The following is an 896,473-nucleotide window of genomic DNA, read 5'->3' on the forward strand; positions in this document are numbered from 1 at the left end:
CCTCAGGCTGATGAAATGGCGAGATATTCAATCGACAATTCGCAGACTGGGCAGTTGTTCCATCAGCGGCGGCATTTGCCGTGGAACAAGCGGCCCTAACAAATGTTAATGCCTGACAGCGGCCAAAGGCTTAGTGCATCCCGAGCCGCCTTTGCTCCCGACAGAACACGTGGCGATCGGCTTCTGAAGCCCTTTCGCCGGAGATTGCGGTGCTTGAATCCCTCTACCTCAACCTGGGCCAGCATGACGCACTGTCAGACGCCGAGAAGGCGCTGCTGGCCGGCGCCATGACCTTCGAACGGCATTTCGCCACCGGCCAGGACATCGTCGCTTCCGGGTCGCGGCCGACCTACTCGACTTTAATCCTTGACGGGCTGGCGGCGCGCTACAAGGTGCTGGAGAATGGCGGCCGGCAGTTCACCTCGTTGCAGGTGCCCGGCGACTTCGTCGATCTTCACGCCTTCCTGCTGAAGACCATGGATCACGGCATCGTCGCGTTGTCGCCTTGCCATGTCATGTTCGCCGATCACGCCCGGCTTCGCACCATCACCGAGCAGGCGCCGCACCTGACACGGCTGTTATGGCTGGACACGCTGGTCGACGGCGCCATCCACCGCGAATGGATCGTCGCCATGGGGCGGCGCTCCAAGACCTCGCATCTGGCCCATCTCGTCTGTGAGCTTTTCGTTCGGCTGCAAGTGGTGCAGCGGACCAACGGAATGAGCTTCCACCTGCCGCTCTCGCAAGCAGAGATGGCCGACGTGCTTGGCTTGTCGGTGGTGCACATGAACCGGGTCATCGGCGCTCTGCGAAAGGTCGGCGTTGTCAGCTGGGCAAACCACACGGTGACCATTCTCGACTGGCACCGGCTGCAGGAGATCGCCGAGTTCGATCCAACCTACCTCAGCATGATGCGGGAACCGCGCTAAAGGCATGTCGATGTCCAGGTGAGGCCGGCCTGCAAAGGATGGCTTTCAGCGCTCCCGGTGCCCAAGTGCTTCAAGCACGCTCCGCCCCGGTTCTCGAAAACCACCGCTTTCGGCGCGGCCTGACCTTTAATCTCACACCCTCGGGTAATCTCCCACGCCTCGGGGCTGCCTCCGATCCTTGGGGGTCTATGCTGCTTCCGCCGCGACGTTGACCGCCGACTCCGCAATCTGCGTCAACGCCTCATCAGTCGTCTTCTCTTCCTTCAGCGTTGCTTCAAGGAGTGCCACGGCTTCGTTCAGGCCGAGTTCACCGGCCCACGTCCTCAGCGTGCCATAGCGTGAGATCTCATAGTGTTCGACCGCCTGCGCGGCGGCCAGCAGACCGGCGTCGAGCGCGGGCGATCCCTTGTACTCCTCCATGATTTCGGCGCCTTCCTCGGTGATGCCCATGATGGCCGCACAGGTCTTGCCGACCGGCTTCTTGCCGATGACGCCGAAGACTTTCTCCAGCCTCGCAACATGGCCCTCGGTCTCGGTCCGGTGCTTTTCAAAGGCGGCCTTCAATTCGGCGCTCTGCGCGGCCTTCGCCATTTTCGGCAGCGTCGCCAGTATCTTTTTTTCGGCGAAATAGATGTCCTTCAACGTGTCGTGAAAGAGGTCGTCGAGCATTTTCTGCTTTGCCATTGTCATCTCCTTTGGTGATCCCCTCAAGGTCGACAATCTCCGGCCGCAGGATTCGTTCCCGCCGTTGCAAACGGAAAACCTTTATAAAATTCCTATTTCTTTTCGCCCTTGGCCGTCTCGAACCTTTATGGCGATCGGGTCCATATTCCGCATTGGAAAACGTCGAACGCCGTCACCGCTCAAAGTGAAGGCGCTCCGTTTCACGTAATTGTCCACCTGCTCCAGCAGGCGAGCAGTGGAAAAAATGGAAGCAAGGAAGAAGCATAATGGACATCATTGTTATCGGGATAGGGGTTTTGTTCTTTGCCCTGTCCCTAGTCTACGTCAAAGCCTGCGACAGAATTTGAGCTGAAGGGTCGGATCATGCTTTTCGATTACATCCTCGGTGGCGGCGTGACCTTGTTCCTGCTCGCCTACCTCACATACGCCCTGGTTCGTCCAGAACGCTTCTGAAGGCACGGAAAGCCACAGCCATGACACTCAACGGTTGGATACAGATCCTGGTCTTCTGCGGGATCATCGCTTTGCTGACGAAGCCGCTTGGCTTCTACATGCACCGCGTCTTCAACGGCGATCGCACGCTGCTTTCACCGATCTTCGGCCCGCTCGAGCGCGGGCTTTACCGCATTTGCGGAACCAGCGAACGCGAGGAACAGCACTGGACCAGCTATGCGGTGGCCCTGCTGCTCTTCAACCTTGCCGGCTTCCTGGTGCTCTACTTCCTGCAGCGCCTGCAGGGCAGCCTGCCCTACAACCCGGCCGGCATGAGCGCGGTCGACCCGGCGCTGGCCTTCAACACCGCCGCCAGCTTCGTCACCAACACCAACTGGCAGAACTATGGCGGCGAAAGCACCATGTCCTATCTCGTGCAGATGGCCGGGCTGACCGTTCAGAATTTCGTTTCGGCGGCCACCGGCATCGCGATTGCGGTTGCACTGATCCGCGGATTTGCTCGTGCCTCCGGCAAGTCGATCGGCAATTTCTGGGTCGACATGACCCGCTGCACGCTCTACCTGCTGCTGCCGCTGTGCATCGTGCTGACGCTTGTCTATGTCTGGCTCGGGATGCCGCAGACGCTTGGGCCTTACGTCGACGCCACCACGCTGGAAGGCGCCAAGCAGACGATCGCTCTCGGCCCGGTCGCCTCCCAGGTTGCCATCAAGATGCTCGGCACCAATGGTGGCGGGTTCTTCAATGCCAATGCGGCCCATCCGTTCGAAAATCCCGACGCGATTTCCAATCTGATCCAGGTGGTGACCATCTTCGCGCTGGGTGCCGCGCTGACCAACGTCTTCGGCCGCATGGTCGGCAACCAGCGCCAGGGCTGGGCGATCCTCGCCTCCATGGGCGTGCTGTTCATCGTCGGCGTCGCCGTCTGCTACTGGGCGGAGGCCGCGGGCAATCCGCTGGTCCATGCGCTGGGCATCGACGGCGGCAACATGGAAGGCAAGGAAACCCGCTTCGGCATCGCGCTGTCGGCGCTGTTCGCTGTCGTCACGACGGCCGCATCATGCGGTGCCGTCAACGCCATGCATGACAGCTTCACCGCCCTTGGCGGCATGATCCCGCTCATCAACATGCAACTCGGCGAAGTCATCGTCGGCGGCGTCGGCGCCGGCTTCTACGGCATCCTGATGTTCATCGTGGTCGCCGTCTTCGTTGCCGGCCTGATGGTTGGCCGCACGCCCGAATATCTCGGCAAGAAGATCGAGGCCAAGGAGGTCAAGATGGCGATGCTGGCCATACTGTGCCTGCCGCTGGCGATGCTGATCTTCACGGCGATCGCCGTTGTCCTGCCCAGCGCCGTGGCTTCGATGGCCAATGGCGGCCCGCACGGCTTCTCCGAAGTGCTCTATGCCTACACCTCGGCCGCGGCGAACAACGGTTCGGCCTTTGGCGGCCTCACCGGCAACACGCCCTGGTACAACATCACCATCGGCATCGGCATGCTGATGGGCCGCTTCCTGGTCATCATCCCCGCGCTTGCCATCGCCGGCGCGCTGGCGGCCAAGAAGACGGTGCCCGCCTCGGCCGGCACGTTCCCGACAGACGGTCCTCTGTTCGTCGGGCTGCTGGTCGGCGTCATCGTCATCGTCGGCGGCCTGACCTTCTTCCCGGCGCTTGCCGTCGGACCGATCGTCGAGCACCTGGCGATGATCCACGGGCAGACCTTCTGAGGCGATCATGCCCTGGTTCAACACCATGCGCCGCAGGACCCGGCCGCCAGCCGGCAGCGAGGGGGAGGCGAAGCCTCCTCCCTTCCCGACCGTGTCCACATTCCTGGGCATTGCGGCGGTCATGATCGTGATCTGGCTGCTGGTCTACGGCCCACCCTTTTCGGCATCCAACCGACCGGTGCCGCCCACCAACACTGAAGCCGGAGCTTCAAAATGAGTCACACAAAATCGGCCAGCATCATGGATGCCGGCATTCTCTGGCCCGCCATTGGCGGTGCCTTCCGCAAGCTCGACCCGCGCACGCTGGCTCGCAATCCGGTGATGTTCGTCGTCGCCGTCGTCTCGGCGCTGACATCGGTGTTGTTCATCAGGGATCTCATCATCGGCGGCGGCGATCTGCGCTTTACATTGCAGATCATCATCTGGCTGTGGTTCACGGTGCTGTTCGCCAATTTCGCCGAAGCCGTCGCCGAGGGGCGCGGCAAGGCCCAGGCGGATTCGCTGCGCAAGGCACGCACCGAGACCCAGGCCAAGCTTCTGGCCGGCGAGGACCGCGCCAAGTTCAGGCTGGTGCCCGGCACCAGCCTGAAGGTCGGCGACATTGTCCTGGTCGAGGCCGCAGACATCATCCCGTCCGACGGCGAAGTGGTGGAAGGCGTCGCCTCGGTCAACGAGGCGGCGATAACCGGCGAGTCCGCGCCGGTCATCCGCGAATCCGGCGGCGACCGCTCAGCGGTAACCGGCGGCACGCAGGTGCTGTCCGACTGGATCCGCGTGCGCATCACCGCCGCAGCCGGCCACACTTTCCTCGACCGCATGATCTCGCTGGTCGAAGGTGCCGAGCGCCAGAAGACACCGAACGAGATCGCGCTCAACATCCTGCTGGTCGGCATGACGCTGATCTTCGTTCTGGCCACGGCGACGATTCCGAGCTTTGCCTCCTATTCCGGCGGCTACATCTCGGTGACCGTGCTCGTTGCCCTGTTCGTCACCCTGATCCCGACCACAATCGGTGCGCTGTTGTCGGCCATCGGCATTGCCGGCATGGACCGGCTGGTGCGCTTCAATGTGCTCGCCATGTCTGGCCGTGCCGTGGAGGCCGCCGGCGACGTCGACACGCTGCTGCTCGACAAGACCGGCACGATCACGCTCGGCAACCGCCAGGCGACGGAATTCCGCCCGGTCAAGGGTGTCACCGAACAGGAACTGGCCGACGCCGCGCAGCTTGCCTCGCTCGCCGACGAGACGCCGGAAGGCCGTTCGATCGTCGTGCTGGCCAAGGAGAAATACGCCATCCGCGCCCGCGACATGGCGACCTTGCACGCCACCTTCGTGCCCTTCACCGCGCAGACCCGGATGAGCGGCGTCGACATCGATGGCTCCTCGGTTCGCAAGGGCGCGGTCGATTCCGTGCTTGCCCATGTCAACCAGTCGTCGTCAGCCAGCCACGCGACGCGGCCGAACAGCGACACGATCAGGGATCTGCAGGCGATCGCCGACGAGGTCGCCAAGTCCGGCGGCACGCCGCTGGCGGTCGAGCGGGACGGGCGCCTGCTCGGCATCGTGCACCTCAAGGACATCGTCAAGGGCGGCATCCGCGAGCGTTTCGCCGAGCTGCGCAAGATGGGCATCCGCACGGTGATGATCACCGGCGACAACCCGATGACGGCGGCGGCAATCGCGGCGGAGGCCGGCGTCGACGATTTCCTTGCCCAGGCGACGCCAGAGGACAAGCTGAAGCTGATCCGGGACGAGCAGGCCAAGGGCAAGCTGGTTGCCATGTGCGGCGACGGCACCAATGACGCGCCGGCGCTGGCGCAGGCCGATGTCGCCGTCGCCATGAACACCGGCACGGTGGCGGCGCGCGAAGCCGGCAACATGGTCGACCTCGACAGCGATCCGACCAAGCTGATCGAGATCGTCGAGATCGGCAAGGCGCTGCTGATGACGCGCGGCTCGCTGACCACCTTCTCGATCGCCAACGACGTGGCCAAGTATTTCGCCATCATCCCGGCCATGTTCGCCGTCTTCTACGTCGCGCCCGGCCAGACGACCGGCCCGCTGCAGGCGCTCAACATCATGCATCTGGCAACGCCGCAGAGTGCCATCCTGTCAGCCATCATCTTCAACGCGCTGATCATCATCGCGCTGATCCCGCTGTCGCTGCGCGGCGTCAAATACCGGGCGATCGGCGCCGGAGCGCTGCTCAGCCGCAACCTTCTCGTCTACGGCCTTGGCGGCATCATCGTGCCGTTCGTCGGCATCAAGATAATCGACATGGCCGTCACGGCCCTTGGCCTCGCATAAGGATCATTCCGATGCTCAAGCAAATCAGACCCGCGATCATCATGATCGTCTTCTTCACCGTGCTGACCGGCCTGGTCTATCCCCTGGGCATGACCGGCATCGCCCAGGCGCTGTTCCCGCGACAGGCCAATGGCAGCCTGATCGAGAGGGACGGCAAGGTCATCGGCTCCGAGCTGATCGGACAGGCCTTCGCCAGCGACAAATATTTCCATGGCAGGCCTTCGGCCGCTGGCAACGGCTATGATGCCGGCGCCTCCAGCGGTTCCAATCTCGGCCCCACCAACCCGAAGCTGATCGAGCGCATCAAGGGTGATGCCGAGAAGCTGAAGGCGGAGAATCCGAACCAGCCCGTGCCGATGGACCTGGTGACGACGTCCGGCAGCGGCCTCGATCCGCAGATCAGCCCGCTGGCCGCCTATTTCCAGGTGCCGCGCGTGGCCAAGGCCAGGGGCCTCGACGAGGCCAAGGTCAAGGCGCTTGTCGACGGCCAGGTCGAGGCAAGGGAACTCGGTTTCATGGGAGAGCCGGCGGTCAATGTGCTGGCGCTCAACATGGCGCTGGATGCGGCGAAATAAGTGATGGCCGGCACCGGGGATCGACAGCATCCCCGGCGCCATTCATGATCGGTTCTTGATGCCGGAAGAAAGAAGCAGCGAAAACAGACCTTCCCCCGACGCGCTGCTCGAGCATGCCGAGCGGGAGGGGCGCGGCCGTCTGCGGATATTCCTCGGTGCCGCGCCCGGTGTCGGCAAGACCTACGAAATGCTGATGTCGGGCCGCGCCAGGCTGACCGACGGCATCGATGTGGTGATCGGCATCGTCGAGACGCATGGCCGCAGGGAAACCCAGGCCCTGGTCGAGGGGTATGAAGTCATTCCCCGCCGCAAGGTCGACTACAAGGGGCGCATCCTCGAGGAGATGGATATCGACGCCATCCTGGCCCGGCGTCCGGCGCTGGTTCTCGTCGACGAACTCGCCCACACCAATGCTCCGGGCAGCCGTCACCCCAAGCGCTATCTCGACGTCCAGGAGATCCTGGCGCGAGGCATCGACGTGTATACGACGCTCAACATCCAGCATGTCGAAAGCCTGAATGACGTCGTGGCGCAGATCACGCGGGTCAGGGTGCGTGAAACGGTTCCCGATTCCATCATCGACCAGGCCGATGATGTCGAAATCATCGATCTGACGCCCGACGACCTGATCAAGCGGCTGGAGGAGGGCAAGGTCTATTTTCCCAACACCGCGCAGCGCGCCATCGAGAATTATTTCTCGTCAGGCAATCTGACGGCACTGCGGGAACTGGCGCTGCGCCGCACGGCCCAGCGCGTCGACGAGCAATTGCTCAATCACATGCAGTCCCATGCCATCCAGGGCCCCTGGGCCGCGGGCGAGAGGGTGCTCGTCTGCGTCGACGCAAGACCGGGCGGCGCGGCCCGCATTCGCTACGCACGCAGGCTGGCCGACCGGCTTCGCGCGCCATGGACGGCGCTTCATGTCGATACGCCTCGCTCGGCCGGCATGTCCGAGGAAGACAAGGACCGGCTCGCCACGCTCCTGCGCCTTGCCGAGCAACTCGGCGCCGAGGTGACGACCATTCCCGGCCAGAATGTCGCGCAGGATATTGTGCGCCATGCGACGGCGAACAATTTCACCCATATCGTGGTCGGGAGGCCGACGCGGTCGCGTTGGCGCGAGCTGATCGAGGGCTCGCTTACCTATGACCTGATCCGCAATGCCGGCGACATCAGCGTCCACGTCATTTCGGGAACCGAGCGGGATGCCGAGGCTAGTTCGAGAAGCGTCAGGGCGGCCGACGAGCAATGGCAATTCCAGATATGGCCCTATCTCAAGGCTACGGGGTTTGTCGCCGGCTCGCTCGCCTTCGCCGCCCTGCTCGACCAGTTTCTCGACGTTCGCAACCTCGCCATCATCTTCCTCATCGGGGTGCTGACATCGGCGGTGACCGGCGGTCTCTGGCCGGCTCTCTATGCCTGTGTCGCCAGCGCCCTTGCCTTCAACTATTTCTTCCTCGAGCCACGCTATACGCTGACGATCCGGGATCCGGAGAGCATTGTCGCGCTTGGCGTGTTCCTGGTCGTAGCCGTCATCGCCTCCAACCTGACGGCGCGCGTGCAGCGCCAGGCGGTCGCCGCCCGCTCACGGGCGCGGGCGACGGAAGATATCTATCTCTTCTCCAAGAAGCTCGCCGGCGCCGGCACGCTCGACGATGTGCTGTGGGCCACCGCCTTCCAGATCGCCTCGATGCTGAAGCTGCGCGTGGTGCTGCTGCTGCCGGAAGACGGCTCGATCACCGTCAAGGCCGGCTATCCGCCCGACGACACGCTGGCGGAGGCCGACATTGCCGCGGCCCGCTGGGCATGGGAGCACAACCGCGCCGCCGGGCGCGGCGCCGACACGTTGCCCGGCGCCAAGCGCCTCTACCTTCCCTTGCGCACGGGGCGCACCGCGATCGGTGTCGTCGGCCTCGACAATGACAAGCAAGGCCCGCTGCTGACGCCCGAGCAACAGCGCCTGCTCGATGCGCTGGCCGACCAGGCGGCGGTGGCGATCGAACGCATCCAGCTCGTCGCCGATGTCGATCGGGCCAAGCTCGCGGCCGAAGCCGACCGGCTGCGCTCGGCTTTGCTGACCTCGATTTCGCATGATCTGAAAACGCCGCTCTCAGCCATCATGGGAGCGGCCGGCACCCTCAAGGAATTCGCGCCCGATCTGCCCGAGCAGGACCGGGCGGAGCTTCTGTCGACGGTGATCGACGAATCGGAGCGGCTGAATCGCTTCATCGCCAACCTGCTCGACATGACCAAGATCGAATCCGGTGCGATGGAGCCGAATTACGCCCTCCACTATGTCGGCGATATCGTCGGCACGGCGCTCAACCGCGCCCGCAAGATCACCAGTGAACACAAGATCGAGGTCGACATTCCATCCGATCTGCCGATGCTGAAGCTCGATCCCGTGCTGTTCGAACAGGTTCTGTTCAATCTTCTCGACAATGCGTCGAAATATTCGCCGCCCGGCTCGACGATCCGCGTGCAGGGGTGGGCAGACAATGGGTCCGTCATCGTGCAGATCATCGATGAGGGACCGGGCATCCCGGCGCAGGACCTGGAACGCGTCTTCGACACTTTTTATCGGGTGCGCAAGGGTGACCAGGTGCGCGCCGGCACCGGGCTTGGCCTGTCGATCTGCCGTGGCTTCGTCGAATCGATGGGTGGCACGATCTCGGCCGCCAACCGGACCGACCGCCCCGGTGCCGCGTTCACCATCAGGATGCCGGTGCCGGCGGAGGGGCCCGATGCCGACAATCGTGGCGAAGAAGGCAGTATGGATCAGCCGTGATGACCAACTCGAATGTCAGGATACTGGTTGTCGATGACGAGCCGCCGATCCGCAAGCTGCTGCGGGTCGGGCTCGGCAGCCAGAGCTATTCGGTCAGCGAGGCGCCGAACGCCAAGGTGGCGATCGAGCTGATGGAACAGGAAAAGCCGGACCTGGTGCTGCTCGACCTCGGCCTGCCCGGCATGGGCGGGCACGATCTCCTGCGCAAATGGCGTGACGAGGGCGTCGACATTCCCGTCGTCATCCTCTCCAGCCGCACCGATGAGGCCGGTATCGTCAACGCGCTGGAACTCGGCGCCGACGACTATGTCACCAAGCCATTCGGCATGAACGAACTGGTGGCGCGCATCCGCGTGGCGCTGCGGCACAAATTTCAGCAGCAGGGCGAGAAGCCGGTTTTCCAGAGCGGCGACCTCAGCGTCGATCTGGTCAAGCGCATCGTCAAGGTCGAGGGCAAGGAGATAAAGCTCTCGCCGAAGGAATACGACATATTGCGCATCCTGGTGCAGCATGCCGGCAAGGTGCTGACCCATCATTTCATCCTGAAGCAGATCTGGGGGGACTCGACCGATGTCCAATATCTCAGGGTCTATGTCAGGCAGCTCAGGCAGAAGATCGAGAAGACCCCGGACCAGCCACGCTACATCACCACCGAGACCGGCGTTGGCTATCGTTTGCGGGTCGAGTAGGCCGATCTCCTTCGATTGAGCCCGCGTCAGCCAATGGCCTCCAGCGGCCGGTTTGCCGCCGATGAGGCCCGCAAGGCCGCCAGGCAGCCGAGAATGCCAAGCGGGACGAAGGCCAGAAACAGCCAGCTCGCGACATTGGCCGCCGCGTCATGGTTCAGCCCTTGCGAAAAGCCGCTGGCATTGGCGACGATGCCGGCGAGAGCCGCGCCCACGGCATAGCCGATGCGCTGCATGGTCGGCACGGCGGCCGAGGCGATGGTCTGTTCGTCGTCCGGGGCGGAGGCGACTATGACGCGGGTCAGGAACGGCCAGGCGATGCCGAAGCCGCCGCCTTGCAGCAGGGCGCAGACCAGGATCAGCGGGATCGAGCCCAGCGGTATCGTGTAGGCGAAGCCGGCGATGCCCGCCGCGATCATCAATGCGCCGCAGACAATGATCAGCCGCTCGCGCTGTGGCGGGGCGTTGGCGACAAGGATCGACAGGATCGACCAGGCGATCGATTCAGCGGCGATGATGTAGCCGGTGGTCAGCAGCGGAATGTCATGCAGGCTGGTCAAGAGCAGCGGTCCGTAGACGCCGAAGGAACAGGTCGCGATGGAAAAGGCCGCGACCATGGTCATGCCCGCGCCCACCGGCGTCCGCCACGAGAACAGCCGCGCCGGAAAAAGCCGCGAGCGCGGCTTCAGCGCGTCGACGTAGAAGAACAGCGCCAGGCCGGCCAGGCCCAGCACGATCAGCAGCGAGGAGCGCAGCAGCGCGATATCGACGCCGGCCGAGGCGATCAGCACCACGGCGACGGCAAGACAGCCAAGCGCGGCGAACGGGAAGGGAGGAGCCTTGCCCGCTCCTGCGATGGGTCGCTTCGCTTCCGGGGTGTTCAACACGAGGAAGCTGGCCAGAGCCATGGCCGTGCCGCCGAACGTGAAGACGCCGAAGGCCCAGCGCCACGACAAAAGCTCGGTCATGATCGCGCCCAGCAACGGGCCGCTGAAGGCGGCGACGCCCCAGATCGCCGACATGATGCCGAAAAGCTGGGGCCAGATGGCGCGTGAAAACAGCCGCTCGACCGAGACGAAGGCCAGCGACACCAGCGCGCCGCCGCCCAGCCCTTCAATCAGGCGGCCGGCGAGGAACAATTGCATGGAAGGCGACGTGGCGCAGATCAGCGCGCCGGCCGCGTAGAGCAGGGCCGCCACCACCATGTTGGTGCGCAGCGCCACATAGCTCACCAGCCGTCCGGCGGCGGCGCCGGCGACGATGGCGCCAAGTTCGTAGATCGCCAGCGACCAGCCGACGAGCTGCACGCCGGCGAGTTCGCCGACCATGGCCGGCATGACGGTGGCCACCATCGTTTCATTGGTGGCATGCAGCAGGATGCCAAGGCTGATGAAGCAGAAGCGCGCCAGATCGCCGCTCGCCCACAATGCACGCCAGTCGACCCTGTTTGTGCTGATTTCAGTCATATCCACCCTATGCTTTGCATATCTCGATCACGGCGTACGGCACCAGAAGCCAGCAAGGCTTTCCGGCAGGACCATGCGCGGCCGTGGTCCCGGATGACGTGCCTATCGAGGTGCCGGTCCGGTCGGGGTGGCTTGTAGGACCTCAACCGCGGTTGAGGACAAGCGGTTTTTCAAGAGGTCAATTCTCGGTGCTGCGCAGCTGGAACTGGCTGACGCCGATGGCGAGATTGACGCCGGTCTGGGTCTGCAGGCTGAGTGGCTGGAGCGTGAAAGCCTGCGAAGAGCCGCCGACCAGAAGATTGGCGCCGGCTCCGACGGCCGCCGTGACTTCCGCGCTGGCGCCAATATAGTCGCCAGCCAGCGCACCGGGCGCGTAGATGTTCTTCAGCGGCGTCAGCACCAGCCATTGCATCACCGCCTGGCTTGTCGTGCCGATGTCGAGGCCGTATTTGTTGACGGCGCCGAAATAGGCTTCCGGCGCGAAGGTCCTGTCGGTCGGGGTGAAGGTGCAGCTGAGGTCCTTGGACGAACCGAAGATGAAGCCGGTGCCGCCTGATATGGCGCATTCAAGGGTGCCGAGTTCGATGCCGCGGTCCTGCGCCTGCGCCGGTGCCACGCCAAGCACGAATGCAATCACGGCAGCGGCGATGGCTGTCTTCGGCATGGCGTTCCCCGAGCGGTTCGGAACCGCTCTATCTTTTTTGACGCGATTCCAGACGGAAAACCGTTTCACACTTTTCCTGGAATTGCTCGAAAAATCAAACGGCGCGGAACCATCCTGTATGGTTCCGCGCCGCAAGGTAGAGAGGAGCGCTTGGCTCCTTGCGATCACTTGAGCGAGTGGATCAGCTGAAGCGAGGTCACAGCCACGGCGAGATTGACGCCGGTCTGAGCCTGGACGCTGAGCGGCTCGAGCATGAAGGCGCTGTCGAAGCCGCCAACGAGCAGGTTCGCGCCGCCGCCGGTGACGACGCTCGCCTCGGCGTTGACGCCGTAGTAGCTGCCGGCAAGGTCGCCGGCATCACGGTCGCGGGTCGCGGCGAAGACCGCCCAGATCAGCTGGCCTTGATGCGTCTGGCCGAGATCGACGCCAAGCTTGGAGATGACGCCGGTGTAAATCTCCGACGGCCCGTGGTGGTAGGGGCGGAAGACGCAGGACACGCCCTTGTTGGAGCCGACGACGAAGGATGTGCCGCCGTCGATGGTGCAGTCGAGCGTGCCGAGCTGCAGCTTGCCGGCGCTGGCCGGGGCAGCGGCGAACACCGTCGCGGCGAGGGCAGCGGCACAGGCGAGTTTCTTGATCATGGGAGCGTCCTTTCGCAATTGCCATTGAATAACGGCTTCAATGGCCAGACCGTTCCGTCGAAAACTTGGCGCGAACAAGGCAAGCGCCGACGGCTTGTCGCGGGGGTTAACGCCGGGTTGCCGCATTGGCGACGATATTCAGCGCGGCGTGTCCTTTTGGACACGCAAACAGCCGCAATGGTTAGCCGGATCTGCCGAAGCCGATGTCAGCTGGCGCCGACGCCGACACGCGACAGACCATCCTTGGCCGGCTGATAGGTGGGGTCGAGGCGCACGGCCTCGCGATAGGATTTCGCCGCCTTGGCCTTGTCGCCGCGCCGCTCGTAGATCAGCGCCTGATTGGCCCAGGCCTCGGCGTTCTTGCTGTCGAGCTTGATGGCCATGTTGAAGTCGGAGAAGGCATTATCCTCGTCGCCCGTCGCCAGGTAGGAGAGACCACGGCCGTTGTAGGGCTCTGCCGCATCCGGCGCCAGCGAGATGGCGGTCGAGAAGTCCTCGATGGCGAATTTGTGCTGGCCCTGGCTCTGATAGATCAGGCCGCGATTGTGGTAGGCGCGGGCATCGGTCGTGTCGAGCTGGATCGCCTTCTGGAAATCGTTGAAGGCATCCTGGGTCCGGCCCGCCTTGCGGTAGAGATTGCCGCGGCCGATATAGGCGGCATCATAATTGCCGTTGATCTGGATCGATTTGTTGTAGTCGTCGAGCGCGGCCGCCTGATTGCCGAGGAAGCGCTGGATAAGCGCCCGGTTCGAGTAGGCCTGGTAGAAATTCGGGTTGAGCTGGATGGCCTGGTTGAAGTCCTTGAGCGCCGCCTGGTACTGGCCGCCGCGGCCATAGGCCGAACCGCGCACATTGTAGCCTTCGGGATCCTGGGGATTGCGCTGGATCACCGCCGACAGCGAGGAGATGTTCTCGCTCGATCCTTGCGCCTTGTCGATGTTGTTGAACTCGCCGGTCGGGCCCGATGTCTGGCAGCCGGCAAGCACCAATCCGGAAAGCAGGGCCGCTGTCAGGGCGAAACCACGCAATGCGGTCCCGCGCTCCACGCTCGTTGCGTTCATGTCTGCCCTGTCCTCACTTGCGCCGTCGTTCAGGTCCGGTTCCCCCCTCCGGGCCGGGTCACAATGTCATAAACTGTCAGAGCGTGATTTGTGCGCCCGGATGGGCGCGAGTCGCTCTAAACAAAAAGGTGGCGGCGATTCCGCATCGCGCCACCTTGGTATCCTTCGAAAAGGACGAAATATTGGCGATGATCAGCGCGGCGGACGCGCTGCACCAGCAGCACCACCGGCAGGAACGGGACGCGGCGTCATCGGCAGCAGGCCTTCGCGCTGAGCGCGCTTGCGGGCCAGCTTGCGAGCGCGGCGGACGGCCTCTGCCTTTTCGCGGGCGCGCTTCTCGGAAGGCTTCTCGTAGTGACCGCGCATCTTCATTTCGCGGAAAATGCCTTCGCGCTGCATCTTCTTCTTGAGCGCGCGAAGCGCCTGATCAACGTTATTGTCGCGGACGAGTACCTGCACGGGCAATCCTGTCTTTCGGGTTTGATATCAACAGGCAAGTGGCCATAGCCACTAGCCTCCGCGGCGGTCGACACCACGAATTGTGGCGGCTGATAGCAGAATCAGGCCGCTCTGTCCACAGTCGAAATGAAGGACGTTTGCCAAATTGCCACGGTAGCGCCGAGATAGGGCGCCGACTACGCCGTGGCCAGGTGCAGTCGCTCGAAATCCTCGAAGAATTCGCCGTAGTCGCAGGTGATCTCCTCGCCGGCGGCGATGTCGCGCGTCGCGGTCGCTCCGCCATACTGCGAAAAGTCGGTGTTCGGCGTCGCCGAATGGTTCATGAAGCGGCCATTGTCGACCTCATAGACCATGAAACCCGGCCGATCAGGGCTCGGATAGGCGTAACGGTCGAGCAACTCCTTGAGAGGCGGGGGTGCGGCCTCGTATTTGTCCATCGGGATCAGCCGGTCGAAATCCGGGTCGAGCCGCCAGATCGAGGCGCCTTTCCGGATCGGTTCGGCGGCGAACATGCCAACGCCCTCGATTGCGCTCGCGGCGACATAGGTTCGGATCAGCATCATGGTTTCGGGACCCGTTTCGACAGGAAACGGAATCGCCAAATCGCGTGGAAAAAGCAAGACCGGCGAGCTGCGTCACTTGGACGAACAGGCCTGTTGGCGGCAAAAACCCTTCACGTCCGGTTGATCGACGGAGGCCGCCGAACCGGCCAATGTCTTGACGTCTCGCATGGGTCTTTTTCGTCGTGGCGCAAAACGGCAAGCGCCGTCGCAAACAGCGCAAGGGTGGAAGCGCTGTTTCGCTAGTGATACACCTCGCGCGCCGGGCCTGACAAAAGCCCGGCTGCAATCCGCGAGATCTGTTGGCGCGAGGCTGGGACGTTGAAAAAATATTCGGTATTCGCCATCGCCCGTGAGGCCATGCGCGGCCACAAGGGCTGGGAGGAGCAATGGTCCTCGCCCGAGCCCAAGAAGGAATACGACGTCATCATCGTCGGCGCCGGCGGCCACGGCCTGGCCACCGCCTATTACCTCGCCACGGTGCACGGCATCACCAATGTCGCTGTGCTGGAAAAGGGCTGGCTGGGCGGCGGCAACACCGGCCGTAACACCACCATCATCCGCTCCAACTATCTCTATGACGAGAGCGCCGGCATTTACGACCACGCGCTGAAGCTGTGGGACGGGCTCAGCCAGGAGCTCAACTACAACGTCATGTATTCGGCGCGCGGCGTCATGATGCTGGCGCATAATGTGCACGACATCCAGGTGCTGAAGCGCCATGTCCATGCCAACCGGCTGAACGGCATCGACAATGAGTGGCTGACACCGGAGCAGGCGAAGGAATTCTGCCCGCCGCTCAACATCTCGAAGGACGCACGCTACCCGGTCGTCGGGGCTGCCTTGCAGCGCCGCGGCGGCACGGCGCGCCACGACGCTGTTGCCTGGGGCTATGCGCGCGGCGCCTCGGCGCGCGGCGTCCATATCATCCAGAATTGCGAGGTCACCGGCGTCAAGCGCGCGCCGAACGGCGCGGTCATGGGGGTCGACACGACACGCGGCTTCATCGGCGCCAAGAAGGTCGGCGTCGTCGCCGCGGGCCATTCCTCGGTCATCATGAACATGGCCGGCGTGCGCATGCCGCTGGAAAGCTATCCGCTGCAGGCGCTGGTGTCGGAGCCGATCAAGCCGATCGTGCCCTGCGTGGTGATGTCCAACACGGTGCACGCCTATATCTCGCAGTCCGACAAGGGCGAACTGGTGATCGGCGCCGGCACCGACCAGTACGTCTCCTATTCGCAGACCGGCGGCCTGCACATATTGCAGCATACGCTCGACGCCATCTGCGAGATGTTCCCGATCTTCACGCGCATGAAGATGCTACGCTCCTGGGGCGGGATCGTCGACGTGACGCCCGACCGCTCGCCGATCCTGGCCAAGACGCCGGTGCCCGGTCTCTATGTCAATTGCGGCTGGGGCACGGGCGGCTTCAAGGCCACACCTGGCTCGGGCCATGTCTTTGCCCACACCATCGCCAAGGACGATCCGCATCCGATCAACGCGCCCTTCACCATCGAACGCTTCCGCACCGGCCGCCTGATCGACGAGGCGGCCGCGGCGGCGGTGGCGCACTGATGATGATGGCCGAAATGGCTGTAGCGATGCCGCTGATGCTGGCGGGGGAACAGGGCATGTTCCATTTGCCGTCGGCGGAAGAGGTGCGGCTGCAGCCGATCACGCGCGCGGGCAACGAGGCGGGATGGCCGTTTTCGGTTGATGAGGGAACGCTTGCCTGTGTGTGGAGCGCCGGCCAGAAAGTTGTGATGTTCTTTGAAAGCCGGCCGAAGGGCCTGGATGAAGACGAAGATTTCAAACCGCGTGGCGTCATCGTCACGACCGACCCCGTGCAACTGACGCTCGGCAACATGGCCAACCGCGCTTTGTTCCGCGCCTCCTCTGATGTCGAGGAGCGGCTGCGGCTCGTCGCGCCGTTCGTGACCATGGGCCAGAAGCTTTGCGACCAACCCCCCGGCGCCCGCGTCGGCCACGGCGAATTGTAGGAACGAACAGAATGCTTCTCATCCGCTGCCCCTATTGCGAGGAAGAGCGTCCGGAACTCGAATTCCGCAACGCCGGCGAGGCGCATATAGCGCGCTCGGCCAACATTGCCGGCGAGAGCGACGACGACTTCGAGAAATTCTTCTTCATCCGCTCGAACCCCAAGGGCATCATCTATGAGCGGTGGCGGCACATGCATGGCTGCGCGCGCTTCTTCAATGCCGTGCGCGACACCGTCACCGACAAGTTCGTCATAACCTACAAGGCCGGCGAACCCAAACCCGCCAAGCTGCCGGGAGTTGCCAAATGAGCGGCGCGTTCCGCATTCCGGGCGCCGGTCGCCTCAGCCAGGCCAAGACCGCGCGGTTCAGCTTCGACGGCCAGTCCCATACCGGCATCGAGGGCGACACGCTGGCATCCGCGTTGCTTGCCAATGGCGTGCATCTGGTCGGCCGCTCGTTCAAGTATCACCGCCCGCGCGGCTTCCTGTCGGCCGGCGCGGAAGAGCCCAACGCACTGGTGCAGATCGTGCGGGACGATGCGCGCAAGACGCCGAATGTGCGCGCCACCGTGCAGGAGCTCTATGACGGGCTCGCCGCCAACTCGCAGAACCGCTGGCCGTCGCTGTCCTTCGACGTCGGCGCGGTCAACGACCTGGCGTCGCCGATGTTTTCGGCCGGCTTCTACTACAAAACCTTCATGTGGCCGAAGGCAGCCTGGAAGAGCCTTTACGAGCCCAAGATCCGCGAAGCCGCCGGCCTTGGTGTTTCTCCGGACAAGTCTGATCCCGACCATTATTCTTCGCGCTACGCGCATTGCGACGTGCTGGTGCTGGGCGGTGGTGCCGCCGGCATCGCGGCGGCTTTGGCCGCGGCCGAAACCGGCGTGCGCGTCATCCTCGCCGACGAGCAGGCCGAGTTCGGCGGCAGCCTGCGTTTCGAGACCGGCGCGAAGATCGACGGACAGAACGGTTTTACCTGGGCTCAAGCGGCGGTGGCGAAGCTCGCCGCCATGGACAATGTCCGCGTGCTCTCGCGCACGACGGCCTTTGGCTACTACGCGCAGAATTTCGTTGGCCTGGTCGAGCGCGTCAGCGATCATTTGAAAGCCCCCGGCCATGACCTGCCGCGCGAGCGGCTGTGGCAGATCCGTGCCAGGCGCGTCGTGCTGGCCTCCGGCGCCATCGAACGCCACATGGTGTTCGCGAACAATGACCGGCCGGGCATCATGCTGGCGGGCGCGGCGCGCACCTTCCTCAACCACTATGGCGTCGCGGTCGGCAGGAATGTCGGCGTCTACACCGCCAATGATTCAGCCTATGCGGCGGCGATCGACCTCAAGAAGGCCGGCGTCAACGTCGCGGCGATCGTCGATCTGCGCGACAATCCGACCGGGCCGGTGATCGACGAGGCGCGGGCGCTTGGCATCGAGATCAATTTCGGCCGCGCCGTGATCCGCGCCGGCGGCAAATTGCGGGTGTCGTCGATGACGGTGCAGCCGAAGAATGGCGGCGGCGAGCGCACCATTCCCGTCGACGCGATTCTGATGTCGGCCGGCTGGACACCCTCGGTGCATCTGTTCTCGCAGTCGCGCGGCAAGGTTGCTTTCAACGACGAGACCAAGCGCTTCGTGCCCGGCATCTATGCGCAGGATTGCGTCTCGGTCGGCGCCTGCAATGGCACCGACGGCCTCTCGGCGACGGTTGACGAAGCCTATGCGGCTGGCACCAAGGCGGCCAAGGATGCCAATGCCAGGAATTATGGAGCGAAGACCGCCAAGGGGACCAAGCCGAAGGTCGACACCTCGGAAAGCTGGTCGCGCGGCATGCTGGGTGCGGCACCCGGCGCCGGGCCGGACACGACGGTAAAGGCCTTCGTCGATTTCCAGAACGACGTCACCGCCAAGGACATACGCCAGGCGGTGCATGAAGGCATGCGCTCGATCGAGCACGTCAAGCGCTTCACCACCAACGGCATGGCCACCGACCAGGGCAAAACCTCCAACATGCACGGGCTGGCGATTGCCGCCGAGACGCTGGGCAAGCCGATCCCCGAAGTCGGCCTGACGACCTTCCGCGCGCCCTATACGCCGGTGACCTTCGGCGCGATCGTCAGCCATGCGCGTGGTCCGCTGTTCGATCCGACACGCAGGACGGCGACGCATCCGTGGGCCGAAGCGCAGGGCGCCGTGTTCGAGGATGTCGGCCAGTGGAAGCGCGCCTGGTATTTTCCCAAGGCGGGCGAAGACATGCATGCGGCGGTCGACCGCGAATGCGTCGCGGTCCGCACGACAGCGGGCCTGTTCGACGCCTCGACGCTCGGCAAGATCGAAGTGGTCGGGCCGGACGCGGCCAAATTCATGGAGCTGCTCTACACCAATCCGTGGGAGAAGCTGGAGCCCGGCCGTTGCCGCTATGGCATCATGCTGCGCGAGGACGGCTTCATCTATGATGACGGTGTCGTCGGCAGGTTGGCGCCGGACCGCTTCCATGTGACGACGACGACGGGCGGGGCGCCGCGCGTCATGAACCACATGGAGGACTATCTCCAGACCGAGTTCCCGCATCTGAATGTCTGGCTGACCTCGATCACCGAACAGTGGGCGGTCATCGCGGTGCAAGGACCCAAGTCGCGCGACATCATCGCGCCGCTGGTCGAAGGCATCGACATGTCGGATGAGGCGCTGCCGCATATGTCGGTGCGCGAAGGCAGGATCTGCGGTGTGCCGACAAGGCTGTTCCGCATGTCGTTCACCGGTGAGCGCGGCTTCGAGGTCAACGTGCCGGCCGATTATGGCCAGGCCGTCTGGGAGGCGCTGTGGGCCGAGGGCCAGAAGCATGGCGCCACCGCCTACGGGACCGAGGCGATGCACGTTCTGCGCGCCGAAAAGGGCTACATCATCGTCGGCCAGGATACGGACGGCACTGTGACGCCGAACGATGCTGGTCTTGACTGGGCGGTCGGCAAGAAAAAGACCGATTTCGTCGGCATCCGCGGCATGGCGCGGCCGGATCTGGTCGCCAAGGGACGCAAGCAGCTGGTCGGCCTGAAAACCAAGGATCCCAAGGTGGTGCTGGAGGAAGGCGCACAGATCGTCGAGGATCCCAAGCAGGCGATCCCGATGAAGATGATCGGTCATGTCACCTCCAGCTACTGGTCGCAGAATTGCGGCCGCTCGATCGCGCTGGCGCTGGTCGCCGGCGGCCGTGATCGCATGGGCGACACGCTCTATGTGCCGATGCCGAACGGGGTGATCGAAGTGGAGGTTACCGGCATGGTGTTCTTCGACGAGACGGGAGGCCGCCTCAATGGCTAAGGCTGCTGCAAAGAAGACGGCTGAGGCCGCATCGCCTTCGGTGGACCGCCGCCCGGCATTGGCCGGTCGCGCCACATCGGCGACCGGCGTGAAGGTTGAAGTGCTGCCGCCGGCAGAGCGCATCTCGCTGCGTGCGCCGGAAGCTTCATTGGCGGCGCTTTCGAAGGCGCTTGGCCTGACCTTGCCGAAGAAGCCGAAGACCTCGGTGTCGAAGGCGGGCCGCACCGCTCTGTGGCTCGGCCCCGACGAATGGCTTGTCATCGACGAGGCAGGCAAGGATCCGCTAGCCGATTGCGCAGGGGTTGCCGCGCTGCATTCGGCGGTCGGCATCTCGCACCGCAACGTCGCGATCTCCGTCGCCGGCCCGGCCGCCGAAGCCGCGATCAACTCAGGCTGCCCGCAGGATCTGTCGCTCGAAGCCTTCCCGGTCGGGGCGGCGTCGCGCACCATCCTGGGCAAGGCCGAGATCGTGCTGTTGCGCACCGCCGATGACGCCTTCCGGGTCGAGTGCTGGCGTTCCTTCTCGGACTATGTCTTTACTTTCCTCTCCGAGGGAGCCCGCGACGCGGCTGGCTGATCCGGAACGTTTTGCCGCCCGCGTCCGTTGTGCGGCGACAGCTCGAGGGAGAAACGCCGATGCCGTCGAAGTCCGCGCCGAAGTCGCCGCAGCCCAAAGCCAAGACCGCGGCGGTCCGCTCGCTCGAACATGAGCGGCGTGAGGCCGACGCCGAAGAGGAACTCGAGGAAGGCCTGGAGGATACTTTTCCGGCCAGCGATCCGGTGTCGATCACCAGCTCGGCTATCCCCGGCGCGCCCGCCAAGCCCGGCAAGGCCAAGACCGTGCCTGGCCGGAAAACCCGCAAGCCCTGATTTCCCGTAATTTTGGTCGCGAGGCATCTTCCCAAGGCCTCTGTGGATGCGATATTCAAAGCGCTTTGGAGAGGGAAAATGCCGATAAAAGCTGTTGTCTGGGGCGAGAACGTCCATGAGCAGACCAATGCCGCCGTGCGCGACCTCTATCCACTGGCCATGCATGGCACGATTGCCGCGGCGCTCAACCAGGACCAGGGCATCGAGGCGACCACCGCAACTCTGCAGGAACCTGAACACGGTTTGAGCGAGAAGCGCCTCGCCGCCACCGATGTGCTTCTGTGGTGGGGGCATGCCGCGCATGGCGAGGTCAAGGACGAGATCGTCGAGCGGGTGCAGAAGCGGGTCTGGGAAGGGATGGGGCTGATCGTGCTGCATTCCGGCCACTACTCGAAGATCTTCAAGCGCCTGATGGGCACGCCCTGTTCGCTGAAATGGCGCGAGGCCGGCGAACGCGAGCGCGTTTGGGCGATCAACCGCGGCCACCCGATCGCGCAAGGCATCGGCGAATGCCTTGAGATCGGCGAAACGGAAATGTATGGCGAGCCGTTCGCGGTGCCGGAGCCGCTGGAGACGGTGTTCATCTCCTGGTACGAGGGTGGCGAGGTGTTCCGGTCCGGGCTGACCTACCAGCGCGGCGCGGGCCGCATTTTCTATTTCTCGCCCGGCCACGAGACCTATCCGATCTATCACAATGAGGGCGTGCAGCAGGTGCTGCGCAACGCCGTGCACTGGGCACACAATCCGGCGCCCGCATGGTCGGGCATCACCAATGCGCCCAACGTGCCGACGGACAAGGCCAAGGAGAAGATCGTGCAGAAGGGCCTGCGCCTGCATGCCGATGGCGACAAGGGGCTTAGTTGATTAGAGGTCTGGGCTGATGCATCGACTTCTCCTGCTCGGCACCGGCGGTATTGCCGGGCATCATGTCGAGGAATTCGCAACGTTACCCGGCTGCATCATCGTCGCTTGTGTCGATCAGGTGCCGGGCCGCGCGGCTGCATTCGCTGCTGCAAACAATATCGGCGACTTTTTCGAGAGCCTGGAGGCGGCGATCGCCTGGGGCGCGTTCGACGCCGCCATCAACGCGACGCCGGACGGCGTGCACAAGGCAACGACGCTGGCGCTGCTGGCCGCCGGCAAGCACGTCTTCTGCGAAAAGCCGTTGGCGCCAAACCATGCCGACGCGCTGGCGATGACGGAAGCGGCCGAGGCGGCCGGCGTCGTCAACATGGTCAACCTGACGTACCGCAATTCGCCGGCGATCCAGGAAGCGCGGCGCATGGTGCAGGCCGGGAAGATCGGCGAGTTGCGCCACGTCGAGGCGAGCTACCGGCAGAGCTGGCTGGTCAGTAAATCCTGGGGCGATTGGCGGGTCGAGGACAAATGGCTGTGGCGCCTGTCGAGCCGGCACGGTTCGACCGGCGTGCTGGGCGATGTCGGCATCCACATCCTCGACTTCGCCACCTATGGCGCCGCCCAGGATATCCTCAGTCTGCATGCCGATCTGGTGACGTTTCCGAAGGCCGAGGGCGACCAGATCGGCGACTACGTGCTCGACGCCAATGACAGCGTGGCGATGACGGCGCGGCTGACGTCCGGCGCACTCGCCACGATCGTGGCGAGCCGCTACACGACCGGACATGCCAATGATCTGTCGCTGGCGCTGCATGGCACCAAGGGGGCCATCAAGGTCGAGACCGACGGTAAAATATCGAGCCTGTCGGCGTGCCTTGGCGCGGATGTCGACCAGCAGCGTTGGCGCACGCTGGCGCCGCCTGACGTCAAGCGCAACGCGCGGCGCTTCGCCGATGCGCTGGATAGCCGGCAGAACGGCGATCCGTCCTTCCGGCGCGCCGCCGACATGCAGAGGCTGATCGATGCCGCCTTCGAGAGTTCAGCCGCCAAGCTGCCGATTACAACAGGCTGACATGGCCTCCCGACCGGCTTGTGCCGGCCAGGCGCGCTTCGGCGTAACTCTCTGTTTGGACGCAATTCCCAAGGGCAAGCGCTACGCGCTTGTCCCGGGAAAACCGCTGCACACTTTTCCTGGAATTGCTCTTAGAACGTGCTGGGCACGATCCAGGGATTGATGCTGATGCCGAGGCGCGGGCCCTTGTCTTCGGCCTTGTTTTCCGTGGCGGCCTTCTTCTCGACCGAGCCGGTCGATGCGCAATCGAGCTTCACATTGGTCCTGGTGTCGATGCAGGTCGTGGCCGGCAGGTGCTTGACCGGCTGGGGGGCACCGGCGGCGAAGGCGGAGCCGGAAAGGGCCAGCACTGCGGCGAGGGTGAGGAGCGTCTTTTTCATCGTCAGTCTCCGATTTCGACGGTTGAATTTTTTTCCGTACATGTACGCTATTTCGTACAAATACGCCCGCCGATCGCGAAGTTCAAGTCAAGATCGTACGTGTACAATAAATCTTTTGTTAACCAAGAATCTACCCTCGGTTGGTTCGAAAGGGTGGCGAGGAAGCATGGAAAGGAAGGAGATGTCGTTCAGCAGTTGACCGGTGTGTCGGTCAGTGGCGGCACGTTCTGCGTGCTGAGTGCGGCCAGTTGGAAATCGCACATGCGTTTCACGAAAGCATGCGGGTCGCCGAAGGGATAGAAGGGAAAGGTGATCAGCAGCGAGATCGTGCCGTGGCCGACCGCCCACAGCATGGTGGCAATGGCGCGTGGATCGCCTTGCAATTTTCCGGCGGCGACGCAGGCTTCGACCCGCGTGATCAGCACCTTCATCGCCGGGTTGGCCTCGTGCATTTCTTCAAAACTCCGACCTTCCGGCGGCCTGGTCTTTTCGGTCATGAAGACGGTGCGGTATTCATTGGGGTTGCCGAGCCCGAAGGCTGCATACTCGGTCATCACCGCCTGCAAAGCCTCGATCGGATCGTCGGACGGATGCTCCTCGATGCGGCGGGCAAGGGTCTCGAATGCATCCTCTGCCAGCGCGAACAGGATGTCCTGCTTGTCGGCGAAGTAGGAATAGACCGACATCGGCGCATAGCCGACCCGCTTGGCCAGCTTGCGGATGGTCAGGCCCTCATAGCCTTCTTCCTGGACAAGCTTGTGCGCGGCCTCGACCAGTTCAGAGCGCAGCTCGGCCTTTTGTTTTTCGCGGCGTGTCTGGACGCTCGGCGGCAAGATCCCGTGCCTTCCTTGGGTTGGTGCGTGGCTAAATTATATACGCTGTACGGAAACGGACAAGGGCGTCACAGGTTCCCACACGGCAGGCTTCAGATGGCACCGACACCGCCGTCGACGGCCAGTGCATGGCCGGTCATGAACGAGTTGGCCGGGTCGGCGGCGAACAGGATGGCGGTGATGATTTCGTCGACCTCGGCCACGCGCCTCATCGGTACGCCCCGTGTCAGCTCGGCCAGGGCCTCCGCCTCCGGTGCGCCGGAGATGCGCACGAAGCCGTCCACCATCGCCGTCCTTGTATGCGCCGGGCAGACGGCGTTGATGCGCAAGCCCTTGCTGGCATATTCGATCGCTGCCGAGCGGGTCAGGCCGACGACGCCATGCTTGGCGGCGGCGTAGATCGAGAGTTTCGGTGCGCCGGACAGGCCGGCGGCCGAGGCGATGTTGACGATGGCGCCACCCTTGGCCGTGGACCTGAACTGTCGTTCCATCTGAGGGATCTGGTGCTTCATGGCGTAGAAGACGCCAAGCAGGTCGATCTCCAGCACGCGGCGGGCTTCGTCCGATGGCACCTGTGGCAGGCGCACGAAACTCTGGACGATGCCGGCATTGTTGACGGCGACATCGAGCCGGCCGAATTTCCCGACCGCCAGCCCGACCAGATCCTCGGACAGTTTCTCGTCCGCGATGTCGCCGGCAAGCGTCGCCGTTTCGGCCTGCAGCGTCGCGGCGAGATCGGCGAGCGCCCTTTCGTCGATGTCCGACAGCACCAGCCGCGCTCCCTCGGCGGCGAAGCCTTTCGCGGCACCACGACCGAGCCCGCCGGTGGCACCCGTGATCAGCACCGTTGCTCCGTCAAAGCGGCCCATCATGGCTCCCCATCATCTCTGCTCGTCGATCAGTTCCGCCGCGAGACGCGAAAGCAGCTTCACCGCCTCGCCATAGGTCCTGGCCTTTTCGGGGTTGGAGGCAGTGCCATCCAGCGCGCGCCTGTAGACACCCTGGCAGATCGCCGCCAACCGGAAGAAGGAGAAAGCGAGGAAAAAGGTCCAGTTGCCGATGCCATCCAGCCCGCGCCGGCGGCAATAAGCGGCGACGTAGGCCTCTTCGGAGGGTAACCCGAGCGCGGCGCGGTCGATACCGCCCAGGCCGCGAAAGCCGGAAGCATGCGGCAGACGCCATTGCATGCATTGATAGGCTATGTCGGCGAAGGGGTGGCCTGATGTCGACAGTTCCCAGTCGAGCACCGCCAGTACCCTTGGCTGGTCCGGCGCGAAGATCAGATTGTCCAGCCGGTAGTCGCCATGCACAAGAGAGACACGGCCGTCATCCGCGGGCATGTGCGTTTCCAGCCAGGCGATCAGCTGGTCCATGTCGGCGATGGTGCCGGTTTCCGAGGCGCGATACTGGCCGGTCCAGCGTGCCAGCTGCCGTTCGAAATAATTGCCCGGCCGGCCGAAATCGGCGAGACCCACGGCCTCGACCTCGACATCGTGCAGGGCGGCGAGCGTGGAGTTCATGGCGTCGTAGATCGCGGCGCGCTCGTCATTGTCGCGCGCCTCGGGCAGGGCCGGATCCCAGAGGATGCGGCCGTCGAGGAAATCCATGACGTAGAACATGCGGCCGATCGGCGAGTCCTCCGCCGACAGATGCAGCATTTGGGGCACCGGCACGGCGGTGCCGGCCAGCGCCTCCATCACGCGGAATTCGCGGTCGACCTGATGCGCCGATTTCAGCAATTGTCCGGGCGGCTTGGCACGCAGCACGTAGCGGCCGCTGGCCGCCGTCAGGAGATAGGTCGGGTTGGACTGGCCGGATTTGAACTTCTCGATTGACGCGAGCCCGTAAAAGCCCGGGATTTCCGCCTCGAGATAAGGCGCAAGCGCTGTCTGGTCGAGCGCGTTGGCGTCGCTCATGCGGTCTCGGGCTGGCGTTCGATCAGGGTCAGCGTCAGCCAGCGGGCTGTCAGCGCCGGCTTCTTCGAGCCCTCGATCTCGATCGTCACGTCGTGCGCCGTCTGCACCCAACCCGAGGGCCTCACCTTGACGTCGGCCAGCACGAAACGGGTGCGGATGCGCGCGCCGGTCTTCACCGGGGCCAGGAAGCGCAGCGAATCGAAGCCATGGTTGACGCCCATCTTGCCGTTTTCCAGCGGCGGCATGGTCTCGAACGTCATCGCTGAAAGCAGCGACAGCGACAGGAAGCCATGCGCGATGGTGCCGCCGAACGGCGTCTCGCGCTTGGCCCGCTCGGGGTCGCAGTGGATGAACTGGTGGTCGTCGGTGGCGTCCGCGAACTGGTCGATCATGCGTTGCGTGACCACCCGCCACGGTGAGACGCCGACTTCCTTGCCGACACTGGCCAGAAGCACATCGAGACTGATTGGTTCCACGCTCATGTCCTCCAGTTCACCTCCGGCTTCTGCGGCCGGAAAATGTCATTCCTTGAACAAGGTCAATCCATGCTGCACCGACTGCCCGCCGTCGATCGGCAGGATGGCGCCGGTGACATAGCTGCCTGCACGGCTGCACAAATAGAGCGTTGCGCCGGCAATGTCATCCGGTGCGCCGATACGGCCGATCGGAACGTGGCTGCCGACATGCCTGGCCTGCTCATCCGTGCCGGTGGCAAAAGCCGTCATGCGGCTCTGGAAGGGGCCGGGGGCAAAGGCATTGACGGTGATGCGGCGGGCGGCGAACTCAAGCGCGAGCGTACGCGTCAGGTGATGCACCGCGGCCTTGGACGCCGTGTAGGAATAGGCATCGTCGGCCAGCGGCTGCGTGCCCATCACGGAACCCAGATTGATCACCCGGGCCGGATCGCCATCGCTGGCGGCGGCTTCGAGCAGCGGCAGCAATTCGCGCGTCAGATGGAAGACCGCGGTGACATTGACGCCGAAAACCTTCGCCCATGCCGAATAAGGGAAATTTTCCAGCGGCGCTCCCCAGGAAACGCCGGCATTGTTGATCAGAATATCGAGTTTTCCGGTCCGCGCCTTGACCTCGGCGACGAGTGCGGCGATGCCAGCCTCACTCGAGACGTCGCCGGCAAAGCCCTCGGCCCGGCCTGGCGCGCCAAGCCCGTTCAGTTCGGCGGCGACCTTGATGCAATCCTCGCCCTTGCGCGAAGCGATCATCACGCCGGCGCCGGCTCTCACCAACGCCGTTGCCGCCATGCGGCCGATGCCGGTTGCCGCTCCCGTTACCAGCGCTGTCTTGCCGGCCACGGAAAACAGCTCGTCGAGATAGGCCATTCCAATCCTCCACGCTTCGCCTCGTCGTCGGGCAAAGAGTTCGCGTTGACAAGGCTATCCGAAGTACGGTCATCCTTGCCACGGGTAAAATGCCCGGCCTGCATGAAGGGTTAGCGACCGATGACGGAGATGAATCTCGGCATGACCGAGCGGCTGAAGCCGATCCACGCCCGCGTCGCGGCCATGGTGCGCGACGAGATCATGCCGCTCGACAAGGAATTCCTGGGCGAAGTGGGCAAGGCAGGCGACCGCTGGGTCTACAGCGCGCGCCAAAGCGAGATCCTCGAAGGGCTGAAGAAGACCGCAAGGGAGCGCGGCCTGTGGAACTTCTGGCTGACCGGCTCGGATCGCGGCTACGGCCTTTCCACTGTCGAATACGCCTATCTGGCCGAGGAGATGGGCAAGGCGCATTTGGGCGCCGAGACCTTCAACTGCTCGGCGCCCGACACCGGCAACATGGAAGTGCTGGAACGCTACGGTTCGGCCGACCACAAGAAAACGTGGCTGGAACCGTTGCTCGAGGGCAAGATCCGCTCGGCCTATCTGATGACCGAACCTGACGTGGCATCATCCGACGCCACCAACATTTCGATGCGTTGCGAGCGGCAGGGCGACGACTACGTCCTCAACGGCGAAAAATGGTGGGCGTCGGGCGCCGGCGACCCACGCTGCGCCATCTATATCGTCATGGTGCGGACCGGTGGCGACGAGGAACCGCGGCACCGCCGCCATTCGATGATCCTGGTGCCTTCGGACACAAAGGGCGTGACCAAGGTTCGCGCCATGCAGGTTTATGGCGACGATGACGCGCCGCATGGCCACATGCACCTTCGCTTCGACAATGTCCGGGTCCCGGCCTCGAACCTCGTTCTTGGCGAGGGCAGGGGGTTCGAGATCGCGCAAGGACGGCTCGGCCCCGGCCGTATCCATCACTGCATGCGCGCCATCGGCCAGGCCGAAATGGCACTGGAGATGCTGTGCCAGCGTTCGGTGCGACGCGAGGCCTTCGGCCAGCCCCTGGCGAAACTCGGCGCCAATTTCGATATCATCGCCGAATGCCGCATGGACATCGAGATGGCCCGGCTGCTCTGCCTCAAGGCGGCGTGGATGATCGACCAGGGCGATGCGCGCGCGGCCGCCCCCTGGATCAGCCAGATCAAGGTTATCGCGCCGCGCGTCGCGCTGAGGATCACCGACGAAGCGGTGCAGATGTTCGGCGCGCAAGGCATCAGCCAGGATACGCCGCTGGCGCGCTCATGGACGCATCTGCGCACGCTGCGTCTCGCCGACGGGCCCGACGCCGTGCATCGCCGCCAGGTGGCGCGGACTGAGCTGAGGAAATACACGCAGGAGAAGATTTGAGCAGCTCGGCCCGCCGCATTCGCGGATTTCGCTGACAACCAAGGAGTGTGACAATGACCATTCCCTCCGAAATGAAGGCGCTGCTCCTGGTCGGTGACGGCTACACCAGGACGCCGAGCGGCAGCGTGCTCGAGGCGATGGAGCCCTATCTCGAACGGGGTAGCATCGCGGTGCCGGCGCCTGGACCGAGCCAGGTGCTGATCAAGGTCAGCCTGGCCTCGATCAATCCCTCCGACGTCGCCTTCATCAAGGGCCAGTACGGCCAGCCGCGCGTCAAGGGCCGTCCGGCTGGCTTCGAGGGGGTCGGCACCATCGTTGCCGGTGGCGACGAACCTTATCCGAAAAACCTCGTCGGCAAGCGCGTCGCCTTCGCCACCGGCCTCAGCAACTGGGGCTCGTGGGCGGAATACGCCGTCGCCGAGGCAGCGGCCTGCATTCCGCTGCTCGACACGGTGCGCGACGAGGACGGCGCGGCGATGATCGTCAATCCGCTCACCGCGATCGCCATGTTCGACATCGTCAAACAGGAGGGCGAAAAGGCCTTCGTCATGACCGCCGGCGCCAGCCAGCTCTGCAAGCTGATCATCGGCCTCGCCAAGGAGGAAGGCTTCCGCCCTGTCGTCACCGTGCGGCGCGACGAGCAGATCGCGCTGTTGAAGGAGATCGGCGCTACCCATGTGCTCAACGAGAAGGCGCCGGATTTCGAGGCCACGCTGCGCGAGGTGATGAAAGCCGAACAGCCGCGCATCTTCCTCGATGCTGTCACCGGGCCGCTGGCTTCCGCCATCTTCAATGCCATGCCGAAACGGGCGCGCTGGATCATCTATGGCCGGCTCGACACGGACGCCACGGTCATCCGCGAGCCCGGCCAGTTGATCTTCCAGCACAAGCATATCGAAGGCTTTTGGCTGAGCGAATGGATGCGGCAATTCAAGGAGCGGCGCGCTCCCGCGATCCTGGAAGCGCAGAAGCGTTTTTCCGACGGACGCTGGTCGACCGACGTCACGGCCGTCGTGCCGCTCGCCGAGGCAATCGCGCGGGTGCCGGCGGAGCTCGCCAAGCCCAATGGCAAGGTGTTCATTCGGCCTTGATGCCGTTCGAAGGAGTGCGGGAGCGCGAAATAGAAGGCTTTCCGAACACCTTTCCCAGCGAGGTCGTTGCAATGCCTGACCATCCGCGACGTCCCGCGAAGTTGATGGCCGCGTCTTTCAGCCCCCTATGCCGTGCTCCTTTGTCCGTGATATGCCGCCGCCATCGAATACCGGGACAGTGCCCGACTGAGCCTGTCCCGGATGTTGTTGGGGTGTCTTGATGACGATGTCCAAGCCGGTTTTCGACCGTTTGGGACTTGGCCTGTGGATCGGAGCGTTCCTGGTCGTTCTTGTCCTGGTCTTGTGGTCGCCCCATACGCGGACGGTCTGGCAAGCCTATATAGACGGCAGCGAGGCGCTGCTGGCCCGCCGGCCGCTCTACAATATCCAGTCCGAGATGGGATATCTCTATGCGCCGGCCTTTGCCGCGCTCTATGTTCCGATGGTCAAGCTCGGCCCGCATCTGGGCGGCCTGGTATGGCATACTATCGGTTTCGCGGCGCTGACCTTTGCCGCGATGCGGCAGGTGCGCAAACTCGGCGGCGGGGAATTGCCATGGCTGCTTTCCTTCGGGCTGTTCCTTGCCCTGCCGATGGCGTTGGGTGCGATCCGTAACGGCCAGGCGACTATCCTTTTGACCGGTGCCTGCTGGCTTCTCACTTTGTCGGCGCTCGAAGGACGGCGCGCCGACACCTTTTTCTGGGCTTCGCTTGCCATCATAGCCAAGCCGACCGCGGTCATCATGCTGTTGCTGGTGGGAGCCCTGCGTTTCCGGCTGATACCGGTGCTCGTGCTGGCGGTGCTGTTCGTGCTCGCCTTACCCTACGCTTTCGCGCCCGCCGGCTATCTCAACGACCAATATCGTGATTTCGCCGGGATGCTGACCTCGATGGCGGTCGACAACACCAGCCATTTTGTCCCCACTGACTTCACGGCGCCGTTCACCAAAATGGGGCTGCCCATCCCGGAATCCGGCGCCACGATCGTGCGCATCGTCATGGCCCTGTTTACGCTTTCAGCCGTCATCTGGTTTGACCGCAAGCTCGAACGCGGAACGGCCGGCCTCGCCATCTTCCTGACGGCTACGTTCTACATGTGCGTCTTCAACCCGCGCGTCGAGCCCAACACCTATGCCATGATCGCCGTGCCAGCCGGTCTCGCTATTGCCCTGTTGTGGCGCGAGGAACGAGGCGGCATGTTGGCCTCGGTGCTGTCCGTGATGCTGCTCCTGACAGGCTTGACGGGCGTCGAGCGCCATATCCAGGATTTCACGTACCCCTGGTTCCGGCCGATCGCGGTCACCCTTATCGCCGGTTCGCTGATCTGGTGGTTTTGGGCGAGATCCGGCAACAAGAGGGCGCGAGACATGATGACGCGAGACAAGATGATGAATGAGAGGCCTGTCGCAAATGGCTGAGTCGCGGCCTGTTCTCGATATCGTGGCGCCGTTCTTGAACGAGGCGCAATCGGCATCGGCTTTTGCCGCATTGCTCGACAAGCTTGAAGCCGCGGTGGCGCAGCTTTTCGGCATGGACGTCCACAAGATCCTGGTCGATGACGGCAGTCGCGACGATGGCGCCGAGCGGTTTTCGCGGGCGCTGTCGGGTTCCTGGGAGATCGTGCGGCTCAGCCGCAATTTCGGCAAGGAGGTCGCGGTGCTCGCCGGCCTCGACCGGTCGCGCGGCGACATGGCGCTGGTCATGGATGCCGACCTCCAGCATTCGATGGACACCAGCCTGAAGATGATCGCCGAGCTGGTGGAGAACCCCGATATCGATGTCGTCTACGCGCAGAACGACCGCCGGGAGGCGAGCTGGCGGCGCAGCCAGCTGGCGCGGCTTTTCTACAGCCTGATCAACAGCAGCCAGCGTTTCGACATTCCCGAGAATGCGGGAGATTTTCGCGTCATGCGTGGTGCCGTGGTGCGCGCGCTGACGAGCCTGCGCGACAAGCGGCGCTTCAACAAGGGCCTGTTCGCCTGGGCCGGCTTCCGCCAGAAAGCCATACAATATTCGCCCGAGAGCCGTGCCACCGGGACGTCGAAATGGAGCCGGCTCAACCTGATCGCCTTCTCGCTGGAAGGGTTTACCTCCTTTTCCGTCATTCCGTTGCGCATCATCAGCCTGAGCGGGATGCTGGCGGCATTGGCGGGCCTCGTCTACGGAGCCAAGGTCTTCTTCGAGGTGATGTTCTACGGCATCGCCGTTCCCGGCTATCCCAGCCTTATGGTCGCCGTCGTCCTGCTCGGCGGCCTCAACCTCACCTTGCTTGGCCTGATCGGCGAATATGTCTGGGTCACGCTCTCGGAAAGCAAGGACCGGCCGGTCTATATCGTGCGCGATGTCATGCGCGGCGAGATGGCCCCTGACAGGCCGCCGGGCGCTTCCGGAACATGACGCGGCGCATCCGCCTGATCGCCGACGATTACGGCCTGGCACCCGGCGTCTGCACCGGGATTCTCGACCTGCTCGATCGCGGACGCCTGACCGGCACCAGCTGCATGACCGGCTTTCCGGAATGGCCTGACGCGGCGGCGCGTATCAAGCCGCTGTGCGGCCGCGCGGCGGTCGGTCTGCACCTGACCCTCACCGACCAGCCGGCCATCACCGGCCGGTCGAGCCTGGCGCCGGACGGCCGGCTGCCGCCGCTGCGTTCGCTGGCATTGCCGGTCCTGCGCGGCCGCGTCGACGCGCGGGACGTCCATGCCGAGCTCGACGCGCAGTACAACCGCTTCGTCGAGGCGTTGGGCCGCCAGCCTGACTTCATCGACGGGCACCAGCACGTGCATTTCCTGCCGGCCGTGCGCACATGGCTGCGGGCGCGGTTTTCCGAAGGCGGCAGGCCGGCGCTGCGTGGTGCCCCGGCAATTGGCGGGGCCGCGGTGGCGCCTAAAGTCGCGGCAATCGCTGCCTTGGCCGCCGGCTTCAACCGGTCGATGGCGCGCGCCGGCTTCATCGTTTTCGAGCCGCTCGCGGGCATCTACGACTGGCGGCAACCCGAAAGATTTGCTCCGGTTCTGCAAGCCTCGGTCGAAGCACTGCCGCAACGGGGCCTGTTCATGTGCCATCCCGGCCATGTCGACGAGACGCTGCGGGCACGCGACCCGATGCAAGGCGTGCGCGAGGTGGAATTCTCGGTCTTGGCCTCGGACGCGTTCGGCGCGAGCCTGGCCCGCGCCGGTGTCGAGATCATGGGCGGCAAGGGATGAGCGGCGCGGACCAGCCCCGCCGTTCGACCGGCAGCAAGATCGTGCGCTTTGCCATTGTCGGGCTGGCGAACACGGCCATCGACCTTGCCGGCTTTTTCCTCCTGCTCAAGCTGCATGTCTCGCCGCTGCCGGCCAATGTCGTCTCGTGGTCCATCGCCGTCGTCTTCTCTTTCGTGGCCAATGGCTTCTGGTCGTTCGAGCGCAACCACGCTATCCGGCTGCATGACGCTTTCCTGCGTTTCGTCTCGCTTGGGGCGCTGATTTCGCTCGGCGTTTCCAGCCTGTCGATCGCACTCTTCGCTGGCATCGCCGGCGTGTGGCCGGCCAAGATCGGCGGTGTCATCGTGGCGGCAGTGCTGAATTTCCTCGCCGCGCGCTGGTCGATCGAGGGCCGGCTGCTGAAATAGCGGTACGGTCTTCCCTGACGAAGCCGCGAGCGGAAAACAGCCATCCCGTTTCCCGGATATTGCCTACTCCGCCGGCTCCATATTGGTGTAGGCGGCTTCCTCGAGCTCACGCTTGAGGCGTGCCTCCTCATGGGTCTTTGGCGTCACGAAACGGCCAAGCAGGAGGTAGGCGACGGGCGTCAGGAACAGCGTCGAGATGGTGGCCAGCCCCAGCCCGCCGACGATCACCCAGCCGAGCGCCACGCGCGCCTCGGCGCCGGCGCCGGCGGCCAGCACCAGCGGCACGCCGCCAAGTATGGTGCAGATCATGGTCATCATAACCGGCCGCAGGCGGATGGTCGAAGCCTGCTCGATCGCTTCGCGCACGCCGAGCCCGCGGTCGCGCAGCTGGTTGGCGAATTCGACGATCAGGATGCCGTTCTTGGCCATGACGCCAACCAGCAGCACCAGGCCGATCTGGCTGTAGGCGTTGAGGCTGGTGCCGGACAAGAGCAGCGCGAAGATCGCACAGGCGAGGCCGAGCGGCACGGTCGCCATGATGATGACGGCGCTGACGAAGCTCTCGAACTGCGCGGCCAGCACCAGAAGGATGATGACCAGCGCGAAGCCGAAGATGGTGACCATGGCGCTGTTGGTCTCGCCCAGCGTCGCGGCCTCGGCCAGCGGCAGGATGCGGCTGCCCGGCGGCAAGAGCGGCGCGGCGATCTCCTCGGCGCGGTTCAGCGCGTCGCCAAGCGCGAAATTGCCCGAGAGGTTGGAGGTGATGGCCACCGATGGCTGCTGCTGCTCGCGCGACAGCGACGGCGGCACGGCGCGTTCGGTCAGCCTGGCGATGGTCGACATCGGCACGAAGCGGCCGTCGCCCGTCTTGAGGAAGACGTTTTCCAGATCGGTCGGATCGTTGATCGGATTGGTGGTGGAGACCAGCTTCACCCCATAGCTGCGGTCGGCGATGTAGACATCGACGACATCATTGCCGTCAAGCATGGCCTGCATGGTGTTGGCGAGCCCCGTGATGTCGATGCCGAGGTCGGAGGCGCGCTCGCGGTCGATGGCGACGGCCAGCTGCGGCTGCGTCGGGTCGATCGACAGGCGCGGCGTCTGGAAGCGGGGGTCCTTCTGCATCTCGGCGATGATCTTGACCGCCGCGTCGCCAAGCGCCTTGCGGTCGTTGCCGACGAGCGCGAACTGCAGGCCGTTGCCGGCGCCGCGGATGCCAAGGCTGTTGGGCTGAACCGGAAAGATGCGCACGCTCGGCACCTGCTTGGTCAGTTGGCTGATCTCGGCCATGATCTCCTGCTGGCTGCGGCTGCGCTCGTTCCAAGGGGCGAGCGTCATCACCATGAAGCCGGAATTGTAGGAGCCGTTCTGGCCGGCATTCTCGAAGGTTGAGCGGATCTCGCCGGAATCGCGCATCGGCTGGATCAGCTTCTCGATCTTCTGCATCTGCTGCGTCGTGTAGTCGAGGCTGACGCCTTGAGGGGCATTGATGCGCAGCAGCACCGCCGCGCGATCCTCGGTCGGCGTCAGTTCCTGGCGGATGGTGCCGAACAGGGTGAAGGCGGTGCCGGCAAACAGCACAGCGACCAGAACCACGATCCAGGGCGCATCGAGGCAGGCGTGCAGCGCGCGCTTGTAGGCGGCATTCAACGCACCACCGATACGGGCGCCGATGCCCTGGCCGCCTTCATGATGGAGCGATGCGTTCGTCAGCATGCGCGAGGCGAGCATCGGACAAAGCGTCAGCGCCACCACGCAGGACAGCAGCACCGACATGGCGAGCACGAAGCCGAATTCGCGGAACAGGCCGCCCGTCTGGCCCGGCAGGAACGAGATCGGCACGAAGACGGCGACCAGCGTCAGCGTCGTGGCGACGACGGCGAAGAACACCTCCTGGGCGCCGAGCACGGCGGCAGCGCGTGGTCCCATGCCTTCGTTGCGCCGTCGCACGATGTTTTCCAGAACGACGATGGCGTCGTCGACGACAAGGCCCGTGGCCAGCACGAGGGCGAGCAGCGTCAGGATGTTGACCGAGAAGCCGGCCAGGTAGATGGCGGCGATGGTGCCGATCATGGCGACCGGCATCGACAGGCCCGGGATCAGCGTCGCGCGCCAGTCGAGCAGGAAGACGTAGATGACGATCAGCACCATGGTGACCGACAGGCCGAGCGCGATCTCGACCTCGTGTACGGCGCCCTTGACGAAGACGGCGTCGTCACTGGTGACTTTGATTGCCATGCCCTTGGGAAGGTTTTCCTGCAGCTTGGCCACGGCGGCCTGGACGCCAGTCGAAATATCCAGCGTGTTCGATTCCGCCTGGCGGATGATGCCGATACCGATGCCGGTCTTGCCATCGGAACGCAACGTGGTCTGGCCGACATCGGGGCCGAGCGTGACGGTGGCGACATCGCGGATGCGCGTCGTGCCGCCGATGATGATGTTTTCGAATTCCTCGGGCGTGGTCACGTCGGCCGTGGTGCGGACGATCAGGTCCTGGTTGGTCGTGGTGATCGAACCGGCGGGCGAATCGAAAGCAACCGAGGCAAGGGCCGCCCTGAGGTCGGCCACGGTGAAACCGAGGCTGGCGAGCTTGTTCTGGTCGACATCGATGCGGAAGATCTTGTCGCGGTCGCCATAGACCTGGACGTCGGCGACGCCAGGCACGGCGGCCAGTTCGTCCTCGATCTGGTCCTGGACCACCACGGTCATGTCCTGGATCGACATGTTGTCCGAGGTCACCGCCAAGCGCATCACTGCGTCGGAATTGGCATCGGCCTTGACGATGCGGGGCGGATCGGCCGTGTCCGGCATCTGATTGGCGACGCGGCCAACGGCATCGCGCACGTCGGAGGCGGCGACGTTGAGGTCGACACCGTCGTTGAACTCGATGGTGACACGGCTCGAGCCGAAGGAGGAGGAAGAAGAGATCGACTTGACGCCGGAGACACGGGCAACGGCGCCTTCGATCGTATCGGTCAGTTCGCGGTCGACGGTCTCGGCGGCCGCCCCCTCGAAAGTGGTCGAAACGGTGACCACCGCGCGGTCGACGTCGGGCAATTCACGGATCTCGACGCCGTAAAAGGCCGCGAGCCCGGCAACCGCGATGAGCACGTTGAGCACGAAGGCCATGACCGGCCTGCGAATGAACAGGGCGGTGAAGCCGGTATCGCTGGCGGCGTTGGCGGGCGCGGTCATGAGCCTTCGGCGGTGTTGGCGGCGCGCTGCTCCTGGCCGGCGATGCGGACCTCACCGCCTTCGCTGACGCTCTGGGTGCCTTCGGTGACCACCATGTCGCCGCTGTCGATCTCCGCGTCGATCAGCACGGTCTCGGTGTTGCGCTGGATGATGCGCACCGGCACGCGTCTGGCCTTGCCGTCCTCGATCTGCCAGACATAGGCGCCGTCCGACCCCCACAGGATCGCCAGCGGGCTGACGGCCGGATAGGTCTCGCCGGGGAATTTCATGGTGATGGAGAACGACATGCCGGCGCGCAGCGAATCGGCGGGATTGGCGATCTTGGCCTTGACCAGCAGCGTGCGGCTCTTCTCGTCGATGTGGTTGTCGATGGCTGAAACCGTGCCGGTATAGGCGTTGCCGGGATTGGCGATCGGCGTCGCGGTCAATTGAGCGCCGACCTTGACGGCGGCGGCGAAGCGCTCGGGCACCTGGAAATCCACCAGGATCGAGGAGCGGTCGTCGAGGGTGGCGATCGCCGACTGGTTGGTCACATAGTTGCCTGCCGATATCGGCAGGATGCCGACAGTGCCGGCGATCGGTGCCAGAATGGAGCGGCGCTGCAGCGCAAGCTCGGCGTCCTGGAGCGCCAGCTTGGCATTCGACAGGGTCACCTCGGCGTCGGCCACCGCCACCGGGGTGGCGGCATTCGAGGCGCGCAGCGACTTGACGCGATCGAGCTTGGATTGCGCGTCCTGCAAAGCGAGTTTCGCCCGGTTCTGGGCGATGATCTCAGTTTCGGAATCGAGCGTCGCGATGATCTGTCCCTTGTCGACATGGCTGCCGGACTCGACCAGCAGTTCGGCAAGGCGGCCGGAACTGTAGGGATTGACGGTCACCGATGCGTTGGCGCGGCCAGTGCCGATCGCCTGCAGGCGATCGTTGATAACAGCCGAGGCGGCCGGCGACGCAACGATGGTGGCAATCTGGGCGCGGTTGCCCCCCGTCTGCCGGGAGCCACCCGCCGCCGTTTCTTTCGTTGGAGGTGTCGCGCCATAGGCCCAGTCGATACCCCAGCGTGCCAGCACCTGCGGGGCGCCGGGGTAGAAGCGCGCCCATGCGGCCGCGGCGGCGACCACGATCACAAACGCAAGGACAATCTGTTTCCAGCTCGGCATCGATACTCCAGCGGCAATAATCGTCTGCCGGTTCCAGATTGAAGAGGATGCAGCGACGATACGGGCTGGCAGCGAACACCGGCCACGCCACACCCGATATCACCGGTTTATGGCAATTATCACGCAATCGTGCACATTAAATCTCGGTAACGTGAAATCCGCGACGCCCGGTTGGAGCAGATGCGATTGGCCTAACGCAGGCCTTCCATCTCGCGGATGCGACGGGCGCCGTCGGCCTCGAGCTGTCTTGTGACGGCGCCGATCAATGTTTCGGCGACGACGAAAAGTGCCGCCGAAGAATCCCATGCCGAGGGCACGGCGGTTCGTCCGGCGATGACATGGCGGGCAAACCGGGCGATCGGCGACAGCCACTGATCGGTGAACAGCACGATCTGGACGCCGCGCTGGTGCGCCTTCTCGGCGAAGCGGACGAGACTGTCCTGGTAGCGCCTGATATCGAAGATCACCAGCACATCCCGCTTGCCCATGTCGATCAGCCGATCGCGCCACATGCTCTCCTGGCCGGCGAGGTGAAAGACATCGGGCTGGATAACGGCAAGATGGGCGGCCATGTAGCGCGCCAGCGGGTCGGTGAAGCGGCCGCCAATCAGAAATGTCTTGCCACGCCGGTCGGCAAGCCGTGCGGCTATGTCGGCAAGCTGCTTGTCGGAGAGGTGGCGGAAGGTCTCGCGCATATTGTCGAGCGTGGCTTCCAGCATCGGCGAGACCGTGCCGCCGCCGGGCGAGGGCGGGTTGAGGGTTCGTATCGCCGGCGATTGCAATTGCGCCGCCAGTTCGTCCTGCAGGGTCGACTGGAATTCCGGATAGTTCTGAAAGCCGAGCCGGGCCACGAAGCGCAGGATCGTCGGCGAGGAGACACCGGCCGCGGCCGAGAATTCGGCGACCGTCTTCAGGCCGATCATCGGATAGCTCGCGATCAGCGTCTGGGCCGCGCGCCGTTCGCCGGCCGGCATCGCGCCAATCCGGTCGGCGATCAGTTCGGCAATGCTGGAAATCATGTTTTCCCCCACCCGCTGGCCCCGCCCACGAGATCGCATTTGACAAAGCCGGGCAAACTGTATGAAATCATCCATAGGGACGCAATGAGGCAAAATACGTAACATACGATACAGCGCTCCCCGGGGACGGCAGACTATGGAGAAAGCACGGCCCGCCAGCCTTGCATCGTCTGATACCGTGGGGGTGACCAACCCTGGCGGATCAAGCCCCTTCGTGCTCACCTGCGATCACGCCTCCAACTTCCTGCCCGCCGAATTCGGTACGCTCGGCCTTGCCGCCGAGGACCTGTCCCGCCACATCGCCTGGGATCCCGGCGCGCTGCCGGTTGCGCTGCGCATGGCGCAGGCGCTCGATGCGACGCTGGTCGAAAGCCGAATTTCGCGCCTCGTCGTCGACTGCAACCGGCCGCTCGATGCGCCGGACCTTGTGCCGCCGGTCAGCGAAACGACGGTCATTCCCGGCAATGCCGGCCTGTCGGAAAAACAGCGCGCGGCGCGGGTCGCCCTGTCATGGCAGCCGTTTCACGGCGCCATCGAGCGCATCGTCGAGGAACGGCTGGCGCGCGGCCAGGAGACCCGGCTGGTTTCCGTGCATTCCTTCACGCCCGTCTACAAGGGCCGCGACCGGCCCTGGCATATCGGCATCATCCACGATGAGGACCGTCGGCTGGCCTCGCCGCTGATATCGGCGCTCAGGCGGCTTGCCGGCATCACCGTCGGCGTCAACGAACCCTATTCGCCAGCCGACCGCGTCTATTTCACGCTGGAACGGCATGCGCGCTCGCGCGGGCTACCCTGCGCGATGATCGAAATCCGCAACGATGAAATCTCCGGCGAGACCGGGCAGCGGAAATGGGCGGATCTGCTCACGGGCATTTTTTCGGATCTGGAACCAGAGGAGGCCACGCGGCCCAGATCGCATTCAGTCAGAAAGTCAGTCCAATCGGCCAGCTGAAAAACAAACAGGGGACTTCCAATGGCAGCACCGGGTTATACAGACGTTGACAAGGCGGAGGACGTCAAGCACCTCCACAGCATGGGCTATGCCCAGGAACTGGAGCGGCGGCTAAGCCGCTTTTCGAATTTCGCGGTTTCTTTCTCGATCATCTGCATCCTGTCGGGCGGTATCAATTCGCTGGCCCAGGCAACCTCCGGCGCCGGCGGCATCGGTATCGGCATCGGCTGGCTGGTCGGCTGCTTCGTGTCGCTGACCTTTGCCGTTGCCATGTCGCAGATCAGCTCGGCCTATCCGACGGCGGGCGGCTTGTATCACTGGGGTTCGATCCTCGGCAATCGCGGCACCGGCTGGGTGACCGCCTGGCTCAACCTGCTCGGCCTGATCACCGTGCTGGGCGCCATCAATGTCGGCACCTGGACGTTCTTCGTCGGCGCCTTCGGGCCAGCGCTGGGGATTGACGGCTCGCTGACCAACCAGATGATCTTCCTGGTCATCATCACCGGCGCACAAGCCTTGATCAACCATCTCGGCATCAAGCTGACGGCGAAGCTGACCGACTTCTCGGGCTACCTGATCTTCTTTGGCTCGATCCTGATCGCGGTCGTCTGCTTGTTCTCCGCCGAGACCTGGGATTTCAGCCGTCTCTTCACCTTCCACAACTATTCGGGCGACGCCGGCGCCGGTGTCTGGCCGTCCGTCTCCAATGCATGGGTGTTCGCACTCGGCCTCTTGCTGCCGATCTACACGATCACCGGCTACGACGCTTCGGCCCACACCTCCGAGGAAACCATCAAGGCGGCTTCCTCGGTGCCGCGCGCCATGGTCATGTCGGTGATCTGGTCGGCCGTTTTCGGCTATCTGTTCCTGGCCGCTTTCGTGCTGATGATCCCGAATATGGACGATGCCGCCAAGCAGGGCTGGAACGTATTCTTCTGGGCCTTCGACCAGCGCGTCAGCCCCGGCCTCAAGGAGTTCGTCTACCTCGTCGTGTTCATCGCGCAGCTTCTGTGCGGTCTCGCCACCGTCACTTCGGCGTCGCGCATGATCTTCGCCTTCTCGCGTGACGGCGGCCTGCCCGGCTCGGCGGCACTCGCCAAGGTCAGCCCGACCTATCGCACGCCGGTGGCGGCGATCTGGACGGCATCCATCCTGTCGGTGCTGTTCGTCTGGGGCTCGACGCTGGTTTCGGTCGCCGGGACCTCGGCCTACACCATCGTGGTGTCCTGCACCGTCATCTTCCTGTTCCTGTCCTTCACCGTGCCGATCGTGCTCGGGATGCTGGCCTGGGGCACGCCGAAGTGGGACAAGATGGGGCCTTGGAACATGGGGCGCGGCGTGTTCATGCTGTTCGCCTTCCTGTCGATCGTGTCGATGATCCTGATCTTCATCATCGGCATCCAGCCGCCGAACGATTGGGCGCTCTACATCACCGTGGGCTTCTTCGTTCTGACGGCGATCGTGTGGTTCGCCTTCGAACGCAACCGCTTCCAGGGGCCGCCGCTCGGCGACATCATCGCGGCGCGTCAGGCGGCGATCAAGGCGGCGGAACAGGCGGTCGGCGAAACCGGCCACTGACCTCGACCATCAAGGCCATGGCCGGCATCGAGCCGGCCATGGTTTCGTTTATCCCTTTCAATGACCAAGCACTGGAGTGCCGAAGGAATGGCCGGAAATTTCTCGTTCGATCAGTTGAAGAAAGCGGTCTCCAGCGGCGAGATCGACACGGTTCTGGCCTGCATCGTCGACATGCAGGGCCGGCTGGCGGGAAAACGGTTCCTGGCGCAGTACTTCGTCGATTCCGCGCATGACGAAACGCATGGCTGCAACTATCTCCTGGCCGCCGACATCGATATGGAGCCGGTGCCCGGCTACAAGGCGGCGAGCTGGTCGAAGGGCTATGGCGATTTCGTCATGAAGCCGGACCTTGCCACGCTGCGGCGCATTCCCTGGCTGGAAAAGACCGCGCTGGTGATCTGTGACGTGCTTGACCACCACACCCATGACGACCTGCCGCATTCGCCGCGCGCGATCCTGAAGAAGCAGGTCAAGCGGCTGCAGGAGCGCGGCTACATCGGCTACTTCGCTTCCGAACTCGAATTCTATCTGTTCAACGAGACCTACGATTCCGCACGCAAGAAGCACTGGCAGGGCCTTGATACCGCTTCGCCCTATATCGGTGACTACCAGATCGGCATCACCACCAAGGAAGAAGGTGTCATGCGCCGGCTTCGCAACGAGATGGAAGCGGCCGGTATCCCGATCGAGAACTCCAAGGGCGAATGGGGCCCGGGCCAGGAAGAGATCAATGTGCGCTACGCCGAAGCGCTCGACATGGCCGACCGGCACGTCATCCTGAAGAACGGCGCCAAGGAGATCGCCGAGTCCGAAGGCAAGGCGATCTCGTTCATGTCCAAGTACAATTACGGGCTCGCCGGCAATTCCAGCCACATCCACAATTCGCTGTGGAGCGCCGACGGCAAGACGCCGCTGTTCTTCGACAAGAAGGCCGACTGGACGCTGTCGACGCTCGGCCAGCAATGGGCGGCAGGGCAACTGAAATACGCCAAGGAATTCACCTGGTTCCTGGCGCCCTACATCAACTCCTACAAGCGTTTCCAGGCCGGCACCTTCGCGCCGACCAAGATCATGTGGAGCGAGGACAACCGCACCGCCGGCTTCCGCCTGTGCGGCGAGGGCACCAAGGGCATCCGCATGGAGTGCCGCATCGGCGGCGCCGACCTCAACCCCTATCTCGCCTTCGCCGCGCTGATCGCCGCCGGCCTTGCCGGCATCGATGAGAAGCTGGAGTTGCAGAAGCCTTTCGTCGGCGATGCCTATCAGGCATCTCGCCTGCCGGAGATCCCGAAGACGTTGCGCGATGCGACCGAGACGCTGGCGAAGTCGAAGATGCTGAAGCAGGCGCTCGGCGAGGACGTGCTCGAACATTATGTCCACACGGCAAAATGGGAGCAGTTCGAATACGACCGCCGCATTACGGATTGGGAACTGCACAGAGGGTTCGAGCGGTACTAGGGTAGCAGCCAACGTCGGCGCTGCCCCCACCCTTTCCCGGCGAGAATGGGAAGGGCGCCACCGTCGGAGCGCTTCCCTTCTCCTTTCCACGGGAGAAGATGCGGAGGATGAGGGTAGCGCCAAACCGTGTGATTTTCGATTGTTGTAAAAGTACGAGGACTTGCAAAATGACCGAAACGGTCAAACTCATTACCCCCATTGACGGCTCGATCTATGCCGAGCGGCCCGTGGCAACGGACCAGGCGATCAATGCCGCTGTCGAGCGCGCCAAGGCGGCGCAGGAGAAATGGGCCGAAACGCCGATCGTCGAGCGCGGCAAGTACATGCTGGCGATGCTCGAAGCGCTGGTCGCGATGACCGACGAGATCGTGCCCGAGATCGCCTGGCAGATGGGGCGTCCGGTGCGCTATGGCGGCGAGTTCGGCGGTGTCAAGGAACGCACCAATTACATGGTCGAGATCGCCGAGGCGGCGCTGAAATCCGTGCCGGCATCCAACCCGAAGGACGGCTTTCGGCGTTATGTGAAGAAGGATCCGCTCGGCTTGGTCATGGTGATCGCGCCCTGGAACTATCCCTATCTGACCGCCGTCAACACGATCGTGCCGGCGCTGATGGCAGGCAACGCCGTCATCCTCAAGCATGCGGCGCAGACGCTGCTAGTCGGCGAGCGCTTTCAGCAGGCCTTCGACAAGGCCGGCCTGCCCAAGGGCGTGTTCCAGAACATCGTGCTCAACCACGCCCAGACCGAAAAGCTGCTTGGTTCTGGCAAGATCGACCATGTCAATTTCACCGGTTCGGTCGGCGGCGGCCGCGCCATCGAAAAGGCGGCGGCGGGCACCTTCATGACGCTCGGCCTCGAGCTTGGCGGCAAGGATCCGGCCTATGTGCTGCCCGACGCCAAAATGGATCATGCTGTCGCCAACCTGGTCGACGGCGCCTTCTACAATTCCGGCCAGTGCTGCTGCGGCATCGAGCGCGTCTATGTGCACGAGAAGGTCTATGACGAGTTCGTCGAGGGCTTCATCGCCGAGACCAGGAACTACGTCGTCGGCAATCCACTGGAGCAGGCCACGACTATGGGGCCGATGGCGCAGGCGCGCTTCGCCGACCTGATCCGCGAGCAGAAGGCAGAGGCGTTGCGCAAGGGCGCCAAGGCGCACATCAACATGAAGGTGGCTAACGACAGGGCGGGCTCGCCCTATCTGGCGCCGGAGGTGCTGACCCACGTCGACCATCAGATGAGCGTCATGCGCGAGGAGAGCTTTGGCCCGATCGTCGGCATCATGAAGGTGCGCAACGACGAGGAGGCGATCGCGCTGATGAACGACAGCCCCTATGGGCTGACGGCCTCGATCTGGACCAGGGATACCGAGCATGCGGTGGCGATCGGCAACCGCGTCGAGACCGGCACGGTGTTCATGAACCGCTGCGACTATCTCGATCCGGCCCTGGTCTGGACCGGCGTCAAGGACACCGGCAAGGGTGCGGCACTGTCAGCCATCGGTTACGATAATCTGACCCGGCCGAAATCCTTCCACCTGCGCGAAGCCATCTGATTTTTCGAAAGACAAGCAATGTCCAAGCTGATCTCCAAATGGAACTACCCCACCACCGTCCGCTTCGGCGCCGGGCGCATCAAGGAATTGCCGGAGGTCCTGGCGGCCACCGGCATCAAGCGGCCGCTCTTCGTCACTGATCCGGGCCTGGCGAAACTGCCGGTCGTCGCCTCGACGCTGAAGATTCTCGACGATGCCAAGGTGCCCTACGGCGTCTTCTCGGAGGTGAGACCGAACCCGGTCGAGTCCAACCTCACCGCCGGCATTGCCGTGTTCAAGAAGGGCAAGCATGATGGCGTCATCGCCTTCGGCGGCGGCTCGGCGCTCGATCTCGGCAAGCTGATCGCCTTCCAGGCGGGCCAGACGCGGCCGGTGTGGGATTTCGAGGATGTCGGCGACTGGTGGACGCGCGCCAACTCCGACGCCATCGCTCCGATCATCGCGGTTCCGACCACGGCTGGTACCGGATCGGAGGTCGGCCGCGCCGGCGTCATCACCAATGAGGAGACGCACACCAAGAAGGTCATCTTCCATCCGAAGCTGCTGCCGGCGATCGTGATCGCCGATCCGGAGCTGTCGGTTGGCATGCCTGGCTTCATCACCGCCGGCACCGGCATGGATGCGCTTGCCCACTGCCTCGAGGCCTATTGTGCGCCGGGCTACCATCCGATGGCCGATGGCATCGCTGTGGAGGGCATTCGCCTGGTGTTCGAGAACCTGCCGAAGGCCTTCGCCAACGGCAAGGACCTCGTCGCGCGCGCCCATATGATGAGCGCGGCCGCCATGGGCGCCACCGCTTTCCAGAAGGGGCTGGGCGCCATCCACTCGCTGTCGCATCCAGTCGGCGCGCTCTACGATACCCATCACGGCATGACCAATGCCGTGTTCATGCCCTATGTGCTCGCCTTCAATCGCGACTCCATCGAGGAGCGTATTGCCCGGCTCGCCGCCTATTGCGGCATCAAGGGAGGCTTCGATGGCTTTGCCAAGGCCATCATCAAGCTGCGCAAGGAGTTGAAGGTGCCGCACGCGCTTCCGGGCCTGATCAAGGGGCTCGACATGGACAAGAAACGCAAGGCGCTGATCGCGGACATGGCGGTGGTCGATCCCACGGCCGGCGGCAACCCGGTCAAGCTCACCAAGAAGGCGGCGCTGACGCTGCTGGAAAACGCTATCGCCGGCACGATCTGACGGCGTATGACTGCCAGAAAATTGATCTGGAAAATCAGGGCGAACCAAGGGGGAAAGGATGAAATGCAAGGCAGAAAGTGTTTAGCCGGAAAAATAAGTGACGGCTAATTGCTACAGTCGGTTAAAAAGAGTTAACTTTTTCTGCTGCCGGCCAAGGGTTTCACAAAGCTTTCATCTGGCTGTCACATGAAAACGATACCGCATCGCAGGCGTTCAACAGCGTCAGTTCAACGGAGAGAACACATGTTCAAATTCACGGGGAAGGTGCTTTCCCTTTCGGCCGCGACCCTTATGGTGTCGTCGGTGATTTCGTCCGCGGCTTCGCTGGACGATCTCGTCAAGGCGGCGAAGGCCGAGGGCCAACTCACCACCATCGCGCTGCCGCATGACTGGTGCGGCTACGGCGACGTCATCGCCGGCTTCAAGGCGAAGTATCCGGAAATCACCATCAACGAACTCAACCCCGATGCCGGCTCCGGCGACGAGGTCGAGGCTATCAAGGCCAACAAGGACAACAAGGGCCCGCAGGCACCCGACGTCATCGACGTTGGCCTGTCCTTCGGCCCGACCGCCAAGGCCGACGGCCTGCTGATGCCTTACAAGGTGTCGACCTGGGACTCGATCCCGGACAGCGCCAAGGATGCCGATGGCGCCTGGTACGGTGACTATTATGGCGTTCTCTCGTTCATGGTGAACAAGGACCTGGTCAAGGAATCGCCCAAGGACTGGGCCGATCTCCTGAAGCCGGAATTCGCCAATTCGGTCGCGCTTGCCGGTGATCCGCGCGCTTCCAACCAGGCCATCCAGGCCGTCTACGCCGCCGGCCTTTCCGGTGGCGCGGCTGCTGGTGAAGCCGCCGGCACCGCCGGCCTCGACTTCTTCAAGAAGCTCAACGCCGCCGGCAATTTCGTTCCGGTCGTCGGCAAGCCGGCAACGCTCGCCCAGGGCCAGACCCCGATCCTGATCAACTGGGACTACAATGCGCTCGCCGGCCGCGATACGCTGAAGGGCAACCCGCCCGTCGACGTCATCGTGCCGAAGACCGGTGTGGTCGCCGGCGTCTATGTGCAGGCGATCAGCGCCTATGCGCCGCATCCGAACGCAGCCAAGCTGTGGATGGAATACCTCTATTCCGACGAAGGCCAGATCGGCTGGCTGAAGGGCTATTGCCACCCGATCCGCTTCAACGATCTCGCCAAGAACGGCAAGATCCCCGCGGACGTGCTGGCCAAGCTGCCGCCGGCGGAATCCTATGCCTCGGCCGCGTTCCCGACGCTCGACGAGCAGGGCAAGGCCAAGGAAGCGATCAGCAAGAACTGGGACGCCGTTGTCGGCGCCAACGTGAAGTAAGACTTGAAATCCACCGGGCGGCCGCGAGGCCGCCCGGTTTTCCCTCGAAGACGGTAGCCGGCGCATGACCGATCTTACGCTTTCAAATCAGGCACTCGCCACCAAGCCCGCGCCGCCGAACGAGGCGACCGCCTTCCGCCTGCCGACGCAATGGATCGGCGTGGCGCCCTTCTTCATCTTTGCCCTGATGTTCTTGATCCTGCCCACGCTTTATCTCGTGCTGGGCGCGTTTCAACGCGGTGACGGCTCCTTCACCCTGGACAACATCCTGCAGCTGGTCACCGACCCGTCGATCAGCGCCTCCTATTGGGTTTCGATCAAGATCAGTTTCTGGTCGGCCATCATCGGCGCCTTTGCCGGCCTCGCAATAGCCATCGCCATCGTGCGTGGCGGCCTGCCAGGCTGGACGCGCTCCGCAACCCTGACTTTTTCGGGTGTCGCCTCCAATTTTGCCGGCTTGCCGCTGGCGTTCGCGTTCCTGGCAACGCTTGGCCGCGTCGGCATCGTCACCACGCTTTTGCGTGACGTCCTCAATATCAATATCTATGCGATGGGCTTCAATTTCCTCACCACTTCGGGCCTGATCGCGGTCTATCTGTTCTTCCAGATCCCGCTGATGGTGGTCATCATCGTGCCGGCCATCGACGGATTGAAGAAGGAATGGGGCGAGGCGGCGGCCACGCTTGGCGCCACGCAGTCGCAGTATTGGCGCATGGTGGTCATTCCGGTGATATGGCCGAGTTTCCTCGGCACCGTCATCCTCCTGTTCGCCAATGCGTTCGGCGCCATCGCCACGGCTTACGCCTTTGCCGGTCCGGCGCTCAACATCGTTCCCATCAAGCTCTATTCGCAGATCAATGGTGACGTGCTGCACAATCCGCAGCTTGGCTATGCCATCGCCTTCGGCATGATCGTCATCACGGGCTTGGCCAACGTCTTCTACATCTGGTTCCGGACTCGCTCCGAAAGGTGGCTCAAATGAAGTCGGGTAAGTTCTGGGCCTGGGTCATCTTCATTGTCGGCGCGGCTTATTTCTTCATACCGCTGATGGCGACGGTCGAGTTCTCGTTGCGCATGCGCCGCGGCGTTCATTCCTTCGACGCCTATCGGATCGTGCTCGGCGACGCGCGCTTCCAGTCGACCTTCCTGTATTCGGTGATCGCGGCCATCTTCACCATCATACTCGGAGTGCTGATCGTGGTGCCGGCGGCCTATTGGATCCGGCTGCGTCTGCCGCAGCTCAGGCCGATCGTCGAATTCATCACCTTGCTGCCGCTGGTCATTCCGGCCATCGTCATCGTTTTCGGCTATATCAGGATGTACGGCTCGAATTCGCCGCTGCCGTTCCTGGGAAGCAATATGGGTGCGAACGCCCTGCTGGTCATCGGTTATGCAACGCTGTCGCTGCCTTACATGTACCGCGCCGTCGACACCGGCCTGCGCACCATCGATGTGCGCACGCTGACGGAAGCGGCCCAGATCCTGGGTGCCGGCTGGGGCACGATCATTGGCCGTGTCATCCTGCCCAATGTTCTGATTGCCGTGCTGTCGGGCGCCTTCCTCACCTTTGCCATCGTCATCGGCGAGTTCACCATGGCGAGCCTGCTCAACCGCCCGGCCTTTGGCCCCTATCTGCAGAATATCGGCGCCAACCGTGCTTATGAGCCCGCGGCTCTTGCCATCATCGCTTTCGCCATTACCTGGGGCTGCATGTCGCTCATCCAGATCCTGTCCCGCTTCGCGCCGAAATCGGCGAACCGACCGAACTGACCTGAGAGAAAAAGCCATGGCCGAGCCATTTCTGTCCATCCAGCATGTGCGAAAGTCCTACGGTTCCAACACCGTGGTCCAGGATTTCAGCCTCGATGTCGAGCCGGGCGAATTCGTCTCGTTCCTTGGACCGTCCGGCTGCGGCAAGACAACGGTGCTGCGCATGGTCGCCGGCTTCGAGGAGCCGTCGGCCGGCAAGATCGTCGTGGCCGGCAAGGACATTACGCGCCTGAAGCCCAACCAGCGCAATGTCGGCATGGTGTTCCAGGCCTACGCGCTGTTCCCGAACCTGACCGTGGCACAGAACATCGCTTTCGGGCTGAAGGTCGCCGGCATGTCGAAGGCCGATGCCGACAAGCGCGTCGCCGAGATGCTCGACATGATCAAGCTGCCGCAGATGGCCGACCGCTATCCCTACCAGCTCTCAGGCGGCCAGCAGCAGCGCATCGCGCTGGCGCGCGCGATCGCGCCGAAACCGAAGCTGCTTTTGCTCGACGAGCCGCTGTCGGCGCTGGACGCCAAGGTGCGCGTGTCGCTGCGCGAGGAAATACGCTCCATCCAGAAGAAGCTCGGCATCACCACCATCTTCGTCACCCATGACCAGGAAGAGGCGCTGTCGATCTCCGACCGCATCGCCGTCATGTATGGCGGCAAGGCCGAGCAGGTGGGCACGCCGTTCGAGATTTACAACCGGCCGGCGACCAAGTTCGTCGCCAATTTTGTCGGCACGCTCAACGTGCTCGAAGGCAAGGTCACCGACGCCGCGGCCGGCACGGTTCAGGTCAACACGCAGGAAGTCTCGCTCAAGGGCAAGCTCAACGGCTCGAAGTCCGGCGACACGCTGTCGCTGGCGCTGCGGCCGGAAGCGATTTCGCTCGGCCGCCAGCCCGGCCGCGATTCCAGCCTGTCCGGCGAAATTTCCGAAGTGCACTTCCTCGGCTCGGTGATCCGGGTTCGTGTCGGCATTGGCGGCAACACGGTGTCGCTCGATACGTTCAACAGTCCGGCCACACCGCCGCCCGCCGTTGGCGAAAAGGCCGAGATTTCGTTCTCGTCGGGGGATATGCTGGTCCTTCATTGAAAATGCCGTTGAGCGCGGACCTCAAGCCGGCGCAATGAACGGCTGCGATATCTCCTGAAAGGCAGCCAAGGCCTCCATACGCTTGGCGTGTGCGCCGAGGGCGGGGAAATCGGCCAGCGACACCAGTCCCGGATGCGCCTCGCCGATAAAACGCAGCACCGCGGCGACCGCGATATCGGCATGACCGATATGGTCGCCGAACCAATACGCTGTCGGACGTTCGGCCCGCTCGGCCTCCAGCACGGCGAGCACCGCCTCTATCTGCGTGCGGCAGCGCCCGACCCAGAGCTCGGAGAGTTTCTCGTGCAGCCGCTTCTCGTAAAACAGGCTGACTGCCTTGTCGCCGAGCCCGGTGGCCAGGGCTGAGACCTTCAGCGCCTGATGACGCTTGGGCTCGCTCACCGGAAACATCCTGCGATCGGCCGGAACAAGGCTGTCGAGATAGTCGAGTATCAAATGGCTTTCGATCAGCACCTCGCCATTGTCCAGCACCAAGGTCGGCACGCGCGTCAGCGGATTGTAGGGACGGATCTTCTCGGCATCGCCGAAGGCCGACCAGGGACGGTGCTCGAAGGAGATGCCATACATGGTCAGCGCGATGCCGACACGGCGCACGAAGGGCGAGTCATATTGGCCGATGAGGATCATACCGGTCTTTTAAGCGGGAGGTGGTTTGACGCCTACTGCCAGAGGGCTTGAGTTTGATGGCCAATCCACCGCATCCTGCAGGCATATCCGCGCCGGCAATCCCGTCTCACGGAAGTACCGCTCATGGCTCTTTTCGAACTGACGCTTGTCCTGCTTTTGACTGCCGTCGCGCTGACGGCGCTGTCGCGGCGGCTGGAGATACCCTATCCATCGCTGCTGGCCCTGGCCGGGGTTGCGATCGCCTTCGTGCCCGGTGCGCCAATGATCGAGATCGATCCGGAGCTGGCGCTTGCGCTGTTCATCGCGCCGGTGCTTCTCGATGCCGCCTATGACACCTCGCTGCGCGACCTGAAGCGCTACAGGCTGTCGCTGGTGCTGCTGGCGCTTGGCGCCGTTGTCTTCACCACTGTCGTCGTCGCCTTCGTCGGCTGGAAGATGGCCGGCCTGCCAATAGCGGCGGCGATCGCGCTCGGCGCCATCGTCGCGCCGCCGGACGCGGTGGCGGCATCCGCGGTACTGGGGCAATTCAAGGTGCCGCACCGCATCACCGCCATCCTGCAGGGCGAGAGCCTGCTCAACGATGCCACGGCCCTCCTGATCTACCGGCTGGCCGTTTCGTCGGCGCTCGGCTCGATCATGCTGAGCAACGCCATTCCGACGATCTTGCTGTCGACCATTGGCAGCCTGGTCGCGGGATATGTGCTTGGTCGCTTCTCGCTGCTGACGCTCACCCGCATCGAGGATGCGGCGAGCAGCACCGTGGTGCAGTTTGCCGGCACATTCGGCGTGTGGATCCTGGCCGACAGGCTCGGTCTTTCCGCCATCATCACCATCGTCGTCTACGCCATCACCATCGCGCGCCGGGCGCCGCGCCGCATGTCGGCGAGACGCCGCGTCAGCACCTATTCGGTCTGGGAGTCGGCGGTGTTCGTGCTCAACGTGCTGGCTTTCGTGCTGATGGGTCTGCAGGCACGTTCGATCGTCGGCCGGCTCTCCGGCCAAGGGCAGGGTGAAGCCTTTCTCTTTGCCGCGACGGTGCTGGTTGTCGTCATTGTGGCACGTCTCGTCTGGGTGGCGAGTTACGTTGCGATCATCCGGTGGTTCGCCCGCTTCGGCGGCGAAGACCGGAGGCGGGACGTGCCGACGTATCGCGGCGCGGTGCTCGTCGGCTGGTGCGGCATGCGCGGGCTTGTGACGCTGGTGGTGGCCATTGCCCTGCCGGCGGGTTTTCCCGGCCGCGATCCGATCGTGCTTGCCGCCTTCGCTGTGGTCCTGGGCACGCTGGTGCTGCAGGGCATGAGCCTGAAACCCCTGCTGCGGATACTCAACTTCGAACGGGATACCACGATAGACCGCGAGGTGGCCCAGGCTCGCGTCGCGATCATGCAGGCGGCACTCGACGTGTTGAGCCGCAAGAATTCGGCGGCCGCGGCTGTCGTGCGCGAGCAGTACGAGGCCCAGCGTGTTATCGCCGAAAACCCGGAGGACGCACAGGCGGCAACCGAATACGACCGGTTGCGCCTCTACGCCATCAATCGCCAGCGCGACACGCTGGAGGAGTTGCGCCGCAACGGCACGATCGGCGACGAGGCCTATCATCGGCTGGAGGAAGAGATCGACTGGGCGGAGTTGGCGGCGTCGCCTGCGGGCCGGTTCCAGCCGCTGACGACGGATTAGGACGGTCCACCGCCGGACCTGACCCCCGGGGCGTTGGCAGGAGACGCCTCGCGGCGTTTTCCGGCGCGCGGAGAATACCGAAGCGATCCGGAATCGGTGCATGATCGCACAGCAGGGGCAGGGGAGGCTTCTGGCCCAAGCCGCTGCCATTCTCCTGCACATTGCAACCGATCCACCGAACCGCTACTGCCATCGCCGAAAGTGAGCCGGATAAGCAATGAAGCTGGTCAGCTACAACATCCAGTACGGGTTCGGCGGCGACGGACGCTACGATCTTTCGCGCGCGGCGCGGGTCGTCGAGGGCGCCGACATCATTGCGCTTCAGGAGGTTGAACGCCACTGGCAGCGCAGCAATTTCGACGACCAGCCGGAACTGCTGTCGCGCCTGCTGCCCGACTATCACTGGGTTTACGGGCCGGCCTTCGACATGGATGCGAGCGAGCGGCGCGACGGCCGCCTGATCAACCGGCGCCGGCAATTCGGCACCATGGTGCTGTCAAGGCTGCCGATCGTCTGGTCTCGGCTGCATGCGCTGCCGATGCGCCGGACGCTGCGGCCGCTCAACACCCGCAACGCGGCACTCGAATGCATGATCCGCACGCCCGCCGGTCCGGTGCGGGTGTTTTCCCTGCATCTCGCCCATATCGCCGCGGAAGAGCGGCTTGAACAGATCGACTATCTGCTGGCCGAGCATCGCCGCGCGCCGTCCGACGGCGGGCCGTGGAGCGGCACTGACGATGAACCTTCGCGAAACTGGACCAGCGGCGAGGCCGAGCCCGAAAATCCGTTGGCGGCGATCTGGATGGGCGATTTCAACATGGAGCCGGGCAGCGACGAATACCGCCGCATCGTCGGCAGCACGCCCTATCATCGCGGTGCCGCCTATCTCAACGGCTTCGTCGATGCGGCTTCCGTCGCCGGCGAACCGGCCGCCGATTTCCACACGCATGAGAAGATCATCGACGGCAGATTGGCAAAGCGCCGGCTCGACCATTGTTTCGTCGGCGGGGTGTTCGCCGGACGGGTGCGCTCGGTGGGATCCGACATAGGCGAGGTGGCGTCCGACCACTTCCCGGTCTGGATCGATGTCGATCTCGAGACGCCCTTCGGCTTGGGAGGTCGATAAGCCTGAAATGACGCTTTTCGTCTTCTTCGCGGTGCTTGCCGCCGCCGCCATGCACGCGATCTGGAACGCGCTGGTCAAGGTCCATCTCGACCGCTTCCTGTCGATCACGCTGATGACGCTTGGCATGGGCGCCGCCGCACTCGTGGTGCTCCCCTTCGTCGAAGTGCCGAAGGCCGAGGTGTGGCCCTACATCATCGCCTCGGTCATCTTCCACATGGGCTACCGCACCTTCCTGATCGGCGCCTACCAAGCGGGCGATTTCGCCCAGACCTATCCGCTGGCGCGCGGCACGGCCCCTTTGCTGGCCGCGATTGGCGGCATGTTCGTCGTCGCCGAAGTACCCGCGCCGCTTGCCATTGTCGGCATACTGCTTTTGTCGGCCGGCACGCTGGTGATGTCGTTTCGCGGCGGCGCGCATCTGGAGAAGCTCAATCTGCGCGCGGTCGGTTTCGCCTTCGGCACCTCGGTCTTCATCGCCAGCTACACCTTGTCCGACGGCAGCGGCGCGCGGCTGGCGGCAACGGCGCAGAGCTACGCCGCCTGGCTGTTCGTCTGCGATGCTTTTGGCGCGCTGGTGCTGTGCCTGATTTTTCGTGGCCCCAAGGCGCTTCCCGTCCTGGCGCGCGACTGGAAGACCGGGCTGTTCACCGGCGTGCTCAGCGGTGCGGCATACTGGATCGTGATGTGGGCGATGACCAAGGCGCCGATCGCCTCGGTGGCGTCGCTGCGTGAGACCTCGATCCTGTTCGCCATGATGATCTCGGTTTACGCGCTCGGCGAGAAGATGACGGGCTGGCGCGGCGCGGCCGCGCTCAGCATTGTCGCCGGCGTCATCGCCCTCAGACTGGGCTAGAGCAATTCACCGTTTCACGGAAACGGCGAACCACTCTAACTCCTTGTTTTGACGCAATTCCGGACGGAAAACCGCTCACACTTTTCCTGGAATTGCTCTAGCTAGCCCTCGTCAACCCAGCACCGTCATCACCTGGCCGCGTCGTTCCGGGCTGAAGCGGATGACGACGATGATGCAGACGGCGACCACGCCGGCGAACAGCGCCAGCGCGTAGCCATAGCTGCCGCCGGGCGCCTCGGCGATTCCCGCCTGGTACGGGCCGCCATAGGAGGCGGCAAGATTGCCGGCCTGATAGATGAAGCCGGGCAAGGTCGCCCGGACCGCGCCCGGCGAAAGCTCGTTGAGATGCACCGGGATGACGCCCCAGGCGCCCTGGACCGCGACCTGCATGACGAAGGCGCCGATGGCCAGCATGAAGGGCGTGGTGCTGTAGGCCCAGAGCGGGATCGACGGCAGGGCGATCAGGCAGGCCAGCGTGATGGCGTTGACGCGGCCGATCTTCTCGGACAGCGCGCCAAATGCCAGGCCGCCGACAATGGCGCCGAGATTGGCGACGATGGTGATCCAGCTCACCGTGTGCGGGTCGAAGCCGTGCTGCTTCTTCAGGAAGGTCGGGTAGAGATCCTGCGTGCCGTGGCTGAAGAAGTTGAAGAACATCATCAGGACGACGGCATAGAGCGCGACGCCCCAGTGCTTCCGCAGCGTTTCCAGCAGCCCCGGCTTCACCGATTTCCGCGCCTCGACGAAAGCGGGCGATTCCGGCACGTGCGAGCGGATGAAGAGCACGATGAGCGCCGGCACGAAGGAGAGCAGGAACATGGCGCGCCAGCCGATCGTATAGCCGCCGATGGTCTGCTGATAAAGCAGGCCGTAGACCACCGCCGCCAGCAGGTAGCCTGCCGGATAGCCGCATTGCAGGATGCCCGAGACCATGCCGCGGGCACTCGGAGGGATGGATTCCATGGCGAGCGAACTGCCGAGCCCCCATTCGCCGCCCATGGCGATGCCGAACAGAGCGCGCAGCGCCAGGAAAATACCGAGATTGGGCGAGAAGGCGGCGAGCGCGCCGATCACCGAATAGCTGACGATGTTGAGCATGAGCATGGGTTTGCGCCCATATTTATCGGCGAGCATGCCAAAGAAGAACGCGCCGATGAAGCGCGTCGCCAAGGTCAGGAACAGTGCCTTTGAGACTGCCGGGACATCCGTGTGGAATTCACTTGCAATATCGGTGAGCAGGAATGTCAGAAGGAAGAAATCAAAAGCGTCGAGCGTCCAGCCCAGAAATGAGGCCAGAACGGTTTTCTTCTGCTCGGCAGTGAGATTCAAGGCATCCTCCTTTGGTCCCCCCAAAGGAACGATATGTCGCCCTGCTCGCAAAAGAGAACAGCGATCAGCCGGCTTTCGAAGAGCCGCTGGTCACTTTTTCGTAAGATCGAGATCGAAGACCATCAATCCATCGGTGCCGCCTTCAAGTGCGGCGACCAGTCTCGCGCCGGCACGCCGGTGCGCTTCATGCACGAGATAGGCGTCGCGCGCGGCGGCATCGCGGAAATCGATGGTGAAGCCATGATTGAAGCCGCGCCCGAAAGGCTCCGGGCTGACATTGGCGCAGAAGTGGACGGTGTCCATGCCGTCGATCACCTGCCGCAACGCTTCCAGGTCGGCATGGATCGCCGCGCGCTCGCTGTCGGGGACATCATCGCGAAACCTGACGAAGACACAGTGCCTGATCATTTCTTTCCTTTCAAGCAGCCCGGTTTCCGGAAAACACCGCCGGCGGTAGCGGTTCGCGACCGAGAATCAGGTCGGCGCCCTTTTCGCCGACCATGATCGTGGGTGCATTGGTGTTGGAGGAGGGCACGCGCGGCATCACCGAGGCGTCGCAGACGCGCAAGGCTTCGATACCGCGCAGCCGCAGGTCCGGTGTCACCACGGCCATGTCATCGTGGCCCATGCGGCAGGTGCCGACAGGATGGTGATCGGTCTTCGCGGTGCGGCAGGCATAGTCGACCAGCTCGTCATCGCTGGCCAGCGACGGGCCGGGCAGCACTTCGCGCAGCACGTAAGGGGCAAGCGCCTTCTGCCGCATGATCTCGCGCGCCAGCCGCAGCCCCTTGAGCGACATGGCCCGATCGTAGGGATCGGACCAGTAGTTCGGGTCGATCAGCGGATGGTCGGCCGGGTCGGCGCTCTTCAGCCGCACCGTGCCGCGCGAGCGCGGCCGCAGGAAAGCCGAGTTCAAGGTGACACCGGGATTGTTCAGCTTCTCGACGCCGGCCTCGATGCCGGAGCCGAGACCCAGGTGAAACTGGATGTCGGGCGAGGCGGCGGTCGGATCGGCGTACCAGAAGCCACCGGTTTCGAACAGGCTGGAGGCTACCGGCCCCTTCTTGAGCAGCAGGTACTGCAGGCCAGCCCAGGCCGTGCGGTGCAGCTTGGCGTAGTTGTCGTAAGTATGGTCGCCGGTGCACTCGGCAATGACGAACAGATCGAGATGGTCCTGCATGTTGGAGCCGACGCCGGGCAGGTCGTGCACCGGCGTGACGCCGACCGATTTCAGATGATCGGCCGGACCGATGCCCGATTGCATCAACAGTTTCGGCGAGCCGATGGCGCCGGACGAGACAATCACCTCGCGATCGGCGCGCAGGATTTTCTTCTCGCCACCGGGGCGGTCGACGACCTCTACACCAATGGCGCGGCCCTTCTCGACAACGATGCGGGTCACCAGCACGTCGGTTCGGACGGTGAGGTTCTTGCGCGCGCGGATCGGCTTGAGATAGGCGACCGAAGCGGATGAGCGCCGGGCGTCCTTCTGCGTCAGTTGGTAATAGCCGACGCCTTCCTGGCTGGCGCCGTTGAAATCCGGATTGAAGGGAATACCTATCTCCTGGCCGGCGCGGAAATAGGCCTCGCAGATCGGCAGCGGCGAGATCGGATTCGATACGCCCAGCGGCCCCTGATCGCCATGGAAATCGTTGGCGTAGCGCTGGTTGTTCTCTGCGCGTTTGAAGTAGGGCAGCACATCGCGATAGCCCCAGCCGGCGAGGCCCTCTTCCTTCTCCCAGGCGTCGTAGTCGCGGGCGTTGCCGCGCGTGTAGATCTGGGCGTTGATGGAGGAGCCGCCGCCGACCACCTTGGCCTGCGTGTACCAGAAGACGCGGTCCTTCATGTTCTTCTGCGGCACGGTCGACCAGCCCCAGGACGCGATGCCCTTGGTCATCTTGGCGAAGCCCGCCGGCATATGGATGTAGGGATGCCAGTCCTTGCCGCCGGCTTCGAGCAGCAGCACCGAATTCGCCGGATCCTCGCTCAGCCGGTTGGCCAGAACGCAGCCGGCCGGGCCGGCGCCCACGATGATGTAATCGGTCATGTCGTTTCCACTTACAATCGCGGCACGGAGAGCGCGCCGTCGACATTGATGATCGAGCCGGTCGAAAAGCCGAGCTTGCCGGCGGCAAGCGTCGCCACCACCGCGCCGATGTCGGTTGCTTCGCCCCAGCGCTTGGCCGGCACCAGCCCGGCCTCGATCAAGGCATCGTATTTGGCGCTCACGCCTGCCGTCATGTCGGTGCGGATGATGCCCGGCCGCAGCTCGAACACGCCGATGTTCTCCGGGGCAAGCCTGAGCGCCAGGTTCTTCACCCACATGGAAAGGCCGGCCTTGGAGATGCAGTAGTCGGAGCGTTCCGGCGAGGCCATGTCAGCGCTGACCGAGGTGATGGTGATGATCGATCTTTTGTGATCGCCCGGTGCGGCCAGCATCGCCTTGGCGACCGCCTGGCTGAGGAACACCGTGCCGCGCAGATTGATGCCGAGCGTACGGTCGAAATTCTCCGGTTTCAGCTCCAGCAGGTCGCCGCGTACCACGGCACCGACGCCGGCATTGTTGACAAGGCAATCTATGCGGCCGAAGGCGCGCATGGCGGCATCGACCAACACAGGGTGATCGTTGAGGTTTGCGATGTCGCATTTGATGTAGGCGAACTTCCCACCACGCCCGGCGATGTCGGCGGCAAGCCTGTCCGGCGCTTGTTCAGCGAGGTCAGCGACCAGAATGTCGAAACCTGAATCCGCCAGCGCCTCGACGCAGGCTAGCCCGATGCCGCGCGCACCGCCCGTGACGATGGCCGACGGGCGGGTCATGCCACGAGGTCCGACTTGCGGATATGGTCGGCCACGCGCAGCGCCTGAGCTGCGATCGACAGCGCCGGGTTCACGGCAGCCGAGTTGGGCAGGAAACTGGCGTCGACGACGAACAGGTTCTGGTGGTCGAACGACCGGCAGAACGGATCGAGCGGTGAAGTCGCCGGATCGTCGCCCATCTTGACCGTGCCGCACTGGTGCGAGGGGGTGCGTTTGTCGAAGGGGCGCGAGAGCACGATGGGATAACCGCAGGCGCGGAAGTTTTCGCGCATCACCCTGGTCAGGCCGTCAAGCGACTGCATGTTGGAGCGCCGCCATTGCATGACGATGTCGTTGCCGTCGACCATGATGCGGCTTTCGGGATCCGGCAGGTCCTCGCACATCAGGTACCAGTCGACAGCGTGGCCGGCCATGTAATCGAGCGCGAATCTCGGCATCGTCTTGACATTGGCCTTCAGCATGTTGCCGTCGATCTTGCCGAGCAACTGGACATTGCCCAGTGGTTTGCCGCCCTTGCCGTCCGAGAGATAGTAGTCGTTCAGCATCAGCGTCTTCTGGTAGACGGCATCGTTTCTGCGGCGCGGGTCGATGGCCAGCATGGCGCTGGAATTGTGGTTCATGAAATTGCGGCCGATCTGGTCGGAGCGGTTGGCAAGGCCCTTGCCGCCCTTGCCGTTGTTGGCTGACGGCGAACGCAGCAGGATGACGGCGGAATTGACCGCGCCGGCGGACAGGATGACCAGTTTTGGCGTGACTTTCTTCGCCTCGCCATTCTGCCGGTAATGAATGGCGGCGATGTTTTTAGCATCGGGCGCCGCTTCGAGATATTCGACATAGCAGCCGGTCTCGAGCCGGACGTTGCTGTCCTTCAACGCTGCCGCGAGCGGTGCCGTCTGGGCGTCCATCTTGCCCTGACCGGTGTTTGGGAAAGCGTCCCAGCCGGTTCTGCCTCCTTTCAGCCAGGTGTCGATGTCGACGCCGAGCGGCAGCGAGGCCGGATGCAGGCCCAGCCCCTTGAGTTCGGCGCGGGCGCGGGCGATCGGCGCTTCGTCGGGCACCGGCTTGTAGGCGTAGGGGATCGAGTGGAACGGCTCGGTCGGGTCTTCCCCCAGCGTGCCGCGCACGCGAAAGAGCTGCTCTGCCTTCGAATACCAGGGCTCGAACTCGTCATAGGAAAACGGCCATGCCGGAGAGACTCCGCCGAAATGCTCCATGGCGGAGAAATCTTCCTTGCGGTAGCGGATCAGCACCGCCCCGTAGAATTTCGAATTGCCGCCGACATAATAGTAATTGCCAGGATTGAAGGCGGCTCCGCCGGCTTCGCGCCACATCTCCTTCGGCCGGTAGTGGCCGTCGACGAAGATGGAGCGCGTGTCGCGCGCATGCGGCGTTGCGGGCAGGGGCTCGCCGCGCTCCAGCATCAGGATCGAGGCGCCGCTGCCGGCCAGACCGGAGGCGATCGTGGCGCCGCCGATGCCGGAGCCGATGATGACGATGTCTGGATTTGTCATGGCCTAAATCGCGTCCCGACGCGCTTTAGGTTTTTGTTTTGATGCATGTCGTTGCCCCAAAACCGGATCCACTTTTGGGCGACATACATCAGCGTATGCGGTTCTCGGTCGCCGGATCGAAGAACACCGCCTTGGTCAGGTTGAAGGCAAGTGGCGTGTTGGTGCCCGGCTGGATGTTGGCGTCGGCGCGCAGCCGCGCCACCACGCCCTTGCCGCCGAGATTGGTGACGGCGAAGGTGTCGGAGCCGGCCGGTTCGACGACTTCGATGTGCAGGTCGGCGGTGGCGATGTTGGAGGCATTGCGCTCGGCGCCTTCCGGATCGGTCAGTGCTTCCGGCCGCACGCCGAAGATGATCGGCTTGCCCTGGAATGCCGAGAGACCGGCCGGCGCATTGGCCATCGGCAGCGTGATCGGCTCGCGCGCCTCGCGCTGCAGCACGACGGACAGCGCATTCCCCGAGGTGGCGATGGTCGCCGGGATCAGGTTCATGGCCGGCGAACCCATGAAGTCGGCAACGAACAGGTTGCTCGGGTTGTTGTAGATTTCGGCCGGCGTGCCGAATTGCTGCACCTCGCCGTCGCGCATCACGGCGATCTTGGTGGCCAGCGTCATCGCCTCGATCTGGTCGTGGGTGACGTAGACGATGGTTGTGCCTGTCGTGGCGTGGAGGCGCTTGATCTCGATGCGCATGTCGACGCGCAGCTTGGCGTCGAGGTTGGACAGCGGCTCGTCGAACAGGAACAGTTTGGGGTCGCGCACCAGCGCCCGGCCCATGGCGACGCGCTGGCGCTGGCCGCCCGAAAGCTGGCTTGGCTTGCGCTGCAGGAGATGGCCGATCTGCAGCACCTTGGCCACCTTGTCGATCGCCTTCTGGCGCTCGTCGGCGGGCACGCCGCGCATTTCCATGCCGAAGGAGATGTTCCCGGCCACCGTCATGTTCGGGTAGAGCGCATAGCTCTGGAACACCATGGCGATGTCGCGCTTGGAAGGGTGCAGATCGTTGATGGCGCGGCCGTCGACACGGATCTCGCCCTCCGTGATCTGCTCCAGGCCGGCGATGGTGTTGAGCAAAGTGGACTTGCCGCAGCCTGACGGGCCGACCAGCACCAGGAAGCCGCCCTTTTCGAGTTCGACATTGATGCCCTTCAGGATCTCAACATTCCCGAAGCGCTTCTTCAGCCCATCAATTTCCAGAAAAGCCATGATCGTTCCTTCTGAATGTGGTCAGCCTTTGACCGCGCCCGCCATCAGCCCGCGCACGAAATAGCGGCCGGCGACGACATAGACGATCAGGGTGGGCAGAGCCGCGATCATCGCGGCCGCCATGTTGACGTTGTATTCGACGACGCCGGTCGAGGTGTTGACGACGTTGTTGAGCGCCACCGTCATCGGCATCGCGTCGCCGGTGCCGGCGTAGGCGGAAGCGAACAGGAAGTCGTTCCAGATGTTGGTGAACTGGTAGATGACGGTGACGACGAAGATCGGCATCGAGTTCGGCAGCATGATGCGGCGGAAGATCTGGAAGAAGGAGGCGCCGTCGACCTGTGCGGCCTTGATCAATTCGGTCGGGAAGGCCTCGTAATAGTTGCGGAAGAACAAAGTGGTGAAGCCGATGCCGTAGACGACATGGACGAAGACCAGGTTGACCGTCGGATTGCCGAGGCCGAAGCTGGTGCCGACCGAGTTCTGCAGCGAGACGCCGAAGCGGCCGAGGCTGCCCAGGATCGTCGCCATCGGCAGCAGCACCGACTGGAACGGGATGAAGCAGGCGAACAGCATCAGCCCGAACACCAGTGTCGCGCCGCGAAAACGCCATTTGGTCAGCACGTAGCCATTGAGCGCCCCGAGCATGGTCGAGATCAGCACGGCCGGAACCACCATCTTGATGGAGTTCCAGAAATAACCCTTGATGCCGGCGCAGGTGAGGCCGACGCAGGTCTCGCCCCAGGCCTTCAGCCACGGATCGAAGGTCGGGGCCTTGGGCAGCGCCAGCATGTTGCCGTTCTGGATCTCGTCCATGGTCTTGAATGAGGTGACCAGCATGACGAACAGCGGCATCAGGTAGAACAGCGCAAACAGCGCCAGCAGCCCGTAGATGACGACACGGTTGAGGGTCTTGGTGCTCATGCCGCTGGAGGCCTGGCGGGCAGGGGTGGCGACAGCGCTCATCGCGGCTTCTCCCGCAGTTCCGAATAGAGATAGGGCACGATGATGGCGACGATGGTCATCAGCATGATCACGGCACTGGCCGAGCCGACAGCCATTTCGTTGCGCTTGAAAGTGTACTCGTACATGAAATTGGACGGCAGCCAGGCCGAGCCGCCGGGGCCGCCTGAGGTCAGCGCAACGACAAGGTCATAGGACTTGATGGCAAGGTGGGCGAGCACGATGAAGGCCGACAGGAAGATTGGCCTGAGCAGCGGAATGACGATGCGGCGGTAGAGCTGGAAGGTGGTGGCGCCGTCGATCTGCGCCGCCTTCATGATCTCGCCGTCAATGCCGCGCAGGCCGGCCAGGAACATCGCCATGATGAAGCCGGAGGCCTGCCAGACACCGGCGATGACCACCGTGTAGATGACGAAATCCTTGTTCTTGATCCAGTCGAAGTGGAAGCTCGTCCAGCCCCATTGATGCAAGGTCTGCTCGAGGCCGAGTCCTGGATCGAGGAACCATTTCCAGGCGACGCCGGTGACGATGAAGGACAGCGCCATGGGATAGAGGTAGATCGGCCGCAGCACGCCTTCGCCGCGAATCTTCTGGTCGAGCAGGATGGCCAGGAACAGGCCGAGCGCCAGGCAGATCAGGATGTAGAGAAAGCCGAAAATGCCCATGTTGGTGATCGACGTGTACCAGCTCGACGGCGGGTCGGTGTCGAAGGTCCAGCCCCACAGCCGCTGATAGGCGCGCGAGCCGGTGATGACATAGGACGGGAAGGTCTTGGAATTGGTGAAGGACAAATAGATCGTCCACAGGATGAAGCCGTAGACGAAGACGATCGTTATGGCGAAGCTTGGCGCCAGCACGATCTTCGGCAGGGCGTCCTGCAGGCGCGAGCGCACAGTGGCGCGGGGCCGTGCATGCTCCGGCGTCAGCTTGATCTGGCTTGTTGCTAGCGTGCTCATGAGCTCCTCCCGTTTTCGGATCGTCCCTGCGCTGCTGTCAGGCGGCAAGGCGGCCCGTGCGGACGGGTCCTTGGTCGGCATGGTGTCGAGCCGGCCAATCGTGGGATGAAACCTTCCCCGCCGAAGCGGGGAAGGTGTTTTCGCGGCCGGCGCTTACTTGGCGTCGTCGATCGCCTTGACCAGCTCGGTCACGGCTTCGTCCGAGGTCTTGATCTGGCCATGGACGAACTTCGAGACGACGTCCTTGTAGGCATTGGCGACCGCCGGAGGCGCGCCATAGCCCTGGGCCAGCGAGCCGAACAGCGTGCCGCCGTCATTGGCTGCCTTCAGGTCGGCGATGCCCTTCTTGCCGCAAGCGTCGAAGTCGGTGTCGGGAACGTCGGTACGGGCCGGAACCGAACCCTTGACGACGTTGAAGGCCGACTGGAAGCTCTTCGACAAGGTGGCGGTGGCCAGTGCGACCTGGGCGGCCTTGCGATCGTCCGGAACGTTGAACATGCCGAACATGTCGGAGTTGTAGATCACGGAGCCGTCAGTGCCCGGAAAGCGATAGCACAGGAAGTCCGTGCCCGGGGTCTTTTTGGCGGCGTGGAACTCGCCCTTGGCCCAGTCGCCCATGACCTGCACCAGCGCATCACCCTTGATCACCATGGCGGTGGCAAGGTTCCAGTCGCGGCCCGAGAAGTTCGGGTCGACGTAGGTGACGAGCTTGGCCAGGTTGTCGAACGACTTCTTCATCGTGTCGGACTTGAGCGAAGCGTCGTCGAGGTCGTTGAAGGCCTTCTTGTAGAACTCGGGTCCGCCGGTCGACAGCACGACCGAGTCGAACATGGTGGCTTCCTGCCAGTTCTGGCCGCCGAGAGCGAGCGGGATCACGCCCGCCGCCTTGGCCTTGTCGAGCAGGGCAACGAAGTCGTCGAAGGTCTTCGGCTCGGTGCCGCCGATCTTGTCCATGACAGCCTTGTTGATCCACAGCCAGTTGACCGAGTGGACGTTGACCGGGGCCGCGACCCACTTGCCTTCATAGACGGAGAACTTCTGCAGGGCGGCCGGAACCGACTTGTCCCAGCCTTCCTTCTTCGCCGTCTCGGTCAGGTCGCCCATGACGCCGGCCGCCGCATAGTCGAGCACGGTGTAGCCGAGCATCTGGGAGGCGGTCGGATAGTTGCCGGCAGCGACCATCGCCTTCAGCGCGGTCATGGCGGCGTCGCCGCCACCGCCGGCCACAGGCACGTCCTTCCAGGCATAGCCTTCCTTGGCGAGATCGCCCTTCAAGACGTTGAGGGCAGCCGCTTCGCCGCCCGACGTCCACCAATGCAGCATCTGCACTTCCTTGACGTCCGCGGCATGCGCCGAGAACGCAAAGCTCGTCGCGAGAGCCGTTCCGATAAGCAGTTTGCGCAACATGTACTTCCTCCCTTGTTGCATTGCACGACCGGTGGAAGCCCACCGGGTTCTTCCAAACTCAGCCGACCCACCATCCTGTGCGCTGGCCGCGATGAAACTGGATTGTCTTTTCCTCGGTATAGTCCTCGACGGCGCGTTTGCCGAGTTCGCGTCCGAGACCGGACTGCTTGTAGCCTCCGAAAGGCAGCTCGGGATAACCTTCCATGAATGTGTTCACCCAAACCGTCCCCGAACGCACCCCACGCGCCACCGACATGCACGTGTCGATGCTGGCGCTCCACACGCCTGCAGACAGACCATAGGGCGTGTTGTTGGCGATGTGCAACGCCTTTTCAATCGTTTCAAAAGTCAGCACGGAGAGCACCGGGCCGAACACTTCCTCGCGCGCGATGGCCATGTCCTCGGTGACGCCGCGGATGATGGTCGGGTCGAGATATTGGCCGGCATTGGAGACCAGCTGCCGGCCGCCGTTGTAAACATTGCCGCCGCCGCTTGCAGCCGCCGTAACGTAACCGGTCACCTTGGCCAGATGGTCGGACGAGATCATCGCGCCGACCTTGGTTCGATCGTCCAGTGGATCTCCCACCGTTACTCTCGACGTAAGTGCCTTTACGGCGGCAAGAAAGTCGTCGGCGATCGCCTCGTGCACGATCAGCCGGCTGCCGGCGTTGCAGCATTCGCCGGCATTGAAGAAGCCACCGAACACCGCCGCGTCGGCGGCAGCTTCGAGATCGGCATCGGGGAAGACGATCTGGCCGTTCTTGCCGCCGAGCTCCATCGAGACCTTCTTGAGCGACTGCGCGGCGGACGCCATCGTCATCTTGCCGACGCGGGTCGAGCCGGTGAACGACACCATCTCGACCAGCGGATGGCTGACCATCGGCGCGCCGACATCACCGCCCAGGCCGGCAAGGATGTTGACGACGCCGGCGGGCAAGCCGGCCTCAAGCAGGATATCGCCGAGCACGAAAGTCGAGGCCGAGGTCATCTCGCTCGGCTTGACCACGGCCGTGCAGCCGGCGGCAAGCGCGAAGGGCATTTTCTGGCTGACGATCAGGAACGGGAAATTCCACGGCGTGATGATCGAGACGACGCCGATCGGTTCGCGCACGACCACGCCCAGCATGGCGTCGCCGAGATTGGCGTAGCTCTCGCCGTGCAGCGTGCGGGCGAGCGAGGCGGCATAGCGCCAGATGTCGACGGCGCCGCCGATCTCGCCGCGCGCCTGGGCGATCGGCTTGCCCGATTCCAGCGCATCGAGCCGGGCGATGTCTTCCAGCCGCGTCTCGATCAGGTCGGCCGCCTTGAACAGGATTGCGGCGCGTTCGGAGGCCTTCATGCGCGGCCACGGGCCGGTCTCGAACGCCCTGTGCGCGGCCTGCATCGCCGCTTCCACCTCGGCCTCGCCGGCCTGCGCATAGCGCGAAACGGTGAAGCCATGGCCGGGGCTCTTGCGTTCCAGCGTGCGGCCATCCCCGGCGTCGACATGCTTGCCGTCGATCAGCAGCCGATAGGTTCTTGGCGCCGCTGACGCTTCGGCGGGCATGGCGATGTTGAGGGGGGCGTTCATCAGGATTTTTTCTCTAGCTTCTTGAAAATGCTGGTTTCTGCTTGGTCTTGAAAGCGCTTACACCAGCCTTGAGGTCGCCGGAGAGCGCGATGAAACCGCTGGCCAGCGCTTCCGTTGCCGCCGCACTTTCCTCGCCTTCGGCCACAGCGATCATCAGCTTGGCGGCTTCGGTCGCCAACGGCCCGCGCTCGGCGATCGTCTGCGCCCAGGCGCTGGCCTGGGCCAGCCCGTTGCCGGTTTCAACGACCCTGTCGACCACGCCAAGGGCCAGCGCTTCGGGGGCGAGAAGTATCTCGCCACCCAAGGCCAAGCGGCGCACGGTCTGGGCGCCGAAGCGGCGCACGGCGCGCTGCGTGCCGGACCAGCCGGGCACGACGCCGATCGAGGTTTCGGGGAAACCCAGTTTCACATGCGCCTCGGCGACGCGGAAATCGCAGGCGGCGGCAAGCTCCAGCCCCCCGCCCAGCGCATGGCCCGACAGCACGGCAATCGTCGGTTGCCGCAGCCTTGCCAGCCGGTCGAACACCCGGTGGCCGTAGCGCACCCATTGCACCTGGAAGTCGGCCGCGTTCATCTGCGCCCACGCCTCGACATCGCCGCCGGAGCAAAAGCCCTTGCCTTCGCCGCGCAACAGCACGACGCGCACGCCTTCAGCCGCCTCGGCCGTTTCGAGCGCCGTTTCCAGCGCCCGCAGCATCGGAATATCCAGCGCGTTGAACTTTTCCGGCCGCCGCAAGGTGACGATGCCGATGGCGCCGTCCCGCTCGAAGGTGACGAGAGGCTCAGCCATGCACGCCTCCGAGCGAAGCGCCGCCATCGAGCGACAGGCCGATAGGCCGATCCTGATAGAGCGCGGCCGGAGTCACCTTGAGGTCGTTGGCGACGCCAAGCGGTGTTTCGGACTGCGCCAGTACATCGCGCTCGAGATCGATGCCGGGCGCCAGTTCCGTCACCATCAGCCCGTCAGGCGTCAGCTTCATCACGCAGCGCTCCGTGACATAGGTGATGTCCTGGCCCTGGGCGACCGCGCGCCTGCCCGAAAACGAGATGTGCTCGACCTCGCTGACGATCTTCTTGACCTTGCCCTCCTGGTCTATGCGGATGCCGCCATCGGCCAATGAGAGTTTCGCGCCGGCATTGAAGAAGCCGGAGAAAACGATCTTCCTGGCCCGCGCGGTGATGTCGACAAAGCCGCCGGCGCCGGCGGTGACATGCGGCCGGGCCGACAGTTTCGAGACGTTGACCGAGCCGTGGCGGTCGATCTGCAGGAAGGAGAGCAGCGAGGCGTCGAAGCCACCGGCCTGGAAATAGATGAACTGGTGCGGCGAGGGCATGATCGCCTCGGCGTTGGAGGCACAGCCGAACTTGAAGTCGAGCAGCGGCACGCCGCCGACCGCGCCCTGTTCGATCACCCAGGTGACCTTGCCGTGCTGGCCTTCTTCCAGAAGGATGCGCGGCACATTGGCCGAGATACCGAAGCCGATGTTGACGGCCATGCCATCGCGCAATTCCATGGCGACGCGGCGGGCGATCACCTTCTGGACGTTCATCTCGGCGTTGCGGAAGGTCGACAGCGGCCGGAAGATCTCGCCCGAAATCGCCGGGTCGTAAGGCGTCAGCGTCGTCTGCAACTGGTCGGGCGCCACCACGATATGGTCGACCAGCACGCCGGGCACGCGCACGTCATGCGGCTTCAGCGTGCCGTTCTCCACCACGCGCTTGACCTGCGCGATGACGACGCCGCCATTGTTGCGGGCGGCGAGCGCCTGCTCCAGGCCGCCAAGATAGGCGCCTTCATGCTCATAGGTGAGGTTGCCGCGCTCATCGGCCGTGGTGGCGCGGATGATCGACACCTGCGGCACGATCGAGCGGAAATAGAGCCATTCCTCGCCGTCGAATTGCTGCACCGAAACGATCGGCTCGCTTGCCGCCGCGTTCATGGCGCAACCCTGATGGCGCGGATCGGCAAATGTGTCGAGACCGACCTTGGTCAGCACGCCCGGCCGCTTGGCGGCGGCTTCGCGGTGCATGTCGAACAGGATGCCGGAGGGCACATTGTAGGCGGCGACCGAATTGTCGCCGATCATCTTCCAGATCTGCGGCGGCTCGGCGGAGGAGGGGCCGGATGGATAGGAGCCGCACAGGGTGCGCTTAAGCAAGCCGGGCTTGGCAAGGTGATCGATGCCCTTGATGCCATACATGTCGCCGGCGGCGATCGGGTGCAGCGTGGTGATGTTCTTCGGGTGACCTTCCGCGTCGAAACGTTCCCCGATGGCGGCCAGCACCGCGTCCGGACAGCCAAGGCCGCTCGACGACGACACGGAAACAACCGTGCCGTCCTTGATCAGGCTGGCTGCGTGCGTTGCGGAAACGACCTTGCTCACTTCATGCTCCCGAGTTTCGGGTCGATCTTGACGGCCTTGCCGGAGCTAGCCGATTGCAGTGCCGCCTCGGCCGAGGCCAGCGACCAGATACCGTCCTCGCCGGTGGCGGAGGGCTGGCCGTCGCCGCGGATCGCGGCATGGAACCGACGCACGGACCTGACGTAGAGATCCTCGCGGTCGAAGCTCAATTGCTCCTCACCCTTGGCCGTGCGCAACAGCACCGAGCCGTCCGGCTTCTGGGTCATGACATTGCCGGCGATCAGCGAGCCTTCCGAACCATGCACCTCAAAGCCGGTGCCTGCGAAGCGGGTGGTGAAGCCTTCATGCGACTGGGCGATGAGGCCCGATTTGAAGCGCCAGATGCACATGGCGCCGTCCTCCAGCCCGCTGCCGGCCATGCCGGCAGCTTGCGTGAAGGCCGAGACCTCGACCGGATCGTCGCCGAGCACGAAGCGCAGCGTGTCGGCATCGTGCACGGTGATGTCGAGCACCACGCCGCCGCCCGCTTGGGGCTTGGTGATGCGCCAGCCTTGCAGGTTTTCCGGCAGATAGACGGAATGGAAAACGCGTGCGGCGATCGGTTTGCCGATGCGGCCGGCGGCGATCGCTTCACGCATGGCGCGATGCGCACCGGCGTTGCGCAAATGATGGTTGGTGCCGAGCACGATGCCGGCAGCGCTGGCGGCCGCGACCATCTTGCGTGCGTCGGCGCTGGTCAGCGCCAGCGGCTTCTCGCACAACACATGCTTTCCAGCCTTGATGGCGGCAAGCGCCTGCTCGAGATGCAACTCGTTGGTGGTCGAGATGTAGACGGCGTCGATGCCGGATCCAAGCAAGGCATCGAGGCTCGACACGGCGGCCGGAATGCCATTTTCCCGCGCGTAGCCCGTGGCGCGTTCCGGGCTGGAACTCATCACCGTCGCGATCTCGCCACCCTCTTGCGCACGAATGGCATCGATCATGAATTGCCTGGCGATCGTGCTGGCGCCGATCAGTCCCCACCTGACGCTCATGCCGCGCCCCCCGTTCCTGCAGGCCTGTTTCGTGTGCGGCGATCCGGGCCGCAACTTTCCCTGACCACGAGATTGACCGCGCCGATATGGTCTTCGGCACGCGTGGTGCGCGACTGGATCATCTTGAGCATGACGTGTGCGGCGCGTTCGCCGAGACCGGCTGTGTCAACCGCGACGCTGGTGAGCGCCGGCATGTAGTGTTCGGCCTCGACCACGTCGTCAAAGCCGACGACAGCGAAATCCGGTCCCGGCTCAAGCCGGCGCTTGCGCAATGCCAGCATCACGCCGAAGGCGACGGCATCGTTGAAGCAAAGCGCCGATGTCGGCGGCTCGGCCATTGCGAGTGCGGTTTCCAGGCAGGCAATGCCACCCTTGCGGCTGGTCTCGCCCTCGATGACGAGCACGTCGCGAGCGGCGATGCCCAGCGTCTCGCAGGCTTCGCGAAAGCCGCCCAGCCGTTCCTGATAGACCACAAGGTCCGATGTGCCGCCGAAGAAGGCCAGCCGGCGATGGCCTTTGCCGATAAGATGAGCAGCGGCAAGATAGGCGCCGCGATGATTGTCGGGCGCGATCACCGGGATGCGGCTTTCAGGCAGGCGGCGCATGGCGAAGACAACCGGCACGCCAGCCATTTCCAGCCGCCGGAAAGCGCCTGGCGTGGTGCCGCGCGCCGGAGACACGATGAGGCCGGCGACGCCTTGCTCCATCAGCGACTTCAGTACCTCTTCCTGGCGCACCGGATTCTCCGCCGTGTTGGCGATGAAGGGCACGATGCCGGCGGACTGGAAGACGCGCTCCATGCCAACCGCCAGTTCGGCGAAGAACGGATTGGTGAGATCGTTGATGACCATGCCGATGACGTTGGAATGGGCCTTGCGCAGATTGGCGGCGCCGCGATTGTAGACATAGCCGACATCCTCGATCGCCTTGCGCACCTTGACCGCCGTCTCGGGCCGGATGAGCCCGCTGCCCTGGAGCACGAGCGACACCGTCGATTTGGACACGCCTGCCTCGCGGGCAATGTCGAAGATCGTCGCCTTGGCCCGGCTGGCCATCCCGATAGCTCCTCCCGGTTTCGGTCCCAAATTATTGGAACGTTCTAATCACTGCTCCAATCGAGAGTCAATCGAGATTTTTCTCTCACCTGGAGAATCGATAATCTGGTGTCACAGGCCATGTCTTGTAACGAGTACCGTGCTGCGATGCAGCATTTCCAAGAAGGCCGCTCCCGAATCTTAAAGGTTCTTGATTTATTGGAACGTTCCATTTATAGGCGCGGTAAAGGGAGAGCTCGATGGATATTTCCTTGCCTGGTGAGGGTGGCCATAGCAGCCGCTACGCGCTTGTCGGACAGCCGGTGCGGCCGGTAATCGGCGCGCGGTTTTCGCGCGTCGCCTATGCCGCCGCGCATGTCGTTGCCGATCCCCTCAAAATGACCGATCCATGGTCGCGGCCCGTGGTCGACTGGGACAGGACGATGGCGTTCCGCCACCATCTGTGGCGGCTCGGCTTCCGCATCGCCGAGGCGATGGATACTTCTCAGCGCGGCATGGGTTTCGACTGGCCAAGCGCACGGGACTTGATCCGCAGGTCGATCGCCGAATCCCGCACCGTCGATGGCGCGGATCTTGCCTCGGGCGCGGGGACCGACCATCTGGCGCCGGCGTCGGCCAGGACACTTGACGATGTGATCGCCGCCTATGAGGAGCAGTTCGCTTTCATCGAAGGAGAAGGCGGCAAGGCGATCATGATGGCCAGCCGCGCATTGGCGGCGGTGGCGAAGGGAGCGGACGACTACGCCGCCGTCTACGACCGGATTCTCAGCCAAGCTTCCGGCAAGGTCATCCTGCACTGGCTTGGTGACATGTTCGACCCGGCCTTGAAGGGCTATTGGGGCAGCGACGATTTCGAGACCGCGCTCGATACGGTGGTCGCCATCATCGAACGTCACGCAAACAAGGTCGAAGGCATAAAGATATCGCTGCTCGATGCCGGCAAGGAGGTTGCGCTGCGCGATCGGCTGCCGCACGGCGTCGTGATGTTCACCGGCGACGATTTCAACTATCCCGAATTGATCGCCGGAGACAGCCGTGGGCATTCGCATGCCTTGCTCGGCATTTTCGACGCCATCGCGCCGGTCGCCAATGCCGCCCTGGCAAGGCTCGCCGAGGGCGACCGGGCCGGCTATGACGCGCTTATGACGCCGACGGTGCCGCTGTCACGAAAGATCTTTGAGGCGCCGACCGAATATTACAAGGCCGGCATCGTCTTCATGGCCTGGCTGAACGGCCACCAGGATCATTTCACGATGGTCGGCGGCATGCAGTCGGCACGCGGCATCCGCCACTATGCGGAGGTCTTCCGCCTTGCCGACCAGGCAGGCCTGCTGGCCGATCCCGACCTTGCCATAGCGCGGATGAAGAGCCTGTGCGCCGTCGCGGGCGTCTGAGCCGAATGAAATTCGGCTAGAAGTATCCCCCGCTCGGGAGATTTGCGATATTGATCTCAGCCCGTATTGAGGGGAGCGCGGATCAGTGGACCAGTAGCCGATGGCGGACAAAGTGGCCCTCATAACCGGGGTAACCGGCCAGGACGGGGCCTATCTCGCGCGGTTGCTGCTGGCGAAGGGCTATATCGTCCATGGCGTCAAGCGCCGTTCGTCCTCGTTCAACACCGAGCGTATCGACGATATCTATGTCGACCCGCATGAACGCGATATCAGCTTCTTCCTGCACCATGGCGATCTTACCGACGCCACGAACCTGATCCGGCTGGTGCAAGAGACGCGGCCCAGCGAAATCTACAATCTGGGCGCCCAGAGCCATGTCCAGGTCAGTTTCGAGACACCTGAATACACGGCCAATGCCGATGCCCTGGGAACGCTCAGGCTGCTTGAGGCAATCCGCATCCTGCGCCTGGAAAAGACCGTGCGCTTCTACCAGGCCTCGACTTCGGAACTTTACGGCAAGACCCTCGAGGTGCCGCAGCGCGAGACGACGCCCTTCCGTCCCTGCTCACCCTATGCGGCCGCCAAGCTCTATGCCTACTGGGCGACGGTAAACTATCGCGAGGCCTACGGCATGTTCGCGGCCAACGGCATCCTGTTCAACCATGAGAGCCCGGTTCGCGGCGAAACCTTCGTGACCCGCAAGATCACGCGAGCAGTTGCCTCGATCCACCATGGCCGCCAGGAAACGCTCTATCTCGGCAACATCGATGTCAGGCGCGACTGGGGTCATGCACGCGACTATGTCGAGGGCATTTGGCGTATCCTGCAGCACGACGAGGCCGACGATTTCGTGCTGGCGACCGGCGAGGCGCACTCAGTGCGCGAATTCGCCGAACTGGCCTTTGCCGAGACCGGAAGGACCATTCTCTGGCAGGGGCACGGTGTGGACGAGATTGGCATCGACGCAGGCTCAGGCGCCGTTCTGGTGCGTATCGATCCGCGCTATTTCAGGCCGGCGGAAGTCGACCTGCTTGTCGGCGACCCGTCCAAGGCCAGGACCAGGCTCGGCTGGTCGCATGTGACCGGGTTCAAGGACCTGGTGGCGGAGATGGTGCGGTCGGATCTGGCACGCGCCGACAACAGGCCCAGTGGCCGTTCCTGACGGAGGCAATGCGATGAACGAGACCTTCGATCTCAAAGGCAAGCGGGTTTTCGTGGCCGGACATCGTGGCATGGTCGGGTCCGCCGTCCTGCGCAGGCTGGCGGTCGAAGACTGCGAGATCCTGACCGCGACGCGCGCCGAACTCGATCTCCTGGATCAGGCCGGTGTGCGACGCTGGATGGCCGACCGTCGGCCGGATGCCGTGGTGATGGCCGCGGCCAAGGTCGGCGGCATCCTTGCGAATGACCGGTTTCCGGCCGATTTCCTCTATGACAATGTCGCGGTGCAGACCAATCTCATCGAGGGCGCCTTCCGCAGCGAAGTGGGCAAATTGCTGTTCCTCGGTTCATCCTGCATCTACCCAAAACTGGCGCCGCAGCCGATCCCCGAGGACGCCTTGCTGACCGGCCCGCTCGAACCAACCAATGAATGGTATGCGATCGCCAAGATCGCCGGGTTGAAACTCTGCCAAGCCTACCGGCGTCAATACGGTGTCAACTACATCTCGGCCATGCCAACCAATCTCTATGGTCCAGGGGACAATTTCCACCTTGAATCCAGTCACGTCATACCTGCGTTGATGCGCAAGGCACATGAAGCGAAGCAGGCCGGTCACAAGACCCTGCAGGTATGGGGATCGGGCACGCCGATGCGTGAGTTCCTGCATGTCGACGATGCCGCCGATGCCCTGGTCTCCCTCCTGAAAACCTACAGCGGGGAAAGCCATGTCAATGTCGGCTCGGGTCAGGACATCACCATCGCCGAATTGGCCAGGACGGTCGCCTCGATCGTCGGCGGCGACGTGGAGATTACGTTCGATGCGACCAAGCCGGATGGTACACCGCGCAAGTTGCTGGACGTTTCGCGGCTGTTTGCCATGGGATGGCGCCCCCGGTACTCGCTGCACAGCGGGCTGGAGCAGACATATGCATGGTTCCTCCGGCATATCGAAGCCGGCCAGGTCCGGCTGACAGCACCCGAAAGTTGATGCCGCTTGAGCGATTTCTCGATGAAGACATTGGCGGCGACGAGGACGGATGGCCTTGGAGGGCGCCTGCTTGCCATGGTCAATGCAAAATGTCTCGCCGACAAAATGGGGTGCCGTTTCGGCTTCACCTGGAACCGCCGGTCCATCGACGACATGCAATTCCATATTGTCGATTCCGTCGACAAGGTTTTTGCCGCCGATTTCATCGAAAGACACTGGCTTGGCGAGAAGATCGACACGGCCCGGTTCGGCGTCCTCGATGGAACCCGGTTCACCCGGTCCAGCCTGGCGGCCGACGCCCGTCAAAACGGCCTCCAGGGGTGGATCTGCGATGATTTCCGCATCCTGAGATCGTTCCGGCAGGACTGGTTCAGGGCTATGCTGCCCGCCAACAGGTCGGCCCGCTCGAGGCATCGGACGTTTGGCACGTTTGGCTTTTCCGAATCCGTGAGAGCAACGATCGCCGCCGCCGGCAAGCCTCGGTTTTCCCGGCCGATGGCCGCGCTGCATCTGCGCAGCGGCGACATCATCCACGGGAATTATCGCTCGGAGCTGGAGTTTTGCGACAAGGTCATTCCCGCGCCGCTAGCCAAGGCGATCGTATCGAACCTGGCGTCAAAAGGCCTGGCGACGCTGGTAATCGGCCAGGACCGGACAACGCTCGACTATCTGAAATCGGCGACCGGGGCCTTTCTCGCCGACGATTTCGGCGCGAGCCAGTTTGAAGACGAGACACTCAAGGCGTTTTTCGAAATGGCATTGATGGCTAGGTGTCGACAGATCCATGCGGGAAGCAGCGTGTTCGCGACAATCTCGTCGGTGATGGGCGGCATCCGGGTCATCAGGCCAAAAGCCTTGTTCGGCAATCGCGGGACAGCCGAGGTCATCCTGGACGAATTGAAGGCTCGGCAATCCGATTACCATCCGCTGGAGGCCGCCTTTGGTTATCAGTCGGCCTTCGTGCTGACGGAACACAGGACCAGCCCGGCGCAGGCGAGGGAGATTCTCGAAAAGGCGGCCGCGCTCGATCCACAAAACCCCGCCTATGCGTTGAAGATGGCGGCCGGCTATTTTCGAGAACGGAATTATCAAGGCGGCGAGGCGGTTCTGAAAGCGTTCATGCTCAAGGAAGTCGACGCCCGCGCCGAAAATCCGATGCGGATTCTGCGGGTTCTGACCCGCCCCTCGGCGCGTGGCCACATCATGGCAGGAGACTTTGAACTCTACTTTGCCGCCGCCAAGGCAGGATACCCCTACGCCGCGGCATGCTCGGCCCAGATCCTTCACACGGCCCTGGGCAGAACCGAGGCCGCCTTGACGATGGCCACGCTGTCCCTCAAGGCGGAACCCGCCAATCGGCTTTTTCGGGAAATCGAATTGGCGATCCGGGCAAGCGCGACGGCAAGTGACAGCTCGTCCTCGCGGCAGCTGGCCGGCGGTTGACGCGGTCGAACCTCGCGGTGGATTGGAACAGACATATGCATGGTTTCTCCTCCACATTGAAAAGGGCGATGTCCGACTCGGTGCCGCGTGACGGAGGATCGATGCTGATTGTCGTCAACAGGGAAGATGGGCTGGGCGGCCGACTGCTGGCGATGGCCAATGCGAAGGCCCTCGCCGACAGGCTCGGCTACCGTTTCGGCTTCACCTGGAGCAGCCGGGATATCATCGACCAGCAATCGCATACCGTCGACGTGGTCGGGAAGATCTTCTCCGCGGACTTCATCGACAAGCACTGGCTGGGCGAGACGATCAAGGTTGCCGACTTCGGTGTCCTTGGCGGCGCGGCCTTCGCACCGTCGGACCTTGAAGCAGCTGCAAGAGAGGGGAGGCAGCGCGGCTGGATCTGCGACGACTTCGATGTTCTGGATTTCTTCCGTGGCCAGGGTGTTCAACCGGATCGGTCCGAAGCGCTGCGGGCCTTCGGGTTCGCGCCGGGCGTGCGGCGGGCCCTGGATGCCGCCGGCAAATGCCGCTTTCCCGGCCCGATGGCCGCCTTGCATCTTCGCAGTGGCGACATCGTCCATGGCCACCATCGCAGAAGGCTGGTTTTCGCCGACAAGGTCATCCCTTCGACCCTGGCCAAGGCTGTTGTGTCGGAGCTCTCGTCGAAGGGCCTGACGACGCTCCTTGTCGGCCAGGATCGCGCGACGCTCGACTATGTCAGCGCGCAAACCGGGGCACTGCGGACCGACGATTTCGGCGCCGCCGACTTCAAGGGAGAGGAGGCGCTCAGCGCATTCTTCGAGATGGCGCTGATGGCAAGGTGCCAGCGGATCCATGCCGGCAACAGCATCTACGCGGTGGTTGCGTCCGTCATGGGCGAGGTCCCGTGCCTGGACATAAGCACGCTGTTCAGCAAACCGCGCGCGGCGGAAATCATCATGCAGGAATTGCAGGCGCATCAAGCCGACTATCATCCCCTTGAAGCCGCCTTTGGCTACCAATGGTCGTTCCTGTCGCTGGAAGACAAGATCGACCCGGCGCGGGCGAGGGAGTTGCTGGAAAAAGCCCAGGTGCTGGATCCGGAAAACGACGCCTATGACCTGAAGCTGGCGGCGGCGCATTTTCGCGAAGGCAACTATCCGGCCGGCGAGGCCATGCTGAAATCGCTGATGATCAGCCAATCCCGGCGGCGCTCCAAAATTCCGTTGCCGATGATGGACATCCTGACCGACCGGATTGGCGGCTTCCTGACGATGGCCAGGGATTTCGAGGTGTTTTTCGCGGCGGCAAGGGCCGGCTATCCCTACGCCATGGCGTGCTCGGCCTATGTCCTGCTCGAAGTGCTGGAGGACAGAAAGTCGGCGGTGGAGATGGCGGCAAGGTTGGTGAAGATCGAGCCTGGGAATGCGATCTTCAGAAGAATCAGGCGGCGGGTCGAGCTTGGCAAGAAGCCGAAATCCGGTCGGCTGGCGAAGGCACGGTGGCGGCTCGGCCGCCTGAAGACGTTCTGGATCTGACGCCTCACGGTGTGACTGCCGCGCGCCGCATCGGAGACCCGATCTGCGACAGGCGATGGAGTGCACCACCCGCTGGCCCACTGGCGTGATCTGGTGTCCGCGATCAAGCCCGCCAAGCTCATTGCGATGTACCCGCCATCAGGGGCCCTCAGCCCTCGCTGACGCCACATCCGGCAGCAATCTTTTCGCGTCAGGCTCGAGGTAGTCCAGTGACAGATCTATCGAATTCCAGTGCATGGAGTCGGAGAACAACCCAAAGATGTCACCGCTGGTGAATTGCGGAGGGCGGGACGTCGCCGCGAAGAGCGACTCGTCGTATTCGGACGCGATGTCGGCGGGACTATAGCCCATCAGCTCCAGCACGGTGGGAACGATCTGGAAATGGCTCGCCTTGTCGCGATTGGCCGCGGCGCCGGCCGCGAAACGCGCCTTCAGCGCCGGATCGGCGGTATAGGCCATCAGTGGAACAAGACCCACACGCGGATCAGGATCATAGATGGTGCAGTGGGTTGCTTGGCCGATTTTTATCGCCTGTCCGTGGTCGGACGTATAGATCATCGCGGTCTTCGAAAGATCGGCGCTCTCGAACAGCTTTTTCATGAACTGGTCGACCGACCAGCGGACCGCATTGCGATACGACGCCAAGCGTGTCACGACCGTGTCCTTGCCGGCCGACGTGACTGTCGGTCCGTAGACGGCCTCCGATGCGGGATAGGACCAGTCATAGGGAAAATGCGCGCCGTTCTTATTGGCGTAAATGAAGACTGGCTGGCTGCCGGCCAACTCGCCGCGTAGGATGTCGATCAACCGGAAATCGGCGCGGTCCATCTGCACGTCGTCCATGAAATAGGTCTTGTCGATGTCGCGCTTTTCCCGCGCCGTCATGAAATTCGTGCTCCCCAGGAGGACGACTGCCTTGGCGGTCGACTGCGCATCGATATATACCGTCCGGTATCCGGCCTTCTTCGCGTACTGCCAGATCGTCGGGTTGGTATTGACGGAATTGGCGAGATCGCGGCGCGACGCCGTGAGGCGCAGTATGGCGTTCGAATAAATACTGCAGTCGCCGCCAGACACGGCGGGACCGAAATCGACGAATCTGTCGGCGAGGGCGGCGATGTTTGGTGTGTACGAATTGCGAGGCGAGAGGTCGACGAAATCGGCGCGAACGCTTTCGTCGATCATCATGATGATGTTGCGAGGCCTGACCTGTGCCGTGGCGTTCCATGTGACAGCGCGGCGCTCCGGGGCGCCTTGGGTCAGGATCCGCTCTGCGGCCATTGCGGACAGAGCCAGCGGAGCAAACTGCTTCGGCAGGCCGGAGGAACCGCCTCCGTCCTTGGCATAAACCACGGCCGCAATAATCAGGATCGGCAGCAATGGAAGCCACACCATGCGCCCTATCCATCTCGAGAGCCAGGCGCCTGTCACTCCCGGCGGAATTGAAAGCGACGTCACGCCAAGGGCCATGATCGCGAGGGCAGGCCAGATCAGCCGATCATAGAAACCGGCGGCCTCGCCGACGGAATTACGGCTGGCCCAAAGGGAAAGGATATCGAAGACCGACAGATCGGCGTGACTTGCCTGGAAATAGACCCAGGCTGCCCCGCTCGACAGTGCAAGCGGCACGGCCCATAACAGGCGTGTCACGAGCCGGGGCTGGAACGACGCAGACAACAACGCCACCATGGCCAGTCCCCAGATTGCGAGGAATGGAGCCAGGGTGGTGAAGCGCCCGTTGGCGAACAGATTTCCGACGCGATCCCAGAAGTCGAAATTGGTGATTGCCACGAAAATGGCGATCATGGTCAATTTGACACATATGGCTATAACGCCCCAGCGATTGCGATGATGGGCCGGAGCCTGATCAATGCGTTCACCCTCGCCAGGCATGACGACCCCCCGTATTTTGTAGAGTTTTGGCGACAAGGCCGCGGTGATCGTTGCGTTGAACGTGCACCGGTCTCGGAGACGATTCCGAACTGCGGAGAACCCACTCGACCGCCCCTGGACGACCGCCGTTCAGACAGCGTTCCGAGAAGCTGCCGCCGCGCATCGGGCCTTTGTTCGGTGACCGGCGGTCAGCGAAGCGTTTGCTGGTACAGCTTGGTTCGTGCGTCGACCGGCGACGGAGCCATTGGCCAAACGCTCGCATGCGCCGCGGTTCTTCGAACCCCAGCCGCGATATTCCTCGCCACGTTGAACCGATCTCCTGACGTAGCATCTGCGTTTCAAGAGCGCTGCCATTGCGCTTGATCAGTTGGCGAGGTTGGTCTCCCGTTGTGCTCCGTGCTCCACCAGTCAATCATCGTCTGCAGCCACCTGCCATGCGTATGCGGTTGTCCGGCGGCCACGCTATGGCGGGTGGGCCTTGAGCAGCCTAACCAACCTGATGCCTCATGGGCCTTCAGTTCCATCAATATGTGCTGATCTGAAAACCGTAGCTTCATTCATATGAAGGAGGCCGGTGTGCGATTCCCCGACTGCTACAAGCGTCGACCGCCGGTACGTCCGGGAAGGCGAATCAGCGCACATTCGCGCCGATGGAAGAGGTTCGACAACTCGCGCGTGACGAAGCCGCCGGCCAGGCCGTTGAACCCGTATCGATCTATCTGAATGTCGTGAGCCACATGGCGCGCGGCATGGCGATAAGGTCCACGGTCACCACCACGTTGATTTTCAGAAAAACGCGGCCGAGTTTGGCCCGGGGTTCCGTGCCAAGCGGCACAAAGCCTTCTAAGTATCTGAAAGGATGGTGGGCGTGACAGGGATTGAACCTGTGACCCCTGCAATGTCAATGCAGTGCTCTCCCGCTGAGCTACACGCCCATCCGAAGCCGCGCATACACCACTTTTGGTCCGGCGCGTCAATAGCAGGAAAAAGGAAAGAAGGCGTCGTCTCGCCGCAGCGGCGATGCCCTTGTGGAAAGCGGCTCAGGCCGCCTGCAGCATCTTCTCGACCTCATTGACGAGATCGCGCAGGTGGAAGGGCTTCGACAGCACCTTGGCGTCTTTCGGCGCCTTGGAATCCGGGTTCAGCGCAACGGCGGCGAAACCGGTGATGAACATGACCTTGAGGTCGGGATCGATCTCGGTGGCGCGTCGTGCCAACTCGATGCCGTCCATCTCCGGCATGACGATGTCGGTCAACAGCAGCGAGAACGGTTCTTCGCGCAGCCGCTCATAGGCGCTGGCGCCGTTGTCGAAATCGCTGACCTGGTAGCCGGCGCGTTCCAGCGCCTTGACGAGGAACCGACGCATATCGTCGTCGTCTTCCGCCAGAAGAATGCGTGCCATGATATCCCGTCCGAATCACCCGCCCGAGACTGCCGCCCGGGCAGCCCGTTAACCATCCTGTATATGAGGAGGTGACGGTAAACATCAAGTGAACGTGGCGAAGCATTATCAGCATTCGGCAAGGCGATGCGGATGGCGAAAAGCTGGACATGCGGCCAGCAAGGTGGCACTTTCATGCGATGATGCATTGGTGTTTTCGGGTTCGTGCAAATTGAAGACGGCAGCCGAGGATTTTTCGGTCGTTCAACCCTTCGAAATCCGATCGGGCGCAGAGCAGCGCGTTCCCTTCCTGTTCAACTCACCGCATAGCGGCCGCTACTATCCCGAGCGTTTCCTTGCCATGGCGAGGCTCGACCGCAACGCCATCCGGCGCTCGGAGGATTGCTACGTCGATGAGCTGTTCGGCGGCGCCGTGGCGCTGGGCGCACCGATGCTGGCGGCGAATTTCCCGCGCGCCTATCTCGACGTCAATCGCGAGCCATGGGAACTCGACCCGCGCATGTTCGCCGAACCGGTGCCATCCTTCTGCAACATCCGCTCGGCGCGGGTAGCGGGCGGGCTTGGCACGGTGCCGAAGCTGGTCGGCGAGGGGCTCGACATCTATTCCGGCCGCTTGCCGCTGGCAGAAGCCGTTGCCCGCATCGAGGCCGTCTACAAACCCTATCACGAAACGCTGAAGCGGCTTTTGACCAGGACCCATGCCCGCTTCGGCTTTGCCGTGCTGATCGACTGCCACTCGATGCCGGCGAGCATCCGCGTCGGCGACAGCGGACTGCGGCCCGATTTCATCATCGGCGACCGTTTCGGCATTTCGGCCACCGCTGCCCTGACCGAGACCGCGATCGGCCTGCTGACCGCGATGGGCTATACCGTCGCCCACAACAAGCCTTATGCGGGCGGCTTCATCACCGAGCACTATGGTCGCCCGGCGCGCCATCTGCATGCGCTGCAGATCGAGGTCAATCGCGGGCTCTACATGAATGAGCGGACGTTTGAGAAGGCCGCCGGTTTCGACGCGCTGGCCGATGACCTGACGCGATTTTCAGCGGATCTGATGGCAATGCCGGACCATCATTTCATCGACCTGCCGCTGGCCGCTGAGTGAAATCGGGTCATGCGTTTCGTTGTCCCGAAGCAGACACTCACCGCCAGGCACCCTTGAGCGACGTGCCATTGAAACCGCAGCGTAAAAAAAGACCGCATCGTTTGCACGATACGGTCGAAGTCTAGGGAGGAAACGCCCAAGGAGGGCATGGACAGGAAAACCTGTCCGAGGCCGAGGGTATTGTGCGGTGCACAAATGTCAAGCGACCTTCAGGCTTTTTTAATTCAGAGTGATGTGGAAACTGGGTTTCGATGGCGCTGATGTGACATTCTGGCAACGTCTGTCGCGGCGAATAAATCGATAAACAGGCTTGTTTTGGCGAGAAAGTGTCGGCAGAGCCCGGTTGGGCACTCTGCAATGCGGGAGAATCAGTTGGACGTCAGCATCGATTTCATGCGCCGCATCGCGCAGGCGGCAGCGGCGGAAACCCTGCCGCGCTTTCGCGCCCAGGGTGCCGTGGCCAACAAGGAAAAAGGCAGTTTCGACCCGGTCACGGAAGCCGATCGCGAGACCGAACGCGCCATCAGGGCGCTGATATCGGCGCAGTATCCCGACCATGGCATTCTCGGCGAGGAGCACGGGAGCGAGAACATCTCCAGCCGGCATGTCTGGGTGATCGACCCGATCGACGGCACGCGGGCCTTCATCTCCGGCCTGCCGGTGTGGGGGACGCTGGTCGGGCTGACGGTCGACGGCGACGCGGTTGCCGGCATGATGGCGCAGCCCTTCACCGGCGAACTGTTCTACGCCAACGCCTCCGGCTCGCACTATGAAGGGCCGGGCGGACCGCGCCACCTTTCCACCCGCAAGACGACAAAACTCGACGAGGCAACGCTGTTCACCACCACGCCGGCGCTGTTCAAGGGCGAGGCGCGCACGCGCTACGACGCGTTCGAGAAGCAGGTCCAGCTCGCCCGCTACGGCGCCGATTGCTATGCCTTCGCCATGATCGCCTCGGGAAGCGTCGACATCGTCGCCGACCCCGGCCTGAAGCCCTACGACATCGTGGCGCTGATCCCGATCATCGAGAAGGCGGGTGGTGTCGTCACCACTTTCGACGGCGGACCGGCGGAAAAGGGTGGCGATGTGCTGGCTGCGGCGACACCGGAGCTTCACGCGGCCGCCATGGCTGCCCTGCGCGGCTGATCGGCTTCAGCGCGATCTGATCGAGCGCTGGAATTCCGCCGGCGTACGGCCATAAACCTGCTTGAACGATGCGCTGAAATGGCTGTGGCTGGAAAAGCCGAGGTCCATGCCCAGCGTGGTCAGATTGTCGTAGCGGCCGAGCAGGTCGAGCCCGCGCGCCAGGCGCAGGCGCAGATGATAGCGATAGAGCGGCATGGCCTCGACCTGCTGGAACACCTGGGTCAGATAGACCGGCGACACGCCAACCTCGGCGGCAATCCCGGCCAGCGTCCAGCGGCGTGACAGGTCCGACGACAGCACAAGCTTGGCCCGGTCGACCAGCTTCTGCCGACCGGGGCTGGCACCCGCCACATGCGAGGTGCGCTCGCCGAGCGAGCGCCGCACCAGGGTCAGGGCAAGCGTCTCGGCTTCCAGCGTTTCGGCGATATTGCGGCTCAGGCTGTGGCGCAGCATTGCCATCAGCGCCTGAGCGCGCGGGTCGATGCGCCGGCGCTGGCGCCGAAACGCCAGGCGGTCGCCAGCGCGCAACTGCTCCTTCCGCGCCAGTTCGCGCAACTGGCCTTCCTCCATGACGAGGTCGAGGCAGGCATCGCCGCCCTCGACGGGGTGGCTGACCTGATAGGGCTCGGCCTCATTGAAGAACAGCAACTGGTTGGCTTCCGCGACAGCGTCGTTGCGGCCGACATGGCGCACGAAGACGCCGCGATAGGGAAACACCAAATGCGTGGCCGCCGTGCATTCCTCATCGCTCCTGTGACGGCATTGGCCGCCGCAGACGACGTCCCGCACCTTGACTATGCCGGTATCTAGAAGCGGCTGAACCGCGAATTGCGACATGGCCGTGGCGCTTTCCTCTCGCCGAAAAATCACTCCGGCATCGCGGTGGCATTTTACGCGAACGGCCTGTCTATTCCTGTCAGGAGACTTCTGGAAAACGCGCCTCAGTCCCGCAATCGGCGCTTGAATTCCGAATAGACCTGGCCGCGTGACAGGCCGATGTCCTTGAGTTGTTCGTCGCTCATTTCGAGCAAGGCAAGGCGGCTTCGGCGTTTCTCCATCTGACGGCCAAGCCATCTGGCCCCCCGCGACGCATTGGGCGAGCACGGTCGGCCGGAGGGTTTCGGTGCGGATTGCCGGCGCCGGGCCTCGGCCAGCCAGGCGTTGCGCCGCTGCATGATCGGGGCGCATGGCTCAATCCTCGCTCACGCCAGACGCCGAGGCGCCGGCTTCGTTCAGCGCCTTCGCGCATTCCTCGCAGCAGACCTCGACGGTCTTGCCGCCGACCTTGACGCGGATCGGGTTGGCGTCCAGCTGGCAATCGCAGGCGGCGCAGGTTTTCTCGGTCATGATCTCATCTCCATGGCGTTCAATTCAACGCATGCAAATGAGCATTCCCAGGTGGGCCGGGCTGTCAGAATCTTTAGCACTTTGCGTGCTGCTCGGCTGGCCGAAGCCCCGTTCCTGACAACGGTGTGTCAGCTATGCCCGCCCGTGGAGCACAGCGCCATGGGTCAGGCCGTCGGGTCGTCGGAGCCGGGAATGAAGGCGTCGAAGGCGGCCAGGAATTGCTCGCGGTAGAGGTCGACTTCCTGCAGGATTTCATGCTTGGAACCGTCGATCATCAGCAAGGAACCGAGCCGCAGACTTCTGGCATAGGTTTCGACCGCCTTGGTCGAGACGACCTGGTCGGCACCGGCGGCGATGATCAGCAACGGCACCTGGATCCGGGCCATGAAGTCGGGGTCGCTGATCGCTTCCGATGCCTTCGCCGCTGCCTGCAGCCAGCGGATCGTCGGGCCGCCAAGCGCCAATTGCGGATGCTCCTCATAGATGCGCGTGTTGCGGCGATAGCGCAGCGGATCCGTCGTGACCTTGTTGGCCTCGAAAGGCAGTGTTTGTCTCGGCCGTGGACCCCACGCGGCGTAGAGCCGGCCGAGCCCCAATGCACAGAAAAACGAACAGACACGGCGGACCGTCCTGATCGAGACCGGCAGGTCGGGCAAGGTCAGGAAGGGCGCGATCAGCACCATGCGGCGCACACGGTTCACCATGGATGGCGCGGCAAGCAGCGTGATCACGGCACCCGCCGAATGGGCCAGGATATAGTACGGCCCGCGGCAGTCGGGCAGCACGATCTCCTCGAAGAACTGCTCGAGATCCGCGGTATAATCGCGGAAGGACCTGACATAGCCGCGCTGGCGGTCGCGGATCAGCCGGTCGGAATCACCCTGGCCGCGCCAGTCAAGCGTGGCGACGCCGAAGCCTCGGGCGGCAAGGTCGCGGATGGTCTCGAAATATTTCTCGATGCACTCGTTGCGGCCGGACAGCAGCACCACCGTGCCGCGCATCGGCCGCGCCACCGCCGCGAACAGGCCATAGCGGATCCTCTTGCGATCGCGCGTGACGAAGAAGCCGCCGGTGGCGTTTTCCGGTCGCGGATTGCCCTCGGTTTCGTGGAAAAGCGGCGTCTCGTGGAGAAGGTCCGTCATTCGGCGCTTTGTGCTCGGCGTCTCACCAGCCCGTCGCGGCTGGCCTCGTCAAGGTGATAGACGCCAATGCGTCAAAAGCAAAGGAATTCCGGGCGAGGGAAGATCGGCAACGGGAAAGCCGGAAGCCGCTTGAGAGCGCACTTCCGGCCCCTGTCGATCCGGGAGGAAGGGACGTTAACACCCGGTTCGGCCTCGTTGCGGCACCTTTGCAAAATCCAGCACCGCCAATCCTTGATCTTGAGGTCACTCTAGCGGCACCCGTCTGAACGCGCGCCGAAGGTCCGGTTCATCTGCCGTTCATCAGGGGGGCAGGCGGCGTGGTTTTTTGCCATCCGGCGAAACTTGAAATGCATTCGGGCGCTCCCCAAATGTGGAATGCGGTCGCCAATGTCGGGGCCGCTGGTCCTCCCGAAACGCCGCTCAAGGGTTTCGCACCGACCATACGCAAACCATGTTGCTCAACAGGAGAACACCTCATGCGTCACGTTGATTTTTCCCCGCTTTACCGTTCGACCGTCGGCTTCGACCGTCTCTTCACCATGCTGGATTCGCTTGCGCAGCCGGATGGCGCGCAGACCTATCCGCCCTACAACATCGAGCGTACCGGTGAGGATTCCTATCGGATCTCGATGGCGGTCGCCGGCTTCTCGGACGAAGAGATCTCGATCGAAGCCCACCGCAACGTGCTGACCGTCAAGGGTGAGCGCAAGGATGAGGGCACCGGCGAAGGCTCCGAGCTGCTCTATCGCGGCATTGCCTCCAGGGCCTTCGAGCGCCGCTTCCAGCTTGCCGACCACGTTGAAGTCGTCGGCGCCGCGCTGAAGAACGGCCTGCTCTTCGTCGATCTCAAGCGCAACATTCCCGAGGAACTGAAGCCGCGCAAGATCGCGATCACCTCGGCTCCGGCCAAGGCCAAGCAGATCGAGGCCAAGACCGCTGCCTAACGTTTAAGTCTCCTCCCGAGACGGAAGCGGCGCCGAAAGGCGCCGCTTTTTGTTATCCGCAAGGTCGCCTATCCGGCGATCAGCTGGCCAAAGCGGTCGACCTCCTCGGCTGACGTCGCAAAGCTGGTGACGAAGCGATAGAGCAACTCGTCCTCGCCGATATGGCCGTCAAATCCATGCGGCTTGTGCCAGTCGTAAAAGGCGGCACCGGCGGCCTGCAGCCTGTCGGCCTCGGCTTTCTTGATCACCGCGAACACCTCGTTGGCCTGCGGCAGCCAGGCCAGCTTCGCATGGGCCGAATCCTCGATCGCCGCCCCGAGGCGTGCGGCCATGGCGTTGGCGTGGCGTGCCGTATCGAGCCACTGGTCGTCCCTAAAATAGGCTTCGAACTGCGCCGCGACGAAGCGCGACTTGGAAAACAGCTGGGCGGCGCGCTTGCGCAGGAAGGCCAACTCCCTGGCGCGGTCGAGGTCGAACAGCACGATCGCCTCGGCGCACCAGCAGCCATTCTTGGTGCCGCCGAAGGACAGGATGTCGACACCGCGTTTCCAGGTCATTTCGGCCGGCGTCGTGTCGAGCGCGACCAGCGCATTGGCAAAGCGGGCGCCATCCATGTGCAAGGGCACGGAATGCTGTTTGGCGATGGCCGAAATCGTCTCGATCTCGTTCAGGCCATAGATGGTGCCAACCTCGGTCGACTGGGTGATCGAAACCGCCATTGGCCGTCCCCAATGGACGATTTCGGGCGCGAAGCGGCCAATGGTTCGCTCCAGATTGTGCGGGTCGATCTTGCCGAGCGCGCCGTCGACGGCATGCAGCCGCGCGCCGCCGGAAAAATATTCCGGCGCACCGCACTCGTCTTCGATGACGTGCGATTCGCGGTGGGCGAAGGAAATGCCGCCGGGCTTGTTGAAGGTGGTCAACGACAGCGAATTGGCGGCGGTGCCAGTCGCCACGAAGAAGACCGCGACCTCGCGTTCGAAAATTTCGTTGAAGCGCTGGTAGACTGCCTGGTCGAGCGCGCTGTCGCCATAGGCGGTGGCGAAGCCGGCGGACGCGGCCGACAGGCCGGCAACGATATTGGGATGGGCGCCTGCCCAATTGTCGGAAGCGAAGAACATGCATCTGCCTGTGTTGGGGAAATCGGTGCGGAGTTGACCGGTTTCATGTTCCAACCGCAAGAGCCAGATGCTGGAAAACCGTTAAAGCCAGCCGTGGCGCAGGCGGGAAACGGCGACTGAAGCTTACGTTTTCTCTCATCTTCACGTAATTTTATGTCGCGGAAGCCTCAAGTTTTTTGTGAATCGGTCTTGTGTGCGCCAGGGAATTCTGCCATAAAAATTTAGGACAGTAGTGCTGTCTTATTTTGTCGCACAAAACAGGCTGGATTGGCGTAACATATTGGCCTCTCCGGCTGTTGCCGCGAGCGACAGGTGGACGGCCAGACGCTGGCCTGTACGATACCAGATGCGAACCATGCGGAAAGCCGCCTGGTTCGGCAAGGATTTCGCAAGACGTGCCGCAAGGATCAGGGTGAGCCAAGCGCTTGCCGAGGCAAATTAGCGACCGACGAATGGCCAGCGCCTGAAGGGCTGGAATGGAGGACAGGACAATGACGGACATGACGCTCTCTGCGACGAACGGCCAGGCCGCGCAGACGAAAGCGGCTGCCGTCAAAAATACGCCTCGAACCGACATCGGCCGAACCGGTTTTGCCGCTCGGGGCCTCTACGATCCGCGCAACGAGCATGACGCCTGCGGCGTCGGCTTCATCGTCAACATGAAGGGCGTGAAATCGCATCAGATCGTCAAGGACGGCCTTGCCGTGCTCGAAAACCTGACGCATCGCGGCGCCGTCGGCGCCGACCCGCTGGTCGGCGATGGCGCTGGTGTGCTGGTGCAGCTTCCCGACCAGTTCTTCCGCGAGGAAATGGCGGCCAACGGCATCGAACTGCCGCCGGCTGGCCAGTATGGCGTCGGGCACTGGTTCATGCCGCAGGACGCGGCGCTGCGCGCCCATATCGAGGACATCATCGCCGAATCGGCGCAGTCCGAGGGGCTGCCGCTGCTCGGATTCCGCGACGTGCCCGTCGACAATTCGTCGCTGTCGAAGGCGCCCGACATCGCGGCATCCGAGCCGTTCCATCGCCAGGTGTTCATCGGCCGCACGGCGGACATTCCCGATGATGAGGAGTACGAGGCCCGGCTCTACCTGCTGCGAAAGGTCATTTCGGGCCGCATCTATGCCGAGAACGACAACAAGGATATCGGCGCCTATTGCGTGTCGCTGTCGGCGCGCACCATCGTCTACAAGGGCATGTTCCTGGCCTATCAGGTCGGCGCCTATTACAAGGATCTCAAGGACCCTCGGTTCGAGACGGCGCTGATCCTGGTGCATCAGCGTTTCTCGACCAACACCTTCCCGTCGTGGAAGCTGGCGCATCCCTACCGCATGGTCGCGCACAATGGCGAGATCAACACGGTGCGCGGCAACAACAACTGGATGGCTGCGCGCCAGGCGTCCGTCGATTCCGAGCTGTTCGGCAACAACATCTCGAAGCTGTGGCCGATCTCCTATGACGGCCAGTCCGACACGGCGTGCTTCGACAATGCGCTCGAGTTCCTGTTCCAGGGCGGCTACAGCCTCAGCCACGCCATGATGATGCTGATCCCGGAAGCCTGGGCCGGCAACAAGCTCATGGATGCCGACCGCAAGGCTTTCTATGAATACCATGCGGCGCTGATGGAGCCGTGGGACGGGCCGGCCGCAGTTGCTTTCACCGATGGCCGCCAGATCGGCGCCACGCTCGACCGCAACGGACTGCGTCCGGCACGCTACATCGTCACCGACGATGACCGCGTCATCATGGCTTCGGAGGCCGGCGTGCTGCCGGTGCCGGAGGAGAAGATCGTCCAGAAGTGGCGGCTGCAGCCCGGCCGCATGCTCTTGATCGACCTTGCCAAGGGCCGCATCGTGCCTGACGAGGAGATCAAGTCGGAGATCGCCACCAAGCACCCCTACAAGACCTGGCTCGCCAACACGCAGCTCATCCTGGAAGATCTGAAGCCGGTCGAGCCACGCGCGCTGCGCAAGGATGTCAGCCTGCTCGATCGCCAGCAGGCATTCGGCTACACCCAGGAAGACACCAAGCTGTTGATGTCGCCGATGGCGACCACCGGCCAGGAAGCCGTCGGCTCGATGGGCACCGACACGCCGATCTCGGCGATGTCGGACAAGTCGAAGCTGCTCTACACCTATTTCAAGCAGAATTTCGCCCAGGTCACCAATCCGCCCATCGATCCGATCCGCGAGGAGCTGGTGATGAGCCTGGTGTCCTTCATCGGGCCGCGGCCGAACATTTTCGATCTTGTGGGTAGTTCGCGCCGCAAGCGGCTCGAAGTTCGCCAGCCCATCCTGACCAATGGCGATCTCGAAAAGATCCGCTCCATCGGCCACACAGAGGACCGTTTCGACACCAAGACGATCGACATCACCTATGGCTCGAACGAGGGCGCCGCAGGCATGCAGGGCGCCATCGACCGGCTCTGCGAACGCGCGGAGGCGGCGGTTGCCGGCGGCTACAACATCATCATCCTGTCCGACCGCCAGGTCGGGCCGGACCGGATCGCGATTCCCGCCCTGCTGGCGACGGCCGCTGTGCATCATCACCTGATCCGCAAGGGGCTGCGCACCTCCGTGGGCCTGGTCGTGGAATCCGGCGAGCCGCGCGAAGTGCATCATTTCTGCTGTCTCGCCGGCTACGGCGCCGAAGCGATCAACCCTTACCTTGCCTTCGACACGCTGCTCGACATGCACAAGCGCGGCGAACTGCCGGAAGAGGTCGACGCCTACGAGGTCGTGTCGCGCTACATTAAGTCGATCGGCAAGGGCATCCTCAAGGTGATGTCCAAGATGGGCATCTCGACCTATCAGTCCTACTGCGGCGCGCAGATTTTCGACGCCATCGGGCTGAAGACCGATTTCGTCGAGAAGTATTTCACCGGCACCGCGACGCTGATCGAAGGCGTCGGGCTGGATGAGGTCGCGGGCGAGACGGTCAGCCGCCATACGGATGGTTTCGGCAGCGATCCGGTGTTGCGCAACAGCCTGGACGTCGGTGGTGAATACCTCTTCCGCATGCGTGGCGAGGCGCATATGTGGTCGCCCGACGCGGTCGCCACCTTGCAGCACGCCGTGCGTCAGGGCTCGTGGGAGACGTTCAAGGACTATTCCGCGCAGATCGACAGCGAGACGGCCCGCGCGCAGACCATCCGTGGCCTGTTCAAGATCAGGCTGGCGGACGACACCGGGCGCAAGAAGGTCGCGCTCGACGACGTCATGCCGGCGACCGACATCGTCAAGCGTTTCTCGACCGGGGCGATGTCGTTCGGTTCGATCTCGCGCGAGGCGCACACCACGCTGGCGCGCGCCATGAACCAGATCGGCGGCAAGTCGAACACCGGCGAGGGCGGCGAAGAGGCCGACCGTTATCTGCCGCTGCCTGGCGGCGGCAAGAACCCGGAACGCTCGGCGATCAAGCAGGTCGCCTCGGGCCGCTTCGGCGTGACGGCCGAATACCTCGTCAATTCCGATGTCATGCAAATCAAGGTCGCGCAGGGCGCCAAGCCCGGCGAGGGCGGCCAGTTGCCCGGCCACAAGGTCGACGCGACCATTGCCAAGGTCCGGCACTCGACGCCCGGCGTCGGCCTGATCTCGCCGCCGCCGCATCACGACATCTATTCGATCGAGGATCTGGCGCAGCTGATCTACGATCTGAAGAACGTCAACCCGGCGGCCGATGTGTCGGTCAAGCTGGTCTCGGAAGTCGGTGTCGGCACGGTCGCGGCGGGTGTCGCCAAGGCGCGCGCCGACCACATCACCATCTCGGGCTATGATGGCGGCACGGGTGCCTCGCCGCTGACCTCGCTCAAGCATGCCGGCTCCCCGTGGGAAATGGGCCTGGCCGAAACGCACCAGACTCTTGTGCTCAACGGCTTGCGCAGCAGGGTCGCGCTGCAGGTCGATGGTGGGTTGCGCACCGGGCGCGACGTCATCATCGGCGCGCTGCTCGGCGCCGACGAGTTCGGCTTCTCGACCGCTCCGCTGATCGCGGCCGGCTGCATCATGATGCGCAAGTGCCATCTCAACACCTGCCCGGTTGGCGTCGCCACCCAGGATCCGGTGCTGCGCAAGCGCTTCAAGGGCACGCCTGAGCATGTCATCAACTTCTTCTTCTACGTGGCGGAAGAGGTGAGGGCGCTGCTGGCCGAAATGGGCTTCACCCATATCGACCAGATCATCGGCGACGCCGACCTTCTGGAGAAGCGCGACGTGATCCAGCACTGGAAGGCGCAGGGCCTCGACTTCTCCAGGATGTTCTACAAGCCCGATGTGCCGCATGAAGCGGCGCACTGGACCGAACGCCAGAAGCATCCGATCGACGACGTGCTCGACCGCAAGCTGATCGAACTGGCCAGGCCCGCGCTGGAGGCCAAGCAGCCGGTCAAGATCGAGGTCGACATCCGCAATGTCGACCGTTCGACGGGCGCCATGCTGTCGGGCGAAGTGGCCAAGCGCTTCAAGCACAAGGGGCTTCGCGAGGACACGATCCAGGTCAAGCTGACCGGCACCGCCGGCCAGTCCTTCGGCGCCTTCCTGGCGCGCGGCATCTCGTTCGAACTCGTCGGCGCCGGCAACGACTATGTCGGCAAGGGCCTGTCGGGCGGACGCCTCGTCATCCGGCCACCGGAAGAGGCCAGGATCGTCGCGGCCGACTCCATCATCGTCGGCAATACGGTGCTCTATGGCGCGACCGAGGGCGAAGCCTATTTCGCCGGCGTCGCCGGCGAGCGTTTCGCGGTGCGCAATTCGGGCGTCGCTGCCGTCGTCGAAGGCGTCGGCGACCATGGCTGCGAATACATGACCGGCGGTGTCGTGGTCGTCATCGGCAAGACCGGCCGCAACTTCGCCGCCGGCATGTCGGGCGGTGTCGCCTATGTGCTGGACGAGGCGGGTGATTTCGCCGAGCGCTGCAACATGGCGATGGTCGAGCTGGAGCCGGTTCCGGAAGAAGACGATTTGATGGAAAAGCTGCTGCACCATGGCGGCGACCTCGACCACAAGGGCCGTGTCGACGTCTCGGGCGACATGACCAGCCATGACGAGGAGCGGCTCTACCAGCTGATCTCGAACCACGTGCACTACACGGGTTCGGTGCGCGGCCGCGAGATCCTTGATGACTGGACGACGTTCCGGCCGAAATTCCGCAAGATCATGCCGGTCGAATATCGCCGCGCGCTGATCGAGATGGAGCGCATGCGCATGGGCGTCGCGGCCGAATAAACCTATGAGAACTGCCGGGGAGCCCAGGCTTCCCGGCCCACCTTCATCGACAGTTTGACCTCCGGGGCAAGGTTGCCATGGCTGCCTCAAGAGGTTAACCGGTGCGGCGAGAACCGCACCATCTGGACAGCAGGAACTGGACTATGGGCAAGGTAACAGGCTTTCTCGAAATCGACCGGCAGGTGCACAAGTACCAGCCGGCCTCCGACCGCATCCGGCATTTCCGCGAGTTCACGCTGCCGATGTCGGACAAGGAAGTCGAGAAACAGGCCGCGCGCTGCATGGATTGCGGCATTCCGTTCTGCCACGGGCCGACAGGCTGCCCTATCCACAACCAGATCCCGGACTGGAACGACCTCGTCTACAACAGGGACTGGGACAACGCGATCCGCAACCTGCACTCGACCAACAATTTCCCGGAGTTCACCGGCCGCATCTGTCCCGCGCCCTGCGAGGAAGCCTGCACGCTGAACCTCGAGGACATTCCGGTCGCCATCAAGACGGTGGAACAGGCGATCGCCGACAAGGCCTATGAGACCGGTCATATCAGGCCCTATCCGCCGGAGAAGAAGACCGGCAAGCGGGTCGCCATCATCGGCTCCGGCCCGGCCGGCATGGCGGCTGCCCAGCAGCTCGGCCGTGCAGGGCACGACGTCCATGTCTATGAGCGCGAGAGTCGCCCGGGCGGGCTGATGCGCTACGGCATTCCCGACTTCAAGATCGAGAAGCACTATATCGACCGGCGCATCGAGCAGATGCAGGGCGAGGGCGTGACCTTCCATTGCGGCGTCAATGTCGGCGTCGACAAGCCCGTCGCCGAACTGCTGGCCGAACATGATGCGGTGCTCTATTGCGGCGGCTCGGAAACGCCGCGCGCGGCCAATATTCCGGGAGACGATCTCGGCGGCGTGCATGACGCCATGCCCTATCTGGTGCAGCAGAACCGCCGCGTCGGCGGCGAGCCGATCCAGTCGGTGGCGTGGCCGTCGCATCCGATCATCGCCGGCGGACAGCATGTCGTCGTCGTCGGTGGCGGCGATACCGCGTCCGACTGCGTCGGCACCGCCTTTCGCCAGGGCGCGGTGCGGGTCACCCAGCTCGACATCCGCCCGCAGCCGCCGGAGAAGGAAGACAAGCTCGCGGTCTGGCCCTACTGGGCGACCAAGATGCGCACCTCGTCCTCGCAGGCCGAGGGTGCGGAGCGCGAGTTCCAGGTGGCGACACTCGAATTCATCGGCGAGGAAGGCCAGTTGACCGGCGTCAAATGCTGCGAGGTCGACGAGAAGCGCAAGCCGATCGCCGGCACCGAATTCGTCATCCGCGCCGATCTCGCCTTCATCGCCATCGGTTTTGCCGGCCCGGCGATGGCCGGCGTGGCGAAGGAACTGGAAGGTGAGATGAAAATCACCACCGACAGCCGCCGCTCCCGGAATGTCGAGGCCAATGACCGTGACTACCGGACCAGCGTCGACCGGCTCTATGCGGCGGGCGACGTCCGCCGTGGCCAGTCGCTGGTCGTCTGGGCGATCCGCGAAGGCCGCCAGGCGGCGCGCTCGATCGACGAGGCTCTGATGGGGTCGACCGTATTGCCGCGCTGACCGTTTGGACACGTAGAAGTGAGTGTCGAAACGGTCTCGGAAGTTCCGCGTGATTAAGGGGTAATCGCCGTCGTCGTGTCGGCCGCTGCGGCCGTCGCCGGCGGCTCGGCCTTGGGCGGCCAGGAAAAATCGTCGGCGCGTCCAGGCGACGCCTCGGAAGCCTTGCCCTCGACCACCAGTCGTTCCCCGGGAAGAGCCGGATTGGCTTTTGCCGGCGGCGCGGCGCCGAGCAATTCGGTGCCGCCGTCGAGCGCGGGGTCGCTGAGCAGCATGGGTGCGGTGCGGTCGATCACGATGGGCGCCGAGGCAGGCGCCGGGGCCTCGACGGGCGCACCCGCCGGTGCCGTCGCCGGGGCCATGCTGCCGGGCGCGGCCAGGCCGAGGATCTTCATCAGCGGCTTTTCGGTGTAGAAGGCGAGCTTGCGCTTGCCGGCCTTGGAGACGTTGATGCCGTCATCGGCGCGCAGCCGCACGGGCTGCCCGTTCATGTCGGGGCCGGTGGTGATGAAGGCGCCGTTCTCGTCGACAAACCCATCCCAGACATCGACGAATTCGCCGCCGTGGCTTTCGGCGGCCTGGTGATAGATGTCGTTGAAGGCCAACATGTCGGAGGTCATCTTCGGTACCCGGAAGGCCGGCATGCCGACCCACAGGAAGGGTACCTTGGCGGTGGCGATAGCCTTGCCGAGTGCGTCGGTCCGGCGCTCATATTCCTTGGTCCAGTTCTCGGACCGGGGTTGCTCGCGCACGTCCCCCACCTTCATCTGCTGGCGATCGTTGGAGCCCAGCATGACGACCACCGCGGCCGGCTTCTCGGTCTCGATCAGCGATTTGATCTGTTCGGGCCAGTTGTAGAAGTCATCGCGAACGAAGCCAGACGAGCCATTGCTGCGCACGACGATCCTGACCCCGGGATTGTCGGCGAAGGCGGTGTCCAGGCCTTCGGCAAGGCCGGACGCCATGAAGTCGCCGACCACGAGCACGGTACGGGCGTCCGGCGTCTTTTCGACCACGGGAGTTTCAGGTTGGGCCGGAGGGCGCGGGGCCCGCGGTTTCTTGGGCTTGGGTTTTGGTTTTGCCGTTTCGATATCGAGCGGTGGCTCGACGCGCTCGCTGCGGCGCGGGAAAAGCAGATCGCGCAACGACCACCCACGGTTCTGCTGCGGCTGTTCCTGCGCCATGGCAGGCGCATGGAAGGCAGCGGCGGCGCCGACTGCCAGCAGGACGATCGCCAGAAAAAGGATCGGCGTGCGACGAACAAGGATCGCGATACGCGCGGCCGAAACCAATCACTCCTCCATCCCCTTGCGCCCTGAGCCCGCAAACCGGAGCCGGTTTTGCGGCCGGGCGCAAGTTCAAATTGCCATGGCGCCGGATGCATGCGCCAAAAATGCGCGCGGCGCCGTGGCTGGCTCTATTTTTGCCTGAGCCATTTGAGCACTTCCATGCTCGGATAGCCGTCCTGGGTCAAGCCGACCTTTGCCTGATAGGCCATGATGGCGGTTTTCGAGCCGTCACCGATCTTGCCGTCGAACTTGCCGTCGTAAAGCCCGTGCTGCGAAAGCCGCTTCTGCAACTCCTGCCTTTCCTCGAAGGAGAGCTTGGTGAAGGGCCGCTTCCAGTCCTGGACAAGGCCGTTGCCACCGGCGATCTCGTCGGCCAGAAGGCCAACGGCAAGGGCATATTTGTCGGCGTTGTTGTAGGCCTTGATGACCGAGAAGTTCCTGATCATCAGGAAAGCCGGGCCGCCACGGCCGTCCGGCACCTTCAGCGTCGCCTTGTCGGTGAGGTTCTTGAACGGCTTGCCGCTGGCCCTGACGACGCCGAGCGCCTGCCATTGCGCCAGCGTCTTCGAGCCGCCCGGCAGTTTGCCGGCCGGTATCGAGACTTCGTAGCCCCAGGTCTTGCCTGCCTGCCAGCCATTCTTCTTCAACAGATTGGCTGACGTCGCCAGCGCATCGGGGATGGAATTCCAGATGTCGCGCTTGCCATTGCCGTCCATGTCGACGGCATAATGCTGGTAGCTGGTGGGGATGAACTGGGTCTGGCCCATGGCGCCGGCCCAGGAGCCCATCAGGTGGCTTTCGTCGATGTCGCCGGTCTGCAGGATCTTCAGGGCCGCGACCAACTGGGTGCGGGCATATTTGGACCGCTTCGGGTCGCCATACCCCAAAGTCGCCAGCGAACGAATGACATTGCGCATGATGTCGTCGCGTTTGAGGATCTCACCATAGTTCGATTCCATCGACCAGATGGCGAGCAGGATGTAACGGTCGACGCCGAATCTCGCCTCGATCCTGTCCAGCCAAGGCTTCCACTTTTTCGCCATCTGCTGTCCGACGGCGACGGACTGGTCGTGGACGCGGTTGTCGAAATAATCCCAGGCGGGCGCGGTGAATTCAGGCTGGGTGCGCGCTTTCTCCAGCACCACGGGATCGGGCTCCTTGATGTCCCGGAAAGCCTGGTCGTAGACCGCGCCGGAAACGCCGCCCGCGACAGCGGTGGCGCGGAAGCCGGCGACCCATTGCCGGAAACCGGCGTCGGCGAAAGCCGGACCGGTGGGCATCAGCAGGGCGAGCGAGAGGCTGGCTGCCGTCATGACGCTGGTCAAACGTTTTGCGGCATTGCGAACGGACATGTTTTCCTCCTTCTCTGTCTCAGGAAAGACCATTCATCGCCGAACCGGGTTAGGAATTAGTTTACCATAGGCGTCGCCTGGAACGAAAAGACACCTTGATGCTTTAACCGGTGGAAGTTTTCCTCACTCGCTCCAGTAATCTTCAATTCCGGCGCGAAAATGTCGCCAGACGGGGATTGCGGAGCCGGCCAGCAAGCGGATAATTGAAAGCATGAAGAGAGTTCGCAAGGCAGTTTTCCCGGTCGCCGGTCTCGGCACGCGGTTCCTCCCGGCCACCAAGGCTGTTCCCAAGGAGATGCTGACCGTCGTTGACCGGCCGGTCATACAGTATGTGGTGGACGAGGCGCGAGAAGCGGGCATCGAGCATTTCATCTTCGTGACCGGCCGCAACAAGGCGGTCATCGAGGACCATTTCGATATCCAGTTCGAGCTCTATGACACGCTGGCCCAGCGCGGCAAGGACGAGCAGCTGGCCCGCCTGCAGCGGCTGCAACCGGCGCCGGGGCAGACCAGCTTCACCCGCCAGCAGGTGCCGATGGGGCTCGGCCACGCCGTCTGGTGCGCGCGCGAACTGGTCGGCGACGAGCCGTTCGCGCTTTTGTTGCCCGACATGATCATGCAGTCGGAAAAGAGCTGCATGAAGTCGATGGTCGAGCTCTACGAGGAAACCGGCAACAACATCATCGCCGTGCAGGAATGCGACCCGGCGGAGACCCACAAATACGGCATCGTCGGCCGTGGCGAGGATACGCATCACGGCTTCCGCATCACCGAGATGGTGGAGAAGCCGAAGACCGGCACAGCACCCTCCAACCTCTACATCAACGGCCGCTACATCCTGCAGCCCGAGATCTTCAAGATCCTGGAAGGCCAGGAAAAGGGCGCCGGCAACGAGATCCAGCTCACCGACGCGATGCTGAAGCTGGAGAAGCAGCAGGCCTTCTACGGCTACCACTATCGGGGCCGCACCTTCGACTGCGGCTCGCCGGAAGGCTTTGTCGAGGCCAATGTCGCCTTCGCGCTGTGGCGCAGCGACATGAACGAGAACATGGCCGGCGTCATCCGCACGCTGCTCGACGAGATGAAGCCGTCGGAGCGCCGCGGGGCCGCATTCTAGACCTCTGGTTTTCGTCATCCACGGGCGGAGCAGGAGCGAAGCTCCGTCGCGGAGACCCGGGATGAGGAAGATCAGGCGTCCTCAGCGCTGCACTTTGAGGCCGAGATAGACGCTGTTGGCGGTGTAGTCGCGGCCTGGCAGGTTGCTGGTCAGCTTCTCGGTTCTAACCCGGCTGGTGAGACCGGCATAGCGGTTCAGCCACCAGGTCAGCCCGGCCTCGGCGCTCAAGATCCTGTCATGGCCATCGATGCCGACATAGTCTCGCCAGTCGAGGCCCAGAGCCGCATTTGCGGTGAGGTTGGCACGGATCAGCCGTTCCCCCGTCAGACGGCCGGAATAGAGGATATCGCCGCTTTCGCCCGCGGTGGTCGTGGTTTCGACGGTGGTCTTGCCGGTCAGGCCGATCGTGGTTCCGCGCTGCGGCGACCATTTGAGGTCGGCATTGACGGTGGCGCCCGAAATCGCTTCCAGGCTCTTGTCATCGATCGCTTCCCTCAGCCAGCCGGCCGAGAATTCACCCGACAGCTTCTCACCCATGTCGAGTTGCAGGCCGGCGCGCGCGCCAAGCCGCGTCGAGGAGCGCTCGAAGCCTTCATTGTCGATGCGCTGATCGTAGACCCGGCGGCCGACCTCGATTTCGGTGAACGGAGTGAGGGCCGGAGAGATTTCGTAACCGGTGCGCAAGGTCGCCGTATAGAGCGTATTGTCCTGATCCTTCTGCGACAGCGAGGTGCCGTCCGAAAGCTCGGCGTCGCCATAGAAGTCGTGCGAGACCGCGCCGGTCAATTTGTACTGCATCTTGCCGGCGGCCTTTTCGACGCCGAGACTGCCGTCGATCGTCTGCCGGAGCGGCTGGGTACTGACGCCGGCGATGGCGTTGGGTGATGACGCCGTTTCCGGCACGGCTTCATAGCCGAGCTTAGCGATGGCGCGCAGTTCATTGTCGAGATCGACATTGAGTTGGCCTTCAATGCGGCCCTGCGCGTCGTGGACCGGGTAGCCCGACACGGTCTCGCGGAACAGGCCATAGCCGTCGATGGTGGCGGAGTTCTCGCGCCAGTCGGAAATGGCGGAAAAGCGCAACGCCGTCTCCGACAGCAGCGCCGATGTGCCGGCACTGCTCGAATCGCCGTTCGTGGTGGCGGTCAGGCCCTGTTCGATCGACGGCCGGATGACGAAGGATCCCCATTTGACGCCGGTGGCGGCGAACGGATCGTCCTCGGCCTTCTTGTTCTGGCCTTCGATGGCGGCGGTGCGCTCGGCGCCAGGATCGAGTTTCTGCCTGTCGGCGCTGTCGACAGTCAGGGCACGGCGGTTGGCGGCTTCCTGATCGGTCGCGGCGTTGTCGGCATCATCTGTCGCGGCGGTGGTTTCCACGGTCGCGGCCGTGGTGTTCTTCTTCTTTTTCGATTTGCCGGTTGTTCTGGCGTCCGTCTTGGCCTTGTCCTGATCCGCGCCAGTCTGCCCGGCGGTCGATGGACGACGCCGAGGCTTGGGTGGTGTCGGAGTGTCGGTCGAGGCGTCGTCGGTCGCCTGCGGATCGAAAATGCTGCCGGTGGCCGTGTTCGTGTCGGCATCGTCGGGGACGGCGCCGGCGCTGGCCGGCAAATAGGTGCGTGGCGGCGCATCGTCCTGCGCGGCCGGCGCCTGCTGGCCCTGAGCGGCAAGGGCGAGTTGCCTTGCCTTGCGTTGCTGGTCGGACAGGATCGCCGATTCCGAAACCTCGCCGCGCAGCTCCGTTTCCTGGGCATGAAGCAGGCCCGGACGCATCAGCGCAAAGATGCTGGTCGCCAGCAACAAGGCGCATACCGCCTTGCCCTGTCGTCCTCTTGATTTTTCTGGCTGGGCCCCGGACATCGCCACCACTGCTTGCGCGGCGCTATGCGCGCCATACTTACCGAACCGTAAATGGGGATGGTTAACGGAGGGTTGAGGCGGCGGGCCGTTCGGCCGGTCAAGCCGGGATTGCGCGGCGCGCGGGAAGTCCCGCCCGGGGCATTGGTGCCATTTCCGTTGGACAGGCGGACGGCAAAGCGCTAATCGCATCATCCATGCGTGCGAGACCCCTCGATAAGAAGCCCCTGGACAGGCAAGCGTCGATTGATTCGGCCCTGAGAACGGTGGCGACCGAGCAGGCGGGGATCGCCGCCCTTGCCGAAGCGCTCGAGAATGGACTGGCCGCGCCTTTCGCGCAGGCTGTCGACATGATCTCGAAGATCGAAGGCCGGCTGATCGTGACCGGCGTCGGCAAAAGCGGCCATATCGGCTCGAAGATCGCGGCCACGCTGGCCTCGACCGGCACACCGGCCTTCTTCGTCCATCCCGTCGAGGCCAACCATGGTGATCTCGGCATGATCGCCAGGGACGACGCCATCATCGCCATCTCATGGTCGGGCGAGAGCAAGGAGATGATGGGCATCGTCGCCTATTCCAGGCGCTTCTCCATCCCCCTCATCGCCGTCACATCCGGAGAGACATCGGCGCTGGCGCGCGCGGCCGACGTCGTGCTGCTTTTGCCGCGCACGCCGGAAGCCTGCCCGCACGGCCTGGCGCCGACGACGTCGACGCTGCTGCAACTGGTCGTCGGCGACGCGCTGGCGATCGCGCTGCTCGAGGCGCGCGGCTTCACGCCGGACCATTTCCGCACCTTCCACCCCGGCGGCCAGCTCGGCGCCAACCTGACCATGGTCTCCGAGATCATGCGGGTCGGCGACCAGATGCCGCTGGCCGTGCTCGGCACCAAGATGCCGGAAGCGGTGATGACGCTGTCGCAGAAGAAGGTCGGCTGCGTCTTGATCGTCGACACCAATGGCGAATTGGCCGGGATCATCACCGACGGCGACGTGGCGCGCAACCTGCACCGCAACCTGGCCGACGTCATCGTCGACGAGGTGATGACCCGCACCCCCAAGACGGTTGATCCGCAGACGCTTGCGGGCACCGCGATCGCGCTGCTCAACGAGCACAATATCGGCGCGCTGGTGGTGACCAAAAACAACATGCCGCTCGGCGTGGTGCATTTCCACGACCTGCTGCGCATCGGCGCTGCCTAGGCATGTCGATATTCAGGTGAGGCCGGTCTGCAAACGGCGGCCTCCTGATTCCTCGTTCTACTGCGTCATAGTAGACCTGTGCTCACATACAAAAAGTACGCTCCGCTCCGGTTCTCGGAAGCCACCGTTTTCGACTCGGCCTGACCTGAATCTCAACACACCTAGCGAGGTGGGTCTGCTGTGAAAAAATCAGACCCGCTCCACCGTGAGTTCCAGGTCGGTATCGGCTGCCCCAGTGACACGCACCTGCGTGCCGGCCGGGAGGTCGGGGCCGGAGACACGCCATAGCGTGTCGCCGAGCTTGATGCGGCCACGGCCGTCCCGGATCGGTTCGGCAAGCGTTGCCATCCTGCCGACCAGTTGGGCGCCGCGCCGGTTGAGCAGCGGCTGGTCCGTGGGGTCGTGGCGCCGGCTGACCCATCGCTTGCCGACATAGGCCGAGAGCAGCGACAGCGCCAGGAAAGCGAGGACCTGAACCTGCCAGGTCCAGATCGCCGCATCCCAGATCAGCAGCGATATTGCGGCGATGATCAGGGCAGCAATGCCGATCCAGAGCATGAAGATGCCCGGCGCGATGATTTCCATGACCAGCAGGACGAAGCCCAGAACCATCCAGGTCCAGGGTCCGAGTTCGGAGATGACGCGATCGAACATAAGAGGGACCTCCTATGGACTCAGTTTTCGTTCGGCCGCACGACGGGCGGGCGGGCCGCCTGGCGTTGGGCGCCGGTCGTGCCCTCGCTGCGGAAGACTTCCTTGGCGATCTCGCCAATGCCGCCAAGCGTGCCGATCAGCGACGAGGCTTCCAGCGGCATCAGCACGACCTTGCTGTTGGTGGCCGAACCGATCCTGGTCAGCGCCTCGGTGTATTTCTGGGCGACGAAATAGTTCAGCGCCTGCACATCGCCCTTGGAAATGGCTTCAGACACCACCTGGGTGGCGCGGGCTTCGGCCTCGGCCGAACGTTCTCGCGCCTCGGCGTCGCGGAAGGCGGCTTCCTTGCGGCCTTCGGCTTCGAGGATTTGCGACTGCTTGAGGCCCTCGGCGGCCAGGATCTGCGCGCGCTTGTTACGCTCGGCGGTCATCTGGCGGCCCATCGATTCGATGAGGTTTGCCGGCGGGTTGATGTCCTTGATCTCGACGCGTGTGATCTTGATGCCCCATGGATGCGCCGCCTCGTCGACGACACGCAGCAGGCGCTCGTTGATGGCGTCGCGGTTCGACAAGAGCTCATCGAGGTCCATCGAGCCCATGACGGTGCGGATATTGGTCATCGTCAGGTTGAGGATGGCGTTCTGCAGGCCGGCAACCTGATAGGCGGCCTGAGCCGCATTGAGGATCTGGTAGAAGGCAATGCCGTCGACACCGACGATGGCGTTGTCGCGGGTGATGATCTCCTGGCTCGGAACGTCGAGAACCTGCTCCATCATGTTCATCTTGGCGCCAATGCGGTCGACGAACGGCGTGATGATGTTGAGGCCGGGGCTCAGTGTCTTGGTATAACGCCCAAAGCGTTCGACGGTATAGTTATAGCCTTGCGGAATTGTCTTGATGCCTTTGAACAGCACCAGCACGACGAGCGCGACAAGAACAATGACCGCAATATCGAAACCACTGAAATCCATTTGGCTCTCCCTCAGAAGCGGGCCGCGAGAGCCATTCCCGCGCAGCCGACTTCACCAAAGACTTAAGTGTGTTTCAGGTGCGTTACAATCAGGTGATGAGGGATTGTTTGCGGGGCGCAATCAACGGTTGAAGGCGAACAGCTCTGCATCCGCGTCGGTCATTCCTTTGATCGAAGCGGAAACAATTTCGGAAGCGATGCGCGAGAAAGTGATGCCATTGCCGCCATAACCCATGACCGCATGGATGCGCGGATGCCTGGGGATGGCGCCGATATAGGGCAGGCCGGTGGTGGTTGTGCCGAAGGACCCGGTCCAGGCGAATTCGGGCCTGACGTCGAGTTGCGGAAATACAAGGCCAAGCTTTTCGGCGATGCGTGCGGCCTTGTCGGCGATCAGTTCATCGCGCCGCGTCTCGTCGACAAAATCCTCGTCCTCGCCGCCGCAGATGACGCGACCGTCGGCGGTCGCCCTGACGTAGAGATAGGGGTCCGACGCTTCCCAGATGAACGCCGCGCCCGGCCAGAGCTTTCGCGGTTGCGGGCGGGTTGCGATCGCCCAGGTCGAGATGATCTGGTGTGCGGCCGCCGGCACGATGTCGACCAGTTCATAGCCGGTGGCCAGAACAACGTGCCGTGCGGTGATGGTCGGGCCGTCCTTTGTGGCCACGACCACCTCGTCGGTACTGTCCTTGATCGCCGTCGCTTCGACGGGAGCGTAAAGCCGTGCCTTTCGCGCCAGCGCCCTGAGCAGCAGCCCGGCCGTCAGCTTGCGCGGGTCGAGCGCGATATTGTCATGGCTGAGGATGGCGCCATCGCGGTCGATGCCGAATGTCTCCGCCAGAGGCCGCGGTGTGAGATAGGACGCGGCAATGCCCGCCTGCCGCCGCGCTTCGGCTTCATCGCGAAGTTCCGAGGGGCCGAGCATCGTGCCGGCCAGATAGAGCGACTGGCTGCGGCGCGGGCGGCAGTCGATTGCGAGATCCTCGATACGGCCAGCCAGGTTGGAAACCGCGAGCCGCGAGCGCCGCCAGGCCTGCTCGGCGCGGGCTCTGCCGATCATCTTCGAGAGCATTGAAAGCGGCTGGTCGATTTCGAACTGGACGAGCGCGGTGGTCGCGGCGGTCGAACCCTTGAGCGGTCCACGCCGGTCGATGCAGATCACGGAGTGACCATCCGCCGTCAGCGCCTCGGCCATCATGGCGCCGCTGATGCCCATGCCGATGATCAGGACGTCGGTCTTGACGTCCCGGGTCAGCGCCGACGTCGGCACCGCAGGCGCGCGATAGGCGGACCAGACGGGCCGGCCAGTTCTGAGGTCGAGTTTGCGGGGCATCGAATTCTCCGGAAGGTGCGGCTCAACGCTCCGGAGTGGCCGTTGTTCCGGTGTCAGACCCAGCCGGACAGTTCGCGCCGCACCATCGCCTCGATCACCGCCATGCCCTCGGCGCTGTCGTTGAGGCAAGGGATATGGGCAAAATTCTTGCCGCCGGCGTGATGAAACGTCTCGGCCGCCTCGCGGCCGATCTCGTCCAGCGTCTCGATGCAGTCGACGGAAAAGCCGGGATTGACGACGGCGATCGATTTCACCCCGTCCTTGCCGAGTTTCTCCACGGTCTTGTCGGTGTAGGGCTGTAGCCATTCCTGGGCGCCGAAACGTGACTGGAAGGTGGTGATCAGTTTCTTGTCATCCCAACCCAGCCGTTCACGCAACAGACGCGTCGTCTTCTGGCAGTGGCAGTAATAGGGATCACCCTTCTCGAAATAGGGTTTCGGAATGCCGTGATAGGAGGTGATGACCACCTCCGGCTCGAAATCCAGCGTTGCGAGGTTCTGCTCGATCGAACGCGCCAGCGCCTCGATGTAGACAGGCTCGTCATAGTAAGGCGGCACACTGCGGATGGCCGGTGCGCGGCGCATCTTCATCAGGGCGCGAAACAGCTGGTCGTTGGCGGTCGCGGTGGTGGTCGCCGAATACTGGGGATAGAGCGGGAACGCGAGAATGCGGTCGCAGCCTTGCGCGACCAGCCTCTCGGCGATGCTTGCCGTGGAAGGATTGCCGTAGCGCATTGCCCAGTCGACGACGACATTGGGCAGGTCGCACAACGCCTCGGCCAGCTTTTCGCCCTGGGCGCGCGTGTAGGTGCGCAGCGGTGACTCGTTCTTCTCCTGGTTCCAGATCCGGGCGTAGTTGGCACCGGACTTCTTCGGCCGCGTGGTGAGCACGAGCCCATAGAGGATCGGATACCAGATCGCCCTGTTGAGCTCGATGACGCGTGGATCGGACAGGAATTCCCGGAGATAGCGCCACATCGGCTTGAAGTCGGTGCCGTCAGGCGTGCCGAGATTGACCAGCATGACGCCGATCTTGCCAGTCTTGACCGGTGGATGCCCGGCCGGCTGCGGGCCGAGGGCCTTCGCGGCTTTGGGATCGACAGGCGTGGATAGCGTCATAAGGGTTCTCCGGACACGGCGTGAAACTAGCGATGGCGCGCCGGTTTTCAATGCAGCGTCTGGCCGCACCTTAGCAGAGAATGAAAAGCCCGCCCGGTGTCCCGGAAGGGTTTGCGGTGAAGAACCCTGAAGCGATGTTACTTCGGCGGGATGGTCAGCGTCGCGCCGGGGGTCAGCCGGTGCGGCCTTTGACCCTTGTTGGCGTCATAGATGAGTTTCCACCTGGTGGCGTCGCCATAGGCCTTCTTTGCCAGATCCCAGTAGGTGTCGCCGGTGACGATGACATGGCTGCCTGTTGCCGGTGCGGCTTCGGCCGGTTTTGCCGGTTCGGCTGGTGCAGGGGCTGGAGCAGCGGGTGCCGGCGGGGGAGGCGCTGCCTCTGTCGAGATTGCCGGTGGCGTATTGGCGATGTCGCCCGAGTTGGCAGGAAGTTCAGGCATGGCGGGTGCGGCATCGGCGGGCTTTGCCGGTTCTGCCGGTTTCGCGGCCTCGGCCGGCGCTGTCTCCACCGGCTTTGCGGGTTCGGCTGGCTTGACCGGGTCGGCGGCGGGCGCCGCCGCGACAGTCGCGGCGATTTCGGTGATGCGGCCGTCGAGCTTGGGCGTGTAAGGCCGGTGGGCACCGAGGTAGTCGGCAACGACCTGTTCGAGGCCGGGGCCGTAGTCGTAGGCGTTCTTGGCCTTGTCGGCGAAGACCTTGTAGCCGTCGCCGCCCTGGCGCACGTAATTGTTGGTGGCGACGAGGTAGTCCTTGTCGGGATTGATCGGCGCCCAGGCGCCGTTCTCCATGACCTCGACGGACTTGACGCGGCCCGCATTGGGCGCGACCGACCTGTCGAAGGAATATTTGAGACCCGCCACCTGCGGGAAGCGGCCGGCGCCGTCCTCGATCTGGCTAAGACCGCTTTCGAGGCCGGCGACCAGGTCCTTGCCGGAAATCTGGAAGGTGGCCAGTGTGTTCTGGAAAGGCAGCACGGTCAGCACCTCACCCATGGTGACGGTGCCCTTGTCGATCGAGGCGCGCAGGCCGCCGCCATTGGAGATGACGATCTCGACGCCCTGTCCCTTGACGCGGTCGAGTATGGCGTCGGAGACGAGGTTGCCCATCGCGCATTCCTTGGCGCGGCAATTCTCGCGGCTGCCGTCGATGACGTCGGTGGTCTCGGCCACTTCCTTGTTCTTCAGGGCCTCGATCGGCGCGCCAAGTTCCTTGATGCGGGCGAGCACGGCCGGATCGGGCGTGATCGACTTGTCGAGATAGATGGGGTCGCCGCTCGCCGACTTGACGACGCCATTGTCGTCGAACACCACCTTGAACTCGCCGAGATATTTCGAATAGGACGCCGCCTGCACCACCGGCACCTTGTAGCCGTCCGGGTTGTCGACCATCGTCGGGTAGGGGCCTAGCGCCTTCGGATCGGTGTTGGACAAAAGCGTATGGCTGTGGCCGCCGACAACCACGTCGATGCCCGGGATCTTGGCGATGACATCGCGCTCCCTGTTGTAGCCGATATGGGTCACCGCGATGATCTTGTTGACGCCTTGCGCCTTCAGCTTCTCGACTTCCGCCGTGATCGACTTGACGTCGTCCGCGATAGCGATGTTCGGGCCGGGGGAAGCGAGTTCGGGCGTGTCGTTGGTGACGGCACCAACAATGCCGATCTTCTGTCCGCCGACCTCGACGACGATCGACGGCTTGATCTTGCCCGCCGCGCCGGACTTGTCGTTGGGCAGGACATTGGCACTGACGATCGGGAACTTCGCCTTGTCCAGGTAAGGCACCAGCGCGCTCTCGCCGTCGTCGAATTCGTGGTTGCCGAGCGTCACCGCGTCGGGTTTCAACTGATTGAGGAATTCCTCTTCCACGGCGCCCTTGTAGGTGGTGTAGAACAGCGATCCCTGGAAACTGTCGCCCGCATTGAGCAGCAGCACGTTCTGCCCTTCGAGCTTCTTGCGTTCCTGGGCGATCGCCGTGATCAACCGGCCGGCGCCGCCGATGCACTCGCCCTTGGTCTCCTCGTCGGCCGAACAGGTCGACTCGTATTTGTTGTTGCCTTCGATGCGGCTGTGCCAGTCATTGAAATGCAGAATGTTCAATGTGTAGTCGGCAAAAGATGCGCCGGCCGACAGGCCAAGCGCCGATGCGGACAGGGCCAGAATGGCGGCAATCTTCTTCATTCTCGTCTCCCGGTAGGCTGATCAGTGGCGTTTAACGCGCTTGCTTGACTGGGAAATAACAGCCAGCGTTTTGACCATGTTCCCATCGCGTTCCGGCTGACGCAAGCAGAAATGCCGTCGGTATTTTCTGGCGAAAAACCAGGGGTATTTTCTGACGAAAAACCCGGGTAAAAACCTGGCGCGCAGAAAAGAACGGCGGCCAATGGCCGCCGTCCCCGATGAGTCCCGATGTTCGCCGGTCAGGCGCGTCGCGTGAGCACGAAGTTCTGGCCGGATGAACTGGTGCAGTTCAGCTGGCTGGTGGACACCAGCAGGCAGTTGAAGCTGACCGGCGTCTGACGGATCAGCGACGTGCCGTTGATTTCGACCGACGTGGCGCCGGTCATCGTGTAGCTGCCATCGGCCAGCTTCTGGCCAGTGTCGGTGGCGACGGTCGTGAATTTACCACCTGTCAGCGTCGACAGGCCGGTACCCTTGGCATCGATCCACGATCCCTCGACGCCTTTCGGCGCGGCTGCCATCGGCGGTGCATCGGGACCGCTTGTGGTGCAGGCAGCGAGCATCACGGCAAAGGAGCCCGCCACGCCCATCGAAAGAATTTTGCGCGCAATAGTCATCTGAAATCCTCTCCAAACGCACCGGCCCAAAAATCGGATTCGATTTTGGAAGGCATGGTGCGAACGTCCAAAGTGCTGGAACGGGCATGCGTCCCGCAAGACGCACGCTGCCCCAGGCCGCATCTCTTCAATCGCCCGATTTCCGGGCGATTGCAAGGCAATGGCGCAGGGTGTGCGCGACGCTATCGGACCAGGATGTTGCGGAATTGCCACGGATCGCTGCGGTCGAGGTCCTCTGGGAAGAGCCCCGGGCGTCTGTCGAGCGGCGTCCAGTCGGTGTAATGGCCTTCGACCGGTCCGAGATAGGGCGACTGCACTTCCAGACAGCGCCGGTAATCCATCTCGTCCGCCTCGACGATGCCGGCGTCCGGATTTTCCAGGGCCCAGACCATGCCTGCCAGAACCGCTGAGGTGACCTGCATGCCAGTGGCGTTCTGATAGGGCGCCAGCTTGCGCGCCTCGGCGAGCGAGAGGTGCGAGCCGAACCAATAGGCATTCTTGTCGTGGCCGTAGAGCAGGACGCCGAGTTCGTCGACGCCATCGACCAGTTCGTTCTCGTCAAGCACATGGTGTACCGGCTGAGGCTTGCCGGCGGCACCGAACATCTCGTCCAGCGACAGCATCGCGTCGTTGCAGGGATGGTAGGCGTAATGGCAGGTCGGCCGGTATTGCACCTTGCCCTTCCTGGAGCGCACGGTGAAGAAATCGGCGATCGAGATCGCCTCGTTGTGCGTCACCAGGAGGCCGTATTGCGGGCCCGGCGTCGGGCACCAGGAGCGCACGCGCGTGTTGGCGCCGGGCTGCTCCAGGTAGATCGCGGCCTTGGAGCCGTGCTTGTGCTTCTTGGCGTTCTTCGGCATCCATTTCTCATGCGTGCCCCAGCCGAGTTCGGCCGGCTGCAAGCCTTCGGAGATGAAGCCCTCGACCGACCAGGTGTTCCAGAACACATCCATCGGCTTTGGTTTCTTGGCGCGCTGGGTGTCGCGTTCGGCGATATGGATGCCCTTGACGCCGGCCTTCTTCATCAGCTTCGCCCAGCCCTCGCGGTCTTCCTGTGCGGGCTCGGAAAACTCAAGGCCAAGATCGGTGGCGAGGTTCACCAGCGCCTGCTTGACGAACCACGAGACCATGCCGGGATTGGCGCCGCAGGTGGAAACCGCGGTAGCGCCGCCCGGTTTGTCGTGCTTTTCCTTGATCAGGGATTCGCGCAGCGCATAGTTGGTGCGGCTGGCATTGTCGGCGTTGGCGTCGAAATAGAATCCAAGCCACGGCTCGACGACGGTGTCGATGTAGAGCACGCCGAGCTTGCGGCAGAGCCGCATCAGGTCGACCGAGCCGGTATCGACCGACAAATTGACGCAAAAGCCCTGGCCGCCGCCATTGGTCAGCAGCGGCGTCAGAAGCTTCTTGTAGTTCTTCTCGGTCACCGCTTCCTGGACGAAGGCGATGCCGCGCTCGTCGAGCAGCTTGCGGTCGGTGTCGCGCGGATCAAGGACCGTCATGCGCGACTTGTCGAACTTGAAATGGCGCTCGATGAGAGGCAGCGTTCCCCGTCCGATCGAGCCGAAGCCGATCATCACCACAGGGCCGGTGATCTCGCCGTAGACGGGCCAGTTTTCATTCGCCATTTTATCGAGCACTCCTTCAACCATGTACAAAAGCCGGGCAGACATCTGCAAAAAACCGGGCATTTTTGCCAACGGCCTGCGCTACATCACAGATCATTGTCATAAACCAGCGAAAAGCGCCAACCTGTGGCTAGCCGTCCTTGGCCATGTGGTTAAGGACGGCGACAAGCCGGTCGCGGTCCGATGTCAGGCCCTTGTAGTCGAGTTGGTCGAGATCGAGCGCTTCGAGCTGGGCGGCAAAGGACAGTGCGAGCGCTGCGCGCTCCGGGTGCCGCTCCAGCACCGCGAGCGGGTCCAGGTGGATGCGGATGGTGAACAGGATGTCGCGCGAGGCGGGCAGTTTACGCAGCGTCTGGCGCTCGACGCGGATGAAGGCGTGCGCCTTGACGTCACCATCGGGGAAGCGCGTCGGCCGGTTGGTGGCACGGTCGATGCGCTCGACATTGGACAGCGGATGGTAAAGCGCATTGTCGGCCTGGATCGACCAGTTAAAGCGCTCGACCGCCTGGCCCTGCAGGCCGTCGAACATGCGGTTGATGAGTTCGGCGGGGCGCGTGCCCGGGCCGAAGCCGGGCACCGGCTCGTGAATCTGTTGCAGCGGCTTGCCGAATTTTTCGAGCAGCGACCAGGACGAGGGAAAGCACAGCGAGCCGGCCGCGAGCCGCCAGCCGCTGTCGTCGCGGCGCATCAGGATCAGGTCTTCCTGGACCAGCAGCGAGGCCGCGACCAGCGGGGCGCCGACCAGACCCGAAGGCAAGGCAGGGTGGTCCGCGGCGCCGACCACCTCGTTGCCTGCATCGGTGCGGCGATGGGTGCGCGAAAATTGCTCCGGCAGATAGGCGCCGAGCAAGTCGAGCACTTCCTGCTGGGCGTCTCGCGTGCCGTCCTCCTCGACGAAAACCCGTTCGGGAATTTCGGCATAAAGCCGGCGCTTCTCGGCGAGATAGGGCAGGAGATGACCGTCGACCTCGATCCAGTTCGCGGGGTCGAGCGGCTTCAGCCCGATGTTGAACAGCTTCGACGAACCGTCATAGGGGGTATGGGTGGGCAGGGCTTCGACCAAGCTCATGCTTCCTTGAAGGCGTCGAGACCGGCGGCGGTCATTCTCGCCAGGAATTCGGTGACATCGTGGTCCGCGGCGCCTGCCTTGGCGAACGGGCCCGCGGCCAGCCTGGAATCGAGGATCTCGCGCGAGCATTGCGCGACGATGATGCCGCCGGTCCTCGGCTTCTTCGGCCCGGAGGCAATGAAGACGCCCTCTGCATAGCAGGCCTTCAGCCATTCGACATGTGCAGCCTGAAGGCGGTCGATCTCTGTCAGAGGCACCTTGTAGTTCAGCGAAACGACGAACATGGCGTTCTCCCGATCAAATCAGTCTTGCGGGGATCAGGCCGCGCAGCGAATTGCCGACAAAGAGAGCCTTGGCCGACTTCAGGTCGTCACAGGTGTAGATTGCTTCCGCCGCCCGGCCTTCATCCAGAAGCGCGGCGCGCAATACGCCAGGCAGCAGGCCACAGTCCAACCGGGGCGTGGCCAGCACGCCGTCGCCGAAATCGGCGAAGACATTGGTGATGGTGCCTTCACAGATTTCGCCGCGCTCATTGGCCAGGATCACCTCGTCGGCCTGGGTGACGAGATATTCGGAACGGGCATGGGTGTAGAGCTGGCGCCGGCTTGTCTTGTGGCGCAGCAGCGTGTTGCTCGAATCGAGCCTCGTCCGCGCCAGCCGCAGCACCCAGACCTTGTCGGCTGCGAGCGGTTCGTAGGGTTGCGCCGAGGCGGTTGCTTCGCCGTTGCGCGCCAAGGCGAGCCGCGCGCGCATGGCGGTGCGGGCACCGTCGACCGCGTTGGCCAGCGCGGCGCCAACCTTTTGCGGATCGCAGGCGAAGCCGAGCTCCGCCGCCGAGCCATAGAGGCGCGCAAGGTGGCGGTCGAAGCGCAGGAAGCCCGTCCCGGGCTGCCAGCGCATGGTCTCGATCAGCTCGAAATCGGCGGTGTCCCCGTCGCGAAGCGGGCCTTGAGCAGACACTCCTGATACTCCTCCTGCGCCGTCGAATCGAAGACGATGCCGCCGCCGACATTGTAGACGGCCTCGCCACCGGCAAAGAGCGAGATGGTGCGGATCGCCACGGAAAAGCGCATCGTGCCGCCGGGCGCGATCCAGCCGATGGCGCCGCAATAGACGTCGCGCGGCGTGCCTTCCAGATCGTGCAGGATCTCCATTGCGCGGATCTTCGGCGCCCCGGTGATCGAGCCGCAGGGAAACAAAGCCGCGAAGACCTGGCGGATGGTGAGGCCCGGCAGCAGCTTGGCCCTGACGTCGCTCACCATCTGGTGGACGGTCGGGTAGCTCTCGATGCGGAACAGTTCGGGCACCTCCAGCGTGCCGACCTCGCTGATCAGCGAGATGTCGTTACGCAGGAGGTCGACGATCATCCGGTTCTCGGCCTGGTTCTTCTCGTCATGGCGCAGGAAGGTCTTCTGCCGCTCGTCCTCGTCCCTGGTCGCACCGCGCGGGGCCGTGCCCTTCATCGGATGCGTCTCGATCATCCCGGCGGCATTGATCTCGAAGAACAGTTCGGGCGAGCGCGACAGCACGATGGGATCGCCAAGCGCCACCAGCGCGCCATACTTCACCGGCTGGCGCTCGGTCAGCGCGTCAAAGGCGGCGAGCGGGTCGCCCGACCATTGCGCCCGCACCGGGAAGGTCAGATTGCCCTGGTAGCAATCGCCTTGCCTGATGTGTTGATGCAGTCGCGAGAAACGCTTCTCGTAATCCTCGAACGACCAGGCCGCCCTTGCATCGAAGATCGGGCCGTTGGTCGCAGCTGCGTTGCGTGGCGGCACGGCGTCCTCGGCCGGAGCGTCGAAGACGCCGAGGCAGATCAGCGGTGCGCGGCGCCGGCCCGGCAGCAAGGGAACGAGCTTCGGTTCGAGCAGGTAACCCGCCTCATAGGAGAAATAGCCGGCCAGCCATTTGCCGGCGTCGTGCGCGGCCTGCGCTGCTTCCAGCGCCGGCAGGAAATCACGCGCCTCATGCGCCACGATGATGTCGGCCGGCCGGTCGAAAACGAGCTGGCGCGCGCTTTCGTCGTTGCGGAAAATGGCGGCGGGCAGGGACATGGGAACCGGGATCGATGAAGCCGTCGATCGCTCTATATGGGGGGCGGGCCGCGTGCAATCGAGGGAACGGCACCTTGCCCCTCAAAGCCGACCTCTTGGCGGCCTTGTCCGCCAAAAATAAATCGGCGGGGCTGTGGCCCCGCCTATTTGATGATCCGCCTGTGCGGGTTCAGGTGTTGCTGGCGGTCCCGGCTGTCGGAAATTGCTTGGCGAATTCCTTCTCGTCGCCGGCGGCGAGCAGCTTGGCTTGCTCGATCCAGCGTTCGCGCGCGATGCGGCCGTCGAAGTTCATTACGTCCTCGATCCGCTTGATGTCGGCTGCCGTCCAGGCGGCGATCTGGGCGAAGGTGGTGACGCCCTGCGCCTTGAGCAGCTTCTCGTTGACCGGGCCGATACCGATCAGCCGGCGCAGATTGTCGGGCTTGGCCGCTGCTGGCTTGGCCGCCGCTGGCTTGGCTGCCGGCGGTGCGGCCTTCTTGGCGGCTGCCGGCTTGGGCGCGGCCGAACTCTTTGTGGCCGAAGCCGTGGAGGCCGCAGGTTTGCTCGCGGCGGGTTTGGCGGCGGCTTTCGCCGGGGCGGCAGGTTTGGCAGGCGCAGCCTTGGCCGCGGGTGGAGCGGATTTGGCGGCGGCCGGCGTCGACAGCAGGGCTGCCGGGGGTTGGCTGGCGGCCTTTGCTCCGCCACCCGCGGAAGCCTGCGCGTCGCGCAACTGGCGTTCAAGGTCGGCGCGGGTCTTGCCGCATGCATTCAGTTCGCCGGTCAGCCGGTCGCTGTCGGCACGCAGCCGGTCGCGCTCGCCGCGGGTTCGGTCGAGGTCGCCGCGAAGGCTGTCGAGCTCGCCACGCAGGCGACCCCAGATGAACCAGCCAACCAACACGCCTACCAGGAACGCCAGGACCACGTAGAAAAAAGTGCCCATTGTCTCTCTCCAGTCAGATCCGTCTGCCGTGGGTCATGACCTTCGGCGATGGACTACTCGGTGATGTTTCCGCGGGTTCGCAGAACAGCCGGCTTCGGTTCGAGCTGTTGGCAATCGGCTTTGCTTGCCCATGGCCAACGGCCGTTGTCGCGTTCGCCTGAGCGTCACGGCCGGCTGAGATTTCCCTCGCCGATCCGCATGCGCTCCGGCTGAGCTTGGAGCGAAGGCTATCATAGAGCTTACGGAAAGCTATGGGAAAAACTTCTGCCTAGAGTTCTTCAAGAACAAATATTTAGCGCAAGAATACTGCGATCCCAACATGCATTCCGGCTAAACTGTTTTGCCCATGCGAGACGCGTCTCAACTGTCGAGGGATTCCAGTTCGTCGATCAGGCCGCTGATCACGCCAAGCCCGATCTGCCAGAAGGCGGGATCGGTGGCGTCGAGGCCGAAGGGCGCCAGAAGCTGCGAATGATGCTTTGTGCCGCCGGCGCGCAGCATCTCGAAATACTTGTCCTGGAAGCCGCGCTCGGCGTTCTGGTAGACCGCGTAGAGCGAGTTCACCAGGCAGTCCCCGAAAGCATACGCATAGACGTAGAAAGGCGAATGGATGAAGTGCGGGATGTAGGTCCAGAAGACCTCGTAGCCTTCGCGCAGCTTGATCGCGGGCCCCAGGCTTTCGGCCTGCACTTCCAGCCAGAACTGGCCGAGCCTGTCTGACGTCAGTTCGCCGTTGCGGCGTTCCGCATGCACCTTGCGCTCGAATTCGTAGAAGGCGATCTGGCGCACCACCGTGTTGATCATGTCCTCGACCTTCTGGGCGAGCATGGCCTTGCGCTCACGCCTGTCGGTGGTCCGCTCGAGCAGCGAGCGGAAGGTCAGCATCTCGCCGAACACGGAAGCGGTCTCGGCCAGCGTCAGCGGCGTCGAGGCCATCAGCGCGCCCTGGCCGGCCGCCAGCACCTGATGCACGCCGTGGCCGAGCTCATGCGCCAGCGTCATCACATCGCGCGGCTTGCCCATGTAGTTGAGCAGCAAATAGGGGTGCGCCGACGGCACGGTCGGATGGGCAAAGGCGCCAGGCGACTTGCCGGGCCTTACCGGGGCGTCGATCCAGTTGCGGTCGAAGAAGGTGCGCGCGATCTCGGCCATCTCGGGCGAGAAGCGCTGATAGGCGGAGAGCACGGTATTCCTGGCTTCGTCCCAGCCGATCACCGCCTGTGGCGTCTCCGGCAGTGGAGCGTTGCGATCCCAGTGGTTCATTACTTCCATGCCGAGCCACCGCGCCTTCATCGCGTAGTAGCGGTGCGACAGGCGCGGATAGGCCTCGCGCACCGCGGCGGCGAGCGCGTCGACCACGCCGCGCTCGACACGGTTGGCGAGATGGCGTGAATCGGCGATGTCCTCGAAGCCGCGCCAGCGGTCGGATATTTCCTTGTCCTTGGCCAGCGTGTTGGTGATCAGCGTGAAGGTGCGCAAATTCTTGCGGAAGGTCGCGGCCAGCGCCTCTGAGGCGCGGCGGCGCACCTCGCCGTCGGCATCCTGCAAACGGTTGAGTGCCGGCTCCAGCGTCAATTCCTCGCCATCGACGTTGAAGCGAAGGTCGGTCATCGTCTCGTCGAACAGACGGTTCCAGGCTCCGCGTCCGGTGATCGACTTCTCATGGAAAAGCTGCTCGACACGATCCTCGAGCTGGTAGGGCTTGTCCATGCGCAGGTCGAGCACCCAGGGCCGATAGTGGCCGAAAGCGGGATCGCCGGCCAGCGCGCTTTCGATCGCGGCGTCGTCGATCAGGTTCAGTTCGAGCGCGAAGAACAGAAGATGCGCGCTGGCGTCGGTCATCCTCTCCTGGATGTCGCCATAGAGCTTGGCGCGCTGCGGGTCGGCGGTGTTGCCGGCATAGACCAGGCCGGCATAGGAGACGATGCGGCCGATCAGTTCCTCCAGGGCCTCGTAGGCGACCAGCGCTTCGCCCAGCTTGCCGGCGCCGCCGCGCCCGGCCTCGGCGGCGAGCGTACCCTTCCAGCGGGTCTCGAAGGCGATCGCGTCGGCGGCGGCCCTGGCGATGTCACGCTTCAGTTCCGGGGCTTCCATGCCGGCATAGAGGTCGGCAAGGTTCCATTCCGGCAGATCGCCAAGCTCGGCCGCGCCCTGACCGGACGCTGGTGCCGCAAGCCGCCGACCAAACATCATGCGCATCGACATACCTTCTGTGAATCACGGGGTCAGAATCAAGGGCCCAGAATCAGGGAGAACGGAGAAGCCGGTCAAATCCTAAGGAATTCGTTCACCGGGTTTTTTGAAACCTTGTTTAGAACCCTGTGCCAAGATGATCCATGGGGATTTCGGGCGCGGGCAAATCAAGACAGTCATGACAGGTTCCATACTCATAGTCGATGACGATCCCGTGCAGCGCCGGCTGCTCGAGGCCGCGGTGACGCGCTTCGGCCACGCGGCAATCGTCGTCGACGGCGGCGCCGCCGGCCTTGAAGTGCTCGACGGGCCAACGGCCCGCGACGTTTCGGTGGTGATCCTCGATCTGGTCATGCCCGGCCTCGACGGCATCGGCGTGCTGAAGGCGATGCGTGAACGCGACATCACCGTCCCGGTCATCGTCCAGACCGCCCAGGGCGGCATCGAAACCGTTGTGTCGGCGATGCGCCATGGCGCCTTCGATTTCGTCGTCAAGCCGGCGTCGCCCGACAGGCTGCAGGCGTCGATCGCCAAAGCGCTCAAGGTCGAAGCGGTCGAGGGTGAGGTCAAGCGCACGTCGCGCAGGCGCGGCGGGCTGCTGACCTTCAGGGACATGATCACCCACAGCCCGGCCATGGACAGGGTGATACGGCTTGGCCAGAAAGCGGCCGCCTCCAACATCCCGATCCTGATCGAAGGCGAATCCGGCGTCGGCAAGGAGCTGGTGGCGCGCGCCATCCAGGGCAGCGGCGACCGCCGCTCGAAGCCTTTCGTCACCGTCAATTGCGGCGCCATTCCCGACAATCTGGTCGAATCGATCCTGTTCGGCCACGAGAAGGGCTCGTTCACCGGCGCCACCGACAAGCACACCGGCAAGTTCGTCGAAGCGCATACGGGCACGCTGTTCCTCGACGAGATCGGCGACTTGCCGCTCGACGTCCAGGTCAAGCTGTTGCGCGCCGTGCAGGAGGGCGAGGTCGATCCGGTCGGTGGCCGCTCGACCGTCAAGGTCGACATAAGGCTGATTTCGGCGACGCACCGCAACCTGCTGCAGCAGGTCAAGGACGGCAAGTTCCGCGAGGATCTGTTCTACCGGCTGAACGTCTATCCGATCTTCGTGCCGCCGCTGCGCGACCGCCGCGACGACATTCCGCATCTGGTCACGCATTTCATGGAGAAGGTGGCACCCGCCGACCCGCGCCATCGCCTGCAAGGCATTTCGGCGCCGGCACTTGCCGTGCTGCAGGCCTATGACTGGCCCGGCAACATCCGGCAACTGGAAAACGCCGTCTTCCGCGCTTCGGTGCTGTGTGACGGCGACGTGCTCGGTGTCGATGATTTTCCACAGATCCGGGCGCAGGTCGAAGGCACCGTCAATCTCGAAACTGACGTCGCCGCGCCACCGTCGCTGGAACCTCGCGACGACGATATCCTGGGCGGCGAGGCGATGGCCGAGGCCGAACTGCCCCCGCGGCTTCAGCCTCGCTTCGGCACCCTGCGGGCGCTCGACGAACGCGGCAATGTGCGGGCGCTCGCCGACGTCGAGCTCGAGATGATCAAGCTCGCCATCGACCATTACAACGGCCAGATGAGCGAAGTCGCGCGCCGCCTCGGCATCGGCCGCTCGACGCTTTACCGCAAGCTCAAGGAATATGGCATCGACCCGGAAACCGGCCGCGTGGAACGGTTGGCGTCCTAATCGCGTCGCGCCGAACCGGACCTCCGCGCCGCGTGTCAGGTCATGTCCCGTGCATGTCGTTCGCCCCGAAACCGAAGCCAGGTTTGGGCAACATGCATCGGACGCAAGGCCGGGACCAGCTTGCGATGCCAGAGTTTGTCCCGCTGTCAGCGGGGTTCGGCCGGATATGGCATGCCCGTGGACAGCTCTGTTCACGCATTAAGGCTAATAGTAACAGATCGTGTTCTGTCAAAAGCCGGAATCCTGATCTAAACCAGCGGTTTACCAAGAAACCTTGTGAACAATTTTTGACGGGATATCGCCATGGTGTTACCGCATTTCGGCTTCAATAAGCGATGATTAACCATTAGGATTGATATTCGGATGTGAAAACGACACGTCCGTTTGGGCAAATCCGGGGACAAACGGCAGCCTGCAAGGCCTTTTGATTTGAACAGAATCGAACGACTCACAAACGGGCGGCATCATCATCTGAGCGTCTGGCCGAGATGGCTGGCAGCGGTGATTGTCGCTTTTGGTTTTGTTGCCGCGGTCGCCACCGGCGCCCAGGCCGAAGTTCGTTCGCTGAAGCTTTACCACCTCCACACGCATGAGAAGGCGGAGATCGTCTACAAGCGCAATGGCCGCTACGATCCGGAGGGCCTGAGGAAGATCAACATCATCCTGCGCGACTGGCGCCGCAACGAACCGACCAAGATGGATCCGCGCCTGCTGGACCTGGTCTGGGAAGCATATCGCGAAAGCGGCGCCACCGACTATATCCAGGTCGTCTGCGGTTACCGTTCGCCGTCGACGAACTCGATGCTGCGCAGCCGCAGCCGGGGCGTTGCCGAGAAGAGCCAGCATATGCTCGGCAAGGCGATGGATTTCTATATTCCCGGCGTGCCGCTGAAGAAGCTGCGCAACATCGGCCTGAAGATGCAGGGCGGTGGCGTCGGCTATTACCCGACCTCCGGTTCGCCGTTCGTCCATATGGATGTCGGCAATGTACGCCACTGGCCCGGCATCAGCCGGCAGGAACTGGTCAGCCTGTTCCCCAACGGCAAGACCCTGCATGTGCCGAGCGACGGCCGGCCGCTGCCGGGCTATGAGCAGGCAATGGCCGCCTACAAGGCGCGCAAGGGCGCCGGTACGCCCAATGTCGAGCTTGCGAGCGCCGGCGGCAGCGGCAAGAAGTCCGGCGGCTTCCTCTCCGCCTTCTTCGGCGGTGGCGGCGACGATGAAGCCGACGACAGCGCCGACGTCGAGACCGCTTCGGCCGCCCCTGCGCCCAAGGCTAGAAACCTGAAGCCGGCCGCGACCGCCAAGAGCAACCTGCCGGGCATCGCCATCGTAGCGCCCGAGAATGCACAGCGCGCCAACATCCCGCAGATTGCCGACGAGCAGGCTCCGGAACCGGTGAAGGACACGCCGGAAACGATCATCGCCGCGCTGCCCGCCAAGGAGATTCCGCTGCCCGATTTCGCGCCGCGGCCGAAGGCCGATGTCGGTGCTCAGCCTGAGAATGTTCCGTTCGCCATGGCGGACGCGACCGCGACCACCGAACAGGCCGTGGCGACCGCGCAGGCGCCGGCGAACATGCCGTTCGCCAAGGCTGATCCCGCCACTGTGGCGGCGGCGGCCGATCCGGCACAGGTTGCCGTCAACAACATCCCCTTGCCGACGTGGCGTCCCGAACGCACGCTGCCGGCTGATCTCGCACCGCCGCCCAGCAAGGATGTGCTGATGGCGCTGGCGGATACGGCCGAACAGGGCAAGACCGCGTCCGATGCGTTCTCGGTGCTGCCGACGGAGCGTCCCGAACCGGCCAAGCCGGACGCCGTCAAGGCCGTGCTTGACGAGGCCAATGCCCAGGTCGGCAATGCCGACGAATACAAGGTTGCGTCGCTGTCGCAAGAACCGCGCTCGGCCTTCAACGATCCGTCAGGTGTCGATGCCGCATCGCCGCGTCAGGCGGTTGCCGCCCGCCCGGCCGGTTCCGATCCGGCCGCCGCGATCGGCGCCGGCGTGAAGACGACCCGCAAGGAAGCCAGGGCCACCCCCCGCGACCAGAAGCCCGGCCCCAGGGCCATGGTGGTCGCCGCCGCGCCCCAGGCCGCCCGCTGGGCGCTGACCAGCGGCGAGAACGTCGCCACCGCTTCGGCTGCGACGACGGCGCCGGGCTACGCCTACAACATCGTGCATACGCCGCCGAGCGAGGTCTACACGGCCGGCTTCCAGCCGAGCAATGAGGTCGCCGACGCCAACCGGTTCACCGGCAACGCCGTCAAGTTCATGTCGGTGGCCCGCTTCCAGACGAAATAGCCTGCTGGCCAGACGAGACAAAGCCGCGCCGGGCGACCAGCGCGGCTTTTTGCTGTCCGGGGTGATGCATCCGGCACCCAACCCGGTGAATCACGCGGACTGAACTTCTCGTGAAGCCGGAACGGCCTGGCTGTTTGCGGGTTAGCGTGGGTACGTTCCAACCCTGGGGAAATTCATGAAGAAAATTCTACTGGCATCCGTTCTGGCATTGGTTGCAGCATCCGCCGCGATCGCTCCGTCGCGAGCCGAAACCGTGATCATCAAGAATGGCAAGCATCACTGCAGGACCAAGCTGGTCACGCATTGGGTGCACCATCACAGGGTGACCGAGAAGGTCAAGGTCTGCCGCTGATCCGGAAGCGATGGGGTCCGGGAGAATTGGCCCGGTCGACGAGAGTCGGCCGGGCTTTTCATGTGCCAGCCGACGCAGCGCTCAGGGCTTGGTTCCGAGCGTTCTAGAGCGTGTTTCACTTACATTGAAGCATATCCAGCGTTGACGAGATAGTTGGCGCATTCAGCGGGTTGAAAGCTTTCGAGGAGTGTTCCGATACGTCGCCATGTGGCCTCGACGGTCCGTTCTGAAGCCTTTCGCATGAGGTGCTTGAGCTTGGCGAAGACCTGCTCGATCGGGTTTAGGTCTGGACTGTAGGGTGGCAGGTAGAAAAGCTTGGCTCCGGCCGCGCGAATGGCACGACGAATGGCTTGCCCCTTGTGACTTCCAAGATTGTCCATGACGACGATGTCACCGGGCGAGAGCGTCGGCACGAGGAACTGCTCAACCCAGGCCGCAAAGCTTGCACCGTTGATGGGACCATCAATGACGCAGGGCGCGTCGATGCGCTCGCAGCGCAGCGCGGCCAGGAAGGTCAGCGTGCGCCATTTGCCATGCGGAGCCTTGGCGACCAATCGGTGCCCACGAGGCCCCCAGCCTCGTAGCGGCGCCATGTTGGTTTTTGCCCAGGTTTCGTCGATGAACACCAGGCGCCGTGGATCAAGCCTGCCTTGATACTTCCTCCATTGTGCCCGGCGCCGCGCAATCGCCGGCCTGTCCTGCTCGCTGGCGAACAGCGTTTTTTTTGAAGCTGAACCCGGCCTCCTTCAGCACCCGCCACACCGACACCGGGGCTGCCACGATGCCGCGCTCGGCAAGCTCCGCCGACAGCGCTCGCACGCTCACATGCGACTGTGAGGCTACCCGCTCCAGCAGCCACACGCGATGTGGCTCCAAATCCCGGCCGGATTGACGCCCCATGCGCAACGCCGATGCGCTTCCGCTCAATCGTTGGCGTTGCGACCACTTCACAACACTCGCCACGCTCACCCCGAACAATGCAGCCGTTTCCCGGCATGTCCGGCCAGCCGCAACCGCTGCCGCAACGCGCTCACGAAGATCGTTTGAATAGGGTCTTGGCATCCGATGCTGGCCTCCGCCCAGCCAGCATCTTGAATCACAAAATCACCTCGGCGTGAATCCCAACCGATTCAAATCAACAGCAACACGCTCTAGTCGATTTCCAGCGTGGCTGCTTCGCCCTTGGCCAGAAGCCGGGCGGCGTCGCGCGCCGGCGGTAGTCCGAAATGGCGCGCATATTCCCGGCTGAACTGCGAAGCGCTTTCATAGCCGACGGCAAAGGCGACACGCATGGCGCTGCCCGGCTCCGCGATCAGCAGATGACGAGCCTGCAGCAGACGCACCTGCTTCTGATACTGCATCGGGCTCATGGCGGTCGCCGCCTTGAAATGGCGATGGAACGAAGCGTTGCTCATATGCGCGAGTTCGGCCAGCTCCGTTACATCGATGGGTTCGTTGTAGTGTGCTCGTATCCAGGCGGTGGCGCGGCGTATCTGTGACAGGCGGCCATCGGCGTGCGCGAGCTGCCGCAACTTCGCCCCTTGCGGACCTTGCAGCAAGCGGAACGCGATCTCGCGTTCGAGCATGGGCGCGAGCACGGGAATTTCGGTTGGCCGGTCGAGCAGCCGCAGCATGCGGCGCCATGCATCGAGCAGTTCATCATCGGCCCGGTTGGTCACGAAGCCGTCGCCGTCCACCGCCGGCTTGTGGTCGATGATCAGGGCGGCGATCAGCCCGACATCGAGGGCGAAGGCGATGGCCGTGTAAGGACGGGCGCTGCTCGCCTCGAGGAGCTGGCTGGTGGCCGGCGTTTCCACCGCATAGATGAAATAGCTGCCGGCGCCATAGCGAAGCGTGCGGTCGCCGATCAGCACCGTCTTGGTCCCCTGCAGCACGAACAGCGCCGTCGGCTGGCAAAGCTCGGGCAGGGGCGGGGTCGCGACCTCGCTGCGGCCGATCGTGACGCGCGGGATCGCCGTCTTGGTGCGCCGCCCATGCGCATGGCGGCCGGCGATGCCGATCAATTCCCGCAAAACCTCTTCCATCCCCCAGCATTGCCGATCCGGGCGGCCCGCGCAACCAATTGAGAGGATTAGGCAAGAGGGCGCGAGTATCCGGCGCGCGAAACCGGCCGAGGCACGTCATCTCCAGGTCACCAAAGACGGAGACATCGACATGACGACGCAGAGAAATGCGCTGGTCACCGGCGCCAACAAGGGTATCGGCCTCGAGACCACTCGCCGGCTGGCGGCCCTGGGGTTCAAGGTCTGGGCTGGCGCCCGCGACGCCGAGCGCGGGGAGGCCGCGGCAAAGGCGTTGTGCAACGAAGGGTTCGACGTCAAATGGCTCGAGCTCGACGTCTCCAGCGACGACAGCGTGGCAGCCGCGGCCAAGACCCTGGGAGCGCAGGTATCCAGCCTCGACGCGTTGGTCAACAATGCCGGCATTGCCCCCGGCTATGTTGACGCGCTGGGACCGGACGGCCGCTACGAACGGCCGCCGAGCCGCGAGGATATCACCGATATGAAGGCCACCTATGACGTCAACGTCTTCGGCCCGGTGCGCGTCACCCAGGCGTTCCTGCCGCTGCTCCTGGCATCGCCCGCCGCGCGCATCGTCATGGTGAGCAGCTATCTCGGCTCGATCGCGCGCGCCGCCGGCAACAGCCAGTCGCCCAATGTGATGAGCTATGGCAGCTCAAAAACAGCGCTCAATGCCATCACCGTGGCCTTCGCCAGGGAGCTCTCCCCGCGCGGCATCATGGTCAACGCCGCCGCTCCCGGCTACACGGCAACGGACCTCAATGCGCATAGGGGCGGGCGTACGGTGCAGCAGGCTGCCGGGATCATCGTGCAATTGGCGACGCTGAAGGCGGGCGGACCCACCGGCGGCTATTTCGATGAGAACGGTCCGTTGCCCTGGTGAGCGGGAATCGACTATTTCCTGAGCTTGCTCGCTTCACGTGCAAGCGCTTCGATCTCGTCCCATTTGCCCGCCTTGACCATGTCGTCGGGCGCGACCCAGGAACCGCCGACGCAGATGACATTGGGCAGGCTGAGATAGTCGGCGGCATTCTTGCCGGTGATGCCGCCGGTCGGGCAGAATTTGACGTCGGCGAGCGGCGAGGCGAAAGCCTTCAGCGAGGCGATGCCGCCGGACTGCTCGGCCGGGAAGAATTTCAGGAAGCGCAGGCCTGCCTCGCGCGCGGCCATGATCTCGCCGGGCGTGATGGCGCCGGGCAGCAATGGGACGGCGCTGTCTTTCGCCGCGGCCAGAAGCTGGCTGGTGATGCCGGGGCTGACAATGAATTTCGATCCAGCGGCCGCCGCTTCGTCGAACTGGCGGGCGTCGAGAATGGTGCCGGCGCCGACAATGGCATCCTCGACTTCGGCCGCCACGCGGCGGATCGCTTCCAACGCATCGGCGGTCCTGAGCGTGATCTCGATCGCCGGCAGGCCGCCACGTGCCAGGGCACGGGCCAGAGGCACCGCATCGGCAACATTGGCGATCTTCAGCACCGGTATGACCGGCTGGCCATTGAGGAGTGACAGGAGTTTCTCGGTCTTGCTGGGCATCTGTCTCTCCGTATCCCAAGCGCGCCGTATGAATCCGTCTCGGCGTGGCGCGCTCCTGGTTCATTTCAACCGATTAGCAGACGCGTGTTTGCCTGTCCACGAAACCGGTCGCGTCGCGATGTCACGCGCTGTCGGACAACTTATCGGCTCTTCCCCGACAGGGCCATGACAAGCACCAAAGCCCGTTTCACCTTGAAACAGGATTTACGAGCGTCTAGTTGCTCTGGCAATGACACCGTCCACAACAAGCCAGCCCATCCGCGTCGCCGCGCTCTACCGGTTTGCCCGGCTCGATGCCTTTGACGAACTGCGCGCGCCGCTCGCCGCCTTCTGTTGCGGCCGCGGCATCAAGGGCACGTTGCTCCTGGCGCATGAAGGCATCAACGGCACGGTCGCGGGCAGCGAAGCAGCGATCGCCGAACTGATCGACTATATCGAAGCCATCGACGGGCTGGCGGGCCTCGAGGTCAAGTACAGCGGCGCCGCGGAAATGCCCTTCCATCGCATGAAGGTGCGGCTGAAGCGCGAGATCGTCACCATGGGCATCGAGACTATCGACCCGGCGACGAGCGCCGGCACCTATGTGGCACCAGCCGATTGGAACGCGCTGATTTCCGAGCCCGACACGATCGTCATCGACACACGCAACGCCTACGAAGTTTCGATCGGCACCTTCAAGGGCGCGGTCGATCCGGCGACCGCGAGCTTTCGCGAATTCCCGGCCTGGGTGGAAGCGCATCGAGCCGAACTCGAAGGCCGCAAGGTGGCGATGTTCTGCACCGGCGGCATTCGCTGCGAAAAGGCGACGGCCTACGTGAAGTCGCTCGGCTTCGAGGACGTGTTCCACCTCAAGGGCGGCATCCTCAAATATCTCGAGGAGGTTCCGGCCGAGCAGAGTCTGTGGCAAGGCGAGTGCTTCGTCTTCGATGAGCGGGTTTCCGTTTCGCACGGCCTCGCCGAGGGAGACGCGGAACTCTGCCGTGCTTGCCGCCATCCGCTGACGGCAGGCGAGCTGTCGTCGCCGAAATATGCAGCGGGTATCTCGTGCCCGCATTGCTTCGATGCCCGGTCGGACGAGGACCGTCAGCGTTATGCCGAGCGCCAGCGGCAGGTCGAGCTCGCCGAGGCGCGGGGCAAGGGGCCGCATATCGGGTCCTGAACCCAAGGCTCCGGGGCCGCGGCAAAGCGGCGACCTGTCATTGCAATGTCAAGTTCCGGGACCTACGTCTTCGGCGTTCGAAACCTGCCCGTTCGGCCGGGCGCATGCTGGAGGCACTGAATGTTCGATCCCAAGAAGCTTCTCGACGATCTGCTCGGCTCGCAAATTCCCGGCACCAGCGGCACCGTCCGCGACAAGGCGGGCCAGGCTGTGCAGATGGCCAAGGACAATCCGCTTGCGGCCGGCGCGCTCGCGGCCGTGCTGCTTGGAACTGGCGCCGGGCGTCAGGTGACGGGCACCGCGGTGAAGCTCGGTGGCTTGGCCGCGATCGGTGGTCTCGCCTACAAGGCCTACCAGAACTACAAGGCCGGCAATGCTCCGGAGCAGGCGCCCGCGGCCGGCGAACCGGAATTGCTGCCGCCGCCCAAGGACACCGCCTTCCACCCTTCGCAGGCGCCGCAAGGCGAGGATGAGTTCACGCTGACGCTCGTTCGCGCGATGATCTCGGCGGCCAAGGCCGACGGCCATGTCGACGATGAGGAGCGCAAGAAGATCGCCGGCAAGCTCAGTCTTGCGGGAATCGGCACCGATGCCGAGAAATTCCTGATGGCGGAGCTGGAAAGCCCGCTCGACCTCGACACGCTGGTCGCGGGTGCCAAGACCGACGCGCAGAAGCTCGAACTCTACACCGCATCGCGCCTCACCATCGATCCCGACACACGCGCCGAGCGCGGCTATCTCGACCTGCTGGCCGGCCGGCTCGGTTTGCCGGACCCTCTGGTCGATCATGTCGAGGCGACGGTTTCGGCGGCCAAGGTTCCGGCTGGCAAGGCGGGCACCTCGCCCAACCCGCGCTGGTAGGCCAAAACGGCACAGAGAGCCGTTTACCTTTCGTTAACTCAGGAAGCGCATGATTCTACACAGTCGGATCGGCTTTTCCTCCTCCCAAGCCCGGTTCAGATCAGGGCGGTCGCCAATGACCGCCCTTTTTGTCGACCCCTGCCGGGCTTCCTCCGAAAGCGGATTCCAACTTCTCAAGGGCGTGCCCTGGGGCGCTTGCCATCGCTGCCGTCATTTGCGATGCCTTCTGCCGAGCAAAATCCTGGAAAATCAGTCAGGCGCGCGCGGCGCTGCCGGAGGATATCTGTCATGACCGAGCAAAAAACCGCCATCGTCACCGGCGCCGGGACGGGTATCGGCAAGAGCGTTGCCACGGCACTGCTCAAGACCGGCTGGAACACCGTGTTCTGCGGCCGCCGCAAGTCGGTGCTGGATGCCGCCATCGCCGAGGCCGGCCGGACCCCGGCCAGGGCGTTGGCGGTCGCCTGCGACATCAGCAAGGCCGGCGAGGTCGACGACCTGTTCGAGACGGTGGCGGAAGCCTTCGGCCGCGTCGACCTGCTCTTCAACAATGCCGGCATGGGTTACAAGTCGACGCCGATCGACGAGATCCCGGTCGAGGTGTGGAACGATATCGTTGGCGTCAATCTCACCGGTTCGTTCCTGTGCGCCCGTGCCGCCTTCGGTGCCATGCGCAAGCAGCGGCCGATGGGCGGCCGCATCATCAACAACGGCTCTGTGTCGGCCTACGCGCCGCGACCGGGCTCGGTGCCCTATACAGCGACCAAGCATGCCATCACGGGATTGACGAAGACGCTGGCGCTCGACGGCCGGCCCTATGACATCGCTTGCGGCCAGATCGACATCGGCAACGCGCTGACCGACATGGCGCAGCCGATGACCGTCGGCGTACCGCAAGCCAACGGCTCCATCGCCGCCGAAGCGGTAATGGATGTCCAGCGCGTTGCCGACGCCGTCGTGCACATGGCGAGCCTGCCGCTCGACGCCAATGTGCTGTTCATGACTGTCATGGCGACCAAGATGCCGTTCGTCGGACGTGGTTGAGCCGAGGGCACAGGCAGGGCTCTCGCCACCTCATTTTCCCGCCAGTGGTACGCCCGGCTTGAAGAGCAGAATGGGCCTGATCTCGTAGACGGCGGTCGGATTGACGCGGCGAAGGTCGCGGGCGATCGCGATTGCCTCGTCCCGCGCGGCGCAGTCCACGACATAGAGGCCGAGCAACTGTTCCTTGGTCTCGGCGAACGGGCCGTCGATGATCACGCCGTCGCCAGGGCCGCGCAAGGTGCAGGCGTCCTGTGTCGCTCCCAGACGCGCGGACGGTCCTAGAGTGCCTTCCTCATGAAGCCGGGTGTTGATCTTGAGCAGTTCGGCCATCAGGGCCGCGTCTTCCTGCGGCGTCAGCGCCTTGATCGCGTCTTCCACGTGATAGGCAAGGATTGCATAAAACATCTAGGGCATCCCGGTTCGATCCTGATCTCGGGACCGTAACCGTTCCAGACATGGACGCACAGTCTTGGCCGTGAGCCTCCGGACGGATCATGACATCGACATGGCGGCCCGCCGCAAGCCATCCGGAAATGGCTCCGGCCTGCCTTGAGGCCTACTTGGCCAGGAACGCCCCGATCCGCTCCAGAGCGCGCAAGATGTTCTCTTCGGAATTGGCGTAGGAGAGCCTGACATAGCCTTCGCCGAGAATGCCGAAATCGGGGCCGCCGATCAGCGCCACGCCGGCGTCGTCGAGCAGCGCCGAGGCCAGCTTCTTTGCCTTCCAGCCGGTCTTCGACACGTTGGGGAAGGCATAGAATGCGCCCTTGGGCGTGATGCAGGAAATGTTTGGCAAGGCGTTCAGGCCCTCGACGACGACCTTCCTGCGGCGGTCGAAGGCGCGCATCATGGTGTCGACGTCGTCCTGCGGGCCGTCGATGGCGGCGATGCCGGCGAACTGGCTCGGCGCGTTGACGCAGGACCAGCAATTGACCGCCAGCTTGCGCACCTTGTCGTAGAGATGCGCGCCCTTGTCGCCGTTCGGCCAGATCGACCAGCCCATGCGCCAGCCGGTCATCGCCCAGGTCTTGGACCAGCCATTGAGCACGATCAGCCGGTCGCGGATCTCGGGATAGCCGAGCAGCGAGCAATGCGTCTCGCCGTCATAGGTCATGACATCGTAGATCTCGTCGGAGAGGATCGCGACATCGGGATGCTTCTCCAGTCCCTTGACCAGCTTTTCGATCTCGGCACGCGGCGTGACGCCGCCGGTCGGGTTGGCTGGTGAGTTGAGGATCAAGAGCCTGGTCTTCGGTGTGATCAGCGCCAGCGTTTCTTCGGCCGAAAAGGCAAAGCCGTTTTCCTCGCGCATCGGCACAGGAATGGGGGCGGCACCGGTGAATTCGATCATCGAGCGGTAGATGGGAAAGCCCGGATCCGGATAGAGGATTTCCGCGCCGGGCTCGCCGAACATCAGGATGGCGGCGAACATGGTCGGCTTGCCGCCGGGCAGGATCATCACCGTCTCGGGCGAAACCTCGACGCCCGTGGTGGTCAGCGTGCGGCGAACCACTGCCTCGCGCGTTGCCAAAAGCCCGTTGGCCGGCGTGTAGCCGTGGTGGCCGTCACGCAGCGCCTTGATCGCCGCCTCGACGATATGCTGCGGCGTCTTGAAGTCCGGCTGGCCGATGCCGAGATTGACGATGTCGCGGCCCTGCTGGGCAAGTGCCGTCGCCCTCGCGAGCACCGCGAAGGCATTTTCCTCGCCGAGACGGTCGAAGGCCGAAATCGTGTGGAGCATTTTTCCCGTCCATGTGGTTCTTGCTGTGAGGTCGTGTTTTTGTGAGCTTCGGCCCGCAAAAGTCAAACGGATTGGAGTCTTCGGTGTCGGAAAATCTCGCGAATTGGCAGCCACGCCCGCGTCCGGAGCGCAAGGCGATCGACGGTCGATATGTCCGGCTTGAACCGCTGAGCGCCGCAAGGCACGGTGATGGGCTATATGAAGCGTCTTCCGTGTCCGACGTCGACGGCCGCTTCGCCTGGCTGCCCGACTATCCGCCGGAAACCCGCGCCGCCTTCCAACCCTGGCTGGACAAGGTCGAGGCCAGCGAGGATCCGCTGTTCTTTGCCGTCATCGACAAGGCCAGCGGCAAGGTCGCCGGACGCCAGACATTGATGCGCATCGATCCCGCTTACGGCGTCATCGAGATCGGCAACATCTATTGGGGGCCGCTGATCTCGCGCAAGCCGGGCGCGACGGAAGCGCAGTTCCTGTTCATGAAATATGTCTTCGACGATCTTGGCTATCGCCGCTACGAATGGAAATGCAACAACCGCAACGAACCGTCGAAGCGCGCCGCGGAACGGTTCGGCTTCAAGTTCGAGGGCATTTTCCGCCAGCACCTCATCGTCAAGGGTGAAAACCGCGACACCGCATGGTATTCGATCATCGACAAGGAATGGCCGGCCCTTCGCAACGCCTATGGGGCGTGGCTCGATCCGGCCAATTTCGATGGCGACGGCCAGCAGACGCGGCGGCTCGAGGATTTTCGCTCGCAGTTCGGGGCGTGAGCTGAATTCGGGGCTCAACGGGAGTTTGCCATTTGGCGCATACGCATTCCCACGACCACAGCGGCCATGATCATGGCAGTGCCGGTCACGTGCACGGCTCTACCGACAAGAAGCGTGTGCTGGTCGCGGCCTGCCTGACGGCAGGCTTCATGGTTGCGGAAGCGCTTGGCGGCCTCTTCACCGGGTCGCTGGCGCTGCTGGCCGATGCCGGCCACATGCTTGCCGACGCGATCGCGCTCGGCCTTGCCTGGTATGCCTTCCATCTTGCGGGGCGACCGGCGACCGGACAACTCACCTACGGTTTCGGCCGGGTGAAGACCCTGGTGGCCTACACCAACGGCATCGCTATCTTCGTCATCGCGCTGTGGATCGTCTACGAGGCGTGGAGGCGCCTGCAAATGCCTGCGCCAGTGCTGGGCGGACCGATGCTGGCGGTGGCGATCCTCGGCCTCCTGGTCAATGTCGCCTCCTTCCTGGTGCTGCATGGCGGCGACCGCGAGAGCCTCAACATGCGCGGCGCCATCCTGCATGTGCTTGGCGACCTGCTCGGCTCGGCGGCGGCTATCGTGGCGGCACTGGTGATCCTGGCGACCGGCTGGACGCCGATCGATCCGATCCTGTCGGTGCTGGTCTCGCTGCTGATCCTGTCGACGGCATGGTCGCTGATGCGCGCCGCCGCCCACGTGCTGCTGGAGGGCGTGCCGCCAACCCTCGACCGGGATCTCATCGCAAGTGATCTCGCGGTAACGGTGAAGGGCGTGCGCGAAGTGCACCATATGCATATCTGGTCGATCGACGGCTCAAGCAACATGGCCACGCTGCATGCCTGCCTTGACGAGGGCGTCGACGCGCATCAGGCGGTCAGCACCATAAAGAAGCGGCTTGCCAGCGAGCACGGCATCAGCCATGCCACCGTGGAGCCGGAATTCGACCAATGCGCCGACGAGGGCGACGGCCACGATCACGGGCACGATGCGGCCCCGCATCACGACCACCACCACTAGGTTCGATCCGTTTGATATCGATCGGCCTTGCCTCAGGAGTTCCACAGTTTGAAAGCCAGCCCGACGAACGCCTGCTGTCCCGGTGCAGCATGATGGACCGCGACACCAGGAACGCGGCCATTGCCGCGCTGTGGATCATGCTTCTGTTCGGCATCGCGGCCTTCTACCTGCCGACGGTGATGCTGGCACTGGGCAGTCTTTCGACCGTGCTGGCCGGCATCTTCGGCATCGTTTTCGTGCTGGCGTTTTTCCTCGTGTTCTGGCTGCGCGCGCGCAGCCAGCGCAAAAATCAGGGCAAGTAAGGGATATCTGACATGCGCATTCTGATCACTGGCGCCGCGGGTATGGTCGGCCGCAAGCTCATCGCCAGGCTGGCCAAGGACGGCATGCTGCGCGGCAAAAAGATCACGGCGCTCGATTTGCATGACATCGTGCCACCGCAGGCCCCGGCCATGGACGGCGTCAGCATCGACACCCATACCGGCGACCTTGCGGAGGCGGGCGCCGCCGAGAGCCTGGTCGCGTCGCGACCGGATGTCGTCTTCCATCTCGCCGGCATCGTGTCGGGCGAGGCGGAAGCGAATTTCGATCTTGGCTACCGCGTCAATCTCGACGGTACGCGCGCGCTGTTCGATGCCATCCGCCTGGCGAGTTTTGCGCCACGCGTCGTCTTCACCTCGTCGATCGCGGTGTTCGGCGCGCCGTTCCCGGATGTCATCCCCGACGAGTTCCATCCGACGCCGCTGACCTCCTATGGCACGCAGAAGCAGATGAGCGAGGCGCTGCTGGCAGACTATTCCAGGCGCGGCTTCTTCGACGGCATCGGGATCCGGCTGCCGACGATCTGCGTGCGGCCCGGCAAGCCGAACAAGGCGGCCTCCGGCTTCTTCTCCGGCATCATCCGCGAGCCGTTGAGCGGCCAGGAGGCGATCCTGCCGGTGCCGCGCTCGGTCGTGCATACCCATGCCAGTCCGCGCTCGGCGGTGAATTTCCTGATCCATGCGGCCGAGATCGAAGGTGCCGCCGTCGGACCGCGCCGCAACCTGACGATGCCTGGCGTCGGCGTCACCGTCGGCGAGCAGATCGAGGCGCTGGAGCGCATCGCCGGGCCGAAGACGGCAGGCCTGATCCGCGAGGTGCCGGACGAGACGATCTGGGCGATCGTCAAGGGCTGGCCGACCCGCTTCGAGGCAAGACGCTCACGAGAACTCGGCTTCAGCGCCGAGAAGAGTTTTGACGAGATCATCCAGGCGCATATCGAGGATGAGCTGGGCGGCAAGATTCCCGGTTAGGAGTTTGACATCCCATTCTTACGGGATGGGGATGGCCTAGACGCTGCCGGTCAGGCTGGCTGACAAAAGCAGCAACCCGAACAGGAAGACAAAGGCGGCGCCGCCGATCTCGACGATCGAATGGATGCGGTTGCCCATGCGGCCATCGCCGGCGAAATACACCGCCCAGTTCTTGGCGGTCACGGCAAGCGTTGCCAACGCCGAGACGGTGATGGCGGTGCCCAGCGACATTGCCAGCACCGACAGCAGGCCGCCGAGCCAGAGTCCGTTGAGCAGCGCGAAGCTGAGCACGATCAGCGCGCCGGAGCAGGGGCGGATGCCGACGGCCGCCACCGCCGACCAGGCGGTGCGCCAGTCGAAGCGGTCGCCCGACAGCAGCGCCGGATCGGGCGCATGCGAGTGGCCGCAGGTTTCGCAGACCTCGCCATCCGCATGATCGTGATGCGCATGATCGTGGGCGCCGTGATCGTGATGGGGGTCATGCGCGGCGTGGTCGTGCGAATGGTCATGAACATGGTCGTGATCGTCATGTACCTTGAGCGCGTGCGAATGGGCATGCGCCGAATGGCCGTGGGCCGCATGCGAATGATCGGCATGGGAATGGCCCGCGTGAGAATGCCCTGCATGGGAGTGGCCACCATGCGAATGCCCGGCGTGAGCGGCCGACAGGCTGTAGGCGGGCGCCCTGCCGAACAGGCGCAGGATGGACGGGCCGAGCTTGCGCCACAACAGCCAGGCGCCGAACAGGGTGACCAGGGCAAAGCTCATGATCTCCATGAACCAGGCCGCGTCTGTCATCGAGATGGTGGTGCCGCGCAGGACGAAATAGGCGAGCAGCATGACCACGATCGCCGTCAGGCCCTGCAGCAGGGCGGAGACGAAGGACAACAGGATGCCGCGCCGCAGCGCCACTTCATTGGCGACCATGTAGGACGAGATCACCGCCTTGCCGTGGCCGGGGCCGGCGGCATGGAAAATGCCATAGGCGAAGGACAGGCCGATCAGGATCCAGATCTTGCTGCCATCCTGGCGCATCGCTTTCATGGCGCCCGCGAGAGCGCGGTAGAATTCCTGCTGCCGCAGGTTGATCCACATCAGGATGTGGGCGAACGGACCGGTGGTCGGCGCCATGCCGTCATTGACGCCGATGCCAAGTGAACTCTGGGCGTGCGCGGCGCTGGCGAAATGCATCGCGGCAAAGGTGAGGGCCAACAGGCCGAATGCCAAACGCAGGGACGGTTTCGTCACCGGCTTCATCCTTCTGGCTGACAGGTCAGTTCGAGCTTGGTGGCAAAGATCTTGCTCATGTCGGTGCCTGTCGGGTCGTTGAAGAAGGCATCCGTCAGGGTCTTCTGGTTTTCCTTGATGGCCTCATCCGGATCCGGACGGATCACCTTGCTGGTGCAATTCGACGGCAGGCCTTCGACCGTGATGTTGGAATCCTCGGTGAAGTCGATCGCCGTGTAGAAAGTCGGATCATAGACGCCGATGTCGATCGTGCCGGTCAGCTTGATCGGCTCCTTGGGTTCGGACTCGAACAGGATGATCAGCTGATCGTTGTCGAAATTGGCCATCAGGTGTGGCGGCGGCACCATCGTCACGTCCTTGCCGTTCTGCGTGACGAGCTGGAAGTAGTTGAATTCGGCCAAAGAGGCATGAACGGTGTCGGCGACATCCTTCAGCTCCTTGTCGTCAAGCTTCAGGTCCGAGTTCTTGTCGAACTCCATCATGACAGTACTCGAAAACAGGTCGTCGAAGCGCCAGAGATGGCGCAGTGCTTTCACGCTTTGGTGATCCGGGGACAGGATCACGTCGAGGCGTGCCTCGGCGAAGACATGCGGATGCACGTAAGCCGGTCCCGTGGCGGCAAAGGTCGCCACCAAGGCCGAAGCCAGTGTGATTGCGTGCCGCTTGAGATGCATTCCCGGTCGCGATTCCCTTGGCTTTGGAGAGGAACCGAAGGTCACCAGAAAGGGGGCGAAATTGGGACCGCCAGTGCGTGTCACCCAAAAGTGCGCAGCGGCTCTGGGGCGACGACACCCGCCAAGCTCAAAGCGTGTCGCCCAAAGGTGCGCGGCGGTCTTGAGGTAACGACAGGCACGCAGCGAGAATTCGAGGCCGCTCACGCGATCTCACGCGTCCTGAACCACTGCACCAGGAAGTCGACGAAAACGCGGACCTTGGCCGGCAGATAGCGGCGGTGCGGGTAGACGGCGAAGATGCCGCCGCCCGACAGGATTCGGTCATCGAGCACCGTCACCAGCTGGCCGCTCTTGAGATCGGGAGCGGCGATGAAATCCGGCAGGACGCAGAAGCCAAGTCCGGAAATGGCGGCGGCCCGCGCCGCCATCGGGCTGTTGACTTCGATCGGGCCCGACACCGCGACGCTCAGCTGATCGTTGTTGTCGCCCTTGAACGGCCAGTTGTTCAGCCCGCGGCCGTTGGTGTCGACGATGCAGGGCATGTGGCCGAGATCCTGGGGCCGCGTCGGCATGCCATGCTTGGCGATCAGTTCGGGAGAGGCGCAGAGTTTTATCGAAAATGGCGCCAGCCGCCTGGCGATCAGCGACGAATTCTCCAGGCGCGAGATGCGCACCGCGAGGTCGAAGCCCTCCTCGACCAGGTCGACGAAGCGGTCGTCGAGCTGGATGTCGAGCACGATGTCGGGGTGCTGCTTGGCGAAGTCGATCAGCGACTGGCCGATCGGCGCGTCGGCGAAAGTGCGCGGCGCCGACACTTTGATCCTGCCGCGCACGTCGCCGGAGGATTCGCGCACGGCGTCCGCCAGGCTGTCGACCTCGCGCACGATCTCCGAGGCACGCCGGTAGTAGGTATGGCCGGCCTCGGTCATCGAGAACTGGCGCGTGGTGCGGTTGAGAAGCAGCGCGCCGAGCTCGTCTTCCAGTTCGCGCACATATTTCGACAGCAACGCCTTGGAGCGGCCGATCTTGCGCGCCGCCGCCGAAAAGCCCTCGGCCTCGACGACGTCGATGAAGGCGCGCATGCGGGTCAGTGTGTCCATGGTTCAGGCCCTCTTGGCTGCGTCGAGTAGTTTTCGGCCGAGCCGTATCAGGGCAACGTCGCTGCCGGAAGGGCCAAGGAGCGACAGGCCGAACGGTGCGCCGGCGACAGAGCCGATGGGCAAGGTGATTTGCGGGAAGCCGGAAAGGCCGGCGAGACACAGAAGATGCAGGGCTCGCTCGCGATAGGCCTGGAACTGCTCCGGCGTCGAGTCGATATAGGGTGCCGGGCCCGGCACCGTCGGCAGGATGAGGAAGCCGTCCTTGCCGAGCAGGGCGCCCAGTTCGCCGCGAAAGGTCAGCCGGCGCACCTTCTCGGCTTGCGCTGTCCGGTCATCGACGGCACGGCCAAAGCCAAAACGCTCCTCGACGCCGGGGCCAAGGTCGCGCTCGCCGCTGGTGATCCATTCGCCATGCACGCCCCAGGCTTCCTTGGCCTGCAGCCGGCGAAAGCACCAGTAGAGTTCATCAGGGGAAGAGGAGAAGTACGTCGTCGGCTTCGCCAAGGCACCAAAAACCGCGCCCGCCAGGGCCTTCATCCTGGCATATTCGGCCAGCGCGGGGCGCGCCACCATCTCGTCGAGCCAGGTGAGCGACAGCGGGCGGTCCAGCGAATGCTGGTGCGGATCGCGGCCGAGCAGCAGCTTGCCGACGGTCTCGTAGGTCTCGATGTCGTCGGCGAACCAGCCGAAGGTGTCGAAGCTTGGCGCGAGCTTCATCGTGCCATCGAGCGAAATGCGGCCATGCGTGGTGCGCAGCCCGATCAGCCCGCAAAAACTCGCCGGCGCGCGGATCGAGCCGCCAGTGTCGGAGCCGGTGGCAATGTCGGCCAGCCTGCCCGCCACCGCCGATGCCGACCCCGACGAGGAGCCGCCGGTGACGCGATCGGGCGCGGCGGGATTCACCGGAAACGGAAAATGCGCGTTCTGGCCGAACAGCGCGAAGGCAAGCTCGTCGGTCTGGGTCTTGCCGGCGAAGCGCGCGCCGGCATCGAGAATCGCCTGCACGGCGGGCGCCGTGCGCGAGGCGGTTTGGCTTTCGGCGAACTTCCGCAAATTGCCACAGCCGGTGCGATAGCCGGCAACGTCGTAGATGTCCTTGACGGCCAGCCGCAGGCCGGCGAGCGGGCCGATTTCGGCATGGGCCACCGGCATCTGGTGAAGATCGAGGAAGGCGTTGTAGGGGCCGTGCGTGCCTGTCATCGTTCGATATCCGGATACGGTTGCACCAACATTGTTCGATGCCAGAAATTTTACAACCTGCGATACGATTTTTATTGATTGTGAAATCCTTCGCCCCTATATCGCGCTTGCCCAAAGTCGCACGTGCCTGTGGGTGTCCGCCGATCCTCGAATGGTGAGGGAAATCGGTAAGGTAACTGGAGCTAACCCCTCCAGTCGGTTTAGCGGCCAACCGCCAGACCGAGGACACCTTGAAGCAACGACGGTGCGGGCCTTTCTGGTTCTCTGCCGGTTGTCCAAAGACCGGGGTTACTGAAGAGGCACACCTTCATTGCCGGCAGTGCGGAACGGGGTTCTCCCAATCCAAGCCAAGGCAGACAAAGCGAACCGAAGCCGGGCAAGGCTAGGTTCATCGCCGCGAGACGGCGTTTCATGGTTCCGGGGTCTCCACCGGCTGGTTCCATGGAATTTTCGTCCCGCCTTTGTTTGACCGCGTGTTCGCGAGGCCGACAGCCCGCGTCCGCACCCTTGTGCGCGCCGAAAGGCGTGATGGAGAATCCGATGGCTACCCAGCGCATCCTCGACTTCCTCGCCACCCGACGTCCGTCCGGCCCCTGCCTCGTCGTCGACCTCGATGTCGTGCGCGATAATTTCCGCGCCTTCGAGAAGGCTCTGCCCGATTCCAAGATCTACTATGCGGTGAAAGCAAACCCGGCGCCGGAAATCCTGCGCCTCCTTGCTGCGATGGGCTCGTCCTTCGACACCGCTTCCGTTGCCGAAGTCGAGATGGCGATGGACGCGGGTGCGCCCGCGGACCGCATCTCCTTCGGCAACACCATCAAGAAGGAGCGTGACATCGCACGCGCCTACCAGCTCGGCATCCGCCTGTTCGCGGTCGATTGCGTCGAGGAGGTCGAGAAGATCGCCCGCGTCGCTCCCGGCGCGCGCGTGTTCTGCCGCGTGCTGACCGACGGCGAAGGCGCCGAGTGGCCGCTGTCGCGCAAGTTCGGCTGCGTGCCTGCCATGGCCGTCGACGTGCTGCGCCATGCCAAGGGCCTCGGCCTCGATGCCTATGGCGTGTCGTTCCACGTCGGCTCGCAGCAGACCGACCTGACCGCCTGGGACCGCGCGCTGGCCGACGCCAAGAAGGTGTTCGCCACGCTCGCCGAGGAAGGTATCGTCTTGAAGATGGTCAATATGGGTGGCGGTTTCCCGACCCGTTACCTCAAGGACGTGCCGGTGGCACAGGCCTACGGCCAGGCGATCTTCTCGGCGCTGCGCAAGCATTTCGGCAACGCGCTGCCCGAGACCATCATCGAGCCGGGTCGCGGCATGGTCGGCAATGCCGGTGTCATCAAGTCGGAAGTCGTGCTGATCTCCAAGAAGGCGGACAACGACAATGTGCGCTGGGTGTTCCTCGACATCGGCAAGTTCGGCGGCCTCGCCGAGACGATGGACGAGGCGATCCGCTATCCCCTCGTCACCCGCCATGACGGCTCGGAGACCGCGCCTTGCGTGCTCGCCGGCCCGACCTGCGATTCGGCCGACGTGATGTACGAGAAGACACCGTATCCGCTGCCCCTGTCGCTGACCATCGGCGACGAGGTGCTGATCGAAGGCACCGGCGCCTACACGACCACCTACTCGGCGGTCGCGTTCAACGGCTTCGAGCCTCTCCGATCCTACGTGATCTGACGGCGCTCTCTCAGCGCATTTTCGAACGGCGAACCGGACACAACTTCGCCTGAAAGTGCGCTGAGAGGCGGTCAGATCATCCCAGGTGGTCGCCTGTCGTCCACCCGGGTCTCGCTTGTGGAACAGATCTCCGCTCGTGAAGGATTGCGGAAATGGAAATGTCAGTTGAAATCGTAGCTCATGCGCCGGCCTTCTCCATGGTCGCCGAAACCGCCGCCGACATGGCTGTGCGCGAAGCCTTGCTCGATCGTGCCATGGGGCCGAAGCGCAAGACCAAATCGTCGGAGAAGCTGCGGCGTGGCCGCCGGCCCTCGGAAGGCCTGGCCTTCGTCGCGCGCGATGCGTCGGGCGACGTGGTCGGCACGGTGCGGCTGTGGGATGTCACGCTGGGCGAGGGCGGTCCGGCAGCGCTGCTGCTTGGCCCGCTCGCGGTCGATCCGTCGCTCAAGAATGCAGGCATAGGCTCGGCGCTGATGCGTCATGCCGTGGCCGAAGCGGCGCGTCTCGGTCACGCGGCGATCCTGCTGGTTGGCGATGCGCCCTACTATGGACGTTTCGGCTTCTCGGCCGAAAGGACCGGTTCGCTCGCGATGCCGGGACCTTATGAGCGGCACCGCCTGCTGGCGCTGGAGCTGGTGGACGGCGCGCTCGACGGCGCGCACGGGACGCTGAAGGCTTCCGGCCGCAAGCTGAAGGCGTCGGCCCCGACAATGGCGGCCTGAGCGCCAAGTCCGCTCAAAACAGAACGCCGCCCGAAAAGGCGGCGTTTTTTCGTGGGCCATGAGCCCGTCGCGGCAATGGAGTCGGCTCAGCCGATCAACTGGCTGAGCGCCATGGCGACGGTCATGTCGCCTTCGACTTTGATCTTGCCGGTCATGAACGCCATGGTTGGGTTCAGATCGCCAGCGATCAGCGAGTCGAGATCGTCGAGCGAGAGCTTGATGGTGCAGTCGGTCGGGGCATCGGTGTTCGAGACGGTCGCGCCGTCGATGACGATGACGCCGTCGCTGCCGGTGTCGAATTTCACGGAACGATCGAATCCGCTGCTGGCCACGCGCGACTTGATCTTCTCGGCAATCTCCTGAACGCTCACGCTGTTCTCCTGTCTGGTTGCATCTGTCGCGCAGGGCATTTCGGTCCGGCTGGAGCCCACGCAGCACTTCGCGATCATGGTCGCAGGCGCATATAGCTTTGGATTGACGTTTACGTCAACGCGAATTGCGGAGACTGGTTCCTATCGCCGCACCGGGCGAGGTGCCGGGACCAGCCATGCCCGGCCAGTGCCGCTCAGTGCGCGCTGACCGGCTTGGCCGCCTCGGGCGCCGTGGTGCCGGCATCCTGCCGGCGGCGCAGCCAGTTGTCGCGGATCTCGTCCTTGCTCAGGAAATTGACCTGGTCGATCAGAACTTCATGCACGAGGGTTGCGCCGACGCGGGCGTTGACGGTGTCGCGGATCGCGGCGCGGAAGGTGTCGAGGTCGATTGGCTGCTTCTTGCCGAAGTCGATCTGGGGGTGTGCGTAGAGATAGCTGTAGACCTGGTCGGTGATCAGCGCCTCGGCCGGAATCGACAGTTTCTTTATCTGCTCCGGCTCGACGGTGTAGACGAGCTTGGCCAGGAAGTAGCCGTCGATCCTGGAATCGTGGATCAGCGGCACCGAAATGACGTCGGTCTTGACGTAATCCAGCCCGCCCAGCATCGGCTTGGGTTTCTCGCCGACGCCGCGGTCGCCGGCGGCCTGGAACGAATAGAAGACCGCGCCGAGCGTGGCGGCGCAGACCCAGACCGCGATGGCGATGACCTTTATCATTCGGAATTCGAGCCCGGCATGACCGCGCTCTAGCCTTTCAGCCGGCCGAACTCGCCGGCGGAGTAGGTGCCGTCGGTTTCGGCGCGCTGTATGGCACTGCGCAACAGGTTGGCGACCTCGTTGACGGCGCTCAGATGCGCCAGGATCGCCGCCTCGTTCTTCACCAGTTTTTGGCGCAGCCGGGTCAGGCCCTCGCGGTGCTGTTCGAGGAACTCGGCTTCGCTGCCGCCCTTCATGGCGCGGGTCAGCTCGTAGAGATAGCGGCTCTTGCGGGCGTTAGAGGCCTTGAGGTCATAACCGGTATCCCTGCGGATGCCGGCGGTCTCTTCCTCGACCACCTCCTCGATGCGGCCAATGATGGCGGCAAGGTTTCCAGGCCGCGCGAACGGGATCGGAGCCTCCGGCGCGGTCGTGCGCGCTGGCAGGTTGGCGGTGAATTCGGAAGAGTCGGCCATGGCGTTTCCCAGTCTAGATCTTGGTGTCTGTTTTTATGGTTGTCTCGTCGCCGGTCATCGACCTGGCGGCCTTGCGCTGCAATTCCTGGACGAGCGAGGTGGACAGACGGGTTTGCTGATCGATCTCGGCCTTTTCCGGTCCATTTGAAACCGGCCCGATCGGCACCTTGCGCTTGCCGTCTAGATAGTGGTCGGCGAGCAGCGACTTGGCGATGCCGATGCCGCCGCGCTCGGCCATGACGTCGGCGACGCGCTCGGCCAGCTGCGATTTCCACATGTCGCCGGCAAGACCCGCGCCGTAGACGCCTTCGGTGTCCTTGGGCAGCATGTTCTGGATGAAGGTTTGCAGGACCATCGCCTCGAACTTCTTGAATTTCTTGGCCGGATCGGTTCCGGCCGCATGTTCGGCGGTGGCGCGCGACAGGATGGAGCCGGCATCGACCGACGCGGCGGTGTCGACCGAGAACGTGCCGGCAGCGCCGCCCGCACGCTTCGTCAGCGCGGCACGGGCAGCCTCGATGTCCGCTGGCTCCGCGGCTCGGGCGACATCCATAACGATGTCGCTGGGTGGAGAAATCGCCAAGAAGGTCCGCCTTTTGCCAGGTTTCCTTAGCCAGACCATGCCTCAACAAGCTTGTGGCAGGCTTGCCGGTTCGAATTTGAGTGGGGCGCGGAAACTTGCCTCCACACCGATCCGTACCTCACGCAACAGATCGCGATGATCGCGCAGGGCTACGATGTGACGTTTGCAAGCTTGTTTTTCGGTGCAGCCATATGCCTGTCGCTTGTAATGGCGATCGCGTGGGCGATTGCCATTCGAAGCGGCAAGTCCGGCTGGGTGGATGCGATATGGTCCTTTGCCGTGGGCGCCGCCGGCATCGCCATGGCGATTGTTCCACTGCCCGGCTGGCAGCAATCGACGACAAGACCTGTCATCGTCGCCTTGCTCGCGGCGATCTGGTCGATCAGGCTTGGACTGCATATCGTCGTCAGGACCCTGCACGGTGGCGACGATCCGCGTTACGCGCAGTTGCGCAGCGAATGGGGCAAGGATTTTCCTCGCCGGCTTTTTCTGTTTCTGCAGGTGCAGGCCGGCGCCGCCTTGCTGCTTGTGCTCTCCATTTTCGCCGCAGCACGCAATCCGGTGCCGCATCTGCAAATCGGCGACTGGCTGGGCATCGCGATTATGGCGATTGCCATCCTTGGCGAAGGCCTGGCCGACCGCCAGCTTGCGCGATTTCGCCAGGCTCCAGCCAGCAGAGGAAAAGTATGCGACGTCGGTCTCTGGAGCCTCTCGCGCCATCCCAATTATTTCTTCGAGTGGTTCGGTTGGCTGGCCTATGTCGCGATCGCGTTGGACATGACCGGCGCCTACCCATGGGGCTGGGTCGCCATCTCAGGCCCACTCTTCATGTACTGGCTCCTGGTTCATGTGTCCGGCATTCCGCCGCTCGAAGCGCACATGCTGAAATCGCGTGGCGAGAAGTTCCGTGCCTACCAGGCGCGCGTCAATGCGTTCTGGCCGGGGCCGCCCCGCAATATCCCTCCACAGACATCGAAAGGCCAGGCATCGTGAGCCTCATCGCATCCGCCATACGCACCGTAGAACGCAGCCCGTTTCCAGATCCCGTGACCCGAACGGGTATCGGCTTTCTGGTCGGACGCACGCGTCGAAACCTACTCGAACACCCGGCCATGCAAGAGCAGGCTTTCGCTGATGCCATGGCCGATCATCCGATTGCCGAGCACACGCAAGCGGCCAACGAGCAGCACTATGAATTGCCGCCGGCCTTCTTTGGACTGGTGCTCGGGCCGCAGCGCAAATACTCCTCCTGCCTTTACCGGCGCGGCGACGAGAGCCTGGCGCAGGCCGAGGTGCTCGCGCTGGAGGAAACCGTTGCTCACGCCGATCTCGCCGATGACCAGGACATCCTCGAACTCGGGTGCGGCTGGGGTTCCCTGACGCTGTTCATGGCGGAGCGTTTTCCCGCCGCCAGGATCACCGCGGTCTCCAACTCGGCGCCTCAAAAGGCGTATATCGAAGCGCAGGCTCGAAAGAGGGGCTTCGCCAACATCCATGTCATCACGGCCGACATGAACGCCTTCCATCCAAACGGCATGTTCGATCGCATCGTCTCGGTGGAGATGTTCGAGCATATGTCGAACTGGCAAAAGCTGCTCGAACGCGTACACTCCTGGCTGACACGGGAGGGGCGGCTTTTCATCCATGTCTTCACCCACAAGAGCCGGTCCTACCGTTTCGATCATCGCGACAAGTCCGACTGGATTGCGCAGCACTTCTTCACCGGCGGCATCATGCCGAGCCACGATCTGATCCGGCATTTCCCGGCCCTGTTCGACGTCGAGCAGGAATGGCGATGGAATGGCCGCAACTACCAGCGCACCGCAAACCAGTGGCTCGCCAATATGGACGCCAACCTGCCCGAGGTTGACCGCATCCTCGCCGAGGTCTACGGCAAGGAGGCCTTGATCTGGCGCCGGCGCTGGCGTCTGTTTTTCCTCGCCACCGCAGGGCTGTTCGGACATGCGAATGGCGAGGAATGGGGGGTCAGCCACTATCGCCTGCGCGCGGCTACATGAGATTGGAAACGCGCGCCCGATCGGGAATATTGAGGACGTTCTGGAACGCGGCGAAGGCGTATTTCGCCCACGACGACCCTCTCGTGGCCACCGCCAATCTGGTCGCTCTTGTCGTGCTTTGGAACCAGCCGTTCTATCCGCTCTATGTCTACTGGTCCGTGGGCACCGACATCGCGCCAACCTTCTACACATTCCTTTCGACGCCGTTCTTCCTGGCGGTTCCGGCAGTGGGTCGCGCCAACGGCCGTGCCGGGCGTGCATTGCTGCCGATCGCCGGGATCGGTAACACGGTGCTTAGCGCCGAGGTCTTCGGCGTCGCCTCCGGCGTCGAGATGTTTCTGTTGCCCTGCGTGCTGCTCGGCTTCGTGCTGTTTAGGCCTGGAGAACGCATCATCGCGATCGCCATAGCGGCGGTCGGCATGCTGGCGTTCGCTGTCCTACACGGGCGCTACGGCGCGCCCGTCCACCTCTACTCGGCCGAGGAATATGCGGGTTTTCTGAAAATGAACGCCCTCAGCGCTGGCACGCTTACCGCCTTCATAGGTCTTCTCGTGATGAACTTGATCAATCCCCCGGCCAAGCGCTGACGACTGCTACGCAGATCGCGACAAGGCACTGGAGACGAGGAAACCCGCCGTCGCCGCGATTGCGGTGAGCACGATTCCCCAGCAGATGTCGGCGATGGTGACCGCGACGGGCCAGTTCCTCAGTGTCGCCTGGTTAGTCAGATCGTAGGTGGCGTAGGCGCATAAGCCGAACACGGCGCCGTTTACCGCCGCGGTCGTCCATGATCCGCTCTGAAAGGCGGGCAGCACCGCGAAATAGACGGCGCCTGCGATGTAGATGACGTAGAAAAGTGCCGCCGCCGCGAGGTTGAAATCATCGAGCAGGATCGGCCCCAGCAGCGGCTTGTAAAGCCGGCTGCTCATCACCGTCAGCCAGACAGCATCGATGCACAGGAACACGACTGCCGTCGTCAGATAGGCGATGCCGTAGGTCTTGATCATGTCCGCTCCTGAAATCCCATTGGCTGTTGATCTCAGCAACGGTTTTCAGCCGCGATAGTTTCGACCGGCCGAAACTCACCAAGCATGTCGTCCGTAGCTTCGTAAACCGAATGACAAGGAGGAATGATGAACCGACTGGCAGTGGCGGCAGGTCTTCTTTTTCTTGTCTCGTTCAGCGGCGCGGCGTTTGCCGCATCGGCGCCTGACCCCAGCGGAACATGGAACCGCGGCGATGGAAACGCAAAAGTACGGATCGCCCCGTGCGGTTCGAACATCTGTGCCACAAATGTCTGGATCAAGGACACCAGCGGCGGTGAAGCTGTCGGCGACAAGCTCGTCATGACGCTGAAGCCGAAGTCCGCCGACACGCTGACCGGCAAGGCTTTCGATGCAAAGCGCGCGCTGACCTATGCGATCCAACTCAAGGTGGCCGGGCAGAAACTGGTCACGCGAGGTTGCCTGGTCGGCGGCCTGGTTTGCAAGTCGGTCAGCTGGTCCCGCGCCCGCTGACGATGCAAGTGACTGGGCAGGTCGGACGCCTCTTCACCTCGCGACAAAATACCTCGACTGCACAGTGAAACTCACGCCGGATCCTCCCGTATCTACAAAAGTTCCAGGGTGCCGCCCGCACCTTACAGGCTTGATTTCCAAAAGGATTTTCGATGAACATTGTGCCCATTCACCGTGGTGGCTCCAACGGCCGGAAGAAAATCGCCGTCATCGGATCGGGCATATCAGGCGCCGCCGCCGCATGGGCTTTGCACCCGAGTGCCGAAATCATCCTTTATGAGGCGTCGCATCGCGCGGGCGGCCATACCGCCACGGTCGACATCGACTATGACTCCACACCGATTTCTGTCGACACAGGTTTCATCGTCTACAACGAACTGGCCTACCCGGATCTCAGCGCGATGTTCTCGCATCTTGGTGTGGCCACGCATGAGAGCGACATGGGCTTTTCGCTTTCGCTCGATGGCGGCAAGCTCGAATGGTGCGGCTCGACGCTGCGCACCATCTTCGCCCAGAAGCGTAATGTCTTTTCGCCCGGCTTTCTGTGGATGCTGAGGGAGATCCTGCGCTTCAACAAGGCGTGTATTGCCGAGCGCGACAACGGCACGCTGGGCGACGTCTCGATAGGCGACTATCTTCGCACCCGCGGTTTCTCCGCAGGCTTTCGCGACAATTATCTCATTCCAATGGCGGCGGCGATCTGGTCGACGCCGCGCGCCAAAATGCTGGACTATCCGGCTGCAAGCTTCATCAGCTTCTTCGAGAACCATCGCCTGATCGACAATGATACGCGACCGATGTGGCGCACGGTAAGCGGCGGTTCGCGCAACTATCTGCAAAAGCTGCTGGCGCCGCTCGGGTCGGCACTACGCCTATCGTCACCGGTCAAGACAATGGTGCGCGATGCGTTTGGCATTACCGTGTGGGCTGGTGATGACGCGCCGGAGCGCTTCGACAATGTCATCATCGCCAGCCATAGCGACCAGGCACTGGCCATGCTCGGCGACGCCTCGAGCGTCGAGGAGAGGATCCTGTCAGCCATATCGTATCGCCCCAACCGGGTCGTCCTGCACCGGGACCCGCGCCTGATGCCGAAGCGGCGGGCCGCCTGGGCGGCGTGGAACTATCTGCGCTGCTCATGTGACCGCGACGAACCGGAAGTGTCGGTCACATACTGGATGAACCGGCTGCAGGGGATCGACGCGGCAAAGCCGCTCTTCGTGTCGCTCAATCCGGTCGTCGAGCCACGCCCGGAATTGGTCTTCGGGGAATGGATGTTCGACCATCCGCAGTACGATGCGCGTGCCTTGTCAGCGCAAGCCCGTCTCGATGATATCCAAGGTGCGCGCGGCACCTATTTCGCCGGTGCGTGGACCGGACACGGCTTTCATGAGGATGGCTTGCGTTCGGGGCTCGACGCGGCGATTGCGCTCGGCGCCGATGTGCCGTGGCGTCGACGCGAGACGGCTTTGTCCAAAGCGCTGCTGACGGCGGAATAAGGCCTCTGTAGGAATGGGCGAACGGATCACAACACTGGAGCAGAACGGCCCGCCGCCGCAGGCGGCCGGCGTGCTCTATCCCGGTGAGGTGATGCATGCGCGGCTGAAGCCCTTCGGCCACCGCTTTGTCTACCGCGTGTTCTCGTTGCTGGTCGATATAGACAGGCTCGCCGAGCTCGGACGCATGACATGGCTGTTGCGGGTCAATCGGCCCGGCCTGGCATCTTTCCATGAAAGCGATCATGTCAACACCCCAGGCGAGACGCTACGGGCTTTCGTCGACGGGCTGCTCGTCGATGCCGGCCTTGGCAAACCGGCGGCGCGCGTGCTGCTGCTCGCCTATCCCCGCATCTTCGGCTACGTCTTCAATCCAATCTCGGTGTATTTCTGCTACGACGCCGCGGGCGCGCTGATCGCCTTGATCTATGCGGTGCGCAACACGTTCGGTGGCCGGCGAATCTACGTGTCGCCGATCCGACCGGGCGAACTCGGCCCCGCAGGAGTGCGCCAGACACAAGCCAAGCTCTTTCATGTCTCGCCCTTCATCGGCATGGATGCGCGGTATCACTTTCGCATTCTGCCGCCAGGCAAGACGGTCAGGCTTCGCATCCACGAGACGGAAAATGGCGAACCACTCTTGGCAGCGGCCTTTGCTGGGACAGCACGCCCGCTCGCCACGCCGGATATTGGCGCATGCCTGGCCAAGTTTCCACTGATGACTTTGAAGATCATTCTCGGCATTCACTGGGAAGCACTGAAGTTGTGGCTGAAAGGCGCGCGGTTTCATCCGAGCCCTGAAACTCCTGAAGTCGCGCAGTCCGCGCAATACAGCATCCCGATAGGGCCGGAGCCGCATGTCCCTCGAAAGTGAAACCGGCGCCACGCGGACCGTGGCCCGTGCGAGCGGTCCAGGAGCCTATATCCTCAAGCTTATGTTTGCTTGCCTCGAAAGAGGGCGGATCACGATCGTGACGCCCTCGGGCCAGCGGATCGACCATCGATCCGATGCGCCTGGTCCGGAAGCGGTTCTGATCGTGCACCGGTGGCGCGCGATCCGCCGCCTACTGACGGGGGGCGACATCGCTTTCGCGGAGGCCTACATCGAGGGCGACTGGTCCAGCCCCGACCTCACATTGCTCATTGAACTTGCCGCGCTCAACCTGGAACACATCGAACAGGTGGTTGGCGGGCTTCTTCCGGTCCGCCTTGTCAATCGGCTTCGCCACGTGCTGAAGGCGAACAGCAAGGCCGGGAGCCGCCGCAACATTGCCTTCCACTACGATCTCGGCAACGACTTCTATTCGCTTTGGCTTGATCCCAGCATGACCTACTCGTCCGCGCTCTATCGGCAGTCCGGGCAAACCCTTGAGACAGCCCAGCAGGCCAGACTGCAACGCGTCGTGGAATTGCTCGATCTGGGCGGTGGCAAGGAGGTTCTGGAGATCGGCTGCGGATGGGGAAACCTTGCCGTTGTTCTGGGTCGGCACGGGGCGCGCGTCACCGGCATAACGCTCTCCGCGGAACAACTGGCCCACGCAAGAAATCTCGTTCAAAAAGAGAAACTCGACGGCACGGTGGCCTTGGAACTGCAGGACTACCGCGACACGCAGGGAACGTTCGACCGCATTGTCTCGATCGAAATGTTCGAGGCTGTCGGCGAAAAATACTGGCCAACTTACTTCAGCATATTGCGCGAGCGCCTGAAGCCTGGCGGGAAGGCTGTTTTGCAGGTCATCACGATCGATGAGAAGCGTTTCGAAAGCTACCGTTCAAACGCCGACTTCATCCAGCGCTACATTTTCCCAGGCGGGATGCTTCCTACCAAGACGATCATGACCGAACTGGCGAAGCAGGCCCATCTCACACTGGCTTCGGTGGACAGTTTTGGCGCCAGTTATGCCCTGACACTGGCTGAATGGCGGCGTCGATTCTTGAAGGCCTGGCCGATGATCGAGGCAATCGGCTTCAGTCACAACTTTCAAAGAATCTGGGAATATTACCTCAGCTACTGCGAAGCAGGCTTTCGGGTCGGCACGATAGATGTCGGGTTGTATGTTCTGGAGAAGGACTAAGCTGAAGCCCGATCCCTCTTGCTTGATCGGGAAAAGCTCGATTTCCGGCGGGGATCAAAAGCGATAGGCCGCTACTCCTCGGCCCGCTTCTGCGCGATCAAATCAAGCCGCTCGCGGTCGGTGCGTTCGCGTTCGTCGCGGTTGCGCACATCCTTGTAGGCGCGCTCGACCATATTGGTGCGCGCGTTTGCCGTGGCGATAAGGCCGACCTCCTGCCGGGCGCTTTCCAGGCTTTTCTCCTGGCGTACCACCGCCTGCGCGATGCGGCGATGATAGAGATCGGGGAACAGGCCGGAGAGGGAATTCTCCTGGTCGAAATGGCCGATCAATTCCCTGGCCTCGGCCTCGGCGGCGTTTGCCGCGGCCAGGAAGGTGGCGTGTCGGGTCTCGTGCAGCGCCTTCAGCTGCTCCTGCACCTTGACCAGTTTCCGCAGGCGGTCCTTGCGCGTGCTCATGTCACCTCGCCAGAGTCAGGTCGACGAAGCCGTCGACGAACAGCGACAGCATGGTGCCGATGGCGAAATAGAAGATGATCATGCCGCCGGCGATGACGAAGGGCTGGGAGATGAAATAGATCGGGATCTGCGGGGTCAGCTTGTTGACGAAGCCGATCGTCAGATTGACCAGAATGGCATAGGCGACGAACGGGCTGCCGAGGCGGATGACCAGGAAGAAGGTGTCCGACACGGTGTCGGTGATGTCGACGAGCGCCGCCTGCGGGTTGAAGAAGACGTTGACGGGCGCGACCGTGTAGGACGCCACCAGGGCGCGCACGATCTCGTGGTCGAAATCGAAGACGAACAGCATCAGCAGCGCCGAGAACGAGATGATCGCGGCAAGGGCGGCTTGTGGTTCCGGTTCCTCGATCGCCGGTCCGCCCGAGCCGCCATAGCCGATCAGCATGGCGATGGCCGAGCCCATGAAGCGCAGCGCCTCCATGTAGAGCCTGGTCATGGCGCCGATCAGCCCGCCGACCAGAAGTTCCGAGATGATCATCGGCACCAGGATCTGCGGGCGCGGATCGACGAAGGGAATGATGCGGTCCCACAGGAAGGCGAGCAGGCCGCCGGTGGCGGCGACCGCCACGAACAGCCGGACCTGGACCGGCACGCGGGCGCTGGACAGGCCCGGCATCAGCATGAAGCAGGCGCCGATGCGGCAGAAGGCGAGGAACGCCGCGATGACGACGCTCTGCGAGAGAACGCTCACGATATGGTTCCGAGCACCTTGATCTCGACGCCCTTGGCGATTTCGACATGGGACAGCACCGGCAGCGTGGTGAACAGGCGCTCGATGATCATGCGCACATAGGGACGGGCGTCCGGGGCGGTGACAAGGACGAAACGCTCGCCGGCCTCGAGGAATTTCTTGATCGCCTTGGTGGCGTCCTGGCCGAATTCCTCGAGCTGGCGCGGATCGATGTCGAACTCGCGCACCTCACCCTTGGCGTCGCGCTTGAGGCTCTGGTGGAAGGCGAGGTCCCAGCGGTTGCCGAGGCGCAGCACCTTGAGCACGCCGCCTTCCGATAGGTCGCCGCAGATCTGCTGCGCCATGCGGATGCGGACATGTTCGACGATCTGCTCGGTGCGGCGCACATGCGGCGCGATCTCGGCGATGGCCTCAATGATCAGGTGGAGATTGCGGATCGAGACGCGCTCGGCGAGCAGCAGCTTCAGCACCGCCTGCAGGCCGGGATAGGAGATGTGCGTTGTGCAGATCTCATCGGCGAGCTTGCGATATTCCTGGTCCTGGCGTTCGAGCAGCGCCTTCATGTCCTTGTAGGACAGGAGTTGCGGCAGGTTGTTGCGGATGACTTCGGAAAGATGGGTGAGCAGCACCGACATGTTGTCGGCGAAGGTGTAGTTCTCGCGCTTCAAATCCTCGGCGAAGGTTTCCATGACGGAATAGGCGCGCATGCCGAAGGCCGGCTCGCGGATTTCTTCGCCAGGGATCTCGGGCACGTCGCGGCTGCCGAGCAGCACCATGATCTCACCCACGCGCATCGAATATTCGGCCACCACCGTGCCATGCACCTTGATCTGGTAGCTCTTCGGCGGGATGGCGAAGTCGTCGGCAACGCGCACCTCCGGCACGACGAAGCCGTATTGCTGGGCGAATTTCTTGCGCATCTTGGCCATGCGGAAGACCAGTTCCTGATGCGAGACCAGGAGGCGGGTCGACAGCTGCTTGCCGATGAGCAGTTCGATCTCGGCGGTGGCGAGCGAAGCCTTGACCGAGTTCTTCTCTTCCTCGGCCTTGGACACCTTCTCCTGGGCCTTCAGCGCCTCGGCCTCGGCGAGGACGCGGTTGGCGCGCATCGGAATGACGTAGCCGAGCCCGGCCATGCCACCGGCCAGCGCGAAGAAGGGAAACAGCGGCAAGCCCGGCATGAGGCCTAGCAACACCAGCAGCGCGGCCGCCACGTAAAGCGCGCGCGGATGGGCGCCCAGCTGGCCGAACACGGCCTGGTTGGTCGAGCCACGGGTGCCGCCCTTGGAAACCAGCAGGCCGGCGGCGAGCGAGACGATCAGCGCCGGGATCTGTGTGACCAGGCCGTCGCCGACCGACAGCTTGATGAACACATCGGCGGCCTCGCCCATGCCCATGCCGTGCCTGATGTAGCCGATGGCGATGCCGCCGACGATGTTGATGGCGGTGATGATGAGGCCGGCTATCGCGTCGCCGCGCACGAATTTCGAGGCGCCGTCCATCGAGCCGAAGAAGGAGGATTCCTCCTCCAGTTCGCGGCGGCGCAACTGCGCGGTCTTGTCGTCGATCATGCCGGCGGAGAGATCGGCGTCGATCGACATCTGCTTGCCCGGGATGGCGTCGAGGGTGAAACGGGCGCCGACTTCGGCGATACGGGTGGCACCCTTGGTGATGACGATGAAGTTCACCACGATCAGGATCATGAAGACGATGAGGCCGATGACGAAGTCGCTGGCCATCACCAGCTTGGAGAAGCCGGCGATCACGTATCCGGCGGCGTGCGTGCCCTCATTGCCATGCGACAGGATCATGCGCGTGGTGGCGATGTTGAGCGATAGCCTGAGCATGGTGGCGATCAGCAGCACGGTCGGGAACGAGGAGAAATCGAGCGGCCGCTGAATCCACAGCGCCACCATCAGGATCAGCACCGAAAGTGCGATCGAGAAGGCGAGGCCGATGTCGATGAGGAAGGCCGGAATCGGCAGGAACAGCACGGCCAGGATGATGACGATGCCGAGCGCGAAGAAGATGTCGCGGCCGTTCTTGGCCACCGCGCCGGGCTGGATGCTTTCGCTGATCGCCATTCAAGTCCTCGAACCATAGCCTGCCGTGCATACGACAGCCCGGCGAGGGTAGCTGGCCAAGCTTGCGCGAGGGTGGGAGACTCTGGTTTATGCATGTCGTCTTCCCAGAGCCGCGGCCGCTTTTGGGCGATGTGCGGCAGGCGGATAGACTATTTCGCAAGAAGGAAGGCCCATGCTCGTGATCATCGGCACGATCCGTTTGCCGCCCAGCCGGTTCGAGGAGGCAAGGTCCGCGATGGAGCGCATGATCTCAGGCAGCCGTGCCGAGGCTGGCTGCCTCGAATATTCCTATGCGCGGGATGTGCTCGACGCTGGGCTGATCCGGGTGACCGAGGTGTGGCGCGACAAGGCGGCACTCGATGCGCATTTCAGCTCGCCGCACATCGCCGAGTGGCGCTCGAACTGGCCGGCGCTTGGCATAGGCGAGCGCAACCTCATGCTCTATGAGGCGGGTGAGCCGGTGCCGAGTTGATCGGCCGCCGCTCGATAATCGTCAGCCGCCGGCAGACAGTTAGGGCCTGGCTGTCTCGGCCGTGGCGACGCCGACCAGCCAGCGCCTGACGGCCCTTTCTTCCCCGGACGAGAGGCCTTCCGTCAGTTCGCGCTCGATGGCATGCACCCGCTCGCGGCATTCCCGCAGCAGCGCCTGTCCGCTGTCGCTGAGCTCGATATGCTGGATGCGGCCATGGACGGCATGCGGCCTGCGCACCAGCGAGCCGGCCCGTTCGAGATTGGCGACGATGACGCTGAGCGTTTGCGGGGTGAGCAGTGCCAGCCGGGCCAGATCGGCGTTGGAGAGGCCGGGATAGGCGCCAAGCATGGTCAGCGTGGCGAATTGCGGCTGCGTCACGCCAAGATCGGCCAGCGCCCTGTCGACCCTCAGCCGATGCGCGCCGGCAGCCTGCCGCAGGAGATAGCCGAGATAGCCTTCCTCGCCACGTTTGCCTTCGCCCGGAGCGGGAACTGTCGGATTTGCCTTGCGCATGATATCAGAGCTCTTATATATTGTTCGTGTGCTGATACTATGACGATGTAGAGTTCATGACGATGGGGCATCGAATTTTTCTTGCCGGCGCCTCGGGCGCCATCGGACAGCGGCTCATCCCGCAGCTTCTGGCCGCCGGCCATCATGTGACGGGCACCACGCGCAGTCCTGACAAGGCCGCGACATTGCGTTCCCTCGGCATCGAACCGGTGATCGTCGATGTCTTCAATGCCGAGGTCCTGTCGCGCCGCATGCTTGCCGCCCGGCCGGACATCGTCGTCCATCAGCTGACCGACCTGCCGCCAGGGCTGGATCCGAGCCGGATGGGCGAGGCGGTTGTTCGCAATGCCCGCATCCGCGAGGAGGGTACCCGCAATCTGGTCGCTGCGGCCGCCGCGTCCGGCGCCCGGCGCATGGTCGCTCAAAGCATCGCCTGGGCCTATGCGCCGGGACCGGAGCCGCATGGCGAAGCCGACCCGCTGGATAGCGAGGCGAGCGGCAACCGCGGCATCAGCGTCGGCGGCGTCATCGCCTTGGAAAAGGCTGTTCTAAACGCGCCATTCGCCGGAGTCGTCCTGCGATATGGCCAGCTCTATGGACCGGGAACGGGAACCGATGCGGCTGCCGGCGCGTCGCCGGTGCATGTCGATGCTGCCGCCCATGCGGCGCTGCTAGCACTCGAAAAGGGTGCGCCCGGCGTCTTCAACGTGGCGGAACCCAACCAGGCTGTCTCGACGCAAAAGGCGGTCGAGGAACTGGGTTGGCGTGCTGATTTCCGTTTGCCTGCCTGAATTCGGAGACGTCGAGATGATCGGCAATCAAGCTCGTCCGCGCGCCGGCCAATCTGTCATCGCGGTCAGCGCTGTCGGGGTTTTGTTCGCGCTCGCGGCAAAGTGGACCGGCCCGGATTTCACGCGCGTCGCGTCGAAAGGCATGGAAATGCATATGCAGATGGCAAATGCCGATGTGAACGGTGTTGCCGGGGCGCGGCCGAAAACGGTCGTCACGCCGGTCTCCTGCGAAAAACTGCCTGACGTGCCGGGCAAGTCGATCACCACGGTGATCGTGGCATTTCCACCAGACGGTTTTACGCCTCGTCACCGGCATCCGGGCTCGGTCAGCGCCTTCGTCCTGAAGGGCACTCTGCGCTCGCGGCTCGAAGGCAGCCCGGCCGGTACCTACACCCAAGGACAAACATGGTTCGAGCCGTCCGGCGCGGTCCATCTCTTCGCCGAGAATGTCAGCACCACCGAGCCCGCCGAACTCTTGGCGACCTTTGTCGCCGACGACGATTGCGGGACGCTGACCATACCGGACTGAGCGCGGGGCAGGCTGCCTCGCGATCAGAGGCCTGCAAGACGAAATCAGCTGGTTTCACGGCCACAATGGCGCCTTTGATGTCGCCATTGTGGTTGTCATGTCGTGCCGCCCGGCGTATCAGGCGGGTCTGCCTTTTGATGTCGGCGAGCCGCCCCGGTGCTTTCCAGAAACCACAGCGAAGTCTACGCCCGCCGGCTGCGCGCGGTGCTTCTGAGATCCATTCCTCTGCTCGAGGCGCGCGGCATCGCCGTGGTCATCCTCGCCGGCGTCGTCGGCATCATGGCCGGCATACTGGTGACCGCGATGAGCCAGATCGTGCAGGATTTGCACGGGCTTCTGTTCGGCGTTCAGCCCGGCGGCCGGCTGTCCGGAATGTTCTCGCTCGCCAATCCCGTGCAGGCGCTGATACCGGCGATCGGCGGCGCCCTGCTCGGGCTGACGGTGATCTGGCTGCGGTTGCGTAAATTCCGCACTCCGGTCGATCCGATCGAGGCCAACGCGCTCTATGGCGGGCGCATGTCGCTGACCGACACGTTCATCATCGCCGGCCAGACCATGATCTCCAGCGGCTTCGGCGCGTCGGTCGGACTGGAAGCCGGCTACACGCAGGTCGGGTCCGGCCTGGCATCGCGGCTGGCGCGCATCTTCAGGCTGCGGCGCAACGATGTCCGCGTCCTCGTCGGTTGCGGCGCGGCCGGCGCCATCGCCGCCGCCTTCGATGCGCCGCTGACCGGTGCCTTCTATGGTTTCGAGCTGGTCATCGGCATCTACTCGGTCGCCAATGTCGCGCCTGTCATGACGGCGGCCATCTGCGCTTCGCTGACGGCGGAAATGTTCGGCGGCGTGCCGTTTCCGCTCGAGCTTTCGGGACTGCCGCAACTCACCGCCAGCCAGTACGTGCCGTTCCTGCTGCTCGGACTGCTCGGCGGCGCCGCTTCGATCGCCATCATGCAGCTGGTGACGCTGATCGAACGTGGTTTCAACAGGCTGTCGGTCGATGCCTCGCTGCGCCCCGTCATCGGTGGCGTCATCGTCGGCCTCCTGGGGCTGATCACGCCGCAGGTCCTGTCCAGCGGCCACGGCGCGCTGCATCGCGAGTTCGCCATGAACTATGGTCTGACCGTGGTGGCCAGCGTCTTCGTGCTGAAATTGGCGGCGTCGGCGGTCTCGCTTGGTTCGGGCTTTCGCGGCGGCCTGTTCTTTGCGTCGCTGTTCCTCGGTGCGCTGCTCGGCAAGGCATTCGCCGGCGTGATGGCGCTGGTTTCGCCGGCAACCGGTATCGACCCCTCGGTCGCCGCCGTCGTTGGCATGACCTCGCTTGCCGTCGGTGTCGTCGGCGGTCCGCTGACGATGACTTTCCTGGCGCTGGAATCGACCCGCGACCTGACACTGACCGGCGTCGTGCTGGCGGCCTCGATCATGGCGGCGATCCTGGTGCGCGAGACATTCGGTTATTCGTTCTCGACGTGGCGCTTCCACCTGCGCGGCGAGACGATCCGCAGCGCGCACGATGTCGGCTGGATGCGCAGCCTCACCGTCGGCTCGATGATGCGCAAGGACATCAAGACCATCGATGCCTCGACGACACTGGGCGCCTTCCGCAAGCAGATTCCGCTGGGCTCCGCCCAACGCGTCATCGCCGTCGACCCGGGCGATCAGTATGTCGGCGTGCTGATTGTGGCCGAACTGCACAGCGACCCCTCCGGCGGCGACGTGCCGGTACGCGATCTTGCCCAGTACAAGGACGCGGTTCTGGTTCCCAGCATGAACGTGCAGGCCGCCGCCGAGACGTTCCAGCGCGCCGGAGCCGAGGAACTGGCCGTCGTCGAGGATTTCACCGACCATATCGTGCTCGGGCTGCTGACCGAGGGACACCTTATGCGGCGCTATGCCGAGGAGCTCGAAAAAGCGCGTCGGGACCTGTCCGGCGAGGGGTAGAGGTTCTCCCTGCGCTTTCCCGAAGGTTGCTGCATATTTCACCGACAGATCTTCCCAGCTTGCGAGCCTGGCCCAGCCATTGGCGAGGTCCTGGCGCCACGCGTGGCTTGCCAGTTGTGCAGTGGTACTGTACAGATTGTTAAGTGAAGCGAGGAGACAGCATGCGCAAGGCCTCTGGCGCGGCTTCGGCAAAGACGGGCGACGCGCCCGCCGCGACCCATGCACATGAAGTGCTGGGCATGCGCCTCAAGAGCCTTCGCCTCGCCCGCAGGCTGTCATTGCGGGAGCTTGCGGAGGCGACTGGAACCAGCGCCAGTTTCATCAGCCAGCTGGAACGCGGCCTGACCGGGGCCAGCACCGCATCGCTCAACCAGATGGCTTCGGCGCTTGGCGTCAGCGTCGCCATGTTGTTCGAGGAAAGCGCGGCGCAAAATCATGGCGTCCTGAGACGAAGCGAGCGGCCGAGCCTGCCGCCCAGCGACGGCTGCCGCAAGATGCTGTTGTCGCGCCCGCCGCTGAGCGACATGGAAGTCTATGTCGGGGAATTCGACATTGGCGGCTCGACCGGGCCCGATCGCTACACTCACGGCGACGCGCACGAGATGCTCGTCGTGCTGCGCGGGATCGTCGAGGTCTCGCTGGGCGAGGCGCGCCACGTCCTCGAGGAGGGCGACAGCATCGAATACACGACGTCGACACCGCATCGCTCAGAGAACATCGGCAGCGGCCGAGCCGAAGTGATGTGGATCATCGCGCCGCCGACCTCGGCGCGCGCCGAACTCGAACAATATACGGCCTGGAAACCGCTCGCGGCCAGGTAGTCCGATCAAAACGCGGGCATGAATGGGAGAGTTAGTGTGATGTTTAAATCGAGATTTGCAGGCCTCGGCGCCATTCTGGCGCTTGGCGTTGTGGCCGGCGCGGCCTTTGCGCAGGACAAGCCGGTGGCGGGCGAGGTGAAGGAAGGTTCGCTCAAGGGCAAGACCCTGACGCTCGTTTCCTATGGCGGCATCTACCAGGACGGCCAGGCCGCGGCGCTGAAGGAATTCGTCGACAAGTCCGGCGTCAAGCTGCTCAATGACGGCCCGACCGAGATCGCCAAGTTGCAGGCGCAGGTCGAGTCCGGCAACGTCACCTGGGACGTTGTCGATACCGACGACCTGCCGCCTTACGTCTATTGCGGCAAGCTGTTCCAGAAGCTGGATCTGACGAAGCTCGACGTCTCGAAAATCCCGGAAGGCCAGGTCGGCGAATGCTCGGTGCCGGCGATGAACTACGGCGTCGTGCTGATGTACAACACCGAGAAGTACAAGGATAATCCGCCCAAGAGCTGGGCCGACTTCTTCGACACGGCAAAGTTCCCGGGCGTGCGCGGAATCGACGGCTCCGGCAGCCCGACCGGCGGCTTGCTCGAACAGGCGTTCAAGGTCGCCGGCGGCGATCCGAGGGCGATGACGGTGGCCGATATCGACAAGGCCATCGACGTGGTCCGCAAGCTCGGCCCCGACACGATTTTCTGGAAGACGGGTGCCGAATCGCAGCAGCTCGCCGAATCCGGCGAAGCCGATATGCTGATGATGTGGACCGGCCGCGCCATGACCGCGGTCAAGAACGGCGCCAAATATGCGCCCGCCTGGCAGGATTGGCTGGTGGTGATGGACCAGATGACGATCCCGGTCGGCGTGAAGGACACGGACGCGTCCTACGCGCTGCTCAATGCCTATCTCGGCAAGCATGCCCAGGAAGTCCTCGCGGAGCAGACGTCCTATACGCCGATCAACAGCGACGCGCAGCCCAAGGTCGACGCTTCCGTTGCTGCCTTCCTGACCAATACTCCGGACCGCCAGAAGCAGGGCTACAAGCAGAACTTCAAGTTCTGGGTCCCGAACTTCGCGGTGGCGCAGGAGAAGTGGTCGGCGCTGATGGCCGGCAACTGACCGGCTGAAGCAAAGGCAAGGCCCGTGAGCGCGCACGAACCGACGACGCCATCCGCCCCGACACGGGCCGGATGGGCATGGCGGCCGTTCGCGCTCACGCTGCCGGCGCTGGTCTTGCTTGCCGCGGTGATAGGCTATCCGCTGCTCACCATCGTGCTGCGCAGCCTGTCGGAGCCGCAATGGGGCGCGCAGAACTACGTCTGGTTCTTCGGCGCGCCCATCAATCTCACGGTGCTACAGCGCACTTTCACCATCTCGGCCTGGGTGACGATCGTCTGCGTGATCTGCGCTTACCCTTACGCCTATCTGATGACCGCCGTCGGGCCGCGCGTGCGGCTCGTCCTGGTGCTCTGCGTGCTGATCCCGTTCTGGGTAAGCGGTGTCGTGCGCACGCTCTCCTGGGTGATCCTCTTGCAGGATTCGGGCGTCATCAATTCGCTGCTGCGGGCGGCCGGTTTTGACGGCATCCGGCTGATCCGTACGCAGACCGGCGTGGTTATCGGCATGGCGCAAGTGCTTCTGCCCTTCATGATCCTGCCGCTCTATTCGGTGATGAAGGGCATCGACCTCAGGCTGATGCGGGCCGCGCAAAGCCTGGGCGCGCGACCTTCGCGTGCGTTCTTTACCGTCTACCTGCCGCTGTCGCTGCCCGGCGTCTATGCCGGCGCGATCATCGTGTTCATCCTGGCGCTGGGCTTCTACATCACGCCGGCGCTGCTCGGCGGACCGCGCTCGACCATGCTGTCGACGCTGGTGCAGACCCAGGTGCTCAGCCTGCTGCAATGGGGCCGCGGCGGCGCCATGGGCGTGGTGCTGCTCGTCACCACGTTCGTGCTTCTGGCGCTCGCGGCACCCGTGATGCGCTCGCGGTACCGGGAAGCGGGACGGAGCTGATGGAGATGAAGCCGCTCACCCGCGTGATCCTCGGCCTCGTCTGCCTGCTGGTGGCGATATGGCTTGTCGCGCCGACGCTGGTCGTGGTGCCGATGTCGTTCAACGAGAACAAGTCGCTCGCCTTCCCGCCGCAAGGCTTCTCCTGGCAGTGGTACCAGAACTTCTTCACCAATCCTGACTGGTCGTCGAGCTTCCTCAATTCGCTGAAGGTCGCCTCGGTGGTGGCGGTGCTGGCGACGGTGCTTGGCACGCTGGCGGCCTTCGGCCTCGATCGCATGAAGGCAGGGCCCGCCAACCTGTTGCGGATGCTAATGCTGACGCCGATGGTGGTGCCGGGCGTGGTGCTGGCCATCGGCATCTACGCCGTCTATCTCGACACCCATCTCGTCGGCACGCTGCTGGGCTTCGTGCTTGCCCACACCATCCTTGCTCTTCCCTTCGTGCTGATCGCGGTTTCCGCCAGTCTCGAAGTGTTCGACAGGCGCCTCGAGACGGCGGCGGCAAGCCTCGGCGCGGGAGCGCTGACCGCGTTTCGCACGGTGACGCTGCCGCTGATCCTGCCCGGCATGCTGTCCGGCCTGCTCTTTGCCTTCGCCACCTCCTTCGACGAGATCGTAGTGTCGCTGTTCATCACCAACCCCTACCTCAAGACCTTGCCCGTGCAGATATTCGCCTCGATCACGCGTGACGCCGACCCGACGGTTGCCGCCGTCGGCACGATCCTGCTTTTGGCCACCACGATCCTGATCGGCGGGGGCATGCTTCTTCTTGGCCACGAGCGGAAAGGACGCCCATGAAGCCGGAACAGGAGAGCAAGGGCGCGGCGATCGATCTCGAATCGATCAGCAAGGCCTATGGCGGCTTCAAGGCGCTGGATGGCGTTTCGCTGCGGATCGAGCCCGGCGAGTTCATGACGCTGCTTGGCCCGAGCGGCTCCGGCAAGACCACGACGCTCAACGTCGTGGCCGGCTTTACCGACGTGACCAGCGGCAAGCTGCTGGTCGGCGGCAAGAACGTGGTCGGCGTCCCGGCGCACAAGCGAAATATCGGCGTTGTCTTCCAGCACTACGCGCTTTTCCCGCATATGAGCGTCGGCCGCAACGTCGCCTATCCGCTGACGCTGCGTGGCGTCGAACCCGCAGCGCGAAAAGCACGCGTGGCAAGAGCGCTGGACATGGTCAAGATGGGCGACTTCGCGCATCGCTATCCCAGCGAGCTGTCGGGTGGCCAGCAGCAGCGCGTCGCGCTGGCCCGTGCCATCGTCTTCGATCCGCCGCTGCTTTTGATGGACGAGCCGCTCGGCGCGCTCGACAAGAAGCTGCGCGAATGGCTGCAGCTCGAGATCAAGCGCATCCATCGTGAGCTCGGCACCACATTCGTCTACGTGACGCACGACCAGGAAGAGGCGCTGGTCCTGTCGGACCGCATCGCCGTCTTCAACCGCGGGCGGATCGAGCAGGTCGGCACCGGCCGCGAACTCTACGATGAACCGACGACGCTGTTCGTCGGCCGCTTCATCGGCGATTCCACGGTGCTGCGCGGAGAGGCGCGAAGCGATGGCGCCAGCACTGCGTTGCGCATCGCCGGCGAGACGGTGACAGTGCCGCGGCGGATGGCGGGTGAAGCCCGTCCGGTCATGCTGCTGCGCCCCGAAAAGCTTGCCATCCGCCGGCCCGGCCAGATCGCGGCGGGCACCAACAACCGGCTGCCGGGGACGATCGCGGAAGCCATCTATCTCGGCTCGGGATCGAAATATGAAGTCAGGCTCGCCGACGGCTCCACGGCGATCGTGCGCTCGCCGCTGACCGGCGAGAGTTTTGGCCTGGGCGAGAAGGTGGAGCTTTGCTTCGACGGTGCCGATGCCAAGATTCTGGCCGATGACAGCACGGCCGACGCGACGCTGACCTGATCCAACTCTTTGTTTTAACGCAATCCCGGACGGAAAACCGTTTCACACTTTTCCTGGAATTGCTCTTCCTGAAAGTCCATCCCATGCAAGCCAAACGCAACGGCGACATATCATTCTGGTATGCGGATCTGGGCGGGGTTCCCACGCCCCGGCCGCCCTTGCCCGGCGATATCGAGGCCGATGTCGCGATCGTCGGCGCCGGCTATACCGGGCTGTGGACCGCCTATTATTTGAAGAAGGCCAGGCCGTCGCTGCGCGTCGTGCTGATCGAGCGCGAGTTTGCCGGTTTCGGCGCTTCGGGCCGCAATGGCGGCTGGCTGTCGGGTGGCTTCTCCTGGTCGCGCGAAAAGTATCTCAAGACCTCGACCCGGCAAGGGGTAAGCGCCATGCAGGCGGCCATGGCGGGTTGCGTCGACGAGGTGATCCGGGTGGCGAGCGCGGAAGGTATCGATGCCGATATCCGCCGCGTCGACAATCTGACGGTGGCCACCAACCCGGCGCAGCTCGAACGCGCGCGCGAGGAATGCGAAACGATCCGCGCCTGGGACGTCGATCCGGGCCGCGTCGAGATGCTGGATCAAGCGGCGACGCGGGCGCGCATCAATGTGCGCAATGTCATGGGCGGTTTCGTGGTCCATGGCCAGGCGCGGGTGCAGCCGGCCAAGCTGGTGCGCGGGCTTGCCGCCGCCGTCGAGCGGCTGGGCGTGCCGATCTACGAACAGACGACGGTGACGTCCATCGCCAAGGGCATCGTGACGACCGACCGCGGCACGGTGCGGGCGGAGACCGTCATCCGCGCGACGGAGGGTTTTACCGCAGGCATTCCCGGCGAGGAGCGGACCTGGCTGGCGCTCAACAGCGCGCAGATCGTGACCGAGCCGCTGTCCGAGGCGCTTTGGCGCCAGATCGGCTGGGAAGGCCACGAGCTTCTCGGCAACGCCGCCCACGCCTATTGCTATGCCCAGCGTACGCGCGAGGGACGCATCACCATGGGAGGGCGCGGCGTGCCCTATCGCTACGGCTCGCGCACCGACGTCAATGGGCGGACGCAGCAGGCCACGATCGACCAGTTGCATCAGATCCTGACGACGCTGCTGCCGCAGACGGCGAACTGTCGCATCGAGCACGCCTGGTGCGGCGTGCTCGGCGTGCCGCGCGACTGGTGCACGACCGTTGGCCTCGATCCCGCCACCCGTATCGGCTGGGCCGGCGGCTATGTCGGACTTGGCGTGTCGAGTTCCAATCTTTCGGGGCGCACGCTGGCCGACCTGATCCTTGGCCAGCAGACGGAGCTGACGAAGCTGCCCTGGGTCAACCGCAAGGTCAGGCCATGGGAGCCGGAGCCATTTCGCTGGCTCGGCGTGCATTCGATGTACCAGCTTTATCGCATCGCTGACGGGCGCGAAGCCGCCGGGCTTGCGCATACGTCGAGACTGGCCGCGCTCGCCGACAGCATTACCGGTCACTGATCCATGGAGCCCAATTTGATCGATCTTTCGACCTTCCACGATCTCGCCAAGGCCGACATCGGCGCGTTCTCACCCAAGCCCACATCCATCGAGGGAGATCAGGTCGAAGCCGCGCGCTCACTTTTCCAGTCACCGGACGGCACCGTCGATATCGGTATCTGGGAGTGCACGCCCGGCCGCTTCACCGCCGACCGGTCGGATTCGTCCGAAATTTGCCACATCATTTCCGGACGGGTGGAGGTGAGCCGCGCCGACGGCGAGGTGCGTGAGTTGGGGCCGGGCGACCTTCTCGTGCTGCCGCGGGGATGGAAGGGCGAATGGCGGATCCGGGAGACCACGCGCAAGCTCTATATGATCCAGTCGGCGGGGTGATCGACGGACGTCGGCGCCGCACCGAAATCAGTGCTCGATCGGCCCCTTGGCCATCACCAGCGCCGTGCCGGCGGTGGTCGGACGCTCGATGACGCGGCGTACGCGCGGTGGCTCGTCGCCACTGTGCAGAGCCCGCAAGCGTTCGCCGACCATGGCGTCCGCATGGGTGATGCGGCCGTTGTGCCTGACATATTCGAGCCAGGTCGGGGTGTGGTAGTGCTCGATCCATATCGTCGGATTTTCGAGATCGCGCGCCAGCGTCCAGTTGCGGGCACCGTCGCGGCGGCGGATGCGGCCGCGTTCGGCCATGGTGGCTAGGAACTCCGCCTCGTCCTCATGGCGGATGATGTACTCGATCATGATGGCAATGGGACCGCTGCGCGGCTTCAGGTCCAGCGCCAGATGCGGCTCCTTGAAGCGGTTGAGCGGGTCGAGGTTCAGCACCTGCTGCTGCGGCAGCGGTAGCACAAATCCGATGGCGCCGCCGGCGAGCATGGCGATGGCGGCCGCGATCAGCGCCGTCTCGGCGCCATGCGCATCGGCCACGACACCCCAGATCCAGCTGCCCAGCGCGATGCCGCCAAAGGTCGCGGTCTGATAGACCGACAGCACACGGCCGACCACCCAGCGTGGCGTTGCCATCTGCACGGTGACGTTGAAGTGCGACAGCGCGATCACCCAGCAGGCGCCGCCGACCAGCAGGCCAAGCGACGTCTGCCAGGCGTGATGGCTGATCGCGGCATTGAAGGCGCAGACGGCGAAGCCGGCGAAGGCACAGCGCACCATCGTCTCGCTGGAGAGCATTTGCCGCAGCCGCACGCTGATCAGCGCGCCGCCGACGGCACCGATGCCGAAGGAACCCAGCATGATGCCGTAGGTCAAGGCGTCGCCCTTGACGACGTCGCGCGCGACGAGCGGCAAGAGCGCCAGGACGGCACCGGCGCTGAAGCCGAAGGCGGCACCCCTGACCAGCACCTTGCCGATGTTGGGCGACATGGCGACATAACGCAGGCCGGCGCCCATGGCAGCACCCAGCGACTCGCGCGGCAAGGTCGATACCGGCACGTCAGGCTTCCAGCGCGCCATCACGACGATAAGGCCGATATAGCTGACCGCGTTCGCCGCGAAGGCGGCCGCGGCGCCGGCGGCCGCGACAATGATGCCGCCGATCGCCGGCCCGACGCTGCGTGTCAGGTTGAAGCCCATGGAGTTCAACGCAACGGCCGCGGGCACCTTGTTGCGGGGCACCATATCGCCGACGGACGCTTGCCAGGATGGGCTGTTGAGCGCTGTGCCGCTGTCGATCAGGAAGGTGAAGGCAAGCAGCGTCCAGGGCGTCATCAGGCCATACCAGGTGAACACCGTCAGAAGCACCGAAACGACGAGCATGAAGGTCTGCGCCACCAACATCACCTTGCGCCGGTCGAAGCTGTCGGCGATGGCGCCGGCGACAAGCGCGAAGAGCATGATCGGCAAGGTGGTCGAGGCCTGGACCAGGGCGACCTGATAGGGCGAGGTGGCGATCGTGGTCATCATCCAGGCGGCACCGACGCCCTGGATCAGACCACCGAAATTGGAAACGAGACTTGCGGACCAGACGGCGCGGAAAATGCCATGCCGGAAGGGCGCCAGCGCCGAAGCGCCTTCGCTTTCCGGTTTCTCGTCAATCATGGATAGGTCCCTGCCACGGCGTGCTGATCCTTGCGGTGATCCGTTTCTCCGCATCGTTTGCCGAAACTATGGCATCGCGCCGCAAAGGGCGAATGTCATGCGAGGAAGATCATGGTCCAACAAGGGGATAGAGGAGGGCCACACCTCCGCATCGCGAAAAGCCAGGCCATCACTCGCGGCCGGACGCCGGCCATGGCGCACATGGTCCGCCGATCGGCCAGGGCTAACCTGGGGGTTTTGCGAGAGGCCATTGCGACGACTACCGCGCTATCGAGCTCCGGCGACTTGCCGGATGATGGACGTCGCGGGCAAAAGCCCCGTGCATCCCCGCAGGTTGCTTCAGAACCCGTTCTGGATGCGCTCGAAGATGACGTTGGTGAAGGCCGATATCTGGCCACCGATGAACGGACCCGTGAGCGCCACCACCAGCATGATGGCGACGATCTTCGGCACGAAGGTCAAGGTGATTTCCTGGACCTGCGTCAGCGCCTGGATGAGGGCAATGCCGATGCCGACCGCCATGGCGACCAGCACAACCGGCGCGGAGGCGGTCAGCACCGTCCACACCGCGTACTGGACGATGTCGAGTGCGTCGGCCTCGTTCATGCGGGACGTTGGCCTAGCTTGCCGGCTTGATCGACACGCCGGAGCCGACGGGAACCGTGGTGCCATCCTGGAGCACTGCGATCAGCCCGTTGCTGCCAAGCGTCACCGAAGCCACCGTGCCGGTAGTCTTGCCATCGGCCGAGGTGATGTTGCGGCCTATGAGAGCGTCGGCCTGCGACAACGCCGAGGACTGCATGATCTGGTTGAGCTTGGTGTTGGTCTGCACCGATTGCTCGACCTGCGAGAAGGTGGCGAGCTGCGCGACGTACTGCGTCGAATCCATCGGCTTGGTCGGGTCCTGGTTCTTCATCTCGGCGATCAGAAGCTTCAGGAAGGACTGGTAGTCGACCGCTGTCTTCGAAGTCGGCGTGGTCGTCGAATTGGCGCCAACCGGAATCGTCGTCGTCATGTCCACGGTCATCAGTAGCGTGCTCCCACGGCCAGCGGGCGCGGTGCGCCCGGAACATCGTCATTGCCGCCAAGCGCGCGGCGTTCGAGAGGATAAAGCGAACGGATCGCCTTCAAAGCCTCGTAGATATGATCCTCGCCGACCATGCGGTCGATCTGCTTCAGGGCGCTGCAGATGTCGGCGTCCTCGAAACTCGCGATGAGCAGCGGCAATGAGCGGCGGAACATCTCGCGCGCCTCGCCAGCACCAGCCGGGTTGATCAGCATGACCTGAACGATGAAATACAGCTGCCTGAGCGGCGTCGATGCCTGGTCGGCCTGGATCACATGGCTTTCGAGCAGGAATTGTACGTCGTTCATCAGTTCAATGGTGACCTTGCGGTCGACACGGATGACGGCACCATTGATGTAGATCTTCTCGTTGGGCTTCAGCGATATCTTCAGCGTGTTGGTCATTGAATGCCGTCGCGGATGATCTGGGACACTTCGATCAGCCCTTCGAAATTGTTAGTGCGGCCCTGGCGAATGTCCTCGGCCTCGCGCAGCAGCCACAGGCCGATGGAAATCAGGTTGGCGCGCAATTCCTTGGGTAGCGCGTTGTCGCTGGAGCCGAGATCCTCGACGAAGGTGGTCCAGACGCGGTTGGTGAAATGCAGCGCCTCCACCGCCTCCATCGAAGCCTGGCCGGCCACCGCCGCCGCCGCCAGCATGTCGATCGAGCGGGTCAGGAGTTCGCGCTCACGATCCTTGGCGTCCGAGACGGAGGTGCTTTGGACGTCGGCATAGGAAAATTGGTACATCGTTGGCTCTACCGTTCCGCTGGGAGTTGTCAGGTCAGGTAATTCAACAGGCTGAGCTGCTGCAGGCGCGCCGTCAGAGCGAAGGACGTCTCGATATGCTGCGTCAGATCGGCGACGCGGGTCGCGGCTTCGGCCGGGTCGACGGCCTCGAGATCGAGGATGTGCCGTTCGAACAGGTCGACCTGCGTCTTCATGCGGTCGCTGGCATCGGAGACACGTTTCTGCACGATGCCGGTTTCGGACTGGACCTGGGCGATGCCGCTCAGCGCCTCGCCGACCAGTGTCTGCGAGTGGCTGACGATACTGTCCTTCGCCGCCTGGCTGATGTTGGTGGACATCAGGCTGGAGACGATGGCGGCGGCCATTGCGAGCTTCTTGATGCCGTCGCTGTTGGCACTGGTCGAGGTGGCGGTGGTTTCGTTGAGGGCGATGCGGCTGACGATCTGCTGGTCGGTGGCGTTCGACATGTTGGCCTGCCAGCCCGCGCCGAGGAATTGCGGCGTAACATCATTGGTGATGAAGTCGTCCATCTGGGCGGTGGTGATATTGGCGGCGGCCGGATCATTGGGCGTGAAGCCGAATTTGGCGACGAAGGAGGCATCGAAGGCGGCCTTGGCCGTTGAGCCCGCGGCGGTGAAATCGTTGATCGGCTTGACGTCGGTGTTTGTGCCGGCGAACAGATACTCGCCGTTGACACTGGTGTTGAGGATCGAGGCAAGCTGCTGGATCGTCGTCTGCCCGGTCGATTGGGTCAGGCTGTCGGAGTTGTCGCCCGAAGACGCGGTGGTCAGGCTGGACAGGAAGGTCTGCGCCACGCCGGAGAGTTGGCCGAGCGCGGTCTGGGTCGACGCAAGCCGGGCGGTGACCAGACCGTTGGAATCGACGATCACGTTCAGCCGGTCGAGGTCGCGCGAGAAGGTGACGGATTGGGCGGTGCGTCCGCCCAATGCCAAGCCGACATCGGCGACCTTGCCAGTCGATGATTCCTTCGTTGCTTTGACGAGGTCGGCCTGCATGCGCATCTGTTGATAGCGCATGGCATTGGAGAGGGCGGCCGAGGAAACTGAGGTCATGTATTATCCCACCGCGTTCAACAGGGCCGTCATCATGTCGTCGACGGTCTTCATCATCCGGGCCGATGCCTGATAGGTGTGTTCGAGGTCGAGCAGCAGCGACATCTCCTGGTCGACATTGACGCCGGTCGCATTGGACAGCGCCTCGGAGCTGCGCTGTGCCAGCGCTTCCTTCGCGTTGGCGGCTGTCGAAGCCTGCTGGCGCATGCCCTGGAGCCAGCCGATCGAATTGGCGGCGTAGTCGGAAACGCTGGAGGTAGCCGAAATGCCGGCGGCGGGATCGAACGTCATCGGCTGGTCGAGCCGATCGCCATAGGCAACCAGAAGGCTGGAATAGGAAGCACCGCCGCTGGTGTTGGAGACGTAAGCAGCGCCGTTGGCGCCGCCGTCGCGCAGCAAAGTCGGATTGCCGCCGGTGCTCGGATCCATCGCCGTATTGATGCTGATCGTGGAAGCCAGGCCATTGACCAGAGTGCTCGCGGCCGGCACCGCCGGCGCGCCGGACCAGGTGAACAGGCCAGCGGCATTGGGCATCGAGGTAGCGGTCTCGGCAAAGGCCGTGATCAGGCCGCGCGCGGTCTCGTCGAGCTGGCTCTGCATGGTCGAGGCGACGCCGTCGCGCAATTGCAGCAGGCCGGCGAGCTTGCCGCTGGCGCTGGTGTTGCCGCCGGCTCCCGCGGAGACCGGCACGTTGTCGATATAGATGGTGTTGCCGGTGGCTCCGGCGGCATAGCCGGCCGATGGCGTGAAGCTCACCGTGCGCGGTATGGTCTCGAACAGCGTGGTGCCATCGCCCGTCGTGATGACCATGTCGTTGTCGCCGCGCGTGAAGGTCGATACGGGAACATACTCCGAGATCTTTTTCAGCAGCGCGTCGCGCTGGTCGAGCGCGTCGGAAACGTCGGTGCCGGAACGGGTCCCGGACATAACCGCCTGGTTGGCGTCCTGGAACTGGCTGAGCAGCGAGTTGAGGTCCTTGACCGCGGTGTCGATCTGGCTGTCGGTCTGGGTGCGGAAATCCTGAACGGCCTGGGAGCCTTCATTCAGAGAGCGCACGACCTGCCTGGCCGCGTCGATGACGCTGGAGCCGAGATTCTGGTTGGACGGCGAGGTGGCGTAGAGTTGCAGCGCCTGCTGCAGATTGGCGATGGCGGTCGAGGGCGAGGAGGCGTTGTCGACGCCGTTGACCGAAACGTCCAGCTGATCCATGCCGCTGTAGAGCGCGTTCTGGCCGCTATACGCCGACAAGGCGCTGAGATTTTGCCGGAAGAGCAGGTCGTTGGTTACGCGCTGGATATCAACCGAACGCGCGCCGGGCGCCGTGCTGGTGACGACGGCGATGCGGCGCGTATAGTCTGGATTGGAGGCGTCTGCGACGTTGCGCGAGACAACGCTGGTCTGCCGCGCGGTGTTCATAAGCGCCGATTGGGCGATGCTCAATGCGGAAGATAACGACATGCTGGTCTTTCACGGGCCACGCCCGGTTTATCTCTTCAGGTTGACAAGGACGTCCATCAGGTCGGAACCGGTCTGGAAGACTTTCGAATTGGCGGTGTAGCTGCGCTGCGCGGCGATCATGTCGGTCAGCTCTTCGGCGATATCGACATTGGAATTCTCGAGCGCGCCGGAGATGATCGAGCCCAGCTTGCCTTCATTGGCAAAGCCGACGCGGATCGCGCCGGATTCGGTGCCCTGCGCGTAGACATTGCCGGGGAGGGCCTTGAGCTGGTCAGGGCTCTGCACATCGGCCAGCGGAATCTTGTAGAGCGCCTTGGTGGAGCCATCCTTGTACTGGGCGTAGATGGTGCCGTCCTTGCCGATCTGGACCTTGTCGATGGTGCTCGGCGCGTTGCCGTTCACCTGGGCGTCGGAAACCGTGTAGCCGGTGCCGAGCTGGGTCAGTTTCGACAGGTCGAGATCGAGGCTCGCGCCGCCTGGCACGGTGAACGTGACGTCGGTGGGCGTGCCGGTGAGCTTGCCGGTGGTGGCGTCGAAGGTCAGGTTGGCGGTGCCGAGTGCGCCGCCGGTGTAGGGGAACGATGTGCCAGGCGTCGCCTTGGACTGATCGAAGACCGCCACCTCCCAGGTGCCGGCGCCGGTGTTGGTGAAATAGACGTCGAGCAGCTTCTTGTTGCCGAGATTGTCGTAGGTGACCATCGACGATTTCTGGGTGTATTGTGCGGTGGCGGCGTTGGCACTGGGCAGGTTGGCGGCGACGACCGGTGTCGCGCCCGCCGGCAGATTGCCACTGAAAATGCCTGCGGTGCTGGGCGTTGCGGTCAATCCCTGGTCGGAGATGACAACCGGCACCAGACCTTCGAAGCCGTTCACCGTCGCCGCCGGCACGCCGTTTTCGTAGCTGTAGGCCATGAGCTGGAAGCCGGCCGCGTTGACGAGCCTGCCCTGTGCGTCGGGAACGAAAGCGCCGGCGCGGGTCAGGAAGGGCGTGCCGCTCGGGTCCTGGACGACAAAGAAGCCATCGCCGCTGACGGCTAGGTCGGAGACCGAGGTCGTGTATTGCAGGACGCCCGGATCGCTGACCGCTTGCCGGATCGTCGTGGTGACGCCGCCGGAATTGTAGGCGCCGCCCGTGGACGGCATGATCAGCGTCGAAAATTCGGTGGAGGATCGCTTGTAGCCGTTGGTGTCGGAGTTGGCGATGTTGTCGGCTGTCGTCGACAGGCGGTTTGCCTGGGCGTTCATGCCGGAAACGCCGGTTCGCATCATTCCGTAGAGGCTCATCGAGATGTCTCCGCAATATCCATGCCACTGGCGGCGAGGCTACGCGCCCTGTCTTGCGCGAGGCTGGCGCGGCACGGCATCAGAACACGAGCCGGTAGCCGAGGAAGCGTTTGGAATCGATCGGGTCGGTGCCCAGCTTCTCGCGCAGCTTCTTGCGCAATTTGCTGATGTGGCTTTCGACAACGTTCTCCTCGACCTCTTCGTCGAAGATGCCGTAGATGGCGTTGAAGACCTGGGTCTTGGTAACCCGGCGGCCGCGGTTGCTCGCCAGATATTCGAGGATGCGGCGTTCGCGGCGTGGCAAGGGCAGCGGCTGGCCGTCGATCTCGGGATCGCGGCCGTCCATGAAGATGCGCATGGCGCCGATCTCGGTGTAGGCGACATCCTCATGGGCGCGACGGCGGATGGCGGTGATACGGGCCAGGATCTCTCTGATATGGACGGGCTTGCGGATGACGTCGTCGACGCCGCTCTCGAACAACCGCAGCGTGTTCTCAAGCGAATGCTGCTCGCTGAGCGCAATGACAGGAGCGCCGGTGCGGTCGCGGATCTGGCGCGGCGAGATGGCGCCTTCGCGGCAGTCGCCGATAAGGAAGGCCCGCACCGAACGCAGGTCGGTGTCGGCGGCCGAGTTCACCCACTCGCCGAATTCGCCGGGCGCGAAGCCCGCGCAGGCGACGCCCTCGCGATCAAAAAGTGAATTGTATCCCTCAGTCACGAGCTCTCGCTCGTCAACGATAACGATCATCGGCCCCGCCTTCCGAATCAGCACATCTGCCCCGTGGGGAAAGGCGTAACCGCTGGTGGGAATCGTGAACAACCGTCATTTCTTGTAACTAGTTTCTTGGGAGTCTGGAATCGTGTCGGTTGCATTAGCGTGCAGCCAGATATGCTTGCGGCGGGAAGTTCTGGGCAAGTCAAAACGGCAAGCCCAAAGCAGCGGAATCGGCACATTAGAAGCAGAAAATGCGCTCACTGGTTGCAAAAGGCGCGGGCGTTGGTTGTCCATCTGCCAAAGCCGGTGGCAACCATGTTGGCGATCACCCGGCAGACATAGACCTTCTGCGCCGGGTCGTTGTCCGGGCCGGCATGATAACGGGCGACGGCCATCGACCAGGTTTCGTGGCGGGCATGGAGACTGGCCAGGAAACGCGCCGCGTAGTCGACGTTCTGGCGCGGGTCCAGCATGTCCTCGACGCTGCGGAAATGCGACGCGTGGTAGTGGTGGTTGATCTGCATGCAGCCGAGATCGATCAGCGTCTTGCCCTCGCGCTGCGCGTTGGCGAAGGTGGCAAGCGCCTCGGTCCGGCTCCTCGGGAAAACCGCTTTTCCTTCTATATTCAATGCGTTAGGCTGCAGGCTGCCTTTCTTGCCCGTCTCGGTCAGGCCGACGGCATAGAGGATGCCGGCGGGCACGCCGTAGCGGTCGGCGGCGCGCAGGATCTCGGGCTCGCAGGGATTGGTTGCGGCGAGGGCGGCGTTCGCGAGGCTAGATAAATATATCGCCGCCAGCGCGCTCGCGAGATGGCGAAGCGGCGCGGCCGTAATCCTGCGCGTCATCATGGTTACCCCTTGCGGACTGCTGGCCCGGTTGCTGGCCGCCGGCGCCGTTGTTGCCACCGCCAGAGTTTCCAGGTTGGAAGGAGGACTGGTCGCGGCCAGGCGCGGCGGCGGGCGAGGCGGTTGTATCCGCCCGGGTTGTAGCCGGAACGGCCACTGACGGTTGCATGATGGTGACCTTGTCAACCTCGAAGCCGAGCCCACGCAGCGACTTGACGATCGCCTCGCTGTCGCTGGAAAGCCTGTGGTAGGCATCGTGTGTTTCGGGCTTCAGTTCAATCGAGAGTTGTTCTCCGGAGAGGCGAAGATGGGCGGTGACCATGCCCAGTTCGGCCGGGTGAAGTTCGATCTTCAACACATGTGTCGGAACGGCAACAGAGCCGGCCGTCTGGGCGGCCGCGGAGGTCGTCGAAAACGCCTGCCGCGGGCCACCATCTGCCGCTACGGCGTTGATTATGCTGAGCGCTGCCTGGCTCATGGGAGCCTGAGGCGGGGCAGGGAAGCTGCGTTCGGAGACCACGTCGATGCGCTCCGACGCCGGAAGCTGTTTTCCTGGCTCCAGCCGCAACGAGGACTGGACGTCGGCGATGGATTTCATTTGCGGTGCCGCCTGCTTCGACCCGGTACCAGGCACCTCGGCGGCCGTGGGCTCGGGAAGCGGGCCGGCAGCGATGGCATTGTCATGTCGCGATACGCCAGTGGCGGCGTCGCGGACGGACTGGCTGTCGAGCTTTGTCAGCGGTCCGTCGACGAGCGATACCCGCTCGGGCTTCGATATCGGCTCGAGGTCGTCATGCCCGGCGGAAGTCGCCCGATAGGCCTTGGGCAAGATCTGTCCGTCGGGCGCCGATCCCTGTCCGGCCTGGCCCGCTACGTCCGTCTTGGCCGATGTCGAGAAATGGCGCAGGTCATGAAACGCCATCAGCAAAGGCAGATGGTCGTCGAGCGGTGTTGCGCCGGCGTCGGTCGTCTGTGTTTCGGTGTCGGCGTCCTTGTCCGCCTCGACGTCTTTCATGGATTTCGCAGTCGTCAATCCGGTCTCTGCGATCCTCGCCTTGCCTGCCGGCACCGGTTCGTCCTCGCCGGTTTGCGCCGCAAGGCCGGCGGCAAGCTTGCTCCAGCGCGGATCGCGTGCCCCGGTCTCGGTCGTCGGCTGCTTTTCCGCCTGGCCTGCGCCGCGATGCACCATCCTGCCGAAACCAGCATCATCCTTCTTTCCAGGCACGGCCGGCTGCTCCGCCGTGCGCGTGGCGGTAAATCCTGGGAGGGCCGGGCCGAGGCTGGGGGTCATTTCGGGGCGGCTCCAAGCATCTGGTCGATCAGGTCGAGCTGTCGACGGGTTTTCATCATGGCGGCGTCGGTCGGGTCATTCGTGTCGGGACTGGCAGGGGTTGCCGGTGCCGATGCCGGCAGGACCGTCGCCGATGGGGCAGAAGGCGCCGGCGCGCTTGGTGCAGCCGGCGCGGCGGCGGATGGCGCGACAGCGGGCTGTTCGGAGACCGCACCCTCGACGGGCGGCAATCCGGCCTCGTCGGCGGCCTGCGTGGCGGTGACCTCGGTCCCGGACCGCGGTGCAACGGTTGCCGGCGCCGTATTCGCGGCGGGAAGGGAAGCAGGCGGCGCCACAACCTCACCGGCGATGGCCTGGGCGGCGTCGAGCAGGGCACGGTCACCGTCCGACAGCCTGCTGCGGTCGATCTTGCCAAGCTTGGTGCGCACGTCCTCGATCGTGTCCGACGTCACCGTGGACAGGCTGGAGTAAAGCTGGGCGCGCGGATCGCCCTGATTGGTGTTGCCGTCGCGGCCCTGTTCGGCCCGCGCCGAGGCGAAGGCCGACAATTCACTGAGGCCGTCGATCGCGGCACGGCGGGCAATGCGCAGGTAAATCACCTTCTCGCGCTCGGGATCCATCATCGAGGTGATATCGGCCAGCTTGTCCTGGCTGATCGACATGTGCAGCGCGATGACGCCGGAAACGAAGGAATCAGCGAACTGGCTGGCATAGGGCGAATAGAGATAGCGCTCGACATACTGGGTGGAAGTGAGCGCGAACCGCGCGGCATCGCCTTGCGCCGCGGCGATGCCGACCGAGCGCCGCAAGGCGGCTTCCTCGACAAGGGTGCCGGGGCTGAGCAGCTTGGCCTCGTCGAGCAGCGTGAGCGCCGCCGCCGGGTCGTCCGTCGCCATCAGCGATCCTTTGACCAGCGCAACAAAGGCCCCGAGGTCGCTTGGCAATGTCATGGGGTCGATCGGCTTCAGGACTTCAATAGCGCCGGCGGGCCGGCCAACCAGATAGTTGATGACGCCCTTGGCAATCGAGAGATCCTGGGCATCCACCGGGTTGGCGCGGGAGACCGCCGCCTCGACGGTGGATGGATTGCCACCGCTCATGCCGTAGACCAGCAGCGCGCGAAAATTCCTGGGATCCTTGAAGTCCTCGGCGTCCGCTGCGCGCAGGCGCGCGTCGGTCATCTCGAGCAGCTTGGCCTGCATCGGCATCGCGGCGTGGTCGCCGGCGGCGATCCGATCCTGGATAAGCTGCAGCGAGCGCACCAGCTGGTAAGGCTGCAGCGTGTCCTGGGCAAAACCGGCCGACGGATACACTGCGGCCAGTAGCAACAGGCCCATCAGCCGGCTGGTGACGGCCGCGCGCTTCATCCGCCGGTCGCCATCAGGATCTCGATGCGGCGGTTGACCGCCGACATGGGGTCGGCGGGATCCTTCGGCTGGCGGTCGGCGAAGCCGGCAACCTCGGTGATACGGCGTTCGTCGACGCCGCCGCGCACGAGCATGTAGTAGGCCGAATGCGCGCGCGCCGTCGACAGCCGCCAATTGTCATAGCTGGCGCTGCGGAAGGGGCGCGCATCGGTGTGGCCGTTGATGCTGATGGTGCCCTTCTGGCCGTTGACGATGCGACCGATCTTTTCCATCGCCAGCACCAGTTCGCGGCTCGGCACGGCCGATCCGACTTCGAACATGCCGAAGTTGAGCTGATCGGTGATCGAGATGACGACGCCCTTGTCGGTGGCCTCGACCGAGACGCCATCATGAAGCTTGTCGCCGGGCTTGAAGACGTCAGCCAGCTGCTGCTTGACGTCGGCCGCCGCCTTCAGCGCGGCGGCGGTGGGCGCCTTTTCCGCAGTCTCGGGCCTTGCAGCCTCTTGCTTCTCGACGGTTGCATCCGGCTGGGGCGCATCGGCCGCCTTGGCATCGCTGGCTTTGGTCTCGCCGGCCCTGGCCACAGCCGTGGCAACCTCCTTGCCATCCTTGGCCAGGGGCTCGAGCGGCGCGTCCTCGACTGGCGGGGCGGGCGGCACGGCCTTGACCTTGGCAACTTGCGTCTCGGCGGCCTTGTCGCCTGGCTTGAGAGGGTCGCCCTCGATCTTGGCGCGCTGCGCACTCGCCTCTGCGGCCGGCGTGGCCACCTGCTGCGACCAGAAATCGGGTTCGAAGGGGTCGCGATAGGATGCACCGCCCGAGGCGCCCGTCGCGGGACCGGCGCTCTGCGCGCCGCCGTCACCCTTCTGGCTGACATTCTGCATCACGCCGGTGTCGGTGGCGATTTCCGAGAGCACCGCGTAAGGGTCGGCGAAGAGATGATCGTCGGATTGTTGCGGCTGCTGTGGGGCCTGCTTGTCCTGCTTGCGGTCGGATGAGCCCGCCTCGCCATTGCCGCCCTGACCTGGCTTGGCGGTCGCCGGTTGCGGGTTTTGGGCGGTCGTGCCAATCGCGCTCGGCCCGTCGCCGAGGTCTTCCAGGCCCTTGCGGCTTGAATTGCGGTCGACCAGCTTGACGGGGTTGAAGTAGCTGGCGACGGCCGCCTTTGTCTGTTCATTGGCGGCGTTGATCAGCCACATGACCAGGAAGAAGCACATCATGGCGGTCATGAAGTCGGCGAAGGCGATCTTCCAGACGCCACCATGGTGGCCTTCGTCGTCATCACCATGACCCCGCCGCACGATGATGATCTCGTGCCTGCCGTGATCGGCCTCGGCGACGCTCATGACAAGACCTCGGAAAGGGTTGCCGACCATTCGGCCATGCGTGTCTCGAACACGGCCTCGTCGATGGTCACCGTCAGGTCGAAGCCGGGCGCCTCGATGAAATCGAGATTCGCGGCGCGTGGTCCAAGCGATGCCTTCAGCGTTTCGAACAGCGACAGCGGCCCGCGCACCGCGATGCGCACCGCTTCGCCATCGCCGACCGCCTCCCGAACCGCGCCGGCAAGCGCTTCGAGCGAGCGCTTCTGCAGATCGTCGCTGACGACACCGCCGATGATGCGGGCGACCGTGGCGGCGACAAGCCCCGTCACGCGCGCCTCCATGGCGTCGATGCGTGTCGAAACGGCGTTGCCGACGTCACGGCCCAAGCTTTCGAGAAAGATACGTGCTTCCTCGGCATTGGCCTGACGCTCCGCTTCCAGTGCCGCGTCGTGGGCAGCGACAAGCCGTTCCGCCAGCGTTGCCTCCGCCTGGGCGACCGCCTCGGCGATCAGCGTGCCGATATCGGCCTGCGGCGGTGCGGATGCCTCGAGCTTGTGCTCGGACGTGGCCTGGGGCTGGCTGACACGCGGCGCGCGCGTGCCGAAATCAGGGAGAAGATCGAAAAGGGCTGCGGAGGCCATGGGTTACGCCGCGACTTCCTGGGCCGCCCATTTGCGCAAGATCTGCGCGGTGCGTTCCTCATTGAGGTCAACCATGCGGGCAAGCCGCTCCTGTGGCGCCGGCCTGATCTTCTGGCGAAGATCATCGAGCGGGGTGGCGCCGCCGGGCCGCGCGCCGGGCAAGGCGCCGATGGCGGCACCCGCATCGGCGGAAGCGGCTGCCTCCGGTGTCGGCAGCGAACGCTGGACTTCATCGAAATTGGGGCCCGACAAAGCGGGCGTCGCCTTTGCCGTGAGCGCCGCCGCCATCGGCCGCAGGCCGAAGAAGGCCACAAGGAACACCACCACTATGAAAGCGCCGGCGTTGATCAGCGTGCCGGCGTGCTGGCCGATGGAATCCAGCATTCCAGCCTGCGGGATCGCCTCGCCATCAAGTCCGTCGATGAACTCGACCGCGGAGACGTCGATCACGTCGCCGCGCTTGTCGTCGAAGCCGGTGGCGGAACTTACCATCTTCTGGATATCGGCGACGCGCTTGGCGATCTGCTCGGGGGTCGCGTCCTTGCCCAGGATCGTCTTCAGCCGGTCCTGGTTGACGACCACGGCGATCGACATCTTGGTCACCGTGTAGCCGTTGGAGACGGTGGCGATCCTCTTGGAGTTGATCTCGTAGTTGGTGATCTCTTCCTTGCGGTCGTTGGCCGAGGACGTCTGTGGACCCTCGGTGCTGGTCGCCTGGGTCTCCGGCAGGTTCTGTTCGACGCTGGCCGGGGTGGAGGCCTGCTTCTGGTTGCTGTTCTCATTGGCGCGCACCGACTGCACCGAGCGTTCGACGCGCGATTCCGGATCAAAGATCGTCTCTTCGGTCTGGCGGGTGTCGGTGTTGACATCGGCCTTGACGCTGGCGCGGAAATTGTCGGGCCCGAGATAGGGGGTCAGCGCGCGGCGGATGTTGTCGCCGATCTGCGCCTCCACGGTCTGCTCGACGCCGAGCGTGCGGGCCGCGCTGGTGTTGGAGGGATCATCGCCGGCGGCCAGCAGGTTGCCGTTGGAATCGAGCACCGTCACCTTGTCGGCCGAAAGGCCGGGGACGGCGGCGGCAACGAGATGGCGGATCGACTGGGCGCTTTTCTCGGCGTCGATGCCGGCGTAGCGGATGACGACCGATGCCGAGGGCTGCTGTTCGTCGCGGCGGAAATTGGCGCGCTCGGACATGACGATGTGGACGCGTGCCGCCTTGATGCCCGATATGGACTGAATGGTGCGGGCGATCTCGCCTTCGAGCGCGCGCACGCGGGTGATCTGCTGCATGAACGAGGTGAGGCCGAGCGAGCCGACATTGTCGAACAGCTCGTAGCCGGCATTGGAACTGGTCGGCAGGCCCTTTTCGGCAAGCAGCATGCGTGCCTGCGCCGTGGTGCCGGCAGGCACCAGAACGGAGGTTCCGTCCGAACCGACGTCGAAGCCGATGCCGGCCTCACCCAGCACCAGGCCGATCTGGTTCACGTCGGAGCGATCGAGCCCGACATAGAGCGTGTCGTAGGCGGGACGGTTGAGGTAGACCGAGGCGATGCCGATGACACCCATCACCAGAACGGCGATGCCCGCGAGCATGGCGAGGCGCTTCACACCAAAATCGCGGAGATTCGAGATGATGCTCTGGATCTGTTCCGGCACGGTAGAGCGACTCCCAGCATGATTGTCCGCCGGAACACTAGCCCTCGAAGCTTGTGCGAAAATGAAATCGGGCCGCGCTTGCGGCGCGGCCCATGAATTGGAAGTAGGGGTGGCGTCGGTTACGGCTGAATTAGCCGTTCTTGAACAGCGACAGGATCGACTGCGAGGAGCTGTTGGCGATCGACAGGGACTGGATGCCCAGCTGCTGCTGGACCTGCAGCGCCTGCAGCCGGGTCGATTCCTTGTTCATGTCGGCATCGACGAGCTGGCCGACGCCGCGGTCGATGGAGTCCATCAGGCTCTGCGTGAAGGTCTTCTGCAGGGAGATGCTGCTCTTGGCCGAGCCGAGGATGGTGGCCTGGTCGGTCAGCTGGCTCATGACGTTGTCGATCTTGCCGATCATCTGGGTGATGATGTCGTCGGTTACGCCTGCAGCCGTGATGTCGAGATTGAAGGCGGAAACGTTGTCGATCCTGGCAACCGTCGATCCCGCCGCCGTCTGGCCGGCGGTGTTGGCGGCGATGTCGGTGGCGCCACCGGCAAGCGCGGTCTTATAGGCGTTGTCGTAAAGGGTCTGGGCGGCGGCTGTCGCGTATATGGAAGTCTTGCGGTCGAGCGTGCCCTGGTTCTTGACGGCGGTGGAGAGACCGGAATCGAACAGTTTCGTGCTCTCGACATTGATGTCGATCGTTCCGAGCGAGATGGCGCCTGACGAGGAGCGATTGAAGGACGAGACGATCTTGGCGTCGGGCTGGACGCCGTCATTGTTGGTGGCCACCTGCGTTGACGTCACCGACAGGAAATTGGAACCCGAAAAAGTGGCGGCATCGGCAAAGGACTTCATCTGCGCCTGGAGCGCGGTGATTTCCGTCTGCGTCTTCGCCTTGGCGGCGTCCGTCTGGCCGACGGTGGAGAGCAGCTTGGTCTTGATCTGGCCGATCGTCGTCAGAACATTGTTCATGCCGGTATAGGCGGTGTCGACCTTCGAGGCGCCGAGGCCGAGCGCATCCTGCACCGTCGACAGCGCCTGGTTGTCGGAGCGCATCGTCGTGGCGATCGACCAGTAGGCGGCGTTGTCGGCGGCCTCCGAGACCCTGTAGCCCGTCGAGATTCGGGATTGTGTCTGCTCAAGCGATTTGTTGGTGGCGTTGAGGCTTTGAAGTGCAGTCAACGCCGCAGCGTTTGTCATGATGCTCGCCAAGAAACTCGCTCCTTTTTCCCAGGCCGGCTTTCTTAAAACCGGCGTTGCCCTCGCGAGCCGCTGGCCCGCCCCATCGATTGCCGTCGACCGACCGGGCCGATTCGCCAATCCGTTGTAAGCTATGGTTAACCATGACTAGCGCGTTATGGTTAACGCCCTGTTAAAGGCGTGCTTTCGAGGGTTAAGAAACGAGGGTTGCGTGGGGCTGGAGCAAACGCAAAACGGGCCGCGCTTTTGGCGCGGCCCGTTTGACTTTGAAGCCGTTTGAGAGCGATCAGCCGCGGAAGAGCGACAGGATCGACTGCGACGAACCGTTGGCGATCGACAGTGCCTGGACGCCCAGCTGCTGCTGAACCTGCAGAGCCTGGAGGCGGGTCGATTCCTTGTTCATGTCGGCATCGACGAGCTGGCCGACGCCGCGATCGATGGAGTCCATCAGGCTCGAGGTGAAGGTCTTCTGCAGGCTGATGGAGCTCTTGGCGGCGCCGAGCTTGGTGGCGGCGTTCGTCATGTCCTTGAGCGCGGCATCGACGACGGTCATCATCTGCTGGATCTGGGTGTCGCTGGCAGCAGTGGTGCCCGAGAAGATGGCCATGCTGGCGACCGTATAGGTGTCGGTTGCCGCCGCGGCATTACCCAGGGTCGGAGCCGAAGCAGCGGCGACTGTGGCGCCGGTGGTGCCCAGGCGATTGGAGTCGAGAATACCCTTCGACACGGTCGCGGCTGTGCCGGCTTCATACAGCTTGATGCTTTCCACGTTGACATCGATCGTCGAGATCGAAACCGAACCGGTGGACGTACGGTTGAAGGCCGAAACGATCTTGACGTCCGCAGCGCTGGTGGCAGTCGCGCCGCTGTCTACCGAAAGCATGTTGGTGCCGGAGAAGGTGGCGCCATCGGCGTAGGCCTTCAACTGCTTCTGAAGGGCGGCGATTTCGACCTGGGTCTTTTCCTTGGAAGCATCCGTCTGGCCGTAAGATGCGGTCAGCTTCTGCTGGATCTGGTTGATGGTGCTGATCGCGCTGTCCATGCCGGTGTAGGCGGTGTCGACCTTCGAGGCGCCGAGCCCGAGCGCGTCCGAAACGGTGGACATGGCCTGGTTGTCGGAGCGCATTGTGGTGGCGATCGACCAGTAAGCGGCGTTGTCCGAAGCCTGGGAGACGCGATAGCCCGTCGAGATGCGGGCCTGGGTGGTGTCAAGGTTCTTCTGCGTGGCGTTCAAGCTCTGCAGCGCGGTCAGCGCCGAGGCATTGGTCATGATACTGGCCATGGCTACTCGTACCCTAATTTTACAGGTTTTTTTGACATACCGGTTTGTCCGGTATGACGGAGCGGCATCATGCCAATGACCGTTGCGTTTGGGTCACCCGCCATCTGCGAGCGACTATGGCGGCAAGTCCCTACCAAAGAACTAAATCGGACGGTTAATCGAAAATAATTCGGTAGAATTCGATGACGGCTCCGCACCGCCCAACCCCTGTCGGGGATGGCCTCCTTCGCCGGTGCGCGGCGGAAAAAGAATCAGGTGAAGGAGCGCACCAGGCTGCCGACGAGCAGGTTCCAGCCGTCGATCAGGACGAAGAACAGGATCTTGAAAGGCAGCGACACCACGGTGGGCGGCAGCATCATCATGCCCATCGCCATGGTGATGGTGGCGACGATCAGGTCGATGACCAGGAATGGCAGCACGATCAGGAAGCCGATCTCGAAGCCGCGACGGATCTCGGAGATCATGAAGGCGGGCACCAGGATACGCAGGTCGACCGTCTCCTTGGCAACGACCTGGCCGCGCTCGCGGGCGAGATCGGCGAAAAGGTCGAAATCCTTGTCGCGAACATTGTGCAGCATGAAGGTGCGGAACGGATCCGAGATCTTTTCGAAGGCCTCGGTCTGGCTGATCTGGTTGTCCATCAGCGGCTTGACGCCGGTGTTCCAGGCCTGATCGAAGGTAGGCGCCATGACATAGAAGGTCATGAACAGCGACAGCGAAATCAGGATGAGGTTCGCCGGCGTCGACTGCAGACCGATACCGGCGCGCAGGATCGAGAAAGCGATGACGAAACGGGTGAAGCTCGTCACCATGATCAGCAACCCCGGCGCCACCGACAGCACGGTCAGCAGGCCGAACATCTGGATGATGTAGCCGACGGTGGTGCCGTCGGCCTTGCCGATGCCGCCGAGGTCCAGCTGCTGCGCCGCCGCGACGGAGGTGGCGGCACCGATCAATGCGATTGCGAGAAGGAATTTTCTCATTCGAGCAGCAATGTCCTGATGAGAATTTGCTTGGCGTGCCCCTGGCTGCGGATCGAAGCGCGTTCCTCGAGGTCCGCCTTCAAGTGCTGGTAACCGCTGGCGCCCTCGATCTGATGCATCTTCAGCGTACGCACGAAGGCCAGAAGGTCCTGATGGATGTCGTCCGTCATCGTTGGCGGCTGCGGTGCATCGTAGACCACGGATACTTCCATCCTGATCCAGGTGCCGGCGGGCGAGGCCATGTTGGTGGTGATCGGCGCCAGCGCGACCAGCGTCGGTCCCGTGCCAGGTTCTTGCGCGGCGGCAGGCTCTGCGACCTTGCCTTCATTCTCGGGCGCAACCGGCACCGATGACGGTGCGCCGACGCCCTTGAGATAGCCGCCGGACATCCAGCCCATGCCGATCGCGGCGGCCGTCACCACCAGCAGCATGGCGCCCTGGACCGCAAGGGAAGGACCCTTGCGAGGCGGAACCTGTTCGATATTGGCCATGGCGTCTTGTTCTCCAATTCCTAGAACGGAAGAACCTGGTCGAGAACCTGCTGGCCGTAGGCCGGCTGCTGAACCTCGCTTATGCGGCCGCGTCCGCCGTAGGAGATGCGCGCCTCGGCGATACGCTCATAGGGGATCGTGTTCTCGGCGCCGATATCGGCCGGCCGCACTATGCCTGCGATGGTCAGCACCCTGAGTTCATAGTTGACGCGCACTTCCTGCGAGCCGCTGATCATCAGATTGCCGTTGGGCAGGACGTCCGTGACGACAGCCGCGACGTTGAGCTCAAGTGTTTCCGATCGCTTTATCTCGCCATCGGCGGTCGTGTCCGTCTGGGAGTTGAGCGCTCCGGAGCCCTTGCCGGCGGTGCTGCCCACCTTGTCCCATTGCGCGCTGAGGTCGAAACCGAGCTTGCGATTGGCGGTGCGGCTCCTGTCGTTCTGGTTCTTGAAGTTGGCGCGGTCGTTGATCTTGATCTTGACGGTCAGGATGTCGCCTTGGGACAGCGCCCGGGGATCGGTGAAAAGACGGCTCTGCCGATCGTCCCACAGCGAGAACTTCTTCACCGGCTGCCGCGGCGTCTCGGGATATTTGTACATGGATCCGGTGCTGCCGCCGTCGATACCGGAGCCCACCGGCGAAAGCGACGGTTCCTTGCCGACCTCCTTGAGGTTGGTTCCGCAGCCGGACAGTGCTGTGACCGCGCACAGGATGAGCATTCTGCGGATCATGACGGATCTACCCTTCGGGCTGCGCTGGCCATGATGCCGGTGAGCGTCGCCGCCGCCTTCTGGTCCATTTCGTTGAGAATGACGCCGGCCTTGCGTGAATCGAGCTTCATCAGGATGGCCGCCGCCAGGTCGGCATTGACCATTGCCAGCCGTTCGGCCGCCGCATCGGGTTTCATGCCGGCATAGATCTTGACGACGCCGTCCTCGGCCCGGGCGAGAAATACCTCGCGCCGCTTCAGCCAGGTCTCGTATTCGGTTTTCTTTGCGTCCAGCGCCTTCATGCGCTCGTCGATACCGGCCTGGAGCTGCTTCAACTCCTCGGCCTGCAAGGCATAGCGCCGGTCGCGTGCGGCGTCGGCGATGTTGGAGCAGAAGCGCTCGATCTCGCTCTGGTCGGGCGCTTTCTCCCGCGCCAATTGCTGCGGTGCCACCGCGGGCTGCGCTCCCGGCAGAACCTGGCGAACAGTATCCTCACCATGTGCGCCACCGGATACGGACACGGCCGCGAGAGCCGCGGCCGCGAACAGGATTGCGCCGGGGCGGCGCCTTTCATGGGATGAGGGAGACGAGATCATCGGCATGGCCTATTGGAGAACCAGATCGGCTTGCAGGGCGCCGGCCGACTTGATGCCTTGCAGGATGGCAATGATGCCATCCGGCTTGACGCCGAGACGGTTGAGGCCGGAAACGAGGGTTTGCAGGTCGGGGCCGTCAAGCACGGCGACGCGGGCGTTGGGTCGGCTGACATCGATGGCGGTGAACGGTTCGACCGCGGTTTCGCCCTTGGAGAAGGGTTCGGGCTGCACGACGCGCGGCGCCTCGGTGATGCGCACCGTCAGCGTGCCATGGCTGATGGCGACGCGCGAGATCTTGACGTCGTTGCCGATGACGATGGTGCCGGTGCGCTCGTCGATGACGACGCGGGCCGGCGTGTCGGATTCGACCACCAGATTCTCGATCTCGGCATAGAAGCGGGCCGCCGAAACGCTCTTCGGCCGTCTGATCTGGACGGTGCGGGAATCGCGCTCGGCCGCCACGCGCATGCCGAAGCGCTGGCTGGTGTAGTCGTTGATCGCGTCGGCGATGCGGATGGCGGTCGAAAAATCGGGATTGCGCAATTGCAGCGTCAACGTCGACTGGTCGTCGAACTCGGCTTTCACCTGCCGCTCGACGATGGCGCCGTTCGGCACCCGGCCGGCGGTCGGCACGCCTTGCGTCACCTGCTCGGCCTGGCCCTGCGCGGTGAAACCCGAAACGATCACCGCGCCCTGGCCGACGGCGTAGATCTCGCCATCCGCCGCCTTCAGCGGTGTCATGATCAGCGTGCCGCCGGTAAGCGAGGTGGCGTCGCCCATCGAAGAGACGTCGATGTCGATGCGGGCACCCGATTGCACATAGGGCGGCATGTTGGCGGTGACGATGACGGCGGCGACGTTCTTGGCGCGCGCGCTGCCGCCTTCGGTGGCGATGCCGAGATTTTCGAGCATGGCGCGGATAGACTGTTCGGTGAACGGCGAATTGCGCAGGCTGTCGCCGGACCCGGCGAGCCCGATGACGAGGCCGTAGCCGACCAGCTGGTTATCGCGCGAACTCTGCAGCTGGGCGATGTCCTTGATGCGCGAGGCGACCTGGCCGGGCGGCAACGAGCTTGGCCCGGGCGAGACGCGGAACATGCGGGTGGTGGTCGCCGGATCATATTCCGGATCGTCGTAGACGCCGCCATTCTTGGCGGCGAGATCGCGCTTGGCCTTGGGGGTCAGGCCGTCGGCCAGCGCCGGCTGCAGGCCGAGCGCGGCCGCGAGCAGAAGGGCAAGCGGGCGCATCATGAAGCGCTGACCTGGATGGTTCCGTCGGCCATCACCGTGCCGGAGAGGATCTTGCCGCTGTCGCTGTTGCGAACCTTGATGAGGTCGCCGGCCGAACCTGGCTGCAACGTTACGGCGGTTGCGGTGATCGTCAGCCCGCCAGCGACAAAGAAGACCTGCACCGCGGCACCCTGTTCGACCAGCCAGGCCTCGCGGATGGCGGCGGACGGAATGTAGCGGCCGGGCAGCAGCGTACGCTTGGCGATCTTGCCTTGAAGCTCCTCGGCGCGGGTCGCCATCGCTTCAGGCTTGTGCTTGCCCGGGATCAGGGTCACCTGCTTCAGGGCTGCAAGCTCGATCGTCTCGCCGGGATAGATGACCCGGTTGGGGATCAGCACGACCTCGCCGGCAGTCTGATTGCCGGCGATCTGCGTCGCCAATTGATTTGCCGATTGGTTTGCCGATTCCTGGGCGAAAGCCGGCATGCCGCCGGCCACCAGCGCAAGGATCAGCGCGGTGCGGCGGAATGCGGAGCAGGAGATCGGCATGATCATCATCCGTTACCTGATGTTCTTGGAGACGACCGAGGCCATGTCGTCGGCGGCCTGGATGACCTTGGAATTCATCTCATAGGCGCGCTGCGCCGAGATCAGTTCGGTGATTTCCTTGACAGGGTCGACGTTGGAAGCCTCGAGATAACCCTGCTGGATGGTGGCGAAGCCGGGGTCGCCGGGCACGCCGACATTGGCCGGTCCGGAGGCCGTCGTTTCCTGGAACAGATTGTCGCCGAGCGGTGCGAGGCCGGCCTCGTTGGCGAAGTTGACGATCTGGAGCTGACCGAGATTCTGCAGGTCGGTCTGGCCTCCGATGCGGGCAAAGACCTGACCGGTCTTGTTGACGATGACCTCGACGGCGTCGACAGGCACGGTGATGGCCGGAATGACATTCGCGCCATCCACCGTCACCAGCTGGCCGGTGGCGTTTGTGTTGAAGGCCCCGGCGCGGGTGTAGAGCGTACCGCCATCGGCGCCCTCGATCTGGAACCAGCCCCTGCCGGTCAGCGCCATGTCGAAACTGTTGCCGGTGCTGGTCAGTTCGCCCTGGGTGTGCACGTTGCGCACGGCCGTCGTCTTGACGCCGAGGCCGATCGAGACGCCCTCCGGCACCAGCGAGGCGTTGGAGCGGTTGGGCACGCCCTGCGTGCGGTCGACCTGGTAGAGCAGGTCGGAGAATTCGGCGCGGGCACGCTTGTAGCCGGTGGTGTTGATGTTGGCGATGTTGTTGGCGATGACTTCCAGGTTCGTCTGCTGGGCATTCATGCCGGTGGCGGCGATGGCGAGTGCTTTCATGACCTACTCCTCAGATGCCCATGCGACTGACTTCGAGATAGGCCGAGACGACCTTGTCGCGAATGGCGACGGCGGTCTGAAGCGCCTGCTGGGCGCCCATCACGGCATCGACGACCTGGCGGGTATCGGCATCGCCCTTGAGCGCCTGCAGCGACACTTGCTCGGCATTCTGCAGCGTGTTGACGGTCTTGGACGCCGCCTGGCTCACCGCCTCCGCGAAGGAGGTGCCAAGGTTGCCGGCCGTGGCCGGCGCGACGCCGCCCTGGAGCAGGTCCGTCGCCGTATCGCCCAGCCCGGGCTTCAGGTTCAGCGCGCCGATGCCGTTCACGATCATTGGTTCCTCATCAGGTCGATGGTCATTGAAATGAGGTCGCGCGCCTGCTTCACGACTTGCAGGTTGGCCTCGTAGGAGCGGTTGGCCTCGGTCATGTCGGCCATTTCGATCAGCACGTTGACATTGGGCATCTTGACGTAGCCCTTCTCGTTGGCGGCCTCGTTGCCGGGCTGGAATTCAACGGGAAAATCACTCGGATCGCGGTCGATCGAGTTCACTTCAACCGTCGAGCTGCCGGTCGCCCGGTCGAGTTCGGAGACGAAGCTGATGGTCTTGCGGCGATAGGGGTCGGCGCCGGGCGTGGTGCCGGTCGACTGGGCATTGGCGAGGTTTTCCGAAACCACGCGCAGGCGCTCGGACTGCGCGCCGAGGCCGGATGCTGCGACTTTCAGGGCTGCGGTCAGCGCGTCCATGATCAGCTCTTCACCGCCATCATCATCATCGAGTGGAAAGCCTTGACGATCGCCGTGTTGAGCTCGAAGGAGCGGCGCACTTCGCCGGCCTTGAGAAGCTGGTCTTCAAGCACGACGGTGTTCTTGGACGGCATGATCACGCCGTCATTTTCCTGCGGCTTGATGGTGAAGCCGGCATTGGTCGCCGCGCTGCCGAGATGGCCGGCCTCGGTGGTCTGCAGCGACACCGCGGTACGGTCGAGCACCTTCTCGAAGGGTTCGACATCGTTTGCCGTGTAGCCCGGCGTGTTGGCGTTGGCGATGTTGCCGGCGATCGCCGACTGGCGCACGGAAAGCCACTGCGCTTGCTTGGCGGCGAGATCGAAAAGGGAAACAGGCTCCATGGGAATCTCCGGGCATGTGCCCAAAGACTAGGCCGCCAGTCTTGCGCGGACCTTGCGGAGAGCCGCTAGGGCATGACGCCGAAAAGCATGAGCCGGTTTTCGGAAGACATCATGCCCTCTCTCCTGATCCAGGGCAGGGCACAACCGCGACGGTCTTACCTGGAAAGCGGGATTACCTGGTTGGTGCTGGTCAGCATGACCCATTTGCCGTTGCGCTGCTCGATCGACGACACCGTGCTCGAGTCCGGCAGTGTCGAGCCGCGCTGGACCATCCACAGGCCGGTATCGTCCTCGATCATGGCGCGGCCGTTGGCGACATGGACCATGCGGAATTTCGCGACATCGGCGGGGAAGGGCTGGTCGCCGGGCGGCTGTGCCGGGGTGGCGCCATCCGGAACCGTGCCGGTGGCGAAAAGATCGATGCTGGTGTTGGGAACATCCCTGGTCGTCAGCGGCGCGCTGCGCTCGGCGACCACGCCGCCACCCTCGCGTCCCGAATTGGTGCCGGTGCCGCCAAACTTGATCGCCTGAACGCCGAATTGGTCCTGGTTGAAGAAGATATACCAGGGAAACAAAGCGCAGATCAGGCCGAGCGTGACGCCGAGCGCGGCGATGACGAAGTCGCTCCGCCGGTCCGCCTTCCTGGCCAGTTTTGGAAATTGCGGCTTTGGCGGCTGCGGCCATTCAGTGACGGGAAACAGGCCGTCGATCAACGATTCGCGGCTTGCCTGGGTCGTCTCGGCGGCCTCGACGTGGGGAACAGGCATGGAGGGCACGGCAGTCTGAGCAAGAACAGGCTGGGATCTGGGTGCAGCCGGCTTGGCTCTGGCCAGAGCGGGTTTGGCGGCCCTGGCCAGGACAGCGGCGGTCTTGGCGGCTATGGCGCTGGCGGCCTTTGCCTTGGCGATCCTGGTCTCCTCGGCTCGAGCTTCCTCGGCGGCTTTCGCCTCGGCAAGCATCTCGCTCAGGATGCGCTCGGTATACTGGCGTTCAGTCTCCTGGTTCGGCATTCAGCTTTCCCTTGAGATGGCGGGCAAGATCGGAGAACGGATCGGCCGAAGGGCGGTCCCTGGGCGATTGCGTCAGCGCCTCGTAGATCAGCGGCACCTGGCGCACGGCGATGTCGAGTTCGGCGTCGGCGCCGCCCTGATACGCGCCGAGCAGGCGAATGTCGCGCGTGTCCTCGAAGCGGGCGATCATCGATTTCAGCCGCGTCACCAAGGCGCGCTGTTCGACGCTCCAGGCCTTGCCGGCCAGGCGCGATATGGACGACAGCGGATTGACCGGCGGATAGCGGCCCTGTTCGGCGATCGCGCGGTCGAGCACGACATGGCCGTCGAGAATGCCGCGCACGGAATCGGCGACCGGATCATTATGGTCATCGCCGTCGACCAGCACGGAGATGATGGCGGTGATCGAGCCCTTGCCTTCCGCGCCAGGCCCGGCGCGCTCGAGCAGCTTGGGCAGCTCGGTGAAAACCGATGCGGGATAGCCGCGCGCGACCGGCGGCTCGCCGGTGCCTGTCGCGACCTCGCGCAAGGCATGGGCGAAGCGGGTGATCGAATCCAGCACCAGGAGCACGCGATGGCCCTGGTCGCGAAAGTGCTCGGCGACCAGCATGGCTGTGTCGGGTGCGCGCCGGCGCATCATGGCGCTCTCGTCACTGGTGGCGACGACGGCCACGGTCTTGGCCATGCTGTCGCCGATCGTGTCCTCGAGGAATTCGCGGACTTCGCGGCCGCGTTCGCCGATCAGCGCGACCACGACGGTATCGAACGCATCGGCGCCGGCGAGCATGGCGAGCAGCGTCGACTTGCCGACGCCCGAGCCCGCGAAGACACCCATGCGCTGGCCGAAGCAGAGCGGCGTGAAGATGTCGATGACCTTGACGCCGGTCATGAAGGCGGTGCCGACGCGTTGACGTGCCATGGCACCGGGCGTGGTGCCGCCCGACATGTCGTCGCCCCTGATCAGCGGCGGGCCGCCATCGATCGCCCTGGTGAGTGCGTCGATGGCACGGCCGCGCCATGAGCCGTGCGGCGCCACCGCGAGCGGACCCCTGCGGAACACGGCATCGCCGATACCGGCATCGGCGCTGCGTTCGAAGGGAGCGATGACGACCTCGTCGCGGCTGATCTTGACAATCTCGCCGCGGCGCGTGCCGGCCTGGCCGCGCTGCTCGACGATGTCGCCCAGCCTGGCGAAATCGGAAAGGCCGCGAACCTTGTAGTGCGTGGGCGTGACTTCGGTGACCAGACCGCCACGCTTGACCAGCCCATCGGCGCTGCTGAAGCGCCGCCATACCCGCTCCAACGCGGCAAGCCGATCTTCCGGCGTCGGCTGGAGCGGAATTTCGGGTGCGCGGATGGATGGCTGGCCGAGCGGCATGCTACGACTTCGAGCCGAGCGTCTTGATCGCCTCGTCGGTGGAGGAATCCGTCTGCCGCATCAGGGCGGCGGTGTTCTCGAAGGCGCGCTGGACCATGATCAGGCGGGTCATTTCCATCACCGGATTGACGTTGGATTCTTCGACGAACCCCTGGGCGATGCCGACATCGGAGCGATCGGTGACCGGATCGGGAGTGCGCGAAGGCACGATGCCTGAATTGCCGTAGCGCACGAAATTCTCGCCCGGGTCGAAATTGTAGAGGCCGATCGAACCGACAAGCTGGTCGTTCTGACGCAGCGAGCCGTCGGCGCCGGCCTTGGGCGGGCCGTTGCGAGGGTCGAGCTGGATCGGCGCGCCGCCGGCGTCGAGCACCGGATGGCCTTCGATCGACATCAATTCGCCATTCTCGTTCATCGAGAATCGGCCGTCGCGGGTCATGACGGTGCCGGCCGGCGTGTCGATGGCGAACCAGGCGTCGCCCTGGATGGCGAAATCGAATGGATTGCCGGTCTCGGTCAGGGATCCGTGGGCACCGGAAAGATAGGTCTTGCCGGACGAAGCGAAGGATACCGATTTCTGCCCGGTGCCCGACACGACGTCCTCGAATTTCACGCCAGTAGCGCGAAAGCCGACGGTGTTGGCGTTGGCGACATTGTCGGCGATCGTGTCGAGCCGGCGCTCGAGCGCCATCTGAGCGGAAAGGGCGACGTAGAGACTGTCTTGCATGGTCAGAACTTCAACTTCTGCATGGCCATCATCAGGTCGGTGGAGATGCCCGACGTGACTGGCTTGGCAAAGAGCACGCTGATGGACGTCACCGCGGTCGAGGTCGGGTTGTTGATCTCGTACATGCTGGTGAAGCGCGTCAGGAACTTGCTGAGCTTCGCGGGATCGGTGAAATCAGTGAGGTCGAGCTTTTGCTCGAACAGCTGTGCCTGCTTGTCGATGTCGGCGGTGGCAAAGGAATCGGGGAGCCCCAGCGCGGTTCGAACGACGCTGGCAAGCGCCGTGTCGGCCAGCACGTCGTACCAGCTGGTGATGTCGGGCGCCTTGCGCTGGAAATAGAGCGCCAGCCGCACGCCCTCATTGGTCTTGCCGGCATCCTCCTCCAGCGTCTGGCGCATGTATTTGTCGACGGTCGGCTGTTGGGCCGCATTGATGGTGGTGGCGTTCTCGCCGTACTGCTCGAAGTTGAAGGCCGAGGCCAGTGCCGCGTAGGCCGGATCTGTCTGCTTGTTGGCGACGCTGTCGGGGTCGCGCACGCCACCCTGCAGGACCTGTTTGATGAGGTCCTTGTTCTCGGTCGCCGAATCGAGACCGAACGCTGCCAGTGCATAGGTATAGAGCCGGCCGTTCGACATCAGGTCGTCGATGGACTTCACCTTGGTGATGTTGGCGAGATAATAGGTGGTCTCGCCCTTCACATAGTCTGAATTCGGGTCGACGCCCGCGATTTGAGCCTGCGTGGCGTAGTTCTTTGTCACCAGCTGCTGCGCCTTGTTGTAGATGGTGGCGTCGGCGCCGTTGGCGGCGAAATTGAAAGCGCTGACGAACTGGGCATAGCGCTTGTCGGTCAGCTTGTTGGCGAAGCTGTTGGGGTCGGTGACACCTTCCTTGAGCGCCTTGACCATGAAGGCCTTGGCGTAGTCCATGTTCTCCAGCCCGTAGGCCTTCATGGCATATTTGAACAGCCGGTCATTGTTGACGAAATCGTCGATCGATTTCACCTTGGTGATGTTGGCGAGATAATATTTGGTGTCGCGATCAACCGTCGGCTGTTGCTCGATGCGGTCGATAGACTTGTTGATGTCCTTGGTGATCAACTGGTAGCTGGTAAATGTATCGAGCAAGAACGTGCCTCCGGCCGAAGCTATGCCGGTACAGTAGCCGCACTTCCTTGCGCGAAACTGAATCGCCCTGACATTCGGTTCCACGGCAGCTCGGATTCAAGCCTCACACAAGGCACGGGGACTATCCCTTGCACCTGGTGTGAAATGCGGAAGGACCTGCCGTGGGCATTCTGATCGGACTTGTGGTGACGCTCGGCTGCGTCCTCGGCGGCTTCATGGCCATGGGCGGGCACCTGCACGTGCTGGTCCAGCCCTGGGAAGCCGTGGTCATCTGCGGCGCTGCGTTGGGCACCTTCCTTGTCGCCAATCCGATGAAGACGGTCAAGGACACCGGCAAGGGCATTCTGGAAGCCTTCAAGCAGGCGGTGCCGAAGGAACAGGATTATCTGGAAACGCTCGGCGTGCTGCACAGCCTGATGCGCGAACTGCGCTCTAAGTCGCGAAGCGAGGTCGAGGCGCATATCGACAATCCGGAAGAATCAGCCATCTTTCAGGCCTTTCCGACGGTGCTCAAGAATCACGATCTGATGGCCTTCATCTGCGACTACTGCCGCATCATCATCATCGGCAATGCCCGCTCGCACGAGATCGAGGCGCTGATGGACGAGGAGATCCAGACCATCAAGACCGACAAGATGAAGGCCTATCACGCGCTGGTCGCGGTCGGCGACGGTCTGCCGGCGCTGGGCATCGTCGCCGCGGTGCTGGGCGTGGTCAAGGCGATGGGCGCGCTCGACCAGTCGCCGGAAATCCTCGGCGGCCTGATCGGCGCCGCACTGGTCGGCACCTTCCTCGGCATCTTCCTGTCCTATGCCGTGGTCGGACCCGTGGCCACCAAGATCAAGACGGTGCGCGAGAAGAAGAACCGCCTCTACATCATCGTCAAGCAGACGCTGCTCGCCTACATGAACGGCGCGCTGCCGCAGGTGGCGATCGAATTCGGCCGCAAGACCATCTCGTCCTATGAGCGGCCGACCATCGACGCCGTCGAGCAAAGCACCATGAACACCGCCGCCGCTGAAAAGAAGGCCGCCTGAGCGATGTTCGACAGAACGGCGGCAAAACTGTCATGACCAGTCCGGGCAGCCCCGCGCAGGCGCGCTCGCTGATCATCGAGCGTCTGGTCGGCGACAGCGGCGAGGCCGACCAGGTCATCGAAGCCGGCCGCGCCATGGCCGAACGCGCCGTGCCGCTGCTGCAGAACGGGCTCTCGGGCGAGCTTCGCGTTCCCGTGATCGTCGACCTCAAGGCCGTCGAGGTCAGCCGCGTACCCGACGCACGCTCACGCGCCGGCGACAATTTCGCCATGACCGTCGTCGGCTCGCCTGCATCCTCGGATGCGATGACGCTCGTCATCGACGCCGCCGCGATCGCGATCATGGTCTCGACGCTGTTTGGTGGCGACCCGGATATGCCGGTGTCGCCGATCGAGCGCGACCTCTCGCCGATTGAGACCGATGTCTCGACCATGGTGTTCCAGCAGGTCGCGCAGGCGCTGAACGGATCGGGCCCACGGTCGCTCGACCTGCGGCTGCCGGTGCCGCGGGCGATGTCGGGTACCGAAGCGAAACGGCATGTGCTGCGCGATGGTGCTGCCATCCGCGTCGTCCTCGGCATCTCGACGCCGGTCGACAGCGGCTCCATCACCGTGACGATGCCGCAGCGTGTCGTGCTCGCCGGCCGCGACGGCACCGCCAGTGTCAGCGAGGCCGATCACGGCACCAGTTGGCGCGCGCGTTTTTCGGAAGAGGTGATGCGCTCGGCAGTGGCGCTCGAAGCCACCATGCCGCTGACACGGCTGACGCTTGGCGACCTCGCCAATCTCGAAGTGGGCCAGGTCATCGACTTCGACGAAACGGCGCAATCGCGGGCGCGCCTCAGCGCGCGCGGCCAGACGCTGTTCGTATGCGAGTTCGGCAAACTGGGGCAGAATTACACCGTCCGAATCAAGCATCCTTTCGATGCCGGGCAGGATTTCATCGATGGGCTCATGCCGGCCGGTGCCGGGCGCGCCTGAGCTTTTGGAGACGATTCATGGCCAAGACCAAAGTGGAAGCAGAGCTCGACCAGCCAGACGAGCAGCTCGACCGTGCCATCGAGGAATTGCGCGGGGTCCTGCATGAGGAAGAGCAGCGCCCCGACGCGGCGTTCAGGTCCGCCGCGGGCGCCAATTCGAACGTCATCATGAACATTCCTGTCGATGTCCAGATCATCCTCGGCAGCACCGAGATGGCGGTTGCCGACCTGATGGCATTGCAGAAGGGCTCGACGGTGGCGCTCAACCGCCGCATCGGCGAACCGGTTGACGTCGTGGTCAACGGCCGCAAGATCGCCCGCGGCGAGATCACGGTGCTTGAAAGCGACCCCTCGCGCTTCGGCATCAGGTTGACCGAAATCATCACCGGCACGAAGGGCGCCTAGCCATGGCTGGTGGGGCTTGCCGGTTGCAGCGGAGGCGAGAGGCAGCATGACGCCGCTGATGAGCCTGACGCGCGCGCAGAAGGCGGCCGCCATATTGGTGGCGATGGGCAAGCCGTCCGCCAGCCGCCTGTTGAAATTCTTCAAGCAGGAAGAGCTGAAGGCGCTGATCGAGGGCGCCCGGCTGCTCAGGACCATTCCGCAGAACGATCTCGAACGCATCGTCGCAGAATTCGAGGCAGAGTTCACCGAGGGTGCCGGCCTCCTCGATTCCGCCGACAGGATGGACACGATCCTCAACGAGTCGCTGTCGCCCGAAGAGATGAGCGCGATCATGGGCGACAAGAAATTCGAGGTCGCGCCGGAAGGACCGCCGCCGATCTGGCCGGAGCTCGAGAAGCTCGAACCGGCGCGGCTTGGCACCTTCCTGGCGGGCGAACATCCGCAAACGGCGGCCATGGTGCTTTCGAAGCTGGCGCCGCAGACGGCGGCGGGCGTTCTTTTGACGCTGACCAAGCCAATGCGCGGCGAAATCATCAAGCGCATGGTGACGATGGCCAATGTTCCGGATGCCGCTGCCAGGATCGTCGAGAACCGGTTGCGGACCAACGTGCTGGCGGAGACGTCGACCAAGGACACCTCGGCGGGACAGGCGCGCGTCGCGAGCGTGCTCAACGAACTGGACAAGCCGCTGCTCGAGGAGGTCATGCAGGATCTGGAAGCAGCCGGCACGCCCGACCTCGACGGTGTGCGGGCACGGCTGTTTTCTTTCGACGATCTGCCGCTGCTCACCCAGAAGGCGCGCGTGCTTTTGTTCGACGGACTGTCGACCGAGCTTGTCACACTGGCGCTGCGCGGCACCTCGGCGGCGCTCGCCGAATCCGTGCTGTCGGCGATCGGCGCGCGGTCGCGGCGCATGATCGAGGCCGAACTCGGGCAGGGGTCGGACGGAGTGCCTGCCGCCGACATCGCGACGGCGCGCAAGACCATCGTGACGACCACCATCCGGCTGTCGCGTGAAGGCGCATTCGAACTTCCCTCGACCCAAGACGCCGCCTAAGGCATGTCCGACGCCACCGACAAGGACTCGAAAACCGAGGAGGCGACGGAGAAGAAGATCCGCGACACCATCGAACAGGGCAAGCTGCCCCATTCGAGGGAAACCGCGATCCTGGCCTCCTTCGTCGCCATACTGGTTTTCACCGTCTTCTATGCCAAGGACGCGATCATCGATCTAGGCATGTTCCTGTCGATGTTCCTCGAGAAGCCCGAAGCCTGGCCAATGGACACCGAGACCGACGTCATCGAGCTCTACAAGATTGTCATGATGGAAGTGGGCCGAGCCATCCTCAGCCTGCTGGTGCTTTTGACCGTCGCCGGTATCGGTGCCTCGGTGCTCCAGAACATGCCGCAATTCGTCGGCGAGCGAATCAGGCCGCAGCTTTCGCGCATTTCGATCACCAAGGGCTGGAACCGTATGTTCGGTGCCCAGGGCTGGGTCGAGTTCCTGAAATCCCTGGCAAAGGTCGGCTTCGCCATCGCCGTGCTCACCTTCACACTGTCGGAGGATCACCGCAAGCTGCTCGCCGGGATGATCACCAATCCAGTCGCCTTCGGTCTCGTCATCCGCGGCATCGCGGTCGACATACTGGTGGCGATCGTCTTCGTCATGGGACTGATCGCGGCAATCGACATCGTCTGGTCGCGCTTCCACTGGAGGCAGGACCTGCGCATGAGCAAGCAGGAGGTCAAGGACGAATTCAAGCAGTCCGAGGGCGACCCGATCGTCAAGTCCCGGCTGCGCTCGCTGGCGCGCGATCGCGCGCGCAAGCGGATGATGACAGCGGTGCCGCGCGCGACGCTGATCATCGCCAACCCGACCCACTTCTCGATCGCGCTGAAATATGTGCGCGACGAGGATGCGGCACCGCTCGTGGTGGCCAAGGGGCAGGATCTGGTGGCGCTGAAAATCCGCGAGATCGCGAAGGAGCACAACATTCCGATCTTCGAGGACGTGACGCTCGCCCGCTCCATGTACAAGCAAGTTTCGGTCGATAATGTGATCCCGTCGCAATTCTACCAGGCCGTCGCCGAACTGGTGCGGATCGTCTACTCGAAAAAGGCTGAGCGCAGACAGATTTCATGAACCGCCAACCGCACGCAAAATCCCGCGAGATCATCGTCGCCAACGCCATCGAGCAGGTGGTTGGCGAATTGCGGCTGATCGATGTCGCCGACTATATCGCCTTCATCCGGCTGGAGCATTTCGCGTGCCTGTCGGACCTGGTCGATTCAGCGGTGGAACTGTTCTTCATGCCCGGCACGCTCAGGCTCGGCCACGGTGGCGAGGCGCATGTCGACTGGAGCGGCGGCCCGCGCATCGTGCTCGATCTGGAGTTGCGGCCGCCTGGGGTGACCGTCTATTTCCAGCTGACGCTGAGCGAGGCCGGTAACTCTGTGGTGGTCAATTACGTGTCGTTCGAAAAGCCTGGCGAGGATCCCGAGCACAATACGGCGCTGCTGGAAGCGGTGATCGAACAGGCCCGCATCCGCAAGGTGGAGCCCATGGCTTTCTGAGGGCTGTCGCGGGTCAGGTGTGGCGGGCCTGCAAAATGGCGGTCCCCCGCGTTTCGGGTGCTCACATACCCAAGCCTACGCTCCGCTCCGGCTCTCGCGCCTCATCGTTTCATTACTACTCAATCAGACCGAGCCGCAGCGCCTTGGCGACCGCCTGGTTGCGGTTGACGGCGTTGAGCTTCTGGGTCGACTGGGTCAGATACTGATTGGCTGTGTGCACGGACAGCTTCAGGAGCCGCGCGATCTCCTCGCTGGTGTTGCCGTTGGCGGTCAGCTTCAGGCACTCCAACTCGCGCTTTGAGATGGCACGCATCCTGCCGGTGTCACCTGGACGGATGCGGGCGACCGCGGCGAACAGGGAAAAGCAGCGGGCGTGGATCTCGTAGAGTGCATCCTGCGGCAGCGCGATCTCCGACCCCAGGAAGACGACAAGGCCGCACTGACCGCGATCGGCATGGACGGGAAAGGCGATGCCGCTGGTGCCGGGCGCCAGCGGTGCCATCTGCTCGGTCCAGGCGAGGTTGCCGAACGTCTCGGTCATCGCGGCGACGCCATCATCCGTCCACCAGCGTGGCTCCGTCGAGTTGTGGGTGTGGCGCACGATCTCCTCGCCATTGGCGCCCGAGATAAACTTCGTCGCCACGGCAATGCCGGGATAGTCGGAATCGAAACACGGGACCAGCCGTGCGCGTTCCGGCGACGGGCTGACGAAGAACAGGCCGAAGGCCGAGGCGTTGATGTCGACCGCGATCCACCGGCAGCGGCGGACGGCATCGGGAATGGTGACGGCGTGATGTGTTTCGGAGCCGAGCGAGAAGGCGCCGAAGGGGCTGCGCTGATCGTTGAAGATCGCCTCCGCGGCGTCCTTGATGTCGGCCTGTTTCAAATGATGCCACTCCTGATCGCCGTGGCGATGGCCATCGCACGGTTGCTGGCCGCGAATTTCTGGATGGCGTGGGTGATGTAGCTGTTGACGGTGTTGGAGGAGACGCCAAGGATGACCGCCACTTCATCGGTGGTCTTGCCTTCCGAAACCCAGAACAGGCATTCGCGCTCACGATCCGACAGTGGATCCTGCATGGCGGCGGCGGCGATCAACTGCGGAATATGCGAGAGCGCGTAGCAGCATTTCAATTGCGCCTTCATCAGCGCCGGCTGGTCGATCTGGCCGGCCGTCGCCGCCGAGAACAGGGCAAACAGGCGCTGGCGGCCGACATTCAGCCTGAGCGAATAGATCTCGGCATGGCCGAGCACGTCGAGGAGACGGGCCTCTTCGCCGGAGACCAGCCCGCCGACGTCTGGCGCCTCCGCCGCCACCAGCGGTCTGGGCCGGATGCCGGGCGCGACGGTAAGCGCGCCTTGGGCAAGGCCGGCGATCAGCCGCTTGCCGATCAGTTCGATGGCGTCGAAGATCCAATTGGAGGAGACGATGCGCGCGTCGTTGCGGTCCTGGTCGTGGACGATGGCAACCAGCATGTAGCTGTCGGCGCCGATCTCGGCGGTCAACTCCATGAAGAAGCTGGTCAGATCACCGCGCGACGCCAGGCGCGAGCCCAAAGTGTCGGATTGAAGAGGCGCGGCGGGACTGCTCATCTGTTGCTTTTGGCCGGAATCGTTTCTGATGTCCGGATGCTGGAGAGCCAGCCGCCGAACCCGAAAACGCGTTACTTTTACGAGACACACACGAGGCGCGGGGTCGCGCCCAACCAGACGGAATCCATTCAGGGAACGCGAAGCCGTCCGCGTCTGGCGCCGGAAGATTCCGGAACGTGAGACTTTGGGTGGTCGCCGCGCCCCCCGAGGACCGGCTGATTCGGGTCTAATCTACCCGCAGATGAATCTGACATCAAACGCGATTTGACAAAATCGAATCCGATGGACTCAGGCGCGACTCAGGAAGCCATTTTCGCTGCTTTCGAGGGTGTGAAAATGCCGGGACTGCGCAAGCCGGCCATATCGGCCAGATACATAGAGGGCGGCTGACGCCGCCCTTCGCTTTGTCCTTTTCTCCTAAAGGGCTGCCGCTTTCAGGCGGCAGGCTTACCGATCCTCGAAACCGGTCAGTACGCCGACGGCATTGATGCCGATCTCCTCGACGGCATAGCCGCCTTCCTGGACGAACAGCGTCGGCAGGCCGAGCTTTGCGATGCGGCGGCCGATCTTGGGATAGTCGGCGCTCTTCAGCTTGAACTGGCTGATCGGGTCCTTCTCGAAGGTGTCGACGCCAAGTGAGACGACGACGATGTCGGGCGCGTAGGCGGCGAGCCTGGCGCAGGCATCCTCCAGCGAGGCGTTCCATGCGTCCCAGTTGGTGCCGAACGGCATGGGATAGTTGATGTTGAAGCCTTCGCCGGCGCCCGCGCCGCGTTCGTCGGCATGGCCGAGGAAGAATGGATATTCGACCATCGGGTCGCCATGCAGGTTGAGGACCTGCACGTCGGCGCGGTCGTAGAAGATCTCCTGCGTGCCGTTGCCATGGTGGTAGTCAACGTCGAGGATGGAGACGCGGGCTGCGCCCTGGTCGAGGAACCATTGAGCGGCGACGGCGGCGTTGTTGATGTAGCAATAGCCGCCCATGAAGCCGGCGCCGGCATGGTGGCCGGGCGGGCGGCAGAGCGCGAAGGCCGACCTTTCGCCGCCCTTGACCAGGCCGGCCGCGGTCAGCGCCACGTCGTAGGAGGACTTGATCGCCGCCCATGTGCCTTCGACGAAGGTGGCGCCGCCGTCGAACGAATAGTATCCGAGCAGGGCGTCGATGCGCTTTGGCGGCACGTCGCCGCGCAGGCCGCGCGTCGGCCAGGTGAACGGCATCGCCGAACCCTGGAAGCCGGATTCCACCCATTGCGGCCAGACCGTCGGCAGGAAGTCGATGTAGTCAGCCCTGTGGACGCGCTTGGCGGCGGCAAGGTCGTGCTCGAGCGGCAGGACGATCGGACCGAGCTTCTCGCTTTCAACCCGCGCCTTGATGAATTCGGCCCGCGAGGGCTTTTCGAAACCCGGCACGATGGCCGATGTGACCAGTTCCATCTGGCCGGCATGGCCGGCATGAAGCGGCGAATAGACAGTCTTCATGAAATTCCTCTCGAAATGCGAAATCAGTCCAGGTTGAGATAGGGGTTCACCAGAGCCAGCCACATGGCTTCGACGTCGTCCTCGATGAGGTCGAATGTCCTGCGGTCTCTCTTCAGTCCGACCAGCCGGCAGGCATGCCCGACCTCCATCATCACCAGGCCGAGCCGTTTGGCGATCTTGTCCTCGAGAGCCGGATTCACATGCCGCAGCCAGGCGGCGTAAAGCGCGACGATCTGCTCGTCATATTCGTCCTGGATAGGCCTGAGATCGGCGTTGCCTGAAATGGCCTCGATCACCGGCATCAGCGTCGCGTTCTCGAGATAGATACTGGACGTGTCGATGAAGAGCTTGCGCACTTCGCGCCGGAATTCCTCGCGATTGGTGGGCCGCGGGACCTTGATGCGCTTCTCGATCACCTGGGGAAAGGAGGACAGCCAGCGCCGGGCGAGGTCCAGAAGAATGGCTTCCTTGTTGGGAAAGTATTGATAGACCGAACCGACCGACAGGCCCGCTCGCTGCGCTATGGCGAGCGTTGTCGGCGTCCTGGTTCCTTGCTCTCGCGTCAAGATCAGCGCCGCGTCGAGAATCCGGTCGACAACCTTGCTCGACCGTTGCTGCCGCGGCTGCTTGCGCGGCTCGAGCGCTATCCTGGTCTTGCGGTCGAGACTGCGCTTCACTGCTCGATGCCCTCGTTCCCCGCCTGGTCCCAACACAGGCGCGGGGTGCTGTCCACAATACATTCTAAATTCCGCATGTTGACAAACGCGAATAATCAGTCGCATTCTTTATCCACGCTGTCCCAAGGGATAACAAGGGGAATTTCGAAGGCAGCGGACTGGCATCGTTTTTTGTTCCGTGGCGCCGCTCAGGTGGGTGGCCGGTCGTTGAGCGCAGGGTTGTCGGTCTCAGTCGGTCATCAAGAGCGCGGAGTCGCGATGTCTGTCACGGGTGCGGGTCGCAATGCGGATCTGATCGTCATCAACGGTCGTGTGCTGACCATGGACGACGACAATCCCGCAGCCGAGGCCGTGGCCGTCAAGGACGGCGCCATCATCGCCATCGGCAGCCGTGCTGTGATCGAAGAATTCAAGGGATCGACCACCAAGGTGATCGACGCCAAGGGCGGTTCGGTCCTGCCCGGTTTCATCGAAGCCCACATGCATCTGTTCTCGGGAGGCGCCGAACTCGCGCATCTTCAGCTTGGCGGTGTCCACGGCTTCGAGGCGCTGCAGAAGGCGATCCGCGACTATGCATCGACAAAGCCCAATGCCCCGATGCTGGTCGGGCAGGGTGTCGACTATACGGTGCTCGGCAGCGAGCGGGTGACGCGCCACCATCTCGACGCCATTCTGCCCGATCGCCCGTTCTGCATGGCTGCGCCCGATCATCATACGATGTGGGCCAACACCAAGGCGCTGGAGATGGCCGGCATCCTACATGGACGCGCGCTTGGTCCGGGCAATGAGATCGTCATGGGCGATGATGGCCTGGCGGCGGGCGAATTGCGCGAGGGCGAGGCCTTCGGGCCGGTGCTCGATCTTGCCGGCGAGGGCCGGGTGCGGCTGGGGCTGGCCACTGGCGGTGAGCCGGATCCGATGCCGTCGGCCGCCGAACGCGCCGCCGACCGCGACATCATGCGGCGCGGCCTCGCCTGGTGCGCGCGCCACGGCATCACCTCCATCCAGAACATGGACGGCAATCTCTACCAGCTCGAACTGCTGGCCGAGATCGACGCCGAGGAGGGCTTGCCTTGCCGCGTGCAGATCCCCTTCCACTACAAGAATTTCATGACGCTCGACATGCTCGACAAGGCGTCCGCCATGGCCGAGCGCTACAGCAGCGAGTGGCTGTCGTCGGGCATGGTCAAGGTGTTCTATGACGGCGTGCTCGATTCCTGGACGGCCGTCATGGTCGAGCCCTACGCCGACCGTCCGGACTGGGTTGGCGAGCCGCTGTTCACGCCGCGGCAATTCATCGATCTGGCCGTCGCCGTCGACAGGCGCGGGCTGCAGATCGCCGTCCACTCGATCGGCGATGGCGCGGTGCGTGCGGTGCTCGACGGCTACGAGGCGGCGCGGAAGGCCAATGGCAAGCGCGACAGCCGTCACCGCGTCGAACACATCGAGGTTACCACCACGGCTGACGTGCCGCGGTTTGCCGAACTCGGCGTCATCGCCTCGATGCAACCGCCGCATCCGCCCGGCGCGATGGATTTCCCGCTGGAGCCGACCGTGTCTCGCATCGGGCCGGCCCGCTGGCCGCTGAGCTATGCCTGGCGAACCCTGAAGAACGCCGGCGCGCACGTCGTCTTCGCCTCGGATTGGCCGGTGTCGCCGATCGACCCGATCCTGGGCATTCAGGCGGCAGTGATGCGCAAACCGTGGGCAGACAGCGATCCGGACCAGAGTTTTTCGCTGCGGGAATCGATCGCCGCCTACACGGTCGAGGGCGCCTATGCCGAATTCGCAGAGCATCGCAAAGGTGCGCTGAAATCAGGCTATATGGCCGATCTGGTGGTTCTGTCTGATGACATCGAGAAAACGGCGCCGGCCGACCTGCACAAGGTGCGCCCGGTGACGACGATCTGCGGTGGCAAGATCACCTATCAGGCCTGACATGGCATGAGGCTTGCTGGCTAAAGACGGACTGAACTGTGATTCAATGCCGGGCTTGCCAACCTACCGGCCGTGTGGTCACATCGAACAGGGGAACAGCTCCGCCGGCAAGAGCGGGGTCAACAGTGAGGCGTAATCGTGCCGGACAAACCGGATCGGAATGCGATTGAAGTTGTAGACGTCAGCAAAATTTTCGGATCGGGTGAGGGGCAGGTGGCTGCCCTCGACAAGGTCTCGGTTTCCATTCGCGAGAACGAGTTCTTCACGCTGCTGGGACCGTCCGGCTGCGGCAAGACCACCCTTTTGCGGCTGATTGCCGGCTTCGACTTTCCAACCGCCGGCGAGATCCTGCTCTACGGTCAGGACATCGCGCCGCTGCCGCCGTTCAAGCGGCCGGTCAACACCGTCTTCCAGTCCTATGCGCTGTTCCCGCACATGACCGTGGCCGACAATATCGGCTTCGGCCTGGAGATGCTCGGCAAGCCCAAGGCCGAGATCAAGGCGCGCGTCGCCGAGATGCTCAAGCTGGTCAAGATGGAAGCGCTGGCGGGCCGTCGCACGGCCCAGATTTCCGGTGGCCAGCAGCAGCGCGTGGCACTGGCACGGGCGCTCGCGCCGCAGCCGAAAGTGCTGTTGCTCGACGAACCGCTCTCCGCGCTCGACTACAAGCTGCGCAAGGAGATGCAGATCGAGTTGAAGCGGCTGCAGCACGAGACCGGCATCACCTTCATCTTCGTCACCCATGACCAGGAAGAAGCGCTGACCATGTCGGACCGCATCGCGGTGATGTCGTCGGGCAAGATCCTGCAGGTCGGCTCGCCCTGGGACATATACGACAAGCCTGCGGAACGCTTCGTGGCCGACTTCATCGGCGAAACCAATTTCCTCACCGCCGCCATATCGGGCGCCGGCAATGGCAAGGCACGCGCGACGCTCAAGTCCGGCACGACCATCGAGGCCACCGTTGCCGAAGGGTTCCAGCCGAAGGACAACGCCACCGTGGTGGTGCGGCCCGAGCACGCCAAGCTCACCAAGGACAAGGGCGACCTGTCGGGCACGGTCGAAAACATCGTCTATTTCGGCACCGACACGCATATCCACGTCCAGCTCGACAGCGGCGATCCCTTCACCGTGCGCCAGCAGAACACGCGCAGCGCCGGCTGCGGTTTCGAGCGCGGCGACAAGGTCGGCATCCTGATCGGCAACGACGCCGCGCAAGTGCTGAGGGACTGATGGCCACCGCGGAAGAAGTCGCCAAGGCCGCCGAACGGCGTGATGTCCGTGACCGCTGGCTTTTGTCGGCGCCGGCGCTGCTGGTCATCCTGCTCGCCGCCACCGGCCCGTTGCTGATCGTTCTCGTCTATTCGTTCCTGACGCCCGGCGCCTATGGCGACGTGAAATGGCAGTTCTCGTCCGACGCCTGGACATCGGTGTTCCTGGAACGCGATATTTTCGACGACACGCTTTCACTGGCCGCGGCGCATGTCACCATCTTCTGGCGCTCGATCAAGCTTGCCATAGTGACGACACTGGCGACCTTGGCGCTCGGGTTCCCGACCGCCTATTTCATGGCGACGCGCAGCGAAAAGACTAGGGATCTCTGGCTGTTCCTGATCACCATCCCGTTCTGGACCAACTTGCTGATCCGTACCTTCGCCGTGCTGCAGATCATCCGCAACGAAGGCATCATCAACACCATTCTTTTGAAGCTCGGCATCATCTCGGCGCCGATCCAGATCCTCTACACCGACACGGCGATCCTGATCGGCATGGCGTATGTCTACCTGCCGCTGATGGTGCTGCCGATCTACGCCAGCATGGAGAAGCTCGACTTTCGCCTCGTCGAGGCGGGCTATGATCTCTACGCGACACGCTTCAAGGTGCTGCGGAAGATCATTTTTCCGCTGGTCAAACCCGGCGTCATCGCCGGCTCCATCCTTGTCTTCATTCCAGCCCTCGGCGCTTATGTGACGCCGAGCGTGCTTGGCGGCGGCAAGAACATGATGCTGTCCAACCTGATCGAATTGCAGTTCGGGCAGGGTCGCAACTGGCCGCTTGGCTCGGCGCTTTCGATCACGGTGATGATCATCGTCATGGTGGCGCTGCTGGCCTATGTGCGCAATGCCGGCAAGTCGGGGGTGCGTCATGGCTAGCAACTTCTCCATCAAGCACCAGCCGGGCTTCACCGCGATCGCGGCGACATGTTTCGTCGTGCTCTACCTGCCGATCGTGGTGCTGGTGATCTATGCCTTCAACGCTGCCACCTCGACCTCAGAATGGGGCGGCTTCTCGCTGAAGTGGTTCCAGTCGGCGTACCAGAACACGCAGGTCATCGATGCAACGCTGCGCTCGTTCCAGATCGGCGCCATCGCGGCGGTGCTGTCGACGATCTTCGCCACCATGGCGGCGCTCGCCACCACGCGCACCGCCTCCTATCCCGGCCTTACCTTCAAATACGCGGCGATCAACCAGCCGCTGATGGTGCCCGAGATCGTCACTGGCGTGGCGCTGCTGATCTTCTTCTCGCGCATCAAGATATTCACCGGCTATTCCGGCATCGGCTACCTGGTCGCCGCGCATACGGCGTTCTGCATTCCGTTCGCCTATCTGCCGATCCGGGCGCGGCTGGAGAACATGGACCTGACGCTGGAGCGTGCCGCGGCCGATCTCTACGCAACGCCGTGGAAGACCTTCCGCCGCATCACGCTGCCGCTTTTGTGGCCGGGCATACTGGCCGGCCTGATGCTGGCCTTCGTCATCTCGCTCGACGACGTCGTCATCACCGAGTTCGTCAAATCGGGCGGCCAGGACACGCTGCCCACTTACATGCTCGGCCAGATCCGCCGCGGCATCACACCCGAGATCAACGCGATATCGACCGCTTTCCTGCTGCTTTCGGTCGCGATCGTCACGTTGTTTTTCTTTGTCAGCAGGAAACGAGACTGAACCTGAAATGGGAGTTAGAACGATGAACTGGAAGACCACAGCGACCGCCATGGGGTTGGCGCTGCTCGCTTCGACGGGCCTCGCCCACGCCGATGGCGTGCTCAACATCTACAATTGGGGCAACTACACCAGCCCCGACGTGATCAAGAAGTTCGAGGACAAATACAACATCAAGGTGACCATCACCGACTACGATTCCAATGACACCGCGCTCGCCAAGGTCCGGCAGGGCGGCACCGGCTTCGACATCGCCGTGCCCTCGCAGACCTACGTGCCGATCTGGATCAAGGAAGGTCTCGTGCTCGAGACCGATCCGGGCAAGATGGAGAATTTCAAGAACGTCGCTCCGGAATGGGCCAATCCTGAGTTCGATCCGGGCCGCAAATATTCCGTGCCATGGGCCTGGGGCACGATCGGCGTCGTCGTCAACACCGATGCCTACAAGGGGCCGGCCAACACGTGGGGTATCGTCTTCAACACGCCCGACGAGCTGAAGGGCAAGGTCAACGTCGTTCCCGAGATGGGTGACGTGATCTTCGCGGCGATCAAATATGTCGGCGGCGAGCAGTGCACGGACGACAAGGCGGTGCTGAAGAAGGTGCGCGACCTCCTGGTGGCGGCCAAGCCGAACTGGATCGCGATGGAATACAACACCATCGAGAAGATGGGCGCCGGCGACTTCAAGGCCACCAGCGACTGGAACGGCTCGGCATTGCGCCAGCGTCTGGCCAACCCGGCCATCCACTACAACTATCCAAAGGAAGGCTTTGGCCTGTGGAGCGACAACGTCGTCGTTCTCAAGGAAGCCAAGAACGTCGAGAACGCCAAGCTGTTCCAGAACTTCATCATGGACCCGGAAAACGCGGCGGGCCTCTCGGCCTTCCACCGCTATGCCAACGCCATCACCGGCTCGGACAAGTACATGCCGGCAGACATGAAGGATGCGCCGGAAGTCGTCATTCCGGCCGACGCCAAGCCGCATGGCGAGTTCCAGAAGATGTGCGCTCCCGAAACGCAGGAACTCTATACCAAGATCTGGACCGAACTGCAGAAGTAATCGCTGCATGAGAGACCCGGCGGTACCCGCCGGGTCTTTTTCTTTTCCGGGAATAGCCTTTCATGGACTCCTATCGCAACAGCGATCCGCGGCCGCCGATCATGCAGGGCTCGCCGCCCGCCATGGTGCCGCCGAAGCTCGACTGGGACCGGCCGCCATGGAACCGCTGGGCGTTCCAGCACATCCGCGAAATCCTGCCGACCGCCGAAGTCTGGCGCGGCAATGGCCATCGCCATCGTCTCGAACGCGCCGAGGTCGATCTCGACGGGCTGGCGGTCGAGGACAGCGAGGGCAAGCCGACAACGCTCGCCGGGCTGCTCGACGAGACCTATACGGACGGCTTCCTGGTGCTCAAGCACGGCAAGGTCGCCTATGAGCGCTATTTCAACGGCATGGACGAGCGCACGCTGCATCTGTCGCAGTCGATGGCCAAGTCCGTCACCGGCGCGGTGTTCGGCATACTGGCCGGACGCGGCCTGATCGACCCGGCGAGGCCCGTGACCGACTATTTGCCGGAACTCGCCGCCACCGGCTGGGCCGGGGCCAGCGTCCAGCATGTGCTCGACATGACGACGGGCGTGCGTTTTTCCGAGGAATACACCGACCGCTATTCCGATATCGGCCAGGTCGATGTCGCCACCGGCTGGAAGCCGGTGCCGCCAGGCAGCGATCCGGATTTCCGATGGCCCTCGCACATGTTCGAGCTTATCCTGGGCCTGAGGGACACGGTCCGCCCGCATGGCGCCGCATTTGAATACCGCTCCATCGAGACCGACGTGCTCGCCTTCATCATGGAGCGCGTGACCGGCAAGCGGCTGGCGCAGCTGGTTTCGGAAGAACTCTGGCAAAAGCTCGGTGCCGATGAAAGCGCCTGCTTCACCGTCGACAGCGCCGGCTATGCGCTCGCCGATGGCGGCTTCAACGCGACGCTGCGCGACTATGCCCGCTTCGGCCAGATGATCCTCGAAAATGGCGGCGGCATCGTGCCGGCCGGCTGGATCGAGACGACACGCAATGGCAAGCACGGGCCGGATTTCTCCGCCAGCCTGCCGGAAGGCAGCTATCGCAACCAGTTCTGGATCGAGGATCCCGGCTCGCGCGCACTGATGTGCCGGGGCGTGTTCGGGCAAATGATCCATATGGACTGGAACACAGGAATGGTCGTGGTGAAGCTTTCGACCTGGCCGGATTTCAGCAATCTCGCCTATTCCACGGCGACGCTGAAGGCCGTGCACGCCATCGCCGCCGCGCTGCTCTGAACCCCCACAAGAAACGACCTGGAAGGAAACGCCATGACCGGCAAGACCGCGTTCGAGACCCGCTACGGCTTTCCCCGCAACGAGGTGCTGCTTTCCAACTGGCGCGTAAACCCGTTCAATCGATGGTCGTTCCAGAATCTGGGCGAACTGGTGCCGACAGCGCGCGTGGCCGCGGCGTCCGGCGGTGCCGAGGCACCCGCGCGCGATTTCGGTGTGTTGCTCGGTGAAAAGGTTTCGGTTGCCAGCGCTCCGGAGACGGTGGCGGACTTTCTCGTGCGCTCCAGCACCGATGCGCTGACGGTGATGAAGGGCGGAAAGGTGATCGGCGACTGGTTCGCGCCGCATATGGATTTCGGCGCCCGCCATATCATCTTCTCGATCAGCAAGTCGGTGACCGCCATTATCGCCGGCATATTGGAAGGCGAGGGCGTGTTCGATCCGGAAGCGCCGGTGACGACCTACATCCCCGAAGCCACCGGCTCGGCCTATGGCGATGCGAGTTGCCGGCATGTGCTCGACATGAGCGTCAGCCTCGATTTCGAGGAAGCCTATCTCGATCCGGAAAGCGCTTTCGCCCGCTACCGGCGCGCCACGTTGTGGAATCCGGGCGGCGGCACGGAAAGCCTGCGCGAATTCATCCTGACCCTGCAGCGGCTGGCCGAGCCGCATGGCCAGACCTTCCGTTATCGCTCGCCCAATTCAGACCTGCTCGGCCTGTTGCTGGAACGGGCTTCCGGCCAGCGCTTCCCCGACTTGATGCGCGAGAAGCTGTGGCTGCCGCTTGGCGCCGTCAGCGAAGCCTCGATCGGCGTCGACATGGAAGGCACGGCGCGCACCGCCGGCGGTATTTCGGTGACGCCGCGCGACCTGGCGCGCGTCGGCGAAATGATGCGGCAAGGGGGCACCGCCAATGGTCGCCGCATCGTGTCCGAGACCTGGGTGCGCGACACGACAAGCACCGGCGGCAGTACGGAAGCCTGGCAGCGCGGCGCGATGCTGCCGCTGTTCCCCAAGGGCCGTTACCGCAACAAATGGTACCAGACCGGACATGAGAATGGTGCCTATTGCGGCATCGGCATCCATGGCCAGTGGCTTTATATCGATCCCAGGACCGAAGTGGTGATCTCCAAGATGTCGTCGCAACCGGAGCCGGTCGATGACTCGCTTGATCTCGAGATCGTCGCCTTCTTCGAAGCGCTGAGCCGGATGATTTGAGTTGGGATGGTGAGCCGGTTTATCAAACGGCAGCGCCGCCCCTCACCGCCCTGCCGGGCACTTCTCCCCGTATAGTGACGGGGAGAAGGGGCTGGCGGCAATGTCGGCTCGCTTCCTTGCGGCGTTGGTGATTGGCGTAGCCAATGACAGAGCGCCCTCTCCCCGTCACCATACGGGGAGAGGGCGCCGGCAGGCAGGTGAGGAGCAGCGCCGGCTTTCGACAGCAGACATGCTTTCCTGTGGACCGGCCGCGACGGTTGAAAGCGTCGCGGTTGGCGAGGTCGGCATCTGCGCCTATGGTCGCCGCTCTTTTCGACGAGAGTGGGAATGACATGGCATCCGACATCAAGCGCATCGCAGCCATCATCGCGGCCGAGATCGCTGCCCGGCCCGAACAGGCGGCCGCGGCGATCGAACTGCTGGACGAGGGCGCGACGGTGCCGTTCGTGGCACGGTACCGCAAGGAAGTGACCGGCGGGCTTGACGATACGCAATTGCGCGACCTTGCCGAGCGGCTCGCCTATCTGCGTGAGCTCGACGCCCGCCGCGACACCATCCTGGGCTCGATCCGCGAACAGGGCAAGCTGACGCAGGAGCTTGAGACCAAGATCGCCGCCGCCGCTACCAAGGCGGAGCTGGAGGACATCTATCTGCCCTACAAGCCCAAGCGCCGCACCAAGGCCGAGATCGCCAGGGAGCGCGGGCTGGGGCCGCTGGCGGAGGCCATTCTTGCCGACCGTTCCCTGGTGCCCGCCGAACTGGCGGTGGCCTATGTCACCGAGGAGGTGGCCGATACCAAGGCAGCCCTTGAGGGCGCCCGCGACATCCTTTCTGAACAATTCGCCGAGAATGCCGATCTGGTCGGCAAGCTGCGCAGCTACATGAAGGAACGCGCTTTCATGCGGGCGCGGGTTGTCGACGGCAAGCAGGAGGCCGGCGCGAAATTCTCGGACTATTTCGATCATGTCGAGCGCTGGGCAAATGTGCCGAGCCACCGGGCGCTGGCCATGTTGCGCGGCCGCAACGAAGAGGTGCTGTCGCTCGACATCGAGGTCGACGCCGACGACACCTCGCCGGTGAAGCCGGTCGAGCGGATGATCGCCAACGCCTATGCCATCGGCGCCAGCCTGCCGGGCGACCGCTGGCTGATGGATGTGGCCGGCTGGACCTGGCGGATAAAACTGTCGCTGCACCTGACGCTGGACCTGATGCGCGATCTGCGCGAACGGGCCGAGGAAGAGGCGATCCATGTCTTCGCCCGCAATCTGAAGGATCTGCTGCTGGCCGCGCCAGCGGGTTCGCGGCCGACGATGGGGCTCGATCCCGGCATCCGCACCGGCGTCAAGGTGGCCGTGGTCGACGGTACCGGCAAGCTGGTGGCGACCACGACGGTCTATCCGTTCCCGCCGAAGAACGACGTTCGCGGCACGCAGGCGGAACTCGCCAAACTCATCCGCCTGCACAAGGTCGAGCTGATTTCGATCGGCAACGGCACCGGGAGCCGCGAGACGGAAAAGCTGGTCGCCGACATGCTGTCCGACATGCCTTCCGACGGCGGACCCAAGCCGCTCAAGGTCATCGTCAGCGAGGCGGGCGCCTCGGTCTACTCGGCGTCGGCAGCGGCGGCGGCGGAATTCCCCGGTCTGGACGTGTCGCTGCGCGGCGCGGTGTCGATCGCGCGGCGCTTGCAGGATCCGCTCGCCGAACTGGTCAAGATCGAACCCAAGTCGATCGGCGTCGGCCAGTATCAGCATGACGTCGACCAGTATCGGCTCGGCCGCTCGCTGGAGGCGGTGGTCGAGGACGCGGTCAACGCCGTCGGCGTCGATCTCAACACCGCTTCGGCGCCGTTGCTGGCGCGCGTTTCGGGCCTTGGCGCGTCGCTTGCCGACGCTATCGTCGCGCATCGCGACGCGACCGGTCCCTTCGCCAGCCGCAAGGACCTGCTCAAGGTGCCACGGCTTGGGCCGCGCGCGTTCGAGCAATCCGCCGGCTTTCTGCGCATTGCCAATGGCAGCGAGCCGCTCGATGCCTCGTCGGTCCACCCGGAAGCCTATGGGGTGGCGAAGAAGATCGTCGCCGCCTGCGGCCGTGATGTGCGTTCGCTGATGGGCGACAGCGCCGCGCTCAAGGCGCTCGACCCGCGCGTCTTCGTCGACGAGCGTTTCGGCCTGCCGACGGTCCGCGACATTCTTGCCGAGCTGGAAAAGCCTGGACGCGACCCGCGCCCCGGCTTCAAGACGGCGACCTTTGCCGACGGCATTGATGACATCAAGGATCTGAAGCCAGGCATGCTGCTGGAAGGCACCGTCACCAATGTCGCGGCCTTCGGCGCCTTTGTCGATATCGGGGTGCACCAGGACGGCCTGGTGCACGTCTCGCAACTGGCCGACCGTTTCATCAAGGATGCGCATGAGGTGGTCAAGGCGGGCGACGTGGTGAAGGTGCGCGTCGTCGATGTCGATATCAAGCGCAAGCGCATCGCGCTTTCCATGCGCAAGGACGGCGGTGAGGCGTCAAAAGGTGGGCCCCGCGACAATGGCGGCGGCAGGCCGGCGCCACGTGGCCCGACACCGCAACGCCAGCCGGAGCGGCCGGCCCAGCAGGGCGCGTTTGGTGCCGCGTTGGCGGATGCGCTGAAGCGGAAGTAGCTACCACGCCAGGACGGACGGCTCCTTCTCAACCTGGCTCAGCAGCCAGTCGCGAAAACTGGCGACCGGGGGATGGCCGCGTTTGTCGTGCGGGACGACGAGATAATAGGCGCTGCGGCTTTGCATGGGCTGGCCGGGCGCCGGCACAAGCTGGCCGCGCTGCAATTCGCCTGCGATGAGCAGCAGCGGCAGGAGCGCGACGCCAAGCCCTTCCATGCAGGCCTGGGCGGCGGTGCCGAACTGCTCGAACTGCATGCCGGGCCCGGTCGGCGCGCTCAGGCCCTGATGCTCGAACCATTCGGTCCAGGCACCGGGGCGCGTTGCCATATGCAGCAAGGGCAGGCGGCCGATATCAGCCGGCGTGGCGATGGCGCGGCCGGCGAGAAATTCGGGCGACACCACCGGCGCCACGGTTTCGCGCACCAGGAGGGTCGAGTCGGCGTCCGGCCAATCGGGCAGGCCATAGTGGATGGCGGCGTCCAACCGCTCCCTGGCGAAGTCGAAACGGCCGACGCGGGTGACGAAGTTGATGGTGATGTCGGGGTTGTTCTCGACGAAATCGGGGATCATCGGCATCAGCCAGCGGGTGCCGAAGGTCGGCAATATGGCAAGGTTCAAGATGCCACTATGCCGATTGCTCATCAATCCAAGGGCGGCATCGCGCAACTGGCCAAGCGCTGAACGTACCGCTTCGGCATAGATTTCACCCGCCGTGGACAGCCGGACATTGCGGCTGTCGCGCTCGAACAACCGGCGACCAAACTGGTCCTCCAACAGCTTGATCTGGCGGCTTACCGCGCCTTGGGTCAGATCCAGCTCCTGGGCAGCGGCGGTAAAAGATCCAAGCCGAGCCACCGCTTCGAAGGCGGCGAGGGCGCTGATGTTGGGCAGGAGACGGCGCTGGACACTCATCATCCATTCCTAACGCTCATTGATCGGTGAAGCAATTTCGTTTGATTTTTTCAGGCCCCGGGTCGATAAGCCGGGCCAAGATTTTGCTGCACGCATGCCGTTGTTGCCAAGGATCCAGAGATCCTTCGCCGGCATTCATCGAGTCCGGGAGAGAGCCATGGCCGCCGATAAGAATGCCTTCGTCTGGGAAGATCCGTTCCTGATCGAGGACCAGCTTTCAGAAGATGAGCGCATGGTGCGCGATGGTGCCGCGGCCTTCGCCGCCGACAAGCTCGCGCCGCGCATCGAGGACGCGTATCTCAACGAGACCTTCGACACCGCGATCTTTCGCGAGATGGGCGATGCCGGCCTGCTCGGCATCAACATCCCGGAAGAGTTCGGCGGGCTCGGCGCCAACTATGTGACCTACGGGCTGGTCGCGCGGGAAGTCGAACGCGTCGATTCCGGCTATCGCTCGATGATGTCGGTGCAGTCGTCGCTGGTGATGTATCCGATCTACGCCTATGGCTCGGACGAACAGCGCAAGAGGTACCTGCCCAAGCTCGCCAGCGGCGAGTGGATCGGCTGCTTTGGCCTGACCGAGCCTGATGCCGGCTCCGATCCGGGCGGCATGAAGACGCGCGCCGAGAAGACCGCCAAAGGCTACAAGCTCTCCGGCTCCAAGATGTGGATTTCCAACGCGCCGGTCGCCGACGTGTTCGTCGTCTGGGCGAAGCTGAAGGGTGAGAACGGCAAGGACGAGATCCGCGGCTTCGTGCTGGAGAAGGGCATGAAGGGGCTTTCGGCGCCGAAGATCGGCGGCAAGCTGTCGCTGCGGGCGTCGATCACCGGCGAGGTGGTGATGGAAGGCGTCGAGGTCGGCGAGGACGCGCTGCTGCCCAACGCCAAGGGCCTGGGCGGCCCGTTCGGTTGCCTCAACCGGGCTCGCTACGGCATCTCCTGGGGCTCGATGGGTGCGGCGGAAGATTGCTGGCATCGCGCCCGCCAGTATGGCCTTGACCGCAAGCAGTTCGGCAAGCCGCTGGCCGGCACGCAGCTTTACCAGAAGAAGCTCGCCGACATGCAGACCGAGATCGCGCTCGGGCTGCAGGCATCCTTGCGCGTCGGACGGCTGCTCGACGAAGGCAAGATGGCGCCGGAGATGATCTCGATCGTCAAGCGCAACAATTGCGGCAAGGCGCTCGACATCGCCCGCCAGGCCCGCGACATGCATGGCGGCAACGGCATCCAGATCGGCTACCACGTCATGCGCCACGCGCAGAACCTGGAGACCGTCAACACCTATGAGGGCACGCACGACGTGCACGCGCTGATCCTGGGGCGGGCCCAGACGGGGATACAGGCGTTCTTTTGAGCGACTTTACGCCGGCAACCGGTTCTTTAATTTAGGTGCAGCGCAACATCCGCTTGGAGAATGGCGGCCAGATGTGTCAGGGTTCGGCTGAATAAACGCCGATCTCCGGGGTCCCATGGCAATTCTGGCAGCCGTCTACCACCTGACCCACTACAAATATGACCGGCCCGTGGTTCTCGGGCCCCAGATCATCAGGCTGCAGCCGGCACCGCATTCCCGCACCAAGGTCTTGAGCCACTCGCTCAAGGTCGAGCCGGCGAACCACTTTGTCAATTTGCAGCAGGATCCCTACGGCAACTTCCTCGCCCGCTTCGTTTTTCCCGAGCCGGTGAGCGAGCTCAAGATCGAGGTCGACCTCGTCGCCGACATGACGGTCTACAATCCGTTCGATTTCTTCGTCGAACCATCGGCCGAGACATTCCCGTTCGAATACCCGGAAGAGATCAGGGACGACCTCGCTATCTACCGGACGCCGGAACCGGCGGGGCCGCTGCTTTCGGCTTTCCTGACAACCATCGACACCGGCGCGAAAAACACCGTCAATTTCCTCGTCGACCTCAACGCCCGGCTGCAGCGCGAGATCGCCTATATCGTGCGCATGGAGACCGGCGTGTTCTCGCCGGAGGAAACATTGGCCGCCGGCAAGGGATCGTGCCGGGATTCAAGCTGGTTGCTGGTGCAGATCCTGCGCAATCTCGGCATCGCCGCGCGCTTCGTGTCGGGCTATCTGATCCAGCTCAAACCCGACCTCATCGCGCTCGATGGGCCGGCCGGCACATCGGTCGACTTCACGGATCTGCACGCCTGGTGCGAGGTCTATCTTCCCGGCGCCGGCTGGATCGGCTTCGACCCGACTTCCGGCCTGCTCACCGGCGAGAGCCATGTGCCGCTTGCCGCCACCCCGCATTTCCGCAATGCGGCCCCCATTTCCGGCATGGCGAGCTTTGCCAATGTCGAATTCGGCTTCGACATGCGGGTCGACCGCATCGCCGAGCATCCGCGGATCACCAAGCCGTTCTCGGATGAAAGCTGGCGGGCGCTCGACGCGCTCGGCAACAAGGTCGACGCAGCACTTGGCGAAGGCGATGTGCGGCTGACCATGGGCGGCGAGCCGACCTTCGTGTCGATCGATGATTTCGAGTCGGCCGAATGGAACACCGCCGCCGTCGGGCCGACCAAGCGCGAAAAGGCCGATGCGCTGATCCGTCGGCTGCGCGAACGTTTCGCGCCGGGCGGCTTCCTCCATTACGGCCAGGGCAAATGGTATCCCGGCGAAAGCCTGCCGCGCTGGACCTTTTCGCTCTACTGGCGTGCCGATGGCGAGCCCGTATGGAGCGACCCGTCGCTGATCGCACGCGAAAAGAGTTCGGCCGATATCGGCCCCAAACAGGCCGAAAGCCTGCTCACCGCGATCGCCGGTGAACTCGGCATCGACACGTCGATGGTCAGCGAAGCTTATGAAGACCCGGCCGAGTGGCTGCTCAAGGAAGGCAAACTGCCGGAGAATGTCGATCCGTCCAATTCCAAGCTGGAAGATCCCGAAGAGCGCAGCCGTATGGCGAAAGTGTTCGAGCGCGGGCTGACCAAACCGTCCGGCTACGTGCTGCCGGTGCAGCGCTGGAACAGCCAGGCGTCGGGGCCGCGCTGGCGCTCGGAAAAATGGAAGACGCGACGCGGGCGGCTGTTCCTGGTGCCTGGCGATTCGCCGGTCGGTTATCGCTTGCCGCTCGGCACGCTGCCTTATGTGCCACCGGCGCAATTCCCCTACATCGTGCCGGTCGATCCGTCGCTGCCGCGTGGAGCGCTGCCCGCGCGTGAAGCCATCTTGCCCTCCGCCGCGCCGGCCGAACTTGAAGGCGCCGACGAGATGGCGCGCCGGCAACAGGCGGCGTCGTTCACCGCCGCCACCGGCCAGCAGGACCGGGTCGAACAGGAGATCACCGAGATAGGCGGCGCGGTGCGCACCGCGCTCTCGGTCGAGCCGCGCGACGGAAGGCTCTGCGTGTTCATGCCGCCGGTTGAAGCACTTGAGGACTATCTCGAACTCGTCGCGGCCGCCGAGAACGCTGCGCGAGCCATCGGTCTTCCCGTCCATATCGAGGGCTATGGCCCGCCGCATGATCCGCGCCTCAACGTCATCCGCGTCGCGCCCGATCCAGGCGTCATCGAGGTCAACATTCATCCGGCTGCCAATTGGCAGGATTGCGTGGCGACGACGACGGCAATCTATGAGGAAGCGCGGCTGACGCGGCTTGGCGCCGACAAATTCATGATCGACGGCCGCCACACCGGCACTGGCGGCGGCAATCATGTCGTCGTCGGCGGCGCGACACCAAACGACAGCCCGTTCCTGCGCCGGCCCGATCTGTTGAAGAGCCTGGTGCTGCAATGGCAGCGGCATCCGTCGCTGTCCTACCTGTTTTCGGGCCTGTTCATCGGCCCGACCAGCCAGGCGCCGCGCTTCGACGAGGCGCGCCACGATTCGCTCTACGAACTCGAAATCGCCATGGCGCAGGTGCCGCATCCCGACCAGGGCGCGGCACCCCTGCCGTGGCTGGTCGACCGGCTGTTCCGCAACCTGTTGACGGACGTGACCGGCAACACGCATCGCTCGGAAATCTGCATCGACAAGCTGTTTTCGCCGGATGGGCCGACCGGACGGCTCGGCCTGGTCGAATTCCGCGGCTTCGAAATGCCGCCCAACGCGCGCATGAGCCTTGCGCAGCAGCTTCTGGTCCGTGCCATCATCGCCCGTGCGTGGAAGAACCCGCTCGACGGCCGTTTCGTGCGCTGGGGCACGTCGCTGCACGACCGCTTCATGCTGCCGCATCATGTCTGGGCTGATTTTCTCGACGTGCTCGACGACCTCAAGCTCAACGGTTTCGAATTCCGGCCTGAATGGTTCGACGCACAGCTCGAATTCCGCTTTCCCTTCTGCGGCGAGGTGCGGCATGCCGGAATCAAGCTGGAACTGCGGCAGGCGCTGGAGCCGTGGCATGTCATGGGCGAGCAGGGCGCGATCGGCGGCACCGTGCGCTTTGTCGATTCCTCGGTCGAACGGCTTCAGGTCAGGACCGAAGGGCTCAATCCGGAACGCCACGCAATCGTCTGCAACGGCCGCATCGTGCCGATGAAGGTGACGGACAATCGCGAGGTGGCGGTGGCGGGCGTGCGCTTCAAGGCTTGGCAGCCGGCTTCGGGCCTGCATCCGGCGCTGCCGGTCAACACGCCGCTGGTGTTCGACATCTACGACCGCTGGTCGGGCAGGGCGGTCGGCGGCTGCGTCTACCATGTCGCCCATCCCGGCGGCCGCAACTACGACACTTTCCCGGTCAACGGCAACGAGGCGGAAGCGCGGCGGCTCGCCCGCTTCGAACCGCGCGGCCACACGCCATCAGGCTATGTGCTGCGCGAGGAACAACCGGCGGAAGATTTCCCGATGACCCTTGACCTTCGGCGTCCACCCAGACTGTGATCGGACATGGCAAAGGGGAATCACAAGAGGGTACGCGGCAAGCCGCAGATCCACAGCCTGCTGGGGCACTACCAGCCGATCGACGGTGTCGTCGACGAAATGGTCGATGCGTCAGGCAATCCCCGTCCGGTGTGGAAGCAGTTCATCGAGGCGCTCGACGAGATAGGGTCTGAAAAGCTCGGCCAGCGTTTCGCCCGCGCCGACCAGTATCTGCGCGATGCCGGCGTCTATTACCGCGTCTACGACAAGGCCGGCGCCAATGAGCGCGAATGGCCGCTGGCGCATGTGCCGTTGCTCATCGAAGACGCCGAATGGGCCGCAATCAGCGCCGGGCTGATCCAGAGGGCCGAGCTGTTCGAGGAAACCATTGCCGATATCCATGGGCGCAACCGGCTGGTCGAAAAAGGCATCCTGCCGGCGGGACTGATCGCGGCCAGCCCCGAATATCTGCGGCCCGTGATCGGTACCACGCCGGCCGGTGGGCATTTCCTGCATTTCTGTGCTTTCGAGCTCGGCCGTGGGCCCGATGGCCGCTGGTGGGTGCTGGGCGACCGCACGCAAGCGCCATCGGGCGCCGGCTTCGCGCTGGAGAACCGCGTCGCCACCACGCGCGCGCTGTCCGACATCTACGGCGAAATGCACGTGCACCGGCTCGCCGGCTTCTTCCGCCGCTTCCGCGATGCGCTGATCGGCATGGCCAGGGAAACCGACGGCCGCGTCGCCATCCTGACGCCGGGGCCGCTCAACGAAACCTACTACGAACACGCCTATATCGCCCGCTACCTCGGCATCATGCTGCTCGAGGGCGAGGATCTCACCGTTTCCGGCGGCAGGCTGATGGTGCGCACCGTTTCCGGCCTGATGCCGATCAGCGTGCTCTGGCGGCGTCTCGACGCCGCCTTCGCCGATCCGCTCGAATTGCGATCGGATTCGCAGATCGGCACGCCGGGGCTGGTCGAAGCGATCCGCCAGGGTGCTGTTGCGACCGTCAACGCGCTGGGCTCGGGCCTGATGGAAACGCGGGCGCTGCTTGCTTTCCTACCCAAGATCGCGCGCGAATTGCGCGGCGAGGAGCTGCTGCTGCCGAGCGTAGCGACCTGGTGGTGCGGGCAGGCGACGGAACGCGCCCATGTGCTAGCCAATATCGACCGCATGGTGGTCGGTCCGGCGCTCTCGACGAGACTTGCCTTCGAGGATGATGGCCAGACCACGCTGGGCTCGACGCTGTCGGCCGGAGAGCGGGCCGAGCTGGTGGCGCGCATCGAACGCGATGGCGTTGCCTTCGTCGGCCAGGAAGCGGTGACGCTGTCAACGACACCGGTCTTTGTCGGGGGCTGGCTGGAGCCGCGGCCGGCGAGCCTGCGCGTTTATCTGGCCCGCACGCCCGAGGGCTGGACGGTGATGCCGGGCGGGTTCGCCCGGGTCGGCCTGTCGCTCGACCCGACCGCGATCGCCATGCAGCGCGGCGGCCAGGCGGCGGACGTCTGGGTGGTCAGCGACAGGCCGGTCGAGCGTGAAACGCTGCTGCCGCAAGAGAGCGACAGCTTCAGCCGCACCAGGCCGGGCAGCTTGCCCAGCCGCGCGGCGGAGAACCTGACCTGGCTCGGGCGCTATATCGAGCGCTCGGAAGACACGGTGCGCATCCTGCGCGCCTACCATGTGCGGCTGGCCGAGACGTCCGACCCGGACATGCCGCTGCTGGCCGATATCAGGGACTATCTCGAACCGTTCGGCATCGACGTCGCGACGGCGATCCCGTTGGGGCTGATCGGGACGCTCGACAGCGCCGTCTACAGCGCCGGACAGATCCGCGACCGCTTCTCGCCCGATGGCTGGCTGGCGCTGAAGGACCTGTCCAAGACCATCCATCAGTTCGCCAAGACGGTGGCGCCGGGCGACGATGCGACACGGGCAATGACGGTGATCCTGCGCAAGCTCGCCGGCTTCTCCGGCCTGCTGCACGAGAACATGTACCGCTTCGCCGGCTGGCGGTTCCTCGAGATCGGCCGGCGGCTGGAGCGCGGCATCCAGATCGCCCGTACGCTGTCCCGGCTGACCGCCGCCAAGGCGCCGGATGGAGCGCTCGACATGATGCTGGAGATCGGCGACAGCGTCATGACCCACCGCCGGCAGTACCCGGTGCAGGCCGGCCGGCGCACGGTGATCGATCTTCTGGCGCTCGACCCACTCAATCCGCGATCCATCCTGTTCCAGCTCGAAAGGCTGAAGGCGGAGATCGGCCTGCTACCGTCGCTTGGCGGCGAGGGGCATATGTCGCCCGCGGCAAAGGAGATCCTGCAGCTCAACACCCAGATCGCCATCAAGGAGCCTTCGGACATGACGGCAAAGGCGCTCGACGAACTCGCCTATGAAATAGGCGGTCTCTACAACAGCCTCGCCAAGGCCTATTTCGGCTAGCGTATGCTCTACGACATCAGGCTCCATCTCCATTACGACTATGCAGCCGCGGCCGGCGGCGGCCGCCATCAGATCCGCGTGCTGCCGTCGACGATATCAGGCGTGCAGCGCGTCATCGCCGCATCCCTGTCCTTCACGCCGGCGCCGAATGAACGGTCGGATTTTTTGGACTTCTTCGGCAACAACGTCACCTCCATCGCCTTTCGCGACGCGCATGATGCGCTCGACATCCGTATGAGCGCGCGCGTTTCGGTGTCGCGGCCCGAACCCGGGCTCGACGTGTCGCCCAATATCGCCCGGCTGAGGCAGGAGCTGGCCGCCGTGCGGTCGCTGGCCCCTGATGCGCCGCACCATTTTCTGGTGGGAAGCGCTCACTCGGGCATCGACGCGGCGATAACCGCCTATGCGGGGGACAGCATTGCCGGCTCGGCCGCCGGTACGGCGATGAGCCTCTGCAATCGCATCCATCGTGACTTCACCTATGACGGCGAAGCGACCACGGTGCGGACCCGGGCCAGCGATGCCTTCAAGCTGAAGCGCGGCGTCTGTCAGGATTTTTCGCACATCATGATCGCCGGCCTGCGCGGGCTCGGCATTCCGGCCGGCTATGTCAGCGGCTTCCTGCGCACCATTCCACCGAAGGGGAAGCCCCGGCTGGAAGGCGCCGATGCCATGCATGCCTGGGTCAAGGTCTGGTGCGGGCGTGACGCCGGCTGGCAGGAGTTCGATCCGACCAACGGCATGCGGGCGAGCAACGACCACATCACCGTCGGCTACGGCCGCGACTATTCGGATGTCGCGCCGATCGTCGGCGTTCTCAAGACCACGGGCGGTCAGGTGGGCGAACAGGCTGTCGACGTCATTCCTGTCGCGCTCGAAAAGGCGTGAATGCGAGCGAAACGCCGAGGCGTCCCGTTGTTGCAATTCTGGATTGTCGAAGGCGACTTCTCAAACATTGAACGGGCCGCTAGTCTGTATTTGTTCCGAGGGACAACCATCGTACTGCCAAGGCGCGCGAGCGCGGGGTTTTGTCATTGAAAGCGGTCAGCGTCGTCATTCCTGCCCACAATGCAGCGGCCACAATCGCCACAACACTGGCGTCACTCGCCGGCGAAGCCGAGGTCATCGGCGAGGTCCTGCTGGTCGACGATGCATCGACGGACGGCACGACGGCGACGGCGCTGCGGGCCGCGGCGCAACTGTCCTTGCCGCTGCGTGTGCTGCCGTCCAATTGCCTCGACGCCGGCGGCGCCCGCAACGTGGCGCTGGCTGAGGCACTCCATCCTTGGGTTTACCTGATCGACGCCGACGATCTGCATCTTGATGGCGGATTGCGCGCACTGCTGCGGCAGGCCGAGAGCCAGCCGAAAGCCGACATGATCGTTGGCGCCTATCGGCGGCGGGTGAGCGGTGAGGATCGGCAGATCAAGGTGCCGAACGGCTACCAGGCCGCCTGCCTGGCGAACGCTTCCGCCTATGTGAAAGGCGACATACGGTCGGTCGCGGTGGGCAGCGTGCTGGCATCCCGGCGCCTCATCGGCGAGACGCGGTTTCCTGTGGGGCTTGCCTATGACGAGGACACCCTGTTCTGGGCACGGCTGATGAGCAAAGCCTCGTTGGCCATGATGCCGCAGCCGGTGATGGTCTATGAGGTTTCGCCCACCCGTTCGGACGATCGTTTTGCGATAAACCCGGCGCGGCGCTTCCTGGAGTGGCGCCGCGAACTGCGCACGCTCACGGATTGCAGCATCCCGGTCTCGGCGCTCAAGGCCAGGGAGGGACTGGTCGCCCTCAAGATCGCCCGCGTCCACTACGCCCGTGGCGACCTGGACACCGCCGCGCGTTTCCTGGCGGTGGCGGCGGTTGCGCCGAAGCGACGGTCGGAGGCATGGCGCTGCCTGCGCTACAAGCTCAAGCTCGCCGTGCGCCGCCGGCTGTCAGCTCAACAGATAGAACTACAAGGCGTTCTTTAGAGCAAGTCGGCCCCCGTTCGACGTCGCATTACCGACTTTTCGCACGGCTGTGGAACCAGCAGTCAGCCAATGGCTTATCTACCGACATCCGCGGGGAGCCGTCATGCTGCAGAAATCCGGATCATCCTACAGCCGATCGGCCGGCGGTGTAGCGAAGAATGGGGCGCAGCTTTCGGCAAGGGATGCCGCGCTGACCTATGTCAGCGATGCCGAGCCCGGTATCCGCCGGCTGAAGGCAGGCAAGCGGTTTTCCTACAAGGGGCCGGACGGGAAAGCAGTCTCGGATGCCACCAGGACCCGGATCGAGGCGATCGTCATTCCGCCGGCTTGGACGGATGTCTGGATCTCGCCCGACGCGCATGGGCATATCCAGGCGACGGGAAGGGACCAGCGGGGGCGCAAGCAGTATCGCTATCATCCACAATGGGCCGAGGAACGCGATGGTGCCAAATATTCAAGCCTCGTCGCCTTCGCCGAAAGCCTTCCGGATCTCCGGCGCACCATAGACCGCGATTTCCGCCGCCGCGGCCTGCCGTTTGAGCGTGTCGTCGCTGCGGTCGTCTGGCTGCTCGACAACACGATGATCCGCGTCGGCAATGCCGCCTATGCGCGTGACAACAAGAGCTTCGGCCTGACGACATTGCGCGACCGTCATGTCGACATCAAGGGATCGAGCCTGCGCTTTGCCTTCAAGGGCAAATCCGGCAAGGAATGGAGACTGAAGCTTGTCGACCGCCGCATCGCCAGGATCGTACGGGGTGCGCAGGATCTGCCGGGCCAGAAGCTGTTCCAGTATCTCGACGAGGACGGCAACCGGCGCCCGGTCCGCTCCGACGACGTCAACCGCTATATCCGCCAGGCGGTCGGCGATGCCTTCAGCTCGAAGCATTTCCGCACATGGGGCGGCACCATCCATGCCGCGTCGCTGTTTGCGCAGACGGAGCTGCCTGAGAGCCAGGCACAGAAAAAGCGAGCGATGAACAGTGTCATCGACAAGGTCGCCGAGCGGCTGGGCAACACCCGCGCGGTCTGCCGCAAATGCTATATCCACCCGCTGGTCTTCGAGGCCTGGCTGGAGGGGCGTCTGCTTGCCGAAATGGCGGACGCCAACAAGCGCAAGCGGTCCATCGAGGGTCTCGATGAGGAGGAGGCGCTCGTGCTGAGATGGTTGAAACGCACGAACGGTGACTGAAGGCAATCGTCAGCCGCCATCTCGGGATTTTTTTATCGACGTCGTGTCGGGATCGGCCCTACTGTTCCGTCCTTTGATACAGAAAGGACCAGCCATGCTCTACGCCATCCTCTGCTATGCCTCCGAAGACGTCGTCAGCTCGTGGAGCAAGGCGCAGGACGATGAAGTCATGGCCAACCTCCTCGGCGTCCAGGAGAAATACGCCAAGGCCGGCCGGCTTGGTCCCGTGGCGCGGCTTCTGCCGACGACGGCGGCGACCACGCTGCGGAAGGTCAAGGGCGAATCGATCGTCATCGACGGCCCGTTCGCCGAGACCAAGGAGCAGTTCCTCGGTTTCTATACGCTGGAATGCGCCGATCTCGACGAGGCCGTCGAGTTCGCCCGTGAGCTTTCCGAGGTCAATCCGAGCGGCGGATCCTATGAGATACGGCCGGTCTCGGTGTTCAATCCCACCGGGGTTGCCGTATGACCGAACTTGCCTGGATCAGCTCCGCGATCAGCGCCGCCCGCCCGCAGGCGATGGGCGCGCTGCTGCGCTATTTCCGCGATCTCGATACGGCGGAGGAAGCTTTCCAGGATGCCTGTCTCAGGGCGTTGAAGAACTGGCCGCAGAACGGACCGCCGCGCGATCCGGCGGCCTGGCTGATCTTTGTCGGCCGCAACAGCGGCATCGACGCGGTGCGCAAGCGCGCCAAGCAGGCGCCGATGCCGGAAGAAGACCAAATCTCCGACCTGGACGATGCCGAGAGCGATATCGCCGAGCGGCTGGACGGAGCGCATTACCGCGACGACATATTGCGGCTGCTCTTCATCTGCTGCCATCCGGACCTGCCGGCGACCCAGCAGATCGCGGTCGCGCTGCGCATCGTTTCCGGCCTGACCGTCAAGCAGATCGCGCGCGCCTTCCTGGTCGGCGAGAGCGCCATGGAGCAGCGCATCACCCGCGCCAAGGCGCGCATAGCCGACGCCGGTGTGCCGTTCGAGACGCCGGGCGCCGTCGAGCGATCCGAGCGGCTCGCGGCGGTGGCGGCCATGGTCTACCTGATCTTCAACGAGGGCTATTCCACCAACAGCGGCGAGGCGCCGGCCCGCGCGCCACTCTGCGAGGAGGCGATCCGGCTGGCCCGGCTGTTGCTGCGGCTGTTCCAGACCGAGCCGGAAATCATGGGGCTGGCGGCGCTGCTCCTGCTCCAGCATGCGCGCGCACCGGCCCGTTTCGACGAAGACGGCGAGATCGTGCTGCTCGAGGACCAGGATCGCAGCCTGTGGAGCCGCAAGATGATCGATGAAGGGCTGGCCCTTGTCGACAAGGCCTTGCGCCACCGCAAGCCCGGTCCTTACCAGGTGCAGGCGGCGATCGCCGCCCTGCATGCGCGGGCTGACAAGGCCGAGGACACCGACTGGGTGGAGATAGACCTGCTCTATGGCCTGCTCGAACAGATGCAGCCGTCGCCGGTCATCACGCTCAACCGCGCGGTGGCGGTCTCCAAGGTGCGCGGCCCGGAAGCCGCCCTTGCCATGATCGAGCCGCTGGAGCCGAGGCTTTCCGGCTATTTCCATTTCTTCGGCCTCAAGGGTGGGCTCCTAATGCAGCTCGATCGGGGCGAGGAAGCACGCGTCGCCTTCGACCGGGCCATCGCGCTTGCCAACACGGCGGCGGAAGCAGCCCACATCCGGATGCATATCGACCGCTTGATGAAAGACGGGGCCGTGCGCACGCCGGCAAAAAAGGCCAACTGAGCAGCATTCGCCCGCCTGGCTCAATCGTCTCTGGCTCAATCTTGTAATTTGGGCTTGGACCATGCCGGGGTGGCGATTTTCCCCTGAAACGAGTAAGGCCACGCCATGACTTTGCCTGAAGTGCCTTTCCGGCACACGGGCGGCATGGCGCGAGGCTTCGACCCGACGCCATATGGTGACGACGGGATCTGAAAGGGACAAAAATGACCATAGCCAAGGAAACGGCCGAGCTTCTGGCAAAACTGGGTGTTGCCAGGGAGGCGCTTGTCGGCGGCGACCTCATCGTGAAGAGCCCGGTGACGGGTGAAGAGGTCGCGGCGCTGAAGACGATCTCGCCGGCCGATGCGGCCAGGTCGATCGATGCCGCGCACAAGGCGTTCCAGTCCTGGCGGCTGGTGCCGGGTCCCAAGCGCGGCGAACTGGTGCGGCTGCTCGGCGAGGAATTGCGTATCCACAAGGCCGAGCTTGGCCGGCTGGTGTCGATCGAGGTCGGCAAGATCCCGTCCGAGGGGCTCGGCGAAGTGCAGGAGATGATCGACATCTGCGATTTCGCTGTCGGTCTGTCGCGCCAATTGTACGGCCTCACGATCGCCACTGAGCGCCCCGGCCATCGCATGATGGAAACCTGGCACCCGCTCGGCGTCGTCGGCGTCATTTCCGCCTTCAACTTCCCGGTCGCGGTGTGGTCGTGGAACGCAGCGCTGGCACTGGTCTGCGGTGACGCGGTGGTGTGGAAGCCGTCGGAGAAGACGCCGCTGACCGCACTTGCCTGCGAGGCGATCTTTGCGCGCGCCGTCAAGCGTTTCGGCGCCGACGCGCCGCAGGGCCTGCTGCAGGTGCTGATCGGCGACCGTGCCGTCGGCGAAGTCCTGGTGGATCATCCCAAGGTGCCGCTGGTGTCGGCTACCGGCTCGACGCGCATGGGCAGGGAGGTCGGGCCGCGGCTGGCCAAGCGCTTTGCGCGCGCGGTGCTGGAACTCGGCGGCAACAATGCCGGCATCGTGGCGCCCAGCGCCGACCTCGACATGGCGCTGCGGGCGATTGCCTTCGGCGCCATGGGCACGGCCGGGCAGCGCTGCACGACGCTGCGGCGCCTGTTCGTGCATGAAAGCGTCTATGACGCGCTGCTGCCGCGGCTGAAGAAGGCCTATCAGAGCGTTTCGGTCGGCAATCCGCTGGAGACGTCCTCGCTGGTCGGGCCGCTGATCGACAAGGCTGCCTACGAGGCCATGCAGAAGGCGCTCACTGAAGCCACCGCCCATGGCGGCAAGGTGACCGGCGGCACGCGGGTGGAAAACGGTCATCCCGATGCCTATTACGTGCATCCCGCCCTTGTCGAAATGCCGAAGCAGGTCTCGCCGGTGACCGAAGAGACCTTCGCGCCGATCCTCTATGTGATGAAATATTCGGATTTCGACGCCGTGCTCGACGAGCACAATGCGGTGGGTGCGGGCCTGTCGTCGTCGATCTTCACGCGCGACCTGCAGGAATCGGAGCGCTTCCTCGGCGTTGACGGTTCGGACTGCGGTATCGCCAACGTCAACATCGGCACGTCGGGGGCCGAGATCGGCGGTGCCTTCGGCGGCGAAAAGGAAACCGGCGGCGGCCGCGAGAGCGGCTCCGATGCGTGGAAGGCCTATATGCGGCGCGCCACCAACACGGTGAACTATTCCAAGGCGCTGCCGCTGGCCCAGGGCGTCTCATTCGACATCGACTGAGACCGCCGGGGGTAGTCCAAGGCTGGTGTCGATCAGGCTCGGCGAGCATCAATCGACACAGGTGGAGGGCGTACATGCCGCACTGACGCTGGACAGTTTCCGACGCTTGTCCAGCGTTGGCTTTTCGTGCCGTCTCTTCATGCAGGGTCCTCCCGGTATGTCTTGTCGTGCAAGCGTGTCTCGCTTGCAGGAGGCGCTTCGGCGATCAATTCACGCAGGTCGACGGCGTGCAGAGCGCCGTGACGCTGGACAGTCGTTCGCGCCTGTCCAGGGTCGGCTTTTCTAGAGCAATTCCAGGAAAAGTGTGAAACGGTTTTCCGTCCGGAGTTGCGTTAAAACAATGAGTTAGAGCAGTTTGCCGTTTCCGTGAAACGGTGAATTACTCTAGCGTCTTTTCATGTAGTTCCTCTCCAATCATGGCGCCGCGCATAACGGCTATTGGAGTGCCAGTAGGCATGACGGATTCGTGCATCCCCCGTGCGGGAGACGCCACACGCGTCAGCGGCCTGCCGTCGCGCCAAAGGTTTCGGTGAAGGCGGCATCCATAATCGCCAGCTTCACCGCCTGGGCGGCCATGTATTCCCCATAGAAATCGCGCGACACCCACATGACCGACTGGCCCCGTTGGCCGAGCCAGCCGACACTGCCGAGGTCTTCGGCGGCGCGAAGCTTGCGTGCAAGGTGAGTGCGCGACAGTTTCAGCCATTTGGCGAAATCGCCGATCGAGACGACGCCGGTGGGGATCCGATCGAGGCCGGCATGCTCGGGATCGACGCCCGATATCAGCCAGTCCATGACGACGCCGCCATTGTTGAGCCAGGTGAACAGGGAAAAGGTCTGCTTGGGCTCGCGCACCGGATTGGACGAGAGCAAGCCATCGGCAATCCGTGGCTGCAGCATGGCGAGCGCGTCCGGCCTGGCCAGGAACAGGGCCAGGCGGTTCGCACCGTCGAGACCGTCCAGCGTTTGCAGATGCGCCATCAGCCAGAGGGTAACCGGCTCCAGCGAGGCGGTGGCCGGCCGCAGGGGGCGGATGCGGCCATCCTGTGCCGTGGGCACATACTCGATGAAACCGTAGTGCAGCATTTCCTTGACGAAGGCGTCGGCGGTGTTGCGGCTGGCCACCGAATTCTGCCGGATCGCGTCGAGGAAACGCGCCGTCGTCAGTTCCTTGCGATAGTCGTCTGGCTCCCGCCTGAAATGCAAGGCAAGACCGATATGGGCCATGAGCCAGCGTTGCTGCGTGGCAAACACCGACGCGAGCCGCGGATTCATCTCATAGGTCTGGTTCATCGCCTCTGCCTGGACGCGGATACAGCGATGCAGTGCCGGATGATCGGCAATTTCTTCCAACGTCAGCGCCATTCCCCCCGCTGCGATAAGCCCCCTTGTCGCGAAGACGCAGGAACACATTTTCAGTCTTCGCGGCTCGTGTCCAGACGCCGGCCGTCAACAGTGGGTGAATGCGTTAGCGGGTACAAATCACGGCAGCGTTTCATCGCTTCGCGCAAACGCCGCTTCTCAGCCACCGCCTGGCGATGGCGGAAAACAAGTCTCGAAGGCGGTATCGACAACGGCCAGCTTGGCGGCCTGGACAGTCATGTATTCCTCATAGAACCCGTGCGACACCCACATCACCGAATGGCCGCGCTGACCAAGCCAGCCGATGCTGCCTAATTCCTCGGCGGTGCGCAGTTTGCGGCCGAGATGGGTGCGCGACAGCTTGAGCCATCTGGCGAAATCGCCGATCGAAACCACGCTGGTCGGGATTCGCTCCAGACTGGCGTGATCGGGATCGATACCGGACATCAGCCAGTCCATGACGATGCCGCCATTGTTGAGCCAGATAAACAGGGAAAAGGTCTGGTTGGGTTCACGCACCGGCTTCGAGGCCAGCAGGCCGTCGGCGATCAGGGGCTGCAGCGTGGCAAGCATGTCGGGCCGGTCCAGGAATCTGGTCAACCGGTCGCCGCCATCGATATGGTCAAGCGTGCGCAGATGGGCAATCACCCAGCCGGTGAACCTCTCGATGGTGGCCGCCGTCGGCTGCAGGGGATGCGTGCGGCCGTCCCCGCCCGCCACATACTCCGCGATGTTGTAGTGCAGCATCTCCTTGATGAAGGCGTCCGCCGTGTTGCGGCTGGCCACCGCGTTCTTGTGCACGACCTCGATGAAACGCGAGACCGTCAGTTCCTTGCGGCGGTCGTTCGGATCGCGCCTGAAGTGCATGGCTAGGCCGACATGGCCCATGAGCCAGCGCTGCTGCGTGGCGAAGATGGAAGCCAGCCGCGGGGTTTCCTCATAGATTCGGATCAGGGACTGAGACTGTTCCTGAACGTAGCGGTGCAAGGCCGGATGGGCCGCTATGTCTTCCAATTTCAGCGCGGATCTCCTGAAGCTTTGAAACAACTCTGATGGCGAGACTGCGTTCCTCATTTTCCAGCCTTCGGTATTTGTGTCCAGACGTACCAATTGCGAAGAACAGGGCCAGCCGAGATACGGATCCACGGCGACAGGTTCACGGTTCAGTCTGCTAACTGATTGCGATGGCTTGGAAAAATCCTCCCAATCACAGTCAGCCGAAGGAGCGCGCGTTGGATTGATCTTCCAACACGGCAAACCCGAACTACGATATCACCTATGCCGGTGCGTGCCTCATCGCAAGCCACCAGTACAGTGGCCTACAACGCCTATGCACGTGATGCCTGCAGCCGGTGACGGCCTTCTTCACCGGCCAGCTTGGCCTTCGGCCAACGCATGGCCGAAACCGCTTCCATCCGCGCAATCGGCTCGGTCCGGCAGGCTCCTGCCTTGCTCGTTCGCGAGGCTCGATGGAAAACGGCGCCCCGGAAATCTGTCCGAGACGCCGTGCGATCATGGTCAGCCCGTGTCAGCCGTTCGGGTAATAGCCGCCATCGGCGCCGTCGCCGATGTAGGTGCCGCCGCCTGAATCGGTTTGCAGTTGCTGATCCAGCCTCTCGATCTGGCCGAGCAAGCTCTGGTATGCACCGCCACCCGTGGCCGAGCGATGGATGCTGTCGGCCCGCATCATCAGGTCGTGCTCCTGCTCAGGGGTGATCGCCTTTGCATCCATTGCCTCGACAATCCCCTGCTTGACGCCCTGCAACTGGTCCAGGACCGCCCGTGCCTCGACGGACATGCCGCCAGGCTCGACCCGGTGGCGATGCACCGCGTAGGCACTCGATAGTGGCACCGCCGCCAGGAGCGATGCGATTGCTATGATCCTTGGTGTGAAACCGCGCATGGTTGCGCCTCCCTTCAACGGGAAAGCGGTAGGTTATCGCTTTCCGATCGCGGGCAATCTGCTCCGTCGCGTCGTGATGATCCTGTCATCGCCGGCGGATCGTGGCCCGCAAAGTCGATATAGGGATGTTCCGTGGCCCGGCATGGCAGAGGAACGGAAAGTTGACAGCTTGTGATCGACGGCGGGCTCACTCCCCAGCTTGCACGGTTGGTTGCCGGGGATACCGTGCCCGTGAACGCAATTGCCCGCACCAGCGACTGAAGCGGTCGACATAGATGTAGATGACCGGCGTCGTGTAAAGGGTGAGGATCAGGCCGCCGAAGATTGCGATGCCAAGCGGCTGGCGCAGTTCCGCGCCCTCGCCAAGGCCGATCGCCAATGGCACGGTGCCGAACAATGCCGCCATGGTCGTCGTCATGATCGGGCGGAAGCGCGGCAGGCACGCCTGGTAGATGGGCGTCGTGCGCCGGCTTGGCTTCGTTGCGCTCGGCAGCGAGCGCGAAGTCGATCATCATGATCGCGTTCTTCTTGACGATGCCGATCAGGAGGATGATGCCGATCAGCGCCATGATCGAGAACTCGATGTTGAACAGGGTCAGCGCCAACAAAACGCCGACACCGGCTCTCCGCGGCCATCCGCCTCGGTCGCGCCATCGCCCCCTGGTGGGCGCCTTCTACATGCGCATCAACAGGCCGCCATCGACGGCAAGCTCGATGCCGGTGATGTAGCTTGCCGCGTCGGAGAGGAGGAACAGCGCGGCGTTGGCCATGTCCTGCGGCGTGCCGATGCGGCCGAGCGGTGCGTAGCTCGCCACGGCCGAGCGCTTTTCCTCGGTGTCCCAGCGCGCCTGCAAAGGCGTCAACGCCATGCCGGGGCAGATGGCGTTGGAGCGGATGCGCTCACCGGCGAGCTGCATGGCGAGTGATTTGGAGAGCGCGCACACACCTGCCTTCGAGGCCTGGTAGGCGTCCTGTGGATTGGCGTCGCCGCGATACCACTGGATGGTCGAGAAATGCACCATGGCGCCGCCGCGCCCGCCCGAGCGCATATGCGGAACGACCGAGCGTGCGGTGTGGACGAAGGATTTCAAGTTGATGTTGAAGACCTCGTCCCAGACGTCGAGGTCCATTTCGAGCGCCGACTTGTCACGGCCGAACCACAGCACGCCTGCGACATTGGCGAGATAGTCGATGCCGCCGCGTTCGCGGCCCGCCGTGTTGACGACCTGTTCGACGAAGGCGGCGTCGGTCAGATCGCCCTGCGCGAAGGTGAGCCTGTCGTCATAGGCGGCCAGCGACGCCGGACGGGCCTTGACGTCGATGGCGGTGACGGAGGCGCCGGCATCGAGCAGGGCCAGCGTGATCGCCTCGCCCATGCCGCCGCCCGCGCCGGCGACCACCGCATGCCTGCCGGTGAAATCGTAAGCGATCATCTCAACTCCCCTCATTTGCTGCCGCCAATGCGCGATGTCGGGACAATAGGGGCGGATAAAAATTCCATCAAGCGGTATTAGAAAAAATTTGCCAAAATGGAAAATCGCGATATCGTGCCCCGAATGACCTCTCATCTCGGATGGATTTCACGACCATGAACCTGCATTCCGGCGCGCGGACCTTTTCCGTGACTTCTCCCGTCGACGGCTCGACCTACACGACGCGCGCTTATGCGGACGGGGTGGCGATCGAGACCGCGCTGAGCCGGGCACGTGCCGCGCTACCGTCGTGGCGGCGCACGCCGCTGGCCGAGCGGCTGGCGATCCTGCTGCGCTTCGGCGAGGAAATGAAAGCGCGGGCAACGCCGCTCGCTGAAATGGTGGCGTGGCAGATCGGCAGGCCGCTGTGGCAGGCCGATGAGACGCCGCGCCTGGCACTGGTTGGCGAACTGCTGGCCGGCGTCGCACCGGAAACGCTGGCCGATGTGGCGTATCCTTCGGACGAAAACATCCGCCGCTACGCCAAGCCCGTGGCAGGTGGCCTGCATCTGTCGATCTGCGCCTGGAACTACCCGACCGCCATGCTCGGCTACCTCGTGACGTCGCCGCTCGCGGCCGGGAATGTCGTGATCTTCAAGCATTCGCCGCAGACGCCGCTGATCGCCGAACTGGCCGAGGATGCCTTCCATGCCGCCGGTGGCCCGGAAGGTGTCTTCCAGAGCCTGCACCTCGACCATGCCGATGCCGAGAAGCTGATCGCGTCGGGTGCCTTCAACGCGGTGAATTTCATCGGCTCGGTCAATGGCGGAAGGCGTGTCCATGCGGCCGCCGCCGGCACCTTCACACAGGTGCATCTCGAACTCGGCGGCAAGGACCCGACCTATGTCAGGGCCGATGCCGATATCGAGGCGACGATCCCGCAGATCGCCGAGGGCACCTACTCCAATGCCGGCCAGTCCTGCTGCTCGGTCGAGCGCATCTATGTCGACAAGGCGATCCACGACCGCTTCGTCGAAGCCCTGGTCGCCGAGACGGCCAAATGGACCATCGGCCATCCCTTCGACGAGAAGCCGATGGTCGGCCCCGTGGTGCGGGCAAGTGCGGCCGACACCATTCGCGGTCTCACTGACAGCGCGGTGCGGGCAGGGGCCAGGCGCCTGATGCCGCGGGACGGCGCGCTCAAGGCCTCCGGCCTTGGTCCAGCCTATGTCGCGCCGGAGGTGCTGGTGGGTGTCGATCACACCATGCAGATCATGCGCGACGAACTGTTCGGGCCGGTGGCCTGCATCCAGCCGGTCGGCAGCGACGACGAGGCGATCCGCCTGATGAACGACAGCGATTTCGGGCTGAGCGCCTCGATCTGGACCAGGGATATCGAGCGCGGCGTGGCGCTGCTTGACGAAGTCGAGGCCGGCACCGTCTATCTCAACCGCTGCGATCATGCTGACCTGCATCTGCCCTGGGGCGGCATCAAGAACTCCGGCCTTGGCCGCACCAATGGCCGAGCTGGACTGGCGGAGGCGACAGCGGCTAAGGCCTATCATGTCCGCTCCGTCATCGGCTGATGCGGAGCTTGGTGCTATGAACGGTCCCGGCCTTGCAGGGCTTGACGATGCGGCCATCGCCGCGCTGGCCGCGGCCGGCGTCGAGCGGCTGCACATCGATGCCGCCAGCCCCTACCTGCTGATCGCCGAGCACGCCGGCCATGTCGTGCCCGCGCCCTGGCATGACCTTGGCCTGCCAGGGGCCTATCTCGGCACGCATTTCGCGGTCGACATCGGCATCGACGCCTTGACGCGCCGGCTGTCGCGCATGTTGCGGGCGCCGGCCGTTATCGCGCACTATTCGCGGCTGTTCCTGGACTACAACAGGCCGGCCGGCGAGTGGGACTTCATGCGCCCGGATCTCGGCGGCATCCCGGTGCCCGGCAATGTCGCGCCGGATGCCACCGATGTCAGGCTGCGCAAGTCCATCGCCTGGGCGCCGGTCGAACAGGCAATCGTCGAGGCCGCGGCCGGCAGGCAGGCGCTGGTCTCTGTGCATTCCTTCACCCCGGTTATGGGCGGTGTCAGGCGCAATGTCGACATTGGCGTCTTGTGGCGGGAGCCGTCCGCCTTTGTCACCTCAGTGCTGAAGACCCTAGGCGCGCACGGTGCGGAAGCAGGCCTGAGGATCGGCGACAACGAACCCTATGACTGGCGCCAGGCGATCGGCTACACGCTGAACCGGCACGGGCTGGAGCAGGGCAGGCCTTGCCTCTACCTCGAGGTCCGCAACGACCTGCTTTCCGATCCGGAAACATTCGAGCTTGTCAGCCGCACGCTCGAGACCGTCTTCGCAACTGTTGCGATGTCGCTATGGCCGAAACCAGCCGTAGCCGTCTAAAGGCTGGACGCCCCAAGGCGGCCCCGCTAGAGCTTGTCGAATTGGAAACACGACAGCCAAGGGCGTGGGCGATGCAGGGCAATGTGGGCAGCAAGATCCGCGACGCGCGCAAGGAGCAGAATATCACGCTGCGCGATCTCAGCGAACGCTCCGGCCTTTCCGTGTCGCAGCTGTCGAAACTCGAGAACGGCAAGGCGCGGCTGACGGTCGATGTCGCGTTGATGATCGCCGGCGTGCTGCATGTGCCGGTGGCTTCCTTCCTGTTCAGTCCCAAGCCCGGCATGCAGGCACGCCGTTCCATCACGCGCGCCGGCAGCGGCATCCTGCACCAGGGCAATGCCATGGAATTCGAGGTCTTGTGCAGCGATTTCCGCGACAAGACCAACATTTTCTGGCGCGTCACGCTGCGCGCGAAGAGTTTTGAGGAGAATGGCGGCTGGCGCAGCCATTCGGGCGAAGAGTTCATCCACGTGCTGAGCGGCAGCTTGGAACTGCACACGATCCACTATGATCCGACGGTGCTGCTGCCAGGCGACAGCATCCTCTTCGACGGCGAAATGCAGCACGCCTATATCGCGCTTGGTGACGAGCCCGTCGTCATGCTCATGTCGAACACGGTGCCGCGCGACGGGCTTCCGCCGGCGCTGGAATTTGAGCCCAAAGCTGACCGCACAGCTGCTCATCTCAGAATATTTTCAAAATGGAAAAAATACTTGTTATGGAAAAGTCAGAGGTCTAGCATCCACTTGACCGGCCGAGAGGAGAAATAGCCATCGACCGGGATGGGAGAGGTGACCGATGCTGTCGGTTGAGGCAGTCAGCAAGACCTTTGGCGGCGTACAGGCATTGCGCAATGCGTCGCTGTCGTGTGAGGCCGGCGAAATCCTCGGCCTGATCGGCCCCAATGGCGCGGGGAAATCCACCCTGGTCAATGCCATCTCCGGCGTGCTCAAGCCCGATACCGGGAGTGTCCGGCTGGGAGGCCAGGAGATCACCGGCCATGGTCCCGAGCATTGCGCCCGGGCGGGGGTCGCGCGCACCTTCCAGACCATCCGCCTGTTCAAGGATCTGACCGTCAGGCAGAATGTCGAGGTCGCCCATATCACCTGCCGGGCGGTTCGCCCGGATGCGGCGGCGCGCATCGGCATCGACCAGTTGCTCGCCCAGTATCAGCTCGATGGGTTTGCCGACGTCCCGGCCGGCACGCTGTCCTATGGCAGCCAGCGCCGGCTCGAAATCGCCAGAGCGCTGGCGCTGGGCCCATCGCTGCTTTTGCTCGACGAGCCGGCCGCGGGCCTCAACGAAGGCGAGTCCGAGACGCTGGCCGTGGCGATCGAAGGCATTCGCAGCGATGTCGGCTGCGCCACCATCGTCATCGACCACGATCTGCGCTTCATCAACCGGTTGTGCGACCGGCTCTGTGTCATGGACCAGGGCCAGGTGATCGCCTCCGGACAGACCGAAGAGGTGTGGCGCGATCCGCGCGTCATCGAGGTTTATGTCGGGCAGTCCGCCACATCGTGACGGCTCCCGGGCCAGCAACAACAAGGCAGAAGGAGGGGTTCAAATGGAGAAGATGATCTTGGGAGCCGCGGTCGTCGCGGCGGGGCTTTTGCAGGTGGCGCATGCCGGGGCCGCCGATCTGAAGATCGGGCTCGCCGTGGCGATGACCGGCACCTATGCACCTTACAGCGAAGCCGAGGGCGCGCGCTGCATGGCCGACAAGCTGAACAAGGCGGCTGCGGCAGGCGATCCCAAGGTCGAGCTGATGATCGAGGACAACCGCTCCGACCCGCAGCTGTCGGTGTCGCTCGGCCAGAAGTTCCTCGATGCGGGCGCGCAGATCATCACCGGTGTGCCGTTCCCCGACGCGCTGATCCCGACCGCGCAGATCGCGGCACCCTACGGCGCCACCGTGTTTTCGGCGCCGAACACACAGCTTGAAATGCAGCAGGCAGGGCTCGACAATTTCATCGCCGGCGCGGTGCCCGATCCGATCAACGCGGCGGCCACCGCCAACGCGCTTTACGGCAAGGGCGCGCGCAGCGTGGCATTGATGGTCTCGCCCGATGCCGGCTCCTATTCGGAAAAGCTGCCGGAATGGTTCGGCGAGGTGTTCGAGCATCTCGGCGGCAAGGTCGTCGGGAAGTTCAACTATTCCTGGGGCACCACCGACTGGTCGCCGCAGATCGCCAGCATCAAGGCGCTGCCGCAGAAGCCGGACGCCATCCATATCTGCGGCGTGCTGCCCGATGTCGGCATCTTCATCCGCCAGCTGCGCGCCAATGGTTATGACGGCTGGGTCGCCGGCTGCGATGCCTTCGACGACAAGTCCCTGGAAGGCACGGTCGGCGATCCGGCGTCGCTGGAGAAGGTGATGTTCGCCACCCACGGCGCGACCGGCATCGACAGCCCGATCGACAAGTTCCTCGCCCAGTGCAAGGCCGACGGCTACAAGATCAACGGCATCTTCGACGCGCTCGGCGCCGACATGGTGCAGATCAGCTACGAGGCGGCCAAGAAATCCGGCACCGTCGAACCCGCCGCCTTGCGTGATGCGATCCGCGCACCGGGCGGCTATCCCGGCACCACCGCGCCTACCATCTCCTTCGCCGAGAAGAAGGGTTATCCGGTGAAAGCCGTACCGGTGATGGGCTTCTCCAACGGCAAGCGAGTGCTGATCACCGATACGCCGCCGACCTTCGTGCCGGCGCTGAACTGACGGGCAGCAGGTGATGATGATGAGAGCCTGGCAGGCCCGGTCGTGCTGAGCGTCGACAATCTGGTCGTCCGCTACGGCGCGGTGAGCGCGGTGCGTGACCTCAGCCTGAAGGTCGGGCGGGGCGAACTTGTCGCCTTGCTCGGTCCCAACGGCGCCGGCAAGAGTTCGACGATCAACGCGCTGACCGGCCTGGTCACGCCGGCCTCCGGTCGCATCGTGCTTGACGGCCAGGACATCTCGCGTGTCCGCACCGAAGATCGTATCCGCGCCGGGCTGACCTCGACGCCCGAGGGCCGGCACATCTTCGCCAATCTGACCGTGGGCGAGAACCTGCGGCTGGGGGCCGCGACACGACGCGACCCCAAGGGCGTGCGCGGCGATATCGAGCGCTTCCTGGCACTGTTTCCGGTGCTGTCCGAGCGCTACGGCCAAGCGGCCGGCACGCTTTCGGGCGGCGAGCAGCAGATGCTTGCCATCGCCCGCTCTCTGATGTCACGGCCGAAGCTGTTGCTGCTCGACGAGCCATCGCTCGGGCTGGCGCCCAAGATCGTCGTGCAGATCTTCGATTTCATCGGCGAGCTCAAGCGGGAAGGGCTGACGCTGCTGGTGGTCGAGCAGAACGCCAAGCAGGCGCTGCGCTTCGCCGACCGCGTCTACGTCGTCAGCGCCGGCACGCTCCGCTACGACGGGCCGCCGGCCGAGCTTGCCGACGAACATGGCCTCTTCAACCTCTATATTGGCGGGTAGGCGGCGACATGGACTATGCCTTGCAGCAGCTTCTCAACGCGCTGGCCTTCGGCGCGGAATATTCGCTGGTCGCGCTCGGCCTGGCGGTGGTGTTCTCGATCATGGGGCTGGTCAATTTCGCGCATGGCGAAATCATCGGCGTCTCGGCCTACAGCGTGCTCCTGGCGGCCGCCCTTGGCCTGACCTCGCCATTCGTGGCCGTGCTGCTTGCCGTCGCCGCCGCCGCCCTTGCGGCGGTCGCCTTTGAACGGGTGGCGTTCCGGCCGGTACGCTACGCGCCGACGACGACAGGACTGCTTACCGCCTTCGGCGTCTCGATCGTCGTGCAGAACCTGTTCATGCTGCTGATTTCGCCCAAGCCGCAGTCGGTCTCGATCCTCAACGGGCTGAACCAGATGTGGTTCTTCGGCCCGTTCGCGGTGTCGTCGCTGCAGGTGATGGAACTCATCGTCTCCGGCCTGACCATTCTGGCGCTGGTGCTCTTCCTCAACCGCTCGACTCTTGGCCTGGCGATCCGCGCGGCATCGCGCGATTTCGCCACGGTGCGGCTGATGGGCATCAAGGCCAACCGGGTGATCGCCACCGCCTTCGCCATTTCGGGCGCGCTGGCCGGCATCGCAGCCGTCTTCATCATCGCGCGGCGCGGCAGCGTCTCGCCCGATCTCGGTTTCAGCCTGGTGTTGAAGGCCTTCGTCGCCTGCGTCATCGGCGGCTTCGGCTCGCTGGCGGGGGCGGCGGCCGGCGGCATGCTGCTGGGCTTCATCGAAGTCGGGCTGCTGGTTGCCTTGCCGCAGGAATATGGGGGCTTCAAGGATGCGCTCACCTACGTGATCATCGTCGCGCTGCTGGTCTATCGGCCAGAAGGCCTGCTCGGCCAGCGGGTCGAACTCGGCGACAAGGAGATCTGAAGTGAGGGAGATTTGAAGTGGGGGAGATCTGAGGTGTCGCAGGTAATAGAAAACACCGCGCCCCCCGTCGCCACCGTGACGCGGCCCAGCAGCGCCCTGACGCGCTCGCTGATCGGCGGGCTGGTGACGTCGCTGCCGGTGCTGGCGATCGGGCTGGCGATCCTCGGCTTCGCGCCGACCTACTACACCTATCTGGCGCTCGGCGCCTTCGTGAACCTGATCGTCGTCGTCGGCCTGCAAGTGTTCATGGGCAACTCCAACATCGCCAATCTCGGCCACAGCGCCTTTGTCGGCCTTGGCGCCTATGGCGTCGCGATTCTCTCGACACCGCTGGCGATGAAAAAGCTGTCGATCCCCAACGCGCCGTTCGGCTTCGCAACCCTGCAGCTCGACCCGGTGTCCTCCGCGTTGATCGCTCTCATTGTGGTCGGCATCGTCGCCGCTATCAGCGGCAAGGTCATCAGCCGCTTGTCAGGTGTCGCCGCAACCATCGTCAGCCTGGCGCTGCTGATCATCGTCCATTCGGTGTTTCTCAACTGGACGGATCTGTTCAAGGGCAACCAAGCCTTCTTCGGCATTCCAAAAGTGGTCGGCCTGCCCTGGATGCTGGTGTTCTCGGTGGTGGTGATCGTATTGGCACGGCTGTTCAAGGACAGCCGCTGGGGGCTGCAGCTGAGGGCCAGCGCCCAGAGCCCGCAAGCCGCCGCCGCACTCGGCATCGACGCGAAGAAGCTGCGGCTGATGTCGTGGGTGCTGTCGGCGCTGATCTGCGGCCTTGCCGGCGTGCTCTATGCCTATTTCGCCGGCACGATCAGCCCGAAGCTCTTCTACTTCCAGATGATCTTCAACACGCTGGCGATGCTGATCCTGGGCGGCATGGCCACGGTGACGGGCGCGGTGACCGGCGTGATCGTGCTTTCGGTCGGGCTCGAATTCATCCGCAGCATCGAATCCGGCGTGACGATCGGCAGTGTCCAGCTGCCGCAATTGCTCGGCCTGTCCGGTGTGGCGCTCGGCGTCGTCATCGTGCTGTGCATGGCGTTCCGGCCAAGCGGCATCAGCGGCCGCTACGAGCTCGACGAACTGCTATCGCGATTTTTTCGGCGCAACGCGAAATAGCGGCGCCCGGCATTCTTGGTGGAGGACTGAAAGTGGAATTTGAGGACAAGGCCGCGGCTTACGCGCCCCAGCTCGAGGCGTTGCAGAAGAAACTCGCGGCCGACGGGGTCGAGTTCATCGAGGTGCATACGGTGGACACGTCGGGCGCGTTCCGCTCCAAGATCGCACCGTTGAAGCTATCGACCCATGGCGAATCCATCAACGCCATCCTCTATTGCGTCACCCATGGTGACGGCCAGCCTATGGGCGATGTCGCCTTCGCATCGCCCAGCGCCAATGAGGAGAACGGCTTTCCCAACATCAAGGGGATCATCGATCCCGCGACCGTGGTGCGGCATGGCTGGAAGCCGAAATTCGCTTCGGCCATCACCCGTTCCTACATGCTTGACGGCGCGGTCTGCCCGTTCGATCCGCGCGGCGTGCTGGCTCGTGTCGAGGAGCGCGCCAAGGCGCTCGGCTACGAGCCGATGTTCGCGCTGGAATACGAGTTCGGCATCTTCCATGCCGACCACGATCTGATGCGCGCCGGGCGCTATCGCGAGCTCAAGCCCTGGGGCCATTCACTGATCAATTATGATCTGGTGCGCAGCGGCGAGTACCAGGATTTCGCCGCCGAGTTCATCACCCGGATGAAGAGCATCGGCATCGGCGTTGCCTCGCTGGTCACCGAATATGGCTACGGCATGTATGAATATGCGCTGACGCCGAAGACCCCGCTGCAGGCAGCCGACGACGCCATGCGCGCCAAGCTGCACCTGCGCGAGCTCTGCGCCGAGCGGGGCCTGGTCGCCACCTTCATGACCCGCTTCCAGCCGCCGGGCAAGGAAAGCGCCTGTGGCGCGCATCACCATGTCAGCCTGTGGCGCGACGGCAAGCCGGCCTTCGCCGCTGGCCCGAACAGACTGACGCCGGTCGCCGAGAAATTCCTCGCCGGTGTGCTCAACCGGATGCAGGAAACGCATCTCTTGTTCCGGCCGACGGTCAATTCCTACCGCCGATTCGATCGTGGCGCCTGGTCACCGGAAGACGTCGCCTGGGGCTTCGAGAACCGCACCGCGCCAATCCGCGCCATCACCACGCCCAATGACGGCGCGTGCCGGCTGGAGCATCGCGCGCCGGGCGCCGACATCAATCCCTATCTGTCGATCGCGGCGATCCTGGCGGCGGGCTGCGAGGGCATCGAAAAGGACCTGCCGCTCGAGGCGCCGGTGACATCCAACCTCGCCACTCTCGACAAGCCGAAACTGCCGCGCACGCTCAATGCCTCGATCGAGGCATTCGCCGCGTCGGACTTCTGCGCCGAGGCGTTCGGCGAAGCGTTCCGCGACAATTACGCCGAAAGCCGGCGCGCCGAGCAGGCAGCGTTCGATGCCTGGCAGGCGTCGCATATCACCGACTTCGAGTGGCAGCGCTATTTTGTGAGCTGACGGGGAGGGCGGTCACCTTAGCCGCAGATGCGAACGTCCTCGATCACCCTGTGGTGATGGCGCCAATGCACGACCGTTTCGGTGTGACAGCGGTGATGCCGGTGGTGGCGCCGATATTCGCCTTCATACTGGACGTTCTGGTCGCCATCATACTGATTGTCGTAGCGGCGGTCATGGTGCCGGCGAACAATAATACCGCCATTATCGGACTCATCATCCGGTGAATATCGGTTGCCGTCGTCGGACTGGATAATCACGCTGGCGGCTTGCGTTGGCGCAATGACTGCCGCTGTCGCCGTCAATGCCAAAAGGGAAGCTAAAATCAATTTTTTCATTTCGTCCTCCTGCGAGTTCAAGACTTAACTCGACATATCAACTCGCGGAGGAACCGAGCGTTCCACTGTCAATCTACACGCTTTGCGACGCCTAGAGCCGGATGATTTCAGGTCGCGTCGACCGGAAATCTGAATCCGCCTCTAAATCAAATAGATAGAGCATGATGTCTTCCGAAAACCGCTTCACATTTTTCAGCATCATGCTCTAGATATTGTGGTGTGATCGGCCGAAACCATATGATCCAGGCGAACGAAGGCTGTAAGCGGCAGATGATCGGAGGCAACGCGCGATAGCGGCGTATCGTGCGCTTCGACCGCCGCTATCATTCCGTGCCGATTGGTCATGATCCGGTCGAGCGCCAACAGCGGCAGGTTGGAGGGGAAGGTGGGGACCGCCGGCGGTTGCGGCCCGAAAGTCGCATGCAGCGTGTTGAGCGCGGAGCGGTTCCCAAGCCGCCATTCGTTAAGGTCGCCAAGCAGCAGGGTCGGCTTCTCATCAGCGCTGCTCATGATGTCCAGCACGACGCGAGCCTGCTGGGAGCGTGAATGGCGCAGCAAGCCGAGATGGGCGGCGATGACGCGCAATGTCCGGTTTCCGTCGAGGTCGATCTCCGCCACCACCGCGCCGCGCGGTTCCAGGCCTGGAAGCCTGATCTGATGCACGTCACGAACGACACCCCTCTTGAACAGCAGGACATTGCCATGCCAGCCGTGACCCTTGCCTGTGGCCGAAATCGGCACCGGCACGAGGCCGGTTTCCCGCTCGAGGCGGGGCAGATCCAGGAGGCCGTCTCGGTCGCCGAAACGGTTGTCCGCCTCCTGCAGGGCGATGACATCGGGGTCGATTTCGCGGATGACGCGGCTGGTCCGCTCAGGGTCGAACTTCCGGTCGACACCGATGCATTTATGGACGTTGTAGGAAGCGACCAGCGTGCCGGTGGCGGCGGTCGCCTTGTGCGCAGCGGCGTTTGCTTTCCGCATCCGCCGGTCACGGATGGTCAAAAGCATGCTTGCCGGAAGGCTGCGTCCGTTCATTCGCATCGTGTGCTTGCCGTTTCTGCTGCCTTCGCCATGCACTTCAAATAGAGTCTTTGCGCCTATGTTCCATGATCGACGTCAAACTATCCGCCAAACACGTCGTTTTGTTAAAGTCAGGCCTTTCTACAAATAGGGTGATCCCAGCCATAGGATACGGTCGAACAGCCGGATGATGAAGGGCCGGGACCGCAGGGAGTCCAGAGTGACAGGCATGGCCGTTTCGATTGCCGATCCAATCCGGGTTTCGATCTCGTGGGCAAAGCCCGCGTCAAGGACCTCCAGATCGATCTCGAAGTTGAGCCGCAACGACCGGGCGTCGAGATTGGACGAGCCGACATACGCCCACACGCCGTCGATCGAAAGCAGCTTGGAATGGTCGAATGGGCCTGCCGTGCGCCATATGCGGCAATAGTTCTTCAGGATCTGGTCGAATTGCGCGGTCATGGCGCGGTCGACGAGGAACAGATTGTTCACCGCGGGCACCACGACATCGATCTCGACGCCGCGTCGGGCGGCGGTGATCAAGGCGCTGATCAGCTCCCGGTCCGGCAGGAAATAGGGCGACATCAGGCGAATCGACTTGCGCGCGACCGAGAACGCCCCGATCAGCAGTTTGTGGTTGGTCTCATTGCTTGCATCAGGCCCGGATGCAACCGCCCGCACCAGCATCGGCTTGCCAGGTGGCGGCGACAGCGGGGCAATTCTCCAGGCATCGCCCTTCAGGGCCTCGTTGGTGGCGAAGCGCCAGTCTTCGGCGGCAACCGAGAACAGGTCGGCGACGACAGGCCCGGTAACCTTGAAATGCGTGTCCCTTGCGCTGTTGGAGCCTGCGAACTCGGCGGAAAACCCCTTGCGGATGTTCATGCCGCCGGTAAAGGCAACCGTGCCGTCGACCACAAGGATCTTCCGGTGGGTCCTGAGATTGGCGTAGGGCAGGCGCAGGCCCATGACGATGTTGCCGTTGAAGACGTCGGCGGGAATGTCGGCCTTGCGCAGATGACCCAGGATGCTGGGGACGGAATAGCGCGCGCCGACGGCGTCGATCAGCACGCGAACGGTGACGCCGCGCCGGACGGCACCGGCCAAGGATTCAACGAAAAGCAGGCCGACGGCGTCATTGTCGAAAATGTAAGTCTCGAGCAGGAGGCTGCGTTCGGCGCCATCGATCGCCGCGCACATGGCGGCATAGGCCTCGTCGCCGGTCTCCAATACGTCGATGGCATTGCCCGGGTTGAGCGCGCGCCGCGCCACCCTGTCGCCCAGCGTCCGCAGACCGGTGAAGCGCTGCCCGTACCGTTCGACAATGAGCGCCTCCTCGGCAGCGACGTCACGCTCGTGCTTGGCGGCCACCGCATCGCCGGCAAGCGGGCGCTGCGCGGTGATCGTGGCGCGGCGAATGCGATTGATGCCGGCCACGGCATAGATCAGCACGCCGAGGATCGGTGAAAGCACCATCACGCCGACCCAGCCGGTGGCGGCGCGGACATCTTCCTTGGTCATGACGGCGTGGGCGATGCCGACGGTCGCCATCACCACCGAGATGATTGCCAGGATTTGGGTCCAGTGAGTCGCAATGGTGTCGAACATTGCCGGGACTATCCAGCGCGCGATTGCAGAAGGCAATGCGGCCGATCATGCTTCGCATCCGCAGTGGCGCCCCATGGCTCGGTCAGCACTTTGGACAGACATCTGCGCCACGGGATTGGCCTGGGCAAAAACATCGGCGCTGCATACTCCAGCGTCGCCTTGCCGGGTCCCATGGAACGTCGCCGCGCCGAGGTCGTTTAATGCCGGTGCCACTCCATCGGAGCGTGACCATGAAGAAAACCTACGTCAGACCCACGCTTGTGAAACGCGAAAAGCTAACCGAGCGCACAGCGCAAATCGTGGCATCCGGGATCATATTGAGCGAGTAATCGCAGCTTCGCGAGCCAGGATTCCCACTGGTGCGAACAGCTACACGGTGTCGATCGGCATTGAGACGGTCGTTTCTGTGTTTCGACCTCATTGGTGATCGGGAAGTCGAAGTCGTGGAGCGTCTCACCGCATTCCTGGGCGAGAGTACCCGACCCTGGGCGAGAGTACCCGACGGCGTCAAAGCAGTGTGAGTGACCCGAGACATAGGTGACGGAACGTACCGGACACATAGTAACACTTTTCGCGATGCGGGAGGGCGCTACCGCCTTTCCCAACACTCATCGCATCGGCGGTTCCTGCTCCGTTGTCTTGGATGAGGATCATTTTGAATTGCCCGCAACCGAAATCGTCAGACCGGCAGCCCGAGCTGCTTTCGAAGGCTTTTGTCGAATGCGGACGCGGGCACGAAGCGGCGTAGGAGACTGACTTGGCGCGCCATTTTGCCCGCCGCATAGCGCCTCTTGGGCGTGGGATCCGTCGCTGCCGCCAAAACGGTCTCGGCTACCACTTCGGGCGCATCGCCTTTTTCCATCGATTTCCGCACGGCTATGGTCATGCCAGCGCGCGCGGAGTCATAGACATCAAGCAACTGATCGGGCGCGGCGAGATTGTCCTCGAATGACGTACGGGTATAGGCGGGCTCCACCAACGACACGCGAATGCCGAACGAGCGCAGTTCGTGATCGAGCGATTCGGAATAGCCCTCGATGGCATGTTTGGTCGACGCGTAAAGCGCGAAATAGGGAGCGGGGATGAACCCCTGTACCGAACTCAAATTGACGATTCTGCCCTTCCCTTGGCGTCGCATTGCCGGCAACACCGCGTTGGTCACGCGAAGGACGCCGAAGACGTTCACGTCGAACAGCGCCTGAGCCTGGCCGGTCGAGGACTCCTCCGCTCCGCCAAACAGACCCATGCCGGCATTGTTGACAAGCAGGTCGATGCGTCCGGCCTTGGCCAGAACGTCATCGACCATTTTCGCAACGGACGCGTCGTCGGTCACGTCGCAGGTCAGCATGGTAACGCTGTCGGATTGGTTGGAGGCTCCACGACGGCTGGTTCCGAATACGCGAAAGCCAGCGCCAAGCAAGGCTTCGGCGGTAGCCCGCCCGATGCCGGAAGATGCCCCTGTCACCAGGGCGACGCCAGGATTGGTCTTGTTCATGGAGATCATTTCTTTCTTCGTGTTGGATCGGAGTTGGAGAAGCATGAAAGGTCGGTGTGAAAGGTGCCAATCATTAGCGCCCCTGGCCCTCGCGTCGGGCCGCCGGGGCGGTCCAGCGCCTGAACAAGGCGCTGGCATTCACGCCGCCAAAGCCGAAGCCATTGGAGATCGCGTATTCCATCTCCATTGGCCGGGGCTCGTTTGCGACGAAGTCGATGCCGTTCGCAGCCGGATCGGGAGCGCTCAGATTGAGTGTCGGTGGTGCCACCTGGTCCCGGAGCGCTAGGATCGCGAAAATGGCACCAAGCCCGCCGGCCGCACCCAGCAGGTGTCCGGTCGCCGATTTCGTTGCGCTGACAGCTATCGCGAAATCGCGCCCGAATACGCTCTTGATCGCTTCGATTTCACCCAGGTCACCGACTGGCGTGGAGGTCGCATGCGCATTGAGATGACGAACCTCGCGCGCCGAAATCCCTGCCTGGGCAATCGCGATCTCCATGGCCCGGCGCGCACCGCCGCCGTCCTCGGGGCCAGAAGTGACGTGGTGGGCATCCGCCGTCGTGCCGTAGCCGACGAGTTCGGCGAGCGGTGTTGCGCCGCGCGCCAGCGCGTGGCTCAACGCCTCGATGACCAGCACGCCGGCTCCTTCGCCCATGACGAAGCCGTCCCGCGATATGTCGAAGGGACGCGAGGCTTGAGCCGGCCCCCAATTGAAGCCGGTTGAAAGAGAGCGTGCCGCAGCAAACCCACCGAGACTGACTATGTTCATGCATGCTTCCGTTCCCCCGCACACGGCAATATCAGCCTCGTTCGCGCGGATGAGACGGGCGGCGTCGCCGATCGCCTGGATGCCGGCCGCGCACGCCGTCACTGGCGCGCCGAGCGGACCTTTGAAGCCATGACGGATTGAGATCTGGCCTGCTGCGAGGTTCACCAGGAAGGACGGCACCGTGAAAGGGGACAGGCGGCGGGCGCCACGCAGGTCGACCGTACGCACGGCTTCTGTGATGGCGGGGAACCCGCCGACCCCCGAAGCGATGACCGTTGCCGTGCGCAGGCGATCCGTCTCCAAGGCAGGCTTCCATTTCGCCTGTGCAAGCGCCTCCTCTGCGGCAGCCAGCGCAAAGAGAATGAACCGATCCACCTTGCGCTGATCCTTCGCAGACAGGATGACATCGGGATCGAAACCGGCGTCCGGATCTTCTTCCAGGGAGGGCACCACGCCGCCGATCTTCGACGGCAGGTCTCGCACCACATCGTCCGGAAGCCTACGGATACCCGAACGCCCGGCCAGCAGGCGCGACCATGACGCTTCGACACTGGCGGCAAGGGGCGTGACGGTCCCCATGCCTGTAACAACAACCCGTCGCATCTATTCTCCTGTCACTTTGGTGCGCGGACAGCGCTGCCGACGCCGTTCAAGCGGCGACTGCTTCGCGGATCCGATCGATTGCCGAATCCAGAAAGGCCTGCGCGAGGTTGGGGTCGTTGACGACCCGCGATAGGAGCACCGCGCCGACCATCGTCGAGAGAATGGCCATGGCCTTGCCGCCGGCCTCATCATTGTCGGCCCCGCCAACCCAACTGCCGAGCATTTCAAGGTATTCCCCGATGCCGGCCTCGAATGACGCTTTCACCTCGGCGCCCTGTCTGGCGGCATCCGAGCCAAGCGCAACGACCGGGCAGCCGTCCATCCTCTCTCCGCGATGATCCATGCTGAGATAGAATGAGATCACTGCGTCGAGCGGATTCTCAGGGTTTGCCGCAGTTGCCGCCGACCACCTGTGGGTGGCGCTCTCCATCGCCCGCCTGGACGCCTGCGCCGCCAAGTCCTCCTTTGACGCGAATTGCTTGTAAAAGGCGCCCTGCGTCAGGCCGGCACCCTTCATCAGATCCTTGAGGCCGATGCCGTCAAAGCCACACTCGCGAAAAAGCCGGCTTGCCACATTGATGACGGTCTCGCGGTTTTCCGCAGCTTGAACTCGGCTTACTCGCATGATCGCTCTCCTTTTTGATTGCGTTCGTAATCTATAATCAGTATAGCGGTCGAATGCAATCTATTTCGAGATGAGGCGATGGATGTGAAAAAGAGAACCGTTGTAGTATTGGGATCGACCCTGACCGCGATATCATGGGCGGCGGCATTCGCCACGCTTGCCACTCCTGCGCGGGAAGCTCCGTTGGTGACCGACCCAAGGCAGGAAGCACCATTCGTCAGGCTTGTGTCGGCAGCGCCCGTCACCGAATCGGAACGTGGCTTCACCGGGATTATCGCGGCAAGGGTGCAGAGCAATCTCGGCTTTCGCGTTCCCGGCAAGATCGTGGAACGGTTGGTGGACGTCGGTCAGGAGGTCAAAGCCGGTCAGCCGCTGATGCGGATTGACGATACCGACCTGGGCCTTGCGCTGTCGGCGAAACGCAATGCCGTTGCCGCAGCGCGAGCAACAGTCGCTCAGACACAGCCTGATGAACGGCGATACGCCAGTTTGCTTGGCAGTGGGTGGGTGACACCGCAGCGCTACGAGCAGGCGAAGGCTGCGATGGATACAGCCCAAGCGCAACTTGCCGCCGCCGAAGCCGATGCACGGGTTGCCGAGAACGAGGCGGCCTATGCAGTCCTGTTAGCGGATGCGGATGGAACGGTGGTTGAAACGCTTGGCGAGCCGGGGCAGGTCGTCGCTGCCGGCCAGCCAGTGATCCGGACCGCGAAGGCCGGCCCTCGCGAAGCAGTCGTCGCACTTCCCGAAACGATCCGACCGGCGATCGGCTCGGTGGCCGAAGCCAGCGTGTACGCCGGCAATGAGCGTCGTTACTCAGCGCATTTGCGGCAGTTGTCGGACTCGGCCGATGCCCAGACCCGAACGTTTGAGGCCCGCTATGTGCTCGACGGTGAGGCTGCCGCAGCACCGCTTGGCGCGACGGTAACCATTCGGCTCGCAAGCCAGATGAAACAGCCAGAGGTCCAGGTGCCACTGGGAGCCGTGCTTGATGACGGCCGCAAGACCGGCGTTTGGGTGCTGGACAGCGCCACCTCGACCGTACACTTTCAGCCCGTCCAGCTTGTTCGTGTAACCAGCGAAACCGCTGTGATCTCCGGATTGAACTCCAACGTTCCCATTGTGTCGCTCGGCGCCCACCTCCTCCAGGAAGGCGCTCGCGTCCGGACCGAGTCCGAAAGCGGGAGCAACTGATGAGCTTCAATCTTTCCGCGATCGCCGTTCGCGAACGCGCGGTCACGCTGTTCTTCATCCTCTTGCTGGTGGCTGCCGGTGCCTACGCCTTCCTCATGCTCGGCCGGGCGGAGGACCCGAACTTCACCATCAAAACCATGACGGTTACGACGGCGTGGCCGGGCGCGACGGCGCGAGAGATGCAGGACCTCGTTGCCGAACCGTTGGAGAAGCGGCTTCAGGAACTGACCTGGTACGACCGGGTGGAGACGACGACACGGCCAGGTTACGCGTATATGACGGTCACGCTGAAGGACAGCACACCGTCATCCGTCGTGCAGGAGGAGTTCTACCAGGCTCGCAAGAAGCTCGGCGACGAGGCCCCCAACCTGCCGCCCGGCGTCTTCGGCCCCTTCGTGGACGATGAGTATTCGGATGTGAGCTTCGCCCTTTATGCGCTGAAGGCCAAAGGCATGCCGATGCGGGAACTGGCGAGGCAGGCGGAGGTAATCCGCCAGGACCTCCTGCACGTGCCAGGCGTTAAGAAGATCAACATCCTTGGTGAACGTCCCGAACAGATATTCGTCGAGTTTTCCTACGCCAAACTGGCAACCCTTGGCGTGTCGGCACAGGACATCGCCGCTGCCTTGCAGCGGCAGAACACCGTCACGCCCGCAGGCTCGATCGATACCCTGGGGCCACGCCTCCTCATTCGGGTCGACGGCGCCTATCACAGCGTTCAGGCGATCGCGGACACGCCGATTGTCGCTGGGGGTCGAACGCTGAAGCTCTCCGACATTGCCTACGTCAGCCGCGGCTACGAAGACCCTCCCACCTACCTCATCCGCCGTCAGGGGGAGCCCACCATCATGCTTGCAGCGGTTATGCAGGAAGGCTGGGATGGTCGCGCGCTCGGCAAGGCGCTAGAAGACAAGACTGCCGCGATCGTACAGACCCTGCCGCTTGGTATGACGCTCGACAAGGTAAGCGACCAAGCCGTCAACATCACTTCGGCGGTCGACGAGTTCATGTTGAAGTTCGCTATGGCGCTCGGCGTCGTGCTGCTGATCAGCCTGCTCAGCATGGGCTGGCGCGTCGGGATCGTCGTAGCGGCTGCCGTTCCTCTGACACTTGCCGTCGTGTTCCTCATCATGCTGGAAACCGGCCGGTTCTTCGATCGCATCACGCTCGGCGCCCTCATCCTGGCGCTTGGTCTTCTCGTGGACGACGCCATCATCGCCATCGAGGTGATGGTGGTGAAGATGGAAGAGGGCATGGACCGCATCAAGGCGGCGGCCTATGCATGGAGCCACACTGCGGCGCCGATGCTGTCTGGAACGCTGGTGACGATCGCCGGTTTCGTGCCGGTGGGTTTTGCGCGCTCGACGGCGGGCGAATACGCCGGCAACATCTTCTGGGTGGTGGGGTTCGCCCTCATCGTTTCCTGGATCGTCGCGGTGGTCTTTACGCCCTATCTCGGTGTCAAGATGCTGCCGGCGATCAAACCGGTCGAAGGCGGTCACCACGCTATTTACGACACGCGCAATTATCGACGTTTACGGCGGGCCATCACGTTTGCCGTGCGCCATAAATTCGTAACCTGTGGTATCGTTGGCATCGCCTTCGCGCTTTCCGTCATCGGGATGGGCGCCGTCAAACAGCAGTTCTTCCCGACGTCCGATCGCCCCGAAGTGCTGGTGGAGGTTCGCCTGCCGGAAGGTGGTAGCATCGAGACAACGACCGCCGCGGTCGAGAAGCTCGAACATTGGCTGGACAGACAGCCCGAGGCCAAGATCGTCACGAGCTATGTCGGTCAGGGCGCTCCGCGCTTCTTCTTCGCAATGGCGCCGGAACTTCCCGATCCCGCTTTCGCCAAGATCGTCGTGCTGACCCCGGACGCCGAGGCGCGTGAGGCGTTGAAGAACCGGCTCCGAGAGGCGGTGGCGCAGGGGCTTGCACCCGAGGCGTATGTCCGCGTTACGCAGCTCGTGTTCGGTCCCTATACGCCGTTCCCGGTCGAGTTCCGGGTCATGGGACCCGATGCCACACAACTCTACAGCATTTCCGAAAAGGCCCTCGACATCATGCGGGGCGTCCCGGACGTGCGACAGGCCAACCGCGATTGGGGCAATCGCACGCCCGTGCTTCGCTTTGTCCCGGATCAGGATCGACTGAACCTCATCGGCCTCTCGTCGGCGGAGGTGGCTCAGCAACTGCAATTCCTTCTCACCGGCATCCCCGTTACCCAGGTCCGCGAGGACATTCGCAATGTCCCCATCGTGGCGCGCAGCGCCGGCGGCGAACGGCTGGATCCGGCACGTCTGGCGGATTTCTCACTCGTTAGCCGAGATGGCCGCTCGATTCCGCTCGACCAGATCGGGCATTCGGAAATCCGTCAGGAGGAGCCAATCCTGAAGCGCCGCGACCGCATGCCCGTTGTAACGATCCGCGCGGACATCAATGAGGCGAGCCAGCCTCCCGAGGTCTCCAAGCAGATCATGAAGGCCCTTCAGCCGCTGATCGCGTCCCTTCCGGCCGGCTATCGCATCGAAATGGGCGGATCGATCGAGGAGGCTGAAAAGGCCAACACCGCGCTAGGCAAGGTCTTCCCAGCTATGATAGCCGCCATGTTGATCGTCATCATGCTGCAGGTGCGATCCTTCTCGACGATGTTCATGGTCATGCTGACGGCGCCGCTTGGCCTTGTCGGCGTCGTGCCGATGCTGCTCATCTTCAACCAGCCCTTCGGGTTCAACGCCATTCTGGGCATGATAGGACTGGCTGGCATCCTGATGCGCAATACGCTGATCCTGACCGAACAGATCAAGGAAAACCGTGTTGCCGGCATTGATGACTATCACGCTGTCATCGAGGCCACGGTGCAACGCACACGGCCCGTCATCCTGACAGCACTTGCAGCCGTGCTGGCCTTCATCCCCCTCACGCACTCCGTTTTCTGGGGTTCAATGGCCTATACGCTGATCGGCGGAACAGCGGCCGGCACGGTGTTAATCCTGCTCTTCCTTCCCGCGCTCTACATCGCGTGGTTCCGGATCAAGCCGACCGCGGATGAGATCCAGGAGGCTTCGAAAGAGGAACCGGAACAGCGGCTAGCAATGGCTGCCGAGTAGGGCACTGTTGTCGAGCCTCATTTGTCTGCACGGGGCGACTGGCGGGTTCGCGGCGTCGATGTGAGTGAGAGTAATCAGTGTGGCTGGCGGTAGCGGATTTTCATGTAACTGATTGATCTTGTTGACCAAATGGTAGCGGGAGAGGGACTTGAACCCCCGACCCCAGGATTATGATTCCCGTGCTCTAACCAACTGAGCTACCCCGCCAGGGCGGCGAAAGGCCCGAAATCCGCCTTAAATCGAAAGGCATTTCGAGGCGTTCGCCAAGGTCGCGCGGATATAAGGTTGGGAGGGCGAGCCTGTCAAGCTTCGAAGCATTCCATATCGCAGCATATTCTCATTGCCGAAAAAAGCTTTGCCGCGTGGACATTTGGTTGCAACCGCCGGGGTTGAGTTCGAAGGGGCACGTCGCTATGTCTCGGCCACGAGTTTTTAGAGTTTGAAACAGATGAAGCCGCGCATTGCAGTCCTCGGTTGCGGATACTGGGGCAGCAACCATATCCGCACCCTCAAGGCGCTTGGCGCGCTGTACGCGGTTTCCGACGCCAACCGGGCGCGAGCCGAAGGCTTTGCCAGCGAACAGGATTGCCTGGCGATCGAGCCCGACCAGTTGTTCGGCCGGGACGACATCGACGCCATCGTCATGGCCTTGCCGCCGCAGTTCCATGCCGACCTTTCCGTGCGCGCCGCTGAAAGCGGCAAGGACCTGCTGGTGGAAAAGCCGATCGCGCTGACGGTGGCGGATGCCGAGCGTGCGGTGCAGGCGGCCAAGGACAATGGCCGCGTCTTCATGGTCGGCCATGTCCTGCGTTTCCATCCCGCCTTCGAGACGCTGAAAGGGCTGATCGACAATGGCGAGCTCGGCGAGGTCCGCTACATACATTCGCACCGGCTTGGCCTTGGCAAGTTCCACACCGAGAACGATGCGCTGTGGGATCTGGCGCCGCATGATTTGTCGATGATCCTGGCCATCACCGGCACCGAGCCGATCGAGGTACGCGGCGAGGGCGCCGCCCTCCTCGACAATCTCAGCGACTTCGCGCATCTGCACATGCGCTTTCCCAACGGCCTGCGCAGCCATCTTTTCACCTCGCGGCTCAATCCCTACCGCGAGCGGCGGCTGACCGTGGTCGGCACCAAGGCGATGGCGGTGTTCGACGATGTCGAGCCGTGGGAGCGCAAGCTTGCCGTGTACCGCCACGCGGTCTGGCAGGACAGCGGCCAATGGGCGTTCACCACCAACGAGCCATCCTATGTCGCGGTCGCGCAAGGCATGCCGCTGACGCGCGAGCTGGAGCATTTCATCCACTGCATCGAGACGCGCGCCGAACCCCGCACCAGCGGCGAGGAAGCGATCAGGGTGCTGCGCATCCTGACGGCGGGCACCGTCACCCACACCAAATCGAAAGACTGAGAAGGCGCCGGCCGTCTATTCGGCGGGAATTCGCGCCGGCCTTGCCGCCAGCTTCGTCAGCATGGCCTCGGCCTCGGCGCCCCGCTCGGAGCGCTCGATGAAACCGCCGCCGAAGATGCGGGCTTCGTTGCCGTCATCGGAATAGAGCACGCAGGCCTGTCCGGGCGCGATGCCGGATTCGCCGTCCGCCAATTCGACTGATGTCACGCCTGCCTCATGGCGCAGCACCGCTGGACGCGGCGGCCTGGTGGAGCGCACCTTGGCGAACAGTTCGATGCCGCCGGCGGGCACATTGGCGAGCGGACCGTCGCCAAGCCAGTTCATGTTGCGCAGATAGATCTTGTGCGTCTCCAGCGCCTCGCGCGGGCCGACCACGACGCGGGCCCGTTCGGCGTCGAGATGGACGACATAGAGCGGTTCGCCCGACGCGATGCCGATGCCGCGGCGCTGGCCGATCGTGTAACGCAGGATGCCTTCATGGCGGCCGAGCACTCGGCCATCGATGTGAACGATGTCGCCCGGATTGGCGGCGGACGGCTTCAGCTTGGCGATGATATCGGAATATTTGCCCTGCGGCACGAAGCAGATGTCCTGGCTGTCCTGCTTGGCGGCCACCGTCAGCCCCATCTCCTCGGCAATCGCGCGAACCTGCGGCTTCGAAAGGCCGCCCAGGGGAAAGCGCAGATAGTCGATCTGCGCCTGCGTGGTGGCGAACAGGAAATAGCTCTGGTCGCGGTCGGCATCGACCGGCCGGTAGAGCGCGCGGTGGGCACCGTTGGCGCCGGAGCGGATATAGTGGCCGGTGGCGAGCGCGTCGGCGCCAAGCTCCTTGGCGGTGGCCAGGAGATCGGCGAACTTCACCGTCTGGTTACAGGAGACGCAGGGAATGGGGGTTTCGCCGGCGACGTAGCTCTCGGCGAAGGGGTCGATGACCGCCTTGCGGAAACGCTCTTCGTAGTCGAGCACATAATGCGGGATGCCCAGCGTCTCAGAGACGCGACGGGCATCGTCGATATCCTGTCCGGCGCAGCAAGAGCCGGCCCGATGCGTTGCCGCGCCGTGGTCGTAAAGCTGCAAGGTGACGCCGACAACATCATAGCCCTCGCGCTTCAACAGGCCGGCGACCACGGACGAATCCACGCCGCCCGACATGGCGACGACGATGCGGGTGTTTTCGGGACGTCCGGGAAGGTCGAGACTGTTCATGATGCTTTCATTCTGCGCGGCGTCTGAATGCCAATGTCGAGAATATAGGTCAAGCTTTCCCACGACGCCAGCTTGCAGGCCGATTCACGGATTGCGGTCGATCCGCCATCCGTCGGATTTTTCCCAACCAATTCAAGGCTTCGAGCCCGATGTTTCAAATGCCTGCGAAAAGACTAACGCGCCGTTCACGATCCTTACCTAGTCATTAGGGTCTGCTTAGGCAATTTTTAAAGCTGTGGCGGTAACGTGGCGGGGATTGGGTCTTTGAGTTTTTTGTAGAGAGTACGATGACCGATCTGGTTAGACCTAGAGTCAAGTATGTTATTGGGCCTGACGGCAGCCCTCTTACGATTGCCGACCTGCCGCCGACGAACACGCGTCGCTGGGTTATCCGGCGCAAGGCGGAAGTGGTCGCGGCGGTGCGCGGCGGGCTTTTGAGCCTTGAAGAGGCATGCCAGCGCTACAAGCTGACCACCGAGGAATTCCTGTCCTGGCAGGCGTCGATCGACGAATATGGCCTTGCCGGGCTGCGCACCACGCGCATCCAGCAATACCGGCATTAGAGCCGGCCTGGCACAGTCAAAGGGCGCGGCACTCCGCGCCCTTTTGCTTTTGCAGGGCCTTCGTCCCGAGGCAATTTCCCGCAATCAGACCGTCAGCGCCACCTTGCCGATCGGCCTGGTGGCGAGAAACGCGTGAGCGGCACCGGCCTCTTCGAGTGGAAAGCTCCTTGCTACGTGAACGGCAAGCTTGTTCGCGTCGATCAACCGACCAAGCTCCACAAGGCCTTTTCGGTCAGGCACGACGGACATGCGCTCGACCCGGATATCGCGCGCGCTGGCCAGTGCCCTGGTGGTGTCGTTCAGGTTCAGCAAGGACACCAGCACACCGCCATTCCTGATGACCTTCAAAGAGAGTTCGGCGTGCTCGCCGCCCATCGGGTCCAGCACCAGATCGATGTCGTTGATCCGGTTGGTAAAATCGCCTTGTGTGTAGTCGATGACCTCGTCGACGCCGAGCTCGCGGACGAAATCGAGCTTGTTCGGGCTGGCGGTGGCGACGACATAAGCGCCGCGCGCCTTGGCGATCTGCACCGCCAGATGACCGACGCCGCCGGCGCCCGCATGCACCAGCACACGCTGGCCCGGCTTCAATGCGCCATGGCGGACAAGGCCTTGCCAGGCGGTCAGGCCGGCCAGCGGCAATGCGCCCGCCTGGATGTGGTCCGCCGCCTTCGGCTTCAGCGCGATTTCATCGGCTGGCACAGCGGTCAGTTCGGCGTAGGCCGCCGCCTGCTTGGGGAAACGCGGCATGCCGAATACCTCGTCGCCGATCTTGAGATCGGTGACGCCGGCCCCCAGCGCCTCGACCGTTCCCGAAATATCCCAGCCGAGGATGAAGGGAGGTTCGCCAAGCAGCGGATAGTAGCCGGCGCGCACGGCGCCATCGACCGGGTTGATGCCGGCGGCCTTGACGCGGACCAGCACTTCACCGGGCTTTGCGGTGGGGTCGGGCTGATCGGCAATGACAAGGACGTCGGGTCCGCCAACGGAAGTCTGGATAACGGCACGCATGGGAGGTCTCCTGCTTGGTTGCTGCCGCTATCATTTGGATAGTAATATTCTCTTGTCCAGTATGTACCTTTTTGATATATAGGTACCTTATGGATAGTGAAGATAACTCCCCCTTCGGTTATGACGCGTTCCGGCGGACATGTCCGTCGCACACCGTGCTGGAGATGCTGGCCAGCAAATGGGTCTACTTGGTGGTGTGCGCGCTGCGCAAAGGCCGGCTGCGCAATGGCGAGCTTGCCCGCAAGCTCGAAGGCATCACGCCCAAGATGCTGACGCAGACGTTGCGCGTGCTGGAGCGTGACGGGCTGGTGCGGCGTGAAATCTTCCCGGTCATTCCGCCGCGCGTCGAATATGAATTGACCGAACTCGGCCAGAACCTGGCGGGACTGCTCACCCAGATCAGGGCCTGGGCGGAACAGCATGCGCCAGACATCAAGGATGCGCGAGCCAAGGCGATTGCTGTAAATGCAGGGGAATGGGCCGCCTAGGCAGCTCGCCGTTTCCCGGAAACCGCATTCTTTCTGCTTTTACGCAATTCCGGACGGAAAGCCGCCAGACACTTTCCTGGAATTGCTCCAGCTACACGCCGACAGTCCCGGCCTGTTCAACCGATCATGGCGCTGCGGCCGCCGGTCTCGGCTTCGCGAATCTTGGTGTCACGCGATTCCAGCATTTCGGCCTTGGAAAGCTCCGCTTCAGCTTCGCCGAGTAGTGATTCGGCAGCGCTTCGCTGTTGTGCGAGGTCGCTTTGCGAATTTCTGAGGTTGTCGCGGCGCAAGCGCGCCGCCTTGGCGAAGGTCGGATAGGCGAAATGATTGATGTCGGTGATGCCGGCTTTCTTTTCCTCGGCGGTGATTTGAAGCTCCAGTTCGACGGCCATGCGTTCGAACTCGGCGATCATCATGTCGAGTTGCAGCAGCTGCCGCCGCTTCTCATTCACCTGAAACTGTTTCAGCCGAACGAGGTTTTCACGTGACTTCATGATTCGGTACTCCCGGAAACGCACACCCGCACATATCGTCCAAACCACCTGGAAACGCCCAGGCGTTGCCCGTGTCCACCGGCTTTCCCCGGACTATAGGAAACAAAACCCTAAAGTTTTTTGCCGGCGGTAACCATTCGTTTACGGGCATTGTTAATCATACGGGTCAGGGCTTAAGGCCGGGTAAAAATTCCGGTCGCCGAAGCGAAGGCGCGTCGATGAGTCCCTGGAGTCGCTTAGTCCAGGTTATTAATGTGTTGCATTAGGAATTTGGGTCTGGGATTCGTTATTAGATTCAAGAGGGTGTAGAAAGGGGTTAAAAAATCTGATACCGTCATGGACGGGAAATTAGGTTTTGTTAACCATTCGATGGCAGCCTCTGCACAAGGCAACCACTGCTCCGGGGCAGGACGGGTCGTGAAATGGTCCGGCAGCAGAAAAGGGGAATGAAATGCGTGTTCTGCTGATAGAAGATGACAGTGCAACCGCACAAAGCATCGAACTGATGCTGAAATCGGAAAGTTTCAATGTCTATACGACGGACCTCGGCGAAGAGGGTGTCGATCTGGGCAAACTTTACGATTACGACATCATCCTTCTCGATCTCAACCTGCCCGACATGTCCGGCTACGAGGTCTTGAGAACGCTTCGTCTCTCCAAGGTGAAGACGCCTATCCTCATCCTCTCCGGCATGGCCGGCATCGAGGACAAGGTCCGCGGCCTGGGCTTCGGTGCCGACGACTACATGACCAAGCCGTTCCACAAGGACGAGCTGGTGGCGCGCATCCACGCCATCGTGCGGCGCTCCAAGGGCCACGCCCAGTCGGTCATCACCACCGGTGACCTGGTGGTCAACCTCGACGCCAAGACCGTTGAGGTCGGCGGCCAGCGCGTGCACCTGACCGGCAAGGAATACCAGATGCTGGAACTGCTCTCGCTGCGCAAGGGCACCACGCTCACCAAGGAAATGTTCCTCAACCATCTCTATGGCGGCATGGACGAGCCGGAGCTGAAGATCATCGACGTCTTCATCTGCAAGCTGCGCAAGAAGCTCGACGCCGCGTCCGGCGGCCAGAACTACATCGAGACGGTCTGGGGCCGCGGCTATGTGCTGCGCGAACCCGAGGACATCCGCGTCAGCGCGTGAGCCGCCCGACTATTGTCATCTTCAATAAAACCCGGCTTCAGCCGGGTTTTTGCGTCAGCGGCCGCAATGACGGTGGGCTGCCAGAGCAATTCCAGGAAAAGCGTGACACGGTTTTCCGTCCAGAACTTCGCGCAAAAAATGAGATAGGGCGGTTCGGCGTTTCCGTGAAACGGCGAAACGTTCCGGCGTCTCAGGCTGCGATCTTCAGGGTGCGAAAGCGCTCGAGCAGCTGCGGGCGATTGAACGGCTTCAGGAGATAACCCTGGGCGCCCGCGCGCTTGGCTCGCATGATCGACGCGATGTCGAGTTCGACCAGCGAGATCAGGATCTGCGGCTTTATCGGGCTCTCCATGGCGCGTACGCGGCGGATGAGGTCGACCGCCTGGACGTCCGGCAGGGCGCCGTCGACGACGATGATGTCGGGCATGTCGGCGGCGCACATCTCCAGCGCATCAAGCCCGCTGGCCGCTTCGATGACCATCATGTCGGAACCGCCCAGGATGCGTTTTGCAACTTTCCTGATGACGCTTGAATCGTCGACGAACATGCAGCGTTTCATTCCGGGTCCTCTTTGCCCTTGGGCAATCCGGTCGTGCGGGCATCTGCTGCGCACCCTAGACCAATCTGGTAAAGAACCCGGAAAGCCATTGGGTAAAATTTTTGCAAAGATGCGGATGAGGCGCTTTTCTTTGCGGATGCTTCGCTGGCGCTTCCAGCCGAGCCATCACGACAATATTACGGTGCTGAAATACTTTGCTCTGCCGGCAAGTCGGGCAGCTCAGGCAGCCGAAAGTACGATTTCTTCCGCCGTCGCGTGGATCGATATCGTCATGCCGGCCTCGCGGGCCAGAAGCAGCGTGTAGTAGGGCTGCACCGAATGCGCATCGATCGGCTCTTCCGGCTTGTGGCCGGAATGCAGTTCGAGGAATTTCGGCGGCACGCGCAGCATCGGGCCGCTTGCCGATAGGGAAATGCGCGGCTCGGTTTCGAGATTCTCGAGGGTGACGACCAGCTTGCCGCCACGCGGAATGGCGGCGTTGGCGACCAGGATCAGGTTGAGCAGCAGCTTGACCTTGTTCTTGGGCAGCAGCGCCCGCGCCCCGTTCCAGGTCAGCTCCGGCTTTTCATTCTTGAGGAAGGCGATCGCCACCGCTTCGGCATCGCCGGTGTCGATCAGCATGCCGGCCGAACCGGCCGCGCCGAAGGCGATGCGGGCGAACTGCAGCCGGGCCGAGGCGTTCTTGGCGCTCTGGCGAATGAGCCGCATGGCGTCTTCGTCGGCGCCGCCCTCGTCAAGCAGTTCAAGCCCGTTGTTGATCGCGCCGACCGGCGAGATGATGTCGTGGCAGACGCGGCTGCACAGAAGCGCCGCCAGGTCAGGCGCGGAAAGGGTGAACAGATCGGCCATCGGTGAAAATCCCTGCAAAAATCCACAATTCATGGCCGAGCGATTGATTACCGCGCCTGCGCACACGAATCATGCTCCAACCCGAGGCTTTCTGAATACACAGCACTCGTAGGTACAGCAACAAACCCAAAATTTTCGTCTGGCAAGTGGCGTGTTCGCGCAGGCCGCAGCGCCGCGCGACCCCAAAGCCAGCCTTCGAACCGCCATCTTCCTGTGGGAGTTAATGGTTGAAAAAGAATTACGGCATAGTTTGCCCTAACTGTCATCCTTAACGGCCGCCTAAAGAGCCGGACCGGATGCGAGGCGTCGGCGAAAGTGCTCCATGACGGAGATTGGAAGCATGTTTTCCCGATTCTATGACCGGAGTGTCCTCCGTGTCCTCTCAATGGCGATCACGCTCATGGGCGTCCTCGTCTTCTCGACTTCAGCCCTGCGGGCCCAGGAATATACCGCTCAGGAGATTATCGATTCCGGTCACAAGTTCTTCGGCGCGACATCGGGTGGACTCGCCACGGTCGTGGAGAAGATCTTCGCCTCCTACGGCTTGCCCAATGGCTATCTCCTCGGTGAGGAGGGGTCGGGTGCGCTGATCGGCGGCCTGACCTATGGCGAAGGCACGCTCTACACCAAGAATGCCGGCGACCACAAAGTGTTCTGGCAAGGCCCGTCGCTGGGCTGGGATTTCGGCGGCGAGGGGTCCCGGGTGATGATGCTGGTCTACAATCTCGACGATGTCGGCAACCTCTACAACCGCTATGGCGGTGTGGCCGGTTCGGCCTATGTGGTGGCGGGTGTCGGCTTCAATGTGCTGAAGAACAACAATGTGCTTCTGGTACCGATCCGCACCGGTGTCGGCGCCCGGCTCGGCGTCAATCTCGGCTACCTGAAGCTGACCGAACGGGCGACCTGGAATCCATTCTGATTCCAGCCGTCGTCGCCGCAAAGCCGGCTTTTCCGTGGGAATTGTAGGCCTGCGACGCTCCATGCGTCGCGGCAGGCCCTTGCCGCAGCGCCGGATTTCCGCCATGCCAGTATGATGCGGTCCAGTCCAGGTGGTCGCCGCCGATAGCGGGTTGTCTTTTGGTTCAGTCGGTCCTGTTCTTTGCCCTCGGCTTTCTCTGCGCCGGCTTTCTGGCGCTGATCGTGGCCCCGGCCGTCTGGCGGCGTGCGGTCTCCCTGACCCGCCGGCGCATCGAGGCCTCTATCCCGTTGACGCAGGCCGAGATCCAGGCCGACAAGGACCGGATCCGGGCCGAGTACGCCATGTCGACGCGCCGCCTCGAGATGAACGTCAAGGCGTTGCGCGAAAAGGTGGCCGAACAACTCGTCGAGATCACTCGCGGCCACGAGGCGTTGAAGGGGCTGGCGGTCGAACGCACGGACAAGAATCACGCGCTCGCGGAACTCGGCGCCAAAAGCGAAGCATTGCGGCAGCGCGAAGAGGAACTGCACCAGCTTTCGGAGCGGCTCAAGGAAACCGAGCGCAAGTTGGAGAAGCGGGCGCTCGAACTCGAAAAGCTGGAGCATATGTACGACGATGCCAGTTTTGCCTCCAGCAGCCGGCAAATCGAACTCGTGGCGCGTGAGTCCGAATTGCAGAAGCTTGCCAGCGACATCTCGCTGCTGCGCGGCCAGCGCAAGGAAGCGGATCGGCGCAATCAGGAAATCGCGGCCGAAAGCAAGGCCGCGCGCGATGCCCTGAAGGTGGAGAAGAAAAGGGTGGCTGAACTCGACAAGAAGGTCGAACGGCTGCTGGCGACGCTCGCCGACCGCGAGGACAAGCTCGACCGCCGCGAGAAGGAACTGGCGCGGCTGCGCGAAAAGCCGAAGGCCGAGGAGGGCGGACCGGCCTTGCGCCTGGTCGGCAGGCCGGATGAAGCGGGAGGGGACGACGAGGCCAAGAGGCGCGACGACCTGGACCAGGCGATCGCCAAGCTCGACAGCGATCGCGAACGGCTGGAGGCCAGGCTAACGGCGCTGGCGCGCGAGAACAAGCTGCTCAAGGCGGATCTCGGCGCCTTGGCATCGTCGGGTTCGGCGAATGGCAGTGCCGCGCTGCGCGAGCAGATGAACGAGTTGGCGGCTGAAGTCGTCCACCTGACGGCCAAGCTGGAGGGGCCCGATTCGCCGATCGCAAAAGCGCTGGCGGGCCCGCAGGACAGCCGATCCGATGGCGGCAATCTCAGTCTCGCCGACCGCGTGCGGGCCTTGCAGAAGGCGGCCGCGAACTAAGGTGTGTCGAGATTCAGGTGATGCCGGCCTGCAAACGGCGGCTTTCTGCGCTTCCGGTGCTCACGTACCCAAAAGTACGCTCCGCTCCGGTTCTCGAAAGCCACCATTTTAGGCTCGGCCTGACCTGAATCTCAACGCACCTTAAGCGGTGATGCCGCCGTCACGCTTGTTCAACGATGCGAGAAATGATGCAGGGCGATGGCCGAAGCAGCGGCGACGTTCAGGCTGTCGAAGCCTTTCGACATTGTGATCCGCACTGTCCGCAGGCTGGCTAGCAGGTTTTCGGGCAGGCCTTCGCCCTCGGTGCCGAGATAGAGCGCCAGGCGTTCGGCCGGCCTTGCATCGCGTATGTCGGTTCGTCCGCGCGGCGACAGGGCGAATTGTTCAAAACTCCGTTCGGCGAGCGTTGCGACAAAGCCAGGGGCGTCGCTGAAGGATGCGAACGGGATCTTGAGCGCGGCGCCGACGGAAACGCGAATCGCCTTGCGGTACAGCGGATCGCAGCATGTCGCGTCCATCAGTACCGCATCGGCGCCGAAGGCAGCGGCATTGCGAAAAATCGAACCCATATTGTCGTGGTTGGCGATGCCGACCAGCACCACCACCAGGGCTCGGTCGGGCAAGGCATCCAGCAATGGCCCGGCCGCTTGCGGCGTCTCCTTGCGGCCGATGGCCAGGATGCCGCGATGCATGTGGAAGCCGGCGATCGCGTCCATCACCGCGCTGGTGACGACGTAGACCGGCAGGTCCGCCGGTGCCTTGTACAGGATGTTCCTCAGGCCGCCGAGCCGGTTTTCCAGGACCAGAACGGATTCGGCACCGAAGCGGCCGGACGACAGAAGCAGGTCGAGCACCACCTTGCCTTCGGCGACGAAACGCCCTTGCCGGCCGGCGAGATCGCGTTCGCGGATATCAAGATAGGTGGCGACCCTGGGATCGCCTGGGTCTTCGATGCGAATTGGGTCCATATCCTCCGCCCAAACATCGAGAGCGTGGTTCGTGCGTCGATGACCGCGCGCAAGCCACGTTCCGGAAATCGTCAGCGAGGTAGACGGCCGAGGCCGCGTTCGGTCAAGTGCCGGCGCGGCGCAATCTCTGTGCCATCTGGGACAGATCTTCCTTGCCACCACCGAAAATACCATCCAGCACGACAAGCAACTCCCGCACCGCGTCTGAGTTGCAGGAGTAGTAGATCATCTGGCGGTCGCGGCGGGTTTCCACGAGGTCGAGCGCCCGCAACTTGGCCAGATGCTGCGAGAGGGCGGATTGGCTGAGCATCACCTTTTCGGCGATAGCGCCGACCGACATTTCACCGTCGATCAGATGGCTCATGATCAACAGCCGTTTTTCGTTGCCCATCAGCATCAGAAATTCGGCAGCCGATTCGGCGTTGGCGATTAGCTTTGTCGAGACCATGAATGCCCCATGCTGTTTGTTCATCGAGGCGCCATGGGGGCAATGGTGCCTGAATCCATAAATTCACTAGCGAAAGGCCGCCGACGATTCAGCGCCCTTCGCAAAGGGTAGAACATTTCTTTCAAATCTCAAGTGTTGCTTTCGATCAAATGCAATTAAGTTTCGTTGGTTGCCTGCCCGGCGGCGCGGCCGCTCCTGGCCATGGCGACCAGAACGGGTCGCAGGTCTTGTGCCGCCACCAGGGGTTGCGGAAAGAATACCCGGCAAACATTGTCTTTCGACACCAGATCCATGCCATCGGCGTCCAAACCCGCGATGCTCCAGCCGTCGCCGGATGCCCCGGCATAATGGTGCGCATAAACCGCGATCGCGTCGAGATGGTCCGCGTTCATGTGCTCGACGGCGGATTGTTCGCTCGTCGCAAGTTCTTCGACGATAGGCCCGCCGGTGACGAGATCGGAGCGATCGAGCAGATAGGCCTTGCCGAAACCGCCATTGAGGCTGGCGCGCTCCGGCTCGAGGCGAAAGATCGAGAAGTCGCCGAGCCCGGCATAAAGGCTCGCCTTGGGATTGCGGTTGAGATAGCGGCGCTCGGCACGAGCATGCGCGTCAGAGCCACGCTCCAGCCGCGACGCCCGGCAGATCAGGGTCAGGCGCGGATGCGCCAACGGGTCGCCCTTGCCAGGCTCGCCGAGCAGCAGGGAACAGCGTGGATCGGCAAGGATGGCAGGCGTATGCGCCGAGAGCATCGAGACCAGGATCAGCGGCGCGCCGTCGATGTCGGTGGCGACGCCGACCCGGCTTGCCAGCGGCGACCCGGTCTGTACCTCCAGCACCGCCAGTGCGCCGAAGCGGGCACTGCGCAGAAGCGTTTTCGCCAATCGGATTGCCTCGGCGTCGGTCTCGCGGATCACATCCTTCTTTCGGTCGTCCAAAATTCTCGCCCTGCTAAGTTGATTTTTCTATTCCACTTATCGGACGATGATGGCGGTCTTGGCAAGCGTTCCATGCATGTCGCCATCCCATAACTCCCTCGCATTGGTGACTCGAGGCGTGGGCAGGCTCATGGGCGGCATTGCATTACCTCGGCGCCATGCGGATGGCGCCGTCGAGGCGGATGGTTTCGCCGTTCAGCATCTGGTTTTCCACAATGTGGAGGGCAAGGGCGGCATATTCGGATGGTTCGCCGAGGCGGGAGGGGAAGGGCACGGCGGCGCCCAGCGAATCCTGCACGTCCTGCGGCATGCCGGCCATCATCGGGGTCTTGAAGATGCCGGGCGCGATGGTGCAGACCCGAATGCCGGAACGGGCAAGGTCGCGCGCCACCGGCAGTGTCATGCCCACCACGCCGCCCTTGGAGGCGGAGTACGCGGCCTGGCCGATCTGGCCGTCATAGGCGGCGACCGAAGCGGTGTTGACGATGACGCCACGCTCGCCGCCCTGCAGAGGCTCGAGCCTGGCGGCGCGGTCCGCAACGAGGCGGATCATATTGAAGGTGCCGATCAGGTTGACCTCGATCACCTTGCGGTACTGGTCGAGCGGATGGGGGCCATCCTTGCCGATCGTCTTCACGCCAATGGCGATGCCGGCGCAATTGACCAGGATGCGCGGCTCGCCCAGCTTGCTCGCCGTCTCGGCGAGGGCCGCGGTGCCGCTGTCGGCGCTGCTGACGTCGCATTGCACGGCAATGCCGGCGATGTCGGCCGCGACCTTGGCAGCGCGATCGATGCCGACGTCGAAGATGGCGACGCGAGCGCCCTTGGCGGCAAGCGCACGCGCGGTTGCCTCGCCAAGGCCGGAGCCGCCGCCGGTCACGATCGCGATCTGGCCGTTCGGATTCATGGCGTCATCCTTTCCTAAAGCGGTTCCAATTCCCGTGGGAAACCGTTTCACACTTTTCCTGGAATTGCTCCAGGAGAACAGGACGGATCAGGCCCGGATCGACAGGCCAGGTCAAGCCACCGCCTAGGCGTGCTCGGCGACCCTGGCCTGGCTGGCATGACCGACCTCGCCCGTGAGCCTGGCAACCGCGCCCGGCGTGATCTCGTGCGACAAAAGGCGGTCGAGGTCGACAGGACGCGGCATCGAGATCTGGCCGCGCGGGATGCGCTTGAAGCCGAGCGGCCCGTAATAGGGCTCGTCGCCGACCAGTATGACGGCCGGCGCGCCGGACTTTGCGGCGGCCTCCAGTGCGATCGCCACCAGCCGGCGGCCGATGCCGAGATTCTTGAAGGCCGGCCGCACGGCAAGCGGCCCGAGCATCAGCGCGCGGCCGGCACCGGCGGCGATGCGGGTCATGCGCACCGAGGCGACGACAATATCGCCGTCGACCGCGACAAAGGACAAGCCACGCTCGTGGCCGCCGGCTTCACGGATCTTGTAGGCGGCAAGCACGAAACGGCCAGGCCCGAAGGCCTCGTCATTGATGGCTTCGATTTCAGGGTCGTGCGCCGGAGTTTCCGGCAGGTATTTCACGTCGGCAAGGCTCATGGTCTTTGCGTTCCGGTAGGGGAGGAAAGGTTGCTGCAAACGGCAGCATTCGCCAGTCAGCGCTTCAAGCGCGGGCGCCCTTTCGTCGTCGGTCAAACCGGATCAAAGCAAAGTCGAACATGCGGAGTGTCCGCTAGCATCAATTTTCGGCCGCCGCAATCGGCGCCTTCGCTGGCCCTACCGATTGACAATCTGTTCAGCCCCGAATGATTTCCGGCCTGCCGCATCGCGCTCTACATCAGGTGGAAACGCGAAAGGACATCTCATGGGATTGCTGGTCGACGGCAAATGGCAGGACCGCTGGTACGGCACCAAGGATAGCGGCGGCAAGTTCGTGCGGCCGCAATCGCAATGGCGCGACTGGATCACGCGCGACGGAACGCCCGCCGGAGACCGCGGCCGCGGTTTCAAGGCCGAGCCCGGCCGTTATCACCTGTATGTCTCGCTCGCCTGTCCGTGGGCGCACCGGACGCTGATCTTTCGCGCGCTGAAGAAGCTCGAAGGCATCATCTCGGTCTCGGTTGTGCATCATTTCATGGGCGCGAATGGCTGGACGTTTCTCGCCGAGGACGGCGCCACCGGCGACACGCTCTACGGCCTCGATTTCCTGCACCAGATCTATACCAGGGCAGATCCGGCCTATTCCGGCCGGGTGACGGTGCCGGTGCTGTGGGACAAGAAGGAGCGGACCATCGTTTCCAATGAGTCTTCCGAAATCATCCGGATGCTCAATTCAGCCTTCGACGAATGGGGGGACGCCAGCCTCGATTTCTATCCTGAAGCGTTGCGGGGCGAGATCGATGCGGTCAACGCGCTGGTCTATCCCGCCATCAACAACGGCGTCTACCGCGCGGGCTTCGCCACCACGCAGGCGGCGTACGAGGAAGCCTTCGGCGAGCTGTTTTCGGCGCTCGACACCCTGGAGGATCGCCTATCCAGGCAACGCTATCTGGTGGGCGATCGCATCACCGAGGCCGACTGGCGGCTGTTCACCACGCTGGTGCGTTTCGACCCGGTCTATGTCGGCCATTTCAAGTGCAATTTGCGCCGCATCGCCGACTATCCGAACCTGTCGAACTATTTGCGCGACCTCTATCAGGTGCCTGGTGTCGCGGGGACGGTGAACCTGCATCACATCAAGGCGCATTATTACGGCAGTCATGAAACGATCAATCCCACACGGATCGTGCCGGTGGGGCCGGAACTGGACTATGGCGCGCCGCATGACCGCGCCCGGTTCGGGGAGCGGGCCTGATCTACCAGTAGGGCGATGTCGGCTCATCCCGAAAAACCTCGGCGATGCGCCGCAGCGTCGCCGGCGTCGTGCCTTCCGGCAAGCGATCCAGCGGGAAGAAGCCGGCCTCGGCGATCTCATGGTCCGGCTGCTTCGGTGCCGTCTGGCTGAAGTGCTCGATCAGGTAGAGGCCGACATGGTCGCGGCGGCTGGAGCGGCGGTTGAAATGCATCGATTTGAGAACCGGCGGTGCTGCCAGCGCGATGTTGCCTTCTTCGGCCAGTTCGCGCGCCAGCGCCTCGGCAAGCGTTTCGCCCGTTTCGACGCCGCCGCCGGGAAGCTGCCAGCCCGGCACATAGGTATGCCGGATGAGGAACACCGAATTGTTGGCGGCATCATGGATGAGGCCGCGCACGCCGAGCGTCATTGGCCGCCGCAGCACGAAATAGAGATGGAACAGTCTGGCGCGCAGCCCCGACCAACCGGTCTGGCGGAAGGCATCTTCCGGATTTGCCATCAGGTGCGAAACCGTGGGTGATAAGGAAACCTTGAGTGGAAAGCGGGACGCTGGTCGCCTATGAGGGATGGATGTTCAGGCTCGCGCATATTTCCGATGTCCATCTGGGGCCGCTCCCCGATGTATCCTATCGCGATCTCGCCTCCAAGCGCGTGCTCGGCTACGTAAACTGGCAGCGCAACCGCCGCCGCCACATGCATGACGCCGTCATCGATGCCATCACCGCCGATATCAAGGCGCAGAACCCCGACCATCTCGCCGTCACCGGCGACCTGGTCAATCTGGCGCTCGACGGCGAGATCGAGATGGCCAAGCACTGGCTGGAGACGTTGGGATCGCCGCATGATGTTTCGGTGGTTCCGGGAAACCACGACGCCTATGTGCCGGGCGCCTTCGACAAGGTCTGCCGCGCATGGGCGGCCTGGATGAGCGGCGACGGCGTCAACGCACCGGTCGACCGCAACGCATTTCCCTATCTGCGCGTGCGCGGCAATGTCGCGCTGATCGGCGTCTCGACGGCGCGGGCCACGGCCCCCTTCATGGCCAACGGCTTCTTCATGGAGGGGCAGGCGGAGCGGCTCGGCAAGATTCTTCGCGACACGGCCGCCCAAGGCCTGTTTCGCGCGATCATGATCCACCACCCGCCGGTGCGCGGCGCCGTCTCGCAGCACAAGCGGCTGTTCGGCATCGCCCGCTTCCACAAGATCATCCGCCGGCACGGCGCGGAGCTCGTCCTGCACGGACATTCGCATCTACCGTCGCTGTTCCAGATCGGCCCGCGCGACGCCAAGGTCCCGGTGGTCGGCGTCGCCGCCGCCGGTCAGGCGCCGGGGGGAAAGCATCCGGCGGCACAGTATAATCTGTTCGACATCGATGGCGAAAAGGGCAATTGGCGCATCCGCCTGACCCGGCGCGGCCTGACCGGGCCGGCGATACCGCCTGCCGATCTGCAGACCATGGAACTGGGTGTGGAGGCCAGCGCTTCTATTGCCGCAGGCTGAACACCATAGCCACGAGGCGGTCCCAGAAAAGGGCGACCGACACCGCCAGGCCGACCAGGGCCCCGGCAGCGATCAGGCCAAGGCCTGACAGGAAGGCCGACCAGCTATTGCCGCGCGTCGTCGAGCGCAGCGGCGGCTCGGCTTCCGCCACCTGGGCGCGCTTCATGCCGGCGACGGCCGGTTCGACCCCGCCCTCCATCATCCTCTGCCGCTCGACGATGCGCTCGGCGACATAGCGTGTCACGGAATCGGCAATCGGCTTCATCTCGGTCGATTCGGCAAGCACCACGCGGCCAATACGGGTGTCCTTGAGGAAGCGGTAGGTGCGGCGGTCGCGGCCCATCGCGACATGGCTGACGGCATCGATCCAGAGGCGCGGCTGCAGTCCCGAGGAAACGACGAAATCGAAATTGTCCATGTCGGCGGGCACGTCGGCGAAGACAGGCGCAAGTTCGGCTGCCAGGAGATCGAGGCGCATGCGATGCGCCTCGCGCATGTCGACGACGACATCGTCGCGGTCGGCGAAAGCGTTCTTCACATCACGGATGGCATCGGACAGTTTTCTCGACGGATCGATCTTTTCGCCTGCGTCCTTCATCGGCGTCTGCCTCGCGGGGTTGGTTAACACGCAGTTAACACAGCCGCCGGCAAAATGCACTGGCGAGAAGACGGCGCGCGGCGCGGGGCGCCGTGCGCTGGAAGAACTCAACCAGTCGCGGTGGCGAGTCTCGGGCGAATGGGCCTGGCGCGACGGCTCATGTTGCGCTGGATGATGTTCGCCACCAGATCGGGTGCTTCCTCGACCAGCATATGGCCGGCCTCCAGCACGTGATGCACATGAAAGCGCGCCGGCAGGTCGTCCGCCTGGGTGAAGGGCAGTACCGCGTCATCACTGCCCCACACCACCATCACCGGCATGGCCAGCCTCTCCAACTGGTCGCGCGGGATGACGCCTTGCCGGTCGTCCCTGGTCATGGCGGCGGCGATCTCGACGAGTTTTTCCAGTTGCCCAGGGCGTTGGCGCATGCCGCAGAGGGTGTCGGCGGCGTGATCAAAAGGCCGTGCCCGTGGTCCCGACATGGCGGCAAGGCAGGCGCGGATCTCTGATGGGCTGCGTGCGCAGGCATAGCGGCGCAACAGTGGCCCGTTGATTTCCGGACCGAAGCCGCCGGGCGCCAACAGGGTCAGCGAGGCCACCTTCTCGGGCTCGGCCAGCGCCATCAGCGTCGCCACCGCTCCGCCCATCGAATGGCCAACGAGGTGGATCCGTTTGACCGCGCGCGCCGCAAGGTCGGCAAGAACGGCCCTTGCCGCGACCTTTGCAGGCCCGGCGCCCGGAAAATCGAGCGACAGGCCGTGCCCCGGCAAGTCATAAGCAAGCGTGCGCATGGAAGGCGCGAGCGAGGCGACCACGTCGCGCCAGCCGTCGGAGCAACCGCCGAAACCGTGCAGCAGGACGATGGTCTTCGAGCCAACACCCTGTTCGGTGGCATGGAGCGATGAGATCATGATCGCGGAAGGTGTTAAATTGCGGGAAAACTCGAAATGTGGCTGGATTGCTCCTTGTCCAACCGGATGGCCAGTAAAGTTTTCGCGACTGGCGCCTGGGCGCGAGCATGCCGTTCCGTGGCTTTGCCGGCAAAGCCGGCTAAATCAGCGCGATTGTGGCTTTGTCCGCCGCGCGCGGGCGTCCAACTATCCCATTGGTCCAAACAGGTCCGGTCCATTTGACATCAGCTGGCGTTGCCGAGTCCGGCGGCGCGCAAGGCGCCGACCAGGCGTTCGGTCAGGTCGGCCGGATATTTTCGGTCGATGAAGGTCGCGCGCGGATTGGCGGCGAATCTCGGAAACTTGGCGCTCAGCTCATCGATGAGCTTTCGCGCTTGACCGTCCTGGCCGGAGATCTTGGCGCCGATCAGCCGGGCGGCGAGATAGTGCGATTTGGTTGCGGTCGTTCGCAGGGCGGAACTGGCGATGGCTGCCTTGTTCGTGTCGCCGAGCATGAGTTCGCCGGCGAAAAGCCCGAAATCCCACCAGGTCGGATGGCCGCTGGAGGCGTCCACCGCATGGGCCAGGATCGGCGTTCCCTCGGCGTACCGACCGGTGAAGATCAGCCCATAGCCATAAGCGGCGGCCATGGCGAGATCGTAGGGGTTGAGGTCATAGGCCTTGCGCATCCAGCGCAGGGCCTCGTCGGCGTTGCCGATACGCGAATTGATGTAGCCGTACGAGCGATGCGCGTAGGGGCTGGTCGGCCCCATCTGCACGGCGCGATGGGCGAATGTCACCGCCTTCTCGATCGTCGCGTCCGGCGGATAGGCGTAGTGGTCGTTCACAGCCTCCAGATGCAGCGAGGCAAGCTCCGAATAGACCAGCGGCGATCTGGCGCCATTGTCGGCAAGGGTTTCGAGGCAGCGATAGGCGGCCTCGTGCGTCTTGGCGTTCTGGTCGAGATAATATTTGTCGTTGAGCAACAGGCACTGCGTCAGGGCGGTCTGAATGCCGCTCTGCTCGATATAGCTGTAGATGGTGCCGGACGCGGGAAGGGCGGAACTCAGTATGCCGGCGATACGGTCCTCGACTGCCGATGGCGCGCTGTCGGCCGCGGTCAGGTTGCGTGACAAAAGCACCCGTCCGGTCGCCACGCTCTGCAATTCGATGGTGACGTCGCCAGCATCCGGTCCAGGCAGGACATCGAAGATGAAGCTTGTCGCGCTGGCGACCGAATCGGTCTTGTCGACCGTATCGCGACCGATGAAGTCGATCGTGTCGAAGCCACTTAGACCGGCGCGCAGCGCCGCGGCGACGCGGCTGGCGTCGGTGCCGCTGGCCTTGACGGCGATATAGACGAGCGGCAAGGCCTCGCTCGCAGGCGGTGATGCAGTGCTGCTGCTCAGGCCTGCGGCCTCGACCGCGGCCGGCACGTCGCCGCCCGCGAGCAGCGCGCCGCTGCCCTGACGCATGATCAGAACTCCGAGCATGGCGATCACCAGGGCGATCGCCATCCAGAAGAACCTGAGATGGCGCGCCACCGAGGGGGCGGCAGAGGGCACGATAGAGGGCAATGCCGCGGCAGGGGCATCGCCGGATGGTTCGGGCGGAGCAGTCGCCGGTTCGGCCTGTCTGGCAGGTTCCACGGTTTCCGGCAAACGGATCGCGTTGAGCTCATAGGCCGGGACGTAACCGCCGCGTGGAATGGCGATGCGGACGGGCTCGGCGATGCCTTCATTGGCGAAATACTGCTGCAGCAGTTCGCGCAGTCTGCCTGCCTGCACGCGCACCACGGCATCGGTCGACGGATCGAAATCGCCGTCCTTGCCGAAGACGTCCATGGCGATGGAAAAGCCCTTCAGCCTGTCGGCTTCGCCGGCCTGCTCGCGTTCGACGAGATAACGGATCAGTTTGCGCGCACGCTCGGACCGTCCGAACGTTTCGCTGGCAAGCAGTCGCTCCAGTGTCTCGCGCACTGCGGGGGCGGCAGGCGTGGCATGCTGCAAGTGTCGATCCTCTCGAAGTCGGCACAGGGTGAGGCACGATCATATAGTGCCCCCATCGCCACACAAGTATGCAGCCCTTATGCGATCGCGTACCTAACCGGATAATTTTCCGGTGGTTAATGACCGGGGCCGCCGCCGATCGCCGAACGATGCGGGTTGATATCGCCAAGCCTTTGTTCCGGCTTGAAAAAATAGCGGCGCGAGAGCCAGTCGAAGCTCTCGCGCCGATAACCGGCAAATGCTACTTGGCCTTGCGGCCGACGATGCGGTTGGCGGCCGAAGTCACCGCTTCCAGCGATGCGGCGACGATGTTGGTGTTGATGCCGGCGCCGAACAGTTTGCCGCCGGGATATTCCATCTCGACGTAGGAAATGGCCGACGCGTTCGAGCCGCGCTGCATCGAGTGCTCGGAGTAGTCGAGCACCGACATCTCGACGCCGACATGGCGCGACAGAGCGTCGACGAAGCCGTCGATCGGACCGGTGCCGGTGCCTGATATGGTCACTTCCTTGCCGTTGTCGAGGATGACCGCCTCGACAACGCGCCGGCCCTTCACCTCGGTATCGGGATAGGTGTGGTGGTCGAGGAATTTCAGGCGCGCGCCCGGCTGGTCGACATAGGTCTCGAGGAAGCGTTCATGAATGCGTTTGGCCGGAACCTCCTTGCCTTCGGCATCGGTGATCGCCTGGATCGCCTGGCTGAACTCGATCTGCAGATTGCGCGGCAGGTTCAAGCCGTAATCGGCCTGCAGCACATAGGCGATGCCGCCCTTGCCCGACTGCGAGTTGATGCGAATGATCGCTTCGTAGCTGCGGCCGACATCGGCCGGGTCGATCGGCAGATAGGGCACTTCCCACAGGCTGGTGTTGGCCTTCTTCAAGGCCTTCATGCCCTTGTTGATCGCATCCTGGTGCGAGCCGGAAAAGGCCGTGTAGACGAGCTCGCCGACATAGGGGTGACGCTCGGGGATCTTCAGCTGGTTCGAATATTCATAGACGTCCTTCATCCGGTTGATGTCGGAGCAGTCGATGCCCGGATCGACGCCTTGCGTATACATGTTGAGCGCCAGGGTGACGATGTCGACATTGCCGGTGCGCTCGCCATTGCCGAACAGCGTGCCTTCGACGCGGTCGGCGCCGGCCATCAGGCCGAGCTCGGTGGTGGCGATGCCGGTGCCGCGGTCATTGTGCGGATGCAGCGAGATGATCAGATTTTCACGGTTGTCGAGATTGCGGCACATCCATTCGATGCGGTCGGCATAGACGTTTGGCGTCGACATCTCGACCGTCGACGGCAGGTTGATGATCAGCTTGTTGTCTGAAGTCGGCCTGACGATCTCGGTGACGGCGTTGCAGATCTCCAGCGCCACTTCGAGCTCGGTGCCGGTAAAGCTCTCCGGCGAATATTCGAAACGGTAGCCGCCGCCGGCCTTGGCCGCCATGTCGGTGATCATCTTGGCGGCGTCGGTGGCGATGCGCTTGATGCCGCCGACATCTTTTTCGAAGACGACGCGGCGCTGCAATTCGCTTGTCGAATTGTAGAAATGCACGATCGGGTTGGTGGCGCCCTTCAGCGCTTCGAAGGTGCGGGTGATCAGCTCGGGCCGGCACTGCACCAGCACCTGCAGCGATACGTCGGCGGGGACGTTGCCTTCCTCGATGCACCAGCGGGCGAAGTCGAAATCGGTCTGCGAGGCCGAGGGGAAGCCGATCTCGATTTCCTTGAAGCCCATGTCGAGCAGCAGGCCGAACATGCGCGCCTTGCGCTCATGACCCATCGGATCGATCAGCGCCTGGTTGCCGTCGCGCAAATCGACCGAGCACCAGATCGGCGCCTTGTCGATCACCTTCGAGGGCCAGGTCCGATCGGTGAGGCCCACGGTCGGATAGGGCTGATATTTGCTGGCCGCATCCGGCATGCCACGGGCTGACCCCGTCATATCCTGGGCTGACCCGGTCATGCCGTTCGGAGCATTCTTGCCGGCTACCGCGGCATCAGGGCGGATTTCTTCTCGTGCGTTCATCGTCTTGTTCTCCCGGCGGCCCTCGGATCCGTCTTGGACGGATGGGTGGCGAGTGGCGCCTTTACCAGATTTTCGTTCGCTTGATATGACTGCCAAGGAGCATGCGCTTGCGCGGCGGTTCGACCGCCGGGCGCTCCTTCAGCGAACCCGGCGATCGCCGATAAGGCCGAGAAGAAGCAGGGTCGTGGCAAACGCGCACACGGTCTCGCCGGCAAAGCCGGTCTGACGGGAAGCGGTGGTGGCGCGCGTGTTCATGCCGGCTCTCATACAGGAGCGGCCCGTGAGAGGCAAGCGGGCCGGGATCCGTCGATTGTTATCCCTGATGCGGGTGCTCTTTCCCGCGCGCCGCAAATGCGCCAGACTTGGGCGCCGGAGGGTTGCGGTGCACCATCGCCGGGAAGGGGGTCGTCCATGAATTTCGTGTTCTTCTCGCCGCATTTCCCCGCCAACGGCGCCGATTTCTGCGACCGGCTGAAGAAGGCAGGCGCCACCGTGCTCGGCATTGGCGATGCGCCCCATGACGCGCTGGACGGCAAGCTGAAGGCAGCGCTTTCGGAATATTACCGTGTCGCCGACATGGAGGACTACGATGCGGTGTTCCGGGCGATAGGCCATTTCATCCACAAATGGGGCCGCATCGACCGCTTCGAATCGCTCAACGAGCACTGGCTGGAACTGGAAGCCAACATTCGCACCGATTTCAACATCTACGGCACCAAGCTCGATTTCGTGAAGAACCTGAAGCGCAAGAGCCGCATGCGCGCCTTCTTCCGCAAGAGCGGCGTCGAGACGATCGCGCAGCGCAAATGCTCCGACCGCGCCGGCGCCATGACCTTCATCCGCCGCGTCGGCTATCCCGTCGTGGTGAAGCCGGATTCGGGCTCCGGGGCTTCGAACACCTTCAAGATCTCCAACGCCAGGGAGCTCGACCAGTTCTTCCGGGACAAGCCCGAGGACGTGACCTTTGTCATGGAGCAGTTCATCGAAGGGCTGGTGGTGACCTATGACGGGCTGGTCAACCGCGACGGCGAGGTGGTGCTGGCGGCCAGCCACCGCTATGACCAGAGCGTCATGGAGGTGGTCAACAAGGACCGCCACATGAGCTACACCTGCTTTCCCCGGATCCGACCTGTCGTCGAGGAGGCCGGACGCAAGATCCTGAAGGCGTTCGACGTGCGCGAGCGCTTCTTCCACATCGAGCTGTTCGAGACCAGGGACGACCGGATCATCGCGCTGGAGGTCAACATGCGGCCGCCCGGCGCCTGGATGACCGATGCGATCAACTACACGTTCGATATCGACGTCTACGCGGCATGGGCCGATATGGTGGTCAAGGACGCCGCCGGCGGGCCCTATGAGGGCAAATATTTCACCGCCTATGCCAGCCGCAAGCGGCACCTCCACTATTTGCACAGCCATGAGGACGTGCTAGCGGCGCACCGCGACAAGATCGTCCACCATCAGCCGATAGAAGAGGTTTTCAGCCGCGCCATGGGAAATTACGCCTACCAGATGCGCTCGAAGGATCAGGCTGATCTGCGTGAAGCGGTCGCCTATATCCATGCGGAAAAGGCCTGAAGGCGATGCACATCTCCTATCACAAGCATTTCTCGGGCAAGCTCGGCCGCGACATGGAATACAAGCGCTACGGCCATGCCGGCCGGCCGGTGGTGGTGTTCCCGACCTCGCAGGGAAGGTTCTATCAGTTCGAGGATTCCGGCGGGGTCGGCGCACTGGCCGAATTCGTCGACACCGGCCGCATCCAGCTGTTCACGGTCGACGGCGTCGATTCTGAATCCTTCTTCGACAAGCATCACGACGCCGCGCAGCGCATCGCCCGGCACGAGGCCTATTTCCGCTACGTGCGCGAGGAGGCACTGCCGGAATTCTTGTCCACCGCGGCGGCCGCCAATGGCGGGCGCAAGCTGAAGCCGTTGTTTTCAGGCTGTTCGATGGGCGGCTACCACTCCTCGAACTTCGTCTTCCGCTTTCCGGAGCTGGCCAGCGGCGTCATCTCGCTGTCGGGTGTCTATTCGGCCCGCGATTTCTTCGGCAAGGCGCTGGAGGGCGATATCTTCTACAACTCGCCGCTCGACTATCTGCCCGGCATCGTCGACCCCAAGCTGCTGGCCCGGCTGAAGGCGCTGAGGCTGATCTTCTGCTGCGGGCAGGGCGCCTGGGAAGAGCGCATGCTGGTCGAGACGCGCCAGCTGGAGCAGATACTGCGCGACAAGTCGATTCCGGCCTGGGTCGACTATTGGGGTGGCGATGTCAGCCATGACTGGCCATGGTGGCACAAGCAGCTGGTCTATTTCTTCGGCCGCTGGCTGGATGATGACCTGATGCACAGGCTCGACTGAGGTCCATTGACATCCAGCGGCGGGTCGACTGCCTCGCCATCACTTGGCGGACGCCTGGACAACTTACCCTTCCTGGCAGACCGGCAGCGAAACAGTCTCGTGTTCAGTCGCCGATCCGCGCCGCAGGCCGAGGAAGACGACAAGGGCGGTGGCGATGGTGATTACGGCCAGCACGACCAGCAGCCGATCGAACGCCGTCTCATAGGCTTGCACCAGCACGCCGGCATTGGCCAATGGCAGATGTTGCGCCGTTTCACCGACATTGCCGGTGACAAGCAACTGCGCCGCGGCGGCCGTATCCGCGGAAGATGCGCCTCGAGGAGCGAGTTGTGTCGCGGTGAAGCCCGACAGGGTCGCCATGACGATGGCCAGCGCCACGCCCTCGCAGGCGACACGGGTGGTGTTGAAGATGCCGACCGCCATGCCGGCGCGCTCCTTCGGCACGACGCTGACGGCGAGCCCGTCCATCAATCCCCAGGGTAGAGCGATGCCGACGCCGATCAGCATCAGCGGCGCCACCAGAGCGACGGCAACCGGTGGTGTCAGGCTCAGCCAGACGAGGCCGGCGGCGGCGATGAGCAGACCGACGCCGCAGATCGTGGCCGGTGCTATCCAGCGCGCCAATTGGCCGGCGAGCAAGGGCAGGATCAGCAGTGGCCCCGACAGGCAGATCATCAATTGTCCGGCCTTGACCTCGCTCATTCCCTGGATGCCGATGAAGCGGATCGGCAAAAGCACCAGCAGGACGACGAAGCCATAGGCTGGTGCCGCCGCCAGGAACTGGACGCCGACGAAGCGGGGAAAGCGAAACAGGGTGAGATCGAGCATCGGCCGGCGCACGCGCCGCTCAACGATGATGAAGGCCGCGAAGAAGAGCACTGCCGCCACCAGCAACGCGATGACGACGGGATCGGTCCAGCCGACCTGCGGCGCCTGCAGCACACCATAGGTCAGCGCGGCCAGCGCGATGGTGAAGGTGCCGGCTCCCGCCCAGTCGAGCACGGTCGCATCCGGGTCGCGCGATTCCCTGATGGTGCGCAGGCCGAGGGCTGCCGCCGCGATCGCGAGCACTGCCACCAGAACAAGGATCGACCGCCAGCCGAATGCGGAGATGAGCAGGCCCGAGGCGATGGGGCCGAAGGCCAGGCCGATGCCGAAACTGGTGCCGAGGAAGGAGAAGGCGCGCAGCCGCAGCGGCCCTTCGAATTCCTGGGCAAGTGCCGAGGCGCCGCCGGCGAAGGCCAAGGCACTGCCGATCCCTTGCGCGGCCCTGAACATGTCGAACCAGGCGATGTCGGGCGCCAGCATCGCGCCGAGTGATGCCACGACAAAAAGGCAGAGGCCGGCAAGGAAGACGCGTTTGCGGCCGTGGTTGTCAGCCAGCGCTCCCGATGCCATCAGGCCGGCGCCGAAGGTCAGCATGAAGGCGTTTGTCACCCAGTTGAGTGCGATCGGGCTGCCGCCGAGATCGGCAGCGATGCGGGAGAGCGCGACGGCCGGGCCGGTGAAGGTCAAGGGCATCGTCATCGCGGCAAGGCATACCGACAAGAGCACGAGCCATCTCGCGGTCGGGCCGGTTGTGGTCTGCAAGGTCATGGATTTTCCTATCTGAAGAAGCATCGCCGGCATGGCGCGTGGGTTGCGGCGCCGGTCGCAGCCACAAGATAGGTCGGTGGCCTTTCAGGAAAAATGCTACTATATCTCCTGATATACCGGACTGAAACGCTCGAATGGGAACGCGATGGATCGTCTCAGTGGCCTCCTGGCTTTCGCCCGCACGGCCGAACTCGGCAGTTTCATCGCCGCCGGGCGTGCGCTCGGCATCTCCGCCTCCGCCGTTGGCAAGAGTGTCGCCAGGCTCGAACAGGAACTCGGCGTGCGCCTCCTGCAGCGCAGCACAAGACGCATCGGGCTGACGGAAGAGGGCAGGCTGTTCAACGAGCGGGTGCGCCGCATCCTCGACGACATCGACGATGCCGAGGCGATGCTGTCGCGGACGCGGGAGATGCCGCACGGACGGCTGCGGGTCTCGACCCCGATCGTCACCTATCATCTGCTGCTGCCGGTGTTGTCGGAGTTCATGGCCCGCTATCCCGAGATCGAACTCGATATCGATTTCAACGATCGCATCGTCGATGTCATCGAGGAAGGCATCGACGTCGCCATCCGCAGCGGCGAGCTGCCGGATTCCCGCCTGGTGGCGCGTCCGCTCGCACCGTTCCGGCTGCTGTTGTGCGCCGCGCCTTCCTACCTTGAGCGTCATGGCACACCGAGGGTGCCGGCCGATCTCGCCCGGCAGTTCGGCATCCGCTTCCGCTTCCCCAACAGCGGCAAGCTGCAGGAGTGGCCGTTCATCGCCGATCGCTCCGACCCACGCTCGATGCTGACCTGCAACAACATGGAAGCCTTGAAGGGCGCCACGATCGCCGGCCTTGGTATCGGCTGCATGCCCGATTTCCTGGTCCGGGAAGCGTTGCGTGACGGCAGGCTGTGCACCGTGCTGGACGATCATGTCGATGGCCGTGGCCAGTTCCGGATGCTGTGGCCGTCCAATCGCCATTTGTCGCCGAAGGTGCGCGTCCTCGTCGATTTTCTTCCCGAGCGCCTCGCCGTGGTGCGATAGGCAGGCCCAGGGGGCACGGCCTTCGGCCGGCCCGGGGTCACGGCCACAGGCCGGCCCGGGGTCACGGTCTTCGACCGGCCAGAGGTCACGGTCTTCGACCGGCCAGAGGTCACGGTCTTGTGATTTCAGATGCGAAGTTAAACTTTGAAGTTTAGCTTCGTATCTAGTAGAAGCCCGCCATGAAAGATCAATTGCCCCCGCAGGACGACCCCGAAGCCGCGCATGCGCTGGCCCTGGCGGCCGAGCTTCGGGTGGTGGCCGGCAGGCTGATCCGGCGGCTGCGCGAACAGGCCGATACCGGTGATCTGACCACGTCGCAGAAGTCGGCGCTGCTGCATCTGGAGCGCGAGGGTCCGGCGACGGTGACGACGCTGGCGCGCGCCCAGGACATGCGTCCGCAGTCGATGGGCGCCATTGTGTCGGCTCTGCAACTGGCCGGTCTGGTGGAAGGCGCGCCGGATCCGGCCGATGGCCGGCAGGTCCTCCTGTCGCTTACGTCTGCTTGCCTGGACATGATCGCGACCGGGCGGGCGGCACGACAGGACTGGTTGTTCCGCGCCATCCAGGCGAACCTTGACCGCGAGGAGCAGGAGCAACTCGCGGGCGCCGTCGAATTGTTGAAACGGCTCGCTGACTCCTGACCCTTCAATATCCACGATCCACGCCGCCCTTCGATCGCCGAAAGGAAGCATAATGGCAGTCACCACGCTTGACCCGAAGACCGCACTCATCGTCATCGATCTGCAAAAGGGCATCGTTTCGCTACCCTGTGCCCATCCCATCGGCGACGTCGTACAGCGGGCCGGCGCGCTCGCCGACGCGTTCCGCGGCCGCGCCTTGCCGGTCGTGCTCGTCAACGTCGCCGGCGCCCCTTCGGGCCGGACGGAGCAGGCGCCGCGCGTGCGGGAATTTCCCGCCGGCTGGACTGATCTTGTCCCTGAGCTGAAGCAGCAGCGGTGGGATCACATCGTGACCAAACGCACTGTGGACGCCTTCGTCAACACCGGCCTCGAAGCCTGGCTGAAGGGCGAGGGCGTCACCCAGGTGGTGATATCAGGCGTCTCCACCAGCATGGGCGTCGAAGCGACCGCCCGTCACGCGCGCGATCTCGGGTTCAACGTTACGCTCGCCATCGATGCCATGACCGATATGAACCTCGATGCCCACACCAACAGCATCGGGCATATTTTCCCCAGGCTGGGCGAAAACGGCACGACACGGGACATCCTCGATCTCTTGGACAAGGGAGGTGCCTGACAATGCAATGGATCGACTGTGTGTCCTATTTCCTTGGTGGCGCCGTGCTGACGAATGCCGTGCCGCATTTCGTCAGCGGCGTGATGGGGCGGCCTTTTCAAAGCCCCTTCGCCCAGCCGCGCGGCCAGGGCCATTCCTCCTCGACAGTGAATGCCCTGTGGGGATTTCTGAACCTGGCGGTCGGTTATCTCCTGGTGGTCCGTGTCGGAGATTTCGACCTGCGATCCACGGCTGATGTCGTCGCATTGGGTTTGGGCACCCTCCTCATGGGGGTAGCAATGGCGCGCATGTTCGGCCGCTTCAACGGCGGCAATGCCCCGGCCGACGGATGAGCGACCCGGCAAAAGGCACGTTCCGTTCGCTGGCCAATTTCAACTACCGGATCTGGGCCGGCGGCGCGATCGTGTCCAATGTGGGAACCTGGATGCAGCGCACCGCCCAGGACTGGCTGGTGCTGACCCAACTGACCCACAACAACGCGACCGCCATGGGTGTGGTGATGGCGCTGCAGTTCGCGCCGCAGATCCTCTTGCTGCCATGGACGGGCTTTGCCGCTGATCATCTCGACCGGCGCAAGCTGCTGTTCGCCACGCAAGCCGCCATGGGCCTGATCGCGCTCGGTCTTGGCCTGCTCACCGTCGCTGGGCTCGTCCAATTGTGGCACGTCTATGTGTTCGCATTCCTGCTTGGCTGCACGACGGCGTTCGACGCACCAGCGCGCCAGACCTTCGTCTCAGATCTGGTCGGCGAGACGGATCTGTCGAATGCCGTGGCGTTGAATTCCACCTCGTTCAATGTCGCGCGCATGATCGGCCCTGCCGTCGCCGGCACCCTTATCGCCTCCGTCGGCTCCGGCTGGGTGTTCCTGATCAACGCGGCATCGTTTGCCGCTGTCCTTGCCTCGCTCGGCCTGCTCCGCCTCAGTGAGCTTCACCTGAAGGACAAGACGCAGCGGAGCCGCGGCAGCCTTGCCGAGGGTTTTGCCTATGTCTGGAAGCGTCCTGACCTTAAAGCCGTCCTTTTGATGCTTTTCCTGATCGGCACGTTCGGGCTCAACTTCCCGATCTTCATTTCGACCATGTCAGTTTCCGTCTTTCACGCGGGTGCCGGCCAGTATGGGCTGTTGACGTCGACCATGGCGATCGGATCGGTCACCGGGGCATTGCTGGCGGCCCGGCGCGAGCAGCCCCGCCTGGCGTTTCTTCTGGCGGGTGCCGCGATCTTCGGCCTTGGCTTCAGCCTGGCCGCGATCATGCCCAATTACTGGCTGTTCGGCCTGGCGCTCGTTGTCATCGGCGTCTCGGCCCAGACGATGACCACTTCGACCATCGGCCTGGTGCAGCTTTCGACCGAACCTGCCATGCGCGGGCGTGTGATGGCGATCCTGCTGGCCACAACGCTGGGCGGTACCGCTCTCGGCGCCCCGGTGGTCGGCTGGGTGGCCGATGATGTCGGTCCACGCTGGGCGCTTGGCGTGGCCGCCATTGCCGGCTTTGCTGCGGCTCTCGTCGGGGTTCGCTATCTCGCGAGGTATCGCCGCTTGCGCGTGCGGATCGAGGCCGGACGTCTCCGCTTCGATCACGATGATGGCAAAGCCGAGCCGGCGGAGGCCGGATAGGGTCTTCTCCGGCGTCCCGATAGATATGAATACTTAGGTGAAGTTTTTGGTGGAAACCCCGGCGACGCGGTGGCATGCCCCGTGATGGCAACGAGGCCAGGATTTTTCGGCGGCTTCGTTTGAAGCGCTATCGAGTGGGGGTTGCCACGCGACAGGCATGTGGTCACCGCCTATTGGCGCCGCGGCGCGCAAGGCGAGAATGGCGGCGGCGAGGAATAGGGCGCCGATGGCGCTGAGGCCGATCAGTCCCGGATGCTTCTGGCCACCAGGCGCGCGACGCTCGGGCCGACGAGCAGCACGATCAGGAAGCGCGCTGACTGCAGCGCCATGACGAAAGAGATGTCGACGTTCTGCGCCGCGGCGGCAATGATGGCCACGCTGTCCATGCCGCCGGGGCTGGTCGCCAGATAGGCGGTCAGCGGATCGATGCCCAGGAGATGGCTGATCAGGAAGGCGAGCCCGCCACAGAATGCGATCAGCGCCACGATCGAGGCTATGATCTGGGGCAAGGCCCGCGTCGCATGGCGCAGGATCGGCCTGGTGAAATTCAACCCGATCGACCAGCCGACCATGGCATAGCTGACAGCCAGCAGCCAGGGAGGCAACTGCATCTCGACACCCAGGCCGAGATGGATGACGCTGCCGAAGATGAAGGTGCCGAGGAAGAAGGGCGAGGGCAGCCGGCAGAGCTTGCCCGCCAGGCCGCCGACCAGCGCGATGCCTGATGTGGCGGCGAAGGCCTGGGCATCGATCGGAGGAAACCAGATGATGGGCGGGATTTCGATGCCCGACGTGTCGACCCACATCTTGGCGACGATGGCGGCCGTCATCGAAACGAAGATGACGCGCAGATACTGCATGAAGGCGACGAGGCGCTGGTCGGCGCCGAAGGCGCCCGCCATCAGCACCATGGCGGTGGCCGCGCCCGGCGAGGAACCCCAGACGGCGGTGGTGCCGGGCAGGATGCGCCAGCGGCTGATCAGCCAGCCAAGCAGGCTGGAGGCCGCGACCGTGGCGATCACGACGCCCAGGAACAGCGGCCACTCGGCGTAGAAGACGGGAAAAATGTCGGCCGAGATCGATGCGGCGACGAGACAGCCGACAATGGCCTGGGCGGAGCCGAACAGCAGGCGCGGCACGCGCACCGTGGCGCCATTGGTGCCGGCGACGATCGCCGCCAGCATCGGCCCGATCAGCAGCGCCGCCGGCAGAGCGGCGAGCTCGAGCGCACCGGCAAACAGGGTGGAGATGGCGAGCAGGACCAGCCATTGCCAAGGCTTGCCCATCCGCGCCATGCGCTCGGTGGCAGGCTGGTCCGGGGGTGGAGACTCGGCCGAGGAATCCATTCTTCGGTCTTAGACCTGGAGCGGCGTGATGCGAACCCCGCAATGCCGAGAAATGAAGCGCGATTCCAAAGCCTTGATCAGAACTTTCGGATGGGACCAGGGTAACGAGCCACAATATCGTCCGTTGTCGGCAGGGTAATGCCTTCCACGATTGCCATCACGGGTCGCTAGGACTGAGCTTGCGAAACCTGCGGCTATCACCGTTCACCGTATCGATATGACGCGAGATCTGTGCTCGGAGCAGGTATCGAGCCGTCCGTCCGGCTCAGCCCGTCTTACCGTCGACCAACCCGAAGCCGCCGACGGGGTGGGTCTCCACCTGGAACTCGAAGCCGGCGATGAACGGTCGGGCCTTGGCGATGGCCGCCTGGACTTCCGGAAGCTGCAGTGAAGTCTTGTGACTTTCGGCGTCGGTCCACACTTCGGTGACCCAGATCGCATCGGCATCGGCCGGATCGGTGGCGATGATGTAGCTGAGGCAACCCGGCAAGGCGCCGGTGCTGTCACGCAGCACATCCATGACCGCGTCGCGCTGGCCGCGCGCCGCCCGCATCTTGCCGATCAGTCCATACATTCCTTCGCCTCCCTTTGAAGTCTCCGACAAGAGTATATGGGTCACCAGTATGCAATTGCCCGGTCACGGCATCAACTGGCCGCCATTCACCTCGATCACCTGGCCAGTGATGTAGCCGCTCAAGAGATCGGACGAGAGGAACAGATAGGCGCCGACGCAGTCTTGCGCCGTGCCGGCCCGCCCCTGCGGAATTGTGGCGACCATGCCCTTGATCTGCTCCTCGGTCGAATAGCGCTCGTGGAACGGGGTGAGAATGGTGCCAGGCGCCACGGCGTTGACGCGGATGCCGAAGCCGATCAGCTCCTTGGCCATGCCGCGCGTCACATTGGAGACGAAGGCCTTGGCCGACCCGTAGAGACCGGCACCGCCGCCCGCGCCATTGCGCGCGGCGATCGAGGAGGTGTTGACGATGAAGCCGCCCTGCTTCTTCAGCCACGGGATTGCCTTTCGGGAGGCGGTCAGCACCGAGCGCGCGTTGAGGTCCATCACCGCGTCGTAATGCGCTTCGGTCTGCTCGGCGTAGGGCACCCGGCCGAGCATGCCGCCGGCGTTGTTGACCAGTCCGTCGAGACGGCCGAAATGCCGCGCACTGTCCTCGACAACGCGTTCGACGTCGGCGGGCAGGGAAAAATCACCCTGGACGAGGAAGACCTCGCCGCCGCTGTCGCGAATGGTCTTGCCCAGTTTCTCGGCGGCCGCTTGGCTCGAATTGTAATGCAGCGCCACCTTGGATTTCTGGGCGGCATAGGCCAGTGCGAGTGCCGCGCCTATGCCGGTCGAGGCGCCGGTGACCAGCACCGCCTTGCCGGCGAGATCGGGAATGGTAAGCGCGGTCGTGGTGGGCACTGTCGGTCCTCCGGAGGGTTCAACGGGAGCTGCCGTTCCAGGTCCCATGGTCGAGACTGTGCACTATGGCCGGAGATAGGCATAGCCCTGGCTTTGCAGTTCCGCGAGCTTGACGACGCCGCCCTTGTCGGCGGCATGGAAGCCGTCGAGCAGGTCGGCGAGCGAAATGTCCATGCCTTGCATGGTGTTGGCGCAGGCCTGCGGCTCGAGCCCCTGCCGCACCAGGCCGTCGAAGCGGCCGGAGACCGCGGCTGATATGCCCTTCGACTTGAAGGCGGCCAGGGCCGGGCCATGCACGACCAGCACGATGTCGACATTGCCGCCGGTGCCCTCATAGTGGTTCTTGATGTTGCCGAGCACGAAATTGACCTTGTCCACATCGCTCAGGTGATAGGCGACCTTCAGCCTGGCGGGCTCGGTGGCCGCCGCCCGCACCGCCCGCAAGCCAAGAAACGTTCCGGTTCCGGCAAGAACCGCGCGGAACATGTCACGCCGGCGCATGGCTTCCTTCTCCAATTTCACCCCGATTTGCGTAGCTCCGGACGCAATACTAGCATAAATTGACGCTACGTCCTGTCGATGCGAGGAGGGATCACATGACGTTCAGGGCAGGGGACTGGAAGACAATTGCGGGCGCTGGATTTGGCGTGGTGCTGCTCTGTTTGTTTTCGGCCACGGCTGTCGCCGGCGACACGCTTAAACTTAGGGAACTCAGCCCGAACGGGGCGGATGCCTGTTTCGGCCGGGTCTATGACGCGGCCCATCTCAAGGCGCATCCAAAGCAGAAGGTGGCGCGGATCTTCTTCTACTACGGCCATGACCCGGTCAGCCGGCCGAACGAAGAGCCCACGGCAAACGCCGACACGTCCTATAATGGCTTTCTCTCCACCACGGTGCGTGGCGCCAAGGCGCCGGAATGGGCCGGCGGCTGGTGCAATCATGAATCCGAGGACGGCACATCAGGCCCGATCCGCTGCGGCATGGATTGCGACCGTACGCTGGCCTCGCTGAAGGTCGACGACAAGGGCCGGCTGCTGCTTTCTGATCTGTCCTCCGATATCTACCTCGATCCGGACTCGGAGGAGCAGCTTGGCAAGGCGGAATACAACCGCCAGGCGCTCGGCTCGGAGGATGACAATTTCCGCCTCGACCCGATGCCGGCCGCGACCTGCAAGGCCGAGTTCGCACGCATCGACCCCATCGATCCGGCGCTCGGGGACCCGTTGCGTGTGCGGCTGAAGCCAGACCAGCCCTTCTGCTATGGCCGGGACTACGACGCAGCGCATATGAGTTCGCACCCCAATCAGCTGACGCAGTCGATCCGGGTGTTCCGCGGGCCTGTGGAACTGGCATCCTTCGCCTCAGGGGGCGACGCCGCCAACTGGCCCGACGGCGCCGACATTGCCGTCTCAGTGACGACCAGAAAGAATGGCACCAAGGTCACGCAGACCTATTCGTGCCAGGGCGAGGCCGACCAGTGGCGCTGCGCGGCAAGCTCGAAGATGAGCGATTTTGCCTGTGACATCGCGCAGAAGGAAATCTTCCTCAAGCGCGGCGCCAACGGCATGATGATGCTGGCCAACCCCAATAGCAGCCTGGCGATCGTCGATCTGTGCTCGAAGGCCGCCGACGGCAAGACGAAGTCGGACGACAAGGTCTATCGGCTGGAGCCTATGCCGCAATCGGCCTGCGCGCCTTGAGCTCGGATGGAGGAGCGCAAATGGATAAGGCGAAGGTCTTTTGGTCTGGCCGATCGCAAGCGGTACGTCTGCCGAAGAAATATCGTTTCGAAACCAGCGAGGTTTCAATCCGCCGCGAGGGCCGAGCGGTCGTTCTCGAACCGCTTGCGCAGGATTGGGACTGGCTCGACCGTCTGACTGGACCGCTTGACGATGATTTTGTCGAGGCGGCCTTCTAAGCTATCGCCTCGTCATCCTCGGGTCTTCGCGACGGAGCTTCGCTCCTGCTCCGCCCGTGGATGACGAAGTCGAGAGGCTTCGGCTAAATTTCCAAGGTCGTACCAGGAATCGCCTCACGCAAACGGCACGGCGGTCGTACCCTTGGGCAGCTTCGCCTCATCGTCGGGCTCGACATGGATGGTGACGCGCACCGAGGGGATTTCGGCTTTCAGCGCGTCCTCGATGCGGTCGCAGATGACGTGGCTGGCGCCGACCGACATGTCGGCGTCGACAACCAGATGGAACTCGATGAAGGTGGCGCGGCCGGCGATGCGGGTTTTCAGGTCGTGCACCTCCAGCGCGCCCTTGCAGTTGGCCGAGATGATGTCGCGGATGCGCATATGTTCCTGCGTGTCGACGGCGCGGTCCATCAGCCCGTTCATCGACGAGCCGATGACGTGCCAGCCCTGCCACAGGATGTTGAGCGCGACAAGGACGGCAAGGGCCGGATCGAGAATCTGCCAGCCGGTCAGGATCGCCCCGACCAGGCCGCCGAAGACGCCGATCGAGGTCACCACATCGGTCATGATATGATTGCCGTCGGCGACCAGCGCCGGCGACTTCTCGGCCCGGCCGACGCGGATCAGCGTCCAGGCCCAGAAGGCATTGATGGCGGTGGCGACGCCATTGATGGCAAGTCCTTTCCAGGGCTGCTCGAGCGGCGCCGGCGTCTGCCAGGAACGCCAGACTTCGTTCAGGATCAAAAGCGCGGCGACGACGATCAGCACGCCTTCAAGCACGGCCGAGAAATACTCGGCCTTGTGATGGCCGAACGGGTGGTCCTGGTCGGCCGGCTTGTAGCTGACCTGGATCGCCCAGAAGGCGGCGACCGAGGCAATGACGTTGACGATGGATTCCAGCGCGTCCGAATAGAGCGCGACGGAGCCGGTGACGTACCAGGCGGCGACCTTCAGCGCGAGTACGACAAAGGCGATCACGATCGACCAGAAGGCAAGGTTGGCGACCTTACGCTTGCCGGCGGCTTTCGTCGCGATCGTCATGGCGTTCTCGGCTCCGGCCATTTCGTCAGGCTGCCTTTTCCTTGGCCTTGCGCGGCAAATGGGCGACGATGTTCTCGATGATGCGCATGCCGGCATTGTGGCCGAGCGTCATGATCGATTCCGGATGGAACTGCACCGCGGCGATCGGCTCCTTGCGATGCTCGAAGGCCATGATCACGCCGTCCTCTGTCTCCGCCGTGACGATGAAGTCATCGGGCAGCCGCACCGGATCGGCGAAGATCGAGTGATAGCGGCCGACGGTGACTTCCTTGGGCAGGCCGGAGAAGATGATGCCCGGCTTGGAGACGCGGATGCGCGAGGGCTTGCCGTGCATCGGAATGTGCAGCTGCCGCAGTTCCCCGCCATAGGCCTCGGCCAGCGCCTGCAGGCCGAGGCAGACACCGAAGATCGGCAGGTCGCGGGCGCGCGCCTTCTTGATGGTGGCGGCGCAGTCGAAATCCTTCGGCGTGCCGGGTCCGGGCGACAGCACGACGAGATCCGGCTTCAGCCGCTCGAAGACTTCCTCCGGCACCGGCGTGCGCACGGTCGAGACATTGGCGCCGGTCTGGCGGAAGTAGTTGGCCAGCGTGTGGACGAAACTATCCTCGTGGTCGACGAGCAGGATGTTGACGCCATCGCCGACGCGCGCGGTGGTGCGCTCGGTGCTGGCGGAATTGCCCGTCTTGGCGTCGCGGATGGCGGAGAGCATGGCGGATGCCTTCAGTTCGGTTTCGGCTTCTTCTTCCTCGGGGATGCTGTCGAAGAGCAATGTGGCGCCGGCGCGCACCTCGGCGATGCCGTCCTTGATGCGGATGGTGCGCAGCGTCAGGCCGGTGTTCATGTCGCCGTTGAAATTGACCATTCCGATCGCGCCGCCATACCAGGCACGCGGGCTTTTCTCGTTCTGCTCGATGAAGCGCATCGCCCACAGTTTCGGCGCGCCGGTGACGGTGACCGCCCAGGCATGCGAGAGGAAGGCATCGAAGGCATCCATGCCTTCGCGCAGCCGGCCCTCGATGTGATCCACGGTATGGATCAGGCGCGAATACATCTCGATCTGGCGGCGGCCGATGACGCGCACCGAGCCCGGCTCGCAGACCCGCGACTTGTCGTTGCGGTCGACGTCCGAGCACATTGTGAGCTCGGATTCGTCCTTCTTGGAGTTGAGCAGCTTCAGGATCTGCTCGCTGTCGGAAATGGCGTCGTCGCCGCGCTTGATGGTGCCCGAGATCGGGCAGGTCTCGACACGGCGGCCGTTGACGCGCACGAACATTTCCGGCGAGGCGCCGATCAGGTATTCGCCTTCGCCCAGATTGATGAAGAACGAATAGGGCGAAGGGTTGATCGACTTCAGCTTGCGCGAAATCTCGGATGGCTGCGTCTCGCAACGCTCGTAGAACATCTGGCCGGGAACGACCTCGAACAGGTCGCCGCGCTTGAACGAGTCCATCGCGCGCCGCACAAGGTTGGCGTATTCGCCGGGCTCATGGTCGCCGCGCGGCGGGATGCGGTCGGCGGTTTGGAACGGCTCGGCGATCTCGTCGCGCTGCAGGCCCTCGGTTGAAAAACCCTCGCCTGAATAATCATAGCGGTCAGTCCAGGCCTTGGCCGAATAATGGTCGACGACCAGGATCTCGTCAGGCAGGAACAGCACGAGGTCGCGCTGGCTCTCCCTGCGCTCGAGCTTGTAGTCGACCGGATCGAACTGGAAGGCGAGGTCGTAGCCGAAGGCGCCATAGAGGCCGAGATTGGCGTCTTCCACCGTCTTGAACAGAGCGGTGATGGCACGCAGCACGGTAAATACCGAAGGCACGCGGCTACGCTCCTCTTCGGTGAAGACACGGCCCGGTTTGGCGACGTCGAGGCGGATCAGCTTCCTGGTCGTCTCGGCGATGGTGACGTCTGCAAGGCCACCCAGCGTCTTGCCGATAACCGGCAACAGCGCTTCGCCACGCCCGTTCAGCGCCTCGATGCGCATGGCGCGACCGCGCGCGGAGATGACCAGAGGCGGATCGATGATGGCCGTGTCCCAGCGCGTGTAGCGGCCGGGATATTCGTAATTGGAGGAAAACACGGCACCGCGGCGCGAATTCAGCCCGTCGACGTAAGTGTCGATCGCGCCTGCATAGGGCCGGTCGTGGCGCTCGCGGGTGATGGTGATGCCACCCGCGGTCACGAAGCTTTCAGCGCCGTTTTCCAGAACCTTCATCGTCATTGCCGTCTCCATCTGGCTTGTTGGGGCAACGGACCCGGGACTGGCTTCGCAAAAAACAAATGGCCGCCCGGACTTTCCGTTGCGGCCACCCTCTCTTTCACGCACGCGCGTTCGAACAGGCCGCTGTCAGCAGGCCCACCACCAAATGGTCTTGGTCGAACGCATGTTCATGGCAAAATCCATAGCGGCGAAAAACTGGATGCGCAACTGATTTGAAAAGCCTCTTCGGTGGCCGCCGCTTCCCAGGCTCATGGCACATCGCCAGAGCCGGCGGTCGCGTCTAGGCTGGACCTTCAACAATACAAAGACGGGAAACACAGATGACAGAACAGGCCGAGCGCGCGCGGACGTTCCATTCCCTTCACGTGAAGGGCAACCCGATCGTTCTCTACAATGCCTGGGATCCGGGCTCGGCGAAGATCGTCGAGAAGGCGGGCGCCAAGGCCATTGCCACCGGCAGCTGGCCGGTCGCGGCAGCGTTCGGCTATGCCGATGGCGAGAAAATCCCGCTGGAACTGGCGCTCGACAACATCAGGCGTATCGTCGCGGCGGTCGATCTGCCGGTGACGATGGACCTCGAAGGCGGTTATGGTGTCGAGCCGGAGGTCGTTGCCAAGACGGTGACACGTGCCTTGCAGGCCGGTGCCATCGGCTTCAATTTCGAGGACCAGATCGTTGGCGGCACGGGCCTGCACGACATCGGCGTACAGGTGAAGCGGGTCGAAGCGGCGGCGGCTGCCGTCAAGGCCTCCGGTATCCCGGCCTTCCTCAACGCCCGCACCGACATTTTCCTCAAGGCCAAGCCCGATGCGCATGACAAGGCGCTGCTCGACCAGGCGATCGAGCGGGCGCATGCCTATGAAAAGGCCGGAGCAAGCGGCTTCTTCGCGCCGGGTCTCGGCGACGAGGGCCTCATCGACGCGCTCTGCAAGGCCACGGCGCTGCCGGTCAACATCATCGCATTGGCGCATGTGCCGCCACGCCAGCGGCTGGCCGAACTCGGCGTCGCCCGTATCAGCCATGGCCCGGTGCCCTACCGGCAGATGGCGGAATGGCTGGAGGCCAAGGCGCGGCTGGCCATTTCTGGCTAGGTCAATCCTCGAGCGTACCCGACCTTGCGTCGGCGCTCTTCCTGTCGCCGACCAGCTTCAGAAGATCCTCGCCGGCGCGGATGATGCGGCGCGAGCGGCGGGTCAGGATGATGCCGTCCTGCGGCGCGAACACTTCCGTGCGGCCATCGGCTTCGCCCGGCGCGTGGACGATGGTGGCGAGGCGCGTGCCCCTGGCGACACGGTCGCCGGGCTTGACGTCATAGAGCACAGCACCCGCCCGGGGCGCGGGCATCATATCGATGTTTTCCAGGGGGGCCACGGTGCCGGTGAAGGGGCCGGGTGCGGGGAGCGCGCTGTCGGCGATCACGCCGCGCGCCACCAGCAGCCGGTAGAGGCCTTCGGCATCGGCTTTGGCCAGGACGCCATCGACATCGAGGATGCCGCGATACTCGACCGTGGTGGCGACACGGCGGTCGAACTTGGCCACATCGGCGGGAACGTTCTGGTACGGCATGATCGAAGCGCCCTCGAAGGTGCCGTCGGTATCCTCGCTCCACAGCACGACCGCATCGACGCCCATGGCTGCGGCGCAATCGGCCATGGCCGGCCACAGGCTGGTGTGGACGTAGAGATAGGCAAGACCTTCGTCATCGCAGTGCAGGTCGAGCACGATGTCGTGGCCCAGCGACAGCTGCACCAGGCGTGACTTCAGCCGCTGGTCGGCGCCGCCAAACGAGGTGTCCGGCAAGAGCTTGGCGTCGGGCGCCGCAAGCAGCGGAAAGCCGCGGTTGAAGTTGGTGCGGGTGCCCAGATGGAAGCGGCCCTGGTGCTCGCCGAAATGATATTGCGCGCGGCCGATCGGGTTGGCCCATGGCACGATGGTGATACTGCCCTTGATGCGGCCTTCGGCCTCCGCCTTGTTCAGCGCCGGCATCAGCGCGTCGATGGCGACGACGCCTGGCAGTTCACCGGCATGGAGTGCCGCCTGCAGATAGGCCGAGGGCGCCGCCTTGTCGCCGCCTGTGAAGCGGAATACCGGGAATTCGTAGGAAACGCCTTCGCTGTCACCGGCGATGCGTTCGATCGATTTCTGCATGACTTCCTCCATCAAGAGCAAGAAGACATGCCCATTTGAGGCTGTCGATGTCGATTGGTCCAGCCGGCCGCGCTATGGGCGCAAGCTTTCCATCCCTCTGACGGAAGAGAAGTCTATTCCGCGGCAGCCTGGAGCGGGACAGGCGCGCGCCGGTCCAATGCCTGCGACAGCACTGCCACGGTGACGGCCAGCAAGGCGAGCACCGCGCCGACCAGCGGCAGATTGGCGTAGGAAACGCCGGCCGACAGGGCCACGCCGCCAATCCAGGCGCCGCCGGCATTGCCGACATTGAAGGCGCCCTGGTTCAGCGTGGCGGCAAGGTTTGGCCCTTCCGAGGCCGCCTCGACGACGCGGATCTGCAGTGGCGGCACGACGACGAAGATGAGCAATCCCCACAGGAAGACGATGCCGACGGCCACACTTGCGATGGCGCCGAACTGCATGAAACCGACAAACAGCACCGCCATCAACAGCAGCGTGCCGATGACGGTCGGCATCAGCTTCCAGTCGGCCAGCCGCCCACCAATGATGTTGCCGATCGTCATGCCGGCGCCGAACAACAGGAGCACCCAGGTAACGGCGGAGGTCGACAGGCCGGACACGTCGGTCAGGTAGGGCTTGATGTAGGTGAACACGGCAAACAGGCTGGCCGAGGCCAGCGAGGCGATCAGCATCGCCAGCCAGACCTGCAACCTGCCGAGCACGCGCAACTCGCCGCGCAGGCCACCGCCGCTCGGCTCAGTGACATCGGACGGCACCAGCCAGGCGATGGCCGCGACCGAGATCAGACCGATGCCGACCACGGCGATGAATGTGGAGCGCCAGCCGAACGCTTCGCCAAGGGCTGTGCCGGCGGGAACGCCCAGAATGTTCGAAAGCGTCAGGCCGGCGAACATCAGCGCCATGGCGCTGGCGCGCTTGTTGCGCGGCACCAGGCTCGCGGCAACGACCGAGCCGATGCCGAAGAAGGCGCCGTGCCCAAAAGCGGTGAAGACACGCGCCGCCATCAGCGTCCAATAATCAGGCGCGATGGCGCAAAACAGATTGCCGACGACGAATGAAGCCGTCAGCCCGACCAGCACCGGCTTGCGCGGCAGATGCGCGGTGGCCATGGCGACGATCGGTGCCCCGAAGACGACGCCCAAGGCATAGCCCGTGACCAGCAGGCCGGCCGACGGGATCGACACGCGAAGGTCGGCGGCGACCTCCGGCAGCAGGCCCATGATGACGAACTCGGTGGTGCCGATGCAGAAAGACGCAATGGCAAGCGCAAGGATCGGCAAGGGCATGGGACGTCCAGACTGAATCGGTTCAATTTTTAGTCTGCGCGAGGAGCCGTGCCGGGCGCAATGTATATTGCTGCATTGCAGCGATGCAGAAAGCGTGGAGCAGATTGAAACGAGGCGCCGCAGCGCCTCGTTGGTGATCAGCCTTGGGGGAACAAGCTTTTCCCGATCATGGCGCCTTCGGCAAGGCATAGGCGATGATGTAATCGCCACGATCGGGTGACTGACGCGCGCCACCCGCCGACACCACGACGAACTGGCGGCCGCTTTCGGGCGAGGTGTAGGTCATCGGCGTTGCCTGCGCGCCGACCGGCAGGCGGCCTTTCCAAAGCTCCTCGCCGGTGGCGACGTCGATGGCGCGCAGATAGTAGTCCTGTGTGCCGGCATAGAAGACGAGCCCGCCCGCCGTCGTCACAGGGCCGCCGAGCGACGGCATGCCGATCGGGATCCGCAGGCCGGTCTTCATCTCGAGCGGGCCGGTGTCCTGCAGCGTGCCGGCCGGAATCTGCCAGACGAGTTTTCGCGTGTTCAGGTCGATGGCGCTGATCGTGCCGTAGGGCGGCTGGTGGCAGGGCACGCCGAGCGGCGACATGAAGCCGTTCTTGAGCGCGCCATACGGCGTGCCGAGCTGGGTGCCCAGACCGTCATGCGCCGCCGAGGGGCCATAATTGTCGGCCACGGCGCGCGGCAGCAATTCGACGAATTGCGGCATGCGGATATCGTTGACGATCAGGTAGCCGTTGGCTTCGTCGATCGAGGCGCTGCCCCAGTTCATGCCGCCATAATAGCCGGGAAACTGCAGCGAACGCGTCGGACCTGGAGGGGTGAACTCGCCCTCGTAGCGCAGCTTCTTGAAGCCGATACGGCAATAGAGCTGGTCGAACGGGGTGGCGCCCCACATGCTGGCCTCGGTGAAAGGCTGATCGCCGATCGAAGGCATGCCGACCGAATAGGGCTGGGTCGGCGACAGGAAATCCTCCTTGGCGCCGCCATCCTGCGGCACCGGCTTTTCCTGCACCTCGGCGATCGCCTTGCCGTCGCGGCGGTCGAGCATGAAGATCTGGCCGCGCTTGGTGACCTGGATCAGCGCCGGTACCTTTCCGCCCTTGCCGTCGGGCACGTCATAGAGCGCCGGCTGCGAGGGAAGGTCATAATCCCACAGGTCATGATGCACGGTCTGGAATTTCCAGCGCTCACGGCCGGTGGCGATGTCGAGCGCGACGACCGAAGCGGTGTAATCCTCCGCCGCCTTGCTGCGCTCGGCGCCGAAGAAGTCGGGCGTGGCGTTGCCGGTCGGCAAATAGACGAGGCCGAGCGCGTCGTCATAGCTCGGCGTCGACCACACGTTGGGCGTGCCGCGCGTGTAGCTCTGGCCTTCCGGCGGCAGTTTGGTGATCGCCGGATTGCCGAGGTCCCAGGCCCATACCAACTCGCCTGTCCTGGCGTTGAAGGCCCTGACGGCGCCGGACGGCTCGCCGGTCTCGACATTGTCCCAGACCCAGCCGCCGACCATGATCAGGTCGCGCATGACGGTGGGCGCCGACGTCTGGAAATAGAAACCGGCCTTCACCTCGCCCATGCCTTGCTTGAGGTCGACGGTGCCGCCCTGGCCGAAGTCGGCGCAGGGCTGGCCGGTCTTGGCATCGATCTCGATCAGCCGCGCATCGATGGTGGTCATGACGATGCGTCCGGCACAGACCGCTGGGGCGCCACTGGCCGCGGCTTCGGGCGCCGGCTCGTAGTAGCTGACGCCACGGCAGCGCTGCCACAGCGGCGCCGAAGCCTTCGGGTCGAATTTCCAGCGCGGCTCGCCGGTTTCGGCATTGAGCGCGTTGACGACATTTTTCGAGGAGCAGGTGTAGACCGTGTCGCCGATCTGCAGCGGCGTGTTCTGGTCCTCGGCGCCCTTGACCGGTATGTCGCCGGTGCGGAAGGTCCAGGCGACCTTGAGGTCCTTCACATTGTCCTTGTTGATCTGGCCGATCGGCGCATAGCGCGTACCGGCGGGCGTGCGGCCGTAATGGCGCCAGTCGGTGCTGGAGGCGGCCGCGGCAAGTGGCGGCGCTTCGCTGGCGGCGACCGTATCGCGGATCACGCCATGCGGCTGGAAGGCGTAGGCGGCGGTGGCGATCAGGCCGAGCACGAGGACACCGGCAACGGCGAACGGGCCGCGCTTGCCGCCGCCGGATGACGGGAACAGCGGCGCCAGCAGGAGGGCGATCACCGCCAGCACCGCTGGCGCGACCAGCCGCGGCACCAGCGGCCAGAAGTTCAGCCCAGCCTCCCACAATGCCCAGGCAATGGTGGCGAGGAAGATGAGGAGGTAGAGCCAGAAGCCCGCGCGCCGGCGCAAGGCGAAGAGGAAACCGGAAACGATGATGCCGGCGCCTGCCAGCGCGTAATACCAGGAGCCGCCAAGACCGATGAGCTGGACGCCGCCATAGAGCAGCGGCAGGCCGATGATCATCAGCACCAGGCCGAAAAGCACGAGCAGCCAGATGCCGCCAGAGCTGTTGGAATCTTGTTTCGACATATCGGTCCTCACGCTTTTCCGGGGCGGCGCCTCGCGGTCGCGGCGGCCGAACGGGCCGTCAGGGCGATCTTTGGAGCTCGGTCGTCGGCTTCCGGTTCTTGGCGATTGGGGCTTCGCCAGGGAAAAGAATTTTATCGCAACCTAATAAATAGCATGTTATCTTTTTCGCCATGCCCAAGCAAGACCCGGATCGTGCCAGATTTGGCCAACTGGTTATATCAGTCGCAAGGCTTTGGCGGCGCGCGGCCGACAAGGCGCTCGACGATTGCGGTCTGTCGCATGCCACCGCCATGCCACTGGTGATGCTGTCGCGGCTGGGTGACAATCGGCGCCAGGGTGTCCTCGCCGATCATCTCGGTTTCGAAGGGCCGTCCCTGGTGCGCATCGTCGACCTGCTGGTCGAGGAGGGGCTGGTGACGCGCACCGAGGATGCCGCCGACAGGCGGGCCAAGATCCTGTCGCTCACCGATGCGGGGCGCGGCCGTGTGACCGAGATCGAGCGCCTGCTGGCGGTGCTGCGCGCCGATCTGCTCAGTGATGTCGGTGACGACGAGCTGAAAGGGGCGCTGCTGCTGCTCGGCCGGCTGGAGACGAAGCTGAGCGGGCCGGATAGCGAATAGATTTCAGACCAGCGGCTTCAGTTCCTGCGCGATCGTGGGCAGCAGTTCCGACACGGTGGGGTGGATGTGCACCGCGCGGGCCAGAGTGTCGACGGACGCCTTGGCGTACATCAGGTCGAGCACGCAATGCACCGCCTCGTCGCCGCCCGGGCCGAGCACCGAGCAGCCGAGGATCTCGCGCGTGTCGGCATCGACAAGGATCTTCATGAACCCTTGCGTTTCGCCCTTTTCGACGGCACGGCCGACGCGCGTCATCGGCCGCTGGCCGACCAGCGCGCGGCGTCCGGATTTCCTTACGGCTGCCTCGGTCATGCCGCAGCGGCCGAGCGGCGGGTCGATGTAGAGCGCGTAAGCCTCGATGCGGTCGCTGACCTTGCGCGGATCATTGTCGAGCAGATTGGCGGCGACGATCTCGTAGTCGTTGTAGGAGGTATGGGTGAAAGCGCCCTTGCCGTTGCAGTCGCCCATCGCCCAGATGCCTGGCACGCTGGTGCGCAGCTGATCGTCGACGATGACGAAGCCACGCCTGTCAACCGCGACGCCGGCTTTGTCGAGGCCAAGATCGTCGGTGTTGGGGGTGCGTCCCAGCGCCAGCAGAACGTGAGAACCGACGGCCGGCTGCTTGCCGGCCGAGAAGGTCACCGCGATGTCGTTGCCTCGCTTGGCGAAGCCGATGCCGTCGGCGCCGGCATGGACCGCGATGCCTTCGTTCTCGAGGATCGACAGGATGGTGGCCGAGACGTCTTCGTCCTCGCGGCCGGTCAGGCGCGGGCTCTTCTCGATGACGGTGACGTCAGAGCCGAAACGACGGAACATCTGCGCGAATTCGAGCGAGATGTAGCTGCCGCCGACGACGATGAGATGGCGTGGCAGCACGTCGAGATCCATCATCGAGGAATTGGTCAGGTAGTCGATGTCGTTAATGCCGGGCAGGTCAGGCACCGAGGCACGGCCGCCGGTGTTCAGGAAGATCTTTTCGGCGGTCAGAACCTCGTCGCCGACGCGCACCGTGTTGGCGGATTCGAAGCGCGCATGGCCGCGATAGAGCGTGCAGCCTTTCATGCCGGCGATCCATGTTTCCAGATTGCCGCGGGCGTCGTTGGTCACCTTGTCCTTGCGCGCCTTGATCCGTTGATAATCCACACCGACAGGGCCACCGAGCGTGACGCCATAGTCGGCGGCACGCCTCGCCAGATGCGCGGCATAGGCGCTGGCGACCATGGTCTTGGTCGGCATGCAGCCCGTGTTGACGCAGGTGCCGCCGACCAGCTTGCGCTCGATCAGCGCCACGCTCATGCCAGCGGCGGCCAGGCGGCCCGCCAATGGCGACCCCGCCTGGCCGGCGCCGATGATGATGGCGTCGAAGGTCTTTGCGTTTAGGCTCTGGGCCGTCATGCCACCGCCGCCACGATCAGCAGGCCGCCGATGATCGCCACCGCGTCCTCGATGAAGGCGGCGGGCGGATCGTTGCCGAAGGCCGCCGCCAGCCGGCCGCGCGCTTCGGCGCCGCCCAACGTGCCGATGACCGCGCCGATGGCGCCGGCGATCAGGCCGCCTATGGTGGAACCGCCGGTCGCACCGATCACCGCGCCGCTGAAAGCACCAAGCAGGATGCGGGCACCGAACTGCTGCGGCACCTTGCGGCTTGGCGTCGACGGCAGCTGGTCGGCGACGAGCTCGACGATGGCCAGGATGGTGAAGATGCCGACGGCCGCCCAATGGCTCATGAAGCTCGCCCAGGTGCCGGCAACCGGCAGCCAGCCGAGATAGGCGCCCCAGGCGACGGCCGCCGGCGCGGTCATGGCGCGCAGGCCGGCAATGACGCCGATCAGAAGTGCAAGAAGCAAGAGCATGTTGATCCCCTCGATCATCGGCCAGAACGGCCTCGAAACGGCAGGCTACCATAGGTCCGATATTTGATCAGTACTCGGATTGATGCTTTTGTGCCGGCCGAACTCATGCATTTCAAAGACGTCGATGGGAGACCACGCCATGGCCAGAAGCGAGCGCGCGAAGATGGCGGCCGGCGAATGGTACACTTGCCTCGACGACGAGTTGGAGGCGCTGCGCGTCACGGCGCGCGAAGCCGTGTTCGAGCACAATTCATTGCCGCCAAAGCAGCGCGGCAATCTCGGGCCAGGCCTGAAGGCATTGCTCGGCGGGGTGGGCGAGGGCGCCCGCATCGAGGCGCCGTTCCACTGCGCCTATGGCTTCAACATCGTTCTCGATGATGGCGTCTTCCTCAATGCCGGCTGCATCATACTCGACACGGCAAGCGTGCGCATCGGCAAGGGAACGCTGCTTGGCCCCAATGTGCAGATCTATTGCGCCGAGCACCACAAGGAAGCCGCTGGGCGACAGGCGGGGCTTGAGATCGCCAGGCCGGTCGGGATCGGTGCCCATGCCTGGATCGGCGGCAGCGCCATCATCCTTGGCGGCGTCAGCATCGGTGAAGGCGCCATCGTCGGCGCCGGTGCCGTGGTGACGCGCGATGTGCCCGCGAACGAGACGGTGGTCGGCAATCCGGCGCGACCGGTCAAGCGTCGTTGACGTACACCGCGGGAAACCGGATCGTTGCCTCAAAACCATCCTGCCGGCCGGATGCTGGCGAGTTCACAGGACCAGCGTCGCATCGATCTGTTGCAGGATCTTGTTGACGATGGCCAATCCGAGGCCCGACCCCTCCGCACGAGTCGCGCCGCGTTCGTACCGTTTTGACCAAGCTCTCCGGGGCGGGAACCACCGGACCTTGGTTGATCACACTGAGCCGGGCGTCCTCGTCGATGCGCACGACAACCTCGCCGATGCCTGGTGGGGCGTGGCCTGGGTCGAGGACACGCACAAGATCCTGGGCAATGGTATTCTGGTGCTGATCGGGCTTCATGTCGGCGGCGTGCTGCTGGCCAGCCTGCGTCATCACGAGACTCTGGTTCGCGCCATGATCACGGGCGCAAGCGTGCGCCATCGTCGCAAGACGTTGCCTGATCCAGGCGGTTGGAATGCAAAGGCGCCGTATCGATACGGCGCCTTTGCCGTTCAGGATGAAAGGACGTGCGCCACGCGCGTGCCCTGATCGGCCCGCCTGGAAAACTCCCGCCGGTATTGCGCCGGCGATGTCCTCAGCCTCGCGGCGAAATGCTGGCGCAGCGATGTGGCGCTGCCGAAGCCGGCCTCGAAGGCCACGACATCCATCGATTTCTCCGTGGCTTCCAGCAACCGCTGCGCCAGTTCGATGCGCTGGCTGGTCAGCCAATCGCCAAAACTGGTGCCGATCGATTTCTGGAAGCGGCGGGTGAAGGTGCGCCGAGTGAGGCCGGCCAATTCGGCGACGCTGTCGAGGCTGTGCGTTTCGCCGAGCGTCGCGCGCACCGCGTCAAGCGCCTGGGTGAAGCGGTCGGCATTCGCGCTTCTTGCCACGGGGCGTTCGATGAACTGCGCCTGCCCGCCCTGCCGGTGCGGTGAGAGCACGACGTGCCGGGCGAGCCGCAGTGCCGCCTCCGCGCCATAGCGGGCACGCACGATATGCAGGCAGCAATCCAACCCGGCCGCGACCCCGGCGGAAGTGACGATATCGCCGTCATCGACATAGAGCACATCGGCATCGACCGAGATGTCGGGATGCAAGGCCTGCAACTGGTCCGTATAGGCCCAATGCGTGGTCGCCTTCCGGCCCGATAGCAGGCCGGCCGCGGCAATGGCAAAGGTGCCGAGGCACAGGCCGACGATCAACGCCCCGCGCCGGTGCGCGCGGCACAGCGCTTCTTTGATCGGCCTGGCCAGCGGGGCTTCGAGATCCTTCCAGCTCGGGATGATGACGATGTCGGCGTCGTCGAGCGCGGAGAGTCCATGTGGGACAAGGATACTCAGCCCGGCATCCGTCTCGATCATACCTGCCTCGGCCCCGCAGACGCGAAAATCAAAGCGCGGCAGGCCAAGTCTGGTGCGGTCGGCGCCGAACACCAGGCAAGGCACGGAGAGATGGAACGGACTGATGCCGTCGAAGGCGAGGACGGCAATGATCGGGGCGGTCATGGGCGTTTCCAGTGTGGGAAGCCTGATTGTCCCAATTCTTTCGAATGATGTCAATCGGGCCACTTTTGGCCGCTTGTCGACCGGTCTAATTTCAGCCCATCGCATTCAAGCCGGAAGGAAAACACCATGTCCGACAGAGCCAACACCACACCGCGCCGCGCACTCGTCGTCGTGGATGTCCAGAACGACTACGATGGCGGCAACCTGGCTATCCAGCATCCGCCGTTTCGCGACAGCGTCGTCAATGTCGCGCGCGCAATGGACGCCGCGGCCGCCGCCGGCATCAAGGTGGTTGTCATCAAGCAGATGGCCCCCGAGACGTCACCGATCTTCGCCAAGGGCAGCCATGGCGGCGAACTGCATCCGGAGATCGCCAGGCGCGGCCGCGACCATTATGTCGAGAAGATGCTGCCCTCGGCGTTCACCGGCACGGACCTCGAGGACTGGCTGCGCGCCAATGCCATCGATACGATCACGGTCGTCGGCTCCATGACGCATAATTGCGACCTGTCGACCATCATCCACGCCGTGCATATGGGGTTTGCCGTCGAGTTCCTGTCCGATGCGACAGGCTCGGTTCCCTATGCCAACAGCGCCGGCTATGCCTCGGCCGAGGAGATCCACCGCGTGGTCACGATCATTCTGCAGTCGCGCTTCGCCTCGGTGCTGAAGACCGCCGAATGGGCCGAGTGCCTGAAGACCGGTGTCCTCCCGGAGCGCGACACGATCCACGCCTCCAATCAGCGGGCGCTGGCGCGCAACGCCGCGTAGGACTATCCGCAAACAAAAAGGGCGCCGCATAGCCGCGGCGCCCTTTGCGATTTCGAATTGAAGGATTTTAGAACAAGCCTTCGATCTGGCCGGCCTCGTTGAGGAAGATCTTTTCCGAGGACGGCGCCTTGGGCAGGCCGGGCATGGTCATGACCTCGCCGCAGATGATGACGACGAAGCCGGCACCCGCCGAAAGCCTGACCTCGCGGACCGGCACGGTGTGGCCGGTCGGCGCGCCGCGCAGGTTCGGGTCGGTCGAGAAGGAGTACTGGGTCTTGGCCATGCAGACCGGCAGATTGCCGTAGCCGGCGTCTTCCCAGGCCTTGAGCTGGTCGCGCACCGACTTGTCGGCGATCGCCTCCGAGCCGCGATAGATGCGCTGGACGATGGTGTTGATCTTCTCGAACAGCGGCATGGCATCGGGATAGAGCGGCGCGAACTGCGAGGCACCGGATTCGGCAAGCGCCACCACCTTGTTGGCGAGGTCCTCGATGCCGGCCGAGCCCTTGGCCCAATGCTTGCACAGGATCGCCTCTTCGCCCATCGAGGCGACGTAGTCCTTCATCGCCTGGATTTCGGCGTCGGTATCGGAATAGAAGTGGTTGATGGCAACCACCGCCGGCACGCCGAACTGCCTGATGTTCTCGATGTGACGGCCGAGATTGGCGCAACCCTTCTTCACCGCCTCGATGTTTTCCTTGCCGAGGTCTTCCTTCTTGACGCCGCCATTCATCTTCATGGCGCGCACGGTGGCCACGATGACGGCCGCCGCCGGCTTGAGGCCGGCCTTGCGGCACTTGATGTCGAAGAATTTCTCGGCGCCAAGGTCGGCGCCGAAACCGGCTTCGGTGACGACATAGTCGGCGAGCTTCAGCGCCGTCGTGGTGGCGACGACCGAGTTGCACCCATGCGCGATGTTGGCGAACGGGCCGCCATGGACGAAGGCCGGGTTGTTCTCCAGCGTCTGCACCAGGTTCGGCTGCATGGCGTCCTTCAGAAGCACGGCCATGGCGCCGTCGGCCTTGAGGTCCCGGGCATAGACCGGCGACTTGTCGCGGCGGTAGGCGACGATGATGTCGCCGAGGCGCTTCTCAAGGTCCTTCAGGTCGGTGGCAAGGCACAGGATCGCCATGACTTCCGAAGCGACGGTGATGTCGAAGCCGGCCTCGCGCGGGAAACCGTTGGCGACGCCGCCGAGCGAGCAGATGATCTCGCGAAGCGCCCGGTCGTTCATGTCCATGACGCGGCGCCACACCACGCGGCGGGTGTCGATGCCGAGCTCATTGCCCCAGTAGATGTGGTTGTCGATCAGCGCCGAAAGCAGATTGTGCGCGGTGGTGATGGCATGGAAGTCGCCGGTGAAATGGAGGTTCATGTCCTCCATCGGCACCACCTGTGCGTAGCCGCCGCCCGCGGCACCGCCCTTGACGCCGAAATTCGGGCCAAGCGAGGCTTCGCGTATGCAGACGATCGCCTTCTTGCCGATGCGGTTGAGGCCGTCGCCGAGGCCGACCGTGGTGGTGGTCTTGCCTTCGCCGGCCGGGGTCGGGTTGATAGCGGTGACCAGGATCAGCTTGCCGTCCTTGTTGCCCTTCACCGACTTTATGAACTCGGCCGATATCTTGGCCTTGTCGTGGCCATAGGGCAGCAGGTGCTCGGTCGGGATGCCGATCTTCTGGCCGATCTCCTGGATCTGCTTTTTCTTGGCGGCGCGCGCGATCTCGATGTCGGACTTCACTTCGGCCATAACGGCTTTCCTCTGGATTGGACGGTGGAGGGGACGGGGTTGATCTCTATCGCAAGCAGGTTTGAACCGGGAGCGCGGGCATGTTCTAACCCTGTCGCTGCCGTGGCGTCAACTTTCATGCAACTATGTTTCCTATAGAGAAAATTCCTCTGCGGTCGGCCGACCTGCTCTCGGTTCCTTCTGGCTCCGCTTGCCGCGCCGTATAGAAGCCAGAGCAGGGGCGCTTCCGCCGTCTCAAAACAGCCGCACAATGCACGGAATGCGACAGAAGCGACGGCGCAAATTCGCCATCGCCGGGCGAACGCTACTGTGTCAGCACGTTGCTGATTTCGACCATGTTGGAGCGCACGCGCAGGATGTAGAAGCCCATCGTCGTCAGATGCGTGGGCAGCAGCCAGCCATCCTCGCGGCCATTGGCGATGATGAAGGGCTGGATGCGCAGGGCCGAGACGAATTGCGCGTCCATCGTGTCCCACAGGCTCTGCAGGTGCTTTTCCTTGATGACGTCCTCGAAATCGGCCTGGGCGCCCTTCATCAGTCCGTAGTAGGCATATAGCTGGCCGTAGGCGAACCAGTAACGGTCGTCGGCGCGGGTGTCGAACCAGCCATTGTTGTGGTTCTCGGCGCGCTCCTTGAGGATGGCCGAGGTGGAGCCGATGTCCGAAGCGATGCGGTCGATATACTGCTTCAGATTGTCGGCGCGGGCATCGAAGGTGGCCTGGCAGGTGGCCAGCCGTGCGTTGAACGAGCGCAGCTTGCGCACCGCGTCACGATAATAGCTCGGCGTCGGCGTCTTCGGACCGAACGGGCTCACGCCGAAATACCAGGTGTATTCGTCGAACTGCAGATTGCCGCGCGCATCCTGCAGGTCGGCATCGATCTGCGAGGTCGTGCGCACGCGGCCGAGATTGTCGGCAAGCTCGGTCGCCGTGCGCCGCACCGCCTGGTTGATGCCACGCTGGAACGAGGCCTTGTTGTCCATCCACGGCGTGTTGTCCCAGTCGATGCCGAACAGGCCAAGCTTGTAGAGGATCATCGACGAGATCCAGGCATTCTGGTTGACGTTGAAGTCGGTCAGGTCCGCCGCCACCTGGGCGATGCCCGAGTTGCCGCAAGTCTTGGCCGTGTCGGTGCCGGTGCCCGCGGCCACCTGCTCACCGGCGGAAACATTGCGCTTCTCGAAAGTGTAGGTGTCCGGATAGTCGGGGTTGAAATTGTTCCACCACTGGGTGGCGTAGAAGAAGTTGGCGTAGAGGCCGATCAAGACCAGCAGGGCCAGGCCGACCATCGCCTTGAGGATCCAGCCGCGCTGCGCGTACCAGCGCCCGGCCCACAGGAACGGCCACAGGATGACGCCGATCAAAAGGCCGATGCCGCGGCCGATCCATTGGAAAATCCGGACGAAGAAGTTCACGATCGGATCGAGCATGGCTGTGTCACCCCTCAGCATGATGCCAAAAAGTTGCAGACTTTTTGGATGACATCATGCGCCAAAACAATAAGTCAGAACGAAATGACGGGTTCATTTCGTTCTAGTCAGTCAGGCCGTAGAGGCGTGTGCGAAACGCCACCTTGTCCTTCAAATATGTGGTTTTCAGAACGTCCACAACATGCGATCGCCAGGCGTCGCTGAAGCCCTCATAGTCCTTGTAGAAGCCCTGCTTGTTGAAGATATAGCGCGAGACGAAGTCGGTCGGCACGAAATCCGAGATCAGCCGGTTGGTCAGCCAGGCGTCGGGATGGTCCGGCTTGGCACGGATCACCAGGAAGCGCTGTTGCGGGAACACATCCTCGATCTTGAGATGGCCAAGCTGGGCGATTTCGCGCTTGGCGGCGTTGAGGAAGGGAAAGTTGCCGTCCCTGGTGATCAGGTCTGCGTGGCTCTGGATCCAGGTCTGCAGCCAGACCTTGTCGACATCGGTCAGATTGCGGTTCGGCTCGGCGTCGCGAATCAGCGCACGCACCACCATCTCAGCCCGGTGCTCGAGATAGCCGGACGCCTCGATCCAGGAGGCGCGCGGCAACTCGATGCGGCCGGTGCTGGCCAGGAACTTGAACACCTTGTCGGCGTCGTTGATCGAGAGATAGCTCACCTGCCACGGCCGCGAGCGGCGGAAGCCCGGCGCGGCGGGATCGCTGATCACCGTCGTCATGTCGGGATCGACGAACACGTAGAGCCCGCCAAAATGGCTGGTCCAGTAGGCGTTGTGGCGGAAGATCACCTGGTCGGGCACCAGCGCGTTCTCGCGGATATCGCCGCAGACCTTCGCCAGGTCCACCATGCGGGTCAGCATGGCATTGTCGCGCCAGGCATCCGGCTCCTGCTTCAGCCGGTCGACCAGCTTGCCGAGTTCGGCGGCCTTGCCCAGCACATCCTCCGCCGACAGCACCTTGAACTCGACCTGGTTGATCGACAGCAAGTCCTCAATGTCGTTGACCTTGGGAACGGAGTCTTCGATCTCGCCGTAGATGACGTCCTTGATGGTCAGCGCGTCGATGGCACGCTGGTTCTTGGACATGAACTCGAACATCAGCTGCGAGGTGTTGGAGAAGGCGGTGTGCACCACCGGCAGGTCGATCTGCGACGGCGTCAGGATGATGAAGCGGCGATTGACCTCGTTGGGGTCGAGATAATCATAGTCGCCGCATTCCTCGGCCACTTCGGGCGAGAAGCCCGTGCGGTCGATCTGGAAACTCTTCAGCCTGGTCGGCTTGAGGCCGAAGGCGGCCAGCGCTTTGTTGTAGCGCTGGATGAGATGCGGCTCGTCGACGGGCAGCAGCCGGCCGTAGATCAGCTCGTTGTCGCGAAGGAGGTCGGGTTTTTTGCTCACCTTTCCTTCTCCCCGCTTACGGGGAGAAGGTGCCCGAAGGACGGATGAGGGGCGCGGTCTTCCCTTCTCCCCTTGTGGGAGAAGGTGGATCGGCGCGTAGCGCCGAGACGGATGAGGGGTGCGCCACAGAGTACCGTCGGCGCCAAGCTGGAACACCCCTCATCCGTCGCCTTCGGCGACACCTTCTCCCACAAGGGGAGAAGGGAAGGCGGGCTCACCTCACGCATTCCACAGCCCCTTCTTCTTCATCTCCTCCATCTCGCGCGCGGCTCGTTCGCGCAGGCGGGCGTCGCGCAGCAGCTTTTCCACGGCGGCGTCGTCGGACTTGTCGGAATAGCGGAACTCGCTGTCGGCGTAGCGGTTGATCTCCTGCATGACCATGTCCATCGAGAACGGACCGCGCAGTTCCTCGATCATGGCCTTCTTCTCGTCGTAGCCCTTGTGCATGAAGGCTTCCGGCTTCTCGAACCAGTCGTCGGGAAGCTCGATGTCCATGGCGCGCATCTTGATGGCGTCGGTGACGTTCTTGATGGCGCGACCGGTGAAGCGTGGCTCGGCATCCTTGATCAGGTGCAAGTAGGTGCCGATGTCGGCCATCGTCTTGGGCGCGCCATTTTCCTTCATGTAGCGCTCATAGACCTTCATCAGCCCGTCTTCCCGCGGCTTCTCGTGTTCCTCATAAGCCTCGGTAACGGCGCGCTGGATCTCCTGCGCGGCGTAGAGTTCGTGATCGCCGAGCGGTATCTTGTGGTTCTTGCCGGCGAGCAGCACGAAAATGTCGATATAGTCGTCGCGGGTCTGCGGTCCGTCGACCAGCCAGCGGGCGCCGGCGCGCTGGCGCAGCGCATCATCGACGTTTTCGGGATAGTTGGAGAACATGCCGAACGAGCAGTTGCCGCGCACCACCGTAGCCGCGCCGGCGAAGGCATCCATCAAGACGCCGGTGATCTCCTGCTGGCCGGCCGAGGCGCGGTCGTCGGAGCGGCGTGCCGCCACCTGGTCGATGTCGTCGATGGTGCCGAAGCCGATGACGCGCGGGTTCAAGACATTGTTGATGAACTGGCGGCAGTTCTGGCCTGACTTGCCCTGGTAGGACGAGATCTGGTCGACGCCGAAATTCTCATAGGCGAAAGGATAGCCGGCGACCTGGCAGTAGCCGTTGACGAGACCGGCGGTCATCTGGATAAGCGTCGTCTTGCCGGTGCCGGGCGCGCCGTCGCCGATGAAGGTGAACAGGAAGCCGCCGAGCTCGACGAACGGGTTCAACTCGCGCTCGAAATCATAGGCCATCAGCATCTTGGCAAGCTTGACCGACTGGTACTTGGCGATGTGGTTGCCGACGACCTCTTCGGGCTTCTTGAAGGTCATCACCAGCGGCTTGGAGCGCTTGCCCGGCGCGACGTCGAAGCCGTCGAGGGTGAAGTCGTCGGCGTCGATGCGGATATGGGCGTTCTCGAACGGGCCGATGCCGTCGAAGCGGCCTTTGCGGGCCAGCAACCCGTCGATGGCGACGCGGGCGAAGGCGCGTGCCCGCGTCACCAGGTCGGCATCGTCCTTCGAGCCCGCTATCGCCTTGTCGAGGCCGGCCAGGATCGACTTCACCGCATCCTGCGGCGTGTCGAACAGAAAATCCGGCTCGGGGATGTCGTTGGGCGCCTCGCCGTCGCTGTCGATAAGCTGGAACAGATAGGAGGCGAGGCTGAAAGCCGAGATGTAGGCCGAGGCCGACAGGAGTTTCTTGAAGGCCGACGCCTCGTCGCCCTCGAGCGGGGCGCGGGTGTTTTTCGCCTGCAGGCTTTCGAGGTCTGACCCCTCGGCGAAGACATCCGATATCGCGAGCGCGATTGCCGCGCCGCGCCGGGCGCGGAACAGAAGCGTATGCTGCGGGATGGTGAGCAACTGGTCGTCGGGATGGACGGCGCCAACGGTCTTCGACAGCTCGACCTCGCGCGTGCGGCGTACCGAGCCGACCGAGACGGTGGAGACGAAGCGGCGGTTGGTGCCGGCCAATGCCGTGCCGGATTCGCGCGAAGGATCCTCCAGCACGACGATGCGGGTGATGAAGCTCTGCGCGGTGGCGCGGTGCTTCTCGATAGCCGCTTCCGGGATGGTGGTCAGGCCGGTGTCCATGAAGGATGCTCCGTGGTGTTACGGTCAGACGTCTGAGATGACCTGCCCATTGGACAGGATGTGAACCTTGTAGCCGCCGAAGATCTTCTGTGCCTCGCCGGCGGCGTAGAGCGCCTGGTAGGCCTCGTGCGGGATCAGCGCGTGGTTCTCGTAACTCGACACGCCCTGGCGCGCGGCTTCCAGGTCATCGGTGTTGATGAAGAATTCCTGCGTCGTCTTTTCGCTGGAAAACAGCCCCTTGCGGCCGGGCTTCTCGCCCTTGGAGTAGACCTCCTGGATGGTCCAGGTCAGCAGCCAGGCGTTTTCCGGTTTGCGCACCTTGGCCAGCACCTCGGTCACCGTCGAATTGTTGTCGGTAATGCCCGCGGAATAGAAGGGGCCGAGCACGACACGGCGCAACTGCTTGGGGTGCAGGGGTTCGAAATCCTTGTCGAGGTTGACCGCGATCGTCGCCGGCGACAGCGTGTAGGCGGAATTCTTCTCGGTGAAATCGTCGAAACGGTGCGCAAGCTCGGGATTGAGCAGGCCGTCGACCGGCAGCGGGATGTCGACCTTTTCGTTGAGCTTGCCGTCCCGGTCGACGAGCTGGCGGATCATGCTTTCAGAAGAATCCTCCACCGTCACCATGTAGACCAGCGGCAGGTTGGCGCTGCCGTCGAAGGTGGCCCAATGGACGAGATAATAGGGCCGTGCCGTCTTCGGGTTGACGGAGACCTTGGCGGTCTGCGCCAGGGTGAAGGGACCGAAGGTCTGCTCGCTCCTGACGTCCTCGAGGTAGAGCCGCTCGGCCATCGACTTCTGCAACGCCTCGGGGAATTCCTTGTGGCGCAGGATGAAGTCGGCCATCTCCTCGCGCAGCTCGCCGGCCAACGGGATGTTGGCAAGGCGCGCATCAGCCTGCCGGCGGTCGTTCTCCAGTTCGAGCAGGTTCTGGAACACCGGGAAACCGCTTTCGGCGCGCGAAATGCGGAACGTGTCCATGAAGCCCAGCCGGTTGCGCCAACAGGAGAAGGACTTGTCGAGCCGGGCGATATATTCGGCAACGATCTTGGCGACGATGCCGTGCCGGTAGAGCGGCGAGCGGTCGTCGCGCATGAACACTTCAAGGCCGCTGAGCGCGGCCGTTATTGCCGAGAAATACCGCGCCGCCGCGTCGTTTTCGGGGGTCATGCTGTCAGCCCTGGGATTGTCGCACCGGTGCGCGCGGCAATTATGACTGCACGTAGTTGGCCGAATTGTGCTTCTTCAGCACCTCGTCGAAGCGGCGGGCAAAGGCGTCGTCGGCGAGCTTCTTGCGGCGCTGGATATCGGCGCTGGCGACCATGTTCTTCTCATGCATCTCGAGCAGGTCGCCGATGTGCTTCTGCGAGGCGGCACCGATGCCGGCCATGGTTTCTTCCGCCGTATTGTCGACCTGACTGCCCAGCGTGTTGATCTTGTGGGCGACGTCCTGTTGGGCCGCGGTCTTCAGCGAATCTTCCAGCGCCTTGTAGAGCACGATGCGCTGCTCGGTATCGATGGTCAGCTTGTTGATCAGCGTCGACTGCGCGGCGATCTGGTTGTTAAGCGAATCGACGAAAGTCTGGAACATCGAGGTATAGCGCTCCAGCGTCTGGCTTTCGGCGAGCAGTTCCTGCTCCTTGGCCTGCTTCTCATTGTATTCGGTGGCGAGCTTGGAGCGTTCGCCCTCGAGCTGCGTGCGGTCCTTCTGGCTGGTCGAGGCGGCGATCTTGTTCTCGATGTCGAGCAGCATCGGGTTGAGTTCCTCGATGCGCTTCTGCACGGCTTCGAGGTTGGTCATGGTGGTCTTGCGGCGCTCGATCACCTGCGACAGGCTCGTCTCGGAAGTCTTGTAGCGCTGGTCGAGAACCTCTTTCTGCGCCTTCAGGATGCCGACGATGGTGTCGGACTTGGCGAGAAGTTCCTGCAGGTTGCCGGCCAGCGACATGTTGCGCACGCGGTCAGTGCGCAGGCGCTGTTTGCGCTGGCTGGAGAAGACGCCGACGAAGTTCTCCCAGCCGGTATAGTTCTTCATGCTCTCGAACTCGGCGCCAAAGACGTTGGTGGCGTCCTCAAGGCCAATGATCAGGTCGGCGATGTTGCCTTCCATCACCTTCTGCTGCTTCAGCACATCCTCGATGCGGGCGTTCTCGATGTCGAAATTGGCGTCGCCGATCTTCTTGTCGGCGGTGGCGAGTGTGTCGAGCACGGTGCCGGACTGCTCGATCTTGGTTCGCATGTCCTGGACGACCTGCTTGGTCTTGGCAATTTCGGCGTCGAAATTCTGCAATGTCGCCATAGGGGCCTCCCGCATCGGCTTCCGGTCGCTGGTTGCGAACAGCGGCGAATATATGTGGGGCTTCCGGGGATTGAAAGACGTGAAGACAAGGGTCGCATGAAAACAAAGGAATCCGCCAAGGCCTTGAAAGACAATGCACGTGGGGTCATGGCGTGATTAGCCGGTCCGTCGGGGCTGGTTCAACTGCCATTGAACTTTCATGCCGCTAAAACAGTCGGCCCCCAACGGCGCGGAAATGCTGAATTCGAAAGGGGATTGGACCGGTTGCAGGCAAACAGATCGATGCGGTCGCGCGCGCCGGCGCGCGCTCAGGGCTTCGGATCGGCCTTCAGATAGGCAATGACATTGGCGATGTCGTCGTCATTGGCCAGGCCGCCAAAAGCCATTTTGTTGCCGGGAACCTTGAGCTTGGGAGCCTTGAGATATTCGGCAAGATTGGCCTCGTCCCAGACGAGACCAGCAGCGCCCGCACCCTTCATCGCTTCGGAATAATGGCCAAGGAAGCTCTCGGCTGTACCGGCGGTGCGGCCGACCACACCCATGAGGTGCGGGCCGACCTTGTCGCGGTCGCTGGCCGCTTCGTGACAGGCTATGCACCGGTTGAAGACGTGCTTGCCCTGCACGGGGTCGCCGGCATGGGCGGCAATGGAGGTGGCAAGCAGAAGAAGGCTGGCTTTGGAAACGGCTCGAAGCATGGCTGACCCCGAAGAGCTTGGCTGACGGCCTTATAGGACCGAGGCCTTAACAAACGCTGCATCGTGGCGGGTTGGCAAGGCGGACCTTCGGCCGATCTCCCGCGACCGGAGGATGACTCAGGCCTGCGCCAGATCGCGGCGCAGGAAGTCGTGCAGCCGATCGACCGCCGGTGTCGTTGACAGCGGGTTGCGCAGGATGCCTATTTCGAGATCCGGCAGCACTGGAAGACCTTCATTGCCGCCGATGATGCGCAGCGACGGCGGCACGCTGCGCTGCGCCAAACCGGCGACCGCCAGGCCGGCCTGCACGACCGCGACCAGGCCCAGCAGCGAGGCGCTGGAATAGGTGCAACGGTAGGCGCGATCGGCATCGCCAAGCGCCTGCAGGACACTCATCCTGGCGGCGCAGCCCGGCTCGAACAAAGCGACGGGCAAGGGATCGGTCTGCCAGGCGACGTGGTTGGGCGAGGCGACCCAGACGAAGCGTTCCAGCCGGATCACGTCAAGCGGCTGCTCCGGCAGCCGGGTGACGATCGCCAGATCGAGCCGCCCCTCCGCCAGGGTCTTCACCAGTGCGGTCGACTGTTCGCAGATCAGTTCCACCGTCACCAGCGGGTGATCCTCGGCGAAGCGTGACAGGACGGGCGGCAGCAGGAATGCGGCATAGTCGTCGGGCACGCCAAGGCGCACGCTGCCTGTCTCCTTTGGCCGGGTGACGCTCGCCCATGCCTCGTCCGACAATTTCAGCAGCCGGCGCGCATAGATCACGAAATCTTCGCCGATCGCGTTCGGCGTGACGGTTCGGGGACCGCGAACCAGAAGCTGGTTGCCGACCATCTCCTCCAGCCGCTGCATCTGCATGCTGACGGCTGACTGGCTGCGGCCAACACGCGGCGCGGCACTGGACAGGCTGCCGCTCTCGACGACGGCGACGAAGGTTTTCAAGAGGTTGAGGTCAAGTGGAGCGGCCATAGTGCTATCAGCATATCGAATAGCTTGCTCCAAATCTATTCGCTTGTTTGAAAGCTGTATTGCTGGCCAGATAGGGCGTGCGCTTGAGGAAACGTCGATGAAGGACCTGCCAACTTCCCGTTTTCCAGCTGCGAGCCTCGCCTTTGCGATGACGATCGCCGGCACGGTCGGCGCCTTCGTCACGGAATCGGGATTGCACCCCGTCGCCGTCGTCTTCTGGCGATGCGTGTTCGGCGCCGCGTTCCTCGGCACTTGGTGCCTTCTGCGTGGCTATCTGCCGGACCGCACCCTGTCCTTGTCCCGCCTCGCGCTGGCAGCGCTTGCCGGGGCCTGCATGGTGCTGAGCTGGACGGCCTTCTTCGCCGGCTTCGCCATGACGTCGATCGCCACGACGACGATCGTCTATCACGTCCAGCCCTTCTTCGTGGTTATCATCGGGGTGGTCTTCCTGAAGGAGCGTATCTCGCTCGACCAGATGCTGTGGATGCTCGGCGCGTTCCTTGGCGTCGTGCTGGCCAGCGGGCTGGTGGTTTCCCATGCGCAAGCCAGCACGGGATGGGCGCTGGGCATCGCATTGACGCTGGTCGCCGCGCTGCTCTATGCGGTGGCGACGATCCTCGCCAAGGGTCTGGGCCAGCAGCGCGCCGAGGTCACCGTGCTTTGCCAGACAATCGTCGGAATTGTCGTGCTCGCCCCCTTCGCCGGGATCGGCCAGCATGTTCCCGCGCATTCATGGGGCTGGCTGGTCAGCATTGGCGTGCTGCACACCGGTATTGCCTATGTGCTGATGAACTCGGCCTTTCCGCGCCTGACGACGCCGGTGATAGGCATCATCACCTTCATCTATCCGGTCGTTGCCATCATCATCGACTGGGCGATCTACGGGCATCCCCTTGGGCCGGCACAGGCCGCCGGCATGGTACTGATCGCAGTGGCGACGCTTGGTGTCCGGTTGGGCTGGCGGCTCCCACGACGGCGTGTCTCGGCGGCCTGACGCGGATCGCAGGAAGCATGTTCAGGGTTCCATGAAGCCGATGAAATCGTCGGGCGTGGCGCGGCCCATTTCTTCCTCCCAGTGACGACGGCAGAGCGAGACATAGACGTCCTTGCCGATCGCCACCTGGTCGCCCTGGCGGGCAACCTTGCCGTCGGCGCCGAGGCGCACGACCATCGTTGCCTTGCGGCCGCAACGACAGATGGTGCGCACCTCGCGCAGGTCGTCGGCTATCGCCAGCAGCGCACGCGAGCCGGAAAACAGCTTGCCCTGGAAATCGGTGCGCAGGCCGTAGCACATCACAGGGATGTTCAGCCGGTCGGCAATGCGGGCCAATTGCCAGACCTGCTCCTCCTCAAGGAATTGCGCCTCGTCGACGAAGACGCAATGCACCGTCGTGTGGTCGTGATGCTCGGCGACGCGGGCGAACAGGTCGTCGCCATCGCGAAACATCTCGGCTTCCGTCTCCAGTCCGATGCGCGACGAGATCAGGCCACTGTCGCCCTTGCGGTAATGACCGGCGACGAACAACATCGTGGTCATGCCGCGCTCGCGATAATTGTACGACGCCTGCAGCAACATCGTTGTCTTGCCGGCATTCATCGTTGCGTAGTTGAAGTAGAGCTTGGCCATGCCGCTCTTTTAAGCCGAGTTGCCGCCGTGCGGGGAGGGGCCGCCGCCGCATTCCCCTGAAAAAGCCGGCTCGCCTCCGAAAAGGATGCCGAGCCTCTAAAAAAAATACTTGGCACCATATTGGCACCATAAAAGCGTCAGCCGTGTCGCTGATTGGCCAGTCCGCGCCGTTGATCGTGATTGCCTTGACGCTTGAATCCTAAACAGAATGGTGTTTGGCTGACGAAACAAGGCGGGCAGAGAAACCGTGACCACGCTTCGCCAAAGAATCACAATGGGAGACTGTCTATGTCGCGTATGAATTCCTTCGCCGCCGGCCTCGGCCTTGCGGCTCTGTTGTCCACGAGCGCTGCCTTTGCCGGCGATCCGGCGAGCTGCAAGGCGGTGCGTCTCTCCGATGTCGGCTGGACCGACATCCAGGCGACCACTGGCGTCGCATCGGTGCTGCTTACCGCGCTCGGCTATGCGCCACAAACGATCCAGCTGTCGGTGCCGGTGACCATGGCGTCGCTGAAGAACAAGGACCTCGATGTGTTCCTCGGCAACTGGATGCCGTCGATGACCAACGACATCAAGGACTACACCGCCGACGGTTCGGTCGAAACGATCAGCACCAACCTGACCGGTGCCGGCTACGGCATCGTCGTGCCGACCTATGTCGCCGATGCCGGCGTAAAGTCGCTGACCGACATCGGCAAGTTCAAGGACAAGTTCAACGGCAAGATCTACGGCATCGAGGCCGGCAATGACGGCAACCGCATCATCCTCGACATGATCAAGAACCCGAAGGACAATCTCGAAGGTTTCGAGCTGGTCGAGTCCTCGGAGGCCGGCATGCTGACGCAAGCCGAGCAGTCGATGAAGAACAATGAGTGGATCGCGTTCCTCGGCTGGACGCCGCATCCGGTGATGGGCGCCATGAAGATCACCTACCTCGACGGCATGGGCGACAGCGGCTTCGGCGCGGCGACCGTCTACACCGTTGCGCGCAAGGGCTACACCACCGAATGCCCGAATGCCGGCAAGTTCATCGCCAACCTGAAGTTCAATCTGGACATGGAAGGCCAGATGATGGACGCGATCCTGAAAGGCGGCGACGCCAACACGGTGGCGGCCGACTGGCTGAAGAAGAATCCGGATGCCATCAAGCCATGGATCGCGGGCGTTACCACGTTCGACGGTGGCGATGCCGCCGCAGCGATCAAGACCGCGCTCGGAAGCTGAGCCGACTGCATTCGGCAAGTCCGAAACAGGAAGGGCAGCCATCTTAGAAAAGGCTGCCCTTTTCCATATCCTGTGACAAGATGACGTTGCGCGAGCCGAGAGCAGGGCGGCTCATGACGAAGAGGGGTAAGATGGATCCGATTTCGCAATTCATGGTCGATCACAAAATCCCGATCGGTGCCTGGGGAAAGGCGTTCTTCGGCTTCCTCACCGACAATTTCGACACCATCTTCAGAGCCTTCTCGAACGGTTTGAATTTCTTGCTCGACGGGCTGGTCGAGCTCCTGCTGATGGTGCCGCCGGTGCTGCTGGCGCTGGTCATCGCCGTCATCGCCTGGCTGCTGCAGCGCTCGCGGCCGCTTGCCATCGGCGTCTTCCTCGGCCTGATCTTCATCATCAACCAGAACCTCTGGAAGCAGACGGTGCAGACACTGGTGCTGGTCGTCGCCGCCGCCGCCATGGCCATGGCCATCGGCGTGCCGCTCGGCATCTGGGCGGCGCACAAGCCAAAGGTCTACCGCGTCATGCTGCCGGTGCTCGATCTGATGCAGACGCTGCCGACCTTCGTCTACCTGATCCCGGTGCTGACCCTGTTCGGTCTCGGCAACGCGCCTGGTCTCATCGTCACCATCATCTTCGTCATCCCGACCGCGGTCCGGCTCACGCATCTCGGCGTCGTCTCGGTACCGAAGTCGATCATCGAGGCCGGCGAGGCGTTCGGCGCGACCAAAAGCCAGCTTCTGTGGAAGGTGGAACTGCCTTCGGCGCTGCCGACGATCATGGCGGGATTGACGCAGTCGATCATGCTGTCGCTGTCGATGGTGGTGTTCGCGGCCCTGATCGGCGCCGGCGGCCTGGGTACCGAAATCAACCGCGCGCTCGGTTCGCGCCGCATCGACCTCGGGCTTGAAGCAGGGCTGGCGATCGTCGTGCTCGCCATCGTGCTCGACCGAATGACCCGCATTGGCGTTGGAGGCAAGAAATGACCGTCGCCGTCGATTTCAAGAACGTCGATATCGTCTTCGGCGCCGACCAGGCCGGTTCGCTGGCGATGATCGACAAGGGCGCCACGCGCGCTGAAATCCTCGAAAAGACCGGCAATGTGCTAGGCTGCGCCGACGCCAGCTTGACGGTGCATGAGGGCGAAATCTCGGTGCTGATGGGCCTGTCGGGCTCCGGCAAGTCGACGCTGCTCAGAGCCGTCAACCGGCTCAACGTGGTGTCGCGCGGCCAGGTTCTGGTCAAGGACGGCGACAAGATTGTCGACGTGGTCACTTGCGACGAGCCGACCTTGCGGCGCTTGCGCCAGAAGCAGGTGGCGATGGTCTTCCAGCAGTTCGGCCTGCTGCCATGGCGCACGGTCGAGGAGAATGTCGGGCTTGGCCTCGAACTTGCCGGCGTGCCAGAAGCCGAACGCAAGGAACGCGTGCACAAGCAGCTCAAGCTGGTCAATCTCGACCAGTGGTCGAAGAAATACGCGCATGAACTGTCGGGCGGCATGCAGCAGCGCGTCGGTCTCGCCCGCGCCTTCGCCACCGAGGCGCCGATCCTGTTGATGGACGAGCCGTTCTCGGCGCTCGACCCGCTGATCCGCACCAAGCTGCAGGACGAATTGCTGCAGCTCCAGGCGGAGCTGAAGAAGACCATCATCTTCGTCAGCCATGACCTCGAGGAGGCGCTCAAGATCGGCAGCCACATCACCATCATGGAGGGCGGGCGCATCGTCCAGACCGGCGCGCCGGAGGACATCGTGCTGCGGCCCGCCAATGACTATGTCCGCGACTTCATCGCCAATGTGAACCCGCTCTCGGTGCTCACCGCCTGGAACGTGATGCGCGACCGCCGCGACCTCGAAGAGGGCAAGGACGGCTGGGTGTGGCTCGACCGGCGCAAGACGACACGCTTCAAGATCGACGAGCACGGGCTGGTGGCGGCGGCCGAGCGCGACGGCAAGCCGGCGGTGTGGGTATCTTGCGCCGATGTCGAGGCCCAGTCGGAGGAAGCGGCGCAAGTCTTCTGGGCCACTCCCGGCACGTCGCTGAAAACCGTGATGCTGGCCATGCACCGCTCGCAGACGGCGCCCGTGGCGCTGTTCGACGACCAGTCGCGCTTCGTCGGCGCCATCGGCATCCGCGACGTGCTGAGCGCGGTGTTGCGTCGGTAGGCGCCTCGCAATCTACCCGTCTGACGCAATTCCCGCGTCAGGCCGCCAGCGGCAGGCGCAGCTCCGTCAGCAATCCGCCATCCGGATGATTGGACAGGCGGATCTCGCCGCCGGCGGCGCGCGCGATGTTGCGGGCAATGGTGAGGCCCAGCCCAAGGCCGCCGGTCTGGCGGTTGCGGGACTGTTCGAGGCGCACGAAGGAGCCGAACACGGCATCGATCTGGGCCTGCGGTATACCAGGTCCTTCATCGCGGATGGTGAGCGTGATCGTGCCGTCCGAGCGGTGCAGGCTGAGATGCGCCTTCTTGCCGTAGGTGACGGCATTCTGCACCAGATTGGTGACGCAGCGTCTGAGCGCGACCGGCCGCGCGATGCAGATCAGGCCGCGCGAACGGGTGTCGTCATTGTCGAATGAGACCTCCGGATAAGGGTCGGCGATCGATTCCACGAGCGACCAGAAGTCGATGCGCTCGGTCTTTTCCTCGTTCACCTCGAAGGTGGCGAAGTCGATCACCGAACTGGCGATGCTCTCCACATCGGCAAGATCATGCGCCAGCGCCTCGCGAACCGCCGATTTGCGCAACAATTCCAGCCGCAGCCGCATGCGCGTCATCGGCGTGCGCAGGTCGTGCGCCAGCGCGGCGGCAAGATGCTCGCGGTCCTCGACATATTCGCGCAGCCTGGCCTGCATGGCGTTGATTGCCCTCGCCGCGGCCTTAACCTCGCGGCTGCCGCTCTCGGCGATCGGCGGGCTCTTCAGGTCCTTGCCGATCCTGTTCACGGCGGTTTCCATCATCCGGTAGGGCGCCGTCAGCCGGCGCAGCGACCAGATCGACATGATCACCACCAGCCCGGCGATCAGCGCATAGAGCGGCAGGCTGTCGAAGCTCAGGATCGGGCCAATCGGCGTGATCGGCTCGGTGAAATTCAGCCACTGGCCGTCGGCGAAGCGCAAGGAGGCCGTCAGCTTGTCGCTCTGGGCGAAATCGGCTGCGAGCACCAGAAGGTCGCGCTCCACCTGGCCGATATCGGGGCCGGATGCGGTGCCGCTGGCGTCGTCGGCCTCGCGCGTCGCCGGATCGCGCCGCACGCGCGCGTCGGTGACGCCGAACTTCGACAGCCGGCCAACGAGGATGTCCTCGAGTTCGGCCAGTTCGTCGTCGCCGGCGATCGAGGAGGTGACGGCGGGCGTGTCCGAGACGGTAAGGGCGTAGGTCGAGTTGAACAGGCCTGCCGCGGTCGCCTTGCGCTCCTCGGGCGTGGCGCCGCTCATCAGCTGCACCAGCGAGAAGGCGCGGTCGTTGAGGCGATAGAGGTCGACCACGTCGTTGGAGGCGGCGCGGTCGCGCGACACGATATAGAGGGTCGCGACCTGGCTGATCAAAAGGCCGGCAATGACAATCAGCAGCACCCAGGCAGGCAAGGTCTGCGGCAGGAGACGTCTCATTCGGAGGTCGTCTCGGGCAGGAACTGGTAGCCGCCGCTGCGCACCGTGAGGATCAGCTTGGGCGTTTTGGGGTCATCTTCCATCTTGCGCCGCAACCTGCTGACGAGGATGTCGATGCTGCGATCGAAGGAATAGTCGCTGTCGCCACCGGACAGCTCGATGAGCTGGTCGCGGGTCAGCACGCGCTGGGCGCTCTTGACGAAGGTTTGCAGCAGGTTGAATTCGGCCATGGTCAGCTCGACCCTGACATCGTCGGGCGCGGTCAGCCGTCGCCGCGCACAGTCCATCGTCCAGCCGGCGAAACGATAGATCTGCTTGGTCGCGGCGCGTTTCGGCTCGGCGGCACCATTGCGCCGCAGCACGGCGCGGATCCGGGCCAGGAGTTCGCGCGGATCGAAGGGCTTGGGGACATAGTCGTCGGCGCCCATCTCCAGGCCGACCACGCGGTCGGTTGTCTCGGTGACGGCGGTCAGCATGATGATCGGCGTCGTGTACTGGGCGCGCAGGTCGCGGCACAATTCCAGCCCGCTCTTGCCGGGCAGCATCACGTCGAGGACGATGAGGTCCACCTGCGAGCGGCGCAGGATGGTCTCCATCTCGGTGCCGTCGGCGGCAACCGAAGTGTGCAGGCCTCGCTTCTGGAAGAACTCCTGAAGCAGGTCGCGGATGCCCTTGTCGTCGTCGACGATCAGTATGTGTGCGTCGGATTTCACGAGGTACCCTGTCCCGGTTGCCGGCCAAGCCATTCCTGGCAGGTGAGCCACACGATAGAATTCGGGCCATATGTTGGCCAGTGCCTTGGATTTCAAGGGAGAACGAATTCCGCCTTCTCCACATGGAAAGCGGCGGGGTCCTGGCAGACACAATCCAGAAACAAAATTCTACAATCGGGAAAAACTCCTGAAAAGGTAAGGCGGCATAACGGTGCCGTGGCGGTCAGATTACCGGCTGCGACGCAAAGTCTCCGGGTTCACGGAAAAACCGATGCCAAGCTTGTCGATCAGTTTGTTGGGTGCGTTGCTGGGCCTTGGCCTGGTCACTGCCGCTGTTGGACAATCGGATGCAAAGGCGCCGCTCACCCGGAGCGAACGGTGCGCCAATCTCAGCCACCAATTTGATGAAGCCCTCGAAACCCACGCCACGGCAACGCAGGTCACCGCGGCAAAGGCACTTCAGAGAAAGGGCAACCGGTACTGCGCCGCCAAGAAACAGGCACAGGGAATTCGGATGCTCGCCAATGCTTTGAAGCTGCTTGGAGTGGCACCGAACGACCCGGTCCAGTGACACTCAAAATCGACCCGCATAAAAAGGAAATGAAGCCATGAAAAAGTCCATCCTGTCCGCCACCGGTCTCGCCGTTGCCCTGGCTTTCGCGATGCCCGCTCTCGGCAACGCCGCTGCCACCACGACCGCTGCTCCGGCTGCCTCGACCACGACGACCACCACCGCTCCGGCTGCTGACGCCACCGCCAAGCCCCCGGTGAAGAAGGTCGTCAAGAAGGTCAAGCACAAGAAGGCTCCCGCCAAGAAGACCGTGAAGAAGGCCAAGGCCAAGGATGCTCCGAAGGCCTGATCCAGGTCCGACGATTTTCATCAAGGCCGCTCCAGCCGCACCGGCTGGGGCGGCCTTCTGCCAGGTACCCGATCGAGCGGCTGAGCACCGGCGCCCACAGCCTGTAATCTCGATCTGACTTAACCCGTTTTCAACGCCGGCCGTGTAGGACAATCCGCATGAAGAAGCGGCTTTCGTCCATTTTGCGTTCGATGGTGATCGGCGGCCTGGTTGCCACCGGTGTCGCCAGGGCGCTGATTCTGCTCACCGCGAGCCCCGTGCCCGATCCTGCCAGTGGCCGCACCGAACCCTCGCTGTTCGCGCCGATAATTTCCAGCAACTGGGACTACATCACGCCTGTCCAGGCGTGGCTGCTGATCGTGCTTCTTGCCGTGACGCTGGTCTGCGTTGCCGGATGGCCGATCGCGGCCTGGATGGAACGCCGGGCGGACGCCGGAGCAAACCGCCGCGTCTTCGGCCGCCAGGGCCGTTGAACCGCGACCGACAATCTCCCACATGATTGTGAATGACCGGGCCCGCCCGCCGGCGGTCCGCACGCCAATCAAAATGGACGATCGCCGCCGCCCGTGGCAAAATACGCGGTGAAGCCCGATCGCGAAACTGTCGGTTCCGATGCCTGAAACCACCACGAAACCCCACACCAAGGTCAAGCCGCAGACCGAGCGGCCGAAGCTCTACAAGGTCATCCTCATCAATGATGATTTCACGCCGCGCGAATTCGTGGTGACGGTGCTGAAGGGTGAATTCAAGCTGAGCGAGGACCAGGCGCACCGGATCATGATCACCGCGCACCGGCGCGGCGCCTGTGTGGTCGCGGTCTTCACAAGGGATGTCGCCGAGACCAAGGCGACGCGGGCCACCGATGCCGGCAAGGCCAAGGGCTATCCCTTGCTGTTCACGACGGAACCGGAAGAGTGAGGAGGGGTTCTTCCCTTCTCCCCTTGTGGGAGAAGGTGGCCTCGCGAAGCGAGGTCGGATGAGGGGTGTTCCAGGGAACACCGGCGCCTCACTCCGCTGGAACACCCCTCAACCGTCTCGGCGCTGCGCGCCGATCCACCTTCTCCCACAAGGGGAGAAGGAAAACGGCGCCGCGCTACCTTCCCTCGCGGTACCACATCGAACCCATCGCCAGGAGCAGCAGGCCGAGGCCGAGGAAGCCGCCGAACAGGGGCACGCGCGAGACGGCCTTCAGGACGCTGTCATCGGTGGTGCGCAGGCCGATCCAGTCGCTGCCGGAGGCATCGCCGGCCGAGCGCACCGGCACGATGGAGGGCAGGGTCACGTCGCCGCCAGTGGCCGTGGACGAGGCCAGCCGGCGCACGCTGCCGCCGGTGGCTTCGGCCGGCGCTTTCAGCCGATCCTCGGTTGAGATGACGTCGGCGAATTCCGGGGCGTTGACCGGCCCGACATGGGCAAGCGCGGTGAGATCGCCATTGGCAACCTGGAACAGGCCGATCTCATTGGTTTGCACGCTGCCAAGGAAGACGCCGGGCTCGGTTTTGTCGAGCTTGACGGTCACGGTCTTGCCGGAGGGCGTGATGATCTGTGCGGGGCCGGGATCGTCGGCCATGGTCTGGCGGCGGATATCAAGCACCATGCCGCGTCCCTCGGCGGTCAACCGCTCTTCCTCGAGTTCGGGTTCCTTCATCAGCCAGTGGGCGATGCGCCGGTAGAGCTGGACATGCGGGCCGCCGCCCTCGAAGCCGCGCGCCCACAGCCAGCCCTGGTCGGACAGAAGCATGCCGACGCGGCCTTCGCCCTTGCGGTCGAGCAGGAGCAGGGGCCGGTTGTCGGCGCCCTTCATCACCACTTCGCCTTGCGGGTTCTGCACGCCGATGGTGCGGAACCAGCGGCTCCAATGCGGCGGCTCGGTGGCCGAACCGTCGAGGCCGCGTGTCACCGGATGACGCTGGCCAAGGTCGGTCAGGCGCGGATAGAACGCCTTTTCGACCACCTCGCCGGTCGGCATTGCGGGCAGGGCCGACATCAGCGGGGTGCGCGCGATCGAAGCCTCGCCGGCATATTCGGGGCCGGCGGCGATCAGCAGGGCGCCGCCCTTTTCGACATATTCGGAGATGTAGTCGTAATAGAGGATCGGCAGCACGTCGCGGTGCTGGTAGCGGTCGAAGATGATGAGGTCGAAATCCTTGATCTTCTCGACGAACAGCTCGCGGGTCGGGAAGGCGATCAGCGACAATTCGTTGATCGGCGTGCCGTCCTGCTTCTCCGGCGGCCGCAGAATGGTGAAGTGGACGAGATCGACAGAGGCGTCGGATTTCAACAGATTGCGCCAGGTGCGCTCGCCGGCATGCGGCTCGCCGGAAACCAGCAGCACGCGCAAATTCTCGCGGATGCCGTCGACCAGCGCGATGGCGCGGTTGTTGGTGTCGGTGAGTTCGCCCGGCTCGCGGTCGATGGCGAGTTCGATGATGTTGCGGCCGGCGCCCGGAATGGTCACCTGCAGCGGCATGGCCTGGCCGACGGTGGCATGCTCGACCGAGACCTGCTCGCCATTGACCGAAACACGCACATCGACCGGGCCGGCCTCGTTTTCCGTCGAGATGACGCGGTAGGTCATGTCTAGCGGCTTGCCGACAAGGCCGAAGCGCGGCGCGTTCTCGAAGCGGATGCGGCGGTCCTTTTCGTGGTCGTTGCCGGTGATGAGCGCATGCAGCGGGGCGTTGAAGTCGGGCGCGCCCGAAGGCGTGTCATGCACCTCGCCATCGGTGATCATGATGGCGCCGCCGATGCGCGAGGGCGGCACGTCGCGGAAGGCGCCTTCCAGCGCGCCGAACAGCCGCGTTGCGGTGCGCTCCTCGGCGGCATCGGACTTGCCGGCCTCGACGACGCGGACGTCGAACTGCTTGAAGCGGCCAAGACGCTGCTGCAGCCCGGCCAGCGCTTCATCGGTCTGCCTGGTGCGGTCGCCGATGTCCTGGCTCTGGCTGCGGTCGACGATCAGCGCGACGACGCTCTTCAGCGGCTCGCGCTCCTCATTGAGGAACACCGGGTTGAACAGCGCGGCAGCGAGCGCCAGCAGGGCGACGAAGCGCAGGACACCACCGCGCTGGCGAAACCACAGGCCGACGAGCGCAAGCAGCGCCAGCGGCACCAGCACCACAGCGAGCAGCGGCCAGGAGATCAGCGGTTCGAGGGAGATTGACCAGTTCATCCGCTACTGCCCCAATCGTTCGAGCAGTATGGGCACGTGCACCTGGTCGGATTTGTAGTTGCCGGTCAGCATGTACATCATGATGTTGACGCCGGCGCGCAGCGCATAGATGCGCTGCATCGGGTCGGCCGGCACGGTCGGCAGCAGCGGATCGCCATTCTCGTCGACCGCCCATGCGCCGGCGAAATCATTGGCGGTGATCATGATCGGCGAGACGCCGTCGCCGGTGCGTACCGGCCGGTTGTCGGCGTTGCTTGCATCGAGCGATGCCTCGACCCAGAGTGGGCTGCCGGCGAAACGGCCGGGAAATTCGGGCAGGATGAAGAAGGACTTGGTCAGCACGTGGTCCGACGGCACCGGCTCCAGCGGTGGCACGTTGAGGTTGCCGAGGATGTCGCGCAGCCGCTCGGTCGCCGGGCTGGTGGAATCGGCGCCGATGCCGTTGGCGAACTGGTCGCGCGTGTCGAACAATACGGTGCCACCCTGCTGCATATAGGCATCGATGCGGGCGATCGCGGCCTGGCTCGGCATGGGTGCCGCCGGATCGATCGGCCAGTAGATCAGCGGATAGAAGGATAGCTCGTCCTTCGAAATATCGACGCCGGCCGGCGCGCCCGGTTCGAGCGCTGTCTTCTCGATCAGGAAGCGCGTCAGGCCCTCGAGCCCGGCGCGGCTGATCGAATCGACGCCCGGCACGCCAGTCAGCACATAGGCGATGCGGGTCTTGGAGATCGCCGCGATCGCCGCCTCGTCGCCCGGCTTGGCATCGTCGGCGCGGGCGTAATCGGCATTGGCGAACAGTGCGCCCAGGGCAATCAGGACTGCCGCGGCCGTGGCCACGGCACCGGCACGGCGCGGCCGGCGTGAAAACAGGCCGCCCATCCAGAATACCGCCAGCGTGTCGAGCAGCATCAGCACCAGCGCCGCGGCGACCAGCGCGCCCTTCAGGTTGCGGGATTCGTCGAAAGCATACTGGATCGTGGTGACCGGAACGGCGACCTGCGGGCGCGCCAGCGGCTCGAACTTGATTGAGGCATCGAGCAGATTATGGGCGAAGACGCCGGTCTCGGAACCATAGAGGCCCGGCGGGTTCTCGAAGGTCACCGGCAAAGCGCCGGCGCCCGGCACCAGCGGCCGCGCATCCGGCGTCGGCGGCCCCAGCGAGCCGTCGGCCGCGATCATCCGGTAGGGGGCCAGCGAGGTGGCGGCGGCCTCGGCATTGGCGACCGCCGCGCCCTGGTTGCGCGACAGCTGGACGATGCGGCGCAGCATCTCGACAAAGCTGCCCGAGATCGGCAGGTTCGACCATGTCGCCTCGGGCGTGACGTGGAACAGCACCAGCGTGCCCTTGCCTTTCTTCAGCCCGGTGACCAGCGGGGTGCCATCGGCCAGCGCCGCCCAGGTGCGCTCGACGATATCGGGTGTCGGCTCGGCCAGCACCTGCCTGCTCACGGTGACCTCGGTGGGCGGCGCCAGATCGGCGAACGGGCCGGCCTTGGGGAATTCGGTGACCGGCTGCGGCGACGTCCATGACAGGGCGCCGCCGAGCGAACGCTCGCCGATGCGCAGGCGGACCGGCAGCAAATCGTCATCATTGCCGGCGGCGGCCAGCCGCGAGCCGGCGAAACGCACCAGCGTGCCGCCATTGTCGACCCAGTCGACCAGCCTTTGCCGGACCTGTGCGGGAATGGTGCCGATGTCGGCCATGATGATCATCGCCGGCTTCTGGTCGAGGATCTGTGGGATGGCGTCGGCGAGATCGGCGCTGGAGGGTTCGACCAAGTCGGCGAAGGGCTGCAGCGCGCGCCTGATGTAGTAGAGCGGCGACAGAAGCGGCTGCGCCTGGTCTGCCTCGGCCTGTGACAGCAGCCCGACACGGCGGCGCTTGGAGCTTTCGTCGAGCACACGCACCGCGCCCGCCTGGCGCTCGCCGTCGAGCGCGATCGAGGCGAAATCATTGCGCAGCTCGAACGGCACCGCCATGGTGCCGGTGGCGGTGGCTTCGCCGGGCGCGAAGGTCAGCGTCGCATCGGCGATGCGGCGGCCCTTGTCGTCGAAGGCGCCGGCGATGACCTGCGCGGGCGCCGGGTCGCCCGGCGCGCGGATGGCGGTGAGGGCAAAGCCGTCGACCTGGTTGTCGGCGGCGGTCAGGCCGGTCAGGGAAAGCCGGTCGGCGGTTGCCCAGACGATGCGGGCGGCATTTTTCGACAAAAGCGTGTTGAAGGCGGCCTCGTCGCCCTTGGCCGCCAGTCCGTCGGCCAGCACGGCGACGCTGGCGCCGGGCAGGCCCTCCAGAACGCCGGCGACGCGGGCATAGACGGCGGGTCGATCGGTCGGGATTGGCCGCGGCTTGGCGGCGCGCAGCCGGTCGAGCGCGGCGGCGGCATCGAAGGGACCGATCTCCGCATTGGCCTTTTCGGCGGTGAAGGCGATGATGACCGGCACACCGTTCGAGCCGGCGTCGGCGATCAGCCGTTCGGCGGTGGCGACGCGCTTGTTCCAGTCGGCCGCACTTGCCCAGTCATTGTCGATGACCAGCGCAAGGGCAGCCCCCTCGGCCGGCAGCTTTTCGCGCGGGTTGAAGACCGGTTCGGCCAATGCCGCGACGATGAGCGCCGCCATCAGCAGCCTGAGCAGCGTCAGCCACCATGGGCTCTGCTGCGGCGTCTCCTCGCGCTTCAGCACCCGCGCCAGGATTTTCAGCGGCGGGAAGATCTCGCTCTGCGGCTTGGGCGGCGTCAGCCTGAGCAGCCACCATATCACCGGCAATGCCAGCAGGCCCCACAGCACCATGGGAGCGCCAAAGGAGAGCGGCAGCCAACTCATGCGACAGCCACCTTTCCGGCGCGAGCGGAGGTTGGCCCGGAATAACCCCCATCGGCGGTCATCGCCATGTGCAGGCGCACCAGTGCGTCGGACGCCAGCCGATCGGTGTGGTTGACGGTGAAACTCCAGCCGAGCCGTTTGCACCAGCCGGCCAATTCCGCGCGGCGGGCGGTGTAGAGCAGGCGATACTCGTCGCCGAGCATTTCGGCACGACCGGCGGTCAGTTTTTCGCCCGTCTCGGGATCGGTGAACTCGGTACGGCCGGCATAGGGGAAGGTTTCCTCGGCCGGGTCGGCGACCTCGATCAGATGCGCGCGCACGCCGTGGCGGGCGAGCACGTCGAGCCATTCCATCGTCTCTTCGACCGGATCGAGGAAATCGCTGGCGATGACGATGTCGCAGAACCGCCTGATGTCCGACAGATCAGGCTTGGCCGGCAGGTCGCCGGCATGCATCAGCTGGGCGGCGATGCGCTCTGCGCCGTTGCGGGCCGTGAACGGATCGGTCAGTCCCGGCCAGGCGATACGCTCGCCGCTGCGCGACAACAACTCGGCCATGGCCAGCGCCAGCACCAGTGCGCGCGATTGCTTGGAAACGCTGGCGCCGGTTGACTTGTAGAGCATGGATGGCGAGGGATCTGCCCACAGCCACACCGTATGGGCGGCCTCCCATTCGCGGTCGCGCACATAGGTGTGGTCGTCGCGCGCCGAGCGGCGCCAGTCGATGCGCGAAGAGTCGCCTTCGACATAGGGCCGGAACTGCCAGAAATTCTCGCCGATGCCGCGCTTGCGGCGGCCATGCCAGCCGGCGATCACGGTGTTGACGATGCGGCGCGCCTCGACCAGCAGGTCGGGCACAAGCGAAGCCCGCAACCGGCCACGGGCGAGCGCGTCGCGCGTCGCTGCCGGAGCCTGGACCTCGCCGATACGCGTCATCAAATCCCTTTCACAAGTTTCGCCACCACATCGCGCACGCTGGTGCCCTCGGCGCGGGCGGCGAAGGTCAGTGCCATACGATGCTGCAGCACCGGCTCGGCCAGGGCCCGCACATCGTCGATCGAAGGTGCCAGCCGCCCATCGTAGAGCGCTCGGGCGCGCGTGCACAACATCAGTGCCTGGCTGGCGCGTGGGCCGGGGCCCCAGGCGACATGCTTGTCGGTCTCGGCATTGCCCTGGCCCGGACGCGCCGAGCGCACCAGGGTCAGGATCGCCTCGACGACGCTTTCGGGCACCGGCATGCGGCGGATCAGCGTCTGGATCTCCTTCAGCCGTGCCGGCTGCAGCACGTTCTGGGCCTTCGCATCCTCGATGCCGGTGGTTTCCAGGAGGATGCGGCGTTCGGCCTCGATTTCGGGATAGAGGATGTCGACCTGCATCAGGAAGCGGTCGAGCTGGGCTTCGGGCAGCGGATAGGTGCCTTCCTGCTCCAGCGGATTCTGCGTCGCCAGCACGTGGAAGGGCGCCGGCAGATCGTAGCGGGCGCCGGCGATGGTAACGTGATACTCCTGCATGGCCTGAAGCAGCGCCGACTGCGTGCGCGGCGAAGCGCGGTTGATCTCATCGGCCATCAGCAACTGGGCGAAGATCGGCCCGGAGATGAAGCGGAAGGAGCGCTTGCCGGTCTCGTCCTGCTCCATCACCTCGGAGCCGAGAATGTCCGATGGCATCAGGTCGGGCGTGAACTGGATGCGGCGCGAATCGAGGCCGAGCACGACGCCCAGCGTCTCGACCAGCTTGGTCTTGGCAAGGCCCGGCACGCCGACCAGCAGCGCATGGCCGCCGGCCAGCAGCGCCACCAAAGTGCGCTCGACGACATTCTCTTGGCCGAAGATCACCCGGCCGACCCCGTCGCGGATCCTGGAAATGTCAGCCAGCGCCTTCTCGGCCTCAGCGATCATGTCCGTTTCGCTGATCGGGCTTTCCTTGACCATCACGCTCATGTCGTATCGATCCCTTTGGTTGGAAATACCGGCCCGCACCATATCATAGGTTGCCGCGATTCGGCCTCGCGTAGCGCCTATGGTCGAACTTAAATCACAGACTTAGGCTGACAAGCGGAACAACAGTGACTATTTCGTGACGATGACGGAACACGACGAACATCGCCAACAAAGCCTTACGCAGGCGACCGAGGCACGCGGCCTGGAGGCGCTGATCTCGCGCGCGGCGCGGGCCGGCAAGGGCGCGGCCCCCGTCGAGCGCTGGAATCCCGATTTTTGCGGTGATCTCGACATGGAGATCAAGGCCGACGGCACCTGGTTTTACCTGGGAACGCCGATCGGCCGGATGCCGCTGGTGCAGCTTTTCTCCTCGGTGCTGCGCAAGGACGCGGATGGCAGGACCTATCTGGTGACGCCGGTGGAAAAAGTCGGCATCCGCGTCGCCGACGCGCCGTTCATCGCCGTCGAACTGGATGTTTCGGGCAGCGGCGAGGAACAGATCATCACCTTTCGCACCAATGTCGGCGACGTGGTCGAGGCCGGACCGGAGCGGCCGCTGCGCTTCGTCGACGAGAACGAGACCGGCGGCCTGAAGCCCTATGTGCTGGTACGCGGCCGGCTGGAAGCGCTGGTGGCGCGGCCCGTCATGTACGAACTGGTAGGACATGGCGAGGAGATCGAGGTCGGCGGCGAGACCATGTTCGCGGTCCGCTCGAAGGGCGCTGTGTTTCCAATCATGCCGGCTGGCCAACTTAAGCGGCTGAGCGCATGATGGACCAGGTGTCACCGGCGCCGTTTTCATCGGCGGATTTTCGCGCGCGCTTTGCTGCGCAGCCGCAAGCGCATGCCGGCGACGATTATGGCGACCATCGCTTCAATCCAGGCCATCCGCGCCTCAACCAGGGCAAGGCGCTGCGCGACGCGGCGGTGCTGATCCCGGTGGTCGATCATGATGGTGAGGCCACGGTTCTCCTGACCAAACGGGCCGAAAAGCTGCGCAGCCATTCGGGGCAGGTGGCCTTTCCCGGCGGCACCATCGACCCGACCGACGCAAGCCCGGAAGCGGCGGCGCTGCGCGAGACCTTCGAGGAGATCGGGCTTGGCCGGGATCGCATCGAGATCATCGGCCGCATGCCGGACTATGTCGCCGGCAGCGGCTACAGGATCGCGCCGGTGCTCGGCATCGTTCGGCCCGGCTTCCAGCTGACCTTGAACGCCGACGAGGTCGATGCCGCCTTCGAGGTGCCGTTGCACTTCCTGATGGACCCGTTGAACCACAAGCGCGACAGCCGCATGTGGAACGATCTCGAATGGTTCTTCTACGACATGCCCTATGGCGACCGGCGCATCTGGGGCGTCACCGCCGGCATCATCCGTACACTCTATGAAAGGCTTTATGCGTGAGTGTTTCGATCGCGGGCAGGGCCGACTGGCTCACCGAAAAGCATTTGCAGCGCCTGCTTGCCGCCTTGGCCGAAGGCGGCGAAGAGGCGCGTGTCGCCGGTGGCGCGGTGCGCAACACGCTGATGGGCCAATCGGTCGCCGACGTCGACATCGCCACCACCTGTTTGCCCGAGGAAACCATCCGCCGCGCCGGGGCGGAAGGCTTCAAGCCGGTGCCAACCGGCATCGAGCACGGCACGATCACCGTCGTCGCCGGCGGCAAGCCCTATGAAGTCACCACCTTGCGCGCCGATGTCGAGACCGACGGCCGCCGCGCCAAGGTGTCGTTCGGACGCGACTGGAAGCTGGACGCCGAGCGGCGCGACTTCACCATAAACGCGCTCTATGCCGACGCCGACGGCACCGTCGTCGACCTGGTCGGCGGCATCGCCGACATCGAGGCGCGCCAGCTGCGCTTCATCGGCGATCCGGAGGCGCGCATCCGCGAGGATTATCTGCGCATCCTGCGCTTCTTCCGCTTCTTCGCCTGGTATGGCGAGGGCCGGCCGGACGCCGAAGGGCTGAAGGCCTGCGCCCGGCTGAAGGAGGGCTTGGCCCAGCTTTCGGCGGAGCGCGTCTGGTCCGAACTGAAGAAGCTCTTGTCGGCACCTGACCCGTCGCGGGCGCTGCTGTGGATGCGGCAGGCGAGTGTGCTGACCACCGCGCTGCCGGAAAGCGAGAAATGGGGCATCGATGCCATCCATGGGCTGACCAAGGCCGAAAAGGATCTCGGCTGGGCGGCGGATCCGCTGCTGCGGCTGGAGGCGCTTGTGCCGCCGGATGCCGCGCGCATGCAAACGCTTGCCGAGCGGCTCCGGTTTTCGACCGATGAAGCACACCGCCTGCGCTATTGGACACTCACGACCGCCGTCGAGCCGAAGATCACCGAGGGCGAACTGGCCAAACGACTCTATCGCGGCGACCGGAAAGGCTTTGTCGATCGCCTGCGGCTGTCGCTTGCGGCGGCGCGGGTGCGCGCTGTCGAGAACAATGACGCGCTGCTGGAGGCCGGCGGCTTTTCGCGCCTGCTGGCCTTCGCACTCAAATGGGAAAAGCCGGTGTTTCCGCTGAAGGGCGCCGATCTGACGGCGCTCGGCGCGACGCCAGGGCCGAAGCTGGGTGAGATCCTCAAGAACCTCGAGGCGGAATGGATCGACGCCGGATTTGCGCCGGACCGCGGCGCGCTGCTCGAACGCGCCGCGCAAGCCCTGAACGCCAGATAGGGTATTAGAGCACTTCACGGTTTCACGGAAACGGCGAACCGCTCTAACTCCTTGTTTAGACGCAATTCCCAAGGGCAAGCGCTACGCGCTTGTCCCGGGAAAACCGCTCACACTTTTCCTGGAATTGCTCTAGCAGCGATTCCTCAGGGAATGCTTCAAGTCAGGCTGCGTCGCGGACTTTTTCGATGCGCGAGCGGATCGCCTCGATCATCGTTTCGCGGATGACGGTCTCACCATGCGTCTCGCGCATATGCTCGACGGCACGGCGCATCACTTCGGCTTCCTCGTCGGCACGGGTGTGCCAGTCACAGCCGGGAACGAGCGACCCGCAGTGGAATTGCTTCATCGGATTTCTCCTTTTCCTCCATGGAGCCAGTCAAGGCTCCCTTTGGCCCACGGTCGATTACAGATGAGGGCTTCGGACCATGAGCAGGGTAGAAACGATAACACGGAAGGGGCTGTCTGGTTGCATCAAAGCGCCGTGCGCCTTGCGCTTACCTGACATTCACGGCCAGCGTACCTCTGGCGGCAGGCTGGACAGGATCGAGGCGACATTGCCGCCGGTTTTCAGGCCGAAGATGGTTCCGCGGTCGTAAAGCAGGTTGAATTCGACGTAGCGGCCACGGCGGATAAGCTGTTCGTCGCGGTCGCCGTCGGTCCAGTTCTCGTTGAAGTTGGCGCGCACGAGGTGGCCGTAGACGACAAGAAAGGAGCGCCCGACATCCTGGACGAAGTTGAAGTCGGCATTCCAGCCGCCTTTCTCCTCGCCCGAATGCAGCCAGTCGAAGAAGATGCCGCCGGTGCCGCGCGGCTCGTTGCGGTGGGCCAGGAAGAAGTACTCGTCGCACCAGGTCTTGAATTTCGGGTAGTCGGCGACGCCGGCGTTCTTCTCGCAGGCGAACTGCATGGCGCGGTGGAAGGCGACGGTGTCGGGATCGTCCTGGACGCGGCGGCGGTCGAGCACCGGGGTCAGGTCGGCGCCGCCGCCGAACCATTGGCGCGAGGTAACCACCATGCGCGTGTTCATGTGCACGGCCGGCACGTTGGGATTCCAGGGGTGCGCGATCAGCGAAATGCCGGATGCCCAGAAGCGCGGGTCTTCCTCGGCGCCGGGCATCTGCTTCCTGAACTCAGGCGAGAACTCGCCGTAAACGGTCGAGGTGTGCACACCGACCTTCTCGAAGACGCGGCCATGCATCATAGACATGGTGCCGCCGCCGCCCTTACCCTGGTCACGCTCCCAAGGCGTCTTCTCGAAACGGCCAGGGGACCAGGAGGCCAGTGGGCCCTGGAGATCCTGCTCGATCTGCTCGAAGGCGCCGCAAATGCGTTCGCGCAGCGCCTCGAACCACAGGCGGGCCTTCATCTTCTTCTCTTCGATGTCGGCGGGCAGGCCGGCGGGTATTTCGGGTCGTTCCAAGTGCCGTCTCCGATTGCGGGGCGGCGAGTCGACAAAAGACTCGTCTTTTCCGGGCGCGATCCCTAATCTCTTGAGGAACAGGGTCAAGTCCCGCTGCAGGGCCGCGCGTCTATTGGACGCGCAGGGAACGCCGCAGGACTTTGGTTTTGCGCGTGATCCTTGCCGAAACCCGGTTTCGGATCATGCGCTGCGGTGCAAGGAGTTTTTTCGTGCGCACCCCGGCAAGACCGCCGCTGGATGGCTTGAAGAAAAGGCTCGATCAAAGCCGGGCCGAGCGCGCACGCATGCCGCGCGACGGTTTCCTGCGCGAAACCTTCGTCCTGCCGCGCTCCGATGCGCGGCTCAAGGCCAAGGAATGGTTCGAGCGCTTTCCCAAGCAAGCCTACTGGACCGAGATCGAAAGCTGGTTCGAGCGCCCGGGCGACCTCATCGAGTTCACGATAAGGCGGTTGCCGGTGGCGGATTAGGATCCTATCACCAGACGCCTCGCCCCCGTGCCTTGCCTTGCCAGCCGGTCGCCCTTGTTCCGGAGCGGGCATTTGTCGATAGACATGCAGCCGCAGCCGATACAGTCGGTCAGCCCGTCGCGCAGTTTCTTCAACTGAGCGATCTTGTGGTCGAGCCCATCGCGCCAGGCGGTTGAAAGCAGGCTCCAGTCGTCGCGCGTCGGCGTGCGGCCTTCCGGCAGGGATGCCAGTGCCTCGCCGATCTCGGCGAGCGAGATACCGACCTCCTGGGCGATCCGGATGATCGCCACCCGCCGCAGCACGTCGCGGCCGTAGCGCCGCTGGTTGCCCGACGTGCGATGGCTGCGGATCAGCCCGCGCGCCTCATAGAAATGCAGCGCCGACACCGCGACGCCGCTGCGCATGGCCACCTGGCCGACCGTCAATTCCGTTACTGGAGCCATTTCCGACTTTTCCGCTTGACCTCAAGTTAAGTTGAGCTTGTAGCGAAGAAATGCTGATCGGGCAAATGACAGGAGAAGGCGATGTGCGCCTGGGTGAGAATGACCGGAGAAACCACTGTCGTCGGCGACGGCAAGAGCGCTGTCGACGGGCCGCCGATCCTATCCGAGCTGCCGGATGGCTTCGCCCGCCACCATGGCGACCGACAACGCGACGTTTATGCTGCGCGCGGCGCCCTGCATGGGGATGGTCAGCCGCGCGTCCGCCGCCTGATGGACAGGATCCGGCACGCCTGCGGATTCGCGGCCAAACAAGAGGATGTCGCCGTCGGCGAAGGTGAAGCCGGTGTAGGCGGCCGTGGCCTTGGTCGACAAGAGCACCAGCCGGTGCGCGCCGGCCTTGCGCCAATCCTCGAAGGCCTGCCAGTCGACATGGCGGGTCAGGGCAGCCATTTCGAGATAGTCCATGCCGGAGCGCCTGAGCGCCTTATCGGAGAGCGGAAAGCCGGCCGGCTCGATGATGTCGACGCCAAGCCCGAGGCACGCGGCGAAGCGCAGGATTGTCCCGGTATTGCCGGCAATGTCAGGCTGGTAGAGCGCGATGCGGAGACGACCGTTCATTTCCGCGTCCTTCTAATAAGTGGCAGATCGGCCACAGGGACCTCCCGGTTTTGGAAATTGCTGGACCTGCGGGTGGCCATTTTTTGCGAAGTCGGGTATACGGCCAGCATTGTCAACCCGAACCGATGGAGGGGTAATTCATGATGACCATGCACATCCAGCGCCCCTCTCGTGGGCTTACCTGCCTGCCGGCGGTTTCGGTACGACGATTCTCCTGACTCTCTAAGACTTGATCGCACCGATTCCCGCCGAAACACCTTTTCGGCTCTCGAAGGAATCCTGCGATGTTTTTCAAAAAGTCAAAAGGGCTGAACGCCCAATCTGAACATGTCCAGACCGACGCCTGGCGTCGTGTCCGGACCGACGCGACCCACGCCTCCGGCCGAATGCCGGCGGAGGATGTTGCTTCGCCTTTTTATCTCTATTTTCACACGGAGGACGGACCGATGTTCGATCCCTACAGAATACCGGGCTCCAGGAGCCTGCATATCCACCGGCTGCCGACCTGGGCGCTGCTGATCGGCGACACCTATTCGTCTGCGGTCCATGCCGAAGTCCGCCGCCGCCCGCATCGCGGCATGCTGCCGGATGTCGATTTCTCGCGCGCCGTTCCCGATCCGAGCCGGCCGTCTTTGGTGCGCCGGATCATCCGGCTGATCCGGCCGGGCGCGAAAAACCGGGCTGCCGGCACGGTGTCGGCAGGATCGGCAAACGCGCCTGTCGGCGAAAAGCCCGCGAACCCCTATATAGCGCGAAGCAGGGCCGACGGTCAGGGTGATTCCGGACCGTCGGCCCTCGGCGCCATGCGGGCCGGGGACCTCGTACGTCGCCAAGCCGCATAAGCGGAAAACAGATTTTACAGGCATGACTCATGTTGTTGTTTAGCTGGTTTGAAAGAAGGCTCGATCCGTTCCCCGCAGCGGAACCGGTCGAGCCGCCCAAGACCCTGGTGGCCTTCTGCCTGCATTATACGCGCGGGGCATGGCCCTATATCCTCATCGATGCGGTGCTGGTGACGGCGATCGCCATCGCGGAAGTGTGGATGTTCGGCTTCCTTGGCCGCATCGTCGACTGGCTGTCGGGGCAGAATCGCGAAACCTTCCTGCAGACGGAGGGCTGGAAGCTCGCCGGCATGGCCTTCATCGTGCTGTTCGCGCTGCCCGGCACGGTGTGGCTGCATTCGCTGCTCAACCAGCAGACGCTGATGGGCAACTATCCCATGCGCATCCGCTGGCAGGTGCACCGCTATCTGCTCAAGCAGTCGATGAGCTTCTACCAGGACGAGTTCGCCGGCCGCATCGCCACCAAGCTGATGCAGACGGCGCTCGCCGTGCGCGAATGCGTCATCAAGGTGATCGACGTCCTGAACTACGTCATCGTCTACTTCCTCGGCATGCTGTTCATCGTCGGTTCGGCGGACTGGCGGCTGGCCGCGCCGCTGGGCGTCTGGCTGGTCGGCTACGTACTGTTGCTGCGCTTCTTCATTCCCCGACTGGGCAAGGTCGGCGAGGAGCAGGCCAATGCGCGCTCGATCATGACCGGCCGCGTTGTCGACAGCTACTCCAACATCCAGACGGTCAAGCTGTTTTCCCATGCGCGCCGCGAGGCCACTTTCGCCAGGGAAGGCATGATGGGCTTCCTCGACACGGTCTACCGGTCGATGCGGCTGGTGACGGTGCTTTTCGGCACGCTCTACATATTGAACGCGCTGCTCCTGTTCTCGGTCACCGTCATCTCGCTGTGGCTGTGGATGGGGCAAGTGGTGACGATCGGCGCGGTCGCCGTGGTCATCGGCCTGGTGCTCAGGATGTGGGGCATGTCGCAATGGATCATGTGGGAGATGTCGGGCCTGTTCGAGAACATCGGCACGGTGCATGACGGCATCGCCTCGATCTCGCTGCCGCGCCTTGTCGAGGACAGGCCGGATGCGAAGGAGATCGCCGTCTCCAAGGGCGAGATCCGTTTCGAGGATATCCGCTTCCACTACGGCAAGCAGAAGGGCGTCATCGAAAACCTGTCGCTGGCGGTGAAGTCTGGCGAGAAGGTCGGCATTGTCGGCCGCTCGGGGGCCGGCAAGTCGACGCTGGTCAACCTCTTGTTGCGTTTTTACGACCTGGAGGGCGGCCGGATCCTGATCGACGGCCAGGAGATCGCCGGTGTGAAACAGGATTCGCTGCGGGCCCAGATCGGCATGGTCACGCAGGACACCTCGCTTTTGCATCGTTCGGTGCGCGAGAACATCCTCTATGGCCGCCCCGACGCCACCGAGGAGATGCTCGTCGAGGCGGCGCGGCGGGCCGAGGCTTTGGACTTCATCGGCGGACTTTCGGACCACAACGGCCGCAAGGGGTTTGACGCCTATGTCGGCGACCGCGGCGTCAAATTGTCCGGCGGCCAGCGGCAACGCATCGCCATCGCTCGCGTTATGTTGAAGGATGCACCGATACTTATCCTTGACGAGGCGACGTCGGCGCTGGATTCCGAGGCCGAGGCGGCCATCCAGGAGAATCTCTACAAGCTCATGCAGGGCAAGACCGTCATCGCCATCGCGCATCGGCTTTCGACCATCGCGGCGATGGACAGGCTCGTGGTGATGGATCAGGGTCGTGTCATCGAGGAAGGTTCGCACGACGAACTGGTCGCCAAGGGCGGGCTCTACGCGCAGCTCTGGCAACGCCAGTCGGGCGGGTTCCTGCTCGAGGACATACCGACCGAAGTCGCCAACGACGCAATTGCAAAGGGCCAAGCTGCCGAATGATGACAGCCGTCTATCGCTGGTTCGAGAACTGGGTCTATCCGTTCAGGGAGCCGGCGAATCTTCGGCCACCGGCGAGCGTCGGCGGTTTTCTCTGGCATTATGTCGGCCAAGCGAAATTCGCCTTCTTCGCCATGCTGGTCATAGGCGGCATCGCGCCGCTGGTCGAAGCCGGCCTGTTCTACTTCGTCGGGCGGCTGGTCGATATTCTCGACCAGCTTCCCGGCGAGCGCAGCTGGCATGCGCTGTGGACCGCCGCCGGCCCCGAACTGGTGTTCATGGTCGCGGTTGTGCTGGTCGTCCGCACCATCGTCGTCGGCCTGTCGGCGCTGGTCGACGAGCAGACGATCACGCCCGGCTTCTACAATCTGGTCCGCTGGCAGGCGCATCGCCACGTGTCGCGCCAGTCCTACGCATTCTTCCAGAACGATTTCGCCGGCCGCATCGCCACCAAGGTCTGGCAGGCGGGCCAGGCCACCGGCGACCTGATGGAGAGCTTCATCGAGGTCGTCTGGTTCATGCTCGTCTATACGGTCACGACGCTGGCGCTGGTCGCGGGGCTCGATCTCAGGCTGGCGGCGCTGGTGGTGATCTGGATCGTGGCCTTTGGCTGGCTGGCCAGGCTCTATTTGCCGGCGATCCGCAAACATGCCGAGGCGACCGCCGAGGCGGGCTCGATGATCAACGGCCGCATCGTCGATTCCTATTCCAACGTGCAGACGCTGAAGCTATTCGCGGCCGATGGCGACGACCGCTATATCAGGAACGGCTTCGACATCTATCTCGACGCGCTGCGGCCTTTCACCCGCAGGCTGACCGGCGTGCGCATGGCGCTGACGACCTTGTCGGGCATCATGATCACGGCGATCGGCTGTTTTGCCGTCTATCTCTGGGTCGAGGGCTCGATCACCGTCGGCGCGGTCGCCTTCACGCTGTCCCTGGTGCTCAGGCTCAACATGCTGCTCGGCCGGCTGATGATGCAGCTCAACAGCATTCTGCGCAATCTCGGCGTGCTGGAGAATTCCAAGGCGCTGATCTCGCAGCCGCTCGGGCTCACCGACGCACCCGATGCGAAGGAGCTCGTCGTCGCCGGCGGGCGCATCGACGTGAAGAATGTCGAGTTCCACTACGGCAAGGGGTTCGGTGTGCTGAACGGCATCGACCTTGTCGTGCGGCCGGGCGAGAAGGTCGGGCTGGTCGGGCCGTCGGGTGCGGGCAAAACGACACTCGCCAATCTGATCCTGCGGCTCTACGAGCTGGAAAGCGGCTCCATCGCCATCGATGGCCAGAATGTTTCCCGGGTGACACAGAACTCGTTGCGCGCCAATATCGGCGTCGTCAGCCAGGACACCGCCCTGTTCCACCGCTCGCTGCGCGACAACATCAAGCTCGGCATGCCCGACGCGACCGATGCCGAGGTGATCGCGGCGGCGAGGAAGGCCGAGGCGCATGATTTCATCCTGGGCCTGCGGGACAACAGGGACCGTGCCGGCTACGAGGCCTTTGTCGGCGAGCGCGGCGTGAAACTGTCGGGCGGCCAGCGCCAGCGCGTGGCGATCGCGCGTGTCTTCCTCAAGGACGCGCCGATCCTGATCCTCGACGAGGCGACCTCGGCGCTCGATTCCGACATCGAGGCGGCGATCCAGGAGAACCTCACCCGGCTGATGGAGAACAAGACGGTCATCGCCATCGCCCACCGGCTGTCGACGATCGCCGCGCTCGACCGCCTGGTGGTGCTGGATGGCGGCCGCATCGTCGAACAAGGCACGCATGACGAACTTGTGGCGCTCGACGGGCTCTATGCGCGGCTGTGGAAGCGGCAGTCCGGCGGCTTCCTCTATCACGAGGAAAGCGTGCTCGAAGAGACGCGGCCGGCGGAGTAGGCGCATGGGTGGATCGCTCAGGGCCAGCCCAGGGATCGGTTATGAGCTCAAGCGGCTCCGGCCAACCACGCCGGCCTTCGACGGGCTGAAGGACGAGAGCCGGCTGGAAGGCTACTGGATGCTGGTGCGCCTGGCGGATGGCTGGTCCAGTGGCCGTAACAAGTTCCTGAAGCGAGGCGAGGCGCTGTTCGGGGCATGGCATGGCCGCGACCTCGCCGGTGTCTGCGGGCTGAACATCGATCCTTATGTCGAGGGCAGGAGCCATGGCCGGGTCCGGCACCTGTTCGTCGGCGCGCCTCACCGTCGCGCCGGCCTTGGCCGCATGCTGGTCGAGGCCGTCATCGATCGGGCACGCCGCTATTTCACCGTGTTGAACACCCGCGCGCCGCGGGAAGCCTTCATTTTTTATGAACGGCTTGGCTTTGAGCGCGTGGAAGGCGAAGAATTCGTCACCCATCGCATGGTGTTCGGAAAGGGGAACTGAAATGTCCTTGCGTCCGCCATCTCATCTTGCCGGCGCCTCGGCCGCTGAAGCGGCCTTCGATGCGCTTGGCCATGAGGTCCTGGCCGAGAAGGCGGCCGCGCTCGGCCGTGCCGGACAGCGCGTGGAAGAAACCCTGGCCAGGCTGCGCGACAATGGCGACGAGCAGTCGCGCCCCCTTCTGCTCAAGGAGGCGGCCGCCGCGGTGCATGGCTATTTCATCCAGCGAGAACTGTGCGGCCTGCGAAGGCACGACGCCGTGATCCGCGAATACGACATCCCCAAAGCCGTCCTGGTCAGGCTTGGCGCCATGTAGGGGACTTTTTGTCGACCATAATCTTTTCCGAAAACCGGGTCCCACTTTTCGGGATCATGGTCACTCCAGCCATTTCGTGATGAAGCTGCCGTTCTCGTGGATGTCGGTGGTCTCCAGCGGCCCCGGACCGAGATTGGTGAATTTGTGCGGCGTGTGAGGCGGCACGATGACGATCTGGCCGGCGGAGGCCTCGATTTCCCTGTCGCCGATGGTGAACAGGCCGGCGCCCTGGCGGATGATGAAAATCTCCGCGTAGGGATGGGAGTGCAGCCGAGGGCCGCCGCCGACATCGGGCAGGTAGTTGAAGATCAGGCAGGAGTTGGAGCCGTAGGCACCGCATTGCAGCTCGCCGTTCCAGCGGTCGGGACGAACGACCCATTCCTCACGGTCGATGACGTGCGCCATGCCAGGGAAGATAGATCACACCGGTGTCCTGAGTCGAGGTAAACAAGGACGCCCGATTTTGCTGATATTTCCCGGTTGTTTAGCGTCCTTTCGCGGCCGTTCCCCGCCTTGCCGCGCAATAGGGGATTTTGTCCCCGCGACAATCTGCCCTTGTGCCTTGACCCGTCTGGACAAAAACGGGCTTCACGCATAAACCGAAGTCCAAATGCCGGAGGAATTCGCTAGCCTGTTCGCCATGCGCTGTCGGGTTGGCGTGATTGAGCGGGGAACAAGGCTCGGCCACCGGCGCGGAAGAGGCGAAAGGATCAGGCACCCGTGAGCGCAACCGACATCCACGATCCCAATCGTCGAGATTTTCTTTACGTCGCCACCGGCATGGCGGCCGTGGTCGGAGCCGGTGCCGTCGCCTGGCCGTTCATCGACCAGATGCGCCCCGATGCCTCGACGCTGGCGCTCGCCTCGGTTGAAGTCGACGTCGCCTCGCTGACGCCGGGCATGTCCTTGATCGTCAAGTGGCGCGGAAAGCCGGTGGTGGTGCGCAACCGCACCGAAAAGGAAATGAAGGACGGCGAGGCCGTCAACCTTTCCGATCTCAAGGATCCGATCGCCCGCAACGCCAATCTGCCGGCCGACGCACCGGCGACCGACGCCAACCGCACCACGCCCGGCAAGGAAGCCTGGATGGTGATGGTTCAGGTCTGCACGCATCTGGGCTGCATCCCGCTCGGCCAGGAAGGCGATTTCGGCGGCTGGTTCTGCCCATGCCACGGTTCGCAATACGATACCGCCGGCCGCATCCGCAAAGGCCCGGCGCCAGAGAACATGGCTGTGCCGGTATTCAAGTTCATTTCCGATACCAAGATCCTTATCGGTTGAGGCAGGGGATATTTCGATGAGCGAGGGACACTCGACCTATACGCCCAAAACCGGTCTCGGACGCTGGTTCGACGCCCGCATGCCGCTGCCGCGGCTGGTTTATGACAGCTTCATCGCCTATCCGGTGCCGCGCAACCTCAACTATGCGTGGACCTTCGGCGGCATCCTGTCGATCATGCTGGTGGCGCAGATCCTGACCGGCATCGTGCTGGCCATGCACTACTCGAACGACACCACGCTCGCCTTCGATTCGGTCGAGAAGATCATGCGCGACGTGAATTCCGGCTGGCTGTTGCGCTACATGCATGCCAACGGCGCCTCGTTCTTCTTCGTCGCCGTCTATATCCACATTTTCCGAGGTCTCTATTACGGCTCCTACAAGACACCGCGCGAACTGCTGTGGATCCTGGGCTGCATCATCTACCTCCTGATGATGGCGACCGGCTTCATGGGCTACGTGCTGCCGTGGGGGCAGATGAGCTTCTGGGGCGCCACCGTCATCACCGGCTTCTTCAGCGCCATACCGCTGGTCGGCGAGTGGATCCAGCAATTGCTGCTTGGCGGCTTCGCCGTCGACAATCCGACGCTCAACCGCTTCTTCGCGCTGCACTATCTGCTGCCGTTCATGATCGCAGGCGTTGTCGTGCTGCACGTCTGGGCGCTGCATGTCGTGGGCCAGTCGAACCCGACCGGCATCGAGGTCAAGTCGAAGACCGACACCGTCGCCTTCACGCCCTACGCGACGATCAAGGACGCGTTCGGCATGATCGTGTTCCTGTTCTTCTTCGCCTATTTCGTCTTCTACCTGCCGAACTATCTCGGCCATCCGGACAACTACACGGTCGCCAACCCGCTGAAGACCCCGGCCCACATCGTCCCTGAATGGTACTTCCTGCCGTTCTACGCGATCCTGCGCGCCATCACGTTCAACATCGGGCCGATCAACTCCAAGCTCGGCGGCGTGCTGTGCATGTTCGGCGCCATCGCCATGCTGTTCCTGGTGCCGTGGCTCGACACTTCCAAGGTGCGCTCGGCCGTCTACCGGCCCTGGTACAAGCTGTTCTTCTGGCTGTTCGTGGCCGATGCCATCCTGCTTGGCTGGCTGGGCTCGCAGCCGGCGGAAGGCAGCTATGTGTTCATGGCGCAGATGGCAACGCTGTTCTACTTCGCCTTCTTCCTGATCATCATGCCGGTCCTCGGCCTGATCGAGACGCCGCGCAGGCTGCCGAACTCGATTACCGAGGCGGTTCTGGAGAAGAACAAGGGTGGCAGCGGGCATCCGGCGGGCGCCACGGCCGCACCACAGACCAAGGGCTGAGCGGTAGAGAATCTAAGGGGATTTGGCATGAAAAAGATTCTCACCTCGCTTGCGCTGATCGGCCTTGTGGCCGCCGGCACCGCGGCGTTCGCGGCCGAAGAGGCGCACAATGCGGCGGCTCCGACGCATTTCCCGATCAACGAGCCGAAGGAGATGGGCTGGAGCTTCACTGGCCCGTTCGGCACCTATGACAAGGCGCAGCTGCAGCGCGGCCTGAAGGTCTACAAGGAAGTCTGCTCGGCCTGCCATTCGATGAACCTGGTGGCGTTCCGCACGCTGTCGGACCTCGGCTACAACGACGCGCAGATCAAGACGCTGGCGGCCGAATACACCATCCATGACGGCCCCAACGATGCCGGCGACATGTTCGACCGTCCCGGCAAGCCGTCGGACCATTTCCCGGCGCCGTTCGCCAATGAGCAAGCCGCTGCTGCCTCCAATGGCGGCGCTGCCCCGCCCGACATGTCGCTGCTGGCCAAGGCGCGCGGCGTCGAGCGCGGCTTTCCGCAGTTCGTCTTCGACATCTTCACCCAGTATGACGCCGGCGGTCCCGACTACATCCATTCGCTGCTGACCGGCTACGACCAGACGCCGCCGGCCGGAATGGTCATCCCGGAAGGCACGCACTACAACCCGTACTTCATGTCGGGCGTGTCGCTGAAGATGCCCAAGCCGCTCTCCGACGGCCAGGTGACCTATGACGACGGCTCGCCACAGACCGTCGACCAGTATTCCCGCGATGTGGCTGCCTTCCTGACATGGGCAGCCGAGCCGCACATGGAGGCCCGCAAGAAGATGGGCTTCCGCGTGCTGGTGTTCCTGCTTCTGTTCGGCGCGCTCGTCTACCTGACCAAGCGCAAGGTGTGGGAAGGCGTGGCGCACTAAGGCCGCGTCGGTACCTGAAAATGCAAGGGCGCCGAAAGGCGCCCTTTTCTTTTCGGCCGCTTACCGGCAAAACTGTAAGGCAACGGAACAATTGCCCATGAAATCCTCCCTGGAAGAGACCCTGCTGTCGGCCATCCGCACCATCCCCGATTACCCCAAGCCAGGCATCCTGTTTCGCGACATCACCACGCTGCTTGGCAATGCGCGCGCCTTTCGCCGCGCCATCGACGAGCTGGTGCATCCCTATGCCGGGCAGAAGGTCGACAAGATAGCCGGCATCGAGGCACGCGGCTTCATCCTGGGTGGCGCCGTCGCCCATCAGCTCTCGGCCGGCTTCGTGCCGATCCGCAAGAAGGGCAAGCTGCCCTATGAGACGGTGCGCGTCGCCTACAGCCTGGAATACGGGCTGGACGAGATGGAGATGCACAAGGACGGCGTTTCACCGGGCGAGAAGGTGATCCTGGTCGACGATCTGATCGCCACCGGCGGCACGGCGGAAGCGGCGGTCAGGCTTCTGCGCCAGATCGGCGCCGATATACTGGCGGCATGCTTCGTCATCGACCTGCCGGATCTGGGTGGCCGCGCCAAGCTCGAGGCGCTGGGTGTTCCGGTAAGGACGCTGATCGGGTTCGAGGGACATTAGATCTTTCCCTCGCCCGGTTTGCGAGGAGGGAGGCGAGCAACGCGAGCGGAGCAGGGGGAGGGGTATAGTACGACCGTCGAGTGCAAGACACCACCGCTGGCGCCGCCCTCATCCGCCCTTCGGGCACCTTCTCCCCGTAAACGGGGCGAAGGAAGAAATCACTCCACTTTCACCAGCACGGCGCTCTCAAACTCCAGCACCTTGTCGCCGGTCGAATCGAAAGCTTCCGAGCGCAGCGACAAAAGCCGCCAGCCGGGGCGTGACGAGATCGGGCGGTGGGACAGCGCGGTGCGGGTGAAGGTGACGGTCTCGCCGGCGAAGACCGGTTTCAGCCATTTCAGGTTCTTGAAGCCGGGCGAAGGGCCGAATTCGGGCGCCGGGCCAGGACCGGTCCACTCGGCGCCCATCCGGCTTTCGAGGTTGAGCTTCATCCAGGTGGCGGCGGTGTGCCAGCCGGAGGCGCAGAGCCCGCCGAGCAGGCTTTTCCTGGCCGCCTCCTCGTCGATGTGGAAGATCTGAGGGTCGTATTTGCGGGCAAACGCCTTGATCGCCTCGGCTTCGAACTTGTGCGAGCCGAGCGTCATCGTAGTGCCGATGCGGAAGAATTCGTCCAGGGTCATGCCGCTTTCCCCGCCGCGTCACGCGTCAGGAACATGACGGAGTTCTCAAGCTCGAAGACGCTTTCGCCACGCTGGTTGACCAGCTCGCTGCGCAAGGTGACGAAACCGAGATCCGGCTTCGACTTCGACAGGCGCTTGGCAAGCACGACCATGGTGCCGACCAGCCTGTCGCCAGCCAGGACCGGCTTCTTCCACCTGACCTGGTCGACGCCGGGCGCACCCTGGCAGGTGGAGTCCAAGAGGAACGCGTCGCACCACATGCGCATGAACATGGCGCAGGTGTGCCAGCCGGAGGCCGAGAGGCCGCCCAGGATGCTGGCCTTGCCGGCTTCCTCGTCGAGATGCATGGGCTGGGCATCGAACTCGCTGGCGAATTCGATGATCTCGGCGGCGGTTACCTGTTTGGTGCCGAGGTCGAACGAGGCACCCTCGACGAAATCCTCATAGGCCCATGTCTTTCCGGTCATGGTCTGGAATCCCTGCGGAACGCCCGACCCGCATGGATCGGCAAACCCGGATGCAGGCCAGGGGCGATTTGGTCAAGTCCTTTCTGGTGAGCCAGCGTGAGGCAGCGGGCACCCGCGGCAGCGGTCAGAGCCAGCCGCGGCGGCGGAAATACCAGAAGGGCAAGATCGCCGACAGGATCATCAGGCCGATGGCGAAGGGATAGCCAAGCTCCCATTTCAGCTCGGGAATGATATCGAAATTCATGCCGTAGATCGAGGCGACCAGCGTCGGTGGCAGGAAGATGACGGCGGCGACAGAAAAGATCTTGATGATGGCGTTCTGCTCGATCGAGATCATGCCGAGCGTGGCGTCGAGCAGGAAGGAGATCTTCTGCGACAGGAAGGTGGCGTGGTCGGCGAGCGACAGCACGTCGCGCGACAAGGTCTTGATGCGGGCGCGCACATCCTTGCTCATCTTGGTCTGGGTGGCGACATGGGCGAGGAAGCCGGCGAGGCGCTGCAGCGAGATCAGGCTGTCGCGGACGGAAGAGGTGATGTCCTCCTTGCGGCCGATGGCTTTGAGCAATTCCTGAAAGTCGCGGTTGCGCTTCGACACCTTGGTCGAGCGTGCCTCGAAAATGTCGCGCGAAATCCCCTCGATGTCGCGGCCTGCGCGCTCAAGGATGTCGGCGAGACGGTCGACGATCGCCTCCAGCAGGCCGATCAGGATGGTGTCGCCGCTGGTGCAGCCGGTCGCCACCTTCTCGGCGCGCAGCGGGAAGGTCTTGAAGGCCTTGGGTTCATGATAGCGAATGGTGATCAGCCTGTTGCCGGCGAGCGCGAAGGTGACCGGCGACATCAGGGGATCGTCGACCTCGGTCTGCGCGGGCAAGGTGGCGGTCATGAAGTAGGCGCCGTCCTCGATGTAGAGGCGGCTGGAAATCTCGATCTCCTCCATCTCCTCGCGGGTCGGGATGGCGACCCCGAGCCAGCTTTCGATGGTGGCCTCTTCCTCCTTGGTCGGATTGACCAGGTCGGCCCAGACGACCCTGTCGCCATCCGCCTGCAGGTCGTCGACGACGCGCAGGCGATCATTGTCCACGACAAATGCCTTGATCATCGCCAGATCTCCCCTGCGAAGGTGCGTTCGGATTGCGCGTCGTGTCGGATTGCACGGCTCTTCGTCGTGTGCGCGACCGTGTGCCTGCCGCTTAGACCCGTGGCATGACAAAATCAAGACAAGCCCACCGGGGACAGGCCGCCATCGGCCGCTCAGAAAAACTCGTCGAGGACCCGATACCAGGAAAGCTTCGCCGGCTCTGCTTGCCGTGGTCCGTAGCGTTCGAGAAAGGGCTCTATCCAGGTTTCGCCGATGTTATAGCGGATGCTCCAGCAGGCGAGCGCCAGATCCTGGTGGCGATCGGCGACGCCCAGCCGGCCGCAATCGATGAAACCGCTGAAACGGCCCCGGGCAGCCATGACATTCGGCAGGCAGGCATCGCCATGGGTAACGACAAGATCCTCGCTTGCTGGCCTCAGCGCCTCAAGCTCGGCGAAGGCTTTTGCAGCGCTCCAGCCCTGCCTCTCATCGTCGAAATCGTCTTCGTCGACGACGCCGGCCTCCATGCGCGATCGCGCGGCCGCGATGCGCCTGAAGAGGCGATGGTCGAAGGGGCAGGAGCCGATATCCAGCGCGTGCAGGTCGCGAAGCGCGCTGGCCATGATCTCGATGACATCAGCCGGATCGATCGGCGCCGACGCCAAATCCTCGCCGGCGACGGCCGACATCAGCAGCCAGTCGTGACCGGCATGGCTTTCCATGGCGATCACATCGGGGCAGGCGATGCCTTGTCCGGCAAGCCAGCGCAACCGCGCGGCTTCATCGGCGAGTTCGGCAAACGGACCGTTCCGCTCGCATTTCAGGAACAGGGCCGGCTTGTCGTCGGCCACCAGTCGGAACACGCCGGCCTGTGATCTGCCGATGGTTTGCCGGTGCCAGCGATAGCCGGAGAGCCTGTTCTTCAGCTCCCGCGGCAGTTCATTTTCGGAGACGAAGTTCATCGACAGGGATCGGCAGGCCGGGGATTGGGAGACCGGGCTCTGGTGTCCGGCCTCCCGATATCCCTATCTGGCGTTCGGCAGGATCTGGTGCAGCACGATGGCCCAGACGGCGCCGAAGGCGATGGACGAGCCGAGAATGTACTGCACGATATCCGGAAGCGTCTTGACGAAATCCGGCGGCGCCAGCGTGGCAAACAGTGCCATCAGGATCGGCAGGCCGATGACCAGCATGTTCCTCTCGGTCAGCGGCGTGCCGCGCACCACGCGAAAGCCGTTCATGGCGATGACGACGCACAGCACGCCGAAGACGCCGCCGATGACCGGTCCCGGGATCGAGGCGATGACCGCTGACAGCTTGCCGATCAGCCCGAACAGCACCAGGAAGATGCCGGCCGCGGCAAAGGCGGCGCGACTGGCGATGCCGGTGATGGCGATGATGCCGGCATTGGAAGAGTAGCCGGTGACCGGCGTGCTGCACAGCAGGGCGCTGACCAGGCAGCCGAGGCCTTCGCCGGTGGCGCCCCGGTCGAGCTGTTCATCCGACAACGGCTTGTCGATGACGGCGCCGACCGCGAACCAGGTGCCGGTGGTTTCGGCCAGGACGACGATATAGACGATCAGCATCGTCAGCGTCGCCGACAGCGAGAAGGTCACGTCGAGGTTGAGGAACGCAATGCGCGGCATGGAAAACCAGGTCGCGGCGGAAACGCCCGTCATGTCCAGCTGGCCCATGAAGGCGGCCGCGACGCTGCCGGCCACAAGCGCGATGATGACGGAAAGCAGGCGCAGCCACGCGCCTTTCGCGCCAAGCGCCATGCCGGTCAGCATGCAGCCGACAAGCACCGCCGCCGCGATGAAGGCGAGGATGATGTTGCCGCCGACGGTGGCGGTGCCGTGGACGGCGAACACGCTTTCCTTGAGTGCCACCGGCATCAACGCGACGCCGACCACGATGATGATGGCGCCGCCGACGATGGGCGGCACGAAACGGTTGACGAGGCGATGGAAGATCCTTGTCGGCGACCCGAGCAGCATGACCAGTATGGCGCCGGGAATGAGCGCGCCGATCACCGCCGACAGCCCGCCAACGCCACCGCCAGCACCGAAGGCGATCGCAAGCACCGCGCCGATCGGGACGAAGGACGGTCCTTGCACCACAGGCAGTCGCATCAGGAGCTGCGATTGGATCAGCGTCGCGATGCCCGCCGCCACGAAGGCCGACTGGATGAAGGCGCCGGCATCGCCGACGCTGAAGGCGAGCACCGATGCGATGATGAACGGCACGATGTAGACGTCCATCGCCAGCACATGCTGGAGGCCGAGCAAGGCGGCCTTGCCCAGGGGCAACGGATCGTCCGGCTGGGCGATCAAAGTGATTTCTGGCGCAACGCGTTCCATGATGTCCCCTCTGGAAATCTCAACACGATCATGTGATCAGTCGCCGGCAAAGGACAGCGGCGCTAAGGTTTGCCAACTGTTTTTTAGTGGGCCACGCAGTGACGGTCTCACGCGCCAGCGCAACCGGAGCGACAGATGACAAGAGAACCTTTCACGCTGCTCGGCACCGCCTTCCACACGCCGGAGCGCGGCAGGCTGGAAGTGCTGGAAGATCATCTTTTCAGCATCGATGCGCAGGGGCGGATCGCCGAGATCCTGGCGCCCGGCCATCCGGACCATGCGGCGCGGGTAAGCGATGCCAGCCTGTCCGGTACGCTGGTGCGGCTTGCCGACGGCCAGTTCCTGCTGCCCGGCCTGGTCGACCTGCACATCCATGCGCCGCAATGGCCGCAGATGGGCAAGGCGCTCGATGTGCCGCTCGAGATCTGGCTGCAGAAATATACATTTCCGCTCGAGGCCCGCTACGCGGACGTCGACTATGCCCGCGAGGTCTATGCCGATCTGGTCGACAATCTTCTGGCCAACGGCACCACCACGGCGCTCTATTTCGCCACCGTCCATGTCGAGGCGAGCCTGGCGCTTGCCGGGATTTGCCTGGAAAAGGGTCAGCGCGCCCTGGTGGGCAAGGTGGCGATGGACGATGCCCAGCAGTGCCCGCCCTTCTACCGCGATGCCGATGCGGCGAGTGCCGTTTCGGACACCAGGCGGTTCATCGTGGCGGTCCAGTCACTGGATTCGGGCGAGAGGCCGCTGGTCCAGCCGGCGATCACGCCGCGCTTCATCCCGAGTTGCACGGATGCGGCCTTGCGGGGACTGGGTGAACTCGCGACGGAATTCGGCTGCCATGTGCAGACGCATTGCTCGGAGAGTGACTGGGCAAAGCAATTCGTGGAGGAGCGCTTCGGTCAGACCGATGCGGCCAGCCTGGACGGTTTCGGCCTGCTCACCCGCCACACCATCCTGGCGCATTCGAATTTCATCGACGGGCAGGACATGGACCTCATCAGGGAGAAGGGTGCCGGCGTCGCCCATTGCCCGCTCTCAAATGTCTACTTCGCCAATGCGGCGTTCCCGCTGCGCGTGGCACTCGACCGGCAGATGCATGTCGGACTGGGAACGGATGTTTCGGGGGGCTACAGCCCCTCTCTGTTCGACGGCTGCCGGCACGCTCTGTCGGCGTCGAGGACGCTGCATAGCGGCGTGCATGCCGGCCTGCCGCCCGAGCAGCGCGGCGCCCCCGGCGAGCCGATCACGCATCAGGAGGTGTTCTGGCTGGCGACCGCCGGCGGCGCCGAAGCGCTCGACCTGCCGACAGGCAGCTTTCGCGTCGGGCACGAATTCGACGCGCTGTTGATCGACACCAAGGCAAGCGCCTCGAACATCCGCATCAACGCCGGCGACGACACGCTTGACGATGTCTTCCAGAAGATCGTGCTCAACGCGGCGCGGGCGAATATCGCCAGGGTCTGGGTGAGCGGCCGGATGGTGGCGGGGCAATAGAAGGGCGGCGTCCCGCCAATCGACCTAGACGAGAACAATTCCAGGAAAAGTGTGAGCGGTTTTCCGTCCGGAACTGCGTCAAAACAAAGAGCTAGAGCGGTTCGCCGTTTCCGCGAAACGGTGAAATGCTCTAGGCGCGCGCTGTTTCCGCAGCGGCCTCGCTTTTCGGCTTGAGCAGCATGTCCTTGGCGGCAATCAGCGCGCCAACCGTGATCAGCGCGCAAGCGAGCGCCACGGACCAATGGAAGACGCCGAAGCCCGCCAGCAGCAGCACGATCACCGAGAACAGCGGCGCGGCATACGAGATCGCGCCCAGGATCATGATGTCTCCGTGCTTGCAGCCATAGTCCCATGCGTAGAAGCCGGCGCCGAGAGGGATCACGCCCAGAACGGCGATGGCGCTCCATTGCGTCGGTGTTTGCGGCCAGACCGTGGTCTCAAGCGTGAGGTGCAGCGTGAAGGCGACCGCCGCGGTGATGAGGCAGTAAACCGCGACCACATCGGTCGGAACCTGGCCAAAGCGGCGCGACAGGACGGAATAACCGGACCAGACGAAAGCACAGAACAGCGCGATGACGTGGCCCGGTTTCACCCCGTCGGCGAGCCCGACGCTTCCGCCCTTCGTGATGACGACGATGGCGCCTGCCAGGCCGAGGACCACACCGGCAATATGGTGAGGTTTAAGCCGTTCTCCCGGCAGGAAGGCGGCGAAGACAACGATCAGCAATGGCCAGAGATAGGCGATCAGGCTCACTTCAACGGGCGGGGCCGACTGGATCGCGAAAAAGTAGGCACAATGGTAGATGCACAGCCCTGCCGTGCCGATTGCCCAGACCTGCCATGGCTGCCGCAGCGACCTGATCGCCGAGGGCCGAACGATCCAACTGGCCGCTCCGACGGAGCCGCCGAGCAGAAATGTCATGGCGGCGAGTTGAAAGGGCGGAATCGGTCCGGCCGCGGTCGAAAGCAGCGCGAGGAACGACCAGGTCAGAATGGCCGAGAAACCGACCAGGGTTGGGATTGTCCTGTTCATGTTCGCCCTTCCGCTTCATTGACGGGATAGCGGAAAGGACCGGCCGATGGCAGCCGCGTACGGCCTCACCCTGTCGGGAATGCGACGCGGCTGTTCACGTGTTGAACTTGAACAGCATGATGTCGCCGTCCTGGACGACATATTCCTTGCCTTCGTCGCGCGCCTTGCCGGCTTCCTTGGCCGCCACTTCGCCGCCCAGCGTGACGAAGTCGTTGTAGGCGATGGTCTGGGCGCGGATGAAACCGCGCTCGAAATCGGTGTGGATGACGCCGGCGGCCTGCGGGGCCTTGTCGCCCTTGTGGATGGTCCAGGCGCGCGTCTCCTTCGGCCCGACGGTGAAATAGGTGATGAGATGCAAAAGCTCATAGCCGGCGCGGATCACCTTGTTGAGGCCCGGCTCGTCGAGGCCGAGCGAGGACAGGAATTCCATCTCTTCCTCGTCGGAGAGCTGGGCGACCTCGGCCTCGATCGCGGCCGAGATCACCACCGTGCCGGCGCCCTGCGCGGCTGCCATCTTCTCCACGGCCCGGGTGTGCTCGTTGCCGGTGGCGGCATCGGCCTCGGCGACGTTGCAGACATAGAGCACGGGGTGCGACGTCAGGAGGTTCAAGCCCTGCAGGATGCGCAAGTCTTCGGCCGAGATGCCTTTGAGCAGCACGCGGGTCGGTTTGCCCGCCTGCAGCAGCTCGAGCGCGGCCTCCATCATCGGCAGCACGGTCACCGCTTCCTTGTCCTTGCTGCCGGCGCGCTTGCGGATCTGGACGATGCGGCGCTCCAAGCTGTCGAGGTCGGCGAGCATCAGCTCGGTCTCGACCGTCTCGGCGTCGGCGACGGGGTCGATGCGGCCCTCGACATGGGTGATGTCGTCATCCTCGAAGCAGCGCAGGACGTGCACGATGGCGTCGACCTCGCGGATGTTGGCGAGGAACTGGTTGCCCAGCCCTTCGCCCTTGGAGGCGCCGCGCACCAGGCCGGCAATGTCGACGAAGGAGATGCGGGTCGGAATGATCTCCTTCGACTTGCCGATGGCCGCGATCTTCTGCAGGCGCGGATCGGGCACCGCCACCTCGCCGGTGTTCGGTTCGATGGTGCAGAACGGATAGTTGGCGGCCTGCGCCGCCGCCGTCCTGGTCAACGCATTGAAGAGCGTCGACTTGCCGACGTTGGGCAAGCCAACGATGCCGCATTTGAAACCCATTGTGTCCGGTCCTATCGGGAAAACGAAATTTGATGAGGGCTATGGGCGATAGGGGTGATCAACGTCAAGCCCTGTAAGGCCGCATGCGTGGCGCTCAGTCCTTGTTGCCGAAGAGTTTCTTCAGCATGGCGGCCATCGGGCCGGATTCCGGCAATTTGACCGCCGGCTGCTGCGGACGCGCCTGACGGACGTGACTTTGCTGCTTGGGTTCCTGCTTGCGCGCCGGCTTTTCCGGCTCGGCCGCGGCCTTGCCCTGGACGGCGAGGGCGGCCTTGTTCATGAAGCCGGATTCGTCGCCCTTGACGATCATGGCGGCGTTGTCGGCGATCGATTCGAGCAAGGGATCGAGCCATTCGCGGTCGCCCTTGGCGAAATCGCCGAGCACATGGTGCTGGACCATTTCCTTGACGCCGGGATGGCCGACACCGATGCGCACGCGGCGATAGGCGTTGCCAACATGGCCGTCGATCGAGCGGATGCCGTTGTGGCCGCCGGCGCCGCCGCCGGTCTTGATGCGCAGCTTGCCTTCGGCAAGGTCGATCTCGTCATAGAAGACGGTGAGCGCGGAAACATCGAGCTTGTAGAAGCGCAAGGCTTCGCCGACCGACTGGCCGGACAGGTTCATGAAGGTCTGCGGCTTGATCAGGATAATCTTTTCGCCGCCGAGCGTGCCCTCGGCGATCAGGCCCTGGAATTTCTTCGACCAGGGCGAAAAGGAATGGCGGCGGGCGATAGCGTCCGCCGCCATGAAGCCGACATTGTGCCGGTTATCAGCATATTTCGCGCCCGGATTGCCGAGGCCTGCAAAGACAAGCATCGTCTGCTCCGGGCGGGAAAGAGTTACTTCTCTTCGGCGGCGGGAGCCGCCTCAGGTGCGGCCTCGGCCGTCTCTTCCGTCTCCGGCTTCATCGCCGACGAACCGGCAATGGTCGCGATGGTGAAATCGCGATCGGAGATCACCGGCTTGACGCCGGCCGGCAGCTTGACCGCCGAGATGTGGATCGAGTCGCCGATATTGGTGCCGGTGAGATCGACGGTGATGAATTCCGGGATCGCATTGGCCGGGCAGTGGAACTCGACTTCGTGACGCACGATGTTGAGCACGCCGCCGCGCTTGATGCCTGGCGACTTGTCCTCATTGATGAAGTGGACAGGCACGTCGACATTGACCTCGGTGTCCTTGCCGATGCGCAGGAAGTCGACATGGACGGGGAAATCCTTGACCGGGTCGAGCTGGAAGTCCTTCGGCAGGACCTGGATCTTCTTGCCGTCGACATCGATCGTGGCGACCGTGGTCAGGAACCCGCCGCCATGGATCTTGTAGTAGATGTCCTTGTAGGTGAGAGCGATCGCCAGGGGAGGCTGCTTGTCACCATAGATTACTGCAGGCACTTTACCGTTGCGGCGAACTGCACGGGCGGACCCCTTACCGACCTGTTCGCGCGCTTCGGCCTTGAGCTCGTAAGTATCGTGGCTCATGGCTTTTCCTTTCGCGTGTTATGGAGCGTTCGCGGTGGGCAATGTGCCCGAGCCGTAAACGTCGAAAGCCGCCGGTCCTGGATTTCCGAATGAAGGCTACCGCTTCGAGACGGACCTTTTGTTCGGGATCACAAGGGAAGGCAGCCTTCCGCCGCGTTGCCTCCAAGGGTGTCTACGCGGGTGGCGGCTCTATAGCGGAAGGCAGCGACAGGCGCAAGCGGCGGCGGGAAGGGCTGACTACCGGTCGCCGCTCAACGCGTCGCGCAGCGCCTGGACCTGCCGGTTCAGTGTATCGAGCCCGGCCAGCGTCATGCCCGAACGCTCGATCAGTGTCTCGTTCAGGCAGTTGCACTGGACGAGCAGCGCGCGCCCGGCTGCCGTCAGGTCGACCTGGACCTGGCGCTCGTCGGTCTGGCTGCGCTGGCGGGTGACAAGGCCGGCCTGTTCCATGCGCTTGACCAGCGGCGTGACGGTGCTCGATTCCAAGGCCAGCCGGTGGGCGATCCCGCCGACCGACATGCCATCGGCCTCGCCCAGTGCGTTCAGCACGAGATATTGCGGATAGGTTATCCCCATCTCGTCCAGCATCGGCTTGTAGGTGCGGTTGATCGCCATGCTGGTGGCATAGAGCGTGAAGCAGAGCTGGTTGTCCAACGGGAGAGGCACGACGCGTTCCTTGTTTGCCGACGCAGGAAATCCGGTACCACGAAAAATGATATCGCGATACATGTTTTTGGTGGACAGGGGTTCAAGGCTGCGCTAGCCATATAGATATCGCGATATTGTTTATCGCGAAAACAATCAAAGGAGATTGAGATGGCTTCGCAGACAAAATCCGGTTCCGGCAGCGGCACGATCACCACCAAGGACGGCACGCAGATCTTCTACAAGGATTGGGGAACCGGCCAGCCCATCGTCTTCCATCATGGCTGGCCGCTGAGCAGCGACGACTGGGACGCCCAGATGCTGTTCTTCCTGGCACAAGGCTACCGCGTCATCGCCCACGACCGGCGCGGCCATGGCCGCTCGACGCAGACGGATATCGGCAACGAGATGGACACCTACGCCGCCGATGTCGCCGAACTCGCGGCGCATCTCGACCTCAAGAACGCCATCCATGTCGGCCATTCGACCGGCGGCGGCGAAGTGGCGCGCTATGTGGCGCGGTACGGCTCGGGCGGCCGCGTTGCCAAGGCGGTGCTGATCGGCGCTGTGCCGCCGATCATGCTCAAGACGGCGGCCAATCCAGGCGGCCTGCCGATCGAGCTCTTCGACGGGTTCCGCGCTGCCCAGGCGGCCAATCGCGCCCAGTTCTTCCGCGACGTTCCGGCCGGTCCGTTCTATGGCTTCAACCGCCCGGGTGCCGAGGTCTCGCAGGGCGTCGTCGACAATTGGTGGCGTCAGGGAATGATGGGCGGCACCAAGGCGCATTATGATTGCATAAAGGCGTTCTCGGAAACCGACTTCACCGAGGATCTGAAGGCAATCGGCGTGCCGGTGCTGGTCATGCATGGCGATGACGACCAGATCGTTCCGATCGCCGACTCGGCGCTGCTCTCGATCAAGCTGCTCAAGAAGGGCGAGCTCAAGGTCTACAAGGGTTTTCCGCACGGCATGGCGACAACCCACGCGGATGTCATCAACGCCGACCTGTTGGCCTTCTTCAAGGCGTAGTGCCTTCTGATCGATAGACAGAGCACCCGCCCATCCGGGCGGGTGCTCTCATCTGAGTTCGGATCGGCCAGGTCAGGCCGCCGCCTGCGCCTTCCGGGCTTCCTTCATGTTGGGCAGGAACACCGTCAGCAGGCCCAGGAACGGCAAATACGAGCAGACCTGGAAGACGAAATCGATGCCCTTCATGTCGGCGACGACGCCGAGCACGGCCGCCGCGATGCCGCCCATGCCGAAGGCGAAGCCGAAGAAGATGCCGGCGATCATGCCGACGCGGCCCGGCACCAGTTCCTGCGCGAACACGACGATGTTGGAGAAGGCCGACGACAGGATCAGTCCGATCAGCACGGTCAGCACCATCGTCCATTCCAGATTGGCGTAGGGGAGCGCCAGCGTGAAGGGCAGGACGCCGACGATCGAGAACCAGATCATCGCCTTCTGTCCGTAGCGGTCGCCGAACGGGCCGCCGAGCAGGATGCCGAGCGCCGAGGCGCCGAGGAACAGGAACAGCATCACCTGGCTCATCTGCACCGACACCCCGAACTTATGGATGGAATAGAAGGTGTAGTAGCTGGCGAGGCTGGCGATGTAGGCGTTCTTGCTCAGCACCAGCAAGGTCAGCACGATCAATGCCGACATCACCTTGCGGCGCGGGAAGGGCGAGACGAAGCTTGCCGCCTTGCGGTTGCCTTGCGCGGCGCGCAGACGGCTGTACCAGCCGCCGACCTGCCACAGGATGACAATGCCGATCAGCGAGCCGACGGCAAACCAGGCGATGCTGGTCTGGCCGAACGGCACGACGATGAAGGCGGCCAGCAAGGGGCCCATGGACTGGCCGAAATTGCCGCCGACCTGGAACAGCGACTGTGCCAGGCCGAACCGGCCGCCAGACGCGAAACGGGCGATGCGCGAGGATTCCGGATGGAAGATCGCCGAGCCGATGCCGATCAGCGAGGCGCCGATCAGGAGCAGGTAGTAGTGGCCGGCATAGGCCAGCACGACCAGCCCGATCAGCGACGCCGCCATGCCGTAAGGCAGGGAATAGGGCATCGGCCGCTTGTCGGTGATCATGCCGATGATCGGCTGCAGCAGGGACGCCGTGACCTGGAAGGTGAAGGTCAAAAGGCCGATCTGCCAGAAGTCGAGGCCGTAATTGTCTTTCAGGAGCGGGTAGATGGCCGATAGCAGCGACTGCATGATGTCGTTGATGCAATGGCACAGGCTCACCGCCAGGATGACTGTGAAGGCCGTCGCCTGGGCTGAAGCGTGACTGGCGCTCGTGGATGGCGCGACGCTGGCGGCTGTCGTATCGGTCAAGGTAGGCTCCGTGGTCTTTTTGGCGGGCACGCCCGCGGGCAATCTGGCGGCCGCTCCTGCGGCTGCCTTAGGACGGTTGCCTTATAAGCTGCTTGCAGGGCGACTTCTTTCGTGGTTTGGTCCAATAGTTTCGCGAGTGGGCCATAGCCGATGCCACATGGCAGGGAAATCTTCCACGCCGGTAACGCCGATCTCGGCAAGTTGCACGAGAGCCGCTGGCAGTGGCTGGAACAAGTGGCCGGGCCGGCGGTCGCGTTGCCGACCGAATATCCTGACGGCTACCATGTGCCGCAACATCGACACAGCCGCAGCCAACTGCTGCACGCGTTGGTCGGCGTCGTGCTGGTGACGACGCGGCACGGGCGCTGGATGGTGCCGCCCGACCATGCGATGTGGATTCCGGCCGGCATCGAACATTCCGTCGAGATGCTGGGCGACGTGTCGATGCGCTCGGTCTATGTCATGCCTGGTGCGATCCCCGGGCTGCCCGAAGGCTTGCGCGTCGTCGGCGTCACCGAGCTGATGCACAGCCTGATCGTGGAATCGGAGAAACTGCCGCAAGGCGGCGAGTTGGAAGGACGCGGCGGGCTGATCATGAACCTGCTGCTGCATGAAATCCCGACCTTGCCGGAACGGCCGCTCGGGCTCCCATTCCCGTCCGATCCGAGGCTGGCGGCGCTGTGCCGGCGCTTCGTCGCAGCGCCCTCGCCGCACGCAACGATCGACGAATGGGCCGATGCCGCCGGGATGAGCCGCCGTTCCTTCACGCGCGCCTTCCAGCGCCAGACCGGCCTGTCCTTGTCGACATGGCGGCAGCAGGCGTGCCTGTTCGCCGCGCTGCCGAGGCTCGCCGATGGCGAGCCCATCACCAGGGTGGCGCTCGACCTGGGCTATGACAGCGTGCCGGCCTTCATCACCATGTTCAAGCGCATGCTGGGCTCCTCGCCGCGCGGGTATATGCGCGGCGCGCGCGACAATGGCGAAAGTGTTCGCCGGCCAAACGTGCCGGCGCGGCTGGAAGGCCCTGTAGCCTAGGGCAATTCCAGGACAAGTGTGGGCGGTTTTCCCGGGACAAGCGCGTAGCGCCTGCCCTTGGGAATTGCGTCAAAACGAAGAGTTGGAGCGGTCCGCTGTTTCCATGAAATGGTGGAAACGCTCCAGACTAGAGCGTGTTGCTGTTGATTTGAATCGGTTGGGATTCACGCCGAGGTGATTTTGTGATTCAAGATGCTGGCTGGGCGGAGGCCAGCATCGGATGCCAAGACCCTATTCAAACGATCTTCGTGAGCGCGTTGCGGCAGCGGTTGCGGCTGGCCGGACATGCCGGGAAACGGCTGCATTGTTCGGGGTGAGCGTGGCGAGTGTTGTGAAGTGGTCGCAACGCCAACGATTGAGCGGAAGCGCATCGGCGTTGCGCATGGGGCGTCAATCCGGCCGGGATTTGGAGCCACATCGCGTGTGGCTGCTGGAGCGGGTAGCCTCACAGTCGCATGTGAGCGTGCGAGCGCTGTCGGCGGAGCTTGCCGAGCGCGGCATCGTGGCAGCCCCGGTGTCGGTGTGGCGGGTGCTGAAGGAGGCCGGGTTCAGCTTCAAAAAAAACGCTGTTCGCCAGCGAGCAGGACAGGCCGGCGATTGCGCGGCGCCGGGCACAATGGAGGAAGTATCAAGGCAGGCTTGATCCACGGCGCCTGGTGTTCATCGACGAAACCTGGGCAAAAACCAACATGGCGCCGCTACGAGGCTGGGGGCCTCGTGGGCACCGATTGGTCGCCAAGGCTCCGCATGGCAAATGGCGCACGCTGACCTTCCTGGCCGCGCTGCGCTGCGAGCGCATCGACGCGCCCTGCGTCATTGATGGTCCCATCAACGGTGCAAGCTTTGCGGCCTGGGTTGAGCAGTTCCTCGTGCCGACGCTCTCGCCCGGTGACATCGTCGTCATGGACAATCTTGGAAGTCACAAGGGGCAAGCCATTCGTCGTGCCATTCGCGCGGCCGGAGCCAAGCTTTTCTACCTGCCACCCTACAGTCCAGACCTAAACCCGATCGAGCAGGTCTTCGCCAAGCTCAAGCACCTCATGCGAAAGGCTTCAGAACGGACCGTCGAGGCCACATGGCGACGTATCGGAACACTCCTCGAAAGCTTTCAACCCGCTGAATGCGCCAACTATCTCGTCAACGCTGGATATGCTTCAATGTAAGTGAAACACGCTCTAGAGCATTTCACCGTTTCACGGAAACGGCGAACTGCTCTAACTCATTGTTTTAACGCAACTCCGGACGGAAAACCGTTTCACACTTTTCCTGGAATTGCTCTAGTCGAACAGGCTCGACACCGATTCCTCGGTCGCCGTGCGCGAGATCGCCTCGCCCATCAGGTCGGCGATCGAGATGACGCGGATGTTGGGGGCGTCGAGCACGCCTTGCGTCGGCTGGATGGAATCGGTGATCACCAGTTCCTGCAGCTTCGAGCCGCTGATGCGGGCGACAGCGCCGCCCGACAGCACGCCGTGGGTGATATAGGCGGTGACGCTGGTGGCGCCGTTGGCCAAGAGCGCATCGGCGGCGTTGCACAGCGTACCGCCGGAATCGACGATATCGTCGATCAGCAGGCAATCCTTGCCGGCCACCGCGCCGATGATGTTCATCACTTCCGATTCGCCCGGGCGCTCACGGCGCTTGTCGACGATGGCCAGTTGCGCATCGAAGCGCTTGGCCAGCGCCCGCGCCCGCACCACGCCGCCAATGTCGGGCGACACCACCACGACGTTGCCGAGCTGCTTGTATTTCGCCTTCACGTCGCGGGCCATCACCGGCACCGAGAACAGATTGTCGGTCGGGATGTCGAAGAAGCCCTGGATCTGGCCGGCATGCAGGTCGAGCGTCAGAACGCGGTCGACGCCGGCGCGGGTGATCATGTTGGCGACCAGCTTGGCCGAGATCGGCGTACGGCCCGAGGCCCGGCGATCCTGCCTGGCATAGCCGAAATAGGGAATCACCGCCGTGATGCGCTTGGCCGATGAGCGCATGAAGGCGTCAATCATGATGAGCAGTTCCATCAGATGATCGTTGGTCGGGAACGAGGTCGACTGCAGGATGAAGACATCCTCACCGCGCACGTTTTCCTGGATTTCGACGAAGATTTCCTGGTCGGCGAAGCGCCTGACGCTGGCCTTGCCCAGCGGGATGTTGAGATAGCGGGCGACCGCTTCGGCCAGCACCCTGTTGGAATTGCCCGCGAAGAGTTTCATGCACCGTTCCTGGTGGGGGATGGGAAGGCCTGACAGACTCTCCCGCACCTTTTAATCGGGCTTTTAGCGGCCCGCGCTAGTATTGCAAGCGCCGAGATCGGGAATCCGCCGGCTAAGCTGAAGAAAGGTTCGTGCCATCGCCGAGAGGCAACACTCGAGCAGGCCTTGTCAGCCAGCCTTGCCGCCCAGAAATGCCGCGAACTGATCGATGGTCTGGTCGGCGATCGCCTGCATGGTGGCCGGCGAGACGCCCTTCCAGCTGTCGGCGCCCGCGCTGGCGCCGGAACTGGCCGAAGGCGCCTTCATCTGGCCGTTGATGCGGTGCAGGCGGTTGCCGGCCGGGTCGTAGACGTCCCAGACATAGATGACGGTGGTGTCCTTGCCCTCCGAAATCGCCGAGAAATAACCCTTCAGCACATGGGTCGCGGTCTGGTCGGCGCTGCCCGCGAGCGTGATGCCGCGCTGCCTGGCGCGCGTCTGCAGTTCCGCCGTCAGCGGGGTCGCGGCCTCCACCGAAGCGCCGACGATCGGCGCGATCTGCAGCCGGGTCTTCGACAGGATGGCGGCACTCTGGGCTGAGGTGAGCGGCGTGGTGGTGGTCGCGGACGCGCCCGCCGTGGAGGTCGCAGGCGCGGCTGTCGATGGGGCCGGAACGGTGGCCGCCGCGCTGCCCTGGACTCCCGGCGCGGGCTGCGCCGAGGCGGCCGGCGGGGTGATGGCGGAAGGTTCGAGAACGTCCTTTGCGTTGGTGCAGGAGGCAAGAGCCAATGCCACAAGCAATGACACGGTCGTCACATGCGATCGTCTCATTTGCCTTCTAACTCCTTGGCGAAGAACGCCTCCCATTATGGATTCACTGTACGATCAAGTCGAGATCATGGCGGGACAGCGGCTTCGGCTGGGATTCGGTGGTCAGGTAGGTGCGGCCAAGCGTCATTGCCGTCTCGGTCTCGGAATCCATGATGATCATATGGGCGAACAGCGTCATGTGCGGCGCGATCGGCTCGGGGTTGCCCTGGTAGAACATCGGCATGTCCATCCAGGACGGCGTGAAGCGGGCGCCGACGGAGTAGCCGCAGGCGTTCAGCCGGTGCTTGGTCAGGCCATGTGCCTCCATGGTGCGGGCATGCGCGTCGAAGACGTCGCCGAATGTATTGCCCGGCGTCATCGCCTTTTCGACGGCGAGAAGGGCAGCGCGCGCCGCGTCGAACAGCTCCTGGTGGCGCTTCGACACCTTGCCGGTCAGCACCGTGCGCATCATGGGCGCATGGTAATGGTGGAACACGCCGGCCCATTCGAGCGTCAGCTGGTCGTTCTTGGTCAGCTTGCGGCGGCCCGCCTTGTAGCGGCAGAGCAGCGCATCGACGCCGGAGCCGATGATGAATTCATTGGCCGGATAGTCGCCACCCCCGGCAAAGACCGCGCCCTGCATGGCAGCCAGAATCAGCGCTTCGTCGCCGCCCTGCTTGATCAGGGGCAGCGCCGCGTCCAGCGCATCGTCGGAGAGGTTGGCGGCCTTCTCGGCCTTGGCGATTTCAGCCGGGCTCTTGAACAGCCGCAGCCGCCCGACGATGCCGGACGCGTCGGCAATCTGGCCGAAGGTCTGCAACTGCTCGTCCAGCCGGCGGCCATTATAGGCCGTCAAGCCATGGGTGTCGTATTCGACGCCGATGCGGGCGCCGAGCAAATTGAGATCGTTGAGCAAATTGCGCAGGTCGACCGCCGGGTTGGCGCCGTTGCGGTCGGTCCAAAGCACGATGTTGTCGATGATGGAGGTGTGGCGCGCCTGGCGCAGGTCGGCCGAGCGGGTCAAGAGCACCATCGAGCCGTCGGCCTTCACCACCAGGCACTGGAAGAAACAGAAGCCGAACGTGTCGTAGCCGGTCAGCCAGTACATGCTTTCCTGCGCGAACAGCAGGATGGCGTCGAGCTTCTTCTCGGCCATCTCGATCATCAGCCGGTCGCGCCGCGCGTCAAATTCCGACCGTTCAAAATGCAGCGCCATTATTCATTCTCCAAAACGATGGCCGAAACCTGCCGGCCGTAATCGGGCTCCTTGCGGTGCGTGGTGCGCCGGTAGGAGTAGAACAGATCTTCCTCGGCATAGGTGCAGCGGCCAAGGCCCTCGGCGGTCACGCCGGCCCTTGCCAGCCGGTCGACCGTATAGCGATTGAGATCGAACATGGCATGGCCTGATGTGGCGGAGGGTGCGAAGTAGCCGATGTTTTCGGCGTCGGCCTCGACGAAACGGGCAATGAATTCCGGCCCGACCTCGTAATTGTCAGGGCCGATCGAGGGGCCGAGCACGGCGACGATGTTTTCGCGCCGGGCGCCGAGGCCTTCCATGGCGGCAATGGTGTTTTCCAGCACGCCGGTGAAGGCGCCTTTCCAGCCGGCATGCGCCGCGCCGATGATGCGCGCCCCGGCATCCGCGAACAGCACCGGGCCGCAGTCGGCGGTCGAGGCGCCGATGGCGATGCCAGGGCGATCGGTGACGATGGCATCGGCCTTGGGCCGTTCTCCGGCAAAGGGTTCCCTGGCGACGATGACGTCGGGGGAATGGATCTGCCAGGCGGTCAACAGATGGTTCGTCGGCACGCCCATCCAGGCGGCGACACGGGCGCGGTTCTCGGCCACCAGCGTCTGGTCATCATCCGATCCGGTGCCGATGTTGAGGCCCCGGTAGATGCCGGTCGATACGCCACCTGCGCGGGTGAAATAGCCGTGGCGGATGCCTTGTGCCTGCGCCTTGTCCAGCAGCGGGGACCGAACGGGATCCGGTTTGGTCTGATTCAGCATGCGGGCGTTGTTGTCCGTATGGGCGGTTTCGTCAAGAAAAAGCAGAAGCGGGGCGGCCGGCGGTTCGGCCGCTCTCTTGCCGGACGGGAGATTGGAAGGGGCAGCGGCGAAAAGTCAATCCGCTGTCGCAAAGGGCCGGACGGCGGCGCCGCGCGGCACGACGGCAAGCACCTTGAACAGTTCGCCCATCGCCCGCGGCCCGGCGAGGCGCTCGACGTCTTCGGTGATCTTGTCGCGGGCGGCCTGGCCGGCGTCGGCGCCAAGCCGGCCGGCACGCTCGAGTATGCCCATGCCGAGCAGGAAACTGCCCTGTGTCGACAGATGGGCGTCGAGACCATGCGCACGCACGATCGCTGCAAGGGCGGAGAAATCGACATGCGAGGTGAGGTCGGCCTCGCCTGGATTGGCCAGCACATCTTCGTGATTGTGCTTGCGCAAGGCCTGCAGCGTGTCGCCGACACCCGGCTGCAGGTGGCCGTAGTCGAGGAACAGCCCGGCGCCGCCGTTTCGGGCCACGCGTTCGGCGATGGCCGCCATCAGGGCGGTGCGGGCGGGCGCGATCTCGATGATCGCCCCTTGCGGCGCTTCAGCCGCGTCGACGGGCAGCAGCGTCGGGTCGACCGAGCCGGCGCCGGCGAAGAAACAAAGGGTGTTCTCGTCGTCCAGGCTCACCATGCGCTCGCGCCAGCTGGTGCCGGCGCGGACGAACTGGCGGATCGGTATGGCGTCGAACAGTTCGTTGCCGACGATGAGCAGCGGCTGATGGGGCAAGGTGTCGATGGTCTCGTGCCAGCGAACCGCGAAAGGCGTCGCGCCGAGCGTCTGTTTCTGGACTTCGGTCAGGCGTGGACTGGTCTCGATCATGGCGAAGGCGGCGCCATTGGCCAGGGTCGGATCAAGCCGCGACAGCGTGCGCAGCATGTCCTTCATCAGCGTGCCGCGACCGGGGCCGATCTCGGCGATGGTGACCGGCATCGGCCGGCCGATCGCTGCCCAAGCCTGGTAAAGCCACACTGCAACGAGTTCGCCGAACATCTGGCTGATCTCCGGCGCGGTGATGAAGTCGCCGGCGACGCCGAACGGTTCGCGCGTCGTGTAGTAGCCGTCCGCGGGGTCGAACAGGCATAGCGCCATGTATTCGTTGACGGGAAGGGGCCCCAGCGCCTCGATCAGGTCGACGATACGGGTCTTCAGCCGCGTCATGTCGCCTGCGGCTGCGCTTGCGTCACCGGCTTGGCTGTCGCCATCGCCCAGATGCCGATCAGCACCATCGGGGTCGACAGGATCATGCCCATGGTCAGCCAGTTGGTGCCAAGGAGGTAGCCGAGCTGCTGGTCGGGCTCGCGGAAGAATTCGACGAAGACGCGCGACAGGCCGTAGCCGCAGATGAAGGCGCCGCCGACGAAGCGCGGCGTCTTCAGCTTGAGGCGCGAATGGGTGAGGATGCGCAGGACCAGGAACAGCACCAGGCCTTCGAGCAGGGCCTCGTAGAGCTGGCTCGGATGGCGGGTGAACGGCCCGCCATTGGGGAATTCCATCGCCCAGGGCACGTCCGTCGGCCGGCCCCAGAGCTCGGAATTGATGAAGTTGGCGACGCGCACCAGGCCAAGCCCAACCGGCACGCCGGCGGCCACGACATCGAACAGCGACCAGGTGCGGATGCCGCGCTTGATGGAGAACAGCGTCATGGCGAGGATGACGCCGAGCAGGCCGCCATGGAAGGACATGCCGCCTTGCCAGACCGCGAAGATGTCGAGCGGGTGCGCGATGTAGCGCGGCAGGTCATAGAACAGGACATAACCGGTGCGGCCGCCGAGCACGACGCCGATCGCCGCCCAAACGATGAAATCGTCGAGGTCCTCGGGCTTCATCGGCAGCACGCCGTCCGGCCACAGTTTCGGGTTGGCGGCAAGACGCTTGGCGTACCACCAGGCAAACAGGATGCCGACGATGTAGCCGACGCCGTACCAGTGCACCGCCAACGGCCCGATCTGGATGAGGATCGGGTTGATGTTGGGGAAGGGCAACGAGGCCAGCGGCAGCAGGAAATATTCGTTCAACGGGAAGCTCTCGGTTGCGGTCGTGTTCGGGCGCGGACCATGCGGCAGGGTTTTGGCAGGGTCAAGGCAAGCCGGTCGCCGTCAAGTGTCGCGACGGATCACCATTGCGAGCCATCGTGCCGTGCGTGGTCAACTCACCCCTTGGCGGCCACCCACTGCCGCAATGCGTCGTTGATCCTGTCCTGCCAGCCGGGGCCATCCTCCTGGAAATGGTCGAGCACGGCCCGATCGATCCGGATCGAGACAAGCTCGCGCACATTGGGAGCAGCCGAGGGTTCGCGAATAGGGGCTGCCGGTTTCTTGACCGGCTTGAAGGCCGCTTCGGCGGCTGCGAACGGATTTGTCGGTCGGCGCGGAGGCGTTGCCATTGGTTGACCCTGATTGGAGCGTTCTGACGCAATAGAAGACGACAACACCATAGGCGATTTGGTGTTCTCAAGTATAGCTTGAGGCGGTTAGAGAGCTTCCCTCCGGCATGGCAGCGCCCATGCGCCATAGCAACGCAGAGGCCGTACTGGGCCTCAACGTTCTTGCATTCGGCGCTCAGCGCCACTACGTCATTTCGAGCAAGCGAGGATTTGCCATGTCGACCGGACCGAACCGCATTCTCGATGAATTCGCCAAGCTGATGACCGACGCCGCCGGTGCCGCGCAAGGCGTTCGGCGCGAGGTGGAGACCGCCTTCAAGGGCCAGGCGGAGCGTATCCTCAATTCGATGGACGTGGTGCAGCGCGAGGAATTCGAGGCCGCGCGCGAGATGGCCGCCAAGGCCCGGGACGAGAATACCCGCCTTGCCGCCCGCGTCGAGGCGCTCGAGGCCAGGCTCGCCGAACTGGCCGGCGATGCCGCACCAGCGGCGGCGGCGAAGCCCCGCGCAAAAAAATAATCGTTAAACTTTTCCACATAGTCCGAGCTTGAAAAGCGCTTTGCCGTGAATCGCTTAACGGCATTGCATGAATCTTTGTGACAGCGCCTTTCCACATGCGAATGACGCAGTGCGAAAAATTGGGCTGTTCACGCGACTCCCGATCAATAGACTGAATTTGTTGCATGATTCGGAGCAGGGTCATGCGGCCGGGCGGTGGGGTCCGGTCTGGGGTCTTTGCGTCGAGAAGTAGTCTTTAGCGCGAAGAAAGTCCTGGCCGTCCGAGTTCTAGATCAGATTGTTCGTTGTGTGTGCCCTCCCGCGGAGCGTGTGGCGGCGCTCCTCAGAACGACAGGAAGCATTCCATGGAACTTCTCGAACTCGAATTCTCCCGCGAAATCCATCCGGTGGATGTTATCGAGCAGGTGGCCCACAACAATGACTGGTCCTTCGAAAGGGCCGGCGATGATGAAATTTCGATCTCGGTCGCTGGCAGCTGGACCGACTATCACGTCTCCTTCTCCTGGATGGAGGATTTCGAGGCGCTGCACCTAGCCTGCGCCTTCGACATCAAGGTGCCGGAGACCCGTGCGCTGGAAGTGATGCGGCTGTTGTCGCTGATCAACGAACAGATGCTGTTCGGCCATTTCGACCTGTGGGAGCAGGAGGGCGCGATCATGTTCCGCCAGTCGCTGCTGCTGGCCGGTGGGGTCGAGCCGTCGAGCCAGCAGGTCGAGGTGCTTTTGTCCTCGGCGCTGGAAGCCTGCGAATGCTATTTCCAGGCCTTCCAGTTCGTCGTCTGGTCGGGAACCTCGGCCAAGGATGCGCTTGCCGGCGTGCTGTTCGAGACCTACGGCAACGCCTGAGCCAGTAGGGCAGAGACATGAGTTCGAGCAGCGAGCGTAAGCCCGAGATCAGTTTTGCCGATTTCGATCGTGTCGACATCCGCGCCGGCACGATCGTCGAGGCCGAACCGTTTCCCGAGGCACGTAAGCCTGCCTTCAAGCTGAAGATCGATTTCGGACCTGACATCGGGGTGAAGAAATCGTCGGCGCAGATCACCAAATATTATACGCCTGAAACGCTGGTCGGCCGGCAGGTGTTCGCGGTGGTCAATTTCCCGCCACGCCAGATCGGGCCGTTCATGTCGGAAGTGCTGACGCTCGGTTTTCCCGACGAGGAGGGCGCCGTGGTGCTGGGCGCCATCGAGCGCAAGGTGCCGGACGGCGGGCGGCTGTTCTAACCTCCGCCGCCCTGCGCGAGATCCATCACGCCGCCAGCTTGCGCGTCCTGCCGAGCGCCTCTTCAACCGTATCCATGAACATCTCGGCGCAGGCTTTCCAGCTGTAGCGCATGGCGCGTTCGCGGGCCTGATCGCGGCTGACGTTGAGCGCTGCAAGCGAGGCCTCGCGCAGATCGTTGGAGACCGCGCCGCCGATGCCGTCACCGACAATGTCGATTGGGCCTGTGACCGGATAGGCGGCGACCGGCGTGCCGCTGGCCAGCGCCTCGATGATGACATTGCCGAACGTGTCGGTGCGGCTGGGGAAAACGAAGACGTCGGCGGAGGCGTAGATCTCCGCCAGTTCGTCATTGGGGCGGTGGCCAAGGAAATGCGCGTTGGGGTAGCGCGCCTTGAGCCTGGCAAGCTCCGGACCCTCTCCGACCACCACCTTGCTGCCGGGCAGGTCGAGGTCGAGGAAGGCAGGCAGGTTCTTTTCGATGGCGACGCGTCCGACGCAGAGAAACACCGGACCGGGGAAGCCGAGATCCTTCCTCTTGTCCGGACGGAAATGGTCGGTGTCGACGCCGCGCGTCCATGGCCTCAGCTTGTTGAAGCCGCGCGCCGAAAGGTCGTCGGCGAGCGACTGGGTGGCCACCAGCGTGCCCTGGCCGGAATTGTGGAAATCGCGCAGCCAGCGATAGGCCCAGCTCTCAGGCACCGGCAGGCGTGCGCTCAGATATTCGGGGAAGCGTGTGTGATAGCTGGTGGTGAACGGCCGGCCGGCATTGCGGCAATAGCGCCGCGCCATGATGCCGAGCGGCCCCTCGGTGACGATGTGGATGTGGTCGGCCTTGTAGCCGTCGATCAGCTTCGCGACATGGCCGGGCGTGGTCAGCGCCAGGCGGATGTCGGGATAGGTCGGCAGGGGCAGCGTGCGAAAGATGTTGGGCGTCAGGAAATCCACCGCGACGTCGAAGGACTTGAGCGTTTCGGTGAGCCGCTCCAGCGTGTGGACGACGCCGTTGACTTGCGGGCGCCAGGCGTCGGTGACCATCAATATGCGCATGGCGGCCCTTTGCTGGAAAGGTCGACTGTTGCCTTGAGACGATGCCGGAACGGCGACCAGCCTGCCGCCCTCGCTTCGCTCCAGCGCACCCGGGTGGGCACGGGGTCGAAGTGAGGCGGTTGGGCCGAATCAAGTGTGGTCGCGCGCTTCATGCGCGCTCTTCACCATGATTTCATGACGGGCGGATGAAGCTTGATCCTTCGCCTGGTACTTGAGCTCGCCTAGGCCGGGACCTTGATCACCGCGCGCAGGCCGCCGAGCGGACTGTCGTCGAGGGTGATGTCGCCGCCATGGCTGCGGGCGATGTCGCGGGCGATCGACAGGCCGAGCCCGGTGCCGCTGGCATCAAGGTTGCGAGCTTCGTCCAGCCGAACGAAGGGCTTGAACACGTGCTCGCGCCTGTCGACCGGAATGCCGGGACCGTCGTCGTCGACGGTGACCACGAGCGAACCACGGCCGTGGTTGGCATCGACCTCCACCGTCTTGGCATAGCGGAAGGCGTTGCCGATGACGTTGGACAGCAGCCGCGCGAAGGCGTTCGGCCGTACATGCACCGTGGGGTCGCCGGAAAGCGTCGTCGACAGCTTGCATTTGCGCAAGGCGGCTTCCTCGCCGAGCTTCTGGAAATAGGCTTCGAGATCGAAACGTCCCGGGTCCTCCGAAGCTTCGCCGCGGGCAAAGGCGAGATAGCCTTCCAGCATCGACTGCATGTCATCGATGTCCTGGTTGAGTGCGGCCTTGGTCTCGGCCTTGCCGCCGGCCAGCGCCAGCTGCAGCTTGAAGCGGGTGAGGATGGTCCTGAGGTCGTGGCTGACGCCGGTCAGCATGGCGGTGCGCTGTTCTATCTGGCGCTCGATGCGCTCGCGCATCTGGATGAAGGCAAAGCCGGCACGGCGAACTTCTTCGGCGCCGCGCGGGCGAAAATCGCGCGGCATCGGCCGGCCCTTGCCGAAGCTTTCGGCGGCCTCGGCGAGCGTCAGGATCGGCCGGATCTGGTTGCGCAGGAAGGGGATGGCGATCATCAACAGCACCAGCGAGGTGCCGACCATCCAGATCAGGAAGATGTGGGTGTTCGAAGCATAGGCCTGGCTGCGGCGCACGAACACGCGCAGCACCTTGCCTTCAAGCTGGACGCGCACCTCGACGATGTTGGAATTGCCGACCGTGTCGATCCAGAACGGCCGGTTGATCTGGCGGGTGATCTCGGCCGAGAGCACGTCGTCGAGGATCGAGAAGAACGGTTTTGGACCGGGCGGCGGCAAGGGATCCGGCGGCAGCAAATCGACCTTCAGCTGCATGCGGTCCTGCGCGATGCGGATGATGTTGGCGTAATCGGCATCGTGCGGGTAGGTCTCGACCAGGTCGATGATGGCGGCAATGTCGCGCACGGTGGCCTGCGACAGGCGCTGCGTCACCGTTGCCCAGTGGCGTTCCATGAAGACGAACGCGACCACCGACTGCAAAAGGATCATCGGAGCGATGACGATGATCAGCGAGCGCGCATAAAGGCGCTTGGGCATGTAAAGCGAAACGAGGCGCCAGAACCGGTTCCAGATGCGCGGCACCGCCTTGAGCGTTCGCGTGGCGCGTGCGCTCAAGCCGTCATTTCCCGGCTGTTCCAGTTCCGTGGTCGCCATTGGCTCTTTTCATTTCGCCCGCGGCACTAGATCAGAACGACGTCTGGTTCAATCGCCTTCCTGATCCAACTCTTTGTTGAAGCATGATCTTTCCGAAACCGATTCCCATTTTTCGGGATCATGCCCTAGAGCCGCGCCCGATATTCTATTCCACGCTGAGCCGATACCCAATACCGCGCACGGTCTGCAGCCAGACCGGGTTGGACGGATCGCGCTCGATCTTGCGGCGCAGCCGGTTGATCTGCACGTCGATGGTGCGCTCGCCGACTTCCGAATCGTCGCCGACCAGTTCGTGGCGCGGGATGGTCTCGCCGGCCCGCGCCGCGAAGATCGCCAGGATCTCCTGCTCGCGGTCTGTCAGCTTCAGCGCCTCGCCGCCTCGCTTCAGTTCGCGCCTGGCGATCTGGAAGGTGTAGGGACCGAAGACCAGCTGTTCGACCTTGGGCGTCGTCGCCGGGCCGCCGCGACGCAGGATGTTGTTGATGCGCAGGATCAACTCGCGCGGATCGAAGGGCTTGGGCAGGTAATCGTCAGCGCCGGCCTCCAGCCCGGAGATGCGGCTGTCGGTTTCAGACAATGCCGTCAGCATCAGGATCGGCACGTTCTTTTCGGCGCGCAGCGATTTGGTGAGATCGACGCCGCTTTCGCCTGGCATCATGACATCGAGTACAAGCAGGTCGAAATCGAGGCCGGCGAGCTTGCGCCTGGCTTCGCCGGCATTGCCGGCGACGGTAACGCGAAAGCCGTTTTCGGTCAGATACTGTTTGAGAAGATTGCGGATGCGCGTGTCATCGTCGACCACAAGCAGATGCGGCGCATCGTCGTCCGGTGCGACCGCCTGATCGACCCTCTCAGTGCTCTCCATGGCTTTTTCCTGACATTTTTGCGGACCCAACGTCGATCTGAGCTCTCAGTTCCGGATTGACCATCGCTTCGAGGAAGCGTTCCACCAAGGTCCGTTCGGTGGCGCCGGAATCTTCCAATGCAGCACGGATGCGGCGCGACTGTGGCCGCGCCAGCGCCAGTGCCAGTGCCCGGCCCTTGGCTGTCGGGTAGAGTTCGCGCTGGCGGCGGTCGCGCGGGCCCTGCAATTGCACGATATGGTCGGTGTCGATCAGCTGCTTGAGCACCCGCGCCAGGCTCTGCTTGGTGATCTTCAGCACGTCGAGCAGTTCGGCAACCGTCAGGCCCGGCCTGCGGTTGACGAAATGCAGCACCCGGTGGTGGGCACGGCCGAAGCCATAGTCGGCCAGGATCTGGTCGGGATCGGAGGTGAAGTCGCGATAGGCGAAGAAAAACAGTTCGATGATGGCGAAGTCGATGCCGTCCTCGACTGACATCGCGGTCCTGATCGGTTTTCCGGCAGATGGGCTTCGATCCGTCATCATTTCTCCATGGGAACGGGAGATTATGTCAGTACTATTGACGTAATTTCCCTGCAATGGTAATTTTTGACAAGCTTTTGGGCGGATTGCGAACGAAAAGGCAAGGCAAGCCGGTTTTTCCGGAATTTCCTGAGTTTGCCAGAGCGCGATTATCCGCCTACGCTTCGAGACACCGGCCGGCGTCTCAAATCGTACCGCGCGGCCAAAAAGAACACGCAACGACACTGAGATATTCGGGCCGCGGCCCGCGGGAGGTTACCATGGCATCCGTTCCCTTCGATCAACTGGACGGTTTTATCTGGATGAATGGCGAGTTCATTCCGTGGGGCGACGCCAAGATCCATGTGCTGACGCACGGTTTGCACTACGCCAGCGCCGTCTTCGAGGGCGAGCGCGCTTATGGAGGCGAGATCTTCAAGCTCAACGAGCACACCGAGCGCCTGCATGAATCGGCGCGCCTGCTCGGCTTCAAGATTCCCTATGCGGTCGCCGAGCTCAACGATGCCTCGACCAAGCTTTTGAAGAAGCAGGGTTTCCAGGATGCGTATGTCAGGCCGATCGCCTGGCGCGGCAGCGAGCAGATGGGCGTTTCGGCGCAGAACAATCGTATCAACGTCGCCATCGCCATCTGGCAGTGGCCGAGCTATTTCGACCCGGCTCAGAAGCTCAAGGGCATCCGCCTCGACATGGCGGAATGGCGCCGGCCCGACCCGCGCACGGCGCCCTCGAAGTCGAAGGCCGCCGGCCTCTATATGATCTGCACCATGTCCAAGCATGCGGCCGAAGCAAAGGGCTATGCCGACGCCATGATGCTCGACTGGCGCGGGCAAGTGGCGGAGGCAACGGGCGCAAACATCTTCTTCGTCAAGGACGGCAAGATCCATACGCCCACGCCCGACTGCTTCCTCGACGGCATCACCCGCCGCACGGTCATTGGCCTGGCCAAGGATCGCGGCCTGGAAGTGATCGAACGCGCCATCATGCCGGAAGAACTCGAAGGCTTCGAGCAATGCTTCCTGACCGGGACAGCGGCGGAAGTAACGCCGGTTTCGGAAATCGGCCCTTACCGATTCGAGGTCGGCGAGATCGCCAAGAACCTTATGAACGACTATTCTGCCGCGGTTCAGCCCAAGCACGCGATCGCCGCAGAATAACGATAGTCACAGCTTTTCACGCAAGCAGGGGCGGTTTTCGAGCCGCCCCTTTTATTTCAGCGTTTCTGCATTTGACTTTCATCCAATTCGGCGTCTCATGATGGTGTCGGCCCGGGAGGCTGGCAGCTATGGAGGGACTCATCTTATGGACATGAACACGCTTCTTCCGATCATCATCCAGATCATTACAGGCATCATCGGTGGTCAGGCGGTGGGTGCTGCGATCAAGACCGCGGCGCTTGGGCAGCTGCCCAAAATCCTGGGTGGCGCCATTGGCGGCGTCGGCGGCGCGGCGATCCTGGGCAGCCTGCTCGGCCACGGGGTCGATCCGGCTGCGGCAGCGGCTGCGACGAGCGGCCTGGGCAGCGCGCTCAACCTGCAGAACATCGTCGGCGGCGCCGGCGGCGGCGCGATCCTGACCGGCATCATCGGTGCGGTCCTGGGCGCCATGAAGAAGTAAGGTCCGACGGTCTCAGGTTTGTTCAAATGGGCGGCTTCGGCCGCCCATTTCTGTTTTTCAGACGACTGACTGTTCGTCTTTCGGGGGGTGGACGCGTTTCGCCGGCACCTCTACATCACGCCAAGGATACGAAAGGACGATCATGGGTCAGCTCAATGCCGGCATCGTGCCGGTCACACAGTTTCAGCAGAACTGCACCATCCTGTTCGACATGGACGACAAGCGTGGTGTCGTCGTCGATCCGGGCGGCGACATCGACAAGGTGCTGGAAGTGCTGAAGGACAATGCGATCAGGGCCGAGGCAATCTGGATCACGCATGGCCATATCGACCATGCCGGCGGTGCCATGGAATTGAAGGAGGCGCTCGGCATCGACATCATCGGTCCGCACGAAGCCGACAAGCCCCTGCTCGACAATCTGGAGAACCAGGGCAAGCGCTATGGCATTGTCGGCTCACGCGACTGTGTGCCCGACCGGTTCCTCACCGAGGGCGAGACCGTGTCGTTCGGCGGCCACGTCTTCGAGGTGCTGCATTGCCCCGGCCACGCGCCGGGCCACGTCGTCTACTACAACCGCGCGGCCAAGTTCGCCCATGTCGGCGACGTGCTGTTCCGTGGCTCGGTCGGCCGCACCGACCTGCCGGGCGGCGACCATGCGACGCTCATCGCCTCGATCAAGGACAAGTTGTTGCCGCTGGGCGACGATATCGGCTTCATCTGCGGCCACGGTCCTGGCGGCCGTTTTGGCGAGGAGCGCAGGACCAATCCGTTCCTGACGTGAACCACACCCGGGCGCCCAACAAAAAGCGCTGACCTTGCGGTCAGCGCTTTTTTGTCTGGGGCAGGGAAGCCCTAAGCGCTTTCGCGCTTTGTTTGGTGCAAGTCGTTGTCCCAAAACCGCTGCGCGCTTTTGGGCGACACGCACTCAGTTGGCGGTGCAGAAATGCTGCTCGCCATCATTGCCGGTGAAGGTGCCGGTGCGGGAGTTGAAGGTGCGGTAGCGGTCGGAGCAGTATTCGTACCAGTCACGCGTCCACGGTTCGGCATAGCGATCGGCATAGACCACCCGCGGCTCCGCATAGTAGCGGCGGACCGGAGCCGGGCGGATCCGCACGTCACGATCGTAATAACCGTCATCGTAGTAGCGGTCGGCGTAAGGCGGGGGCTGGTCATTGGCCAGCGCGCCACCGATCAGGGCGCCGGCGGCGAGGCCAAGCACGCCGGCGGCAATGGCGTCGCCATTTCCGTGGTGGCGGTGATGGCGCCACTCATCGGCATTGGCCGCGGGCAGGGCCACGAGCATCGTCGCGGCCATGGCGGCGGACAGCACGGCTGTCTTGAAAATTCTGTTCATCTTGGTCTCCTTCGTACCGGGCCGTGCAGTTTTGCAGGGGATGCGGTCCGGCTTTACCCAAGACTAATATGCGACCGTGGCTGAACGGAGGCTGAACGGATTTCGCCCCGCCTGTCCGAGAGGGCGTCAAGAACCACGCTCCAAATGAGCTGGGCTGCCCTGCTGGAGCCGACAGCGTGAAGCCGCTCAGCCGACAGACAGGTTGACCGCCTTGGGCCCCTTGCCGCGCTTGTCCGGCTCGGTGTCGAATGTTACTTTCTGCCCATCTTCGAGACCGGGAAGACCCGACGCCTGCACGGCCGAAATATGGACGAAGACATCCTTCGCGCCATCGTCCGGCGTGATGAAGCCGAAGCCTTTGGCATGATTGAAGAATTTGACGGTGCCGGTCTGCGGCATGGGAAGCTCCTTTGATCCCATAAACTCCAGTCTCGGGCCGGCAAATGCCCGAGAGGAAATTTGTCCTTTATTTTAGCGTCATCGGCAAGAGAAAGTTTTTTAGGCACTTAGAGCGCCTCACGCTTTAAGCCCTTGTTATGATGCATGTCGTCGATCCAAAGCCGGATCCCTTTGGGGCGGCATGCATTCATGCTGCATCGCGGGCATGAAAAAGGCGCGACGAAAACCGCCGCGCCTTTCAAAATCTGTCCGCGTGCCCAGAGGCTGGGCAAGCTCTGGAGCCTCGTTCGCTCGCCCTCAGGGAAGCGCGGCGCGCCGATGGTTCAAGCAGCGCGGAGGTTGACCGCCTTCGGGCCCTTGCCCATGCGATCCGGCTCGACGTCGAAGGTGACCTTCTGGCCGTCGACGAGCGTGCGCAGGCCCGATGCCTCGATCGCGGAAATATGGACGAACACGTCCTTGGCGCCGCCGTCTGGCGTGATGAAACCGAAGCCTTTGGTCGCGTTGAAGAATTTAACGGTGCCGGTCTGGGCCATTGGGGAAACTCCTTCACCCGTTCAGTCTTTGGTGGTCCTGCCCGCCACCTGGCGTCGAGGGCAGTTCCCGGTGGTTGCTTCGGCAGTCATGCATTGGCGCATGGTCAAACCCCCCGCCGAAAACGGGGCCGTCAGAGATTCACAGTATCGGGGAAAGGTCGTCCAAAACGTTCCGCTCTCCGGGTCGCAAATGCCCGAACACGGAATTTATCGCACGGAAACGTGAAGGTTGCAAGATAGCGCCGCGGGCCGCCACATTGGGCGCATCCCGACGCAAGAATCGACCGATCTGGGCGTCGACCGGCCGCAAATAGGCCTGCTTGCCCGGCCGGTCATCGGCCCACGGACAAGGTCACTCATGGGCCAGCGTTGCCAGCGGCGCGGTCGAATGCCCGCCATGGCCCAACCGCCATTTGCCGTGTGGACAGCCGCGAACGGGGTTGCATTTGAAGGGCGAATGGCGAGGATCGAAATCGGGGATGGGATCGAGGGAGAGATCAGCATGAAATTCCTGGCGTCGGTTTTTTCGAGGCAAGGGTTTGCCATCCTGTTCCTGTCGGCGCTGCTGGCCGCCTGTACCGTCGTCGTCGATGACGGGCCGGGACCTCGTCCACGTCCGCCGCGTCCAGAACCGCAATTCTGCACCAGGCAATACGAGCCGGTCTGTGCCCGGCGCGGCGGCGATCGCCAGACCTTCGCCAATGCCTGCCTTGCCGACCGCGCCGGTTACCGCATCGTGCGCGACGGTCCTTGCCGCGACGGCGGTGGCGGTGGTGGCGGTGAAGAGCAGACGTTCTGCACCCGCGAATATGCTCCGGTCTGCGCCCGCCGCCGCGGCGAGACGCGCAGCTTCCCCAATGCCTGCGAAGCCCGCGCCGCGGACTACCGCATTGTCGGCGATGGGCCATGCTGAGGAGGCGGGAACTCCGTTACTTGTCCACGCCGATATAGGCTTTGCCCTTCAACAGGGCAGCCAGATGTGCCGCATTTGATGCAGCCATCTCGATCATTCCGGTGACCTTTTCGGGGGTCGCCGGCAGGTCGACATAGTTGACGTCGCCCATGGCTTCGCCCACCCAGTAGACGCCGCCATTGGCCGGTATGGTGAAGCCGACATCGTTGAGCGCCTGGAAGCATTCGGCATGGCAATGGTGTGCGCCGTCCTCATTGCCGACGATCGCCACCAGCGCCACCTTGCCGGCAGCCGGCATGCGGCCCTTGTCGTCGGCCTCCTCGAGAAAGGCATCCATGCGCTCCATGACGCGCTTGGCGACGCTGGAAGGCTGACCCATCCAGATTGGCAGGCCAAGAATGAAGATGTCCGCAGCGATGATCTTCGCGCGCAGGTCGGGCCAGTCGTCGCCCTTGCCCATGTCGGAGAGCACACCGGCCTTGATGTCGTGATCGAGGGCGCGCACGACCTCGCCCTTCACCCCATGCGGCTTGAGCGCCGAGAGCAGATCGGCGACGATCTTGTCGGTGGAGGATTTTTCCTTGTCGCCGGAGGCTTTCAGGGAACAGTTGATGGCAAAGGCGGTGAGGGACATTGGCGGCTCCTGCGTGTCGATATGCAGGGTGAACGTCGCGGGCCGGTCGCGGTTGCGCGGCAATGATGCAGGTGTGGCTGCCCGGAGCAGTTCCAGGAAAAGTGTGAACGGTTTTCCGCCCGGAATTGCGTCGAAACCAAAGCGCTAGGCGGCCCTAGACCGGATACTCTCCATCGGCCGGACCGGCATAAAGCTCGCTGCCATGCTCATCCGAAATGCGCAGGCGGTCGGGGATTTGCGGCATGGCCAGGCTATGGAACAGAGCGGCCGCGCCCTGCAGGGCGGCGCGTAGCGTCGGTGCTTCCAGCGACACCCTGTCGAGCGTCGCCTCCTCGGCGTCGCGCGACCGGTAGAACTCGATGACGAAGTTCAAGCAAGCCTCCGTGGCAGGACTTGGCAAGGGCCTCTTTTGTCAGTTCGTCGCCTGCTTGGGAGCAGGGCGCGCGAGGCACCCCAGGCTGTCAGCCCTTGGATTTCGGCTTCAGGCCGCTCTCGGCCTGCTTGACCGACGAGCCGAACGGAGAGGCGGGCTTGGCCACCACCTTGTCCTTCTTGGGTTTGCGTGTTTCGCGGTTGCTGCGCTGTTGGCCCTTGGCCATATTGTCTGCTCCTCGTGCGGGTTGTCTGACGTTGCTGAGGTCTCAGGCCGCCGGATTGTTGCCAACCACCGGATTGCCGGCCGGTTCGAGATTGTCTTCGGTGGTGACCCGTTCGTGGGTCTCCTGGTCACTGCGGATGCGGTATTGCGGCGAGCCGTCCTTGACCGGCAGCCTGCTCTTGATCTCGAACAGTTCGGCCGTCTTGAGGAGGAGGCCGCCACGGCTTTTCATGCGCACGGTCTGGCCGATGGCGAAGAGATGCGAGGGGGTGTCTGTGCGCGGACGCGCATTCTGCTGGAAACGGATCATGCTGCATTCTCCCGGTCGCGCTTCAGCGCGTTTTCGAGTTCGAGGTGGTCGATGGCGACAAGCTGGCTGGTGGCCGGGTTTTTCACCGCCCTTGCCGGCAGGTGAATGAAGGTGGCGACGCGGCGCCAGGCAATGCGTGACACGCCCTCGATCAGTTCTTCGTCCTGATCGATGTCGTAGTCGCCAGCCGGCAACGGTCCTTCCAGCCCGCCGAGCATGAAGGGAGCCGCGAAATGCGCGATGGAATGGGTGGTTCGGTCCGACATTGTCCTGGCCTTGATGTGCCCACGCGTTGGGCGTCACGTAAAACCCAATGCAAAAAAAGCGGGGACAAGCCCCGCTTTCCTATTTCCGGCTATCGCTGGAAATAAGCCTCTTTCGAGAGCTGCCAGTACATCCGTGGTCAGCGTTCATCGAATTCGGCCTGATCAGATCAGTTGCAGATTGGCGGCCGAATCGCGGCCCTTGCCGTCACGCTCCAGTTCGAACTGAAGCTTCTGGCCTTCCGCAAGCCCCGGGAAACCGGCGCGCTCCAGCGCGCTGACATGGACGAAAACGTCCTTGCCGCCATCGGCCGGCTGAATGAAGCCGAAGCCCTTCTGGCCATTATAGAACTTCACGGTTCCGGTGTTCATATGTGTCTTTCGCGTATCGAGAGATCGTCGCGCGGCGAAGGTGCGGCGCGTCCGGTAGCAACGATTTGGAATGAGATTTGGCGGGTCGAGAACCTCTGACGCCGCGAGATGCCAATTCTGGCCAAAACGATGTCCTTTATGTAGATCGATCGGGCGACCACTTCAAGGTGATTCAGGAAATAAACTCGCCGCAGCCGAAAAATAGATCGCTATAGACGTTCAGATATTTCTGCTATGGTTTGGCATATTTCTAAAAATTCTTGAGAGCGCGCTGGGGTATTTTCCCAGTGCTCATATTTTTATTTACTCCGGAATAAGGATAGAACCATGGTTTCCACAAGAAGCTCAAGGGCGAAGACCGTCGCGGTCAATCCCGTCATCAAGCCAATCGCCATACATGCCATTGCCGTTGGCCCCAATGGCCAGCCGATGATCGTCAAGTCGGCACGGCTGACCATCAGAAGCGATGAGGCGGCAAGGCGAACGATCGCCGATACCGATGGCACCGCAAGGCGGGCCAGACAGGTCGCCGAGACCAACCGGCTGATCTGATCGCGTTCAAGGCGATGGAAAGGCCGCGGAACCACACGGAGACTTGAACCCGCCGCGCCAATGGCCTAGATCGCGGGAGGCGGACAAACACGGCAGGTTTCCCATTAACAGAGATCAGAGACGAGCGGCGGGTGCGGGAGCCAGGTCTGGCGCGGGCGGACAGCCGCCGCTGGGCCTCGACCAGTATGTGCAGCAGGCGCTGCAACTGCATCAGGCAGGGCGCCGGCAAGAGGCTGAGTCAATCTACCGGCAGGTGCTGGCGCGTCAGCCCAGACACGCGGCCGCGGCACATTTCCTGGGGCTGCTGCTGCATCAGACCGGACGCAGTGAAGAAGGGCTGGATCTCCTCGAGCAGTCCGTGAGCCTGCAGCCCACGAATCCCGATTTCCTCAACAATTTCGGCACGGTGATGCGCGACCTCGGCCGCGTTGCCGCGGCCATCGATTTCTTCCGTGGAGCGGTCGATCTGCGGCCGGACCAGCTCGCGGCGCGCGACAATCTCGGCTCGTCGCTGAACCAGCTCGGCCAGTTCGAGGAGGCCGAAGAGATTTATCGCGGCACGGTCGCGCGCAATCCATTTCATGTGCGCGCCCGCATCGGGCTTGCCGAAACCCTGCAGGAAGCCGGGCGGCTGGATGAGGCGCTGGCGACTTTTCGCGAGTCGCTGACCATCCGCCCCAAGGATGCCGACCTGCTGCACGGGCTCGGCGTCGGGCTTATGGAAAAGGGCAAGCTTGACGAGGCGGCCGATCTGTTCCGGCAGGCGCTGGCGATCAATCCCGGCATGGCCACGGCCTGGCTGATGCTGACGCAGGTCAAGCGTCAGAAGGAGCGCGATGCCGAATTGGCCGGCATGGAAGCCCAGCACGCCAAGGCGCCGCAGGACAGCCTGGCACGCATGCAGCTGTCCTTCGGCCTCGGCAAGGCCAATGACGATTTGAAGGACTACAACAGGGCCTTCGATTATTTCGCCGAAGGCAATGCCATTCGCCGCAAGGGCATCAATTACGATCCCGTCAGGACGCGTGCGGATTTCGAGGCGATGAAGACGGTATTCGATGCCGGGTTCTTCCAAAGGCACAGACCGAGCCCAATCACCGATGACGCGCCGATCTTCGTCGTCGGCATGCCGCGTTCGGGCACGACGCTGGTCGAGCAGATCATCGCCAGCCATCCGAAGGTCTATGGCGCGGGCGAGCTCAGCATCTTGAAGAAGGCGGTCGGCAAGCAGTTCCCGTCGACCATGCCGGGTGGCTTCCCCTGGGGTGTATCGGACGTGGACGATTCGGATTTTGCCGAGGCAGGCCAAGCCTATCTCGACATGCTGCATGCCCGCTATCCGCATATCAGCCACGTCACCGACAAGATGCCGGGCAACTTCCTGCTTATCGGCTTCATCCACATGATGATGCCGAAGGCCAGGATCATCCACGTCGCCCGCGATGCGGCGGCAACCTGCCTGTCGATCTACAAGGTGCATTTCCGGGGCGACAGCCACCGCTACGGCTACGACCTGGGCGAACTCGCAGATTTCCACAATCTCTACACCGATATCATGGCGCATTGGCACAGCGTTCTGCCCGGCGTCGTGCATGATGTGCGCTACGAGGATTTCGTCGCCGATCAGGAAGGGCAAAGCCGGGCCCTCATCGACTATCTCGGCCTGCCATGGGACGATGCCGTGCTGTCCTTCCACGATACCGACCGGCCGGTGCGCACGGCTTCCGCCGCGCAGGTGCGCCAGCCGATGTATCAAGGCTCGGTCGATCTGTGGAAACGCTATGGGGATCGGCTGAAGCCGCTGCTCGACAAGCTAGGCTGATATTGAGGTGAGGCCGGCCTGACCTCAATCCAAACCTACCTTGGGGCCGAGCAATTCAAAGCTCTATGAACGGCTTGAAGCCGCCGAAGATCATGCGCTTCATATCGAAGGGCATGGGGCCCAGATCGGGTGTCAAACGCGGGTCGGCCATCACCTTGGCCATCACCGCATCGCGGCTTTGCCTGGATTCATAGACCGCCCAGGCGAAGACGACGATCTCGTCGTCCGTTGCCTGGACGGCACGCGGAAACGAGGTCACCTCGCCATAGGGCACGTCGTCGCCGATGCATTCGACATAGGCCAGCGCGCCGTGTTCCATCCATATGGGGCCCGCGAGGTTGGCGAGCTTCTTGTAGTCGTCGAGTTTGGCTTTTGGAACGGCCAGCACGAAACCATCGACATAGGACATGATAAACTCCTCTGTTGAAAAATGAGCGCCGGGTCGGCGGGGGTACGACCCGGCGCGGTGAGCGCGTCAGCCCTGGCGGGCGACGCCTGCTCGCCAGGGAACCCTATTTCACCGGCGCGTTCATCGCCCAGGCGACGCCGAAGGGATCCCTCACCTGGCCCCAGCGGTCACCCCAGAACATCACCTGCAGCGGTGTCGCGATCTCGCAGCCGGCATCGACGGCGCGTTGCCACCAGGCGTCGATATCGTCGTTGTCGAGATGGAGCTGCAGCGTATAGCCCTGCGCATCCTTATGCGGGTGGCCGTGTTCGGGATAAGCATCGCCCAGCATCAGCGTCGAGCCGTTGATGTGGAGATGGATGTGCATGGTGCGGCCTTTTTCGTCAGCCGGATAGGCAAAGACTTCCTCGGCTCCAAAGGCCTTCTTGTAGAATTCGGCGGCCTTGATGGCGCCGTCGACCTGCAGATAGGGGGTCAGTCCGCCAAGCACTTCGGCTCGTGGTGGGGTCTGGTCGGTCATGTCTTGCTCCTCTTTGCATTTGGCTTGGCCTTGCAAAGCCTAGGACGCACGAGGTGACGGCAATTCTACATGGCCGCGAAAATTTTTTTAGCGGGCCGGGCCCGGGCAGGCCGGACGACTGGAGGTCTTGAGCGACAATCGCATGGACAGGCTGGCCGCGGTCATATGACCTTGGCCGTGAAGGTGGTTGCACGACGGCTGTTCTGCGCGTCGAAGAGTTCCGGAAAGCCGATGTCCTTGCGCAGTTCGGCTGGCAGCGAGAGCAGGATGCGTTCGCTGCGATGGCGGGCTCGTGCTGCCGCATATTGGGTGGCGATGCGACCGATGGATGAAAGGACGGACATGACAAGGTTCTCCCTGGGTTGATGCCGGCATCATCGTGTAGGCATCCCAAGGACGAGGCGGGTTCAGGCGATCCGACAGGTCGTCGAAATTATTTCAGCTGACCGAGGCGGCCAGCGCCGTGTCGTAATATTCCACCATCTCGATGACCTTGCCGTCGCGCAGGGTCCAGAAGTTGGCGGCGCGCATGACGAATTCCTTGCCGGTGGTTTTTCGCGTCAAATGGATTTCGACCTGCGCCGCGACCTTGTCGCCGCCGTCGATAATGTCCACCGGGACGAAGTTCCGGTATTCGAAATCACCGTCGAGCCCCATGAGGCGGGCAAGGAATTCCTGCTTGCCGTTGCCCGTGCCGATATAAGGCGCCTGCGGTTCGGCGACCCAGCGGAAGACGACGTCGTCGGAGCAGTGGGCCAGCGCGCCCACGATGTCGCGTTTCGCATAGGCATCATAAAGGGTCTTGACGACGTCCACCCCGCGCATGACCGGTCTCCTCCCTCGGCTTGCGAAACCCTGAGGATGCGCCTTTTTCGGCTGGCGGGAAAGTGCGGGCCGGCAAGCTCGAATGCCGGCCCGGCCAAGGGCATCGCCTTCAACCACCCGCGTCAGCCACTTGGCGGAAAAAGTCCTCGGGGTCCTCGACCTCGGTCAGGCGCCGCTTCTCGATCAGCCAGAAGCGGTTGCCGATGGCGCGGATGAAGGAGCGGTCGTGCGAGGCCAGGACGCAACTGGCCTGGTGCTTGAGCAGTTCTTCCTCCAGCGCTTCCTGGCCATCGATATCAAGATGGTTGGTCGGCTCGTCGAGCAGGTAGAAGTTGGGGTTGGCGAGCCTCAGCGCCAGCATCATCAGCCGCGCCTTCTGGCCGCCGGACAGGACGCCGATCTTTTTCTCCTGCATCTCGATGACCACGCCGGCGCCGGCAAGCAACGAGCGGGCGCGCTGTTCGCCAACATCATAGCGGCGCGACACCATCGCCAGCGGCGTGTCGTCGCCGCTGATGCCCGACAGCGCCTGGTCGCTGTAGCCGAGCACCGTCGACGGCGTCACCTTCACATTCGCGATCGTGTCGGGCTCGACGACGGCGTTGCGGATCAGGCCGACGAAGCGCGATTTGCCGACACCGTTGCGGCCGAGCAGAATGATGCGGTCGCCCTGGCAGATATGGCGCTTGCCGGTCCTGAACAGCAGCGTGCCGTCCGGCGTTTCCACCGCCGCGTCGTCGAGCGTGATCAGAACCTTGGCGTGGGTGCCGCGATTGGCCAGTTTTATTGCGCCGGCCGATTTCTCGCGATGCGCCGATACCGCCGCCTCTTCCAGCTTTTCCGCCCGTTCCTTGAGCTGCCTGGTTTTCACCGTCAAAAGGTCGCTGCCGGAATTGATGCCGATGTTGTTGAGCTTGGCGGCTTGCTTTCGCAGCTGCTGGACGACCTTCATGTCACGTTCGAACTTGCGTGCCGTCGAGGCGTCGACCTCGTCGAGCGCCTGCCTGGCGCGGGAGTAGGGCAGCGCAAACACCGGCGATTGTTCCGGCCGCAGGAACAGCGTCCGGTTGGTGGTGGCGTCGAGGAAGGCGCGGTCGTGGCTGGCGATGATAACAGGCACTTCGCGCGGCAGGGCGTTCAACCAGCTTTCCAGCTGGCTGATGCGGGCAAGGTCGAGATGGTTGGTCGGCTCGTCGAGCAGCAGCACGTCGGGATCGGTGACCCAGACGCGGGCAATCAGCGCCAGCCTCTGCCAGCCGCCGCTCAGCGCCCGCATTTCCCGTTCGCGCATCGGCTCGGGCACGTCGAGCGAATCCAGCACCACGTCGACGCGCCACATCTCGCTGTCGGCCTGCTCGGGGGGCAAGGCATCGGCAACCACCTGATGGAAGGTGCGTCCAAGCAAGGCAGGGGCAACGGCCTGCTCGACATGGCCGACGCGCAGGCCGCGTGTGCGGGTGATGTCGCCGGAGGTCGGTTCCATCTCGCCGGTCAGGCATTTCAGCAAGGTCGACTTGCCGCCGCCATTGGCGGCGACGATGCCGAGCCGGTCGCCAGTGCCGATGGTGAGGTCGAGGTGAGCGAAAAGCGGCGCACTCATGGTGACGCCGAGGGATTTGAGGCTGATCAGGGCCATTGGATTCCGCTTTTTGGTTGGCGCATGATCCTTTCCGAAAACCATCCGGGTTTTGGGGTCATGCGCTCTTGCCGGAGACACCTCCGGATGCACTTTGACGGTGCGCGTGCTGGCCATCAGGCTCGGCGTTGCGCACCACGAAGGGCAGACCAAAAAATCGAAGCGGGAAAAAACCCGGACCGTCCCTGGTCAGCCCTGCAAGCTAGCTCGCAGGGCAGAAATCGGGCCACGCTGACGATGGTGACGATGAAACGTAAACACGTGAGCCCTCCTTTCAAGACGTTCGAGTGTGTGGAGCGATTACACCAAAGGCAGGGGTGGAGGCAAGTGGAGCGAAGTTTCCTTCTCCGACAACGGGAGAAGGGGAAGAGCGCTACCGCCCCGGCCGCCCCGTCTTGCCCGGCCGGCGCTTCTCTCTGCGGGCATCGCCTGGATCCTCGTAGGAGCCAATGCCGGCGCGCTGGCGAACGATTGGTTTGGCGGAATCGTCGCCTTCCTTCGCGGCCCCCTCTGTCCTGCCGGCCCTCGCTTGGGCGGAGATCGGCTGGGGCTTTGCCGGCATCTTTCCCTCGACCGGCTTTTCGGTGCGCCGCACCGTCATCTCGTCGAGCGAGTTTTTCTTGAACAGCGGTTTGACCGGCTCGCCGGGAATGCCGAAATCGGAGCCGTGTGCTTCCTGGGCGGACTGTTTCTTGAACAGCGAGCGCGACACGGCACCTGCCGGCGTCGGCATGTCGGTGCCCGGGCCCATGTCGTCAATCGATGGCTTGGCGAAGAGCGGCTTCTTCACCGGCACGGCGCCATCGGCGCCCATCTCGTCAAGCGCCGGCTTGCGGAAGAGGTTGGGCCGGGCCGCCTTGGCTGCCTCTTCGGTGGCGCGCGCTTCGTCGAGCTTCCGGAACCGCTCCTGCTCCTCCGCCGTACGGTGTTTGGCAACGCCCTTGTTGTGCTTGCCCTTTTCGCGGCCCGAGACCGGGCTTTCCATGTCGGCGTATTTGGCAAGCGGGTCTTCGGAGATCGAGAGTTCCATCTCGCGCAGACGCTTGATCTCGTCGCGGATGCGCGCGGCCTTCTCGAAGTCGAGATTGGCGGCGGCGTCGCGCATCTGCTTTTCCATGGCGTCGAGATGGGCCTTGAGGTTGTTGCCCATCATGGCGCCGGCGCTGTCGGTGAACTGCGAGATGTCGGCGCGGACGTGGTCCTTTTCGTAGACCGAGTCGAGAATGTCCGAGATGCGCGACTTGACCGATTCCGGCGTGATGCCGTTGGCCGCGTTCCATTCCATCTGCTTTTCGCGGCGGCGGTTGGTCTCGGCCATCGCTCGCTCCATCGAGCCGGTGACCTGGTCCGCATAGAGGATGACCTTGCCGTCGACGTTGCGGGCGGCGCGGCCGATGGTCTGGATCAGCGAGGTCTCCGAACGCAGGAATCCTTCCTTGTCGGCGTCGAGAATGGCGACGAAGCCGCATTCGGGAATGTCGAGGCCCTCGCGCAGAAGGTTGATGCCGACCAGCACGTCGAAGGCACCGAGGCGCAAATCGCGCAGGATCTCGATGCGCTCGAGCGTGTCGATGTCGGAGTGCATGTAGCGCACGCGCACGCCCTGCTCGTGCAGGTATTCCGTCAAATCCTCGGCCATGCGCTTGGTCAGCACCGTGACCAGCGTGCGATAACCGGCGGCCGTGGTCTCGCGGATCTCGCCGACGACATCGTCGACCTGGCTTTTCGCCGGGCGCACCTCGACCGGCGGATCGATCAGGCCGGTCGGGCGAATGACCTGCTCGGCGAAGACGCCGCCGGATTGTTCCATTTCCCAGCTGCCAGGTGTCGCCGAAACAGCGACGGAGAGCGGGCGCATGGCGTCCCATTCCTCGAAGCGCAGCGGCCGGTTGTCCATGCAGGAGGGCAGGCGGAAGCCATATTCGGCCAGCGTCGCCTTGCGCCTGAAGTCGCCGCGATACATGCCGCCGATCTGCGGCACGGTGACGTGGCTTTCGTCGATGAAGACCAGCGCATTGTCGGGAATGTATTCGAACAGGGTCGGCGGCGGATCGCCCGGCTGGCGGCCAGTGAGGTAGCGCGAATAGTTCTCGATGCCGGCGCAGGAGCCGGTGGCTTCCAGCATTTCGAGGTCGAAACGGGTGCGCTGCTCCAGCCGCTGTGCTTCGAGCAGGCGGCCGGCCCGCTCCAGTTCCACCAGCCGGTGCTTGAGTTCTTCCTTGATCGACTTGATCGCCTGGTTCAGCGTCGGGCGCGGCGTCACATAGTGCGAATTGGCGTAGATCTTGACGCTCTTCAGCTCGCCGGTCTTCTGGCCGGTCAGCGGGTCGAACTCGGTGATCTGCTCGATCTCGTCGCCGAACATAGAGATGCGCCAGGCGCGGTCTTCCAAGTGGGCCGGAAAGATCTCGATCGTGTCGCCGCGCACGCGAAACGAGCCGCGCACGAAATTGATGTCCTGGCGCTTGTATTGCTGGGCGACGAGATCGGCGAGCAAAGCGCGCTGGTCGAGCCGGTCGCCGATCTGCATCTGGAAGGTCATCGCCGTATAGGTCTCGACCGAGCCGATACCGTAGATGCAGGACACCGAGGCGACGATGATGACGTCATCGCGCTCGAGCAGAGACCGCGTCGCCGAATGGCGCATGCGGTCGATCTGCTCGTTGATCGAGGATTCCTTCTCGATGAAGGTGTCGGTGCGCGGAACGTAGGCTTCCGGCTGGTAGTAGTCGTAATAGGAGACGAAATACTCCACCGCGTTGTCGGGAAAGAATTTCTTGAACTCGGAATAGAGCTGCGCGGCCAGCGTCTTGTTGGGCGCCAGGATCAGGGCGGGGCGCTGCGTCTCCTCGATCACCTTGGCCATGGTGAAGGTCTTGCCGGAGCCGGTGACGCCAAGCAGCACCTGGGTGCGGTCGTTGTTTTCGACGCCTTCGACAAGATCCTTGATCGCGGTCGGCTGGTCGCCGGCCGGTTCGAAATCCGACACCATCTTGATGGTGATGCCGCCCTCGGACTTTTCCGGTCGGGCGGGACGGTGCGGTGTCCACAACACACCGTCCTTGTGCAGCGGATTGCCGGATTCGATCAGTGCCGACAGAGCGGCGACCGTCGCCGTGACGCCGCTCGACGTCATCGTCTCGGCTTCTTCCAGCGAAACATCGAGGCCGGCGACCGGATTGAGGCCCGCCGCCGCGCGTTCGCGGGCGGTGGCCGCGCCGCCCATCGAGGTGCCACGCGCCGTGCGTCCGGGCGTGGCGGAGCGTTCGGGGATCTTCTTCGACTTGGCGCTTTCCCTCCCCCTCGAGGGGAGGGTGGCGGCAGAGCCGCCGGGTGGGGTCGGTTCGACCGGGCTCGGCGCTCCAGCGGTGCCTTCCGCGGCGACCCCCTTTGTCGCCTTTGGCGACATCTCCCCCTCGAGGGGGAAGATTAAGGGGCGCCCTTCGCGTTCCGCCTCCTGCTCGATCTGCTCGGCCCAGTCGGCGATTGAACCGCTCAGCGGCGTGCCCGAGAGTTCAGGCTGCGGCATCTCGGCGAAGCCGCCCCTGTGCAGCGGTTCCGAGGCGTCGAGGAAATCTGTCAGTGGGCTGCGCCGCTTCGGCGCGGCGCGGTCGTCCGCCGTCGGCGGCGTTCTTTTTTCGGGGGATTTGGCCATGACCCGAATATGGGAGGTCTTGGTGAAAATGGAAAGAGCGCGATGTGGCAAGCCGCATGCCCCGACGCAGCTCCTGACAGAAGGCTGTCAGGAGGAGGCAGTGCCAGGGATTGCCTGCGTGTCGCGGTCAGGCGCCGCGTGCGTTGTCCGCCGCCACGCGGGTCGCCGATCCGTTCAGGCGCGGCACCACGACGAGCCGCGTGACCTTGCCCTTCTTGAAGGCGGCGAGGAAGCGGGCATAGTCCCTGAAGACGACACAGCCATTGGACTCGGCGCGGCCGCCGCGCAGCATGTAGGTGTGGGCGAGCAGGCCGTTGCGGTTGTACTTGTTGCCGCCATTCACCGGTGTCAGGCGTATGGCCTCGACACCATGGAAGCGGGATTCGCGCAGCGACAGATTGTAGGTGTTGGGCGGCGTCGGGCCGCGATCCTTGACGTCGACATAGCGCGGCTGGTCGACCATGGCGCCGAGACCCGAATGTGCCTCGAGCCGCTGGCCGTCGGGCATGTAGACGGTCTTGGCGCTGATGTCATAGACGGCGACGCCGTGGCCGGCTCCGCTTCCGGCGCTCGGCCCGTTGAACAGGTTCCTGAACGCCTGGCCGAGGCCGCCAGAGGGCGTATCCGGCCTGGCATAGGCCAGCACGTCGCCGCCTTCGCCAGACCGGCCGGCGCGGGCTGGCCTTGCCGGCTGGGCTTGCTGGACCGGCCTTGCCTGCGGCGCCGGCTTCTGCTGGGCGAGCTTGGGCTGGGCAATCCTGGGCTGCGGCGCCGGCTCATCCTGTTCCACGGCCTTGGGTTGCGGCGCGTCATATTGCGGGCGACGGGTCGGCAGCGGCACGTCGTCGGTCAGCGCATCCGGCAAGGAGGCGGCATCACCGGGCTGTTCCTGCTGGGTCTCGACAGGCGCAACCGCGACATCGGCGGAGGATTCGGTCATCGGCAGCGGCGAGGCGAATGCTTCGTCCTCGACGGGCATCGACTGCACGAGGGCCAGCGCCAGTTGCGCATTGTCAGGCGTCTCCGACTGGGCAAAGCCCATCGGCGCGGGCGCGGTCTGCACGACAACCGAACCGGTATCGGCAGGAGCGAAGCGTTCCGCCGCTGGAGCCGGCATGTCATCGGACAGGCTGGCCATGACCTGAACGGAAGGCACCAGCGAGGCCTCGGTAATCCGCGGCGCGGCCTTGGAAATCACCGGGCGGGCGTCGGCCGTGGCAACAGGCTTGCCGGCACCGGCAAGGGCGGCGGCAAGCTTGGTCGGCGACAGCGACGCTTCCACGCGTTCGAAACGCTCCTGCGCTTTCGACTTCACAATTGGCTGTTCCGGTTTTGCCTGCGCCACCAGGCGTGCGGATTTCTTCGCCAGCGGGCTCACGCGGGCCAGCTTGAAGCAACTGGCGCCGCATTGCACGGCATGATCGTGCAGCGCCTGCGCGCCGCCATGGGCATTGGCGAGCACGAAAGGCGCCGAGGATATGAGGAAATGCTGCTTCAGCGGATCGGCCAGCGCCAGCGAGCCAGGCATGGACAGCGTCTGCGGCAGGCCGCCCGATGTCGCCGACAACGAGGCGCCCACGGAACTGAGGCCGGCCATGGTGCCGACCAGCCAGAGGCCGACGGCAGCGCTGACACCGGGCACCGCGACCCAGCGGACGAGCCGTTGCGGGTTGAAGGAAGGGGTGCGAGGCGCATCGACGAACTCGCCGCCCTCGCGCTGGTCCCGGATTATTTTTCGTTTACTCGACAACGCCATGCAACCAATCTTGCTCCAATCGGTTTTCCCCGTACGTGGCCTTGTCAGCCGCGACGACCATTCTGCGAGTGATCCCAGGTGGTCCCCGACGCGTTTGCCGCGCCTGTCGTTGGTTGCCGATTGCTTCAAAATATGGACAAAGTTGGTTAACCAATCCCTCTCAAAACCAACCAAGAGACGTGGACTTTGTGCCAAAAAAGGCTCGTCCACGATCATGCACGCGGTATTGCAGCCCTTCCGAAGCAAGTTTGCTGCCTGTTTTTGACGGCCGAGTCAAGCGAAACAGCCTGCGCCAAATCAGCAAAAAGCCACCCGGGATCATGCTGGGTGAGGGGTGGTTGCCGATCGTTTCGGCCGAAAAAGACCCTGTCGATCGGCCGACTGTTGCCCTCCTGCCACAAAATCCTGAGCCCGGCGGCTGCCTTCCGGCGGCCATTGACTCGTTTTGGGAGGCGGTGCAATCGGATTAAAGTGCTTGGTTTTGGGGTGGCAAAGGCCACTTTTGGAGGCTTTTTCCATGAAGCGTCGCGACTTCTTGGCGCTGTCGGCGGGTGCTGCGGCGTTTTCCATTCTTCCGGCCTCGGTCAGGGCCAATGTGCCGGTTCCCTACGACCGCAACGCCGAACTCCCATTCAATGACAAAAAATCGTTCATCGACTGGATGGTGGCCAATCGGGGCGAGGATCCGAAGTTCCTGGCCGAGCGATTCGATCGCTTCCAGGTCATGGTCTACAACAAGGACGTGCTGGACGACCGCAACAAGCGTGCTTTCCTCGCCACTCCGCGCGAGGAATTCGTGCTGCCGCAGAATCTCGCGCGAGCCTATGATCATGCCTTCCTCGACATCGGCTACGGCGTGACCATTTCCGGCCCGCATCTCGTCGGGCGCATGACGACGGCTATCGATGTGCAGTTTGGCGAAGCCGTGCTCGAGGTCGGCACAGGCTCCGGCTACCAGTCGGCCTATCTGGCCAATCTCACCGACAAGGTACACACGATCGAGATCATCAATCCGCTGGCACAGCGCACCCGCCGCACCTATGACGCGCTGATTGATCGCGGATACAGCGTGTTCGGCTCCGTCACCAGCCGCAGTGCCGACGGCTATTATGGCTGGGAGAGCGTCGGCCCGTTCGACAAGATAATCGTCACCTGCGGCATCGACCACATCCCGCCTTCGCTGCTGCAGCAGCTCAAGCCCAACGGCGTCATGGTCATTCCGGTCGGTCCGCCGGGCGCCCAGCACGTGCTGAAGGTGATCAAGCAGCAACTCGCCGACGGCACGTTCAACATCGTCCGCTCGGACATCTACAATGGCAAGGTGGTGCCGTTCGTGCCGTTCACCAAGCTGGAAGGCGACCAGATCGTCGGCACGCACAACGGATGAGTTGCCGCGCCGGTCCAAGCCTGTTGGGCTGAACCGCCGCATCAAGGGGCTTGAATGACGGCTGTCGTATCGACCTCCCGGCCAAGCATCGCCTCGCTCGAGGCGCCGCGGTTCGCGCACTATTTGGCGGTCGGGCTGATCGCCGGCGCCATCATCGCGCTGCAGATCGCGGTGATGCGCGTCTTCGCTGTCGGCAGCTGGTCGCATTTCGGCTCGCTGGTGGTCAGCCTCGCCATGCTCGGCTTCTCGCTGTCCAGCGTCGTCATCTTCGCCGGCAAGGGCTGGTTCGATCGCCATTGGCAAGTTGCCGCCACGGCGGCCCTGCTGCTGATCGGCCCGCTCGCGGTCGGCTCCAACCTCATTGCCCAGACAGTGCCGTTCAACGCCATCTTCCTGATTTCCGACCCCGAGCAGAAGTGGCGACTCCTGGCGAATTTCCTGCTCTATCTCCTGCCGTTCCTGGCCGGTGCCTTCTTTCTCGGCATCGTCTTCCTGAAAAGCCGCACCGCCTTCGGCCGCGTCTATTTCGCCGACCTTACCGGTTCGGGGCTGGCCGGCCTCGTGGTTCTGGTGTCGCTTTATCTTTTCGCGCCGGAGACCATCATCGTCGTGCCGCTGCTTTTGTGGGCAGCCGGGGCGCTGCTGTGGTTCCTCGCGTTCGGTGCCTGGAAGAGTGTCGTCGCCGGCGTGGTCGTCGCGGCGCTGTCGATATCAGGCTATCTCATGCTGCCCGGCCTGCTCGGCATCCCCGACATCGCCGTGTCGCAGTACAAGGGTGTCGCCTATGCCCGCAACTTCCCGGACGGCAAGCGTATCTACCGCAGCGTCTCGCCCTTCGGCGACCTGCAGGTCTATGCCAGCTCCTACATGCATTTCGCGCCGGGCCTGAGCGACAACGCCGCCTTCGGCATGCCCGAGGTTCCGGCCAACACCTATGTCGGCATGTATCGCGACGGCGAGGGGCCGGAAGGTATCATGCGCAATCTGGCGCCGGCCGAGCAGGTCTATTTCCGCTACCTGCCGATGCACTATCCCTATGTCATCAAGGACAAGCCCAAGACATTCGTCGTGCAATTCGGCGGCGGTATCTCGACGCAGGCCGCGCTCAATGCCGGATCGACCTCGGTGACCGTCGCCGAGAGCAACCCGATGACGTTGCGGGCGTTCCGCGATCCGGTGCTGAAGGACGTGACCGGCGACATCCTGGCCGAGCCTCGGCTCAAGGTGATCGACTATGACGGGCGGCTGTTCCTCGCCAACACGACAGAGCGCTACGACGTCATCGACCTCAGCCTCGCCGACAGCGTCGGCCTGTCCAATCCCGGCGGCTTCGCCATTTCGGAGAAATACGCCTACACGCATGAGGCGATGCTGAGCTACATGCACGCCCTGGCCGATGGCGGCGTGCTGTCGGTGACCTTGTGGAACAAGGAAGAGCCGCCGAAGTCGGTGCTGAAGCTCTATGCGACCATCGCCGAGGCCGCCAGGACGTTCGACAGCCAAGGCGCGGCCAACGACATCTTCGCCGTGTCGAGCTACCTGTCGACGACAACGGTGCTGTTCAAGCGCGGCGGCTTCACCGAGGCCGAGATCAAGACGCTGCGGGACTACACGAGGTCGATGTCCTGGGAGGAAGTCTATTATCCGGGAATGGCTTATGACGGTTCGGGCGCGCAAAAGGTGCTCGATGATTACCGTGCCTCGATCTTCGGCAGCGGACAGGACGCGACGCTGACGCTGCCCGCCGCCGATGCGACCGCGCCAGCCGACGCTACCGGGCCTGCAAACCCCGACTGCGATCCGACGGCACCCGCCGATCCGACGCTCGATGCCTGCGCGGGCGCCGGCGGCGAGGCCGGCCCGCAGGTGTTGCCGGCGACGGAACTGCAACGCATGACCTGGCATGCGCTCTTGACCGGTGGCTGGCAGAAGCTTGCCAACGATTATGTCTTCGACGCACGAGCGCTGAGCAACGACCAGCCCTATTTCGCGGCCTATGTGAAGGTCGCCGACCTGCCGCGCACGCTGGACCGGCTCGACCTGTTCCAGGACGATTGGGGCTACCTGCTGATCTGGGCGACGCTCGGCATCACCTGCATCACGGCCGCATCGCTGGTGCTGCTGCCGGTCATCTTCGGCTGGCGCATCGTGTTCTCGCGCTCGCGCGGCAAGCTCGGCACCATCCTCTATTTCGCCTGTCTCGGCCTCGGCTACATCATGGTCGAGGTCGGGCTGATCAGCCGCTTCACCGTGGCGCTCGCCAATCCGACCGTGTCGGCCTCGGTGCTGATCTCCTCGATGCTGGTGTTTTCCGGGCTCGGCAGCCTGTTCGCCGAGCGCATCTTCGACCGCGCCAGGACGCTGCTGCCCGTCGTGCTGCTGGCGGTCTGCGTGCTGCTCTTCGCCTATGGCTTCTATCTGTCGCCGGTGCTCGACCGGATCGGCGCCTATCCCTATGCGGTGCGGCTGCTGCTCTGCTTCCTGCTGGTGTCGCCGCCGGCCTTCCTGATGGGCATGCCGATGGCCATCGCCATGACCTGGCTGGCGCGGCTCGGCAAGGAGCATCTGTTCGTCTGGGCCTGGGGCATCAATGGCTGCTTCTCGGTCATCGGTTCGGCCGCTGTGCCTATCATCGCCACCAGCTTCGGGCTGAGCGCCGTGCTGCAATGGTCGGCGATCGCCTATCTCATCGCCATCCCGGCCTTCTTCGCCGTGCTGTTGCCGTCGAAGGCGCCTGATGTGCGGCTGGTGGCGGCCTGATGCCGGACCGGCGCGCCATCGTTGCCGGACTGCTGGCCACGGCGGCGTTTCCTGTGGCAAGCCAGGGGGCGCGCTTGCACAAGGCCATCTCGACCATCGTGCCGTTCAAGGCGTCACCCTTTCCCTACCGGGGCAAGCTGCCCGACGGCTCCGCGCCGTTTCTCGACGTGACGGCGGCGGACGGAAGGCGCGGTCACACCTCGCCGCGCGGCGGCATCTATTGGGAGAACGAGACCTATTCCGACCGCTCGACGCTGCTCGCCGTGCCAAAAGGCTTCGATCCGGCCAAGCCGGCGGTCATTGTCGTGTTCTTCCACGGCAATGGCGCCACCTTGCAGCGCGATGTGGTCGGTCGCCAGCGTGTCGTCGCGCAGGTCGAGGCCTCCGGCCTCAACGCCGTGCTGGTGGCGCCGCAATTCGCCAGCAACGCGCAGGATTCCAGCGCCGGCAATTTCTGGACGCCGGGCTATTTTGCGGAGTTCATGGCCGAGGCGGCGCAAGGCCTGGCCAAGCTGACCGGCGCCAAGGTGGCGAAATTCGACGCCATGCCGGTGGTGCTGGTCGCCTATAGTGGCGGCTACAATCCCGCCGCCTTTATTCTCAGGAATGGTGACGTCGGCGACCGGTTGCTCGGCGTCATCCTGCTCGACGCCGTCTTCGACGAGGCCGACATCTTCGCCAACTGGGTCGCGCGGCACCGGAAGCGTTTCTTCGTCAGCGCCTATGGCAAATCCTCGGCCTCCGGCAATGCCGAGATCAGGCAGTTGCTGGCGGGCCAGGGCATCAACGCCAGTTCCGATCCGCCACGCCGCCTCGAAGCCGGGACGGTTGTCTTCCTTGCCTCGGACGCCGCCCACGATACGTTCGTCACCCGCGCCTTCGTCGGCAATCCGGTGCAATGGCTGCTTGCCCGGCTGTCTGGATTCCAGCGCTAGATTTGGAGGTTTCAGTTCCCGGCCATGCTTCTGACCGCCATCGTCATTGCCCAGATATTGGACCCGCTCAGGATTCTGCTGGTCGGGATCGCCTATTTCCTCAGCCGGGTGGCCAAGCGGCCAAATGTCGGCTGGCTTGGGTTGCTCGTGGCGATTGTCGTCATCGCCGCCGGATTTCCGTTCGTGATATTCGGCCAGTCCGGCGACATCGCCTGGACGACCGCTGCGATCGGCGTGATCTCGAACGCGCTCATTGCCGGCGCGGTGGCCGGGCTTCTACGGCTACAGCGGCTGTTTTTCTAAAGGGCGTCGGGCGATAGAGTTTCACCGCGGCAGGGCGCCATCGATGCCGGCGCCGGCCGCCGCCAGAAGCGCCGCCGCCACCGTCGCGGCGCTGCGTGCTTTCGGGCCGTGTTCGGGCCAGGCGAGGCGGCGCCTGATGGTCAGGGCCGGTACTTCGCGCGCGATCTCGATGAGATGGCCAGCGTCCAGATGGCGGCGCAGCACCAGTTCGCTGGCCAGCAGCGCACCCATGCCTGCAATCGCCGCTTGCGCGGCGATGATGGTCAATCCGAAGCTCGGACCCTGGTCGATGTCCTTCCTTTGCCGCGCCGCAGCAACGAACCAGTCCCGCCAGTTGGGGTAGACATCGTCGCCCATCATCGGGTCGATATGCAGCAGCGGCATCCTGTCCAGCACTTCGGCCCTGTCCGGCCCGGCACGATCCTGGACCAGCGTCGGTGCGCAGGCGGGGATGACCCGCTCGGTGAAGAGGTCGAGTGCGGCGATATCAGATGCCGATCCCTTGCGATAGCTGATGGCAAGGTCCACACCTTCCTCGGCCATGGCATCGAGCGCAACGGAAGCGACGATGCGAACCTCGAGCCGCCCCAAGGCCGGCCGCACCATGGCCAGGCGCGGCGCCAGCCAAAGCGAGGCGAAAGACGGATCGGCCGAGATGGTGAAGGTTTCGGCCTGTCGTTCGAAGCGCAGCCGGCGCATGCCGGAGGCCAGCGCATCGAAGCCGCGATCGATATCGGGCAAGACGGCCTCGGCGGTACGGGTGAGCACGATGCCGTTGCCCTCGCGCCGGACCAGCTTGACGCCCAGCCGTTCTTCCAACTGCCGGATCTGGTGGCCGATAGCGCCGGGCGTGACGCCCAGATCCTCGGCCGCGCGCGTCAAGCTGCCGGCTCTGGCGGCGGCCACCAGCGCCCGCAACCCCGATAGCGGTAAATCCCTAAGCGTCGTCATGTTTTGAATTTAGCTCAAAGCTTGGAGAAGGGAACTCGTTTGATTACGGGATTTTCCTTGCCTAGGCTGGTCGAAGGAATTCAACCGCAGGGGACGCCAGATGCTCGACACGCCAAAGCAACAGCAAAGACATGCCGTCGCGCCGATCCGCGCCATGCGCGCGGAAGGCGCACGCATTGCCGTCGAACTGGCGGACGGCCGATCGGCAAAACTCTCGACGCGCTGGCTGCGGTTGGCCTGCGAATGCGGGCAATGCGGCGACACCGCCTCGGGCAAGAGGTGGCTGACGCCCGCTGATGTCGACAAGGCAATCCATGCGGAAAGTTTCGATGTCTCCGTGCCGGGGCTGGTCACGGCCATCTGGCAGGACGGGCATGTGTCGCATTACGATTCGACCGTCCTGGCGGGTCATGCCGGCGGCTCGGGTCCGGCCCGTTTCCGGCCGCAACTTTGGAATGACGATCTCACCGCACGGCTCGGTCGCTTCGCCTTCGACGCGGTGGTCGCGAATGACGAAGCGCTGTTCCAGTCGCTCCGGGCGCTAAGGGACAATGGCATCGCGATGCTGACCGGCGTTCCGGCCGAGACGGAAGCAACGGCGCGGGTCGCGGGCCGCTACGGGCCGATCCGCGAGACCAGCTACGGCAAGGTGTTCGATCTCATCTCGCGGCCCGATGCGCGGGTGGCGGGCGAGACGGCGCGGGCGCAGATCCCGCACACGGACGAGCCGTTCCGCTACGCGCCGCCGGGCTTCATCTTCTTCCACGCCATCCGCACGGGCGCCGGCACCGGCGGCACCTCGCTGATGGTCGACGGCTTTCATGTGGCCGAACTGATGCGGACGCGCACCCCCGACCTGTTCGATCTCCTGACGCGGCACGGCGTTACCTTCCACCGCGAACATGAAGGCGAGGTGTTGTTCAGCGCCGAGGCGCATGTCATCAGCCTAGATGCCGCAGGCGCGGTCACCGGCATCCGCTACAATGACCGCTGCCTGGCGCCGCAATGGGCGCCCCTTGACCGGATCGATGGGCTGATCGAAGCGCTTGCCGAACTGACGCGGCTGATCCGCGATCCCCAGAACCAGTTCCAGCACCAGTTGCAGCCGGGCGAAGTGCTGGTCTTCGACAACCAGCGCGTCCTGCATGGCCGCAGCGCCTTTGATCCAACGCTTGCGGTGCGGCATCTGAGAAGCTGCAACATCGACCGCGACGGTGTGCACAGCGCCTTTCGCTCGCTGGCCAGACGGTTCGCGCCCGAGGAGGCCGAGGCGGTGCTGTATCAGGGGGCGATTTTTTGAGGCGCATTGATATTCAGGTGATGCCGGTCTGCAAACGATGGTTTCCTGCGCTTCCGGTGCTCACGTACCCAAAAGTACGCTTCGCTCCGGTTCTCGGAACCCACCGTTTTCGACTCGGCCTGACCTGAATCTCAACACGCCTTGCAGCGCGCTCCTCTCGACTTGAGATGACTTCTCTCAGTTGAACCACAGCGCGAACGTCAAAAATCCGCCGCCGCCGAACTCGCGCTGGATCTGGTCGAAATCCTCGCTGGTCAGGATCCTGCCGCTTTCGAGGTAGGGCGCGATGCCGGGGCCGGTGATCGACAGCATCAGGTCGAAGTTTTTCGGTTCGTCGAAGAAGCGATTCATGTTGATGCCTTTGCCGGTGATGCGGAAGTGCGGCAGCAGCGCACGGCCCTCGAGCAAATCCTCGGCCATGGTCAAGGCGGCGAGCCAGGCTTGAACCTGTTCCTCGCCGACTTCGAGGCCCGTCAGCGGGTTTGCACCCTTCTGCTGCGGGCCGGGCAGCCATTCGCGGTCATTGTCGGTCTCGGCGCGGATCGCCTTCCAGTCCTCGCGCGACAGCCGGATCATCTCGAGCAATTCCTGGCGCGCCGCCTTGCGGCGTTCCGGCTCGACCACCGGCCAGTTGATCATGTGCACCATCGAGATGAAATCGGCGATGCGCCATTCCGAGGAGAAGATGTTCGAGCCCATCTCGCTCGGCGGGGGCACGAGAATATCCTGCAACGGCAGCCTGGCGCGCGGGAACAGCATGTGGAAGGAGCCGTCGAAAGTGTTTTTGAAATCATGCGCCAGCCAGAAATCGGCCTGCGCCATCAGGAACTCGGCATAGCCCTGCAGCCAATAGCCGTCGGCGCGGTCGAAGCGGAAGGTGAGCGCGGGTGCGCTATCGCCTTGCGAGATGCTGCCACGCGACAGCGCGGCCATGATCGCCGCCATGCTCTCATCCGGGGCGATGGTGCCGTCCTCGTTGAGGTCGATGCCGACATGGGTGAGGTCGATGACCATGCCGATATCGGCATCGGCCGGCACCGAGCCCAGCGTGGTGGCGGATTTTTCCAGCCGGTCGCGGAAGGTGACCAATATGGCGCGGAACTGTTCGTAGGTCAGCGGCTCGGGGTTCGGATTGGGCCGCACCGGCAACTGCATCAGCGGCAGCATGAAGGATTGCGGGCTTTCGAAACCGTGCCGGTGCAAACCGCTGGCGAGCAATTCAAGCGCCGTGAAGAATTCGCCGGCGCCGGCGGCATAGGCCGATGCCGGATCTTTCGGTGCGGCCGCCTCCAGCGTCGACAGGGCGCTGTCGCGCGCCGCCACGGTCTTGGCCTGGAACAGTGCGGTTGCCGCTTCGGGCATGGCCGCGCCGGCGGAAGACAAGGGCAAAAGCACAATGAAGGCGGATGCCAGCAGGCTCGAAATTCGGTTCATCTTTTCCCCCAAAACTATGTGTCGCGCCGAGCAAATATACACCATTTGCGGCGTCGCGCCCGCCGGTGTCGGTGTGGCCCAGCCGGTCATCGTCGAAGATGTGCGATTGTCGACCCACACGCTTCAACCTGTCCGGCAGACCGTCTACACAAGGCAAACGATTGGACATTGCGTGTCGAACTATCCGCTTTCCTACAAATTGTCCTGGCTGCCGCGTTTCCTGAAACCGTCGCTTGGCGGTGGCGCCGATGGGTTTGCGCCAGCGTCGGGAACGCTCATGGAGCCGCTACCCGCACAGACCGTGCGGCTGGCCTTCGTCGGCGACATCTCGGCGGTGGCCAACCGCGGTGCGCCGGACTGCGACCCGGCGATCAAGGCGCTGCTTGGCGGCGCCGACCTTGTGATCGGCAATTGCGAAAGCCCTGTCGTGGACAGGCCAAGCGCGGTGCTGGGCACCAGGCTCGGCACGCACCACGCGATGAGCGAGCGCTTTCTGGCCGAGGCGCTCGCCGCGACCGGTCTTGCGCGCGAAAGGCTCGTGCTTTCGCTGGCCAACAATCATGTGCTCGACCAGGGCGTCGCGGGTTTCGACGAGACGGTGGCGGCACTGAAGCGGCTCGGCATCCGCACCATCGGCCTGGCCGCCAATGGCCCGGTGCAGATGGTCAAGGTGGGGCCGCTGGATGTCGGCCTGGCGGCCTTCACACTGTGGCGCAATACCGACGAACACCTGTTTGCCGGGCGCGTTTCGATGGCCAGCGATCCAGAAAGCTGGCCGCGCGTCGATCTTCTCTGCGCGGTGCCGCATTGGGACTGGGAGTTCCGGCATTTTCCGCGCGCCGGGACGCGGGCTTTGGCCAGGCGCCTGGCCGGGCAGGGCGTCGGGCTGATCGCCGGCCATCATGCGCATGTGGTGCAGCCGGTGGAACGAATGCGCGACGCGATCGTCGCCTACGGGCTCGGCGATTTCCTTGGCACCGCGCTTGCCCGCCAGCGGTGGCCGGGGCGCATTGGCGGGATTTTCGTCGTCGATGTCAGCGCCGATGCGGGGACGCGTGGTGCTGTAGCGGCTTACCGGATGCATCCGTTCGTGCGGCTGCGGGGCAAGGGCCATGAGCGGCTGGTGCCGGTCGAGGGGTTGGACGGTGGGATGCGGGGAAAGTTCGAGCAGCGGCTGAGGGCGATCTTTCCTTCTCCCCTTGTGGGAGAAGGTGTCGCCGAAGGCGACGGATGAGGGGTGCTCCAGGGAATGCCGGCGTCTCACTCCGCTGGAACACCCCTCATCCGTCTCGGCGCTGACGCGCCGATCCACCTTCTCCCACAAGGGGAGAAGGAAGAAGCGCCATCCGTCTGGCGCCGCTCCTGCAAAACCAGCTATCATGAATCTGTCGAGGCAGCGGGGGTGGCGGTGGAAACAGCGGATTTCATGCCTGATGAAACTGTCATCGCCGGCATCCGGAAGAATATCGAGGCCTATGAGGCGGCGCGGGCCTCGGCGGCGCGGCAGGTGCGCTGGCGGGTGCCGCTGTTCGTCGGCCTGACATTGGCGGCGGTGGTGGTGATCGCCTGGCTGTTCAACAAGGTCGCCGACCCCAACGAGCAATGGTTCTCGACGCCGCATGTGTTCCTCTATTTCATCGGCTTCGCCGCCTCGATCCTGCTCTACTTCCAGGCCATCAAGCCGGCGACGCGGCTGCAGCAATCGTTCCGCGACACGCTGCTGCCGATCATCTTCGGCTTCATCCGCGAGGTGCGTTACCAGCATGGCGGCAGGCCGAACTCGTTCGACCGGCTGCCGCGCGAGGCGGTCGGGCCTTTCAACCGGCAAGCCTTCGACGATGTCGTTTCCGGGCGCTACGAAGAGTTTCCATTCGAGCTTTACGAAGCCGAACTGCGGGAAGGGACCGGCAAGGGCTCATCGACCGCCTTCAAGGGCGTCATCGTCGCCTTCGAGGCTGTCGAGCCGTTCCCGGGAATCCTGGTGGCGACGCGGCGCACCAACGCTGTCGTCGGCTTCTTCCGCGGCCTGTTCGGGTCCAAGCTGCAGGAACTGTCGTCGGGTGAGCCGTTGATCGACGCGGCTTATGAATTCCGCACCGACAATATCGAGGCGGCACGGCCGCTGGTGACCGGCCGGTTGGCGCAGGCGCTGAAATGGCTCGGTGAAACCTGGCCGGACGATCCGGCCCGCGTCGCCCTCAATGGCGGGGACGGTTTCCTGCTGTTGCCGCAGGCGAAGAATTTCTTCGAGTTGCCTGAGATTTCGGTGCCGCTCGACTACACCAGGCATGTGGCGCCGATGATCTCCGACATGGGCGCCATGCTGGCGACGGCCGCACTGGTGCGCAAGATCGGTGTGAAGGACGAGGCAGGTTGATCTGCCGACTCGTCGTCAGCAGTCGAAGCCATAATTCTCACGATAATAGTCGACGTCTTCCTTCGCCATTGTCTTGAACAACACACAGACGGTGAAGCTGCCGACTTGGCGGCCGTTTTTGGTATAGCCCCAGTCGGAAACATCGTTGCGGGTGAATTCGAGTTCCTGGCCGGCCACGACGTTGTGGACGGCCTGCGGTTCGTTCGCCAATGTTCCGGCAAACCCGGTCGCGGTCCGATGGAAGGGGATGATCCAGAAATGTTCCGAGGTGTCTCCGTCCCTGACCTCGACTTTCAATTTGTAGTCTGACGTTCCAGCTGGTGGTGCGTCCGACAATGCCAGGAATTGATCGAGGCTGGCGCGCGCCTGGGCAATGGCCGCCGTCATATCCGGGTCATCCCTGGCGACGTTAACGACCTTGTCGTCGCCCTGCTGGGAATCTTGCGCCCTGGCCGAAATCGGAGCCAAGGCCAACATCAGGGACAGCATGGTGCGAACCGCGAGCTTCATGAGCTTCCCTTTCCACAATAGTCGACACCATCGTGCATCGGTTTCGGGTTTTCAACCGACGGATGGTGTTCGTCCGGCGTTTCACCGATCCATGAAACAAAATTTGTCCCGATGGACTCCCATCAGGCTGTTTCGTGATGTCGGGCGATGCGGATTGCGGCAGTGGCGTGATGGTTGGAGGCCGTCCGCCGCAATCCGGTTAAAGGACTCTATTCATGGAATGAAGTGCGCTCATCGGGGAAACCGAGACGCTTGGATGTCACACCGGCCGCAAGCAATGTGTCAGAATTAAGCCTCTGATTTTGTTTGCAAAAATTCATCCAACGTGATTTGCAGCCAGCAGGCTTTGCGGCCAGTGTCGGCTCGTTCGGTGCTGTCGTCGTTGCCCAAGGCGACGGCCCGGAAAACTGAAACAGCACGGAGTGCTATCGATGAAGAAGACCCTCGCAACCACCGCCGCTCTGCTCGCCTTCCTCGGCACGGCCTATGCCGCGTCCGTCCAGGGCACCATCCAGGCGGTCGACCCGACGACCAAGTCGATCACGCTCGACGATGGCAAGATCTACCAGCTGTCGCCGGAAGCGAAGATCGGCAAATTGAAGGTCGGCGCCAAGGTGGCGGTAACCGTCGACGACAAGACCGGCATGGTGACGTCGATCAAGAAGGCTTCGTAGAGGCTTCGCCCTTCTCCCCACGGGGAGAAGGGCCGGCAGGCGGATGAGGGGCAGCGCAACCCAGCGAGACTAGCCCCGTGATGTCGGAACATCAGCCACCCTGATGCCGAAGTGGCGCCACGGCTCTGCCCAGCCCCCCTATGGTTTTCGCCAAAGAGCCGCGCTATCCCTTGGGCAACGGGGGATCCGCATGGCTGACGAACGGAAAGGGTTTCGCCTGTCGCGCCGGTTGGTGCTCGGCGCGGCGGTGGTCGGTGGCGCGGTGCTGTGGGGCGGCACCACCATGGCACGGCTGGCGCGCGGGCCTTCGGGGCCGAAGAATGCCGGACGTATCGCTGATATCGACGGCATAGCCCTGCCGCTGAAGCCACCGGAGAATGTCCCAGCCTTCGATCCCTCGCTGCCCTGGTCGGCCAGGGGCGGCGATATCAACGATGCCAGCGGCCTGTCGCGGACACCGGTCTATGGCGTGGTCGAGGTCAGCGAGGAAGATCATATCGCCAAGGCGTTGGCCTTCGCACGCGCCAACGGGCTGAAAGTATCGCTGGCCGCAATCCGCCATTCGATGGGGGGGCATGCCTTCGACGACAACGCCCTGGTGCTCGACCTCAGGAAATTCAACAAGGTCACCGTCGACGCGGCGGCCATGACCATGACCTTGCAGCCGGGCGCGCGCTGGCATGATATCCAGAACCTGCTGCATCCGCGCTTCGCGGTGAAGGCGATGCAATCGACCGACATCTTTTCAGTCGGCGGCTCGTTGTCGGTCAACGCGCACGGCATGGACCATCAGGCGGGCTCGGTGGCCGGCTCGATCCGCTCCATGCGGGTGATGCTGGCCGACGGGTCGGTGTCCACGTGCTCGCCGAGCGAGAACACGGGCCTGTTCCGCCACGTCGTCGGCGGCTACGGCCTGTTCGGCGTGGTGCTGGAGGCGACGCTCGATATCGTCGACAACGTCGTCTACCGCACCTCGCGCGAGATCATCAGATCCGACGATTTCCCGAGATTCTTCGCCGATGTGCTGGAGCCGAACAAGGATATCGGCCTGTTCTACGGCCACCTGTCGACGGCACCCGGCAATTTCCTCGAGGACATGATCGTCTATCGCTACGACAAGGTGGCCGACCAGCCGCCGGCCGACCAGCCTGAAATCGGCGAACCGGAGGGCGTCGGACTGAAGCGGGTCATCATCAACCTGGCGAAATGGGGCAGCGTGTTCCAGGAGCTGAAGTGGTTCACCGAAAAGACGCTGGAGCCGAAGTTCGAAAGCTGCACGGTGGCGCGTACCTCCGCCATGGCGCAAGGCGAGGCCTGCCTCGTCACCCGCAACAATCCGATGCACGATTCGGTGCCGTATCTGTTCAACGATTTGGCTGACGAAACCGATGTCCTGCACGAATATTTTATTCCACGCGCCGCCTATGTCGGGTTCATCAACGAAGCCCGCGAGATCCTGCGCAACCAGTCTTTGCCGGTGCTCAACGCCTCGGTGCGCATCGTCCACAAGGAGGATGTGGCGCTGACCTACGCGCCGGAGCCCGCCTATTCGCTGGTGCTCTACATCAACCAGCCCACCGATGCCGACGGCAATGCCAGGATGCGGGCGCTGACACGGGCGCTGATCGATGTGACGATCAAGCATGGCGGGCGCTTCTTCCTGCCCTACCAGTTGCATTACACGGCCAGGGAGTTGCTGGCCTCCTATCCCGAACTGCCGGCCTTCCTGGCCGCGAAGCGGCAACATGACCCGACGGAACTGTTTTCCTCGACCTTCTATCGTGCCATCAAGGCGCTGAGCGGGGTGGCGTAGGAGCAGTTCCAGGAAAAGCGTGAAGTGGTTTTTCCGGGAAACCGCGCAGCGCTTTCCCCAGGGAACTGCTCAGGAATAGAGCAGGAGAACAATCAATGCGTATGGTATCAGCGGCGGCCCTCACTCTTATCGCGCTGTGCGCTGGGCCGGCAGGGGCCGAGGACCTCAAGGCGTTCAAGCTGACCATCGACGGCGTGGCGGTCGATATCGATCCCGGTGAGAGCACGACCATTACGCTGCCCGGCGGCAAGCAGAGCAAGGTGACGCTCGAGCGCAACGACTTCGCCACCTTTTCCGGCGACAGTTTCTCCTTCGTCCATCCGAGCGGCATTTCGGTGACCAAGACTGATCTGGGCGAAAACATCACGCAATATCTGATGGCCTCGGCGCTGGGCACGATCGTCGTGGTGCAGGAATACGGCAAGATGAACCCGGTGTCGCTCAACCAGCTGATGCTGCAGGAGATGACCAGGGAATCGGTGCAGGCCGGCGCGGAGCTGACGCAGCAGCCGACGACGCGCAAACTTGCCGACGGCAAGGAACTGACCGGCATCCGCGCCGAGGTGAAGACGCGCACCGATACCGCTCATTTCGAGATCGTCGGCTTCGGCCTCGCCGATCAGGGGCTGTTGTTCATCACGCGCGTTGCCGGCGAGGACGCGGCCACGGAACAGCCGCTGATCGACAAGTTCTGGGAGAGCCTGAAGCTGAAGATGTAGGGGCTACAGTCCCGTCGGCACCAGGCCGGCCAGCCAGTTCACGGAACGCTTTGCCGCGTCGGCGGTGGCGGAAGCCGCGCTGCCGAGATCGGTCTTGACCACGGCATAGCCGTTCTTGGTGCGGTAGAGCACGCCGGTTCCGCCATCGACGACCTGCTCATAGGCGACGGGCCGAGCAGCGTCCGCTTCGACCGCCGTTGTCGGCGAGCCGACCGGGACGCTTGGCCGATGGCTCAATTCCGGCGGCAGCGGGCTTTCGCTGCGAACGACCCTGTCGGCCGGCTTCAGTTCCGGCTGGGATGCAATCGCGGCCAGATGCGAGGATGACGACGAGCCCTTGGTGCGGCAGATGCCGGAGACCAGCGGATAGTCGAAGTTGCGCTCGTGCAGGATCTGGCTCTTCATCGCGGCTTCGCATTCGGCGATGGTCGACCATTTGGCGGGCGTCTCGCCAATATATTCGCACAGTTTGGCGTCGCAGTCGCAGCCGACAATGGTCATGGCGACAAGGGCGGTCTTGATCACGGTCTTGTCCCTTCGAGGTGCCCCAGCGCCCATTCGGTGCATGCCGGGCTTTCAGGCGGCTTGCACCCTCCATCGCGCGCGAACAAGGCGGGATTTTGCCGCGATTGTGGAATGAGCATGGCGGCGCGTGCCTATTGGGCTGCCGGCAAGGTCCGTTTGAGAAAACTGGCGATCAGCCGGACCACGTCTTGCGGGCGCTCGACCTGAGGGATGTGGTTGACGCCATCGAGAACGGCCAGCTCGGCATGTGGAAACAGCGAGGCGATCTCCTGGCCCTGTGCCAGCGGCGTGGTCGTGTCATCTCGGCCCCAGATGACGAGAACCGGCGGCGTGAAGGCGCGATAATTCGCCCGATTGGCGGCAAGCGATTTCCGCTCGTCATTGTAGAGGCCGCTGAGCAGCCAGTGGCCAACGGCATTGGTGGTGCCCTTGACGTTCAAAGGGCGCGTGTAGATCGCAATGCGCTCCGCCGTGACGAGATCGTCATTCTCGATGAACTGGCGCAAACCGAACCCGGTCATGAACGGATTGGTGAAGGTCGAGGCGGTCAGGAGCTGGCGCGGCCAGTCCCTGTCGAGCAGGGATGCGAACGGCAAGGCCGGCGCCTCGGTCTGGCCGAGGCCAAGCGCCGCGTCGAGCAGGATCAGCGCGTCGATACGATCCGGGGCGGAGAAAGCGGCCTCGATCACACCGCCGCCACCATAGGAGTGGACGCCGACGCTGAAATGGCGAAGGCCGAGCGCATCGGCGAAGCCGAGGACGCGCTTTGCGTGGGCGGCGCGCGAATAGTCCTGGTTGGCAGGTCTTTCCGAATAGCCGAAGGGCGGCATGTCGACCGCGATAACGCGAAAGCCCTGCTCGCCCAGCGGAGCGGCGATATCGCGGTAGGTTTCGGCCCAGGAGGCCGTGCCATGGAATAGAAGCAGGGGTGGCCCGTCCTGCGGGCCCCAGACCTGATAGTGCATCTTCAGCCCGTCGACGGTCGCGAACAAGGATCCCGGCGGAGCGGCCTCCTGGGGTGACCGCGTTTCGCGCAAGGCCGCGGCGCCGCGAAAGCCGATGGGCACGACAACGATCAGCACGACCAGCGTGAGTGCGAGCCAGCCGACAATCCGGATCAATCGACGCATGGCTAAAGCGCGTCGCGTTGAAACGGATTCATGCGACGCTCTTTAGGTCTTTGTTTTTATGCATGTCGTTCTCCCAAAACCGAGGTCACTTTTGGGCGACATGCATTGGGCTGTCGCCTCAGTAGTCGTAGACATGTTCGAGCCTGGCGCCGGCCTTGATCAGTGACGGCAGCACCAGATGCAGCTTGCGTACGGCAACGACCATGCCGGTGCGGCGTGTCGCGGTGTCGGCCGGCAGCGGATAGCTGAACAGGATGCGCATGCCTTCGGGAACGGCGATCGAGTCGGTCGAGAGCATCGTGACCATGATCTCGTCATTGCCGCCGATCTCGACGAAGGAGACACCCTTGTCGATCAGCCGCGGGATCATGTCGGTGAAGACCTGATAGCGCTTGGTGACGAAGATGGTGCCGTCGGCTCCCATGTCTCGTTCCAGCAAGGTGTCGGGCTCGTTGCGGGTGGCTTCGCCGACCGGTCCCTTGGCCCAGACATGGATGTCGAGGAAAGCCGGGTCGGAGGTGGCGGCGAGCGCCTGCTTTATCAGGCCGGCATAGCCCTGCTTGATGGTGTCGGCGAGACCGAAGGCGAGCTTGCGCTCGCTTGTGCGGACGGAACTGTCTCCCGGCGCCGGCCGCACGGCAAACAGGCCGGCGCGTTTCTCGCCATAGGGAAACTGGTACCACGGCACTTGGTCCAGGAAGGCGGCGTATTCGGCCGCCACCTTGGCCTGGTAGATGTCGGCGGCGGTGCGCTTGGCCGATGTTGCCTCGGTGATGCGGCCGACCGTGTTCTCATAGGCCCATTGCAATATATGCTCGATCGAGTGGCTGGTGCCGATGATGACCAGCATCTGGTGGTTGGCGTAGTTGAACTTGTAGGGAGAACTGGCGCGGATCACGGTCGCGTAGTCCTGCCAGAAGCGGCCGACATAGGACCAGTAGGGAAAGCCGCTCGGCTGGTCCTTGGCGACGAAGCCGGCATATTCGCGCGCGGCATAGACGATCGCCCATTCCGGATAGGTGAGGAAGGTCGATTCCTCCGGCCGCTGGTAGCTGGGGATCTCAGCGCGGACCTTGTCGGCCAGCGCCTTGGGTGGCGCGCCATCGGCAATGCCGGGCAGCGGCGTCTTGTCGAGCGACGGCGTCGTCAGGAAGCCGTAGGCGAGCCCCGCGATCGGGATCAGGATGACGATGACGATCAGCCAGAGGACCGTCTTGATGAGGCGCTTCAGCCAGCGGAACAGGAGCATGGCCGGTCAGGCCGTGGCGAAGTGGTCGTGTATGCGCTTCGACAGCCAGAAACCGACATAGACGGCGAAGCCGCCAATGACGATGTGCGGCAGGTTGGCGAAGAAGCGGGCAGGGAATTCGATGTCGTTGAGGGAGCGGAAGCCGTTGATGAAGATGCCGGCGTCGAGACAGCCGGAACCGGTGATCAGCCCGAGTACGCCGTCGAACAGATAGACCGAGCCGAACAGCTTGAAATAGAACACCGCCTGGCGATGCGAGATGAAGGCAGCGGCCAGCGCCCAGACGCCCGAGAAGGCGTGCAGCAGGTCATCGTACCATTGCAGTGAAAACAGGCCGAACAGATTGCCGTTGGCATCGTTGAACGCCGGTATGTAGCCGATGGCGACGACGGCGAAGAACAGGAAGGCATAGCCAACAGCAAGCTTCTGGATGAGCGTCATGAAGTCTCCCCCTTCTACGAGCTCGTTTTCAAACGGACTCTGACGACATCGAACGTTAGCCGATTTTGCCGCCGGTTGCAGCCCCAGCCGAAAACACCGTAAAAATTGTGGGAAACAGATTTCAAGGACAGTCGGCGCCGGGATTTCTCCCAGCGCCTCCCTGTCAGATCAGGACACGGTCGCGGCAGCAACTTCCGTTAAGTCGTCGCGCCATGCCGGCCTTGATTTTGACGGTCCTGCCAGCCGCCACCCGAAGGCAGCGTCCGTTCCAGACCACGCCGGTCTTGGCCCTTGCAGGCCTTGCCCTGCGTGCCATCGAAGGTTTTTGCCGTCCTTCATGGCAGCATCGGTCCGCCGTCGGCGTTGGCACGCTTTCCGCGGCCCCGTAGGTCTCGGCTACCGTCCCTCAAAACAGGCAAGCCTGCTCTCGCTTCGGGCCGTACGGGCCTCAGGAAATCCGCCTTTCACTTCCGCCTTTCGGCTTGGCGATCGGTAGCCGCCTGAGATGGGTTCAACGTACGCCGGGTAAGGGTCTCGGGGAATGGCCGCGGGCCTGTGGATAGCGGGATTATCGGGGACCGTTTGCCACAAGCCCGGAATTCCGGCGCTGACTGCCTTAGACAGCCTGCCCGCTTTTCAACGCTCGCAACGACGGCGCCCCTTGCTCCGCCGGCGGGGGCGGGTTTCAATGCCGGCAAAGGATCGGGCGCCGCCTGCAAGGCGCCTTCCCGGGGGAGGATAGGCATTGAAGGTCGGGGTGGTTCTCAATCCGATTGCCGGTGGCGGCTGGCTGAAGCGGCATTGGCCTGACGTTGCCGCCTCGCTGAAAAAGCATTTCGGCGATTTCGAACTGCGCGAGACGCAGGCCGAAGGAGATGCCGAACGCCTGGCGATCGACCTCGCGGCAAGTGGCTTTGACCTGGTGATCGCTGCCGGCGGCGACGGCACGGCAAGCGAGGTGGCCGACGGGTTGCTGCAGGCATTCCAGGAGAGCGGCAGGACGACTGAACTCGGCCTTCTGCCATGCGGCACCGGGATCGATTTCGCGCGCGGGCTCGGTCTGCCGAAGGCGGTGGACGCGACCCTGAAGCGGATCGCGGAGGCGAAGGCCAGGGCCATCGATGCCGGCCGCATCTGCTACATCGACGATCATGGGGCGCTGGCGAGCCGCCACTTCATCAACATCGCCAGCCTGGGTCTGTCAGGCGCTACCGACCGCGCCGTCAATGCCGACAAGCGCAAGGGCAAGATGTCGGCCAAGACGCTGTTCCTGTGGCGCACCGTGGTCGAGTTCGTCCGCTACCGCTTCCAGGATGTCCGGATCACGGTCGACGACGGCACCCCTGTCGAAGCGCGCGTGGCGCTGGTGGCGGTGGCGAACGGAAAGTTCTTCGGCGGCGGCATGATGATCGCGCCGGATGCCGAACTGACCGACGGGCAATTCGACATCGTCATCCTGCGCGCGGCGGGCAAGCTGAGGCTGATCTGGGACCTCCGCCTGCTCTATGGCGGCCGGCATCGCAACCATCCGGCGATCACGATCCTGCGCGGCAAGAAGGTGGTTGTCGAACCGCTGGGTGATGTGGAAAAGAACGGCGCGTTGGTCGACATAGACGGCGAGTCGCCCGGGCGCATACCGGCGACCTTCGAGATCCTGCCCGGGGCGCTGACGCTCAGATATTGAATCAAGGCGTTGCCAGATTGATTCAGGTGTTTTCGAAACTGAATCCGGCTACCGATTCAAGCTGATGAAATCGCTTGGTTTTCTGGCTTCGGCTCAGATTTCCAATTTGGCCGGGAAACCGGGCGCGCGCAGGTCGGCACCGACGGCATCCTCAAGCAATTTGACGATCTGGGTCGACCAGGCGCCGCCGCCATAGGCTTCCTTGCCTTGCTGGAAAATCGCGTTGACGCGGGACGCCAGTTCGAGCGGCACGCCAAAATCCTTGCCCATGCCCAGCGCGAAGCCAAGGTCCTTCAGCGCCAGGTCCATGGTGAAGCCGATGTCGTAGGAGCCGTTGAGGACGAGCTGGCTTTCGGTCTCGTGGACGAAGCTGTTGCCGGAGGAGGCAACGATGGCGTGATAGGACTGGGCGAGGTCGAGCCCGCCCTGCCTGGCCAGCATCAGCGCTTCGCCGGCGGCGACGAGATGGATGAAGGCCAGCATGTTGGTGATGACCTTGATCACCGCCGCCGAACCGATCGGCCCCATCAGGAAGGACCGCGCGCACATCGCCTCGATCGCCGCGCGATGGCGTTCGTAGAGCGCGGCATCGCCGCCGACCAGCGCGGTGATTTTTCCGACCGCCGCCAGATGCACGCCGCCGGTAACCGGGCACTCCAGCGTCTCGACGCCCCTGGCCAAGGCGAGGGCGGCAAGCCGCACGATCTCGTCGCGGCCATTGGTCGACATCTCGATCCAGGTGCCGCCTGCAGGCAGGCCTTCGAGCAACCCGCCTGGGCCGGCCAGCACCGCTTCGCTGACCTTTGGCGAGGGCAGGCAAGAGATGGCGTTGCCGGCGCGGGCGGCCGCTTCCGCGGGCCTGCTCGCGGCGGTGGCGCCGAGCGCAACGAGGCGCTCGACCGCCGCCGGGTCGCGGTCGAAGACCGTGACCGCAAAGCCGTTGCGGACCAAGCTGGCGGCAAGGTTGCCGCCGAGATGGCCGAGGCCAATGAAGGCGTAGCTTTCGCTCACGGCATCAGCGGCGTCTGCATCATCTGCAGATGCAGGTCCTTGCCGGTGTACGGATGGGCGTCGCAGACCGCTTCGTTGAGCTCGACGCCCAGCCCCGGTTCCTTCGACGGGATGACATTGCCGTCCTGCCACTCGATCTTCTTCTTCAGCAACGTGGCGTGGAAGCCGTCCCACTGCTTCAGCGATTCCAGGATCAGGAAATTGGGCAGCGTCACCGCCAGCTGGATGTTGGCCGCACCCACGATCGGCCCGCAATAACAGTGCGGCGCGATCTGGATGTGGTAGGCCTCGGCCATGGCGGCGATCTTCTTGGTTTCGAGAATGCCGCCGGAGCGGCCAAGATCCGGCTGCAGGATGGTCGCGGCGCGGTTCTCGATGACGCGGGCGAATTCGAACTTGGTCGTCAACCGCTCGCCGGTGGCGATCGGGATGGACGTGCCGCGCGCGACCTGCGCCATCACCTCGGGCATGTCGGGCGGCACCGGCTCCTCGAACCACAGGGGATCATAGGGCTCGATGGCGCGGGCCATGCGCAGCGCGCCGGATGCGGTGAATTGGCCGTGCGTGCCGAAGAGGATGTCGGCGCGGTTTCCCACCGCTTCGCGGATCGCCTTGATCATGCGGGTGGCGACATCGATGTCGAGCAGGCGCGGCTGGTGGCCGTCGAAGGCGGTGTAGGGACCGGCCGGGTCGAGCTTGACGGCATTGAACCCCTGCTCGACATATTCGAGCGCGCAGGCGGCCGCCATTTCGGGGTCGTTGTAGACGTTCCTGCCGTCCGGCGCGTCCTCGGAGTGGACGCTGCCGGTGTGCGGGTAGAGATAGGTGTAGGAGCGCAGCGTCTCGTGCACCTGGCCGCCGAGCAATTTGTAGACCGGCTTGCCGGCCTCCTTGCCGACGATGTCCCAGCAGGCCATTTCGAGTGCCGAGAAACAACCCATGCCGGTCACGTCGGGACGCTGGGTGAAGCCGGAGGAATAGGCGCGGCGGAAGAAGTTCTCGATGTCGTGCGGATCGTGGCCGATCAGATAGCGTTCGGCCATGTCCTCGACTAGCCTGGCGGTGACGTGGGCGGAGAAGGTGGCGTTGTAGGCCTCGCCATAGCCGACCACGCCGCCGTCGGTGGTCAGCTTGACGAAGATGAAATACTTGCCGCCGATGCCGGGCGGGGGGTTGCCGACAACCCAGGTCTTGACGTCGGTGATCTTCATTTTTGGTCCTCCAGAACCAGTTCGGCGCCTTTCCATCCGGTCATGACCGAGGCGGCGTTGGTGTTGCCGGTGATGTTGTCGGGAAAGATCGAGGCGTCGATGACGCGCAGGCCTTCGAGCCCATGTACCTTGAGGCGCGGATCGACGACGGAGCGAGAGGGATCGGGCCCCATGCGGCAGGTCGAAACCGGGTGATAGACGGTGCCGGAGCGTTTCCTGAAATCGGTGATCAGGTCGGCGTCCGACTGGACCGACGGGCCGGGCAGGACTTCTTCCCTGATGATTTCCGCCATCGCCGGCATCGAGGCGATCTTGCGCACGAACTTCACCGCCGCCAGCATCTCCTCGACATCGGCGTTGGTGGAATAGGCGTTGGCGACGATCCTTGGATATTCCAGCGGATTGCTGGAGCGGATCATGATCTCGCCCCGGCTCGACGGACGGCAGTTGGACAGGCCGATGGAGAAGCCCGGCCAGGGGTCAGGCGTCAGGATCGGCCGCTCGCCGCTCTTCGGGATGACGGTCGAGAACGCCTGGAAATAAAGCTGCATGTTGGGGCGCGTAAATGTCGGGTCGGTGCGGAAGAAGCCGCCGCCATGGTTCATCGACAGCGACAGCGGCCCGGAACGGGTCAGGATGTACTGCATGCCGACCAGCAGCTTGCCCCACCAGGGGCGCAGGATCTGGTTTAGTGTCGGCACATTGCCCTTGAAGGTGTAGTTGATGCCGACATGGTCCTGCAGATTGGCGCCGACATTCTCGTTGGCATGGACGACCGGGATGCCCAGCCCCTTGAGCAAAGCCGAAGGACCGATGCCGGAGAGTTGCATGAGCTGCGGCGAGTTGATCGAGCCGGCGGAAAGGATGACTTCGCGGCCGGCGCGTGCCGTTTTCGTCTGACCGTTCCGCAGATATTCGACGCCGACGGCGCGCTTGCCCTCGAACAGGATGCGGCTCGCCAGCGCGTTGGTTTCGACGCGGAGGTTTGCACGCTTCATGGCCGGGCGCAGGAAGGCGCGGGCGGCGGACATGCGGCGGCCGTTCCTGGTCGATATCTGGTAGGTGCCGACACCTTCCTGGGCAGCACCATTGAAATCGGGGTTGAGCGGCAGGCCGGCCTGCTGGCCGGCGGCGAGATAGCGCTTGGTCAGCGGGTGGACGGCGTTGGTCGTGTTGCTGATATGCAGGGGGCCGCCGGTACCGCGCCATCTGTCGGCGCCCGCCTCATTGTCCTCGAGCGCCTTGAAGACGGGCAGCAAATCGTCATAACCCCAGCCGGGATTGCCAGCGGCGCGCCAGTCGTCGAAATCCTCGCGCGCGCCGCGGATCCAGACCATGGCGTTGATCGAGCTCGACCCGCCGAGCAGCTTGCCGCGCGGCCAATGGTCGACATTGCCGCCGAGGCCGGGATCAGCCTCGGTCTTGTAGTTCCAGTTGACGGCGGGGTCGAAGAAGGTCTTGCCGTAGCCGAGCGGCATCTGCACGTAGAAACGGCGGTCCGTGCCGCCGGCCTCCAGAACCAGCACCGAGAAACGGCCCGAGGCCGACAGTTTGTCGGCGAGCACCGAGCCGGCCGAGCCGGAGCCGACGATGATGAAGTCAAAAGTCTGCATGATGGAAATGGGTGGCTCCGGAAAACTGGCCGCAGCCTAGACGCGACGGGTTCGCCGCGTCGCCGCGCCTTCCGGCATGCGTTGTGAAAAATGCGACCGCGATGCCAGGCCGAGTTGCGGGGAATCCCGACAATCGCGCTTGATATGCATGGGGTCGACAGCTTATGCGATGGCATCAGCCAATCCGAGGAAGTCGGGAAATCATATGCGTACGCTGCCGGATGCCTTCATTCCCGAACTGCCCGGCCACTACAAGGGCAAGGTCCGCGAAAACTACGACCTCGCGGATGGGCGGCGCATCATCATCGCTACCGACCGTCTCAGCGCCTTCGACATCATCCTGACCTCGATCCCGTTCAAGGGCGAGATCCTCACCCAGACGGCGCGCTACTGGTTCGAGGAAACCGCCGATATCTGCCCGAACCATGTGCTCGAATATCCCGACCCGAACGTCGTCGTAGGCACGAGGCTTGACATCCTGCCGGTCGAGATCGTCGTGCGAGGCTATCTGGCGGGAACCACCAGCACCTCGATCCTGACCCGCTATCGTCGTGGCGAACGCGACATGTATGGAATGCGGCTGCCGGACGGCCTGCGCGACAATGAGAAGCTGGCCGAGCCGGTGATCACGCCAACCAGCAAGGCCGCGGATGGCGCCCATGACGAGCCGCTGTCGCGGGCCGAGATCCTCGAACAAGGTCTTCTCACCCAGGCGCAATGGGACACCGTCTCGGATTACGCCTTGCGGCTGTTCGCCCGCGGCCAGGCGCGCGCGGCCGAGCGCGGCCTGATCCTGGCCGACACGAAATACGAATTCGGCACCGACAAGAACGGGAAGATCATCCTGGCCGACGAGATCCATACGCCCGACAGCAGCCGGTACTGGATCGCGGCGAGCTACGAACAGGCGCTGGCAAGCGGCACCCGGCCGGACAGCTTCGACAAGGATTTCATCCGCTCGTGGGTGGCGGCGCGCTGCGATCCCTACAAGGACCAGATCCCGAGGATTCCGGACGAGATCGTCGAGCAGGCCTCCAACGTCTATAGGCAGGCCTATGAGGCGATCACGGGCAAGGCGTTCATCCCCGACGTTTCCGGCGCCACGGTTCTCGATCGCATCCGGGCGAACCTGGCAGGTTATTTTTGAGAGGTGCGCCTTTCAGCCAGCGCCTGGTCTTACGCCGCGCAGTCGACCCCCACTCCGTCGAGCTTCGCTCGCCACCTCTCCCCCGTTCGACGGGGTAGAGGAGGGAGCGAGCTTGGCCGGGCTGGCGACTTCCTCTCCCTCCGGAGCAGGGAGAGGTGGCGCTGCGAAGCAGCGACGGAGTGGGGGAAGCCCGCTCCAAAGCCCGGAGCCGCTGAAAATCAGGCACCGCCGGGCGAATGCCAATGTTAGACCATGACCCGTGGGGGCGAGGAAACAGCAGCTGCTGCGCGTTGACCTGTTCCTGCAGCGGCGATACGGGATCGATGACCATCACCTCACAAGGATTCTGCCCATGGTGCACTACGCGGAAGGACGGCCGATCGGAGACCTGACGCTGCGCACGCTGGCCATGCCTTCGGACGCCAATGCGGCCGGCGACATTTTCGGCGGCTGGGTGATGGCGCAGATGGACCTTGCCTGCGGCATCCGCGCCGCCGAGCGCGCCAGGGGCCGCGTGGTGACGGCGGCGGTCAAGGAGATGTCCTTCGCCAAGCCGATGAAGATCGGCGACACGCTGTGCATCTACACCCATGTCGAACGCGTCGGCCGCACCTCGATGACGCTGAAGGTCGAGGCCTGGGCGCAGCGCTATCTCTCCGACCTGATGGAAAAGGTGACGCACGCCGATTTCGTCATGGTGGCGCTGGACGGCGAGGGCAAGCCGAAGGCCGTGCCGGCCGAGAGTTGATGAAAGCCATTCCCGCAAGCCCCGTTCTCCCAGTCCAGGAGCAATTGTAACATCATCCGCGCGGGCGATGCGCTCCGCGACATCCAATGGTTGCCTTCACGCCTGATTGTGCCGGCGTTGGAGGGGCGACAATGCGTCAACACATACTGAACAGCTGGCTGGTGGCAGCCCTTGTGGCCGTGATCTGCCTGCTTGGCGTCACCGCCTATGCGGCAGTCAAGGAGGACCTTCCGCGCACCTCCTGCCTGCGTGCCGGCAAGGGCGTCAGGCAGCCAGCCGCGACATGCGCGATCTGCAGCCCGGCGCCTTGCGAGAGCCTGGCGACAGGAAGCTGAAGGGTCATCCTGGATTTACGATTGTCTTCGTGGAAGCAGCGCCGAGCGTTGGCCGGCCTGAAGCGCCATCGGACAAGCTTGCGAGGCCTCGTTTAGAGAGCCACGAATTTCCAGCCAGCAGGCGACTTCACGCAACGCGAAACGCCCGACACCTTGCCATGCAAGGGTTTCAGCCGTGCATGCCGTCGAATTTTTCACGTGCCGCCCGCACACGCTGCGTATTCCTGCGCGCCCATTCGCCAAGCGCGCTGACCGGGATCAGCAGCTCGTGGCCGAGTTCCGTCAGCTCGTAGTCGACGCGCGGTGGGATGGTCGGGAACACGGTGCGGGTGACGAAGCCGTCGCGTTCCAGCCCGCGCAAGGTCGTGGTCAGCATCTTTTGCGAGATGCCGCCGACAGCGGCGCGCAGCTCGTTGAAACGCAACGGTCCGTCGCCAAGTTTGCCGACCACAAGCACGGTCCATTTGTCGCCGACGCGCTGCAGGATTTCCGAGACGGCGCGGCAGTCCTCGGTGTTATGCGGGTGCCTCAGTAACAAAACGGTGCCTCCTTGCGCCTGCAGTTGACAGTATCTCATATAGCTCCGGTATCTAAACGATACCAGCTTTTTACTGGAATGGAGAGCCCCCCATGTCAAAGCCGAAAATCGCCATCATCGTCGGTTCGACGCGCGCCGCGCGCTTCGCCGATGTGCCCACACAATGGATCGCAAAGATCGCCAAGTCGCATGCCGACATCGATGTCGAGATCGTCGACTTGCGTGACTTCCCGCTGCCCTTCTTCGACGAAGTGGCCTCTTCCGCCTGGGTGCCGTCGACCAACGAGGTGGCGCAGCGCTGGCAGAAGAAGGTCGCCGAATATGACGGCTTCATCTTCACCGCCGCCGAGTACAATCACGGCCCGACGGCCGTGCTGAAGAACGCCATCGACTACGCCGCCAACGAATGGAACAAGAAGCCGGCCGGCTTCGTCGGTTATGGCAGCGTTGGTGGTGCCCGCGCCGTCGAGCAGCTCCGTCTCCATGCCGTCGAGTTGCAGATGGCGCCGGTCAAGTCGGCTGTCCATATCGCCTGGGGCGACTTCCTCGCCGTGCGCCAGGGCGAGAAGAAACTCGAGGACCTCGAGCACCTGAACCAGGCCGCCACCGCACTGGTCAACGACGTCGCCTGGTGGGCCAAGGCTCTGAAGAAGGCGCGCGACGCCGACGTGGTCGACGAAGAAATCAAGGCGGCCTGATCGCCTTTCGAGATTATCCTCCCAAGGGATATGGGGCGGCGCTTGCGCCGCCCTTTTCATTAAAGCGGTTATAGCGGCTCAAATCGAAAGCCGCCGCCGGACCGCACGACACGGCCAATGCCGGGCGAGTCCAGATGCGCGCCCGCAACGAAGCAGTGATCGTCCGCCGCAAGCGCCAGCAGCCGCAACCGGCTCTCGCGCGCCTGGTCCTGATCCCCATCGAATTCCCACGTCACGTCAGGCCGATCGAACTGAAGCGACGGGACGTGGACGGTGTCGCCCCAGATCAAAATGCATTCGCCGCCGCTCGAAACGCGAAAGCAGCTGTGACCGACCTCGTGGCCATGGGCGCCGATAATGTCGACATGGGCTCCGAGATGGTCTCCGGCTTCGAAAAATTGCGCCATCTCGTGGAATCGCTCGAGCCGCGCTACGGCGCGGAAGAGGCCGAGTTCCTGCCTGGGAACGAGCAGGCGTGCCAGGCGCGGGAAGGCGTCCCGGCCGTCGGCAAGCACAAGGCCATGGATGTGGTCGAGATGTGTATGGGTGAAGCAGACGGTGCGGATTTTTTCGACATCGATGCCGGCTTCGTCCAGCGCCTGGGGAAGCCGGCCCATGGAGGGGTGCCAGGCATTCGCGGCGCCCGTATCGATCAGCGTTATCCCATTTCCATCGTCAATCGCGAAGGCGTTGACGGAGAGCCTGAGCTGACCGCCAAACAATGCGACCTGTTCCGGCAAGTCATAGCCAAATGGCTTGTCGCCGTTTTGCCGAAGCCGTCCGACCGGCATGTCGACATAGCCATCGCGCAAGGACGTGATGCGCAGGTCACCAAGAGTGTAGGTGGAGTGAAGTTCGCCCGAAGCTATGCGATGCATTTGCCGATCCGTTTTGCAGATAATCCGCGATGGCCAACCGGTGTCGGCACCCCCCGTCAATCCGATTCAGGCCATGTGTGCGTGCTGCGCCCGCCTTGGCCGGATGATGCAGTCGGCAAGGCGATGCTTCTCGTTCAGCTCGTCGGCGTGGTGCTGGCCCCACTGACAGAGCGCCAGCAGGATCGGCTCGAGGCTGAGGCCGAGGCTGGTCGCCGAATATTCGACGCGGGCGGGTACCTCGGCGAAGATCGCGCGGCTGACGAGACCGTGCTCCTCCATTTCGCGCAGCTGCTGGATCAGCACTTTCTGGGTGATGCCAGGCATCATCGCCTTCAACGCCGACAGCCGCCGGGGGCCATCGAAGAGATGGTAGAGGATGACCGCCTTCCAGCGCCCGGCGATCACCTTCAGCGCCCGTTCGGCCGGCAGCATCGGCAGTCTCTTGATCGGCGTCTTCCTGGCTGAACCGGCCATGGTCACCTCCTGGTCAGCAGCGGACTAATGAGTGTGTAGTCGCGGCCTCGCAGATAGTGGCAAACCATCGCCGATGCCAGTGCGATTGGAGTTTGCCATGAAAGCCGTTCAATTCAGCCGTTTCGGCGGTCCCGAGGTGCTGGAGGTCGCCGAGCTGCCCGCGCCGGTGCCGCAGGCTGGCGAGGTGCTGGTCCGGGTGAAGGCGGCGGGCATAAACTTCTTCGAGGTGCTGATGCGCGCGGACCGCTACGCCGTAACGCCGCAACTGCCGATGTTTCCCGGCGTGGAAGTGGCGGGGGTGGTCGAGGCGATTGGCCAAGAGGTGGATGAGGGGCTGCTCGGACGCCGCGTGGCGGTGCCGCTGTTCGTCTCGCAGCGTCCGCATGGCGGCTATGCCGAGCAGGTGACGATGCCGGCCGATCTCGTTGTGCCGCTGCCGGATGCCGTCCCGTTCGAAGAGGCGACAGCCCTCATGGTGCAGGGGCTGACGGCCCTGCACCTGCTGCGCCAAAGCCCGCCGGGGGCCAAGTCCGTGCTGGTGCCGGCCGCGTCGGGCGGCGTCGGATCGCTGCTTGTCCAGCTTGCCGGACAAAAGGGGGCAAGCCAGGTGATCGCGGCCGCCAGCGACAGGGCAAAGTTGGATTTTGCCTTGTCGCTCGGCGCCGATAGCGTGGTCGACTACAGCCAGCCGGATTGGCCGGCCCGTGTCCGCGACCTTACGGGCGGCGACGGCGTCGACATCATCTACGACACCGTCGGCGGCGCGCTGACGGCGGCATCTTTGCAGGCGTTGGCTGCGGGCGGAGAACTGGTGTTCGCGGCGCTCGGCCGCTACGGGCTCGCGGCGTCCGATCTGGAAGTCATGATCGGCCGCAACCAGTCGCTCAGGGGTTTCGCGCTGCTGCCGCTATTGCCGGCGGATGTGCTGCGAGCCGGCCTGTCCGAGCTGTTCCAGCTGGCGGCGAGCGGGCGGCTGCGGGTCGCGATCGGCGGCCGCTTCCCACTCGACCGGGCCGGGGAGGCGCACCGATTGCTGGAGGAACGCCGCGCGACAGGGAAGGTGGTGCTGGTGCCTTGACGGGCGACCGTTAACACCTGTTTCACACAATGGGTCGGATCGAGCTCCGTCCACGATCTCCAACGAAGAACGGCATCCTTGTTTCCGATCACGGCTGAGTGACTTGCATAATGCAACTAAACTGGCTAATAGTCACTTTCATATTGAAAGAGACTCCGGCAATGGTTGCAAGAACAAGCTTCGAAACACGCCCGTGCCCCATAGCGCGCAGCCTCGACGAGGTTGGCGAGTGGTGGAGCATCCTGTTGCTCAGGGACGCGTTCCAGGGGCTGACGCGCTTCGATCAGTTTCAAAAGAGCCTGGAGATCGCGCCCAACATTCTGACGCGCCGTCTGAACAGCCTTGTCGAGCGTGGGCTGTTCGAAAAGCGCGCCTACTGCGAGCGGCCGCTTCGCCATGAGTATGTGCTGACCGCCAAGGCGCGTGATTTCCGTCCGGTGCTGCTCTCCCTGCTGGCCTGGGGCAACAAGCACCTCGCCCCCGAAGGCCCGAGCCTGGTGGTGGTGGACAAGGCCGACGGGCGCTGGGCCGAACCCGTGCTGGTCGACCGCGAGAGCGGCAAGGAACTCGACGGCGAGGGCTTCACCATGGCGACGGCACCCAAGGCCACCGATCGCATGCGGCGGCGCTACCGCTTCAGCAGCGAGGCCTCCGGCCTGCCGCTCATCGACAATTTCGATCCAAGCCGCGAAGAGGCGCGGAGCAAATGAACAAGGTTCTCTCAGCCGCCGAGTTGCAGCCGGCGCAGCCGTCGGCCGTCCAGCTTCCCGCGCCCGCCAAGAACCGGCGCAAGCCGTTCGTCATGCTGGGCGCCGCGATCGCGATCGGCGTCGCCGGCTGGTATGGCTTTCAGTGGTGGCTGGCCGGCCGTTTCCTCATGTCGACCGACGATGCCTATGTCGGCGGCAACGTCACGCCGCTGGCGCCACGGGTCGCCGGGCACATCGATCAGATCCTCGTCGAGGACAACCAGCATGTCGCCGCTGGCCAGCTCATCATCCGCATCGACGACCGGCCTTTCAAGGCGGCGGTGGAGCGTGCGCAGGCATCCGTCCAGCAGCAGCAGTCGGCGCTCGACAATCTCCGTGCCCAGGTCTCGCTGCAGAATTCGCTGATCGAACAAGCGCAGGCCGATCTCGAAGCCAAGAGTGCCGCCGCCACGTTCACCACACAGGACGCTCAACGCTATGCGGTGCTGGCCAGCACCAAGACCGGCTCGCAACAGGATGCGCAGAGGAGTCTCGCCGCCGACGGCCAGGCCAAGGCTTCCGTCGCCGCCTCGCGCGCCGGGCTTGCAGCCGCCAAGCAACAGCTCAATGTGCTCAACACGCAGATTACGGAGGCGACCGCCGCCGTGGCGGCCGCCACGGCCGATCTCGATACGGCTGAGCTCGATCTCGGCTTCACGCAGATCCGCTCGCCCATCGACGGCCTCGTCGGCAACCGGCTGGCGCAGGTCGGCACCTATGTCTCGCCGGGCAGCTATCTCCTGACGATCGTCCCGCAGACGGGTCTGTGGGTCGATGCCAATTTCAAGGAAGACCAGCTGCGCCGCATGGCAGACGGCCAGGCGGCGACGGTCTATACCGACATTGCCCCCGACGCGCCTCTCAAGGGCCATGTCAGCAGCCTGGGACCGGCGACCGGGGCGATCTTCAGCGTCATCCCGGCGCAGAACGCGACCGGCAATTTCACCAAGATCGTCCAGCGCGTTCCCGTCCGGATCACCATCGACCCGGATCAGGCGCACAAGGTGGAGTTGCGGCCGGGCCTGTCCACCGTCGTGACGGTCGATACCGGCTCGCGCTGAGGACGCCATGGCCGAGCGCGCCGAACCACAATCCTTCATCGCCAGCATCCTGCCGTTCATGGTGATGTGCGTGGGGATGTTCATCGCGCTGCTCGACATCCAAATCGTCGCGTCCTCGCTGCAGGACATAGGCGGCGGCCTGTCGGCGGCGCAGGACCAGATCGGCTGGGTGCAGACCTCCTATCTGGTGGCGGAAATCATCGTCATCCCGCTGTCGGGCTGGCTCACCCGGGTGTTCTCGACACGCTGGCTGTTCACTATCTCGGCGGCCGGCTTCACGCTCGCCAGCATGCTGTGCGGCTTCGCCTGGAGCATCGAAAGCATGATCGTGTTCCGCGCGCTGCAAGGGCTGCTCGGCGCGTCGATGATCCCGACGGTCTTCACCTCGTCGTTCCACTATTTCCAGGGTCCGAGGCGGGTCTACGCGGCCGCGGTGGTCGGCAGCATCGCTTCGATCGCACCAACGCTCGGGCCCGTCATCGGCGGCTGGATCACCGACACGCTGAGCTGGCACTGGCTGTTCTATGTCAACGTGATTCCCGGCACCATCATCACAGTGCTCGTCGCGTGGCTGGTCAAGATCGACAAGGCCGACCCGTCGCTGCTGAAGGGCGCCGACTATATCGGCATGGTTCTGATGGCCGTCAGTCTCGGCACGGCGGAATACGTTCTGGAGGAGGGCACGCGCTGGAACTGGTTCGACGATGCGACGATCCGCAACGGCGCCATCGTCGCCAGCGCTACCATGGTTCTGTTCATCATCCGCAGCCTGACCTACTCCCAGCCGGTGGTGGATTTTCGCGCCTTCGGCAACCGCAATTTCGCCATTGGCTGTTTTCTCTCGTTCGTCACCGGCATCGGCATCTTCGCCACGATCTACCTGACGCCGCTGTTCCTCGGCTATGTCCGCGGCTACGACGCGTTCCAGACCGGGGTGGCGGTGTTTTCCACCGGCGTCGCCTCGATGGTCGGCGTTCCGGTCTACATCTTTCTCGCCAAGCGTTTCGACACGCGCTGGCTGATGATGTTCGGGCTTGCCTCTTTCGGCGCGTCGATGTGGAGCTTCAGCGCCATCACCAGCCAGTGGGGTGCGGCCGAACTGCTGATCCCGCAACTGTTCCGCGGCTTCCCGCAGGTCTTCGCGGTGGCGCCGAGCGTCAATCTCGGCCTCGGCAGCCTGCCGCCCGAACGGCTGAAATATGCCAGCGGCCTGTTCAACACGATGCGCAATCTCGGCGGCGCCGTCGGTATCGCCATTTGCGGCGCGATCCTGAACGACCGCACCAACTTCCACTTCCTGACGATCGCCTCGCATCTGACGCCACAGAACGAGGCCGCGATGCGGCTCGTCGACAATGTCGCGCTGCGCTATGGCCAATTGCCCGGCGCGGTCGCCGATGGTCACACCGCCTCGCTGAAGCAACTCTGGGCGCTGGCCTACCGCGAGGCATCGACCATGGCTTACGCGGATGCGTTCCTGGTGATCATGGTCGCCTTCGTCATCGCGACAGCGCTGGTTCCGTTCCTGCGCAATGTCGCGCCGAAGGCGCCGCCGCCGGACGCCCATTGAGATCAAACTCGCCACCGCGCCGGCAGAGTGCGGGCATTTGGGCTAGTCGCCCGCGCGGGTAAGCAGCAGCGCGCGTTCCCTGTCGTTGCCGGTCAATTCCGCGGCCTGGCGGAACGCGGCGCGGGCTTCCGCCTGATATCCCAGTTTCTCCAGGAGATCGCCGCGCACCGTCGGCAGGAGATGCGAGTCCTTCAATCGCGGCTCGTCCTTCAGCGCCTCGACGATAGCGAGGCCCTGCGCGGGTCCGAACGCCATGCCGACGGCCACCGCGCGGTTGATTTCGACGATGGGCGAAGGGGCCGCCAAGGCCAGGGCCTGATAATAGGCTGATATTGCAATCCAGTCGGTGTCGGCGGCGGTTGCCGCGCGGCTATGGCAGGCGGCGATCATCGCCTGCAGGAGATAAGGGCCGGGCGTGGTCGTCAGGGTCATGGCGCGGTTCAGGCCGTCGAGGCCGCGTTGGATGAGCGACCAGTTCCATCGGGTACGGTCCTGGTCGAGCAGCAGGATCGGCTCGCCCGCCTTGCCGGTGCGGGCGGGGAAGCGCGAGGCATTGAGGTCCATCAGCGACACCAGCCCCTGCACCTCAGGCTCATCAGGCATCAGTGCCGCCAGCGAACGGCCGAGTCGCTGGGCTTCGCCGCAGAGATCGGCGCGCAGCCAGGCCGGCCCGGCGGTCGCCACATAGCCCTCGTTGAAGGTGAGATAGACCACCTCCAGCACGGCGGCGAGGCGTTCACGACGCTCATCGCCGCGCGGCGTCTCGAACGGGATGGCGGCATCACGAAGCGTCCGCTTGGCGCGCACGATGCGCTGGGCGATTGTGGCTTCGGGCACCAGGAAAGCGCGGGCGATCTCCGGCGTCGACAACCCGCCCAGCAGCCGCAGAGCGAGTGAGGCGCGCTGCTCGGCCGGCAACAGGGGATGGCAAGCGGTGAAGATCAGCCGCAAAAGGTCATCATCGATATCCTCGTCGAGCGCTGCCTCGATGTCGGGCATCTCGCGCTCCAGTTGAGCGAGGTTGATGGCGAGTTCACGATGTTTGCCGTCGATCATGGTGGTGCGGCGCAGCCGGTCGAGCGCCCGATTCCCAGCGACTTTGGTCAACCAGGCGGCCGGGTTGCGTGGAATGCCGTCCCGGGGCCAGCGCTCCAACGCCAGCAGAAAGGCATCCCCCGCGATCTCCTCGGCCAGTCCGATATCCCTCAGATAGCGGGCAAGCCTGGCGGTGAGCTTCGGCTGCTCGATCCGCCAGACCGCTTCAATGGTGCTGTTGGGCGTCAACTCTTCAGCTCGCCAAAACCTTCAGCTACCTTCTGGACGTCCTCGGGGAAATCGCTCATCTCGAAGACGCGTCGAACCTCGATCAGGTCATTCGCGCCGGCGGGGCAGCGGCGGGCCCATTCTATGGCCTCTTCACGCGAGCGCACGTCGATCACCCAATAGCCGCCCAGCACTTCCTTGACCTCCGCGAAGGGGCCATCGGTGACAACAGGCTTTCCGCCCTTGAAGCTGACCCGCGCTCCCTCGGACGGCGGATGCAGTCCGTCGAGCGCTAGCAGCACGCCGGCCTTCTTGAGCTCCTCGTTGTATCGCATCATCCCTTCCACCGCCTCGGCGCCAGGCCTGACATCGGGCGCCGCCTCCGCGTAGCCGCCGGGGATCATCAGCATCATGAACCGCATAGTCTTTCTCCTTCGTGGGGTTGGTTCGATGATACGACGAACGGGGGATGGCGAAATCGACAGGAATGGCAAAAAAGTTCAAATCCCCGGTCGCGCCAAGGACCGACAGCGTTGGACCGCCACATGGGCGAGGCTGCCATCTGGCCCTGCCAGTTTGCCCTGATATGTCAGCTTGCATCCATCACCTTGAGTAAACCCGCGTGAAATCACCCAACCTGGCCGGCACCGCTTCCCCCATGATCCCGGTGCTCGTCTGCGCGCTTGGCATCTTTCTCCTGTCCGGCATGGACGCGGCGATGAAGGTGCTGGTCATCGCGGTCGGGGTCTACAACACAGTGCTGTGGCGTAGCATGCTGGCGACCTTGGTCGCCGGCGCGGGCTGGCTGGCGGGGCCGCGCTCGCTTCCAACTCCCTCGGTGCTGAGGCTGCATGCGCTGCGTGCGGTGGTCGTCAGCTTTGTCCTGCTGTGCTTCTTCTGGGGGCTCGCGAGGCTGCCGCTGGCGGAGGCGATCGGGCTCAGTTTCGTGGCGCCGCTGTTCGCGCTGCTGCTGGCCGCACTGCTTTTGGGCGAAAGGATACAGCGCAAGGCGATCTGGGCCTCGCTTGCCGGCATTGCGGGTGTCGTGATCATCGTGGCCGGCCAGTTCGGGCAGAAAACCTATGCCGGGGATGCGCTGCTCGGCACCGCTGCGGTGCTCGCGTCGACGGTGTTCTATGCCTACAATCTGATCCTTGCCCGGCAACAGGCGCAGTTGGCCAAGCCGGTCGAGATCATGCTGTTCCAGAACCTTGGCGTTGCGGTCACCCTTGGTCTTGCAGCACCCTGGCTCGCCATTGCGCTGCCCGGCAATCTCTGGCTTCCGCTCGCCGGGGTGACGGCACTGTCGCTCGCCGGCCAGTTCCTGATGAGCTGGGCCTATGCGCGTGCCGAGGCGCAATATCTGATCCCGACCGAATATTCAGCCTTCATCTGGGCGATCGCGCTTGGGTGGTTCTTCTTCGACGAGGCGGTGACCTGGACCACGCTGGCCGGAGCCGGCCTCATCGTGGCAAGCTGCCTGATCGCCGCGCGCTCGAACCCCAGGCTGGCCGAGCCGATCGAAGCCGCGGTTTGATCAAGCCGAATGCATACTCGTGATCGTCACCGCACCGCCTCGCGGTGGGTGCCGGGCAGGCGGGTGGCGATGAGCTTGTCGATGCGGCGGCCGTCGAGGTCGACCACCTCGAAGCGCCAGCCTTGGGCGTCGACGCATTCGCCGGTCGCCGGCAGATGATGCATGTGCGACAGCACATAACCGGCGACGGTCTCGTAGTCGCGGTTTTCGGGAAGGTCGAAGCCCAGAAGCTCGGCCATCTCGTCGGCCTGCATATAGCCGGCGAGCAGCCATGAGCCGTCCTCGCGCTTGACGGCGTTTTCCTCGTCGCCGGCATCGAGGTCGGCACGGAACACGCCGGTGATGGCTTCGAGAATATCGGCGGGCGTGACGATGCCTTCGAAATGGCCGTACTCGTCATGCACCAGCGCCATCGGCACATCGGATTCCTTGAGTTTATGCAGCACGTCCAGCGCGTCGGCCTGGTCGTAGACGATGGGGGCGGCGCGCACATGCTTGCGCGGGTCGAGCGTACGGCCGGCAAGGATCGCGGCCAGCACGTCGCGCGTCTGGACGACGCCGACCATCACATCGACGCCGCCATCGCCCGCCGGCAGGCGCGAATGCTGGGTTTCCACCAGCAGCTTGCGGATCGTCGTGTCGTCGGACTGCAGATTGATCCAGTCGACCTCGGTGCGCGGCGTCATGACCGCGCGCACCGCACGGTCGCCAAGCCGCATGACACCGGCGATCATGCGCCGTTCGTCGGATTCGATGGTGCCGTGATGCTCGGCTTCGGCGACCAGCATCTTGATCTCCTCGTCGGTGACCTTTTCCTCGCTTTCGCCGCGCTGGCCAAGCAGCCACAATATGGCGCGGCCGGAAATGTCAAGCAGGAAGACCAGCGGTGCCGAGATGGTGGCAAGGATGGTCATGGCCGGTGCCGCGCGGGCGGCAACCCGCTCCGGGTCGCGCAGCGCGATCTGCTTGGGCACCAGTTCGCCGACGATCAGCGAGAAATAGGTGATGATGGCAACGACGATGCCGACGCCGAGCGGATCGGCGACGCTTTCGCGCATGCCCGCCGAGGCCAGGAAGACGGACAAACGGTCGCCGAGCGTGGCGCCGGAGAAGGCGCCGGAAAGCACGCCGACCAGCGTGATGCCGATCTGCACCGAGGACAGGAACTTGCCGGGGTTAGAGCCAAGGTCCAGCGCCCGCCCGGCGCCGTTGACGCCGCGGTCGATCATCGCCTTGAGCCGTGCCGGGCGCGATGAAACGATGGCGAGCTCGGACATCGACAAAAGGCCGTTCACACAGATGAGGACGACCACGATAGCAATTTCAACGTATAGCATGAGGGCTCAATAGCATTGCGGCGCGGCCTTCGAAAATAGTCCGCCAGCATTTTTGGAAAATGACAGTGCTGGCTGATAAGGCGACACGACCATGCGGCGCGCAGACGCTGGCTCTTTCGACTGTTTGCGATCGCGGCCGTGTCGCAAGGCCCATTCCATTCACTTCAGGTCCTTCAGCACGCCGATGATTGCCTTGCCGTCGGTGAAATAGGGGTCGCCGCCGCCGTTGCGGCCGGTCCTGGTGGCGCCGATGCCCGCCATATCGCTGGTCGATGCCAGCAGGCCTGCCGCGTTCAGGTCGCCGATCAGGAAGTCGCGCTCGGCATCGATGTCGGGACTGATGTGATGGGTGATCGCGCCAGTGTCGTGGCTGAGACCGACGCCGCGATCGAAGCTGGCGGCTCCCAACCAGAGCGGACGGCCGTCGTCGCCGACCGTTTCTGTCTGCCAGAAACGGACGTGGTGGCGTCGGTCCGCACTGTCGCCGGCCGGCTTTTCGAAAGCGAGGTCCTGGGCGCGGCCTTCGAACAGCAGGCGGCTCATCGGCGCATCGGGATAGGGACGCGAAAACAGGACGCTTTCGCCGATATCGATGGCGGTTCTCAGGGTGACGGCATCGGCGGTGTCCCAACCGGCGACGGCGAGGGCATGAACCACCTCCTTCTCGGTGCCGACAAGGCCGACATTGATCGGGTCGCCGGGAATGCCTTGCTGCGTGTGCGTCACCATCTCGAAGCGCTGGTCGCGAAAGCCGCGCTCCCGGAACGTCCAGAACTCCGGCGCAGCGAAATAGGCAAGCGCGAGCCAGGCGGCCAAAAAGGCCGCCACCCAGATTGCTATGCGTCGCCGAATACTCCGCTGGCTCATCTACTCATTGTCTCGTGTTGCGGCCACCATGCGTTCGTCATCAACTCTGAGAAATGGCGGCGTCCCTTAGTCTAGCATTTAGGGTAACGACGATCTTTCGCATGACGGCAGCGATTGCCAGCATTGGCTTTTTGCCGTTGGTGACGAGGCGTTTGTAGAAGGTGGCGAACTCGCCCTTTCCAGCTGCGGCGCGCAGGGCGGGCATAAACAGCGCGGTTCTGACATCAGGGCGTCCGCCGCGGATTTTGCGGTAGCCTTGCTTTTGTCCGCTGTCGTTTGGGTGTGGTGCAAGGCCAGCAAGGGCTGCAGCTTTACGGCGTGTCATGGAGCCGAGTTCGGGCAGGATAGCCAAGAGCTTGGCCGCCACGATCGGGCCGAGACTGTCCATGGCTGTGCGCCACGCCCGCAAACAATCCGAAGCCCGACAAGGATACCACCAGCATGGCCTTCTTGCACCAACAACCGCAAATATGCCTCGGCTTCGACATCGCCAAGGACACCGTCACCGTCGCCGACGGGACGACCACCAGCACCATCCTCAATCAGCGCAGAGCTGTCCGTGCTTTCCTGAAGAGCTACAAACACATCGACCTTGTCGTGTGCGAGCCGACAGGCGGCCATGAAAGCCTGCTGCTCGAAGAGTGCCTGCGCACCGGCATTGCCTGCCATCGCGCCGACACGCTCAAGGTCAAGAGCTACATCCGCTCCTTCGGCACGCACGGCAAGAGCGATGCCATCGATGCCGCGATGTTGAGAGCCTACGGCCGTGAACGCTGGGCAAAACTGTCCCTTTGGCAAGCTCCGGACCCCGACGAGACCCGCTTGCGCGCCCTGGTTCGCCGCCGCCAGGAACTCATTGCCATCAAAATCGCAGAGAAGAATCGTGCCAAGGCACCTGGCGGCCGCAAGCTCGCGACCTCTTTCGAGGCCGTGGTCAAAGTCGTCGAGCGCCAGCTCCAAATCATCGATGTCGAGATCCGCGAACTGATCGCCAACAGCAGCGCCCTCAAGCATCGAGCCGCCATCTGCACAGCCATGGACAGTCTCGGCCCGATCGTGGCGGCCAAGCTCTTGGCTATCCTGCCCGAACTCGGCTCCATGACACGCCGTAAAGCTGCAGCCCTTGCTGGCCTTGCACCACACCCAAACGACAGCGGACAAAAGCAAGGCTACCGCAAAATCCGCGGCGGACGCCCTGATGTCAGAACCGCGCTGTTTATGCCCGCCCTGCGCGCCGCAGCTGGAAAGGGCGAGTTCGCCACCTTCTACAAACGCCTCGTCACCAACGGCAAGAAGCCAATGCTGGCAATCGCTGCCGTCATGCGAAAGATCGTCGTTACCCTAAATGCTAGACTAAGGGACGCCGCCATTTCTCAGAGTTGATGACGAAGTGAGGGTTCCGGCCAAACTCCGTCGTCTTTGATTGCTGTGCTAGCGGCAGGCGCGATAGCCGTTCTTGCGGTTCTTGATGTCGAAGTGGAAATGGTTGCGGTGATCGTAATTGTAGCCGGGGCCGAGCACCGTGGTGAAATACTGGCAGCCGTCGGCGCGTACATTGTTGAGGAAGCCGCGGGTGCGGAAGGCGAAGAGGCCGGGCTTGCGCACGTCGATGTCGTCGCCATTGTTGAGCTCGATGCTCATGACGTCGAGCGCGTTGCCCTTGCCGTGCTCGGACAGCACGCCTTCGCCGGCGATGTTGCGGCAGGAATAGCTGGAGCCCTGGTGGATGGTCCTGACGCCGGAGAAATAACGCCAGCGGGCGGAGGGAACGAGTTCGTTCTTCGTCCAGGCGGCGAAGGTAGCGGCCATGTCGCAGGTCAGCGTCGCGGCGGGTTTCATCTGGATGCTGCCGATAGCCGTGACTTTTACGGGATAGTCGATGCCGCACTGGCCTTCGTGGATCGGCGCCAGGTCGGTATAGGCGACGTCGAGGCGCTTGAGCTGCTGGCGGCAATCGGTTTCGCTGGCCGGTATCTGCTCGACCGGCGACATCGGCTCATCCATGCGCGGATAGGCGGCCTGGGTCATGTAGGGGTTGGAGGGGACAAGCCGTTGCATGCCCGTATATTGCGGTACCGCCGACGTTTGCGCGCCGACATCGACCGCCGGCTGCAATGACAGCACACTACCGGTGTTGCAGGCCGAAACGGCCGCAAGCGTGAGGCCGGCGGCCAGTAGCATTGCAGGTTTCGAGTGACGCGCAGTGGCGAGAAACACGGCGCGAGTTTTGCCGGTCATTGGCGGAATCCCAATAGTGGATATCCGGCATTTTAACGATCAAGGGTAAAGGAAAACTCAGCGCCCGCGTTCATTCCTGAGGCTGAATTGCGGCGGGCTGCTGATGCGCCTATTGGCAGAACGTGCCGCCGTGCCTGCGTGGCTCGAGATCGAGATGGAAGTGCAAGGCGTGATCGGCATCGGCGCCCGGCCCGAGCACCGTCTTGAACGGACCGCAGGCGGCCTTGCGCACGGCGTTGAGGAATTTGGCGTCCTTCTCCGGCGGTGACGGGCTGATGTCGATTTTCCTGCCGTCCGACAAGGTAAAGCCGGCGATGTCGAGCGCGTTGCCGAAGGCATGCTCCGACAGTTTCCGGGTGCCGTGGCGCGGCCGGCAGACGAAGGCCGAGGCCTGGCTGATCGACTTCACCTCCGTGCCGAACTCCGCCTTGGCTGCCGGCTGAACAACATCGGCGGTGAAGCGGGCGGCCGCCTCGGCCATCGAGCAATTCAACTCGGTGCCGGGACCGATGGCGACCGACTTGTTGAGTGTCTTGATGACGATCGGATAGGGGATCGAGCAACCGATCTCGGGATCGCTTTCAGCCTTGTGCTCCTCGAATTCGACGCCAAGCGCCTTCAGCCGCTCGCGGCAAGCGACTTCCTCGGCAGGCATCTCTTCGCCGGGCCGATCGGCCGAGCGCGGGTCGGGAAGCATCTTCCTGTCGCCGGTTTCAGCCGGTTTTTCAGGCGGTTGCGGCGCTACATCAGGCGGCTCAGCCTGAGGTTCAGCGGTGTTGTCGGGCCTGTGTGTCGGGATCGGCACCTCGGGTGGCGGCTCCGGCTCGCTTTCCGTTTCGGCTGATGGCTCCCGGGCTGAAGGTTCGGGCCGCGCCTGCTTCTTCCGACGTGATTCTTCTTCATTGAACTGGTCGGACGTTGTGCCTGTCTTGGGGCCGTCCGCCTTGGGGCCGTCTGCCTTGGGGCCGTCTGTCTTGGGAGGGTCGGTCTTCTGCTCTTCCGTCTTTGGAGCGGCGGCGGGACGTGGTTCAGGCACCGGCGCATTGGCAGGCGATGGTAGCATTGGGGATGATGTTGGAGGCGGCGGCGTCAGAGACGATGGCAGGGAATTTCGCGGCGGGGGATTTTGCTTTTTCTGCGGAGCCGGTTTCGGCGTGGACTGCTGCTCCACTCGCAATTTCGCCTTATGGCGGCCACGCGGCTTCAACGGCTGGTCGACCCGCGGTGTTAACGGCTGCTCCACCCTCGGTGTCAGCGGCCTGTGATGCTTGTGACGATGTTTGGCATCGGCAGGCATCACGAGCAAGGCGGTGACGGCCGTAGCCAGTGCGATCCTGTATATTCGGGAAAAGACAGACGACCCCATCGCCGTCAACGGCGCGCGCGCCCGGAGGTTGCCTTCAGCCCATCACGAACGGTAACCACGCCGTTACGCACCGATCGCTTCGAGGCCTTCCTCCAGCCAATCGGCGAGCAGCGGCATGCCAAGCAGGTATTTTGCCGTGCGCCTGTTGGCGCGTTCGCGCGCCGCGGTCACCGCGTCGGACCATTCCGAGGCGTCGTAGTCGCCGCGCCCGACCCAGGCCAGTGCAATCAGCTCGGCGGCTTCGTCGACGTTGAGGTCGTTGATCAGTTCGCGCAACTCCTCCTCGGTCAGGTTTTCCGAACTTTCCTCGGCAAGGCCGTCATGATGATGGTTGTCGCGCGTGTCGCCATCGAACTCGATCTCGTGTTCGGCGCCATCGACATAATCCTCGTTGACCGCGGCACTCAGCGCCTTGGCCTTGAGGATGAACAGGCGCACGGTATCGGGGCCGATCGAGAGTTCCCAGTCCTTTTCAAGCCGCCGCTGCACGGGCCATCTCCGTCAGTCGTTTGCCGGATGATAACGGATTTGCGGCATCCGTCACCTGATGTTCTCCACTCGAATTTTTTTCCGGGATGAAACGCGGGGCGCTTGGCGTTAGTGTTACATTCTCACCCCTCAAGGAGGCTTCGATGCACAAAAGAATGCTGATCCAGGCCGCGACTGCCCTTGTCGCGCTGCAGTTCTTCGCTGTCCCGGTGTTCGCGGCGGGCAGTAGCAGTGGTGGCAGCGACCAGACCGTCACCCAGTGCAAGAAGGGAGAGGTGTGGGACAAGAAGAAGAAAAAATGCGTCGCCCCCCAGGAAGGCATGCTGGACGACGACAGCATCTATGATGCAGGCCATGCGCTGGCGATGGCCGGGCGCTATGACGAGGCGATCTCGGTGCTCACCCTTGCCGCCAACAAGCAGGATCCGCGCATTCTCAACTATCTCGGCTATTCGCACCGCCATTCCGGACGTGTCACCGTGGGCCTCGGCTATTACGAGGAAGCGTTGCGCATCGACCCGAACTACACGCTGGTGCGTGAATATCTCGGCGAGGCGCACCTGCAGATCGGCGATCTCGCCGGCGCACAGCAGCAGCTGATGGAAATCGAGAAGCGCACCGGCAAGGGATCGCGCGAATACGGCATGCTGTCCGAGCAGATCGAGCATTTCATGCGGAGCTGATCAGGCTCCCAGGGCTTGTCGAAGCGGCCGCGAGCGATCGCGGCCGTTTTTTGTTTGCCTCCAGCCCCATTGTCTGCCTCCTCTTGGTGAAAGCGGGGATGATTTTTGCAAAACCGATTTTTGGGCGTGAAAAACCCGCTGACATTGCTATATTGGGGGAAATTGTGGTGAAACGGTTCCGTTAGCCCGAGGCTGCCGGACCGTTTTCTTTTTGTACCCATCGACAAGGCTTTCCCCGAAACGCGGGGGTGGCGGCAGGAAAGGTCAGGCATCATGAACAAGGTCCCGATGACAGGCGAGGGGTTCGCGTCATTGAAGGAAGAACTGCGTTGGCGCCAGCAGGAAGAGCGGCCGCGCATCATCGAGGCGATCTCGGAAGCGCGCTCGCACGGCGACCTGTCCGAAAATGCCGAATATCATGCCGCGAAAGAGGCGCAGAGCCTCAATGAGGGCCGCGTCAACGAACTCGAGGACCTGATCGCGCGCGCCGAAGTCATCGACGTCACCAAGCTCAGCGGCGACAAGGTCAAGTTCGGCGCCACGGTGGTGCTGGTCGACGAGGACACCGAGGAAAAGAAGACCTACCAGATCGTCGGCGACCAGGAAGCCGACGTGAAGTCCGGCCGTATCTCGATCTCCTCGCCGATCGCGCGTGCGCTGATCGGCAAGGAAGTCGGCGACGCCATCGAGGTCAATGCGCCTGGCGGTGCCAGGGGCTATGAGATCGTCCAGGTGCAGTTCATCTAAGGAATTGGGGGCAGGCGCCTATTCAAGCGAAGTTGCGCTGCCCCTCATTGCCCTGCCAGGCATTTCTCCCCGTATAGTGACGGGGAGAAAGACGATGTCACGGATGGTTTCGCCAAACCTTAGCGGTGCAAGAGGACGCTGACGCAACGCGCAGTTCCCTTCTCCCCGTCACTATACGGGGACAAGGTGCCGGCAGGCGGATGAGGGGCGGCGCTCACCTTTGCGATTGAATTGATTGAGTAAATCAACCTCTACTGGTGGCCTGGCCAAGCTCCAGTAGCCTGTCCGCCTCAGCCACCACTTCCGCCGGCGTCACACGCCCTCCTGCAGCGGCCAGCAGCGTCGACGCACAGGGCCCACGTGGACCCGTCAAACCCGGTTCCGTCGCCAAAAAAACGGCAACCGTCGGCAGGCCGAAGGCGCTGGCCAGGTGGGTCAGGCCGGTGTCGGCGCCGATGACCAGCGTCGAGTGGCCGAGGATGCCGGCGATGTCGGCCAGCGGCGATTTCGGCACCACGACGGTGGACGGCACGGCCCTGGCGATCGCTTCAGCCACGGACTTCTCACGTTCGTTCGACCAGGTGGTGACCGGAATCATGCCGCGCTCGACCAGCAGGCGGGCCGTTCCGATCCAGTCCTCGACGGGCCATTTCTTGTCCTCGCGGCTGGTGCCGTGCAGCAGGAAGGCGGTTTTTCCGATGGTGCCGGGTAGAGTGCCGAGTGGTGGCACGATGCCGGAGTCGAGCGTCGACAGATCGGGCTGATAGCCGAGCGCCAGCCCAAACAGCCGCCTTGTCCGCTCGATGGCGTGCAGCTCGCGCGGCACGGCGTAGGTGACGTCATAAAACAGCGTCGCCGAGGGTTCGCGCGCGCTCGAACGGTCGAAGCCGGCGATCGGCGCGCCGGCCTGCCGTGCCACCAGGGCCGATTTCAGCAGGCCCTGCGCGTCGATGACCAGATCGTAGCGGCATTCGCGCAACGTGCGGCGCAACGCGGCTGCCTCGCGCCAGGTGCCGCCACTGAACAGCGCCTTGCGCCAGCGCCGGATGGCGACCGTGTGAATCCGCGCGATCGCCGGGTGCAGCGCCACGATGCCGGCGAACGCCTCCTCGACGCACCAGTCGAAGGACACGTCCGGCCGGTTCAGGCTGGCATCCTCGACGGCCGGAAAGGTGTGGATGACATCGCCCATTGACGATGTCTTGACGATCAGGACCTTCATGCCGCTGTCGGAAGTTCCAGCAGCCGGTCCGCCGCCGCAGCGACCTGGCCGACTCCCAATGTCTTCAGGCAGTTGAGATGACCGAGCGGACAGACCTTCTGGTGGCAGGGCGAACAGGAGAGGTGAAGCCAGACCAGTTCGCGGCGTTCCGCCAGCGGTGGCGTATTGTCGGGCGAGGTCGAGCCGTAGACGGCGACGATCGGCGTGCCGACGCCCGCCGCGACATGCATCAGCCCGCTGTCGTTGGAGACGGCGAGCCTTGCCGCCGCGATCAGGTCGATGGCGTCCTCCAGCCGCGTCTGGCCGGCGAGGTCGACGGCGCCGGGAGCCAGAGCCGCGATCTCCGCCGTGACGGCGCGGTCGTTCTTCGAGCCGAACAGGGCGACCTTCAAGCCCTTGCCCATGAACTCGCGGGCCAGGCCGGCATAGCTTTCGCTCGGCCAACGCTTGGCCGGGCCGAATTCGGCGCCAGGCATCAGGGCCACAAATCCCTGTCGGGTCAGCCCGAAACGGTGGAGCAAAGTGGCCTGGTTGCCCGCATCCACTGTCAGATGAGGCGCGCGAAAACTGCCGCCCCTGGCGAGGCTGAAATAGGCCTGCGCGGTGCGCCGTTTCAGGGCCTCCGGCAGCGGCACGACGTCGGTCAAAAGGCCGTAGCGCATTTCGCGCAGATGGCCGAAACGGCGCGGGATGCGGGCAAAGAATGGGATCAGCGCCGACTTCCAGCTGCCGGGCAGGACATAGGCCATGTCGTAGCGGCCGCGCAGCAGGCGGCCGAAGCGGCGGCGATGGGTGAATTCGAGCGCGCCGGGCTTCAGCGGAAAGTCGATCTGCTGGCGGATCTCAGGCATGCGCTTGACCAGCGGCGCGGCCCAGGCCGGCGCCAGCACGTCGATCGCGGCGTTGGGATGGAGTTCCTTCAGCGCCGAGAACAGGCACTGCGCCATCACCATGTCGCCAACCCAGCGTGGGCCGATCACGAGGATCGTTGGGCTTTCAGCCATTCGACATAGTCTCTGACACCGGTTTCCACTGTCCGGAACTGGCCATTATAACCGGCCGCGCGCAAACGGGACATATCAGCTTGCGTAAAGCTCTGGTAGCTGCCCTTGAGGTGGTCGGGGAAGGGGATGAACTCGATCTCGCCGTTGCCCAGCGTGTCGATGACCGTCTCCGCGATGGCACGGAAAGGCTGGGCTCGGCCGGTTCCGCAATTGAAAATGCCACTCGAACCGCGGTTCCAAAGCCACAGATTCACGTCCGCGACATCGCCGACATGGATGAAGTCGCGGCTTTGCTCGCCGGGTCCGAAGCCATCATAGGCGCCGAACAGTTTCGGGTTCTGGCCTTGCTCGACCTGGTTGAACAGATGGAAGGCAACCGATGCCATCGCGCCCTTGTGCGCCTCGCGCGGTCCGTAGACGTTGAAGTAGCGCAAGCCGGCCACAGGCGAATGATCCGTGTCGAAGACGGTGCGCCTGACATAGTCGTCGAACAGTTTCTTGGAATAGGCATAGACATTGAGCGGCCGCTCAAGCTCGGCTTCCTCGCGAAACTCGGACCCGCCACCGTAGACGGACGCGGAAGAGGCGTAGAGGAAGGGCACGCGCAGCGCGAGACACTGATGCAGCAGCCGCTTCGAGTAGGCGTAGTTCACCTCCATCATGAATTTGCCGTTCCACTCCGTGGTGGTCGAACAGGCACCCTGATGGAAGACGGCCTCGATGCGGCCGAGCCCGCCGGACTCCAGGCGTGGCAGGAAGTCATCCTTGTCGAGGTAGTCGGCTATGCTGAGATCGGCGAGGTTGGCGATCTTGTGGCCGTCGGTGAGATCGTCGACGACGAGGATGTCGTCATGGCCCTCGGCGTTGAGCGCGGCGACGATGTTGGAGCCGATCATGCCGGCGCCGCCCGTGACGATGATCATGAAGGCCTCTGGTTGCTTGCGATTCCGGTCCTTATAAGGGAGGCCAGCCGGGCTGTCGACAAAGCAGGTGGTTGTCTGTTTTGTCCATTTTGTCTATTATGGGCAAAGCGGAGTGTCCAATGAAACACTATCCATCGACCGATCTGAAACAGAATCTCGGCGACGTGCTTGCGGCCGCCAGCCAGCAGCCCGTCTCCATCACTCGTCACAACAAGCCGAGATACGTCCTGATGAGCATCGAGGCTTACGAAGCTCGATTCGCCAACGACAGCCGGCGCGCTTATGCGTCGGAGGATGCACCATCCGAACATGTCGAGATACTCGAAGAGTACGCCGCGGAACTGGACCGTGATTAAACCTGTTGCCGCGGATGTGTGGCGATATCCATATCTATGGCATCGCCAACACGGAGATGGCGAGACCGAAGGCCGCAAGACGAGGCCTGTCGCATTCGTCGCCGTTCTCCCGGGGAAGGCTCCGCGCAGCCGGGCCGTGATCGCTCAGCCGTTGGGGTTCCGGAAATTGAACGCCACCGTGCCGGCCTTGACCCTATCCCCCTTTGGGTCATAGTCGACGAGTACAACCACGATATCCTGGAATCGTCGGCCTATTTCGAACCGGGTGCGCGCATCGGCGCCTTCAGTCCGTCATTCCACAAAAAAGTCATGTCGGCTTTCATTGCGGCTGTTCGCGCAGGCCGATCCAAAGCCATCCCACGGGCTGACTGAACGGTCTGCAACGGGGGCAGGTCAAGATCACAAGGGACAAAAATGCCGTCGACCGAATTGCTCATCGCATTTTTCGCCACGACGGCGATCTTCGCCTATATCCCAGGTCCGGCCATGCTTTATGCCGCGGCGCAGACGATGGCGCGTGGGCGCTGGTCAGGCCTGACGGCCGCACTCGGCATTCATCTTGGCGGCTACGTGCATGTCTTTGCCGCCGCCGCCGGCCTGTCGGTGCTGTTCCACGCCGTGCCGCCGCTCTACATGGCGGTCAAGCTCGTCGGCGCGCTCTATCTGATCTGGCTCGGTGTCTCGCTATTCCGCAAGCGCGTCGAGGGCGACGTGGCACTGCCCGCCATCGAGCGCAAATCGGCGCGCCGGGCTTTTTTCGAAAGCATCACCGTCGAGGTGCTCAATCCGAAGACCGCGATCTTCTTCATGGCGTTCCTGCCGCAGTTCATCGACGCCTCGTCGGCCTTCCCGGTCTGGCTGCAATTCGTCATACTGGGTACTATCGTCAACCTGATGTTCTCGTCGGCCGACATTGTCTGCGTGTTCCTGGCCGGCCTCGTGATCGGCCGGCTGCGGCGTTCGAGCCGGGCGCAGCGCCTGATGCAGCGGGCCGGTGGTGCGGTGCTGGTCGGGCTCGGCGTCCACGTCGCCCTGCAGAAGAGCTGACGGGCATCGCCGTTGCGCCGGCTCGAATTGCGGTATATCGGCAGGCATGAACGGCCGCCAGCCGCCCCCTATATTCCAGAGACGGTTTTCCCAGCGCGTTGCCAGTGACATGATCAAGCACAATCCGCCTTCACCCGAACCCCTGCACCGCGCCATTGCGCGCTTTGGCGACGTCGCCGTGCTGGTGGTCGGCGACATCATCCTCGACCGCTTCGTCAACGGCGTCATCGAGCGCATTTCTCCGGAAGCGCCGATCCCGGTGCTGCACGGGCGCGGCGAGACCTCGGCGATGGGCGGCGCCGGCAATGTCGTGGCCAACATCATCTCGCTCGGCGCGCGCGCCATTCCGGTTTCGGTGATGGGCACCGACACGGCCGGCGACAGCCTGTTGCGGATGCTTGGCGAGCTTGGCGCCGACACGGCGGGCCTGGCGCAGCAGGGTGGCCGCATGACCTCGTCGAAAAGCCGTTTCAGCGCACTCAACCAGCAGGTGCTGCGTTTCGACGAAGAAGAGATCAAGCCGCTCGGCGAAACGGAGCGGGCCGGTTTGATCCGGCATTTTCGCGCCGCGCTCGCGGCGGCCGACATCGTCATCCTGTCCGATTACGGCAAGGGCATCCTGCTTGATGGCGTCGCCGCCGAACTGATCGCCATCTGCCGCGAGGCGGGCAAACCGGTACTGGTCGACCCGAAGGGCAGGGACTATGCGCGCTATGCGGGCGCGACCGCCATCACCCCCAATCGCAAGGAGCTTGGCGAGGCCGTCGGCCATCCGGTGTTCGCCGATGACGAGATCGTCGCGGCGGCCCGTGAGCTGATCTCGGCGCACGGCTTCGACTTTGTCGTCGCCACACGCAGCGAAAAAGGCATGAGCGTCGTCGGCCCGGATGAGGCCAGCCACATCGCCACCCAGGCGCGCGAAGTGTTCGACGTCTCGGGCGCGGGCGATACGGTCATTGCAACGTTCGCGCTGGCGCTCGCTTCGGGTGCCGATCCCGTCGCGGCGGCCTCGATCGCCAATGCCGCCGGCGGGGTTGTTGTGGGAAAACGCGGCACCGCGCGGCTGACGGTCGAGGAGCTCACCGGCGCGCTGTTGCGCTCGCATGGACCGACCGCCCACAAGGACGCCATCCTCGATGCCGCGTCGGCCGCGCGCATGGTGGCGGCCTGGAAGGAAGAGGGCCTGAGCGTCGGCTTCACCAATGGCTGTTTCGACATCCTGCATGCCGGCCATGTCAGCCTCTTGCACGCGGCGCGCAGCCAGTGCGACCGGCTGGTGCTTGGCTTGAACAGCGATGCCTCGGTGCGGCGGCTGAAGGGGCCGGGCCGTCCGGTCAACGACCAGCATGACCGCGCCTGCGTGCTCGCGGCCCTGGCTTCGGTCGATGCTGTCGTGGTGTTCGAGGAGGATACGCCGCTGGCGCTGATCGAGGCGCTTCTGCCCGACATACTGGTCAAGGGCGCGGACTACACGATCGAGACGGTGGTGGGCGCCGATGTGGTGCAGAAGGCCGGCGGACGCGTCGTGCTGGTCGATCTCGTCGCCGGCAAGAGCACGACCGGCACCATCGGAAAACTGCGCGCGGGCGGCAGCACCAACTGAGGGTTTCATGTCTGAACTGAATGACTATCTGGTCCGCTCGGCGGCCGCGATCACGGCGATGGTCGAGCGTGACCTGACAGGCGAGATGGAACGCGCGGCGAGCGCCGTGGTGACGGCGCTTTCGTCGGGCAAGGCCTTCCTGATCGCCGGCAATGGCGGGTCGGCCAGCGATGCCATCCACATAGCCGGCGAACTCGTCGGCCGTTTCCTGAAGGAGCGCAAGGCCTACAATGTCATAGCACTGCCGGCCAACGCGGCGGTGCTGACCGCATGGGGCAATGATTACGGCTTCGACACGGTGTTTTCGCGCCAGGTCGAGGCGCATGGCTCGGCCGGTGGCGTGCTTCTGGCGATCTCGACCAGCGGCAATTCTCCGAGCATTCTCGCCGCCGCCGAACAGGCGCGGATGATGGACATGACGGTGATCGGCCTGACCGGCGACACCGGCGGCAAGCTCAAACCGCTGTGCGATATACTGCTCAACGTGCCCTCGACCTCGACGCCGATCATCCAGCAGGGGCATCTGTGCCTTTACCACCATCTGTGCGAGGTGGTCGAAACGCGCCTGCACAATGGCTGACGGGGTATCGCACCCGCTGGTCGAGCCGGGTGTGTGGATCGAGCGGATCGGCGACCGGGTTTTTCCGCGGAACGTGCCGGCGCTGTTCCTCGACCGCGATGGCACCATCAATTTCGATACCGACTATCCCAGCGATCCGGCCGAGATCGAGCTCAGGCCGCAGATGCTGCCGGCGATCGCAGCCGCGAACGAGGCCGGGATTCCAGTTGTCGTGGTCACCAACCAGTCCGGCATAGCGCGCGGCTATTTCGGCTGGAGCGTCTTTGCCGCGGTGAACGGCCGCGTCCTCGATCTGCTGCACGACCGAGGCGTGTTCGTCGACATGGTGCTTGCCTGCGCCTACCACGAGGCGGGTGTCGGGCCACTGGGCATATCGGATCATACGATGCGCAAGCCCAATCCGGGCATGCTGGTCGAGGCTGCCAAGCGCCTCGGCATTGACCTTGGGCGCTCGCTGATCGTCGGCGACAAGCTGGCCGACATGCAGGCGGGAAAGCGTGCTGGCCTGTCGCAAGGCTGGCTGGTCGACGGCGAGGCGGCGGCTCAGGCCGGTTTCGCCATCAGGCCCCTGCGCGACGGCAGCGACCTCGGTGGCCTGCTCGCAGCCATCGAAATGCTCGGCCGGGACAACAGGTCCTGATCCAGGACAGGCAGTTCATACAGGATCGTTGCGTTCCGAGGCTTCGTAAAGCTTGGCTTCGGTGGCGAAGGAATAGATCATCACCGACATCGAGTAGACGAAACCGTGCCGACCGCACAGGAAGTAGCGCTTGGCCAGGTAGAATTTCAGGAAGTTGCCGAACGGCGACAGCACCAGCCGCACCAGGCCGGGCTTCTTGCCCTTCTCGACCAGCGTGACGGCCTTGAGGCCGGAATAGGCGTTGGCCCGGGCGAGATCCTCCTCGACCGATATTTCGCGGCGATGCAGCAGGACACCCTTTTCGATCGTGCCGGTCTCGCCCGGCACGTGGAAGGCTTCATGCACCCGCGCGGTGAGATCCATGGTGGCGCCTTCCCGGCGGAAAAGCCGCATCAGCCTGTTGTGCAGTACCCAGCGGTGCGCATAGCCGTAGCCCTTCAGCCAATCGCGGCGGCGGATGTACCAGCCGCTGACCTTGTTGTCGGCCGCCTGCGTGATGGCCACGATCGACTGTCGCAGCTGGTCATCGACGCGCTCGTCCGGGTCGATCGAAAGACACCAGGGCTGCGTAGCATGGTCGAGCGAGAATTGCCGCTGACGGGGAAAGCCCGGCCAGTCATTGTGCAGCAGCTTTATCGGGTAGCCCTTGGCGATATAGCCTTTCACGCATTCGACAGTGCCGTCGGTCGAGCCGGAATCGACGACGATGATCTCGGCGCAGAAATCGATGCTTTCCAGACACGGGCCGATCATGTCGGCTTCGTCCACGCAAATGATAAGCGCCGAGACCGGGCTTGCAAATCGAGTCATGGTCCCCTTCCCATGGCGGGCCGTCCCCGGAGCAAACGCTGCTTGTGCCATCTGTTCTTACGCAATCCCGGGCGGAAAACCGTTACACATTTTTCCAGCAATTGCTTGAGAAACCAATCAGGCGGTCAGTTCGGCGGCGAAGTCCGGCGGAGCCGTCCAGCCTTGTACATCAGCCTCTGTCGAATACCAACGCGGCACCGGTGTGGCGGAGACCAGGAATTCGCGGGCGCGAAGGCGGTTAGCCGGTTCAGGGGCGCTCGAAGGAGACCAGGCCTTCATCCTTGACACGGCGGATGGTGAGCGCGGTGCGCACCGTGTCGACATTCGGCGTCGAGGTCAGTTCCTCGATGACGAACGTCTGGAAGGCACCGAGGTCGCTTGCCACGCAGTGCAGCAGGAAATCGGATTCGCCCGAAACCATCCAGGCATCGCGCACGATCGGCCAGCCGCGCGTGCGCTCGGCGAAGGTGCGCAGTTCGGCATCGGCCTGATGATGCAGTCCGACTAGGCAGAAGGCGACGACGTCGAGGCCGAGCGCCGGGGCGTTGAGCAGCGCGCGGTAGCCGCGGATGATGCCAGCTTCCTCCAGCCGCTTGACCCGGCGCAGGCAGGGCGGGGCGGAAATGCCAACGCGGTTCGACAACTCGACATTGGTCATGCGTCCGTCGGCCTGCAATTCGCGCAGGATCTTCCAGTCGATGGCGTCGAGGTCGGCTTTCAGGGGCATGGTTGTCTCTGCTCGGCGCAAGAATCTTTCGCGATTTTGTAATTAAACGACTTTTGTGATGGCGCCAGCCCTCATCAACGCGATTTTTGAAGCGTAACGAAAGCGGCGATCGTGCGAATAACCGCGTGGGCCGAACCTTTCCGGGGACGACGGCCCGTTCGTCTTGCTGGCGTGGTTGGCAACCCTTACATTAAGCGCGAATTTCACGTCTTTCTCCAAGGCACCCCCGATTGTCCGCCCCGCTGAGGCTTTAAATGACCACCAAGCACGCGCCTGTTCTCATCATCGGTTCCGGCCCTGCCGGCTATACCGCGGCTGTCTACGCCGCGCGCGCCATGCTGAAGCCGATGCTCGTCGCCGGCCTGCAGCAGGGCGGCCAGCTGATGATCACCACCGATGTCGAGAACTATCCCGGTTTCGCCGACCCGATCCAGGGCCCGTGGCTGATGGAACAGATGCTCAAGCAGGCCGAGCATGTCGGCACCGACATCATCAACGACATCATCACCGAGGTCGACCTCAACGTGCGGCCGTTCCGCGCCAAGGGCGATTCCGGCACGACCTACACCGCCGACGCGCTGATCATCGCCACCGGCGCGCAGGCCAAGTGGCTGGGCATTCCGACCGAGCAGGATTTCATGGGCTTCGGCGTCTCGGCCTGTGCCACCTGCGATGGCTTCTTCTATCGCGGCAAGGATGTCGCTGTGGTCGGTGGCGGCAATTCGGCGGTGGAGGAAGCGCTCTATCTGTCGAATCTCGCCAAGAGCGTGACGGTCATCCATCGGCGCAGCGACTTCCGCGCCGAGCGCATCCTGCGCGAGCGGCTGTTGCAGAAGGAGAATGTCCGCGTCATCTGGGACACGATCGTCGACGAGATCACCGGCCGCCCCGGCAAGGCGCCGCTGCCGCCTTCGGTCGAGGGACTGAAGCTCAAGCATGCGGTGACCGGCGCCGAAAGCCACCTCAAGGTGGATGGCGTGTTCGTGGCGATCGGCCACGCACCGGCCGTCGAACTGTTCGTCGGCAAGCTCAAGCAGAAGCCGAACGGCTACCTCTGGACGGCACCGGATTCGACCCGCACCGACGTGCCCGGCGTGTTCGCCGCCGGCGACGTGACCGACGATGTCTATCGCCAGGCGGTGACGGCGGCGGGACTTGGCTGCATGGCCGCGCTCGAGGCGGAAAAGTATCTGGCCGGCATCGAGGTGCATCGCGAAGCAGCGGAATAAGAGCGGCTGTCGGACTGTTAAAAAAACGGCTTAGAGACGCCGTGTAAAAGCCTGATTTTTCATTCAGACGCCAAACAGAACGAGGGGAATCATGGCGTTGGACTGGGACAAGCTACGCGTGTTTCACGCTGCGGCGGAAGCGGGGTCGTTTACGCACGCGGCCGAGACATTGCACCTGTCGCAATCGGCGATATCGAGGCAGGTCAGTGCGCTCGAGCATGATGTCGGCGTGCCGCTGTTCAATCGCCATGCGCGCGGCCTGGTGCTGACCGAGCAGGGCGAGATGCTGTTCCGCACGGCGCATGACGTGCTGATGAAGCTTGAGACCATCAAGTCGCGCCTGACCGAGACCAAGGATCGGCCTTCCGGCGTGCTCCGCGTGACGACGACCGTCGGCCTTGGCGCGGGCTGGCTGACCGAGCGGGTGCAGGAGTTCATCGAGCTCTATCCCGAAATCAGCCTGCAGCTGATCCTGGCCAACGAGGAACTCGACCTCACCATGCGCCAGGCCGACTGCGCCATCCGGCTGCGCCAGCCGCAGCAGCCGGACCTGATCCAGCGCCGCCTGTTCACCGTGCATTTCCACTTGTACGCGGCGCCATCCTATGTCGCCAAGCATGGCAAGCCGGCCTCGGTCGCCGAACTCAGAAACCATCGCATCGTCACCTTCGGCCTGCCGGTTCCGTCGCATCTGTCGGAGTTGAACTGGCTGGAGACAGTCGGTGATTTCGAGGGCGGCCAGCGCGTGCCGTCGCTGCAGATCAACGACATATTGTCGATCAAGCGCGCCGTGCAGGGCGGCGCCGGCATTGCCATGTTGCCGGACTACGTGATCAGCAAGGACTCCGGCCTGGTGCAGTTGCTGCCGGAAACCGAGGTGCCGTCCTTCGACACCTATTTCGCCTATCCCGACGCGATGAAGAACCAGGCCAAGCTGCACGTGTTCCGCGACTTCATCATTGCCAAGGCGCGCAGCTGGTCCTTCTGAGGGCATTCGGCCTGACCTGAACCTCGACATGCCTTGGGCTGCGCTGCTCGCTGCTCGTCAATCCCGCCAGGGTGTCAGGCGTGGCAGCCAGCCAGGGACGTTGCGGCGGTAGGTTTCATAGTCGGCGCCGTAGCGGCTTGCGAGCGTCGGCTCCTCGTAGAACCTAACGAAGGAGCCCATGGCAATGGCGCCGATGGCGGCATAGGCGAGAAGCGTCCATCTGGAGAACAGCAGTGCCTGGCCAAGGATGATCGACAGCACGGCGACATACATGGGATTGCGGACATGGCGATAGACGCCGCCGATCACCAGCTTTTCGGTCGGCGCGATGGGAGCCGGCGTGCCCAACCCCTCCAGCGCGAAGCGGGCGAAGGCATGCAGCAGCACGGCGGCCGCGACCACGATGAGGATGCCGCCAGCAAGAACAAAGCCCGGTACGGTGGACCACGGCAAGCCCCAACGGTCGCTGAGCAGCCAGGGGACAAGTCCGGCAACCACACCCGGAGCCGCGATCAGGAAAACGCCGCTGCCGGCAATGGCTGAAAAAGGACGCATTGGCTGCTTTTCGCCTGGTTGCCTCAGAATTGAACGGCCACTGCCTGATTCCAGGTCATCAGGAGTTTTCGGCATTTTGGAGCAAGATCGGCCTGGATTGGCGTTTTCACAACGACAAATGGCCCGCGGCGCGCTCCGTTTTGGGGATTCTGCTGGTCCTATTGGCTTTCGGAATGGGTTAGACCACAGCCTGCGTCTTTTTGCATGCGTGTGTTGCAAAATAGATGCTTGTTTCTTGGGCATGATGAGCAGATATATAGATCATCTCCTGGGCGCGTTCTCCTCCCATTAGCGCCCTCGAGTGTTCCCCTCTGGAGGTTAGCCTTAACAGGCACTTCCAATCAAACTCAGCCGGATCTTCGTTGATCCGGCTTTTTTGTTGCCCGGACCTTACCGGGGCGGACCAGGAATTCACCAGAATTGCCGCGTAACAGTGTCATGTAACCTCTGGTAACATGACAACGATGCCTTCCGATGCTATGTACACGCTAGGACGCGGTGTGGTTCGGACGAGAGATGGGGGCATCACTCGTACGGCCCGGGCTCAGGCGGCTACCGCGTCCGAACCTTTTTCGCCGAAACCCGGCTACGGCACATGCGGCGGACCTACCGTTTCTCCTCCCAAGAAAACGGTCCGCAAACAAAACGGCGTCCGGCCCCCCGGGCGTCGTTTTTGGTTTCATGCATGTTGCTGTCGCGAGGCGGCGGGGCTCGCATCCGGAGGCCATGCGCCGGTCCCGCTGGTCATGAACCTCCCAAACGTTGATGCCGCCCTCTGTCCTGCCAGCCACCTCTCACCGCTAACGGCGAGAGGTGGTGGATTGCGGCGAAATCAGGCGGCCTTGCCGTTGGTGTTCATCGCTTCGTCGGCGAGACGGCCGGTGAGTTCGGCCATGTGGTCGAAGGCGGCGCGATAGCTGGCGACGCCCGCCGTTGCCGAGCGCAGCTCAATGATCAGGTCGCCGATCTCGGCTTGCGGCATGGTCGCCTCGACGACATCCCACCCCGGCCAGCCGGGCCGGGCGTCATAGCCGAGGATCTGGCCGCGCCGCTGCGGGATGAGCGCGATGATCTTCGAGGTCGCGTCCGAGGGCGTGACGATCTCGACTTTCATCACCGGCTCCAGAAGCACCGGTGAGCAGGCGGCCATGCCTTCCTTCATGGCGAGCTTCGCGGCCATCTGGAAGGCCATGTCGGAGGAATCGACCGCATGATAGGAGCCGTCCGACAGGTTGACGGCGACGTCGACCACGGGGAAGCCGAGCGGGCCGCTCTTCAGGTAATCGCGTATGCCTGTTTCGACCGACTGGATGTAGGTCTTGGGCACGACGCCGCCGGTGATGGTGTCGGTGAACTGGAAGCCGGAGCCGCGCGGCAACGGCTTGATCTCGATCACCACGTCGCCGAACTGGCCATGGCCGCCCGACTGCTTCTTGTGGCGGCCACGCTGCTGCGCCGATTTGCGGATCGTCTCGCGATAGGGCACGGCCGGGGCATGGCCTTCGACCGGGATCTGGTTCTTGCCCTCCAGCCGCTCGCGCACGACGCGCAGATGCATCTCGCCATGGCCAGACAGCACCGTCTCGGCCGAGTCCTGGTTGTGACGCAGGCTGAGCGAGGGATCTTCCTCCGCCAGCCGCTGGATGGCGGCCGACATCTTGACCTCGTCCTTGCGCTCCTTCGGCCGCAGCGCGAAAGCGAATACCGGCTGCGGTGGCTCGAATGCGAACAGCTGTTTGGTGCCGCCCCTGGCCGAAGTCAGCGTCTGGCCGGTCTTGACCTCGTCCAGCTTGCCCAGCGCCACGGTGTCGCCAAGCTTGGCGGCGGTGAGCTTGAACTGGTCCTTGCCGAGCATCTTGTAGATGCCGGAAACCTTCGCCGTCTCACCGCCGGGCAGCCAGAGTTCGGAACCGTCGGCGACCTGGCCGGACAGGATGCGCGACACCGACAGCTTGCCGCCATGCGGTGTGTGGATCGTCTTCATCACCTGGACCAGGGTGGCGCCGCCGTCGGGGGCGCCAAGCCGCTTGCGGGTCGCCTCGATGTCGGGTGCGTCGTGGCGGATCGTCTTCAAGAGGCGCAGCACGCCATTGCCCTTCTCGGCGGTACCGATCAGCACCGGCGTCACCACGCCATCGCGCAGATCGGCGGCAAGGTCGTCGAAGATGGCGTCCTTCGGCGGCTCGATCTCCTCGAGCAGCTGTTCCATTAGCTGGTCGTCATGGTCGGCCAGAGTCTCCAGCATGGAGAAGCGTGCTTCCAGTTCGCGCGCCTTGTCGTCGCCGGGTATCTGGGCCACCTCGCTTTCGGCGTACTCGCGGTAGATGTAGGCACGCTCCAGCGCCAGATCGATCGAACCGATGACGACGCCGTCCTTGCGAAGTGGAATCTGGCGCAGCAGAAGCGGCACAGAGCTTGCCGGCTGCAGCATCTTCAGCGTGTCGCGAACGCCTGCTATCGCCTTGTCGACCTTGTTGAGGAACAGGATGCGCGGCACGCCGAGATCATCGAGCTTGCGCATGATGAGCTGCAGGGCGGGAATCTTCTTTTCGTCGGCCTCGGCCACGACCACCGCGAGGTCGCAGGCGGCCAGCACCGGCTCGGCCTCGAAGGAGAATTCGATCGAGCCGGGACAATCGACGAAGGTGATCTGCTCGCCCATGAAATCGGTGGTTGCGACGGTCGCCTCGACGCTCATGGCGTGGGCGCGTGCTTCCGGCGAATGATCTGAGACAGTACTGCCCGAGGAAACCGGGTTCTGGCGGGGAATGGCGCCCGTACGGGCCAATATGGCTTCGAGAAGTGTCGTCTTACCGCTTGCAAAGGGACCGACTATGGCAATGCATTTCGGTCCCGTGCGTCGTCCTCCGGCGCGAGTACCCATGGCTGACCTCCACTCAGGCGTTTCCCTAGGGACCGACTGGCATGCATGGTTCAGGCGTGGTCAATCGGTCCTGAGCGGCGGCCGGCCTGTTCGACCGTCGCGGGCGGGGTTCTTTTCTTGTCGCCACCTGCCCTGACGCATCGTCCCACTTGTTTGCCGGCAGGGCAAGGGAAATAGAAATCGGTGCCCGTGCGTGACCTCAGGCGCTCAGCGCCATGGGTTCGGCATCATCGATGGCGAGCAAGGGCCCCACCTTGTCGCGTGGCGCCGGCCTGCCGAAGAAATAGCCTTGGAAACGATTGCAGCCGGCGGCCTTGGCCAGCTTGAACTCTTCTTGTGTCTCGACACCCTCCGCCACGATGGTGACGTCCTGGATGCGCGCGATCTGCGCCAGCGCCGAAACGAAGATCTGCGCCACCTGGTCATGGGCAAGGCTGCGGATGTAGGAGCGATCGATCTTGATGCTGTCGATGGGCAAGGTCTTCAGATAGTTGAAGCCGCAATGGCCGGTGCCGAAATCGTCGAGCGCGATGTGGAAGCCGAGACCGCGCAAGGCTTCGAGGCGCCGCAGGGTCTCGGGCGTGGCGGCGGTTGCCACCGTCTCGGTGATCTCGATGATGAATTGTGTCGCCGAACGTCCGGTTTCCTTCAGCACGCGGTCGCACATGGTGACGATCTCGTCGCGCTTCAGCTGCTCGCCAGAGACATTGATCGAGATGCGGCGTCCGGGGAAATGGCCGATATCGGCGCAAGCTCGCTTGAACACCCATTCGCCAAGCATGTCGACCAGGGTCGAGCGTTCGGCGATCGGGATGAACTCGGCCGGGGAGATCAGGCCGCGAACCGGATGGCGCCAGCGGATCAGGCCCTCGAACGCACAGGTGGATCCGTCCGGGTTGACGATCGGCTGGTAGTGCAGCTCGAGCTCGCCGAGATAGACCGCGGCGCGCAATTCCCGCTCGACCAGGCGGCGGTAGCGCTTGTCGGACAGCATCTCCTCGTCGAACACGGTGACGCGGCCACGGCCCGCCGCCTTGCTCTCATAGAGCGCCAGGTCGGCAACCAGCATCAGTTCTGTCGTGTTCGAGGCATGGGCCGGCGCCAGTGCCACGCCAATCGAGATGGAGAGCGGAATGGTCTTGCCTTCGTGCGATTTGCCGGCCCGCATGGCATCCAGCAATTGCCTGATGTCCTTGTTGATGGCGGTGAGATCGCCGTGCGGGATGATGACGCCGAATTCGTCGCCGCCGAGCCGACCGACCATGCAGCCGGAAAAGATGCGCTCGGTGGTCTTGACGAGATGCGACAGGGTGCGGTCGCCGAACTGATGACCGAATGTGTCGTTGAGCTGCTTGAAATGGTCGAGGTCGATCAAAAGCAAGGCCGCATCGCGCCGGTCGCGCATTGTGCCCAGGCTGTTGCCCAGCGCTTCCAGGAAATAGCGGCGGGTCATCGCCCCGGTCATCGCGTCCCTGGTCAGGAAATGATGCTTTTCCGCCTCGGCGGCGGCGGCGGATCTCAGGCTGTGAACGACGCTGCTGCGCATGTACATCAGCGCCAGCAGGGCCAACCCCGTGGCGAGGATCGAGACCGCATAGGCGCTGTTGGAGGGCAGGTTTTCCGACATCTCGAGGGTGCCAAGCAACGCGGCGCCGATGCTGATCAAAAGCAGCGCCTGGATGGCACGGTAGATCCGGCCGCTATGGTCCTTGATCGTCGCCAGTATGCTCATCTCATCGCCCCCTGCAATGCAGGCTCACGGCTAGTGCGCAGCTGTTAAGAAGACATTGAATTCGCCCCTGTTTCGCCCTGTTGCGCCATGCGGGGAAGGTTCATGGTTAAGGAGAGAAAACCGCGTCTTCGCGATGGCGGGCCGAACGGCCGGTTGCGCCCTGGATGATATCGGCCGAGAATGCGTTTTGCCCCGATAAGCGGGTCGTTTCACCACCAGTTTCAGGATCATACGATGAAGATCATTGCTTGCGGCAGCGTGCCGACCATCATAGCGCCGGACAGATACTTCACCGGCCGGGTTCTGCAGACGCCGATCATCGAGACGGAGACCCCGGCGCGGCTGAGGGCGACGCTGGTGAGCTTCGAGCCGGGCGCGCGCACCCACTGGCACACGCATCCGTTCGGCCAGACGCTCCACGTCACCTCTGGCGCCGGCCTTGCCCAGACATGGGGTGGCCCGATGCTGGAGATCAGGGCCGGCGACACCATCTGGTTCGCCCCTGGTGAGAAGCACTGGCATGGTGCGGCGCCGAAATCGGCGATGACGCATATCGCCATGCAGGAAGCGCTCGACGGCGTCGCCGTGGACTGGCTGGAGGCGGTTTCGGGCGAGCAGTACGGCAGCTGAGCGCCGAGGCCGAGCTTGCGGAAACCCGGCGTCATCGCCGGGTTTCCGTTGTCTTCAGGTGGGGTTGATCAGGTCAGCGATGCCGTAAAACGCTGGATGCGCGTGCAGGCTTCCTCCAGCAGCGCGTCGGAGGTAGCGTAGGAGATGCGGAAGTTGGGTCCGAGGCCGAAGGCCGAGCCGAACACCACCGCCACACCCTCGGCCTCGAGCAATTCCGAGCAGAAGGCTTCGTCGGTGTCGATCACCTTGCCGGCCTTGGTCTTCTTGCCGATCAGCTGGGCGCAGGACGGATAGACATAGAAGGCGCCTTCCGGCGATGGGCACGTGATGCCGCGCGCCTGGTTGAGCATCGACACGACCAGATCGCGCCGGCCCTGGAAGATCGCCTTGTTCCTGGCGATGAAGTCCTGCGGGCCGTTGAGCGCCTCGACCGAAGCCCATTGCGCGATGGTGCAGGCGCCCGACGTCTGCTGGCCCTGGATCATGTCCATCGCCTTGATCAACTGAACGGGACCAGCCGCATAGCCGATGCGCCAGCCGGTCATGGCATAGGCTTTCGACACGCCGTTCATGGTCAGCGTACGCTCGTAGAGCTTCGGTTCGACCTCGGCGATGGTCTTGAAGACGAAGTCGCCATAGGTCAGGTGCTCGTACATGTCGTCGGTCAGCGTCCAGACATGCGGATGCCTGAGCAACACGTCGGCCAGCGCGCGCAGTTCGGCCTCGGTGTAGGCGGCGCCCGAGGGGTTGGACGGCGAGTTCATCAGCAGCCATTTGGTCTTCGGCGTGATCGCCTTCTCCAGCACCTCGGCCGTCAATTTGAAACCGTTGTCGATCGAAGTGTCGGCGAACACCGACGTACCGCCGCAGATCGCCACCATTTCAGGGTAGCTGACCCAGTAGGGGCGGGGGATGATGACCTCGTCGCCAGGGTTCAGCGTCGCCATGAAAGCGTTGAACAGGATCTGCTTGCCGCCGGTGCCGACAATGGTCTGCTCGGGCTTGTAATCGAGATTGTTCTCGCGCTTGAACTTCTTCGCGATCGCCTCGCGCAGTGGCACGATACCCGACACGGGCGGGTACTTGGTCTCGCCACGCCGGATTGCCTCGATCGCCGCGTTCTTGATGTTGTCGGGCGTGTCGAAATCCGGTTCGCCGGCGCCAAGGCCGATAATGTCACGGCCGGCATTTTTCAGCTCGCGCGCTTTCTGCGTCACCGCGATGGTGGCGGAAGGCTTTACGCGGGAAAGGGTGTCGGCAAGAAAGGCCATGACCTTTTATCTCTCCTGAGAAGATCGGCGCGGCCAGGAGCGGCCGCGGCGCTTCTCATGTCGCATCATTCCCGCCAGTGCAAGCCTTCTCGGCTGGGCCAGGTGCGACGGCGAGGTCAATGAGGCGTGATCGGCAACACTAAATTCATTAACGGGCGGTAGAGGCTTGCATGGCAGGATCGCAATCCATTCCGCCAATCCGCGGAGCGAGGAACCGTGTCGCGCAGCATCGGGCTTGCCCACATCATCCGTCATGATGACGGCACCACGTCAGGTGTCTGGGGTCTCTACACGCTGCAAAGTGCCTTCCAGCCGATCTTCGCCTTCAAGGAGGGCAAGCTGTCGGTTGCCGCCTTCGAAGGACTGATCCGCCCGTTCCGTGATGGCGAGGCGCAATCGCCGATGACCTTCTTTTCGACCTGTCCGGCCGCCGACCGTTTGCATATCGAGGCGCTGACCAGGACGCTGCATCTTCTTAATGCCGGCGCCTGCCTGCCGCGGGAGGCATCGATCTTCGTCAATTTCGACCCGTCGGTGTTCACCGAGCGGGCGGTCGCCGACAATGCCTTGCGTGAAATGCGGCTGGTGCTGCACGAGGCCGGCATCGATCCGGGCCGCGTCGTGTGCGAGGTGACCGAGCAGAGATCGGCATCGCAGGAGACGCTGCACGGTTTCGTCGCGGCGCTGCGGGGCAACGGTTTTCGCATCGCCGTCGACGACTATGGCGCCGACGATTCCGACATCAACCGCATCAAGGAGTTGAGGCCCGACATCGTCAAGTTCGATGCCCTCTGGATCACGCAGCTGATGGAATCCGGCGCCGGTTTCGCCCTGCTGACCTCCATGGTGAAGAGCTTCGAGGAGCAAGGCATCCGCACGGTGTTCGAGGGTATCGAGGAGGGGTGGCAACTGGAACTCGCCGAGAAGTCCGGCGCCTCGATGGTGCAGGGCTTCGTGCTGGCGCGGCCCGAACTGGCGCCGACGAGTTTCCGTGTTTTCGCAAAAAGCAATCCAGACCCGGTTGCCGCCGCGAGTGATGCGCCCACTGCCCGCACCGTCGCCCCACGTACGGCGCGATCGACGAAAACCTTCGGGCGCCGGGTAACGCCATGAGGCTCGAGCGGCGGCGCAATGTCGGCGATGCGATCTTCGTCGACGAGGTCGGCATCGAATACGGCGTCCATGGCGATTTCCGCCTGCGCAGCGCCTACCAGCCGATTTTCGCGCCGCTCGGCGGCACGCTGCACGCGGTGGCGGTCGAAGGGCTGATCGAGCCGCACCGTGACGGCCGGGCAGGGTCGCCGCGGGCGTTCTTCGAGAGCATTGCGGTGTCGGACCGCCTGTTTGTCGAAACCATGTGCCGGGCTCTGCATCTCAGGAATTTCCAGAACATCGGCGTTGACGGGCTCGACCTGTTCTTCAATTACAATCCCATGGTCAACGACCATCCCGGGCGGGCGCTGGCCGAGATCCGGCTGATGAGCCGGCATCTCGGCGGGCTCGGCCTTGCCCCCGGCATGCTGGTCTGCGAAATCACCGAACAGGCGGCGGACGACGCGCTTCTGGCACGGCTGGTGCGCGAAATGCGGCGCGACGGCATCCGCATCGCCATCGACGATTTCGGCACCGGCCACTCGACCGAGGAGCGGGTGAGCCTGCTCCAGCCCGATATCGTGAAGATCGATGGCGGCTGGTTTGGAGAGTTCTGTCGCCACACCGCCGCCGAACGTTTCTTCAGGCCGCTGGTGTCCAGCCTGCACGATCGCGGCGCCAGGGTGCTGGTCGAAGGCATCGAGCAGCCCGTCCATCTGCGCGTCGCGCTCGATGGCGGCGTCGACCTGCTGCAGGGCTTCCTTCTGGCCCGGCCGGCGCTGGCCGGGACCATCTTCGACGAAAAGCCGATCGCCATCGATGCGCTGCTGGGCAAGGAGAACAATGTCGTGCCGCTTTTTGGATAGGCACGTCGGCAATTGGCGAAAGCCATTGCAAGAGCGTCCTTCTCCCCGTTTACGGGGAGAAGTGCCCGGCAGGGCGATGAGGGGCGGCGCGACGAATCGGAATTGTCCATTTCGGAGCTGAGCCATGCTGAGAGACGCCGGCGCCGCCCCTCATCTGGCTGCCGCCATCTTCTCCCCGTAAACGGGGAGAAGGACGCTTTCATCACTGCCGCTGATAGTCGCGCCAAAACAAATCATTGGTTGAAGGCACGGCGGCTGCGATAATCCCCTGGCCAAGGCAGCTCCGGGGATCGTCCATGATACTCTACAGCATGATCGACAGCGGCAATTGCTACAAGCCGCGCCTGCTGATGGCCAAGCTTGGCCTCGCCTTCACCACGATCGAGGTGAGTTCGCATACCGGCGACACGCGAAAAGCCGACTTCGTCGCCAAGAACCCCAACGCCATGGTGCCGCTGCTCGAACTCGACGATGGTCGCCGGCTGGCCGAATCCAACGCCATCCTTCTCTATCTCGCCGAAGGCACGCGCTTCCTGCCTTTGGACAGATACGAGCGCGGGCTCGCCTATCAATGGCTGTTCTTCGAGCAATACAGCCACGAGCCCTACATCGCCGTGCGCAAGGCGCTGCTGACCTTTCCCGAGCGCGCCAGGGATGCCACGCCCGAGCGGCTGGCCGTGACGCTGGAGCGCGGCAACAAGGCACTCGGCGTGATGAACAGATATCTGGAGAACAACGCCTTCTTCGCCGGCAACGCCTTCAGCGTCGCCGACATCGCGCTCTATGCCTACACGCATACGGCCGAGCAGGGCGGCTTCCAGCTCGACGCCTATCCGGCGGTCATGGCCTGGCTTGGCCGCGTCGAGGCGGATCCGGGGCATGTGCCAATCGAGTGGGTTGGATAGGATATCCTTGTCCTCACGCTCGTAGCCGCTCCGCGGCTCGCTCCGGACGGGGCGCGCCAACAGGCGCGACGCCCGGTCGGGCTTGCGGCCTTCGGCCGAAAAGCAAAGCAGGGGCTATTTCAACAAATGGTCATAGTCCGCATGGCTGCCGATCCAGAACCAGATCACATCATCATTGTCACGGATGGCAACGGCTCGGTAACTATCGTCGACCCGCGCCGACCAATAACGTCCCACCTGTTTGAAATGCAGTGATGGATGAAAAGGATCAGCACGCAGTCTGGCAAAACGCCTGTCCGCTTTTGCTCTGATCGACGATCGCAGTTTTTCGTAAGCCTCTCAGAATGATGGAGAGGCGACGTGATTCACAGAGGCCGGGTCCGGCCAGCGCGATGATCAGCCAGTGCCTGTTCGGCAAGCTTGTCCAGCCGACCCGCCCTCGCGTCAGCCTCCATCTGCCGATCCCACATGTCTGATCGAAGCGCCTCGAACCAGGTGGCAAACGCCTTCAGTTCCTCGGGGCTCAATTCGGCGACGGATTTTTCGATTTGCTCGAGTTTGGTCATGGCCGAATGGTACCACTATTGGGCTAAAAATAGCATCGGTGGGACCATCGCGCCGGTTGCGGCACCTAACCCCAGACAAACAAAAAGGCGGGATAAATCCCGCCTTCCCATGCTTGGTAGCCTGATCGGGAGCGTCCGGTCCGGGCTGGCAGCTATCTGCTGTTCCAGCGTATCGGGTCTTTCCGCTCCGGGCGCGCTTCTCGCGCGACCGTCAGTACATCCGTGACTTGCCGCGCGCCCCGAGCTATCGCCCGGCGCGCGCCATTCGCAAAATCAGGCTGCCTTGCTCAGAGATCCAGCGGACGACTTGCCAGTGCGGCGGTCCTGCTCGATCTCGAAGTTGATCTTCTGGCCTTCGACCAGGGTCGACAGTCCAGCGCGCTCGACAGCGGAGATGTGAACGAAAACGTCCGCGCCGCCCGCGTCAGGCTGGATGAAGCCGAAGCCCTTGGTGGCGTTGAACCACTTGACCGTTCCAGTTGCCATAAAAATAGTCCTTGCATTTGCTTTGGTTTGACCAGACCGAAGTCCAGCCGGTGTGCATCGAGATTTTGGAGATAGACGTCAGCAAACGCGAAGATCGCGAGGCCCGGATCGATCGGCCGAAATATCAATGGGGCTGATATAGGCTGCTTTCGCACCAAAAACAAGACTGTGTGAGAAAGCCGTGATCGCGGGACTGCCCAACGGCCGCCCCAATCTGGTGAAACCGTTGCCACAGATCGCGCTGTCCTTGGGTCGCGGATCAGGGGAGAGGACCATGAAAACCATTCTGCTTGCCGCCTGCCTGACGCTGGTGGCCGCCGAGGCGCGGGCGATCTCGCGCTACGACCCGACGCATATGAGCTGCGGCAAGGTGCAGTCGACGATCGCGCGCCAGGGCGCGGTCATCCTGCGCTACCAGTCGACACGCGTGCCGGGGCTGCCGCTTTACGACCGCTATGTGCAGAGCCAGCAGTTCTGCACCATGGGCGAGGTGAGGACGCGGGCCTATGTGCCGAGCGCCGACACCAAGTCCTGCCCGGTCTACAACTGCAAGCGTCCGGACAATGACCATTTCCGCCGCCGTTTCCCGCGCCGTCACTAGAGCTTTGTTTTTGACGCATTGCCGGACGGAAAGCCGCTCGCAGGTGATGCCGCCTGCGAACGATCCCGGCTCGGCCTGACCTGAATCTCGACGCGCCTCAAGACCAAGCCCTAGAACCCGAAGGACACCTGCGCCGGGGGCGGCGGGCCGACGCGCACGCCTTCCATGGCCAGCATCTTCTCCTTGGTGACCGAGCCGCCGGGCGCGGAGAAGCCGCCGATCTTGCCGCCGGCCGCAAGGATGCGGTGGCAAGGAATGACCAGCGGCACCGGATTGGCGCCAAGGGCCGCACCCGTTTCGCGCGGCAGGCCGGCATGGCCGGCGCGCTTGGCCAGTTCGCCATAGGTGGTGGTCTCGCCATAGCTGAGTTTGCGTGCCGCGTCGTAGATGGCGAGGCGGAACTCGTCGACGCCGTCGAGATCGACCGGGACGCCGGAGAAATCGACGTCCTCGCCGGCGGCGTAAGCCTTGATCGAGACGATCAGGTCGACCACCCATGATGGCAGGGCGGAGGAGGCGGAAACACCGGCATGGCGCATCAGCCGCCGCTCCACTGCTTCGCGGCTGCGTTCGGGCAGGCAGAGCCGGATCAGGCCCTTTTCGCTCCAGGCAATGCCCATGAAACCGATCACTGTTTCTAACACTGCGTGGCCGGCTGTGATCGAAGATGTCGTTTCCATGATGCGCTCCTTTCCGCAAAGCGGCGAAATCCGGGATTCCATGCAGTACATATCAGGAACAATATGGCATCCGTGCCCGTGTCCCGCCACCCGAAAACCACCATATGGCCCCGATTGCCCCCCAGGAATCGCTGGTGTAAGGGAAATCTTAACGACCCGACAAACCGGACCAGAGCGCGGCTTGCCAGCAAAACATACCCTTATCGCGATCGGCGTGATCATGGCGGCGGCCAGCATGAGCGGCTGCACCTCGACCTCCCAGATGAAGGCCGCGCCGTCCCTGACCGAGACCGCGACTGTCGCCGGTGCCGATGCCGGCTTCACCATACCGCTGCCGGACACGGTTTCGGTGCTGCCGCAATCCTCGGGCATCGCCCCCATCCAGACCGCCGAACTCGCCCCTGGCGCCGTCATTTCGGAAGGTGAGGCCGCAGTCGCGCCAGCCAGCCAGCCGACCGCCGCGACCGCGGCCTTTGCCGGCGCGACGCCGACGGCTCCGGCCGTGCCCGCCATCATGATCGCCAGCCCCAGTGCCTGGCAGGCGCCGCCGCCCTCCAAGGCCGGCCAGCCGGTGAAGGCAACTCAGCCCGTGATCAAGTCCGCCGAAACCTATACGACAGCCGGCCTCGTCGTGCCGGCGGTCGCTGGCGGCCAGAAAGCCATGCCCGGCGTGCAGCAGGTGGCCTATGTCGTGCCGCAGAACCCGGCTTCCCTCGTGCAGTTCCCGTCGGCGCCGCTTAGCCCTGCCACCCCGGAAGAGCACACGGGCATGCGCGGCGATGTCGACCGGCTGATCGTCAAATACGCCGCGCTCTACCAAGTGCCGGTGGATCTGGTGCGCCACGTCGTCAACCGCGAAAGCACCTACAACCCCAAGGCCTACAACAACGGCCATTGGGGGCTGATGCAGATCAAGCACGCTACGGCGCGCGGCATGGGCTATGACGGGCCGGCCAAGGGCCTGTTCGACGCCGAGACCAACCTCAAATACGCGGTCAAATATCTGCGTGGCGCCTGGCTGGTGGCGGATGGCAACGCCAAGAAGGCCGACTGGCTCTACCAGACCGGCTATTATTTCGACGCCAAGCGCAAGGGCCTGCTCGAGGCGACCGGCCTCGGTGTCGACCGCAAGCGGCGCCGCCTGCAGCCAGACGCCTGAGCGCGATGCCCGAGCCGCGCCCGCCGGCCCTCAACGACATCCGGTTGCGCAAGATCCTCGACGAGACCCTCGTTGCACCGCACTGGCCGGACGGTTTTGTGATGCGCAGCTTCGAGCCCGGCGACGCGCCGCCTCTCCATGCGCTGCTGAGCGAGGTGTTCGCCGACGGCACCGACGGCCCATTCGAGGAATGGTGGCCGCGCATCTCCGGCGACCCCGAATTCGATCCGGAATTGTGTTTCCTCGTCATCGACGCCAAAGGCCGGCTGGCGGCGGCGGCACTGTGCTGGACGTCGGCCTTCGTCAAGGACCTCGCGGTTCATCCCGAGGCGCGCGGCAGGGGCATCGGCGAAGCGCTGATGTGGCATGCCTTTGCCAGTTTTCGCGACCGGGGCGCTGACCGTGTCGACCTGAAGACCAATACGGTCGAGAACCCAGCCGCGGTACGGCTCTACGAGCGGCTGGGGATGACGCCGGTCGCCTGGGAAGGCTAGAACAGTTCACCGTTTCACGGAAACGGCGAACCTCTTCGTGACTCTTTTGTTTTGAGGCAATTCCATGGGGAAAGCGCGCGCTTTTCCCGGGAAAAACCGTTCACGCTTTCCTGGAATTGCCGCCGCCAATCGCTTCCTGCCGGCCGATTTTCCCGGAAAACCCAGCGCTCTGTGAACTGCTTCACAGAGGCGGCCGCCGGCCCATGCTAACGAAGCGTGATGACGCCTTCAGCTGATCCGGGATCGTCGATCAGCCGCGCACAGGAGGAAGGCCGCACCGGCATGTGCCGGCCCCTCCACGGCAGGTCCCGGGGCGGGGGTTCCGGGGCCTGCCGTCCTGCGCGATCTTCTCTCTAGATATCCGGCGCATTGCCGATCTTCTTCTTGGGCTCGAGCGCCCAGGCGCGGCCCTCATCGCCGCCCCACAGCAGCCAGGCGATGTGGCCGGCTGAGGGGTTGTCCTCATTGCCGAAGTTTTTCCCGCGCTTGTCGACCTCGTGGCGCGCGAAATAGCTGACCATGCGGCGGATGGTGGACGGGGCGAGCTTCTCGCGATTCTTCAGCTCGGTCGCCCGCGCGACGCCGATCTCGGTGCCGCCACGGCCGAACCGCTCGCGCAGCCTGAGCCCCCTGGCGGCATTGTCGGCCACCACTTGCGGACAGCGCAGGTCGATCTCGTCGGCGTCGTGCATTCTTCTCCCCGGTCCCGCAAGCCGTAGCCGATGGAGGCAATGCGGGAAAGGCGGAGGGGTTCCAACACGCGAAAGAAACTATCCACCAAGGTGGCACGTCGCATCTTGCCCGAAGTGGCTTGACGGTTAAGCTCCGGTCTCGACTGAAACCGGAGGAAACATGATGCGGCTTCTGCTCTCCAGCCTTGCCACCCTGGTCCTTGCGGCCCCGCTCGTTGCCGGCGCCGCGCGGGCCGCCGACGACTGCGCCAATGCGCAGGACCAGGCGACGATGGACCAATGCGCCGGCAAGGATTTCGATGCGGCCGACAAGAAACTCAACGAGGCCTACAAGCAGATCATGGGTCGGCTGAAGGACAATGCGCCTTCGAAGAAATTGCTGGTCGACGCGCAACGCGCCTGGGTCGCCTTCCGCGATTCCGAATGTGCCTTCCAGGGCGGGCCGCGCGAAACCGCCGGCAGCGTCTATCCCATGGTCGTCGCCAACTGCCAGGCGGGGCTCACCGAGAACCGGCTGAAGGAGCTCCAGAGCTATCTCCATTGCGAGGAAGGCGACCTGGACTGCCCGGTGCCGGCGGCACAGTAGCCGTCATCCGCTCTTTCCAGGGTTTGGCGATCGTCGCCGCAAGCCGCGCAAGAATGTCGGAACCGATCGCGGCCAGACGTCCTTGGGTCGCAGAGCAACCGCGCCGGGACGCCGGCGCGCGGACCCAAGGAGCCGATCATGATCACCTTTCCCAACGAATCCGCCAGGTACCGCACCGCACGCGAAAAACTCCTGAAGAAGGAAATCGAACTGCGCCGCGCCATGGAAGCCGTGGCCGAGGCGCGGCGTGCGCTGCCGCCGGGCGGGCTTGTCCGCCAGGATTATGTCTTCGACGCGCTCGATGCCGGCAGCAGGCCGGCGAAGGTGAAACTGTCGGAGCTGTTCGCGCCCGGCAGGGATTCGCTCATCCTGTACAACATGATGTTTCCGCGCCATCCGCGGGAAACGCGCGATGTGGCGGCAAGCGGCGGCACGGCCAGGCTCGCACGGCCGGACCAGCCATGCCCGTCCTGCACGGCGCTGCTAGACCAGTTCGACGGCGCGGTCGGCCATCTCGAAGCGGCCGGCTTCAACTTCGCCGTGGTGGCCAAGACCGCGCTGGAAAACCTCGTCACGCTCGGCCGGGATCGCGGCTGGCGCAACATGCGGCTGGTGTCGTCGGCCGCCAACAGTTTCAAGCGCGACTACAATGCCGAGGATGCCGACGGCGCGCAGATCCCGCTGCTGTCGGTGTTCCATCGGGACGGTGACGGCATCCGCCATTTCTGGTCGTCGGAGCTCGGCTTCGCGCCGACGGAGCCCGGCCAGGACCCGCGCGCCATCGGCACCTGCGAGATCCTGTGGAACCTGATGGATTTCACGCCGGAGGGAAGGCCGGATTGGCACGAGCAGCTGCAATATGGCGAGAGGTGCTGCCACTGAGGGTGGTGCGGCCTCCCTTCTCCCCTTGTGGGAGAAGGTGGCCTCGCGAAGCGAGGTCGGATGAGGGGTGTTCCAGTGAACGCCAACCTCACTTATTGTTTCGCAATGCCACACCATCCTGTCCTGCCAGAAAAGAGACGTTTTGCCCGAACCTTGCGGCACAAGCCGACCGAGGCCGAGGACAAGCTTAGGCATGAGTTGCGCGGTCGAAAACTGGATCGGATCAAGTTCCGCCGCCAAGTGCCGATTGGACGTTTCATTGCTGACTTTCTGTGCGCGGAGGCAATGCTGATCGTTGAGATAGACGGTAGCCAGCATGCAGACTCTGTCCACGATCGAGCGGAGCGCCGAGCTGAAGTTGCGAGGGTTCCGCGTGTTACGCTTCTGGAATGATGATGTGTTGCGAGAACTGGATTCTGTCAGTGACACCATCATCGCCTATGTTCGGGACACAAGTTTGCAGCCATGGCGCTGATGGAGGTGCCTTCTCTCGCTGAGAAGAAAACGAGGCGGCAGTAGTTCTGCTTCGTCTTCCGGCATTGAAGGGGTTTTGAACAGGCGCATCGCCAAGCTGGAACACCCCTCATCCGACCGAGCTTCGCTCGGCCACCTTCTCCCACAAGGGGAGAAGGGGGCCTTACCTGCTCGCCTTGCGCACGGTTTCGGTACCATTGATCATGCGCTTCACATCGCGGGTGAAGCTCCCGCTCAAGTCGGCCGGAACATCGGAGGGTGCGCCGCATTGATAGTGGACGGTGTGCGACCCTCTTCATGGATTCGAAGTGCGACTCACAACTGCAAACGCATGGGACTTGCTGCGCGAAAGCGTGGTCGGCTTTGTCAACGACAATGCCCTCAGTCACGGCGCGGCGATGGCCTTTTATGCCGCCACGTCGCTGGCCCCGGTCCTGATAATTGTCGTTGCGATAGCTGGCATCGCATTTGGTCATGACGCAGCGCAGTTGGCTTTGTCTGCCCAGATATCGGGGCTGATGGGTTCAGAAAGCGCGGCGCTCCTTCAGACAGCGCTCGAAGGAGCATCCAGCAAATCCTCGGGAACCCTGGCGGCCATCGTTGGCGTGGCCACCTTGCTCGTCACAGCCTCCGCGGTCTTTGGCGAGATGCAGCAGGCCCTGAATGCGATATGGAAGGTTGAAACGAAAGGGAGCTCGCTGTCGCGTCTCTTGCGTGCGCGTGCGGCAAGTCTCGGCCTGGTCGCCGCACTCGGCTTCATGTTGCTGGTATCCCTGGTGGCGAGCGCCGCGATCTCGGCCCTGGGCGGCATGATCAGCGCTCAACTTCCATTCGGCGAATTTGTTCTGAGCGCGATCAACACCTTGATTTCCTTTGCCCTGATCTCCGTCATGTTTGCCGCTATCTACAAAGTCCTGCCGGATCGTGCCTTGGAATGGCGGGATGTCGGGATCGGTGCTGTCGTAACCGCCGCACTGTTCACATTGGGGAAGTCGCTTATAAGCTGGTATATCGGCACAAGTGCGATCGCATCGTCATATGGCGCGGCCGGAGGGCTGCTCGTCATATTGCTCTGGGTCTACTATTCATCGGAAATCTTTCTGCTCGGCGCTGAGCTGACCCGCGCCTATTCCGTCCGACATGGCAGCAGGTCCGACCTGGACGGGCTGGTTCAAAACGCGCCCACTTCAGGAACTGTTTCAATTCGCCAAGAGGCCAGCCCGTCGGGCGCCGTTGCGTTGTTGGCGGTGGCATGCGTCAGTGCGATGATGACAACCTTTCTGCTGGGGCCTCGTCGCCCATAGCATCAAGAAGGCCATGCGTGATGGTGCGCGGCCTCTGCATGCCGCATCCTGTGCCGATGGTGGATGAATGCTCGGCGCTCCAGATATTCCTGAGAACCAAAGGGGAGATCGCACGTTGCCCTAGCCAACCCCTTTGACAGGAGCACACCATGCCCAACCGCAGCCTTGCCGAAATCGCCGAGAAGATGCGCGACATCGATGTCGCCATGCTGTCCACCCATTCCCAAGGCGGCGCCATTGCCGGCCGGCCGATGAGCAACAACCAGGACGTCGAGTATGACGGCTCTTCCTACTACTTCACCTGGGAGAAATCGGAGGTGGTGGCCGAGATCGAGCGCGACGCCAATGTCTCGCTGGCCTTCAAGGGCGATGACGGCTTCTGGGTCGCTGTCGAGGGCAAGGCCGAGATCATCCGCGACAAGGCGGCGTTCGAGGAACACTGGAACGAGGACATCGACGAATGGTTCGAGCAAGGCACCGACACGCCGGGACTGGCGATGATCAAGATAGAGGCCACGCGCGCCCATTACTGGGACGGCGAGGATGAGGGCGAGGTGACGCTGCAGTCGTGAGGCTGTTTTTTTCCTTTCTGGTCGCGGTGGATTGGATCTGGTGGCGGTGGATTGGAGAACGAGGTCGGCGATTTACGGTAGATGCTTCTCCTTTGGCGAACAGAGCACCGCAAGGTGGCTCTGTGCCCACACCGGCAGTGGAATACACTCCCCACCAACCCATGGACGCACCCATGCCCAAGATCGACCTCTCATCCGTCCCCATCCGCAAGGGCTCCGGCTATCCCGCGCCCTTCGACGCCGCTTGTGCCACCCGCACGCGCCGGCGCCTGGGCGACGCCGGCGGCCTTACCGATTTCGGCGTGAACCTGATGACGCTCCCGCCCGGCGGCTGGTCGAGCCAGCGCCACTGGCACAGCCATGAGGATGAGCTTGTCTATGTGCTGGAAGGCGAGTTGACGCTGGTCGAGGATGGCGGCGAGACGCTGCTCAAGGCGGGCGATAGTGCTGCCTTTCCCAAGAACAGCGGCAACGGCCACCACATGATCAACCGGTCGTCGGTTACAGCCCGCTACCTCGAAGTCGGCTCGCGCAACCCGGACGATGTCATCACGTGCTCCGACATCGACATGATGAGCCCGAGTTCGGACGGCCGCTTCCTGCACAAGGACGGCACGCCGTATCCGGGGCAGGGGTGAGCGCTGGACGGCGTTGGCTTTTCCTTCTCCCGCAAGGGGAGAAGGGAGGAACTGCGCTGGCGTTCGGCCGGCATCGGGATAAGCTGCCCCGCAAACCAAGGGGAGGATTGCTATGAAGAAGGAAGTTGTGGAAGTGCCGGTGCTGTCGGCGGCCGTGCGGGCGCTCGGCGTGCCGCTGTCGCTGGTCACCAGGGGCGCGGGGCTGGTCTTCGTGTCCGGCACGCCGCCGCTCGATATTTCGACCGGCAGGTTGGTAAAGGGTGACATCGAGGTGCAGACCGAGGCCTCGCTCAAGGCGCTGAAGCATTGCCTGGAAGCCGCCGGTACCTCGCTCGACAATGTGGTGATGGTGCGCATCTATGCCGTCAACTCCGGCTTCTACAACGCCATCAACCGCGTCTATGCCAAGTATTTTCCCGAAAACCCGCCGTCGCGGACCTTCGTGCCGGTGGCGTCATGGCCCATGGAGTTCGACATCGAGATCGAGTGCGTGGCGGTGGCGTGAGCCCTGGACCATGCCTCGGCGCTGGCGTTCGCCCGGTAGCGCTATAAGCTCCCCGCAAACGGGGAGATTGCCATGAAGAAGGAAGTCATCGAAGTGCCGGTCATGTCGGCCAAGGTGCGGGCGCTCGGCCTGCCCTGTTCGACCGCGGTGAAGGCAAATGGCTTCGTGTTCATCTCGGCGACGCCGCCGGTGGACATGGTGACCGGCGAGATGGTGCGCGGCGACATCGAAACGCAGACCGAGGCATCGCTGAAGGCGCTGAAACACTGCCTGGAAGCGGCCGGCACATCGCTGGAAAACGTGGTGATGGTGCGCATCTATGCCGTCAACTCCGGCTTCTACAACGCGATTAACCGGGTTTATGCCAAGCACTTCAGCGTCAACCCGCCGGCGCGGAGTTTTGTGCCGGTGGCGTCCTGGCCGATGGAGTTTGATATCGAGATCGAGTGTGTGGCGGTGGCGTGAAGGGGCAGGTTTGAAAAGCCGGCCTGGCTTATACGCCATTAACCTGGAAACTCAGTGGAACGGGAGTTAAACCTCGCCCTTACTCCCCGAGTAACACACTGAAAAACGCTTGGTTTCGTTTCTTTGCGTTCTCAATAAGCGTTTCATAGCCGATCGCCTGTATATATATCTCTTCGTGATCTCTAAATCGAAAAAATATCTTCGGATTCCAATCGTTTTTGAAGTCGTGCTTCCGAAGAACGTTGACCATACTTTGAGTGTGATCGGCAATTATAAAAGCAAAACGACGGATGACGCCAGTAAAAGCAATATGACTCCCATCTGTCTTGGTTATTCCACCCCCGACAGTGGCTTGCTCAAGAGTGTTTATTACCTGAAGGACTGGGTCAGATTTTTCGCTTCCGAATTTATAGTCATCGCGACTCGGTTTCTTAAATTCGATAATGGTTATGGTTGTGCCGTCGTTGTCGCCGAGGATCATGCTATCCTCAAAGAAAATTAAATCGGCAACCTTATCTCCTGACTTCCTGCGTCCGCCGTGCAACGTTCGGTCGCTCGACACATAAGGCAAAAATGCCAGGGCGTCATCTACAAGCCACAGGTTGTGTGAAAAGTACTCTGTATTCACGCTGTCGGAAAATCTCCTGAAGACGAGTTCATGTATTACGTCCTCTGGTTCTCTTTTCCCATCTGATTTAAATTTACGTGCCGCCTCCAAAAGTTCGATGATGTTCTTTCTATGGATAACGTATTCTGCCAGAGCTTCTTTCTTTGCGGCGTCAATTTTTCCAACTATCTCAGACAGTTTTTCACTATAATTGTCAGGATCGCCAGCAGCAAGAGAGATCGCCTTTGATAGATCCTCTGACGCTCTGAATCGCTCGATGGCCAAATCGGAAACAAATTCCTCTGCTGACCAGTTATTTGGCTTGGTTGCAACATATTCGCTTACTGTTCTGCCGCGCAAGCCAAGCCTAAGAATGGGATTTTCGCGAAGCGCTTCTCCTAGATCGTTAGATTGCTCATCTTTAATTCTTTCGATCTGAGAAACTTCTGTTTTCTCTATGACATCGCTTATTGCCGAAACGATATTTTCGATCGATTTCGGTGGAATGTTTATTCCTGTTCTGGAATCATTGAGGCGCGTTTCAAACGCCGGCCCTCTTACCACCGCTATCACTATATACTTCTCGCCCTTTTCGTCGACGAAAAAGGGCTGACCAAGTTTATTGGTCAGGTCTCGAGGCTTTCCGACGATACGATCTGCGGCGGAGAGCAGAAGACAGTGACTGCTAAATGCTCTAGTTTTTGGAATCCGGGTTATGGAGTATTCTAATTTCTCTTTCTCTCCATCAATCTCGCATTCAATTTGACCGGAGTCAGATTCTACGAAGACGTTTTTGAAGCGCTCAGTAATGTCTTGCGGAGGTAAATCGTCGAATTGGATAGTAATCGTCGGTAGCCATTTGTACAAAAAATAAGGAAGGAAATGACTGCCAATTTCATCGGCGACATGATCTGGACGTAAATCGCGTATCAAGTCGTGCCAATTGGTAAGTGGCTGTCGATATTCTACCTGTAGTCCCGGGCCGTCAAAATCAGGCTCATTGTCGGTGAAGGTTATTTCGTTGTCATTCGCTATGTCGAATTTGAAAGATCTGGATTTCTCAAGCGAAAAAAACCTGTACCTGCTTTGGTACAAAATAGACGAGTATACCTTAAATGCGATGAACCGACCAAAGCCTCTACCATTCTCCTTGAGCTTGTAACCGGAGAAAGGTGTTCGAAATGACTTGTAGTTTTCGTCCGTTAATCCGACGCCATTGTCTGTTATGGTAACGCGAAATTTTAGGGGATCGGCCGGGTGTATGAAATGTATTTCGATCTCTCCGTTTTCGGCGGCTCTCCCTTTGAATCTTGCTTCAATACCGTGCATTCCGTTGGAGATGGCTTCAAGGACTGGAAGCATAAAGCTATGAAGATCGTGGCCGAGATGTGTTCGGGATATGACTGCTTGCATGTCGGGCTTTAGAAGCTCGTCAGAGATACTCTCAATCATGACGAGGCCCCTCCATTTATCTATTCGTACATCACTTGCAATATCTTATTCAAGAGACACAGCAAGCCACAAAGCCGCTATTGGCTCGTGTGATCTCCAGCGCTTCGTGTAGAGGTGGATTTGCGCTTCAGTGCCGTGCAGATCGCGAATATCTAGGGGTCGGCGGGACAGCGCCTCCCTCTGGCCTGGCGGCCGTCTCCCCCACAAAGAGGCGAGATCAACCAACTGTCACGCAAAATACTCCTGCAGCGGCCGAACCTCCAAACTCCCCGCCTTCAGCGCGGCGATCGCCTCCGCCACCGCCGCCGCACCCGACAGCGTGGTGTAATACGGCACCTTCTGCATCAGCGTCGCGCGCCGCAGCGACTTGGAGTCCGACACCGCCTTCTGGCCGTCCGTCGTGTTGAAGACGATCTGGACCTGGCGGTTGCGGATGGCGTCCTCGATGTGGGGGCGGCCTTCCAGCACCTTGTTGATCTTCTGTGCGTCGACGCCGTTTTCGGCGAGGAAGCGGGCGGTGCCTGACGTCGCCAGCACCTTGAAGCCGAGGCCGGCCAGGCGCTTCACCGCCGGCAATATGCCTTTCTTGTCCTCGTCGCGCACCGAGACGAACAGCGTGCCGGAGCGTGGCAGGTCGACGCCGGCGCCGAGCTGGCTCTTGGCGAAGGCCAGCGCGAAGTCGCGGTCGAGGCCCATGACCTCGCCGGTCGAGCGCATTTCCGGCCCGAGCAATATGTCGACGCCGGGGAAGCGAGCGAAGGGGAAGACGGCTTCCTTGACCGCGATATGGCCGGGGTTCCTCGGATCGGGCATCGCGCCATAATGGGCGAAGGCGTCTTCCAGCGTCTCGCCGGCCATGATGCGGGCGGCGATTTTCGCGATGGGACGGCCGATCGTCTTGGCGACGAAGGGCACGGTGCGCGAGGCGCGCGGGTTGACCTCCAGCACATAGACCGTGCCGTCCTTGATCGCGTACTGCACGTTCATCAGGCCGCCGACATTGAGCGCGCGGGCCAGCGCCGCCGTCTGGCGCTCCAGCTCGTCGACCAGCTCCGAAGGCAGCGAGTGAACCGGGAGTGAGCAGGCGCTATCGCCCGAATGGATGCCGGCCTCCTCGATATGTTCGAGAATGCCGGACACGAAGGTCGCCTTGCCGTCGCAGAGGCAGTCGACATCGACCTCGATGGCGCCCGAGAGATAGGTGTCGAACAGCAGCGGGTTCTTGCCCAAGAGCGTGTTGATCTGGCCGGTCTTGTCGTTGGGGTATTTCTGCTTGATGTCCTCCGGCACCAGGCCGGGCACGGTGTCGAGCAGATAGGATTGCAGCATGCCCTCGTCATGAATGATCTGCATGGCGCGGCCGCCCAGCACATAGGACGGGCGCACCACCAAGGGGAAGCCGAGCTCGCCGGCGACGAGGCGGGCCTGCTCGACCGAATAGGCAATGCCGTTCTTCGGCTGGCTGAGGTTCAGCTTGTGCAGGAGCTTCTGGAAGCGGTCGCGGTCTTCGGCGAGGTCGATCATATCGGGCGAGGTGCCGAGGATAGGGATGCCGGCCTTCTCCAGCGCATCCGCCAGCTTCAGCGGCGTCTGGCCGCCGAACTGGACGATGACGCCGACCAGTTCGCCCGACGCCTGCTCGGCGCGCAGGATCTCCAGCACGTCCTCCGCCGTCAGCGGATCGAAATAGAGCCGGTCCGACGTGTCGTAGTCGGTCGAGACCGTCTCCGGGTTGCAGTTGATCATGATCGCTTCATAGCCGGCATCGCGTAGCGCGAAGGCGGCGTGGCAGCAGCAATAGTCGAATTCGATGCCCTGGCCGATGCGGTTCGGCCCGCCGCCGAGGATGACGACCTTCTTGCGCGACGAGACCTGCGCCTCGTTGGCGAGCGCGCCGGCGAAGGGCACTTCATAGGTCGAGTACATGTAGGCGGTGGGCGAGGCGAACTCGGCCGCGCAGGTGTCGATGCGTTTATAAACTGGATGAACGTCGAGCTTTTCGCGAATCTTCTGAATCACTTCCGCGTCGGTCTTCGTCAGCGAGGCGAGGCGGGCATCGGAGAAGCCCATGGCCTTCAGCATGCGCAGGTTGACCGCGTCTTGCGGAATGCCATGCTCGCGGATGCGGGCTTCCATGGCCAGGATGCCTGATATCTGCTCGAGGAACCACGGGTCGATCTTGCACATGGCGTGCACGTCTTCCAGCGACGTGCCCATGCGGATCGCCTGCGCCACCATGCGCAGCCGGTCGGGTGTCGGCGTGCCAAGGGCGGCGCGGATGGCGTTGCGGTCGTCGGCATGGTTGGCGGAACCGAGACCGGGGATCTCGATCTCGTCGAGGCCGGTGAGGCCGGTTTCCAGACCACGCAGCGCCTTCTGCAGCGATTCCTGGAAGGTGCGGCCGATGGCCATCACTTCGCCGACCGACTTCATGGCGGTGGTCAGCACCGGCTCGGCGCCGGGGAATTTCTCGAAGGCAAAGCGCGGGATCTTGGTGACGACGTAATCGATCGACGGCTCGAAGGAGGCGGGCGTGGCGCCGCCGGTGATGTCGTTCTCCAGCTCGTCCAGCGTGTAGCCGACAGCGAGCTTGGCGGCGATCTTGGCGATGGGGAAGCCGGTCGCCTTCGAGGCCAGGGCGGAACTGCGCGAAACGCGCGGGTTCATCTCGATGACGACGAGACGGCCGTCGGCCGGGTTGACGGCGAACTGCACGTTGGAGCCGCCGGTCTCGACGCCGATCTCGCGCAGCACCGCGATCGAGGCGTTGCGCATCATCTGGTATTCTTTGTCGGTGAGCGTCAGGGCAGGGGCGACGGTGATCGAGTCACCCGTATGCACGCCCATCGGGTCGATGTTCTCGATCGAGCAGACGATGATGCAATTGTCCGCTTTGTCGCGGACGACCTCCATCTCGTACTCCTTCCAGCCGAGCACGCTTTCCTCGATCAGCACTTCGGTGGTCGGCGAGGCGTCGAGGCCGGACTGGACGATCTCGTAGAATTCGGCCCTGTTGTAGGCGATGCCGCCGCCGGTGCCGCCCATGGTGAAGGAGGGGCGGATGATGGCGGGCAGGCCGACATGGTCGAGCGCCTGGGCGGCGATCGCCATGGCGTGGCTGATGTAGCGCTGCTTGCGGTCGCCTTCGCCGAGGTTCCAGCGGGTTTCCAGCGCGTCGAGCGCGGCGTCGAGATTGTCGGGCTTCTCGGCTTTCAGCGCGGCGCGCTCGGCCTCATGCGTCTTGCGGTCGGCGTTCTTGACGTCGGTGGCGTTGGCCAGCATCGACTTCGGCGTTTCCAGGCCGATCTTGCTCATCGCCTCGCGGAACAGCGCGCGGTCCTCGGCCTTGTCGATGGCCGTGGCGTCGGCGCCGATCATCTCGACATTGTAGCGCTCGAGCACGCCCATGCGGCGCAGCGACAGAGCGGTGTTGAGCGCGGTCTGGCCGCCCATGGTCGGCAGCAGCGCGTCGGGCCGCTCCTTGGCGATGATCTTGGCGACCACCTCGGGCGTGATCGGCTCGATATAGGTGGCGTCGGCCAGTTCCGGGTCGGTCATGATGGTGGCCGGGTTGGAATTGACCAGGATGACGCGGAAGCCCTCTTCCTTCAGCGCCTTGCAGGCCTGGGTGCCGGAATAATCGAACTCGCAGGCCTGGCCGATGACGATGGGGCCGGCCCCGATGATCAGGATCGACTTGATGTCGGTGCGTCTTGGCATGTCATAGGTCCGTTCGGCGGGCGGCTTGCACAAAAAACCGGGACGGGAAGACCCGGCCGGTTGTGCTCGCGATTCTGGTATCAGGCTAGGTGGGCCTTATAGGGAAGAGTTTTGGCAGATGTAACCCCGAAAATGAGGGATCAGGGGAGTAGGGAGGCCCGAGCGCCTTTTAACATATTGCCCTGCTGCCCTACTGCCTTACTCCCCTGGCACCTAATGCCCGAACGCCACCGTGTCGGTGATCTCGAAGCGTTCGGAGACGCCGATGCGGATCATGCTGAGGCTGCCCTCGCGGGTGAAGCGGAATTCGTTCTTGGCGTTCGAGCCGGCCGGCAGGCCGGCATAGAAGGAGATGACGCGGGTGCCGCCGTCGGGCCAGGTCACGGTGACGTCGGCCTTGTCGGCGCCCTTGTGGACGACGGTTGCCGCGCAGGGCGTCATCGGCTGGCCGACATAGCGGGCGCAGGGAATCTCGAGAGTGCCGCCGGTGGCAAGGGCGGCGGGCTGTGGCGGCAGTTCGGCCACGGTCTGCGTGTCGACGGCGGGCGCGGCATCGGCGGATTCCGGCCGCGGCGTGGGAACGGGAAGGGATCCTCCCGCCGAGCCGCTGTCCGCGGCCATGCCGGCTTCGCCGTCTGGCACCGGGATTTCCCCGGTCGACGGCGTTTCGCTCGCCACCAGGGCCAGGCCGTAGGCATCCTGCATGGCGATGGTGGCGGCGGATTTCACCGGAGCTTCGGGGGCAACAGGTTGGGCCGCGCCGCCCAGCCTTGCCGTCAGGTCGGGCGGCGGCGTGGCGCTGCTCGATGCCTGGGCGGCGGGAGGTGCCACCGCCGCTGGGTCCCCGTCGGCGGGCATGGCCGGATCGGCTGCGGCGCTCGCGGCGGTTGGCGCATCCGCCGCCTGGTCGGGGTCGGGCACGGTTGCCGGATTGACGGGAACGAGGTAGCGCGCCGGCGCCCAGCCGGTGGCCTTGGGATTGTCTGATACAACCTTGCACCATGGGTGCCCGTCAATGTCGTTGCAGCCAAGGTTCCTGACGCTTGCACCTGCAGCCAGGCGGGTTTCGGTCTTGCCGATCGCCGATGGCTTGGCGCGGATATTGAGCAAATCGTCGGGGGCGAGGCCGGTGACGATGGAGATGAACGGCGCCTCTTCGGCCAGTGCAGGCACGACAGCCGGCCACGCCGCCATCAGCAACGGAGCCGCAATCAGCGCATGCAAACTTTTTCGGAGCGTAACTGTGCGCCTCTTCATTTGGCCGTGCGCCGATACTCAAATCACCATGCCGTGGCGGTTCCGCCGCGTGCCCGGCCGGTTTTATAAGGGACGAAGCGCCGCCATGTAAGTCCGAAAATTCAAGCGGGCCATGGTGCCGGTCGGGCGGGAGGCGCCCTGCCGTTGCCTCCAAAGCCCCGGCGGCGGTGCGGATTCAGGGGTCGGGATCGCGGATCTGGCCGTGCGGGGATGCCTACGGCATGAAGCCTGTCCTGAGCGCGTGGGCCCATTCCGGGCGCCCCGCCTGTTCGGCCTGTCGCGCCGCCGCCGCGTGGTCGTAGTCGACGGCGATGGCTTCGAAACGGTCGGGCCGGCCTTCGCCGCCCAATGTGACGATGCCGTAGCGCGCATGCGGCGAGCGCTGTTCGGAAACATGCGCCGGCGGGGTGGAATCATCATAGGCGGGGCAGCCTATGCTGCCCGGATTGAAGATGACGGGACCGCCGGGGACGCGGATCAGCTCCGGGCGGTGGCTGTGGCCGCAGAGCGCGATGCGGCAGGCGGGGTCGAGTGTCTTCAGCCGCCGCCGGATCGCCGCCAGCGGCGCGCGCACCAGTTGGCCATCGACGATCGCGTCGAGCAGATATTTCTCGTCATGGTCGGGCCGGGCGTGGAAGGCGACAATGCCCGGTGCGATCTCCAGCGTCAGCGGCTGGCCGAAGAGGACCTGGCGCTGTGCCTCGGTCAGCCGCTCCTTTGCGTAGACGTCGGACGCCCACATGGTCTCGTCCGCGGGATCGGCGGCGACGCGGCGGTCGTGGTTGCCGCGCACCGTCGGCAGGTTCAGCGCCTCAAGCCGGGCAAACGTCTCGCGCGGCCAGAGCGGGCCCGAAACGCTGTCGCCGAGATTGACGGTGAGATCAGCACCGCCACGCCGGCGCAGATCCTCGAGCACGGCGTCCAGCGCCAGGACGTTGCCATGGATATCGGCGAGGACGGCAATGCGCATGCGGCGGGCTCCTTGGTGCAGCCCCATTGGCGGCTCCGGCCCATCTTCGTTATCAAGCCCCCGCCTTCGTTATCAACCCTTGAGATTGTTCGGGCCAGTTGGGAAGCACCGCGCGCCCGTGGCTATCGCGGAAGCCCTCCATCTGCTAGCGTCCACGCCATCCCGAAGTCCATATGGGAATATCCGCTTAGACAGCCTCGAAAGGCACCAGGCGATGACCCGCGACCAGATGTTCGCCCACCTCCGCGCCGCCAATGACGTGGCGCGCGAGGCTGCCGCGCATGGGCACCATCCTTTCGGCTGTGTGCTCGTCGGCCCCGACGATCGCATCCTCATGCGGCAAGGCAACATCAACACCGTGCGCCACGCCGAAACCGAGCTTAGCCGGCGTGCCGCGGACGCCTATCCGCCGGAATTCCTGTGGTCCTGCACGCTGGTCTCGACCGGCGAGCCCTGTGCGATGTGCACCGGAACGCTCTACTGGGCGAATATCGGCCGGCTGGTCTACGGCTTCGAGGAGACCCAGCTTCTGGCGCTGACCGGCGACCACGCCGAGAATCCGACGATGAATCTCTCGTCGCGCACGGTTCTCGCCTCCGGGCAGAAGCCGGTCGAGGTCCACGGCCCCTTTCCCGAGATGGACGAGGACCTTCTCGCCCCGCATATCGGTTTCTGGCAGCGCTAGGGGCGAGAAGCGGTGAGTTCTCCAAAAGTATCCGACTGCGTCGCGGGTTGCGTTGGCGACTAGCTGTCCAATCGCCATTTGGCCAATTCTATCTGATGGACGCTTCGTGGGTGCCTTCTGCGTTGCCACATCTCAAGAGATACAATCAGCGCAACGTATCCAAATATTGCAATCAGGGTCCACAGGATGCCAAGGCCGCTCATACAAGCGGCTACAAGAAGCGCAGATGCCGCCACGGCCACAGTGTAATATAGGACCGACGCCCAGACGTATTTTTCCATTTGAAAGCTACGCATCGCTTACTCCTGGCTCGAAGGCGTGAGCCTAAGCCAGCACTTCGATGTCGTGGCCGCCGACCGCGGGCAGTGCGGGATCGTCGCCGGCGGCGGCGATGACACTGTCGAGCAGGCCGGGGAAGCGGGCGTCGAGGTCGGCGCGGCGCAGCGTGATCATGCGGTTGGTACCGACCACTTCGGCGCGGGTAACGCCGGCCTCGCGCAGCTTGGCGAGGTGGTAGCTGAGATTGGTCTTGGAGCCGAGATCAAGGAACTGGCTGCAGTTCAGCGGCACGCCTTCCTTGCTGGCGAGATAGCGCACGATGGCAAGCCGCGTCGGGTCGCCGAGCACGCCGAGCACGATGGGCAGGCTGATCTGGTCCGTATTGGGATGAGGTAACGTCATGGCTGGAACCTAAGCACAGTTCGGGCCGATTTCAACGCGTCCGTCCCGCCGTGGCCGTGCACACTGTTTCTCCGTTCCGGGATCCGTGCTGACACAGGGCTGTCAGGATGGTTCAGCTATTTTCCCCTGGCTTCATTGACATCATGCCCTGTTATGTCCAATTGTTCAATAACTTTTGAACTAAGGACACCCTGCCATGGACAAGCGGCTCTTCTGGCTCGCGCTCGGATCGTTCACGATCTCGACCGAAGGCTTCGTCATCTCCAGCCTTCTTCCCGACATCGCCAGGGATGCCGGCATTTCCATCCCGCTCGCCGGCTCGCTGATCACCGCTTTCGCGCTCGCCTACGCGGTCGGCACGCCGATCCTGGCGACGCTGACCGGCGAATGGGACCGACGCCGCGTCATCCTGTGGACGCTGGTGTTCTTCGTCATCGGCAACGTTGCCGCCGCCTTGAGCTCATCCTTCGAAGTGCTGTTGGCGGCGCGCATCATCATGGCGTTGTCGTCCGGCCTGTTCGCCGCGACAGCGCAGGGCACGGCGGTGGCGCTGGTCGATGACCATCACCGGGCGCGTGCCATCGCCGTCGTCGTCGGCGGCACCACCGTGGCCGTTGCCGTCGGGGCGCCGCTTGGCGCGCTGGTCGCGGCGGTCGCTGGCTGGCGCGGCACTTTCTATGCCATTGCCGGGCTTGGCGCGCTCGCCGGCGCGATCCTGTGGTACCGGCTGCCGCGCGGCATCGTCGGTACCAGGCTGCCGCTCAGGCGCCGTCTGGCGGCGGCGATGCGGCCCGGCGTGATGCCAATCCTTGTGACGACATTGCTGGCACTGACCGGCGCCTTCACCGTCTTTGCCTATGTCGCGCCGCTTGCCATCGAAGGCGCCGGGCTCAGCCAGATCGCGCTGCCCGGCATGCTGCTCGCCTTCGGCGTCGGCGCGGTCATCGGCAACATCGCCGGCGGCCAGGCGGCCGACCGCTTCGGCGCCACGCGCACCGTCGGCTGGTCGTTGACGCTGAGCGCGGCCATGCTGGTGATGCTGTCGGTCGTGCCGACCTTCCTGCCGCAGCATATTGCCGGCCCGGCGCTGATGGCGATGATGGTGCCGTGGGGCATCGTCGGCTGGGCTTTCCCGCCGGCGCAGGCCAGCCGCATCATCAAGCTGGCGCCCGATGCGGCCCCGATCGTGCTGTCGCTCAATGGTTCGGCGCTCTATCTCGGCGTGGCGCTGGGGGCGGTGGTTGGCGGTGGCGTGCTGCGCTACGGCGCGCCGGCCGACCTCGGCCTGGTCGCCGCCGCCTTCCCGCTGATCGGGCTGGGCATCGTGCTGGCCGGCCGCTGGGCGGCACGGCCGGTCGCGATGCCAGCTGAGTAGGACCTGTCTTGAACCCGCCGGCCAGCTCAGCTGGCCGGCGGAAGATCAAAATCCAGCGCGGAAATATCATCCAGCGCCGCGCGCAGCTTCGCCGCCTTCTCCTTGCCGACCATGTCTTCGAAACGCTGCTGGGCCACCTGCCACAGCTTCATCGCCTCATCGAGCTTGACCAACCCTCGAGGCGTCAGCCGCACCCGCTTGATGCGGCGGTCGGCCGGATCGGCGAAGGTCTCGACATAGCCGTCGCGGATCAGCGGCTTCAGCGTGTGGCCGAGCGCCGACAGGTCCATGATCAGGGCAGACGCAATGGCGCCCATCGCCGGTTCGTTGGAGATGTGGATCTGGTAGAGCAGGCCCTGCTGCGTGGCTTTCAGGCCCGAGGGCGCCAGCACATCGTCGTAGTACTGACCAATCTTGCGCGTCGCACGACGCAGCATGGCGTTGTTGCAGAGCGACAGTCCGGGCAGGGCCTCTTTCGACATGGCGATTCCCTCGGCGGCGCGGACATGATGCCCGGCTGCTGCCTGACAAATAATCCCGGATCCGCTCATTGACAAGATAGTGGCATATGCCTATTTCGATGATAGTGGCATATACCACTAAATCAATCAGGCGGCTTGCCGGCAAGGTGAGGGCTGACGTCCACGGTGCCGGCGGCCAGGTCGAAGCGGACAATTCGAGATAGAAGGAACAGGACAATGAGTGGACAGGCAAACAAGGGCACGGCGGTCGTCACCGGTGCATCATCGGGCATCGGCGCGGTCTATGCGGACCGGCTGGCCGGGCAGGGTTATGATCTCGTTCTGGTGGCGCGCCGCGCCGACCGGCTCGAGGAACTGGCTGAGAAGCTGCGCTACGCCTACGATCGCAAGGTCAGCTTCATTACAGCCGACCTGTCCGATGACGACGATTTGCGCCGCGTAGAGCGGCTGATATCGGCCGACGACAGCGTGACGCTGCTCGTCAACAATGCCGGCCTTGGCGGCCAGCAGGTGGTGGCGACCGCCGACGCCGACGCCGCCGAACGCATGATCAAGGTCAACGTCATCGCCTTGACCCGTTTGACCCGGGCCGTGCTGCCGGGTCTTCTGGCGCGCAACCGCGGCGCCATCGTCAACATCGCATCGGTGCTTGCCTATGAGACCTCGTTCGGCGGTATCTACAGCGGCACCAAGGCCTATGTCGTCAACTTCACCGAGGCCCTGCACCGCGAGGTCGCGGGCACCAATGTGAAGGTGCAGGTGGTGCTGCCTGGCGCGACCCGGACCGATTTCTGGGACCTTGCCGGCAGTGATATCGACCAGCTCCCGAAGGAAATCATCATGTCCGCCGACGATATGGTCGATGCGGCGCTCGTCGGCCTGGCCAGTGGCGAGGCCGTCACCGTGCCCGCTCTTGCCGACACCGGCAAGCTGGACACCTTCCTCGGTGCCCGGCAAGCCTTCTACGGCAGCCTGCACGCCGACAAGCCGGCGGCCCGCTACGGGGTTTGAAGAGCCAAGGGCTGGTTCGCCTTTGCGAACCAGCACCCCCACCCCGCTGCTTCGCAGCGACCCTCCCCACAAGGGGGAGGGTGAGGAAGCGCCTGTTCCGCCTACGCGATAATGGTCTCGTGGAGGTGCGAAGAAGTTGGACTCCCTACCTCCCCCTTGTGGGGAGGTCGGACCGAAGGTCCGGTTGGGGGTGCTGGTGCAGACCTGGCTTGAGCGTCTCTAAGCCGACCGCCACATCGGAATGATCGACGCCGCCAGCACCAGCGCCAGCACGATGTTGAGCGCGCGCCATTGCCATTCGGTCTTGAGCAGCCGGGCCAGCACCATGCCGGCGAGGCACCAGACGGACAGCGAGATGGCGGCGGTGAGGCCGAAGGTCGAGCCGAGCAGCAAGGCCAGATGTCCCGGTCCGTCGGCCAGGGCGGCGAACGAGGCCGCCGCGCCCAGCCCCATCGCCCAGCCCTTGGGGTTCATCCACTGGATACCGGCACCGCCGAGGAAGCTGTTCGGCCTGGCCATGGTCACGTCGAGATTGGGCGGCCCGGCGCGGCCGATCTTGACCGCCAGCCAAAGGAGATAGAGCGAGCCGGCGATCTTCATCGCCAGTTGCAGCGAAGGGACCGCGAGCAGCAGGCCGGCGAGCCCAGCGGCGGCCGCGCCTGTCACGGTGGCGAGGCCGGCGGCACTGCCGGCCATCAGCGGAACGGAGCGGCGAAAGCCGAACCGCGCGCCCGAAGCGGTGGACAAGGTGGTGGCGATGCCTGGCGTGGCCGTGGCCACGAAGGCAAACAGGATGAGCGGCAGGATGGGCTGGAGCATGGGACGTCCTTTTCGGAGGCCCCATGGTAGACTTGGGTTAGCATCAGTAAATGCAATGTTTGTGATGTCAGGCATTAGCATCTATAATGCGGATATGATCCGCAATCTCGATACCGCACTGATGCGCACCTTCGTCACCGTCGCCGACAAGGCCAGCATGACGGCGGCCGCCAATGCGCTGCACCTGACGCAGGGCGCCGTCAGCCAGCAGGTGAGGCGGCTGGAGGAGACGCTTGGCTGCGGGCTGTTCGAGCGCGACCGGCGCGGCCTGCGCCTGACGCGGTCGGGCGAGCGCCTGTTGGACAAGGCAAAGCGCCTGCTCAGCCTCAACGACGAGATCTGGGCGGAGATGACTGGCTCGGCGGTTGCCGGGCAGGTGCGGCTCGGCGTGCCCTATGATCTGGTCGGAACCTTGCTCGCGCCGGTGCTGAAGGCCTATGCCGAGACCTATCCGCAGGTCGAGATCTCGCTGGTCTGCGCCTCGTCGCCGGAACTGGCGTCAGCGCTCGCGGCCGGAACCATCGACCTTGCGGTGATCGAGGAGCGGGTCGGCCCGACATCAGGCGAATGCCTGGCCATCGACCGGCTGGTCTGGGTCGGCGCCAGAGGCGGCACCGCGCGTGCCAAGCGGCCGCTGCCGGTGTCGATCGTTGCCGACACCTGCGCCTTCCGGCCGGTGGTGCTGGCGGCGCTCAACGAGCATGGACTGGAATGGCGCACCGTGTTCGAGAACGGCAATATCGACGCAACGACGGCGACGGTGCGCTCCGACCTTGCCGTCACCACGTGGCTCGCTTCGACCGTGCCGGCCGATCTCGACATCCTGCCGTTCGAGACCGGCCTGCCGCCGCTGCCGAATTTTTCGATCAACCTGCATTTGCCAAGGCACGGCGTCGGGCCGGCGGCGCAGGAATTCGCGCGGCATATACGCGATGGACTGGCGCGACGGCCTGTCGCGGCTTGAGACCAAGCAGCACTTGGGCTCCTTTCCCCGGTCGATCAGGGGAGAGGAAAGGTGCCAGGGCCGGGTCCCGCTATTTCCAGTTCCTGCGCCGTTCGAGTTCGGCGTCGGACGGTTCCCCGGTGACAAAGGAGCCGACCTCGATTTCGCCTGAGCGCTCGTAGGTCGCGATGATGACGCCGGTGCTGGAGGTTTGCGACTTGGCAAGCCTGAAGGCGGCCGGCATGGCGTCATCGCCGAACAGCCGCTTGCCCTTGCCAAGCAGCAGCGGGAAGATCATCAGCCGGATCTCGTCGATCAGCCCGTTGGCGAGCAGGGTCTGGATCAGGTTGCCCGATCCCTGGATGAGCAGGTCAGGTCCATCCTCCTGCTTGAGGCGGCGCAATGTCGCGACGATGTCGGGCCCAAGCGATTGCGTGTTCTGCCAGGTGAGGGTGTCGGGCCGATGCGTCGCCACATATTTGGTCGCCGGGTTGAAGGCATCCGCGATCGGATCTTTCTGATACGGCCAGTACGCGGCGAAGATGTCATAGGTCCTGCGGCCGAGCAGAAGGGCGAAGGGTTTGGAGAAGAGCTCCTCCATTGCCGCGCCTCCCACCTCGTCGAAGTAATGGAAGGTCCAGCCGCCGAACTTGAAGCCGCCGACCGGATCCTCCTCCGGGCCGCCCGGCGCCTGCATGACGCCGTCCAGGCTGACGAAAGTGGCGGCGATGATCTTCCTCATGGTACTCTCCCTTGTGTCATCCACGCCGTCGCGGCAGGACCATGGCCCAAGGACGGAGCGCCCGCGACCATTCCGACAGGGTTCGGGAAATTTTGGAAAAGCCTGCCCATCGATCCGTCAGTCGCCGGGTTTGGCGCTGAGATTTTTCGATGAGAACCAGACGTCGCCGAAGATGGCCGTGGCCGTGCGGTCCGGCGCCTTGTCGCTCGTCAGCCATATCGAGCGGCTGCGCGCGGCTTGCTCCCGGGTCGGGATCTTCGCCGCAAGATCCGCAACCGAGGCACCGACGCATGGGATGAACCAGGAGCGCATGAAGGGGTCGCAGGCGAAGCCCTTTTGGGTGCGGGTCACCATCACCGCCAGCGGGACGCGCTCGGCCGGGCGCCAGGGGAAGATCATGCGGCCGCCGGGGCGCAATGCCTTCAGCCATCCGGCCGGAGGGGCGACGACCCCGGCGTTGACATAGATGATGTCGGATGGCGGCAAGGGCATGGTCACGGCATCGCCATGGACGACAGTCGCGTTGCCGTAAGCCTTGAGATTTCCGCGTGCCAGATGGGCCAACTTGTCGTCGAGTTCGAAAGCGGTGACGGTGCCGGGCGACACAAGCCTGGCGAGCAAGGCTGTGTAATAGCCGGTGCCGGCACCGATATGGGTGACGGTCTCACCGAGTTTCGGTGCCAGTTTTCCAATCCACATGGCGTGCAGGAACGGCTCCCCATTGTTGATGCCCTTGTCGGCATCGAGCGCCACCAGCACGTTCTGGTAAATATGGGAGGGGTCCGCGCTGGGCGTCGTGACCCTGCCGTTGCCTGCGACGATCGTCCACGGTCCGGGGCCGAGAAAGGCCTCGCGCGGCACGCTGGCGAAAACCTCTTCCAGGCGTGGATCCGACGAGCCGGCATTGGCCGCCATCAGCCGGGCGTAGAATCTCCTGGTATCTTCTATCGTGCTCATGGCGCCAAGATAGCGCGATTTGGCGGTTTGTCTCGCGATCCGGCAGAGCCTTAGCCGACCCCGAACATCGTGTCGTAGAGCAGCTTGAAATTGAGCACGAGGATGATCGCGGCGACCACCCAGGCAAGGGCCGCCACGACGCGTGGAATGGCGAGGCTGCCCATCTTCTTGCGGTCAGAGACGAACTGCACCAGCGGAATGACCGCGAAGGGCAATTGCATGGACAGGATGACCTGGCTGAACACGAGCAGCTGGCCAGTGCCCTTTTCGCCGTAGAGCGCGGTGACGACCACCACCGGGATGATGGCGAGGCCGCGTGTCAGAAGCCGCCGGGCCCAGTTGGGGATGCGCAGGCGCAGGAACCCTTCCATGATGATCTGGCCGGCGAGCGTCGCCGTCACCGTCGAGTTGAGGCCGGAGGCAAGCAGCGCCACGGCGAACAGGATCGAGGCGATGCCCAGGCCCAGCAGCGGCGACAGCAACTCGAAGGCCTGGCCGATCTCCGCGACATCCTGGTGGCCGGTGTCGTGGAAGGCGACAGCCGACACGATCAGGATGGCGGCGTTGACGAACAGCGCCAGCATCAGGGCGATGGTGGAGTCCATCGTCGCCCATTTGACGGCGTCGCGCTTGCCTTTCTCCGTGCGCTCATAGGCCCGGGTCTGCACGATCGAGGAGTGCAAATAGAGATTGTGCGGCATGACGGTGGCGCCGATGATGCCGATCGCGATGTAGAGCATCGCGGGGTTGGTGACGATTTCCGAGGACGGCACGAACATCGAATGCAGGATCGTGCCGGCCGGTGGGGCGGCGACAAAGATCTGGATGGCAAAGCAGCTGAAGATGATGATCAAAAGCGCGATGACGAAGGCTTCGAGATAGCGGAACCCCTTGTTCATCAGGAGCAGCACCAGGAAGGCGTCGAGCGCGGTGAGTATGGCGCCCCCGATCAGCGGAATGCCGAACAGCAGCTGCAATGCGATCGCCGTGCCGATGACTTCGGCGAGGTCACAGGCGATGATGGCGAGTTCGCAGGCGATCCACAGCACGAAATTGACCGGGCGCGGGTAATAGGCGCGGCAGGCCTGGGCGAGATCGCGGCCGGTGGCGATGCCGAGGCGTGCGGCCAGCGCCTGCAGCAGGATCGCCATGAGGTTGGACAGCATGATGACGAACAAAAGCGTGTAGCCGAACTGGGCGCCGCCGGCGAGGTCGGTCGCCCAGTTGCCGGGGTCCATATAGCCGACCGAGACCATGTAGCCGGGGCCCATGAAGGCGAACAGACGGCGGAACCAGACACCGGAACTCGGCACCGCGACCGAGGAATTGACCTCGCGCAGGCTGGGCTGGTCGTCCTCGTCCCGTCCGGCGAGCCGCCATTCGGACCGGGTGGCTGTAACGTCTGCATCTGACATGGAAAGGCTTTCCGCGACTTCCGGGAGGATATCCGCAAGCTATGCCATGGCTCAACATTATGCAATAGGCTATATTTCATTGTCGGTGCTTTTTACCGGATGGTCCGAATTGCGTGTGAAGGTGCCAATCGGAAACGCCGGTTGCGCCTGTGGGGGAATGCAAATAAACGGCCTGAAGAATCAGAGCCCGTGCTATAAAAGCGCCGACGGCCAAACTCCCGAGGAGGAGCGCGCATTGGCGCTGAAGAACAGACCGGTTCCGCGCGAGCCATTGCCCGATGCCGATGTCCATTCGGAAGGGTTCAGGCAGACGCGCGAGGCGCGCCGCAGCGCGCTGGTCGAGGACTATGTCGAGCTGATCGCCGATCTGATCGAGGACGGCAACGAGGCGCGCCAGGTCGACATCGCCGCACGGCTCGGCGTCGCCCAGCCGACGGTGGCCAAGATGCTGACGCGACTGTGCGCCGACGGGCTCGTTTCGAGAAAACCCTATCGCGGCGTGTTCCTGACCGATGCCGGCCGCAAGGTCGCGGAGGAAAGCCGCATCCGCCACCAGACGGTGGAAGCCTTCTTGCGTTCATTGGGCGTGAGCGCCGAAACGGCGCGCATCGACGCCGAGGGCATCGAGCACCATGTCAGCGCCGAGACGCTGGAAGCGTTTCGCAAGGCCATGACCGCGCCGCGTTAGGCCGCTTAGCCGTCTCGGAACCACCGCACGTTACGCGCGTTGCTCCTGACATCGCGATGATGTCGCACCAGGGGAGGAAGCAATGGGCGTTGAACAAGCACCGACCGCCAAGGGCAAGCAAGCCGCCAAAGGGTTGAAACAGGCGGCGGCGAGGGACGAGCGCAAGACCGAGGCCGAAACCGGCCGTCCGCTGAAAAAGGGCGCCGCGCGTTTCGAGGAGCGCTCGAAAAGCTCCGACGGCAAGAGTGCCGGCGCCAAGCAGAAGGGCTGAGGCCGGGCCGCCGTCAAGGCGTCCCGCTTGTTCACGCCCGCACATCCTGCACCCATCAAGTCTCGCACGCCCCCGGTTTGCGGGCAAGCTACAGGCCCTGCTGGCTCTCGGCCAGAGCGCCATGCCGGCACCCCGGCGGTCTCGAAAAATACTGTGACTTGGCGCAACCATTGGGCTAATTGTTTGTTGGGTTGAGCCGGCCTGCCGGAGCAACGGAAAAGTTTGCAGCGCGAGGAGTTGCCATGCTCTGGAGAGGCCGTCGTCAGAGTGACAATATCGAGGACGACCGCAGCGACAGCGGCTCCGGCGGAGGATTGGGCGGCAGCCCCGGCCAGTTCCGCATTCCCATCGGCGGCAGTTCCGGCGGTGGCGGCATGTCGCTTTCGGGCCTCATCATCTTCGCGGTCGTGGCGTTGATCGCCTGGGGTGTCTTCGGCATCAATCCGCTGCAATTGCTCAACGGTGACGGCGGCGCCTTGCTGCCGGGCGGCGGCGGGCAGATATCGGACAACAGCGGCGGCCAGAACAGCGGCGCGGCGCCCGCCAATGACGAGATGAAGCAGTTCGTCGCGACCGTGCTCGCCGAGACGGAAGACACCTGGACCGGCATCTTCAAGTCACAGGGCCTGACCTATGAGGATCCCAAGCTGGTGCTGTTTTCCGGCCAGGTCCGCTCCGCCTGCGGCTTTGCGTCGGCGGCGGCCGGGCCGTTCTATTGTCCAGGGGACCACAAGGTCTATCTCGACATGACCTTTTTCCAGCAGCTCGACCAGCAGTTCGGCGCTTCCGGCGAGTTCGCCCGCGCCTATGTGGTCGCCCATGAGGTCGGCCACCACGTGCAGAATCTCACCGGCATCATGTCCAAGTTCAACCAGATGCGGCAGGGCATGAGCGAGGCCGATGCCAACCAGCTGTCGGTGCGCATCGAGCTGCAGGCCGACTGTTTCGCAGGCGTGTGGGCGCATTACACGGCCCAGAAGGGAATATTGGAGCAGGGCGACATCGAAAGCGCGCTGAACGCCGCCAAGCAGATCGGCGACGACACGCTGCAGAAGAAGATGCAGGGTTATGTGGTGCCGGAAAGCTTCAACCACGGCACCTCGCAGCAGCGGCAGACCTGGCTGGCGCGCGGCTACAAGAGCGGCAAGCTTTCAGACTGCAACACGATGAGCGGGCCTCTCTGAACACTCCTTTCCAGGCGCCGACCTGACGGCAAAGTCGCCGTCAGGGAGTGTCAGGAACGCGCATTCCTGCCTGTTCCCTCATTGTTCCTTTTCGCCGGCTCGCCTATAAGGTGCGTCCGCCCGTGCCCCCGGGGCGGCTGGAGGAGCTTGACCCATCATGATCGATCCCAAAACCGCCAGGCGGGGCCTCGCGCTGGTTTTCACCACGCTGCTGCTCGATATTATCGGGTTCGGCATCATCATGCCGGTGCTGCCGGCCTATTTGCAGGAATTGACCGGTGTCGGCGTCAGCGAGGCGGCCATCGAGGGCGGCTGGCTGTTCTTCGTCTACGCGGCCATGCAGTTCTTCTTCGCACCCATCATGGGCGGCCTGAGCGACCGCTTCGGGCGGCGGCCGATCCTGCTGGCCTCGGTGCTGACCTTTTCCATCGACAATCTGATCTGCGCTATCGCCTGGTCCTATCCGATGCTGTTCATCGGGCGTGTGCTGGCCGGCATTTCGGGCGCCAGCTATTCGACGACATCGGCCTTCATCGCCGACATCTCGAACGACGAGAACCGAGCAAAGAATTTTGGCCTGCTTGGCATCGCCTTCGGCGTCGGGTTCGTCATCGGACCGGTGCTGGGCGGATTGCTCGGCACGTTCGGACCGCGCGTGCCGTTCTATTTCGCCGCCGGGCTCGCCTTCGTGAATTTCCTGATCGCGATGGTCCTCCTGCCGGAAACGCTCGATGAAAAGCATCGCCGCCGCTTCGAATGGAAACGCGCCAACCCGGTCGGCACGCTTCTGCAGATGCGCCAATATCAAGGCATTGGCTGGATCGGGCTCGTCTTCTTCCTGATGACGCTCGGCCACATGATGTATCCGGCGGTGTGGTCTTTCGTATCCAGCTACCGTTATGGCTGGAGCCAGCAGCAGATCGGCTTCTCGCTCGGCGCCTTCGGCCTGTGCGGCGCGATCGTCATGGCAACGGTGCTGCCGCGCGTGGTCACGAGGCTCGGTGAATGGAAGACGGCGGCAATCGGGCTGACCTTCACGGCGGCCAGCGCCTTCGGCTATGCCTTCGCCACGCAGGGCTGGATGGTCTACGCGGTGATCGTCGTGGGTTGCCTGGAGGCCTTGGCCGATCCGCCGTTGAGGAGCCTCGCCGCCGCCAAGGTGCCACCTTCCGCACAAGGCGAACTGCAGGGCGCGATGACCTCGATCTTCTCGATCACTTCCATCATCACGCCGCTGCTCTACACGGCGATCTTTTCCTGGTTCACGGGGCCTGGCGCGCCGGTGGCCTTCGGCGGGGCACCCTATCTGGTCGGTGCCTGCTTCCTGGTGCTGGCGCTCATCGTCTTCGTCACCAGGGTGGCGAGACCGGCCGTGGTCGGGACTATCACCGCCAACGTGGCGGAAGACGGAGCGCGGATATGAGCCGTGACAGCCGCATGGTGCTGACCAGGAACGGGGTGTCGCTGTCGCGATTGGTCTTCGGTGCCTGGCGCCTGCTCGACGGCGACGCCCGCCCTGATGCCGATCAGGTCGGAAGGCTGATCGGCGCCGCTGTCGATCTCGGCCTGACCAGTTTCGACCACGCCGATATCTACGGGAATTACGAGGTGGAGGCGGCCTTCGGCGCGGGGCTGTCGCGCTGGAAAGGCAAGCGCGAGGAGATCGAGCTGATCTCGAAATGCGACATCATGCTGGCCTCGGCCAACCGGCCGCGGAGCCGGCTGAAGCACTATGATACCAGCGCCGCCCACATAACCGCCTCGGTCGACCGCTCGCTCGGCAATCTCGGCACCGATTATCTCGACCTGTTGCTGTTGCATCGGCCGGATCCGCTGATGGATGCCGACGAGACGGCGGCGGCACTGGCCGGGTTGGTCAAGGCCGGCAAGGTGAGAGCGGTCGGCGTCTCGAATTTCACGCCATCACAGTTCGATCTGCTGGCCTCGCGGCTGCCGTTTGCCCTGGTCACCAACCAGATCGAGATGTCGGTGCTGAAGACGTCCGCATTGACCGATGGCAGTCTCGACCACGCGCAGCGCCTGGGCTACGCGCCGATGATCTGGTCGCCGCTTGGCGGCGGCTCGCTGTTCACCGGCAAGGAAGCCCGGGAGGCTCGCGTGCGGGCAGCACTCGCGGCGGTCGCCGCCGAAGTCGGCGCCGGTGATCTCGCCACTGTTGCCATCGCCTGGCTGCTGCGCCATCCGGCCCGGCTGGTGCCGGTGTTGGGGTCAATGAAGCCGGAGCGGCTGGCGGCCATGGTCAAGGCGCTGGAGATCAGCCTCGACCGCCAGCAATGGTTCGCCATACTGGAGGCGAGTGAAGGCCGGCCGGTGGCGTAAGGGTGGGGCGGTGCAGGGCTGCGAGATGTTGGCGCTGCCCCTCATTGCCCTGCCGGGCATTTCTACCCTTATGGTGACGGGGAAAAAGATGCAGCCAGCGCCGCTTTCGCAAATCGTCGACGTTGCAATAGGAGCGCTGAGGTCGCCACAGCTTCCTTCTGCCCGTTCACGGGCAGAAGGTGCCGGCAGGCAGATGAGGGGCCGCGCTGACGGATCGAATTAAGCCCGCTCCGCCAGCAATTCCTCGCCGCGCTTTTGCCGGATCAGGTTGACGAAACGGCGGAACAGATAGTGCGAGTCCTGCGGGCCGGGCGAGGCTTCAGGGTGATGCTGGACCGAGAACACCGGACGGCCGGTCAGCGCGATGCCGCAGTTCGAACCGTCGAACAGCGAGACATGGGTTTCCTCGACACCCTCGGGCAGCGAATCGGCATCGACGGCGAAGCCGTGATTCATCGAGACGATCTCGACCTTGCCGGTGGTGTGGTCCTTGACCGGATGGTTGGCGCCATGATGGCCCTGATGCATCTTGGCGGTCCTGCCGCCGAGCGCCAGCGCCAGCATCTGGTGGCCGAGGCAGATGCCGAACACCGGGATGTCGGTCTTCAGCAGATCCTGGATGACGGGCACGGCATAGTCGCCGGTGGCTTCCGGATCGCCAGGGCCGTTGGAGAGGAAGATGCCGTCGGGCCGCATGGCGAGGATTTCTTCGGCGCCTGTCTTGGCCGGCACCACGGTGACCTTGGCGCCGAGGCCGGCGAGCAGGCGCAAAATGTTGCGCTTGACGCCGTAGTCGATGGCCACGACGTGCAGCGACGGATCAGTCTGTTCGCCAAAACCTTCGTTCCACACCCAGGGCGTCTCGCGCCAGACCGAGGACTGGCCCGAGGTGACTTCCTTGGCGAGGTCGAGCCCGATCAGACCCGACCATGCGGCGGCGCGCTGCTTCAAATCGTCCAGGTCGAAGACGCCGTCCGGCGCATGCGCGATGACGGCGTTGGGCATGCCCTTTTCGCGGATCAGCGCGGTCAGCGCACGGGTGTCGATGCCCGACAGCGCCACGATGCCGCGCTTCTTCAGCCACTGGTCGAGATCGCCGGCGGCGCGGTAGTTGGACGGGTTGGTGACATCGGCCTTGAACACGGCGCCGACGGCGCCGGCGCGGGCGGCGGGGTTGAGATCCTCGATGTCCTCGCCATTGGTGCCGATGTTGCCGATGTGCGGGAAGGTGAAGGTGACGATCTGGCCGGCATAGGAGGGGTCGGTGAGGATTTCCTGATAGCCGGTGAGCGCGGTGTTGAAGCAGACTTCGGCGACGGCGGAGCCGGTGGCACCGAGGCCGCGGCCCTCGATGACGGTCCCGTCGGCCAGCACCAGAAGAGCGGTCGGCTTTTCGGTGGCCCAGGGTGGGGTCAGCGCGGGCGTCGTCTCGGCCATGGCGGCACTCCTATCAGGCTGCGCGCTGCAAAAGGCCCGGCGGGCCATCCGCGCAGCAAACGGCGCGGAGCGGCGAATTCGCGGCCTCCACGCATTCAAGCTTCAGTTCATGCAAGGCCCAGTACATAGGGGAAGGGGGCAGGGCGGTCAATGATCATGCGAAATGCCGCCATGATTTATTTCATCAAGCAATATCAGAGGCTTGGTCCACAATATCTGGGTTTGCCTTGGCTGGGCCCCGGCGCTATTGTCCGCGCCGACCGAAGGAGAAAACATCATGCGCGGAAAAATCGCCGAATCCCTGAAGAGCGCGATGAAGGCGCAGGACAAGCACAGGCTACCGACATTGCGGCTGATCCAGGCCGCCATCCACGATCGCGACATCGCCAATCGAGGTTCGGGCAAGGACCCCGCCAGCGACGAGGAAATCCTGCAGATCCTGGCCAAGATGGTGAAGCAGCGCGAGGAATCGGCCAAGGCGTTCGAAGACGGCAAGCGGCCGGAACTGGCGGCGCAGGAGCGCGGCGAGATGGAGATCATCCGCGGCTTCCTGCCGACCCAGCTCGATGATGCCGCGATCACCGCCGCGGCGCGCGAGGCGATTGCCGAGACCGGTGCCGCCAGCCAGAAGGACATGGGCAAGGTGATTGCCGCGCTGAAGCAGAAATATGCCGGCCAGATGGATTTCGGCAAGGCGAGTGGCATCGTCAAAGGGCTGCTGCAGTAGGGGCCTATCGCTGGCCGAGGATCACGACCGAGATTGTCTTCTTTCACCTCAGAGCAGGACGGTGCCTTTCGCCGATCTCATCCAGCATGTCCGCCCTGGAAGGTTCAAGGGCTGGCGGGCACTCGTTGCCCGGCTCGACCTGATGGTGGCCGCCAAGCCGTCCTGCCGGTTCACGGCCCCTTGCACATCGGCAGCGGCTGCACGGGTGGGGCGGGGTGATCCTTCTTGTACTGGGCGATCATCGGCTCGAGGGTTTTTTGCGGCCAGAATTTCGGCGCGCCGATTTCCTTAAGGCATGATGCGTTCCAATAGGGCGCCTCGCCGGATGGCGAATGGCCTTTGGCCGCCTGCGCGACGGCGGCGATGTCGCGCGATTCCGGATAGATGTAGAGTGTCGTCGGATTGTCCTTCACCATCGCGATGATCTGCCGTGCGTCCGCCGGCGACCAGCTGGTGCAGCCATTGCTGCGGCCGCCGGCATACTCGACCAGCTTGCCGAACGGCACCAGGCCATCATGGTCGGCATAGGAGCTGTTCGGGCTTTTGCGCATGCACATGGCGCGCAGCACTTGCGCCGCATGGCCGCCGATCACCCTTTGTCTCGCATTGGCGGCTTCGCCCTCGCCGTCGAACTGGATGAAAGTCCGCAGGAAGGCGGCATCCTGTTTCGCGCCGGTGCTGTAGAAGCCCTTGAAGGAGGTCTTCGCCTCGCGGGTGACATAGGCGCCGCCGGCGGTCAGCTCCGAATCCATGGCATTGCCGAAGTTCTTGGAGCAGCGCCTGCCATTTGAAAAATCGGCAGTGCCTTTCAGATTTTTTCCGCCGCCGTGGCCTGACGCGATGGCGCGAAACGATTGGCTGGCCTCGCAGATGACATAGTACCGGCGCCCCAGCACGCCATTGCCGAGATCGCCGGGACGTGTAGCGTCCATGGCGAAGTAACAGGGGTTCCTGACCGCGCCTTGCGCCACCTTTTTCAGGTAGAGCGCTCGCGCCCGCTCCAGCACCACGGCCGAGATCTGGCCGTCGCTGTCGCCGACATGGGCCTGCAGCCAGGCCGGAACACCTGATGGCTGCAATGCGGCGAAGGATCGGGCCGTCGCCGTCAAGGCAATGACCATGACAAGGAGGCTGAGGGTGACGACCACACCCAATGGGACAGATCTCAACCGCACCGGATCAATTCTCCTGCCGAAGCCATGCGAATCCTTGCGGCGTCATATCCGCAACCAATCATAAAATGTCCCGCGCCCATCGGCGAGACACATCTTGTTTAGCTTGCCCGCAGCGATCGTTTTGCGATCAGCCTGCGGATGACGCACTGCAGGGACGCCTGCCGCGCTCCCAGCCAAACTGGACAGGCCGGGAGGACGATCTATAATTACCGAGCGCAAAATAATTATGGATCGTCTGGAATGGATCCTCTCAGCGACATCATTGCTCTTTTGCAACCCAGCACGGCGATTTCCAAGCCCATCAAGGGGCGTGGCCGATGGGGCGTGCGTTACGCCGCCTATGATGCGCCTGGCTTTACAATAATCGTGGAGGGCACGTGCTGGATCGCCTTTGCGGGCCAGGATCCAGTCAAGTTCGAGAAGGGAGACTTCCTTCTGCTGCCTTCCACGCCGGCCTTCTCGCTCAGCAGCCATCCAGGCATCGACTGTGAGCTCCGGACGCCAATGGACGTTGCCGTCCAGCATGGCGAGCAAGATGGAGACCCGGATTTTGTCGCGCTCGGCGGGACGTTTCGAATCGAGCCGGTCAATGCCGCGCTTCTGCTCGCTCTGCTTCCGAGCGTCATCCACGTGCCGGGATCGCAGGGGCGTTCCTCCAGGCTTGGCAGGGTCATCGGCCTCATCATGGAGGAGTGCGAGAACGAAGATCCGGGCAAGGAAATGGTCTTGCAGCGATTGCTCGAGATTCTGCTCGTCGAAGCGCTGCGATGGCGTGGCATCGGTTCCGACGCGGCCGGCCTGCTCGGCGGGATGCGGGATCCGGCGCTGGCGCGCGTGCTCCGCGCCATGCACGGGGATGTCCGGGCGGGTTGGACGGTCGCGGAGCTCGCCAGGATCGCGGGACTTTCGCGGTCGGCCTTCGCGGCTCGCTTCGTGGACGTGCTCGGTTGCGGCCCGATCGAGTACCTGGCCCGCTGGCGCATGGCGCTGGCGAAGGATGCTCTCATCCGAGGCTCGAAAACCCTGGACAAAATAGCCGGTGAGATCGGCTACGAGTCCGCCAGCGCCTTCAGCACTGCTTTCAGGAAACGGCTTGGTTGCTCACCGGGCAAGTTCGCCCGCGACGCCCGCGTGACCGCATAGGGCAGTGCCTCGCGCGGCGTAGCCTCTTCAAGGTCACTTGCTCGCCCGGTATGAGCCATTTTTGGACAGTTGGAAATAAAAATAAGACTATTGATTATGGATCGTCTGTGTTGGCAAGCCTACGAAAGGGCATTGAAACCAACGGAGCCAAGCATGCAAACGATCCTCATCACCGGCTGTTCATCTGGCTATGGCCTCGAGACAGCCCGCCATTTTCTCGTCAACGGGTGGAACGTCATCGCCACCATGCGGACACCGCGGGAGGACATACTGCCGCGCTCGGAGCGCCTGAGGGTCCTGCCGCTGGACGTCACCAGCGAGGCCAGTATCTCGGCGACCGTCAAAGCCGCGGGTCCGATCGATGTTCTTGTCAACAATGCAGGCATCGGCGTGGTCGGCGCCTTTGAAGCGACGACGATGTCGCACATCCGAAAGGTCTTCGAGACCAATACGCTTGGCGTGATGGCCATGGCGCAGGCCGTGATTCCGCAGATGCGCGAGCGCCGGTCCGGCGTGATCGTCAACGTCACCTCAAGCGCCACCCTCGCCGCAATGCCCTTGGCGGCCGCCTACACCGCCAGCAAGCAGGCCATCGAGGGCTTCACCGGATCGCTCGCGCACGAACTTGCCTATTTCGGTATCCGCGCAAAGCTGGTCGAGCCCGGATACGCGCCAACAACGCGTTTTTCGCATAATACTTCGGTGCGTATCGAAGACATGATCCCTGAAGCCTATGCCGATTTCGCGGCCCCGATCTTCGCGGCCTTCGCCCGGCCCGCGCTGACCACCAAGGAAAGCGACGTTGCCGAAGCTATCTGGGCCGCTGTCCACGACACTTCGGGCAAACTCCGTTTTCCGGCAGGCCAGGATGCGGTCGCCCTGGCAAACGCGGGCTGAAGTCTCCCGGTGCGTGCGGGGTGCAACGATTTTCGCGACGCCAATTCTACGTCCGTTCGGATTGAGCTATCATCTGATTCTGGCGTGGCCCACGCCTCCTCCCCCCACCGGGAAAAGCATTCGTTCATGCGGGGCACTCTCGTCACCGAACCGACTGTTCGAGCATCAGGCATAAGGAGGGGTTGCGAAAACTGCTCGCACCAGGAGGTTTTTGAGATGATGTTATCCGCGCCCGCCTACCATCTGAAGCGTCAAGCCAGGCTGTTGTCGCGCGAGGCAAAAATCCCGCTCCACCGGGCGCTTGACCGTATTGCCGCGCAAGAGGGATTTGCCAGTTGGAGCCTGCTTGCGGCGAAGCTGTCCGAGACGGCGCCCGCCAGCAGGTTGTTCGCGCAACTCACACCTGGTGACCTGGTTCTGGTCGGCGCGCGGCCGGGCCATGGCAAGACGCTGATGAGCCTCGAACTGGCGGTCGAAGCGATGAAGTCGGGCCACCGCAGCGTGTTCTTCACGCTGGAATATACGCAACGCGATGTACTGGAGCGGCTCCGCGCCATCGGCGTCGAGCCGGCCCGGTTCGACCGGCTGTTCGAGTTCGACACTTCCGATGCCATCAGCGCCGGCTATATCGTCAGGGTGTTGGGGTCGGCGCCGCGTGGCACGCTGGCGGTCATCGATTACCTGCAACTGCTCGATCAGAAACGAGAGAATCCAGGCCTGATGGACCAGGTCCGCACACTGAAGGCTTTCGCGCGCGATAGCGGCGTGATCCTGGTCTTCATCTCGCAGATCGACCGGTCCTACGATCCCGCAAAGAAGCCGGTCCCGGATATCAGTGATGTTCGCCTGCCCAACCCGCTTGATTTGTCCCTTTTCGACAAGGCCTGCTTCCTGAACGAGGGCGAGATCCGCTTCCAGGCGGCTTGAGCGCTCCAGCGGCCAAGGCTATCCCTGCGTCACTGGGAGAGCATGGATCATGGTCGAGATCGTCAAGCCGGCGCTTGAACATCTGCCGTCCTACAAGGCGGCGCTCGAGCGCGGCTGGTCACCGGACAATGTTCGGCCCGTGGAGGCGACGCGCGAGCAGCTCGCGGCGATAGAGCAGGCTCCGGTGGCCTTCCTGGCCAGCCTGGATGATCCTGAAGCCAGGGGCGGCCCGATCACCTTGCCCGATGGCACACAAGTGCCGCGCCTGCCGGGATTTCGCCGCTGGATCTGGGATGGCGAGGCGTCAGGCTCGATCGGCTTTCGCTGGCAGAAGGGAACGGCGATGCTGCCGTCGCATGTGCTTGGCCATATCGGCCATGCGGTGGTGCCCTGGAAGCAGCGGCGCGGCTACGCCACCGAGGCCCTGCGGCTGATGCTCGACGAGGCGAGGGCGGTCGGCCTTCCCTATGTCGAGATCACCGCCAAGCCGGGCAATCCGGCATCACACAAGGTGATCCTGGCCAATGGCGGCAAGCTCGTCGAGCGCTTCCTCGAGGACGCAGCCTATGGCGGGGTGGAGAGTCTGCGGTTCCGGATCGACTTGTAGGCCGCCTCGTCGCTACGCCTGACCGCGCAGCCAGTCGGCCAGCGATGCGCGATGCTTGCCGGCCCTGCCGGTGAAGGCTTCGGCCGACAGCATGGAGTTCAGCACGGCCTCCTGCGTGGCTTCCGCCGCCGCCCGAAAAAGGATGTCGATGCGCGCTTCGTTGAGCGCCAGCAGCGGTACGAGATCGCGGCTTTCATCGTGGTCGACCAGATTGCCGGTGCTGAAGGCAATGGCGATGTCGCCGCTCCCATGGCCCCAGAAGGAGCCAAGTGTCGCGATGCCTGCCCCGGCGCGGCGTGCTACTCTCTCGAGCTGGCGGTGTTCGAGCGGCACGTCGGTTGCCAGCACGACCATGATCGAACCGCGTTCGGCCTCGGCCGGCCGCCTGGGGTCGGGCCGGCGCCCATCGGGCAGAATGAGGTCGCCCGGCCTGCCGAAATTCGAGAGCACGAGAACACCAAGGTGATGTTCGCCGCCAAGCGCGATTCTCCTGGACGCCGAGCCGATGCCGCCCTTGAAGCCGAAGCAACTCATTCCCGTTCCGGCGCCGACATTGCCCTGTTCGACCGCGCCTTCACGAGCGTCCGCCAGTGCGGCAAGGGCGTGTTCTTCGGTCACGGCCAGGGCCTGGATGTCGTTCAGCGGACCGTCATTGCACTCGCCGACCACCGGATTGACGGTTCCGGTGGTGCGGCCGATATCCGGATTCTGGCGGATGGCGTCGCGGATCAGGGCCGTGGCGCAGGTGCCGACCGAGAGCGTGTTGGTCAAGAGAACAGGTGTTTCGATGGTGCCGAGTTCCTGCACCTGCGTCAGGCCGACCGTCTTGCCGAAACCATTGATGACATGGCTTGCCGCCGTCACCTTCTTGCGGAACAGATTTCCGCCATGCGGCAAGATCGCGGTCACGCCGGTGTTGATGTGCCCATCGCGCAGGGTGGAATGGCCGACCCGCACGCCGGGCACGTCGGTGATGGAATTCATTGCGCCCGCCGGCAAGGTGCCGCAGGTCAGGCCGAAGTCACCGACAGTCCTGATCATCCTTGCTCCTTACAAACGTCCCGCGTCGATGATCCGTTTCAGGAAGGCGCGGGTGCGTTCGCCCTGCGGGTTGCCGAAAATCCGCGAAGGCGGGCCTTCCTCATAGACCAGCCCTTCCTGCAGGAAACAGACCTTGTCGGCAACCTCGCGCGCAAATCCCATTTCGTGCGTCGCCAGCACCATGGTCATGCCCTTGGTCGCCAGGTCGCGCACGATGTCCAGGACTTCCGAGACGAGCTCGGGATCGAGCGCCGAGGTGATCTCGTCGAGCAGCAGGAGGGCAGGGTCCATCATCAGCGCGCGCACGATCGCCACACGCTGTTGCTGGCCGCCGGACAGGCGGTCGGGATATTCCCGTGCCTTGGCGGCGAGGCCGACCCGTTCGAGCAGCGCCATGCCCTTGTCTTCGGCCGCCTTGCGCGGCGTGCCCAGCACCTTGACCGGGCCGAGCGTGATGTTCTCGATGACGCTCATGTGCGGGAACAGGTTGTAGCTCTGGAAGACGATGCCGATCTCGCGCCGGAGCAGGTCGAGGTCGACGCCCGGACCGGTGACGCGGTCGCCATGCAGCCTGATCTCGCCGCCCTGGATGGGCTCGAGACAGTTGATGCAGCGCAGCAGCGTGGACTTGCCGCAACCCGAGGGGCCGATCAGGCAGACCACCTGGTGTTCCTCGATGTCCAGCGAAATGCCCTTCAGCACCTCGACCGCGCCATATCGCTTGTAGGCCTTGTCGATTTCGACCAATGCCATGGTGGTTACTCCCCGCTCGTCAGGATCCCGAGCGCATTTTGCGGCGGTCCCGCTCGATCAGCCGATCGACGAACCGGGCCTGCGGGATGGTGATGAGGATGAAGAGGAGCGCCACAGTCGTCACCGCCGACAGGTTGAAGTTGTTGCTGGCGACGATCTTCGACTGGTTGAAGGCATCGATGGTGCCGATGATGGCGACCAGCGCGGTGTCTTTCTGCAGGCTGATGCAGTTGTTCATCAACGGCGGAATGATGCCGCGTACCGCCTGCGGAACGACCACATAGCGCATCGTCCTGAAATAGGAGAGGCCCAGCGAACGCGCCGCCGCGATCTGGCTCGGATGCACGCTTTCGATGCCGGCGCGATAGACTTCCGAGGTGTAGGCGCCGTAGGTCAGCGTGAGCGCGATGATCGCATAGGCGTTGGAGGACAGATCCTTCAGGATGGGCAGGCCGGTCAGCGGCAGGCCGAAGCCGATGAGATAGATGGTGATGATGGCCGGCAGGCCGCGGAACAGGTCGCCATAGACGATCGCCAGCGTGCGGATCGGCCGGCCAGCCTTGCCAGGCAAGGTGCGGGCGATGGCGACGACCAGCGCCCAGACCAGGATGAGGATCGCGGAAAAGAAGAAGATCGAGATGTTGGTGCCGAATGCCTTGAGAATGGTCCAGGCCGACTCCCAGATCAGGTCGAGATCGAAGAACGTCCGGCTGACGGCGGCATCGTTGACCACCAGGAACCAGGCGAAGGCGCAGATGATCAGGAGCGCCACCGAATAGGACAGGGCATTCCAGGATGCATCCGAGGATATGGAGCCGAGTTCGCGGCCGGCATGTACATCATCCGAGGATGCCGCGCGCGCCGACAGCCTGACAGCGCGCCAGGCAAGCCCGATGACCCATAGCGGCGGCACGCAGGCGAGCGCCGACATGATCTGGACAGGCACGTTCGGCCAGCCCTGCCGCAGTACATAGGCGGCGATATGCAGGGACGTGCAGGCGATGGCGAGGAACGTCGCGACAGCCACGCCGAGCACGACCCAGGCCCGCCTGCCATGCGTGCGGACCTTGCTGCGAGCGCGCCATTGGCTGGCGCGCTCGTTTCCCGATTCGGCTGTCGGTGTCGACATCAGTACTTCCAGGTCGGCACGCTGTCGGGGGAGAGGCCACCCCAGGACGGCAGCAGATAAGCGGCCTCCAGCTTCTTCAGCGTGCCGTCGTTCTTGAGGTCGGTCATGACCTTGTCGATGACCGCTCCGTTCGGCGAGCCCTTCGGATAGATGCCGGCGGTCGGCCGGTCGGTGGCGTATTTGCCGACGACGGCAAGCTTGCCGTTGGAATTCGCCACCTGGCCGAGCACGATGCCGAGATCGGTCATCACGGCGTCCACCTTGCCGGCGGCTGCCGCGGTGAACATCGAGGCCGTGTCGTCGAACACATCGACGCTCTTGGCCTTGAGGGTCTCTTGCGCGAACTGCACCAGCGTCGTGCCCGCCTGGACGCCGACGCGGCTGGTCTTGATGGTTTCTTCGGTGACCGTGTTGCCGGCCTTCACCGCCACGCCATTGTCCGACTGTATGTAGGGCACCGAGAAGTCGACGACCTTCTTGCGCGGCTCCGTCACCGAGATCAGCGCCAGCGCGATGTCGTAATCCTTGTTCTGGCCGGCGACGATGGAATCGAACGAGGCGTTGACCAGCTTCACCGTATCGAGGCCGAGCCGATGCGCTATGTTGACCGCCATGCAGAACTCGTAGCCGTCCTTGATCGTGTCGGGCGTATCGCCGTTGAACTGGCCGACCGCCGGCAGATTGATGATGACGGTGAACTGGCCGGCAACCGCCGGAGTGATTTTGTCGGTGCCGCGCTCGCCGGTCACCTGGCAGTCGCCATAGCCCTGGGTCTCGGCCACTGCCGAGGTGGCGCAGGCCAATGTCAGGACGGAGGCGCACAATGCGTATTTCAAGGATTTCATTTTCAATTCCCCATTGTTGATTGTCGTTGCGGGTCTTCTCCTACCGAACCTGTGCGGGGCTCCCCAATGCCAGGTCCAGATAAGTCTTCTGCAGGAGCCGCGTGACCGGCCCGGACTTGCCGTCGCCGATCGCTCGTCCCGCAATTTCAATCACCGGGGTCACCAGGCTCGATGCGCTGGTGAGGAAGGCCTCGCGGGCGTTCTGCGCCTCTTCGACGGTGAAGCGTGACTGGTCGACGACCAGGTTCAACTGATCGGCCACCTTGATCACGGCACGGCGCGTGCAGCCCGGCAGGATGGCGCGCGAGTTGGCACGTGTGACGATGCGGTTGTCGGCGGTGACGATATAGGCGGTGGAGGAGGCGCCCTCGGTGACGAAGCCGTCCTCTACCAGCCAGGCCTCCTTGCAGCCGCGTTGAGAGGCGACATGCTTGGCCTGGACCTGCGCAAGCAGCATGGTGGTCTTGATATCGCGTCGTGCCCAGCGCTGGTCGTCGACGACGGCGACGCGGATACCGTCGCGCAATGCCGCCGTGTCGCTGATATCCCTGGCCTGGGTGAAGGCGAAGAAGGTCGGCTTGATGTCTTCGGCATAGCCGAAGTTGCGGTCGGCGATGCCACGGCTGATCTGCAGGTAGATGACACCTTCCCGCAGCTTGTTGCGGGCAATCAACTGGGTCTGGACTTCGACGATTGCTTCCTTCGAGAGCGGCATCGGGATTTCGAGTTCGCCAAGCGACCGTTCGAGCCTCGCCAGGTGGAGATCATTGTCGATCAGGCGTCCCTCGATGACCGCGGTCACCTCATAGATGCTGTCTCCGAACAGCAGCCCCCTGTCGAAGACCGAAATCCTCGCCTCGTGCTCGCTGACGAAACTGCCTTCCACATAGACTTCGCGCGCCACGATCATTCCCGTTTTGATGAAGTGGGCGGACGCTAGTGGCATCGCTGGACCGTGGCCAATGCCATGTTTCTTCGTGCTTATGCATTTTTTGCATGGGATTTGCGCGGCGTGAGGAAAGGCCGCTATACGGAGCTGCGCAAGACGCGGGAGACTGGATTGCATGGAACTGAAATGGCTGGAGGATTTCTGCTGCCTGGCCGGCTGCCTGAGTTTTTCCAGGGCTGCCTATCTGCGCGGCGTGACGCAGCCGGCCTTCAGCCGGCGCATCAAGCAGCTCGAAGGCTGGATGGGCGCCACCCTCGTCAACCGGGCGACCTTTCCCATAACGCTGACGGCGGAGGGCGCGCGCTTCCTGCCGATGGCCGAGGACGCCATACGCACTATGCATCGCAATCGCGATTCACTGCGCCCGCGCAACGAGGCGGAAAAGCACAGGGTGACGTTTTCGGCGCTGCACACGCTAACTGTCACCTTCCTGCCCGCATGGCTGGACGACATGCGCGCGCACCTGCCGCGCTTCAGTTCGCATGTCAGCCCGGACAAGGGCGGCATCGAGGAGAACATCGACACGCTGCTCGACGGCAATTGCGATTTCCTGCTGACCTATTTCCATCCCTCGGTGCCGTTCTTGCTCGACAGTTCGCGCTTTTCCTTCCTCGTGCTGGGTACGGAGAAGGTGAAGCCGGTGGCGGCGCCGCATCCGGAGGGACCGCTGCTCGACCATGCGCTGAGGACACACACGCCGCTGCCCTATATCGATTATGGCGACTTCTCATTTTTCGGCATGGCGCTGAACAAGCTGTTCGCCAAGCGTGCGCCCTTCGTGCGCAACACAACGCATGAGAACACCATCTGCATCGGCCACAAGGCGATGGCGCTCGCCGGCTGGGGCGTGTCGTGGCTGCCGGAACGTCTGATCGCCGGCGAACTGGCCCAGGGAGCACTTGTGCCGGCGTCCGTCGATCCCGACTGGGAGCTGACCACCGAGATCCGCCTCTATCGCCACGCCGATGGCGCGCGCCCGATCGCCAACCGTTTCTGGGAAGCGGCGGCCAGCTCGGCCAGTGGCGTCACACGGTGAGGAAGCGCAGCGCGCGCAGCACCTCGAAATAATCGTCGGAGACGAAGCGCAAGGTGCGCTCGCGCGGATGCTCCGCTCCCGGATACCAGCTGGCGCGGTAGGCGTCGGTCGGATTGTTGAACTCGATCTCCACGTCGAAATGCCTGGGCAGATCGAGCCGGCACGCCGTCAGGTCACGCGACAGCGCCTTTTCCACCCCCTCGCGAATCCGGTCGATCGCTCGCGCCGGCGACATGGACAGCGCGGCGCGTCCGAAGCCTTCGCTCACCGCTACCGTGCCGATTTCCGGCACGAGCGCGCGGGCGTCATCGCATATGCCGCGATCGCCCGACAGAAACACTGGCGGGACGCCGAGCAGGGCCGCGGTATAGGCGTTGACGGTGAACTCCGAGGCGACCTCGCCATTGATGATCAGCCGCGAAATCCTGTCGTTCATGGTGTGGGCAAGCGGGTTCGCCTCGACGCCGGCCTTGGCGTGATAGCCGGTGAAAAGTGCCGCGTCGAAACTCTTGTCGAGGCCGAACATCATGACATGGGGGTGGCCGCTCCAGCCACGCACGATGCTGGCATGGTCGGGCAGTTTCGAAACAATGAGGTTGCGCCCGGTCTGGTGCGCGTCCTTGATCAGGATCTCTTTGGCGCCGGCGGCCTTGGCGCCTTCGCAGGCGGCGGCGACCTCGGCGGTCATCAGTTCGCGGAATTCCTGGTAATCCGGTCTTTCCTTCAGCGCCTCGTCCCAGTCCGCTATGCCGGCGGTACCCTCTATGTCGGCGCTGATAAACACTTTCATCCGTTGTCCCTGCCTTGCCGCTGTTCGATTCTTTTCCGCCGATTAACTCCTTTCGCCGCGAAAATGAATCTCCTCGCTGAAATCAAAGTCTCACTTGTGCTCGTCGGCGCAGAGCGCGTGGTCGGACAGCGCGCGGATGACGTAGCAGTCGCCGACCGTCTTGCCGTCGCAGCAAGAGGCGATGCGCTCCAGCTCGGTTTCCAGCCGCTTCAGCTGGGCGATCTTTTCGCGCACGGAAACCAGCTGCTCCTGCGCGATCTTGTCGGCATGGCCGCAAGGCTGCTCGGGATGGAAGCTGAGCTCGATCAGCGAACGGATGTCCTCGACGGCGAAGCCCAGGTCGCGGGCGTGGCGGATGAAGGCCAGCCGTTCCAGCTCCTGCCTGGAGTAGCGGCGCTGGTTGCCTTCCGAGCGTTCGGGCGCGGCGACCAGGCCCATCTGTTCGTAATAACGGATGGTCGGCACCTTGACCCCGGTGCGGCGCGAGAGATCACCGATCGAAAACATGCATTTTGCCTCTTGAAGCTCTAGTGACTAGAGCAATTACATTGGCTGACATCAAGGTGCAAGGTCCGGCGCGGCAGCCGGTGAAAGAGCAGACAGGTGATGTGATGACGGCTCTTCTAAAGCAGACACGGTTCAGGATCGGCGGCATGGATTGCGCCTCCTGCGCGGCCAAGATCGATACGGCGGTGCGCCGCCTCGACGGTGTGGCCGATGTCTCGGTCTCGGTGACCGGCGCCTCGATGACCGTCAGCCATGGCGGTCCGCTCAACGATGACGAGGTGCTGCGGCAGGTGGCGCGGCTGGGCTACGGCATCGTCAAGGCGGACGCCCGGGCCGGCGGGCCAACGGCCAAGGCGCATGATCATGCCGCTCATGACCACGAGGGCCCTGACCATGAAGGCCATGACCATGAAGGTCACGGAAACGAAGGCCACGACCATGGCGGCGGCCAACAAATCACCAAGGAGGCCGCAGGGTCATCCCATCTCCACAGCCATGCCGAGCCTGGGCAGGCGTGGTGGCGCGGCCGTCGCGCGGCGCTGACGCTGGCCTGCGCGGCAGCGCTCCTGGCCGCCTATGGCATCGGTCATCTGTATCCCGCGACCGAGCGCTGGGTCTTCCTGGCCGCCTTGCTGGTCGGTCTCGTTCCGATCGCGCGGCGTGCGCTGATGGCGGCACTCGCCGGCACGCCGTTCTCGATCGAGATGCTGATGACCATCGCCGCTGTTGGGGCCGTGATGATCGGCGCCACGGAAGAAGCGGCAGCCGTCGTGGTGCTGTTCCTGATCGGGGAGCTTCTCGAGGGTGTCGCCGCCGGCCGTGCGCGGGCCAGCATCCAGGGCCTTGCCGATCTGGTGCCGAAGACGGCGCTGGTCGAGCGGGGAGGCGGCACGGTTGAGGTTCTCGCCGAAGACCTTGCGGTCGGCGACGTCATCACGGTGCGGCCGGGCGACCGCATCCCGGCCGATGGCGAGATCACGGAGGGTTCGAGCGACATTGACGAGGCGCCCGTGACCGGCGAGAGCACGCCGAAGCGCAAGAGCGTTGGAGAGCCTGTGTTCGCCGGCACGATCAACAGCGACGGCGTGCTGAAGGTGCGGGTGACGGCGGCCGCTTCCGACAACACCATCGCCCGCGTGGTGCGGCTGGTGGAGGAAGCGCAGGAGGCCAAGGCGCCGACCGAGCGCTTCATCGACCGCTTTTCACGATACTATACGCCCGGTGTGCTGGCAGTCGGCACGCTGGTGGCGGTGCTGCCGCCGCTTGTCGCCGGCGGCGACTGGAACCAATGGATCTACAAGGGCCTGGCGATCCTTTTGATCGGCTGTCCCTGCGCTCTGGTCATCTCGACGCCGGCGGCAATCGCCGCTGGGCTGGCAACCGGCGCCCGGCGGGGCCTGCTGATGAAGGGCGGCGCGGTCCTGGAAGGCTTTCGCCGGATCACCGCGGTCGCCTTCGACAAGACCGGCACGCTGACCGCGGGCAAGCCTGTGGTGACCGACATCGTGGCCTATGGCCGCGACGAACGCAGCGTACTGGCGTTGGCGGCGGCACTCGAGCAAGGCTCCAGCCATCCGCTGGCGGTGGCGATCCTGGACAGGGCAAAGGCGGACAAGGCACCGGTGCCGCCGGCGCTCTCGGCCAAGGCGATCTCCGGCAAGGGAGTCGAGGGCAGCGTCGGCGGCGTCTCCATCTTCCTCGGTTCGGGCCCGGCGGCGGGCGAACGCACTGACATGACGCAAGCGCAGCGCCTTGCCATCGACAGCCTCAACGGCCAGGGCAAGACCGTGTCTGTGCTGGTGGCCGATGGTGTGCTGGCCGGGCTGATCGCCATGCGTGACGAGCCGCGGCCGGACGCGGCGGCGGGCATCGCGGCGCTGAAGGCCGAGGGTATCCGCGCGGTGATGCTGACCGGCGACAATCGCCGCACGGCGGAAGCCATCGCCGCCTCGCTCGGCATCGAGGCGCGGGCGGAACTGCTGCCGCAGGACAAGCAGCGGATGATCGGCGAGTTGCAGCGCGAAGGGCTGACGGTGGCCAAGGTCGGTGACGGCATCAACGACGCGCCGGCGCTCGCCGCCGCCGACATCGGCATCGCCATGGGCGGCGGCACCGATGTGGCGCTGGAAACGGCGGATGCGGCGATCCTGCATGGCCGCGTCACGGACGTTGTCCGGATGGTGCGGCTGTCGCGTGCGGTGATGGCCAATATCGGCCAGAATATCACCGTGGCGCTGGGGCTGAAGGCGGTCTTCCTGGTCACGACCGTCTTAGGCATCACCGGCCTCTGGCCGGCGATCCTGGCCGACACCGGCGCCACGGTGCTGGTCACCGCCAACGCCATGCGCCTCTTGCGCTGGCGCGGGTGACCGCACGCTACCGTTTGGGTCAGGGGTCGATATCCATGGCGAGTGCCACGTCCTTCCGGTTCTCCAACTCCGCAAGCCTGCCCTGGAGCGCGCTATGGATTGAGGCGTAGGCGGTGGCGCCGAAGGTCAATCGTCGAGGCGCGGGATCCTGCTCCACCGAGGCGATCATCGCCTCGACCATCTTGCCGGGATCGCCCTTGATGTCGAACGAACCCTCGGAAAAAGCCCGGCGTAAGTCCGCGACCGGGGTGTTCTCGTAGGCATCCGTGGACCCGGAACTGACCAGGCTGGCACCGAAGTTCGTGCGTGTCGGCCCGGGCTCGACCAGCGTCAGCCCGATGCCGAACGGCTCAACTTCCTGGCGAACGGATTCGACGAAGCCTTCGATGCCCCATTTGGTGGCGTGATAGAGGCTGAAGCCGGGATAGGCCATCTGTCCGCCCTCCGAGGAGACTTGCAGGATGCGGCCGCCCTGCTGTTTCCTCAGATGCGGCAGTGCTGCCCGGATCAGCTGGATCGAGCCGATGAGGTTTGTGTCGATCAGGTCGCGGATCTGGCCGTCTTCCAGTTCCTCGGCGGCGCCGAAGAGGCCATAGCCGGCGTTGCTGACGATGACATCGATGCGTCCCAGTTCGCCAAAGGCCCTGCCGATCGTCGCCCGGATAGCATCGGTGTCGGTTATTTCGAGCGACGCGATCCAGAGCCGATCGCCATGTTGCGTCTTCAAATCGGCGAGCGTCCGTGGCTTTCGTACAGTCGCGGCGACACGGTCGCCACGGGCCAGAAGCCTTTCTGTCAAAAGTCGCCCGAAACCGGATGAGGTGCCGGTGATGAACCATGTCCTGGTCATGGGAAATGTCCTCTCATTGTTGACTTCAGCCAAGACTACTCGATCCAATTCATGATACTATCCGTTCAATTTGATATAGCTTGATGAAGATTTCCCATGAGCGGTAAGCCCGGACTTCCGGAATTGACTGCGCTCGCCGCGATTGTCTCGCATCGGAGCTTCCGCAAGGCGGCCGACGATCTCGGCCTTTCGCCGTCCACGCTCAGCCACATGATGCGGACGCTGGAACGGGGCATGGGTGTGCGCCTGCTCAATCGCACCACGCGCAGCGTTGCGCCGACCGAGGCGGGCGAGCGGCTCGTTACGCGCCTGCGGCCGCTTCTGTCGGATATCGACGCCGCATTGGCAGAGGTCGACGACTTCCGTGGTCTTGCATCAGGGACGCTGCGGATCAACACCAGCGAGATCGGTGCGCGACTGTTGCTCGGATCCGTGGTGCCGGTCTTTCTTCAGCGCTACCCCCAAGTCTCGCTCGATCTCGTCACCGAGGGAAGACTGGTCGATGTCGTCGCTGAAGGCTTTGATGCCGGTATCCGTCTGGGCGAGGCCGTGCCGCAAGACATGGTTGCGGTGCGCTTCGGCGGGCCGACACGCTTCATTGCCGTTGCATCGCCGGCCTATCTGGCAGGTCGCCCGGTTCCGCGCGTCCCGGATGATCTCAGGGATCAAACCTGCATCCGGTTTCGGTTGCCGAGTGGCAAACCCTACCGATGGGAGTTCGAGAAACATGGCCAGGAGATCGCGATCGATGTCCCTGGCGCGCTGACACTCGACAATATGGAGTTGATGGCCGAGGCCGCCGCCGGCGGCATGGGGATTGCTTACATCTCTGACAAATCCGCCAAGGCTCACCTCGACCGGGGAGCGCTTGTCACCGTGCTGGACGATTGGTGTCCGCCCATTCCCGGCCTGTTCCTCTATTATCCGGGCCATCGGCTGGTGCCGCCGGCGCTGCGCGCCTTCATCGACGTGCTGAAGGAGACCGAAAGCTGAAGCCGCTACTCGGCTGGAGCCGTCAGCGGCGGCGTGGCGTTGCTGCGCCCTTCCCAGACCTGGGAGACAATTGCGACCACCACGGCGACCAGCATCGCCAAAGCTCCGACCAGCGGCAGGCTGCGGTAGCCGTAGCCGGCATTGAGCATGGCGGCGCCCAGCGACGCGGCAAGCGCGATGCCGACATTGAAGCCGGACGGGATCAGCGAGGAGGCGAGGTTGGCGGCATCCGCCGTCCACGCCAGGATGCGGGTCTGGATCGGCGTGCCGATGGCGAAGTTGAGGCCTCCCCAGATGACGATCGCGATGACCATCGGCACGGGGTAGGGGCTGACGGCGTAGATCACCGCCAGCGTCGCCGCCTGTAGGCCAAGCATGGTGATCAGCGACGGCATCAGCTTCCAGTCCGACAGCTTGCCGCCGAGGAAGACGCCAAGCGTGGCGCCGACGCCGTTGAGCAGCAGCACCCAGGGCACCAGGTTCTCGTCGAGCCCGGTGACCTCCAGCAGGGTCGGCGTGATGTAGGTGAACAGGCAGAACTGGCCGAGCATCAGCATCAGCATCAGGATCAACGAGGTCCAGACCTGCTGGCGTGCCAGCACGCGGACCTCACGGGCAAGGCCGGCGGGCTTGGCCGATGAGCCGGTGGTGCGCGGCAACAGGGCGGCCATGGCAAGAGTCGCCGCCACGCCCAACCCGCACATCACCCAGAAGGTGGCGCGCCAGCCCCAGATGTTGCCGATCGCCGTGCCGGCCGGCACGCCGATGACGTTGGAGACGGTGAGGCCGGACAGGATGACCGCCACCGCCATGCCGCGCTTGTCTTCGGGAACGAGGCCGACAGCGACCACCATGGCGACACCGAAATAGGCGCCGTGCGCGACCGCGACGGCAACGCGCAGCAGCAGCATCGAGGTGAAGTCGGGCGCCAGCGCGCAGGCCGCCTGGCCGATGGTGAAGGCGACGGCGAGCCCGAGCAGCAAGGTCTTGCGCGGCAAGGACTTGGTCGCGAGCGCCAGCAGCGGGCCGCCTATGGCGATGCCGCAAGCATAGCCGGAAACGAGATAGCCGGCGGATGGGACAGAGACGCCAAGCCCTTGCGCCACCTGCGGCAGCACGCCTGCAATGACGAATTCGGTGGTGCCGAAGGCGAAAGCGGCGATGAACAGGGCGACAAGCGGAAGCGACATGGGGAAGCCTTGGCTGGAATGGCCTCAAACCACGGATGGACCGCGGGGGCAATCCAGAAATTTTTGTCGCGACTTTAGGTTTTCTTGACCGGCAGCTTCAGGCCGTGTTCTTGCGGCCATAGGGAATCTTCAGCCACGCCCGCTCGTGGAAATAGTAGAGCAGGGACTTGGTGAAGACCTCGGTTATGCCGATGGCCGCGGCGAGTTTGACGCTTCCTGTGACGACCAGGGAAATGATCAGCGTGTCGATGGTGCCGGTCACGCGCCAGGACAGCGCCTTGGCAAAACTGCGCGAATGGGTGTCCATCGATTCCTCCGAAAGCCTGGGTAGCCGATCCTTATCCTGTCTGCCGGAAGCGGAGCAAAGGTATTTTGCCGTCAAGTGAGCACCGCAGCCGGTGGGGTGGCTTCAGCTCGCCTTCAACCTTGACCCCGTCAGCAGGCCGCGCTCTTCGAGCACCGGATAGGCCATCGACGCCAGCAGCGAGTTGATCTGCTTCAGGTCGCGGATGGTATCGAGATGGATCGAGCTGGTCTCGACGCTCTTGGCGGTGCCTTCGCGCAGCCGCAGGAAATGGCTGGCGCTGGTTTCCTTCTCGCGGTCGCGCAACTGGTCCTTTTCCAGCACCAGCTGGCGGGCGGTTTCAGGGTCGCGGGAGACCAGCACGTTGAAGGCGAGCCTTGCATTGGCCAGCACCGAGCTGTGGAAGGCGCACAACTCGCTCCAGCCTTCGTCGGTGAATTCCAGCCCGCGATCGAACTTCTTCTTCACATGCACCAGCATGTTGCGCACGATGATGTCGCCGACCTGCTCGAGCTTGACGCAGGCGCCGATCAACTCCTGGCAACGCAGCGCCTCGTCCTCGGTCAGCGGGTTCTTGGTGACCTTGGCGAGGTAGAGTTTGATGGCGGCATGCTTCCGGTCGACGCGGTCGTCGAGGGCGGCCAGCGCCTTGATCTTGTCGGCGTCGGCGCTCTCATAGAGCTCGATGATGCGTTTCAGCATGATCTCGACCGTCTCGCAGACCCGCACCACCTCGCGCGTGGCGTTGGCCAGCGCCTGGCTCGGCACGTCGAGCGCGCTCTCGTTGAGCGCGGACAACTCGACGACGTCGAGCGAGGCCGTTGGCTCCGGCTTGGTGCCAAGCGCCACGATCTTCTCCGAAGCGCGGTAGACGAAACCGGCCAGCGGCAGGCCTGCCAGCAGGATGATGACGTTGAACAGGATGTGGGCGTTGACGATCTGATCCGCGGCCGTCGCGCCGAGGAAGCCGACATGCGGCCGGAAGATCATGAACAGGATCAGCATGACCAGCGAGCCAAGCCCGCGCATCAGGAGATTGCCGATCGGCACGACGCGCACGGCGGGCCCGGCCGAGCGGGTCAGCATCGGTGCGATGATGGAGGAGCCGAGATTGACGCCGAGGATGAGGACGACGCCGAGTTCCGGGCTGATCAGGCCACGGCCGGCCAGCGTCGCCATCAGCAGAACCGCCGCGATGCTCGACTGGAACAGCCAGGTGATCAGCGCCGCCAGCAGGTAGGCGGTGATGGAATCGGTGGAGAAGTAATTGATGATGACCGGCATGAGCTGGCTGTTGCGCAGCGGCTCCGATGCCTGGCCGATCATTTCCAGCGACAGGATCAAAAGGCCGATGCCGACCAGGATGCGGCCGGTCTGGCGCCAGTCGCGCCGTTCGGTGGCCATGAACATCACCGTGCCGGTGATCAGGCAGAGCGGCACCAAAAGCGTGAGGTCGAAGGTCAGCAGCTTGACCACCAGCGCCGAGCCGATCTCGGCGCCACGCACGGCCAATTGGCCTGCGGCACCCGAAACGATGCCGGAGCCGGCGAAGGAGCCCACCAGAAGCGTCACGGCGGTCGAGCTTTGCAGCGCGATCGCAAGGCCGGTGCCGGCCAGCACCGCCATGATCGGATTGCGCATGGTGGCGCGCAGACGATGGCGCAGCACATCACCATAAGCACGTTCGACGCCGGTCTTGACCATGCGGGTGGCAAACAGCATCAGCGCGACAGCGCCGGCCAGATGCAGAAGGACGACGGAACCGCTCATTGCGGCGCCTGCATGCGGGCGGGGCGCGCGGTGCGGACGGCGCTGCGGTCAGGAAGGGAAGCGAGGGTACGAATCATGATCATGGTAGTCGTCATATATAGCCGGAATATTTTAGCCGGATAATAAAATCTTGTCGATTTCAAGGGGCCGCCGCAAGGCGACAGGCGGTGTCGGGAAATGGACGGGTGCGCAAATGGTTGCATCGCCGGGTCGCGGTGGGACAGGGAAGCGGCCGGTTGGCGTGCTTGTGGCGGCTGTCTTTGCGATGATGTTCAAATATTCGAAATAAGCGGAGGATTTCATTACACAATTGTAATGCCGCCGTTCAGTTTCAGTTCATCCCCCGGCCGCTATTCCTCGGGCATCGACAACCAAGGAGACCTCTTATGAAACGCATTGTCCTTTCCGCTCTCGCTGTCACGATGCTGGCCGCCACCTCCATGACCGGTCAGGCCGCGCCGATGAACGCCCCGGTCGCGCCGCAGTCGAATTACACCAAGGTCGACTGGCAGAAGCCAGGCCACCACAACGACGTGAGGAAGCGCGTCTACAAGAAGAAGGTCGTCGTGAAGCGCAACAACTGGCGCAACGGCCAGAAGTATTCCGGCTGGAGGCAACACCAGCCGATCCGCGACTATGGCCGCTACGGCCTGCATCGTCCCGGCCGCGGCCAGGAATGGATCCGCGTCGGCAACGACTACGTGCTGGTCGGCATCCTCTCCGGCGTCGTCTTCGGCGCGCTTGCCGCGCGGTAAGGTTCGATCGCTGGATTGAGCTGGGAAGGGCGGTCCGCAAAGGGCCGCCTTTCTTTTTGCCCTGTGGAAACCGGGCATCGTCCGCATTGGGGGTCGTCGGATTTCGCGGGTATGCTTATATGGAGGGGAAACGAGTTCCCTCAATGCGCTTTCCGCCCGCCTTTCTCGACGAGATCCGCGACCGCGTGCCGATTTCATCTGTTATCGGCCAGCGCGTCGCGTGGGATCGCAAGAAGACCAATACGTCGCGCGGCGACTATTGGGCCTGCTGTCCCTTCCATGGCGAGAAGAGCCCGTCCTTCCATTGCGAGGACAAGAAGGGCCGCTACCATTGCTTCGGCTGCTCGGTCTCGGGCGACCATTTCAAATTCCTCACCGAACTCGACGGAATGAGCTTCCCCGAAGCGGTCGAGAAGATCGCCGACATGGCCGGTGTCCCGATGCCAGTCCGCGACGTCCAGGAGGAACGGCGCGAGAAGGAACGCGCCAGCCTGACCGACGTCATGGAAATGGCGACCGCCTTCTTCCAGGAACGGCTTCAGGGACCCGAGGGCGCCAAGGCCCGCGCGTATCTGCGGGACCGCGGGCTGACGCCGGCGACGCAGCATTCGTTCCGGCTCGGCTTCGCGCCCGATAGCCGCAATGCCTTGAAGGAGCATCTCGCCGCAAAGGGCGTGCCGAAAGCCGATATCGAGGCGTGCGGGCTGGTGCGCCACGGCGACGACATTCCGGTCTCCTATGACTGGTTCCGCGACCGCATCATGTTCCCGATCCCGGATTCGCGCGGCAAGATCATCGCCTTTGGTGGCCGGGCGCTGGCGCCCGATGCGCTGGCCAAATACATGAACTCGCCCGACACGGAGCTCTTCCACAAGGGCAATGTGCTCTACAATTTCGCCCGTGCCCGCAAGGCTCTGGCCAAGGGCGGCACGGTGATTGCCGTCGAAGGCTACATGGACGTGATCGCGCTGGCACAGGCCGGCTTCGAGAATGTCGTGGCGCCGCTCGGCACCGCGCTCACCGAGAACCAGCTCGAGCTGTTGTGGCGCATGGCGCCGGAGCCGATGCTGTGCTTCGACGGCGACAAGGCCGGGCTGAAGGCGGCATGGCGTGCCGCGGATCTGGCATTGCCCTCGGTGCAGGCCGGCCGTTCGGCGCGCTTCGCGCTGCTGCCGGAAGGCAAGGATCCCGACGACCTCGTCAAGGCCGAGGGGCCTGACGCTTTCCGCGCGGTGCTTGCCGATGCGCGGCCGCTGGTCGACCTGTTGTGGATGCGCGAGACAGCCGGCGGTGTCTTCGACACGCCGGAACGGCGGGCGGAACTGGGAAAGACGCTGCGGGAGTTGACCAGCCGCATCCGCGACGAAAGCACGCGCTATCACTACCAGCAGGAAATGCGTGAGCGGGAAAAGAGCTTCTTCGGCTCGCAGCGCGATGCGCGGCAAGGGCGCCAGGACTGGAAACCGGGACAGGGCAAGGCAGCCGCGCCCGGCGGGCAATTCGCCAAGCCTGGTGGCGGCCGCATGGCGATCACCGAAAGCCTCGGCCAGTCGGCGCTGGTCAAGCGCGGCAGCGAGGGCATGTCGGTGCGCGAGGCGACGATCATCGTGGCGCTGGTCAACCATCCGGCGCTGATCGACGAGAATTTCGCCCATGTAGAATTTCTCGACCTCGCCAATTCCGAGCTGCAGCGGCTGCACGCCGCCATCCTCGACGCGATGGCGCATGACATGGCCAATGACCGCCATGCCGTGGTGGCGACGATCGAACGCGCCGGCTGCGCGGAGATCTGGGAGCGCGCCGTCGGCCTGATCCGGCGGGCGCGGCAATGGCCGGCGCTGGAGACGGCCGCGCTCGACGATGCCCGCGATGCCCTGAACCAGGCCCTGCACTTGCAGCGCAGCGCGCGCACCTTACATAAGGAGCTGAAACAGGCGGAAGCGGCTCTCGAAGCGGATCCTTCGGACGAAAACTTCCGCCATCTGATCGAAATTCAGGCGCAATTTCAGGATGTACAGGCGACGGAAGCGCTGATCGAAGGATTTGGCGTTTCGTCGGGCAGGGCCGGGCGAGCCTAAGTGCAGCTGAGAACAGGAATGAGAGCGTGGCCGGGCTTCCCCAAGGAGCAGGGCGCGCTAAGTCGGGTAATTGATTCGCTTTTTTCATGCGAATCATGCCAGAGGCGCTTGACCTTCCGACAGAATGGCGGAATCAGGACGATTCGAAACGTTAACCCGCACCCGCGCCGACGGGAAATGAGCGATGTGAGGTACTGGTCACTGGACAGGCAGGCCGCCTGCCACAGATATCAGGGTTAATCTGGACTTAATGCATGTCGCCCAAGAGTGGTCAGCCAAGAGTGGAACCGGTTTTGGGGTGATGGCATGCACCAAACAAAAGAGATGATGCGGTTAGTGGCCCGGTGAGGCGCGTTTCAAAAAACGAGCGTATCCGATTTGACTGGTCCGACAGCTTACGCGGCCCCAAAGTTTGGCCGCTAGGAGAAGATAAAAATTATGGCGACTAAGGAAAAGGAAGAGGTCGAGACCGAACGCGAAGGCGCCACCGATGGCCCTCTGCTCGACCTTTCCGATGATGCTGTCAAGAAGATGATCAAGGCCGCCAAGAAGCGCGGCTATGTCACGATGGACGAGCTGAATTCGGTGCTGCCTTCCGAGGAAGTGACCTCCGAGCAGATCGAGGACACGATGGCAATGCTGTCCGACATGGGCATCAATGTCGTCGAGGATGACGAGCAGGGCGAAGAGGCCGAGGCCGGCGACACCGCGGCGGACGCCGAGGAAGACGCCAACGAACTGGCCGAACAGACCGGTACGGCGGTCGCCGCCACCACCACCAAGAAAGAGCCGACCGACCGCACCGACGATCCCGTGCGCATGTATCTGCGTGAGATGGGCTCGGTCGAGCTGCTGTCGCGCGAGGGCGAAATCGCCATCGCCAAGCGCATCGAAGCCGGCCGCGAGACGATGATCGCGGGCCTGTGCGAAAGCCCGCTGACCTTCCAGGCCATCATCATCTGGCGCGACGAACTCAACGAATCCAAGATCCTGCTGCGCGAGATCATCGATCTCGAAGCCACCTATGCCGGCCCCGAAGCCAAGCAGGCGCCGGTGGTCGAGCGCATCGAGGAAGCGCCCAAGGCCGAGGAAAAGCCGCGTCGCGGGCGCGACGATGAAGACGACATCACCAATGTCGGCGCCGATACGCGCGGCATCGGGGACGACGACGAGGAAGACGAGGACGAGGCCAGCCTGTCGCTGGCGGCGATGGAAGCCGAACTGCGTCCGCAGGTGATGGAGACGCTCGACGTCATCGCCGACACCTACAAGAAGCTGCGCAAGCTGCAGGACCAGCAGGTCGAGAACCGTCTGGCCGCCGCCGGCACGCTGTCGCCCAGCCAGGACCGCCGGCTGAAGGAGCTGAAGGACCAGCTGATCAAGGCGGTGAAGTCGCTGTCGCTCAACACGGCGCGCATCGAGGCGCTGGTCGAGCAGCTCTACGACATCAACAAGCGCCTGGTGCAGAACGAGGGCAAGCTGTTGCGGCTGGCCGAAAGCTACGGCGTGCGCCGCGAGGAATTCCTGAAGGAATATCAGGGCTCGGAGCTCGACCCGAACTGGACGCGCTCGATCGCCAACCTGACCTCGCGCGGCTGGAAGGAATTCACCAAGAACGAGAAGGATGCGATCAAGGACCTGCGCGCCGAGATCCAGCACCTGGCCACCGAAACGGCGATCTCGATCCTGGAATTCCGCAAGATCGTCAACCAGGTGCAGAAGGGCGAGCGCGAAGCCGCGATCGCCAAGAAGGAAATGGTCGAGGCCAACCTGCGCCTCGTCATCTCCATCGCCAAGAAATACACCAATCGCGGCCTGCAGTTCCTCGACCTGATCCAGGAAGGCAATATCGGCCTGATGAAGGCGGTCGATAAGTTCGAATACCGCCGCGGCTACAAGTTCTCGACCTACGCGACATGGTGGATCCGGCAGGCGATCACGCGTTCGATCGCCGACCAGGCGCGCACCATCCGCATCCCGGTGCACATGATCGAGACGATCAACAAGATCGTACGCACCTCGCGCCAGATGCTGCACGAGATCGGCCGCGAGCCAACGCCGGAAGAACTGGCCGAAAAGCTCGCAATGCCGCTCGAAAAAGTGCGCAAGGTCTTGAAGATCGCCAAGGAGCCGATCTCGCTCGAAACGCCGGTCGGCGACGAGGAGGATTCGCATCTGGGCGATTTCATCGAGGACAAGATGGCGATCCTGCCGATCGACGCGGCGATCCAGGCAAATCTGCGCGAGACCACCACGCGGGTTCTCGCCTCGCTGACGCCGCGCGAGGAGCGTGTCCTGCGCATGCGCTTCGGCATCGGCATGAACACCGACCACACGCTGGAAGAAGTCGGTCAGCAGTTCTCGGTCACCCGCGAGCGTATCCGCCAGATCGAAGCCAAGGCGCTGCGCAAGCTCAAGCACCCGAGCAGGAGCCGCAAGCTGCGCAGCTTCCTCGACAGCTGAGTTTTATCCGACGCGAAAAATTTAGGGCGCCAACTGGCGCCCTTTTTCGTTTTCACATCAATGGAAAGTCGTTTTCGGACCTTCCGGGAATTGCGTTACAACGGCACGTTCAGCCGCGCCCCCTTGACGATGATGCCGCCCCGGTCGCCGATCTCGATCGAGCCATAACGCTGCCTGAAATATTCGGGCAGCGGGCGGTCGCCGGGAATTGACAGCCATAGGCGCAGCATGTGGCGCCGCCTGTCGGGTTGCGGCCAGTCGCGAAAACCCATGCGGTCGTGAAGCAGCGAATGATTGTAGACGAACTGCATGTCGCCGGGCCGAAGCCGCATCGACAGGTGCAGCTTCGAATCATTGGCAAGGCTGTCGAAGAGATCCAGCGCTTCGACATGGGCGGTGCTCAGCCGCATGGCATCCGGGAAGCGCTGCGCGCTGTCGATGTACTGGCGCTGGTAGATGCCGGTCAGCAGTCCCGCATGCCAGTTGAGGACCGGGATTTCGAAATAGGGCTTTTCGCCTTCCGGGATCTCGCCGCGCCGGTCGGTTGCGATCGGATCGAACAGCAGGCGGACCAGATCGGGCCGGCTTTTGCGCATCTCATTGTAGATCGTAACCGTGCTGACCAGCAGGGATTCGCCGCCTTGCATGGCATCGCGCAGGCAGAGCAGGCCGACGACATCGGCGGAATCGGTGTGAAACGTCTGGCGCTCCGCCGTCTGGTAGATGCGCGTCGTGGCGTCCCTGGCGTCGGCGCCGATGTCGCGGACATGGCCGAGTATATGGCCCTGGGCATTCTGGGAGCGTGTGCTTCCCAGATGCGCGCCAATCCCGCAGAAGATGGTTGCCGCCATTTCAGCGGAATATCTCTCGACCGGGAGGCCGCGCAGGACCTCGAAGCCGATGCCGGCGATCAGTTTTCCGTGAAGGGCGGCAAGATGGCCGGCAAGCCGGGGCAAGGGGAAATCGGCCTTGGTCAGGCCGCATATATCGCGCGAGCCGGCGAGAAAGCCGGTTGCCGCCAATTCCAGCTCGGCGACGTCGCGAGGGTCCAGTTCGACCAGCCAGCGGCCGGGATGCTTCGCCATGTCCTCGCCGGTCCATGCGGCGGGAATTTCGATCGATGCCGGGGCAGGTCTGTCGTCTCGCGCATGAAGCCCTCCGGCGGCTGGATCGATCCTGGACATCGGCCTGGGATTTCCACCATGGCCACGAAGGAGATTGCAGCAATCAGGCGGGTTTTCAAACCGGCTTTCGCCGGTCGCCGCCGAGTGTCCCTTCCAGCCCGCAAATGATGCGTGGATGCGTCCTTGCAGGACGTTCGCCGCGGGAGGATAATTTGACGTCGGATGCATTTTCTGGGCGACAACCCGGATGCCCGCCCCGGCGAAGCCGCCGTGCTCCGTGGCCCCGGAGGGAGGTGAGCCATGACAAGCTACATCGTGCTTATGAACTGGACGGAGCAGGGCGCCAGAAACGTGCGCGATTCACCCAAGCGGCTCGACGCCGCCAGGAAGCAGTTGGGAGATATGGGCGGCTCGTTCAAGTCGTTCTATCTGACCATGGGCGAATACGACATGGTGGCCGTGGTCGAAGCCCCCGACGACGCGGTGCTGGCGCGTTTCTCGCTGATGCTGGCGGCGAGCGGCAATATCCGGACGCGAACGCTCAAGGCCTTCCCCGAATTCGCTTATCGCGAGATCATAACTTCGCTCGGCTAGTGTTTGCGGACAACCGGATCAGGTGCCGCCTTGATGGCACCTGATCCGCCGCGCGTTCCGACATATTTGACAGTTGTCTCGGGACAGGACGTCTCGCCGTGGTAGATATGCGGCCAGGAGGGATCGCGATGAACAATTTTTCGATACTGGCCGTCGCTTTTGCCTTGATATCATCAATGCCGCTCGAGGCCGGCGCCACGACAAAACCGGTCGGCATGGCCAATCCGGCCTCGGTCCATTGCGGTCAGATTGGCGGCCGCCTGACGATCAGGAAAGACAAGGCCGGCAACGAATATGGCTTCTGCCGCTTGCCCGATGGGCGCCTGTGCGAGGAATGGGCGCTGTTTCGCGACAACAAATGCATCGGCCCAAAGGCCGCGATGCGCCACAAATAGCAGCCACGTCGCCGCCTGGGCACAAGGATAGGACCATGTCAGACCCGCACCCGCATTCCCATCTGTGGCCCGGTGTGCCGCTTGCCCTGTTTTCGGCCGCATTGTTTGGCGCCACGCCGCCCCTCTCCAAGCTGCTGCTCAACAGCGTGAGCCCCTTCATGCTGGCCGGCCTGCTCTATCTCGGCGCCGGCATTGGCCTTGCCCTGTATCGCCTGCTTCGCGGCAAACAGGCCGCGGCCGGCGAAGCGCAGCTGGCCGCCAGGGATGTCCCCTGGCTGGCGCTGGCGATCGGCATGGGCGGCATCCTCGCGCCGGTGTTGTTGATGTTCGGCCTCAGCCTCAACACCGCATCCAGTTCAGCGCTGCTGCTCAATCTGGAAGGGCTGGCGACGATGGCGATCGCCTGGCTCGTCTATCGCGAGAATGTCGACCGGCGCCTGCTTGTTGGCGCCTTCGCCATTCTGGCGGGCGCGGTCCTGTTGTCATGGCAGGGCGAGGGTGTCGCCTTCAATCTCGGCGCGCTGCTCGTCGCCGGGGCCTGCCTGGCATGGGGACTGGACAACAACTTCACCCGCAAGATCTCGGCGACCGACCCGGTGGTGATCGCCATGCTGAAAGGGCTGGTGGCGGGCGCGGCCAATGTCGGGTTGGCGCTTGCCGCCGGAGCGTCGTTTCCCGCGGTATCCATTGTCGTGGCCACGGCCGCCGTCGGCTTCCTCGGCATCGGCGTCAGCCTTGTGATGTTCATCCTGGCATTGCGCCATCTTGGTACCGCGCGGACAGGCGCCTATTACTCGCTGGCTCCGTTCATCGGTGCGCTGCTGGCCATCGTCATCCTGGGCGATGCCGTCACCTTCAAGCTGGCCTTGGCGGGACTTCTGATGGGTATCGGCCTATGGTTGCATCTGTCGGAACGCCACGACCATGAGCACGACCACGAGGCGCTGGAACATGAGCACAGCCATGTGCATGACGAACACCACCAGCACGATCATGACGGGCCGGTGAGCGAGCCGCATTCGCACTGGCACCGGCATGCGCCGATGCGCCACCGCCATCCGCATTATCCGGACCTGCACCACAGGCACGGCCACGGCTGAGCATGCCAATCATGCTCAAGCAAACGCCAAGGCCTGAACTAACCGTTTGGTACAACACGCGTTGCCCCGTCTGCGATGGCGGCATTACCAGGCAGAAGCGGCGGCTGATCGAAGCGGTCAGGGCCGGGCGGATCAAATTTCGCGACATCAATCTGGAGCCGGCGGCCCTGGCCGGACACGGCGCCTCGCTGGAGGACATCCGCCGGCGGCTGCACGCCACCGATGCGGATGGCCGCTTGCTGGTCGGCGCCGATGTCGCCATCGCCGTGTGGCGGATAACGCCGGGCGAGGGCTGGCTGGCCACGCTTCTCGGCAACCGGTTGACCCTGCCGATGACGCGCTTCGCCTATGACCGGTTCGCTGATCTGCTCTACGCCTGGAACCGCCGCAAGGGCCGCTGGTAGCGCGCGGTGATGCGGAAGGGTCCGGAGGGTGTCTCCTAACCCTTGTCCGCCGGCTTTATCGGCCGGCGAAAGCAAGCGTCTGCCATGACATTCAGATACATCGTAAGATATATCTTGACTCCATGGGAAGGCGACCCTAATTAAGATATATCGTAAGATAGAACTCAAGGAGCAATCCAATGCACAAGGACAATCATTTCGGACGCGGCCATTTCGGTGAGCGCATGTTCATGCACATGGCCGGCAAGTTCGGTGGCAGAGGGGGCGGCGGCTTCGGCCCGTTCGGCCATGGCGGTCGCGGTGGCGGCCGCGGCGGGCCGGGGGACATGTTCCGCGCCGGGCGGATGCTGGCCGACGGCGACCTCAAGCTGATCACGCTGTCGCTGCTGGCCGAGGCGCCTCGCCACGGCTACGACATCATCAAGGCGCTGGAAGAGCGCACCAGCGGCATCTACAGCCCGAGCCCGGGCGTGGTCTACCCGACGCTGACCTTCTTGGAAGAGGCAGGCTATGCCGTCTCGTCGAGCGAAGGCAACAAGAAGGTATTTTCCATCACCGAGGCCGGCCAGGCGCATCTCGCCGACAATCGCGAGATGATCGACGGCGTGCTCGACCACCTCGAACGCTTCGGGCGCAAGATGGCCAAGGCGCGCGACTGGTTCGGCTGGAACGACGATGGCGAGGACCGGCGCGGCGGTCGCGGCGGTCGTGGCGAGCGTTCGGAAACGCGCGACGAATTCCGCGCCATCCGCCATCGCCTGCGCGCGGCGCTGGGCGACATCGTCGATGCCCCGGCTGAAAAGCAGGCCGAGGCGATCGCCATCCTCGAAGCCGCGGCGGAAGCGCTGGAAGCGCTGACGCATCGCTGATCTCGTCGCGACAGACGCAAGAAAGCCCGGGGCGACGACCCGGGCTTCTTTGCGTCAGGGCGGGCCGGCATCATTCCTTGCCGACATATTCGCTGATCAGCTTTTCGTTGCGGGCCTTTTCGATCTTGGCGGTCATCTCGGCCGAGAGGCGCTCGTCGGTGCGGTACTTGACCAGATTCACCAGGCTGCCGGTGAGCAGCAGAATGCCCATCGCCCAGTAACCCTTGGTCGCCAGGTCGACCGGCGCCAGCCACAGCGACAGGCCGAGCATGAAATAGGCGGCACCGACCGAGGCGGTGTTGAACATGATGTAGGTCTGATTGGCGTTCATGGGTGTTCTCCGTTGGTTTGATGGAAGTCAGGTCTGCAGGCGGGTTTTCAGTTGATGGTCTTCAGGCGCTCGAGCACGTCCTTGGCGCGCACCTTCACCGCCGCGCCGTGCCCGGCGTCGGCAAGGCGGTCGCGGATTGCTTCGTGACGCAGTTCGCCGTCGATCTCGTCGAGAATGCCGGCCTCCTCGAATGGGTCGCCGGCTCCCTTGATGCGGGCCAAAAGCTCCTCGGCGTCGTTGAGGCTCGCCGAATGGCCGATCGACCTGACGAGGCGTGACTGCGCCTTGCGCTCGGCATCGATGGCCCGGGCCGAGATCATGCCCTGGTTGAGGTCGATGATGCGGCGATGCGCCCGCTCCACCGAAACGCGCATCCGCAAGGTCTTTTCGCCAAGGCTCTGCACGGTGGCGCGGCGAACCTCGCGTTCATTTTCCAACTCCGCGACAGCCGCGGCACCACTTTCGGCAAGCCCGTTGTTGCCGGCGGCCAGTGCGCTCAGCGTGCGGCTTTCGAGATCCGCATGGCGGCGTTCGAGGTGGTCGAGCCCGGCCTGCTCGGCACGCTGGCGCACGATCAGCGAGGCGAGGGTCTGCTTGGCGGCGGCAAGGCCCGCCTCGGCGTCGCGGATGCGTTGTGCCAGAAGGTCGATGGCGAAGCGATCCTTCAGGCCGTCCTCGGCCCGCGCGCTGGCGCCGTCGAGCAATGTTCTGATCAGGCTAAGCATGGTTCTTCTCCCTTCGAATTGTTCTGTGAACAATGTTCACGGGGCCAACATAACAGGAAATGAACATTGTTCAAGACGTTTTTGAACGCTGTTCACGAAACTTCGCATATGGTAAACAGGGGGAAATCGCGGTTCGAACCAGCGTGCCGCGCAAAGCATTCGCACCTACAAGGACTGATATGGCACTGGACAAGGAAGAGACGGGCGAGCGGGTGCTGGCGATTGCCGAAGTGCTGCTCAACGAGGGCGGCATGGACAATCTGAAGGCGAGGACCATCGCCGAGCAGGCGGGCATCTCGGTCGGTTCGGTCTACAATCTGTTTTCCGATCTCGACGGGGTGCACCGTGCCGTCAACATGCGGCTGCTTGATCGACTCGGGGCGGCGGGGGCAGCGGCGATGGCCGATCTTTCCCGGCGCGGCATCACCGATGTGCGCCAGCGCCTGCTGGCGCTGGCGGGCGCCTATGTGCGCTTCGTCGAAGCGCATCCGGGCAGTTGGCCCGCATTGCTTGCCTTCAACAGGCGGCGTCCAACACTGGCCGAACCCGATGCTTACGAGGCGCGGCTCGACCAGCTGTTCGAGATCATTGCCGGCGTGCTCGCCAGCGGCGATTTCGACCTTGACGCCGACACGCGACGGATCGCCGCGCGCACCTTGTGGTCAAGCGTGCACGGCATCGTCACCAGCGGCTATGCGGCCAGATCCGTGCGCGGGCAGACGGACGAGATCGACCAGCAGATCGACCTCCTGGTCGCCGTCTTCATCAGGGGGCTGGAACGCGGCGGCGCATTCGCGCATGCTGGGACGACAGCGTCGTGAATCGCGAACAGACCGTGGTTTGCAGGACGAACAAGGAGATTTGAGCGATGTCTTTTCTGAAGCGTCTTTTCGGTGGTGGCGGCGGCGGTGAGACGGCCGAGCCCAAAAGTGCGGCGCCAGCCAAGCAGGTCGAGCATAAGGGTTTCCTCATCAGCGCCACGCCCTACAAGACCGATGGCCAGTACCAGACCTGCGGTGTCGTTTCCAAGGAGGTCGACGGCGTGGTGAAGGAGCACAAATTCATCCGCGCCGACCGTTTCGCCGGGCTAGACGACGCCGTCGACATTTCGATCAAGAAGGGCATCCAGCTGGTGGATGAACAGGGCGACCGGATCTTCGGTTAGGCGGACTGCTCGAGGCGACCGCCCGCATTGCACAGAGGCGGCAAATGCCGGCGCGGCCAAGCTTGTCGCGAGGCTTGCTCGCGGAGCAAACCTCGGTAACGCCTTGTCCCACTCAAACCGCATTGCCCGAGGCCAGACAGGTGTCGAAAATGCGAGGCGATGGTCCTCGCCACGAAACCCGGGTTCAAGGTTTCAGCTCGATGGTTCCCGTGTCGCGAAGCGGGAACGCGCGATGGGTGGAAATGACGACGATCCGGTCGCTCAGCTGGGCGAGCAGCCGCTCCAGGATGCGCTCGCCCTGCTCGTCGTCGAGATGCTCCGTCGGCTCGTCGAGCAGCACCAGCGGCATGGCGGACAGCCAGGCGCGCGCGAGGTTGATGCGCTGCACCTCGCCGAGCGAAAACCGGTCCTGCCTGATCCAGGTATCCAGCCCGCCTGCCTCACGGATTCGCCGGTCCATCTCGACGATTTCCAGCGCGCGCCACAGGGCCGCGTCCGGTGCGTTGCCGACGAAGAGGTTGGCGCGCACAGTGTCCTCCATGATGACAGCATCATGGAGCACCAGTGCCGAGAGTGCCCGCCGCTCGCCTGCCGACAGGATGCGGTCGCCGGCGGCAAATCCATCCTCGCCGATCCAGCCGGCGACCTGCTTGAGCAGGCTGGTCTTGCCCGAGCCGCTGGCGCCGACGAACACCGTCGGCCGACCTCTTTCAAGTGTCAGCGCGACCGGCGCACCAATGGGACGGTCGTCCGGCGCGCGGCGCTGCAGGGCGCCGTTGCGCAGTTGGCGCGGTTCGGTCGGCATGTGCGCTTGCCTGTCCGCCGAAGCGGCCTCGGTCCACCTGCCGATCTCGGCCCGGGCGGCATTGCGGCGAAGCACGGCCACGAGCATGCGCGACGCGCCGTTCAGCGCTTCGCCCAGCGCCAACCATGAGAACGCGAGCAGCATTGGCAGGAGAAGCTCCGTGCCTTGCCGGCCGGCATACCAGGCAGCCGCCATCACGCTTATGCCGCCGATCGGACCGAGGGCGGCGCAGAGCGTGTCGAGCCCGGCCTGCAGGCGGCGAAGGGCAAGCATCTCGCCATCCGCGCGGGAGAGTGCGGCAAGCGCCTCGCCACACTCGTGGCGCCAGGCACCCTCGGCCTTGAGCGGAACGGCTGACGCCATGGCCGTGCCAAGCCTGCCTGCGCCCCCGCGACGCATCGACCTGGCGCGCTCCCATGCCATGGCGCCAGCCTTGGCCACCCGGTTCCCCGCGAACAGGATGGCGAGCAGCAGAAGCAGGATCGGTAGAAGCGAGGGCGGTACGAGCACCGCCGAACCGGCGATGAGGACGGCGAGGCCGCAGGCCAGCGTCAGCGCCGGCAGGCCGGCACGCAGCCGGGCGTAGTCGAGATCCTCGACATCATCGAGATAGTCGGCCAGCCTTGCGTCATCGCCGAGCTGCCACCCGGCCCGGCGCACGGCGGGCGCCGCCGCCATCGCGGCGAAAAGTTCGACGCGATGCGCGACCTGGTCCGCGAGTGCTGCCTTGTGGCCGGCCAGCCGCTCGCCATAGCGGGCGGCCGTGCGGCCCACCGCGAACAGCCTGATCAGCGCGGCCGGTATGTGGAAGTTGAAGGTGAAGGCGGTGGCGGAAAGGCCGGCGATCGCCACCGATCCCAACAGCCAGGCGGAAACACCGCCGAGCAATACGCCGCAGCAGAGTGCCGAGAAGGCAAAGCCCGTAGCCAGCCGCCACGACTTCCGGCTCGAGGATTGAAGGAGAGTGTTCATGCCGCCACCTCGATGGCATCGTTGGGGGTGAGATCGACCGTCATGTCCGCGGCGGCGGCGAGATCGCGGTCATGGGTGGCCACGACGACAAGCCGCGATCGCGAGATCGCAAGCAGCATGCGCCGCACCGCTTCGGCCGTCTGGCGGTCGAGCTTTGCCGTGGGTTCATCGGCCAGTACGATCCGGCCGGAAAGCTGCGCGCGGGCGATCGCGATGCGCAGTCGTTGCCCACCGGAAAGATTGGCTCCGCCCCTGTCCAGCCTGGCTTCGAGGCCGCCGGGCAACAGCGCATCGTTGACCAGGCCGATCGCGCCGGCGGCTGCCTTGAGGTTGTCCCCGGCCGGCACGTCGATACTCCATGAAAGGGCCTCGGCAAGCGTTCCCTCGGGCACGTAGCTGTCGGTGGAAACCCAGGCGATTTCCCGGCCGGCGAGTGCATCGGCGTCGAGCGCTCCGCCTGGTTCGAGCCCGGCCAGTCGGCGCAGCAATGTCGACTTGCCTGATCCGCTCGGGCCGACAATGGCGACGAGGCCCTGTTCCGGCAACGCCAGGGACAGGCGGTCGAGAACCGGCAAGGCCTTTGCCCCGACCGGCTCGGCATCGAGCAGCCGGTCAAGTGCGGCCGCCGCGGCTAGGCCTTCCGCCTTGGCATGATACTGTTCCGAAAAGCGCCGGAAGGGTGCGAAATATTCCGGCGCGATCATCAGGATGAACAGGCTCTGCCAGAGCGCGAGGTTGGAGAAGCCAGGAATCATCGCGAGCTTCAGATGGCCAAGGCCGAGGAAGACGGCGAGGATGGCGATCGACAGCGATGCGAAGAAGTCGATGATGCCGGCATTGATGAAAGCGATGCGCAGCACGCTCATGGTGTTGTCCGCATAGGTTTCGAGGCGTCGGGCCAGCTTGGCGTCCTCGGTAGCCATCGCGTGGTTGGCGAGGATCGTGGGCAGCGTGCGGATGCGGTCGGCGAACTGGCCCGCCAACCGGCCGAAGGCGTGTTCCTGGGCGTCGGCGCGCCGGCGGATGGCATCGCCCACCAGCGCGAGGAACAGGATCATCACCGGCGTCAGGCACACGACCAGCAGCGCAGCCTGCCAGGAAACGAGGAAAAGTGCGATGGCCGCAAGCACCGGTGCGGCACCCATCATCCTGCTGGCCGCGCGATGGCCGACGACAAGGCCGGCCACCGCCTCGGGATGTCGCTGCATCGAGACGATGACGCCGCCGACCGACAGCGATTGCAGTTGTCGCGCCGGCATGTCGTCCAGGCGCTCGCCCGCAGCCCCGCGCAACCCTACCGACACGGCGGTTTCGGCCGATGCCTGCGCCCTGTCTGAGGCGAGCCCGGCGAGGCACACAGAAGCGAGAAGCACGATCACAGCCGCGGCCGGCCATGGATCGACGGGATCGCCCATCACCAGCCGTCCGGTGGCGATCGCCGCCGACGCGGCGAAGCCGAGGCGCAGCCCGGTGCGCGCGACTTGCAGGACGAGCAGCCGACGCAAGCCGCGCCTTGCCAGCCGTTCGGCGATCGACAGTGCCTGGAAAGGGGCGGGGCCGGAGGGGATGCCCTTCGGATCCGGTGCGGGAACAGCTGACGTTTTCATGCCCCGGCTCTCGCACACGCAATGATGAAACGAAATGATCCAGATCAAGCCGCGGATGTTCGCGGCGCGTTATGAGCGGGTGTCCAAAAAGGATGCTCCCATGCCCGACTTTCTCCTCGTTGACCTATCCCGGCTGCAGTTCGCGCTGACAGCCCTCTACCATTTCCTGTTCGTGCCGCTGACGCTTGGCCTCTCCATCCTGATCGCCATGATGGAGACCGTCTATGTCATGACCCGTCGCACCATCTGGCGCGACATGACCAAGTTCTGGGGCGTGCTGTTCGGCATCAATTTCGCCCTCGGCGTCGCCACCGGCATCACCATGGAATTCCAGTTCGGCATGAACTGGGCCTACTATTCGCACTATGTCGGCGACGTGTTCGGCGCGCCGCTCGCCATCGAGGGCCTGATGGCTTTCTTCCTCGAAGCCACCTTTGTCGGGCTCTTCTTCTTCGGCTGGGACAGGCTGTCGGCCCGCGCGCATATGATCGTGACCTGGTTGATGGCGCTTGGCACCAATTTCTCCGCGCTCTGGATCCTGATCGCCAATGGCTGGATGCAGAATCCGGTCGGCTCGGCCTTCAACCCGGACACGATGCGCATGGAGGTCACCGACTTCATGGCGGTGATCTTCAATCCGGTGGCGCAGGCGAAGTTCGTGCACACCGTTTCGGCCGGCTATGTCTGCGCTGCCACCTTCGTGCTCGGCGTTTCGGCCTGGTACCTGCTGCGCGGGCGCCATGTCCAGCTCGCCAAGCGCTCTTTCGTCATTGCCTCGGCCTTCGGCCTGGCCTCGTCACTCTCGGTGATCGTGCTCGGCGACGAAAGCGGCTATGCGCTGACCGACAACCAGAAAATGAAGCTCGCGGCCATCGAGGCCATGTGGGAGACGGAGCCCGCGCCGGCGTCATTCACGGCATTCGGCATTCCCAGCCAAAGCGACCGCGAGACGCATTTCGCCATCCGCATCCCGTGGGTGATGGGCATCATCGGCACACGCTCGATCGACAGGCAGATCGCCGGCATCGACGAACTGGTCGCCCATGCCGAAATGCGCATCCGCAACGGTATCGCCGCCTATGACGCGCTGGAGAAGATCAAGTCGGATCGCACCGATACCGCCGCCCGCGCCGCCTTCGATGCCAGCTCCGGGGATCTCGGCTACGCGCTGCTGCTCAAGCGGTACCTGCCGGATCCGAGGCAGGCGAGCGAGCAGCAGATCAAGGATGCCGCCTGGTCGACCGTGCCTTACGTGCCGCTGCTGTTCTTCGGCTTCCGGCTGATGGTGGCCTGCGGTTTCGTGCTCGCCGCGCTGTTCGCGGTGTCGCTGTGGCACACCACACGGGAGACCGAAGCGCCACGCTGGCTCTTTCGTGCCGCGCTCATCGCCATGCCGCTGCCCTGGATCGCCATCGAGGTCGGCTGGTTCGTGGCGGAGTTCGGACGCCAGCCCTGGATCATCGATGGCGTGCTGCCGACCTTCCTCGCCACATCCGAGCTTGGCGTCACCGACCTGGCGCTCACCATCTCCGGCTTCACGCTCGTCTACGGCGTGCTCGCCATCATCGAGGTCAAGCTGATGCTGGCCGCAATCCGCAAGGGGCCCGAGATCGCCAGGGTCATCGATGACCTGCGCCCGAACGCCGACCCCGCACTGCAACCCGCAGAGTGAAAAAGGATCACGACGATGATCGACTTTCTCTTCGACTATGAAACGCTGCGCGTGATCTGGTGGATCCTGCTCGGCATCCTCCTGATAGGTTTCGCCACGACCGACGGTTTCGACATGGGCGTGGGCGCGCTGCTGCCCTTCGTTGCAAGGACCGATGCCGAACGGCGTGTAGCGATCAACACAATCGGCCCGGTCTGGGAAGGCAACCAGGTGTGGTTCATCCTGGGCGGCGGCGCCATCTTCGCGGCGTGGCCGGCCCTCTACGCGCTGAGCTTTTCAGGTTTCTACCTTGCCATGTTCCTGGTGCTTCTGGCGCTGATCCTGCGCCCCGTTGCGTTCAAGTATCGCTCGAAGCGGCCCGATCCCGCCTGGCGCAGCCGCTGGGACTGGGCGCTCTTCGTCGGTGGCGCGGTGCCGGCGCTCATCTTCGGCGTCGCCCTCGGCAACACGCTGCAGGGCGTGCCGTTCCATTTCACACCGGATCTGCGCCCCATCTATGAAGGCAGCCTGTTCGGCCTGCTCAACCCGCTCGCGCTCTATTGCGGCCTCGTCTCGGTCGCCATGCTGATAACCCACGGCGCGGCCTGGCTCGCGTTCAAGGCGGAAGGCATCGTCGGGGACCGAGCGCGCGCGGTCGGCGCCAGGTCCGCTGTCATCACTTCGCTGCTCTTTGCCGGCGGTGGCGTGCTGGTCTGGCTCGGCCTGCTCGGCGGCTACCGCGTGACCTCGCCGATCGTGTGGGACGGGCCGTCCAATCCGCTGCTCAAGACGGTGTCGGCGGACAGCGGTGCCTGGCTGGCGAATTTCCATGCTCATCCGCTGCTGTGGATCGTGCCGGCGCTCGGTGTCGTCGCACCGCTGCTGGCGGCCATCGGCTTCCGGGCCCGGCGTGAAGGCTGGACCTTCCTTGCCTCGCAGTTCGGCGTTGCGATGATCATCGCGACGGTGGGGCTTGCCATGTTCCCCATCCTTCTGCCGTCGAGCAGCAATCCCAGCCATTCGCTGACCGTGTTCGATGCCTCTTCGAGCCGCGCCACGCTGCGCAACATGCTGATCGCCACGGTGATCTTCCTGCCGCTGATCCTTGCCTACACCGCGTGGGTCTACAGCGTGCTGTGGGGCAAGGTCGGCGAGAAGAGCGTCGAGAAAGCCGGCTCGTCGGCCTACTGATTCAACCGGAGTTTTGACCATGTGGTATTTTGCCTGGATCCTCGGCCTCGGACTGGCCGCCTCCGTCGGCATCCTCAATGCGCTCTGGTACGAACTGCGCACCGTCCGCGAGGAGCCCGCCGAGGACACCGTCGCCCTGCCCACGCCTTGAGCCCGCCGTGGCGGAGGAGGCATCATGAACGAGTCTAATCTCGGACCGCTGCGCGGGCCGGCGGACATGAAGCGGGCGCATGTGCGGATGCTTGCGCTCTGTCACATGCTTGAAGGCATCGCCGACGATCTGCCGTCGCGCGTCGACCGCTTCCAGTGCCTTGCCGTGGCGGCCGATCTGTTGCCGGTGCTGCGAGAGTGCCATCGCTTCGAGGAAGACACTGTCTTCCCCGCCTTCGCGCGGCTCCAGGGCGGGGAAGACATCGTCGCGCGGCTCAAGGTGGAGCATCTGGAGGACGACTGCGCGGCGGCTGATCTCAGTGAGGTCCTGCTTGCGCATGGCCACGGGAGGCCCATCGAGAACCCCGAGGCGCTCGGCTACATGCTGCGCGCGCTGTTCGAATCCATGCGGCGCCATATCGCCTTCGAGCGCGACCATGTGCTGCCGGGGATTCTCGGGCAGCGCTGAGCGCTTCATCGCATCGCGTCTGGTTGGCGATCAGTCCCCGGAACGCGCTGCCAGGCGCGCGAGGTCGCCGACGACAATGTGACGGTTGTTGTCGATGCGAATGACGTTGTCGCCCCGCAGCCTGGTCAATTGCCGGCTCACCGTTTCGATGGTCAGGCCGAGGAAATCCGCGATTTCGGCGCGCGACAGCGGCAGGTCGAAAGCGGTGACGCGGTGTTCCGGGCCGGCGGTCGGATCTATGTTGCGCGCGATCATCAACAGGAAGCTCGCGATCTTCTCGGCGGCGGTCTTGCGGCCGAGCGCCACCATCCAGTCGCGCGCCTGGTCCAGTTCGCGCAATTTCTGTTCGAGCACCCGATGCTCGAGGTCGGGTTGCTCCTTCATCATCCGCTCCAGCGTCTGGCGCGGAAAAGAGCACAGCTCGACATTGGTCGCGGCTTCCGCGGTCAATGTGCTCTCGGCCTGGAAAGGCCTGCCCAGAAAATCGGGAGCGAATTGTAGGCCGACGATCTGCTGGCGGCCGTCGGACAGCGTCTTGGTGAGTTTCACGACACCGGAAAGAACGTTGGAGAACCGGTCGACGCTTCCGCAGTCGCTCATCAATTCCTTGCCTGTCTCCGCCCTGTGCCGTTTCGTCGACTTGGACAGGGCGACAAGCTGATCGGGGTTGAGGGCGCCGCAAATGCCGCGATGCCGCGCTTCGCATGAAACGCAGAGAACAGGAATGCCCGTCGTGTGAATGTCTTCGCGCACGATGGTCCATCTATAGTGTTACCAGCCGGCAGGGGCAACGCGTGGGGGAGGACTTTAGCGACGGCGCATATGCGCTGCCGAAAGGGCCCAGCTGCATAAATCCAGCTTATCATGATCCCCAGTTTTTGAAGACGTTACAGGGGCTTTCGCCGCCTGTAGCCTCGACGATGGTTCGTTGAAAATGCCAGGGATTTGGTGGATCGATGCAGACACATGCGCGGGTGGTGATTGTTGGCGGCGGATGCGTCGGCGCGGGTATCCTGTACGGTCTTGCCAAACGCGGCTGGACCGACGTCGCACTGCTCGAACGCACCCAGTTGACGGCCGGCTCGACCTGGCATGCGGCGGGCCTCGTCCCGTCCTACGCCCGCAACATCAATGTCGGCCGGATGATCAACAAGACCATCGAGATCTATGAGGGGCTGGAGGCCGAGACCGGGCAGCCAGTCGGATGGCACAAATGCGGCCAGCTGCGCATCGCCAATTCCAGGGACCGGCTCGACGAATACAAGAGCTATATGAGCGTCGCCGACGTTCAGGGCATGCGGGCGCATCTGCTGTCGCCGGCGGAGGCGAGGGCGCTGTGCCCGCTTCTCGACAACAAGCACATGCTCGGCGCGCTCTATCATCCAGACGACGGCCATATCGCGCCGGCCGACGTGACCCATGCCATGGCCAAGGGCGCGCGGGATCTGGGCGCCAAGATCTATCTGAACACGGAGGTCACCGGCTTCCAGCGGACCGCCGGCGGCGAATGGCGGGTCCAGACGAACAAGGGCGACATCACCTGCGAGCATGTGGTCTGCGCGACCGGCAATTACGCGCGCCAGACCGGCGCGCTGCTCGGCCTCGAGATCCCCGCCATTCCGATCCTGCACCAGTACTGGATCACCGAGCCGGTGCCGGAGGTCGTGGAGCGCAAAAAGCAGGGACGTCCCGAAATGCCGATCCTGCGCGACGAGGGTTTTGAGGGCTATCTGCGCGAGGAGGGCGACGGCTTCATGTTCGGGCCCTATGAGCGGACCGAACACCTCAAGCTGTTTGCCGAGGATGGCGTTCCCACCTGGTTCGGCGCGGACCTCGTCGAAGAGGATTTCGAGGCGGTATCATGGAACTGGGAGCAGGCAACGCAACTTGTGCCGTCACTGGGACGAGCCGGCATCAAGGCCAATGTCCGCGGCCCCTTCCAGATGACGGCGGACGAGCTTCCGCTGATGGGACCGGCCTGGGGCCTGCCCAATGTGTGGCTGGCCGAGGGCGTGCCGGGCGGTATCCTGTGGGGCGGCACGATCGGCTACTATCTGTCGGAGCGGATCGTCGAAGGCGGCAACAGCCTCGACACCTCGGATTTGGATCCTCGCCGCTTCGGCGACTACGCCAACAAGGCCTGGACGCGCGAGAAAGTCCGCGAAGCCTGGGGCACGCATGCGGAGCAGAAATATCCCGGACAGGACATGCCTGCCGCCCGGCCGCAGAAGACTGCGCCATCCTACGCGCGGCTGAGCGAGTTGGGCGCGGTCTGGGGCGTGCTCAACGGCTGGGAGATGCCCAACTGGTTCGCGCCCAAGGGCGTCGAGGCCAAGGACCAGTATAGCTGGCGCTGGACCGCCAAGGGCGTTTTCGTCGGCGAGGAAGTCCAGGCCGTGCGCAATGCCGTTGGCCTGGTCGAGATGACGCCGATGACCAAGTTCGAGGTCTCGGGAGCAAACGCGGCCGCCTGGCTCGACAGGATCCTTGCCAACCGCCTGCCGGCAGTCGGCAGGGCTGTTCTGGCGCATCACCTCACCCCCGCGGGCGGGGTGCAGGCGGAATACATGGTGGCGCGCCTCGCCGACGACGGCTTCTATCTCATCTCGACGCCGCGCGCGGAGCGCTGGAATTTCGACGACCTCTCAAAACTGCTCCCCGCCGAGGGCGGTGTCAGCTTGAAGAACGTCACCAATGAGCGCGGCTGCTTCACGGTCGTCGGGCCGAACGCGCGAGATGTGCTGCAGCCGCTGACCGAGATCGACCTGTCGAACGCCGCCTTTCCCTGGTTCGGCGTGAAGACCGGCAGTGTGGCGCTTGCCAGCGACGTGCGGCTGCTGCGCGTCAACTACGAAGGCGAGCTCGGATGGGAGCTCTATCATCCCATGGCCTACCAGCGGCAATTGCTCGACGCGATCCTGAAGCAAGGTGAGAAACACGGCATGCGGCTCGTCGGGCTGCATGCGCTGGAATCGCTGCGGCTGGAGAAATCCTACCGCGCCATGTACCGGGACATGAATCCCGAGCTCAACGCGCTGGAGAGCGGGCTCGAGCGGTTCATCCGCCTCGACAAGGGCGATTTCGTCGGCCGCGAGGCGGTGCTGAAATACAAGGATCGTAACGACCAGCGCCGGTCGGTGACGCTCAGGATAGAGACCGACGGCGCCAGCACGCTTGCCAACGAGGGCCTCTACATCGATGGCGAACTCCTCGGGCGCATCACATCGGGCGGCTATGGCTATACGCTCGGGCATGACGTGGCGCTGGCGCTGTTGCCCGAGCGCCTCGGCAAGCCCGGCACCAAGCTCGACGTGGCGATCCTGGGCGAATGGAAGGTCGCCGAGGTGATCGCGGACTCGCCCTACGATCCCAGCTCGGCCAGGGCGCGCGGCTGATCGCAAGGGCCGAGAGAAGATGCGCATCGACCGGATCAACGTCTACACGGCGCGGCTGCCCGTCAAAGGCGGCGCCTATCGCATGGCCAGCGACGACGTAAAGTCGCTGGACAGTACCCTGGTCGAGATCGTGACGGATGACGGCCTGACCGGCTGGGGCGAGACCTGCCCGATCGGACCGATCTACCAGCCGCATCACGCGCTCGGCGCCCGCGCCGCGATCGCCGAAATTGCCCCAGGCCTGATCGGCGCGGAGATTGCCTCGATCAGGCTTCTGGCGAAGCGGATGGACGAGCGCCTGAACGGGCATGGCTACGCCAAGGCCGCGTTCGACATGGCCTTTCTCGACCTCCTCGGCCAGAAGCTCGGCGTGCCCGTGTCGACGCTTCTGGGCGGCGCGCTCACGGATCGCGTACCGGCCTACTATTCGCTGATCGTCGGCCCGCCGGATGAAACGGCCAGGATCGCGGCCGACAAGGTGAAGGCAGGCTATCCGCGTCTGCAGGTCAAGATTTCGGGGCGTAATCTCGAAGAGGACGTGGCCACTGTCCACAAGGTCTGGGAGGCGGTCGGCTACAAGGCGCGCATCGCTGTGGACGGCAACAGAGGCCTGACGGCGGCCGCGGCAATCCATCTCGACAGGCTCTGCCAGGCGATCCCTTTCGTCCTAGAACAGCCCTGCAACACCATGGACGAGGTCGCGACGCTGAAGGGTCGCGTCACACATCCGGTCTATCTCGACGAGAGCACCGAGGACCAGAACGTGGTGCTGCGGGCGATCTCGCTGGGCATCGCGGATGGTTTCGGCTTCAAGGTCACCCGCCTTGGCGGCCTCACCAAGATGACGACCGTGCGCGACCTTTGCGCCATCCGCTCGCTGCCGCACAGCTGCGACGATGCCTGGGGAGGCGACATCATCGCGGCGGCCTGCGTTCATCTCGCGGCGACCGTCGAGCCGCGCCGGATGGAAGGCGCATGGATCGCCCAAGAGTATATCGACGGGCATTTCGACCCTGGCAATCCGATTGTCATCCGCGAGGGGCATATCGCCGTGCCGCAGCGGCCAGGCCTGGGCGTGAAGCCCGAGCCCGGCATGTTCGGCCAGCCGATCGCCACATACGGAGTCTGATCAGAGCAGGGGCGGTGCATATCGAGGCATCCCCCGACATCGAGGCACAAGCATTCATGGCGACCGTATACGGAGCCATGCCTGCGGCCCGGGCGTTTGATGACCCGGAACGTTTCGACGTGATTGTGGAAACGCTTTTTCGTCGCATCCGCGCCTGATGCCTGGCGCCAATGGCTGCCTCGAGCGGCAAGGCAGCCATGCGCGCCTTCGCCCGCGTGAGTGCTTGTTTGGCGGCGCGTTTCGTTGCCGGCAAAGGCGCGCCGCGCCTCAAGCCGGGCCGTTCTTGGCCGATTTTGCCAATTCCTGTTCCAGGTCCACCAGTTCCTTGCCGCCGGCCATCAGATTGAGCAGCTGATCGCGGTCGATTTCGCCCTTGGCGTAGGTGCCGGTGCTCCGGCCGCGCTTCAAGAGCGTGAAGCGGTCGCCCACGACATAGGCGTGATGGACGTTGTGGGAAATGAAGATGACGCCGATGCCGCGCGCCTTGGACTGGACGATGAGCTTCAGGACCACGGATGCCTGATGGACGCCCAGCGCCGATGTCGGCTCGTCGAGGATCAGCACCTTGGCGCCGAAATAGACGGCACGCGCAATGGCCAGGCATTGCCGTTCGCCGCCCGACAGCGTGCCGACGGGCTGTTCGGGATCACGCAGCTGGATCCCCATGGCCGACATCTCGTCATGGGCGGTGCGGTTGGCGAAGTCGCTGTCGAACTGGCTGATCGGCCCGAACTTGCGCATCGGCTCGCGCCCGAGGAAGAAGTTGCGCGCCACGCTCATCAGCGGCACCAGCGCCAGGTCCTGGTAGACCGTGGCGATGCCGCTGTCGCGGGTATCGGCGGGCGAGGCGAACCGTGTCGGCTTGCCCTGGACGCGGATTTCGCCTTCGTCCGGCGTGTAGACGCCCGATAGCGTCTTGATCAGCGTCGACTTGCCGGCGCCGTTGTCGCCGAGCAGGCAATGCACCTCGCCGGGACAGACATCGAAAGACACGTCCTTGAGTGCGACGACCGAGCCGAAATATTTGCTCACCGATTTCAGTTCGACATAGGGCTCGGCCATCACCGGCTCCTCATGGCGCGGTTGCGTACATAGCTGTTGAACAGCACCGCGATGACCATCATGGCGCCCATGAACAGCTTGAACCAGTCCGTATCGATGCCGGTGTAGAAGATGCCCATCTGCACCACGCCGAAGATCAGGGCGCCGAACATGGCGCCGATGGCCGATCCATAGCCGCCGGTGAGCAGCGTGCCGCCGATGACGACGGCAATGATGGCCTCGAACTCCTTCTGCGTGCCGCGCAGCGTGTCGGCCGAGCCGGTGACCAGCACCTGGATCGCCGCGAACAGGGCTGCCGCGAGGGCGGTCATGACGAACAGCGTGATCTTGGTGCGCGCCACCGGCACGCCGAGATTGCGCGCGGCATTGGCTTCTCCGCCGGCGGCGAAGATCCAGTTGCCGAAGCGGCTGCGCGTCAACAGCCAGGTGCAGGCCAGTGTCAGCACGATCCACCACACGATCGACACCGGAATGCCTGATATGGACGGCAGGCCGTCCGCCCGCTTGCCGATCAGGCCGATGTCGGAAAGCCAGGCGATCAGGCCGGAGAACACCTGCCCCGAGAACAGGCTGTTGAGCGGATCGTGCAACGCCAGTTCGTGCACGCCCGACACCTGGGTTCGCCCTGAAATGCCGCGCGTGAGGCCGAGCGTGAGGCCACGCAGCATGAACAGGCTGCCGAGCGTCACGATGAAGGAGGGCAGGCCGGTCCTGACGACGGCGAGCCCATTGAGCGCGCCAATGCCGCCACAGACGGCGAAGGTGAACAGCAGCGAAAGCCAGATCGGCCAGCCCCAGAACACGGAAGGGATGGCGATGAGAATGCCGGCAAAGCCGATCATCGAGCCGACCGACAGGTCGAACTCGCCGGCGATCATCAGCAGGGCCACGGGTGCGGCGAGAATGCCAAGCTGGGCCGAGACTTCGAGGAAGTTGACGATGCCCTTGGCACTGAAAAGTCCCGAGCTTCCCGCCGTGACGGCGAAGAACACGAAGACCAGCACGGTGCCGGCCGCCGCGCCAAGTTCCGGCCTGCTCAACAGGCGGCTCAGGCGTGAGACCGACCGGACCCGCTCGTCGCGAATCTCTGAAACCATGACTGCTTTTGCCCTTCAGCTAGTAAAAGCGGCCGGAGCGAAGCCCCGGCCGCCAATGTCAGCGCTTGCCGAGTTTCGACAGCTCGATAACCGAGGCGGCGGTGTCCTTGGTGACGAAGCCGGGGCCGGTCGGATAGTCGGCGATCGGCATGATCTTGTACTTCTTCCAGAGGTCGAACATGGCGACCGGGATGTAGCCCATGGCATATTGCTGGGCGTCGATGCCCCATTCCATCTTGCCGGCGACGACGGCCTGCAGGATCGTGGGGGAGAGATCGAACGTGCCGGTTTTCACCTTGCCCGAGAGGCCCATTTCATCAAGGGCGGCCAGCGTTGGCTCGGCGCCGCTGGCGCCGACGGCGAGGATGAACTGTGTGTCGGCATGAGCGGTCATGTAGGCGATCACGCGGTTCTTCATTTCGGTCGGGTCGATGACGCCGTTCATCACGGGGACGTCGACCCCCAGACCCTTGGCAAAGCCGGCGCAGCGGTCGTCAAGGCTCGAATTGCCGACCTCATGGTTGGCGCAGACCGCCTTGGTGAGCCCGAGCGCCTTGATGCGCTCTCCGGCCATGACACCCGCCTGGAATTCATCCTGCCCCATGAACAGCAGGCCGCCAAGGTCATGGGTGAGCTTCGAGCCGCCGGAATCGATGACGATCACCGGGATGCCGGCGGCGACCGCGTTCTTGACCGGCGTCGAAAGGGCGGCCGCGTCGGGGACCGAGACAACCATGCCGTCGGGCTTCGAGGCCGTGATGGCGTCGATCATCTGCGCCATCTTGGCCATGTCGAAGGTTTCGGGCGCCAGATATTCGGCCTTGACGCCCAGGGTCTTGGCGGCATCGTCCATGCCGTTCTTGACCACCGACCAGTAGGGGTCGCCGCTCTGGCCATGGGTGACGAACACCACGCGCGTCTCGTCGGCGGCCGCAAGGGTCGTGGCCGCCGCCATCATCGTGAAGCCGGCCAGCAGGCCAAGCGCAGGCTTTACTAATTTCGCAAGCGAAAACATAGAACCTCCTGTTTGTTTTCCGCCGCCGCAATTACGGTCGGCGGTTCCAGTTGCCCCTTTATTCCAGTTCCATTCCTCAGCACTGGTTCCCTGGGGGCCGCACGCGGCCCCAATCATTCAATGACGGTAAATCCGGCTTCCTTCGCCATGCGCGACAGGTTCTGGAAGCCCATTGTCGCATAGGTCAGGGGGATCGCCCTGCTGGGATCCTGCTCGGCCTCGACGACCAGCCAGCCGCTGTAACCATTGTCGGCCAGCACGCGCAAAATAGTGGGATAGTCGATGGAGCCGTCGCCGGGAACGGTGAAGATCCCTTCCATGACCGCGCCCATGAAACTCATGTCCCTGGCGCGGGCACGCTCGAGCACGGCCTTGCGGGTGTCCTTGCAATGCACATGCACGACGCGTTTGACCTGCGCCTTGATCAGGGCCAGCGGGTCGCCGCCCGAAAAGATCGAATGGCCGGTGTCGTAGAGCAGGCCGACCGCTTGGCCGGTGTGGCGCATCAATAGGGCCACCTCGGCATCGGTCTCGACGATGGTCCCCATATGGTGGTGAAAGGCCATGCGCACGCCGAAATCCGCCATCCGTTCGGCCAGCGCCGTCAGCTTGCGGCCATAGGCCGGCCATTCCTCCGCGCTGAGGACCGGGCGCTGCGAGATCGGCCCCCAGATGGCGTTGTGGCGCCCGCGCGAGGTGTCGGCATAGACAACATGAGTCGAGCCCATATCCTTCAAAAGTTGGAGATGCGGCGTGATCGCATCCATCTCCGCATCGACATCCTTCTCGTCGCAACGGCCATCATACCAGCCTGAAACCACCGCAAGGCCATGGCGCTGCATGATCGGCTTCAGCTCGGCCGACCGGCGCGGAAACTTGCCGCCAAGTTCGGTGCCGGAATAGCCGGCCTGCCTGGTTTCTGCCAGGCACACCTCCAGCGGCGTGTCGCCGCCGAGTTCCGGCACGTCGTCATTGGTCCAGGTGATCGGATTGATGCCGATGCGAACCTTCACGGGCGAACTCCTGATTGCTTCGACTGGGCAAGGTGATGGCGGGCGAGGCCGGCCAGCAGCGTCATGTCGCGGCGGGCATGCTCGGCGGTGTTGCGCACGGGCGTGCCTTCGACGATCGCCGACCAGAAGCCTTTCAGCTCCTCGACGAACGCCTCCTGGTAGCCGCTGCGGATGTCCGCGCTGGAAAGCGTGTGGCCGCGGCCGGTGCGAACCGTCAGCCGCGTCGGCTGGTGGTTGAGATAGGGCGAGGGGAATTCCAACTCGAGCGAGGCGTCGTCGAAGTAGAGCGTGATGCGCTCGCGATAGTCGGGCAGCTTCGGAATGGCGACATGCACCATGGTCCACAGCGCCTGGCCGTCGAGCAGCCTGACCGTCCCCTGGCCGCCTTCGCCTCTGGCGAAAAGCGAGGCGCCGACAATTTCGCCATCGGCGACGCCGAGCGCATCGAGCAACCCATGGACAGCGTTCACGTCATGTACAATCGAGGAACAATAGGCGCCGACAAAGCCTCGAAAGGCCTCGGGATCATCGATGCCGGGCACCGCGCGGTCCACCTGCTCGCGCTGCTTGGCTTCGGTCGAGGCAACCAACCCCTCCGCGACGTCGTCACCCCGGCAAGTGGAGGTGTGCCGGATGAAGGGCCAGGCGTCGGGATCGTTGACCTCGACCGAAATGTAGCGAAGCGTCCGCGCCGTGCCCGGCAGCATTTTCAGCGCCGCCTCGTAGCTCGGGTCGAAACGCTTCATGTAGCCGACCTGGAGCACCTTTCCGGCGCGATCCCTGGCGGCGATCAATTCGTCGATGTCCGCGGCGCTGTAGCAAAGCGGCTTTTCGCAGAAGACATGCAGCCCGCGGGCGAAGGCGGCGAGAGTCTGTTCGCGGTGCAGCGCGTCCGGCGAGGCGATGACCACGGCATCGAGCGGCATCGCGAGAAGCGCGTCGAGATCAGGGAATGTCTCGAGGCCGAATTCCTCGCCGACGAAGGCACGGACCTTGCGCGACGGATCGTAGACGCCAACGATCTTGAACTGCCGGTGCAACTTGAGCAGATTCGGTATGTGCTCGACCTGGGCGACGCCACCCGCCCCGATCACTCCCACTTTCATGCACTGCATCGGCCAGCCCCATCTGAATCCGAACGCTTTTTTCTTGAGCCTAGGACGCCTTTGGTTCCATTGTTAGAACCAGATTCCATTGATTTTCGGGAACCAGATGAAGACCAGTTTTCCCATCGACGGCATCGCCCTGGATCGCGACGGTCCCGTCAATCTGCACCGGCAGCTCTATGTCCAGTTGCGCGGCCTGATCGAACGGCGCGTGCTGCCGAGCGGCCATGCGCTGCCCTCGACACGGGTCATGGCACGGGATCTGAATGTGGGGCGCAACACGGTGATTGCCGCTTGCGACCAGCTCGCGCTGGAGGGCTACCTGGCCATACGGCCACGCAGGCCTTCGGTGGTCATGGACCTGCCGACCCGTTCAGTGGCAGCGGAACATGTGTCTGTCGAGGACGCCAATCCGTTATCGCTGCGCGGGCAGACGATGCTCGCCCAACCCTATCATCATGGCCGGCCGGGCATGCTCGCCTTTCATCCCGGCATGCCGGATCCGGACAATTTCCCGTTCAACACCTGGTCCAAACTGCTCAGCCGCCGCGCCAAATTCGCGCATATCGATCTTTTCGGCACCTATCACGTCAAAGGCTATCCGCCGCTTTGCGAGGCGATAGCACGCTACCTCACCGCCTCGCGCGGGGTGAAGTGCACCGCCGAGCAGATCGTGGTGACCAATGGCGCCCAGTCGGCCTTCGATCTGCTGGCCCGGTTGCTGATCGATGAGGGCGACACGGTGTGGATGGAGGAGCCGGGCTATTATGGCGCCGGTTCAGCCTTTGTTTCGGCCGGGGCGAAACTGGCGCCGCTGCGCGTCAGCAATGCAGGCTGGAACCTCGATCCGCCGCCTGTCATTCCGCGCATGATTTTCGTGACACCCTCCTGCCATCACCCGCTCGGCATGACCATGCCGATGGAACAGCGGCTCAATCTGTTGCACATGGCCGAGACCTGGCGCTCGTGGATCATCGAGGACGACTATGACGGCGAGTACCGGTTTCAGGGACAACCTATCCCGGCCCTGCAAGGCATCGGCGCGTCAAACCGGGTGGTGTATGTCGGGACCTTCGCCAAGATCCTTTTCCCGGCCATGCGCCTCGGCTTCATGGTGGCGCCCAAGGCGATCGATCACACGATCGTCTCGGCGCTGAGCGTCAGCGGCCAGTTCGCCCCGTTGCTGACCCAGGCCGCGCTCGCGGATTTCATGAATGAGGGGCATTTCACCCGCCATCTCAGGCGCATGCGGCGTCTCTACGCGGAGAGGCGGCAGTTCTTCCTGGAAAGCGCGCAAAGGCATCTCGGGGAATGGCTGGATTTCCACACGACCGAATCCGGCATCCAGGTCGTCGGGATTTTCCGCGGCAGATGCAGCGACAGGGCCGTTGCCGAGGCGGCCCTCCAGCAAGGCATCAACGTCTCGGCGTTGTCGATCCAGTACCGCCATGGCACGGAGCAGAACGGTCTTGTCATGGGCTTCGCGGCGGCCGATGCGCAGACGACCGAAAAGACGATGCAGAAGTTTCGCACCGTGCTGCAAAGCCATTTTTCGCGAATGAACGATCTCGGCTGAAAACCGGGATCGTTCGTTGTTTCGAAGACAGCGGCTCCTACGCCGCCTGCAATTCCCGTCGCGGCAGCGGCGGAAAGGCTATCGCTATGCCCGCCGCTCCGAGTCCGATCAGGGCCGAGCCGATGAAAAGCCAGTGATAGCTGGCGTAGGCGTCGAAGATCATTCCGCCGGCGAGCGGTCCCAAGGCCATGCCGAGGCTGGACAGCATGGTGGCGGCGCCGAACACGGTGCCGAGGATACGCTGGCCGAAATATTCGCGCGCCAGCACGGCATAGAGCGGCATGACGCCGCCATAGGTGGCGCCGAAGATGACGGCCAGCATATAGAACTGGTCGAGCTGGCTGATCGAGAGATAGGCGGCGATGACGATCGCCTGGATCGCGAGGCCGGCGACCAGCACCGGCTTGACGCCCATCCGGTCGGCCAGCACGCCGTAGAGAAGCCTGCCACCCAGGCCGGCGAGACCCTCGACACTGTAGATCGTGACCGCCGCCATGGGCGCGACGCCGCACAGCATGGCATAGCTCACCATATGGAAGATCGGGCCGGAATGGGCCGCGCAGCAGGCGAAAAAGGTCAGCCCGAGCACGATGAACTGCGGCGAGCGCAGCGCCTGGCCGACGCTCATGCCCGCACCCTCGGCGACCGGCGCGGAAGCCACATCGGCAACAGGGGGCTTGGGCGGCTGGCGCACCAACAGCACCGCCGGCAGCAACAGCACCCAGGCCATGATGCCGATATCGAACATGGCGGCGCGCCATTCATAGGCCGAGATGAGCCAGCGGGCGAAGGGCGAGATCGTCATCGGGGCGACGCCCATGCCGGCGGAGACCAGCGAAACCGCGAGGCCGCGGTGGGTGTCGAACCAGCCCGTGGTCAGCGCGATCATCGGCGCGAAGAAAGCGCTGGCGGCAAGTCCGACGAGGACGCCATAGGTGATCTGGAAGGTCAGGAGCGAGCCGGCGCGGCTGGCCAGTATCAGCGCCAGCCCTAGCAGCACGGCACCGATCGTCACGACGAGACGGGCGCCGAAGCGGTCCGAAAGGGCACCCCAGGCGAAGCCGCCAAGGCCCATCACCAGGAAGTTGAGCGTCATGGCGCTTGATATGCCGGCGCGCGACCACTGCGTGTCGAGCGCCATCGGCTCAAGAAAGATCGCCAGCGAAAACATCGTGCCGATGGCGACACAGGACATCAGCGCGCCTGCCGCGACGATGACCCAACGATAGGAAAGGTTCATGCAAATCTCCCATGCCAGAGCGCAGCGCCGAGCGCTGCTTGCGTCCGAAGGACGCTTCCGTCGAGGCCGATCCTACAATCTGGTTGCATTTTTTATCCAGTTTGGAATGGCGCTGTTTTCCAGCTGCCCCCGCGCCTTGCGGGCGCTGTCAGATCGGCAGTTCCAGCGTGTATTTGATCGTCTGGCTGGGGACGTCGGTCTTGACGTTCTGGACGCCCTTGATGCGGCTCAGATGCTCCGACTGGAAGCGGCGGTAGTCGTCGATGCTAGCCGCCACGATGCGCACCATGGCGTCGCAGTCACCCAGCATCAGGTAGCATTCCATGACCTGGGGCAGCTTGGCCACTTCGGTGGCGAAATGCTCGATCGTGTCCTCGTCCTGTGCCTTCAGCCAGATGCGGGTGAAGAAGGTGAGGCCCTTGCCGATGCTGGCCGGGTTGAGCACGGCGACATAGCGGTCGATGACGCCGGCTTCCTCCAGCAGCTTGACGCGCCTCAGGCAAGGCGAGGGCGACAGGCCGACCTCGTTGGCCAGATCGTTGTTGGCCATGCGGCCGTCGCGCTGCAGCGCGCGCAGGATGCGTTTGTCGATGTCATCCAGCTTCATGGCTCACAATTCCATTTTATTGGCCATGCGTGACATCAGATGCCAAAATTGAACGACATACAACAATCTTCGCACCCAAATTGCGGAGAAACGTGGGTACATTTGCCGCCGGTATCATGAGAGTTCGAACCCAGGGAAGCGGCGGCCGCGAGGCCGGCCGATGGCAAGCCATGAGCATTTCACAGGCAGTCGAAGCGGCGGGCGATGGTTCGGGGTCAGAGTTCCGCCGCGGCGTGGCATCCTGCGCGCCGGTGCTGTTCGGTACCATTCCCTATGCGCTGGTGCTTGGCGCCCAGGCGACCCAGAAAGGACTGAGCCCGGTCGAATTGTCCATGATGACCGGGCTGAATTTCGCCGGCGGCTCGGAATTCGCGGCGATCCAGTTGTGGACGTCACCGCCGCATATCCTTCTCATCGTCGCCATCACCTTCCTGGTCAACAGCCGGCATCTGCTGATGGGGGCGGCGCTCGCGCCGTTCCTGCGCGACCTGCCGCGGGGCAAGGTGTTTCCGGCGCTGTTCTTCCTGTGCGACGAAAGCTGGGCGCTGGGCCTGGCCGACGCCAAACGGCGTGCCGCGGCGGGCATCACTCCGGCCTTCAGCCCCCGCTACTACATGGGCGCGGCCCTGGCGATGTATCTGACCTGGGTGGCCTTCACCACGCTGGGCGCCTTGCTCGGCCCGATGCTCGGCCATGTCGAGACCTATGGTTTCGACATGGCGTTTCCGGCCGTCTTCCTGGTGCTGATGCGCGGCATGTGGAAAAACGTGGCGGCGGCGCGGCCCTGGCTGGTCAGCCTGGTCGTCGCAGCCCTTGCCTATCTCCTCGTTCCCGGCGCCTGGTATGTCGCGGCGGGCGCGGTGTCGGGGCTGCTTGCTGCCTGGTTGATGGCAGGTGACGCATGATCGGCATGGCAACCCTGCTCACCATCGTGCTGATGGCCGGCGTCACCTATCTCACGCGGATCGGCGGCTATGTCGTGCTGCGCAACCGCGTGCTCAGCGCGCGCGCCACGGTGGTGATGGAAGCCGCACCGGGCTGCGTGCTGATCTCGGTCATCGCGCCGGCCTTCGTGTCGCGGAACCTAGCCGACCTTCTGGCGCTGGCGATCACCTTCGTCGCCGCGACGCGGTTGTCCATGCTGCCGACCGTGTTGATCGGGGTCGCTTCGGCGGGTCTGCTCAGGCATTTGATAGGCTAGCCCCGGCAAACTCCGGCATGGTGCCTGCGTCTACTGGACCGTGGACGTGATGCGCCGACCCTTGGTGTCGAACAGATGCAATTGGGTCAGGTCCGGCGCCAGGAAAACCTGCTGCCCAGGCATCACGGGAATCCGCTCGCGCAACAGCGCGCTCAGCGTGTTGTTGCCGGCCCTGGCCATGACCAGCGTTTCAGAGCCGGTCGGCTCGACCACTTCGACCACGGCCGGCACGCCGCTGTCGGCGAGCCTGAGATGTTCAGGGCGGATGCCCCAGGCTGAAGCGCTTTCGCCCTGTTCCAGCGCCGGCAAGGGAAACACGGTGCCGTCGCCGGCCGTGAAGCCGTCCGCCGTCGTGCGGCCCTGCAGGATGTTCATCGACGGCGAGCCGATGAACTGGGCAACGAACAGATTGGCTGGCCGGTCATAGAGATCGAGCGGGGCGCCGACCTGTTCGACGATGCCGCCATTCATGACGACGATCTTGTCGGCCATGGTCATGGCTTCGACCTGGTCGTGGGTGACATAGACGATGGTGGTTCCCAGGCGCTGGTGCAGCGCCTTGATTTCGGTGCGCATCTGCACACGCAGCTTGGCGTCGAGGTTGGAGAGCGGCTCGTCGAACAGGAAGACCTTGGGATCGCGCACGATGGCGCGGCCCATGGCGACACGCTGGCGCTGGCCGCCGGAGAGCTGGCGCGGGTAGCGGTCCAGCAGATCCTGCAGCCCGAGGATCGTCGCGGCGCGCGCGATCTTGGCGTCGGTCTCGCTCTTGTCGGTCTTCTTCAGGGTCAGCGCGAAAGCCATGTTCTCGCGCACCGTCATATGTGGATAGAGCGCGTAGTTCTGGAACACCATGGCGATGTCGCGCGATTTCGGCGCGACGTCGTTGATGATTTTGCCGTCGAGCGCGATTTCGCCGGCGCTGATGTCTTCCAGCCCGGCGATCATCCTGAGCAAGGTCGACTTGCCGCAGCCGGACGGGCCGACCAGGATGACGAATTCGCCCGACGCGATATCAACCGACACGCCGTGGATGACCCGCGCCTTGCCATAGGCCTTCTCGACATCGGATATGGTGACCGCACTCATTTGTCGTTCCTCAGAAAGAGACCGTGTCGCCGCCCTTGAGCTGCAAGATCTGCCGCGCCTCGTCGGGGGTGGCGACCGAGGCGCCGAGACCCTCGATGATCTGGCGCACCTTCATCACCTGCTCGGCGTTGGATTTCGCCAGTTGGCCCTTGCCGATCCACAGCGAGTCCTCCAGCCCGACACGCACATTGCCGCCGAGCGCAATCGCCTGGGTGGCGATCGGCAACTGACTGCGGCCAGCGCCCAGCACCGACCATCGGTAGTCCTGTCCGAACAGGCGGTCGGCGGTGCGCTTCATATGCGCGACATCCTCCGGATGCGTGCCGATGCCGCCCAATATGCCGAACACGCTCTGGACGAAGAACGGCGCCTTGACCAGGCCGCGCTCGACGAAATGGGCCAGCGTGTAGAGATGGCCGATGTCATAACATTCGATCTCGAAACGCGTGCCGTTTTCCGCGCAGGTGCGCAGGATGTGTTCGATGTCGCCAAAGGTGTTGCGGAAGATGCGGTCGCGCGAGCCTTCGAGATAGGGCCGTTCCCAGTCGTGCTCGAAGGTCTTGAAGCGTTCGAGCATGGGATAGAGGCCGAAATTCATCGAGCCCATGTTGAGCGAGGCAACCTCCGGCGCGAAGGTCGCCGCCGGCTTGACCCGCTCCTCGACGCTCATCGTCGCCGCGCCGCCGGTGGTGATGTTGACCACGCAGTCGGAGCGCTGCTTGATCACTTTCAGGAAGGGCGCGAAGGCCTCGGTCGACTGGTCGGGCCGGCCATCGGCGGGATTGCGCGCATGCAGATGAACGATGGCCGCACCGGCCTCGGCCGCGCCGATCGCGGCGTCGGCGATCTCCTGTGCGCTGACCGGCAGATGCGGCGACATGGACGGCGTGTGGATCGACCCGGTGACCGCGCAGGTGATGATGATCTTGTTCTGGTTCGCCACTTGAAAGGATCCTCGCTTGTTTGCCCGCGCCTATTTCACCGCGCCCTGGGTGATGCCGGAAATGAACTGCTTCGACAGCACGATATAGAGCAGTGTGATCGGCAGCGCCGCCAGTGTCAGCCCGGTGAACAGCACGCCCCAGTCGGTGGTGAACTCGCCGACGAAGACGGTGAGGCCCTGTGGTAGCGTCTTGAGATTGTCGGAGGTGATCAGCACCAGCGGGAAGAAGAAGTCGTTCCAGATCGGAACCGCGTTCTGGATCGCGACGATGACCAGTGCCGGGCGCGCCAGCGGCAGCATGATGGAGCGCATGATGCGGAATTCGCTGGCGCCGTCCATGCGAGCGGACTCCTCCAGCTCGCGCGGCAAGGTCCTGAGGAAGCCGGTCATGATGAACACCGCCGAGGGAATGCCCATGGCGACATAGACCAGCATCAGGCCGGCATAGCTGTCGACCAGGCCAAGCGAATCCAGCTGGATGAACAGTGGAATGATCGCCAGCTTCAGCGGCACGGTCATGCCGCTCAGGAAAAACATCAGCACCAGCGCGCTCAGCCGGAACTGGTAGCGGGCGATCGCGTAAGCCGCCATCGTGCTGAACAGAAGGATCAGCACCACCGCGGCCGCGGTGATGCCCACCGAATTGGCGAGGTAGCGCACGAAATTGGTTTCGCTCCACACACGTTCGGCATTGGCCAGCGAAAAATGCGCCGGCAGGGCGAAGGGGGAGCTGAAGATCTCGGCATTGGTCTTGAAGGACGACATCACCATGACGAACAGCGGATAGATCATGATGACGGCGTTGATCGCCAGCATCAGCTGGATGGCGCCGTTCTTCAACAGCTCGCCTGTTTCCCTGGTGCCGACCGCTGTGCTCACAGTTCGATCTCACGACGGCGCAGGTAGCGAAGCGCGATTGCGGTGACGCCGGCAACGATAATGAACATCATCACGGCCAGCGCGCTGCCCTGGCCGAAATCCTGGATGCCTGTCGTCGTCGAGCCGAAGGCGGTGCGGTAGAAATAGAGGCCGAGCACGTCCGTCGCGCCGCCGGGCGAACCGGTGAGGCCGGCCATGACATAGGGGATCTCGAACCAGTTGAAGCTGCCGATGAAGGTCAGGATGGTGACGATGGTGACGCTGGGCGCGATCAGCGGCCAGATGATGCGGGTCATCAGCACATAGTCGCCGGCGCCGTCGAGGCGGGCGGCCTCGATCACTTCCTTGCTGATGCGCTGCATGCCGGCGAGCAGCACCAGTGTCGGGAAGCCGAGCCAGTGCCAGATGTTGGCGAACAGGACGCTGCCCAGCGCCGTCGATTCATTGCCAAGCCAGGGGACGGCGCCGATGCCGACAAGCGCCAGCGTCTGGTTCACCAGGCCGAACAGCGGATGCAGGAACAGCTTCCACAGGAAGCCGACGATGACCGCCGAAAGCACGACCGGAAGAAAGACGATGACCTGGTGGATGCGGTGACCGGGCAGGGCTTTCAACAGCGAATAGGCGAGCAGGAAGGCGGTGCCGTTCTCGAACACCATCAGCGCCACGAAAGCGATGATGTTGTGCTTCAGCGCATTGTAGGTCCAGCCGCTATAAGGCTGTTCAAACAGCACCTTGCGGAAGTTTTCAAAGCCGATGAATCCGGTCGGTTGCAAGCCGTTGAACTCGTAGAAGGCAAGGCGGAAGGCCGAGAGCAGCGGCCACAGCACGAACAGCACCATGACCACCAGGGCCGGTGTCAGCAGGGACGCGATCCAGAGTGACCGGCGCCACGGAAAGGCTTTTGTGGTGTGGCGCCGGCCGATGTTCATGTCACTTGCCCTGGAAAGGCTTGTACCATTTGGCGAGGCCGTCGGTCAGGTCGGCGGCCAACTGGTCAGGGGTGATCGAACCCGACATCATCTTGGTGATGTCGCCCTGCAGCAGTTCCGATCCCGTCGGCTTCTCGAAACGGAAGTAGACGACATTGATATGCGGCATGGCGGTTTCGTTCAACTTGGCGACGTGGGCGAGCAGCTCGTCCTTGATGACGACGCCCTTGATGGGCGAGATGTTGCCGAGAAGGGCGGAGAACTTGTCGCCGAACTCCTTGGTGCCCATCCAGTTGACCAGCTTGAGCGCCGCCCCCTTGTTGGCTGACTTGCCGTTGACCGCATAGCCGCCGTCGAAGAACTTGGTCACCTGCGGTGTATCGCCGGCCTTGGCCATGGGCGGGGCGACGAAGTCCATGTTGATGGCCGGGTTCTGGCTCCTGTAGGTGGCGATGTCGAAGCTGCCGCCGGCCAGCATCGCCGCCTTGCCGCTGATGAACAGCTGGCCCGCGGTGTCGTAGTCGATGCCTTCGAAACCGGGAGGCATGTAGTCGCGCAGTTCGAGCAGCTTGCCGAGCGCCGCGACATAGCGCGGGTCCTTGAAGGTGGTCTTGCCCGACGTCAGGTCGCTGACGAAATCCTGGCCGAGGAACGGGTTGGTGAAGATGGCCACGAACATCTCGTTGAACCAGCTGGTGCCCATGCCGTTGGCGAGGGGATAAATACCCTTGTCCTTCAGCGCCTTGCTGACGGTGATGAACTCGTCCCATGTGGTCGGCGGCGTCAACCCGGCCTTGGCAAAGACGTCCTTGTTGATGAACAGGCCGAGCGTCTGCGAAGCGAAGGGCAGGGAATAGACCTTCTTGTCGGCGCGGTAGGTGCCGGCCACCAGCGCATCGGCGGGCTGGTTGGCGAGCGAGGGGACGGTGGTGAGATCCTGCGGCTCGAAATAGCCTGATTTAACGAACTGCTCCAGCCAGCCGTAAGCATGGGTGTGGATGACGTCGCCGCCCTTGCCGGCGGCCAGCGCCGTCGAGACGATGGTCGGGTAGTTCTCATCCGGGAACGACTCGAACTTCACATGGATGTCCGGGTTCTCCTTGGTGAAATCGGCGAAAAGTTCGTTGTAGGCGGCCTTGTCTTCCTGGCGCCAGGTCCAGAACGAGATGTCGGTTGCATGCGCCACGCCGGCTGCCAATCCCCATGCGAAAGACGCGGCCGCGAGGGCCAGACCCATCCTTCTCCTGCTCATGTTGCAATCTCCCAATGCGCTTGATGCGCTTTTTACGACGATTATCAAATCATAGTTCTTGCCGTCTGGAAAGATAGTTTGTAAAGTTTCCTAACTAATGTGAATTGGACGCGGCAACCCGCTCCGTCCGGCATGCGCGGTGGATATCGGTGACCCAGAAAATCATTGCAGGCGTGGATATCGGCGGCACCAAGACGCGCATCATGGCGTATCTGGGCGAGCGCATGATCGCCGACGAGGTGCTGGTGACGGAGAGCTGGCGCATTCGCCAGATGGAGACCGATGCGACGACATTGGCCGGCATCGTCACCAATCTGTGCGGCGGCGTCGCGCCCGCCGCGTTGGCGGTCGGCGCCCATGGCTGCGACACGGGTGAACAATGCCTGCACTTCCAGGCGCTGCTGGCAGCCAGGACCGGCGGCGCGGTGCAGGTGGTCAACGACGCCGAGCTCATGGTGCCGGCCGCCGGCCATGTCGATGGCATCGGTGTCGTCTCCGGCACCGGCTCCATCGCGGTGGCGCGCGCGGCTGACGGCAAGATGCTGGCGGCCGGCGGCTGGGGCTGGATCCTCGGCGACGAGGGCAGCGCGCCGGCCCTGGTGCGCGAGGCCGCGAAGGCAATCCGCCACAGCCTCGATCGGGGTCAGCAGGGCGATCCGCTGATTGCCGCGCTGATGCGCGAACTCAACACCGACGACCAGACCAAGCTCGGCATCCTGCTCAACGAAACGCGCGGTGCCGCGGTCTGGGGCCGATATGCCAACGCCGTGTTCGATGCGGCGATCGCCGGCTCGGTGCTGGCAAACCGCGTCATTCGGGAAGGCGGGGCTGGGCTTGCCGCGCTGGTCGAACTGTTGATCGAACGCGGCGCCAATCCCGCCCTTGTGGTGGCCGGTGGCGGTGTCATTTCGGAGCAGCCGATGCTGATGACGGCATTCGTCGAGGCCATGGCAAAAGTGTCGCCGTCGAGCCAGGTGCTGCTGCTGCGCGAGCCACCGGTGCTTGGCGCGGTCGCCTTGGCCAGGCGACTGCTCGTCGGCCAAGGGTTGTCCTCACAAATTGGAGCCGTTTGAATGCAGCAGCGTATCGGTTATCGCCAGGCGGTGGCGCGCCAGACGGAAAGTCTCGAGATCGGCCGGGCGTCGGTGGCCGCGGCGCTCGAGGGTCTCGATCTCAGCGCTTTTGCCGGCAAGACGATCGGGCTTGCAGGCATCGGCGCCAGCTATCAGGCGGCGCTGGCCGGCGCGCTGTACCTGCGCGCTTCCGGCATCAGGGCTTTCGCCTACACGCCGACCGATCTCTATGGCCGCACGGATGAAGCCGCCGATGCCTTCATCGCGCTCTCTGCCTCGGGGCAGAGCCGCGAAATCTGCGATGTCATGCGCGAGGCATCAGCGTCGCCACGCCTGGCGGTTTGCCGGGGCAGCGACAATCCGCTGGCTGATCTGACCGGCGCGGTGCTGGCCACGGATTCGGGCGCCGACAATGGTGCGAGTTCGACGGGCTACACAGGGACCTTGCTGGCGCTCGGCATGCTGATCGACAGGTTTGCCGGCAACGGTTTCGACTGGACGCGTTTGCCCGGTGCTGTCGCCAACGTCCTGTCCGGCGCACAACAGGCGGCCGGGCAGGCGGCGCGGCTGCTGCAGGGCAGGACGTCAATCGACATTGTCGGCGCCGGTGTCGGCTTCGCCAATGCCGGCGAGGCCGCGATGCTGATCCGCGAAGCCGTTCGGGTGCCGGCCTCGGGATGGGATACGCTGAACTATCTGCATGGGCCGATGGAATCGCAGGATGCGGCCACCGGCGTGATCGCCATCGGCGACGGCCGCGAGGTCAAGATCGCGCAGGACATGGCCGGCTTCGGCTGTCCTTGCGCGCTGGTGACGAGGCGCACGGATGTCGCCGATGCCGAAAGCCTGGTGGTGATCTCCATTCCAACCCTCGGCAACGCCATGGCGGACGCCATATTGGAAATCATCGCCATCCAGCTTGTCGTCGGCGACATGCAGGACGCGGCCGGGCTCACGGACATCACCTTCCGCTATCGCCAGACCGACACCAAGCTTAAGCCGTGGTCGCCGACGGAAGTCTGACGTCAGCGTGGAAATTGCCAAACAGGCTGGCAATGGGGCATTGAGAGAGGGATGCGGCTTTCGAGTCGGGGCGGCGATCTCGCTTTCACCGACTGGAGGCAGGATTTCGGGCAAAGGTCGAACGGCTGAGATGGCGGCTGCGGAAATCCCCAATCTGACCGACAGCGCCCGCGCCGTGCTGCGCCTGCTCGCTTCGCATGGGCCGGTGACACGGCCGAAGCTTGGCGCCATGCTCGACCTGTCGAAGCCGACCATGTCGGCGGCGGTTTCGGAACTGAGCGCGCTCGGCCTCGTCGCCTCGCGTGGGATTGAGCGCGGCGCCATCGGCCGCACGGCGACGATCTACGGCATCGGCCCGGGTGCGGGTTATGCTGTTGGTATCGATGTCGGCGCCGCCCAAGTGCGCGCTGTGGCCTATTCGATGGACGCGCAGAAGCTGGCGTCGGCGGAAGAGCCCATCCCGGAAACGATAGCCGGCGATGCCGACGAGATCGGCGCCGTCGTGCTGTCGGTGGCGCGTGCCACCATGGCTGGGGTGGCCAGGAGTTTTCGCGCGCTGCGCGCCATCGCGGTGGCGGTGCCGCGCATCGTGTCCAACGATCGTTTTGACCGCCCTGGTGGGCCGTCCGCCGTGCTTGGCCTGCTGCGCCGCGGCATCGAGGTGCCGATCATCCTGGAAAACAACGTCAACTGCGCGGCCATCGGCGAAATGCATTTTGGCGCCGCGCAAGGCCACCAGACCTTCGCTTTCCTGCAGGTCGGCGTGCGGGTCGGCCTCGGCTTCATCACCGAGGGGCGCCTGTTTCGCGGCGCCGGCGGTGCCGCCGGCGAAATCGGCCGCATGCCGTTTCCGTGGTCGACCAGCGAGACGCCCTATCGTGAGGGGTTGGAACACTATCTCGGCTCACGGGCGCTGATCGAGCGCTGCCGTGTCGACTGGCCGGCGGGGGAGGGTGCGCCGCCCGATTCGGCCAAGGATCTGTTCGCACGCGCGCTGGAGGGCTCGGCCCCCGCGGTGGCGGCCGTCGCGCGCCATGCCGCCGATATCGGCAGGCTGGCGGCCGGCTGCATCGGCATGCTCGATCCCGGCCTCATCGTGCTTGGCGGTGGCGTCGGCAGAAACCCGCTGATGACGGAAAAGGTCGCGGATGTCGCGGCGGAGCTTGCCTGGCCGACAAGGATCGCCGTCAGTTCGCTGGAAGACGGCGGCACGGCGCTTGGTGCGATGAAGCTCGCCGTCGACTACAGTCTTGGCCTGATGCTGCGCGAAGGCCGCCATCCAGCTGTCGTGCTGCCGCCGCTGTCGGAAATGACGCAAGATGCGACGGACACGACCGGCCAGGCAAAGGACGTCTGATAACAGAGAAGGGTAGGCGTGCGCGCCGACCGTTTCGCCGGGCTCGACGATGCCGTTGACATCTCAATCAAGGCGGCATTCAGGCGACGAGCAGGGTGACAAAATCTTCGGATAGATTACAGCCTGGGATCGATTGGCTCGCTCTCCAGCGCCAGGACACCGAAAACACACTCGTGGACACGTCTTAGCGGCTGCCTGGCGACAAACCGCTTCAGCGCCTCGTGACCGAGCGCGAACTCCCTGAGTGCCAGATTGCGCTTGCCGCTCAAGCCTCGTTCCCGCAGGCGCACCAGATTGTCGGGTGCATCATATTCCGGACCATAGATGATGCGCAGGTACTCGTGGCCGCGCACCTTCAGCGCCGGCTGGATGATCCCCTTCTTGTTCCGGCTGACGAAGTCGCGCGGCTTCACCACCATGCCTTCGCCGCCCGAGCCGGTCAGCGTGTCCCACCAGGCGACAGCCTCCGCACAAGCACTGGCGTCGGCCAGATCGACCACCCGCCATTGTGTTCGCGTTACCACGCCATCGCCGGCAGCCAGACGGTCTGCAAGCGTCATGTGCCAGACGTGGTCCTGGTCGAACCAGACACGCCCTTCACTGGCGAGCAGGTGAAACGGCGCTACCTTCAGGTCCTCGATGCCCGAGACCGGCCACATGTAAGGCGCCCAGGCGGTGGCGTATCTGGCCGCGCGCGCAGCCCTGTCCTCAAGGCGCGCGTCGAGCGCGGCCGCATCGACGCCACGCGCCATCGCACGGGCCAGCGCTTCACGACTGGCTTGGAGGCCTGCGGCCGCAGACGTCGCCACCGGGGCATACTGGCTTTCAATCAGGCTGCCGGCCTTGGCCGACCAGGGCATGATCTCAGCATCCAGCAGCAGCCAATCGCTGTCCAATTCCCTCCATATATCCTCAGCCTCGACCCTGGCGCGGAGGCGGGCGAGCAGGCCCTCCGTCATGCCGGGATCGTTGAAAAAAGAGCGTCCGGTCCGGGTCCAGATCGCGCCGGTCTCGTCGCCCGGGACTCCGAACCGGTCGCGCGCCGTCTGAGCGTTTCGGCACAGCGCGATGACTGCCCGCGAACCCATGTGCTTCTCCTCGCATACGATTTGGGTGACGCCACGCTCTCGGAAATGGGCGAAGGCTTCCTCGGGGCGCTCCAGCCAGCCGCTTTGGCTGCTGGTCTCGGATGGCGACATCGTCGGCGGCAGATACATCAGCCACTGTGGCGACAGCGCGAAGCGGCTCATCACCTCAAGTGCCGCCGACGCGTTCTCCTCGGCCACAACGACCCGGCCCCTCAGTTCGGTCTCGATCCAGCGGCGCCCCGAGACATCCTGATAGTCGAGCACCCCGTCGGCATCGGCCTGTGCCGATTTGCCCAGACCGGAGGACCCACCGAGCGGGCGCACCGGTTCGGACCAGGTCTGGATTGCCGGCACCTCGACCAGTTCGCGTTCCGGCCAGCGAAAGGCCGTCAGCTTGCCGCCGAATACGCAGCCGGTGTCGATGCAAAGGGTGTTGTTGACCCACTCGGCCGACAGAACCGGCGTGTGCCCATAGACCACGGCGGTCTTGCCGCGATAGGCGGCGGCCCAGTCGGCGCGGACGGGCAGGCCGAATTCGTCGATTTCGCCCGTGGTTTCGCCATAGAGGGCGAACTCGCGCACGGCGCCGGAGCCGCGTCCGATCATCTCTTCCTTGAGGCCGGCATGGGCGACGGCGAGGCTGCCGCCGTCCAGCCAGACATGGCTGCGCAGGCTGTCGAGGAAGGCCGGCAACGCCTCTCGCAGGCCGCGATCCTGAACGCCAAGCTGGTCGATGGTTTGCTGCAGGCCGTGGGCGATCGTCACCTTGCGGCCTTCCAGCCAGCGGCCGAGTTTGCGTTCGTGATTGCCCTGGACACAGTAGGCTGTGCCGGCCGCGACCATGCTCATGGCGATGCGCAAGGCGTCGGGCACGTTGGGACCGCGATCGACGAGGTCGCCGACAAAGACGATCTTGCGGCCTTCCGGCGGCGTCACGGTGACGGCTCGTTCGCCCTGATCCTCGGACCAGGCGACGCTGTAACCGAGTTGAGTGAGCAAGGCCTGAAGTTCATCGGCGCAGCCGTGGATGTCGCCTATGATGTCGAACGGACCATGGTCGTCGCGCTTGTCGGTCCACAAGGGCTGGCGCGAGACCTTGGCCGCGTCGATACTGGCCTCGCTGGCAAGCTTCCAGACTTGGCGGAAACCTTCGCGTTGCAGGCCGCCGAGGCCCTTGCGAATTTCGGTGGTCATGCGCTGGACCACGCCGGCGCCGAATGGCCGGTCGGGTCGCAACGCGTTGCGAGCGACGCAGACATCGACGCCTGGATCGATGACTACGGCGACCGGCAAGGCGTGCCACTTGCGCGCCAGTTCGATCCAGGCCTTGCGGTCCGCTGCTCGCACATTGGTGGCGTCGATGACCGCTAGCTTGCGGTGCTTGAGCCGCTTGCCGGCGATCTCGCGCACGAGCTCGAAGGCGTCGGCGGAGACATCCTGATCAGTCTCATTGTCGCAGACGAGTGCGCGGCATTGATCCGACGAGATGATTTCGGTCGGCAGAAAATGCCTGCCGGCGAAGGTCGACTTGCCCGATCCGGTCGAGCCGATCAGCACGACGAGGGCGAAGTCAGGGATGGCGAGGTCGGTCTTGTCGGGCTCTCTCATCGGGTGAAAACCGCCATTTGCGTGGGCGCGCCCAGCGCGGAGTCCTCGGCTCCGATGCCACTGAAGACCGCGCCATAGCCATAGGCCTCGCCAATCCTGGCCGCCCAGGCTTCAAAGCGATCCCGGCTCCATTCAAAACGGTGATCGGGATGGCGAAAAGCGCCGGGGGCCAGATTGGGGAACAAGGCGTTATAGTCAGCGTTCGGAGTGGTCACGATGACGAATTTGGGCGCCGTCTCGCCGAACACAACACGTTCGATCAAGGGCAGCCTGTCCTCGTCGAGATGTTCGATGACCTCGACCAACACGGCAACGTCGGCTTCCGCCCAGCGGCTGTCGCGATATGTCAGCGATCCATGCAGCAGCGTGACCCGGCCCTCGGGCGGTCCGCCGAACTCGTTCAGCTTGAGACGCTTGGCAGCCCATTCCAGTTCACGAACTGCGGGGTCGAGCCCGAACAGCTTGTGAACCCATCGCTCGCGCACGAGCCGATAGAGCAGCTTGCCTTCGCCGCATCCCAGATCTGCAACACTGGTCCCGCCGGTCGTACGGATGGCCTTCACAACAGCGTCCATGCGCAGGTCATTCAGCCGGATGGGCGCCTCAAGCGCTTCCTCGGGCGCAACCCGGGCTTCGGCAGGCAGGGCCTCGCCGGCCGTCTCGGGGGCCAGTCGCTCCAGGGCGGTGCGGGCTAACGCACCCCGGTTGCGCAGATAACGGCGCACGATCAGGTCTTTGACCGGATGGTTTTCCAGCCAGCCCTCGCCTTTGGACAGCAGCTTGTCGATCTCGGCCTCGCCAACCCAGTAGTGCTTGGCGTCGTCCATCACCGGGATCAGGACATAGAGGTGGTTGAGCAGGCTGCTCAGCCGGCCGGTGCCAGTCAGCCTCAGACGACCGTATCGGGGGCCGCCTGCTCCAGATCCAATAGTCTCGATCGGCGTCAGGTCGACGGTCCATCCCAGAGGTTCGAACAGACCTCGCACGAGAGCCTCGCCGCCGCGCATCGGCAGCGGGGTTACCACGGCTTCGAGCGGCAGGTCGCTGTCGGCCAATTGCTGGCGCTCCTTTGATATGCCGGTCATCGCGGTCCGCAGTGCTTTGTTCAATGCCACTGACAGGAAGGACGATGCCGCATACGGGCGGTCGTTTACATACTGGTCCAGCAAACCTTCTGCCAGACCCTTCCCCCGCACGAGGCCTATCGGGTCGACGTCTAGCAGAAGCACAGCCTCGCAACGCTCGTCGGTCGCTTCCGGATAGAACAGCCAAGCCTTGCCGAAGGATAGCTCAGTCTCGTGCAGACGATCGGGGTGCTTGCGCAGCAAAAAGCCGAGATCTGTGGCCGGACGATGTGTTGTGGCGACGGAAAGGAACATCTGAGACCGATAACGCAGTCAAGCAGAATAACCAATGGCGTTGCGCGGCAATCCAACCAACGCAATACATCCATTTTCCATGCGCAACTTGTCGCGCCGCTTGCCACGAAAACGGCAGGCGCTGACGCGCCTGCCGTTTTCAATTCAGGTGGGGTGAGCGCGCATGTTTACGCGGCGACGGCGACCTGCTGGCTGGCCACCACGGCGTCGACCTTGGCGGTCGCCTTGGCGAGCGCTGATGTCACCGCGTCAGGGCCCATGCCGACGCCTTCGATGCGGATGACGTCGACATCGGTCATGCCGAGGAAGCCGAGCACGCCGCGCAGATAGGGAACCGCGTGATCGAACTGCACGGCAGCACCTTCCGAATAGATGCCGCCCGAAGCCAGCACGATATAGACCTTCTTGCCGGTGACGAGGCCCTTGGGGCCGTTCTCGCCATAGGCAAAGCTCCTGCCGGAACGGGCGATGTGATCGACCCAGGACTTGAGCGTCGAGGAGATGTTGAAGTTGATGAAGCCGGTGGCCAGGATCACGGTGTCGGCGGCGAACAGCTCGTCGAGCACGACGTCTGAGACGCCGACGACTTCAGCCTGGCGCGGTGTGCGCGCTTCGGCAGGCGTGTAGATGCCGGTTGAATAGTCGGCATCGATATGCGGCAGGGGGTTGGCGACGAGGTCGCGCACGACAAGCGTGTTCGACGGGTCGGCGGCGAGGAGTTTCTCGGCGAATTCAGTGGCGATGCGCGTTGAGTGCGAGGCAGCGCCGCGCGGGCTCGAGGTTACAAGAAGAATGGACATAGCGGGTTTCTCCATTGGAATGAATTGTCCCGCTGCATATGGGGCTATCAACCCATCAGATAAACTGGTATATTTTCTATACAATCCATCCACAAAGTAGGTACAATGGCGCAACCCAACCCGACCCTCGATCAGCTTCAGATCCTTGTCGCCGTTGCCGATACCGGGAGCTTCTCGGCCGCCGGCCGCAAGCTCAACCGCGCCCAATCGGTCATCAGCTACGGCATCGCCAATCTCGAGGCGCAGCTTGGGCTGAAGCTTTTCGAACGCGAGGGCACCCGCGAGCCGCAGCTGACCGAGATCGGCCGGGCAATGCTGGAGGATGCAAGGCGCATGATCGGCGTGCTGCAGCGCATGCGTTCTCGGGTCGACGGCCACCATCATGGGCTGGAGGCGGAAGTCGCGCTGTCGGTCGATGTCTCGTTGCCCGCACCGGTGCTGGTGCGGGTGCTGAAGGCATTCGAGGCGCAGTTTCCTACCGTGATGCTGCGCCTGCATATAGGCACGCTCGGCGTGATTCCAGATCATGTCGTCAGCGGACAGGCCGATCTTGGCATTGGCGGCCTTCTCGGCGAGGTCGACGTGCATCTCATTCGCATTGGCTTCATGACACTGGTTCCGGCCGCCGCACCCAGCCACCCGCTGGCACAGTTGCCGAAGCCCGTGGCGATCGAGGATGTGCGCGAGCATATCCAGCTTGTCGTCACTGACCAGTCCGAGCGCACCAAGGGGCGCGACTATGGCGTCTTTGCCTACCGGACATGGCGGCTGACGGACGTGCGCACCAAACATATGCTGATGCGCGAGGGGCTCGGCTGGGGCGGGCTGCCGCGTTGGCTGATCGCCGACGACCTGGCCGCCGGTCGCCTCGTTGAACTCGATCTGGAACCCTACAAGGAAGTGAATTCGTCGCTGTTTGCCATGCACCGCGCCGATCGCAGCCCGAAGCCGGCCGCCGCCTGGCTGATCGAGGAGTTCAAGCGGGAGCTCGGCTGCTTCAACGAGTTCGAGCCGGGCGGAGTGCCTGGCGAGGAGATGGAGACAATCCGTCAATCAGCGCCATGAGCACGGCGCGATAATCCTCGACTGACCCGCCGGCCTCGATGGCGAGTGCGGCGCGGTCGAAGGCGGAGGCAAGCAGCGCGGTCAGTGCATCCACCGGCAATCTCGTCATCATGTTGGCCCGCATCGCCGCGACCAGGCCTTCGCGCAGCGAGCGGTTGCCGTGGCGGTTGTCGACCGCATCCATGGCGGCGCGGCCGAGCACGGCCGGGCCGTCGAGCAGCAACAGCCGCGTGCGGCCGGGCACGCGCATGGCGGCGAGATAGGCGTCGGATCCGGCGATCAGCGCATCGCGGGCTTCGAGCGAGGGTGGCGAAGCGCGGTCGATCTCCTGCGCCACCGCCTGCGCCTCCTGCTCGACCACGGCGGCAAACAGCGCCTGCTTGTCGGCGAAGTGGTGGTAGAGCGCGCCGCGCGTCACGCCGGCCGCGACGACGATCTCCGGCGTGCCGGTCTCGGCATAGGATTTCTCGGTGAACAGCTTTCGCGCCGCCGCGATCAAATCGGCGCGCGTTGCCTCGGTGCGGTCGCGGTTGGAACGGCGTCCGTGGTCCTGTTGCATACATGCAGCCTGTATGTTAATTCAATTTACATACAGACTGTATGTTATGTCCAGGGAGAAGGAAAGATGAAGACCACCAGCTATTACCCGGTGCTGATGACCGGCGACGTCGCCGGCACGGCGGCCTTCTACGTCAAGCATTTCGGCTTCCAGCCGCTGTTTGAAAGCGACTGGTACGTGCATCTGCAATCCATCGAGAACAAGCGCGTCAATCTGGGCATTGTCCAGGGCGACCACGAAACCATCCCGGAAGAGGGGCGGGGGCGCACCTCGGGCCTGCTGATCAACTTCGAGGTCCGCGATCCCGATGCGGTCTACGAGCAGGTCCTGGCCGCCGGCCTGCCGGTTCTTCGAACACTGCGCGACGAACCCTTCGGCCAGCGCCATTTCATCACCAGGGATCCCAATGGCGTTCTGATCGATGTCATCAAACCGATCCCGCCCAGCGAGGAATTTCTGGCGCAGTACGCCGAGGGCGCCGCGGGGATGTGAGCGACTGTTCCGGGAGGGCTGTGGCCAGATTTATTTATCGCTGAAGTCCGCGCCGCCCCTCATTGCCCTGCCGGGCATTTCTCCCCGTATAGTGACGGGGAGAAAGACGCCCTCATCGGTGATTTCGCCAGCCATCAACCTTGCAAGAAAAGCGCCGAGGTTGCGTCCAGCCACCTTATCCCGTCACTATACGGGGAGAAGGTGCCGGCAGGCGGATGAGGGGCGGCGCTGACGCGCGTTTTCCAGCAGCGATAGGCGATCACCCAGCCCGTGCCACCGGCGTCACCGCCACCTGGCTGACGCCGGTGCGACGCACCACCGTGCACAGCGTCTCGCGGCCGATGCGCTCGGCGTCGAGCATGCGCACGAGGTCGTCGACGCCTGTGACCGGGCGCCCATCTATTGCCGCGATGATGTCGCCCTCCTTGAGGCCGGCACTGTCCGCCGGGCCATTCTTCTCGACGCTGCGCAGCCGCACTGCCGTGCTGGTCGACACCTGCGACAGAAGGGCGGCGCGGCGCGGCAGATTGGTGGTGTCGGCCGAGATGCCGATGAAGGCGCGGCGCACGCGGCCGAAGCGGATGATCTCCGAGATGACGAAATTGGCCGTGTTGGAGGCGACCGCGAAGGCGATGCCTTGCGCGCCGTGGATCATGGCGGTGTTGACTCCGATGACTTCGCCCGCCGACGACACGAGCGGCCCGCCGGAATTGCCAGGATTGAGTGCCGCATCGGTCTGGATGACGTCGTCGATCAGCCGGCCGGTCGAGGCGCGCATCGAGCGGCCAAGTGCGGAGACCACGCCCGAGGTGACCGTCCATTCGAAGCCGAGCGGATTGCCGATGGCAATGGCTATCTGGCCGCGCCTGAGCCGCTTGGAATCGCCCAGCGGCGCGACATCGGCAAAGCTGCCGTCGGCGCGCACCAGGGCGATATCGGTGTCGGGATCGCGGCCGAGCACGCGGCCCTGGCTGGACGCGCCGTCCGGCATCGACACGCGCACTGTTTTCGCGTCACCCACGACGTGGAAGTTGGTGACGACCAGCCCATCCGGCGCGATCACGAAGCCGGACCCATGACCGCCCTGGCCACCAATGCGTTCGATGCGGCAGACGGCTGGGCCGATGCGGTCGACAGCATCGGCGACCGTCATGGAATAGGCGTCGAGCAGCGTGTCGTCGGATTGGAGTTTGGCGGCGGCGAGGGCCATGGGCGGGCTCCGTGTTTTCAGGCATGACGATGCCTTTTCTCTTGTGCGTACGGTGGTTCCCAAAACGGCTGAGCACTTTTGGGCAACACGCACTATATGTGCGGAGCGGCTGGAACCGCCGCGACCTGACCAGATGGCCAGTCAAACCGCCAACTAGCCGTCAGGCGAGTACCTCCAGGGGCGCCGTCGGGCGATATCTGGGACATGACGAACCCCAGGAGACCATCATGAGTGACTTCAATCTGAATGCGTTTTCGCAAGCCGTTGCCGACCTTGCGGCACAAGCGGCGCCGGCGACCGCGAGCTTCACTACCCATCATCACCGCACGGCAAGCGCCTTCCACTGGAGCGACGGCTATTTCGTCACCGCCGAGGAGGCGGTCGAGGCCGGCGAGGAGATCGAGCTGACGCTGGCTTCGGGCGAGACGGTGAAGGCCGAGCTCACCGGGCGCGATCCTTCGACGGGCGTTGCCCTGCTGAAGCCGGCAACTGCCGTGAATGCCGCGCCGCTGGCCAAGGCCGGCGCTGTACGGCCCGGCAATGTCGCCATTGCCATCGGCAACAGCCAGGGCTCGGCGCTTGCGGTGTCGGGCTCGGTCGGCGAAGTCGGCCCGGCCTGGCGTTCGATGCGCGGCGGCACGATCGACCGGCGCATCAATCTGGCCGTCGGCGCCGGCGGCCGTTTCGAGGGCGGTCCGGTCCTCGACGCCAAGGGCGGGCTGATCGGCATGCTGTTGTTCGGGCCGCGCGGCCGGGCGTTGGTCATGCCCTATGAGACGATCGAGCGAGCGGTCGCGACGCTGCGCGAGAAGGGGCATGTCGCCCGTGGCTATCTCGGCGCGGGCCTGCATCCGGTGCGCGACCGTGACGCGAAGGGCGCGATGGTGATGAGCCTCGACCACAATGGCCCGGCCAAGGCCGCTGGCCTGTCGCTGGGCGATATCATCGTGGCCTGGAACGGCGAGGCCGTGCACGGCCCGCGCGACCTGATCCGCAGGCTCGGCCCTGACAGCGCCGGCGCTTCCGTGACGCTTGGCGTGGTCCGTGGCGGCGAACAGCGCGATGTGACATTGACCATCGGCGAAAAGCCGCTGAGCTGAGAGGATTGATGGAAGCGCTCTCGAGCGACCGGATCATGAGTGACGGTGCCGCTTCGCGGCGGCTTGTGGTGCTGGTTGCGCTTGCCGATGCCGCGCGCGCCGAGCGCCTGGCTGCGACGCTTGCCGCCAGCGACGACCTGCTGCCGGTGGCGGCAGGCGGCGGCAGGGCCGACGTCGCCATCATCGACGACAGGAGCGGAGATGCCGTGCCGGCCTCGGTTCCACGGGTGCTGCTGGGGCGTGCGGGCGGCGAGCGCCCCGGCGGCGACGTGTTCGCCGTCATGCCCTCGGGCGCCGACGATCTGCTGATCGCCGCGGCGGCGCGGCTGGCGGCGGCCGGCTATCGCGTCACCAGCGATGGCGGCCACGGACGCGATGAGGATTTCAATACGGGCGAGGGTGCGCCATTCGAGGATGAACCGGCCGATGACCATGCCGTTCGCCCGGCGCTGTCGCCGCGCGAGGCGGAAGTGCTGGCGCTGCTCGCCGAAGGCGCGCCCAACAAGGTGATCGCGCGGCGGCTCAACATTTCGGTGCACACGGCGAAGTTCCACGTCGCCGCGATCCTGATCAAGCTGGGGGCCGCCAACCGCACCGATGCCATCGCGATCGCGATGCGGCAGGGGCTGGTGCTGGTCTAGCCTCCGCTGCGTAACCCACATGCAGGCATCTCGGGTCTTGCGCCGTGGTCGCCCGCCGCGCAAAGGTTCGCGCCTGCCATGTTGCAAGGGAGGCGCAAGGAATGTCGCTCAAGGGAAAGACGCTGTTCATCTCCGGCGGATCGCGGGGCATCGGGCTGGCGATCGCGCTGCGCGCGGCGCGCGACGGCGCCAATGTGACGATCGCGGCCAAGACCGCAGAGCCGCATCCGAAGCTGCCTGGCACGATCTACACCGCCGCCGAAGAGATCGAGCGGGCCGGCGGCAAGGCGCTGCCCGTGTTGTGCGACATCCGCGAGGAGGCACAGGTCGCCGAGGCGGTTTCAAAGACCGTTGAGAGATTCGGCGGCATCGACATCTGCGTCAACAACGCCAGCGCCATCCAGCTCACCGGCACGCTGGAGACCGACATGAAGCGCTATGATCTCATGCACCAGATCAACACGCGCGGCACCTTCCTTGTGTCCAAAATGTGCATTCCGCACCTGAAGTTGGCCAACAATCCTCACATCCTGAATCTGGCACCGCCGCTCGACATGAAGGCCAAGTGGTTCAAGAACCATGTCGCCTACACCATGGCCAAGTTCGGCATGTCGATGTGCACGCTGGGCATGAGCGCCGAATTCGCCAAGGACGGTATCGCGGTCAATTCGCTGTGGCCGATCTCGACCATCGACACGGCGGCGGTGCGCAATCTGCTGGGGGGCGCCACGGTGGCGGCAATGAGCCGGTCGCCCGACATCATGGCCGACGCCGCGCACGCCATCTTCATGCGGCCCTCGCGCGAGGCATCAGGCAATTTCTACATCGACGAAGAGGTGCTGCGCGCCGAGGGCGTCAGCGACTTTTCGGTCTATGCGCCCGACGCGGCCGGGCCGCTGGCCGGCGACTTTTTCGTGCCGGACGAGGTGTTTGCGAATTCGGAGACGAAGGTCAGAAGCATTTACTGATGGAAACCACGCCCTGCCGGCGCTGCCCCTCATCCGCCTGCCGGCACCTTGTCCCCGTACAGTGACGGGGACAAGGGAGCCTCACGCCTCGTCCTTCTTGCCTTTGCTCAGGCCCATCAGCCGGTCGATATAGGCCAGCATCAGCGCCGAGACGACGAAGGTGAGGTGAATGATGGTCAGCCACATCAGCTGGTCGGTCGAATAGGACGACGAGTTGAGGAAGACCTGCAAGAGGTGGATGGAGGAGATGGCGACGATGGTCGAGGCCACTTTGACCTTGAGCGATCCGACATCGATCGTGCCCAGCCAATGCACGCCGCTGCCATCCGGGTCGTCGAAGCGGCTGACGAAGTTCTCGTAGCCTGAGATGATGACCATCACCACCAGCGAGGCAACGAGGGCGGCATCGATCAGGCCGAGCATCTTCAGGATTGTGTCGGTGTCGCCGAGCAGGAACACCATGGTGATGAACTCGTAGAGCTTCTTGGCGAACGACAACGCATAGACGGCCAATGCCAGGCCAAGACCGATATAGAAGGCGACAAGAAGCCAGCGCGAGGCGAGGATGATGGATTCGATGGCGAGTTCGAGACGCTTCATAGAGTGGTTCCAGTTGTTCTCTGATCGGTGATCAGGCGGTATTTCGACCACGCGAACGCTTTTTGCAAGACAGCAAAAAACCCCGCCGGAGAGGGCCGGCGGGGCTCAATGCGTCCCGCTGGAGTCGGGACGGGGCAGGGAACGCCCAGTCCTGAATCTGGGGTGAGCGGGCTCGCGATTCAATGAGCCGGCTTTGATGCCGGGACAAATCTTCTTGAGCCGAGGCTCCGGATCCGAACCTTTCCCATCCCCGGCCGAGCCGGGGATGGGTGCTTCCAGCGTTGAGTCCGCAAATCAGGTCATGATTTTGAAATCATGATCTAATTGTTGCTGGCAACGGGTGCCACCAGCGACGTGATGCGGCGGATGGCGACACGCCGGTTCTCACGGTTGGGCGCCGAGGTGTTTACCTTCAGATACTCCTCGCCATAGCCCTGCGTCGTCAGGTTCTCCGGCGGGATGCCGAAGGCATTGGTCAGCGCTTCGGCAACCGCTTCGGCGCGGCGGTCGGACAGAGCAAGGTTTGCCTCCGGCGTGCCGACGGCGTCGGTGTGGCCTTCGATCAGGAAGGTCTCGGCCGGGTTCTTCTTCAACAGCTTCTCCATGGCGTTGGCGACGCCCTCGAGCTTCTGCACCTCGGTGTCGGAGATCGAGGACGAGCCGAATTCGAAGTTCAGCGTGTCGAGGTCGACGCGGCGCGCAATGTCGCGCACACGGGCCGAACGCTTGACCTCGTCGATCGAATAGAGGCGCTGGACCCTTTCCACCGGCGGCTGTTCGAGGAAGGTGTAGTAGTCGTCAGGGCTTTGGACGTCCTCGGAATCGAGGATGTAGTCACGGCGAGGGATGGTCAGCCGCATCGGCGGCAGGTCATCGCCGGGATCGCGCCAGTCGCCCTCATCCTGGTAGTCCCGCTCGTCGACATAGCTCAGCACATATTCGCGCCCGTCAGGCGTGATGCGTGAGCGCTGGATGACATCGCCGTAGCGGTTACGGATGGTGACGATCCGGATGCCGTTGTCGCGCTCGACCGTCTCGCGTGTACGGCCCTGCGGCAGGTCCTCGTAGTAGACGTCCCTGGCGCCGCGGTTCATGCGCCGACCTTCATTGCTCTGGACGATCGTCTGGCCGCCGAGCTGGATGATGACGCGGTCGCCGATCTCCTTGAGCACGTCAACGCCCTGGGGACGGCGGCGGTCGCGGATGTTCTCATCGGGCGCACGGTCGCGGCGCTTGCCCTTCTCTTCCGTCACCGGGACAAACTTTTCGGGCTTGATCTCCTGCTGGGCTGCCTTGTCGTCGGTTGGAGGCGGACCCTGGTCGACGGGAGCGACCGCGGGCTTCCGCCCCTGATCGCCGCCTTGCTGGGCGTTCTGGCCGCCATTCTGCTGCTCGCCACTCTGCTGACCGTTCTTGTCGCCCTGCCTGCGGCCGCCGCCCTTGCGTTCGGCGTCCTTCTGGCTGTCGAGGAGGGGGGCAGCGTTCTTGTCGGCGGGCGCTTCGCCCTGGACGGGATTTTCGCCCTGGACAGGCGCGGTCTTGCCGCCATTGGCCGGCTGTTCGCCGGTGGCTGGCTGCGCGCCCGTGACCGGCTGCTCGCCATTCGCGGGCTGTTCGCCCGTCGGCTTCTTGCCGTGCTTCTTCGTCTTGTCCTGGGGCTGCTCACCCTGGGTCGCCGGCTGTTCGCCGGCCGGAGCCGTTTCAGCCTTGGGCGTCGTCGCTTCGCCGGCGGGAGCTTGCTTCGGCGTCGGAGCGGCTTCCGGCGTCACCGCCGGGGCGGCGGGAGCCTCTTTCTGCTGGTCCGGCTTGTGTTTCCTGCCGGGCTTGGTCTGCTGGTTGTCGTTGGCGGGTTCTGTCTGCCCAGCGGGCGCCTGTTCGGCCGGCGCCTGCTCGGTCTGTTGCTGCTGGTCGCGCTTCTTCTTGCGCGGCTGCTGTTCTTGGGCGGCAGGGGCTGTCTGTTCGGCCGGCGCCTGCTCGGTCTGTTGCTGCTGGTCGCGCTTCTTCTTGCGCGGCTGCTGCTCTTGGGCGGCAGGGGCTGTCTGTTCGGCGGGAGCCTGCTCGGTCTGCTGCTGATCGCGCTTCTTCCTGCGCGGCTGCTGTTCTTCAGCGGCAGGGGCTGTCTGTTCGGCGGGAGCCTGTTCGGTCTGCTGCTGCTGGTCGCGCTTCTTCCTGCGCGGCTGCTGTTCCTCGGCGGCTGGAGCGGCCTGCTCGGCTGGCGCCTGCTCGGTCTGTTGCTGCTGATCGCGCTTCTTCCTGCGCGGCTGCTGTTCCTCGGTGGCTGGAGCGGCCTGCTCGGCTGCCGGTGCCGCCTTCTCGGCGGGGGCCTGCTCGGTCTGCTGCTGGTCGCGCTTTTTCTTGCGCCGCTGCTCCTGGTCGCTCTGTTGTCCCTCGTCGGCGGGTGCGTCCTGGGCCAGAATCAGCGGCGTTCCACCGCGTTGCATGGTGTCGAACGCGGCATTTCCCTGAAGCGGGAACGCGCCCAACGGCGCGGATGCCATCAGCAGGCCAAGTGCGGTACCTGCCAGAATCCGTGGTTGGCGTTTCATCGAAAGCTCTCCTTGTGGGGTCCCATCCTTGCCGAAACCGATCTTGGACCGATTGGTTCCAGTTTGGTGGGGATAGATGCCGTACAGGGCGATTGGCCGGCCTTTTGAAGGCAACTTCATGTCATTAGGCCAGCCTAAGGTCCGATTCCAGTCCCTGCCGCGCTTGACCTCGACGGCGGGCGGGGCCACATCCGCGAGATGGAAACGCCATTCTGGAAAACAAAGACGCTGGAAGCGATGAGCCCGGCCGAGTGGGAATCGCTGTGCGACGGCTGCGGCAAATGCTGCCTGTCGAAGCTCGAGGACGAGGATACGGGCGAGATCTACTGGACAAGTGTCGGCTGCCGGCTGTTCGATGCGCAGAGCTGCCGCTGCGCCGACTATGCCAACCGGCTGGCGCGCGTTCCCGATTGCGTCGGCCTGACGCCGCAGAATGTACGCACCATCAGCTGGCTGCCCAGCACCTGCGCCTATCGGCTGGTGGCCGAGGGCCGCGACCTCTATTGGTGGCACCGGCTGGTGTCGGGCAGTGCCGAGACCGTGCACGAGGCCGGTATCTCGATGCGCGGCCGGGTCAAGGCGAGCGAGACCGAACTGGCCGAGCTCGAAGATTATTTTGACTATATACTCGACGACGAGCCTTGAGGCTGGTGTCCGCCAGGCGCCAGGAATCTGGGCGGGGTATTGGGGGTTCGAAGATCGGCGGAGGTTTCCTTACCGCCACATGAACCGCAGATGAACGGCGAGTTCGTAAATAGTTCAGACAGGCCAGTGCATTGTCCCGCCATCGGTTTCACGAGGACGGGCGCAAGCCCGCAACAAGGAGAGAGAACCATGTACACCAAGATCAAGACGGCAGCCCTTTCGGCGCTGGTCGGCCTCGGCACGCTGGCCGCCATTCCCGCCCATGCCGACAGCCTCTATCTCGGCTTCGGCAACAACCAGGATCCGCGTTTCGGCGTCTATGCCGGTGATGACGGCTATCGCCACCGCCGCGACGAGCGCCGCGACGACTGGCGCCGTGGCTGCTCGCCCGACCGCGCCCTCGACAAGGCCGAGCGCATGGGGCTGCGCCGTGCCCGCATCGTCGACGCCAACCGCCGCGTGGTGAAGGTGATGGGCCGCCAGTATGGCGATCGCGTCGTCATCGTCTTCGCCAATGAGCGCGGCTGCCCGATCATCAACCGCTGAGGCCTCTTGATGGCAGAGCCCCTGTCCGATCGGACGGGCGCGGCTCGAAAAAACCCCGCGGGAGCGATCCCGCGGGGTTTTTTCCTTGCATCGTATCGGCTGCGGATCATCCGTCGCCGGCACTGCCGGCGACGGATGACCGTTGCTTCAGCCGGCTGTTATTTCAGCTCGAAGGTGACGGTCACCTGGACATTGTAGGCGTTTTCGCCGGCCTGGGTCGGCACCGCCGACCGGGCCGCGTCGAATGCCTTGGCGTTGATGGCCATCGGCGCGGGAGCGATGTTCTGGTCGGAGATTTCCAGCACCCGGCCAATGCTGACGCCGGCGGCCTCGGCCAGCGTCTTGGCCTTGGCGATGGCGTTGGCAACCGCCTTCTTGCGGGCTTCGGTGATGGTGGCATCAGGATTGTCATTGGTGAAGGAGATGCCGCCACCCTGGTTGACACCGAGAGACACCGCCTTGTCGAGGATCTCGCCCGTCTTGTCGATGTCGCGCACCCGTACCGCCAGCGTGTTGGTGACCTGGTAGGCGACGAGCTCTGCCTCCTGGCTGCCGTCGGGCTTGTTGGTGAAGTTGTAGCGCGGATTGATCTGGATGCCGGCGGTCTGCAGGTCGCGATCCTTGATGCCGGCCGCCTTCATCGCCGCGATAACCGCGGCCATGGCGTCGTTGTTGGCATCGAGCGCCGCGCGCGCCGTCTTGGCCTCGCGCATGACGCTGAGCGAGAGCAACGCCAGGTCGGGAGGCGTGGTCGCTTCGCCTTCGCCCGACACGATGATGCGGGCGGGCGTCGGCGAATCGGCGGCTCCAGCCATCGCCGGAAAAGCGATTGCAGCGGCGAGCGCGAGGGGCAAAAGATGTCTGGTCATGAAAATCTCCGTGGTATGCGATCAGGTCGCAAGCGTCGCCTAGAGCGCGATTATGGGTTGATTTGGGCGATCAGCGAAAGCCCGTCGCGAAAGCCTTGTGCTGCGATGCGAAAAACATTAATCCAGCCGGCGTGGGGCCTGTAGCTCAATGGTTAGAGCCGGCGGCTCATAACCGCTTGGTTGGGGGTTCGAGTCCCTCCGGGCCCACCATAACCATTGATTTTGTTGTTGAAAATTGCCCGCTTCCGTCGGCATTCTGAATGCCCTCCGGTACGCGTTGCGGGCGGTGCGCGCGCAGCCCTCCGCACGAGCGGAACACCTGGCCACACCCTAACCTTGATTGGGCTCCGTCAGATGTCGTCCAGGAGCTAAGCCGGCCGCTGGTCATCCGGTTTGCGGTGGATCAAAGCGTGCCCGTTCCGGCGCTACTACAGATGTCGCGAACAACATCTATCGCAAGTCCTTCAGTGTGTGCGGCCGATTGCCCTGAACCAAAGAGCGCGGGAAGCGTTTGTGCTCATTCACTGCAGGTCGATGGCACGGGCCCATGTCGCGGTACGGTGAGATGCACCAAGAGGCAATGGAGCCAGACATGACCCAACACACCTCTCCAGTCGTCCAATCCAGCCAGCTTTCCGAGCAGGAATTGCATGACATCGACGCCTATTGGCGTGCTGCCAACTATCTGACGATCGGCCAGATCTACCTGCTCGACAATCCGTTGCTGCGCGAACCGTTGCGGCTGGAGCACGTCAAGCCGCGATTGCTCGGCCATTGGGGAACGTCGCCGGGATTGAGTTTCATCTACGCGCATCTCAACCGTGTCATCCGCCTCACGGACACGAATGTCATCTACATCTGCGGTCCCGGACACGGCGGTCCGGCGATGGTGGCAAACACCTACCTGGAGGGGACTTACAGCGAATCCAATCCCGACATTGCGATGGACGAGCAAGGGATGCGCAAACTGTTCCGACAGTTCTCGTTCCCCGGCGGCGTCCCGAGCCATGCAGCACCCGATGTGCCCGGTTCTATCCATGAGGGCGGCGAGTTGGGCTATTCGCTTTCGCACGCCTATGGCGCCGCCTTCGACAATCCCGACCTTGTGGTCGCCTGCGTCGTTGGTGACGGCGAGGCTGAAACTGGGCCGCTTTCCGCCGCCTGGCATTCCAACAAATTCCTCAACCCGGCGCGCGACGGGGCGGTCCTGCCGATCCTGCATCTGAACGGCTACAAGATCGCCAATCCAACGATCCTTGCCCGAATTCCCGAAGACGAATTGCGCGCGCTGTTTATCGGCTACGGCTACGAACCGCTGTTCGTGGAAGGGCACGATCCGGCGCTGATGCATCAGCGGATGGCGAGCGTGCTCGAGGATGCGTTCGATCGGATCAAGGCTATCCAGCATGCCGCGCGCAACGGCTCCGCCGCGACGGCGTTACGACCAAAGTGGCCGATGATCGTGTTGCGCAGCCCCAAGGGCTGGACCGGTCCGAAAGAGGTCGACGGGCTGAAGACCGAGGGCTTCTGGCGCTCGCACCAGGTTCCCTTGTCAGGCCTCGCGGAAAACCCAGCGCATCTGAAGATGCTTGAGGAATGGCTGAAAAGCTACCGACCGGAAGAATTGTTCGACACCGCCGGCGCTCCTGTCGCCTCGATCCGCGCCACGGCACCCCAGGCGACGAAACGAATGAGTGCAAACCCGCACGCCAATGGCGGCCTGCTGCGCAGGTCTCTCGAACTGCCCGGGTTGCAAGATCACGCCATTGCGCTTGAGCGCCCCGGCGCCGTCAAGGCCGAGTCCACGCGGGTCATGGGCAGTTTCCTGCGCGATGTCATGCAGTTGAACGAGGCCATGAAGAACTTCCGGATCGTGGGCCCGGATGAGACTGCCTCGAACCGTCTTCAGGACGTGTTCGAAGTGACCGAGCGCGGCTGGATGGAAAAGATTCTGCCCGAAGACGTTCACCTCGGGCGCGAGGGCAGGGTTCTCGAAATCCTCTCCGAGCACACCTGCCAGGGTTGGCTCGAAGGCTACCTGCTCACCGGGCGCCACGGTCTCTTTTCCTGCTACGAGGCGTTCATCCACATCGTCGATTCCATGTTCAACCAGCATGCGAAATGGCTCGATGCCTGCCGCGCCGTCCCTTGGCGGCGGCCGATCGCATCGCTGAACTATCTGTTGTCCAGCCATGTCTGGCATCAGGAGCACAATGGCTTCAGCCATCAGGATCCGGGATTCATCGACGTGGCCCTCAACAAGAAGGCCGACATCGTGCGGGTCTACCTGCCCCCGGACGCCAACACCTTGCTGTGCGTGACCGAGCATGTGCTGCAGACCTGGAACCGCATCAACGTCATCGTCGCCGGCAAGCCGCCATCCTGGCAGTGGCTGTCGATGGACAAGGCAATCGTTCACTGCCGGGCAGGAATCGGCATCTGGGACTGGGCGTCAACGGACGATGGGGCTGAGCCCGACGTCGTGATGGCTTGTGCGGGCGATGTCCCGACCCTCGAAACGCTGGCGGCAGTGCAGATCCTCAGGCAACTGGTTCCCGATCTCAGGATCAGAGTGGTCAATATCGTCGATCTGATGACTCTTCAGCCAAAGGAATATCATCCGCACGGGCTGTCGGATCGCGAGTTCGATGCGCTGTTCACAGCCGACAAGCCGGTCATCTTTGCCTATCATGGCTATCCCTGGACGATCCATCGCCTGACCTATCGACGCACCAACCACGACAACATCCATGTGCGCGGCTACAATGAGGAGGGCACGACAACCACGCCCTTCGACATGACCGTACTGAACGGTCTCGACCGCTTTCATATCGTCCAAAGCGTCGTCGATTGGGTTCCACGACTAAAGAGCGTGCGGGTCGGCATCAAGCAGGCCATGGACAGCAAACTGCTTGAACACCGCGCCTATATTCGCGCCCATGGGCAGGATATGCCGGAAATCCTTGACTGGAAGTGGGAACAGGATGCCGATGCGGGGCCGAAGCGTCCGGATTGAGCGGACGCCCGCCCGCAAGCGCATGGGAACGGCAACATATCGGATGGCTTCATGACCGATGCGATCCTTGTCCTGAACGGCGGGTCTTCGAGCCTCAAGTTCGCCGTCTTCGAGCGACGCGACGAGCTCCCGCTGCTGCTGCGCGGCAATGTCTCCTCTATCGGTCAACAACCGCGGCTGCGTGTCGATGCCGCGGCCGGCAGGTCCAAGATCGACAAGAGCTTGGGCGAAGCACCGATCGATATTAGCACGGCGTTCGCGGCGGTTGCATCCGTGCTCGTCGACAACGATCTCCCGCGCCGCATCGACAGGGTAGGGCACAGGATCGTTCATGGCGGTCGTGATTTCACCGAAGCGACGCTGCTCGACGAACGCACGATCAAGGCATTGCGCTTGCTCGAGCCGCTGGCGCCCATCCACCAGCGGATCAATCTCGACATTGTCGCGCTGGCTGCTGAGCTCTTGCCGCGGGCCCTCCAGATCGGGTGCTTTGACACAGCGTTTCATTCGACCAGGCCGGAGCTTGCCAAAATCTACGGGCTGCCGCGCGCCCTGACTGACGCGGGCATCGTTTCCTACGGCTTTCATGGGCTGTCCTACAGCCACATCGCTGCGAAGCTGCGTGACCGCTACGGCGCGCGCGCCGGCGGTCGGGCGATCGTCGCCCATCTCGGTAGCGGCGCCAGCCTGTGCGCCATGGACGCCGGACGAAGCATCGCCACGACGATGGGGTTTTCGACCCTGGACGGCCTGGTAATGAGCACACGTTGCGGCGCGCTCGACCCAGGGGTCATCCTTCACTTGCTGCAGGAGCGGAGGTTGTCTCAGGACGAACTGGCCACGCTTCTCTACGAGCAATCAGGCCTGCTCGGAGTGTCTGGAATATCGGGTGATATGCGGACGCTGATCGACTCGGACGATTCCGCCGCCGCCGAGGCCGTCGATCTCTTCCTTTATCGGATCGGACGCGAGATAGGATCGCTGGCCGCTGCGATGGGAGGACTGGACACGCTGGTGCTGACGGCCGGCATTGGCGAAAACGCGCCGTTGGTCCGCGAAAGGATTTGCCTTGCCGCAGCCTGGCTTGGAGTCGGTCTCGACGAGAAACGAAACCGAGAGGGCGAGGAAGTGGTCAGCAACGCGACTTCCCGCGTCGATGTCCTTGTCATTCCAGCGGATGAAGAAAGCGCCGTGGCCGCGGAGATGCTCGTCCTTCGATCTGCCGAGCCCACAGCGGCTCGGAAGGGGCGAAGGCAGCTAAGCGGCTGATCGCGCCCCCAGCTCCCGCCTAACCAGGACCAGCGTCGCATCGTCGGGATCGGTCGTGACGGTGAAACCCATGTCGCGCTCGACCTCGATCGCGGCGCGGTTCTCACGGCTCTCGATCGACTCGATGGCTTCGAGGCCGAGGTCTTCGGCATATTTCGCAATATAGGCGAGTAACTCCCAGCCCACGCCCAGATGCTTGCGATCCGCGCGGATGCAGATCGCGACCTCACCGGTTCGGTCGGCTCGATCGCTTGCCAGCGTCGCAACGGCGATCAGCATCCCGTCGGTCGAGAAGGCCAGAAAATTATGGATATGCGCGTCGTCTGAACGCGTCATCGCCACCAGCCGTTCATGCGAAACTTCCTTCATGCCGCCGAGGAAGCGGAAGCGCAGGTCTTCCGGAGTCACATGGGTGAAGAACTCCGCCAGGGTTGGCTCGTCCTCGGGCCGAGCAAGGCGGACTTCGAAACGAAATCCAGTACGTGTGGTAATTGCGCTGTTCGTGGACATGGTTTGAACTCTAATCCTGGGTTGTTCTGAATGGCCAGATGCCGCGGAACCGAGTGGATATGGCTTCCTTTGGATATCTCCGTGCCACCGTTCGACGATGTCTGGTCATTCGCTCATGCAATGGAGCGCGTCGTGCTTGACGATTTCGATGCTGCGCAGGTTGAGAAGGCGGATGACGCCCTTGTCCTTCAGCCGGGTGAAGACCCGCGACACGGTCTCGATGGTCAGGCCGAGATAGTCGCCGATGTCCATGCGCGACATTGGCAGCTCGACCTGCCGCAATCCGCCCTGCCGCTCCGCCATGTCGACCAGGAAGGCGGCGACACGTTCGATGGCGTTCTGTCTTCCAAGGACCAGGAGGTGCTCCTGTGCGCGCGTCAGACCCTTGAGCGCCAACGGCAGCAACTGCCGGGACATGTCCGCCCCGGCAGCCAGGCGGAAGACGCGGACGCCGGTGGCGTTGATCGCCTCGGCGAAGAAATGATGCGTCGAGTCGGCTTCGAAGCCGAAAGTCTCGCCGGCGAGGTGAAAGGCGCTGATCTGCCGGCGACCGTCGGCAAGCAGGCGGTAGATGCGCACGGCGCCGAACTCGACCTGATAGAAAGCACTGGCCTTCCCGCCCTGGGCATAGATTTCCGCGCCGGCGGGGAAAAAGCTCACCGGCTGCAGCGGCGCCGGGTCGAATGCGTCCGGCAGGCTTGGTTGAACAGAATGCGACTGCAGTGAAATTCTGGAGACGGTGTAAGCGTGCATGGCTGTTTTCCCGGTTGTTCCGTGACACAGCAATCGCGCGAATCCGCGGGGCGCGAAATTCGGTTATATCCCTACGGGAAACTACCTAGCCGCGCGGATTGTTGATCCACATCAAGTGGCCAGGCGCGCCGGTCGCTTAAGTCCTCCTTTGATTTGGCAATAGCAACGGGGGTCGTTTCGTTGCGCCGAAAAGGCCGGTGGGCAGCGATGTATCTTCCGCAATTCATGGTCGGAATGTTTTTGACGTCGGGCATCGTGGCTCTATCTGGGTCGCCGCACCAATGCCTGCTCTTATCTTGTCTTCTCCGCCCATCTCGCATCGCGCGCTTCCAGGGCCATCTCGAACAAGGACCGACCGACTTGCGCCCCGAAACCGGCCGGGGCGCAAGTCGGATTTGGTCTACTGGTAGGTCGTCAGGCGATGTCCACCGGCTCGGCTTTGCGTTTTCGCCCCGTGATCATGGCCCGTACCAGGTTTTCGCGATGACGAAGGCTTGCCAGCGCGACGCCGCCTATATGAAAAAGGACAAGCACAAGTAGGCCGTGCGCGCTCAGGCTGTGCGCCGTTTCGACCCACGAGACGCCGAAATAGGCGTCCGTCGTCATCAGCCAACCGGTCAGTGCGGTTGACCCCATCGCCGCGATCAGCACGACAACCATTGCACCGCCGGCCGGGTTGTGGCCGATGTAGCGGGCTTCGCGACCGCTCAGTATTGCATAGAGATAGCGCAGCACCGTCGCCGGGTCGCGCACGAATTGAGAGAACCGCGCATAGGGCGTGCCCAGAAAGCCCCATAAGAGCCGCATTGCGACCAGCGCGGCAGCGGTGTAGCCGGCCCAATGGTGAATGCCCTCGGAGGAATGGGAGGTGAGCCAGGCCGTGACGAAGCTGAGCACAAGCGCCCAGTGGAAACTCCGCACGACCCGGTCCCAGACGCGCACCATCTCCGGCGATGCTTGCGCGTCCGCGGCTATGGAAATGTTTGGATCAGTTTTCGCCGGCTTCGGCATTGTCGAGCTTTTCAAGGGTCTCGGCATTGTAAGCCAGATTCACTTTCTTGCCGGCCTTGTCGACCGCGTAGACCTCGTAACAACCCTTCTCGACCTTGATCTGGCGGACGGTGAGGCCTTCGCCGGTCAATTGCGCCTCGAGCGTTGCCTTGGGCTTGAATTGTGATTTCGGGGCGGTGCTGCAGCTGCCGCTGGCGGCGAGCGCCGGTCCCGCGATCATGCCAGCGAGAGCGGCGAGGACGAGTGTGCGATACATGATGGCTCCATTCGGGATTGGGCGCCGAAGTTGCGCCTGCGGGTGGGACTTCGATCGGTCTTGTCAGACGGCGATTTCACCGTCATTGGTCGAAATAGCGCGTTCAACCTGACAACTGGCTGACAGTTGGGCCGGGGCCGCAGATCGGGCTCGCGCCGGCCGGTTTGATCTGGCGCAAAGACGGCGGGTGATTCAGCGAGCAGGATGACCGCCAGGATGTAGAGCGCTTCTGCTGCCGTCCCTGAAAGAGGATCACCATGGAAACCATATCGAGGAGAGTGGCGCTTGGGCTTGTGGCCGCAACGCTGATGGCGGGCAGTGTTGGCGCTGCCCAGGCTGCCGAACTTGTTCAGGTTTCGCTGTGGGACAAGGGCGCGAGTACGGAGATGCCGATGGGTCTTGCTTATGCAATGCCAGGACTCGATCTCTCCAAGGCCACCATGGGCATCAAGGCTTCCCCCGGAGCGGTGAAGGCCGGGGAGGTCACATTCAATGTGAAGAATGACTCCAAGGACACCGTTCACGAAATGATCGTGATGTACCTTGCCGATCCCCGCAAGCCACTTCCTTACGTTGAGGCCGAGAACCGGGTCGACGAAGACAAGGCCGGCGACAAGGGCGAAGTTTCCGAGCTTGATCCCGGTAAATCGGGCACGTTGACTGTCGAACTGAAGGCCGGAAAATACCTGCTCATCTGTAACGTGCCAGGTCACTTTGGAGCCGGCATGTGGACCGAGTTCACCGTCGATCCATAAACCCCTGAACAAGGCAGCGCTAGGAGGCAGTGACCTGTCGCAGGTTTCGAAAGCCTGCCGGGATCGCATCTCATCGCCTGATGTCGGGCATGGCGAAAGGAGTGGATCGTAATCCGCTCCGTTCGTTTGCGGGGCAACATGGAGCGCGTCATGAGAGCAATGGTGCTCGAAAGCATAGGCACTCGCTTGAGACTGGTCGACAGATCCGACCCCTTACCGGGGGTGGGCGAGATCAGGTTGAAGGTCGAGGCATGCGCTGTCTGTCGAACCGATCTGCATGTCATTGATGGCGATCTGCGTCATCCAAAACTGCCGCTGACTCCCGGTCACGAAATCGTCGGCATGGTCGATTCCGTGGGCAAGGGCGTGGCGCGTTCAAAGATCGGGCGCAGGGTTGGCGTCCCTTGGCTTGGACACACCTGCGGACATTGTCCCTACTGCATCGCTGACAATGAGAATCTTTGCGATCAGCCAGATTTCACCGGCTACACACGCGATGGCGGCTTTGCCAGCCTTGTCATTGCCGGCGCGCAATTCGCCTTCGATCTGGACCAGGATGCCGATCCTGTATCGCTGGCGCCGTTGCTCTGCGCCGGCCTGATCGGCTGGAGATGCCTGAAGAAAGCCGGTGACGGCAAGCGGCTCGGGATCTACGGCTTCGGCGCCGCCGCGCATATCGTCGCCCAGATCGCGATCTGGCAAGGCCGTGAGATTTTCGCTGTCACCCGGCCCGGTGATGAGCAAGCACAGGATTTCGCGCGCTCGCTTGGAGCGAGTTGGGCGGGCGGTTCGGATCAACCTCCGCCCAGGCAGCTCGATGCCGCGATCATCTTCGCTCCTGTGGGCGACCTGGTGCCGATCGCGCTTGGTGCCGTCCGCAAGGGCGGCCGGGTGGTTTGTGGCGGCATCCACATGAGCGACGTTCCGGCGATGGCCTACGAATTGCTCTGGGGAGAGCGTGAACTGGTGTCGGTTGCAAACCTGACGCGCCGCGACGCCGAAGAGTTCTTTCCCATTGCCAAGCGCGCGCAGGTACGCACCCACACCAAGGTCTACCCGCTGGAACAGGCCAATCAGGCATTGGACGATCTGAGGCAAGGCAGATTGAACGGCGCCGCCGTCCTGGTGCCGTGATTGACGCTTGAGGATTATCTGGCTCGCTCGCCGAGATCTCGGATCTGGCTGATCCACTTCGCCCTGGTCGCATCGCTGGCGCCGGCGACCATGCCGAACAAGGTCTCACGCACCGGACTGATGCCGACAAGATGCAGGATGCTCCGCTTCATGCCGGCGATGCCGTGTCCAAGAAACCATAGCCGGTAAAGAGCGGAAGGCATGCCCATCGTCACCACAACGCGCGCGGTGCGGCCGCGAAGCAATGTCTTGGTGAAGCCGCCGCCCTTGTCCGGATAGGCAAAAGCGGTTCCCGGCCGCATGACCTGTTCCAGAAATGCCTTGAGCATGGCCGGCATAGTCCCAAGCCACAGCGGAAAAACAAAGACAATGTGCTCCGCCCAGACAATCGCTTCGGCTGCGTCCTTCAACTCGTAGGGAATCGAACCGTGCTCGAACTCCTGCATAGTTCGCAGCATTGGAAAATCGATCGCCGCCAGATCGACCCGGCGGACGGCGTGCCCCGCCTTCTCCGCGCCCTCGCCATAGGCCCTGGCGAGACCGCGGCAGAGCCGGTCCGGGGATGGGTCGGGATGGCCGACCACAATCAAGATGCGTCGCGACACAGTCTACTCCCAGCGAGCCTGAGGTTGTCGCTTCAGGGGCGCTCCACCCTCGCCACCTGGTAGGTATGCATGGCGCCGTTGCGCTCGATCGACACATACTCGCCAGTCACGAACCGTTCGTCGCCGAGATGAAAGCCGATTTCATCATCGCGGTCGCCTTCGGCGTAGTCGAAATACCACTGCCCGCCGGGCTTGCGCCTCAACCGGCCGATCAAATCTTCCTCGCCGGTGCGAAAGCGGCGAACGCGGCAAGAGGCTCTGTGCGATTTCCACTCTTCCGCATCGATCCGCCCTTCGCCAGTCAACGGAGCCAACACGTCGTAGCCCTCTTCGCGGTCGCCTTCCGGGTGGCCCTTTTCACGGGCTAGCAGCAGCCGGACATTGCGGAATTTCGGGGTGAGGTCTTTCAAACTGGTCATGGCGAACTCCTTTACGGAGTTTCATAGAGCGGTGGCGGGACCTGGCCCTTGATCCGCATCAAAAGAAAGCCCGAGCGCAGCACTTCTATCCAGGACCGGGCAACAGCAGGGCGCAGATGCCCATGGCCGCGGCGATCAGTGTTGTGACGGCCAGTGGCAACCAGAACCTGACCGGACCAGCAAATACCGCGAGCGACAGGCGACCGATCGCGTTTGCTGCCAGCGCCGCGAGCACGGCCTGGCCCACGGTCTCGACCGACACGGAATGCTTGACCAGGCGCAGCGCGCCAAGCACCGAGACATCGACATCGAATGCGCCGGCCAGCGCCGAACTCGCCAGCAGACCGCGCCCACCGAATTGAGCGGCCAGCCCCGCACTTGCGGTCGCGACGACGGCAAAGAGCAAGGCGAAGAGCAGCAACGGGCCCAGTTCGAATGGATTGCGCGCGGTCGCGCTGCCTTCACCGTTCCCGCTGTCACGAAACAGCAGCAATGCGCCGCAGACGGCGAAGGCAAGCGCCGCGGCGATAGCCGGAATGACGACCGACGCGAGCACGCTTGGCTCGACGATCAGAACCACGGCGCAGACGCGGAGCACCGAAACCACTGCGGCCAGGGATGCCGCCCCGGCGAGCGGCAGCGGATTGCTTGCCGACGCGGCATTGCGGGCAAGCGCCAAGGTCACCGCTGTGGAAGAGACGATTGCACCGGTCAGCGAACTGACCAGCAGCCCTCGCGTATTTCCCAGAATGCGAACAGCCACGTAGCCGGCGAACGAAATCGAGGCCATCAGCACCGTCAGGAACCAGATTTCCCAAGGATTGAAACCGCCCCACGGGTCCATTGTCCGGTTTGGCAGCAAGGGCAAGACGATCGCCGTCATCACCGCAAGGATCAGCGCCGACCGGAGTTCGACCCAGGTCAGTCGCTTCAAAAGACCGTGCAGGACCTCGCGGCTGGCCAGGATTGCCGCCAGCGCCGCCCCTCCGGCGGCGGCAGCACGATAATCGCCGGCGACGGAAAGCGCGCCAAGGGCAAAAACGCCCAGGCCCGCGATCACGCCGGTGACACTGAAATCCTCGTCATGGGCAGCCTCGCGCGCCTTGTACCAGGCAAGGATTGCCGCAAAGGCGATGAAGCCGCCGACCAGCACCGATGCGGAGCCTAGTGCATTCGCCAGCGCCGCGAGCACGCCACCAAGCAGGCCGGATATGCCGAATGTCCGGATGCCAGCTGTGCGACTGCGATCGGGGGCATCCCGCTCCTGCCAACCACGCTCCAAGCCGACAAGGAGACCTAGCGCGAGGGCCAGTCCAAGCCGGGTGATGAGCGGATCCATTGGCGCGACGACTTCAGGCGGCGACCGTTGGTAGACGGTCACGAACCCACCTGACAATCTGGCCTGCCGTCATTGCGCCGGATGTGCGCGCGACTTCGCGCCCGCCATGGAACAGGATCATGGTCGGGATGCCACGGATGCCGAGCCTGGCCGCGACGGCCTGCGCATTGTCGGAGTTGAGTTTGATCAGGCGAACATGCGGTTCCAGTTCACTTGCCGCCGCTTCATAGGCCGGCGCCATCATCTTGCAGGGGCCGCACCAAGGTGCCCAGATGTCGACAACAACGGGCAGGCTGGTGCGTGCGATCTGACGATCGAAACCAGCGGCGTCGACATCTTCGGGATGCCCCGAAAACAGCCTGGTCCCGCACTTTCCGCATTTTGCCTCAATGGCATTGCGGGCGGGCGGCAGGCGGTTGACCCCGCCACATTTGCCGCAAACCACCATATCTTGCTGTGTCATGGCCATTCACCGATTTGTTCTGGACCACTATGCGCGCCACAGATGCCCGTCGCCAAGGGTGCGCAACGCGTTCAGGATAACCGCCACGTCGATCCCTTCCTGAAGCAGCGCTCCGGCAACCGGGGTGATCTGCCCCATGGCCGCCGCGATCATTGCCAGCCCGGACAGCGCCAGCCCAGCGATGATGCTTTGCAAGGCGATCGATCGCGTACGCCGTGCAATCCGGACCGCATCGGCGACGGGCTGCAGCCTGTCGGTCAGGACAATGACGTCCGCCGCCTCGGAGGAGGCGGTCGCACCTCGTGCGCCCATGGCTACGCCGACCGTTGCCGCCGCAAGCGCGGGGGCATCGTTGATGCCGTCGCCGACCATCATCGTCGGTGCCGAGGCTTTCTCGGCTGTGACCGTCGCGACTTTTTCGGCAGGGGTCGCATCGGCGACCAGGGCGTCGAGGTCGAGCAAGGCGGAGGTGCGCTTGGCCGCGGCGCCGTCGTCGCCCGTGAGCATGACCATGCGCGTTATGCCGGCAGAGCGCAGTCTGCCGAGTGTATCGTGCGCATCAAGACGCAGGGCGTCGCCGAACGTTAACACACCGGCAAGCCGTCCGCCGAGTGCCACAAAAACCCTGAGTACGGGCTCATCCCGGTATTTTTCTTCGCCGCTTTCCGCCCAGCCGGGCAACGGCTTGTCGGCGAGCACGAGCGCCCGCGATCCCGCCACGATCGCCATGTCGTCGACCCGGCCCTTCAGGCCGGCACCGCGATGCTCGTGGACATCACGCGGATGCGAAAGCACCAACTGCCTGCCGCGCGCCGCCCGGATGATCGAGTCGGCGAGCACGTGGTGCGATGCCTGTTCCAGGGATGCCAAGAGCCGCAGCAAATGGTTCGCGTCACGGCCGGGCGCAGCTTCGATTTCGATGAGTTCGGCGCCGCCGATGGTCAAGGTTCCGGTCTTGTCGAAGATCGCGGTTCGGACTTGCGCAAGCGCCTCCAGCGCCGTGCTGCCTTTCATCAGGATGCCGGCACGCGCGGCGCGCGATACGCCACCGATGAAGGCAACGGGCGCGGCGAGGATGAGCGGGCAGGGCGTTGCGACGACCAGCACCGCAAGCGCTCTGATTGGGTCGCCGGAAACATACCAGGCGGCACCGGAAACCAGCAATGTGACCGGCAGAAGGAACAGGGCAAAGCGGTCGGCCATGCGAATGAACGGGGATTTAGCGGTCTGCGCTGCAGCAACCATGCGCACGATCGCGGCATAAGTGCTTTGTTCCGCGAGGGCCGAAGCCCGCATGTTGAAGGTCTCGCCGGCGTTGACGGTGCCGCTGCGCAGCATATCCCCTGCGCTCCGCCGTTCCGGCAGCGGTTCTCCGCTAACCGCCGACTCGTCGAGAGCGGCCGAAGCATCGAGCAGGATGCCATCGACTGGGAGTAGCTCGCCCGCCCGGACCAGAAGCTCGTCACCGACAGCCACGTCTTCGACGGAGATTGTCTCTGTCCCCAGTGTTGATGTTCGGTGGGCGACACGCGGCGATCGGTCCGTCAATGCCTTGAGGTTCCGTTCCGCGCGGCCGCGAGCGAAATCCTCAAGCACGGTGCCGCCTGCATACATGATCGCGACCACCACTGCCGCCAGAGGCTCGCCGAGCAAGAGCGCAGCGGACATCGACACCAGCGCAATCGCATCGACGCCAAAGCGGCCGATCCAGAAATCACGGAGGATAGAGATGGCGAGAGCCGCCACCACGGGCAAGGTCGCCACCGTCCAGATCGTGTTGGCGTCAAGAGGGCCGAACCCGGTTCGCCACGCTCCGATTCCAATGGCGAGACCCAGGATGGCAATGACCAGCAATGCGCGTCGCAAGGTGGACTCGTTCATGCGATGCCTTTCGATTTGATCGATGCTCGCCAATTATCACCAGCGCTGACGGGGCGCGTCGAACTCGGGCAACAGCTAATAGCGAGAACCGGAGAACGCTTTGATCCAACGCAACGAACGGGCAAGATCGACGGGCGATCATCGCTACGAACAGGAGGCATGAGGGGTGACGATCCGAAATCTCGAACATGCGTTCGCCCCGAAGTCCGTTGCTGTCTTCGGTGCGTCGGTGCGCGAAGGCTCCGTCGGCCGTGTCGTTTTCGACAACATCGTCAGCGGTGGCTTCGAGGGCGACATCTGGCCGGTCAACCCGAAATATTCCGAGGTCGCCGATCGGCAATGCTATGCCAAAGCGGCCGATCTGCCTGATGTCCCAGACCTTGGTGTCATCGTCACGCCGCCTGAGACAGTTCCCGGCATCGTGGGCGACCTCGCTGAAAAGGGCACGCGGGCGGCGGTCGTGATCACAGCCGGGCTGACGCGCGAAAATGGCCTGCGCCAGGCGATGCTCGATGCTGCCAAGCCCACGCTCTTCCGCATCATCGGACCGAATACGGTCGGGCTGATGATCCCGCTGATGAAGCTTAATGCCGGATTTGCGCATATGGCCGCCAAGCCCGGCAACATCGCGCTGCTGTCTCAATCCGGCGCCATTGCCACGTCGCTGATCGATTGGGCGGCCGACAACAATGTCGGGTTCTCCCAGATCGTCTCCCTTGGCGACATGGCGGATGTCGACGTCGGAGATTGTCTCGACATGCTGGCGGGCGATGCGCGCACCCGCGCTATCGTCATGTATCTCGAAACAATTCCCAATCCGCGCAAATTCATCTCGGCCGCTCGGGCGGCGGCGCGGATCAAGCCGGTGATCGCAATAAAATCGGGTCGGCACGAGCAATCGGCCAAAGCGGCCGCGACCCATACCGGCGCACTATCGGGGGCCGACCGTGTTGTCGATGCGGCATTGCTGAGGGCAGGCATCCTGCGCGTCAAAGGCCTGACCGAGCTGTTTGATGCCGCCGAGACGATCGCCCGCTTCAGTCCCCTCAAGAGAGCCCGTGTTGCCATCGTCACCAACGGCGGTGGGGCAGGGGTATTGGCCATCGATCAACTCATCGACTGTAAAGGAGAATTGGCAGCGCTTTCTCCTGCCACCATCGAACGCCTGAATACCATGTTGCCGTCGACATGGTCGCATGCCAATCCGGTCGACATCATTGGTGACGCCCCGCCGGAGCGCTACAGGGCCGCTGTCCAAGCAGTTGCCGCCGATCCCGGCACGGACGTCATGCTGGTGATGAACTGTCCGACCGGGTTGAGCTCACCGCTTGCCGCGGCACGTGCGGTGGCGGTACTCGCAAGGGAAGGGATGATCGCCGGCAAGCCAGTCCTCACCTGCTGGCTCGGGGAACACACTGCCCGCGCCGGGCGACGTGTTCTTCAGGATGCCGGCATTGCCAGCTTCGAGACGCCAGCGGATGCCGCAACGGCCGTCTCCTACCTCAGCGAGTGGTCGCGTGCCCAGCGGGCATTGATGCGCACCCCGTCGAGCCGCGGCGAGGACATTACGAGCCACCGAGAAGCCGTGCTCGCCATATTCAGGCAGGCCGCGGGGGAAGGGCGGCGAATGCTGACCGAGCCCGAAGCCAAGGCAGCAATTTCCGCCTACGGCATCCCGGTGCCCGAGACGATCGTCGCCAGATCTCCTGTCGAAGCGGAGGCGGCCGCCAGCCGGCTCCTCAAGACGTCCGGGCAGGTCGCGGTCAAGCTGTTGTCCAAGGCGATCTCGCACAAGTCGGACATTGGCGGCGTGGTGCTCAACATTGCCGATGCCGCCGCCGCGGGGGAAGCCGCATGCGCCATCGAGGCGCGCGTGCGCAAGCACGCACCGCAAGCCGATATTGAAGGCTATGCCGTTCAGCCGATGGTGGTGCGAAAACAGGCGCAGGAACTCATCCTCGGCATGAGCCAGGATGCGATCTTCGGGCCCGCCATCCTGTTTGGAGCAGGCGGCGTCTCCGTGGAGGTGATGGATGACACGGCGATAGCATTGCCGCCGCTCGACGACGTTCTCGCCGGTGACCTGATCGGGCAAACGCGGATCGGCCGCCTGCTGGCCGGATTCCGCGATCGCAAGCCTGCTGATCGGCAGGCGATCATCACTGCGCTGAACGGCCTGTCGCAGATGATCGTCGACTTTCCGTGCCTTGTTTCAATGGACATCAATCCGTTGCTCGCCGATTCCGCCGGCGTGATCGCGCTCGATGCCCGTATCGAGATCGAGCCGGAACGCGTGGAGGAGCCGGGGCCGAATCGGGCGCTTGCCATCCGGCCCTATCCGTCGGGTTGGGAAAGACAGTTTTCGGCCGACGGCATGCGTTACCATATCCGGCCGATCAAGCCGGCCGACATCGCGCTCTATCCGGATTTCCTTACCCGGATTTCGCCTGACGATCTGCGCCTGCGTTTTCTGTCGCCGCGCAAGAGCTTCTCCGACCAGATGTTGAAGCGGCTTACCCAGCTCGATTACGACCGCAACATGGCTTTCGTCGCATTGGACACGAGCACTGGCGCGCTGGCGGGCATCAGCCGGCTATCCTGCGACCCCGACCACGTCGACGCCGAATACGCATTGTTGGTGCGGACGGACTTGCAGGGACATGGCCTGGGTTGGGAATTGCTCAGCCAGATCGTCGACTATGCAAGAGCGGATGGAATCCGCCGCATCGAAGGCGTCGTGCTGAGCGAAAACAGCAAGATGCTGGCCATGTGCCGCGAGTTTGGCTTCTCGATCAGGCATCTTCCGAACGAGCCCGGCCTTGTCGAGGCCAAGCTCGAACTCGGTTGAGATTGATCGTCCGCACCAAGTCAGGACGCTGTGCGCAGGATCTCGGAAGCATCGTGCGCGCAACATCTCCTCAATTCGGCGACGATGTCGACGAGCTGCCGATCGGAGTCGGTCCTGCGCCAACTGGCCTGGTTGGCATTGCGCTGCAATTGACGCGACAGGATATCGACCGTGGCGTCCGAGGGGCCGCCCTTGCGTTCATTGACCCGCTGCCAAAGGATGAGCGGATCCGCCTCCAGCCAGAAGCCGGAGAATGCGATACCTCGGTCACGCGCCGCCTTTTCAATCCGCTCACGATCGGCCGGTCTGTCGAAAACCGCATCGGCGACAACCGAGCCCCCCTCGGAAAGGATCAGTCCGGCGCGCCATGCCATTTCGTTGTAGACCCGTTCGGACACCTCAGGTCGATAGGCCTTGTCCGGCAGCCTGGTCTCGGCAGCCACGCCGTGCATTGCCTTGCGGATACGGTCGCTTTCGACAATGCGAGCGCCGGGCGGCGCTCCAACGTAGGCAGCGAGCGCCTCGGCAATGGTCGTCTTGCCTGAACCACTGAGGCCACCGATGGCAACGAGCCGCGGTTCTGTCTCCTGGAGAAATGTCAGGGCCAGTTCGAAATAGGATCTCGCCTCGGCAATCAGCTTGTCGCTGTCGGCGCTGCCTTCCTCGACCTGTGTCGCGGTGACATGGGCGCGCACGGCAGCCCGCACGGCCATGAAAAAGGGCAGCAGGATGAAGCCGTCTTCATCGTCGGCCTCGTCGAGGTAGCGGTTCATCACGAGATTGGCGAGCTGGGGGAAGCCGCGATGCCAAAGGTCCATCAACAGGAAGGCAAGGTCGTACAGAACATCGATGCTGGCAATCTGGTCATTGAATTCGATGCAATCGAAGAGGCGAGGCTCGCCATCGAAAAGGCAGATGTTGCGCAGGTGCAGATCGCCATGGCACCGGCGGATCTTGCCCGCGGCCTCCCGGCGGTCCAGCAATCCGGCATGCCGGGCAAGCGCGGTGCGGAAGGCGCCGGCAAACGTCTCAATCTCCTGTTTCGCAAAAACATGGCTGGTGCCAAAGCCGGCCTCGTTGATGTCGAGCACGCCCATCAAATTGAACGAGCCTGTGCCATTGTGGACCTCCGGCGCCGTGCGGTGATATCCTACGATCATCCGTGCGACGTCGGTCATCAGCGCCGGCGTCAGTTCTCCCGCGGTTGCCATTCGATCGAGAAGCTTCGACTGATCGAAGCGGATCATCTCGATCGCCGCGTCGAGCATTTGGCCGGTGCCGTCAAAAGTCAACTTGTCGTCGGCTTCCCGCGTGATGCGCCGCACCCTCAGATAGAGGCCGGGAGCGGTTTTCGAGTTGAGTTCCAGCTCTTTCTCGCAAGCGGCCAGCCTGAGGCCTGGCGTCGAGAAATCGACATAGGGCAGCTTGACCGCCCGCTTCATCTTGTAGGCGCGCTGGCCAACGAGGAAGATGCGTGAAATGTGAGTCTCGATCGCCTCGACGGGCCCAATCGCGCCATGGGTAGCAGGATGAAGCAGAAACGCGGCAGCGGCTTGCTGGTCGTCGACGATCATGGCCGGCCTTCCCAGTGTGTCTTGGGAAATTCGTTTCCGTGATCCGCGCTCATTGCTGCAATGTCTGGACATAACCTGCCAACTCATGGATGCGTTCCCTGGTGACGATCTCGCCTGCGTTCGGGCCATATTTCTTCACGTCGGCAGGCAGGAATTGGCTGCCCCATACTGGCATGTCACGCTCGCCATGCGCCGGCACCATGGCGCGACCGTCGATCACGGCATAAACGCGCCAGTAAGGGAATTCGCCGCCATTGCGCCTGGAGATGCGTGTCAGGTCGCTCGGACGCTTCAGCAGTTCGTCGCCCAACGGGCCATCGCCCTTGCCTTCGGGACCATGACAGACCGCGCATGAGTTCATGTATTCGGCCTTGCCGTCGCCGAGTTCCTGGGCGCCGGCCGCATTGAAGACGAATCCTGCCAGAGCCGCCGCGACCAGGAATTTCATATGCGTTTCCCCGATTGATCGGTTGAAACCTACAGCCCTGGTTTAGCGGTGCGTTGATGCGGATCAAATGCCCCGCGGTCATGGTGTTTGATTCAGCGCAATGACCACGACGATCGCCCTCGCTAGTGACTGAAACCACGACTGACCCTTCAATCGAAATCAGGAGTTGCCGCTGTGACTTTCAGGACACTGCTTACGGTTACCGGGCCGAACCAGGGTGAAGGCGATCTAAAGCTCGCCGCCTCGCTGTGCGAACAGATCGGTGCCCATCTCTCCGTGCTCGTTCTCGAGCTTGCCGCGCCGCCCTCGGGCGGCGAGTATGCCGCCGTCGTCTCACCAGCCTGGCTGGAGGAACGTCAGGTCGAGCTGAAGAGGCTTGAGAAACGAATTTCCGACGTCGCCGGCTTTCTTTCCCAGACCGCCGTATCGGCCGATCTGAGCGACGACTATCCCGACATGGGATGGGCAGACGACGTCATCGGAAGGCGTGCCCGCTACGCGGATCTGACCATTCTCGGGCCGGATTTGTTGGCAAGCCATACGCTCAAGGACAAAGTCATCGAGGGCACGCTGTTCTCGTCGGGAAAGCCCATTCTGCTCGTTCCCGAGGGCTCGCGCCCGACGCTGAAGCCGAAACGCGTCCTCGTTGCATGGGACGCTCGCCTTGAGTCATCGCGCGCCGTCCGCGAGTCGATCGATATGCTGAAAGGCGCCGAAGATGTGCGCCTTGTCATCGTCGATCCCATTGAGAATGAGTTCCATCATGGCGAAGAGCCGGGCGCAGATGCCGCAGCCTATCTTGCCCGGCACGGCGTGAAGGTTACGGTCGACCGGCTGCCGAGTTCGAACCATTCGGTTGCCGACGTGCTGCGCCAGCATGCCGGCGATGTTGCGGCCGAGCTGATGGTCATGGGCGCCTACGGTCATTCCCGGTTGCGCGAGCGGATTTTCGGCGGGGTCACCAAATCGATGCTTGCGGGTCAATCGCTGCCGGTCTTGATGGCGCGATAGCAATTCAACGGTAAAGAAAAAGGGCCGGTGCAGATTGCGCCGGCCCTTTCATTTCATTTCTCGCAAGACCTGATGGGGCGACTACTCGCTCGCTTCTCGTCCGGATACCTGCTCGATCAGGATCCGAAAGAAGACGTGCGGTGCACTGTCGGCTGTGGGAGGAACGACCGGCTTGAGTGCGCCAGGCTCCCACCAGTCCGTGTGCTTGCTCAACACCGACCAGGCATGATCCCGCTCAAGCTTATGGCCGATCCGGTCAGGCAGCTCTTCGTATCGGCCGTCGGCAATGACACTTTTCCATCCTCGCCCCTGGCCATGTTCATCGACCTGGACGGACACCAGCGGATTGGCCCGCATCCATTCGATCTTTTTCCCCGGCATGGAAAACGCGTAAAGATGAGCGTCCGAATGGGCGTAGTGGAAGGGCACGATATAGGGCTGCCCGTCCTTCGCGCATGCCAGGCGGCCAATGCGATTGGCCGTCAGCAATTTGGTGCATTCCAAAGCAGAAAGCGTGCGGATCTGCATCAATGCGATCTCCTTTTCTTCACGACTTTTGAACCAGGCCGGAAACGTGCCGCTGGCCAGTTTTGTACAGCTGGGCAGCCGCGTCCATAGCGCAGACAACGTCGTTGTCAGAGAGCTGCGGGAACCGCAGATAATGGTGGCCCAAGGCCCGGAACTGTCCTGGCTGACTAAGGCAGACCACACGGTCCGCTTCCTGTTCCAGCGCTGCGATCGTTTCTTGCGGTGAAACGGGAATTGCCACGATGATTTCCCTCGGTGACCGGCGCTTGAGGGCGCGGATCGCGATTTTCATGGTCGTACCGGTCGCGGCGCCGTCATCGACGATGATCGCGGTCTTTCCCGCGATCGACATCGGTTTGGTCTTGCCTCGATAGGCAATGCGCCGGCGTTCGAGTTCAGGACGCTCATTTGCTATCAAGACACCTAGCTCACCTTCGCCGAGCTCATAGGTCTCGACGATCTCTCGGTTCAGCACGACCTCCCCAGGGGTGCCATCGACGATTGCGGCAACAGCCAGCTCGGGATTGCCCGGGGCGCCGACCTTGCGGACGATCAGCAGGTCAAGAGGAGCGTTGAGGGCTTTGGCCACTTCCACCGCGACGGGCACGCCGCCACGCGGCAATGCCAATACGATGGGCTGGTGCAGTTGAAGCCTGCTCAGTTCCAGGCCAAGCTTCGCTCCAGCGTCTTCCCGGTCGCGGAACATCGGTCAATCCACCGGCCACAGTGTTCGCAGCGACTTCTTCATCGAGTTTCTGACCTGCACGATCTCACCATGCGAAATGTGACGGTCCAGAAGCTTGAAAACGGCACTGATCGCGACATCGAAATCGATTTCCTCATCATAGCCGAAACTGTTTCTGACGCTGATAATGAAGTCGCGCTTCGTGCGCTCATGCGCAGTTGTTGACGGATTCCAGCCTTCGAAATAGATGCCGCGGAGCAAAACAGGCAGTTGCGCCGAGAGATCGGCCATTTCGGCCGGCGACAGCCAATCCCGCACCGTGTGCAGGACAGATCTCAGGAGACGGCACGCGCTCGGCTCGCTCCAGCAGAGATCCTTGGCGAGCTCCTTGACCCATTGTTGTGCCTGCTGGCCAGCGTGCGTGAAGCCAGCGAAGGACGTGTGGGAAATATGACCCATGGCGATGCTCCTCGACGATTTGAACTCCATTCTCAGGCATCGAAAGGCTTTGAGCATTGAGCAGGATCAAATCGGTCACAGGTGCATCGCCTCGTTTTTCCACCGCCGCCTCGATCAGATCGAGGAAGCGGCGCACCGGCTGGCGAAGTGGATGAAGAGCGTTTGAGCCGAAGGCGGCTTTAGCCGCCCGGGATCAGCCGCCCGATTTTCAGCCGCCCGACTTGGGGACCAGGAGCGGAATGATGCGGTCGGTCTTGGCGACCGAAGGTTGGCCGGAACTGGCATAGGGAATGCCGAGCGCATCCCAGGTCTCGACCAGCGCATCCTGCAGTTCGGCGATCAGCGCATCGGAATGGAACGGCGTCGGCGTGATGCGCAGCCGCTCGGTGCCGCGCGGCACGGTCGGGTAGTTGATCGGCTGGATGTAGATGCCGTGGACGCCAAGCAGCCGGTCGCTCGCCATCTTGCAAAGCTCCGGATCGCCAACCAGCACCGGCACGATATGGGTCGCCGATTCCATCACCGGCAGGCCGGCGGCCGCCAGGATGTGTTTGGTTCGGCTCGCCTGCTGCTGCTGCGCGTCGCGCTCGGCCTGCGAACGCTTGAGATGGCGGATGGAGGCGGTGGTGGCGGCGGCGATCGCCGGCGGCAGCGCCGTGGTGAAGATGAAACCCGGCGCATAGGAGCGAACCGCGTCGATCACCGCGCTGGTGCCGGTGATGTAGCCGCCCAGCGTGCCGAACGCCTTGGCCAGCGTGCCCTGGATGATGTCGATGCGGTCGGCAAGGCCTTCGCGCTCGGTGATGCCGCCGCCGCGCGGTCCGTACATGCCCACGGCATGGACCTCGTCGATATAGGTCATGGCGTTGTAGCGCTCGGCGAGTTCGACGATCTCCCGGATCGGCGCGATGTCGCCGTCCATCGAATAGACGCTTTCGAAGACGATCAGCTTGGCGCGCTCGCGCCCCGCGGCCTGCAGCAGGCTTTCCAGATGCGCGACGTCATTGTGGCGGAAGATCTTCTTTTCCGCGCCCGAGCGCCGCACGCCCTCGATCATCGAGGCGTGGTTCAACTCGTCCGAGATGATCAGGCAGTTGGGCAAAAGCCGGGCAATGGTCGAGATCGAGGCTTCGTTGGAGACGAAGCCGGAGGTGAAGACCAGCGCTGCCTCCTTGCCGTGCAGGTCGGCGAGTTCCTGCTCGAGTTCGACCAGCGGGTTGGAGGTACCGGAGATGTTGCGGGTGCCGCCGGCGCCCGAACCCATCTTGCCGGCCGCGTTCTGGAAGGCGGCGATGACATCCGCGTGCTGGCCCATGCCGAGATAGTCGTTGGAGCACCAGACGGTGATTTCCTCGGCGCGGCCGTTGGAGCGCCAGATGGCGCGCGGAAACTTGCCCGCGATACGCTCGAGATCGGCGAAGACACGATAGCGACGCTCCGCATGGAGCTGGTCGATCGCTTCTTCGAAGAACCGCTGGTAGTTCATGTCCGAATTTCCTTGTTGCTCGCGGTTGCGCTGCGGGCATCAGCGACACCGAACTTGGCAATGGTTGGACGTAACCCTTTGTGGGAAGGGACGACCTTGATTCATGTCAAAATCACGACTCCGAGGCTCCACCTTACTCAGTTCGATATGAACCGATGCAATGATCCTCCGCGCAGTACGGAACGCGTCACGCCGCCAAAGGTCATCTCCAGTACCCGGCTATGACCGTAGCCACCGAGAACGATGAGATCGGCCGCAATATCCTTTCCGATCTGGAGCAGGATTTCCGCCGGTTCGGAGCGGCGCGCATCCAAGATTTCCGATCGCGCTTTCACCCCGTGGCGCGTCAAAAAGCGTTCGACATCCGCTGCATTTTCCCTAGGCCTCGTATCCCCATTGTCCACGGTGGCGATCACGACCTCCCTGGCGGTGATCAGGAAAGGCATGGCGTCGACGACGGCACGTCGCGCTTCCCGCGTGTCATTCCACGCGATCAGGATGCTTTCGGCCTTGATCGACGCCAATGGGTCCGATGCCACGAGTATCGGACGGCCAGCCGCAAGGATGAGGCTTGCCGGATCCACCACACGATGACGGTCGGCCACCAGATCGGCCGTCGGCGAGCCAGTGAGGATCAAGTCGGCCGCCCGCGCATTGAGCGCAAGTTGGCGTGTGGGATTGCCTATTTCTCCGCGCCACGAGGCACGATTACTGCCGTTGACTATGCTCAGGAATTCCTCTCTCAGGCAGTCGAGGCGACCTTCTATCTCCTCCACCTGGCACCACAACGCCTTGGTCGCGGCCTGGTCATCAGTGCCGGCTGGCAGGGCGAAATGCGGCTCGGCGGCACAAAAGCCGATCAAATCAGCATCTTGCCGTTGAGCAAGATTCCATGCCATCGCGATGCGCGGCGCCGCGATCGCGTCCACGTCCAGTTGAACCATAATCGTCTTGAAAGCCATCGCGTCGTTCCATCTGGGGTTGACGCGACTTGGCCATCAAATGGAGGGAGGCACCTTGATGCGGGTCAAACGCGCAACGAAACCGGTTGGTACCGGCACGCTCCTACAGTCCGCAAGGCCATAGGGTTGATCCTGATCAAGGACACGACGACGAATGGCGTCAACGTCGCGCTGTGGAGATTCAGAACGGAGTAGTCGATAATGCACACCCAGCCCGAACCCTCCGCATTCGGCACACAATTGGTGCCGATTGCGGAAAATGGCCAGAAGTTCTTCCTTGCTGTCGCGTCTCTTCAAGTACACGCCTTCAAGGCGATGATGCGCTATAGCGTCGAAACGCTGGCATTTCTGAAGCATCGTTGCGAACAGGACGTCAAGCTGGCCGACGATCTCATCACCGGTCCGGAGTTCAATGACGCTTTCGACATCTTTGCTGCTTTCCTGCAGAATGCGACATCGCAATATGTCAGCGAAGCCGGTAAGGTCGCCACACTGACCTCCAGGCTCACTTCGGAAACTGCCAAGCGGCTCCGTGAGGAAGCCAGAACCGCGATCGAGGACGCCGCGGCGAAGACAGTCGCGTAGATCGGCAATGCGGAGGTCAAACATGACCATCTTTTACGGGGGTCGTCGTCTGCCGGCTTCTGTCCTTGCACTGATGCTGCTCGGACATGTGCATCCAGCCCTGGCCGATAGCCTGACGGATCATGGAAAGGCGTTGGTGGAAGTCAATTGCGCCCGCTGCCACGCCATTGGGAAAACCGACAAGAGCAGTCATCCTGACGCCCCGGCGTTTCGGACCTTGTCAAAGCGCTATCCGATCACCGATCTCGAGGAGGCCCTCGCTGAGGGGATTTCGACTGGCCACCCGGACATGCCCGAGTGGATCGCCAGCCCCGACCAGATCGACGCAATTATCGCTTACATCAGCACCTTGCAGCAACCGTGATCGGGGCCGTGGGCGCGGCAGCCCACCGAACCTGATGCCTCCATTGCACAATGGAGGCAGTCGATCTGGTGGCTGTTAACGCGCCAGCAAACCGGCGCGTACCAAGCTAGGGCAACATCCTGTCAGCTGCACGGAAGTACGACCGGGCATGCGCCACGATCTGGGCCTCCGTGGGATGATCGGCAGGCTCGACGCCGATGATGCGATCCTTCAAGTGGGAATGGTGGTCGCGTATATGCCTTGCCAACTCGTCTTTTGCCGATCCTGGACCAACGATCAGCCATTCCTTCGCCGGCTGCAGCGCCGCGACGATGTCCTGGTAGAAGGACTGGTTTTCCGGTGCACGCTTGCCGTCGACGGTGCCTGCCTTGTTGTGGGTCTGATGATGCGCAAGCGTGGTGGCAAGCCTGAGGCTCTCGGCCGCTTCACGATTGAAGAAAAACACCTTGGCTTCGCGATGGTCCAGCCAGGCAACGGCATGTTGGGTCTGCATATTGATACATCCTTGAGGCTATGGTTGAGGAATGAGCGCGATCAACCCGATGAGACGTCCTCACGCGGGCTGGGACTCCAGCGTTGCCAGGACCGAGCCGGGTTCGATGACGGTGTTCGCAGTGGCGACAATCGTCGCGCGGCCACTTGCAGGCGCGACAATCTCGTGCAGCGCGTCTTCAACGCGAACTTCGGCTATGCGCTCTCCGGCCTTGATTGTGTCGCCGCTCGTAATGAACCAGCGCTCCAGGATACCCTCCGGCAACATGCTGGACGCCCACAGGGCTTCATCGACCTTGATATAGTGCATCGCGATTCTCCCTATGCCGCCGAATGATACGCGCTTGCGCAGCATGGTCCTTGATCCCGATCAATCGGCGCCCGACGCAAAGTGCTGCAATCGCGCGGCGTTTGACGGCGATCAAATTCTGATACGGCATCCGGCCTTAAGGTGTCCGGCCGTCGACGGAGTGAGGTCATGAAGCATTTCAGGAAGAGGCAGCCGTCGCGATGAGCGCCCGATCAGGTATCAGCGCTGCATTCGCGATCGAACGGGATGTACGCGCCGTGCAGGTGATCGGCACCGATGACGATATGGCGTCCGCCGCAAGAACTGTTAGCCACATCAGTCCGACCCGCGGCAACGCGCATGCCTGTCCGGCGATTCCAGAAAATGATGCAGATCAATGCGCAACGCACCGTTTACGAAGATTTTGATGCGATGTGGAATCCTATCCTAAGCGCACCGTATGGTCGCGGCCTTGAACTCGCCGTCTTCGACGAGGAGGGGGCGCATGCGCTGGTATTTCCCTGCATAAAAAGCCGCGAAGGTTGGAAAAATGCCGCCACCGGCGTCCGTGTCGACATCCATCCGACCCACTGGCGCGAGTGGGAAGATGAGAAGGTTCAGGCCAGAGCAGGCAACCCTTTCGAAGGTTCTCCCTAGGGGCGGGATTCCACGATCAGCGCCATGCGCACGAGATGTGACAGACTGCTTGCGCCCATCTTGCTCATGACATTGGCCCGGTGGATTTCGACCGTGCGCGGACTGATCCCCAGATCATAGGCGATCGTCTTGTTGGGCAGCCCCGAAACAAGTCCATCCAGCACCTGCCGCTCGCGCTCCGACAAGTTCGACAGACGCCCGCGGATCTCCGCGGACTGGGGATGCGCTGCATTGACCTGGTTGCGGTTGGCCAGCGCGGAGCGGATCGCTTCGATCAGCATTTCGTCGTCGAACGGCTTCTCGATGAAATCGGAGGCCCCTTCCTTCATTGCCTGCACGGCGAGCGCCACATCGGCATGACCAGTCATGACAATAACCGGAATCCTGTGCCCGCTCGCCCTAAGCTGACGCAGGAGCTCGATGCCGTCTATGCCCGGCATGCGCACGTCGGTGACAATGCAGCCGTCGATGTTGCCGGTCGCCGTAGACAGAAAAGCTGTGGCCGATTCGTGCAGGCGCACAGCGAAGTCTGCTGTGGCCAGAAGAAAACCGAGCGATTTGCGGACGTCGACATCGTCGTCGACCACATGCACCAGATCACTGTCGGCCATTTGTGATCTCTTCCTTCTCTACGATGCGCAAGGTGAAGCGGAACGCGGTTCCGCCGGCTGGCATCACCTCGGCCCATATATGGCCACCGTGCGATTCAACGATGGTGCGGCAAATGGAAAGGCCCACACCCATGCCTTGCTTCTTGGTCGTTACAAACGGCTGGAAGAGCTGGGCCGAAACCTCCGGCGCAAGACCCGTGCCTGTATCGATCACGCTTACCTCGGCCATCCCATCATCCCGGGCAATGGTTGTGACTTTCAATTCGCGGCGCGGCGCTTCGTGCATGGCCTCCACCGCGTTGCGCATCAGGTTGAGCAGAACCTGCTGAATCTGGATGCGGTCGGTCAAGACCAGTTCGGCGGCAGGGTCAAGCTTGTAGCTGACGAGAAGATTCATCTCTCTCGCGCCAACCAAGGCCAGCGATGCGGCTTCCTCGATCAGCGTCGGCAGCCGTTCGACCTGGCGCTCGCTTTCGCCCCTGGCGACAAAATCCCTCAGGTGACGGATAACGTCGCCTGCCCGCAATGCCTGCTCGGCTGCCTTTTCGACGGCATCTCGAAGCATGGGCGCATTCTCGTCCTGGCTTTTCTCAAGCAGTCGACGACTGCCTTTGAGGTAGTTCGTGATCGCCGTCAGCGGCTGGTTGATCTCATGGGCAAGCGTCGAGGCCATTTCGCCAAGTGCTGTAAAGCGCGCCATGTGGAGGAGCTCCTGCTGCTGCTCCTGGATTCTTGCCTCCGCCCGGTGGCGCTCGGTCAGGTCGCGGCAGAAGCCGGTAAAGAAACGCCCGGTACCCGGATGCATCTCGCCGACGGAAAGCTCCATCGGAAAAGTCGATCCATCCTTGCGGGCCCCGGTAACAGTGCGGCCGAGCCCGATGATCCGGCGCTCTCCCGTCGTCAGGTAGCGAAGCAGATAGGCATCATGCTCGTCGCGGTAGGGCGAGGGCATCAGCATTTTCACGTTTTGACCAATGACTTCGCTTGACTGGTAGCCGAACAGCGTTTCGGCAGCGGTGCTGAAGGATTGAATCCCACCCTGTTCGTCGATGACGACCATCGCGTCCGGCACTGTTGCCAGGATCGATCGCAAATGGTCCTCACGCAGCCGAAGTGCTGCGTTTGCAAAGGACAGGTCGCTGACATCCGTGCCTTGAATGAAGATCGCGGTGATACGGCCGTCGTCGGCCTTGACCGGCTGATAGACGAAATCAAGGATGCGCTCCTCGACCGGCCCGCCGGCTGTGTTGCGAAGCCCAACCTTCACCCCGTGGCCGACATAGGGCTCGCCGGTCGTGTGCACATGGTCGAGATGTTCGAAAAACTCATTGCCTTCAAGCTCGGGAAAGGCGTCGCGCACCGACTTTCCAACCACTTGCCTGTGGCCGATCAGCCTTTGGTAGGCGGCATTGGTCAGCTCGAAAATGTGACCCGGCTCGCGCAGGAGTGCTATAAAGCCCGGGGCCTGATCGAACATCTGCGACAACAGTGATTTCAGTGTCGTTCCCCCGGGCGACAGACTGAGCGCTTCGTCTTTGATCACCTGAGGTTCCTGGGTTCGAGACGGTGCTGCCAAGGCTAACTATCACTTCTCGCCGCACGCGCAAAACGGATCGAGCCGCCGACTTCGAGCCCAGATGCAGTTGGCGGATGCAATTGGCGGTCTTTGACGCGCATCAAGGCATTAGACGCGGACGAATGCAATTCATCACGCATTCCAGCATTCAGCGAAAGGCGTCCGCAATGTCTTACAAGTCAATCATCGTCAACCTCGCCATCGATGCGCCTCCCGCACCTATTGTAAAGGCGGGGGTTGAGCTCGCGGAGCGGTTCGGAGCCCGTCTTGTCGGCCTGGCGGCCGCGGATGTTCCGCCCCTGGTCGCGACCGGCGAAGGCATGGTCTACGAAGGCGAGATCATGCAGATCCAGCGGACGGAGATAGAAAAGCGGCTTGCCGAACTGCGTGCCGAGTTCGAGAGGCTGGTTCCCGCGTCGATCTCTAGCGAATGGGGCCAAGCTGTTTGCAGCCCGACCCGGTTCCTCAGCGTTTCGGCCAGAACGGCCGATCTGATCGTTACCGGCCAGGCAGGTGACAATGTGTTTCGCGCCGTGGATGTCGGCAGCCTGACACTGGGTGCCGGGCGTCCGGTTCTGGTCGCCGCAACCAACGTCGAGCACGTCCTTGCAAGAACCGTTCTGGTGGCGTGGAAGGACACCAGGGAGGCACGGCGGGCGATGGCTGACGCTTTGCCTTTCCTGGCAAAAGCCAGCGAAGTCGTGATTGTCACGATTGACACCGACCGCGACGACGGCATTCGTGACAGCCTCGCCGATGTCGCGGTCTTTCTCGAACACCATGGCATCAAGGCGCGAACCGAACTGCTCGCCGGCGAGGCCGACGGCGACCGGTTGCCGACATTCGCACGCTCGATCCATGCCGACATGATCGTCTCTGGCGCTTATGGCCATAGCCGCTTGCGGGAATGGGCGTTCGGCGGCGTTACCCGCACGCTGATCGAAGAGAGCGGCATCAATCGCTTCATGTCGTACTGATGATAGGCGACGCCGGCCAGCGATCCGTCTCACCGGAGGACGGTGCCTATTGGTCGATCGAGACCAATGACCTCCTGCGACGCCTTGAGACGTCTGCCTCGGGCCTGGCTGCTTCCGAGGCGGCATCGAGGCTCGCAAAATTCGGTCGAAACTCACTGGCGTCGACGTCAAGCGCGTCGACCCTGGCAGTTTTTGCCCGCCAGTTCCGCAGCCCGCTGGTGCTGATCCTTATTTTCGCGGCCAGCGTATCGGCCTTCGTGGGAGAGGGCCAGGAAGCTGCGATCATCGGCGCGATCGTGCTGGCAAGCTGCATCCTGAGCTTCACCCAGGAGTATGGCGCGTCGCGGGCGACCGAAGCACTGAAAGAGCGTATTTCGCGCAAGGCAATAGTGTTGCGTGACGGCGCCGAGTGCTCGGTCGCCGCCGAGGATATTGTGCCGGGCGACGTGATCCGGCTTTCGGCCGGAAATCTCATCCCTGCCGACGGTATCATTCTGGATGCGCGCGATTTCAATGTCAGCGAGGCCGTGCTGACCGGTGAAACCTTTCCCACCGTGAAGGCCCCGGGGCGGTCGGTGCCCGAGGCTTCCGTAGCACAGCGCAGCAATGCCGTTTTCACGGGCACTTCGGTTCGCAGCGGTACCGCAACCATGCTTGCGGCGGCGACCGGTGCCCGCACGGAATTCGCATCGATCGCCGCGGCACTGGAGCGGAAGATCCCGGAAACGGGATTTGCCCGGGGCATAAGACAGTTCGGCTATCTGATGACCGAAATCATGCTGGCGATTGTCATCATGGTGTTCTTCGCCAATCTGATGCTCCATCGACCGCTGATTGAATCGTTGCTGTTCTCGCTGGCACTCGCCGTAGGCCTTACGCCCGAACTCCTTCCGGCCATCATCAGCGTGACGCTAGCCAGGGGCGCCCGCGCCATGGCCGCCAATGGGGTCATCGTGCGCCGTCTCGATGCCATCGAGAATCTGGGCAGCATGGATTTGCTGTGCACCGACAAGACGGGGACGCTGACGGAAGGCGTTATCCACCTGGATGGCTGGCTCGATGTCGATGGCAGTCCGTCAACCGACATTCTGCTCTGGGCACGTCTCAACGCGACCCTGCAGACAGGACTGAAGAACCCGCTGGACGAAGCAATCGCCGGCGCGCCGGGCGAGAGCGCATCATTGGCGGCCTTCACGAAAGTCGACGAAATCCCCTATGATTTCATTCGCAAGCGACTATCCGTTGTCGTGCGGACCAAGGACGCCCAGGACCTTCTGATTACCAAAGGCGCCGTACAAAATGTCCTCGAAACCTGCAGCTTCGTCCGAACGGCCAAGGGGCTGGAACCCCTCAATGAAATGTACCGTGCGGCAATCGACGAAAAATTCCGACGCTGGAGCGCGGACGGCTACCGCGTTCTGGGCCTGGCAATCCGTCGGTTTGAGAGCCAGAAAACGTTCAGCAGGAAAGACGAGATCGATCTCGCCTTCGCGGGCTTCCTGCTTTTCCTCGACCCGCCAAAGGAGGGCGTCAAGGAGACGCTTGCCGAGCTCGCCCACCGCGGCATCGCGGTAAAGGTCATTTCGGGTGACAACCGCTACGTTGCCGCGCATCTCGCGCAGGCGATCGGCTTGTGCGCTGACAGGATCATGACCGGCGAGGATCTGTCGAAATTGACGAAGAGTGCGCTCTTCGCGGGCGTGCAGCACACCGATCTCTTCGTCGAGATCGACCCCAACCAGAAGGAGCGCATCGTTCAGGCCTTGCGGAGCAGGGGCCATGTCGTTGGCTATCTCGGCGATGGTATCAATGACGCCCCAGCCCTCCATGAGGCCGACATCGGCATCTCTGTCGACAGCGCTGTCGATGTGGCGCGCGAGGCGGCTGATATCATCCTACTCAAACAGGATCTGGGCGTGCTGGTGCGCGGCGTCGACGATGGCCGCAAGACCTTCGCCAACACGATGAAGTACATTTCCATCACCACCAGCGCCAACTTTGGCAACATGATCAGCATGGCCGTCGCCTCGCTTTTTCTGCCTTTCCTGCCGCTGCTGGCAACGCAGATCCTGCTCAACAACTTGCTTTCCAGCATACCCTCACTTGCGATTGCTACGGACAATGTCGATGCCGAGCAGATGCGGCGACCCGGCCGCTGGGATATCGGGTTCGTGCGGCGATTCATGGTCAGTTTTGGATTGGTCAGTTCACTGTTCGATTTCGCGACCTTTGCCTTTCTGTTACTTGTTGCGCACGCGGGACCTGCAGCCTTCCAGACCGGCTGGTTCGTCGAGTCTCTGATGACCCAGCTGGCGATTGTGCTCATCGTACGCACGCACAAAGCGTTCTGGGCGAGCCGTCCAAGCCCGTTGCTTGTCTGGCTTACACTTGCTGTGGCGATTGTCGCGATTGTCTTGCCCTATGTCCCCTTTGCGGGATGGTTCGGTTTTGTGCCGCTGCCATTTCGGGCACTTGCCGGACTCGTCGCGATCACAGGGCTTTACATTGTCGTTTCAGAAGCAACCAAACGCTGGTTCTTCTCGCATGGCAGCCGCTTCTCGCGCCGGCACGGCGCAGGGCAGGGCATCGACGGGAAGGCCATGTCGCGTTCAGCCCTGGCGCAATGAATATGCTGCACGAGGGTGGTCTACGGCGATGATCAAAAGGAGTGCGGGCATCCTGCCCTACCGCAGATCGAATAACGACCTGCAGGTGCTGCTTGTCCATCCAGGCGGCCCGTTCTGGCAAAGACGCGATCTTGGCGCCTGGTCGATTGCCAAAGGCGAGCATGACGAAAGCGAGCTGCCCGAGGCAGCGGCACGGCGCGAATTCACGGAAGAGACAGGCTGGGAGCCCAACGGAGCCCTGCTCACTCTGGGTGAGTTGTGCCAGCGAGGAGGCAAACTCATCACGGCATTCGCGTTCGAAGGCGACTTCGATACGGCGACGTTGCGCAGCAACCTGTTTGAGATGGAATGGCCGCCACGAAGCGGCCGGGTACAATCGTTTGCCGAGGTCGACCGTGGTGAATGGCTCGATTTGGCACTGGCCAGAGACAAGCTGGTTGTCGGTCAACGGCCTTTTCTCGACCGCCTCGCCGCTTCGGTTTAGTGCGTGTCAGCTGATCGCCTGTTGATCGAGATCAACGCCGCCTGCCGCCAACATGCCAATGATGGCCAGTAGGCAGGAGTGACCACCATGACCTTTCTCGATTACCTGATTTCAGTCGACGCCAGAACCACCTTGATGGACCGCATGATGCGGAAGCTCGGCGTCGATAGACAATTGAAAGTCGTAGCCGACCATGCTGCCGTCACCAGCCGGGCCGTGGATCGCTGCCGTTCCTGCGGGCATCAGGAAGAATGCTCGGTCTGGCTCGATGAAAACCAGCAAGCGGATAACCCGCCAGACTATTGCCGCAATGGCGACCTGATCGCTCGACTGCAGCACGCGGCCGGCCAACGGTAGCCATTCGAGTACTCAGCCTGGACGATGTCGTGCTGTCCGTGATTTGACGAGAGTCAACGCAAACCAAGTTTTGCAGTTGATAGGTTTGCATCCCACGGGACCGGGCAGTTTGGACACGATATTTTTTCTGGAAGCATTCCTGCTCTTTGTCGCGCCAGGACCAACCAACGCTCTTTTGATGGCGGGGTCGGTCAAGCGAGAGAAAGCGGTCAAGCTCTTGGCCGCTCAGGCATGCGGATACGGGATCGCATCCGCATGCTGGTTTTCGCTGCGTCCCTTCGCGTCGCCCGACGCCATTCAAATACTCAGGCTGGCAGCAGCCGGATGGCTCGTGGTTCTTGGCCTGAGTCTGATAATCAGCGCACGGATCAACGTTTCCAAAAATGGCGACGCCATTTCTGTTGCGGCGACCAGTGCTCTCAATCCGAAGGCCTTCATTTATTGCCTGGCTATCGTGCCGATGAACACCGAACCGCGCGCGCTGGGGATGTTCTGGATTGCGCTCCTGGTAATGACAGCCGCCACCGGATCGGTGTGGCTTTTGCTGGGTCGGCGCCTCAGCGGAGGCAAAACAACGGTAGAAAGAGTTGTGGGCGCGGCGCTTATTGCCTTTGCCCTGTTACTGCTTCGACCGTTGATACCCCTGGTCGCGACCTAAAGCGCGGCGAAGCCTTGGGCGAGGACTGGCAACTCACTCAGCCAAAGGCACCTGGCTTCGATCAATGTCGTGTACCGGCAATCTGGCTAGTATTGCCCTAGCTACGAAACAAGGACGACCGACACAGGATCGGCGCAGAAGAGATTATCCTTGACAACATTGACACCGGCGACGTTTTCGGCGGCGACTATCGCTGCCTGGCGCTCGCGTTCGTCGAAAATGGCGCCGCTCAGCGTCACCACGCCCTCGTCCACCATTACGTTGATCAAATCGTTGCCGGCCCATTTCCGCCTCGCAAGCTCGGCGGCGATGTTGTGGCGGATCTGTTCGTCATCGATGACCGTAGCGGCGCCATCCGGAAGGACGCCGAGCAATGCCCGCAGAAGATCAGAGCGGGTGACGATGCCCACGACTTTCCCGCCGTCGATGACCGGAATGCGTTTAACATGGTGACGCGTCATGAGCTCGACGATTTTTGCGAGCGATGCCGCAGGGGATGCCGTGACGACATCTTGCGACATCACCTCCTCAACCCGTCGGCCATTGGCGCGGACATATTCGTCGGCGGCCTTCCCAGGGCTGACGAGAAACTCCAGCCACCGCGAGCGCTTGCGCTCCGTGCCCAGTTCTCCCCGGCGCAGGAAATCGCCCTCGCTGACGATCCCCACCAGCCTGCCGTCGTTGCGAATGACGGGGAGGCCGCTGACCTTTTTGGAAAGCATCAACCCGGCAGCCTCGGCGATCGATGCGGACGGGTCGATGCCGACGACTGGCTTGCTCATGATGGCTTCGGCTTGCATGTTCGCTCTCCCGAGTTTTCCAACCTCCGGCTTCTTAGATTTCACCCGCACGAAGCGCCTTGATCTGAATCATTTTTCCGTCGAGGCAAATGGTCCAAAGCTGGAGCCGTGAATTACGGGGCGCGAACCGGTCAACCAGTGATCGCGGCCTTGGCGACGTTCACGCCAAGTTCGTAGACAAGCAGTCCACCATAGTAGGCCGTCGCAGTGACCAGAAATGCTCCGCAAACTTCGATCAGAGGAATGGCGATCGTTACAACCCGCATGTCACGGTTCCGCAGCCAAAGCGCGAGCCGCACGATTCCCCAGATCAGAAAAGCAAAGGCTGTGATCCCTCCCAGGCTTTCATGGATCTCCGCGACATCGCTGCTGAATCCGGCCGCTTCGGCATGATCCAGCGCAAGACCTCCGAAGAACCAGGTCCCCATAGCGAACATTCCGGCAGCCAGGGCCACAAAAGTAGAGATCGTGCCGGCTCCCGATCTCCTGGTGACGGCGCTGCCGCCAACGAGCGCCACAAGGTCGATAGCCACGAGCAGGTAGATCAGAACAATGGGAAAATGAACAAGCATGGGGTGGATATGTTGAATGGGGATCACGAAACTCTCCAGAAATTGGCAGGGGACTTTGGATAATTTGCCGGCTTTGCAGCGAGCCGTGGCCCACGACATTGGCAAGCGTCATGTGCCGTGGTGGGCCATGCACAGCGAAGGGAAGACCTAGTCGTTGTCGTCGGCTTCATCGCCCTGTTGGTCGTCGCATGCATCGCCGCCACCCTTGATGGCTTTCGGGGTGGAGGCGTCCAGCATGGGGATGGCCTGCAGGTCGATCGGGCCTGACGGGGCAACAGACGATGGCGCCCCACAAAATCCTTCGTCCGATTCAGCGGCCGCCGGCAGGACAAAGATCGTGAGGCTTGCAAGTGCCGCAAGAACAAGCATGGAATTGCGCATGGTCTCGTATCCTTCTCAGCGCGGCCATGATTGGACGCGATAATGCCCTGATATGAACCTTTTGCTTGCTGTAGGCTGAGGATAACTGACAGCAAATTGAAAGCTGCAACGTGCGACATGCCTGCCGATGAAAAGACAATGGAAGCGTTTGGCGGTGCTGGGTCTCGCGGGACTTGTCCTGGCAATGCCTCTCGCTGTCCGTGCCGACGAGGACGATGACGGCGACCATGACCGGGCGCGGGATTTGTACGAGCGCGGCGAAATCAAGGGCCTTGCCAACATACTGGACGTTGTCCGCGCCACAGCTCCCGGCGATGTTGTTGCGGTCGATCTCATCCGCAAGGCCGACAGATGGGTCTACCGGTTTCAGGTCGTCGGTGCCGATGGCCGGCGAAAGACCGTCGACGTCGACGCCGGCGCCGGTGTGATCATGCGCGACGGGGAGGGCGACTGATGAAGATCCTCTTGGCCGAAGACGAGCCCCGTATCGCCGCCGATATCGCGACCGTCCTCAAGGCGTCCGGAATGGCGGTCGATATCGTGAAGGATGGTGAAGCTGCCTGGTTCGCAGGCGATGTCGAGAATTATGACGCCGCGATTCTGGATCTCGGATTGCCCAAGCTCGATGGTCTGACGGTCTTGAAGCGTTGGCGGGCCAATGAGCGCAGGTTTCCGGTTCTCATCCTGACCGCAAGAGGCATGTGGACCGAACGCGTCGACGGCATCAATTCCGGTGCCGACGACTATCTTCCCAAGCCTTTTGAAATGGAAGAACTGCTCGCCCGGTTACGGGCAATCCTGCGTCGCTCGGCGGGACAGGCAGCACCCGTGCTGAAGTCTGGTCCTTTGCTCCTGGACACGCGCCAGATGCGCATCTCGCTCCGTGGCATTCCTATTTCTCTTTCGCCTCTGGAATACCGGCTGCTGGCGTTTCTGATGCACCACGCCGGAAGGGTCGTGGCGCCTACCGAGCTTGCCGAGCACTTGTACGATTCAGGCAACGACCGCGATCCGAACACGATCGAGGTCATAGTCGCGCGGTTGCGACGGAAGCTCGGAGGCGACATCATCGAAACGCGCCGCGGATTCGGGTATTTGATACCTGACGATTCCCGCTGATGGGCAACTCGATCCGCTTCAGGCTCTGGTTGGCGGCAACGATCTCGATCCTGGTTGCTCTTGCCATCGCCGGTATCGGACTGCGCTATCTATTCGAACTGAATGTCGAGCGGCGCGTCGTCAGTGAGCTGACCGTCGACCTGAACGACCTTATCGGAGCGACCAGTTTCACCGCCGATGGCCGGCTTTCGGTCCAGGCGGGCTTGGCTGACCCGCGTTTCGCCATCCCCTTTTCCGGTCACTACTGGCAAGTACTGGATACCGGCTCGGGCAGCCTGGTCCGGTCGCGTTCGTTGTGGGATGCGACACTTGTCCTGCCTGAGCGCGCAACTGCTGGCGTGCTCAGAGAGATCAAGGAATTCAAAGGGCCGCAAGGGGAACTCACCATCGCCGTCGAGCGCACCATCATCGACGCCAGCGGCCGCTCGTTTCGGGCCATCGTGGCCGAAGACCACCAAACCGTGAAAGAATCCGTCGACGGGTATGTCCGCGACCTGGCGCCTGCCCTGATCTTGCTCGCCATTGCGCTCATGGCTGCCTTCTTCATTCAGATCACCGTTGGTCTAGCGCCTCTGGAGACCTTGCGGGCCGCCGTCGGAAGCGTGATTGCTCAGCGAACTGCACGCCTCGAGGTGACCGCACCAAGCGAGGTGCAGCCGCTCGCGGACGAAATCAATCGTCTTCTCGATGCCCAGGAGAGGGCACTGGCGCGCGCCCGGTCGCGCGCCACCGATCTGGCGCACGGTCTCAAGACGCCTCTGCAAGTGCTGTCGGCGGACATCCGCGCTTTGCGAAAGAAAGGCGAGACGGAACTGGCCAACGAGATTGAGAAGAGCGCTGGGGCGATCCGGCGCCATGTCGAGCGGGAGCTCGCGCGCGCCCGACTCGCGCCAGGCGTCTCTGGCAAGGCATCCTGCCGGGTCTCGGACGTTGCGACTGGTATCATTGCCGTCGTCAAACGGACGCCAAGCGGCAAGCAGCTTTCATTCAATATGGACGTCACGGCAGAACTGGCGGCGCCAATTGACGAGGGTGACTTGTCAGAGATCCTCGGCAATCTAATCGAAAACGCTGCGCGCTACGCAAAGTCGTCAGTCCGTGTCGATGCATCCGCCACGGCTGCCGAGGTGATCGTTACCGTCGCCGACGATGGCCCAGGTATACCAGATGCCGATCGCGAATCCGCCTTGTCGCGCGGCGTCCAACTCGACAGCAAGGGCGGCAGCAGCGGCCTTGGCCTGGCAATCGTTTCCGACATCGTCGAAGCTTACGGCGGACGCCTTGCCATGGCCAACGCCGATCCGGGCCTGGTCGTGACCATTGCCTTGCCGCGACACGGTTGAGCGTGCTTCAGGCAAAACCTGGAAAATAGTCGACCTTTATCTTCGAGCGGCGAACGCCCATGGCCAGCAGCTTCTGGCGCAGCGCCTTGACCATCGCCTGCGGGCCGGAAATGTAGAAGGTGCGCTCGAGGTAGTCGGGTATGGCCAGACGTATCAGGCGCTCGTCTATGTATCCGGGATATTGCCCGCGCTCGCCGCCGCGCGCCACAGCGTGGATCGTCTTGATGCCAAGTTCCTGCCTGGCCGCGCCAAGCACGTCGCGATAAGCGATATCCTGCTGGCCTTCGGTTCCATAGAGAATGACGATCGGTCGCCGCTCCTTGCGGTCGAGCAGATATTGCAGCATCGAGCGGAACGGCGTGATGCCGATGCCTCCGGCCAGGAACGCGATCTTGGTTTCGCGCCGGGCGGGCAGCGTGAAATTGCCGGCCAGTTGCGCGGCATGGATCGTGCTGCCTGGCTTCATGGTCAGCAATTCGCGCTTGAAGGCACTTGATCGCGGATAGAACTTGACGCCGAGGCGGACTGTTTCCTCCGTCGGCGCCGAGGCGACAGTGAAATAGCGGCGGTTGCCGCGATTGTCTGAACGATCGAGGCCAAGCGTCCATTCGAGATACTGGCCGGCCTCGAAGGCGAGCTTGCGGGGCGAGCGGAAGACGAAGTCAAAGCTGTCGTGGGCCGATTGCTCAATGCGTTCCAAGGTTAGCACGAAGCGCCCCTTGGGACCCGCCGCATAGGCGAACAGGTTGCCGGCGAGCAGCGCCAGTTCCGGGGTGAAATAGAACGAGCCGACATGGATGTTGGGCGCAAACAGAAAGCCGACGATGGCGGCAAAGGCGATACGCGGCCAACGCATCGTCGGCGCGGTAAGCGGCTCTGTCAGCATCACGAAGGCAAAGAACAATACAGGCGACGAACCCAGTGTCTCCGTAAGCGCGGTCCAGTATTGCGACGGGTCGCTGGTTGCCAGAATGGTTGCCAGTGCCACGACAACGAAGGTCGAGACAAGATCAAGCCGGCGCAGTTTGCGGACAATGAGCATGCCACCGACGAGGACGAGCGGAAGCAGCGGCAGATTGCCGCCGATCCACCAGGTGGCTGGTTGGTCGAGCAGCAGCGCGGACAGCGCCACGCCCAAAGCAGCCGGGTTGAAAAGGTGCTTCCGTCCGACGGCGAGAATGAATTTGGATGAAATCGCCCAGACAGACGCGAACGCCACCGCCGCGATCCCCTTGATGTCCGTGGCCGCAACCGGATCGAGGATAAGCACCAGGATGAGTGCGGTGATGTAGACGGACTCGTTGTTGGCCGGGACTTTGAACACATGCGTAAAGACCTTGTTGGTGATCCAGCAGGCGGCCAGCGCAAGCGCCGTGGTGGAGGCAAGCGCAATCGGATCATGTGGCACCAGCTTGACGAAGCCGAGCACGAACGCCGCGCCGACCAGTGTCATCAGATAGTAGAGGACCAGCCTGTACATGGTCAGGTGATCGAGAAATCGGTCGATGGTCTTGATCATGGCAAGCAAAAGGCTCCGAACCCGGTTGTCGGCGTGGCGCGGCCATTGGCGGCGACGAGATAGCCCTCCAGGCCGGGCGTCTGCTCGATGAAGAGAATGCCGTCCCGCCCCATGGCGAAGGCCGCTGTGGCGAAACGATCGGCTTCGAGCACATCGGCGCCGATCACGGTCAGGCTGACGATGTCCTGGATCGGAATGCCAATTCCGTGCGGATTGTAGATGTGTTGACCGCGGACATAGGTGCCGGAGGTTGCGACGCCGCGACCGCGGGGATAGACGATCTTTACGATCTCGTCCGCGTTGAAGGGGTTGCGGATGCCGACACTCCAGTCATGACCCGAGGCATTCTTGCCGCAGGACTGGACGTCGCCTCCCGCCTCAATGAAGAAATCGCTGATGCCGGCCCGCTGAATGATGGCTGCCGCGTTGCGGATGGCCCAGCCCTTGACGATACCGGAAGGATCGAGCGACCCGTCGGGCTTGCGAATGTCGAAGTATCCGTCCGTCTCGTCTTTCGTCTGCCGCGCGAGAGCAAACACTTCGGTCATCTCGCCGCTCCAGTCGACGACCGGAACGTCGCCGCGGTTGATGGCCGTGATTTCGCTGTCGGTCCGGTATGTGCTGAAGCGCCGGTCGATATGCTCGAAATAGCCGAAGACCGTCTCGATCAGCTCACCGCTCGACGCGTCGCCGATGTCGACCGTAATGGGCATTCCCATCAAAATACGCGTTTCACGCATGGACCTAGGACGACGCTTTCTTCAGCGCGCCGCGCAGCGACTGGATGAAGGCCCTGCTGGTCAGCGTCGCGCCCGAGATAATGTCGACATCGGCACTCTGGGCGCTGATCGCTTCGTCGCGCAGCATGGGCAGCGCCTGCCTGTTGATGTTGACCGAGGTGCGGCGGTCGGAGGGGTATTTCAGCACTTTCAGCGCCGTAAGCTGTCCGCCCTGTACGAGGGCCTGGATCTGGATGATGCCGTAGTAGGCATCGGCCGTGGGGCCGGTGTAGACGCCATCGGCATAGCCATGTGCGGCGAGCTTCATGCCCACCCGGACGACACGCGCTGGTGCATTCGGATATGCCGGCCTCGGTTGCGGGACTGGTATGTAGATGGCGGGCGTTACGGCGAATGAAGGCGTTGACGACGCAGGATCGGTGACAGCCGGCGGCGCTGGCGACGGCTGTGGTGCCACTGGAACCACTGTCTGTTTGACTGGATCATTTGGCCGTTTGGCGGGCACGGCTATGCCAGCCGTCGTTTCGCGGGCAATCGGGAACCTTGTTCTGAGCCGGGGATCGAGGGGCGCCGGCGAGGTGCGGAGCACCGGCAAAGCCGCAGCGGATGCGGGCTCTTTCGGTTGCACGGAAGGCGCTTCGGCTGCATCGGCCGGCAGCGCTTCCCCAAGCATATCGTTTGCCGGATTCCTGCCGGCCTGATCCCAGACATAGGCGCCGGAGGCAGCGATCACGAAAAGCGATAGCGCAATCTGTTTCATCGAATTGTATTTCCACGTTGAATCTCGCAAGGCGGTCCATCTGGTCCGTCTCGGAGGCAATATCCCACGACCAAGCTGACAACTGGCTGTCAGCCGAGCTCAAGCTGCGAGAAGCCGTGAAGCTTCAGGGTAGGCAGCAAATTGATTTGTCCTAAATCAGGAATCTCGCATAAGCCGCGAGGTAGGGAGGTGCTCCTAGCGAGGTAGCTGTCTATGACCGTTGCCAACGAGCCTGCCGGCCATTCCAGCACCCGCATCCTGAAGCATTGGGCGTTCGCGTGAGCCGCCTGCATACGGAAAACCATCTCATATCCCGCATTGGCTGGCCGCGCGCCGCCGTACTCGGCGCCAATGACGGCATCGCCCACGCGCGCGACGAACTCGGCATTTCGGAGATGACGACGGCGCGGCCGATCCAGGCGGCTCTGGCCTCGGCGGCTGCATTTTCGGTTGGAGCGGCCATGCCATTGGCGATGGTGCTTGTTTCACCGGCCGCATGCTCGCCGCAACGGTGTCTGTCGCCTCGCGCTGACCGCCGGTATCGGTGCCGTCGTTGGCACCGCCATCTGGCGGTCCCGAGATGGTTCGGAACCAATTCCTATGAAGTTGCGAAAGCGCAACGAGGGCGGTCCTAAGGAGATTTATGAAGGGGCTTCGCAAATCGCGGAGACGTCATCGTGAAGCAGCGCAGTTCAATCAACCCGGACATGGTCGTCGACGAAATCATGAGAAAATGGCCGGCAACGGTGGCTGTGGTGCTGAGACACAAGATGCTCTGCGTCGGCTGTCCGATCGGCACTTTCCATACAGTTACCGAGGCGTGCAGGGAACATCGGGTCGATGAGGGCGACTTTCTGATCGAACTCGAATTGACCATTCGAGGAGAACGATGACGGTCAGTCCTTGTCCCGGTTCTCGGCCAGAACCACGAGGCGATGCGCATCCTTGACGGTGACTTTCTGGCGCCCGCTGATGACTATTCCGTTCTCCTCCCACTTGCTGAGCAGCCGGCTGACGGTGTGCAGCGTCGTCCCCGTCATTTCGGCAATGTCCTGCCTCGATATCGGGAAATCGATCTCGAGGCCGCTGTCGGTCTTTCGGCCGGTCTGGTTTGCCAATCGCAACAAGGCATGCGCGACCCGCTGCTCCACCTGTTCCGTGGACATCTCCACCACGCGCGTCTGGGCCTCCTGCAGCCTGGTTCCCACCGTCCTGTAGGTGCTTGCCCCAAAGGCCGGGAATCGTCGCGCCAACTCCGGCCAATGAGCATTGGGCCAAGCCAGCACCACGCAATCCACCGCCGCGACGGCGCTGGCGGGGTAGGTCGTCCGCCCCAGCGCCGCGGCGACGCCAAAGATCTCGCCTTCGCTGATGTATCTGGCGATGACCTGCTGTCCGTCCGGCGTGGTGCGGATCACCCGTATGTGCCCGGCGATCAGAACGAAGAAGGAATGGGCCTCGGCCTCCTGCTCGAAGATCGCAGAGTCCTTGGCATAGCGGGACGACCGTGCGTTTCGCAGGATCTCGCTCTGCTCGTCGGGTGTCAGCCCCTGGAAGAGCGGCAGTCGAGAAATCAGCGATCGGTCCAGCGCAGCCAAGCGGATCCCTCACGGCCCTTCCGCATCAATCGTGCGGCAGCCCTTTCTTATCCCGAGTTTGCGCCAGCGCAAATTGTTCCCAGTCGCATCAGGCTAAATGGCATGGAACGGCGCAATGCCGCGAAGACGAAACAAGGACAAACCGATGAAACTCTCCATCCTCGCCGCCGCAGTCTCCATCCTGGCGCTCGCCGGCGGCGCAAGCGCCGAAGAGCATGTGGTGCAAATGCTCAACAAGGGCGAAAAAGGTGCAATGGTTTTCCAGCCGGCCTTCGTCAAGGCCGCTCCTGGCGACACCGTGAAGTTCGTGCCGACCGACAAGACGCATAATGCCGAGTCGATCAAGGACATGATTCCGGACGGCGCTGAGCCTTTCAAGGGAAAGCCCAGTGAGGAAATCACCGTCACGCTTACGAAGGAGGGCGTCTACGGTGTGAAATGCGCGCCCCACTACGGCATGGGCATGGTCGCGCTGATCGTTGTCGGCAAGCCGGTCAATCTCGATACGGCCAAGGCGGTCAAGCATCCTGGCAAGGCAAAGACGGTGTTCGCCGACCTGTTCACCCAGGTTCCGGCCAACTGAAGCATCGTACAGCCTGCCTGCCATAAGTGAGGCGGGAAAGGGCCGGACGGACCGAGGGCGGCGGTTCATCCGGCCCTGTTCATTGGAGATACAGATCATGGGGACTCCACGCCTGCGGGCCTACACCGGACCCGCGGTTCTATCCTACGGGTTCAGGCCTTTCTTCTTCCTCGGTTCGCTGTATGCCGCGCTCTCCATTCTGCTCTGGCTACCGATGTATGCCGGCGCGCTCGATGGCCACAGTGCGTTTGTCCCGGTCGACTGGCACATCCACGAAATGTTGTTCGGCTATCTGCCGGCGATCATTACCGGGTTCCTGCTGACCGCCATTCCCAACTGGACCGGCCGGCTGCCCGTGCAAGGCCTGCCGCTGCTGGCGCTGGTTGTCCTGTGGCTTGCCGGCCGCGCCGCCGTCTTCTTCTCGGCGGATATCGGTTGGCAAACAGCCGCTGTGGTCGATGGCTCTTTTCTGCTGGCGGTCGCTGCGGCGGCGACACGCGAAATCGTCGCGGGGCGCAACTGGCGCAACCTCAAGGTGCTGCTGCCGCTTGCGGTCCTGGCTTGTGCCAACGGTGCGTTCCACATCGAAGCGCACCTTGAAGGCGCATCCGACATCAGCCGCCGGCTCGGCATGGCTGCTGCAATCATGCTCATCTCGCTGATCGGCGGGCGCATCATTCCGAGCTTCACACGCAACTGGCTCGTGCGCGAAAATCCTGGCAGGCTGCCGGCACCGTTCGACCGTTTTGACATCGCATCCATAGCCGTTTCAGCCGTTGCGCTAGGAACATGGACATTCGTCCCAGACAAGACCTCCTCAGCACTGCTTATCGCCGTCGCCGCCATTTGCCAGGCGTGGCGGCTATCACGCTGGGCTGGCGAGCGTACATTGCGGGATCCGCTGGTGCTCGTTCTGCATCTTGCCTATGCCTTCGTGCCGGTTGGGCTTGCCCTGATCTCGGCGTCGATCTTGTTTCCCGATGCCGTGCCGGCGGCGGCGGGACTGCATGCGCTCGGAACAGGTGCGGTGGGCTCGATGACGCTTGCCGTGATGACCCGCGCGACGCTCGGCCATACCGGGCGAGAGCTCAAGGCTGGGAAAGGTGCCTCGTTCATCTTCGTGACCGTCCTGCTCGCGGGATCATTGAGAATCCTGGCCGCCTTCGTCCCTTCTGACGTGGCGATCGACATGGCTGGCACGGCATGGGTGGCGGCATTCGCCGGCTTCGTCCTCGTCCACGGACTCGCGTTGATGACGCCAAAGGCGCGGTGAGGCGGGAGAGCGGGCGGCCGTCGAAGACGCGACCGCAGGAGCCGCTTCCGATCTGTCAGGCAATGCCGAAGTAGCCGAGGATACGGTTCACCCATTCCGTACGGTCCCGCACCAGCCTGAAACCCAGATTGTCAGGAGGCGTGCCAACGGCACAGCCGCCGCTTTTGCCGTCGCTGACGAAGTTCGACATATAAGCTCTGTGGAGGCCTTCAAGAACGTGGACGCCGCAATTGTCGACCGAACTCGCAACACCGCCTCCTTGGTCGGCCAGCGTCGTGCGGACATAGCAGGTCGAAGTCCATTCCCAGACGTTGCCCGAAAAGTCGGCGAGGCCCAGGGAATTGAAGCCAAAAGAGCCGCGGCTCCTGGGTAACGGATCTGGTTTGCGATTGAGGTCGACCTCGGCCTGGTAGCCGGTGAGCCACCGCCTAGCGGGATTGTTGGCGTCGTTTTCGACGCCCTCGAATTCTCCTGCAAACCGCTCCGCGGCGGCAAAGGCCCACTCTTCGTCGGAAGGCAGCCGCCATTGGCTGCCGGTCACATCGGAATACCATTGGGCGTAGGCGACGGCGTCGAGATAACTCACCCCTGTCGCAGGTGCGTCACGCGGGATTGACCGGGTCTCCTGCGCCGGCCGACAGGCACCCGCCGACACACAATCCGTGTAGTCAGCGGCGCTGACTTGGTTGGCCATGATGTCGAGTGGGGCGCTGATTTGCCGATCAACCTTGGGATTGGCTTGCGGGTGTCCGTCCTTCAGGAACTCGCCCGGCATTGGGTACGTGATCGAGCCGCCAGGCAGGATAACCGTCATCGCAACGGCGTGGGACTGTCGATGACCACGGGCCGCCTGCATCGAGAGCCCCGCCGTCACAGCCGCGGTCACCATGGCGATCGGTACGAGCTTGAGCATGAGAGGGGACATGTCTTTTCTCCAAGCCCGGACAGCGTCACTGTCCGGGCAAATAGGAGTGACGTTCAGTTGGTGGCGATGGGTTTGGGCGCCTCGACCTGCGTCATCAGGTCATCATTCCATTCGCCCTCGACCTTGAAGTGAGCGGTCGCCCCGAGTTCCACGGCCTCGATCAGATTGTGGTTGACGTATGCGTAAACCCCTGGCTGCAGGAAGGTGTAGAGCGCCGAACCCGCAGAACCGCCACGGATGAACCATGTCTCCAGATCCTTGGCCGGCGGATTGGCGAATTTGCCCTGTTGCCAGACATAATCGCCGTGGCCGCCGATCAGGTGCGGCCGGGTATCGCGGTTGGCCTGTGAGTGGACGATCAAGACGGTTTCTCCGACTTTCGCCGTCATGGCGTTGTCGCCGGTCAAGGAGCCGACCTTGCCGTTGAACACGACATGCGTCGGGATCAGTCCGCGCATCACCTTGACGATGTCATCGTAGCCGTCACCGGCCGATTCGTAGCTCTTGAAGTTGCCCTTCTCATCGCGCGGGATATAGAAGTCGCTCTCGCCGATATAGAAGATCTTGTCGTATTTTACCGGCTCGCCCTTGTCGTTCCTCAAGCCGTGGCGCGGCAGCACCATGATTGCGCCATTCATGCCGGAGACGACATGCCATGGGATCATCGGACCACCTGGCGCGCAGTGATAGACAAATGTCCCGGTTCGCGTCGCCTTGAAGCGCAAGGTCACCTGTTCGCCCGGATTGATCAAGGTCAGCGCGCCGCCGCCCAGTGCGCCGGTGGCGGCATGGAAGTCGATGTTGTGGGCAAGTGAGTTGGTGTCCGGATTGATCAGCGTCAGCTCGAGATAATCGTCCTGATGCACCACCATCAGCGGCCCGGGGATCGACCCATCGTAGGTCATCGCATTGAGCTTTGTGCCGTCGGCATCGATGACGACAGGCTTTTCCTCGATCGTCATGGTGAACTCGACGATTTTCGGTCCGCCCTTGGCGACCTGCTCGTGCGGATGCACGAAAGGCGGCGCCACAAGCTTGATCTTCTCTCGGACGAGACCCTGAATGTCTGCCTTTGTCACAGTTGCCGAAAATGCCGGCAGTGCTGCCACGGTGGCAGCGCCAATCGCTGCACCGAGCAGAGCTTCGCGTCGCGTGATCATGTCAGAGTCTCCTGTCTCTCAACCGTTGCGGATAAGCAGAACCTAGCTGACCTGACGCAGCGTTTCTTTGCGCTGGCGCAAATTGGTGGAGGTTAATCGCAGAAAGAACAGCTTCGGCATGCGAGCAAGATTTGACATGTAAAAGTTTGGTGTTGCAGTTTTCTGCAAATGTGTGCTGTCACTGGCGGAGTTCTGAAGATCAGCGGCCAATTTTATCTTCTGGATCGATCAGAATCCGCTCGGCGGCCCCGTCGAGATCTTCATATTGGCCGCTTTTCAAAGCCCACAGGAAGCCCCCCAGGCCAAGCGCACCAAGAAAGAGAGCAGCGGGTATGAGGTAGGTGAGGGTGGTCATGCGGATGGGGCCAATTCATTTATTTCGGAACGTCGCGCCGAACACTCTTCGCCAGCGAATTTGGCATTGAACCTTGCAGTCGCAGCGCATTTCCGATCACAAGCAGCGAAGAAGCGGACATGGCGATCGCCGCGATAAGAGGTGTGACGTGTCCCAGGATGGCGATCGGCACGGCGACAGCGTTGTAGATGATCGCAATCGCGATGTTCTGGCGGATCAGGCCGCCCGCCTTGCGCGAGACGTCCAACGCGAGAGGCACGGCCAGAAGACTTTCGCGCAGGAAGACAAAGTCGGCTGCGTTGCGGCCAATGTCGGCGGCGGTGGCCGGCGCGATCGAGACATGCGCCGCGCGCAGCGCCGGCGTGTCGTTGAGGCCGTCGCCAACCATCAGAACCTTGTGCCCGTCCTTCTCCAGGGTCTCGATGCGCTCGACCTTGCCGGATGGCAGCAGGCAGGGAACGAAGTCATCGACACCCAGCCCTTTCGCAACCTCGGCGCAGGCTGCCGCGGTATCGCCCGACAGCATTTCCACCGACATCCCAGCATGCTTCAATTGATCGATGGCCGCACAAGCGTCGGCACGCAATGCATCCTCGAAAACGAAGGATGCGACAATCATCCCGTTTTTCGTCAGGACCGTTCCGCCGTAGCCATGTTTGCCTTCACCACCGGTTCGAGCCTTCCACCCAGCCCATCCGCGTCGACCCAGCCGCCAGGTGCTTCCGGCGTCAGTGGCTTCGATGCCAAATCCCGGGTGCTCGGTGACCGCATCGAATTTATGGTGCCCGCCAGGAGCGGCAAATCCGGCCACGGCCTTTGAAAATGGATGGCGCGAATGCGCGGCCATGTCTGCCGCGATTGCCAACATTGCGGGATCGATCGACAACGCGTTGACGAGCCGGGGCTGGCCGAGCGTGAGCGTTCCGGTCTTGTCGAACACCGCCGTGTCGATCGTTGCCAGGCGTTCCATCGCCGAGCCGTCCTTGACCATGATGCCGTTCTCGAACAGGCGCCGCGCGGCGACCACCTGGACGATCGGCACCGCAAGACCGAGCGCGCAGGGGCATGTGATGATGAGAACAGCGATGGCGATCGTCATCGCGCGGTGCCAGTCGCCGGTCGTCGCGATCCAGCCCAGGAACGTCACCAAGGCGGTGAGATGAACCACAGGCGCGTAGAGCGCCGAGACGCGATCGGCGATGCGGCGATAATGCGCACGACCGCCCTCGGCAGCCTCCATCAGCCGAACCATTTCGGCCAGGAACGAATCCTTTGCGGAGGCTGTCGCCTCGATCGTCAGCGGGCCGGTAAGGTTGAGCACGCCAGCCTGCACGGCTTCGCCTGACGCCACGTTTTTCGGCGTGCTCTCGCCTGAGGCCAGCGAACAGTCGAGATCCGACGCTCCCTGGATGATCTTGCCGTCAACCGGGATTCTTTCACCGGCTGCTATCAGCAGCTGCATCCCTGGTTCGATCTCGCCAACCGGCAAATAGTCCCGTGCGCCGTCTGCGCGCAGCACCATGGCGCCACGCGCGGCCAGCTGCGACAGGCTTTTCACCGCGGTGCGGGCACGCTCCCGCATCACGTGATCCAGCGTGCGGCCGATCAACAGGAAGAACAGCAACGACACCGACGCGTCGAAATAGGCTTGTTCGCCATGATTGATCGTTTCATAGAGGCTCATGGCATAAGCAAGCGACACCCCGACCGCGATCGGCACGTCCATGTTCATGCGGCCATGGCGCAATGCGTTCCAGGCTGAGCGGAAGAAGATGCCGCCGGCGAAGGCCAGTGCGGGAATGGCGATCAGCGCCGAGACCCAGTGAAACAGGTCGCGCGTCGCGCCATCCGCGCCGGACCAGACCGAGACAGAAAGCAGCATGATGTTGCCAGCCGCAAAGCCGGCAACAGCGACGGCGCGGATCAGCTCCGCAAGCGTCTTATCCTTCTCATCCACCTCAGGGGCGAACAAATGCGCCTCGTAGCCCAGCCTGCCAAGCGCGTCGACGAAGGGTGGCACTTGATCCCCACGCCACCGGATCGCGACGCGCTTCGTCGACAGGTTGACGCGCGCGCCTTCGACATTGTCCAGTTTTCCCAGCACCGTCTCGATCGTCTGGATGCAGGCCCCGCAATGAACCCTCGGCACCGAAAGATCGGTCTGGCGAAGGTTGTCGCCAAGCGGCCGGCTCGCCAGCCTGATCTCCTGGCCGGATGGCAGAACCGATGTGGAGCTGCCCAGGTCCAGCGCCATTTCGGCGCCCGGCGCACAACAGCTCATTTCAGCGCTCCATGGGAAATCATGATCCTGCGGACCTCGCGATAGGGCTTCGCGAGACCTGCATCGGCGTCCACCTCGACGATCCAGACGCCGTCCTTCGGCGTATGCTGGGCGGCGAATTCCTGGCCCGTGGCGGGGGCGAGCGTGATAGCCTTGTCCTCTTTCTCGTAGGCCGGATGACGAAACAACACCTTGACGCCACGCAGGGTAACCGGCTTGCCGGCCGCATCGGTCAGGCTATAGCGAACCTCACCCCATGCGATGGTCAGGTTCCCGCTCCAGCCAAGGGCTGCCTGCGCGCGCCCTTCCTCGGCCTTTTTGTTGAATTGCTGGCTGGCCACGTAGGTGTTCTCAACGACAAGGCCGGTCCAGCTTGTGTTGGCGAGTGTCGCCATGGTCAGGTTGACCGCGATGACCACACCGAAAAAGGCAAGGATGATGGCCAGCATGTGCCTGCCGGTGAATTCGCGGGGCCTTTGCGCCTTGGCAGTCATCTGGCGATCTCCGGTGCGTTGAAGGTGGCCGTGTATTCGTCCGATTCGAAGCTCGCCTTGTCCTCGACCCGGAACGTGAAGGTCTGCGCTGTGCCCTGGATCTGGTCCGCTGGCTGCCGCACGAAGACCTTCAGCATTTTCAGGCGATCGGGCTCGACCGGGATGGCGAAGGAGCGGCTTGCCTTTAGGTCGTCGCCGACCACGCTCATTTCGGCCCCTTGCAAGCCTTGCATCGTGACGACGATCGTTCGTGGCTCAGGGATCATGTTGAGCAGCTTGACGGTGTAGCCGTTGCGGATCGAACCGTCGGACAGCGTGACGAATTGCGGATTTCGGTCATGCAGCACGTTCACCTCGAGCCGGTCACGCGTCAGCAGCGAATAGACCACGCCCAGGCCGATCAGCGACCACATACCCATGTAGACATAGGTGCGGGGCCGAAAGATCTTGCGGATATGGAAGTGAGCCACCTTGTCGGAGAACAGGCCATCAGCGGTCCTGACCAGCGACGGTTGGACTGAACTGGAGCCGCCGGCGGTCGCCAGCATCATGTTGGCGTTGTAGTCGGAGAGCGTCGCGTAGGAGATCAGTCCATGCTCCCTGCCCAGCTTTTCCATGACGCCGTCGCAGGCGTCGATGCAAAGCCCGCAGGTGATGCATTCAAGCTGTTGTCCGTCGCGGATGTCGATCCCCATCGGGCAGACCGCCACGCAGGCATTGCAGTCGACGCAATCGCCGACGGATTCCCCCGCTGCCAGAACCTTCTTGGCGTGACGCGAACGCGGTTCGCCGCGCCAGTCATTGTAGGTGACGGTGAGAGAATTTTCATCGAGCATGGCTGCCTGGATACGCGGCCATGGGCACATATAGGTGCAGACCTGCTCGCGCATCAGCCCGCCGAACGTATAGGTCGTCGCCGTCAGCACGGCGATGGTGATGTAGGCGATTGGCGCCGCGGTGCCGGTGAAGAGTTCGCCGACCAACGTCGGCGCATCGGCGAAATAGAAGATCCATGCGCCACCGGTCGCCGCGCCTATGACCAGCCAGATGGCGTGCTTTGATACACGCAGCACGAGCTTGCGGGGGCTCCAGGGTCCGGCGTCGAGTTTCATACGCGCGTTGCGGTCACCCTCGATGGCCCGCTCGACGACCAGAAACAGATCGACCCATACGGTCTGCGGGCAGCTATAGCCGCACCAGGCGCGTCCGACAGTCGACGTGATCAGGAAAAGACCGACGCCGGCCATGACCAGGAGGCCGGCCACATAATAGAATTCCTGCGGCCAGATCTCGATGAAGAAGAAGTAGAAGCGCCGGTTGGCGACATCGAGCAGCACCGCCTGATCAGGGGCAAATGGGCCTCGATCCCATCGCAACCACGGCGTCAGATAATAAATGCCGAGCGTTACCGCCATCACGATCCATTTGAACTGGCGAAAGCTGCCCGATGCCCGCTTCGGGAAGATTTTCTTGCGCGCGGCATACATTGGCTGGCGCACTTTGGCGGAGTTGACGGCCTCGGCTTCGAGCCGTTCTACCTGCGTATTGTCCAGCACTGTTGTCTCCCGTCGCGCAGCTTGTGATTTCGCAGGCAGTTGGCCTGATCGGTTTCAGACAAGCGCGCGAAATGCAGCGTTTGCCGGACTTTGCCACCGATAGGGTTGAGCCGCGTTGATGCAGGTCAATCGCCGCATGCCGCTAACAGATCGAGGCCCGGCATGGCCGGGCCTCGTCGCTTGCACGGAGAGGGCCAGAGAATAGACCCCCGTTGCTATTCTCCACCGCCAAGCGAATGCACGTAAACCGCCAGTTCCTTGACCTTGGTTTCGCCCAGGCGCGCGCCCCAGGCCGGCATCACGCCCTGCTTCGGTGCGCGAACCTGGTCGGCGATTGCCGTCTCTCCGGAGCCGTAAAGCCAGATCGCGTCGGTCAGATCAGGGGCGCCGAGTTCCTTGTTGCCTTTTGCGTTGTCTCCGTGACAGGCCACGCAATTCTCGGCAAAGACCTTGGAGCCCGGCGCGACGAGGCTTGCATCCACGACCTTTCCGGACAGGCTGGCGACATAGGCGCTGACCTGTGCGATCTGGTCGGCGGTTATGATGTCGCCGAAGGCCGGCATTTCAGACAGCCGCGTGTCCGGGTCGGATACGAAGCGGATGCCGTGCGTGATCGTCTGCTGGATCTGCTCCGCCTTGCCGCCCCACAGCCAATCATCATCGTTGAGGTTGGGAAAGCCCTTGGAGCCCTGAGCACCAGAGCCGTGGCACTGTGTGCAGTTGACCTTGAAGGCGGCGCCGCCGGCGGCGACGGCGAATTCGCGCAGCGCATCGTCTGCCGCAATCTCCGAGACGCTCTTGGACTCTACCGCCGAGAGATATTTGCCTTTCGCGACTTCTGCCGCGGCCAGTTCGTTCTTGACTTCATTGCGGCTAGAATAGCCGAGCACCCCCGTTGTCGCCGAGTGCAGCAGCGGCCATGCCGGATAGGCGATGGTGTAACCGATGGCCCAGACAATGGTGACGTAAAATGTGATCACCCACCAGCGAGGTAGCGGGTTGTTCAATTCCCGGATGCCGTCCCATTCGTGGCCGGTGGTCGAGACGCCGGAGATTTCATCGATGTGCTCGTCGCTCATGATCACTCGTCCTCAAGGGGAATCCGGGCAGCTTCTTCTGCCAGCTTGCGGCTACCGGGGCGCAGGGCGAAGACAATTGCCCCAACAAAGAAAAGCGCCATCGCGACCAGGCCCCAGCTGTCAGCAAACTCCCGCATTAAATTGTAATCCATGGATAAAACTCCTCAGCGGTAGCCGGCGGCTTCGTCGTAGTTCTTGAAATCGACCAGAGTGCCCAGCATCTGCAGGTAGGCGACAAGGGCATCCATTTCGGTGACCTGCTGCGGGTTGCCGTCGAAGTCGCCGATCTTGGCTTTTGGATAGCGTTTCTCAAGGCCGGAGGTATCGGCGTTCGGATCGGCCTGCGCCATCAGATCGGCGTTGGCGTGCGCGATCATGTCGTCGTCGTAGGGGACACCGACACGCCGGTTGGCGACCAGATGCGTTGAGAAATCCTTCACTTCGATCGGTGCGTCCTTCAGGAACGCATAGCTCGGCATGATCGATTCCGGCACCACGGAACGTGGATCGGAAAGATGTGCGACGTGCCATGCATTCGAATAGCGGTCACCGACCCGGGCGAGATCGGGTCCGGTACGCTTCGATCCCCACTGGAAGGGATGATCATACATCGACTCAGCAGCCAGGCTGTAGTGGCCGTAGCGCTCGACCTCGTCGCGGAACGGCCTGATCATCTGGCTATGGCAGAGGTAGCAGCCCTCGCGCACATAGATGTTGCGGCCGGCGAGTTCGAGCGGCGAGTAAGGCCGCATGCCTTCGACCTTCTCGATCGTGTTGTCGAGATAGAAGAGTGGTGCGATCTCGACGATGCCGCCGACCGTCACCACCAGAAGGGAACCAACGAGAAGAAGCGTGGCGTTCTTCTCGACGATCGCGTGTCTGTCCATCAAGCCCATTTTCTGGCTCCTTATTCGGCAGGCTGAGGGGCGGGAACGGAGCCCGGCATCGGTTGCTCCTCGCGCTGGTGGCCGAGGATCGTCATGGCGATGTTCCAGGCCATGATCAGGGTACCCGAGAGGTACATCGCCCCGCCGATAGCGCGCATCACATAATAGGGGTGCATGGCGGCGACGGTTTCGGCGAAGGAGTAGACCAGGAAGCCCTGCTCGTCGTACTCGCGCCACATCAGGCCCTGCATGATGCCCGACACCCACATGACGGCGGCGTAGACGACGATGCCGAGCGTCGCGAGCCAGAAGTGCCAGGTGACGAGCCTTAGTGAATAGAGCCGTTCACGGTTCCACAGCTTCGGCACCATGAAGTAAATTGCGCCGAACGAGATCATGCCGACCCAGCCGAGCGCACCGGAGTGCACGTGGCCAATGGTCCAGTCGGTATAGTGCGACAGCGAATTCACCGTCTTGATCGACATCATCGGCCCTTCGAAGGTCGACATGCCGTAGAAGGCGATGGCCATCACCATCATGCGGATGATCGGATCGGTGCGCAGCTTGTCCCAGGCACCGGACAGCGTCATCAAGCCATTGATCATGCCGCCCCATGATGGCATCCACAGCATGATCGAGAACACCATGCCAAGCGTTTGCGCCCAGTCGGGCAGGGCGGTGTAGTGGAGGTGATGCGGGCCTGCCCAGATGTAGAGGAAGATCAGCGCCCAGAAGTGAATGATGGAGAGGCGGTAGGAGTAGACCGGCCGGTTCGCCTGCTTGGGTACGAAGTAATACATCATGCCGAGGAAGCCGGCGGTGAGGAAGAAGCCGACCGCGTTGTGGCCGTACCACCATTGTATCAGGGCGTCCTGGACGCCGGAGAAGGCAGAATAGCTCTTCGAGCCGAGGAATGAGGCCGGCATCGACAGGTTGTTGACCACATGCAGCATCGCGACAGTGATGATGAAGGACAAATAGAACCAGTTGGCGACGTAGATGTGCGGTTCCTTGCGTTTCAGGATCGTGCCGAGGAACAGGATGAGATAGGCGACCCAGACGATGGTCAGCCAGATGTCGACATACCATTCAGGTTCGGCGTATTCGCGGCTCTCGGTGATGCCGAGCAGATAGCCAGTCGCCGCCATCACGATAAAGAGCTGATAACCCCAGAACACGAACCAGGCGAGATCGCCACCGAAGAGGCGGGCGCGGCAGGTGCGTTGCACGACATACAATGATGTGCACAGCAGCGCGTTGCCGCCGAAGGCAAAGACGACGCCCGACGTATGCACCGGCCGCAAGCGGCCGAAGTTGAACCAAGGCTGTATGTTGAGATCGGGATATGCAAGCTGTAGCGCGATGACGACGCCGACCAGCATGCCGACGACACCCCAGAATATGGTGGCGATGGCCCCGTAGCGGATGGGACCATCCATGTAGGCTGACGGATCGACCGCGACTGCCGGCGCGAAACTCGTGTTGCGTAGAAGAATGGCGGTGAAACCCAGCAGCACGATGAGCAGCACCCACATATGCTGGCGAAAGGGCTCGTCCACCCCGAAGCCGGCAGCCACAAAAGCCGCAAAGGCGAACAGGCCCAAAACAAAGATGTGCGTGCCGAACTTCATGACATGTCCCCGACGTCGACTCCGATGCGCGGACGTCAATCCGCAGCAACAGCAATTCAGCAGGCGCCCCTTCGCCGCCTTGATCCATGTCAAAGCCACTTGCTTTTGGATTGGGCAGCTTCGGTCGCGCAAACGATCTGGAGGCTGCCGTTGAACTGGGAGAAGGAGCTGGAATCGTTGCTGTTCGAAACGAGCCGCGAAAATTCGATACGGGCAGCTCGATCCGGCAGGGAGGCAGTTCCGGCGGCGGTGATGAAACGTGCGCATCTGGAAAAGCTGCGGCTCTGCGAAGCCCTTGAGAGGATCGCAGACACCCTGCCCAGGGTCGATTGCCTCGCATGTCTGGCTACCGCAAATGCGATCGTTCCGCTGTTGCGGAACACGCATCGATACGAGGAGGCAATCATCTTTCCGGTCTACGAGGCTGCCGCGGCTGATAGCGACGCCAGCCTTGCTTCAATCCGGCGATTGCGCGCCGAACATGTCGAGGACGAATGCTTTGCCGGCGAGGTGACCGAAATCCTGCTGGCGATCGGCCATGGCGAAACGGTCGAGAATGCCGAGGCAATCGGCTTCATGTTGCGCGGCTTCTTTGAAAGTATGCGCCGGCATATCGCCTTTGAACGTGAGCACGTCTTGCCGATGATCGGGATAGTCGATTGATCCTAGACGCCGGAGCGTCGCTGCAACCGGGTCAAGTTGTCGACGGTGACTTCCCTGTTGTTCTCGATCCGAATCACGCCATCCGATCGCAGCCTGGTCAGCTGGCGGCTCACAGTCTCGATCGTCAGACCAAGGAAATCAGCGATGTCGGCGCGGATCAGCGGCAGGTCGAAACTTGTGGACTGGGCGGACGGGTCAAGCGCAGGGTCGATGTTCCTGGCGATCATCAGGAGAAAGCTCGCCACCTTTTCCGAAGCACTCTTGCGCCCGAGAGTCACCATCCAGTCGCGAGCTTCGTCGAGTTCGTTCAGGGTCTGCTTGAGCAGACGATGCTCCAGTTCCGGTGATTCCTTCATTATCCGTTCGATGGCGGCCTTGGGAAACGAACACACGGAAACGGCAGTGGCGGCTTCTGCGTTGATTGCGCTTTCCGCCTTGAAAGGCCGCCCCAGAAAATCAGGGGCGAACTGGAGGCCGACAATCTGCTGGCGCCCGTCTGAAAGGCTCTTGGTGAGTTTCACCACGCCGGAAAGCAAATTCGAATAGGTGTCGACAGTTTCGGCGTCGCCTATCAGTTCCACGCCTGGCTCGACGTTGTGCCTGGACGACGTCTTGGCAAGCCCAGCGAGCTGCTCCGCGTCGAGCGCACCGCAGACGCCGCGATGCCGCGCTTCGCAGGATTGGCAAAGCACGGGGATGCCGGAGCTGTGGATGTCCTGGCGCATTGTCATCATGATTGTCCAAGGAATCCTTGACTGCGGGCAAGATCGTATCGGCGACCAGAAATCCCTGCCCCAGTTTACGCACAGCGGCATTGACCGAAATCAAGGCGGCCGCAAGGGCCATTAGCCAGAACTCATTCCTGCAAGATTCAAGCTTGCCGGGATGATGGAAGGTAAAATGAAATCGGAACTGGCCGCCAGATTGGGTGAGAACGTCCCGCGCTACACAAGTTACCCGACCGCTCCGCATTTTCACCCGGGCGTGGATGCCGCCATCCAGCGGGGCTGGCTGGAAGCGATTGGAAGCGGTGACGAGATTTCGCTCTATCTGCATATCCCCTACTGCGACAGGCTCTGCTGGTTCTGCGCCTGCCATACCAAGCAGACACGCCATTACCAACCGGTGGCCATCTATCTTCGTTCGCTGCATGCCGAGATCGCAACGGTCGCCGGTCTCGTCGGCGGCAGGGGTCATGTCCGCGCCGTGCATTTTGGCGGCGGCTCGCCAACCATGCTCAAGCCGGAGGATCTGGTCGCGCTGGGAGCGGTTTTGCGCAAGAACTTCGAATTTCTCCCGGATGCCAGGATCAGCGTCGAGATCGATCCCAACGATATGGATGATGCGCGCCTCGACGCTCTTGCCGAGATCGGCATGACCCGGGCGAGTCTCGGCGTGCAGGATTTTGACCCGAAGGTGCAAAAGGCGATCAACCGCGAGCAGAGCTTTCTACAGACCAAGGCGGTTGTGGACGGGGTTCGCGCGCGGGGCGTCAGATCCGTCAATCTGGACCTGCTCTATGGCTTGCCACATCAAACCAGGGAGAGCGTCTCCTCTACGGTCGCGCAGGCGTTGACCCTGGAACCGGATCGGATGGCATTGTTTGGATACGCGCATGTGCCGTGGTTCAAGAAGCATCAGACGATGATCGACGAGGCATGGTTGCCGGGCTCGGCAGAGCGGTTTGCCCAGTCGCAACTGGCCGCTTGTCTTATGCTGAACGCCGGATATGAAGCCGTAGGCTTCGACCATTTCGCCAAGCCCAACGATTCATTGGCCGTGGCGGCCCGAACCGGCTGCTTGCGCCGCAATTTCCAAGGCTACACCGAGGATCGCTGTGAAACACTGATCGGTCTCGGCCCATCGTCCATCAGTCAATTTCGCCAAGGCCATACCCAAAACATGCCGTCGACCGCGGAATATGGACGCATGGTCTCGGACGGTGGGCTGGCGGCTGTCCGGGGTATCGCGCTTACCGAAGACGACCGCGTTCGCGGCTGGATCATCGAGAAGTTGATGTGCGACTTCGCCTTCTCGGCGATCGAATTGGTGGAGCGCTTTGGCGAAGCAGGCCAAAGACTTCTGCTCACGGCGAGCTCCACCGCGCTTCGTGACCCCGAGGGCTTGCTGGAACTTGATAGTGACAGCTTCGTCGTGCCGGCGGAAAGCCGCCCCTTTGTCAGAAGCGTCGCGGCGAAATTCGACAAATATCTCGAGACCGGCAAGGCCAGGCATTCTGTGGCGGTCTGAGTGTAGATGGTCAGAAATGTTCCCCGGCCTTGAATGGGCCGATACGGGTGCCGGCCGCGATCAGGTAAGCAGTCGACCATCCGATGAGCAGGAATCCGTTCACGCCTTCGAGTGCTGCCAGGACACGCCATGCATGGGCGGGCACGACATCCCCATAGCCGACCGTCGAAAACGTAATGGTCGAGAAGTAGAGCGCGGTTTCGAAGTCGTCGAAAATCTCCAGCAACCTGTATAGGCCTGCCCAGAGCCAGACCTCGGCGGTCATGACGGCGAAGAGGCCCATTACCACGCTGATCATTGCGACAATGCGGCTACGGCGGCCATGCATCCGGAAATGCGCAACCATATGGGTCATCGCATGGGTGACTGCGATGAGACCAAAGGTGTGAACAAGGACCGTCAGACTAATGGCGATTGTGCCGACAAGAAGGTTCGCGAGCATGCCCGAAGCTTAGCGTCGCGACCGCGGCTTGCGTTGCGCGAAATCAATCCAGACAGGTTTGCACGGCTGGTGGCAACAATTTGACAATATGCACAATCCCTCAAATAGCTTTTACCAAATTGAAATCTGTCATCGGTAAGACCAAGCAGTTACCTCGGACGATCGCCACAAGGCGAAGGCATGATGCCGCCCGTCCGTGCCGGTTTGAGGCCGGCGGTTGCGATTTCCTTGCACAATAGCGACGCCACAGTCGCATCCCCGTGCCTGCCGCCGCGACCAGCGCCGGCTACAGAAAGACCATTCGATGAAATTCCTGATTGCGGCTGCGCTGCTTGGCGCCTTGCCGGTGTCCAGTGCGATGTGTGCATCCCTGGAGGCGCCGAAGGGCGCGGTCATTCTTACGATTACCGGCGATATACAGAACACCAACGCAGCAAATACGGCGACCTTCGACCTGGCGATGCTACAGGCGCTTGCCGGCCGGCAGGCGATCATGGACACCCCCTGGACGGACGGCGCCACCGAGTTCGACGGGCCCTACCTGCAATCGGTTCTCCAAGCCGTTGGTGCTCACGGCAAAATACTGAGGATCAAGGCCCTCAACGACTATTCGGCCGACGTGCCGATGGCGGATGCCACCGACTACGAGACCATTCTTGCCCTGAAGATGAACGGCAAGTCGATGTCGGTTCGCGACAAGGGACCACTCTTCATGATCTATCCATTCGACAAGAACCACGAACTTTACAACGAGAAATACTTCTCGCGCTCGGTTTGGCAGATCAAGGAAATCGAGGTCGTCGATTGAAGCCCGAACTGATCGAGAGCCGCGAGGCGGTTCGCACGGCGGGCAAGGCGACCCGCTATCTGATCGTTGTCTCGGTCGGGCTCATGGTTGCGCTGGCGGGTGCCTTCGCTCACCTGGCGGCCAGGCAGAACACATTGCAGGATGGCATTCGTGAAGACGCCTTATGGGCCGTCTACCAGCTCGACCGTGAAAGCCGAACACTCGCGCAGGCGACGGAGAAGCTGGCTGGGAAGAGCAGCGTCGGCGCCGATGAGGTCCGGGCGCTCACCCTGCGCTATGACATCCTCTATTCGCGGCTCTCGATCCTGGACAACGCCAAATATGCTTCGTTCTTTGAAGCCAGTGAGACCTTTCGCGGCGTGCGCAGCCAAGTGCGCGACATCGTCGTTGGCCTTGAGCCGGTCTTCGACCGCATCGCCGCTGACGAGATGGTTGATCCTACCACTCTGGTCAGCGCCTCGGAAACGCTTGGCGGTCTGCTGAAAATCACCGAGTCGCTGCTCAGCTACACCAACGCCTCGGTTTCGGCCGCACGCGCCGACGCACGCGACGAGGTCATGCGGCTGCAGCAGCTTTCCGCGACCGTCGTCATGGCGCTTGGCTGCTCGATTGCCCTCTTGATCCTCAACCTCATGCGGCAACTGCGTATCGTCCAGTTGACAAGCCGACAACTCGAGACCACGGCCCACGAACTGTCGACTGCCTATCGCGCGGCAGAGATCGGCAACCGCGCCAAATCAGAATTCATGGCCACTATCGGGCATGAAATTCGCACTCCGCTGAACGCCATCCTTGGCATGTCTGAACTGCTGTCCCGTTCTCAACTTGCCGCTCGAGACCGCGAGAGCGTCCGCATCATCAACACTTCGGGCGAGGCGTTGCTGGAAGTCATCAACGAGATACTCGACTTCGCCAAGATCGAGCACGGCGACCTCGCTGCCGAGACGGTTCCCTTCGATGTCCCCGCAATGCTGCGGGACGTAGCCAACGTCATGGAGGGCAGGGCGGCGGAGCAGCGCGACCGTATAGAGATATCGAATGACTGCATGGCCCAGTCAGGATGGTATGTCGGTGACCCGACGCGCCTGCGGCGCGTGCTGCTCAACCTGTTGAGCAACGCCGTCAAATTCACCGAGAATGGGCTGATACGGCTCAGCGTGGCCGAGAGCGGAGACGGGACATGGTTGCGCTTCCAGGTGTCGGATACGGGCATTGGCATTCCGCTGGAATCACGCCATCGGCTGTTCATGCCCTTCAGCCAGGTCGATGGCACGATCAGCCGGCGCTTCGGCGGCACCGGCCTCGGCCTCGCCATCTGCAAGAAGGTGGTCGAGGGGCTCGGCGGCACGATCGGTGTCGACAGCGCCGCGGGGGTCGGATCCTGCTTCTGGTTCGAGGTGCCGGCTCAGCGCAGCGATCCACCGGTTGTCCCGAAAACACAGGCTGTTGTGCTGCCATCGTTTGACATCCTGGTGGTTGAGGACAATCCGATAAACCGCGAGGTGGCACAGCAATTCCTCGAACTGTTGGGGCAACGTGTCACCTTCGCCGCGGATGGCCGTGACGGGGTGCGGCTTGCATCCGAAGGCAGCTTCAGCCTGATCCTGATGGACATGCAGATGCCCATCATGGATGGCATCGAAGCCACCCGGGCCATCAGGGCGGCGGGCAACCGCGTCCCTATCATAGCCATGACCGCGAATGCGTCCGATGTAGACCGCCGGCGTTGCATCGATGCCGGCATGAACGGGTTTGAGGCCAAGCCGGTCACGATGGCAAGGCTCGAGCATTTGCTGGACGGACTTGCTGAATCCGCCGACAAAACGGAATCCCTCTCGATCCGTCCATGCGGTGGAGACCCCCAGGACGGCGCCATTCCCGCAGATCTGCGAGCCAAGGAACTGATCGAACTCCTTGGAAAGGACGCGTTCCATCGCCTGCTGGATTCGTTCTTGGAGGACTCCGCCGCACTGCTGTCCGATCTGCATCGCGCAATGTCGACCAGCGACCGGACGCTCGCCGACCGGACTCTCCATTCGCTGAAGGGCGCCGCCGCCAACATCGGCCTGACGTCCCTTGCGGCGATGGCTGAGGCGGGACGCCAATACCCACTCGACCTCGAATTGACCAATGATATCGAGCGAGAAATGGTGCGTATCGCGGACAGCGAGAGAAGGGCGGCGTAAGCCATGGACGAAGCCACCAAGATATTGATTGTCGAGGACAACCGGACAAACCGGATGCTGATGCAGATGCTGGTCGGGCAAATCCCAAATTGTGTGGCCATTAGCTATCCGACGCCGGCTGACGCGTTGCGCGACCTACCCGCGATTACCTTCGATCTCGGCATCGTCGACTTCCAGATGCCAGGTATGAATGGCATCGAACTCATCAAGTGCATTCGGCGCGACCGGCGGTTTGCCGATACGCCATTCGTCATGGTGACGGCCGATGGTGATGCCGGCACGCGCATCGACGCCATTCATGCCGGCGCCATCGAATTTCTACACAAGCCCGTCGAGCCGGTGGAGTTCAAGGCTCGTATGAGAAACCTGGCCCGGTTGTGTGAAGCGCAAAGAGACCTCGTTCATCGAGCGGAGTGGCTGAAGGTTGAAGTGGACAAGGCCACGCAGGAGTTGCGCGAGCGCGAGGAAGAGATCATCCGGCGCCTGACGCTCGCCGCCGGTTACAAAGACCGGGAAACCGCAATGCATACGATCAGGATGGCGCACTACAGTTCGGTCCTGGCCCGGCATCTCGGCTTCTCCGCCGACCAATGCCGCGACATCCTGCTTGCGGCGCCGATGCACGACATCGGCAAGGTCGGCATTTCCGATTCCATCCTGCTCAAGCAGGAACAGCTCAGTGCCGCTGAAAAACTGCGAATGAACGAGCACGCGCGGATCGGTGGCGCTATCCTTGCAGGATCGACATGCGCACTGCTTCAACTCGCCGCGAAAATTGCTGAAACCCATCACGAGCGTTGGGACGGCACAGGATATCCAAACGGATTGAGTGGCGAGTCCATTCCGCTGGTCGGACGCATTGCCGCCGTGGCCGATGTTTTCGATGCCCTTACCTCTGACCGGACCTACAAGGAGGCTTGGCCTATCGATCGTGCGTTTGCCTATATCAAGGAGCAATCCGGAACTCAGTTCGACCCGGAATGCGTCCGGGCGCTGCAGGCCGCATCCGAGGAGTTCCTTGACGTGAAGGCGGCATATCCTGACGATCCGGCCGAGAGGCGTTACGTGGCTTGAGCCCAAAGCTTATACGCTCAGGCGCTTGTCAACGCTTAGTCTCCTTGCGTCTCACTCCGGCAGGAGAGGTCTGACGATTGCGCCAGATCAATGCTGAACCAGTCGCTTGCGTGCGAAATCGGCCAAACGGGCACGGGAGCGCACCAACTTATGTCCAACGGCATCAGCAAGATGATACGCATGTCGCTTGCCAAAGCCGTCCCTTATGTCAGCGAAAAATTGGCCAGTCACGGTTTCAAAGTGGTTCAGTCCGTTGGAATGAGGAGTCAGAAACGTGCCCGGGACGGCTCCAGAACGGGCGGCTTTCGGGTGCTTGGTGTGTCCAATCCCGATGTCATATTCAAGGCTAGAAATGGAGTAGCTACCGCTGTCTGGTGCAACGTGCTGCTGACAGAAAATGGTGACAACGCGGTCAAAGTCCTTGCGGTAGATCCGTTGCCCTCAGTGGCAGCTTCGGACCCTTCAGCGATGAATGTCCGTGTTGCGCTTTCGAGGGCGATCCACAGTCTTTGAGCTGCATTTGCGATCGGCGTACCTAACTGCCGATAAGCGCCTCGTCCCACGAGTTCCCGGGTGCATTCTCAGGCAATCCGGCCCGTCGCTCTCCGATCCCAATCAAGTCGGGCGACGGGCCGTTTGGGTTCCATAAGTTGGTGTCATTCCCTTGAGGACGCGGATGAACTCACCTTCGGTTTCGGCCCGTTTGCCGATGATTTTGATCTAGAGCAATGCGGCTTCGGCTTGCCGGCCGTAGGAACCAGTTTCGACCGTGGAGACTTCGATATGACTTTCCACCCAACAACCAGACGCGCTGTGCTCGGTACGGTCGTCTCCATTCCAACCATTGGCGCCCCCGCGGTGGAATGGCCTTCTGCTGCAAACTTGAACGAAAGCCCGATCCTGGCGGGCTTTCGTCGTTGGGAGGCGCTAAGGGAATCGATCTGCTTTGACATTTGCGACAACGATCTGGATCGGCTTTACGCCGACATGGCCGACATCGTGGAAACCATGCTCGCAACTCCGGCCAAAACCATCCCCGAGTTCGCTGCGCAGTTCATGGTCGTTTTTAGCGGTGACGAAATTGCATACCCTCAGGCTGCCCGCGACCTCCACGCTCACTCGCAAACCCTTGTCGGTATGGCGCAGCGGGCTCGTGCCGGGTCAATTCTCGGTGGCGACTGACACCCATTGACGCGGGACCATGCGGATATGGGAAGAATTCCGATTCTGGCCTACGAAAAATCCAATGAAATCAACAATTTTGCTACATCCTCCGGGCCCACCATAACTGTTCAATATCAATTGGTTATGGCTATCCTCGCTTTGAAGTGGGCCAATTCAGATACGCTATGTTCCCGCGCTCAGTTTCCTGAAAGCCGCCATTCGGTCATTTCTTGGCGCCTCGAGCCCGCCTTCGACCCGATGCAAGGCATTCACATGCGACTGTGATTTCCGCGTTGGCTTCTACCGGTGGGACAACGACCTGTTCATGGAGACATGGTGCGTGGGACATCGCGTTGAGCGTTGATTGAGGCCGCACCACCGACACCACGTCCTCATTGACAGGTTCATAACGTTACCGTGGGCAGTCATTCTTATCCGCGGGATGCGTCGTCGGCGACCTGCCGGGCATCAGTCACGCGATATGGATAGCCCCGCGAGAAGCGGCGCGTATGCGGCGAGCCTGCGGGATACGAACTCCGTGAAGAGCCGCACGCGCTTCGTCTTGCGCGTCTCCCCCTGTGTGAGAAGCCAGAGCGTTCCGTACATGTGCAGGTCGGTGCCTGGCACTCTCACCAGCAGAGGGTTGGCATCTCCGACGAAGCACGGCAGTGTCGTGATCCCAAGCCCCTGCCGTACAGCGACGATCTGCGCCTCGCCGTCCGTGGTCCTGAATGGAGCCCCCGTGGTGCGAACCTCACCCTCGCTGGCCCAATCCGGGATTCCATGAATGCTTATGACGATCCACCGGATGGGATCAGGCGCGCCCGCACGCCACGCGGCCAGTAGATCCCGGGACATGTAGACGCCGCCGAACAGCTCCGGTCCCTTCAGGCCGTGAAGATTGAGCGGCAGGGTTTTGCGGTCGTAGACGACGCGGATCGCCACGTCGGCCTCTCGATTGGTCAGATTTGCCAGCTCGCCGGAAGACAGGATTTCCATCTCTATGTCCGGATGCAGACGCGCGAAATCGGCGAGGTCCGGCATGAGCAGGTGTGTCGCGAGGGTCGGTGCCAGCGTCACCCGCAGAAGCCCGCGCACGCTCTGGTCGCGCCCGAAGACCCGCGTCTCCAGTTGGTGCGACGACGCTTCCATCTGGTTCGCAAGCTCGAGGACCTCCTCGCCCGCAGCCGTCAGGCGGTAGCCCGAAGGCAGCTTTTCGAACATCCGCGCCCCGAGGCGTTCCTCGAACTGGGCGATGCGTCGCAGAACCGTCGCATGGTTGACACCGAGGTGCGCGGCGGCAGCCCGCACCGAGCCTCCACGCGCGGCGGCAAGAAAGTAGCGAACATCATCCCAGTCGATCATGGTGCATTCCTGCGCCAGGCAGTGCGGTTTGCAAAGGCCATTCTAACACGATCAGCCACAGTTCGCGCGGTCGTCGCGGCGTTCAATCATTTAGCCGGATCGTTTTCGCACCACCGATGTGCGCGATTGCGCACTCACCGCCCGACTTCGGCGAACCCATCTTGGGGCTCTCGCGGGACTTTCCGTACAGCCAAGACACGAGACGGCGAAACGAAGGATGCATGACATGAACAGACTGAATGGCAAGACCGCCGTCATCACCGGCGGCGCGACCGGCATCGGCCGCGCCGCGGCAAAGCGCTTCATCGAGGAGGGCGCCTTCGTCTTCATCTTCGGCCGCCGGCAGGAAGCGCTCGACGCCGCCGTGGCGGAGCTCGGACACAATGCCCGCCCAGTGAAAGGCTCGGTCTCGAATGAGGCCGACCTTGACCGGCTCTACGCGGCGGTGAAGGCCGAGCGCGGAACGCTTGACATCGTCTTCGCCAATGCCGGGGCGGGAAGCCCGTTTCCCCTCGGCAAGATTACCGCCCAGCACATTGATGAAACCTTCGACACCAATGTGAAGGGCACGATCTTCACGGTCCAGAAGGCGTTGCCGCTGATGGGGCAAGGCGGCTCAATCATCCTGACCGGATCGAGCGCCGGCACAACGGGCGCTCCGGGATTCACCGCCTACAGCGCGAGCAAGGCGGCAGTGCGCAACCTCGCACGGACCTGGGCGGAAGACCTGAAGGGCACCGGCATCCGGGTAAACGTGCTGTCGCCCGGAGCGACGGCGACCGAACTCGCGAAGGAGGCGTTGGGCGAGGAAGGCCAGAAGGCCTATGGCGCGATGACTCCGCTCCAGCGCATGGCCGATCCGGCGGAGATCGGGGCCGTGGCCGCCTTTCTCGCATCGTCGGACAGCAGCTTCATGACCGCCAGCGAGGTCGCCGTCGACGGCGGTCTGGCGCAACTCTGACCCCCATGCGGGGCCACGCTTCTCAAACTTTACGAAACCCAAAAACATACAACCAAAGGTGAAAGATCATGAAAAAACTCGAAGGCAAGGTTGCTGTCATCACAGGCGGAAGCAGCGGGATTGGCTTGGCCACGGCCAAGCGTTTCGTGGAAGAAGGTGCCCAGATCGTGATCTTTGGGCGACGCGAGAAAGTCTTACAAGAGGCCGCAGCCCTTATCGGGAGAAACGTGACCACGGTCGTGGGCGATGTTTCGCGCTTGGAAGATCTGGACCGGCTCTACGCCACTGTGAAAGAGAAACATGGTCACATCGACATTCTCTTCGCGAACGCGGGCGCAGGGACAATCGCGCCGCTCGCGGCAGCCACTGAGGCTCATTTTGACCAGACCTTCGATGTGAACGTGAAGGGGTTGTTCTTTACGGTGCAGAAGGCCCTTCCCCTCTTCAAAGACGGCGGATCGATCATTCTGAACTCTTCGGTCTCGAATGTGATGGGGCTACCAGCGTTCAGCGCCTACGCAGCAAGCAAGGCGGCTGTTCGCAGCTTCTCGCGGTCCTGGACCATGGAGTTGAAGGACCGAAACATCCGCGTCAATACTATGAGCCCTGGCGCGATCGAGACTCCCGCCTTGGCGACAACGACCGGCCTTACCGCTGAGCAAGCCGAGGAGGCGGTCGCCCAGTTTGCTGCACAGATCCCAATGGGTCGCAGGGGCAAGCCAGAGGAAATCGCGGCTGCGCTCACGTTCCTCGCCTCCGATCAAAGCTCCTACATCACCGGTATAGATCTCGCCGTCGATGGTGGCTGGGCACAGGTCTGACCCGGCGTTAACACAGGATCGGAGAAGCATTATGAGCTACGCAATTATCGGCTTCGGCAATATCGGCAAGGCCCTGGCCAAGGCGTTTGCCCGCAAAGGCATCAAAGTGTTCGTGGCAACCACGCGCGACCCGAAAAGCTTTGCAGCCGATGCGGCCGCGATCGGACCCACGATCATTCCCAAAACACTGGCGGAAGCGGTCAAGGCGGACATCATCTTTTTGGCGGTCCGTTTCGAAGCGCACCCGGATGTCGCCAAGGCGCTTGCCACCTGGCAGGGAAAGACCATCGTCGATGTGACCAATGCCTACGGCGTGCCTCCTGAAAAACTGGGGGGACAGCCTTCTTCCAAGTTCGTTGCACAGGCATTCTCAGGCGCAAAACTGGTCAAGGGCTTCAACCATCTGGTCGCTGCCGTCCTTGACCAGGATCCGGCCGCGCATGGTGGCAAAAGAGTCGTGTTCCTGGCGAGCGACGATGACGCTGCCGCAGCGGAGATTGGTGTGCTCGCGGAAAAGCTCGGTTTCTCGCCAATCAAACTTGGCGGGCTGTCGGAAGGTGGGCTGCTGATCCAGGCGCGCGGAAATAGCTGGGGGCATCTGATCTTCAAGGACTTGGTCAAGTTCGACGGATGAACACGACATGCCAACCGGCAGCGTCGGGATACACGGATCGAATCGAGCGCGATGGAGAAATTCCCATGAGCATCGAGAAGACCACCCAGACCGCAAGGAGACTGGGCTCTCTTGGATTGTCGCCTCGCACGCCGCCCGCTCGTCGAATGCCAAGCCGTAAGGGAGATTCCTATGTACGACCAGTCCAAGCTATCCGAATTGATCCGCTTCGCACGCATCGATGCGGGCTCCACCGTGATTGACGTGTACCCAGGCGACGGAGACTGGACGCGCCTCTTCTCCGACATCGTCGGACCCAAGGGGCGAGTCTACAGCTTCGTCCCGGCTGAGGTCGCTCACTTCAAGAACGATCCGGTCGGCCGCATGCGGACGCTTGCGAAGGAGCCGGGCCGAGAGAACGTCGAAGCCGTCTCGGCTGACCTCGTGGCGATGCCGGAGGTCACGCAGCCAGCGGATGTCCTGTGGCTGCACCTGTTCTACCACGATCTCTACACCGCGCTGATCCAGGCCAGGGGCGCGACCGCGGCCGACTTCAATCGAGCCGTCCACGAGCGGCTGAAGCCCGGTGGGTCCTACGTCATCGTAGACCACGCCGCCACCGCAGGGGCGGGCACGAGCGACACTCAGGCGCTGCATCGGATCGACCCTGCGTCCGTCCTCGAGGAGGTGGAGGCGGCCGGCTTCGTGCTGGACGCGCAAAGCACCATGCTCGCGAACAAGGACGATCCGCACTCGACCAAGGTGTTCGATCCCTCCATCAAAGGCCAGACCGATCGCTTCGCCTATCGATTCTTGAAGATCTGATACTGGCCCACTCGCCAATGATGAGGTCGGCTCTTACCGCAGCAGCTGGTTGCAACAGGATCGACCGCTGTCGGCCCCCGATCTAGACGCTCCTTTGCCGGTCCGACGGAGGCATGCGATCGTTCAGATCGCGTCGTCTGCAAGGTAAAGACTTGCCTCGGCACAGAGCTCGCTATGGGGCCCGGACCAGACCTGCACGACGGGCCGCTTTCAAAAATGCCCTTCTTGCTTGTTGCGGAGCCCGCCATCCGTCCAAGGAGTCGCGGCAAGTGCGGCAGGCAGCTCGATAGCTTGGTCCTCTCGCCCATTCTGGCCACTGGTCATGGAGGCACTCAAGTGCCTCCCAACTGCTGGCAACCACCCGTTCCCTCGAGGGTCTCACGCGCAGTCTCACTGGTTCGGGAAATCGAATATCCCTCATGGCTTTCTCCGCCCCCGCGGACCGATTACATCGACTTGTTGTAGGGGCCTTTCGAAGCAGCCCCGAAAGCGCCAACTGCCTTGGCCGCGACGATGTCGCCTTCGGCCTGTACAAGCAAATCCATGCGGCGGGCGAAGGCGACAAAAGTGCCGCGAGCGGTCTCGGCATCCACCTCGCCGGCGAGGGCTGCCCGACAGGCATTGAGCGCGACGCCATGAGCAGGGCCTCGCTTCGAGGGCGGCCATTCATCCAGCAGGACGAAGGCGTCTTTTACGCTTTGAATGTCGGTCGGAAACCCAAGACCCACGAGCACCCTTACGGGATGCTGAAATCGATCATGTTCCATGTTTTCCTCCGTTTTCACGTGGTTAGCTCAATCGATCGGAAGCCCTTTCCCTCGGCGCGTGCGCGATGGATCGCGTGCGCCGCGCCTCAGCTTGCCGAACTCCCGTTTCCAGGCGGGCCCTTGCTGTCGGTAAGATTCCGCGCGGCCAGAAACATCACCGTGTATGCTGCCTTGCGCCGATCCCAACCCGCGGCCTCCGCTCTGTCGAGCAACTCGACCAGTATCGGGTCAAGCGCAACCTTGAGGTCTGCTTCGTAGTTCAGATCGGTGGCCGCACGCGACGGCGGGGGGATTACGTTAAAGTTCATCACGTTCATGGCTCTACCTTTTGTCAGGGTGTCCGCGCCCACCGGGCGCGGACACTGCCGTTAGCGTCAGAAATCCATGCCACCAGCCGGCATTGCCGGAACGGCGGGTTCCTTCCTTGGTTTCTCGGCAACCATCGCTTCCGTTGTCACCAGCAGGCCGGCAACCGATGCCGCGTCCTGGAGCGCGGTCCGCACTACCTTCACCGGATCGATGACCCCCTCGTTGTAGAGGTCGCCGAACGCGTTGGTCTGTGCGTTCCAGCCCCAGCCGAATTCCGGCTTCTCGCGCAGCTTGCCGACGATGATCGAGCCTTCCGCGCCGGCGTTCTCGGCGATCTGGCGCACGGGCGCCTCGATCGCGCGGCGCACGATCTCGATACCGTGCTTCTGGTCCTCATTCTCGGGCTGCACGCTGTCCAGTGCCCTGGCCGCCCGCAGAAGCGCCACGCCACCGCCTGGCAATACGCCTTCCTCGACCGCGGCGCGCGTCGCATGCATGGCATCGTCGACGCGGTCCTTGCGCTCCTTGACCTCGACCTCGGTCGAGCCCCCGACACGAATGACGGCGACACCGCCGGCGAGCTTGGCCAGCCGCTCCTGCAGCTTTTCCTTGTCGTAGTCGGAGGTAGTCTCCTCGATTTGTGCCTTGATCTGGCTGACGCGGCCCTGGATCTCGCTTTTCGAACCGGCGCCGTCGACGATGGTGGTGTTCTCCTTCTCGATCACCACCTTCTTGGCACGGCCCAGCATGTTGAGCGTGACATTCTCAAGCTTGATGCCGAGATCTTCCGAGATCGCGGTGCCGCCGGTGAGGATGGCAATATCCTCCAGCATGGCCTTGCGGCGGTCGCCGAAACCCGGCGCCTTGACGGCGGCGACCTTAAGGCCACCGCGCAGCTTGTTGACGACGAGCGTGGCCAGAGCCTCGCCCTCGACATCCTCGGCGATGATCAGCAGCGGCTTGGACGACTGAACGACGGCCTCCAGCACCGGAAGCAGCGCCTGCAGATTTGACAGCTTCTTTTCGTGGATCAGCACATAGGGATCTTCAAGCTCGACGCGCATCTTGTCCTGATTGGTGATGAAGTAAGGCGAGAGATAGCCGCGATCGAACTGCATGCCTTCGACAACTTCGAGTTCGGTCTCGGCGGTCTTGGCTTCCTCAACCGTGATGACGCCCTCATTGCCGACCTTCTCCATCGCTTCGGCGAGGAAGCGGCCGATCTCGGCGTCGCCATTGGCCGATATGGTGCCGACCTGGGCGATCTCGTCGTTCTTCGTCACCTTACGGGCATTGGCCTTGAGCTCGCCGACGACGGCGTCGACCGCCTTGTCGATACCGCGCTTCAGGTCCATCGGGTTCATCCCCGAGGCGACGGCCTTCGCACCTTCCTTGACGATGGCCTGGGCCAGCACCGTTGCGGTCGTGGTGCCGTCGCCGGCGATGTCGTTGGTCTTCGAGGCGACCTCACGGACCATCTGCGCGCCCATGTTCTCGAACTTGTCCTCAAGCTCGATTTCCTTGGCGACGGTGACGCCGTCCTTGGTGATGCGCGGGGCGCCGAACGACTTGTCGATGACGACGTTGCGGCCCTTGGGGCCGAGGGTCACCTTCACCGCGTCGGCGAGGATGTTGACGCCGCGCAGCATGCGCTCGCGGGCGTCGGCATGGAATTTCACTTCCTTGGCAGCCATTGGATCACTCCTTTGTCTGGGCAGCATTCGTTGACTGTTTGGATTTTGGGGAAGCCGTCACGCGGCCTTCCTCACTTGGGCGCTTTGCTCGATCACGCCCATCACGTCGCTTTCCTTCATGATGAGCAGATCCTCGCCATTGAGCTTGATCTCCGTGCCGGACCATTTGCCGAACAGGATGCGGTCGCCGATGGCGACGCCGAGAGGCGTGAGCTTGCCGCTGTCGTCGCGGGCGCCTGGGCCGACGGCAATCACCTCGCCCTCCTGCGGCTTCTCCTTGGCGGTGTCGGGGATGATGATGCCGCCGGCCGTCTTCTCATCGGCTTCGATGCGGCGGACCAGGATACGGTCATGCAATGGACGGAACGTCATATCGTTCTCCTTCGGGACAAACAGATTTTTGAGGTTCCTCCACACCGGACCGGCAATATCGGCCGGTGCGGGGCGCCGCGACCCTTTCTCAGGCATCGCGCGCATATCGAGCTAGTTTTGGTATTTTCGAGTTTCAAGAGGTCGCTGGAAAAATTTTGGCACTCTGCATTCACGAGTGCTAGGGACATGAATTCATGCAGCTATTTTCGCCAAGGCGCGCGATTTTCAGGTCTTGAAATTCGCCCCGAACTCCACGAAATTTTTTGGCGGCTGGAGTCCCGAAGGGGGTACGGCCCACAACGATGCCAAGGAGATGTTAGGAAGCGGAGACTGTCGATGGAACAAACCTTGTCGAAAAATATCCCCTCGATCGCCCCTGAAACTTCTGATCCTTCGCTTGACCGCCTGCTGTTTCCGGCGCGCCACTTCAGTCATCCCGATGAGGTGGTGGGCGACCGCACGCTCGACACTCAGGAAAAGCGCGCCATTCTTGCCTCATGGGCGTCGGATGCCTGCGCAGTCGACTCCGTGCCTGCGCTGCGAAAACCACCGGGTGCTTCGAGACCGGTGACGTTCGACGCCGTCATGGATGCACTTCGCCGACTGGACGACATTCGCGCTGAAGTTGCCAGTGACTTCAAGGAATGGCGGGATCAAGGACGCCCGCAAAGCCTTGATGGCTGAACGCAGCTAAGAAGCAGCTAAGAAGGAGAGAAACATGGTCAGCAGGGAATTCCGGCTGCAGATGGAGGGCTACGGTCTCACAACCGCGGAGATCCACTACCATCTCCCCGATCATCCAAGCCTGTTGCAGCTCTATGTTTGGCAGGAATACGATCTCGCACCGGAATTCCCGACCCTCAAAGGGTTTCTGGATTACTGGGAGCGGGAACTGGAAGGCGCGCTCCATTCCGTGCGCGTCGCCCATCACCGCCTGATCCGGCCTTCCGAATGGCAGGCCCTGGACGGCATTTTGACCTTTCAATAGTACTGAAACCGATGCGACTTGGCTAAGCGGGACGGCCCTTTAGTCGCCATGGCACCCGATTGAAGAAGGTTCTTGCTGGCCGGTTGCCAACACCCCTTGAACCGAAGAGAGGCTTCTCCAATCTTTTTCTGTGTCGAGCGCGGCTTGGTGGATGTCGAGTCGGAATCCGTCCCGTTTGCCATGGCATTCACTCAAGCTCGTCGATTTGCCGGAACTGACATCCTCGCCACACAGGGGTGAGGCAGGATCAGGTGCCACACGGGTTCAAGGAGGTCACCATGGAAGATGGAATGTTCAAGCAGGCGATCTTCGTACGAGATGATGGCTTCGCTCTCCGAAGGATCGATTGTGTCATGGATGCGATAGAGTTTCTTGAGGAATGGCCGATCGAAAGGCGCGGGCTGCTTCACGCAGCGGCGAGTGACGCTTGCTACTCCGCATATGATGGTCGAAAGTCGGTCGATGCGGCGCACAAGACATTTACGACCTGGGCACGCAGGGTCGGTGTCATCGAGGATGTTCCCGTGGCGCCGCCGTGGATGACAGGACCCAAGATCAGCGGTCCGGACCATTCTGCAGAAATTGACGGTTGATTTCGCTTGCGGCGGCAATCGTACCGCCGCCGCATCGATCGACGCGTCACAGGGGGCCTGATGTCAAAATGGCGCCAAAATCGTTGGCGATCAAAGGCAATGCGCCCCTTTTCGGGGCTGACATTGTATGGAGGTTAGCATGATCCGCAAAATCGCAATCGCCAGTGCACTTGTCGCCATTTTCAGCATCCCTGCATTTGCGGCCACGGAGTACTGGGTGGCCAAGGATGCCACGACCAAGAAGTGTGAGGTGGTGACCAAAAAACCGGACGGTACGAAACTGACCGATGCTGGCAACAAGACCTATGCGAGCAAGGCCAATGCCGAAAAGGCATTGAAGGAACTGGCCGCTTGCAAATGAACTGACAGGCTCGTGCAGGCCGCCCTGGTTACTCCTGGGCGGCCACACTATCGGCCAGTCGTCGTCCTCGCAGTCTTGCAGGAATGAGGGCATCCCGGATCAATTGTCCGCGCCTGAATGCGCCTGGGCGTGATCTGTCAGGTCGTCTTCGTCGGGCTCGATCAGGTCGATTAGCGCTGCTATCCGTGTTCCCGGCAATGGCCATCCCTGGCTCATCAGCGCCTCATCAGCAACGGCCCAAGCCCAAGCCTCTCTCAATGGAGCGCTTGCCACCAGCCATTCGAAGGCGGTCGCGAAAATGCCTTGGCGCACTTGACGCAGCCGAAATCGATTCCCAACTCATCACTGTCGGTCGCCGCGAAAGGGGCCGATGTGTCAGGGAGCGCCACGCTTCTTGGCGTTCCCTCGTATCTATGTTGCTCCAAGGAGGATGTAGTTATGAGAACGAACCTGGACTTTTCCCCCTTCTATCGGTCGAGCATCGGCTTTGACCGCGTCTTCAACCTGCTCGAAAACGCCAGCCCGTCACAGAACGCGGACAACTGGCCGCCTTACGATATCGCCAAGCTCGGCGAAGACACCTATCGCATAGTCCTCGCGGTCGCCGGTTTCGGTGAAGACCAGCTTACGATCACGCATCAGCCAAATATGCTGGTTATCGAGGGCGTCAAGACAGAGAACGACGAGGTTCAATACCTCCATCATGGCCTGGCGTTGAGGCCGTTCGCGCGCCGCTTCGAGCTGGCCGATCATGTGACCATTGTCGGGGCAAAGCTCGAAAACGGTCTGCTGATTGTCGACCTCAAGAAAGAAATTCCCGAGGAAATGAAGCCGCGCCGCATCGCGATCAACGTCGAGACCGACAAGAAGGCGGCGACCAAGCGCATTGAAAGCGCGGCGGCCTGATCTTCGGCGGTCGGCCCGCGGCAGACACCCCGTCCTGTCGTGGGTGGGGTTCTGGGCGCGGCCCAAAAACACGAAAAGGAGAAGGAAAAATGAGCGTACGTGACTTGATTCCCTGGAGCCGTGGCGGCAGCCAGGCACCGAGCATCTATCGCGGTGACGACATGGATCCGTTCCTGTCGTTGCATCGCAATGTCAACCGTCTGTTCGACGAGGTGTTCCGCGGTTTTGACACGCCTTCGTTGCTGGGCCGCGTGGCCCCTCTCAACGGCACCTGGCCAAGCGTGGAGTTCTCGGAAACCGACCAGGAAATCCGGGTGACGGCCGAAATCCCCGGCCTCGATGAAAACGACGTCGAGGTCATGCTGGATGACGGTGTTCTGACGCTTCGCGGCGAGAAGAAGGCGGAGAGCGAGGACAAGGACCGCCAGTTCAGCGAACGCCACTACGGGCGTTTTGAGCGGCGCTTCAGTCTCGGCCGTGAGGTTGAAGAGGACAAGGTGGCGGCGACGTTCAAGAACGGTGTGCTCACCGTGACACTGCCGAAGACCAAAAAGGCGCAGGCAAACGCCAGGCGCATTGCAATCAACGGCAACAAATGACGGTCGCGAAGGAGGCCGGGGCTCGATGGGCCCCGGTCCTCGCGGATGGCGAGGAACGTCAAATGACGTCCGGCAGTCACAGACGAAAGAGCCGCATCATGGGATGCTGGAATCAACCCTTTGCAATTCACAGGAGGTAACAAATGACCAGTCTGGCTTTCCTTGCTCCCGTGCAGGTTAAGACCAGTAATGTGGTACACGACATCAACACGGTGCGGGAGGCGCTCGTATTCCTGAATCAATGGCCGAAGGCCCGTCGGGGACCGATATCCAGCTGCGCGGTGAGAGGCTGCAACGCCGCGATCGCCGGGCAGATGCCAACCGAACAGGCGCGACAGGCATTTGTCAGCTTTGCCGAGACAGCTGGGGTGCTGGCCAAATCCGATTTTCCGCCATTGGCCGGGGCTGATCAAAAGCTCTCCGTTTCTGGACGCAGTCCCTGACTTTCAGTTCAGGACTCTCCACGAGGCTCGATCAGCGCCGCCCTCGATCCACACGGTTAGCGGTTAGACTGGCTTGTGCGTTGCTGAATTTTCCGCATCAATTCCTGAGCGACAAACAGGTCAAGGTGGCCACCGCCGCAGTTCTTGTAGAGCGTTATGTCTTCCGGCAGAATACGGCGCGGGTCGGAGCCACCACACAATTCAAAAAGGTCGGCTTCGATATCGTCCCATAGCATGACACCGCTCTCCACCGGCTGCAGGAAGTCGCCGCACGAGCTGCATTGAGAACGGCTGTCGGTGAACAGCCTCGCACGCTCGATCGTCCGATCATCTGCTTCCCGCATCTGGGGGTTCCAGCCGCCAATCAGGCTGACATGGCAACCGGGGCGAAGCAGATGCCCGTGGATCAACGGGGACTGCGCCATCGTCGCGCTTGAAACGATGTCGGCCTCGCAAAGAGCGTCGTCAAGCCGCTCCGCCACTTCCACGGGAAGTCCTTCCCGGGCCATTGCATCGGCGATCTCTATCGCCCGCGCTGGCGTCCTGTTCCAGATGCGGACGATGCTGATGGATGGGCGGACAGCGAGCATCGCACTGATGACGTGAGGCGCTAGGGCACCAGCGCCGATCATCAGTAAATTGCGAGCATCCGCCCTCGCCAGAAGATCCGCGCCAAGGGCGGAATCGGCGGCCGTCTTCCTCAACGTCAGGGCGGTGCCGTCCGCCACCATTACCGGTGTTCCGGTTTGTGCATCGAAGGCTGCGTAAATTCCCTGATTGGCCGGCAACGGTTCGATGCGCGACGGGTTCTCGGGAAAGACCGTGACCAGTTTTGCCCCCAGGAGCCTGTCTCGCTGCCAGGCCGGCAACACGATCAGATTGCGCGCATTGTCGCCTCCGGGCTCGCTGAGCACGACCTCTTGAACCTCTGGCATCGGAGCCTGGTGCGCGAGGCGCAACGCGTCGACCAGGCCGCGGTAATCGAGCAGTTCATGCACGGTCGGGCCGTCGATCAGATGCATGGCTTCGCCATCCCGAATTCCCGCGCAACGAGATTGTTGTATCGCTCGACTTCCTGCGCGACCTCGGCGGGCGACCAGCCCATGATATCGGCGATCGCCTCGGCCGCCTGCCGAGCGATATCCAGGCCGAGCCGCTCTGACCATCCAAGGCCAAGACGACGAAACAGCAGGTCGTCGAGATGGAAAACCAGTTCCTCGCGGGCAGCGAGCCGCAACTGCTCGATGTCAATTGCTGCGTGGCTCGATGTGGAATGACCGGTTGAGGAAGGCTTGGCGATCCGGGCAGCGTAGGAAACGGGACGGCTGGGATACTCAGGCCGGATTCGTTTCGACACCGCTTCGGCGATGCTGGCGCCGGCATTCCTGTGTGTCATCAGCAAGCCGCCAGTATAAGTATAGTAGGCGGATCCGCCGGGCCTTGACAGATCGTGGAGCAGAACCGCCTCGCAACCATCCGGATGGCCCGGACGCGCCGTCCTCGGCCGTACCCCGGCCCAGCTATAGAGCACATCTTCGCGCGCGATGGGGATGGAAGGAAAGATCGACCTGAAATCCTGCAGCAGGGCAAGTATGGTCGACTCGTCCGCGCGAAAGCCATCGGGCGTGGGGTCGCACGGCTCGTCGCGCGGTCCGAAATAATGCAGATCGCCCCATGGGATGACATAGAACGGATTGCCGTCTGGCAGGACCGTCTCAAGCGCCAGACCGCGGAATTCGTCCGGCAGCCGCGTGACGATGTTTGTTCCCTTCAGTCCCTGATTGACGTGAGGGACCGAAAGGCCGCACCGGGAAGCCGTTTCATCCACCCAGGCGCCGGTCGCGTTGACGATGCAGTCGGCGGCTATCGTCGACAAGACATTGCCATCCTCGGCCCGGCCGCGCCTGTCGGCAACAGCAAGATGCCATCTGCCATCCGTGGCCTGCCTGATGCCGGTCACTTCGGCATAGTTGCGCACCTGCGCGCCGCAATCGCGGGCATTCATGACTGTATCGACGCAAATGCGCTCGGGCCAGTCGAACTGGTATTCGGTGAACTTGACCGCGCCGACCAGATCCTGCCTGCCACGCAGGTGGCGAAGCGCAGGCTCGGACGCCGCCTCCTCGGAACCGAGCACCTCGAAATCGAGCGGCACGCCGCCGGGATCGAGCAGCTCCAACAGTCGGAAACCCAGCCGGGCCTTCCACGCTGGGATGCCGTCGTTGCGATAGAGCGGCGTGTAGAAGCGGACGGGGCGCACCCGTTCCGGCGTCGCCCGGACGAAACGCGATCGGTCGCGCATGGCGCGCCTTGCCAGTTCCAGATGTTCGATGGCCATGCGGGGCTTGAGCAGGAAGTTCCAGATCGACCGGCCGGGAGAGAAATAGGTCAAGCCGCAATGCTGCAGGCGGCTGGAGCGGCTCGACGTGCCGGAGGCAAAGTCGCCGCGTTCGAGCAGCACGGTGCTAAAACCAGCGGCGGCCAGATGGTTGGCGGCGCTGGCGCCGGTGATGCCGCCGCCGATGACGGCGACCTGAAATGAGGCCCTCTGGTTCATAGGGCGAGAGAAAGGCGGAAGGCCTCGTATATGGAGGCGTGGATGTTCCTGCTGGCAACGGCATCGCCAATGCGGTGCAGCTCAAATCCTCCGCTGGCACGGGCTTCCTGTGGCACAGCCGTCGGGTCAAGGAGCGCCGCCAGCGACGTCACCCCCTTGTTGCGGGAAAGATCGCGCAGCGAATTGAAGACCTCGTCGAGAGGCATGGTGCCACGCTCGACAATGATGCGGGGAGCCGAAATTTCGAGTTCCTGTCCGGTCAGTTCATGCCTGAACACGGCGTTCAGCTGGTTGGAGCCGTTGCGTTCGACCCTGACCAGATGGTGGTCAACGGTCACCTTTATGCCGCGCTGGCGGAATTGCTTGCGGTAGACAGCGCGAGAGGAATATTCGATCTCCTGCCCGAGGCTGTCGTCTATGGTGACGAGATGGACGGATGCTCCCTGCTCGGCCAGGTGCAGCGCGGTCGATATGCCTTCATGCCTGCCTGTCCCGTCATAGAGCAGCACGTCGCCGCCTTGCTGCGTGCTGGCGCTCAGGACATCCCAGATGGTCTCGCAATGTTGCGCGCCCGGCAGCCAGTCGAGGTCCGGCAAGCCGCCGGTGGCAACGATGACGCTGTCCGGCTCCTCGGCCAGCACATCGGCGTCACCGGCGTAGACGTCGCAGCGAACGTCCACGCCGAGACGCTCCAGTTCGGACACCCGCCAGTCGATGATGCCGATCAGATCCTTGCGCCAGGTCGCGCGGCAGGCGAGGAGAACCTGCCCGCCGGGCCTGCTCGATGCCTCGAAGAGCACCACGCGATGGCCGCGCTCGGCGCACACACGTGCGGCCTCGAGGCCGGCGGGACCGCCGCCGATGACCACCACCTTGCGGATGTGGCTGGCTGGCTCGATAATCTGCGGCAGGATCGTCTCGCGACCAGAAGCCGGATTGTGGATGCAATTCACCTTCTTGTGCATGCAGTAGGACGCGCCGACGCACGGGCGAATGCGTTCCTCCTCGCCGCGCATCAGCTTGTTGACGATCTGCGGATCGGCCATGTGGGCGCGTGTCATGGCGACCATGTCGAGAAGCCCGTCGCGTATGGCGTGGCGCGCCGTGGCGAGATCTGTAATGCGGGCGGCATGGAAGACCGGAAGCTTGGTATGCTGCCGGAACATCCCGACCCGTGAGAGGAAGGGTGACAGAGGCTGCGACATGCCCGGCATGTTCTGCTCGGCCAGCGCGATGACGGTATCCATCCTGCCGAATATGCAGTTGAATACGTCGATAAGCCCTTCGCGCTCGAAAATCCGCGCGATTTCAAGGCAGTCCTCGAAATTCAAGCCATCCTCGCTCGCCTCGTCGATGACGAAGCGCATGCTGACGACGGTTTCGTCCCGGACTCGCTTGCGGATTTCTTCGTGCACCATCAGGCCGAAGCGAACGCGGTTCTCCACCGAGCCGCCAAAGCGATCGGTGCGGAAATTGGTACGTGGAGAAAAGAACTGGCCGATCAGGTGGCCACCGGTCAGTGTCTCGACACCGTCCAGACCGCCTTCGACGCAGCGCGCGGCCGCATCGCCATAGGCCTTGACCACGCGCGCTATGTCATGTTCGTCCATCTCTCGGGAAAACGCGCGATGCTGTGTCTCCCTCGATCGGGAAGGGGCGATCGCTGGCAGCCAATTGCTGGTCGTGGCGTCGGCGCGGCGACCCAGATGCGATATCTGGCACATCAGGGCCGCCCCCTGTGCATGGATGCGCCGCGAGAACTGCTGCAGGTGCGGGATGATCTCGTCGGTGGCGATGTTGATCTGGCCGCCGCCCCAGTTCGAATCCACATCCACCATCGAGGAACCGCCGAACATCGTCAGGGCCAGCCCACCCCTGGCCTTTTCCTCGTGATAGCGCTGGTAGCGCTCCAGCGGGAATCCGCCTTCCTCCATGAAAGAGGCGTGACTGGTGCTCATGACACGATTGCGCAGCACCAGCTTTTTGATGGTCAGCGGCTGCAGCAGGGGATCCTTGCTGCGTGCCGTCGAGGCGGACGACGAATCTGGTTGGGGCATTGCCGGGTCCATGGCTTGCACTTGCGCTGGAGCGGAAGAGTGGAAAAAGGCGTGGTTCAGAACCTGCCTTCCGCGCGGATCTCGGCCTGCACTTTTTCGATGCTCTCGCGCAGGATCGAGATCATGGTGTCGATCTCTTCCTTCTTGATGATCAGCGCCGGCGAAAGCACGCACATGCTGCCTATAGGCCGAACGATCAGACCGTTCTCGTAGCATAGGCGGTCGATGCGTGCCGCCACGGCCTTGTCGAAGTCGGTCGCCGCCTGCGAATGCGGATCGGTGGCGCATTCCACGCAACCCAGCAGACCGATGCCGCGTACGTCGCCGACAAGAGGAATCTCGCCGAGCTTGCGCAACTGCTCCTGGAAATAGGGCGCGACTTCGCGGACATGCGCGAGCAGCCCGCCTTGCTCGATCACCTCGATGTTGGCAAGCGCCGCCGCGCAACTCACTGGATGGCCGCTATAGGTGTAACCGTTGGTGTAAGCGCTCCCCTTCGCGTTCTCGCCGGATATACGTCCCAGGACCGCGTCCGAGATGACGAAGCCGCCAAGCGGCACGTAGCCGGAGGTTACCCCCTTGGCGAAGGTAATGATGTCAGGGACGATATCGAAGGCGGGTTCGGACGCGAACCATTCGCCGCAGCGGCCGAAGCCGGTGACGACCTCGTCGGAGATGTAGAGGATGTCGTGCTTGCGGCAGATCTCGAGGAAGCGGCGATGATATCCCTTGGGCGGCACGATGACGCCGCCCGAGGCCAGAACCGGCTCCGCCAGGAAGGCGCCGATATTCTGCGGCCCCAGGCTCTCGATCCGCTCTTCGAACTCGGCCACGAGGAATTCGAGGAAAGCGGCTTCGTCGCCGCCCTGCGGATGACGATAGCGGTTTGGCGCCGAGATGAAGGTGACGTTATCCATCTCCAGGTCGAAATTGGGACGGTTGCCAGCCCGCCCCGAACAGGCCGCGGTAAGATGCGTGCTTCCGTGGTAGCCGTCGATGCGGCAGATGATCGTCTTCTTGCTGGGACGCCCCAGCACGTTGTTGAAGAACTGCATGAAGCGAAGCGCCGAATCCACCGCCGATGAGCCGCCGGTGGTAAAGAACACATGGTTGAGATCGCCCGGGGCGAATTCGGCGATACGCCTTGCCAGCCCCGCCGATGGGCCGTTCAGCGAATACCAGGGCGAGTTGTAGCAGATGCGCAGCGCCTGCGCGGCGATCGCATCGGCGATGGGCTTGCAGTTGTAGCCGACCTGCGTGCACCACATCCCGGCGGGGCCGTCGATCATCCTGCGGCCGCGACTGTCGGTGATGTAGATGCCATCTGCCGACGTGAACAGGGTGCGGCCGCCGGAGGTGCCGAGCTTGGCCAGCTCCTCGGCCGGGCTGATGAGATGGCGGTGGGCCGCATCTTCGAGTTCCGCGACGTTCCACTGGGATCCGGTCTCTGAATACATGTGTTGTCTCTTGTCTTGGCTTGTTGTCTTGGTGTCCGCGGGCATGCCGTCGTGTCAGCGGGGCGAAACGGATGGTGCCGGGCTGAAATCGTCTGGGAAGAATGCCGACAGGAAGGTCAGGCAGATCTGCCTGTAGCGTTTGCGGTCTTGCGGGCCATTCTGGCCGGTGACGTGCCCGAATATCCAGCAGCCGTCAGTGATGGCATAGAGACCCTGGGATACCGCATCGACATCGATGTCGAGCGACCGAAGCGTGGCAAGCTCGCGGACCAGATCGGTTATCGACTGCAGGGACCGGCGTTTCAGTTCGCTGCAACGCCTCTTGTAGGCCGTGACGCGCGGGGCTTCGTCCCAGAAGGCCATCCAGACCGCGAGGTCGGCTGCCCTGGCTATCCTCGGATCGAAATCGACCTCAAGTAGAATGCGCAGTCGCTCGGCGGGAGAGCTTGGGGCGGCCGCCATCGCCTCGGACCAGACCGCCTCATAATTGCTGGCCACGAGGTTGAGGGCCGCAAGCAGCAGGCGCTCCTTCGTCTTGAAGTGAAAGGCGATGACGCCATAGCTGCATCCGGCTTCGCTGGCGATGTCGTTCACCGTGATCCCGGACAGGCCGCGCCTGGCTATCACCGCGCACGCCGCCTCCAGCAGCTGCTTGCGGCGCTGGGCGCTATGGTTCGATATCTCGGTTTTTTTTAGGCTCATCAGCAATGCTATGAACTTTATGTGATTGTCGTCAATGGCATTTTCGGGACAATTTTTTGATTGATCGATCATATTTTTATTGACCAATCAGATTTCGGAATCGATATTGCCGGCCTAATGAAGGAGGCGCGGCCTGTTCTCGATCGAGCAGGCGCGGCGTTGAAAGAACCAAAAAACAAAGGGGAAAGAACATGCAGGACAAGCAGGATCCGAGCCTCGCCGGAATCATGGCGACCCGTCGCCAGTTCATGGGCGCCGTTGGCATGCTGGCCTTGAGCGCGTCGCTCGTGGGTCAGACTTCCATGGCTCGCGCCGAGCCGAAGCAGGGCGGCTCGGTGAAGTTCGCCATCAACGACGGAACGCAGACCGATTCCTACGATCCGGCGACGTGGCAGAACTCCTATACGCAAGTGATTTTCGGCGGCACGCTTTGCAATGCGTTGACGGAACTGGATGTGGAGGGCGCCGCCGTACCTGACCTCGCGGAGAGCTTTGCCCCTTCGGACAATCTCAAGGTCTGGACCTACACGCTCAGGCCTGGCCTGAAATTCCACGACGGCACGCCGGTCACCCCCAATGATGTCATCCAGTCCTACCGCCATCACATGGGGCCGTCTTCGTCGTCGGCGGTGAAGGCGCTTGTCGATTCAATCGTGGACATCAAGGCCGATGGCGACCGGAAGGTCGTGTTCACGTTGAGCGGCGGAAACGCGGACTTTCCCTACCTAACGGCCGACGTCCATCTGGTGATCTTGCCCGCAAAGCCCGAAGGCGGAGTCGCGTGGGAGAAGGGCGTCGCGACCGGCCCGTACATGATCGACGACAACCAGCCGGGCATTTCGGTCCGCATGAAGCGTAATCCTGCCTATCACAAGCCCGGTCAGCCTTACTTTGACGCGATCGAATTCGTCAACATCATCGACGTGGCGGCTCGCACCAATGCCTTGCTGACCGGCGAGATCGACTACATGGTCGATGTCGACATAAAGACGCTCAAGATGCTCGAGCAGAATACGGATATCGAGATCACAAAGGTGAGCGGCCTTCGGCACTTCAGCTTCAGCATGAACACCAAGACCGCGCCATTCGACAATCCGGACGTGCGTCAGGCGTTGAAGCACGCCATTGATCGCAACGACGTCATCAACAAGGCCTTCCTTGGCAATGCCAAGGTCGCGAACGACAATCCGGCCGCTCCTCAGATCGTGTTCGCGGTCAATCCGGAGCCGATCCATGAATACGATGTCGCCAAGGCCAAGGAATATCTGGCGAAGGCGGGGCTGACCACATTGTCGGTGGACCTTTCCGTCGCCGAAACCGCTTTCCCGAACGCGATCGATGCCGCGCTGCTGTTCAAGGAGCATGCCGCCAAGGCCGGGATCGATATCAATGTCATCCGCGAGCCTGACGATGGCTATTGGGATAATGTCTGGCAGCACAAGCCCTTCGTGGGTGTCGACTGGCTGGGCAAGCCGACGCTGGATTCCCTGTTCACGACAACCTACGCGACCGGCGCGCCCTGGAACGATACAGCCTGGAGCAACGGACGCTTCGACGAACTCCTCGTTCAGGCGAGGGCGGAGTCGGACAAGACCAAGCGCCAGGCGATGTATAGCGAGATGCAACAGATCCTGCACGACGACGGTGGGGCTCTTGTCATCGCATATGCGCTTTTCATGGACGCGCTGTCCAAGAAGATCACCCACGGCAAGATCGGCAATATGCTCCAATGCGACAATTTCCGGATGGCGGAGCGTTGGTGGCTGGCGTGACCGGGAGGCCGACGCTTCTCACCTGACCGGATGGCTGGCGCCTGGTCGCCAGCCGCTTTTCGAAAGATTCGATTGTTGCAACGGCTGAACCTACCACCTTTGGCAAGAACGGCGTTTATCAGGATCGGATCGGGGTTCTTCACTCTGTTTCTCGTCTCCCTGATTATTTTCGCGGCGATCGCGGTTCTGCCCGGTGACTTTGCCAAGGTCGCCTTGGGCCGCTCGGCGACGCCGGAGACGGTGGCCAATTTCCAGAAATCGCTCGGCTTGGATCGCCCACTGCCGGAACGCTATGTGAGCTGGATCGGAAAGGCCCTCACCGGAGATCTGGGGATGTCGTTCTCCTCGGGCGCCGGAACGCCGCGCACGGTCGTCAGCATTGTCGGACCGCGTCTGAAGAATACGCTTTTCCTGGCGGCCATAACCGCCATCGCCTGTGTCCCGATCGCCTTGGCGCTCGGCATGATCGCCGCGATCCGCCGCAACAGCTGGCTGGATCGCCTGCTCAACACGATCACGCTGATCGGAATATCGTTTCCCGAGTTTTTCGTCGCCTATGTGCTCATGCTTCTCTTCGCGGTGAAGCTGCCGATCTTCTATTCGCTGGCGCGCATAACGCCGAACATGATGGCATACGAGATTGCGCTACGTCTGGCCTTGCCAATCGCCACTCTCAGTCTGGGAATTATCGCCCACATGATGCGGATGACCCGGGCCGCGATCATAAACCTTCTTTCCGCACCGTATGTGGAAATGGCGAAGTTGAAGGGCGTCGCTACCCGTGACATCGTTCTTCGTCATGCGCTGCCCAATGCATGGGCGCCCATCGCGGCCGTCGTGGCGTTCAACCTGGCATATCTGATTGTCGGCGTGGTCGTGGTGGAAGTCGTGTTCGTTTATCCGGGCATCGGCCAGGCGATGGTGGACGCCGTGCGCTCGCGCGATATTCCGGTCGTGCAGGCCTGTGCCCTGATCTTCGCCACGGCCTATGTCCTTTTGAATCTGCTGGCCGACATAGTCGCGATCGCCACGAACCCCAGACTGGCCCATCCACGATGACCTTCCAAGCCAACCGGCAGAGCGGTGCCGACTCGTCGCCGATCCGGTATCGCCGGTCCCGCCTATCGTTCCGCAACGGCTTCCGGACGGCGCCTCTTTCGGCCCGAATCGGACTGGTCGTGATTGCGATCTATATCGCAATGGCGGTGTTCGCGCCCCTGCTGGCGCCTTTCGGCGAGGCCGACGTGGTTTCCAGTGAACCTTTCGCTCCATGGAGCATCATCCATCTGCTCGGTACCGACCAGATGGGCCGGGATGTGCTGAGCCGGCTGATCTACGGAGCGCGAAATTCCGTCGGCATCGCCTTCATCACGACGTCGCTCGCTTTTGTCGTGGGGGCTGGGCTTGGCATTTTCTCAGCCGTCTCGTCGCCGTGGTGCGACAGCATCCTGTCGGTCGTTGCCGATACGCTGATGGCGATCCCGCAACTGATCTTCGCGCTCATATTGCTGGCTTTGTTCGGATCGTCCATCACCAGCATCGTGTTGATCATAGCCATGCTCAACGCCACTCAGATTTTCCGCTTGTCCCGCTTGCTCGCCCGCAACGTCGTGGTGATGGAATATATCGAGGCGGCCTATCTGCGCGCGGAAAGCACGTGGTGGATCGTCACCAAGGAAATCCTTCCCAATGTGCTTCCCACGCTCCTGGCAGAATTCGGATTGCGCTTCTGCTTCGTGTTTCTGACCATCTCGGCTCTTTCCTTCCTTGGTCTTGGCATCCAGCCGCCTTCCGCGGATTGGGGAACGATGGTGCGCGAAAGCGCGACGTTCATAAGCTACGGCAACGTCACCCCTCTGCTCCCGGCCGCGTCGATCGCGATCCTGACCGTGAGCATCAATTTCGTCATAGACTGGTTCCTGGATGTCACGAGCGGACTGCGCAATGATAGTTGAACCGTCATTGCCGCAAGGGTCTTCCGATACGATCCTGGACATCCGGGACCTTTGGGTTGAGGCCGACACCGACGGCGTCTGGCAACCGATCGTCAAAGGCATCAGCCTCTCCCTGCGGCGTGGGGAGGTTCTCGGCATCATCGGGGAGTCGGGGGCGGGCAAATCCACGCTCGGGCTGGCCGCGCTCGGCTTCACCCGCTCCGGATGTCGCATAGCCTCGGGAGAGGTTCTCTTCGGCGGACGTGACATGCTGGCTTTGGGCGAGGATGATCGGCGCAAGCTGCGCGGCACGCGGATCTCCTATGTCGCGCAAAGCGCCTCGGCTTCCTTCAATCCCGCGCACACATTGATGGATCAAGCCGTTGAAAGCGCAATGCGCGACGGCGTGACCTCACGCAAGGAGGCGGAGGCTCGGGCTTGCTCACTCTTTGCCGAGATGCAACTGCCTGATCCGAGTACGATTGGTGATCGCTTCCCGCATCAGCTGTCCGGCGGACAATTGCAGCGCGCGATGACCGCAATGGCAATGATGTGCAAGCCCGATCTGATCGTGTTCGACGAGCCGACGACAGCGCTCGACGTGACCACGCAGGTCGAGGTGCTGGCTTCCATTCGCCGAATTGTCAGCGATCACAACACGGCCGCGCTTTACATTACCCACGACCTGGCCGTTGTCGCGCAAATGGCGCAGCGCATCATGGTCCTGCGCTATGGTGAACTGGTCGAGGAGCAGCAAACCGGACTGATGCTGGAAAGGCCCCAGCAGGAATACACTCGTTCCTTGTGGGCCGTGCGCTCTCTGGAAAAGGAAGCGGTCTCACCAACATCCGCCATCCTCCGGGTCGAGCATATCGTGGCCCGCTACGGGCAGGCCAAGGTCCTCGACGACGTCAGCCTGGTTTTGCCCAAAGGCCGTACGCTGGCCATCGTTGGCGAATCCGGATCGGGAAAGTCGACTCTTGCCCGCGTCATAGCAGGGCTGCTGCCGGCTGCGGGCGGGTCGGTCGAGCTGAACGGCCAGAAGCTCGCTCTCTCCTTCCGCAATCGCGACGTCGACCAGCTGCGGCGCATCCAGATGATCTACCAATCGGCCGACAATGCCCTCAATCCGCGCCAAACCGTCATGGACATCGTCGGCCGCCTGGTCACACTGCATACCGGCCAGAAGGGGCAGCAATGCGCGCGCCGGGTGACCCAGTTGCTGGAAACGGTCGAGTTGCCGCAAAGATGCCTCACCAGTTTCCCTTCGGAGCTGTCGGGCGGGCAGAAGCAGCGCGTCTCCATCGCCCGGGCGATCGCGGCCGATCCGGATGTGTTCATCTGCGACGAGATCACATCAGCGCTCGACCAGCTCGTCCAGGAGCAGATCCTCAAACTGTTGCTTCGGCTGCAGAAGGAGCTCGGCAAGTCCTATATCTTCATCACGCACGACATCGCCACGGTGAACGCGATAGCCGATGAGGTTGTGGTGATGCAGCGGGGGAAGATCGTGCAACAGGGACCCAGGAGAGGCGTCATGGGGGCGCCGGATCATCCCTACACGAAAGCGCTGTTGTCCGCCGTCCCGCAGATGGATCCGCGCTGGCTGGACAATATCCTGGCCGCTGATCGCAGTGGTCGGGCTCGGGACCGCATTACCAACTGATTTCGATGCAATGCTGCGACGCATCCTACTTATCGCCAGCGTGACGCGGGCGCACGATGACGAAAATTGAAAGACACGAGAAGAACGAGCGGCTCAGCCTGATCGTCGTTCACAATGGGACGATCCATCTTTCGGGCCTCACCGACGATGACCGGCAAGCCGATACAGCCGGCCAAACGCGGCAGATACTGAAGAAGGCCGACGCCCTTCTGGGCAGGGTTGGTTCCAATCGATCGCAACTGCTGTTCGCGCAGATATGGCTGAAGGACGCCGGCGACTTCGACGCGATGAACAAGGCCTGGGTCGACTGGCTCGACGGCGCCGAACCGCCGGCGCGGGCCTCCGTCGGAGCAAGCTTCGCGCTGCCCGATATCCGCGTTGAGATACAGTTTACCGCGGCGAGCCGACAAGGACGCTCTTCGGTCAAGTCAGGGATCAGCTCCGCTTTTTAGAGCTATCGCCGCGCGCTCCACCTTGCCGCACAGTTTCACCCACCAGGAGATCGTCGACCTGGATCTCTATCATCACCCGATCCGCGCGGGATTCAATCGCCACCGGTGGCGCCGAATGGGACAACGAGATGCGCAAGCACATTTCCCCGGTGCATTCGACCGGATGATGGCCCGATCAGGCCGGTGATGTCTCGCGCACGAAATGGGTAGGCGAAACGGCATTCATCGGCAGGTGGACCGGAACAAAATCAACGCCGCGTACCGCGCTGGGGATCTCATCCGACATCGGTTCGCGTCCAACCGTTCGTCGCGCCGGATCCGCCACGGGAACCGCCGAAAGCAGCTTGCGCGTATAAGGGTGTTGGGGATTGCCGAAGACCGATCGGCGGTCGCCGATCTCCACGATCTCGCCCAGGTACATGACGGCAACGCGATGCGCGATGCGCTCGACCACGGCCATGTCATGGCTGATGAACAGAATGGCGATGCCCATGTCGCGCTGCAGGTCCATCAACAGGTTGATGACCTGGGCCTGGATCGTGACGTCGAGCGAGGCGACCGCTTCATCCGCGATGAGGAGGCGGGGATCGAGCGCCAGAGCCCTGGCGATGCAGATGCGCTGCCGCTGACCGCCCGAGAAGGCGTGAGGGTAGCGTTCGAGATATTCCGGCGGCAGATGCACTTTTGCCAGCAGGTCCGCCGCCCGTTTCCGCAGCGCACTGCCGCGCGCGACGCGGTGGACGCGCATCGGGTCGGTCAGGGCCTGCCCGACCGTCATCCGCGGATTGAGCGAGGAGAAGGGATCCTGGAAAACCATCTGCACCTCGCGCCGGAAGCCCGCGAGGGTTGCCCGTCCTGCGCCGATCATCTCCTTGCCGTCATAGCGAATGGCGCCGGACAAGGGCTTGTCCAATTGCATGATGCTGCGCGCCACGGTCGACTTGCCGCAGCCCGATTCCCCCACCAACGCCAGGGTCTCACCCGGGAAAATATCGAAGGAAACGCCTTCCACCGCATGAACCCGGCCGGCGACGCCGCCGAAGATACCGCCTCTCAGGTCGAAACGCGTAACAAGCTCGCGGACTTCGACCAGGGGCTTTCTGTCCGTTGCGAGCGGTGCGACGCTCATGCCGAGACCTCCGGCCGCGAGACTTCGGCATTGTATATGACGAGCGGGAATTTCTCGGGCCCGTCCTTGTCGGCCATGCTGCCCAGCCTTGGCACCGCCGAGATCAGCGCGCGTGTGTAGCGGTGTCGGGGATCCACGAGAATCTGGTGCACCGAGCCTGACTCCACGATCTCGCCCTTCAGCATGACACAGACGCGATCGGCGATCTCCGCGACCACGCCCATGTCATGGGTGATGAAAAGAACGGACATGCCGATATCGCGCTGCAGTGCCCGGACAAGATCCAGAATCTGCGCCTGGATGGTGACGTCGAGCGCGGTGGTCGGCTCATCGAGGATCATCAAGGAGGGGCGGCAGGCCAAGGCAATGGCGATCATGACGCGCTGGCGCATGCCGCCGGACAGTTGATGCGGGTATTGGTCGAGCCTGAGGGCGGCGTCGGGCACGCGCACGAGCTTGAGCACATTCAGGGCGATGTCGCGCGCCTCGCGCGGCGACTTGCCCTGGTGTCTGGTGACCACCTCCGCAATCTGGTCGCCGACGGTGAACACCGGATTGAGGCTCGACATCGGGTCCTGGAACACGATCGAGAACTCAAAGCCGCGCAGCCCCTCCATGCGCTTTTCGGAAAGCTTTGCCAGGTCGGCCACGCCGCCGTCCTTGAGCCTCATCAGGATGCGGCCGCCCGTGATCCTGGCGCCGTCATATTCCGTCAGGCGCATTACGGTCATGGCCGTGACCGATTTGCCAGAACCCGACTCGCCCACCAATGCCACTGTCTCGCCGCGCTTGATCTGGAACGATACGCCCTGAACAGCCCGCACCGCTCTTGTCGCCGTCGACCCGAAGCAGACTTCAAGGTTCTCGACCGACAGGATCACGTCGTCGGGAAGGCTCGCGGTGGCGGCGGACTTGACGGTCAAAAGGCACTCCAGGCGCAATGGTCGCGACAACAGGCATCGAACGCAGTGAGCATGTGAGCTGTCAATAGGCCCCATCGCCAGATCGCCCGCAGGCCGTGCCGTGGAATGCCCCGGAATGCCTCGCCAGGCGGCATCCGCCCCACGATTGTCGGGCTTCCCGGTCGCTCCACCGAAGTTATGCAATCTCTGCATCGCCCTGTCGGATTTCGCATGAAGCGCGCGAATGGGCCTTCGGTCCGCTCAGCGCATGGTCAGTGTCGGATCAACCAGGTTGCGTCCGTGCGCCTGCTCCGCGGTTCGCGAGAGATATTTCCACAGCGCTTCGCCGTCCCGGCTGCGCGCGCCCACGCGGCGGAAAATCCTGATTTCGATCTCCAGGGACAACTGTTGTCCGCCAATCTGGATGAGCTCACCTTGGGCTATCGATTTCTGAACACAGATCTGCGGCAGCCAGGCCACGCCTTGCCCGGCGATCGCCATCTGCTTCAGGCCTTCGGCAAGCGAGGACTGGTAGACGATGCTGAGATTGAGAGGACGCCGCCAGCGCGACTGGATGAGCGAGATCAGCTTGCCGAGATAGCCGTCGCTCCAGGAATAGGCGAGGTAGGGAATCCTGGTGCCCTCCGGCACATCGACATCGAAGAGCGGCGCTCCCGTCTGGTCGACTCCAGACACCAGAACGAGGCGATCCCTGCCGATTTGCAGCGATTCGAACGGTCCGCCCTCAAGGACCGGCGGTCCGTCGGGGTGATCGTAAGTGATGGCGAAATCGCATTTGCCGGACGACAGGTGCTCGACGCATTCCAGGAAGTCGCCAGTGTGCATGCTGCTGCGGACCGGCGCATTCGGCAGTTCGGGCTGGCTGATCCACCTGGGAAAGAAATAGATGGCCAGCGTATGAAGCGCGGCGAAAGTGAGAAGCCGTGAGCTGGCGCCGGCGGCATTGCGGCAGTCGGTCCGCAGGCGGTACATGTCGCGAAGCATTTCCTGGCAGCGCGGAACGAAAATGTTGCCCGCGCTGGTGAGGTGCACCGGATATGTACTGCGGTCGATAAGTTCGGCGCCGACCCAAGCCTCCAGGGCCTTGATGCGACGGCTGAAGGCCGGCTGCGAGATATTCCGGGACGCCGCGGCGGTCGAGAAATTCCGCGTCGCGGCGATCTCGAGGAAGTCTTCAAACCAAGCCAGCTCCACGGTCGACCTCATGCATTATTCGCATAACTGATCCTATCTACGCATTGGACAGTGGCGCAAGCCTCCTCCTAGCTTTCGCACGCAACGATAAAAAGACCTCGAGTCAATTGTGGGAACATACTCATGAAAATGAAACATGCCTTGGCATTAGCGTTCTGCATGGGCATAGGCGCTTTTGCGTCGCCCGCCGTGGCAGAAACCAAGAATCCCGGAACGTTTGTGTTTCTTTGGACCGACGATGTTCAGTCCTTTGATCCGGCCTACATTGCAAACACGCCGAGCTCCTACGGCGTGCTCAACGTCTACAGCCGCCTGTTGAATTACAACGGCTCCCAGATTTCCGAATTCGTGCCCTCATTGTCCTCGGAAGTGCCGAGCCTCGAAAACGGCCTGATCAAGCAGAACGCGGACGGTTCGGTCAGCTACACTTTCCCGATCCGGAAGGGCGTCCACGCCCACAAGGTCGGCATCAAGGGCGACGACGGCAAGATCACCTGGCAATACTATGACGGGCTGAGCGACGAGCAGAAGGCCAAGATCGAGCCCGGCTATGGCGAGATCACGGCCGAGGACGTGCGTTACTCGCTGCTGCGCGCCATCCTGATGGGCCAGTCTTGGATGTCCAACGCCATCACCGAGGTGGTGACGGCGAGCAAGTACACCGACGTCGCCAAATGGGTCGAAGCCGAAGGCAAGGTGTCGGACATCAAGGATGCCAGCCCCGAAGCGCTACGCAAGGTATATGACGAACTCGCGTCGCAGATCACCGTCGAGGGCGACAATGTCACGCTGAAGCTGCCGAAGTCCTTCCCCGCCACGCTTGGCGTCCTGGCGCTGCCGTTCGGTGCCTCGATCGTCGACAAGGAATGGGTCGCCTCCGTCGGGGGATGGGATGGCGACGGGAATACCTGGAAGAAGTACTACCGCCCAGAACTCGGTGACGATCCGCTGTTCGCCCAGGAAAACGGGACCGGGCCGTTCATGCTCGACGAATGGGATCGCACCGATCGCCGCATCACGCTGAAGCGTTTCGACAATTACTTCATGGGCAAGGCCTCGCTCGAGCGGGTGGTCATGCGCACGGTTCCGGAATGGACCACGCGTCGCCTGCAGTTGCTTTCCGGCGATGCCGACTTCGTGACGACGCCAGTCGAGTTCCTGGACGAGCTCAGCAAGACGGACGGTGTCAAGGTCGTCGACGGCCTGCCCAAGGTGTTCAGCCGCGGCCTCTATTTCGCATGGCCGCTGGATGATGCCGACAACCCCGCCATCGGCAGCGGCAAGCTGGACGGCAACGGCATCCCGCCGGACTTCTTCTCCGACATCGATGTTCGTCAGGGCTTCAACTACGCCCAAAATTACGATGCGCTGATAAAGCAGGCGCTGCTCGGCAAGACCGTGCAGGCGCGCGGTCCGACCGTTCGCGGCATCATGGGCTACCGCGCGGACTCGCCAATCTACAGCTACGATCCGAAAAAGGCCGCGGAGCACTTCAAGAAGGCCTTCGGCGGCAAGCTGTGGGACACCGGCTTCACCTTCACCGCCTATGTGCAGGAAGGAACGCCGCAAGGCACGGCCGCGCTTTCCGCGCTCCAGCAGGGACTGCAGCGGATCAACCCGAAGTTCAAGATGAAGATCCAGTCGCTGCCCTGGGCCTCCATTTCGGACAAGCTCAACAATCGTGAAAAGCCCGCCTCGCCGCTCACCTACATGGGCTGGGGACCGGACTATTCCGACCCGGGTGGTCCGCTGGGTGCCGCGACCTACTATCTGTCCCCGACCGGTCTTGTCGGCGGCATGCTCGGCCAGGGCTATCGTGACCTGATGAAGGAGAAGTTCAAGCCGCTTCTCGACCAGGCCTGGGCCTCGAGCGATCCCGCCGTGCGTGAGCCGATCTATGCCAAGCTGCAGGAAATGTCCTACGACTATGCCACCACGCAGTTCCTCTGGGAGGACTTCGGGTACATCGTCACCCGCAGCAACATCGACGGCTACGTGCACAACATGATCCTCTACGGCGCCTGGGATTTCTATCCCGTCACCAAGAAGGCCGACTAAAGAGCTTCGGGTTTCGCCGGGCGCCATCGTCGCCCGGCGAAACGGCTATTCCTCATGGTGCGGATGCTGATGTGCTGAACTACGCTTTGCGGCGGATCCTGATGTTGCCCGTCGTCCTCTTCGCCCTGTCGCTGATGCTTTTCGCGCTGCAGATGTCGCTGTCGCCGACACAGCGCCTGGCGGCGTACGCGCCGTCCCCGGACTTCCTCAAGGGCGGCCAGGACAGCATTCGCAGGATGATCGAGCAGTATGGGCTGAACGATCCCTTCTACATTCAATACGGGCGCTGGATCGGCAACATCCTGACCGGCAATCTGGGCTGGTCCGAGACCGCGCGCCAGCCTGTTGCCCACGCGCTGGCTTCCCTGCTGCCGGCGACGCTGGAACTGGTCCTGCTGGCGTTCATTCCCGGCTTTCTGCTCGCCATCTACCTGGGCTCGCGGGCCGGCATCCATCTCAACCGTTGGCCGGACCATGTGATCCGCATCTTCACCATCCTGGGCTGGTCATTCCCGGTCTATGTCTTCGGACTGCTGATGCTGCTGATCTTCTACTCCGCGCTCGACTGGTTCCCGCCCGGGCGTCTCAGCCAGTGGGCCCAGGCTGCCGTCACCGCGCCCGGCTTCACCCGCTACACCGGCGCGAACACGATCGACGCGCTGCTCAACGGCAATCTGCCAATTTTCTGGGATTCGCTCAGGCATCTCGCTGCCCCCGTCATCACGCTGACCTACGTCAATCTTGCCAACATGACGCGTGTCATGCGCACGTCGATGCTGGAAACGCTGCGCCAGGACTATGTCCGCACGGCACGCGCAAAGGGCATGCCCCGGCGCGTGGTGGAGCTGCACCATGCCAGGCGCAACGCGCTGCTCCCGGTCACGACGATCGCCGGAATGGAACTCGCCGCCATGATGGGTGGCGTCGTCATCACCGAAACCATCTTCGACTATGCGGGCCTCGGCCAGTTCGCGGCCAAGACGGCCGCCAACCTGGATTTTCCGGCCGTGCTGGGCTTCGGGCTCTACTTCGCGGTCGTCCTCGTGGTGCTGAACCTGGCCGTCGACATGATCTATCCGCTGCTCGATCCGAGGGTAAAGACGCGATGAGAGCGCTTGGCTATCTGAAGCGTAATCCGATCTCGCTGGTCGGGGTGCTGCTGTTGCTGGCATTCGTGCTGATCGCGATTTTCGCGCCGGTGCTCGCACCGCCGCAGGAATTCCAGATGTCGGTATACGACACGCCGAGAGCGGGCTTCCTGGCAACGCCGCAACCGCCGTCGCCCGAGGCGATCTTCGGAACGACCGAAGGCCAGTACGACATCTACTACGCCGTGATCTGGGGCACACGCACGGCATTCAAGATCGGCCTCGGCGTCGTCGCCATCTCGGTGCTGATCGGCACGATCATCGGGTCGCTCGCGGCCTTTTACGGCGGCATCGTGGACGAAGTGCTGATGCGTATCGTCGACGTCTTCATGGCGGTTCCCTTCCTCATCGCCGCCATGGTGCTGACCGCCCTGCTCGGCAAGGGGCTCGGGCCGATAACCGTCGCGCTGACGACTTTCGGATGGATGGGTTATGCGCGCGTGGTGCGCAGTGAGATCCTGCGGATCCGCGAGATGGATTTCGTGAATGCGGCGAGAAGCTACGGCGCCGGCGACTTCAGGCTGATCGTGTTCCACATCCTGCCCAACGCGTTCTTCCCTGTGCTGGTTCTGGCTACCATGGCCACGGGTTCGATGGTGCTGACCGCGTCCGCCCTGAGCTTCCTCGGAGTGGGCACGGAGGAAGGCTATGCCGATTGGGGGCAGTTCATCGCCTATGCGCGCAACTGGATCGTCGGCCAGCCCGGCAATCCGTTCCAGTACTGGTACACGCTCGCCTTCCCCGGAGCCGCGATCTTCCTGTTCGTGCTGGCGTGGAACCTCGTCGGCGACGCCCTGCGCGACATTCTCGATCCCCGCCATACAAACTGAAATCAGGGAGTATCCGCCCGTGTCTTCGCTTTCCCCCCACGCCATCGAGCTTCTTGAAGACCTTATCCGCCACGAGGTGGAGGACAAGGCCATCCCGTCGATCTCCTATGCCCTGGTCGACCGGGACGGTCTCATGACGCACGGCCACATACAGCGGCACGATCGCCACTTCGACATGAAGGATGACACCTGTTTCCGCATCGGCTCGATCACGAAGACCTTCACATCGGTTGCCATCATGCAACTCGTGGAGAAGGGACTGGTCGACCTCGATGTCGATGTCTCGGAGTATCTGCCCGGTTTTCACCCGGTCAATCCGTTCGCCGGACGTGAAAGCGGACCTCACGGCTCGCATGTCAGCCTGGGCAAGCTCATGAGCCACACCGCCGGGATCGTGCGCGAACCCAAGAGCGGACACTATCTGGATTCACACAAGCCGCCGCTGGCCGACACTGTCGCCGAACTCGCCACATCCACGTTGAAGCAGGATCCCAGCGCCGGCATCATGCATTATTCCAATGCCGGCATTGCCGTGGTCGGCATGGTGATCGAGCGGGTGACGCGAAAGAGCTACTCCGACTACATCACCGAGAACATCCTGAAGCCGCTGGGCATGAACGACACGTCGTCGGGCATGGCTCCCGGCATCCGTGAAAGGCTGGCGCCGGCCGACATGTGGACGCTGGACGGGGACAGCCCCGCGCCGGTGTTCAATCTGGGCGGATCGCCCGCCGGCAACATCTTCTCCACCACTTCCGACATGGCCAACTATACGCGGTGCCTGCTGCGGGGCGGCTTCGCGCCCAACGGCGATTCCATCGTCAGCCCGGCATCGCTGCGCAAGATGTGGACCCCGATCGGCAAACGCCCCGAAGGTCACAACAAGGACCTCAACGGGTATGGGCTGTGCTTCGGCGTCGGCGACATGGACGGGTGGACCTCCGTCGGCCATGGCGGCGCGGTCTATGGCTATGCGTCGCAGATGATGCTGCTGCCGAGGGCCGGCTTCGGCGTCCTGATCTTCGCCACGCTTGATTTCGCCAACCAGATTGCCTCACGGCTCGCGGGCGATGGCCTGCGCATCGCCCTTGCCGACAGCGGCATGGGACGCATGCCGCTTCGCGGCCAGACCCCGCCGCCCATCACCGAAGACCAGTTCGCAAGCCTGCCCGGGCTCTATCGTCATGAGGTGGGCGGCGAGGTCGTCGAGGTGAAGAACAAGGATGGCAAGCTCTATCTGATGGGGGAGGGCGTGCCGCTGCAGATCCGCCCGGTCTCGGGCAACGACTTCGTCATCGACGGACGCATCTACGGTCGCGGCGCCGACTACGCGCATATGAACCTCTCCTTCTCCAAGGCCAACCAGCTGACCTGGAAAGGGGCGAACTGGTCGCGTGTCGACAGTCTGCCTGTCGAGAAGGTGCCGCCGGAGATCGCGCCGCACCTGGGCGAGTACGGGCCGGATTTCAACATCACCTATCTGACCTACAGCCACGGCCAGCTGAAATGCCTGATCGAGTATTTCTGCACCCATACCTGCGAGCCGGTGGATGCCGGCCGGTTCCGCATGCACGGTCTGCTCTACGAGGAGGAGATTCTCGAGCTGGACGCCGTCGACGACAATGGACGCCGCGGCATTCGCGTCGGCCCCATGTTCCTGGAGCGACGGCGGGCCGAAATGGCAGCCTGAAGACGCCCGGTCCGGGCAGCCATCGCCGCGCGGGCCACCTCCACCGCACGAGCCCGGACGCCATTGAAGGCGCGTGCGCGGTGACCTTCTCTGAAATCGAAAGGCAAGCACATGAAAGTCTTTATCAGCGCCGACATCGAAGGCACGGCGGGCATCACCAACTGGGACGAGGCGCGCAAGGGCAATCCCGACTATGCCGAATTCCGGGAATACATGACCGACGAACTGGTCGCAGCCTGCGAAGGCGCCAAGGCGGCGGGTGCGACCGAAATCGTCGTCAAGGACGCCCATTCGACGGCGCGCAACCTCATCCTGTCCAAGCTTCCAGCCTATGTCCGCATCGTGCGCGGCTGGAGCGGCCATCCGGATGCGATGATGTTCGGCATCGACGACACCTTCGATGCCGCTCTCTATACCGGCTACCACAACAAGGCCGGCACTGACACGAATCCGCTGGCACACACGTTGACCGGCACCGTGTCCAGGATGCTGATCAACGGGGAGGTGGCATCCGAATACACGCTGAACGCACACTGCGCCGCCCGTTACGGCGTGCCTTCGGTCTTTCTGTCTGGCGATGCCGGCATGTGCGGCGAGGCGAGGGCGCTGGTGCCCGAGATCGCAACCGTTGCAACCAGCGAAGGCTTCGGGCCGGCGACGTCTTCCCTCTCGCCTCAAGGCTCGGTCAAGGCCATACGCGAGACCGTGGAGGCCTCGCTTTCGCGCGATCTGTCGAAATGCCTGCCGAAGCTGGCCGACCGGTTCGAGCTCATCGTCGAATACACCACGCCTATCGAGGCCTACAGGGGAAGCTGGTACCCGGGCATCGAACATCCCGCCGCGCGCACGCTTCGCTTCGAGGCAGACAATTTCTTCGACATCCAGCGCGCGATACGGTTTGTCGTATGAATTAGAGCAATTCCAGGAAAAGTATGAGCGGTTTTCCGTCCGGAATTGCCTCAAAAACAAAGAGCTAGAGCGCTTCGCCGTTTCTGTGAAACGGCGAAGCGCCCTAGCCCGCCAGTGTGTGATCGACTTGTTTCCGGCGCGGCCCGTTCGATGGTCGACGGGCTGTCGCGACATGTCGTCGGAGTAGGGTGAAGTCGTTTCGACGGCGCGATGATCGCGGTGCCAACGCTGGCTTCCGGTCAGAAGTAGGTCTTGAGCGCGCCGACGATCTCATAGGCGTCGTCGACCAGGAAGAGTATCTGCCATTTGTCGAAGGTTGTGCAGGGATGCGACACGCCCAGTCCGATGCGATCGCCGACTTTTACCGAAACCGTCGCCGCAACGCGCATGTAGGCGTGCTGGTCGTTGCTGGCGAAGATCTCGCAGCCCGCCAGCGTTTCGGACGAACCACCATCGCGCGAAATGAGCAGCGGCACCGGCAGTCCGGAGTCGGTTCCGAAATCCCGCTTGCCGGCGGTCAGGATGGCCAGCCCCGGTTCAGGACAGGACTGGACATGGGTCCATACTTCCAGCGCGTTGACCAGGCCTTCATTCTCGCCGGTCGCGGCGAGGATGCGCTTCTGCTCGGCCTGGTAGATGCCGCTGTCATGGCTGACATAGCAGCCGCTGCGCGTCATCACCTGCGCGCCGCTGCCGGACAGGCGATCGAGCACGATGTCGTAGAACGACGAACCGCCGGCCGTCACGATCGGTGGCGCGCGCTCGAACAGGTTTTCGCCGGCGCATGCTTCGTAGAGCGCGCCGATCTCGTCGACGAAATCCGCAACCGCCCGTGCCGGGCCACCGTCCTTCGGCTTGATCAGTCCCTCGAAAGCCTCGACGCCGCAGAGCCGCAGTTGCGGCGCCGCATGCGCGGCACGCGCGACCTCGAGCGCCGTGTCGTTGTTGCGGCAACCGGTCCGGCCGCCCGGATAGCCGCGCTCGACCAAAACCTGGATCGGCCGCGAGCCCGGTCCGGCGCGTCCGACCGCCTCGCTCGCCAGGCGCACGGCATCGAGGCTGTCGATCAGCATGTAGAAGTCGAGGCCGGCCGAAGCGTTCAATTCGGCGACCAGAGCGTCCAGTTCCAGCCGTCCGACAAGCTGGTTGGCGAGCACGATGCGATCGATGCCGAACCGACGGCAAACTTTCATCTGGTGCAGTGTGGCGACGGTCACGCCCCAGGCGCCGTCGCGCAATTGCCTCTGCATGATCTGAGGGCACATCGTCGTCTTGACATGTGGCGCGATGACCGCGTTGCGCTTCGCGAGGAAACGCTGCATCCAACGCGAATTGTGGTCGAGCGCGGACTCCCTGATGACCGCTGCCGGCAGCGGCACATCACCGCGCAGGAGGTTCCAGCTCATCGAGCCGACATCATGAAGGCGGACCGCGACGCCAGGCGGAATGGCCTTGGTGGTTTCGTCCAGCACCAGGTCGTCGAGCGGGTGAAGATGCATGTGAATTTCCGATTCTGTGCCACCCGCCAGAGGCCGCGTGAATGCGGCTTGGCGCAGCTCTTACATGGTCCAGGTGCTTGCGGAAATTATATAATAGTTTGATGATGAGAAAAGATTTTTCTTAAACGAAAGACGAGTTGAGGGCGAAAGAATGCGCATTTTCATAGCGGGCATGGACACCGAGACCAACACGTTCGCGCCTATCCCGACCGGCTACCACAGTTTCGAGGAAATGGGCATCGCGCGGGGCGACGCCACCTCGAAGGCATTGAACGAGCCGTCCTGCCAGCTGTTCGTGTGGCGTCAGCGCGGCGAAGCCGACGGCCACGAGATCGTGGAAAGCCTGTGCGTTTGCGCCGAGCCCGGAGGCATAACCATCCGCAATGTCTACGAGCAGTTCCGCGACGAGATCCTCGACGAGCTCAAGGCCGCCATGCCGGTGGACTGCGTGCTTCTGGCGCTGCATGGCGCTTTCGTCGCGGAAGGCTATGACGATACCGAGGGTGATCTTCTCGCGCATGTCAGAGCTGTCGTCGGTCCCGACATCCCGATCGGGGCGGAGCTCGATCTGCACTGCCACACAACCCAGAAGATGGTCGACAACGCCACCGCTATCGTCGCCTACAAGGAATATCCGCACACCGACATCATGGACCGTGCCGGCGAGCTCTACCGCATTATCGTCGACACGGTGGAGGGCAAGGTCAGGCCGGTGATGGCGCTTTACGACTGCCGCATGATCAGCACCTTCCGCGTGCAGGAGCAGCCGATGCGCGGCTTCGTTGATGGCATGACTGCCGCCGAAGCCGAGCCTGGCATATTGTCAGTCTCGCTTGGGCATGGCTTTCCGCATGGCGACGTCGAGGATGTCGGAGCCCGCATGCTGGTGGTCACCGACGATGACAAGCCGCTTGCCGAGCGGACCGCCGAAAGGTTCGGCAAGCAGCTTTTCGCATTGCGCAACGACCTGATCCCGAAATTCCTGGGCATCGACGAGGCGCTCGACATGGCGCTCGCCGAGCCGCATGGGCCGGTCGTCATAGCGGATGTTTCGGACAATGCCGGCGGCGGCGCACCGGGGGACTCCACCTACATCCTGCGCCGGCTGATCGAGCGCGGCATCGGGAACGTGGCCAGCGCCATGTACTGGGATCCGATCGCCTATCGCTTCTGCGTCGAGGCCGGGATCGGCGGCACCATAACCCTGCGGGTCGGCGGCAAGTGCGGCGTGTTCTCGGGTATGCCTGTCGACCTGCGCGTTACAGTAAAAGGCCTCGGCCGCGAACTGACGCAGCTGTTCGGCACCATGCCGTGGCCGCTCGGGGATGCGGCGTGGGTCACCTCCGACGGCGGCATCGACCTGATCATCAACACGGTACGCACGCAGGTCTTCCATCCCGACTGCATGACCGCGCTCGGCCTTAATCCAAGCGAGCGACGCATCGTCATCGTCAAATCCAATTACCATTTCCAGGCCGGTTTCGCGCCGATCGCCAAGCGCATCCTGTTCTGCGCCCCGCCCGGTGCGACGCAGCCCAACTTCGCCGCGATCCCCTACACAAAGCTCAAGACGCCCTATTGGCCGAAAGTGGAAGACCCATTCGCGGCCGACGCGGCTTAAGCAATCGCATCATTCGGGGGAGGAAAACACCGGCCGAGGCGCCGTGCGTGGCAACGCGGTGTCGTTTGCGCGCGTGACCAGATGACAGCGGACTGTTCGCGATCCGTCGGCGGCTACCAGAACCTGCGGCAGTTCGCAGCCGGCCGTCGCGGAAGGGCAGCGCTCCCGGAAGAAGCAGCCGGTCGGCAGCGTCCGGTTGCTCGGCAATTCGCCGGCGCGCGGCGCGATCGAGTTCAGTGGACGATCGAAACTCGGAACGGCATCGAGGAGCGTCCTGGTATAGGGATGCCTGGGAGCGTCAAGCACGTCGAGTGTCGGGCCTTCTTCGACGATCTGGCCGAGATACATGACGGCGACACGATCGGCCACGTGGCGCACCAGCGACACGTCATGCGAGATGAGCACATAGGATAGTTTGCGCTCCGCCTGCAGCGACAGCAGCAGGTTGACGATCTGCGCCTGCACCGACACGTCCAGCGCCGAGGTCGGCTCATCGAGGACCAGCAGCGCCGGTTCGACGGCGAGCGCCCTGGCAATCGCGATGCGCTGGCGCTGGCCGCCCGAGAATTCGTGCGGATAGCGATCGACATGCTCCGGCCGCAAGCCGACCGAGACGGCCAGTTCGGTTGCGCGCTCGATCAGTTGCTTGCGGGTGTAGCCGCCGCGAATGTGCAGAGGTTCGGTGATCAGGCGCCAGACCGGAAGCCGCGGATCGAGCGACGATTGGGGGTCCTGGAAGATGATCTGCAACTGGGTGCGCCGTGCGCGGTCCCGTTCAGTTCCCCTGAGTTTGATCGCACCCGCGGAAATGCCGGTCAGGCCGAGGATCGCCTGTCCAAGCGTGGTTTTTCCGCAGCCGGATTCCCCGACAATGCCGATCGTCTCGCCTTCGGCGACGCTGAACGACACGCCGTTGACGGCATGGACGTCGGCGCCACCGAACCAGCCCGAGGTGACGCGGTAGCGGACTTCCAGGTCTTCGACGGAAAGGAGGGGAAGCTCGGTCACGCGGCTTGCGTCTCCTCGATACGGCGCCAGCAGGCGGCACGGCGGGTAGGCTCCATGGCAGCCAGCGGCGGCACCGAGCCGCAACGATCATCCGCCTCGCGGCAGCGGGCCCGAAAGAGGCAGCCGGCAGGCGGGTCAAGCAGGTCGGGCAAGGTACCGGGGATCTGTTCCAGCGGCTGCTTGGGTGGTGCCAGCCCCGGCAGACAGCGTATCAAGGCGCGCGTGTAGGGATGGGCTGGCGCCGCCAGCACCGACGCGGTCGTTCCGGCTTCCGCGACCCGTCCCGCATAAAGCACGTAGAGCCGGTCGCAAAGCTGCGACACCACGGCCATGTCATGCGATATGAAAACGACGGCCGTTCCCGTGCTCATCGCCTTGTGCTTGATGAGGCCCAGGATCAGCGCCTGCACCGTCACATCGAGTGCCGTCGTCGGCTCGTCGGCGATGATGAGCCTGGGTTCGCAGGAAAAGGCCATGGCAATCAGCACGCGCTGCCGCATGCCTCCGGAAAGCTCGAACGGATAGGCCTGCATGATCCGCTCCGGCTCGCTGATCAGCATGTCGCGCAGCAGGCCCGAGGCCTTGCTCGTCGCTGCGGCGTTGTCGAGACGCTGGTGGCGGCGGATGACCTCGACGATCTGCTCGCCGATCCGTCGGGTCGGGTTGAGGGCGTTCATCGGTTCCTGGAAGATGGTCGACACCTGCCGCCCGCGCACATGCTGGAGTTCGCGCTCGCTGAGCTTCATCGGATCGCTGCCGAACAGACGGATGCCGCCTCCGGTAATGTGCGCGCTCCCCTTGGGCAAAAGCCGCGTAGCCGCCATCATGGTCACCGATTTGCCGCACCCGGATTCCCCCACGATGCCGACGATCTCGCCGGCACGGACATTGAGGCTGACCCCGTTCAGCGCCTTGATCGGCCCGCGATAGGTGCGGAACTCGAGCGAAAGATCGGTGATTTCGAGCAGGACATCGCCGGACGGTTCGGTCATCGGCCACCCAGCCTCGGATCGAGCATGTCGCGCAATCCGTCACCCAGCAGGTTGAAACCCATCGCGCTGATCAGAATGGCCAGGCCGGGAAAGGTGACATACCACCACTGGTCGAGGAAATAATTGCGGCCGCTCGACACCATGGAACCCCACTCGGACGTTGGCGGCTGGGCGCCGAGGCCGATGAAGCTCAAGGCCGCGGCCGTCAGGATGGTGCCGCCGAGATCCAGTGTCGCCTGGACGATGATGGGTGACAGGGCGTTGGGCAGTATGTGCCAGCGCAGCATATAGGCAGGCGAAGCCCCGAAGCTGCGCGATGCCTTCACGTAGGTGCGGTTGCGCAGCGACAGCGTCTGCCCACGCGCCAGCCGCACATAGGCGGGCACCCGCACCACGGCGACGGCCAGCATGGCGTTGAACAGGCTCGGTCCCAACGCGGCGGCCAGCGCCATGGCGAGGATGAGTGCCGGCAGCGCCAGGAAGACATCCATCAGCCGCATGATCGCGGTATCGACGATGCCGCCGACAACTCCGGACAGGCAGCCGATGATCGAGCCGATGACGGTCGAGATGATGACGATGGCAAAGGCGATGCCGCAGGACGCGCGCGCGCCGAAGAGCACCCGCGAAAACAGGTCGCGCCCAACCTCATCGGTGCCGAAGAGGTGCTGCAGGCTGGGCGCGGCAAGCCTTGCTGAAAGCGAGATCTTGTCGGGCGGGTAGGGCGCCAGCAGGGGCGCGGCCATGATCACAAACAGGACCAGCAGCGCGATCGCGGCGCCGACCAGGGTGAGGGGACTTCCCTTCACGCGATACCACAACCGTCCCATGCGAAGCCGCGATGCCGGCCGGGGCGAGGTGGCGATGCCATCCGCCGCCATCAGCCGAGTTCCCTGATCTGTGGGTCGAGCACCATATAGGTCAGATCGACCGCGAGATTGATCAGCACGTACCCCAGCGAAGCGACAATGGTGAAGCCCATGACCGCGGGAAAATCCAGCGTCTGGATCGATGACACCACATAACTCCCCATGCCTGGCCACGCGAAGATCGTTTCGGTCAGCACCGCGCCGTAGAGCAGATCACCGAAGGCGAGGCCAAGCAGCGTCACCGACGGGATCAGGGCATTGGGCAAGGCGTGCCGCAGGATGACCGCCGACCGCGACAAACCATTCGCACGCGCGGTGCGGACATAATCCTCCTGCAGGACGTCCAGCATCGAGGCCCGGATCTGGCGCGTGATGATGCCGAGATTGGCGAAGGCGAGGACAAAGGCCGGCAGGACGAGGTGATAGAGCGACGACCAGAAGGCTTTCAGGTCGCCGGCGACAAGCGAGTCGACCAGGAAGAAGCCGGTGATGCGCGGCGGCGCGGCGATGCCAAGCGTGATGCGGCCGCTGCCCGGCAGGATCGGTATCTTGACATAGAACAGGAGGATGAGCGCCAGTCCGAACCAGAATACCGGCATTGAAATGCCGGCGACCGATACGACACGGGCTGCCTGGTCGACCGGTCCATCCTTGTAGATTGCCGAAAGCACGCCGAGCGGCACGCCAATCATGATCGCCATCACCAGCGCGGCGATGCCGAGCTCAAGCGTGGCGGGCAGGAACAGGGCAATATCGCCGGCCACCGGGCGCCGCGTCCGCAAGGACTGGCCGAGATCGCCCGACAGGAGTTGCTTGACGTAGATGACAAACTGCTGGGTAACGGGTTTGTCCAGGCCAAGCTCCTGGCGCACATGCGCCAATGTCTGGGCTGAAGCCTTGTCCCCGGCGATCAGCTGCGCCGGATCGCCGGGGATCAAATGCGAAATCGTGAAGGTGATGATCGCGACACCAGCCACGACGAACACCAGCAGCACGAGGCGCCGAAGGATCGTTGAAATTAGCGACATACCTTCGGCGCCGATTTCTATTCGGACTTGGACATATCGGCGATGTTGTAGACCTGGATCAGCATCGGATTGTAAACGTACCCTTTCACCGAGGATCGCATGGCGAAGATGTCGTTCTTCTGGAACAGAAGGACGTATGGCGCATCCTCGTTGGTGATTTTCTGCGCATCGATATAGAGCTGCTCACGCTTCTTCTGGTCGACGGTCGCGAGCGCCTGGGTGATCAAATCGGTCACTTTCGGGTTTTCATAGAAGGCCCGGTTGCCCGGCGCGCCCATCTTGGTCGGGTCGAACCAGATGTTCATGAACATGAACGGATCGGCGAAATCGGGCGTCCAGGCGCCGGTCGCTATGTCGTAGTCGCCCTTGGCGACCAGCTCGCGCTTTGTCGTGTCGGCGACATTCTTCATGTCCATCGTGACGCCGATTTCGGCGAGCGAAGCCTGCAGCGCAAGTCCAACCGGCTCCCAGGCGGAGTCAGCCTGCGAATAGGTGAAGCTGATGTGCAGATTGGAAACACCGGCGTCGGCAAGCAATTGCTTGGCCTTCTCCAGATCGTAGCTGTACTGCATGCCCTGCGGGTCATGGCCCCACATGCCGTCCGGGACAGCCCCGCGCATCTGTTCGGCCTGGCCCTGCATGACGCCATCGACCAGCCCCTTGTAGTCGGCCGCATAGGATATGGCCTGACGGACCTTCGGATTGTCGAAGGGGGCCTTCTTGTTGTTCAGATAGAGATAGATGACATAGAGGCTGGGATTGCTCTCGATGACCACCCCCGCGCTCGATTTCATGGCCTCGGCCTGGTCGACCGGAACCTGGTCGATCAGGTCGGCGTCTCCGTTCTCCAGTTGCAGGCGACGCGACGACATCTCGCGTACGATCTTGAATATGACCTGCTTGAAAGCCGGCTTCTTGCCGGCATAGTGGGGATTGGGATCGAGCGTGATCTGCTGGTTGCGCTCCCAGGCCGAGATCTTGAAAGCGCCGCTGCCGGCGGTGTGCTCGGCGAGCCAGGCTTTCGCGTCGTCGCCGTTGACCGCGTGCTCTTGCGCCTTCGGATTGATGATCGACCCGGCCGACGTGGCGAGCGCCGACAGGAACGGTGCGAATGGCGCCGATAATTCGAACTTCACGGTCCGCGGGTCGACAATGACGACGTCCTTGACGGTCGGGAACATGTCGCCAGGGCCAGCCGCCAGCTTCTTCACGCGGTCGAATGAATATTTGACCGCGGCGGCATCGACCGGCGAACCATCGTCGAACATGTGTCCCGACGCCAGCTTGAATGTCCAGCTGAGGTTGTCGGGCGCCGTGGTCCAGCTCTCGGCAAGCTCCGGAATGACCTCGGTCTTGGCGCCGTTATATTTCACCAGACGCTCGTAGGCCGGAAAGATCAGCGTATAGCCGTTGTTGGAGACCTCGACGCCGGGGTCGGCCGTGGGCGGATCCTCGGCCTTGTCGATAACTAGGACATCCTTGTCGGTGGCCCAGCTCGGTCCCGCGAAAGTCAAGGCTGTCAAAGCGGCAAATGCCGCAAAAGTCGGCAGGCGACGTAACAACATGATGCGCTCCCCTCGAGCTTGTGTTTTGCATCTCTCACGGGATCACCGAGGGATGCCTTTCGCACACGCTAACACCCGCATTTCGGATGGCAAGCCGATTTTTCTGATAGGAAAGAGATTTTTCTAATTAGCCAAGTGTCATTTCCGCGTCGACAGTCTCGCGCTCGTCATGAGGGCGCACGCCCCTGGCGCCGCCGATGAGGGTCTGCTCCGACTGGCCGGATGCCGACGTGCACACGCACAGGATCCGGGCCGGAGTGTCGCCGACGCTGACATAGGCGTGGCCCATTGTGCTTTCGAAGTAGACCGACTCTCCTGTCTTCAGCCTCAGCGTTTCGTAGACGTCGGTATGCAGCTCGACTTCGCCCTCGAGAACATAGGTGAACTCCTGGCCGGGATGACGGATAAGCTCGCCGAACGTTTCTATGCTTTGCTGGGTGACTGCCCCCAGCATGGGAATCATTTCCTTGCGCGACAGCTCCGTGCACAGAAAGCGATAGACGTAGTTGGGGGTCTCGACGATCCGTCCGTCCTCAAGCCGGGAGACGGCACGCGCGCCGTGCGCGATGGGAGAGACGCTGGCCTTTCTCACGCCGAAAAGCTCGGTTATGTCGACCTTGAGCCCTTGGGCAAGCTGCAGCAGCTTGTCATAGGTCAGCGACATCTGGTTGTTCTCGACCTTCGACAGGGTGGAGATGGCGAGCCCCGACATCTGGGCGACCTGCGTCAGTGTCCAGCCCCGCTCCCGGCGCAGCAGTTTGAGGCATTCTCCCAGACTTGGCTTCGAATCGCTCATGGCTGACCTTTTTTGCATTGGCCGCAGTCTAGGGTTGAGACCGAACAAAGTCGACTCGCAAGCGACGCGGCCTTTATCATAGGAAAGATGTTTGACCGATCGGAAATATTCTGCTTGGCTGCCGGCACTTGCGCGAGGGAGGCCATGCAGCACTTTCTTATGATCGACGGCGGCATGGCCGGCGCCTCGGCGGCGTTCTTTCTGGCGCCCGGTCGACAGGTGACCGTGCTTGAAGCCGAAGCCCATTGTCGCCGGCCCGCTTCATGCACCACGACCAACCTGAATGACCGTTGAGGCGCCCATGTTGCCGGATACGATCCCTCGATCACGCTTCTGTCACACGCCCACGCCGCTTGAGCCGATGACCGCGCTGTCGCGCCACCTTGGCGGACCCAACCTCTTCGTCAAGCGCGACGACTGCACGGGTATGGCGCTCGGCGGCAACAAGACGCGCAAGCTCGAATTTCTCGTTGCCGAGGCCATGGCTTCTGGTGCCGACACACTGGTGACGGCCGGCGGCGTACAGTCAAACCATTGCCGTCAGACCGCGGCGGTGGCGGCGCGACACGGATTGCGCTGCGAACTGGTTTTGTCGCGCAACGTCGCGCGCAACACGCCGGGCTACGACCGCACCGGAAATGTTCTGCTCGACCGGATGTTCGGGGCCGAACTGCACTTCGTCTCCGGTGATACAATCCCCGCGATCGAACTTGAACGTCTTGCCGAGGACATCCGTGAGCGCGGCGGAAAGCCTTTTGTCATGCCCATCGGCGGCTCGACCGCGACCGGAGCGCTTGGCTATGTCGGCTGCGCCGAGGAGCTTGTTCGACAAGGCAGCGACAGCAGTTTGACGGTCGACGCGATCGTCCACTGTACCGGCAGCGGTGCCACGCAAGCCGGCCTTCTCGTTGGCCTCGCCGTCCTGGGGCATCAGACGCCCGTGGTCGGCATCAGCTCGGCCGAACCGAGCGATGTGATCGAAGCGCGCGTGCACGAATTGTGCGGCGAGACGGTCACCAAGCTCGGAGCTTCCGTCGTGATAAAGCGAGAGCAGGTGGACGTTCTCGACGGGTATGTGGGACCAGGCTATGGGCTGCCGACCGAAGCCATGCGCGAAGCCATCGACCTGTGCGCAAGGCTGGAGGCGTTGCTCCTCGATCCGGTCTACACCGGCAAGGCCATGGCCGGCCTGATCGATCTCGTGAGAACGGGACGCTTCCGTGCCGGTCAGAACGTGGTCTTCGTTCATACGGGTGGCGTACCCGGCCTGTTTGCCTACGAAGATGTGCTGAGCCCATGACCGGCCGGGAGTTCGTTGCCTCGCCCGGCGGTGACGGCATTTCAAGACGTCTCGCTGCCACCGACGGAGGCCGGCCCGTCACGGTCGATGCGGCCAGCCTTGGCAAGCTCGGCAAGCAGCTTGGTCGCCGCCTCGAGGTAGCTGGCGCTTATCTGCTCGGCCATCGGCAACGCGCACCAGGCGCTCAGCTCCGCGATCAGAGCGTAGCTGCCTCCGTCGACTGGCGCTGAAGCAAGTCCTCCGTCCCTATCCATGACGACCGCGACGACCCCCTCCGCCCCGTAGCCGATTGCCGCGATCCGTTGAATGCCAGGATCGCCGTCGACGCGAACGTCGAACAACACGGAGCCGGCGGTCTTCTGCGCAATGTCGCCCACACGATCGGAGAACGGGCGATTCAACCCCCCGGTATCGGCCAGCGACTGCTCAAGCAAAACGAGATCAACGTACTGCGCCCCCATCCCCGCGACTATGGACGCGTTCGTGCAATCGGCAATCCCTCCCTTCAGCCTTTCACACAGGAAAACATCATGGGGATCCGCCACGCCAGCAAGCCCGTCAACACCGCTGCAACTGCCAGCAGGCCGCCGACTATCGGTCCGTTGGAAAGCAGCGCCGCCTCCGCGCCTTGTCGTGCCAATCCCTCTATCGTCGCTCATCGTCCTAACTCGACTGGATCTGGCTGGCGAGCAATTGAGCGATAGCTCCGCGTTGCACGTGGCGTTGCGAAAGGCGCGAGCCTCCGACCTTGGCAATGCGCCTCGCTGTTCGAAGCTTTGAGCTATCGCAGCGATGTTGCCATTACGCCGCCGTCGACAGTGAGGACGGCCGCGTTGACCTTGTCCATCTGAGCCAGATGCAGGAATGCGTTGGCAATATCGCTTGCCGTTACCTCTACTCCGAGCAGATTGCCGGCCATGTATTCGTGCGGGGTCATCCCGCGCGCGCTGGCACGCTCAACGATCATCTGATCGGTCATCAGGCCGGAGCGGATACGCCCCGCATTGATGCCATTGGCGCGGATCCCCTCGCGGCCATGGTCGACCGCATATTGCTTCATCAAGGCCAGCGTCGCGGCCTTGGGTATGCCGTACGGACCGAAATCCTTTCCCGGATTGACGGACTGGTTGGAAATGTTGAACAGGATCGCGCCGCCCCTGCCTTGGCGTCGAAAGATCCGTATCGCCGCCTGGCAGGCGTTCTGGTGGCCGAAGAAGTTCAGTTCGAAGCTTCGCCGCAACTCCTCCATCGGCAGGTCGCCGATGGCGCCTTGCTGGGCCGAGCCGGCGTTGGAGACGAGGATATCAAGGCCGCCCAGCTCATCCGCCGCCAGTTCGAGCACGCGCTTCACCGACGCCGCATCCGTCACGTCGCACCGGTATGGCCGGCAGCCATATTCGGCGGCGAGCGACCCGAGTGCGGCATCATTGATGTCCAGCGTCGCGACAGCGGCACCCGCCCGGGCAAAGACGCGCGCAATCTCGCGGCCTATCCCGCTCGCCGCGCCGGTTACAGCCACGACCTTGCCCTGCATCGGCTTGAGGGCCACGTCGCGTGATGCCTCGTCGAGGGTCATCGTCAAGCTGCCTCTGCCGTTTCCAGATCGCGGAACATGGCATAGGCCTTGTCCGCCTTCTCGCCGCGATGAACGATGGCGGCGAGCGCCTTGAGCATGGCGACGGGGTTCGACGACTGGAAGACGTTGCGGCCCATGTCCACACCGGCCGCGCCCTGGTCGATCGCCAGCCACGCCATCTGAAGCGCCTCGCGCTCCGGCAGCTTCTTGCCGCCGGCAATCACGATCGGCACCGGACAGCCAAGCACGATGCGCTCGAAGCCCTCGTCGACATAGTAGGATTTCACGAACTGGGCTCCGAGCTCAGCCGCGATGCGCGTTGCCAGGCCGAAATAGCGGGCATCGCGCACCATGTCCTTGCCGACGCCGGTAACCGCCATCGTGGGAATGCCATAGCGCGTGCCGGTGTCGATGAGTTTGACGACATTGGAAATGGATTTGTGCTCGTATTCGGCACCAACATAGACCTGGGCGGCCATGGCCACCGCGCCGAGGCGGATCGCATCGTCGATGTCGACCGCCACCAGTTCGTTGGACAGTTCCGTCAGAATCGAGTTACCGCCCGAGCAACGCAGCACAACGGGCTTGTTGACTTCCGGCTGTATCGTGGCGCGCAGGCCGCCGCGCGTGCACATCAGCACATCGGCGTGTTGGGCAAGCGGCGCGATCGTCAGGTCCATCCGCTCAAGGCCGGTCGTCGGACCCTGGAAATAGCCATGGTCGAAGGCGAGCATGACTGTCCTGCCACTGTCGGGATTGAAGATGCGCGACAGCCTCGCCTTCATGCCCCAGTCGTGATGCGCCGCTCCCTTGAGGTAGAAGCGGCTGGTGTCGGCGGGACGGTCCCGGCCCCAGTCCTTGCCGTCCTTGATGTCGTCGAGATCAGCCATGTCGAAGTCCTTTTCGCCTAACCGGCAGGGTCAAGCCCTGGCCGTGAAGTCCTGCATTGCCTTCAGAATGAGCGAAACCGAGATCGCGCCCGGATCCGGGTAGCCAATGCTGCGCTCGCCAACCGAGCGCGCCTTTCCCGTCGTCGCTATCATTGCCTTGCTGGCCTCGACCCCATCCAGCGCGCCCTGTGTGGCGGCCGCCGTCGCGGCGGCGAGGCCCTTGCCAACGGCGGCGCGCGCGGCGCGCGCGGCCGGGGCAAGCGCGTCGACCATGGTCTTCTGGCCCTCGGTCACGCCGCCACGCTTCAGCACCGCCGCAAGGCCCTCTTCCAGCGCCATCGCGAACGAGGCGTCGTCGATGACCTCGGATGCCGCGAAGGCCTTGGAGCCGGCGCGAAACAGCGTGCCGAACACAGCACCCGCCGCACCGCCGGTATTGGACAGGATGGCGGTGCCGACCGCCTTGTAGGCGGCTTCGGCACTTTCCGCGGCGCCGGCGTCGAGCGCTTCGAGCGCGGCCTCGAAGCCGCGGCGCATGCCGACGCCATGGTCGCCATCGCCGATGGTCAGATCGGCCTCGGTCAGCACGTCGGTCTGGTCGATCAGGGATTGCGCGACGGAGCGCATCATCTCGCGCGCAGCGATGGCATCGAGCGTTTCGATCATCGCCGTTACATCCTTGAATAGCCGAGCGATTCCGCCGGCATGTCGAGATAGTGTTTCAACTCGTCGTCGAGCTTCATAAGCGTCACCGAGAAACCGGCCATTTCCTGCACGGTCAGCCATGTGCCGACATCGGTGCGGTGGACCGAGATGCCTTCGCGCTCCAGGATCGCACGGATACGCCGGTTGACGATCAGCATCTCCATCATGGTGGTGGCGCCGAGATTGTTGATCATCAAGGCAACCTCGTCGCCCCTGGCGAACGGCAGGTCGGCGAGGATCTTGTCCATGAGCTCGTCGGCGATCGCATCGGCCGATTTCAGCTTCTGGCGCGCGATGCCGGCTTCGCCATGGGCTCCCATGCCGACTTCGATCTCGTCGTCCCCGAGTTCGAAGGTCAGCTTGCCGGTCTCCGGGATCGATCCCGCGGAGACCGCCACGCCCATGCTGCGCACCCAACCCTGTGCCTTGCGCGCGACGCGTTCGACCTCGTCGAGCGTGTCAAGCTCGCTGGCTGCGCCGCCCGCGACCTTGATCATGTAGATGTCGCCCGCGATGCCGCGGCGGTCGTGCATCCGTTCGGGCGGCGCGGCAGCGACATCGTCGCAGACCCGCACGGTGCGGACCTCGATGCCGTCGTCCTCGAGCAGTTCCACGGCCATGTCGAAATTCATGTTGTCGCCGGCATAGTTGCCGTAGAGAAACAGGACGCCCTTGCCGCGATGCACCGCCTTGGCCGCGGCCGCGATCACATCGGGCGAGGGCGCGGCAAAGACGTTGCCGCAGGCGGCGCCGTCACCCATGTTCTTGCCGACGAAGCCATGGAAAAGCGGCTCGTGGCCCGAGCCTCCGCCGATGAGCAGCGCCACCTTGCCGTCCGGGATGTCCTTGCGGATCAGCGCCGGCTTGCCGTCGAGCTTGTAGACACGGCCGTCATTGGCAAGCGCCAGCCCCTCGATCATTTCTGGTACGACGCGCTTGACGTCGTTAAGGATTTTCTTCGGATTAGCCACGGTCTTCCTCCTCGGTTTCCGGCCGCCCGTCGGGCACGTGATCCAGGATCATGAAAAGCACAACCCCGGCAAGCAGCACCGGGAAACCGATGACGAAAAGCCTGTGCGTGAAGGGCTGGCAGAGCATGGCGAAGCCGCCAAGGATCAGCACGCTCGCCAGGCGATAAAACCATTTCTTGCTGAACAACGGACCCATCAGCGGGCACCCTCCGCCTGCGAGATGCGGCGTCCGCCGGCTGCGTCGAACAGGAAGCCGCGGCCTTCCGGAATGCGGAATGAACAGGCATCGCCCTGCGTGAAGCGCATCGACAGCGGAACGACCTTGCGGAACGAACCCCCCGATGTGTCGACCTGGATGGCGCGCTCGAAGCCGCGATTGTCCACGGCATAGATCGTGCCCGTGCTGGCGCCGGCGGCATCGGCGGAGCCGACCTCGATGTCCTCCGGCCAGACACCCAGCAGCACCTTGCCGCTGCCGCTGGCGACCGTGCCGAACTCGCCGATCGGGATGCGCTGCCGCGCACCCTTGACGATGACATGGCCGTCCTCGATGCCGGCCTCGAAGAAGGCCATCGAAGGGCTGCCGACCAATCGGCCGACGACGACATTGGCCGGGAGCCGGTATATGTCCTCTATCGTGCCCGCCTGCTGGATGACACCGCCGTCGATGATGCCGATCCGGTCGGCTATGGCGATGGCGCCATGATAGTCGTGCGTGGCGTAGAGCATCGTCGAGCGATGCTGGCGGTGGATCTGGCGCAGTTCCGCGCGCAGGCCCTCGCGCAATTTTAGATCGAGCGCCGACAGCGGCTCATCGAGCAGGAACATCACCGGGCGGCGTACCAGCGCGCGGGCGATGGCGACACGTTGACGTTCGCCGCCCGACAGCGTGTCCACGTCGCGATCGAGCAGATGAGAAATGCGCAGCAGTTCCGCGGTGCGGCCGACGCGAAGGCTGATCTCGCCTTCGGATTCGCGAAACGCCGGCGAGCGCAACGCAAAGGCAATGTTGTCCTTGACGTCGAGCACCGGCAGAAGGTTGAAGCCCTCGAACACGATGGCGATGTCGCGGCTGCCCGGGTCGGACTCGGTCACATCGCGCCCGGCAAGGTCGACGCGCCCGGCATCGAGATCGATCAGGCCGGCGGAGGCGAGCAGCGTCGAGCTCTTGCCGGCGCCGGTCGGTCCGAGGAGCGCGAATATCTCGTTGTCATTGACGGTGAGGTCAAGGCCGCGAAGCGCCGTCTTTCCGCGATAGGACTTCTTCAGTCCCTTCAGTTGGAGCATTGGCCTGGGGGTCATGCCGCGACCTCCGCGTCGACACGCCGGCCGGTGGCGGCATCGAAAAACAGCAGGCCATCCGGATCGAAATGCACGCGCATCACGGAGCCCGATGGCGACCGGCGCTTGTCGACACCCTGGTGTATCGTGTCGCCGATGCGGAACGAGAAGAAGCGTTCGCGGCCGATGGAAAAGACATCGTCCACCGCGATCGCGACGCCGGCGGCCGGATCGTCGGTCAGGTGCACGTTTAGCGGGCGCACGCCGAGCTTCAATGGCCGCTTCGACGACAGAGCCCAGTCGGGAAGCCGGTCGCGCGCCGCGGTCAGCGTGACGTCGCTGTCGCCCAGCCGCAGGCCGCCCTCGACGGGCGCGAGGTCGATGAGGTTCATCGACGGCGAGCCGATGAACTGGCCGGCGAAGATGTCGACCGGTTCGAAGAACATGCGGTCAGGATTCGAGACCTGGACGATGCGGCTGTTGTTCATGAGCACGATGCGGTCGGCGAGCGACATGGCCTCGCGCTGGTCGTGCGTGACATAGATCGTGGTGACGCCGAGCTGGCGCTGCAGATGCCCGAGTTCCCAGCGCATTTCCTCACGAAACTGCTCGTCGATCGCCGACAGCGGCTCGTCGAGCAGCAGGACGGCCGGATCGCGGATGACGGCACGCGCAAGCGCCACTTTCTGCCTTGCGCCGGGTGGCAGCGCGCCGGGATAGCGGGCAAGCTCGTCGCCGAGCTTGAAGATGTCGGTGACCCAGTCGAGCTTGCGCGCGATCTCGGCTCTCGCGACGCCCCGCGCCTTCAGCGGAAACACGATATTTTCCTTGATGCTGAGATGCGGGTAAAGCGAAACGAACTGGAACACCATGGCGATGTTGCGCTCGCTGGCGCTCAGATCGTTGACGGCGGCACCGTCGAACAGCACGTCGCCGCTGGTTGCCTTCACCAGGCCCGCGATGCAGCGCAGGGTCGTCGTCTTGCCGCAGCCCGAGGGCCCGAGATAGACGACGAATTCGCCGTTCTTCACGGTCAGGCTGACGTCGTCCACCGCCTTGAAGGCGCCGAACTGGATGCTCAGGTTCCTGAGAGTGATCTCGGCCATCAGTATTTCTCGCCCATCTTGGTCAGGTGCCGGACAAGGATCATCGACAGACCGATAATGATGACCAGAAGAATGACCGCGAGCGCCGACGCTTCCCCGGTGTAGAAATAGCTGAATGCCGTCTTGGCCACCGAGAAGGATACCGTCTCCGTGCTCGACCCCGGACCGCCGCCTGTCAGCGCGACGAAAAGGTCGTACTGCTTGAAGCTGTCGATCAGGCGCAGGATCAGCGCGATGAACAGCACAGGCGCCGACATCGGCAGCGTGATGCGGAAGAAACGATAGGCGGGGCTGGCGCCGTCCACCTCGGCCGCCTCGTAAATGGTCTCGGGAATGCCGCGGAAGGCGGCGGTCGCCAGAAGCACGATGAAGGGCGTCCACATCCAGGTGTCGGCGGCCGCCGCCGCCCAGAGCGCCGGGCTGGTCTGGCCGAGCCAGTCGACCTTGCTGAAGCCGACCGACGACACCAGGAAATTGATGACGCCCCACTCCGAATTCAGCATGTAGCGCCACAGGAAGCCAACCACGACCGGGGACAGCATCATCGGCATCATCAGCATGGTGAAGATGACGTCGCGGCCACGGAAATTCTTCTGCATCTGGTAGCCGACGAAAATGCCGATCAGCATCTGCAGCGTGACGCAGATGAACACGAACTTGCCGGTGAATATGAAGCGGTCCCAGAGATCGGGATCCGAAAGCAGGAACTTGTAGTTGTTGAAGCCGACCGGCTTCATCGTGCCCTGGCGCAAGGCCGAGAAATTGAAGAACGAATAATAGATCAGCGAGAAGATCGGATAGGCGACCATGAATATCAGGATCGCCAGCGTCGGCGACAGGAAGCCGAAGATCATCATGCGGCCAGAGGAGCGCTTGCGCAGTTGCGTCTGCCGCGCCACGTGAGCGGCGGCCTGCGCTTCGGGTGCAAGAGGCGTGTTGGTGGCAGTCATGGTCTACCTCCTTCCCAGCACGCCGAAGGTCATTCCCATCAGCAGATGTTTGCGGATGAGATAGAAGAAGATCAGCACGGGAATGATGAGGACGACGCCGGCCGCGCATATCTGCGTCCACTCGATGCCGGTTGCGCCGGAAGCGGCCGAAATCTTGACGGGCAGGGTCTTGGCCTGGGTGGTCGTCAGGATGGATGCGAAGGCGAACTCGTTCCAGGCGAAAATGAAGCAGAAGCCGGCGGTGGCGGCGATGCCGCCCTTCACCATTGGCAGCACCAGTTTGAGGAATGCGTACATGCGCGTGTAACCGTTGACGATGGCGATCTGCTCGACTTCCTTCGGCACGCCGTCGAAGAAACCCTTCATGATCCAGGTGGCCAGACCGACATTGGCGAAGATCGAGACGAGGACGAGGCCGATGCGCGTGTCGGCGAGCCCGAGCCGCGCGAACATCAGATGATAGAAGACGAGAACGGCTACAGGCGGCAGCATGCGGGTCGACAGGACGAAGAACATGAAGTCGCCCTTGCCGATGAAATTGAAGCGCGAGCAGACATAGCCGGCCAGCGTCCCGAAGAAGACGGCGAGCGACGTGCCGGCGACAGAGACGATGATGCTGTTGATCAACGAGTCGAGGACCCCGACCGCCGAAGCGCTGTCCTTGGCCGCACCGATGCCGAAGACCGCCTGGTAGCCGCTGAAGTCCGGCGTGAAGAAGAGTTTCGGCGGCATGGTGAAGAAATCCATGCGGCTCTTGAACGAGGACAAAAGCAGCCAGAAGATCGGGCCGACATTGTAGACCGTGTAGATGGCGAGCAATCCCAGCACCAGCCATCTGCCGGCAAGGTCCATCGTCGATGTCTTGGAGTGCGTCATGACGACCTGTCTTCGAGCCGGCGCGGTGCGGGCTCTGTTGCCTGGGACGGGATGAGAAAGGGCACGCGGAAGACGCTCCGCGTGCCCTTCGGGTCAAGGCGTTATTCGACGGGAACGACCGCGTCGACGCCAACCGGCGATATGACCTCGTCCGGCACTTCCGGGGTCTTGTCGCCACGCTTGATTTCGTATCCGGCGCGTTGGAGCGTGCGCTCGTTCTTTTCCGCGGCGTCCGAAAGCGCCTGCTGCACCGTCTTGGCGCCGGTGGCGGCGTTTGAGATCTCCTGCTGCAGCTCGTCGAGCAGCACCGGATATTCAGGCAGGTGCCAATAGTCGTTCAGGTATTGCAGCGCGGTGGAGAACTGGCGGTTGTAGGAATTCAACCCCTGCCAATCCGGGCTTTCCAGCACCTGCTTCAGGCCGGTCTGGCAGACGGCGGCATAGCGCTTCTGCTGCTCGGGCTGAAAATACCATTCCATGAACTTGGTCAGCTCGGGCAGTTTCTTGGAGTACTTGTTGATGCCCATGCCCTGGCCGCCGACCGAGAACTGGCGACGGAACTTTTTGTCGCGGCCGACCGCGCCCGGCAGAACCCCAAATGCGATCTTGTCGGCGAATTTGCTGACCTTGGGATCGACATTGGACCCGTTGAAATAGAACCACTGCATCGCCATGGCGACCTGGCCTTGCTGGATCGCGGTGTTGACCTCGTCGAAGCCCCAGTTGGTCGATCCGGGCGGACCATACTTGAACATATCGACATAGGCCTGCACCCCATCCACCGAAGCCGGCGAGTCGAGATAGCCCTTCACTTCCATCGTTTCCGGATTGTAGAGCTCGCCGCCGAACGACCAGAGGAAGGAGTTGGATGCCGTGGTCGCGAAGTCATAGTCGCGGCCGCCCATCTGGCCCCAGCCATAGAGCCCCTGGTCGGGACGCGTGAAGAACTCGGCCACCTGCTTGGCGTCCTGATAGGTCTGCGGCACCACTAGGTCCCTGCCGTACTTGGCCTTGAAGGCTTCCTTCTCCTTGGGATCCTCGAACAGGTCCTTGCGGTAGGTCAGGCCATAGGCATCCTGGTTGGCCGGCAGGCCGAAGAACTGCCCGGAGCCATCCGGATACTCGCCATAACGCGAGAGCGAAGCCGCCGGGAAGATGTCGGCCTTCAGGTAGGTCGACTTTTCGAAGATGTCATTGAGCTTGACGGCATGCTGGGCAAACTCGGCGGTGGACTGGCTGTCCCACATTGCGAAGTCGAAAGCGTCGCCCTGGATGGCGAATTCGGACGCGATCTTGTCGTGCCACTGCGGGCCATAGGGGACAAGCGCGGGCACGATCCTTACCGATTTGTCCGGATAGTCCTTGGCGATGGTGGTCAGCGCGTCGGCGCAAGTGCCTGCGTGCCAGACGAAAGTCAGATCGGTGGCGCGGGCAGAACCCGCGGTTGCAGCGAGCGCGGCTGCAAGCGCTGCGGCTGACGTCAATAGACGCGTGCGCATGGCCATGTTCATGTTCTCCTCCACTTGTCAGTTCAAGGGGGCAATGGTCGGACCCGACCCTCTCCTGCCCCTATCCGAAGCCTATGCATCGGCGTTATAAATATCAATGGAAAAGTTACAAACAGCGCTTTTTGATGTTAAATATGGTTGCGCGGCTTGCACGAAACATTTGCTAACACGCCCATTCTGGTGCCGTGCTGCACTGCAAAAAAGCCATTAAACTCATAATTTTGAGATGCTTCGCGCCGAGACTGCGGAATCCGGATGTTTTCTCGCGGCGCAGTGCAGCATCGAAATTTTGATATCTTAACATTTTTCTCTGGCGCGGTTTGCCGATGATGTTAAAACAGGCGAGGGGCAAATCGCCGGAAGGACAAGCAGCTTGGAATCCGAAGAGGCGCAACATTTGTCGAAGGCGGACCATCGCCGTTCGGAAATCATCCGCATTCTGATGGAAAGCGGAACGGCGCAGATCAAGGACCTGGCCGTCCAGCTCGACGTATCGCTGATGACCATCCACCGCGATCTCAACGATCTGCATGACCAGGGGCTGGTGCGGCGTATTCGTGGCGCCGTCTCGGTAGAGAAGTCGATGCTGTTCGAGAGCAGCTACCTTTACCGGGCACGTCAGCACGTGGAGGAGAAGCGCCGGCTGGCGCGCGCCGCGGCCGCCCATATCGAACCCGGCAACGCCATCGTCTGGGACGACAGTTCGACGACCTTCCATGTCTGCGACTTCATCGAGCAGGTGACGCCGATAACCGTCATCACCAATGCGCTGCCCGTGATGGAGCGGCTGCGCGACAAGCAGGACGTCGAACTGATCGGACTGGGCGGCAAATACCACCGCGTCTACAACGGCTTTTTCGGCATAGCCTGCGAAAGGGCGATCCGCTCCTACCATGTCGATGTGGCATTGATGTCGACGACCACCATCCAGGGCATGTCCCTCTATACGCAGGACGAACAGGTCGTGCGCTCCAAGCAGGCCATGATGGAGATCGCGCGCAAGAAAATCCTTCTTGTCGACGAGAGCAAATTCCACTTCTCGGCTCTCAATTACGTGGCCGAACTCACGGCATTCGATGTGGTCCTGGTTTCGCAATCGGTCGACCGCGACATCGTGCAGAACATGAAGGAAGCGGGCGTCAGGCTGGAGCTTGTCTGACCGGGCCGCGTCCCACCCGAAGGAATGAAAGAAATGTCTGAAATCGGTAAGGCACGCCGGCTTGCCCGGTTGCTCAACAAGAATTCGGGGCGAATGCTCTGTGTTCCGCTCGACCACGGCATGCAGGTCGGACCGATCGCCGGCATCGCGGATCCCGCGCCTTTGATCGACATCGTGGTGGAGGCAGGGGTCGACGCGGTCATCGTCAATCCCGGCATGCTCTTGCGCCACGGCCACCGCCTGGCAGGCGGGCCCGCCGTAATCCTGCGCCTCGACCAGACGACCATGTGGCGCCACGGGACGCCGACAGGGTATGCGGACACGCACAGTCGTCTCGTCGCGACGGTGGAGGAAGCCGTGCAAATGGGCGCCGAAGCGGTGATCACCTACCTCTTCACCTGCAACAACCGTCCGGAGGAGGAAACGAAATCGTTTGAAACCGCGGGCATCGTCGCTTCCGAATGCCGGAAATGGGGTGTCGTGCACGTCATCGAGGCGATGGCGGCAAAGGGCGGCTTCGCGCGCGCCGACGACCCGGCCGTGGTGGCGATGAACTGCCGCATGGCCGGCGAGCTCGGCGCCGACATGATCAAGACCGACTGGTGCGAACCAGAGCGCTTCGCCGACATTGCCAGGCAATCGCTGGCGCCCATCGCTGTCGCGGGCGGCCCCGCCTTGGCCACCCTGGCGGGTACGCTGCAGTTCGCAAAGGACACGATCAGCGCCGGCGCGACCGGCCTGATGTTCGGACGCAACGTGTTCCAGCAGGCTGATGTCGCGGCAACTCTGGAGAGATTGGCGGACGTGGTTCATGATCGCTCGGAACTCCAGGGCGATCCTTGCGCGATGCCGTTGGGGGCGGGATAGACGGAAGGCCGGTTTTCGCCGTTGCCTCAATAACAAAATGTTATACGGTGGCCCTGCATCAAGCCCAGGGAGCCGGTTTGGACCTTCGTCAGCTTAGATATTTTTCCCAGGTCGTGGAGAGCGGCTCGTTTTCCAAGGCCGCGACGCAGCTGCACGTGGCGCAGCCGGCGTTGAGCCAGCATGTCCGGCACATGGAAGAGGAGCTTGGCCTCTCTCTCCTGCATCGCGGGCCGCATGGGGTCAGCGCGACGGAGGCCGGCGCGCGGCTCATGGTGCACGCCAAGCGCATTCTTGCCGAATTTGCTGAAATCACCGACAGCGTCAGGGGCGCCGCCATCGCCCCCCGTGGCGAGGTGCGCTTCGGATTGCCGGGTACAGTCAGCGAACTGCTCGCGGCGCCGCTGATCGAGGCCGCCCGCGAGCGCTTCCCCGAGGTTCGCATCCGCGTTGTGGAGGCGATGAGCGGCTACATTCTGGAATGGTTGAAACGCGGGGAAGTCGACCTTGCGATGATCTACGCGACGTCGGATCCCCGGGGACTCGCGGTACACCATGGGTTGTCCGAGGAGATCTGTCTCTTTGCCAGCCCGTCGATGCCCGGGTCGGACGCTTTTGAGGGCTCCTCCGTGGAGCTTCGCGACGTCGCCGGATTGCCGCTTGTCGTGCCAGGCCCCGGGCACGGCCTGCGGGAACTGATCGATGCCGTGGCGACGTCGGTCCAGGCCGTCATCAACCCGGCGATCGAAATCGACTCCTACACCCAGATCAAGAGATTGGTGACGCGCGGAATCGGTTACGGGATCTTGCCGAGGATGGCGATCAACGCGGAGGCCCAGGCCGGACTATGCCGGGCATGGAGTTTCAAGAACCCTCCGATTACCCGGAAAGTGTATCTGGCTTACTCGACGGAACGCCCCTTGCAAACCGCTCCCCGCGCCGTCGGGCAGCTATCGTGGGAAATCCTTCGCCAGCTGGTCAAGGACCAGATCTGGAGCGCCGAACTGTCCGACGAAAATCAGCGCCCCAACCTCTTTGGCTAGCCTGTTCGGGCGGGCGCACGCTGTACCGTTTCGCTATACCTCCCATTACAAAACGCTATTTGACGCAGTGGCCCCTTCCGGTGCGATGGTGTCGGAAAAGCAGGACAGGGAGCATGCCATGCCCGGCGCGCTGGAGGGAACGACCGTCATTTCGCTGGAGCAAGCCGTGGCCGCGCCCCTGGCGACGTCGCGGCTGGCTGACGCGGGCGCACGCGTCATCAAGCTCGAACGCCCCGAGGGTGACTTCGCGCGAGGCTATGACGACTACGTTGACGGCCTCTCCAGCTATTTCATCTGGAACAACCGCGGCAAGCAATCCTGCACCGTCGATCTGAAGCGGCCCGACGATCTCGCACTGGTCGAGTCCATGCTCGCTTCCGCCGATGTGTTCGTGCAGAACCTTGCGCCTGCCGCGACCGACAGGCTGGGCATCGGCAGCGCTGATCTCAGGAGGCGGTTTCCCAGGTTGATCGTCTGTGACATTGGCGGCTATGCGCCCGGAACACCCGACCATGATCGCAAAGCCTACGATCTGCTGATCCAGGCTGAAGCGGGTTTGGCGGGCGTGACGGGATCCGCTTCGTCGGGCCCGACCCGCGTCGGCATATCGATATCCGACATCGCCACGGGGCAGGGGGCCTACGCCGCGATCCTCGAAGCGCTGATCGTGCGCGCTCGAACCGGGGAAGGGGCTCACCTGCAGGTTTCGCTGTTCGACACGCTCGCCGAATACATGAACGTGCCCTATCTGGCGCGGCGCTACGGCGGCAAGGAGCCGCGACGGCTCGGCCTCGCCCACCCCTCGATCGCGCCCTATGGGCTGTTCAGGGTGAGCGACGGCGAAATCCTGATCGCCGTCCAGAATGAGCGCGAATGGGCCGTGTTCTGCGACAGTGTCCTGCGCCAGTCGTCGATCGCAACGGACCCAAGGTTCGAACGCAACGTCCTGCGCATCAAGAACCGCGAGCCGCTGGACGCATGCGTGCAGGCGCTGCTGGCGAGCTATACCATGGCTACACTATGCGAACTGCTGGACCGGGTGCGCATTGCATATGGGCGTGTCTCAACCATGGCGGATCTGGCGGTGCACCGCAGCGCGACCAAAGTCCCGGTCGAGACATCGGTGGGGCCGGTCGAGCTCTTTGCCCCACCTGTCACGGTCAACGGCCGGCGGCCGGTGCTTGGCAGGGTGCCAACGCTTGGCGAACACGACCTGGCCTTGCGGCGGGAGTTCGGCACTGCCGGCAGGGTGGATGCCAAACGGATAGGAAATACAGCGCCATGAGCTTGACCCGTAACCTGACCCGCCTGATCCGCGAAAAGCCGGTAACCGAACGCGACCTCGAATGGGCGTCGCTGTTCGTCCTTGATACGCTTGCCTGTGCCCTTGGCGCGCTGCCGACCGAGCCGGCCCGCATGCTCAGGACGGTCGCGCCGCCGACACAAGCGGACACCGCCCGCAAGGCGTTTTATCTGGGTGGTCTGTCCCATATCCTGGAGATGGACGATCTGCATCGGGATTCGGTGACCCATCCGGGCAGCGTCGTCATTCCCGCGGCATGGGCGGTGGCTCATGACCTCGATCTTGGCGGCGAAGCTTTTCTCAAGGCAGTTCTCGCGGGATATGAGGCCTGTTGCCGAATAGGCATGTCCGTCGGCAAGAAGCATTACCGGGTCTGGCACAACACCTCGACCTGCGGTCCCTTTGGCGCCGCGTTTGCCGCGGCTGAACTTATTGGCCTCGACGATACCAAGACCGTGTGGGCGCTTGGCAATGCCGGCACGCAGTCGTCAGGGCTCTGGGAATTCCTGGCCGAAGGCGCCATGAGCAAGCATCTCCACACCGCCAGAGCCGCGGAATCAGGCCTTCTCGCCTCACTCCTGGCGAAGGAGGGATTCACCGGCGCGGAGAATATCCTTGAAGGTGAAAAGGGGTTTTACGCCGGCCTCTGTCCGGACCCGATCCCGGAGGCCGTGACAAGCGGCCCGGGGCGCCCGTGGCAGCTGATCAACACCTCGATCAAGCCTTGGCCTTGCTGCCGGCATACCCACCCCGCGATCGACGGCGCAATCGCCCTGCATCACGAGATCGCCGGCGAGGCCATCGCACGGGTTCAAGTCGGAACGTATCGTGCCGCCCTCGACGTGTGCGATCGCCCGAGCCCGGAAGATCCATACAGCGCCAAATTCTCGCTGCAGCACACGGTCGCGATAGCCTTGGCGGACGGCCGCGTCGACCAGGCCAGCTTTAATGCGGATGCACGGCAACGGATGGTCGGCGAACGCGGCAAGGTCAAGGTCGAACTCGCGCCCGGGATTGAAGCGGCTTATCCCAGGTCATGGGGAGCCGAGATCGTGGTGGAGACCGCTTCCGGGAGGCGCCTTTCGGCCACGCGCCACGACGCCAAGGGCGATCCCGACAATCCGGTGACGAGCGCCGAACTGTCTCGGAAGGCCCGCGCGCAGCTTGTCGAAGGCGGCTGCTCGGAAGGCCGTGCCGACGACCTGATCAGGGCCATCCTTGGCCTGCCCGATAACCGTCCCGTGCGCTCGCTGGGATTGGTTGAAATAGCTGGCGATGCGCGTGCCCCAGTCCGTGCCGCACGGAGCGCCTGATGTTCAAGGACTTTGACAACGAAGACATCCGCGAAGCCGTGCGTCGGCTCTGCGAGCAATTTCCGGGCGAATACTGGCGCAAGCTCGACGCGGACCGCGCCTACCCGGTGGATTTCGTCAACGCGCTGACGGAGGCTGGTTATCTCGCGACCTTGATCCCCGAGGAATATGGCGGGTCCGGCTTGACGCTGTCGGCCGCGGCCGCGGTGCTAGAGGAGATCCAGCGAGCCGGGTGCAACGGCGCCGCATGCCATGCGCAGATGTACGTCATGGGCACAGTCCTGCGGCATGGCAATGCGTCTCAAAAGGAGCGTTATCTTCCAAAGATCGCCTCCGGCGAATTGAGGCTGCAGGCGTTCGGCGTCACCGAGCCGACCAGCGGCACGGACACGACTTCGATCCGGACCTTCGCCCGCAAGGAGGGCGATCATTACGTCGTCAACGGCCAGAAGATCTGGACAAGCCGGGCGGAATATTCCGACCTCATGCTCCTGCTCGCGCGGACCACTCCCAAGGACCAGGTGGCCAAACGGACCGACGGTCTTTCAGTGTTCATCCTGGACATGCGGGACGCGCTTCAAGAGGGGCTGTCGATCCGGCCGATCCGCACGATGATGAACCACTCCACGACCGAGGTCTTTTTCGACAATGTCAAAGTCCCCGCCGAAAACCTGGTCGGAGAAGAGGGCAAGGGCTTCCGTTACATCCTGTCTGGGATGAATGCCGAGCGGATCCTGATCGCCGCCGAGTGCGTTGGCGACGCCAAGTGGCTGATCAACAAGGCTTCCACTTACGCCTGCGACCGCAACATCTTCGGCCGGGCCATCGGTGCCAACCAAGGCATCCAGTTTCCCATCGCCAAGGCCTATGCCAACATGCGCGCGGCCGAACTGATGGTCCGCGAGGCGACGCGGCTCTACGAAGCCGGCCTCGACTGTGGTGCCGAGGCCAACATGGCCAAGATGCTCGCCGCCGATGCTTCGAATGAAGCCGCCAACGCATGTGTCCAGACCCATGGCGGCTTCGGCTTCGCCGAAGAGTATGATGTCGAGCGCAAGTTCCGCGAAACCCGGCTTTACCAGGTCGCGCCGATCTCGACGAACCTTATCCTGTCCTACCTTTCCGAGCACGTGCTCGGAATGCCACGTTCCTATTGACGAGCGGTCGGGTGGACGCGACCGAACAGAAGCCATTCGCGGAATGGATTGGCCGGCAGAGCGAGAGCTTCGATGTCGTTTCGGAACGCCTCGTGCGGAGTTTCAAGGCAGTTTTCGAACCCAATCTCGCACCTTCGGCCGCAGGCCAGGCGCCGCTTGGCATCCACTGGTGCCTGTCGCCGGCGATAGCCGGCATGGACCAGCTGGGTGCCGATGGCCATCCGGCCAAGAACCTGTCGCTGCCGCCCGTCCCGCAGCCGCGCCGCATGTGGGCGGGCGGTGAACTCCGGGTGCTTGATGCTTTCCAAGTTGGTGATGAGGTTCGCCGGGTCTCCACCATCCGCGACATCGTCCGCAAGCAAGGCCGGTCCGGTGAGCTGTGGTTTGTCGCTGTCGGCCACGACTATCACTCAGATCGTGGCCTGGTGCTGAGTGAACGGCAGGATATCGTTTACCGGGAGGCGGCCATGCCGGGGGACGGTGCTCGTTCCAACAATGCACCCGTGGCGCCGACGATACTCCAGCCCGCTGGAAAGGTATGGTCTCTCGTTCCGTCGCCCACGCTGCTCTTTCGCTATTCGGCCATCACTTTCAACGGTCACCGCATCCATTATGACCTGCCTTACGCGACGAAGGCGGAGGGATATGAAGGGCTGGTGGTCCACGGCCCCCTCCAGGCGACGCTGCTCCTGAATCTCGCGGCGTCCCAAGGCGCGGATTTACCCTTGACGTTTCGCTACCGGGGCGTTGCCCCGGCAATCGCGGACCGTGAACTGACCTTCAGGGCCGGCATGGATGGGCAGCGGTTCTGGGCGCAAGGCGGGCATGGCGCCGTGCACATGGAAGCCGATATCGACCAGAAACCGGCCCGATGATCGCGCACAGTACGCCTGTCGCGCCCTTGTTTGTGCCGGCCGACCGCCCCGAGCGTTTTGAAAAGGCGGACCGGTCTGGAGCCGACGCGGTCATTGTCGATCTCGAGGACGCTGTTGCGCCCGCCGCCAAGGATGGCGCCCGCTCGAACCTTCACCATGCCCTGAGATTGCAGAACCCCACCTTCGTGCGGGTGAACAGTCAAGACAGCGGCTGGTACCATGCCGACCTTGCCGCCGTCAGGGCATTAGGGCTTCGACGTATCTGCCTGCCAAAGGCGGAGTCGGTGGCAACGCTCGACGCGATCGTCGAGATCCTTGGTGAGGACGTCGAGATCATGGCGTTGATCGAGACCGCCAGAGGCCTGGAGGCGGCGGCGGCCCTGGCCGCCCACCCTCATGTCGCAAGATTGGCGTTTGGCCCCGCCGACTTCGCCCTGGACCTGGGTGCGGCAGCTTCCGACGCGATCAAAGCGCATGCCTTGATGCGGCTGGCCGTGGCAAGCAGAGCCGCCGGGAAGGCCCTGCCGTTGGACGGCCCGTCCTTCGAAGTCGCGGATACCACCAGGTTGGCCTGCGAATGCCGGCAAGCCTTGAATCATGGGGCCGGCGGGAAGCTTTGCATACACCCCGCCCAAACATCGGATGTCATCGCGGCCTTTCGGCCGAGCGCCGAGCAACTGGGCTGGGCGCAGCGTGTCGTCGACGCGGCCCAGGATGGCGCGGCGCGCCTTGTCGACGGCAAAATGATCGACGCTCCCATTATCGCCCAGGCCCGGGCGCTGCTCCTGCGGGGCCGTTCGCAATCCGGTGACGCTGTCTAAACACGGCCGTATCCGCGACATTTCTCGGCAAGATCAAAGACAAGGATCCACGGCCCGATACGCTGCCGCTGGCCCAGGGCGTCTCATTCGAAATCGATCGAGACCGCCGGGGGGTATTCGGCGATTTCGCCATAGTCGCACGACGTTGCGATGCGGCCTTCAAGGAAATGTTGGGCGGGACCGAACCGGTGCTGGAACTGCCCGAGGCGAAATAGTCGCCTGGCCCAGGGATCCGGCCGATGCCGCCGCGCTGCTGCCGGACGGCCTGACCGGGCTGGACCCGCATCTGGCCTCAAGCCTGCCGGCCGCGATACGCGATGTGGTGTTCGGCCGCTATTCGAGTGGATTCAACGTGATGTTCCTCTGGGTGGCGGCGCTCTACTTCGTCGCCATGGCCCTGACGCTTCCGCTCGAGGACGTCCAGATCCCGAAGCGGGGTTGAGTCCGAGCATGCCGAGCTGAACCTGGCAGGTGGTTCGCGGCGCGCGCGGTGGATATCGATCGTTTCGATCAGAGTTGTGCGCCTCTGTTTTCGAGCGCCGGCGCTGAATCTAGATCTCGCCGTGGAGCGGGATCTCCCCTGACAGCCATTGCACGAACAGCGTCGCCGACCGCGAGAGGCGGCGGTGCTGATTGGGAACCACATGCAAGGCAACCGGCAGGATTTCCCCCGCGCCGAATGGCGCCACCAACCGTCCCGAGGCCAGATAGGCCGCCGCATAAGTCGACATGACCGCGGTGATGCCGCCCGCGCATGCCGCAACCTCCAATGCCGCCGCCGCATTGTCGGCCTTGATCGGCGCCTTGTGCGGCGCGATGACGATGTTCTCCTTCTTCGCCCAGAGATCCAGCAGCTGCATCCTGCCTTGCACGTGGATGAGCCGGGCGGCGTTGAACCAATCGGCACTGGGCCTCGCTTCAGCCCGGCGGCCGGTCTCGGGGTCGCAGAGAAGCACCAGCCGCTCTCGCCCCAGCCGCACGGCGCCCGATGCCGGCTGCAGCGGATCGAGCGCAAGAATGCTCAGATCCGCCAGCTCCACGTTGGGGTCGGTCCAGATCGTGCTGTTCAGCCGGACTTCGATCCTCGGATGGGCGGCGGAAAAACCAACCAGATGCCGTGCGAGCCACAGCGTGACGAAGCTGAGCGGGGCCGAAACCGTCACGCTGGTCTGCGCCTGCGCGCCGAGCAATCCCTCGGTCGCCGCTTCGGCTCGATCCAGCGCCTCGGCTATTCCCGGCAGATAGGCGGTGCCGACCTCGGTCAGTTCCAAGCCGTTGCTGCGCCGATGGAAGAGCGGCCTGGCGAAGAACTGCTCCAGCGCCCGGACCCGTTGGCTGATTGCGCCCTGGGTGCAATTCAATTCCTCGGCGGCCTTGGTGAAGCTCAGATGCCGGGCCGCCGCTTCGAAGGCCTCGAGATAGGTTAGATGCGGGAGATTGCGCATGCCGAGACCTCCTTTCGGTTCTTGATCCATTACGAAAACGAGGTCACTGGGTAAAGAACGATTTCTTGCACCAGGCCGATCCGGCGGGTTCTCTAAGGCCAATCCCAGCCGCCGAGCCGCAGGACACCATGCCTTTCTCTCTGCTGAAATACGGCCTGCGCGCCAGGCACGTGTCCTTTCGCGACATCCCTCCGACACCCGACCTGAAACGATCCTACGATGTGGTGATCATCGGCGGAGGTGGTCACGGCCTCGCGGCGGCTTACTACCTGTCCAATCTGCATGGCATCCGCAACGTCGCCGTGCTGGAAAAGGGCTATCTCGCCGGTGGCAATACGGCGCGCAACACCACCACGATCCGCTCGAACTACATGACCGAGGAATCGGTCCGCTTCTACAAGGAAGGTGTCGAACTGTTCGAGACGATGTCGCGGGATCTAGGCTTCAACGTCATGTTTTCGCAGCGCGGGCAACTGACGCTCGCGCATTCCGAGGCGACGCTGCGCAGCTTCCATCTGCGTGCCGAAATGGGCAAGCACATGGGCACAAGGATCGAAGTGGTCGATGTCCGGACGGTGAAGGAGCTTTGCCCGCATCTCAACCTCGATCTCGGCGGTCAGCACGAGGTGATGGGCGGGCTCTGGCATGCCGACGGCGGCACGGCCCGCCATGACGCCGTGGCATGGGGCTATGCCAGGCATGCCGGCGCGCGCGGCGTGGAGATCCACCAGCGCACCGAGGTGACCGGCATCGAGCACGCGGGCGACCGGGTCACCCACATCAGGACGAACCGTGGAACGATCGCCGCGGGCCAGGTGCTGCAGGCCGTCGGCGGGCTCAACGGCCAGGTCGCCGCCATGGCGGGCATCCGGCTGCCGATACGCTGCTTCCCGCTGCAGGCGATGGTGACGCAGCCGCTGAAGCCATTCCTGGACATCCTCGTCTCGTCGGCCAATCTGCACACCTATCTGGTGCAGTCCTCGCGTGGCGAGGTCGTCATCGGTGGCGGCTCCGATCCCTACCAGCTGGCCTCGACGCGCTCGACGCTGGACCAGAAGGAACATCTCGCCGAAGGCGCGCTGCACCTCTTCCCCTTCCTGCACAAGGTCAAGCTCTTGCGGCAGTGGGCCGGGATCACCGACATGACGCCCGACTACAGCCCGATCATGGGCGCCTCGCCATTGCGGAACTATTGGCTCGACTGCGGCTGGGGCACCTGGGGCTTCAAGGCGACGCCCGTGGCCGGCAAACGCATGGCCGAGACCATCGCCACCGGGCGCGTGCCCGATATCCTCAAACCATTCGACCTCAGCCGGTTCGACAGCTTCGCGCTGCTGAACGAAATGGGCGCCACGGCCGCCAGCCACTGACGAGTATTCCGATGAAGCTCTTGACCTGCCCGGTGAACGGCCCGCGCAACATCACCGAATTTCAGTATCTCGGACCGGTCCGCGAGGCCAGCGCCGACCAGCCCGAGCAACTGATCGAAGCCCTGTTCCATGCCGAGAACCCGCTCGGCGTGATGCGGGAGTGGTGGCGGCACACCCCGTCCAACACCGTGCTGATCGCGGAACGCCACACCGTCAGCGACCAGATCCTCGCCACCTATCTTCCCAATCGAAAGCCTGCCTAACATGACCGAACGGCTGCCGCTTCCCTGGGGATCGCGCCTCGACCGCACCCAAAAAATCCGTTTCGCCTTCGACGGCCGACCGCTCGAAGGTTTCGCCGGCGACTGCATTGCCTCCGCCATGGCCGGCAGCGGCCGCTGGATCCTGTCGCGCTCCTTCAAGTATCACCGTACGCGCGGCATCCTCACCATGGCCGGGCAGGACGCCAATACGCTGGTGCAACTGCCTGACGAGCCGAATGTGCGGGCTGATCTGCGTCCGATCGCCGAAGGGCTGGAGGTCACTGCCCAGAACGTCTACGGCACCGCCGAACGTGACCGTGGCGCGGTGCTCGACAGGTTGGGCCGCTTCATGCCCGTCGGGTTCTATTACCGTGGCTTCTTTGGCCCCGGCGCGAAAAGCTGGCTCAAATTCTGGGAGCCGATGATCCGCAGATCGGCCGGACTCGGCAAGGTCGACCTCACCGCCGGTCATGGCCATTACATCAGGGAAAACCTGCACACCGATGTGCTGGTCGTCGGCGCTGGCCCGGCAGGGCTTTCGGCGGCCGTCAAGGCAGCCGAAGCGGGTGCGCGGGTGCTGCTGGTCGACTTGAACCCGGAAATCGGCGGCGCCTTGACCTATGCGCGCTTCGGCCTCGATACGGCGGAGGCCGATGCGACCTTGCGGGCGCTGCGCGACGCTGCCGAGAAGCTCGGCAATCTGCGGGTGCTGACCGGCGCCACCTGCAATGGCTGGTTCGCCGACAACTGGCTTCCGGTGCTGCAGGGCGAGACGCTCTATCGCGTTCGCGCCAAGCAGGTCGTGGTGGCCGCGGGATCGCATGAACAACCCTTGGTGTTTCGCAACAACGACCTGCCGGGCATCCTCCTGTCGTCCGCGGCGCAGCGGCTGATGCGCCACTACGCGGTTCGCCCTGGCCGGCGCGCCGTGGTCTTTGCTGGCAACGGGGACGGATATCTCGCCGCTCACGACCTTCTCGATGCAGGCGTGTCCCTGGCCGCCGTTCTCGACCCGGCAACCGATGCGTCCGACAAAACCCTCGCGCGACACCTCGTCGAGCGCGGCGTCAGGATCATCCAGAATGTCACCGTCATGGAAGCGCTGGGGACGGGAGGCAATCGCCATATAAGAGCCATCCGCTTCAGCACGCCCGAACATGGCGCGGAACTGCTGGAGTGCGATCACCTGGTGGTGGCGGCGGGCTACACGCCGTCCTACCAGCTGCCGCTGCATGCCGGCGCGAAGCTGGGATTTGACGAGACCAGCCGGCAATTCGTGCTGAGCAATCTGCCGGAGGCGTTTCATGTCGCCGGCTCGGCGGCAGGCTGTTTCGAGCTGAACTCGGTGCTGCGCAGCGGCGAGATCGCGGGCGCGGCGGCGGCGCGGGGGGCGGGGCATGATGCCGACCTGCCGGCGATCATCCCGGATGCCAGCGCGGCGGCGATGAACCATTTTCAATCGCTGTCCGCGCACGCCAAGGGGCGTGACTTCGTGGACTTCGACGAGGACCTGCAGGTCAAGGATATCAGGAACGCCGTCAGCGACGGCTATAGCGAGCTTGAACTGGTGAAGCGCTATTCCACCGTCGGCATGGGGCCGTCGCAGGGCCGGCATTCGGCTTTGATGACGGCCAGGATCGTCGCGGCGGAGACGGGCCGCACGGTGGGCGAGGTGGGCATCACCACGTCGCGGCCGCCATTCGGCCCGGAAAAATTGGGACTTCTGGCCGGCCCTAACCATGTGCCCTACAGGCATACGGCGATCCACGCCGAACATGTCGCAAGCGGCGCGAAGCTGACACCCGCCGGTGCGTGGTGGCGACCGCTGCACTACGGCGGAGGCGGCGATGTCCCCAAGACGATCTCCGACGAGGTCAGGCTGGTGCGTGACAAGGTCGGCATGCTTGACGTTTCGACCCTGGGCAAGCTGGCGATACGAGGGCCGGATGCCGGTGCTTTCCTCGACCGCATCTATACGATGGCGCATGCCAGGCAGCCGGTGGGGCGCGTGCGCTATTGCCTGATGCTGAACGACATGGGATCGGTCATCGACGACGGGGTGGCTTACCGCATGTCCGAGACCGAATTCTACGTGACCGCCACCACCGGCGCCGTCGCCCGCGTCTTTACCGACATGCTGTTCGCGAACACGCAATGGGGCATGCGGGTCGATATCCAGAACGTCACCGCCGCCTTCGCGGCGATCAATGTCACCGGCCCTTCGGCACGCAAGGTTCTCGAGGCGCTCGGCGGGGACATCGATCTCTCCCCGGAGGGCTTCCCCTACCTCAATGGCCGCAGCGGCGTGATCGGCGGATGCCCGGTCCGGGTCATGCGCATCGGCTTCACCGGCGAACTGAGCTATGAGCTTCATGTGCCGCAATCCTTCGGCGCGGCGCTCTGGCGAAAGCTGCTGGAGGTGGGCGCCCCCCACGGGCTGCAACCCTATGGGCTGGAAGCCTCGCGAATCCTGCGTCTGGAAAAGGGGCACATCATCATCGGCCAGGATACCGACGCGCTCTCGACTCCCGATGAACTGGGCATGGGGTGGGCGCTGTCGAAGACCAAGACGCGCTATGTCGGCAAGACCGCCATCGAGGCGCGCGCCAGGCTGGGCCTGAAGCGCAAGCTTTGCGGCTTCGAACTGCCCGAGGGGCACGGCATCCGGCTGGCGGAATCCTGTCTTGTGCTGCGCGACGGACGTCCTGTGGGTTTCGTCACCTCGACCTGCTTCTCGCCGACGCTGGGCAAATGGATCGGACTGGCCTACGCCGACCCGCGTGACGCGGCGCCGGGATCCAGCCTGCGCATACGCGGCCTGTGCGGCAAGGAACTGCAGGCCAAGGTGGTGCCGACGCCGTTCCATGACCCCGAAAACCAGCGGCAGGAGATGTAGGATGCCCCCGAGCAGCCATTCCGCATCGGTCGGTCAGGGTATTGATTCCAGTCTGCGCCACCACGCCCTGGCGCGGCGCCTCGCACGCAGGGATGGACCGCCCGGAGCGCAGGAGAACGTCGTGCTCGACTGCACGCTGATCGAGCGGTTCGGGCTGCGCGGTCCCGGCACGATGGACTGGCTCGGTGAAGCAGGTCTATCGACGCCGGAAACGGTGAATACCGCCATTGTCTTGCCTTGCGGCACGTCGGTGCTGCGACTTGGCCAGCAGGAGGTGCTGCTGGCGGCGCCTCCCGGCGGCAGCGGTGCGCGGTTGCGCGACCTGCGCAAGGCCTGGCGCGACAGTGCGCTTCCCTCCAAGGGATATGACGCCTATCGCGACGAAGGCTGGGCGTGGTTCGTGATATCGGGCCCGGCGTCGCCCGCGCTGATGCGGCGGATCTCGATGGCCGATCTAAGGCCGGAAAGCCTCAAGGCCGGCGATCTCTCCCAGACCCGCGCCTTGCATCTGGATGCGGTCGTTGCCCGCTTCGACCGCTTCGGCGCGATATCCTATGACGTTTTCTTCGACATCGCCTCGGCGGCGTTTGCACTGGATGTCCTGACCGAGACGGCCGCGGGAACGAATGCCGGCTTTCAACTGGCGGCTCTCCACCCCGCGGGATAGTTCGGTCCTCGCCTGTTTCCCGCTCGGGTCGCGGTGACCATCACGCTGCCGTGTCGCGGGAGGACCGTTGTGGATCCGAACTGTTGCCGCTCACGCGCGATAGCGGTCGACGAGGGTCACCAGACGCTCGCAGGCCGCAACGGCGGCGGCGTGGTCCTGCGAAAAGTTCAGGCGGACGCTGCTTTCGGAAAACGGACTGAATTCCGTTCCGGGTGTCACGATGACGCCCGCTTGCAGGCGCAGGATGCGGACAAAATCGCCACCCGCCACGGCCAGGCGGGGCAGAGCCGGAAAGATGTAGCTGCCAGCCTCGGTCGTGCGGACCTGGATTCCGGAAGTGGCGCGGAAAACCTTCAACAAATCATCGCGGATCGCCTGGTGCTCGCGGATGCGCTGGTCCATCCAGCCAGCCGGTTCGTCGAACCAGCTGCGCAAAACGGCCTGGCTGTAGCCGCCAGCGCGCAAGGAGACGATGGCTTGCAGCTTCTCCATCCGGGCAATGATTTCTCGCGATCCGAAGGCCACCCCCAGCCGATAACCGCTGAGCGATTCCGTCTTCGATGGCCCCATGATGGTCACGACGTTTTCCGCGTCCAGCTTCTGCGCGCGCAAGTGAGTGTAGTCCACGCCGGCATACAGCAGGCGCGAGTAAAGCTGGTCGACGATGACGGTCGCGCCGTATTGGCTTGCCAGCGCGGCAATGGCCTCGATCTCCGCTCGGGAGTAGACCACGCCGGCCGGATTGTTTGGGTTCGAGAACAGGAAGATTTTTGCGCCCGACCTGAATGCGTCTTCCAACTGGCTGAGATCGAGGCCCGAACGGCCTTCGGCCGTTGCGTAGTCCATCCGGACGGGCATCATTTCGCCCTCGCAGAATTCCACCAGTTTGCGGTTGGCGAAATAATCGGGCTGGACGATCGCCACCTTGTCGCCCCGCGACACGGTGGAGGCGACGGCCAGGAACAGCGCGCCCTGCGTGCCGGGGGTGATGATCAGGCCGTCACGCGCATCGACAGGGGCTCCGGTGAAGCCTGCCAGCCGCGTGGCCAGTTCTTCGCGGATGCCGAGATCGCCGCGATATTCCGTGTAGGCCTGCCTGCCGCCGGCTTCGACGCCGGCCGAGAAGACCTCGAACGAGCCGGGTGTCGGGGTGAACGCGTCCACGTCGCCATGCGAAAAATCCACCGGTCGGCCGGTGATCGCGTCGCCCAGCAATATGGCGTCGATCCCGCCGGACAACTGGCGGCTCTCCTGTCCGGGCGCCGCGTCGGTGCCGAGGCCGCTGAATTTGCTCTGGATCGTCATCGGAAATTCCTGAGTGAAGGCACTGCCGCTCCCGCGATGCCATAGCGGCACATATCAAGCAACGAAATTTGGAAGATGGAACCCGCCGATTTCCGGACAGCTTTCCGACCCTCGCGGATGCGGTTCGATCGCGAAGGCATATCGGCTGTGTTTCAACATCGTGATGACAGACACCGGCCAGAAAGCGCATTCGGCATCAAAAAAGCGAAGCGGGATTGCGCCGCAAATGCTCTTGTTGTACGAACGTTCAACAAGAGCATTTGCGGGTACCTGCCGTGGTACGAACCGAGTTTCCCTTTGCCGTCGAAACCGTCGATCCGCTGTGGATCACGCTGGCCGACGGCACCCGCATTGCCGCCACGCTGTGGCGTCCGCGCACCGAAGGCAAGGTGCCGGTCGTCGTCGAGATGGTGCCTTATCGCCGCCGCGACGGCACCGTGGCGCGCGACATCGACATCCACCCCTGGCTGGCTGGGCACGGCGTCGCCTGCGCCCGCATCGATATCAGGGGCTCGGGCGATTCCGACGGCGATCTCGCCGACGAATATCTGCCACGCGAACAGGAAGACGCCTGCGAGATCATCGCCCATCTCGCCGCCCAGCCTTGGTGCAACGGCAATGTCGGCATGACCGGCATTTCCTGGGGCGGCTTCAACGCGCTGCAGGTGGCGGCGCGCCGGCCGCCGGCCCTGAAGGCGATCATCACCAACTGCGCCACCGACGACCGCTACGCCGACGACATCCACTATATGGGCGGCGCGCTGCTGACCGAGCAGGAGATGTGGTCGAACTTCATGCTGGTGAAGAAGGCCATGGCGCCCGACCCGCAGATCGTCGGCGATGCCTGGCGCGCCATGTGGGAAAGCCGGCTCGCGGCGACAAGCTCGCTGTCGGAAGTGTGGCTCGCGCATCAGCGCCGCGACGACTATTGGCGGCAAGGCTCGGTCTGCGAGGATTTTTCCGCGATCGAATGCGCCGTCATGGCCGTCTGCGGCTGGGAGGACAGCTATTCGAACTTCGTGCCGCGCCTGCTTAAGCATCTGAAGGGGCCGAAGCTCGGCATTGTCGGACCATGGTCGCATGCCTATCCCTGCCGTGGTGCGCCTGGACCGCTGATCGGCTACCTGCAGGAGGCGCTGCGCTGGTGGTGCCATTGGCTCTGCGGCGAAGACACCGGCATCCTGGACGAGCCGCTCTACCGCGTCTGGGTGACGGGGGAAGAGCGGCCGCAACCTTTCTATCTGCCCGATCATGCCGGCAGCTGGGCCGCCGAGGACCAATGGCCGTCGCCCCGCATCGAGCGCCGCACGCTGCACCTGAACGCTGCTGGATTGGCAAATGAGCCGGCACCGGGCGCCGCGCTTTCAGTCCGCTCGCCGGCGACCGCCGGGCGTGACTGCGGCCGCTGGGGCGGCTATGGCGGCTCCTGTCCGGACATGCCCATCGACCAGCGCCGCGAGGACGGCATGGCGCTGTGCTTCGACACGCCGCCGCTCGACGATGACCTGACATTGCTCGGCGCACCGGAACTCGACCTGCTCGTTACAGTCGACCAGCCACACGTCAATCTCGCCGCGCGGCTGTGCGACGTCTATCCCGACGGCACCTCGGCGCTGATGACTTACGGCGTGCTCAATCTCAGCCACCGCGACAGCCATGAGCATCCGACACCTTGTCCGGTCGGAACGCCGTTTCGCGTGCGGCTGAAGCTCAATGATTTCGCCCGCACCGTGCCCAAGGGCCATCGCATCCGGCTGGCGCTGGCCAACCAGCATTGGCCGATCCTGTGGCCGCAGCCGAAACTGTCGACGCTGGCGGTCGTAACGGGCGACGGCACCATCATGCTTCCGGTGCGCCCGCCGTCGGAACGCGACCGCGACGTCCGCTTCGAGCCGGCCGAAACCGCGCCGCCGGTCCCCACCACGGCGCTGGACGACGGCTTCGACCGCCGCATTGTCACCGACAATGTCGGCTCGGGCGTGCAGACCATCGCGCTGACCTCCGATCACGGGCGCCGGCGCTATGACGACCGCGCCATCACCGTCTCCTCGGCCAACAGCGACACGATGAGCATCCGGAGCGACGATCCGCTGTCGGCAAAACTCGTCACCGAATATCGCTGGGCGATTGCCAGCGGCAATGCCGATACCGAAGCGATCGCGGTGACCGAACTGATATCGGACGAAACCCATTTCAACCTGAGTTGGCGGCTCGAGGCGCGAGAACGGGGCACGCTCGTCCACAGCGCCTCGGCAAGCCGGCGCATCAGGCGCGATTTTGCCTGAAGAAGGGAGGAGGCCATGCTCGCATATGCAGTGAAGCGCATTGGTCTTGGCCTCCTGATCCTCGTTCTCGTCATGGTCGCGATGTACGCGGCCGTTTTCCTGGTGCCGGGCGATCCGGCCACGGTGGCGCTTGGTCCGCGCGCCACGCCGGAACTAAAGCGGCTGCTGATCGAGCGGATGGGGCTCGACCAGCCGGTCTGGTGGCAGATCATCGAATTCTTCCGCAACGCGCTGACCGGCAATCTCGGCTACGACGTCTGGTCGAACCGGCCCGTTTCCACGCTGGTGCTGGAAGCGTTGCCGAACACGCTGATCCTCGGCCTGACGGCGCTGGCCGTCGCGCTCCTGATCGGCGTTCCGCTCGGCTGCCTGTCTGTGATGCGGCGCGGCACGGCGGCCGATGCCGTCATCGGCGTGCTCTCGGTCGGCGTCATCGCGGTGCCGTCCTTCGTCGTCGCCATCTATTCGCTGCTGGTCTTTGCCGTCACGCTACGCTGGCTGCCGGCCATCGGCGCCGGCGAGGCCGGCGACTTCATCAGCCAGGCCAAGGCGCTGGTCATGCCGGCGGCGGCGATCGCGCTCGGCTGGATCGGTTACATCGCCCGCATGGTGCGTGCCTCGATGATGGAAGTGATGGGCGAGCCGCATATCCGCACCGCGCGCTCGTTTGGTTTGCCCGAGTGGAAGATCGTCTCCAAATACGCGCTGCGCATCGCCATCATTCCAACAATCTCGCTGGTCGCTGTCGGCCTCGGCAGCATCCTGTCCAGCGCGGTCTTCGTCGAGGCGGTGTTCGCCCGGCCAGGCATCGGCAAGCTGATCACCGACGCCGTCAACACCCGCAACTATCCGGTCGTCATGGGCACCGTGCTGATCATGACCGCCATCTATGTCTCCATCACCATTGCCGCCGATCTGTTGATCGCGCGGCTCGATCCGAGGGTGCGCGATGTCTTCCGTGGCTGATGCCTCGTTGTCCGTTCCGGGCCGACAACGGTTTCCGCTGCTGCGCGCCTTGCTTGCCGATCCGTTCACCTGCGTGGCGCTGATCCTGGTCACCGGCTTTCTTGTCACCGCGATCTTCGCGCCATGGCTGGCGCCTTATTCGCCGGTCAGGATCGACGTGCTGCACAAGCTGCAGCCGCCATCGGCGCAACACTGGTTCGGGACCGATCATCTCGGCCGCGATCTCCTGTCGCGCGTCATCCATGGCGCGCGCACCGCGCTGACCATCGCCATGGTGTCGGTGGCCATCGCCGGCGCCATCGGCCTGATGCTTGGCCTGATCGCCGGCTACGGGCCGCGCTGGCTCGACGCCATCCTGGTGCTGAGCTTCGACAGCCTGAACTCGCTGCCGATGATCATGTTCGCGCTCGCCATCATCACCGTGCTTGGCGCCGGCACCGGCACGCTGATCATCGTCATCGCGGCGACCTCTTTCCCGAGCTACGCCAGGCTGATCCGGGCGCAGACGCTGGCGCTGAAGAACAGCGACTACATCCTCGCCGAGCGCCTGATCGACGCCAGTGCGGCGCGCATCATCTTCGTCCATCTGCTGCCCAATGTTGTCGGGCCGCTGATCATCCTTCTGTCGATGGATATTCCGGTCGTCATCATGGTCGAGGCCGGCTTGAGTTTCCTTGGCCTTGGTGTGCGTCCGCCGACACCATCCTGGGGCTCGATCCTCTATGACGGCTACACCAGCATCCGCTCGGCACCCTTCATGGTCATCTTCGGCGGCCTGCCGCTGGTGCTGGCCACGCTTGGCTTCACCTTCCTCGGCGAAGGCCTGCGCGACTATCTCGATCCGCGCCTGCAGTTGCGGAGGCCGGCATGACCGGCTCGCTCGCCGCCAGCGATCTCAGCGTCCGCTACGAGACGCCGCATGGCGCCGTGCACGCGTTGCGCCATGTCGACATCGAGGCGCATCCGGGTGAAGTGATCGGCATCGTCGGCGAGAGTGGCTGTGGCAAGTCCACGCTGGTCACCGCCCTGGCAAACCTGTTGCCGGCCAATGCCCGCATCGACGGCTCGATCTCATACAATGGCGTCGATCTGGCGAAGCTCGACGCGTACCACCAGCGCCTGCTGCGCGGCGACGAGATCGCGCTGGTCAGCCAGGATCCGATGACGGCGTTCAACCCGGTGCTGACCATCGGCGACCAACTCGTCGACTTCCAGCACCACCGCAAGGACCTTGGCCGGGCACAGAAGCGGGCGCGCATCGCCGCCATGCTCGGCCGCGTCGGCATTGCGGACGCCGAACGGCGCATGCAGAGCTATCCGCACGAACTGTCCGGCGGCATGCGCCAGCGCGTCGCCATCGCCGCCGCGCTGCTGACCGATCCCGGCCTGCTCATCGCCGACGAGCCGACGACGGCGCTCGACGTCACCATGGAGGCGCAGATCATCCATCTGCTGCGGGAGCTGAGGCGCGACTACAACGGCATCATCATTGTCGTCTCGCACCATCTCGGCGTCATCGCCGAACTTTGCGACCGCGTCTATGTCATGTATGCCGGCGAGGTGGTCGAAGGCGGCGAGGTCGACGCGATCTTCCACGACGCCAGGCATCCCTATACGCAAGCGCTGCTCGCCTGCGACCCCGCCCGCTTCCATGAGCGGCTGGACAGGCTGCCGACCATTCCGGGCTCGCTGCCCAACCTCACCCAGCCCCCGTCCGGATGCGTCTACGCACCGCGCTGCGACCGTGCCTTCGCGCCGTGCACGACCGTCGCGCCACCGCTGGCGAAACTCGCCGCCGCCCATGTCGCACGCTGCCATGCGGTGACGCCATGAGCCCGCTGCTTGCCGTCGAAGACCTCTCCGTGAGCTTCGTGCGCGGCGGCTTGCTCAACCGCCTGATCAATCCGTTCCCGCTGCCGGGCTTCAACGTCATCGACGGCGTGACGCTGTCGCTGATGCCGGGCGAGACGCTCGGGCTGGTTGGCGAATCCGGTTCCGGCAAGACGACGCTGGCCCGCACCATTCTCGGGCTCATCCGGGCAGCCGCCGGCCGCATCGTCTTCGAGGGCAGGGAGGTGCGGACGCCGGCTGATTTCCGCGCCATGCGCCGGCGCTCGGCGATGATGTTCCAGGACCCTGTCGCCTCGCTCAGCCCGCGCCTGCGCATCGGCAAGCTGCTCACCGAGCCGCAGATCATCCAGGGGTTGCCGATGCCGGACCGCCGCGCCGCCGCCAAGGCGCTGCTGGCGCTTGTCGGTTTGCCGGCCTCCTTTGTCGACCGCTTTCCGCATGAGCTGTCGGGCGGGCAGGCGCGCCGCGTCGGCGTTGCGCGCGCCCTGGCGATGAAGCCGCATCTGCTGCTCGCCGACGAGCCGACAGCCGGCCTGGATGTCTCGGTGCAGGGCGATGTGCTGAACCTGATCGGCGAACTCAAGCGCGAGCTCGGCTTCGCCGCCATGATCGTCACCCACAACCTGGCCATGATCCGCCATGTCAGCGACCGGTTGGCCATCATGTATCTCGGCCGGCTGGTCGAGACCGGACCGACGCGAGCCGTGTTTTCCGCGCCGCTGCATCCCTATACCGCGACGCTGATCCAGTCCGAGCCGATACCCGATCCGCGCCGGCGCAGCCACACCCCCGCCGTCACGGGCGAGATACCGAGCGTGTTCCGGCGACCTTCGGGCTGCGAGTTCCACACGCGTTGCCCGATCGCACGCGAGCGCTGCAGGGCCGAGGCGCCGGTCTACCGGCCGATGGGCGCGGATCGCATGGTGCGCTGCCATTTCCCGCTGCAGACAGGCGGGCAAGAACGGGAAGCCTTCTCACGCGCTTCCATCAACCAAAGGGGAAACTGAGATGTCAGAATGGACCATGGACAGACGTGCATTCCTGAAGGCGGCCGGCGTACTGGGCGCCGGCCTCGCGATGAAGCCGGGCTTTGCCTGGTCGGCGTCCGGCGACACGTTGCGCATCCGCATGGAAGGCGATCTGCAGTGCCTCGATCCAGCCTTCATGAATGGCGGCATCGAGGATGTCATGATGCGCGGCATCTATGTCTCGCTCAACCATTTCGGCGACATCAGGAAAGGCTCGCCCTGGTCGCTGTGGGGGGCGGAAAAGCTCGAGCAGAAAGACCCCAAGACCATCGCCTTCACCCTGATCGACGGGCTGAAGTGGTCTGGCGGTTTCGGCGCGGTGACAGCCGACGACGTCAAGTTCTCGTTCGAGCGCATCGCGGACAAGGCGCTGGCATCGCCCTGGGCCTATCAGTTCGAGAAGCTCGACCGTGTCGAAGTCGTCGATGCCAGGTCCGGCATCATCCACCTGAAGGAGCCTTACCAGCCGATCTTCGTTACCAGCCTGCCTTACTATGGTGGCCACATCATCAGCCGCGCCGGTACCGAGAAGGCGGGCGGCAAATTCACCACGCAGCCGCCGGCGACATGCGGGCCCTATCTCTTCTCCGACTGGCAGCAGAAGCAGAAGGTTACGCTGACCGCCAACCCGGACTGGCCGGGCCCGAAGCCGGACTTTTCGAAGGTCGAGATCTATGTGGTGTCGGACGATCAGGCGGCACAACTCGCCTATGAGGCCGATGCCTTCGACTACACCAAGATCGCCATTTCGGCGACCAAGGCCGTCAAGGAGAAGCCGCCGGCGGACACAAACCTGATCGAGGCGCAGTCGACCCGTTATGTCTGGCTGACCATCAACATGCTTAGCCCGCGGCTCAAGGATCCGAAGGTCCGCCAGGCGGTGCAATATGGCGTCGATGTCGGCCAGATACTCACCGGCGTCTATGACGATTTGACCAAGCGCTCCACCGGTGTCGTCCAGCCCGGTACCAAGTTCGCGCGCGCCTCGAATCTGATCGCGGCGCCCGACTATGAGAAGTCCGCCGCACTCCTCAAGGAGGCTGGCGTCGGCGACCTGTCGCTGACCCTGACGGTGATGAACGATTCCATCCGCACCGCGACCGCGCAGATCATCCAGGCCAGCCTCGAACAGGCCGGCATCAAGGTCGAGATCCAGCCCTATGACGAAGCCGCCTTCTGGGGCGTCGGCGACAAGACGCAGGGCGAAGGCTACAAGAACATCGACCTGGCGCTGATGGATTTCGCCGGCGGCATCGATCCGTCGGAAAACCTGGTTTGGTTCCGCCCCGACCAGATCGGCGCCTACAACTGGTCTGGCTTCGACAGTCCCGAATTCGAGACCAGCTACCAGCAGTTGGTGGCCGAAAGCGACGAGGCCAAGCGCATCGCCTTGTCGAACCGCATGGAGGATTTGATGGAACAGTCCGGCGGCTTCGTCTTCATCTGCCACCAGCCGCTGGTCGCCATCCACAAGACGGCGTTCGACCCGGTCATCTATCCCGACGGTCACCCCAATCCGGTGCTGTTCAAGAGGAAGGCGTGAACCGAACCATGATCCCGAAAAGTGGGAACCGGTTTTCGGATAAGATCATGGTCAAACAAGGAGATAGAGCCCCATCCCGATGTCATCGGGATGGAACAGGCTCTAAGTGGACAGGAAGGGCATTATCTATTAGCTGGAGTCCATGACGGAAGCCCAACCAGAAGATGCAAAAAGGAAGCGCGGCGCGAAAAAGGCTCCGCCGCGCTTCAGCCGCGAACAGGCTGACGTGCGCCGCTCCATGCTGATCGAAGCAGCGACGCGATGCCTGTCGGTCGGCGGCATCGGCGCCTTCACCATCGATCGCATCTGCAGGCAGGCCGGTGTTTCGCGCGGCCTCATCAACCATCATTTCGAAAGCCTCGACGGGTTGCTGGTCGAGGTCTACAAATCCTCGCTCTACGCTAGCGTCAACAACCAAATCGCCGAGGCCAAGCGCCGCCGCGCCGAGACATCAGACTGGTCGCCGCAGGCCGCGCTTGCCGCCCTGGTGCACTCCAATTTCTCGCCCGAATATTTCAGCCGCGAGAACCTTCTGATCTGGCTGTCGCTGTGGGGCGAGATCGCCGTCAACCCGCGCCTGAAGGCGGCGCATCGCGAACTCTACGATGCCTATCGCGCGGAACTCGCGGAGGACATCGCCGCTGTCGCCATACCGCGCGGCCGGCAAGTCGACGCTCCGTCTCTGGCGCGCAATTTCATCGCCCTGGTGGACGGGCTCTGGCTCGAATGGTGCCTCGATGAAAGTGTGGTGACGCCGCAGGCGGCGGAGGCGGCTGGGTTCGAAATGCTCGAAGCGCAGGTGGGGCCCTTGCGGGGCGTTTAGTTCAGCGGTGAACCACCCTCGCGCTTGCGGCGCTCCATATAGTCGCGCAGCGCCTCGTCGATGCCGGGATCGATCGGCGGCTGTTCGTATTCGGCGACCATGCGCTTCCACACGACGTTGGCCCTTTCGCGCGCCGTGACCTGGCCGCGCTCGACCCAGGTGTCGTAATTGTCCCAGTTGGACACCAGCGGCGAATAGAAGGCGCGCTCGTAGCGTTGCATGGTGTGCGCGGCGCCGAAGAAATGCCCGGCCGGGCCGACCTCGCGCACCGCTTCCAGCGCCAGCGTGTCGATGTCGACCGCGGGCGGATCGAAATAGGCCGACATCATCTGCAGCATCTCGGCATCGATGACTAGTTTCTCGAACGATGCGGTCAGCCCGCCGCCGAGCCAGCCGGCGGCATGCAGCACCAGGTTGGCGCCGCCCATCAGGCAGCCCCACAGCGACATCGCGCTCTCATAGGCGGCCTGCGCGTCGACCGAATTGGCGGCGGTGACATTGCTGGAGCGGAACGGCACGCCGATCAGCCGGCAGAGCTGTCCGGTGATCTGCGCGGCCTGTGTGTATTCGGGCGTCCCGAAGGCCGGCGCGCCGGTCTTCATGTCGACATTGGAAGTGAAGCCGCCATACATGACCGGCACGCCCGGACGCACGATCTGGGTTAGCACGATGCCGGCCATCGCCTCGGCATGCTGCTGAGACAATGCGCCGGCCAGTGTCACCGGGCTCATCGCGCCGGCCAGCGTGAACGGCGTGATGACATTGACCTGGCCATGCTCGGCCAATGCGATCAGCCCTTCGGCCATCGGCTCGTCAAGCTGCAGCGGCGAGTTGGTGTTGATGATGCCGGTAAAGACAGGCATTTCCCGCGCGAGGTTCTCGCGCGTCGTGCCGAGCGAAATCGCCACCATTTCCAGCGCGTCGATGGCGCGACCCTGACCAAGGGTTTGCGGTTGCCAGTTCTTGTCGAGCAAGGTGATCTCGGCATAGTAGAGGTCGAGATGGCGCGTGTTCTGGTGCAGGTCGAGCGGCTCGAACGGGCCGCCGCCTTCCTGGTGCAGGACATTGAACGACTGGATGAGTTTCAGATAGTCGCACATCTCGGCATAGGTGCCGGGACGGCGGCCACGATCATTGTCCATGACATAGGCCGGACCGCCGACCGACGACAGGATGCAGTGCCGCCCGCCGACCTTGACGTTCCTGGCGGGATTGCGGGCGCGCAGCTCGAACGATGATGGCGCCATGGCGACGCGCTCCATGACCATGGCGCGGTCGAAGCGCACCCGCATGGCGCCTTCGTCTACATCGCAGCCGGCGGCGCGATAGAACTGCCGCGCCCGCGGCTGCAGCACGCGCATGCCGATCTCTTCCAGGATGGTCAGGCCCATTTCGTGGATCGTCTGGACCTGATCGGCCGACAGGATCTCGATCGGCGCGTAGGGCCGCGTCAGCTGCTTCCACGGACGCTGCTCGATGCCGCCGACCTCGCGCTGCGGACGGCCGGGCCTGCGACGTGCGGCGGTGCGTTCCATGCGTCCTCACTCCTTGTTTGACGCAATTCCGGGCGGAAAACCGCTTCACACTTTTCCTGGAATTGCTGCTATTCGGCTGCCGTGCGCATATCGAAATCCGCCACCGCATCGACGATCGGCGTGTCGCGGCGGTAGGGCTGCCAGCGGACCTTTGTGCCGATCTCTCGAGCCAGCTTGTGACCGCTGTGAACGGCGTGGGCGATCGCGCCCGGCGCCAGCGTGTCGCCGATACGATCGACGCTGCGAATGCCGACGGCCGCAAGCGCGTCCGCCCGTTCCGTCAGCGCCTCGAACAGCTCGCTGCGCGGCAAGCGCAGCCCTACGATCAGCACCGAGCGGCAGGCAATGCGGCTCTCCTCGCCGGTGAACAGATGCGCCAGCGTCGCGGTCTCGCCGTCGAAGGATTTCAACAGATGCAACGTCGTCACCGGCACGTTGCGGCGCGCCAGCGCACGATGCACCAGCGGCAGCTCGTTGGTCATGATCGTCCAGGCGGACGCCTGGCCGGCCGGTGTGACATAGCTGACCGGAACGCCCTGTGCGGCCAGATGCTCGGTGAGGACACCGCCCATGTAATAATTGTCGAAATCGAAGACGAGCGTCGGCCCCTGCGGGAGCCGGCCGGCGGCGATGTCATCGGGCGTGAACACTTCCGCGTGGTCGAGCCGGCCGACCGGTATCTCCAGCGAGGAATAGAGCATGTTGGTCCAGCGTGCGCCGGTCGCGAGCACGACCCGGTCCGGCGCGAGGTCGATGATCTCGTCGGCGCCCAAAAAACTCTCGGGATAGAGCGAGACATTGCTGATATCGCCGAGACGGCCGAGGCGGTAGTCGACGACGCGGTTCCAGGCCGACAGGCCGGGCAGTGTCTTCTCGAAGGTCAGCCGCCCGCCGAAGCCGCGGCTGCCGTCGGCGAGCGTCACCTCATGGCCACGCCGGCCAAGCGTCAGCGCGCATTCGAGCCCGGCCGGTCCGCCGCCGACAATCAGGATGCGCTCCGCTCTGTCGGCACGCTCGACGCGTTCGGGGTGCCAGCCGCGCCGCCATTCCTCGCCGGCGGTCGGGTTCTGCGTGCAGCGCACCGGCACGCCGTCGTGCCAGCTGGAAATGCAGATGTTGCAGCCGATGCATTCGCGGATTTCGGCCTCGCGGCCCTCGCGGATCTTGGCCGGCAGGAAGGGGTCGGCGATCGAGGGCCTCGCGCCGCCGATGAAGTCGAGCACACCGCGCCTGATCTGCGACACCATGGTGTCGGGCGAGGTGAAGCGCCCGACGCCGACAACGGGCTTCTTCGTCAGCGACTTGACGAAATCGATCACCGGCTCATGGCTGCCTTCGCCGGTGAAACGCGATGCGGAACAGTCGGTCGGGCTGGAATCCATCTTGACGTCGAACAGGTCGGGCAGGTCGGCCAAAAGTTCGATCAGCTCATGCGCCTCGGAGGGCTGGTTGCGGCCGGGCCTGCCGCGCAGTTCCTCGAGGCTGACGCGCAGAGCGACGCCGCAGTCCTTGCCCACGGCATCCCTGGTGACCTCGATCATCTCGCGCACGAAGCGTACGCGGTTCTCGATCGGTCCGCCGTACTCGTCGGTGCGATGGTTGTACTCCGGCAGCAGGAATTCGTAGCCGAGATAGCCCATGCCGGCATAGACATAGACCACGTCGAAGCCGGCGGTGCGCGCCTTGCGCGCCGCCTCGGCCTGGCACCGCAGCACCTCTTTCATGTCGGCCTTGTCCATGGTCTTCGGCCGCAGATTGCCCATGAAGCCGACATGGGTGGCCATCCAGGGAATTCCCGATGGCGACAGCGGCGGCAGCCGGCTCGTTCTGTTCATGACGGACGCGCCGCCATGCCAGAGTTCCACGCCGGCAAGCGAGCCATGGCGGTGCACGGCTTCCGTCATCAGCGCATGGGCGCGGATATCATTGTCGTCCCACAAGGTGGCGAAAGGCAGCGGCGTGTCGTCCGAGCTCGGATCGATCGAACAGGCTCCGGTGCAGATCACGCCCCATCCGCCCTCGGCCTTGGCTTCGCGAAAGGCCGCACGCACCCTTGGAAGGGCGTTGGTCATGCCGCTGGCATGCGGCACCTGGTAGAAGCGGTTCGGCGCGGTGACCGGCCCGATCCGCATCGGCTCGAACAGGATCTCGTAGCGGGGATTGCAGGTCATCGGAGCTCGGCGAATATGCTTGTTGAACGATCGTACAACAAGCATATTCGCCGGCATTGCAGAACGCAATGGCCCAAAGCGATGGCGCTGGGGATCGGTTCGAGGGCAGGGCCCATGCGACGGTGTTGGGACGGGTGGGTTCACAACAGCATCGCATTTGTCCAAATTGGACAGATCTTGAAGCCGGTCAGCCCTGTTTCGGGCTAACGTCTGTCGGCCCGTCTTTGGTCGCCAGCCTCGAAGGTCACTCGACCGTTTTTGGGTCGTTTCGTTACAATCGCTGGCAACGGCCTGCCGGGCCTTTTGGGAGGAATGTCGTGACACTGTTTGCCGTCCACTGCCTGGACCATGCCGATGCCTTGCCGAGGCGCCTGGCCAATTATGACGCGCACAAGGCGCATCTTGCCCAGGGGCGTGTGAAGACCGTCATCTCGGGTCCGCTGGTGGCAGAGGACGGGGAGACGATGATCGGCTCGCTCTTTGTGTTTTCCGCCGAAAAGATCGAGGATGTCAGGGCATTCAATGCCGCCGATCCCTTCAACGCGGCCAATGTCTGGCGGTCGGTCAGCATCAACCCGTTCCTGATGCGCGTCGACAACCGGAGCCTGGAATTGCTCTAAGCTCGAGGCGAATTCATGGACACCTTCGTCTATAACGGCCAGCCGGCCCGCGTCATTTTCGGATCCGGCACCATACAGCAGCTGCCGGCGGAACTGGACCGGCTGGGTTTGAAGCGGGTCGCCGTGCTGGCAACGCCGCCGCAGGAGCCGGAAGCGCGGCGGCTCGTCGAACAGCTCGGCGGCCGCGCCGCCGGCGTCTACGCGCGGGCGACGATGCATACGCCGGTGGAGGTCACCGAGGATGCGCTGCGTGTCATTGGGGACCTCAAGGCCGACGGGCTCGTCGCCGTGGGCGGTGGCTCGACCACGGGCCTTGCCAAGGCCATCGCACTGCGGACCGACCTGCCGCAGATCGTGGTGCCGACCACCTATGCCGGCTCGGAAATGACGCCCATCCTCGGTGAGACCAGGGACGGAGTGAAGGTCACCCAGTCGAGCCCCAAGGTGCTGCCCGAGGTCGTGATCTACGATATCGACCTCACTCTGTCGCTGCCCGCGGCCATGTCCGGCACCAGCGGGCTCAACGCGATCGCGCATGCGGTCGAAGCGCTTTATGCACGCGAGCGCAACCCGGTCATCAGCCTGATGGCGACAGAGGCGATCGGCGCGCTTGCCGCGGCCTTGCCGACGATCGCCGTCGAGCCCGACAACCGGGAAGCGCGTTCAAAGGCGCTTTACGGCGCCTGGCTTTGCGGCATCTGCCTGGGCTCGGTCGGCATGGCGCTGCACCACAAGCTTTGCCATACGCTCGGCGGCAGTTTCGACCTGCCGCATGCCGAGACGCATGCGATCGTGCTTCCGCACGCGCTTGCCTACAATGCCCCGGCAGTGCCCGACGTGATGCAGAGGCTGCGCGACGTGCTCGGCACGGACGACCCGGCCATGGCGCTCTACGATCTTGCCGGCAGGGTCGGCGCCCGGCGAGCGCTCGCGGATATCGGCATGCCTGAAAATGGCATCGAGCTTGCGACGGACAGGGCGCTGTCCAACCCCTACTGGAACCCGCGCCCCCTTGAGCGCGAGGCGCTGAAGGGGCTGATCGCCCGGGCTTATGCAGGCGAACGGCCGCGCTCCTGAGGCGTGGCGACATCTGGAGGAGGATCGATCTTGGGCAAAGCACAGGCCAGCCATGCGCGGCCGCCGAAATATCCGTATTTCGAGGAGGAGACCTCGGTCGACGTCGTCAACGCGCGCATGGGACCGGACGTCGATCCGCGCCTGCGCGAGGTGATGAGCGTGCTGGTCAAGCACCTGCACGCCGCCATCAAGGAGATCGAGCCGACCCATGAGGAATGGCTCAAGGGCATCACCTTCCTGACCGAAGTCGGCCAGATGTGTTCGGAGTGGCGGCAGGAATTCATTCTCCTGTCCGACACGCTTGGCGTCTCGATGCTGGTCGACGCCATCAATCACCGGCGTCCGAATGGCGCGACCGAGAACACGATTCTCGGACCGTTCTACGTGCCCGAGGCGCCGCGCTACGAGCACGGCGCGAACATCTGCCTGGACGGCAAGGGCGAGCCGCTGGTGGTGCGCGGACGCGTGGTGGATACCGAGGGCAAACCGGTCGCCGGCGCGCTGATCGACGTCTGGCAGACAAATGACGACGGCTTCTACGACGTCCAGCAGAAGGGGCTGCAGCCGGACTGGAACCTGCGCGGCGTGTTCACCAGCGGCGAGAAAGGCGACTATTGGTACCGGGCCGTCAAGCCGCGCTACTATCCGATCCCGGACGACGGACCCGTGGGCAAGATGCTTGCCGCGCTGGGGCGCCATCCGAACCGGGCCGCGCATATCCATTTCATCATCAGCGCGCCGGGCTACGATCCGGTCATCACCCATATCTTCACGCCCGATTGCCAGTATCTCGCCGAGGACGCGGTCTTCGGCGTGAAGGATTCGCTGATCGCGGATTTCAAGGAGATCACCGACCCGACAAGCGCGGCGGAGCTTGGCTTCACGTCTCCCTACTGGGCGGTGAACTGGGATTTCGTGCTGGCGCGCAAATCGGCGGGCACCTGAGACCCGACATCCTCCGACACCGCTATAGTTTCGTCCATTTTGGACTAAATCATAGCGCCGCCCTTTTTGGCGCGACCCAGAGGAGGGTTCATGAACGACCACGAATTCCTGCGCGTCTACGATTTCGTCGACCGGCTGAGGACGCCGTTCCTCGGTGTCGCCGATGTCGAGGACGAGGCGTCGTGGCGCATGGTCCATTACATCATGCGATCGGAGCTCGAAGGCTATCCGGTGACGATGAGCAAGCTCGCGCTCGTCTCCGGCCTCAGCCATGGAACGGCGATCCGGCGCATCCAGGACATGATCGGCAAGGGGCTTGTCGAGCGCAGGCCGTCGCCGGACAAGCCGAGGAGCTTCACGCTGCATCCGACGGAGGAGCTGACGACGCTCGCGGTCAACTATGCGGCGGAAACCAAGGCTCTGATCGCGGAGATCCTGGGCGGGCGCGGCACGGAGGAACACGAAACCAACTACTATTTCGGCGCGCCGCGGCGCGGCAATCCGGTCATTCCGCCGATCAACCTTTTGAAGAGCCGGATCACCGAGGGCGTCGAGCTGCAGTTCCTGCTCAACGACGACAATTATTTCGCGGCGATGCGCAACATGTGGTCGGACTTCCGCAACAACCTCGCCAGCGCCAGGAGCTTCAAGCTCGTCCACCAGAACGACCTTTACCGGGAAGGTCTGGCCAACGGTCAGCGCTCGGTGTCGGCCTATGATATCATCGCCATCGACATGCCCTGGCTCGGCGAGTTCGCGGGCAGGGGCCTGGTCATGCCGATCGGCGACATGATCCGCGAATCCGGCATCAATCCAATGGATTTCCACCCGTCGATCTGGTCGACGACGACCTGGCAGAGGGTGGAATATGGGGTGCCGATCTATTGCACCATCGAGGTGCTCGCCTGCCGCAGCGACCTTTTCGACGGTGCCGGGCTCGCCCTGCCCAGGACTTTCGAGGAGGTGATCTCGGCCGGCCGGGCCTTCCACAATCCGTCCGTGGAGCGCTACGGCATTGCCTGGAACGCGGCGCGCATGCCGCTCGCGTCAAGCTTCATGTTCTTTCTCGGCTGCTGCGGCCAGACAGTGCTGTCGATCCGGCGCACGCCGACCGGCTACTCGACGGAAAATCTAGACCGTCAGCACATGCGGCCGCAGATCGACAGCGAGGCCGCACTCACCGTGCTTGACTACATGCACAGGCTTCTCGAGATCGCCCAGCCGGGCGCGCTCGATGCGCATTGGGACGATTCCTGCGCGGTGTTCCTGAAGGGCCAGAGCGCCATGGGCTATGTCTGGACCATGCGCGCGGCGCAGTTCGAGGCGGAGGTGCGCTCGGCCGTGAAGCGCCGGGTCTCCTATGTGCCGCAGCCCAGCGGGCCGGGCGGCACCAACACGTCGCCGATCGGCGGCTTCCTGCTCTGCATCCCTTCCAACATCGACCCGAAAAGACTGCCGCTGGCAACGGAGGCGCTTGCCTGGATGGCCTCACGCGAAGCGATGAAAGAGCATGTGAAGAACGGCTTTCCGGTCGCGCCCCGCTTTTCGGTGAGCGCGGATCCCGAAGCCACTGGCCGTTCGCAGCTGGTGCGCTTCGTCGGCAACCTCGGCAACCGCAACCTGCTCAGGAACTGGCAGCGGCCGCCGGTTCCCTTCTACACCGACATGGAGCGCATCATCGGCGAGGAAATCCATGACGCATTGTCCGGCGGAAAATCCGACCGGGCGGCTCTAAAGGACGCGCAGAACCGCCTCGACCGGATCATCGACAGCACGATCGGCGTGTGACCATCAAGCTATGGCGCGGATCGAGCCGCCATCCACGCCCCAGACAGAGGACGTGACGAAGGACGCAAGGTCGGAAGCGAGGAAGACGATCACGTTGGCGACTTCCTCGGGCTTGCCGAGCCGGCCGAGCGGGAGCTGACGCAACGACATTTCGTGTTCGACGGCCTTCTGCGGCTCCATGTTGTGGAACTTGCCCATGGTCTCGGCAAACCCGCCCGGCTGCGTCCAGAAAGGCGTCCAGACCGGGCCCGGCGCCACGGCGTTGATGCGGATGTTGTTTGCGCCTTCGCTGCGGGCCAACCCCTTGGTCAGCGCGAGCACCGCCGCCTTGGAGGCGGAATAGTCGATCGGCACGCCTTCGGGCTGCCGGGCAAGATCGGAAGCATTGTTGACGATCGCACCCTTGCCCTGCTTGCGCATCACCGGCAGCACGATGCGCGTGGTGCGCACATAGCTCATGAAATTGAGCGAGAAGGTCTTGTCCCACTCCGCATCGGTCAGCTGGTCGAAGGTTCGGACCGCGCCCGAGCCGACATTGTTGACCAGGACGTCGAGCCCGCCGCCCAGATGGGCGATCGCCGCGCCGACCTTGTCCTCGATATCAGTGGCGGAGGAGAGATCGGCCTTGAAGGCCGTCGCCTGTCCGCCGGCCGCCGTCACGGCCTCCACTGTTTCGCCGAGGCCCGCGGCATCGATGTCGAGCAGCGCCAGGCGGCTCCCCTCGCGCCCGAAGGCGATCGCGGTTTCCCGGCCGATGCCCTTGGCGGCGCCGGTGATCAGCACCGTCTTGCCCTTGAGATTGGTATCCATCCTATCCTCCCTTATGTCCCGGCGAACTGCGCCATGGTGGTTTCGAAAGAGCGCCGCGCCGCTTCCTCAAGCGGCAGGACGCGGTGTTTCCTGGAGATCACTTCGACCGAGTAGAAACCGTCGAAGCCGGTACGCTGGATCGCGTCGATGAAGGCCGGCGGATCGAGCACGCCTTCGCCGCAAAGCCGCCGCTGATAGATCGTGTCTTCCCAGAGCGTGCCGACGATATCGGCATCGGCGTCGTCCAGTTCGACGGAGACGACATAGTGTCGGGGCACCTTGGCCACCGCCTCATAGGGGATGCCGCCGCGGCTGATATGCCAGATGTCCAGCAGCAGGCCGCCATTGCGCTGGGCCGCGCTCTCGACAATGGCGCGTGCGGTTTCCAGCGTGCCGACATTGGAAAACGGCATCACCTCCAGGGCGATGCTGGTTCCGTAGCGCGCCGCATCCTGGCAGATCTCGGCGAAGCTGTCGGTCACATGCGCCAGGTCGATGGTCGTGGCGTCGAATTCCGGTGCGATCTTGACGTCGCGCGCGCCAAGCGCCTCGGCCGCCTCGAACAACTCTCTGCGCACCTTGTCGGAGGCAAGCTTCAGCTCGCCGCCGGAGAACCAGTGGGTGATGAATTCAAGCTCGACATGCGGCATGCCGTTGGCATCGAGAATGCGCCGCATTTCCTTGAGGCCGATCCGTTCGCGCGTGGCCTGGAGGTCGGCGTGGATGAGACCGACACCCTTGTAGCCGGCATTGGCGGCCGCCTCGACGCGTTGGGCAAAGGGGAAGGGGCTGATCTCGTTGGGCGCGAAGGGATAGACATCGCCCGCGATCGTCCAGTAGGCGGCAACGAGTTCCGTGCTCTTCATCATGGTTCGCCCCTTCAGACCGATGCGCCTTCGGACCCGGTCCGGAAGTCGAAGCTGGTCGTCAGGCCGCCATCGGCGACGATTTCGGCGCCGTTGAGCGCGGTCGAGGCGTCACAGAGCAGGAAAAGCGCCGCGCGGGCGACTTCGCCAGGATCGAGGATCCGGCCCGAAGGCTGGCGATTGGCGCGCGTGGCAAGGAAGCGGTCCGGGTCGGCGGCCGACTTCATATGCCGTTCGAACAGGCCGGCCAGCATGGGGCCGGGGCTCAGCACATTGGCGCGAATGCCCTGGCGGGCGTGGTCCATGGCCACGGTTCGCGTCAGCTGGCGAACAGCCCCCTTGGAGGCGGCGTAGATCGCGAGCTGCTGCTCGGCGAAGGTCGCGTCAATGCTGGCAACGGCGACGATCGGGCCGCCGCCGCGCGCGATCATCAGCGGCAGCAGTGCGCGGAAGGCAAGCGCCGTGCCGATGAAGTTGACGGACATGGTCTTTTCCATCGCCGCCTTGTCGAACTCCAGCACGGTGCCGACGTTCAGCATGGCGGCCGAGGTGACCAGTCCGAGCGTTCCCGGATCGATGGCGGTCACGGAGCGGGCGATGTCGCTCCAGGTCTCCTCGAGCGACACGTCGCCCCGGACATGCGTATAGAGCTCGCTGGAGAGTTCGGAAGGCGCCGGCGCGAGATCGACGCCGACGGTGCGCACACCGCTCGCGACCAGAAGATGGGCGATCTTGGTGCCCAGACCGGAAGCCGTGCCTGAAACCACGACGAGTTCAGGCAGAACATTGGTAAACAGTGGCTCCTCGGCCATGGGGTACTCCTCGGTTCCTAAGTCAGATTGGAAGGCGCGGCGGGAGGCCCGCCGCGCCCGAATGGATCAGCGCCCGATGGCGGCGTCGCAGTCGGAAATATTGGCCTTGGTGATGATCTCGTGCGGCAGGAAGATCTCCTTCTCGACCTTCTTGCCGTCGAGGAGATCGATCACCGCCTTGGCCGCGTATTTGCCGTCATCGATCGGCGATTGCAGCACGGTCGCGTATTGCGTGCCGTCCTTGATCTGGTTGACGCCTTCGATCGAGCAGTTGGACCCGACGAGCACGAGGCTGGCCGGATCGATGCCGGCGCGCTTGGCGGCCACGATCACGCCCGACATCATGTTGTCGGCCTGGGCGTAGACGCCCTTCACCTCGGGACCGACCTGGGTGAAGAGCGCGGCGGCGGCGTCGGTGGCCTTCGTCTGGTCCCAATTGCCGTTCTGCTTGCCGGCGACGACGATGCCCTTGGCCTTCTCGGCCAGCACCTCCTCGAGGCCCTTGGAGCGCGCGATCTGCGGCGGCGTTCCCGGCACGCCCTCGACGATGAAGATCTTGCCTTCCGTGCCGAACTTCTTCTCGGCGAAACCCTTGATCATGGCCTCGCCGGCGGACTGGCCGTTGCCGATATCGGAAGGGCCGGTGAAGACGTTCCAATAGTCCGCGTACTTGTCGTCGGGCTTCGAGTTGGTGACGACCAGCGGAATGCCGGCCTGTTTGATCTTGCGCAGCGAGGGCACGATGGCGCTCGCGTCCGCCGGCCACAGCACGATCGCGGCCGGGTTCTGGGCAAGCGCCTGGTCGACCTGCGATGCCTGCTCGGCGGCATCGAAGTTGGTGATCTTCACGTCGAGATCGATGCCGGCGGCGCTGGCGACTTCCTTGAAGGCGCGTTGGTGGAGGGCGCAGTATTCGCATTCCTCGCTCACCGTCAGCAGGATCACTTTCGATCCCTTGGCCCCGGCGAATGCCATGCCGGGCATGGCCAGTCCCGTGAGCACGCTGGCCATCAGCGCGAGTTTGGTCAATTTCGCGGTATTCATGTCGTCGTTCCTCCCGTTTCAGGTTGCACGTCACCCATCCCCGCCGCCCAACACGGCGCAGGCAGAACTGGGTTTCGTCGGTTACTTCCGCTAGAGCATGATGCCGAAAAGTGTGAAGCGGTTTTCGGACGACATCATGCTCTATCTCTTTGATTTAGAGGCGGATTCAGATTTCAGATCGGCATGATCTGAAATCATCCGACTCTAGGCGGAATGCCTGGCCCGCGATGCCGCGAACCGTTCACTCATCCATGCCCCCAACTGTCCGTCGAGCAGCACGATTCCCATCAGCACGAGCCCGTTCGCGAACAGGATTCCCGTCGCGCCCATGCCCATCAAACTCAGTCCGTTGTTCATCACCGTCAGGATCAGCGAGCCGATCAGCACATGCAGCGGCGAGCCGGCTCCGCCCGACAGGGCCACGCCGCCGACGATGGCCGCCGACACCGCCTGCAGCATGAGAGTGTTCCCGGTGGTCGCGGCCGCGCTGGCGAGGCTCATCGAGAGAAGGCTGCCTGCGAGGGCGGCGCAAAGGGCCGAGACGATGAAGACGATATAAAGCGACAGCCCGACCTTCGCCCCGCTCGCCGCCGCCACCAGCCGCTTGCTGCCGATGACGCGGATGTCGCGGCCCATCAGCGTGTGGCGCATGAACAGTCCGGCCAGGAGGAAGGCAGCCAGCGTGATCACGCCGCGCCAGGAAAGGACCGTCAGGATCGGGTTGTCGAGGGCAAAGCCCAGGTCGAAATTGTCGGTGCTGATCACCTTGCCGCCGGCAAGCCAGAAGGCAAACCCCGAAAGCGCCATCATCGAGCCGACGGTGACCACCAGCGAGGATACGTTGAAGCGGTTGACGACGAAGGCGTTGGCCGCGCCGATCACCACCGCGAAGGCCAATGCGACGCCCATGCCATGGAGGAGATTGCTTCCGCCCGCCACCAGCGTCAGCAGGCCGCCGACCGCGACCATGGAGCCGACGCTGAGGTCGAATTCACCGGCGATCATGGTGAGCGACAGGCCGAGCGCCACCAGGCCGAGCAGCGCGAATGACTGCGTCAGCGCGTAGATGTTGCGGCCGCTGATGAAGGCCGGGTTCCACAGCGCGAAGGCAACGATCAGGGCGATCAGGAGCGCGATGCGCAGCAAGGTGGCCGTGGACATGGGCTGTGACTTCCTTGGGGAGGCCATGGTCATTTCCTCCCGCCGAGCGCCATCGCGCCGAGAATGACCGAGGCGATCACGACCAGGCCTTTCACGATCAGCTGGATTTCCAGCGACAGGCCCTTGAGCAGCAGGATGTTGGTGATGATGGCCAGGAAAACCGCGCCGATGGCCGCGTCGAGGATGCGGCCCTGGCCGCCCTTGATCGCCACCCCGCCGACGAGCACGGCGGCGATGGCGTCGAAATCCAGCCCGGCACCGAGCTTGAGGTTGCCCTGCGCGGCCTGCGAGCCGTAGAGCGCACCGGCAAAGGCCGCGGCCGCCGCCGCCAGCACATAGGCGATCACCAGGGTTCGTCCGACGCGCAGGCCAGTGAAATGCGCGGCCTTCGGATTGAGCCCGATCAGGCGCAATTCGCGGCCGAAGCGGGTCCGCTCGACGATGAAGCTGAAGACGAGCGCCGCAAGCAGGAACAGCACGATCTGGTTGGGGATGCCGGCCGTGCGGCCGATGCCGAGCCAGCTCGCATCGCCTTGCCCGACAATGGTCAGGCCTCCCGAATAGAAGGAGCCGGCGCCGGTGATGATCGAAGCCATCGCAATGGTGGTGATGATCGGGTTTGTCTTGAAGACACCCACGGCAATGCCCTGGGCAAGTCCGAACAAGGCACCGACCAACACCACCACGACGATGCTCGGGAGGAGACCAAGATGAAGAAAGGAGGCAAACACGATCGTCGAAACGGCGGCCGTGGCGCCCATCGAAAGCATGAAGAGGTTGCCCGAGAGGGTGATGAACGCCATGCCCACTGCAGCGATGCCGACCGCCGATGTCGAATACATGATCGCCGAAATGTTGGCGCTCGACGCAAAGCCGGGCACCGCGGCACTGGCCCAGATGGCCAGAAGGATGGTGCCGATCCATACGGCCGTCGATTGCACACGCTCGGGGCTCAGCAATGCCGCGCCCACCGACTTCATCTCGAGAGCGGCCAAGCCGGAACCTCCGCTTCCTGTCCTTGTTTCGATGCTCATGCCGCCCTCGCCATGCCTGGTCCGCGCAGGACGTCACCCAGGATCGAGTCCATGGCGGTTTCCTCGACCGGCAGATCGTTGACGATCTCGCCGCGAAAAACGGTGATCACGCGCTGCGACAGTTCGCGGATTTCCTCGAGGTCGGTCGAGAAGAACAGGACGACCAGCCCCTGGCGCGCGAGCGCCTGGAGCTCGCGGTAGATCTCGGTCCGCGCCCCCACATCGACGCCGCGCGTCGGCTCGTTGAGAACCAGCACTTTCGGCTCCAGCGCGACGGACTTGGCAATGGCGACCTTCTGCTGGTTGCCGCCCGAAAGCGTCGACGCCGCCGACGGCAGCCGCCGGCCGTCGATCTGGAAACGGCGCGCAAGGTCCAGCGCCCGCTTGCGGGCCTCGCCGAGGGAAAGCACGCCGGCGCGGTTCAGGCGGTCGAGTATGGCGGATGTGAGGTTGACCTCGATCGGCGCGCCGAGGAACAGGCTCTTGCCGCCGCGATCCTCCGGGACATAGGCAATGCCGCGGGCCATCGTCGACGACAGCGAGGTGACGTCGATGGCGGTGCCATTCAGGAACACGGTGCCTTCGTGGCGGCTTTCCAACCCTGCCAGCGTCTCGATCAGTGCATTGGCGCCCGATCCAAGCTGGCCGATGACGCCGACGACTTCGCCGGCGCGGAAATCCAGCGTCACCGGCCGGTATTTTCCGGCCACCGCGAGCGCCTTGAGTTCAAGGACCTTGGCGGCCTGCTGGAGATCGGCACGGTCACGCACCGAATGGGCGGATTTTATCTCCCGGCCGATCATCTCGGCGACCAATTCCTCGTTGGTCCACTGCGCCGTCGGTTTGGTCAGAACCCGCTGGCCGTTGCGGAACACGGTGACGCGGTCGGTGAGCGCGAAGATCTCGGGCAGGCGATGGCTGATATAGATGACGGCGGTGCCGTTTTCGCGCAGCCAGCGGACCGTCTTGAAGACGCGCTGGATCTCGGCGTCGGAAAGGCTCGCGGTCGGCTCGTCCAAGATCAGGATGCGGGCGCCGCGCATGACGGCGCGGCAGATTTCGAGCAGCTGCTGTTCGGCGATCGCCAGGCAGCCGGCCTCGATATCGAGCCGCACCTCCGCCAGGCCGAGCTGGTCGAGGGTCTGGCGCGCGCGGGCGGCGTAGCGCTTGCGGATATAGAGCTGGCCGACATCGGGATCGCCCAGAAGAACGTTGTCCAGAACAGACAGATGCGGGATGATCGACAGTTCCTGGTAGACGACCGAGACCTGCCTGACGCTGGTCAGTTGCCCCGGCTTGAGCAGATTGCCATCAACGCGGATCTCTCCTTCGTCCGGGCTCATCAGCCCGGCGATCATCCGCACCAGCGTGCTCTTGCCGGCACCGTTCTCGCCGCACAGCGCATGGATCTCACCGGCTTCGAGATCGAAGTCGACGCCTTTCAGAGCCTGGACTCCTCCGAAGGATTTCCGCAGGCCTCTGACCGTCAGAACGGCTGGCGTCTCCATGATTTCCTCCCACAACCGTTTGAACGGCGTGAGGGCTACGCTACAGAATGACGGTGGTTGCGATGGCGGCAATTTTGTCCAGATTGGACTAACGAATTTGCAGTGCCGTCGATGTGCCGCGGGGCCTGGTCCAAGACGGCGGCGATCACGCCCACCAGTCCTGCCTGCCGACGCTAGGCCGTCTCACGCGATCAGGTCGGGACCGATCTGGCTGAACGCCGGCATGCCCGCGAGCCTCAGGCCGTTGGCGATGTCGTCCAGCAGGATGTCGAGCACCCTGGCCACGCCGGCTTCGCCGGCCGCCGCTCCAAACAGGGCGGCTCGGCCGATCGCCGCGGCGGCAGCGCCGCGCGCCCTGGCCTTGATCACGTCCATTCCGGTGCGGATTCCGGAATCGATCAGGATCGGAACCTCGGCGGCCACCGCCTGGCGGATGGCGGGCAGCGCATCGATGCTTGATATGGCGCTGTCGAGCTGGCGGCCGCCATGGTTGGAGACCCAGATGCCGTCGGCGCCGGCCGCCACCAGGCCTGCGGCATCGGCGGGGTGCAGGACGCCCTTTACCAGCAGCCGGCCCTTCCACCAGTCGCGGATCCGGCGGAAATCGTCCCAGTCGAAACCGGCGTGGAGATTGCCGCCGACACGCGCGGCGATGGTCAACCCGGCGCCGGTGTCGCCAAGATAGCCGCGAACGTTCTCGAACCGAGGCAGCCCGCCGCGCAGCAGGCGCAGCGACCAGCCCGGATGAAGCATGCCTTCCCAGAGATGGCGAGGCGAGGGGCGCAGCGGGATCGATATGCCGTTCCTGAGATCCTTTTCGCGTTTTCCCCCGGCCTGCAGGTCGACGGTCACCACCAGCGTCGAATAGCCGAATTCTTCCGCCCGCCGCACAAGCTCGCGGTTGAAGTCGAATTCCCTGAGCACATAGAGCTGAAACCAGAGCGGTCCCTGCACGGCCCTGGCCATGCGTTCGATGCTGGTCGTCGACATGGTGGACAGCGTGTAGGGAATGCCGCGCGCGGTCGCCGCCCTGGCGATGGCGGTGTCGGCCCGCGGCCAGACCAGCGCGCATGAGCCCATCGGGCTGATCACCAGTGGTGTGGTGAAGGTTTGCGACCATAGCGATGTGGTCAGGTCCGGCCGCGAAACGTCGGTCAACACGCGCGGCAGCAGCCGGATACGCTCGAAATCGGCGCGGTTGGCGCGGAGCGTCAATTCCTGTCCTGCCCCGCCATCGACGAATTCGAAGATCGACTTCGGCAGGCGGCGGCGGGCAAGGGTGCGGAAATCGTCGACTGAAACCTTGCGCGCGAGAGCGCCCATCTCAAACCCCGCCTGTTTCGAGCGTCGTGCCCGTCCGCTTGAGGCGCCCGGCAAGGAGGCTGAGCTCGGCATAGGCCTTGCCGGCGTCCGGATGCCAAGAGCGCACCGCCGCCTCCTGTTGTGCGACGATCGCGAGATCGCCGCGCGCCGCCGGTCCGGTCAGCGCCGCGGCCGGCCCCAGCCTTCCGACATTCTCGGCCGTGGCGGCAAGCAGGCGCGCGTTCAGCTGCCCGACGATTTCCTCTGGAACGCCGGCGCGCGCCCAGGCTTCCCGCGCCACCGCCTGCAGCACCACGGTGAAATTGTTCGAGAACACGGCGGCCGCGTGGTAGATCGCCTTGTGTTGCGAGCTGAGCGGAAACGGCTGGCCGCCAATGTCGCGTATCAGCGCATCGACAACCGTAACAGCCTCGGTATCGCCTTCCACGCCGCAAAGTGTCCCTTCGAACTGTCCGACAGCCCTTGCCGGATCGGCGAATGTCAGCACGGGATGGACGCTAGCCAGATGCCAGCCGAGGGCACGCAAGGGCTGCATCTCGGCCGCCGGCAGGAAGCCGCTGCAATGCACGGCGATGGAGGGCCGGTCCGGGGCCAGTTCCGCAAGCCGGGCCGCCACGTCCGCGATCCGCGTGTCCGACACGGTGAGCAACCAGAGATCGGCCGGTCGCATGTCGGCAAGCGCGGAAACGGCGGTTCCCGCGCCGATGAATTGAACCGCCCGGGAGGCAGCCTCCACGTCGCGGCCTGCAATGTCCTGAACCTCGTGCCCGCCGGCCAGGACGATCCGGCGCATGAGGGTCTGGCCCACCTTGCCGGGCCCAATCAGATTGATCTTGAGCTTCGTCATTTCAGCCTCATTCGACATTGGCCGAAGGCTATAGGATCGGCTTTGGCAAAGCAGGCGCAAACTTGTCCCGGCCAGCGGCTTTGGCGTGAGACCTCACGCCGCGGCCGCGAGCCGGTCGCAGACTGAATGGGTTATCTGGCGGGTGGACGCGCTGCCTTTCAGGTCGGCGCTGAGCAGGCCGCCGGCAAGGCAGGCTTCCGTCACGCTTCGAATGCGCCCGGCTGCCTGGTTGAGCTTCGCGTCGCCATGCTTGTGGCCGAGCCAGTCGAGCATGGAGGCGGCCGACAGGATGGTGCCATAGGGATTGGCGATGCCTTTGCCGGCAATGTCGGGCGCCGAGCCGTGTGCTGCCTGGAAGAAGCCGTTGGCGTCGCCGATCTCGGCCGAGGGCGCCATGCCCATGCCGCCGACGGTGGCGGCGGCAAGGTCGGACAGGATGTCGCCGAACATGTTCTCGCTGACGATGACATTGAAGTGGCCTGGCTTCAGCACGAGGTGCATGGCCATGGCGTCGACCAGCGCATATTCGGTCGCGATGTCGGGATAGTCCTTGGCCACTTCGTCGAAGACCGAGCGGAAAAAGGCATAGCTGCGCAGCACGTTGGCCTTGTCGCAGCAAGTCACCCGGCGCACGCCGTCGCGTGGCGCGCCGTCCGACTGGCGTGCCAGTTCGAAGGCCTTGCGGACGATACGTTCGATGCCGGTGCGGGTCTGCACCAGCGTATCGACCGCGACCTCGCCGCGCAGCAGCGCGCCCGAGCCGCGCGCGGCGTAGAGCCCTTCGCTGTTCTCGCGCAGGATGATGTAGTCGATGTCGCCGGCCTTGACGCCGCGCAAGGGGCTCTCAACACCCTCGAAGAGCCTGATGGGGCGGATGTTGGCGTAGAGGTCGAGCTCGAAGCGCAGCTTGAGCGTGAAATCCAGCCCCGCTTCGGTGCCGTCGGGATGGACGACGCCAGGCAGGCCGCCCGCGCCATGCAGGATGGCGTCCGCCGCCCGGCAGGCCTGGAAGGTCGGTTCGGGAAAGCTCTGGCCGGTCTTCAGGAAGTGCTCGGCGCCGGCCGGATATTCGCTGAAGCGCAGCGGGCTGTCAGGCCCGAGCGCGGCCTTCACCACCTCGATCGTGGCGGCGCAGACTTCCGGGCCGATGCCGTCGCCATGCACCACGGCGATTTCGTAGATATCCTTCATCGCCAAAACCTCATGGACAACAGTTTCTCAGATGCACTTGCCGCCATCGACGTTGAGGTCGACGCCGGTGATCATGCTGGCCTCGTCCGAGCACAGGAAGGCGGCGGCGTTGCCCATGTCCTGGGGCGTCGACAGCCGGCCTATCGGGATGGTGGCGACGACGCGGGCGCGGTTCTCCTCGCCTGAGCCGATGAAGGTCGACAGCAGCGGCGTGTCGCCGGCGACCGGATTGATGGCGTTGACGCGGATGCCGAAGGGGGCGAGTTCCACCGCCATGGCCCGGGTCGCGGCGATCGCCCAGCCCTTGGAGGCGTTGTACCAGGTGAGGTTCGGGCGCGGCGAGACGCCGCCTGTGGAGGCGACGTTGAGGATCGCGCCCGACTTGATGGATTTGAAATGCGGCACCACGGCGCGCGAGCCATTGTAGATCGAGCGCATGTTGACGTTGGCGATCCTGTCGAACAGGCCCTCGTCCATCGTCTCCAGCGGCAAGGGCGGCTGGGCGACGCCGGCATTGTTGACCAGAATGTCAAGGCCGCCAAAGGCCGACCGGGCGAGATCGGCGGCCGCCTCGAAGCTTTCCAGTGTCGAGACGTCACCGGTGATCGGCCGCACCTTTTCGCCGATCTCGCTGGCGACCCTGGCCGCTGCCGCCTCATCACGGTCCATCAGCACGACCAGGGCGCCCTCGGCGACGAATTTCCTGACGATGCCTTCGCCAAATCCCGAACCGCCACCGGTGACGATGGCGACCTTGCCAGCAAGTCTCATATCTGTTCCTCCGTTGCCGGCACCATCGGGGAAGTCGCCGTGATTGCACAGTCCGATTATCTGAACGCCCTTTTAGCTTTCCTTGTTTGAGGTCCCCGGCAGCGGGAGTAATAGTCGCCACGGAATTCGTGAGGAGGACGCGATGACGCTGAATTTCGACCCGAGGGCGAAGGCCACGACGCTCTACCATGGCGAATTCCGGCCGATGTTCATCGGCGGCAAGTGGGTCGCGGCGCAGTCCGGCCAGGAAATGCAGGCGCTCAACCCGGCAACGGGCGAGGTGCTGGCGACGGTGCCGCGCGGCGGCGCGGCCGACATCGATGCCGCGGTCAAGGCGGCACGCGCGGCGTTCGAAGGACCTTGGTCAAAATTCTCGCCCTACGAGCGGCAGTGCGTGCTGCTGCGCATCGCCGATCTGTTCGAGACGCATTGGGAAGAGCTCAGCGTTTCCGACACGCTCGACATGGGCCTGCCGATCACGCGCACGCTGGCCAACCGGCGCCGCGTCATCGGCATGCTGCGCTTCTATGCCGGCATGGCGACGGCGCTGCATGGCGAATCCATCGACAATTCGATCCCAGGCGAGATCGTCTCCTTCACAAGGCGCGAGCCGGTCGGCGTCGTCGGGGCGATCATTCCCTGGAACGCGCCGACCGCCGCCTCGATCTGGAAGATCGCGCCGGCGCTCGCCACCGGCTGCACCATCGTGCTGAAGCCTTCCGAGGATGCGTCGCTGACGCCGTTGCTGATCGCCAGGCTGATGCAGGAAGCCGGCGTGCCCGACGGCGTCGTCAACATCGTCACCGGCACCGGGGCCGAGGCCGGCGCGCGGCTGGCCGAACATCCCGACGTCAACAAGATCGTCTTCACCGGCTCGACGCTGACCGGCCAAGCCATCGCGCGGGCAGGGGTCACCAATCTCAAGCGCGTGTCGCTGGAACTCGGCGGCAAGTCGCCGATCATCGTCTGCCGCGACGCCGACATCGACAAGGCCGTCCCGGTCGCGGCGATGGCGGTATTCGTGCATTCGGGCCAGATCTGCATCGCCGGCTCGCGGCTGTTCGTGGCGCGCGAGATCCATGACGAGTTCGTGCGCCGGGTGGCCGAGTTCGCCAGTAAATTGCGCATAGGCCACGGCATCGAGGCGGAGACCGAAATCGGGCCGCTGATCAATGCCAGGCAGGCCGGCAAGGTGGAGGGCTACATCAAGGCCGGCAGCGCCGAGGGCGCGGAACTGGTCGCCGGCGGCTCGCGGCTGACGGGCGAGCTCTACGATGGCGGCAATTTCATCGCGCCGACGGTCTTCGGCGCGGTGTCGGACAAGATGACCATCGCGCGCGAGGAGATTTTCGGGCCGGTCATTTCCGCGATGCCCTTCGACACGCTCGACGAAGCGGTCACGCGCGCCAATGCGACGCCCTATGGGCTGGCGGCCGGTATCTTCACCACCCATCTCGGCACCGCGCACAAGTTGGCGCGGCGCATCAAGGCCGGCTCGGTCTGGGTCAACATGTACCACGCCATCGATCCCGCCGTGCCGTTCGGCGGCATGAAGATGTCCGGCTACGGCCGCGAGGGCGGCATCGAGCACCTGCACGAGTATCTGGAGACGAAGGCAGTCTGGATCCAGACCGACTGACGGGGTGTGCCGGTATTCAGGTGAGGCCGGCCTGCAAATGGCTGATGCCTGCGCTTCCGGCGCTCACGTACGAAAAGTACGCTCCGCTCCGGTTCTCGGCATCAGCCATTTTCGACTCGGCCTGACCTGAATCTCGACACACCCCTGGCGTGCGCGCTGGGTGGGCGGTGCTCAGTGTGCCAGTTCGCGCAGATTGGTGCGGATGAGGTTCATCAGCTGTTCGGAAAAGGAGTGGTGCACGTAGCCCCGCGCCGTGATGATGCCGACGGAGCGGTGGGCGTCGCGGTGGTCGATCGGCACGACGCGCATGCGCTCGTCATTGCGCGAGATGGCGATGCCGGGCACGACGCAGACACCCAACCCTGAGGAGGCGAGCGCCACCGCGGTCTGCGCGCTCTCGACCTCGTATTGCGGCTTGAGCTCGATGCCTTCGGCCGCCGTCAGCCGGTCGACGAGGCCGCGCACCGCCGTCTTGCGGTTGAGCAGGATCAAGGGATAGCGCAGCAGGTCGGAGAGCAGCAGCTTCTTCTCGCCGCCGTATATTTCGGTGGGAATGCAGGCCATCAGCGGATCGTCGAGGATGGATTCGAACTGGAAGTCGGTCAGGTTCGGCAGTTCGGGGCCGATGTAGAACTCGACCTCCTGCTGCTGCAAAAGGCCAAGGGCCGCCTGCGGCGGGGTCTCGATGACCTCGACGACCGAGCCGGGATAGCGCAGCTTGAAGGTGGCCAATATGTCGCCCAGCCGGCTCGCGGCAAGCGTCGGGGCACAGGCGATCTGCACCTTGCCCTTGCGCCGCGCGGCGATCTCGGTCAGCCGGTCGAGGCTGGTCTGCACCTGCGACATCGCATTGGCGATCTCCTCGAACAGGACCTGGCCCTCCGGCGTCAGGCTGGCGCGCTGCGCGGTGCGGATGAAGAGCGAGATGCCGATCTGCTCCTCGAGGTCGCGGATCTGCATGGAGACCGCCGATGGCGAGCGGTTGCTCTCTTCGGCGGCACGACGGAAGCTGCCGTTTTCGGCGGCTAGCAGGAACGTCTGCAGAAGTTTGAGGTTGATGCTCGACATGTCCGCTCGGGCAGGTGATCTGACCTCCTGACCTATTCAGACGCGGAACCGATTGCAAGGCAATAGGGCTGGCCAGGCATTGGTCCTGGCTTAGCCAGCGAACCTTTTTCCTCTTGGCGGCGCTCAGTGCACGGCGGCGAACATGACGCGTTCCTCGGTCGCTTCCGACAGCATCATCTCCTCGACCACACGGCCGCGCTTGACGACCAGGATGCGGTCGGAAACGGCAAGGATTTCAGGCAGATAGGAAGAGATGACGACTACGGCCATGCCCTGGTCGGCGAGATCGCTGATGAGCTGGTGGATCTCGACGATGGCGCCGACGTCGACGCCGCGCGTCGGCTCGTCGAAGATCACCAGTTTCGGCTTCTGGATCAGCGACTTGGCGATCACGACCTTTTGCTGATTGCCGCCGGAAAGTTCGATCATCCGGGCGCGGTCGCTGGTCTGCCGCAGGCTGAGCCGCTCGCCCCATTCGCGGGCAAGCTGCCTGGCGCGCGCCAGCGACACCATCGAGACCGGGTTGGCGCCTTCGGTGAGTTCACCGATCTGCAGGTTCTCGCCGGCCGTCATGGTCTCGAAGAAGCCGTCGAGCTTGCGGTCCTCTGTGACATAGACGATGCCGTCGCGTACCGCCGGCCTCGGTACGCGGTAGCGCACCGACTTGCCAAGCAGGCGGATTTCGCCGCCGTGGAAGATGTTGCGCTTCAACAGGCCGGCAACGACCTTGGCCATTTCCGTGCGGCCGGCGCCGACGAGGCCGAACATGCCGGTAACCTGGCCCGAAAAGACCGAGAAGGACGAGTTACGCACCAGGCCGGCACAGGACAGGTTCTCCACCGAAAGTACCTTGTCGCCATAGGGCCGCGCCGCGCGCTTGACCTCGCCATGCAGCGTTTCGGTCAGGGTGCGGCCGACCATCGCCTGCACGATGGTGGCGCGCGTGAAGCCCTTGGCGTCTCCGGAAGCGACGATCTCGCCGTCGCGCATGACGGTGATGCGGTCGGCGACTTCAAGCGCCTCTTCCAGCGCGTGGCTGATGAAGATGATGGCGATGCCTTCCTTGACCAGGCGCTGCAGCAGGTTGAAGAAGTGGCTCTTCTCCTCAGGCGTCAGCGTCGCGGTCGGTTCGTCGAAGATGATGACGCGAGCCTTGTGGTGGACGGCGCGCGCGATCTCCACCATCTGCTTGTGCGCCGCGCCCAGCGTGCTGACCTGCGCGGTCGGGTCGACCTGAAAGCCCATGCCGGCGAGGAATTGCCGGGCCTGGATGTAGAGGCCGCGCAGCCGGTTGAACATCTTCTCCTCGCCGAGATAGAGGTTCTGCGCAACTGTCATGGCCGGCACCAGATTGGTCTCCTGGAACACCATGGCGATGCCGGCGCGCAACGCTTCGGCGGGCGTGGCGAAGGACACGTCCTTGCCGTCGAAGGTCATCTTGCCCTCGGTCAGCTTGAACACGCCCGCCATGACCTTGGTCAGCGTCGACTTGCCGGCGCCGTTTTCGCCGAGCAGCGCGTGGATCTCGCCCTTGCGCAGGTCGAAGTTCACGTTCTTGAAGGCGGGGATGCGCGAGAAGGCCTTGGTGGCGTCCCTGAGCTCGATGATGTTATCCGACATCGCTTAACCCCGCTTGCCGCCGGCGGCGCCTGCCACGCGCACCACCCTCGAGCCGCCGCGCGAGGCGACCAGCAGGTCGTCACCCGCCTCGCAGGCGCTCACGGTGCCGTGCACCGTGCCGTCGGCGCGCGAATGGAAACTCGACAGCGGCTTCATGTTCTGGTCGCAGTGCACCACCAGCCCGTAGGATCGGGTGACCGCGTAAGGCTTCAGCACATTCATCTGCTTGAGCTGGCTGCCCTGCATCGGTTCACGGTAGTCGCGCCATGAACTCAGCGACGGCGCCATCCAATAGGCTTCGGGGACCTCGGCCAGCATGCGTTTGCGGTAGGCCTCCTCGCGCAGGATGAACTCCACCAGCTGGTTGCGGACGGAGTAGAAGGTCAGCCAGTAGCCGGCATTGAAGGCGGGCGCGATGCGCGCGGGATAGGCCGGAAGGTGTTCCAGAACCGGCATTGTCGCCTTGGTGGCAAGGTCGATGGCCAGCACGCGATGGCGCCAGGCTTCGGTGACGTAAATGCGGTTCGAGCCGGTGGTGGCGATGCCGGCCGGCCAGGCGAGGCCGTCACGGATCAGTTCCAGCCGGCCGCTCTTCAGGTCAAGACGCCAGAGCGAACCGGAAGCGTTCTTCTGCATCAGGTCGCGGCGCCAGCCGGCCGCGGGTACCGACGCCGAGCCATTGGCGATCAGCAGGCTATTGCTGTCGAGGAAGGTGAGGGCGGTGATGCAGGAGAGCCGCCGCGCTTCGTCGCCTGTTGCCTCGCGCCCGTCATGCAGGCCGCCACGAATGACGACACCCTTGCCGTCGATCGCCAGCGCGGTCATGCCGCGGGCATGGGCAAGTGCCGTGATCTCACCGGGGAGTTCCCGCAGCACCTCCGCATGGCCGTCGGCCCCAAAGCGCACCAGCGAGGCGGCACTGGTCGCCAGCACGCCCTTGTCGGTGCGCACGAGATTGTCAGCCTCGGCGAGGCTGGCGAAGGTCTCGGCTTCCTCGAGGCCCTGGTTGGGCAGCAAGGGGCCGTCAAGCGTCGGCACCGTCACCGCCCAGTCGCCACGGCCGAGAAAACGGTCGAAAAGCTGGCTCACGGCGCTCATGCCTTTTTACCCCAGTAGGAATCCGAGCTGAACCAGTTGGGATCGACGCCCTTGAGCGGCAGCGTGCCCATGCGGTTGTTGAAGATGCCGCAGAGATAGAGCACGCCCTTGTGCTCGCGCATCGAGGTGATCATCGGATGCTTCTCGCCGGCGCGGTCCCAGAGGCTTTCGAGAATCTGGCCCTTTTCGTCGAAACGCAGCACGCAGCCGGTGTTGAGGTTGGGCATCAGCCAGGCATCTTCCGAGACGCGCCGCGCCATGCGGCGGCGGAAGCCCGGCATTTCCAGCGACAGGTCGAGCGCCGGCGTGCGCATCCCCATCAGGGCCAGCCAGTAGGTGCCGTCCGAAGCCCTGTTGATGTTGTCGGGATAGCCGGGCAGGCCCTCGATGACACGCTCGACCTTGCCCTTCTTCGGGCCGTCGAAATAGTAGCGGCTGATGCGGCAGGCCCAGCTTTCGGCGAACAGCACGGACTGGCCGTCGAAGGCCGTGCAGATGCCGTTGGGGAAGACCAGGTTCGACAGCAGCGTGCGGGTCGAGCCGGATTTCGGATCGTGGACGATGATGCGCCCGTTGCCGCGGCTTTCCAGCGCATCGGCGTACCAGTCATGCATCTCGAAGCGCACGGTGGCCTCAGAGAAGACGATGCGGCCATCGGGCAGGATGTCGCAGTCGTCGGCGAGCTTCATGGTCGAGTCGTCGACGACCGATGTCAGCGAGCGGTTGGTCTCGGCCGTCAGCAGCTTCACATCGCCATTCGGAGCGACCCGGTAGAGGCCCATGCCGGCGACGCAGATGACCAGATTGTCGTCGCGGTCGAAGGCCATGCCGAGCGGCGAACCGCCGATATGGGCGAACACTTCGCTCTCGGTGTAATGCGGCGGCTTGAAGCGCAGTATGTCGCCCTGGCGGGTGCCGGTGTAGAGCCGGTCCTGGCGGTCGAAGATGACATCCTCCGCGCCGTCGAGGACGCCAAGGCCGATGACGCCGACATCCTTCAGCCTGTCGTTCACCGCTATCGGCGTGCCCGGCGCGGTGGAGATCGGCTCGCGCATCTTGGCGAAGGTCGGCGAGATGTAGACGCTGCGCAGGATCTTGTGACGGTTCTTCACCCAGCGGACGTCGAGCAGGACCGAGAACAGCAGCACGAGACCGAGGATCAGGTAGTTGACCGGGCCGGACACGGCCAGGGCGAGCAGGCTGTTCGACAGGACGAGCACGAAGATCGTCCCCATCAATGCCTTGGCCACCGAGCCGCGCCCGCCGCCAAGCGAGATGCCGCCGAGCACCGTCGCGGTCAGCACCTGCAGTTCGAGCCCGGTGCCGATATCGGAAGCGGCACTGCCGATGCGGGCCGAGAAGAAGAAGCCGGAGAGCGCGACCAGCACCGAGCACAGCACGTACGCGCTGAACAAGGTGAAGCGCACATTGATGCCGGCATTGTAGGCGGAACGGCGCGCGCCGCCGACCGCGAACAGCCGCCAGCCATAGCGGGCGCGCGACAGGACGAGATGGATCACCAGCGCGATGACCACGAAGACGACGAAGGAGGTCGGCACGCCCCAGATCGTGCCGAAGCCGAGAAAATCATAGATCGGCGAATCCGGCCCGCTGGTGACGATCGGCGTCGAGACCCGCGGGAAGATGACGTCGAAGGTCGAGCGGTAGATGATGAGCGTCACCAGCGTGGTCAGGAATGCCCGCATGCGCAGGAAGCCTACCAGGAAGCCGTTGATGGCGCCGCAGACGATGCCCAGCCCGAGGCAGGCCAGCAGGCCGGTGCCGAAACTCCATTGCCCGACATTCATGCCGTAGAGCGTCACCAGCACGGCCAGAGCGAAGGTCGAGCCGACCGACAGGTCGATGCCGCCCGAGACCATGACGATGGTCATGCCGAGCACGACCAGGCCGAGCTCGGCGGTCTGGCCGCTGAGATTGGTCAGCGTCGCGACGCTCCAGAAGCCCGGCACGATCGAGCCGAAGATCGCGCACAGAATGACCAGCGCCGTGAAGGGGATGACGCTGTCGATCCACTTCTTGGTCAGGATCTCCCCGACCACGTGGTCGGGGAGCAGGCGGTAGCGCCAGCGCACAAGGCTTTCGGCCATGCTCATCAGGACAGTCCGTTACTTGAGCTCGTCCAGCTTCCAGCAGTTCCTGCCGGTGGCATTGGTCTTGTCGACACGGGTGATCGGACCGAAGAAGATGGTCTTCTCGCTGCCCGCCTGCCGCTCGGGATGCTGCAGCAATTCCGAAATCTGCTGCGCGGCGATCTCCGCCTGGATGGGCGAGTTGAAGTTGAAGATCACATCGAGCAGGCCGTTCTTGATGCTCTCGCAGCCGGTGGCGCTGCCCGCGCCATTGGTGACGATGGTCACCTGGTCCTGCTTGCCGGCGGCCGCGACAGCGGCACCGGCGCCGACTTCGGCGTTGTCCCAGATGCCCATGATACCGCACAGGTCCGGATGCTGCTGCAGGACCGTCTCGGTGATCTGGCGGGCCTTTTCGCTCATGTAGTCGGCCGGCTGGTCGGAGACGAGCTGCAGTTCGGGATTGGCCTTCAGCACCTCATCGATGCCGGTGCGCATGTAGATGTTGGCCGCACCCGTCTGCACGCCGGCAAGCCAGACCACCTTGTGCGAGACGGCATTCGGCCCGGTGCAGTGCTTGGCCAGTTCGCCCATTTCGAGGCGGCCCATCTCGATCCAGTCATTGCCGACATAGGAGTCGGTCTGGGTCGCCGACTGCATGTTGACCTGCAGCACCTTGATGCCGGCGGCCTGCGCCTGCTTCAGCAGGCGGGCATAGGTCTGCACGTCGGGGTTCTGCACGATGATCAGGTCCGGCTTCTCGGCGATGGCGCCCTGCATGGCGCGGATGCCGGCATTGGTGTCGCCGTTGGGGTCACGCACTTCGATGCTGAAGCCATAGCGGGCGGCATGGCGCTGCCACACCACCACCCAGGACTGGTTGAGGTCCATGCCTTGCGAGATCGGCACGAAGATCACCTTCTTGCCCTTGAGCGATTCCAGGTAGGGCGCACGCCCGACCTGGTCGGTTTCCTGCGCGGTGGTGACGTTCGCGGCGCTGAGCAGTGTCAGCGCCGTCAGGCCCGCGAACAGGCAGTTCTTGAACAACTTCATGGTTTCCTCCCTGATTGATGTTTCGGCTTGATGTTTTCAGATGTCGCCGCTTTGCGAGGTCTGCTCGTCACGCGGATTGATGATGGCGTCGATCGCCAGCGCACCCAGCAGGATCACGCTCTTGATCAGGTTCTGGCTGGTGTAGCTGAAGTTCAGGATGGTCATGCCATTGGTCAGGATGCCGACCAGGATGGTGCCGACGATGACGTTGCGCACACCGCCCTGGCCGCCGGAGAGGCCGATGCCGCCCAGCACCACGACCAAGAGCACGTCGTAGATCAGGCTGGAATTGTAGAGGCGCGTGTCGATGCCGGTGACAAGCCCCAGCATGATGATGCCGGCGGTAAAGGCGATGAGCGCGCTCAGCACATATTGCGTCACGATGATCGGGCGCGTCGGGAGGCCGGTGGTGCGGGCCGCGTTCGGATTGTCGCCGGTGGCGTAGACCAGCCGTCCAAAGCGGGTCTTGCGCAGGAAGAAGCCCATCAGCGCCGCCACCGCCGCGAAGATGACCACGACCATCGGGATGCCGAGGATGGTGCCGCTGCCGATGAATTTCAGCCAGGCGATGTTTGATGGCGCATAGAGCACGTCAGAGGCAAAGACGATGCGGCCCGAGCCATAGACCGAGGAGGCGATGGCCAGCGTGGCGAAGATCGGCGGGATTTCGGCAATCGCCACCATGATGCCGGTGAACAGGCCGATGGCCGCCGCAAGAAGGGCGCCGCAGACCACGGCCAGCGTGAAGTCCACGCCCCAGGTGGAAATCCAGATGCTGAAGGCGACGCCGACCACCATCACCGCCACCATGGTGAGATCAATGCCGCGGCCGACGACGATGAAGCCCATGCCGACCGCCAGCGTGCCGAGGATCGAGACGTTCTTGAGGATGGCAATGATGTTGCCCTGGGTCAGGAAATTGTTGAGCGTCGCGGAGAAGACGAGGAAGAGGATGACCGAGATCGCGACGACGACGAGCTCCTGGGACATCTTGATGCCCATGCGCGCGCCGTCGGATTTGCCCGAACCAGCCAATTTCATTCCTCCCTCGCTGCCAGCCTCAAGCGGCAGCTTGCCCGAGCGGCGTTGCCGCTCCGGCGTTTCCTCCACAGCCCTGAGCCGGCTGCCTCCCTGAAGACCATTGCGGCTCGGGGCGGAAGGGGCAATTTCGATTTTCTGATGCGCTGTGCAGTTCGCTCCGGCGGACGGCAAATCGCGGGACAGGTAAACCGCTGCCTGGTAACCTTTGTTCGGCTGGTGATTTTGCCTATATAGGAATGCAAATGGCCAGAAGGGTGTTGCCGATGACGACGAAACGCTTTGCGATCTGCGCTCTTGCCCTGGCGATGGCCTGTGGCGTGTCCGCGCCGGCATTTGCCGGAGCCAAACATCGCCACCACCACACCCAGAGCCAATACTACAGCCAGGCTGGGTCCGAACGCTACGTTCCCGCCGATGACGATCTCATCGGCTTCCTGTTCGGTGGCCCGCGCTATTACGACCGGCAGCTTTTCACGACCGCCGCCGGCGCCTGCTCCTACGACAGGGTGAGCCCGGACGCGAACGCGACGAACAAGATCAACGACCATCACTGCGGGAAATGAAGGCCGGAGAGGTTCAGGCTGCTCCCCATCCCGCAAAGCGGTCGGGGCGCAGCCATTCCTGGCCTGGATTACCGTCGCCGGAAAGCACGGCATCGACCAGCCAGCGCGCCGTGGTTTCCGGCTGCCTTGCAATCAGCGCCGCACGATGTTGCCGGCCAGTGCCGGTTCCCCGCGGTTAGTCGTGGCGTCTACGACGCTCGCATCAGTTTGCCGTATCGCTTGACCAGCCGGTCGCGCTTCAGGCGTGTCAGCCTTTGCGTCCAGAAGAGCCCGTCCAGCTGATCGATCTCATGCTGGTGGCAAACCGCCAGCAGGCCATCGGCGTCCTCGAACCGCTCGTTGCCATCCAGATCCTGATAGCGGACCCGTATGCGGGCGTGGCGCTCGACGTCCTCCGTGACGCCGGGCATCGAAACACTGCCTTCCGCCTGACGGATCATTTCGGTCGAGGCCTGGATGATCGACGGATTTACATAGATCCCCGGTTTTGCGGCGGAAGGAAGCTGGATCACGACCAGGCGTCTCAGAATGCCGACATGCGGGCCGGTGATGCCGATCCCGGGCGCCGCGTGCATGGTGTCAACGAGGTCGCTGGCCAATCCGTGCAGGTCGCTGTCGAACAGCTGTACAGGTTCCGCCACGGCGCGGAGGAGGGGATTGGGGAACCTTATGATCTGCCGAACCGCCATGGACCACTTCACAAATCGCCAATCATTGCCTTTCAGCGGGACCGCAGGCGATCGACGGCCCCTCGGCATGAGACACGACGCGGCCGGTCAACCCCTGTGTACGGCGTCCTTTGGTGTTGCTCAAGGCGACGGTGTGTAACCCCGCTGTTTTGGCATTGAAGCACGCGCTGCTCGCATATACTTCAGGGCCATGAAAAAAATCGGTTTCCTGTCATTCGGGCACTGGACGCCCTCGTCGCAATCGCAGGTGCGCTCGGCTTCCGACGCGCTGCTGCAATCCATCGATCTCGCCGTCGCCGCCGAGCAGCTCGGCGCGGACGGCGCCTATTTCCGCGTGCATCATTTTGCCCGCCAGCTGGCTTCGCCGTTCCCGCTGCTGGCGGCTGTCGGCGCCAAGACCAGCCGCATCGAGATCGGCACCGCCGTCATCGACATGCGTTACGAGAACCCGCTCTACATGGCCGAGGACGCGGGTGCCGCCGACATCATCGCCGGAGGCCGCCTGCAGCTCGGCATCAGCCGTGGCTCGCCCGAACAGGTGATCGATGGCTGGCGCTATTTCGGCTACCAGCCGCAGGACGGCAAAAGCGACGCCGACATGGCGCGGCATCACGCCGAGGTCTTTCTCGACACGCTGCGCGGCGAAGGCTTTGCACAACCCAATCCACGGCCGATGTTCCCCAACCCGCCCGGCCTGCTTCGGCTCGAGCCGCATTCGGAAGGCCTGCGCGAGCGCATCTGGTGGGGCGCCGCCACCAACGCTACCTCGGAATGGGCGGCCAAGCTCGGCATGAACCTGCAGAGCTCGACGCTCAAATTCGACGAAAGCGGCAAGCCGTTCCACATCCAGCAGGCCGAACAGATCCGGATCTATCGCGAAGCCTGGAAGGCGGCCGGGCACAGCCACGAGCCGCGCGTCTCGGTCAGCCGCAGCATCTTCGCGCTGGTCGATGATCGCGACCGCGCCTATTTCGGGCGTGGCAACGAAAGCCGCGACCAGATCGGCTTCATCGAGGAGAACACCAGGGCGATCTTCGGCCGCAGCTATGCCGCCGAGCCGGATGTGTTGATCAAGGAATTGGCGCAGGACGAAGCGATCGCCGAGGCCGACACGCTGTTGCTCACCGTGCCCAACCAGCTCGGCGTCGACTACAACGCCCATGTCATCGAGGCGATCCTGACCCATGTCGCGCCGGCACTGGGCTGGCGCTGACGGCCACGCCGTGTAACCATCCCCGAGGCGCGCGGTTCAGGGAGGTTCACGGCATGGCGAAGAAGGCCCTGATTGCCTGGGGCGGCTGGGAAGGCCACACGCCCGAGCGCAGCGCAGAGGTTGTGCGCAAACTGCTTGAGCGCAACGGATTTGATGTCACGCTGGGCGAGGGCACGGCGATGTTCGCCGATCCGCAATTGCCTTCCTTCGATCTGATCGTGCCCGTCATCACCATGTCGACGATCGAGAAGGCCGAGCTTCAGAACCTGACGCAGGCTGTTCGCGGCGGAAGCGGGCTCGGCGGCTTCCACGGCACGATGGGCGACAGCTTTCGCAACGAGCCCGACTACCAGTTCATGACCGGCGGCCAGTGGGTCGCGCATCCCGGCAACATCATCGACTATCAGGTGGTCATTACCCGGCCGGACGATCCGATCACCAGGGGGATCGGCGACTTCGCCTACCGGTCGGAGCAGTATTACATGCATGTCGACCCGAGCAACGAGGTGCTCGCGACGACGATTTTCAGCGATGCGCATTTCCCGGGCATTGGCGGGGCCGTCATGCCGGTGGTGTGGAAGCGGCGGTATGGCGCGGGGAAGGTTTTCTACAGTTCGCTTGGGCACACGGCGGATGAGTTCGCGGTGCCGGAGATGGCGCTGATCGTGGAACGCGGTTTGCTCTGGGCGGCGCGAGGTTGATCTCTGGCCGCTGCGGTACCCGCATCCCTGCCATGCTGGAAAAGCGGCCATCACCGCACTACCGTCCGCTGAATAGCAAAGGGGGATGGAATGGATCATCAGCGGACTGTATTCTTGATCGGAGGGGGCACGGGCGGAGACGAGGAAGCCGTGTTTACACTGCATGTCGACGGCGCCGTCTGCAGCCTCACATGCGGCTACCGAGACAAGGTCATCAAGGCCGAAGAGGAAGACTTTCTCGAGGCTCTGTTCCAGATCCGTCAGGCACTCGAAGCCGACGGTTTGCTGCCCTTCTGTTACGGGGCAAGTGCCAATGTTTATCCCGAGAATACCGTGATGGAGAAAAGTCGCGGATTGATAGCCTGCAAGGTGAAGATGGGGCGGTTTCCCCAGGAGACCGACTTGGTCGACATCTTTGATGATGGCGTCGACGTGATTCCGGTTTTCGTTCATATGCAACAGGAATTTTGGGAAGAATGGCTGGCTTCGCTGCCTTCCTAGTCCCCGGCGCTCATCCAATCCCGCCGGTGACAAGATAGGCACCGGCGGCGCGCCCATCCTGGAGCCGTACCACCGCCGTCACGATCGAGCCATAAGAGCCGCGCCAGACGCTGTGGAACTGCTTGTGCTCGGCAATGGGAACCAGCGCCCGCCCGCTGAAGCGCCCGCCGCTGCGGTGCATGGCGACGGGCTCTCCGTTGACGTGCACCTTGATGCTGGCGTTCTCCGCCTCGACCGGCAGGTCGAGCGTGATCGCGATCTCGTCCCGATCGCCCGAAGTCCGCGTCTCGGCGGCAAGCGCGATTGCGAGCGGTGGCGCCTTGCCGCCGCCGGCTTGAGCGGGCCGGCCTGAAAACACATCATCGGCCAGTTCCGGCGTGCGTGGCGGGCTCGTGCGGCGCTGCGTGGCGCGTTCATAGTCGCCGGCCATGCGCAGCAGCCTTTCGTCGTCATAGGCCTTGCCGGCGAAGGTGAGGCCGACGGGCATGCCGATATCGGCCATGGTGCCCATCGGCACGGTGACGGTCGGGATGCCGAAGTGACGCCAGACCAGATTGCCGTTGGCGACCCAGGTGCCGTTGCGCCAGGCGAGCGCGGCCGACGCCTCGTTGATGTCGGCGTCGGCGGGGCCGACATCGGCCACGGCGGGCAGCACGACGGCGTCGATGCCCTGTGTGTCCAGCCAGTCCTCGAAATCGACGCGCCTCGTTGTTTCCAGCCCCTTCAGCCCATCCGCAATAGTCGGGATGTCCCTGAACGGCGTGACGCCGGATTTCGCGCGCTCGACATATTCAGCGACATCGAAGCCGCCTTCATAACGGTCGGGCAGCGTGCCGGGCGACTGCGGAAAGATACTGGGGCCGTCGACCGAGGCGAGATCGAGCAGCGCCGGGTCGGCATTGGCGCGCAGGAAATCGTCCCAGCCCCAGATGCAGAGGTCCCAGATTTCGCGGTCGGCGAAATCCGGCGGCACCAGCCCGCGCTCTACCATGGTGCGCGCGCCGGGGCGGTCGCGTTCATAATTGGAGACGACGGGAAAATCGACCTCCACCACCTCGGCGCCCAGCCTTCCAAGGTCGGCCGCTGCCCGCTCCCACAGCGCAAGCACCGAGGCCCGGGTTTCGATCGGCCGGTCTGCCTCGCTGTCGCGGCCGATATACATGCGGGGCACGCCGAGCCGTTTGCCCTTCAGTGAACCCGCGAGCGTCAATTCGGTGTAGCGTGGCGGCCGCGCCTCCGAACTCGTGGGCAGCGCGACCCAGGGCTGCGCGCGCCAGAAGTCGCCTCGCGTCTCAGGATCGTCGGCGACGATGACATCGAGCAGTTCGAGCATGTCGGGCACGCTGCGCGTGTGCGGCACCACGACATCCATGGTCGGCACCAGTGGCCAGTTGCCGCGCACGGAAATCACGCCGCGCGAGGGCGTGTAGGCGACCAGCGCGTTGTTGGTGGCCGGCGCGCGCCCGGACGACCAGGTTTCCTCGCCAAGCCCGAAGGCGCAGAAACTGGCCGATGTCGCCGTGCCGGAGCCATTGGACGAGCCCGAGGCAAAGGCGGCGGTCAGGTAATCGGCATTGTAGGGGCTTTCGGCGCGGCCATAGACACCGCGCTGCATGCCGCCATTGGCCATTGGCGGCATGTTGGTGAGGCCGACCAGCACCGCGCCGCCGGCGCGCAACCGGGCAATGGTGAAGGCGTCCTCATTGGCGACGAGATGTTCGAAGGCCGGCGAGCCGGCGGCGACCGTCAGGCCCTTGACCTTGTAGCTGTCCTTGGCGGTGTAGGGGATGCCGTCGAGCGGCCCGAGCAAAGCGCCGTCGCGGCGCCGCCGGTCGGAAGCGGCGGCCTCCTCGAACATATCAGGATTGAGTACTGGAACGGCGTTGAGGCTGATGCCGTGACGGTCGAAATGCGCGATGCGCCTGAGATACGCCCCGACCAATTCGACGCTGGTGACGAGACCCTCGTCGAGCGCATGGCGCAATTGTTCGATGGTGGCTTCGACGATGTGAAGGCTGGCATCGGTCATCTTCTGGTCCCTGGGCGTTTCCAGGCCATGGATGAGCGAGGCCGCCGGCTTCGGCAAGGGCCAACAAGCAGTCTTTGTCGGAACGTGTTGTTCCTGCGGCCGCCAGCCGTGTTCAGATGGCGGTTGCCAAGCGATTTTTGTGCGTCCCCCGCGTGACGTAGGCCCGGCAGGCGAGGCTGCTGGCATATACGTTCCATTAGGATAAGAAAAGCATCACCCGTTGCAACCTCCGGCGAGCGGTTGCGTTAACGGCCCCCGGGGGGACGCGAGGTTTGCATTGGACCGTTTTGAGATCCTGAACGAGCCGACAGGCACGTATTCGATTTTCGACCGATTCACGGAATTGCCGGCGACGGTGGGAGGCAGGACATTCATCGGGCTCTACCGGCACGAAGTGCCGCTGGCCCTGCTCGCCGCCATGGATGCTTTCCGGCCTGGAGCCGGGTCAATGCCGCCGTCACTCACGATGCTGGGCTGCTGGCGCCAACGAAATGGCTTGAAAGATCGTCAACTGGACGGCTTGCAAGCGTAAGTTGAAGCTCGCAGAAGTTGCGCCAAAAGCATATCATTGAAGAAAACACCGCCATTATCCCAGCATGAGGGGGAATCATGTCTGACCAGAATGCCCTTATCCGCGCGGCCATTGGACGACTGCTTTCGGAGAAAACCGGAGTCGCGGTCATTTCCATGAAAGAGAGTATCGCCGAGCTCCTGGCCATGACCGGTGCCGCGCTGACCGTCGAAACCCTGCAGGACCTGCTGCTGGAAATGGCCGAGGTGCGCGGCATGGCGGTCACGCTCGACGTCTAGCCAAGTCGCCGTCTCACACTTTCCTGGAGCAGCTTCAGCGCAATTCGAACCCAGCCGGTACCCGTTCAGCCGCATGGCCAGCGCGTTGCCGCGCCGGTGCCAGCGTGCCGTCGCCGTAAATCATGCGGCCGGCGCGGAAGGTGGCACGGACGCGTGGCACCGGATGGCGGTCGGCCACCACGAGATCGGCCAGGAGGCCGGGCTCGATGGCGCCGCGGTCGGTGAGCCCCAGGGCCCCGGCAGGATTGGCGCTTGTCAGCGCCGCCGCTGTCACCAGCCCTTGGCCACGCAGCTCCGCCAGGCCGAGCACGGCCGGCAGGATCGAGGCCGGGTGGTAGTCGCTGGCCAGCATGTCGAGCAGCCCGGCCTCGTAGGCCTGTCGCGCGGAAAGATTGCCGGAATAGGATTCCCCGCGCAACGCATTGGGTGCGCCCATGGCGGTGTACATGCCGAGCCTGCGGGCTTCGCGCGCTGCTTCGAGTGTCACCGGGAATTCGCTGAGCGCGGCGCCCAGGCCATGGACGAGCTCCACCTTCTCCAATGTGTCGTCGTCATGCGAGGCCAGCACGACGCCATGGGCCCGCGCGCGGGCCGACAGGTCCTGCAGCGCGTTCAGCACATCGCCCTGGCCCTTGCGGCCGGCCATGCGCTTGCCGACGACCTCGGAGGCCGCGGCAACGGACATGCCGCGCTCGTTGGCGATGCGGGCGATGTAGAGTTCGACGTCGCGGTATTGTCCTTGTCCGGGTGTGTGGTCCATCAGCGAGATCAGGTGCAGCCGGCCCGCGTCCATCAGCTTCTGCAGCATGGTGATCGCGGGGGTGAAGGTCACCTCGAAGCGGGCATGGATGCGGTGGTCGACCAGCAGGTCGTCCTTCAGTTCGGCGATGGTCTCGATGATCGCCGACGTATGATCTTCCGAGCGCAGCACGCCGCTGGTGACACTGGCGCCGATGAAGGAGAGCGCGGCATAGGCCGTGGTGACGCCACATGAGGCAAGCTTCTTGTCGAGCTCGGCGATGCCGATCCGCATCGGCACGTGGACGCCGGTGCGCGGCTCGACTTCCTTCTCCACCATGTCGCCATGCATGTCGATGAAGCCCGGCAGCAGCAGGCGCCCGCCGCCCTCAATGTCGGCATGCTCGACCGGCGCGTCGCGGATTTCGGCAATCCGGCCGTCTTCGATCCTGACGGCGCCGTTCGGGACGACACGGTCGCGCAGGACGATCTCGAATTCACTCAGCCACATCTGATGTCTCTTGAAGGAAGCGGTTTTCAAGGTGGGTTTCGCGGTCGGCATGGCCGGCGACATCATCGGGGAGATGCGTCTCGAGGACCTTGCCGGGCCGGGATCGATAGCACGAGGGACGATCAATCAGGCGAAAATTGTATGGCCATCGCAGGTCCTGTAGCTTGGCGTGAACGAGTTGCGGGGGCGCTGACCCGGACGGACAGGTCGGTGGCTTATGTTCCACGAATCAACCGTCGCGCGTCACCATAGCGCCGTCCGCTATCGTCCTTGTGACACCGGGATCGTATGAAACGCGCGGCATGTGCCGCGGCCCTTGCCGCCAAATCGGTCGTCGCCGCCAAGTTTCTTCCGGCCGCGCTGACTCTTTTCCGAAAGCTCGAACGTCTTGGCTACAGTGAAGCAATGGAGCAGGGTCAAATGAGCCTCAAGGACAAGAAAATCGTGGTCACCGGTGGTAGCCGGGGACTGGGCCTCGGGCTGGTAGAAGCACTGGTCGAGCAGGGCGCCGAGGTGACGGTCGTCGCGCGCGGCGCCGAGGCGCTGGAGGCGGTCGGTGCGCGGCTTGGGGTCGCAACGATCCGCGCCGACGTCACGGACGAGGACGCCGCCTATCGAATCCTCGGCGAGGTTCGCCCCGACATAGTGGTGCTGAACGCTGGTGCCGCCCCCCGGATGGGCCGGCTGGATCAGTTGAAGTGGGAGGATTTCTCGGTCGCCTGGGAAACCGACGTCAAGGCCGGACTCTACTGGCTGCAAGCGGCGCTGAACCTGCCGCTCAAGCCCGGCAGCCGGGTGCTGGTGGGATCGAGTGGCGCCGCCGTTGGCGGGTCGCAGATGTCGGGTGGTTATGGCGGCTCCAAGCGCATGCTGTGGTTCATGGCCAAATATGCCAATGGCGTGGCGCAGGAGAAGAAGCTCGGCATCCGCTTCCAGGCGATCGTGCCGCGGCAGATGATCCTCGGCACGGGAATCGGGGATGCGGCAGCCGGCGCCTATGCCGGCTCCATGGGCATCACGCCAGAACAATTCGTCACCCGTTTCGGCGCGCCGATGCCGCCCCGGGCGTTCGGCGACAGGGTGGTTTCCGTGCTGGAAGACCCGCAATATGCCGAGGGCGTCGTCTTCGGCCTCAACGGCGACGCGGGCGTAACGGTCATGGAGGATACAGCGGCTTGAGCGAGCGGGAGCCTGCCGTGGATCGCGACCGACAGGAAGGGCTGCTTGCCCTTGCGACCGTGCTGCGGCCGGAACTGCATCGCTATTGCGCGCGCCTGATGGGGTCGGTCATCGACGGCGAGGACGTGGTGCAGGACACGTTCGCGCGAGCCTTCGTCGCCCTGGACGAGCTGTGCGAGGTGCCGCAGCTCAGGCCCTGGCTGTTCCGGATCGCCCACAACCGCGCGCTGGACGTGCTGCGCAGCCGCGCGATCCGCGCCTCGGAACCCATCGAGGCCGCGCTTGAAGTTGCCGATGACAGCAAGGTCGATCCGGTGGAGATGCTGATGCGCAGGGAGGCGATAGAGACCGCCGTGTCGCGCTTCGCGGAGCTTCCGCTGCTTCAGCGCAGCGTCGTCATCCTCAAGGATGTGCTGGGCGAGCCGCTGGCCGAGATTGCCGGCTTGCTCGGCATTTCGGTCGATGCGGTAAAGGCGCATCTGGCGCGCGGCCGCGCCCGGCTTCGGCAGATCAATGCCCAGGCCAAGCCGCTTCCCGACGCGCGCATCGCGTCGGCCGCCGTGGCGCGCTATGTGACGCTGTTCAACCAGCGCGACTGGGATGGCTTGCGCGCGCTGCTTGCCGACGATGTGAGGCTTCAGCAGTCCATGCACCCGCCACGCTCGGGTGCCGCCGATGTCGGCATGTTCTTCACCATCTATGCCAAGAGCGATGGCTTGTGGCTCAAGCCGGCATGGGTCGAGGGCCGCGAGGTGATCGCCGTGTTCGAGCACCGGACCGCCCCGAAACCTATCCACTTCATGTGGCTGGAATGGCGGCAAGGGCGGATCAGCTTCATCCGCGACTATCGCTACGTCGGCTATGTTACCGACGATGCCGAACTGGTGCTGCCAGGCGACGCCGGATCCTTCGGCCGCGGCACCGGATAATGATGAGCGGCGACCTGGCGCCGATCTCGCTTGGCGACGTCCTGACCACCGGCAGCGATGCACGAGCATCACCGCCGGCCTGATGGCAAGGTTTGGCGGAGGTCGTTACCCGCGCTTTTCAATCACGGCGTATAGCACGTTGCGGTTCTCGCCGAAGTACACCCGCGCCTCGACGGTGTTGCGGTCGACGCTGGCATTGACGATGTTCCACATGTCGACTTCCGAGCGCAGCAGCAGCACCCAATCCATGAACGTTTCCCGGTAGCCGGCGTCGGGCGTGCCCTCGGCGTAGTTGGCGAACAGGAATGTGCCGTTCGGTTTCAGCATCTGCAGGCAGGTCTTGGTGAGCTTCACGGCGACGTTGTGCTGCAGGTAGTCGTAGAGGCCGGAGGCGTAGATCAGATCGAACTTGCCGAGCTTGTGGCCCCTGGTGAGCACCGTCCGCACAGAGCCGTCGATGGCCTCGACCGCGGTGCCCTGGAAGTCGCGCGCTATCAGTCCGACGCTCTGCGGATCCTGGTCGAGCGCCACCCAACGCTTGAGCCGGCCCTCGGCGAGCGCGACGGAGCGATTGGCTTCGCGCAAATGGCCGGCGGCGATCGCCAGCACCTCGGTTTCGGGTCCGTTCCTGGCCGCCGCCTCATCGACATAGCGGGTCAGGAGATCGCGCCGTTCCCGCGCCGCGACGCATGACGGAACGTTCTGGGTATGGCTGTAGAGCGCCTTGCCGACCTCCGAGGCGTTGGCCACGCTCTCGGCCACGTGCGGGTCGCAATAGATGTAGTCGAGCAGTTCCGCGTCGCCGGAATACCCCCTGGGCTTGGTGAAGGACCAGTGCGTCAGCGGATCCTGGAGAAAGTAGTTCAGGATCGGGTGGTTCTGCGCCACCGGTATCAGGGCTTGCCAGACATCGGGATGAACCTTGGCGCGCAGCGCATTGAGCAGCGACAGCAGGCGGCGCACGATCTCGGCGGGAAATTTCTGCTGCTCGATCTGTTGCTGTGTCGCGTGGAGGATGAGCGCCAGTTCCGCGCGGGCGGTTTCGAACGCTTCGCCATGATGCTCAAGCGTGCCTTTTGGCAGACCGCTGGCGATCATCTCTGCGGTAATCAGGCTTTGGCCATCGAACACGGTTTGCACACCAGGACTCCTTGGTTAACAGTCAGTTAACTTATTACTTAGAATGCTCCATTTGCCAACGGAGGGTCGACCGCATTTTATTGTTATGATTAATTTCCCGCTAACCATCTCAATTTATTAGCGATCTTGCAGATAAGATTCTGGGTTCGAGTTAACGCAAACTTGTCTGGCGCCACTGCATTTTACCGCGTGGCAATCGTGTCGCGTCCCAGGGAGTCGTCCTGCGTGGGGGCAGAAGCTGGAAAAGAGTTCGCATTGCAAAGTCCCCTTCGGGAGGGCTTTGTGAACGAGCGCGCGTCATCCAGATTGGCTGATACGGTGGATGTGGAACCGTATGATCCGCGCCAAGAGCTGGGGGCCGACGAACTCCGCATCCTTTACCGCAGGGAAGCCCAGGCGAAGCGAAGGGCGGAAGCCAGGCCGGGCCTGTGGATCGCGGTCGTCATCTATTTGCTGTTTTCTGCATCTGATCTGCTGCTGATACCTGACGTGGCGGCCTACACGATCACCGCGCGCTTCGCGGTGGGCCTGACCGCACTGCTGGTCCTGGAAGCACAGCTTCGCCGGGGAGCCGCGACGGAATGGCTTGACGTGACTTGCGCCTCGGCCATCATCTTTGGCTATATCGGTTGGCTGTTACCGGCATCCATGGGCGCAAACAAGGAAAGCGTCGCCTATTACATGGTCTTCGGCACCATTTTCATGATGAGTGCCAATCTATTTTTTACGTTCAGGTTTAAAGTTTCGATTATAACGTCGACAATTATATTGTGCGTCTTGTATTTGGCAAATTACTTTGTTCCCGCGTCGCTGACGTACAAGATGGTATTTGGCACTTTCTACGTTTCGTGCTTCACGTTCACCTCCTATGTGAACTGGAAGCTGAACGAGGAGCGCTACAACGTCTTCCTGAACGCTCTCGAGGCCAAGATACAGCACAAGGAGGCCACCGAACGCGGCAAGGCCCTGCTGAGGCTGTCGCGGACGGATCCGCTGACAGGACTGGAGAACCGGCGCGCTATCGATGAGAAGCTGCGCGATTACTGGAGCGACTGGCAAAAGCTTGGCAGCAAGTTCGCGGCCATCCTCATCGACGTCGACTTCTTCAAGAAATTCAACGACTGCTACGGCCACCAGGAAGGCGACCGCTGCCTGATCCATGTCGCCAATGCGCTGAGCGATCTGATCAAGAACTACGATGGCTCGATCGGGCGCTATGGCGGTGAGGAATTCATCGTGCTCGCCCGCATGGACAAGAAGAGCCAGGTGGCGGAGCTGGCGGAAGCCATCTGCCGCACGGTGGAGAACCTGGCGCTTACCCACGAACTCAGGCGCGACGGGATCTCGATCGTCACGGCGAGCGTGGGGGCCGCCTTCACCAGGACGCAGGCCGGCGCCAAGCTGGAGAAGATCATCCATGAGGCCGATCGCGCGCTCTATCTGGCAAAGGCCAGCGGCCGCAATTGTGCCCGGCTGTTCGACCCGACCGATCCACAAAGCAGCGACGAGAGCGAAAACCTCGCGGCCTTGCTGAAGATCGCGATCGGGCAGGGCCTCGTTTCGCTCGTCTATCAACCGATCCAGGATGTCGTGTCGGGCCGGGTCGAAGCCGCGGAGGCGCTGATGCGTCTCAAGATGCTGGACGGCACATTGGTTCCGCCGAGCCTGTTCATTCCCGTCGCGGAGAGAACCGGCGCGATCCTGGAACTGGGGCGTTGGGCGATAAGGACGGTCTGCACCGAACTCCTGGCGGACGACCACATCCGTCTCGTCAGCGTCAACGTCTCTCCGATCCAGCTCAAGACGCCCGGCTTCGCGGCGTCCGTCGCGACCATTCTCGGCGAGACGGGCGTGACCGGCAACAGGCTGGCCTTCGAAATCACCGAAGGGCTCGAGATGGAGATGCACTCGGACATCCTGCGCTGCATCAGCGACCTGAAGCTGCTTGGCATCAAGATCTGGCTCGATGATTTCGGAACCGGCTTCGCCGGCCTCTCATGGCTGCGTCTGATCGATTTCGATACAGTGAAGATCGACCGCTCGTTTCTTCACGACTGCGGCACGCCGAAGGGCATGGCCATGCTCCAGGACATCATTGCCCTGGTCCGCAATCGCGGCCACCAGATCCTGGTCGAAGGGGTGGAAACCGACGAGCAGATCGCCCTCATGCGCGAGTTCGGCATCGACAAGATCCAGGGCTTTCGCGTCGGCCGACCCGTTCCCGCCGCGAATTTCCAGGCAAAGAAGGCCATCCACAAACGCCCGTTCCTCAGGTCCGCCTGACAGGCGCGGGCAGACGCGGTTCGCGAGGCCGCGACCGGCTCGCGGCGACGCGCGGACTCACCCCAGCAGATTGCGTGCGGTGCGCATGAAGATCCTCGACCCGATCGGGATCAGGTCGTCGGGAAAGTCGTAGTCCGGATTGTGGAGCGCCGGGTGGCGCTCGCCGGCGCCCAGGAAGAACATCGCCGACCTGGCGCCGTGGCCGAACAGGCCGAAATCTTCCGAGGCGCGCATCGGCAGGGCTTCCTCACCATGCACGACGCCTTCTTCCTGAAGCGCGCGTTGCAGGTGTTCCACCGCATCCGGCGCGTTGACGCTGGCGACGAAGATCTCGTGATAATCCCAGCGGGCGGAAAGGCGGTGCCTGCCCGCGATCTCCCCGACCAGCGCCTCGGCGGCGGCGCACAGATCCGCCATGCGTTCGTCGCGGCGGGTGCGCAGCGTTGCCCAGACCTCTCCATGCGCGGGCGCGATGCCGAACACGGCTTCGCCCATTTCGGCATGGGTGACGGTGACCATGGAGAAATCGTCATCGGCGAAGGTGGCGCGGCCGAGCGCGGGCAAAGCCGGCATCAGCTCCGAGATCGCCTGCATGGGCGAAATACCGGTCTCCGGCATGGAGGAATGCGCGGTCTTGCCCTCCAGCACGATGCGCATGCCGCGCGAGGCGCAATTGACCACGCCGGGCTTGAGCCGCACCTCGCCGAACGGCACGCCGGGGAGGTTGTGCAGCGAGAAGGCGAAATCAGGCGCGATCTCGCCGTAGCGGGGGTCGGCGACGACGCCGGCCGCGCCATTGCCGGTTTCCTCCGCCGGCTGGAACATCAGCACGACGCGGCCGCTGGCCGGCCGTTCGCGGCCGAGCTGACGGCCAAGGGCGGCCAGGATCGCGGTGTGCCCGTCATGGCCGCACATATGCGACTTGCCCGGCACCTGCGAGGCATGCGGCACGCCCGAGAGTTCCTCGATCGGCAGCGCGTCGAGTTCGGAGCGGAACAGCACGGTCGGGCCGGCCTTGCCGCTGTCATAGACCGCCGCCACGCCGTGCCCGCCCAATCCGGTCAGCACCTTGTCCGGGCCGGTATCGGCAAGGAAGGAGACGACTTCCTGCGCCGTCTTCTCCTCTTCATTGGAGATTTCCGGCTGCCGGTGCAGCTTGCGCCGCCACTCGGTGATCTCGACGATATCCCGGTTGGTGAGGGTCACGCGTTTCCTCCGCCATTTGTTGCGATCGGCGCAGTGTCGCAAACGCCGCTAGCGTACGCGATTGGGGCAGAGCGCTTTGAACTGGTCCAGCGTGACATCGTATGACGAGGCGCCGGAGCCATCGAGCACCACATTGTCATCGATCGACGTGATGCGGTAGTCCGTCGTCACGTCCGTGCCCTTGTTGCGGCCCTGGAACAGCATGTTGGCGCCATAGAAGGTGGTGAATTTGCCGGTCTTGCAGTTGGCGGTGATCTCGAAGTGCAGGGGCGACTTCATTTCCGCGTCAATGCATTCCTTGGAAAAATCGTGGCCATATTCGCGGCAATAGACGCCCGCTTTGCGCCTGTCGTGCTTGGCCAGGATGCTGGCATGCGTGGAGCCGATGCCTGATTTTCTGACGATGGTCAGTTCCATCCCCACCTTGTTGCCATAGTAGATCGTGCTCGCCTGCGCCGCGGTCGCCAGGATCAAGGCGGGCAACACAACCAACAGATGTCGCATGGAACTCCTCCCTTTGACCGGGAGAGGATTCACGCCCGCGATCGTGCGGTCAAGGCCCTCGACGCACGACCGCCGCCGACGGGCATGCCGTCGGCGGCGGCGGCGCGCACTTTCTTGAATGGCCTTATTGATTGATCTCGGGTTCGACCAGCTTTGCCAGGTTCCGCAGCGATTCCTGCCAGCCGAGATAGCAGGCCTCGACCGGGATGACGTCGGGAATGCCGGCCTGGATAATGTCGATCTCGGTACCGACCGACACTTTTTTCAAGGCGATGGTCACCTGGATCTCGCCGGGCAGGTTGGGGTCGTCGAACCGGTCGGTGTAGCGCAGGCGCTCGCCGGGAACGAGTTCGAGATATTCGCCGCCGAAGGCATGGCTGCCGCCCGTCGTGAAGTTGCGGAAGGACATCTTGAACGTGCCGCCGACCTTTGCCTCGAGATGATCGACCGTGCAGGTGAAGCCGTTCGGCGGCAGCCACTTGGCCAGCGCGTCGGCTTCGACGAAGGCGCGATAGACCTTCTCCGGGCTGGTGGTGAGAACGCGGTGCAAACGTACGGTTCCGGGCATATCGTGTCCTTTCATGATGCGTGTTCGATGTCCCAAGGACGAACGGGGCTTGACCGATCCGACACAGGCTCTCAGATTTTTCCAGAACCGGCGGCAATGCGGCCTTGCAGGCCTGGCCTACGGCAATTCCGGTCGATTTGGGACTCGATTTTGCAGCGGCTGGACCAATCGTCGCAAATGACGAACCGGATAGCCATTATGAGGAGAGTGTTTATAACGGTCGCTGAAATCGCCATATCCAAGGGGAGACGATGCGCTACATACGTCCGCTTTCAATCGAAGATGCCGTCGGCCAACTGGCCGGAGCGTCTGGCATATCAGCCATCCTGGCCGGAGGCAGCGACCTTCTGGTGAGGATGAAGGGGGGCTTTGTCGAGCCCGACCTGATCGTCGACATCAAGTCGATCGCGTCCTTAAGCGAAATCCGCGAGACGGCCGACGGCTTCAGCATCGGGGCGGCCGTTCCCTGCGCCGTGCTGGGCGAGAACACCGCCTTGAAGAAGGCGTGGCCCGGCGTGGTCGAGGCGGCCAAGCTGATCGGCTCCAAGCAGGTGCAGGGACGCTGCACAATCACGGGCAATCTGTGCAACGCCTCGCCGGCGGCGGACAGCGTGCCGGCGCTGGTGGCGGCGGGTGCAAGGGCAGTGGTTGCCGGGCCTTCTGGCAAGCGCACCATCCCCGTCGAGGCCGTGCCGGTCGGGCCGGGCAAGACCTCGCTCGCCAAGGGCGAGATCATCGAGGCGATCCTGCTCGACAAGCGCACGCCGCGCTCGGGCGACGCCTATCTGAGGTTCATTCCGCGCACCGAGATGGACATTGCCGTGGTCAGCGCCGGGGTGAACCTGACGCTCGACGAACACGGCGTCATCACCGCCGCGCGCGTGGCGCTGGGGGCCGCGGCACCGACCGTGCTGCTGGTCGAGGAGGCCGCCGAGGCGCTTATCGGCAGGAAGCTGGACGAGGCGGCCCTTGAGCGGCTGGCAAAAGTCTGCGCCGGCGCCTGCCGCCCCATCGACGACAAGCGCGGTACCATCGAATTCAGACGGAAAGTCGCGGGTGTGCTGGCCAAACGTGCCGCCACGACCGCCTACGCACGTGCAGGAGGCAAATGATGGCTGGCATAGCAGTCTCGACGACAATCAACGGCGACACTATCGAGTATCTCTGCCAGCCTGACGAGACGCTGCTCGACGTGCTGCGCGACCGGCTCGGCCTGACCGGCGCCAAGGAAGGCTGCGGCACCGGCGACTGCGGCGCCTGCTCGGTCATCCTCGACAACCGGCTGGTCTGCTCGTGCCTGGTGCTGGGCGCTGAAGCCGAGGGCCGGCGCATCGAGACCGTCGAAGGCATGGCGCATGGCGACCAGCTGCACACGCTGCAGCAGAAGTTCCTCGAGCATGCCGCCCTGCAATGCGGCATCTGCACGCCGGGCTTCCTGATCGCGGCCAAGGACCTTCTGGCGAAAAACCCCGACCCGAGCGAGGAGGAAATCCGCTTCGGCCTGGCCGGGAACCTCTGCCGCTGCACCGGCTATGACAAGATCGTGCGCGCCGTCCAGGACGCGGCACATGTGATGAAGGGAGCCTGAAGATGAATTTCGATCCGCGTTTTTCCGGGCGTAAATTCGCATCCGTCGGCACGCGCCCCATCCGTCCCGACGGCGTCGACAAGGTGACGGGACGCGCCCGCTACGGCGCCGACTTCAACATGGCCGGCCAGCTGGTCGGCCGCGTGCTGCGCAGCCCGCACGCACATGCGATCATCAGGAAGATCGACACGTCGAAGGCGGAAAAGCTGAACGGCGTGAAGGCGGTGATCACGGCGAAGGATCTGCCGGACCTGACCGACGGCGATGCCGCCATGTACGACATCCTCGACAATTGCATGGCGCGCACCAAGGCGCTCTATGACGGCCATGCGGTGGCCGCGGTCGCGGCGATCGACGCCCGCACGGCCAGGCAGGCGCTGAAGCTGATCGAGGTCGACTACGAGATCCTGCCGCATGTCACCGATGTCGACGAGGCGATGCAGCACCACGCCCCGCTGATCAACGACACGATCTTCACGGAAGGGCTGGAGGAAAAGCCGGTAAAACCCTCCAACGTCACCAAGCGCAGCCAGTTCGGCCATGGCGATGTCCACCAGGGTTTCGGCCACGCCGACTTCATCGTCGAGCGCTCCTTCAAGACCGAGCAGACGCACCAGGGCTATATCGAGCCGCATGCCTGCGTGGCGAGCGTCTCGTCCGACGGCACCGCCGACCTCTGGGTCTGTACGCAGGGCCATTTCGTCTACCGCCAGCATTGCGCCCAGCTGCTCGGCATGGAAGCCTCGAAGCTGCGCGTCACCTCGTCCGAGATTGGCGGCGGCTTCGGCGGCAAGACCCATGTCTGGGCCGAGCCGGTGGCGCTTGCCCTGTCACGCAAAGCCGGACGGCCGGTCAAGCTCGTCATGACCCGCGACGAGGTGTTCCGCGCCTCGGGTCCGACCAGCGCCACCTCGATCGACGTCAAGATCGGCGCCCGCAAGGACGGCACCATCACCGCGGCGGAAGCGACGCTGCGCTACTCCTGCGGCCCCTATGCCGGCGCCTGGGCCGAGATCGGCGCCATGACGGCGTTCGCCTGCTACAAGCTCGATAACGTCAAGACCGTCGGCTACGAGGTGCTGGTCAACCGGCCGAAGACCGCGGCCTATCGCGCGCCGTCGGCGCCCATGGCGGCCTTCGCGGTGGAAAGCGCCGTCGACGAGCTCGCCAAGGAGATCGGCATGGACCCGGTCGACTTCCGCATCAAGAACGCCGCGCAGGAAGGCACGCGCTCGTCCTACGGCCCGGTCTACGGACCGATCGGCATCGGCCCGACGCTGGAAGCGGTGAAGAACCATCCGCACATGAAGGCGCCGCTCAAGAAGAACCAGGGCAGGGGCATGGCCTGCGGCTTCTGGTTCAACTTCGGCGGCCAGACCTGCGTGGACCTCAACATCGGCATGGACGGCTCGGTGTCGCTCGCCGTGGGTACCGTCGATGTCGGCGGCTCGCGCGCCTCGCTGTCGCTGGTGGCGGCGGAAGAGCTCGGCATCGATTACAGCCAGCTCAAGGCTATCGTCGCGGACACGTCGAGCCTCGGCTACAACGACATGACCGACGGCAGCCGCGGCACCTTCTCGTCCTCCATGGCGACCATCTCGGCCGCCCGCAACGCGATCAAGATCCTGCGCGAGCGCGCCGCGCAGATGTGGGACATTTCCGTCGACGACGTGATCTGGGAACAGGGCCACGCGGTCGCCAAGGGCGAGAAGCACGGCAACCTCGGCAAGCTGTCGCTGAAGGAGATCGCGGCGCAGTCCGGCAAGACCGGCGGGCCGATCGCTGGCCACAGCGAGCTCGTCGCCGACGGCGCCGGCGTCTCCTTCGCCACCCATATATGCGACATCGAGGTCGACCCCGAGACGGGCTCGACCAGGGTGATCCGCTACACGGTGGTGCAGGATGCCGGCAAGGCGGTGCACCCGACCTATGTCGAGGGCCAGTACCAGGGCGGCGCGGCGCAAGGCATCGGCTGGGCGCTCAACGAGGAGTATATTTACGGCAAGGACGGAAGGCTGCAGAACGCCGGCTTCCTCGACTACCGCATCCCGGTGTGCTCCGACCTGCCGATGATCGACACGCAGATCCTGGAAATCCCCAACCCCAACCACCCCTATGGCGTGCGTGGCGTGGGCGAAACCTCGATCGTGCCGCCGCTGGCGGCGATCGCCAACGCGGTGTCGAACGCGGCCGGCGTGCGCATGACCCACATCCCGATGTCGCCGCCACGGATTCTCGCGGCGATCGAGGCGGAACGGGGCTAGGGCAGGCGAAGCTAGGGATAAGGTGTGTTGAGAGTCAGGTCAGGCCGAGCCGAAAGTGGCGGGTTTCGAGAACCGGAGCGGAGCGTACTTGAAGTGCGTGAGCACCGGAAGCGTGGGAATCTGCCATTTGCAGGCCGGCCTCACCTGAATATCAGCACACCGCAGCGCTGATGGTCGAAGTCACCCTTTGGGGCGCGCTCGGCCAGCTCGCCGGCGGCAAGAGCAAGGTCGAGGTCGAAGCCAAGGACATCAGGGAACTGTTCAGGAAACTGGCTGAACAGTATCCCGGGTTCGAGCCGTGGATCGATCGCGGCATTGCGGTCGCGATTGATGGGGTGATTTACCGGGATACGTGGAGCAAGGAGCTGCCGCCGGGGGCGGAGATTTTTTTGCTGCCGCGGTTGGCGGGGGGGTGAGGGGAACAGATACGTTTCGTTGTCAGGCTCCCCGACAAGTGTTCGCGGGGGATGATCATGTTGAAAGCTACCGAAGAGGAGATCGAGGAGGTTCGGGAATACTTTGAATGGCAGGCGCCCGACCTCGAAGTGATCTTTATGCAGAAGGTTTATTCAGAGGCCGTCCTGAATACTCGTCACGACGTGTGGGACATCCACACCAACAAGGATCGCTGGTGGGTTATAACCGGCGGCACAAACCTTTACTCTCAGGAGCAGTTCCCAAATATGGACCTTGCTCTGACCTTCCATATCGGCCTGATGCTCCGCATCCCGCGCACGGAAAAACAACAGGAAGGAGATCTGCGCATACTCCCGTTCGGTCCCGTCTTCGAGAAGATGGAAGAAGCCGGCACCGCCGTAACGCAAGCGCATAATCTCGCGGATTATCAAGCTGTAGGCGTCCGCTGCCGCGAGGCGCTTCTCGAATTGATCAGCGTCGCGCAGGACGCGGCAATATGGACAGGCATCCCGCCACAACGTGCGAACTTCCGCGCGTGGACGGAGATCATCTCCAATGATCTTCTGCCGGGCGACACTAACAAAGAGCGTCGCGGAGCACTCAAGAGTGCGCTTGAGTCGGCGTGGACGTTTTCAAACTGGCTAACGCATTCAAAGTCGGCCACCTGGATTGATGCCGAGATGGCGCAATCGTTGATCCAACACGCTATCGGCATGGCGACATCATTGATCATTCGCGAGCTGCGCGGGGTGCCTTCAGAATGCCCAAGCTGCGGTTTGCCGCATCTCGAACCTGAACATGGCGAAAATACTGAGGCACCCGGTGTACTTTGGGAGCGACCGCGCTGCGCCGACTGCGGATGGGCCGGCAGGCCGGTTCCAATCCTTGACCTTGAGGATGGACTGCCAATCATCACACGCGAAGGCGAAAAAACCGACGACTGCAGCATTATGACAGTACCGTTACGGACGATCCCGAAGCCGGGAAATCCCACGACCGAGCCGCTAAGGAACATAGAGACCGGGCCCCCAGAGCACGTCGTCTATTTTGCCTACGGGTCCAACATGTCGACTGCTCGGCTGCGCGAACGCATTCCGAGCTGCAAGCCTCTCGGTATCGCTACCTTGCCGGGCCATGCGCTCCGTTTTCACAAGCGTAGCGTAGACAAGTCCGGGAAGTGCAACGCATTGGCCACCGGCAACGAGAATAGCGTGATCGGAGTTCTGTTCAGCTTCGATCCTGCCGAACGTGTTGAGCTAGACAAGGCCGAAGGCGTTGGAAGTGGCTACGAGCACGCGACGGTAACGGTCATTAACGACAAAGGTCGCAGGCGAAAGGTCCTTACCTATCTCGCCACCCCTGACTACATCGACGATAGCCTCAAACCCTATAGCTGGTACAAGGACTTTGTCATTGCAGGTGGCAGGGAACACGGTCTGCCGCCCGAGTATATCGCCGAACATATCCAATCAGTTGAGGCGATCGAAGATCCTGACAAGACACGGGATAATAAGCAGCGGGCCACGATCGGAAGCCTCGGGCGGTGAGACTACATTGTCGGTGCTAGTTGCCACGCCAGACTGCTCGATACTTATAGTGTAAATCACCCAACGCGACGCCGGATTGAGGTTCCTGCTTAGGAGCAATCGCTATCAGCGTCGTTACTGCCGACATAGTGACGATTATCAACCTCCAATATCTTTTTCCAATTTGCCGATATGAGGCGCAAAGCGTTGGCGCGCCCTTCGTCAGCGAAGTTTTCTTTGGTCAAAAGTGCACGATATCTGTGGTCTGAATCAGACACAACGTATCTTGCAGGCTGCCTCCGACCTGGCGATGGCTCATATCTAACTAGTTCGTCAATTCATGGGACCGTACGGCGATACCTGCCCTTTCGGCGTGACCCTATATGCTCTAGCAACTGCGCTCGCTGGAGACCGCTAATATCTCGGCGAGCCGTTTTAAGGCTAACCTGCCATATCGTCATGATTTCCTTGGCGCCACATCGCCCGCCTTCTGACACGAGCGATAGAAACCAATGCTGCCGCTCATTGAGCTCAATTGGTTCAGGGTCATCTTTAGGGTCACGATTAGGGTCACGATTAGGGTCATATTTTCGGCCATCCCTCCCCATGACACTGAAGGCGCTCTCACCTGCGGAGTATGCCTCTCTTGCAGCCGAAAGGGAAAAGCGATCGACTTGCACCGACGACGGCTTTGACGCTGGAGCTTCGATCAAACCAAGTACAAAAGCACGAATTACGGGCGATGAGACGACAAGTCGTAAGAAAAACACAGTATCCGGCCCATTTTGTGCTGAAAGCCAATGCTTGACCGTCCGCTCGCTCGCGTGTGTCTGCCGCATGAGCTGCTTCACCGCCCGATGGCTGTCCCCATGTTCCTTGCGTAATAAACCAGCTACGATCTTGGCATAGGTATCGTGTCCACCGAGAACGCCCTTCCATATCGGCAATTTCCTGCCCTTTTTCGGCAACATCTTCCGCTTCCTCCGCAACTAAACTGACAGCAGTGCGGAGTGGAACGGCGACCTGCCACGCGTTGCGGCGGTTGGTCGCTCGACTACCGCAGGCAGGAGCCAGGAAAGGGCGAAGCTTGACGAACCGGGGGCTGCACAATGGTGATCAATCACCGACACCGGAACGTCTCGTTCGGGCTGCCGAATACGTCCGCACGTCTACGGATCATCGAGAATACTCGACCGAAAACCAATCCGAGGCAATTCAAAATTATGCACGAGCGCGCGGCATAGAGATCGTCCGCACCTATGCTGATGCGGGAAAAAGCGGCCTCAAGATCGAAGGGCGCGATGCTCTTCGGCAACTGATCGATGATGTGCTAGCAAGTGATACAGATTTTACCGTTGTTCTTGTCTATGACGTTAGCCGCTGGGGTCGTTTTCAGGATGCTGATGAGAGCGCCTACTACGAATACATCTGCCGGCGCGCCGGTATTTCGGTACAATATTGTGCGGAACAGTTTGAAAATGACGGCAGTCCGGGTTCCTCCCTCGTCAAGGGCGTCAAGCGCGCCATGGCCGGTGAATACATCCGCGAGCTTTCGGCAAAGGTGTTTGCCGGACAGGGGCGGCTGATCCAAAAGGGCTATCGTCAAGGAGGGCTCGCAGGTTTTGGTCTGCGAAGGACCCTGATCGACGAGCATGGTTCTATCAAAGGCGTTCTTGAACGAGGAGAACACAAGAGCATTCAGACCGACCGGGTAATTCTGACCCCGGGTCCGGTCGAAGAAGTAAATCTGGTCCGGGAGGTCTACCAGGCTTTTGTCCATCATGGACAGACCGAGAGTGAGATTGCCACCGATCTGAACGAACGGAGTGTCCCGACAGATATGGGCCGCATTTGGACCCGGGGCACCGTGCACCAACTCCTGATTAATGAAAAATATGTAGGTGACAATGTCTGGAACCGCCGCTCGTTCAAGCTAAAGAAAAAACGCGTTCATAATGACCCTGGCATATGGATACGGGCTCAGGGCGCCTTCGAGGCCATCGTCGAGCGCGAGCTTTTCGAAGCGGCAAGGACCATCATAAATGCACGCTCATTCCGCTTGAGCGACGAAGAGATGTTGCAATACCTGAGGGAACTCTATCAACAGAAGGGCGTGCTCTCCGGCATCGTCATCGACGAATGCGATGGGCTACCTTCGAGCAGCGCATACAGCTCGCGCTTCGGTAGCCTGCTTAGGGCCTATAGTCTTGTGGGGTTCCGACCGGACCGAGATTTCAGGTACGTTGAGATAAATCGTGAACTCCGCAAACGCCACCCTAGTGTTCTTCGCGAGGTTGTTGACGGATTGCGTGGTTCAGGCAGCGATGTCTGGCAAGATGTGCAAGCCGACAGGTTGGTCGTAAACGGTGAATTCAGCCTGTCCGTGGTGATTGCTCGCTGCATCCAGACCCCGACTGGGCTTCTACGCTGGAACGTCCGTTTCGACACTTCACTCCTCCCGGACGTTACGATAGTCGTTCGCATGGACAGCACCAATCTCGCGCCCTTCGACTACTATCTGTTCCCGCGAATCGACCTGTTGTCCGAAAAGCTGCGTCTTTCGGAAGACAATGCCTTTAGCCTCGACGCCTATCGCTTCGACGGCATCGACATTCTCTACGATATCGCCATGCCTATCGTCGTTCGGAGGGTTGCCTGATGCGCGCTGGTCGGCCAAGCCGGATCGAGATGATCCCAATATCGAGGATCGCCGTTTTGAACCCTCGCGCTCGCAACAAGCGCCAGCATCGCGAGATCGTGAACAATATCGAAGCCATCGGGTTGAAGCGCCCGATCACGGTGAGTCGCCATGAAGGGTTGAACGGACCCAGATACGATCTAGTTTGCGGTGAAGGTCGGCTGGAGGCTTTCCAGATGCTCGGCCAAGCCGAAATCCCGGCCGTGGTGATAGAGGCCAGCGAAAGCGAGTGCCTTGTTATGAGCCTTGTTGAGAATATCGCTCGGCGCACAATCCGACCGATCGACCTCATGCGTGAAATAGGTGCGTTGCGCGAGCGCGGATATACCGAGGACGCCATCGGAATGAAAATCGGGGTGGGTTCGTCCTGGGTCAGCATGATCATTACGTTGCTTGAACGAGGCGAGGAAAGGCTAGTGGCCGCAGTGGAAACCGGCCTCATCCCGATCACGTTGGCAATGGAAATATCCCGCGCTGAAACGGAGGAGGCGCAAAACCTGCTCCTGGACGCTTATGAAGCCGGCAAGCTGCGCGGCAAGAAGCTGGCTGCTGTTCGGCGCATGCTGGACATGCGACTTCGTAGTCAGGGCAAGGGGATGCCGGCAGGTCGACTGGGCAGGAAAGGCAATAGCCGCCGAATGACCGCCAACGACCTCATACAGGTCTATCAGCGCGAGGCGGAGAAGCAGCGCCTGCTGGTTAAGAAGTCGGATTTCACGCAGACTCGCCTCCTGTTCATCGTCGAAGCCTTAAAGGATCTCATAGCGGACGAAGGCTTCCTCAACCTGCTGCGAGCCGAGGGACTTGGAACGATGCCTCGGGCTCTCGCCACACGAATCTCCGGAGGAATAGGTGACTGACACACCCCAAGATCGAGGTGAGAGAGACGGCCGTATCCATTTGGCCTTCGACCATAACGTATTGACCATCTCAGTTGCATGGATCGTTCCATTGAAGACACTGCCCGATGGCGCTCGGGAGAGTCGAAAATTCGCGCAGGTCCTGAGCTCGATAAAGGCTATCGGCTTGGTTGAGGCACCCGTCGTCGTTCCTGATACACAGATTGCTGGAAGGTATTTCCTGCTGGACGGCCATCTTCGGCTGGAGGCGCTCAAGGAACTAGGTATCACAGAGGTCGAATGCCTGCTTGCAACCGAAGACGACACATACACCTACAACAAGCGTGTCAATCGGCTGGCACCGATTCAGGAGCATCGAATGATCGTTCGAGCCATGGAGCGCGGCGTGTCTTCGTCTGATATTGCTGATGCCTTGGGGCTCCAAGTCGAATCCATCATACGACGGTTCCGCCTGCTTGAGGGGATTAGCGCCGAAGCCGCAGAGATGCTGAAAGATACACCCTGTTCGATGAAGGTATTCGATATTCTTCGTCAGATGTCGGCCGTTCGACAGATCGAGGCTGCCGACCTGATGATCGGCCAAAACAACTTCACAGTCATGTTCGCTCGCGCCCTACGCGCCGCCACGCCTGACAGCCAGCTCGTTGCGACCAAGAAGACCAAGGGGATAGTTCCTACGCCTTCAGGCCAGCATATTGCCCGAATGGAACGGGAACTGGCTGCATTGCAGACTCAGGTAAAATCTGTCGAAGAAACCTACGGAATCGACAACCTGCATTTAACTGTGGCACGCGGATATATCACCAAGCTCCTAACCAATAGCCATGTCGCACGTTGGCTGGAAGTCCACCACCTGGAATATCTTCACGAGTTTCGCAAGATTGCGGAGATCGACTCGCTCAAACCAAATTCAGATGCGACAGGCGGTTAGTATGAGCTCTATTTACCTCTAAATCCGAGAGCTTCATTGATCTATGAAGTTTCAGGACCATAGGATTCCCAAGGTCACATGCTAAACACCATCGAAGGTGTCGCACTGTCGGAAGCAGAGAACGGTTGAGTGGCTAAGCCTAATGTCCGAACGTTGCGTGGGCTGTGCGTTCGAGATAGGATGCCGATATGGTTAACTCGACGGCCGATGTACGGCGCTGAGCAGCCATCCAAGATCGGTCTGCGTAGGTTCAGCTGCTCCCCCCACCTCACAGCAAAAACGTCTGCCACTCGCTTAACGTCGCCGTGATCGCCGCAATTCCACTTCGATCTCGCGCTTGCCCGCAACCATTGTATCGCCCGCCGCGCCTTCCAGCATCGAGCGCAGCAACTCCGCCTGGCCGACCAGCGCGGCATCCTGCTCCGCCAGTGGGGCCAGCGTGTCTGCTTCCAGGCGCTAGCACTGGGCCATGCGGTCGTTTTCCGGCTGGTGGCGGATCAGGCCTTCGAGGGCGCCCACCTCGCGGCCCAGCCGCTCTTGCGCTAGGCGTCGCGACCATTCCCCCTTCCGCTAAAGCCAGCCGTCGAATTGTTGGAGCTTTATTCTTGCCCATGGGTTATTCCATTACCGACACCATTCGACACGGAGTTGCGACCCATTGAGCGTAGCCTTTGCCAAGGAGGAAAGTGCGGCGGCGGCATCGGAGACCATCCTGCCGGCTCGGCCTGTCTCCGATCGGATCAACCTCGTCACCGAGGCGGGTCTCAGAGTGTTGCACGATGAATTGGCTCGTGCCCGGCAGGCGCTGGAGGCGGCCAGCGTGCTGGAGGATGTCAACGAGAGGCGGAGGCAGTCGGCGGTTCCGGTTCGGGATGTCACCTATTATGCCGAACGCGTCCGCACGGCTCAACTCATGCCGGTGCCGACGTCCAATGACGTGATCGCCTTCGGGCACACCGTCACCTTCGCGCGTGATGATGGCCGCACCCAGACCTTCCGCATCGTCGGCGAGGATGAGGCCAACCCGTCGCAAGCTTCGATATCGCATGGTTCGCCGGTTGCGATCGCGCTGATTGGCAAGAGCGTTGGCGATGTTGTCCAGCTGGGGCCGAGCGAACTCGAGATCCTGTCTATTTCCTAGCCAACCACCCCCGCAGCCTGCGCACGCACATACGCCAGCGCCGCCACCGCCAGGTCGCCCACGGCCATGCCCCGGAACACGAACGCCGTGGCCTCGTCCTTGTTCTCCCGTCCGGCAAAATCGCCGCAGACGAGGCCCGTCAGGTCGCCGGCGACCAGTGCTGCGTCGACCATGGGTTTGGGCATCTGCTTCTCCTGCTCCAGGTCGTCGACGACGATGCGGTCGAAGCGGCGCATCGTTGCGGGCAGCCAGGGCAGGGCCAGGTCGGTGATGGCGGTGAAGCTGCCCGGTTTCAGCCAGTTGGCGTCAAGGAACGGTTTGGGCTCGGGCACCAGGGTCACCGTCGTCACCACCATGTCGGCGCCTTCCACCGCTTCCCTTGCGGTGTCGCAGGGGATTGCTTCCAGGCCGCGCGAGCGCGCCATTTCGCAGAGCGCGTCGCGATTGCTTTTGCCGCGACCGAAGGCGCGGATTTCGCGCAGGGGAAAGAGGTCGGCGAAGGCTTCCAAATGGCCGCGCGCTTGCACCCCGCAGCCGATGAAGGCGACGGATGATGAATCGTGCCTTGCCATGCGCCTGGCGGCGACGGCGCTGAGGCCCGCCGTGCGCTTGGCCGTCACCCAATTGCCGTCGACAAGGGCCAGCGGCAGGCCGGTCTCGGCGTCGAGCAGCGTGATCAGCGAATTGATCGTGGCCAGTCCGCGCGCGGCGTTGCGGGGGTTCACCACCAGCGACTTGGTGGCCAGCACCGGCGGAACGGAGGCGACGCCGAGCGTGGCCATGAAGTAGCGGTCGTCGCCCGGCCACACGGCGGCCTTGGGCGCGCACCAGACTTCGCCGCGCCTCTGGCCTGATATCTGGCGTTCGATCTCGTCGACTATGTCGGGCGTGGAGATCGCCAGGCGATCGAGAACCGCCGACGACAGATAGGGCAGCGTTTCGGCGGCGGGGGACTGGTTGTTCATCTTGTCATGTTCCCAAGGAGATCGTCAGACTACACGATGCGCGCGGGGCCGAAAGCCTCGCGCCGCGAGCGGCGTGACGGCGGGTCAGGCCGCGCTGCCGCTCTGGCGCCTTGCGGCGGGGTCGAAGAGCGCTTCCGCCGCGAGCGTGCGGCTCGGATGGGCCGCCTCGTAGGCGAGCGCCTCGGGCGCGGGCAGCGCCGGCGAGAAGAGAAAGCCTTGCGCGACCATGCAGTCGAGCGAGCGCAGGATCAGGCGGTCGGCGTCCGTCTCCACCCCCTCGGCCATCACCTCTATGCCCAGCGCGCGGCCGAGATCGATGACCGTCCTGACCAGCGCCTGGTCCTCCACCGACTTGGCCAGGTCGCGCACGAAATGCTTGTCGATCTTGATCTTGCGGATGCGGCTGTCCTTCAGCGCGACCAGGGTCGAAAAGCCGGTGCCGAAATCGTCGAGCACGATCGATATGCCGGCGTCGGCGAGGCGGCCGATCTTCTCGTCGACCCGCTCGCGGTCGACCGGCGCTTCCTCGGTGATCTCGATCTCCAGCATCGCCGCGGGCAGGTGCCTCACCTTCAGCATGTCCAGGATCATGTCGTCGACATTGCCCGCCTCGAGCTCGCGCGGCGACAGGTTCATCGCGACCCGGACATCGCCGCAGCCGCTGCCGGCCAGCGCCTCGATCATGGCGCAGCAATTGCGGAACACCGTTTCCGTCAGCAGCGGCAGCAGGCCGGTCTCGCGCGCGGCGGTGACGATCTCGGGCGGCGAGATCGCCCCATGGAGCGGGTGCCGCCAGCGCAGCAGCGCCTCGAAGCCGACCACCGCGCTGGTGTCCAGGCGCACCAGCGGCTGGAACCATGAGCACAGCGCGGCGGCCTCGATGGCGCCGCGCAGGTCGCGCTCGATGCAGTGCTTGCGCTCCAGCGCCTGGTCGAGCCCGGCATCGAAGACGCAGTATTCGTTCCTGCCCTTGCGCTTGGCCGCATAGAGCGCGAAATCGGCCCGCAGCAGCATTTCCGTCAAGCGTGGATTGTCCGAAACATAGATGCCGACCGAGGCGCCGACGCGCACCGAGTTCAACGCCGGATCCGGTTGCGCGATCGCCGCGATGAGCGCGCCGGCCAGCGCGCCGGCCGGACGCGCGGATCTCGCGGCGGAAAACAGCAGCACGAACTCGTCGCCGCCGATGCGCGCGATCGTGGCGCCTTGCGGCGCATGGTCTTCGATCCTGCGCGCGACCTTGACCAGCAAGTCGTCGCCGATGTTGTGGCCATAGGTGTCGTTGACGGATTTGAAGCCGTCGAGGTCGACCAGCATGGTCACGAACGGGCCGTCGGAAGGCCCGAGCTGGCGGATCGCCTGCTCGAGCCCGTACCGGTTGAGCAAATTCGTCAGCGGATCGCGCCTGGAATTGCGGTCCATCTCGGCGGCGAATTCCCGCGCCTCGTATTTGAGGCGGCTCGTCTCGCGGAAGCCGGCCTGCCCGATCAGCGCGCTCCTGACCATGCCGCCGAGGAACAGCACGATGGTGAAAGCCAGGACGTAATTCTCGATGCCGCCCCTGGCCAGCACGCATCCGGCGGCGGTCAGAAGCGGCAGCGTCATGAAATTGATCGCCGCCGGCGCATAGGAGGCCGAGTAGGTGACGGAGCCGGCCGACAGGCCCGCGAGCACGATCAGATAGAGCGGCGCCTGTGCGGTGGTGTATCCGTCCGCCAGCACGGCCAGGAAAGCCCAGGCAATGCCGGATGCCAGCGCCAATGCGCCGTAAAGGGAAAGCCGGGCGCTGACCGGCCTCGCGCCGCTCCCGGAAATGTCGGGCTGGGCGGCGGCAAGCGCCAGGCGGGCGCTGTTGATGATGCTGACCGCGGCGAACCACAGCACCGCGCCAACACCGCCATGCGAAAGCATCTGCACGGCCAGGATCAGCGCTGACAGCACCGTGGCGATCGGCATGGAAATGAAGATCCCTTTCCGCAGATCAGCGAACTGATCGCGGAGGATCCCGGTTGCCACGGCTTCGCTATGCCCCTGGCGGGAGGGGCCAGCAAACAAGCGCTCGAAATGCCCTGCCATGGCACGGTGATTAGGGCAGTGGAATGAAAATCCTGTTAAGGATTTCAGCGGTTTACGGCGTATCTCTCAAATAGGGGCGGTCGGCGGGCCGTGGCGGAGGACCGCGGGAAGCCTCCGTGATTCCGGGTCAAGCGTGCCCCGGTTTCGAGGCAAAGGCCGGAGAAATTCATGGCTTCGAAGCAGGTTTGACTGGCGCGCGGATGGCGAACACCTATACTGGGAACATCAGCCGCGTGGGGTCGCCATGAGCAAGGAGTTCAGTGTCGCCGACGCCTATGGCACGGGCCGCGCCATCTTCATGGGACTTGAACTGCTCGTCGCGCCCGGTGCGCTGGTGCCGCGGCCGGAGACGGAGCTGCTCGGCACGACGGCTCTTGGTGTGTTGCACCAGATGAACCTGCCAACGCCGCGCATCGTCGACATGTGCTGCGGCGCCGGCAACCTCGCCTGTGCCATCGCCCACCGCGTGCCCGCCGCACGCGTCTGGGCGAGCGACCTCACCGATGGATGCGTCGAGGCGACACGACGCAACGCCGCCCATCACGGCCTGGCCGACCGCGTCTCGGTGCACCAGGGCGATCTGTTCGGCGCCCTCGCGGGCCAGGGACTTGAAGGGACGATCGACGTGATCGTCTGCAATCCGCCCTACATTTCGGAAAAGCGGCTCGAGGGCGACCGCGCGCATCTGGTCGAGCTCGAACCGCGTGAAGCCTTCGCGGCCGGCCCTTACGGCCTCAGCATCCATATGCGGGTGGTGAAGGACGCGCCGCGATATTTGCGGCCCGGCGGCGTCCTGCTCTTCGAAGTCGGCCTTGGCCAGGACCGGCAGGTGATGGCCCTGCTGGAGCGCAGCAAGGCATACGAGAACATCCGCGCCGTCTCCAACGAAGCGGGCGAGGGCCGGGTGGTCCTGGGTCAAGCCAGGGCGCAGGCATGAGCGTGCGGAACGCCTGAGCAATTCCAGGAAAAGTGTGAGCGGTTTTCCGTCCGGAATTGCGTGAAAACAAAAGCAATTCCAGGAAAAGTGTGAAGCGGTTTTCCGTCCGGAATTGCGTGAAAACAAAAGCAATTCCAGGAAAAGTGTGAAGCGGTTTTCCGTCCGGAATTGCGTGAAAACAAAGACATGGAGCGCTTCGCGTTGAAACGGATTCATGCGATGCGCTTCAAGTCCTTGTTTTCATGCATGCCGGCAATCAGTTCATCTTGCGCAGGATGTATTGCTCGATGCCCTGAATGGAATCGAGGTTTTCAGGCAAGAGCTCGCTGTCCTCGACGATGATGCCGAAGGTCTCCTCGATGAAGCCGATAATCTCGAGCACGCCCGTCGAGTCGACGATGCCCTGATCGAGCAGGGACGTGTCGTTCACCAATGCCTTCGCGTCGCTCACGTAGAAATTCGAAATCAGGAAACTGCGAATTTGCTCGCTGTAGATTCCGGTGCGTTCCTTGGTAGTCAACATGAATTCGCCCTCCGTTGCGGCCTCATAAATCTAGCGACTTCGTCCCCCAAAGCGCATCGCGCTGAAACGGATTCATGCGACGCTCCTTCCAGGTCCTTGTTTTCACGCATGTCGTTCTCCCAGGACCGGGGTCACTTTCGAGCGACATGAAACAACCCGCCTCATGACAGGGCCGTCTTCTTCAGTTTGCCGGTGTCCGTCATCGGCAGGCTGGCCACGACGACGATGGACTTCGGCACCATGAAGTTTTCCAGCCGTTTCTGGCACTCCATCTGCAACTGCTTTTCGCCGATGGTTCGTCCATTCTCCATCACGACAAACGCCTTCACCGCCTGGCCGAGGAGTTCGTCCGGAACACCGATGACCGCCGCTTCCCGCACCCCTGGAATATTCATGAGCACGTTCTCGACCTCCTTCGGCGCCACCTTCTCGCCGCGCGATTTGATGATCTCGTCGCCACGGCCGACGAAGTAGAGGTAACCCTCGGCGTCCATCCGGCAGTAGTCGCCCGTGTACAGGACCTGCTCGCCCGGCAGCGGGCCGGGCTTGAGCTTCCTGGCCGTCGCCTCGGGCTTGCCCCAATAGCCCTTCATCACCGTCGCGCCGCGGATGACGAGCTGGCCGACGACGCCGGGGCCGACCCGCCTGTCATGTTCGTCGACGATCCACATTTCCGTGTTCGGGATCGCGATCCCGACGCTCAACGGCTTTCGCTCGAGGTCCTCTGGCGGCAGATAGGTGCAACGCTTGCATTCGGTGAGGCCGTACATCGAATAGATGCGTGCACTCGAAAACAGCTCGCGAAGCATGAGAATATGCTTGAGCGGCAAGGCGGCCGCGGTGTTGGTGACGTAGCGAATGCGTGAGAAATCCTGGTCCTTGAGCGACTTGAGCTCGGAGAGCGCCGCAAAGATGGTCGGCACGCCGGGAAAGCCGGTAACTCCCTCTTGCCTGATCAGTTCAAGGACCCGCGCCGGGAAGGCGAAGGAACGTTCGAGCACCAGCCGGGCGCCGGTGCGGAACGCCATGATCATCTGGTACAGGCCATAGTCGAAAGCCAGGGGCAGGACGTTGAGGATCACCTCGTCCTCGCCAAGCTCGAGATACGAGGCGATGGACGTGCAGGCGGTCATCATATTCCTGTGCGTCAGCATCACGCCCTTGGGTTCGCCGGTCGAGCCGGACGTGTAGATGATAGCGGCGAGATCGACATCGATGCAGCGCCGCGCCGGCGGTGCGCCGCCGGCGATGGCGACCGCGGTGTCCCAGCGCACGGCATGCGGCAATCGGGAGAGCTCGACGTCGTCGATCGTCCCGGAAACGATCATGCGCAGAAGCGAGGGACAGCCGCGCGCCGGCTCGCGGAAGACCGCCTGCAGATGCCCGTCCGTGATCAGCGCCGTCGGCTTGCAGTCGTTGAGCAGGTAATCGAGCTTGTCGCTCTTGGTGAGCGGGTTGACGATGCACACCACCGCGTTCGCCTTGAGCACCGCCCAGAAGCTCACCACCGTCTCGACGGTGTTGTCGGCGAAGATCATCACGCGGTCGCCGCGCACGACCCCCGACGCGGCCAGATCCCGGGCGATCGCATTGGCGCGGGTTTCAAGCTCGCCATAGGTGACACGTTGCTTGTTGCACACCAGCGCAACCTTGCCGCCGAGCCGGCCGGCGGAGTGGGCGAGGTAGTCATGCAGCAGGGGTACGGCATCATGCAACATGCAAGCGTTCTTCCCGATGTTCGCGGTTGACGTCGACGCTGAGCGCATAGTCGCGAGTGGCACTGGGGCAGTTCGCGACAAACTGCCGATGAAGGAGTTGGGTCGACAGCACGCCGACCAGCGCCATGTTGTCGGCATTGGACAGATCGCCGTCGCCGGTCCTGGCCTGGCACTTGCCGAGCAGGCGCGTGACCGCCTTCGGATCGAAGATATTGGCCTCGCGCAACGCCGTCTCCGAAAGCGCCTCGCGAACGTATTCCGGTGCGTCGTCGGCGACGAAGCAAAGCGCGTTGGGCGCGCGGAACGGCTGCTTCTTGCGGGTGACGATCTCGGAGGGCACGATCGGTTCCGCCACGCGTTTGAGCACGTGCTTCTCGTCGAGGACGCGCAGCTTGTAGGCAGCCGGAAGCGAATTCGCGAGCCTCACGAGTTCATCGTCCAGGAAGGGGAAACGCCCCTCGACAGAGTGGGCCATCAGCATCCTGTCGCCTTGCGAGGAGAGCAGATAGCCCGACATCAGCGTCTGGACCTCGAGATACTGGTCCTGCGCAAGCGGGCTCCAGCGCGGGAACTCCGCGGGCAGGCGGGCGAGCAACTCGGACACGGCGTCGCGGCACTCGGTCTCGGCGCGCATGTCGGCGGAAAACAAGCGCTTGATGGCGCTGGTGGTGTGCCAGCGTGTGTCATGGGCAAAGCCGGGCGCGTCATGGGCTTGGATGTTGCGTCCGAAGAACTGGCGCGCCATCGCCTGCTGTTGCACAGGCGAGCGGGTGAGGTAGGGGTAAAGGCGTTCCAGGAGCCGCGAGCGTCGTGTCGATGCCGGCTGGCGGCCCCAGAACCGGCGGACCTTGCCTTCGCGGAACAGGTCGTAGCCGGCGAACATCTCGTCAGCCCCTTCGCCGGTCAGCACGACCTTGATGCCACGCTCGCGCACCAGCCGCGAGAGCAGGAACAGCGGCGCCGGGGCGGTCCGCAGGATCGGGCGCTCGGTGTGGTGGATCACCTCCGGAAAGATCGCGGCGATATCGCCGCGCGAAACCACCACCTCATGGTGCTCGCTGCCGGTTGCCTCGGCAACCAGGCGCTGGAAGCGGGTCTCGTCATATTCGGCGTCGGCGAAACGCAGCGAGAAGGTCTGGAAGCGTTCGCCGGCGAAGCGCCTTCCCAGCGCGGCCACGAGCGAGCTGTCCAGTCCACCGGAGAGGTAGCACCCGACGGGCACGTCGGCGCGTACCATCCTGAGCGCCGTCGCGGCCTCGAGGGCGCCACGCACGCGGTCCACCGCCTCATCGCACGACCCGGTGAACTCGCCCTGCCGCGCTCCGGAAATCTCGGGGTAGGAAGGTCGCCAAAAGGCCCGCTCGCGAACGGTGCCATCCTGGTAGGTGCGGACATGCCCCGGCTCGAGTTCATTGATCCCCTTGAATACCCCTTGCGGCGGAACGACCGTCCAGAGCGTGAAAGTCTGATCGATGCCGGCCGGATCAAAGGCACGAGATATGGTTTGATCGGCCGCGAAAATGGCCTTCACCTCGCTGGCGAAATAAAGCCGGCCCGCGTGCTCGCAGAAATGCAGCGGGCAAATGCCGAACCGGTCGCGCGACAATACGAGACGCCCCGCCATCGAGTCCCAGATTGCGATTGCCCATTGGCCGTTCATCCGCTCGAAGGCTGCTTCGCCCCACGCACGGTAGGCATGGAGCGCGACCTCGGTGTCGCTGCGGGTCCGGAAGCGGTGGCCGAGCGCGATCAGCTTTTCCCGCAACTCGACGTAGTTGAAGATCTCGCCGTTGAACACGATCCAGGTCGTATCGCCGGTGTCGGCGAGCGGCTGCTGGCCGCTGGAAAGATCGACGACGGAAAGCCGCGCATGCGCCAGTCCCGCGCGTCTGTCCCGGTAAAGGCCGTGCTCGTCGGGGCCGCGATGCGCCAGCGCGCCCACCATCCGCATCAGCGCCTCACGCGAAGGAGAAGCCGCCGCGGCGTTCAGCGCCACTATTCCAGCGATGCCGCACATCCCCGGTCAATCCTCGTCAATTCCGGCGGACAGCAAGGGCCGCGCGTGAAGATAGTGGGCGGCCCGCCGCTTCGCGTCGATGTCCTTGAAGACTTTCTGAAGCTGGGGCTCGGTGAGGCCCGCCGCCGCCGCGACCTCATCGGCGGCGATGCCGTGGTTCAGGCCATAGAGGCATAGATCCATCAGATGATAGGGCAGCGCGAAATAGAATTCCTCCTGGCTTTGCGCCATGGAGAAGGTGTCGGTGGTGGGCGCTCGCCGCTGGATTTCCTCGTCCACCCCGAGATATTCCGCGAGTTGATAAACCTGGGTCTTGTAAAGGTGGACGATCGGCATCACGTCGGCGGTCCCGTCACCCTGCTTGACGAAAAAGCCCTGGTCGTACTCAAGGCGGTTTGGTGTCCCGGCAACCGCGTATTTGAGGCGGTCGGCGTGGTAGTATTCCGTCATCTTGCGCAGGCGCTGCTTGTAGTTGGTCGCGGCGACGATCTGCAGGTAGGCGGCAGGCGACAGGCGCACCGTGTCGACCTTGCCCTCTGGATCCTGGACCGTGAGCCGGGTGATGTTGAGGCCGTTGCTCTCCAGAACCGATGCGAGCACCAGCTTGCATTTCCAGCCCTCCCCATAGTCGGGAACGACGGTCTGGATCGCCTCGATCTGCCGGCGGTAGGCGCCGGTGGCCTCGAGTGCCGGTGCTATGTCTTCCACGACGCTTTCAATGCCAAGCTGTGCCGCGACCCGGCGGCCAAGTCTGAGCGAATCGCCGGAGGAATCCCGCTCCGGCATGAACAGCCCCAGGACCCTGTCCTTGCCGAACGCGCGCGTGCACAAGGTGGCGACGACGGAGCTGTCGATACCGCCGGACAGGCCGACAACCACGCCGCGACGATGGAGCGTGCCGAGGACCTGGGTGCGCAAGGTTTCAACGATGCGATCGACCTCCGCGGGAGCATCGAGCAGCAGCGTGTCCTTGCCGAAGTGCGAGATCACGTCGATGAGAAATCCTCCCTTTTGCGAGACTCGGCCGGGGAGTAGGTCTGCACAACGGCCCTCTCGATGAGGGGACGGTTGGTGGCAAGATGGGGCTCCACGACAAGGTCGATGTGGTTGCCGCTGATCGGAACCACGTCCAGCCGGGCCAAGGCGCTATCCCAGCCCAAGGCCTGGGGCATTCCTTCCCGGCGGCATCGAAACAAGGTGCCGCCGATCGGCAGGGCCGGTTTCGGTGCGTCCAGCCACTGGAAGAAAGACCGCGCCCGCAAGACCTCCTGCAGTTCCAGTTTGGTTCTGAAGCTCGTCGGGTTGAATTCTCCCTTGGCAGAGCGGTCGAGGAACCTGGCGAGATACGCCTCGCAGCCAACTGCAACGGTGATTTTCGCAAGGGCCCGGCAAGCCATCCGGTGGGCGGATATGCGATTTGTCCGAATGCGATGGAATGTGCGGGTCAGCGTCGCCCAGGGGTCGCTCGGTTCGTTCAGAAGGCTCGTGTCGAGGATGCCCAGAAACCTGACCGGTCGACCGGCGGCCAGCAGCCGTGCGGCAACCTCGAACGCAACCGCGCCGCCAAGCGAATGGCCGAGAAGTCGCACGGGGCCGGCAGGCTGGGCGCGGCCTATCTGTTCGATTGCGGCGGCGGCCATGGCGGAGAGAGAGTTATGCCCGTCCAATATCGCGGCGAGGCCAGGGTACCTGATGGGGTTGACCCTGGCGACCTTGCCCATGGCGGCCGCGAAGGCGGCCAGGCTCGGACCATAGCCGACGGATCCCGGAAACAGGAAAAGAACCGGGGGGTGTTGCTTCTTCTCGCGCCGGTCGCCTGCCTGTGCGGATGCGACCGCCTCAACCATCTCGTTGAAGCTCATTCCGACGGTGAAGGCCTCAAGGCCCAGTTCCTGGCCGATGGCGTTCTCGATCGCCATGACGCAATGCAGCAGCTGCAGCGAATCTCCTCCCGCATCGTCCCAGTTTCCCGCCGCAACGCTCGTGTTGAGAACCTGCATCCAGGCGTGCTGCACGATTTGCCTGGTGTTCAGTTCACTTCCGGCGGGCGGCGGCCGGGCAGCGGGCGGTTGAGCGGCTGGCGCCGTCTTTCTGTCCGAACGATCCATTTGGCTGAGGCTTGCCAAATCGACCTTCCCGCCCGGCAGGCGCGGGATGGCGGCGATGGTGTGCAACCGCGAGGGGCGCAGTGGCGCCGGCAACGTCGTTCTGACGAGTTGGCGAAGCTCCTCCGCGAAAGCAGCCCCGGCCGGGTGCCTGGGAACCGCGAACGCGATGAGTTCTTTCTCCGGCGTCACGATTGCCACCGCATCCGCGACCGACGGCGCGCCCCGCAGGACCCGCTCGAGCTCGGCGGGTTCGACGCGCCGGCCATTGATCTTGATCTGGCGCCCCTTGCGGCCGACGACCCAAAGCAACCCATCATCGTCCAGCCGAACGAGGTCGCCCGTCGCAAAAATCCGAACACCGGGATCGTCCGGGTCCGGTCGTGCGGGAACGACGACACCGTTCTCCCAGTAACCAAGCAGAACATAGGGGCTCCTGATCAGAAGCTCCCCGCTCTCTCCTGTCCCGACACTGCGCTCCGCTTCGTCGACAATGGCGAATGCCATCCCGGGAAGCAGCCTGCCAACAGGGACCGACGTGTCCTGCTCCGGCCAGTCCGCCGGCAAGAACCATTGCGAACCGGTGGTCTCGGTCGACGAGTAGCCGATCTGGATCAGGCACTGGTCCGAAACGGCCTTGCGCAGCAACGCGATATCGGTCCACGACACCTTCTCCCCGCCGATCCGGGCCACTCTGAGTGAGTGGAAAGCGTCGGCGGGGGCCTCGGTCAGGAGCGCCCGAAGCAGCGCCGGCACAAGATAGGCGACCGTTACGCCTTCGGCTTGCACGCGGGCGCGCACCGCGCGCAGGCCGACCGCCTCCACCTCGACAAGATGCAACGCGGCGCCCGTCAGCAGCGCGGCAAGAATCTCCCGGCAACCGGCAATCGTGGCTGGCCCGGTCAGCGGCAGGAAGACGTCATCCGCGTTTACATGGCACGCGTCGACATATTGCAGGACCCGCCAGAGCAGGCTGCGTTGGCTGTTGACGATCCCCTTGGGACGTCCGGTGCTACCCGAGGTGTAAAGCACCATTGCGGGCGCATCGACGGAAACGAGCGGCGGTTGTTGTGATGCCCGTTGAGCGTCCGGCGCGACGCCGGCGGCAATGTCGACCCACAGCACGTGCCGCGCCAGATCGATGGGACGGCCATTTCCGGCGCCTATGATGGCGCCGAGCCGCGCGGCATTCACGATCTCGATGATCCGGGAGCCCGGGTCCCTGATGTTGAGCGGGACCGAAGGCCGTCCGGCCGCCATGCTCGCCAGCATTGCCACCGGGTACCAGACCGAGTTGGCCTGAAGGATTCCGACCGCCTGTCCCTCGGGGACGACGGCGGCGAGACGGCGTGACAGTGTCTCGACAGCCCGCAAAAGCTCGGAGTAAGTCAGGCGGTCGGCGCCGTCGCTGATCGCGAGCTTGTCCGGATATTGCCTTGCGACGTCTGCAAGGTGATCGAAGATGGGAATGTCCGCAAAATCGGCGCCCATCCGCTGATAGGGGCGCCAGACAGGCCCACCCTCGTCGAGAGCATATTCGGGCACGGTTGACCATCCGCGGAGTGTCGTTGTTCGACACTCCGCCTGTAGATCCTGATCCACCGCTTCCGATTGCAAATACGCTGGAGACATTCAGAGCCCCACCAAGCTGAATGTCGACCATCGCTCGCCACCGGAATCTTTTCATCAATCATTCGGATGATGTCTCGATCTTGACCGGGCAGCTTTTTCCCGGTCCATCCTCGCCGGAACTAATCTAATTCCCGTCCGGAAAACGGCCGGGTCCGCCTCAATTTCCCCGGCCGCGAGACGCTTGCCCAGGGCCAATGCCGCGTGTCTCCGGCGGTGGGAACCTCTGAGCCTTCCCAAGAGTCCACGGGGCTGAAGGGTCATTCAAATGAATGTTGGTGGGGGGTGTAATCCGGCTAAGCTTTGGGTCGCAGGTGGGTGTGTGCCTGCTTGGAGACGTTGGGCATTTCGGCATGATTATCGAGTTGTTTGGGCCGCCTGGTGCAGGCAAGACCACACTTCTTCGCGGCCTCTGCCAAGGGATGGCGAAGCAAGGCATCAACGTCAAGACAGTGAACGGCTATCGCCTGATCGAATACGGCTCGGCCCAGGATGACGGCCCGGAGGTACGTCATGGCATTGGCCGTATTGGCAAAAAGATCGCCACCTCCGCCCCTGTCTTGCTATCGACCTTGCCAAAGGACGGGGTAGCGGCGCGGCTTCTGGCATCAATCCCCCTGCGGAGCCGCACATGGTCGTGGCGCATGAAGGTCGACATCGCCCAGCTATGCGAGTCCTGGCGCAAGGCGCAGGAATCGGAAGGTTACTTCATTTTCGAGGAAGGCCTGATCCAGGCTTTGTGCGCGCTGGTTCTGCTGGCGCGCAGTCCAAGCATCGACGCGGTTCGTGACACGCTGGCGTTCCTGCCGCGGCCGGATGTCCTTATCCAAATCGATGCGCCGCAGGAAACCTTGCGCCGCCGTCTTATGGACCGCCATGCCGCGCAACCGCTCATCGAGGTCCTCCTGTTCGAACTCGGCGTGGAGAGGGGTCTGAAGCAAGCCAATATATCGCGGGAGGTCGGCGAATGCCTGCGCCAGGGCGGATGGCCCCTGATTAAAGTCAACGGCGCCGACTCTCACGATTTCGACAAGATCATCAAGCGAATCCTGGGAGAGCATGTCAATGAGACCGCCGTGGCGTAAGCGGGGCGACAGGAGCCAAATCACTGCATAGCCGGACGGACTCCCGACGTCGGCCCGAGCGCGCTCGCCCTCAAACAACAAAAACGTTTGCGCGCAATGTCGCGCGATGGCGGCAAGGCCGTCCCGATCTCTCGTCCGCTGGTGAGCTTCGCATCGGCCGTGGTGCCGAGAACCTCGTGGCGGTCGGATGACCTTGCTTAAAACCTCGTTCTTGGGCTGAATGCCTGGACATTCGCCACGTTGCCGAAACAAGTGGAACAGGGTCCGCCTCCGCGCTTCGGCCTGCCGGGCGCGACAAGCATCGAAGGAGAGCACTGTGATCAACGAAGCCAGTCCAAGGCCTCTCGCGGAAATCGCCAGCTATCACGCCCACATCTACTATGACGGAGAGACCGAGCGGCAACATGCCGAATGGCTGCGTCTTCGCATCGGCGAGCGGTTCCGCGTGCGCCTGGGCAATTGGCACGACGGGAAAGTCGGCCCGCATGACCAGGCCATGTACCAGGTCTCCTTCGCCAACGAGATTTTCGGCACGCTCGTGCCTTGGCTGATGCTGAACCATGGCGGCTTGAGCATCCTCATCCACCCGAATACGGAGAACCCCAAGCGCGACCATCTGGTCGATCCGGTCTGGATCGGCCGGCCGCTGGGGGTGCATGGCGACGTGCTTCCGGAAGACCACGAGGCGGAAGAGCCGCTGGAGCCGAACACCGAGCCATCGCTGCCGGCGTAGGCCGGCGTCGGTTCCGTTGGGTGCGCCTCTATCCCCGCCGCGCCATGGGGGGGCATCATTTGTCCGCCAGGAACCAAACGTCCACCGGCCACGAAGCGAGCGAGGCCGGTTGGCTTGATCTTCATTTCGATGATCTCGACTTCTGCTACCGCGAGTTCTTCGTCATGGCGGTCTGCCGGATCTGGCGCTCAGCATGAAGCTGCTCGAGTCGCCGGTGCACCCGCTTCATCTCGGCGGGTAGGCCAACCTCAGCCGGCGCGCTTCCAACAGGCGATGTAGTGGCCTGCTTCAACCTCCCGGGCAACAGGTTCGGCCTCAAGGCAGCCGGCATCGGCCAGCGGGCAGCGGCCGGCGAAGGCGCAGCCGCCGGGGCCGGCTTCGATGGCGGCCTGCGCTTCGGCCATGGTCGTCGCTAGCCCATCGTTCGAGGACGCCGCCAGCAGCACTTGCGTGTAGGGATGGTTGGGGCCGGCGAAGATCTGGTCGGAGGAACCGGTCTCGACCAGGCGGCCGCGATAGAGCACGCCGATGCGGTCGGCCATGTAGCGCACGACCCTGAGATCATGGCTGATGAAGAGGTAGGCGGTGTCCTTGCTCTTCTGCAGGTCGTTGAGCAGGTTGAGCACGGTCGCCTGCACCGAGACATCGAGGGCCGAGGTCGGCTCGTCCAGCACCACCAGCCTCGGCAGGCCGGCGAAGGCGCGCGCGATGGCCGTGCGCTGGCGCTGGCCGCCCGACAGCGTGCCGGGCTTTTGTTCCGCCGTGGTGGGGGCGAGGCGTACCGAGGCCAGGAGGTCGCCGACGCGCCGCGGCACCGCGCGGCGGGGCAGGCCGGCCAGCCGCCGCAACGGGCGGCCGAGGATGCGGCCAATGCGCTGGCGCGGGTTGAGCGTGCGGTCGGGCGACTGGAATACCATCTGCACATCGCGCCGCTCGCCCGGCTGGCGCCGTTCGACCAGTGGCGCCACGGTCTTGCCGAACAGTTCGACCGTGCCCGCCGTCGGCGGCTGCAGCCCGGTGACGATGCGGGCCAGCGTCGACTTGCCGGAGCCGGATTCGCCGATCAGCCCGAAGGTCTCGCCACTGGCGATGTCGAGATCGATGCCGTGCAGCACCGGCTGGCCGCCGAAGGATTGTCTTATGCCGCGGCAAGACACCGCGATTTCGCGCTGCGGCGCGGGCAGGGCGCTTTCCGCCTGCTCGCCGGGCGGCACGTTCGAACTCAGGTCCACGGCGCTGGCATCCTCGGCCAGCCTGCCGTCGCGCTTGGTGCGGTTGAGCGTCGGAATGGCGGCGACCAGCGCCCTTGTGTAGGCATGGCGCGGGTTGTCGAAAACTTCCCCGGCGGCGCCGGTTTCGACGATCGAGCCCGCCTGCATCACCGAGACCCGGTCGCAGGAACGCCGGATCAGGTTGATGTCGTGGCTGATCAGAAGGATGCTGGTGCGGTGCTCGCGGCGCAGATCGTCGAGAATGGCGATGATCTCGGACTGGACGCTGGCGTCGAGCGCCGTGGTCGGCTCGTCCATCACCAGCAGCGCCGGGTCGAGCGCGATGGCAATGGCGATGTTGGCGCGCTGCTGCATGCCGCCCGACAGTTCGTGCGGATAGAGCCGCAGCACGCGTTCGGGATTGGCGACGCGGACGCGGCCGAGAAGTTGCGCGGCGCGGCCAAGCGCATCGTCACGGTGCATCGGGCGATGGCGCAGGATCGTCTCGGTGATCTGCCCGCCAATGGTCATGCTCGGGTTCAGCGCCGAGCCCGGATGCTGGTACACGGCGGCGATGCGGTCGCCGCGCAGCCGGCGCAACTCTTTGGTCGAGAGGTCGCGGATTTCGCGATTTTCGAAGGCCAGTTGCGCGGCCTCGACCCGGGCGTGCCTGGGCAGGTAGCGCAGCACGGCCAGCGCCACCGAGCTCTTGCCGGAACCGGATTCGCCGACCAGCCCGAGCGCTTCGCCCTGGGCGATGGAGAGCGAGACGTCATCGACCGCGCGGTGGATGCGCCTGGCTCCGGCATAGGAAATGGAGAGGTGCTCGAGATCAAGAACCGAAGACATGGTTGGCAAAACCGAAGGCATTGGGGACCGGAAACCACTTTCTGCGCGCGCGGCGATCAGGGGCAATCGCTTCCGCTTTCATATGGAACAATCTCTATAAAATTACTCGAATTAAGGCCGAGCGCAATCTAACTTTCGCTGACTGGAAGATTTTCGGGGCACGGCCACAGGCCGCGGCGCCGGCGGTTTTCCGCATCCGCAGGGAAGGGTATCCAGATGTCGCACATGATCCTCAGCGCGTTCTTCTTCAACCCGCAGGGCGACCATCGCATGGCGTGGCGCCACCCCCGCGCGCCGGGCCGTGAAGTGCTCGATTTCGACTATTATCGCGAGCTGGTGCAGGCGGCCGAACGGGCACGCATCGACACCATCTTCGTCGCCGATCACGTGTCGATCTGGGATTCGGTGAAGAGCGGCGTCGCGCATTACGCCAATGCCCGCCTCGAACCGCTGACGCTGCTGTCGGCGCTGGCCGGCGTGACCAAGCATATCGGCCTGATCACCACGGCGTCGAGCTCCTACAGCGAACCTTACAATGTCGCGCGCCTGTTCGCTTCGCTCGACCATATCAGCAAGGGCAGGGCGTCGTGGAACGTCGTCACCTCGGCCATGGACGAGGAGGCGCGCAATTTCGGCCGCGACGGCAACATCGAGCACGCTTTCCGCTACGAGCGGGCCGGCGAGTTCCTCGATATCGTAAAGGCGCTGTGGGACAGCTGGGAGGACGAGGCGCTCCTGATCGACAAGGAGACGGGCTATTTCGCCGACCCCGACAAGATCCATCCGATCGACCACAAGGGCAAGCACTTCAAGGTGCGCGGGCCGCTCAACGTGTCGCGCCCGCCGCAAGGCCATCCGCTGATCGTCCAGGCCGGCTCGTCCGAGGACGGCAAGAATTTCGCCACCGCCCAGGCCGATGCGCATTTCGCCATCTACAGCACCAGGGAAGACGGCATCAAATACCGCCAGGACATCAATGAGCGGCTGGCGCGCCACGGCCGGCGGCCGGAAAGCTTCAAGATCCTGCCCGGCATCCTGCCGATCGTCGCGGCTTCCGAGGCCGAAGGCCGCGACAAGCAGGAATATCTGCAGACGCTGCTTCCCGACCAGGTCGGCATCGATCTTCTGTCGAGCTGGAGCGGCATCGACCTCTCGGCCTACCCGCCGGACGGCCCGCTGCCGCCGCTGCCGGATGAAAGCACCTTCAATGGCGGACGCACCTCGCTCAACCGCGTCAAGCAATGGTCGAAACAGAATCTCAGCCTGCGCGACATCGCCCGCAAGCTCGCCAACAGCGGCTCGGTGCCGACGGTTGCCGGCACGCCGAAGCAGATCGCCGACCAGCTTGAGGACTGGTTCGTCGCGGGTGCGGCGGACGGTTTCAACCTGATGTTCCCGCTGCTGCCCGAGGACTGGGTGAATTTCGCCGGGCAAGTGGTGCCGGAACTGCAGCGCCGCGGCCTGGTCCCGACCGAGTATGCGCCGGGCACGTTGCGCGACCGCTTCGGGCTCGCCCGCCCGGCCAACCGCTTCGCCGAGCAACGCGCCAATGCGCGCGCCGTGTCCTGAGGGGAACGGCCATGACCGCATCGCCGAACCTTCAGCCCCGCGAAGCCACGGCTCCGCGTCTTGTCAACGTGCTGCACAGCCCCAAGCGCATCCGCGTCAAATTCGGCGGCCGCACCATCGCCGACAGCCGCAATGTGCTGGTGCTGCGCTCCAACCATTTCCTGCCGATCTATTTCTTCCCGCCGTCCTCGGTCGATCCGTCGGTGCTGAAGCCGTCGCTGCATCGCGAGCCGCACGCGGTCGGCGGCGAGACCGCCTATTGGGACATCGACAGCGGCGGCAGGCGCGCCGCCAATGCGGCGTGGTCGTTCACAGCGCCGCCGGATGAAAATCTGGCGCCGCTCGCCGGCCGCATCGCCTTCACATGGAAGGCGGTCGACCAGTGGTTCGAGGAGGAGGAAGAGGTCTTCGTCCACGCCCGCGACCCCTATGCGCGCATCGACGTGCTGCACAGTTCGAGCCATGTCCAGGTCTGGTTCGACGGCGACATCATCGCCGACAGCCACCGTCCGGTGCTGCTGTTCGAAACCCATCTGCCGACGCGTTTCTACCTGCGTCGGGAGGATGTCCGGCTGGACCGGCTGACGGCGTCCAACTCGACGACGCGATGTCCCTACAAGGGCATCGCCTCCTACTGGTCGGGTCTCATGAAGGACGGGTCGGTTCGCCCCGACATCGCCTGGAGCTACCGCGACCCGATCGATGAGATGCCGAAAATCAAAGGGCTGATCGCCTTCTATCCGCAAGCGGTCGACCGCATCCATCTCGACGGCCAGCCGGCCTGACGGCGGCTTTCCCACCATCCATGCTCATCCAATTCAAGAAAGAGAAAAAATGACGAAACGGTCCGACATCGATCTTCTGCGCGGCCAGTCCCCCCGCAATCCGTCCCGCGACATCTGGAATGTCGCTGTCGATGAATATGCGCAGGGGTTTCTCAAGCGCCGCGACCTCCTGAAATACGCGGCACTGCTCGGTCTCACCGGCTTTGCCGCCTCGCAAGGGCTGTTCACGCCGGGGGCTGCCCGCGCGGCCGGGGCCGGCGGCGGCACGGTGCGCGTCGGGCTCGGCCAGCCGACCAAGGCGATCGACCCGGTTACGGTGACCGATCCGGCCAGCATCGGCGTGATCAGCCAGGTCGGCGAATATCTGATCCTCGACGACCCCAAGGACGGCCTGCAGCCGAAACTTGCCTTGTCATGGGAGGCCGACGAGACGGCCAAGCGCTGGACCTTCAAGCTGAGACCCGGGGTGAAATTCCACGATGGCCGCGCGGTGACGGCCAAGGATGTGGTCGCGACATTCGAGCGGCTTGTCGATCCGAGCACCGGCTCCGGGGCGCTGTCGGCCTATAAGGGCATCCTGTCGAAGGGCGGCGCCAAGCTGGTCGACGACGAGACGGTCGCCTTCGATCTCGACCAGCCCAACAGCAATTTTCCGTTCTATGTCTCGTCGGACGTGTTCAACGCCGTCATCCTGCCGGCGGATTATGCCGGCGATTTCGAAAAGAATTTCATCGGTACTGGCCCGTTCAAGTTCGAATCCTTCCGTCCCAAGCAGGGCGCCAGCTTTGTGCGCAATGCCGACTACTGGGGTGACAAGGCGCTGCCGGACCGGGTCGAGATCAAGTTCTTCGACGACGAGCAGGCGCAGGTGCTGGCGTTGCAGGCGGGCCAGCTCGACGTCATCCCCTCCACCACGCGGCTGGAGCTGGCGATCGAAGGCAATCCCAACTTCAAGCTGCTCAGCGTGCAGGCAAGCTCGCATGACGAAGTGCATCTGCGGACCGACCAGGCGCCGTTCACCGACAAGCGCGTGCGCCGCGCGCTGGCGCTCACCATCGACCGCGAGGCCGTGGTCAAGGGCTTGCTGAAGGGCCGCGCCATCGTCGGCAACGACACTCCGTTCGCGCCGATCTTCCCCTCGGCCGATCCGTCCGTGCCGCAGCGCAAGCAGGACATCGAGGAGGCCAAGCGGCTGCTTGGCGAGGCCGGCGTGCCCAACGGCTTCGAGGTGACGCTCACCACCGAGCGCGCCTACGACATTCCCGACTATGCGGTGCTGATCCAGAATTTCGCCAAGAAGGCCGGCATCGACATCAAGCTCAACGTGCTGCCGCAGGATGCCTATTACGGCTCGGCGACATTCGGCAGCTCGCCATGGCTGGATTCCAATCTCGGCATCACCGATTTCGGCCATCGCGGCACGCCCGACATCTTCCTCAACGCGACGCTGAAGAGTTCGGGCGCCTGGAACGCGGCGCATTTCAACAGCCCGGACTACGATGCCCTGCTGGTCGACTACGGCAAGGCGCGCGACCTGCAGGCGCAGCGCGTGGCGGCCGGCAAGATCCAGACCCTGCTGCTCGACGAGACGCCGCTGATCATCGGCTATTTCTCGCAATACAGCCGCATCGTCTCCTCGAAGGTCGAAGGCGTGCGCTTCACCGCGATCTCGCACCTGCTGCTCGACAAGGTGTCGTTCGTTTGAACGGCACCGTTTCGATGGCGATCGTCCGGCCGCTGGCGGCACGCGCGGGCTCGCTGCTGTTGACGCTGTGGCTGGTCAGCGCGCTGGTCTTCCTCGCCGGGCAGGTGCTGCCCGGCGATGTCGGCCGCGTCATGCTCGGACCGTTCGCCGATGCGCAGGCGGTCGCCGAACTCAATCGCAAGCTCGGCACCGACCAGCCGATCCTTGCCCAATACTGGCACTGGTTCAGCCGGGCTATTTCAGGGGATTTCGGCGACTCGCTGTCGATGCGCGCACCGGTGGCGCCGTTCGTTGTGTCGAGCATCAAGAATTCCGCCGCACTGGCCGGCGTCGTGCTTTTGTTCCTGGTGCCGATCGGCATCGGCGCCGGCGTCGTCGCGGGCCTGCGCTCGGGGAGCCTTGCCGACCGTCTGATCGTGCTGACCGGCGTTTCGCTCTCGATCGTGCCGGACTTCGTCTCCGGCCTGCTGTTGCTGATGGTCTTCGGCCTGTGGCTGGCCTGGTTTCCGATCACAGGTGCGGCGCCGGACGGGGCCGGCTTCTGGACGTCCAGCTACCATCTCATCCTGCCGGCGCTGCCGCTGGTGCTGAACCTGATCGGCTATGTCGCGCGCATGACCAGGGCAGGGGTGATGGAGGCCCGCGCGGCGGACTATACGCGCACCGCGATCCTCAAGGGCCTGAGCCCGTCGCAAGTGCTGTTCAAGCATGTGCTGCGCAACGCGCTGGTGCCGACGGTGGCCGTCATCGCCACGCAGAGCGGCTTCCTGCTCGGCGGGCTGGTGGTGATCGAGGCGCTGTTCGGCATACAGGGGCTCGGCAACCTCGTGCTGAGCGCGGCCAAGGCGCGCGACTTCCCGATGCTCGAGGCCGGCGTGCTGGTGATGGCGACGATTTTCGTGTCGACGGCGGCGATCGGCGATCTCCTGCAGGCGCTGCTTGATCCGCGCCAGCGCCGCCGGAACGCGCCATGACCGATCTCGCGCAGTCTCCCGTGCGCAGCGACATCAGGCTTTCCTGGATCGGCCGGCTGCGTGGCCTTCTGCCCGACGTGGCGCCTTCGACCCTGATCGGCTCGGTGGTGCTTCTGTTCTGGGTCGCCTGCGCGCTGTTCGGTGCGCTGTTCGTGCCGTTCGACCCCTATGCCGAGGATTTTCTGTCGATGATGACGCCGCCCGACGCGGTGCATTGGTTCGGCACCGACCAGCTTGGGCGCGACGTGCTTTCACGCATCATCGTCGGCTCGCGCGACATCCTGCTGGTGGCGCCGCTGGCGACACTGGCGGGCGTCACGGCGGGCAGCATCATCGGGCTGGTGCTCGGCACCTTTGGCGGCCTGATCGATGCCGTTGGCGCGCGGCTGCTCGACGCCGTCATGTCACTGCCCTTCATCGTGCTGGTGACGATGGCGCTGGTGGCGATCGGCCCGTCCAACCTCACCGTCATCCTGGTGATCGGCCTTGCCTATGCGCCGCTGGTGGCGCGCACGGTGCGCACCGCAGCGCGCGAACAGCGCGAGCGCGACTATGTCAGCGCCGCGCGGCTCGCCGGCGAAGGACGGCTGGCCATCATGTTCCTCGAAATCCTGCCCAATGTGCGGGAAACCATCCTCATCGAGCTGATCACCCGGCTCGGCTATGCCTTCTTCTCGATCGCGACGCTGAGCTTCCTCGGCCTCGGCATCCAGCCGCCATCGGCCGACTGGGGGCTGGCGATCGCCGACGGCTACGGCTTCCTCACCGGCGGCAAATGGTGGGTGGTGGTGTTCAATTCAGCCGCCATCATCTCGCTGGTGATGGCCACCAACCTCATCGCGCAAGGCATCGGCGCCTTCGAGAACAGCGACAAGTAAGTCGAGGAGCCTAGCCGAGCAGGCCCTGGATGGTGGCTGCGACCGCCGCGGCCGCATAGGGCTTGGGTAGAAAGACGCCACCGCTCGGCATCGCGTCCCGCGCCGGCTGTTGCTTGCCGGAGGTGACGATGATCTTGACCGGGGGCCAGCGGTCTCGCACGGCGGCGGACAGGCGCAGCCCGTCCATGGAGCCGGGCATGTCGATGTCGGTGAACAGGATGCGGATGTCCTGATGGACTTCCAGCAGGCTGATCGCCTGGTCCGCATTGCTGGCTTCGAGCACGTCATACCCCGCCTCGCGCAGTTCGTCGGCGATGGCGAACAGCAGAAAGGCTTCGTCTTCGACGACGAGGACGGTGACGGGGCTCTGAGTGATCATGGCATGCCCTATGTAGTCAGTACGGTGCTGTCGGCAACTGGGGTGCCGGTGCGTTCAACACACATTCGACGCCGTCGGGGTGGTAGTCGATCCGCACGGTTCCGCCGAAATCGGTGCCGAAGACCCGCTCGATCAGGAAACGGCCGAAGCCGCGCCGGCTGGGCGGCGTCACCGGCGGACCGCCGCTCTCGCGCCAGCGCCAGATCAGCCTGATGTCGCTCGGCTTGTCTTGGGATGGCTGCAGCGACCATTCGATCGCCACCTTGCCGTCCGGTGTCGACAGCGCGCCATATTTCAGCGCGTTGGTGGCGAGCTCGTTGACGGCGAGCGCCAGCGTCAGGGCCATCTTGGGATTGATCGGCAGCGCCGGGCCGGAGATCGACATCTGTTCGAGCGGGAAGGTGGCGACGGTGTTGTCGACCACCTCGCGGATCGAGGCGCTGGTCCAGCGGGTCTTGTTCAGGATGTCATGGGCATTGGCCAGCGCGCGCAGCCGTTCGTTGAAGGTGGCGCTTGCCGTGGCGATGTCGGTGTTGCGCAGCGTCTGCGAGGCGATGGCCGCGACCATTGCCAGGATGTTCTTGATGCGATGTTCGAGCTCGTGGGTCAGGAGCTCCTGCCGCGCCTGCGCCTCGCGCCGGTCGGTGACATCCTGCATGACGCCGAACATCTTGACCGGCTTGCCCGTCTCGTCGTGGACGAAATCGATATGGCGCGACAGCCAGCGCAGCTCGCCGGTGTCGGGCCGCCTGATGCGGTATTCCACGGCGGGCACGGCGGTGCCCTTCTCGCGCGTTTCCGGGTTGGAGCGGACGTCCTTGTCGGCGGGAATGACGATGTTTTCCAGCACGGAGATGTGCACACTGTCGCGCGGCGAAAGCCCCCAGAGACCCCAGAAGCCCTCGGAGCCGACCACGGTTCCGCTGGCGATGTCGAGTTCGAGGGCCGCGATACCGGCTGCGTTCTGCGACAGCTGCAGGCGGCGCTCGCTCTGCAGCAGGGCCTGGGCCGCCTGCTTCTGGTCGTCGATATCGGTGTTGGTGCCGATCCAGCGCAGGATGGCGCCGTCGGTATCGCGGATCGGAACGGCGCGCGCGATGAACCAGCGATAGATGCCGTCATGGCGGCGCAGCCGGAACTCGGTCTCGTAGAATGTGCCGGCGGCCACCGTCTGTTGCCACTTGTCCGAGGCCGCGGCGATGTCGTCGGGGTGCAGGATATCGGCCCAGCCATGACCGTCAAGCTCGCCCGGCCTGGCGCCGGAATAATCATAGACACGGGGGTTGAACCAGTCGAGCAACCCCTCCGGCGTGGCTGTCCAGACGTGGTTGGGCATCGCCTCGGCGAAGGTGCGGAACTGCGTCTCGCTCTGGCGGAGCGCCTGTTCGGCAATCAGCCGGTCGGTGACGTCGACACCTTGCACGAAGATGCCGAACACCTCGCCCGCGGGGTTGCGCACCGGCTGGTAGACAAGGTCGATGAAGCGGTCTTCGATCGCCGCGCCCGGCGTGCGCTGCAACTCCGCCTTCAAGGCGTAGCCGATGAATGCCTCACCGCTGGTGAAGACCTGGTCGAGCAGCTCGAAAAAGCCCTGGCCCTCCACCTCCGGCAAGGCTTGGCGGATCGGCAGGCCGATGATGTCGCGGTGGCCGACGAGCTGCATGTAGGCGGCATTGGTCAGTTCGACGACATGCTGCGGACCGGACAGCATGGCCATGAAGCCCGGCGCCTGTTCGAACATCTGGCGCTGGCGGTCGCGCTCGCCGGCGCGCCAGCGCTCGGCGGCGACCTTGGCGGTCGTCTCGATGACGATGGCGATGACGCCGGCCGGCTCGCCGCTTTCGTCGAGCACCGGTGAATAGTCGAGATCGAGCCAGACCTGCTCGGGCTTGCCGGTACGGTTCAGGGTCAGCACCTGTTCGCGATAGGCAAGCGTGCCGCCTTTGCCCAGGCACACCTTCATGATGTTGTCGTTGAAGTCGGCCACCTCGGGCCAGCCTTCCCGCACTTTCGAGCCGAGCAATTGCGGATGGCGGCCGCCGGCGAACTCCGAATAGCCGTCATTGTAGATCATGACGCCGTCCTCGCCCCACAGCATGACGATCGGCACCCTGGAGCGCAGGATCAGCGAGATCGCCGTCTTCAGGCTCTGCGGCCAGCCCCCGATCGGTCCGATCGACGTCGAGGCCCAGTCGAACGCGGCGATCAGGCGGCCAAGCTCTCCGCCGCCCGACAGGAAAGCGAGGTGAGGATTGCCTACGGTCGCTGTGCTGGTTTGCGGCATGAAGTCCCGGATCGGTCGGCGTTGTTCGAGGGGTCGATTGTGCTGGCTAACGTGCCGGATTCTGTCGATCGTTCGCTCTATCCCGGGCCGCGCGACATCGCGGCACGGATGACCGTGGCCATGACAGACAGTATTCTGGCGAGACGTGAACCGGCATTTCCTCCCCCGATCGCCACAACCCCGGGACAGGCCCTTAGGTTCCCGGTGCCTGTCGATTTTCCTTCGACAGGGTTGTCGGATCGAGGAGGGAAAGCCGGCTATTTGATCTAATTTCTTTGCAAGCCGTTAATTCGGCCATGCTGTTAATAAGTTCATTCTAATGCATGTCCACCGAAACCTCGTGACGGTTTCGGGATAACGATATGCGCGAAACTGATTGGTTTGGCGCGCGGGGTACGCAATGACCAAGAATCTCGGCAATGCACGCTATATGCCGCCCAAGGACACGAAAGCGTCCTTCATCAGCAAGGCCGCGCCGGCGCTGTTCCCGCTCGTCGTGGCGGCGCTGGGCTACATGATCGGGCGGCAGTTCTTCGGCATATAGGTTCCAGCACTCCGGGCGAGGGTATCAGGCGCCGATTTCGGCCGCCGTCTGTTCGGCGCTGGCGTCAGCCCGCCTGACGCGTTCGCTGGCCAGAAGCACGACCGGGCAGGCGACCGCGGCCAGTACCGCTGTCGCCGTGTCGCCGAAGAATAGCTCCTCGCCCGGCCGTTGGGTGACGCCCATCACCACCATGGCGGCCCCCTTGGCCACTTCCTTGGCGATCGATCTGTCCGCCGTGGCCCGGGTGCGGATCGCGGTGTCGACGGCGACGCCGTAGCGGTCCGCGAGATCGGCGACGTCCTTGAGCACGGCTTCCTCCCGGCGGTGCGAAACCGAGCCGGGCCGGTTGCCCTGCCTGGCTTGCGAGACATAGAGCACCTTGACGCGGGCCTGGTGCGGCCGCGCCAGCGCCAGCGCGAAATCGGCGGCGCGGCGCGCGACCTCGGTGCCGTTGACAGGGACCAGTATCGTCGTTCCGGCGCGCAGCACGGGCATCTTTCCATTGGCCTTGGCGCCGTTCAGCACGAGGCAGAGCGGGCCGTCGAAGCCACTGCTGATGTCCTTCAGCGCGCCGCTGAAGGTACCTTCGTCGCTCACAGTGTTCTCCAGCCCAACCAGCAGAAGCCCATAGCCCTTGCGCGCTTCCGCCGCGATTGTCTCGGCGCTGGCTTCAAGCTCGGTACGGGCTGTGAGATGAACCTTGTCGACAGGCGTGTCCTCGGCCTTGCTGACGGCCTTTGCACTCCTGGCGGCACCTTTCTTGACTTCCCTGGACGCGCGCTCCGGACCTTGGTCGCTGACCTGCCGGGCGAGCTTGCCATCCTGGAGATGAAGCAGTGTGGTCGGCATGCCGCTGCCGCCGCCGACCAGGCCTGCGAGGTAAGCTGTGAACTTGCCGGCCGGGCTGTCGTCGACCAGCAGCAGCAGCCGCTCCAGCCTGGAGACGAAGCCGCGCTCGTCGAGCAGTTCGCGCTCGACGCGCTGCTTCTCGGCATCGTCGACGGGCAGGCGGCCGAGCGCCCAGCGCAACATGGGCGGCATGGCGAGCGTGGTGATGACGGCCATGGTGACGATCATTGTGAACAGATTGTGGGACAGGATGTTCATCGACAGGCCGATGCTTGCGATGATTACCTCGGTCGAGCCGCGCGCGTTCATGGCGCTGCCGACGGCGGTGGCTTCCTTCAGCGACATGCCGGCCAGCCGGCCGCCGAGGAAGGCGCCGCCGAACTTGCCGACGCTGGCGATCGCCACCAGCGCAAGCGTCAGCAACGCAAGCGTCGGGTCGGTAAGCACGGTGATGTCGGCCGAGAGGCCGGCCATGCCGAAGAACACGGGCATGAACAGAGCCGTGATGAGGCCGCGCAGCTGGCCTTCGATGTGATCGGACAGGATCGGCGATTCCCCGACCAATATGCCGGCGACGAAGGCGCCGAGCACGGTATGGACGCCGATCAGGTTGGTGATCAGCGCCATCACCCCCATGATGATCAGGATGACCGTGATGACGGCGTATTCGCTGCGGAAGGAGTCGTTGCTCCAGCGGATCAGCGTGAACACCAGGCGACGGCCGATGGTGAAGGAAAACACCATGAACAGCGCCACCTCGGCCACCGTGGTGAAGAGCGGCAGTACCTGCAGGCTGCCATTGGTGGCGATGCCGAAGGTGACGGCGACGATCAGCCAGCCGATCGTGTCCTCGATAATGGCCGAGGAGATGATGACCTGGCCGAGATTGCGGCGCATGAAGTTCATCTCGCGCACCACCATGGCGACGATCTTGACCGAGGAGATCGACAGCGCCGTGCCGATGAACAGGCCGGCGACGACGCGCTGCGTTGGGTCCGGCAAGAGCGAGTCCGGCAGGAACCGCGCCAGCGCGAAGCCGCAGGCGAAAGGTACGACGACGCCCGTGATCGAGATCGAGAAGCAGGCTGCGCCCACCCGGCGCACCAGGCGCAGGTCCGTCTCCATGCCGGTCAGCAGCAGAAGGAGAAGGATGCCGAGCTGGGAGACGGCATCGATCATGCTCTTTTGCGCAGGGTCGTTGGAGAAGATATGGTGCTGGGCGTCGGGCCATATCCAGCCGAACAGCGATGGCCCGAGCAGGATGCCGCCGATCAACTGCCCCATGATCGCCGGCTGGCCATGGCGCTGGAAGATTTCGCCCAGGCCCCGGCCGACCAGCAGGAGAAGAACGATCTCGGCGACGAACACGCCTTCGGCCGAGCCGCCCATGCCCGAGGCATGTCCGGCCGGTTGCGCGGCCAATGCCTGGCTTGCCGGCGCCAGCACGACAAGGGCGGGCAGAAGGGCGGCCACGATGCCGTGTGACCTTGTAGCCGGTTGACGGTTCATGGGTTCCCTCGAGATGCGCCGCGGCGGACTGGCCATCACAACGCGCGATCGGTGTTTGCGTTGCAGCCGCGTGGCCTGTTGCAGCCGCGTGGCCTCAGGCATCGAACTCAGACATGGACATCGCCGAAGGAGAGTTCGCCGTCGTCGCCCGCCGCGAAAAGGACGATGGCGAGCAGTCCCACATAGAACGCGGCCACGATCGCGACGATGGCGACGCCTGGAATGGGACCAAGGGCGGCGCTGTCGACCGCCTCACGCAGCGAGCCGACAAAGCCGGTCCTGACGCCGACGGCCTGAAGGCTGGGTGTCGATATTTTCAGCACCCAGGCCAGCAGCAGGATGAGGAATAGGTAGATGTAATTCCGGCGCAGGCGGCGCGCCAGGGCGGCACGCTGCGACAGCAGGAACTTCGGCGCACGCAGACCTTCACCGACAATGAGCAGCCAATCCGAGGCGAAGTCGGGCTGCGGAGAGAATATCTGCGCGAAATAATGGCGTTCGAACTGGCGCACGCGTGCCCGGTAGAAGTCGAAGAACCGGTAACGGCGCGCCTCGATCCACAACAGCAGCAGGATCAGCAGCATGGCAAACAGCAGCACGCCATGATGGGCGCTGGCCGTCGACAGCGACACCGACAGCATGGCCGCCACGACGGTGATCGCCCAGTTCGTCGTCCTGTCCAGACGATCGCGCCATCCGGCCATGCGCGCGATCTCGGCACGGTGGAAATGCGACAGCGTGTTCACGCGCTCCGTCGATGAAAGGGCGGGGCCAGCAGGCTTTGCCGACGCGTCGTTCATGGCATCCTCCGGCAAGGACTAAAACAGTTTGCCGGCAATATCGTTCCGGGCGTGCGCGGCCAGCGCCCAGATCTCCGATCGGCGCGATAGGGGAGCGATTCTGTCCCGGCGACAGCGCCGTGACGGGAATCGCGAGCCGGCGGACGCTCCCATGACGGCCAGTTCGCCTCCGGGGCCATGGAGAACGCCTTCAAGGCAAGCTTCTCGACGCGGTTCTGAAGACGGAAAGACATTCCCCCGCGGTGGGGAGCGCCGTTTGCTTTGGGAGAATCCGGAAATTCGAGCCGAGAGGCCGTCCGGAAAGATACAGTCAGGTTCTATTCCAGTGGATTTTCCACTCGCGGAAGTCAAAGCGACGATTTTACTGCCTCAACTTGCACGCCGCCCCTGCTTGTTGGATAGTGACGCCAACGAACTGGGGGTTCGAGTGAAAATCAGGTGGGTCGCCAGGAGGCTTCTGGCCCTGGCTGCCTCATTCACAGATCCGGCGCGCAGGCGCGGCATGTCCATTGCCGCAGAACAGGCATCCGTGTTGCGCCGGCTGGGTAATCGGCGGCGCGGCCGATTGATGGCTTGAAGCCGGCAGCGCCGGCGATCGAACAGGAGTGGCAAAGCAGTGTAACGTCTTGGAGGGGCAGGAGATGGGCAGGAACATCGTCGTCTTCGCCGACGGCACCGGCAACAGCGCCGCCAAGGCGTTCAAGACCAATGTCTGGCGCCTCTACCAGGCGCTGGACCTCACCGGGGGTGATCAGATCGCCGTGTTCAGCGACGGCGTCGGGACCTCGCAGTTCAAGCCGTTCGAGATCATCGGCCTGGCGCTTGGCTTCGGCGTCAAGCGCCGCGTTCTGGCGCTCTACAAGTTCCTCTGCCTCAACTATGAGCCGGGCGACAGGATCTTCGCCTTCGGCTTCAGCCGCGGCGCCTTCACCATTCGCGTGCTGGTCGGGATGATCGCCCGCGAAGGGCTGGTCAACTTCAAGTCGGAAGAGGAACTCGACCGCAACGCGCTCGCCACCTATCGGGCATACCGCCCCCAGGCCTTCGGTTCCTCGCTGCCCTGGGTCGTGTTCGCCCGCTTCGTGCGCGACAGGGCGGTCGACCTTTGGAACGAGATCACGGGGAGCCGCCCCTACAGCGCGGTCAAACCCGGGAATGACGAAGACCGTTCCGCCACCAGGATCCGCGTCGCCTTCATTGGTGTGTGGGACACCGTCTCCGCCTATGGCCTGCCGGTCGACGAGCTGACCAAGGCGGTGGACAAATGGGTCTGGCCGATGACATTCGCCAACAGGGACCTTCTCGGTGCCGTCGATTGTGCCCGGCAGGCCTTCAGCATCGACGATGAGCGGCGCACATTCTTTCCGATTCCCTGGAATGAGCGCGCGGCGGCAATGGCCGATCCGCGCCTGCTGCAGGTCTGGTTCGCCGGCTGCCATGCCAATGTCGGCGGCGGCTACCCGGACGACAGGCTTGCCCACATACCGCTGTGCTGGATGATCGGCGAAGCCGCGGAGCAGGGGCTGCAATTCAAGAAGGACCTGGTCGCCGACTATTGGGACTACGCGTCCGAGGCCGGGCGCATCTACGATTCGCGATCCGGCGTCAGCGTCTTTTACCGCTACCATCCGCGCGACGCCCAGGATCTGATGCAGCGTGACGGCCAGCGCATCAATCATGGCGTAAAGCCGCTGGTCGATGCGAGCGTCATAATCCGGATGGCCAAGGGATGCGACGACTACGCGCCGATCGCGCTGCCCGAACATATCGACGTGCTGTCGCCGCTCGGCGCGAGGATACCTTTTACCGGCCTGCCGGACAATCGCTTGACGCCGATGAGCGAGGCCGCCCCGATCGACAAATTGCCGCTCCCGGCCGGACGCAGGCGCGATCTGGCCGACATGGAAAACAACTTCCGCGAAGCGCTGGGCAAGCTTCAGGAGAACGACAATGGCGAGGCGCCGGCGCCCGGCGAAAAGAACGCCGCCGGCCGCGATCATTCGAAGGGCCGCCTGGAACGCGCGCAGCTGATGCGCGACACCGTGTGGTGGCGCCGTGGGCTGTATTATGCGCTGTTGTCGATCGGGGTGCTGTTCCTGGCGTTTCCGCTGTTTGCCGGCTACGTCACGCTCGATGTCGGCGGTGAGCTCGGAAAGTCCGCCTCCGGCCTCATCGGGCCGATCTTTGGCCTGGTCAGCGGCTTGCTGCCTGGTTTTGCCGCGCCATGGATCGATGCGGTGGTCAATCATCCGCCGGCGGCCGCAATCCTGGCCGCGCTGCTTGGCATTCTCCTTTGGGTCAACGGCGTGTTGCGCACGCGTATCAACGACCGTGCGCGGGCCGCCTGGAATGTCAACGCCGGGCGCAGCGCGACAATGCTGCAATCGAGCAGGAGTGATGCGCATCGCCGCACGTCGCTGTTGGGAGCGGTCAGCCTCGGCATCGGTGCCTTGGCCGTGTGGCTTGGCGGAAATTACTACACCGGCTGGGTCTTCGCCGCCGGTGCTCTCGGCTCGTTCGCGACCTATCTCCTGCTGACCCGCAGGGGACCGCGTCGCGGGGTCGCGCCGACCCCCGTTTCGCTCCGCTTCGCCCGCGCCGTGCGGACGAACCCGCTCGCCCAGTGGGTCTACGAAAAGCTGAGGGAGTTCGTGCTGCCGGCGGTATTCCTTATCCTGTCGATCGGCCTCATCCTGTTTGCCGTCAACAAGGCCACATTCGAGGTCGCCGATTCGATGGGCGCCTTCTGCGCCAAACCCGGGCTTGGCGATCCGCCGGAAGGCGAAAGGCTGACGGGCACACCCTATCTCCTCCACACCGCCGACATGTGCGGCGACACCGGCAACTGGCTACAGCAAGGGGTTCGCTACGAGGTGGAGATTTCCATCATCGCAGGGGACCCATGGATCGACGGAGACGGGGACAAGGACAAAGCGTGTGCCGATACACGGGGCGTCGCCAGCGGCGGTGTCGCGCATTATCTGGGAACGCTGATGAAACGCTGGTGGGCGGAGCCCTATTTCAAGCCCATCGCCCGCGTCGGCCGCTTCGGCAATGACGAGTATGTCCTCAACGCCGTCGAGCCGGTGATCCCCGGCCAATGCGCGAACATGAAGCTGACCGCCGAGATCAAGCCCAAGGCATCGGGTGAGCTCTATGTCTATGTCAACGATGCCGTGTTCGGCCTGCCTTGGGTCTCCGACTTCTTCTACCGTCACAACCACGGATCGGCCGAGGTGAAGGTCCGCAAGGTGAACGTGTTTCCCTGAGCCGGCTGGCCGTCACCGCGGCCCGCCGATCCAGTCGACCAGCAGGGCGGCAAGGCCGAAGGTCGCGCCGATGGCACAGACACAGGGCCATCCGCCCCAGCTCCAGGCCATGCCGGCCAGCAAGGAGCCGACGGCGCCGCCAAGGAAGAAGATGCCGACGAACAGGCCGTTCAGGCGCCCGCGCGCCTTGGGCTGCAACAGGTTGATGGCGCGGCGGCCGAGCGTCTGGTCGCCGGTGACGCCGATGTCGAGCAGCACGGCGCTGGTGCCCATCAGCATAAGCGGTTGCCAAGACGCTCCGGACTGGGAGGAGCCGGCCCAGGCGGCGAGCGCCATCGCGCCGATCAGCACGAGATGGCAGAAAATGGTTGCGGATCGCGTCCAGCCTTGGTCGCCGGCGCGGCCGAACAGCGGCGTGACCACGGCACCGCCGGCGCCCACCAATGCGAACAGCGCGATGCCGCGCTGGCCAAGGGCGAAGGGCGGCTCCGCGAGGCGCAAGGCCACCGCGGTCCAGAACAGGCTGAACGCCGCCATCACCAGGGCCGCCGTCAGTGCGCGGCGCCGCAGCATCGGCTCGTCGCGCAGCAGGTCGAACAGTGAGGCGATCAGCGCGCCGTAGGAGGACTTCGCCTCCGGGCGCCGACGCGGCAAGGTGAAGGCGAGCACGCAGGCGAGCAGGACGAGTGCTGCGGCGCTGAGGCCGTAGAAGGCTCGCCAGCCCCAGGCGCCGGCGACAAGGCTGGCCAGCGGCCGCGCGAGCAGGATGCCTATCATCAACCCGCTCATCACATCGCCAATGACGCGGCCGGCCGCGCCGGGCGGCGCCATCGAGGCGGCGATGGGCACCAGGATCTGGATCGCCGAACAGGCGGCGCCGAGGACGAACAGGACGATCAGCAGCGAGGCGATGGTGGGCGCGAAGGCGGCGATGCCGGCCGCGAGGGCAGCCGCCAGGAGCATGCGCAGGATCAAGGCGCGGTTCTCGGCGAGATCGGCCAGCGGCACCAGGAAGAACAGGCCGGCGGCATAACCGAGCAGGGTGGCCATGGCGACGAGACCGACACTCGCGGCACTGGCGCCGAGCGACGGGCCGATCAGCCCGACCAGCGTCTGCGGCGCGAACAGGTTGGTGACGATGATGCCGGTAGAGGCGGCAAAAAGCAGCGTCTGCGGACCGGTGATGGTGCCGGCGGGCAGCCGGTCGCACAATTGGCCGTCATTGGTGTCGAGCATAAGGTCCTCAATGAAGTTGCATATTGAGCGAGGACTTTATGCCGAAGGATTATCATGCTACAATTCAATCAATTCGATAATGATTATGCGAGATACGCATGAATATCCATGATCTCGAAGCCTTTATCGCGGTGGTGGAGACCGGCTCGATCGTCGGCGCCTCGGCAAGGCTCAACCTCACCCAGCCGGGCGTCACGCGCCGCATCCAGAACCTCGAGGACGGGCTGGCGACGGCACTGCTCGACCGCCAGTCGAAGCCGCTGAAGCCGACCGCCTCGGGGCGCCAGGCCTATGAGCATGGAAGGCGCGTGCTGCGTTCGCTGGAGGATCTGAAGGCCGGCGTGTCGCCGCAAGGCGAATTGAACGGCGAGTTCCGGCTGGGGATCATGCCCTACCTGTCGGACGCGGCCCTCGCGCTGCCGCTCGACCGGCTCCGCGCGGCGTTTCCGGACCTCACCTTGCGCATCACGTCCGGCTGGTCGCCACGCCTGGTGGAGCAGGCGGTGCGCAGCGAACTCGACGCGGTCGCGGTCTGTCTTCCCGACGGCGTCAAGCCGCCGGACGAACTGGTCTGCGACGATCTCGGCCTGCAGTCGGTGCTGCTGGTCGCCGCACCTGGTCTCGGCGTGCCGAAGCCCGTTGATCTCGCCATGCTTTCGCGCTTTCCCTGGGTGATGAACGAGAATGGCTGCGGCTTCCGCGCCTTCATCCGCCACACGCTGGAGGCGGCGCGGCTGCCTTTCCAGGTCGGGGTCGAGGCGATGAGCGCGGACCTGCGCATGTCACTGGTGGCGCGCGGCCATGGCATCGGCCTCGTCACCCCGGCCGCTTTCGCCGACAGCCCGTGGCGCGACAAGGTCGAGATCATCGACTGCACCGATTTCAGGCCGCGGGTGCGTGCCTGGATGCTGCATCGCCCACCCGCCGGACGGCTGAGCCGGCCGATCACGCTGTTTCGCGACGCGTTGCTGGAGGGGCTGGAGGCGCCGGTGCCGGTGCTGTCGTAGTTTTGGCCGATCAACTGGCAGTCGGCAGGACGGAGCGGGCGCGAAGGACTGAAGCGTGTCCATTCTCGCATCGCCACTCGCCATCATCCCAGAATAGCATCCGGGCCGGCGCCGCAGACGATGGCGCAGACGCGCTCGCCTTGCTTTATCCGCACGCGGTCCTCGGCAAGCGCCGCGATGGCGGCGGCGCCGCTGAGGTCGGCGGCGAGGCCCATCTCGAACCACAGGCTTCTAGCCGCGCGCAGCATCTCGTCGTCGTCGACCAGCACGATCTCGTCGACCTTGTCGCGGACAATGTCGAAGATGCGGTCGTCGGTTTTGGCGCAGGCCATGGTCGCCACCGAGGTCGTCACTCTGTCCAGCGCGACATTGCTTCCGGCCTCGAGCGCGCGCAGCAGCACCGGCGAGCCAGTGGCCTCGATGCCGACGACGCGCACATGCGGCGCCAGCGCCTTGATCGCTGTCGCCACGCCGCTGACCAGACCGCCGCCGCCCATGGCGACAAGCACCGTGGTGACATCCGGCATCTGGTCGAGGATTTCGAGGCCGACCGTGCCTTGCCCGGCGACCACCGCCGGGTCGGCGAAGGGATGGAAATAGACGGCGCCGGTTTCGCGGACGAAGGCTTGCGCGGCCTCGTTGGACTCGTGCCAGGCCGAGCCGACGATGCGGGTGGCCGCGCCCCAGGCGCGCAGCTTCTCGATCTTGGCCGGCGAGGCGTTGGTCGGCAGGAAGATGGTTGCCGGCACACCGGCCATGAAGCCCGCGCGGGCGGTGGCTATGCCATGGTTGCCACCCGACGCGGTGACGATGCCATGCGCAAGCGCGGCGGGGTCGAGCGAGAGCAGCCTGTTGGTGGCGCCGCGCGCCTTGAACGATCCGGTGACCTGCAGCAGTTCGAGCTTCAGCGTCAGGTCGACGCCGCCGGCCAGCGGCGTCTTGAGGTTGCCGGCGGCGATCATCGGCGTGCGCCTGACATTGCCTTCGATGCGCGCGGCGGCAGTGCGGATGTCTTCCAGCGCGATCACGCCAGCTCTCCTTCATAGCGCGTGGCGACGGTGACGCAGCAATTGCCGACAACGACACGGCCGGGCTGGCGGCGGCCATAGACGATGCCGTCCGACAGGTAGCGCACGGTCTCGGGCGCGCGGCCGGGGTCGGCCAGATTGTGGATGCGGCCGGCGTCCTCGCCGGCATGCACCTCGGCGCCCAGCGCGTGGAACGGTTCGAACACGCCATTGGTGGTGGCCAGCACATAGCCGTCATGGCCGGGAATGCGCAGGATGTTTTCGGGCCTCGCGGCAGGCGGCCCACCTGTCGGCGGCAGCACGCCGAGGTGGCTCAGCACATTGCGCACGCCCTTGCGGCAGATGCCGAGCGCGTCGAGCGAGACCGTGCCGGCGCCGGCCATCTCGGTGCCGACGGTGGTCAGCCCGGCCCGCACCGATGTGGCCGTGGAGGTGCGCGGCTCGCCGAGATTGTCGATGACGACGGTGAGCGGAGCGTCGAAGGCGAGCACCGCTTCCATGTTGCGCTTGCGGTGGGCGGCGTCGGGCGCCGGCTCTATGATGGCGCTGGGCAGGATGTTGAGCGAGGAACCGCCGGAGTGAAGATCCACATAGGCATGTCCAAGCGGCATGACGACGTCGCTGACATAGGCCGAGATCTGCTGGGTGATGGTGCCGGTCGGATCGCCCGGGAACGTGCGGTTGAGGTTCAGCCCGTCGACGGGCGAGGTGCGGCGGCCGGCCAGCACGGCGGGCAGGTTGATCGCCGGCAGGAAGATGATGCGGCCACTGACCATGCCAGGGTCGAGATCGCGGATGAGTTCGCCGAGCGTGATCGGCCCCTCATACTCGTCGCCATGGTTGCCGGCCTGCAGGATGACGGTCGGCCCGTTGCCGTTCCGGATCACCGCGAGCGGAATGCGGGTCGCGCCCCAGGCATCGTCATGCGGCGAATGCGGAATGTCGACGAAGCCGATCTGCTTGCCGGAACGGTCGAAATCGATGGTGGTGCGGGCGGTGGACATGCGGGCCATGTTTCTCTTTGAAACTCTAGGGGATGGAGGTGGCGAGGGAGAGGCGGCGAGGGCGGGAAGGCCCCCGCCGCCGAAGACGTCAGATCGGCGGCAGGGTCGGCAGCGTGGTGCCGATCCACTTCTGCGACAGCGCCGAAAGCGAGCCGTCGAGCATGCCGAGATGGATGTAGGTGTCGAGCCAGCGCAGCAGCTCCGGGCTGCCCTGCTGGATGCCGATGTAGCAGGGCGAGAATTGCAGGATGAATTTGGGCTTCAGCTGCACCTTGGCGTCCTTGTCCATCAAATCCTTGGCCACGACATCGGCGGTGGCCAGCAGTTGCGCCTGACCGGAGGTGAAAGCGGCCGCGGCGGTGGCGTCGTCGTCGAAGCGCACGATCTTGGCGTTGGGCGCGGCCTTGGTCAGTTCGAGGTCCTGCGTCGTGCCGCGCGCCACCGCGATGGTCTCGTCCTTGAGTTCGGCCGGGCTCTTCACCGTGATGCTGTCGGGGCCGAAGACGCCGATCGAGAGCGCCGCATAGGGCGAGGTGAAGGCGATCTGCAGCGCGCGTTCCGGCGTCGCGCCCATGGCGGCGATGACGATGTCGAGGCGGTCGGTGACCAGGTAGGGCACGCGGTTGGCGCCGGTGATCTGCTGCAGCTCGAGCTTGACGCCCAGCGCCTCGGCGATCTTCCTGGCCATGTCGACATCGAGGCCGACCGGCTCGTTCTTGGCGTCGACCGAGCCGAAGGGCGGCACGTCGATCGGCACGCCGATGCGCACCGTGCCGGCGGACAGGATTTTCTGCAGGTCGGCCGCTCGCGCCGGCATCGCCGAGACGGCGCCGGCCAGGAGCACGGCTGTGACGATCCTGGTGAGATGCTTGAACATGGAACTTCCCCTTTTTCTGGTTGGACTTTCTTTACTTAGTGAAGGACGGCGCTCAGGAAGCTCCTGAGTTCGGCCGTACGAGGCTCGAGCAAGGTCTCACGCGCTGGCCCATCCTCGTGGATGCGGCCCTCGTGCATGAAGATCACGCGATCGGCGACGTTCTTGGCAAAGTTCATCTCATGGGTGACGAGCATCATGGTCATGCCTTCGCTGGCTACGCTTTCGAGCACGCGCAGCACTTCGCCGACCAGTTCGGGGTCGAGCGCGGAGGTGATCTCGTCGAACAGCATCAGGGTCGGCTGCATTGCCAGCGAGCGCGCGATGGCGACGCGCTGCTGCTGACCGCCGGACAATTCGTCGGGATAGGCAAGCAGCTTGTCGGCGAGGCCGACCTTGGCGACCACGGCGCGGGCGACTTCGCGGGCGGCCGGCGTGTCGAGCTTGCGCACCAGCTTCAGCGCCAGCGTGACATTGCGCTCGACATTGAGATGCGGGAACAGATTGTAGCTCTGGAACACCATGCCGGCGCGCTGGCGCAGCAGATTGAGGTCGGCCCTGGGCGCGGTGACGTCGATGCCGTCGACGACGATGCGGCCGGCCTGCACCTTCTCCAGCCCGTTGATGCAGCGAAGCATGGTCGACTTGCCCGAGCCCGAGCGGCCGATGACGGCGACTATCTCGCCTTTTTCCACGTTGAGCGAGATGCCCTTCAGCACCTCGACGGCGCCGAAGCGCTTGCGGATGTCGGCGATCTCAACGAGCGACATGAAGTCTCCTTTCCAGCATGCGGGCGAGCTGGGAGAGGGAAAAGCAGATGACGAAATAGATGGCGGCGGCGGTGAGGTAGACCGGCAGCGGGGCGAACGTCGCGCCGCTGATGATCTGGCTGGCGCGGGTCAGTTCGACGAAGCCGATCAGCGCGGTGAGCGAGGTGTTCTTCACCAGCTGGACGAGGAAGCCGACGGTCGGCGCGACGGAGATGCGGATCGCCTGCGGCAGCACGACATGGCCGAGGCGCTGCGCGTAGGTGAGGCCGAGCGCGGCGCCCGCCTCCCATTGCCGCTGCGACACCGATTGCAGGCTGCCGCGCCAGATCTCGCCGAAGAAGGCCGAAGCGTAGATCGACAGGGAAAGTGCCGCCGCCGTCCAGGCGTCGACCGAGAGGCCGACCAGCGGCAGGCCGAAGAAGAAGACGAAGAGCTGGCCGAGCAGCGGCGTGCCCTGGATCAGGTTGATCCAGGCGATGGCCAGCCAGTTGAGCGGCTTGAACGGGATGACGCGCAGGACGGCGACGACGATGCCGAGCAGCCCGCCGCCCACCGTGGCGGCAAGCGCCAGCAGCAGCGTCCAGCGCGCGGCCTCGACCAGGTAGACGATATCGGTGCCGCCAAATTCGCGGATCATCGGCGCGGCCTCCTGACGAAGACCATCCAGTAGACGCCGGCGAAGAAGGCCCGGAAGCCCAGCGTCAGCACGAGATAGGAAACGGTGATCAGCGTGTAGGTCTCGAAGGAGCGGTAGGTGCGCGAATCGATGAAGGCGGCCTGGTGGAACAGCTCGGTGGCGCCGATGGAGGAGACGACGCTGGTGGTCAGCATGATCAGCACGAACTGGCTGGCCAGCGCCGGGTAGATGGTCTTGACCGCCTGGAACAGCACGACATGGCGGAAGGTCTGGCCGGCGGTGAGGCCGAGCGAGCGGCCGGCCTCGACCTGGCTCTGGCGCACCGACTGGAAGCCGGCGCGCAGGATCTCCGCGCCATAGGCGCCCATGTTGATCGACAGCGCGATCAGCGCGGCGGTGTTGGCGCCAAGCTTGATGCCGATCGAAGGCAGGCCGAAGAAGACGATGAACAGCTGCACCAGCAGCGGCGTGTTGCGCAGCGCCTCGACATAGACGCGGGCGCAGGCGCGCAGCGGCATCAGCGGGCTGATCGAGGCCATGGCGACGATCAAGCCGATGGCAAGGCCGCAGAGCATGGTGACGACCGAGAACTGCAAGGTCAGCAGCACGCCTTGCACGATCTCGGGGATATAGCGCAGCAGGACATCAAATTTGAAATTATAGCTCATGGATGCAGAGCGTCCCCCTATGCAACTCCAGGCAGATCGCTATTTTCCGCTCGGATTTGCTGGACACCACGCTATCGTCGCTTCATATGTGACGTCAAGCGTCATCTATGAAGCGGATGCAAATGACGGACGACAAGCTCAATTACAGCGCGCTGGCCCTCGAAAAGGGGCTGGATATCCTCGAATTGCTGGCCAATGCCGGCCAGCCCATGGGCACGCGCCAGATCGCCGAGGAACTGGGGCGTTCGAAGAACGAGATCTTCCGCATGGTCCATGTGCTGCTTGCGCGCGGCTACATCCAGCGCGACGAGGGCGGCGAGGGGCTGATGCTGTCGAACAAGCTGTTCGGGCTTGGCATGCAGACGGCGCGCGCCCGCGACCTGGTCAGCACGGCGGCCCCCATCGTCGAGCGCTTCGCCGAGGAGGTGCACCAGGCGGCGCACCTGGTCGTCGCGCATCGCGGTGAAACCGTCATCATCGCGGCGGCATCGGGCGGGGCGGACATGAACTTCTCGCTCAAGCTCGGCTATCGCCGACCGCTGGCGGATGCCCATTCCGGCCTGGTGCTGATGGCGTTCCAGCCCAAGCCCGTGCGTGACCGGATGATCGCCGAATGCCTGATGCTGATGCGCGAGCCGCCGGATCCGACGACGCTCGCCGCCGAACTCGATGCGGTGCGCGAGCGCGGCGCCATCATCCATGAGAGCCGCGACATCATCGGCGTGACCGACGTCGTCTGCCCGATCATCGCCGGCGACGGGCGCGCCGTGGCCTGCGTGACGGTGGCGGCGGTCAGCCGGCGCAGCGCCGCGCCCAATTTCGAGGCCATGCTGGCGCGGCTGAAGCTCGCCTGCGCCGAGATCGCGCATGAGCTTGGAGGGTAGGGGGCTCAGCCCGCGACGATGATGTCGCGCGGCGTGCGCGACAGCACCTGCGCACCGGTCGCGGTGACAAGCACATTGTCGATGATGCGGGCGCCAAGGCCCTCGGCGCCGATATAGACCGGGGGCTCGATGGTGACCACCATGCCGGCCTTCAGAATATGCGGGCCGTCGCCGATCATGTGCAGCGGCTCGGCCCAGCTCGGCGGAAAGCCCGGCCCCAGCGCATAGCCGGACGTGTGGACGCGGCAGGCTTCGAGCCCGGCCTCGCCGATGACGGCGCGGGCCGCCTGGTGCGGCACGGTTGCCGGCACGCCGTCGCGAATGGCCGCGATCATGGCGTCGCCGGCGCGCAGCACGATGTCGTGCAGTTCGGCCATGCGCGGCGTCGGCTTGCCCAGCGCGAAATTGCGGCCGATGGTGGCTGTGTAGCGGTTGAAGGTGGCGCCGAATTCGATGTTGCCGAAATCGCCATGTTCAAGCCGGCGCGCGGTCGGCGCGCCGTGGCTGTAGGCGGAGCGCGGGCCGGAGACGAGGTTGATCGGGCTGGCGGCGATGCCGCTGCCGTTGCGCAGCAAGGTCTCGTGGATGCCGCCGGCCAGCGCCAGTTCCGACAGGCCCGCCGCGAGCTCGCCGGCAAAACGCTCCATGCCAAGGTCGGCAAGGGCCGCGGCGCGCCTGATATAACCGATCTCGGCCGGCGACTTCACCAGCTTCAGGCCGGCGATCAACTCGGTCGCCTCGGTGAGCAGTGCATCGCCGATGACGGCGCGAAGGCCGAGATAATGATGCGGGTGAAGATAGTAGGCCGGCACTTCGAGGCCGACGCGCCTGCCGAGCACGCCGTGGCGCCGCGCCATGCCGGCGAAGGCCGCGACCGGGTCCTCGTTCTCGCCGCCGCCATAGCCTTGTACCTCGTCGGCTAGGGCGTCCGTCTCGAATTCATGCACCTCGCCCTGTCGTGTCAGCACGACGAGCGGCTCGTCACGCGCGCCGACCAGCAGGCATTGGAATTCCTGGTAGCTCTTGGCGTCGCTGCCGGTCAGCCAATGGATGGAGGCGGGGTGGACGGCAACCAGCCAGTCGAGGTCGCGTGCGGCCATGGCGGCGCGCACGCGCGCCAGCCGGTCGGCGAATTCGGCGGCGGTGAAATCGTGTTTCGCCATCAGTCTCGCGTCACCGCCATCGCCTCGATCTCGATCAGCAGGTTCTCGAAGGCAAAGCCGGCGACGCGGATCGCGGTCACCGCCGGACCAGGCTCGGGGTAGAATTCGCGCTGCACGCGGGCAATCACCGCGCGCGTCGCCTCGATCCCGGCCCAGCTGCCTTCGGCATGATAGTAGATATAGAGCTTGGCGACGTCGCTTTCGTCGAGCCCGCCTTCGGCCAGCGTGCGGCGGATGAACTCGAAGACGTTGCGGGTCTGCGTCTCCATGTCGTCGCCGACGGCCTGCGCCTTGTCGTCGGCCGAGATCTGGCCGCCGATGAAGGCGAGCCCGCCGATCCTCCAGCCTTGCGTGAACTGGGTGTTGGGAATGCTCCAGTCCCAATGGTTGGCCGGCTGCAGTCGCTGCTTGTCGTCGCCGAGCATGCCGATGCCCTCGACCTGGATCAGTTCGTCGGGATCGCCCATGCCCTGGATGCGCAGTCCGGCACCGGCCGCCGAAGGCACCGACATGTAGCGGCGGCGCACATTGGTCATCTTCTCCCAGTAGTCGGTGACCTCGCGGCCCTCGCCGAAAAAGCGGAAATAGGTGTTCTGGCGCATCAGGCTGTGGCGATCGCCGCCGCCCGACCGCAGCATGGTATCGAGGTTGCGGAAGGCCTCCTCGGTCTGCACCTCGATGTCGCCGAGCCCAAGCACATTGCCTTCGGCATCGAGCGAGCGCTGGCCGCCGACAAACAGCATGTCGCCGACCTTCCAGCCATGGACGAAGGGCAGCTCTCTGCGCCAGCGCCAGTGACCCGGCGGGTCGAGCAGTTCGCGCTTGCCGCCGACCACCACCCAGGCGTCGACCATCAGCAGCGCGCCCTCGCGGTCGAGGCCGCAGCGGATTTCCGTGGTGGTCGGGCCGGGGGCGGCGAAACAGCCGGCGCGCACGGCATCGAGTTCGTCGAGGAAGGCGCCGACGGCATCGGCCTCGCAACTGAAATAGATGTTGTGCTTGACCACATCGGCCATGCCGGCGCCGGCCTGGGCGAGAAGGGCCGCCAGCCGGTCGAAAATGACGCGCGCCTGACCCGTTATGCCGGTTGCAACGATATTGCCGCTGGCGTCCGTCGCCATCAGCCCGCCGATGAAGACCAGATCACCGGCGCGGACGGCCTGCGGCGCCGATCCCTCGATATCGCTGAATGTCTGCATCCGCACCACGTATCCTCCCGCCGATTTTCTACTTACTTACCTGCAAGTCAGTGTTCCGTCAAATGCTGGGGATGCCGCAAAGCTTCGGCGTCCAAGGCCAACGCATTTGGCTATGATGGAAGGCATGGACGAGACCGACACCAGACAGGCGATCAAGGATACGGCGCTGGAGCTTCTGGTGCGCCATGGCTATCGCGGAACCAGCTTCGGGGATATTTCGGCGGCGCTCGGCACGACGCGCGCCAATATCCACTATCATTTCGGCAACAAACAGACGCTGGTCGACGAGGTGCTTGGCGACTACATGCAGGAGACGCTGAGCGGCTTGCGCGCGGTCTGGTCGGCGCAAGGATCCAGCCTCTCGGATCAGGTCGAGGCGATGATCGCCTACAGCCGCGCGCGTTTCAGCCATTTCAATCCGACCGGCACCGAAGGGCGCGGCTGGAGCCTGATCTCGCGGCTGCGCCAGGATGCAGATCTGCTGGGCGACCGCGGCCGGCAGATGCTCGGTCATTTCGGCGTCGAGCTCTCGGCGCTATTCGCGGAGGCGCTGTCGGCGGCGGATCGGCGCGGCGAGCTTGCGCCCAATGTGGTGCCGGCCGATGCCGCGCTGCTGTTCGCGGTGATAGCCGACAATGCCGCGCCGATCACGCTTGCCGAGGGCGGTTTCGAGCGGCTGGAGCGGACCTATCGCAGCTTGCGGCAGATGATCGAGAACCGGCCCTAAACGAATCAAGGTACGGCTCTATCCGCTTGTTTATCCCTAGCTAATCTCGCCAGCCTTGAGGCGGGTGCGAAATTCCTCGAGCTCGGCGTCGGCAATGCCGGCGATCTCGGCCTTAGCCGGGTAGCTGCCGGCGGCGACCTCCTTGCGAAAGCCTGACAGCGCCTCGACGCGGGCATCGCGGACGGCCTTGTGGAGGGCGGCCAGATTGCCCCAGGCGCGGGCGTGGCGGGGCAGGCGGGCGCTTTCGCCTGATATGTCCGAGGTGAACAGGAACACCACATCGGCTGATGGACCGGATCCCAGCGAGACCGTGACCAGCCCGGTGCAGCGGTTGATCTCGGCCATGACCTCGGCTGGAATGATCTCGCATTCGACGGCGAAGGCGCCGGCATCTTCCAGCCGGCGGAAGCGGTCCCACAATTCGAGCGCCTCGGTGGCGGTCTTGCCGACGGCGCGGATGCCGCCGACCCAGGTCGATTTGCGCGGCACGAAGCCGAGATGGCCCATCACCGGGATCTGCTCGTTGGCGAGCATGCGCACGGTCTCGTGGCCGCGTCCGGTGATGACGGCGTCGGCGCCGGTCGTGATCGCGCTGAAAGCAGTGCGCAGGATCTCGTCCGATGTCACCGCGTCGGCGAAGCCGAGGGCGGCGGTGACGAAGACACGGCGTGAGCCTTCACGCACGCGCGCCACATTGGCGGCGCGGCAGACGACCATCTCGATGCCGGCGGCCTCCGCCGCCGCGGCCTCGTCCGCCGTCTCGGCCGTCACCTGCGCGACGTGCCGGCCGCTGCCCTTCAGCGCCCGCAGGCTGGCGACGGTTGCTGAGCGCTCGACCTCGCGGCCGCCGAAGTCGAAGATGCGGGGCATGTCAGCCCTTCAGCTTCTTCGCGTAGTAGTCGGGCGCGACAACGCCGGGCTTGGAGAACCAGGCCGGCACGTCGACGCCGGAATAGATGAGGATGTTGCCCCAGGGGTCGAAGGCGCCGGTGCGCACGATGACCTTGGCCTTTCTGGCCATCTCGCCGAGGATGGTCTCGTGCGTGGTCGTCTCGAAATCGGCGTCGGGAAACAGGCGCTTGAGCTTCGCCAGCAGCGGCGCGTTGTGCACCGGCAGCGTGTCGGCATAGCCGACGCGCTCGGCGATCAGGTTCGCCGCGATCGGGCCGAGCACCGTTTCCAGGTCCGGCACGTCGGGCGAGATGGCGAGGTCGATGCGCCAGGCGCTCGACGGGATCGGAAAGCCCGCGTCGCAGACGATCATCAGATCGCCATGGCCCATCGAGGCGATGGCATGCGACAGTTCGGCGTTGAGCAGGCGGTTCCGGTTCATCTCTTTTCCTTCCGTGTTATTTCTGGGGCCATGTCGTCTTGAGGGCTTCGGCGAACAGCGCGTCGGCCTGACCACGTTCGGGCAGGCCGGGGATGACGCCGAGCCTTGTGCAGGCTATGCCGCCGCAGACGACGCCGAAACGCACGGCGTCGACAATGTCGCGGCCCTCGGCCAGCGCCACGGCGAAGCCGGAGTTGAACGCGTCGCCGGCGCCGGTGGTGTCGACCACCTCGACCGGCACGGCCGGCACCATGATGTCGAGTTCGTCGGTGAGGATGAGCGCGCCGCTGCGGCCAAGCGTCACCACGACGTTGCGCACGCCACGGCGTCGCAGTTCGCCGGCCAGTTCGCGTGACGAGCGCGGATCGTCGGCGGGCAGGCCAAGCAGGATGCGCAATTCGCTTTCGTTGGGCGTGAGATAATCGACATTGGCGAAGATCGCGTCGGGAAGCTGGCGCGCGGGCGCTGGATTGAGGATGGTGCGGGCGCCGTGCCTGCGGCCAAGCTCCATGGCGCGGGCGGCGGCCGGTATCGGCACTTCGAGCACGGTCATCACCACATCGCTCTGCGCAATGCGCTGTTCGGCGGTGTCGACGACCGCCGCGTCCATCAGCTCGTTGGCGCCCATGTCGAGGATGATGAAATTCTCGCCCTTGTCGTTGAGGATGATGAAGCCGACGCCGGTGGCGCGTTCCGTCCGTGTCGTCACAAAGCTCGCATCGACGCCCTCGGCGGCATAGAGGTCGGTGGCGATGCCGGCCAGCTTGTCGGTGCCGATGATGGCGACCAGCGAGGAGGCGGCGCCGAGCCTGGATGTCGCCACCGCCTGGTTCGAGCCCTTGCCGCCGGCGCCCATGTCGAAATCGGTGCCAAGCATCGTTTCGCCGAAGATCGGCAGTTTCGGCGCCCGCATGGTCAGGCCGACAGCGAAGCTGCCGACGATGGTGATCCTTGGTGCGGTCTGGGGTTTGCTCATCAATCGCCTCGTTCAGGACGCCATGGCGCGCGCCAGGATCGCTTCCTCGTTGATGCCGGCTCCGGTCAGTTCACCGGAAACGCGGCCATTGCGCAGCACCAGAACGCGTTCGGCGTTCATGATCAATTCGGGAATCTCCGACGAGATCATCACCACCGCCACGCCTTCGCCGGCAATGCCGCGCAATATGGCGTAGATCTCGGCCTTGGCGCCGACATCGACGCCGCGCGTCGGCTCGTGCAGCACCAGCACGCGCGGATTGGTGACGAGGCTGCGGCCAAGGATGATCTTCTGCTGGTTGCCGCCGGACAGCGTGGCGAGCTTCTGGCCGAGATGTGAAATGCGCGCATCGAGCCGGGCGACCTGCGCGCGCGCCTCGCGGCGCACGGCACCACGCCGCATGAAGCCGGCCAGCGAAAAGCGCGGAAGCGAGGCCGAGACGACATTGTTGGCGACGCTCATGCTCAGCAGCGCGCCGGCGCCGCGCCGGTCGGCCGGCACCAGCGCCATGCCGTTGCGGATCGAGGCCCGCGGGTCGGCGGCGCGCAATTCCGTGCCGTCGATGGTGACGCGCCCGCGCCGGGCGCAGAGGCCAAACAGGGCTTCGCCGAGCATGTCCTTGCCGGAATCCGGCAGGCCGCCAATGCCGAGGATCTCGCCGGCGCGGGCATGGAAGCTCAGCTCGTCCAGGCTCGGCGCGGTCAGCTTTTCGACGGCGAGCACGATCGGCGCCTCATGCGAGCGCGCCTCGGCTTGCAGCGACCACTGCGCCGCCGTGTCGAGTTCGCGGCCGACCATGGCGCGGATCAACCGGTCCTCCGACAGGCCGTCATTGTCCATGGTCTCGATGGTGCGGCCGTCTCGCATCACGGTTATGCGGTCGGCAAGGTCGAGCACTTCCTTCAAATGATGCGAGACGTAGATGATGGTGACGCCTTCGCCGCGCAACTGTTTGACGATCTCGAACAGGCGGTCGCTCTCGCGCTTGGAGAGCGCCGAATTGGGTTCGTCCAGCACCAGCACCCGGGCGCGCTGGCGGATGGCGCCGGCGATCTCGACCAGTTGCATCTCGGCCACCGACAGGCGCGAGACCCTGGTGTCGGGATCGAGCGTGCCCATGCCGAGCCGGGTCAGCGCCGCGCGCGCCTCGCGCCGCATCTCGTCGCGCGGCACCAGCGACACGGCGGAGCGCGTCGCCATGTCCGACATCATGATGTTCTCGGCGATGGTCAGGGTCGGGCAGAGCGCCAGCTCCTGGTAGACCACGGTGATGCCGGCGGCGCGGCTGGCGAGCGGTGAGGCGATAATTGCCGGCTTGCCGTCGATGCGGATCTCGCCGCCATCGGGCTGCAGGTCGCCGGCCAGCATGTTCATCAGCGTCGATTTGCCGGCGCCGTTCTCGCCGATCACGGCATGCACCTCGCCGGCGCGGAAGGCGACGGAAATGCGGTCAAGCGCCAGCACGCCGGGGAACCGCTTGGTCAGGCCGGAGATTTCGACGATCGGGGCAGGGGTCTGGGTGTCTGTCATGAACCTGCTGGCTTGGGGCTGGCTGAATGCGTGCAAGCGGCCGCCGGTCCACTGGGATCGGCGGCCGTGCGGGCTGTCGATTACTTTTTCTTGGCGACTTCGGCGATGTTCTCCTTGGTGTAGATGCCGACGCCGGTGTCGACATTGTCGATCGGCTGGCCCTTGAGGAACTTCACCAGCAGGTCGACGGCGGCAAAGCCCTGCTTTTCCGGCGCCTGGTCGATCGTGGCATCGACATTGCCGTCCTGCACGAGCTGCACCGTCTGGTCGAGCAGGTCGAAGCCGACCACCTTGACCTTGTCGGCGGCCTTGTTGCGTTCCACCCAGGTGCCGGCGGCCGGCGTCGAGCAGCATTCGAGCGACAGCACGCCCGAGATCGACGGGTTGGCGAGCATGGCGTTCTCGATCGCCGAATAGATCTTCTGCGGGTCGGTGCCGGTGTTGAGCGTGTTGACAACTTCGATGCCGGGCTCGGCCTTGAGCGCTTCGCGAGCGCCTTTCTCGCGGTCGAGCGACCATTGCGCGGCGGCGTCGATGGTGGTGATCATCACCTTGCCCTTGCCGCCCAGCACCTTGGACATCAGCTTGCCCGCCTCGCGGCCGGACTGGACGAGGTCCTGGCCGGCGAAGGCGAGGCGCTTGCTCTGGGGATTGTCGGTGTTGAAGGTGACGACCGGGATACCGGCGGCAATGACGCGGTCGATCACCGGCGCCAGCGCGTCGGTCGAGACCGAGGAGATCGCCAGGCCGTCCATCTTGCCCATCAGCGTCTCGATCTCCGAGATCTGGCCGTCGGCATCGGCGCCGACCGGGCCGATGAACTGAGCGCCGACCTTGTCCTCCTTGGCGGCGCGCTCGACGCCCGCCTTCATGAACGGCGCGAATTCGTTGGAGACGTCATGGTAGGAGACGTAGAAGTCGAGCGGCTGGCCGGCATCGATCTTGGCCTTGATGCGGGGCGCAAGCTGGAAATCGGCGAGCTTGGATTCGGCATGGGCCGAGAGCGGAAGAAGGCCGATCGCTGCCGCGAGAATGACGTGTCTGATGTTCATGGATAGTCCTCCCTTTTTGGTTCTGGTTGCTTCTGTCTTCTGCGATTAACCCGCTCGGCGCGTGCTCCATTTGTCGATGCCGACCGCGATGATGATGACCAGGCCGATCATCAGTTCCTGCACGAAGGGCGACACGCCGAGCAGCACAAGGCCGTTGCGCATGACGCCGATGATGAGCACGCCCAGGATGGTGCCGAGGATCGTGCCTTCGCCGCCCGACAGCGAGGCGCCGCCGACAATGGTGGCGGCGATGACGTCGAGCTCGAGGCCAAGGCCGGTGCGTCCGGCCTGGCTGGACGGCAGGAAGGCAAGGCCCAGAATGCCGGCGAAGGCGGCAAGCACGCCCATCAGGATGAAGGCCGATATCTTGACCTTGTTGACGGAGATGCCGGAAACGCGCGCAGCCTTGGCGCTGCCGCCGACGGCATAGACCCGGAAGCCGAAATTGGAGAAGGACAGGACAAGCCAGGCCAGCACCGCGACGATGACCAGGAACACCAGCTGCATGGGAATGATGGTGAAGAGATAGCCCTGGCCCATGAAGGAGAAGGCCTGCAGCACATCGGGCAGCGCGCCATTGCGGGCGTTGACCGTCACCGGCTGGCCGTTGGTCAGGATCAGCGCCGCACCGCGCACGATGGACAGCATGCCGAGCGTGGCGATCAGCGAGGGCAGGCGGCCATAGGTGGAGAGCACGCCGTTGATGAGGCCGATGACGACGCCGGTGGCGAGGCCGACGCAGATCGCCGGCAGCAGCGCCCAGCCGGCGATGATCAGCATGCCGGTGGAGAGGCCCGAGAACGCATAGGTCGAGCCGACCGACAGGTCGACCTCGCCCGCGATCAGCACGAACGTCATGCCGACCGCCATGATCCCGAGCAAGGAGATCTGGCGCCCGACATTGAGCAGGTTGAGCGATGTCAGGAATCCATCGGTGGCGAAGGACAGGAACAGGCACAGCACGAGCAGGGCGATGAACACACCTGCCTCGCGCGCCCGCAAAAGCCGCGCCAGCGTGAATCGGTCCGTGGCTGGCGCGCGCGCGCCGGTCCTGACCGCATGGGCCATACAGCATCCTCCCTCAGCGTGATCGGCCGGTCCTCACCAGCGTGACCACTCTTCCATTCCATCGACCCGAGCCGAGCTCGTGCGCGGGCCGATGCATTCGTGCCGATCCCAAACTGATTCAGGGTCGGGCTCTATCCCCCTGTTCGGCCATGATCTTTCGAAAAGGGATCATGGCCATGGCGTGGGCGTCGCCGCCCATGCCGCTATTCTCGCCGCGTCAGGACGCCTGGCGGAACGAACCGGCCGGCACCTTGCGCAGCTCGTCGAAATTCCCGTATTCGCGAACCTTCTTGAACGGCGCGTTCTCGACGGCGTTGTAGGAGCAGATGTAGCCCCAGCGATAGGTGTCGGACCGGTTGGCATCGGAGCGGTGCAGGAGATTGCCGTCGAAGATCAGCGCGTCGCCGGCTTCCATCTCGACATAGATGTGCTCGTAGCGCTTGAGTGCTGCTTCCAGATGTTCCTGCTCGACATTGGTCTGGTCGTTCTCGCGGATATGGTTGAGGCGGCCGAGCTTGTGCGTACCCTTCAGCACCTGCAGGCAGCCATTCTCCCGTGTTGCCTTGTCGAGCGCGACATAGATGCTCATCATCTCCGGCGCCAGGCAGCCGTAGTTGTACCAGTAGCCGAAATCCTGGTGCCATTCCCAGGCGCCGCCCTCATTGGGCTGCTTCATCGTCATCTTGTGGCTGTAAAGGTAGATCGGCTTGCCGACGGCGTCTTCCGCCAGATCGACCATGCGCTCGTCGCGGGCGAGCAGCCCGTATTTGTCGTCCTCGGCCTTGGTCCACATCTTCAGAAGGGTGGTCTTGCCCTCCTTGTCGCCCTTGGCCATCACGGCGCCATTCTTGTTTTCCGCTTCCAGCTGCGCACGGGCATGGTCGCGAAAATCCTCCACTTCCGCCACGCTGAGCAGTCCCCTGCGGATAATATAGCCATCACGGGCGTAGTCTTCCGCCTCTTTCCTCGTCATCGCCAGCATCGTCTTGCCTCCCTGGACTGTCGGGCCGCCAGCGGCGCAAGGCGCCGGGAAAACCCGTGAAACTGGGGTTCTCGGTAAAAGCCCGCAGAAATCCCCGACCTCATGCGAGCAACCATAGCGACGCTGGGCGGCGAACAAAATGGACAGCAGGGCGCTTGTTTTGTATAAAACGCGCATATGAACAAAACGGATGTTTTCGAGAGTTTCCACTATGTGCCGGCCGCCGGCTGGACGCGCACGGCCTTCAGCGTGCTGCGCGCCGGCAAGGTGGCGGCGGCGCGCGATTACCGCATAGAACGGCCGGTCTATCCCGGCCAGGACATCCTCTACTGCCTGTCGGGGAGGGGCCATGTCGAGACGCTTGGGCAGCGGCTGGACGTGCGTGCTCACCAGCTGGTGTGGATGGCCAACGAGGCGCCGCATGTGCATTGCGCCGATCCGGACGAGCCGTGGACGCTGCTGTGGTTTCGGCTCGACGGCCCGGACCCGGCGATCCTGCGGCGCAAGCTGTTCGGCGAGGGCGTGTTGCGCACCGGCTTCACGGAAGCGACCAGCCCGGCGCCATGGTTCGAGCGGCTGTTTTCGGCGCTGCGCCGGCGCGACGCCGGCCTCGACCTGCGGCTGAACCAGCTGGTCGCCGAGTTCCTGCTCCTGGTCGATCGCGCGGTGAACGGCGCCGGCAATGACGATCTGCCGAAGCCGCTTGCCTCGGCGCTCGACGCCATGCGCGCCGAACCCGGCTTTGCGTGGGCGGCATCCGACCTTGCCACCGTCACCGGGCTCGGCGCCTCGCAGGTACGGCGGCTGTTCCAGAAACATCTGCGCACCAGCCCGCATCAATGGCTGATGCGCGAGCGGCTGATGCAGGCGCAATCGCTGCTGGTGCAGGGTGATCAGCCGCTGGCCGAAGTGGCGGAAGCCTGCGGCTTCTGCGACGTCTACCATTTCGGGCGCGAGTTCAAACGCTCCGTGGGCATTTCGCCGGCCGCCTGGCGGCGCAGCGAGTTGAGTGCCGCGCCGGGGCGGTAGTCCCCGGCGTGGAGGGTGGTTGGCTTGCGTTGACCGGCCACACCTTGGCAAGTTGGCGGCAACGCCCGTAGCTTCGTCATCCACGGGCGGAGCAGGAGCGAAGCTCCGTCGCGGAGACCCGAGGATCCATTCCGTGACCTTGCCACGGAGTGCAGCGGAGCAGAATTCTGCACCGTTGCGGCGCATCCGAGTCCCGGCATGGATCCTCGGGTCTGCGCCGCGTCGCTGCGCTCCTTGCTCCGCCCGTGGATGACGAACGCGAGGAGGCTTCGACCAATTTCAATCCTGTGGTGGCGCGCCGAGTCTTTTCAAACGCTTGGGCGCGCCGGCTCAGATTTTGAGTCTGCGTCTTTCCGGCTTGCCCTTGAGAATCCCTCTCCCTTCAGCAACATGACGAACATGCACAAGCCGACTTCCACCCCACCGCGCAAATCGCAAATGGCGCTGACCGAGGAACTCGTCGCGCGCACCATGCGCGTGGCCGAGGATGCCGGGCCGACGCCGGGCATGGTCTATATGCTGGATGCCGACTATGCGCGGTTTCGCGACGAGATCCTGGCCTCCGCGCCGCCTGGACCGCTGAAGCTGTTTGCCTATGGCTCGTTGCTGTGGAAGCCGGCCGGCGAGGTGCGGGGTGGCGAACGGGCAGTGGCGCGGGGCTGGCACCGGTCGTTCTGCTTCACGGTGCAGCGCTTTCGCGGCACGCTTGAGCAGCCCGGCCTGATGATGGCGCTCGACCGCGGCGGCCAGTGCCAGGGCATGGTGTTCGAGATCGCCGAGCCGGTCGCGGCCAATCTGGAAGCGCTGCTGCGCCGCGAGATGACCATCCTGCCCGCCGTCAACGTGCCGCGCTGGCTGCGGGTCAGCACGGAAGGCGAGGCGAGCCGGGCATTGGGCTTCGTCGTCGATCCGGCCAATCCGCGCTATGCCGGCAAGCTGGACAAGGCCGCGGTGGCGGCGACTTTGGCCAGGGCCGTCGGCCATTGGGGCTCGGGCGCGCAATATCTGTTCGAGACGATCCGCCACCTCGACGCCTGCGGCATACGCGACCGCAATCTGTGGCAGTTGCAGGAGCTGGTGGCGCAGGAGATCGGGCGGGTGCATGCGGCTCTCTAGCTAGCCGCCCGCAGAACCTCCGGGGGCCACGCGAACCAGGAAATCCTGAAAGCTTTCCGGCGGCTTGCCGGTAAGCGCGGTGAAATCGCTGGAGATACGGCCGGTGGCTCCGGTGACGAGGATCATTCCTGCCGCTCCAATCTCGCTCTTGACGGACATATATCCCTGCGGTTATACATCAACCAATAGCCAACGGGTTATCGATCCGACATGCCGGACGCTCATGACATGCTCTTCAGGACACTCGCCGATCCGACCAGGCGGGCGATCTTCGAACGGCTGTGCCGGCAGGGCGAGCAGACGGTGGGGGCGCTGACGAGCCAGTCCGGGGTCTCGCAGCCGGCGGTGTCGAAGCATCTCGGCGTGCTCAAGCAGGCCGGTCTGGTGCGCGACCGCCATGAGGGCCGCCAGACGCATTACAGTGCGCAGCTTGGCGCGCTGGCGCCGCTGATGGACTGGACACGTGAGATGGCCGGGTTCTGGGAAAGCCGGTTCGACGATCTCGAGGATTTGCTCAAAAGGATGGACCAGTGAACGATAGTGCCCAGGAGACCCGCACTGTCGTCGTCGAGCGGCAGATTTCCCATCCGCCGGAAAAGCTCTGGCGCGCGCTGACGCAACCGCATCTTATCGAGGAGTGGCTGATGAGGAACGATTTCAAGCCCGCTGTCGGCCACCGCTTCAACATCAGCGCCGATTGGGGCGGCGTGCTGGATTGCGAGGTGCTGGCCGTCGAACCGAACAAGACGCTGTCCTACAGCTGGAACCTCGTGCATCAGGATCCGGCGTTCGATCTCAGGAGCGTGGTGACCTTCACGCTCACCCCTACGCCAACGGGAACGCATCTACGCATGGAACAATCCGGCTTCCGGCCCGAGCAGCGGCGCGCCTATGGCGGCGCAAGAACCGGCTGGCCGCAATTCTTCGAGAAGCTGGAGCAGCTTCTCGACCGGACGGACTGAGCTTCGGCCGAACGAACCCAACACCTGACTTCACCGGGCGGCCTGGCCGCCAGCAAAGCCTATGGAGGAAGACGATGAAGATCAAACTGACCAGCATCCATGTCGACGACCAGGACAAGGCGCTTGCCTTCTACACCGGCGTGCTCGGCCTGGCCAAGAAGGCCGATTTCAGCAATGGGCCGTTCCGCTGGCTGACGGTCGCCTCGCCGGATGAGCCCGAAGGCACCGAGCTGCAGCTGGCCCTCAACAACCAACCGGCCGCCAAGGCCTACCAGCAGGCGATGTTCGAGCAGAGCCAGCCGGCGGTGATGTTCTTCACCGATGACATCAAGGCTGACCACCAGCGCATCACGGCCAATGGCGGCACGTTCGCCATGGCGCCGACCGAGGTGACCGGCTCGACCATCGCCAAGCTCAACGATGGCTGCGGCAATCTCATCCAGATCACACAGCTGGCGCGTTGGTAGCAGCGCACGGTTTCACGCGTTTTCACGGGAGGTAAGATTGGACTGGAGCAAGTGGATCAGGCAGGCGCATCGCTGGCTGTCGATCATCTTCACGGCGACCGTCGTCGCCAATTTCGTCACCATGGCGTTTGGACAGCCGCCCGCCTGGGTGGTCTATTCGCCACTGCCGCCGCTTTTCCTTATGCTGTTCAGCGGCCTCTATATGTTCGTGCTGCCCTATGTCGGGAAAGGACGAGGGATAGGAAGGGAAGGGTATGGCCAAGTCGACCGGCATCAAGCCTGAGCCGAAGCTGCTTTCCGGCGGCAACCCACAGATCGCCAAGGGCCATGGCGATGCCCCGGTGCAGGCCTATATCGCGGCCATGCCGGGCTGGAAGCGCGCAATGGGCGGTCGCCTCGACACGCTCATCGAGCGCGCCGTGCCCGGCGTGCACAAGGCGGTGAAATGGAATTCGCCGTTCTATGGCATCGAAGGCGAGGGCTGGTTCCTCAGCTTCCATTGCTTCACCAGGTATATCAAGGTGGCCTTCTTTCGCGGCATGTCGCTGGATCCGGTGCCACCGGGCGAATCCCGGAGCCGTGACACGCGCTACCTCGACATCCGTGAGGACGAGCCGTTCGACGAGGCGCAATTCAGCGCCTGGGTGAAGCAGGCCAGCCAATTGCCTGGCGAGCGCATGTGAGTGCTATTGTTCATTTTTTGAGGAGAACGGCATGACCGGATCGCAGGAGAGCAAATCCCCCTCCGAACTGATCGACGGCAGGATCACGGAACTCGGCGACTGGCGCGGCGAGATGCTCGGCCGGCTGCGCGCGCTCATCCACCAGGCCGATCCCGATGTGGTCGAGACGTGGAAATGGCGCGGGGTTCCGGTGTGGGAGCATGACGGCATGATCTGCACCGGCGAGACCTACAAGAGCGTCGTCAAGCTGACCTTCGCCAAGGGCGCGGCGCTGCCCGATCCCGCGGCCCTGTTCAACTCCAGCCTCGAAGGCAACACGAGGCGGGCTATTGATTTTCAGAAGGGCGAGGAGGTCGACGAAGAGGCCTTCAAGGCGCTGGTGCGGGCTGCGGTGGCGCTGAACAAGTCGAAGGGCAGAAAGTAGCTGCGTCGTAGATTGTTATCGATCTTCCGACGTCAGCGCTGCCCCTCACTGTCCTGCCGGACACCTCTCCCCGTATAGTGACAGGGAGAGGGAGGCTGTTATCGGTGATTTCGCCAATCTCCAACGCCGCAAGAAAAGCGCCGACAGCGCGTCAAGCCCTCTCTCCCCGTCACTATACGGGGAGAGATGTCAGGCAGGACAGTGAGGGGCAGCGCCGACGCCGGAAGATTGGGCCGCCAGCCACTCCACAAAACCAGCCGCGTTTACGATCTGGGAAGCTTGATGGTGCTAGACATCTCGTAATGATGGCTGGCCGCCTTGGCCGGCCCCGGATGGATTTGCCATGAACAGCCCGATGCGCATGCCGTGGGTGGACACGGCCAAAGGCCTCTCGATCATCCTCGTGGTCATGATGTATTCCGCCTACAACACCGGCGAGTACACGGGCGGCGTCGGCTTCCTGCACTATGTCATCGGCTTCGCGACGCCGTTTCGCATGCCGGAATTCTTCCTGATCTCCGGACTGTTCCTGTCGCAGGTGATCGACCGGCCGTGGCGGCGCTATGTCGACCGGCGCGTCGTCCATTATCTCTATTTCTACGTGCTGTGGGCGATCATCTCGATCGGGCTGAAGATCGGCATCTTCAGCCGGGATCCCGGCGGCATGCTGCACGATCTCGCAATGGCCGTCGTCCAGCCCTATGGCGTGCTGTGGTTCATCTACATGCTGGCGGTGTTCGGCCTCGTCGCGAAGCTTTTGCGGCAATTCCGCGTGCCGGCCTGGATCGTCATCCCGGCCGCTGCCGGCCTGCAGATGTGGGCGCCGCATCCCGACAGCTACGCGCTTGAACAATTCGCGGCCTATTTCGTGTTCTTCTATCTCGGCTTCGTGCTGGCGCCGTTGATTTTCCGCCTCGTCGAGTGGACGCAACCGCGCCCAATGCTGGCCGTCGGCGGCCTGCTCTTGTGGGCTGTCGTCAACGGGCTGCTCGTCTATTCGCCGGGCTATGCCATGCAGCCGGTCGGCATGCAGATGGGCCTGGCGGCATGGCCGCCGCTGCATCTCACTCTGGCCGTCGCGGGCGCCGTGGCGCTTTGCGTGCTCGGCGGCTTCCTGTCGCAATTTGCCGCCATGGAGTGGCTGCGCTGGCTCGGCGAACATTCGCTGGTCGTCTACGTCGCCTTCACCATCCCGATGTCACTCTTCCGCGGCGCCGCACTCGCGAGCGGCCTGCTGACCGACACCGGCATGCTCAGCCTGGCGGTGCTTTTGGTCTCGATCATCAGCCCTGTCGTGCTCTACCTCATCATCCAGCGCGTCGGCTTCGGCATGTTCCTGTTCGAGCGGCCGGCCTGGGCGCATGTCGACAACAGCGCGCCGCAAGCTGTATCGAAGGCGGCTCTGCCTGCCGCCGCCGCCCAATCAAGCCGGCCATAGTCGAGCAACGGGAGGCCGGCCCAGCCGTCCCGCAGCCACACCAGCATCTCGCTGGGTTCGCGAAATGAGGCTCGGCGCACGGCCAAGCCCGATCGACGATGGGTTCCACTATGCCATGCACGCATCTTCGGTGACTGGCGGGACTGATCGGTGCGAGGCTTGATTGCCACGTGGTTCCCCCAATCCGTCGATGCTTCGCAGCGCCACCTTTCCCCCTTCGGAGGGAAAGGAAGGGAGCTTTGCCGAACGAGCGTTGATGACGGAAAGCCTGGCACCTTCCTCTACCCCGTCGATCGGGGGGCCGAAGGACGGGCGAGACCCGTGGCTCGCCCCGGCTAGGTGGCTCGGCGAAGCCGAGACGGGGTGGGGGTCGACCAGCGCAGCCATTGCCACTCTCGTGGAGGCGAGGACGGCTTGTCAGCGAAGTTTTAAGGGCTGTTGCGCCATGGTGGTCGCCCGCCAGGAGTTTCTCCATGCCCGATACATCATACACCCCGAAAGGCCCGGCCCCGCAGCCCGGCAAGCGGGTGGGGCAGGGCAGCGCCGACGAACCGCGCCGCGACGCCGCAACCATCGCCAGGCTCAAGGCGGAACTCGCCGCGCAGGCCGCGCTGATCGCCACGCAGCAGGTTTCGCTGGCCCACAGCCGCAAGATCTTCGACCGGGCGTCGGTCGCGGCGCGCATCGGCGTTTGGGAATGCAGCCTGCCCGACGAGCGGCTGACCTGGACCGATGTGATCTATGATCTGTTCGATCTGCCGCGCGGCGCGGCGCTCGATCGAAGCGAAATCATCAAGTGCTATCCGGCGGAGTCGCGCAAGGCGCTGGACAGTCTGCGCAGCCACGCCATCGCCGAACGCAGCGGTTTTACCCTCGACGCGGAGATCACCACTTTCGCGGGACATAGCCGCTGGATCCGTATCACCGCGAGCGTCGAGTGCGAAGCCGGCGAGCCGGTGCGCATCTTCGGCATGAAGCAGGATATCACCGAGGAAAAGATCCTGTCGGACCGGATGCGCTATCTCGCCGAATTCGACGCCATGACCGGGCTTGCCAACCGCGCCCGCTTCCAGGCACGGCTGGCGCATGCGGATGAAGCACGTCCGCTCGGCGCGCTGCTTTTGATAGACCTCGACGGCTTCAAGGCCGTCAACGACACGTTCGGCCACGTCATCGGCGACGAGTGCCTCAAGGCGGCGGCCGAGCGCCTTGCCGGCGGGTGCGGCGAGGCGGAACTGGTGGCGCGTGTCGGCGGCGACGAATTCGCGGTGCTGGTCGGGTCGCATCTCGACCGCGGTGCCGTCTCCGGCGTGGCGCGCGACATCATCGAGGCGATGAGCAGGCCGGTCGCGATCCGCGGCCAGTCGCTGCGGCTCGGCGCCTCGGTCGGCATCGCGTTCGCCGGGGCGGGCTTGCCTTGCGACCTGTTCGCGCAGGCCGACACCGCGCTCTATGCCGCCAAGGCGGCGGGCCGCAACACGTTCCGCATCTTCAAGGCGGAAACCGGCGCGAAAGGCCGCAGTGCCGCCGCGTGAGGGGCAAGCTGCAGCCGCCTGCCAGAGCCGCGTTTTCTTTTGTCATGCGGGTGCTCGCGAAAAGGATGCGTTGGCAGGGATGCAAATATCGTGCGCGGATTGTCGCTGCTGCCGGTGATGACGACCCGGGAAGGCATTTTGCAACGTGCCGACAGAACGCGCTCCACGCTTAACTTTTCCGCAAGCATTTGCCGGTTAGGTCGACCGCGATGGCCTCGTGGCGGAGCGGCGACGCTGGAGACTGCAAATCTCTGAAGCCTCGGTTCGATCCCGAGGCGAGGCCTCCAAAATCATTTAGAGAGACCCGGCGCCGGACCCTTGTCGCGGCCGATTTGCGCGTTCCGGCCACGAAGGCGCGGGGCCGAGCTTAAAACCATCTATTTGAATTTGGCATGCAGGGCGCTCGCCAAAAGAGTGCTATGGCAAGGGGCGGGCATGCTTGCTCGGATTTTCCCCGACATTCGAGGTCGTTTTCGTGCGTGAACCGTCGCTGCTGCCTGTCTTTGGAAAACTTGGCACCAAGCCGTCCGTCGCGGTCAAGGCGACGCCGGCCGCTTCGACGGGGATCGTGTCGCGCTTGCGCGAGGCAATGGCCACGCATGGCGGCATGGCGCTGAAGCTGTCGGTGATTGCCTGGACGATATTGGTCCTGGGCACGGTGTTTTTCATGATACAGGGCTGACCAGCATGGCAAATCGATACGCACTGCGCATGGACTTGCCCCAGAGTTGGGCCATCATCGATGTCTTCACCGGCCAGCCGGTCGAGGTCAGGCAAAGAGTCATGGTCGGCATGAACCCGCGCGACGCCCACGCCATGCTCGATCAGATGAATGTCCGCGACATCAAGCGCCGGGAGAGGGCCGAGCGCAAGCCCTGACCTCTGGCCGTCCCGGGCCATCTGGACCGTTGCAGCTTCAGCCGAAGTCGGCGGCCGTCAACACATACATGCTCTTGCGGGTGCGGTCGTAAGCCTTCGACGCCACGTCGCGGATGGTGCTGCTTTGCGTGTCGAATGTGGCGAGGTAGCCTGCCTCGTTGGCGGCGGTCGCCGGTTGCATCCGGGTCATCGCATCGGCCGCGACCGAGAAGGAAATCTGGAACATGCCGTCATGGCCGACGAAACGGATGCGCTTGCCGGCTTCGTCATAGCTGCGGCTGCGATTGGGGAAGGTGAGGCTCATGTCTTGACCTCCGTTGCGGCGGCCTTCTTGGTCGCCCGCTTCTTCTTCGGCGTCGGGTTCAGGGCTTCGGCGACGCGGTCGGCTTCTTCCTTGGCCAGCCGCAATTCCCGCAGCCTTGCCGTCTTGATCTCCCTTGCCCTTGCCTCGGACATATATTCGGCGGTTGCCTTGTTGCGCTCGGCCGTCTTCTTCTGCTTGTCGACAAAGCGGGCTTCAGCTTTTTCCATGATCGTCTGATTGCCATCGGCCATAGAGCAAATCTCCCTAGTGTGTGAAATCGTGAAAATGAACTTGTCCGATAAATAGGCACTCGACCGGCAAAATTCAATTTTTTGAATTATTTATGCCATGGGCGATATCACGAAACGGCTTCCCGAAATAATACTTTTAAATATTTCATCGGCTCGCGAATAATTTTTGGCACTCCTATCTATCGAGTGCCAAAGCGCCTATAGCAGAGCAGCGGCCGCCTATGCCGGCCCCAGAAAGAAGTTTTCATGAAATTTCGGCCACTCCACGACCGCGTCGTCATCCGGCGCGCCGAAGGCGATACCAAATCGAAGGGCGGCATCATCATTCCTGACAATGCCAAGGAAAAGCCGCAGGAAGGCGAAGTCATCGCCGTCGGCCCCGGCGCGCGCGACGAAAACGGCGCGCTTGTGCCGCTCGATGTCAAGGCCGGCGACCTGATCCTGTTCGGCAAATGGTCCGGCACCGAGGTCAAGATCGACGGCGAGGACCTGCTGATCATGAAGGAAGCCGACATCATGGGCGTGATCGAGAAGAGCGTCGAAGCCAAGAAGGCCGCCTGACTGGAGCGCCGCGCGTTCCGCGCGGGGTTCGTCCACTCCAAATTCGAACGGGATTGAAAAAATGTCTGCCAAGGAAATCAAATTCGCCACCGACGCGCGCGACCGCATGCTGCGCGGCGTCGAGATCCTCACCAATGCGGTGAAGGTCACGCTCGGCCCCAAGGGCCGCAATGTCATCATCGACAAGGCCTATGGCGCGCCGCGCATCACCAAGGACGGCGTCACCGTCGCCAAGGAGATCGAGCTTGCCGACAAGTTCGAGAACATGGGCGCGCAGATGGTGCGCGAAGTGGCCTCCAAGACCAATGACCTCGCCGGAGACGGCACCACCACCGCCACGGTGCTGGCCGCCTCGATCCTGCGCGAAGGCGCCAAGCTGGTCGCCGCCGGCATGAACCCGATGGACTTGAAGCGCGGCATCGACCAGGCGGTTGCCGCCGTCGTCGGGGAAATCAAGGCCAAGGCCAAGAAGGTCAAGTCGTCGGCCGAGATCGCGCAGGTCGGCACCATCGCCGCCAATGGCGACGCTACCGTCGGCGAGATGATCGCCAAGGCGATGGACAAGGTCGGCAATGACGGCGTCATCACCGTCGAAGAGGCCAAGACCGCCGAAACGGAGCTCGACGTCGTCGAGGGCATGCAGTTCGACCGCGGCTATCTCAGCCCGTATTTCGTCACCAATGCCGACAAGATGCGCGCGGAACTGGAAGAGCCCTACATCCTTATCCACGAGAAGAAGCTCGGCAATCTGCAGGCGATGCTGCCGATCCTCGAAGCGGTGGTGCAGAGCGGCAGGCCGCTGCTGATCATTTCGGAAGATGTCGAAGGCGAGGCGCTGGCCACGCTGGTCGTCAACAAATTGCGCGGCGGCCTCAAGGTCGCGGCGGTCAAGGCGCCGGGCTTCGGCGATCGCCGCAAGGCAATGCTCGAAGACATCGCCGTGCTCACATCGGGCCAGATGATCTCGGAGGATCTCGGCATCAAGCTCGAGAACGTCACCATCGAGATGCTCGGCCGCGCCAAGCGCGTGCTGATCGAGAAGGACACCACGACGATCATCGACGGCGCCGGCACCAAGGCGACCATCCAGGCGCGCGTCGCCCAGATCAAGGGCCAGATCGAGGAGACCACCTCCGACTACGACAAGGAAAAGCTGCAGGAGCGGCTGGCCAAGCTGTCGGGCGGCGTTGCCGTCATCCGCGTCGGCGGTGTCACCGAGTCGGAAGTCAAGGAGAAGAAGGACCGCATCGACGACGCGCTGAACGCGACGCGCGCGGCGGTCGAGGAAGGCATCGTGCCCGGCGGCGGCGTGGCATTGCTGCGTGCCAGGTCGGCGCTATCAGGCCTGACCGGCGCCAATGACGATGTCACCGCCGGCATTTCGATCGTGCTGCGCGCACTCGAGGCGCCGATCCGCCAGATCGCCGAGAATTCCGGCGTCGAAGGCTCCATCGTCGTCGGCAAGCTCACCGACAGCAAGGACCACAATCAGGGCTTTGATGCCCAGAACGAGACCTATGTCGACATGATCAAGGCCGGCATCGTCGACCCGGCGAAAGTGGTGCGCACCGCCCTGCAGGACGCCGGTTCTATCGCGGCGTTGCTGATCACAGCAGAAGCCATGATCGCCGACATCCCGGCCAAGGATGCCGCGCCTGCGGGTGGTAATGGCGGTGGCATGGGCGGCTACTAAGGCTCAGCTGGCCGAAAGGCGGCTTCATGGAAGCCGCCTTTCGACCTGAATCTCGCCAAGTCGGCTCTTCTGTGAGCCGGAAGACTACCGCCGGGGGATTGCCTCCCGGCGCACAGGCCTCTAGCCTAGGAGATCGATCCATGATCGTGTTCGCGCAGAAGCCACAGACGGTCGTCACGACCGAAACCACCGAGGAAAGCCGCTTCGACCGCATCCGCAGGATTGCCGCCGACAAGCACAAGAAATCCGATTCCGATACGGCAACGCCACAAAAGGGCGAACCGAAGCGCCCGATGTAAGGCTGCGCCACGGCGCTGCCGGCCGTTCAACCTCAAAGACCACATCGCGGGTCAACGGCGCGGGTTCGATCGTCGCGGGCCGAGCGTGGTCCAGCCAGACACCGTCCTGCCGGCGGTGTCGGCGTGTCCGGTATTGTCATTATATTAGCTTAAGCGCATATTTATCCGGCGGTGTGCCCTTGGCCGCCAACGCGTCGAAGGGCGCCTGCAATTGTTCCGAAAAATAAATCGCTCCGTGACGCTCGAACTGTCGAGCAGCACGAGACATGACATTTGGAGGAAATACCCATGAAAGTGACTATCCTGGCAAACTATGCGCCCCATGCCGCCAAAGGATTGATGCAAGGCTCGGACAGGCAGGCCGCGGTCAAGGCGCTTTTTGAAAGCGTTGGCGGCAAGGTGACCAGCGTGATGTTCACGCGCGGCATCTATGACGTCGTTGTCAATGGCGAGGTGCCGGACCAGTCGGCTGGGATTGGCATGTCCCTTGCGGTGCGGGCGAGCGGCTCGCTGACCGAGATGGTCGTACTGGAAGAACTCGACATGAAGGCAGTGCTCGCGGCCGCCAAAAAGGCTGCCGGCGCGTACAAACCCGCCGGCTGATGGACTTGCCTTCCTGATCAAGGCAGCACGGTTCGAAGCCGTGCTGCCCAGTACCGGACAGGGCATCTTGTTGCGACTTTCGCGGCGACCGGAATTCAAGCTAGTATCGCCCGGTGGTCGTTTGGTGCACAGAGCTTGCGGAAACGGAACCGCGATTCTCAGTTCGGAGACAAGCCATGTTTGCGGCCAAGGCCATCGACACCACGGACAAGGCCGCGTTCTACCGCGACCTCGCCGTTCAACTGAAGGCGCTGCTCGAAGGCGAAAGCGACTCGATCGCCAACGCCGCCAACACCGCGGCGCTGATCTTCCAGATGGTGCCCGACCTCAACTGGGCCGGCTTCTATTTCCTGGCCTCGGACGAGGAACTGGTGCTGGGACCATTCCAGGGCAAGCCGGCCTGCGTGCGCATAGCCGTCGGCAAGGGTGTGTGCGGAACGGCGGTCGAACTCGGCACCTCGATGCTGATCAAGGACGTGAACGATTTCCCAGGCCACATTGCCTGCGACGCCGATTCACGCTCGGAACTGGTCGTTCTTCTGGAAGACGAGGAAGGTGTGTTCGGCGTGCTCGATCTCGACAGCCCGCTGCCTGGCCGCTTCGACAAGGCCGACCAGGCCGGCATCGAGAAGCTCGCGGCGATCTATGCCGCGTCGAGTTCCTTCGAGGATTAGTCCGCGCCCTGACCGGCCCTTGGTATCGGCCATTGGAAACGGCGAGGGTTGGCGGATGGCCATAGCTCTGGCAGGCCGTGCCCGCCAGTTATGAGCGCCGAAATCGCAGGAAACAGCGAATCTCAAGCCTTTTTTGCCGGCGGCTCCAACTTGATAAGGTTGGCTTTAGCAGTTGGATCACCTTGATCAGCGGCCTTGCGAAATAAGATAAGAGCTTGGGCGGTGTCCTGCTTTACACCACGGCCTTCGAGGTATGCTACTCCGAGGCTATTCTCAGCTTTAGCGTATCCTTGCTCGGCAGCCTTTCTTACCCAGGCCACGGCCTGCACATAGTCTACAGGAACCCCTAGCCCCTTAAAGTACGAAATACCAAGGTCGTACTGAGCACCTGCATCTCCTTGGTCCGCTGCCTTCTGGAACCACGAGTCGGCTTGGGCATAGTCGAGCGTAACGCCGAGACCCTCCCCATAGGCCACACCAAGATCATGCTCGGCGAGGGCATTCCCTTGCTCCGCTGCTTTGCGATACCATGCGATTGCATCAGGATAATCCTGGGCGACACCTTGACCTTTGAAATAAGCCAAACCCAGAAAGTACTGGGCAACGGATGTTCCTTGTTCAGCGGCCTCACGGAACCAAGTGGCGGCTTCTCGATAGTCCTGCGGGACGCCCCTTCCATCTCTGTACAGCAACCCGAGATTGGTTTGAGCGTCCGCTAGTCCTTGACTAGCCGCTTTGCGATACCAAATTTCAGCCTCGGCATAGTCCTGCTTGACGCCCAGCCCACGGTCGTAGAGGTAGGCGAGATTGTGCTCTGCCTGAGCATCACCCTGGTCCGCTGCCTTACGGTACCAAGCGGCAGCTTGAACGTAATCCTCTGTAACACCGTGGCCTTCGGCGTAGGCGGTGCCAAGATTGTCCTGCGCTTTGGGGTCACCGGTGTTAGCAAGGACGCGCCACAACAAGACAGCCGCTGCGTAGTCTCCTCTCTTATAGGCCCGTTCCGCTTGCCCAGCATTGGCGACGCCGGCCACCAGCATGCCGGAGATGAAACAAAGCAACTTGGACAAGCTCTGCACGGTGGCCTCCGATTAAGCGACGAAGTCCGGATTAAGGTCTGACTTTTTGCCACGGTCAACTCTGGGCTAATTGGGCGCGCTATCATCTCTATGCGGCCAGCCGGTGGCTGACTGCCTGATACAGCAATTTTGGCTGGCGCCCCGTCGGCAGGGTGGAGGTGTCCGGACGATGTTCGACGTGATGAAGAGGCCGCTATAGCAAGCTGAAATTAGACCAACTTCACCAGCATCAGGCTGAAGCCGCCGATGAACAGGAAGGCGCAGAAGGCGAGCGCCAGCGGGCGCAGGCCGCGCGAGCGCAGTTGCGAGATGTCGGCCTGCAGGCCCATGGCGGCGAGCCCCATGGTCAGCATGATGGTGGTGGCGAGCGCCACCGCCGACTTCACTTCGGCGGGCACGGTGACCAGGCTGTTCAGCGCCACGATGGCGACGAAAGCGGCGACGAACCATGGCATGGGCGGACGCGCCCCGGATTGATCGCCTGGCTGGCTGCTGCTCGTCTTGCGGCGCGCCATCAGGCCGAGCGCGATGACCATCGGCGCCAGCATGGCAACGCGCGTCAGCTTCGCCACAGTGGCGATCTCGCCGGACTGGGTGCCGTTCTGGAAGCCGGCGCCGATGACCTGCGCCACCTCATGGATGGACGCGCCGGCCCACAGGCCGAAAGCGTGCTGGTCGAGGCCGAGCAGCGGCGCCAAAAGCGGGAAGCCGAGCATGGCGACGGTGCCGAACAGCGTGATCGAGGCGACGGCGTAGGTCACGTCCTCATCGCGTGCATCGGTGACGATGTTGGTGGCGACGATGGCCGAGGCGCCGCAGATCGAGGTGCCGGCGGCGATCAACTGCGCCAGCTTGCGGTCGACGCCGATCAGCCGGCCGAGCGTGGTGGTGAAGACGAACGTGGCGCCAAGGGTCAGGGCAACGATGCCGACGCCGCTGGCGCCGATCGAGACGACCTGGCCGAGCGTCAGCTGGAAGCCGAGCAGCACGATGGCGAAGCGCAGCAGGCGCTTTTGCGAGAAGGCGATGCCGGCCTTGGCATGGGCGGGCGTGCCGAGCACGTTGGAATAGATCATGCCGGCGACGACGGCCAGGATCATCGGGCTGAACAGGGCAAAGCCGGAGACATTGTGCGCCGAGAAGGCGACCGCCGTGATCATCGCCACCAGCACGATGCCGGGGATGATGCCGTTCGACATCGAATCGAGGCGCTTGCGGCCGGCGGCCAGGTCGGCGGAAATCGTGGTTTTCGGAATATCGTTCGCGATGCGGGCGGCGGAAGACAATGCAATTCTCCAGGCGGGTATGCCGGAGGAATGCCATTTCACAATCGATCTTTCCAACGAATTGTTGTGGTTAGAATGATCGATTTTTACGAACGATCGTAGTGGGGGACCAAGTCCGGCTACAACAATTCCTGCCACCGACGCGCGCCATGAACCACGCGCACGATCTCCGCGCCGTCGTCAATCTGGCGATAGAGGATCAGGTAATTTCCTGCAGGGTGCGCAAGCCCCGCCGCACGTCCGGCCGGGCAACACCCATTCCCGGCATGTCGGCGATCCGCTGGCAATGGGCATGGATTTCGTCATACCAGCGCAGTGCCGCCGAGGGACTATGCTCGGCGATATAGAGCGCGATGGCTTCGATATCCGCTTCGGCTTCCGGCCGTAGGCGCAGCGTCATCGCGACGTGCGCTCGGCGATCCTGGCGTCGAGCTTGCTTTTGATCCGGGCGAAGGCTTCGCCACCGTCGACGGCGTTGCCGCTTGCCATGCCTTCATCCCAAAGCCGGCCCAACTCGTCGACAGCCTGATCACGCTGCATCCGGCGAAATTTCCATTCGCGCAGCGCCTCACGCATGACTTCGCTCGCCGAGGCGTATTCGCCCGCCGCAACGACCTGGCGCATCATGCGTGCCATTTCAGGGGTGAGGGCAACGCTCACTTTCTCGACATTGGCCATCTGTGTGTCTCCTGCGACGCAAGGTAGGCAAGTTTACCACCAGCTGCGAGGAGAGACATTCATCGCACCTGAAATCAGAGCTGCGCTTCGATCGCCGCCTTGTCGATGACCGACCAGACGTTCCTGATCCGGTCGTTGAGAAATTCATAAAACACGTTCTCGCTGAAGGAGACCTTTTTGCCGTTGATGGGCAAGCCGAAAAAGGTCCCCTTCGGCGTGCAGTTGAACCGAAGGCGGCTGGCGATGAACGGTGGCTCGGCAATCAGCAGCTGGACGTCGAAATAGAGATCCGGGATTTCCCGGAAATCCCGTTCCAGCATGGCGCGGTAGCCCGAAAGGCCGACCCGGTCGCCATTATAGTGCACCTCGTCATGGACGAAGCGATGCAGCCTTTGCCAATCCTGGTTGTTGAGGCAGTCGATATAGCCTCGATAGAGGTCGGTTTGGGTCACGGCAACGGCTCCGGGTTCGTCAGATCCGGCAAAGATAGAACGACCGTGGAGACAGTCCAGATGGAGCGGGACTATTCCCTGTGCCGCAGCGCGTCGACCAGCAGCGAGAAGGCCGGCGTCGCCTGGCGGCGGCTGGGGTAGTAAAGGTGGTAGCCGGGGAAGGGCGGGCACCAGTCGGCCAGCACCCGCACCAGTCGGCCGTCGGTCAATTGCGCCTTCACCTGATCCTCCGGCAGGTAGGCAAGGCCGAGGCCTGCCAGCACGGCATTCATGCGCAGCCCCGCCGTGTTGAAGATCAACTGTCCCTCGACGCGCACTTTCAGCTCGCGCCCGGCCTTTTCGAATTCCCAGGCATAGAGCCCGCCATAGGTCGGCAAACGCAAATTGATGCAATTGTGAGTGGTCAGGTCCTGCGGCGTGCGGGGCTTTGGGCGCCGGGCGAAGTAGGCCGGCGAGCCGACCACGGCCATGCGCATGTCGGGACCGATGCGAACCGCGATCATGTCGTACGCCACCTGTTCGCCAAGCCGCACGCCGGCATCGTAGCGCTCGGCGACGATGTCGGTCAGGCCGTAGTCGACGATGATCTCGACCCTGATGTCGGGATAGTCGGGCAAAAGCCTTGATATCGCCGGCCACAACACGGCGTCGGCCGCGTGCTCGCCGGCGGTGACGCGGATGGTGCCGGCGGGCTTTTCACGCAAGGCGCTCAAGGCGGCAAGTTCGGTCTCGATCTCGTCAAGCCTCGGCCCGACGGAGCGCACCAGGCGCTCGCCGGCCTCGGTGGGCGACACGCTGCGCGTGGTGCGGGTGAGCAACCGCACGCCCAGCCGCTCCTCCAGCGCGCGCACCGTGTGGCTGAGCGCCGATTGCGACACGCCAAGCTGTGCCGCCGCCCTGGTGAAGCTTTTTTCGCGCGCAACCGCAAGGAAGGCGGTGAGCTCGTTGAGGTTGTCTCGCGGCATTGATGAGCCTGTCTCATAAGTACATGCCGGATATAGCACCTAATCCAGGCCAATCGCAGCCGCTAAATAAGCGCCATCGGCTGCCCGAGGACGGCGGCCTTGAAAACCGGCGGCGTCCTGCCCCGGCTTCGAAAGGGAAAACCCATGGACATCAAGCGAAGCGGCTCGCAGCCTTCGGCGAAAGGCCCGGGCGACTGGTTCACCGGCACGGTGCGCATCGACCCGCTGTTTGCGGCCATCGCGCCTGCCCGCGCGGCCGGCAATGCCGTTACCTTCGAGCCCGGCGCGCGCACGGCGTGGCACACCCATCCGCTCGGGCAGTTGCTGATCGTCACCGCCGGCTGCGGCCGCGTGCAGCGCGAGGGCGGGCCAGTCGAGGAGATCCGGCCCGGTGATGTGGTCCGCTTCGAGCCCGGTGAAAAGCACTGGCACGGCGCGGCGCCCACCACCGCCATGACCCATATCGCCATCCAGGAGGCGCTCGACGGCAAGGCCGTCGACTGGATGGAGCACGTCAGCGACGCGCAGTACCAGGCCTGAACAAAGGAGCAAGACAATGCAAAAGCGCACACTTGGAACAAGCGGCCTCGAAGTCTCGGCCATCGGGCTCGGCTGCATGGGCATGAGCCAGTCCTACGGGGCACCGATGGCGACGCCGGATGCCGTCCGCCTGATCCGTTCCGCGTTCGAGCGCGGCATCACCTTCTTCGACACCGCGGAGGTCTATGGACCTTTCACCAACGAGGAGGTCGTCGGCGAGGCGCTGCGGCCGATCCGCGACCAGGTGGTGATCGCCACCAAATTCGGCATCGACATCGCCGGCACGGCCGGACATGAAGGCATGGACAGCCGGCCGCGGCATATTCGCGACGTCGTCGAGGCCTCGCTCAAGCGGCTGAGGACAGACCGCATCGATCTCCTCTATCAGCACCGCGTCGATCCGGTCGTGCCGATCGAGGAGGTGGCTGGCACGGTCAAGGACCTGATCAGCCAAGGCAAGGTGAAGCATTTCGGCCTCTCAGAGGCGGGTGTGCGCACCATCCGGCGCGCCCATGCGGTGCAGCCCGTCGCGGCCCTGCAAAGCGAATACTCGCTCTGGTGGCGCGAACCCGAGGAGGCGATCCTGCCGGTGCTCGAGGAACTGGGCATCGGCTTCGTGCCCTTCAGCCCGCTGGGCAAGGGTTTCCTCACCGGCGCCATCAACGCCAACACGACCTTCGACAGCAGCGACTTCCGCAACACCGTGCCGCGCTTCGCGGAAGAGGCCCGCAAGGCCAACCAGGCGCTGGTCGACGCGATCGTCGCGATCGCGGGCGAAAAGAAGGTGACCCCGGCACAGGTCGCGCTCGCCTGGCTGCTGGCGCAAAAGCCATGGATCGTTCCGATCCCCGGCACGACGAAGCTCAATCGTCTCGAGGAGAACATCGGATCGTGCGGCGTCGCGCTGACGGCGGACGATCTTGCCGGCATCGAAAACGCGGTCTCGGCGATTGCGGTGCAGGGAGAGCGCTATTCGCCGCAACAGGCGGCCAGGATCGATCGCTGAGGCGGAACAGGAAGGAAAATTATCATGACCGAGAACATCAAGGGCAAGGTCGTCGTCATCACCGGCGCCAGCAGCGGGCTGGGTGAAGCCGCCGCGCGGCTGCTGGCGAAAGAGGGTGCCAAGCTGGTGCTGGGCGCGCGCCGCCTCGACCGGCTCGAGGCACTGGCTGGCGAGTTGTCGCTCGGCAAGGATGCCGTCCTGGCAACCGACGTGACCGATGTCGGCCAGGTCCGGCGGCTCGTCGACCAGGCGGTGAAGACGCATGGCCGCGTCGACGTCATCATCAACAATGCCGGCCTGATGCCGCACTCGCCGCTGGAGCGCGGCAAGGTCGAGGACTGGGACCGCATGATCGATGTCAACATCAAGGGCGTGCTCTACGGCATAGCCGCCGCCTTGCCGCATATGAAGACGCAGAAGAGCGGCCATATCATCAACGTGTCTTCCGTGGCAGGCCACAAGGTCGGGCCGGGCGGTGCGGTCTATGCCGCCACCAAGCACGCGGTGCGCATCATCTCCGAAGGGCTGCGGCAGGAGGTAAAACCCTACAACATCCGCACCACCATCATCTCGCCCGGTGCCGTGGCGACGGAGCTGCCCGACAGCGTCACCGAGGCCGATGTCGCGGCGGGCGTGCGCGCGCTCTATGACCGGGTGGCCATCCCCGCCGATTCGTTCGCCAGGACGGTGGTGTTCGCCATGAGCCAGCCCGACGAGGTCGACATCAACGAGATCCTGTTCAGGCCGACGGCGCAGGAGTATTAGGGCGCGGCAGGGATGTTTGACGCTCGCTCGCATTGAAGCGCCGCACGCCTTCGGTGATTGGCGCAAACGTCCAACACTTCGTCATCCTCGGGTCTGCGCCGCGTCGCTTCGCTCCTTGCTCCGCCCGTGGATGACGAAGTGTTGGGGGCGTTGCAAATTTCCAAACCTTGACAGCAATGCCTTTCCTGCTCCAGCTTGGCGCCATGTTCACCCTCGCGCCCACCAACACCAACCGACGCCGCCGCCCTGCACGGAGCGGCAAGCTGAGTGCGCGACGACGAAGGCCGGCAGGATAGATCCGGTTCGTTCGTTTCCAGCCCCGCCCGCGACAACGCCGGCGGGGTTTTTCATGCCTGGAGCCTTGTGATGACAAACAATTCCATCCGGTTTCGGCCGGCCGAAACCGCCGACGCCGCCGCGATCCGGGACATCGTGCGCGCAGCCTATGCGAAATGGGTGCCGGTGATCGGCCGCGAGCCGCTGCCGATGCGCGCCGACTACGACAAGGCCGTGGCCGAGCATCCGTTCGATCTTGCAATCGCGGACGGCCGCGTCGTGGGCATGATCGAAACCGTGCTGGCCGACGACCACCTGTGGATCGAGAATGTCTGCGTGGCGCCGCAGGCGCAGGGCAGGGGCATCGGGCGGCTGTTGCTGGAGCGGGCTGAACAGAAGGCGCTCGAAGCCGGTCGCCCGGAGCTGCGCCTGCTGACCAACGGTGCTTTCGCCGCCAATGTGTCGCTGTACAAATGGCACGGCTATGTGATCGACCGGGAGGAGCCGTTCATGGGCGGCATGACGGTCTATATGAGCAAGAAACTGGCGCGATAGCGGGCAAGCGGAGGAAACGACGATGGCTGCCAGGGTCAAATTGAAGCAACTTCCCGGGCTGTACGCGATTTCACGGCTCGGGGCGGGCGACGGGATTCCCGGCTGGGCGGACGGGCCGGGCTTCGTCAGCATCACCAGGACCGATGACGAGCTTTCGCTCACGTGCCTGCAGGATCGCGTTCCCGGCACGGTCAAGCACGATCGCGACTGGGTCGCCTTCAAATTGCAGGGGCCCTTTGCTTTCGACGAAACCGGCATCGTGTTGTCGGTCATCCAGCCGCTGTCTGAGAACGGACTGGGCATCTTCCTGGTATCCACCTTCGACGGCGATCATCTGCTGGTGAAAGCGGCGGATCAGGAAGCGGCGAGACGGCTGTTGGGCGAGGCGGGACATACGCTTGCAATTTGAGCGAATACTTGCGTGATGCCAGGTAGCCGTCGAGCCGCTACATCGCCCGACGTCTGTGGCTCAATCACTGGCGTGCTGGCTCAACCACTTCGGAGGTTGCGTTTGACAGCGGCGTTTGTGCATCGTTATCTCTAGCTGGATATCACGGCCGGAACGGCCCCGCGGCCCCCAAGGAGAAAACCATGTCACACAATCTGCAGTTCTATATCGATGGCGCGTGGGTCGATCCTGTCGTGCCCAACACGCTCGATGTCATCGATCCCTCGAACGAGGATGCCTTCGCGCAGATCTCGCTCGGCTCCAAGGCCGATGTCGACAAGGCGGTGGCCGCCGCCAAGCGCGCCTTCAATACGTTCGGTTTCACCTCGGTGGAAGAGCGCCTCGATATCCTCAACCGCGTCATCGAGGTCTACAAGAAGCGCAGCTCCGATCTGGCTCTTGCCGTATCGCGCGAAATGGGCGCGCCGCGCCAATTCGCGCTCGACAGCCAAGTCGGCGTTGGCCTCGCGCATCTCCAGAAGATGGCCGAGACGCTGAAGACGTTCCAGTTCCGCCACGTCAAGGGCAGCGCGCTGATCGTCAAGGAGCCGATCGGCGTCGTCGGCCTGATCACCCCGTGGAACTGGCCGCTGAACCAGATCACCTGCAAGGTCGGTCCGGCACTCGCCGCAGGCTGCACCATGGTGCTGAAGCCGTCGGAAATCGCGCCGCTCGACGCCATCATCTTCGCCGAGATCATCGACGAGGCCGGCGTGCCGAAGGGCGTGTTCAACCTCGTCAATGGCGACGGCCCAGGCGTCGGCCAGGCGCTGTCCAGCCATCCCGACATCGACATGATGTCGTTCACCGGTTCGACCCGGGCCGGCATCCTGGTGGCCAAGGCCGCCGCCGACACGGTCAAGCGGGTGCATCAGGAGCTTGGCGGCAAGTCGGCCAACATCCTGTTCCCGGATGTCGACCTCGCCACCGCCGTCTCCAAGGGAGTCGCCGGCTGCTTCGGCAATAGCGGCCAGTCCTGCAACGCGCCGACGCGCATGTTCGTGCCGCGCGATCGCCATGACGAGGCCGCTGCTCACGCCAAGGCGGCAGCGGAAAAGTTCGTGGTCGGCCCGGCCGACGGCGCCAACACCAAGCTTGGCCCTGTCGTCAGCCAGGTCCAGTTCGACAAGATCCAGGACCTGATCCAGAGCGGCATCGACGAGGGTGCGACGCTGGTCGCCGGCGGCCCCGGCCGCCCGGCCGAGCTGAACCGCGGCTATTACATCAGGCCGACCGTGTTCGCCGACGTCACCCATGACATGCGCATCGCGCGCGAGGAGATCTTCGGGCCGGTGCTGGCGATCCTGCCCTATGACACGGTCGAACAGGCGGTCGAGCAGGCCAACGACACCGTCTACGGCCTTGCCTCCTACATCCAGGCCAAGGACATCCAGAAGGCGCGCGACGTCGCGGCACGCATGCGCTCCGGCAATGTCTACATCAACTACCCGACCTGGGACGCCGGCCTGCCCTTCGGCGGCTACAAGCAGTCCGGCAACGGCCGCGAATACGCCGAATATGGCCTTGAGGATTTCCTCGAGATCAAGGGCATCGCGGGGTATGAGGCGGCTGAGTAAGGACCGATAGAGCCCCTACAGGCGGCGCGCGACTTTGTGGGACTTGGGCAATCGCCCGAGGCCGGTGCTGCCCCTCACCTGCCTGCCGGCATCCTCCCCGTATAGTGACGGGGAGAGGGGTGCTGTCATAGCCGGTTTCGCCAATCACCAGCGTTGCAAAGGTGGACGCCAGCGTTGCGGCCAGCCCCTTCTCCCCGTCACTATACGGGGAGAAGTGCCCGGCAGGGCGATGAGGGCGGCGCCAGCTTCGGCGATGGGTGGCCTTCATCACAAGCCAAAGCGATCGTTGATCCGGAGCAATCGCCTTTTGAGCTCCGCTAGCCGTTTCTTGCCAATTGGCAAATACATGCTATATGTATGCCAATAGCAGGGTGAGCAAATGCAGCTTCAATCGATCGTCACGACGCCGGCCACGGTCGGCAGCGCCATCTCGGATGAGGAGGCGGGGGCGCTTGCGCGCACCACGGTCAATTTGTTCAAGGCGTGGGGCCTCACCGACCTCGAGGCCTGCATCCTGCTCGGCGGCATGTCGGCGCGCACCTGGGCGCGGTGGAAGGAGGGCGGCATCGGGCGGATCGACCGCGATTTGCGGACCCGCATGGCGCATCTGATGGGCATCCACAAGGGCCTGCGCTATCTCTTCACCGAGCCGGCGCGCGGCTATGCCTGGATCCGCAAGCCCAATGCCACTTTCGGCGGCCAGTCGGCGCTCGACCTGATGCTGCGCGGCGAAATCTCCGATCTTGCCGCCATGCGCGAATGGCTCGATGCGGAGCGTGGTGCATGGTGAGTGGACTCGCGGTCCGGCGCCGCGTCCACTGGCCCCAGACCTATCGCATCATCCGTTCCATCCATCCGCCGATCGACCTGTTCGAGGACATCGCCGATCCGCGCGACTGGGAGGCGCTGGCCTCGGTCGAGGAGAAGACCAATCCGCGGATCCGGCTTGAGATCGGCGACCTCGGCAAGGTCGCGGCGGCAAGGCGGGTGTCCGGCCCCGGCGCCAGCTTCGTCATGGCGCCCTTCGTGCATTGTTCGACGCTGCGGCCCGGGCGCTTCTCGGATGGCAGCTACGGCCTCTATTATGCCGGCGACAGCGAGGATGTGGCGCTGGCCGAAACCATCCACCATCACCAGAATTTCATGCGCGCCACCAAGGAAGATCCGGGCTGGACGGCTGACTTTCGCGTGCTGATCGGCAGCGTCGACCGCGACCTCGATGACGTCAACGCCGTGCCCGGCGTGCTCGACCCGGACGATTACACCGCCTCGCAGGCGGAAGGGCAGGCGCTGCGGGCGCAAGGCAGCGACGGGCTGGTGTGGAACAGCGTGCGCATGCCTGGGGGGCAATGCATCGGCATCTTCTGGCCTGATGTCATCCCTGTTCCGGTGCAGGGCCGGCATTACAGCTACCACTGGGACGGTGCGCGCGTCGACTTCGTGCGCCAGCACGATACCGGCAAGGTGCTGGCGGTCGTGTGACTGCATGGCGGCGCGTTTCGCCGCTGGCGGCGGCAATTCCGGTTCGTGCCCTGGCCGGAGATCAACATGCTGTGATTGCCGCGAATAATGGCATGGATTTCCTGCCATATCGCCTCCGCCCGATCTATATATCGACCGAGATCGATGCGGGTGAAGATGGAACACGACATCATATTGAAGGCGCTGGCGCACCCGGTTCGGCGCGATGTCCTGGCGTGGCTGAAGGAGCCTGAAAAGCACTTCACCGCGCAGGAGCATCCGCTCGAAATGGGCGTCTGCGCCAGCCAGTTCGAACGTTGCGGCCTGGCGCAGTCCACCGTGTCGGCGCATCTGGCGACGCTTGCGTCGGCCGGCCTCGTCACCACGCGGCGGGTCGGCCAATGGGTGTTCTACAAGCGCAACGAAGAAACCATCGCCGCCTTTCAGGCCGCCTTGTCCGATCTCTGACGATCCTCCCCGCTTCCTCCCCCGAATGCATGAAAGGCATTTCTCATGGCTACCCTTTTTGATCCCCTGCGGGTCGGCGACCTGGCGCTGGCGAACCGCATCGTCATGGCGCCGCTGACGCGCAATCGCTCACCCAATGCGGTGCCCGGCGACCTGTCGGTGACTTATTACAGCCAGCGCGCCACGGCCGGGCTGATCGTGACGGAGGCCACCGCCATCAGCCATCAGGGCCAGGGCTACGCCGACGTGCCCGGTCTCTATGGCGCGGATCAGCTTGCCGGCTGGAAGCGCGTCACCGACGCCGTCCATAAAGCCGGCGGCAAGATCGTGGTCCAGCTCTGGCATGTCGGGCGCATCTCGCACACCGCGTTGCAGCCCGGCGGCGGCAAGCCGGTGGCGCCGTCCGCGATCAGGGCGAACTCCAAGACTTTCCTGGTCAAGCCCGATGGCAGCGGTGAGTTCGTCGAGACCTCCGAGCCGCGCGCGCTCGATGCGGCCGAACTCCCCGGCATCGTCGATGATTTTCGCCGCGCCGCCAAAGCGGCGATCGAGGTGGCGGGTTTTGACGGCGTCGAGATCCATAGCGCCAACGGCTATCTCATCGACCAGTTCCTGCGCTCGGGCACCAACCATCGCACCGATGATTATGGCGGCTCCATCGAGAACCGGACGCGATTCCTGTTCGAGGTGGTCGACGCGGTGACGGGCGCTGTCGGTGCCGGCAGGACCGGGATCAGGCTGTCGCCGGTGACGCCCGCCAACGACACTTCGGATGCCGATCCGCAGCCGCTTTTCAACCACGCGGTGGCAGGCCTGGGCGGCCGCGGCCTGGCCTATGTCCATATCGTCGAAGGCGCGACCGGCGGCGCGCGCGATTTCAGCCAGGGCGACAAGCCGTTCGACTACGAAGAACTCAAGGCCAGCTATCGCAAGGCCGGCGGCACAGGTGCCTGGCTGGTGAACAATGGCTACGACAAGGAGTTGGCCGAAAAGGCTGTCGCCGACGGCTATGCGGACCTTGTCGCGTTCGGCAAGCTGTTCATCGCCAATCCCGACCTCGTCAGCCGGCTGAAGCGCAATGCCGACCTGAACACCCCGGACAAGGCGACGTTCTATGGCGGTGATGCCAAGGGCTATACGGACTATCCGACGGCGGCCTGAGCCGCCCATCGGAACGGCCGGCTCTCGATGGGGAGCCGGCCGCCATCGCGCTGATGCGCGGCCGGATTTGGCCGAGACGCGCGGGCATTGAACTGGCCTGACTTGACCGGATTTCTTTTCCACGGTGACTTGCGGCGATAGGGAATTTGCCTGATCAAGTCGACATGGGGCTCTATCGCATTTGACCGGAGAAGCATGCTTGATCCCTGTGACGAGGAAGGGGGCAATGGCGGACCACCTCGTCGGCGACTGGAGAGTCCGCCGCACCATGATCGATTTCCTGACCGGCGCGACCCATTGCTTCGCCGGTGACGCCGTCGTCACGGCCGATGCCTTCACCGAGTATGGAACCATGCGCATCGGATCCCAGGAAATGCCGGCAAGCCGGCGCTACCGGCTCGAGCCGGGCCAGCGCTCGGTGCGCATCCTTCATGCCGACGGCCACGACTTCATCGAGCTAGGGCCGGAGCCGGCGCAGACCGTCCGCCATCTCTGTGGCGCCGATCTCTATGTCGGGCGTTTCTTCTTTCGCGGCCGGGACGAATGGGTGGAGGCGTGGCGGGTCAAGGGGCCGCGCAAGAACTATGCGAGCCTTGGGTGGTTTCGCCGACAGGCCGATTCATCGTCCCGCTTGGGCGAAGGGCATAGGGCAAAAGTCCATGCCTTGCAGAACGCTCTCATTGCCTGAGAATCATTCGCCATGGAGATGTGCGATGAGTGACAAGACCTCGGGCCGGCCCGGCATCCTTGAAAGCGCGGCGATCGTGCTGGCGGTCGCGGTGGCCTCGCCTGCCGTGGCGCGGGCGCAGCTTGGTTTGCGGGAATGCACGGCATCGGCCGTTGCCGTCAGCCGCGATGCCGCGCCAAGACTCAGTTCTGATGCCGACGCGACGGACATGCTGCAGCATGACTGATCCCGCGGAGAAGGTGCGGTCGTGCTGAGCGCCGGCGTCATCGCGTGGATCGGCGGCGTTTTTCTGGCCGCCGGCTTCGTCAAGGGCATCGTCGGCATGGGGTTGCCGACCGTGGCGATAGGGCTGCTGGCGGTGACGATGCCGCCGGCCGAGGCCGCCGCGCTGCTGCTGATTCCGTCGCTGGTTACCAATCTCTGGCAGTTGTTCACCGGTCCTTCCTTCGGTGGGCTCATCAGGCGGCTGTGGACGATGATGGCCGGCATCATGCTGGGCACCGTCGCCGGGGCTGGGGTGCTCACCGGCGCGCATTCAGGCGCTGCCTCGGCAGGGCTTGGCGCGGCGCTGGTGCTCTATGCCTTGCTCGGCCTGTTCAAGTCTGGCTTCACCGCGCCGGCGCGTCACGAGGTATGGGCCTCACCACTGGTCGGCTTGGCGACCGGGCTGGTCACCGGCGCCACCGGTGTCTTCGTCATCCCGGCGGTGCCCTATCTGCAATCGCTGCGGCTGGAGAAGGAGGACCTGATCCAGGCGCTCGGCCTGTCCTTCACCATATCGACGGTCGCGCTCGCCATCGGCCTGCTGCGGACAGGCGCCCTGGCGTCGCCGGCGACGCAACTGACGGGATCGGTCCTGGCGCTGGCGCCGGCGCTGGCCGGCATGTTCATCGGCCAGGCACTGCGCCGGACAATGAGCGTCGAGACATTTCGCACGGTGTTCCTGATAGGCCTGCTGGTGCTGGGCGCCTACCTCGCGGGGGAGGCGCTGCACTAGCCGCGCTTGCGGCGCGCTCTATCGAACGACCAGCACCGGGATTGCGGTGTAGGACAGCACTTCCGCCGTCTGGCTGCCCAGAAGCAGCTTGCCCAGTCCGCGGCGGCCATGCGAGGCCATCACGATCAGGTCGCAGCCCAGCGCCTGCGACAGGTCCAGGATCGCCTCGGCGGGCCTTTTGTCCTCGACATGGACCACCTCGGCGGAGACGCCGGCCGCATCGGCCGAAGCCTTGCACTTGGCCAGAACCTCCTTGCCGTATTTGCGCGATTCTTCCTGGTAGACGGCCAGTTCATCGCCGGCGGCATAGCCGGCCATGGCTCCGCCCCAGGCGAAGATCGGGAATTGTTCCGAGACGGTGACGAAGGTGACTGTGGCGCCGATGCCCTTGGCCAATGTGAGGCCATGGGCGACGCCCTTGTCCGCCAGTTCCGATCCGTCGGTGGCGATGAGCAGATGTTTGTACATGGTGATCTGACCTGTTGTGCAAGGGCCGATGCCCTTGGGGTGGCGGGAGCCTTGGAACGGCTTGGCCTGATATAGTTGCGCGGTGGGCCTCCTCACAGGGCCAGCTTCATGTGGATCAGGGCCAGGCGAGGAGGGCCTGAAACCAGCGTCAGGCCGGTCCGATGCAGCCTGCCATTGGCGATGCGGTCGCCTTTGCGCAAACAATGCCGGGTCGCAAACAATTGGCCGCCGGGCAGGCCCGGCGGCCAATGTGAAACCGCATGATCCCGCTCCAGGCCTAGAACGGCGTCGCCGGCAGCTCCTGGGTGCCTTCGAGCTTCACGGCCTGGAGCTCGTTCGGGTCATAGCCAAGGGCCCGCAGGATGGTGGGCGCCACCTGCGTCGTCTGCACCAGGGCTGGCACCGACCTCGGCTTGAGCGAAGGACCGCTGATGAGGAGCGCCACGTTGCGATCGTTCGCATTGGCGCCGCCATGCTCGGCAATCTTCGAACCAGATGTGTAAACCACACCCGGATTGACCGTGGCTATGAAGTCCGGCGTACGGCTGTCGGTGGCTGGATCCTGATAGGCGAGAGCCAGCGCATTCGGCGGCTGGATCTGGGCGATGCCTTCAGCCTTGCTCGATTTCTCGAGATAATCCTGCGCCGCCGCCAGGTTCTTCACCCTGTCTTGCGGCTTGAGCCAGATCAGCGCGGCGTCGTCGGCGATGTGGAAGGCATAGCCCGGTGTCTTCGTGTATGGATCATCGTCCAGTGGCTGGAACGTCGCCGGGTCGATTGGCGACTGGCCATGCTTCGAGGCCAGTATGATCAGGGTCGAGTCGGCGAGATGATTGCCCTTGAGCGCGGCCATCAGTTCGCCGAGGGCGCCGTCGACATAGGCGAGCTGCCCCGCAAGACCACTGCCCGGCGCGCCGCTGGCATCGACATAGCCGCCGACCAGACCGGCCTGGTCGCCGGGACCGGCCTTGGGAAGCTTCTGCCCCACGCTTACCGCCTGGAAATTCATGCCGAAAAGCGCGGGAACCGCAACGTGATGCGCGCCGGTGCTGTCGAGGCCCTTGATTTCGTTGATCACCGCCTGGACCCGCGCTTCGTCAAAGTCACGTTCGGCCTTGAAGCTGCCCGTCGTCTTGACCTTCGTACCGGGGATCAGGCTGTCCTGTTCCAACGCGTAGAGGTCGTCGACGCCTTTGCCCGAAGGTCCGTTCAGCCATTCGTAGGCCGGGTGCTTGTCGGACCAGGCTGTGCGGCCACCATGGGCTTTCACGATCTCGAAGACGTTGTTGACCCGCACGAAATCATGCGGATAGACCACCGAGCACTTGCCTTTGACCAGCGTCATCGGCAACTTTGCCGGGTCGATCTGGCTGCGGAAATCGCCCGGCCTGCCGCCACCATCAAGGCGCGTCGGATCGACGTCGATATTCTCGGCGAAGGCCACTTCGGCACCCGGCTCGCCCTTGCAATCCGAAGCCGGGGCGAAATAGGTGCGGTCGTAGCTGTCGTCGTAGAACACGCCCGTCGATTTGGGCGTGCCGCCGGTCACCTGCGCGACAAAACCGGGGAACGAGTCGGACGGGGCGCTGGTCAGCGCGTTGGGATAGAAAATCCCCGTATGGGCGAGCGTGGCGAACGAGCTTGTCGGATTCGCGGCGACATAGTTTTCCAGATCGAGCGCATGAAGCCCGTCGACGCTGATAAGCAACACGTGCTTGTAGGGTGCGGCGACGGCGCTGGAATCAGACAGCGCGCCAGCGAACGCCGCCGTCAGCGTGCCCGCCGCCAGCGCCAGAGATAGCATTTTCATTGAAGTGTCCCTCGTCTCGCAGCCTCGCGATGGATCAAGGATAGGCGCGTTGATATGACAGGTTCATGAAAACGCGCTGGCGAGGACCTTACGGATTTGTAAGCCAGCGGTGATGCAGCGCAAAGATTGCCCCGGCCAGCGCCGCCAGCGCCGCCATTGCCGCCGGGCCTTTCGCTGTGCCGTACGGACCGCTACAGCTTGGCCCGACATCCACGAAAGGCCGAGCGTATGAGTAGCGCGTTTCCGCAAATCCATCTGGTCCGGCATGGCGAGACGGCGTGGAGCCTTTCGGGGCAGCATACCGGCCGCACCGACACGCCGCTGACGCCGGCCGGCGAGGCCGCCGCGCGGGGCGTGGCGGAGCGGCTCAAGGGCCTTTCGTTCTCGGCGGTGTGGTCGAGCCCGTCGCAGCGCGCCTACAACACCAGCGTGCTGGCCGGCTTTGGCGCGCGGAGCGTCAAGATGGATGACCTGCAGGAGTGGGACTACGGCGCCTATGAAGGGCGCACCACCAAGGAGATCCTGGCCGAGCGGCCGGGCTGGACCGTCTTTCGCGACGGCTGCCCGCAAGGCGAGACGGCGGCCGATGTCGGCGCCCGCGCCGACAGGATCATCAGGCGACTTCGCGACGCCGGCGGCTCGATCCTGATCTTCTCCAGCGCGCATTTCCTGCGCGTGCTCACCGCCCGCTGGCTCGGCCTGCCGCCGGAAGGCGGCGCGCTGTTCGTGCTCGATACGGCCAGCATCAGCGTGCTCGGTTACGAGCATGACCTCAGCGAGCCTGTCGTGCGCAAGTGGAACCTGAAGTAGCGGCGGCAGCGGCGCAGGCTCGGCGCGGACGCCTCCTCGCGTTCGTCATCCCAGGGTCTCCGCGACGGAGCTGCGCTCCTGCTTCGCCCTGGGATGACGAACGCGTTGGGCGGCTTCGGCTAATTCCAGATGCCGGGCGCTGAACCAACTCAAACCGCACGGCCCGCCTCCTACTTGTCGAACTTGCGGATGGCTTCCGCCGTCACCGGCGTGAAGAAGTTCACCAGGTTGCCGTCGGGGTCGCGGAACAGCAGCGAGCGGTTGCCCCAGGGCATGGTGGTCGGCTGCTGCACGGTCACGTTCCTGATCAAGTCGGACAGCCTGGAAAATTCGGCATCGACGTCGCCGACGCGGAATTCGAGGATGGCGGTGTGGTTGTCGGCGGGGCGGGCGATGTCGCCGCCGAACAGCATCAAGGTGCGCGTGCTGCCGATCGCCAGCGTGCAGGAAGGCGTCGCCAGTTCGGCGAAGTCCTCGGTGTAGACCGTCGCCGGCATGCCGGTAATCTCGCCGTAGAAGCGCACGAGGCGCTGGACGTCGGATGTGATGATGCGGACAGAGACGAAATTCATCGCAGGGCTCCTTGATCGTCGAAGCCGCGGCCGGGCTCCCGGCCTCCCTATAGGCCAGGCCTCCTGCCACCTTTCCGTCAGGAGAGAGATGCGGGCTTCACGCCTCCGGTTCGGACCAGGTCGGCGGCAGGCCGAAGGCGGCGAACAAGCCGGCGCCGAGCGGGCCGACATAGACGGTCAGCGAGGCGATGGCGCCTTGGGCCGGCTCGATGACGTGCAGCGATTGCGCGCGCCATTCCGGGTCCTGGCGGCGCCGCGCGTAGATCGCGACGGCGGGCTGGCCGTTGGCCCGCGTGGCCACGGCGCGGTAGCCGGCGAAATTGCCCCAGACGGTCTTGAAGAAATCGTGGATCGCGGGGCGGCCCCGGTACCAGTCGTGCCACGGCGGCATGTGGTAGGTGGCGTCCTCGCGCAGCAGTTCGATGAAGCCGTCGAGATTGGCGGCCCGCCAGGCCCTGACATAGCGTTCGAGCAGCCGGCCCTCTTCGGGGTTGGGTTGCGATCGCTGCAAGGGACGTCCCTGCGGATAACGCTTGCCAAGTGTCGCCCGCGCCCGCTGCAGGGCGCTGTTGACCGAGGCGGTCGTGCCGCCCAGCAATTGCGCCGTCTCCAGCGCCGACCAGCCCAGCACATCGCACAGCAGAAGCGCCGCGCGTTGCCGGGGCGGCAGCAGCTGGATGGCGGCGACGAAGGCCAGCCGCACGGCTTCGCCGGTCTCGTAGCGCGCGTCCGGGCCGGGCTCGCCATCGACAAGGTCCGGCAACTCGGCGTCGGGGTAGGGCTCCAGCCAGGAAAGCCCGGCGGCCGGCCCGGCGGCGGCGGGCCCTTCGGTCGGCGGCCGTGCGGGCTCTTCGAGAACGCGGTGCGCCGACGATCGTGCCTTTATGGCGTTGAGGCAGGCGTTGGTGGCGATCGTGTAGAGCCAGCCGCGCGGCGAGCCGCGCCCGTCGAATTGCATGCGGCCGCGCCAGGCCTTGAGGAACGTTTCCTGGACGAGATCGTCGGCCTCGTGCAGCGAACCCATCATCCGGTAGCAGTGGAGCTTGAGTTCGCGCCGGTGGGCCGTCGCCAGGCGCTCGAAGGCCGGCCGGTCGAGAACCGGCCGGCCTATCCGATCCTGGGGCTCGGAAGCGCCGGGAACGTCTGTCATGTCGAACCCGCCATGCTCATTGCGGCCGGCATCCTGCGCGCCTCACGCGGCGGCGGCAAGGCCGCTGCCGCTCACCGTGAAGGCCGTGCCCGGCATCTTGCCGCCAGCCATCGCGACCACCGCGCGCCCGACATCGGCGGGTGTCTGCACATCGCTCATGCTGGCCAGGAAATCGGCCGGGCTGATGCCGAGATAAGCGGAGACGCCCGCTATGCCGCGCTCGCCGACGCCGGTGCCGGCCATGATGCGCATCGGCGCCAGCGCCATGAAGCGCAGGCCAAGGCCAAGCCGGTCGGCTTCCTTCTGGCTGTGGGCGGCAAGGATCATCTGCATGCGCTTGGCGCCGGAATAGCCGCCGGAATTCGGCGGGCCGCCGCTCAGCGCCGCGCCGCTGGAAATCAGCACCACGCGGCTGCCCGGCTTCATCCGGCCCTGGAGGGCGGCCCTGCAGAACAGGAACGAGGCTTTCACGTCCATCTCCCAGTTGACCGAAAAATCGTCCCAGCTCTGGTCCTGGATGGGCGCCGATGGGGCAAACGCGCCGGCCGAGATCACCAGCACGTCCGGCTCCAGCGCGGCGAACACCCTCTCGGGCGCGGTGTCGTGCGTGGCGTCGGCGGCCAGCGTCCTGACCCCGGACGCCTCCCAGGAAAGCTCCTTCAGGGCTTCCGCGCCGCGGGCGACGGCGAGCACGGTCGCGCCTTCACCCAGGGCAGCTTCCACGATCGAGCGGCCGACACCCCGGCTGCCTCCGACCACGACGACATTTTGACCTTGCAACGATTCCATGGATTACCTCGCTTTTCCGGCCCAGAGGATTCCGGCGCCTGATGATCAGGACAGTCGAGGCGGGTGGAAATCATCGGTGCGACGGTAAAAAATCTTTTGCGGGCGCCTGTCGGGCGGCTCTCATTCGTTCGCGGGTTTGCCAGGGGCCCGATTGGGGCGATAAACTGGACGGCCCATCGTCGATCTCTTGGGCGCAACGGTAACTGGGAGGAATGGATGATGACGACTTTGTTCGTGAGACATACCGTGTCCGACTACAAGGCCTGGCGCAAAGTCTATGACGGGTTCGCGCCGGTGCAAAAGGCCGGTGGCGTGAAAGCCGAGACCGTCTATCAGGCGGCGGACAACCCCAACGACGTCACCGTGACGCATGATTTCGCCAGTGTCGCCGAGGCGCAGGCCTTCATCAAAAACCCAAAATTGAAAGAGGCGATGGCGAGCGCCGGCGTGGTCGGCGCGCCAAGCATGTGGATCACCAACAAGGCTTGATTGATCGCCCGGCCTGTCCGATTGCACATGCGCACTGAACGGCCCAGGCCGCTTCCGGCCTGGCCGGTGCGACGCTGTTCGTCCGTCGGAGGCGCCAGGGCGGATTTATTGTAAAAACCAAAATGCATCAGCGTCGTATCAGGGCTCTATTCTGATAACCAAGAATTGATTGGACGTACTGCTTCCGTGATTGGCCGTTTGCTTGGCGTCATCATAGCGTCGTCGGTGGAGAATTCATCGGCTGAGGGGGTGACATGGTTTTCCGGGCGACAAGTGTCATTACGGGGCTTGCCGTTCTGGCGTTTACGGCCTTTCCGGCGGCTGCCTACACCCGCTCGTCCACCTACCAGAAGACCGCGCTTTCGGGCCAGGAGATCTATGTCTTCGGTGGTACGACCCTGAACCCGGACTGTTCCAGCGCCGGCAAGGATGACGTGAGAGTGGTCTCCGGCCCGAGCCATGGAAATGTAAAACTCGTTCACGGCAAGGTGCATCCGTCTTATGCCAAATCGAACGAGCGTTCAAAATGCAATGCCCGCATGGCGGATGGCGTCAAGGCGCTTTACCGGTCGAAACCCGGATTCACGGGGTGGGACCAGGTCACGTTCTCGGTCCACACCTATGAGGGCAATGCCTTCAGATTTGTCGCCAACATCAAGGTCGAGTAGCGGCGGTGCCGCAATCGCCGCCTCTCGGCCGGAGGAGACTTCATGCAGCCAGGAGATCGCTGAAAAATGGTGCGTAAAACCGCAGGTTTCGTCGCCGCATTGACGGTTCTGGGATTGGCGGCCTGGCCCGCGGCCGCGGGGACGGAGAGCTATCGAAAGACGGCGTTGTCCGGACAGGAGATCTATATCCTCAGGGATGTGAGCCTCAATGAGGACTGTTCGAGCGCGGGCGCCAACGATGTCAGGGTCATCGCCGGGCCAGCCCACGGCAAGGTCAGGCTTGTGCACGCAAAGCTCTATTCCGGTTTCCCCAAATCGAACGAGCGCTGGAAATGCAACACGCACAAGGTCAACGGCATCAAGGGGCTCTACCGGTCGAATCCGGGGTTCAAGGGACATGACGAGGTCACGTTCTCGACCCATACCTATATGGGAAATGCCCATAAGACGGTCGTGAGCATCGACGTCGAATAGCGCTTCGCGACCTCGCCGCTCAGCCCGCCAGCAGCGCCAGTTCCTCCGGCGTCAGATGCCGCGCCGCGCCCTTGGCGAGGTCGCCCAGCGGCAGCCGGCCGATGGCGATGCGGATAAGGCGCTTGACCTCGATGCCGTGCGCGGCGAGCAACCGGCGTATGTGGCGGTTGCGGCCTTCATCGAGCACAATCTCCAGCCAGGCGGTGCGGCCGCCGCTGCGCAAAAGCGCGATCGAATTGGCCGTCAGGGTCTCGCCGTCGACGGTGACGCCCGCGCGAAGTTTGTCCAGCATCGCTTCGTCGGGCACCGCGCCGATCTGGACGTGGTAGGTCTTGGGCAGGTGCGAGCCCGGGTCCATCAGCCGGTTGGCGAAATGCGTGTCGTTGGTCATCAGCAGCAGGCCTTCGCTCGCCTTGTCGAGGCGGCCGACCGGCGAGACGAAAGGCAAATCGAGCCCTTCCAGGCAGGCATAGACGGTGTCGCGCTGCTGCGGGTCGTCGCGGGTGGTGACCAGCCCGCGCGGCTTGTTGAGCATGACATAGACCTTGCGCTCGGCGACCACATGCTCGCCATCGACGACGATGCGGTCGCGGCCGAGGTCGACGCGCAGCGAGGCATCGCGCACCACCTTTCCGCCGACGCGCACGCGGCCCGCGGCGATCAGCACCTCGGCCTGCGTGCGCGAGCACAGGCCGAGCTTGGAGAGCGCGCGGTTCAGGCTGACGCCGGCTTTGGACGGCCTGCCGGTGGGTGGTGGTCTTGATGCCATGCTGATCCGGGTCGGTCGGTTGCATCGGACAGATGGCACGGGTGGTGTGGGCATCGCAAGCGGACCTCATGTTGCCACAATCGGACAATGCGATAGAGCCAGCATCAGCGATGGATCCAACAAGTTGACGAGCGCCGTATTTCCTGCCGCCGTGCTACTTGCCGGTATGACGGTGCCGGCGTGGGCCGATGCGGTATGCATGGCTAACATCGGGCGGCTTGAACCCGGGCAATATGCCTGCCTAGGGGTCGGCGGGGCGAGCCACCTGGCCCGCTGCGAGGTGAACCTCAATATCCTGTCCTGGAAACAGGTCCTCGACCATTGCCCGGGGGGCGATCCGGCGCCGGGGCCCGCTCCGGCTGCATCGGTCTGCCGGGCCAACGGCCAGTTCATCCCGGGCGGCGGTTTTGCCTGCCTCGTCGTGGCCGGCGGCGCGCACCTGGCGCGCTGCGACACCGTGCTCAATGCTTCGTCCTGGACCAAGGTTCAGGACGGCTGCCCCGGCCCGCCGCTACCTAAAGTCATTCCGGATTCGCAGATGCCTCCATTGCTCGAGCATCCGTTGTCTGGTCCTCGACGCCTGATTGAACGATTGCGTGACGCGCTTTGATGTCGGTAAAGGCGAGATTGGCGTCGACATCAAGGTGAAGGACGTTGTCTGAAGTTGACCTTATGGCTCAATGGCATCGCCTCAACCACCCACGCATCGATGCGGGCCGCGACTGTCGGGCGTCTACACCGCCGTGCCGACCAGCGCGCCGATGCCGGCGGTGAGCGCCATGGCGAAGGCACCCCAGAAGGTGACGCGCAGCGTTGCTCGAAGGATGTTGGCTCCGCCCGCCCTGGCGCCGATGGCGCCCAGCAAGGCGAGGAAAAGCAGGGACGCCACCGAGACCGCCAGCACCAGCATGGAGGCGGGCGACACCAGCACCATGAGCAGTGGCATGGCCGCGCCCACGCTGAAGGTCGCCGCCGAGGTCAGCGCCGCCTGGATCGGCCGCGCCGTGGTCATTTCGGAAATGCCGAGTTCGTCATGGGCATGCGCGGCCAGAGCATCCCTGGTCATCAGCTGCTCGGCGACCTGACGCGCCAGGCCTGCCTCCAGCCCGCGCTTGACGTAGATCTGCGCCAGTTCCTCGCGCTCGAATTCCGGCTGGGACCTGAGTTCCTCGCGTTCGCGGGCGAGGTCGGCATTCTCGGTGTCCGACTGGGAGCTGACCGAGACATACTCGCCAGCCGCCATCGACATGGCGCCCGCCACCAGGCCGGCTATGCCGGCGACCAGAACCTGCGAAGTCGGTGCCGCGGCCGACGCCACGCCGACGATCAGGCTGGCGGTCGAGACGATCCCGTCATTGGCCCCCAGCACGGCGGCGCGCAGCCAGCCGATGCGTGACACCAAATGGTTTTCGATATGCAGGCGGCTCATGCTTTTCTCCGGATCGTGCCTTCGAGTTTCGTGGCGACGGCGACTGTATTGGAAATCGTGCCGTATTTGCGGACGTTCTTGTGCAGCAGCTCCAGCCGCTGGTCGGTTTCATCGGTGTCGACGACAAGCTCATAGTCGATGGAGGCAATCCCCGGCGGGCTGTCGCGCCGAACGGCATGCAACGCGACCCTGACGCCGCGCAGCTTGAAACCGAGCATCGGGGTGACGCGCTCGATGCCCTTGATCATGCAGGCGCCAACGGCCGCCAGAAGCAGTTCGGCCGGATTGAAGGCATCGGCCCGGCCCTCGAGACAGGTGTCGAGAACAAGCGCGGCGTTCTTGGTCGTGGCCACGCTGCCTCGCGCATCGGTCCGTCTGGCTTCAATGCTGTATTCGAACATGGTGCCACCTGCTTTGCAGCCCGCCTGGCGGGCGCCGTTCCGGTGTTTCTAGCCTCTTTGCAGGAAGCTGAAGTTGATCCAGGTCAGAATCAGGTCGCCCTGACCCTTTTTACGTGCGCAGCACCCGGTAGATCGCGGGGATGACCAGCACCGTCAGCAGCGTCGAGGAGGCCAGGCCGAACAGCAGCGAAATCGCCAGCCCCTGGAAGATCGGGTCGGTCAGGATCACCGCCGCGCCGATCATGGCGGCAAGTGCTGTCAGCAGGATCGGCTTGAACCGGATCGCGCCGGCCTCGATAAGTACCTCGCGCAACGGCCTGTCGGGCGACGCGGCGTGACGGATGAAGTCGACCAGCAGGATCGAATTGCGCACGATGATGCCGGCCAGCGCGATGAAGCCGATCATCGAGGTGGCGGTGAACGGCGCTCCGAACAGCCAGTGTCCGCCGAGGATGCCGATGAAGGTCAGCGGGATCGGCGTCAGGATCACCAGCGGCACCTTGAACGAGCCGAACTGGGCGACGACCAGGATGTAGATGCCGAGCAGGGCGACGCCGAAGGCCGCGCCCATGTCGCGGAAGGTCACCCAGGTGACTTCCCATTCGCCGTCCCACAAGAGCGTTGGCCGGCTTTCATCCTCCGGCTGGCCATGCAGCGAGATCGCGGGCTTTTGCAGTCCGGTCCAGTCCTGCGCGTCGATGGCCTTGCTTACGGCGAGCATGCCGTAAAGTGGCGCCTCGAAGCTGCCGGCAAGCTCGGCTGTCACCATTTCGGCGGCGCGACCGTTGTGCCTGAACACCGGGAACGAGGCGCGCTCCGGCGTTACCCGCACGACATCTCCGAGTTCCACCACGCCGCGGCCGCCGGGCAGGACATTGGCCGGGATGGGCGTGGTCAGGAAGCGCTCGTCGAGCGTCCTTTCACCCTTCGGCCGCTCGATGCGGATCGGGATCGGCTGGCGGCCACCGCCGCGATGCGAATAGCCGACGGTCTTGCCGCCATTGAGGATGGCGAGCGTGTCGAAGACGTCGCTTTCCTCGACATGGAAGAACTCCGCATCGTCGGTGGAAATCGTGGCGCGCAGCCGGCGTGCCGGCTGTCCCCAGGAATTGTCGACGTCGACGATGAAGGGCACGGAACGGAATGCCGTTTCGATCTTTTCGGCGACCTTGCGGCGCGTGTCGCCGTCGGGTCCATAGACCTCCGCCAGCAGCGTTGCCATCACGGGCGGACCGGGCGGCGGCTCGACCACCTTCAGGCTGGTGCCTTGCGGCACCGGGATCGTGGCGATGCGCTGGCGCACGTCGAGCGCGATCTCGTGGCTGGACCGGGTACGGTTCGCTTTCGGCAGCAGGTTGAGCGCCACGTCTCCCTGCCGCGGCTCGGTGCGCAGGACGGCATGGCGCACGAGGCCGTTGAAATTGAAGGGCGCCGCCGTTGCGGCATGTGTCTGCACCGACCGGACTTCCTTCAGCTCGAGAACCCTGGCGGCGACGGCCTGTGCAACCGCATCGGTCGCCTCGACGGAAGATCCTTCCGGCAGGTCGATGGTGACCGACAATTCGGACTTGTTGTCGAAGGGCAGGAGCTTGACCGTGACATGCTCGGTGTAGAACAGCGCGAGCGAGCCGAGCGTCAGCAGGCCGACGACAAGCAGGAAGGCCCAGCTCGCCTTCTTCGAGGCCAGGATCGGCCGGGCGACGGCGGTGTAGGCGCGGCCGAGCGGGCCGCCATTGCCATGATCCCGATGGGCATGTGCCGACGCCCGTCCGGCGAGTTTGAGCATCAGCCACGGCGTCACCGTCACCGCGACGAAGAAGGAGAAGATCATCGCCGCCGAGGCGTTGGCCGGGATCGGGCTCATGTAAGGCCCCATCATTCCCGAGACGAACAGCATCGGCAGCAGTGCGGCGACCACGGTCAAGGTGGCGACGATGGTGGGGTTGCCGACTTCGGCCACCGCCTCGATCGCTGCCTGCCGGCGGTCGCGTCCGCCGCCCATGGCCCAGTGCCGCGAGATGTTCTCGATCACCACGATGGCGTCGTCGACGAGGATGCCGATGGAAAAGATCAGCGCGAACAGCGAGACGCGGTTCAGCGTGTAGCCCATGACGCGCGAGGCAAACAGCGTGAGCAGGATGGTCACCGGGATGACGACGGCCACGACCATGGCTTCGCGGCGGCCGATGGCGACCCAGACCAGCACGATGATCGAGATCGTCGCCAGGCCGAGATGGTAGAGGAGCTCATTGGCCTTGTCGTTGGCGGTCTCGCCGTAGTTGCGCGTCACGTCGATCGCCATATCGCCAGGGATCAGTCCGCCCTCGAGCAGGGCGACCCGGTGCAGGATGGCGTTGGCGACCGCGACGGCGTTCGATCCGGCGCGCTTGGCGATGGCGAGCGTGACCGACGGCACGCGCTCCACGCCGGCGCCAGCCCTGGTGACCGTGGACACCAGCGCATCACCGGTGTCGGTGGCGAAGGCGACGTCGGCGACGTCGCGAACATAGACGGGGCGGTTGTCGCGCGAGGTCAGGAGCAGGTTGCCGATCTGGTCCGGCGAGGCCAGCGTTTCGCCGGCGACGATGTCGATCTGCTCGCCCCGGTCGCGCACGCGTCCGGCCGGAAAGGCCTTGTTGGCGCCCGACACCTTGGTGGCAAGCTGCTGCAAGGTGACGCCGTAAAGGGCGAGCTTTTCGGGGTTCGGATCGACGCGGATGATCTCACCGGTGTCGCCGACCAGGTAGGTCAGGCCGACATTGTCGATCTTGGCGATCTCGGTGAGAAGTTCGCGCGCGACGCGGGTCAGGTCGTTCGGCGTCATGCGCGCGGCCGCCTCCGCCTTCGGCGACAGTGTCAGCGTGACGATGGCGACGTCGTCGATGCCGCGGCCAACGATCAGCGGCTCGGGCACGCCGACGGGAATGCGGTCCATGTTGGCGCGCACCTTGTCGTGGACGCGCAGCACGGCGGCGTCGGACGAGGTACCGACGACGAAGCGGGCGGTGACCATCACCTGGTCGTCGCGCGTCTGCGAATAGACATGCTCGACGCCGTCGATGCCCTTGACGATCGTCTCCAGCGGCTCGGTGATCAGCTTGACGGCATCGTCGGCCTTCAGCCCGTCGGCGCGCACGAAGATGTCGACCATCGGCACCGAGATCTGCGGTTCCTCCTCGCGCGGCAGCGTGAGCAGCGCCACCAGCCCGAAGGCGAATGCGGCGACCAGGAACAGCGGCGTCAGCGGCGAGGCGATGAAAGCCCGCGTCAGCGCGCCGGCGATACCGAACGAGGCAGGGCCCTTCATGGCGTGATCACGACATCGCCGGCCGCGAGGCCTGTCAGGATCTCGACATAGTCGCCGTCGGCGCGCCTGGTCCGCTCGCCGGCGACCACCGCCCGTTCGGCCTGTGTGCCGCCGGCGGTGACGCGGACGAAGTCGATGCCCGAGCGGGTTGCGATCGCCGACGCCGGCACCAGCAGCGCGGAGCGCTCGGCGACCGGCAGCTCGACCAGGACACGGGCATCGATGAAATTGGTATCGAGATTGTCGACCTCGACGTCGGCGATGACGCGGCCATTGTCGATCTGCGGATAGATCTTGGCGAGGCGGCCGGCTGCTCCCTTGCCGCCGGCATTGATGCGGATGGCGGCTCCCTCCCTCAGGGACGCAGCGTAACGCTCCGGAACGGCCAGCCGCAGGAACACGCCGCCGCCACCGATGGTGGCGACCACTTCACCAGCCATGATGACGGCGCCGCGCGTCACCGGCACGGTCAGCACGCGGCCATCGCCGGGAGCAAAGACATCGCCTTCGGCGCCCTGCTGCACGATCACCGAACGCTGGGCCTGGGTCGCGGCAAGCTGGTTGCGCGCGACGTCGACCTCGGTGCGCAGCTGGTCAAGACGCTGCGCGGTCATGACATCCTTGTCGACCAGCGTCTGGCCGCGCGCGAGTTCGGATTGCGCGGTGTCCAGCTGTGCCCGCAGCGCGCGCAACTGGGCGTCCAGCGCCGCGACCTGGAAGGCGATCTTGTCGTCCTGAACGGTGGCGATCTTCTGCCCCGCCTTGACCGCTTCACCCTCGGTGACGGCCAGGTCGACGATCAGCCCGCCGATGCGGGCGCGCGCCGGAACGGTGTTGCGCGCCTCGACACGGCCATAGACCGCCTTCCATTCGGTCACGGTCGTCGGCGCCAGCGTCAGCGTGCCGGCAAGCGCTGGAGAGGTCGCCAGCAACGCGGCGACCAAAAGGGGCATGCGCATGCGGGTCATCCTTAGAATGCGCATCCCGGCTTGACGCCGAGCTTGCGGAAGACCATCGCCGCCGGACAGAAGCCGGTGAACGCCGATTGCAGCATGTTCAAGCCGACGAAGACCGTCAGCCAGACAAACAGCGGCGAGACAAAGGCGGTAAGCACCACGGACAAAAGCACCATGGTGCCGGCGAAAGCGAGAACGGAACGGTCAAGGGACATCGTCATCTCCATTTGTATATGATCATATGCAAATATATGAATGTTGTAATTGGCCGCAAGGGGTGGCGCCGACTTTTCCGCCGGCGGTTGCGGGCCTTCGTTTGGGCCGCCAGCCGCAGTCCGCCCGAGGGCCAGCCGCGGTGGCTTGCCCCGGTCAGGCAACCGGTACATCCGGCGCCGCCTCGACCTTGATCTGCTTGAGCTTGTCGATGCCCAGCGCCTGCAGTGCGAGGCGCTCGTAGAAGGGCTCGGATTTGCCGGTCCTGATCTTGTGCAGGAAATACTTCTCGAAGCCGACCTTGGCGGTGTGCACCCATTTGCCGGAGGACGACCAGTTGACGTTGCGCGGCGGAATCTGCGGCTGCGCCACGAAGGCGACGCCGGAATCGCCGAAATCGGCGAGGCAGACCGCATTCCACGTGCCCTGGGCATCGGGCTCCTCGCCCTTCACCAGCCGGCCTATGTTGCGCGCCGTCGCCGTGACCATGGATTCGATCATGAAGCCGGTCTTGGGCACGCCTACCGGTACAGGTGTCTTGCCGATCGGCGGGATGGCGACGCAAACGCCGACCGCGAATATTTCGGGGAAGGCCGCGTTGCGCTGGTGCTTGTCGACGACGATGAAGCCGCGCGGATTGGTAAGGCCCTCGATGCCGCGCACCGCCGCCACGCCACGGAAGGCCGGCAGCATCATCGCAAAGGCGTGCGGCAATTCATGCGCCTGCCTGACCGACCCATCGTCGGCGATTTCCTGGACGAACATCTTGCCGGGCTCGACCTTGTCGACCCTGGCGTTGCAGATCCACTTGATGTGATGCTGGCGCATCTCGCTCTCGAGCAGGCCCTTGGTGTCGCCGACGCCGTCGAGGCCGAGATGGCCGATATAGGGTTCCGAGGTGACGAAGGTCATGGGCACGCGGTCGCGCACCCTGGCGTCGCGCAACGCCTTGTCGAGAATGAAGGTGAATTCGTAGGCGGGCCCGAAGCAGGACGCGCCCTGGACCGCGCCGATGACGACCGGACCCGGCCTTGCGACAAGCGCGTCGAAGGCCTCCCTGGTCTTGAGTGCGTGGTCGATGTGGCAGACCGACTGGGTGTTGTGCTCCGGCCCGAGGCCTTCGATCTCGTCGAAAGCGAGTTCGGGGCCGGTGGCGATCACCAGATAGTCATAGAAGACGGATGAGCCGTCGTTGAGTTCCACCGTGCGTTCGGCCGGGTGGACGCGCCTGGCTCCTTGCGGATGAAAACCGATGTTGCGCCGGGCTAGCACCGGAGCAAGGTCGATCTCGACCGCCTGCCTGTCGCGCCAGCCCACGGCGACCCAGGGGTTGGATGGCACGAATGAATAGTGGCTGCCATTGTTGATTACGGAGACCTTGTGTTCCCCGGCCAGTTCGTCGCGAAGCTCATAGGCCATGATCGTGCCCCCCAGTCCGGCACCAAGGACGACAACATGCGCCATGCTCTTCCTCCTTCGCGGCGTGGCCTTTGGCGCAACGCCGACATTGCGGTTCCCACGCAGGGAACGGCATTGGCTGATCCTGCGCCGTTGTGGCCGGCCGCGACTTGATGCGGATCAAACGAGCGCGCTGGCGTGACTCTCCAGCGCATCGATCCATCGGCTTGACAGACGCCGGCGTCAGGCTAATATTATTTGTAACTCTTAATATGATAATGTGTTCATATGCGCAACATAAAAATAGCCGAACTGGACAAGCAGGCGCGCGAAGCGTCCGAACTGCTCGCCGCGATGGCAAATGAAAAACGGCTGATGATCCTGTGCCATCTGCTGGACGGCGAGACGAGCGTGAACGAACTGGCCGAACTGGTTGCGATGAACCAGTCGGCGCTGTCGCAGCAGCTTTCAAAGTTGCGCGCGCTCAAGCTCGTGGACACGAGGCGCGACGCCCAGCAGGTCTACTACCGGTTGGCATCGGTGGAGGTCGAGCGAATCCTGCAGACGCTCTACGGCATCTATTGCGATCCGCTGACAAGGATCGCCAAGATCGGCAGCCGGTAGGCTGCCGACCGGCAGCGGGAACCGCCTTATGCCGCTTGCTCGGCTTCGCCGCCGATCCCGTTCAGCACATCGATCGCCTCGCGAGGCAAGTCGAGTTCGGCCGCCGCAAGGTTCTCACGGAGATGGCCGACCGACGAAGTGCCGGGGATGAGCAGGATGTTGGGCGAGCGCTGCAGCAGCCAGGCGAGCGCCGCCTGCATGGGGGTCGCGCCAAGTTTGCGGGCGACATTGGCCAGCGTGTCCGACTGCAGCGGCGTGAAGCCGCCAAGCGGGAAGAAGGGCACATAGGCGATGCCGTCGGCGGCCAGCTCGTCGATCAGCGCGTCATCCTCGCGATGCGCGATGTTGTACTGGTTCTGCACGCAGACGATGTCGGCGATGCCGCGCCCCTGAGCGATCTGGGCGCGGGTGACGTTGCTCATGCCGATATGGCGCACCAGGCCCTTGCGCTGCAATTCGGCGAGCGTGTTCAATTGCGGCTCGAGCGATCCTTCGGCGGGGCCATGGATGCCATGCATGGAGCGCAGGTTCACGACCTCGATCACGTCCAGGCCAAGATTGCGCAGATTGTCATGCACGGCCTGGGTCAGCTCCGGCGGCGACATTGCGGGGAGCCACGATGCGTCGGCGCCGCGCCGGGCACTGATCTTGGTGACGATGGTGAGGTTGGCGGGGTAGGGGTGCAGCGCCTCGCGGATGATCTGGTTGGTGACGTGCGGGCCATAGAAATCCGATGTGTCGATGTGGTCGACGCCGCTGGCGATCGCCTCGCGCAGCACGGCGAGGGCGCCGCCATGGTCTTTCGGCGGACCGAAGACGCCCGGTCCCGCCAGTTGCATGGCGCCGTAGCCGAGGCGCTTCACGGTGCGGTCGCCGAGTTTGAAGGTTCCGGCCTTGCTGATGTCGGTCATGGGTCTGATCTCCTTTGGATCGGCCCAATGTAGACAAAGCGCGCCTGCACGATAATATGGTGCAATCGGCACACCCTGTGCGGAAAGGCGAACAATGGCGACGGATCTCGGCGACCTCCAGGCGTTCATGGCGGTGGCGCGCGCCGGCGGCTTTCGCGAAGCGGCGCGGTTGGGCGGCGTCAGCGCCTCCAGCCTCAGCGAAACGGTGCGGCGGCTGGAGAACGGGCTCGGCGTGCGGCTGTTCAACCGTACCACGCGCAGCGTGGCGCCCACCGAGGCCGGGGCCCGGCTGCTCGAGCGGCTCGGTCCCGCGCTCGGCGAGGTCGAGGCGGCGCTCGACGTGGTCAATGGCTTTCGCGGACGCCCGGCCGGCACGCTGCGGCTCAACGTGCCTGTCGTCGCGGCGAAACTGGTGCTGCCGCGCCTCTTGCCGCCGTTCCTCGCCGCCTATCCCGAGATCCGCATGGAAGTGACAGCCGAGGACAGTTTCGTCGACATACTGGCGAGCGGCTGCGACGCCGGCATCCGCTATGACGAGCGGCTGGAGCAGGACATGATCGCCGTGCCGATCGGCCCGCGCCGGCAGCGCTTCGCCACCGGAGCCGCACCGGCCTATCTCGACAGGCGCGGCCGGCCAGAGCACCCGCGCGACCTGCTCGACCATGCCTGCCTGCGCGGCCGCTTCGCCAGCGGCCTGACGCCGGCCTGGGAATTCGAACGCGACGGCGAGGTGGTGAGCGTCGAACCGACCGGCCCGCTGCTGGTCAGCACCGGCACGGCAATGGCCCTTGCGCTCGAGGTGTCGGTTGCCGGCGGCGGCATCGTCTCGCTGTTCGAGGACTGGCTGCGGCCCTATTTCGACGATGGCCGGCTGGAGCCGGTGCTGGAGCCCTGGTGGCAGGAATTTTCCGGGCCGTTCCTCTACTATCCCGGCCGCCGCCTCACGCCGGCACCGCTGCGCGCCTTCATCGACTTTGTCGGCACGATGCGCTGGGGGTGACGGGCGGGCATCGTGGCGCCGGGTGTGCCGGCTGTCTTGCCCGGAGATTCGCCTGTCGCATGCTTGCCTCGTCGAACCGAAGTGGCGATGAAGGAAAGCGAGCCTTTCTCATATTTTCGTGCCCGACCTGTCGAAGGGACCTTACGGATATTTATGCCAGCGGCAATGCGGGGGAAATTTCAAAGGTCCATTGTTTCGGGGGAATGGAGTCGTTTCAATGAACAGGATCGCGAAAACCTTTCGAATTGTGTTCGTGCCGGTTCTGAGCGTGGCGCTTGCAATCGTCGCGATACCGATCGTTGCGCTTGTTGCGACCATGCCGAGGCTTCGTCGGCAACACCGTCATGGCGATGTCGTTTCTCGCTTCACTCGAAGAGTCCCGGCCGCACGGTCCGCTGTTCCTCCCACCATTGAGACGACCTATACCGTCGTTCATTCGTCGTAGTGCTGTCGTCGTCGTGCTGTAAATGCCCCGGCGAACGCCGTCATCTGTATTGCAGCCGGCGCTTAGGGACACAAAAGCGACAAGAACGTTAGGCGAGGAAGCTGGGAAGCGCCCGTTGAGCCATGGGCTTTCGGGATGAAGGATACGGGAGTCTCGCTGCCGAAGGCGGGCCTTGCCTGCAAACGTCCGGCCCCAGCGAGCATCAATCTTGAAAACCCTTATCGTGAGTCCCGCGAGCTCCGACAAGACCGAGGACTTTTTGAACAGTATGATTCCGAAGCCTGAATTCCCCAATCCGAGCGCTCTGGATCCAACAGCCGATCCGATGACCGCACGGGATGCGCGCTTGCAGATGTTCGGCTTCTGGGGGCGCTACCAGCATTTTGCCATGCCCGTCGCGGGCGTGGCCATAGCGGCAATCACCGTGGTGGTGCTGCAGCGGTTCTTGAATGACCTTTCGCTCGACCATGTCCTGCAATCGGCGCGAAGCATCCCCGGCAAGCACCTCCTGGTCGCACTTGCACTTACACTTTTGAGTTTTGCCGCTGTCGCCTTTTACGATGTCGTGGCTGTGGAGACGATCGCGCCAGGCCGCGTCCCAAAGCTGTTGTCGGCATGCGTCGGTGCCGCGGGCTACGCCATCTCCAATGCGCTGGGCTTTTCGCTGCTGACAGGCGGGATGCTGCGCTATCGCATCTATGCCGGCGAAGGCATCGCCTTGTCCGATATCGGTCGCATCATCGCCACCTCGTGGCTAGCGATCTGGTTCGCTTTCACCGTGATGATCGCTCTTGCCCTGGTCCTTGACCCGGCTCGTACACCGTTTGTCGACCAGCTTGATCCTCGCCTGGGCTTGACGCTCGGCATCGCACTGATGCTTTCGGTTGGTCTGCTGGTCGGGTGGCTGTCGCGCGGCGAACGCACGCTGACGATGGGAAAGTTTTCCATCAAATTGCCCAATTCACGCGGCGCGCTGACACAGATCGTGGCCGGCCTGGTCGACGTCTGCGCCGCCGCCGGAACGCTCTACGTGTTGATGCCTGAGACGGTCACCACCGGTCCAGCTGTCTTTGCGCTTGTCTTTGTCGTGGCGACCATCATCGGCATCGCCAGCCACGCTCCAGGCGGTCTCGGCGCCTTCGAGGCATCGATGATCGCCGGCCTTGGCCTGGGCAACAATCCGGATGCTATCGCAGCTCTTCTTGCCTTCCGTATCATCTATACGCTTTTGCCCTTTCTGGTTGCCGCCATCGGTGTCCTGTCGTTCGAGATCTACGCGCGGCACGCCGAAGTGTCGCAGCGGGTGCTCTACGCAGGCCGCGTCCTGGAGCCTCTCATCCCGCCGCTTGCCGCCGGCGCGACCTTCCTGGGCGGGATAATGCTGTTGTTTTCGAGTTCCATTCCAGGTACTGCCGAACGCCTCGACCTCCTGTCCGACCTGCTGCCGCTGCCATTCATTGAGGTCTCGCACCTGGCGGCCAGCTTCGCCGGCATTGCAATGTTGATCCTTGCGCGGGGGCTGGCGCGGCGGCTTCAGCAGGCATGGGCGGCCTCGCTCATTCTGTTCGTCCTGGGAGCCGCCTTTTCGATCGGCAAGGGTCTGAATTGGGAGGATGCGAGCGTCCTCCTGATCCTGTCGACAGTCCTGATCAGCTTCCGCAAGGCTTTCTATCGCCGCCCGATCGAGGGGATCGGAACGCTGTCATGGGGCTGGCTCGCCAGCGTCATCAGCATCGTCGCCATCTCGATCTGGCTTGGGTTCTTCAGCTATCGCGACATAGACTATTCCAATCAACTGTTCTGGCAATTTGCCGTCGACGGCGACGCCCCGCGCTTCCTGCGCGCCAGCATCGTGATCCTGATCGTTACGGCAGCGGCGGCGCTTCACACGGCCATCAATCGAAAAGCCATCGACCGCAAACAGCGCGCCGAAATCCCTACGGCCGTCAGCGCGATCGTCGCCGCCTCGAACGTGACCCATGCGGCTCTGGCAATGCTCGGCGACAAGCAATTCCTGATGTCGCCGGACGGCCGGGGCTTCATCATGTATGCGCGCTCGGGCGGCAGCCTTATCGCGCTCGGCGGGCCGATCGGGCCTGTCGCGGGCGACAGCAAGCTCGCCTGGGCCTTTCACGACCTCGCCGACCGTTGCGCGGTCCGTACGGCCTTTTACGGTGTGCAACCTGACCAATTGCCCATGTACCTGGACATGGGCCTCGTCGCGCTGAAGCTCGGCGAGGTCGCGCGCGTCGACTTGGCGGCTTTCAACCTCGACGGCCCACGCCGCCAGCCGCTGCGCTACGCCAACCGACGCGCCGAGAAGGATGGTCTGGTTTTCGAGATCGTCGAAGCCGCCAATGTGAGACCGCTTCTTGGCCAATTGCGAGAGGTGTCGGATGCCTGGCTCCAGATGAAGGCAAGCTCCGAGAAGGGTTTTTCGTTGGGCTATTTCGAAGACGACTATGTCAGCAGATTTGACATGGCCGTCATTCGTTGGCAGGGCCGCATCATCGCTTTTGCCAATTTGTGGGGCAGCGCCGACAAAAGCGAACTGACCGTCGACCTGATGCGCCATGCGCCTGACTCGCCCAAGATCGTCATGGACGCGTTGCTGACCAAACTGCTTCTTCATGGCAAGTCGCAGGGTTATCGCTGGTTCAATCTGGGCGCGGCACCGCTTTCGGGATTGTCCGCGGGCCGGCTGGCTTCCCGGTGGAACCGGTTCGGGTCCTTTCTCTACCGGCGTGGCCAGACCTTTTATCGTTTCGACGGGCTCAAGGCTTTCAAGGACAAGTTCGATCCCGTCTGGACCCCGCATTATTTCATATGCCCGCCCGGACTGGACACCATACGATCCTTGTTCGATGTCACCACTCTGATCGGCGGCGGTCCGATGGAACTCGTTCGGAAATGATTGCGTATTTCGCGCAGATGACGAAGAGCCGCGCGAGCTTGGTTCTGGCGGCTCTGGTCGTCGCTGCCGGCCTTGGCCTGGCGCTGCATTTCAACCGGACACGGGCCGTCCCGCGCCAGATCCGCGTTTCCGCCGAGCGTCTGGTCGATGTTCCCGTTCAGCTGCCGCAACAGGATCCGGTGGGGCTGGTCATCCTGTTCTCGCAAAAAGGCGGCATTGGTCAGCGTGACGTCGATCTGGCGGCCGCCCTGGTTGACAAGGGCTTGATCGTGCTGCCGGTCGACCTCGAAAAATATCGCAAGAGGCTGAGCGCGGCCGGTGGCGAGTGCATGTATCTCGGGTCCGATCTGGAGGCGCTTTCCAAGGCGGCCATCCGCGCCACCGGCGGCACCAGCTATTTTCATCCGGTGGTGGCGGGTATCGGCGAAGGAGGCACGCTCGCATATGCAGCGTTGGCCGATGCACCGGTGACGACACTGGCCGGCGCCGTCGCGCTCGAGCCGACGCGCAGCCTGGTTACGCCGCTGCCAACATGCCCGGGCGGCGCCGCACCGACGCCGGATCCGGCGGGCGGCTTCAACTATGCCCTCGACGCGGACTTGCCCTCACCCGCGACACTGGTTTCGGCCGCACCGCTTGCGGGTATTTCCACGCAATCGTCCGACAATGCGATGCGGGCAAAGGCGGTTGTTGTCGATAGCGTGTCCGGCCGCCTCGACGCGGCGGTTGAAGCCGTGGTTTCGATCGCCGCCAGCGATGCATCGTCAAATGACCTGCCGACCATCGATATCCCCGCCAGTTCGAAGCCAGATTCCCTTGTGCTGTTCTTTTCAGGCGACGGCGGCTGGCGCGACCTCGACAAGGTGATCGGCGATGAGATGAGCAAACACGGCGTTCATGTGGTGGGCATCGATTCGCTTCGCTACTTCTGGGCGGAACGCACACCACGACAAATCGCAAACGATACCGTATCCATGATCGACCGCGCTGATCCCTCGGGCAAAATGTCCGTTGCGGTCTATGGTTATTCATTTGGCGCCGATGTCTTTCCGTTCGCCTGGACCTTGCTGCCGAAGCGGATAAAGGATCGCATCCGGTTTGTCGGCCTCCTCGCCACCCAAAAGACGATTACCTTCCAGGTGACCGTTGGTAGCTGGCTCGGCGGTGGAGGCGACCATGTCGTCGCACCGGCGATCGCCACAATTCCGCGCGACCGGCTGCTGTGCGTCTATGGCGAGGACGAGGATGACACGGCCTGCACCGATCCCTTGCTTGCGGGGATCCAGACGCTGAAAATGAAGGGCGGACATCACTTCGATGAAAACTACCCCGCGCTGGCCAAGATTCTGCTTGCCCGCATGAAACCGCGAATGTCGTAGCACCGCTATCGCGGGGAGCGCTGACATGCTTCTGCCGCAAGGTTTGATGCAAGCCGCCGGAATTTGCCCGCCACGGTCTCTTTCGACCAAAGGTCAAATGCCTGATGTAACACTTTGTTGTCATTGAGGGCCTATCGAAGAGCCGATCCGGCGAAAGCCCGGTATAAGGAAAGGACCAGCCATGGGTTCGCCCTGGTCCGAATTGCTGGCCAATCTCGCGGTCGTTGCGATGTTCGTTTCGGTCTGGATCCACACGCATGTGTGGCTGGACCGCAGGCCGGCCGCTGTAAAGGCCACGGCCTTCGGCCTGCTGATGGGCGCCGGCGCCATCATCCTGATGCTGACGCCCATGCAGTTGCAGCCGGGCGTCCTGGTCGATCTCAGGGCGACGATGATTGCCGTTGCCGGCTTCTTCGGTGGTCCTGTCGCCGGTATCGTCGCGGGGGTCATGGCCGGCGCCTACCGGACCTTCGAGGGCGGTGTCGGCGCCTTTGCCGGCGCGGTCGGCATCGCGGTCACCATGCTGGTCGGCATCGTCGGCAATCTTGCGCTCAGGGGCCGTTCGCCCGGCATGGGCGATATCATGATCCTGGGCGTCGCCGCCGCGGGCGGATCGCTGCTTGGCTTCAGCGTCCTGCCGCGGTCCGTCATCGAGACGGTTCTGCCCAAGGTGGTGTTCCCGTCCAGCCTGCTCATCTTTGTCTCCGTGGCGATGTCGGGGCTGGCGATCTACCAGGAGCGGCGGCGCATCGAGGCGCTTCGGTCGAGGCGCATCTTCAAGGCGGTGGTCGAGACCTTGCCCGACTGCCTCAACGTCAAGGACCTCGATGGGCGGTTCATCGCCGCCAATCCCGCAACGGCCGAGTTGATGCAAGCGGCTGATACCAAGGCACTCATCGGCAAGACGGATTTCGACTTCTATCCGCCTGAAACGGCGCGGGAATTCCGCGAGGACGAGCTTGCGGTGCTGGCATCCGGCGTCTCCTCCACCATCGAGCAGCGCTTGCTTCATGAGGATGGCACCGATGCCTGGCTGGCGACGCTGAAAGCGCCGTTCCGCGACAAGGCCGGGGCGGTTATCGGCCTGATCACGCACAATCGCGACATCACCCTGCGCAAGCGGCTGGAGACCGAACTGGCGGAAAGCCAGGCCAGGCTGGGAGACGCGCTGACGCATATGGCGGACGGGCTGGTGATGTTCGACCCGGACGGCAGGCTGGTGCTGTGCAACGCCCAATACCGCGCCCTGTTTCCGAAAACGGCCGACATAAGGGTGCCCGGCGCCGACTACCGCGATATTCTGCGCGCCTCGGCGGCGCGCGGCGAAAGCGTCACGCCGCCCGATGCGGTCGAGGAGTGGATCGCCGACATCATGGCCATGCAGACGGTTGCCAACCATCGCCAGGTCCGGTTCGCCGACGGCCGCTGGCTCGACGTGCGGACCCGGCCGACTGGCGATGGCGGCAGCCTGAGTGTGTTTTCCGACATCACCGAGGCCAAGCAGGTCGAGGCCGAGTTGCTGGCGGCCAACGAGAAGCTGAACCTTCTGGCGCACCGCGACGGGCTGACCGAACTGTTGACGCGGCGGGCCTTCGACGAAGCGCTGGCGCGCGAATTCGGCCGCGGCCGGCGCACCATGGCGCCGGTCAGCCTGCTCATCATCGATGTCGACTGGTTCAAGCGCTTCAACGACCACTATGGCCATCCGGCGGGCGATGAATGCCTGCGCGCCGTCAGCCGCTGCATCGAGGCGACGGCGCGGCGGCCAGCCGACGCGGCGGCCCGCTATGGCGGCGAGGAGTTCGCGCTCGTCCTGCCGGAAACCGACGCAAGGGGCGCCTTCGTCATCGCCGAAACGCTGCGGGCCAGGGTGCGCGACCTCGGGCTCGCGCATGCCGGCAGCGAAAAGGGCGTTGTCACCGTCAGCATCGGGGTCGGCACGTTCGACGGCAGCGCTGATATCGAGATCGCCGATCTCCTTCGGCGCGCCGACGAGGCGCTCTACGGCGCCAAGGCCGCCGGACGGGACCGCGTGCATGGCTGGCGCCCGCATCTCAGCGAACCACGCTCGACCGCGCCCCAGCGCAAGGCGTGAGCCTTGGCTGTCATATCAACGTCATCGTCGGTTGCTATTAATCCATAAATCCGGATATATGGATTCATGGACAAGACAACATCATTGCTGGCGCTCGCCGCGCTCGGTCAGGAAACAAGGCTGGAGGTGTTCCGGCTGTTGGTTCGGGCCGGGGCCGAGGGGGTGCCGGCAGGCGAGATCGCGACGCGACTGGGCATTGTGCAGAACACCATGTCGGCGCATCTGAAAATCCTCGGCCAGGCCGGGCTGGTGCATGCCGCACGCGAGGGCCGCAGCATCCGCTACACGGCCGACATGACCGGGTTTCGCGATCTCTTGGCCTATCTGATGGAGGATTGCTGCAATGGCGCGCCGGAGCTTTGCCAGCCGATCATCCAGGCCGTGACCTGCAAATGTTGAGGTGGTCGGTTCGCCCCGCGGAAGCGGCTGGACGAGATCGGCGGAAGCCTGGCCAAGGCCGGCCGGCCCAGGAGGAATAGCGATGTCGGATCACATCCTGAATGCCGGCGAAACGGCGCAGCCGAGCATCGGCTTCGTCGAAAAATACCTCACGGTGTGGGTGGCCCTGTGCATCGTCGCCGGTGTTGTCCTCGGCCATTCGCTCCCGGGTGCGTTCGGCGCCATCGCGTCCGCCGAGATCGCCAAGGTCAACATTCCCGTCGCGGTGCTGATCTGGCTGATGATCGTGCCGATGCTGCTACGTGTCGATTTCGCCTCGCTGGCCAGTGTCGGCACCTATTGGCGCGGGATCGGGGTCACTCTGTTCATAAACTGGGCGGTGAAGCCGTTTTCCATGGCGCTGCTGGGCTGGCTCTTCATCGGCTGGCTGTTCCGGTCCTGGTTGCCAGCCGCGCAAATCGATTCCTACATAGCCGGACTGATCATTCTCGCAGCCGCACCGTGCACGGCCATGGTGTTCGTCTGGTCCAACCTTACGCGCGGCGAGCCGAACTTCACGCTGTCGCAGGTGGCGCTCAACGACGCGATCATGATCGTTGCCTTCGCGCCCATCGTCGGGCTGCTGCTTGGACTGTCGGCGATCACCGTGCCATGGGGCACGCTCGTGCTGTCGGTTGCCCTTTACATCATCCTGCCGGTGCTCGTCGCTCAACTGATCCGCCGGCGCCTGCTGGCGGCCAAGGGGCAGGGCGGGCTCGATGCGCTGCTGGCTGCCATGCAGCCCTTGTCACTGATTGCCCTGCTGGCGACGCTGGTGCTGCTGTTCGGCTTCCAGGGCGAGCAGATCATCGCCCAGCCGTTGGTGATAGCGCTGCTGGCGGTACCGATCCTGATCCAGGTCTATTTCAACTCCGGTCTTGCCTATATGCTCAACCGGCTGTCCGGCGAGCGGCATTGCGTGGCCGGACCATCGGCTTTGATCGGCGCGTCCAACTTCTTCGAATTGGCGGTCGCGGCGGCGATCGCGCTTTTCGGGCTGAACTCCGGTGCGGCGCTCGCAACCGTGGTAGGCGTGCTGATCGAGGTTCCCGTCATGCTTTCCGTGGTGTGGATCGTGAACCGAAGCAAAGGCTGGTACGAGCGGGGGAGTGCCGTCCGCCACGCCGCATCCAGCGAGAGGGCCCCGCAATGACCATCACCATCTATCACAACCCGGCCTGCGGCACGTCGCGCAACACGCTGGCGATCATCCGCCAGTCCGGCGAGGAGCCGGAGGTGATCGAGTATCTGAAGAACCCGCCGTCGCGCGAAAAGCTTGTCGGGCTGATCGCGGCAATGGGGATGACGCCGCGCGCGCTGCTGCGCGAGAAGGGCACGCCCTATGCGGAGCTCGGCCTTGGCGACCCCAAATGGAGCGACGACGAAATCCTCGATTTCATGCTGGCGCATCCGATCCTGATCAACCGGCCGATCGTGGTGAGCCCGCTCGGCGTCGTGCTGGCCCGGCCATCCGAAAGGGTGCTCGATATCCTGCCCAATCCAGACATCGGCCCGTTCACCAAGGAGGACGGCGAGGTTGTCGTCGATGCCGGCGGCAAGCGGGTCGTCTGACTTGCTATTTCGATATTTCTCGAAATAGCCCTTGACGAGTCCTGTCGCCGGCCGCATGCTATTTCCATGAAACTCGAACAAGCAGCGAAGCAGCTGGAAGCGCTCGGCAATCCGACGCGGCTGAACCTCTATCGTCTCCTGGTGAGGGCCGGCGAAGCGGGCCGGCCGGTCGGCTTCCTGCAGGAGAGCCTCGGCATCGCCGCCTCGACGCTGTCGCACCATCTGCACCGCCTGATCCTCACCGGGCTAGTCAGCCAGGAGCGGCAGGCGACGACGCTGATCTGCCGCGCCAACTATCCCATGATGAACGATCTCATCGGCTTCCTGGCCGACGAATGCTGCGCCGATGCGGCTTGCAATCCGGCGGCGGATGACGCGGCCGCCTGATTTTTTGCCTTTATTTCGATAATACCGGAAGGATGGAAGCTATGGCCACGCGAGACGATCCGCCAATCGCCGTCATCGGCGCCGGTCCGGTTGGGCTGGCGGCCGCCGTTCATCTCATGGCGCGGGGCCTGCCGGTCAAGCTCTATGAAGCCGGCAGCGGTGTCGCGGCCAGCCTGCGGGATTGGGGCCATGTCCGGGTGTTCACGCCATGGCGCTATTGCATCGATCAGGCGGCCGGCAGGTTGCTCGAAAGCCATGGCTGGCGGATGCCGGACCCGGAAGCCTTTCCCACCGCCGATGAACTTGTCGCGCACTATCTCGAGCCGCTTGCCAGGCTTGCGGAACTTGCGCCGGCGATCGAGACCAATGCGCGTGTCGTGGCCATATCGCGCTGGGGCGCCGACAAGGTGCGCGGCAGTGAGCGCGGGACGCGGCCCTTCATGCTCGTTGTCGAGACCGCCGACGGCACCAGGCGCGACAGCGCACGGGCCGTCATCGACGCCTCCGGAACATGGCGCACGCCCAATCCTCTCGGCGCCGGCGGCATCGAGGCGGAAGGCGAGGCGGAGTTTGCCGACCGCATCGCCTACGGCATCCCCGATATCCTTGGCCGCGACCGTGCGCTCCATGCCGGCCGCACGACGCTGGTTGCCGGTTCGGGTCACTCGGCGGCCAACGCCTTGCTCGACCTTGCCAGGCTGGCGGATGACGAGCCCGGCACGGCTTTCATCTGGGCGGTGCGCGGAACAGACCTCGTGCGCATCTATGGCGGCGGCGATGCCGACCAGTTGCCGGCGCGCGGCGAACTCGGCGCCGATGTGCGCGACCTTGCCGAAAGCGGTCGCGTTCGGCTGGTGACGGGCTTTGCGACGCTTGCGATAAGCGAGCGCGATGGCCGGCTGGTCGTGGCGGGGCAAAGCGAGGAGGGCCTGATGCAACTGGGGCCTGTCGACCGCATCATCGCCGCGACCGGCCAGCGTCCGGACCTGTCGCTGACCCGGGAGCTCAGGCTCGATCTCGATCCATGGCTGGAAAGCGTCAAGGCGCTTGGTCCGCTCATCGACCCCAACGAGCATTCCTGCGGCGACGTGCCGCCGCATGGCCACCGCGAGCTCAGCCATCCGGAGCCCGGCTTCTACACGGTCGGCATCAAGAGCTATGGCCGGGCGCCGACCTTCCTGCTGCTGACCGGCTACGAACAGGTCCGCTCGGTCGCGGCGGCGATCGCCGGCGACATGGCGGCGGCCGACATGGTGCAGCTGGTGCTGCCCGAAACCGGCGTCTGCACGGTGCCGGCGGGCCGCTTGTCGAAGGGCTGTTGCGGCGGACCAGCGCCGGCGGCGACCGATGCCTGCTGCGCGGCGGATGCCGACGCCAAGGCCGCCGGCAAAGGCGGTTGCGGCTGCGCAGGCACCGGCAAGATGGAAGCCGCCGAGTGAGCGACGGCAAGATCCCCGCTTCCGCCATCTGGGCGCTGGGCGCCACGCAGATCATCGGCTACGGCACGCTCTACTACAGCTACAGCATCCTGGCGCCGGCGGTGGCGGCGGAACTCGCCTGGTCGCAGCAATGGGTGTTCGCCGTGCTGTCGGTGTCGCTGCTGGCGAGCGCCATCCTGTCGCCGTTCGCGGGCAGCCTCGCGGACCGGGTCGGGGCAGGGCGCCTGATGGTGCCGGGATCGCTGGCCGCGGCCGGCGCATTGCTGTTGTGCGGGCTGGCGCCGGGGCGTGCCGGCTTTGCCATCGGCGTGCTGGCCATGGAGCTTGCCTCCTGCTTCGTGCTCTACAGCACGGCCTTCGTCGCCATCGTGCAGCTCGGCGGGGCGCGTCGCGGCATCACCCATCTCACCTTGATCGCCGGCTTCGCCTCGACCTTGTTCTGGCCCTTGACGACGCTGCTGCACCAGCATCTCGGCTGGCGTGAGGTGCTGGTTCTCTTTGCCGCGCTCAACGCCTTTGTCTGCCTGCCGATCCATTGGTGGCTGGCCCGGCTCTCGCGCCGCACCGGCAAGCCGCGGGAGAGGGTCATCCCGGCGACATCAAGCCTGTCGGCCGCCGCGCCCGACCGGCGATGGTCGCCTCTGTTCATCCTGGTGCTGGCCGGATTTGCCATAGAGGGGTTCGTGCTTTCAGCGATCCTTGTGCGGATGGTGCCGCTGCTCACACTGGTCGGTCTCGGCGGGGCCTCGGTGCTGGTCGCCAGCCTGTTTGGGCCGTCGCAAGTGGCGAGCCGGCTGGTCAACATGCTGTTCGGCCGGGGCCTGTCGCAGACATCGCTGGCGCTCGGAGCGACCGCCGCGCTGGCCGGCGGCCTCGCGGTGCTGCTGGTGGCGGCGCCCTCCGTTCCCGGCGCCATGCTGTTTGCCGTGCTTTTCGGATTCGGCTCGGGCCTGATGAGCATTGTCGGCGGCACGCTGCCGCTCGAATTGTTCGGCCAGGAGCGCTTCGGTTCCCATGTCGGCTGGATCACGGCGGCGCGCCAGTTCAGTTCCGCCTTCGCCCCGTTCGGCCTGACGCTGATGATATCAGGCCTCGGCGTCCTGCCGGCTCTGTGGCTCAATGTCGTGGTCGGCCTGTTCGGGATCGCGGCCTTCGCCGCCATCGCGTTGATCAGCCGGCAATCGCGCAAGGGTGCGCAGAGCGGCACGGCCGCGGTCGCGCCACACGCGGCTGGATGACCGGGCCGGTGCCCCAGTCATCAGAATCCATGTCGGGGGCTGCCTTTGGTGTCGGGGCGACAATGTTCGGGCGGATTTCGCCGGTTCGACCCGCCGTCGGCAACGGAGGCGTTGCCTTTGGCTGTGTGCCGGTCAAAGCTGTCCCCCAGCGCAATTCTAGAGCGTTTCACCGTTTCATGGAAACGGCGAACCGCTCTAACTCTTTGTTTTGACGCAATTCCAGACGGAAAACCGCTAACACTTTTCCTGGAATTGCTCTAAAGCGTCCGCCCATGACTGGAATGTTTCCCGCCACCTCCATGCCCGACCGCGATTGGTGGGAGGCGCTTTGGCCAGACCCGTCGGGCCTCTTGCTGTCGTTGGGCGTCGAGCCAGGCATGACGGCCCTGGACCTGTGCTGCGGCGACGGCTATTTCACCGCACCGCTTGCGAAAATCGTCGGCGGCCGTGTCTATGCGCTCGACCTCGACCCGGACATGATCGTGGCGGCCAAGGCCGAGGTGAAGCGGCTCGGCGTTTCGGTCCTGAAGTGGATCGTCGCGGATGCCGGCGACGTCGCGGATCTCATCCCTGAAAAGGTCGACTTCGTGCTGATCGCCAACACCTTCCACGGGGTGCCCGATCAGCCGGCCCTCGTCAAGGCCGTCGCCCGTACGCTCAAGCCGCACGGCCTGTTCGCGCTGGTCAATTGGCACCAGTTGCCGCGAGAGCAAACGACCGTGCTTGGTCAGCCGCGCGGGCCCAGGACGGAGATGCGCATGTCACCTGAAGCGGTGTCGGCGGTGCTGGAGGCTGCCGGTTTCCGGCTTCTGCGAATGGTTGATCTGCCGCCGTATCATTACGGGGCGGTGTTCGAACACAAGGGATGATACGGAATCCGGCTCAGACGCCTGTCCAGGACTCCGGATCGGCCGCCAGGATGAACGCGCCGATGCAGCGGCAGAGGACATCGACATCGCGCATTTTCGGGCATCCGGGTCGATAGCGCACGCTTCCTGTCCGGGGCTATGCCGGGATGACATGCGGCCGTCGAGTGCCTCGCCCAGCACATACGTGTCCCGCTCGGCGGTGAAATGTGCGGTTGCCTAAGGTGGTCCGCAAGTGACCTGGCGGGAGGGCGCGCCTCCCGCCTCAGAACTTGCGCGGGTCGATGCCCTTGGTGCCCGGGCCGTAGGGGCTGGGATAGATCTCGCCGATGGTCATCAGTTCGATCTCGCCGTCCAGCGTCGAACCGATGATCTTGACCTCCGGATCGTCGCAGCAGAACTCCCAGATCACCTGCCGGCATTCGGCGCAGGGCACGCCCGAATAGGGACCGTGACAGACGATGGCCTCGATCTGGCGCTCGCCCGCCGCCGCCATCTGCATCACGGCGTTGCGCTCGGCATGGACCGATTGCTGCAGGGTGACGACCTCGACATTGCAGGCGGCGAAAAGCCGGCCCGATGCGGTGCGCACGGCCGAGCCGACCTTGTGGTTGGAGTAGGGCGTGTAGGCCTTGTCGCGCGCTTGCGCCGCGGCGGTGACAAGCGCCTGGTCGGCACTTGGAAGCCTGTCGAAAGTGGTCTTCAGCATTGGTTTCTCCGCATCGGGGCTCCATCCCGCACTGATTCAGGATGGAGCCTTATCTTATTGCTTTTCCGGGTCTTTCGCTGGCTCAGGCCGGCTGCCTTTCCGATCGCGTGACAAGTCCCGCGACGAAGGGAACGACCGAGAGGATGAAGCCGACCAGCGAGGCCGGAATGCCGCCCGGTTCGCCCAGCAGCACCAGGATCGCGGTCGAGCCGGAGCCGATGACGATGGTCGCCAGCATCGACCAGGACGGAATGCGCCAGCCGAAGGTGGCCGACAGCACCGGCAGCAGCAGGCCCGGCACATAGACCGAGAAGCCGAGCATCAGGATGGTGACGATGCCGGGCACGCTGAGCGCCACGACCAGGGCGATGAGGCCGAGCACGAGCAGCAGGATACGGCTGGTCCACAGCCTTTCCCGGTCGCTGGCATCGGGGCGCAGCCGCGAGATCACGTCGCGCTGCAGCGTGGTGGCTGTCACCAGCAGGGTCGTGCTCGCCGTCGACATCGCCACCGCCAGGAAGGCGGCGACCAGCACGCCGATGACGCCATGCGGCAGAAGCTGCACCATCAGGTCGGGCATGGCGTTGACCGGGTTGGTGTCGGCCGGCAGCAGCGCCTTGGCGGCGACGCCGAGGAAGGTGAGGATGACGCCGAACACGGCCATGACGAGGAAGCCGTTGATCATGCCCCGGCGCGCCGTGTCGGGCGAGTTGGCGGAAAAGACGCGCTGGAAGCCGATCGTGTCGATGAAGCCGGCGGGCAGGAGCAGGAACCAGACGAACAGCGTCGCCGGCGGCACGTTGGCGAACAAATTGTAGAAGCCGGGAATGTCCCTGGTCGCTTCATAGATGTGCGGGACGCCGGGTCCGAAGATGACGAACAGAGGCGCCACCACGCCGATGACGATGAGGAAGATGACTGCCTGCAGCACGTCGGTCGCCACCACGGCGAGGAAGCCGCCGAGCATGGTGTAGACGATGACGACGAGGAAGGCGACGATGGCGCCGGTCTTCGGATCCATGCCGGAGAACAGGGTGAACACCATGGAGATGCCGAACACCTGAGCCGCCGCCCAGGCGAGATAGTTCCAGCTCGTCACCAGCGAGGCGGCGACACGCACTGAATCGGGATAATCCCGAGCGACGATGTCGGGCGTCGTCACATGCATGCGCTGGCGCACGATTTTGGCCAGGAAGATGCCCATCAACAGCAGGCCGATCGGGAAGGTGAACCACCACCAGGTGCCCGATATGCCGTAGCGCACGACCATTTCGGGCGTGCCGAACAGACCGGCCAGGCCCGTCCAGGAGGCGAAGGCGGAGATGGTCAGCCACAGCGGCCCCATGCGCCGGCCGGCGACGATGTAGTCTTCCTCGGTCTTGATCGAGCGGGCGAAGAACAGCCCGATGCCGGTGACCGCCACGAGATAGATGGCGACGACAGCTATATCCAGATTTCCCATTTCGTACCCCTTCACATGCAAAGCCGATGGCGCGCCGAACGCCTTGGGGCGCGCCGCGCTGCTGTCCGTTGCCCCTTCTCGTGGGGGCTTGACGACCCTCTGCAAGATTTGTCACATGCAAAAAACTTTTTTGCAAGTGCTGAATCTGAATCGTGATCGGAGACTTCGAATGACCCACGCCCAGGCCAATCCGGCGACCCCCGAGCTGGTCGAGCGCGGTGGCGCCCGCATCGCCTGGATCCGTTCGCGCATGGCGTTGCTGGCCGGACTGCGCGGAGAATTCCGCCGCACGCGGCCATTTGCCGGCCGGCGCATCGGCGTGTCGCTGCATGTCGAGCCCAAGACGGCGGTGCTGCTCGAGGTGCTGGCCGAAGGCGGCGCCGAGATCGTCGGCACCGGCAATCACGGCTCGACGCAGGATGATGTCGTCGCCTTCCTGCAGAGCCAGGGCATCGGCATTTTCGGCCGCCGCGCCGACTCGCTCGCCGACCATCACGCCAATCTGGCGCGGGTGCTGGACGCGCGGCCCGACATGCTGCTCGACAATGGCGCCGACCTCGCCTCCGGCATCGTCGAGCGGGGCAGGGCTGCATCCATACTGGGCGGCACCGAGGAGACGACCTCGGGCGGCGACCGGCTGCGCGGCGAACTGGCCGGCAAGGTGCCGTTCCCCTCCATCGTCATCAACGACAGCCCGCTGAAGGCGATCGGCGAGAACAAGCACGCGGTCGGCCAATCGGTGGTGGAGAGCTTCATGCGCATCACCAACCTGATGATCCCCGGCCGGCGCTTCTGCGTCATCGGCTACGGCTGGTGCGGGCGCGGCATCGCGCAATATTTGCGGGCGCTGGGCGGCCGCGTGGCCATCGTCGAGATCGACGAGATCAAGGCGCTGGAGGCGGCACTTGACGGCTACCGCGTGGCGCCGCTCGCCGACCTCGCGCCGTGGGCGGAAGTGTTCATCACCGCCACCGGCCGCGCCGGCGTGCTGCCGGCGCAAGCGGTCGCCGTCATGCAGGACGGCGCGGTGCTGGCCAATTCCGGGCATTTCCCGTGGGAGATCGACACCGAAGGCCTCAATGCCATGACCACGTCCGCGACGGACCTGGACGGCACGTTGCGGCGCCTCGACCTTGCCAATGGACGCCATGTCATCCTCGTGGCCGAGGGGCGCATGTTCAACCTTGCCGGCGTCGAGCCGAAGGGCAATTCGATCGAATCCATGGATATCGGCTTCATGCTGCAGGCGCTGTCGCTGGAGCGGGTGGCCAGGGGTGAGGGATTGGTGGGGGGCGCGCAGCCCGTCCCCGACGACATCAACCGGCGCATCGCCCGGCTGATGATGGCTACGATGGGGGCCGCCTTGTAACTATACTAGGCCCCTGATTCTGGATGATCCGGGAAGGTTGTGGGGCATGGCTGGCAAGACCGCGGAAGCGCCGGATTATTCGGTACCGGCCCTGGAAAAGGCGTTCGACATCATCGAACTGCTGGCCGAGCAGAAGGACGGGCTGAACCAGGGCCAGATTTCCGAAGCGGTCGGCCGCTCCATCCACCAGATCTACCGCGTGCTGCAGGCGCTGGAGCGGCGCGGCTACATCTTCCGCGACCGCCCGGCCGGGCTCTATTTCCTGTCGCCGCGCCTCTTCGAACTGGCGCACCGGCACGAGCCGTTGCGTGGCCTCGTCCAGGCGGCGCTGCCATCGATGCGGCGGCTCTCCGACGCCATCCAGCAATCCTGCAATCTCGGCGTCCACAATGCCGGAAGGGTGCTGATCCTGGCGCAGGTGGAAAGCCCGGCGGCGTTCGGCTTCCGTGTCCGCGTCGGCGCCGAATTTCCGCTGTTCGGCACCGCGACAGGCCGCACGCTGATGGCGTTCCAGCCGCAAGACAGAATCAGCCAATGGCTGCAAGCCTCTGGTATCCCTGACGAAAAGGCGGAGATGCACGATGCGCTTGCCCGCATCCGCGCCGCCGGTCATGAGGAGGTGGCGGACGGGCTGCAGCCTGGCGTCATCGATCTTGCCTTTCCGGTCATCGGGCCGTTCGGCCAGTCGGTCGCCGCACTCACCGTGCCCTATGTGGCGACCACCTACAGCATGCTCGACCTTGCCACCGTGCGCCGCCACGCGGCGGAGGCGGCGCGGGAGATCGCGCTGGTGCTGGCGCCCGAGCCGGCGCAATGACACTGTCGGGGAGGTCACCGGCAAGCGGTTCGTTGTCATGTCCAACTGAGGACGATCCAGCCCAGCACCGCGTAGCGCGCCGTTTTGCCGATCGTGACCAGGACAAGGAAGCTCCAGAACGGTTCGCGCAACACGCCGGCGACGACCGTGAGCGGGTCGCCGACAACCGGCAGCCAACTGGCCAGCAACGACCATCTGCCGTAGCGATGGTACCATTTCGAGGCGGATTGAAGGGCGGCCGGCGTGACCGGAAACCAGCGGCGACCCGCGAAGCGCAGGACTTCCCGGCCAAGGAACCAGTTGATCACGGCGCCCAGGACATTTCCCGCGCTGGCGACGGCGAGCAGCAGCAGGGCCGAATAGGCCTTGCTGGCCAGCATGACGGCCAGAACGGCCTCGGACTGGGCAGGAAGGATCGTGGCCGCGACCAGGGCGCTCAGGAACAGGCCGGCATAGGCGCAAAACGCAGTCAGCTGTCTACCTGTGTGGATGGGTGCGGGATGGTGCCTCGCTACCCTCCAGGGCCGGATCTTGCAAGTGTGATCTGTCGGATGATGCGGCGCGCGAATGCGGTCGCTTTGACGGCCGGCCACGCCCGGCATGGTCCCGGCACCATCGCTGCCGCAACCGCGCGGACCGTGTACCCGTGAACGGTTCCGCCGGCGCCGCGCCGATCGTCAAGGCGATCGCCATCGATGCCGAGCCGGCGAAGGTCTGGCGGGTGCTGACGACGCCTCGAATGATCCCGCAATGGATGTCGGACGAGGAGCTGACCGTCAGCCTCGAAGGACATGAAGGCGGTACGATCGTGATACGCGGGCTGCTGCACGGCATGCAGTTCGAGAACCATGGCACGGTCCGCGCCTTCGAGCCGGAGAGGCGGTTCGCCTACAGCTACTGGAGCACGCTGTCGGCCTCGCGCCTGGCGGATTTGCCCGAGAACCACACCTTGGTCAGTTTCGCCCTGGCGCCGGCCGACGGCGGAACGCTGCTGACGCTGACGCTCAGCGACTTCGCCGAACCGGCGATCCGCCCGCATGCCGATCTCTATTGGGGGCCGACCTTGCGGATCCTGAAGACGGTCTGCGAAGGGCACTGATGACGGCGGTCAGTCAGCCGGGATGAAGCGCAGGGTGCCTGCCCGGCGCGTCGGCCGGCCGGTGTCGTTCGTATGATTGACGCCATCCATGACAGGCACCTCCGGGAAATCGAATGGGCTTACCCCGTCCAGGCAAGCCACGTTCACGGCATACAGGTTCTGGTTCGAGCGTCGTTGGTGGTGTGTGTATATTCCGCAGCGGGAACAGAAGAAGTGCTGCGCCGATCCGGTATGGAAGCGATATGTCGTCAGGGCATCCTCCCCCTGGAGGATCTTGACCCCGCCCATTTCAGCCATGGCGACGACGGCGCCTCGCATACGGCAGTAAGAACAGGTGCAGCGGCGGATCGAATCGAAGCCGTCGCTGAGCGTCGCCTCGAAACGCACCGCGCCGCAATGGCACTGTCCAGCCCGAAGGTTCGTGTCGCCCACCATGTTGCCTGTGTCTCCTGTTCGGTCACTTCTACGTCGGGTCCTGGCAAGAGGACAAGAACGTCTAGGCGGCGTTGACGGCCAGTCGGCTGCCAGGCAAGTGCCGGCAGTGTCGTTGCCGCGGGTGACTGTCTAAAGGCTTTGCGCTTTGAGGCACCGGGCCAGCGCGCGGATGCGGTCGGCGATCTTGCTGTCGATCGGGTTGTAGACGGTCAGGTTCAAATCCGGCCTGCCGTCGACCGCGAAGGACGAGTATTCCAGCTCTATGTCCCCCAATTCCGGGTGCTTCAGGCGCTTTGTTCCGTCGCCATGGGCGAGCACGTCGTTCTCCCGCCACAGGGTGGCGAATTCGGGGCTGCCGTTGCACAGTTCGTCCACCAGCTGGGTGACCTCGGAGACCGCGCCGGCACGCGCCGCATCGGCGCGGAAGGCGCCGACCACGAAACGGGCGAGGTTTTGCCAATCGTGCTGCTTGGCGCGGATGTGGGGCGTGAGGAACATGAAGCGCAGGATGTTGCGCCGGCCGGCGGGGATGGTGCCATAGTCGGTCAGCACGACCTCCGCGGCGCGGTTCCAGGCAACGACGTCCCAGGTCGCTGTCTTGACCAGAGCCGGGCTGGCATCGAGCGTGTCGATGAGGCGTTGCAGCCGGGGGCTGACGCCCTCGTCGCCCCGGTAGCGGACCTCGGGCGGGCGGCCGAGCCCGAGCATGAAGAGATGTTCGCGCTCCGCCTCGGTCAAAAGCAGCCCCTTGGCGATGCGGTTCAGCACGTCGGCCGAGGGCGCGCCGCCGCGGCCCTGTTCCAGCCATGTGTACCAGGTCGGGCTGATGTTGGCGCGCTGGGCGACCTCCTCGCGGCGCAGCCCCGGCGTGCGCCGGCGGCCGGCAAAGCCGAAAGACGCCGGGTCGAGCCGGGTGCGCCGGTCCTTCAGGAAGGCTGCGAGCGAACCGGGGGAAGGCATCCTGTCAGGCACCCTGTTAAAGATTATACCATGATAAGGTCACTACTTTAATGGAATAATAGACCGTTGATATTACGCAGGCAACCGCAGGAGATTTGCATGCGTATCTTTTTGACCGGCGCGACCGGCTTCATCGGCTCGGCGCTCGTTCCCGAACTCATCCAGGCCGGCCACCAGGTGGTCGGCGTCACGCGCTCCGAGGCAGGCGCCGAGGCGCTCGCCGCCGCGGGCGCCGAAGTGCATCGCGGCACCCTCGAAGAGCCGGAGGGCCTGCGCGACGGCGCGGCGAAGGCGGATGCCGTGATCCACACGGCGTTCGACCATGATTTTTCGCGGTTCGTCGAGAACTGCGAAAAGGACAGCCATGTCATCGCAGCCCTCGGCGCGGCGCTGGCCGGCTCCGACCGGCCGCTGGTGATCACGTCGGGCGTCGGCATGGGCAGCCCCGGACATGGCCAATTGGCCGTCGAGGATGTCTTCAACGCCAGCCATCCCAATCCCCGTATCGCCTCGGAACTCGCCGGCAATGCCTTGCTGGAGGCAGGCGTCAATGTGTCGGTGGTGCGCCTGCCGCAGGTCCACAATCCGGTCAAGCAGGGGCTCATCTCGCCGCTCATCGAGATCGCGCGGCAGAAAGGCGTCTCGGCCTATGTCGGCGAAGGCCGCAACCGCTATTCGGCGGGGCATCTCCTGGACGCGGCGCGGCTCTATCGGCTCGCGGTGGAAAAGCGCCAGCCGGGCGCGCGCTATCACGCGGTCGGCGAGGAAGGCGTCGAAGTGCGTGCCATCGCCGAGGCGCTTGGCCGCGGCCTCAACCTGCCGGTCGTCTCGATCCCGCCGGAAAAGGCGGCGGAGCATTTCGGCTGGATGGCGATGTTCGCCCCCATGGACCTGCCTGCCTCGAGCGCCCTGACCCAGGCCCGGCTCGGCTGGCATCCGACCGGCCCGACGCTGATCGCCGATCTGGATGCGATGCGCTATTGAGGGGCTGATAAAGCGGCATCAGCCGGGACTGACGGCATAGCGCAGGTGGATCAGCCCATGCGCCAGCGTTTCGCAGCTTGTCAGCGACAGCTGCATCTTGCCGGCGAGGCCGCTTTCGCCGAACTCGACAAAGCCCTGGTTTGCCGCCCGCGCATCGAGCGCGGGGGCGATGAGAAGGCTGAGCTCATCGACAAGCCCGACCGCGAAGAAGGAGCCGTTGATGCTGGCGCCGCCTTCGAGCAGCAGCCGGCGGATGCCGAGTTCACGCCCGAGCACGTCGAGCATGGCGGCGAGATCGATCTCGGCCGTTTCCGACACGATGTAGGACACGCCGTCGGCGGCGAGCTCGGCCAGATGACTGTCGGCGACATCATGCCCAAGCAGCACCACGACATGGTCGCCGCCGACATCCGGCTTGGCGAAGTGGAGCTTGCCGGAGACATCGAGCGCAACGGCATAGGGTCCCGCATTGCGTTGCGCGAAATGGTGCGGCCGCTCGACCTTGCCGGAATGCGCCGGCGGGTGCGCCACCGCCTTGCTCATCTCGGCCATGGTGACGCGCCCGACGATCCAGGCATCGCCTTCGAGGTCGCCGTGGATCTGCTCATAGAGGCCTGACCACTCCGCCCGGGTTCCGTCCGGGCTGGTGGTGTAGCGGCTGGGGTGAAGGCCGCCGTCGAGCGAGGCGAGCATATGGCAGATGATGTGCGGCTTCATGATTTCTCCAGGGTGGACCGATCTTCAGGATGGACTCGGCGATTCAAATTAGGGTCGCGGCCCCGGAATGGAAGCCGGACAGGTCGGTTTGGTCAAAAATCCGACAATTCCGATAATTCGTCGCCTGGCACTGTTATATCGATGTTGCACAAATGGTTGACCCTGGGTTAGCATCCATCTGCTGATGCCGATGGGAGGCAGTTTTTTGCAACGGCGATCAGCTGGAGCGGCATGCGTGATCGGGCGCAAGGAGGATGCTCCAACACTTTGAACCGACGCATGATCCCTTCCCAAGGCCGATCCCGGTCCTGGGGATCGTGCGTTCTTGTGGAGGAGGATCAACCATGAACAGACGTGAATTCCTGATGACGTCCGTGGCCGCGGGCGCCATGGTGCTGGCCGCACGTTCGGCGTTCGCCGAGGACAAGCTCACCATACTGGGCTCGGTGCCCAATCTCGGCTTTCCGTTCTTCGTGCACATGCTGAACGAGATCAAGGCGGAAGCGCAGGCGCAGGGCGTCAACCTGACCGAGAGCGACGGCCAGAACTCGGCCACCAAGCAGACCGCTGACATCGAGGCGGCCCTGGTGCAGAAGGTCAACGCCATCGTCATTTCGCCGCTCGACGTCAACGCGCTGGCTCCGGCCATCGAGGAAGCGGTCAAGGCCGGCGTTCCCGTGGTGACGATCGACCGCCGCGTCGACGGCGTCGAGGGCATACTGGCCCATGTCGGCGCCGACAATGTGAAGGGCGGCGAGGCGGAAGCCCAGGCGGTCGTGGCGGCGTTCCCCAATGGCGCCAAGCTTTTCCACCTGCAGGGCCAGCCGGGCGCCGGTCCGGCCATCGACCGCAACAAGGGCGTCCACAACGTGCTCGATCCCTTGAAGGACAAGTACCAGATCATCTTCGAGCAGACCGCCAACTTCGCCCGCGCCGAGGCGCTGTCGGTGACGGAAGCCGGCCTTGCCGCCAACGGCAAGCCGGACGCCATCATCTGCGCCAATGACGACATGGCGCTCGGCGCGCTCGAGGCGTGCGCGGCGCGCAACTTCACCGACGTCAAGATCTACGGCTTCGACGCGCTTCCGGAAGCGCTGGTCGCGGTCCGCGACGGCAAGCTCGCCGGCACGGTCGAACAGTTCCCCGGCCAGCAGTCGCGCACCGCCGTGCAGATCGCGGTCGCCTACGCCAAGAACAAGACCGAGCCGAAGGAGAAGCTGGTGCTGTTGACGCCGATCGTCATCGGCAAGGACAATCTCGACAAGGCCGAGAGGCTGAACGAGACGAAGTAGGGCGACGAGCCGGCCGAAGTCAGCGCCGCCCCTCATCCGCCTGCCGGCACCTTCTCCCCGTATAGTGAGGGGGAGAAGGAGATGGCCGCCACGCTGGCGATCTCCCTCTCCCCGTCCTTCACGGGGAGAGGGTAAGGGTGAGGGGCGGCGCCGTCGTCTTGTGTCTCGGGGAGCAACCATTGCCCGCAGCTGAAACCGCATCGCCATCGCCCGTCCTGCTCGCCGTCGAGGGCGTCACCAAGCATTTCGCCGGTGTCACCGCGCTGAGCGACGTCTCGCTCGATATCCGTCCCGGCGAAATCCTCGGCCTGCTCGGCGAGAACGGCGCCGGCAAATCGACGCTCTTGAAAATCCTGTCGGGCGTCATGCCGCCGTCCAGCGGCCGCATCACTTTCGACGGCGCCGACTACGCGCCATCCAGCCCGCAGGATGCCAAGCGGCTCGGCATCGTCACCATCTACCAGGAACTCAGCCTGATACCGACGCTGACGGTGGCGGAGAACATTTTCATCGGCCGCGCGCCGACGGGGCCGCTCGGGCTGGTGAGCTGGCGCAAGATGGAGGATGACTCCCGCGCGATCATCGCCCGCGTCGGGCTTTCCATCGATCCGATGACGCCGGTCTCGGCACTGTCGGTGGCCGAACAGCAGCTGGTCGAGATCGCCCGGGCGCTGTCGCTGAAGAGCCGGCTGATCATCATGGACGAGCCGACCTCGGCGCTGACCGAGACCGAGGTGCAGCGGCTTTTGTCGATCATGGACCGGCTGCGCCAGGACAAGGTTGCCATCATGTTCGTCACCCACCGGCTGGAGGAAGCGTCCGCCATCTGCGACCGCATGACGGTGCTGCGCGACGGCAGGCTGGCCGGGCATCTCGACCGTGACAAAGGGCGGCCGATCCAGTTGCCGCGGATCATCGAGAAGATGGTCGGCCGCGCGGCTTCCGAACTTTACGCGCGACCCGCGCAGCGCGCGGTGGCGGGCGATGTCATTTTGTCGGTGCGCGGCCTGCGCACCGTGCGCGATCCCGAGGCGCCGCATGCCATCGTGCTCGACGGCGTCGACATCGACCTCAGGGCGGGCGAGATCCTCGGCGTCGCCGGGCTTGTCGGCTCGGGCCGCACGGAACTGGCGCGTGCCATCTTCGGCGCCGACCGCATCGCGGCGGGAACGATCACGCTCGAGGGCAGATCCATCGCTCCGGCCTCGCCGGCCGACGCCATCGCGCTCGGCATCGGCCTGGTGCCGGAGGACCGCAAGCACCAGGCGATCTTTGCCGCCTTGGGTATCCTGCCGAATTTTTCCGTCGCCTCGCTGGCCACGTTCAGCAACGGTTTCGGCTTCATGGCCGAGCGGCGCGAGCGCGATGCGCTGTCGGGTTTCAGGAAAATGCTGTCGATCCGCATGGCCTCGCCCGAGCAGGCGATCGAGGGCCTGTCTGGCGGCAACCAGCAGAAGGTGATCCTGGCGCGCTGGCTGGCGCGCGATCCCAAAGTGCTGATCGTCGACGAGCCGACGCGCGGCGTCGATGTCGGCGCCAAGGCGGAAGTGCACCAGATCCTGGTGCAACTGGCGGCGCGCGGCATAGCGGTGATGATGATCTCGTCCGAACTGCCCGAGGTGCTGGCGGTGTCGGACCGCATCGTCACCATGCGCCGGGGGCGCATCACCGGCGAAATGCCGGGCGTCGAGGCAAACGAGGAAAAACTGATGGAACTGATGGCGCTCGACAGGCAGGAAACGAACGGGCGGCATGCGAGCGGGATTTGACAAGTCGAAGGAGGTGCCGACTTTGGAGAGTGGCGAAGCCGCCCTTGGCGTTCGTCATCCCAGGGCGAAGCAGGGAGCGAAGCGACGCGGCGCAGACCCCCGGAGCTGCTCCGCAGCCCGAGGGATCCATTCCGTTACTTCAACGTGTTGCAAGGGGACGGAATTCTGCACCGCTGCGTTCGACAGGAGGTTTCACGGCATGGATCCTCGGGTCTATGCAGCCGCTTCGCGACTGCTCCGCCCCAGGATGACGAAAGAAAAGGAGGCACGATGAGTGTGACGGAACAGAGCGAGCGCGGCGGCGGCATCAATTTCGCACGGCTGCTGATGAGTTTCGGGCCGCTGCTGTTCCTGGCGGCGCTGGTCATCGTCTTCACCGTTTTGAAGCCGAGCTTCATCGACCCGATCAACCTGTTCAACATCACCCGGCAGATCTCGATCACCGGGCTGATCGCGCTCGGCATGACCTTCGTCATCCTCACCGCCGGCATCGACCTGTCGGTCGGCTCGCTGCTCGCCTTCTGCGGCATGGTGGCGGCCGTCGTCGCCAAGGGCGGCGCGGCCAACACGCTGTCGCTGTCGACGTCAGGCACGCAGGGCTATGGCTGGTTCGCCGCGCTGCTCGCCGCCGTCATCGTCGGTGCCGCCGCCGGCGGCGTGCAGGGGCTTGCCATCACCAGGCTGAAAGTGCCGCCCTTCGTCGTCACGCTGGGCGGGCTGACGGTGTTTCGCGGACTGACGCTGACCATCTCCAATGGCGGCCCAATCTCGGGCTTCGACGCTTCGATGCGCTGGTTCGGCACGGGGCTGATCGGCCCGGTGCCGGTGCCGGCGATCATCTTCGCCATCGCCGCCATCCTGTGCCACATCGTGCTGCGCTATACGCGTTACGGCCGCGCCGTCTATGCCGTCGGCGGCAATGCGGAGGCGGCACGGCTGTCGGGCCTGCGCGTCGACCGCATCCTGGTCTCGGTCTATGTCATCGTCGGCTTCTTTGCCGGGCTGGCCGCCTTCGTGCTGTCGGCCAGGCTGAACTCTTCCGAAGCGGTCGCCGGCATCGGCTACGAGCTGACGGTCATTTCCGCCGTCGTCATCGGCGGCACCTCGCTGTTCGGCGGCATCGGCTCGGTCGGCGGCACGGTGGTGGGCGCGGCGCTGATCGGCGTGCTGCAGAACGGGCTGCAGTTCAACAATGTGTCGTCCTACACGCAGAGCATCGTGATCGGGCTGATCCTGATCCTGGCGGTGGCGTTCGACCGGTGGCTGAAGTCGCGGGTGAGGCGGTAGGGGTCTGCCTTCTCCCCTTGTGGGAGAAGGCAAGGTCGCTATCCCGGCAACTTCTCCTCGATGATCCGCGTCGACCCCGGCACCAACTGGCCGGCGTGATCAAAGCGCAGCACCACCACCCAGTTGAAGACATCGCCGGGCCATTTGCCGTCCGGCAGCAGCGTTTTGGGGTCGGCGCCGAAGGCCTTGATGAGCTTTCCCAGCTGGCCGTGATGCCAGGCGATCAGGATCGACTTGCCGTGGGTTTCGCTGGAGAGCGCCGCGACGAGGGCTTTGACGTCCTTGTCGGCGAAGCGCTGGTCGATGGGCAGTTTCAGGGCTTCCGCGAGCGGCGTCAGCGTCAGCCGTTCGCGCGCGCTGTTTCTGGAATCGGTACTGGCCACCAGCATGTCGGGCCGGAACGGCACGCCGTCGAGCATGAAGGGCTGGAAATAGGCGACGTAGGCCTGCGCGCGGGCTTCGCCTTCGGGCGACAGGCCGGTGCCGCTGTCGGGCTTTTCGCCATGGCGCACGATCAGCACGGTGGCGTCGGCGAGCCCTGATGTGCCGTCGCCGGCGGCGTGTGCGGACAGGGCAAGCGCCAGCATCCACAGGGCGGCGAGAACGGTGCGAGTCATGGCGGGTCCCTCGGGCGCTTTTTCGAGGCCACCAATCAGCGCAGCAATCCGACGGAATCAGGGCCGACGTGCTGCCGGCGCGGGGAGGGCACCCGCACGCAATCTGGAAAGAAACTCGGCTGATCGAACCCGCAAATGGCAGGTCCAGCCACGCCCCCCGGGCCTCAGGCCGCTTCGAGCGCCCACAGGCGGTGGCCGTAGCGGCGGAAGAAGCGCGCCAGGAGGCGCTGCTGCCTGGCCCTGGCGAGGTCGGGCAGGCGCCGCTCCTGGCGCCAGCGCGGCATGGCGCGCCAGAAGGCGATGAAGCGGGTGGTGTCCTCGATGGCCTCGTCGGCCGACAGCGCCGGGCCGATCGCGGCCAGGAACAGCGGCTCGGACTGTTTCAGCTCGTCGATCAGGGCCTTGCGCCGAAAATGGTCCTGGCGAGCCTGCGCGATGCCGTTGCGGCGGATCGCCTCGAAGGCTTCGAGCAAAGCAGGGCTGTCGCCGGTGTAACCGCAGGCGCGGGCGAAATCGGCGGCATCCATCATTGCTCCCGGGTCAGTGCGGCAGGTGACTCACATTTATTTGGATATATAAGCATAACTCAAAACTATAGAAGTGAAACTTTTTGCTAAGTGTTGAAAACTGCGACTCGACTCCGGGCTGAAAAGGCAGGAATATAAGAACAAATCAGGAACAAATGGGGTGGAGAGGCAATGGCATTGCCGGGCAGGAAACCAGTCATCGCGCATGTCGTCTCGATATCGGTCGAGTGCGCCGATTGCGGCCGCAACAGGTGGTGGAAACCCGATGAACTGCGGCGCTTCGGGGTGACGGACGGCACGCCGCTGGCGGAGCTTTCGGGCCGCATCGTCTGCTCGGCCTGCCGCGCCGACGGGCTGCCGGGTACGGCGGTGTCGATACAGGCCGCGTTCGTCGACGAGCGCCAGCGGGTGCGTAGCGAAGCGCAGATGCTGAGCGAGCGCGAGGTGCTGGTGGAGGCGAGGCGGGCTTGAGGGGGCGGGGCAGGCGCTGATTCTTCCTTCTCCCGCAAGGGGAGAAGGAAAAACCGCCCAGCCACTAGTACCCCAGCAATTCCTTCAGCGGTATAACCCGCCAGACATGCTTGATCGCGTAGCGGTTGAAGGTGATTGTCTTGGGCGGATTGTACTGCTCGACCACCAGCTCGCCCGCCGTGCGCTTGACCAGCTTCTTGATGAAGGCCTTGCCGTTGCGCTCGTTTTCTTCCGGAAACGTCTCGATCACCACATGGTCGCCGGGCACGGCGTCGCGGCCGCCGCAATAGATGAGGTCGCCGGGTTCGTAGCGCGGCACCATGGAATCGGAGAGCACATGCAGCGCGAAGACCTTCGGCAGGTTGCGCACGCCCGGCGGGCGCTGCACGTAGCCGGCAGGTTCGCCGTTGAAGGTGAAGTCGCCGTCATCGCCGCCGACCGCGGCGCCCAGCACTTCGATATCCATTGACCCTGCGGGCATTGGGCCGGCATCGGTGACGATCTCGGCGTCGGCCACGGCGTCGGCCACGGGGCCGGCATCGTCGAGGAAGATGACCTGGCCTTGGCCGAGCGCGACCGGGTCGACGCGCAGGAAAGCGGCGGTCTTCAACAGGTTCTCGGTCTTGGGCAGGTTGCGCCCGGTTTCCCAATTGCCGACGGCGGCGACATCGGTGTCGTTGTGCTCGGCAATGTGGCGCATGACCAGGCCGCGCTGCTTGCGTGCCTGGCGTATCGCCGCCCCGACCTTGATCGACAGTTCCGTTTTTGCCATGGCGCCCATGTGAGCGATGAAAGCGGCTCTCGTCTATGAAAGAATGGCTTGCATCTAATTTTGAGTTATGCTTATATCTGGCCATGCAGAACCTGTCCAGCTTTGATGGCGCGGTAGCGCCGGCCTCCCGTGAGGCGCACCCGGCGACCGAAGTCGCCAGCCATTCCCTTCCGCCCCGGCCGTCCTCCTCCCCGGCCGGGGCGAAGCCCGAGCGCTTCGATGCCTCGGGTCCGGCCCGCCCGTCACCGGCGGCCGGAACGGCCGGAGCCGCCGCTCCCCTCGGCTCCGGCCCCCCATTCGACCGGCATGCCGCCGGTCCCTGTGCGCGCTCCTGCATCCGCACGCAGGACGGCACCGTCATCCTGTTCGAGCCGATGACGGGCAGGGCGGTGTCCGCCCCCGACACAAAGACAGCGGAGGCGCGGCTGGCGCGCCTGACCGCCGGGCACTCGATCCGCTCCGGCTGATCCGCCTCCGACTGATGCCGGCGGCGGGCCGGCTTTCGCACCGAACACCCTGATCGAGGCCCTGACCGGGCCCGAGCCCTGACGCCTGGCCGACAGCGCGCTCCCGAGCGCTGCCGAAGGCGGAGCCCTGGATGGAGCCTGGACATGGCAAGCTACAGCGACGCCGAATTGCAAGAGATCGCCCGCTGGCTGAAGGATGGGCTTTCAGCCTCGCGGATCGCGACGGCGTTCAGCGCGCTGCGCGGCACTCCGGTCTCGCGCAACGCCATCATCGGCATCGTGCATCGCAACGCCATGCTGGGCGCGATCGGCTTTGCCAATGGCCGTGGGGTGTTGCCGGGTGCCGAACGGGCAATGCGCAAGCCGGCCGCTGCAAAGCCGGCGAAGGACAAGGCCAACGGCAAGGTGGCCGCGGGGGCGACCGCCGAGGCGAACGCCGCCAAGGCCGCCGTCGCGCGCAAAAACAAGGTCCGGGCCAGGCACGATTCGTCGCCGGCATGGTTGCCGCCGCGCCTGTTCGTGCGCGAGGTGGGGGTGCTGATCGCCGATGGCGAAGCTTACCGCTTCAAGGTGCCGGCGCCGCAGCGCGGACCCATCGGCCGCCAGCCGCATGGCGTGGCGATGCGCTTCATCGACTGCCTGTTTTCCCGCTGTCGGGCGCCGCTCGACCTGACATTGGAAGAAGATCCGCAGAGCGATGCGCCGGGTGGCCGGCCTGGCGCCGAGATGCTGTGCTGCGGCATGCGCACGAAGGCATTGAAGAGCTACTGCGGCTACCACCAGGCGCGGTTTCAACGCAGGGTTTTTGAGGCGGGGTGAGGCTTGGTCTCTTCTCCCCGTTCACGGGGAGAAGGTGCCGGATGAGGGGCAGCTCAAGCTAACAGGATTAAGCGTCGTGAGATGGATTTGGACAGCGCGAATGCCACTTACCGAAGCGCTGGCGTCGCCCCTCATTGCCCTGCCGGGCATTTCTCCCCGTAAACGGGGAGAAAGAGCCCTCACAAACCTATTTCGGCATCTGGCGGCCCTGTTTGGGCATGCGGCTCTGCACCGTGCGTGCCTCAAGCCTCATGGCCGGGCCGCTGTCGGCAACCAGAATGCCGGTGACGCGGGCGAAGCCGGTGAACACTTTTATCGCGTCGGATTCGGAAATCTGCGCCGCGATCGCGGCGCTGCAGGCGTTGAGTGCGCTGCGGTAGACATGGCCACGCCGCTCGATCGGCCAGCGCTGCAGGAAATCCGCGGCGTCGCTGACGCTGTCGATCTCCTCGACATGTCCGTCCATCGACACTTTAAGCGGCACTCCGGTTTTCATCGTACCCACGGCATTCACCTTCGCTCTGGGCGCGGCTTCCAAGCCTGCGCTTATAAACGCGCGAGACCGTCAGGCGGTTGCATTGCCTTCGTGCCTGCCTCAGGGGCTGGCGGCGGCGTCGAGCCAGTCATGCGCGCGGCTTCGCGGCTTGACCACCAATATGCCTTGTTGCCCGGCGACGCCAGTGAAGGCTTCGAAGGCGGTGCGCGGGCAGCAATTGCCTTCTACCGCCTGCCTGACCAGCCGCGCGGCGTCGAGAAAGGCGGGTGCTGTCTTGTCGGGCCACTGGTGCTGCAACGCCGTTTCGGCTTCGGCCACGGACCCAACCAGCATGGTCTTGTTGTCGCAAAAGCGCAGCGTAACCGGTATGAAAGCTGTCATCGGCAAACCTCCCCTTGGCGTGGACGCGTCATAACGTGCAGGCAGGCGGCTGGTTCCATCCACCTGGCGGGCGACGCGGCGTGGAGTGCTGCATGAGCGAGCGGCCCTTCATGCAGCTCTATGTCTCCGATTTCGTCGGCGACACGCTGCAGCTCTCCACCGAGCAGATCGGCGCCTACATGCTCATCCTGATGGCGATGTGGAATGCCGGCGGCCGACTTCCCGATGACGACGCCAAGCTCGCGCGCGTGGCGCGCCTGTCGCTGAAGAGATGGCGTGCCATCAGCGCCGATCTTCTGACCTTCTTCGAGCGCGAGGCGGGCGAGATCGGCCACAAAAGGCTGACGAAGGAACTGCACAAGGCACTGGTCAAAAGCGAGGCGAGGGCCGCCGCCGGCGCACGCGGCGGGGCCGCTACCGCCTTGAAAACAAAGGCGCATGCGGCACCAAATGCCGGCGTGTTGCCGCGGCATTCTCCAGACTCCAGAAACCAGAATGAAAAAGCTTCCGCTTTTTCGCCTGAAAATGCGGAAGCTTTTTCGGCTCATGGAGAACAAGCGGCGGCGCTGTCCCGGGAGAAGGCGGAGCCTTTGTCCCGTGCGGGCAAGACAGCTTCCGCTCTCCCGGGGAAGAAACCCGGCTGGGTCAGGCCGAAAACCCATGCCGACGCAGCCAACGCCATCATCGAGGAGATCCGCAGCCATGACCGCAGCCGAACTGCAGCAGGCGACGAAGGCGCTGGCCGCGATGTTCTCATGCTTCCCGCAATCCGCCCTGACTGATGTCGAGATGCAGATGCGCGGCTATCTCGTCGCGGTGCGCGACGCCGAGCTTGCCGATCTGCAGGCCGCCATCCAGCGCTTCGTCCGCGGCGAGGTGAAGAGCGGCAACGCCCAGTTCTGCCCGTCCAGCGCCCAGCTCTGCATCGAGGTGCGGGAGCGGCGCACGATGCGGGAACTGATGGCGAGAAGGGCGGTGCAGGCGCCCGTGAAGCAGGTGACAGGATGATCATTCAGGTCGGCGGGACAGCGACCTCTCCACCAAAAAACACCACACCCCAAAACCCAAGGAGCCACCCCATGCCCAGGAAAACCAAAGCCGCCAAGCCGCAGGCGCCGAAACTGCCGAAGGGCGAGGCCGAGCAGGTGCGCATCCGCCGCGAGATCGGCCATGATTTCGCGCTGAGCGACGATGCCTTCGGCCGCAAGCGGCTGGCGGCCGGCACGGCTGAAGCCCGGCGCGTCTATGAGGTGTCGAATGACGGCCATACCTCGACCGGCGGCATCGTGCGGGTCCGCACGGTCGATCCGCTCATCGGCATCACCTCGCTGTCGCGCCAGCAGCGCGAGGCCGGCCAGCGCTACCGCGAGGATTTCCAGTGCAGCCAGCAGGCCGGGGTGAAACCGATGCGCTGGAGCGAACGGGTCGACGGCGGCCGCAAGGGCGGCGGCATCGCCGACAGCGTGCTCGACGCCGGCCGCGCGCATGCCGCCGCCACCCGCGCGCTCGGTCACTGGGAGGTGGCCGTCGTGGTGCAAAAAGTCTGCTGCGCGGGGGAGTCGGTCAAAGGCGCGGCGGAACAGACCGGCGAGGGCAGGGACGTGGTGACGAAGCTCTTGAAGATCGGGCTCGATCTGCTGGCGGTGCATTACGGGATGATGATGGAGCGGCGGGCGGGGTGAGACCCGCGAAAATCCGGCCGGCGATGCCGGCCGGATTCGCTTCACCAGGATCAGGTCATCCGCAGACGCGGACTTCCTCGACTATCCGGTGGTGGTGGCGCCAATGACTGACCAGTTCGAGGTGGCAGCGGTGGTGCCGGTGGAAATAACGCGGCCTGTATCTGTAACCGTCGTCATAAGGGTCGTAGGGGCCGTAGACATAGCGGCCGCCATAGTCCCCATTGTAATAGTCATTGCCGTAATCGTTGCCGTAATAATTGTCGTAGCCGCCGATGCCGATAAAGACGTGGCTGCGGGCCTCGGCGGGGGCGATCATCGCCGCAGCCGAGGCAATGGCGATAACCGAGGCAAACAGGAGCTTCTTCATGGCTACCTCCTTTTCAAGGCCGATCTAATATAACCCGCAAGGCGGGACCTCGTTCCATGGATTCGCAAGGCAACCCATGCGGCGCCGGGCGCAAGACCCGCTTCACTTTACCGAAGCGACCGCATCCTCGATTACCGAGGTGACTTCCGAGGGATGCGACATCGGGAGCAAGTGGCCGCCGTGGATCTCGACGACCTTGGCGCCCGAGCGTTTGGACATCCGCCGCTGCAGCTCCGGCGCGATGGTGCGGTCTTCCGTGGCAATGGCTGCCCAGCTTGGCACATTGTGCCATGCCGCGGCTTCGGCCTTGTAGCCGAAAATCGCCGTGTTCGCCGGCGTCTGGAACATGGCGGTATAGCGTGCCTCGGCCTCGGGCAGGCCGTTCGCCACATCGGCGATCCAGGCGTCGGGCTTTACAAGGTAGAAGCCGTCCTTGAACACGGTAAGCGCGTCCGCCGGCAGCTTGCCGGGGATGGAGGCGTTGAGGAAGCCCAGGCTTTCGCCGATCTCGGGCTGGAACGCCGCCACGTAGACGAGGGCACGGACCCGCGGCTCGGTGCCGGCCTGGCTGATCACCATGCCGCCATAGGAGTGACCGACCAGCACGACGGGACCATCCTGCGTGTCGATCGCTCGGCGGGTGGCGGCGATATCGTCCTGAATGGAGGTCATCGGCAGCTGCACCACGGTGACGCGGTACTTGTCGGCTGTCAGGCGGTCGTAGACGCCGCGCCAGGCACCGCCATCCATGTTCATTCCGTGCACGAGCACGATATTGCCGGCTTTCGCCGCGGCGGGCGCGGGCAGTGTCGCGGCGGCGGCAACAATCATGAGTGAGGCGAGAAGGGGGCTGATCCTGTCCATCTTGGAGCTCCGGTTGGTGGGAGCCAGAGACCTAAGGCGAATTGCATTTCGCCAGTAGGGTGATTTATATGAATGGGTCTATCACTCAAGCTGATAAATGGATCGTCGCGATATTGCCGACCTGCTCGTATTCCAGGCCATTGTGGAGGCGGGCAGCTTCACACGGGCCGCTTCCGTCATGGGGCGTGCGCAGTCCGGTCTTAGCCAGAGCATCAGTGCGTTGGAGGCGCGGCTGGGCGTGCCCCTGCTTGCGCGATCCACCCGCAGCGTGCGGCCAACCGAGGCGGGCCGCCGCCTGCTCGATCGGATCACGCCTTCGCTGCGCCAGATCGAAAGCGGGCTGCTGGAGTTGCAGGACAGCCGCGACCAGCCGTCAGGCACGTTGCGGCTGACCGTGATGGAATATCCGGCGCGCGCCATCCTGGTGCCGGCGCTGAGCGAATTCCTGGCCAGCCATCCGGGCGTGCGGGTCGACATCCATGTCAGCGATCGGTTCGTCGACATCGTCCAGGGAGGGTTCGACGCCGGCATTCGCTTCGGAGCGCATCTGGAGAAGGACATGGTGGCCGTTCCGGTGGGGCCGGATGTCAGCGCGGCCATTGTCGCCGCGCCGTCTTACTTTCGCAGGAAAGGCCGGCCTGTCCGGCTCGAGGATATTGCCGCGCATGACTGCATCAACTTTCGCACGGCAAGCCATGGCGACGTTTACCGCTGGATGTTCAGGGACGGTGCGCGCACGGTCGACGTGCCGGTCGAGGGCGCGGTCATCGTCAATGATGCGCCCGTGATGATCGAAGCCGCCTTGGCTGGCCTGGGGCTGGCCTACATCTTCGAACCACACGTTGCCGGGCATCTCGCCTCGGGACGTCTGGAAACGTGCCTGGAAACGTTCTGCCCCGTCTGGTCGGGCTACCATCTCTACTATCCGAGCAGGCACCAGAAATCGGCCGCGCTTGCGGCCCTCGTCGAGCATTTGCGCTACAGGCGGCATGCGCAGGGTGCACCGGGACCGGGGGCCGCGTTGCCCTAGCGGCCGAGCCTCCCCATCCGTAGCGCCAGGAACTCCACGAACAGCCTTGCCCGCACCGGCAACTGCCGTCCGAAGGCATGCACGATGTGCACCGGCATGGTCGGCATCGGCACCTCGGGCAAGACGCGAACCAGGCGGCCGGCGTCGAGGTCGTCCTGCACGGCGAAGCGCATGAGATGGGCGATGCCGGCGCCGGCAAGGGCGGCGTGGCGGATGGCGCCGCCGTCATCGGTTTCGAGGCGGCCGTCGGGCACGATCTCCAAGCCGTCGGCGAAGGTGATCGGCAGCGGCCGGCCGGCCGAGACGTAGCGGATGAAATCATGGTCCCGCAAATCCGCGATCGAGGCTGGAGAGCCCCGACGCCGGAGATAGGCGGGCGCGGCCACCAGCACGATCGGCAGGCTGGCGATGCGGCGTGCGGTCAGCCCGGTATCGGCCAGCGCCCCCATGCGCACCGCCACATCATAGTTTTCGCGGATCAGGTCGGCATGGCGGTCGGTGACGCTGAGCTCCAGCTTCACGTCGGGCTGTTCAGCCAGGAATTCCTCGGCCCATGAGGCGATCAGGCCGCGGCCGAGCTCGACAGGCGCGGTGACGCGCAGCAGGCCGCGCGCCGTGCCGGTGCCCTGCACGATATCCTGCGCATCGTCGAGCGCGCGCAGCAGCGGCGCGACGCGCTCATAATAGGCGATGCCTTCGCTGGTCAGCCCCAGCCGGCGCGTCGAACGCCGGATGAGCTTCGCGCCGAGCCGGCGTTCCAGCTTTGCGACGCTCTTCGACACGGCCGACGGGCTGGAGCCGATCAGCCGGCTGGCGGCCTGGAAGGAGCCGGCATCCACCGTGCGCACGAAGGCGACGAGGCCGGCGGTCTTTTCGAGGATGGTGGTCATGGCGGCAACATCGCATGTCGGGACGGGATCGATTACGGAATTCCAGGCAGGAAAGATCGGCCTGATGTCAGGCTAATACGCATTTCCGGCAAGCTTAAATAGCGCTCGTCATCGTCACAAGGAGAGAATGGATGAGCAGACTGAGCGGCAAGGTCGCCATCGTCACCGGCGCCTCGAAGGGTATCGGCGCGGCCATCGCCAAGGGCCTCGCGGCGGCGGGCGCGGCCGTGGTGGTCAACTATGCCTCGTCGCGGGAAGGCGCCGGCCGCGTCGTCGCGGCAATCGAGGCAGGCGGCGGCCGTGCCGTCGCCGTGCAGGGCGACGTCGCGCGGGCGGCCGACATAAGCGGCCTGTTCGAAGCGGCGAAAGCCTCCTTCGGCGGCGCCGACATCCTGGTCAACAATGCCGGCGTATTCCGCTTCGAGCCGCTGGAAGCGGTCAGCGAGGCCGAGTTCCACCGGCAATTCGACACCAATGTGCTGGGCGTCGTGCTGGCCATACAGGAGGCGGTCAGGCATTTCGGGCCGCGGGGCGGCAGCATCGTCAACATCAGCTCGGTCGCCAGCTTCAACCCGCAGCCCAATTCACTGGTCTATGCCGCCACGAAGGCTGCGGTGGACTCGATCACGCTGTCGATGGCGCGCGAACTGGGCCGCCGCAACATCCGCGTCAATTCGATCGCGCCGGGCGGCGTCGACACCGAGGGGCTGCGGCATGCCGGCATCGTCGGCAGCGAGCCCGAAAAGGCGCTGGTGGCGGTCACCCCGCTCGGCCGCTTCGGCCAGCCGGACGATATCGCCAAGGTGGCGGTATTCCTGGCATCCGACGAGGCGGCGTGGGTGAGCGGAGAGCGGATCACGGCGTCCGGCGGGTGGCGGTAGATTTTCCGCACAATTTGCCCGGCGGCGTGCTTGGAGGCGCGGGTGAAAGCGGCTGGCGGCCGGCACGCTCAAGGCGCGTCTACGAGGTCTCGAATGACGGTTATATCTCGACCGGCGGCATCGAGCGGGTTCGCACTGTCGATCCGCTCGTCGGCGTCACCTCCTTGTCGCGCCAGCAGCGTGAGGCCAGCTAGAGCTATCGCGAGGATTTCCAGTGCAGCCAGCAGTCCGGCATGAAACCGATGCGCTGGAGCGAACGGGTCGACGGCGGCCGCAAGGGCGGCGGCATCGCCACCAGCGTGCTAGACGCCGGCCGGGCGCATGCCGCCGCCACCCGCGCGCTCGGCCACTGGGAGGTGGCCGTCGTGGTGCAAAAAGTCCGCTGCGCGGGGGAGTCGATCAAGAACCTTGCGGAACAGACTGGCGAGGGCCGCGATGTGGTGACGAAGCTGCTGAAGGTAGGGTTGGATTTGTTGGCGGGTGCACCAGGGATGATGGGGCGTTAAGGTTGATTCGTATTTTTGACATATGTCACTATTGATAGATTGCCATAATACCATGGCTCCTGTATATACACATCCTTATTGTTACCCATCAAGGAGGACATCATGCCGCTGAACGACATCCCAGACCTGACCGATCTCGACTATGATGCCCAGAATTTCAAGGATCTCGCCGACAGCGACTTTGGAATGGAACTTTGGAAATTCATGAAACGATCTGATAATTTGGTTCGTATGGAAACGGCGACCTATCTGGATCGTGCCGCAGTGGAACCTCTAGCGCCCGGACTTCTCCGCATTTTCGGACCTGAAGTCGCTCAGGATCGTATTAAGCAGATGATCGGCCATATGGCGCGACAGATCATGGATGCCATGGGATTCACGATCGACCGGCAAGGGCTTCGCATTACTCGGGAAAGCATGTTCACGACCGCAACGCGCTACACCAGCGAAGACCTGAAGCGCGATCGTTCGATGGCGATTTCTCCCGAGCAACGAAAGGTGTGGTTGGAGAAAACAGCCGACAGTTCATTCAATCGCTGGATAGCCGCGCAAGTCAATCGGGATGACGGGAGCCTCGACCTCGATAGCCTTTACGCGGTGGCTAAGAAGTATGGTGTGGCCAAGGAATATCGCCACCTGAATCCCGGTCAGCAGCGCATGACCATTGGTCTCGCTCTAAGAGCGAGAGTGCCTTCGACGGAATACGAGACAATTTAGCCAAGTAGCCCATTAAGCGACTGCCGTCCAAGGTTTGCCGTAGCGGCGACATCCTTGCTTTCAGCTAGGATCACACCGAAGGGGGCTTCGTAATGTGGTGGCAAGGCCTTCGAGTTTCTCCGCAGAGATCTCGCATTGCCAGACGACCAATACAGTCCAGCCATTTTCTTCGAGCTTTCTCCTTGTTCGTTGGTCCCTCTCGCCCGTGGCCCCAATCTTGGCACTCCAAAAATCTTGTCTTGTTGTGGGCAATGCGGCACGAGGGCAACCTTTGTGACCGTGCCAAAAGCAACCATGGACAAAAACGACGGCGCGTCGGCGGGCAAAAACGAGGTCTGGCTTGCCAGGCAGTCCCTTTCCATGCAGGCGAAAGCGTAGCCCTTTCGAATGAAGATATTTGCGAACAGTCATCTCAGGTCGGGTATCTTTCCCGCGAATGCGGGACATGACTTCGCTACGCTTTTGCTGTGTAAAGATGTCCACCACCGCGTTACCGCGCGTGAGCCCCGTCGATGCTGCTGACGAGGTAGCCAGCGAAGTACTTTGCTAGGCGCGGAGGCACAGCATTGCCAATCATCCTCGCTACTGGCTCGATCTGGTCCGTTGGGTAAAATACATAGTCGTCGGGAAAAGACTGAAGGATCGCCGCCTCACGAAGAGACATCCCACGGTTTTGGCTCATGTCGTAGTGACCAAAGCGTCCGTTTGAGATCGAGTGGCACTTGGTGGTGATGGTCGGTGATGGTCGGTCGGGATGCATCCGGGTATAGACGTCCGTGAAGCACTTATTGTTCAACCGTTCGTTGACCTTCCTATGACAGTCAAGGGTTAGATCACCAAATTCGGTCGTCGCCATATAAGCATTTGACTGTCCAGGCTTTGCCGACGATAGCCGTTTCAAATTCAGTTCGCTTAGCGTGCGAGCTCGGTGATTTGGAATGTCAATATGTGTCTCGCCAGCCTTGATCGGAGGCATGTGGCCAATGGCATCTGCAACAGTAACCACCATCGCATTAGGATCCGATTCTGGCACGAGCAGTTCGCTTTCTAGCATATCCGCGAAACGCTCCTCGCGGACGAGTTCGCGCCGCACTGCGATCAGAATGGATCTTTTGCGGAATTGTGGCACGCCGAACTTAGAGGTGCAAACTACCTTGGAACCAGTGACGTAGCCAAGAGTATCTAGGTGCTGTCGAAACGCCTCCCAGATGCCACCGTACTTCGGATCTTTAATACCCGAGACGTTTTCAGAAAGCACCATCTCAGGCATGTATCGTTCGACGTAGACCGCGGCCTGGGCAAGAAGATTTCGGTCTTTCTCGCGCCCCTTTTTTCGCTTATCGCTGAGCTTTTTTCTCGACAGCCTTGTGAAAGGCTGACATGGGGCACAAATTGCAAAAAGCAGAGGTACCTTCGGCGCTTTCCTTTTATAGTACCCGATGAGATCATCAAGCTTCGCAATCAGCTCGTCCTGCTGCCCTGCTTCATATTCCTCATCCCTTGGGAAGACATCGAAATTCAAGAAACGGGAACTCGCGTAGTCCACGGCAGTGTTGATATTGTTTTCGGCGTACGTAGTTTTGCAGCGGTCATCCTTGTCGATGCCCGCCATAACATAACCACCAGCATCGATGAGTCCCCGAGTCGTACCGCCGGCGCCGCAAAAAAAATCGACGGCTAGGAAGGCTGGTGCGGCTATGCTCTTGGAACTATGGGCGCGGTCCATCACAACACCTTTTTAACGCTCTCGATGTCCGCCAAGGTGAACACACGCCAGCCATTTCTATCACGTTTTACGTCGGAAATCCGCTTTTCTCGGAACCATCGGAGAAGCGTACTCTTCGATATTCCCAGCTTTTTTGCGGCCTCATCAGTCGAATAGGTTCTGTCGTCTTTCACGTATCCCCCTGGATATACTTGACCATACTCGAAGCGGATTAACAAGGCATTGAAAAATGCCTGATTCCGCTAAATCTTTCAAGTGGTTAGAGGGAGCCGATTTTGCCGCAATCGCTGGCGCTGTTCCTCGACTTGTTAAAAAATGTCTTTGCTATTTACTCGTACATTATCCATATATACGCGATAGAGTGGATTTGGAGATGGAAATGACGAGAGAAGAGGATCGCTCAAAGTTCGTAAAGCTGGCGTCTGCAAGGGTAACAAAGGCGCTCAACGATATCCGCCTTATAGGGAATCTCGCGAACCGATCAAACTACGACTACACCAGTGAGGATGTTACAAAGATTTTCAAGGCATTGAACGAGGAAATTTCGGCCTGCAAGAAACGATTCGAATTGTCGAACAAAAAGGGCAGTGGCGCCCAGTTCGTTTTAGAGTGAGGGATAAGTCTATGGATTCAAAGAAGATTTGCCTTGCGTTATTGGGAACGGAATCTGAGGCCGAAGTTGACAAGATTTTGGCCGAGATCCCGGAAATGCGGGACGCGAGGAACTGGCACCCCCTAGACGGGCGAGAGACGAACTTCAATGTCACGTCGAACCAGGCAAGCGACGGCGGTAAGGCCCTAACCGAACTGATGACCAACATGGTCGACGCAGTCTTGCTGAAGCATGCGTATCAGAAGAACATCGATCCAAAGGGCAAGTCGGCGCCGAATACAATGTACGATGCCGTCGACGAGCTTGTTCAAAAAATGCACGGCGGCAAACTCGTCAATCTTGCCGCTAATGATCCTTGGTTGAAAACCTTTGCCCAGAATAATCTCGCAATCGGTATCACCGGCGCGAAGTCCAAGTCGGAGGGGCTTCCCTGTTACACGTTTGCGGACAACGGCGAGGGGCAGAATCCGGACGATTTCGAGAGCACTTTCCTGTCGCTGAGCGCTGGCAACAAAAAGGCGATCAATTTCGTCCAGGGCAAGTTCAACATGGGATCATCGGGCGTTCTGCGCTACTGCGGGCGCCACTGGTATAAGCTGATCGTTTCACGCCGATTCGACAAGAAAGGTCCTTGGGGCTGGACCATAATGCGTCGGCGTCCGACTGATCCCGACCGCATGCCAGTAGCGGAATACTTTGTGCCACCTGGCGGCAAGATGGCGCGATTCGATGCAGCTCAACTTTATCCGTTCCATACTGTCGAGAAGAAACGTTACGACCGTATGCATCTGGAATCGGGAACGATTGTGAAACTCTACGACTATCAGGTTGGTTCTCGCTTCATGAGTTTCAAGGGCTCTCGGGACGCACTTAACGAGAACCTTGTGGAGACTATTCTTCCCTTCCGTATCCTTGATCTCCGGCAAAAACCGGATCCCAAGCGCGGTGGCGACCGAGCATTGGGGGTCGACCCTCGCCCTTTTTACGGAATGGAGTTCTTGCTTCTCAACTCCCATAAGGAAGAGGGGCTTGATGACGAGGACGATGCATCTGGCGAGGCCAAAATCTTCGTTGGGAAGTTTTCCGATCCCCGCCTTGGAACGGTAACTATCAGCGCGATCCCATTGAAGCGCGAGTTGCCTGGATGGCTCAAGCCCAACAACTCAAATAACCGCGTCTTCCACGCCGTCAACGGTCAGGTCCAGTTCAAACAGACCCGAGGCTATCTTTCGACTACATGTGGATTTCCCGCGTTAAAGGATCGTATCGTCGTCATCGTAGATGCTAGCAACCTTACCTTCGCTGCTCACAATGAAGTGTGGAAGGGTGACCGCGAGCACTTAAGCAGTACGCAGGACGGCGAAACCTATGTTGATCTGGTGACGAGGACCATCAAGGAGTCGGAAGCTCTCGGCGACCTGCAGAAGAAGGTAGCCGCCGAGGAACTTGAGCGGGCTTCTAAGACGGAAAGTAACTCTCTGTTCCAGAAACTCGTGGATCGAGATCCTAGTCTGGCAGGCCTGCTGTCGAGCCGCGACCCGTCGATCAGATTGCCTGCCAGCGGCGGATCCAAGCCCGGCGGAAAGGAAAGTGGTGTTAAGGAGAAGTTCGAAGGGCTCTACAGCCCGACGTTCGTCCGCCTTGAAGAAAAGTTTGAGGCCAATATTCTAGAGATCCCGATGGGCCGTAGCCGGCCTATCGGTGCCCGCACCGATGCGGCGAATGATTATCTCCAGCGGACCGACAACCCCGGCAAGGTCATTCTGGATGAAGAGATCCGTAAGAAGTTCGCCGTCCGCGAGCATCTGCAAGACGGGCGTATCGCACTCTATTTAAGTCCGGATAAGGAAACTGTCGCTGTAGACGATACCTTCTCGTTCCGGATTTCAATGATGGACGAAGCGATGCCGGCGCCTGTGCAGTCTGAGGCGGTACGAGTGAAAGTGGTCGCTGAAGTCGATGATGTGGAGCGAAAGGGGGTGAAGAAGCCGAAGATAGTCAAAAATGCCAGCGCTGGCGACAGCAAGCCAGGAAAGGGCGAGGACGCCCCAACGCACGGATTACCGAAGTGCCGACTTCTCACTCAGGATGGTCGTGAGATTCCTGGATACGATTCCGCTGAGTGGCCAGAAGGTTTCAACGAAAACGACGGTGGCATGATCGAAGATCTGGGCACGGAAAGTGTCTACATGATCAACTACGACAACGCATACCATCTGAAGTAC

General features: G+C 63.7%; 887 protein-coding genes, 4 tRNA genes and 5 pseudogenes (1 of these 896 only partly in view). 437 read left to right on the forward strand and 459 right to left on the reverse strand.

The annotated features are described in order from the left end of the window. Positions 1-209: 209 nt before the first annotated feature. Complete coding sequence (locus EB230_RS09835; RefSeq protein WP_056577693.1) at positions 210-929, forward strand: Crp/Fnr family transcriptional regulator; 720 nt, start codon at positions 210-212, stop codon at positions 927-929. A gap of 186 nt (positions 930-1,115) precedes the next feature. On the opposite strand, the gene EB230_RS09840 is transcribed toward EB230_RS09835, so the two are convergent. Beyond that, complete coding sequence (locus EB230_RS09840) at positions 1,116-1,613, reverse strand: ferritin-like domain-containing protein (RefSeq protein ID WP_056577945.1); 498 nt, start codon at positions 1,611-1,613, stop codon at positions 1,116-1,118. Positions 1,614-1,976: 363 nt separating this feature from the next. Here EB230_RS09840 and kdpF point away from each other — a divergent pair, with 363 nt between their 5' ends. From kdpF to EB230_RS09875, 7 genes are read left to right on the forward strand one after another with little or no spacing between them, the layout of a single operon-like run. Continuing rightward, positions 1,977-2,066 carry a K(+)-transporting ATPase subunit F gene (kdpF, locus tag EB230_RS09845; RefSeq protein ID WP_019861144.1) on the forward strand — a complete coding sequence of 30 codons (90 nt, stop codon included), beginning with the start codon at positions 1,977-1,979 and terminating at the stop codon, positions 2,064-2,066. A gap of 20 nt (positions 2,067-2,086) precedes the next feature. Further along, positions 2,087-3,790, forward strand: coding sequence for a potassium-transporting ATPase subunit KdpA (kdpA, locus tag EB230_RS09850; protein WP_056577691.1), 1,704 nt, complete (start codon positions 2,087-2,089; stop codon positions 3,788-3,790). A gap of 7 nt (positions 3,791-3,797) precedes the next feature. Next, positions 3,798-4,007: a hypothetical protein gene (locus EB230_RS09855; RefSeq protein ID WP_056577689.1), complete on the forward strand. Its 210-nt coding sequence runs from the start codon at positions 3,798-3,800 to the stop codon at positions 4,005-4,007. Further along, a complete protein-coding gene (gene kdpB, locus EB230_RS09860; RefSeq protein ID WP_172372194.1) occupies positions 4,004-6,097 on the forward strand; it encodes a potassium-transporting ATPase subunit KdpB in 2,094 nt (697 codons plus the stop codon). Before EB230_RS09855 ends, kdpB begins: the two co-directional genes overlap by 4 nt. An 11-nt stretch (positions 6,098-6,108) precedes the next feature. Continuing rightward, positions 6,109-6,672: a potassium-transporting ATPase subunit KdpC gene (kdpC, locus tag EB230_RS09865; RefSeq protein ID WP_056577685.1), complete on the forward strand. Its 564-nt coding sequence runs from the start codon at positions 6,109-6,111 to the stop codon at positions 6,670-6,672. 58 nt (positions 6,673-6,730) lie between these two features. Further along, positions 6,731-9,460 carry a sensor histidine kinase KdpD gene (locus EB230_RS09870; protein WP_056577683.1) on the forward strand — a complete coding sequence of 910 codons (2,730 nt, stop codon included), beginning with the start codon at positions 6,731-6,733 and terminating at the stop codon, positions 9,458-9,460. Next, positions 9,460-10,149, forward strand: a complete 690-nt coding sequence (locus EB230_RS09875) for a response regulator transcription factor (RefSeq protein WP_172372196.1) — start codon at positions 9,460-9,462, stop codon at positions 10,147-10,149. Before EB230_RS09870 ends, EB230_RS09875 begins: the two co-directional genes overlap by 1 nt. Positions 10,150-10,175: 26 nt before the next feature. Here EB230_RS09875 and EB230_RS09880 read toward each other — a convergent pair whose 3' ends face one another. The 6 genes from EB230_RS09880 to EB230_RS09905 form a co-directional block, all read right to left on the reverse strand. Further along, positions 10,176-11,612: an MFS transporter gene (locus tag EB230_RS09880; protein WP_056577680.1), complete on the reverse strand. Its 1,437-nt coding sequence runs from the start codon at positions 11,610-11,612 to the stop codon at positions 10,176-10,178. A gap of 178 nt (positions 11,613-11,790) precedes the next feature. Beyond that, the gene (locus EB230_RS09885) at positions 11,791-12,276 is read right to left on the reverse strand and encodes a DUF992 domain-containing protein (protein ID WP_056577678.1); all 486 of its coding nucleotides are present in this window, start codon (positions 12,274-12,276) and stop codon (positions 11,791-11,793) included. Between the two features lie 164 nt (positions 12,277-12,440). After that, complete coding sequence (locus tag EB230_RS09890) at positions 12,441-12,917, reverse strand: DUF992 domain-containing protein (protein WP_056577674.1); 477 nt, start codon at positions 12,915-12,917, stop codon at positions 12,441-12,443. A 206-nt stretch (positions 12,918-13,123) separates the two neighbouring features. Then, positions 13,124-13,978, reverse strand: coding sequence for a tetratricopeptide repeat protein (locus EB230_RS09895; protein WP_056577672.1), 855 nt, complete (start codon positions 13,976-13,978; stop codon positions 13,124-13,126). Between the two features lie 192 nt (positions 13,979-14,170). Beyond that, positions 14,171-14,437: a 30S ribosomal protein S21 gene (gene rpsU, locus EB230_RS09900; protein WP_027056687.1), complete on the reverse strand. Its 267-nt coding sequence runs from the start codon at positions 14,435-14,437 to the stop codon at positions 14,171-14,173. Positions 14,438-14,613: 176 nt separating this feature from the next. Next, positions 14,614-15,000, reverse strand: a complete 387-nt coding sequence (locus EB230_RS09905; protein ID WP_056577942.1) for an SET domain-containing protein-lysine N-methyltransferase — start codon at positions 14,998-15,000, stop codon at positions 14,614-14,616. Between the two features lie 318 nt (positions 15,001-15,318). On the opposite strand from EB230_RS09905, the gene EB230_RS09910 reads away from it, so the two are divergent. The 8 genes from EB230_RS09910 (at position 15,319) to EB230_RS09945 (ending at position 23,110) form a co-directional block, all read left to right on the forward strand. Next, a complete protein-coding gene (locus EB230_RS09910) occupies positions 15,319-16,572 on the forward strand; it encodes a sarcosine oxidase subunit beta (RefSeq protein WP_056577670.1) in 1,254 nt (417 codons plus the stop codon). Positions 16,573-16,574: 2 nt separating this feature from the next. Beyond that, positions 16,575-16,997 carry a hypothetical protein gene (locus tag EB230_RS09915; RefSeq protein ID WP_056577940.1) on the forward strand — a complete coding sequence of 141 codons (423 nt, stop codon included), beginning with the start codon at positions 16,575-16,577 and terminating at the stop codon, positions 16,995-16,997. An 11-nt stretch (positions 16,998-17,008) separates the two neighbouring features. Then, on the forward strand, positions 17,009-17,305 hold the full coding sequence (locus EB230_RS09920; protein WP_056577668.1) for a sarcosine oxidase subunit delta: 297 nt from the start codon (positions 17,009-17,011) through the stop codon (positions 17,303-17,305). After that, positions 17,302-20,310, forward strand: a complete 3,009-nt coding sequence (locus tag EB230_RS09925) for a sarcosine oxidase subunit alpha (protein ID WP_056577666.1) — start codon at positions 17,302-17,304, stop codon at positions 20,308-20,310. Before EB230_RS09920 ends, EB230_RS09925 begins: the two co-directional genes overlap by 4 nt. Further along, positions 20,303-20,887, forward strand: a complete 585-nt coding sequence (locus tag EB230_RS09930) for a sarcosine oxidase subunit gamma (protein WP_056577664.1) — start codon at positions 20,303-20,305, stop codon at positions 20,885-20,887. The genes EB230_RS09925 and EB230_RS09930 overlap by 8 nt, the downstream gene beginning before the upstream one ends. A 59-nt stretch (positions 20,888-20,946) precedes the next feature. Further along, a complete protein-coding gene (locus EB230_RS09935) occupies positions 20,947-21,180 on the forward strand; it encodes a hypothetical protein (protein WP_081295178.1) in 234 nt (77 codons plus the stop codon). 78 nt (positions 21,181-21,258) lie between these two features. Continuing rightward, the gene (locus EB230_RS09940; protein ID WP_056577662.1) at positions 21,259-22,044 is read left to right on the forward strand and encodes a ThuA domain-containing protein; all 786 of its coding nucleotides are present in this window, start codon (positions 21,259-21,261) and stop codon (positions 22,042-22,044) included. Positions 22,045-22,060: 16 nt separating this feature from the next. Then, positions 22,061-23,110 carry a Gfo/Idh/MocA family oxidoreductase gene (locus tag EB230_RS09945; RefSeq protein WP_172372199.1) on the forward strand — a complete coding sequence of 350 codons (1,050 nt, stop codon included), beginning with the start codon at positions 22,061-22,063 and terminating at the stop codon, positions 23,108-23,110. A 131-nt stretch (positions 23,111-23,241) separates the two neighbouring features. Here the strand turns inward: EB230_RS09945 and EB230_RS09950 are convergent, their stop codons facing one another. The 6 genes from EB230_RS09950 to EB230_RS09975 form a co-directional block, all read right to left on the reverse strand. Beyond that, positions 23,242-23,490: a DUF680 domain-containing protein gene (locus EB230_RS09950; protein ID WP_056577659.1), complete on the reverse strand. Its 249-nt coding sequence runs from the start codon at positions 23,488-23,490 to the stop codon at positions 23,242-23,244. A gap of 188 nt (positions 23,491-23,678) precedes the next feature. After that, positions 23,679-24,323, reverse strand: a complete 645-nt coding sequence (locus tag EB230_RS09955; RefSeq protein ID WP_056577656.1) for a TetR/AcrR family transcriptional regulator — start codon at positions 24,321-24,323, stop codon at positions 23,679-23,681. Positions 24,324-24,415: 92 nt separating this feature from the next. Further along, a complete protein-coding gene (locus EB230_RS09960) occupies positions 24,416-25,192 on the reverse strand; it encodes an SDR family oxidoreductase (protein ID WP_056577938.1) in 777 nt (258 codons plus the stop codon). Between the two features lie 12 nt (positions 25,193-25,204). Next, complete coding sequence (locus EB230_RS09965) at positions 25,205-26,239, reverse strand: phosphotransferase family protein (RefSeq protein ID WP_172372201.1); 1,035 nt, start codon at positions 26,237-26,239, stop codon at positions 25,205-25,207. Then, positions 26,236-26,721: a MaoC family dehydratase gene (locus tag EB230_RS09970; RefSeq protein ID WP_019861112.1), complete on the reverse strand. Its 486-nt coding sequence runs from the start codon at positions 26,719-26,721 to the stop codon at positions 26,236-26,238. Before EB230_RS09970 ends, EB230_RS09965 begins: the two co-directional genes overlap by 4 nt. A gap of 39 nt (positions 26,722-26,760) precedes the next feature. Further along, positions 26,761-27,576, reverse strand: a complete 816-nt coding sequence (locus EB230_RS09975; RefSeq protein ID WP_056577652.1) for an SDR family oxidoreductase — start codon at positions 27,574-27,576, stop codon at positions 26,761-26,763. A 120-nt stretch (positions 27,577-27,696) separates the two neighbouring features. Here EB230_RS09975 and EB230_RS09980 point away from each other — a divergent pair, with 120 nt between their 5' ends. The 6 genes from EB230_RS09980 (at position 27,697) to EB230_RS10005 (ending at position 33,644) form a co-directional block, all read left to right on the forward strand. Next, positions 27,697-28,938 (forward strand): acyl-CoA dehydrogenase family protein, encoded by a 1,242-nt coding sequence (locus EB230_RS09980; RefSeq protein ID WP_056577651.1) that lies wholly within the window; start codon positions 27,697-27,699, stop codon positions 28,936-28,938. A gap of 53 nt (positions 28,939-28,991) precedes the next feature. Beyond that, positions 28,992-30,029 (forward strand): zinc-binding dehydrogenase, encoded by a 1,038-nt coding sequence (locus tag EB230_RS09985; RefSeq protein WP_056577650.1) that lies wholly within the window; start codon positions 28,992-28,994, stop codon positions 30,027-30,029. A 220-nt stretch (positions 30,030-30,249) separates the two neighbouring features. After that, complete coding sequence (locus EB230_RS09990) at positions 30,250-31,446, forward strand: glycosyltransferase family 87 protein (protein WP_172372203.1); 1,197 nt, start codon at positions 30,250-30,252, stop codon at positions 31,444-31,446. After that, complete coding sequence (locus tag EB230_RS09995; RefSeq protein ID WP_056577646.1) at positions 31,439-32,425, forward strand: glycosyltransferase family 2 protein; 987 nt, start codon at positions 31,439-31,441, stop codon at positions 32,423-32,425. The genes EB230_RS09990 and EB230_RS09995 overlap by 8 nt, the downstream gene beginning before the upstream one ends. Continuing rightward, the gene (locus EB230_RS10000; protein WP_056577643.1) at positions 32,422-33,237 is read left to right on the forward strand and encodes a ChbG/HpnK family deacetylase; all 816 of its coding nucleotides are present in this window, start codon (positions 32,422-32,424) and stop codon (positions 33,235-33,237) included. Before EB230_RS09995 ends, EB230_RS10000 begins: the two co-directional genes overlap by 4 nt. Then, positions 33,234-33,644, forward strand: coding sequence for a GtrA family protein (locus EB230_RS10005; RefSeq protein WP_056577641.1), 411 nt, complete (start codon positions 33,234-33,236; stop codon positions 33,642-33,644). Before EB230_RS10000 ends, EB230_RS10005 begins: the two co-directional genes overlap by 4 nt. 63 nt (positions 33,645-33,707) lie before the next feature. On the opposite strand, the gene EB230_RS10010 is transcribed toward EB230_RS10005, so the two are convergent. From EB230_RS10010 to EB230_RS10020, 3 genes are all read right to left on the reverse strand, one after another. Beyond that, positions 33,708-36,839 carry an efflux RND transporter permease subunit gene (locus EB230_RS10010; protein ID WP_172372206.1) on the reverse strand — a complete coding sequence of 1,044 codons (3,132 nt, stop codon included), beginning with the start codon at positions 36,837-36,839 and terminating at the stop codon, positions 33,708-33,710. Next, positions 36,836-37,996: an efflux RND transporter periplasmic adaptor subunit gene (locus EB230_RS10015; RefSeq protein WP_172372208.1), complete on the reverse strand. Its 1,161-nt coding sequence runs from the start codon at positions 37,994-37,996 to the stop codon at positions 36,836-36,838. Before EB230_RS10015 ends, EB230_RS10010 begins: the two co-directional genes overlap by 4 nt. 191 nt (positions 37,997-38,187) lie before the next feature. Then, positions 38,188-39,015, reverse strand: a complete 828-nt coding sequence (locus EB230_RS10020; protein WP_056577634.1) for a MurR/RpiR family transcriptional regulator — start codon at positions 39,013-39,015, stop codon at positions 38,188-38,190. Positions 39,016-39,151: 136 nt separating this feature from the next. Between EB230_RS10020 and EB230_RS10025 the strand changes: the two genes are divergently transcribed. The 9 genes from EB230_RS10025 to EB230_RS10065 all read left to right on the forward strand — a co-directional run bounded on the left by EB230_RS10025 (position 39,152) and on the right by EB230_RS10065 (position 49,954). Further along, positions 39,152-39,970 (forward strand): N-formylglutamate amidohydrolase, encoded by an 819-nt coding sequence (locus EB230_RS10025; RefSeq protein WP_056577632.1) that lies wholly within the window; start codon positions 39,152-39,154, stop codon positions 39,968-39,970. A gap of 21 nt (positions 39,971-39,991) precedes the next feature. Continuing rightward, entirely contained in the window at positions 39,992-41,548 is a 1,557-nt protein-coding gene (locus tag EB230_RS10030; RefSeq protein ID WP_056577630.1) for an amino acid permease, read from the forward strand. An 87-nt stretch (positions 41,549-41,635) separates the two neighbouring features. After that, the gene (locus EB230_RS10035; protein WP_056577936.1) at positions 41,636-43,006 is read left to right on the forward strand and encodes a glutamine synthetase family protein; all 1,371 of its coding nucleotides are present in this window, start codon (positions 41,636-41,638) and stop codon (positions 43,004-43,006) included. Positions 43,007-43,173: 167 nt separating this feature from the next. Beyond that, the gene (locus EB230_RS10040; protein WP_056577627.1) at positions 43,174-44,562 is read left to right on the forward strand and encodes an aldehyde dehydrogenase family protein; all 1,389 of its coding nucleotides are present in this window, start codon (positions 43,174-43,176) and stop codon (positions 44,560-44,562) included. An 18-nt stretch (positions 44,563-44,580) separates the two neighbouring features. Further along, positions 44,581-45,753 carry an iron-containing alcohol dehydrogenase gene (locus EB230_RS10045; protein ID WP_056577625.1) on the forward strand — a complete coding sequence of 391 codons (1,173 nt, stop codon included), beginning with the start codon at positions 44,581-44,583 and terminating at the stop codon, positions 45,751-45,753. 243 nt (positions 45,754-45,996) lie between these two features. Continuing rightward, the gene (locus EB230_RS10050; RefSeq protein WP_056577620.1) at positions 45,997-47,103 is read left to right on the forward strand and encodes an ABC transporter substrate-binding protein; all 1,107 of its coding nucleotides are present in this window, start codon (positions 45,997-45,999) and stop codon (positions 47,101-47,103) included. Positions 47,104-47,290: 187 nt separating this feature from the next. After that, entirely contained in the window at positions 47,291-48,085 is a 795-nt protein-coding gene (locus tag EB230_RS10055; protein WP_244494148.1) for an ABC transporter permease subunit, read from the forward strand. Continuing rightward, entirely contained in the window at positions 48,082-48,873 is a 792-nt protein-coding gene (locus EB230_RS10060) for an ABC transporter permease (protein WP_056577612.1), read from the forward strand. The genes EB230_RS10055 and EB230_RS10060 overlap by 4 nt, the downstream gene beginning before the upstream one ends. A 16-nt stretch (positions 48,874-48,889) precedes the next feature. Next, a complete protein-coding gene (locus tag EB230_RS10065) occupies positions 48,890-49,954 on the forward strand; it encodes an ABC transporter ATP-binding protein (RefSeq protein ID WP_056577610.1) in 1,065 nt (354 codons plus the stop codon). A 21-nt stretch (positions 49,955-49,975) separates the two neighbouring features. Here the strand turns inward: EB230_RS10065 and EB230_RS10070 are convergent, their stop codons facing one another. Continuing rightward, on the reverse strand, positions 49,976-50,602 hold the full coding sequence (locus tag EB230_RS10070) for a glutathione S-transferase family protein (protein ID WP_056577608.1): 627 nt from the start codon (positions 50,600-50,602) through the stop codon (positions 49,976-49,978). Positions 50,603-50,725: 123 nt separating this feature from the next. Between EB230_RS10070 and EB230_RS10075 the strand changes: the two genes are divergently transcribed. From EB230_RS10075 to EB230_RS10085, 3 genes are all read left to right on the forward strand, one after another. Continuing rightward, positions 50,726-52,279 (forward strand): sodium:proton antiporter, encoded by a 1,554-nt coding sequence (locus EB230_RS10075; RefSeq protein ID WP_056577606.1) that lies wholly within the window; start codon positions 50,726-50,728, stop codon positions 52,277-52,279. Positions 52,280-52,496: 217 nt separating this feature from the next. Next, entirely contained in the window at positions 52,497-53,405 is a 909-nt protein-coding gene (locus tag EB230_RS10080; protein WP_172372210.1) for an endonuclease/exonuclease/phosphatase family protein, read from the forward strand. 7 nt (positions 53,406-53,412) lie between these two features. After that, positions 53,413-54,258 carry an EamA family transporter gene (locus EB230_RS10085; protein WP_056577602.1) on the forward strand — a complete coding sequence of 282 codons (846 nt, stop codon included), beginning with the start codon at positions 53,413-53,415 and terminating at the stop codon, positions 54,256-54,258. A 111-nt stretch (positions 54,259-54,369) separates the two neighbouring features. On the opposite strand, the gene EB230_RS10090 is transcribed toward EB230_RS10085, so the two are convergent. The 14 genes from EB230_RS10090 to EB230_RS10155 all read right to left on the reverse strand — a co-directional run bounded on the left by EB230_RS10090 (position 54,370) and on the right by EB230_RS10155 (position 70,470). Beyond that, positions 54,370-55,587 (reverse strand): MFS transporter, encoded by a 1,218-nt coding sequence (locus EB230_RS10090; RefSeq protein ID WP_056577599.1) that lies wholly within the window; start codon positions 55,585-55,587, stop codon positions 54,370-54,372. Positions 55,588-55,677: 90 nt separating this feature from the next. After that, entirely contained in the window at positions 55,678-55,995 is a 318-nt protein-coding gene (locus EB230_RS10095; protein WP_056577595.1) for a Dabb family protein, read from the reverse strand. 10 nt (positions 55,996-56,005) lie between these two features. Next, positions 56,006-57,634, reverse strand: a complete 1,629-nt coding sequence (locus tag EB230_RS10100) for a choline dehydrogenase (protein WP_056577588.1) — start codon at positions 57,632-57,634, stop codon at positions 56,006-56,008. A gap of 11 nt (positions 57,635-57,645) precedes the next feature. Further along, positions 57,646-58,407 (reverse strand): 3-ketoacyl-ACP reductase, encoded by a 762-nt coding sequence (locus tag EB230_RS10105; RefSeq protein WP_056577586.1) that lies wholly within the window; start codon positions 58,405-58,407, stop codon positions 57,646-57,648. After that, positions 58,404-59,918, reverse strand: a complete 1,515-nt coding sequence (locus EB230_RS10110) for a GMC family oxidoreductase (RefSeq protein ID WP_056577583.1) — start codon at positions 59,916-59,918, stop codon at positions 58,404-58,406. Before EB230_RS10110 ends, EB230_RS10105 begins: the two co-directional genes overlap by 4 nt. 88 nt (positions 59,919-60,006) lie before the next feature. Beyond that, a complete protein-coding gene (locus EB230_RS10115) occupies positions 60,007-61,122 on the reverse strand; it encodes an ABC transporter ATP-binding protein (protein WP_056577580.1) in 1,116 nt (371 codons plus the stop codon). A 21-nt stretch (positions 61,123-61,143) separates the two neighbouring features. Then, complete coding sequence (locus EB230_RS10120) at positions 61,144-62,088, reverse strand: carbohydrate ABC transporter permease (protein WP_056577577.1); 945 nt, start codon at positions 62,086-62,088, stop codon at positions 61,144-61,146. Next, a complete protein-coding gene (locus tag EB230_RS10125) occupies positions 62,085-63,041 on the reverse strand; it encodes a sugar ABC transporter permease (protein WP_056577574.1) in 957 nt (318 codons plus the stop codon). Before EB230_RS10125 ends, EB230_RS10120 begins: the two co-directional genes overlap by 4 nt. Before the next feature lie 153 nt (positions 63,042-63,194). Beyond that, the gene (locus EB230_RS10130) at positions 63,195-64,448 is read right to left on the reverse strand and encodes an ABC transporter substrate-binding protein (RefSeq protein WP_056577572.1); all 1,254 of its coding nucleotides are present in this window, start codon (positions 64,446-64,448) and stop codon (positions 63,195-63,197) included. A 58-nt stretch (positions 64,449-64,506) separates the two neighbouring features. After that, complete coding sequence (locus EB230_RS10135; protein WP_056577569.1) at positions 64,507-66,018, reverse strand: aldehyde dehydrogenase family protein; 1,512 nt, start codon at positions 66,016-66,018, stop codon at positions 64,507-64,509. A 13-nt stretch (positions 66,019-66,031) separates the two neighbouring features. Then, positions 66,032-66,808, reverse strand: a complete 777-nt coding sequence (locus tag EB230_RS10140; RefSeq protein ID WP_056577933.1) for an enoyl-CoA hydratase/isomerase family protein — start codon at positions 66,806-66,808, stop codon at positions 66,032-66,034. Beyond that, complete coding sequence (locus EB230_RS10145) at positions 66,801-68,402, reverse strand: acyl CoA:acetate/3-ketoacid CoA transferase (RefSeq protein ID WP_056577566.1); 1,602 nt, start codon at positions 68,400-68,402, stop codon at positions 66,801-66,803. The genes EB230_RS10140 and EB230_RS10145 overlap by 8 nt, the downstream gene beginning before the upstream one ends. Beyond that, positions 68,399-69,415, reverse strand: coding sequence for a Gfo/Idh/MocA family oxidoreductase (locus EB230_RS10150; protein WP_056577563.1), 1,017 nt, complete (start codon positions 69,413-69,415; stop codon positions 68,399-68,401). Before EB230_RS10150 ends, EB230_RS10145 begins: the two co-directional genes overlap by 4 nt. After that, entirely contained in the window at positions 69,412-70,470 is a 1,059-nt protein-coding gene (locus EB230_RS10155; RefSeq protein ID WP_056577560.1) for a LacI family DNA-binding transcriptional regulator, read from the reverse strand. The genes EB230_RS10150 and EB230_RS10155 overlap by 4 nt, the downstream gene beginning before the upstream one ends. Positions 70,471-70,709: 239 nt before the next feature. Between EB230_RS10155 and EB230_RS10160 the strand changes: the two genes are divergently transcribed. From EB230_RS10160 to EB230_RS10180, 5 genes are all read left to right on the forward strand, one after another. Beyond that, entirely contained in the window at positions 70,710-71,864 is a 1,155-nt protein-coding gene (locus tag EB230_RS10160) for a dihydrodipicolinate synthase family protein (RefSeq protein ID WP_056577553.1), read from the forward strand. 100 nt (positions 71,865-71,964) lie between these two features. Continuing rightward, positions 71,965-73,026: a GDP-mannose 4,6-dehydratase gene (gene gmd, locus EB230_RS10165; protein WP_056577550.1), complete on the forward strand. Its 1,062-nt coding sequence runs from the start codon at positions 71,965-71,967 to the stop codon at positions 73,024-73,026. A 13-nt stretch (positions 73,027-73,039) separates the two neighbouring features. Continuing rightward, positions 73,040-74,014: a GDP-L-fucose synthase gene (locus EB230_RS10170; RefSeq protein WP_056577547.1), complete on the forward strand. Its 975-nt coding sequence runs from the start codon at positions 73,040-73,042 to the stop codon at positions 74,012-74,014. A gap of 378 nt (positions 74,015-74,392) precedes the next feature. Then, on the forward strand, positions 74,393-75,457 hold the full coding sequence (locus tag EB230_RS10175) for a hypothetical protein (protein ID WP_171883281.1): 1,065 nt from the start codon (positions 74,393-74,395) through the stop codon (positions 75,455-75,457). Positions 75,458-75,525: 68 nt separating this feature from the next. Beyond that, positions 75,526-76,977, forward strand: a complete 1,452-nt coding sequence (locus EB230_RS10180; protein ID WP_246738929.1) for a hypothetical protein — start codon at positions 75,526-75,528, stop codon at positions 76,975-76,977. Between the two features lie 138 nt (positions 76,978-77,115). Here EB230_RS10180 and EB230_RS10185 read toward each other — a convergent pair whose 3' ends face one another. From EB230_RS10185 to EB230_RS10195, 3 genes are all read right to left on the reverse strand, one after another. Beyond that, a complete protein-coding gene (locus EB230_RS10185; protein WP_172372212.1) occupies positions 77,116-78,870 on the reverse strand; it encodes a sulfatase-like hydrolase/transferase in 1,755 nt (584 codons plus the stop codon). A gap of 860 nt (positions 78,871-79,730) precedes the next feature. Beyond that, positions 79,731-79,805, reverse strand: a tRNA-Val gene (locus EB230_RS10190). A gap of 105 nt (positions 79,806-79,910) precedes the next feature. Continuing rightward, positions 79,911-80,273 carry a response regulator gene (locus EB230_RS10195; RefSeq protein WP_006199474.1) on the reverse strand — a complete coding sequence of 121 codons (363 nt, stop codon included), beginning with the start codon at positions 80,271-80,273 and terminating at the stop codon, positions 79,911-79,913. 163 nt (positions 80,274-80,436) lie between these two features. Between EB230_RS10195 and EB230_RS10200 the strand changes: the two genes are divergently transcribed. Further along, positions 80,437-81,378 (forward strand): N-formylglutamate amidohydrolase, encoded by a 942-nt coding sequence (locus tag EB230_RS10200; RefSeq protein ID WP_140771865.1) that lies wholly within the window; start codon positions 80,437-80,439, stop codon positions 81,376-81,378. A 372-nt stretch (positions 81,379-81,750) separates the two neighbouring features. Beyond that, positions 81,751-82,524: a histidinol-phosphatase gene (hisN, locus tag EB230_RS10205; RefSeq protein WP_056577536.1), complete on the forward strand. Its 774-nt coding sequence runs from the start codon at positions 81,751-81,753 to the stop codon at positions 82,522-82,524. Positions 82,525-82,530: 6 nt separating this feature from the next. Here hisN and EB230_RS10210 read toward each other — a convergent pair whose 3' ends face one another. From EB230_RS10210 to EB230_RS10225, 4 genes and pseudogenes are all read right to left on the reverse strand, one after another. After that, the gene (locus EB230_RS10210) at positions 82,531-83,361 is read right to left on the reverse strand and encodes an AraC family transcriptional regulator (RefSeq protein ID WP_172372213.1); all 831 of its coding nucleotides are present in this window, start codon (positions 83,359-83,361) and stop codon (positions 82,531-82,533) included. 104 nt (positions 83,362-83,465) lie between these two features. Next, positions 83,466-83,603: pseudogene (locus EB230_RS32565) on the reverse strand (DUF1127 domain-containing protein); the annotation flags it as partial. A 112-nt stretch (positions 83,604-83,715) separates the two neighbouring features. Beyond that, a complete protein-coding gene (locus tag EB230_RS10220) occupies positions 83,716-83,871 on the reverse strand; it encodes a hypothetical protein (RefSeq protein WP_171883282.1) in 156 nt (51 codons plus the stop codon). A gap of 164 nt (positions 83,872-84,035) precedes the next feature. Next, positions 84,036-85,013 carry an alpha/beta hydrolase gene (locus EB230_RS10225; RefSeq protein ID WP_056577527.1) on the reverse strand — a complete coding sequence of 326 codons (978 nt, stop codon included), beginning with the start codon at positions 85,011-85,013 and terminating at the stop codon, positions 84,036-84,038. Between the two features lie 476 nt (positions 85,014-85,489). Here EB230_RS10225 and EB230_RS10230 point away from each other — a divergent pair, with 476 nt between their 5' ends. Beyond that, a complete protein-coding gene (locus tag EB230_RS10230) occupies positions 85,490-85,957 on the forward strand; it encodes an Hsp20 family protein (RefSeq protein WP_013893124.1) in 468 nt (155 codons plus the stop codon). A 68-nt stretch (positions 85,958-86,025) separates the two neighbouring features. Here the strand turns inward: EB230_RS10230 and EB230_RS10235 are convergent, their stop codons facing one another. Next, positions 86,026-87,078 (reverse strand): low specificity L-threonine aldolase, encoded by a 1,053-nt coding sequence (locus EB230_RS10235; protein WP_056577523.1) that lies wholly within the window; start codon positions 87,076-87,078, stop codon positions 86,026-86,028. 491 nt (positions 87,079-87,569) lie between these two features. Here EB230_RS10235 and gltB point away from each other — a divergent pair, with 491 nt between their 5' ends. Both gltB and EB230_RS10245 read left to right on the forward strand, forming a co-directional pair. Next, the gene (gene gltB, locus EB230_RS10240; protein ID WP_056577519.1) at positions 87,570-92,300 is read left to right on the forward strand and encodes a glutamate synthase large subunit; all 4,731 of its coding nucleotides are present in this window, start codon (positions 87,570-87,572) and stop codon (positions 92,298-92,300) included. A 143-nt stretch (positions 92,301-92,443) separates the two neighbouring features. Then, on the forward strand, positions 92,444-93,898 hold the full coding sequence (locus EB230_RS10245) for a glutamate synthase subunit beta (protein WP_056577516.1): 1,455 nt from the start codon (positions 92,444-92,446) through the stop codon (positions 93,896-93,898). Between the two features lie 53 nt (positions 93,899-93,951). Here the strand turns inward: EB230_RS10245 and EB230_RS10250 are convergent, their stop codons facing one another. Both EB230_RS10250 and EB230_RS10255 read right to left on the reverse strand, forming a co-directional pair. Continuing rightward, entirely contained in the window at positions 93,952-95,187 is a 1,236-nt protein-coding gene (locus EB230_RS10250) for a DUF459 domain-containing protein (RefSeq protein ID WP_056577513.1), read from the reverse strand. A 125-nt stretch (positions 95,188-95,312) separates the two neighbouring features. Beyond that, the gene (locus EB230_RS10255) at positions 95,313-96,536 is read right to left on the reverse strand and encodes a lytic murein transglycosylase (RefSeq protein ID WP_056577929.1); all 1,224 of its coding nucleotides are present in this window, start codon (positions 96,534-96,536) and stop codon (positions 95,313-95,315) included. A 202-nt stretch (positions 96,537-96,738) separates the two neighbouring features. On the opposite strand from EB230_RS10255, the gene galU reads away from it, so the two are divergent. Further along, on the forward strand, positions 96,739-97,653 hold the full coding sequence (gene galU / locus EB230_RS10260; RefSeq protein ID WP_171883350.1) for a UTP--glucose-1-phosphate uridylyltransferase GalU: 915 nt from the start codon (positions 96,739-96,741) through the stop codon (positions 97,651-97,653). A gap of 81 nt (positions 97,654-97,734) precedes the next feature. On the opposite strand, the gene EB230_RS10265 is transcribed toward galU, so the two are convergent. After that, positions 97,735-99,510: an outer membrane beta-barrel protein gene (locus EB230_RS10265; protein ID WP_172372215.1), complete on the reverse strand. Its 1,776-nt coding sequence runs from the start codon at positions 99,508-99,510 to the stop codon at positions 97,735-97,737. Between the two features lie 194 nt (positions 99,511-99,704). On the opposite strand from EB230_RS10265, the gene EB230_RS10270 reads away from it, so the two are divergent. Further along, on the forward strand, positions 99,705-100,706 hold the full coding sequence (locus EB230_RS10270) for a KpsF/GutQ family sugar-phosphate isomerase (RefSeq protein ID WP_056577502.1): 1,002 nt from the start codon (positions 99,705-99,707) through the stop codon (positions 100,704-100,706). Positions 100,707-100,895: 189 nt separating this feature from the next. On the opposite strand, the gene EB230_RS10275 is transcribed toward EB230_RS10270, so the two are convergent. The 13 genes from EB230_RS10275 to EB230_RS10335 all read right to left on the reverse strand — a co-directional run bounded on the left by EB230_RS10275 (position 100,896) and on the right by EB230_RS10335 (position 115,444). Then, positions 100,896-101,360: an NfeD family protein gene (locus tag EB230_RS10275; RefSeq protein ID WP_056577499.1), complete on the reverse strand. Its 465-nt coding sequence runs from the start codon at positions 101,358-101,360 to the stop codon at positions 100,896-100,898. A gap of 20 nt (positions 101,361-101,380) precedes the next feature. Beyond that, positions 101,381-102,331 carry an SPFH domain-containing protein gene (locus tag EB230_RS10280; RefSeq protein ID WP_056577496.1) on the reverse strand — a complete coding sequence of 317 codons (951 nt, stop codon included), beginning with the start codon at positions 102,329-102,331 and terminating at the stop codon, positions 101,381-101,383. A 120-nt stretch (positions 102,332-102,451) separates the two neighbouring features. Next, positions 102,452-103,663, reverse strand: coding sequence for an FAD-binding oxidoreductase (locus EB230_RS10285; RefSeq protein WP_056577493.1), 1,212 nt, complete (start codon positions 103,661-103,663; stop codon positions 102,452-102,454). Between the two features lie 53 nt (positions 103,664-103,716). Continuing rightward, positions 103,717-104,781, reverse strand: coding sequence for a ferrochelatase (hemH, locus tag EB230_RS10290; protein WP_056577489.1), 1,065 nt, complete (start codon positions 104,779-104,781; stop codon positions 103,717-103,719). A 137-nt stretch (positions 104,782-104,918) separates the two neighbouring features. Continuing rightward, on the reverse strand, positions 104,919-106,958 hold the full coding sequence (locus EB230_RS10295; RefSeq protein ID WP_172372216.1) for a bifunctional UDP-sugar hydrolase/5'-nucleotidase: 2,040 nt from the start codon (positions 106,956-106,958) through the stop codon (positions 104,919-104,921). A 239-nt stretch (positions 106,959-107,197) separates the two neighbouring features. Continuing rightward, positions 107,198-107,575, reverse strand: coding sequence for a hypothetical protein (locus EB230_RS10300; RefSeq protein ID WP_056577483.1), 378 nt, complete (start codon positions 107,573-107,575; stop codon positions 107,198-107,200). Between the two features lie 182 nt (positions 107,576-107,757). Continuing rightward, on the reverse strand, positions 107,758-109,203 hold the full coding sequence (locus EB230_RS10305; RefSeq protein WP_172372217.1) for a homospermidine synthase: 1,446 nt from the start codon (positions 109,201-109,203) through the stop codon (positions 107,758-107,760). 130 nt (positions 109,204-109,333) lie between these two features. Beyond that, a complete protein-coding gene (locus EB230_RS10310) occupies positions 109,334-110,272 on the reverse strand; it encodes a DUF3445 domain-containing protein (protein WP_172372218.1) in 939 nt (312 codons plus the stop codon). Next, complete coding sequence (locus EB230_RS10315; RefSeq protein WP_172372220.1) at positions 110,269-110,556, reverse strand: YciI family protein; 288 nt, start codon at positions 110,554-110,556, stop codon at positions 110,269-110,271. Before EB230_RS10315 ends, EB230_RS10310 begins: the two co-directional genes overlap by 4 nt. 13 nt (positions 110,557-110,569) lie before the next feature. Beyond that, positions 110,570-111,232 (reverse strand): aminotransferase class IV family protein, encoded by a 663-nt coding sequence (locus tag EB230_RS10320; RefSeq protein ID WP_172372222.1) that lies wholly within the window; start codon positions 111,230-111,232, stop codon positions 110,570-110,572. Beyond that, positions 111,181-112,326, reverse strand: a complete 1,146-nt coding sequence (locus EB230_RS10325; RefSeq protein WP_172372224.1) for an aminodeoxychorismate synthase component I — start codon at positions 112,324-112,326, stop codon at positions 111,181-111,183. Before EB230_RS10325 ends, EB230_RS10320 begins: the two co-directional genes overlap by 52 nt. Before the next feature lie 169 nt (positions 112,327-112,495). After that, positions 112,496-113,245: an NADH dehydrogenase gene (locus tag EB230_RS10330; RefSeq protein ID WP_056577467.1), complete on the reverse strand. Its 750-nt coding sequence runs from the start codon at positions 113,243-113,245 to the stop codon at positions 112,496-112,498. Between the two features lie 360 nt (positions 113,246-113,605). Continuing rightward, a complete protein-coding gene (locus tag EB230_RS10335) occupies positions 113,606-115,444 on the reverse strand; it encodes a M3 family oligoendopeptidase (protein ID WP_172372226.1) in 1,839 nt (612 codons plus the stop codon). Positions 115,445-115,616: 172 nt separating this feature from the next. On the opposite strand from EB230_RS10335, the gene EB230_RS10340 reads away from it, so the two are divergent. The 3 genes from EB230_RS10340 to EB230_RS10350 all read left to right on the forward strand — a co-directional run bounded on the left by EB230_RS10340 (position 115,617) and on the right by EB230_RS10350 (position 119,793). Next, the gene (locus EB230_RS10340) at positions 115,617-117,137 is read left to right on the forward strand and encodes a sigma-54 dependent transcriptional regulator (RefSeq protein ID WP_172372228.1); all 1,521 of its coding nucleotides are present in this window, start codon (positions 115,617-115,619) and stop codon (positions 117,135-117,137) included. A 501-nt stretch (positions 117,138-117,638) separates the two neighbouring features. Then, a complete protein-coding gene (locus EB230_RS10345; RefSeq protein ID WP_246738930.1) occupies positions 117,639-119,441 on the forward strand; it encodes a DUF882 domain-containing protein in 1,803 nt (600 codons plus the stop codon). 175 nt (positions 119,442-119,616) lie between these two features. Continuing rightward, positions 119,617-119,793 (forward strand): hypothetical protein, encoded by a 177-nt coding sequence (locus EB230_RS10350; RefSeq protein WP_081295183.1) that lies wholly within the window; start codon positions 119,617-119,619, stop codon positions 119,791-119,793. A gap of 119 nt (positions 119,794-119,912) precedes the next feature. Here EB230_RS10350 and EB230_RS10355 read toward each other — a convergent pair. Both EB230_RS10355 and EB230_RS10360 read right to left on the reverse strand, forming a co-directional pair. After that, a protein-coding gene (locus EB230_RS10355; protein WP_156394344.1) for an IS630 family transposase occupies positions 119,913-120,855 on the reverse strand; the annotation gives its coding sequence in 2 pieces (ribosomal slippage) (positions 119,913-120,518 and positions 120,520-120,855; 942 coding nt in all). An 89-nt stretch (positions 120,856-120,944) separates the two neighbouring features. Beyond that, positions 120,945-121,838 (reverse strand): AraC family transcriptional regulator, encoded by an 894-nt coding sequence (locus EB230_RS10360; RefSeq protein ID WP_056578355.1) that lies wholly within the window; start codon positions 121,836-121,838, stop codon positions 120,945-120,947. Positions 121,839-121,968: 130 nt separating this feature from the next. Here EB230_RS10360 and EB230_RS10365 point away from each other — a divergent pair, with 130 nt between their 5' ends. Next, positions 121,969-122,718, forward strand: a complete 750-nt coding sequence (locus EB230_RS10365) for an SDR family oxidoreductase (protein ID WP_056578353.1) — start codon at positions 121,969-121,971, stop codon at positions 122,716-122,718. A gap of 11 nt (positions 122,719-122,729) precedes the next feature. Here the strand turns inward: EB230_RS10365 and EB230_RS10370 are convergent, their stop codons facing one another. Continuing rightward, positions 122,730-123,368, reverse strand: a complete 639-nt coding sequence (locus tag EB230_RS10370) for a 2-dehydro-3-deoxy-phosphogluconate aldolase (protein ID WP_056578350.1) — start codon at positions 123,366-123,368, stop codon at positions 122,730-122,732. A 229-nt stretch (positions 123,369-123,597) separates the two neighbouring features. On the opposite strand from EB230_RS10370, the gene EB230_RS10375 reads away from it, so the two are divergent. The 3 genes from EB230_RS10375 (at position 123,598) to EB230_RS10385 (ending at position 126,432) form a co-directional block, all read left to right on the forward strand. Further along, on the forward strand, positions 123,598-124,527 hold the full coding sequence (locus EB230_RS10375; protein ID WP_056578348.1) for a rhodanese-related sulfurtransferase: 930 nt from the start codon (positions 123,598-123,600) through the stop codon (positions 124,525-124,527). Between the two features lie 120 nt (positions 124,528-124,647). Further along, positions 124,648-125,388, forward strand: a complete 741-nt coding sequence (locus EB230_RS10380) for a tellurite resistance TerB family protein (protein WP_056578345.1) — start codon at positions 124,648-124,650, stop codon at positions 125,386-125,388. A 288-nt stretch (positions 125,389-125,676) separates the two neighbouring features. Continuing rightward, positions 125,677-126,432: an SDR family oxidoreductase gene (locus EB230_RS10385; protein ID WP_056578344.1), complete on the forward strand. Its 756-nt coding sequence runs from the start codon at positions 125,677-125,679 to the stop codon at positions 126,430-126,432. Between the two features lie 30 nt (positions 126,433-126,462). Here the strand turns inward: EB230_RS10385 and EB230_RS10390 are convergent, their stop codons facing one another. Further along, a complete protein-coding gene (locus EB230_RS10390; protein ID WP_056578342.1) occupies positions 126,463-126,837 on the reverse strand; it encodes a YciI family protein in 375 nt (124 codons plus the stop codon). A gap of 151 nt (positions 126,838-126,988) precedes the next feature. Continuing rightward, positions 126,989-128,173, reverse strand: coding sequence for a pyridoxal phosphate-dependent aminotransferase (locus tag EB230_RS10395; protein WP_056578340.1), 1,185 nt, complete (start codon positions 128,171-128,173; stop codon positions 126,989-126,991). An 83-nt stretch (positions 128,174-128,256) separates the two neighbouring features. On the opposite strand from EB230_RS10395, the gene EB230_RS10400 reads away from it, so the two are divergent. From EB230_RS10400 to denD, 4 genes are all read left to right on the forward strand, one after another. After that, positions 128,257-128,943 carry a GNAT family protein gene (locus tag EB230_RS10400; RefSeq protein WP_056578405.1) on the forward strand — a complete coding sequence of 229 codons (687 nt, stop codon included), beginning with the start codon at positions 128,257-128,259 and terminating at the stop codon, positions 128,941-128,943. Between the two features lie 32 nt (positions 128,944-128,975). Further along, entirely contained in the window at positions 128,976-129,947 is a 972-nt protein-coding gene (locus EB230_RS10405) for a cation diffusion facilitator family transporter (protein ID WP_056578338.1), read from the forward strand. Between the two features lie 89 nt (positions 129,948-130,036). Beyond that, a complete protein-coding gene (locus EB230_RS10410) occupies positions 130,037-130,249 on the forward strand; it encodes a hypothetical protein (RefSeq protein ID WP_081295203.1) in 213 nt (70 codons plus the stop codon). 12 nt (positions 130,250-130,261) lie between these two features. Next, positions 130,262-131,239 carry a D-erythronate dehydrogenase gene (gene denD, locus EB230_RS10415; protein WP_056578337.1) on the forward strand — a complete coding sequence of 326 codons (978 nt, stop codon included), beginning with the start codon at positions 130,262-130,264 and terminating at the stop codon, positions 131,237-131,239. A 36-nt stretch (positions 131,240-131,275) separates the two neighbouring features. On the opposite strand, the gene EB230_RS10420 is transcribed toward denD, so the two are convergent. From EB230_RS10420 to EB230_RS10435, 4 genes are all read right to left on the reverse strand, one after another. After that, positions 131,276-132,496, reverse strand: a complete 1,221-nt coding sequence (locus EB230_RS10420) for a nickel/cobalt transporter (RefSeq protein ID WP_056578335.1) — start codon at positions 132,494-132,496, stop codon at positions 131,276-131,278. Beyond that, complete coding sequence (locus tag EB230_RS10425) at positions 132,493-133,161, reverse strand: DUF1007 family protein (RefSeq protein ID WP_056578333.1); 669 nt, start codon at positions 133,159-133,161, stop codon at positions 132,493-132,495. The genes EB230_RS10420 and EB230_RS10425 overlap by 4 nt, the downstream gene beginning before the upstream one ends. Before the next feature lie 200 nt (positions 133,162-133,361). After that, complete coding sequence (locus EB230_RS10430) at positions 133,362-134,261, reverse strand: LysR family transcriptional regulator (protein ID WP_056578331.1); 900 nt, start codon at positions 134,259-134,261, stop codon at positions 133,362-133,364. Between the two features lie 3 nt (positions 134,262-134,264). After that, positions 134,265-135,461 carry an amidase gene (locus EB230_RS10435; protein ID WP_056578330.1) on the reverse strand — a complete coding sequence of 399 codons (1,197 nt, stop codon included), beginning with the start codon at positions 135,459-135,461 and terminating at the stop codon, positions 134,265-134,267. Between the two features lie 540 nt (positions 135,462-136,001). Here EB230_RS10435 and odc2 point away from each other — a divergent pair. Then, positions 136,002-137,135 carry an ornithine/lysine decarboxylase gene (odc2, locus tag EB230_RS10440; protein WP_056578400.1) on the forward strand — a complete coding sequence of 378 codons (1,134 nt, stop codon included), beginning with the start codon at positions 136,002-136,004 and terminating at the stop codon, positions 137,133-137,135. A 152-nt stretch (positions 137,136-137,287) separates the two neighbouring features. Next, on the forward strand, positions 137,288-137,857 hold the full coding sequence (locus EB230_RS10445) for an N-acetyltransferase (protein ID WP_056578328.1): 570 nt from the start codon (positions 137,288-137,290) through the stop codon (positions 137,855-137,857). Between the two features lie 86 nt (positions 137,858-137,943). On the opposite strand, the gene EB230_RS10450 is transcribed toward EB230_RS10445, so the two are convergent. From EB230_RS10450 to EB230_RS10465, 4 genes are all read right to left on the reverse strand, one after another. Further along, positions 137,944-138,228: an SCP2 sterol-binding domain-containing protein gene (locus tag EB230_RS10450; RefSeq protein WP_013529756.1), complete on the reverse strand. Its 285-nt coding sequence runs from the start codon at positions 138,226-138,228 to the stop codon at positions 137,944-137,946. 194 nt (positions 138,229-138,422) lie between these two features. Further along, positions 138,423-138,944 (reverse strand): hypothetical protein, encoded by a 522-nt coding sequence (locus tag EB230_RS10455; protein ID WP_056578326.1) that lies wholly within the window; start codon positions 138,942-138,944, stop codon positions 138,423-138,425. 29 nt (positions 138,945-138,973) lie between these two features. After that, complete coding sequence (locus tag EB230_RS10460; protein WP_056578324.1) at positions 138,974-139,399, reverse strand: hypothetical protein; 426 nt, start codon at positions 139,397-139,399, stop codon at positions 138,974-138,976. Between the two features lie 13 nt (positions 139,400-139,412). Next, the gene (locus tag EB230_RS10465) at positions 139,413-140,021 is read right to left on the reverse strand and encodes a rod-binding protein (protein WP_056578322.1); all 609 of its coding nucleotides are present in this window, start codon (positions 140,019-140,021) and stop codon (positions 139,413-139,415) included. A gap of 168 nt (positions 140,022-140,189) precedes the next feature. Here EB230_RS10465 and EB230_RS10470 point away from each other — a divergent pair, with 168 nt between their 5' ends. From EB230_RS10470 to EB230_RS10480, 3 genes are read left to right on the forward strand one after another with little or no spacing between them, the layout of a single operon-like run. Beyond that, a complete protein-coding gene (locus tag EB230_RS10470) occupies positions 140,190-140,975 on the forward strand; it encodes a DUF1295 domain-containing protein (RefSeq protein ID WP_246738978.1) in 786 nt (261 codons plus the stop codon). Continuing rightward, the gene (locus tag EB230_RS10475) at positions 140,972-142,000 is read left to right on the forward strand and encodes a cyclopropane-fatty-acyl-phospholipid synthase family protein (RefSeq protein WP_172372231.1); all 1,029 of its coding nucleotides are present in this window, start codon (positions 140,972-140,974) and stop codon (positions 141,998-142,000) included. Before EB230_RS10470 ends, EB230_RS10475 begins: the two co-directional genes overlap by 4 nt. Continuing rightward, entirely contained in the window at positions 141,997-142,587 is a 591-nt protein-coding gene (locus EB230_RS10480) for a hypothetical protein (RefSeq protein ID WP_246738931.1), read from the forward strand. Before EB230_RS10475 ends, EB230_RS10480 begins: the two co-directional genes overlap by 4 nt. A gap of 6 nt (positions 142,588-142,593) precedes the next feature. On the opposite strand, the gene EB230_RS10485 is transcribed toward EB230_RS10480, so the two are convergent. Beyond that, a complete protein-coding gene (locus EB230_RS10485) occupies positions 142,594-143,004 on the reverse strand; it encodes a DUF2177 family protein (protein WP_172375039.1) in 411 nt (136 codons plus the stop codon). A gap of 126 nt (positions 143,005-143,130) precedes the next feature. Here EB230_RS10485 and EB230_RS10490 point away from each other — a divergent pair, with 126 nt between their 5' ends. From EB230_RS10490 to EB230_RS10505, 4 genes are all read left to right on the forward strand, one after another. Next, positions 143,131-143,517, forward strand: a complete 387-nt coding sequence (locus EB230_RS10490) for a DUF2147 domain-containing protein (RefSeq protein ID WP_155772551.1) — start codon at positions 143,131-143,133, stop codon at positions 143,515-143,517. A gap of 152 nt (positions 143,518-143,669) precedes the next feature. Then, positions 143,670-145,016: an FAD-dependent oxidoreductase gene (locus EB230_RS10495; RefSeq protein ID WP_056578314.1), complete on the forward strand. Its 1,347-nt coding sequence runs from the start codon at positions 143,670-143,672 to the stop codon at positions 145,014-145,016. Between the two features lie 13 nt (positions 145,017-145,029). Continuing rightward, the gene (locus tag EB230_RS10500) at positions 145,030-145,887 is read left to right on the forward strand and encodes a DUF1365 domain-containing protein (RefSeq protein ID WP_172372233.1); all 858 of its coding nucleotides are present in this window, start codon (positions 145,030-145,032) and stop codon (positions 145,885-145,887) included. Next, complete coding sequence (locus EB230_RS10505; protein ID WP_172372236.1) at positions 145,871-147,088, forward strand: cyclopropane-fatty-acyl-phospholipid synthase family protein; 1,218 nt, start codon at positions 145,871-145,873, stop codon at positions 147,086-147,088. Before EB230_RS10500 ends, EB230_RS10505 begins: the two co-directional genes overlap by 17 nt. Before the next feature lie 71 nt (positions 147,089-147,159). Here EB230_RS10505 and EB230_RS10510 read toward each other — a convergent pair whose 3' ends face one another. From EB230_RS10510 to flhA, 3 genes are read right to left on the reverse strand one after another with little or no spacing between them, the layout of a single operon-like run. After that, positions 147,160-147,543, reverse strand: coding sequence for a hypothetical protein (locus EB230_RS10510; RefSeq protein ID WP_056578308.1), 384 nt, complete (start codon positions 147,541-147,543; stop codon positions 147,160-147,162). Position 147,544: 1 nt separating this feature from the next. Next, positions 147,545-148,297 carry a flagellar biosynthetic protein FliR gene (fliR, locus tag EB230_RS10515; RefSeq protein WP_038649353.1) on the reverse strand — a complete coding sequence of 251 codons (753 nt, stop codon included), beginning with the start codon at positions 148,295-148,297 and terminating at the stop codon, positions 147,545-147,547. After that, on the reverse strand, positions 148,294-150,381 hold the full coding sequence (flhA, locus tag EB230_RS10520) for a flagellar biosynthesis protein FlhA (RefSeq protein ID WP_056578306.1): 2,088 nt from the start codon (positions 150,379-150,381) through the stop codon (positions 148,294-148,296). The genes fliR and flhA overlap by 4 nt, the downstream gene beginning before the upstream one ends. Before the next feature lie 172 nt (positions 150,382-150,553). Between flhA and EB230_RS10525 the strand changes: the two genes are divergently transcribed. Continuing rightward, positions 150,554-150,853, forward strand: coding sequence for a putative quinol monooxygenase (locus tag EB230_RS10525; protein WP_056578304.1), 300 nt, complete (start codon positions 150,554-150,556; stop codon positions 150,851-150,853). A 39-nt stretch (positions 150,854-150,892) separates the two neighbouring features. Here the strand turns inward: EB230_RS10525 and EB230_RS10530 are convergent, their stop codons facing one another. Continuing rightward, on the reverse strand, positions 150,893-151,366 hold the full coding sequence (locus EB230_RS10530) for a MarR family transcriptional regulator (protein WP_155772552.1): 474 nt from the start codon (positions 151,364-151,366) through the stop codon (positions 150,893-150,895). A 62-nt stretch (positions 151,367-151,428) separates the two neighbouring features. Here EB230_RS10530 and EB230_RS10535 point away from each other — a divergent pair, with 62 nt between their 5' ends. From EB230_RS10535 to EB230_RS10580, 10 genes are all read left to right on the forward strand, one after another. Next, entirely contained in the window at positions 151,429-152,157 is a 729-nt protein-coding gene (locus EB230_RS10535; protein ID WP_172375041.1) for an NAD(P)-dependent oxidoreductase, read from the forward strand. A gap of 16 nt (positions 152,158-152,173) precedes the next feature. Then, positions 152,174-152,686: a cupin domain-containing protein gene (locus EB230_RS10540; RefSeq protein ID WP_056578300.1), complete on the forward strand. Its 513-nt coding sequence runs from the start codon at positions 152,174-152,176 to the stop codon at positions 152,684-152,686. A gap of 156 nt (positions 152,687-152,842) precedes the next feature. Next, on the forward strand, positions 152,843-154,624 hold the full coding sequence (locus EB230_RS10545) for a chloride channel protein (RefSeq protein WP_056578298.1): 1,782 nt from the start codon (positions 152,843-152,845) through the stop codon (positions 154,622-154,624). A gap of 161 nt (positions 154,625-154,785) precedes the next feature. Further along, a complete protein-coding gene (locus EB230_RS10550; protein WP_056578296.1) occupies positions 154,786-155,445 on the forward strand; it encodes an XRE family transcriptional regulator in 660 nt (219 codons plus the stop codon). Between the two features lie 39 nt (positions 155,446-155,484). Then, positions 155,485-156,561 carry a PotD/PotF family extracellular solute-binding protein gene (locus tag EB230_RS10555; RefSeq protein ID WP_172372238.1) on the forward strand — a complete coding sequence of 359 codons (1,077 nt, stop codon included), beginning with the start codon at positions 155,485-155,487 and terminating at the stop codon, positions 156,559-156,561. A 24-nt stretch (positions 156,562-156,585) separates the two neighbouring features. Further along, positions 156,586-157,455 (forward strand): ABC transporter permease, encoded by an 870-nt coding sequence (locus tag EB230_RS10560; protein WP_172372241.1) that lies wholly within the window; start codon positions 156,586-156,588, stop codon positions 157,453-157,455. Further along, a complete protein-coding gene (locus tag EB230_RS10565; protein WP_056578290.1) occupies positions 157,455-158,252 on the forward strand; it encodes an ABC transporter permease in 798 nt (265 codons plus the stop codon). The genes EB230_RS10560 and EB230_RS10565 overlap by 1 nt, the downstream gene beginning before the upstream one ends. Continuing rightward, positions 158,249-159,364, forward strand: coding sequence for an ABC transporter ATP-binding protein (locus EB230_RS10570; protein ID WP_172372243.1), 1,116 nt, complete (start codon positions 158,249-158,251; stop codon positions 159,362-159,364). The genes EB230_RS10565 and EB230_RS10570 overlap by 4 nt, the downstream gene beginning before the upstream one ends. Positions 159,365-159,447: 83 nt before the next feature. Further along, entirely contained in the window at positions 159,448-160,833 is a 1,386-nt protein-coding gene (locus EB230_RS10575) for an FAD-binding oxidoreductase (protein WP_172372246.1), read from the forward strand. Between the two features lie 3 nt (positions 160,834-160,836). After that, the gene (locus EB230_RS10580) at positions 160,837-161,205 is read left to right on the forward strand and encodes a cupin domain-containing protein (RefSeq protein ID WP_081295200.1); all 369 of its coding nucleotides are present in this window, start codon (positions 160,837-160,839) and stop codon (positions 161,203-161,205) included. Positions 161,206-161,232: 27 nt separating this feature from the next. Here the strand turns inward: EB230_RS10580 and EB230_RS10585 are convergent, their stop codons facing one another. From EB230_RS10585 to EB230_RS10735, 31 genes are all read right to left on the reverse strand, one after another. Continuing rightward, positions 161,233-162,876, reverse strand: coding sequence for an MFS transporter (locus tag EB230_RS10585; RefSeq protein ID WP_056578287.1), 1,644 nt, complete (start codon positions 162,874-162,876; stop codon positions 161,233-161,235). Positions 162,877-163,215: 339 nt separating this feature from the next. After that, positions 163,216-163,482 carry a flagellar biosynthesis protein FliQ gene (gene fliQ / locus EB230_RS10590; protein WP_013893193.1) on the reverse strand — a complete coding sequence of 89 codons (267 nt, stop codon included), beginning with the start codon at positions 163,480-163,482 and terminating at the stop codon, positions 163,216-163,218. A gap of 13 nt (positions 163,483-163,495) precedes the next feature. Then, a complete protein-coding gene (gene flgD / locus EB230_RS10595) occupies positions 163,496-163,891 on the reverse strand; it encodes a flagellar hook assembly protein FlgD (RefSeq protein WP_171883351.1) in 396 nt (131 codons plus the stop codon). A gap of 11 nt (positions 163,892-163,902) precedes the next feature. Beyond that, positions 163,903-164,346 carry a flagellar biosynthesis repressor FlbT gene (flbT, locus tag EB230_RS10600; RefSeq protein WP_056578283.1) on the reverse strand — a complete coding sequence of 148 codons (444 nt, stop codon included), beginning with the start codon at positions 164,344-164,346 and terminating at the stop codon, positions 163,903-163,905. Then, on the reverse strand, positions 164,343-164,690 hold the full coding sequence (gene flaF / locus EB230_RS10605) for a flagellar biosynthesis regulator FlaF (protein ID WP_056578281.1): 348 nt from the start codon (positions 164,688-164,690) through the stop codon (positions 164,343-164,345). Before flaF ends, flbT begins: the two co-directional genes overlap by 4 nt. 29 nt (positions 164,691-164,719) lie before the next feature. Continuing rightward, on the reverse strand, positions 164,720-165,763 hold the full coding sequence (locus EB230_RS10610; RefSeq protein ID WP_056578279.1) for a flagellar hook-associated family protein: 1,044 nt from the start codon (positions 165,761-165,763) through the stop codon (positions 164,720-164,722). A 3-nt stretch (positions 165,764-165,766) separates the two neighbouring features. Further along, positions 165,767-167,221 carry a flagellar hook-associated protein FlgK gene (gene flgK / locus EB230_RS10615; RefSeq protein WP_172372248.1) on the reverse strand — a complete coding sequence of 485 codons (1,455 nt, stop codon included), beginning with the start codon at positions 167,219-167,221 and terminating at the stop codon, positions 165,767-165,769. A gap of 27 nt (positions 167,222-167,248) precedes the next feature. Then, positions 167,249-168,505 (reverse strand): flagellar hook protein FlgE, encoded by a 1,257-nt coding sequence (locus EB230_RS10620; RefSeq protein ID WP_056578275.1) that lies wholly within the window; start codon positions 168,503-168,505, stop codon positions 167,249-167,251. A gap of 79 nt (positions 168,506-168,584) precedes the next feature. Continuing rightward, complete coding sequence (locus EB230_RS10625) at positions 168,585-169,253, reverse strand: response regulator transcription factor (RefSeq protein WP_019860967.1); 669 nt, start codon at positions 169,251-169,253, stop codon at positions 168,585-168,587. 224 nt (positions 169,254-169,477) lie between these two features. Next, positions 169,478-170,065, reverse strand: coding sequence for a transglycosylase SLT domain-containing protein (locus EB230_RS10630; protein WP_056578273.1), 588 nt, complete (start codon positions 170,063-170,065; stop codon positions 169,478-169,480). Then, positions 169,995-171,356 carry a flagellar hook-length control protein FliK gene (locus tag EB230_RS10635; protein WP_172372251.1) on the reverse strand — a complete coding sequence of 454 codons (1,362 nt, stop codon included), beginning with the start codon at positions 171,354-171,356 and terminating at the stop codon, positions 169,995-169,997. The genes EB230_RS10630 and EB230_RS10635 overlap by 71 nt, the downstream gene beginning before the upstream one ends. Further along, positions 171,353-172,723, reverse strand: a complete 1,371-nt coding sequence (locus EB230_RS10640) for a chemotaxis protein MotC (protein WP_172372253.1) — start codon at positions 172,721-172,723, stop codon at positions 171,353-171,355. Before EB230_RS10640 ends, EB230_RS10635 begins: the two co-directional genes overlap by 4 nt. Then, positions 172,720-174,069, reverse strand: coding sequence for a MotB family protein (locus EB230_RS10645; RefSeq protein ID WP_172372255.1), 1,350 nt, complete (start codon positions 174,067-174,069; stop codon positions 172,720-172,722). The genes EB230_RS10640 and EB230_RS10645 overlap by 4 nt, the downstream gene beginning before the upstream one ends. After that, positions 174,066-174,689 carry a hypothetical protein gene (locus EB230_RS10650; RefSeq protein WP_172372257.1) on the reverse strand — a complete coding sequence of 208 codons (624 nt, stop codon included), beginning with the start codon at positions 174,687-174,689 and terminating at the stop codon, positions 174,066-174,068. Before EB230_RS10650 ends, EB230_RS10645 begins: the two co-directional genes overlap by 4 nt. Positions 174,690-174,692: 3 nt before the next feature. After that, positions 174,693-176,345, reverse strand: coding sequence for a flagellar basal-body MS-ring/collar protein FliF (gene fliF / locus EB230_RS10655; RefSeq protein ID WP_056578263.1), 1,653 nt, complete (start codon positions 176,343-176,345; stop codon positions 174,693-174,695). 130 nt (positions 176,346-176,475) lie between these two features. After that, complete coding sequence (locus EB230_RS10660) at positions 176,476-177,546, reverse strand: flagellin (RefSeq protein WP_056578261.1); 1,071 nt, start codon at positions 177,544-177,546, stop codon at positions 176,476-176,478. A 274-nt stretch (positions 177,547-177,820) separates the two neighbouring features. Beyond that, a complete protein-coding gene (locus tag EB230_RS10665) occupies positions 177,821-178,816 on the reverse strand; it encodes a flagellin (RefSeq protein ID WP_056578259.1) in 996 nt (331 codons plus the stop codon). 251 nt (positions 178,817-179,067) lie between these two features. Further along, a complete protein-coding gene (gene fliP / locus EB230_RS10670) occupies positions 179,068-179,799 on the reverse strand; it encodes a flagellar type III secretion system pore protein FliP (protein WP_056578257.1) in 732 nt (243 codons plus the stop codon). Next, on the reverse strand, positions 179,796-180,290 hold the full coding sequence (locus EB230_RS10675) for a flagellar basal body-associated FliL family protein (RefSeq protein ID WP_056578255.1): 495 nt from the start codon (positions 180,288-180,290) through the stop codon (positions 179,796-179,798). The genes fliP and EB230_RS10675 overlap by 4 nt, the downstream gene beginning before the upstream one ends. A gap of 20 nt (positions 180,291-180,310) precedes the next feature. Beyond that, positions 180,311-181,021 carry a flagellar basal body L-ring protein FlgH gene (gene flgH / locus EB230_RS10680; protein ID WP_056578253.1) on the reverse strand — a complete coding sequence of 237 codons (711 nt, stop codon included), beginning with the start codon at positions 181,019-181,021 and terminating at the stop codon, positions 180,311-180,313. Beyond that, on the reverse strand, positions 181,018-181,602 hold the full coding sequence (locus EB230_RS10685; protein ID WP_056578251.1) for a MotE family protein: 585 nt from the start codon (positions 181,600-181,602) through the stop codon (positions 181,018-181,020). The genes flgH and EB230_RS10685 overlap by 4 nt, the downstream gene beginning before the upstream one ends. 3 nt (positions 181,603-181,605) lie before the next feature. After that, positions 181,606-182,694: a flagellar basal body P-ring protein FlgI gene (locus EB230_RS10690; protein WP_244494151.1), complete on the reverse strand. Its 1,089-nt coding sequence runs from the start codon at positions 182,692-182,694 to the stop codon at positions 181,606-181,608. Positions 182,695-182,843: 149 nt separating this feature from the next. Further along, positions 182,844-183,380 carry a flagellar basal body P-ring formation chaperone FlgA gene (flgA, locus tag EB230_RS10695; protein ID WP_162258948.1) on the reverse strand — a complete coding sequence of 179 codons (537 nt, stop codon included), beginning with the start codon at positions 183,378-183,380 and terminating at the stop codon, positions 182,844-182,846. A 6-nt stretch (positions 183,381-183,386) separates the two neighbouring features. Next, positions 183,387-184,175: a flagellar basal-body rod protein FlgG gene (flgG, locus tag EB230_RS10700; protein WP_056578245.1), complete on the reverse strand. Its 789-nt coding sequence runs from the start codon at positions 184,173-184,175 to the stop codon at positions 183,387-183,389. A 10-nt stretch (positions 184,176-184,185) separates the two neighbouring features. After that, entirely contained in the window at positions 184,186-184,509 is a 324-nt protein-coding gene (locus EB230_RS10705; protein WP_056578243.1) for a flagellar hook-basal body complex protein FliE, read from the reverse strand. Continuing rightward, positions 184,506-184,922 carry a flagellar basal body rod protein FlgC gene (gene flgC, locus EB230_RS10710; RefSeq protein WP_056578241.1) on the reverse strand — a complete coding sequence of 139 codons (417 nt, stop codon included), beginning with the start codon at positions 184,920-184,922 and terminating at the stop codon, positions 184,506-184,508. The genes EB230_RS10705 and flgC overlap by 4 nt, the downstream gene beginning before the upstream one ends. Positions 184,923-184,924: 2 nt before the next feature. Beyond that, entirely contained in the window at positions 184,925-185,305 is a 381-nt protein-coding gene (flgB, locus tag EB230_RS10715; protein WP_056578239.1) for a flagellar basal body rod protein FlgB, read from the reverse strand. Positions 185,306-185,460: 155 nt separating this feature from the next. Continuing rightward, positions 185,461-186,315, reverse strand: a complete 855-nt coding sequence (locus tag EB230_RS10720) for a hypothetical protein (RefSeq protein WP_056578237.1) — start codon at positions 186,313-186,315, stop codon at positions 185,461-185,463. Continuing rightward, on the reverse strand, positions 186,296-187,693 hold the full coding sequence (gene fliI / locus EB230_RS10725; protein ID WP_056578236.1) for a flagellar protein export ATPase FliI: 1,398 nt from the start codon (positions 187,691-187,693) through the stop codon (positions 186,296-186,298). Before fliI ends, EB230_RS10720 begins: the two co-directional genes overlap by 20 nt. A gap of 1 nt (position 187,694) precedes the next feature. Beyond that, positions 187,695-188,420: a flagellar basal-body rod protein FlgF gene (gene flgF / locus EB230_RS10730; protein ID WP_056578233.1), complete on the reverse strand. Its 726-nt coding sequence runs from the start codon at positions 188,418-188,420 to the stop codon at positions 187,695-187,697. Positions 188,421-188,422: 2 nt separating this feature from the next. After that, positions 188,423-189,544, reverse strand: a complete 1,122-nt coding sequence (locus tag EB230_RS10735) for a DUF1217 domain-containing protein (RefSeq protein WP_056578231.1) — start codon at positions 189,542-189,544, stop codon at positions 188,423-188,425. Positions 189,545-189,705: 161 nt separating this feature from the next. On the opposite strand from EB230_RS10735, the gene motA reads away from it, so the two are divergent. Genes motA through EB230_RS10765 form a run of 6 tightly spaced genes read left to right on the forward strand, consistent with a single transcriptional unit; the run spans position 189,706 to position 194,539 of the window. Next, a complete protein-coding gene (motA, locus tag EB230_RS10740) occupies positions 189,706-190,581 on the forward strand; it encodes a flagellar motor stator protein MotA (protein WP_056578229.1) in 876 nt (291 codons plus the stop codon). Between the two features lie 32 nt (positions 190,582-190,613). After that, a complete protein-coding gene (locus tag EB230_RS10745) occupies positions 190,614-191,561 on the forward strand; it encodes a FliM/FliN family flagellar motor switch protein (protein WP_056578227.1) in 948 nt (315 codons plus the stop codon). A 17-nt stretch (positions 191,562-191,578) separates the two neighbouring features. Further along, the gene (fliN, locus tag EB230_RS10750; protein WP_056578225.1) at positions 191,579-191,965 is read left to right on the forward strand and encodes a flagellar motor switch protein FliN; all 387 of its coding nucleotides are present in this window, start codon (positions 191,579-191,581) and stop codon (positions 191,963-191,965) included. Positions 191,966-192,011: 46 nt separating this feature from the next. After that, positions 192,012-193,022, forward strand: coding sequence for a flagellar motor switch protein FliG (locus EB230_RS10755; RefSeq protein WP_056578223.1), 1,011 nt, complete (start codon positions 192,012-192,014; stop codon positions 193,020-193,022). Between the two features lie 3 nt (positions 193,023-193,025). Continuing rightward, on the forward strand, positions 193,026-194,108 hold the full coding sequence (gene flhB, locus EB230_RS10760) for a flagellar biosynthesis protein FlhB (protein ID WP_056578221.1): 1,083 nt from the start codon (positions 193,026-193,028) through the stop codon (positions 194,106-194,108). Continuing rightward, positions 194,105-194,539 (forward strand): hypothetical protein, encoded by a 435-nt coding sequence (locus EB230_RS10765; protein WP_056578219.1) that lies wholly within the window; start codon positions 194,105-194,107, stop codon positions 194,537-194,539. Before flhB ends, EB230_RS10765 begins: the two co-directional genes overlap by 4 nt. 115 nt (positions 194,540-194,654) lie before the next feature. On the opposite strand, the gene EB230_RS10770 is transcribed toward EB230_RS10765, so the two are convergent. From EB230_RS10770 to EB230_RS10785, 4 genes are all read right to left on the reverse strand, one after another. Then, positions 194,655-195,425, reverse strand: coding sequence for a helix-turn-helix transcriptional regulator (locus EB230_RS10770; protein WP_056578217.1), 771 nt, complete (start codon positions 195,423-195,425; stop codon positions 194,655-194,657). Beyond that, the gene (locus tag EB230_RS10775) at positions 195,422-196,132 is read right to left on the reverse strand and encodes a helix-turn-helix transcriptional regulator (protein WP_056578215.1); all 711 of its coding nucleotides are present in this window, start codon (positions 196,130-196,132) and stop codon (positions 195,422-195,424) included. The genes EB230_RS10770 and EB230_RS10775 overlap by 4 nt, the downstream gene beginning before the upstream one ends. Before the next feature lie 447 nt (positions 196,133-196,579). Next, positions 196,580-197,611, reverse strand: a complete 1,032-nt coding sequence (locus EB230_RS10780) for a histone deacetylase family protein (RefSeq protein WP_056578213.1) — start codon at positions 197,609-197,611, stop codon at positions 196,580-196,582. Positions 197,612-197,634: 23 nt separating this feature from the next. Then, the gene (locus EB230_RS10785; protein ID WP_056578210.1) at positions 197,635-198,288 is read right to left on the reverse strand and encodes a TetR/AcrR family transcriptional regulator; all 654 of its coding nucleotides are present in this window, start codon (positions 198,286-198,288) and stop codon (positions 197,635-197,637) included. A 258-nt stretch (positions 198,289-198,546) separates the two neighbouring features. On the opposite strand from EB230_RS10785, the gene EB230_RS10790 reads away from it, so the two are divergent. From EB230_RS10790 to EB230_RS10825, 8 genes are all read left to right on the forward strand, one after another. Continuing rightward, positions 198,547-200,226 (forward strand): amidohydrolase, encoded by a 1,680-nt coding sequence (locus EB230_RS10790; RefSeq protein ID WP_056578208.1) that lies wholly within the window; start codon positions 198,547-198,549, stop codon positions 200,224-200,226. Between the two features lie 138 nt (positions 200,227-200,364). Continuing rightward, positions 200,365-201,459 (forward strand): ABC transporter ATP-binding protein, encoded by a 1,095-nt coding sequence (locus EB230_RS10795; protein ID WP_056578206.1) that lies wholly within the window; start codon positions 200,365-200,367, stop codon positions 201,457-201,459. Next, positions 201,459-202,379 (forward strand): ABC transporter permease, encoded by a 921-nt coding sequence (locus EB230_RS10800; protein WP_056578204.1) that lies wholly within the window; start codon positions 201,459-201,461, stop codon positions 202,377-202,379. Before EB230_RS10795 ends, EB230_RS10800 begins: the two co-directional genes overlap by 1 nt. Beyond that, the gene (locus EB230_RS10805; protein WP_056578203.1) at positions 202,372-203,172 is read left to right on the forward strand and encodes an ABC transporter permease; all 801 of its coding nucleotides are present in this window, start codon (positions 202,372-202,374) and stop codon (positions 203,170-203,172) included. The genes EB230_RS10800 and EB230_RS10805 overlap by 8 nt, the downstream gene beginning before the upstream one ends. A gap of 22 nt (positions 203,173-203,194) precedes the next feature. Next, the gene (locus EB230_RS10810) at positions 203,195-204,229 is read left to right on the forward strand and encodes an extracellular solute-binding protein (RefSeq protein WP_056578200.1); all 1,035 of its coding nucleotides are present in this window, start codon (positions 203,195-203,197) and stop codon (positions 204,227-204,229) included. Between the two features lie 62 nt (positions 204,230-204,291). Beyond that, positions 204,292-205,488 carry a serine hydrolase gene (locus tag EB230_RS10815; protein ID WP_056578198.1) on the forward strand — a complete coding sequence of 399 codons (1,197 nt, stop codon included), beginning with the start codon at positions 204,292-204,294 and terminating at the stop codon, positions 205,486-205,488. Positions 205,489-205,521: 33 nt separating this feature from the next. Beyond that, complete coding sequence (locus EB230_RS10820) at positions 205,522-206,703, forward strand: serine hydrolase (protein ID WP_056578196.1); 1,182 nt, start codon at positions 205,522-205,524, stop codon at positions 206,701-206,703. Between the two features lie 332 nt (positions 206,704-207,035). Continuing rightward, positions 207,036-209,354 carry a Tex family protein gene (locus tag EB230_RS10825; RefSeq protein WP_056578387.1) on the forward strand — a complete coding sequence of 773 codons (2,319 nt, stop codon included), beginning with the start codon at positions 207,036-207,038 and terminating at the stop codon, positions 209,352-209,354. On the opposite strand, the gene EB230_RS10830 is transcribed toward EB230_RS10825, so the two are convergent. Further along, positions 209,355-210,266, reverse strand: coding sequence for a LysR family transcriptional regulator (locus EB230_RS10830; protein ID WP_056578385.1), 912 nt, complete (start codon positions 210,264-210,266; stop codon positions 209,355-209,357). Between the two features lie 157 nt (positions 210,267-210,423). On the opposite strand from EB230_RS10830, the gene EB230_RS10835 reads away from it, so the two are divergent. The 9 genes from EB230_RS10835 to EB230_RS10875 all read left to right on the forward strand — a co-directional run bounded on the left by EB230_RS10835 (position 210,424) and on the right by EB230_RS10875 (position 224,136). Continuing rightward, the gene (locus EB230_RS10835) at positions 210,424-211,620 is read left to right on the forward strand and encodes an acyl-CoA dehydrogenase (RefSeq protein ID WP_056578194.1); all 1,197 of its coding nucleotides are present in this window, start codon (positions 210,424-210,426) and stop codon (positions 211,618-211,620) included. Positions 211,621-211,735: 115 nt separating this feature from the next. Beyond that, entirely contained in the window at positions 211,736-215,095 is a 3,360-nt protein-coding gene (locus EB230_RS10840) for a transglutaminase family protein (RefSeq protein ID WP_056578192.1), read from the forward strand. Between the two features lie 6 nt (positions 215,096-215,101). Beyond that, positions 215,102-217,513, forward strand: a complete 2,412-nt coding sequence (locus EB230_RS10845) for a circularly permuted type 2 ATP-grasp protein (protein WP_056578190.1) — start codon at positions 215,102-215,104, stop codon at positions 217,511-217,513. 3 nt (positions 217,514-217,516) lie between these two features. Next, a complete protein-coding gene (locus EB230_RS10850; RefSeq protein WP_065005774.1) occupies positions 217,517-218,401 on the forward strand; it encodes a transglutaminase family protein in 885 nt (294 codons plus the stop codon). 146 nt (positions 218,402-218,547) lie between these two features. Continuing rightward, entirely contained in the window at positions 218,548-219,486 is a 939-nt protein-coding gene (locus tag EB230_RS10855) for a glycosyltransferase family A protein (RefSeq protein ID WP_056578186.1), read from the forward strand. Between the two features lie 103 nt (positions 219,487-219,589). Next, positions 219,590-220,678 (forward strand): DNA topoisomerase IB, encoded by a 1,089-nt coding sequence (locus tag EB230_RS10860; RefSeq protein WP_056578184.1) that lies wholly within the window; start codon positions 219,590-219,592, stop codon positions 220,676-220,678. A gap of 94 nt (positions 220,679-220,772) precedes the next feature. Then, positions 220,773-221,147 carry a YciI family protein gene (locus tag EB230_RS10865; protein ID WP_056578181.1) on the forward strand — a complete coding sequence of 125 codons (375 nt, stop codon included), beginning with the start codon at positions 220,773-220,775 and terminating at the stop codon, positions 221,145-221,147. After that, complete coding sequence (locus tag EB230_RS10870; RefSeq protein ID WP_056578179.1) at positions 221,144-222,418, forward strand: RNA polymerase sigma factor; 1,275 nt, start codon at positions 221,144-221,146, stop codon at positions 222,416-222,418. The genes EB230_RS10865 and EB230_RS10870 overlap by 4 nt, the downstream gene beginning before the upstream one ends. A 203-nt stretch (positions 222,419-222,621) precedes the next feature. Continuing rightward, positions 222,622-224,136, forward strand: a complete 1,515-nt coding sequence (locus tag EB230_RS10875) for an aldehyde dehydrogenase family protein (protein WP_056578177.1) — start codon at positions 222,622-222,624, stop codon at positions 224,134-224,136. A 498-nt stretch (positions 224,137-224,634) separates the two neighbouring features. On the opposite strand, the gene EB230_RS10880 is transcribed toward EB230_RS10875, so the two are convergent. The 5 genes and pseudogenes from EB230_RS10880 to EB230_RS10900 form a co-directional block, all read right to left on the reverse strand. Beyond that, on the reverse strand, positions 224,635-225,501 hold the full coding sequence (locus EB230_RS10880) for a hypothetical protein (RefSeq protein ID WP_172372260.1): 867 nt from the start codon (positions 225,499-225,501) through the stop codon (positions 224,635-224,637). 156 nt (positions 225,502-225,657) lie between these two features. Further along, positions 225,658-226,572 carry a hypothetical protein gene (locus tag EB230_RS10885; protein WP_056578173.1) on the reverse strand — a complete coding sequence of 305 codons (915 nt, stop codon included), beginning with the start codon at positions 226,570-226,572 and terminating at the stop codon, positions 225,658-225,660. Between the two features lie 454 nt (positions 226,573-227,026). Then, positions 227,027-227,401, reverse strand: a complete 375-nt coding sequence (locus tag EB230_RS10890) for a hypothetical protein (protein ID WP_056578171.1) — start codon at positions 227,399-227,401, stop codon at positions 227,027-227,029. A gap of 187 nt (positions 227,402-227,588) precedes the next feature. After that, positions 227,589-228,024 (reverse strand): annotated as a pseudogene (locus EB230_RS10895) (efflux RND transporter permease subunit); the annotation flags it as partial. 51 nt (positions 228,025-228,075) lie between these two features. Next, positions 228,076-228,834 (reverse strand): SDR family oxidoreductase, encoded by a 759-nt coding sequence (locus tag EB230_RS10900; RefSeq protein WP_056578165.1) that lies wholly within the window; start codon positions 228,832-228,834, stop codon positions 228,076-228,078. A gap of 155 nt (positions 228,835-228,989) precedes the next feature. Here EB230_RS10900 and EB230_RS10905 point away from each other — a divergent pair, with 155 nt between their 5' ends. The 9 genes from EB230_RS10905 (at position 228,990) to EB230_RS10945 (ending at position 238,142) form a co-directional block, all read left to right on the forward strand. Next, positions 228,990-230,399: an aldehyde dehydrogenase family protein gene (locus EB230_RS10905; protein WP_056578383.1), complete on the forward strand. Its 1,410-nt coding sequence runs from the start codon at positions 228,990-228,992 to the stop codon at positions 230,397-230,399. Between the two features lie 16 nt (positions 230,400-230,415). After that, entirely contained in the window at positions 230,416-231,219 is an 804-nt protein-coding gene (locus tag EB230_RS10910; protein ID WP_172372263.1) for an N-formylglutamate amidohydrolase, read from the forward strand. A 71-nt stretch (positions 231,220-231,290) separates the two neighbouring features. Continuing rightward, positions 231,291-231,989 carry an XRE family transcriptional regulator gene (locus EB230_RS10915; RefSeq protein ID WP_246738932.1) on the forward strand — a complete coding sequence of 233 codons (699 nt, stop codon included), beginning with the start codon at positions 231,291-231,293 and terminating at the stop codon, positions 231,987-231,989. Positions 231,990-232,017: 28 nt separating this feature from the next. Continuing rightward, a complete protein-coding gene (locus EB230_RS10920) occupies positions 232,018-232,743 on the forward strand; it encodes an ABC transporter ATP-binding protein (protein WP_172372265.1) in 726 nt (241 codons plus the stop codon). Between the two features lie 43 nt (positions 232,744-232,786). After that, positions 232,787-233,941 (forward strand): ABC transporter substrate-binding protein, encoded by a 1,155-nt coding sequence (locus tag EB230_RS10925; protein ID WP_056578157.1) that lies wholly within the window; start codon positions 232,787-232,789, stop codon positions 233,939-233,941. Positions 233,942-233,983: 42 nt separating this feature from the next. Further along, a complete protein-coding gene (locus tag EB230_RS10930) occupies positions 233,984-234,688 on the forward strand; it encodes an ABC transporter ATP-binding protein (protein ID WP_056578155.1) in 705 nt (234 codons plus the stop codon). 8 nt (positions 234,689-234,696) lie between these two features. Beyond that, on the forward strand, positions 234,697-235,596 hold the full coding sequence (locus tag EB230_RS10935; RefSeq protein WP_056578152.1) for a branched-chain amino acid ABC transporter permease: 900 nt from the start codon (positions 234,697-234,699) through the stop codon (positions 235,594-235,596). Between the two features lie 33 nt (positions 235,597-235,629). Further along, positions 235,630-236,715 (forward strand): branched-chain amino acid ABC transporter permease, encoded by a 1,086-nt coding sequence (locus EB230_RS10940; protein ID WP_056578151.1) that lies wholly within the window; start codon positions 235,630-235,632, stop codon positions 236,713-236,715. A gap of 32 nt (positions 236,716-236,747) precedes the next feature. Beyond that, positions 236,748-238,142, forward strand: a complete 1,395-nt coding sequence (locus EB230_RS10945; protein ID WP_056578149.1) for a glutamine synthetase family protein — start codon at positions 236,748-236,750, stop codon at positions 238,140-238,142. A gap of 17 nt (positions 238,143-238,159) precedes the next feature. On the opposite strand, the gene EB230_RS10950 is transcribed toward EB230_RS10945, so the two are convergent. From EB230_RS10950 to EB230_RS10975, 6 genes are all read right to left on the reverse strand, one after another. Next, positions 238,160-238,477, reverse strand: coding sequence for a hypothetical protein (locus EB230_RS10950; RefSeq protein WP_081295209.1), 318 nt, complete (start codon positions 238,475-238,477; stop codon positions 238,160-238,162). A gap of 198 nt (positions 238,478-238,675) precedes the next feature. After that, positions 238,676-239,518 carry an endonuclease/exonuclease/phosphatase family protein gene (locus EB230_RS10955; protein ID WP_081295210.1) on the reverse strand — a complete coding sequence of 281 codons (843 nt, stop codon included), beginning with the start codon at positions 239,516-239,518 and terminating at the stop codon, positions 238,676-238,678. 120 nt (positions 239,519-239,638) lie between these two features. Next, positions 239,639-241,102 carry a phosphatidylserine/phosphatidylglycerophosphate/cardiolipin synthase family protein gene (locus tag EB230_RS10960; RefSeq protein ID WP_056578147.1) on the reverse strand — a complete coding sequence of 488 codons (1,464 nt, stop codon included), beginning with the start codon at positions 241,100-241,102 and terminating at the stop codon, positions 239,639-239,641. Between the two features lie 679 nt (positions 241,103-241,781). After that, entirely contained in the window at positions 241,782-242,597 is an 816-nt protein-coding gene (locus tag EB230_RS10965; protein WP_056578379.1) for an oxidoreductase, read from the reverse strand. Positions 242,598-242,670: 73 nt separating this feature from the next. Next, positions 242,671-243,969, reverse strand: a complete 1,299-nt coding sequence (gene fabF, locus EB230_RS10970) for a beta-ketoacyl-ACP synthase II (RefSeq protein ID WP_056578146.1) — start codon at positions 243,967-243,969, stop codon at positions 242,671-242,673. A gap of 46 nt (positions 243,970-244,015) precedes the next feature. Further along, positions 244,016-244,594, reverse strand: coding sequence for a TetR/AcrR family transcriptional regulator (locus EB230_RS10975; RefSeq protein WP_056578144.1), 579 nt, complete (start codon positions 244,592-244,594; stop codon positions 244,016-244,018). Between the two features lie 84 nt (positions 244,595-244,678). On the opposite strand from EB230_RS10975, the gene EB230_RS10980 reads away from it, so the two are divergent. Together EB230_RS10980 and EB230_RS10985 are read left to right on the forward strand one after the other, a co-directional pair. Then, positions 244,679-245,788: an efflux RND transporter periplasmic adaptor subunit gene (locus EB230_RS10980; RefSeq protein WP_056578378.1), complete on the forward strand. Its 1,110-nt coding sequence runs from the start codon at positions 244,679-244,681 to the stop codon at positions 245,786-245,788. Next, positions 245,788-248,898 carry an efflux RND transporter permease subunit gene (locus EB230_RS10985; RefSeq protein WP_056578142.1) on the forward strand — a complete coding sequence of 1,037 codons (3,111 nt, stop codon included), beginning with the start codon at positions 245,788-245,790 and terminating at the stop codon, positions 248,896-248,898. Before EB230_RS10980 ends, EB230_RS10985 begins: the two co-directional genes overlap by 1 nt. A gap of 130 nt (positions 248,899-249,028) precedes the next feature. On the opposite strand, the gene EB230_RS10990 is transcribed toward EB230_RS10985, so the two are convergent. Next, positions 249,029-249,105: transfer RNA gene (locus EB230_RS10990), tRNA-Met, on the reverse strand. A gap of 241 nt (positions 249,106-249,346) precedes the next feature. Between EB230_RS10990 and EB230_RS10995 the strand changes: the two genes are divergently transcribed. After that, the gene (locus tag EB230_RS10995; protein WP_056578140.1) at positions 249,347-250,312 is read left to right on the forward strand and encodes a Gfo/Idh/MocA family oxidoreductase; all 966 of its coding nucleotides are present in this window, start codon (positions 249,347-249,349) and stop codon (positions 250,310-250,312) included. 15 nt (positions 250,313-250,327) lie between these two features. Here EB230_RS10995 and mnmA read toward each other — a convergent pair whose 3' ends face one another. Further along, positions 250,328-251,518: a tRNA 2-thiouridine(34) synthase MnmA gene (mnmA, locus tag EB230_RS11000; protein WP_056578138.1), complete on the reverse strand. Its 1,191-nt coding sequence runs from the start codon at positions 251,516-251,518 to the stop codon at positions 250,328-250,330. Between the two features lie 287 nt (positions 251,519-251,805). Here mnmA and EB230_RS11005 point away from each other — a divergent pair, with 287 nt between their 5' ends. Further along, positions 251,806-252,081 (forward strand): DUF1153 domain-containing protein, encoded by a 276-nt coding sequence (locus tag EB230_RS11005; RefSeq protein ID WP_006203587.1) that lies wholly within the window; start codon positions 251,806-251,808, stop codon positions 252,079-252,081. A gap of 84 nt (positions 252,082-252,165) precedes the next feature. Here the strand turns inward: EB230_RS11005 and EB230_RS11010 are convergent, their stop codons facing one another. Further along, entirely contained in the window at positions 252,166-253,092 is a 927-nt protein-coding gene (locus EB230_RS11010) for an NADP-dependent oxidoreductase (protein WP_056578136.1), read from the reverse strand. Positions 253,093-253,181: 89 nt separating this feature from the next. On the opposite strand from EB230_RS11010, the gene EB230_RS11015 reads away from it, so the two are divergent. Next, complete coding sequence (locus EB230_RS11015; protein ID WP_056578134.1) at positions 253,182-253,580, forward strand: helix-turn-helix domain-containing protein; 399 nt, start codon at positions 253,182-253,184, stop codon at positions 253,578-253,580. Positions 253,581-253,696: 116 nt separating this feature from the next. On the opposite strand, the gene EB230_RS11020 is transcribed toward EB230_RS11015, so the two are convergent. Then, entirely contained in the window at positions 253,697-254,074 is a 378-nt protein-coding gene (locus EB230_RS11020) for a hypothetical protein (RefSeq protein ID WP_056578132.1), read from the reverse strand. A gap of 451 nt (positions 254,075-254,525) precedes the next feature. On the opposite strand from EB230_RS11020, the gene ctrA reads away from it, so the two are divergent. Continuing rightward, positions 254,526-255,221, forward strand: a complete 696-nt coding sequence (gene ctrA / locus EB230_RS11025; protein WP_006203583.1) for a cell cycle two-component system response regulator CtrA — start codon at positions 254,526-254,528, stop codon at positions 255,219-255,221. A gap of 190 nt (positions 255,222-255,411) precedes the next feature. Here ctrA and EB230_RS11030 read toward each other — a convergent pair whose 3' ends face one another. Both EB230_RS11030 and EB230_RS11035 read right to left on the reverse strand, forming a co-directional pair. After that, a complete protein-coding gene (locus EB230_RS11030; protein WP_056578130.1) occupies positions 255,412-255,780 on the reverse strand; it encodes a response regulator in 369 nt (122 codons plus the stop codon). Positions 255,781-255,999: 219 nt separating this feature from the next. Beyond that, a complete protein-coding gene (locus EB230_RS11035) occupies positions 256,000-256,629 on the reverse strand; it encodes a histidine phosphotransferase family protein (RefSeq protein ID WP_019860754.1) in 630 nt (209 codons plus the stop codon). Between the two features lie 385 nt (positions 256,630-257,014). Here EB230_RS11035 and EB230_RS11040 point away from each other — a divergent pair, with 385 nt between their 5' ends. Next, positions 257,015-257,551 carry an EipA family protein gene (locus EB230_RS11040; RefSeq protein WP_244494150.1) on the forward strand — a complete coding sequence of 179 codons (537 nt, stop codon included), beginning with the start codon at positions 257,015-257,017 and terminating at the stop codon, positions 257,549-257,551. Positions 257,552-257,709: 158 nt separating this feature from the next. Next, positions 257,710-258,861 carry a hypothetical protein gene (locus EB230_RS11045; protein WP_056578126.1) on the forward strand — a complete coding sequence of 384 codons (1,152 nt, stop codon included), beginning with the start codon at positions 257,710-257,712 and terminating at the stop codon, positions 258,859-258,861. A gap of 170 nt (positions 258,862-259,031) precedes the next feature. On the opposite strand, the gene EB230_RS11050 is transcribed toward EB230_RS11045, so the two are convergent. The 5 genes from EB230_RS11050 to EB230_RS11070 all read right to left on the reverse strand — a co-directional run bounded on the left by EB230_RS11050 (position 259,032) and on the right by EB230_RS11070 (position 262,767). After that, complete coding sequence (locus tag EB230_RS11050) at positions 259,032-259,829, reverse strand: RNA methyltransferase (protein ID WP_056578124.1); 798 nt, start codon at positions 259,827-259,829, stop codon at positions 259,032-259,034. Positions 259,830-259,932: 103 nt separating this feature from the next. Continuing rightward, a complete protein-coding gene (locus tag EB230_RS11055; RefSeq protein ID WP_056578376.1) occupies positions 259,933-260,277 on the reverse strand; it encodes a metalloregulator ArsR/SmtB family transcription factor in 345 nt (114 codons plus the stop codon). 155 nt (positions 260,278-260,432) lie between these two features. Further along, entirely contained in the window at positions 260,433-261,212 is a 780-nt protein-coding gene (locus tag EB230_RS11060) for a HugZ family protein (RefSeq protein ID WP_056578122.1), read from the reverse strand. A gap of 145 nt (positions 261,213-261,357) precedes the next feature. Beyond that, positions 261,358-262,119: a 3-hydroxyacyl-CoA dehydrogenase gene (locus EB230_RS11065; RefSeq protein ID WP_056578120.1), complete on the reverse strand. Its 762-nt coding sequence runs from the start codon at positions 262,117-262,119 to the stop codon at positions 261,358-261,360. A gap of 123 nt (positions 262,120-262,242) precedes the next feature. Next, positions 262,243-262,767: an N-acetyltransferase gene (locus EB230_RS11070; RefSeq protein WP_056578374.1), complete on the reverse strand. Its 525-nt coding sequence runs from the start codon at positions 262,765-262,767 to the stop codon at positions 262,243-262,245. A 265-nt stretch (positions 262,768-263,032) separates the two neighbouring features. Here EB230_RS11070 and EB230_RS11075 point away from each other — a divergent pair, with 265 nt between their 5' ends. After that, positions 263,033-264,022, forward strand: a complete 990-nt coding sequence (locus EB230_RS11075) for a glutathione S-transferase family protein (protein ID WP_172372267.1) — start codon at positions 263,033-263,035, stop codon at positions 264,020-264,022. Between the two features lies 1 nt (position 264,023). Here the strand turns inward: EB230_RS11075 and EB230_RS11080 are convergent, their stop codons facing one another. Continuing rightward, a complete protein-coding gene (locus EB230_RS11080; RefSeq protein WP_056578117.1) occupies positions 264,024-264,518 on the reverse strand; it encodes an NUDIX domain-containing protein in 495 nt (164 codons plus the stop codon). Positions 264,519-264,589: 71 nt separating this feature from the next. Between EB230_RS11080 and EB230_RS11085 the strand changes: the two genes are divergently transcribed. Further along, the gene (locus EB230_RS11085) at positions 264,590-265,519 is read left to right on the forward strand and encodes a metallophosphoesterase (RefSeq protein WP_081294810.1); all 930 of its coding nucleotides are present in this window, start codon (positions 264,590-264,592) and stop codon (positions 265,517-265,519) included. On the opposite strand, the gene EB230_RS11090 is transcribed toward EB230_RS11085, so the two are convergent. The 4 genes from EB230_RS11090 to leuA all read right to left on the reverse strand — a co-directional run bounded on the left by EB230_RS11090 (position 265,503) and on the right by leuA (position 270,934). Next, a complete protein-coding gene (locus EB230_RS11090) occupies positions 265,503-266,117 on the reverse strand; it encodes a hypothetical protein (RefSeq protein ID WP_056578113.1) in 615 nt (204 codons plus the stop codon). The two genes, EB230_RS11085 and EB230_RS11090, sit on opposite strands and share 17 nt — an antisense overlap. Before the next feature lie 107 nt (positions 266,118-266,224). After that, positions 266,225-267,028, reverse strand: a complete 804-nt coding sequence (locus EB230_RS11095) for an alpha/beta fold hydrolase (RefSeq protein WP_056578111.1) — start codon at positions 267,026-267,028, stop codon at positions 266,225-266,227. A 224-nt stretch (positions 267,029-267,252) separates the two neighbouring features. After that, the gene (locus EB230_RS11100; RefSeq protein WP_172372270.1) at positions 267,253-269,016 is read right to left on the reverse strand and encodes a hypothetical protein; all 1,764 of its coding nucleotides are present in this window, start codon (positions 269,014-269,016) and stop codon (positions 267,253-267,255) included. Between the two features lie 241 nt (positions 269,017-269,257). Next, a complete protein-coding gene (gene leuA, locus EB230_RS11105; RefSeq protein ID WP_056578372.1) occupies positions 269,258-270,934 on the reverse strand; it encodes a 2-isopropylmalate synthase in 1,677 nt (558 codons plus the stop codon). Between the two features lie 516 nt (positions 270,935-271,450). Between leuA and EB230_RS11110 the strand changes: the two genes are divergently transcribed. Beyond that, positions 271,451-272,617: an ATP-grasp domain-containing protein gene (locus EB230_RS11110; RefSeq protein ID WP_056578107.1), complete on the forward strand. Its 1,167-nt coding sequence runs from the start codon at positions 271,451-271,453 to the stop codon at positions 272,615-272,617. A 5-nt stretch (positions 272,618-272,622) separates the two neighbouring features. Then, complete coding sequence (locus EB230_RS11115; RefSeq protein ID WP_172372272.1) at positions 272,623-273,399, forward strand: esterase family protein; 777 nt, start codon at positions 272,623-272,625, stop codon at positions 273,397-273,399. Between the two features lie 63 nt (positions 273,400-273,462). On the opposite strand, the gene EB230_RS11120 is transcribed toward EB230_RS11115, so the two are convergent. Then, positions 273,463-274,995, reverse strand: coding sequence for an MFS transporter (locus EB230_RS11120; protein ID WP_172372275.1), 1,533 nt, complete (start codon positions 274,993-274,995; stop codon positions 273,463-273,465). Positions 274,996-275,140: 145 nt separating this feature from the next. Between EB230_RS11120 and EB230_RS11125 the strand changes: the two genes are divergently transcribed. From EB230_RS11125 to EB230_RS11145, 5 genes are all read left to right on the forward strand, one after another. After that, positions 275,141-276,022, forward strand: coding sequence for a LysR family transcriptional regulator (locus tag EB230_RS11125; protein WP_172372277.1), 882 nt, complete (start codon positions 275,141-275,143; stop codon positions 276,020-276,022). A 179-nt stretch (positions 276,023-276,201) separates the two neighbouring features. Beyond that, on the forward strand, positions 276,202-276,663 hold the full coding sequence (locus EB230_RS11130) for a MarR family winged helix-turn-helix transcriptional regulator (RefSeq protein WP_056578100.1): 462 nt from the start codon (positions 276,202-276,204) through the stop codon (positions 276,661-276,663). A gap of 52 nt (positions 276,664-276,715) precedes the next feature. Beyond that, positions 276,716-277,279, forward strand: a complete 564-nt coding sequence (locus EB230_RS11135; RefSeq protein ID WP_065005139.1) for an isochorismatase family protein — start codon at positions 276,716-276,718, stop codon at positions 277,277-277,279. Positions 277,280-277,281: 2 nt separating this feature from the next. Further along, complete coding sequence (locus EB230_RS11140; RefSeq protein ID WP_056578096.1) at positions 277,282-277,611, forward strand: hypothetical protein; 330 nt, start codon at positions 277,282-277,284, stop codon at positions 277,609-277,611. Next, positions 277,608-278,897 (forward strand): MFS transporter, encoded by a 1,290-nt coding sequence (locus EB230_RS11145; protein WP_056578094.1) that lies wholly within the window; start codon positions 277,608-277,610, stop codon positions 278,895-278,897. Before EB230_RS11140 ends, EB230_RS11145 begins: the two co-directional genes overlap by 4 nt. Before the next feature lie 242 nt (positions 278,898-279,139). Here the strand turns inward: EB230_RS11145 and EB230_RS11150 are convergent, their stop codons facing one another. The 4 genes from EB230_RS11150 to EB230_RS11165 all read right to left on the reverse strand — a co-directional run bounded on the left by EB230_RS11150 (position 279,140) and on the right by EB230_RS11165 (position 282,164). Then, positions 279,140-280,243, reverse strand: coding sequence for an AbrB family transcriptional regulator (locus EB230_RS11150; protein WP_172372280.1), 1,104 nt, complete (start codon positions 280,241-280,243; stop codon positions 279,140-279,142). A 265-nt stretch (positions 280,244-280,508) separates the two neighbouring features. Continuing rightward, positions 280,509-280,817, reverse strand: a complete 309-nt coding sequence (locus EB230_RS11155; protein WP_056578090.1) for a putative quinol monooxygenase — start codon at positions 280,815-280,817, stop codon at positions 280,509-280,511. Positions 280,818-280,880: 63 nt separating this feature from the next. Further along, on the reverse strand, positions 280,881-281,663 hold the full coding sequence (locus tag EB230_RS11160; RefSeq protein ID WP_172372282.1) for an SDR family oxidoreductase: 783 nt from the start codon (positions 281,661-281,663) through the stop codon (positions 280,881-280,883). A 63-nt stretch (positions 281,664-281,726) separates the two neighbouring features. Next, positions 281,727-282,164 carry a DsrE family protein gene (locus EB230_RS11165; RefSeq protein WP_172372285.1) on the reverse strand — a complete coding sequence of 146 codons (438 nt, stop codon included), beginning with the start codon at positions 282,162-282,164 and terminating at the stop codon, positions 281,727-281,729. A gap of 95 nt (positions 282,165-282,259) precedes the next feature. On the opposite strand from EB230_RS11165, the gene EB230_RS11170 reads away from it, so the two are divergent. Together EB230_RS11170 and vapB are read left to right on the forward strand one after the other, a co-directional pair. Next, positions 282,260-283,363 (forward strand): hypothetical protein, encoded by a 1,104-nt coding sequence (locus EB230_RS11170; RefSeq protein WP_172372287.1) that lies wholly within the window; start codon positions 282,260-282,262, stop codon positions 283,361-283,363. A 20-nt stretch (positions 283,364-283,383) separates the two neighbouring features. After that, on the forward strand, positions 283,384-283,581 hold the full coding sequence (vapB, locus tag EB230_RS11175; protein ID WP_172372297.1) for a type II toxin-antitoxin system VapB family antitoxin: 198 nt from the start codon (positions 283,384-283,386) through the stop codon (positions 283,579-283,581). Between the two features lie 114 nt (positions 283,582-283,695). On the opposite strand, the gene EB230_RS11180 is transcribed toward vapB, so the two are convergent. From EB230_RS11180 to EB230_RS32955, 3 genes are all read right to left on the reverse strand, one after another. Then, positions 283,696-284,643: a cation diffusion facilitator family transporter gene (locus EB230_RS11180; RefSeq protein WP_281410920.1), complete on the reverse strand. Its 948-nt coding sequence runs from the start codon at positions 284,641-284,643 to the stop codon at positions 283,696-283,698. A 4-nt stretch (positions 284,644-284,647) separates the two neighbouring features. Further along, the gene (locus EB230_RS11185; RefSeq protein ID WP_172372302.1) at positions 284,648-286,837 is read right to left on the reverse strand and encodes an anthranilate synthase; all 2,190 of its coding nucleotides are present in this window, start codon (positions 286,835-286,837) and stop codon (positions 284,648-284,650) included. 126 nt (positions 286,838-286,963) lie between these two features. Then, positions 286,964-287,089: a hypothetical protein gene (locus EB230_RS32955; RefSeq protein WP_274534618.1), complete on the reverse strand. Its 126-nt coding sequence runs from the start codon at positions 287,087-287,089 to the stop codon at positions 286,964-286,966. Positions 287,090-287,157: 68 nt separating this feature from the next. Between EB230_RS32955 and EB230_RS11190 the strand changes: the two genes are divergently transcribed. Beyond that, positions 287,158-287,928 carry an isocitrate lyase/phosphoenolpyruvate mutase family protein gene (locus EB230_RS11190; RefSeq protein ID WP_172372305.1) on the forward strand — a complete coding sequence of 257 codons (771 nt, stop codon included), beginning with the start codon at positions 287,158-287,160 and terminating at the stop codon, positions 287,926-287,928. A gap of 1 nt (position 287,929) precedes the next feature. On the opposite strand, the gene EB230_RS11195 is transcribed toward EB230_RS11190, so the two are convergent. The 3 genes from EB230_RS11195 to EB230_RS11205 all read right to left on the reverse strand — a co-directional run bounded on the left by EB230_RS11195 (position 287,930) and on the right by EB230_RS11205 (position 292,804). Then, positions 287,930-288,985: a succinylglutamate desuccinylase/aspartoacylase family protein gene (locus EB230_RS11195; protein WP_056578365.1), complete on the reverse strand. Its 1,056-nt coding sequence runs from the start codon at positions 288,983-288,985 to the stop codon at positions 287,930-287,932. Positions 288,986-289,098: 113 nt separating this feature from the next. Further along, the gene (locus EB230_RS11200; protein ID WP_065005141.1) at positions 289,099-290,274 is read right to left on the reverse strand and encodes an MFS transporter; all 1,176 of its coding nucleotides are present in this window, start codon (positions 290,272-290,274) and stop codon (positions 289,099-289,101) included. A gap of 166 nt (positions 290,275-290,440) precedes the next feature. Continuing rightward, the gene (locus EB230_RS11205) at positions 290,441-292,804 is read right to left on the reverse strand and encodes a membrane-bound PQQ-dependent dehydrogenase, glucose/quinate/shikimate family (RefSeq protein WP_056578079.1); all 2,364 of its coding nucleotides are present in this window, start codon (positions 292,802-292,804) and stop codon (positions 290,441-290,443) included. Positions 292,805-292,974: 170 nt separating this feature from the next. On the opposite strand from EB230_RS11205, the gene EB230_RS11210 reads away from it, so the two are divergent. Then, positions 292,975-293,424, forward strand: coding sequence for a MarR family transcriptional regulator (locus tag EB230_RS11210; protein WP_056578077.1), 450 nt, complete (start codon positions 292,975-292,977; stop codon positions 293,422-293,424). A gap of 3 nt (positions 293,425-293,427) precedes the next feature. Here the strand turns inward: EB230_RS11210 and EB230_RS11215 are convergent, their stop codons facing one another. Both EB230_RS11215 and EB230_RS11220 read right to left on the reverse strand, forming a co-directional pair. After that, positions 293,428-294,819, reverse strand: a complete 1,392-nt coding sequence (locus EB230_RS11215) for an FAD-containing oxidoreductase (protein ID WP_172372307.1) — start codon at positions 294,817-294,819, stop codon at positions 293,428-293,430. Continuing rightward, a complete protein-coding gene (locus EB230_RS11220) occupies positions 294,816-295,277 on the reverse strand; it encodes a DUF4126 domain-containing protein (RefSeq protein WP_172372308.1) in 462 nt (153 codons plus the stop codon). Before EB230_RS11220 ends, EB230_RS11215 begins: the two co-directional genes overlap by 4 nt. 139 nt (positions 295,278-295,416) lie before the next feature. On the opposite strand from EB230_RS11220, the gene EB230_RS11225 reads away from it, so the two are divergent. Next, positions 295,417-295,974, forward strand: a complete 558-nt coding sequence (locus EB230_RS11225; RefSeq protein ID WP_056578073.1) for a sugar O-acetyltransferase — start codon at positions 295,417-295,419, stop codon at positions 295,972-295,974. 253 nt (positions 295,975-296,227) lie between these two features. After that, positions 296,228-296,374, forward strand: a pseudogene (locus EB230_RS11230) (cytochrome b/b6 domain-containing protein); the annotation flags it as partial. Positions 296,375-296,460: 86 nt separating this feature from the next. Here EB230_RS11230 and EB230_RS11235 read toward each other — a convergent pair. Further along, positions 296,461-297,456, reverse strand: coding sequence for a helix-turn-helix domain-containing protein (locus EB230_RS11235; RefSeq protein WP_056578070.1), 996 nt, complete (start codon positions 297,454-297,456; stop codon positions 296,461-296,463). A gap of 126 nt (positions 297,457-297,582) precedes the next feature. Here EB230_RS11235 and EB230_RS11240 point away from each other — a divergent pair, with 126 nt between their 5' ends. Beyond that, complete coding sequence (locus EB230_RS11240; protein WP_172372309.1) at positions 297,583-298,227, forward strand: cysteine hydrolase family protein; 645 nt, start codon at positions 297,583-297,585, stop codon at positions 298,225-298,227. Positions 298,228-298,294: 67 nt separating this feature from the next. On the opposite strand, the gene EB230_RS11245 is transcribed toward EB230_RS11240, so the two are convergent. The 8 genes from EB230_RS11245 to EB230_RS11280 all read right to left on the reverse strand — a co-directional run bounded on the left by EB230_RS11245 (position 298,295) and on the right by EB230_RS11280 (position 308,901). After that, entirely contained in the window at positions 298,295-299,974 is a 1,680-nt protein-coding gene (locus EB230_RS11245; RefSeq protein WP_056578065.1) for a formate--tetrahydrofolate ligase, read from the reverse strand. A 304-nt stretch (positions 299,975-300,278) separates the two neighbouring features. Then, positions 300,279-301,403, reverse strand: a complete 1,125-nt coding sequence (locus EB230_RS11250; protein ID WP_056578063.1) for a DUF2333 family protein — start codon at positions 301,401-301,403, stop codon at positions 300,279-300,281. 103 nt (positions 301,404-301,506) lie between these two features. Beyond that, positions 301,507-302,805: a DUF6638 family protein gene (locus tag EB230_RS11255; RefSeq protein ID WP_172372310.1), complete on the reverse strand. Its 1,299-nt coding sequence runs from the start codon at positions 302,803-302,805 to the stop codon at positions 301,507-301,509. A gap of 219 nt (positions 302,806-303,024) precedes the next feature. After that, positions 303,025-304,935, reverse strand: a complete 1,911-nt coding sequence (locus EB230_RS11260) for an AAA family ATPase (RefSeq protein WP_172372311.1) — start codon at positions 304,933-304,935, stop codon at positions 303,025-303,027. A gap of 24 nt (positions 304,936-304,959) precedes the next feature. Next, a complete protein-coding gene (locus EB230_RS11265) occupies positions 304,960-306,105 on the reverse strand; it encodes a hypothetical protein (RefSeq protein WP_056578058.1) in 1,146 nt (381 codons plus the stop codon). A 40-nt stretch (positions 306,106-306,145) separates the two neighbouring features. Next, positions 306,146-307,234 carry a hypothetical protein gene (locus EB230_RS11270; protein ID WP_056578056.1) on the reverse strand — a complete coding sequence of 363 codons (1,089 nt, stop codon included), beginning with the start codon at positions 307,232-307,234 and terminating at the stop codon, positions 306,146-306,148. Between the two features lie 308 nt (positions 307,235-307,542). Further along, complete coding sequence (locus tag EB230_RS11275) at positions 307,543-307,929, reverse strand: cytochrome c family protein (RefSeq protein ID WP_172372312.1); 387 nt, start codon at positions 307,927-307,929, stop codon at positions 307,543-307,545. 117 nt (positions 307,930-308,046) lie between these two features. Beyond that, positions 308,047-308,901 (reverse strand): LysR substrate-binding domain-containing protein, encoded by an 855-nt coding sequence (locus tag EB230_RS11280; RefSeq protein ID WP_172372314.1) that lies wholly within the window; start codon positions 308,899-308,901, stop codon positions 308,047-308,049. 97 nt (positions 308,902-308,998) lie between these two features. Here EB230_RS11280 and EB230_RS11285 point away from each other — a divergent pair, with 97 nt between their 5' ends. After that, on the forward strand, positions 308,999-309,895 hold the full coding sequence (locus EB230_RS11285; RefSeq protein WP_172372315.1) for a DMT family transporter: 897 nt from the start codon (positions 308,999-309,001) through the stop codon (positions 309,893-309,895). Positions 309,896-309,916: 21 nt separating this feature from the next. On the opposite strand, the gene EB230_RS11290 is transcribed toward EB230_RS11285, so the two are convergent. Then, positions 309,917-310,528 carry a thymidine kinase gene (locus tag EB230_RS11290; RefSeq protein WP_056578049.1) on the reverse strand — a complete coding sequence of 204 codons (612 nt, stop codon included), beginning with the start codon at positions 310,526-310,528 and terminating at the stop codon, positions 309,917-309,919. Positions 310,529-310,816: 288 nt separating this feature from the next. Here EB230_RS11290 and EB230_RS11295 point away from each other — a divergent pair, with 288 nt between their 5' ends. From EB230_RS11295 to choV, 3 genes are all read left to right on the forward strand, one after another. Then, positions 310,817-311,752 (forward strand): choline ABC transporter substrate-binding protein, encoded by a 936-nt coding sequence (locus tag EB230_RS11295; RefSeq protein WP_056578047.1) that lies wholly within the window; start codon positions 310,817-310,819, stop codon positions 311,750-311,752. 131 nt (positions 311,753-311,883) lie between these two features. Next, the gene (gene choW / locus EB230_RS11300) at positions 311,884-312,738 is read left to right on the forward strand and encodes a choline ABC transporter permease subunit (protein WP_056578045.1); all 855 of its coding nucleotides are present in this window, start codon (positions 311,884-311,886) and stop codon (positions 312,736-312,738) included. Continuing rightward, positions 312,735-313,916, forward strand: coding sequence for a choline ABC transporter ATP-binding protein (choV, locus tag EB230_RS11305; protein WP_056578043.1), 1,182 nt, complete (start codon positions 312,735-312,737; stop codon positions 313,914-313,916). The genes choW and choV overlap by 4 nt, the downstream gene beginning before the upstream one ends. A gap of 37 nt (positions 313,917-313,953) precedes the next feature. On the opposite strand, the gene EB230_RS11310 is transcribed toward choV, so the two are convergent. Next, positions 313,954-315,363: an ATP-binding protein gene (locus EB230_RS11310; protein ID WP_056578041.1), complete on the reverse strand. Its 1,410-nt coding sequence runs from the start codon at positions 315,361-315,363 to the stop codon at positions 313,954-313,956. Next, complete coding sequence (locus EB230_RS11315) at positions 315,360-316,076, reverse strand: response regulator transcription factor (protein WP_056578039.1); 717 nt, start codon at positions 316,074-316,076, stop codon at positions 315,360-315,362. Before EB230_RS11315 ends, EB230_RS11310 begins: the two co-directional genes overlap by 4 nt. Before the next feature lie 271 nt (positions 316,077-316,347). Here EB230_RS11315 and EB230_RS11320 point away from each other — a divergent pair, with 271 nt between their 5' ends. The 4 genes from EB230_RS11320 (at position 316,348) to clpS (ending at position 317,854) form a co-directional block, all read left to right on the forward strand. Further along, positions 316,348-316,647, forward strand: a complete 300-nt coding sequence (locus EB230_RS11320; RefSeq protein ID WP_056578037.1) for a hypothetical protein — start codon at positions 316,348-316,350, stop codon at positions 316,645-316,647. A 37-nt stretch (positions 316,648-316,684) separates the two neighbouring features. After that, positions 316,685-316,936, forward strand: a complete 252-nt coding sequence (locus EB230_RS11325; protein ID WP_056578035.1) for a hypothetical protein — start codon at positions 316,685-316,687, stop codon at positions 316,934-316,936. Positions 316,937-317,094: 158 nt separating this feature from the next. After that, entirely contained in the window at positions 317,095-317,409 is a 315-nt protein-coding gene (locus tag EB230_RS11330) for a hypothetical protein (RefSeq protein WP_056578033.1), read from the forward strand. 139 nt (positions 317,410-317,548) lie between these two features. Next, a complete protein-coding gene (gene clpS, locus EB230_RS11335) occupies positions 317,549-317,854 on the forward strand; it encodes an ATP-dependent Clp protease adapter ClpS (protein ID WP_172372316.1) in 306 nt (101 codons plus the stop codon). Between the two features lie 175 nt (positions 317,855-318,029). On the opposite strand, the gene EB230_RS11340 is transcribed toward clpS, so the two are convergent. Genes EB230_RS11340 through EB230_RS11355 form a run of 4 tightly spaced genes read right to left on the reverse strand, consistent with a single transcriptional unit; the run spans position 318,030 to position 324,873 of the window. Beyond that, on the reverse strand, positions 318,030-320,108 hold the full coding sequence (locus tag EB230_RS11340) for a hypothetical protein (RefSeq protein WP_172372317.1): 2,079 nt from the start codon (positions 320,106-320,108) through the stop codon (positions 318,030-318,032). Positions 320,109-320,111: 3 nt separating this feature from the next. Further along, positions 320,112-322,934, reverse strand: coding sequence for a DUF4159 domain-containing protein (locus EB230_RS11345; RefSeq protein ID WP_172372318.1), 2,823 nt, complete (start codon positions 322,932-322,934; stop codon positions 320,112-320,114). After that, a complete protein-coding gene (locus tag EB230_RS11350; RefSeq protein ID WP_056578025.1) occupies positions 322,931-323,869 on the reverse strand; it encodes a DUF58 domain-containing protein in 939 nt (312 codons plus the stop codon). Before EB230_RS11350 ends, EB230_RS11345 begins: the two co-directional genes overlap by 4 nt. Then, positions 323,869-324,873: a MoxR family ATPase gene (locus tag EB230_RS11355; protein WP_056578023.1), complete on the reverse strand. Its 1,005-nt coding sequence runs from the start codon at positions 324,871-324,873 to the stop codon at positions 323,869-323,871. Before EB230_RS11355 ends, EB230_RS11350 begins: the two co-directional genes overlap by 1 nt. Positions 324,874-325,015: 142 nt before the next feature. Here EB230_RS11355 and EB230_RS11360 point away from each other — a divergent pair, with 142 nt between their 5' ends. Genes EB230_RS11360 through EB230_RS11370 form a run of 3 tightly spaced genes read left to right on the forward strand, consistent with a single transcriptional unit; the run spans position 325,016 to position 327,539 of the window. Further along, positions 325,016-325,645, forward strand: coding sequence for a DUF1285 domain-containing protein (locus EB230_RS11360; protein ID WP_056578021.1), 630 nt, complete (start codon positions 325,016-325,018; stop codon positions 325,643-325,645). Continuing rightward, positions 325,645-326,277: a CoA pyrophosphatase gene (locus tag EB230_RS11365; RefSeq protein WP_056578361.1), complete on the forward strand. Its 633-nt coding sequence runs from the start codon at positions 325,645-325,647 to the stop codon at positions 326,275-326,277. The genes EB230_RS11360 and EB230_RS11365 overlap by 1 nt, the downstream gene beginning before the upstream one ends. Beyond that, a complete protein-coding gene (locus tag EB230_RS11370; protein ID WP_056578019.1) occupies positions 326,274-327,539 on the forward strand; it encodes a CCA tRNA nucleotidyltransferase in 1,266 nt (421 codons plus the stop codon). Before EB230_RS11365 ends, EB230_RS11370 begins: the two co-directional genes overlap by 4 nt. Before the next feature lie 160 nt (positions 327,540-327,699). Here the strand turns inward: EB230_RS11370 and EB230_RS11375 are convergent, their stop codons facing one another. Together EB230_RS11375 and hemF are read right to left on the reverse strand one after the other, a co-directional pair. Then, positions 327,700-327,885, reverse strand: coding sequence for a DUF1059 domain-containing protein (locus EB230_RS11375; RefSeq protein ID WP_056578017.1), 186 nt, complete (start codon positions 327,883-327,885; stop codon positions 327,700-327,702). Between the two features lie 159 nt (positions 327,886-328,044). Then, positions 328,045-328,959 carry an oxygen-dependent coproporphyrinogen oxidase gene (gene hemF / locus EB230_RS11380; protein WP_056578015.1) on the reverse strand — a complete coding sequence of 305 codons (915 nt, stop codon included), beginning with the start codon at positions 328,957-328,959 and terminating at the stop codon, positions 328,045-328,047. Between the two features lie 209 nt (positions 328,960-329,168). Here hemF and EB230_RS11385 point away from each other — a divergent pair, with 209 nt between their 5' ends. After that, entirely contained in the window at positions 329,169-329,426 is a 258-nt protein-coding gene (locus tag EB230_RS11385) for a hypothetical protein (RefSeq protein WP_027030665.1), read from the forward strand. On the opposite strand, the gene soxR is transcribed toward EB230_RS11385, so the two are convergent. Beyond that, positions 329,423-329,869 carry a redox-sensitive transcriptional activator SoxR gene (soxR, locus tag EB230_RS11390; protein WP_056578013.1) on the reverse strand — a complete coding sequence of 149 codons (447 nt, stop codon included), beginning with the start codon at positions 329,867-329,869 and terminating at the stop codon, positions 329,423-329,425. The genes EB230_RS11385 and soxR overlap by 4 nt on opposite strands. Before the next feature lie 159 nt (positions 329,870-330,028). Then, a complete protein-coding gene (locus EB230_RS11395) occupies positions 330,029-330,487 on the reverse strand; it encodes a tRNA (cytidine(34)-2'-O)-methyltransferase (protein WP_056578010.1) in 459 nt (152 codons plus the stop codon). A gap of 446 nt (positions 330,488-330,933) precedes the next feature. Between EB230_RS11395 and EB230_RS11400 the strand changes: the two genes are divergently transcribed. From EB230_RS11400 to EB230_RS11420, 5 genes are read left to right on the forward strand one after another with little or no spacing between them, the layout of a single operon-like run. Further along, positions 330,934-331,329, forward strand: coding sequence for a hypothetical protein (locus EB230_RS11400; RefSeq protein ID WP_246738933.1), 396 nt, complete (start codon positions 330,934-330,936; stop codon positions 331,327-331,329). 29 nt (positions 331,330-331,358) lie between these two features. Next, complete coding sequence (locus EB230_RS11405) at positions 331,359-333,245, forward strand: ABC transporter ATP-binding protein (RefSeq protein ID WP_056578006.1); 1,887 nt, start codon at positions 331,359-331,361, stop codon at positions 333,243-333,245. Then, positions 333,242-335,125, forward strand: coding sequence for an ABC transporter ATP-binding protein (locus tag EB230_RS11410; protein ID WP_172372320.1), 1,884 nt, complete (start codon positions 333,242-333,244; stop codon positions 335,123-335,125). Before EB230_RS11405 ends, EB230_RS11410 begins: the two co-directional genes overlap by 4 nt. 4 nt (positions 335,126-335,129) lie before the next feature. After that, complete coding sequence (locus EB230_RS11415; RefSeq protein ID WP_172372323.1) at positions 335,130-335,609, forward strand: GNAT family N-acetyltransferase; 480 nt, start codon at positions 335,130-335,132, stop codon at positions 335,607-335,609. Between the two features lies 1 nt (position 335,610). Continuing rightward, positions 335,611-335,922 (forward strand): DUF6665 family protein, encoded by a 312-nt coding sequence (locus tag EB230_RS11420; RefSeq protein ID WP_056578000.1) that lies wholly within the window; start codon positions 335,611-335,613, stop codon positions 335,920-335,922. A gap of 60 nt (positions 335,923-335,982) precedes the next feature. On the opposite strand, the gene EB230_RS11425 is transcribed toward EB230_RS11420, so the two are convergent. After that, entirely contained in the window at positions 335,983-336,327 is a 345-nt protein-coding gene (locus EB230_RS11425; protein WP_172372325.1) for a cupin domain-containing protein, read from the reverse strand. 315 nt (positions 336,328-336,642) lie between these two features. On the opposite strand from EB230_RS11425, the gene petA reads away from it, so the two are divergent. The 4 genes from petA (at position 336,643) to EB230_RS11445 (ending at position 340,049) form a co-directional block, all read left to right on the forward strand. Next, positions 336,643-337,203 carry a ubiquinol-cytochrome c reductase iron-sulfur subunit gene (gene petA, locus EB230_RS11430; RefSeq protein ID WP_010911121.1) on the forward strand — a complete coding sequence of 187 codons (561 nt, stop codon included), beginning with the start codon at positions 336,643-336,645 and terminating at the stop codon, positions 337,201-337,203. Between the two features lie 16 nt (positions 337,204-337,219). Beyond that, positions 337,220-338,521, forward strand: coding sequence for a cytochrome b N-terminal domain-containing protein (locus EB230_RS11435; RefSeq protein ID WP_056577996.1), 1,302 nt, complete (start codon positions 337,220-337,222; stop codon positions 338,519-338,521). A gap of 27 nt (positions 338,522-338,548) precedes the next feature. Continuing rightward, positions 338,549-339,406: a cytochrome c1 gene (locus EB230_RS11440; RefSeq protein ID WP_056577994.1), complete on the forward strand. Its 858-nt coding sequence runs from the start codon at positions 338,549-338,551 to the stop codon at positions 339,404-339,406. 97 nt (positions 339,407-339,503) lie between these two features. Further along, complete coding sequence (locus EB230_RS11445) at positions 339,504-340,049, forward strand: adenine phosphoribosyltransferase (RefSeq protein ID WP_056577992.1); 546 nt, start codon at positions 339,504-339,506, stop codon at positions 340,047-340,049. A gap of 158 nt (positions 340,050-340,207) precedes the next feature. Here EB230_RS11445 and EB230_RS11450 read toward each other — a convergent pair whose 3' ends face one another. From EB230_RS11450 to EB230_RS11470, 5 genes are all read right to left on the reverse strand, one after another. Next, entirely contained in the window at positions 340,208-340,669 is a 462-nt protein-coding gene (locus EB230_RS11450) for a MaoC family dehydratase (protein WP_172372327.1), read from the reverse strand. Next, positions 340,666-341,136, reverse strand: a complete 471-nt coding sequence (locus tag EB230_RS11455) for a MaoC family dehydratase (protein ID WP_172372330.1) — start codon at positions 341,134-341,136, stop codon at positions 340,666-340,668. The genes EB230_RS11450 and EB230_RS11455 overlap by 4 nt, the downstream gene beginning before the upstream one ends. Positions 341,137-341,260: 124 nt before the next feature. Next, positions 341,261-342,235, reverse strand: coding sequence for a magnesium/cobalt transporter CorA (corA, locus tag EB230_RS11460; RefSeq protein WP_172372332.1), 975 nt, complete (start codon positions 342,233-342,235; stop codon positions 341,261-341,263). 152 nt (positions 342,236-342,387) lie between these two features. Next, positions 342,388-343,176 (reverse strand): APH(3')-II family aminoglycoside O-phosphotransferase, encoded by a 789-nt coding sequence (locus EB230_RS11465; protein WP_172372335.1) that lies wholly within the window; start codon positions 343,174-343,176, stop codon positions 342,388-342,390. A 63-nt stretch (positions 343,177-343,239) separates the two neighbouring features. Beyond that, positions 343,240-344,574 (reverse strand): solute carrier family 23 protein, encoded by a 1,335-nt coding sequence (locus tag EB230_RS11470; RefSeq protein WP_172372337.1) that lies wholly within the window; start codon positions 344,572-344,574, stop codon positions 343,240-343,242. A gap of 135 nt (positions 344,575-344,709) precedes the next feature. On the opposite strand from EB230_RS11470, the gene guaD reads away from it, so the two are divergent. Then, positions 344,710-346,074 (forward strand): guanine deaminase, encoded by a 1,365-nt coding sequence (gene guaD, locus EB230_RS11475; protein ID WP_172372340.1) that lies wholly within the window; start codon positions 344,710-344,712, stop codon positions 346,072-346,074. 130 nt (positions 346,075-346,204) lie between these two features. Here guaD and EB230_RS11480 read toward each other — a convergent pair whose 3' ends face one another. The 5 genes from EB230_RS11480 to EB230_RS11500 form a co-directional block, all read right to left on the reverse strand. Next, complete coding sequence (locus EB230_RS11480; RefSeq protein WP_056577978.1) at positions 346,205-347,107, reverse strand: EamA family transporter; 903 nt, start codon at positions 347,105-347,107, stop codon at positions 346,205-346,207. Between the two features lie 94 nt (positions 347,108-347,201). Continuing rightward, on the reverse strand, positions 347,202-348,305 hold the full coding sequence (gene ychF, locus EB230_RS11485; protein ID WP_172348948.1) for a redox-regulated ATPase YchF: 1,104 nt from the start codon (positions 348,303-348,305) through the stop codon (positions 347,202-347,204). Positions 348,306-348,399: 94 nt separating this feature from the next. Continuing rightward, complete coding sequence (pth, locus tag EB230_RS11490; RefSeq protein WP_056577974.1) at positions 348,400-349,122, reverse strand: aminoacyl-tRNA hydrolase; 723 nt, start codon at positions 349,120-349,122, stop codon at positions 348,400-348,402. A gap of 23 nt (positions 349,123-349,145) precedes the next feature. Then, positions 349,146-349,784 carry a 50S ribosomal protein L25/general stress protein Ctc gene (locus tag EB230_RS11495; RefSeq protein ID WP_140777316.1) on the reverse strand — a complete coding sequence of 213 codons (639 nt, stop codon included), beginning with the start codon at positions 349,782-349,784 and terminating at the stop codon, positions 349,146-349,148. A gap of 237 nt (positions 349,785-350,021) precedes the next feature. Beyond that, positions 350,022-350,450 (reverse strand): MarR family transcriptional regulator, encoded by a 429-nt coding sequence (locus tag EB230_RS11500; protein ID WP_056578359.1) that lies wholly within the window; start codon positions 350,448-350,450, stop codon positions 350,022-350,024. A gap of 150 nt (positions 350,451-350,600) precedes the next feature. Here EB230_RS11500 and EB230_RS11505 point away from each other — a divergent pair, with 150 nt between their 5' ends. Beyond that, positions 350,601-351,458 carry an alpha/beta hydrolase gene (locus EB230_RS11505; protein ID WP_172372342.1) on the forward strand — a complete coding sequence of 286 codons (858 nt, stop codon included), beginning with the start codon at positions 350,601-350,603 and terminating at the stop codon, positions 351,456-351,458. A 72-nt stretch (positions 351,459-351,530) separates the two neighbouring features. Here the strand turns inward: EB230_RS11505 and EB230_RS11510 are convergent, their stop codons facing one another. Further along, the gene (locus EB230_RS11510; protein WP_056578357.1) at positions 351,531-352,772 is read right to left on the reverse strand and encodes an MFS transporter; all 1,242 of its coding nucleotides are present in this window, start codon (positions 352,770-352,772) and stop codon (positions 351,531-351,533) included. 150 nt (positions 352,773-352,922) lie between these two features. Between EB230_RS11510 and EB230_RS11515 the strand changes: the two genes are divergently transcribed. Both EB230_RS11515 and EB230_RS11520 read left to right on the forward strand, forming a co-directional pair. Further along, positions 352,923-353,807: a helix-turn-helix transcriptional regulator gene (locus EB230_RS11515; protein WP_056577968.1), complete on the forward strand. Its 885-nt coding sequence runs from the start codon at positions 352,923-352,925 to the stop codon at positions 353,805-353,807. 220 nt (positions 353,808-354,027) lie between these two features. Next, a protein-coding gene (locus EB230_RS11520; protein ID WP_156394344.1) for an IS630 family transposase occupies positions 354,028-354,970 on the forward strand; the annotation gives its coding sequence in 2 pieces (ribosomal slippage) (positions 354,028-354,363 and positions 354,365-354,970; 942 coding nt in all). A gap of 114 nt (positions 354,971-355,084) precedes the next feature. On the opposite strand, the gene EB230_RS11525 is transcribed toward EB230_RS11520, so the two are convergent. From EB230_RS11525 to EB230_RS11555, 7 genes are all read right to left on the reverse strand, one after another. Next, entirely contained in the window at positions 355,085-356,020 is a 936-nt protein-coding gene (locus EB230_RS11525; protein WP_019860650.1) for a ribose-phosphate pyrophosphokinase, read from the reverse strand. Positions 356,021-356,188: 168 nt separating this feature from the next. Continuing rightward, positions 356,189-356,830 carry a hypothetical protein gene (locus tag EB230_RS11530; RefSeq protein ID WP_056578956.1) on the reverse strand — a complete coding sequence of 214 codons (642 nt, stop codon included), beginning with the start codon at positions 356,828-356,830 and terminating at the stop codon, positions 356,189-356,191. A gap of 43 nt (positions 356,831-356,873) precedes the next feature. Beyond that, positions 356,874-358,025 (reverse strand): Xaa-Pro peptidase family protein, encoded by a 1,152-nt coding sequence (locus EB230_RS11535; RefSeq protein ID WP_056578952.1) that lies wholly within the window; start codon positions 358,023-358,025, stop codon positions 356,874-356,876. Further along, positions 358,025-358,819, reverse strand: coding sequence for a peptidoglycan editing factor PgeF (pgeF, locus tag EB230_RS11540; protein ID WP_056578949.1), 795 nt, complete (start codon positions 358,817-358,819; stop codon positions 358,025-358,027). Before pgeF ends, EB230_RS11535 begins: the two co-directional genes overlap by 1 nt. A 114-nt stretch (positions 358,820-358,933) precedes the next feature. Further along, positions 358,934-360,022 (reverse strand): class I SAM-dependent methyltransferase, encoded by a 1,089-nt coding sequence (locus EB230_RS11545; RefSeq protein WP_056578946.1) that lies wholly within the window; start codon positions 360,020-360,022, stop codon positions 358,934-358,936. Then, positions 360,019-360,879, reverse strand: a complete 861-nt coding sequence (lgt, locus tag EB230_RS11550; protein ID WP_081295140.1) for a prolipoprotein diacylglyceryl transferase — start codon at positions 360,877-360,879, stop codon at positions 360,019-360,021. Before lgt ends, EB230_RS11545 begins: the two co-directional genes overlap by 4 nt. 134 nt (positions 360,880-361,013) lie before the next feature. Further along, positions 361,014-361,247 carry a BrnA antitoxin family protein gene (locus tag EB230_RS11555; protein ID WP_056578943.1) on the reverse strand — a complete coding sequence of 78 codons (234 nt, stop codon included), beginning with the start codon at positions 361,245-361,247 and terminating at the stop codon, positions 361,014-361,016. 215 nt (positions 361,248-361,462) lie between these two features. Between EB230_RS11555 and EB230_RS11560 the strand changes: the two genes are divergently transcribed. The 3 genes from EB230_RS11560 (at position 361,463) to EB230_RS11570 (ending at position 362,987) form a co-directional block, all read left to right on the forward strand. After that, the gene (locus tag EB230_RS11560) at positions 361,463-361,765 is read left to right on the forward strand and encodes an accessory factor UbiK family protein (RefSeq protein ID WP_056579043.1); all 303 of its coding nucleotides are present in this window, start codon (positions 361,463-361,465) and stop codon (positions 361,763-361,765) included. Between the two features lie 344 nt (positions 361,766-362,109). After that, complete coding sequence (locus EB230_RS11565) at positions 362,110-362,610, forward strand: YbjN domain-containing protein (RefSeq protein ID WP_013893499.1); 501 nt, start codon at positions 362,110-362,112, stop codon at positions 362,608-362,610. A 17-nt stretch (positions 362,611-362,627) separates the two neighbouring features. Beyond that, a complete protein-coding gene (locus tag EB230_RS11570; protein ID WP_056578940.1) occupies positions 362,628-362,987 on the forward strand; it encodes a tRNA-binding protein in 360 nt (119 codons plus the stop codon). A gap of 25 nt (positions 362,988-363,012) precedes the next feature. On the opposite strand, the gene EB230_RS11575 is transcribed toward EB230_RS11570, so the two are convergent. The 4 genes from EB230_RS11575 to EB230_RS11590 all read right to left on the reverse strand — a co-directional run bounded on the left by EB230_RS11575 (position 363,013) and on the right by EB230_RS11590 (position 367,057). After that, complete coding sequence (locus EB230_RS11575; RefSeq protein ID WP_056578937.1) at positions 363,013-364,035, reverse strand: glycosyltransferase family 1 protein; 1,023 nt, start codon at positions 364,033-364,035, stop codon at positions 363,013-363,015. A gap of 221 nt (positions 364,036-364,256) precedes the next feature. Continuing rightward, a complete protein-coding gene (locus EB230_RS11580; RefSeq protein WP_081295141.1) occupies positions 364,257-365,672 on the reverse strand; it encodes an ATP-binding protein in 1,416 nt (471 codons plus the stop codon). A 145-nt stretch (positions 365,673-365,817) separates the two neighbouring features. Continuing rightward, positions 365,818-366,537 carry a response regulator transcription factor gene (locus EB230_RS11585; protein WP_056578934.1) on the reverse strand — a complete coding sequence of 240 codons (720 nt, stop codon included), beginning with the start codon at positions 366,535-366,537 and terminating at the stop codon, positions 365,818-365,820. Further along, complete coding sequence (locus EB230_RS11590; RefSeq protein WP_056579037.1) at positions 366,524-367,057, reverse strand: MarR family transcriptional regulator; 534 nt, start codon at positions 367,055-367,057, stop codon at positions 366,524-366,526. Before EB230_RS11590 ends, EB230_RS11585 begins: the two co-directional genes overlap by 14 nt. A 260-nt stretch (positions 367,058-367,317) precedes the next feature. Here EB230_RS11590 and EB230_RS11595 point away from each other — a divergent pair, with 260 nt between their 5' ends. The 3 genes from EB230_RS11595 to EB230_RS11605 all read left to right on the forward strand — a co-directional run bounded on the left by EB230_RS11595 (position 367,318) and on the right by EB230_RS11605 (position 369,452). Then, positions 367,318-368,211, forward strand: a complete 894-nt coding sequence (locus EB230_RS11595) for a branched-chain amino acid aminotransferase (protein ID WP_056578931.1) — start codon at positions 367,318-367,320, stop codon at positions 368,209-368,211. 145 nt (positions 368,212-368,356) lie between these two features. Beyond that, positions 368,357-368,671, forward strand: a complete 315-nt coding sequence (locus EB230_RS11600) for a hypothetical protein (RefSeq protein ID WP_056578928.1) — start codon at positions 368,357-368,359, stop codon at positions 368,669-368,671. 142 nt (positions 368,672-368,813) lie between these two features. Beyond that, positions 368,814-369,452 (forward strand): MBL fold metallo-hydrolase, encoded by a 639-nt coding sequence (locus tag EB230_RS11605; protein WP_056578925.1) that lies wholly within the window; start codon positions 368,814-368,816, stop codon positions 369,450-369,452. Positions 369,453-369,596: 144 nt separating this feature from the next. On the opposite strand, the gene EB230_RS11610 is transcribed toward EB230_RS11605, so the two are convergent. From EB230_RS11610 to EB230_RS11620, 3 genes are all read right to left on the reverse strand, one after another. Next, positions 369,597-370,025 (reverse strand): BA14K family protein, encoded by a 429-nt coding sequence (locus EB230_RS11610; RefSeq protein WP_056578922.1) that lies wholly within the window; start codon positions 370,023-370,025, stop codon positions 369,597-369,599. Positions 370,026-370,211: 186 nt separating this feature from the next. Then, positions 370,212-370,424 carry a cold-shock protein gene (locus EB230_RS11615; RefSeq protein WP_008877668.1) on the reverse strand — a complete coding sequence of 71 codons (213 nt, stop codon included), beginning with the start codon at positions 370,422-370,424 and terminating at the stop codon, positions 370,212-370,214. A gap of 323 nt (positions 370,425-370,747) precedes the next feature. Continuing rightward, positions 370,748-370,960 carry a cold-shock protein gene (locus EB230_RS11620; protein WP_006202520.1) on the reverse strand — a complete coding sequence of 71 codons (213 nt, stop codon included), beginning with the start codon at positions 370,958-370,960 and terminating at the stop codon, positions 370,748-370,750. Positions 370,961-371,462: 502 nt separating this feature from the next. On the opposite strand from EB230_RS11620, the gene EB230_RS11625 reads away from it, so the two are divergent. Next, on the forward strand, positions 371,463-371,873 hold the full coding sequence (locus EB230_RS11625) for a Kazal-type serine protease inhibitor (protein WP_172372345.1): 411 nt from the start codon (positions 371,463-371,465) through the stop codon (positions 371,871-371,873). A gap of 16 nt (positions 371,874-371,889) precedes the next feature. Here EB230_RS11625 and EB230_RS11630 read toward each other — a convergent pair whose 3' ends face one another. From EB230_RS11630 to EB230_RS11655, 6 genes are all read right to left on the reverse strand, one after another. Then, positions 371,890-372,507 carry an NAD(P)H-dependent oxidoreductase gene (locus tag EB230_RS11630; protein WP_172372347.1) on the reverse strand — a complete coding sequence of 206 codons (618 nt, stop codon included), beginning with the start codon at positions 372,505-372,507 and terminating at the stop codon, positions 371,890-371,892. 154 nt (positions 372,508-372,661) lie between these two features. Beyond that, the gene (locus EB230_RS11635; protein ID WP_056578918.1) at positions 372,662-372,880 is read right to left on the reverse strand and encodes a hypothetical protein; all 219 of its coding nucleotides are present in this window, start codon (positions 372,878-372,880) and stop codon (positions 372,662-372,664) included. Between the two features lie 88 nt (positions 372,881-372,968). After that, complete coding sequence (locus EB230_RS11640) at positions 372,969-373,106, reverse strand: hypothetical protein (protein ID WP_171883285.1); 138 nt, start codon at positions 373,104-373,106, stop codon at positions 372,969-372,971. 42 nt (positions 373,107-373,148) lie between these two features. Further along, positions 373,149-373,415 (reverse strand): hypothetical protein, encoded by a 267-nt coding sequence (locus tag EB230_RS11645; RefSeq protein ID WP_056578914.1) that lies wholly within the window; start codon positions 373,413-373,415, stop codon positions 373,149-373,151. Then, positions 373,412-373,681: a hypothetical protein gene (locus tag EB230_RS11650; RefSeq protein WP_056578911.1), complete on the reverse strand. Its 270-nt coding sequence runs from the start codon at positions 373,679-373,681 to the stop codon at positions 373,412-373,414. Before EB230_RS11650 ends, EB230_RS11645 begins: the two co-directional genes overlap by 4 nt. Before the next feature lie 162 nt (positions 373,682-373,843). Beyond that, positions 373,844-374,050 carry a cold-shock protein gene (locus tag EB230_RS11655; protein WP_056578908.1) on the reverse strand — a complete coding sequence of 69 codons (207 nt, stop codon included), beginning with the start codon at positions 374,048-374,050 and terminating at the stop codon, positions 373,844-373,846. 327 nt (positions 374,051-374,377) lie between these two features. Here EB230_RS11655 and EB230_RS11660 point away from each other — a divergent pair, with 327 nt between their 5' ends. Together EB230_RS11660 and EB230_RS11665 are read left to right on the forward strand one after the other, a co-directional pair. Further along, positions 374,378-374,602, forward strand: coding sequence for a hypothetical protein (locus EB230_RS11660; protein WP_056578905.1), 225 nt, complete (start codon positions 374,378-374,380; stop codon positions 374,600-374,602). Between the two features lie 187 nt (positions 374,603-374,789). After that, positions 374,790-376,424 (forward strand): sulfotransferase, encoded by a 1,635-nt coding sequence (locus EB230_RS11665; RefSeq protein ID WP_172372349.1) that lies wholly within the window; start codon positions 374,790-374,792, stop codon positions 376,422-376,424. Between the two features lie 55 nt (positions 376,425-376,479). Here the strand turns inward: EB230_RS11665 and EB230_RS11670 are convergent, their stop codons facing one another. From EB230_RS11670 to EB230_RS11700, 7 genes are all read right to left on the reverse strand, one after another. After that, entirely contained in the window at positions 376,480-376,833 is a 354-nt protein-coding gene (locus EB230_RS11670) for a DUF1428 domain-containing protein (protein WP_056578899.1), read from the reverse strand. Between the two features lie 103 nt (positions 376,834-376,936). Beyond that, entirely contained in the window at positions 376,937-377,353 is a 417-nt protein-coding gene (locus tag EB230_RS11675) for a glyoxalase/bleomycin resistance/extradiol dioxygenase family protein (protein ID WP_172372351.1), read from the reverse strand. Positions 377,354-377,514: 161 nt separating this feature from the next. Beyond that, positions 377,515-377,697, reverse strand: a complete 183-nt coding sequence (locus tag EB230_RS11680; RefSeq protein ID WP_056578894.1) for a hypothetical protein — start codon at positions 377,695-377,697, stop codon at positions 377,515-377,517. Between the two features lie 94 nt (positions 377,698-377,791). Then, positions 377,792-378,178, reverse strand: a complete 387-nt coding sequence (locus tag EB230_RS11685; protein ID WP_056578891.1) for a nuclear transport factor 2 family protein — start codon at positions 378,176-378,178, stop codon at positions 377,792-377,794. 109 nt (positions 378,179-378,287) lie between these two features. Continuing rightward, positions 378,288-379,814 (reverse strand): ABC-F family ATP-binding cassette domain-containing protein, encoded by a 1,527-nt coding sequence (locus EB230_RS11690; RefSeq protein WP_172372354.1) that lies wholly within the window; start codon positions 379,812-379,814, stop codon positions 378,288-378,290. Positions 379,815-380,187: 373 nt separating this feature from the next. Continuing rightward, on the reverse strand, positions 380,188-383,469 hold the full coding sequence (gene uvrB / locus EB230_RS11695) for an excinuclease ABC subunit UvrB (RefSeq protein WP_246738934.1): 3,282 nt from the start codon (positions 383,467-383,469) through the stop codon (positions 380,188-380,190). Positions 383,470-383,596: 127 nt separating this feature from the next. Next, positions 383,597-385,225 carry a DUF2778 domain-containing protein gene (locus EB230_RS11700; RefSeq protein ID WP_172372356.1) on the reverse strand — a complete coding sequence of 543 codons (1,629 nt, stop codon included), beginning with the start codon at positions 385,223-385,225 and terminating at the stop codon, positions 383,597-383,599. Positions 385,226-385,742: 517 nt separating this feature from the next. Between EB230_RS11700 and EB230_RS11705 the strand changes: the two genes are divergently transcribed. The 4 genes from EB230_RS11705 to EB230_RS11720 are packed head-to-tail and all read left to right on the forward strand — an operon-like array spanning position 385,743 to position 390,610. Further along, positions 385,743-386,612 (forward strand): protein-L-isoaspartate O-methyltransferase, encoded by an 870-nt coding sequence (locus tag EB230_RS11705; RefSeq protein WP_172372358.1) that lies wholly within the window; start codon positions 385,743-385,745, stop codon positions 386,610-386,612. 54 nt (positions 386,613-386,666) lie between these two features. Beyond that, positions 386,667-389,372: a hypothetical protein gene (locus EB230_RS11710; RefSeq protein WP_172372360.1), complete on the forward strand. Its 2,706-nt coding sequence runs from the start codon at positions 386,667-386,669 to the stop codon at positions 389,370-389,372. Beyond that, the gene (locus EB230_RS11715; protein ID WP_056578877.1) at positions 389,372-390,307 is read left to right on the forward strand and encodes a hypothetical protein; all 936 of its coding nucleotides are present in this window, start codon (positions 389,372-389,374) and stop codon (positions 390,305-390,307) included. Before EB230_RS11710 ends, EB230_RS11715 begins: the two co-directional genes overlap by 1 nt. A 24-nt stretch (positions 390,308-390,331) precedes the next feature. Beyond that, on the forward strand, positions 390,332-390,610 hold the full coding sequence (locus tag EB230_RS11720) for a hypothetical protein (protein WP_056578874.1): 279 nt from the start codon (positions 390,332-390,334) through the stop codon (positions 390,608-390,610). 21 nt (positions 390,611-390,631) lie between these two features. On the opposite strand, the gene EB230_RS11725 is transcribed toward EB230_RS11720, so the two are convergent. Then, positions 390,632-391,561, reverse strand: coding sequence for a LysR substrate-binding domain-containing protein (locus EB230_RS11725; protein WP_081295143.1), 930 nt, complete (start codon positions 391,559-391,561; stop codon positions 390,632-390,634). A gap of 100 nt (positions 391,562-391,661) precedes the next feature. Between EB230_RS11725 and EB230_RS11730 the strand changes: the two genes are divergently transcribed. Further along, the gene (locus EB230_RS11730; RefSeq protein WP_172372363.1) at positions 391,662-392,861 is read left to right on the forward strand and encodes a TauD/TfdA family dioxygenase; all 1,200 of its coding nucleotides are present in this window, start codon (positions 391,662-391,664) and stop codon (positions 392,859-392,861) included. A 177-nt stretch (positions 392,862-393,038) separates the two neighbouring features. On the opposite strand, the gene EB230_RS11735 is transcribed toward EB230_RS11730, so the two are convergent. Continuing rightward, complete coding sequence (locus tag EB230_RS11735; RefSeq protein ID WP_172372365.1) at positions 393,039-394,295, reverse strand: hypothetical protein; 1,257 nt, start codon at positions 394,293-394,295, stop codon at positions 393,039-393,041. 172 nt (positions 394,296-394,467) lie between these two features. Between EB230_RS11735 and EB230_RS11740 the strand changes: the two genes are divergently transcribed. Continuing rightward, positions 394,468-395,529 carry a CapA family protein gene (locus EB230_RS11740; protein WP_172372367.1) on the forward strand — a complete coding sequence of 354 codons (1,062 nt, stop codon included), beginning with the start codon at positions 394,468-394,470 and terminating at the stop codon, positions 395,527-395,529. A 192-nt stretch (positions 395,530-395,721) separates the two neighbouring features. Further along, on the forward strand, positions 395,722-396,672 hold the full coding sequence (locus EB230_RS11745; RefSeq protein ID WP_056579022.1) for a DUF3137 domain-containing protein: 951 nt from the start codon (positions 395,722-395,724) through the stop codon (positions 396,670-396,672). A gap of 15 nt (positions 396,673-396,687) precedes the next feature. Here EB230_RS11745 and EB230_RS11750 read toward each other — a convergent pair whose 3' ends face one another. Further along, the gene (locus EB230_RS11750; protein WP_056578863.1) at positions 396,688-397,182 is read right to left on the reverse strand and encodes a DUF2314 domain-containing protein; all 495 of its coding nucleotides are present in this window, start codon (positions 397,180-397,182) and stop codon (positions 396,688-396,690) included. Between the two features lie 431 nt (positions 397,183-397,613). Between EB230_RS11750 and EB230_RS11755 the strand changes: the two genes are divergently transcribed. From EB230_RS11755 to EB230_RS11765, 3 genes are all read left to right on the forward strand, one after another. After that, entirely contained in the window at positions 397,614-397,856 is a 243-nt protein-coding gene (locus EB230_RS11755) for a DUF1344 domain-containing protein (RefSeq protein ID WP_027047290.1), read from the forward strand. Positions 397,857-398,046: 190 nt separating this feature from the next. Continuing rightward, the gene (locus EB230_RS11760; protein ID WP_172372370.1) at positions 398,047-399,669 is read left to right on the forward strand and encodes an FAD-binding oxidoreductase; all 1,623 of its coding nucleotides are present in this window, start codon (positions 398,047-398,049) and stop codon (positions 399,667-399,669) included. A gap of 95 nt (positions 399,670-399,764) precedes the next feature. Further along, positions 399,765-400,388 carry a hypothetical protein gene (locus tag EB230_RS11765; protein WP_056578857.1) on the forward strand — a complete coding sequence of 208 codons (624 nt, stop codon included), beginning with the start codon at positions 399,765-399,767 and terminating at the stop codon, positions 400,386-400,388. 3 nt (positions 400,389-400,391) lie between these two features. Here the strand turns inward: EB230_RS11765 and EB230_RS11770 are convergent, their stop codons facing one another. The 4 genes from EB230_RS11770 to EB230_RS11785 all read right to left on the reverse strand — a co-directional run bounded on the left by EB230_RS11770 (position 400,392) and on the right by EB230_RS11785 (position 403,733). Beyond that, positions 400,392-400,913 (reverse strand): hypothetical protein, encoded by a 522-nt coding sequence (locus EB230_RS11770; RefSeq protein ID WP_172372373.1) that lies wholly within the window; start codon positions 400,911-400,913, stop codon positions 400,392-400,394. Between the two features lie 131 nt (positions 400,914-401,044). Next, positions 401,045-402,043: an alpha/beta hydrolase gene (locus EB230_RS11775; RefSeq protein ID WP_172372375.1), complete on the reverse strand. Its 999-nt coding sequence runs from the start codon at positions 402,041-402,043 to the stop codon at positions 401,045-401,047. 118 nt (positions 402,044-402,161) lie between these two features. After that, positions 402,162-403,292 carry a hypothetical protein gene (locus tag EB230_RS11780; protein ID WP_172372378.1) on the reverse strand — a complete coding sequence of 377 codons (1,131 nt, stop codon included), beginning with the start codon at positions 403,290-403,292 and terminating at the stop codon, positions 402,162-402,164. A 6-nt stretch (positions 403,293-403,298) separates the two neighbouring features. Beyond that, positions 403,299-403,733: a hypothetical protein gene (locus EB230_RS11785; protein WP_056578846.1), complete on the reverse strand. Its 435-nt coding sequence runs from the start codon at positions 403,731-403,733 to the stop codon at positions 403,299-403,301. Positions 403,734-404,478: 745 nt separating this feature from the next. Here EB230_RS11785 and EB230_RS11790 point away from each other — a divergent pair. After that, complete coding sequence (locus EB230_RS11790; RefSeq protein WP_172372381.1) at positions 404,479-405,417, forward strand: diacylglycerol kinase family protein; 939 nt, start codon at positions 404,479-404,481, stop codon at positions 405,415-405,417. Positions 405,418-405,510: 93 nt separating this feature from the next. On the opposite strand, the gene EB230_RS11795 is transcribed toward EB230_RS11790, so the two are convergent. The 3 genes from EB230_RS11795 to EB230_RS11805 are packed head-to-tail and all read right to left on the reverse strand — an operon-like array spanning position 405,511 to position 409,252. Further along, positions 405,511-406,428, reverse strand: coding sequence for an NAD(P)-dependent oxidoreductase (locus EB230_RS11795; protein WP_056578840.1), 918 nt, complete (start codon positions 406,426-406,428; stop codon positions 405,511-405,513). Further along, on the reverse strand, positions 406,425-407,639 hold the full coding sequence (locus EB230_RS11800) for a mandelate racemase/muconate lactonizing enzyme family protein (protein WP_056578836.1): 1,215 nt from the start codon (positions 407,637-407,639) through the stop codon (positions 406,425-406,427). The genes EB230_RS11795 and EB230_RS11800 overlap by 4 nt, the downstream gene beginning before the upstream one ends. Beyond that, positions 407,636-409,252, reverse strand: a complete 1,617-nt coding sequence (locus tag EB230_RS11805; RefSeq protein ID WP_056578833.1) for a GMC family oxidoreductase N-terminal domain-containing protein — start codon at positions 409,250-409,252, stop codon at positions 407,636-407,638. The genes EB230_RS11800 and EB230_RS11805 overlap by 4 nt, the downstream gene beginning before the upstream one ends. A 205-nt stretch (positions 409,253-409,457) precedes the next feature. Here EB230_RS11805 and EB230_RS11810 point away from each other — a divergent pair, with 205 nt between their 5' ends. The 3 genes from EB230_RS11810 (at position 409,458) to EB230_RS11820 (ending at position 411,482) form a co-directional block, all read left to right on the forward strand. After that, the gene (locus EB230_RS11810; protein WP_172372383.1) at positions 409,458-410,399 is read left to right on the forward strand and encodes a phosphoribosylaminoimidazolesuccinocarboxamide synthase; all 942 of its coding nucleotides are present in this window, start codon (positions 409,458-409,460) and stop codon (positions 410,397-410,399) included. Between the two features lie 352 nt (positions 410,400-410,751). Beyond that, positions 410,752-411,147, forward strand: a complete 396-nt coding sequence (locus EB230_RS11815) for an acyl-CoA thioesterase (RefSeq protein WP_056578827.1) — start codon at positions 410,752-410,754, stop codon at positions 411,145-411,147. 131 nt (positions 411,148-411,278) lie between these two features. Continuing rightward, positions 411,279-411,482 (forward strand): hypothetical protein, encoded by a 204-nt coding sequence (locus EB230_RS11820; RefSeq protein ID WP_056578824.1) that lies wholly within the window; start codon positions 411,279-411,281, stop codon positions 411,480-411,482. 169 nt (positions 411,483-411,651) lie between these two features. Here EB230_RS11820 and EB230_RS11825 read toward each other — a convergent pair whose 3' ends face one another. After that, positions 411,652-412,020: a helix-turn-helix domain-containing protein gene (locus EB230_RS11825; protein ID WP_056579017.1), complete on the reverse strand. Its 369-nt coding sequence runs from the start codon at positions 412,018-412,020 to the stop codon at positions 411,652-411,654. A 92-nt stretch (positions 412,021-412,112) separates the two neighbouring features. On the opposite strand from EB230_RS11825, the gene EB230_RS11830 reads away from it, so the two are divergent. Then, positions 412,113-412,718, forward strand: coding sequence for an NADPH-dependent FMN reductase (locus EB230_RS11830; RefSeq protein WP_056578821.1), 606 nt, complete (start codon positions 412,113-412,115; stop codon positions 412,716-412,718). A gap of 68 nt (positions 412,719-412,786) precedes the next feature. On the opposite strand, the gene EB230_RS11835 is transcribed toward EB230_RS11830, so the two are convergent. Continuing rightward, complete coding sequence (locus EB230_RS11835) at positions 412,787-413,596, reverse strand: MBL fold metallo-hydrolase (RefSeq protein ID WP_172372385.1); 810 nt, start codon at positions 413,594-413,596, stop codon at positions 412,787-412,789. Positions 413,597-413,662: 66 nt separating this feature from the next. Continuing rightward, the gene (locus EB230_RS11840) at positions 413,663-414,070 is read right to left on the reverse strand and encodes a helix-turn-helix domain-containing protein (RefSeq protein ID WP_056578815.1); all 408 of its coding nucleotides are present in this window, start codon (positions 414,068-414,070) and stop codon (positions 413,663-413,665) included. A gap of 97 nt (positions 414,071-414,167) precedes the next feature. Between EB230_RS11840 and EB230_RS11845 the strand changes: the two genes are divergently transcribed. The 4 genes from EB230_RS11845 to EB230_RS11860 all read left to right on the forward strand — a co-directional run bounded on the left by EB230_RS11845 (position 414,168) and on the right by EB230_RS11860 (position 418,528). Continuing rightward, a complete protein-coding gene (locus tag EB230_RS11845) occupies positions 414,168-415,148 on the forward strand; it encodes a zinc-binding dehydrogenase (protein ID WP_056578812.1) in 981 nt (326 codons plus the stop codon). A 161-nt stretch (positions 415,149-415,309) separates the two neighbouring features. After that, positions 415,310-415,858: a helix-turn-helix domain-containing protein gene (locus tag EB230_RS11850; protein ID WP_056578809.1), complete on the forward strand. Its 549-nt coding sequence runs from the start codon at positions 415,310-415,312 to the stop codon at positions 415,856-415,858. Beyond that, a complete protein-coding gene (locus EB230_RS11855) occupies positions 415,855-416,958 on the forward strand; it encodes an HlyD family secretion protein (RefSeq protein WP_065005657.1) in 1,104 nt (367 codons plus the stop codon). The genes EB230_RS11850 and EB230_RS11855 overlap by 4 nt, the downstream gene beginning before the upstream one ends. A gap of 7 nt (positions 416,959-416,965) precedes the next feature. Next, a complete protein-coding gene (locus EB230_RS11860; RefSeq protein WP_056578805.1) occupies positions 416,966-418,528 on the forward strand; it encodes a DHA2 family efflux MFS transporter permease subunit in 1,563 nt (520 codons plus the stop codon). 42 nt (positions 418,529-418,570) lie between these two features. On the opposite strand, the gene EB230_RS11865 is transcribed toward EB230_RS11860, so the two are convergent. Together EB230_RS11865 and EB230_RS11870 are read right to left on the reverse strand one after the other, a co-directional pair. Beyond that, the gene (locus EB230_RS11865) at positions 418,571-419,812 is read right to left on the reverse strand and encodes an RNA polymerase sigma factor (RefSeq protein WP_172372387.1); all 1,242 of its coding nucleotides are present in this window, start codon (positions 419,810-419,812) and stop codon (positions 418,571-418,573) included. Then, complete coding sequence (locus tag EB230_RS11870) at positions 419,809-420,213, reverse strand: YciI family protein (RefSeq protein WP_056578799.1); 405 nt, start codon at positions 420,211-420,213, stop codon at positions 419,809-419,811. Before EB230_RS11870 ends, EB230_RS11865 begins: the two co-directional genes overlap by 4 nt. Positions 420,214-420,449: 236 nt before the next feature. Here EB230_RS11870 and EB230_RS11875 point away from each other — a divergent pair, with 236 nt between their 5' ends. After that, positions 420,450-421,328: a DMT family transporter gene (locus tag EB230_RS11875; protein ID WP_172375043.1), complete on the forward strand. Its 879-nt coding sequence runs from the start codon at positions 420,450-420,452 to the stop codon at positions 421,326-421,328. A 26-nt stretch (positions 421,329-421,354) separates the two neighbouring features. Here EB230_RS11875 and EB230_RS11880 read toward each other — a convergent pair whose 3' ends face one another. From EB230_RS11880 to EB230_RS11890, 3 genes are all read right to left on the reverse strand, one after another. Further along, complete coding sequence (locus tag EB230_RS11880) at positions 421,355-422,665, reverse strand: hemolysin family protein (protein ID WP_172372389.1); 1,311 nt, start codon at positions 422,663-422,665, stop codon at positions 421,355-421,357. Positions 422,666-422,824: 159 nt separating this feature from the next. Then, positions 422,825-423,532, reverse strand: coding sequence for an LssY C-terminal domain-containing protein (locus EB230_RS11885; protein WP_172372391.1), 708 nt, complete (start codon positions 423,530-423,532; stop codon positions 422,825-422,827). Between the two features lie 40 nt (positions 423,533-423,572). Then, complete coding sequence (locus EB230_RS11890; RefSeq protein ID WP_172372393.1) at positions 423,573-423,920, reverse strand: transposase; 348 nt, start codon at positions 423,918-423,920, stop codon at positions 423,573-423,575. A 53-nt stretch (positions 423,921-423,973) separates the two neighbouring features. Here EB230_RS11890 and EB230_RS11895 point away from each other — a divergent pair, with 53 nt between their 5' ends. Then, the gene (locus EB230_RS11895; RefSeq protein ID WP_172372395.1) at positions 423,974-424,915 is read left to right on the forward strand and encodes an IS110 family transposase; all 942 of its coding nucleotides are present in this window, start codon (positions 423,974-423,976) and stop codon (positions 424,913-424,915) included. Positions 424,916-424,963: 48 nt separating this feature from the next. On the opposite strand, the gene EB230_RS11900 is transcribed toward EB230_RS11895, so the two are convergent. The 3 genes from EB230_RS11900 to EB230_RS11910 form a co-directional block, all read right to left on the reverse strand. Further along, entirely contained in the window at positions 424,964-425,770 is an 807-nt protein-coding gene (locus tag EB230_RS11900; RefSeq protein WP_172372397.1) for an extensin family protein, read from the reverse strand. Between the two features lie 109 nt (positions 425,771-425,879). Continuing rightward, positions 425,880-426,467, reverse strand: coding sequence for an extensin family protein (locus EB230_RS32570; RefSeq protein ID WP_246738935.1), 588 nt, complete (start codon positions 426,465-426,467; stop codon positions 425,880-425,882). Between the two features lie 732 nt (positions 426,468-427,199). Beyond that, positions 427,200-427,625: a DUF3775 domain-containing protein gene (locus EB230_RS11910; protein WP_056578781.1), complete on the reverse strand. Its 426-nt coding sequence runs from the start codon at positions 427,623-427,625 to the stop codon at positions 427,200-427,202. Positions 427,626-427,768: 143 nt separating this feature from the next. Between EB230_RS11910 and EB230_RS11915 the strand changes: the two genes are divergently transcribed. Together EB230_RS11915 and greA (EB230_RS11920) are read left to right on the forward strand one after the other, a co-directional pair. Beyond that, positions 427,769-428,308 (forward strand): tetratricopeptide repeat protein, encoded by a 540-nt coding sequence (locus tag EB230_RS11915; protein WP_056578777.1) that lies wholly within the window; start codon positions 427,769-427,771, stop codon positions 428,306-428,308. Between the two features lie 273 nt (positions 428,309-428,581). Further along, a complete protein-coding gene (greA, locus tag EB230_RS11920; protein WP_008877613.1) occupies positions 428,582-429,055 on the forward strand; it encodes a transcription elongation factor GreA in 474 nt (157 codons plus the stop codon). A gap of 244 nt (positions 429,056-429,299) precedes the next feature. Here the strand turns inward: greA (EB230_RS11920) and waaC are convergent, their stop codons facing one another. From waaC to rfaD, 3 genes are read right to left on the reverse strand one after another with little or no spacing between them, the layout of a single operon-like run. Further along, positions 429,300-430,277, reverse strand: coding sequence for a lipopolysaccharide heptosyltransferase I (gene waaC / locus EB230_RS11925; protein ID WP_172372399.1), 978 nt, complete (start codon positions 430,275-430,277; stop codon positions 429,300-429,302). After that, positions 430,274-431,281, reverse strand: a complete 1,008-nt coding sequence (gene waaF / locus EB230_RS11930; protein ID WP_172372401.1) for a lipopolysaccharide heptosyltransferase II — start codon at positions 431,279-431,281, stop codon at positions 430,274-430,276. The genes waaC and waaF overlap by 4 nt, the downstream gene beginning before the upstream one ends. Further along, positions 431,254-432,204 (reverse strand): ADP-glyceromanno-heptose 6-epimerase, encoded by a 951-nt coding sequence (gene rfaD, locus EB230_RS11935; RefSeq protein WP_056579011.1) that lies wholly within the window; start codon positions 432,202-432,204, stop codon positions 431,254-431,256. Before rfaD ends, waaF begins: the two co-directional genes overlap by 28 nt. A gap of 119 nt (positions 432,205-432,323) precedes the next feature. Here rfaD and EB230_RS11940 point away from each other — a divergent pair, with 119 nt between their 5' ends. The 5 genes from EB230_RS11940 (at position 432,324) to gmhB (ending at position 436,430) form a co-directional block, all read left to right on the forward strand. Beyond that, positions 432,324-432,560, forward strand: coding sequence for a type II toxin-antitoxin system Phd/YefM family antitoxin (locus EB230_RS11940; RefSeq protein ID WP_056578769.1), 237 nt, complete (start codon positions 432,324-432,326; stop codon positions 432,558-432,560). 414 nt (positions 432,561-432,974) lie between these two features. After that, positions 432,975-433,607, forward strand: coding sequence for a LysE family translocator (locus EB230_RS11945; protein WP_056578764.1), 633 nt, complete (start codon positions 432,975-432,977; stop codon positions 433,605-433,607). A gap of 109 nt (positions 433,608-433,716) precedes the next feature. Beyond that, the gene (rfaE1, locus tag EB230_RS11950; protein WP_056578762.1) at positions 433,717-435,210 is read left to right on the forward strand and encodes a D-glycero-beta-D-manno-heptose-7-phosphate kinase; all 1,494 of its coding nucleotides are present in this window, start codon (positions 433,717-433,719) and stop codon (positions 435,208-435,210) included. A 7-nt stretch (positions 435,211-435,217) separates the two neighbouring features. Continuing rightward, entirely contained in the window at positions 435,218-435,790 is a 573-nt protein-coding gene (locus tag EB230_RS11955; RefSeq protein ID WP_056578759.1) for an SIS domain-containing protein, read from the forward strand. After that, entirely contained in the window at positions 435,783-436,430 is a 648-nt protein-coding gene (gene gmhB / locus EB230_RS11960) for a D-glycero-beta-D-manno-heptose 1,7-bisphosphate 7-phosphatase (RefSeq protein WP_172372406.1), read from the forward strand. Before EB230_RS11955 ends, gmhB begins: the two co-directional genes overlap by 8 nt. A 15-nt stretch (positions 436,431-436,445) precedes the next feature. Here the strand turns inward: gmhB and EB230_RS11965 are convergent, their stop codons facing one another. Continuing rightward, a complete protein-coding gene (locus tag EB230_RS11965) occupies positions 436,446-437,240 on the reverse strand; it encodes a glycosyltransferase family 2 protein (protein WP_056578754.1) in 795 nt (264 codons plus the stop codon). A 247-nt stretch (positions 437,241-437,487) separates the two neighbouring features. After that, positions 437,488-437,967, reverse strand: coding sequence for an Lrp/AsnC family transcriptional regulator (locus EB230_RS11970; RefSeq protein WP_019860544.1), 480 nt, complete (start codon positions 437,965-437,967; stop codon positions 437,488-437,490). A 254-nt stretch (positions 437,968-438,221) separates the two neighbouring features. On the opposite strand from EB230_RS11970, the gene trxB reads away from it, so the two are divergent. Together trxB and EB230_RS11980 are read left to right on the forward strand one after the other, a co-directional pair. Continuing rightward, positions 438,222-439,196: a thioredoxin-disulfide reductase gene (gene trxB, locus EB230_RS11975; RefSeq protein WP_056578751.1), complete on the forward strand. Its 975-nt coding sequence runs from the start codon at positions 438,222-438,224 to the stop codon at positions 439,194-439,196. A 91-nt stretch (positions 439,197-439,287) separates the two neighbouring features. Further along, the gene (locus EB230_RS11980; protein WP_027044146.1) at positions 439,288-440,184 is read left to right on the forward strand and encodes a LysR family transcriptional regulator; all 897 of its coding nucleotides are present in this window, start codon (positions 439,288-439,290) and stop codon (positions 440,182-440,184) included. Positions 440,185-440,241: 57 nt separating this feature from the next. Here EB230_RS11980 and EB230_RS11985 read toward each other — a convergent pair whose 3' ends face one another. The 3 genes from EB230_RS11985 to EB230_RS11995 all read right to left on the reverse strand — a co-directional run bounded on the left by EB230_RS11985 (position 440,242) and on the right by EB230_RS11995 (position 445,355). Continuing rightward, complete coding sequence (locus tag EB230_RS11985; protein ID WP_172372407.1) at positions 440,242-440,739, reverse strand: isoprenylcysteine carboxylmethyltransferase family protein; 498 nt, start codon at positions 440,737-440,739, stop codon at positions 440,242-440,244. An 832-nt stretch (positions 440,740-441,571) separates the two neighbouring features. Next, positions 441,572-443,623, reverse strand: coding sequence for an elongation factor G (locus tag EB230_RS11990; RefSeq protein ID WP_172372408.1), 2,052 nt, complete (start codon positions 443,621-443,623; stop codon positions 441,572-441,574). A gap of 199 nt (positions 443,624-443,822) precedes the next feature. After that, positions 443,823-445,355: an EAL domain-containing protein gene (locus EB230_RS11995; protein ID WP_056578743.1), complete on the reverse strand. Its 1,533-nt coding sequence runs from the start codon at positions 445,353-445,355 to the stop codon at positions 443,823-443,825. 234 nt (positions 445,356-445,589) lie between these two features. Here EB230_RS11995 and EB230_RS12000 point away from each other — a divergent pair, with 234 nt between their 5' ends. Continuing rightward, positions 445,590-445,985 carry a cupin domain-containing protein gene (locus EB230_RS12000; protein ID WP_172372409.1) on the forward strand — a complete coding sequence of 132 codons (396 nt, stop codon included), beginning with the start codon at positions 445,590-445,592 and terminating at the stop codon, positions 445,983-445,985. A 68-nt stretch (positions 445,986-446,053) separates the two neighbouring features. On the opposite strand, the gene EB230_RS12005 is transcribed toward EB230_RS12000, so the two are convergent. Next, on the reverse strand, positions 446,054-447,256 hold the full coding sequence (locus EB230_RS12005) for a pyridoxal phosphate-dependent aminotransferase (protein WP_056578737.1): 1,203 nt from the start codon (positions 447,254-447,256) through the stop codon (positions 446,054-446,056). A 216-nt stretch (positions 447,257-447,472) separates the two neighbouring features. Between EB230_RS12005 and EB230_RS12010 the strand changes: the two genes are divergently transcribed. The 3 genes from EB230_RS12010 (at position 447,473) to EB230_RS12020 (ending at position 450,119) form a co-directional block, all read left to right on the forward strand. After that, positions 447,473-448,369, forward strand: a complete 897-nt coding sequence (locus EB230_RS12010; protein ID WP_056578734.1) for an EAL domain-containing protein — start codon at positions 447,473-447,475, stop codon at positions 448,367-448,369. Continuing rightward, on the forward strand, positions 448,366-449,214 hold the full coding sequence (locus EB230_RS12015; protein WP_172372412.1) for an EAL domain-containing protein: 849 nt from the start codon (positions 448,366-448,368) through the stop codon (positions 449,212-449,214). The genes EB230_RS12010 and EB230_RS12015 overlap by 4 nt, the downstream gene beginning before the upstream one ends. Positions 449,215-449,510: 296 nt before the next feature. Beyond that, positions 449,511-450,119, forward strand: a complete 609-nt coding sequence (locus EB230_RS12020; RefSeq protein WP_172372414.1) for a glutathione S-transferase family protein — start codon at positions 449,511-449,513, stop codon at positions 450,117-450,119. 114 nt (positions 450,120-450,233) lie between these two features. On the opposite strand, the gene EB230_RS32580 is transcribed toward EB230_RS12020, so the two are convergent. From EB230_RS32580 to EB230_RS12030, 3 genes are all read right to left on the reverse strand, one after another. Continuing rightward, on the reverse strand, positions 450,234-450,443 hold the full coding sequence (locus EB230_RS32580) for a hypothetical protein (protein WP_246738979.1): 210 nt from the start codon (positions 450,441-450,443) through the stop codon (positions 450,234-450,236). Between the two features lie 41 nt (positions 450,444-450,484). Next, positions 450,485-450,685, reverse strand: a complete 201-nt coding sequence (locus EB230_RS12025) for a hypothetical protein (protein WP_172372416.1) — start codon at positions 450,683-450,685, stop codon at positions 450,485-450,487. Between the two features lie 273 nt (positions 450,686-450,958). Continuing rightward, positions 450,959-451,171, reverse strand: a complete 213-nt coding sequence (locus EB230_RS12030) for a cold-shock protein (protein ID WP_010910991.1) — start codon at positions 451,169-451,171, stop codon at positions 450,959-450,961. 274 nt (positions 451,172-451,445) lie between these two features. On the opposite strand from EB230_RS12030, the gene EB230_RS12035 reads away from it, so the two are divergent. Next, positions 451,446-451,772 (forward strand): hypothetical protein, encoded by a 327-nt coding sequence (locus EB230_RS12035; RefSeq protein WP_056578719.1) that lies wholly within the window; start codon positions 451,446-451,448, stop codon positions 451,770-451,772. Positions 451,773-451,882: 110 nt separating this feature from the next. Here EB230_RS12035 and EB230_RS12040 read toward each other — a convergent pair whose 3' ends face one another. Then, complete coding sequence (locus EB230_RS12040) at positions 451,883-452,452, reverse strand: methylated-DNA--[protein]-cysteine S-methyltransferase (RefSeq protein WP_056578716.1); 570 nt, start codon at positions 452,450-452,452, stop codon at positions 451,883-451,885. 181 nt (positions 452,453-452,633) lie between these two features. Here EB230_RS12040 and EB230_RS12045 point away from each other — a divergent pair, with 181 nt between their 5' ends. Together EB230_RS12045 and EB230_RS12050 are read left to right on the forward strand one after the other, a co-directional pair. Next, the gene (locus EB230_RS12045; protein WP_172372426.1) at positions 452,634-453,611 is read left to right on the forward strand and encodes a lytic transglycosylase domain-containing protein; all 978 of its coding nucleotides are present in this window, start codon (positions 452,634-452,636) and stop codon (positions 453,609-453,611) included. Between the two features lie 5 nt (positions 453,612-453,616). Beyond that, the gene (locus EB230_RS12050) at positions 453,617-454,105 is read left to right on the forward strand and encodes a GNAT family N-acetyltransferase (RefSeq protein ID WP_172372428.1); all 489 of its coding nucleotides are present in this window, start codon (positions 453,617-453,619) and stop codon (positions 454,103-454,105) included. 353 nt (positions 454,106-454,458) lie between these two features. Here EB230_RS12050 and EB230_RS12055 read toward each other — a convergent pair whose 3' ends face one another. Further along, entirely contained in the window at positions 454,459-454,797 is a 339-nt protein-coding gene (locus tag EB230_RS12055) for a hypothetical protein (RefSeq protein ID WP_172372430.1), read from the reverse strand. Positions 454,798-454,957: 160 nt separating this feature from the next. On the opposite strand from EB230_RS12055, the gene EB230_RS12060 reads away from it, so the two are divergent. The 8 genes and pseudogenes from EB230_RS12060 (at position 454,958) to EB230_RS12095 (ending at position 460,223) form a co-directional block, all read left to right on the forward strand. Then, positions 454,958-455,383, forward strand: a complete 426-nt coding sequence (locus tag EB230_RS12060) for a lysozyme inhibitor LprI family protein (protein WP_320412018.1) — start codon at positions 454,958-454,960, stop codon at positions 455,381-455,383. A 138-nt stretch (positions 455,384-455,521) separates the two neighbouring features. After that, positions 455,522-456,265, forward strand: coding sequence for a DUF899 family protein (locus EB230_RS12065; RefSeq protein WP_172372432.1), 744 nt, complete (start codon positions 455,522-455,524; stop codon positions 456,263-456,265). A gap of 105 nt (positions 456,266-456,370) precedes the next feature. Beyond that, positions 456,371-456,740: pseudogene (locus EB230_RS12070) on the forward strand (endonuclease domain-containing protein). A 337-nt stretch (positions 456,741-457,077) separates the two neighbouring features. After that, positions 457,078-458,043 (forward strand): YihY/virulence factor BrkB family protein, encoded by a 966-nt coding sequence (locus EB230_RS12075; protein ID WP_246738936.1) that lies wholly within the window; start codon positions 457,078-457,080, stop codon positions 458,041-458,043. Between the two features lie 149 nt (positions 458,044-458,192). Then, positions 458,193-458,615: a pyridoxamine 5'-phosphate oxidase family protein gene (locus EB230_RS12080; RefSeq protein ID WP_172372436.1), complete on the forward strand. Its 423-nt coding sequence runs from the start codon at positions 458,193-458,195 to the stop codon at positions 458,613-458,615. 173 nt (positions 458,616-458,788) lie between these two features. Further along, positions 458,789-459,253, forward strand: coding sequence for a cupin domain-containing protein (locus EB230_RS12085; RefSeq protein WP_172372438.1), 465 nt, complete (start codon positions 458,789-458,791; stop codon positions 459,251-459,253). 112 nt (positions 459,254-459,365) lie between these two features. Beyond that, complete coding sequence (locus EB230_RS12090) at positions 459,366-459,758, forward strand: RidA family protein (protein WP_172372440.1); 393 nt, start codon at positions 459,366-459,368, stop codon at positions 459,756-459,758. Between the two features lie 72 nt (positions 459,759-459,830). Next, positions 459,831-460,223 (forward strand): RidA family protein, encoded by a 393-nt coding sequence (locus tag EB230_RS12095; RefSeq protein WP_172372442.1) that lies wholly within the window; start codon positions 459,831-459,833, stop codon positions 460,221-460,223. A 79-nt stretch (positions 460,224-460,302) separates the two neighbouring features. On the opposite strand, the gene EB230_RS12100 is transcribed toward EB230_RS12095, so the two are convergent. From EB230_RS12100 to EB230_RS12115, 4 genes are all read right to left on the reverse strand, one after another. Beyond that, a complete protein-coding gene (locus EB230_RS12100) occupies positions 460,303-462,282 on the reverse strand; it encodes an ATP-binding protein (RefSeq protein WP_172372444.1) in 1,980 nt (659 codons plus the stop codon). A gap of 228 nt (positions 462,283-462,510) precedes the next feature. Next, positions 462,511-466,002: a carbamoyl-phosphate synthase large subunit gene (gene carB, locus EB230_RS12105; RefSeq protein ID WP_172372448.1), complete on the reverse strand. Its 3,492-nt coding sequence runs from the start codon at positions 466,000-466,002 to the stop codon at positions 462,511-462,513. Positions 466,003-466,215: 213 nt separating this feature from the next. Then, on the reverse strand, positions 466,216-467,259 hold the full coding sequence (locus EB230_RS12110) for an SH3 domain-containing protein (protein WP_172372449.1): 1,044 nt from the start codon (positions 467,257-467,259) through the stop codon (positions 466,216-466,218). A gap of 214 nt (positions 467,260-467,473) precedes the next feature. Beyond that, on the reverse strand, positions 467,474-468,229 hold the full coding sequence (locus EB230_RS12115; RefSeq protein ID WP_172372450.1) for a metallophosphoesterase family protein: 756 nt from the start codon (positions 468,227-468,229) through the stop codon (positions 467,474-467,476). A 214-nt stretch (positions 468,230-468,443) separates the two neighbouring features. Here EB230_RS12115 and EB230_RS12120 point away from each other — a divergent pair, with 214 nt between their 5' ends. Further along, on the forward strand, positions 468,444-468,914 hold the full coding sequence (locus EB230_RS12120) for a nucleoside deaminase (RefSeq protein ID WP_056578675.1): 471 nt from the start codon (positions 468,444-468,446) through the stop codon (positions 468,912-468,914). 324 nt (positions 468,915-469,238) lie between these two features. On the opposite strand, the gene EB230_RS12125 is transcribed toward EB230_RS12120, so the two are convergent. Next, the gene (locus EB230_RS12125) at positions 469,239-469,595 is read right to left on the reverse strand and encodes a helix-turn-helix transcriptional regulator (RefSeq protein WP_056578673.1); all 357 of its coding nucleotides are present in this window, start codon (positions 469,593-469,595) and stop codon (positions 469,239-469,241) included. Between the two features lie 196 nt (positions 469,596-469,791). Here EB230_RS12125 and EB230_RS12130 point away from each other — a divergent pair, with 196 nt between their 5' ends. Beyond that, the gene (locus tag EB230_RS12130; protein ID WP_056578670.1) at positions 469,792-470,970 is read left to right on the forward strand and encodes an MFS transporter; all 1,179 of its coding nucleotides are present in this window, start codon (positions 469,792-469,794) and stop codon (positions 470,968-470,970) included. A gap of 26 nt (positions 470,971-470,996) precedes the next feature. Here the strand turns inward: EB230_RS12130 and EB230_RS12135 are convergent, their stop codons facing one another. Next, positions 470,997-471,452, reverse strand: a complete 456-nt coding sequence (locus EB230_RS12135) for a winged helix DNA-binding protein (protein WP_056578667.1) — start codon at positions 471,450-471,452, stop codon at positions 470,997-470,999. Positions 471,453-471,668: 216 nt separating this feature from the next. Between EB230_RS12135 and EB230_RS12140 the strand changes: the two genes are divergently transcribed. Next, positions 471,669-472,463, forward strand: coding sequence for an SDR family oxidoreductase (locus EB230_RS12140; RefSeq protein ID WP_056578664.1), 795 nt, complete (start codon positions 471,669-471,671; stop codon positions 472,461-472,463). A 219-nt stretch (positions 472,464-472,682) separates the two neighbouring features. Here EB230_RS12140 and EB230_RS12145 read toward each other — a convergent pair whose 3' ends face one another. Continuing rightward, complete coding sequence (locus EB230_RS12145) at positions 472,683-473,282, reverse strand: LysE family translocator (RefSeq protein ID WP_172372452.1); 600 nt, start codon at positions 473,280-473,282, stop codon at positions 472,683-472,685. Between the two features lie 55 nt (positions 473,283-473,337). Between EB230_RS12145 and EB230_RS12150 the strand changes: the two genes are divergently transcribed. Continuing rightward, positions 473,338-474,246, forward strand: a complete 909-nt coding sequence (locus EB230_RS12150) for a LysR substrate-binding domain-containing protein (protein WP_172372453.1) — start codon at positions 473,338-473,340, stop codon at positions 474,244-474,246. Positions 474,247-474,316: 70 nt separating this feature from the next. Here EB230_RS12150 and EB230_RS12155 read toward each other — a convergent pair whose 3' ends face one another. The 3 genes from EB230_RS12155 to EB230_RS12165 form a co-directional block, all read right to left on the reverse strand. Continuing rightward, the gene (locus EB230_RS12155; protein WP_172372455.1) at positions 474,317-474,967 is read right to left on the reverse strand and encodes a dihydrofolate reductase family protein; all 651 of its coding nucleotides are present in this window, start codon (positions 474,965-474,967) and stop codon (positions 474,317-474,319) included. A gap of 117 nt (positions 474,968-475,084) precedes the next feature. Further along, positions 475,085-475,924: a protein-L-isoaspartate O-methyltransferase gene (locus EB230_RS12160; RefSeq protein ID WP_172372457.1), complete on the reverse strand. Its 840-nt coding sequence runs from the start codon at positions 475,922-475,924 to the stop codon at positions 475,085-475,087. Positions 475,925-475,974: 50 nt separating this feature from the next. Beyond that, positions 475,975-477,339 carry an Nramp family divalent metal transporter gene (locus EB230_RS12165; RefSeq protein ID WP_056578650.1) on the reverse strand — a complete coding sequence of 455 codons (1,365 nt, stop codon included), beginning with the start codon at positions 477,337-477,339 and terminating at the stop codon, positions 475,975-475,977. 235 nt (positions 477,340-477,574) lie between these two features. Here EB230_RS12165 and mntR point away from each other — a divergent pair, with 235 nt between their 5' ends. From mntR to EB230_RS12190, 5 genes are all read left to right on the forward strand, one after another. Next, a complete protein-coding gene (gene mntR / locus EB230_RS12170; RefSeq protein ID WP_056578997.1) occupies positions 477,575-478,027 on the forward strand; it encodes a manganese-binding transcriptional regulator MntR in 453 nt (150 codons plus the stop codon). Positions 478,028-478,109: 82 nt separating this feature from the next. Further along, positions 478,110-478,298, forward strand: a complete 189-nt coding sequence (locus EB230_RS12175; protein ID WP_172372459.1) for a hypothetical protein — start codon at positions 478,110-478,112, stop codon at positions 478,296-478,298. Between the two features lie 242 nt (positions 478,299-478,540). Beyond that, positions 478,541-479,482, forward strand: a complete 942-nt coding sequence (locus EB230_RS12180; protein WP_172372461.1) for a neutral zinc metallopeptidase — start codon at positions 478,541-478,543, stop codon at positions 479,480-479,482. A 157-nt stretch (positions 479,483-479,639) separates the two neighbouring features. Next, positions 479,640-480,905: a TCR/Tet family MFS transporter gene (locus tag EB230_RS12185; RefSeq protein WP_172372463.1), complete on the forward strand. Its 1,266-nt coding sequence runs from the start codon at positions 479,640-479,642 to the stop codon at positions 480,903-480,905. After that, positions 480,902-481,822, forward strand: coding sequence for an aldo/keto reductase (locus EB230_RS12190; RefSeq protein WP_172372465.1), 921 nt, complete (start codon positions 480,902-480,904; stop codon positions 481,820-481,822). The genes EB230_RS12185 and EB230_RS12190 overlap by 4 nt, the downstream gene beginning before the upstream one ends. A 219-nt stretch (positions 481,823-482,041) precedes the next feature. Here the strand turns inward: EB230_RS12190 and carA are convergent, their stop codons facing one another. Beyond that, a complete protein-coding gene (gene carA, locus EB230_RS12195; protein WP_172372476.1) occupies positions 482,042-483,259 on the reverse strand; it encodes a glutamine-hydrolyzing carbamoyl-phosphate synthase small subunit in 1,218 nt (405 codons plus the stop codon). A 277-nt stretch (positions 483,260-483,536) separates the two neighbouring features. Between carA and EB230_RS12200 the strand changes: the two genes are divergently transcribed. Next, on the forward strand, positions 483,537-483,986 hold the full coding sequence (locus tag EB230_RS12200; RefSeq protein WP_056578994.1) for a GatB/YqeY domain-containing protein: 450 nt from the start codon (positions 483,537-483,539) through the stop codon (positions 483,984-483,986). A gap of 170 nt (positions 483,987-484,156) precedes the next feature. On the opposite strand, the gene EB230_RS12205 is transcribed toward EB230_RS12200, so the two are convergent. Continuing rightward, positions 484,157-485,161 (reverse strand): hypothetical protein, encoded by a 1,005-nt coding sequence (locus EB230_RS12205; RefSeq protein WP_056578631.1) that lies wholly within the window; start codon positions 485,159-485,161, stop codon positions 484,157-484,159. Between the two features lie 240 nt (positions 485,162-485,401). On the opposite strand from EB230_RS12205, the gene EB230_RS12210 reads away from it, so the two are divergent. The 4 genes from EB230_RS12210 to EB230_RS12225 all read left to right on the forward strand — a co-directional run bounded on the left by EB230_RS12210 (position 485,402) and on the right by EB230_RS12225 (position 488,735). After that, positions 485,402-486,304 carry an AraC family transcriptional regulator gene (locus tag EB230_RS12210; RefSeq protein ID WP_172372478.1) on the forward strand — a complete coding sequence of 301 codons (903 nt, stop codon included), beginning with the start codon at positions 485,402-485,404 and terminating at the stop codon, positions 486,302-486,304. Positions 486,305-486,457: 153 nt separating this feature from the next. After that, complete coding sequence (locus EB230_RS12215) at positions 486,458-487,201, forward strand: SDR family oxidoreductase (protein ID WP_056578625.1); 744 nt, start codon at positions 486,458-486,460, stop codon at positions 487,199-487,201. Positions 487,202-487,417: 216 nt separating this feature from the next. Beyond that, on the forward strand, positions 487,418-488,128 hold the full coding sequence (locus tag EB230_RS12220) for a DNA helicase (RefSeq protein ID WP_056578622.1): 711 nt from the start codon (positions 487,418-487,420) through the stop codon (positions 488,126-488,128). Positions 488,129-488,177: 49 nt separating this feature from the next. Continuing rightward, complete coding sequence (locus EB230_RS12225) at positions 488,178-488,735, forward strand: GNAT family N-acetyltransferase (protein WP_172372480.1); 558 nt, start codon at positions 488,178-488,180, stop codon at positions 488,733-488,735. Between the two features lie 12 nt (positions 488,736-488,747). Here EB230_RS12225 and EB230_RS12230 read toward each other — a convergent pair whose 3' ends face one another. The 5 genes from EB230_RS12230 to EB230_RS12250 are packed head-to-tail and all read right to left on the reverse strand — an operon-like array spanning position 488,748 to position 493,407. Then, positions 488,748-489,776: a P1 family peptidase gene (locus EB230_RS12230; RefSeq protein ID WP_172372483.1), complete on the reverse strand. Its 1,029-nt coding sequence runs from the start codon at positions 489,774-489,776 to the stop codon at positions 488,748-488,750. 9 nt (positions 489,777-489,785) lie between these two features. Then, positions 489,786-490,529: an amino acid ABC transporter ATP-binding protein gene (locus EB230_RS12235; RefSeq protein ID WP_056578613.1), complete on the reverse strand. Its 744-nt coding sequence runs from the start codon at positions 490,527-490,529 to the stop codon at positions 489,786-489,788. Positions 490,530-490,548: 19 nt separating this feature from the next. Next, positions 490,549-491,658, reverse strand: a complete 1,110-nt coding sequence (locus tag EB230_RS12240) for an amino acid ABC transporter permease (protein ID WP_172372485.1) — start codon at positions 491,656-491,658, stop codon at positions 490,549-490,551. Further along, complete coding sequence (locus tag EB230_RS12245) at positions 491,658-492,503, reverse strand: ABC transporter substrate-binding protein (protein ID WP_172372487.1); 846 nt, start codon at positions 492,501-492,503, stop codon at positions 491,658-491,660. Before EB230_RS12245 ends, EB230_RS12240 begins: the two co-directional genes overlap by 1 nt. 40 nt (positions 492,504-492,543) lie before the next feature. Next, entirely contained in the window at positions 492,544-493,407 is an 864-nt protein-coding gene (locus tag EB230_RS12250; RefSeq protein ID WP_172372489.1) for a D-amino-acid transaminase, read from the reverse strand. A 160-nt stretch (positions 493,408-493,567) separates the two neighbouring features. Between EB230_RS12250 and EB230_RS12255 the strand changes: the two genes are divergently transcribed. Then, a complete protein-coding gene (locus EB230_RS12255; protein WP_056578604.1) occupies positions 493,568-494,488 on the forward strand; it encodes a LysR substrate-binding domain-containing protein in 921 nt (306 codons plus the stop codon). On the opposite strand, the gene EB230_RS12260 is transcribed toward EB230_RS12255, so the two are convergent. Next, a complete protein-coding gene (locus EB230_RS12260) occupies positions 494,478-495,278 on the reverse strand; it encodes a M55 family metallopeptidase (RefSeq protein WP_056578602.1) in 801 nt (266 codons plus the stop codon). The two genes, EB230_RS12255 and EB230_RS12260, sit on opposite strands and share 11 nt — an antisense overlap. A 90-nt stretch (positions 495,279-495,368) precedes the next feature. Continuing rightward, positions 495,369-495,785 carry a helix-turn-helix domain-containing protein gene (locus EB230_RS12265; protein ID WP_056578599.1) on the reverse strand — a complete coding sequence of 139 codons (417 nt, stop codon included), beginning with the start codon at positions 495,783-495,785 and terminating at the stop codon, positions 495,369-495,371. Between the two features lie 104 nt (positions 495,786-495,889). On the opposite strand from EB230_RS12265, the gene EB230_RS12270 reads away from it, so the two are divergent. After that, positions 495,890-498,154 carry a heavy metal translocating P-type ATPase gene (locus EB230_RS12270; RefSeq protein ID WP_172375047.1) on the forward strand — a complete coding sequence of 755 codons (2,265 nt, stop codon included), beginning with the start codon at positions 495,890-495,892 and terminating at the stop codon, positions 498,152-498,154. 19 nt (positions 498,155-498,173) lie between these two features. On the opposite strand, the gene EB230_RS12275 is transcribed toward EB230_RS12270, so the two are convergent. Further along, positions 498,174-499,004, reverse strand: coding sequence for an SDR family oxidoreductase (locus tag EB230_RS12275; RefSeq protein ID WP_172372491.1), 831 nt, complete (start codon positions 499,002-499,004; stop codon positions 498,174-498,176). Positions 499,005-499,100: 96 nt separating this feature from the next. On the opposite strand from EB230_RS12275, the gene EB230_RS12280 reads away from it, so the two are divergent. Beyond that, positions 499,101-499,997: a LysR family transcriptional regulator gene (locus EB230_RS12280; protein ID WP_056578593.1), complete on the forward strand. Its 897-nt coding sequence runs from the start codon at positions 499,101-499,103 to the stop codon at positions 499,995-499,997. A 5-nt stretch (positions 499,998-500,002) separates the two neighbouring features. Here the strand turns inward: EB230_RS12280 and EB230_RS12285 are convergent, their stop codons facing one another. The 3 genes from EB230_RS12285 to EB230_RS12295 all read right to left on the reverse strand — a co-directional run bounded on the left by EB230_RS12285 (position 500,003) and on the right by EB230_RS12295 (position 503,261). Further along, positions 500,003-501,187, reverse strand: a complete 1,185-nt coding sequence (locus EB230_RS12285; protein WP_172372492.1) for an MFS transporter — start codon at positions 501,185-501,187, stop codon at positions 500,003-500,005. A gap of 97 nt (positions 501,188-501,284) precedes the next feature. After that, a complete protein-coding gene (locus EB230_RS12290; protein WP_056578587.1) occupies positions 501,285-501,494 on the reverse strand; it encodes a DUF2061 domain-containing protein in 210 nt (69 codons plus the stop codon). A 102-nt stretch (positions 501,495-501,596) separates the two neighbouring features. Beyond that, a complete protein-coding gene (locus EB230_RS12295) occupies positions 501,597-503,261 on the reverse strand; it encodes a Na/Pi cotransporter family protein (protein ID WP_172372493.1) in 1,665 nt (554 codons plus the stop codon). 386 nt (positions 503,262-503,647) lie between these two features. Between EB230_RS12295 and EB230_RS12300 the strand changes: the two genes are divergently transcribed. The 3 genes from EB230_RS12300 (at position 503,648) to rpoD (ending at position 508,557) form a co-directional block, all read left to right on the forward strand. Continuing rightward, positions 503,648-504,016 (forward strand): RcnB family protein, encoded by a 369-nt coding sequence (locus tag EB230_RS12300; protein WP_056578582.1) that lies wholly within the window; start codon positions 503,648-503,650, stop codon positions 504,014-504,016. Positions 504,017-504,159: 143 nt separating this feature from the next. After that, complete coding sequence (dnaG, locus tag EB230_RS12305) at positions 504,160-506,094, forward strand: DNA primase (RefSeq protein ID WP_056578579.1); 1,935 nt, start codon at positions 504,160-504,162, stop codon at positions 506,092-506,094. A 438-nt stretch (positions 506,095-506,532) separates the two neighbouring features. After that, a complete protein-coding gene (gene rpoD / locus EB230_RS12310; protein ID WP_056578576.1) occupies positions 506,533-508,557 on the forward strand; it encodes an RNA polymerase sigma factor RpoD in 2,025 nt (674 codons plus the stop codon). 95 nt (positions 508,558-508,652) lie between these two features. Here rpoD and EB230_RS12315 read toward each other — a convergent pair whose 3' ends face one another. Further along, positions 508,653-509,642, reverse strand: a complete 990-nt coding sequence (locus EB230_RS12315) for a TauD/TfdA family dioxygenase (protein ID WP_246738937.1) — start codon at positions 509,640-509,642, stop codon at positions 508,653-508,655. A 339-nt stretch (positions 509,643-509,981) separates the two neighbouring features. On the opposite strand from EB230_RS12315, the gene EB230_RS12320 reads away from it, so the two are divergent. The 5 genes from EB230_RS12320 (at position 509,982) to EB230_RS12340 (ending at position 513,043) form a co-directional block, all read left to right on the forward strand. Then, the gene (locus EB230_RS12320; protein WP_056578573.1) at positions 509,982-510,275 is read left to right on the forward strand and encodes a GYD domain-containing protein; all 294 of its coding nucleotides are present in this window, start codon (positions 509,982-509,984) and stop codon (positions 510,273-510,275) included. Between the two features lie 128 nt (positions 510,276-510,403). Continuing rightward, on the forward strand, positions 510,404-510,670 hold the full coding sequence (locus EB230_RS12325) for a DUF333 domain-containing protein (protein ID WP_056578570.1): 267 nt from the start codon (positions 510,404-510,406) through the stop codon (positions 510,668-510,670). A 35-nt stretch (positions 510,671-510,705) separates the two neighbouring features. Next, positions 510,706-511,770, forward strand: coding sequence for a DMT family transporter (locus EB230_RS12330; protein ID WP_056578568.1), 1,065 nt, complete (start codon positions 510,706-510,708; stop codon positions 511,768-511,770). A gap of 11 nt (positions 511,771-511,781) precedes the next feature. Then, complete coding sequence (locus tag EB230_RS12335; protein ID WP_056578983.1) at positions 511,782-512,174, forward strand: DCC1-like thiol-disulfide oxidoreductase family protein; 393 nt, start codon at positions 511,782-511,784, stop codon at positions 512,172-512,174. A gap of 179 nt (positions 512,175-512,353) precedes the next feature. Next, positions 512,354-513,043, forward strand: coding sequence for a PadR family transcriptional regulator (locus tag EB230_RS12340; RefSeq protein ID WP_056578565.1), 690 nt, complete (start codon positions 512,354-512,356; stop codon positions 513,041-513,043). Between the two features lie 70 nt (positions 513,044-513,113). Here EB230_RS12340 and EB230_RS12345 read toward each other — a convergent pair whose 3' ends face one another. Together EB230_RS12345 and EB230_RS12350 are read right to left on the reverse strand one after the other, a co-directional pair. Further along, positions 513,114-513,374, reverse strand: coding sequence for a YiaA/YiaB family inner membrane protein (locus EB230_RS12345; RefSeq protein ID WP_023779112.1), 261 nt, complete (start codon positions 513,372-513,374; stop codon positions 513,114-513,116). Between the two features lie 47 nt (positions 513,375-513,421). After that, positions 513,422-514,099, reverse strand: coding sequence for a PspA/IM30 family protein (locus tag EB230_RS12350; RefSeq protein WP_056578562.1), 678 nt, complete (start codon positions 514,097-514,099; stop codon positions 513,422-513,424). Between the two features lie 179 nt (positions 514,100-514,278). Between EB230_RS12350 and EB230_RS12355 the strand changes: the two genes are divergently transcribed. Further along, positions 514,279-514,920 carry a TetR/AcrR family transcriptional regulator gene (locus EB230_RS12355; RefSeq protein ID WP_056578560.1) on the forward strand — a complete coding sequence of 214 codons (642 nt, stop codon included), beginning with the start codon at positions 514,279-514,281 and terminating at the stop codon, positions 514,918-514,920. A gap of 47 nt (positions 514,921-514,967) precedes the next feature. After that, a complete protein-coding gene (locus EB230_RS12360; RefSeq protein WP_056578557.1) occupies positions 514,968-515,264 on the forward strand; it encodes an HlyU family transcriptional regulator in 297 nt (98 codons plus the stop codon). 184 nt (positions 515,265-515,448) lie between these two features. Here EB230_RS12360 and EB230_RS12365 read toward each other — a convergent pair whose 3' ends face one another. Both EB230_RS12365 and EB230_RS12370 read right to left on the reverse strand, forming a co-directional pair. Beyond that, the gene (locus EB230_RS12365; protein ID WP_065005661.1) at positions 515,449-517,041 is read right to left on the reverse strand and encodes an ATP-binding cassette domain-containing protein; all 1,593 of its coding nucleotides are present in this window, start codon (positions 517,039-517,041) and stop codon (positions 515,449-515,451) included. Then, complete coding sequence (locus EB230_RS12370) at positions 517,038-518,648, reverse strand: ATP-binding cassette domain-containing protein (RefSeq protein WP_056578551.1); 1,611 nt, start codon at positions 518,646-518,648, stop codon at positions 517,038-517,040. Before EB230_RS12370 ends, EB230_RS12365 begins: the two co-directional genes overlap by 4 nt. Before the next feature lie 100 nt (positions 518,649-518,748). On the opposite strand from EB230_RS12370, the gene EB230_RS12375 reads away from it, so the two are divergent. Genes EB230_RS12375 through EB230_RS12390 form a run of 4 tightly spaced genes read left to right on the forward strand, consistent with a single transcriptional unit; the run spans position 518,749 to position 522,109 of the window. Further along, the gene (locus EB230_RS12375; protein ID WP_056578979.1) at positions 518,749-520,320 is read left to right on the forward strand and encodes a cytochrome ubiquinol oxidase subunit I; all 1,572 of its coding nucleotides are present in this window, start codon (positions 518,749-518,751) and stop codon (positions 520,318-520,320) included. A 15-nt stretch (positions 520,321-520,335) separates the two neighbouring features. Further along, positions 520,336-521,490, forward strand: a complete 1,155-nt coding sequence (gene cydB, locus EB230_RS12380; protein WP_056578547.1) for a cytochrome d ubiquinol oxidase subunit II — start codon at positions 520,336-520,338, stop codon at positions 521,488-521,490. A gap of 19 nt (positions 521,491-521,509) precedes the next feature. Further along, positions 521,510-521,641: a cytochrome bd-I oxidase subunit CydX gene (gene cydX / locus EB230_RS12385; RefSeq protein ID WP_065005662.1), complete on the forward strand. Its 132-nt coding sequence runs from the start codon at positions 521,510-521,512 to the stop codon at positions 521,639-521,641. Positions 521,642-521,665: 24 nt separating this feature from the next. Continuing rightward, positions 521,666-522,109, forward strand: a complete 444-nt coding sequence (locus EB230_RS12390) for a hemerythrin domain-containing protein (RefSeq protein WP_246738938.1) — start codon at positions 521,666-521,668, stop codon at positions 522,107-522,109. A gap of 30 nt (positions 522,110-522,139) precedes the next feature. Here EB230_RS12390 and EB230_RS12395 read toward each other — a convergent pair whose 3' ends face one another. Beyond that, complete coding sequence (locus EB230_RS12395; RefSeq protein WP_172375051.1) at positions 522,140-522,865, reverse strand: Crp/Fnr family transcriptional regulator; 726 nt, start codon at positions 522,863-522,865, stop codon at positions 522,140-522,142. A gap of 200 nt (positions 522,866-523,065) precedes the next feature. Between EB230_RS12395 and EB230_RS12400 the strand changes: the two genes are divergently transcribed. Genes EB230_RS12400 through EB230_RS12410 form a run of 3 tightly spaced genes read left to right on the forward strand, consistent with a single transcriptional unit; the run spans position 523,066 to position 526,791 of the window. Beyond that, a complete protein-coding gene (locus EB230_RS12400) occupies positions 523,066-525,504 on the forward strand; it encodes an FAD-dependent oxidoreductase (protein WP_172372495.1) in 2,439 nt (812 codons plus the stop codon). 19 nt (positions 525,505-525,523) lie between these two features. Then, positions 525,524-526,633 carry a mandelate racemase/muconate lactonizing enzyme family protein gene (locus tag EB230_RS12405; RefSeq protein ID WP_172372496.1) on the forward strand — a complete coding sequence of 370 codons (1,110 nt, stop codon included), beginning with the start codon at positions 525,524-525,526 and terminating at the stop codon, positions 526,631-526,633. 14 nt (positions 526,634-526,647) lie between these two features. Then, positions 526,648-526,791 carry a hypothetical protein gene (locus tag EB230_RS12410; protein WP_196772395.1) on the forward strand — a complete coding sequence of 48 codons (144 nt, stop codon included), beginning with the start codon at positions 526,648-526,650 and terminating at the stop codon, positions 526,789-526,791. A 109-nt stretch (positions 526,792-526,900) separates the two neighbouring features. Here the strand turns inward: EB230_RS12410 and EB230_RS12415 are convergent, their stop codons facing one another. The 5 genes from EB230_RS12415 to EB230_RS12435 all read right to left on the reverse strand — a co-directional run bounded on the left by EB230_RS12415 (position 526,901) and on the right by EB230_RS12435 (position 531,926). After that, positions 526,901-527,695 carry an ATP-binding cassette domain-containing protein gene (locus EB230_RS12415; RefSeq protein WP_056578537.1) on the reverse strand — a complete coding sequence of 265 codons (795 nt, stop codon included), beginning with the start codon at positions 527,693-527,695 and terminating at the stop codon, positions 526,901-526,903. Continuing rightward, complete coding sequence (locus EB230_RS12420; protein ID WP_056578534.1) at positions 527,695-528,792, reverse strand: ABC transporter permease; 1,098 nt, start codon at positions 528,790-528,792, stop codon at positions 527,695-527,697. The genes EB230_RS12415 and EB230_RS12420 overlap by 1 nt, the downstream gene beginning before the upstream one ends. Positions 528,793-528,850: 58 nt before the next feature. Next, positions 528,851-529,807 carry a sugar ABC transporter substrate-binding protein gene (locus EB230_RS12425; RefSeq protein WP_172372497.1) on the reverse strand — a complete coding sequence of 319 codons (957 nt, stop codon included), beginning with the start codon at positions 529,805-529,807 and terminating at the stop codon, positions 528,851-528,853. Positions 529,808-529,920: 113 nt separating this feature from the next. Beyond that, positions 529,921-530,820: a myo-inosose-2 dehydratase gene (gene iolE / locus EB230_RS12430; RefSeq protein ID WP_172372498.1), complete on the reverse strand. Its 900-nt coding sequence runs from the start codon at positions 530,818-530,820 to the stop codon at positions 529,921-529,923. Next, a complete protein-coding gene (locus tag EB230_RS12435; RefSeq protein WP_246738939.1) occupies positions 530,817-531,926 on the reverse strand; it encodes a Gfo/Idh/MocA family oxidoreductase in 1,110 nt (369 codons plus the stop codon). The genes iolE and EB230_RS12435 overlap by 4 nt, the downstream gene beginning before the upstream one ends. 106 nt (positions 531,927-532,032) lie before the next feature. On the opposite strand from EB230_RS12435, the gene EB230_RS12440 reads away from it, so the two are divergent. Then, the gene (locus EB230_RS12440) at positions 532,033-533,502 is read left to right on the forward strand and encodes a PLP-dependent aminotransferase family protein (protein WP_172372501.1); all 1,470 of its coding nucleotides are present in this window, start codon (positions 532,033-532,035) and stop codon (positions 533,500-533,502) included. Positions 533,503-533,539: 37 nt separating this feature from the next. Here the strand turns inward: EB230_RS12440 and EB230_RS12445 are convergent, their stop codons facing one another. Then, positions 533,540-534,742: an MFS transporter gene (locus EB230_RS12445; RefSeq protein WP_172372503.1), complete on the reverse strand. Its 1,203-nt coding sequence runs from the start codon at positions 534,740-534,742 to the stop codon at positions 533,540-533,542. Positions 534,743-534,890: 148 nt separating this feature from the next. Continuing rightward, positions 534,891-535,349 (reverse strand): Lrp/AsnC family transcriptional regulator, encoded by a 459-nt coding sequence (locus EB230_RS12450; protein ID WP_056578518.1) that lies wholly within the window; start codon positions 535,347-535,349, stop codon positions 534,891-534,893. Positions 535,350-535,519: 170 nt separating this feature from the next. On the opposite strand from EB230_RS12450, the gene EB230_RS12455 reads away from it, so the two are divergent. Then, positions 535,520-536,254: an AzlC family ABC transporter permease gene (locus EB230_RS12455; RefSeq protein WP_172372505.1), complete on the forward strand. Its 735-nt coding sequence runs from the start codon at positions 535,520-535,522 to the stop codon at positions 536,252-536,254. Then, positions 536,251-536,550: an AzlD family protein gene (locus EB230_RS12460; protein WP_172372507.1), complete on the forward strand. Its 300-nt coding sequence runs from the start codon at positions 536,251-536,253 to the stop codon at positions 536,548-536,550. Before EB230_RS12455 ends, EB230_RS12460 begins: the two co-directional genes overlap by 4 nt. 30 nt (positions 536,551-536,580) lie before the next feature. Here EB230_RS12460 and ugpC read toward each other — a convergent pair whose 3' ends face one another. Genes ugpC through EB230_RS12485 form a run of 5 tightly spaced genes read right to left on the reverse strand, consistent with a single transcriptional unit; the run spans position 536,581 to position 541,645 of the window. Beyond that, positions 536,581-537,639, reverse strand: coding sequence for a sn-glycerol-3-phosphate ABC transporter ATP-binding protein UgpC (gene ugpC / locus EB230_RS12465; protein ID WP_056578511.1), 1,059 nt, complete (start codon positions 537,637-537,639; stop codon positions 536,581-536,583). 10 nt (positions 537,640-537,649) lie between these two features. After that, positions 537,650-538,582 (reverse strand): 3-keto-5-aminohexanoate cleavage protein, encoded by a 933-nt coding sequence (locus EB230_RS12470; protein ID WP_172372509.1) that lies wholly within the window; start codon positions 538,580-538,582, stop codon positions 537,650-537,652. Between the two features lie 30 nt (positions 538,583-538,612). Beyond that, positions 538,613-539,461 carry a carbohydrate ABC transporter permease gene (locus tag EB230_RS12475; RefSeq protein ID WP_172372511.1) on the reverse strand — a complete coding sequence of 283 codons (849 nt, stop codon included), beginning with the start codon at positions 539,459-539,461 and terminating at the stop codon, positions 538,613-538,615. Next, the gene (locus EB230_RS12480) at positions 539,458-540,393 is read right to left on the reverse strand and encodes a sugar ABC transporter permease (RefSeq protein WP_056578502.1); all 936 of its coding nucleotides are present in this window, start codon (positions 540,391-540,393) and stop codon (positions 539,458-539,460) included. The genes EB230_RS12475 and EB230_RS12480 overlap by 4 nt, the downstream gene beginning before the upstream one ends. 1 nt (position 540,394) lies before the next feature. Further along, entirely contained in the window at positions 540,395-541,645 is a 1,251-nt protein-coding gene (locus EB230_RS12485; RefSeq protein ID WP_172372514.1) for an extracellular solute-binding protein, read from the reverse strand. Positions 541,646-541,794: 149 nt separating this feature from the next. On the opposite strand from EB230_RS12485, the gene EB230_RS12490 reads away from it, so the two are divergent. From EB230_RS12490 to EB230_RS12500, 3 genes are all read left to right on the forward strand, one after another. Beyond that, entirely contained in the window at positions 541,795-542,718 is a 924-nt protein-coding gene (locus tag EB230_RS12490) for a BadF/BadG/BcrA/BcrD ATPase family protein (RefSeq protein ID WP_246738940.1), read from the forward strand. Next, positions 542,719-543,741, forward strand: a complete 1,023-nt coding sequence (locus EB230_RS12495; RefSeq protein ID WP_172372515.1) for an SIS domain-containing protein — start codon at positions 542,719-542,721, stop codon at positions 543,739-543,741. 130 nt (positions 543,742-543,871) lie between these two features. Further along, positions 543,872-545,098: an ROK family transcriptional regulator gene (locus EB230_RS12500; protein ID WP_172372516.1), complete on the forward strand. Its 1,227-nt coding sequence runs from the start codon at positions 543,872-543,874 to the stop codon at positions 545,096-545,098. 116 nt (positions 545,099-545,214) lie between these two features. Here the strand turns inward: EB230_RS12500 and EB230_RS12505 are convergent, their stop codons facing one another. From EB230_RS12505 to EB230_RS12515, 3 genes are all read right to left on the reverse strand, one after another. After that, a complete protein-coding gene (locus EB230_RS12505) occupies positions 545,215-547,794 on the reverse strand; it encodes a polynucleotide kinase-phosphatase (RefSeq protein WP_172372517.1) in 2,580 nt (859 codons plus the stop codon). After that, on the reverse strand, positions 547,791-549,173 hold the full coding sequence (locus EB230_RS12510; RefSeq protein WP_172372519.1) for a 3' terminal RNA ribose 2'-O-methyltransferase Hen1: 1,383 nt from the start codon (positions 549,171-549,173) through the stop codon (positions 547,791-547,793). Before EB230_RS12510 ends, EB230_RS12505 begins: the two co-directional genes overlap by 4 nt. A 167-nt stretch (positions 549,174-549,340) precedes the next feature. Beyond that, positions 549,341-549,973: an FMN-dependent NADH-azoreductase gene (locus tag EB230_RS12515; protein ID WP_172372521.1), complete on the reverse strand. Its 633-nt coding sequence runs from the start codon at positions 549,971-549,973 to the stop codon at positions 549,341-549,343. A 105-nt stretch (positions 549,974-550,078) separates the two neighbouring features. On the opposite strand from EB230_RS12515, the gene EB230_RS12520 reads away from it, so the two are divergent. Continuing rightward, positions 550,079-551,038, forward strand: a complete 960-nt coding sequence (locus tag EB230_RS12520; RefSeq protein WP_172372523.1) for a LysR family transcriptional regulator — start codon at positions 550,079-550,081, stop codon at positions 551,036-551,038. Here the strand turns inward: EB230_RS12520 and EB230_RS12525 are convergent. Continuing rightward, positions 550,971-551,597: a TetR/AcrR family transcriptional regulator gene (locus EB230_RS12525; RefSeq protein WP_172372525.1), complete on the reverse strand. Its 627-nt coding sequence runs from the start codon at positions 551,595-551,597 to the stop codon at positions 550,971-550,973. The genes EB230_RS12520 and EB230_RS12525 overlap by 68 nt on opposite strands. 66 nt (positions 551,598-551,663) lie before the next feature. Here EB230_RS12525 and EB230_RS12530 point away from each other — a divergent pair, with 66 nt between their 5' ends. Further along, a complete protein-coding gene (locus EB230_RS12530; protein ID WP_056578474.1) occupies positions 551,664-552,089 on the forward strand; it encodes a VOC family protein in 426 nt (141 codons plus the stop codon). A 259-nt stretch (positions 552,090-552,348) separates the two neighbouring features. Here EB230_RS12530 and EB230_RS12535 read toward each other — a convergent pair whose 3' ends face one another. After that, positions 552,349-553,299 carry a trypsin-like peptidase domain-containing protein gene (locus tag EB230_RS12535; protein WP_172372527.1) on the reverse strand — a complete coding sequence of 317 codons (951 nt, stop codon included), beginning with the start codon at positions 553,297-553,299 and terminating at the stop codon, positions 552,349-552,351. A gap of 227 nt (positions 553,300-553,526) precedes the next feature. Here EB230_RS12535 and EB230_RS12540 point away from each other — a divergent pair, with 227 nt between their 5' ends. The 3 genes from EB230_RS12540 (at position 553,527) to EB230_RS12550 (ending at position 556,008) form a co-directional block, all read left to right on the forward strand. Then, the gene (locus tag EB230_RS12540; RefSeq protein WP_172372529.1) at positions 553,527-554,399 is read left to right on the forward strand and encodes a S1C family serine protease; all 873 of its coding nucleotides are present in this window, start codon (positions 553,527-553,529) and stop codon (positions 554,397-554,399) included. 8 nt (positions 554,400-554,407) lie between these two features. Further along, complete coding sequence (locus EB230_RS12545; RefSeq protein ID WP_056578465.1) at positions 554,408-555,040, forward strand: helix-turn-helix transcriptional regulator; 633 nt, start codon at positions 554,408-554,410, stop codon at positions 555,038-555,040. A gap of 101 nt (positions 555,041-555,141) precedes the next feature. Then, positions 555,142-556,008 carry an NAD(P)-dependent oxidoreductase gene (locus tag EB230_RS12550; RefSeq protein ID WP_056578462.1) on the forward strand — a complete coding sequence of 289 codons (867 nt, stop codon included), beginning with the start codon at positions 555,142-555,144 and terminating at the stop codon, positions 556,006-556,008. An 81-nt stretch (positions 556,009-556,089) separates the two neighbouring features. Here the strand turns inward: EB230_RS12550 and EB230_RS12555 are convergent, their stop codons facing one another. Together EB230_RS12555 and EB230_RS12560 are read right to left on the reverse strand one after the other, a co-directional pair. Then, on the reverse strand, positions 556,090-556,608 hold the full coding sequence (locus EB230_RS12555; protein WP_056578459.1) for a TIGR00645 family protein: 519 nt from the start codon (positions 556,606-556,608) through the stop codon (positions 556,090-556,092). Between the two features lie 320 nt (positions 556,609-556,928). Then, positions 556,929-559,154 (reverse strand): OmpA family protein, encoded by a 2,226-nt coding sequence (locus tag EB230_RS12560; RefSeq protein ID WP_056578971.1) that lies wholly within the window; start codon positions 559,152-559,154, stop codon positions 556,929-556,931. A gap of 198 nt (positions 559,155-559,352) precedes the next feature. Between EB230_RS12560 and EB230_RS12565 the strand changes: the two genes are divergently transcribed. After that, positions 559,353-559,799 (forward strand): YcgN family cysteine cluster protein, encoded by a 447-nt coding sequence (locus EB230_RS12565; protein ID WP_056578456.1) that lies wholly within the window; start codon positions 559,353-559,355, stop codon positions 559,797-559,799. A gap of 189 nt (positions 559,800-559,988) precedes the next feature. After that, a complete protein-coding gene (locus tag EB230_RS12570; protein ID WP_081295150.1) occupies positions 559,989-560,345 on the forward strand; it encodes a hypothetical protein in 357 nt (118 codons plus the stop codon). Between the two features lie 158 nt (positions 560,346-560,503). Here EB230_RS12570 and EB230_RS12575 read toward each other — a convergent pair whose 3' ends face one another. Further along, positions 560,504-561,214, reverse strand: coding sequence for an SIMPL domain-containing protein (locus EB230_RS12575; RefSeq protein ID WP_056578449.1), 711 nt, complete (start codon positions 561,212-561,214; stop codon positions 560,504-560,506). A gap of 134 nt (positions 561,215-561,348) precedes the next feature. On the opposite strand from EB230_RS12575, the gene EB230_RS12580 reads away from it, so the two are divergent. From EB230_RS12580 to EB230_RS12590, 3 genes are all read left to right on the forward strand, one after another. Then, positions 561,349-561,424 (forward strand) — tRNA-Ile (locus EB230_RS12580). Positions 561,425-561,806: 382 nt separating this feature from the next. Continuing rightward, positions 561,807-564,230, forward strand: a complete 2,424-nt coding sequence (locus tag EB230_RS12585) for a phosphoketolase family protein (RefSeq protein WP_056578968.1) — start codon at positions 561,807-561,809, stop codon at positions 564,228-564,230. A 51-nt stretch (positions 564,231-564,281) separates the two neighbouring features. After that, positions 564,282-565,499, forward strand: a complete 1,218-nt coding sequence (locus EB230_RS12590; protein ID WP_172372531.1) for an acetate/propionate family kinase — start codon at positions 564,282-564,284, stop codon at positions 565,497-565,499. Here EB230_RS12590 and EB230_RS12595 read toward each other — a convergent pair. The 4 genes from EB230_RS12595 to EB230_RS12610 all read right to left on the reverse strand — a co-directional run bounded on the left by EB230_RS12595 (position 565,488) and on the right by EB230_RS12610 (position 568,029). Beyond that, entirely contained in the window at positions 565,488-566,009 is a 522-nt protein-coding gene (locus tag EB230_RS12595) for a GNAT family N-acetyltransferase (protein ID WP_056578442.1), read from the reverse strand. The genes EB230_RS12590 and EB230_RS12595 overlap by 12 nt on opposite strands. 105 nt (positions 566,010-566,114) lie before the next feature. Next, positions 566,115-566,762, reverse strand: coding sequence for a helix-turn-helix domain-containing protein (locus EB230_RS12600; protein ID WP_056578439.1), 648 nt, complete (start codon positions 566,760-566,762; stop codon positions 566,115-566,117). A 414-nt stretch (positions 566,763-567,176) separates the two neighbouring features. Then, on the reverse strand, positions 567,177-567,707 hold the full coding sequence (locus EB230_RS12605) for a cytochrome b/b6 domain-containing protein (protein ID WP_056578436.1): 531 nt from the start codon (positions 567,705-567,707) through the stop codon (positions 567,177-567,179). A 43-nt stretch (positions 567,708-567,750) separates the two neighbouring features. Next, positions 567,751-568,029 (reverse strand): PepSY domain-containing protein, encoded by a 279-nt coding sequence (locus EB230_RS12610; protein WP_056578434.1) that lies wholly within the window; start codon positions 568,027-568,029, stop codon positions 567,751-567,753. Between the two features lie 257 nt (positions 568,030-568,286). On the opposite strand from EB230_RS12610, the gene EB230_RS12615 reads away from it, so the two are divergent. Together EB230_RS12615 and EB230_RS12620 are read left to right on the forward strand one after the other, a co-directional pair. Continuing rightward, complete coding sequence (locus EB230_RS12615) at positions 568,287-568,784, forward strand: sulfocyanin-like copper-binding protein (protein ID WP_172372533.1); 498 nt, start codon at positions 568,287-568,289, stop codon at positions 568,782-568,784. Positions 568,785-568,934: 150 nt separating this feature from the next. Beyond that, a complete protein-coding gene (locus tag EB230_RS12620) occupies positions 568,935-569,918 on the forward strand; it encodes a zinc-dependent alcohol dehydrogenase family protein (RefSeq protein WP_172372535.1) in 984 nt (327 codons plus the stop codon). 14 nt (positions 569,919-569,932) lie between these two features. On the opposite strand, the gene EB230_RS12625 is transcribed toward EB230_RS12620, so the two are convergent. From EB230_RS12625 to EB230_RS12645, 5 genes are all read right to left on the reverse strand, one after another. Then, positions 569,933-570,523: an NAD(P)H-dependent oxidoreductase gene (locus EB230_RS12625; protein WP_056578427.1), complete on the reverse strand. Its 591-nt coding sequence runs from the start codon at positions 570,521-570,523 to the stop codon at positions 569,933-569,935. 32 nt (positions 570,524-570,555) lie between these two features. Continuing rightward, entirely contained in the window at positions 570,556-570,942 is a 387-nt protein-coding gene (locus tag EB230_RS12630; RefSeq protein WP_056578424.1) for a hypothetical protein, read from the reverse strand. An 85-nt stretch (positions 570,943-571,027) separates the two neighbouring features. Then, on the reverse strand, positions 571,028-572,281 hold the full coding sequence (locus tag EB230_RS12635; RefSeq protein ID WP_172375053.1) for an MgtC/SapB family protein: 1,254 nt from the start codon (positions 572,279-572,281) through the stop codon (positions 571,028-571,030). A gap of 13 nt (positions 572,282-572,294) precedes the next feature. Further along, complete coding sequence (gene trxC / locus EB230_RS12640) at positions 572,295-572,744, reverse strand: thioredoxin TrxC (protein WP_172372537.1); 450 nt, start codon at positions 572,742-572,744, stop codon at positions 572,295-572,297. 27 nt (positions 572,745-572,771) lie between these two features. Then, positions 572,772-574,625 (reverse strand): heavy metal translocating P-type ATPase, encoded by a 1,854-nt coding sequence (locus EB230_RS12645; protein WP_172372539.1) that lies wholly within the window; start codon positions 574,623-574,625, stop codon positions 572,772-572,774. Between the two features lie 166 nt (positions 574,626-574,791). Between EB230_RS12645 and EB230_RS12650 the strand changes: the two genes are divergently transcribed. Further along, positions 574,792-577,473, forward strand: coding sequence for a bifunctional acetate--CoA ligase family protein/GNAT family N-acetyltransferase (locus EB230_RS12650; protein WP_172372541.1), 2,682 nt, complete (start codon positions 574,792-574,794; stop codon positions 577,471-577,473). Between the two features lie 20 nt (positions 577,474-577,493). Here the strand turns inward: EB230_RS12650 and EB230_RS12655 are convergent, their stop codons facing one another. Together EB230_RS12655 and EB230_RS12660 are read right to left on the reverse strand one after the other, a co-directional pair. Further along, on the reverse strand, positions 577,494-579,047 hold the full coding sequence (locus EB230_RS12655) for a bifunctional aminoglycoside phosphotransferase/ATP-binding protein (RefSeq protein ID WP_172372543.1): 1,554 nt from the start codon (positions 579,045-579,047) through the stop codon (positions 577,494-577,496). Between the two features lie 49 nt (positions 579,048-579,096). Further along, on the reverse strand, positions 579,097-579,495 hold the full coding sequence (locus tag EB230_RS12660; protein WP_056578416.1) for a c-type cytochrome: 399 nt from the start codon (positions 579,493-579,495) through the stop codon (positions 579,097-579,099). A gap of 174 nt (positions 579,496-579,669) precedes the next feature. Here EB230_RS12660 and EB230_RS12665 point away from each other — a divergent pair, with 174 nt between their 5' ends. Continuing rightward, positions 579,670-580,506, forward strand: coding sequence for a universal stress protein (locus tag EB230_RS12665; RefSeq protein ID WP_056578414.1), 837 nt, complete (start codon positions 579,670-579,672; stop codon positions 580,504-580,506). An 81-nt stretch (positions 580,507-580,587) separates the two neighbouring features. Here EB230_RS12665 and EB230_RS12670 read toward each other — a convergent pair whose 3' ends face one another. The 3 genes from EB230_RS12670 to EB230_RS12680 are packed head-to-tail and all read right to left on the reverse strand — an operon-like array spanning position 580,588 to position 582,178. Beyond that, positions 580,588-581,034 (reverse strand): pyridoxamine 5'-phosphate oxidase family protein, encoded by a 447-nt coding sequence (locus EB230_RS12670; RefSeq protein ID WP_056578412.1) that lies wholly within the window; start codon positions 581,032-581,034, stop codon positions 580,588-580,590. 19 nt (positions 581,035-581,053) lie between these two features. Next, positions 581,054-581,740 (reverse strand): phosphoribosyltransferase, encoded by a 687-nt coding sequence (locus EB230_RS12675; protein ID WP_056578410.1) that lies wholly within the window; start codon positions 581,738-581,740, stop codon positions 581,054-581,056. Positions 581,741-581,743: 3 nt separating this feature from the next. Then, on the reverse strand, positions 581,744-582,178 hold the full coding sequence (locus EB230_RS12680; RefSeq protein WP_056578407.1) for a DUF2267 domain-containing protein: 435 nt from the start codon (positions 582,176-582,178) through the stop codon (positions 581,744-581,746). Between EB230_RS12680 and EB230_RS12685 the strand changes: the two genes are divergently transcribed. Beyond that, positions 582,177-582,344, forward strand: a complete 168-nt coding sequence (locus EB230_RS12685) for a hypothetical protein (protein ID WP_155772426.1) — start codon at positions 582,177-582,179, stop codon at positions 582,342-582,344. The two genes, EB230_RS12680 and EB230_RS12685, sit on opposite strands and share 2 nt — an antisense overlap. A gap of 42 nt (positions 582,345-582,386) precedes the next feature. Here the strand turns inward: EB230_RS12685 and hemA are convergent, their stop codons facing one another. Both hemA and EB230_RS12695 read right to left on the reverse strand, forming a co-directional pair. Next, entirely contained in the window at positions 582,387-583,664 is a 1,278-nt protein-coding gene (hemA, locus tag EB230_RS12690; protein WP_171883338.1) for a 5-aminolevulinate synthase, read from the reverse strand. Between the two features lie 137 nt (positions 583,665-583,801). Then, entirely contained in the window at positions 583,802-584,626 is an 825-nt protein-coding gene (locus tag EB230_RS12695; protein ID WP_056570608.1) for a universal stress protein, read from the reverse strand. A 201-nt stretch (positions 584,627-584,827) separates the two neighbouring features. On the opposite strand from EB230_RS12695, the gene EB230_RS12700 reads away from it, so the two are divergent. Both EB230_RS12700 and EB230_RS12705 read left to right on the forward strand, forming a co-directional pair. Beyond that, positions 584,828-585,211, forward strand: coding sequence for a phasin family protein (locus tag EB230_RS12700; RefSeq protein ID WP_056570611.1), 384 nt, complete (start codon positions 584,828-584,830; stop codon positions 585,209-585,211). A 73-nt stretch (positions 585,212-585,284) separates the two neighbouring features. Continuing rightward, on the forward strand, positions 585,285-585,575 hold the full coding sequence (locus tag EB230_RS12705; RefSeq protein ID WP_056571995.1) for a cytochrome c: 291 nt from the start codon (positions 585,285-585,287) through the stop codon (positions 585,573-585,575). 106 nt (positions 585,576-585,681) lie between these two features. On the opposite strand, the gene EB230_RS12710 is transcribed toward EB230_RS12705, so the two are convergent. Next, complete coding sequence (locus EB230_RS12710; RefSeq protein WP_056570614.1) at positions 585,682-586,068, reverse strand: hypothetical protein; 387 nt, start codon at positions 586,066-586,068, stop codon at positions 585,682-585,684. A gap of 60 nt (positions 586,069-586,128) precedes the next feature. After that, positions 586,129-586,422 carry a lipoyl domain-containing protein gene (locus tag EB230_RS12715; protein ID WP_244494048.1) on the reverse strand — a complete coding sequence of 98 codons (294 nt, stop codon included), beginning with the start codon at positions 586,420-586,422 and terminating at the stop codon, positions 586,129-586,131. A 318-nt stretch (positions 586,423-586,740) separates the two neighbouring features. On the opposite strand from EB230_RS12715, the gene EB230_RS12720 reads away from it, so the two are divergent. Beyond that, complete coding sequence (locus EB230_RS12720; protein ID WP_320412011.1) at positions 586,741-587,013, forward strand: hypothetical protein; 273 nt, start codon at positions 586,741-586,743, stop codon at positions 587,011-587,013. Here the strand turns inward: EB230_RS12720 and fixJ are convergent. Both fixJ and EB230_RS12730 read right to left on the reverse strand, forming a co-directional pair. Beyond that, positions 587,010-587,624: a response regulator FixJ gene (gene fixJ / locus EB230_RS12725; RefSeq protein ID WP_056570616.1), complete on the reverse strand. Its 615-nt coding sequence runs from the start codon at positions 587,622-587,624 to the stop codon at positions 587,010-587,012. The genes EB230_RS12720 and fixJ overlap by 4 nt on opposite strands. Beyond that, complete coding sequence (locus EB230_RS12730; protein WP_056570618.1) at positions 587,611-589,167, reverse strand: PAS domain S-box protein; 1,557 nt, start codon at positions 589,165-589,167, stop codon at positions 587,611-587,613. The genes fixJ and EB230_RS12730 overlap by 14 nt, the downstream gene beginning before the upstream one ends. Positions 589,168-589,367: 200 nt before the next feature. Here EB230_RS12730 and EB230_RS12735 point away from each other — a divergent pair, with 200 nt between their 5' ends. The 5 genes from EB230_RS12735 to EB230_RS12755 all read left to right on the forward strand — a co-directional run bounded on the left by EB230_RS12735 (position 589,368) and on the right by EB230_RS12755 (position 594,303). Continuing rightward, on the forward strand, positions 589,368-590,177 hold the full coding sequence (locus tag EB230_RS12735; RefSeq protein ID WP_056572002.1) for a universal stress protein: 810 nt from the start codon (positions 589,368-589,370) through the stop codon (positions 590,175-590,177). Further along, positions 590,177-592,804 (forward strand): magnesium-translocating P-type ATPase, encoded by a 2,628-nt coding sequence (gene mgtA, locus EB230_RS12740; protein ID WP_056570620.1) that lies wholly within the window; start codon positions 590,177-590,179, stop codon positions 592,802-592,804. The genes EB230_RS12735 and mgtA overlap by 1 nt, the downstream gene beginning before the upstream one ends. Positions 592,805-592,832: 28 nt before the next feature. Beyond that, positions 592,833-593,288, forward strand: coding sequence for an NUDIX domain-containing protein (locus EB230_RS12745; protein WP_056570621.1), 456 nt, complete (start codon positions 592,833-592,835; stop codon positions 593,286-593,288). An 87-nt stretch (positions 593,289-593,375) separates the two neighbouring features. Continuing rightward, positions 593,376-593,645 (forward strand): DUF6455 family protein, encoded by a 270-nt coding sequence (locus tag EB230_RS12750; RefSeq protein ID WP_081295083.1) that lies wholly within the window; start codon positions 593,376-593,378, stop codon positions 593,643-593,645. A 109-nt stretch (positions 593,646-593,754) separates the two neighbouring features. After that, the gene (locus EB230_RS12755; protein WP_056572004.1) at positions 593,755-594,303 is read left to right on the forward strand and encodes a hypothetical protein; all 549 of its coding nucleotides are present in this window, start codon (positions 593,755-593,757) and stop codon (positions 594,301-594,303) included. A 101-nt stretch (positions 594,304-594,404) separates the two neighbouring features. On the opposite strand, the gene EB230_RS12760 is transcribed toward EB230_RS12755, so the two are convergent. From EB230_RS12760 to EB230_RS12770, 3 genes are all read right to left on the reverse strand, one after another. Further along, the gene (locus EB230_RS12760) at positions 594,405-595,103 is read right to left on the reverse strand and encodes a CBS domain-containing protein (RefSeq protein WP_056570625.1); all 699 of its coding nucleotides are present in this window, start codon (positions 595,101-595,103) and stop codon (positions 594,405-594,407) included. 131 nt (positions 595,104-595,234) lie between these two features. After that, complete coding sequence (locus EB230_RS12765; RefSeq protein ID WP_244494049.1) at positions 595,235-595,702, reverse strand: DUF2231 domain-containing protein; 468 nt, start codon at positions 595,700-595,702, stop codon at positions 595,235-595,237. A 120-nt stretch (positions 595,703-595,822) separates the two neighbouring features. Then, positions 595,823-596,056 carry a hypothetical protein gene (locus EB230_RS12770; protein WP_056570629.1) on the reverse strand — a complete coding sequence of 78 codons (234 nt, stop codon included), beginning with the start codon at positions 596,054-596,056 and terminating at the stop codon, positions 595,823-595,825. A gap of 184 nt (positions 596,057-596,240) precedes the next feature. Here EB230_RS12770 and EB230_RS12775 point away from each other — a divergent pair, with 184 nt between their 5' ends. The 3 genes from EB230_RS12775 to EB230_RS12785 are packed head-to-tail and all read left to right on the forward strand — an operon-like array spanning position 596,241 to position 598,518. Next, complete coding sequence (locus tag EB230_RS12775) at positions 596,241-596,510, forward strand: hypothetical protein (protein WP_244494050.1); 270 nt, start codon at positions 596,241-596,243, stop codon at positions 596,508-596,510. Then, positions 596,510-597,175, forward strand: coding sequence for a response regulator transcription factor (locus tag EB230_RS12780; protein WP_056570633.1), 666 nt, complete (start codon positions 596,510-596,512; stop codon positions 597,173-597,175). Before EB230_RS12775 ends, EB230_RS12780 begins: the two co-directional genes overlap by 1 nt. Beyond that, the gene (locus EB230_RS12785; protein WP_056570635.1) at positions 597,175-598,518 is read left to right on the forward strand and encodes a HAMP domain-containing sensor histidine kinase; all 1,344 of its coding nucleotides are present in this window, start codon (positions 597,175-597,177) and stop codon (positions 598,516-598,518) included. Before EB230_RS12780 ends, EB230_RS12785 begins: the two co-directional genes overlap by 1 nt. A gap of 7 nt (positions 598,519-598,525) precedes the next feature. Here the strand turns inward: EB230_RS12785 and EB230_RS12790 are convergent, their stop codons facing one another. The 3 genes from EB230_RS12790 to EB230_RS32585 are packed head-to-tail and all read right to left on the reverse strand — an operon-like array spanning position 598,526 to position 601,084. Further along, positions 598,526-600,037, reverse strand: coding sequence for an RnfABCDGE type electron transport complex subunit D (locus EB230_RS12790; protein ID WP_056570637.1), 1,512 nt, complete (start codon positions 600,035-600,037; stop codon positions 598,526-598,528). After that, a complete protein-coding gene (locus EB230_RS12795; protein WP_244494051.1) occupies positions 600,034-600,756 on the reverse strand; it encodes an FAD:protein FMN transferase in 723 nt (240 codons plus the stop codon). The genes EB230_RS12790 and EB230_RS12795 overlap by 4 nt, the downstream gene beginning before the upstream one ends. Positions 600,757-600,781: 25 nt before the next feature. Next, complete coding sequence (locus EB230_RS32585) at positions 600,782-601,084, reverse strand: FMN-binding protein (protein ID WP_244494052.1); 303 nt, start codon at positions 601,082-601,084, stop codon at positions 600,782-600,784. Positions 601,085-601,815: 731 nt separating this feature from the next. Between EB230_RS32585 and EB230_RS32590 the strand changes: the two are divergent. After that, a pseudogene (locus EB230_RS32590) lies at positions 601,816-602,063 on the forward strand (VIT1/CCC1 transporter family protein); the annotation flags it as partial. 151 nt (positions 602,064-602,214) lie between these two features. Continuing rightward, on the forward strand, positions 602,215-602,430 hold the full coding sequence (locus EB230_RS12805; protein WP_056570645.1) for a DUF1858 domain-containing protein: 216 nt from the start codon (positions 602,215-602,217) through the stop codon (positions 602,428-602,430). Positions 602,431-602,433: 3 nt separating this feature from the next. Here EB230_RS12805 and EB230_RS12810 read toward each other — a convergent pair whose 3' ends face one another. Continuing rightward, the gene (locus EB230_RS12810) at positions 602,434-603,135 is read right to left on the reverse strand and encodes a Crp/Fnr family transcriptional regulator (protein ID WP_056570647.1); all 702 of its coding nucleotides are present in this window, start codon (positions 603,133-603,135) and stop codon (positions 602,434-602,436) included. A 145-nt stretch (positions 603,136-603,280) separates the two neighbouring features. Here EB230_RS12810 and EB230_RS12815 point away from each other — a divergent pair, with 145 nt between their 5' ends. Next, positions 603,281-603,718: a pseudoazurin gene (locus EB230_RS12815; protein WP_056570649.1), complete on the forward strand. Its 438-nt coding sequence runs from the start codon at positions 603,281-603,283 to the stop codon at positions 603,716-603,718. Between the two features lie 97 nt (positions 603,719-603,815). Beyond that, a complete protein-coding gene (locus EB230_RS12820; protein ID WP_056570651.1) occupies positions 603,816-604,991 on the forward strand; it encodes an NnrS family protein in 1,176 nt (391 codons plus the stop codon). A 55-nt stretch (positions 604,992-605,046) separates the two neighbouring features. Here EB230_RS12820 and EB230_RS12825 read toward each other — a convergent pair whose 3' ends face one another. The 11 genes from EB230_RS12825 to ccoN all read right to left on the reverse strand — a co-directional run bounded on the left by EB230_RS12825 (position 605,047) and on the right by ccoN (position 615,359). After that, entirely contained in the window at positions 605,047-605,904 is an 858-nt protein-coding gene (locus EB230_RS12825) for an SUMF1/EgtB/PvdO family nonheme iron enzyme (RefSeq protein WP_348626808.1), read from the reverse strand. Between the two features lie 65 nt (positions 605,905-605,969). Further along, complete coding sequence (gene nirK, locus EB230_RS12830; RefSeq protein ID WP_172372545.1) at positions 605,970-607,076, reverse strand: copper-containing nitrite reductase; 1,107 nt, start codon at positions 607,074-607,076, stop codon at positions 605,970-605,972. Between the two features lie 42 nt (positions 607,077-607,118). Then, a complete protein-coding gene (locus EB230_RS12835) occupies positions 607,119-607,286 on the reverse strand; it encodes a hypothetical protein (RefSeq protein ID WP_155772521.1) in 168 nt (55 codons plus the stop codon). Then, positions 607,276-607,431 carry a cbb3-type cytochrome oxidase assembly protein CcoS gene (gene ccoS / locus EB230_RS12840; protein ID WP_056570657.1) on the reverse strand — a complete coding sequence of 52 codons (156 nt, stop codon included), beginning with the start codon at positions 607,429-607,431 and terminating at the stop codon, positions 607,276-607,278. Before ccoS ends, EB230_RS12835 begins: the two co-directional genes overlap by 11 nt. Positions 607,432-607,450: 19 nt before the next feature. After that, complete coding sequence (locus tag EB230_RS12845) at positions 607,451-609,712, reverse strand: cation-translocating P-type ATPase (protein WP_056570659.1); 2,262 nt, start codon at positions 609,710-609,712, stop codon at positions 607,451-607,453. Continuing rightward, on the reverse strand, positions 609,709-610,206 hold the full coding sequence (locus EB230_RS12850; protein WP_056570661.1) for a FixH family protein: 498 nt from the start codon (positions 610,204-610,206) through the stop codon (positions 609,709-609,711). The genes EB230_RS12845 and EB230_RS12850 overlap by 4 nt, the downstream gene beginning before the upstream one ends. Then, positions 610,203-611,762, reverse strand: coding sequence for a cytochrome c oxidase accessory protein CcoG (ccoG, locus tag EB230_RS12855; protein WP_172372547.1), 1,560 nt, complete (start codon positions 611,760-611,762; stop codon positions 610,203-610,205). The genes EB230_RS12850 and ccoG overlap by 4 nt, the downstream gene beginning before the upstream one ends. Before the next feature lie 215 nt (positions 611,763-611,977). Beyond that, positions 611,978-612,841, reverse strand: a complete 864-nt coding sequence (gene ccoP, locus EB230_RS12860; RefSeq protein WP_172372549.1) for a cytochrome-c oxidase, cbb3-type subunit III — start codon at positions 612,839-612,841, stop codon at positions 611,978-611,980. A 2-nt stretch (positions 612,842-612,843) separates the two neighbouring features. Beyond that, a complete protein-coding gene (locus tag EB230_RS12865; protein WP_056570667.1) occupies positions 612,844-612,993 on the reverse strand; it encodes a CcoQ/FixQ family Cbb3-type cytochrome c oxidase assembly chaperone in 150 nt (49 codons plus the stop codon). Positions 612,994-613,005: 12 nt separating this feature from the next. Continuing rightward, entirely contained in the window at positions 613,006-613,737 is a 732-nt protein-coding gene (gene ccoO / locus EB230_RS12870; protein WP_056570669.1) for a cytochrome-c oxidase, cbb3-type subunit II, read from the reverse strand. 11 nt (positions 613,738-613,748) lie between these two features. Continuing rightward, positions 613,749-615,359, reverse strand: coding sequence for a cytochrome-c oxidase, cbb3-type subunit I (gene ccoN, locus EB230_RS12875; RefSeq protein ID WP_056570671.1), 1,611 nt, complete (start codon positions 615,357-615,359; stop codon positions 613,749-613,751). Positions 615,360-615,611: 252 nt separating this feature from the next. Between ccoN and EB230_RS12880 the strand changes: the two genes are divergently transcribed. Continuing rightward, the gene (locus EB230_RS12880; protein WP_056572006.1) at positions 615,612-616,022 is read left to right on the forward strand and encodes a hemerythrin domain-containing protein; all 411 of its coding nucleotides are present in this window, start codon (positions 615,612-615,614) and stop codon (positions 616,020-616,022) included. Between the two features lie 2 nt (positions 616,023-616,024). Here EB230_RS12880 and EB230_RS12885 read toward each other — a convergent pair whose 3' ends face one another. After that, positions 616,025-616,753, reverse strand: coding sequence for a Crp/Fnr family transcriptional regulator (locus EB230_RS12885; RefSeq protein WP_172375055.1), 729 nt, complete (start codon positions 616,751-616,753; stop codon positions 616,025-616,027). Positions 616,754-616,922: 169 nt separating this feature from the next. Here EB230_RS12885 and hemN point away from each other — a divergent pair, with 169 nt between their 5' ends. Continuing rightward, positions 616,923-618,272, forward strand: a complete 1,350-nt coding sequence (gene hemN, locus EB230_RS12890) for an oxygen-independent coproporphyrinogen III oxidase (RefSeq protein WP_172372551.1) — start codon at positions 616,923-616,925, stop codon at positions 618,270-618,272. A gap of 10 nt (positions 618,273-618,282) precedes the next feature. Here hemN and EB230_RS12895 read toward each other — a convergent pair whose 3' ends face one another. Continuing rightward, positions 618,283-618,714 carry a potassium channel family protein gene (locus EB230_RS12895; protein ID WP_056570675.1) on the reverse strand — a complete coding sequence of 144 codons (432 nt, stop codon included), beginning with the start codon at positions 618,712-618,714 and terminating at the stop codon, positions 618,283-618,285. Positions 618,715-619,018: 304 nt separating this feature from the next. On the opposite strand from EB230_RS12895, the gene EB230_RS12900 reads away from it, so the two are divergent. The 5 genes from EB230_RS12900 to EB230_RS12920 all read left to right on the forward strand — a co-directional run bounded on the left by EB230_RS12900 (position 619,019) and on the right by EB230_RS12920 (position 623,964). Next, entirely contained in the window at positions 619,019-619,522 is a 504-nt protein-coding gene (locus tag EB230_RS12900) for a molybdopterin-dependent oxidoreductase (RefSeq protein WP_172372553.1), read from the forward strand. Further along, the gene (locus tag EB230_RS12905) at positions 619,519-621,708 is read left to right on the forward strand and encodes an ATP-binding protein (protein WP_172372555.1); all 2,190 of its coding nucleotides are present in this window, start codon (positions 619,519-619,521) and stop codon (positions 621,706-621,708) included. Before EB230_RS12900 ends, EB230_RS12905 begins: the two co-directional genes overlap by 4 nt. Before the next feature lie 3 nt (positions 621,709-621,711). Next, a complete protein-coding gene (locus EB230_RS12910) occupies positions 621,712-622,782 on the forward strand; it encodes an HD domain-containing phosphohydrolase (RefSeq protein WP_056570682.1) in 1,071 nt (356 codons plus the stop codon). A 150-nt stretch (positions 622,783-622,932) separates the two neighbouring features. Continuing rightward, positions 622,933-623,295, forward strand: a complete 363-nt coding sequence (locus tag EB230_RS12915) for a hypothetical protein (RefSeq protein WP_155772522.1) — start codon at positions 622,933-622,935, stop codon at positions 623,293-623,295. Positions 623,296-623,418: 123 nt separating this feature from the next. Then, a complete protein-coding gene (locus EB230_RS12920) occupies positions 623,419-623,964 on the forward strand; it encodes a hypothetical protein (RefSeq protein ID WP_172372557.1) in 546 nt (181 codons plus the stop codon). A gap of 450 nt (positions 623,965-624,414) precedes the next feature. Here the strand turns inward: EB230_RS12920 and EB230_RS12925 are convergent, their stop codons facing one another. After that, positions 624,415-625,311: a LysR family transcriptional regulator gene (locus EB230_RS12925; protein ID WP_056570689.1), complete on the reverse strand. Its 897-nt coding sequence runs from the start codon at positions 625,309-625,311 to the stop codon at positions 624,415-624,417. Positions 625,312-625,537: 226 nt separating this feature from the next. On the opposite strand from EB230_RS12925, the gene EB230_RS12930 reads away from it, so the two are divergent. The 4 genes from EB230_RS12930 to EB230_RS12945 all read left to right on the forward strand — a co-directional run bounded on the left by EB230_RS12930 (position 625,538) and on the right by EB230_RS12945 (position 628,531). Further along, positions 625,538-626,272, forward strand: coding sequence for an SDR family oxidoreductase (locus EB230_RS12930; protein ID WP_056572010.1), 735 nt, complete (start codon positions 625,538-625,540; stop codon positions 626,270-626,272). Positions 626,273-626,340: 68 nt separating this feature from the next. Continuing rightward, complete coding sequence (locus EB230_RS12935; protein ID WP_056570691.1) at positions 626,341-627,093, forward strand: glucose 1-dehydrogenase; 753 nt, start codon at positions 626,341-626,343, stop codon at positions 627,091-627,093. Further along, entirely contained in the window at positions 627,071-627,727 is a 657-nt protein-coding gene (locus EB230_RS12940) for an NADPH-dependent F420 reductase (protein WP_281410921.1), read from the forward strand. The genes EB230_RS12935 and EB230_RS12940 overlap by 23 nt, the downstream gene beginning before the upstream one ends. A 171-nt stretch (positions 627,728-627,898) precedes the next feature. Beyond that, positions 627,899-628,531, forward strand: a complete 633-nt coding sequence (locus tag EB230_RS12945; RefSeq protein ID WP_172372559.1) for a class I SAM-dependent methyltransferase — start codon at positions 627,899-627,901, stop codon at positions 628,529-628,531. A gap of 172 nt (positions 628,532-628,703) precedes the next feature. Here EB230_RS12945 and EB230_RS12950 read toward each other — a convergent pair whose 3' ends face one another. The 5 genes from EB230_RS12950 to EB230_RS12970 form a co-directional block, all read right to left on the reverse strand. Beyond that, positions 628,704-628,952: a DUF982 domain-containing protein gene (locus EB230_RS12950; protein ID WP_172372561.1), complete on the reverse strand. Its 249-nt coding sequence runs from the start codon at positions 628,950-628,952 to the stop codon at positions 628,704-628,706. A gap of 25 nt (positions 628,953-628,977) precedes the next feature. Beyond that, positions 628,978-629,298 carry a DUF982 domain-containing protein gene (locus tag EB230_RS12955; RefSeq protein ID WP_056572012.1) on the reverse strand — a complete coding sequence of 107 codons (321 nt, stop codon included), beginning with the start codon at positions 629,296-629,298 and terminating at the stop codon, positions 628,978-628,980. Positions 629,299-629,384: 86 nt separating this feature from the next. Beyond that, complete coding sequence (locus EB230_RS12960) at positions 629,385-629,615, reverse strand: hypothetical protein (protein ID WP_056572014.1); 231 nt, start codon at positions 629,613-629,615, stop codon at positions 629,385-629,387. 57 nt (positions 629,616-629,672) lie between these two features. Beyond that, positions 629,673-631,301 (reverse strand): chaperonin GroEL, encoded by a 1,629-nt coding sequence (groL, locus tag EB230_RS12965; RefSeq protein ID WP_172372563.1) that lies wholly within the window; start codon positions 631,299-631,301, stop codon positions 629,673-629,675. A 57-nt stretch (positions 631,302-631,358) separates the two neighbouring features. Further along, entirely contained in the window at positions 631,359-631,673 is a 315-nt protein-coding gene (locus EB230_RS12970) for a co-chaperone GroES (RefSeq protein WP_056572016.1), read from the reverse strand. Between the two features lie 336 nt (positions 631,674-632,009). Here EB230_RS12970 and EB230_RS12975 point away from each other — a divergent pair, with 336 nt between their 5' ends. From EB230_RS12975 to EB230_RS13005, 7 genes are all read left to right on the forward strand, one after another. Then, positions 632,010-632,357, forward strand: a complete 348-nt coding sequence (locus tag EB230_RS12975) for a hypothetical protein (RefSeq protein WP_172372565.1) — start codon at positions 632,010-632,012, stop codon at positions 632,355-632,357. A 34-nt stretch (positions 632,358-632,391) separates the two neighbouring features. After that, positions 632,392-632,661, forward strand: coding sequence for a protein usg (locus EB230_RS12980; protein WP_172372567.1), 270 nt, complete (start codon positions 632,392-632,394; stop codon positions 632,659-632,661). A gap of 278 nt (positions 632,662-632,939) precedes the next feature. Beyond that, positions 632,940-633,254, forward strand: coding sequence for a DUF982 domain-containing protein (locus EB230_RS12985; RefSeq protein WP_172372569.1), 315 nt, complete (start codon positions 632,940-632,942; stop codon positions 633,252-633,254). Between the two features lie 139 nt (positions 633,255-633,393). Further along, positions 633,394-633,615, forward strand: a complete 222-nt coding sequence (locus EB230_RS12990; RefSeq protein WP_056570703.1) for a hypothetical protein — start codon at positions 633,394-633,396, stop codon at positions 633,613-633,615. Between the two features lie 438 nt (positions 633,616-634,053). Next, positions 634,054-634,521 carry an Hsp20 family protein gene (locus tag EB230_RS12995; RefSeq protein WP_056570707.1) on the forward strand — a complete coding sequence of 156 codons (468 nt, stop codon included), beginning with the start codon at positions 634,054-634,056 and terminating at the stop codon, positions 634,519-634,521. Positions 634,522-634,610: 89 nt separating this feature from the next. Next, positions 634,611-635,120, forward strand: coding sequence for an Hsp20/alpha crystallin family protein (locus EB230_RS13000; protein WP_056570709.1), 510 nt, complete (start codon positions 634,611-634,613; stop codon positions 635,118-635,120). 143 nt (positions 635,121-635,263) lie between these two features. Then, entirely contained in the window at positions 635,264-635,563 is a 300-nt protein-coding gene (locus EB230_RS13005) for a DUF982 domain-containing protein (protein WP_172372571.1), read from the forward strand. 56 nt (positions 635,564-635,619) lie between these two features. Here EB230_RS13005 and EB230_RS13010 read toward each other — a convergent pair whose 3' ends face one another. The 5 genes from EB230_RS13010 to EB230_RS13030 are packed head-to-tail and all read right to left on the reverse strand — an operon-like array spanning position 635,620 to position 642,336. After that, the gene (locus EB230_RS13010) at positions 635,620-636,585 is read right to left on the reverse strand and encodes a hypothetical protein (protein WP_056570713.1); all 966 of its coding nucleotides are present in this window, start codon (positions 636,583-636,585) and stop codon (positions 635,620-635,622) included. Further along, the gene (locus EB230_RS13015; RefSeq protein ID WP_056570715.1) at positions 636,576-638,120 is read right to left on the reverse strand and encodes an FAD-dependent oxidoreductase; all 1,545 of its coding nucleotides are present in this window, start codon (positions 638,118-638,120) and stop codon (positions 636,576-636,578) included. Before EB230_RS13015 ends, EB230_RS13010 begins: the two co-directional genes overlap by 10 nt. Further along, positions 638,117-640,177, reverse strand: coding sequence for an NADH:flavin oxidoreductase (locus EB230_RS13020; RefSeq protein ID WP_056572020.1), 2,061 nt, complete (start codon positions 640,175-640,177; stop codon positions 638,117-638,119). Before EB230_RS13020 ends, EB230_RS13015 begins: the two co-directional genes overlap by 4 nt. Before the next feature lie 56 nt (positions 640,178-640,233). Then, positions 640,234-641,634, reverse strand: coding sequence for an aminotransferase (locus EB230_RS13025; RefSeq protein ID WP_056570716.1), 1,401 nt, complete (start codon positions 641,632-641,634; stop codon positions 640,234-640,236). Positions 641,635-641,688: 54 nt separating this feature from the next. After that, complete coding sequence (locus EB230_RS13030; RefSeq protein ID WP_162258916.1) at positions 641,689-642,336, reverse strand: TetR family transcriptional regulator C-terminal domain-containing protein; 648 nt, start codon at positions 642,334-642,336, stop codon at positions 641,689-641,691. 191 nt (positions 642,337-642,527) lie between these two features. On the opposite strand from EB230_RS13030, the gene EB230_RS13035 reads away from it, so the two are divergent. The 5 genes from EB230_RS13035 to EB230_RS13055 all read left to right on the forward strand — a co-directional run bounded on the left by EB230_RS13035 (position 642,528) and on the right by EB230_RS13055 (position 648,160). Beyond that, positions 642,528-644,108, forward strand: coding sequence for an ABC transporter substrate-binding protein (locus EB230_RS13035; RefSeq protein WP_056570721.1), 1,581 nt, complete (start codon positions 642,528-642,530; stop codon positions 644,106-644,108). A gap of 84 nt (positions 644,109-644,192) precedes the next feature. After that, complete coding sequence (locus tag EB230_RS13040) at positions 644,193-645,167, forward strand: ABC transporter permease (RefSeq protein WP_246738981.1); 975 nt, start codon at positions 644,193-644,195, stop codon at positions 645,165-645,167. Further along, positions 645,164-646,063 (forward strand): ABC transporter permease, encoded by a 900-nt coding sequence (locus EB230_RS13045; RefSeq protein ID WP_081294837.1) that lies wholly within the window; start codon positions 645,164-645,166, stop codon positions 646,061-646,063. The genes EB230_RS13040 and EB230_RS13045 overlap by 4 nt, the downstream gene beginning before the upstream one ends. Further along, positions 646,053-647,708: an ABC transporter ATP-binding protein gene (locus EB230_RS13050; RefSeq protein ID WP_056570724.1), complete on the forward strand. Its 1,656-nt coding sequence runs from the start codon at positions 646,053-646,055 to the stop codon at positions 647,706-647,708. Before EB230_RS13045 ends, EB230_RS13050 begins: the two co-directional genes overlap by 11 nt. A 56-nt stretch (positions 647,709-647,764) precedes the next feature. Then, positions 647,765-648,160, forward strand: coding sequence for a RidA family protein (locus EB230_RS13055; protein WP_056570726.1), 396 nt, complete (start codon positions 647,765-647,767; stop codon positions 648,158-648,160). 175 nt (positions 648,161-648,335) lie between these two features. Here the strand turns inward: EB230_RS13055 and EB230_RS13060 are convergent, their stop codons facing one another. The 3 genes from EB230_RS13060 to EB230_RS13070 form a co-directional block, all read right to left on the reverse strand. Further along, positions 648,336-649,289, reverse strand: a complete 954-nt coding sequence (locus EB230_RS13060; RefSeq protein WP_081294838.1) for an ATP-binding cassette domain-containing protein — start codon at positions 649,287-649,289, stop codon at positions 648,336-648,338. After that, complete coding sequence (locus EB230_RS13065; RefSeq protein WP_244494054.1) at positions 649,286-650,212, reverse strand: ABC transporter ATP-binding protein; 927 nt, start codon at positions 650,210-650,212, stop codon at positions 649,286-649,288. Before EB230_RS13065 ends, EB230_RS13060 begins: the two co-directional genes overlap by 4 nt. A gap of 240 nt (positions 650,213-650,452) precedes the next feature. Further along, positions 650,453-651,418 carry a LysR substrate-binding domain-containing protein gene (locus EB230_RS13070; RefSeq protein ID WP_244494055.1) on the reverse strand — a complete coding sequence of 322 codons (966 nt, stop codon included), beginning with the start codon at positions 651,416-651,418 and terminating at the stop codon, positions 650,453-650,455. 207 nt (positions 651,419-651,625) lie between these two features. Between EB230_RS13070 and EB230_RS13075 the strand changes: the two genes are divergently transcribed. From EB230_RS13075 to EB230_RS13095, 5 genes are all read left to right on the forward strand, one after another. Next, positions 651,626-653,464 carry an ABC transporter substrate-binding protein gene (locus EB230_RS13075; protein ID WP_244494056.1) on the forward strand — a complete coding sequence of 613 codons (1,839 nt, stop codon included), beginning with the start codon at positions 651,626-651,628 and terminating at the stop codon, positions 653,462-653,464. A 101-nt stretch (positions 653,465-653,565) separates the two neighbouring features. Further along, a complete protein-coding gene (locus EB230_RS13080; protein ID WP_245303348.1) occupies positions 653,566-654,573 on the forward strand; it encodes an ABC transporter permease in 1,008 nt (335 codons plus the stop codon). Next, positions 654,570-655,442 (forward strand): ABC transporter permease, encoded by an 873-nt coding sequence (locus EB230_RS13085; protein ID WP_056570727.1) that lies wholly within the window; start codon positions 654,570-654,572, stop codon positions 655,440-655,442. The genes EB230_RS13080 and EB230_RS13085 overlap by 4 nt, the downstream gene beginning before the upstream one ends. 19 nt (positions 655,443-655,461) lie before the next feature. Then, the gene (locus tag EB230_RS13090) at positions 655,462-657,132 is read left to right on the forward strand and encodes a serine hydrolase domain-containing protein (RefSeq protein ID WP_172372575.1); all 1,671 of its coding nucleotides are present in this window, start codon (positions 655,462-655,464) and stop codon (positions 657,130-657,132) included. 111 nt (positions 657,133-657,243) lie between these two features. Beyond that, positions 657,244-658,041 carry a M55 family metallopeptidase gene (locus EB230_RS13095; protein WP_065005242.1) on the forward strand — a complete coding sequence of 266 codons (798 nt, stop codon included), beginning with the start codon at positions 657,244-657,246 and terminating at the stop codon, positions 658,039-658,041. A 239-nt stretch (positions 658,042-658,280) separates the two neighbouring features. Here EB230_RS13095 and EB230_RS13100 read toward each other — a convergent pair whose 3' ends face one another. After that, a complete protein-coding gene (locus tag EB230_RS13100; RefSeq protein WP_172372577.1) occupies positions 658,281-659,540 on the reverse strand; it encodes an amino acid deaminase in 1,260 nt (419 codons plus the stop codon). Between the two features lie 151 nt (positions 659,541-659,691). On the opposite strand from EB230_RS13100, the gene EB230_RS13105 reads away from it, so the two are divergent. Beyond that, a complete protein-coding gene (locus EB230_RS13105; protein ID WP_172372579.1) occupies positions 659,692-661,161 on the forward strand; it encodes a M81 family metallopeptidase in 1,470 nt (489 codons plus the stop codon). Between the two features lie 9 nt (positions 661,162-661,170). On the opposite strand, the gene EB230_RS13110 is transcribed toward EB230_RS13105, so the two are convergent. From EB230_RS13110 to EB230_RS13135, 6 genes are all read right to left on the reverse strand, one after another. After that, a complete protein-coding gene (locus tag EB230_RS13110; protein ID WP_082582629.1) occupies positions 661,171-662,169 on the reverse strand; it encodes an ABC transporter ATP-binding protein in 999 nt (332 codons plus the stop codon). Beyond that, on the reverse strand, positions 662,166-663,161 hold the full coding sequence (locus EB230_RS13115; protein WP_172372581.1) for an ABC transporter ATP-binding protein: 996 nt from the start codon (positions 663,159-663,161) through the stop codon (positions 662,166-662,168). The genes EB230_RS13110 and EB230_RS13115 overlap by 4 nt, the downstream gene beginning before the upstream one ends. After that, positions 663,158-664,042 carry a D,D-dipeptide ABC transporter permease gene (gene ddpC / locus EB230_RS13120; RefSeq protein WP_056570738.1) on the reverse strand — a complete coding sequence of 295 codons (885 nt, stop codon included), beginning with the start codon at positions 664,040-664,042 and terminating at the stop codon, positions 663,158-663,160. Before ddpC ends, EB230_RS13115 begins: the two co-directional genes overlap by 4 nt. Beyond that, positions 664,042-665,058, reverse strand: coding sequence for an ABC transporter permease (locus tag EB230_RS13125; protein ID WP_056570740.1), 1,017 nt, complete (start codon positions 665,056-665,058; stop codon positions 664,042-664,044). The genes ddpC and EB230_RS13125 overlap by 1 nt, the downstream gene beginning before the upstream one ends. Before the next feature lie 17 nt (positions 665,059-665,075). Beyond that, positions 665,076-666,623 (reverse strand): ABC transporter substrate-binding protein, encoded by a 1,548-nt coding sequence (locus EB230_RS13130; protein WP_172372583.1) that lies wholly within the window; start codon positions 666,621-666,623, stop codon positions 665,076-665,078. A gap of 127 nt (positions 666,624-666,750) precedes the next feature. After that, entirely contained in the window at positions 666,751-667,419 is a 669-nt protein-coding gene (locus EB230_RS13135; RefSeq protein WP_172372585.1) for an XRE family transcriptional regulator, read from the reverse strand. A 144-nt stretch (positions 667,420-667,563) separates the two neighbouring features. Between EB230_RS13135 and EB230_RS13140 the strand changes: the two genes are divergently transcribed. Beyond that, positions 667,564-667,713 carry a hypothetical protein gene (locus EB230_RS13140; RefSeq protein WP_172372587.1) on the forward strand — a complete coding sequence of 50 codons (150 nt, stop codon included), beginning with the start codon at positions 667,564-667,566 and terminating at the stop codon, positions 667,711-667,713. Continuing rightward, positions 667,703-668,719: a D-cysteine desulfhydrase gene (locus tag EB230_RS13145; protein ID WP_246738941.1), complete on the forward strand. Its 1,017-nt coding sequence runs from the start codon at positions 667,703-667,705 to the stop codon at positions 668,717-668,719. Before EB230_RS13140 ends, EB230_RS13145 begins: the two co-directional genes overlap by 11 nt. Before the next feature lie 41 nt (positions 668,720-668,760). Here the strand turns inward: EB230_RS13145 and EB230_RS13150 are convergent, their stop codons facing one another. The 11 genes from EB230_RS13150 to EB230_RS13200 form a co-directional block, all read right to left on the reverse strand. Further along, positions 668,761-669,264 (reverse strand): hypothetical protein, encoded by a 504-nt coding sequence (locus EB230_RS13150; RefSeq protein ID WP_244494058.1) that lies wholly within the window; start codon positions 669,262-669,264, stop codon positions 668,761-668,763. Between the two features lie 236 nt (positions 669,265-669,500). Then, entirely contained in the window at positions 669,501-670,295 is a 795-nt protein-coding gene (locus EB230_RS13155; protein ID WP_172372589.1) for an SDR family oxidoreductase, read from the reverse strand. A gap of 2 nt (positions 670,296-670,297) precedes the next feature. Then, entirely contained in the window at positions 670,298-671,185 is an 888-nt protein-coding gene (lsrF, locus tag EB230_RS13160; protein ID WP_140774305.1) for a 3-hydroxy-5-phosphonooxypentane-2,4-dione thiolase, read from the reverse strand. Positions 671,186-671,215: 30 nt separating this feature from the next. Then, positions 671,216-671,851: a dihydroxyacetone kinase subunit DhaL gene (gene dhaL, locus EB230_RS13165; RefSeq protein WP_172372591.1), complete on the reverse strand. Its 636-nt coding sequence runs from the start codon at positions 671,849-671,851 to the stop codon at positions 671,216-671,218. A gap of 5 nt (positions 671,852-671,856) precedes the next feature. Continuing rightward, the gene (locus EB230_RS13170; RefSeq protein WP_056570756.1) at positions 671,857-672,810 is read right to left on the reverse strand and encodes a dihydroxyacetone kinase subunit DhaK; all 954 of its coding nucleotides are present in this window, start codon (positions 672,808-672,810) and stop codon (positions 671,857-671,859) included. A 43-nt stretch (positions 672,811-672,853) separates the two neighbouring features. Beyond that, positions 672,854-673,057 (reverse strand): hypothetical protein, encoded by a 204-nt coding sequence (locus EB230_RS13175; protein ID WP_056570758.1) that lies wholly within the window; start codon positions 673,055-673,057, stop codon positions 672,854-672,856. Next, positions 673,057-674,163: an ABC transporter ATP-binding protein gene (locus EB230_RS13180; RefSeq protein ID WP_172372593.1), complete on the reverse strand. Its 1,107-nt coding sequence runs from the start codon at positions 674,161-674,163 to the stop codon at positions 673,057-673,059. Before EB230_RS13180 ends, EB230_RS13175 begins: the two co-directional genes overlap by 1 nt. Further along, positions 674,160-675,248: an ABC transporter ATP-binding protein gene (locus tag EB230_RS13185; protein ID WP_140774302.1), complete on the reverse strand. Its 1,089-nt coding sequence runs from the start codon at positions 675,246-675,248 to the stop codon at positions 674,160-674,162. Before EB230_RS13185 ends, EB230_RS13180 begins: the two co-directional genes overlap by 4 nt. Then, a complete protein-coding gene (locus EB230_RS13190; protein WP_172372595.1) occupies positions 675,248-676,198 on the reverse strand; it encodes a sugar ABC transporter permease in 951 nt (316 codons plus the stop codon). The genes EB230_RS13185 and EB230_RS13190 overlap by 1 nt, the downstream gene beginning before the upstream one ends. Before the next feature lie 3 nt (positions 676,199-676,201). Then, positions 676,202-677,074 carry a carbohydrate ABC transporter permease gene (locus tag EB230_RS13195; RefSeq protein ID WP_081294842.1) on the reverse strand — a complete coding sequence of 291 codons (873 nt, stop codon included), beginning with the start codon at positions 677,072-677,074 and terminating at the stop codon, positions 676,202-676,204. A gap of 101 nt (positions 677,075-677,175) precedes the next feature. Then, positions 677,176-678,585, reverse strand: coding sequence for an extracellular solute-binding protein (locus EB230_RS13200; RefSeq protein ID WP_056570767.1), 1,410 nt, complete (start codon positions 678,583-678,585; stop codon positions 677,176-677,178). A 370-nt stretch (positions 678,586-678,955) separates the two neighbouring features. Between EB230_RS13200 and EB230_RS13205 the strand changes: the two genes are divergently transcribed. The 8 genes from EB230_RS13205 (at position 678,956) to EB230_RS13240 (ending at position 687,117) form a co-directional block, all read left to right on the forward strand. Further along, positions 678,956-679,741 (forward strand): DeoR/GlpR family DNA-binding transcription regulator, encoded by a 786-nt coding sequence (locus EB230_RS13205; protein ID WP_056570769.1) that lies wholly within the window; start codon positions 678,956-678,958, stop codon positions 679,739-679,741. A gap of 33 nt (positions 679,742-679,774) precedes the next feature. Next, the gene (locus tag EB230_RS13210; protein ID WP_172372597.1) at positions 679,775-680,608 is read left to right on the forward strand and encodes a fructose-bisphosphate aldolase; all 834 of its coding nucleotides are present in this window, start codon (positions 679,775-679,777) and stop codon (positions 680,606-680,608) included. 77 nt (positions 680,609-680,685) lie between these two features. Beyond that, a complete protein-coding gene (locus tag EB230_RS13215) occupies positions 680,686-681,648 on the forward strand; it encodes a LysR substrate-binding domain-containing protein (protein WP_065005360.1) in 963 nt (320 codons plus the stop codon). Between the two features lie 118 nt (positions 681,649-681,766). Then, positions 681,767-682,933 carry a CaiB/BaiF CoA-transferase family protein gene (locus EB230_RS13220; RefSeq protein ID WP_172372599.1) on the forward strand — a complete coding sequence of 389 codons (1,167 nt, stop codon included), beginning with the start codon at positions 681,767-681,769 and terminating at the stop codon, positions 682,931-682,933. Next, positions 682,930-684,264 carry an MmgE/PrpD family protein gene (locus tag EB230_RS13225; protein WP_056570774.1) on the forward strand — a complete coding sequence of 445 codons (1,335 nt, stop codon included), beginning with the start codon at positions 682,930-682,932 and terminating at the stop codon, positions 684,262-684,264. Before EB230_RS13220 ends, EB230_RS13225 begins: the two co-directional genes overlap by 4 nt. Further along, positions 684,264-685,421, forward strand: coding sequence for an acyl-CoA dehydrogenase family protein (locus EB230_RS13230; RefSeq protein ID WP_056570776.1), 1,158 nt, complete (start codon positions 684,264-684,266; stop codon positions 685,419-685,421). Before EB230_RS13225 ends, EB230_RS13230 begins: the two co-directional genes overlap by 1 nt. Positions 685,422-685,432: 11 nt before the next feature. Continuing rightward, positions 685,433-686,296 (forward strand): MaoC family dehydratase N-terminal domain-containing protein, encoded by an 864-nt coding sequence (locus tag EB230_RS13235; protein ID WP_172372601.1) that lies wholly within the window; start codon positions 685,433-685,435, stop codon positions 686,294-686,296. Next, a complete protein-coding gene (locus tag EB230_RS13240) occupies positions 686,293-687,117 on the forward strand; it encodes a CoA ester lyase (protein WP_081294843.1) in 825 nt (274 codons plus the stop codon). Before EB230_RS13235 ends, EB230_RS13240 begins: the two co-directional genes overlap by 4 nt. A 551-nt stretch (positions 687,118-687,668) precedes the next feature. On the opposite strand, the gene EB230_RS13250 is transcribed toward EB230_RS13240, so the two are convergent. After that, the gene (locus EB230_RS13250) at positions 687,669-688,562 is read right to left on the reverse strand and encodes a LysR family transcriptional regulator (protein WP_162258919.1); all 894 of its coding nucleotides are present in this window, start codon (positions 688,560-688,562) and stop codon (positions 687,669-687,671) included. Positions 688,563-688,690: 128 nt separating this feature from the next. Between EB230_RS13250 and EB230_RS13255 the strand changes: the two genes are divergently transcribed. The 4 genes from EB230_RS13255 to EB230_RS13270 are packed head-to-tail and all read left to right on the forward strand — an operon-like array spanning position 688,691 to position 693,758. Then, entirely contained in the window at positions 688,691-689,932 is a 1,242-nt protein-coding gene (locus EB230_RS13255) for an FAD-dependent oxidoreductase (RefSeq protein WP_056570783.1), read from the forward strand. 11 nt (positions 689,933-689,943) lie between these two features. Further along, entirely contained in the window at positions 689,944-690,195 is a 252-nt protein-coding gene (locus tag EB230_RS13260) for a sarcosine oxidase subunit delta (RefSeq protein WP_056570785.1), read from the forward strand. A 1-nt stretch (position 690,196) separates the two neighbouring features. Beyond that, positions 690,197-693,091: a 2Fe-2S iron-sulfur cluster-binding protein gene (locus tag EB230_RS13265; RefSeq protein WP_056570787.1), complete on the forward strand. Its 2,895-nt coding sequence runs from the start codon at positions 690,197-690,199 to the stop codon at positions 693,089-693,091. A gap of 1 nt (position 693,092) precedes the next feature. Continuing rightward, positions 693,093-693,758 carry a hypothetical protein gene (locus EB230_RS13270; RefSeq protein ID WP_056570789.1) on the forward strand — a complete coding sequence of 222 codons (666 nt, stop codon included), beginning with the start codon at positions 693,093-693,095 and terminating at the stop codon, positions 693,756-693,758. Between the two features lie 90 nt (positions 693,759-693,848). Here the strand turns inward: EB230_RS13270 and EB230_RS13275 are convergent, their stop codons facing one another. After that, the gene (locus EB230_RS13275; protein WP_056570791.1) at positions 693,849-695,063 is read right to left on the reverse strand and encodes a pyridoxal phosphate-dependent aminotransferase; all 1,215 of its coding nucleotides are present in this window, start codon (positions 695,061-695,063) and stop codon (positions 693,849-693,851) included. Between the two features lie 275 nt (positions 695,064-695,338). On the opposite strand from EB230_RS13275, the gene EB230_RS13280 reads away from it, so the two are divergent. The 7 genes from EB230_RS13280 to EB230_RS13310 all read left to right on the forward strand — a co-directional run bounded on the left by EB230_RS13280 (position 695,339) and on the right by EB230_RS13310 (position 703,559). Beyond that, complete coding sequence (locus EB230_RS13280; RefSeq protein WP_172372603.1) at positions 695,339-697,348, forward strand: CocE/NonD family hydrolase; 2,010 nt, start codon at positions 695,339-695,341, stop codon at positions 697,346-697,348. 15 nt (positions 697,349-697,363) lie between these two features. Continuing rightward, positions 697,364-698,314 (forward strand): ABC transporter permease, encoded by a 951-nt coding sequence (locus tag EB230_RS13285; RefSeq protein WP_056570795.1) that lies wholly within the window; start codon positions 697,364-697,366, stop codon positions 698,312-698,314. After that, positions 698,298-699,185 (forward strand): ABC transporter permease, encoded by an 888-nt coding sequence (locus EB230_RS13290; RefSeq protein ID WP_056570796.1) that lies wholly within the window; start codon positions 698,298-698,300, stop codon positions 699,183-699,185. Before EB230_RS13285 ends, EB230_RS13290 begins: the two co-directional genes overlap by 17 nt. Then, on the forward strand, positions 699,182-700,147 hold the full coding sequence (locus tag EB230_RS13295) for an ABC transporter ATP-binding protein (RefSeq protein WP_056570797.1): 966 nt from the start codon (positions 699,182-699,184) through the stop codon (positions 700,145-700,147). Before EB230_RS13290 ends, EB230_RS13295 begins: the two co-directional genes overlap by 4 nt. Then, positions 700,144-701,172 (forward strand): ABC transporter ATP-binding protein, encoded by a 1,029-nt coding sequence (locus EB230_RS13300; protein ID WP_172372606.1) that lies wholly within the window; start codon positions 700,144-700,146, stop codon positions 701,170-701,172. The genes EB230_RS13295 and EB230_RS13300 overlap by 4 nt, the downstream gene beginning before the upstream one ends. A gap of 16 nt (positions 701,173-701,188) precedes the next feature. Further along, positions 701,189-702,736 carry an ABC transporter substrate-binding protein gene (locus tag EB230_RS13305; protein ID WP_246738942.1) on the forward strand — a complete coding sequence of 516 codons (1,548 nt, stop codon included), beginning with the start codon at positions 701,189-701,191 and terminating at the stop codon, positions 702,734-702,736. Between the two features lie 142 nt (positions 702,737-702,878). Further along, positions 702,879-703,559, forward strand: coding sequence for a TetR family transcriptional regulator C-terminal domain-containing protein (locus EB230_RS13310; protein WP_172372610.1), 681 nt, complete (start codon positions 702,879-702,881; stop codon positions 703,557-703,559). On the opposite strand, the gene EB230_RS13315 is transcribed toward EB230_RS13310, so the two are convergent. Together EB230_RS13315 and EB230_RS13320 are read right to left on the reverse strand one after the other, a co-directional pair. Further along, positions 703,556-705,094: a trimethylamine methyltransferase family protein gene (locus EB230_RS13315; RefSeq protein ID WP_056570801.1), complete on the reverse strand. Its 1,539-nt coding sequence runs from the start codon at positions 705,092-705,094 to the stop codon at positions 703,556-703,558. The genes EB230_RS13310 and EB230_RS13315 overlap by 4 nt on opposite strands. Before the next feature lie 68 nt (positions 705,095-705,162). Next, positions 705,163-707,265 (reverse strand): FAD-dependent oxidoreductase, encoded by a 2,103-nt coding sequence (locus EB230_RS13320; RefSeq protein ID WP_172372612.1) that lies wholly within the window; start codon positions 707,263-707,265, stop codon positions 705,163-705,165. A gap of 317 nt (positions 707,266-707,582) precedes the next feature. On the opposite strand from EB230_RS13320, the gene EB230_RS32595 reads away from it, so the two are divergent. The 4 genes from EB230_RS32595 to EB230_RS13340 all read left to right on the forward strand — a co-directional run bounded on the left by EB230_RS32595 (position 707,583) and on the right by EB230_RS13340 (position 711,695). Next, positions 707,583-707,885: a YciI family protein gene (locus EB230_RS32595; RefSeq protein ID WP_196772379.1), complete on the forward strand. Its 303-nt coding sequence runs from the start codon at positions 707,583-707,585 to the stop codon at positions 707,883-707,885. 15 nt (positions 707,886-707,900) lie between these two features. After that, the gene (locus EB230_RS13330; protein ID WP_172372616.1) at positions 707,901-708,962 is read left to right on the forward strand and encodes a maleylacetate reductase; all 1,062 of its coding nucleotides are present in this window, start codon (positions 707,901-707,903) and stop codon (positions 708,960-708,962) included. Between the two features lie 30 nt (positions 708,963-708,992). After that, on the forward strand, positions 708,993-709,907 hold the full coding sequence (locus EB230_RS13335; protein ID WP_246738943.1) for an intradiol ring-cleavage dioxygenase: 915 nt from the start codon (positions 708,993-708,995) through the stop codon (positions 709,905-709,907). 90 nt (positions 709,908-709,997) lie between these two features. Beyond that, entirely contained in the window at positions 709,998-711,695 is a 1,698-nt protein-coding gene (locus tag EB230_RS13340; RefSeq protein ID WP_172372618.1) for an extracellular solute-binding protein, read from the forward strand. A 3-nt stretch (positions 711,696-711,698) separates the two neighbouring features. On the opposite strand, the gene EB230_RS13345 is transcribed toward EB230_RS13340, so the two are convergent. The 11 genes from EB230_RS13345 to EB230_RS13395 all read right to left on the reverse strand — a co-directional run bounded on the left by EB230_RS13345 (position 711,699) and on the right by EB230_RS13395 (position 723,062). After that, positions 711,699-712,505, reverse strand: a complete 807-nt coding sequence (locus tag EB230_RS13345) for an SDR family oxidoreductase (RefSeq protein ID WP_172372620.1) — start codon at positions 712,503-712,505, stop codon at positions 711,699-711,701. An 11-nt stretch (positions 712,506-712,516) separates the two neighbouring features. Beyond that, on the reverse strand, positions 712,517-713,374 hold the full coding sequence (locus tag EB230_RS13350) for a sugar phosphate isomerase/epimerase family protein (protein ID WP_172372622.1): 858 nt from the start codon (positions 713,372-713,374) through the stop codon (positions 712,517-712,519). 11 nt (positions 713,375-713,385) lie between these two features. Then, complete coding sequence (locus EB230_RS13355; RefSeq protein ID WP_172372624.1) at positions 713,386-714,183, reverse strand: SDR family oxidoreductase; 798 nt, start codon at positions 714,181-714,183, stop codon at positions 713,386-713,388. Positions 714,184-714,249: 66 nt separating this feature from the next. Next, entirely contained in the window at positions 714,250-715,227 is a 978-nt protein-coding gene (locus EB230_RS13360; protein ID WP_246738944.1) for a sugar ABC transporter substrate-binding protein, read from the reverse strand. 204 nt (positions 715,228-715,431) lie between these two features. After that, positions 715,432-716,388, reverse strand: coding sequence for an ABC transporter permease (locus tag EB230_RS13365; protein WP_172372626.1), 957 nt, complete (start codon positions 716,386-716,388; stop codon positions 715,432-715,434). A gap of 29 nt (positions 716,389-716,417) precedes the next feature. Continuing rightward, on the reverse strand, positions 716,418-717,383 hold the full coding sequence (locus EB230_RS13370; RefSeq protein ID WP_246738945.1) for an ABC transporter permease: 966 nt from the start codon (positions 717,381-717,383) through the stop codon (positions 716,418-716,420). Between the two features lie 35 nt (positions 717,384-717,418). Continuing rightward, positions 717,419-718,930 carry a sugar ABC transporter ATP-binding protein gene (locus tag EB230_RS13375; RefSeq protein WP_172372628.1) on the reverse strand — a complete coding sequence of 504 codons (1,512 nt, stop codon included), beginning with the start codon at positions 718,928-718,930 and terminating at the stop codon, positions 717,419-717,421. A gap of 183 nt (positions 718,931-719,113) precedes the next feature. Continuing rightward, a complete protein-coding gene (locus EB230_RS13380) occupies positions 719,114-720,253 on the reverse strand; it encodes an alpha-hydroxy acid oxidase (RefSeq protein WP_172372630.1) in 1,140 nt (379 codons plus the stop codon). 1 nt (position 720,254) lies between these two features. After that, complete coding sequence (locus EB230_RS13385) at positions 720,255-721,100, reverse strand: Rossmann-like and DUF2520 domain-containing protein (protein ID WP_172372632.1); 846 nt, start codon at positions 721,098-721,100, stop codon at positions 720,255-720,257. A gap of 93 nt (positions 721,101-721,193) precedes the next feature. Further along, positions 721,194-722,291 carry an isocitrate/isopropylmalate dehydrogenase family protein gene (locus EB230_RS13390; protein ID WP_172372634.1) on the reverse strand — a complete coding sequence of 366 codons (1,098 nt, stop codon included), beginning with the start codon at positions 722,289-722,291 and terminating at the stop codon, positions 721,194-721,196. 27 nt (positions 722,292-722,318) lie between these two features. Further along, the gene (locus EB230_RS13395) at positions 722,319-723,062 is read right to left on the reverse strand and encodes a glucose 1-dehydrogenase (RefSeq protein WP_172372636.1); all 744 of its coding nucleotides are present in this window, start codon (positions 723,060-723,062) and stop codon (positions 722,319-722,321) included. A 142-nt stretch (positions 723,063-723,204) separates the two neighbouring features. Between EB230_RS13395 and EB230_RS13400 the strand changes: the two genes are divergently transcribed. Continuing rightward, positions 723,205-724,701 (forward strand): aldehyde dehydrogenase family protein, encoded by a 1,497-nt coding sequence (locus EB230_RS13400; protein WP_056570817.1) that lies wholly within the window; start codon positions 723,205-723,207, stop codon positions 724,699-724,701. 171 nt (positions 724,702-724,872) lie between these two features. On the opposite strand, the gene EB230_RS13405 is transcribed toward EB230_RS13400, so the two are convergent. The 6 genes from EB230_RS13405 to EB230_RS13430 form a co-directional block, all read right to left on the reverse strand. Then, positions 724,873-725,769 (reverse strand): LysR family transcriptional regulator, encoded by an 897-nt coding sequence (locus EB230_RS13405; protein ID WP_172372638.1) that lies wholly within the window; start codon positions 725,767-725,769, stop codon positions 724,873-724,875. Between the two features lie 123 nt (positions 725,770-725,892). Then, positions 725,893-727,389 (reverse strand): sugar ABC transporter ATP-binding protein, encoded by a 1,497-nt coding sequence (locus tag EB230_RS13410; protein WP_172372640.1) that lies wholly within the window; start codon positions 727,387-727,389, stop codon positions 725,893-725,895. A gap of 3 nt (positions 727,390-727,392) precedes the next feature. Then, positions 727,393-728,487, reverse strand: a complete 1,095-nt coding sequence (locus EB230_RS13415) for a hypothetical protein (protein ID WP_056570820.1) — start codon at positions 728,485-728,487, stop codon at positions 727,393-727,395. Continuing rightward, a complete protein-coding gene (locus tag EB230_RS13420; protein WP_056570821.1) occupies positions 728,484-730,601 on the reverse strand; it encodes an SMP-30/gluconolactonase/LRE family protein in 2,118 nt (705 codons plus the stop codon). The genes EB230_RS13415 and EB230_RS13420 overlap by 4 nt, the downstream gene beginning before the upstream one ends. A 12-nt stretch (positions 730,602-730,613) precedes the next feature. Continuing rightward, positions 730,614-731,630, reverse strand: a complete 1,017-nt coding sequence (locus tag EB230_RS13425; RefSeq protein ID WP_056570822.1) for a sugar ABC transporter substrate-binding protein — start codon at positions 731,628-731,630, stop codon at positions 730,614-730,616. A gap of 36 nt (positions 731,631-731,666) precedes the next feature. Next, the gene (locus tag EB230_RS13430; RefSeq protein WP_056572036.1) at positions 731,667-732,671 is read right to left on the reverse strand and encodes an ABC transporter permease; all 1,005 of its coding nucleotides are present in this window, start codon (positions 732,669-732,671) and stop codon (positions 731,667-731,669) included. A 263-nt stretch (positions 732,672-732,934) separates the two neighbouring features. Between EB230_RS13430 and EB230_RS13435 the strand changes: the two genes are divergently transcribed. Continuing rightward, positions 732,935-733,234: a hypothetical protein gene (locus tag EB230_RS13435; protein ID WP_056572038.1), complete on the forward strand. Its 300-nt coding sequence runs from the start codon at positions 732,935-732,937 to the stop codon at positions 733,232-733,234. 188 nt (positions 733,235-733,422) lie between these two features. Here the strand turns inward: EB230_RS13435 and EB230_RS13440 are convergent, their stop codons facing one another. After that, complete coding sequence (locus tag EB230_RS13440; RefSeq protein WP_056570823.1) at positions 733,423-733,923, reverse strand: peptide deformylase; 501 nt, start codon at positions 733,921-733,923, stop codon at positions 733,423-733,425. Between the two features lie 190 nt (positions 733,924-734,113). On the opposite strand from EB230_RS13440, the gene EB230_RS13445 reads away from it, so the two are divergent. The 3 genes from EB230_RS13445 (at position 734,114) to EB230_RS13455 (ending at position 736,338) form a co-directional block, all read left to right on the forward strand. Further along, on the forward strand, positions 734,114-735,136 hold the full coding sequence (locus EB230_RS13445; RefSeq protein ID WP_172372642.1) for an LLM class flavin-dependent oxidoreductase: 1,023 nt from the start codon (positions 734,114-734,116) through the stop codon (positions 735,134-735,136). A 53-nt stretch (positions 735,137-735,189) separates the two neighbouring features. Continuing rightward, on the forward strand, positions 735,190-735,837 hold the full coding sequence (locus EB230_RS13450; protein ID WP_172372644.1) for a ThuA domain-containing protein: 648 nt from the start codon (positions 735,190-735,192) through the stop codon (positions 735,835-735,837). Positions 735,838-735,927: 90 nt separating this feature from the next. Continuing rightward, positions 735,928-736,338, forward strand: a complete 411-nt coding sequence (locus EB230_RS13455) for a hypothetical protein (RefSeq protein ID WP_172372646.1) — start codon at positions 735,928-735,930, stop codon at positions 736,336-736,338. Positions 736,339-736,348: 10 nt separating this feature from the next. Here the strand turns inward: EB230_RS13455 and EB230_RS13460 are convergent, their stop codons facing one another. Then, positions 736,349-738,367 (reverse strand): amidase, encoded by a 2,019-nt coding sequence (locus EB230_RS13460; protein WP_172372648.1) that lies wholly within the window; start codon positions 738,365-738,367, stop codon positions 736,349-736,351. Positions 738,368-738,644: 277 nt separating this feature from the next. On the opposite strand from EB230_RS13460, the gene EB230_RS13465 reads away from it, so the two are divergent. After that, positions 738,645-738,899 (forward strand): hypothetical protein, encoded by a 255-nt coding sequence (locus EB230_RS13465; protein ID WP_056570826.1) that lies wholly within the window; start codon positions 738,645-738,647, stop codon positions 738,897-738,899. A 77-nt stretch (positions 738,900-738,976) separates the two neighbouring features. After that, positions 738,977-739,177 carry a hypothetical protein gene (locus EB230_RS13470; RefSeq protein WP_056570827.1) on the forward strand — a complete coding sequence of 67 codons (201 nt, stop codon included), beginning with the start codon at positions 738,977-738,979 and terminating at the stop codon, positions 739,175-739,177. A gap of 34 nt (positions 739,178-739,211) precedes the next feature. On the opposite strand, the gene EB230_RS13475 is transcribed toward EB230_RS13470, so the two are convergent. Next, positions 739,212-740,426 carry an alpha-D-ribose 1-methylphosphonate 5-triphosphate diphosphatase gene (locus EB230_RS13475; RefSeq protein ID WP_056570828.1) on the reverse strand — a complete coding sequence of 405 codons (1,215 nt, stop codon included), beginning with the start codon at positions 740,424-740,426 and terminating at the stop codon, positions 739,212-739,214. Between the two features lie 420 nt (positions 740,427-740,846). On the opposite strand from EB230_RS13475, the gene EB230_RS13480 reads away from it, so the two are divergent. Together EB230_RS13480 and EB230_RS13485 are read left to right on the forward strand one after the other, a co-directional pair. Then, positions 740,847-741,605 (forward strand): SDR family oxidoreductase, encoded by a 759-nt coding sequence (locus tag EB230_RS13480; protein WP_056572041.1) that lies wholly within the window; start codon positions 740,847-740,849, stop codon positions 741,603-741,605. Beyond that, complete coding sequence (locus EB230_RS13485; protein WP_056570829.1) at positions 741,602-742,534, forward strand: sigma-70 family RNA polymerase sigma factor; 933 nt, start codon at positions 741,602-741,604, stop codon at positions 742,532-742,534. Before EB230_RS13480 ends, EB230_RS13485 begins: the two co-directional genes overlap by 4 nt. 105 nt (positions 742,535-742,639) lie before the next feature. Here the strand turns inward: EB230_RS13485 and EB230_RS13490 are convergent, their stop codons facing one another. Further along, entirely contained in the window at positions 742,640-743,674 is a 1,035-nt protein-coding gene (locus tag EB230_RS13490) for a class I SAM-dependent methyltransferase (protein WP_056570830.1), read from the reverse strand. 306 nt (positions 743,675-743,980) lie between these two features. Between EB230_RS13490 and EB230_RS13495 the strand changes: the two genes are divergently transcribed. Beyond that, positions 743,981-745,957 (forward strand): EAL domain-containing protein, encoded by a 1,977-nt coding sequence (locus EB230_RS13495; protein ID WP_056570832.1) that lies wholly within the window; start codon positions 743,981-743,983, stop codon positions 745,955-745,957. 57 nt (positions 745,958-746,014) lie between these two features. Here EB230_RS13495 and EB230_RS13500 read toward each other — a convergent pair whose 3' ends face one another. The 3 genes from EB230_RS13500 to EB230_RS13510 form a co-directional block, all read right to left on the reverse strand. Continuing rightward, positions 746,015-747,163, reverse strand: a complete 1,149-nt coding sequence (locus EB230_RS13500; RefSeq protein WP_056570835.1) for an amidohydrolase — start codon at positions 747,161-747,163, stop codon at positions 746,015-746,017. 48 nt (positions 747,164-747,211) lie between these two features. Beyond that, complete coding sequence (locus tag EB230_RS13505; protein WP_172372650.1) at positions 747,212-747,667, reverse strand: hypothetical protein; 456 nt, start codon at positions 747,665-747,667, stop codon at positions 747,212-747,214. A gap of 124 nt (positions 747,668-747,791) precedes the next feature. Continuing rightward, positions 747,792-748,235, reverse strand: coding sequence for an SRPBCC family protein (locus EB230_RS13510; RefSeq protein WP_056570839.1), 444 nt, complete (start codon positions 748,233-748,235; stop codon positions 747,792-747,794). 251 nt (positions 748,236-748,486) lie between these two features. Between EB230_RS13510 and EB230_RS13515 the strand changes: the two genes are divergently transcribed. The 5 genes from EB230_RS13515 (at position 748,487) to EB230_RS13535 (ending at position 754,051) form a co-directional block, all read left to right on the forward strand. Continuing rightward, positions 748,487-749,347 carry a xanthine dehydrogenase family protein subunit M gene (locus EB230_RS13515; RefSeq protein ID WP_056570842.1) on the forward strand — a complete coding sequence of 287 codons (861 nt, stop codon included), beginning with the start codon at positions 748,487-748,489 and terminating at the stop codon, positions 749,345-749,347. Then, a complete protein-coding gene (locus EB230_RS13520) occupies positions 749,347-749,823 on the forward strand; it encodes a (2Fe-2S)-binding protein (protein WP_172372652.1) in 477 nt (158 codons plus the stop codon). The genes EB230_RS13515 and EB230_RS13520 overlap by 1 nt, the downstream gene beginning before the upstream one ends. A gap of 2 nt (positions 749,824-749,825) precedes the next feature. Then, the gene (locus tag EB230_RS13525; RefSeq protein WP_172372654.1) at positions 749,826-752,087 is read left to right on the forward strand and encodes a xanthine dehydrogenase family protein molybdopterin-binding subunit; all 2,262 of its coding nucleotides are present in this window, start codon (positions 749,826-749,828) and stop codon (positions 752,085-752,087) included. 170 nt (positions 752,088-752,257) lie between these two features. Then, positions 752,258-752,503: a MoaD/ThiS family protein gene (locus EB230_RS13530; RefSeq protein ID WP_095200421.1), complete on the forward strand. Its 246-nt coding sequence runs from the start codon at positions 752,258-752,260 to the stop codon at positions 752,501-752,503. A gap of 57 nt (positions 752,504-752,560) precedes the next feature. Continuing rightward, the gene (locus EB230_RS13535) at positions 752,561-754,051 is read left to right on the forward strand and encodes a gamma-glutamylcyclotransferase family protein (RefSeq protein WP_172372656.1); all 1,491 of its coding nucleotides are present in this window, start codon (positions 752,561-752,563) and stop codon (positions 754,049-754,051) included. Positions 754,052-754,368: 317 nt separating this feature from the next. Here EB230_RS13535 and EB230_RS13540 read toward each other — a convergent pair whose 3' ends face one another. Next, positions 754,369-755,001, reverse strand: coding sequence for a DeoR family transcriptional regulator (locus EB230_RS13540; protein WP_172372658.1), 633 nt, complete (start codon positions 754,999-755,001; stop codon positions 754,369-754,371). A 116-nt stretch (positions 755,002-755,117) separates the two neighbouring features. On the opposite strand from EB230_RS13540, the gene EB230_RS13545 reads away from it, so the two are divergent. The 4 genes from EB230_RS13545 to greA (EB230_RS13560) all read left to right on the forward strand — a co-directional run bounded on the left by EB230_RS13545 (position 755,118) and on the right by greA (EB230_RS13560) (position 759,660). Further along, complete coding sequence (locus tag EB230_RS13545; RefSeq protein ID WP_172372660.1) at positions 755,118-756,689, forward strand: recombinase family protein; 1,572 nt, start codon at positions 755,118-755,120, stop codon at positions 756,687-756,689. Beyond that, entirely contained in the window at positions 756,689-757,588 is a 900-nt protein-coding gene (locus tag EB230_RS13550; RefSeq protein ID WP_172372662.1) for a plasmid partitioning protein RepB C-terminal domain-containing protein, read from the forward strand. The genes EB230_RS13545 and EB230_RS13550 overlap by 1 nt, the downstream gene beginning before the upstream one ends. After that, the gene (locus EB230_RS13555) at positions 757,581-758,519 is read left to right on the forward strand and encodes a plasmid partitioning protein RepB C-terminal domain-containing protein (RefSeq protein WP_246738946.1); all 939 of its coding nucleotides are present in this window, start codon (positions 757,581-757,583) and stop codon (positions 758,517-758,519) included. The genes EB230_RS13550 and EB230_RS13555 overlap by 8 nt, the downstream gene beginning before the upstream one ends. Before the next feature lie 658 nt (positions 758,520-759,177). Then, positions 759,178-759,660, forward strand: a complete 483-nt coding sequence (greA, locus tag EB230_RS13560; RefSeq protein ID WP_172372664.1) for a transcription elongation factor GreA — start codon at positions 759,178-759,180, stop codon at positions 759,658-759,660. Here greA (EB230_RS13560) and EB230_RS13565 read toward each other — a convergent pair. Both EB230_RS13565 and EB230_RS13570 read right to left on the reverse strand, forming a co-directional pair. Beyond that, positions 759,657-760,625, reverse strand: coding sequence for an ornithine cyclodeaminase family protein (locus EB230_RS13565; RefSeq protein WP_172372666.1), 969 nt, complete (start codon positions 760,623-760,625; stop codon positions 759,657-759,659). The two genes, greA (EB230_RS13560) and EB230_RS13565, sit on opposite strands and share 4 nt — an antisense overlap. An 84-nt stretch (positions 760,626-760,709) precedes the next feature. Further along, complete coding sequence (locus tag EB230_RS13570; protein ID WP_246738947.1) at positions 760,710-762,581, reverse strand: GGDEF domain-containing phosphodiesterase; 1,872 nt, start codon at positions 762,579-762,581, stop codon at positions 760,710-760,712. A 364-nt stretch (positions 762,582-762,945) separates the two neighbouring features. On the opposite strand from EB230_RS13570, the gene EB230_RS13575 reads away from it, so the two are divergent. After that, positions 762,946-763,638, forward strand: a complete 693-nt coding sequence (locus tag EB230_RS13575; RefSeq protein ID WP_172372670.1) for a class I SAM-dependent methyltransferase — start codon at positions 762,946-762,948, stop codon at positions 763,636-763,638. Between the two features lie 256 nt (positions 763,639-763,894). Here the strand turns inward: EB230_RS13575 and EB230_RS13580 are convergent, their stop codons facing one another. From EB230_RS13580 to EB230_RS13600, 5 genes are all read right to left on the reverse strand, one after another. After that, positions 763,895-764,161, reverse strand: a complete 267-nt coding sequence (locus EB230_RS13580) for an acyl carrier protein (RefSeq protein ID WP_172372672.1) — start codon at positions 764,159-764,161, stop codon at positions 763,895-763,897. Between the two features lie 161 nt (positions 764,162-764,322). Continuing rightward, complete coding sequence (locus EB230_RS13585; RefSeq protein WP_172372674.1) at positions 764,323-765,879, reverse strand: AMP-binding protein; 1,557 nt, start codon at positions 765,877-765,879, stop codon at positions 764,323-764,325. After that, a complete protein-coding gene (gene asnB, locus EB230_RS13590) occupies positions 765,869-767,896 on the reverse strand; it encodes an asparagine synthase (glutamine-hydrolyzing) (RefSeq protein WP_172372676.1) in 2,028 nt (675 codons plus the stop codon). Before asnB ends, EB230_RS13585 begins: the two co-directional genes overlap by 11 nt. A 6-nt stretch (positions 767,897-767,902) precedes the next feature. Next, positions 767,903-768,886 carry an NAD(+) synthase gene (gene nadE / locus EB230_RS13595; RefSeq protein ID WP_172372678.1) on the reverse strand — a complete coding sequence of 328 codons (984 nt, stop codon included), beginning with the start codon at positions 768,884-768,886 and terminating at the stop codon, positions 767,903-767,905. Further along, positions 768,883-771,633, reverse strand: a complete 2,751-nt coding sequence (locus EB230_RS13600) for an AMP-binding protein (RefSeq protein WP_172372680.1) — start codon at positions 771,631-771,633, stop codon at positions 768,883-768,885. Before EB230_RS13600 ends, nadE begins: the two co-directional genes overlap by 4 nt. A 350-nt stretch (positions 771,634-771,983) precedes the next feature. Here EB230_RS13600 and EB230_RS13605 point away from each other — a divergent pair, with 350 nt between their 5' ends. After that, the gene (locus tag EB230_RS13605; RefSeq protein WP_172372682.1) at positions 771,984-772,715 is read left to right on the forward strand and encodes an AAA family ATPase; all 732 of its coding nucleotides are present in this window, start codon (positions 771,984-771,986) and stop codon (positions 772,713-772,715) included. Between the two features lie 319 nt (positions 772,716-773,034). Beyond that, positions 773,035-773,448: a DOPA 4,5-dioxygenase family protein gene (locus EB230_RS13610; RefSeq protein ID WP_056572047.1), complete on the forward strand. Its 414-nt coding sequence runs from the start codon at positions 773,035-773,037 to the stop codon at positions 773,446-773,448. Between the two features lie 248 nt (positions 773,449-773,696). Here EB230_RS13610 and EB230_RS13615 read toward each other — a convergent pair whose 3' ends face one another. Continuing rightward, positions 773,697-775,508 (reverse strand): ABC transporter ATP-binding protein, encoded by a 1,812-nt coding sequence (locus EB230_RS13615; RefSeq protein WP_172372684.1) that lies wholly within the window; start codon positions 775,506-775,508, stop codon positions 773,697-773,699. Positions 775,509-775,724: 216 nt separating this feature from the next. Between EB230_RS13615 and EB230_RS13620 the strand changes: the two genes are divergently transcribed. Genes EB230_RS13620 through EB230_RS13640 form a run of 5 tightly spaced genes read left to right on the forward strand, consistent with a single transcriptional unit; the run spans position 775,725 to position 781,419 of the window. Further along, positions 775,725-777,077, forward strand: coding sequence for an LLM class flavin-dependent oxidoreductase (locus EB230_RS13620; RefSeq protein WP_172372686.1), 1,353 nt, complete (start codon positions 775,725-775,727; stop codon positions 777,075-777,077). Between the two features lie 11 nt (positions 777,078-777,088). Further along, entirely contained in the window at positions 777,089-777,862 is a 774-nt protein-coding gene (locus EB230_RS13625; protein WP_172372688.1) for a DUF427 domain-containing protein, read from the forward strand. A gap of 49 nt (positions 777,863-777,911) precedes the next feature. Beyond that, on the forward strand, positions 777,912-779,567 hold the full coding sequence (locus tag EB230_RS13630) for an ABC transporter substrate-binding protein (RefSeq protein WP_172372690.1): 1,656 nt from the start codon (positions 777,912-777,914) through the stop codon (positions 779,565-779,567). A 14-nt stretch (positions 779,568-779,581) separates the two neighbouring features. After that, the gene (locus EB230_RS13635) at positions 779,582-780,541 is read left to right on the forward strand and encodes an ABC transporter permease (protein ID WP_172375067.1); all 960 of its coding nucleotides are present in this window, start codon (positions 779,582-779,584) and stop codon (positions 780,539-780,541) included. Further along, positions 780,538-781,419 (forward strand): ABC transporter permease, encoded by an 882-nt coding sequence (locus EB230_RS13640; RefSeq protein ID WP_172372692.1) that lies wholly within the window; start codon positions 780,538-780,540, stop codon positions 781,417-781,419. The genes EB230_RS13635 and EB230_RS13640 overlap by 4 nt, the downstream gene beginning before the upstream one ends. A gap of 10 nt (positions 781,420-781,429) precedes the next feature. On the opposite strand, the gene EB230_RS13645 is transcribed toward EB230_RS13640, so the two are convergent. Next, a complete protein-coding gene (locus tag EB230_RS13645) occupies positions 781,430-781,798 on the reverse strand; it encodes a response regulator (RefSeq protein WP_056570879.1) in 369 nt (122 codons plus the stop codon). Between the two features lie 16 nt (positions 781,799-781,814). Then, a complete protein-coding gene (locus EB230_RS13650; protein ID WP_056570881.1) occupies positions 781,815-784,082 on the reverse strand; it encodes a PAS domain S-box protein in 2,268 nt (755 codons plus the stop codon). Positions 784,083-784,482: 400 nt separating this feature from the next. On the opposite strand from EB230_RS13650, the gene EB230_RS13655 reads away from it, so the two are divergent. Continuing rightward, a complete protein-coding gene (locus EB230_RS13655; RefSeq protein ID WP_081294848.1) occupies positions 784,483-784,626 on the forward strand; it encodes a hypothetical protein in 144 nt (47 codons plus the stop codon). Between the two features lie 24 nt (positions 784,627-784,650). Here the strand turns inward: EB230_RS13655 and EB230_RS13660 are convergent, their stop codons facing one another. Beyond that, entirely contained in the window at positions 784,651-786,864 is a 2,214-nt protein-coding gene (locus EB230_RS13660) for a cation:proton antiporter (protein WP_172375068.1), read from the reverse strand. 227 nt (positions 786,865-787,091) lie between these two features. Further along, a complete protein-coding gene (locus tag EB230_RS13665; RefSeq protein WP_172372694.1) occupies positions 787,092-787,784 on the reverse strand; it encodes a DUF2270 domain-containing protein in 693 nt (230 codons plus the stop codon). Positions 787,785-788,425: 641 nt separating this feature from the next. Between EB230_RS13665 and EB230_RS13670 the strand changes: the two genes are divergently transcribed. Then, complete coding sequence (locus tag EB230_RS13670; RefSeq protein ID WP_172372696.1) at positions 788,426-791,053, forward strand: DUF2235 domain-containing protein; 2,628 nt, start codon at positions 788,426-788,428, stop codon at positions 791,051-791,053. A gap of 12 nt (positions 791,054-791,065) precedes the next feature. On the opposite strand, the gene EB230_RS13675 is transcribed toward EB230_RS13670, so the two are convergent. After that, entirely contained in the window at positions 791,066-792,289 is a 1,224-nt protein-coding gene (locus EB230_RS13675; RefSeq protein ID WP_172372698.1) for an MFS transporter, read from the reverse strand. Positions 792,290-792,387: 98 nt separating this feature from the next. Between EB230_RS13675 and EB230_RS13680 the strand changes: the two genes are divergently transcribed. Further along, complete coding sequence (locus EB230_RS13680) at positions 792,388-793,296, forward strand: LysR family transcriptional regulator (RefSeq protein ID WP_065005256.1); 909 nt, start codon at positions 792,388-792,390, stop codon at positions 793,294-793,296. 83 nt (positions 793,297-793,379) lie between these two features. On the opposite strand, the gene EB230_RS13685 is transcribed toward EB230_RS13680, so the two are convergent. From EB230_RS13685 to EB230_RS13710, 6 genes are all read right to left on the reverse strand, one after another. Further along, positions 793,380-794,324: a threonine/serine dehydratase gene (locus EB230_RS13685; RefSeq protein WP_065005257.1), complete on the reverse strand. Its 945-nt coding sequence runs from the start codon at positions 794,322-794,324 to the stop codon at positions 793,380-793,382. Next, positions 794,321-795,337 (reverse strand): succinylglutamate desuccinylase/aspartoacylase family protein, encoded by a 1,017-nt coding sequence (locus tag EB230_RS13690; protein WP_065005258.1) that lies wholly within the window; start codon positions 795,335-795,337, stop codon positions 794,321-794,323. The genes EB230_RS13685 and EB230_RS13690 overlap by 4 nt, the downstream gene beginning before the upstream one ends. 79 nt (positions 795,338-795,416) lie before the next feature. After that, complete coding sequence (locus tag EB230_RS13695) at positions 795,417-796,205, reverse strand: transporter substrate-binding domain-containing protein (protein ID WP_056570895.1); 789 nt, start codon at positions 796,203-796,205, stop codon at positions 795,417-795,419. A 35-nt stretch (positions 796,206-796,240) separates the two neighbouring features. Further along, a complete protein-coding gene (locus tag EB230_RS13700; protein ID WP_056570897.1) occupies positions 796,241-796,972 on the reverse strand; it encodes an amino acid ABC transporter ATP-binding protein in 732 nt (243 codons plus the stop codon). After that, complete coding sequence (locus EB230_RS13705) at positions 796,959-797,609, reverse strand: amino acid ABC transporter permease (RefSeq protein WP_172372700.1); 651 nt, start codon at positions 797,607-797,609, stop codon at positions 796,959-796,961. Before EB230_RS13705 ends, EB230_RS13700 begins: the two co-directional genes overlap by 14 nt. Next, positions 797,606-798,277: an amino acid ABC transporter permease gene (locus tag EB230_RS13710; RefSeq protein ID WP_140774189.1), complete on the reverse strand. Its 672-nt coding sequence runs from the start codon at positions 798,275-798,277 to the stop codon at positions 797,606-797,608. Before EB230_RS13710 ends, EB230_RS13705 begins: the two co-directional genes overlap by 4 nt. Before the next feature lie 122 nt (positions 798,278-798,399). Here EB230_RS13710 and EB230_RS13715 point away from each other — a divergent pair, with 122 nt between their 5' ends. After that, positions 798,400-799,161 (forward strand): IclR family transcriptional regulator, encoded by a 762-nt coding sequence (locus EB230_RS13715; RefSeq protein ID WP_172372702.1) that lies wholly within the window; start codon positions 798,400-798,402, stop codon positions 799,159-799,161. 5 nt (positions 799,162-799,166) lie between these two features. On the opposite strand, the gene EB230_RS13720 is transcribed toward EB230_RS13715, so the two are convergent. Further along, positions 799,167-800,324 carry a Xaa-Pro peptidase family protein gene (locus tag EB230_RS13720; protein WP_172372704.1) on the reverse strand — a complete coding sequence of 386 codons (1,158 nt, stop codon included), beginning with the start codon at positions 800,322-800,324 and terminating at the stop codon, positions 799,167-799,169. Continuing rightward, a complete protein-coding gene (locus tag EB230_RS13725) occupies positions 800,324-801,523 on the reverse strand; it encodes a RidA family protein (RefSeq protein WP_172372706.1) in 1,200 nt (399 codons plus the stop codon). Before EB230_RS13725 ends, EB230_RS13720 begins: the two co-directional genes overlap by 1 nt. Positions 801,524-801,647: 124 nt before the next feature. Here EB230_RS13725 and EB230_RS13730 point away from each other — a divergent pair, with 124 nt between their 5' ends. After that, positions 801,648-802,250 carry a TetR/AcrR family transcriptional regulator gene (locus EB230_RS13730; protein WP_171883294.1) on the forward strand — a complete coding sequence of 201 codons (603 nt, stop codon included), beginning with the start codon at positions 801,648-801,650 and terminating at the stop codon, positions 802,248-802,250. Positions 802,251-802,286: 36 nt separating this feature from the next. Here EB230_RS13730 and EB230_RS13735 read toward each other — a convergent pair whose 3' ends face one another. The 7 genes from EB230_RS13735 to EB230_RS13765 form a co-directional block, all read right to left on the reverse strand. Continuing rightward, the gene (locus EB230_RS13735) at positions 802,287-803,120 is read right to left on the reverse strand and encodes a 3-methyl-2-oxobutanoate hydroxymethyltransferase (RefSeq protein WP_172372708.1); all 834 of its coding nucleotides are present in this window, start codon (positions 803,118-803,120) and stop codon (positions 802,287-802,289) included. 1 nt (position 803,121) lies between these two features. Further along, on the reverse strand, positions 803,122-803,583 hold the full coding sequence (rbsD, locus tag EB230_RS13740) for a D-ribose pyranase (protein WP_065005267.1): 462 nt from the start codon (positions 803,581-803,583) through the stop codon (positions 803,122-803,124). A gap of 16 nt (positions 803,584-803,599) precedes the next feature. After that, positions 803,600-804,559 (reverse strand): ribokinase, encoded by a 960-nt coding sequence (locus EB230_RS13745; protein WP_065005268.1) that lies wholly within the window; start codon positions 804,557-804,559, stop codon positions 803,600-803,602. A 12-nt stretch (positions 804,560-804,571) separates the two neighbouring features. Further along, positions 804,572-806,089 carry a sugar ABC transporter ATP-binding protein gene (locus tag EB230_RS13750; protein WP_172372710.1) on the reverse strand — a complete coding sequence of 506 codons (1,518 nt, stop codon included), beginning with the start codon at positions 806,087-806,089 and terminating at the stop codon, positions 804,572-804,574. Positions 806,090-806,169: 80 nt separating this feature from the next. Continuing rightward, positions 806,170-807,141, reverse strand: coding sequence for a sugar ABC transporter substrate-binding protein (locus EB230_RS13755; protein WP_056570919.1), 972 nt, complete (start codon positions 807,139-807,141; stop codon positions 806,170-806,172). Between the two features lie 45 nt (positions 807,142-807,186). Continuing rightward, the gene (locus EB230_RS13760; RefSeq protein WP_056570921.1) at positions 807,187-808,209 is read right to left on the reverse strand and encodes an ABC transporter permease; all 1,023 of its coding nucleotides are present in this window, start codon (positions 808,207-808,209) and stop codon (positions 807,187-807,189) included. A 217-nt stretch (positions 808,210-808,426) separates the two neighbouring features. Continuing rightward, positions 808,427-809,191 carry a phytanoyl-CoA dioxygenase family protein gene (locus EB230_RS13765; protein ID WP_056570923.1) on the reverse strand — a complete coding sequence of 255 codons (765 nt, stop codon included), beginning with the start codon at positions 809,189-809,191 and terminating at the stop codon, positions 808,427-808,429. Positions 809,192-809,368: 177 nt separating this feature from the next. Here EB230_RS13765 and EB230_RS13770 point away from each other — a divergent pair, with 177 nt between their 5' ends. Together EB230_RS13770 and EB230_RS13775 are read left to right on the forward strand one after the other, a co-directional pair. Further along, a complete protein-coding gene (locus EB230_RS13770; RefSeq protein WP_244494063.1) occupies positions 809,369-810,220 on the forward strand; it encodes an AraC family transcriptional regulator in 852 nt (283 codons plus the stop codon). A 438-nt stretch (positions 810,221-810,658) separates the two neighbouring features. Continuing rightward, entirely contained in the window at positions 810,659-811,336 is a 678-nt protein-coding gene (locus EB230_RS13775; protein WP_246738948.1) for a gamma-glutamylcyclotransferase, read from the forward strand. Here the strand turns inward: EB230_RS13775 and EB230_RS32960 are convergent, their stop codons facing one another. Next, positions 811,337-811,462 (reverse strand): hypothetical protein, encoded by a 126-nt coding sequence (locus tag EB230_RS32960; protein ID WP_274534571.1) that lies wholly within the window; start codon positions 811,460-811,462, stop codon positions 811,337-811,339. It lies immediately after the preceding gene. A gap of 84 nt (positions 811,463-811,546) precedes the next feature. On the opposite strand from EB230_RS32960, the gene EB230_RS13780 reads away from it, so the two are divergent. The 11 genes from EB230_RS13780 to EB230_RS13830 all read left to right on the forward strand — a co-directional run bounded on the left by EB230_RS13780 (position 811,547) and on the right by EB230_RS13830 (position 817,724). Next, the gene (locus EB230_RS13780; RefSeq protein ID WP_056570925.1) at positions 811,547-811,870 is read left to right on the forward strand and encodes a metalloregulator ArsR/SmtB family transcription factor; all 324 of its coding nucleotides are present in this window, start codon (positions 811,547-811,549) and stop codon (positions 811,868-811,870) included. After that, positions 811,867-812,298, forward strand: a complete 432-nt coding sequence (locus tag EB230_RS13785; protein WP_056570927.1) for an SRPBCC domain-containing protein — start codon at positions 811,867-811,869, stop codon at positions 812,296-812,298. Before EB230_RS13780 ends, EB230_RS13785 begins: the two co-directional genes overlap by 4 nt. A gap of 74 nt (positions 812,299-812,372) precedes the next feature. Next, a complete protein-coding gene (locus EB230_RS13790; RefSeq protein WP_056570929.1) occupies positions 812,373-812,765 on the forward strand; it encodes a VOC family protein in 393 nt (130 codons plus the stop codon). Between the two features lie 37 nt (positions 812,766-812,802). Next, positions 812,803-813,048, forward strand: coding sequence for a hypothetical protein (locus EB230_RS13795; protein ID WP_056570931.1), 246 nt, complete (start codon positions 812,803-812,805; stop codon positions 813,046-813,048). Continuing rightward, positions 813,020-813,448 (forward strand): DUF1801 domain-containing protein, encoded by a 429-nt coding sequence (locus EB230_RS13800; RefSeq protein ID WP_056570933.1) that lies wholly within the window; start codon positions 813,020-813,022, stop codon positions 813,446-813,448. The genes EB230_RS13795 and EB230_RS13800 overlap by 29 nt, the downstream gene beginning before the upstream one ends. 31 nt (positions 813,449-813,479) lie before the next feature. Then, positions 813,480-813,872 carry a DUF1801 domain-containing protein gene (locus tag EB230_RS13805; protein WP_056570935.1) on the forward strand — a complete coding sequence of 131 codons (393 nt, stop codon included), beginning with the start codon at positions 813,480-813,482 and terminating at the stop codon, positions 813,870-813,872. A gap of 343 nt (positions 813,873-814,215) precedes the next feature. After that, positions 814,216-815,310 carry an acyltransferase family protein gene (locus EB230_RS13810; RefSeq protein WP_056570937.1) on the forward strand — a complete coding sequence of 365 codons (1,095 nt, stop codon included), beginning with the start codon at positions 814,216-814,218 and terminating at the stop codon, positions 815,308-815,310. Between the two features lie 473 nt (positions 815,311-815,783). Continuing rightward, the gene (locus EB230_RS13815; protein ID WP_056570939.1) at positions 815,784-816,845 is read left to right on the forward strand and encodes a diguanylate cyclase; all 1,062 of its coding nucleotides are present in this window, start codon (positions 815,784-815,786) and stop codon (positions 816,843-816,845) included. A gap of 211 nt (positions 816,846-817,056) precedes the next feature. Next, a tRNA-Cys gene (locus EB230_RS13820) sits at positions 817,057-817,132 on the forward strand. A 152-nt stretch (positions 817,133-817,284) separates the two neighbouring features. After that, positions 817,285-817,527, forward strand: a complete 243-nt coding sequence (locus EB230_RS13825) for a hypothetical protein (protein ID WP_246738949.1) — start codon at positions 817,285-817,287, stop codon at positions 817,525-817,527. 5 nt (positions 817,528-817,532) lie between these two features. Beyond that, the gene (locus EB230_RS13830) at positions 817,533-817,724 is read left to right on the forward strand and encodes a hypothetical protein (RefSeq protein ID WP_056570941.1); all 192 of its coding nucleotides are present in this window, start codon (positions 817,533-817,535) and stop codon (positions 817,722-817,724) included. A gap of 37 nt (positions 817,725-817,761) precedes the next feature. Here the strand turns inward: EB230_RS13830 and EB230_RS13835 are convergent, their stop codons facing one another. Together EB230_RS13835 and EB230_RS13840 are read right to left on the reverse strand one after the other, a co-directional pair. Then, on the reverse strand, positions 817,762-818,028 hold the full coding sequence (locus tag EB230_RS13835) for a DUF1488 domain-containing protein (RefSeq protein ID WP_056570943.1): 267 nt from the start codon (positions 818,026-818,028) through the stop codon (positions 817,762-817,764). Then, on the reverse strand, positions 818,025-818,279 hold the full coding sequence (locus EB230_RS13840; protein ID WP_056570945.1) for a hypothetical protein: 255 nt from the start codon (positions 818,277-818,279) through the stop codon (positions 818,025-818,027). The genes EB230_RS13835 and EB230_RS13840 overlap by 4 nt, the downstream gene beginning before the upstream one ends. 246 nt (positions 818,280-818,525) lie before the next feature. Between EB230_RS13840 and EB230_RS13845 the strand changes: the two genes are divergently transcribed. The 5 genes from EB230_RS13845 (at position 818,526) to EB230_RS13865 (ending at position 822,109) form a co-directional block, all read left to right on the forward strand. After that, entirely contained in the window at positions 818,526-818,840 is a 315-nt protein-coding gene (locus EB230_RS13845) for a co-chaperone GroES (RefSeq protein ID WP_019859661.1), read from the forward strand. Positions 818,841-818,901: 61 nt separating this feature from the next. Beyond that, on the forward strand, positions 818,902-820,533 hold the full coding sequence (gene groL / locus EB230_RS13850; protein WP_172372714.1) for a chaperonin GroEL: 1,632 nt from the start codon (positions 818,902-818,904) through the stop codon (positions 820,531-820,533). Between the two features lie 140 nt (positions 820,534-820,673). Beyond that, positions 820,674-820,832, forward strand: a complete 159-nt coding sequence (locus EB230_RS13855; protein WP_019859659.1) for a hypothetical protein — start codon at positions 820,674-820,676, stop codon at positions 820,830-820,832. A 288-nt stretch (positions 820,833-821,120) separates the two neighbouring features. Continuing rightward, a complete protein-coding gene (locus EB230_RS13860) occupies positions 821,121-821,435 on the forward strand; it encodes a GYD domain-containing protein (RefSeq protein ID WP_056570949.1) in 315 nt (104 codons plus the stop codon). A gap of 176 nt (positions 821,436-821,611) precedes the next feature. Beyond that, positions 821,612-822,109 (forward strand): GAF domain-containing protein, encoded by a 498-nt coding sequence (locus EB230_RS13865; protein ID WP_172372716.1) that lies wholly within the window; start codon positions 821,612-821,614, stop codon positions 822,107-822,109. Positions 822,110-822,231: 122 nt separating this feature from the next. On the opposite strand, the gene EB230_RS13870 is transcribed toward EB230_RS13865, so the two are convergent. From EB230_RS13870 to EB230_RS13895, 6 genes are all read right to left on the reverse strand, one after another. Next, positions 822,232-823,188: a tetratricopeptide repeat protein gene (locus EB230_RS13870; RefSeq protein WP_056570953.1), complete on the reverse strand. Its 957-nt coding sequence runs from the start codon at positions 823,186-823,188 to the stop codon at positions 822,232-822,234. A gap of 209 nt (positions 823,189-823,397) precedes the next feature. Continuing rightward, positions 823,398-824,474 (reverse strand): YeiH family protein, encoded by a 1,077-nt coding sequence (locus EB230_RS13875; RefSeq protein WP_056570955.1) that lies wholly within the window; start codon positions 824,472-824,474, stop codon positions 823,398-823,400. Between the two features lie 199 nt (positions 824,475-824,673). Continuing rightward, a complete protein-coding gene (locus tag EB230_RS13880) occupies positions 824,674-824,874 on the reverse strand; it encodes a type II toxin-antitoxin system RelE/ParE family toxin (RefSeq protein ID WP_244494065.1) in 201 nt (66 codons plus the stop codon). Further along, positions 824,871-825,152 (reverse strand): type II toxin-antitoxin system ParD family antitoxin, encoded by a 282-nt coding sequence (locus EB230_RS13885; protein ID WP_056570957.1) that lies wholly within the window; start codon positions 825,150-825,152, stop codon positions 824,871-824,873. Before EB230_RS13885 ends, EB230_RS13880 begins: the two co-directional genes overlap by 4 nt. 74 nt (positions 825,153-825,226) lie before the next feature. After that, positions 825,227-825,604, reverse strand: coding sequence for an ester cyclase (locus tag EB230_RS13890; RefSeq protein ID WP_056570960.1), 378 nt, complete (start codon positions 825,602-825,604; stop codon positions 825,227-825,229). A gap of 71 nt (positions 825,605-825,675) precedes the next feature. Next, the gene (locus EB230_RS13895; protein WP_056570962.1) at positions 825,676-826,569 is read right to left on the reverse strand and encodes a LysR family transcriptional regulator; all 894 of its coding nucleotides are present in this window, start codon (positions 826,567-826,569) and stop codon (positions 825,676-825,678) included. A 144-nt stretch (positions 826,570-826,713) separates the two neighbouring features. Here EB230_RS13895 and EB230_RS13900 point away from each other — a divergent pair, with 144 nt between their 5' ends. The 13 genes from EB230_RS13900 to EB230_RS13960 all read left to right on the forward strand — a co-directional run bounded on the left by EB230_RS13900 (position 826,714) and on the right by EB230_RS13960 (position 836,511). Continuing rightward, positions 826,714-827,109, forward strand: coding sequence for a cupin domain-containing protein (locus EB230_RS13900; protein ID WP_056570964.1), 396 nt, complete (start codon positions 826,714-826,716; stop codon positions 827,107-827,109). 16 nt (positions 827,110-827,125) lie between these two features. After that, complete coding sequence (locus EB230_RS13905; RefSeq protein ID WP_172372718.1) at positions 827,126-828,115, forward strand: aldo/keto reductase; 990 nt, start codon at positions 827,126-827,128, stop codon at positions 828,113-828,115. A gap of 24 nt (positions 828,116-828,139) precedes the next feature. Continuing rightward, the gene (locus EB230_RS13910) at positions 828,140-828,880 is read left to right on the forward strand and encodes an SDR family oxidoreductase (protein WP_056570968.1); all 741 of its coding nucleotides are present in this window, start codon (positions 828,140-828,142) and stop codon (positions 828,878-828,880) included. A 363-nt stretch (positions 828,881-829,243) separates the two neighbouring features. Then, on the forward strand, positions 829,244-829,711 hold the full coding sequence (locus tag EB230_RS13915; protein WP_162258923.1) for a GNAT family N-acetyltransferase: 468 nt from the start codon (positions 829,244-829,246) through the stop codon (positions 829,709-829,711). 22 nt (positions 829,712-829,733) lie between these two features. Continuing rightward, positions 829,734-830,120, forward strand: a complete 387-nt coding sequence (locus EB230_RS13920) for an ACT domain-containing protein (RefSeq protein WP_172372720.1) — start codon at positions 829,734-829,736, stop codon at positions 830,118-830,120. A gap of 182 nt (positions 830,121-830,302) precedes the next feature. Next, complete coding sequence (locus EB230_RS13925; protein ID WP_056570974.1) at positions 830,303-831,736, forward strand: aldehyde dehydrogenase family protein; 1,434 nt, start codon at positions 830,303-830,305, stop codon at positions 831,734-831,736. 379 nt (positions 831,737-832,115) lie between these two features. Beyond that, on the forward strand, positions 832,116-832,526 hold the full coding sequence (locus EB230_RS13930; protein ID WP_056570976.1) for an MbcA/ParS/Xre antitoxin family protein: 411 nt from the start codon (positions 832,116-832,118) through the stop codon (positions 832,524-832,526). Beyond that, the gene (locus EB230_RS13935; RefSeq protein ID WP_056570978.1) at positions 832,520-833,218 is read left to right on the forward strand and encodes an RES family NAD+ phosphorylase; all 699 of its coding nucleotides are present in this window, start codon (positions 832,520-832,522) and stop codon (positions 833,216-833,218) included. Before EB230_RS13930 ends, EB230_RS13935 begins: the two co-directional genes overlap by 7 nt. A gap of 156 nt (positions 833,219-833,374) precedes the next feature. After that, complete coding sequence (locus EB230_RS13940; RefSeq protein ID WP_056570980.1) at positions 833,375-833,665, forward strand: metalloregulator ArsR/SmtB family transcription factor; 291 nt, start codon at positions 833,375-833,377, stop codon at positions 833,663-833,665. 45 nt (positions 833,666-833,710) lie between these two features. Further along, entirely contained in the window at positions 833,711-834,826 is a 1,116-nt protein-coding gene (locus EB230_RS13945; protein WP_172372722.1) for an alkene reductase, read from the forward strand. 226 nt (positions 834,827-835,052) lie between these two features. After that, positions 835,053-835,514 (forward strand): DUF6314 family protein, encoded by a 462-nt coding sequence (locus EB230_RS13950; protein ID WP_172372724.1) that lies wholly within the window; start codon positions 835,053-835,055, stop codon positions 835,512-835,514. Between the two features lie 25 nt (positions 835,515-835,539). After that, the gene (locus tag EB230_RS13955) at positions 835,540-835,740 is read left to right on the forward strand and encodes a hypothetical protein (protein WP_172372726.1); all 201 of its coding nucleotides are present in this window, start codon (positions 835,540-835,542) and stop codon (positions 835,738-835,740) included. 21 nt (positions 835,741-835,761) lie between these two features. Beyond that, positions 835,762-836,511 (forward strand): sulfite exporter TauE/SafE family protein, encoded by a 750-nt coding sequence (locus tag EB230_RS13960; RefSeq protein WP_172372728.1) that lies wholly within the window; start codon positions 835,762-835,764, stop codon positions 836,509-836,511. A gap of 18 nt (positions 836,512-836,529) precedes the next feature. Here EB230_RS13960 and EB230_RS13965 read toward each other — a convergent pair whose 3' ends face one another. Together EB230_RS13965 and EB230_RS13970 are read right to left on the reverse strand one after the other, a co-directional pair. Then, positions 836,530-836,979 carry a universal stress protein gene (locus tag EB230_RS13965; RefSeq protein WP_172372730.1) on the reverse strand — a complete coding sequence of 150 codons (450 nt, stop codon included), beginning with the start codon at positions 836,977-836,979 and terminating at the stop codon, positions 836,530-836,532. A 277-nt stretch (positions 836,980-837,256) separates the two neighbouring features. Beyond that, the gene (locus EB230_RS13970) at positions 837,257-838,789 is read right to left on the reverse strand and encodes an alkaline phosphatase family protein (RefSeq protein ID WP_172372740.1); all 1,533 of its coding nucleotides are present in this window, start codon (positions 838,787-838,789) and stop codon (positions 837,257-837,259) included. Between the two features lie 228 nt (positions 838,790-839,017). On the opposite strand from EB230_RS13970, the gene EB230_RS13975 reads away from it, so the two are divergent. After that, entirely contained in the window at positions 839,018-839,599 is a 582-nt protein-coding gene (locus EB230_RS13975; protein WP_172372742.1) for a histidine phosphatase family protein, read from the forward strand. A 170-nt stretch (positions 839,600-839,769) separates the two neighbouring features. Here EB230_RS13975 and EB230_RS13980 read toward each other — a convergent pair whose 3' ends face one another. The 3 genes from EB230_RS13980 to EB230_RS13990 form a co-directional block, all read right to left on the reverse strand. Continuing rightward, entirely contained in the window at positions 839,770-840,171 is a 402-nt protein-coding gene (locus EB230_RS13980) for a VOC family protein (RefSeq protein ID WP_172372744.1), read from the reverse strand. A 97-nt stretch (positions 840,172-840,268) separates the two neighbouring features. Next, the gene (locus EB230_RS13985; RefSeq protein WP_172372746.1) at positions 840,269-841,321 is read right to left on the reverse strand and encodes a sigma-70 family RNA polymerase sigma factor; all 1,053 of its coding nucleotides are present in this window, start codon (positions 841,319-841,321) and stop codon (positions 840,269-840,271) included. Positions 841,322-841,363: 42 nt separating this feature from the next. Further along, positions 841,364-842,110, reverse strand: a complete 747-nt coding sequence (locus tag EB230_RS13990) for an SDR family NAD(P)-dependent oxidoreductase (protein WP_172372748.1) — start codon at positions 842,108-842,110, stop codon at positions 841,364-841,366. A gap of 219 nt (positions 842,111-842,329) precedes the next feature. Between EB230_RS13990 and EB230_RS13995 the strand changes: the two genes are divergently transcribed. The 3 genes from EB230_RS13995 to EB230_RS14005 all read left to right on the forward strand — a co-directional run bounded on the left by EB230_RS13995 (position 842,330) and on the right by EB230_RS14005 (position 843,741). Next, entirely contained in the window at positions 842,330-842,599 is a 270-nt protein-coding gene (locus EB230_RS13995) for a hypothetical protein (RefSeq protein ID WP_056572063.1), read from the forward strand. A 254-nt stretch (positions 842,600-842,853) separates the two neighbouring features. Next, positions 842,854-843,267 carry a hypothetical protein gene (locus tag EB230_RS14000; protein ID WP_172372750.1) on the forward strand — a complete coding sequence of 138 codons (414 nt, stop codon included), beginning with the start codon at positions 842,854-842,856 and terminating at the stop codon, positions 843,265-843,267. A gap of 66 nt (positions 843,268-843,333) precedes the next feature. Continuing rightward, on the forward strand, positions 843,334-843,741 hold the full coding sequence (locus EB230_RS14005) for a hypothetical protein (RefSeq protein ID WP_172372752.1): 408 nt from the start codon (positions 843,334-843,336) through the stop codon (positions 843,739-843,741). A gap of 19 nt (positions 843,742-843,760) precedes the next feature. Here the strand turns inward: EB230_RS14005 and EB230_RS14010 are convergent, their stop codons facing one another. Beyond that, entirely contained in the window at positions 843,761-844,510 is a 750-nt protein-coding gene (locus EB230_RS14010; RefSeq protein WP_056571008.1) for a pseudouridine synthase, read from the reverse strand. 124 nt (positions 844,511-844,634) lie between these two features. Between EB230_RS14010 and EB230_RS14015 the strand changes: the two genes are divergently transcribed. Next, entirely contained in the window at positions 844,635-845,120 is a 486-nt protein-coding gene (locus EB230_RS14015) for a hypothetical protein (RefSeq protein ID WP_246738950.1), read from the forward strand. Between the two features lie 123 nt (positions 845,121-845,243). Here EB230_RS14015 and EB230_RS14020 read toward each other — a convergent pair whose 3' ends face one another. From EB230_RS14020 to EB230_RS14045, 6 genes are all read right to left on the reverse strand, one after another. After that, positions 845,244-845,939, reverse strand: a complete 696-nt coding sequence (locus EB230_RS14020; protein ID WP_172372754.1) for a VIT family protein — start codon at positions 845,937-845,939, stop codon at positions 845,244-845,246. After that, complete coding sequence (locus EB230_RS14025; protein WP_056571014.1) at positions 845,936-846,340, reverse strand: OsmC family protein; 405 nt, start codon at positions 846,338-846,340, stop codon at positions 845,936-845,938. Before EB230_RS14025 ends, EB230_RS14020 begins: the two co-directional genes overlap by 4 nt. A 109-nt stretch (positions 846,341-846,449) precedes the next feature. Beyond that, a complete protein-coding gene (locus EB230_RS14030; RefSeq protein WP_172372756.1) occupies positions 846,450-849,647 on the reverse strand; it encodes an efflux RND transporter permease subunit in 3,198 nt (1,065 codons plus the stop codon). Further along, positions 849,644-850,606: an efflux RND transporter periplasmic adaptor subunit gene (locus tag EB230_RS14035; protein WP_246738951.1), complete on the reverse strand. Its 963-nt coding sequence runs from the start codon at positions 850,604-850,606 to the stop codon at positions 849,644-849,646. Before EB230_RS14035 ends, EB230_RS14030 begins: the two co-directional genes overlap by 4 nt. Before the next feature lie 11 nt (positions 850,607-850,617). Beyond that, positions 850,618-850,818, reverse strand: coding sequence for a DUF2892 domain-containing protein (locus EB230_RS14040; protein ID WP_140685429.1), 201 nt, complete (start codon positions 850,816-850,818; stop codon positions 850,618-850,620). A 154-nt stretch (positions 850,819-850,972) separates the two neighbouring features. Further along, on the reverse strand, positions 850,973-852,280 hold the full coding sequence (locus EB230_RS14045; RefSeq protein ID WP_172372760.1) for an FAD/NAD(P)-binding oxidoreductase: 1,308 nt from the start codon (positions 852,278-852,280) through the stop codon (positions 850,973-850,975). A gap of 222 nt (positions 852,281-852,502) precedes the next feature. Between EB230_RS14045 and EB230_RS14050 the strand changes: the two genes are divergently transcribed. Further along, positions 852,503-852,838 (forward strand): metalloregulator ArsR/SmtB family transcription factor, encoded by a 336-nt coding sequence (locus EB230_RS14050; RefSeq protein WP_172372762.1) that lies wholly within the window; start codon positions 852,503-852,505, stop codon positions 852,836-852,838. Positions 852,839-852,864: 26 nt separating this feature from the next. Here the strand turns inward: EB230_RS14050 and EB230_RS14055 are convergent, their stop codons facing one another. Then, on the reverse strand, positions 852,865-853,749 hold the full coding sequence (locus EB230_RS14055; protein ID WP_172372764.1) for an aldo/keto reductase family oxidoreductase: 885 nt from the start codon (positions 853,747-853,749) through the stop codon (positions 852,865-852,867). Between the two features lie 94 nt (positions 853,750-853,843). Between EB230_RS14055 and EB230_RS14060 the strand changes: the two genes are divergently transcribed. The 12 genes from EB230_RS14060 to EB230_RS14115 all read left to right on the forward strand — a co-directional run bounded on the left by EB230_RS14060 (position 853,844) and on the right by EB230_RS14115 (position 867,525). After that, entirely contained in the window at positions 853,844-854,749 is a 906-nt protein-coding gene (locus EB230_RS14060) for a LysR family transcriptional regulator (protein WP_172372766.1), read from the forward strand. 217 nt (positions 854,750-854,966) lie between these two features. Continuing rightward, positions 854,967-855,194: a hypothetical protein gene (locus EB230_RS14065; RefSeq protein ID WP_172372768.1), complete on the forward strand. Its 228-nt coding sequence runs from the start codon at positions 854,967-854,969 to the stop codon at positions 855,192-855,194. A gap of 325 nt (positions 855,195-855,519) precedes the next feature. After that, on the forward strand, positions 855,520-858,108 hold the full coding sequence (gene mprF, locus EB230_RS14070; RefSeq protein WP_172372770.1) for a bifunctional lysylphosphatidylglycerol flippase/synthetase MprF: 2,589 nt from the start codon (positions 855,520-855,522) through the stop codon (positions 858,106-858,108). 671 nt (positions 858,109-858,779) lie between these two features. Beyond that, on the forward strand, positions 858,780-859,487 hold the full coding sequence (locus EB230_RS14075) for an AcvB/VirJ family lysyl-phosphatidylglycerol hydrolase (protein WP_246738982.1): 708 nt from the start codon (positions 858,780-858,782) through the stop codon (positions 859,485-859,487). A 181-nt stretch (positions 859,488-859,668) separates the two neighbouring features. Further along, on the forward strand, positions 859,669-861,582 hold the full coding sequence (locus EB230_RS14080) for a diguanylate cyclase (protein ID WP_056571029.1): 1,914 nt from the start codon (positions 859,669-859,671) through the stop codon (positions 861,580-861,582). A 66-nt stretch (positions 861,583-861,648) separates the two neighbouring features. Continuing rightward, the gene (locus EB230_RS14085) at positions 861,649-861,981 is read left to right on the forward strand and encodes a helix-turn-helix transcriptional regulator (protein WP_056571031.1); all 333 of its coding nucleotides are present in this window, start codon (positions 861,649-861,651) and stop codon (positions 861,979-861,981) included. Between the two features lie 127 nt (positions 861,982-862,108). Next, positions 862,109-863,173: an ACR3 family arsenite efflux transporter gene (gene arsB, locus EB230_RS14090; RefSeq protein ID WP_162258924.1), complete on the forward strand. Its 1,065-nt coding sequence runs from the start codon at positions 862,109-862,111 to the stop codon at positions 863,171-863,173. Further along, the gene (gene arsC / locus EB230_RS14095; RefSeq protein WP_172372772.1) at positions 863,170-863,592 is read left to right on the forward strand and encodes an arsenate reductase (glutaredoxin); all 423 of its coding nucleotides are present in this window, start codon (positions 863,170-863,172) and stop codon (positions 863,590-863,592) included. Before arsB ends, arsC begins: the two co-directional genes overlap by 4 nt. A gap of 66 nt (positions 863,593-863,658) precedes the next feature. Next, positions 863,659-863,979, forward strand: coding sequence for a metalloregulator ArsR/SmtB family transcription factor (locus EB230_RS14100; protein ID WP_172372774.1), 321 nt, complete (start codon positions 863,659-863,661; stop codon positions 863,977-863,979). Positions 863,980-864,020: 41 nt separating this feature from the next. Continuing rightward, on the forward strand, positions 864,021-865,418 hold the full coding sequence (locus EB230_RS14105) for an FAD-dependent oxidoreductase (protein WP_172372776.1): 1,398 nt from the start codon (positions 864,021-864,023) through the stop codon (positions 865,416-865,418). Beyond that, the gene (gene arsK, locus EB230_RS14110; protein ID WP_172372778.1) at positions 865,415-866,656 is read left to right on the forward strand and encodes an arsenite efflux MFS transporter ArsK; all 1,242 of its coding nucleotides are present in this window, start codon (positions 865,415-865,417) and stop codon (positions 866,654-866,656) included. The genes EB230_RS14105 and arsK overlap by 4 nt, the downstream gene beginning before the upstream one ends. A 272-nt stretch (positions 866,657-866,928) precedes the next feature. Then, positions 866,929-867,525: a class I SAM-dependent methyltransferase gene (locus EB230_RS14115; protein ID WP_056571041.1), complete on the forward strand. Its 597-nt coding sequence runs from the start codon at positions 866,929-866,931 to the stop codon at positions 867,523-867,525. 262 nt (positions 867,526-867,787) lie between these two features. Here EB230_RS14115 and EB230_RS14120 read toward each other — a convergent pair whose 3' ends face one another. Together EB230_RS14120 and EB230_RS14125 are read right to left on the reverse strand one after the other, a co-directional pair. Next, the gene (locus EB230_RS14120; RefSeq protein WP_172372780.1) at positions 867,788-868,231 is read right to left on the reverse strand and encodes a cytidine deaminase; all 444 of its coding nucleotides are present in this window, start codon (positions 868,229-868,231) and stop codon (positions 867,788-867,790) included. A gap of 82 nt (positions 868,232-868,313) precedes the next feature. Further along, entirely contained in the window at positions 868,314-869,693 is a 1,380-nt protein-coding gene (locus tag EB230_RS14125; RefSeq protein WP_172372782.1) for a sodium:solute symporter family protein, read from the reverse strand. 169 nt (positions 869,694-869,862) lie between these two features. Between EB230_RS14125 and EB230_RS14130 the strand changes: the two genes are divergently transcribed. Next, positions 869,863-871,062 (forward strand): adenosylhomocysteinase, encoded by a 1,200-nt coding sequence (locus tag EB230_RS14130; RefSeq protein WP_172372784.1) that lies wholly within the window; start codon positions 869,863-869,865, stop codon positions 871,060-871,062. A 46-nt stretch (positions 871,063-871,108) separates the two neighbouring features. After that, complete coding sequence (locus EB230_RS14135; protein WP_056571047.1) at positions 871,109-871,879, forward strand: IclR family transcriptional regulator; 771 nt, start codon at positions 871,109-871,111, stop codon at positions 871,877-871,879. A 35-nt stretch (positions 871,880-871,914) separates the two neighbouring features. Here the strand turns inward: EB230_RS14135 and EB230_RS14140 are convergent, their stop codons facing one another. Beyond that, complete coding sequence (locus EB230_RS14140; RefSeq protein ID WP_246738983.1) at positions 871,915-872,352, reverse strand: YqaA family protein; 438 nt, start codon at positions 872,350-872,352, stop codon at positions 871,915-871,917. Positions 872,353-872,525: 173 nt separating this feature from the next. Here EB230_RS14140 and EB230_RS14145 point away from each other — a divergent pair, with 173 nt between their 5' ends. Further along, entirely contained in the window at positions 872,526-872,978 is a 453-nt protein-coding gene (locus EB230_RS14145) for an SRPBCC domain-containing protein (protein ID WP_172372788.1), read from the forward strand. A gap of 9 nt (positions 872,979-872,987) precedes the next feature. Here EB230_RS14145 and EB230_RS14150 read toward each other — a convergent pair whose 3' ends face one another. After that, positions 872,988-873,413 carry a GFA family protein gene (locus EB230_RS14150; RefSeq protein WP_172372790.1) on the reverse strand — a complete coding sequence of 142 codons (426 nt, stop codon included), beginning with the start codon at positions 873,411-873,413 and terminating at the stop codon, positions 872,988-872,990. A 129-nt stretch (positions 873,414-873,542) separates the two neighbouring features. Next, entirely contained in the window at positions 873,543-874,373 is an 831-nt protein-coding gene (locus EB230_RS14155; protein WP_172372792.1) for a helix-turn-helix transcriptional regulator, read from the reverse strand. 99 nt (positions 874,374-874,472) lie between these two features. Between EB230_RS14155 and EB230_RS14160 the strand changes: the two genes are divergently transcribed. After that, entirely contained in the window at positions 874,473-875,357 is an 885-nt protein-coding gene (locus tag EB230_RS14160; protein WP_172372794.1) for an SDR family oxidoreductase, read from the forward strand. A gap of 18 nt (positions 875,358-875,375) precedes the next feature. Here the strand turns inward: EB230_RS14160 and EB230_RS14165 are convergent, their stop codons facing one another. Continuing rightward, positions 875,376-876,074, reverse strand: coding sequence for a RibD family protein (locus EB230_RS14165; protein ID WP_172372796.1), 699 nt, complete (start codon positions 876,072-876,074; stop codon positions 875,376-875,378). 344 nt (positions 876,075-876,418) lie between these two features. Between EB230_RS14165 and EB230_RS14170 the strand changes: the two genes are divergently transcribed. The 3 genes from EB230_RS14170 to EB230_RS14180 all read left to right on the forward strand — a co-directional run bounded on the left by EB230_RS14170 (position 876,419) and on the right by EB230_RS14180 (position 880,422). After that, complete coding sequence (locus EB230_RS14170) at positions 876,419-877,366, forward strand: substrate-binding domain-containing protein (RefSeq protein WP_056571059.1); 948 nt, start codon at positions 876,419-876,421, stop codon at positions 877,364-877,366. Between the two features lie 179 nt (positions 877,367-877,545). Continuing rightward, positions 877,546-879,135: a sugar ABC transporter ATP-binding protein gene (locus EB230_RS14175; RefSeq protein WP_172372798.1), complete on the forward strand. Its 1,590-nt coding sequence runs from the start codon at positions 877,546-877,548 to the stop codon at positions 879,133-879,135. Positions 879,136-879,405: 270 nt separating this feature from the next. After that, on the forward strand, positions 879,406-880,422 hold the full coding sequence (locus tag EB230_RS14180) for an ABC transporter permease (protein WP_172372800.1): 1,017 nt from the start codon (positions 879,406-879,408) through the stop codon (positions 880,420-880,422). Positions 880,423-880,460: 38 nt separating this feature from the next. Here the strand turns inward: EB230_RS14180 and EB230_RS14185 are convergent, their stop codons facing one another. Both EB230_RS14185 and EB230_RS14190 read right to left on the reverse strand, forming a co-directional pair. After that, positions 880,461-881,039: a phosphoglycerate mutase family protein gene (locus EB230_RS14185; RefSeq protein ID WP_246738952.1), complete on the reverse strand. Its 579-nt coding sequence runs from the start codon at positions 881,037-881,039 to the stop codon at positions 880,461-880,463. Positions 881,040-881,203: 164 nt separating this feature from the next. Next, positions 881,204-881,569, reverse strand: a complete 366-nt coding sequence (locus EB230_RS14190) for a hypothetical protein (protein ID WP_246738953.1) — start codon at positions 881,567-881,569, stop codon at positions 881,204-881,206. Between the two features lie 168 nt (positions 881,570-881,737). Between EB230_RS14190 and EB230_RS14195 the strand changes: the two genes are divergently transcribed. Further along, complete coding sequence (locus EB230_RS14195) at positions 881,738-882,037, forward strand: hypothetical protein (protein ID WP_172372802.1); 300 nt, start codon at positions 881,738-881,740, stop codon at positions 882,035-882,037. Between the two features lie 64 nt (positions 882,038-882,101). Here the strand turns inward: EB230_RS14195 and EB230_RS14200 are convergent, their stop codons facing one another. Further along, entirely contained in the window at positions 882,102-882,818 is a 717-nt protein-coding gene (locus EB230_RS14200; RefSeq protein WP_172372804.1) for a helix-turn-helix transcriptional regulator, read from the reverse strand. A 74-nt stretch (positions 882,819-882,892) separates the two neighbouring features. Between EB230_RS14200 and EB230_RS14205 the strand changes: the two genes are divergently transcribed. Together EB230_RS14205 and EB230_RS14210 are read left to right on the forward strand one after the other, a co-directional pair. After that, positions 882,893-883,276: a hypothetical protein gene (locus EB230_RS14205; protein ID WP_246738954.1), complete on the forward strand. Its 384-nt coding sequence runs from the start codon at positions 882,893-882,895 to the stop codon at positions 883,274-883,276. A gap of 144 nt (positions 883,277-883,420) precedes the next feature. Beyond that, positions 883,421-884,095 (forward strand): GcrA family cell cycle regulator, encoded by a 675-nt coding sequence (locus EB230_RS14210; RefSeq protein WP_172372808.1) that lies wholly within the window; start codon positions 883,421-883,423, stop codon positions 884,093-884,095. Between the two features lie 187 nt (positions 884,096-884,282). Here the strand turns inward: EB230_RS14210 and EB230_RS14215 are convergent, their stop codons facing one another. Both EB230_RS14215 and EB230_RS14220 read right to left on the reverse strand, forming a co-directional pair. After that, on the reverse strand, positions 884,283-884,591 hold the full coding sequence (locus EB230_RS14215; RefSeq protein WP_056572073.1) for a DUF982 domain-containing protein: 309 nt from the start codon (positions 884,589-884,591) through the stop codon (positions 884,283-884,285). A gap of 99 nt (positions 884,592-884,690) precedes the next feature. Then, a complete protein-coding gene (locus EB230_RS14220; protein ID WP_056571075.1) occupies positions 884,691-884,972 on the reverse strand; it encodes a DUF982 domain-containing protein in 282 nt (93 codons plus the stop codon). A 92-nt stretch (positions 884,973-885,064) separates the two neighbouring features. Here EB230_RS14220 and EB230_RS14225 point away from each other — a divergent pair, with 92 nt between their 5' ends. From EB230_RS14225 to EB230_RS14235, 3 genes are all read left to right on the forward strand, one after another. Continuing rightward, the gene (locus tag EB230_RS14225) at positions 885,065-885,754 is read left to right on the forward strand and encodes a DUF1376 domain-containing protein (protein ID WP_172372810.1); all 690 of its coding nucleotides are present in this window, start codon (positions 885,065-885,067) and stop codon (positions 885,752-885,754) included. Next, on the forward strand, positions 885,675-885,980 hold the full coding sequence (locus EB230_RS14230; RefSeq protein ID WP_172372812.1) for a hypothetical protein: 306 nt from the start codon (positions 885,675-885,677) through the stop codon (positions 885,978-885,980). The genes EB230_RS14225 and EB230_RS14230 overlap by 80 nt, the downstream gene beginning before the upstream one ends. A 71-nt stretch (positions 885,981-886,051) precedes the next feature. Next, positions 886,052-886,654 (forward strand): DUF6456 domain-containing protein, encoded by a 603-nt coding sequence (locus EB230_RS14235; protein ID WP_172372814.1) that lies wholly within the window; start codon positions 886,052-886,054, stop codon positions 886,652-886,654. Between the two features lie 55 nt (positions 886,655-886,709). Here EB230_RS14235 and EB230_RS14240 read toward each other — a convergent pair whose 3' ends face one another. Together EB230_RS14240 and EB230_RS14245 are read right to left on the reverse strand one after the other, a co-directional pair. Next, positions 886,710-887,021: a hypothetical protein gene (locus tag EB230_RS14240; RefSeq protein WP_056571082.1), complete on the reverse strand. Its 312-nt coding sequence runs from the start codon at positions 887,019-887,021 to the stop codon at positions 886,710-886,712. A gap of 102 nt (positions 887,022-887,123) precedes the next feature. Then, positions 887,124-887,885, reverse strand: coding sequence for an alpha/beta hydrolase (locus EB230_RS14245; protein ID WP_172372816.1), 762 nt, complete (start codon positions 887,883-887,885; stop codon positions 887,124-887,126). 97 nt (positions 887,886-887,982) lie between these two features. Between EB230_RS14245 and EB230_RS14250 the strand changes: the two genes are divergently transcribed. Further along, complete coding sequence (locus EB230_RS14250) at positions 887,983-888,915, forward strand: LysR family transcriptional regulator (protein ID WP_172372818.1); 933 nt, start codon at positions 887,983-887,985, stop codon at positions 888,913-888,915. On the opposite strand, the gene EB230_RS14255 is transcribed toward EB230_RS14250, so the two are convergent. Continuing rightward, positions 888,912-889,805 carry a LysR family transcriptional regulator gene (locus EB230_RS14255; RefSeq protein ID WP_172372820.1) on the reverse strand — a complete coding sequence of 298 codons (894 nt, stop codon included), beginning with the start codon at positions 889,803-889,805 and terminating at the stop codon, positions 888,912-888,914. The genes EB230_RS14250 and EB230_RS14255 overlap by 4 nt on opposite strands. A 131-nt stretch (positions 889,806-889,936) precedes the next feature. On the opposite strand from EB230_RS14255, the gene EB230_RS14260 reads away from it, so the two are divergent. The 4 genes from EB230_RS14260 to EB230_RS14270 all read left to right on the forward strand — a co-directional run bounded on the left by EB230_RS14260 (position 889,937) and on the right by EB230_RS14270 (position 891,909). After that, positions 889,937-890,686 carry a glucose 1-dehydrogenase gene (locus tag EB230_RS14260; RefSeq protein WP_172372822.1) on the forward strand — a complete coding sequence of 250 codons (750 nt, stop codon included), beginning with the start codon at positions 889,937-889,939 and terminating at the stop codon, positions 890,684-890,686. Then, the gene (locus EB230_RS32600) at positions 890,677-890,880 is read left to right on the forward strand and encodes a hypothetical protein (RefSeq protein WP_246738955.1); all 204 of its coding nucleotides are present in this window, start codon (positions 890,677-890,679) and stop codon (positions 890,878-890,880) included. The genes EB230_RS14260 and EB230_RS32600 overlap by 10 nt, the downstream gene beginning before the upstream one ends. Positions 890,881-890,919: 39 nt before the next feature. Further along, positions 890,920-891,192 (forward strand): hypothetical protein, encoded by a 273-nt coding sequence (locus EB230_RS32605; protein WP_246738956.1) that lies wholly within the window; start codon positions 890,920-890,922, stop codon positions 891,190-891,192. Between the two features lie 102 nt (positions 891,193-891,294). Beyond that, positions 891,295-891,909, forward strand: coding sequence for a hypothetical protein (locus EB230_RS14270; protein WP_172372824.1), 615 nt, complete (start codon positions 891,295-891,297; stop codon positions 891,907-891,909). Between the two features lie 60 nt (positions 891,910-891,969). On the opposite strand, the gene EB230_RS14275 is transcribed toward EB230_RS14270, so the two are convergent. Then, on the reverse strand, positions 891,970-892,395 hold the full coding sequence (locus EB230_RS14275; RefSeq protein ID WP_172372826.1) for a very short patch repair endonuclease: 426 nt from the start codon (positions 892,393-892,395) through the stop codon (positions 891,970-891,972). Between the two features lie 4 nt (positions 892,396-892,399). Beyond that, positions 892,400-893,635 (reverse strand): DNA cytosine methyltransferase, encoded by a 1,236-nt coding sequence (locus EB230_RS14280; RefSeq protein WP_172372828.1) that lies wholly within the window; start codon positions 893,633-893,635, stop codon positions 892,400-892,402. Between the two features lie 229 nt (positions 893,636-893,864). On the opposite strand from EB230_RS14280, the gene EB230_RS32610 reads away from it, so the two are divergent. Together EB230_RS32610 and EB230_RS14295 are read left to right on the forward strand one after the other, a co-directional pair. Beyond that, entirely contained in the window at positions 893,865-894,248 is a 384-nt protein-coding gene (locus EB230_RS32610) for a hypothetical protein (RefSeq protein WP_246738957.1), read from the forward strand. Positions 894,249-894,259: 11 nt separating this feature from the next. After that, on the forward strand, positions 894,260-896,473 hold the 5' portion of the coding sequence (locus tag EB230_RS14295) for a hypothetical protein (RefSeq protein WP_172372832.1). The gene runs 261 nt beyond the window's last position; only the first 2,214 of its 2,475 coding nucleotides appear in the window; the start codon lies at positions 894,260-894,262; its stop codon lies off the right edge, out of view.

This window comes from Mesorhizobium sp. NZP2234, from assembly GCF_013170765.1.
GTDB lineage: Bacteria > Pseudomonadota > Alphaproteobacteria > Rhizobiales > Rhizobiaceae > Mesorhizobium > Mesorhizobium loti_D.

What these genes read in the sequence shown, in the direction of transcription:
- EB230_RS13470 (WP_056570827.1), top strand. Translation starts at nt 738,977, where the DNA reads ATGTCTGACCAGAATGCCCTTATCCGCGCGGCCATTGGACGACTGCTT.
- EB230_RS12065 (WP_172372432.1), top strand. Translation starts at nt 455,522, where the DNA reads ATGATCACCTTTCCCAACGAATCCGCCAGGTACCGCACCGCACGCGAA.
- EB230_RS11450 (WP_172372327.1), bottom strand. Translation starts at nt 340,669, where the DNA reads ATGACCCTGGACGAATTCTTCCGCATCGGCACTACGATGACGCTCGGC.
- EB230_RS12960 (WP_056572014.1), bottom strand. Translation starts at nt 629,615, where the DNA reads ATGAACGTGATGAACTTTAACGTAATCCCCCCGCCGTCGCGTGCGGCC.
- EB230_RS11220 (WP_172372308.1), bottom strand. Translation starts at nt 295,277, where the DNA reads ATGCTCTTGCTTCTTGCACTTCTGATCGGCGTCATTGCCGGCCTGCGC.
- EB230_RS09930 (WP_056577664.1), top strand. Translation starts at nt 20,303, where the DNA reads ATGGCTAAGGCTGCTGCAAAGAAGACGGCTGAGGCCGCATCGCCTTCG.
- EB230_RS12375 (WP_056578979.1), top strand. Translation starts at nt 518,749, where the DNA reads ATGCCCGACTTTCTCCTCGTTGACCTATCCCGGCTGCAGTTCGCGCTG.
- EB230_RS11985 (WP_172372407.1), bottom strand. Translation starts at nt 440,739, where the DNA reads ATGCGTCCTTTTTCAGCCATTGCCGGCAGCGGCGTTTTCCTGATCGCG.
- EB230_RS13180 (WP_172372593.1), bottom strand. Translation starts at nt 674,163, where the DNA reads ATGACCCCCAGGCCAATGCTCCAACTGAAGGGACTGAAGAAGTCCTAT.
- EB230_RS12270 (WP_172375047.1), top strand. Translation starts at nt 495,890, where the DNA reads ATGACGGCTCTTCTAAAGCAGACACGGTTCAGGATCGGCGGCATGGAT.
- EB230_RS09880 (WP_056577680.1), bottom strand. Translation starts at nt 11,612, where the DNA reads ATGACTGAAATCAGCACAAACAGGGTCGACTGGCGTGCATTGTGGGCG.
- EB230_RS10050 (WP_056577620.1), top strand. Translation starts at nt 45,997, where the DNA reads ATGTTCAAATTCACGGGGAAGGTGCTTTCCCTTTCGGCCGCGACCCTT.
- EB230_RS09905 (WP_056577942.1), bottom strand. Translation starts at nt 15,000, where the DNA reads ATGATGCTGATCCGAACCTATGTCGCCGCGAGCGCAATCGAGGGCGTT.
- EB230_RS10575 (WP_172372246.1), top strand. Translation starts at nt 159,448, where the DNA reads ATGCAAGCCAAACGCAACGGCGACATATCATTCTGGTATGCGGATCTG.
- EB230_RS12285 (WP_172372492.1), bottom strand. Translation starts at nt 501,187, where the DNA reads ATGTCGCTTCCGCTTGTCGCCCTGTTCATCGCCGCTTTCGCCTTCGGC.
- EB230_RS11715 (WP_056578877.1), top strand. Translation starts at nt 389,372, where the DNA reads ATGCCGGACCGGCGCGCCATCGTTGCCGGACTGCTGGCCACGGCGGCG.
- EB230_RS14190 (WP_246738953.1), bottom strand. Translation starts at nt 881,569, where the DNA reads ATGATGGATGCCGCCGATTTCGCCCGCGCCTGCGGTTACACCGGCGAC.
- EB230_RS11035 (WP_019860754.1), bottom strand. Translation starts at nt 256,629, where the DNA reads ATGGCCGATCTGTTCACCCTTTCCGCGCCTGACCTGGCGGCGCTTCTG.
- EB230_RS13840 (WP_056570945.1), bottom strand. Translation starts at nt 818,279, where the DNA reads ATGGCCGATGGCAATCAGACGATCATGGAAAAAGCTGAAGCCCGCTTT.
- carB (WP_172372448.1), bottom strand. Translation starts at nt 466,002, where the DNA reads ATGCCAAGACGCACCGACATCAAGTCGATCCTGATCATCGGGGCCGGC.
- EB230_RS32570 (WP_246738935.1), bottom strand. Translation starts at nt 426,467, where the DNA reads ATGCTTCCCGACCCGCGCTCGGCCGATCGGCCCGGCGAAGAGATGCCT.
- EB230_RS11470 (WP_172372337.1), bottom strand. Translation starts at nt 344,574, where the DNA reads ATGGAACGCGTTGCGCCAGAAATCACTTTGATCGCCCAGCCGGACGAT.
- EB230_RS14255 (WP_172372820.1), bottom strand. Translation starts at nt 889,805, where the DNA reads ATGACCACCATCCTCGAAAAGACCGCCGGCCTCGTCGCCTTCGTGCGC.
- asnB (WP_172372676.1), bottom strand. Translation starts at nt 767,896, where the DNA reads ATGTGCGGCATCGCTGGAATAGTGGCGCTGAACGCCGCGGCGGCTTCT.
- EB230_RS10195 (WP_006199474.1), bottom strand. Translation starts at nt 80,273, where the DNA reads ATGGCACGCATTCTTCTGGCGGAAGACGACGACGATATGCGTCGGTTC.
- EB230_RS10390 (WP_056578342.1), bottom strand. Translation starts at nt 126,837, where the DNA reads ATGTTTTATGCAATCCTTGCCTATCACGTGGAAGACGCGATCAAGGCG.
- EB230_RS11515 (WP_056577968.1), top strand. Translation starts at nt 352,923, where the DNA reads ATGCCACATGGCAGGGAAATCTTCCACGCCGGTAACGCCGATCTCGGC.
- EB230_RS14180 (WP_172372800.1), top strand. Translation starts at nt 879,406, where the DNA reads ATGAGTGTGACGGAACAGAGCGAGCGCGGCGGCGGCATCAATTTCGCA.
- EB230_RS10330 (WP_056577467.1), bottom strand. Translation starts at nt 113,245, where the DNA reads ATGGGCACTTTTTTCTACGTGGTCCTGGCGTTCCTGGTAGGCGTGTTG.
- EB230_RS11065 (WP_056578120.1), bottom strand. Translation starts at nt 262,119, where the DNA reads ATGAATCCGAACGGCCAGATCGCGATCGTGACCGGCGGCGGCTCCGGC.
- EB230_RS11040 (WP_244494150.1), top strand. Translation starts at nt 257,015, where the DNA reads ATGGCGATCACGCTCATGGGCGTCCTCGTCTTCTCGACTTCAGCCCTG.
- pgeF (WP_056578949.1), bottom strand. Translation starts at nt 358,819, where the DNA reads ATGCTGAATCAGACCAAACCGGATCCCGTTCGGTCCCCGCTGCTGGAC.
- EB230_RS11215 (WP_172372307.1), bottom strand. Translation starts at nt 294,819, where the DNA reads ATGACGGCCCAGAGCCTAAACGCAAAGACCTTCGACGCCATCATCATC.
- EB230_RS13605 (WP_172372682.1), top strand. Translation starts at nt 771,984, where the DNA reads ATGATTATCGAGTTGTTTGGGCCGCCTGGTGCAGGCAAGACCACACTT.
- EB230_RS10180 (WP_246738929.1), top strand. Translation starts at nt 75,526, where the DNA reads ATGTCCGACTCGGTGCCGCGTGACGGAGGATCGATGCTGATTGTCGTC.
- EB230_RS14025 (WP_056571014.1), bottom strand. Translation starts at nt 846,340, where the DNA reads ATGTTCGAATACAGCATTGAAGCCAGACGGACCGATGCGCGAGGCAGC.
- EB230_RS12265 (WP_056578599.1), bottom strand. Translation starts at nt 495,785, where the DNA reads ATGTTTTCGATCGGTGATCTCTCGCGCCGCACCGGGGTCAAGGTGCCG.
- EB230_RS11915 (WP_056578777.1), top strand. Translation starts at nt 427,769, where the DNA reads ATGCACAAAAGAATGCTGATCCAGGCCGCGACTGCCCTTGTCGCGCTG.
- EB230_RS10015 (WP_172372208.1), bottom strand. Translation starts at nt 37,996, where the DNA reads ATGCCGAGCTGGAAACAGATTGTCCTTGCGTTTGTGATCGTGGTCGCC.
- EB230_RS13905 (WP_172372718.1), top strand. Translation starts at nt 827,126, where the DNA reads ATGCAAAAGCGCACACTTGGAACAAGCGGCCTCGAAGTCTCGGCCATC.
- EB230_RS11085 (WP_081294810.1), top strand. Translation starts at nt 264,590, where the DNA reads ATGTTCAGGCTCGCGCATATTTCCGATGTCCATCTGGGGCCGCTCCCC.
- EB230_RS11265 (WP_056578058.1), bottom strand. Translation starts at nt 306,105, where the DNA reads ATGACCCCCGAAAACGACGCGGCGGCGCGGTATTTCTCGGCAATAACG.
- EB230_RS11820 (WP_056578824.1), top strand. Translation starts at nt 411,279, where the DNA reads ATGCGTCAACACATACTGAACAGCTGGCTGGTGGCAGCCCTTGTGGCC.
- EB230_RS11860 (WP_056578805.1), top strand. Translation starts at nt 416,966, where the DNA reads ATGGCCGAGCGCGCCGAACCACAATCCTTCATCGCCAGCATCCTGCCG.
- EB230_RS12460 (WP_172372507.1), top strand. Translation starts at nt 536,251, where the DNA reads ATGATCGGCATGGCAACCCTGCTCACCATCGTGCTGATGGCCGGCGTC.
- EB230_RS10955 (WP_081295210.1), bottom strand. Translation starts at nt 239,518, where the DNA reads ATGCGAATGAACGGACGCAGCCTTCCGGCAAGCATGCTTTTGACCATC.
- groL (WP_172372563.1), bottom strand. Translation starts at nt 631,301, where the DNA reads ATGGCTGCCAAGGAAGTGAAATTCCATGCCGACGCCCGCGAGCGCATG.
- EB230_RS10080 (WP_172372210.1), top strand. Translation starts at nt 52,497, where the DNA reads ATGAAGCTGGTCAGCTACAACATCCAGTACGGGTTCGGCGGCGACGGA.
- EB230_RS11405 (WP_056578006.1), top strand. Translation starts at nt 331,359, where the DNA reads ATGTTGTTGTTTAGCTGGTTTGAAAGAAGGCTCGATCCGTTCCCCGCA.
- EB230_RS12660 (WP_056578416.1), bottom strand. Translation starts at nt 579,495, where the DNA reads ATGAAATTCCTGGTCGCGGCGGCTCTGGCAGGATTCGTCTTCAATGCG.
- EB230_RS12780 (WP_056570633.1), top strand. Translation starts at nt 596,510, where the DNA reads ATGAAGATCCTCTTGGCCGAAGACGAGCCCCGTATCGCCGCCGATATC.
- EB230_RS13675 (WP_172372698.1), bottom strand. Translation starts at nt 792,289, where the DNA reads ATGCTCGACACCAATGACGGCCAATTGTGCGACCGGCTGCCCGCCGGC.
- EB230_RS12610 (WP_056578434.1), bottom strand. Translation starts at nt 568,029, where the DNA reads ATGTATCGCACACTCGTCCTCGCCGCTCTCGCTGGCATGATCGCGGGA.
- EB230_RS10870 (WP_056578179.1), top strand. Translation starts at nt 221,144, where the DNA reads ATGACCGAACTTGCCTGGATCAGCTCCGCGATCAGCGCCGCCCGCCCG.
- EB230_RS11615 (WP_008877668.1), bottom strand. Translation starts at nt 370,424, where the DNA reads ATGCCGCAGACCGGCACCGTCAAATTCTTCAATCATGCCAAAGGCTTC.
- EB230_RS14130 (WP_172372784.1), top strand. Translation starts at nt 869,863, where the DNA reads ATGACCCACGCCCAGGCCAATCCGGCGACCCCCGAGCTGGTCGAGCGC.
- EB230_RS12785 (WP_056570635.1), top strand. Translation starts at nt 597,175, where the DNA reads ATGGGCAACTCGATCCGCTTCAGGCTCTGGTTGGCGGCAACGATCTCG.
- rfaE1 (WP_056578762.1), top strand. Translation starts at nt 433,717, where the DNA reads ATGATCAAGCACAATCCGCCTTCACCCGAACCCCTGCACCGCGCCATT.
- EB230_RS11400 (WP_246738933.1), top strand. Translation starts at nt 330,934, where the DNA reads ATGTTCGATCCCTACAGAATACCGGGCTCCAGGAGCCTGCATATCCAC.
- EB230_RS11885 (WP_172372391.1), bottom strand. Translation starts at nt 423,532, where the DNA reads ATGAGCCAGCGGAGTATTCGGCGACGCATAGCAATCTGGGTGGCGGCC.
- denD (WP_056578337.1), top strand. Translation starts at nt 130,262, where the DNA reads ATGCGCATTCTGATCACTGGCGCCGCGGGTATGGTCGGCCGCAAGCTC.
- EB230_RS10110 (WP_056577583.1), bottom strand. Translation starts at nt 59,918, where the DNA reads ATGACAAATCCAGACATCGTCATCATCGGCTCCGGCATCGGCGGCGCC.
- EB230_RS13750 (WP_172372710.1), bottom strand. Translation starts at nt 806,089, where the DNA reads ATGACAGACACCCAGACCCCTGCCCCGATCGTCGAAATCTCCGGCCTG.
- EB230_RS13965 (WP_172372730.1), bottom strand. Translation starts at nt 836,979, where the DNA reads ATGTACAAACATCTGCTCATCGCCACCGACGGATCGGAACTGGCGGAC.
- EB230_RS14020 (WP_172372754.1), bottom strand. Translation starts at nt 845,939, where the DNA reads ATGAGCCGCCTGCATATCGAAAACCATTTGGTGTCACGCATCGGCTGG.
- EB230_RS12235 (WP_056578613.1), bottom strand. Translation starts at nt 490,529, where the DNA reads ATGGCATTGGTCGAAATCGACAAGGCCTACAAGCGATATGGCGCGGTC.
- EB230_RS14010 (WP_056571008.1), bottom strand. Translation starts at nt 844,510, where the DNA reads ATGGCATCAAGACCACCACCCACCGGCAGGCCGTCCAAAGCCGGCGTC.
- flhB (WP_056578221.1), top strand. Translation starts at nt 193,026, where the DNA reads ATGTCCGACGCCACCGACAAGGACTCGAAAACCGAGGAGGCGACGGAG.
- EB230_RS12485 (WP_172372514.1), bottom strand. Translation starts at nt 541,645, where the DNA reads ATGAGCAGGAGAAGGATGGGTCTGGCCCTCGCGGCCGCGTCTTTCGCA.
- EB230_RS12795 (WP_244494051.1), bottom strand. Translation starts at nt 600,756, where the DNA reads ATGGGAATGCCCATTACGGTCGACATCGGCGACGCGTCGAGCGGTGAG.
- EB230_RS12415 (WP_056578537.1), bottom strand. Translation starts at nt 527,695, where the DNA reads ATGGCCGAGCCCTATGTCGAACTGAAATCGGTGAGCAAATATTTCGGC.
- EB230_RS14060 (WP_172372766.1), top strand. Translation starts at nt 853,844, where the DNA reads ATGGCGACGGATCTCGGCGACCTCCAGGCGTTCATGGCGGTGGCGCGC.
- EB230_RS10775 (WP_056578215.1), bottom strand. Translation starts at nt 196,132, where the DNA reads ATGAGCAGTCCCGCCGCGCCTCTTCAATCCGACACTTTGGGCTCGCGC.
- EB230_RS12335 (WP_056578983.1), top strand. Translation starts at nt 511,782, where the DNA reads ATGCTCAAGCAAACGCCAAGGCCTGAACTAACCGTTTGGTACAACACG.
- EB230_RS11965 (WP_056578754.1), bottom strand. Translation starts at nt 437,240, where the DNA reads ATGACTCGATTTGCAAGCCCGGTCTCGGCGCTTATCATTTGCGTGGAC.
- EB230_RS12535 (WP_172372527.1), bottom strand. Translation starts at nt 553,299, where the DNA reads ATGGCCCTCGCCGCCGCCAAACTCCAATCCGACGACACGCTGCTCGAC.
- EB230_RS12750 (WP_081295083.1), top strand. Translation starts at nt 593,376, where the DNA reads ATGACCTTTCTCGATTACCTGATTTCAGTCGACGCCAGAACCACCTTG.
- EB230_RS13425 (WP_056570822.1), bottom strand. Translation starts at nt 731,630, where the DNA reads ATGAAGTTGTTCAAGAACTGCCTGTTCGCGGGCCTGACGGCGCTGACA.
- EB230_RS10230 (WP_013893124.1), top strand. Translation starts at nt 85,490, where the DNA reads ATGCGTCACGTTGATTTTTCCCCGCTTTACCGTTCGACCGTCGGCTTC.
- EB230_RS10340 (WP_172372228.1), top strand. Translation starts at nt 115,617, where the DNA reads ATGACAGGTTCCATACTCATAGTCGATGACGATCCCGTGCAGCGCCGG.
- EB230_RS11685 (WP_056578891.1), bottom strand. Translation starts at nt 378,178, where the DNA reads ATGCGCGGGGTGGACGTCGTCAAGACCCTTTATGATGCCTATGCGAAA.
- EB230_RS12280 (WP_056578593.1), top strand. Translation starts at nt 499,101, where the DNA reads ATGAGCGGTAAGCCCGGACTTCCGGAATTGACTGCGCTCGCCGCGATT.
- EB230_RS10395 (WP_056578340.1), bottom strand. Translation starts at nt 128,173, where the DNA reads ATGCTCCACACGATTTCGGCCTTCGACCGTCTCGGCGAGGAAAATGCC.
- EB230_RS12685 (WP_155772426.1), top strand. Translation starts at nt 582,177, where the DNA reads ATGGCGATGCTCCTCGACGATTTGAACTCCATTCTCAGGCATCGAAAG.
- EB230_RS13155 (WP_172372589.1), bottom strand. Translation starts at nt 670,295, where the DNA reads ATGACCCTCGACGAGGCATCACGCGACGTGGCCCTCAAGCCGATGCAG.
- EB230_RS32610 (WP_246738957.1), top strand. Translation starts at nt 893,865, where the DNA reads ATGCCTGATTCCGCTAAATCTTTCAAGTGGTTAGAGGGAGCCGATTTT.
- EB230_RS10480 (WP_246738931.1), top strand. Translation starts at nt 141,997, where the DNA reads ATGAGATTGGAAACGCGCGCCCGATCGGGAATATTGAGGACGTTCTGG.
- EB230_RS09980 (WP_056577651.1), top strand. Translation starts at nt 27,697, where the DNA reads ATGACGGAGATGAATCTCGGCATGACCGAGCGGCTGAAGCCGATCCAC.
- EB230_RS13315 (WP_056570801.1), bottom strand. Translation starts at nt 705,094, where the DNA reads ATGGAACGCACCGCCGCACGTCGCAGGCCCGGCCGTCCGCAGCGCGAG.
- EB230_RS10815 (WP_056578198.1), top strand. Translation starts at nt 204,292, where the DNA reads ATGGACTCCTATCGCAACAGCGATCCGCGGCCGCCGATCATGCAGGGC.
- EB230_RS12880 (WP_056572006.1), top strand. Translation starts at nt 615,612, where the DNA reads ATGAAACGTGCGCATCTGGAAAAGCTGCGGCTCTGCGAAGCCCTTGAG.
- EB230_RS14230 (WP_172372812.1), top strand. Translation starts at nt 885,675, where the DNA reads ATGACCGCAGCCGAACTGCAGCAGGCGACGAAGGCGCTGGCCGCGATG.
- EB230_RS10150 (WP_056577563.1), bottom strand. Translation starts at nt 69,415, where the DNA reads ATGAGCGTCAGGTGGGGACTGATCGGCGCCAGCACGATCGCCAGGCAA.
- EB230_RS11700 (WP_172372356.1), bottom strand. Translation starts at nt 385,225, where the DNA reads ATGGCGTTGTCGAGTAAACGAAAAATAATCCGGGACCAGCGCGAGGGC.
- EB230_RS13690 (WP_065005258.1), bottom strand. Translation starts at nt 795,337, where the DNA reads ATGGCCCGCATGTCCACCGCCCGCACCACCATCGATTTCGACCGTTCC.
- EB230_RS10245 (WP_056577516.1), top strand. Translation starts at nt 92,444, where the DNA reads ATGGGCAAGGTAACAGGCTTTCTCGAAATCGACCGGCAGGTGCACAAG.
- EB230_RS12815 (WP_056570649.1), top strand. Translation starts at nt 603,281, where the DNA reads ATGAAACTCTCCATCCTCGCCGCCGCAGTCTCCATCCTGGCGCTCGCC.
- EB230_RS10430 (WP_056578331.1), bottom strand. Translation starts at nt 134,261, where the DNA reads ATGGACACACTGACCCGCATGCGCGCCTTCATCGACGTCGTCGAGGCC.
- EB230_RS12220 (WP_056578622.1), top strand. Translation starts at nt 487,418, where the DNA reads ATGATGTTATCCGCGCCCGCCTACCATCTGAAGCGTCAAGCCAGGCTG.
- EB230_RS10865 (WP_056578181.1), top strand. Translation starts at nt 220,773, where the DNA reads ATGCTCTACGCCATCCTCTGCTATGCCTCCGAAGACGTCGTCAGCTCG.
- EB230_RS10490 (WP_155772551.1), top strand. Translation starts at nt 143,131, where the DNA reads ATGATGAACCGACTGGCAGTGGCGGCAGGTCTTCTTTTTCTTGTCTCG.
- EB230_RS11010 (WP_056578136.1), bottom strand. Translation starts at nt 253,092, where the DNA reads ATGCGTGCCGTTATCCAGACTTCCGTTGGCGGACCCGACGTCCTTGTC.
- EB230_RS10135 (WP_056577569.1), bottom strand. Translation starts at nt 66,018, where the DNA reads ATGAACGCCCCCCTCAACATCGCCATGCCCGCCGAAGCGTCAGCGGCG.
- EB230_RS12290 (WP_056578587.1), bottom strand. Translation starts at nt 501,494, where the DNA reads ATGGACACCCATTCGCGCAGTTTTGCCAAGGCGCTGTCCTGGCGCGTG.
- EB230_RS13900 (WP_056570964.1), top strand. Translation starts at nt 826,714, where the DNA reads ATGGACATCAAGCGAAGCGGCTCGCAGCCTTCGGCGAAAGGCCCGGGC.
- EB230_RS13775 (WP_246738948.1), top strand. Translation starts at nt 810,659, where the DNA reads ATGGCGCTGACCGAGGAACTCGTCGCGCGCACCATGCGCGTGGCCGAG.
- EB230_RS12155 (WP_172372455.1), bottom strand. Translation starts at nt 474,967, where the DNA reads ATGAGGAAGATCATCGCCGCCACTTTCGTCAGCCTGGACGGCGTCATG.
- EB230_RS12000 (WP_172372409.1), top strand. Translation starts at nt 445,590, where the DNA reads ATGAAGATCATTGCTTGCGGCAGCGTGCCGACCATCATAGCGCCGGAC.
- EB230_RS13430 (WP_056572036.1), bottom strand. Translation starts at nt 732,671, where the DNA reads ATGAAATTGGCTGGTTCGGGCAAATCCGACGGCGCGCGCATGGGCATC.
- EB230_RS11200 (WP_065005141.1), bottom strand. Translation starts at nt 290,274, where the DNA reads ATGCCCTTGCCGATCCTTGCGCTTGCCATTGCGTCTTTCTGCATCGGC.
- EB230_RS11610 (WP_056578922.1), bottom strand. Translation starts at nt 370,025, where the DNA reads ATGAACAGAATTTTCAAGACAGCCGTGCTGTCCGCCGCCATGGCCGCG.
- EB230_RS13275 (WP_056570791.1), bottom strand. Translation starts at nt 695,063, where the DNA reads ATGACGATCCAGAGCAAATTCAGCGGCCTCGGCACCGACGCGGCGCCC.
- EB230_RS10085 (WP_056577602.1), top strand. Translation starts at nt 53,413, where the DNA reads ATGACGCTTTTCGTCTTCTTCGCGGTGCTTGCCGCCGCCGCCATGCAC.
- EB230_RS13115 (WP_172372581.1), bottom strand. Translation starts at nt 663,161, where the DNA reads ATGACCGAACCGTCCGGCGATGTCCTGCTCGAAATCACCGATCTTTCG.
- EB230_RS12420 (WP_056578534.1), bottom strand. Translation starts at nt 528,792, where the DNA reads ATGGTTTCAGAGATTCGCGACGAGCGGGTCCGGTCGGTCTCACGCCTG.
- EB230_RS11225 (WP_056578073.1), top strand. Translation starts at nt 295,417, where the DNA reads ATGGCCAGAAGCGAGCGCGCGAAGATGGCGGCCGGCGAATGGTACACT.
- EB230_RS12210 (WP_172372478.1), top strand. Translation starts at nt 485,402, where the DNA reads ATGGATCCTCTCAGCGACATCATTGCTCTTTTGCAACCCAGCACGGCG.
- EB230_RS11050 (WP_056578124.1), bottom strand. Translation starts at nt 259,829, where the DNA reads ATGGACCCAATTCGCATCGAAGACCCAGGCGATCCCAGGGTCGCCACC.
- EB230_RS11420 (WP_056578000.1), top strand. Translation starts at nt 335,611, where the DNA reads ATGTCCTTGCGTCCGCCATCTCATCTTGCCGGCGCCTCGGCCGCTGAA.
- EB230_RS13060 (WP_081294838.1), bottom strand. Translation starts at nt 649,289, where the DNA reads ATGAGCGTCGCACCGCTCGCAACGGACAGAAAGCCCCTGGTCGAAGTC.
- EB230_RS10920 (WP_172372265.1), top strand. Translation starts at nt 232,018, where the DNA reads ATGCTGTCGGTTGAGGCAGTCAGCAAGACCTTTGGCGGCGTACAGGCA.
- EB230_RS13625 (WP_172372688.1), top strand. Translation starts at nt 777,089, where the DNA reads ATGACCGCATCGCCGAACCTTCAGCCCCGCGAAGCCACGGCTCCGCGT.
- EB230_RS13945 (WP_172372722.1), top strand. Translation starts at nt 833,711, where the DNA reads ATGGCTACCCTTTTTGATCCCCTGCGGGTCGGCGACCTGGCGCTGGCG.
- EB230_RS09970 (WP_019861112.1), bottom strand. Translation starts at nt 26,721, where the DNA reads ATGAGCGTGGAACCAATCAGTCTCGATGTGCTTCTGGCCAGTGTCGGC.
- EB230_RS12845 (WP_056570659.1), bottom strand. Translation starts at nt 609,712, where the DNA reads ATGAGCTGTTGTGCGCCGGGCGCCGAAATGGCGCTGGACCTGGGCAGC.
- EB230_RS13400 (WP_056570817.1), top strand. Translation starts at nt 723,205, where the DNA reads ATGACGCTGAATTTCGACCCGAGGGCGAAGGCCACGACGCTCTACCAT.
- EB230_RS13310 (WP_172372610.1), top strand. Translation starts at nt 702,879, where the DNA reads ATGACGGAAGCCCAACCAGAAGATGCAAAAAGGAAGCGCGGCGCGAAA.
- EB230_RS11015 (WP_056578134.1), top strand. Translation starts at nt 253,182, where the DNA reads ATGGATAGTGAAGATAACTCCCCCTTCGGTTATGACGCGTTCCGGCGG.
- EB230_RS11650 (WP_056578911.1), bottom strand. Translation starts at nt 373,681, where the DNA reads ATGTCGGACCGAACCACCCATTCCATCGCGCATTTCGCGGCTCCCTTC.
- EB230_RS13010 (WP_056570713.1), bottom strand. Translation starts at nt 636,585, where the DNA reads ATGCATCTGATCGACGGCCCGACCGTGCATGAACTGCTCGATTACCGC.
- EB230_RS13450 (WP_172372644.1), top strand. Translation starts at nt 735,190, where the DNA reads ATGGCGAAGAAGGCCCTGATTGCCTGGGGCGGCTGGGAAGGCCACACG.
- EB230_RS13985 (WP_172372746.1), bottom strand. Translation starts at nt 841,321, where the DNA reads ATGACAGACGTTCCCGGCGCTTCCGAGCCCCAGGATCGGATAGGCCGG.
- EB230_RS11435 (WP_056577996.1), top strand. Translation starts at nt 337,220, where the DNA reads ATGAGCGAGGGACACTCGACCTATACGCCCAAAACCGGTCTCGGACGC.
- EB230_RS13615 (WP_172372684.1), bottom strand. Translation starts at nt 775,508, where the DNA reads ATGTCTTCGGTTCTTGATCTCGAGCACCTCTCCATTTCCTATGCCGGA.
- EB230_RS13855 (WP_019859659.1), top strand. Translation starts at nt 820,674, where the DNA reads ATGATCGTGTTCGCGCAGAAGCCACAGACGGTCGTCACGACCGAAACC.
- EB230_RS32955 (WP_274534618.1), bottom strand. Translation starts at nt 287,089, where the DNA reads ATGAGCCTGGGAAGCGGCGGCCACCGAAGAGGCTTTTCAAATCAGTTG.
- EB230_RS10825 (WP_056578387.1), top strand. Translation starts at nt 207,036, where the DNA reads ATGGCATCCGACATCAAGCGCATCGCAGCCATCATCGCGGCCGAGATC.
- EB230_RS13305 (WP_246738942.1), top strand. Translation starts at nt 701,189, where the DNA reads ATGGACAGACGTGCATTCCTGAAGGCGGCCGGCGTACTGGGCGCCGGC.
- EB230_RS12820 (WP_056570651.1), top strand. Translation starts at nt 603,816, where the DNA reads ATGGGGACTCCACGCCTGCGGGCCTACACCGGACCCGCGGTTCTATCC.
- corA (WP_172372332.1), bottom strand. Translation starts at nt 342,235, where the DNA reads ATGATCAAGGCATTTGTCGTGGACAATGATCGCCTGCGCGTCGTCGAC.
- EB230_RS09890 (WP_056577674.1), bottom strand. Translation starts at nt 12,917, where the DNA reads ATGATCAAGAAACTCGCCTGTGCCGCTGCCCTCGCCGCGACGGTGTTC.
- EB230_RS10335 (WP_172372226.1), bottom strand. Translation starts at nt 115,444, where the DNA reads ATGCGCATGATGTTTGGTCGGCGGCTTGCGGCACCAGCGTCCGGTCAG.
- EB230_RS12500 (WP_172372516.1), top strand. Translation starts at nt 543,872, where the DNA reads ATGGCGGCTGCGGAAATCCCCAATCTGACCGACAGCGCCCGCGCCGTG.
- EB230_RS12590 (WP_172372531.1), top strand. Translation starts at nt 564,282, where the DNA reads ATGACCGATGCGATCCTTGTCCTGAACGGCGGGTCTTCGAGCCTCAAG.
- EB230_RS12850 (WP_056570661.1), bottom strand. Translation starts at nt 610,206, where the DNA reads ATGACTGCCAAGGCGCAAAGGCCCCGCGAATTCACCGGCAGGCACATG.
- EB230_RS11425 (WP_172372325.1), bottom strand. Translation starts at nt 336,327, where the DNA reads ATGGCGCACGTCATCGACCGTGAGGAATGGGTCGTTCGTCCCGACCGC.
- EB230_RS11275 (WP_172372312.1), bottom strand. Translation starts at nt 307,929, where the DNA reads ATGCTTCGAGCCGTTTCCAAAGCCAGCCTTCTTCTGCTTGCCACCTCC.
- EB230_RS12355 (WP_056578560.1), top strand. Translation starts at nt 514,279, where the DNA reads ATGGCACTGGACAAGGAAGAGACGGGCGAGCGGGTGCTGGCGATTGCC.
- ccoP (WP_172372549.1), bottom strand. Translation starts at nt 612,841, where the DNA reads ATGAGCGACGAGCACATCGATGAAATCTCCGGCGTCTCGACCACCGGC.
- EB230_RS10010 (WP_172372206.1), bottom strand. Translation starts at nt 36,839, where the DNA reads ATGACCGCGCCCGCCAACGCCGCCAGCGATACCGGCTTCACCGCCCTG.
- EB230_RS32605 (WP_246738956.1), top strand. Translation starts at nt 890,920, where the DNA reads ATGAAACCGATGCGCTGGAGCGAACGGGTCGACGGCGGCCGCAAGGGC.
- EB230_RS13000 (WP_056570709.1), top strand. Translation starts at nt 634,611, where the DNA reads ATGAGCGTACGTGACTTGATTCCCTGGAGCCGTGGCGGCAGCCAGGCA.
- EB230_RS10185 (WP_172372212.1), bottom strand. Translation starts at nt 78,870, where the DNA reads ATGCCTGGCGAGGGTGAACGCATTGATCAGGCTCCGGCCCATCATCGC.
- EB230_RS09855 (WP_056577689.1), top strand. Translation starts at nt 3,798, where the DNA reads ATGCCCTGGTTCAACACCATGCGCCGCAGGACCCGGCCGCCAGCCGGC.
- odc2 (WP_056578400.1), top strand. Translation starts at nt 136,002, where the DNA reads ATGGCTACCCAGCGCATCCTCGACTTCCTCGCCACCCGACGTCCGTCC.
- EB230_RS11190 (WP_172372305.1), top strand. Translation starts at nt 287,158, where the DNA reads ATGACAGAACAGGCCGAGCGCGCGCGGACGTTCCATTCCCTTCACGTG.
- EB230_RS13695 (WP_056570895.1), bottom strand. Translation starts at nt 796,205, where the DNA reads ATGTTCAAGCATCTCACCAGGATCGTCACAGCCGTGCTCCTGGCCGGC.
- EB230_RS11310 (WP_056578041.1), bottom strand. Translation starts at nt 315,363, where the DNA reads ATGAGACGTCTCCTGCCGCAGACCTTGCCTGCCTGGGTGCTGCTGATT.
- EB230_RS10325 (WP_172372224.1), bottom strand. Translation starts at nt 112,326, where the DNA reads ATGTCCCTGCCCGCCGCCATTTTCCGCAACGACGAAAGCGCGCGCCAG.
- EB230_RS13520 (WP_172372652.1), top strand. Translation starts at nt 749,347, where the DNA reads ATGGCTGGCATAGCAGTCTCGACGACAATCAACGGCGACACTATCGAG.
- EB230_RS13445 (WP_172372642.1), top strand. Translation starts at nt 734,114, where the DNA reads ATGAAAAAAATCGGTTTCCTGTCATTCGGGCACTGGACGCCCTCGTCG.
- EB230_RS10115 (WP_056577580.1), bottom strand. Translation starts at nt 61,122, where the DNA reads ATGGCTTTTCTGGAAATTGATGGGCTGAAGAAGCGCTTCGGGAATGTT.
- EB230_RS12540 (WP_172372529.1), top strand. Translation starts at nt 553,527, where the DNA reads ATGAGTGACTTCAATCTGAATGCGTTTTCGCAAGCCGTTGCCGACCTT.
- EB230_RS13975 (WP_172372742.1), top strand. Translation starts at nt 839,018, where the DNA reads ATGAGTAGCGCGTTTCCGCAAATCCATCTGGTCCGGCATGGCGAGACG.
- EB230_RS10370 (WP_056578350.1), bottom strand. Translation starts at nt 123,368, where the DNA reads ATGCCCAGCAAGACCGAGAAACTCCTGTCACTCCTCAATGGCCAGCCG.
- EB230_RS13745 (WP_065005268.1), bottom strand. Translation starts at nt 804,559, where the DNA reads ATGAGCAAACCCCAGACCGCACCAAGGATCACCATCGTCGGCAGCTTC.
- EB230_RS10130 (WP_056577572.1), bottom strand. Translation starts at nt 64,448, where the DNA reads ATGTTGCGCAAACTGCTTATCGGAACGGCTCTCGCGACGAGCTTTGCG.
- EB230_RS10460 (WP_056578324.1), bottom strand. Translation starts at nt 139,399, where the DNA reads ATGGCCGACTCTTCCGAATTCACCGCCAACCTGCCAGCGCGCACGACC.
- EB230_RS10265 (WP_172372215.1), bottom strand. Translation starts at nt 99,510, where the DNA reads ATGTCCGGGGCCCAGCCAGAAAAATCAAGAGGACGACAGGGCAAGGCG.
- EB230_RS11640 (WP_171883285.1), bottom strand. Translation starts at nt 373,106, where the DNA reads ATGGCCAAGGGCCAACAGCGCAGCAACCGCGAAACACGCAAACCCAAG.
- EB230_RS10555 (WP_172372238.1), top strand. Translation starts at nt 155,485, where the DNA reads ATGTTTAAATCGAGATTTGCAGGCCTCGGCGCCATTCTGGCGCTTGGC.
- EB230_RS11440 (WP_056577994.1), top strand. Translation starts at nt 338,549, where the DNA reads ATGAAAAAGATTCTCACCTCGCTTGCGCTGATCGGCCTTGTGGCCGCC.
- EB230_RS11330 (WP_056578033.1), top strand. Translation starts at nt 317,095, where the DNA reads ATGAAGAAGCGGCTTTCGTCCATTTTGCGTTCGATGGTGATCGGCGGC.
- EB230_RS11120 (WP_172372275.1), bottom strand. Translation starts at nt 274,995, where the DNA reads ATGACCTTGCAGACCACAACCGGCCCGACCGCGAGATGGCTCGTGCTC.
- EB230_RS12645 (WP_172372539.1), bottom strand. Translation starts at nt 574,625, where the DNA reads ATGAACGAGTCCACCTTGCGACGCGCATTGCTGGTCATTGCCATCCTG.
- EB230_RS13670 (WP_172372696.1), top strand. Translation starts at nt 788,426, where the DNA reads ATGGGCAGGAACATCGTCGTCTTCGCCGACGGCACCGGCAACAGCGCC.
- EB230_RS12555 (WP_056578459.1), bottom strand. Translation starts at nt 556,608, where the DNA reads ATGAAGCGTCTCGAACTCGCCATCGAATCCATCATCCTCGCCTCGCGC.
- EB230_RS12455 (WP_172372505.1), top strand. Translation starts at nt 535,520, where the DNA reads ATGAGCATTTCACAGGCAGTCGAAGCGGCGGGCGATGGTTCGGGGTCA.
- EB230_RS12530 (WP_056578474.1), top strand. Translation starts at nt 551,664, where the DNA reads ATGAAGACCACCAGCTATTACCCGGTGCTGATGACCGGCGACGTCGCC.
- waaC (WP_172372399.1), bottom strand. Translation starts at nt 430,277, where the DNA reads ATGAAGGTCCTGATCGTCAAGACATCGTCAATGGGCGATGTCATCCAC.
- EB230_RS13830 (WP_056570941.1), top strand. Translation starts at nt 817,533, where the DNA reads ATGGCAAATCGATACGCACTGCGCATGGACTTGCCCCAGAGTTGGGCC.
- EB230_RS13935 (WP_056570978.1), top strand. Translation starts at nt 832,520, where the DNA reads ATGGTGAGTGGACTCGCGGTCCGGCGCCGCGTCCACTGGCCCCAGACC.
- dhaL (WP_172372591.1), bottom strand. Translation starts at nt 671,851, where the DNA reads ATGATCGAAACGCTCGATGCCATCGCTGCGCGCGAGATGATGCGCTCC.
- EB230_RS11070 (WP_056578374.1), bottom strand. Translation starts at nt 262,767, where the DNA reads ATGAGCCTTGCCGACGTGAAATACCTGCCGGAAACTCCGGCGCACGAC.
- EB230_RS13340 (WP_172372618.1), top strand. Translation starts at nt 709,998, where the DNA reads ATGAACGACCACGAATTCCTGCGCGTCTACGATTTCGTCGACCGGCTG.
- EB230_RS12040 (WP_056578716.1), bottom strand. Translation starts at nt 452,452, where the DNA reads ATGGAAACGACATCTTCGATCACAGCCGGCCACGCAGTGTTAGAAACA.
- EB230_RS12895 (WP_056570675.1), bottom strand. Translation starts at nt 618,714, where the DNA reads ATGCTCGCGAACCTTCTTGTCGGCACAATCGCCATTAGTCTGACGGTC.
- EB230_RS12230 (WP_172372483.1), bottom strand. Translation starts at nt 489,776, where the DNA reads ATGATCAGGACTGTCGGTGACTTCGGCCTGACCTGCGGCACCTTGCCG.
- EB230_RS13940 (WP_056570980.1), top strand. Translation starts at nt 833,375, where the DNA reads ATGGAACACGACATCATATTGAAGGCGCTGGCGCACCCGGTTCGGCGC.
- EB230_RS12440 (WP_172372501.1), top strand. Translation starts at nt 532,033, where the DNA reads ATGAAGACCAGTTTTCCCATCGACGGCATCGCCCTGGATCGCGACGGT.
- cydB (WP_056578547.1), top strand. Translation starts at nt 520,336, where the DNA reads ATGATCGACTTTCTCTTCGACTATGAAACGCTGCGCGTGATCTGGTGG.
- ccoO (WP_056570669.1), bottom strand. Translation starts at nt 613,737, where the DNA reads ATGGGCTTGATGGACAGACACGCGATCGTCGAGAAGAACGCCACGCTT.
- EB230_RS12760 (WP_056570625.1), bottom strand. Translation starts at nt 595,103, where the DNA reads ATGCAAGCCGAAGCCATCATGAGCAAGCCAGTCGTCGGCATCGACCCG.
- EB230_RS13880 (WP_244494065.1), bottom strand. Translation starts at nt 824,874, where the DNA reads ATGACGCTGCGCCTACGGCCGGAAGCCGAAGCGGATATCGAAGCCATC.
- EB230_RS11395 (WP_056578010.1), bottom strand. Translation starts at nt 330,487, where the DNA reads ATGAACGGTCGTCTCCGCATCGCGCTCTACCAGCCTGACATTGCCGGC.
- EB230_RS12215 (WP_056578625.1), top strand. Translation starts at nt 486,458, where the DNA reads ATGCAAACGATCCTCATCACCGGCTGTTCATCTGGCTATGGCCTCGAG.
- EB230_RS12970 (WP_056572016.1), bottom strand. Translation starts at nt 631,673, where the DNA reads ATGACGTTCCGTCCATTGCATGACCGTATCCTGGTCCGCCGCATCGAA.
- EB230_RS13835 (WP_056570943.1), bottom strand. Translation starts at nt 818,028, where the DNA reads ATGAGCCTCACCTTCCCCAATCGCAGCCGCAGCTATGACGAAGCCGGC.
- EB230_RS12035 (WP_056578719.1), top strand. Translation starts at nt 451,446, where the DNA reads ATGAAAACCATTCTGCTTGCCGCCTGCCTGACGCTGGTGGCCGCCGAG.
- EB230_RS10030 (WP_056577630.1), top strand. Translation starts at nt 39,992, where the DNA reads ATGGCAGCACCGGGTTATACAGACGTTGACAAGGCGGAGGACGTCAAG.
- EB230_RS10210 (WP_172372213.1), bottom strand. Translation starts at nt 83,361, where the DNA reads ATGTCGCAATTCGCGGTTCAGCCGCTTCTAGATACCGGCATAGTCAAG.
- EB230_RS14065 (WP_172372768.1), top strand. Translation starts at nt 854,967, where the DNA reads ATGAACAGGATCGCGAAAACCTTTCGAATTGTGTTCGTGCCGGTTCTG.
- EB230_RS11235 (WP_056578070.1), bottom strand. Translation starts at nt 297,456, where the DNA reads ATGACCGCCCCGATCATTGCCGTCCTCGCCTTCGACGGCATCAGTCCG.
- EB230_RS13290 (WP_056570796.1), top strand. Translation starts at nt 698,298, where the DNA reads ATGTCTTCCGTGGCTGATGCCTCGTTGTCCGTTCCGGGCCGACAACGG.
- EB230_RS12940 (WP_281410921.1), top strand. Translation starts at nt 627,071, where the DNA reads ATGGTGGCTGGGCACAGGTCTGACCCGGCGTTAACACAGGATCGGAGA.
- EB230_RS14185 (WP_246738952.1), bottom strand. Translation starts at nt 881,039, where the DNA reads ATGACTCGCACCGTTCTCGCCGCCCTGTGGATGCTGGCGCTTGCCCTG.
- hemH (WP_056577489.1), bottom strand. Translation starts at nt 104,781, where the DNA reads ATGACGCTATCCACGCCTGTCGATCCCAAAGCCGCGAAGGCCCTCGGC.
- EB230_RS11805 (WP_056578833.1), bottom strand. Translation starts at nt 409,252, where the DNA reads ATGCAGACTTTTGACTTCATCATCGTCGGCTCCGGCTCGGCCGGCTCG.
- EB230_RS13140 (WP_172372587.1), top strand. Translation starts at nt 667,564, where the DNA reads ATGCAGCACTTTCTTATGATCGACGGCGGCATGGCCGGCGCCTCGGCG.
- pth (WP_056577974.1), bottom strand. Translation starts at nt 349,122, where the DNA reads ATGCTTGTCTTTGCAGGCCTCGGCAATCCGGGCGCGAAATATGCTGAT.
- carA (WP_172372476.1), bottom strand. Translation starts at nt 483,259, where the DNA reads ATGGCCGAGACGACGCCCGCGCTGACCCCACCCTGGGCCACCGAAAAG.
- EB230_RS10885 (WP_056578173.1), bottom strand. Translation starts at nt 226,572, where the DNA reads ATGAGGAACGCAGTCTCGCCATCAGAGTTGTTTCAAAGCTTCAGGAGA.
- EB230_RS13780 (WP_056570925.1), top strand. Translation starts at nt 811,547, where the DNA reads ATGCCGGACGCTCATGACATGCTCTTCAGGACACTCGCCGATCCGACC.
- flgG (WP_056578245.1), bottom strand. Translation starts at nt 184,175, where the DNA reads ATGAAAGCACTCGCCATCGCCGCCACCGGCATGAATGCCCAGCAGACG.
- EB230_RS12020 (WP_172372414.1), top strand. Translation starts at nt 449,511, where the DNA reads ATGATACTCTACAGCATGATCGACAGCGGCAATTGCTACAAGCCGCGC.
- EB230_RS09925 (WP_056577666.1), top strand. Translation starts at nt 17,302, where the DNA reads ATGAGCGGCGCGTTCCGCATTCCGGGCGCCGGTCGCCTCAGCCAGGCC.
- EB230_RS13515 (WP_056570842.1), top strand. Translation starts at nt 748,487, where the DNA reads ATGCGCTACATACGTCCGCTTTCAATCGAAGATGCCGTCGGCCAACTG.
- EB230_RS12825 (WP_348626808.1), bottom strand. Translation starts at nt 605,904, where the DNA reads ATGCTCAAGCTCGTACCGATCGCCATGGTGACCGCGGCTGTGACGGCG.
- EB230_RS10685 (WP_056578251.1), bottom strand. Translation starts at nt 181,602, where the DNA reads ATGCCGATGATCTCGTCTCCCTCATCCCATGAAAGGCGCCGCCCCGGC.
- EB230_RS12680 (WP_056578407.1), bottom strand. Translation starts at nt 582,178, where the DNA reads ATGGGTCATATTTCCCACACGTCCTTCGCTGGCTTCACGCACGCTGGC.
- EB230_RS10035 (WP_056577936.1), top strand. Translation starts at nt 41,636, where the DNA reads ATGGCCGGAAATTTCTCGTTCGATCAGTTGAAGAAAGCGGTCTCCAGC.
- EB230_RS09895 (WP_056577672.1), bottom strand. Translation starts at nt 13,978, where the DNA reads ATGAACGCAACGAGCGTGGAGCGCGGGACCGCATTGCGTGGTTTCGCC.
- EB230_RS11455 (WP_172372330.1), bottom strand. Translation starts at nt 341,136, where the DNA reads ATGACCGGAAAGACATGGGCCTATGAGGATTTCGTCGAGGGTGCCTCG.
- EB230_RS10350 (WP_081295183.1), top strand. Translation starts at nt 119,617, where the DNA reads ATGAAGAAAATTCTACTGGCATCCGTTCTGGCATTGGTTGCAGCATCC.
- EB230_RS10455 (WP_056578326.1), bottom strand. Translation starts at nt 138,944, where the DNA reads ATGATAAAGGTCATCGCCATCGCGGTCTGGGTCTGCGCCGCCACGCTC.
- EB230_RS13175 (WP_056570758.1), bottom strand. Translation starts at nt 673,057, where the DNA reads ATGGGTCCGTTGTTCAGCAAGAAATGGTTTTATCGCCTGGCGAGCGTG.
- EB230_RS11980 (WP_027044146.1), top strand. Translation starts at nt 439,288, where the DNA reads ATGGCGTTGGACTGGGACAAGCTACGCGTGTTTCACGCTGCGGCGGAA.
- EB230_RS13540 (WP_172372658.1), bottom strand. Translation starts at nt 755,001, where the DNA reads ATGTTGCCGAAAAAGGGCAGGAAATTGCCGATATGGAAGGGCGTTCTC.
- EB230_RS13700 (WP_056570897.1), bottom strand. Translation starts at nt 796,972, where the DNA reads ATGTCGCTCGTTGAGATCGCCGACATCCGCAAGCGCTTCGGCGCCGTC.
- EB230_RS12405 (WP_172372496.1), top strand. Translation starts at nt 525,524, where the DNA reads ATGCGCATCGACCGGATCAACGTCTACACGGCGCGGCTGCCCGTCAAA.
- EB230_RS11800 (WP_056578836.1), bottom strand. Translation starts at nt 407,639, where the DNA reads ATGAAGATCACCGACGTCAAGACCTGGGTTGTCGGCAACCCCCCGCCC.
- EB230_RS13145 (WP_246738941.1), top strand. Translation starts at nt 667,703, where the DNA reads ATGACCGTTGAGGCGCCCATGTTGCCGGATACGATCCCTCGATCACGC.
- EB230_RS10435 (WP_056578330.1), bottom strand. Translation starts at nt 135,461, where the DNA reads ATGACAGGCACGCACGGCCCCTACAACGCCTTCCTCGATCTTCACCAG.
- rfaD (WP_056579011.1), bottom strand. Translation starts at nt 432,204, where the DNA reads ATGATCATCGTCACGGGCGGCGCCGGCATGATCGGCTCCAACATCGTC.
- EB230_RS11655 (WP_056578908.1), bottom strand. Translation starts at nt 374,050, where the DNA reads ATGAACACCGGAACCGTGAAGTTCTATAATGGCCAGAAGGGCTTCGGC.
- EB230_RS13230 (WP_056570776.1), top strand. Translation starts at nt 684,264, where the DNA reads ATGTTCAAGGACTTTGACAACGAAGACATCCGCGAAGCCGTGCGTCGG.
- flgF (WP_056578233.1), bottom strand. Translation starts at nt 188,420, where the DNA reads ATGCAAGACAGTCTCTACGTCGCCCTTTCCGCTCAGATGGCGCTCGAG.
- EB230_RS13815 (WP_056570939.1), top strand. Translation starts at nt 815,784, where the DNA reads ATGCCCGATACATCATACACCCCGAAAGGCCCGGCCCCGCAGCCCGGC.
- EB230_RS12005 (WP_056578737.1), bottom strand. Translation starts at nt 447,256, where the DNA reads ATGGCCTTTCTTGCCGACACCCTTTCCCGCGTAAAGCCTTCCGCCACC.
- EB230_RS13990 (WP_172372748.1), bottom strand. Translation starts at nt 842,110, where the DNA reads ATGGAATCGTTGCAAGGTCAAAATGTCGTCGTGGTCGGAGGCAGCCGG.
- EB230_RS10835 (WP_056578194.1), top strand. Translation starts at nt 210,424, where the DNA reads ATGGCCGCCGATAAGAATGCCTTCGTCTGGGAAGATCCGTTCCTGATC.
- EB230_RS13680 (WP_065005256.1), top strand. Translation starts at nt 792,388, where the DNA reads ATGAATATCCATGATCTCGAAGCCTTTATCGCGGTGGTGGAGACCGGC.
- kdpC (WP_056577685.1), top strand. Translation starts at nt 6,109, where the DNA reads ATGCTCAAGCAAATCAGACCCGCGATCATCATGATCGTCTTCTTCACC.
- EB230_RS11895 (WP_172372395.1), top strand. Translation starts at nt 423,974, where the DNA reads ATGGCCTTCTTGCACCAACAACCGCAAATATGCCTCGGCTTCGACATC.
- mgtA (WP_056570620.1), top strand. Translation starts at nt 590,177, where the DNA reads ATGATAGGCGACGCCGGCCAGCGATCCGTCTCACCGGAGGACGGTGCC.
- EB230_RS10470 (WP_246738978.1), top strand. Translation starts at nt 140,190, where the DNA reads ATGGCGATCGCGTGGGCGATTGCCATTCGAAGCGGCAAGTCCGGCTGG.
- EB230_RS11535 (WP_056578952.1), bottom strand. Translation starts at nt 358,025, where the DNA reads ATGGCGCTGCATTTTGAACGGTCGGAATTTGACGCGCGGCGCGACCGG.
- EB230_RS13860 (WP_056570949.1), top strand. Translation starts at nt 821,121, where the DNA reads ATGAAAGTGACTATCCTGGCAAACTATGCGCCCCATGCCGCCAAAGGA.
- EB230_RS12595 (WP_056578442.1), bottom strand. Translation starts at nt 566,009, where the DNA reads ATGTCCACGAACAGCGCAATTACCACACGTACTGGATTTCGTTTCGAA.
- EB230_RS13755 (WP_056570919.1), bottom strand. Translation starts at nt 807,141, where the DNA reads ATGAACATCAGACACGTCATTCTCGCGGCAGCGATCGGCCTTCTTCCG.
- EB230_RS11280 (WP_172372314.1), bottom strand. Translation starts at nt 308,901, where the DNA reads ATGGCCGCTCCACTTGACCTCAACCTCTTGAAAACCTTCGTCGCCGTC.
- EB230_RS11140 (WP_056578096.1), top strand. Translation starts at nt 277,282, where the DNA reads ATGCAATGGATCGACTGTGTGTCCTATTTCCTTGGTGGCGCCGTGCTG.
- kdpB (WP_172372194.1), top strand. Translation starts at nt 4,004, where the DNA reads ATGAGTCACACAAAATCGGCCAGCATCATGGATGCCGGCATTCTCTGG.
- EB230_RS13015 (WP_056570715.1), bottom strand. Translation starts at nt 638,120, where the DNA reads ATGAACCAGAGGGCCTCATTTCAGGTCGCCGTCATCGGCGGCGGCATC.
- EB230_RS12995 (WP_056570707.1), top strand. Translation starts at nt 634,054, where the DNA reads ATGAGAACGAACCTGGACTTTTCCCCCTTCTATCGGTCGAGCATCGGC.
- EB230_RS13585 (WP_172372674.1), bottom strand. Translation starts at nt 765,879, where the DNA reads ATGTTGCATGATGCCGTACCCCTGCTGCATGACTACCTCGCCCACTCC.
- EB230_RS13420 (WP_056570821.1), bottom strand. Translation starts at nt 730,601, where the DNA reads ATGAGCATGGCCGAAAGCCTTGTGCGCTGGCGCTACCGCCTGCTCCCC.
- EB230_RS11760 (WP_172372370.1), top strand. Translation starts at nt 398,047, where the DNA reads ATGGCTGACGAACGGAAAGGGTTTCGCCTGTCGCGCCGGTTGGTGCTC.
- EB230_RS10960 (WP_056578147.1), bottom strand. Translation starts at nt 241,102, where the DNA reads ATGTTCGACACCATTGCGACTCACTGGACCCAAATCCTGGCAATCATC.
- EB230_RS11675 (WP_172372351.1), bottom strand. Translation starts at nt 377,353, where the DNA reads ATGACCGACCAGACCCCACCACGAGCCGAAGTGCTTGGCGGACTGACC.
- EB230_RS11345 (WP_172372318.1), bottom strand. Translation starts at nt 322,934, where the DNA reads ATGAGTTGGCTGCCGCTCTCCTTTGGCGCTCCCATGGTGCTGTGGGGC.
- EB230_RS12910 (WP_056570682.1), top strand. Translation starts at nt 621,712, where the DNA reads ATGGACGAAGCCACCAAGATATTGATTGTCGAGGACAACCGGACAAAC.
- waaF (WP_172372401.1), bottom strand. Translation starts at nt 431,281, where the DNA reads ATGGCTGAAAGCCCAACGATCCTCGTGATCGGCCCACGCTGGGTTGGC.
- EB230_RS12450 (WP_056578518.1), bottom strand. Translation starts at nt 535,349, where the DNA reads ATGAAGCTGGATGACATCGACAAACGCATCCTGCGCGCGCTGCAGCGC.
- EB230_RS12615 (WP_172372533.1), top strand. Translation starts at nt 568,287, where the DNA reads ATGGAAACCATATCGAGGAGAGTGGCGCTTGGGCTTGTGGCCGCAACG.
- EB230_RS12515 (WP_172372521.1), bottom strand. Translation starts at nt 549,973, where the DNA reads ATGTCCATTCTTCTTGTAACCTCGAGCCCGCGCGGCGCTGCCTCGCAC.
- EB230_RS12370 (WP_056578551.1), bottom strand. Translation starts at nt 518,648, where the DNA reads ATGAAAACGTCAGCTGTTCCCGCACCGGATCCGAAGGGCATCCCCTCC.
- EB230_RS12140 (WP_056578664.1), top strand. Translation starts at nt 471,669, where the DNA reads ATGAGTGGACAGGCAAACAAGGGCACGGCGGTCGTCACCGGTGCATCA.
- EB230_RS13845 (WP_019859661.1), top strand. Translation starts at nt 818,526, where the DNA reads ATGAAATTTCGGCCACTCCACGACCGCGTCGTCATCCGGCGCGCCGAA.
- EB230_RS10425 (WP_056578333.1), bottom strand. Translation starts at nt 133,161, where the DNA reads ATGCATCTCAAGCGGCACGCAATCACACTGGCTTCGGCCTTGGTGGCG.
- EB230_RS10690 (WP_244494151.1), bottom strand. Translation starts at nt 182,694, where the DNA reads ATGTTCCGCGTCTCGCCCGGGCCAAGCTCGTTGCCGCCCGGCCAGGTC.
- EB230_RS32960 (WP_274534571.1), bottom strand. Translation starts at nt 811,462, where the DNA reads ATGATCCTCGTCACCGGAGCCACCGGCCGTATCTCCAGCGATTTCACC.
- EB230_RS11495 (WP_140777316.1), bottom strand. Translation starts at nt 349,784, where the DNA reads ATGAGCCACGATACTTACGAGCTCAAGGCCGAAGCGCGCGAACAGGTC.
- EB230_RS14150 (WP_172372790.1), bottom strand. Translation starts at nt 873,413, where the DNA reads ATGGTGGGCGACACGAACCTTCGGGCTGGACAGTGCCATTGCGGCGCG.
- EB230_RS11170 (WP_172372287.1), top strand. Translation starts at nt 282,260, where the DNA reads ATGACGTTCAGGGCAGGGGACTGGAAGACAATTGCGGGCGCTGGATTT.
- EB230_RS13930 (WP_056570976.1), top strand. Translation starts at nt 832,116, where the DNA reads ATGCAGCTTCAATCGATCGTCACGACGCCGGCCACGGTCGGCAGCGCC.
- EB230_RS13655 (WP_081294848.1), top strand. Translation starts at nt 784,483, where the DNA reads ATGACCAAGAATCTCGGCAATGCACGCTATATGCCGCCCAAGGACACG.
- EB230_RS12350 (WP_056578562.1), bottom strand. Translation starts at nt 514,099, where the DNA reads ATGCTTAGCCTGATCAGAACATTGCTCGACGGCGCCAGCGCGCGGGCC.
- EB230_RS13130 (WP_172372583.1), bottom strand. Translation starts at nt 666,623, where the DNA reads ATGTTGTTACGTCGCCTGCCGACTTTTGCGGCATTTGCCGCTTTGACA.
- EB230_RS11560 (WP_056579043.1), top strand. Translation starts at nt 361,463, where the DNA reads ATGTCGACCGGACCGAACCGCATTCTCGATGAATTCGCCAAGCTGATG.
- EB230_RS13710 (WP_140774189.1), bottom strand. Translation starts at nt 798,277, where the DNA reads ATGAGCTATAATTTCAAATTTGATGTCCTGCTGCGCTATATCCCCGAG.
- EB230_RS10850 (WP_065005774.1), top strand. Translation starts at nt 217,517, where the DNA reads ATGCTCTACGACATCAGGCTCCATCTCCATTACGACTATGCAGCCGCG.
- EB230_RS14170 (WP_056571059.1), top strand. Translation starts at nt 876,419, where the DNA reads ATGAACAGACGTGAATTCCTGATGACGTCCGTGGCCGCGGGCGCCATG.
- EB230_RS10305 (WP_172372217.1), bottom strand. Translation starts at nt 109,203, where the DNA reads ATGGCGAATGAAAACTGGCCCGTCTACGGCGAGATCACCGGCCCTGTG.
- EB230_RS12695 (WP_056570608.1), bottom strand. Translation starts at nt 584,626, where the DNA reads ATGGCTTTCAAGACGATTATGGTTCAACTGGACGTGGACGCGATCGCG.
- EB230_RS11710 (WP_172372360.1), top strand. Translation starts at nt 386,667, where the DNA reads ATGACGGCTGTCGTATCGACCTCCCGGCCAAGCATCGCCTCGCTCGAG.
- EB230_RS11580 (WP_081295141.1), bottom strand. Translation starts at nt 365,672, where the DNA reads ATGGCGACCACGGAACTGGAACAGCCGGGAAATGACGGCTTGAGCGCA.
- EB230_RS10280 (WP_056577496.1), bottom strand. Translation starts at nt 102,331, where the DNA reads ATGGATTTCAGTGGTTTCGATATTGCGGTCATTGTTCTTGTCGCGCTC.
- EB230_RS12770 (WP_056570629.1), bottom strand. Translation starts at nt 596,056, where the DNA reads ATGCGCAATTCCATGCTTGTTCTTGCGGCACTTGCAAGCCTCACGATC.
- EB230_RS13200 (WP_056570767.1), bottom strand. Translation starts at nt 678,585, where the DNA reads ATGAACATGGCCATGCGCACGCGTCTATTGACGTCAGCCGCAGCGCTT.
- EB230_RS12060 (WP_320412018.1), top strand. Translation starts at nt 454,958, where the DNA reads ATGATGCGGCTTCTGCTCTCCAGCCTTGCCACCCTGGTCCTTGCGGCC.
- EB230_RS13240 (WP_081294843.1), top strand. Translation starts at nt 686,293, where the DNA reads ATGATCGCGCACAGTACGCCTGTCGCGCCCTTGTTTGTGCCGGCCGAC.
- EB230_RS13035 (WP_056570721.1), top strand. Translation starts at nt 642,528, where the DNA reads ATGCAGGACAAGCAGGATCCGAGCCTCGCCGGAATCATGGCGACCCGT.
- EB230_RS13505 (WP_172372650.1), bottom strand. Translation starts at nt 747,667, where the DNA reads ATGCGACATCTGTTGGTTGTGTTGCCCGCCTTGATCCTGGCGACCGCG.
- EB230_RS13970 (WP_172372740.1), bottom strand. Translation starts at nt 838,789, where the DNA reads ATGAAAATGCTATCTCTGGCGCTGGCGGCGGGCACGCTGACGGCGGCG.
- EB230_RS10550 (WP_056578296.1), top strand. Translation starts at nt 154,786, where the DNA reads ATGCGCAAGGCCTCTGGCGCGGCTTCGGCAAAGACGGGCGACGCGCCC.
- EB230_RS11340 (WP_172372317.1), bottom strand. Translation starts at nt 320,108, where the DNA reads ATGAACTGGTCAATCTCCCTCGAACCGCTGATCTCCTGGCCGCTGCTC.
- EB230_RS10220 (WP_171883282.1), bottom strand. Translation starts at nt 83,871, where the DNA reads ATGACCGAGAAAACCTGCGCCGCCTGCGATTGCCAGCTGGACGCCAAC.
- EB230_RS13530 (WP_095200421.1), top strand. Translation starts at nt 752,258, where the DNA reads ATGGTCGAAGTCACCCTTTGGGGCGCGCTCGGCCAGCTCGCCGGCGGC.
- EB230_RS11075 (WP_172372267.1), top strand. Translation starts at nt 263,033, where the DNA reads ATGGGATTGCTGGTCGACGGCAAATGGCAGGACCGCTGGTACGGCACC.
- EB230_RS10005 (WP_056577641.1), top strand. Translation starts at nt 33,234, where the DNA reads ATGAGCGGCGCGGACCAGCCCCGCCGTTCGACCGGCAGCAAGATCGTG.
- EB230_RS14125 (WP_172372782.1), bottom strand. Translation starts at nt 869,693, where the DNA reads ATGGGAAATCTGGATATAGCTGTCGTCGCCATCTATCTCGTGGCGGTC.
- EB230_RS11195 (WP_056578365.1), bottom strand. Translation starts at nt 288,985, where the DNA reads ATGCAGAAATCGATCGAACGCATCGCCGGTGACAGCGAAGGCGTTTCC.
- EB230_RS09975 (WP_056577652.1), bottom strand. Translation starts at nt 27,576, where the DNA reads ATGGCCTATCTCGACGAGCTGTTTTCCGTGGCCGGCAAGACAGCGCTG.
- EB230_RS11155 (WP_056578090.1), bottom strand. Translation starts at nt 280,817, where the DNA reads ATGTATGGACTGATCGGCAAGATGCGGGCGGCGCGCGGCCAGCGCGAC.
- EB230_RS10830 (WP_056578385.1), bottom strand. Translation starts at nt 210,266, where the DNA reads ATGAGTGTCCAGCGCCGTCTCCTGCCCAACATCAGCGCCCTCGCCGCC.
- EB230_RS10820 (WP_056578196.1), top strand. Translation starts at nt 205,522, where the DNA reads ATGACCGGCAAGACCGCGTTCGAGACCCGCTACGGCTTTCCCCGCAAC.
- EB230_RS12630 (WP_056578424.1), bottom strand. Translation starts at nt 570,942, where the DNA reads ATGACCAGTTTGAAAGACCTCACCCCGAAATTCCGCAATGTCCGGCTG.
- EB230_RS11570 (WP_056578940.1), top strand. Translation starts at nt 362,628, where the DNA reads ATGAGTTCGAGCAGCGAGCGTAAGCCCGAGATCAGTTTTGCCGATTTC.
- EB230_RS13805 (WP_056570935.1), top strand. Translation starts at nt 813,480, where the DNA reads ATGACCGGATCGCAGGAGAGCAAATCCCCCTCCGAACTGATCGACGGC.
- EB230_RS13460 (WP_172372648.1), bottom strand. Translation starts at nt 738,367, where the DNA reads ATGACCGATGCCAGCCTTCACATCGTCGAAGCCACCATCGAACAATTG.
- EB230_RS13510 (WP_056570839.1), bottom strand. Translation starts at nt 748,235, where the DNA reads ATGCCCGGAACCGTACGTTTGCACCGCGTTCTCACCACCAGCCCGGAG.
- EB230_RS10025 (WP_056577632.1), top strand. Translation starts at nt 39,152, where the DNA reads ATGGAGAAAGCACGGCCCGCCAGCCTTGCATCGTCTGATACCGTGGGG.
- EB230_RS11525 (WP_019860650.1), bottom strand. Translation starts at nt 356,020, where the DNA reads ATGAAACTCTTCGCGGGCAATTCCAACAGGGTGCTGGCCGAAGCGGTC.
- EB230_RS11080 (WP_056578117.1), bottom strand. Translation starts at nt 264,518, where the DNA reads ATGGCAAATCCGGAAGATGCCTTCCGCCAGACCGGTTGGTCGGGGCTG.
- EB230_RS12655 (WP_172372543.1), bottom strand. Translation starts at nt 579,047, where the DNA reads ATGATCGTCGACGACCAGCAAGCCGCTGCCGCGTTTCTGCTTCATCCT.
- EB230_RS11690 (WP_172372354.1), bottom strand. Translation starts at nt 379,814, where the DNA reads ATGGCCCTGATCAGCCTCAAATCCCTCGGCGTCACCATGAGTGCGCCG.
- EB230_RS14005 (WP_172372752.1), top strand. Translation starts at nt 843,334, where the DNA reads ATGGTGCGTAAAACCGCAGGTTTCGTCGCCGCATTGACGGTTCTGGGA.
- EB230_RS10780 (WP_056578213.1), bottom strand. Translation starts at nt 197,611, where the DNA reads ATGAAGACTGTCTATTCGCCGCTTCATGCCGGCCATGCCGGCCAGATG.
- EB230_RS11095 (WP_056578111.1), bottom strand. Translation starts at nt 267,028, where the DNA reads ATGATCTCATCGCTCCATGCCACCGAACAGGGTGTTGGCTCGAAGACC.
- EB230_RS12710 (WP_056570614.1), bottom strand. Translation starts at nt 586,068, where the DNA reads ATGCAGACCCAACATGCCGTTGCCTGGCTGGACCATCGCGAAGCCAAG.
- EB230_RS12425 (WP_172372497.1), bottom strand. Translation starts at nt 529,807, where the DNA reads ATGTTTTCGCTTGCGAAATTAGTAAAGCCTGCGCTTGGCCTGCTGGCC.
- EB230_RS14235 (WP_172372814.1), top strand. Translation starts at nt 886,052, where the DNA reads ATGCCCAGGAAAACCAAAGCCGCCAAGCCGCAGGCGCCGAAACTGCCG.
- EB230_RS11765 (WP_056578857.1), top strand. Translation starts at nt 399,765, where the DNA reads ATGCGTATGGTATCAGCGGCGGCCCTCACTCTTATCGCGCTGTGCGCT.
- EB230_RS14035 (WP_246738951.1), bottom strand. Translation starts at nt 850,606, where the DNA reads ATGCGCATGCCCCTTTTGGTCGCCGCGTTGCTGGCGACCTCTCCAGCG.
- EB230_RS10040 (WP_056577627.1), top strand. Translation starts at nt 43,174, where the DNA reads ATGACCGAAACGGTCAAACTCATTACCCCCATTGACGGCTCGATCTAT.
- EB230_RS09875 (WP_172372196.1), top strand. Translation starts at nt 9,460, where the DNA reads ATGACCAACTCGAATGTCAGGATACTGGTTGTCGATGACGAGCCGCCG.
- EB230_RS11285 (WP_172372315.1), top strand. Translation starts at nt 308,999, where the DNA reads ATGAAGGACCTGCCAACTTCCCGTTTTCCAGCTGCGAGCCTCGCCTTT.
- EB230_RS10100 (WP_056577588.1), bottom strand. Translation starts at nt 57,634, where the DNA reads ATGACCGATTACATCATCGTGGGCGCCGGCCCGGCCGGCTGCGTTCTG.
- EB230_RS10645 (WP_172372255.1), bottom strand. Translation starts at nt 174,069, where the DNA reads ATGAGCGTCGCCGAGGCCGATCACGGCAGGCACGAGATCATCATCGTG.
- EB230_RS13440 (WP_056570823.1), bottom strand. Translation starts at nt 733,923, where the DNA reads ATGGCGGTTCGGCAGATCATAAGGTTCCCCAATCCCCTCCTCCGCGCC.
- choW (WP_056578045.1), top strand. Translation starts at nt 311,884, where the DNA reads ATGGATCCGATTTCGCAATTCATGGTCGATCACAAAATCCCGATCGGT.
- EB230_RS11030 (WP_056578130.1), bottom strand. Translation starts at nt 255,780, where the DNA reads ATGAAACGCTGCATGTTCGTCGACGATTCAAGCGTCATCAGGAAAGTT.
- EB230_RS11270 (WP_056578056.1), bottom strand. Translation starts at nt 307,234, where the DNA reads ATGGCGACATTGCAGAATTTCGACGCCGAAATTGCCAAGACCAAGCAG.
- EB230_RS11590 (WP_056579037.1), bottom strand. Translation starts at nt 367,057, where the DNA reads ATGACGGATCGAAGCCCATCTGCCGGAAAACCGATCAGGACCGCGATG.
- EB230_RS13410 (WP_172372640.1), bottom strand. Translation starts at nt 727,389, where the DNA reads ATGTCGGATAACATCATCGAGCTCAGGGACGCCACCAAGGCCTTCTCG.
- EB230_RS13920 (WP_172372720.1), top strand. Translation starts at nt 829,734, where the DNA reads ATGGCTGCCAGGGTCAAATTGAAGCAACTTCCCGGGCTGTACGCGATT.
- EB230_RS13390 (WP_172372634.1), bottom strand. Translation starts at nt 722,291, where the DNA reads ATGAAGGATATCTACGAAATCGCCGTGGTGCATGGCGACGGCATCGGC.
- EB230_RS09935 (WP_081295178.1), top strand. Translation starts at nt 20,947, where the DNA reads ATGCCGTCGAAGTCCGCGCCGAAGTCGCCGCAGCCCAAAGCCAAGACC.
- EB230_RS13025 (WP_056570716.1), bottom strand. Translation starts at nt 641,634, where the DNA reads ATGTATTCAGAGACCGGATCCCAGTGGAACGTCGCGGAACTCGAAGAT.
- EB230_RS11940 (WP_056578769.1), top strand. Translation starts at nt 432,324, where the DNA reads ATGAAACACTATCCATCGACCGATCTGAAACAGAATCTCGGCGACGTG.
- EB230_RS11680 (WP_056578894.1), bottom strand. Translation starts at nt 377,697, where the DNA reads ATGTCCGTCCTTTCATCCATCGGTCGCATCGCCACCCAATATGCGGCA.
- EB230_RS14055 (WP_172372764.1), bottom strand. Translation starts at nt 853,749, where the DNA reads ATGACCGACATCAGCAAGGCCGGAACCTTCAAACTCGGCGACCGCACC.
- EB230_RS12570 (WP_081295150.1), top strand. Translation starts at nt 559,989, where the DNA reads ATGTACACCAAGATCAAGACGGCAGCCCTTTCGGCGCTGGTCGGCCTC.
- EB230_RS11595 (WP_056578931.1), top strand. Translation starts at nt 367,318, where the DNA reads ATGGCATCCGTTCCCTTCGATCAACTGGACGGTTTTATCTGGATGAAT.
- EB230_RS11445 (WP_056577992.1), top strand. Translation starts at nt 339,504, where the DNA reads ATGAAATCCTCCCTGGAAGAGACCCTGCTGTCGGCCATCCGCACCATC.
- EB230_RS10410 (WP_081295203.1), top strand. Translation starts at nt 130,037, where the DNA reads ATGATGGACCGCGACACCAGGAACGCGGCCATTGCCGCGCTGTGGATC.
- EB230_RS09965 (WP_172372201.1), bottom strand. Translation starts at nt 26,239, where the DNA reads ATGAGCGACGCCAACGCGCTCGACCAGACAGCGCTTGCGCCTTATCTC.
- EB230_RS11585 (WP_056578934.1), bottom strand. Translation starts at nt 366,537, where the DNA reads ATGGAGAGCACTGAGAGGGTCGATCAGGCGGTCGCACCGGACGACGAT.
- EB230_RS12055 (WP_172372430.1), bottom strand. Translation starts at nt 454,797, where the DNA reads ATGCACGACGCCGACGAGATCGACCTGCGCTGTCCGCAAGTGGTGGCC.
- EB230_RS12990 (WP_056570703.1), top strand. Translation starts at nt 633,394, where the DNA reads ATGATCCGCAAAATCGCAATCGCCAGTGCACTTGTCGCCATTTTCAGC.
- EB230_RS13100 (WP_172372577.1), bottom strand. Translation starts at nt 659,540, where the DNA reads ATGCATCTTCACCCGCTCGACGACCTGGTGCTGGACGAAACCACCAAG.
- EB230_RS32585 (WP_244494052.1), bottom strand. Translation starts at nt 601,084, where the DNA reads ATGAAGCTCGCCGCACATGGCTATGCCGATGGCGTCTACACCGGCCCC.
- EB230_RS11870 (WP_056578799.1), bottom strand. Translation starts at nt 420,213, where the DNA reads ATGCGGTTCATGATGCTGATGATCCCCGGCGGCTACGCGGAGGCGGCG.
- EB230_RS10675 (WP_056578255.1), bottom strand. Translation starts at nt 180,290, where the DNA reads ATGGCCAATATCGAACAGGTTCCGCCTCGCAAGGGTCCTTCCCTTGCG.
- EB230_RS10620 (WP_056578275.1), bottom strand. Translation starts at nt 168,505, where the DNA reads ATGAGCCTCTACGGAATGATGCGAACCGGCGTTTCCGGCATGAACGCC.
- EB230_RS13980 (WP_172372744.1), bottom strand. Translation starts at nt 840,171, where the DNA reads ATGAATTTCGTCTCTGTCCGCATCATCACATCCGACGTCCAGCGCCTC.
- EB230_RS10465 (WP_056578322.1), bottom strand. Translation starts at nt 140,021, where the DNA reads ATGGTCTGGCTAAGGAAACCTGGCAAAAGGCGGACCTTCTTGGCGATT.
- flgH (WP_056578253.1), bottom strand. Translation starts at nt 181,021, where the DNA reads ATGATCCGCAGAATGCTCATCCTGTGCGCGGTCACAGCACTGTCCGGC.
- EB230_RS10910 (WP_172372263.1), top strand. Translation starts at nt 230,416, where the DNA reads ATGAACGGTCCCGGCCTTGCAGGGCTTGACGATGCGGCCATCGCCGCG.
- EB230_RS11875 (WP_172375043.1), top strand. Translation starts at nt 420,450, where the DNA reads ATGATCCCGGTGCTCGTCTGCGCGCTTGGCATCTTTCTCCTGTCCGGC.
- EB230_RS13765 (WP_056570923.1), bottom strand. Translation starts at nt 809,191, where the DNA reads ATGCTGGCGATGACGAGGAAAGAGGCGGAAGACTACGCCCGTGATGGC.
- fixJ (WP_056570616.1), bottom strand. Translation starts at nt 587,624, where the DNA reads ATGGCCGACAGTGATCTGGTGCATGTGGTCGACGACGATGTCGACGTC.
- EB230_RS10385 (WP_056578344.1), top strand. Translation starts at nt 125,677, where the DNA reads ATGACCGAGCAAAAAACCGCCATCGTCACCGGCGCCGGGACGGGTATC.
- fabF (WP_056578146.1), bottom strand. Translation starts at nt 243,969, where the DNA reads ATGCGACGGGTTGTTGTTACAGGCATGGGGACCGTCACGCCCCTTGCC.
- EB230_RS14080 (WP_056571029.1), top strand. Translation starts at nt 859,669, where the DNA reads ATGGGTTCGCCCTGGTCCGAATTGCTGGCCAATCTCGCGGTCGTTGCG.
- EB230_RS10140 (WP_056577933.1), bottom strand. Translation starts at nt 66,808, where the DNA reads ATGGCTGAGCCTCTCGTCACCTTCGAGCGGGACGGCGCCATCGGCATC.
- EB230_RS10915 (WP_246738932.1), top strand. Translation starts at nt 231,291, where the DNA reads ATGCAGGGCAATGTGGGCAGCAAGATCCGCGACGCGCGCAAGGAGCAG.
- EB230_RS14280 (WP_172372828.1), bottom strand. Translation starts at nt 893,635, where the DNA reads ATGGACCGCGCCCATAGTTCCAAGAGCATAGCCGCACCAGCCTTCCTA.
- EB230_RS14085 (WP_056571031.1), top strand. Translation starts at nt 861,649, where the DNA reads ATGGACAAGACAACATCATTGCTGGCGCTCGCCGCGCTCGGTCAGGAA.
- EB230_RS13665 (WP_172372694.1), bottom strand. Translation starts at nt 787,784, where the DNA reads ATGAACGACGCGTCGGCAAAGCCTGCTGGCCCCGCCCTTTCATCGACG.
- EB230_RS12600 (WP_056578439.1), bottom strand. Translation starts at nt 566,762, where the DNA reads ATGCACGCTTACACCGTCTCCAGAATTTCACTGCAGTCGCATTCTGTT.
- EB230_RS12950 (WP_172372561.1), bottom strand. Translation starts at nt 628,952, where the DNA reads ATGAGGGATATTCGATTTCCCGAACCAGTGAGACTGCGCGTGAGACCC.
- EB230_RS10075 (WP_056577606.1), top strand. Translation starts at nt 50,726, where the DNA reads ATGGCTCTTTTCGAACTGACGCTTGTCCTGCTTTTGACTGCCGTCGCG.
- EB230_RS13380 (WP_172372630.1), bottom strand. Translation starts at nt 720,253, where the DNA reads ATGGGCGCTCTCGCGCGCAAGGTTTCAGTCGACGATTTCCGCACCCTT.
- EB230_RS10845 (WP_056578190.1), top strand. Translation starts at nt 215,102, where the DNA reads ATGGCAAAGGGGAATCACAAGAGGGTACGCGGCAAGCCGCAGATCCAC.
- EB230_RS13210 (WP_172372597.1), top strand. Translation starts at nt 679,775, where the DNA reads ATGTCTGAAATCGGTAAGGCACGCCGGCTTGCCCGGTTGCTCAACAAG.
- groL (WP_172372714.1), top strand. Translation starts at nt 818,902, where the DNA reads ATGTCTGCCAAGGAAATCAAATTCGCCACCGACGCGCGCGACCGCATG.
- EB230_RS14245 (WP_172372816.1), bottom strand. Translation starts at nt 887,885, where the DNA reads ATGGACAGGATCAGCCCCCTTCTCGCCTCACTCATGATTGTTGCCGCC.
- EB230_RS12670 (WP_056578412.1), bottom strand. Translation starts at nt 581,034, where the DNA reads ATGCAGATCCGCACGCTTTCTGCTTTGGAATGCACCAAATTGCTGACG.
- EB230_RS13190 (WP_172372595.1), bottom strand. Translation starts at nt 676,198, where the DNA reads ATGACTGCCACCAACACGCCTCTTGCACCCGAAGCGCAGGCCGCCGCT.
- EB230_RS12735 (WP_056572002.1), top strand. Translation starts at nt 589,368, where the DNA reads ATGTCTTACAAGTCAATCATCGTCAACCTCGCCATCGATGCGCCTCCC.
- EB230_RS12200 (WP_056578994.1), top strand. Translation starts at nt 483,537, where the DNA reads ATGCGCGGAAAAATCGCCGAATCCCTGAAGAGCGCGATGAAGGCGCAG.
- EB230_RS13265 (WP_056570787.1), top strand. Translation starts at nt 690,197, where the DNA reads ATGACCGAACGGCTGCCGCTTCCCTGGGGATCGCGCCTCGACCGCACC.
- gmhB (WP_172372406.1), top strand. Translation starts at nt 435,783, where the DNA reads ATGGCTGACGGGGTATCGCACCCGCTGGTCGAGCCGGGTGTGTGGATC.
- EB230_RS13810 (WP_056570937.1), top strand. Translation starts at nt 814,216, where the DNA reads ATGAACAGCCCGATGCGCATGCCGTGGGTGGACACGGCCAAAGGCCTC.
- EB230_RS14120 (WP_172372780.1), bottom strand. Translation starts at nt 868,231, where the DNA reads ATGCTGAAGACCACTTTCGACAGGCTTCCAAGTGCCGACCAGGCGCTT.
- EB230_RS12260 (WP_056578602.1), bottom strand. Translation starts at nt 495,278, where the DNA reads ATGAAAGTGTTTATCAGCGCCGACATAGAGGGTACCGCCGGCATAGCG.
- EB230_RS10995 (WP_056578140.1), top strand. Translation starts at nt 249,347, where the DNA reads ATGAAGCCGCGCATTGCAGTCCTCGGTTGCGGATACTGGGGCAGCAAC.
- EB230_RS14270 (WP_172372824.1), top strand. Translation starts at nt 891,295, where the DNA reads ATGCCGCTGAACGACATCCCAGACCTGACCGATCTCGACTATGATGCC.
- EB230_RS10580 (WP_081295200.1), top strand. Translation starts at nt 160,837, where the DNA reads ATGGAGCCCAATTTGATCGATCTTTCGACCTTCCACGATCTCGCCAAG.
- EB230_RS14210 (WP_172372808.1), top strand. Translation starts at nt 883,421, where the DNA reads ATGGCAAGCTACAGCGACGCCGAATTGCAAGAGATCGCCCGCTGGCTG.
- EB230_RS14155 (WP_172372792.1), bottom strand. Translation starts at nt 874,373, where the DNA reads ATGCCTTCCCCCGGTTCGCTCGCAGCCTTCCTGAAGGACCGGCGCACC.
- EB230_RS13790 (WP_056570929.1), top strand. Translation starts at nt 812,373, where the DNA reads ATGAAGATCAAACTGACCAGCATCCATGTCGACGACCAGGACAAGGCG.
- leuA (WP_056578372.1), bottom strand. Translation starts at nt 270,934, where the DNA reads ATGCCGGATGCGGCCAGCAAATATCAGCCCTATCCGACCGTGGGCCTC.
- EB230_RS10540 (WP_056578300.1), top strand. Translation starts at nt 152,174, where the DNA reads ATGATCGGCAATCAAGCTCGTCCGCGCGCCGGCCAATCTGTCATCGCG.
- EB230_RS09960 (WP_056577938.1), bottom strand. Translation starts at nt 25,192, where the DNA reads ATGGGCCGCTTTGACGGAGCAACGGTGCTGATCACGGGTGCCACCGGC.
- cydX (WP_065005662.1), top strand. Translation starts at nt 521,510, where the DNA reads ATGTGGTATTTTGCCTGGATCCTCGGCCTCGGACTGGCCGCCTCCGTC.
- rbsD (WP_065005267.1), bottom strand. Translation starts at nt 803,583, where the DNA reads ATGAACCGGAACCGCCTGCTCAACGCCGAACTGTCGCATGCCATCGCC.
- EB230_RS09885 (WP_056577678.1), bottom strand. Translation starts at nt 12,276, where the DNA reads ATGCCGAAGACAGCCATCGCCGCTGCCGTGATTGCATTCGTGCTTGGC.
- EB230_RS11320 (WP_056578037.1), top strand. Translation starts at nt 316,348, where the DNA reads ATGCCAAGCTTGTCGATCAGTTTGTTGGGTGCGTTGCTGGGCCTTGGC.
- dnaG (WP_056578579.1), top strand. Translation starts at nt 504,160, where the DNA reads ATGCGCTTTCCGCCCGCCTTTCTCGACGAGATCCGCGACCGCGTGCCG.
- gmd (WP_056577550.1), top strand. Translation starts at nt 71,965, where the DNA reads ATGGCGGACAAAGTGGCCCTCATAACCGGGGTAACCGGCCAGGACGGG.
- EB230_RS12505 (WP_172372517.1), bottom strand. Translation starts at nt 547,794, where the DNA reads ATGAGAGAGCCCGACAAGACCGACCTCGCCATCCCTGACTTCGCCCTC.
- EB230_RS13170 (WP_056570756.1), bottom strand. Translation starts at nt 672,810, where the DNA reads ATGATCGAGGGGCTGGCGCTTGCCAATGACGGCCGTGTCTACAAGCTC.
- EB230_RS12295 (WP_172372493.1), bottom strand. Translation starts at nt 503,261, where the DNA reads ATGAGCGGTTCCGTCGTCCTTCTGCATCTGGCCGGCGCTGTCGCGCTG.
- EB230_RS12100 (WP_172372444.1), bottom strand. Translation starts at nt 462,282, where the DNA reads ATGATTGAGAGTATCTCTGACGAGCTTCTAAAGCCCGACATGCAAGCA.
- EB230_RS11605 (WP_056578925.1), top strand. Translation starts at nt 368,814, where the DNA reads ATGGGTCAGCTCAATGCCGGCATCGTGCCGGTCACACAGTTTCAGCAG.
- EB230_RS11785 (WP_056578846.1), bottom strand. Translation starts at nt 403,733, where the DNA reads ATGACGCTCATCCAGAAGCTTGCTGTTGGCTATGCCTTCCTGTTCTTC.
- EB230_RS11720 (WP_056578874.1), top strand. Translation starts at nt 390,332, where the DNA reads ATGCTTCTGACCGCCATCGTCATTGCCCAGATATTGGACCCGCTCAGG.
- EB230_RS10635 (WP_172372251.1), bottom strand. Translation starts at nt 171,356, where the DNA reads ATGACCCCCAGCCTCGGCCCGGCCCTCCCAGGATTTACCGCCACGCGC.
- EB230_RS12520 (WP_172372523.1), top strand. Translation starts at nt 550,079, where the DNA reads ATGGCGCAACCCAACCCGACCCTCGATCAGCTTCAGATCCTTGTCGCC.
- EB230_RS10105 (WP_056577586.1), bottom strand. Translation starts at nt 58,407, where the DNA reads ATGACCCGCCCGTCGGCCATCGTCACGGGCGGTGCGCGCGGCATCGGG.
- vapB (WP_172372297.1), top strand. Translation starts at nt 283,384, where the DNA reads ATGGATAAGGCGAAGGTCTTTTGGTCTGGCCGATCGCAAGCGGTACGT.
- EB230_RS12720 (WP_320412011.1), top strand. Translation starts at nt 586,741, where the DNA reads ATGATGCAGATCAATGCGCAACGCACCGTTTACGAAGATTTTGATGCG.
- EB230_RS10380 (WP_056578345.1), top strand. Translation starts at nt 124,648, where the DNA reads ATGTTCGATCCCAAGAAGCTTCTCGACGATCTGCTCGGCTCGCAAATT.
- EB230_RS13950 (WP_172372724.1), top strand. Translation starts at nt 835,053, where the DNA reads ATGGCGGACCACCTCGTCGGCGACTGGAGAGTCCGCCGCACCATGATC.
- EB230_RS12050 (WP_172372428.1), top strand. Translation starts at nt 453,617, where the DNA reads ATGCCCGAGCCGCGCCCGCCGGCCCTCAACGACATCCGGTTGCGCAAG.
- EB230_RS10375 (WP_056578348.1), top strand. Translation starts at nt 123,598, where the DNA reads ATGACACCGTCCACAACAAGCCAGCCCATCCGCGTCGCCGCGCTCTAC.
- EB230_RS14225 (WP_172372810.1), top strand. Translation starts at nt 885,065, where the DNA reads ATGAGCGAGCGGCCCTTCATGCAGCTCTATGTCTCCGATTTCGTCGGC.
- EB230_RS12525 (WP_172372525.1), bottom strand. Translation starts at nt 551,597, where the DNA reads ATGCAACAGGACCACGGACGCCGTTCCAACCGCGACCGCACCGAGGCA.
- EB230_RS11815 (WP_056578827.1), top strand. Translation starts at nt 410,752, where the DNA reads ATGGTGCACTACGCGGAAGGACGGCCGATCGGAGACCTGACGCTGCGC.
- EB230_RS13580 (WP_172372672.1), bottom strand. Translation starts at nt 764,161, where the DNA reads ATGTTGACTACCAAGGAACGCACCGGAATCTACAGCGAGCAAATTCGC.
- EB230_RS10060 (WP_056577612.1), top strand. Translation starts at nt 48,082, where the DNA reads ATGAAGTCGGGTAAGTTCTGGGCCTGGGTCATCTTCATTGTCGGCGCG.
- EB230_RS11185 (WP_172372302.1), bottom strand. Translation starts at nt 286,837, where the DNA reads ATGACGATGAAGGTTCTGGAAAACGGCGCTGAAAGCTTCGTGACCGCG.
- EB230_RS13055 (WP_056570726.1), top strand. Translation starts at nt 647,765, where the DNA reads ATGACGAAAATTGAAAGACACGAGAAGAACGAGCGGCTCAGCCTGATC.
- EB230_RS11020 (WP_056578132.1), bottom strand. Translation starts at nt 254,074, where the DNA reads ATGAAGTCACGTGAAAACCTCGTTCGGCTGAAACAGTTTCAGGTGAAT.
- EB230_RS11890 (WP_172372393.1), bottom strand. Translation starts at nt 423,920, where the DNA reads ATGGACAGTCTCGGCCCGATCGTGGCGGCCAAGCTCTTGGCTATCCTG.
- EB230_RS12585 (WP_056578968.1), top strand. Translation starts at nt 561,807, where the DNA reads ATGACCCAACACACCTCTCCAGTCGTCCAATCCAGCCAGCTTTCCGAG.
- EB230_RS14165 (WP_172372796.1), bottom strand. Translation starts at nt 876,074, where the DNA reads ATGAAGCCGCACATCATCTGCCATATGCTCGCCTCGCTCGACGGCGGC.
- EB230_RS10745 (WP_056578227.1), top strand. Translation starts at nt 190,614, where the DNA reads ATGACCAGTCCGGGCAGCCCCGCGCAGGCGCGCTCGCTGATCATCGAG.
- EB230_RS13360 (WP_246738944.1), bottom strand. Translation starts at nt 715,227, where the DNA reads ATGAATACCGCGAAATTGACCAAACTCGCGCTGATGGCCAGCGTGCTC.
- EB230_RS11705 (WP_172372358.1), top strand. Translation starts at nt 385,743, where the DNA reads ATGAAGCGTCGCGACTTCTTGGCGCTGTCGGCGGGTGCTGCGGCGTTT.
- EB230_RS10800 (WP_056578204.1), top strand. Translation starts at nt 201,459, where the DNA reads ATGGCCACCGCGGAAGAAGTCGCCAAGGCCGCCGAACGGCGTGATGTC.
- EB230_RS10000 (WP_056577643.1), top strand. Translation starts at nt 32,422, where the DNA reads ATGACGCGGCGCATCCGCCTGATCGCCGACGATTACGGCCTGGCACCC.
- EB230_RS13955 (WP_172372726.1), top strand. Translation starts at nt 835,540, where the DNA reads ATGAGTGACAAGACCTCGGGCCGGCCCGGCATCCTTGAAAGCGCGGCG.
- EB230_RS12365 (WP_065005661.1), bottom strand. Translation starts at nt 517,041, where the DNA reads ATGAACACTCTCCTTCAATCCTCGAGCCGGAAGTCGTGGCGGCTGGCT.
- EB230_RS10875 (WP_056578177.1), top strand. Translation starts at nt 222,622, where the DNA reads ATGACCATAGCCAAGGAAACGGCCGAGCTTCTGGCAAAACTGGGTGTT.
- EB230_RS13250 (WP_162258919.1), bottom strand. Translation starts at nt 688,562, where the DNA reads ATGCGCAATCTCCCGCATCTAACCTATCTCGAGGCCTTCGAAGCGGCG.
- EB230_RS13005 (WP_172372571.1), top strand. Translation starts at nt 635,264, where the DNA reads ATGACCAGTCTGGCTTTCCTTGCTCCCGTGCAGGTTAAGACCAGTAAT.
- EB230_RS13720 (WP_172372704.1), bottom strand. Translation starts at nt 800,324, where the DNA reads ATGGCGAAACACGATTTCACCGCCGCCGAATTCGCCGACCGGCTGGCG.
- EB230_RS12885 (WP_172375055.1), bottom strand. Translation starts at nt 616,753, where the DNA reads ATGACAATGCGCCAGGACATCCACAGCTCCGGCATCCCCGTGCTTTGC.
- EB230_RS12930 (WP_056572010.1), top strand. Translation starts at nt 625,538, where the DNA reads ATGAACAGACTGAATGGCAAGACCGCCGTCATCACCGGCGGCGCGACC.
- EB230_RS10935 (WP_056578152.1), top strand. Translation starts at nt 234,697, where the DNA reads ATGGACTATGCCTTGCAGCAGCTTCTCAACGCGCTGGCCTTCGGCGCG.
- EB230_RS11995 (WP_056578743.1), bottom strand. Translation starts at nt 445,355, where the DNA reads ATGAGCATACTGGCGACGATCAAGGACCATAGCGGCCGGATCTACCGT.
- EB230_RS12360 (WP_056578557.1), top strand. Translation starts at nt 514,968, where the DNA reads ATGTCTTTTCTGAAGCGTCTTTTCGGTGGTGGCGGCGGCGGTGAGACG.
- EB230_RS13270 (WP_056570789.1), top strand. Translation starts at nt 693,093, where the DNA reads ATGCCCCCGAGCAGCCATTCCGCATCGGTCGGTCAGGGTATTGATTCC.
- EB230_RS13910 (WP_056570968.1), top strand. Translation starts at nt 828,140, where the DNA reads ATGACCGAGAACATCAAGGGCAAGGTCGTCGTCATCACCGGCGCCAGC.
- EB230_RS14115 (WP_056571041.1), top strand. Translation starts at nt 866,929, where the DNA reads ATGACTGGAATGTTTCCCGCCACCTCCATGCCCGACCGCGATTGGTGG.
- EB230_RS10965 (WP_056578379.1), bottom strand. Translation starts at nt 242,597, where the DNA reads ATGAACAAGACCAATCCTGGCGTCGCCCTGGTGACAGGGGCATCTTCC.
- EB230_RS11810 (WP_172372383.1), top strand. Translation starts at nt 409,458, where the DNA reads ATGCGTACGCTGCCGGATGCCTTCATTCCCGAACTGCCCGGCCACTAC.
- EB230_RS11880 (WP_172372389.1), bottom strand. Translation starts at nt 422,665, where the DNA reads ATGCTATACGTTGAAATTGCTATCGTGGTCGTCCTCATCTGTGTGAAC.
- EB230_RS11750 (WP_056578863.1), bottom strand. Translation starts at nt 397,182, where the DNA reads ATGAAGCTCGCGGTTCGCACCATGCTGTCCCTGATGTTGGCCTTGGCT.
- trxB (WP_056578751.1), top strand. Translation starts at nt 438,222, where the DNA reads ATGACCACCAAGCACGCGCCTGTTCTCATCATCGGTTCCGGCCCTGCC.
- EB230_RS13330 (WP_172372616.1), top strand. Translation starts at nt 707,901, where the DNA reads ATGGACACCTTCGTCTATAACGGCCAGCCGGCCCGCGTCATTTTCGGA.
- EB230_RS10065 (WP_056577610.1), top strand. Translation starts at nt 48,890, where the DNA reads ATGGCCGAGCCATTTCTGTCCATCCAGCATGTGCGAAAGTCCTACGGT.
- EB230_RS11165 (WP_172372285.1), bottom strand. Translation starts at nt 282,164, where the DNA reads ATGCGCCGGCGTGACATGTTCCGCGCGGTTCTTGCCGGAACCGGAACG.
- EB230_RS12095 (WP_172372442.1), top strand. Translation starts at nt 459,831, where the DNA reads ATGAAGAAGGAAGTCATCGAAGTGCCGGTCATGTCGGCCAAGGTGCGG.
- EB230_RS12435 (WP_246738939.1), bottom strand. Translation starts at nt 531,926, where the DNA reads ATGAAAGTGGGAGTGATCGGGGCGGGTGGCGTCGCCCAGGTCGAGCAC.
- EB230_RS13045 (WP_081294837.1), top strand. Translation starts at nt 645,164, where the DNA reads ATGACCTTCCAAGCCAACCGGCAGAGCGGTGCCGACTCGTCGCCGATC.
- EB230_RS12330 (WP_056578568.1), top strand. Translation starts at nt 510,706, where the DNA reads ATGTCAGACCCGCACCCGCATTCCCATCTGTGGCCCGGTGTGCCGCTT.
- EB230_RS11055 (WP_056578376.1), bottom strand. Translation starts at nt 260,277, where the DNA reads ATGGTCTCGACAAAGCTAATCGCCAACGCCGAATCGGCTGCCGAATTT.
- EB230_RS13715 (WP_172372702.1), top strand. Translation starts at nt 798,400, where the DNA reads ATGACGGACGACAAGCTCAATTACAGCGCGCTGGCCCTCGAAAAGGGG.
- EB230_RS11375 (WP_056578017.1), bottom strand. Translation starts at nt 327,885, where the DNA reads ATGAAGCAATTCCACTGCGGGTCGCTCGTTCCCGGCTGTGACTGGCAC.
- EB230_RS10665 (WP_056578259.1), bottom strand. Translation starts at nt 178,816, where the DNA reads ATGGCCAGTATCATGACCAATGCCTCGGCGCTGACCGCGCTGCAGAGC.
- EB230_RS11545 (WP_056578946.1), bottom strand. Translation starts at nt 360,022, where the DNA reads ATGACGCGGCTGAAGACCCGTATCGTCGACCTGATCGAGGCGCTGGGG.
- flgA (WP_162258948.1), bottom strand. Translation starts at nt 183,380, where the DNA reads ATGATCATGCCGATCTCCTGCTCCGCATTCCGCCGCACCGCGCTGATC.
- EB230_RS13085 (WP_056570727.1), top strand. Translation starts at nt 654,570, where the DNA reads ATGAGAGCGCTTGGCTATCTGAAGCGTAATCCGATCTCGCTGGTCGGG.
- EB230_RS11620 (WP_006202520.1), bottom strand. Translation starts at nt 370,960, where the DNA reads ATGGCCCAGACCGGCACCGTTAAATTCTTCAACGCGACCAAAGGCTTC.
- EB230_RS10530 (WP_155772552.1), bottom strand. Translation starts at nt 151,366, where the DNA reads ATGCGCAAGGCAAATCCGACAGTTCCCGCTCCGGGCGAAGGCAAACGT.
- EB230_RS11565 (WP_013893499.1), top strand. Translation starts at nt 362,110, where the DNA reads ATGGAACTTCTCGAACTCGAATTCTCCCGCGAAATCCATCCGGTGGAT.
- EB230_RS14220 (WP_056571075.1), bottom strand. Translation starts at nt 884,972, where the DNA reads ATGACAGCTTTCATACCGGTTACGCTGCGCTTTTGCGACAACAAGACC.
- EB230_RS11850 (WP_056578809.1), top strand. Translation starts at nt 415,310, where the DNA reads ATGGTTGCAAGAACAAGCTTCGAAACACGCCCGTGCCCCATAGCGCGC.
- ctrA (WP_006203583.1), top strand. Translation starts at nt 254,526, where the DNA reads ATGCGTGTTCTGCTGATAGAAGATGACAGTGCAACCGCACAAAGCATC.
- EB230_RS09940 (WP_056577662.1), top strand. Translation starts at nt 21,259, where the DNA reads ATGCCGATAAAAGCTGTTGTCTGGGGCGAGAACGTCCATGAGCAGACC.
- EB230_RS11735 (WP_172372365.1), bottom strand. Translation starts at nt 394,295, where the DNA reads ATGAACCGAATTTCGAGCCTGCTGGCATCCGCCTTCATTGTGCTTTTG.
- EB230_RS13640 (WP_172372692.1), top strand. Translation starts at nt 780,538, where the DNA reads ATGACCGATCTCGCGCAGTCTCCCGTGCGCAGCGACATCAGGCTTTCC.
- EB230_RS12345 (WP_023779112.1), bottom strand. Translation starts at nt 513,374, where the DNA reads ATGAACGCCAATCAGACCTACATCATGTTCAACACCGCCTCGGTCGGT.
- EB230_RS13995 (WP_056572063.1), top strand. Translation starts at nt 842,330, where the DNA reads ATGACGACTTTGTTCGTGAGACATACCGTGTCCGACTACAAGGCCTGG.
- fliI (WP_056578236.1), bottom strand. Translation starts at nt 187,693, where the DNA reads ATGCCGCTCGGCCAGCCATCCATCCGCGCACCCGAAATTCCGCTCCAG.
- EB230_RS11110 (WP_056578107.1), top strand. Translation starts at nt 271,451, where the DNA reads ATGAATTTCGTGTTCTTCTCGCCGCATTTCCCCGCCAACGGCGCCGAT.
- EB230_RS12715 (WP_244494048.1), bottom strand. Translation starts at nt 586,422, where the DNA reads ATGCTGCGCAAGCGCGTATCATTCGGCGGCATAGGGAGAATCGCGATG.
- EB230_RS12975 (WP_172372565.1), top strand. Translation starts at nt 632,010, where the DNA reads ATGGAACAAACCTTGTCGAAAAATATCCCCTCGATCGCCCCTGAAACT.
- EB230_RS12510 (WP_172372519.1), bottom strand. Translation starts at nt 549,173, where the DNA reads ATGTTCCTTTCCGTCGCCACAACACATCGTCCGGCCACAGATCTCGGC.
- EB230_RS13070 (WP_244494055.1), bottom strand. Translation starts at nt 651,418, where the DNA reads ATGAGGTCGACCGTGGAGCTGGCTTGGTTTGAAGACTTCCTCGAGATC.
- EB230_RS13770 (WP_244494063.1), top strand. Translation starts at nt 809,369, where the DNA reads ATGAACAAAACGGATGTTTTCGAGAGTTTCCACTATGTGCCGGCCGCC.
- EB230_RS11970 (WP_019860544.1), bottom strand. Translation starts at nt 437,967, where the DNA reads ATGCCCCTGAAAGCCGACCTCGACGCCATCGACTGGAAGATCCTGCGC.
- EB230_RS12180 (WP_172372461.1), top strand. Translation starts at nt 478,541, where the DNA reads ATGCTCTGGAGAGGCCGTCGTCAGAGTGACAATATCGAGGACGACCGC.
- EB230_RS13570 (WP_246738947.1), bottom strand. Translation starts at nt 762,581, where the DNA reads ATGCCGATCGCCACGGTGCTGTCAGCGCTGATCCTGGCCGTGCAGATG.
- EB230_RS11775 (WP_172372375.1), bottom strand. Translation starts at nt 402,043, where the DNA reads ATGCGTCGATTGATCCGGATTGTCGGCTGGCTCGCACTCACGCTGGTC.
- EB230_RS11625 (WP_172372345.1), top strand. Translation starts at nt 371,463, where the DNA reads ATGAAATTCCTGGCGTCGGTTTTTTCGAGGCAAGGGTTTGCCATCCTG.
- EB230_RS14030 (WP_172372756.1), bottom strand. Translation starts at nt 849,647, where the DNA reads ATGAAGGGCCCTGCCTCGTTCGGTATCGCCGGCGCGCTGACGCGGGCT.
- EB230_RS13355 (WP_172372624.1), bottom strand. Translation starts at nt 714,183, where the DNA reads ATGGCCGAGGAGCCACTGTTTACCAATGTTCTGCCTGAACTCGTCGTG.
- EB230_RS13020 (WP_056572020.1), bottom strand. Translation starts at nt 640,177, where the DNA reads ATGCCCCAACCAGATTCGTCGTCCGCCTCGACGGCACGCAGCAAGGAT.
- EB230_RS10925 (WP_056578157.1), top strand. Translation starts at nt 232,787, where the DNA reads ATGGAGAAGATGATCTTGGGAGCCGCGGTCGTCGCGGCGGGGCTTTTG.
- lsrF (WP_140774305.1), bottom strand. Translation starts at nt 671,185, where the DNA reads ATGGCTGATCTCGACGACATCAAGGACGGCAAGGACTGGGGCCGGGAC.
- EB230_RS12175 (WP_172372459.1), top strand. Translation starts at nt 478,110, where the DNA reads ATGGGCGTTGAACAAGCACCGACCGCCAAGGGCAAGCAAGCCGCCAAA.
- EB230_RS11240 (WP_172372309.1), top strand. Translation starts at nt 297,583, where the DNA reads ATGTCCGACAGAGCCAACACCACACCGCGCCGCGCACTCGTCGTCGTG.
- trxC (WP_172372537.1), bottom strand. Translation starts at nt 572,744, where the DNA reads ATGACACAGCAAGATATGGTGGTTTGCGGCAAATGTGGCGGGGTCAAC.
- EB230_RS11465 (WP_172372335.1), bottom strand. Translation starts at nt 343,176, where the DNA reads ATGAACTTCGTCTCCGAAAATGAACTGCCGCGGGAGCTGAAGAACAGG.
- EB230_RS14200 (WP_172372804.1), bottom strand. Translation starts at nt 882,818, where the DNA reads ATGGGCGCCATGGCAAAAACGGAACTGTCGATCAAGGTCGGGGCGGCG.
- EB230_RS13480 (WP_056572041.1), top strand. Translation starts at nt 740,847, where the DNA reads ATGAGCCTCAAGGACAAGAAAATCGTGGTCACCGGTGGTAGCCGGGGA.
- EB230_RS12705 (WP_056571995.1), top strand. Translation starts at nt 585,285, where the DNA reads ATGCTGCTCGGACATGTGCATCCAGCCCTGGCCGATAGCCTGACGGAT.
- EB230_RS10315 (WP_172372220.1), bottom strand. Translation starts at nt 110,556, where the DNA reads ATGTTCGTCGTTTCGCTGAACTACAAGGTGCCTCTGACAGAGATCGAC.
- EB230_RS10365 (WP_056578353.1), top strand. Translation starts at nt 121,969, where the DNA reads ATGACGACGCAGAGAAATGCGCTGGTCACCGGCGCCAACAAGGGTATC.
- fliP (WP_056578257.1), bottom strand. Translation starts at nt 179,799, where the DNA reads ATGAGAAAATTCCTTCTCGCAATCGCATTGATCGGTGCCGCCACCTCC.
- EB230_RS14000 (WP_172372750.1), top strand. Translation starts at nt 842,854, where the DNA reads ATGGTTTTCCGGGCGACAAGTGTCATTACGGGGCTTGCCGTTCTGGCG.
- uvrB (WP_246738934.1), bottom strand. Translation starts at nt 383,469, where the DNA reads ATGGCCAAATCCCCCGAAAAAAGAACGCCGCCGACGGCGGACGACCGC.
- EB230_RS09990 (WP_172372203.1), top strand. Translation starts at nt 30,250, where the DNA reads ATGACGATGTCCAAGCCGGTTTTCGACCGTTTGGGACTTGGCCTGTGG.
- EB230_RS13455 (WP_172372646.1), top strand. Translation starts at nt 735,928, where the DNA reads ATGGATCATCAGCGGACTGTATTCTTGATCGGAGGGGGCACGGGCGGA.
- EB230_RS12915 (WP_155772522.1), top strand. Translation starts at nt 622,933, where the DNA reads ATGTCCAACGGCATCAGCAAGATGATACGCATGTCGCTTGCCAAAGCC.
- EB230_RS11325 (WP_056578035.1), top strand. Translation starts at nt 316,685, where the DNA reads ATGAAAAAGTCCATCCTGTCCGCCACCGGTCTCGCCGTTGCCCTGGCT.
- EB230_RS12935 (WP_056570691.1), top strand. Translation starts at nt 626,341, where the DNA reads ATGAAAAAACTCGAAGGCAAGGTTGCTGTCATCACAGGCGGAAGCAGC.
- EB230_RS12980 (WP_172372567.1), top strand. Translation starts at nt 632,392, where the DNA reads ATGGTCAGCAGGGAATTCCGGCTGCAGATGGAGGGCTACGGTCTCACA.
- EB230_RS09920 (WP_056577668.1), top strand. Translation starts at nt 17,009, where the DNA reads ATGCTTCTCATCCGCTGCCCCTATTGCGAGGAAGAGCGTCCGGAACTC.
- EB230_RS10610 (WP_056578279.1), bottom strand. Translation starts at nt 165,763, where the DNA reads ATGACCTCAGTTTCCTCGGCCGCCCTCTCCAATGCCATGCGCTATCAA.
- EB230_RS12550 (WP_056578462.1), top strand. Translation starts at nt 555,142, where the DNA reads ATGTCGCTCAAGGGAAAGACGCTGTTCATCTCCGGCGGATCGCGGGGC.
- EB230_RS13375 (WP_172372628.1), bottom strand. Translation starts at nt 718,930, where the DNA reads ATGGAGACGCCAGCCGTTCTGACGGTCAGAGGCCTGCGGAAATCCTTC.
- EB230_RS11350 (WP_056578025.1), bottom strand. Translation starts at nt 323,869, where the DNA reads ATGACGCGTATCGGCGAGGTCCAGGCTCCGGCAGCGACGCGCGACGCG.
- EB230_RS13350 (WP_172372622.1), bottom strand. Translation starts at nt 713,374, where the DNA reads ATGATGAAGAGCACGGAACTCGTTGCCGCCTACTGGACGATCGCGGGC.
- EB230_RS10160 (WP_056577553.1), top strand. Translation starts at nt 70,710, where the DNA reads ATGGATATTTCCTTGCCTGGTGAGGGTGGCCATAGCAGCCGCTACGCG.
- EB230_RS11125 (WP_172372277.1), top strand. Translation starts at nt 275,141, where the DNA reads ATGGATCGTCTCAGTGGCCTCCTGGCTTTCGCCCGCACGGCCGAACTC.
- EB230_RS13345 (WP_172372620.1), bottom strand. Translation starts at nt 712,505, where the DNA reads ATGGATACCAATCTCAAGGGCAAGACGGTGCTGATCACCGGCGCCGCC.
- EB230_RS14205 (WP_246738954.1), top strand. Translation starts at nt 882,893, where the DNA reads ATGCAGAACCTGTCCAGCTTTGATGGCGCGGTAGCGCCGGCCTCCCGT.
- clpS (WP_172372316.1), top strand. Translation starts at nt 317,549, where the DNA reads ATGCCTGAAACCACCACGAAACCCCACACCAAGGTCAAGCCGCAGACC.
- EB230_RS11180 (WP_281410920.1), bottom strand. Translation starts at nt 284,643, where the DNA reads ATGGCCGGAGCCGAGAACGCCATGACGATCGCGACGAAAGCCGCCGGC.
- EB230_RS11725 (WP_081295143.1), bottom strand. Translation starts at nt 391,561, where the DNA reads ATGACGACGCTTAGGGATTTACCGCTATCGGGGTTGCGGGCGCTGGTG.
- EB230_RS11645 (WP_056578914.1), bottom strand. Translation starts at nt 373,415, where the DNA reads ATGATCCGTTTCCAGCAGAATGCGCGTCCGCGCACAGACACCCCCTCG.
- EB230_RS13195 (WP_081294842.1), bottom strand. Translation starts at nt 677,074, where the DNA reads ATGACGCACTCCAAGACATCGACGATGGACCTTGCCGGCAGATGGCTG.
- EB230_RS13225 (WP_056570774.1), top strand. Translation starts at nt 682,930, where the DNA reads ATGAGCTTGACCCGTAACCTGACCCGCCTGATCCGCGAAAAGCCGGTA.
- EB230_RS10950 (WP_081295209.1), bottom strand. Translation starts at nt 238,477, where the DNA reads ATGAAAAAATTGATTTTAGCTTCCCTTTTGGCATTGACGGCGACAGCG.
- EB230_RS13220 (WP_172372599.1), top strand. Translation starts at nt 681,767, where the DNA reads ATGCCCGGCGCGCTGGAGGGAACGACCGTCATTTCGCTGGAGCAAGCC.
- EB230_RS13475 (WP_056570828.1), bottom strand. Translation starts at nt 740,426, where the DNA reads ATGTGGCTGAGTGAATTCGAGATCGTCCTGCGCGACCGTGTCGTCCCG.
- fliN (WP_056578225.1), top strand. Translation starts at nt 191,579, where the DNA reads ATGGCCAAGACCAAAGTGGAAGCAGAGCTCGACCAGCCAGACGAGCAG.
- nirK (WP_172372545.1), bottom strand. Translation starts at nt 607,076, where the DNA reads ATGATCACGCGACGCGAAGCTCTGCTCGGTGCAGCGATTGGCGCTGCC.
- EB230_RS11150 (WP_172372280.1), bottom strand. Translation starts at nt 280,243, where the DNA reads ATGGATTCCTCGGCCGAGTCTCCACCCCCGGACCAGCCTGCCACCGAG.
- EB230_RS14260 (WP_172372822.1), top strand. Translation starts at nt 889,937, where the DNA reads ATGAGCAGACTGAGCGGCAAGGTCGCCATCGTCACCGGCGCCTCGAAG.
- EB230_RS11245 (WP_056578065.1), bottom strand. Translation starts at nt 299,974, where the DNA reads ATGGCCGAAGTGAAGTCCGACATCGAGATCGCGCGCGCCGCCAAGAAA.
- EB230_RS12300 (WP_056578582.1), top strand. Translation starts at nt 503,648, where the DNA reads ATGAAACGCATTGTCCTTTCCGCTCTCGCTGTCACGATGCTGGCCGCC.
- EB230_RS10095 (WP_056577595.1), bottom strand. Translation starts at nt 55,995, where the DNA reads ATGATCAGGCACTGTGTCTTCGTCAGGTTTCGCGATGATGTCCCCGAC.
- EB230_RS09840 (WP_056577945.1), bottom strand. Translation starts at nt 1,613, where the DNA reads ATGGCAAAGCAGAAAATGCTCGACGACCTCTTTCACGACACGTTGAAG.
- EB230_RS12160 (WP_172372457.1), bottom strand. Translation starts at nt 475,924, where the DNA reads ATGAGCACGATAGAAGATACCAGGAGATTCTACGCCCGGCTGATGGCG.
- EB230_RS12495 (WP_172372515.1), top strand. Translation starts at nt 542,719, where the DNA reads ATGCAGCAGCGTATCGGTTATCGCCAGGCGGTGGCGCGCCAGACGGAA.
- ddpC (WP_056570738.1), bottom strand. Translation starts at nt 664,042, where the DNA reads ATGGCGGCGGATGGCATCGCCACCTCGCCCCGGCCGGCATCGCGGCTT.
- EB230_RS11855 (WP_065005657.1), top strand. Translation starts at nt 415,855, where the DNA reads ATGAACAAGGTTCTCTCAGCCGCCGAGTTGCAGCCGGCGCAGCCGTCG.
- EB230_RS10985 (WP_056578142.1), top strand. Translation starts at nt 245,788, where the DNA reads ATGAGCTTCAATCTTTCCGCGATCGCCGTTCGCGAACGCGCGGTCACG.
- EB230_RS11660 (WP_056578905.1), top strand. Translation starts at nt 374,378, where the DNA reads ATGGTTTCCACAAGAAGCTCAAGGGCGAAGACCGTCGCGGTCAATCCC.
- EB230_RS12320 (WP_056578573.1), top strand. Translation starts at nt 509,982, where the DNA reads ATGACAAGCTACATCGTGCTTATGAACTGGACGGAGCAGGGCGCCAGA.
- EB230_RS11365 (WP_056578361.1), top strand. Translation starts at nt 325,645, where the DNA reads ATGGACCAGGTGTCACCGGCGCCGTTTTCATCGGCGGATTTTCGCGCG.
- EB230_RS10155 (WP_056577560.1), bottom strand. Translation starts at nt 70,470, where the DNA reads ATGGCCAGCCGGGCCAAGGCGACGATCTTCGACATTGCCCGCGAGGCA.
- EB230_RS13135 (WP_172372585.1), bottom strand. Translation starts at nt 667,419, where the DNA reads ATGAGCGATTCGAAGCCAAGTCTGGGAGAATGCCTCAAACTGCTGCGC.
- EB230_RS12135 (WP_056578667.1), bottom strand. Translation starts at nt 471,452, where the DNA reads ATGTCGAAAGAGGCCCTGCCCGGACTGTCGCTCTGCAACAACGCCATG.
- EB230_RS11600 (WP_056578928.1), top strand. Translation starts at nt 368,357, where the DNA reads ATGGACATGAACACGCTTCTTCCGATCATCATCCAGATCATTACAGGC.
- EB230_RS11755 (WP_027047290.1), top strand. Translation starts at nt 397,614, where the DNA reads ATGAAGAAGACCCTCGCAACCACCGCCGCTCTGCTCGCCTTCCTCGGC.
- EB230_RS13405 (WP_172372638.1), bottom strand. Translation starts at nt 725,769, where the DNA reads ATGTCGAGCATCAACCTCAAACTTCTGCAGACGTTCCTGCTAGCCGCC.
- EB230_RS11210 (WP_056578077.1), top strand. Translation starts at nt 292,975, where the DNA reads ATGCCCAAGCAAGACCCGGATCGTGCCAGATTTGGCCAACTGGTTATA.
- EB230_RS12605 (WP_056578436.1), bottom strand. Translation starts at nt 567,707, where the DNA reads ATGGTGCGCGTCTGGGACCGGGTCGTGCGGAGTTTCCACTGGGCGCTT.
- EB230_RS12245 (WP_172372487.1), bottom strand. Translation starts at nt 492,503, where the DNA reads ATGAAATCCTTGAAATACGCATTGTGCGCCTCCGTCCTGACATTGGCC.
- EB230_RS10445 (WP_056578328.1), top strand. Translation starts at nt 137,288, where the DNA reads ATGGAAATGTCAGTTGAAATCGTAGCTCATGCGCCGGCCTTCTCCATG.
- flhA (WP_056578306.1), bottom strand. Translation starts at nt 150,381, where the DNA reads ATGGCGATCAGCGAAAGCATCCAGCCCGGCGCGGTGGCCAAGAACGGC.
- EB230_RS12130 (WP_056578670.1), top strand. Translation starts at nt 469,792, where the DNA reads ATGGACAAGCGGCTCTTCTGGCTCGCGCTCGGATCGTTCACGATCTCG.
- EB230_RS12015 (WP_172372412.1), top strand. Translation starts at nt 448,366, where the DNA reads ATGAGGCTCGAGCGGCGGCGCAATGTCGGCGATGCGATCTTCGTCGAC.
- EB230_RS10720 (WP_056578237.1), bottom strand. Translation starts at nt 186,315, where the DNA reads ATGCCGAACCAGGAGACTGAACGCCAGTATACCGAGCGCATCCTGAGC.
- EB230_RS10805 (WP_056578203.1), top strand. Translation starts at nt 202,372, where the DNA reads ATGGCTAGCAACTTCTCCATCAAGCACCAGCCGGGCTTCACCGCGATC.
- EB230_RS11415 (WP_172372323.1), top strand. Translation starts at nt 335,130, where the DNA reads ATGGGTGGATCGCTCAGGGCCAGCCCAGGGATCGGTTATGAGCTCAAG.
- EB230_RS13415 (WP_056570820.1), bottom strand. Translation starts at nt 728,487, where the DNA reads ATGAGCGCCGTGAGCCAGCTTTTCGACCGTTTTCTCGGCCGTGGCGAC.
- EB230_RS13895 (WP_056570962.1), bottom strand. Translation starts at nt 826,569, where the DNA reads ATGCCGCGAGACAACCTCAACGAGCTCACCGCCTTCCTTGCGGTTGCG.
- EB230_RS12115 (WP_172372450.1), bottom strand. Translation starts at nt 468,229, where the DNA reads ATGCGCATTGCCGTCCTCGCCGATATCCATGGCAACGTCCTGGCGCTG.
- EB230_RS14040 (WP_140685429.1), bottom strand. Translation starts at nt 850,818, where the DNA reads ATGTCCCTTGACCGTTCCGTTCTCGCTTTCGCCGGCACCATGGTGCTT.
- gltB (WP_056577519.1), top strand. Translation starts at nt 87,570, where the DNA reads ATGACGGACATGACGCTCTCTGCGACGAACGGCCAGGCCGCGCAGACG.
- EB230_RS10045 (WP_056577625.1), top strand. Translation starts at nt 44,581, where the DNA reads ATGTCCAAGCTGATCTCCAAATGGAACTACCCCACCACCGTCCGCTTC.
- EB230_RS11630 (WP_172372347.1), bottom strand. Translation starts at nt 372,507, where the DNA reads ATGTCCCTCACCGCCTTTGCCATCAACTGTTCCCTGAAAGCCTCCGGC.
- EB230_RS13925 (WP_056570974.1), top strand. Translation starts at nt 830,303, where the DNA reads ATGTCACACAATCTGCAGTTCTATATCGATGGCGCGTGGGTCGATCCT.
- EB230_RS11955 (WP_056578759.1), top strand. Translation starts at nt 435,218, where the DNA reads ATGTCTGAACTGAATGACTATCTGGTCCGCTCGGCGGCCGCGATCACG.
- flgD (WP_171883351.1), bottom strand. Translation starts at nt 163,891, where the DNA reads ATGACGACGACGATTCCGGTTGGCGCCAATTCGACGACCACGCCGACT.
- EB230_RS14240 (WP_056571082.1), bottom strand. Translation starts at nt 887,021, where the DNA reads ATGAAGAAGCTCCTGTTTGCCTCGGTTATCGCCATTGCCTCGGCTGCG.
- EB230_RS10900 (WP_056578165.1), bottom strand. Translation starts at nt 228,834, where the DNA reads ATGATCGCTTACGATTTCACCGGCAGGCATGCGGTGGTCGCCGGCGCG.
- EB230_RS12560 (WP_056578971.1), bottom strand. Translation starts at nt 559,154, where the DNA reads ATGAAACGCCAACCACGGATTCTGGCAGGTACCGCACTTGGCCTGCTG.
- EB230_RS10285 (WP_056577493.1), bottom strand. Translation starts at nt 103,663, where the DNA reads ATGCCCCGCAAACTCGACCTCAGAACTGGCCGGCCCGTCTGGTCCGCC.
- EB230_RS11130 (WP_056578100.1), top strand. Translation starts at nt 276,202, where the DNA reads ATGAAAGATCAATTGCCCCCGCAGGACGACCCCGAAGCCGCGCATGCG.
- EB230_RS10640 (WP_172372253.1), bottom strand. Translation starts at nt 172,723, where the DNA reads ATGAAGCGCGCGGCCGTCACCAGCCGGCTGATGGGCCTGTTGCTACTG.
- EB230_RS09985 (WP_056577650.1), top strand. Translation starts at nt 28,992, where the DNA reads ATGACCATTCCCTCCGAAATGAAGGCGCTGCTCCTGGTCGGTGACGGC.
- EB230_RS10570 (WP_172372243.1), top strand. Translation starts at nt 158,249, where the DNA reads ATGAAGCCGGAACAGGAGAGCAAGGGCGCGGCGATCGATCTCGAATCG.
- ccoN (WP_056570671.1), bottom strand. Translation starts at nt 615,359, where the DNA reads ATGAAGTTCGGCACGCACATCTTTGTTTTGGGCCTGTTCGCCTTTGCG.
- EB230_RS14045 (WP_172372760.1), bottom strand. Translation starts at nt 852,280, where the DNA reads ATGGCGCATGTTGTCGTCCTTGGTGCCGGACTGGGGGGCACGATCATG.
- EB230_RS11990 (WP_172372408.1), bottom strand. Translation starts at nt 443,623, where the DNA reads ATGGGTACTCGCGCCGGAGGACGACGCACGGGACCGAAATGCATTGCC.
- EB230_RS11840 (WP_056578815.1), bottom strand. Translation starts at nt 414,070, where the DNA reads ATGGCCGGTTCAGCCAGGAAGACGCCGATCAAGAGACTGCCGATGCTG.
- EB230_RS10270 (WP_056577502.1), top strand. Translation starts at nt 99,705, where the DNA reads ATGCGTGCGAGACCCCTCGATAAGAAGCCCCTGGACAGGCAAGCGTCG.
- EB230_RS11115 (WP_172372272.1), top strand. Translation starts at nt 272,623, where the DNA reads ATGCACATCTCCTATCACAAGCATTTCTCGGGCAAGCTCGGCCGCGAC.
- mprF (WP_172372770.1), top strand. Translation starts at nt 855,520, where the DNA reads ATGACCGCACGGGATGCGCGCTTGCAGATGTTCGGCTTCTGGGGGCGC.
- EB230_RS12325 (WP_056578570.1), top strand. Translation starts at nt 510,404, where the DNA reads ATGAACAATTTTTCGATACTGGCCGTCGCTTTTGCCTTGATATCATCA.
- EB230_RS12565 (WP_056578456.1), top strand. Translation starts at nt 559,353, where the DNA reads ATGGAAACGCCATTCTGGAAAACAAAGACGCTGGAAGCGATGAGCCCG.
- EB230_RS13185 (WP_140774302.1), bottom strand. Translation starts at nt 675,248, where the DNA reads ATGGCCGAGATCACTCTCAGGAACCTGAGCATCCAGTTCGGCGCCTTC.
- EB230_RS13600 (WP_172372680.1), bottom strand. Translation starts at nt 771,633, where the DNA reads ATGTCTCCAGCGTATTTGCAATCGGAAGCGGTGGATCAGGATCTACAG.
- EB230_RS12225 (WP_172372480.1), top strand. Translation starts at nt 488,178, where the DNA reads ATGGTCGAGATCGTCAAGCCGGCGCTTGAACATCTGCCGTCCTACAAG.
- EB230_RS12110 (WP_172372449.1), bottom strand. Translation starts at nt 467,259, where the DNA reads ATGAAGAGGCGCACAGTTACGCTCCGAAAAAGTTTGCATGCGCTGATT.
- EB230_RS12955 (WP_056572012.1), bottom strand. Translation starts at nt 629,298, where the DNA reads ATGGAACATGATCGATTTCAGCATCCCGTAAGGGTGCTCGTGGGTCTT.
- EB230_RS13730 (WP_171883294.1), top strand. Translation starts at nt 801,648, where the DNA reads ATGGACGAGACCGACACCAGACAGGCGATCAAGGATACGGCGCTGGAG.
- EB230_RS12575 (WP_056578449.1), bottom strand. Translation starts at nt 561,214, where the DNA reads ATGACCAGACATCTTTTGCCCCTCGCGCTCGCCGCTGCAATCGCTTTT.
- EB230_RS12790 (WP_056570637.1), bottom strand. Translation starts at nt 600,037, where the DNA reads ATGATCAAGACCATCGACCGATTTCTCGATCACCTGACCATGTACAGG.
- EB230_RS12620 (WP_172372535.1), top strand. Translation starts at nt 568,935, where the DNA reads ATGAGAGCAATGGTGCTCGAAAGCATAGGCACTCGCTTGAGACTGGTC.
- EB230_RS13030 (WP_162258916.1), bottom strand. Translation starts at nt 642,336, where the DNA reads ATGAGCCTAAAAAAAACCGAGATATCGAACCATAGCGCCCAGCGCCGC.
- EB230_RS10235 (WP_056577523.1), bottom strand. Translation starts at nt 87,078, where the DNA reads ATGTTCTTCGCTTCCGACAATTGGGCAGGCGCCCATCCCAATATCGTT.
- EB230_RS11295 (WP_056578047.1), top strand. Translation starts at nt 310,817, where the DNA reads ATGTCGCGTATGAATTCCTTCGCCGCCGGCCTCGGCCTTGCGGCTCTG.
- EB230_RS10295 (WP_172372216.1), bottom strand. Translation starts at nt 106,958, where the DNA reads ATGAAGAAGATTGCCGCCATTCTGGCCCTGTCCGCATCGGCGCTTGGC.
- arsC (WP_172372772.1), top strand. Translation starts at nt 863,170, where the DNA reads ATGACCATCACCATCTATCACAACCCGGCCTGCGGCACGTCGCGCAAC.
- EB230_RS12165 (WP_056578650.1), bottom strand. Translation starts at nt 477,339, where the DNA reads ATGTCAGATGCAGACGTTACAGCCACCCGGTCCGAATGGCGGCTCGCC.
- EB230_RS13645 (WP_056570879.1), bottom strand. Translation starts at nt 781,798, where the DNA reads ATGATCACTCAGAGCCCCGTCACCGTCCTCGTCGTCGAAGACGAAGCC.
- EB230_RS12030 (WP_010910991.1), bottom strand. Translation starts at nt 451,171, where the DNA reads ATGGCAACTGGAACGGTCAAGTGGTTCAACGCCACCAAGGGCTTCGGC.
- EB230_RS13635 (WP_172375067.1), top strand. Translation starts at nt 779,582, where the DNA reads ATGGCGATCGTCCGGCCGCTGGCGGCACGCGCGGGCTCGCTGCTGTTG.
- EB230_RS12255 (WP_056578604.1), top strand. Translation starts at nt 493,568, where the DNA reads ATGGAACTGAAATGGCTGGAGGATTTCTGCTGCCTGGCCGGCTGCCTG.
- EB230_RS13620 (WP_172372686.1), top strand. Translation starts at nt 775,725, where the DNA reads ATGTCGCACATGATCCTCAGCGCGTTCTTCTTCAACCCGCAGGGCGAC.
- EB230_RS10125 (WP_056577574.1), bottom strand. Translation starts at nt 63,041, where the DNA reads ATGAGCACGCTAGCAACAAGCCAGATCAAGCTGACGCCGGAGCATGCA.
- EB230_RS12400 (WP_172372495.1), top strand. Translation starts at nt 523,066, where the DNA reads ATGCAGACACATGCGCGGGTGGTGATTGTTGGCGGCGGATGCGTCGGC.
- EB230_RS13725 (WP_172372706.1), bottom strand. Translation starts at nt 801,523, where the DNA reads ATGCAGACATTCAGCGATATCGAGGGATCGGCGCCGCAGGCCGTCCGC.
- EB230_RS13735 (WP_172372708.1), bottom strand. Translation starts at nt 803,120, where the DNA reads ATGCCCCGCATCTTCGACTTCGGCGGCCGCGAGGTCGAGCGCTCAGCA.
- EB230_RS12635 (WP_172375053.1), bottom strand. Translation starts at nt 572,281, where the DNA reads ATGGATCCGCTCATCACCCGGCTTGGACTGGCCCTCGCGCTAGGTCTC.
- EB230_RS10225 (WP_056577527.1), bottom strand. Translation starts at nt 85,013, where the DNA reads ATGACGGACCTTCTCCACGAGACGCCGCTTTTCCACGAAACCGAGGGC.
- EB230_RS10020 (WP_056577634.1), bottom strand. Translation starts at nt 39,015, where the DNA reads ATGATTTCCAGCATTGCCGAACTGATCGCCGACCGGATTGGCGCGATG.
- EB230_RS13550 (WP_172372662.1), top strand. Translation starts at nt 756,689, where the DNA reads ATGCGCGCTGGTCGGCCAAGCCGGATCGAGATGATCCCAATATCGAGG.
- EB230_RS13525 (WP_172372654.1), top strand. Translation starts at nt 749,826, where the DNA reads ATGAATTTCGATCCGCGTTTTTCCGGGCGTAAATTCGCATCCGTCGGC.
- flaF (WP_056578281.1), bottom strand. Translation starts at nt 164,690, where the DNA reads ATGTACCAATTTTCCTATGCCGACGTCCAAAGCACCTCCGTCTCGGAC.
- EB230_RS12775 (WP_244494050.1), top strand. Translation starts at nt 596,241, where the DNA reads ATGCCTCTCGCTGTCCGTGCCGACGAGGACGATGACGGCGACCATGAC.
- EB230_RS13650 (WP_056570881.1), bottom strand. Translation starts at nt 784,082, where the DNA reads ATGCCGCAAACCAGCACAGCGACCGTAGGCAATCCTCACCTCGCTTTC.
- EB230_RS13385 (WP_172372632.1), bottom strand. Translation starts at nt 721,100, where the DNA reads ATGACGAAGCTCAAGATCAATCTGATTGGGCCCGGCAAGGTGGGCCAG.
- EB230_RS13800 (WP_056570933.1), top strand. Translation starts at nt 813,020, where the DNA reads ATGGCCAAGTCGACCGGCATCAAGCCTGAGCCGAAGCTGCTTTCCGGC.
- EB230_RS12745 (WP_056570621.1), top strand. Translation starts at nt 592,833, where the DNA reads ATGATCAAAAGGAGTGCGGGCATCCTGCCCTACCGCAGATCGAATAAC.
- EB230_RS13125 (WP_056570740.1), bottom strand. Translation starts at nt 665,058, where the DNA reads ATGTCGCTAATTTCAACGATCCTTCGGCGCCTCGTGCTGCTGGTGTTC.
- EB230_RS11745 (WP_056579022.1), top strand. Translation starts at nt 395,722, where the DNA reads ATGCCTGATGAAACTGTCATCGCCGGCATCCGGAAGAATATCGAGGCC.
- EB230_RS10790 (WP_056578208.1), top strand. Translation starts at nt 198,547, where the DNA reads ATGTCTGTCACGGGTGCGGGTCGCAATGCGGATCTGATCGTCATCAAC.
- EB230_RS11505 (WP_172372342.1), top strand. Translation starts at nt 350,601, where the DNA reads ATGGCTTCGCAGACAAAATCCGGTTCCGGCAGCGGCACGATCACCACC.
- flgC (WP_056578241.1), bottom strand. Translation starts at nt 184,922, where the DNA reads ATGGACGCGCTGACCGCAGCCCTGAAAGTCGCAGCATCCGGCCTCGGC.
- EB230_RS14160 (WP_172372794.1), top strand. Translation starts at nt 874,473, where the DNA reads ATGCGTATCTTTTTGACCGGCGCGACCGGCTTCATCGGCTCGGCGCTC.
- guaD (WP_172372340.1), top strand. Translation starts at nt 344,710, where the DNA reads ATGACAAGAGAACCTTTCACGCTGCTCGGCACCGCCTTCCACACGCCG.
- EB230_RS10905 (WP_056578383.1), top strand. Translation starts at nt 228,990, where the DNA reads ATGAACCTGCATTCCGGCGCGCGGACCTTTTCCGTGACTTCTCCCGTC.
- EB230_RS09995 (WP_056577646.1), top strand. Translation starts at nt 31,439, where the DNA reads ATGGCTGAGTCGCGGCCTGTTCTCGATATCGTGGCGCCGTTCTTGAAC.
- EB230_RS14105 (WP_172372776.1), top strand. Translation starts at nt 864,021, where the DNA reads ATGGCCACGCGAGACGATCCGCCAATCGCCGTCATCGGCGCCGGTCCG.
- EB230_RS10840 (WP_056578192.1), top strand. Translation starts at nt 211,736, where the DNA reads ATGGCAATTCTGGCAGCCGTCTACCACCTGACCCACTACAAATATGAC.
- EB230_RS12025 (WP_172372416.1), bottom strand. Translation starts at nt 450,685, where the DNA reads ATGACCAAACTCGAGCAAATCGAAAAATCCGTCGCCGAATTGAGCCCC.
- EB230_RS10880 (WP_172372260.1), bottom strand. Translation starts at nt 225,501, where the DNA reads ATGGCGCTGACGTTGGAAGAAATTGCCGATCATCCGGCACTGCATCGC.
- EB230_RS13575 (WP_172372670.1), top strand. Translation starts at nt 762,946, where the DNA reads ATGAGCAAGGAGTTCAGTGTCGCCGACGCCTATGGCACGGGCCGCGCC.
- EB230_RS11355 (WP_056578023.1), bottom strand. Translation starts at nt 324,873, where the DNA reads ATGAGCGTGATGGTCAAGGAAAGCCCGATCAGCGAAACGGACATGATC.
- EB230_RS12700 (WP_056570611.1), top strand. Translation starts at nt 584,828, where the DNA reads ATGCACACCCAGCCCGAACCCTCCGCATTCGGCACACAATTGGTGCCG.
- EB230_RS12150 (WP_172372453.1), top strand. Translation starts at nt 473,338, where the DNA reads ATGTTTGTGATGTCAGGCATTAGCATCTATAATGCGGATATGATCCGC.
- EB230_RS13320 (WP_172372612.1), bottom strand. Translation starts at nt 707,265, where the DNA reads ATGACCTGCAATCCCCGCTACGAGATCCTGTTCGAGCCGATGCGGATC.
- EB230_RS11250 (WP_056578063.1), bottom strand. Translation starts at nt 301,403, where the DNA reads ATGCTCGATCCGATCGTGAACTTCTTCGTCCGGATTTTCCAATGGATC.
- EB230_RS13105 (WP_172372579.1), top strand. Translation starts at nt 659,692, where the DNA reads ATGCGCATTTTCATAGCGGGCATGGACACCGAGACCAACACGTTCGCG.
- EB230_RS14250 (WP_172372818.1), top strand. Translation starts at nt 887,983, where the DNA reads ATGGATCGTCGCGATATTGCCGACCTGCTCGTATTCCAGGCCATTGTG.
- EB230_RS10170 (WP_056577547.1), top strand. Translation starts at nt 73,040, where the DNA reads ATGAACGAGACCTTCGATCTCAAAGGCAAGCGGGTTTTCGTGGCCGGA.
- EB230_RS10500 (WP_172372233.1), top strand. Translation starts at nt 145,030, where the DNA reads ATGGGCGAACGGATCACAACACTGGAGCAGAACGGCCCGCCGCCGCAG.
- fliQ (WP_013893193.1), bottom strand. Translation starts at nt 163,482, where the DNA reads ATGAACGAGGCCGACGCACTCGACATCGTCCAGTACGCGGTGTGGACG.
- EB230_RS10565 (WP_056578290.1), top strand. Translation starts at nt 157,455, where the DNA reads ATGGAGATGAAGCCGCTCACCCGCGTGATCCTCGGCCTCGTCTGCCTG.
- EB230_RS11090 (WP_056578113.1), bottom strand. Translation starts at nt 266,117, where the DNA reads ATGAAGGACGCAGGCGAAAAGATCGATCCGTCGAGAAAACTGTCCGAT.
- EB230_RS11530 (WP_056578956.1), bottom strand. Translation starts at nt 356,830, where the DNA reads ATGAGACGATCGCATGTGACGACCGTGTCATTGCTTGTGGCATTGGCT.
- EB230_RS13660 (WP_172375068.1), bottom strand. Translation starts at nt 786,864, where the DNA reads ATGGGCGGCTCGGCCGAAGGCGTGTTCGTCGCCGAGATCGTTCTTCTC.
- EB230_RS11835 (WP_172372385.1), bottom strand. Translation starts at nt 413,596, where the DNA reads ATGCATCGCATAGCTTCGGGCGAACTTCACTCCACCTACACTCTTGGT.
- EB230_RS11730 (WP_172372363.1), top strand. Translation starts at nt 391,662, where the DNA reads ATGCTCGACACGCCAAAGCAACAGCAAAGACATGCCGTCGCGCCGATC.
- EB230_RS12675 (WP_056578410.1), bottom strand. Translation starts at nt 581,740, where the DNA reads ATGTTCCGCGACCGGGAAGACGCTGGAGCGAAGCTTGGCCTGGAACTG.
- ccoS (WP_056570657.1), bottom strand. Translation starts at nt 607,431, where the DNA reads ATGACCACCCTCACCTACCTCATACCCGCTGCTCTCTTTCTTGGTGCG.
- EB230_RS10495 (WP_056578314.1), top strand. Translation starts at nt 143,670, where the DNA reads ATGAACATTGTGCCCATTCACCGTGGTGGCTCCAACGGCCGGAAGAAA.
- EB230_RS10510 (WP_056578308.1), bottom strand. Translation starts at nt 147,543, where the DNA reads ATGAGCACGCGCAAGGACCGCCTGCGGAAACTGGTCAAGGTGCAGGAG.
- EB230_RS10525 (WP_056578304.1), top strand. Translation starts at nt 150,554, where the DNA reads ATGCTCGTGATCATCGGCACGATCCGTTTGCCGCCCAGCCGGTTCGAG.
- EB230_RS11480 (WP_056577978.1), bottom strand. Translation starts at nt 347,107, where the DNA reads ATGAACAGGACAATCCCAACCCTGGTCGGTTTCTCGGCCATTCTGACC.
- EB230_RS12190 (WP_172372465.1), top strand. Translation starts at nt 480,902, where the DNA reads ATGAGCCGTGACAGCCGCATGGTGCTGACCAGGAACGGGGTGTCGCTG.
- EB230_RS10360 (WP_056578355.1), bottom strand. Translation starts at nt 121,838, where the DNA reads ATGGAAGAGGTTTTGCGGGAATTGATCGGCATCGCCGGCCGCCATGCG.
- EB230_RS11555 (WP_056578943.1), bottom strand. Translation starts at nt 361,247, where the DNA reads ATGGCAACGCCTCCGCGCCGACCGACAAATCCGTTCGCAGCCGCCGAA.
- EB230_RS11900 (WP_172372397.1), bottom strand. Translation starts at nt 425,770, where the DNA reads ATGACCGGCAAAACTCGCGCCGTGTTTCTCGCCACTGCGCGTCACTCG.
- EB230_RS11205 (WP_056578079.1), bottom strand. Translation starts at nt 292,804, where the DNA reads ATGTCGAAACAAGATTCCAACAGCTCTGGCGGCATCTGGCTGCTCGTG.
- mnmA (WP_056578138.1), bottom strand. Translation starts at nt 251,518, where the DNA reads ATGAACAGTCTCGACCTTCCCGGACGTCCCGAAAACACCCGCATCGTC.
- EB230_RS14075 (WP_246738982.1), top strand. Translation starts at nt 858,780, where the DNA reads ATGCGGGCAAAGGCGGTTGTTGTCGATAGCGTGTCCGGCCGCCTCGAC.
- EB230_RS10650 (WP_172372257.1), bottom strand. Translation starts at nt 174,689, where the DNA reads ATGGCCTCCGCAGCCCTTTTCGATCTTCTCCCTGATTTCGGCACGCGC.
- kdpA (WP_056577691.1), top strand. Translation starts at nt 2,087, where the DNA reads ATGACACTCAACGGTTGGATACAGATCCTGGTCTTCTGCGGGATCATC.
- EB230_RS13760 (WP_056570921.1), bottom strand. Translation starts at nt 808,209, where the DNA reads ATGGCCCATGCGGTCAGGACCGGCGCGCGCGCGCCAGCCACGGACCGA.
- EB230_RS11575 (WP_056578937.1), bottom strand. Translation starts at nt 364,035, where the DNA reads ATGCGCATATTGATGGTCACCGACGCCTGGCGCCCGCAAGTCAACGGC.
- choV (WP_056578043.1), top strand. Translation starts at nt 312,735, where the DNA reads ATGACCGTCGCCGTCGATTTCAAGAACGTCGATATCGTCTTCGGCGCC.
- ugpC (WP_056578511.1), bottom strand. Translation starts at nt 537,639, where the DNA reads ATGAGTGCGGTCACCATATCCGATGTCGAGAAGGCCTATGGCAAGGCG.
- EB230_RS10890 (WP_056578171.1), bottom strand. Translation starts at nt 227,401, where the DNA reads ATGCGCGGTTTCACACCAAGGATCATAGCAATCGCATCGCTCCTGGCG.
- EB230_RS11670 (WP_056578899.1), bottom strand. Translation starts at nt 376,833, where the DNA reads ATGTCCTATGTCGATGGTTTCGTGCTGGCCGTTCCAAAAGCCAAACTC.
- EB230_RS12240 (WP_172372485.1), bottom strand. Translation starts at nt 491,658, where the DNA reads ATGTCGACACCGACAGCCGAATCGGGAAACGAGCGCGCCAGCCAATGG.
- EB230_RS10070 (WP_056577608.1), bottom strand. Translation starts at nt 50,602, where the DNA reads ATGATCCTCATCGGCCAATATGACTCGCCCTTCGTGCGCCGTGTCGGC.
- greA (WP_008877613.1), top strand. Translation starts at nt 428,582, where the DNA reads ATGAACAAGGTCCCGATGACAGGCGAGGGGTTCGCGTCATTGAAGGAA.
- EB230_RS12120 (WP_056578675.1), top strand. Translation starts at nt 468,444, where the DNA reads ATGACCCGCGACCAGATGTTCGCCCACCTCCGCGCCGCCAATGACGTG.
- EB230_RS13435 (WP_056572038.1), top strand. Translation starts at nt 732,935, where the DNA reads ATGACGACGAAACGCTTTGCGATCTGCGCTCTTGCCCTGGCGATGGCC.
- EB230_RS11410 (WP_172372320.1), top strand. Translation starts at nt 333,242, where the DNA reads ATGATGACAGCCGTCTATCGCTGGTTCGAGAACTGGGTCTATCCGTTC.
- flgK (WP_172372248.1), bottom strand. Translation starts at nt 167,221, where the DNA reads ATGTCGTTATCTTCCGCATTGAGCATCGCCCAATCGGCGCTTATGAAC.
- EB230_RS13395 (WP_172372636.1), bottom strand. Translation starts at nt 723,062, where the DNA reads ATGAGACTTGCTGGCAAGGTCGCCATCGTCACCGGTGGCGGTTCGGGA.
- EB230_RS13865 (WP_172372716.1), top strand. Translation starts at nt 821,612, where the DNA reads ATGTTTGCGGCCAAGGCCATCGACACCACGGACAAGGCCGCGTTCTAC.
- EB230_RS10175 (WP_171883281.1), top strand. Translation starts at nt 74,393, where the DNA reads ATGCTGCCCGCCAACAGGTCGGCCCGCTCGAGGCATCGGACGTTTGGC.
- EB230_RS10300 (WP_056577483.1), bottom strand. Translation starts at nt 107,575, where the DNA reads ATGACTATTGCGCGCAAAATTCTTTCGATGGGCGTGGCGGGCTCCTTT.
- EB230_RS11135 (WP_065005139.1), top strand. Translation starts at nt 276,716, where the DNA reads ATGGCAGTCACCACGCTTGACCCGAAGACCGCACTCATCGTCATCGAT.
- flbT (WP_056578283.1), bottom strand. Translation starts at nt 164,346, where the DNA reads ATGACCAACACGCTGAAGATATCGCTGAAGCCCAACGAGAAGATCTAC.
- EB230_RS12480 (WP_056578502.1), bottom strand. Translation starts at nt 540,393, where the DNA reads ATGAACATCGGCCGGCGCCACACCACAAAAGCCTTTCCGTGGCGCCGG.
- EB230_RS12275 (WP_172372491.1), bottom strand. Translation starts at nt 499,004, where the DNA reads ATGACCAGGACATGGTTCATCACCGGCACCTCATCCGGTTTCGGGCGA.
- EB230_RS09915 (WP_056577940.1), top strand. Translation starts at nt 16,575, where the DNA reads ATGATGGCCGAAATGGCTGTAGCGATGCCGCTGATGCTGGCGGGGGAA.
- EB230_RS10625 (WP_019860967.1), bottom strand. Translation starts at nt 169,253, where the DNA reads ATGATCGTTATCGTTGACGAGCGAGAGCTCGTGACTGAGGGATACAAT.
- EB230_RS13095 (WP_065005242.1), top strand. Translation starts at nt 657,244, where the DNA reads ATGAAAGTCTTTATCAGCGCCGACATCGAAGGCACGGCGGGCATCACC.
- EB230_RS10255 (WP_056577929.1), bottom strand. Translation starts at nt 96,536, where the DNA reads ATGTCCGTTCGCAATGCCGCAAAACGTTTGACCAGCGTCATGACGGCA.
- EB230_RS10055 (WP_244494148.1), top strand. Translation starts at nt 47,291, where the DNA reads ATGTTCTTGATCCTGCCCACGCTTTATCTCGTGCTGGGCGCGTTTCAA.
- EB230_RS13630 (WP_172372690.1), top strand. Translation starts at nt 777,912, where the DNA reads ATGACGAAACGGTCCGACATCGATCTTCTGCGCGGCCAGTCCCCCCGC.
- EB230_RS11845 (WP_056578812.1), top strand. Translation starts at nt 414,168, where the DNA reads ATGAAAGCCGTTCAATTCAGCCGTTTCGGCGGTCCCGAGGTGCTGGAG.
- EB230_RS10535 (WP_172375041.1), top strand. Translation starts at nt 151,429, where the DNA reads ATGGGGCATCGAATTTTTCTTGCCGGCGCCTCGGGCGCCATCGGACAG.
- EB230_RS11005 (WP_006203587.1), top strand. Translation starts at nt 251,806, where the DNA reads ATGACCGATCTGGTTAGACCTAGAGTCAAGTATGTTATTGGGCCTGAC.
- EB230_RS13885 (WP_056570957.1), bottom strand. Translation starts at nt 825,152, where the DNA reads ATGGCCAATGTCGAGAAAGTGAGCGTTGCCCTCACCCCTGAAATGGCA.
- hemA (WP_171883338.1), bottom strand. Translation starts at nt 583,664, where the DNA reads ATGAACTACCAGCGGTTCTTCGAAGAAGCGATCGACCAGCTCCATGCG.
- EB230_RS11830 (WP_056578821.1), top strand. Translation starts at nt 412,113, where the DNA reads ATGTCAAAGCCGAAAATCGCCATCATCGTCGGTTCGACGCGCGCCGCG.
- EB230_RS12545 (WP_056578465.1), top strand. Translation starts at nt 554,408, where the DNA reads ATGGAAGCGCTCTCGAGCGACCGGATCATGAGTGACGGTGCCGCTTCG.
- EB230_RS10975 (WP_056578144.1), bottom strand. Translation starts at nt 244,594, where the DNA reads ATGCGAGTAAGCCGAGTTCAAGCTGCGGAAAACCGCGAGACCGTCATC.
- EB230_RS10275 (WP_056577499.1), bottom strand. Translation starts at nt 101,360, where the DNA reads ATGTTCGATCGCGTCATCTCCGAACTCGGACCCTGGACCTGGATGGTT.
- EB230_RS14135 (WP_056571047.1), top strand. Translation starts at nt 871,109, where the DNA reads ATGGCTGGCAAGACCGCGGAAGCGCCGGATTATTCGGTACCGGCCCTG.
- EB230_RS13050 (WP_056570724.1), top strand. Translation starts at nt 646,053, where the DNA reads ATGATAGTTGAACCGTCATTGCCGCAAGGGTCTTCCGATACGATCCTG.
- EB230_RS13255 (WP_056570783.1), top strand. Translation starts at nt 688,691, where the DNA reads ATGCCTTTCTCTCTGCTGAAATACGGCCTGCGCGCCAGGCACGTGTCC.
- flgB (WP_056578239.1), bottom strand. Translation starts at nt 185,305, where the DNA reads ATGGAGCCTGTTTCCCTTTTCGATCTCGCCGCCAAGCAAGCGCAGTGG.
- EB230_RS14215 (WP_056572073.1), bottom strand. Translation starts at nt 884,591, where the DNA reads ATGAAAACCGGAGTGCCGCTTAAAGTGTCGATGGACGGACATGTCGAG.
- EB230_RS10765 (WP_056578219.1), top strand. Translation starts at nt 194,105, where the DNA reads ATGAACCGCCAACCGCACGCAAAATCCCGCGAGATCATCGTCGCCAAC.
- EB230_RS10810 (WP_056578200.1), top strand. Translation starts at nt 203,195, where the DNA reads ATGAACTGGAAGACCACAGCGACCGCCATGGGGTTGGCGCTGCTCGCT.
- EB230_RS13565 (WP_172372666.1), bottom strand. Translation starts at nt 760,625, where the DNA reads ATGAACAACCAGTCCCCCGCCGCCGAAACGCTGCCCTATCTGTCGTCG.
- EB230_RS12945 (WP_172372559.1), top strand. Translation starts at nt 627,899, where the DNA reads ATGTACGACCAGTCCAAGCTATCCGAATTGATCCGCTTCGCACGCATC.
- EB230_RS12085 (WP_172372438.1), top strand. Translation starts at nt 458,789, where the DNA reads ATGCCCAAGATCGACCTCTCATCCGTCCCCATCCGCAAGGGCTCCGGC.
- EB230_RS11360 (WP_056578021.1), top strand. Translation starts at nt 325,016, where the DNA reads ATGACGGAACACGACGAACATCGCCAACAAAGCCTTACGCAGGCGACC.
- EB230_RS09950 (WP_056577659.1), bottom strand. Translation starts at nt 23,490, where the DNA reads ATGAAAAAGACGCTCCTCACCCTCGCCGCAGTGCTGGCCCTTTCCGGC.
- EB230_RS10630 (WP_056578273.1), bottom strand. Translation starts at nt 170,065, where the DNA reads ATGACGCGCAGGATTACGGCCGCGCCGCTTCGCCATCTCGCGAGCGCG.
- EB230_RS10585 (WP_056578287.1), bottom strand. Translation starts at nt 162,876, where the DNA reads ATGATTGACGAGAAACCGGAAAGCGAAGGCGCTTCGGCGCTGGCGCCC.
- EB230_RS13080 (WP_245303348.1), top strand. Translation starts at nt 653,566, where the DNA reads ATGTTGCCCGTCGTCCTCTTCGCCCTGTCGCTGATGCTTTTCGCGCTG.
- EB230_RS10755 (WP_056578223.1), top strand. Translation starts at nt 192,012, where the DNA reads ATGACGCCGCTGATGAGCCTGACGCGCGCGCAGAAGGCGGCCGCCATA.
- EB230_RS09870 (WP_056577683.1), top strand. Translation starts at nt 6,731, where the DNA reads ATGCCGGAAGAAAGAAGCAGCGAAAACAGACCTTCCCCCGACGCGCTG.
- EB230_RS13365 (WP_172372626.1), bottom strand. Translation starts at nt 716,388, where the DNA reads ATGTCCACGGCCACCTTGCTGCGCATCGCGCTCCTGATCGCCCTGATC.
- kdpF (WP_019861144.1), top strand. Translation starts at nt 1,977, where the DNA reads ATGCTTTTCGATTACATCCTCGGTGGCGGCGTGACCTTGTTCCTGCTC.
- EB230_RS13705 (WP_172372700.1), bottom strand. Translation starts at nt 797,609, where the DNA reads ATGATCCGCGAATTTGGCGGCACCGATATCGTCTACCTGGTCGAGGCC.
- EB230_RS10420 (WP_056578335.1), bottom strand. Translation starts at nt 132,496, where the DNA reads ATGAAGCCGGTGACGAAACCGTCCCTGCGTTTGGCATTCGGCCTGTTG.
- EB230_RS10120 (WP_056577577.1), bottom strand. Translation starts at nt 62,088, where the DNA reads ATGAGCGCTGTCGCCACCCCTGCCCGCCAGGCCTCCAGCGGCATGAGC.
- EB230_RS13285 (WP_056570795.1), top strand. Translation starts at nt 697,364, where the DNA reads ATGCTCGCATATGCAGTGAAGCGCATTGGTCTTGGCCTCCTGATCCTC.
- EB230_RS10705 (WP_056578243.1), bottom strand. Translation starts at nt 184,509, where the DNA reads ATGATCGTGAACGGCATCGGCGCGCTGAACCTGAAGCCCGGGCTGGGC.
- hemN (WP_172372551.1), top strand. Translation starts at nt 616,923, where the DNA reads ATGAAATCGGAACTGGCCGCCAGATTGGGTGAGAACGTCCCGCGCTAC.
- EB230_RS12445 (WP_172372503.1), bottom strand. Translation starts at nt 534,742, where the DNA reads ATGAACCTTTCCTATCGTTGGGTCATCGTCGCGGCAGGCGCGCTGATG.
- EB230_RS14195 (WP_172372802.1), top strand. Translation starts at nt 881,738, where the DNA reads ATGGCATTGCCGGGCAGGAAACCAGTCATCGCGCATGTCGTCTCGATA.
- EB230_RS12080 (WP_172372436.1), top strand. Translation starts at nt 458,193, where the DNA reads ATGCCCAACCGCAGCCTTGCCGAAATCGCCGAGAAGATGCGCGACATC.
- EB230_RS14050 (WP_172372762.1), top strand. Translation starts at nt 852,503, where the DNA reads ATGCGCAACATAAAAATAGCCGAACTGGACAAGCAGGCGCGCGAAGCG.
- EB230_RS10310 (WP_172372218.1), bottom strand. Translation starts at nt 110,272, where the DNA reads ATGAGCTTGGTCGAAGCCCTGCCCACCCATACCCCCTATGACGGTTCG.
- EB230_RS12125 (WP_056578673.1), bottom strand. Translation starts at nt 469,595, where the DNA reads ATGACGTTACCTCATCCCAATACGGACCAGATCAGCCTGCCCATCGTG.
- EB230_RS12865 (WP_056570667.1), bottom strand. Translation starts at nt 612,993, where the DNA reads ATGGATTACAATTTAATGCGGGAGTTTGCTGACAGCTGGGGCCTGGTC.
- EB230_RS09945 (WP_172372199.1), top strand. Translation starts at nt 22,061, where the DNA reads ATGCATCGACTTCTCCTGCTCGGCACCGGCGGTATTGCCGGGCATCAT.
- EB230_RS12315 (WP_246738937.1), bottom strand. Translation starts at nt 509,642, where the DNA reads ATGGCGAAGCATCCCGGCCGCTGGCTGGTCGAACTGGACCCTCGCGAC.
- EB230_RS12090 (WP_172372440.1), top strand. Translation starts at nt 459,366, where the DNA reads ATGAAGAAGGAAGTTGTGGAAGTGCCGGTGCTGTCGGCGGCCGTGCGG.
- EB230_RS13260 (WP_056570785.1), top strand. Translation starts at nt 689,944, where the DNA reads ATGAAGCTCTTGACCTGCCCGGTGAACGGCCCGCGCAACATCACCGAA.
- EB230_RS10860 (WP_056578184.1), top strand. Translation starts at nt 219,590, where the DNA reads ATGCTGCAGAAATCCGGATCATCCTACAGCCGATCGGCCGGCGGTGTA.
- EB230_RS11780 (WP_172372378.1), bottom strand. Translation starts at nt 403,292, where the DNA reads ATGCTCCTGTTCCGCTGGCTGAAGCGCCTCATCAAGACGGTCCTCTGG.
- EB230_RS13535 (WP_172372656.1), top strand. Translation starts at nt 752,561, where the DNA reads ATGTTGAAAGCTACCGAAGAGGAGATCGAGGAGGTTCGGGAATACTTT.
- EB230_RS10505 (WP_172372236.1), top strand. Translation starts at nt 145,871, where the DNA reads ATGTCCCTCGAAAGTGAAACCGGCGCCACGCGGACCGTGGCCCGTGCG.
- EB230_RS11945 (WP_056578764.1), top strand. Translation starts at nt 432,975, where the DNA reads ATGCCGTCGACCGAATTGCTCATCGCATTTTTCGCCACGACGGCGATC.
- EB230_RS12185 (WP_172372463.1), top strand. Translation starts at nt 479,640, where the DNA reads ATGATCGATCCCAAAACCGCCAGGCGGGGCCTCGCGCTGGTTTTCACC.
- EB230_RS11145 (WP_056578094.1), top strand. Translation starts at nt 277,608, where the DNA reads ATGAGCGACCCGGCAAAAGGCACGTTCCGTTCGCTGGCCAATTTCAAC.
- EB230_RS14100 (WP_172372774.1), top strand. Translation starts at nt 863,659, where the DNA reads ATGAAACTCGAACAAGCAGCGAAGCAGCTGGAAGCGCTCGGCAATCCG.
- soxR (WP_056578013.1), bottom strand. Translation starts at nt 329,869, where the DNA reads ATGGCTCCAGTAACGGAATTGACGGTCGGCCAGGTGGCCATGCGCAGC.
- EB230_RS11260 (WP_172372311.1), bottom strand. Translation starts at nt 304,935, where the DNA reads ATGGACACCGGCCTGACCACCATCCCGGAAGCGGCTATCGAGAAGCAC.
- EB230_RS12340 (WP_056578565.1), top strand. Translation starts at nt 512,354, where the DNA reads ATGCACAAGGACAATCATTTCGGACGCGGCCATTTCGGTGAGCGCATG.
- EB230_RS12145 (WP_172372452.1), bottom strand. Translation starts at nt 473,282, where the DNA reads ATGCTCCAGCCCATCCTGCCGCTCATCCTGTTTGCCTTCGTGGCCACG.
- EB230_RS12900 (WP_172372553.1), top strand. Translation starts at nt 619,019, where the DNA reads ATGAAATTCCTGATTGCGGCTGCGCTGCTTGGCGCCTTGCCGGTGTCC.
- rpoD (WP_056578576.1), top strand. Translation starts at nt 506,533, where the DNA reads ATGGCGACTAAGGAAAAGGAAGAGGTCGAGACCGAACGCGAAGGCGCC.
- EB230_RS13295 (WP_056570797.1), top strand. Translation starts at nt 699,182, where the DNA reads ATGACCGGCTCGCTCGCCGCCAGCGATCTCAGCGTCCGCTACGAGACG.
- EB230_RS12985 (WP_172372569.1), top strand. Translation starts at nt 632,940, where the DNA reads ATGGAAGATGGAATGTTCAAGCAGGCGATCTTCGTACGAGATGATGGC.
- EB230_RS11290 (WP_056578049.1), bottom strand. Translation starts at nt 310,528, where the DNA reads ATGGCCAAGCTCTACTTCAACTACGCAACGATGAATGCCGGCAAGACA.
- EB230_RS12390 (WP_246738938.1), top strand. Translation starts at nt 521,666, where the DNA reads ATGAACGAGTCTAATCTCGGACCGCTGCGCGGGCCGGCGGACATGAAG.
- EB230_RS13300 (WP_172372606.1), top strand. Translation starts at nt 700,144, where the DNA reads ATGAGCCCGCTGCTTGCCGTCGAAGACCTCTCCGTGAGCTTCGTGCGC.
- EB230_RS12925 (WP_056570689.1), bottom strand. Translation starts at nt 625,311, where the DNA reads ATGATCGACTGGGATGATGTTCGCTACTTTCTTGCCGCCGCGCGTGGA.
- ychF (WP_172348948.1), bottom strand. Translation starts at nt 348,305, where the DNA reads ATGGGTTTCAAATGCGGCATCGTTGGCTTGCCCAACGTCGGCAAGTCG.